Source organism: Micromonospora sp. CNZ285 (assembly GCF_004637285.1).
Map to the genome: position 1 here is coordinate 2,490,037 of NZ_SPQD01000001.1, position 922,746 is coordinate 3,412,782.

Consider the following 922,746-nt stretch of genomic DNA (forward strand, 5'->3'; position numbering starts at 1 on the left):
GTCCGGGCACCGGCGCCGACCCACGTGGGGCCGGCGGTGTCGCCACGGGGCCGGCCCCGGCCGCAGGCGTCGAGGCCACGACCCCGCGCGCCGACTCGACGGGTACGCCGGGCGGCAGCCCGGCGAGCGCCGGCACCGGTACGCCCACGACCGGCATCCCGGCAGCGGGCGCCGACGTCGCCGCGCCCTATGGCGGCGGACTTCCCGGCTTCGACACTCCGACGTCGAGCGGCGGGACAGCCGGTGTCCACACCCCGGCACCCGCGACCTCGCCCGCCACCACTGCCGATCCGGCGGCCGTCCCGTCCGGCCCCGCACCGTCCACCGCCACACCGAGCGCAGGCACACCGACAACCACCACGCCTGGCACAGCCACACCGAGCACCGGCACCGCGAGCACCACCGCACCGCCGACCACCGCCACGCCGAGCACAGCCGCATCGAGCACCGGCACCGGCATGCCGTCTACGAGCACGCCGTCGACCAGCCCACCAACCAACGTGCCGAGCACCGGCACGTCGACCACGAGCACACCGACCGCCGGTGCGCCGTCGTCGAGTTCGACCACCAGCGGCCAGCCGACCGCTCCCCCACGCGACGTCGCCGGGGCCGCACCACCGCCACCACTGGCGCCTGTCGACGGCATCTCAGTCGACGGTCCGGCCGTGGTCGCCTCCCCGGCCACCGATCCGGGTGTCGGCACGCCGTCCACAGGGGAGCAGGCGGTCGCGGTACCACGCCCGACCACCGACGCCACGACGGGCGACGACCACTCGGACGCCTCGGTGGACGCCACCGGCCGCGACACGGTGGCGGACCACGCCACGGACACGAGCGCCGTCGACATCGCGCCGACGCCGGACGGACCGACGGCAGGGCGGGACGACACCTCCGAAACCACGCCGGACGGGTCGCGAAGCGTGCAAGCGCCACTCGCCGTCGCGGATCCTCTCGCGCCCACCCGGGCCGAGCCGAGCCCGCAGTTCCGGCAGGCCAAGGCGAGCGCGGAACCGAAGCGGCTGCGCACCGAACGGTACGTGCCCTGGAAGGACACCGTCGTCCCCGGCACGCACCTGCTGCGCGGCGAGATCACGACTATCGACTTCACCACCCGGGAGTTCACCGCCGACGGCAGGGACTACCGGTCGTTCGACGTACACCTGGATCTTGTCTCGAAGAACGACCAGATGTCCCCCCGGGAGTTGCGGGACTTCGCGGCGGCGGTGCAGCGCACCGTCGACGACATGGTCAACGGCCGGTACACGCTGCCCGACGGCCGGCTGCTGCACATCGACCTGGTCGTCGACACCCCGCCGTGGCGCGACGGCATGACCAGGGACTGGCAGGCCGACCCGCGGCGCAACCCGCCGGTCGAGGTGACCTCGGAGACCGGGGTCAGCACCGACCAGCACCTGTGGAACACCGGCGACCGACTGCCCGTGATGGTGCACGAGGTGATGCACTACCTGGGGGCGAAGGAGGGTCACCAGGCCTCCGAGCACCTGTTCACGACAGTCGACCGCCCGGGGGTGATGGGCCTCGAGGTCGGCGCCCTGCCGACGTCGTCGGATCAGGCCGCGGCCTCGGCCGGGCCTACCGGCTATCTCACCGCGCAGGATCTGGCGACGATCCACGACGCCGCGCTGACCGCCGGCCCGGTGCGCGACCTGCCGGTGCCGCAGACGGCGCACGACCAGACGCCGGACCCGCGTCCGCATCCGCAGATCCCGTCCCGCGCCCCGGCCCCGCCTCCACCACCGCCACCACCGCCCGGCATGACGGGCATGCCGCCACCACCGCCACCTCCGCCCGGTATGCCGGGCATGCTCCCACCGCCACCACCGCCGGGCATGCCGCCACCGCCGTCGGCCGGTCCCACGACTCAGGCCGTCGACCTGACCCCGACGGACCTCTCACCCGCCACGCTGCGGCACCGCGACCCGAGGCCCTCGCCCACCCCCGTCGGCCAGAGGCTGAACGAGAAGTACGACGTCGTGCACGTCGTGGACCAGGGGTCACCCGGTCTGGGCCACCAGGCAGCGACGATCGCGATGCTCGACGGGCTGGCCGCCACCGGCTACCGGGGCACGGTCGTGCTCACCTATCCCGGCAACAAGACGCCCTACTACGCCGAGCAGCTCGGCCGGCAGCAGGAGTTCGAGACCCCGGCGGGCTCGTACGACCTGTTCCACCGGGAGTGGACCGGCCACCGCGGTGGGATGGACGTCGTCATGCGACCGCAGGCGCCGCCCGGCACGCGTGAGGTGGCCTGGAAGACGACGGAGTGGCCCGGCGCGCCACGGGCCAAGGCGTGGCAGGTGGCCCGGCAGGAGGAGTTCCGGGACAAGAAGATCCGCGAACAGAACCACACCCAGAGCCTGCGCCTGGACGAGGTCGGCAGCAGGCTGCTCCCCGAGGGTGACGTGCTGACCGTGCTGCCGGCCGTCGACGTACCGAAGAACGACGACGGCTCGGAGTGGACCGCGGAGCAGAAGCAGGAGTGGTTCCAGCAGGCGTGGGCCGGTCCGCTGCGCGACGCCGCCGGTGGCAGGGACCACGACGTCGTCACGCTCCAGCCGTTCCTGTGGGACCAGTTCCCCCGGCAGGTCCGCAGCGCCGACGGGACGATCACGGATCTCGACCGGGCCTCGACCGGGGTGCCGGCCTACCGCCCTCCGCAGCCCACCGATCTGCCGCCCGCCCGGGACGTCATCACCGCCACCGGCATTCCCGGGGCCGACGACCTCGCGACAGTGGTCGACGACGACGCCACCGACGTGGTGCTCGTCTACTACGGCGACACGCCTGACACTCCCCCGCACCAGGAGGTCGTCGACCGGCTGGCCGCCGCCGCCCGGCCCGACCGGAAGACCGTCGTCCTGGTGCTCGGCAACGACAAGCGTGTCCTCACCACGAGCAACACCGACGTCCACGTCGCCGCGCTGCCCCGTGTCACACCGGAGCAGATGGCCGGGCTCCAGGGCCGGGCCACGCTCGTGGTCACCGAGGGCGCGAACACGTGGCAGGAGGCGCTCACGGCGGGCAAGCCCACGCTCTCGGTGACCGGGTCCGCGGGTGACACCCGGCCGTGGGATCACGAGCCCGCGTCGGTCCGGAACGACGACTCCGCCCGGGGCGGCCACGACCTGCTCGTGAACGCGTCGGAGTACCTTCGGCACGGCGGTGATCCGACCGCGGTGCGGGACTTCGTCCAGGACGACGGCGGCGGCGGTGTCCGCACGTACTTCGACGGGTGGCGGGACGCCCTCGGCCAGACCGGCTCCGACCAGGTCGATCAGGCCCTCGCCACGGTCACCGGCCTGCCGCTGGACCCGGACGCCCGCCCGCGCACGGACGCCGCGCCGGGCGCTCCCCCGGTCGACAACACCTTGCGCGTCCCGGGAGTCCCGCCGCCCCGGCTCGCCGCGCCCAAGACCCGCGACGAGATCGCACAGGCACGGGCCGCGCAGCGGGACACCGCGCCGCGCCGGGTCGCGAACACCAGCGCGTACGACGTCATCGATCGTGGGCTCCATCCCGACACCCGCGTGCCCGAGGTGGTCGCGCGCTCGTACGAGCAGGCCGGCCTGACCGTTCCGGCGGGCGACCGGCCCCGCCTGCGCCTCGACGCGGTGGACAACCGCATCGCGTACGACCATCGGGTGCTGGACCTCGGCGACCGCAACGTGCAGGACTTCACGGTCAAGGTCTTCCTGGACGCCCGGGACGACGCGGCGGCGGATGCCCGACCGGACGTGGAGACCCGGGTACGCGACGCGGTCGACGCGATCTACAACCAGGGCTTCCGGATCGGCGCCGATCAGCTCAACGTCACAGTGGAGTTCGTGACCCGGCCGAGCGAGGCGCACGCCGTCGTGGCGCTGCACGGCACCCCGTCACCGACCACCCAGACCACCTGGTCGACGCACTCCTCCGACCTCGACCTCGCGCACGAGATCGGGCACTTCCTCGGTCTGCGCGACGAGTACTCGGTGGCGGACCGCGCCCTGGACGGCACCTTCGTCAAGGGCGACAACTCGCTGATGGCGACCACCACGCGGCAGCCCGGCAACGATCCGCGGTTGCTGGCGCGCAACGTCCACCGGATCGCCGGTCAGCAACGCGACGTGCTCTCGCCCGACCGTGGCGGGCTGCCGCCCCGGGCGGCGCCGGTCCGCTTCCAGCCGGTACGGGTGCCCGGCGGCCGCAACGCGCGGTTCGACGAGCTGACCCGGCACACCCGCGACGTCGGTCCGGGCAACTACCGGCAGGAGACGGCCGACCTCAAGGACGACGGCGCGCCCATCGGGTTCGTCGTCAACTCGATGCTGCCCGCCGACGACGTCGACCAGATCCCCGAGGTGGTCCGCGCCATCACCGAGGGACTCGCCCCGGGCACCACCGTCGCGTTCGTCTTCGGCGTCAACACCACCGCCGAGGTGCCCGACCTCGCCTTCCGGGACGCGGTCGCCCGGGCCGCCCGGCTCGCCGAGAGCCTCGACGTGCCGGTGGCGGTCAACGGCTACGCGGTCGGGACGAAGAACGACAAGTTCCCGTACGGCCGGACCCGCAACCAGGTGCTGCGCGACCCCGACACGGTGGCGGCGATCCAGGGCCTCGCGCAGGGCGGACCGGACGGCGAGGCCCGGCGCTACCCGTACGTGTCGATCCAGGACTTCGACAGGGGTGCCCGGACGACGGCCGACGACACCCACGTCTTCGACCGCATCGACCGCCGGACCCGCTTCGACCCGGAGTCGACCGGACCGCAGGACGCGCCACCGGCCCGCCCTTTGATGATCTCCGGCGGCTACCGTGTCGGCGACACCGAGGAGCTGATCCGGCGTACCCGGGAGCGGCTGGAGCGACGCGCACGCGACCACCAGGCGAGGATCGCCGACCTCCCCGCGGGCACCGAACGCACGACCGAGCGGCAGAAGCTGGCCGCCTTACGCAACGGCCTCGCCAAGCTCGACACGCAGGCCGGCCGGGACGCCTTCGTCCGGGACTTCACCACCGCCGTGGACGAGGACATGCGGTCCCGGGACCGGCAGGCCACGGTCCACCCGATGCTGCCGTACTCGCCGGAGCCGAACCTGTTCGTCGACGGCCTGCTCACCCTGGGCCGGCCCGAGGTCCGGTTCGGCGAGGCGGGCGCGGAGTTCCTCCTGCTGGCCGAGAGCCTGCACCAGGCGTACGGCGAGGAGCTGGCCGTCGCCCACGGCGCGGCGACGCCGGCCGGCCTGCCGGCGGACGTCCTCACCGTCGACGTCCAGGTCGACTCGCAGAACAACAGGCATCCCGACCGCGACCTGGCCTTCATGACGGACTTCGTGGGCGCCGCCACGCCCACCGACCTGTCCCGGCTCGCGGCCGACTTCGCCGTCGGCAACTTCCTGCCGCAGTCGCACGCCGTGCCGACGAACGTCAACCGGCAGCTGTTCTACACCGAGGGCACCGGCTTCAAGGAGTACCGGGCCGAACTGCGCAAGCCCGCAGTCGCCGCCCCGAAGCCGTTCGCCGCGCCCACCGACCTGGTGCCCGGCCCGTCGTGGACGTGGCAGGAGACGCTCACGCCGCAGCAGCTGCGGCAGCTCGGCGCGCAACCACACAACAGGTACGTCACCGCCGTCTCCGTCCCGGCGCCGGAGGCCGCCCCGGCGCCGGACGGGCCGCCCGAGGTCGATCCCGACCTGGACCCGGCGCGGCCGGCCCGGACCGTCGGCCTGCCGAACAGCCAGCGCCTCGTCGCCGCGCACCTCGTGGCGACGTCGAACGACTCCGGAACCATCCAGCAGGAGTTCGCCGCCGCCACCGCCATCGCCGACCGTGGCGAGCTCGGCCGGCAACCGGGGTCCCTCTACGACGCGATCGCCGACGGCCTGCCCGGGAGCGACGCGGACGCCCTGCGGATGAGCACCCTGCACGCCGGCCGGGACACGATGAGTCTCGACGAGGCCGCGGCGATGCGGCAGCGCAACCCGTACGACAACGGCCACTTCGTCCGGGCCGTGCTCGCCCCCGACCCCGGGGAGCGACGCCGCGACACGCCGGTCGACGACGCCGAACGGCAGCGCATCGCCAACGCGCACGACGTGGTCGAGTTCGCCGCCGCCCGCGGCACCCAGGTGCACCTCGTCGTGTACGACGACCCGGCCGGGACGCCGCGCGACTACCCGGTGGTCGGCGCCCGGCCGCGGGGCCGGCTGGAACTGGTCCGCACGATCGACCCGGCGGGTCGCGTCACCTACGCGCCCCACGTGGCAGCGTCGACGACCTCGACGAGCGACACCGGCGGCGACGACGACTCCGACGGCGGCAGCGACTCCGGCGGCTTCGACCTGTTCGGCGACGGCGGCGACGACGACGTCGGCGGCTTCGCCGGCTTCGGCGAGCACGACAGCGACAGCGACGACGGTGACAGCAGCGGCGTCCACGACAGCGACGACGGCCCCGGCACGCCCGACGACCCGGCGAGCCCGCCGGCCGACAGCCCGGCCACCCGGTCGACCGACGAGGACGGCACCGCGGCCGAGACCACCACCACGGAGGACACCCCGGGCGAGACCAGCGCCGAGAGGGACACCGCACGAGAGACCGCCGCGGAGGAGGCCGCCGCGCGGGAGACCACAGAGGGCGGGACGGCCACCTCGTCGGCCACCGGGACCGCCGCGCCGCTGCCGTCGCCCGACGCGGTACGCCGGGGCCTGGCGTCGTACCTGCGGGACAGCCGCACCCTCGGCCTCGCCGAACAGTTACGCGCCACCGAGAACGCGGCGCTCGGCGCGGCGCTGCGGACCCTCGACCCCGGCCTGTCCGACGACGTGGTCGCCACCGTGGAGGCGGACAGCCGCGACGACGTGGATCAGTTCCTCGGCGAGGGCCGCCCGTACCCGGTGACCATCGGCGGGCGCCCGGCGGAGCTGCGGGTCACCGCCGTCCTCGACTGGGACGCGCTCACAGTGGACCGGGCCCACGACGACCCGCACAAGGTCACCGCCAAGACCCGGGAGAACCTCACCCACAAGCTGCGCCACAACCGGGACCGGCGGGTCGAGCCGAAGGTGACTGTCACCGCGGTGCCCGGTGTCGTCGTCGGCGTCGGCGGCTCGGTGCCGACGGCGCCGGTCACCGAGCACTCCGCCGACCACAAGGACACCTACACGTCCACCACCACGGTCAAGGTCACCGGGCTGACCGAGGTGACGGTGCCGATCCGGTTCGTCGCCAGGCTCGTGCGGCCCGGCCGTCCCGCCGTCGACCCGGTCGAGACGTCGGGCACCGTCGCTCTCGCCGTACACACGGGGTTGCGGCCGGCGGACGCGACAGCGCCGGCCGCCGCGGACCGTGCGCTCGGCGCGCCGGTGCCGGACCGGTTCGGGGTGGAGAGCGTCCGGAGCCGGCCGGCCGATCCGGACGCCACGTTCTTCGACCAGGTGGAGGCGATCCTCGCCGAGGACGGCATGGCCGACCTCGTGCGGATCGGCGCGCCCGGCCGCCCGGTGATGCAGAAGCTGCTCAGCGACGCGACGTTCTCCGGCAGCCTGCCGACGATGGTGGTCACCGACCCGGCGAACGCCCACGACGGCTGGGTGCGGTCGGGTTCGCTGCCGCGCGCCGCCCGCACCGGCTGGCGGCGGTTCTTCCCGGGCCGCGCCCGGCAGGTCGAGGTCCGCCTGGTCGCCCGGCGCGTCGAGGAGGTGGAGCGGGTCGACGGGCTCACGCACGTCGACACGTCCGCGCTCGCCGCCGAGAGCACGAGCGCCGCCGCCACCAAGCGGCCGTTCGGTCTGTGGGGCCTCGCCGGCGCGGGTGTGGACACCGCGCCGCTGAGCCTGATCGTCGGGCCGCGGATCGGCGGCGGCCGGGAGCGTGGCGCCACCCGGACGATCGCCGAGCGGACCGGCGGCAAGCAGACGGTGACCGGCACCGCGCCGGGCGTCCGCTACCGGGTCGAGTACGGCGTCCAGGTGCGCGTCCTGGGCCGCGCGCCGCGGATGCTGTCCGGCTCCGTCGACGCGCTCCAGTGGACCACCGGCGACCGGCTGCCCGGCACCGCCCTCGACCCGGACGGCCGGGAGTGGCGCGGACGGCGCGGCGCCGACCGGACCCACTTCGCACCGGCGCGCATCGAGCGGGGCGAGTCGTTCGGTGGCGCGTACCTGACCCGGGTCGGCGACCGGGGCCTGTACGAGACGGTCGCCGAGGCGGTGCGGTCGGTGCCCGGCCACGACCGGTTCCGCCTGGCCACCCGCGACGAGATGCTGCGGCACTTCGGCGACGCGCAGCTCGCCGACGGGCTGACCCCCGAGATCCAGGCCGCGCTGAGCCGCGACACGGACCTGCGGACCCAGCTCTCCCCCGACCAGTTGCGCCACCTGGCGGACCGGATCGTCGGCCCCGGGCTGAAGATCCCGCTGATCCGCACCGGTACGTTCCACGACCACGTCACCGTGGTGACCGTCCAGGGCAGCCTCCGCGACGTGTCCGACGGCGACCTGCTCGGCCACGACAAGATCGGCACCGCCGACAAGCGGACCGCCAGGTCCACGGTGACCAGCGCCCGCGACGACAGCCGGTCGGCCGAGCTGAGCCTGGAGCCCCGCGTCCTGGGCCCGCTCGGCCAGGCCGCGTCGACGCTGCTCGGCGGCCCGCGCGCCGCGTTCACCTGGGGCACCACCGACGAGAGCGCCGTCACCGGCGGGCAGTCCACCGAGAGCGACCACGGACCGGCGCTCGACGACGAGGGCAAACCCACTGAGGTACGGCTGCGCGAGTTCGCCGCCACCCTCGACCTCACCGTGAGCACCCGGTCCACGGTGCGGGTCAACCAGGCGGGACGGCAGCTGTCGTTCGGGGCGTACGGCCGGGGTGTGCCCGCCGTCGTCGCCGCGTCCGAGACGCGGCCCCGGACGAACCGCCTCGACGTGCGCATGCTCGTGCCGGAGACGCGCGTCTCCCGGCAGCGCCCGGACGCCGAGGCCAGCCCGGTCCCCCGCGACGTGGAGAGCATGGCGTACCCGCCGCCGCTGAGCCGGATGACCGGCGGGCCGCACGACCTCGACGGACGCCGGGTGGAGTCGTTCGTCGGCGCCGACCGGTTGCAGGAAGCAGTGGTCGAGACGCTGCGCGAGGCCGCCCGGGACGACATCTACGCCGCCGAGGACGGCCTGATCTCCACGGTGATCGCCGACGAGCTGTCACCCGAGCGCCTCACCGGTGACGCCGAGCTGTTCAGCCGCCCGCTGGCGCTGAGCAACCTGTGGCACGGCCGCCGGGCCGCCGACGCTCGCGCCGACGTGCGGGTACGGCTGCGCCCGACCAACCCGACGGTGCTCGACGGCGCCGAGTTCGCCCGCGTCAAGCGGACCTTCGCCAGCGGCACCGCCCGCAAGACCACTCACGCGCGCGCGGTCGAGCTGAGCGTCTCCGCCACCGGCGTCGCGTCGGGCAGCGGGCCGGTCGCCGACCACGGCGGCAGCACCGGCCGGCCCGGCGGCGCCGTCATCCTGTCCGTCACGCCGTGGCGGCGGGCGTGGGGCCGGATCAGCGAGCGCAGCGCCTCCGGGGTCTCCAAGCTGCGCCTCGGCGGTGGCCGGGCCGAACGCGAGCTGCTGGTACGGGTGGACGTCGAGGCCGAGGTGGTCGCCGAGGCCCGCCACGACAGCAACCTGCGTCCGCTGGGCCGCTGGCCCGGCACACCGGCCCGGCGGGCCGGCCGGCGGCTCACCCTGCCCGGCGCGGTCGTCATGCGGATGACCCCGGCGGAGCTGAAGCGACTCCAGGACCGGGACCGTGCCCGCCGGCACGGCACCGCCGACGTGCGGCTGCACCTGCGGCACGCCGAGAACACCGAGACGCTCCGCGCCGGCCAGCGCGAGCAGGTCGCCCGGCTCAGGCGCGAACAGGCCACGGAACTGGCGAACCTGCTGCGGCGGCAGCACGCCCGCCCGGACGCCGGCCCCGCCCAGCAGCAGGAACGCGAAGAGCTGGCCGCGAAGCACGAAGCGGACACGGCCGCGCTGCTGGCGAAGCAGGATCAGGAGCGCGCCGAGCAGGCCGAGCACCAGCAGCGGGAACGCGACCTGGTACGCGAGGCGCAGCAGCGGCAGAACGAGGACGCGGCCGGCCCCGGCGCACCGGCCCACGCGGCACAACCCGAGTTCCGGGCCGGACCGGACCGGTCCCTCGGCATCGGCGGCGTCACCACCCACCTCGACCTCACCGACCGCATCCCGCACCTGCGGCGTGCCCTGGCCCGCGAGTCGAGCGAGGAACTCGCCCAGGCGATCCTGCCGCCCACCCGGGACCGCAGCCCGGACGACCCGATCCGAGGGCTCGGCAGCACCGGTTTCCTCGGCGCCGCCCACCTGCACCTGGCCGACGCCCTCAACGGCGGCCGGAGCGAGACGGTACGGCTGGAGCGGCGGTTCCGGGGCGCCACGTACCACGTCACGCTCACCGCCGAGCCCGCGGGAGAGCCGAGCTTCACCGGCATCGACCTGGTCGACGAGTTGTCCGTCACCGACCGCGCTGTCGTCGGCGAGGCGCAGACCCGTACCACCTCGCAGACGGCGGCGCAGGTCACGCTGACCGGGCGGGCGCAGGGCACCGAGACCGACCGGGTCCAGGACGACGCCACCCGCACCACCGGGCACGGCCCGGCCTCCGGCACCGTCGCCGCCGGCCTGACCGGCACCGCCGCCCTCGGTAACCGGGCCACCAAGGCGATCGAGCGCACCGCCCGCACGTACGAGCAGTCGCTGACCGTCTCCGGCCCGGTGGCCACGTACCGCGGGCCGGTCCGCCTCACCGTCACCGTCACCGGGCGCGGGCTGCCCGAGGGCGGCGTGTCGGTCCACGCGGTCCACGACGTCACCACGTACTCGGCGACCGAGGGCCGGGAACTGGCCACGTCCGGCCCGGTCACACCGGTTCCCGCCGGGCAGACCACCGACGAGGGCCGGCGGCGATGGCGCGAGGAGGCCGGGTTCGACCGGCTGCCCGAGCCGGGCCGGTTCGCCGTCGAGGACGTCCTCGTCGACCTGTCCGACCTGCACGACGCGGCCCGGCAGGCGCTCGTCGCCTCCGGCGCCGCACCCGGCCGGGACGTCGACGCGGCCCTGCGCGACACGCTGACGGTGAGCCGGATCAAGGCGCTGCCGGCGATGCTGACCGGCGCGTACCCGCTGCCGATGCCGGCCGGGCTGGGCCGCGACCTGTTCCTCGACGCCCGCCTGGTGGCCCGCCCGAAGCTCCTGCGCGCGGACGCCACAGTGAAGATCGGCGGCTCGGCGAAACGCGCCGCGGACACCGAGTACGAGCAGACCGCCGGACGTTCGTTCGCGCTGAAGACGGCCGGGCCGCTCGTCGTCGGCGGCGTCGGCCATCCGGGCGGCGCGAGCACTGTGGGCGAGCGGCAGGAGTTCGCCGCCGTCAACGCGGCCACGCTGGTCGAGCAGCAGCTCTACCGGACCGACCCGGGCGCCCAGGTGAAGGACGAGGGCAAGGTCTCGGCCAGCACGACCGGCAAGCCGGCCCGGCGCACCGACCCGGACGACAAGCTCACCGCGGCGGTCGAGTACGACGTCGAGTTCCGTTTCGTCGCGCGTTCCCGCGACGCGGCCGGCAGGCACCGGGCCGGCACGGAGGTCCGGGTGCCCGGCGGCTTCGTCGTCCGGCTGGACGAGGCGGCGGCCCGGGACGTCACCGGCCGGGACCTCCCCCCGGGTCTGCGTACGTCGGCGCTCGCCGTCGCCGACGCGGCGAAGAAGCTGTCCACCGCAGCGGCCCGCCTGGACGGGCTGACCTCCCGGGCCGACGCGGACCCGGACGCCGTCGCCGCTGCCGAGCGGGCCCTGACGGACGCCGAGAACGCCTGGTGGGACGCCTACCGTGCGCACGAGGCAGAGGTGGCCCCGCCACCACCGGCCCCGGCCCCGCCGGTGGACGTGCCCGCCGCCGAGGTGGCGACGCCCACCGCGCAGGCGCCCGTGGTCGGCGACCCGGTCGACGTCACCACCGGCCGGGTCCTCTACACCGAGGTCGACGCCCGGCTGCCGGGGCTCACCCTGGAACGGACCCACCGCTCCGACTACCGGTGGGGCCGCTGCTTCGGCCCCACCTGGGCCTCCACGCTGGACCAGCGCGTCGTCACCGACGACACGTACGCGCGGTTCCTGGCCGCCGACGGCTCCATCCACACGTACCCGATGCCGGCCGAGGGCGACGAGGCGCTGCCGGTCGCCGGCCCGGGCGGGCCGCTGCGCCGGCTGACCGGCGGCGGCTGGCTGCTCACCGAGCCGGGCCGCTCGCTGCTGTTCGCGCCCGCCGACGCCCACGGCGACTCCTGGCTCACCGACGTGGTCACCGACCGCACCGGGTGGCGGATCGAACGCTCCGCCGACGGCACGCCAGACCTGCTGCTCTCCGCGTCCGGCCTCGTCGTGGTGCCGCACCTGGCCGGCGGCCTGGTCGTCGGCGCGCACGTCCGCGCCGCCGACGGCACCGTCCACCTGCCCTCCTTCGGCTACGACGAGCGGCGGCGCCTGGTCGAGGTCCGCAACTCCTCCGGCCACGGGACGCGGCTGCGCTACGACGAGGCGGGCCGGCTCGTGCGCTGGCAGGACCGCAACGGCGAGTGGTTCGGCTACGACTACGACGAGGCGGGCCGCTGCGTGCGGGCCGGCGGCGGCGGTGACGTCCTGCGCTACTCCCTGCGGTACGACGACGGCGTCACGCACGTGACGAACTCGCTGGGCCGGGTGACCCGGTACGAGTTCGACGAGCGCCACCTGGTCACCGCGATCGTCGACCCGCTGGGCGGGACGGTCCGGCAGGAGTGGGACGCGGCGCACCGGCTGCTGTCGCGCACCGACCCGCTCGGTCGCGTCACCCGCTTCGACCACGACGCGCGCACGCTCACGCTCCCGGACGGCTCGACCCACCCGGTCCCGCCGCGCCCGCCCGCGCACGCGGACGACATCGAGTTCGACGCGCTCGGACGGGTCCGGGCGACCCGGGACCCGGACGGCGCTGTCACGACGTACGGCTGGACCGCCGAGGGGGATCTCGCGTGGCGGGTCCGCCCGGACGGCTCCACGCAACGGTGGTTCTACGACGGTGAAGGGAATCTGGTGGACGTCATCGACGCATCAGGAAGGGCGGTGAGCTTCGAGTACGGCCCCTTCGATCTACCCACGGCACGGGTGGATCAGGCGGGGAACCGCACCGAGTTCACGTACGACACGGAACTACGGCTCGTCGGGGTGACGAATCCGGCGGGCCGGACGTGGCGCTACGAGTACGACGCGGCCGGCCGCCTGTGCGGGCAGACCGACTTCGACGGCCGTACCCAGCGCTACGAGCACGACGAGGCGGGCCGGCTGGTCGCGCACACCGACGCCGCCGGCACCGTCACCCGCTACCGCTGGGACGCGCGGGGCCGGGTCGTCGAACGCCGGGTCGGCGACGCCGTCACCCGCGTCGAGTACGACGCCGACGGCCACGTGGCAGCAGTGCTCAGCCCGGACGCGCAGGTGCGGTTCACCCGCGACGCCGAGGGCCGGGTGCTGTCCGAGACGATCAACGGCCGGACGGTGCGCACCTCGTACACCGCCTCCGGCGCGGTCGAGGCGCGCACCACGCCGTCGGGCCGGTCGAGCCGCTGGACGTTCGACGCCGCCGGCCGCCCGGAGAGCCTGACCGCCGGGGAGCACCTGCTCGGCTTCACCCACGACGACGCCGGCCGGGAGATCGGCCGGACCGTCGGCGGCCTGGTCGCGCTGCGGCAGACCTTCGACGCGGCCGGGCGGCTCACCGGTCAGCACATCGCCGACGCCGCCGAGCGCCGCTACACCTACGACGCCGCCGACCGGGTCACCGCGATCGCCGACTCGCTCGCCGGTGACCAGTCCTTCACCGCCGACGACACCGGCCGGATCCGGGCCGTCGACAGCGAGGTCCCGCAGCGGTACGACTACGACGAGGCCGGCAACCTGGTCGGCGCCGGTGGCGGGCGCTGGGAGTTCACCGGCACCATGCTCGTGCGCTCCGACGACGCGACGTTCTCCTACGACGCGAAGGGCCGCCTCACCGGCCGGGTCGACGACGCGGGCGCGTGGCGCTTCGAGTGGGACGCCGAGGACCGGATGGTCCTGGCCGTCACGCCCGGCGGCGACCGCTGGCGCTACCGTTACGACGGCTTCGGCCGGCGTATCGCCAAGCAGCGCCTCGGCGACGGCGACCGGGTGCTGGAGGAGGTGTCCTTCGCCTGGTCCGGTGACCTGATGCTGGAGCAGACGCACCGCGACGCCGCCGGCGCCACCACGACGACCACGTGGGACTACCGCCCAGACGCGCCGGTGCCGGTCGCGCAGACCGACGGCGGCACGCTCCGCGCGGTGATCACCGACGGCATCGGCACCCCGACCCACCTGGTCGAGCCGGGCGGCGGGCTGCGCTGGTGGTCGCGGGGCGACCTGTGGGGACGCGGCGCGGACCGGACCGCGACGCCGCTGGCCTTCCCCGGTCAGTACGTCGACGCCGAGACCGGCCTGCACTACAACCGGTTCCGCTACTACGACCCGGCCACCGGCCGGTACGTCAGCCCCGACCCGCTCGGCCTGTCCGGCGGCCCGAACCCGACCGCGTACGTCAGCGACCCGCTGACCGTGGCCGACCCGCTGGGCCTGACCAGTTGCACACCGGCCCCGACCACGCCGCACCCGCTGGCCGCTGTGGAGCCCGCGCTCGCCGCGCCCTCCGACCAGACGCCGAGCAGCCTGCCCACGAACGCGGCACCGCCGCCGCCGAGCGCGCTCTACGGCATGCCGTTCCAGGTGCAGGTCGCCATCCTGGACGAACACGGACGGGTGCTGCGGTACGAGACGCGGATGCGCGACACGCCGTCGCCGCCGCCGGTCTCCACCCCGGCCGGCGCCGTCGGATATCACGCCCGCCAGTGGTTCGACGACGTCGCGCCGGCGTCGCGGGCCGACCTCCAGGATCCGAACTCCGCCGCGTCCCGGAGCTACCAGGAGATCCGCGAAGCGGTGTTCCCGCACATCGGCACGCGGCCCTACACGGGTGTCCGGTCGGACGCGATCGGCCACCAGAACGAACCGCTGGTCGGCGCGCTCAACTACTACAACACCACCACGACCACGCGCCGGGGTGTGACGCGGACGCACATCGGCCTCGGCAACCGGATCGCCGAGGAGCGCGGCGGCGGCCGGCGGACGGCGAGCCAGATCGCCAGGTATCTGCGCGGCCAGATCCGGCTCGACCAGATCGAGTCCGAGGCCGGGCGGGACTTCGCCCGGATCGTGAGTTTCGCGGAGAACGCCCGCGGCTACGAGTCGGAAGTCAACTCGCTGCCCATCGCGCTGGACTACATCGCCCACGCCGAGCGCGGGCGGGACGCCGCCGACCAGTGGCGCGACATCCCGTCGTGGTTCCCCCCGGCCGCGCCGGGATACGCCGGCGACGAGTTCGTGCCCCGCGAGAGCCGGCCCCCGGTGGCGAGCATCATGCCGCGGCAGCGGCCCAACGCGATCACCGACACCGCCCCGTACTACACCGAGACCGAGTTCACCGGCGCGCCCGCGCCGGTGGCGAGTTCGTCGAACGCCCGGATCGTGACAGTCGCGCCGCGCAGCGACAGGTCACGCAGCCCGGAGCGCCGGGGCGGCAGCAGCCGTCGCGGGCGCCACGGCGATCCCCGGTACGGCTTCCAGGGCCCGCAGACCGGCACCACCGACGTCCGGGGCGCGGCCGCGCCGGTCACCGACCCGTTCCGTACCCCGCTCGCCGACCAGTTGACGGCGGCGCAGGGCGACCCGAACGCGCAGGCCCGGATCCTCGACTCGTTCCGGGACCAACTGTCGTACGAGTACACGTTGAACGACGGGTCGACGCTGCGGGTGCTGGCCGCCAACCTGCACGGCGACACCGCCGACACGGACGCGGACCTCGGCACGCTCAACGCCGTCGACCGCGACCACCTGCGCCGGATCAACGACAACCGGGACGCCGGCAGCGTCGCCGCCAACGTCGACTGTGTGCCGCTCACCCTGGCCGTCGACGCGTACCGGCAGACCGGCGCGGTCACCCAGGTGCCGGCGCAGACCCAGCCGATGGAGATCGGCGAGGTCATGAAGCGGTACCCGGGCCGCAGTGTGGACGAGGTCGGCAGCATCCGCGGCCTGATGGAGGCCCTCGGCGCCATGCCGAACGGCACCACCGCGATCGTCGGCCTGCGGCCCGGTGGTCCGGGGACCGTCGGACACGTCATCAACGTGTCGAAGGACGGACAGGGCCGGGTCACGTTCGAGGACGCCCAGGTCCCCGGGCTCGCCACGCTCCCGTCGATCTCCCCCGACGGCTCGGTCGTCGTCATCCGGACCAGCGACCCGGCACCCGGCAGCGACGTCGACATGGCCTCGGTCCGCGACACCGACTCCGACACGGACATGGCCTCCGTCCGCGACGGTGACTCCGACGTCGACATGACGTCGGTCCGCGACGCCGACAGCGACGTCGACATGACGTCGGTCCGCGACGCCGACAGCGACGTCGACATGGCGGACTTCTCGCCGACCACCGAGACGTTCGCCGGTGTGGCGCCGGAGGCGGTGGCGAAGACCACCGCGGAGACGCCGACCGTGGGTGACCCGATCGACGTCACCACCGGCCGGATGATCCTCACCCACACCGACGCGGTCATGCCGGGGCTCACGCTGGAGCGGACGTACCGCTCCGACTACCGGTGGGGCCGATCCTTCGGCCGCGCCTGGGCCTCCACGCTGGACCAGCGGATCATCGTCGACGGCGAGCAGGTCCGGTACCTGGCCGCCGACGGCTCGCTGCTCACCTACCCGCTACCCGCCGAGGGCGAGGTGGCGCAGCCGGAGACCGGCCGGACGCTGCCGCTGCGCCGGCTGGTGGGCGGCGGCTGGCTGCTGACCGATCCGACGTCCGGCCGCAGCCTGCTGTTCGCCGCGGCGTCGCGCACCGAGTCGCTGCTCACCGACGTCACCGACGGCGGCGTCCGCTGGACGATCCACCGCGACCGCCGGGGTACGCCGACGCACCTGCTGTCGTCCACCGGCGCCACCATCGCGTTCACCTCGTCCGCCGGGCTGGTCACAATGATCTCCCTGCCCAACGCGGCCGGTGACCTGATGGCGGCGTCGCAGTTCGGCTACGACGCCGACCTCGACCTGATCGAGGTGACGAACTCCTCGGGCGACCCCGAGCGCTTCACGTACGCCGACGGGCGGCTGGTGCGCTGGGAGGACCGCAACGGCGAGTGGTACACGTACACCTACGACGAGGCCGGCCGGTGCGTCGCCACCGACGGCAGGGGCGGCTACCTGCGCTACCGGTTCGACTACCAGCCGGGCCGCACGGTGGTGACCGACTCGCTCGGCGCGGTGCGCGTCTACGACCTCAACGACCGCTTCCAGGTGGTCGCGGAGACCGACGCGCTCGGCGCGACCACGCGCAACGTCTGGGACGAGGCGTACCGCCTGCGGTCCACGACCGACCCGCTTGGCCGCACCACCACGAGCGAGTACGACGCGCTCGGGCGGCTGGTCGCGGTCGTCCGGCCGGACGGCAGCCGGTCCGTCACCACGTACGACGAACTCGGTCGCGCGGTGTCCTGGACCGACTTCGACGGCAGCACCCGCAACCGCCAGTTCGGCCCGGACGGCCTGCTGATCGCCGAGGTGGACGCCTCCGGTGAGGTGGTCCGGTACGAGCAGCCGGCCGCCGACGGCCGGGGCACCACCACCCACGTCGGACCGACCGCCGTCGTGCACGACCCGGCCCGGCAGATCACCGCGGTGAGCACCGGGCAGGGCGAGACCGAGTACACCTACGACGCGCTCGGCCGCCTGTTCAGCATCCAGGACGACACCGGTCTCACCGAGTTCGGCTGGACGCTGGAGGGTGACCTGGCCTGGCGGGAGAACCCGGACGGCTCGGTCGAGGAGTTCCTCTACGACGCCGAGGGCAACCTGGTCGAGTGGGCCGACGCCGCCGGCCGCCGGACGATCCGCGAGTACGGCGCGTTCGACCTGGTCACGGCCGAGATCGACGACGAGGGCAACCGCACCGAGTACGCGTACGACACCGAACTGCGGCTGGTCCGTGTCACCAACCCGGCGGGCGCGACGTGGAGCTACACGTACGACCCGAACGGCCGGATGGTGTCCGAGACCGACTTCGACGGCCGCACCCAGCGGTACGTCTACGACGCCGCCGGGCAGCTCGTCGAGCGCACCGACGCGGCCGGCGAGGTCACGCACTACACGTACGACCTGCTCGGCCGGGTGGTGGAACGGCGCACCGGCGAGTCGGTGACGCGCTTCGCGTACGACGCCGCGGGCCGGGTCGTCCCCGCCGAGGACGGCCCGCAGGTCCGGCTGGAGCACGACGCCGCCGGCCCGGTGGCGAACGGCGCCACGGTGTCCACCTCGTCCGGCGGTTCCCTGCCGGAACCGCGCCCCGCTCCGGTACCCCGGCGGTGACCCGCCGCCCGCCCCGGCCGTCACGGCGGCCGGGGCGGGCACCCGTCCGACCACCATCGACAGAGAAGGACTACCCGATGAACGCCGACGACGCCCGCAACCGGGCGCAGGCCGCGCTGCGCGGGCTGGAGAACCCGGGGCAGCCGCTGACGCTGCTCGCCCCGGACGCACCGGCCGAGTACGAGTGGTGCTGGGTCTACCCGTTCAACACGGTCCGGGCCACCGAGACCGGCAGCATCATGGACGCGCTCGCGGTGGGCCCGCTGGTCGTGCCGAAGAACGGCGCCGAGCCGTGGGTGGCGCCGTCCGGCCCGCCGCTGGAGCGCTGGCTCAACGAGTACGCCACACGGGAGGGTCTGCCGGCGGTGCCGGTCCCGGCCGCACCGGACCCGTTCGCCTGAGCCCGGACGGGCGGCCCGCCGTGCCCCCGCGGCGGGCCGCCGCCACCTGGAGGAACCATGACCGACAGCGCCGAGCCGCTCGACGTGCTGCTGCGCCGGATGATGCGCGGTGACGCCACGATCGAGCAGGTGCAGTCCGCGCTGCGCGGCTCCCGGCTCGACCTCGCGATGAACGGCGACGGCCGTCCACTCGTCGTCCGCTCCTTCGACGACGAGCCGTGCGTGGCGGTGGCGACCACAGACGAGGAGCGCGCGCGTACCTTCGCGCCCGAGTGGCGCCGGGTCGAGGCGGTCGAGCTGGCCGAACTGCTGCCGGACGGCATCGACGTCCTGGTCGACCCGGACGGCCCCGAGCCGGTACGGCTGGCCGCCGCGCTCGTCTGGCACGCGCTCCGGTACGCGGACGAGGAAACGGGCGGATGAGCGACGACGAGTTCGTGTTCCTGCTCGACCCGGAGTGGCCGGCAGACGAAGAGGACGACGAGCCGCCGTTCGAGGCGGTCCTCGGGGTGTGGCACGTCGGCGAGGACGGCGAGGTGGGCGAGTTCCGGCGCAACCCGGACTACCGCCGGCACTTCCCGGACTCCCCCGCCGACCCGCTCGACGCCCTGCTGCGCCTGATCGCGGCCGGTACGGCGCAGCCGGCGCACCTGCGGGCGGTGCTACGCGCGTCCAGCCTGCACCTGGCCGTGAACGGCGACGGGCGGCCGCTCGTCGTCCACGCCCCCGACGACGGGCGGTGCGTGGTGGTGGCGACCGGCGAACCCCACCGGGCACCGGTGCCCGCGCCCGGCTGGCGGCTGCTCGACCTGGCGGAACTGGCCGCCCTTGCCGGTGACCGTGACGCGCTCGTCAACCCCGGCGGCCCGGCGCCCGCCCGGCTGGCCGCCGCGTTCCTGCGCGAGACGGCGGTGACGCGATGAGCACGGGCCTGCTGCACCTGCTCTGCCTGCGCGCCGCCGGCCGGATCCCGGACGACGACCTCGCCGGCCTGCGTGCCCTGCTCGCCCGCGGCGACCACGGCGCCTGCGCGGCCGGGCTGCTCGGCGCGTTCCCGCAGTCCGCGGCGGAGATCACGGCGCTCGCCGCGCTGCTGCCCCCGCAGACGCCGCTGCCCGGACCGGCGGCGGACGAGGACGTGGACGCCGACCCGGCGGCCCTGTTCGTCCCGTTCCCGCCGGCCGACCTGCCGCTGTACGCGACGGCCGGGCCACCGGTGGTGGACGAGACCGCCGGTGGCACCGTGGACGACCTCGACCGGGCGCTGCTCGACGTGCTGGACCCGGCGCTCACCACCGGGGTGTGGCGCTGCTGGCGGATCACTCGGGAGCCGGACGGCACCGTCGACGCCGTGCGCGTCTACCTGGTCGAGGCCATCGTGCCCGACGACGAGCTGCCCGCCGTCGCCGGCCGGGGACAGCGGGCGCTCGCCGACGCCGGGCACGCCGCGCCGGTCGAGGTGTACCGGCCCGACCTGCCGCTGCCCGCGTACCAGTGGACGGCCCGGTCCCGGTCCGCGCTGATCTGGGCCCCGCAGCCGCCCGGCGAGGTACGCCTGGCCGTCGACGGGGACGCCCGGCTGCCGGTCGACGACGACGAGGTCGCCGCGTTCGTCACCCACCTGCGGTCGGCGCCCGCCCTGACCGCGCACCTGCGCACCGACGGCGCCTGGGTCTGGCCGGCCGACGTGGCCGACCGGCTGCTCGACGAGGGCGCGCTTGCCGACGAGGGTCTGCTGCGGCACCTGCGGCGGTGCCGGGCCGACCCACCCGCGCCGGCCGGCGCGGTCGCCGTCCACCGGGCACTCGCCGCCCTGGTACGCGCGGGCGCGCTCTAACCGGATGCACGAACGGCCCGGGTCGCGGTGTTTCTCGGGCACGAGCCCTCGTGCGGCCCGGCGCTCCCGGCTGCCGGCGTGGTCGAATGCGCCCGCCGACGAGGACGCGAGGAGGCCGGGAATGACGGAGCAGGACGAGCTGCACACCGCGCTGCTGCACCTCGGTGGCCGGGTGCCGGACGCCATGCTCGCCGAGGCGCGGCTCCGGCTCGCCGACACCGGCACGGTGTCCCTCCCCGAGCCGCCCGGACCTGTCGACCTGCCGTTCACGTTCGCGTCCGCCGTACCGAATCCGCGTGTCTTCGGTGGGCGGGTGCCGCCGCTGACCGACCTCACCGGCCGCGACGGCCTGATGGACGACACCGACCGGGTCGCGGTCGCGGCGGTCCGGCAGCAGCCCGGCGCGGTGGCGCTGTGGCGCGGATGGCGGATCGCCCCGGAGTGGGCCGCCGCGGTGATCCCGCCCGCGCCGGTCTACGTGCTGGAGACCACCGGGCCGCAGGCCGCGACGGCGGCGACCGTGATGCGGGCACTCGCCGGGGCCTGGATCTCGGCGCCGCTGGTCGAGGTGTACCGCCCCGGCGACAAGCTCCCGCCGTATTCGGCGGCGGCCCGCCGGTCCGGCGCGCTGCTCTGGGCCGGCCGGGACACCGAGCCGCTGCGGATCGCCCGCGTCTTCGACGAGGTGGACGACGACGGTGCGCGCTTCGCGCCGGACCGGGAGCGGCTGTCCGGCACCGATCTCGCACGGGCGGCGGCGTACCTGGACGCGGGCACGCCGGTGCTCGCCACCACCGCACGCGGCCCCGACGTGGTGGAGCCCGCACGCGGGCGGGTCGTGCCGATGACCTACCGCACCGACGGGCGCTGGCTCTGGCCCGAGTCCGTCGCCTACTACCTCCAGGCGTACGGGCTGGCGCCCGAGCCGGACCTGCTGGCCCACATCCGGTCGCGCGGCGACCTGCTGCCGGCCACCGACCCGGCCGACGAGCACCGCGCGCTGGCGCTGCTGTTCCAGTCGTACGCCCTCGTCCCGGCGGAGGCGGACGCGTGACGATCTTCGTGGCGATCGCGTCGTACCGGGACCGGGAACTGGTGCCGACGGTGCTGGACTGCCTGGCCAAGGCGGCGCGCCCGGAGGACGTCCGCATCGCGGTGTGCTGGCAGCACCTCGGCGACGAGGACCTCTCCGCCATCCGGGACCTGCCGCAGGTGGACGTGCAGGAGTACGACGCCCGGGACAGCCGCGGCGCCTGCTGGGCCCGGGACAAGACGTTCCAGCGGTATGGCGGCGAGGACTGGCTGTTGCAGGTGGACAGCCACACCCGGTTCGCGCCGGACTGGGACGTGCGGATGATCCGGATGGCGCGGGAGACCGGAGCGGCGAAGCCGGTCCTGACCGCGTACCCGCCCAGCTACGAGCCCGATCAGGAGTTCACCGGCGCGGGCGCGCCCGCCGAGATCGTCGTCAACGACTGGACGAACGTCGGCGTACCGGTCTTCGGCCAGCGCCTGATCGAGGGTGCCGCGCCCGGCGTACCGCCCAAGCCGGCGCTGTTCCTGGCCGCCGGGTTCCTCTTCGCACCCGGGTCGTTCGTCACCGAGGTGCCCTACGACCCGGGCATCTACTTCCACGGCGAGGAGATCACCCTGGCCCTGCGCGCCTTCACGTGGGGCTACGACCTGTTCCACCCCACCGAGGTGCTGACCTGGCACTACTACATCCGGCAGGACCGGCCGCGACACTGGAGCGACCACGTCGAGCACGACTGGGCCCGCTACGAGGAGCTGAGCCGCCGCCGGGTGCTCTACATGCTGCACACCCCGCCGGTGGACCGGCTCGGCATCGGGCCGGTACGCACCCTGGAGCAGTTCGTGGCGCACACCGGCTGCAACTTCACCCGCCGCACGTGGACCGACATGCTGGCCCAGGAACTGGTGGTGCTCTGACCGGCCGGCCCGCGCCGGTCTGGTCAGGTGCCCCGCGCCGGCTCCTGGGCGCCGCCCGACCAGCGGGTCTCGGCGATGGCGGTGGCGAGCCGCGCCAGCTCCGGATGCTGCCGCGCGTAGGACGTCACGTGCTCGGCCAGTTCGTACTGGGACTGCCACCGGACCTTCCCGGCCCGCACCAGCGCCCGGTCCAGCGCCAGCGGGTCGCCGCGCAGGTGACGCCGGACGTCCACCAGGACACCGGTGAGCGACTGCTCCTGCTCGTCGGTGCCGGGTAGCGCCGTCACCATCGCCGGCAGCGCGGCGACCGTCTCGTCGTCCATGCCCGGCACCAGGCCGATCAGCGCCTTCTCGCGCGCCTCCGGCCGGGTCTCCGCCAGGTACGCCATCCCCGCCTCGTCGGCGGCCAGGTGCCGCAGCGCGGGGTCACGGCTCAACTCCGCCACCGCCGCCGTCACGGCCGGCCCGGTGTCGCCCGGAACGGTGTCCTCGGGGGCGGTGCCAGCAGGTACGGCGGCGGCGGCCGACCCGGTGTCGGCGGGCCCGGTGTCCTCGGCAGCGGCGACGGCCGGCCGGGCGGATGCCGGGGCGGCGTAGGCCCGGTCGGGGCCGGCCTGCTCGGCGAGCGCCGCCTCGGGGACTGCTGGATCCACCCGGGTCACGGCGGGTTCCACCGGGACCGCGCCTGCGGACCCGGCAGTCGTGGCGCCCGGTGCCGCCTCGGATGATCCGGCACCGTCGCCCGCTCCCGCCCGGCGGCGCGCGCGCAGGCCCAGCAGGACGGCGGCGAGCGCCGCCAGCCCCGCGAGCGCCAGCAACGCCGCCCGGCGGCCGATCCCTGCGGTGGAGCCGGACGTCTGCTCGGCCGCCCGCGCCCGGGGCGCCTCCTCGGGCAGCACTGCGGTGACGGAGGCGGTCAGGTCGATCTCCGGCGCGACGCCGCCTGTGGTCTTCGCCGTCTTCAGCACCCGGTTGCGGACCTGCGCCGGGTCGAGGTCCGGGTACGCCGACCGGATCAGCGCCACCTGCCCCGCCACGTACGCGACGGCGTGGTGCGTGCCGGTGCCGGTCACCGGCCGGGTGCCGGTGATGCCGAGGCTTGTCACGTCGACGCCCGGCGCGACCACGTCCACGCCGCCGGACCGGTAGCTGTCGGCAGTGTCCCCGTCCGGCCCGATCCCGCCCACGCGCAGCACCGCGTCGCGCAGCGGCACGTCCGGATCCGCCGGCTCCTGCTCACCGGCGGCGCCCACCACGACCACCGCGCCCGCGTCGACCGCCTCGTTGACGGCGGTCACCACCTCGGTCTGCCCAAGGTCCACCTGCGGCCCGACCGCGATGACGGAGGCGCCGGAACCGACCGCCGCCCTGATGCCCGCCGCGCTCGCCGCGGCCGAGGCGCCGGCAGTCTTGCCCGCCACCCGGACCGGCATGACCGCCGCGTCGGGCGCGACGCCGGCCACCGTCGACCCCTTCACCGGCTGCGCCACGATCAGCCCGGCCATCGCCGTACCGGTGCCGAGACAGTCGGTGTCACCGCGGGCGCCGCCGGTCGCCCGGTCGACGCCGGTCGTCACCCGGCCGGCAAGCGGGGCCAGGCCGCCGGCGACGCCGGAGTCGACGACTGCCACGAGCTGGTCCCGGCCCCGGCTGTGCGCCCACGCCTGGTCGGCGGCGACGCGCGGACCGGCCCACGACGACGTGGCGCGCGACGTCGTGACGGTGCGGCACCCCTTCGGCGGGCGGGCGGCCGCGTCACCGTCGGCGGTGCGCTGCCCTTTGTCCGGCGTGGACGTACCCGGCGCCGGTTTCGCGGCCGGCGGCACACCCTGGCGGACCTCGCTGCCGTACGCGTCCCACGGCAGCACGAGCACCCAGCCGGCCCGGAGCCGGGCGCCGTCGGTGAGGGTGCCGCCGTCCGGCTGGATCCGCCCGCTGTTGAGCGCGAACAGCTCGGCCGCTCGCGCGCCGTCCCCCAGGAACCGCTCCGCGATCTCGGTGAGGTTCTCCGGCTCGCCCTGGTGGGCCGCCTCGACCGTGTAGAACTTGACGGGGTCGCCGTCGGGGCGGGCCGCCGACGCCGGAAGAGGCGTCAGCGCGAGCACCGCCGACGCGACGACGGCGGCGAGCGAGGCCCGGACGACAGCCGGTGCGGTACGCGTCATCCGCGGCCACCTCGGGTGCCGGTCACGGGCGTGGTCCCGGACGTCGCGTGGTGCCGCGGACGCCGGGCGTCCGAACCATCCGTCATCGATCCACTCTTGAACCCGGTCGAGAAGACTGTCCATACCAGACGGGCAGGCTAGCATCGCGGCTCCCCGATGCACGGCGGTGGTGGTGCACCAGCCGGGCGCTCCGGTCGAGTACGCCGTCGTTCGCGGAGGGCCGGAGGCCCTCCGCGAACGACGGGATCTACGGCTCCGGTGTCACTGTCCGACGCCGCCCTGGGCCCTCGCGCTCTCCGCGTCGGCCAGCAGCCGCGCGATGACGGTCTTCCGCCGGTTGACCACACCGGCGAAGTTCACCAGGATCCCCATGTACTCGACCGTTCTCGACGCCCACATCTCCACACGGGAACCCCCGCCCGGTTGTGGTTCGATGTCGATCGACATTGTGACACCACCCCGGAAGCCACGTCGCCGCATGTTGATCATTCCTGGGCCGCTCGTGCCGGTCCACAGCACGCTGCGGGGACCGCCGAACGCCTCTCGTACGGCCTCGACCGCCTGGGTGGGATCGCACGTGGTGTCGACGACCGTGGTCGCGACGGCGTTCCGCGTCTCGATGAACTGCCAGACGAAGAAGCCGATCAGTGCAGCCACGATGCCGAAGCAGATTAGTCCTTCCACGGTTCATTTCCTCCTTGCGATCGGATGACGTCGTCGCCGGCTGGGACTCAGCCGCGCTGTGCGCGGATCTGCTGGAGCCGTTGCTGCTCGTAGCCGGTGAGCAGGGATACCGGAAGCCCTCGTGAGGCCTTGAAGGCGATGCCCGCGTCGATCAGCGGCAGCGCCGCGGGAATCGCCAGCGCGTCCCCGCCGAACATCTCCCAGACGAGCCGGGCCGCACCGAAGGTCGCGAAACCGCCCGCATCGTCGGCGACGAGGTCGCCCAGGGCGGCCAGGAAGCCCTCGCGGTCGCTGGTCGCGTACTCGTACAGCGATCCGAAACGGTCCCACATGCCGCTGTCGTCGATTCCGCTGCCGTGCACGTCGAACGAGTACCGGCCGAAGAGGTCGAGCCACCGCGCCATGTCGTCCGGAAACGGCGAGCTGGGCGGTCGTCGGAAGAATGCCATGCCCGGTGCTGACGGACAGCTGTCCGTCAGTAGAGCGACGAGGACCGGCAGTCGGTGCCGGCGACGCGAAGAGGACGGTAGCCGCGTTGGTACGACGCCCGCCACGTACCTCCTACGGATACCTGGCGCCACCCGAGGCGGAAGTGCGGGGTTGGGAGTGCCGCCACGACGGCTGCTGGACCAACGACGTACCGGCGCCCCGGTCGTGGCCGCACCCGTGCCCGACGTGCGGAAGGCGGACCGACGCGACCTTCGAGGAACCGTGGGCGCACGAGGCCAGGGGACATCGGATCAGGCACGACCTCAACGGTCCGGACGACAACCAGCGGCAGATGGCCGAAGTCGAGTGGCATGTCTGGGCGTACAAGGACGCGCACCTACGAGGTGACCCCGCCGCCGCTCGACAGGCGTGGCTGGCGCACCGTCAGGCCCGGCTGCCGCAGTGGCAGAGCACCGAAGGCTTCAACCTCACGTCGTGGAGGCTGCACGAGTTGGTCCTGGTCGCCAGCGTGTTCGACGACCTCGACCTGGCGATAGAGGACCTGCTGAGCGTTCATCCGTTCATCGACACCCGGAACGTGGACGAGGACAACAGCACACGAACGGCGGCTCGCGGCTACGTATCCATGTGCCTGATGGTGTTGAAGCGCGAATCCTCGATCGGGCACCCGCAGGAGAACGCACTGCTCACCGCGCTACGCGACCTCGCGGACCGCATCTCCGGCGTCCTGACGAACGACCATCACCGCGACCTTCGGCACATCGCCGAGATACGGGCGCTGCACGACACTCGTGCCACTCTCGAACGGAACAGGTCATCGGCCTCCGCTCTCGTGGAGGGCATGCCGGCCGTCCTGGCACCGCGTGTCTTCCGCTCGAGGCACGCGACAACGGGAGACACGGCGAACCTCGCCGCCGAGGACCTGACCGACGAGAACCACGTCCTCGCTGTCGCCGAAGCAGCCATCGCCACGGCGGAGACCCACGACGACACCGCGCCGCTCGATCAGTTGATCGACCGGCTCGACCTCGCCGGTTCCAGCAGGGGTCTCGTACGTCTGCTGCAGGGCCGACGCAATGTATTGACCGGAGACCTCGATGCGGCAGTCGCGGAACTGATGAGCGGCGCGCGAGCCGAGGACAGGCTCTCTCGGGCCTTGCGACCACAGATCCTCGCCACGCTCGGACTGGTCGTGGCGGGCTGCCATCCGCATCGACTCGACGAGGGCATCGGATGGTGCCGGTCAGGCCGCGCCGCCGGCTTGCGTTGGTGGCGCCGTACCACTACCGCAGACGCCGCTGTGGCCAGGCTGCTGTTGCGGCGGGCCCTGTCGTCCGGGGCTCCGTCCGCCGACGGCGACATACGCGAAGCGGTGCGCCTGATCCGTGGCCGGTGCCGCCCCTGGCACCACCCTGACGCGGATGATCGCCAACTGCTTCAAGAGGCGCTGTCCGCCCGGGACGCGCTGGCCGACACTCCGAACGACGAGCACCGGCACGGCGCGTGGCGCGAGTCCATGCATGTCACCGGGACCATTGCGGCGCGGGCCCGGCTGGCGGTGGCATGGGCGGAGTGGGCCGTCGGCACCGGTGATCCCGAGTACGCCGCCGAGGCGTACCAGCACCTGGTGGATCTGGCCTCCCAGGACGCCGTCACGCGGTACGGAGCACGCGCGAAGCAGCGGGTCCTCGCCGCCGCGCAGGAGTACGCCGAGGAGGCCGGATACTGGCTGGCCCGCACCGGACGCTACCGGGAGGCGGTGCTCGCGCTGGAGACCGGCCGGGCGGTGGGACTGACCGAAGTGATCGGCCGGGACGACGCGGCGGTGCTCCAGCGCCTCCGAGCAGCCGGCCGGGCGGACCTCGCGGAGGAGTACAGGCATGCCGTCGAGGACTTCGACGATCGGACGCGCCTCTCGTCCCCCGACTTACGGCAGTCGTGGTCGCACCTCCGTGACGTCGCCCGGCGCGTCGCGGCGGTGACCGGAGCAGACCCGCTCGCCCTTTTTGCCGACTACGACACCATCGCCGCCGAGACCGACGACGGCGCCTTGGTCTACCTCGGCGCCGCGAAGGCCGGCGGGTACGCGCTCGTGGTCGCCGCACGGCACGACCCGCAGTACGTCGATCTGCCCAAACTGGACCGGGCCACGGTGGCCGAGCTGGTCCGCGACGTGGCCGCCGGGACCGGGACGGCATCCGGTCGCACCGTCGCTCTGCGGACGAGCCCACTCCTGCCCGGGCTCCGCGACATCGAACCGCTCGAAGTGAGAAGCGTCGATCGGACGGCCGGGGCGCTTCGCACACTCTGGGAGGCAGGGCTGAGGAACGTCGTCCTGTGGAGCGCGAGGGGACAGGTGGTCACGCTGGTGCCCGTCGGCCTCCTCAGCCTCCTGCCGCTGCATGCCGCCGGCGTGGCCGGCATCCCTGGTGACGAGGACACCGAGTGGCGTCACGTCGGACAGTTCTCGGCGATCCGGTACGCGCCGAACGTCCGGAGCTTGCGACGATGCCGCAACACGGTCCGGCAACTCGCCGGCCCGGAGCAGACACTGCTCGCCATCGACGTACCCGATGGGCACGGCACGAGCCTCGGCGAACACCTTCGGTATGTCGGCCGGGAGACCGCCGAGATCACCCGCAGCTGGAACGGCAGGCCGACATCGCCACGGCACGGCTGCACGTGGGCGGAGTTCCATGCCGCAGCTGACGAACACACCGTGTGGCACATCGCCTGCCACGGCAGCGTCGACCCTGATTCGATCATGGACAGCAGGCTGTACTTCGCGGACCGGCAGGTCACACTTCAGGAGCTACGCCGGACCTTGAAGCCGAGCCGCCGCCGTCTGGCGGTCCTGTCCGCCTGTCAGACCAACCGCAGCGGGTCAGCCCTGCCCAACGAGACGGTCGGTCTGCCCTCAGCCTTGATCCAGATCGGGTTCGCCGGGGTGATCGCGACCGCGTGGTCTGTCGACGATCTCGCCACCACCTATCTGATGATCACGTTCTATCGCCTGTGGTGCCAGGAGGGCTGCGAGCCCGCCGTCGCGCTCAGCCGTGCCCAGCGGTGGCTTCGTACCGCCACAAGGACCGATCTGGCCGCCCTGCTGCCCGATGTCGAGCCGCCCGGCCAGGCGGACGACCGCCCCTACGTCGATCCGAGGTACTGGGCCGCGTTCGCGTACACGGGGGCGTGACCGCGATCCAGCGCATCTGCGCGTGCGCATCTGAGCCGACGCCCACGACCTCGGGGCGGCTCTCCGCGTTGTGACGGTCGGCATAGCACCTAGAGCGTCCTAGGACATTGGTGTGGCCGGTCGCGGTCTCATCGGCTCCGCGACGGCGCCCGGCCGCGAGACCGTCACCACGTGCGACGCCGAACCCGGTGTCGGCGCCCAGGGCCGCGAAGCGTTGAGAGACCCGGGCGAGAGCCACCACGAAGGCCAGGTCGAAGAACAGTTCCAGGAGCGTGGCGCGGCCCGACCTCGACGGTGGACGCGGCAGGCCCTCACCCCGTCCGGCCGCCATCGCCCTCCTCCCCCGCCCCTCGGGGCCCCGACGAGCCGGTCGCCGGTGGAGTTGCGCCGGCAGCAGCGCGGAGCCACCGGCGGCGATCAGCGCAGACGCGACGCCGAGCGCACGCGCGAGCGCATCCTGGACGCGGCGCTCGTCGAGTTCGGCGAACACGGCTTCGCGGGCGCCCGCACGGGCGCGATCGCCGCTCGCGCGGGCGTCAACCAGCAGCTCATCTCCTACTACTTCGCCGGCAAGGAGGGCCTCTACCAGGCCCTGCACCAGCGCCGGCGGAGCACCGGCGGCGCTGGTGCTCGACCAGCCGCTTGCCGACGTGGTCGCCGGCTTCGTCCGGCTCGGGGCGTGCCGCGCGGCCCGCCCGGCCGAGCGCGTCACGGACAGGGGCCGCCCACGCAGACGTCGATCACCTTGCCGGTGAGCAGGAACACCGCCTTCTGCCGCTGAGCGCCGGGCTGGGCGCGCGGGAACTCGTGCGAGTCCTCGCCGTACTCCGGTCCGGCGGGCGCCAGGTTGGTCGGCGGCGGCGCGTACGCGGCTCCGCTGTTCCACACCACCATCGCCGACCCGGCGTACGGGTACCTGCGGATCGGCGCGATGCCCCAGAACGGCCGCACGTCCGGTGACCAGCCGTCGGCGAGCGCCGGGGTGTGCAGGCGGGCGCCGATGGTGCGCGCCTGCACCTCCGCCGCGACGGTCGACACCTGGTGGTCGCCGAACGCCACGTGCATCAGCACCCGGTGCGCCGGGGTACGCGGCAGCGGCCGGTCGGTCATGTGCTGGGCGTACCCGTTGGCCTCGGACCGGTCCCACAGCATCTGCAGCAGACCGAAGACGATCTGCTGGTCGATCCGGTCCGGGTAGTAGCCGTCCATGACGGTCTGGAACGGGGCGAAGTCGACGCTGCGTTGCAGCAGCGTGGAGTAGTTCATCGCGGGCACGCCGAGCACCGAGCGGGTCCAGTCCTGGGCGATGGCGGTGAGCGCGCCGCCGTTGATGCCGCCCTGGCTGTTGCCGTCGTAGTGCAGCCCGCCGGCCACGTCGATCAGCGGCCGCCCGGCGGCGTCGCGGAACGCCGGGTGGGCGGCGAACCCGTTGCGGTGGATCATCGTCCGGCCCAGGAACAGGAAGTTCAGGAAGCTCTGCTGGAGCCGGTCGGCCACTGCGGGGAAGGCACTGAGGTCGGTGAACGCGCCGGCGACGTACGGGACGTCGGCGGCGGCCATGCCGATCCAGCTCGTCGCGCAGAAGGTGAAGTCGTACGTCTGCGACATGGTCTTGACGTTGCCGGCGTTGATCTCGGTCGGCCGGCCGAGCAGGCCGTGGCCGTAGAGCGAGAGGTGCGCGGGCCTCGTGGCGGACGCGCTGCGCGGGATGTTGCAGACGAAGTCGGCCGCCACCGTCGTGCCGGACGGCGTGGGCAGCGCGTTCGGCGTCGGCGGGGTGCCGTCGCCGCCGGGCGGCCCGTAGTGCAGCCGGGAGCCCGGCCCGCCGTCGCCGGTCAGATAGGACGGTACGGCGACGGTGCCGGTGACCTGCCGGGCGATCAGCGGGTCCTGCTCGGGCGTGTAGTCGGTGACCTGGGTGACGGTGAACGAGGGCGCGCGGCGGCCGAGCGCGGCGAACGCGCCGTCCCGGACCGCCAGCATCCGCCCGGTCAGCCCCTGCCGGCTGGCGACGGTGAAGTCCCAGGCCAGGTAGAGACTGTGCCGCTTGACGCCGGCCCGGCTCAGGTCGGCGAGGATCCGCTTCATCTGGGGCGCGCGCGGGTCACGCCGGTCCACGCCGGCACCGGTGACGTACGCGCGGAACGCCTTCGGCGCCGGGATGAGCGCGCCGTCGCCGTCGCGCATGCCGCGCAGGCCGACGACGTACCGGGCGCCCTCGGTCAGCGCCACCGCCGGCCGGATGATCAGCGCCTGCCGGTCCGGGTTGCCGGCGGCGTGCGCGTCCAGTTCGGCCCAGTACGGCGTACGCCTGCCGGTGCGGGCGTCGAGCAGGACGATCGGCGCGTCCGGCGCGAGCGAGCGCGCGACGTCGGTGACCGGCGCGATCCGGGTCCGCGCGGCGTCGAGGCCGGGTACGCGCGCCAGGATCGGCGAGCCGGGGCTGAACCCGTCCTGCCGGTTCCACTCCGCCGGGTCGATCGGCACGCCGCGCACGTTGGCGGGCATCGCGGAGGCCGCGAACCGGACGCGTTTGCCGGTCGGGGTGCTGCGGTCCGGCACGGTGAAGTAGTCGTTGGGGAACGGCAGCAGGCAGGCCGCCGGGTCGATCGGGTCGCAGGACCGCTGCCCGGCCGGCGCCGGGGGCGCGGACGGCGCCGCGGCGGCGCCGGAGCCGAGCAGCACGGCCGACGCGGTCACCAGCGCGGACACGGCGAGACGGAGCCGTCGGGGTGTGCGCACGCGCGTCTCCTTCGACATCGGACGGTGGTGTTCTTCCTACGCTCGTGAACGGATCTCGGCAAGGCCCCACACATCGACACTGCCGGATCAACGACGAAGAATCCGCAGGTCAGACGCACAGTCCTACGGTGGGTCGCGAAGCACTCACGTCCAGTGGAGGACGTCATGACCACACCCGCCCCCACCCCACCGCCTCAGCTCCAGGTCGCCCTCGGCACCGCCGGGGATCCCGGCTCGGTGCACGCCATCACCGACACCGGCACGACGCTGCTCGTCGCCCACTACCCCGCGTCCGGCGCGGGGCGGCTGCACGTCCTCGATCCCCGTACCCTCGCCCCGGTCCGGCCGTCCCTCGCGGTCGGTCACGAGCCCCGCGCGGTGGCCTGGCACCCCGGCCGCGGGCAGGCGTACGTGATGAACCGGGGGGTGCAGAGCTACAGCGTCTCCCGGTGCGACCTGGCCACCGGGACGGTCACCGACATCCCGATCGGTTTCGGGCTGATCGCGATCGCCGTGGATTCGGTGGCCGACCTGCTGTACGTCGCCGACTGGGCGCACCGGCGCCTGCACGTCATCGAGCTGGCCGACACCACCCAGCGGCGGGTGGTGGCGCTGCCGTCGGCGCCGAACCGTCTCGCGGTGGCACCGGACGGCACCGTCTACGCGGCGCTGTACGTCAAGGGCCTCGTGCCGGCCGACGACGCGCTCGCCGTGCTGCGCCCGGACGGGACGCTCACCGTGGCGCCGGTCGAGCCCGCCCACCTCCAGCCGGGCGAGCTGGCAGTCGCGCACGACGGGATGATCTACCTCGGTTCGCTCGGCGGCGGCACCGTGCACCCGCTGGTCGGCGTGCACGATCCGGACACCGGCGCACGGCTGGGCGCGGTGGTGAGCGCCGCCGGCGTGCGCGACCTCGCGGCCGTGCCGGGGCTGTCCCGGGCCTGGCTGGCGACCGACAAGGGCGCCCAGCTCGTCGACACCACAAACCCGTACGCGCCGCGCACGCTCGACCCGATCACCACCGGCCACGCCCCGTACGCGGTGGCGGTCACCGCCGACGGCACCGCGTACGTGGGCGACGTGGCGGACGGCACGGTGTCGCTGATCCGCCCGGACGTGGCGGACCTGCCCCTGGACGCGGTCGCCACGCTGCTCACCGAGGCGGGGTTCGCCCCCGCCGCCGGGCTGGGCGCGGCGATCCGGGCGTACCAGACGTTCCACGGGCTGCCGGTGACCGGGCGGCCCGACGCCGTCACCGCCGCCCATCTGACCGCGCCCGGCTGCGGCACCCCGGACCGGCCGGCGGCGGCGAGTTTCGTCCTGGAGGGACACCACTTCCGGCACACGAACCTGACCTACCACCTCGGTGACATGACGATGCCGTACGCCCGCGACGAGTTCACCGACGCGCTGAGGCACGAGCTGATCCAGGTGTCGTTCGACGTGTGGCGCGAGGTGCTGGGCGAGAACTGGTACGGGCCGTTCGAGTTCACCCGCGTCTTCGACCCGGCGCAGGCGGACATCGTCTTCTCCGTCGGCGACGACCCGGTCTTCCACGACACCGGCTGGTTCCGGACCGTCTACGCGGTGACCAAGTGGGGTGCCGCTCCCGGCTGGCCCGACGCGGGCGGCCAGCTTCCGGTCATCTTCAACCGGAAGATCAACTGGGACGCGCACGGGTACTTCGACGTCGACCTGCACGGGCCCGACTTCCGGCACGTCGCCACGCACGAGATCGGCCACGCGTTCGGGCTCAACCACGGCAAGAGCGGCAACGTGATGCACCGCAACGCGAGCTGGTACCGGGTGCCCAAGTCCGACGACCGCAACGGCCTGTTCGCCATGTACGGGCGGCTGCCGTTCACCGACGGCGTCGGCATCCGGGTGCTGCCCGGCGTGGACCACGTCGCGTACTCCGACTGCGAGCGGCACCTCGTGGTGCACTACCCGGACGGCGACGGGTGGACGTGGACGCGGCTCACCGCGGACGTCGGCGCGCCCCGGATGGCCCGCGGCACCGCCCCGTCGCCGTTCTTCGCCCACGACGGCGTGCCGTCGTACGTCTACGCCGGGGACGGCGGCCACGTCCACCAGATCTGGTACGACCAGGGCCAGTGGTGGTGGGGTGACCTGACGCAGGACAGCGGCGGCCCGCCCGCCGTGCGGTACGGCCCGCACGCCTACCGCAACGGCGACACCCAGCGGGTCGTCTACAGCGCGACCGACGGCCGGACGATCCGGCTGTCCCAGGCGCCCGGGCAGGGCTGGGTCTGGCAGGACGTGTCGGTGGCGGGCGCGGTCGCGGCCGACGGCACGCCCTACGGGTACGTCGACGGCGTCACCGGCCTCGACGTGATCGTCTGCCGGGACGCCGAGGAGCACCTGCGGATGCTGTGGGAGGGCCCGGACGGCTGGGGGCAGATCTCGCTGACCTGGGCCACCCAGGCGGAGAACCCGCTGCCGCTGACCATGATGCCGGTGTGGGGCGAACACCGCGCCGGCGAGCGGCACCGGGTGTTCGGCCTCGACCACCGGCAGGACATCCGGATGTACGCCGTCGGCGACGACGGCGCCTGGCACACCCGGTCGCTGACAGCGGAACTCGGCCTGCCCGAGTGCAGCGCGTCGGCGGTACAGCGGCTGCCCGGCACGGACGGCGCGCCCGACGGCTGGCTGCTGGTCTTCGCCGACTTCGACGGCGGCCTGTGGGAGCTGACCGGCGACGGTGACACGTGGCAGGCCGAGCGGGTGCAGATCGACGGGATGCCGCCGGTGGGGCGCAGCGTGCTGTCGGTGTGGCTGGGCGGCGACCGGCTCCAGATCACCTACACGGCGGCGAACGGCAACATCCAGTTGCTGTCCCGTCCGCTCGGCGACCACGACTGGCAGCGGACCAACCTGACCCGGGTGTCCGACGTGGTGTGACGGGTGCTCCCTCCCGCCGTCCGCCCTTTGCCGGTGGCGGACGGCGGGAGGGACACCGGGCTAGCCGACGACCACGACGCGGCCCTGGTTCAGCGGTTGCAGGTGCGCCGGGTCGAGATCGTCCGGTGCGCCCCGGCCGCTGTCGTAGACGACGCGCCCTCCGTCGCTCTCCCAGATCCTGATCCGGAACCGGTCCACGTCACGTCCGTCCGGGGCGTCGGCGACCGTGAGCTGGTACGCGTACCCCGGCCGGCCGTTCACCGTGCCCTCACCTCCGTACCGGCCCACCGATCCGGCGACGGTCAGGCGCTCGTGTGTCGTACCGGCGAACGTGAACTCGCGTCCCGGCAGCCGGAAGGTGGTCGCGCCGAACGGCGTGGGTGAGCCCTTCACCAGGCCCGTGACGAAGGCGAACTCCCCCGGCCCGGTGGCGGCCACGTCGGCGCTGAGCGCGCCCGCCGGTGAGACGATCGCACCTGCGCCGGCGACCGTCACGTCCGACGGGTCGTAGACCACGATCCGTACCGTCTGCTGCCCGGTTCCGCCGTCGTCGCCGGTCACGGTGAGGCGCGCGACGTGCACGCCGGGCCGCAGATCGCCGGTGGCGACGCAGCCGCCCTCGTTGCGGTCCTCGCTGACCACGCCGGGCGTGGCCGGGGCCGGACCCTCGCCGTCCCAGTCGACGGCGCACCGGTGGGTGTCCGGCACGCCCGGGTCGGTGAACGTGGCCCGCACGGTGACCGGACCGGCCACCCGCAGCTCCTCGTCGAGCGCGATCGGGCTCACCTCGACCGGCCGGTTCGACACGGTGACGGTCACCGTGTCGGTGGTGGTGCCGTGGCGGGCGTCGGTGGCGCTCAGTTCCAGCCGGTACGTGCCGGCCCGGTCGGCGCGGAACGACGGCGTGCGGGCCGGGCCGTCCAGCCGCAGGCCGCCGCCGAGCCCACCACGGTCCGGCTGGGCGAGCACCGCCCAGGACAGGGTCACCGGGTCGCCGTCCGGATCCGTGGTCCGGGTCGCGTCGAGGGTGACGGTGTCGCCCTCGGCGGCGGCCCGGTCCGGTCCGGCGTCGGCGGTGGGCGGGCCACCGGCCGGCAGGACCCGGCCCACAGTCACCTCGGTACGCGCGGTGGCCCGCAGGCCGTCGGCGTCGGTGGCGGTGACGGTGACGACGTGCCGTCCCTCGCTGAGCTGACCCGGGGTACGGGTGGCGCCGGTGCCGAGGTCGCCGTCGCGGTCGGAGGTCCAGCGCACCGCCGGCCCGTCCAGGTCGCCCTGTTCCGGGTCGGTGACGGACGCGGCGAGCGTGACCGTCTGCCCGGTGGCGAAGAACGTGCCGCCCAGCGGAGCGGTGATCCGTACCGCCGGGTTCTTGCCGGCGACGGTGAGCGGGCCGCTCGTCGCGTCGGCGGTGTTCACCCCGTCGGTGACCCGCACCCGCAGCCGGCCGGTGGCCGCGCCGCCGGTGCCCGCGAGCTGCGCGGCGTCCACTGTGTACGACGTCCCGGTGAGCCCGGCTGCCAGCACCCGCCAGTCGTCGGCCCCGTCCGGGCTGTACAGGACGCTCGCGGTGACCGGGCCGCCGTCGGCGTCGCCGGCGTTCCAGCCCACCGTGACCGGCCCGGCGGCCGGTACCGACGCGGGTGGCGCCTCGCCCGCCAGCGCCACGACGGGCGGGTTCGCCGAGACCGCGAGGGTGGCGAGGTTCCGCCCGGCGCGGGTGTCCACGAGCGTCACCCGGCGGGTGCCGGGGACGAAGTCGACGACCTCGTGGAAGGGACGTGTCGCGGCGTGCTCGGTGGCCGCCCCCGGGGTGAACGGGTGCTCGGCGAGCGTCGCCCCGGCGGCGTCGAGCAGCCGCAGCGCGTACGGGCCGGGCGTGGTGGCCGGGCGGTCGGTGGTGCGGGTCAGCCGCTGCCCGGTGAGGGTGGCGTCACCGTCGCCGACGGCGCCGGACAGTGCCAGCAGGTCACCCGTCGCGCCCTGCTGGGCGGGCGGGTTCTGGACGCGGTTGCGCCACAGCCGCCACAGGTCATCGGAGATCCACTTGCTCCGGCAGTAGCTCATCATGTCGGCGACCGGCGGGCTGGTGTCCGGCGCCCAGACGACCCGGCGCGGAGCCCCGACCGAGTAGTCGCCGATGTCGTAGCCGGCGAAGCTGGGATTCGCCGGGTCCGGCCCGCCGATGGTGCCGCGCGGGTACGGATAGGTTCGCCGCCCGGTCTCGTCGTCGGGGTCGTCGGTGCACTCCACGTGCTGCGCGCCGAGCAGGTGCCCCAGCTCGTGCAGGATGATCGTGGGATCGTGCGACCCGCCGACCGCCACCCATCCGGGGATGCCGTCGGCGATGCCGCCCATCTGGTTCCGGTTCACCATGACGAGGTGGTGGACGCCGGGTTCCCGCGTCCCCGCCGTGGCGTTCAGGTAGTTATTCAGCACCGAGCGCGCGTCCGAGGCGTCGCGGTAGTAGCTGTCGTCGCCGATCCAGCGGAACGGCTCGTCGGTGCGGTAGTCGGCGCGGGTGACCTCCAGCCGGCTCGTCGGCAGGGTCCGCCGCAGCAGCGACTCGGCCCGGTCCAGGTCGGCCTCGGGAGGCAGCACGGTCTGCCCGTCGCGCTGGTAACCGAGCCGGATCAGCTTGACGCGTACCGGTTCGGACGCCTGGAAGCGCACCGTGCGCTCGGCCACGTTGTCCAGGTAGTCGGGCTCGGTGACCCGGCGGTCCGGGTTGATCTCGACTCGTAGCCTGACCTCGCCCTCGCTCGTCCACGCGGTGGGCAGCTCGAACAGGAACCCGCCGCCCAGCTGTCCGCGTCGCACCGTCCGATCGGGCACCAGCAGGCGGCCCGGGTTCGCCGGGGCGAGCGGCGGGCCCAGCGACGTGCCGTCGGCCCGGAACCCGTGCAGGGCGGCCGTCACCGCGGGCGTCTGTGCGTCGGTGCCGACGTACGCCCGCACGACGGTGCGGCGGTCGGCGACCAGGTCGACGGAGTTGCCCAGGTCCTGGATGACCTGGGTGGCCTCCACCCCGTTCACCGTCAGGTTCGGCCCGGGTGCGGTGCAGGTGTTCAGGTAGACGCGCAGGGTGTTGTCGACCTCGTCCAGGACTGCCACGTCGAGGGACTGGTTGTTGTCGAACCGGCCCACTGCCGCCTGCACCGGCCGGCTGCCCGCCGCCAGGACGGCCGGGGTGCCGAACGTGCCGTCGCCACGGCCCGGGAAGACGTAGACCGCCCGGCTGGCGTAGCCGACCACCACCAGGTCCGGGCGGCCGTCCCGGTTGACGTCGGCGACGTCCACGTCGTGCGGGCCCTCGCGTCCCGGGGTCAGCGGCCCCAGATCCAGCGACGGCAGTTCCCGGGGCGCCGGCGGGAAGCCGCCGGACGGCGGGTCGCGGAAGTCGCTCCACAACCGGATCCGGTCCTCGCCGAGGATCGCGACGGCCGCGTCGAGCCGGCCGTCGAGGTCGAAGTCGGCGATCGCCGGCTGCAACGCCTCGCCCAGCCCTTCGAGCCGGGGCGCGGGGCTGTTCTTGCCGTCACGGATCACCGAGACCGTGCCCTGCCCGTAGCTGCTGAGCAGCACGTCGGGCACGCCGTTACCGGTCAGGTCGCCGGCGGCGAGGAAATAGGGGCTGACGTATGACGGCTGGTCGCCGAGGAGGAACCGCTCGTCGAAGGTGCCGTTGAGGTTGCGGAACACCAGCACCCGGTCGTCGTCCGGATCGGACTGGATCCGGGGGTCGGCGGCGGCGAGGTCGGGCCGCAGATCGCGGTCGAAGTCGGCCACCGCGACGTCCGCCACACTACGACCGTCCAGCAGGAGCCCGCCCGGACCGAACGTCGGGTCGCTACCGGCGTTGCCGTACCACATGCTCACCCCCTCTGTGGTGGCGGCGGCGAAGTCCGGTTTGGCGTCCCGGTTGAAGTAGCCGACGGTGATGCGGCGCGGCGTGCCCGAAACGGGATAGACCTCGGGCCGGCCGCCGGGCGTCGTCGACGTGCGGAACGTCCCGTTGCCGACGGCGATGAGCTGGTGCACGTCGCCGTCACCGCTCGCCGACGCGACGAGCAGGTCGTCGAAGCCGTTCTGGTTGGTGTCGACCGCCTCGACGTCACGGGGCCCGGCGACACCGGCGACCGCCGGCATGGCCGTGAACCCGAACGTCTCGCAGCCGGCGACGAGGCCCGCTCCCGGCGGGCCGGCGACCCGGACCGGTGCCGCGGCGCCGGGCACCGTCGCCCCGGGCCCGAGCAGGACCACCGCCAGAGCGGCCGCCGTCGCGGCGGCCCACCGGCCTGATCTTCGTGAACGCATCACTGCCACCTTTCCGCGCGCACGACCGTCCGGCGTGAGGCCGGACGGCGACGCACGATCGTCGTAGGAGAGTGGGAGGTCTCGATCGGATCGACCGGGAGACGGCCGCCCGGGCCGGGTGCCGCACACGGGGCACCGCCGGTCCGGTACGAGTCTCGTCCCCGGGGACGTCCGGCTACAGGGTCGGCGGGCCAGGGCGGCGCAACGGCGTGCCGGATCTTTCTGCCCGCGCGCAAGACAACCCCCTGCCCGTCCGGCCACATCGGGCGGTCGAGTCGGGAAGACGATTGCGCGCGGCCGTGGACGCCGAGCCGGCTCGGCACCGCCGGCCTGCTGACCGCCGCGGCCCTGGCCGCGCGCCTGCACCCCGCGACGGCGGGCCCGGGAGATCGGCGCGGCTGCCGATGAGAGCGGTCACGACGACGAGGGCCCTGCCGGGGCCACCGCGAGTCCCGAGGTGTCCGCCCGGGTCCGGCCTCCGTCCGGCGGTACGCCGAGGGCGGCCGACAGGTCCCGTGCGGCCTGCTCGACGCCACCGGCCGTGACCAGGGCGAACACGAACCGGTCCGGCCGCAGCACCACCAGGTCGGCGCCGTGCCGCCGCAGCCACCCGCCGAGCACCCCGTCGGCGTCCACCACGTCGACCCGGTCCGGCCGGCCGGTCACCGGTGGGCCGGCAGGCGGATCCGGCAGGTCGGCGAGCGGCGTGCCGGACGGGTGGACCGCGACGAACCGCACCGGCAGCCCCGGTCGCCACGCGCCGAGCGGGTCGGCCACGCCGGCGCGGCCGAGCACGGCGAAACCGTCGCCGAGCACCTCGTCGAGCAGACGCTCCCCGGGCGCGCCCGGGACGAGGACCCGCGGCTGGGGGAACATGGTCCCGACCACGCCCTCGCGACGGCCGCCGGCCATCAGGCCCCGCCGGTACGCCGGCACCGGCTTGAACTCGAACCGTTCCACGAACCGCCGTACCCGGGGGATCGTCTGGACCGCCCGCAGCGCGGCGTCGCGCACCCCGGCGGTGAACCGGTTGCGGGCCAGGAAGACGCGTCCCAGCCGGACGCTCGTCCGCGCCATCTCCACGGTGTGCGGACGCCGCTCGGTCTCGTACGTGTCGAGCACGGCGGGGCCGGCGGCGCCGGACAGCACCAGCGACAGCTTCCACGCCAGGTTCGCCGCGTCGCGCAGGCCGCTGCACAGGCCCTGGCCCATGAACGGGGGCATCTGGTGGGCGGCGTCGCCGAGCAGGAACACCCGTCCCTCCCGCCACCGCTGTGCGACGAGGTGGTGGAAGGTGTAGACCACCGCCCGGGTGACGGCGAACCGGTCCGGGTCGACGTACGGCGAGACGAGCGCGGCGATGGTCTCCGGCCGCCGCATCTCGTCCTCGGTCTCGCCCGGGCGCAGCATGAACTCCATCCGGTAGCTGCCGGCCGCCCCGGGGGACACGAAGGCCGGGCGCCGCCAGTCGCAGACGAACGTGGTGTCCGGTACCCGTACCGCGTCGGGCGGCACGTCGCCGGAGACGGCCAGCCACGGCTCGGCGTAGCTCGCCCCGGACAGCGGGATCCGGACGGCGGCGCGGGTGGCGCTGCGGGCGCCGTCGCAGCCGAGCACGTACCGGGCGCGGACTGCCCGCCGCTGCCCGGTGACCACGTCGGACAGCAGCACGGTCACGCCGTCCTCGTCCTGGGTCAGGCCGACCAGCTCGGTGCCGAGCGCGAGCCGGACGTGCGGGAAGCGGTCCAGCCCGGCGCGCAGCGTGTGTTCCAGGCGCGGCTGGTCGAAGAAGCGCAGGGGCGCGTGCCCGTATCCGAAGTCCGTCTCGGACAGCCTCATCCGGGCGAAGACCCGGCCCGCGCCGTTGACGTACTCGACGAGCGGCGGCGCGATCGTCTCGTCGCGTATCTCGTCGAGCAGGCCCGCCTGCTGGTAGATGCGCAACGCCTCGTCGTCGCAGGAGAAGGCCCGCGGCTGGCCGTGCGGCGTGGCGCTGCGCTCCACGACCAGCGTGGTGACGCCGCGGGCGCCGAGCAGGTTGGCGGTGAGCGCGCCCACCGGCCCGCAGCCGATGACGGCGACCTCGACCTCCTGGACCTCCTGGTGAGCCGGCGGCTGAACTGATTCCATCGTGGTGCCCCTTCGGAACGTGGTCCCGGACGGTTCTCCGCCGTCCGGCACCGGTCAGGGCACCAGTCCGCTGTGGAAGTGGTGTGGAGACGGCGTGGAGGCGGGCCTCCACACCGGTCAGAAGGCGGCGAACCGGGGCAGCAGCAGGCCCGCGCCCTGGTCGGCGGCGATCCGTGCGCCGAGGTCCCACTCCGCGCGGTCGCGCCGGGCCGTGCCGCGGATCCGGTGCAGCTCCGCGACGAAGACGCGCTCGCCGACCCGGTCCGCCACCGCCAGGGCCTCCCCGGCCAGCGTCGCCGCGGTCTCCGGACGGCCGGCGGTCAGGTACGCCTCGGCCATCGCGCACAGCGTGATGGTCCGGGTGGACCGCAGTCCGGGCCGGTAGAACTCGTCGGCGGCGGCGCGCATCGCGCCGAGCCGGCCGTGGTCGCCGCCGCGCGCCGCGGCCCACTCCAGGAAGTACGCGCCGGTAGCGGCCATGTGCGGCAGGCCGGTGTCCCGCCCGATGTCCCGGCATCGCCGGCCCGCCGCGTCGGCCGCCGCCACGTCGTGTTCCTGCATCGCCAGCCAGGCCGCGTAGAGCGCCGCGTTGGCGCGGCCGTACGGGTCGTCGAGTTCCTCGGCGAGGGCCTCGGCGGCGGCGATGTCCGCCCACGCGCCGGCCGGGTCGCCGCGCATCGAGCGTACGAGCGCCCGGAAGTTGTGGCAGGCCAGCACCGGACGGCGGCCCACCTCGCGGCGCAGCAGCGCCCGGTCGACGGTGCGCAGCCGCTCGATCCCGGCGGTGAGCCGCCGCTCGCCGTCGGCCTGCCGGCCGGTGAAGTAGCCGACCGCGCCCAGCAGGTACTCCCCGGCGACGGCGATCAGCCCGCTGCCGTCGTCGGGTGCCCGGACGAGCCGCCCGGCGAGGTCGGCGCAGATCGCGAACTCGGCCCGGTTGGCGGCCAGCTCACCGAGTGCCCAGAGCGCGTGGCGGATGTCCGCGTCCGGTCCGACGAGCGTCAGCAGCTCGCGGGCCCGGGCGCAGACCCGGTCGACGGCGTCGCTGCCCACACCCACTGTCATCTGGAGCAGGGACGCGCGGTGCAACTGGACGGTCAGCTCGGTGTGCGCCGCGTCGGGCGACACCCGCGCGGCCGGGGCGAGCCGGAGCGCGGCGCGTTCCAGGTGGCCGAGCGCGTCCTCGTAGGCGACCCGGCGGGTGGCGTCGTCGGCGGCGCGCAGCGACCACCGCAGGTGGTCCTCGCCGTGGCCCAGCCCGATCGCCTCGCCGTAGTGGTGGGCCAGCTCCGCCGGTGCGGTGCCCGCGGTCCGCTCGTACGCGGTGGCCAGCCGGGCGTGCAGCGCGGCCCGGCGCGGCGGGACCAGCTCGGCGTAGGTGACCTCGGCGATCAGCGGATGGCGGAACGCGAGCGCGCCCGGCCCGGTCTCGACCACCAGCGCGGCCTGGTACGCCGGTGCGAGGTCCTCGGCGACCGCCTCGGCCGTACTGTCCAGCGCCGCCGCCAGCACCGCCAGGTCCAGGTCGTGTCCGGCGACGCTGAGCAGGTCGAGGCAGCGCCGGGTGGCAGCGGGCAGCCCGGCCAGCCGCAGCCGTACCGTGTCGCGGATGCTCGGCGGCAGCTCCGCGTCGGCGCCCGCGTCGGTCCGGGACCGCAGCAGCTCGGTGAGGAAGAACGGGTTCCCGCCGGTGCGGGTGACGAGCCGGGTCACCTGCGGCTCCGGCGGCGCCACGCCGGTGCGGTCCCGGACCAGGTCGGCGACCGCCGCGGCGTCCAGCCCGGCGAGCCGGACCTGACCGAAGCCGCGTCCGCGCGCCAGCTCGGCGACGGTCGCCACCAGGGCCGGATCGTCGTCGTACGGCCGCAGCGTGGCGACCACCAGCACCCGGGACACGGGCAGGGCGGTGGCGAGGAACCGCAGCAACAGCAGCGAGTCCGGGTCGGCGGCGTGCAGGTCGTCGAGGACGACGAGCAGCCCGCGCTCCCGGGCCGCCGCGTGCACCAGGTCCGCCACCGCCTCGTACACCTGGAAGCGTGCCGTGGGGTCCAGTCCGCGATCGTCGCCCGGTCCGCTCGGCGTGCCCGTGGCGAACCCGTCCAGCCGGCTCGCCGAGCCGGCGGCGCGGGTGTGCGGCAGCGCCACGAGCGCGCGTACCACCTGGCTCCACAGCCAGAACGGCGGCGCCTGCCCCACGTCGGGACAGCGACCCCAGACCACCGGGACGCCGGCCGCGGCGGCCCGGGTGCCGAGCGCCGCGGCGAGGCTGGTCTTGCCGATGCCGGCTTCCCCCACCAGCGTCAGCACCCGCCCGCCCTGCCCGGTCGCCGCGTCCAGCGCCTCCCGCAGCCGGTCCAGCTCCGCGTCCCGCCCCACGAGCGGCCCGTCGTCCCGCTCCGGGTCCGTCCCGGCGGCCGCCGGGCCGCCGGTGTCCGCGGGGCTGCTCCCGTCCTGCGGTACGGCCTGCTCCAGGATCAGCCGGTGCGCCGCCCGGATCTGCTCCCCCGGGTCGATCCCGTACTCGCCGGCCAGGATCCGGCGGCCCTCGTCGAAGACGGCGAGCGCCTCGGTCTGCCGCCCCGACCGGTACAGCGTCAGCATCAACTGCGCCCGGGCGCCCTCGCGCAGCGGATGCGCCGACACGAACCGGCGCAGCTCCGGCAGCAGTGTCGCGTGCCGGCCCGCGGCGACGGCCGCTGTCAACCGCCCCTCCTCGGCGCTGACCCGCAGCTCGGCCAGCCGGGCCGCCTCCGGACGCACCGCGGCCAGGTCGGCCACGCCGGCCAGCGGCTCACCGCGCCACAACGCCAGCGCCTCGGTGTACGTCCGTTCGGCGGACTCCGGCCGCCCGGCCGCGAGCGCGTCCGCCGCCCGCTCCACCAGGGCGCCGAACCGGACCGCGTCCACCGCGTCGGCGTCCACCCGCAGCTCGTACCCCCGGGGGTGGCTGCGCAGGATGCGCGCCGGCTCGCGGTGGGACCGTTGCGGTTCCACGGCCCGGCGCAGCCCGGCGACGTACGTGCGCAGCGTCGTCTGGGCGCTGGCCGGCGGCCGTCCGTCCCAGAGCGCGTCGACCAGCCAGTCGGCGGCGACGAACCGGTTCGGGCGCAGCAGGAACAGGGCCAGCAGTGCCTGCTGCTTCGGGCCGCCGAGGGGCACCACGCGGCCGTTCCGGACGACCTCCGGCGGACCCAGCACCCGGAACTGCACCGTCACCTCGACGACCGTCTCGTCCGGCGCCGGGTCAGGCCGCCGCCATCTCGCGCAGCTTCAGCACCGAGCGCCAGTTGCGTGTCGTCCCGACCACACCCGTCTTCTTCTCCACGAAGGCGTTGCCGAGCTTGCTGCGCCCGTACCCGTCGGGCACGTGCACGAACACGTCCCGGCCGACGAGCGTCAGCGTCCCGGTCTCGCCGGGCGGGGACGCGAGCGCCGCCTGCTTGTCCGCGCCGGGGTCGCTGCTGAGCATCGTCACCAGCAGCTTCGTCAGATCGGTCTGCGCGTCGACATAGGGATTCGCGGCGATCATCGCATCCAGCTCGGCCAGGCTGCGCAGCAGCACCGGCACGTCCCGGCCCCACCGCCGCGTGATGCCCCGGCCGATCTCGGCCAGGATCGCGGCCTCGTCGGTCTCCGGGCAGCCGAACACCACGTTGCCGCTCTGGATGTAGGTCGCCACCTGGTCGAAGCCGCAGGAGACGAAGACCTCCTTCAGCTCCTTCATCGCCATGGAACTGGCGCCACCGATGTTCACCGCGCGCAGCAGAGCGACGTATCTCGCCATGACTCGGGATGGTAACCGGCCGTGGCGTCACCGTGGTACGTCCGTGACCTCGACGCACCGGCCGGCGGTCGCCTGCGTACGCTGTCCGGGCAGGCCGACGGCGCGAGCCGGCCGCCTCCGCGCCGGTCCCCGGCACCGACATCGAGGTGGGAGATGCCGCAGCTCAACCCCGTCACGACGCAGCGCGTCGAGGCCGCCGTCGTCGCTGTCCTCGCCGTCGTCGTGACCGTCGCGGCCGGATACCCGTGGTGGTCGCTGCTCGCCCTCTTCCTCGTCTTCGACCTGTCCATGCTCGGCTACCTGCGCGGGCCGCGCGTCGGCGCCGTCTGCTACAACCTGGCGCACTCGTACGCGCTGCCGGCGGCGCTCGGCGCGGTGGCCGTGGCGGCGGCCGCGTCCGGCGAGCGGATCGACTGGCTCGGCGTCCTGGCCGTCGCGTGGGTGTTCCACATCGCCGTCGACCGCGCCCTGGGTTACGGCCTCAAGACGGGCGAGGGCTTCGAGCACACCCACCTCGGCCTGATCGGGAAGGCCCGCCGCACCGGATCGGCCACCGACGGACGCTGACCGCTCCGGTCACTGGCGCGGCGGCACGCAGTTCGCGCTCGTCAGGCGCACCGAGTACTCGCGGTCGTCGGACGTGATCCCGGACGGCACGCCGTCGAAGTGGGTCTCCACCTTCTCCCAGCCCCGGCGCTGCTCGTAGTGCAGGTGCGGAGCGCCGGAGTTCCCGGTGCTGCCGACCCGCCCGAGCTGCTCACCCCGGGAGACCCGCTGACCGGCCTGCACCGACGGCGGTTCGAGCAGGTGCAGGTACTGCGTCTCCCACTTGCCACCGTGGTCGATCTTGACCCAGTAGCCGCCGCCGCGCCCGCGCGGCCCGTCCGGATCCTGCGGGGTACGGCCACCCAGCGAGCCGTTGATCCCCGCGACGGTGACGGTGCCGTCGGCGGAGGCGAGCACCGGCCTCCCCCACGCCTCCCCCGAGGTCGGGAAGAGGTCGACGTCGTAGTCGTCGTGCCCCGGATAGGTGGACAGCCGCCACGTCTCGCCGCACGCCACCGGGAGCTGGAAGTCCGGTCGTGGGCCGGGCGGTCGCACCAGCGGCACCACGATCGCCGCGACGGCGGCGAGCGCCCCGAGGACGCCGACGATCAGCAGGACGCGCGGGAGGCGGGAGCCGCGGGGGCGCTCGGTGGTCATCGTTTCGAGCATGACAGGCGGTGTCCGGAGGCGGACACGGGTCTGCCGATCAGCGACGCACTGGCTAGTCTCATGGCGCTCGCCACGACTAGGAACGGCGGAACGGCGTGACGGACCATCAGCACGTGCCGGTGTGGACCCTGGCGACGGAGCCTGGGAAGATCTCGCGGGCGGCGGAGCTTCCCGTGGACCACAAGGGCATGTCACCGGAGCGGCTGGCCGGGCTGCGGCAGGCGCTCGCCGCGTTCCTCGACACGCCGCTCGTCACGGTGGAGGCGTACCCGCTTCCGCCGGCGACGGACGTCCGAGGCGGACGGCTCCTCGACGCCGCGTCGCCGCTCGCGATGGAGCTCCGGCGGCTGCTGAAGACGCCGAACGCCGGGTCCGCGGCGACGGCCGCCGCAGGGTCGACGGAGACGCTGTACCGCATGGTGGTGCCGAGGTCGGTGGCCTCGCAGCTCGGTGACGGTCTCGTCCGGTCCATGCCGTCCAAGGCCGTCGCGGGTGGCATCCATGGCGACATCCTCGGCAAGACGGGCATCGTGCAGAAGGCCACCTTCGTACCGGTGGCGGCCGACGCGTCCCGGCCAGGCGTCACGGGGGCGGTGAGCGGCACCGCGAAGGCGGCGACCACCGCCGGTATCGTCACCGCCGCGGCATCGTTCATCCTGCTCGCCGTGGCGACCGCCGCGAGCGTGTACGCCGAAGAGCAGCGTCGTAAGGCCATGGAGAGGGTCACCGAGCTTCTCGAGGAGCTGACCGCCGAGAACCTCGACGCGGAACGCGACCGCCTCCACGGCGCGACGGCGGCCGTCGAACGGGCGACCGCCCTCCTGCTCGACAAGGGTGAGGCGGGACATTCTCTCGGGCTGGACGCGGCCGTACACACCGTCGACACCGCCATCGCCGCCGCCCGACGCAGGGCGGGCGCATGGCGGGCGAAGGTCGCGGCGTTCTCCTCCGACGGCGTGGAGGTCGCCGACCTCATCAAGGCCTTCCCCGGGATCGACAAGCCCGACGGCGCCTTCCGCGTCGAACTCCGGCTGGCCTCACTGGCCATCGCGACGAAGCGACGGGTCGCGGTGCTGCAAGCCGTCGAGCACGCCCAGAAGTCGCCCGAACTCAGTTTCCGCCGCTTCACCGCGATGCTGCAGGACGAGCAGCGGAGCGTGGACGAACTCCAGGACGAACTGCGCGCGCTCCTCGACGCCCTCGCGGACCTGCGGCTGCGGGCACCCACCAAGAGCTTCACCGATCGCCTGCTGACCCAGGGCGAGGTCAACAACCTGCTCGAATGGCCGGGCCGCCTGCGTCAGCTCGCGGCCGAGGAGACCGTGTCCGTGTCGGATCTGCCCGATGTCGAGATCGGCCTTGTCGAGAAGGAGGACGGGAAGGTCCTGGTGCTGCCCACCCGGGCGTTGCCACGCGATCGGGTCGCTTAGGGCGCGCGAACGCTGACCCCAGGTCCTATCCCCTCAGCCATCGCGCGACGAGTCGGTAATCCGCGTCGGTGAGGCCTCGGCGGGCATCAACGCGGTGCAGCAGCGCCGGCGCGCCGTGGTTCCCTGCCACCCACCTCCGGTCGGCGTCGGTGATCTCGTCGTCCAGCCAGACGAACCGGCGTCCGGCGGCCCACTCGACCAGCCGCCGCGTCTTCCAGTGCAGCCGACCGCCGTCGTCCTCGTCGTCCGGCCAGTCGACGACCGGCAGCGGAGGCAGGCCGAGCCGCGGCGCGAGCACCTCGTTGGCGTCGTGCATCCAGGTCGTGGCCCACACGAGATCGCACGGCAACGCGGCGAGCCGCCGGCCGTGGCCGGCGTCCAGACCCGCCAGCAGTGGGTTGGCGCCGTCCTCCGACGGCCCGGCGGAGCCGCCGAAGGGCAGGAGCGTCCCGTCGACGTCCAGGAACAGCAGCGGACGATCAGCCATCGCCCGCCGCGCCGGAGGGTTCGCCGGTCCGGGCGTCCATCCGGGCCTCAGCCCAGCTCGATGACGGGCCGGGTCAGGATCTCGTCGGCGTATCCGTCGTCGGAGGCGGCCCACCGGCCGAAATCCTCGTCGCGGTACGCGGTCGCCAGGGTGAGCCAGCCCAGGAAGAAGCCGCTGCCGCCGCAGGTGGCACCGCCGCCGTCGCCACCGCACACGACGGTGCGCTCGGTCGTCGCCTCGTGCCGGTAGGGGTCCTGCCCGATCGCCAGGCCCCAGAGGTTGTCCTGCCGGTGCGGGCCGGTCCTGTGGTCGTACGGATAGCCGTCGCCGGGGCAGTCGTCGCCCCAGCGGAACAGTGTCACCGCACCGGCGCCACACGCCCACTCCCACTCGTCCGGAGTGGTCGTGCGCAGGCCGAGGTCAGCCAGCCCGGCCATCGCGTCGTCGTACGAGACCTCGCGGATCGCCCGGGCGCGCACCACCTGCCCGGCCCGGTCGAACGCCACGGTCAGCCCGTCACCCGACCGGAAGGTGCGCACCCCGCCGAACCGGCCCCCGGCCGACGCGACCAGCTCCCGCACGCGGGGGTCGTCCGGTGCCAGCGGAACCTCGCACGGGTCGAAGGCGTCCACCGCGACCAGCATCGCCGGCATGTCGACGTCGCGGGCGGGCGACGTCATCGCGTCGACGAACTCGGTCAGCGACGGGAGGCCGAACTCGGCGGCGCTGTCGGCGTAGTCGGCGGCCTGGTGCGCGGCGGGCCGGAACCGGGCCGCGTCGTAGCCGAGCGCCGGGCGGCCGCCGGGTACGAGCGCGAACCGCATCCCGCCGCGGTCGAACAACGCCGTGCGGTGCGACCGCCCCGCGTACGCCCTGGTCTCCACACCGGCCACTGTCAGCTCGTGCCGGCCGGCGATGTCCTGCGCCAGCCGGTCGGCGGCGCTGTCGGAGAGGTCGTTCCACTGTGCGGAGGTGAGATCGGCGTACGACACCGCGAAAGGATAGCCACGCGCTCCGACAACACCGGATCGACGCCGAGCTGTCCGGCTGCGCGGCAGCGCGCGACCCGTCCACGAAGCGGTCAGGCGTCGTCGACGTCAGTGGTGAGCGCGAGTTCGCGGCCTGCCTCGATGTCGGCGAGCAACGTCGCCACGCGGGCCTTGGCCAGGTCGTAGGAGTCGGAGCCGAGCACCTGGTGCAGCGGGGCCTTGCCGCCCACTGCCACCTCGATGATGGCGGCCGCGGCCTTGACCGGGTCGCCGAGCTGGGTGCCGGGCATGGCCAGGTGCGCCTCGGTCATCTCGCGGATCGCCTCGTAGCCGTCGGTGGTGGTCGCCGGCAGGCCGAGCGACGAGGGGCGCAGGAAGTCGGTACGCGTGTACCCGGGCTCCACGACGGTGACGTTGATGCCGAGGTGCGCGACCTCGGCCGCGAGCGAGTCCGACAGGCCCTCCAGGGCGTACTTCGCCGAGCAGTAGAGGCCCCAGCCGGGGAAGGCGGTCAGCCCCAGGATCGAGGACACGTTGACGATGTGGCCGCTGCGGGCGGCGCGCATGCCGGGCAGGGCCGCGCGGAGCACGTTCCAGACGCCGAAGACCTGCACCTCGAACATCGTCCGGACCTCGGCGTCGCCTGCCTCCTCGACCGCGCCGAGGAAGCCGTAGCCGGCGTTGTTGACCACGACGTCGATCCCGCCGAAACGGTCGGTGGTGGCCCGGACGGCCGCCGTCACCGCCGCCTCGTCGGTCAGGTCGAGTTCGAGGGGAAGCAGCCGCTCGCTGTCGACCGGCCCGAGGGCCGCGACGAGCCGCTCGGTCGAGCGGGTCGTCGCCGCGACGTTGTCGCCCCGCTCCAGCAACTGCGTGACCAGTGCGAGGCCGATGCCGCGGGACGTGCCGGTGACGAACCACGTGGCCGGACCTGCGGTGGGGTAAGGCATGGGAACTCCCGATCTCGGTGTCGTCGGTCCCCGGCCGGGGACGCCACTCCATCGTGGGTACGGGGGAGGTCCGAGAACACCGCCGGACGAGCCCAGCGCTGCCTGGGAACGGCGTACCCACCCAGACGGTGTCGCGGACGGCGTTCGCGGCGGATCATCGAGTCATGGCGGGACACTCAGACCTCGGGCGGTTCCTCCGTCAGTGCCGGGCCGACCTGACTCCGGAGGCGGCCGGCATCGCCGCGACGTCGCAGGGACGCCGGGTCCGCGGACTGCGCCGTGAGGAGGTGGCGATGCTCGCCGGCGTGAGCGTCGACTACTACACGCGCCTCGAACAGGGCCGGCACGCCAGCCCGTCGACAGCTGTCGTCGACGCCCTGGCGCGGGTCTTCCAGCTCGACGCCGCCGCCCGCGCCCACCTCGCCGACCTCGCGCGGCCGGCGAGGCGCGGCAGCCGGCAGATGCCGGCCCAACGGGTACGCCCGGCGATGCACCAACTGCTCGCCTCGATGACCGAACACCCCGCGCTCATCCTCGGCCGCCGTACGGACGTGCTCGCCTCGAACGCCCTCGCCCGCGCGCTCCTCACCGACTGGACACTCCTGCCGCCGAGGCACCGCACCTACATCAGGTGGGTCTTCCTCGACCCGGGCGCCCGCGACGCCTTCCTGGACTGGCCGACGGTGGCCGCCGACGTGGTCGGCACGCTGCGCCTCTACGCCGGGCGCAATCCCGACGATCCGCAGCTCAGCGAGCTGGTCGGCGAGTTGAGCATCAAGAGCCCGGAGTTCCGGACCTGGTGGAACGGCCGTCACGTGCACGAACGCACGCACGGCACGAAGCGGATGAACCATCCGGCGGTCGGGCCGATCACTCTTCACTACGAGGCGCTCGCCCTGCCCGGCGACCCGGACCAGACGCTGTTCGTCTACACCACCGATCCCGGCAGCCCGTCACACGACAACCTGCGCCTGCTGGGTTCGCTGGCCGCCCGGGCCGAGCCGGCCCCCGGCAGAGCCTCGTCCACGCCGCTGTCCGACGCGAGCAGGACCGAGCCGAACCCGTCCTGACGCCGGCCGCGCGTCGATCTCAGGCCGGCGAGGCGTCCGCGGTCCGCGGGACCCCGGCCAGCCGGTCGCGGCAGAAGTCCCGGAACGTCCGGGGCGGCCGGCCGGTGACGTCCGCGACGGTCGTCGTGACCCGGTCCTCCGAGCCCGCGGCGACGGCCGTGTCCAGGCCCGCGAGGAAGCGGGCGTAGTCGGGCGCGAGGCCGTGAGCCTCGTGGTACGCGGTGAGCGCGTCCTCGTCGACCGCGCGGTGCCGGACCGGGCGGCCGAGGAGGTCGGTGAGCGTGGCGGCGACGTCGGCGTAGCTCAGCCGCTCGGGACCGGTGATGACGTGCTCGGTGTCGTGGGGCGCCGGGTCGGTGAGGGCACGCACCGCCACCTCGGCGATGTCGGCCGGATCGACGAAGCCCACGCGGGCGTCGCCGGTGGCGCTGACGATCTCGCCACGGTCCCGGGCGCTCGCGGCGTGCGGATGGTCGCCGACGAAGTTCTCCATGAACCAGGACGGTCGCAGCACCGCCCACTCGGGGATCATCTCGCCGAGCTGGGCCTGCACCTCGCCCAGTCCCGGGGTGCCGGCCTCGATCGCCGACGAGCTGAGCAGGACGGCCCGCCGTACCCGGGCGCGCCGGGCCAGGTCCAGGAACGGCAGCATGGTCGGCGCCGGGTCGGCGTCGCCGAGGGGCGCGATCAGGTAGAGCGCTGTCACACCGTCCAGCGCCGTGTCGTGCGTGCTGCGGTCGTACCAGTCGAAGCGGACGCCCTCGGCGGACGCCCGGCGGCTGGCGACGCGGGCCCGGCGGCCGGCGGCGGCGAGTCTCGCGGCGACGAGCCGGCCCGTCGTTCCCGTGCCTCCGACGACGAGGATCATGCCCGCACCCCCTCGCCGAACAGTTCCCGCACGGCCGGCGGGTTCCAGTAGTCGCGGTAGCGCACGACGTGGCCGGCCACCCGGCTGGGCCGCCCGGCCGGCGCGAACGGGAACTCCATGACGGCGTCGCCGGCGAACAGGGCGATGAAGCCCGGCATGTCCTTGGCGAGCAGACGATCCAGGGCCTGGTGGAACACATCGGTGGCGGTACTCGGCACTGCTGTTCCTTCCTGTCGGCGGGCCGCCGCGGTGATCTACGATAAGCGGACGGCCGGTCCGCTTCACCATAGCGGACCGGCGGTCCGTTTGCGAGAGGGGGCAGGAGTGCGAGCTGACGCAGCGCGGAATCGGGAGGCGGTGCTCGCCGCGGCCGACCGGCTGTTCGAGACGGCGACCGACCCCGACCGGATCTCCATGGACGACGTCGCCGCTGCTGCCGGCGTGGGCAAGGGCACGCTGTTCCGCCACTTCGGCGACCGGCTGGGCCTCATCCGCGCCCTCTACGGCGCCCGCGGCGAACAGCTTCAGGCGTCACTCGCGGCGAGCCTGCCCGGCGACTCGCCGGCGGACCGGGCCGTGCACCTGCTGCGGGAGCTGGTCCGGTTCAAGCGGGCCAACCGGGTCCTCACGCTGGCCCTGGAGAACGCGGGAAGCGGAAGCCCCTATCGCAACGAGTCGTACGAGGAGTGGCACGCGACGCTGACCGCGATCGTGTCCGAGGCCCGGGGCGCCGAGTCGGCGGCGTTCCTCGCGCACGCCTTGCTGGCCGCGGTGCGCAGCGATCTCGTCGAGCATCTTCGCGACTGGCCCGACGAGCGCTGGGATGCCGGGCTCACCGCGCTGACGCGCTCGGTGCTCACCTCCGGGCGGTAGTTCTTCCCGGGGTGGCGGGGGCGTGAGCCGTACCGCGCCCCCGCCCTCACCTGGTCCGCTCGATCACGGCGGTCAGGCGGAGCCCGGCCGTCGACACCGTGCCGCTCCCCCAGAACGACGAGGTCCCCGGGATGTTGGCCAGGGCGTCCAGGCTCGGATCGTTGCCGTCGACCTTCGGCCCGTACGCGACGCTCCATCGCCCGCCGGTGTAGCGCAGCAACAGCGTGCCCGGGTACTCGACGTACGGCGGGATCGGGTTCGTGCCGCTGATCCAGACGTTTCCGTTAGCGTCACCGGCGACCGCGTACACCCAGCCGGCCGGCGCCGGTCCGGCCACCCGCTGCCACGTCCGGCCGTCCCAGTGCAGGATGACCGGCCTGGGGGCGGAGTCGTAGTCCTGGGTGCCGACCGCCCAGGCGTCGGTCGACGAACGGGCCCACACGCCGGTCAGCCGGGCGCTCGGGATCGACGGCAGCGGCGCCACCCGCCACGACCCGCCGACGCGCTGCGCGATCATCGGCTCGGGATAGGGCGCGTCGGCGACGTACCGTTCACCGGCGGCGAACACGCCACCGTCCGCGGTACGCGAGACCGCCCGCAGGACACCGTTGAGTCCCTCCGTCCCCGGCACCGCGACGCGGCCGAACCGACCGGTGTCACCCTCGACGACCAGCGGCCGGCCGCCGTCGTGACCGACGAACACGGCCCGGCCGCCACCGGTCGCGGCCACGTCCAGCAGCTCCGAGGTCCCCGCCGGAGCGGGCCACGGCGCGTGCGCCGTCCAGGTCGCGCCGTCGAAGTGCCCGGCGTAAGACTCACCGAGGCGCCGGACGCCCACCGTCCAGACGTCCCGGGCGCTCGCCGCGTCCACCTTGTACAGCACGTGCGCCTGGTGCGGCAGCCGCCGCTCCGTCCACGCCCGCCCGTTCCACCGCAGCAGGGCGTACGGCTGGTCGATCGAGTACCCCGTGTAGGTGGACGCCTGGTAGCCGACGGACCAGGCGTTGCCCGGGCCGGTGGCGGCCACGTCGGTCAGCCGGCTCTCGTGGATCAGCACGGGAACCGTCGCCGTCCACGTCGAAGGAGTCGCGGCGGCGACCGGCGCGGCCGGCGGGAGCAGCGCGCCCGCCACCAGAGTGGAGGCTGTCGCCACCGACAGCCCGTACCGTAGCGGTGATCCCATGATGCCCCTCTTCCCCGATCGGTGGCCGGACCTCAGCATCGCGCTCCGCGACGCTGCGTGTGCGCCCGGGCGCGGTCTCGTAAGAGAGTGGTAAGAACGGCTCCTCCGAGGGGGAAGCGACTGTGGTCGCGACGGCGTCGCCGGAGGTCAGGCAGCGCGGCGGGCGCGGCGGCGGGCTCGGAGGAAGACGGCGTCGTGCCGCTCGTCGCCCCACCAGGCCCACGGAACGTCGGTCATGTACCGGCCGATCGACGCGAAGACCGGCGCGGCCTCAGCGTCGCGGCCGGTTCGCACCAGCCCGTACGCCAGGAAGTTCGCGTCGTCGAGCCAGTCGGCGTGCCGGGTCGCCGGCTGGTGGAACCACCGGTTCAGCGCGTTGTCGAGATCCGCCTGCATGACCGGATCCTGTCGCCACCGCTCGCCGATCTCGTCGGCGGTACCACCGTGGGGTTCGCGATCCTGCTCCCACAGCGCCCACTCCGCGGCGGCCCGAACCGGCAGCACGAGTAGTGGCGAGCCGGTGGGCGCCGTGGCGGCGACCGAGCGGGCGAAGCCGAACATCGCCTCGTGCGAGCCGCTCCACTTCCGGCAGTGGTAGGTCAGCCGGAGGACGTGGCCCTGATGGTGCCGGGGATCCCGCTTGGTCAGCTCACGCCACGTCTCCTCGACGTCCTCCAGTGGCGCACTCTCGTCGATCATGAGATTGAGCCGGTGCGCCCACGGGGTGGGGTCGTCCGGTGCGAGCCGCATCGCGACATCGTTCACCTGCCGGGCCAGGTCCAGCAGGCGGTGGAACTCGGCCCACTGCTCCCGACGTACGTTGGAGGCCCAGTCGCCGCCGCGCACCTCCCACGCCCGTGCCATCAGGGAACGGGCACGGACGAGCTGGGCATCCGGATCCGCGGGCGCGCGCGACACCCAGCGATCGGTCCAGGCGTCCGTGGTGTCGACCCGACCGGTCGTACGGTCGATCCGCGATCCCAGCCCACGAGCTGTCGATTCGGCCAGCACACGGACGTACCGGGCCCGGCGGTCGTAGTCGTTCCGGGTGGCGATCAGCGCCTTCCGGGCCGGTCCGATGTCGGAGCCGTACCGCGCCTGCGTGCACGCCTCGCGCAGCACGGCGTCGTCCTGCGCGGGGTTGAGGTCGATCTGGCGGGTGAGTATCCGCCACACGGTCGAGATCATGATCAGGGATAGTAGATGTCACCGAACAGGGGTGTGGGCCGCAGCGTCGCCGTTCTGCCGCGAGCTAACCCGCTTGTCGCGGTGCGGGGCGCCGGAGAGGATCGGTGGATGGATCTCCGTGCTGCGGAACGGCGGCTCCAAGCCGCTCAGCGTGCCGCCGATGTCAAGTCCCTCGACGCGCTTCTGCACCCCCGGGTCGTGGGGGCCGGACCGGACGGCACGGTCTTCACCAAGGAGGACGATCTGGAGAGCTACCGCTCGGGGGCCCTGCGGATCACCGACCTGGTGGAGGAGTCGCTCGACGTCCAGGACGACGGTGAGACCGGGGTGACCCGCACGGTCGCTGCGGTGGAAGCGGTTCAGGGCGGGGCCGTCGTGTCCGCGCGGTTGCGCTACACCCGGCTGTGGGTGCGTGAGGACGGCAACTGGCGGGTGTTGGCCGCCACCTTCGTCCCGGTCCAGTGAGCGCTCGGACCCGCTCAGGCTCCGGCGGTCGGTTCCACCGTGTAGTGAATGGTCTGCGCGACGATCCAGCCGTCCTCGATGACGTACGAGTCGGCGCCGTCGCGGACCCGCGCGCCCGGTGCGTCAGCGGTCCACTCCAGGAACCCGATCCGATCCTCGATCAGCACTGTCGTGTAGGTGAAGTGGGCGCCCGGAAGCTCCTCGCTCAGCCACTGCGCCAGTCTCCGCACCCCGGCGTGCCCCCGGAACACTCCCCTGCGATCGAGGACAAGACAGTCCGGCGACACGTTGCGCTCGATGTCCTCGGCGAACCGGCCCTCGTTCGACAGGCGCAGGTGCTCGTCGAGCACCTCGCGTGCCGGGCGCGCCCGCAATTGCTCGGTCATTCACCGCAGCCTCTCGTGCATGGACGACTCACGCCATCATCCAACGCCGGGCGGGCGTCGCGTCGCCGATCACGGATCCTCGCCGCCCGGTCGAGCCGGCCTGCCCGGGCTGACCAGCAGCGCCAGGCAGTGCACCTAGGTGAGCGCGTGCACCAGCGCGGTGGCCGCTCCGATCAGAAGGGTCGCGCCGGTGCCGGCACCGACGACGGCGCTGGGGGTGAGGTCGTACCGTCGGGCGACGGCAACGCTGACGACCGCGACCAGGGTGACGAGCGCGGCCCAGATCGCGAGGGCCGGATACCCCAGCAGTGGTGCCAGGGGGAAGAAGTGCAGGCCGACGATCAGGGCGATCCAGGCCGGAACCAGGGACGTGCGGCCGGTCCGCTGGAGCCAGATCGCGCCGGCGGCGCAGAGAACCACCTCGATCAGGACGATCACCCCGAAGACCGGCCCCGTCCTGTCGTCCACGGAGCTGCCCTCGTCCCAGGTGCGTACCGTGACGACGCCGCCGGCGATCGCTGCGGCCAGGGACAGCACCGAGCCGACGCCGAGCCACGGACGCCACGCCTTGGGCGGCGCCTCCTGCGCCCAGCCGAACCAGGCGATCCCGAAGACTCCGAAGATCGCGGCGGTGGCCGCGGCGTTGGCCGCGAATTCAGCATCCATCGGCGCAGTCTAGGGACGGACGACAGTCGCTCCGGACGGTGCCCGCGCAGGCGTCACGACGCCTGCTCCGGGACGGCGGGACGGAGCACCGCGTCGAGCCAGCGCAGCTGCCGCCGGACGTGGACGGCCTCCCCGCCCTCGTGGCCGTTGAACGGGTACGTGTGCATCTCGCGCAGCGGCGCGGTCGACCCGGCGGCGGCGTACTGGTTGTAGGCGGCGAAGCCGGTGCTCGGTGGGCAGACGTCGTCCCGCAGGCCGATCCCGAAGTGCGCCGGCGCGGTGGCCCGCCGGGCGAAGGTGACGCCGTCGACGTAGGACAGTGTGCGCCGGACCGGCTCCTCGGCCTCGCGGTGCACCGCCAGGTACCGGGCGATCTCGCCGTACGGGGAGGCCTCGGTCAGTTCGATGGCGCGCTGGATGTCGCACAGGAACGGGGCGGTGACCAGGAGCGCGGCGAGGCCGTCGACGAGGCCCGCCGCCGCGAGCGCGAGCCCGCCGCCCTGGCTGTTGCCCACCGCGGCGACGCGGGCCGGGTCCACCCCGGGCAGGACGCGGACGGCGTCGATCGCGCGGACCGCGTCGGTGATGAGGCGGCGGTAGTGGTAGTCGTCCGGGGACAGGATCCCCCGCGTGGCGGGGCTGGGCCCGCCGGGCGCGTCGTGCGGGTCCGGGGTGTCGCCTCGGCTGTACAGGCCGGCCTGTCCCCGGTTGTCGACCAGCAGGTGGGCGTAGCCGGCCACCGGCCAGGTGAGCCGCTCGCCCGGCAGGCCCCGGCCGCGTCCGTAGCCGGGGTACTCCACCACTGCCGGCAGCGGCGCCTGTACGCCCGCGGGACGGGTGTACCAGGCCCGGACCGGTTCGCCGGCGTACCCGGCGAACGTCACGTCCCACACGTCGACCAACCGCAGGTCGGTGGGTTCGGGACGGACGTCGACGAGCACCGGGGTGACCGCGGCGGCGGTGAGGGTGGCGCGCCAGAACCGGTCGAAGTCGGCGGGCTCGACAACGGCCGGTGCGTAGCGACGGAGCCGGTCGAGGGAGATATCAATCGACGCTCTTGACACGAAGATAACGATACCCATAAATTTCCGAAAGGCTTACGACGTATTACCGGAAAGTTCCGGCCGACGGTCAGGCGGGAGGACGAGCTTGGCAGCCCCGACCCCGCGCAGTCGTCGGACGCCCTGGCGGCGGGCCCTGCGCCGGGACTGGCAGCTCTACTCGCTCGCCGTCCTGCCGCTGCTGTTCTTCCTGACGTTCCGCTACCTGCCGATGCTCGGCAACGTGATCGCGTTCCGGCGCTTCCAGCCGGGCGGCAGCATCTTCGGCGAGTACTGGACCGGGCTGCGGTACTTCCGGTTGTTCTTCACCGACCCGACCTTCTGGAGCGTGTTCACCAACACGCTCGTGCTGGGCGCGCTGACGCTGGTGTTCTGCTTCCCGCTGCCGATCGTGCTGGCGCTGCTGCTCAACGAGGTGCGCAACCGCGCCCTGAAGCGGTTCGTCCAGTCGGTGTCCTACCTGCCGCACTTCCTGTCGATCGTGATCGTGGCCGCCATGGTCCTCCAACTGCTGTCGGTGGACGGCACGGTGAACCAGATGGTGCGTGCCGTGGGCGGCGAGCCGGTCCCGTTCATGCAGCAGGCCGGGTGGTTCCGGACGATCTACGTCTCCTCCGAGGTCTGGCAGACCGTCGGCTGGGGCACCATCCTCTACCTCGCCGCGCTCACCACCGTCGACGGCGACCTGTACGAGGCGGCCCGCATCGACGGCGCCAACCGGTGGCGGCAGACCTGGCACGTCACGCTGCCGGGGATCCGGCCGACGATGGTCACCCTGCTGATCCTCAACATCGGCACCTTCATGGCCGTCGGCTTCGAGAAGATCCTGCTGCTGTACAACCCCCTCACCTACCCGACGGCGGACGTGATCTCGACCTACCTGTACCGGGTGGGCATCGTCTCCGGGAACCTCAGCTACGCCGCCGCGATCGGCCTGTTCGAGTCCGTGATCGGGCTGACGCTGGTGCTGTCGGCGAACGCGATCTCCCGGCGCACGGTGGGGACGAGCCTGTGGTGAGCACGCGCGCCCGCACGCGGGTACCGGCGGTCCGGCCGCGTGGCCCCCGGCCGACAGCGGGCTACCGGGTCTTCCAGGTCGTCAACGCCGTCGTGCTGACCGGCGTCGTGGTGGTCACCCTGTATCCGTTCCTCACCATCGTGGCCCGCTCGCTCAGCGACAACGCGTACATCGTCGCGGGCGAGGTGAACCTCGTGCCACGCGGGTTCAACCTCACCGCGTACCGCGTGGTGACGTCGGACCCGACGTTCTGGATCAGCTACCGCAACACCGTCTTCTACACGGTGGTCGCCACGCTCATCTCCGTCGTGCTGACCACCTGCTACGCGTACGTGCTGTCGAAGCGGCACCTGCGGGGCCGGACCGCGCTGGTCGGGATCGCCGTGTTCACCATGTTCTTCACCGGCGGCCTGATCCCCAACTATGTCCTGGTCACCAGCCTCGGGCTGAAGAACACCGTGTGGGCGATCGCCCTGCCCAACGCCATAAACGTGTTCAACCTGCTGGTGATGAAGGCGTTCTTCGAGAGCCTGCCGGTCGAACTGGACGAGGCCGCCGCCGTCGACGGGCTGAACACGTACGGCACGCTGCTGCGGATCGTCCTGCCGCTGTCGAAGGCGATGGTCGCCACGATGGTGCTGTTCTACGCCGTCTCGTTCTGGAACTCCTGGTTCGCCGCGTTCCTCTACATGGACCGCCAGGACCTGCTCCCGGTGACCGTCTATCTGCGCAACCTCATCGCGGGCGCGACCGACGCCACGCAGACCGGCGGCGGCCTCGGCAGCGCCGGCGACGTCGTCCAGTCCGCCGCCACCATTCAGTCCGTGACCATCGTGCTGACGATCCTGCCGATCCTCGCGGTCTATCCCTTCATCCAGCGCTATTTCGTCTCCGGGATCATGCTCGGCGCCGTGAAGGGATAGCCGCCCCCGCACCGCCCCCCACCACCGGAAGGAAGAATCCATGGCCCAGCTGTCCCGGCGCCAGGTACTGCTCGCCAGCGGCGCGGCCGCCGTCGTCGCCCTGGCGGGTTGCGGCGACGACACCCCGGACAAGAAGGACCTCGACCGCAACCGTACGGGCGCGATGGAGAAGTACGGCATCGGTGACCAGTTCAAGGCCACCGAGCCGGTCACGTTCTCGATCCTCTACAACAACCACCCGAACTACCCGCTCAAGCCGGAGTGGCTGTTCTGGACCGAGCTGGCCCGGCGGACGAACGTCAAGCTGGACCCGGTCGCCGTGCCGCTGAGCGACTACGAGCAGAAGCGCAGCGTGCTGGTCGGCTCCGGCGACGCCCCGCTGATCATCCCGAAGACCTACCACCCGCAGGAGAGCTCGTACGTCTCCTCCGGCGCCATCCTGCCGGTCAGCGACTACCTCGACCTGATGCCGCACTTCAAGGACAAGATCGAGCGGTGGGGACTCCAGCCGGAGATGGATACGCTGCGGCAGGAGGACGGGAAGTTCTACCTGCTGCCCGGCCTGCACGAGAAGCCCTGGCAGGACTACACGCTCGCGGTCCGCACCGACGTGCTGGAGCAGTTGAAGATCCCGTCCCCGACCACCTGGGACGAGGTGTACGCCATGCTCAAGGCGATGAAGGCGGCCCACCCGGACGTCATTCCGTTCTCCGACCGGTTCGGCAAGCCCAACCCGGCCGGCAACCTGCTGAACATGCTCGCCCTCGCGCACGGCCTGCCCGGCGCCGGCTGGAACTACCAGCCGACGAGCTGGGACGCCGGTGCCGGGAAGTACGTCTTCACCGGCGCCTCGGACGGCTACCGGCAGGTGGTGGAGTACCTCCACAAGCTGGTCGCCGAGGGGCTGCTCGACCCGGAGACGTTCACCCAGACCGACGACCAGGCCCGGCAGAAGCTCGCCAGCGGCAAGTCGTTCGTGATCAGCACGAACGCGCAGACCCTGGTGAACGACTACCGCCCGGACATCGCGAAGATCAACCCGAACGCCCGGCTCGGCAAGATCCTCTTCCCGATCGGGCCGGCCGGCCCGGTCAACGCGGCGAGCCGGCTGGAGAACGGCGTGATGATCTCCAGCAAGGCCCGGGAGGGCAAGAACTTCGTGGCCATGATGCAGTTCGTCGACTGGCTCTGGTACTCCGACGCCGGCCAGGAGTTCGCCAAGTGGGGCGTCGAGGGAACCACGTACACCAAGGACGCCTCGGGCAAGCGCAGCCTCGCCCCGGACGTCAACGTCATCGGGCTCAACCCCAAGGGCAGCAAGCATCTGCAGAAGGACTTCGGCTTCTACAACGGCGTCTTCGCCTACGGCGGCAAGCTCGACCTGGTGCAGTCGTTCTTCTCGCCCGAGGAACTGGAGTTCCAGAAGGAGATGAACGCGCGCAAGCCCGCGCCCTGGGTGACTCCGCCGCCGGCGCCGCTCAGTGATGAGGAGCGGGAGCAGACGACGCTGTGGGCGACCGCGCTGAAGGACCACGTCACCCAGAACACGCTGAAGTTCGCCCTCGGCCAGCGGCCGCTGAGCGAGTGGGACGCCTACGTCTCGGAGCTGAAGGGCAAGAACGCGCAGGCCTACACCGACCTGGTCAACAAGGCGTACGAGCGGTACCGCAAGAGCCACGGCTGACCGGCGATGCGCGGCACCGTACCCGAACGGCCCGTCGGCCGGCTGACCGACGCCTGGCGTACCTGCGTGGGCACCGGCCGGTTCGACCTGGCCCTGCGACGCGACTATCAGGACTCGCTGGCGCTGGTGCAGCGGGACATCGGCTTCCGGCACATCCGCGGGCACGGGCTGCTCAGCGACGGCGTCGGCGTGCACCGCCCCTACTCGTACCAGGGCGAGCGCCGGGTACGGCACGCCTTCACCTACGTCGACCAGGTCGTCGACGCGTACCTCGCGATGGGCATCCGGCCCTTCGTGGAGCTGGGGTTCATGCCCTCGGCGCTCGCCTCCGGCGACCAGACGGTCTTCTGGTGGCGGGGCAACGTGACGCCTCCCCGGTCGTACACCGAATGGGGTGACCTGGTCCGCGCCACGGTGGCCCACCTGGTCGACAGGTACGGCATCGACGAGGTGCGCGGCTGGCCCGTCGAGGTGTGGAACGAGCCCAACCTGACGGCGTTCTGGCAGGGCGCCGACCAGGACGCCTACCACCGCCTGTACGAGGTGTCGGCGCACGCCGTCAAGGACGTCGACACGGCACTCCAGGTCGGCGGCCCGGCCCTCTCCCCCGGCGCCGACGAGTGGCTCAAGCCGTTCGCCGAGTTCGTCACCGACCGCGACGTGCCTGTCGACTTCGTCAGCCGGCACGCCTACACCTCCGGCCCGGCCCGGCACCTGCCGTTCGGCACCCGGCAGACGCTGGCCCCGGCCGCGGACCTGCTGGAGCAGTTCGCCGCGCCCCGCCGGCACCTGGCCGGCACCGCGCTGGCCGACCTCCCGGTGCACATCACCGAGTTCAACTCCTCCTACCGGCCGGACAACCCGATCCACGACACGGCCTTCCACGCCGCCTACCTCGCCCCGGTGCTGGCCGGCGGCGGGGACCTGGTGGACTCCTTCTCCTACTGGACCTTCAGCGACGTGTTCGAGGAGGAGGGGGTGCCGACCGCGCCGCTGCACGGCGGCTTCGGCCTGCTCACCCACCGGCAGATCAAGAAACCCACCTACCACCTGTACGCGTTCATGGCCCGGCTCGGCGACGAGGTGCTCGCACGCGGACCGGACCACCTCGTCACCCGGCACCCCGACGGCCGGGTCGCGGTGCTGGCCTGGGCCCCTGTCGACGTCACCGGCCGGGAGCCGGCACCCGAGCGGCACACCGTGTCGCTGTCGGTGCCGATCGGCCCGCCGGGCACCGTGTCGGCGTTCCTGCTTCGCTCGTCGGTGGGCGAGGACGCCGGCAACGTCTGGGCGGCCTGGCGGGAGATGGGCAGCCCGCACTCGCCACGGCCCCGGCAGCTCGACGCGTTGCGGGAGGCCGCCGAGCCGGCCCGTACCCATCGGGCCCTGCCGGTCGCGGCCGGGCGGGCCGACCTCGACCTCGTCCTCACCCGGCACGAGGTGACCCTGGCCGAACTGACGCCGGTGGTGGACGAGACCCCGCCGTGGTGGGACGACAGGTTGCTCGACCCGCCCGGGGACCGGCAGTGACCGGCGCGGCCGGCGGGCTGCGGGAGTTCGGCGACGGGCCGTTGTCGCGGGCCGCCGCGAGGGTCCACACAGTGCTCGTGGTGGAACTGCTGCTCCTGGTGAGCATGCTGCCCGGCCTGGTCGTGCTCGTGCTGCTCGACCGCGACAGCAGCAACCTCCCGCTGGTCGCCGCCGCCGCGCTGCCACTCGGTCCGGCCGTCTCGGCCGCGCTGCACACGCTGCGGCACCAACGCCCCGACCTGACCGATCTCCGTCCCGCCGCCACGTTCCTCCGGGCGTACCGGGCCAACCTGCCGGGCGTGCTGCGCGTCTGGGCACCGACGCTGCTGTGGCTGGCCGTCATCGCCGTCAACCTGGCGAACCTGCCCGCCGCCGCCGTCCCCGGCTGGTGGGCCGTGCCGCTGGTGGTGGTCGGTGCGGGGGTGCTCCTGGTCGGGGTCAACGCGCTGGTGATCGTCTCACTGTTCACCTTCCGCACCCGCGACGTGCTCCGGCTCGCCGTCTACTACGTGGCGCGCAAGCCCGGCGTCACAGTCGGCAACGTCGCCCTGCTGGCCGCCGTCGCCGGCGTCACCGCGGTGTTCTCCGAGGCGGTACTCGCCCTGCTCGCCGCGCTGCTGGTGCTGGCGCTGCTGCGGATCGGCGACCCCATGATCGACGAGATCCGGGCGGAGTTCACCGCATGAGCGTCCCGGTCACCGGCCGGGCGTCGGCCGACGCCGGCGAGTCGACCTGGCACGCCGCCTGGCTGCCGCCCGCGGCGTTCCGCGAACTCGGCTCCCGGCCGGTGCTGGTGCACGGCGACGGCCTGCTGGTCGACACCGTCCTCGACGAGGTGAGCCGGGCCTGCACCCGGTACGGCGGGCGGCTCTGGCACGGTCCGCCGTGGCAGGTCGACGCCGACCTGGCGCTGGCCCTGCGCGGGGCCGGCCCGGTGCCGAACCCGGCGGCCGAGACGGCCCGGCTCGGCGCGACACCGGCGGTGAACGGCACCGGTGACGGCTCCCTCGGCGACGAGGGGTACCTGCTGACGCGGGTGGACGGCGTGACCGTGGTCCTGGCCGACGCGCCGGCCGGCCTGCTGTACGGGATGTTCCACGTGGTCCGGCTCGGCGCGGCGGCCTTCGACGACGACCTCCCGGCGCGGCGGCACCGACCGGCACTGGACCGGCGGATGCTCGACCACTGGGACAACGTGGCCGTACACCCGGTGTCGGGCCAGGTCGAGCGGGGCTACGCCGGCGGCTCCCTGTTCTGGCGCGACGGCGCCGCCCGGCACGAGCCCGACCGGCTCCGCGACTACGCACGCCTGCTCGCCTCCTGCGGCGTCAACGCCGTCACGGTGAACAACGTCAACGTGCACGACACCGAAGCGCGGCTGCTGACCGACCGGCTCGGCGACGTCGCGGAGATCGCCGAGGTGCTCCGCCCGTACGGCATCCGGGTGCATCTGTCGGTGACCTTCGCCGCCCCGGTGGTCCTCGGCGGCCTGCCCACCGCCGATCCGCTGGACGACCGGGTACGGGCCTGGTGGGCCGCCGCCACCCGGCGGGTGTACCGGCGGATCCCCGACTTCGGCGGCTATCTGGTGAAGGCCGACTCCGAGGGCCGGCCCGGCCCGTTCGCGTACGGGCGCGACCACGCCGACGGCGCGAACCTGCTCGCCGACGCGCTCGCCCCGCACGGCGGCGTGGTGCGCTGGCGGGCGTTCGTCTACGACCACCACCAGGACTGGCGGGACCGGTCGACCGACCGGGCCCGGGCCGCGCACGACCACTTCGCGCCGCTGGACGGGCGGTTCGCCGACAACGTGATCCTCCAGGTGAAGTTCGGCCCGATCGACTTCCAGCCACGCGAACCGGTGTCCCCGGTGCTCGCCGCGATGCCGGCCACCCGGCTGGCGGTGGAGGTGCAGGCGACGCAGGAGTACACCGGCCAGCAGCGGCACGTCTGCTACCTCGGACCCTGGTGGAGCGAGGTGCTGCGGTTCCGGCCCCGGGGCGCGGCCGGCGGCACGATCGCCGACGTTGCGGCCGGGCGGGCGGGCACCGGCGGCGGCCTGGTGGCAGTGGCCAACGTGGGCGACGACCCGTTCTGGACCGGGCACCCGCTGGCGCAGGCGAACCTGTACGCCTTCGGCCGGCTCGCCTGGGATCCGCTGCTGGATCCCGGCGCGATCCTCGACGAGTGGATCGACCTGACCTGGCTGCCGGTCACCACCGGCGATCCGGAGGCGGTGCGGGGGACGATGCACGCGGTCATGGACGACTCCTGGCGCACCTACGAGCGCTACACCGCCCCGCTCGGCGTCGGCTTCATGGTGCGGCCCGGTCACCACTACGGCCCGGACGTGGACGGCTACGAGTACACCCCGTGGGGCACGTACCACTTCGCCGACCGCGACGGTGTCGGGGTGGACCGGACCCGGGCGACCGGGACCGGGTTCACCGGCCAGTACCCGCCACCGTGGTCGGAGGTGTACGAGTCACGCGAGCGCTGCCCCGACGAACTGCTGCTGTTCTTCCATCACGTCCCGTACCGGCACGTTCTGCACAGTGGCCGTACCGTGATCCAGCACATCTACGACACGCACTTCGCCGGTGTGGAGGAGGTGGCGGCGATGCGGGAACGGTGGCGGCTCGTCGCCGGGGCGGTCGACCCCGCCGTCCACGACCGGGTCGCCGAGCGCCTCGACGAACAGCTCCGCAGCGCCGTCGAGTGGCGGGACCAGATCAACACCTACTTCTTCCGCAAGTCCGGGGTGCCGGACGCCCACGGTCGCCGCATCCACTGAACCGGCGCGCTCACCAGGGGTGCACGGTGCCGTCCGTCAGCCGGTTCACCGGGAGGTAGGCCGGCGCGTACGGGTAGCGGGCCGCGGCCTGCTCGTCGATGTCCACACCGAGCCCCGGAGTCTCGGCCGGATGCAGGTAGCCGCCGTCGTAGTGGTAGCCGTGCGGGAACACCTCGTCGGTCGCCTCGGTGTGCCGCATGTACTCCTGCAGGCCGAAGTTGGGGATGGCGAGGTCCAGGTGCAGCGCGGCGGCCATGCAGACCGGGGACAGGTCGGTGGCTCCGTGCGAGCCGCTGCGGACGTGGTGCAGCGCGGCGAGGTCGAAGATGCGGCGCAGGTGGGTGATCCCGCCGGCGTGGACCACAGTGGTACGCACGTAGTCGATGAGCTGTTCCCGGATGAGCTGGGCGGCGTCCCAGATGCTGCTGAAGACCTCGCCGACGGCGATCGGCGTGGTGGTGTGCTGCCGGATGAGCCGGAAACCCTCCTGCAGGTCCGCCGGGACAGGATCCTCCATCCAGGTCAGCGCGTACGGCTCCAGGCTCCTGCCGAGCCGCGCCGCCTCGATCGGGGTGAGCCGGTGGTGCACGTCGTGCAGCAGCCGGAGGGTGGGCCCGAACTCCTCGCGGACCCGGGCGAACACGCTCGGCACGTGGGCCAGGTACGCCTCGGTCGACCAGGTCGTCTCGGTCGGCAGCGCGGCGTCGGCCGGCTCGTAGAACATCTTGTCGGCGCTGACGCCGTACGTCCGGGGCAGGCCGGGCACACCGCACTGCACCCGCACCGCGCGGTAGCCCAGGTCGACGAAGCGGGCGACCTCGGTCAGCACGTCGTCGACTGTTTCGCCGTTCGCGTGCCCGTACACGGTCACGCCCTCGCGGGACCGGCCGCCGAGCAGCTGGTAGACCGGCAGCCCGGCGACCTTGCCCTTGATGTCCCACAGCGCGGTGTCCACGGCGGCGACGGCGCTCATCGTGACCGGCCCGCGCCGCCAGTACGACCCCTGGTAGAGGTACTGCCAGGTGTCCTCGATCCGGGCCGGGTCGCGCCCGATCAGCAGCGGCACGACGTGGTCACGCAGGTAGGACGCGACGGCCAGTTCCCGGCCGTTGAGGGTGGCGTCGCCGACGCCGGTGACGCCGGCGTCGGTGACGACCTTCAGGGTCACGAAGTTGCGGCCGGGGCAGGTCACGATCACCCGGGCGTCGACGATCCTCATCCGGTCTCCCCTGCGGTCGGCGCGCCGGTCACCACAGAATTATCCATCATCGTCGATCTGCCGGGTGCCCCGGTGCCGGCCGGTCAGGCCGGTTCGGGTACGCCCCCGGGCTCCCCGTCGTCGGGCATCGGCTCGACCGGCGCCTCGGGCAGTTCGCCGGGCGTGTCCGGGAGGAGTTCGCCGGGGTCGTCCGGCACGTCCTCACGGGGGTCGATCGGCGGGTACACCTCGGGATCGAGGTCGGGGTTGGTCATCGGCTCAGTATCCGACGCCTGAGCCGGGACCGCCCGCCGAGCACGCCGGTCCTCTGCCGCCTCCGTCACGGGCTCCCACCGTCGCCGGCCGACGGCGCGGACGAGCGGTCCGCCGGCTTGCGCCACCAGAGCCAGACCCCTGCCAGCAGGCACGCCGCGCCCCCGATCGCGACCGCCGACTCGGCCGGTTCGGAGAGGTCGTCGAGGAACGGGAAGGTGTAGGTGGCCGCCATCGCCAGAAGCCCGATCAGCAACAGGAGGCCGGCGGCGATCCGCTGGAGAACCATGCGCGTCATTGGAACACGACGTCGACCCGAGCCCGCAGGCGCGGGGCGCCGACATCGCTGAGCTCCGGCGCGACCGAGATGCCCGCAAACGGCTTCAGACAGGCGGCCGAGGCAACTCCCAGACTCGCTCGAACTCCCCGGCCACCTGCGGCCACACCAGCGCGAGGCCGTCCGCCACCGAGCGAATCTCCGCGGCCTGCGGGCCGCAGATGACGAACTCGTGCGGGATCAGTCGGCCCGACTGGTCCTGACGCCCCAGCGGATCCGCGATGCGCAACGCCACCCTGTCACCGACGGCGTGGCAGATCTCCGGCGCGTCACCAGCACCCACGAAAGCGGCTTCGTACTCCGGAAGAGGGTCCGGGAACCCGCCGGTGAGCAGGAAACGGAAGCCCCACACTCGGCCGCGGGTGGCCCAAATGAGGCTCATCGCACGCTCCGGAGCAGGATCTGGTTGTCCTCGCCCTTCTCCAAATCCATCCGGAAGCCGGTCAGTGTGGCCGAGAGAAACTCCTTCTTGGACAGTGCCTCGGCATTGACCGCCCGCAGCTTGTCCCCCGTCAGTTTCGCCGCGTTGCTGATGAGGTCCGGACCGACGATATTCATCAGCAGACCCAGCGGGCCGGGCAGTTTGGTCTTGGCCAGCAACGCGAGTGCCAGATCGTCGGCACGACCGAGAAGGCCCTCGAGCAGGCGTGCTGGAAGCTGTGTCAACTCGTGCCACCGGTGATGACGCTCGAACGGCAGGACGGCGGCCAGCGGCAAGATCAGATCCAACCCGACGCGCTCGGCCACCGTGATCCTGCCCGGCTCGAACTTCGCCGACGAGAGCAGCACGAAATCCTCGCCCACCGACAGCGCCTCGCGGCCCTCCACCAGTCCGGCGATCGCCTCACGCAACTGCTCGAGCTCGTCGCATGCCTTGGCCACGAGCAGATCACGGAACCTGTACACGTCCATGTCCGGAAGGAGGTCGGCCTTCGACAGCGCCATCACCCAGATCCGGGGGAACTGGGCAAGCGGCTTGCCGTCCTCGATCAGCTCGTCCCGTAGCGACAGCACGCCATTTCGGAGATTGCTGAACAGGGACTTGAGGTACCGGTCCTCCTCGCCCGCGTTGTCGAGCAGCTTCTGGCCATCCACCAGCAGCAGGGCGACGTCCGAGCTCAGTAGGGACCGGAAGGTGTCGGCGCGGCGCTGAGCCTCCTCCGGACTCTGCACGGACTGCTCGAACCACTCCCCCGGATAGTCGTGCCATACCACCCGCAGCACGTCGAACGGCCGGGACTTCGCCGCCGCGGGATCTGATCCGTCCTTCATCTGCACTTTAAAGGCGTAGGACGTGGCGGCGAAGCGGGTGGTGAGCGGCAGCGTTCCCTCGTCCTTCATGCCGAGGTAGTTCTTGTGCAGCCGGTTACCCTGGCCGATGTCCTCCGCCAGGACGTGGAAGAGGCTTCTCTTCAGATACTGCGGCTCCTGCGTGCCGCCGTAGAACGACGAGAGCAGGACGGTCTTTCCGCTACCGCTCTCCCCGAACACGGCAATGTGCTGCTCGAACGCCCTCGGTTGCATGTGAGGACCTTACGCGAAACGGCGATCATCGCGATGACCGACGCCAACCCATAGCTCATCCGCCCGGCAACCACCGCAGCAGCCCAAATGACAACACCGCGTGCGACGCCAAGCTGGAGTGCGACCGGCCCGCCCTCGATACCGGAACCGACCCAGCGCTGGCCACCAGTTGGATCGCGCAGACCCGGGGCCGAACGCGCCGCGGAAGCAGCCCTATACGCGATCGCGGGTGCAGCCCGCGCAGCTGGAGGCCGTCACCCTCCGAGCGTCTGGTCGCCGCACCCGATGGCGGGCGGCGGGCCGAGGCCACCGCGAAGGCGATGTACGTCGATGCCTTGACACTCCAGATGCGATCGCGAACACTTGTTCGCAACGCGCATTGACAACCAGAAGGCATATATCTGCGTCGACGTGACGCGTCCCGGCCCTGAAGCCCTGGGATGCGCACGACGCATTGATGTTAGCGCTAACAGGGGCCACTCCCAGAGGGCTTAGGACGGCCGGACCACTGCCGGGCAGCAGCGGATTCGGCGATCAGCCTGATGTCCGGAGCCAGAGAGGCTGGATCAGATGATCGACCAATTCCTGACGCGGATCACGTCGTCGCGGCGCCGCCCAGCGAGCAGATCGCGGAGCACGCGGTCGCTCCGCCGGCTGCCGATCGCGCTGACGGCCGCGGTGACGGCGATGGTCGGCGGCGTCGTCGTCATGTCGTCGCCGGCCGTCGCCGCCACGAACCAGTTCCGAGGCATGAACTGGGCTGTGCTGGGTGACAACTTCAGCACCGGTCCCCTCGTCGTGCAGGGTCTGAGTTCCTCCGACAGCAACGCGACGGTACGGGCGAAGGCCAACGCCCTCTACGACGACATGGCCTCCACCATGGGAGTCAACACCGTCCGGCTGCCCATCAACACCCACACGGTGGGGACGGCGTGGTGGGATGCCTACCGGGGCGCCATCGACGCCGCCACCGCCCGCGGGTTCAAGGTCATCCTCGCCTACTGGGAGGACGGTGCCGCCTCCGGCGGCAGGATCACGAACCTCGCCGCGTGGAACGCGATGTGGTCCACGGTGACCAACACGTACGGCTCGAACCCCAACGTCTACTTCGAACCGATGAACGAGCCGCACGGTTACAGCTCGACCGAGTGGCGCAACGTCGCGGCCGACTGGCTCAGCTACCACTACTCGGCGGTGCCCAGCCGGGTGCTGATCGGGGGCACCGGATTCAGCCAGGACCTGCGGGACGTCTGCAACGACACCCGCTTCGCCTCGACGCTGCTGTCGTTCCACCACTACGCCTTCTTCTACGGCGAGATGACCTACGACGCCTTCCGGAGCCACATCCAGACCCGCCTCGGCAACTGCGCGTCGCGGGCGGTCGCCACCGAGTTCGGCGCGCCCATGAACGACGGCCGCAACTACGCCGACGCGAACAGCACCGACAACTTCGTGCGTCACATCCGCGCCATGGCCCAGGTCATGCGCGACAACCGGATGGGCGGCACCTACTGGCCCGCGCTCGGCGGCAAGCCCGGCACCATCGGCTACGACTGGTACTCGATGTACTCGCTCAGCGGCGGCGGCACCGACCTCAACCTGACCGTCCGCAACACCTCCGGCGCCGACCAGATCCGGTACGCGTGGGGCGACACCATCGGGGGTGGCCCCACGACGCCCCCGCCGTCGACGGAAACGTTCTACCGGATAACCGTGCGGCACAGCGGCAAGGCCATGGACGTCCAGCAACCGAACACCGACAACGGCGCGCGCGTCGGCCAGTACACGTACAACGGCAATGCGTGGCAGCAGTGGCAGTTCCAGGACGCCGGCAACGGCTACTGGCGCCTCGTCAGCCGCAACAGCGGGAAGTGCCTCGACGTGGTGAGCGCGTCCACCGCCGACGGCGCCGAGCTGATCCAGTACACCTGTGGCAGTGGCACCAACCAGCAGTTCCAGATGGTCACAGGCGGCAGCTACTTCCAGCTCCGGGCCCGACACAGCGGCAAGTGCGTGGACGTACCGGCCGCATCGACCGCTGACGGTGTGGTCCTCAAGCAGTACGCGTGCAACACCGGCGCCAACCAGCAGTGGTCGCGTACGACCGTCTGACCGCCCCTCCGCAGGCGCCCGGTGCGACCGGCGATCTCCTCACGGGCGCTCCACCCGAAGGCCCGGTGGTCGCGAAGTCCGCGGTGAGCCGACTCCCTCCGTCGCCGGCGAGGAGGACTGCGGGATGCCGGGCATCGTCGCGTCGTCCCCCTCCGCCCGGGGCGCGGGCGGGTCGGACGCCGCGGCGAAGGTGACCGGCGCGCCGAACGCGGCCCTCCGGACGGCGCGGCGCAGCGCGGCGAGGACGGCCGGACCGGCGAGGACGATCGCCACGGCGGTGGTGATCGCGCGGCCGGTGTCCCAGCCGAAGGTGGAGGTGACGGCGGTGAACAGGGCGAGGCGGTGCAGATTCTCCAGGACGGGGGCGCCGGCGACGTAGGACAGCTGGGTGTCCGCGCCGACGCTGAACGGCCAGAACCACAGGTTCATCAGCAGGCCGTAGCCGTAGGCGGCGAGCACCCCGTACCCGGCCAGGACCGCGACCTCGGCCCGGCCGCGCAGCCGGGCCGGGAGCAGGCCGGCGCCGAGGCCGATCCATGCGGCGCAGAGCATCTGGAACGGCAGCCACGGCCCGACGCCTGCGGTGAGCAGAGCGGAGGCGAACAGCGACGTGGCGCCGAGCAGGAACCCGAACCCGGGCCCGAAGACCCTGCCGGCGAGGACGAGCAGGAAGAACACCGTCTCGATGCCCGCCGTCCCCGCGCCCAGGGGGCGCAGGGCGGCGTTGACGGCCGCGAGTACGCCGAGCATCGCCAGGGCTTTGCTGTCGATCCCGCCGGAGGTGAGTTCGGCGAGGACGAGTGCCACGAGTACCGGCAGCATGACGATGAAGACCAGCGGCGCCTCGCCGGTGCGGGCGGTGGTCTCCGGGTCGGCGGGGACGAAGAAGGGCCAGGTGAAGGTGGCCAGCGCGGCGGCCGAGGCGAGGGTCAGCACCACAGCGGTACGCGGGGCGACCCGCAGCACGCTCATGCCGGTGCCCTGGTGGGGGTGAGCGCGGCGGCGACCTGTTCCACTGTCAGCCAGGGCGCGGGGGCGAGGACCTTGGCCACCTGCGGCGCGAACGCCGGCGAGGCGAGCATGACCTCTGCGGTGGTGCCGTCGGAGACGATCTCCCCCTCGGCCATCACGATCACCCGGTCGGCGAGAGTGGCGACGAGTTCGACGTCGTGGGTGGCGACCACCACGGCCCGGCCGCTGCCGGCCAGCATCCGGACGACGGCGGTGAACTGCCGCTTGGCGTGGTAGTCCAGGCCGCGGGTCGGCTCGTCGAGCAGGACCACCGGCGGAGCGGCGGTGAGCTGCACGGCGAGCGCGAGGGCCAGCCGCTGTCCCTCGGACAGGTCCCGGGGGTGCCGGTCGCCGGGCAGTCCGGGGACGATCTGGTCCACCAGCGCCCGGCAGGTGCCGGCCGGTACGCCGGTCTCCCGGTCGGCCTGGGCGCACTCCGCGTCGACGGTCTCCAGGTAGAGCAGGTCGCCGGAGTTCTGCGGGACGAGGCCGACGTGCCGGCGGGCCTGACCGGCAGGCAGGGCCTTCGGGTCGACGGTGCCCTCCGGCCCGGTCACCGCGACGGTGCCGCCGTGGCGGGGGCCGCTGCCCTGCACCGCCCAGAGCAGGCTGGACTTGCCGGATCCGTTGCGGCCCATCAACGCGACGACCCGGCCGGCGCGCAGATCGAGGTCGACGCCGGCCACCGCGACGGTCCCCGGGTACCGTACGACGATCTTCCGCGCGGTCAGCGTGGGACCGGTGTCCGCGCCCGCCGGGACCGGCGGCGGCTCCATGCCGGCGAGCCGGCGCCGGAGGTCGGACGCCCGTCGGCGGGCGTCACGGACCGACAGCGGCAGCGGTGTCCAGCCGGCGAGGCGGCCCAGCTCGATCAGGGGTGGCGCGATGTCGATGTGGGCCAGCCCGGTCGCCGGTGTCCCGTCGTGGACGTGGCCGTCGCCGGGCAGGTACAGCAGCCGGTCGGCGTACTGCAGGACGCGCTCCAGCCGGTGCTCGGCCAGGACCACTGTCACTCCGAGGTCGTGCACCAGCCGGGTGACGGTGGCGAGCACGTCCTCCGCGGCGGTGGGGTCCAGCGCGGAGGTGGGTTCGTCGAGCACCAGCACCCGGGGGTGCGCGGTGAGCACCGCGCCGATGGCGACCCGCTGTTGCTGCCCGCCGGACAGCGTCCGCAGAGGCCGGTCGCGCAGGTCGGCGATGCCGAGCAGGTCCAGCGTCTCCTCCACCCGCTTGCGCATCACCGCGGGTGACAGGGCGAGCTGCTCCATCCCGTACGCCAGTTCCTCCTCGACGGTGTCGGTGACGAAGCCGGCCAGCGGGTCCTGGCCGACCACGCCGACGACGTCGGCGAGATCACGCGGCGGGTGCGTGCGGGTGTCCCTGCCGTCGACGGTGACGGCGCCGTACAGGGTGCCGCCGGTGAAGTGCGGGACGAGACCGTTGATGGCCCGCAGCAGCGTCGACTTTCCGGCACCGGTACGACCCGCGACCAGGCAGAGTTCGCCCTCCTCGATGCGGAGCGTCACGTCCCGCAACGGTGGTGGGCCGCCCTCGGCGTAGTGGACGGTGACCCGGTCGAAGGTGATCATGGACGGTCTCCCGGTGTCGTCGCCGCCGCGGCGCGTCCTCCGTCTGCCGGCGCGTCCGTGACGGGGATCGGCCGGTCCACCGCCGGCGGGCGTCCGGCACGTGCCGTCGGCGGTGGTGGCGGCGCCAGCCAGGCGGGTGCCGCCGCGACGCCGACAGCGAGAAGCATCAGCGGGGTCAGCTGGGGCCAGGTGAGCGGGCTGACCGGCGGGTAGAGCAGTTCCGGGTCCACCGAGCCGGCGAGCATGGTCAGCGCCGCGGCGGCCACCCCGCAGCCGGCCACGAGCAGTTCGGCCGGGCGCCAGCGGTCCGGTCGGTACCGGCTGCGGCGGACCCGGCGGCCGGCCAGCAGCATGCCGACCACGGCGGCGGTCAGTCCGGCCAGGAGTATCGGCAGCCCCAGGTAGCCGGGTGCGGCGGTGTCGAGCAGCCCGTAGGTGCCGGCGCAGACGCCGACCAGCCCGCCGAGGACGAGCGCGCCGGTGACGGTTCGCTGCCCGGCGGGCACCGACGCGGTGCGGCCGTAACCACGGGCGTCCATCGCCGCCGCGAGGGCCAGGGACCGGTCCAACGCGTCGGCCAGCACCGGCAGGGCGATCCCGCGCAGCGCCCGCATCCCCCGGCCGGACGCACCGCGCAGCCGACGGGCCCGGCGCACCCGTAGCACGCTCTCCACCAGCTGCGGGGCGACCGACAACGCGACCACGATGGCGGTGCCGACCGCGTACAGCGCTCCGGGTACGGCCTTGAGCAGCCGTTTCGGGTTGGCCAGGGCGTTCGCGGCACCGAGGCAGATCAGCATCGTCGCCAGCCGCAGCCCGTCGTAGAAGCCACCGAGGATCTGCTCGACGGCGACCGGTCCGAACAGGCGGATGCCCGCCGCCCACTCGGGCAGCGGGATCTCCGGCAGCCGGACCAGGATGTGCTCGCCCTGGCCGCCGCCGAACACGATCCGGAACACGACGCGCATCGTGACGATCACCGCGCCGAGCCAGACGTACATGCGGAACGCCAACGCCCACGGCGCGTCACCCCGGCGGCGCACCACCACCAGACCGGCGACCGCGACGAGCAGGGCCAGCGGCAGCGGATTCGTGGTGTGGCTGGCCGCGGTGGCCAGGCCGAGCGCCCACAGCCACCATGCGCCCGGGTGCAGCCCCCGGGGTAGCCACCACACCGGCCACCGGCCCGGCAGACGACCGGCGTCAGCCGTCCGCGACCCGGTGACCGTGGCGTCAGTCATCCGGGTCGCCGGCACGCCGTCGTCGGGCCGCGACCAGGGCGCCGGTGGCGAGCACGGCGAGCAGCAGCACCCCGGCGATCGTGCCCAGCGGCAGACCGTCGTCGTCACGGGACGCGGCGACATCCGTCACCACCGGCTCGTCGGAGGAGCCCTGCGGTGCCGTGCCGGTGGCGGCACCCGGCGTCGCCGCCAGGGTCGGCGTACCGGCCGTCGGTGACGTGCCGGCGGAGGCCGGCGGGCTGACGGCGGCCGGCGGGCCGGAGGTGCCGGCCGGCCGGGTGGGCTCGCCGGGCCGGCCACCGGCGACCGGCGGCGGTACGACGGGTCCTCCGGCCGGTGGTGGCGCCGCCGGCCCGCCGCCGGTGGGCGGCGGCGTAGGGGGCGGCGGTGGTGGCGGTGGCGGGGCGGGGCGTTTCGGCGCGACGCCGGGACGAGGCGCGTCATCGGCGTTGCGGTTGAGGGAGAACGACCAGCCCTCGAAGCTGCCCGCCGCCGGCTTGCGGTTGAGCACACCCTTGTCGCTGTACGTCCAGCTGCCGCCGTTCGGGGCGTGCCAGTACGACCAGTAGGCGCTCGCAGGCGGCGTGTCGACGCACTTCTCCGTCGCGGCCGACGGCTTGCCGTCGATCCGGCAGATGAACCCCTCACCCCAGCGCAGGGTTCCGGTGATCGGGAAGCCCGCGTTCTTGAGCGCCGCGAGGCCGGTGGCCTGGGCGCCCGGGGCGCAGCGCACCACCGTTCCGCCGCCGAGTTCGTGGAAGTCCACCACGACGGTCACCCCGGAGGCGTCCGGGCAGTAGCCGGCCGACCCGGCGGCCACCGCAGGACTGCCCGGTCCGATCGTGGTGCAGGCGGTGACCAGGGCGACGGCCAGCGCGCCGCGGGCGGCGCGGAGGCTCATCCCGCCCGCCGTCGGCCGAGCACGAGCAGTGTCACTCCGCCACCGATCAGCAGCAGCGCGATCAGCAGGTAGCTGCCGATCGCCGCGCCGGTCGTCGGCAGCCCGCCCAGCCCTGATGCGGCCGGGGTCGTGCTCGGCGGAGCTGCGGTGGTCGGCGCCGCGGTCGTGGGCGCGGGTGTCGCGGGAGGGCTGGTCACGCTCGGCGCCGGGCCGGCGGTGCCGGTCGGTGGAGGCGACGTGGTGAGCGTGGGAGACGCGGTGGGCGTGGACGGCGCGGTGGGCGTGGCCGTGCCGGTCGGGGTGGGGTGCGGCGTGGGCGGCGGGTCGAGGCCGATCCGGCCCAGCGGGACCTGGGCCAGCCCGAGCAGGGCCTGCGCGGTGGCCCGGCGCCACTGGTCCCGGTCGGTGTCGGTGATCCCGGCCGCGGCGGCGGCCGTGAAGCCGTCGGTGTTGTAGGCGATCGCGCCGGCGTCGGCGGAGGCCGCCCCGCCGTTGCCCGTGGTGAGCTGCAGCGCGGCCAGGGCCTTCGCCGCGCGGGCGGCCTCGTCGTCGCGGCCGGCGGCGGCGAGGGCCTGCCCGGCCAGGCCGGTGCTGTTGGAGTTCGCGCCGGTGGTGGGTCCGGAGCCGCCGAAGGAGCCGTCGGTGTGCTGCTGGGTGACGAGCCAGTCGGCGCCCTTGCGGGCGGCGGCGCTGGCGCCGGTGGCGCCGTCCTCGGCGGCGGTCAGCAACGCCTGCACGGCCATCGCTGTCGAGTCGACGTCGAGGGTGGCGCCGGGTTGGTCGTCGCAGGACGGCGACGGCCCGTCGGCGGCGTCCGGGTAGAGCCGGAAGCCACCTGCCGCGCACTGCTGCCGGACCAGGAAGTCCACAGTGTCGTGTGGCAGGTCGCCGCTGCGGGCCAGGCCGAGCACGGCGAAGGACTGGTCGAAGGTGTTGCTGGCGTCCGGGCCGCTGTCGGCGGTGGTACGGCTGGTGATCCGTCCCCGCTGGTGTCCGGCGTCGGCCGTGGCGATCAGCGACAGGGTTTCCGCCCGCAGGTCGTAGCCGCCGAAGTCGGTGGGGTCCGCGTCGGCGGCGACTGCGGCGTAGAGCAGTTTGGCGGTGGCCCCGCCGTCGGTGAAGCCCTCGATGCCCCAGTCGTCGTAGCTGTTGTAGGAGCGTACGTGTCTGGCGACCTGCGCGGTCGCCGCCTGCCGGGTCGGCGCGTCGACGCCGGTGGCGGACAGCGCGACCAGGCCGTCGATGGTCAGCCCCCAGTCCTCGGGGGTGAACGGGCCGGGCAGCGAACCGTCGGTGAACTCGCCGGCCAGCCAGGACGCGGCGTCGCGGGCGGCGGTGACGTGGGCCGGGGCGGGTGCCGCGACAACGGCCGGCGGGGCGCCGGTGATCACGGCGAGAGCCGTCACCGTGGCCATACCGAGACCGGTGGTGAGACGCCGGGACAGGGGCATCAGGGGTGCCTTTCGCAGAGCGGTCGGTGAAACCTCCGGAAAGCACCCCGAGAAACGGACACCCCGCTCCGCGTGCTGCGGTGGGCGGGGTGGTCGGACCTCGGCGGCCCGGACTTCACCCTGTAGACCTCGACAGTGGAAGCCGCTCGTCCCGGGCGGGGCATTCCGGCTCGCGAAAGGGGGACTCTCGCTCACGGTTGCGGGTCAGCGCCGGCTTCGAACCGGCTTCCCCCCACACGGGACGTATGCAGTTGTGTGCCCGGCGCACCGGGTGCCGACACCGTACCGCCCGGGCGCGCGACGACGCCAGAGCAGCTGCCGGCACCCGGTGCGCCGCTGGTCACACCTAGGGAGCGGCGATGCTCGGCGGGGCGCCGGCGCCGAAGGACCAGCCCTCGACACTGCCCGGCGCGGGGTTGTAGCCGGTCGCCCCCGACGTGCTGTAGGACCAGGAGCCGCCGCTGGACGCATGCCAGTACGACCAGTACGCGGTGGCCGGCGGGGTGTTGACGCACGGCTCGGTCGCGGCGGTGGGCTTGCCGTTGATCCGGCAGACGAAGGCCAGGCCCCAGCGGGCCGTGCCGGTGACGGTGAAGCCGGCGGCCTGGAGCGCGGCCAGGCCGGTGGCCGGATCGCCCGGCGCACAGGCGACCTGGACGCCGCCGCCGAGCGCGGCGAAGTCGACGACCACCGTGACTCCCGAGGTGCCGGCGCAGGCGGCGGCGTGCGCCGCCCGGGGCGCGGGTTCGACTGCGGTCAGCGCGACGCCGGCCACGACGGCGGCCAGCAGGCCGGCCAACCAGCTACGGGCGGTGGAACGATGACGGAACACGGATCCTCCTGTGATCGGATGAGCGGCGAGGCGGTTCACGGGCAGGCGAGCGCCGGTGCGCCGGGGTCGGCGCCGGCGGCGGACAGACGGGCGTACCCGATCCCGGTGAGACCGAGGACGGCCTGGGCGGTGGCCCGGGGTGCGGTGGCCGGGTCGAAGCCGCCGCCGTCGAAGTCGACGGCGCCCCGGTCGGCCGGCGCCCCGGCGCAGCCGACCTGGAGCCCGGCGAGGAATGCCCGGGCCCGCGCCCAGGCCGGCGGCCGGTGGCCGTCGCGCAGGGCCTGCGCGGCGAGGCCGGTGCTGTTGGCGTTCGGCGTGCCGGCCGCGTTGGCGAAGCCGCCGTCGGCACGCTGAACGGACACCAGCCAGCGCAGCCCGGCGGCGGCGTCGGCCGGACGGTCCGCGGCGCGCAGCGCCTGCGTCACGAGCGCGGTGGCGTCCACGTCGGACGTGCAGACCGGTTGCGCGGGCAGCAGCGGGTAGCCGCCGTCCGGGCACCGGGTGCCGGCCAGCCAGGCCGCCGCCGCCGGCGGCGCCCCGGCCGCCGTACGATCCAGCGCCAGCAGCGCGAAGGACTGGCTGAACGCGTTGCTGTAGTCGCCGTACGCGGACCGGTCGCTGAACCGGCCGGCCGGCGTCTGGAGCGAGCGCAGCCGGGCGATCAGGTCCACCCCGCCGACGTCGGTGGGGTCGCCGCCGCGCACCTGCACGGCGAGGGCGAGCTTGGCGGTCGCGCCCGCGTACGCCTCGGAGACGCCGTCGCCGAGGTAGCCGTCGCGGATGTCGGGCCTGGTGACCCAGGCCAGCGCGTCGGCGCCGTGGTCGTCGGCGACGCCGGTGGCGGCGAAGGCGAACACGGCGTCGAGGGTCAGCCCCTGGTCGGGGTAGGCGACACCGTCGAAGACCGCCTCGAAGCGTTCGCCGTCGACGAGTTGCCGGGCGAGCCAGCCGCCGGCGGCCTCCGGGCGGGTGACGCCGGCGCGCTCGGGGGCGGCGACGGCCGGTGTGGTGAGGGTGAGGGCGGCGAGTACGCCGCACAGGAGCGCGAGCAGGCGGTGCCGGCTTCGGCGGACGACCATCGGAAGCGCCTTTCCGGCCCGGCGGTCGTCGAAAGCCCGGACGACCGCGGCAACGCCGCGTCGACCGGGACTCCGACCCGTGGGCCACGACGGGTGGGGAGCGGGTGCACGCGTACGACGGGTATTCGGGCTCGCCGCCGCAGAGTTTTCTCTGGGCGGCCTACCGTTGCGGGCCAGCGCCGGATTTCGACCGGTCTTCCCCCGCACGTACACGCGGTGGTTCAGTTGTCGCGACAGTCTGCTGTGGCCGGAGCGCCGATGTCAATGCGCCAGGAGCCGGCCACGTGCCGTGACGGCCGGCGGAGCCGGCGGTTTCACATCCCGGCGCCGAGACGTCGTCCCGGCGCGTGCGGGTGAGGCGCGCCGGCGAAGGACGCCCGCTCTTCACCGGGCGTCCTTCACCGTGGGGTCGCGGTCAGCGGGGCCGCGAGCCGGTCATCGGCGGAACGGCCCGGTGACGCAGTAGGTGATGCCGCCGGAGGACGAGCCGGTCGTGCCGCGTTGCGACGAGAAGTACAGCCGGTCCCCGGCCGGGGTGAACGCCGGCCCGGTGATCTCCGAACCGCTCTGTCCGGTGATCCGCAGGAAGACCGAGATCTTGTCGTCGGGCGTGATCATGCAGATCTCCATGTTCCCGCCGTCCTCGGCGACGTACAGGTCACCGGCAGTGGATCCGGTGATGTTGTCGACCCCGGTCAGCGGAGGGGTGCCCGGACTGACCAGGTTGTCGTCGTAGGCGAGCTCGTACGTGCCGGCAGCCAGGTTGACCTGCCAGACGCGGTTGTCGCCCTTCGTGGTGAACCAGACGGTGTCATCCGCGTAGTGACAGCCCTCGCCGCCGTTGAACGTCTTCGCGCCGGACACCTGCTGCCGGGTCGGGGTGGGCGAGCCGTCCGGATCGGGCACCGTGGCCCAGGTGAACGTGCCGGAGGTCGCCGTACCGGCGCGGAAGACCTGGAGGGTTCCGGCGGAGAGGTCGCCCCAGGTGGTCGGCACGAACCGGTAGAACTTGCCGTCGGTCTCGTCCTCGGTCAGGTAGACGACCCGGCGGACCGGGTCGGCCGCGGCCGCCTCGTGCTTGAACCGTCCCAGCGCGGGACGCGCCACGGCGGTCCCGCCGAGGGGGTACGTCTCGAAGACCCGGCCCAGGGACACCTCCTCGCAGGAGAGCCACGTGTTCCACGGCGTCTTCCCGCCGGCGCAGTTGTTGTTGGTGCCGGAGAGGATCCGCGACGCCCCGATCACGGCACCGCTGGAGTCGAAGACGAGGCGCGAGGCACCGCCGCCCGCCCCGGCTGACACCTCCGAGTTCGACACGTAGATCCAGCCGGTGCCGTTCGGGAACACGGCGCCACCGTCCGGAGCGTCGTGCCAGGTGTACGACGTCCCCGGCACCGTCCGACGGGATCGCGCGACGACCGAGCTGGTGAAGCCGGCCGGCAACTGGATGCCGTTGGCGTCGGCGGGCTGGAGCCCACCGTAGGGCCCCGCCGCGTTCTGCGCCGGGGCTCCGTACGCCGCCGACCACGCGGTGAACGGCAGCGCGACAGCGCCCGCACCGACGACCGCGGCCCGCAGCATTGCTCGACGATCCATGGAACCTCCTCGGTAGGTTCCCCAGATCTGACCGGGCGGAGCTTACGCACATCGATCTGTTGGATGAACGTCGATGGACGCCTCGGTGCGCGACGTCGTGTCACCGGCCGTCTCGTCCGTCGCCCTGCCGGTGGCGGGAGCGACTCGCGGTCGGCCCCCGCCACCGTTCGCATGGCGGATCAGCCCTTGCGCCACTTCTGGTTGGCGGTGCCCCCGCAGTCCCAGAGCTGGAGCCTCGCGCCGTCGTTGCCGTTCCAGTCCTTGATGTCGACGCACTTTCCGGCCTGGAGATTGACCAGGTCGCCGGCCGCGTTCAGGGTGAACTGCTGGGCGCCGGTGCCGTTGCAGGTGTAGAGCTGCACCGCCGCCCCGTTCGCGGTGGACCCGGCGTCGATGTCCATGCACTTGTTGTTCTGGCTCTTGAGCGCCGTACCGCTGAACGTCCACTTCTGCGCGTTGGTGTTGTTGCAGTTCCACATCTGCAGCGGCGCGCGGTCGACGAAGTTGGAGCTCGGCACGTCGATGCACTTGTTGTTCCAGTTGCTGACCACTGGCACCCCGGTGGTCGGGGTGCCGCCGCCACCGCCGGTGAACGGGCTGAGGATCAGTCCGGCCGAACGGGGGTCGCCGTCGTGCACCAGCGACTCGAATCCGCCGACGTCGTCGAAGGCGAACGCGTACGCCCGGCCGTCGGTCATGTTGGCGTGGATCAGGCGGGCGTACTGGTTGGTGGGGTTGCTGCGGTAGAAGTCGGCGGCGTTCGTGCTGGGCTGGGTGTCGATGGTGCCGAGCGTGCCGCGGTTGAGGGCGGCGCAGAGTGTACGCGAGATCGGGCCGACCACCTGGTCGTTCGGCGCGGGCAGGTCGCCGTCGCAGCCCCAGACGCTGGCCGAGGAGGGCCGGTTGAAGGAGGCGACGACCTGGCCGCTGCCGTTGGTGAAGGTCATGGTATTGCCCGAGGTACGGCCGTAGTACCGGATTGCGGGCTGGTCGGCGAAGGGCGCCACGGTCAGGGTCTTCGTGGTGTACGCGTTCCACGCGGACGCGATGTACGAGTCCAGGTACGTGGTGCTGAGCAGGCCGGCCCCGGCCGCCTTGCCCGGAGCCAGGACGCGCAGCACCGTCCCGTCGGAGCGGGTGTGGACGGTGCCGGCCCAGCCCGGCTGCGCCCGGATCCCGTCGATGACCGCGTTGCGTCCGTTGGCCACCACGTCGCCGGTGCGCTTGGTGACGCCGTTGGCACCGGTCACGGTGACCGCGTGCGGGATCGCGAACATGTCGACCTGGGAGCTGTTGAGCCACAGCCCGGAGTCGTTGTAGGTGAACTCGCTCCAGTCGAACAGGATGTCGCGGTTCGCGTCACCGGCCGCCCAGGGCGCGGGCTGCACCAGTCCGTCCGGGGTGAGGAAGAACTTCAGCTTCTGCCCGAGGGAGAAGTAGGCCCGGCCGGAGAAGCCGCGGGGGAACTGGATCGTGGTGCTGCCGCCGTTGCCGGGGCCCGGTATGGAGACGTCCGGCGCGGGCGACGGCGGGAGCTGCCCGCCGGTCCACGGTACGAAGGCGCCGCCGGAGGTGACGTAGCCGAGCCGGCCGGAGGACAGCTGGACGCCGATGACGTAGAGGTAGACCGGGTCGCTGCGGCCGGTGGTGTTGGTGACGGTGACCGGCAGCAACGCCGGTCCGACCGCCTGGGCGGGCGTGGCGACGACGGCGCCGGTGAGCCCGGCGAGCAGGGCGGACGCGGCGGCGAGCAGCTTTCTTCGGAGACGCATGGCGACACCTCGCGGGAGACAGGGGACGGGAGAGCGCTCTCTCAGCAGGGTCCAATTGTTAATATTGTTTGTCAATAGGTGGTTGCCTATGGATCAGGGCCACGGCGAAGGTCACCGGTTGATTAAGATCCACTCCGGAACAGTCGACTGTGGATTGGGTGGGTAGGTTCATGAAACGCATGCTTTCGGCGCTGACCGCGCTGGTGACCGTCGCGGCGGGCCTGACGGTCGGCGCCCCTGCCGCCCAGGCGGCCGGCTCCTGCTCGGGGACCATCACCTACAGCCAGGTGCAGTCGTCCGGGCTCGGTGAACTGGTGATCTACTACAACAGCAGCAACGGCGGCACCAACAGCGCCTGCTTCTACCACCGCGGCGCGGCGTACGGGAAGTCGGCGCCCACCTTCGTGCAGATCTACCGCTGCGCGGAGCGGTCGGGCGAGGGCGCGCACTGCACCCGGTCGGGCGGCGCGGACACCAATTCCGGTGACTTCAGCTATTACGCCGGCCCGGTCGCCGTCACCGGTACGGCGAACTACTGCGTCGAGGCGGTCGGCTACATCGGATGGGCCGGTGAGCGCCACCAGATCTACAGCCGCCGCCAGGGCTGCTGAACCCGCTTCCTCCCCCGGACCGGGGCCGGCGCACGATGAGCGCCGGCTCCCCGGCCGGGCCGGGTCAGACGGCCAGCGCGCGGCGGCACCTGGTGAGTTCCGCGCGCAGATCCCGGCGCAGGGCGCGGTCCAGGCCGGGCTGGGCGAGCGCCTGGGCGAAGTCGCGGGCCGCCTCGTCCCACCGGCCCAGCCGGGCCAGGGCCGTACCCCGGTTGTAGCGCGGCACGGGAGCCTCCGACAGCGCCACCGCCCGGTCCAGGTCGGCGAGCGCGGCGGCCACGTCGCCGCGCTCGAACCGGGTGGCCGCCCGGTTCGTCCACGCCTCCACCAGCTCGGGGTCCCCACTCAGGGCCCGGGTGAGCAGTTCGTCGGCCTCGGCGGGCCGGCCGCGCTCGGCGAGGACCAGGCCCAGGGTGCACAGCAGCGCGGGCTCCTGCGGAGCACCGGCCAGCCCGGCCCTCGCACCCGCCTCGGCGGCGTCCAGCGCGCCGCGCTCCACGTGCAGGTTGACCAGGGCGATCCGGGCGTCGAGGTGCCCCGGTTCGATGGCGAGCACCCGCTCCAGGTCGGCGCGAGCCCGCTCGGGACGGCCTCGCTCCTGCTGGAGCACGGCCCGGTTGTAGTACGCCTCGGGCAGGTGCGGCCCCAGCCGGATGGCGGCGTCGTAGTCCCTGATCGCGGCTCGGGTCCGGCCCGCCGCCCGGTGGAGGGCGGCGCGGTCCACGTAGTACTCGCAGTTGTCGGGGTCATGGGCGATCACGGTGTCCAGGTCGGCCAGCGCCCGCGCCGGGTCGCCCAGCGCGAGGTGCACCTGCGCCCGGTTGTGGCGCAGCCGGGCCAGGTCCTGCGGGCGTTCGCCGGGGCCGAGCGCGGCCGTCAGCCGGGCCAGCCCGTCGTCGACGAGCCGCAGCGCACGGTCGGGCCGGCCGGCCCGGCTGTCCAGCAGCGCCAGGCCCTGCTCGTAGAAGACCGTCGACACCAGCCGCTGGCGTGGGTCGGCCAGCTCGGCGGCGAGGTACAGCGCCCGCTCCAGCCAGTGCCGGGCCAGCGCCGGGTCCTGGTCGGCCGGCGGCAGATGCCGGGCGTGCAGCATGGCGGTGGCGTACGCCGCCGACATCGTGATCTTCGGATCGTCGGTGGCGGCCCGCGCCTCGTCGTAGAGGTCGAGCGCCTCGGGGGCCCGGTTCAGGGCCGCCAGGGCGGTGGCCAGGCCGGTGGTGAACGCCCACCAGTGCCGCAGGTCGCCGTCGGGCGTGACCGCCGCCCGCCCGCGCCGGGCGACCCGGGCCGCGTGGTGGTAGTAGCCGCGGGCCAGGCTGTCGCCCAGGGCCCGCCGCAACGCCTGCGGGGTGCGCTCGTCGGGCACCGGGTCGGGGGCACCGTCGTCGCGCAGGTCGAGGCGCACCGGGGCCGGCCCGAGCCGTCGGGCCAGCGCGTCCAGCAGTTCGGCTGTCGTCTCGTCGGCGCTGGCGACGTGATCGAACCGGACGGTCACCGGCCGCCGGAGCGTGCCGGCCCAGGCCGCCACGAGTTCCGCCGCGCCGTAGGCCAGGCAGGCGGTACGGCGGGCCGGGTGGAAACGGATCGGCTCTTCCTCGGCGGCCGGCCGGGCCGCCGGATCGAGCCGGGGAGCGATCGCGTGCAGTTCGACCGCGTGCCGGGCCGCCAGGCGGGGCCGGTCGGCGGCGACGCGGCCGAGGAAGGCCGAGACCCCGGCGTACGGTCCGTGGTCGCGGTGGCAGTCGTAGCGCTCCGCCCCGTCCGTCACCGCAGGGCCCGGCGCCGCAGGGGCGGGCGCCCGGGAGCGCCCGCCGGGCCGGCAGTTACCAGCACCACTCGATCCACAGCCGGCGTGCGCCGGACACCAGACGGAGTGCAGTCGTGCGACGGATGGTCATCGTCCTCATAGGAACCTCCGATGTGATGCACCTCAGGGCTGGCCCAGAGCGTAATGCCGGTCGATGGAAATAAGAAGAGTTCTCGCGATTCGCGGCCGGCGAAGCCTGCGCAGGCGTACGACGGTCAGCGCGACAGCATCCGGCGGACCCGGCTGCCCACCGCCTGCTTGACCTGGTCGCGCAGTGGCTGCGCGCGGCGTGCCGTGAGCTTCTGCTGCAGCGTCCGGTTCTCGTCCCGCAGCCACTGGATGCGCGTCAGCAGTTCCTCGGCGGTGTAGGCGGAGGCCGGCCGGACCGCCGGCGGGTAGACGGTTCGGCGGACCTGCTCGTCGAAGCGGGTGGCGCTGTCCCCGTCGGCGAACGACAGTCCGAGGTCGTGCTTGGCGAGGAACGCGGTGATCCGCGCGAAGCGCTCCTTGTGGCCCTCGTTCAGGGCCGTGTAGTCGGCTTCCTCGTAGAGCTGGGCGGCGTCGACGTCGGCCGGTACGTCGCGCATCAAGCGGTGCGGGATGTCGAAGTAGCGGGCCAGTTCCAGGGTGCGCGAGTCGTGTGCGAGGAGATACCCGGGAGTGCCGGAGATCAGCGCCGTGATGGTGCCGTGGATCCGGGTGCCGAAGGCGAAGTCGAATCCGGAAAGATACTCCATCCAGGGCCACGGGTCCATGAACATCCGCACCTTGTCCTCGACGAAGAGCGGGTGTGAGGTGTGGATCGGCATGTCGTCGGTCTTGCCGCGCAACGTCGGCGCGTCGCCGTAGAGCAGGGTGCCCAGGGTGTACAGCCCTTGCGCCACGTAGCGCAGGTTCGGGTAGCGCTGGTGGTGGTGCCGGACGATCGGGGCCAACGCGCGGACGTACGGCGAGATGACGAACGCGAGCCGATCCTCGGTGTCCAGGGTCGCCTTCGCCTTCTCGACCCGGAGGCTGTCGCCGTGCAGGAACATCGACGGGCAGCCGATCTGCTCGACGGCGGAGAAACCCAGCGTCCGCAGGTAGCTCTCGCTGATCTCGCCGCGTACGCCGATGCTGTGCGATCGGTCCAGCACCGCCCGGCAGAACGCCGTCACCGGCTCGTCGATCGGGCGCAGGTACTCCCGGTCGCCGTCCACGTCGGTCTGCACCCCGACCCCGAGCACCACCACCGGGATCTTGAGCCGCTCGATCAGCCGGGTCATCGACGTCAACCGGTTCACGTAGTCGCGGCGGAACGCGTTCGCCAGCGGGATCACGAAGACGTCGTACTTCTCGTTGATCTCGTCGGCATCGCGCGGGTCCGCCCGGAACCGCGACGGGGTGATCTCCGCCGTCGAGGTGGCCAGCAGCTTGTGCGCGGCGTGACTGAAGACCAGGTTGCCGCTGTTCTTGCCGATCCAGTCCCGCTCGTAGGTCTCCTCGGCGGTGACGACGTCGAACGGGCCCTTGCGGGCTCGCAGCAGGATCCGCTGGTGCATCCGGGATGTCCACCCTTCGTCCCGGACGCCACGGCGCCCGGCGAGGCCGAAGCGGCGCGACCGGCCGAGCACAGCCCCGTTCCGTGCAGGAACAGAAATCCTACGCCTCGACAGGGAGAGGTGCCGTCAGACCTGCACCGGGTCGGGTCAGGCGGCGTGAACCGCTGTGGTGTCCGCTGCAGGCCGGCCGTAGCGGCGACGCAGCCGGGCCTCGGCGCGGGGGTTGCGATTGGCGAGGTTCAGGTCGCCGCCGTAGTGCGCCAGAACCCGTGGGTTCATCACCCGGTACCACAGCGGCGGGACGAGAGCGAGCAACACCATCGAGGCGTAGCCTCCGGGCAGTCGCGGCGAGACGTCGAAGCTGCGCAGCGTCTGGTAGCGGCGCAGCGGGTTGGCGTGGTGGTCGCTGTGGCGTTGTAGCTGGAAGAGGAACACGTTGGTGACGACGCGGTCGCTGTTCCAGCTGTGCCGCGGGTCGACCCTCTCGAAGCGGCCGGTGGCCGTGCGCCGGCGGCACAATCCGTAGTGCTCGAGGTAGTTGACCGCTTCCAGCAGCGAGAAGCCGACGATCGCCTGCAGGAGCAGGAAGGGCACGAGCCGCCACCCGAACACCGCGATCAGCAGGGCGAAGAGCACGACGGTCATGAGCCCGGCGTTGAGCAGGTGGTTACGCAGCGTCCACGGGCTCCTGTGCCGCAGCCGGAAGCGGCCGATCTCCAGCCGCCAAGCCGAGATGAGGCCGCCCCAGACCGTACGTGGCCAGAACGAGTAGAAGCTCTCCCCCAGCCTGGCGCTGGCCGGGTCCTCCGGTGTGGCGACACGGACATGGTGTCCGCGGTTGTGCTCGACGTAGAAATGGCCGTACCCGGTGGGCGCGAGCGCGATCTTCGACAACCACCGCTCGACCGTCTCGCGCTTGTGGCCGAGCTCGTGTGCGGTGTTGATGGCCAATCCGTTGACGATCCCGATGGTGGCGACCAGGCCGGCGGCGCCGGCGACACCGAGGCCGCCACGCGTCCAGACCCATGCTCCGTGCAGCAGGGCGGCGTACTGCACCGGCAGGAACAGGAACGTGATCCAGCGGTAGTAGCGGACCTCCTGCAACCGCCGGGCGATGTCGTCGGGCGGGTTCTCTCCGTCGTCACCGAGCAGCACGTCGATGATCGGGATGAGTCCGAAGACCACCGCCGGGGTGAGCCACCAGGCAGCGGGTCCGGCGCCGGCCCGCCATAACGCGTACGCCAGAAACGGCAGCACCGGCACGAGGAGAGCCAGCGGCCACAGGTGCTTCTTGCCGTCACGCCAACCGGCGGCTGGAGCATCGATCGAGGTCTGCATGTACCGCCTCCGGAGTGTCGAGCGCTGCGTCGACTGTCACACGGATAACCACGCTTGACAATATCTGACCCAACGTCAATTCAATGGACACCGAAGGCGCTCGTGTCCAGTCGGTAGACTCGGCGCACCATGGCCGCCCCTCCGCCTTATCGCCACACCGCCCGCCGGCACCTGCGTGACGCGGTCATCACGGCCGGCCGCGACCTGGCGATCGACCGCGGCTGGGACGCGGTACGAATGGCCGACGTGGCGGCCCGCGTGGGCGTGAGCAGGCAGACGCTCTACAACGAGTTCACCAACAAGGCCGGACTGGGCGAAGCCATCGCACACCGCGAGATCGACCGCTTCATGGACGGTGTGCGGGAGGCGTTGTCCGCCCACGGCAGCGACGTGCGAGCCGCCGTCCACGCCGCGGTCACGTTCGTGTTGACGCAAGCCGGGACCGATCCGCTGGTCAAAGCCGTCCTCAACAGTGCCCGAGGCACCGACGCCCTGCTCCCCTACCTGACCACCCGCGCCGACCTGGCCCTGGCCGCCGCCGTCACGGTGCTGAGGGAGTGGGCGGACAGGCACCTGCCCCGGGTGTCGCCCGATGATGTCACCGTCGGCGCCGAATCCCTCGCGCGACTGGTCGTCAGCCACATCGTGCTGCCGACCGCGCCCGTCGACAACACCGCCGACACCCTCGCCGACCTGGCACGACGCTTCCTGGACCCGCCGCGCGCGTGAACGAGCGCGACAGCCACCCCCGCGCCACGCGCGGGGGTGGCGGTCCGTTGAACGCCGATCCCGGCGTGGTCAGAGGCCGGCGGCGGCGTCGTACCGGCGCCGCAGGTCGGCCATCTCCGACGGGGGCAACGCCTCCCTGAGTGCCAGGGCCTCGTACTTGTCGGGGAACATCTCCCGTAGCCGGTCGACGAACCTGACGTCGGCGGTCGCCTCGACCACCTTGATGCCGGGAGGCTGGGTGGTCATGTCCATGATCACCGGGCCGACGAGTTTGACCGCCCCGTCCCAGTGGCGCTTCTGTTCGGCGACGCCGCAGAGGTGGAAGCCGTAGACCGTCCGGACGTCGGCCAGGGTGGCGGCCCCGGTGGGCTCGTGGCCGTAGACATGGACTCCGCAGACGATCGCCGGCGCGGCCTGCTCTCCGGCCGGCACCTGTGGGGCGGTGTGCCCGGCGTGCTGGTGATGTGCCGGGTCCGCCTGCTCGAGGGTCGTACGCATCCGGGCCAGGATCTGCCGGCGGAGATCTGCCGGGTCCGTCCTCGGGGTGGTCGAGGTGACCACGGCGGCCACACCGATCGACGCGGCCAGCAGGCACACCTCGATCCACACGACGCGGCTTCGGTACCAGCCGCCGACGCCTGCCCGGGAAGTCATGATCGTTCTTCACCTCATCGCGGTTCCTGATGGTGGCGGAGGGCACCGACGGTGGGGTGGCGCGTGCCGCGCCACCCCACCGCGGATGCTGTTACCGAGCGGTGCAGGTGAGGGTGGGTGTGGAGTTGGTGCCGTTCCAGGAGGCGTTGAAGCCGAAGCTGGTGCTGGCGTTGGCACTCAGGGAACCGTTGTAGGCGACGTTCGACGCGGTGACCGACGACCCGCTCGACGTCACCGTCGCGTTCCAGGAGTTGGTGATGCTCTGGCCGTTGGGCCAGGTCCATGCCACCGTCCATCCGGAGATGGCGGCGTTGCCGGCCCGGACGGTGACCTCGGCGCCGAACCCACCGGACCACTCGTTCGTCTTGCGGTAGGTGGCGGTGCAGGCACCGTTTCCGGCCGGCGGCGGCGTGGTGGGCGGCGGAGTCGTCGGCGGCGGCGTGGTGGGCGGCGGCGTGGTGGGCGGCGGGGTCGTCGGCGGCGGGTTGCCGCCGCCGCCGAAGATCACGTCACTGCAGAGGTAGTACGGCTGGTCGAGGTGGGACGCCTGCCAGATGGTGTAGACGACGTGCCGCCCGGTGCGGTTGCCCGCGTTCACCTGCGCCTCGTAGAGCCCGGTGGTCGGGTAGCTGCCGGTGCGGAGCACCAGTTCCAGGCTGTTCCAGGTGAGGGGCTGGGTGGTCGGGTCGAAACCCTGCTTCGTGATGTAGATCAACATGTAGTCGGCGCCGTGCTTGGCGCCGTCGGTCAGCGTGAGGGTGAAGTTGTTCGGCATCGGCTTCGCGGTCCACGCGCCGACCGCGTCGAGCGAGGCGTACAGGCCACCCTGGGTGCGGCCGCCGCTGCACAGCTGTCCGTCCGGCACGGCGGCCTGGTGGTTGCCGCCGACGTTCTCGCGGTAGAGGCCGTTCCAGTTCCACATGGTGTTCGGGTTGGCCTGCCACGCCTGCCAGCACATCGGGTCGGTCTGGGCCATCGTGGGGTTGAGGTGGTCGGAGCCCCAGCGCTCGTAACATCCGTAGTTGCGTGACGGCGGGTTGGTGACCGATCCGTGCGCCGAGGCCGGACCGGCCTGGTTGACGGCGACCATCGTGAACGACGCGACGAGAACTGCGACCGCGCCCAGTCCCAGACGGCGTGCTGTCCGTGAGATTTTCATGATGCTCCAGTGGATGCGCCGGCGCCCAGTGGCCCTCGCTGGGTGCCCACCCCGGAGAAGGTGACGCCGATCGGTTCAAGCCGTCCCAGGGGTGGACGGCACTGCTGCCCAGCAGCGCATGGCGACTCCCAGCCACGATGTTAGTAAAGACGGCTGTCAATGTAAATCGATACCGGCGTATCGGGTCAGACCGCGAGGGCCGCGCGTACCTCCCGCTCCGCCGTGACTCCCCCGTCGCCGTGCGAGGTGACCCGGCCGGATTCGAGGACGTGGTAGCGGTTCGCGACCCGCAGCGCGAACCCGAGGTGCTGCTCGACGAGCAGCACGCTGAAGCCGGACTGCCGGGTCAGCTCGACGATCCGCTCCTGGATCTCGGCGACCACCGACGGCTGGATGCCCTCGGTCGGTTCGTCGAGCATGAGCAGCCGCGGCCGGGTGATCAACGCGCGGGCGATGGCGAGTTGCTGACGCTGACCACCGGAGAGCAGCCCGGCCCGCCGCCGCAGCAGCGGACGCAGCGCCGGGAACAGGTCCAGCACCTCCGCCGTCGCCACCGGGCCGTCGCGCCGGGCGTCGGCGACGAGGCGCAGGTTCTCCGCCGCCGTCAGGTGCGGGAAGCACTGCTGGCCCTGCGGGACGTACGCCATGCCGCGCGCCACCCGCTCGTGCGGCGCGAGACGCGTGACGTCCTCGCCGTCCAGCTCGACGGTGCCGGCGGTCGGTCGCAGCAGGCCTGCCGCGACCCGCAGCAGGGTGCTCTTACCGGCGCCGTTGTGCCCGAGCACCGCGGCCACCCCGTCGGGCGGGACGGCGAGGTCCACACCGTGCAGCACCCGGGAACGCCCGTATCCGGCGTGCGCCCCACGCAGGGTCAGCATCATGCCTCCAGACCGCTGGGGACCGGCCCGGCGTCCACCGGGTGGCCGAGGTAGACCTCCTGCACGCGCGGATCCGCCTGGACCTGCGCCACAGTGCCCTCGCTGAGCACCTTCCCCGCGTGCAGCACGGTGACGGTGCGCGCGAAGCGACGCAGGAAGTCCATGTCGTGCTCGATCACCACCACCGTGCGGTCCCGGCTCACCGTCTCCAGCAGGACGCCCGTGGCGTCGCGCTCCTCGTGGCTCATCCCGGCGACCGGCTCGTCGAGCAGCAGCAGCCGCGTGTCCTGCACCAGCAGCATGCCGATCTCCAGCCACTGCTTCTGGCCGTGCGCGAGCGTGCCGGCGAGCTGGTCGGCCCGGCCGGTCAGCCCGATGGTCTCCAGCGCGGCGGCCACCTCGTCGGGGATCCCCCGCCGGCGCCGGGCCAGGGTGGCCCAGCTCCGGCGGGCGCCCGCGGCGATGTCGAGGTTCTGCACGACCGACAGCTCCTCGAAGATCGTCGACGTCTGGAACGTCCGGCCGACGCCGAGCCGGCTGATCCGGTGCACCGGGCGGCCCAGCAGCTCCTGGTCGCCGAAGCGCACCGAGCCGGTGGCCCGCACCAGACCGGTGATCGCGTCGACCACTGTGGTCTTGCCGGCACCGTTCGGCCCGATCAGGAACCGGATGTCACCGGCGGGCACCTCCAGCGAGACGCCGTCGACCGCGGTGAAGCCGTCGAAGCTGACCCGCACGTCACGGACGGACAGCCCGTCCAGCCGGTCGCCGCTCATCGGTGCACCTCCGCCCGCTCGGCGCGGCGGCGGGCCAATGCCCACAGCGACGCCAGGCCGCCGGGAAGGAACGCCACGACCACCACGAAGAGCAGACCCTGCAGGTACGTCCAGGTGCCCGGGAAACGTTCGGAGAGGGCGGTACGCGCCCAGGCCACCGCCACCGCGCCGAGCACCGGCCCGAGCAGCGTGGCCCGGCCGCCCACCGCCACACCGATGACGAACTCGATCGACGGGACGATGCCGATGAGGGCGGGCGAGATGATGCCCACCGCCGGCACGAACAGCGCGCCGGCGAGGCCCGCCATGCCCGCCGCCACCACGTAGGCGACGAGCTTGACCGACGCCGGGTCGTAGCCGAGGAAACGGACCCGCTCCTCGCTGTCACGCACCGCCACCAGCAGTTCCCCGTAGCGGCTGTGGATGAGCTGGCGGGCCAGCGCGAGCAGCGCGAGCAGGACGCCGGCGATGATGAAGTAGACCATCCGCTGGTTGACCGGGTCGTCCAGGTCGTAACCGAAGAAGCCCTGGATGTCGGTGAGCCCGTTGGTGCCACCAGTGGTCCCCTGCTGGCCGATCAACAGGATCACCATGGCGGCGGCGAGCGCCTGGCTGAGGATGGCGAAGTACGCGCCCCGCACCCGGCGGCGGAACACCAGTGAGCCGAGTCCGAAGGCGACGGCCATCGGCAGCAGCACCGTGGCCGGCAGCGCGAACCACGGGCTGGCGAACGGCCGCCACCAGACGGGCAGTTCGTCGAGCTGCCCGTACAGCTGCATGAAGTCGGGCATCCCACCGGGACCCGCGTCGGCGAGCTTGAGGTGCATGGCCATCGCGTAGCCGCCCAGGCCGAAGAAGACGCCCTGGCCGAGGGTGAGCATGCCGCCGCGTCCCCAGGCGATGCCGATGCCGACGGCCACCATGGCGACGCAGAGGTACTTGGCGAGCAGGGCCAGCCGGAAGTCCGACAGCGCCAGCGGCGCGACGGCGAACAGCAGCGCCGCGCCGAACGCGAACCCCGCCGCCGCGCGCAGCCGGGACCGGCCACCGGGCCGGCTTCCAGGTGCGGTGTCGGCCGGGGCCGGTGCGCCGGCGGTGCTCGGCGGCGCGGGTGTCACGGCGGTCATGCGAGGCTCCTGGTCCGCAGGGTGAACAGGCCCTGTGGCCGCCACTGGAGGAACGCGACGATCGCCACGAAGACGATCACCTTGGCGACGCTGAGGGTCGTGAGGTACTCCCCGGTGGCCTGGAGGACCCCGAGGGCGAAGGCGACGATCACGCTGCCCTTGAGCTGACCGATCCCGCCGACCACGACGACCAGGAAGGCGTCGATGATCAGGTTGGTGCCCATGGTCGGGCCGATCGGGCCGAGAAGGGTGAGCGCCACCCCGGCGAGCCCGGCCAGGCCGGAGCCGAGAAAGAAGGTGGTCCGGTCGACCCGGGCGGTGGGGATGCCGGACACCGCGGCGAGGTCGCGGTTCTGCACGACCGCGCGGATCCGGCGCCCCAACGGGGTGAACCGCAGCGCCAGGGTGAGGGCGGCGACGGCGGCCAGGGCCAGGGCCAGGATGAACAGCCGGTTGTTGGCGACCGTCAGGCCGCCGGGCAGGGTTACGTTGCCGGTGAGCAGGTCCGGCGCGCGGGTCTGCACGTTCGGACTGCCGAAGACGTCCCGGGCGAGCTGTTGCAGCATCAGGGACACGCCCCAGGTGACCAGCAGCGTGTCGAGGGGACGGGCGTAGAGCCGGCGGATCAGCAGGACCTCCAGCAGCACCCCCATCGTGCCGGCGACCACGAACGCCACCGGCAGCGCGACCAGCAGCGACAGGCCGGCGCCGGTGATGCTCTGTTGCAGCACGTACGTGGTGTAGGCGCCGGCCATGATGAACTCGCCGTGCGCCATGTTGATGACGTTCATCTGGCCGAAGGTCAGCGCCAGTCCGAGCGCGATGAGCAGCAGCACCGCGCCGATGCTGATGCCGGTGAAGAGTTGACCGAAGAGGACTGTCACGGTGGGTACTCCCGTCCTGCTGGTCGGGGTCCCGGGCGGGGGCGCGTCGTCGCGGTGCCCGCCCGGGGCCGGCGTCGTCAGCTCAGGCCGCTCGCCCACGGATAGGTCTTGAGGTACGGGTCCGGTGCGATCGGCTTGCCGGAGTTCCACACCTCGGTGATCAGGCCGTCCGCGCCGACCTTGCCGATGCGGGCGGTCTTGGCGATGTGCTGGGTCTTGCCGTCGACGGTGACCAGGCCCTCCGGCGCGTCGAAGGTGATTCCGTCGGAGGCGCCGCGGACCTTCTCGACGTCGAACGCGCCGGCCTTCTCGACCATCGCCTTCCACAGGTAGACGCTGACGTAGGCGGCCTCCATCGGGTCGCTCGTCGGCTTGTCCGCGCCGTACTTCGCCTTGTACGCGGCCACGAACTTGCCGTTCGCCGCGCCGGGCGTGGTCTGGTAGTAGTTCCAGGCGGTCAGCTGACCCTCCAGGTACTGGGTGCCGATGCTCTTGACCTCCTCCTCGGCGATGGACACCGACACCACAGGCATCGCGGCGGCGGTCAGCCCGGCCGACTTGTACTCCTTGAAGAACGCCACGTTGCTGTCGCCGTTGAGCGTGTTGAAGACCGCCTTCGCGCCGGACGACTTGACCTTGTTGACGATCGTGCCGAATTCGGTGGACCCGAGCGGCGCGTAGTCCTCGCCGACCACTGTCATCCCGTTCGCCGCCGCGTAGGCCTTGATGATTTTGTTGGCCGTCCGCGGGAAGACGTAGTCGCTGCCGACCAGGTAGACCGATTTCGTTCCCTGGGCCTTGAGGTAGTCGAGCCCGGGGACGATCTGTTGGTTGGTCGTCGCGCCCGTGTAGAAGATGTAGGGCGACTGTTCCAGACCCTCGTACTGCACCGGGTAGAACAGCAGCGCCTTGTTCTTCTCGAACACCGGCTTGACCGCCTTGCGGCTGGCCGACGTCCAGCACCCGAAAACGGCCGCGACCCGATCCTCGGAGATGAGCTTCTCGGCCTTCTCCGCGAAGGTGGGCCAGTCCGAGGCGCCGTCCTCCCCGACCGGCTGGATCTTCTTGCCGAGGACGCCGCCGGCCGCGTTGATCTCCTCGACGGCGAGCATGATGGAGTCGCGGACGGTGACCTCGCTGATCGCCATGGTGCCGGAGAGCGAGTTGAGCAGGCCCACCTTGACGGTGTCGCCGGAGACGTCGGCGGTGACGCCGGCCGCGCCGCCCTCGTCACTGGTCTTGCTGCCGCACGCGGTCATGGCCGCCGCGGCGACGAGGATCATGGCACCCGCCAGGATGCGGCGGCCCCAAAGAACTGACATCTAATCTCCCTGCGGTGCACTCAAGTAGCGAAAGGACGGTCGGTGCGGTCCGGTGGAGTTGGCGATGCCGAGGTCGACGGGTGGACGTCGCGCATGGTCATCGCATCGGCTACGGGCACGCAAAGCGTTGACCGACATGATTGCGCGGACGTTTCCCAGTCCTTAATTGACTGTTTCCCGGGACCTCGGAGAGAACGCATGCCACAACGGCCGACACCGTCGCACGTCAGACGGTTTCAGCCGCGACTAATTCGGTGAAGAATTGCCACCACAATGGTCGGCGAACAGATTCCGCCGACGGTGGACAGACATTCGCGGTATCCACCCCGGGGGTAGATACTTCACGCAGGAAGTATCTTAGGGCCGGGCCGGGTGGATGTGTCAAGGGTCTGCATCGGACGGTCAGATCTGGGCGAGCACTGTGAAGTCGAGACCGTCGGCCTCGGCCAGGTAGATCCGCTGACGTACGTGCCGTCGACGCAGCTGCAGCCGACCGCGCGGCCCGTGGTACGCCACCGTGTCGGCAGCCGTCTCGATCGCCCGTACGTCGAGCGTGCGGGCCTGCCCGATCAGGGCGGCGAGCAGCATCACGCCCTCGTAGCAGGACTCCCCCAGGCTGCCCAGCGGCGGCGCCTCCACCCCGAACCGGCGGGCGAACTCGCCGTGGAAGTCGAGGTTCTCCTGCGTCACGAGGCCGGCGAAGAAACCCGCCGTGCTGTAGAGCCGCCGCGTCGCGCCCGCCCCGCTGGCCAGCAGCATGTTCTCGTCCATCAGGGTGCTCAGCCGCAGGCAGCGCTGATCCATCGCGGCACGCCCGAACGCCCGGTTGAACCGCACCGCGTCCGCGCCGACGAGCAGCATCACCACCGCGTCGGCCGCGCTGCGCTCGATCCGGCGCAACACGTCGTCGAAGTCGTGCGTCTCCAACGGCAGGAACGCCTGCCCCACCACGCGGCCACCGCCGCGCAGCGCGTACCGCTGGGCCGCCCGCGCGGTGCGCCGGGGCCACACGTAGTCGTTGCCGACCACGAACCAGCGGCGCACGCCCTGCTCCCCCGCGAGCAGCCGCATCGCGGGCCACAGCTGGGCGTCCGGCGTCTCGCTGGTCAGATAGACCCCCTCGGTACGCTCACCGCCCTCGTACAGGGCGGTGTAGACGTACGGCACGCGGTGCGCGACCCGGGGTGCGATCGCCTGCCGCACCGAGGAGATGTGCCAGCCGGTCACGCCCTGCACGGCGCCCACCGACACCAGCGCCTCCACCTGGGCGGCCACCTCAGCCGGCGGGGCGCCACCATCGATTGGCACCAGCCGCACCTCGCGGCCCAGCACCCCGCCACCGGCGTTGATCTCCTCGACCGCGAGCTGGGCGCAGAGTTCGCAGGTCGGGCCGAACATTCCTGCCGGCCCGCGCATCGGATACACCAGCGCGATGCTGACCACGGCCCGATCGACGGTGAGCCACGGCGGGGCCGGCGCGGACATGAGCCCATGATTGCCCGGCCGACGTGGGAAAACCACAGCTCTCCACGGACCGGGACGAGTCGCTACCATGACAAGGCCACCGGCCCAGGGAGTTCCATGTCAGACGTGCCCGGGGCGCCAGCCGATCTGCTGCGCTCGCTCACCCGCGCCGAACGGCTGCTCTCCCGCCGGCTGGCCGCCGTTCTGGCCGACGACGACCTGACCACCGAGGCGTGGCGGGTGCTCTGCCTGCTCGCCGACGGTCAGGGCCATCCGATGAGCGAGGTGTCCGCCGAGGCGTCGTTGCCGCCGGGCACCCTCACCAAGCTGGTCGACCAGCTCGTCGACCGCAACCTGGTGTTCCGCCGGATCGACCCGCTGGACCGCCGGCGTATCCGGGCCTACCTGACCACCCGGGGCCGCCGCGAGCATGCCCGCCTCGACGAGCGGGTCCGGACCAGCCTCGCCGAGGCGGGGGTACCGGCCGACACCGTCCTGCTCGACCACCTCGCCGACCTGATCGCCCGGCTCGACCCGGCGGGTCGCCGCGACGACGCCGATGCGGCCGGCCTTCGCCGTTGACCCTCGTCTCACTCCACCTCGGTGAGCAGCGGCTCGCCGTCGAGGTGGGCGCGAAGCGTGTGCGCGTCGGGGGCGGTGGCGGTCCACAGTGTCGCCGGCCCCCCCGCCAGGGGCAGCCGGGCGAGGGTGCCCTCGACCGTCGCGGGCTCGGAGGGAAGCGACGGATCCACCACCAGCAGCGACCCGGTGGCCGGCGCGCCGCCGAGCACCGCGGGGCCGGCCCAGCCGGGCGCGCCCGGTCCCACTGCCAGCGACTGGCGCAGCAGCGGCCGGCCGTCGTAGTCGACCCGGGTGTGGACGACAGCGCTGCCCGGCGCCTCGCCGTACCGGCCGCAGATCACCTCGTCGCGCCAGGTCAGCCTCGCCCCGGCGGCCAGCTCGACCCGGGACTCGGCGAGGTGGGCGCAGCCGGCCGCCGCGACCAGTTGCTCGGGCAGCCAGTGCAGTGCGCCGCCGTCGTGCACCACGGCGCGGACCGCCATCCGCGACGCGACGCCGGGCCGGCCGGGCAGGGCGACCGAGGCGGCGACGGTGTGCAGCCGCACCGCCGCCCCCGGTCCCACGTCGACCTCCAGCCGCAGGTCGTCGCCGGCGAGCGGGCCGGCCGCCCCGCCGACGACGTACACGGTCGCGACACGACCGCTGCCGGGCGTCTGTCGCAGCAGCAGCGGCGTCTCGCCGCGCAGCTCGGTGAGGACCGTGCCGCCCCGGCCGTCGGCCCGGGCCACCAGCCGGGCGTGCGCGCGCATCAGGCCGGGCCGACCCGCGCTGCGATCGGGTGCAGAGCCGCGTGGTGGGCCAGTTCGTGGCGGATCCAGTCGGCGACCTGCCCCGCCGCGGGGTCGCCGACGATCGACAGGAACACGGTCGGCAGGTCGCCGCGCCGGGCCCGCGCGTCCCGGTCCATGACGGCCAGGTCCGCGCCCACCATGGGGGCCAGGTCGGTCTTGTTGATCACGAGCAGGTCGGCGGACGTCACCCCGGGTCCGCCCTTGCGCGGCACCTTGTCCCCGCCGGCCACGTCGACCACGAATATCTGCCGGTCCACCAGGCCCCGGCTGAACGTGGCGGTCAGGTTGTCCCCGCCGCTCTCGACCAGCACCAGGTCCAGCGGGCCGACCGCCTCGGCCAGCTCGTCCACGGCGTCGAGGTTGGCCCCGATGTCGTCCCGGATGGCGGTGTGCGGGCAGCAGCCGGTCTCCACGGCGCGGATCCGGTTCGGGTCCAGCACGCCGGCCCGCTTGAGGAAGTCGGCGTCCTCGGTCGTGTAGATGTCGTTGGTGACCACGCCGAGTCGCAGCTCGCCGGCGAACGCCCGGCACAGGGCCGCCACCAGGGCGGTCTTGCCGGACCCGACCGGCCCGCCGATGCCGACGCGCAGCGCCCGGCCGGGGAGTGCCAGCGGCGGATGCGGGTCCACCCCTGGTTCGGGGTGCGTGTGCGGAACGGTCTCGTCGTGCGGGGCGGGACTCCGGCCGGCAGTGGGCGCAGCGGTCGGCACAACGGTGTCAGGACGCAAAGAGACGCACCTCCCAGGTGGCATGAGCTTCGGCATGGATGTCGGCAAGGGGCGCGGCCGCCGCGGGCAGCCGCTCGGGTGGGTCGTCGGCGGCCCGGGCCGCCGCGGCGGCGGTGCCGTCGCACCGGGCGGTGAGACCGACCAGCAGGGCCTGGACCCGGTACGGGTCGAGGCCGAGCAGGCGTACGGCCGCACTGGCCGCACCGGTCACCGTCGCGTGGACGGCGACCGTGGCGGTCTCGGCGCGGCTCAGGCCGGCGGCGGCGCAGAGCAGCCCGAGCACCAACGGCTGGTGCGCTCCGCCGGGTGTGGAGGGCAGGTCGTCGAAGGACGCCTCCGGCCAGATGGCCCGGCCCGCGCGCAGCAGAGCCCGTCCCTGGCGACGGGACACCGTACGCAGCGCCGGTGCCGCCGTCCGGGCGTCCAGCTCCGCGTCGAGCAACGCCAGCGTGGACCCGCGTACGGCGGAACCGGCAGAGGTCACCGCCCGGTGTGCCGCCGCCGCGAACGCCGCACCGACCAGCCCGGCGGTGGCCAGGCGGCCGGCCAGGAACGCCTCCAACGTGGCCAGGTCGGTGACCCGGCCGGCGGCGACGGCGGCCTCCAGGCCGCCGGAGTGGGCGTGCGCGCCGGCCGGGAAGCGGCCGTCGGCCAGCAGCAGGAGCAGGCTCGACGTCGCCATCAGAACAGGAAGTACCGCTGGGCCATGGGCAGGCGTGTCACCGGGTCCGGCTCCACCACCTGACCGTCGATCCGCACGGTGAAGGTGTCCGGGTCCACCTCGATCCGGGGCATCGCGTCGTTCTCCGGCAGGTCGGCCTTGCCCCGCGAGCGCACGTCCGCGACGGGCACCACCCGTCGCCGCACGTCGAGGCGCAGCCCGGCGTCGAGGGCGGCCGGCGCGACGAACGCCAGGCTGGTTGCGGGCGCCGCGGCGCCGTACGCGCCGAACATCGGGCGCGGCAGCACCGGCTGCGGCGTCGGGATGGACGCGTTGGCGTCACCCATCTGGGCGTACGCGATCATGCCGCCCTTGAGCACCAGGTGCGGTCGTACGCCGAAGAACGCCGGATCCCACAGCACCAGGTCGGCCAGCTTGCCCGGCTCGACCGAGCCGATCTCCCGGTCCAGCCCGTTCGCCATCGCCGCGCAGATGGTGTACTTCGCCACGTACCGGCGGGCCCGGTGGTTGTCGGCCGCGCCGTCGCCTGGTAGCGCGCCGACCCGCTCCTTCATGACGTGCGCGCTCTGCCAGGTTCGCAGGATCACCTCGCCCACCCGGCCCATCGCCTGCGCGTCGGAGCCGATGATGGAGATCGCGCCGAGGTCGTGCAGCAGGTCCTCGGCGGCCATGGTGGACGGTCGGATGCGGCTCTCGGCGAAGGCCAGGTCCTCCGGCACGGACGGGTTGAGATGGTGGCAGACCATCAGCATGTCCAGGTGCTCGGCGAGGGTGTTGGCGGTGTACGGCCGGGTCGGGTTGGTCGACGACGGCAGCACGTTGGGCTCGCCGGCCACCGTGATGATGTCCGGCGCGTGCCCGCCTCCCGCGCCCTCCGTGTGGTACGAGTGGATGGCCCGGCCGGCGATCGCCCGCAGCGTGTCGGCCACGAAACCGGCCTCGTTGAGGGTGTCGGTGTGGATGGACACCTGCACCCCGGAGGCGTCCGCCACCCGCAGGCAGGCGTCGATCGCCGCCGGTGTGGTGCCCCAGTCCTCGTGCAGCTTGAAACCGCCCGCGCCCGCGCGCAACTGCTCCCACAGCGCCTCCTGCGAGACGGTGTTGCCCTTGCCGAGCAGCAGCACGTTGACCGGCAGCGTGTCCAGCGCCTCGTGCATGCGGGCCAGGTGCCAGGCGTTCGGGGTGACAGTCGTGGCCCGGGTGCCCTCGGCCGGGCCGGTGCCGCCGCCGACGAGCGTGGTGATGCCACTGGCCAGCGCCTCGGTGACGATCTCCGGGCAGATGAAGTGCACGTGGGTGTCGACGGCGCCGGCGGTGAGGATCCGGCCGTTCCCGGCGATGACCTCGGTGGCCGGGCCGATGACCAGCTCGGGGTGGACGCCGGGCATGGTGTCCGGGTTGCCGGCCCGGCCCAGCGCCACGATCCGCCCGTCGCGCAGACCCACGTCGGCCTTGACCACGCCCCAGTGGTCGAGCACCACCGCACCGGTGATGACGGTGTCGAGCGCGCCCTCGGCGCGGGTCGCCCGCGACTGGCCCATCGACTCGCGGATCACCTTCCCGCCGCCGAAGACCGCCTCGTCGCCGCCCACGCAGTGGTCGGTCTCCACCTCGATCAGCAGGCTCGTGTCGGCCAGCCGGATGCGGTCGCCGGTGGTCGGCCCGTACAGGTCGATGTAGCGGTCCCGCCGCACGGCGCTCACCGCGCCGGCCCGTCGGTCGTCGGCGCCCCGCTCGCCGGCGCCCCATTCGTCGGCGCGTCTGTTTCCGGCGTGGTCGGTGGCGCTTCGTCCAGCGGCCCGGCGCACTCGCCGCGGAGACCTGGTACGACGCGTGCGCCGCCGAGCGGGACCAGCTCGACGGTGCGGCTCACGCCCGGCTCGAACCGGACCGAGGTGCCCGCCGGAACGGCGAGACGTTGCCCCCAGGCGACCGCCCGGTCGAACGTCAGGGCCGGGTTGGCCTCGGCGAAGTGGTAGTGCGAGCCGACCTGCACCGGACGGTCGGCGGTGTTTACTACGACCACCGTGGTCACCGGCCGACCCACGTTGATCTCGACCGTGCCGGCCGCCGGCAGGATCTCCCCGGGGATCACGGGATCGGGTGGTGCACCGTCACGAGCTTGGTACCGTCCGGGAACGTCGCCTCCACCTGCACCTCCCTCAGCATCTCGGGGATGCCGTCCTGGACGTCCTCGCGGCCGAGCACCGTCCGGCCGGCGGACATGAGGTCGACCACCGACCGTCCGTCGCGGGCCCCTTCGAGCAGGAAGGCGACGATGATCGCGACGGCTTCGGGATAGTTGAGTCGCAGGCCGCGTTCGCGGCGGCGGCGAGCGACGTCGGCCGCGACGTGGACGAGCAGGCGGTCCTGCTCGTGCGGGCTGAGGAACACGGGATTCTCCGGTGGGGATCGGCGTGGCCCGCTCGCCGTCGGCTCCGCGCGGAGCCGCGCCGGGCAGCACCACCCGGAGTACGAGCCGGAGTCACACGACCGCCGCGACGCCGCCGATGGGGTGGTCCGGGACTCCACCATCCCGGCCCGCGCGACGGGCTCCCGGCGGTGTCGGTCGGATGCGGACCGCACCGCCCACCGCTTCAGCCGACCGTAGAGGATCGCCACCGGCGGGGGCAACAGTGTGCTCGGCATGAGGGATCGAGCTGTGCCGGCGTCGTGGTCGGGGTCGGGGTGTGTGCGCGACGACCAACCGATGCCACGAGCGTTGGGGAGTAATGACCGCTGTCCTCGAACCTGAGACTGTGGACTCGTCGATCGACGCCGGTTTCATCGACAGCCCGTCAGGCACGTCCCGCACGCTGCGCGAGGAGTACCCTGCACAACACCTGACCGGCACCCGGGGCCAGCACCGCCCGCGTCGCACTTCCACGGCGGGGCGGCGCCGGCCCAACCCTTCTGATGGCCCGCCAGCCCGTTCACCGCACGTCGCCAGGCTGGCGATCGGGGGAGCGTCCCGACCACCACGGGTGTGGTGGGCCGGATTGGCTACACCGGGACGGCGTCGTCTGCGGCACGAGCGCGCATCCGGAAGGGATGCGGGGTGACCGCCTACACCGTCTGATTCCAACCCGTCGTCGGGACCGACCGGCTCAGGCGTCGTCGGACGAGTAGCCGTAAGGGATCACACCCCCCGGCTACGAAAACCACCCTCCGTCCATCCCGCACGGATGCCTGCACGTCGTTCCGACGGAAAGGGTGCTCTCATCAGGAGTCGTCAGCCATCTGCGCTGACCCGGGTGTCCGTTGTGCAGGTCGACGAGATCAGGTTGTCGACCCCGTCGACCAGGCAGATCTTGAGCCCGATGATCTCGCCCTTCGCCACGTTGTTCGGAAAGATCGAGTACGGGTCGTAGATCACCGTACTGCCCGCGCCGTTGCCGTTGTACTTCGTGCCGAGGTACTTCCCGTTCAGCCAGGCCCAGACCTGCACCCCGTGACCATCCGCGGTGAGGTCGCGGATCTGGAGGTAGTCGTCGTTGTCGCCGCCGCCGGGCGCGCCGGGGCCGTAGTCGATGAAATCGACCACACCACCAAGCCTGATGTCCGCCGTGTAGAGATGCCAGGTGTCGTCGACAGCCGCCGCCGGGTTCGCGATGGTCAGGATCGCGGTCAGCGCTGCTGCCATCGGCAGCAGAGTCCGTCTCGCCAGGGTTCGTGTCATCCGTCGCACTCCTCTGCTTCGCCCGCTTCGGCCCCTCGGTGTGGTGCCGAGTGCCTCGAGTCTCGCGGCGCCGGTTTGACGAGGACCTTGCGCAAACCTTGAACCCGTCACGGGAGCCGACCCAGTGGTAGTCACCAGTAGTGGGCGGCGTGGCGCTGCGGCGCCCCCGCGAGAAGTTGTGCTGGAGACCGTGTTCTGGGACGCCGGCACCACCCGCCTGCTGCCCCGGCTGATCACGGGCCGTACGCGGGCGTGCCGGATACGGGCTGGGATCTGCAGGATCAGCGGTGTCGGGCGCCGCCGTCGACGTGGACCGTCTCGCCCGTTACCCATCCCGCACTCAAAAGCCACAGGGCGGTGTCGGTGACGTCCTCGAGCGTCTCGACCCTGCCTGCAAGGGAGGCCGCGGCGGCACTGTCGTACAAGGCACGGCGACGCTCGTTCGGTAGCCGGTCCCAGGTGCCAGAGTCGGTGATGCCGGGCGCGATGGCGTTGATACGCAGCGGCGCGAGCTCGACGGCCAGGTGAGTGACCAGCCCGACCAGGGCAGCATTCGCAGTACCTTTGACGACGGTGCCGGGCTTGGGCCGCCAGCCCACTATGCCGGAGAAGAACAGGAACGATCCGTCGGCAGGCATCCGTGGGGCGAAGTGCTTGGCCAGCAGCAGCGGGGCGACGACCTTGGCGGAGAACGCGGCCTGGATCTTGCCTCGGGCAGCAGGGTGAGCAGCCGCTCCACCAGCCCACGACTCCGCCAGGATCGGTGCCGGGCGAGACGCGGCTCGCCGCCGTCGGCGGCCCCACGACGACAACCGGGGCGGCCCCGTCGCGGGAACTCAGCCGCAGTTGCCCCAGCTGTACCGGCCGGCGACCTGCCAACTGGTGAAGTACATGACCTCGCCGCGGTACATCACGCACTTGTCGACGGCGGAGCGCTGGATGGCGGCGTAGTACTTGTAGTTCCCGGAGTCCTCGACCCAGGAACCGCCCTCCACCCGGATGCCCGCCGCCAGCCCGGTCGTCGAGCCGACGGCCACCCGCTTGAGGGTGACGACGCAGTTGTAGCCGGTCGCGCCGTTGTACAACAGGTAGACGTCGCCCACCTTCGTGCCGTCGGAGGCGTTGATCGACCGGTGGCCGTCACTCGCGTAGGCCCACGAGCCACCGAAGTCGTTGTTGCACGCCTGCGCCGCGGTGAACGGGTTCGTCGCCGCCCAAGCGGGCGAGGCGAGCCCCATCGCCGCGACGGTCGCGGCAACGATCGAGACGGCCAGTCGTCGCGCTGATCCGCGCACCCGTACCTCCGATTGCTCTGGCGCGCGGAGACCGCGCGCACGGCCCGCCATCATCCCACAGTGGACGAACTCCAAGATCGCCGGCGCCGCAAGGCGTCCCGACGACGGCTCGCGCTACGACCCTGTCGCCGCACCGGTACGCGGGACGCCGACCCGGCATGACACCCGGTCGGCACAGTGCGTGGGGGTTGCGTCGCGGTGACCGCGCCGGACCGGCCACCTCGCGACCGGGGCCGGCAGTGGCTCTGGTCACGATCTTCGCGTCGTAACGTCGTGACCAGCGCTTTCCGCGCCGAGGGCGTCCCGGACGTCCGGTCACAAAGGGCGCAGACCGCGCTAGCTTTGCGCGGTGCGTGGGTATCGGATCGGCATCCTCGGGCGGATCGAGGTGAGCGTCGACGGCGTGGCCGTGTCGCTCGCCCCGCTGGAGCGGGCACTCGTCGCGAGCCTGGCGGCCCACCACGGGCGCATCGTCTCCGTCGACCGCCTGATCGACGGGCTCTGGCCGGACGATCCGCCCACGGGGGCGCGCAACCGGGTCCAGGCGGTCGTCGCCTCGGTCCGCCGCGGCGCGAAGCCGGAGCTGATCCTCACCCGCTCGCCCGGCTACCAGCTGAACCCCGTGGCGGTCGTCGACTCGGCGGAGTTCGCCGCCGAGGTAGGGGCCGCCGCGGCCACCGCCGATCCCCGCCGCGCCGTGGAGCTGCTCGACCGGGCGCTGGCGCGCTGGCGCGACGAGGCGTTCGTCGACGTCGGGTCGCGGCTCGTCGAGTACGAGCGCGATCGGCTTCGTGAGCTGCGCGAGCACGCGACAGAGCTGCGCGCCGAGGCACTGCTCTCGCTCGGTCTGCACCGGGAACTCGTGCCGGAGCTGACCACGCTGGTCCGCGACCGACCCCTGCGGGAGCGGCTGCGCGGCCAGCTGATGGTGGCCCTGCACCGCAGCGGCCGACAGGCGGAGGCGCTCGCCGTGTACCGGGCCGGGGTCCGGGTGCTGGCGGAGGAGCACGGCATCGACCCGGGGCCGGAGCTGCGGCAACTGCACCGGGAGATCCTCGGCAGCGAGCAGGAGACGCCCTCGCGGGCGTGGGTGCGCCCCAACCAGCTTCCCGGAGTCACCGGTGACTTCGTCGGGCGGGAGAAGGAGCTGGGGCTGCTGCTGTCGTTGCTGGGGCGCACCCCGACGGTCGCCGGGGTCGCCCAGGTGATCGTCGTGACCGGGCTGGCGGGAACGGGCAAGACCACGCTGGCGCTGCGCGCGGCCCACGAGAGCCGGCACCGCTTCCCCGGGGGGTGCCTCTACGCGGACCTGCGCGGCAACACCCCGGAACCGGCGCGGCCCGGCACGGTGCTCGGCGCGTTCCTGCGCGCCCTCGGCGTGGCCGGCGAGGCCATCCCGGCGGCGGCCGAGGAGCGCGCGGCGCTGTACCGCTCCGTGCTCGCCGACCAGACCTTGCTGGTGATGTTGGACAGCGCGGCGGACGCGGCGCAGGTACGTCCGCTGCTGCCGCCCGGCGGCAGCGCTGTCGTCACGAGCACGGGGGCGCTGCCGGGGCTGGCGGGTACCGAGGTCGTCCCGCTCGACGTGCTGCCGATCGACGACGGCCTGGACCTGCTGGCCGGGCTCGCCGGCGCCGAGCGGGTCGACCGGGAGGCCGGGGCCGCCGCCGACGTCGTGGAGCTGTGCGGTCGCCTGCCGCTGGCGTTGCGAATCGCCGGCGTACGGCTGGCCGAGCGGGAGGCGATGACCGTGGCGCGGTTGCGCGAGCGGCTGCGCGACGAGCGACGCCGCCTCGACGAACTCTCCCTCGACGGGCTCGACGTGCGCAGCAGCTTCACCGTCGGGTTCGAGCGGCTGCCGCAGCCCGCCGCGCGGCTCCTCGCGGTGCTCAGTCGCACGTCGCTGCGCAGCTTCGGCATGTGGGACGAGACCACCGAGCCGCTGCTGGAGCAGCTGTGCCGGGCCCACCTGCTGACCGACGACGCCAGTGGCCGGGTACGCATGCACGACCTGGTCAGGCTCGTCGCCCGGGAACGCACCGAGGTCCCCGTCGACGAGGTCGTCGCCTGGTACGCACGGCTGCACGCGTACGCCGAGCGGGCCGACGCGTCGCTGCCCTGCGGGGCCCTGCCGGTGGCCGACGCGGGGCCGGCGCTCGACGCCTGGGAGGCCGTCGACTGGTTCGAGGCGGAGCGGGAGAACCTGGTCGCGGCGGTGCAGGATCTGCTGCGGCTGGGCGCCGTCGACCTGGCGGGGCGGTTGGCCTGCACGATGGGCAACTTCGCGACGATGCGCAGCCAACACCTGCCCGAGCTGGTCGACTGTCTGCGCGCCGTGCTCGACCGCCACGCCGAGCTGCCGTCGGCGACCCGGATGTCGCTGTGGCTGCACCTGGGCACGGCGTACCGGTCGCTGAACCGGCACGCCGAAGCCGTGCCGCTGCTGCGCGCGGCGCAGCGGGCCGGCCGCGGGCGGTGGGTGGCGCACCGCCTCGTCGCCCTGCAGGGCTACTCGCTGTGCTGCCGCCACCTCGGTAGGTTGCGGGAGGCGGACGCCGCACTGCTGGTGATGGTGCGGCTGTGCGCCGCGCACTGGCCGGTCGGCCGCGTCGGCGGGCACGTGCTGCTGGCCCTCGGTATGCAGCACGGGCAGTACCGGCTCACCTCCCCGTTCGCCTTCGACGCCTGCGCCGCGGCCCTGCGGGTCTTCGTCGACGACGGCGACCTGTGGGGCGAGGCGCTCGCGCGGGAGACCATCGGGCTGCTGCACCGGCACGCCGAGCAGTGGCCGCCGGCCGTGGAGCAGCTTCGGCAGGCGGTGGCCGCCGCGCGCCGGCTCGGCGACCGGATGAGCGTGACCACGGCCGAGCAGGCGCTGGCCGCGACGCACCTCGCGGCCGGCGACGGCGAGGCGGCACGGCGGCTGCTGCGGCGTACGGTGCTGGCGTTCCACGAGCTGCGTCACGAGTGGGGCGAGGCGATCTCCCGGCGGCTGCTCGGCAAGGCGCACCTCGAGGAGGGCGACGCGGACCGGGCGGTGGTGGAGCTGGAGAGCTCGGTGGCGATGCTGCGCGGCGTCGGGCAGCCGTTCCCGCTGGCGAACTCGCTGCACCTGCTCGCGCGGGCGCAGGCCACCCTCGGCAGGCACGACCGGGCCGTCGCGCTGGGCGAGGAGGCGCTGCGCATCTTCGAGCACTTCGACTCCGCGTACGTCGACGACCTGCGCGAATCGCTGACGCGTTGGCGGAGCGCAGCCGGCGCGCAGTAGGAGCGCAGGGCGCGCGCAGCGGCACCCAGCACAGTGATGGCAGTCACCCACCAAGGAGGTCTGCCATGACCAAGCTCATCAACCGCGTCGGCGACGCGATGCTCAGCAAGGTGCTCGGCCGCGAGGTGGCCGGCGCCTGCGTGCCGGAGCACGGCCAGTCGTGCTGCGCGGTGTCCAACGGCTACTGCTCGGGCGGTTCGTACTTCCGCTACTACCGGCGGAGCACCCTGTCCTGCACCGGCGTGTGCTCGGTCACGACGTCGTCGCCGATCTGCTACACCAAGAAGGTCGGCGTCTGCTGACCTGGCTCATCCTCGGGGGCCGCGCCGCCGGCGCGGCCCCCACCCCCCGCTGACTCGCTGAGGAGTTCCCATGCCGGGTTTCGCCTACGCCGCCATCGCCGTGATCGGCGCGGTCGCCGTGCTCAACCTCGTCCTGACCCTGGCCCTCGCCCGGCGACTCCGGGAGACGCAGACCGCCACCGCCCACGACGGCGGGGCCGCCCCCGAGGTGCTGCCCGCCCCGGGCCTGGAGGTCACCGGCTTCCCGCACGTCGACCTGACCGCCGGTCGGCGCACGGTGGTCATGCTGACCCCCACCTGTCCACCGTGCCAGACCATCCTGGACACCCTCACCGTCGACGCCCGGCGCTACCGCCACGACACCTTCGTGTTCATGATCGGCATGCCGGAGGACACGGTGGAGATGGCGCCCCGCCTGGCCGACTTCGACACGGCGACCATCAACGAGGACCAGGCCGAGAAGGAGTTCGGGGTCAAGGGCTTCCCCGCCGTGCTGTCGGTCGTCGACGGCGTCGTCGTCAACTCCAGCCACCAGCTTCCGGTCCTGGCCTGAGACGTGGCCACGCTGCGAGCCGCCCTGCGACTGGGCTGCGCGGACCGCAGGGCGCTCGCCGCCACGGTCGCCCTCGTCGTCATCGGCGCGGCGCCCCCGATCGGCGTCGCGTGGTTCACCAAGCTGCTGTTTGACGAGGTCGGCAGGGGCCGCTCGGCCGACCCGTCAACCGCCACCTGGTACGCCGTGGCGATCGCCGTCCTGGGCGCGCTGGCGGCGATCGCCAGCCGGGTGTCCGGATACTTCACCACGGCCCTGCAGAACGCGATCACGATCGCCGCCGACGTGCGGCTGTACCGGAAACTGAACACCTTCGTCGGGCTGGGCCCGTTCGAGCAGCCGGCCCTGCGCGACCGGCTGGCGCTGGCCCAGCAGGCCGCCACCCAGGCGCCGTACGTGGTCGTCATGTTCGCGGTCGACGTGGCCCAGAACGTCGTCACCATCGGCGGCTTCGCCGTGATCCTGACGTCCCTCTGGCCGCCGGCCGGTCTGCTCCTGCTCGCCGTGGCGGTGCCCGACTTCCTCATCCAACTGCGACTGTCCCGGCGGACCGCGCGGGCCGTGGAGGAAAGCGCCAGCCTGTTCCGGGCCCGGTTCCTGTTCCAGACCGTGCTGACCGACCTGCGCGCCGCCCGGGAGGTGCGCCTCTACCACCTCGGCCGGTTCTTCCACGACCGGCTCACCGGTGCGGTGCGCTCGGCCGCCCGGATCGAGCTGGCCGCCGCCCGGCACACCACGACGGTGCAGGCGTGCTGGGCGTTGGCCGGCGCCGCGGTGACCCTCACCGCGACGGTGTTCGCGGTGAACGCCACGGTCCGTGGCCGGCTCAGCCTCGGCGACCTCACCCTCCTGCTGGCCGCGTTCACCGCGGCGCACAGCGGCCTGGCCGGCATCGCCGCCCAGCTCGGCGAGGCCGGCGCCGCCATGCGGCTGTTCCGGCACTACGTCGCCGTCCTCGACAGCCCCACCGACCTGGTCGACGGGACCCTGCCGGCGCCGCCGCTGCGCACCGCGATCAGGTTCGAGGACGTGTGGTTCCGCTACGACGAGGACGGCCCTTGGGTCCTGCGGGGCGTCGACCTCACGATCACCGCCGGGCAGGCCGTCGGGCTCGTCGGACTCAACGGGGCCGGCAAGAGCACCCTGGTCAAGCTGCTCTGCCGGTTCTACGACCCGGACCGCGGCCGGATCACGTGGGACGGGGTGGACCTGCGCGAGCTGCGGATCGAGACGGTGCGCCGGCGGATGGGCGCGGTGTTCCAGGACTTCATGTGCTACGACCTCACCGCCGAGGAGAACGTCGGCATCGGCCGGCTGCCGCACACGACCGAGCAGGTCGCCGAGGCCGCCGCGCGCGCCGAGATCCACGACCGCCTCCGCGCACTCCCCCACGGGTACGCCACGCTGCTCAGCCGCACCTTCGCCGGCCAGGACGGCGAGCCCGGCGTGACGCTCTCCGGCGGGCAGTGGCAGCGGGTCGCACTCGCCCGGTCCCTGATGCGCGCCGACGCCGACCTGCTCATCCTGGACGAGCCCAGCTCCGGGCTCGACGCGGACGCCGAGACCCGCGTGCACGCCTCGCTGACCCGGATCCGCCACGGCCGCACCGGGCTGCTGATCTCCCACCGGCTCAGCACCCTGCGCGACGCGCGGCGCATCGTCGTGCTGGACGCCGGGCGCGTCGTCGAGTCGGGCACGCACGACGAGCTGATGGCGGCCGACGGTGAGTACGCCCGGCTCTTCCGCCTCCAGGCGGACGGCTACCAGCTGGCGGCGACATGACCGGCCGGCCGCGCCGACGCCGGCGCCGGGCCGACGGCCATCGGCTGGCGGCGACATGACCGGCTGGCTGCGCCGCCGCTGGCGCCTCGTGGTGGTAAGCGGGCAGAGCATGGCGCCGACGCTGCGGGACGGCGACCGGCTCATCGTCCGCGTCGGCCGGGCGCCCGCCGTCGGTGACCTCGTCGTCTTCCGGGCCCGCGACGTCGTCCCCGCCTCGGACCTGACGTGGATGGTCAAACGGGTGCACCGGGTCGAACCGGACGGCGCCGTGACGGTACGGGGCGACAACACCCACAGCCAGGACTCGCGGCATTTCGGGGCGGTGCCACCCGAGGCGGTCCTCGGCGTGGCCAGAGGGAGGCGATGACAGATGTACGTCGAGATCGGGTGCCGGGTGCTGCTCGGCACGGTCCTGCTGGCGGCGGCGGTCGGGAAGGTCTCCGGCCGCGACGCCTACCGCGAGTTCACGCGCTCCGTGCGCGACATGGGCTACCGGCCCGCCGGTCCGCTCGCCGCGGCCGTGGTCGCCGCCGAGTTCACCGCCGTGGTCCTGCTGGCGGTGTTCCCGCTGGCCGGGTTCCTCGCCTCGGGCGCCCTGCTGCTCGCCTTCAGCGCCGCCATCGTCGCGAACCTGCGGCGCGGCGGCGGCACCTGCCGCTGCTTCGGCCGCACCGCCGCGCCCCTGGGCCGGCACCACGTGTGGCGCAACGCGTTCCTCGTCGCCTGTGCCGTCGCCGGCGCGCTCGCACCGGCCGGTGCGGTACGCCCCGGCGAGGCGGTCCTGGCCGGCGTCGCCGCGCTGGCCGTCGGCGTGCTGGTCGTCATGCTGGACGAGCTGCGCTACCTGTTCGGCGCCGCCAGCCGCACGTGACCCGCAGGTTCCGGTCGCCCGGATCCCGGTGGTCGTCGTGGCCGCGCGCGAGGCGGAGGCCGTCACCGCAGGAGCGGGGCGAGGCCGTCGAGGAGGCGCTGGAGGCCGAACTCGAAGAGTGTGTCCAGGTTCCAGACCCCGTCGTCGGCGGCGATGAAGCGGGCCAGCAGCGGGAGCCGCCCGTCGGCCAGGACCGCGCCGATGCGTCCTTCCTGGGCCTCCAACCACTGGGCGTCGGTCAGGCCGCTGTCCTGCTCGGCCTGCGCCTCCTCGGCCCGGTTCACCGCCGTGCCGCGAACGTGGTTGGCCACCGTCACCGCCGCCGTGAACTGTGCGTTCAGGTCGAGCCCGCGTCCGTCCAGGGCACGCATCATCCATTCGGTATGGACCATCGCGTGCGGGGCCGGCAGCGGTCGGGTGAAGGAGACCGCCTCGGCCAGCCAGGTGTGCCGACGGTACATCGCCCATTGCAGCCGGGCGATGGCCTCGAGGCAGGCCCGCCAGCCGTCGCGCTCCGGGGTGAGGGCCGGGGGCGGATTGTCGGCCATGACCTTGTCGATCATGAACATCACCAGCTCGTCCCGGTCAGCCACGTACCGGTAGATCGCCATCGTCGGGATGCCGAGCCGACCGGCGAGCCGGCGCATCGACAGGCCGTGCAGCCCCTCGGCGTCGGCGGTGGCCACGGCGGTGGCGACCACCTGCGTACGGTCCGGGCCGGGTGCTCTGCCCACACCGGCGGCGGCCACCACGGTGCCGACGCCCCGTACGGGCTCGACGAGACCCCGCTCGCGCAGGGTCGCCAGGACCTTCGTCGCGGTCGCCATCGCCACCCCGTACTCGGCTATGAGCTGCCTCGTCGACGGGATCCTCGTTCCGGGGGCGAATTCGCCGGACGCGATCCGGCCGGCGAGATCGGCGGCGATCCGGCGGTACGGCGGTTCCTCCACAGCAACCTCCCGTGCACTAGTGCAGTGACGATACCCCGAGAGCGAATACGGGGGACAGCCTCACTATTGCTCCTCGTAGTGCACTCGTACGGTGTACACCATGACTGATCTCGTGCAGCTGGACCCGGAGCGTAGGACCTACGACGACCCGGCGGCCGCGCTCGACGGCGTCGCCGTCGACCTCGCCCCGGGGGATGTTCGCCGACGGCACCGAGCCGACGGCCACCGAGATGCCGCGACGAAGAGGCGGCGCGTGCCCCTCGTGGTGGTCGCGGGAGGCTCGGCGTCATGAGTGCGCTCCGACCTGACCGGCAGGGCCGCACCCGCGGTGTGGCCGCCCACAACGACGACGCCCGGATCAACGTCGTGGACGCGTTGCGCGGGATCGCGCTGCTGTTCATCCTGCTGGCCAACGTGTGGTACTTCAGCTCCGGATTCGAGTTCCACCTGGTCGACGATCCGGCGCACGGCACGGTCGACCGGCTGGTCGCAGGTGCGGCGGAACTGCTGTTCGCGATGAAGGCGTACCTGCTGTTCTCATTCCTGTTCGGCTACAGCTTCACCCTGCAACTCGACTCAGCGGCCCGGCGTGGGTTGCCCTTCGGCCCGTCGTTCCTGCGCCGGCTGTCCGGGCTGTTCGTGCTCGGGGCGCTGCACGCGGTGCTGCTGTACCACGGCGACATCCTCAGCACGTACGCGTTGCTCGGTCTCGTGCTGCTCGCCGCTCGGCGGACCGAACCGCGCGCCGCCCTGCTCGCAGCGGCGGTCATCGTGGGCGTGGTCGCGACCGTGATCGGTCTGGCCGCGGTCCTCGGCGCCACGGTGGTCCCGGACGAGGCCGCCGCGATCGCCGCCGGTGCGCGTTCGACGGAGGCCCTACGCGGCGGGCTCGGTGACGTCGTCCTGGAGCACCTGCGCTCATTGCCGGCAATGCTCGGCGCGCTCGCCGTGCAGGGGCCGTTGGCCTTCGCCGCGTTCCTGGTCGGCCTCGCCGCCGGCAGGCACCGGATGCTCGCCACCGTACCCACCCACGAGAACCTGCTGCGCTGCTGCGAGCGGGTCGGCTATCCGGTCGGCCTCGCCGGCGCCGCCGTGTTCGCCGTCGGCGGCGGCTCGGCGAGCATGACCGGGCTGATGGTCAGCGCCGTCACCGCGCCGTTCCTCGCCGCGGCCTACGCCGCGACCCTGCTGCGCCTGTTCACCCGGCGACCGCGCGTCGCGGACGCCCTGGCGCCCGCCGGACGCATGGCGTTGACGAACTATCTCGGCCAGTCACTCCTCTGCGTGCTCGTGTTCACCGGCGTCGGGCTGAGCCTGGCCGGCCACACGTCGCCCGCGCAGACGCTGCTGATCGCACTGACGATCTTCGCGGTGCAGGTGGCGACCAGCGCGTGGTGGATGCGGCGGTTCCGGTACGGCCCCGTCGAGTGGGCGTTGCGCGCATGGACCCACCGCCGCTGGCCCGACCTGCGGCGATAGCCACTCCGGCCGCCGAGCAGATCGACGAGCCCGGCCGCGCGCTGCGTGGCCGGACTCGTCGTCGGCGGTCACCGTGCTGGAGGCCGGGGGTGCCGGCCCGCCGGGCACGTCCGCGACGTGCCCGGCGGATCCGACAGCGCGTCAGCGCGCGGTGAGGCGGAAGGCGTCGAGGACGGTCTGCTCGACGGTGTTGCCGGCGGCGTCCTCCGCCCTGGCCCTGATGCTGACCGTGCCCGTGGTGGCGGCCAGGCGTGGGGCCTGGTAGCTCACGGTGTAGTTTCCGCCGCCCCGGGCGGTCGCCGGGAGCTGCCGCCAGGTGACCCCGCCGTCGGTGCTGACGGCCACCGTCAGGCTCTTCACCGCCGGCGCGGCGGGCACCTGGTGGTACGCGGCGACCCTGATCTGGTGCCGGCCGGGTGCGCTCACCGCGTCGCCGAGGTCAGCGCCCGCGTCGTACCGCAGGAACAGCAGCGGGTCGGCGTGGCACGGCCGGCCCGATCCCTCGACGCACTTGAACCCCTGCGGCGACTCGTTCCGCGTCGGCGTGGCGGACGTGAACCGCCATTCCGTCGTGGTCCTGCCGTCGGCGGTCCGGGCCGTCATCCGGTAGCGCCCGGGCGCGGCCGGAAGCTCGTAGGTGGGACCCCACACGGTGGAGCTGCCCTGGGGCAGTTCCCGACCGTCGTCGGCGTACATGTGCACGTTCGTCGGCTCGAACACGTACGAACCGATGAGGTGTCCCGGCTCCGTCCCGGAGACCAGGTAGGTGATCGGGTAGAACGTGTCGCCCTGCCGGCAGAAGGCGCAGATCTCGGTGGACCAGTCGCCCTCCCACTTGCCGGGTTGGGTGCGGAAGATCTTGGGCGACAGCTCCGGCGGCCCGGGCACGAGGGGCCGCGCCGCCCACCGCGCCGTGGCCGGTCCCGCCCGGTCGATGACGTCGATGGTGCGGACGCCGGGCTGCGAACCCGAGGGCTCGTAGAACTGGTTCCGCACGAGGTCGGGCGAGACCGGCCCGCGGTAGGTGGTGAACCGGACGCTGTCGGTGACGTAGCCGTGGAAGACTCCGGCGACTGCGGTCTCGTTCGGCCGGAAGGCCGAGTAGATCATGCTGGCCGGCTCCGCCCGCGTGCCGTGGAGCGCGGTGTCGACCGTGGCGAGCTGCCGGTCGGTGAGCTCGGTGTGTAGCGAGGCCGGGATCCGCCCCTCCTGGTAGACGTGCAGCGCGTAGACGTACGGACTGACCGAGTCGTAGCCCGACACATCGAGCTTCACCGGGCCGCGGCGCAGCAGGCCGCGCAGCCGCTCGGCCTGTGCCAGCGGGATGGAGGCGTACGGGATGTCGGCGGCCTCCTGCGTCTCGTGGTACCACCAGTCCGGCTCGACCGGCAGCAGGCAGGTCGTGGTGGCCCACGGCCCGCCTGTGGAGGTCGGGTCGACGAGCACGCCGACCGCGCCCGCCGCCCGCGCCCGCGTCAGCTGCGCGGGCCCCACGCGGCACTGCCCGCCGGCGGGCTTGTCGGCGTCGATGCGCAGCAGGACGAGCTTGCCCCGGGCGTCGATCCGCCGGAGGTCGGCGTCCCGCCCCAGCCCGCCGTCGACCAGTTGGACCGTCTGCCGGCCGTCGAACCGCACCACCTCGAAGCCGGGGCGCTTGTACCAGTCGATCGGCAGGGTCGGTGTCAGCGCCAGCCGCTCGGGGGCGGTGGCCGCCATGGTCAGCATCGGCTTGCCGAGCACCCAGTTGACCCCGAGGTGGAAGGTGCCGACCGTCACCGGGGCGCTGGGGATGGCCCAGAACCTGGAGTTGCTGTAGCCGGTGAAGCTGAGGACGCCACCGCCGGCGCCGTTGCTGAATGTGCGGAAGGTGATCCGGGAGCCGACGAACGTCTCGGTCGGTCGCGGGGTGCCGACCGTCATCTGCTGGGCCGCGTCGCCGTCGCGGGTGATGGTGGTGTCCCCGGCGACCTCGAACTCCGGCAGTTCCAGGTTGAGGTGCTGCTCCCGGCCGTCGATCCGGAAGGTCGCGTAACCGCCGGACTCGTAGGTGCCGGGCGGCACCTCGTACGTCACCTCGAACGTGGTGCAGGGATCCTGGTCCAGGCACCGCGCGCTGACCGACTCGTACCCGGTCCCGACCGCGGCTCCGGCGACCTGGGCGAGCATGAATCCGCCGAGCGGGCAGATGGTCATGAGGCGGCTGTCGCAGTAGAACCGCTCGCCCTTTTGCCGCTTGACGATCTGGGTGACCCGGTACTTCGGCTGCCCGGTGTCGGTCTGCGGTCCGGCCTTGGCCGAGCGGAGCCCGGTGGGCCAGATCGCCACCGCGCCGCCGGCGAGCTTCGGAGTGGCCCGGTCGAAGAGGTAGCTGCTCAGCCCGCCCCGCTGTTCGCCGGTGACGGCGGCCCAGAAGGCGGCGGCCCGGCGAGGTTCGACGCGCAGGTCGACCGAGCCGTCGTCCGGGTGCCTCGCGGTGGTCTCCGCGCCGGGCAGGCCCGACACCCGCTTGTCCAGCGCCGCCTTGTCCAGCCGGTCGCCGTACTTGACGGTGACGGCGAGCGGGCTGCCGCCGCCACGCTCCGACTGGCCGGCGAGCCAGCCCAGGTCGAAGACCCTACGGTCGACGACGCCGCCGGCTACCAGCGCCTGCGCGTCGCTCGGCACGGCGTGGAGGATGGTGTCCGCTCCGCCCGGCCCCGTCCGGACGGTGACGTCGATCGTCGGGCGGGTGCCGTCGGCCCGTGCCGACGGGACGGCGGTGACTGTGTAACGGCCACCGGTCCGGGCCAGCGTGACCTCGTCGCCGGTGATCAGGGTGAGCTTGTAGGTGGGCTTGGTCAGCCCGGGTAGCGAGACCGCCCGTAGGCCGTCCTCGGCCGCGGCTCCGGCCGGCGCCGGGGCCCGCCCGGCCGGCTCGTCGGGCCGGGCGGCGGCGGCGACGGGCGCGGCCAGCACGGTCAGGAGGGCCGAGGCGGCGGCGAGCAGGCGTAGCCGACGGCGTCTGCGGGGGTGGGGGTTGCTGCCTGGTGTGGTCACGAATGGCTCCTTGTCGGGCGAGCTGGTGGGACCGCGCTGCACGGCGTCGTCCGGCATGTCAGCCACCTGCCCGGGCCAGCGACCAGTCCCGGGTCACGACCGCGTCGGCGCGGACCTGGACCGTCGCGGTGCCGGTCTGGTAGCCGGACGCGCGCGCGGTGAATTCGGTGCCGCCGGTCGCGGAGCTGAAGACCCAGTACAGGCCGTCGCCGAGTGCCGGGTCCGCCGGTGTGGTGACGCCCGTGCCGGTGTCCCCGGGCTGTTCGGTCCGGGACACGGTCGCGAAGACCGGCGCGCCGGTGTCGCGGTCGGTGACGAACCCGACGACCAGCCCGCCCTCGACCGGCCGGCAGGCGCGGTCGCCCACGAAGACGTCGTCGACGGCCCACCACCAGGCGTCGCGGCCCTGGTAGTGGAACCTGATCCGGACGTCCGCACGGTTGGCCGCCTGCGGCAGCGGCAGCGTGACCTGGCCGAACGCGTGCCTGGTGGTCTGCCGCCACACCGTCTTCCAGGTCCGGCCGCCGTCGGTGGACACGTCGACGGCGGCCCGCTGGCTGGCGTCGTCCGGGTAGTAGGACGTGCGGAAGGTGAGCTTCGGGGAGGCATCGCCGGAGAGGTCGATCGCCGGAGAGGTCAGGGTGGTGTCGAACCGCTTCCCGGCGCCGACCGTCGAGTCGGCGACGGCGAACCTGCCGTCACCGCCCTCGGGCACCGGTCGGTAGCCGGGATTGTCGAACCGCCAGCCCGGCCTGCCGGAGGTTCGCCAGCCATCGCGCGTGCCGGTGTCGGTCCAGTCGTCGAAGTCCTCGCCGACGCCGCTGAAGCGGTAGCCGGGGGCGGTGCAGCTCGACTCGTCGACGGTCAGCGCCGCGTCCTGGGTCAGGTCCGCCCCGCCCAGCTCGAACGTCCGCTGAGCGCCCCGGTATCCGGGGTACTGGGCGGTGACCCGCATGGTGTACGACGCGGATCCGGGCAGCCGCACGCTGTACCGGCCGGTCACCGGGTCGGTGAAGACCGGTCCGAGTGGATAGCCGTCGATGACGACCTTGGCGTACAACGGCCAGCCGTGCCCGGATCCGTCGGTCACGGTACCGCTGACCGTGCTCATCGGCTGAGGGGTCAGCCTGACGTCGACGGTGGCGGCTTCGCCCTCGCGGACCTGCGCCTGTGTCGTGCCGGCCGCGTAGCCGTACTTGCGTACACCGATCGTGTAGCTGCCCAACGGAAGGGCACCCGATTGGTAGGCGCCCTCCGCGTCGGTGGTCACCTCACGACTGACCGGGCCGGTGATCGTGACGGTGGCACCGGGCAGCGGCTTCGAGGTCCCGGCGTCGCTGACGGTGCCGCCGATCCTGCCGGTGGGTCCGCGCGGCGCCTGCCTCATCAGGGCGAGCGCGTCCAGTCGCCCCTCGCCGAAGGCGTTGTTGTCGTCGTCGGTGCCGCCGCACTGACCGTCCGGGTTGTCGACGGCCGTGCCGTCCAGCAGGGACCTGGTGGCCTCGGTGTCACCGACCATCGACGTGGCCGCCGACCAGACCAGGGCGACGGCGCCCGCGACGTGCGGGGCCGCCATCGAGGTGCCGTTGAGGCTGGCGTACGCGCTTCCCGGCATGCTCGACCGGACGTTCACGCCCGGCGCGGCGACGTTCGGCTTGATCTCGCCGTCCTGGCCGGCCCCGCGCGACGAGAACGGCGCGATGGTGTGGTCGGAGTCGTACGCGCCGACCGAGTAGTTGATCTTCCGGCTGCCCGGGGCGCCGCTCGTCCGGCAGCCCGGCCCGTTGTTGCCGTTGGCCCACACGCCGAAGATGCCCGACGCGGTCCACGCCAGGCTGATGTCCTCCAGGAACGGCGCATCCGACGGGGTGGTGGTGCCCCACGAGTTGTTGATGACATGCGGTCGCTTGCCGGCGTCCGGGTTCTGGCCGTTGAGGTCCGTCGGCTCCAGCAGCCACTGGCCCGAACTGATCAGCGCGGCGTCGCTCGGGCAGCAGCCGTTTGCCGCGATCCATCGGGCCTTCGGCGCCACCCCGACCCGGTTCTCGGCGCCGTCGTCGCCGACCATCGTGCCCATCGTGTGCGTGCCGTGCCCGTCGCCGTCGCAGGGCGCTCCCCCGCAGGTGCCGGCCGCGTCGAACCAGTTGTAGTTGTGGTCGAACACGCCGTCGCCCTTGTTGCCGCGGTACTGCCGCGCCAGGGCGGGATGGTCGAACTGGACGCCGGTGTCGATCGATGCCACCGTGATGTCCTCGCCGCGTACGCCGAACTGCTCCCACACGTCGTCGGCGTTGATGTTGGCGACGCCCCACTCGACCGCGTCGACCGCCTGCCGGCCGACGCCCCTGGTGACCGGGGGCGGGGCGACCTTGAACGACGGCAGCAGCGAGCTGACCTCGGGCTTCGCGGCCAGCCGCTCGGCGAGGGCCTGGTCGCCGGTCACCTTGATCGCGTTCGTCGCCCAGAAGCTCTGGTGCGCTACGCCGGAGGCGGTGAGTTCCCTGCGTACCGCCCGCTGGCTCTCGTCGGCGGCCTGCCGCAGCGCCCTGGCCACCGCCGTACCGCGCGCGTTCCAGTCCCGGATCGACCGGGCCGCGCTCAGGTCCGCCTTCGCGTCGAAGTAGACCCAGAAGTCCACGGGGGACTCCTGGGCGCCGAGCTGGGACTGGAGCTGTGGACGGATCTTGGCCTTCGCGGCCGCTGCCGTCGGCTCCGGGGCGGTCGAGGGCAGCGCGGTGGCGGCGCCGTTCAGTGCGAGCACCGTGGCCACGGCGGCCACCACCACGGTCGCGATTCTTCGTCTCGACGGATGGGCTGGGCGCATGGGGGATTCTCCTCCGGGAGGGGTGTGAGGGCTGCGGCCGCGACTGGTCACAGCGGCAGGTATCGGTCGTCGTCCGCGACGTCGGTCCGGACGTCGGTGTCGTCGCCCGGTCCGCCCCCGGGACGGGACTCGACGCGCGTGTCGGCGGGGCGGGCGGTCTCCGGCGACGTCGTCTCGTCCTCGTCCGGGTCATCTCGATGCGGCATGCCAGCATCGTGGTCAACCGCGAGACGGTGCTGCGATCCCTCAGGTGAGTGAAACAACCCGCGACCGCCGGCGGGGAGTCACTCCCCCGCGCCCGTGCCGGGCTCGGCGACCAGCCCCGCGCCGATCGCCCGTGCGGTGAGCGCCGCCCGGGAGGAGACTCCGAACTTGCGCATCGCCGACTTCATCTGGCTCGCCACGGTGTGGTGCGAGCGGTGCAGGGCATCGGCGATCTCCCGGTTCGTCCGACCCTCGGCCGCGAGGGCGACGACCTCCCGCTCGCGGGGCGACAGGTCGGGGCCGTAGCCCTTCCGGCCGCCGCGCCACACGCGCGGCACCTGGCGGCCGTGCGCGCGCAGGGTACGGGCGACGCGGTCCACGTCGAGGCTCGCCGGCAGGGACGACAGTCCATCGAGGACGTCGGCGAGCAGGTCGAGCCCTTCCGGGACGGCCCCGGCCCGGATCAGGCACCCCGCCTGCCGCTCGCGGGAGAGCGCCGCGCCGTACGGCCGGGGAAGCGCCGCCCAGGCCGCGGCGGCCCGCCCGAACAGGACCGCGGCCGAGGCGTGGTCGCCCGCGGCCTCGGCGAGCAGGCCCCGGCAGTCCAGCACGGCGGCCCGCGGCGCCGGCAACCGCCCGGCGGGCAGCCCTCGGGCGAACGCGTCGACCAGGTCCTGCGCCTGTGCCGTGGCTCCGACGGCGAGCAGGGCCTGGACGCGGGCGGGCACCACGTCGGTGCCCCACAGCCAGACCCCCTTCTCCGCGACGACCTCGCACGGGTCGCGGGAGAGCGTCAACGCCGCGTCGGGCCGGCCCTCGCGCAGCCGGATCTGCACCAACGTCGCCACCGCCTCGGCGACGGTGTCCCAGGCCCCGGCGTCGCGGGCGCCCGCCACCGCGCGTTCGATCTCCCGCGCTGCCTGGACGAGGTCCCCGGCCGCCATGCGCAGCAGGCCAATGATCATGATCGGCTCGACCCGGCTGACCGGGTGGAGATCGTCGGTGTCCGCCATCGTGGCAGCGCGCTCCGCGAGGCCGTTCCAGGCGCCCGTGAACCAGTCGAGGTGCAACCGGGTGGAGTCGACGAGCTCCCTGATCCTGACCTGCTCGTACTCGACGGCGAGCCGACGGGCGGTGGCGAGCCAGCCGTCGGCCTCCGCGTACCGCCCCCACCGCATGGCCCCGTCGCCGATGTTGAGGTAGCCGACGGTGATGATCCGGCGGTCCCTGACGGTCCGGGCCGTCTGCGGGATCTGCGCCGCCTCCGCCCAGCCGCGCTCGTCACCGAGTTGCAGCAGGGCGGGCGCGCGGCCGGCCGCGACCCGTAGCCGGTCCGACGGCTCAAGCGACCGCGCGAACTCGGCCGCCCGGTCCAGCCAGGTCAGGTGCCGGGCCGCCGGCGAGCGGCCGCGCGGCCAGCCCAGCAGCATCATGGCGACGGCGGGCGAGGCACGCCGACGGTCGAGGTGCGGCAGCGCCCGCTCCAGCTCGGCGTGCGCCTCGTCGAACTCCTCCATGTCGTTGAGGATCCGGGCGAGCTGGAAGCGGAGATTGGCCTCCACCCCCGGATCCGGGACACCTACGTCGAGCACCCGGCGCACGGCGGCGGCGAGGTCCCGCAGACGGCACGGGCCGGTGAAGGAACCGAACGGCACCTTCTCCACCAGCGCGCACATCTGCTCGGCGGGCACGTCGCCGTTGGTCAGCACGTCGTGCAGCAGCGCGCCCGCGGTCGTCTCGTCGCCGGTCTGCAGCGCCACGTCCGCGGAGAGTTCCGCGTACCTGCCCCACCTCTCGCCGTCGCCGACCTGCCGGAAGTGCCGCGCGAGCTGCGCCAGCGGTCGTGGGGTCACGGTTTCGAGCACCCGCCCCGCGCGCTCGTGCAGCGTACGGCGGTCCCGTTCGTCCATGGCGTCGTAGATGGCCCGGCCGGCCAGCACGTGGCGGAAGGACACCCTGTGGTGGTCCCGTCGGTGCAGCAGGCGACGGGCGACGGCTTCGGCCAGGCCGGCGGCGAACTCGGCCGGCGGCAGTTCGCTGATCCGCGCCAGCAGGTGTTCGGCGATGGGATCGGCGACGACCGCGGCGGCTCGGAGCACTGCCCGGGTGGCGCCGTCGAGTCGGCCGGCGTGCTCCAGCACGGTGTCCCGCACCGTCGGGGGCACCACGATCTCGTCCAGAGGAAGCCGCTTCCAGCCCTGGCCGCGACGAACGAGGTCGCCGCGTCGGGCCATCAGCCGCACGCACTCCTCGACGGCGAGCGGCACCCCTTCGGTGCGGGCGTGCAGGTGCTGGGCGAACTCGCCGGAGACCTCCTGGTTGGCCAGCATCGACGAGGCGAGCGCCGCGGTCCCGGGCTCGTCGAGCGGATCGAGGACGACTCGCAGCCGTGCGCGGTGCGGCCGAAGGCGTCCCGACAGGCGCAGCAGCCACGGGTCCCCCACCAGGTCCTCCGGGCGGTAGGCCACCACCAGGCTCGGCCCCTGGCCGTGCCGCTCGGCCAGGAACAGCAGGAACTCCCGGGTCGCGTCGTCAGACCACTGTGCGTCGTCGACGACGAGCAGGCCCACTCCGAGCCTGTCGAGCAGTTCGGCGAGGGCCCGGAGCACCCGGTGCCGGGCGGCGCTCGCGTCCCCGGCCGGCTCGGGGGTCGGCGGCAGGTGCTCCGCCCACTCCGGGAACAGCGGTCGCAGGGCACCGGCCAGGCTGCTGAGGCCCAGGCCCGCCACCGTGCCGACGTCGGTGGCAAGCAGCGCCTCGACGATCGGTCCCAACGTGTACGGCTCGCGCACGGGCGGACAGACCGCCGTCAGCGCGCAGTGCACACCGCCGGCGGGGGAAGCGAGGAACTCCTCCAGCAGCCGGCTCTTGCCGACGCCGGCCTCACCCTCGACCAGCACCAGCGCCGAGGTGTCGGTGAGCACCTGCTCCAGCCGGGCCAGTTCCCCCTCGCGGCCGATCAGCAGCGGGGCCGCCACACCGTCGACGTCCGGCTCCGCCGCGCCACGGCGGGGAGAGTCGCCGCCGACCACCACAGCCTCCACAGCTCGCCCGCTCGCACCTGCACAGCTGTCAATGATCATCGTTTATGTGGTGGTCGGCGGCAAGGCGTTTCGCCCGCTCGCCCGGCACCACGGGTCTCGCCATGACGCGTGGCGGACCCGCCGACGCCGGTGCGGGCTGTTCGAGCGGGCCGAGCGGCTCGGTCGGCCCGCACCCTGGCAGCGATGACCTGCACGTCTACGCCGTGGTGCTTGTGTTTCCCGGAGTAGTACGGCTTCTGGTCGGCGACCCGGTCGACCGGAATCAGGGTGCCGTCCAGGATCGCGTATGCCAGTCGGCGGATCCGGTCCATGGCGGTGGCCAGGTCGTCGGCGGCCGCCGCGAGCAGGGCTATCGCTTCCTGCACGTACCGCCATGCGGTGGTCACGCCGACGGCGAACCCGGCGGCCAGCCGGGTGTAGGTATCACCGTTGCGCAGGTGAGCCAGGGCGAGCAGTGCCTGGCGTCCCGCGTCGAGGCGCCGCCACGAGCTCATCCTCGACTCGGCCGGCATGGCCATCCAGCATCGCCGGCCGGCCCGTGACCAGCTCATTCACACCCGGATCGGGGAACGCAGTACACGTCGTTCGAGTTCGGCCGCACCCTGCGCTCCTGCGGCCTCCTCGCCTCCATGGGTTCAGTCGCCGACTGCTACGACAACGCCATGGCCGAAACGTTCTTCGCCACCCTCAAGACCGAACTGGTCTACACCCGAGCCTGGCCCAGCAGGCACGAACTGGAAATGGAGGTCTTCTCCTACATCGAAGGCTTCTACAACCCTCGCCGACGGCACAGCCGGCTGGGTAACGTCAGCCCCGACACCTACGAGAAGATCCACCGAGAGTCCCCGACAGACATCGAGGTGTCCGGCCGATAGGGGTCACTTCATCTGCCACGCCGTAGGCATGCATGAGCTGGGACCAGTCCGTCATGCCGGTGATCTAACCCTGACGATTCAACCTCTGTAACAGGGCAGCGTCGCGGGAGACCATCACGTCGAGCAGGCGGGCGCCTCGCCGCTGCAGCAGACGCGCGGTGAGGGTGGGGGTCAGGGAGAGGCTGACCGCGGCTAGCAGGATGGCCGCGAGCACCGGCGTCCACAAGTGACTCCCGGTGGTGGTGCCGATGATGCCAGGGAGAATGGCGCCCAGCAGGACCACGGGGAAGATCGTCATTTGTCCACCGGTCGGATCGCCTGCTCGTTGTCCAGGGTAGCGGCGATCGCGGGCATCGGTGCCGACAGCCGGCATCAGGAGCGCGATCAGCGGTGCCACGGCGCAGGCCACTGCGGCTGCGGCGATGGCGCCGCTGATGGCGACGACGCCCAGCGGAGAGCGGGTCACGGCCCACAACACGGCCGCCAGCACGATCGACGGTACGCCGAATAACAAGAACCATGCCGCCATCCGGCCGCGTACGTCAGCCTGAAGGGCGCCCGGTGTGGTGAGCAGCTGCCACAGGGCCGTGCCGTCCAGGGCGTAGGTGTTGACCGCGACCATCGCGCCGAACACCGCCGCAGCGGAACCCACGAGGGGCAGCGCCCAACTCCAGTCGGTGACCCCGATGATGAGCGCCATCAACAGCGGGGTCAGCCAGGCACTACGCAGTTCCACACCGCGCGCGGGATCCCGCGACCAGGTGGCCAGCTCTCGCGAGACGACAGCGGACACCTGCGGCGTCGTGAACGGAAGCGACAGCCCACGACCCGGTGCGTGAGGGCGTCGCGGCGTCACGAGGCGAGGTGGGCGGCGTAGGGCCCGCGCTGTCAGGGTGGTCCAGCCCATGTGCAGCAGTGCACCCAGGGCCAGGAGGGCCATCAGCGGCACGACGACCGTTTCCGTCCCGGCGTTGTCACGGGCGGCGATCGCGGCGCGGTACCCCCATCCCGTGGGCAGGAGGGCGAGCACGTCGATGATCGGCGCGGGTAGCTGCCCGAAGGTAGGGAGGACCAGGGTGGTGTCGCTCTGACCGAGGCGGGGCAGCAACCAGGCCGCGATCGGCACCCAGCCAGCGAACGACAGCGCGAGCATGACGGCGGTCTGGATGGCGGCCAGCCTCATCCCGGCCCGGGTCTGCAACAGCCAGGCCGCGATCACCGCCACCGTCTTACCCGCCCAGACCAGCAGATACAGCTGTGCCACCATCGCCACCGCGCCGATCGTGGCCGCCGTCAGGCCGCCCGGTGCGGCCAGCACGACCAGGGACGACAGACAGGTCAGCGTAACCAGCGGGCCGACGCCCAGCAGCTCGGTCCAGGACAAAGCCCGAGCCGCGCGCCATGGCCGCAGCGGATAGCCGCGTAACCAGTCGCGCGAGATGACCGACGGATCGTGGCGGGGCTGGGTCAGAGGGCCGAACAGCCACATGCCTCCCCATCCGGTGAGCGCCACGGCGATCCAGCCTTCGTGGAGCAGTCCGCGGTTGGCCACCGCTGCGCCGACGACCACCAACGCGGCCAGGGCCATACCGGCGACCAGGCTGAATCCGCGCTCGTTGTGCGGGCCGTTGCGAAGCAGGCGTAGCTTCAGCGCGAACAGGGCTCGGGTCATGTCAGCCACCTCAACGGGCGGACCGGATCGGCGCCGACCAGCTCGACGAAACGTTCGTTGAGCGTCCCGTTCGCTGCCACCTCGTCTACCGGCCCCTCGACCAACACCCGGCCACCGGCCACCAACGCCACCCGGCGGCAGTTGCGTTCGACGAAGTCCATCATGTGGCTCGACATGACCACCGTGCCGCCGGCGGCGACGTACTGTGTGAGCACCTGTTCGATGGAGCGGGCCGAGACCGGGTCGATTGCCTCGAACGGCTCGTCGAGGACCAGCACCCGGGGGCGGTGCAGCATCGCCAGCGCCAGATTGATCTTCTTGCGCATACCGGTGGAATACTCCACGATCAGCGCGCGTGGAGCAGCGTCGAGGCCAAGGATCTCCAGCAGGTCCTCGGCGCGGACCCGCCAGCTGTCATCCAGCCCACGCAGCCCGGCGCTGTACCGCAGCGCCTCGGTGGCGGTCAGCCGTTCGGGTAGCGACAGCCCGTCCATCATGATGCCGAGCTGGGCGAGCGCGGCTTGCCGATCGGTTCGCAGGTCATGACCGGCGATCCTGACCGTGCCGGAGGTCGGCTCCCGCAACCCGCACATGGCCGTCAGCGTGGTGGTCTTGCCGGCCCCGTTCGGGCCGACGATGCCGTAACACATTCCCGCTGGGATGCTCAAGCTGACCCGGTCGACGGCGAGTACAGCGCCGAAACGCTGGGTGAGGTCAGTTACCTCAACGGCTGGGACAGTGTAATCGAACACTTGCATCGTCTCTTTCCGGCAAGGAACGGCAGACCGGTCAATTCGGCCGCACTATTCGTCGATCAGGCCGCGGATCTCGTCCATGCGACAGGACGTCGAAGCGGGTTGCCGGAGCAGCGCAGTCGGATGAGCTATCACTCGGCGGTGTGCGTGAGGATGGCGACGGCCAGTTCCTCGTGCACCTCCGGCGGAAGCGTATGCCCCATGCCCGCCGTGATCATCAGCCGCGCTCCCGGGATCTGCTCGGCGATGATCGCGCCGTGACCCGGCTTGACCGGCTCGTGGCTGCCCTCGATGACCAGCGTGGGCGCCTTCAGCTGGTGCAGCACGCCCACCGGCTCGAAGTCCGGGCTGGCCGCAGCGGCCAGCCGGTGGTTGGCCACCGCCGTCAGGTCGCGGGCCCGGTCGTAGATTCGTTCCTGTAGCCGGCGCGCCGCGTCCCCGTCGAACGGCAGCCCGGTGCCGTGCAGCACGCGCTGTTCGGCGATCATGCTGTTGATCTGGGTGCGCCGGTCCTCGGGCGGTGCGGCGGTCATCAGCGCCCGGTAGAAGGCCACGAACTCCGGCGTCGGCTCGGGCAGGCTGTCCTCGGGCTGCGGCTGCCTCAGCAGAGCCCGCAGGATCACCTGACCTTCACCGCCGCCGAGCGGCGAGGAGGCGATGACGGTCAGTGAGCGCACCCGCTCCGGCTGCTCCACCGCGACGAACTGGCCGAGCAGCCCGCCGGCCGAGTGGCCGACCAGGTGGGCGCTCTCCAGGCCGTGGGCGTCCAGCACGCGGTACACGTCGTTCTTGATGTCGTTCCACGTGTACGGCTGTGCCGCGAAGTCGACCGTGCCCGACATGCCGGTGTCACGGTGGTCGTACCGGATCACCCTGCGGCCTCCGGCGACAAGGCGGCCGACGAACTCGTCCGGCCACAGAACGCCCTGCGACATCGACCCCATGATCAACAGGATCGGCGCATCTGTTACGGCGCCGAACTCTTCACTCCAGATGTTCACCTCAGTCATGTCTCAGAGCATGTCCTCTTCCGCTGCGGGCGCCTTCTGTAGAACTACTAGTCGCGCCAGTTCCGTGCGGGAGCCGATGCCCAGCTTCGGGTAGATCTTGTACAGGTGGTACTCGACCGTGCGAGGGCTCAGGAACAGCTGGGCGGCGATCTGCTTGCTCGACAACCCGTCGGCGACCAGGCCCGCGATGCGCAACTCCTGCGGGGTCAGCGCGTCCAGCACGGCCGAGCCCGGGGCCTGCCCGCTCTCGCCCGCCGCCCGCAGCTCACCTTGTGCGCGCCTCGCCCACGGCTTCGCGCCTGCCCGCTCGAACGTCTCCCACGCCATCCGCAGATGCGCCCGCGCGTCGCCCGGCCGCTGCGCTCGGCGCAGGCGCTCACCCAGCAGTAGAGCCGTCCTGGCCTCCTCGAACGGATTGGTGTGCAGCCGCAACGCCTCGCCGAAGGCGTCCTCGGACGACTCGGCCAAGCCCCGGCAACGGGCCAGCAGGGCGCGCGACTCAGACGTCGCGGCGTACGCCGACCATCGCTCGTACGCCTCGAGCGCCGCCCGCGCACCCACCTCGTCGCCCGCGCCCAGGGCGGCCTCGACGCGATCCGGCGCCGTCCGCCACACCACGGTGGGATGCCCGACACCCGGTCCCGCCTCGGCGATGGCCGTGAAGCGGTCATGCGCCGTCGCGTAGCGTCCCAGGCACAGGTCGAGCAGCGCCAGCGCGTACGCGGCGACCCCTGCCCGCAGACCTACCCGGTGCGGTATGGCGATGGCCAGCGCCTCGCGGGCCTGCCGTTCACAAATCTCCTCCTCGCCTCGCAGCGCCGCCAGGACCGCCAGGTTGGCCAGGTGCGCGGCCACAGTGTTCTCATAGCCGGCCTCGCGGGCCAGTTCCAGGCCCTCCTCGGAGATGGCCTGGCTGCTTGCCAGCCGCCCGGCGATGCGCTCGGCCGTCGCCACGAACTCCAGCACGACCGGCAGCTGCCCGGTCATCCCCGACATCCTGGCCACCCGTCCGGCCCGCTCGGCCATCTCGGTCGCCAGATCCGACTCGCCCAGATGGCTGGCCGCGGCCGCCGCCCACAGGTACTCCGCCGCCTCCCCCAGCTCGCCGACCCGCGCCAGCGCCCGCCGCAGCAGACCCGGACCGGCAGCGTCGCCATCCAGCGCCAGACCGATCCCGGCAACCGTGTCCCGCAAGAATCCCTCGCGGTGCCCTGCCGCCCTCCGCCCGAGCTCGATGATGGCCGCCGTGTCGCCGACGTACGAAGCGGCCTCCGCGGCATCGGCCAGCATCTCCAGGCTGTCGCCCGCCGCCAGGATCCGCACGGCCTCAGCGGCGTTGCCGGAGTTCAGCTCAAACCTGCCCTTGAGCTGGGCGATCTCCACGGCGAGGCCGGCATCCGCGCCAGCCTGGTCACGGGCCTCGGCCAGCAGCGACTCCGCCTGCCCGGGGCGACCACCAAGCCAGGCCGCGACGGCGGCGTCCTTCAGGCGGGCAGCACGGGTGCGCGGCTCGGGGGTCAGCTCGGCGGCCCGGGCCAGGGCTGCGGCAGCGGTGCCGTACCCACCGCGGTCGCGCGCCAGCTCCGCGGCGGTCACCAACTCGGTGGCGGCCCGCTCGTCCTGGCCCATGGCGGCTCCGGCCAGGTGCCAGGCGCGACGCTCACCCTCGGTGAGTTCCGCCAGTACGGCATGCACCCGGCGGATCCTGGCCGGGGTGTCCGCCTCGTGCACCGCCGACCGGATGAGCGGATGGCAGAAGCGCACGCGCGTACCCGAAAGCTCGGCCAGCCCGGACTCCTCCAGCTCGGCCAGCGCCATCCGCCCGGCCCACGTCCCCATGTACTCTCCGGGCAGTACCGTCCGCTCGGCGGACAACCGGTCGGTGGCGCGCAGGACCAGGTCGAGGTCAGCCTCCACGGCGGCAACCAGCGCGAGCAGCCGGGCGGAGGCGGACAACGCGGCCACCCGGTCGCCGAACAGTCGGGTCCCACCGGGCAGCGGGTCGGGCAGCGGTTCGCTGCCGGCGAGTTGCGCAGGTGTCAGGCGGGCGGCTATCTCGCCCAGCGCGAGCGGGTTCGCGCGGGTCAGCGTGACGAGTTCCCGCGCCACACAGGGCTGCACACCGCAGCGGGACTCCAGCATCTCGGCTGCGGCGGCTCCGGGGAGGCCACGCACCTCCACCGTCAGAGGCACACCCTTGACCGGAGCGTCCCCGCGCACGGCGAACAACATCGCGATCTTTTCGGTCTCCAGCCGCCTGGCGGCGAACAGCAGTGCGTCGGCCGAGGCCTGGTCGATCCACTGGAAGTCGTCGACCACACAGATCAGCCCATCCGGCGCGGCGGCTTCGACCAGCAGCGAGAGCACGCCAGCGCCCAGCAGGTACCGGTCGCCGGCAGTGTCCGCGGCGAGCCCCAGCGCCGCGCACACAGCGTCGTGCTGCGGTTCGGGCAGCGCGTCGAGCATGCCGGTCACCGGCCACAGCACCTGGTGCAGCGCGGCGAACGCGAGGTCGGTCTCAGCCTCGACGCCGGTGGTCCGCAGCACACGCATCGCGCCGCCACGCACGGCCACCGCGTCGAGCAGGGCCGTCTTGCCCACGCCTGCCTCGCCCCGCAACACCACCGCACCACCAACGCCGTCGCGAGCCCGCGCGATCACCTCGTCGAGTGCGCTGACCTCCGCCGACCTGCCGTAAAGCACGAACAACCACTCTAGGAGACTTCCACGCCGTCCCATCCCCACAGAGTCACTTCTCACAAACGGTGACACGGCGTGAACGTGCAGGTCATGACCGCCGCCACCGGCCGCCTCGTCCGGCTTCACCGAGATGCGGTCCACGACCCGACCGCAGCCCGCACACACGGCATCATCGACGCATTGACCAGGACAGACGCGATGACTTTCACCGGCAAGGGGCCACCTAAGGCGTGTTTTATAAGCCGGTCAGAGCCACTCGCAGATGATGGCGATGGTCAGGCTTGCCTGGAACCGGACGGCCAACTTGTCGTAACGGGTGGCCACGCCGCGGTGGCGCTTGAGCCGAGCGATGCCGTTCTCGACGGCATGTCGCATCCGGTACAGGTCTCGGTCGAACTTCGGCGGGCGCCCGCCGCGGCTGCCCTTGGCTTTGCGGTGGGCGTCCTGGTCGGTCTTGCTCGGGATGCACGCCTTGATTCCGCGCTTGCGCAGGTAGGCGCGGTTTCCGCGGCTGGTGTAGGCCTTGTCGGCCAGGACCAGGTCGGGGCAGGTGCGGGGCCGGCCCACCCCAAGGCGGGTCACCTTGATACGGCGCAGGACCGGGATGAACTGCGGGCTGTCACCACGGTGCCCGGCGGTCACCACCATCGATAGGACCTTCTGTCCCTGCTCACAGGCCAGATGCGTCTTGGTGGTCAAACCGCCGCGAGATCGTCCGAGGGCGTGATCGGCAGGTTCGTCGTGCACGCCGCCGGGTGACTCTTTCTGCGCGTGGCCGTCGGTGCGGGCGCCAGCGGCGTGCTGGTGGGCACGGCTGGTCATCGAGTCCACGCTGACCGTCCAGGTGATCCGGCCTTGCGCATCGCCGGCGGCCTGGGACGCGGCCAGGATCTTGTCCCAGGTGCCGTCGCGCTGCCAGCGACGGAACAGGCCGTAGACCGTCTGCCAGGGGCCGTACTCGGTCGGGACGTCACGCCAGGGCGACCCGATCCGGATCCGCCACCTGATCCCGTCGATGAGCTGCCGTTTCTCCCACTTCGGCGGTCGGCCCTTCACCGACGCGGCAGGCAGCAGCGCAGCAAGCCGCTGCCACTGAGCGTCGGTGAGGTCGTGCCGCCTCGTCACCGCTAAGGTGGCCACGAGGTCTCCGGTATGAAGTTCTTGCTTGGTCGCAGAACCAGATACCGGAGACCTCTTCAGTTGTCGATCACCGCCACGCCGCGACCTTCACCGGCCACTACGACTTCTGAAACACGCCTTAGGGAGCCCACGGCAGCGTGGCACCCCGATCAAGCGGGGCACCGCAGCACGGTTGTCGGCGTACGGCTTCCAGTGCAGCGCTAGGTACGCCAGACACACACGTCGGAGCACCAGCCGCGCCGATATCGTGCGGTGAGCGCGCCAGCGTTCGATTTCCCATGCTCACACTGAGTCGGTCGGGCAACGGACTGCGGCAGAAGCACGCGCTGATGTCGGCATCGTGGCACGCGTGTGCGCGTTTCGCTGGCTCTGTACCTTGAGCGCGGTGGATGATGCCGAACTGCTTGAGCTGTGGTCGTCGTCAAATCGCTCACCGATCCGCTGCGTCGCTGGCTGGCCGGCGGCTGCCTGTCATGGCACGGGCGGCGGCCACCGGGCAGACTTGACGCGGTGTCAACAAGGCGAGCTGCCTCGGCGGGTACAGGGAAAGGCCATCCTGTGACGTCGAGTCGGCGATGGGGACGATGGGCGTGGGTGCGGCGTTGCGGGTTCTACCTGCTGGGCTCGCTACTCTCCGGGGTCGCCACGGTGCTCGCGCTGCCGCTGCTGTGCATCCCGGGGCCGTCCCGGCTGTGGGCGGACTGGCACCGCTACCGTGCCGGCCGGCTGCTCGGCGCGCCGTTTGCATCGCGTCCTGCTCTGCGCGCGACAGGAGGCGGGGCACGGGCCGATTCGGCCACGGTCCGTACCTCCCGCGCCCTGCTGTGGCTGCCGGCGAACGCGCTGACCGGGGTGGTGTTTGGCCTGCCCGCGCTGCTATGCACGGGCAACATCGTCGTCGCCTTGATCGCCACACCGCTGTGGTGGGCGTTCAGGCCGGAGGACCGGCCACGGCTGTTCATCGACGTTCCGGTGACCGGCTGGGCGACAGCCCTCACCCTCGGTCCACTGCAGATCCTCCTCCTCACCGGGCTGGCGTACGTGGGCTTCGCACCGATCGCTCGCGCACACGCCCGAATTTGCCTGGTGGTGCTGTCGCACTCGACGAACGACGAGCTCGCCGAACGGGTCGCCGTGTTGACCCGCACCCGAGCGGACGTGCTCGACGCGCACGGCGCGGAGCTGCGCCGGATCGAACGCGACCTGCACGACGGCACCCAGGCCCGGCTGGTGGCCATCGCGATGCGGCTGGCCGTGGCCCGGCAGGCGTTCTCCGACAATCCGCGGGACGAGCAGTTTGTGGAAGGACTCCTCCGGGAGGCACACGAAGGAACCGAAGAGGCGATGACCGAACTGCGCGAGGTGATCCGCTCCGTCTATCCGCCGATTCTCGCCGATCGGGGCCTCGACGGTGCCCTGACCGCCGTGGCCACCGGCTGCGGCGTGCCAACCCGGCTGGACATCGGCGACCTCGAACGGGTCCCGCCGGCTGTGGAGGCCGTCGTCTACTTCACCGTCGCCGAGGCACTCACCAACGTCACCAGACACAGCCAGGCGACCGCGGCCGGCGTACGGGTGAGCCGCACGGCGGATCGGTTGTCGGTGGTGATCACTGACAACGGTACCGGCGGTGCCGACGATCGGCGGGGCACCGGCATCGCCGGGATACGGCGCCGGGTACTCGCGCTCGACGGCACCGTCGAGGTCGACAGTCCGGCCGGCGGGCCGACGGCCATCACCGTGGAACTGCCGTGCGGGTGGTGATCGCCGAAGACAACGTGCTGCTGTCCACCGGGCTGGAACTGCTGCTGGGCCGAGCGGGCTTCCAGATCGCCGCCGTCGCCGAGGATGCGGCGGGTTTCCTCACTGCGGTGCGGGAGCACCGGCCCGACGTCACAATTGTCGATGTCCGGCTGCCGCCGTCGTTTCGCGACGAAGGTATCCGTGCCGCCCTGCAGGCCCGCCGGGAGCATCCCGGCCTGCCGGTCCTGGTGTTGTCGCAATATGTCGAGCAGCAGTACGCCGCCGAACTGCTCTCCACCACCGGAGGTGGCGTCGGCTATCTCCTGAAGGACCGGGTCAGCCGGGTGGACGGGTTCGTCGACGCGCTGCGCCGCGTCGCCGCCGGTGGTACCGCGATGGATGCCGAGGTCATCGCCCAGCTCGTCCAACGCGCCGGCGACCCGATCGCCGCCCTCACCCCACGCGAACGCGAGGTGCTCGCATTAATGGCACAGGGTCACGACAACAACGCGATCGCAACGCAGCTGGTTATCACCGACAACGCTGTCCACAAGCACATCGGCAACATCTTCGCCAAGCTCGGCCTCGCCGTGACCGACAGCGGCCATCGCCGCGTCCTCGCCGTCCTCGCCTACCTCAACGCCGGGGGCCAGATGAGCGGTCGCTAACCTGACCCCCGTCTTCGTCGTCGATCACTCGCGAGCCGCCGCCAAGCGGCTCACTCGCGCCCGCCGATCGCGTCGACCGGCGCGGATCGCATCGCATACCGGGTGGCCATACTGATCGCAACCCAGGAGAGTGCGATGGTGAGCGTCACGATCGCCATGAGCCCGGTGAGGGAAATCGTGGGAACGGACGACTTCGTCAATCCGAGGCTGATGCCGATCAGCGGTGGGATCGTTGCCAGCAAGCCGAACAGCAGCGCCGAAAAGACCACGATCCTGGCCTCGCCGTTCATCATCGCGCGGACCTGGTCTCGGCTGGCGCCGATGAGTCGCAGCATCGCGAACTCGCGAACTCGCGCCGCTGTGGCCATCACGAGGGTGTTCACCACGGCGATGGCGATGTAGCCCAGCAGCACCGTCTGGAATAGCAGGTTCAGCGCCCAGTCACCCGAGCCGCCGGACCCGGGTGCGGCCAGGAACGTCTGCCGGTCGCCGACCTGGACCGTGGGGTAGTGTGCGACGGCGCCACGTAGCGCGCCGACGAGCGCCTCTGGGTCGGTCCCGTGCACCGATCTGATCAGTACTGCGGTGACCACCCGCGCGGTGGTGTGGGCGATGACGAGGTCGTTGGGCAGGGTGACGTCCCCGAAGCCCAGGCCGTTCTCGTAGATCGCCACCACCCGTGGCTTGACCACCGTGCCGTCGCCGAGCCGGAGCTCGATCGTCCCGCCGACTTTCGCTCGGACGGTCTGCGCGACGACCCGGCTCAGCGCCACCGCGTCGCCCCGCAGGTCGGCGATGTCGCCCTGGTCCACCGCGAGGTCCATGGTTTCGGAGAGCCGTTCGGGTGCCACGCCCTGGGCGGCGAAGACCTTGGTGGCGGTGCTGTCCTCGGACGGGAATGTCAACAGCACCTGCGTCCGCGCCATCGGCGTCGCCACGGCGACGCCGGGCACGCCGCGCACGGCGTCTACGACCTCCGGAGACACACCGGCACCGGACGAGGCGGTCAGCACGTGGTCGGCCCGCAGGCCGTTCTCGAGTTGGTGCTGCGCTCCGGCGGTCGTCGTGGAGGCGCCGAACACCTGCACGGCGGCCAGGGTTACGCCCATGGCCAGCGGTGTGGTGGCCGAGCTGAGCCGCTGCGAGTTGGCCCGCGCGTTGGCCTGGGCGAGGAAGCCGCCGGCCGTGGTCTGCCGGTTCAGGCGCGAGCCGAACAGCACGATGGTGCCGCGAAGCAGCAGGGGTCCAAGACACCCGAGCGCCACGACGAACAACAGGACCGCGCTCCCCGCGGTGTCGGCGGCCGAGTCGCCCGGCGACGCGACGTTGCCCAAGGTCAGCAGCAGCCCGAGCGGGATGAGTAGGACGCCGATGGTCAACCGGACCCAGCCGAGTTTCTTGGGCTCGACCGTGGCGTCTCCGATCGCCTCGACCGGGCTGACCTTGGCCACCCGGCGCGCGACCAGCCAGCCGGCGAGCCGGGCGCTGGTCATGCACAGCACCAGCGCGGCCAGGAGGGGCAACAACCCCACCCGCATCTGGAAGTCCGGAGGCATCGCGTCCGCGAGGACGAACACGCCGCGCATCACGAACGCGAGCGCCACACCGGGCATCGCGCCGACGACGGCGCCGACCGACGACACGAGGGTCATCTCGGCGCCGATCATCCGGTGGATCTGTTTTGGCGTCGCGCCGATGGCCCGCAGCACGGCCAGTTCGCGTCTCCGCTGCCGCACCGACAGGGCGAGAGTGCTGGCCACCACGAACACCACGATCAGCACCATGGTGCCGCCGAACGACGCGGCCGACTCGACTACTAGGCTGCGGGCGTCGCCTACGTCCAGGAACTCCACGTCGCCGCGTCCCGCGCCGGTATGGGCCACCACGCCCGGCACGGCGGCCGTGATGCGTTCGGCCAACTGCTCAGGGGTCACACCGGGTGCGGCGAGCACGCCGATGGCGTCCACCCGGTCCGGACGGCCGGACAGCTTGGACGCCTGATCGTCGGTGACGAACACGGCGGACTGCCGGTCCAACCCATCCCCCGGCGCGGTGGCAATACCCACGACGCGGTAGGACGACGGGATCGAGCCGACCACGAGGCGAACCGTCGCGCCGAGCGACATGTCGCCGCGCGCGGCGAGGTCGGCGTCGAGCACGACTTCGTCGGGCGCGGCGGGTGCGCGGCCCTCGCGGACTCGGAACGGCGCGAGCGCCGCAGCGGACCAGCCGTGTCCGAACATCGGGAAGCCGTCCGGGCCGGCCACTGCGTCGCCGTTCGAGGTCAGCACGCTGACCTCGACGTTGACGTCTCCGATGGCCGACTGAACACCGGGCACCGCAGCGACGGCGGCGATCTTGTCGGCGGGCAGCGTGACGCGCTCGCTGTAGCGGACCTCGGCGGTCTCGTCCAGCCAGAACGACTGCTCAGCGCCGAGGACCACCGCTGCGCCCGAGTAGCGCTCGGGGGTCACGCCGGTGCCGAGGCCGGACACCAACAGTATCCCGCATGCGGTGATCACTGCCGAGCCCGCGGCGATCGCGAGGAAGGAGCCGACGAAACCGCCCTTGCGCCCCTTGATCGTGCTCCACGCCAGCGACAGATCTTTGCGGTACGGCACCACGAGGTGGACCAGCCGCCGGATGCGCCGGATCACCACTCGCCCAGGTGCGTCATGTGCGACGCAACCTGCTCCGGAGTGGGTCGGGTCAGCTCGCCCGCGATCCTGCCGTCGGCGAGAAACACGACCGAGTCGGCGAAGGAGGCGGCGACCGGGTCGTGGGTGACCATCAGCACGGTCTGCCCCATGTCGTCCACGACGTGTCGCAGCAGTTCCAGAACCTGCTTGCTGGACCGGGTATCCAGCGCGCCGGTCGGCTCGTCCGCGACCACCACGTCCGGGTGGGTGATCAGCGCGCGGGCGACCGCGACTCGCTGCTGCTGACCGCCGGAAAGTTCGCTCGGCCGCCGCGTGACATGCTCACCGAGGCCGACCGCGGCGAGCACGTTTCGCAGGAACGCCTGGTCGGCCTTCCGGTCCGCCAGCCGCAGCGGCAGCGTGACGTTCTCCTCGACGGTCAGCGCCCCCAGCAGGTTGTACGCCTGGAAGATGAACCCGATCCGGTCGCGCCGCAGTTCGGTCAGCTCGCTCTCCGACGTGCTGGACAGTTCCGTGTCGCCCAGCATGACCCGGCCCGACGTCGGCCGGTCCAGACCGGCCGCGCAGTTCAGAAATGTGCTCTTGCCGGACCCGGACGGGCCCATGACGGCGGTGAACGTGCCGCGCGGGAAGTCGGCAGTCACCGCGTCGAGAGCCCGTACCGCATTCTTCCCCGACCCGTACTCCTTCGACACCGACTCCAAGCGCACCGCGTACGACGATGCCCCCGAAGTCGGCGATGCGCGGGTGTATGGCGAGTCGGTCGGGGCGGTCTCGGCGTGCGGGCCGCGCCGTCTCGACGGGTCCCTCGTTGATCTCATGCCGTCCGATGCTAGGAGTGGCGGCGGCCTGGGCTGATACCTCCTACTACCGGAACTGAGGTACAGCCAGCTGTAGTTTCGCCGCGATGTCCAGCCGGGAGTTGATGTTGTCACAAACCCGAATCCGCTCCGTCGGTCCGCACTTGGAACTCCTAACTCTTTGAGCGTTGGAGTCGGCGCCAGCAGATGACGGCGCAGGCGAGGGTGAGGAACGCTTCGTGGATGTCGTCGCGGATCTCCCAGCGGATTCGGAAGGCGCCGGAACCAGTGCGGCAGGGCGATGGTCTGCACGACGACCCATCGTCGAGTGCCGAGTCCAGAGCCGTGCACGATGCCGCGCGCCCTGACCTGATGGCGAGCGCTCTGCACGAGTTCTTTCAGCGAGGCACCGGCGTAGTGCGACCGGCCGGCATCACGATCTGGCCTGCCGCCTGGACCGATCCCAGCGTCAATTGCACCCATGCTTCGTCACCAGAGGAAGCCTCGCTTCGAACACCGGCTGCCCCAGCGCGCCGTGGCATACACCCGGGTCTGACCTTTCAAGCCTGGGTCACTGTTTCGACCGGCCCGTCCGCCCTGGGCTGAAGCATCAGCGGTACGTGCCCGTGGGCGAGGGTCGCCGCTACCTCGGACGTCTGCAGTGGGCGATCATGGCGCGACGACAACGTTCGCGAGTGGTTCGCCCGCTGCGTGCCGCCGGACCTGGTTGACCAACAAGCGGCGAGCCCGGGGTGACAACGCAGCGGTCAGGCCGCCGACGTGCGGGCTGATAAGGACATTCGGCGCGGACCACAGCGGGTGACCAGCGGGCAGCGGCTCGGGCTCTGTAACGTCCAAGGCGGCGTGCATCCGGCCTTTGCTGAGTTCGGTGAGCAGCGCGTCGGTGTCCACCACTCGGCCCCTTGACACGTTTACCAGCAGGGCCCCGTCGGCCATCTTGGCTAGGAAGTCCGAGTTCACCATGCCTTCGGTTTCCGGGGTTAGCGGTGCGGAAAGGATGACGACGTCCGCGTGCGGCAGCATGTCCGCGATCTCCGAGATCGGCCGAACCCCGGGGCGGGCAGTCCGGGCCACCCGGCTGACGGCTACCTCGAACCCGGCGAGCCGGCGTTCGATCGCGGCGCCGATCGAGCCGTAGCCGATGATGAGGACCCGGGCGTCAGCTAGTCCACGCGACCAGTACGGGTCCCAGCGGCCCTCGTCGCCCGCCCGAACGAGTTGCGGCAGTCCGCGCCGGGCGGCGAGCGTAAGCGCCACGGCGAGTTCGGCGGTAGCCGCATCGTGAACACCCCGGCCGTTGGCCAGGGTCAGACCAGGCCGCAGGAATGGCAGGACGTGGTCGTAACCAGCGGTCACTGTCTGCACAACGTTGAGCCGAGGCATCCGAGTGATCGGCTCACACAGGCGCGGATCGATGATCCCGTACGGCACTGCGTACAACTCGACGTCGTCCAGGTTCTCTGGGAGGGGTTGCGTGCCGTCGTAAAGCCCGACGTCGAGATCGCTGAGGTCGGCCACGGCGTCGGGGTGAGGCAGCAGGTAACGCATGCCGATCATCATGCCGCGGCGGACAGTCGGATGTCCGGGAGCACAGCGGCCGACATCCGTTCATCGGCACGAACGTGCGCAGGATGAGCCAAGGAGAGATCACAACCTTGGTGACCGCGCTCGGCGACATCACCACCGTGCTCCGTAACGCCGACCCAGCCGACAAAGCCGAGGTCTACCGACAACTCGGCCTCCGACTGAACTACCAGCCGGAAACGCAAACGGTGCGCGCTGAAGTCGATCTCAGCGCACACCGTGGGGTTATCGTTTGTGTCCGAGGGGCCACACGAACCAATGCCCCACCGCCGATGACGATCGCCAAAACCCTAAAGCTCACACAAGTCTAGGTGCTCCGGTGACCTCTTCGAGCCCCCAGAGGTCACCGGACAGGAAGCCCTGGTCAGAGGGTTGCCGGTGGATTCGAGTCTCAGCTGCCGGAATCCTACCGACTCCGCCTCGTCGGATCCCCGAGGCGTACGCCGATTCAGCATGCACTTCAAGCCGTGTTGGCCGTCACCTTCGGTGACGGCCAAGCAACCCGGTGCGGTGCCGATGCCACCGTTGATGTCGGTCATTGATGTCACGTCGCCCCGCGCTGCCGCTCCCTGCCCCCGCCGGTATGAATCCCGTCGGAGGGAGCCGGGTACATCCTGTTGATGAGTGAGGCTCCATGCCGAGCAGCGCTAGTGGCCGTCTGTTGCCCGCCGTTCATCAACAGCCATCCACACCCGCCGTCGAGACCTTCGCTGCCTCCTTGCTGCTTCAGCCTCGGCCAGACAACGCTCCCGAGGCCCCTTCTCAGAACAGATTGTGGCGGCCGGGCCTGCTAAAGCACTGCCGGGAGCTGCTCGACATAGCACATCGCCGCGTGAGGCTCGACTACTCGCATCGCCTCTTCGGCATCCGTCTCAGTGAGGAAGACGCCGAGGTTGTGTCGGCTACGGCGGCCGTCCCGCTCGGTGACTGCTGTCAGCACGTGGACGTAGCGGTATCGCTCACGGCGTTCTCCTTCAGGCAGCCCGGTGAGGAACGCCTGCGCCACCTCCTGTGGGGAGGCGATGTCGAACTCGCCGCCGACCCCGGCAAGCGGTGTGACCGGCCAGAGCGGGTCGTAAGCGTCGAACGTGTGGAAGAACGAGGGCTGCATGGGCGACAGCTCACCCTCGCACCATCCGACGCCCCCGGTGACGACGTAACCCGTCACCCCTTCGCTCGCTAGCACAAGCACCCGTAGATACTCCGGACGAGGGTCGTAGTAGTCCGCGATGCCGTCGTAGACCCGGGCGGCCTCCTCCTCGGTCGCGCACCAGATCACCAGGCCGCGGTACAACTCCTGGATCTGCACCGCCTCGACAGGACTGAACAGCACCTCCAAGGTCGTCGGGAGCCGTTCGTACACGTCGGGCATCCGGTCCGACCGCAACAGCATCTGACTGTGCGTGGCCGAGTACGAGTACAGGTTCACCTCCCGCTCGGTGCGGAACAGCTCCGCGCCCGGGGCGGAAGTGCTCATCCTGGTGAAGCCACACGCGCGACGTCATCTCGCCACTCTTGGACAGCCAGCGAGAGACGTCAAGATCAGACCGCTCGGGTGCTGCCCATGCGTCGTTCTCCGACGGCCCGCTCAGCAATCTCCGCCGATCCGCTCGCCGGTGATGGTGCCGTCCGGGTCGAGACGGTGGGCCAGCTCGTCCCGGCAGGTAGTGACCGCTCCGATGATGTCGACCAGCGGGCGCTCAATTCTCGCGTTCTGCACCGGCGTGAAGTCGGGCGGGAAGCGCCCCGCGGTGAGGAACTTGGAGGCTTCGAAATCGTACTGGCCGAGCAAGCTCCAGCCCGCTTGCACGTCGACCAGGCCGTCATGCGAGTGACCCGCAGCCACCCGGTGCACTGGTCGGAGAAGTTGAAGGGAAGCGTCACGGGACGGCGGCCGATCGCCAGCCGCTTGAGTTCGGCAAGCCAGCGGTCGAGGGTACGCGCCGGACCTCGGTACCGGCCACGGGCGGCGAAGTTACCAACGTCCGGTACGAGGATGCACTCGAAACGGCTGGTGCCGAGCTTCAGGATCATGTGGCCGCGGGCCTCGTCAGTTAGCTCCACGGTCATCGGCACCTGCACGCCGCACTTGGCCAGCACGGCGTGCACCTCGGCCTTGCACAGGCTGCGCACGGCGACGAGCTTGGCGCGGTGACGGACCAACTCCCGCAACTCCCGCGTCGCCGGCGGGGCGATCCACCCCTGCGCGAGGCGACCCATCCGCAGCAGATCGGCCAGGTCGATGGCGTCGCGGACATCGTTCTTCACCCGCCGGTACTCGAATGCCTTGACGCCCAACGGGTGCGCCAGATGCACCCTCGCGCCGGCCGCCTGCAGCGCGTCCACCGCCCAGTACCAGCCGTAGGTGGCTTCCAGCACCACCTCCGGCGTCTGCCCGGCCCGGGCGACCACGTCGGCCAACCGGTCCGGGTCGTTGACGATCCGCACGCTCTCCAGCACCTCACCCGACTCCGTCATCCGCACAATCACCGAGCGGCGCCGGTGCAGGTCGATACCCACGAACTGCTGTCCCGCATACCCTTCCACCAGGGGCCTCCTTCGTCGTAGACGTGAGCACTCCCAGCATCCCGCCGGGAGGTCACGAGGAGCGGAGGCCCCGCTCCTTCATCGCATCAGGCAGTCGCCGGGGACTGTGGATCTAACGGTGTTTCCGGCCTGACCCGCCGGGCGTAGTACCCGGTGAGGAAGGTGCCGTGATGACCGCGACACTGAACGATGTGACTCCACGGAAGAAGAGGCCTGAGCCGTCGGCGGAGGAGCAGGCCGCCGTCGAGCTGGTCCGGCTGGCCAAGGAACAGGGCTTGTCGCTGACCGGCCCGGACGGGCTGCTCAAGCAGCTGACCAAGTCGGTGCTCGAGACCGCGTTGAACGAGGAGATGACCGAGCACCTGGGCTATGAGAAACACGGTCCGGCCTGTGCGGGGTCGGGCAACATCCGCAACGGCACCCGGTCCAAGACGGTGCTGACCGAGGCGACTGGTCATGTCGAGATCGACGTGCCCCGCGACCGGGCCGGCACCTTCGAGCCCCAGATCGTCAAGAAGCGGCAGCGCCGCCTGTCGGGCGTCGACGAGGTCGTGTTGTCGCTGTATGCCAAAGGCCTGACGACCGGGGAGATCTCGGCGCACTTCGCCGAGATCTACGGCGCTTCGGTCAGCAAGGAGACGATCTCCCGGATCACCGACAAGGTGATCGAGGAGATGACCGACTGGTTCGCCACCACCCAGTCGATCACGCCACAATGGGCGGCACGACGGCATGCGAATTGGTCAGCACCACGGGCAGGTCCAGCAGACCAGCCTCCTCGACGAACGCCGCACCGGTCATCTCTCCGTTGCCGTTGAGCACCGACGCTCCGGCAGCACACGCCGAGCCCACCCCCGCACGACCTCGCGGCAGCATCACCGTGCAGGAGGCGACGGCTCGCATCGCTGACCTGGTCACCGGCTGGGCGCCCAGTCCCACCGAACGGGTCTCCGCTATCGCGCACACCGTGGCCGAGCAGCGGACGCTGTGGTCGTCTGGAGAGTCCCGCCTGACCCTGAGCGGTTACTGGCAGGACCTGGGCCTGCGGCCGGAGTCCGAACGCCAGGAGTGGCCGCGCCGGTTGGACGAAGTGTCCGCGAACCGGCTGGACGACGTCGTCCGGCGACACCTGTCCCGCTCGCCGGACCTCACCGTGGTCCTCAAGCAGGAGGAGCCGGTCGATGCGTAGTCTCAACGCCCGTCACCACCGTGCAGCGCTCAACGGGTTCCTCACGGTGGTGCCGGCACCCTGATTGATCACCCCCGGATGGCTGCACTACGCGTCGGATGCCGGCGCATCGACAAGCAGCTGTTCCAGCCGTGCCCGGCGCTGCGACAGCGGCATGTCCAGCGCCTGCCCCCGGCGTCTCCGAGGTGGTCGTGAGCCGGACACTCGCGTACCAGCCGCGGCAACACCGGGCCACTGCCGCTGCCTCTGCGGAAGCGTCTCAGCGGACCCGGCGGCGCGCCGACGGCTCCGGCAGCGCGGCCCGGTCGACCTTGCCGCTCGTGGTTAGCGGCATCGCGGACACCTCGACGTACCGCGACGGCACCATGTGCTCGGGCAGCCGGTCAGACAGGTACTCTCGCAGCGACGCATCCGAGAGATCCTCGTCGGACCCTGTCGACGCCCGCACGAAGTAGCCCACGAGAAGGCCTGCGGTCCCCCGACGGTGCAGGGTCACCGCGGCGCCGCCGATCGCGGGATGAGCGCCGAGGACGGCCTCGATCTCGCCCAGCTCCACCCGCTGGCCGCGCAGCTTCACCTGGTTGTCCCGCCGGCCGACGAAATGCAGGTTGCCGCCCGCGTCCCACCAGGCGAGGTCGCCGGTACGGTACAACCGCTGGCGCACACCGTCGACGTCCCGCTGCACGAAGGATTGCGCCGTCAGCTCCGGGCTGCCGATGTAGCCGGTGGCGAGACAGACGCCCCCGAGAAACATCTCCCCCACCGCGCCGACCGGTGCCAGCCGCCCGGCGTCATCGAGCACGTGCACCACCACGTTCGCAATCGGCGCACCGATGGGCACGTCCGGACCGGGCTCGGGCCGACGACACCGCCAGGCAGTCACGTCAATCGCCGCCTCTGTCGGCCCGTACAGGTTGTGCACCTCGGCGTCCGACACGGCGGCCAGCCGGTTCACCAGGCTCGGCGCCAGCGCCTCACCGCTGCAGATCACCCGTACCAACGAGTGGCACTCGCCCACGTCCGGCTCCGCGAGAAAGAGGTCCAGCATGGCCGGCACGAAGTGCACCGTGGTCACCCGTTCGCGGCGGACCAGATCGACGATCTCCGTGGCGTCCCGGTGGGCCTCCGGCGGCGCGACGACCAACCGGGCACCGGTCATGAAGGGCCACAGCAGTTCCCAGAGCGACACGTCGAAGGTCGCCGGGGTCTTGTGCAACACCACGTCGTCGGTAACCAACCGGTAGGCGTCCTGCATCCAGGTCAACCGGTTCACCAGGGCCTGGTGCGGCACCTGCACACCCTTAGGTCGACCGGTCGAGCCTGAGGTGAACAGGACGTACGCCGGGTCGAGCGGATCGATGACCGGGCCCGCCCGCCGCCAGTCGACCGCAGGCCCGTCGCACCCGCCACCGGTCAGCCGGATCAGCGACGCCAGGTCCGCGTCGCGGAGAGCGGCCGCTCCGGCGTCGCTGGCCAGCACGGTACGCGCCTTGGCCGTCTCCAGCATGTCCCTGAGCCGCGAGGCCGGGTGCCCCACCTCCAGCGGGAGGTACGCCGCGCCGGCCAGCATGATGCCGAGCACCGCGGCGACGCTGTCGGCGGACCGTTCGGCGCAGAGCCCGACCACGTCGCCTCGGCCTACCCCGGCGGCCCGCAGGTTGCCGGCGATCTCGGCCGCCCGGTCGAGATGGTCCGCGTACGTCAACTCACCGTCGGCCCAGCGGAGGGCGATCCGCTCGGGCGTGGCCAGCGCCTGCCGGCGGATCAGCTCAGGCACGGTCGCCTCCGGCAGCGGCCGCCGCGCGCCGGCGAACGACGCAAGCAGGGCCCGTTCCGAAGGGCCCACCGGATCGATGGCGGACAGCGGCCGGTCCGGTGCCGTCACCAGGCAGTCGATGAGCAGGCGCAGCCGGTCGGCGAGCAGGGCGGCGTCGACCATGGCGCCGGGCACGCGGAGCCGCCAGGCCTGCCCCCTCTCCCCGATGCGGAGCACGAGGCCCGGTGACGGGCCACTGTCGTCCGCTGCCGCCTCGACCACGACGGCGGTTTCCCCGACCGGCAGGTCCCAGTGGGTCGGGGCGGCGGCGAGCGCCGCCGCCAAGGTGGTGTCGTCGCTGAACGGCAACACCCGCCAGCGCTTCCGCCCCACATGCACCGGGACTGACGGGCGCCGGGTCAACCGATAGGCGAGGGCGGCCCCCACGGCGCCGAGCGCCTGTTCCGGGCGCAGGCCGTGTCGCCGGGCCAGCAGGGTCAACCCGGCCGCGCACTCCGGGTCCAGCAGGCGCGGTCGGACGTCGGTCGTGGACGGGTTCAACAGTTCCACTGGACACCTTCCGGGACGGTTGCAGGGGAGTCTGTCCGGAGCGGCCCTGCCGTCGGTCGGTCGCCGTGCCCGCCCGCCGGCCTGTCGGCGTGCCCGACCTGGCAGTCCTCGAGCAGGGCGGCCCGGACCGCGACGAAATCGTCATGGAGGAAGAAGTGACCACCCTCGAAGAGCCGAACCTGCGCGTCGGGGGCCAGGTCCAGCCAGGAGGCCAGGGCCGCGACGGGCACCGCCGGGTCGACGGTGCCGCCGTACACCGCGACCGGGCAGGGCAGGGGCGCGTCCAGGGTGGGCTGGTAACCATTCAGCAACGCCAGGTCCCGGCGGAACCGCTGCAGTAGCATCGCGCGCACGTCCGGATCGGTGAACGCCTCTTCGGGCGTGCCGCCGAGGAGCCGGAGGAAGTCGATCACGTCGCTGTCGGGCGCCGCCACGAGGGGCGCCGCCGAGACGCCGTGGCCCGGCGCCGCGGCGCCGCAGAGAACCAGCCGCCGGGGCAGCCGACCGCCCCGGCGTGCCACGTGCCGCACCGTCTCGGTGGCGATCAGCGCGCCGAGGCTGTGACCGAGCAGCGCCCACGGACCGCGCAGCTGACCGACCTGCGCGGCGAGCGACTCGGCCCGGGCGGTGATCCCGCAGGTCTCCCCGGTGCTCTCGGCGATCGCGTCCCACAGCACGGGGCGTACCGCCACGCCGTCGGCGGCGAGCGCGGCGACCCACCGGTGGAAGACGATGGGACTGCCGCCGGCGTGCGGAACACACACCAGGGTCAACACCGGAGGCCGCGCTGGCGCGCCGCCAGCCCAGCGCCCGCTGAGAATCGTCGCGCGCGCCGTCACGGCTCGCCCGCTCCGCGGGCGCGAGCCGACCGCACTGCTTCCGCCACCGCGGCGACGGTGGCCATAGCGGTGAGCGCCGTCATGTCCAGGCGTACGTCGTACCGACGTTGGACGCGGTTGATCATCCGGATGAACAGCAGTGACTCCCCGCCCAGCTCGAAGAAGTCGGCGTCCGCGGTCACCTTCCCGGCGCCGAGCAGCTCGCGCCACAGGGCGAGCACCTCGGTAATCACCTCGTCCGGAGCGAGTACCGCACCGGCGGGCGCGGCCGTCGGTTCACGGGCCGGTTCGGGCCGCGGGAACTCCCGCCCAGGAACCGGCGTGGGCGCCGCCAGCCAGTGCCGCTGCGGGGCGAACGGATAGCCGGGCAACCACACCCTGCGTCCCTCCGACGGACCCACGGCGTCCCAGTCCACTCCACCGCCGGCCGCCCAGAGCCGGCCCACGGCGGCCAGGATCTGGTCGTCGTCGGGAAGCGAGCGGAGACCCGGCTGGATCGCGGCCATCGGCAGCTCCCGGGCCTTCGGGATCCGGCGGGCCGCGCCGCTGAGTGCGGTGCCCGGCCCCACCTCCACGAGAACCGTGTCCGGGGAGTCGACCGCCCGGCGGACCGCGTCCGCGAAGCGCACCGGCGCGAGGACCTGGCGGGCCCAGTAACCGCCGTCCCGACCCTGCCCGGACGGCAGGAGAGTTCCGCCGACGGTCTCCACCACCGCGATCCGGCGGCCCCTGGTCGGGGTGTCGGCCGCCGCCCGGGCCAGCTCGTCCATGACGGGAGTCATCAGCCGGCTGTGGAACGCACGCTGCGCCGGCAGCCGGCGGAAGGCAACGCCCGCCGCCATCAGCCGATCCTCCAAGGACAGCACGGGCGCGGGCCCCCCGGAGACGACGATCACGTCGGGGCCGTTGACCGCGGCCACGTCCAGGTCCAGGTCGACCATCAACTCGCGGACGGTCGGCTCGGAGGTCAGGGCCGTGACCATCGCGCCTTCCTCCGTCGCCTGCATGAGGGCACCACGCCGGGCCACCAGGCGCAGCGTGTCGAGGAATCCCATCTCCCGAGCCACAGCGGCGGCGGTGTACTCGCCGACGGAGTGCCCCACCAGCGCCGCCGGACGCAGGCCCCAGGACATCAGCAGCCGGGCGACGGCGTACCCGTGCAGGACCAGGGCCGGTTGAGCGAGGTCGGTGCGGTGGATGTCGGCGCCGGCTCCCGGATTCAGCAGCAGGTCACGCAGGTCGACGCCGAGCACCGGGAGCAGTGCCTCCGCACCCCGGTCGACATCCGCCCGGAATCCGGGCCACCGGGCGTAGGCCCCGGCGGCCATGCCGGTGCGCTCAGCCCCCTGCCCGGGGAAGAGAAAGACCAGCTGGGGCCGGCGGGCCGCCGGTGGACCCGACCTGCCGGCGGTGAGCTGCTTGGCTGCCTCCGCCGTCGTCCGGGCGGCCACTGTGTGCCGGTGCCGGAAGTGGCGCCGGTGCGCCTGCAGGGTACGGGCGACGTCGCGCAGCGCCAGGTCCGGATGCGCCTGGAGGTGCTGGGCGAGTCGCTGCCGGGCCTCGTCCAGCGCCGTGGCGCTACGCGCCGACACCGGCAGAAGCACCGGCACCTCCTCATCGGTGCGAGAGCGATCCGGCGCGGGCGCCGCCTCCAGGACGATGTGCGCGTTCGTACCGCCCAGGCCGAACGAACTCACCGCGGCCCGGCGGGGTCGATCCGCCGCGGACGGCCACGGCCGGGCCGTCCGGTCGAGGACGAAGACGCTGGACGGGTCGTCGAGCCCGTGTCCGGCCGCGGTCAGCCCGGCCAGCGGCGGGATCCGCCCGGTACGCAGCGCGAGGACCGCCTTGATCAGGCCAGCCACGCCCGCGGCCGCGTCCAGGTGGCCGATGTTCGCCTTGACCGAGCCGAGGGAGCAGGACCCCGCTTCCACGCCGTGCTCCTTGAACACCTCGGTCAACGCGGCGAGTTCGATCGCGTCACCCGTCTCGGTGGCGGTGCCGTGCGCTTCGACGTAGTCGATGGTCGCGGCGCTGACCCCGGCGTTCTGGTAGGCCCGCCGGAGCACGTCGACCTGGCCGGTCACCCCCGGAGCGGTGTAACCGACCTTCACACCGCCGTCGTTGTTCACGGCGGATCCCCGGACGACGGCGTACACCTCGTCACCGTCGCGTCGCGCGTCGGTGAGCCGCTTGAGCACCACGACGCCCACGCCGTTGCCGGGAACCGTGCCGCCGGCGGCGGCGTCGAAGGGCCGGCAGGTTCCCTGCGCGGAGAGAATGCCACCTGCCTCGTACAGGTAGCCGGCCCGCTGCGGAACAGCGACACAGGCGCCACCGGCAAGCGCCACGTCCGCGTCCCCGGCGCGCAGGCTCTGACAGGCCAGGTGTACCGCCACCAGCGAGGTCGAGCAGGCGGTCTGCACTGTCACGGCGGGACCGCCGAGGTCGAGCCGGTACGCCACCTTTGCCGCGAGATGGTCCTTCTCATTGCCCAGAACCACCGCGAGCAGGCCCTGCGCGGCGACGACGTCGGTGGCGGGCAGCACCTGGTTGAGCAGGTAGTAGTTGAGGCCGGCGCCGGCGAAGAGCGCCACCCGGCCGAACGGTCGGTCCGTGGTCAGCCCGGCGCTCTCGAGAGCCTCCCAGCACGTCTGCATGAGCAGTCGGTGCTGAGGGTCCATCAGTTCGGCCTCCCGGGCGGGTATGCCAAAGAACTCCGCGTCGAAGCAGTCGACGTCGGCGATGATCCCCCGGGCCGGCACGTACGCGGGATCGTCGCGCTGTTCGGTCTGCACCGCAGCCTCGGCGAGGTCTGCCGGGGTCAGCCGCGTGACACAGTCCCGGCCCGCCTCGATGTTGTCCCAGTACCGCCAGACGTCGGCGGCGCCGGGAAACCGGCCAGCCAGGCCAACGACGGCGATGTCCGTGGTCGGCCCGGTCATCCTGCCCTCCCTTCCGCCGCCCGCAGGTGTTCGGCGAGTGCCCGTACGGTCGGGAACCGGTAGAGATCGGTCATCGGGAGCGCACGCCCCGGCAGCCGCTCCCGCAGCTGGTTGCGGACGAGCGCGAGTTGCAGCGAGTCCCCACCGACATCGAAGAACGCCTCGTCGGAGTCGAAGTCGTCGGTGCCCAGCACGGTGGACCACGCCTCGCCGACCAGCTCCTCGTACCGTGCCAGGGGATCGGGGTCGGCGCTGCTCGGCACCGCCGGTGTCGCGTCCGTGTCGGTCGCCGGCGGCGCCGGGGCCGGACCGGCGGGCGGCCGGGCGGCAAGGGCGCCGAGGTCCACCTTGCCGTTGCGGGTGAGGGGGAAGGCGTCCAGCCGCAGCCAGCGCTGCGGGCGGGCCTGCGGCATCAACTCCTGCTCGACCCACTCGCGCAGCGCCGCCAGGTCGCCGTTCCCTCCCTCAGTGATCACCGCGGCGGTCAGCCGGGTCCGTCCGTGGTCGTCGCTGACGAAGAGCGCCGCGTCGGAGACACCGGGCTGGCGCCTGATCAGATTCTCCACCTCGTCGAGCGCCACTCGGTGTCCGGAGATCTTGACCTGCCGGTCGTTGCGACCCAGGTAGCGCAGCAGGCCTGAGGTGTCCCAGCGCACCAGGTCACCAGTGCGGTAGCACCGCTCCCCGTCACAGGCCACGAACGCCTCGGCGGTGCGCTCCGGGTCCGCCAGATAGCCGTCGGCCAGGCCCGACCCGGAAACGCACAGCTCGCCCACCCCGCCGGGTGGGACCGGAGCTCCCGCGTCGTCGCGTACCCATAGGCTGGTGCCCGCGATCGGCCGGCCAATCGGCAGGTCGGGTTCCGCCCGGTCGGGCGTGTCGACGTGGTGGACGGTCGTGAACGTGGTGTTCTCGGTCGGCCCGTACCCGTTGCTGACCCGCAGGCCGGGGCACCTCAGGAGCACCTGGCCTACCCGGGCGCCGGACACCACTCCACCACCGGTGAACAGCTGCCGGAGGGTACGGAACGCCTCCGGACGGTGCTCGGCGACGAGGTGGAAGAGCCCGGAGGTCAACCAGGCGTGAGTGACCGGTGTCGCCGCCAGGAACTCCGCCAGCGCGCCCGGTGACGGTTCGCGCGCCGGAAACACCTCCACGGCGTCGCCGCGGACCAGGGGAACGAGAAGCTCCAGCGTGGACGCGTCGAAGGCCAGCGGCGCGAGGCGTAGCATCCGAGGCCGCTCCACGGGTGCGAAGAGATCCGCGTCGCGCGCGAGCCGAAGCACCCCGCGGTGCGGTACCACCACCCCCTTGGGAAGACCGGTGGACCCCGAGGTGAACGAGACGTAGACCGGCCGCGACGGATCCGGGGCGGCGGCCGGTACCTCGTGGCCCGCCGGCCGGGCCGGGGCGCTCAGGTCGACGGGTGGACAACGATCCGTGGCAGGCCAGCCGGCCGTGTCCGCTCTGCCGATCCGCACCCGGGCCTTCACGGCGGAGACAACCTGCTCCCGGCCCCGCGGCGCCTGCGCCGCCTCCACCGCCACGTAGCTCGCACCCAACCGGAGCACTGCGAGGACCGCGACCGCCTCCGCGGCCGAGCGGGGAAGGTCGACGACGACCCGTTCACCGGCTCGGACCCCGTGCTCGTGCAGCAGGACCGATTGAGCTACCGCGTGTTCGTGCAGCTGCCCGTAGGTCAGCTCGACGCCGGCGTCGGAGTCCCGGACCGCCGCCGCGTCGGGGTGAGCCCGGGCCCGGCGCTCGAATGCCTGCCACACGTCGTCGTTGACCCGCACCGGCGCTCCGCCGCCCCACCGAGGCAGCAGCTCGTGCTGCTCCGGGGAAATGGTCCGCACCCGGCCCAGGGGCTCCCCCGTCGACCGCACCACCTCGGCCAGTCCGGCCCGGAACGACTCGACCAGGTCGGCCGCCTCGGTCGGTCCCAGCGCGGCGGTGGCGTACTCCAGCGCCAGGCGGGGCCGCTGCTGCCAGCTCTGCAGGTACAGCATGGCGTCGAAGGCGGCGCCGCGGCAGTGTCCCTCCCGCACGGTCGCCTGGTGTCCGGAGACGGTCACCGTGGCCGGCACCAGCTCGTGGTGGGCGGCGAACCCGACCTGCGTCAGCGGGCTGCGCGCCGGATCAGGTGCCACGCCGAGGTCCGTCAGCAGCCGCTCGAAGGGCACCTCGGCGTCCGCGCCGGCCTCGCGCAGCGCGGCGGCGAAGGTCCGTACGTGCTCCGTGACCGACGCGGCGTCGTCGATCCGGGCCCGCACCGGCACCACCCGGGTGGCCAGCCCGACGACCCGGGCCAGCTCGGCGGTCGACCGGCCGGCGAACGGCATGGCGAGCAGCAGGTCGCGCTGGCCGGCGCGGCGCGACACGACCAGCGCCCAGGTGGCGGCGACCACGGTGGTGACGGTCACCCCGCATCGGCGGGCCACCCCCTCGACCGCCTCCGCGACGGACGGGTCGAGGGTGAAGGTCAACCGGGATCCCGACCCGTCCGGCTGCCCGGGGCGGGCGCGATCAGTGGGCAGCGTGAGGGTGCTCGGCGCGTCCGCGAGACGCCGGACGAGCCGATCCGACGCCCGGCGCAGCTCCCCCGTCACTGTCACGGCGTGCAGTCGCTCACCGATCAGGTCCGCCTGGCCACCGGCCGACCGGACGCTGCCGGGCCCGTCGCTGAGCGCCACGGCCAGCTCGCGCCAAAGCAGGCCGATGCTCCACCCGTCCACGAGGACGTGGTGCACGAGCAGGGTCAGCAGGCTGCGGCGGCCGGCCCGGGTCAGCACGAACACCGCCGGTGGGCGGACGTACGGCTGGAGCAGGTCGGGGCTCGCGGTGGCCAACTGCTCGTGCACAGTGCGCCACGGCGCCTCGTCCTGGTCCGGCAACGCCTGCCGCAGCAGCCGGGGCCGGTGGGTTGCCGGGAGCACGACGCGGGCCGACTCGCCGCTCTCGACGACGAACATGGTGCGCAGCGACTCGTGTCGTGCCACCAGCGCGTCGACCGCCTCACTGACGCGCTGCTCGTCGAGCTCCGCGGGACAGTCGAGGCTGAACAGCAGGTGGTAGGCCCGATCCGCGCCGGCCAGGTGCGCGGCGAGCATGGCGCGCTGCCCCGGCAGCAGGGGCCGGGTCGCCGTCGGCGCGTCGACCGGGGCGGCGGTTGGCACCGGCTGCACCGCCTCCGCGTCCCGCAGCACGGCACCAAGCGCCTCGGTCCCCAGTAGTCGGGCGATGTCCACCCGGCGTCGCAGCTCCCGTTCGCCGAGCGCGAGCAGTTCGATGGCGTTCAGCGACGTGGCGCCGAGCCCGACGAAGGAGTCCCGGTCGATCCGGTCCCGCAGGTGCGCGGCGTCGACGCCCAGCAACTCCGCCACGACGGGCAACCAGTCGTCGGGGCCACCGCTGGCGGCGGGACGATCACCGGACCGCGGGACGAGGAGCTCCGCACTCACGCGGCCGCCGCCTGCAGTTCCGCCCGCCGCAGCGCCGGGGCTGACATCCACCTGCGGATCGGCACGATGGCCACGAGCGACGTGAGGGCGCACAGCACGAAGATCACCCTGGTGTCGAGGAGGCCGCCTGCCACACCGCCGAGCGCCGCGCCGAGCGGGGTCGCGCCGTAGGACATCATCCGGGAGGCCCCGGCGATCTGGCCGCGTTCGTGCCCGGGGACGGTGCGCTGGCGCACCGACATCGCCTGTACGGACCACATGCCCCCGAACACACTGCCCAGCGCCATGACCAGGCCGAGCCAGACCCCCTGGCTGACCACCAGCGGAGCCGCGAACACCGTCGCCCACCCGACCCGGGTCAGCCACAGCAGATGCTCCTGGCCGACGAGACGCTCGAAACGGGCGGTCAGCAGGGATCCCAGCGCGGCACCGACGCCGATCATCCCGATGACGAGCCCGTACGTGCCGGGGCTCATGCCGAGCGGTCCGGGGGCGATGGCGTAGAGAACGAAGACGGTGTGGAAGGCGGCGTTGGCCAGGGTGGTCAAGGCGCCGACGCCGACCATCGTGCCGAGCACCGGTCGACGGGCGATCGTGCGGAGCCCGTGCAGGAACTGCACCGGCTGACGCTCGCCCGGCTCCTGCCGCACCCGGTACGGAGTGCTGATCCGGCCGAGCAGCAGGGCGGCGACGAGGCAGGCGGCCCCGGCCGCCCAGGCGGGCGCCTCGATCGCCACTCCGACCAGCACACCGGCGAACAGCGGACCGGCGAACTGGTAGGAGATCCGGGTCGACACGGAGATGGCACCGTTGGCCCGGGTCAGGTCCTCGGGAGGCACCATCTCCGGGATGAGCGTCTCGGCTGCGGTGTCCACTACGGTCTGCACGGTCGCCACCGCGAAGACGATCAGCACCAACAGCAGGGCGACCGGCACGTCCAAGGTCAACAGCGCGGCCAGCAGCAGCATCAGCAGGCCGCGGGTGACGTTGGCGACGGTCATCGCACGCCGGCGGTCCACCGAGTCGACCAGGATGCCGGCCGGGATCGCCAGCACCAGCCACGGCAGGGTGGAGGCGACCGTGATCGCACCCACCACCATCGGCGAGCGGGAGACCTGCGAGGCGATGATGACCGCCGCGACGGAGAACACGCCGTTGGCGGCGTCGGAGAGGCCGGTGGCGGCAAGCAGCCGGCGGAAGGATGGGCTGATCATGAGTGGAAGTCCTCCGTCTCGAGCCGTTCCCGAACCGCGCCGAGGCGCTCCACGCCGCGGAGCACCCGGTCGGCGGGCAGCCCGAAGTCAATGAGGGCGGCAACCTCGTCAACGCCCATCCGTCCGAAGTCCAGCAGGCGCTGTGCCACGACCTCCGGCGTGCCCAGAAGGGACCTGCTGGCGTAGAAGGCACGGTACGAGCGGCGGACGATCGCCTGCCGGTCCCGTTCCGAGGCGTTCTGCAGATCGAGTTCCTCCTCCGGCATCGCCCGGCTGAGGCTGCTCAACAGCTCCGTGTGGCTGCGGAGGTAGTCGAGGAAGGGCGACTCGCAGGTGGCGCGAACGTCTTCGTGTGGCTCACCCACGTACGAGTGGACCATCAACGTGACCCGGCCCGCTTCGGGGTCGTGGCCGTGCTCCGCCCGGGCCCGGCGGTATATGGCGATCTTCGCCGTCAGCTGCTCGGGAGTGAGCGCCAGCAGCGCGGTCAGCAGGTTGGCGCCGACCTCACCGGCGAGCTGGAACGATTCGTCGCTCGCCGACGCGGTCAGCCAGACCGGAAGCTCGGCCTGGACCCGGGCCGGGTACGGCCGCACGCTGACCCGGTCACCGGCCCCCGCCTCCACGTCGTCCAGGCTGCCGCCCCGCCACAAATGGCGGATCAGCTCGACGTCCCGGCGGAAGGTCTGCCGCCGATCGGCGAAGCGGTGCGGCGCCAGCACGAAGTCCAGCGGGTGGAAGCCGGCCGCGAAGGAGAGGCCGACCCGCCCACCGGAAAGGCGGTCCACCACGCTCCAGTCCTCGACCAGCCGCAACGGGTGGTGCAGGGGCAGCACGACACTTCCGGCGCGCAGCCCGATGCGGGTGGTGGCGGTGGCCAGCGCGGCGTTGAGCACGGCGGGGTTCGGGTACAGGCCGCCGAACTTGTGGAAGTGGCGTTCGGGGCTCCAGACCGCCTCGAAGCCCAGCCGGTCGGCGAGCCGGACGGCGTCCAGCACCAGCCCGTAACCATCTCCCGAGTCGTCCTGCTGGGAAGAGAAGAAGTAGATGCTGGTACTGGGCACTCCCGGCCGCCGGGCAGCAGCCACGTTGCTCGCCGCTACGGGCGACTGGACGACTGGACGCGTCGCGACGGCGGGTGTTACCGGCGGCGGTGCCGGTGCCGGTGCCGCGCCCGGGGCGGCCTCCACGAACGCGGCGAGCGCACCGAAGGTCGGCTCGTCGAACAGCTGGTCCAGCTCGACCTCCACACCTAGACCGTCGCGGATGCGGCCGCGCAGCCGCAGCGCGGCGAGGGAGTGCCCGCCGAGTTCGAAGAAGTCGTCCTCCGGAGCCACACGATCGACGCCGAGCACGTCCTTCCACAGCTGCTCAAGAGTGCCGGTGACGTCACCGGCCGACGTGCCGGTGGTGACCGACGGGGCGGCTGTCATGACTGGTTGCTTCATCCCCTCGTCCTCAGTCGTGGTGTACGTGCCAGCCGGCACGGCCACCGGTTCGGCCACCGTCGGCGACCGCTCGGGATCGAGCCAGTGGCGGGTACGGTCGAAGGCGTACGTCGGCAGCGGCGCCCGGCGGCGCCGCTCGGCGTACGCCGGATCCCAGGCCCCGCCGACACCGACGGACCACAGCTGCCCCACGACAGTGAGCAGCGCTCGGTGATCGTCGCCGGCGGCGTCCCCGCTGACGCCCCAGACCCGGGCCTGCTCTGGTGCCGGCAGGTGCTCCCGGATGAGCACCTGCAACGCGCGTCCCGGCCCCACCTCGAGCCATGCCGTCGGGGCGAGCGAGTCGCGCACCCCCGTCACGGCAGCGCTGAAGTCGACGGTGTGGCGCAACTGGCGGCCCCAGTACTCGGGGCTGACCGCCTCCCGGTCGGTGAGAGGCCGGCCGGTAACGGTGGACTGGACGGGTAGCCGCGGCGGCCGCAGCGTGAACCCGCTCAGGAACCGGGTGAAGCGGTCGGCGGCGTCCTGCATGGCGCGGGAGTGGAAGGCGTGCGAGGTGGACAGCCGACGGCTCAACAGACCCCGCTCCCGCAGCACACCGGCCAGCTGGTCGAGGTCCGGCGCCGGCCCGGATACGACGGTCACGGTGGGCGAGTTGCGCGCCGCGATGTCGACGTTCGCCGGCAGCAGCGGGGCGACCGTGTCCACCGGCGCGAAGACCGACAGCATCGCCCCAGGTGCGGCCTGTTGCATCAGCCGGCCTCGCTCGACGACCGCGGCGAGTGCGTCGTCCAGCTCGAAGACACCGGCCAGGCAGGCCGCGACCAGCTCACCGACACTGTGCCCGAGCATGGCGGAGGGTACGACGCCCCGACGGAGCAGGCTGTGCGCGGCGGCGAGCTCGGTGACGAACAGGGCAGGCTGGGCCACTCGGGTCTGGGCCAGTGTGGCCGCGTCGAGCGGGTCCTCGCTGTGCAGCAGCGCGGGCAGGTCGAGGCCGGACAGAGCGGCGACGCGTCGGGCCGCATCGTCGAAAACGGCCCGGTACACCGGGTCGGCTCGATGACTCGCCCGGAACATGCCAGGGCGTTGGGCGCCCTGGCCGGGGAACGCGAAGACCACGGTCGCGCCGTCCTCGACCTTGCGGACGGCGGCCTGGGGCAGCCGGGTCGCCGCCGCCGCAGCGGTGTCGGCGACCAGCGCCGCGCGCCAGGAGAGGGGCGTACGGCCCACCCGCAACGTGTGCGCGACGTCGGCCAACGCCGGGGGCTTCTCGGCTGCGAGGGCCGTCCCCAGCGCACGCAGACCGGCCTCGGCGGCCGCCTGGGACCGGGCCGAGACGAGCAGCAGCTCCGGGCCGTCTGCCGCCTCCGCCGATGGCACCTGCGGCGCTTCCTCGAGGACGACGTGGGCGTTGGTGCCGCCGATGCCGAAGGAGCTGACGCCCGCGCGGCGGACGCCGTCGACCTCGGGCCACGGGACGGCCTCGGTCGGCACGAAGAACGGGGAGTCCCCCAGGTGCAGGAGCTCGTTCGGGCTCTTGAAGTGGGCGACCGGCGGGATGGTCCGGTGCCTCAGCGCAAGCACCGTCTTGACCAGGCCGAGCACACCGGCCGCGACGTCGAGATGACCGACGATCGACTTGAGCGCGGTCAGCGCGATCCCTGGTCGGTCCGGCGCCGCCGAGCCGAAGACCTCGCAGAGCGCGGCGACCTCGATGGGGTCGCCCAGCCTGGTGCCGGTGCCGTGGGTCTCGATCACCCCGACCGTCTCCGGCGGGATCCCGCCCACGGCCAGCGCGTCAGCCACCACGGCGGCCTGGCCGCTGGCACCGGGGGCGGTGAAGCCAGCCTTGCGCGCCCCGTCGTTGTTCACCGCCGAGCCCACGATCACCGCGTGCACGGTGTCGCCGTCACGGACCGCGTCGTCGTACCGCTTGAGGACCACCACGCCCACGCCGTCGCCGGCCACCGTGCCCTCGGCCGCAGCGTCGAAGACGCGGCAGTGGCCGTCCGGGGAGAGGATGCTGCCCGGCTCGTGGACGTATCCGCGGCGGGACGGGGGCGCGACGGAGGCGCCACCGGCCAGGGCGAGGTCGGACTCGTAGGACAGCAGGGACTGCACCGCCATGTGGACCGCGACCAGGGAGGTCGAGCAGGCCGTCTGGACAGTGACGCCCGGGCCCTGCAGGTTCAGCTTGTACGCCACCCGCGTAGCGGCATAGTCCTTGTCCGCACCGATCACCAGTTGCAGGCCACCAGCGTTCGTCACGGCCCGTTCGTTGGGCAGGACGTTGTCCAGCATGTACAGGTTCATGCCGGTGCCCAGGTACACCCCGGTCCGGTTCGGGTCGGACCCCACCGGCGGGTGGCCCGCCTGCTCCAGGGCCGCCCACGCGCATTCGAGCAGTATCCGCTGCTGAGGATCGATCAACGCGCTCTCACTCGGCGAATAGCCGAACAGGGCACCGTCGAAGCGGTCCACGTCCGTCAGCACGCCGCGGGCCGGGACGAACCGTGGATCCAGCGCCCGTTCCGCCGGGACGCCCTGCGCGACGAGTTCGTCGACGTCGAAGAAGGAGATGCTTTCCGTGCCGGTCCTGATGTTCTCCCAGAACCGGTCGAGGTCCGCTCCGGCGCCGGGTACCCGCACCGCCATACCGATGATGGCAATCCTGCCGCTCTCCGTCATGTCACCTCCCCACGCCCGGACGGCGCCTCACGCCCGACCGGCTCATCCACGTCCGTCCAACTCGTCCACGAGGTCCCCATCGGGCATCAGGGCCAGCGTGCCGTTGGCCAACCTGATCCGGTCGCTGCTGATCATGACCCGGGCGGAGGTGACGTCCCGCAGATGACGGCTGAGGCTGAACCTGCTCGACTCGGCTTCGCGGTAGGCGTCCACCCCGATCAGCTCGATCGCGTCCACCACTGCGGTGAACGCGAGCTCGGCCACCGCGAGGCGCACGTTGTTCGCCCGGCGCGGCATCCCCGCCGGATGGACGCCGGCCACGGCCGCGGCGTCGTACTCGTCGGCGAACGCCCTGATCTGCGCGCGCGACTGGTCCAACGACTGGGCGATCCGACCGAGCCGGACGGTCTTCGCGGCGAGCAGATCGCTCGCACCGCCCGACGCCCGGCGGCGTAGGAAGCGGCGGGCCCGGTCGGCCGCGGCCGACGCGATGCCCCACCAGCACCCGGCCCAGCCGAGATGGGTCAGCGGAGTCATCACCTGCGCGCCGGTCACCGCGAACGGCTCGGCGAGCACCATGTCCGCCCGGCTGGACACCGTCGCCCGGCACCCGCCGCTGGCGGTGCCGCGCATGCCCATCGCGTTCCACGGCACCGGATTGGCGATGTCGATGCCGGCCCGATCGGCCACCACCAGCACCTGGTCCGAGAGCGGGGCGGCCGCGTCGCGGCGCGCCACCACCAACGCGGCGTCCGCCACCGCCAGATATGAGGAGACCGACACCTCCTTGACGACGGTGAGGCCGCCGTCGGGCGAACGGTCGCAGAAGGCGTTGCCCTGCCGGGGATCGGCCGCACCGCGTTCGGACATGAGGCTCGCAATCAACGGCTGGGCCTGCCACGTGCCAGCGACGAACTTGGTCAGCTCGTCGGTGGCGGTGGGCTGCCGGGCGATGCTCAGCAGCTGTCCCTGATGCATCGCCCAGATCATCCCGGTCGAGGCGCACGCCCCGCCCAGCGCGGACGACACGGCGGCGATCTCGCGTGCGGTCCACCACCTGCCGCCGTCCCCGGGGCCCGGAGCGAGCAGCCGTTCCTCGCGTAGCGCACCGATCGCGGCGTCCGGCGTCCGACCTTCCTGGTCGACGGTGTCCGCCTCGGCGGCCGCAACCTTGGCCGCGCGACGGACCCGCGCCGCCAGCGTCTCCTGCGGGGTGGGCGCGTTCATCCGCGGCGCCCCGCGACCTGCTCAACGTACTCGACGCACTCGGCACGGGTCGCTGGCCCGTGGCGCGGCGTCCAACCGTGCGGCGGCGGCAGCTCGGCCGGCCAGAGGGAACATTGACGAGCCTGGTTGATCAGCACAATGAGGTCCCTCTCGGACTCGAATGGATTTCGCATCACCGTCACCGGCCCGTGCTTTCCGCCAGGGACCGCAGCCGTGCCGTGAGCCGCGGCCCGGAGGCCCGCAGCGGCTCCCGGTCGAACATCCGCAGGTGCGCCACGTCGGTCGGGACGATCTCGACGGGTCCGCCGAATCGTGCCGCCCAGGCGCTGGACAGCGCGTCCGCCCCGGCGTCGGCAGCGGTGAAGTAGAGCAACCCGGCCGGGTGCTCCGGGACGTTCGGCGACAGGGGCGCGACGGCGTCGTAGAGGACGACCAGGGGTACGTCCCGCCCGGCCCCACGCAGGCGCTGCGCGATCTCGTCCGCCAGCAGTCCGCCGAGGGACCAGCCGAGCAGGATGCACGGTCCGACCGGCACCAGGTCCTCGATCTCCTCCAGGTACCGCTCGACCAACTGCTCGACGGGCTGGCCCTGCGTACCCGCGGCCAGCTCCGCCGACTGCAGGCCGTAGACCGGGAACTCCAGCGGGATGTGCCGCAGCAGGCCCGCGTAGCACCAGCCAAGCCCGGTGCGGGGCGGCAGGCAGATGATCGGCGCCGCCATCCCGGTGGTTCGCAGCGGCAGCACCGTCTCCGCCTCCTTCGGGGCGTCCGCGGAGGCCAACCGCTCGGCGAGGGCGGCCGGGGTGGGCGCGGCGAAGATGTCGGCGACGGACAGATTGACCTGGAAGATGTCCTGGAGGCGAAGCACCAGTTGGACCGCCAGCAGCGAGTTGCCGCCCAGCTCGAAGAAGCTTGCCGAACCGCTGACGTCGGGCTGGTCGAGCAGGTCCACGAAGAGGTTGCAGAGCAGTCCCTCCTCGGGGGACGCTGGAACATCCGCCACCGCGGCACGCTGCGCCGGCTCCGGTTCCAGGTCCAGGGCGGCCCTGCGGTCGATCTTCCCGCTCATCGACACCGGAAGCGCGTCGGTGAAGGTGATCACTGCGGGAATCATGTACTCCGGCAGGTGATCGGCGAGGTACCGGCGCAGCTCACCGGCCTCCGGTGGCACCGGCGTCGCGGCGGCCAGCCGGGCGACGAGCTGGGGCACGCCGGACCGATCCCGGACCCCGACGACAGCCTCGTCCACACCCGGATGGCTACGCAGCCGGAACTCGATTTCGGCCAGTTCGACCCGGAACCCGCGGATCTTCACCTGCGAGTCGGCTCGACCCTCGAACAGCAGATGCCCCGCCGGTGACCACCGGCCGAGGTCGCCGGTGCGGTACATCCGGTCACCGGGCCGGCCGTACGGGTCGGCGACGAACCGCTCCGCCGTCTGACCGGGTCGGGCGTGGTACCACTGCGCGAGCTGCGGGCCGGCGAGGTACACGTCGCCCACGATGCCGAGGGGGCACAGATGCAGGCCGGCGTCGAGGACGTAGACGACGTTGTCGCCGAACGGCGCACCGACGTCGGCGGACGGGAAGTCCGGCCCACCGCCGGCCCGGCCCCGGTGGTGGGCGGCGGTCACGTACACGGTGGCCTCGGTCGGGCCGTAGAAGTTCCAGAACTCGATGCCCTGGTCGAGAAGCTGCCGGCCGAGGTCCTTCGGCATGCTCTCGCCGCCGAGCATGAGCCGCACTCGCGTGGTGAGCCGCACCCCGGCGCCGAGCAGGTTCTTCCAAACCGTCGGCGTGCCGCCCGCCAGGGTCACACAGGGCTCCTCGGTGAGGGACTGCTGCACCGCCGCCGCGTCTGCCGCGCTGCCCGACTGGAGGCGCACCGACGCCCCGGCGAGCAACGGCACGAGGTACTCCAGGAGGGAGATGTCGAACGAGAACGTGGTGACCGCGAGTACCACGTCCTCTGGCGTAGGGCGGACCAGCTCGAGGGCGGCGCCGCAGAAGCCGGCCAACGCCGACCGCTGGATGGTCACTCCCTTGGGCGTCCCGGTGGAGCCCGAGGTGTACATGATGTATGCGGCGAGGTCGTCCGGCGGCGCCGGCCGGTCCGGCCCGTCCGGGCCCGCGCTGATGTCCCGGTACGAGGCGCGGGCGAGTCCGGGTGCGAGGGCGGCGCCCCGGTCGGCCGCCCGGTCGTCGACCAGCAGCAGCGCCGCCTCGGTCTCGCGCAGCATGTGCGCCAGTCGCGAGTCCGGTTGCCGCTGGTCCAGCGGCAGCAGCACCCCGTTGGCCTTCCAGATGCCCAGCACCGTCGCGACCAGCTCGGGTGAGCGGTCCATCAGGACGCCGACGACGCTGCCCGGGCGTACGCCCGCGGCGAGGAGACCGGCGGCCATCCGGTCGGACTGCGCGTCGAGCTGGTGGTAGGTCATCGTCCCGTGGCGGCCGGACAACGCCTGGGCGTCGGGCTGCTTCTCGACCTGCCGCGCGAAGGTCGCCAGCACGTCCTCCGGTCCGACGCCGTCGGGACGCGTGTATCCAGCGGGGGCGGAGAAGCGCAGCAGGTCGTCGCGTTCAGCGTCGGCCACGAGCGGCAGCCGCCGGACCGGCAGCCCGGGCTCGCGGGCGGCCGCCGCCAGGACCGTGGAGAGGTGTCCGACCATGCGGCGCACGGTTGTCCGGTCGAACAGGTCCGAGTTGTACTGCAGGCGCAGGCGGAGCCCGTCCTCGAGGGCGGCGAAGTCGGCGGTCAGGTCGTAGCGGGCGCCCTGCAACTCGATGTTGACCTTCTCGGCCCGCAGGCCGTGCAGTTCCAGCGGCTGGTCCGGCAGGTTGTTGACGCTGACCGAGACCTGGAAGATGGGCGACACGTTCGGCCGGCGGGTCACGTTCAGTCCCTGGACGACCTGCTCGAATGGCAGGTCCTGGTGACTGAGTGCGCGCAGTACCCGGGTGCGGGTGCGCTTGAGCAGGTCGGCGACGGTGTCCTCGGGCTCGACGGTCAGCCGTAGCGGGATCATGTTCAGGAACAGCCCGATCATCGGCTCGAACTCCGGGCGGGTCCGGCCGGCGACCGGGCTGCCGATGACGATGTCGCGCTGGCCGGTGTACCGCTGCAGCACCACCGCCACCATCGAGGTCAGCACCATGTACGGCGTCGTCCGGGTGGTCGAGGCCAGGTGCCGCACCTGGTCGAGCACCGGACGTGGCAGGCTGACGTGGAGGATCTCCCCCGCCATCGTCTGCTTTTCCGGGCGAGGACGGTCGGTCGGCAGGTCGAGAACGTCCGGCGCGCCGTCCAGGTAGCCTCGCCAGAACTCGAGTTCCTGCTCAGCCCGGCCCTCGGTGATGTCGGCGCGCTGCCAGCGCGCGAAGTCCGGGTACTGCATGCGCAGCTCTGGCAGGGCGGCGGGGACGCCGCCGACGCGGCTGTTGTACACGGCGGCCAGTTCCTGGCGCAGGTTGATCAGTGACCAGCCGTCGACGACGATGTGGTGCGCCAGGATGAGCAGCGTGTGCACCGTCGGCTCCCAGCGGATGAGGTAGCACCGCAGCGGCAGCTCCGACGCGAGGTCGAAGGGACGGGCTGCTTCCGCGCGCGCGAACCGCTGCACCAGGGCCTCACGGTCGGGTCCGGGCACCTCCGGGTGGGCCAGCCGGACCAGCGTGAGGTGGGCCGTCGGCTCTACCCACTGCCGGGGGTTGCCGTCTCCCGAGTCGCGGCGGAACCGGGTGCGCAGGGCGTCGTGCCGGGCCAGGACGACCTGGAAGGCGCCGTCGAGGGCATCCGCGTCGAGCTCGCCGACGAGGGTGGTGGCGTCCTGGTTCACATATCCGGTGTTGCCCGGCACGAGCTGCTCGAGGAACCAGAGCCGTTGCTGTCCGAAGGACAGCGGGGCTTCCTGCTGAGTCATGACGCCTCTCTCGAGTCGGCGGGTGCCGGGGACGGTGCTGCCGGGTGGTCCCCGCCGCCAGCCCGGCGAGCGCGGCCGGCGGCCATCTGGCGGATGGCGTCGCGGCGGCGCAGGGCCCGGTCGTCGGCGGGTGCGGCGGCCGGGCTTTCGGCGGTCCGGGTCCGGGTCAGGTACGCGGCGCAGGCCTCGATGGTCCCGAACCGGAAGAGGTCGGTCACGGTCACGTCCAGGCCCTCGACCGCCATCCGGGATTGCAGACTCATGAGCGCGAAGCTGTGGCCGCCGACGTCGAAGAAGTTGTCTCGTACGTCGAAGTCCTGGCGGCCGAGGACCTCCGCCCAGAGTGCCCGCAGTCGGCGTTGCAGCGGACCGGCGACCGGCTCGGGCGACGCGGGCCGGGCGGCGGCCACGGGCCGGGTACAGAACTTGGCCAGCAGCGACACGCGGTCGACCTTCCCGTGCGCGGTCAGCGGGATCTCGTCGACCGCCACGATCCGGGTGGGCACCATGTAGGCCGGCAACACCCGGCGCAGCCGGTGGGTCAGGCGAGCGGGGTCGACACCGTCGGTGACGGTGACGAAGCCGACGAGGTCGGCCCCGTCGAGGAGCACGACGGCCGCGCGGACATCCGAATCGCGCAGGAGGGCGTGCTCGACCTCCGCGCACTCCACCCGGTGTCCGCGGACCTGGACCTGGCCGTCCTCCCGTCCCAGGTAGAGCAGCTCGCCGTCCGCGCCCCAACGGCACAGGTCACCGGTGCGGTAGACGATGCCGCCGGCCTCGTAGGGGTCCGGCGCGAACCGTTCCGCGGTCAGCTCCGGATTGCCGAGGTATCCGGCTGCCACCAGCGGACCGCCGATCCACAGCTCTCCAGGTACGAGCAGACCTGCGGGCCGGCCGGAGTCGTCCAGGACGTGGCAGCGGCCGGATGGCAAGGGCCGGCCGACGTCGCCGTCGGCGACCGCCGCGAGTTCGGGAACAGTGGCGTGCCGCGCGGTGACGTGGACGGTGCCCTCGGTGATGCCGTACATGTTGACGAAGCGAGCGGTGCTCTCCGGCGCCCTCGACATCAGGTCTGCCAGCCGGGGCCAGCTCAGCGCCTCTCCCCCGGTGACCACGTAACGTAACCCGGCGAGTTGCGGCGACGGACCGTCTAGCAGGGCGGGCAACAGCCGGTAGAGCGCGCCGGGCGTCTGGCTGAGGACGGTGACCCGCTCGGTCGCGACCAGGGCGGCGAGGCGGGCGGGGTCGACCAGGTCCGCGCGCTCGGCGAGCACGACCCGGCCGCCGTACGCCAACGCCCCCCACACCTCCCAGACGGAGAAGTCGAAGGAGAACGAGTGGGCGCACAGCCAGACGTCCTCGGCGGTGACGTGCAGCCCGCCCGGGCTGGCCGCGAACAGCAGGTCCACGCTCGACCGGCGCACCATCACGCCCTTGGGCACCCCGGTGGAACCGGAGGTGTAGATGACGTACGCGAGGTCCGTGCGGCGGTCCCGGCCGGCGGTGTCCAACGGGTCTGCGGGGTCGAGTCCCTCGCCGGCGACGTCCACCAACCGGACGGGCCGGCCCTGGACGGCGTCGGCAAGTACGTCCCGCGTCGCCGGTTCTACGAACACCAGTGCGACGCGGGAGTCATCGACGATCAGGCGTAGGCGCTCGCGGGGGTAGTTCGAGTCCAGGGGCAGATAGGCGGCACCCACCTGCCAGACGGCCAGGATCGCGGCCACCACCGTTGGTGATCGTTCGAAGCCGACGCCGACCAGGTCACCCGGGCCAGCGTTATGCCGGCGCAGCAGGTCGGCCAGTCGGCTCGCCTCGGCGTTCAACTCCCCGTACGTGACGTCCGCGCCCCGGTACCGGATCGCGACCGCCTCCGGCCGCCGCCGGGCGTGGTCGGCGAACCGTTCCAGCAGCGGTGTCGGTGGATCGGCCGGCAGCGGTGCGTCGGGGTGCCCGAGAGCGAGAAGTCGCCGAGCCTCGGCGTCGTCGGTGAGGCCGGGCGGATTCCCTTCGCCGTCGCCCTCGGCCAGTTGCCGGAGCAGGTTCAGGAAGTGACGCAGCAGTACCTCGGCTGTGTGTGGGCGGAACAGCTGCGTGCTGTACTCCAGTCGGACGAAGGGGCGCGCACCCGACAGGTCGACGGTCAGCCCAAGGTCGAACTTTGCCGCCTCGACCTCCACGTCGATCTCCTCGACGGCCAGCCCGAGCAGGTCGGGCAGGTCGACGCGGAAGTTCTGCAGCGTGAACGACGCCTGGAACAGTGGGGAGCGGCTGCGGTCGCGGGCCGGCGCCAGCTCCCGGACGATGCGTTCGAACGGCACGTCCTGGTGTGCGAACCCGTTCAGGGTGGTCTGCCGCACCCGGCGCAGCAGAGTGGGCAGATCGGGCCGGTCGCCCAGGTCGATCCGCAACGGCACGGTGTTGACCAGGCACCCGACCGTCTCGTCCTCCCGCTCGTCCAGCCGATTGGCCACCGGCACTCCGACCACCACCTCGGGTTGGCGCCCGTGACGGGTCAGCAACAGCCCGTACGCCGCCAGCAGCACCATGAAGGTGCTGGCGCCGTGCCGGCGGCCGTACTCGCTGATCCGGTCGAGGAGGGCGGGGTCCAGGTCCCGGGTCACCACCGCACCCTCGGCAGTGAGCACCGCCGGCCGGGGGCGGTCCGTCGGCAGGTCCAGGACGGGGGCGTCGGCAAGGTGGTCCCGCCAGTACCCGACGCCGTCGGCGCTACCGGCTTCCCACCGGGTGCGCTGCTCCTGCGCGTGGGTGAACGTGGAGCCGGCCGGGGCGACGGGCAGCGGTTCGAGGGCGACACGGGCGTTATAGCACGCCGCCAGGTCCCGCAGGAGGATTCCCAGGGCCCAACCGTCGCAGGCGATGTGGTGCACCACGATGACGAGCGCGTGCTCCGACCCGGACCAGGAGAGCACGCGGTAGCGGGCGACGGGTCCGGTGGTCAACACGAACGGACGGCGGGCTTCCTCAGCGACCAGCTCGCGCACCTGCGCGTCCTGGCCCGCTCGGTCCGCTACGGGGCGGCTGAGGAAGGCCAGGTCGATCGGCGCCGACTCGGGTACCACCTGGCACAGTTCCCCGTCAAGCACGGTGTAGGTGGTGCGGAGCGCGTCGTGGCGGTCCGTGAGGTCCTCGAAGGTGGACCGCAGTGCCTCATGGTCCAGTTCGCCCGTCAGGCGCAGCGCGAGCGTCACCACATAGCCGGGCGCACCTGGTTCGAGCTGGTCGAGGAAGAAGAGTCGTTCCTGGGCGAAGGACGCACGGCCGACGCGTGGCATGGAACCTCCTGCGATCTCCGGTGGGGCGTTGTCGGGCCCCACCGGCGCGGCACGCCGGCCGCTACGGTCGATCGGACAGGCCTGAACGACTACGCGGGACGCGACCGAGCCGGCGGGGTGGCCACGTCGCACGGGCGCCGTCGTCCGGCCTGTGGGCGACGACCGATCGGACCGCGGCGAGACGGCAGCGGCGCCGGCTTCGCGTAGCGGGGCGCGACGAGAGGGGTGTGCATGTTCTTCTCCCACGGTTTCGACCGAACCGACACCAGGTGGCGTCGTCGATCAGTCAGCGCCGTCGAACGCGGACAGCACAGCGGGGCTGCCGACCACGATGGCCGTGTCGGGAGCGACTCGCGGTGCTGGGCGAGCGATCAGCAACTGAGTTGTCGGTCAGCAGCTGAACGATCGATCAGCGCCGCGCGAATGAGTTCATCCTGCCCAAGCCGGCCGCCAAGGTCAACACCAGCGGCCCGCGGGCGGCCCGTACCCGCCGACCTCCCGGCGTACCCGCCGACCGGTCACCACCACGACCGCGTCTGTCGGGCGTCGACCCCGGACCGGGGTGTGCAACAGGCTCGGCGGCGATACGCTGGCCCACCGATCCTGGGCCCCTCATGCTCACCTCCGACGGCATCGGCGATTGCCGTCCGTCGGCCGTCGCCAGTTGCCCCCGGGAGCTCGCGGCCGCGCGCCCTGATTCCGCACGGTGCGGCCCGAACAGTACCGATCAGTCAGGAGGATCCCATCGTGGATGGCCAGCCGGTGTCCGGCGAGTCGCTGAGGGAGCTGTTCCGCCAACAGGCTTGCAGCGTCAGCGTGGTCACGGTCCTGGCCGACCCGCCGGTCGGCTTCACCGCGACGTCGCTCACGTCGGTGTCGCTGAGTCCACCGGTCGTCTCCTTCTGCTCGGATCTGGCCGGCTCCTGCTGGTCGCAGCTCGCTCAGACCGACCAGGTCGGGGTGAACCTGCTGCGGGAGGAGCAGGTGGACGTGGCACGCGCCTTCGCCGCCCGGGGGATCGACCGCTTCTCGGCGGCGCGATGGCACCGGGGCCTCAGCGGAGTGCCGCTGATCGACGGCGCGCTCGGCTGGTTGGAGTGCCGAGTCATCGAACGGGTGATCGCGGGCGGCCAGGCGATCGTGCTGGCTCGGCCGACGCGCGCTCGGGTCGACGGCGCGGGGCGGCCGCTGCTCTATCACCAGGGCCGGTACGTCGCCCTGCGGGATCTGCCGCGTCAGCGCGTGCCCCAGCCGGAGACGGTTGACGCCGACGCCTGATCCGGCCCGCTACCTCAGGGAATCGGCGTGAGTGGCATATAGAGCCGCCGGAACCAGGACGAGGCGTCCTGATGGTGCGACTGCCGGCGGGTCAGGTCCGGGTCGTGCTGGACGGCGCTCATCAGCACCAGATGCCGATGGGCCGAGCGCAGGAAGCTGTCGACGCGCGGGCGACGGCGTCGTTCGTAGGCGCTCAACGCCGCCGAGCCGCAACCGTGCCGGGCCACCTCGTCCGCCAGCACGGCGGCGTCCTCGACCGCCATGCCGCCGCCCTGGCTGGTCGCCGGGGAGAGGGCGCGGGCGGCGTCGCCGAGCAGCGCCAACCGGCCGCCCGTCATTCGCGGCGCGGTGACCGTGGCGGCCGGCCGGGCCACCACCTCATCGTCGAGGACGAACGTCTCGAAGAGGCGACCCACCTCCGCGGGCAGGCGGGGAACCGCATCCAGGACTTCCCGTCGCGCCTGCTCGGGTGTCAGCCTCAACGGCTCGGGTGCGGTCAACTGCAGGAAGACCGCAGCGCGATCGCCGCCCACGGGCATGGCTCCGAGGAAGGATCGGGACGTCCGCCATACATGCCAGTCTCGCAACCGTTCGGGCTCGGTCATGGCGACGGTGGTCCTGACGAACGTGTGTCCCGAGTAGGCCGGAACGATGCCCGGAGCCAGCCGGCCGCGCACCCAGGAGCCGATGCCGTCCGCGCCCGCCACCAGGCGGTACCGCCCAGTGCTCCCGTCGTCGAATCCGACCTGAACTCCGTCGTCCTCCTCCGCCACGGACGTCGGGGCCGTTCCGAACCGGACGGTGCCGGGAGCGATGGCGGCGAACAGCAGGTCACTCAGCACCCGGCGGTGGACGGCGAGCGGCAGGCCCAGCTCCCCCCAGACCAGATCCCACCGCACCTCGCTGCGCCGGCCGTCGGGGTCGATCGCCACCTGGCGGGAAAGCGCGGCCCCGCGAGCGACCAGGTCCTCGCGGAGCCGCCCGAGGCTGGCCAGTGCGTTCGGGTGCAGGACGATCCCGGCCCGGGCGGTACGCAGACGCGCGGCCCGCTCGACGACCTGGACGGAGATCCCCCGGTCCTGCAAGTGACCGGCCAGGGCGAGCCCCGCCACCCCCGCTCCGACGACGAGCACCTCCGCCGTCACGGCCGACCGTCCAGCGGCGCCATCCAGCGCAGGTGTCCGTCGACGCGCACCAGGCTCACCGGCCGGGTGGTCTCCGGTCCGTGCCACGCCAGGCAGCCTTCCTCGGCGGCCTCCCCGTGGTGCGGAGCGAAGGCGGGCTCCAGCCATAGGTGGTACAGGGGGCCGCCGTCTTCGATCGAGTCGACCGCCTTGTCGAACGCGGCGCGCCGCTCCGCCGGCACGTGCATCCGGGTCGCGGAGTGGAACACCAGCCGAGCCTCGCCCGGGGGCAACTGCCGGCCGAGGTCCGGACAGACATCAATCGCGTCACCGGCGATGATCCGGACCGGCTCGGCCACCGCCTGCTCCAGCGCGGCGTCGAGAAGGCCGGCGGACGGTCGGTCCTCGGGCCAGACCAACGCCCGCAGCCACCGCCGCTGATCGGGGTCGAGGACATCGACCGGATGGAGGTCGACCCCCGTCCGGCTACCGATCTCCGGCAGGTGGGTGAGGTCCGGCGCGGCTCCGTCACCCCGCCATTCGCTTTCCACGGTCACCCGTGCGTCGGGGGCACCGAAGACCCGGTCGCCGAGCCGGTAGCGGTAGCGGTCGACGTGCAAGTGGAACCCGGCGCTCGCACCGACCTCGACCAGATGCACCGGGCCGTCGACGACGTCCCGCAGAGCCGCGAGGGCGAAGCGCAGAGCCAGGACTCGACGTACGACGTTGGACTGCACCAGTCGGGTGCCGATGAGTTCCTCCACCCGGGGGCGGTGGCTGCGGCAGAAGTCGAGAAAGACCGGGCCGGCGGCCGCCGGGTCACGCGCCGGCGTACCGACGACCGACGGGTAGAAGTCACGAAGATCATGCTCGACGCCACTCAGCAACAGATGATGCACCGCGCCGAAGAGGAGGAAGGACGGCTGCTGACCCGGCCGCCGGTGCAGCAGGAGCTCCAGGGTCCGCTCGTCGTCGGCGACGACCTCGCACAGCGCCCGGTAGAGCGGGGAGGCCGTGAAGGTGCCGCCTGACCCCCGGAAGTGCTCGGCGAGTTCGGTGAGTTCCTCAGCCCTGGTCATGGTGCTCCTGTCGGATCGAGTCTGACGAACCCGCCGCGGGAGTGCCCGTTCACGGCGGGCCGGATCCTGCACACCCTTCAATACCGAGACGGTGCCCGCAAGCCCGCCGAAACGCCGTCGCCGACCGGTCGGCGGTCGGCGGCGAGGCGCTCCACCAGCAACGCCGCGTGGGAGAACGGGGGCAGGGTGGCGATCGACGCAGCGGCCTCTCGCGCGGCGTCACGGTAGTCCGGTTCCTTGAGGACACGCCGCAGGGCCGCCGCGATCCGGGCCGGAGACGGATCGGTGTCGCGCACCACGATCCCGGCGCCCATCGCTTCCAGGCCCGGCAGCCGGGTGGGGTCGTCGGCGTTGCCGAGCGGGATGCTCACCACGGGGACGCCATGGTGCAGCGCAGCGCGGATCGAGCCGTAGCCACCGTGGCAGACCACGGCGTCGGTCCGGCTCAGGATCTCGGCCTCCACCGCCTGCGGCAGGAATCGTTCTAGTCGCACATTTGCCGGCACGTGCCCGATGCGCCCCGGGTCCGTCTGCGGCCCGGTGGTGGCGACGACCCGCACCGGCTCGTCGGCGAGGGCGGCGAAGATGGCCTCGAAGACTCCCGGCCGGCGGTCATACATCGTGCCGAGGGTGACGTACACACAGGGCCGAGAGCCGTCGAGTTCGTCCAGCCACGACGGCATCTCGGACTCCTCGTACAGAGCCGGCGGCGGTTGGAGGATGTGGGTTGCGGGCCCCAGGGAGCGGGCCGGGAACCATTGGGGCGGCCCCACCAGGAGTTGCAGCCAGCAGTGCATGGAGCCGAGAGTCGGGTCCGGAGGCAGGCCCACATCCGACCGCGCCTGCTGGAACAGCTCGCCCAGCAGCATCGCGAGCAGGCGAGGCGGAGTGGGTGCGTAGTCCAGGACTGCGACGGGCAGTGCGTCCCGGTCGCCCACCAGCCAGGCGCTCCACGCCGCGGTCTCCCGGACCAGGACGTCCGCCTGCCAGTCCCGGGCGGCGGCGCTCAGCTCAGGCACGGTGCGGACCGCGTCACGCAGGTAGCGGCCCACCGCGGCGCGGGCCCGCGACAGCGACCGGGTAGCCGCGGCCGACGACTCGACGTCGAGGACCGGGGCCGGGTCGCGGGACAGGGTGATGGTCTGGAAGCCGAGCTCGTCGGCGAGGGCGGTCAGGTGAGCCGGTCCCGCGACCGCCACCTGGTGGCCTCGCTCGCGTAGGTCCCGAGCTAGCGGGACTAGCGGGTAGAGGTGGCTGTATCCACCGTCGGCAACCGTGAACAGAGCCCGCATCGTCGTCTCACTCCTCACGGACGCACGGTCCAGGGCCCGCGCGGTGGCTGATGGTCGCCGTCCACCGTACGGGCGGACCAGGTACCACGGCACGCTCATGGTGCCGCCGGAAAGTCGCGCTAAAAACAATCGGAGGCGCGGATGCTCATCGGCATACGTCCACCTTCACACCGGCCGGGGCATCCACGTTGCTCTTCCCGCCCGGGTCTCCTACGCCTAGCCTTTCTGCTACCGGCCCACCGTGCCCGGCCCCTCCACCCAGTCAGCGCGGCCGTGGGCCTGACGGCGAATCCCAGGCTCTGGGCGGTCGACCCGGTATCGGTCCTGGCCCCCGGTGTCGCGCTCTGCCTCGACACGCCGGCCGGACGCGCACCACCCCCGTCGAACCTCACGTTACGGAGACCGCTAATGCCGCGACACGTGCTCATCACCGGTGGTGCAGGATTCATCGGCGCGCATGTGGCATCCAGGCTGCTCGCGGCCGGCACCGCGGTCCGGCTGTTCGACGTCCTCCATCCGCAGGTACACGACGCACCCGGGCGTCCCTCGTACCTACCGGCCGACGCCGAACTCGTGGTCGGTGACGTCCGCGACCCCGCGGCGGTCCGGTCCGCCCTGCGCGGTGCCGATGCTGTCATCCATCTCGCCGCCCGCGTCGGCGTGGCGCAGAGCATGTACGACCTAGCGGAGTACTCCGGCACCAACGCCCTGGGCACCGCCACTCTGCTGCAGGAACTCGTGGACAGCTCCGTCGAGCGGCTACTCGTCGCATCGAGCATGAGCATCTATGGCGAGGGCCGTTACGTCGACGTGGCCGGCCGGTGCCACGACGACGTGACGCGGAGCCGGGTCCAGGTGGAGGCCGGTCGCTGGGATCCCGTCGGAGCCGACGGCGCACCGTTGACGCCCGTCGCCACGCCGGAGTCGAAGACGCCGAGGGCCCACTCCGCGTACGCGCTGGACAAGTATTACCAGGAGCGGATGTGCCTGACCTTCGGGCAGACGTACAAGCTCCCCACCACCGCCCTACGGCTATTCAACGTCTACGGCCCTTACCAGGCCCTGTCCAACCCGTACACCGGGGTGCTCGCGAACTTCGCCACCCGGCTGCTGAACGGACGGGCGCCGCTGATCTTCGAGGACGGCAATCAGCGGCGTGACTTCGTCAACGTGCACGATGCGGCACGCGCCTTCGAGCTGGCGCTCGACTCCCCTGGTGCCGTCGGCCGGGCGATCAACATCGGCAGCGGGCGGTCGCTCAGCGTCCGGGAGGCGGCGACCCGGCTGGCGTCCGTGCTCGACCGCTCCGAGCTCGGCGTCGAGGTGACGGGCCGCCACCGGGTAGGCGACATCCGACACTGCTTCGCGGACGTCTCCGTGGCACAGGAGCTGCTGGGATACCGGCCGGAGACGGACCTCGATCAGGGCCTGCGAGAACTGGCGGACTGGTTGGAGGGCCGGGTGGCGGTTGACGGTCTGGAGCAGATGGCCGCGGATCTCGCTGGCCGCGGTCTCACCGTGTGAGCCGCGGCCACCTGCGCCAGGGGACCGACGGGACCCGTCAGACGGCGGCCTTCAGCCCGGCCGTCAGCAGGCGTGCGGCGGCCTGGTCCTGGGTGATCCCCATTTGTCTGGCCTGCTCCTGCAACGCGCTGTGTATCTTGGCAGGGATGGTCACCACGATCTGACGGTCCTTCTCGTCCGCCTTCCAGAACTCCTCGATGAGACTCTTCACCGGCACGTGAGGGTGGTTCCGTTTGGCCTGGAGGATCTGCCGTCGCTCGGCGCCCGTCATGGTGGCCAGCGCCTCCGCCAGGTCGGCGGCCTCCCGGGCGTCGATCTGCCCCTCGCTCTTGGCCACGGTGTCCTGCGCCTTCAGCGCGACGTCTATCCTGATCTCACCGGAGTCCACCATCTGGCGCAGTCGTGGTTCCAGCCGGTCGTACTTGATGTGCCGGAGCACCTGCGCGTAGGGAATTCCCGTCTCATCCGCCACCGCTCGGGCGCTGCCGTACTTGCGATACAGGGCGGTGCACGCGTCGATGATGTCCTTGCTGTCCAGGTCTCGGCGGATGAGGTTCTCGGTCAACGAGAGCGCCTTTGCGGTCTCCAGGTCGACCGGCTGGTCGATGATGGCAGCCAGGATCGTCGATCGGCCCAGACGCTGGTGCGCCAACACCCTCCGTTGTCCCATCAGGATCTCGAACCGGTCCGCGCAATCGCGGTCCTCACAGACGACGATCGGCTCCAACAGTCCGTGCAACCGGATGCTGTCCACCAGATCGTCGAGCTGCTCGTCGACCTTGCGGAGCCGAACCTGCCCTTCACCGACTGTCAGGTTCTCCACCGGCACTTCGCGAATCTCCCTGATCCTGGCCATCGCTCCCCCGTTCATGTCGCTGTCGTTCTAACGACGTCGCGCCACTGTACAGAAGACCCTGCGGACGGCTGAGGAACTCATGATCCGTTCAGCCGCCCTGGTCACACGATCGGCGCGGCACGGTCGGCCGCTGAAGGCCACCTCGCGACGTCCGGTCCGCCGGCCGATCCGGACGGCCGAGACCGAGGCGCCGAGCGGCGGCCTCGGCCCGGGGGCCCGAGACGCGAGCGACGCGTTGCCGGCACTGACAGCCATCCATTAACGTTCGGTTGATGAAGATCGAATGGGTGAACCACTCGATGGTGCGATCCGCTTCCCAAGGGCCGGAAACCGAGGGCGGGCGCTTGATCATAGACACCGAATCCGACCCCCGGAAACTAGCGTTCCGGTTCGCTCCTGTTGAATCGCCGGCCACTCTGGAGACCAACCAGATCGAGCAGTTCAACCGGAACGGATACCTCTCCCCACTAGACGTTTTCGACAATGAGGAAATCACCGAGATCGGCCACTACGTTGACGATCTCGTGGCAAAGGTGGTGGACGCACCAGACCAACGAAACGCCTATTCCATCATCAATTACCACGTGGTTTGCCGGGGCCTGTACGACATCGTTCACGAACCACGGATCCTCGATTACGTGCAGGATCTTCTCGGCTCTGACCTGGTGGCCTGGAACACTCACCTGTTCTACAAGTCGCCGCGGGATCCGATGGAAGTCCCCTTCCATCAGGACGTGATCTACTGGCCGCTCACCCACTCCGCGTCGGTGACGGTTTGGCTGGCGATCGACGATGTGGACGAGGGAAACGCCGCCGTCAAGTTCGTCCCTGGAAGCCACCTGGCGGGCCCGCTTCCGCACGAGCAGAAGCCCCTGGACGGCACCCGGACGCTCAAGCGCGAAGCGATGCTCCCGGCCTCGGTGACGCCGTACGTCAACTCGATGCGGGCGGGTCAGGTCTCCATCCACTCCGACCTGCTTCTGCACGGATCGGCCGCCAACACGTCGGGGCGGCGCAGGGCGGCGCTGGCCATCCGCTACGCCGCTGCGGACCTCCGCGCCCTTCCGGGCGCCGAGTGGTACCTGCACGCGTCCACGTCGTGCCGTGGTGAGATCCCGGCCCACTGGCCCCGCCGCCGGCGGCCGAAGAGCGAACATCCGGAACTCATGGCCAACCTGTGGGGCGACTTTGACGGCACCACGTACGACCCGAGCTGACCGTCCGAGCACCCCGTCGGCGCGGCCGGCCGGATGCGTCACCGAGTCCCCCATTCGTGAGGAACTGGGCTATCTCGACGACGTGTTCACCGCCCTGCACCTGCCGAAGGATCCCGTCGGCGCGGTGCTCGTCTGCGGTGGGATCGGCTGGGAGTTCGCCAAGAACTATCGGCGGGAGGTGATGCTGGCACGAGCGTTGGCGAACCGGGGCTTCGCCGTCGCCCGGTTCCACTACCGCGGTCTCGGCGACAGCGGCGGCAGTTTCGACCGGCTCACCGTGACCTCGATGGCCGCCGACGCGCGGCGGGTGGCGGACCTGCTGCGGGCTCGGAGCGGCATTGACGAGATCGCCGCGGTGGGGGTACGTCTGGGTGCCCTCGTGGCGGCCGGCCTTCACCCCGGCGCCGACGGCCCGCTCGTGCTCTGGGAGCCGGTGCTCAGCGGTGAGGACTACCTGAGGAGCCTGGAGCGGATTCAGCGCGTTTGGCAGGTGTCCCGGCCCACGGCCGCGGCACCGCCGTCCCCCGGGCCGGGGCGGCCACTCACGGTTCTGGGCTTCCGGCTCGGCACCGAGCTCGTGGCGCAACTCCGGGCGGCGCGTCTGGCCGAGCTGCTGACGCCCGGCCGGCGCGAGGTGCGCTCACTGCACGTCGGCACGCTGCCTCGGGGCGTGGCCGAGCTGCGCGACCTGCTGGCCGCCGCGCCGCATGGATCCCGGCTGCAGCCCAGCGTGGTCCCCGGCGCCATCGACTGGTGGTTGAAGCGTCGACGCTTCGAACCCGAAGAACGCTGCGACGTGACCCGTCAACTGGTGGCCACGACCGTGGCCTGGCTCACGTCAGGCCCCGCACCCGACCAGCTCCGGGCCACACCGACGACCCTTGCCGTCGGGGCCGGCACGCTGGTCGGCGTCGCTCGGCGGCGACCGGTCGGTGTCCCCGTGGGCGGGGACCGACTGGCCGGCATCCTGGTCGAGCCCGCCGGGCACCGGGCCGAACTGGGGGCGGTCTTGCTCAACTGCGGCAGTTACCACCCGGCCTGTGGTCCGGTGGGTCTGTGGAGCGAGGTCGCCGACCGGTTGGCGGCGTTGGGCGTCACCTCGCTGCGGGTCGCTTATCGCGGGGTGGCGGACAGCACCGGCGAGGTGCATGACTTCGACCTGACGCGGCCACGTACCACCGATCTGGCCGCGGCCCGGTCGGCGCTGGCCAGCATGGGGCTGAGTGCCCAGGTGCTGGTAGGCGGCTGCCTGGGGGCTCGGACGGCTTGCGCCGCGGAGTTGAAGGGTCTACTCGGGCTCGGTCTGGTGTCCCTGCCGTGGCACCGGGAATCGCTCGCCACCGGCCGGGACTCTCGCACCCGGCGGCCGGCCGACGCAGGCCGTTCGATCCCGGCCCACCCGGGGTGGATCAACGAGGGGCTGGTTCGCGACATCGGTGGCTGTCTCACCGCTGGCATTCCGATCCGCGTCGTTTACAGCCGGGACGAGCCGTACCACCGCGACTTCCGCCTCGCCAGCGCCGATCTCGCCGGTCGCGTCCTCGACCGCCACGAGGGACGGTTCGAGGTGACTCTGGTGGACGGGGTCGACTCCATGTTCGAGACCGGCAGTGTGGCAGCGGCGCTCTGCGATTTCGTCGCCGCCCTGCTGCCCGCGACCCATCCATGAACGCCGGGGCGGCCCGGGCACGAACCGAGGGCCCGGGCCGCGGCGCGCGGATTGGCGCTAAAACCAAATGCCCTGCGGGTGGTGCCAGCGCACCGGCGCCCCAGCTGTCGGGCATCACACGGGCAGCTGCCGCTTGCCGTTGACGCTGACCGTCAGCTCGCCGACCACACGCACCCGCTTCGGCACCACCGCGCTGGGCACCCGCGCTGCGATCGCCCGCTGCACCTTCCGCTGAATCCCGGACTCCGACACGCCGTCGGCTAGAACGACATGCACCTCGAGTTCGTCCGGACGGTCGGGCGCGACCGTGACGGCGGCGTCGGCGATTCCCGGCACCGACAGCGCCAGATGCCGCAGCTCCGCGCCCTCCACCCGGTATCCGCTGATCTTGAGCTGGTCGTCGTGGCGCCCCAGGTAGAGCAGACTGCCGTCCGGCAAGACCTCCACCTGGTCCCCGGTCCGGTACGCCCGGCCGGGTGGGCCACCGAGCGCCGACTCGTCGAGGAACGCTCCCGGTAACACGTCGTGCAGATAACCCCGAGCCACCCCGGCGCCGGCGATCACCAGCTCCCCCGGTCGACCGGCGGGCACCGGATCGAGGCTGTCGTCCACGACGTACAGGCGGGTGTTCCAGATGGGGCGACCGATCGGCAGGCTCGCCCGACCACCGACTGGCGAGCCCGCGTCGAAGACATGGGCGCAGCAGCCGATGGTCGCCTCGGTGGGACCATAGTGGTTCATCATCCGGACCCCGGGCAGCCGGTCCCGCAACTGATCGACGAGGCTGCTGTCGAGTGCCTCTCCCCCGCACACCAGCGTCCTGGCCAGCTGCCGGTAGTCGGGACGCATGGTGCGTTCGAGGAACCGCAGGATCGACGGCGTGACCTTCACGTACGCGAAAGGGCTCCGGCGACGGCCGAAGAGCGCCTCGTGGTCCCACACTCCCCCGCACAGCGTGACCGGACGCCCGGTTGCCAACTGCGGCCAGAGCGCCGTCATGGATAGGTCGAAGGCCAGGCTGCTGATCAGCGCCGCACCGCCCTCGGCACCGACCGTGGCCGCGCACCAGTTGGCATAGTTCAGCAGCGAACGGTGCTCCACGACCACGCCCTTCGGGACCCCCGTCGACCCAGAGGTGAAGATGACGTAGGCGGCGTCCTCACCCATCGGCAGGCCCGGTTCGACGCCGGCCAACGCCACGGCCTCGGCGAGGTCGAGGACCGGCACGTCGAGGTCGGCCGGGACAACCGGGACGGCGGTACGGTCGACGACAAGCAGACGTGGACGGGCGACCTCGACGATCGCCCGTGACCGCTGCGCCGGATGCGTCGGCTCGAGTGGTAGGTAAGCGGCCCGCACGGCCATGGCGGCCAGCATCGCCGCCACCGTCTCCGGCGTCCGGGACGCCCACACGGCCACGAGATCACCCGGCGCCACTCCCTGATCGATCAGCGCGGCGGCCACGGATCGGACCCGCTCCCACAGCTGACCGAACGTGCACGTCGTTCCGGACGTGCGCAGGGCCGTCCGCCCGGGACGGATGCGCGCCTGCTCGCGGACCATGTGGACAACGCTGTGCCCGACAATCGCGCGCCGAGTTCCGACGAGGACACTACCTATAACCTGGCTCACAGACTTCATCATTCTCGGTTGACGGTCGACGAACAAACGCCGACAGGGTGATGCCGGACCACCTCGACGAGGTTGACCATGAGCGCGAGGTCTTGGAAAGATTTGTCCGTGACGACGATGCCTACGAATGGGTCGCAGGCCACCGCACCCCGACCCGGAATTGAGACCGACGTGAGCTCTGAGGCCGCCGGCACAACCCAGGAGAGATTCTACGCGGACCTGACGGCGCTGCTACGGGAGTTGAAGCCCGGCGAGGTTATGCCGGACCCGGATCCGGACACCCACCTGTGGGCGAACGGCTATCTCGACTCGGTCGGCCTGCTCGAGGTGATTTACTTCCTCGAGGACCGAATGGGCCGCGAAATCGAACTGACCGGGGATTTTCTGCCGCACTTCTTCACCCTGGAAAGCATCTGGCGGACCTACGTCGACACGAGCGAGACGGTGCCCGGTGGGCGGTGAGATGGCGGCGGCCACCTCTCCCCGGCATACCGACAGCGCCGCCGTCGGGCAGGTGCCGCACCCATCGCCGTCCGAGGTCTTCTCCGCCTCCCGCGACCATCTGGTGCGGCGCACCGCTGGCGTGCAGAAGCTTTTGGGTGCGAATGACTACGCGACCTCCGCGAACGGTGCCGAGGTGCGGCTGCACAGTGGGCGGACAGCGGTGGACCTGGGCACTTGGGCGGCGACGGTGCTCGGCCACCGACACCCCGCGGTCGTGGCAGCCGTCAAACGGCAGTGCGACCAACTGCCCGCCGCGCCCCGCGGACTGGCCAACCCGGTCACCGCGTTGCTCGCGCGCCGGCTCGTGCAGCTGGCGCGACCGTCCCGCCTGGACCGGGTCTGGTTCGGCGCGAACGGCGCCGACGTGGTGGAGGCCGCGCTGAAGCTGGCCCGGGTCACCACCGGCCGCACGCAGGTGGTGGCACTCCGTAGCGGGTTCCACGGTCGCACGCTCGGCGCTCTCGCCGTGAGTGACGCGGATCGCTATCACACAGGGCTCGCCTCGCTGCTGCGCGAGGTCTCCTTCATCGATCCGAGCGGTGGCGAGGCTACCGGCGACGCCATCGGCGACCGGACAGCTGCGGTGATCATCGAGATCGTGCAGGGCAGCGGGGCCGCCGAGGCGCTGCCGAGCGCGCTGCTACGGCGGTGGACCGACGCAGCTCGGGCCGCCGGGGCGATGGTCATCGTCGACGAGATCCAGACCGGCCTTTGGCGGTGCGGGGAGTTCAGCTTGGGACTGTCCCTCGGGCTCGATCCTGACGCTGTCCTGTTCGGCAAGTCGCTGGGCGGCGGGGTGGCGCCCCTGTCCGCCCTGCTCGCGACGACCCGGTTGACCAGCCCGCTGGAGGCGCAGCCGTACCTGCACTCGCAGACCTTCTCCGGTCATCCGCTTTCGTGCGCGGCGGCGTCGGCCACGCTCGACGAGTTGCCAGGCCTGGTCGAAGCGAGCCTGGCGCGGGTGACCGACTGGTTGCGGAGGCTGGGGGCCGAACTGGCGAAGCACGACGACCTCATCACGGAGGTCCGTTCGTTGGGCCTGATGATGAGCCTCCGTTTCCACACCGCAGAACAGGCCGACCACTTCGTGATGGCGTCCGCGCGAGCTGGCGTGCTCCTCGCCCCCAACGACGGAGACCGGACGGTCGTCCGAGTGCTGGCGCCGCTGGTCATCGACGAAGCGCAAATGGCACGCGCCGGTGCGGCGCTGAGGGACGTGTGCCGGCACCGATCCGCGTGGCCGCTGCGCGACGGAGGCCGCCTCGCGCACACCGGTGGCTGACCCAAGCCCGCGTCGCGATCGATTCGCCCACCGGGACTCGCCGAAGGACCAGAACTGATGCACATCGCCGTACCCCTCGATCCCGTTCACCTTCTCGCCTCGCCCGCTCACCAGCAGGTGTGGACCGACGCCGTGGCCTTCGCCCGCGACAAGTTTGGTGCTGCCCCAGCGGGAGACGACAGCGGCTTCTCCCGCACCGGATGGGAGCGATGCGCGGAGTTCGGGCTGACCGGTTTCCCTGTCCCCCGCGAGCACGGCGGGCACGCGGCCGACCTACTGGCCAGCACGGTGGCGTTCGACGCTTTCGGTTACGCGTGCCGGGAAAGCGGCCTGCTCTTCTCGATCGGGGCCCACCTGTGGCCGTGCGTCATGAGCATCCTGCGCTTCGGCACCGCGGCGCAGCGTCACCGGTACCTGCCCGACATGTGCGCGGGACGCCTGATCGGGGCGTACGCCATGACCGAACCGGCCACCGGCTCGGACGCCTTTGCCCTGACCACCACGGCCGCGCGGGTCGACGGCGGCTGGCTGGTCAACGGCAGCAAGACGTTCATCACCAACGCCCCCGTGGCGGGCCTGTTCCTCGTGTTCGCCACGACCGGTCGCGAGCGCGGCCCGTTCGGCCTGGTCTGCCTGCTGGTGGAGGCCACGACGCCGGGGGTCGCCACCGGAGCGCCACTCAACAAGATGGGACTGCACGGCTCCCCCGTCGGCGAGGTCCACTTCACCGACTGCTTCGTGCCAGATGCGGCGACACTCGGCAGGGTCGGCATGGGGATGGCCATCTTCAACGCCGGCATCGAGCTGGAACGTGCCTGCATCCTCGCCAGCACGCTCGGCACGATGCAGCGACAGATCGAACGCGCTGCCCGCCAGCTGCGACGGGCCGAGGGGGGCGGGCCACCTCCGGGCCTTGAGCTGGCCGCCGACACCGTGGCCCGAATGACGATGCGCCTGCACACCAGCCGGCTGCTGGCGTACCGCACGGCCGAGCGTCTGGGCCGCCAGCGGCTGAACGCCACGGACGCCGCCCTGGTGAAGGTCAAACTCAGTGAGGCGTTCGCGCAGAACAGCAGGGACGCCCGGCAACTGGAGGCCGCCCTTCGCGGCGGAGTGAGCCCAGAGACCGACCGGGACGTACACGACGCGGTCGCCGGCCGCATTTATTCGGGCACCAACGAACTGCAGCGTGACGCACTGGCCCGAGGGCTCGGGCTGTGAGCACTCTTCTGCACGAGCTGCTGGCCACCTCGGCGCGGCGTCACCCGGAGCGCACCGCGCTCGCCGACCGGGGACGTACGCACAGCTACCTCGACCTCGACCTGTGGTCCAGCCGTCTGGCCCAGGCTCTCGTGGCACACGACGTGCGGCCGGGCGACCGCGTCGGAATCCTGCTCGACAAGTCGGTCGAGGCGGTCGTCGCCATCTACGGAATCCTCAAGGCGGGCGCGTGCTACGTGCCCTGCGACCCGCAGGCGCCACCGGCGCGGACCAGCCTCATCGTCCGGGACTGCGACATGCGGCTGCTCTGCACCAGTGCGGCGAAGCAGGACTCGTGGCCGCAGCTGGGCGATCCCGACGTCGCCCTGAGCAAGCTCGTGCTGCTCGACGAGGTGAAGCCCGCGGAACCGATGCCTCCGCGGGTCACGGTCGTCGACTGCGCGCGGGCCGTACTGTCGGATCACGACGGCAGCGCGCCGGAGGTGTCAATCACGGACCGGGACCTGGCCTACATTCTCTACACCTCGGGGTCGACGGGACAGCCCAAGGGTGTGATGCTGACGCATCGGAACGCGATGGCGTTCGTCGAGTGGGCTGTCAGGGCGGCCGGCCTGAACGAGTCCGATCGGTTGTCCAGCCACGCGCCGTTCCACTTCGACCTGTCGGTGTTCGACCTCTTCGCCGCCGCCGCGAGCGGCGCGTCGACCTGGCTGGTGCCGGCCGCGGCCTCGCTCTTTCCGGTCCAGCTGGCTCGGTTCATCCGGGACACGGGGATCACCGTGTGGTACTCGGTGCCGTCGGTGCTGTCCCTACTCGCCCAGCGTGGAGGCTTGCGGGAGGACGGCCTGCCGCGACTGCGTCTCGTACTGTTCGCCGGGGAGGTCTTCCCGACGCGGTTCCTCCGGGCCCTGATGCTGCAGCTGCCGCACGCTCGGTTCGGCAACCTGTACGGGCCGACGGAGACCAACGTCTGCATGGCGTACTGGCTGTCGGGGCTCCCCGAGGACGACCGGGACATTCCGATCGGCCGTGCCGTAGCCGGAGCGGAGGTCTTCCTGGCCTACGACGAATCGTCGGACGACCCCGACGTCGGCGAGCTGTGCGTGCGGGGACCGACGGTCGCTCGGGGCTACTGGGGCAGCCCGCAGCCGACCGCGCGACGCTTCGTCGCCGACGCGGCCGATGGTGACGGGACCGTGTACCGGACCGGCGACCTCGCCAGGCGACTGCCGGATGGCACATACCTGTTCCTTGGCCGGCGCGACAACCAGATCAAGAGCCGGGGACACCGCATCGAGCTCGATGAGATCGAGGCGACGTTGCGGCGACATCCGGGGGTCGTGGAGGTGGTTGTCACCGCCGTTCCCCACGAGCTGGGTACGAGCCGGATCCGGGCCCACCTGGTGGTCGATGGCGGCACCACCCGGTCGGACCTGCGGCGGCACTGCCAGAGGCTCCTCCCCCGGCACATGGTGCCGGACGAACTGGACGTCCGCGACGACCTGCCCAGGACGTCGACCGGCAAGGCCGACCGTCGGGCCCTGACCGACCAGCAGATTGCGAGCGAGTGCAAATGACCGTCTCCGAACAGATTCGTGCGTTCCTGGCCAGGGAGCTGGACCAGCGAGGTCATGCGGTCACAGTGACCGACGACCTCCCCCTCCTCGATCAGGGCCTGCTGGACTCCTTGGCGATCATGCAGCTCGTCGGGTTCATGGAGGACACCTACCGGATCGAGATCAACCCGGAGGAGATCGTGCCGGAGAACTTCGCGACTGTACGGGACATGGCGACGCTGGTGGAGCACCGGCGGACGGGCCCGCACGAGCCGTCCGGCACCCGGTGACCGGGCGCGTTCTGGATCAAGGAGGCATCCGGTGCGGGAACTGAGCCGCTCGCCACTGACCTTCGGGCAGCTATCGGCGTGGCGCTCCATCGAGCATCTGCCGGCCGAGCGAGCGACCTCTGCCATCCTGCACGGCAGTTGGCCGTTGCCCGCGGACCGTCCGGTCAGCGCCGTCCGGTATGCGCTCGACCTGCTGGAACGCCGCCACGAGTCGCTGCGCACCACATACGCCCGCGGCGGCGCCCACGGCGTCGAGCAGGTGGTGCACGAGGCCGATGGGGTCCCGGTGGACATCGTGGACCTCGGCGCGGACGCGGATGAACGGGCCGACGAGATTGCCGCGGAACTGGCCCGGGCCCCCTTTGCCCTCGATGTCGAGCGACCGTGGCGGGTCCGAGTGGTCATGGGCGCCGGCCGCCCCCGCCGACTGGCCCTGGCGGTGCACCACATGACGGCGGACGCCGCGTCCATCGCCATCCTGCGCCGGGAGCTGATCGGCGCGCTTACCGGTGACCTGCCTACGGACGAGGCCCCGCGCTGCCGTGACATAGCGGTGGAGCAGCGGTCGGACCGGTGGGCGGCCCGCCGTTCCTCGGCGCTGTCCTACTGGGAGCGGGTGGTGTCAGCGGCTTCGCAGCCGCCCGTGCCGGCCGTCCCCGCCGGCACGCCGAAACGGTGGACCGTGCTGCGCTCCACGGCCCTGACCGAGGCGGTCGCCGAGTTGACCGCGCGCCTGGCGGTGTCGACCCAGGCGGTGCTCTACGCGGCGTTCTGCCGCGCCCTCGCCGAGCATGTCGGCCACGACGCCTTGCTGCTCGCTCTGTTCGCCGGCAACCGGCTGAATCCGCGCTGGCGCAACCTGGTAAGCAGCCTGAACCAGGTGATCCCGATGCTGGCCCGAGTCGAGTCCGGGGAGTCGTTGGGGCAGCTGGCCCGGCGGATGAACGCGGAGAGCCTGGCGACCTACCGCCACGCCTGCTACGACGTCGACTCCCTCGCCGACCTGGAACGGGAACACGGCTACAACGGCGTGGGGCGCGGCTTCCGGTACTTTTTCAACTTCGTCCCGCATCCCGGCGGGCCGCCAGGGCGCACCTCCAGTGCGATGGCCGAGCCTTGGACGCTGGAGACCGGCTCCCGGGGGCGCGACAACGGATTTCCCTGCTATTTGTTGGTCAACGACGGCGCGCCAATGACGTGCACCCTGCGTGAGGTCGAAGGCCCGGAGGCGATGGGGGACGCACTGCTGCTGCGGTTGCAGGACATGGTGCTGGCCGAGGCCGCGAGCGAGGTTCGATGCTGACCACGTCGACGGATGAACTGGACGAACTACGTGCGGTCGTGCGGGCCTTCCTGAGCGAGAAGTCGACGATCGCGGACGTGCGGCGACTCGCGGCCACCACCGAGGGGTACGACCGTAACGTCTGGCAGCGTCTCACCCGACAGCTGCGCCTGCCCGCCCTGGCCGTGCCGTCCCGGTACGGCGGCGACGGCTTCGGGGTCCGGGAGCAACTGGTGGTGCTGGAGGAGATGGGCGCGGCCCTGCTGGGCGCGCCGTATCTCGCCACGGTGCTGGCGACCACCGCCCTGCTCGCCGGCGATGACGAGGAGGCGAGGCAGGATTTGCTGCCACGGATCGTCGACGGGGCGATCGTCACCCTCGCGGTGGCGGAGGAGGACAGCGGGTGGGGCGTCGCCTCGGTCCAGACCACGGCGACCCGGGTGGGTGACGCCTTCGTGCTCGACGGACGCAAGGTCGAAGTTCTCGACGGCCACGTCGCAGACATCCTGCTGGTCGCCGCCCGGGCCGAAGGTGGGGTGTCACTGTTCGCGGTGGACGGCCGGCACCCGATGCGCCAGCAGGCCGACGGCGCTGATCGCACGCGTCGGTGGGCGCGGGTCGACTTCGCCGCCACCCCGGCCCGGTTGATCGGCGGGACAGGTGACGCCGCCGACGCCGTCGACGCGGCTCGCCGCCGCGGAGTGCTCGCGGTGGCGGCGGAACAGACCGGCGGGGCGCGTCGATGCCTTGAGCTGAGTGTCGAGTACGCGAAGCGGCGCCACCAATTCGGCCAACCGATCGGCACGTTCCAGGCGATCCGGCACCGATGCGCGGACATGCTGCTGGAGGTGGAGTCGGCTGCGGCAGCCGTCCGCTGGGCTGCCGAGGTCCACGAGGATCGCGCCTTGTCGTGGTACGCGGCGCACCTCGCGAAGGCGTGCTGTTCGGAGGCGTACTCGCGGGTCAGTGCGGAGTGCCTGCAGGTGCACGGGAGCGTGGGCTTCGTGACGGAGAGCCCGGTGCCTTGGCACCTGGTCCGGGCCGGGGCGTCGGAGCTGTTGTTCGGTCGGCCCGACGAGCACCTGGGCGCGGCGGCCCGGCACGTGGTGGATGGGACGCAGGCATGACGGTCGGGGTCGTGGGGGTGGTGCGGGGCGGGCGGGCCCGAGGCCCTCGCCGGCTGGCCACGCCCGTACGGTGGCGGTCCCCGGCCGCAGGGCCGTTCGACCCCCGCTGACCGAGATTCCAACCCCTACCGCCCGAGGAGTTCTTCGTGGCCCATCCCCTGCGTACCCGATCCTTTCGGCTGCTGTTCCTCGGCCGCACGGTGTCGGCGGTCGGCGACGCGGTCATACCCACCGCGCTGGCCCTCGCGGTGCTGCGCGCCACCGGATCCACCTCGGCGCTCGCGTTGGTGCTGGCCTGCGTGATGGTGCCCCGTCTGGTGCTGATGCCGCTCGGCGGTGTGCTGGCCGACCGGACGGACGCCCGGCGGGTCGCCATCGCGGCCGACGTAGTCCGGTGCGGGGCGCAGCTCCTGGTCGGGATCGAGCTGCTCGGCGATGCCTCGCTAAGCGTCATCGCGATCGCCGCGGTCGTGGTCGGGGCTGCCGGCGCGTTCGCCATGCCCACCGCCTCCCCATTGGTCGCCAACACCGTCGAGGCGGCCCAACGGCAGCAGGCCAATGCACTGATGGGCATCACGGCCAACACCAGCCGGCTGGTCGGTCCCGCGCTGGCCGGGTTCCTGATCTGGTCGGCCGGCCCCGGCTGGGCGTTCATCTTCGACGCGGCGACGTTCGCGGTCAGCGGCCTGATGCTGGTTGCGGTACGGGTGCCGCACGTCCCACTGCCGAAGCGGTCGGTCGGCGCGGACCTGCTGCACGGCTGGCGCGAGGTTCGCAGCCGCGACTGGTTCTGGAGCAGCCTGATCGCCCACGGCGTGTGGAACGGTGCGGCGGCGGTCCTGATGACCATCGGTCCGGCGGTCGCCGTGGAGCGACTCGGCGGGGAAGGTGTGTGGGTTGCCATGCTCCAGGCCGGAGCGATCGGCATGCTGGTGGGGTCGCTCGTCGCCGCGCGGGTGACCACTCGGCGCCCCGTGCTGCTGGCCAACCTCGGGCTCGCCAGCTACGCGGTGCCGCTGGTGCTGCTCGCCGTCGCCGCGCCCGCCGTCCTGGTGATCCTCACCTACGGCGTGGGGATGGCCGCCCTGGGATACCTCAATCCGGTCTGGCAGACGGTCGTGCAGGCACAGTTCCCGCCGGAGGTTCTCGCCCGGGTGACCTCATACGACTGGCTGGTCTCGCTCGGCGCGACGCCGCTCGGCTACGCCCTGGCCCCGCTGGCCGCCGGAATGTGGGGCGAGCCAGCTCCGCTGCTCGCCGCCGGATTGCTGGTCTTCGCCGGCTGCGCTGGCACGGTTCTGGTCCCCGGGGTGCGTCGGGTGAACACCACGCCCCTGGAGCCGGCACCGGACGGTCCGGTCGCGACGACCGGACCGTCGGGGTCCGTGGCCACCGGAGGGAGGTGACGCGTGCACGGCACATCATCAGGAGTAGCTGACGGGGCCGATCGGTGGGCCGCCGACGGCGCACGGTCGAGTGACGGGAATAGAACCATGGAATTCGAGGATCGATCGGCGTCGGCGGGACGGCTCGCGGCGGCAGACCGAAGGCTCTGCGTCGAGCGGTCCGCTACACGGGCGCCTGCGCCGACCACCCGAGGGTGGCCGCTCGCCACCGCGGAACGCGACGCCGTGCTGGCCGCGGCCGAGCGGCTGGACGCCGAGGTCACCGCCTTCGCGGCGGCGGCTTGGACGCTGGTGCTGAGCCAGTACACCTCCCCCGGCGAGCCCGTCGATCTGTTCGTCACCGACACTCCCGGAGCGCAGTATGGCCGCCGGATCGCCGTGGACGCCAAAGAGGTGGCCACGGTCGCGGCGATGGTGGGCGCCTTCGACCAAGCCCTGCGGGCCGCAGCGGACGTCGCCGTGCCTGCGGCGGACGACGGATCCGCGCTGGTGCGGGTCCTCGCCGTGACGGACTGCACGGAGCAACCCGGCGCCGCCCACCCCGACCGGATCGAGGTGCTCCTGCGAATGGGCGCGGAACCCGCGCTGACCCTCGGCTACGACCGGGACCGGCTGGTTGGGGATGTCGGCGCGAGCCTCGCTGGCCATCTGCGCCACACGCTGGTGGCTCTGGCCACCGCCGACCCGGACGCGCCCGTGGCCTCGCTGTGCGGGATGCCTGAGGAGGACCGCCGGCGTGTCCTGTTCGACTGGAACGCCACAGACGTGCCCACCGAGGACCGTGCGACCATCCACGAGCTCGTCGAACGGCGAGCGCGTGCGACGCCCACTGCGCCGGCCGTGGTGGAACAGGGCCGGACGGTCAGCTACGCGGAACTCGACGCTGCCGCCGACGCGATCGCGGCCACGCTCCAGCAACACGGGTGTGGCCCCGGCACGTACGTCGGTGTGCACCTGCACCGCGGCGCCGATGCCGTGGCCGCGCTGCTGGGCGTGCTCAAGGCCGGCGCGGCGTACGTGCCGGTCGAGGTGTCGTTGCCGCCAGCCCGCGTTGCGGCCATACTCGACGCCGTCCGGGCCCGGGTCGTGCTGACCACGCCGGGTCGACTCGGCTCCGTGCTCGCCCTGCGTCCGGAGCTGCCTCACCTGCGGCACGTTCTGTTGGTCGGCGAGAACGACGCCGGAGTGACTGCCACGGATTCCTGGCTCACCGTCGCGCGTGCCGACGCTGGTGACGGCCGGCCACAGGCCCTGGCCGGTGACGGGGACCTCGCCTACGTCATCTTCACCTCCGGCTCGACCGGCACGCCCAAGGGCGTCGTGATGACGCACGCGCCGGTGGTGAACGTGATCCGGTGGGTCAACGAGACGTTCGAGGTCGGCCCGCGGGACCGGCTGTTGTTCGTCACCTCGTTGAGCTTCGACCTGTCCGTCTACGACATCTTCGGCATCCTGGCCGCCGGTGGAAGCATCCGGGTCGCGTCCGAGGACGAACTTGCCGAGCCGGCCCGCCTGCTGTCGATCCTCGACCACGAGGACATCACCTTCTGGGACAGCGCGCCGGCCATGCTGCAACAGGTGGAGCAGTTGCTTCCCCTGCGCGAGCCGGTGGCCACATCACGGCTGCGACTGGTTTTCCTCAGTGGTGACTGGGTTCCGCTCAGCCTGCCGGACACGATCCGAGGAGCGTTCCCGGGGGCCGAAGTTGTGGCTCTAGGCGGGGCGACGGAGGCCGCGATCTGGTCGAACTTTCATCGAGTGGGCGAGGTGAAGCCGAACTGGACGAGCATTCCCTACGGCCGTCCTATCTGGAACGCCCGGTACTACATTCTCGACGACCAGCGTCGTCCGGTGTCGGTCGGCATGCCGGGCAACCTGTTCATCGGGGGCAACTGCCTGGCCGTTGGATACCACGGCGACCCGCTGCTGACCGCCAAGAAGTTCGTTCCCGACCCGTTCGTCGGCCGATCGGACGCCCGTATGTACGACACCGGCGACCGGGCACGGTTCTGGGCGGACGGCACCATCGAGTTCCTCGGCCGCAGAGACAACCAGGTGAAGGTCCGCGGCTTCCGTATCGAGCTCGGCGAGATCGAGGCCGTACTCGCCGAGCATCCGGACGTGCACACGGCCATCGCGGCAACCCGCGGCAGCGGGGAGAACTCGACGTTGAACGTTTACATGGTCCCATTGCCGGTCACTGATCCCGACGTCGGAAAGCTGCGGACGTATCTCGCCGAGCGGCTGCCGCCCTACATGGTTCCGGACCATGTCGTCGTCATCGACCGGGTTCCGATGACCGGCAACGGCAAGGTCGACCGAGCGGCACTCCCAGAGCCGGTCGCCCCCACCACCGCCGCCGCCGGATTCGTCGCCCCGGCAACCATCGTGGAAATGGAGGTTGCCCGGGTGTGGTGCGAGGTGCTCGGCCTCGACCGGGTCAGCGCCACCGAGGACTTCTTCCAGGCCGGGGGCAACTCCCTCCTGGCCACGCGTACGGTGGCCCGGCTCCGTCACCTCCTCGACGCCGACATCCCCCTGCGCGGCCTGCTGCGGAACTCGGTGCTCACGGACTTCGCCGCCTTCATCGAGGGTCGACAGGCGGGGCAGGGCGAGGGTGGCCAAACGTGAGTGACTGGCTGGTCGGCAGGCCGCTCCCCACGGCCGGGTTGCGGCTGCTCACCTTTCCGCACGCCGGTGGTGGGGCGTCTGCCTTCGCGAGGTGGCAGTCGATCGCCGGTGCCGGCGCGGAGGTGCTACGGGTGCAGTACCCGGGTCGGGAGAACCTACTGGACGAGGAACCGTTGCCGTGCCTCGACCGCCTTGCCGACCGAATCACCGACGCCGTCCGTGCGATCCGCGACGGCCGGCCATTAGCGCTCTTCGGGCACAGCATGGGCGCCCTCGTCGCGGCCGAGGTCGCTCACCGTCTGCAGAACGACGGCTGTGGGGCGGACCTGCTGGTCGCCTCGGGCAGCCTCGCTCCGCAGGTACGGGCCGTCCAAGGCAGCGACCCCCGTGGCCTCTCAGACCAGGCGCTGCTGCAGGAGCTCTACGACCTCGGCGGCACACACGTCGGGGTGCTGGCCGACGAGGAGCTGCGCGAACTCGTCCTGCCCGTCGCCCGAGCGGACCTGACTGCCGTCTTCACCTACCGATACCGGCACCGCACTCGCCTGTCCTGCCCGATCACCGCGTGGGCGGGACGGGACGACGCCGACCTGGACGCGTCGGACATCGAGCGTTGGCGGGAGATCACCACCGGGGAGTTCCGGGTGAACCTGGCACCGGGCGGGCACTTCTTCCTGTGGGAGGCCGGGCGGGACATCCTCACCGATCTCACCCGGTCGATCGAGCATGCCAAGGTGTGATCCAGCCTAACCGGCGATGTGGCCGACCAGATCGCCGAACCCGCCCGAGGACCGGAGAAGCCACTGAGAAGGCGGTCAGGAAACGTACCGGCAGCCGCTGGCGGGCTCGGCCGCGATCCGCTCGAGCGCCTGCACGACCAGCCCTCCGAGCGCAGCCCCCGTGGGGCCGTGCGGGCTGTCCAGGCCGGCGCTGACGACGATCTCCGGCCCGGCTCTGTCCGGCTCCCGAACTACCTCGACCATCAGCGGAAAGCTGTGCCGGTCGGCGGACCACCAGTCCCCCGTGCTGACGTGCTTGAGCGCGTCGAGATCGTGCAGGACGTGGAAGTCGGTGTAGTTGAACACCACCTCGAAGGGGCTGCGCCCAGCCAGCTGACGCATCTGGGCCAGCGGGAAACGGCGGTAGGGCTGCCCCAGACGTTCCGCCTCGAAAGCCGCCCGCGCGAGCTCCTCCCACGTGCCGTCGACATGCAGACCCAACGGGGTGATGTTCAGGAACAGGCCAAGCGAGCGGTCGGCCCCCGGCTCCTCGAGCCGGCCGTTGACCTGGAGGCCGGTGACCACGTCGGCACGGCCGGTGAGCCGCGCCAGCGCCCAGAGATGGGCGGCGAGGAACACACTTTTCACAGGCAGCCCGGCCGCGGCCGCGACTCGACGCAGGCCTGCGTCGAGATCGCTGCCCAGCCGGCCGCGGAAGGCCACCGGTTCCCGGCGGGCCGATGGGCTCCCGTGCGCAGCCGGCAGTTCCGGCGCCGGGTGGGCCCGCATGTACCCCCGCCAGAAGCGCTCCGCCGCCGGGTCGGCCGCGGCCGCCTGCTCCGCTGCGACGAAGTCGCGGTATCGCGACACCGGCGGAGGGACGGCCTCATCGACCACCCCGCCGAGGAGCCGGTCGTACTCGATCAGCACCTCGGTCATCAGCCGGGCGAAGCTCCACCCGTCGATCAAGCTGTGGTGTACCGACAGGGAGAGCTGGAAGCGCCGCTCGGAGCGGCGCAGCACGTGGCAGCGGAGCAGCGGCGGCTCGGTGAGGTCGAAAGGGGCGGCCAGCTCGCGTCGCCACCAGTCGCGCAGCACCGCCTCGGCCGGCGTCTCATCGGGGTCCGCCAGTTCACTGTCCACCGACTCCACCGACACCGGGATCCGTGGGGCACGGTGCACCAGTTGCAGCGGCTCCTGGTACCGCCCCAGGTCGATCGAGGTGCGCAGCACGTCGTGACGTGCGGCGACGGCCGTGAGCGCCTCGTCGAGGGCCGCCGGGTCGAACGGGCCGCTGACCCGCACGCTGAGCAGGTCGTGGTACAGGCCGGGCGACTCGGCCAGCTCGCATTCGAAGAGGATGGCCAGCTGCATCGCGGCCAGGGGGTAAGCATCCGTGACGTCCGCCGGCAGGTGCTGCGCGGGGCTGGTCGCCGCAGGACTGTTCGCCGCGGGGAGTGGGAGTTCGGTGGCCGGTGGCGGGGCGGCCGCCACGGCCTGCAGACAGGCTGTCGCGAGTTCGGCGATCGTGGGGTGCAGAAAGATCTGCTCGACGGTGACCGGCAGGCCGGCCGCGCGTGCCAGTGCGCCCACCCGGACGGCCACGATGGAGTCGCCACCCAACGCGAAGAAGTTGTCATCGCGGCCCGGCCGGGGGACGCCCAGCGCTTCCGACCACAGCCTGGCCAGCCGATGCTCCTGCGGTGTCTGCGGCGCGGCGGCCACCGTCGTGCTGTTGCTCCCAGCGCCCGGGGCCGGAAGGGCCCTCCGGTCCAATTTCCCGTTGCCAGTGACCGGCAGGGCGGGCAACTCCACGAATACGGCCGGCACCATGTGGGCGGGCAGGAGCTGCCCGAGCCCTGCGCGGATCGCGGCGGTGTCGAGCGACCACCCTGGCTGGGAGACGAGGTAGCCGACGATGCGGGGCAGCCCGGGGCAGTCCTCCCGCAGCAGGCAGGCGGCGGTGCGAACGCCGGGCTGGTCGAGCAGGGCACGCTCGATCTCGCCCAGCTCGATCCGGAAGCCGTGCAGTTTGACCTGCTGGTCGATTCGTCCCCGGTATTCGAGGCTGCCATCCGGGACGCGTACCGCCAGATCACCAGAGCGGTACAGCCTGTCCCCGGGCGCGCCGAAGGGGTCCGGGACGAAGCGTGCCGCGGTCAGGTCGGGGCGGTTGAGGTAGCCCCGGGCCACGCCCGGCCCGCCGACGTACATCTCGCCCTCGACGCCGACCGGCACCTCGCGCATGTGCTCGTCGAGCACGTGGACCCGCAAGTCTGGGATCGGCCTGCCGATCGGGCTGACCGCCCCGTCGAGGTCGGTCTCCTCGATCGGCCGGATGGTGACGTGCACAGTGGTCTCGGTGATGCCGTACATGTTGATCAGATGGGGCCGGCCGGTGCCGTACGCATCGACCCAGCCCCGCAGGCTCGCCGGGTCCAGCGCCTCACCGCCGAAGATGATGTGCCGCAGATTCACGCTCGGGTAACCGCTGTCCTCGGCTGTGGCGGCGAGCTGGCGGAAGGCGGTGGGCGTCTGGTTCATCACCGTGACGCCCTCGCCACGGACGAGATCCAGCATCGCGGTCGGGTCACGGCTTACTTCGTGGGACACCACCACGAGGCGCCCGCCGTACAGCAGCGCTCCCCACAGTTCCCAGACCGAGAAGTCAAAGGCGATGGAGTGGAAAAGGGTCCAGACATCGTCAGGTCCGAAGGAGAAGTCCCGCTCGGTGGCAGAGAAAAGCCGGGTGACGTTGCCGTGAGTGATCACCACCCCCTTGGGCCGGCCGGTGGAGCCGGAGGTGTAGATGACGTAGGCGACATCGTGCGGGCGGACGCCGGTGTGCGGAGCCTCCTCGGGTTCGTCCTCCGGTGAATCGCCGAGGTCGAGGAAGGTCCGAACGGCATCGCGGAGGGGGTCGCACGCCCCCGCGTCGCCAAGGAGGACGGCACAGCCGGCGTCGTCCAGGGTGAGCCGGTGCCGCGCGGCAGGATGCCGGGGGTCGAGCGGCAGGTATCCGGCGCCGGCCTTGAGGATCGCCAGGACCCCCACGATCAGGTCCACCGAGCGTTCCGCGCACAGCGCCACGAGCTGCTCTCGTCCCACACCCGCGCGACGCAGCCGGTGGGCGAAGCGGTTCGCGGCCCGATCCAGCTCGCGGTAGGTGAGGCGCCGGGCACCGTCCACCACGGCGACCGACTCAGGGCTTCGCGCGGCGACCGTCTCGAAGAGCTCGTGCAGACAGCGGCCGTCGTCGACGGAACGAGCAGGTCGAGGTGCGGGCCGGTCGCCCACGAGCTGCGCCAGGGCGATGTCCGGCCGGGCGACGGCCGTGGCCAGCAGGGCGAGCAACTCGTCCAGTATGGCCTCGGCGCGCTCGGGCCCGAACAGCTCGACGTCATACTCCGCGGTCAGCTCGAAGCCCTGGCTGACCTCGTGCACCTCGATCGTGAGGTCGAATTTCGCGGTGCCGTTGTCCACCTCGACCGGCTCCACCGTAGCCCCAGCCAATTCCGCCCGTTCGCGGCGTGGCCCCTGGTAGGCGAGGGCGACCTGGGCCAGCGGTGAGCGGGAGAGATCTCCCGGCGGGGCGAACTCGCGGACCAGTTGCTCGAAGGGGACGTACTGCCGGTCGAGGCCGTCGAGGACGGTCGCGTGGGTTCGCGACACCAGGTCCCGGAAGGTCCCCGCGCCGGGGCGGAGGCGTACCAGCAGGGTGTTGGCGAAAAAGCCCACTACGTCCTCCAGCCGCGGGTCCGGCCTTCCGGCGGTGGGCGTGGCGACGAGTAGATCCCTACGGCCGGTGAGTCGCCGCAGGTGGGCGGCGAGGGCGGCGAGGAACACGGCATAGCAGGTGGTGCCGGTGCCAGAGGCCAGGTCACGGACGGTCGAAGCCAGCTCAGGGGTCGTCCGGACGGTCAGCCGCCGACCCGAGTGGGCACGGATCGCCGGCCGCGGTCGGTCGGTCGGTAGTTCGAGGACGGGGTTGACGCCCGCGAGCTGTCGACGCCAGTAGTCCAGACTTTCCGTGAGCTGCGGGGAGCTTGCCAGGTGATGCTGCCAGCGCGCGAAGTCGGCGTAATCGAGTTCGAGGTCGGGCAACTGGGCGGTCCGGCCCTTGGTGCGGGCCGCGTAAGCGATGGCGAGGTCCCGGTCCACCAGGTCCACCGTCCAGCCGTCCGCGACGAGGTGATGGAAGACGAGCGCCACCAGATGGTCGTCGGCAGAGAGCCGCCACACGGCGCAGCGTAGCAACGGGGCCGACCCGAGGTCGAAGCGTTGCATCGCCAGCGCCCCGACCTGACGGTGCGCCTCAACGACCGGGTCGTCGTGTCCGCTCACGTCGACCAGATCGACTGCGACGGTGGCATCCGTCGCCTCTGCTGTCAGCCGGTCGCGCTCGAGGAAGAACCTGGTCCGCAATTGAGAGTGCCGTCGCACCAGATCGTCGATCGCAGCGCGAAGCGCCGCCAGATCGAGCGGCCCACGGACGCGGCTGACCGCGGGCACGTTGTACGCCACACCTGCGCCTGGGTGCAGGTGGTCGAGGAACCACAGTCGGCGCTGCTGGGGTGAGGGCATGGTGCTCGAATCGGTCGCGGAAGACGACCGGAAGGCGTCGAGCGGTGGTATTCCCCGGCAGTTGCGGGACGCACGCCGCTCGGCGATCCTTTCGGCCAGAGACCGGACGGTGCCGGACTCGAAAAGCTCGCGCACCGTCACCTCGGCGGCCAGAAGCGCACGTACTCGGGCGGTGACACGAGCCGCATGCAACGAATTGCCGCCGAGCGCGATGAAGTCGACGTCGCGCTCCACCGGGCCAGCGCCGAGCACGTCGCCCCAGATACGAGCCAGGCTGTCCTCGAGACCGCTGGTGTCACGGTCGGTGGTGGCGTCCATTTCGGCGGCGTCCGTCATCGCTCCACGTGGCTGTCGAGCCGACGACCGGAGTCACCGACCGCCACTCGGCAGGGGCCAGGTGGCAGCACAGCGTGGCGAGGACGTCCGCTACGTCCGCAGAGCGGCGTGGAGACGCAGGCGGGTTGAAGGTCGATCACCCGTGTCAGCATGTCACCCTCACCTCGATCTACAACCAGGGACAGTTGCCCCGCGCCAACGGAACTCGACCCAGGCCAGGCTTCCTGTCTGCCAATCCATCCAAAACGGTGCCCTATGACGCTCGCCCGACGGTGCAGCAGGTCGAGGAAGGGCACCACGTCATCCCGGTCTCCAAGGCCAAGCGACGGATCTTAGGTAGCACACCGTCTGGAAGTCGGCACGCCGGACGCTAACACATGATCGAATCACGTACCTAGCCTCGATGGGGCCACCAGCAGGCCGACGGGCGCATCGGTGCGAGTCTGCAGGGCAGGTCTTCGGTCGCCGAGCCCGCACATTCCGGCCCAACCGCCATCTCAAATAGCAGGGTGGAGCCCGTCGACCTCGTCATCAAGGAATAGCAAAGGAGAGCGAGCGAATCCTCCAGCGGCCCACCAGTCTAAACCTACAGCCACCCGCCACCTGTCCTCTTCGTACGCGTGCGAGAGTGGCGCCACGGGGCCGGGGCCAGCCTGGTGCACATCGGTGAGACCTGGGTTGCGACGAACGAAGCGCCGGAGTGCCCGCCCTGTACCTTCTACCTCGGTGCGGTCCTCGATGGCGGGACCTGCGGGTGCGGCGACATGACGGCCACGGTCGCCGACGCGTTCCGCGAGTTCGTCATCACCAGGCTCCCCGCGGACCTGCTCGACTGCCTCGACGTGGCGATCGTGGACGGCGACTTCAAGATCGAAGTCGGGCTGCGGCGAGAACCGACCCTGGGCGAACTCGATCGGCTCAACGAGGTCTTCCAAACCGCTCACGCGCACGGTGGTGCAGTGGATCATCGTGACGGAGCGCGACGCCTTTGCCTTCTTCACCGCCTCGGGTGTTTGGCGTCGCGAACCAGTGGGGATGCACGATGCAGTCATGCCAGGTCAGGTCGAGACGGCTATTCGAGCTCGGGTTGCGGCGGGTACGGGCCTCCCAACGCCGACCGGTCGGGCCAACCGGGGTTGAACCGCCCCGGGTTCTGTGGAGTCTCTACAAGATCCGGGGCGGTTCACCTGGCCCGTGCTCTCGACTTCGGGCCGTACTACGGTGCGAATCTGGATGCTCTGTGGGATCGACTGAGCAGGGATGTTCCCCGCCCGGTCGCCGTGGTCTGGATTGACTGGCAGGTCAGTGAGAGGAATCTCGGAGCGGGGCGATTCGGAAGGATCTGCGGCCTCCTGCGAGCCGTGGAGGCCGAGGACCGAGAAGCTGGCCACGAGGAGCTTTTCACGTTCGAGCTGCGATGACCTCTTCGTTTCGAAAGAACCATCGGTGCCTGCCGACCTGGAGCAACTAGCGGCCCCTGCTGGCTGTCCGCTACGGTCCGCCAACGTCCAGCCCGGTGCTTTTCGATCGACACCCAGTTAGCCACCCGTCAGGGTGCGGCGTGCACACGTTCATCCGTGGGCTACGAGTACGGCTCGAAGGTGGTTGGCAGGACCTCACGGAGGTAGTCCAGCGAGCTGATCCTTCCGGTGCTGCCCAGAGCATCCAGCAGTAGGTCCAACATGCCGCCTGGATAGCGTTCCCCGGTCCTGCCGCGAATGTCGGCCACCACGCACGTCCACGTGTCGGCGGGCTTGCTGGTCAGTTCCCAGCAAAGCTCAAATTCGCCGTTGACCGTCCCCCAAGCGAACAGTTCGCCCAAATTGTTGCCGAACCTGTAATAATCCTCGATGTCATTGGCCAGGTCGTTACGGGCTAGAAGTTGTTCGACGTAGACCGTGGGGCTCTCGCTGTAGTCCCACCCGTACGGGTGGAACACCTGAACGAAGTCGAACGCGCCCGGAGGGAAACGCTCCACGTACTGCCGAAAATCCGTCGGGAATTGGTGACCGAAGGCAACCTGCAACGACGACCAGTCCGGGCGGTACGGAGATCTGCCGTTCCAGCCGACCATCGCCGCCAACTTGTCAACCGTCGCACTCGCACCCGTCACGCTCGCATCCTTCCAGCCAGCGGACGGCTACTGCCACAGCGCAAGCTCGGCTCATCCGCCATCCCGTAAGCCGCCGACCCGCCCTCCTGGGAAGCGGGCCGTCGTCCGGCCCGCCACGTCAAGCGGACCTTGACGGCTCGCACGGACGCTGGCGGGCCCGGCGGTGGTCTGCTCGGCTCGCCCGGGCCGTCGGCTGGCGGGATGGCCCTGCGCAACCACCCCACGGACCGCAACACGCCGACGGAGCCCTGGCCATCCTGGAGTCGTTGCGCCCCCGCCGGAGGCGCAGTGACCGCAACCGGTCCGCCGCCGCGACTCGCCGCGCGAACCCGGCGTGCCCTTCCCTGCGCCACGCTGCTCGGGCGCGCCGCGGCCGGCTGCCGGCCCACGAACTTAACCACTCTCGGCGCTACCGTATGCGGCGGCCCTCCGGCGTCCCGCTCTCCGCCGGCCGCCGGGCGTCAGGCGTGACGGCCGCAGAGCGACAGCGGCAGCGGCCGGCGCGCGCCGAGGCGGCGGTGCGTGCGGCCCGTTGCGGGCCGCCTTGATAGACGTACAGAAAGTCCTCCCACACCGGCCGGCAGCCGGCTGTGCCGTCGTCCGGTTGACCTGTGACGGTTTGGCTTCACATGATGTGCGCGCCGCCCACGGCGAAGCCATAAAGCTCCTCACAATGGGCCGATACGTCGACGGCCGACGCCCCGACGCATCGCGCATCAAGGTCGACGAACATCTCGCCCAAGTCACCATGCACTGTGGCCAGTCATTCGGGCACCAGCAGTGGTTCCTCTTCGACACCGTGTGGGCGGCCGCTCACCCCGACCTGGACCAATCACTGCTGCGCTACAGCAACCACTGGGATCCACTCAAGGACTGAAAGCAGCCGAGCCATCAGCTCCGACCGTCGGGACGAGCGAATGCTGATCGGGCATGCGGCCAGCGGCAGATGAGGACGGTCATCGGCTCGAATGGGTGCCGTAGGGCGGGGTGGCGTGGATGCCCATGCCGTACTCGTATCGCAAGCCGGCGTCTGCGATGAACTGCGCAGCGTGCGGCAGCACGGGGCGAGAGCCGATCTTGCTGACAGCCATCCGGCGAAGCACCCGATTTAGCCTGCCGGAGGCGCTTGTGACCGCTGCCCAGTTCCATGCGGCGGGATCACCGAGTCGCGGCACGGCGGTCGCCCACGCCGAGGCACGCTTCTCCGAGTTGTGGTTGCTATGGCTCCATCGCACCTCCTGCGCCCCAACGGGGCCGCCGTAGTAGAGCTGAACTAGACCCCAGCCTTCGCAGCAGTACCGGAACGTCGGGCCTCCCGGCAAGCCCGGAAGCAGGTCGATCCGCCTAGTGCCGTGACCACGAACGTTCACGGTGTTGGTTGACACGCCGCGCGGCCTGTCGGCGGGGCGTCGTTGTGCCGGTCAGGCTGTGGCGGTGGCAGATCTTGTACGCGTGCGGCGGCTCAGTGACCAGGAGGGTCAGCAGCTGCTCAGAATCACCCGCCGGGGAACCGGCTCGGCGATCCGACTGCGGCGGGCGATGGTCGTGCTGGCCTCGGCTGGCGGGAACACCGTGCCGGCGATCGCCCGTCTGGTCCAGGCTGACGAGGACACGATCCGGCAGGTCATCCATCGGTTCAACGAGATGGGGATGGCCAGCCTGGACCCTCAGTGGGCGGGTGGCCGTCCCCGCCAGATCAGTCCTGACGAAGAACAGTTCATCGTCGAGACGGCCAACACCCGCCCCGAGAAGCTGGGGCGACCGTTCACCCGCTGGAGCATCCGCAAACTCGCCGACCACCTGCGCGGTCACCCCGTTCGACGGATCCGCATCGGGCGGGAGCGACTGCGGCAGATCCTGCACCGGCACCGGATCACCTTCCAGCGGACCAAGACGTGGAAGGAGTCCACCGACCCGCACCGGGACACCAAACTCGCCCGCATCGAGTACGTCACCGGCCACTTCCCGCAGCGGGTGTTCGCCTTCGACGAGTTCGGGCCCCTCGTGATCCGCCCGCAGGCCGGCACTGGGTGGGCGCCCGCGGGCCATCCGCACCGGCTGCCCGCGAACTACCACAAGCTGCACGGCGTCCGGCAGTTCCACGGCTGCTACAGCGTCGGCGACGACCAACTCTGGGGCGTCGTCCGACGTCGCAAGAGCGCCGCGAACTCTCTCGCCGCACTCAAGTCGATCCGCGCCGTCCGCCCCGACGGGGCACCGATCTACGTCATCCTGGACAACCTGTCCGCGCACAAGGGCTCGAAGATCCGCAGGTGGGCGGCCCGGAACAAGGTCGAGCTCTGCTTCACCCCGACCTACGCCTCCTGGGCCAACCCGATCGAGGCCCAATTCGGGCCGCTGCGCACCTTCGTGATCGCCGGCTCGAACCATCCCAACCACACGGTCCTGGCCCGGAAACTGCAGGCCTACCTGCGCTGGCGCAACGCCAACGCCCGCCACCCCGACGTTCTCGCCGCCCAACGCCGCGAACGCGCCCGCATCCGCAGCGAACGACAACGACGCTGGGGCCAACCCGCCACCCGCGCAGCCTGACCCCAACACCGTGAACGTTCGTGGTCACGGCACTAGCTATAGGCACCGGCCCGCAACCGACGACGAACAACGCCAGGTGCCGTCCACGTGGAGCAGCAGCAACTTCAGCGGCAGCCGAGAATTCCCGCAGCTCGCAGTCCGGCTCCGAGTCGGACTCGAAGACACGGAACAAGCCCAGATCGAAGAGGGCCTCGAGCACCGCGGACCAGTCGTCCTCTGCAGCATAGAAGTCCAAGTTCGGCACGATCTAACTATCCCGGTCGGGGCAACACGACCGCCAACCAGCATCCGCTCACGGCTATGAGCGGACGTCGTCGGCCTATGAAGCGGAGCCGCCGGTGCTGACGCTTTCGGGCGCGCCGAAGATGTCACCGCCCAGGAAGCCCTGGTCAGATGGCTGCCAGTGGGATTCTAGTCTCAACTGCCGGATTCCCTACCAACTCCGCCATCGCGGATCTAGAGCCGCACGTCGATGCAGGATCGTCCCGGCGGCTGGCATCAGCGAGCCCGTGACGAAGAAGCCGACAGCAGGCAGGCGGGGAGCAAGGAGATGACCACTTCGGTGTTCTCTGGGAGCTCAAGGCCACTCGCTCGCCAGCATCGTCGCAGGTCACGGTCCCCTCTCCGCCCAAAGCCAATGAGCACTTCGGACACGGTGACCACTTCGCCACGCTGCACCCAATCTGCACCCACCTGCAAGGCATGAACACTCACAAGGTCCTTACCGCCTTGAGCTGCGGATGCTCCCCTACCAGGCGACATAGAGTGCCGTTGACTGCTGTTCACTGCCGTTGAGTGCAGTTGTGTGAAGCAGGACGCCGCACGGACTTTGACCTGCGGAAACGAGAAGCCGCAGGCAGGGGTGGGTGCAGTTGCGCACCCTTGGGTGCCGTTCGGTGCGGTTGAGGGCCGTTCAGTGCACCCTGTTGCTCCCAACCTGCTCCCCCAATCCCGGGCCCGTGACCGGGTTGCTGCAGCCAGGCTGGAACGGGCGTCCTACAGGTCGTTCGTCAGACATCGTGGCCGCTTGCCCGAGCGGCCTTGGCTGGCGTCGGCGCCGGTTAGCCGCGCCCCGCGTACCGCTCAGACCACCGCCGGCTGGGCTTCGGTCGCCACCCTGCCGACCAGCACGATCCGCTGCGGGTCGAGCAGGAGGCAGCACGTGACGAGCCAACGGGCCAGTTCGTCGACGCGCTGGCGAAACTGCTCGCCGGGCGTCCAGATCGCCTCGGTCGTGACCAGCGAGCCGTACACCGGTAACCGGATCGAGGTCAAGATCCCGTTCAGCGTGCTGCCCGACAACATCTACTCCGGAGGACGGAGGCGCGCCGGTCAGAGCGTCGCAAGCACCCCGGCCAGAACGACCAGGCAGCACCCGATCTCGATCATCCCGACCTGCACAGGGCGCAGTCGGCGTGCCGGCAGCAGCGCGGCCCGGAGCAGGAGCAGCAGGAAGACCGGACCGAGCAGCACATCCAGCAGCCAGACCACGGCGGCCAGGCCGAGCGCGTGGTATCCGATGGAGAGACGGAGGAAGCGACTGTCACCGCGTTGCCGGATCATCGTCTTGACATAGAGGACAGTGCCGAACAAGTAGAGCAGGAGCACTGCGAAGGCCGGGGTGACCCGGGTGACGGACACACCGGCGATGGTCGCCGCGACGAAGACCAGCAGGCAGCTCTGCCCCACCGAGGCCAAGTCGTTGAGCAGTGCCCGTTCCCGGCGATGCCAGGCGTATCCGGCGTTGACCGCCAGCAGCGCGGCGTAGCCCGGGGCGTACCAGAGGACGGCGGGCCGGGCGAGCGCTACAGTCGCCGCGAGCGGCGCCGCCAACAGGCCGTACACCAGCAGCTGGGGGGTAAAGCGGCTCGGCCGACGGCTCTTGATCGCCTGGAAAGCGTAATACGACAGCAGGTAGCCGGTCAGCCAGGCGCCGAGCAGCGGCAGGTGCGGCCAGCGCGGGCCGGCCAAGGCCACCCCCACGGTGTACGGCAGCAGGAGCATCGCCCACGCGCCGTGCTGGGGTGGGACGAACTGGCGCACGCGGCGGCGGCGCGTTACCGGGCGGTCGGCTACGACAGCGGTGTTCATGGTGGTCACCGGACCTCGAACAGGCCACGGGCGCCGCGCTCGGCGTCGACCATGGCGTGGCTGACGAACGGGTAGTGCCCGGCTGCGGGGAAGACCGTCTCCACGAAGCCGCCGCCAGCCGGGGTGAGGGACAGCACCTGGGCTCCGCCGGGGTCGGTCGGCCGGTTCTCCCAGTGCCCCTCCCGGTAGACGGTGTCGAACTGGGCGCCGACGATGTGGAACGAGCTGTCTCGGTTGGGGCCGGCGTCGAGCAGCCAGACTCGGACCCGTTCACCGGCCCGGGCGGGCAGCGGACGGTGCGCGTACTGGGCGGGGTAGCCGTTGAAGACGACGGCGTCGGGGCGCTCCGCCTGCATCGCGGCCAGGTCGCCGGGCTCGCCGTCCGGGCCGAGGTAGAACTCGGACTGGACGAGCACGTACTCGCGATCGACGCGGGGCAGGTCGGGCGGGTCGACGATGACCGCACCGTACATCCCGTTGCCGATGTGGTGCAGCATCGGCATGGTCGAGCAGTGGTACATCCAGATGCCGGCGCGGGTCGCGGTGAACCGGTAGGTCAGCCGCTGCCCGGGGTCGATCGGGCGCATCACCTCGTCCGGGGCGACGGCACCGGCGTGGAAGTCGATGCCGTGGTCCAGGGTGCCGTCGTTGACCAGGGTGATCTCGAAGGTGTCGCCGACCCGGCCGCGCAACACCGGGCCGGGCACGGTTCCGTCGAAGGTCCACAGCCGCTGCCGTACCCCGGGCGCGACCTCCCGGACGACTTCCCGGACGTGCAGCTCACGCCGGTGCAGCCGGCCGGGCGGCGCGGGCGGCGCGGTGGCGTCCCGGGCGACGAAGGCCGCGCCAGGGTCGGCCAGGGCATCGAGGCGCGGCCTCGTTCCCTCCGTCGCCACGGCCGTCCCTGTCGGAGCGGTCACCGTGGCCCCCGTCGGGACGATCCGCAGTGTCATGCCGGCCTGCCGGTGGGCGGGCAGGGAGCACCAGCCCTCCACCGTCGCCCCGATCACGCCGGCGTCCAGCCGGGCGTCGCCGTCCCGCGTCAGCAGCGGTGTCCTCGCCCCGGAGGCCAGGACGAGGTCGTGGCGGCGGTTGTCCCGGTTGGTCAGCTCGATGACCAGTCGATCGCCCCGGGGCACGTCGATCCGGTCGGGGTGGAAACGCATGCCGTCGGCGACCACTGTGACCGTGGTGGTGTGCCCGGTCGGGGTGACGGCGGTGGCGGCGGCGGGGACGGGTGCGTCATCGGAGACGCGTTGGGCGGCGACCCCGACGAGGACGGCGACCAGGACGAGGGAGAGACCCACGGCTGCTCCGCCGAGCGGGCGAGGCACGGGGGCTTCGGTGCGCGCGGACACGGGTTACCTCCGGGCGGTGAGCAGGACCCGCACGGCCGGCACGAGGAACTGCACCAGCGCGGCGAGGACCAGCAGTGAGGTGGTGATGCGGACGAACGGCGGGGTGGGCAGGACGAGGACCAGCAGGGCGGCGTTGGTCATCGCGACGCGCTGCGGGCCGTGCCGCTCCAGCAGGGCGGCGCGGCGGCGCACCGGCGCGGGTCCGCCGCCGAGCACCACGGGCAGCAGGTGGGTCAGGGCTCCGACGAGGACCTGGGCGACGAAGCCGACCAGCAGCGGGAGCAGCACCGCACCGAAGCGGTCGGCCGCGCCGGCCGGGTCCGCAGGGGGCAGCAGCGTCGCGGCGTCCACGGCGAGAGCGACCATCAGCCAGCCGCCGGCCGCGGCGAGCGACCAGGACGCGAACGCGTACGGGGGGCGGGTGCGCGCGACGGCCAGCGCGGGGCGCAGGGCGATCAGCGCGCCGAGGGCGAACAGGCTCAGCCCGGCCGCGGCGACCACCCGCCACCAGGCGAGCAGGCCGACGCCCAGCAGGACCAGTCCGGTCGTCGCCACCGGCAGCGCGACGGTGGCGGCGCGGACCGCACCGTCGGCCATCCGGGTACGCAGCACGGTGGGCCAGAGCGTCAGCAGAGTCCCGAGGACGGTCAGCGTCACCCAGCCGAGCAGGTTCACGTGCGCGTGGAACAGCAGCAGCCGGGGGCGCAGCGGGTCGTCGATCACCAGCATCCCGGCGCCGACCGGCACGCCGGCGAGCAGGGCCACGGTCGCCGCCAGGTAGTAGCGCACCGTGACGGAGAACCGGGCCGGCAGGGCGCGGCGCAGCCGGCGGGTGAGCGCGACGAGGTGGGCGGTCACCGCGACGAAGACCAGCGTAGCGCCCGCCACGCCCAGCCAGGGGCGGTCGGCCGTGCCGCCGGTCAGGACCGCCAGCACGCCCACGTTGAGCGCGGCCAGCCGGGCCGCCTCGGCGCGGCGGCGGTCCGGGGCGGGGGCACGCAGCACGGCGGCCGCGAAGTGGGCGCTCCACACCACGACGGCGTTGCTGACCGCACCGAGCAGCAGCAGGTGGATGGCCGTCCAGCGCCATGCGGGGAGGAACGGATGGACGAAGGCGAGCACGACCAGCCCGGCCAGGTAGGCCAACGGCAGCGCAGCGACCCGACGGTGCCAACCGGCCCGCCGAAGGCCCGCCGCCACGGCCGGAGCGGTCACCGGGCCGAGGGCCGGGGCGGCGGGACCGGCCGACGCGACTGCCGAGACGGTCGGCCCGGGCCTCGGGCCCGAGGGCGGGGTCGGGGCGGAGTCGCCGCGGGTGCCGGCCATCACCGCACCGCCGGCACGACCGGCGGGACGACCGCCGTCCGGGTCCGCCGCCGGGCGGCGCGGACCAACGCGGCCACCACTCCGCCGACGAAACCGAGCACCGCCAGGACGTTGCCGACGCCGCCCCAGCGCCACCCGGCCGGCACGCCGAGCACGTCGCCGACCAGGACCCGGATCGTCAGGGTGGTGTGCAGCAGGGCGAGCGGGGCGTACAGCCACGGTCCGTAGGGCAGTGGGCGGCGAAGCACAGCCGGCAGGATCACTGGAGCGTGCGCGAAGATCATCGACATGGTGAAGCCCAGGAAGACCAGGTGCAGGGCGGCGTCGTAACGGGAGCCGCCGGTGACCGGCCCGGCGCCGGCCCACAGCAGGCCGGCCAGCGCCAGCCAGGCGTACCCGGTGAGCAGGCCGACCGCGACGTAGCGGGGGAGGCCGACGGCGCGCACCGTGCGGCGGGCGACGTCGCAGACCACCAGCCAGGCCACCGTCGCGAGCAGGCCGACCCCGAAGAGGTACGCCCCGACGGCGGGCCAGAGCGCGGCGGCGGTGGCGCCGGCGGTCAGCATGCCGAGGGCGGCGAGGAACCAGCCGACGCCGTGCCGGGGCAGCGTGAGGTGAGCGAGTTCCAGACGCTCCCCGGCGATGGTGGCCACCACGAAGGTGGCCAGCCAGGGCACGATCTCCGGCACGCTGAGGCCGGCGAGCCAGAGCAGGGTAGCGGCGTACCAGCTCAGCGCGCCGGTGACATGGGCCAGCAGCGCCGGGCCGGGCTGCCGCCACCACAGCCGCTGGTAGACCAGCAGCAGCACCGAGGCGAGCATGAGCAGCAGCCGGCCGGGCAGGCTCGGCCCGGTCAGCACCAGGAGCACCGCCCCGGCGCCGGAGCAGGCGGGTGCGAGCAGGGCCCACCGGGTGCCGAGGGCCACCGCGCGTTCCAGCGCCACCAGGGTGCCGACGAAGCCCAGCACCATCAGCGGGCCGTGCACCTGCTCCAGTGGGACGTGAGGCGCGGGCATCGGCAGGCCGAGCAGCAGCAGGGCGGCGTAGAGACCGCTCACCAGGGCGAAGCCGCCCGCGGCGAGGACGGGGAGACGCCATCGTACGGCGACCGGCCGTGGGTTCATGCCGGCTCTTCGGTGATATTCGGCAGGGCCAGCCGCACCACGCAGGCGTCGGGTGCGCCGAAGGGTTCGAGCATGGCGCCGGCCGGTGAGGCACCGGCGTGTTCGAGCGTGCCGCGGACCACGCCGACGTGCAGGGCGCAGATCGCGTCGGGGTTGCGGTTGACCAGCTCCAGGAAGGGACAGGTGTGCAGGTGGATCTCGGTCGCCCCGTCGGCCGTCCGGTGTCGGCGGGGACTGAAGCCCAGCCCGCGCAGGACGTCGAGCAGCGTATCGACCGGCTCCCTGCCGGGCGGGGTGGCGGCGGCGAGGTGGCGTCCCCAGTCCTGGCCGGCGCGGGTGGCCTCCGCCCGGACGTCTCCGTGGCCCCGCCGCGACAGGTGGTCGAGCAGGGCGGCGGCGAGTGCCCGGTACGGCGCGGGGGCCGGGGCCTCCGCGACGGCCACCCGGTAGCGCCACGCCGGCCGTCCGGGCTGGCCCCCACTGGCCCGCGCCTTGACCAACAGTCCGGCGTCGACCAGGCGGTCGAGGTGGGCGCGGGCGGTGGACAGGTGCAGGCCCGTCCGCTCCCCCACCTCGGCGATCGTCATGCCGACGCCGGCGGCGCGCACGAACTCCAGGATCGAGGCCCGGCTGGCGGTGCCGAGAGCCCGGTGGCGCTGCGGGTCGATGGTCTCGCCGACCGGCCCTGTTCTCGGGGTTTCCACGTTAGATAACGTTACAACGTCATTCACCCGCAAAACCCTGGAGGGTTCCATGTCCGCCTTACGCTCCCCGGCCGACCGCGAGGCCGCGCAGGCCGTCGTCCGGCACCACGCCCAGCTCGCCGCCGACCTCGACCGGCACGTCGGAAACCTGCTGACCGCGGCCGACCAGGGTGACGCCGCCGGCGCGCTCCGGCACCGCGACGAACTGCTCCGATGGCTCCGCGACGAACTGCTGCCGCACGCGCACGCCGAGGAGGACTCCCTCTACGCCGCCGCCGGTGAGCGGGCCGAGGGTGCGCTGCTGGTCCGGGGCATGCTCGACGAGCACCAGGCGATCACCGGCCTGGTCGCCGAGCTGGAGACCGGCAACCGGCCGGTACGCCTCGCCGGCACCGCGCGCGCCCTCGCCGCGCTCTTCGCCGTCCACCTGGCCAAGGAGAACGACCTGGTCGTCCCGCTACTGGTGGACGCGGCCGACGTCTCGCTGGCGAAGTTGCTGGAGGGGATGCACGATCTGCTCGGCTCCTCGGAAAGCTCGAATGGCGGCGGTTGCGGCGGGGGTGGCTGCGGCTGCGGTGGTGACCGGGCACCGGCCGACGCGCCGGCCCCGACCCTCACCATCGATCCCCGGCTGGACGTCCGGCAGCTCCCGCACGACCAGCGCCACGCGCGGGTGCTGGCGGCGCTGGAGGCGCTGCCGGCCGGTGGAGCGCTGGTGCTGGTCGCCCCGCACGCACCCCGCCCGCTGCTGGCCGAGGTCGCAGCCCGCTACGGCGACGGCATGACCAGCGAGTGGCTGCAGGACGGGCCGGACGTGTGGCAGATCCGGCTCTCCCGCCGGCCGGTGACGGTCTGAGCAGTCTGTCGGTGCCAGGGCGGTGGGGATCAGGGCCCGCCGTCCCGGCGTACCGGGCCGTCCGGCCCTGCTGACGGAGGTTGCCGGTGCGCACGATGGAGTCGCCCACCCTCGTGGTCAGGAGACGAAGTGTGCAACTACTGCGGCTGTCGGGAGTTCCCGCTGATCGGCCGGCTCTCGGCCGAGCACGAGGCGATCGCGAACGCGGCCGGCCGGCTGCGCGGCGCGGTGCGGGCCTCCGGCCCGGACGCCCTGGTGGCGCTGGACGCGCTGCTGGCGCTGCTGATGCCGCACACCTCCACTGAGGAGGACGGCCTCTTCGTGGAGCTGCGGGCCGAGGGCAGCCTGGCCGGGGCGGTGGCGAAGCTCTGCGCGGAGCACGACGACATCCACGGCGTGCTCGGCGGCGTCGACCGGGCCGACCCGGACTGGCCCGCAGTGCTGGCCGCCCTGGACCGGCTCCACCGGCACATCGACAACGAGGAGCACGGTCTCTTCCCGGCCGCGGTGATCGCGCTGCCGATCCCGGCCTGGGACCGGATCACCCCGGCGGAGGCGGCAGCCAGGTGAGGCGGCCCGGATGTCGGCCGCTGCCGACGCCGCCCCGCGGCTACCGGCGGTGCGCCTCGGTGGTCTCGACCGGCACGGTCTCGCCGAGGTCGTAGAGGGCGTCGAGCACGTCCTCGGTCTGCCCGCGTCGCGGCCGCCCAGCGCGGCGCCCCACCCGGCCGGCACCAGGAAGAGCACGCTCCACAGTGGCCCCCGGTCCCGGACCTGCCCGGCGATCTCCGTCAGGGTGGCACCGAGACGGCCGGGCCCCGCTCCGTGCCCCGCCGGTGACCGCCCGACCGGGCCCGAAGTCCCGCCACGGACCCGCAGGTACAAAGCCGATGATCTCGGGACCTTCGGCCCGGTTTCCCGAGGTTGTACGTCGGCACCATGGCCATTACGCCCTCGCTCGGGGTTGCACTCCGGCGCATCTGCCGAGAACGTGGGGCAGTACGGCCATCTATCGAAGGAATGAGGCGTATGTCGCGAGCCACCGATAGTGCGGGGCGGGCGCTGCTGGCGGTGGGCGGCCTGGTACGCCGGGCCGAGGTCTCCGCCGACGGCCGGACATTGCACCAGATCGGCGGCCGGGAGGCGGACGCCTTCTACCGGGACCGCTGGTCCTACGACAAGGTGGTGCGCTCCACGCACGGAGTGAACTGCACCGGCTCGTGCTCCTGGAAGGTGTACGTCAAGGACGGCATCATCACCTGGGAGCAGCAGCAGACCGACTACCCGAGCGTCGGACCGGACCGGCCTGAGTACGAGCCTCGGGGCTGCCCCCGGGGTGCCGCCTTCTCCTGGTACACCTACTCCCCCACCCGGGTCCGCTACCCGTACGCGCGGGGCGTGCTGGTGGAGATGTACCGGGAGGCCAGAAGCCGCCTCGGTGATCCGGTGGCCGCGTGGGCGGACATCCAGGGCGACCCGGAACGACGCCGCCGCTACCAGAAGGCCCGCGGCAAGGGCGGCCTGGTGCGGATCACCTGGGACGAGGCCCAGGAGATGGTCGCCGCCGCGCACGTGCACGCGATCGCCGAGTACGGCCCGGACCGGGTCGCCGGCTTCTCCCCCATCCCGGCCATGTCGATGGTGTCGCACGCCGTCGGCGCCCGGTTCCTGTCCCTGCTCGGCGGCTCGATGCTGTCGTTCTACGACTGGTATGCCGACCTGCCGGTGGCCTCCCCGCAGGTCTTCGGCGACCAGACCGACGTGCCCGAGTCCGGGGACTGGTGGGACGCCTCCTACTTCGTCATGTGGGGCTCCAACGTCCCGGTGACCCGCACGCCGGACGCACACTGGATGGCCGAGGCGCGCTACCGGGGGCAGAAGGTCGTGGTGGTCAGCCCCGACTTCGCCGACAACGTCAAGTTCGCCGACGAGTGGATGCCCGCCCAACCGGGCACCGACGGCGCCCTGGCGATGGCGATGGGGCACGTCATCCTCAAGGAGTTCTTCGTCGACCAGCGCACCCCGCGCTTCGTCGACTACGTCCGCAGGTTCACCGACCTGCCGTTCCTGGTCACCCTGGAGCCGGGTGCTGACGGGGCGTACCGGCCGGGCAAGTTCCTCACCGCCGACGACCTGGGCGAGACGGACAAGGAGGCGGCCTTCCGGACGGTGCTCTGGGACTCGGCCACCGACGCTCCCGCCGTGCCGCGGGGCAGCCTCGGCCACCGTTGGGGCGAGCAGCAGGGCCAGTGGAACCTGGACCTGGGCGACCTGGAGCCGGCGCTGACCTGCCTCGGGGCGGGCGACGCGGTGGAGGTGGAGCTGCCTCGGTTCGACACCGACACCCCGCAGGCGCTGCGCCGGGGCGTGCCGACCCGCACGGTGCGGGGCCAGTTGGTGACCAGCGTCTTCGACCTGGTGCTGGCCCAGTACGGGGTGGGCCGCGACGGCCTGCCGGGCCAGTGGCCGACCGGGTACGACGACGTCGAGGCGCCGTACACGCCGGCGTGGCAGGAGCCGGTCACCGGGGTGCCGGCGGCGCAGGTGGCCCGGGTGGCGCGGGAGTTCGCCGACAACGCGGACCGCTCCGGCGGACGGTCGATGATCCTGCTCGGCGCCGGCACGAACCACTGGTTCCATTCCGACGCCACCTACCGGGCGATTCTGGCGCTGGTCACCCTCACCGGCTGCCAGGGGGTCAACGGCGGCGGCTGGGCGCACTACGTGGGGCAGGAGAAGTGCCGCCCGGCGACCGGCTGGGCGCAGCTCGCGTTCGGCCTGGACTGGGTCCGCCCGCCCCGGCAGATGATCGGCACCGCCTTCTGGTACGTGCACACCGACCAGTGGCGCTACGACACCTACTCCGCCGACGTGGTCTCCTCCCCCACCGGCACCGGCGCGTTCGCCGGCAAGCACACCATGGACCTGCTGGCCCAGTCGGCCCGCTCGGGGTGGATGCCGTCGATGCCCACCTTCGACCGCAGCCCGCTCGACCTGGCCGACGAGGCCCTCGCCGCCCGGCCGGACGACCCGACGGGCTGGGTGGCCGAGCGGCTCGGCGAGGGCGACGTGAAGTTCGCCTGCACCGACCCGGACGCGCCGGAGAACTGGCCACGGGTGCTGACCGTCTGGCGGGCCAACCTGCTCGGCTCGTCGGCCAAGGGCAACGAGTACTTCCTGCGGCACCTGCTCGGCACCGACGCGAACCTGCGCGCCGAGGAGGCGCCGGAGGAGTTGCGGCCCAAGGACGTGACCTGGCGGGAGGAGGCCCCGGAGGGCAAGCTCGACCTGCTGCTGAGCCTGGACTTCCGGATGACCTCCACGACGCTCTTCTCCGACATCGTGCTGCCCGCCGCCACCTGGTACGAGAAGCACGACCTGAGCAGTACCGACATGCACCCGTTCGTGCACGCCTTCACCCCGGCGATCAACCCGCCGTGGCAGACCCGGACCGACTTCGACGCCTTACACGGCATCGCGAAGGCGTTCTCCACTCTCGCCGGGCCGCGGCTGGGCGTACGCAAGGACCTGGTCGCGGCGCCGCTGCTGCACGACACCCCGGACGCGATGGCGACCCCGCACGGCCGGGTCCGCGACTGGGCGGCGACCGGGGAGACCCCGGTGCCGGGCCGGACCATGCCGAAACTGGTGGTGGTCGAGCGGGACTACGGCGCGATCGCCGACAAGATGGCCGCGCTCGGGCCGCTGATGGATACCCTCGGCACCACCGGCAAGGGCTTCTCGGTCGACGTGCGGCCGGAGGTCGAGTATCTGCGCCACAAGAACGGTGAGGTGCGCGGCGGCGCCGCGGACGGGCGGCCGTCGCTGGCGAAGGACACGCACGCCTGCGAGGCGATCCTGGCGCTGTCGGGCACCACCAACGGGCGGGTCGCCACCGCGGGCTTCCGGGACGTGGAGAAGCGCACCGGGGTACGCCTGGCGGACCTGGCGGCCGAGCACGAGGGCAAGCAGATCACCTTCGCCGACACCCAGTCCCGCCCGGTGCCGGTGATCACCAGCCCGGAGTGGTCGGGCAGCGAGCACGGCGGCCGCCGCTACTCCCCGTTCACCATCAACACCGAGCGGCTCAAGCCCTGGCATACGCTCACCGGCCGGCAGCACTTCTTCCTCGACCACGACTGGATGCACGAGGCCGGCGAGGCGCTGCCGATCTACCGGCCGCCGTTGGACATGCACAAGCTCTTCGGCGAACCGCGACTCGGCCGCAACGGGGAGCTGGAGATCACCGTCCGCTACCTCACCCCGCACTCGAAATGGTCCATCCACTCCGAGTACCAGGACAACCTGATCATGCTCACGCTGTCCCGGGGCGGACCGACGATGTGGATGAGCGAGGCCGACGCGGCGAAGATCGGCGTCCGGGACAACGAGTGGATCGAGGCGGTCAACCGCAACGGCGTGGTGGTCTGCCGGGCCGTGGTGACGCACAAGATGCCCGAGGGCACGGTCTACATGTACCACGCCCAGGAACGGGTGATCGACGTGCCCAAGTCGGAGACCAACGGCCGGCGCGGCGGCATCCACAACTCGCTGACCCGGCTGCTGGTCAAGCCCACCCACCTCATCGGCGGGTACGCGCAGCTGTCCTTCGCGTTCAACTACCTCGGCCCGACCGGCAACCAACGCGACGAGGTCACCGTGATCCGCCGCCGCTCCCAGGAGGTGCAGTACTGATGCGGGTCATGGCACAGATGGCGATGGTGATGAACCTCGACAAGTGCATCGGCTGCCACACCTGCTCGGTCACCTGCAAGCAGGCGTGGACCAACCGCTCCGGCGTCGAGTACGTCTGGTTCAACAACGTGGAGACCCGCCCCGGGCAGGGCTACCCGCGCACCTACGAGAACCAGGAGCGCTGGCAGGGCGGCTGGGTGCGGACCCGCTCCGGCAAGCTCAAGCCACGCTCCGGTGGCCGGGTGAAGAAGATGTTCAGCATCTTCGCCAACCCGAAGCTGCCATCCATGCAGGACTACTACGAGCCGTGGACGTACGACTACGAGCACCTGATCAACGCGCCGGCCGGCGAGGACACCCCGGTGGCCCGGCCGAAGTCGCTGCTCACCGGCCAGGATACGAAGATCACCTGGAGCGCCAACTGGGACGACTCGCTCGCCGGCGGCAACGAGATCGCCGCCGGTGACCCGGTGCTGGCGAAGGTCTCCGGCCAGGTGAAGCAGGAGTTCGAGAAGACCTTCATGTTCTTCCTGCCGCGCATCTGCGAGCACTGCCTCAACCCGTCCTGCGCGGCCTCCTGCCCGTCGGGGGCGATCTACAAGCGGGCCGAGGACGGCATCGTGCTGGTCGACCAGGACCGCTGCCGGGGCTGGCGGATGTGCGTGACCGGCTGCCCCTACAAGAAGGTCTACTTCAACCACCGCACCGGCAAGGCCGAGAAGTGCACCTTCTGCTTCCCGCGCATCGAGATCGGCCAGCCCACCATCTGCTCCGAGACCTGCGTGGGGCGGCTGCGCTACCTCGGGCTGATGCTCTACGACGCCGACCGCGTCGCCGAGGCCGCCGCCATCGCCGACGAACACGACCTGTACGACGCGCAGCGGTCGGTCTTCCTCGACCCGCACGACCCGGCCGTGGTCGCCGCCGCCCGCGAGGTCGGCATCCCGGACGACTGGATCGACGCCGCGCAGCGCTCGCCGATCTGGGACCTGATCATGCGCTACGAGGTGGCGCTGCCGCTGCACCCGGAGTACCGGACCATGCCGATGGTCTGGTACATCCCGCCGCTGTCGCCGGTGGCCGACGCGCTGCGCGAGACCGGCCACGACGCGGAGGAGGCCGGCAACCTCTTCGGGGCCATCGACGCGCTGCGCATCCCGGTGGAGTACCTCGCCGAGCTCTTCACCGCCGGCGACCCGGAGCCGGTGCGCGGGGTGCTGAACCGGCTCGCCGCGATGCGCGCCTACCAGCGCCGGATCAACCTGGGCGAGGAGCGCGACGAGTCCATCGCCGCCGCGGTCGGCATGACCGGCGCGGAGATGGACGAGATGTACCGGCTGCTCGCCATCGCCAAGTACGAGCAGCGGTACGTCATCCCCGCCGCGCACGCCGAGGACGCGCACCGGCTGGAGAAGATCGCCACCGAGTGCAGCCTCGATTACGAGGGCGGCCCCGGGATGGGCGGCGGCGGCCCGTACGGCCAGGGGCCCTTCGGGGAGTCCTCCGGCACGCCGATGCCGGTCCAGGTGGAGACCTTCCACATGCTGCGCGACCGGCAGACCGCGGAGGGCTTCACCGATCCGGGCGACGAACCCCGCCGGGTCAACCTGCTCAACTGGGACGGCAAGGGCAGCCCGAAGGGTCTCTTCCCGCCCCGCAGCCACGAATCCGCACCCGTCGACGGAGGTAACCGGTGAGCCAGCCGACCTGGCGGGCGGTGGCCGCCCGCGCGGCGTCCCTGCTGCTGCGCTATCCCGAAGAGGAGGTCCTCGCCGCGCTGCCCACCGTGCGGGCCGCGCTCGACGGCCTGCCGGCCGAGGTCGCCCGGCCGCTGCGCGAGGTGGTCGCCCACCGGGAAGCCGACGCGCCGGTCGACCTGCGGACCGCCTACGTGGAGGTGTTCGACTTCCGGCGCCGCTGTTGCCTGCACCTGACCTACTACACCTGCGGCGACACCCGTCGCCGGGGTGAGGCGCTGGTCGACTTCGCCGCCGCGTACAAGGCGGCCGGACTGACCGTCGTCGACGGCGAGCTGCCCGACTTCCTGCCCGCTGTCCTCGACCTGGCCGCCGCCGACGACGACGGGTGGCGGCTGCTGCGGGAGAACCGCGTCGGCCTCGACCTGCTGGTCGAGGCGCTGGCGCGGGAGAAGTCGGTGTACCGGCAGGCCGTCGCCGCCGTCCGGGAGATGCTGCCGCCCGCCCAGCCCGGGGACATCGCCGCCGCCGCCCGGCTGGCCCGCATCGGGCCGCCGGTGGAGCAGGTCGGACTCGAACCATTCGGACTGGTCGACACGACTGGAGGACGCCGATGAACATCCTGCTGTGGGTGGTGTACCCGTACCTGTCGATCGCGATCCTCGTCGGCGGCCTGATCTGGCGCCACCGCTACGACAAGTTCGGCTGGACGACCCGATCCTCCCAGCTCTACGAGAGCAGCATCCTGCGGTGGGGCAGCCCACTGTTCCACTTCGGAGTACTGATGGTCCTGATCGGACACATCGGTGGCCTGTTGGTCCCGAAGTCCTGGACCGAGGCGGTCGGCGTCACCGAGCACACCTACCACCTCATGGCCGTGTTCATCGGCACGGTAGCCGGCTTCTGCACCCTGATCGGGCTGGGCATCCTGATCGCCCGCCGCCGGTTGACCGGGCCGGTCTTCGCCGCCACCACCCGCAACGACAAGGCGATGTACGTGGTGCTGGCGGGGGTGATCGTGCTGGGCCTCTGGGCCACGGTGCGGGCCAACGTCGCCGGCCCCGGCTACGACTACCGGGAGACCATCTCCCCGTGGTTCCGGTCGCTGTTCTACCTCCGCCCGGATCCGGGGATCATGGCCGACGTCCCGGTGGGCTTCCAGATCCACATCCTGGCCGCCTTCGCGCTCTTCGCGTTCTGGCCGTTCACCCGCCTCGTCCATGCGTTCAGCGCCCCGGTCGGCTACGCCACCCGACCCTACGTCGTCTATCGCAGCCGCGACGACCGGCCCGGACTGCGGCCGACCCGCCCCGGATGGGAGGGGCCGCCCCGGCTGCCCACCCCGCGCGGCGGTCGGACCCGCTCGCGCCGGTGACCACCGCCGCCTCGACCGCCCGGAGACCGCCACCGGCTGCCTCCGGCGAACGGGCAGCCCGACGTCCCGGCAGGGAGGAACCACCGGTGACCATCGCACCGCACCACACCGACAGTCACCATTCGTCCCGACCCGCGACGGAGTGGGCCGCGGCGCGGGCGCTGGCCCACCGGCTCCCCGCTCCCCTGCCCGCGGAGTCGGTACCGCTGGCCTCCGCCGCCGGCCGGACCCTCGCGGCGCCACTGGTCGCGGCGGTCCCGCTGCCCGGGTTCGACAACTCCGCGATGGACGGATACGCGGTGCGCGGTCCGGGCCCGTGGCGGGTGGTCGGCCGGATCCTGGCCGGTCGCACCCACGCCGTCGCGCCCCTGGTCGAGGGGACCGCCGTAGAGGTGGCCACCGGCGCTCCCGTCCCGGCCCGGGCGGACCGGGTCGTGCCCTACGAGATCGCCGACCGGATCGGTGACGTCCTGCGGGCGGTGCCGGGCGACCGTCGGCACATCCGGGGCGCGGGCGAGTACGCCGCCCGCGGTCAGGAACTGGTGCCGACGGGTTCGCCGGTCACGCCGGCGGTGCTGGGGCTGGCCGCGAGCGTCGGCCTCGACCACCTCACCGTCCGGGCCCGACCCCGGGCCCGCCTGGTGATCAGCGGCGACGAGGTGATCCACGCCGGCCGTCCCCCGTGGGGCAGGGTCCGGGACGCGATCGGCCCGATGCTGACCCCGCTGCTGTCCGCCTGGGGAGCGGACCTCCTGGGTCCTCGGATGGTCGGCGACCAGCCCGACTGGTTCGCCGAGGCGATCGCGGACAGCACGCGAGAAGCAGACGTGACGGTCGTCTGCGGGGCGTCCTCCGTCGGCCCGGCGGACGGGCTGCACGCGTCGCTGCGGCACCTCGGGGCCGTGGCGCACGTGGACGGGGTGCGGTGCCGGCCCGGGCACCCACAGGTCCTGGCCCAGGCCGGGGCCCAGTGGATCGTCGGCCTGCCGGGCAACCCGTACGCGGCGCTGGTCGCCGCGCTCACCCTGATCGACCCGCTGCTCACCGGGCTGGCCGGACGGCCGCCGGCCGATCTGGACACCGCCGTCCTCACCGATCCGTTGCGCCTCGACGAGCGGAACACCCGGATCGTGCCGGTCCGGCGCGGCGCGCGGGGCGTGCGGCTGGTCGACGGGGCGCACCCGGGATACCTGGGCGCGGCGGCGGACGCCGACGCGCTGGCCGTGGTGCCGCCCGGTTGGCGTCCCGGCACCCCGGTCGGTCTGCTCACCCTGCCGTGACAGGTGGGGACGTCCTCCTGGCCGGGTCTTCCGGCCCTGCCGGGGTGGGTTGGCTCGAGCGAGGCTCGTACCGGTGAAGCGGACCGCCGCATTCCCCTTTGACGCCGCGACAGCAGCACGACAATCCTGACGGAGTTGAACGATGACCAGCATCCGTGACCAAGCCGGGTCCACCGCCCCGGTCGGGCGTCCCGAGGCCACCTCCGGCGCCGCCCTCCAGCTAGCCGTGGCCACCCTCGGTTTCCTGGTGAACTTCTGGGCATGGGCCCTGCTCGGTCCGCTGGGCCCCGGCATCAAGGAACGACTGGGGCTCGGCTTCGCCGCGCAGTCCCTGCTCGTCGCGGTGCCGGTGATCGTGGGCTCGCTGGGCCGCATCCCGGTCGGCGCGCTCACCGACCGGTACGGGGCCCGGGTAGTCTTCCCGCTGGTCACCGTCGTCACCATCGTGCCGGTGCTGACCCTCACCACGGTCTCCTCCTACCCGGCGCTGATCGTGACCGGCTTCTTCCTCGGCATCGGCGGCACCGCCTTCGCCGTCGGCGTCCCGCTGGTGTCCGGCTGGTATCCGCCGGCCCGGCGCGGCTTCGCCATCGGCGTGTTCGGTGTCGGCATGGGTGGCACGGCGATCGCCAACTTCACCACCGTCCGGCTGGCCGACACCTACGGGGAGCGGGCCCCGTTTCTGCTGGTCGCGGCGGTCCTGGCGGCGTACGCGGTGCTGTCGTTCTTGCTGCTGCGCGACGCGCCGGGCCCGGCCCGGCCCACCGGGTCGGCCTGGCAGCGGCTCGCCGGCGTCGCCCGGCTGACCGTCACCTGGCAGCTGTGCTTCCTGTACGCGGTCGGGTTCGGCGGGTTCGTGGCCTTCAGCGTGTACCTGCCGGCGTACCTGCGCACCGCCTACGGGCTCGACGCCGCGGACGGTGCGCTGCGGACCGCCGGGTTCGTCGTGCTCGCCGTGCTGGCCCGCCCGGCGGGCGGCTGGCTCTCCGACCGGCTGCACCCCGTGCCGGTGCTGGTGTGGTGCTTCGCCGGGGTGGCCGGGTTCGCCGTCGTGCAGGCCTTCCAGCCGGCCCTGATGCCGGTCGCCACGGTCGCGCTGCTCGGCATGGCGGTGCTGCTCGGCGCAGCCAGCGGCGCGGTGTTCGCCTTGGTCGGCAAGGTCGCCCCCGCCGACCAGGTGGGCGCGGTCACCGGGCTGGTCGGGGCCGCCGGCGGGCTCGGCGGGTTCGTGCCACCTCTGGTCATGGGCTGGGTGTACGGGTCGCAGGGCTCCTACGCCATCGGGCTGATGCTGCTCTCCGACGTGGCGCTGGCCGCCGCGGTGTTCACCGCGGTAAAGATGGGAGGCCTGGCCCGCCTCGCCGGTTGACGGTCTCGGTGCGGGCTGACCGGTGCCGGGTCTGGCCACTGACCGCTTCGTCAGGGCCGGGTCCGTCGAATGAACGGTGTGACCCGGGTCGTCGACGACGTGGCCATGGCCCACACCGGCATCATGGCTGGAACCCGCAACCCGTACGTCTTCCGCGGCCTCATCTACTGCGCCGCCTGCGACCGTCGCCTGCAGGGCCAGTACAACCACGGCGACGCCTACTACCGCTGCCGCTTCCCGCAGGAGTACGCCCTCGCCAACCAGATCCCCCATCCCCGCAACGCACATCGGCGGACAACCCTTGCGTAACGGCTTCCAATGGGCCGACCTGACCAGCTGATCCCGATCGCCCTCACCACGCCGACGCTGTCGGTCGATGCACTGGAGCGTGCGGTCGCGGGCATCGGCTCCGCCGCGGCCCGCGCCGTCAGCCGGACGGAGACGGCGTGGCGGCCTCCGAAGCAGGGCGAGTTCCCGGCCATTTCGTCCGGGAACTGGCCGGTCTGCGCGGACGAGCCCGAGGGCGAGGTCGGCCAGCAGGTCCCGCCTGCGACGGCCTCCTGGTCATGTCTGCTGGGCCGGGCGCGGGGTACGACCAGAGCCGGCCCGCCTCGGTTCAGGCCGCCACAGCCAGGAGCGAAACTGAGCCGTTCCCACTCCCGGCCCCGCGGGCACGGCAAGCCCGAGGGGGACGCCAGCAGGCTGCGACCCACCGGCCGCCGCCCGGTAGATGTCGAGACGATACCCACTGGGTAGGCTCCGAGATCGGCGCGGTGGTTGACAGTGGCACTGAGGGACAGGGCCGCCGTCAGCAGGGATGAAGGGCGGGCCCCCGGGGGGGCGGCCTTGTTCTCAGGGTTGGCTCGACGGGACCGGAGCGGATGCAACTGTGAAAGGCAACCAGCGGACTGGCGATGCGAGCGCTGCCGCATCCACGCTGGACCTGAACCCGCTTCAGAGTCGGCAGAGCCTACGCGAGGACGTAGCGCACGCCCTGCGCGCGGCTATCGTGGCTGGCAGCTTGAGGCCGGATTCGACCTACTCCGTCCCGATGCTTGCCGGACGCTTCGGCGTCTCGCCCACGCCGGTTCGCGAAGCGATCCTCGACCTGGCCAAGGAGGGCTTGGTCTCGATCGTCAAGAACAAGGGGTTCCGCGTCAAGGCCCTCAGTGAGCGGGATCTGGACGAAATCACTCAGATTCGGGAGCTTCTCGAGATTCCGGTGGTGGCCGACCAGACAGGCAGACTGTCGGAACCGCAGGTGCGGGAACTGCGGAGGTTGGCGGACAACATCGTTTCTGCTGCCGGACGTGGGGACCTGGTGGCGTACATCGAATCGGACAACGCCTTCCACCTGACACTGTTGCGTGCCGCCGGGAATCAACGGCTGGTCGAGACGGTTGCCGACCTGCGCAATCACACCCGTTTGTACGGCCTCGACGCGCTGGTGGAGAGTGGAGGGCTGGTCGACTCCGCGAACGAGCATCTCGAGTTGATCGAGCTCATCGCCGGGGGTGACCGTGAGGCCGTGGTCGGCCTGATGCAGCACCACTTGCGGCACGTCCGAGGCATCTGGGCGGCCCGTCGTGAAGACTAGGACCAACGTGCTCTGTTAGCACGTCCGACATGCCATGCTGCCGCCCCCGACCGCCAGCATGGCACCTCGGGCCACACCTACTGTGCTCGCCGGCAGCAGCCGGCCCGCCATCGCATGCGGTCACGCCCTCCGCACGTCATCGACTGACCTCGAACGTGCCAGGGGCGGGCCGATTGCACCTCTTGACGGGGCGGGCGCAGCCACTATGGTGCTGTGTAACATATTACCGATGGAGGCCGCATGGAAATGGCGCCGTGGCGTGGGGTTCTCGTAGCGACCGCTCTACCGTTCCACGCCGACCAGGGCATCGATTTCGATGCTTACGCTGCACATGTCGGGTGGCTCGCTGACAACGGCTGCCATGGCGTTGTCCCCAACGGTTCCCTCGGTGAATACCAGGCGCTCAGCAGCGAGGAACGGGCTTCGGTGGTGCGAACGGCGGTGCAAGCCGCCCCTGATGGGTTCGCCGTCGTACCAGGCGTCTCGGCCTACGGTGCCGACGAGGCACGGCGCTGGACCGAGCAGGCTGCGGAGGAAGGCTGCCCGGCCGTCATGTTGCTGCCACCGACGACGTACCGCGCTGACGAGGCAGCAGTGCTGGCCCACTACCGCGAGGTGGCGAAGGCAGGTCTACCGATCGTCGCCTACAACAATCCGATGGACACGAGGGTGGACCTGACACCCGACCTGCTGCGGCGTCTACACGACGAAGGTTTGATCGTCGCGGTCAAGGAGTTCAGCGGCGACGCCCGCCGGGCGTACCAGATCGCCGAGACGGCGCCTGGTCTCGACATCCTCGCCGGCGCGGACGACGTCGCGCTCGAATTCCTGATCGCGGGCGCGGTGGGGTGGATTGGCGGTTACCAGAACGCCATTCCGGCGAGCTGCGTTCGTCTTTACGAGGCCGCGACGGCGGGTGATCTCAGGACGGCCGTCCTCCTCTACCGGGCACTGCATCCGCTGCTCCGTTGGGATTCGCGCACTGAGTTCGTTCAGGCGATCAAGCTTTCCATGGATGTCGCCGGTCGTCCCGGTGGCTTCACGCGCCAGCCGCGCCAGCCACTGGCCCCCGCCGACGCCGAGGTCATCCGTGCCACGACCGAACGGCTGCTCGCGGCAGGGCACCGCTGATGCGCAGCAGCCGCGTCATTCACGTCGTCGACTCCCACACGGAGGGAATGCCCACCCGGGTGGTGACCGGAGGCGCGCCGCTCCTGCCGGGCGACACCATGGCGCAACGTCGGGAGTACCTGACGAACCACCGCGATGACCTGCGCACGTTTCTGATGTACGAGCCGCGCGGGCACTCCGCCATGTCAGGTGCGATCCTCCAGCCGCCCACCCGCCCGGACGCCGATGTCGGTGTGGTCTTCATCGAGGTGTCGGGGTGCCTGCCGATGTGCGGACACGGTGCGATCGGTGTGGCCACCGTACTGGCGGAGACCGGGATGGTGCCGGTCACCGAGCCGGTGACCACGATCCGCCTCGATACGCCGGCCGGACTGGTGGTGGCGTCTGCCAAGATCGAGCAGGGCCGCGCCACCGCTGTCACCATCCAGAACGTTCCTTCCTTCCTGGTGGAACAGGACGCCCTGGTCGAGATTCCCGGCTACGGCCACGTCCGTTACGACCTCGCGTTCGGCGGCAACTTCTATGCGATCGTCGACCTGCCGGAGCTGGGCCTGCGACTGGATCGCACGGACAAACAACGGCTGCTGGAGGTGGGTCTCAGTGTCATGAGAGGCGTGAACGACACCGCTCGGCCCGTGCACCCCGAGCAGCCGCACATCTCCGGATGCCACCACGTCTACCTGGCTGCGGAAGGGGCGACCGCCCGGTTGTCACGCCACGCCATGGCCATCCATCCCGGCTGGTTCGACCGATCCCCTTGTGGAACCGGCACGTCGGCGAGGATGGCACAGCTGCACGCCCGCGGGTTGCTCCCCCTCGGACAGGAATTCGTCAACGAATCCATAATCGGCAGCCGGTTTTCCGGTCGGCTGGTCAATACGACCACCGTCGCCGGTCGGCCCGCGGTGGTGCCGACAGTCACCGGGCGGGCGTGGCTTACCGGTACCGCCCAGTTCTTCCTCGACCCCGAGGACCCTTTCCCGGCGGGATTCATGTTGTGAGCCCCATTCAGAGCCGTTCTCCTCAGAAGCCGGACGATGTCGTCGCGGAGCGTACCCCGGTCACTCCTGATGGTGTGCGAAAGCTCGCCGATTCGGTCCGTGTCGCGCAGGACGCCTGGCGTCGTCGGGAGCCGTCCGGCCGCGCCGCGGCCCTGAGCGGGGCGGCGGACCGGCTGCGGGCTCGGGCCGGCGAAGCGGCTGCCCTGATCGTCCGTGAAGTGGGCAAGCCGGTCGTGGAGGCGAACGCCGAGGTCAGCCGGGCCGCTGCGATCCTCGACTACTACGCCCAGTCCTGCTTCGCGGCGATCGGCGACCTGCTGGCGCCGACGCTGCCGGCGAATCAGCCGGGACTGCTGTTCACCGAACGCCGGCCGCGGGGCGTGGCTGGTCTGATCACGCCGTGGAACTTTCCACTGGCCATCCCCCTGTGGAAGGCTGCACCGGCCCTCGCCACTGGTAACGGAGTGCTGCTCAAGCCGTCACCCGAGGCGCTGGCTTGCGGCGAGTTGCTGGCGGGCCTGTTCGACGGGCTGCTGCCCGACGATCTGCTCCATGTGGTGCCGGGAGGTGCGGACACCGGACAGGCCGTCGTCGAAGCGGCTGACGTCGTGTCCTTCACCGGCTCCGCGACGGTCGGCAGGGGTGTCGCCGCCGCCGCCGTTCGCGCCGGGCTGCCGGTTCAGGCGGAGATGGGCGGACAGAACGCCGCGGTCGTGCTGCCGGACGCCGACCCTGCCACCACTGCCACGATGCTGGCAGGTGCCGCCATGGGATATGCGGGCCAGAAGTGCACCGCGACCCGGCGAATCATCGTGGTGGGCGATGCCACCGCGCTCACCGAAGCCCTGGTGGCCGCGGTGGCGGGGCTACGCGTCGGCGACCCGGCCGATGCCGGCGTCGCAGTCGGTCCCGTCATCACCGACGCCGCGCGCCGCCGGGTTCTCGACGGCGTCGCGGCAGCCCGCGCGGCAGGAGGCCGGGTTCTCACTCGTCTCGCGTCCCCGGCTGACGGCCTCTATGTGGCGCCGGTGCTGCTCGATTCGGTCGACCCCGGCCATCCGGTCGCGTGCGAGGAGACGTTCGGCCCGCTGGCCAGCATCTTCACCGTGCCGGACCTGGCCGCCGCGGCCGCTCTGGTCAACCACGTTCGGTACGGGCTGGTGACGTCCGTCCACGGCCGCGACATCGGCCGGTTGTTCGAGGTGGTCCGGGCCATCGACACCGGCCTCATCCGGGTCAACACGCCCACTACCGGAGTCGATTTCCACGCGCCGTTCGGCGGTGAGAAGGCGTCCAGCCAGGGCCCTCGAGAACAGGGCACAGCCGCACTGGACTTCTACACCTCGTTACGCACCATCACCCTCTGCACTCCCCCACCCAGCCCCGCCGAGGAGGCCGCATGAAACGGGTCGACCTGCACACCGGTAGTCACGATCTGCCGGTCAGCCCCGCGCTGGAGGAGTTCATGCTCTCCGGGTGGGCGGACAGCGAGCGGCACGTCACACAGGTCGACGAGGTCGCCGGCTGGGCGGCGGCACGCCGGAGACAGCTGCACGGCCGTTTCTCCGGGGAACGGCTCGTCGTCCCGGCCGGAAGCTTCAAGAGGCGTTCGAACGACCAGCACTATCGGTTCCGCCCGCATTCTGCCTATGTCTGGCTGACCGGCGACCAGTCCTCAGACGGGGTCCTGGTCATCGAGCCGGACGGTGAGGAGGTGCTCTTTCTTCGCCCTCGATCCGACCGGAGCACGCCCGAGTTCTTCCGTGACCGGATGTATGGGGAACTGTGGGCCGGACGCCGGCCCACATTGGGAGAGAGCCGTCGGCGGCTGGCCGTGACGACCCGTCATCTGGCCGAGCTGGAGTCGGTCCTGTCCGGACGGGGCGTTCCGACCCGCGTGCTGCGTGGAGTCGACGTGCACGTGGATGGCCTGACGGCCGACGCCGCGGGACCGGGCGACCTGGAATTCGCCGCGGTACTGGATGAGATGCGGCTGGTCAAGGACGACTGGGAGATCGGCCAGCTGGAAGAGGCGGTAGCCATCACCACCCGCGGTTTCGAGGACATGGTGCGTGCCTTGCCGATGGCGAAGCGTACGTCCGAGCGTTACCTGGAGGGGGTGTTCTGGCAGCGGGCCCGCCTGGAGGGCAACGACGTCGGATACCACTCGATCGTGGCCGCCGGTGCGCACGCCGCCACCTTGCACTGGATCGACAACGACGGCGCGGTCCGCGACGGGGACCTGCTGCTGCTCGACGCCGGCGCCGAGACGAGGTCGCTCTACACGGCAGACATCACTCGTGTTCTACCGGTGTCCGGCCGGTTCGGTCCGCTGCAACGCGATCTCTACGAGTTGTGCCTGAAGGCGAACGACGCAGCTCTGGACTGCCTCAAGCCGGGCGCCGACTGGCGTGCGTTCCATCGGGCGGCGATGACCGTGCTGGCGTACGGCCTCGCCGACCTGGGCGTGCTGCCCGTGCCGCCGGAACGCGCCTTGACCGAGAAGTCCGGGCTCTACCGGCGGTGGACGCTGTGCGGGTCAGGCCACATGCTCGGTCTGGACGTCCACGACTGCGCGGCTGCCCGCGCTGACAGCTACCTGCACGGACGGCTGGCCGCCGGCCAGGTGCTCACTGTCGAGCCCGGCCTCTACTTCCAGCCTGACGACGAGTTGGTTCCGGCTGAGCTGCGCGGAATCGGGATTCGGATCGAGGAGGACGTCCTCGTCACCGACAACGGCTGTCGAGTCCTCTCCTCCGGGCTACCTCGACGCCCCGACGAGATCGAGGCGTGGATGCACCGGGTGGCGTCGTGATCGACGCCGGCGCGGACGTGGTGGTGATAGGCGCCGGGATGACCGGTGCCGCCTGCGCCTACTACGCCGCACGGGCCGGCCTGACGGTGACAGTGGTGGACCGGGCCGGCGTCGCGTCCGGCACCACCGGGGCCGGCGAAGGCAACATCCTCCTGTCCGACAAATCACCCGGCCCGGAACTCAGCCTGGCGCTTCATTCCGTCGCCCTGTGGCGCGAACTGGGCGAGACCATGGGCGATGCGCAGATCGAACTGGAACGTAAGGGCGGACTGGTGGTGGCCTCGGCGTCAGAGCACGACACACTGTCGGCGTTCGCGGACCGTCAGCGTGCTGCGGGCGTCGAGGCGCACGCCGTCGCCTCGCACGAGTTGCCCGGCTACGAGCCGCACCTGTCCCCCCATCTCGTCGGTGCGGTGCACTATCCCCAGGACATGCAGGTCCAGCCAATGCTCGCCGCCGCGCACCTGCTCCGTGCGGCCCGGGCAACGGTACTGACCGGCACCTGCGTCGTCGGCCTGCTCCGGGACGGCACCGGGGGGATCCGAGCTGTGCGGACTGATCATGGCCTGCTGTCAACGACCAGGGTGGTGAACGCCGCCGGCGTATGGGCTGGCAGAGTCGCCGCGTTGGCGGGCGTCGAGCTGCCGATCCTGCCTCGACGTGGCTTCGTCCTGGTCACCCAGCCGCTGCCAGAGCTCGTGCGGCACAAGGTCTACGCCGCCGGTTACGTTGCGAACGTCGAGCGCAGCACCGCTGGGCTGGAGATCTCCCCGGTGGTGGAGGGGACTCGCGCCGGCACGATCCTGATCGGGTCCAGCCGGGAGCATGTCGGCTTCGACCCGGCGATGTCTCTGCCGGCACTGCGAGGGCTCGCAGCGGCTGCGATACGTCTGTTCCCGATCCTGGCCGGCGTCTCCGCGATCCGCGCCTACCGGGGTTTCCGGCCGTACAGTCCGGACCACCTGCCGATCATCGGCGCGGACAAGAACGTGCCAGGGCTCTACCATGCCACCGGCCACGAGGGCGCCGGTATCGGCCTCGCCCCGGCGACCGGGCACGCCATCGCCGCACTGCTGACCGACCGCCGGCCGCACGTGGATCTACGACCGTTCGCACCGGAGCGTCACCATGTTCACCTTTGACGGCCGCCGGATCCCTCACGACGGGCGGCAGAGCGTCGCCGCGGCCCTTCTGGCCGCCGGGATCCGATCCTGGCGGAGCACACGCGTCGAAGGGCGCCCCCGGGGGGTCTTCTGCGGCATCGGCGTGTGCTTCGACTGTCTCGTCACGGTCAACGGTGTGCCGTCGCAGCGGGCCTGTCTGGTGGTCGCCCGCAGCGGTGACGTGATCGAACCTCAGGACGAGCGGCGGGAGGGAACATGAGCACGTACGACCTGGTGGTGATCGGTGCAGGACCGGCCGGTCTGGGCGCGGCGGTCACGGCGGCCGATGCCGGCTGCCGGGTGGCCGTCCTGGATGCCGGGCCGCGTCCCGGCGGACAGTACTGGCGGCACCGACCCGGTGCGGACGCCCACGGCCACACGGACTGGGCGGTGTTCGCCGGTCTGCGCGCACGGTTCGACCAGCTCGATCACCATCCGGACGCGGCAGTGTGGTTCGTCGAGTCTCGCCCCGACGACGTCGGTCCGCAGTTCGCCGTCCACACGCACTCCACGGTCGTGTACGGCCGGCGACTCGTCATCGCCACCGGAGCGCATGACCGGGTTGTCCCTTTCCCAGGTTGGGATCTGCCGGGGGTGGTCACCGCCGGTGGAGCTCAGGCCCTGCTGAAGGGTCAAGGGGTGGTGTTCGCGCGCCGCGTCGTCGTCGGGGGTACCGGACCGTTTCTGTTGCCGGTCGCGACCGGCTTGGCCGACGCCGGCGCCACGGTGGTCGGCGTGTACGAGGCGAACGACCCTGTCCGGTATGCACGGCACGTCGGTGCGGTTCTCGGCGCAGCGAGCAAGTTGACCGAGGCAGGCCGGTACGGGTGGCGGATGCTGCGTCGCCGGGTGCCGTATCGGCGGCGTACGGCTGTGGTGGCCGCGCACGGCGACGATCAGCTCGCCGGGGTGACGGTGGCGGCGATCAGCCCGCTGGGCTCGGTGGTGCCCGGCAGCGAGAGACACGTCGGCTGCGACGGTCTCGCCGTCGGCTTCGGTTTCACCCCGCAGGTGGAGGTGGCTGTCGCCCTGGGATGCGAGACATTCATGGACCGCGACGGCAGTCTCGTGGTGAGGATCGGGCCTGATCAAGCGACCTCGGTACCGGGCGTGTATGCAGCGGGCGAGGTGACCGGCGTCGGCGGGGCGAAGCTGGCGCTCGTGGAGGGGCACCTCGCCGGGGACGCGGTCGCCCGGTCTCTCGGTCGTGCGAGGTCACTGCGTGCGGGTGAGCGCAGTAGGCTGCTGCGGATCCGGCGTCGGCTGCGTCGTTTCGCGGCCGCTCTGCATGCGGTTCATCCCGTGCCGGCGTTCTGGCCCGACCTGTGTGACGACCAGACGCTCGTCTGCCGGTGCGAGGAGGTGTCGGCAGGCGCTGTTCGGCAGGCGGTGCGTGAACTGTCCGCGGGCGATGCCCGGGGCACGAAGCTGTTGACCCGCGCCGGCATGGGCTGGTGCCAGGGGCGAACATGTGGTTACGCCACAGCATGCCTCACCGCCCGAGAATCGGCCCGGCCGGTGAGTTCGGTGGATCTTCAGGGACATGCGTCTCGTACGCTGATGCAGCCGATCATGCTTGCCGACCTCGCCGGCGACGACTGATCTCGCGCACGACGAATCACGGCCGGCGCGGAGGTGCCCTCAGCATTCGATGACGTTGACGGCGAGCCCGCCCCGCGCGGTCTCCTTGTACTTGACCTTCATGTCCGCGCCGGTCTCCCGCATGGTCTTGATGACCTTGTCCAGCGACACGTGGTGCACCCCGTCGCCGCGCAACGCCAGCCGGGCCGCGGTGATCGCCTTGATGCTCGCCACCGCGTTGCGCTCGATGCACGGAATCTGCACCAGGCCACCCACCGGATCGCAGGTCAGCCCCAGATTGTGCTCCATACCGATCTCGGCGGCGTTCTCCACCTGCTCCGGCGTACCGCCCAGCGCCTCGGCGAGCCCGGCCGCCGCCATCGAGCACGCCGAACCCACCTCACCCTGACAGCCCACCTCGGCCCCGGAGATCGACGCGTTCTCCTTGAACAACACACCGATCGCGCCCGCCGCGAGCAGGAACCGGACCACGCCCTCCTCGGAGGCACCCGGCACGAACCGGGTGTAGTAGTGCAACACGGCCGGGATGATCCCGGCGGCACCGTTCGTCGGCGCGGTGACCACCCGCCCGCCGGCCGCGTTCTCCTCGTTGACCGCCAGCGCGAACAACGTCACCCAGTCCATCGCGCGCAACGGATCCTGGCTACCGGTCTCCGCCTCCAGGCCGCGCCGCATCTCCGCCGCGCGCCGCCGGACCTTCAACCCACCCGGGAGTACGCCGTCACGGGTGCAGCCGTTCTCCACGCACTCGCGCATCACCCGCCAGATCTCCAGCAGCCCCGCCCGCACGTCCGCCTCGCTGCGCCAGGCCAGCTCGTTGGCGAGCATCACCTCACTGATCGACAGGCCGGTCTCCGAGGTGACAGTGAGCAGTTCCGCGCCGGTGAGGAACGGGTGCCGTACCCGGGTCGTGTCCGCCTTGATCCGGTCCGCCCCGGCGGCCGCCTCGTCCACCACGAACCCGCCGCCGACCGAGTAGTACGTGCGCGTCCGCACCTCGTTCCCGGCCGCGTCGTACGCCGCGAACGTCATCCCGTTCGGGTGGTACGGCAGCGAGCGCCGCCGGTGCAGCACCAGATCCGTGTCCGGGTCGAAGTCGATCCCCTGACTGCCGAACAGGTCGAGCCGCCGCTGGGTGCGGATCCGCTCCACGCGCGGCCCGACCGAGTCGGTGTCGACAGTCTCCGGGACCTCGCCCTCCAGCCCCAGCAGCACCGCCCGGTCACTGCCGTGCCCGTGCCCGGTCGCCCCGAGCGAGCCGAACAGCTCCGCCCGTACGCGCGCCACGTCAGCGAGCTGCCCGTCGGCCTTCAGGCCCGCCACGAACGTACGAGCGGCCCGCATCGGCCCGACGGTGTGCGAGCTGGACGGCCCGATACCGACGCTGAAAAGATCGAAAACACTGATCATGGCGCAATGCTCCTGTCATCGCCACGGACGACGGTCTTCGGTTCCGCGTGACCGCCCATGGCTGCCTGGTCCGCGGCGAACGATGCCGGAAGCTCCGCGTCGCGCTCAGTCGGCGGCGCCCGGCTTGAAGGATCGAGCCAGGAGGAGCAGGTTCGCGGGCTTCTCGGCAAGCCTGCGGGTGAAATACGCGTACCAGTCCTGTCCATACGGCAGATAAACCCGTACGCGGTACCCCTCCCCCGCAAGCCGCGTCTGCTCGTTCGCGCGGATGCCGTACAGCATCTGGACCTCGAAGTCGGTGGTGCTCCGGCCACCGGCGCGGGCGAGTCCGATGGCGCTGTCGATCAGGCGGGGGTCGTGGGTCGCCACCATGGGATAGCCCTGGCCCTGCATCAGGATCCGCAGGCACCTGTCGAATGCCTCGTCGATCTGACGCCGTCGCGTAAAGGCCACCGACGCCGGCTCCGCGTAGGCTCCCCTTGACCAGGCGCACCCGGCTCCCTGCGTACGCGAGGCGCTGGCAGTCCGCCGGGGTACGGTGCAGGCACGCCTGCAGCGCCACGCCCACCCAGGGAAATTCGGTACGCAGTTCGTCCAGTACGGCCAGCGTCAGGTCAACCGTGGTGTGATCCTCCATGTCGAGGGTCACCGTGGCGTCGGCGGCAGCCGCAGCGGCACAGATGTCGCGTGTCAGCCGATAGGCGTGTCGGCGACCGTTGTGGGGCAGCGCGCTACCGAGCGCCGACAGTTTCACCGACACCTCGGCCATACCGGGCATCCGCGTCGCGGAGAGCAGGCTGAGATACGCGTCGCGTACAGCGGCAGCCTGCTCGACTGTCGTCGTTCCTTCGCCGAGATGGTCGATCGTCACCCGCATCCCGGAATCGACGATGCGCCGCGCCACTGCGATCGCCTCGTCGTTGACCTCGCCGGCAACGAATCGTTGCACCACGCCCCGGGTCAGGGGGGATCCGGCCACGATTCTCCGGAGTCGGTGACTGCCGGCCGCCATCAGCAACAGCTTGTTCGGCAATTGGGGTCCTTTCTCGGGGCTGTTGTCGCCCTCAGGAAGCAGAGCGTGACGAAGTGATCTAGCACCCGCGGAAGCTCGGGTTCCCCGTACGGTCAGGAGGTGTGGCCGGGATGGAGGGGGTACCGATCGACGAGGCGAGCCACCCGCGTGCGTAGCGACGTGTCAGCCTCCTTGCCAGTCAGAGCACCGGCGATGATGTCGGCCACCTCCATGAACTCCGCTTCGGAGAATCCTCGGGTGGCGAGACCGGAGGTGCCGATCCGTAGCCCGGAGGTCACCATCGGCGGGCGGGGGTCGAACGGCACGGCATTACGGTTGACGGTGATGCCGACGCCTTGCAGCAGCCGCTCCGCCTGCGCGCCATCGAGATCCGCGTGACTCAGGTCGACCAGCACCAGGTGCACGTCGGTGCCTCCGCTGACCACCCGGATGCCGGCCTTCGCGACCTCGGCGGCGCCGAGACGATCGGCAACGATCTTCGCGCCGGTCAGGGCACGCCGCTGCTGATCCTGGAACTGCGGTTCTCCGGCGATCCGAAAGGCCACCGCCTTCGCGGCCACGACATGCGCCAGCGGACCGCCTTGCTGGCCCGGGAAGACCGCAGAGTCCAGCCTCCGCGCGAGATCGGTGTACGCGCTGAGGATGGTGCCGCCCCGGGGGCCGCCGAGGGTCTTGTGCGTGGTCAGGGTGACGACATGGGCGTGAGGCACCGGGTTGGGATGCAGACCGGCCGCGACCAACCCGGCGAAATGTGCCATGTCCACGAGCAGGTATGCATCCACCTGATCGGCGATCCGCCGGAACCGGGCGAAATCGAGCGTCCGAGGGTAGGCCGACCAGCCGGCGATGAGCAGCTTCGGCCGATGCTCGCGCGCCAGCTCTTCGACCTCGTCCATGTCGATCAGGTGGTTTTCGGCGCCTACGCGATAGCTCACGGCCCGGTACAGCCGCCCCGAGTAGTTGATGCGCATGCCATGGGTCAGATGACCGCCGTGAGCGAGGTCGAGCCCGAGGATGGTGTCACCCGGCTGGAGCAGAGCAGCCATCACGGCGGCGTTCGCCTGCGATCCGGAATGCGGCTGCACGTTCGCGTACGTGGCACCGAACAGCCGCTTGGCCCGGTCGATCGCCAGGCACTCGATGTCGTCGACATGCTCGCATCCGCTGTAGTAGCGCCGCCCCGGGTAGCCCTCCGCGTACTTGTTGGTGAGGGCCGATCCCTGCGCCTGAAGCACGGCTCGGGGCGCGAGATTCTCGGAGGCGATCATGCCCAAGGTCTCGTGTTGGCGGCGTAGCTCCCGGCCGATCGCCTCGGCGACGACGGGGTCGAGGTCGGCCAGATCATCGTCGAAGGCTGCCATCGGGGCCTACCGCGACTCGTTGGAGAAGGCGCGGTACTCGTCCGGCGACATCAGGGAAGGCACCTGCGCCAACCGGACCCGCAGAAGCCAGCCTTTGCCGTACGGATCGACGCCGATCAGGCCCGGATCGGCGATGACCGCCTCGTTGACGGCGACGACCTCTCCGCTGACCGGGAGGTACAGCTCCGCGACCGACTTCGTGGACTCGACCTCTCCACACACGTCACCGGCAGTCAGGTGGCTCCCCGGCTCGGGCAGTTGCACATAGATGACATCACCGAGCGCTTCGGCGGCGAAAGCGGTGATGCCTACTTCGGCCGGCTGAACCGAGTCGTTGACCCACTCGTGGTTGAGGCTGTACTTCAGGTGTTCCGGTACGTTCATGACGCTGAACCCTCGCAAGGAATGGCCGCGATCACCGCGGACGACGGTAGAACGGAAGAGGGACGATCTCGACGGGCTCGGTGGTCCCCCGGATCTGCACGGCCAGCCGGATGCTGTCGCCGGTGCCGGCACGGATGCCGGCCATCGCGATCGGTCGTTTGAATGTGGGTGACGGGGCGCCGCTTGTGATGAGGCCGACCGGATCAGCACCATGGCCGTCGTCGGTCAGCGTCACCACCTGCTGGCCCGCTCGGGGAATTCTCTGCCCGGACGCGACGAGGCCGACGAGCCGACGGGTGACGCCGCTCTTGTGGGCCTCGGCCAGCGCGGCTCGTCCGACGAAGTCGCCTGGTTTGACGAAGGACACCACCCGCCCCAGCCCGGCATCGAACGGGGTGACGTCACGGCCGATCTCTGCGCCGTACAACGGCATCCCAGCCTCGATGCGGAGGGTGTCGCGGCACGCCAGCCCCGTGGGCGTCAAGCCGTGACGCCGACCGGCCACAAGCGCTGCTTCCCACGTGCGGACCGCGTCTTCGGCGTGTACGAGCAGTTCGAAGCCGTCTTCGCCGGTGTAGCCGGCACGAGCCACGACGGCTGGCCGACCGTCGATGTCCAGTAGCGCTACGGTGTAGTAGCGGAGCCGGGTGAGTCCCGTACCGGTCAGGGCTTCCACGATGGGGGCGGCGCGCGGCCCCTGCACCGCGATGATCGCCCGCTCGTTCGTGCGGTCGGCGGCCCAGGCCGCGTAGTCCGCACAACGGGTCCTGATGGCCTCATGTACGACGCGTGTGTTGATGGCGTTGACGACCAGCAGGTACCGGTGCGATGCGAGGCGATAGGCAACGAGGTCGTCCAGCACCCCGCCGGCGGCGTCGCAGAGCATGGTGTAGCGCGCGCCGCCGATCGGTACGGCGGACAGGTGCCCGACCAGAGCGTAGTCCAGTGCTGCCGGGGCCTCCGGCCCCGACACCTCGAGCTGACCCATGTGGCTGAGATCGAAGAGGCCGGCCTGTTCGCGTACGGCGCGGTGCTCAGCGAGCTCACTTCCGTAGCGAAGGGGCATCCGCCAGCCGCTGAAGTCGGTGAACCGAGCTCCGTGTCCTATGTGCGATGCATGCAGAGGTGAGCGGAGCAGAGCCGCAGGATCCTGGTGCACGGGGGCGCTCCTCGTCCCGACGCACGCGGCGTCGAACGGTCGGTTGCCTCCCGCTCTGTCATTGACCTGAGAGCTTCACCGCTGCGTCAGCGGCTTGCACCGTGGGTGAGACGACGGTCGTCTGCTTTCCAGAGTCACCTCGCCTGCACGGTAATGGGGCCTGAGAGTTTCTTGGGAGTTTGCTCCTTCGGCGCTCCGAATGAACGGAGTCTCTCCCGTGCAGGTTCGAATGGTGTCTATGTAGTTGTGGGCCATTCGCAGGTTAGATGACGGCACATACCGCGTCAACATCATCCTGCCCATAGCTGATGCCTATATATCGCCGTCGGATCGCTACGACGCTGCGGGATGGGCGTGGGGATTGGCCCGCCACCATCGGGCGAAGGCAGCGTTGTCGTTGACGTGATCCAGGTAGGCCCGGGTGATGGCCTGGAACAGGGTGCTGCTCTGTGCAGAGGTCAGCGCATCGCGCCGCCAGACGACCATCAGCCTGGCCAGCAACTGCGGCTCCCCGCGCAGCGGCAGCACCCGAGTCCCGGCGGCCGGGGCCCAGGTCGGGTCGACCAGCCGGACACCGTCTCCGGCGGCCACCAGTGGGTGCGCGGCGCCACTCGGCGCTTCGTACCGGATCTTCGGCTCGAAACCTGCAGCGCGGCAGGCCCGTCGCAGCGAGGCAAGTGAGCCGTCGTCCGGCCCCGGCGGGCACACCCACGATTCGTTTCTCAGGTCGGCCAGCCGCACCTGCTCGTGGTGGGACTGCGGGTGGGAGGCGGACATGGCGACGAAGATCGGGTAACGGGGGATCAGTGGCCGGCTGGTGAGCGTGGGACCGATCGGCATCTCGAAGCCCTCAAGGATGCCCAGCAACGCGGCATCCAACTGGCCCCGGGTGAGTGCCTCCACCAACAGGCGCGAGGACGGCTCGATCTGCAGCGCGATCTCCGGATCCGGGAACGCTTCCGCGACATGACGTACGATACTGCCCGCGCAGGCGATGTGGACGGTGCCGAGTCGGAGCAGGCCCGGATTGGGGTGCCGGTCGCCGAAGTCCTCGACGAGCGCGTCGACCTCGGCCAGCACGACGCGGGCGCGCTGGAGCACCTGCTTGCCGAGTTCGGTCGGTTGCATACCGGTACGGCTTCGGACGAACAGCGGCCCACCGACCGTCTTCTCGATCCGATGCACCTGGGCCGTCAGCGCGGGCTGCGACAGACCCAGGCGGGCGGCGGCGCCGGTCACGCTTCCGGCCTCGGCGATGGCACTGATCGCCCGCAGGTGGCGCACATCGATGCCCATGACCGAGATTATGCACGCGACCGCAGGCGGCGCGGTGGCCACAGGCCAGGCGGGCGCGCCGCCCGGCGACTCCCGCCGGGCGGCGCGCTCATACCCATCACATGGGGTTCAGTAGCGCGTGCTCACCGTGGCGCCGGAGCAGGCGGTCTTCCCGTAGAGGCTGATGTAGTGGTACCCGGCGGCCGGGCTGGGGATGGCCAGCGACTCGGTGTTGCCGGCCCCGGCGGAGGAGCGGGTGGCGTTGCTGGTGGTGGCCCAGCTCGACGGACTGTAGTAGAGATCGCAGTTGCCTGTGCCGCCGGCCGCGGCAATGGTGAGGGTGCTGACGCCGGCGGGCAGGTAGATGTACAGGTAGTCGTAGTTGCCCGCGGTCGCGGAGCGTCCGCTGCGCTGGCAGTTGCGGTCGAGGGTACGCGTGTCAGTGCCGCCGCATTCCGGCATGGTGGTGCCGCCGCCCGTCGTGACCGAGATGGTCTGGGACGATCTCGCGGTCGCTCCCTGGTTGTCGGTGACCGTCAGCGAGACGGTGTAGGTGCCGGCCGCAGCGTAGGTCTTGCTGGGGTTGACGGTCGACGAGGTGCTCCCGTCCCCGAAGGCCCACTGCCGTGAGGCGATGCTGCCGTCGGCGTCCGTGGACCGGTCGGTGAAGGTGGCGGTGAGCCCACTGGTCGCCACGGTGAACGAGGCGGACGGCGGCTGGTTGGTCGGGGGCGGCGTGGTGCCCCCGCCGCAATCCCCTGCCGCGCAGCGCGTCAGCCAGGCGTCGAAGTCGGCGTCGTAGCGCGAGCCGATGGTGCTGGTGAGGTACGTGCGGGCGGCGTTGAATGCCCCCGATCGGTAGTATCCGAGCACTGTCGTCATGTCCGGCCGATGGGACTGCATCATGTACCGCACGGCCAGGTAGCCCCAGTTGTAGATGCGCGTCTGGTCGTTGTTGTAGGTGGTGTCGAACAGCGTGCGCAGCGCATAGGTGTGGTTGCCCGCCTGGTTCTGGGCGCTGGTGTAGGTGACGTTCCGGTAGGAGTAGGAGACGTACTCGGCGAAGCCTTCGATCCACCAGATGGTAGGTGTGGTGATGTTGGCGCTGAAGTCGCCGTACATGTTGAACCGGCCATCGAGGTAGTGGGTGTACTCGTGGTTGAGGTTCCAGATCTGGAAGGCCGGCCGGACCCACTCGGCTTCGTAGGCGATGAACCTTGCCTGGTTGCTGGGGTCCGACGGGTTGCCCTCCAGGTACATACCACCGTTGTTCGTATCGATGCCGTAGATAGCGCCCGCGTAGGTCTGGTAGTCGGTGCTCGAGTTGAAGACGACAACCTCGATGTCGGTGTTGACATCGCCTGCCACCGGCCCGCTGTCCCCGACCAGGCTGTGGAAGTAGGCGTCCTGGCCCTTCATGCTGGTGCAGGACTGGCTCAGTTCAGCCGAGGTCATGTCCTGCGCGACGATCTTGATCGATGGGCTGCATGTGTAGTTGATCGTCAGGACAGAGCTGGTCAGCTGGGCGGAGAGGTTGCAGGTGGTGTAGTAGGAGCAGTTGGCGACGTCGTATGCCTGGGTCATCTCGGCGACGCCGACCCAGAGCGGCGCGGTCGGGCCGGTCATGTTGCTTCGCGAGAGAAGCGCCGACGCCATCGGCCGCGCGATGGGCTTGAGCGGGGCGTGCTGCAGGAATCGTCCGAGTTCCCGGCCCGCGTTCGACGTGAGGTAGCCGTTGTCGGTGCCGAGGAGACCGGCGTGGGTGTTGGCGAAGTTGTACAGGTTGTCGAGCACGGTGCGGTCGCCCTGCACGGCGGAGACGAACGCGGGCACCTGGTGGCCTCGGAACAGCACCGTGTAGACGTTGTTGACCGCGTTGAGCATGTACCAGGACGAGGTGTACGACGAGTTGAAGCCGGTCAGGAGCCGGTTCACCACGAACAGGTATCGGGCGTTCTCCTGTGCGCTGTCGATGAGCGTCACCGCCTCCGCCAGGGTTTCACCGTTGGCGTCGGTCACGTCCCAGGCGCGTGCGTTCGCGAAGAAGGCGTCGAGCGCTGAGCGGATCGCGGTCTGCAGTGCCGGCCCGTACGTTCCGACGCTCGTGTCGTACCACTGCACGTAGTAGCCGGCCCGCAGGTAGAGAACGAGCTGGGGCATGCCGGTGGAGGGGTTACCCGGGTAGCCGGGCGAGCCGTCCCGCACGGCGTACGCGACGCTTGCCATCTGCGCCTCGCGGAAGGCGTTGTAGGCATCGCTGCCGGAGAGGCTGAACAGGCTGTTGATGCAGTCGACAGTGGATCCCTTGATCTGGCTGACCAGCGCCGATCCCGTTCGGCCGGTGAAGTCTGCGGGGCTGCAGGCGGCAGCGGCAGCGCGAGACCCGGCGTCCGACGGCCGAGCGCGTCGCTTCGCGGTTGCGGGGCGGTCGTAGTCGACGCGGGCGGCGTCCTTCGCGGCCGGCTGCGGCGGGCGCTTGTGTACGGGGAGCGCCTGCTCGCTCACATGGTCTACCCGGCCCTTGCCCCGAACAGTCGCATCGCCCGCTGCCGGCGGTGCCGCATCGGTCTTTCTGGCCTGCTGCCCGGGTGGCACGGGCCGCGCCGTGTTCGCGGCGGCCGGCGGCGCGATGATGCCGCAGGCGAGCGTCAGCGCGGTGAGCGCGCCGAACAGCTGACCTAGTCTTCGCCGCAATGGGTGTCCAGACATGCTCTCTCCTCGTGGGCGAGGGTGTGATCCAGCAAAGGCGCTGACGCACTTCGATGGATGCTTGGGGGGTGGACGCTAGCCAGGCGGCTCCGGCGGCCACAACGAGTCCACAGCGGGTGGTCAGGGTGGCCCGCCTGGGCCTAACCGGAACCTGTGAGCGATGCGTCGAGGGTCGTCGGATCGATCAGGCGACGTGATGGACAGATGACATGAAAGCGGGCGGTCCGGTCGTGCGATCGTCCAGGTGTCCACGATTCAGACACCGGACGGCAACCATGGCGACCATCTTGCTCATCGACGAAGACCACCGCTATCGGCGGCTACTCGGCGATCAGTTGACGCGCTTCGGTCATCTGGTCACCGAGATCGCCCTCCATGAGAGCGGGCGGACGCTGTCCGACCTGACCTGCCACACCCACCGGAGGCCGGATGTCGTGATCGTAGACCCGGTCGTGCCGGCGGTGGACGGGCTGCTGCTGATGCGCCTGCTGTGTGTCGCGTCCCGCCGCCCGGTTCTGGCACACAGCATCAGGAGTATCGACGATGACGTCGTCCGCATGCTGCGCGCCGGCGCAGACGGATTCCTGCCGAAGCCGTGTCCACCCGCGGTGGTTGACGCCTCCGTCCGCGCTCTGCTGCGCCGGGTTCCGCCGGCACCGCCTCCGGCGCCGTCCGAGGTCGGCGCTCTTCGCATCGATGTGGCAGGTCGCAGCGTCTCAGTGGACGGACGACCCGTGGCGCTGACGCGTACCGAGTTCGAGCTTCTCGCCTATCTTGCGGAGCACCCCGGCCGGGTGGTGCCACGGTCGCAGCTACGGACGAGGATCCGCGCGGAGGGCCTGCCGTCGGCGGCGTCCCTCGACGTCCTGCTGTCCCGTCTGCGGCGCAAGCTGGGCGAGCGCTCGACAGGCACGAAATACCTGCACACCGCTCGGGGGCGGGGAGTCTCGTTGCGACCGGTTCCGGCGCGGGAGCAGATCACGCAGACATCCGGGAGCGATGCGGCGCGTTGATCGCCGATCGTTTCTGGGCCGCGCCGCGGCGCACTTCATGGAGGACCGCGATGCGTTGCGGCAAGGGACGTGGTCCGGCGGGCCGTTACCAGACGAAGCAGCATGACGAGGGACGAGTGTGATGTCATGGGGAAGACCGGTCATCGGCCCGCCGAGCGACAACTCGCTTACACGTTCGGGGGTCGGATACCAGTCGCGCATCTGCGCTCCGGTGACGTGCTGGAGGTGTACACCGAGGACTGCTTCGGTGGCCGGCTTCGCAGTGTGTCCGACCTGTCGTCCTGGATGTTGGAGACGCCGCATCTGAATCCGGTCTCCGGACCCTTCCTGATCGAGGAGGCCGAGCCCGGTGACACACTCGCCATCCACATCGTCTCGATCGTTCCCGCGCGAGACTGGGGGGTGTCGTCCACGCCTCCACACATCGGCGCGCTCGGATCCGGTGTGCGAGCGCTCGCGCTTGGCGCACCGGTCGAGGCGCGGGTCTGGTTCTACGAGATAGATCGTCGGGCTGGACGGTCCGGTTCCAGCCGACGAGAACGGACCATGCGGTGGACCTGCCGCTGGAGCCGACTATCGGCACCATAGGCGTGTCTCCCGGGAGACTCGAGGCTCGGTCCACCATGGTGCCTGATTTCTACGGCGGGAAGCTCGACATCCCCGAGGCGCGTGCGGGGCGCGACCCTGTACCTGGGTGTCAACGTTCACGGGGCGATGCTTGCGCTCGGTGACGGCTACGCTCGCCAGGGGCACGGCCAGGCCTGTCCGGCCGGTGTGGCGATCGCTACCGTCACCACTGTCGCCATTGAGGTGATCAAGGGATGGCAAATTAGTTGGCCACGGTTGGAGACCGACCTCGATCTCATGTCGATCGGCTGCGCCCGTCCTCTCGATGACGCCTATCGAATAGCTCACCAGGATCTGGTGAGCTGGGTCGGATCCTTGGCGGGGCTGGAGATGCTGGACGCTCATCAGCTCGTCTCGCAGGCAGGGCGGTCGGCCCTCGGCAACGTGCTCCCCCATCCTGCTACCGCCTACGACGACGCACACGATCGGCTCAAGCGGACCGCCGCCTCGGCGGGATAGCGGTCGTCGATCCCTCCACGCACCGGGGCGTGCTTGCTGGTCGATGAGAGTGCTGTTCGTCGTCGCGAGGCGCCGTCAGACAAGCTGATGGGTGCCTCGACCAGCGCGGCTGGAAAACGGGGCTCTCCATCGCGAACGTCGAGTAGGTGCCGAGGATAACCTCGAAGAGGCGGTCGGCCTGTTCGGCACTCATGCGACGGCGATGCCACCAGAGCGTGAGGTGCATGCGCAGCGGTTCCCCGGCGAGGGGAACGACTGCGACTCCCGGACCGCCATGGGAGGTCGGCTCCACCAGCTGAACGGCGCGTCCGGAGCCGACGAGCTGCCGCCCGCCGCCGCTGGGCACGTCGAACTGGATTCGCGGGGTGAAGCCTGCCTTGCGGGCCGCCTGCCAGAAGGCGGACAGGGAACCGTCCTCTCCGCCGGGCGGCCTGATCCATGCCTCTTCTTTGAGCCCTTCCAGGGGGATCTCCCGAAGACCCGCCGCCCGGTGGGCGCTGGAGACAGCGACGTACACCGGGATTGCCGACGCGAGCACCCGCTCACCTAGTTCCTGCGGGAGTGGAATCTGATGGGACTCCGCAATCGCCAGCACCGCCACATCGAGGTCGCCGTGCACCAGTCGCTGGGCGAGCCTCAGGCTGGACGGCTCGACGCACATGGAGAAGGAGATATCCGGGAAGCTCGTCTCCAGACAATGGAACAGAGACGAGACGCACTGCATGTGCACCGATCCAAATCGGATCGTGCCCGCCGGGCCGGCGATATTTCCCCTCAACGCGTCCATTTCGGCGACCAATAGGCGGGCTCGTTGGAGGAACTGCTCTCCGAAGGTGGTGGATCGAGCGCCACCGCGCCCGCGCTGGAATATCTGATGACCGACCATCCGTTCGACACGCTGAAGCAGGGTCGTGACGGAGGGCTGCGAGATCCCCAGTCTGGATGCTGCTTTCGAGATGCTTCCGGTATCGGCGATCGCGCAAACGACTCTCAGATGCCGGATTTCCAGATCCATGCGTGCACCCTATCCATCCGGGTTCAGGCCGGGTAGTCGCTACTCCCCCGTCCTCGCGCGAGGGCATGTCGTCAAGAAAGCGTCGCAGTCTCGGTGGCAATGGCGGGCGGAAGCTTCGCGAGCATTCATGAACCGTCATTGGGCTCGGGGTGGTGACCCGGCGGCTACGGCTCACTGGGGAGAGGCCGGCGGGACGGCCCCGCTGCCCGAGATATCCGTCGTGGCGTCGCGGCCTTCACCGCGAGGACCGGGCAGGAGACCCGGAGCAGGATCTCCTGTGCGGTCGAGCCCAGGATCAGCTTGCCGATCGGGCTTCGATGCCGGATTCCGATGACTACCAACGACACGTCCTGCGCCTCGGCGAGATCGGCTATCTCCTCGGCGGCGTCCCGACCCTGCATGAGCTGCCTGATCGCGAACGGTACCCCGGACGCGGTCAGCTCGCGGGTCACCGCGTCCAGGTCGGGCTGCTGAGCGAAGCAGGGATCAACGTAGGCATCTCCCCGCGAGGTGTTCACCACGAGCACCGGCTCGTCGCGGAATCGCGCTTGTCCGATCGCGGCCTGCAGGGCTGCCATTCCCATCGGGGATGGAACGTATCCCACCAGAACGGTCACCCTGTCACCATCCTTGCACGCCGGCGGAGGACGAACCGCCGGACCAACGGCCAGAAGAGCACCACCAGCACGGTGGTGTAGATCAAACCCGACACCCAGCCACCCAGCAGCCCGTGCCACTCTCCACCGGACAGCTGCAACGCCCGGCGGCCCTGCAGTTCGGCGCGCGGAGCCAGGATCACCCCGACGATCAGCGGCAGGATCGGCAGCCCGAACCGGCGCAGGCCGAAGCCGAGCAGGCCGAGTACGAGCAGCAGGAAAAGGTCGAACGGCTGTGCGTTGACGGCGTACGCGCCCATAGACGCGAAGAAGAGGATGCCGGCGTAGAGATACGGTCGAGGAATCCGGAGCAGCCGCGCCCAGGCGGGCGCGAGCGGGAGATTCAGCACCAGCAACAGCAGGTTCCCGACGAAGAGGCTGGCGATGAGCGTCCAGACCAGACCCGACTCCCGCTCGAAGAGCAGCGGGCCGGGTTGGATGCCGTACTGCTCGAAGGCGGCCAGCATCACCGCGGCGGTGGCGTTGGTGGGCAGGCCGATGGCGAGCATCGGTACCAGCGTGCCGGCGGCGGACGCGTTGTTGGCCGCCTCGGGGCCGGCGACGCCTTCGATCGCTCCCCGGCCGAACTCGTCCCGGTGCTTGGACAACTTCTTCTCGGTGGCATACGACAGGAACGTGGGTATCTCAGCGCCGCCCGCGGGTAGCGCCCCGAACGGGAATCCGTAAGCGGTGCCGCGCAGCCAGGGCTTCCAAGACCGGCGCCAGTCGTCGCGGCCCATCCATGGCCGGCCGACCGGGATCACCTCGGCCGGACGGCGTCGGAGGTGCGCGGCGATCCAGAGCGCTTCGCCCACGGCGAAGATCCCGACAGCCACCACAACCACGTCGATGCCGTCTGCGAGCTGCGGCACGCCGAAGGTGAGCCGTTGTTGACCGGTCACCCTGTCGATCCCCACCACTCCGATGACCAGGCCGATCAGCAACGAGGCGAAACCGCGTACCCGGGAGGCGCCCAGCACCGAGGTGACGGCGACGAACGACAGCAGCATCAGGGCGAAGTAGTCCGGCGCGCCGAGGCTGACCGCGAACCGGACCACCGGCGGGGTGATGACCACCAGCAGCAGGGTGGCGATGGTTCCGGCGACGAACGACCCGATCGCGGCGGTGGCCAGCGCCTGCGCTGCCCGGCCGGCCTTGGCCATCTTGTTGCCCTCGATCGCGGTCACCACCGACGAGGACTCACCGGGAGTGTTGAGCAGGATCGACGTGGTCGATCCGCCGTACATTCCGCCATAGAAGATGCCGGCGAACATGATGAAGGCCTGGGTGGGCTCCATGCCGTACGTCACAGGCAGCAGCAGCGCCACTGTCATCGCGGGGCCGATGCCCGGTAGTACACCGACCGCGGTGCCGATGGTGACACCGAGAAGCGCGATGAGCAGGTTCATCGGCGTCGCCACGTGGGCGAACCCGTCGAGAAGCGAATGGAGGTTCTGCATCTACAGGATTCCTCGCAGCACGCCGGCGGGCAGGTTGACGCCGAGCCCGATGGCGAATGTGTAGAACGTGATGAGCGAGAGCCCCACGGCGATCAGCAGGTTCCGGACGTGGCTGCGGCTGCCGAGCGCGAACGCCGTGCCCCAGAAGAGCAACGAGCCACTGATCACCCAGCCGAGCGGCTCGATCAACACTGCGTTGGTCAGGAACGCCGCGAGGAGAAGCAGGACGGTGCGCCAGTCGACAGGAGTGGCCAGGTCGACGTCCTCGCCGGCCTCCGGCTCGCCGACGCCGCCACGAGCCACATCGACGGCGTAGACCACCGCGACGGCCATGAGCAGCGTGCCGAGCAGGATCGGCACCGGTCGTGGGCCGAGCGGGTCGGTGCTGCTCACCGCCTGACCGATCTGGGTCGCGTCGACGACGACCATGATCCCGACCAGCGCCAGGAAGACGCAGACGACGTACTGTGCGCGGTCCGGCTTCGACGCATCCGCTGCGGAACGCGGCGCGTCGTCCGCTCGTGCCGCGTCCGACGGCTCAGGCGCGCGCTGGATCGGGATGTCAGACAACGCCGGGAACCGGGACGGCGAACCGCCGTCCCGATCCGATCGGCTCGGCCGGCCGGTCATGCCAGGCCGAGTTGCTTGAGCAGGTCAGCCACCGACCTGTCCTGCTGGGTGAGGAAGGCGGCGAACTGATCGCCCGTGACGAACGCGTCGGTCCAGCCCCGCTTGGTGAGTTCGGTCTTCCACTCGGCGGAGTCGTGCATCCTGGTCAACGCATCGATCCACAGCTTCTTGTCGGCGTCGCTGATGCCGGGCGGTGCGACGATGCCCCGCCAGTTGGTGAAGACGAGGTCGATACCTGCGGACTTCAGCGTCGGTACTTCCCGTAGCGCGTCGACCGGCGCTTCGCTGGTCACCGCGAGAACCCGGAGCTGCCCGGCCTCGACCTGATCGAGGAACTCCCCGAACCCACTTGCGCCGAAGGCCACCTTGCCTCCGAGCAGGGCTGGCAGCAGCTCGCCCCCGCCGTCGTACGAGATGTAGTTGACCTGTCGCGGGTCAATGCCGATGGTCTTGGCCAGTTGCATCGGCAGCAGGTGGTCGGGGCCTCCGGGGGACGAGCCGCCGCCGACAGCGAGGCCCTTCGGGTTGGCCTTCCAGGCCGTGACCAAGTCGTTGATCGTCCGGTACGGCGAGTTCTTCGGCACGACGACCGCGCCTGCTTCCTCGATCATTTTGGCCAGCGGGGTGGTATCAGTCAAAGTGGCCGACGACTTCGAGGTGTACGAGGCTCCGACCACTCCCAGCCCCATCTGCATCGCGAGCTTGCCGTTGCCCTTCTCGTTCACGATGCGCTGCAGTCCGACCGTGCCGCCTGCTCCGGGCAGGTTGAACACCTGCACGCCAGCGGCGATCTTGGCATCCTCCATCACCTTCGCCGCCGTGCGGGCCGTGGTGTCGTATCCGCCACCGGGGCTGTTCGGCACCATGATGCGTAGACCGGTGATCGGCTTGCCGTCGCCGCCGGCGCCCGCCTCGCCCTCTTCTGCCGTGGCGCCGCAGCCCACCAGGGCGACCGCCATGGTTGCGGAGACGCCCACGAGTAGCGCATTTCTTCTGGTTGCCATCATGTTTCTCTTCCGTTTCGATTCAGACCGGCGGCAAGATGATGACCCCGGCGCAGGCTCCCCGTCTGCCTTGTGTCACCAGCGGAAGTTGAGGTCTTTGTGGTCGCGGTCATGCCTCGGCGTCGTACGCTCGCCGGGCAGTTGCTCGCTCTCCAACTCGCGATCATCGTCGTGGTGCTCGCAGCGGTGGCGGCCGTGTCGCTGGCGCAGTCGGCGGCCACCTTCAACCGGGTCGAAGGCCGCCGTGTCGCTGCCCTCGGCGAACAACTCGCCGGGAACCCGCTGCTACGGGACCGCCTCGACCGGCCGGCGCCCGGGGAGACGATCGCGTCCCTGGTGCAGAACCTGCCGGTTCAGGCGAACGTGACCACCGTCAGCGTCGCCGATGACAGCGGACGGATAGTCACCTCCACCAACCCGACGCTGGTGGGCAGCCTCATGGTGCTCGGTGATCCGAGGGTCGCCGGCGGTCGGAGCTGGTTCGGTGAGCTGGCGGTGGGCAGGGCACGCGAGCTGGTGGCGCAGGTGCCGGTCCTGGGCGACCGCAAGAAGGAGAACCTCGGGCGGCATCTGGGCGTGGTGATGGTCGGCGAGGCACTTCCGTCCTGGTGGCAACGGCTGGTCGGCGCTTCGTCCTACCTCTTCACCTACCTCGGCATAGCCAGCGCCCTCGGAGTGCTCGGATCATGGCTGCTGGCCCGGCGCATCAAGCGGCAGACCCTCGGCCTCGAACCGCGGGAGATCGCCGGTCTGGCAGAGCACCGGGAAGCGCTGCTGCACGGCCTAGCCGAAGGGGTCATCGCGCTCGATCCGCAACACCGGGTCACGCTGGTCAACTCTGTCGGCCGCCGATTGCTCGACCTGCCCGAACATTGCCTCGGCCGCAGCCTGTCGGAGCTACGGATCGAGGGCCGGCTACGCGACGTACTCACGGGGGCGGGCAGCGCGCGGGAGACGCGGGACCAGGTCGTGGTGCGGGGCGGCCGGGTGCTCGTGATGAGCCGGATGAGGGTGAACAAGGACGGCCGGCGGCTCGGCTCGGTCACCACACTGCGGGACCGGACCGAGCTGGCCCGCCTGGAGCAGGAGATCGGTTCCTTTCGCAGTACCACTGAGTCGCTGCGCGCACAGACACACGAGTTCGCGAATCAGCTGCACACCATCTCCGGGCTGATCCAGATCGGTGAGCACGAGGAGGTGGTCCGGTATGTCGAGGCGCTCAGCCGGCATCGCGCCTCCCTGGACCTCGCGGTGACGAGCCGGATCCACGACACTGCGGTGGCAGCTCTGCTCACGGCCAAATCGGCGGTCGCCGCCGAGCGCCGCGTGGAACTGCGGATCTCTGAGCGGACCAGGTTGGGCCGGCTGGACATGGCGGTATCAGCCGATGTGGGTACGGTGTTGGGCAACCTCGTGGACAACGCCGTCGAAGCCGTCGCAGGAGGCCGGAATGTCTCCCCCGCGGACTCGGGCGCCTGCCCGGACATCAACGGCAGGCCGGGCGCCGGAAACCAGTGGGTAGAAGTCGAGTTGCGTCAGGATTCCGCATCGATCGAAATCGTCGTCCGCGACTCGGGGCCGGGGATCGCTCCCCGACTGGCGCAGGAAGTGTTCGCCCACGGTTTCACGACGAAAGCGGCAGAGGGCGGTGAACGGGGTATCGGCCTCGCGCTCACCCGCATGGTCTGTCACCGCCGCGGTGGTGAGGTCGCAGTGACGAACACCGAGGAGGGCGCGATGTTCACCGCGCGAATGTCGGTAGCCCCGCTGGAGGCAGGGCCGTGATCGACGTGCTGATCGTTGATGATGACTTCAGGGTGGCCCGGATCCATCGCGGTTTCGTCGAACGGCTCGAAGACTTCCGGGTCGTGGCAACCGCGAGCACCGGGGAAGAGGCAATCGCCGCGGTGGAGCAGTTGCGCCCAGACCTGGTGCTGCTCGACTTGTACCTTCCGGACATGTTCGGCCTCGACGTGGTCGCCAGGCTGCACACCGCCGGGCATGACTGCGATGTCCTCGTTATCAGCGCTGCCCGGGAGAGCGACAATGTACGCCGGGCGGTGCGGTACGGCGCGGTCAACTACCTTCTCAAACCATTCAGCTTCGAGGAACTGCGGGGCAGGCTCGAGCAGTATGCCGCGCGGCGCAGCACTCTCTCGAAGAGCATGGTCTGCGACCAGGGGGATATCGACCGGGCGCTCACGTCGAGCAGCCCGATCACCGGCTCGTCCGCTCTCCCCCGCGGCCTCAGCCCAGAGACTGCCGGACTGGTGGAGGAGATCCTCCGGAAGCAAGCGGGAACCCTCTCCGCCGCCGAGTGTGCGCATCAGATCGGCATCTCCCGAGTCAGTGCCCGCCGTTACCTCGAACACTTCGCCGTAGTCGGCCGGGCCGCAGTAACACTCAGGTACGGAAACACCGGACGGCCGGAACGCCGTTACCGCTGGACGGTCCGTTCTGGATCTTGAAAGGTCAACTCGTTCATTGCAACTCGGCCTGTCAGCGTGGTCGTCACCGTTAATCACCCCAGGCCCGGGTGATGGGGCATTTCGATGAGGTGGGTTGTCCGCGCGGTGGGCGAGTGTGAGGCGGTACGGCGGCAGGCGGTTGGCGTGCTTCGCCGCCGGGGGGTCGGTTCCGGAGATCACGGCCGTGCTGCGACCCGCCTGTGGTGCAGCAGGGCGACCTCGGTCAGCTGGGCTCCGACGTCGGTGACCAGCAGGCTGCCGGCTGCTCCCGAGCCGATCGCGGCGGCGCGCACGGTGTCGATGAACACCAGGCGGGAGGGTGCGAGGACCGTCTCGACGACGCGGCGCATCACGGTCTGGTCGTGTTCGCCGGCTAGGACCGGGCGGCAGGCCGCGACGACACCGCCGGAGGCACCGGTTCGCTGAAAAGACGGATCAAGTGGGACAGCAGGATCACGCAGCCGTCGGCGTCGACGATACAGCCGCGCCGGATCAGAGAACCGGCGGAGGTAGACGCGTCCCCGCACGGCGCGCTGATGGTGCCGCGGTGCGCCGCCCAGACGCCGATCGAGCTGCTGCCGAGGCCAATCGCGACCGCGGTCTGCGGGGCAGAGCGACACATACCGGCAGCGCGCTGGTCGGACGAGAGGACGTTCGCGGGCACGGTTACACCGATCACTTCCATTGATACAAGCGTTTACCGAATCCCGTCGTCGCCGCTGAACAGCTCAGTGAAAGCGGTCGGATCCGGCGCAACTTCGTCGCGCTCGTTGCCGATGCCCGGCAACCGGCCCGCGGTCACTGGCTGCGGTGCGGGCCGGATGACCGAGACCTCGGTCGACCGCTTGAGTGCTGTCGTGGCCCTTCCTGTTCTGGACGGCTATGGTGGCCGACATGGATGACGGGCGCGGCTTCGGGGGCGTCGGCCGGCGAGTTGCGGTGCCGACGTTGCTCGTCTGGGCTGTGCTGGTGTTGGTCGTGTCCACCGCCCGGGACATCGGGTTGTGCATCGTCTTCCGGCTGACCCGCCGTGCGGTCCCGGGCTGTGTACCGGCGTGGTCGGCGGACCGGGCCCCGCCGACGTGGACGCTCACCGCCTGAAGCCGCCCGTTGCGCGGCGTCGGACACGACGCTGCCCCTCGGCTGGGAGCACCATGCCACCCTTCATTCATGACTTTCGCTTCTGCATGCCCATTGACCTGCCGGCGACGTCGCTTCCCTTCGTTAGCCCTCGACACCTGGTCCCCGACGTACCCGGGTGGACGACATGCTGACCGCCGGCGCCTACGCTCGTCCGGGCGTACAGTCGTGCCTTGCCCTTGACCTCGGAACGTCCACCGTCCGGCTGTGGACGCCGCAGGCTGGAACGGTGATCACTGAACCGACGGTGCTCTGCCGCCCCAGCACCGACCGGCACGTGGCCGGACGAGCCGCGCTGACCGCTCAGACCCGCGGTGTGACCGCCACGTGGCCGGTGCGCAACGGCGTGGTGCGCGACTTCTTCGCCTGCGTGCACCTGCTCCGGTTGCTGACCGCCGATCTCCGCCTACCTTCCGACACCGCCTATCCCGTACTGGTCGGTGTGCCGGCGACCGCGACCCTGCGCCAGCGCAACGTGCTTGTCGCCGCGGTCCGCCGTGCCGTCGGCGGACGGGTCAATGCAGTGGAGGAGCCACTCGCGGCTGCTCTGGCCTGCCGTCCTGACCCGGGCGGTGACGTGGTCGTGGTGGACATCGGATCCGGACGTACCGAAGTGGCACGCATCTGTGACCGCAGCATCGTCGCGGCGGAGCGTGTCGATGACGCCGGATCCGTCGACCGGATCCCGGCGATCGCCGACTGTGTGCGCCGTCTCGACCGTCCGCGGGGTGGTCAGCGGCGGCTGCTGCTCACCGGTGGTGGTGCGACCGCCGCCGGAGCCGCCGCGAGGTTGGCCGCGCTGACCGGCCGCTCCATCACGATGCCCGCCGAACCGCCGCTGGCCACGCTCACCGGCCTGCGCCGGCTACTCACGAGCTGACGTGGGCCGGTCCCGCATCCGTATCCACTTCCCGGCCGCGGTTGCGGTCGTCTTCTTCCGGAGTTTGTCATGGACGTCGAATTCACACCGCTGCCGGGCATCGGAGAGTGCCACGCATTCACCACCGTCACCGGTCATCGGGTCGGCGTTGTCACCCACTACGCCGGCGGTCGACGCGAGCTGATCCACGGCGTCAGCGACGATTCCGATGCCACCTGCAGCCTGACCCTCTCGCGTAGCGAGGCGATCGCGTTGGCGGGACTGCTGGGCATCCTGGACGTCATCGACGTGGATGTCACAACCACTCGGCAGCCCCGCCATCCGGCTGCCGGGTGACGGGGCTGAGTGCTGCCATGATCAGCGGCCGCGCCGGCGACGAGGCCGGCGCGGCCGCTGCCGCGGCATTCCGTCAGCCCTTGTGTTTCTGCTGGAAGGGGACGCAGAACCGGGTATGCGGTAGCACTTCGAGCCGTTCGGCGGGGATGAGGCCGCCGCATTTTTCGCAGCGGCCGTAGCTGCCCTCGGCGATGCGTCGCAGCGCACCGGTGATCTGTTCGAGGTTGTGCCGGGTGGCCGTCAACAGTGCCGCCCGGTTGTGTGCTTCGCCGGGGTCGCCGGTGTCGGCCGAGATCTCCGTCAGTTCCTTGAGCCGGTCGTCTGGGCGGCGAAGTCCTCGCTCAGCGACGCACGGAGGCCGGCGAGCCAGCCCTGATCGGATACTTCGATGTCGACGCTCATGTACCGCTTTTTGGTCGGGAGGCCGAAAGTGCTTCGGGAAGCAAGAGGGCGGAAGCTCGAACGGCTTCGCCCTGGCGATCGGTGGGTGTCGTGAACTACCTCGCTCGCCGTGGGTCTCGACCCGACGGCTGCGGGCTGCGTTGCCCAGTCGCCGTCCTGCTCGAGGAGCAACCGTCGGAAACTGCGGCGATCGGCCGCGGGGCCGTGAGATGGACAGCTTTGAACGCCGCCAACGCAGTGACGGTGTGCGAGCGAGAGCTCGCCACCAGCATCGGACCACCTTGAATTGATCGTTCCGGACGTTCGGCAGGGGCTTCGGCAGCGCTGACGCACCCGCTAGCGCAGCGGGTCGAACGGCGCCAGCTCCGCGGGCACCTCACCCTTGAGCACCGCTTGGGCCACCAACTGTCCGGTGATCGGCCCCAGGACGATGCCCCACATGCCATGGCCACCGGCGACGAACACCCGCGGCGCGGCGGTCGCGCCGATCAACGGCAGGCCGTCAGGAGTGCACGGCCGGGAACCGACCCACTCGTCGCGACGGTCATCAAGGTTCACCCCGTTGAGCAACGGCCGCACCGCGTCGACGACGGCGGTGATGCGTCGCGGGTCCAACTCGTCGGCGGGCCGGCGGAACTCCATCATCCCGGCTACCCGCAACCGGCTGCCCAACGGAGTACAGGCGACCCGCTGCGCCGGGAAGTACAGCGGGCCGGCGGGCATCCGTTCGACAGGCACGCTGAAGCTGTAGCCGCGCCCGGCCTGCACCGGGCGACGTACGCCGAAGCGTGCCGCCAGCTCACCGAAGGCCGCTCCGGTGGCGATGACCACAGCGTCATGGCGGCGCTGCTGCCCGAATGGGCCGGTGACGCGGACGTCCGTGGTTGCCGGCTGCAGACCGGTCACCTCGCTGTTGTCGAGGATGCGGCCGCCGCGGGCCCGGACCGCATCCGCCAGCGACGGGATGAACTCGGAAGGGTTCAGGTACCGCTGCCCGAAAATCTGGACGGCGGCACCGACCCGGTCGCTCAGAACGGGCTCCATCGATCGGACCACCTGTCCGGTCACCGGGCGGAAGGTGACGTCCTGACCGGCGTCGCCCATCTGTTCCAGCTCGTCCAGCAGCCCACGGCTGTCACGCTCGCGGGCGAAGCAGGCCAGGAAGGGTTCCGCCGGCGTCGTCACGGCGCTCACACCGCCGGCCGCGAGGGCATCGAAGGCATCCAGGCAGCGCTCGTTGAGGGGGACGTAGGCGGCCATGCCCCGTCGCCACCGCCGGGCGGTGCTGTAGAACACGAACGACAGCAGGAAACGCCACAGGTCACGGTCGGCCCGCAGCGGCAGGTACACCGGGGATCGGGCGCTGAGCACCGCGCGTAGACCGTAACGCAGCACCGCAGGTTCCGGCAGTGGGGCGGTCAGCCCCGGGGTCAGCCAGCCGGCGTTGCCCCACGACGAGCCGGCGCCAGCGTGATGACGCTCGTAGACCGTCACCCGTGCGCCGGCTTCCTGCAGGAACCAGGCCGTGGACAAGCCGACCATGCCCGCTCCGATCACCGCGACGTCACACGGTGAGCCGCGCACGAACGCGGGAGTGCCTGTCACGCCGAGCTCGTCAGACATACCACTCCTCTGCTGCGCTGTGCCGTCTCGACAGCCGTTGGGTAGCTGGGCGCGCCATCCGGGCCTGCTTTCCGGCCATGATCGCCTGGTCACCGCATACCGGGCCAGGGCTGTGGCCGGTCAGCTGATGCGTCACACCTTGCCGACGCTCGGAAACCATCAGGCGACGGCAGCGCGACGACAATCTCGCCCAGCCCGGGCCCGTTGTCGCTGACCTGGCAGGTCAGCACGTCGTGGTGCTGCCACAGACGCACCTCGCCGCCGCCCCCGCCCAGACCACGCACTCCATCAACATTGGTCGATAGCTGCGGGCCTGGTCGAACAAGCGGCCGTCACCGGCGAATCATCGGGGTTAGGAGTTCTAAAAGCTGGCCGGCCGACCGGTCATGGCAGACGGCGCCTACCGCGGCAATCCTGAGGTAATCATCCCGTACCGCAAGCCCGCTGACGGCAGTGATCTGCCCGAGTGGAAGGCGGACCTGAACAAGCAGGATCGCTCGGTCCGAGCGCAGGTCGAACACGCCCTGGCCCGCATGAAATGCTTCAAGATCCTGCGCGACTACCGCCGCGCCGCCCACACATTGGCCGACACCGCATCCGGCATCGCCCACCTCCACAACATCATCCTGGCCGGCTGATCCAGGAACCGTTGCGCGGCAACGCCATCACCGAGTTACGAGACATCCTTAGACGCACTCACATGTCGCAACGGGGCACCCTGCGATTAGCAGGTCGACTCGGGCAGCGGGCTTCGAGCGCCGGGTCACATCACGACGCGGACACCAGGCCAGCGTTCGGTGGGGCGGTGGCGGGCGAGTCGCCGCCGGGAGATCTCCGCGCTGGCCCTGGCCGGGTTGCGCCGCCACACCCCATCGAGCAGATCGTCGGGGCCGTGGGGCGCGCATACCGTGATCTGGTCATGCGCGTCGAGGCGTACGGCCACGGCGGTGGCGTACTCGGGCCAGGTGGCAATGGCATCGGCGACGGTCCGCAACGGCGCCACCGGACCTCCGCCGAACTTGGCCGGGTACCAGGTGTGCACCGCGGCCTGGTTTTTGCCTCCCACGGCGGATTCGGCTAGCGCGGATGATCACGGGCGACCTCCTCGCCACCCGAGCCCCGGGCGGCGGCGCCGCGTGCCGCGGCCGCCGGGGGACTTCGGCCGGTCGCGATGTACGCCCGGCGATCGGCCGTCTCGTGACACGCTGCCGTGGGGACGACCCGGACGGGAGCGGAAGTAATGACCATCGGTATCGCGGTGAACGGCAGCTGATGGGCCGAGCGGTGATCATGCTGGCCGCGGTGGCGGCGGCCGTGCTGGTGGACGTGCTCAGCGGCGTACTCGTCAACCGGATCGCCCATGGTCGCTACAAATGGCTGCTGGCGCCGCTGCGCCAGGCCTGCCGCCGCCCGACGACCGCCGTTCTGCTACTCGCTGGCCTCTACGCCGCGCTGCCGGGAGGGCCGGGCCGGTGGCTGCGCGAGGGCCGGCACGCCGTCCTGTTGCTGCTGATCGGCAGCGTCGCCTTGCTGGTGGTCAGGGCGCTGCACGTCGCCGAGATCGTGGCGTTCAGCCGGCTGCCGGCCGGGGTGATGGCCGACCGTCGGATCCGCCGCACCCGCACCCAGATCCGGCCGGTGCGACGGTTGACCTCGACGGCGGTCACGATCGTCGCGATCGGTCTGATCATGACCACCTTCGAGCCGATACGCCTGTTCGGCATCTCGGTGCTCACCTCGGCCGGTGTGATCGGCGCCGTGATCGGCCTGTCCGCCCGGACCGCGCTGGGCAACGCCTTCGCCGGCATCCAGGTCGCCTTCGCGGACGGCCTCTACATCGGTGACGTGCTCGTCATCGACGGCGAGTGGGGTCGCGTCGAGGAGGTGAAACTGACTAACGTGGTGATCCGGCTCTGGGACGACCGCCGGCTCATCCTGCCCACGACCTACTTCACCGAGCGCCCGTTCCAGAACTGGACGCGACACGAGACCCGGGTGGTCGGCAAGGTCCAGATCCACGTCGACCACACCGCCAACCTGGACGACCTGCGCGTCGAGGCGCAGCGCCTGATCGAGGCGTCGCCGCTGTGGGACCGGCATCAGTGGGTGCTTCAGATGGTCGATGCCAACCCGCAGACCGTCGTCATCCAGATCCAGGCGTCCGCCGCCGACGGGCCGAGCGCCTGGGACCTCCGCTGCGACCTGCGCGAGGCGATGGTTCGCTACCTGCGGGAGAAGCACCCGCAGTGGCTGCCCCGCACCCGCAGCGAGTACAAGCCCTGATTCCGCGCCCGGGATGCGGCATTCGCGTTGCCGACCAGCAGCCGGGCCGTTAGACCACCATAGGGCTGACACGCAACGAAGGTGGGGAACCCGATGCTGGTTGACCTGCTCGCCCAGGACGCCGCCCCGGGAGACCTCATGGCGGCGCGGGTGCAGATGGCCCTGTCCCTGGGCTGGCACATCGTGATCGCCTCGTTCGGCGTCGGCATGCCGGCGGTCACCGTCTTCGCCGAGTGGCGCGGTCTGCGCACCGGGGACCCGACCTTCACCCGGCTGGCGCACCGCTGGGCCAAGGCGATGGGCGTGCTGTTCGCGGTCGGCGCGGTGTCGGGGACCATCCTGTCGTTCGAGATGGGGCTGCTCTGGCCCGGCCTGATGGGCCGCTTCGGCGACGTGATCGGCCTGCCGTTCGCGATGGAGGGCATCGCGTTCTTCGTCGAGGCCATCTTCGTCGGGATCTACCTGTACGCCTGGGACCGGGTGCCACCCCGGGTGCACCTGCTCTCCGGACTGCCGGTCTGTGTCGCGGGCGTGGCGTCCGCGTTCTTCGTGGTGTCGGCAAACGCCTGGATGAACCAGCCCCGCGGCTTCGACCTGGTCTCCGGCGAGGTCACCGACGTCAGGCCGTGGCAGGCGATGTTCAACCCGGCGACGCCGCCGCAGACCCTGCACATGATCGTCGCGGCGTTCATGGTGACCGGCTTCGGCATCGCCAGCGTCTACGCGGTGGCCCTGCTGCGCGGCCGCCGGGACCGCTACCACCGGCTCGGCTTCGCCATCCCGTTCACCGTCGCTGCGGTGCTCTCCCCGGTGCAGGTCGTGGTCGGCGACTGGGCGGCGCACTTCGTCGCGGAGTACCAGCCCACCAAGCTCGCCGCGATGGAGGGGCTGGCCCGCACCGAGGCCGGCGCGCCGCTCTCGCTCGGCGGCGTCTACGTCGACGGGGAACTGCGGTACGCAGTCGAGGTGCCCAACGCCCTGTCGCTGCTGGCCAGGTGGGATCCGGACGCCGTGGTCATGGGCCTGGACCAGGTGCCCGACGATCAGGAGCCACCGGTGACGGTGGTCAAGTGGGCGTTCCAGCTGATGGTGGCCATCGGCTTCGGGCTGGTAGCGCTTTCCGCCTGGTGGGCGCTTGCGTGGTGGCGGCGTCGGGGTCCGCCGCGCTCGCCGTGGTTCCTGCGGGCCGCCGCCCTGTCCGGGGTCGCCGCCGCCGTCGCGGTCGAGGCCGGCTGGGTCGTCACCGAGGTCGGGCGGCAACCCTGGATCGTGTACGGCGTGCTGCGCACCGCCGAGGCGGTAAATCCGGCGCCGGGCCTGGCCACCGGCCTGGCCCTGGTCGCCGCCGTCTACGCGGTGCTCACCGTCGCCACCGTCGCGGTTCTGTGGCGGATGGCCTGCCACCGCGACGAGCCGGTCGCTCCGCAGGAGGGCGTACCCGAACCGGTGGACAGCGGCCGATGACCGTCGTCGACGTCCTGCTCGGGGTGCTGCTGGCCGGTCTGACGCTCTACACCCTGCTCGCCGGCGCGGACTTCGGCGCCGGGATCTGGGACCTCCTCGCCGGCGGGGCGCGCCGCGGCGCAGCCCGCCGGGAACTGATCGCGCACTCGATCGGCCCGGTGTGGGAGGCCAACCACGTCTGGCTGATCCTGGTGATCACCCTGTTCTGGACCACCTTTCCGCCCGCGTTCGCCGCGTTCGCCTCCACCCTTTACATCCCGCTGACCCTGGCCGCGCTGGGCATCATCGGTCGTGGCGCGGCCTTCGCCTTCCGCAAGGCCAGTCACACCCTCACCGAGCAACGCCTCTACGGCGCCACCTTCGCGCTCTCCTCGGTGGCCACCCCGTTCTTCCTCGGCTCGATCGTCGGCGCAGTCGCCTCCGGTCGCGTCCCACCCGGCATCGCCGAGGGTGACATCTGGCGCAGCTGGCTCAATCCCACCTCCATCTACGGCGGACTGCTCGCGATCGGCGTGTGCGCGTACCTCGCCGCGGTCTACCTCATCCACGACGCGCGCCGCGCCGGTGCCGCCGACCTGGTGGCCCAGTTCCGCCGCCGCGCCCTGGTCACCGGCATAGTGGTGGGCGTCGGCGCGGCGGCCGGGCTGGCCGTCGTCGCCGCCGACGCGCCGGACCTTTTCGCCGATCTTCGGGGCCGGGCGCTCGCCTTGGTGCTCCTCTCGTTCGCCGCGGGGCTCGGGTCGCTGGTGCTGATCGCCACCGGCCGCTACCGGGCGGTGCGGGTGACCGCGGCCCTCGCGGTCGCGGCCGTCCTCTGGGCCTGGGGCGCTGCCCAGTACCCAGACCTGCTGCCGCCCGACCTGACCGTCACCGAGGCGGCCGGTGATCCCACCGTGCTCGCCACGGTGCTCGCCGTCCTCGCGGTCGGAGCGCTGCTGCTGGCGCCCTCCCTGCTCTGGCTGTTCGGCATCTTCCAGCGCTCCAAGCCGGCCGCCGGCAACCCACCGCCCCGGTGACGCTCACCCGGGCGGGCAGCCTGTGGGCGGCGCTGGCGGCGGCGGTGGCGCTGGGAGCCCTGCACCTTCTCGCGCCGGCCATCCGCCGGAGACTGCCGGTGCCCACCCACGCGGCGACGTCCCTCGGTGGCGGCATCGCCGCCGCGTACGTGTTCCTCTACCTGCTGCCGCGCCTCGCGGAGGGCAACCAGGCGGTGGCCCACGTCCTGGAGGAGGAGATCAGGCCCACCCCGGCCCGCGGATTCGTGCTGTTCCTCGTCGCACTGGTCGGCTTCTTCACGTTCTACGCCCTGGAACGTGTCACCCACCGCTCGCAGCAGCGCCGGCAAGAGCCCACCCGGCTGATCTTCGGGTTCCAGCTCGGCTTCTTCGCCCTGTACAGCGGCCTGATCACGTACACCCTGGCGACTAAGCTGGACGCGGGGCTCGGGCCGGCGGTGCTGTTCGCCGTCGCCATGGGGCTGCACGTGCTGGCCACCGACGGCGTCCTGGCCGAGCACTTCCCGGTCAGCCTCACCACCGGGTGGCGCCTCGTCCTGGTCGCCGGCGCCGCCGGCGGCTGGGTGACCGCGGTCGCCGTCCAGCCCACCGGCGTGCTGATGAACGTGCTCACCGCCTTCCTGGGTGGCGGGATCCTGCTCAACATTTTCGTCGACGAACTGGCCCCCGAAAGGCACTCCAGCTTCACCTGGTTCACCATCGGCCTGGCCGCCTACTCCGGCCTGCTCGCCTTCGCGACCTTCACCACCGACGTCGGCGCTGCCTGAGGACGATCACCGGCCGCCTCCAGACGGCCAGCCGGTGATGGCGGCCGGTTGTCAGCGACTGACCGTCACGTCGACCGGTCCGGCGCTCACGGTGCCGTCATTCAGTGGGGTGCAGCGGATGCCGCCCGTGCGGCGCAGCGCCTTCTACGCATTGGGGGCCGATGGAGACGTCCTTCAGGCACAGGGGTTGGCCGGGCGGTTGTCCCGCAGGCTGACCGGCCTGCGCCGGCGTCGTCGTCAAGCCCTCCCAGCACGGCCGCGGTTTGGATGATCTGCTGCAACAACTCGCCGGGGTGGAGCCCCCGGGACACACCGCGACGGCTCGCCGAGCTGCTCGTCGGGTGTCACGTGCCAGCCGGTACGGCGGCGGGCCGGACCGAGAGGTCGAGCTCGCCGCCGACGACATTGACATCGATGGTGTCGCCCGGATTCGCCCCGTCATCGAGCAGCAGGGTCGACAGCCGGTCTTCCAACTCGCGCTGGATGCTGCGCCGCAGTGGCCGCGCCCCGTACTCGGGCTGGTAGCCCCGGTTGGCCAGCCACTGCGTGGCGTCCGGGCTGATCTCGAGGTTGATGTTCTGTGCGTGCAACCGACGGCGGGTGCGGTCCAGCAGCAGGCCGGTGATCTCAAGGAGCTGGTCCCGGTCCAGGCCGGTGAAGACGATGATCTCGTCGATCCGGTTGAGGAACTCCGGCCGGAACCGCTGCCCCAGCAGCCCCATCAGTTCCTCGCGCTGGTCGTTGACCGGACGCCCTGCCGCCTGCGCGGCCAGAATGCGGTCCGCGCCGATGTTGCTCGTCATGATCAGGATGGTGTTGCTGAAATCGACCGTGCGACCCTGCGCGTCGGTGAGGCGACCGTCGTCGAGCACCTGCAGCAGCGCGTTGAACACATCCGCATGCGCCTTCTCCACCTCGTCGAAGAGCAGCACCGAGTATGGCCGGCGCCGGACCGCCTCGGTGAGCTGACCGGCCTCCTCGTACCCGACGTAGCCCGGGGGCGCTCCGACCAGCCGGCTGACCGTGTGCTGCTCCTGGAACTCGCTCATGTCGAAGCGGATCATGCTGGACTCGTCGCCGAAGAGCGCCGCGGCGAGGGCTCTGGCCAGTTCAGTCTTGCCGACGCCGGTGGGTCCGAGGAAGAGGAACGACCCGTCGGGTCGCTGGGGGTCACTCAGCCCGGAACGCGATCGGCGTACGGCGGCCGCCACAGCCCGTACGGCCTCGTGCTGGCCGACCACGCGCTCGTGCAGTTGCTCCTCGATGCGCCTCAGCCTCTGCTTCTCCACCTCCGTGAGCTGGGTGACGGGAACACCGGTACGGCGGCTGACCACCTCGGCGATGTCGCTCATATGCACCTCGGGCACCGGAGGCGTGCCCTCCTGCGCCGCCGCCAGATCCCGCTCTGCCGCACCGATCTCGGCTTTCAGCGCACCCGCGCGTTGATAATCCTCGTTCGCCACCGCGCTGTCCTTCTCCCGGCGCAGCTGGGACAGCCGCCTTTCGATCTCCTTCTTGTCCGGAGCCGGGGTGCGGGAACGAAGCCGGACCCGGGCCCCCGCCTGGTCGAGCAGGTCGATGGCCTTGTCCGGCAGAAACCGGTCGGTGATGTAACGGTGGGACAGTTCAGCCGCGGCGTCCAGCGCTTCGTCCGTGTAGCGCACCTGATGGTGCGCCTCGTACCGGTCACGTATGCCCTTGAGGATCGCGACGGTGTCCTCCACGCTCGGCTCCGACACCAGGATCGGCTGGAACCGGCGCTCCAGCGCAGGATCCTTCTCGATGTAGCGACGGTACTCGTTCAGTGTCGTCGCACCGACCACGTGCAGTTCGCCGCGGGCCAGGGCGGGCTTGAGCATGTTGCCGGCATCCATCGCCCCCTCGCCACCGCCGCCCGCGCCGACAACGGTGTGCAGTTCGTCGATGAAGAGGATCAGCCCGTCCTCGCCCGACGTCACCTCCTGGATCACGTTCTTCAGGCGCTCTTCGAACTCACCGCGGTACTTGGTGCCCGCCACCATCCCGGACAGGTCGAGTGCGACCACACGCCGGTTGGCCAGGGTTTCGGGCACCTCGTCGTTGACGATGCGCTGCGCGATGCCCTCGACGATCGCCGTCTTGCCGACGCCCGGCTCGCCGGTGAGCACCGGATTGTTCTTCGTACGCCGGGAGAGCACTTCGATCGTGTCGTCGATCTCGTCATCACGGCCGACGACCGGATCGAGCCGACCGGCCCGGGCGTCCTCGGTGAGGTCCCGCCCGTACTGGTCCAGGGTGGGGGTGCTGCTGGCCCCGCGCCCGTCGGCACCGCCCGCCGGCGGCGTGGGCCCGGTGACGGCCCCACCGAGCGCCCGCAACGCCCGGCCCGCGGTCGTCTCCGGGTTCGCGGCGATGCCGAGCAGGAGGTGTTCGGGGCCGATGTACGTCGCGCCGGACCGTCGCGACTCGCGGTGCGCGTCGAGCAGGGCGCGCTTCGCCGCCGGCGCGAGCGGAGGCGTGTCCTCGCGTGGCCTGCCCTTGGGGACGGCCGACTCTATCTGGCGGGCCAGGTCGTCGGGGTCGGCGCCGCTCGCGGCGAGCATCCGGCGGGTGGGGTCGGCCTGGGTGGCGGCCCACAGCAGGTGCTCGACGTTGAGATAGGGACTGCCCCACTCCGTAGCCTGCTCGGCTGCCCGTTGCAGGAGTTGCCGCGATTCGGTGGAGAGCAGCCGGGACAGGTCGACCCGCTCCACCGGACGTCCCGCGAAGGGATCCCCCCCGAAGAACCGGCTCATCAGGTCGTCCAAGGAGCCGCCGGGGATGCGGAACGCGTCGAGTGACATCTCATAACTCCTGTCGGCTGGTGGGTCTCGGCACAGGCCCACCTGAACGCTACGCACCTTTCGCCCACAGAGTTGGCCTTTACGGGTTTGTGGGGAGGCCAGGGTTTGTACTCGCCGCGGGTGCAGGGCAGCCACTGAGGGTGGTTGTCGCGGATGTAGCGGATCAGGCCCTCGCGGAGGTCGCAGCGGAGGTCCCAGGCGCTGGGCCGTCGGCGGCTGAGACCTGCACCTCGATCACGACGCTCGCTGCGGTGGCGTCGACCATCTGCAGTACCCACTGGCTCCGGTCCCACAGCGGTGAGGACTCGACGAGCCGTTGCGTCTCCGTGCGCAGGTCCTCGAGGTCGGCGGTGTGGTCCACGTGGATCTGGACCTTGCCGACCACCCGCGGCTCGTGCCGGGTCCAGTTCTGGAACGGGCGCTCGGTGAAGTACGTCGTCGGCAGGATGAGCGTCCGGTCGTCCCACAGCCGGACGACCACGTTGGTCAGCTTGACCTCTTCGACCCGGCCCCACTCGCCCTCGATGACCACCACGTCGCCGACGTGCAGACCGTCCGAGAAGGCGACCTGAATACCGGCGAACGCGTTGCCCAGCACGGTCCGGGCGGACAGGCCGATGAGCGCGCCGACGACGCCGGCCGAGCCTAGGACGGAGATCCCGAACGCGCGGATGGGCGCGAAGGTGGTCATGATCAGGCCGGTGGCCACGATCGTGATCACTGCCGAGGTGAAGCGTCGGACGGGGCGGATCTGGGTTCGGGCCCGCCGGATCCGGCGGTCCGCGACCACCTCCGGCGGCAGCCGGCTGAAGGTGACGCCCTCGGCGACGTGCAACGCCTTGATCACCAGCCAGGCGACGCTGCCGATGAGCAACAGCCCGATGGCGTGTCGGACGTAGCCGAGCCATCCGATCGGCCTCGGCGGCAGTGCGAGGTACAGCCCGGTGAGGAGCAGCATGGCGGCCGTCGGACGGCGGCAGGCGTTCCGCAGCGGTCCCAGGACCCACCGGTAGCGACCGTGGTCGGCGCGACGGACGAGCCTGCGCGTGCCGATGTCCAGCAGCACGGCCACCACCAGCGTGGCCAGCATGATCAACGCCGCGCGCATCAGGCGGCGACCGCCGCGGTCTCGACCGTCATCCCGCTGCGCTCCTCGCCCACGTCGCGACGTACAGAGGACGGGTTACCGCCTGACCCTATGCACACCGGGAGGACACGGAGAGTACTTCCTGCCAAGAACACCCCTTCCGGGTGGCACAAATAGCCGCCGGCACCGCGGTGAGAGGCAGGCGACGCGTACGGATCTGATCGGCTGAGTAACACCGGCGGCCATGAGCACGAGCACCTCCGTGGGCGCCCCGCGGGTGGCCGCCGCCCGGATGGGCACGGTCGCGGTCGTCGCCCACCGCGGGAAGACCCTCGGCGGCGGCCTCGACGAGCTGCGGGCGGAGCTGGCCGGGCGCGGGCGTCGAGAACCCCATCTGGTACGAGGTGCCGAAGAGCCGCGAGGCCCCGAAGAAGGTCCGCAAGGCGCTGAACAAGGGGGCCGAGCTGATCTTCGTCTGGGGCGGCGACGGCATGGTGCAACGCTGCGCCGACGCCCTCGCCGGCACCATCGGAAGCAGCCGCAGTAACGCCAACGCGTCCGTCACACCGAGATAGGCCAGTCGAAGCAGCAAGGCCGATCATCATGCCGGGGGAGGGAGAGGCAGTCGGGAGAGGACCCTGCTCCTGCGGCCACCGTCGAGATCCGCTTACAGCGGCTGCACCTGGGCGGACGAGGTTTTCGGCAAGGTCAACGTTCTGACCCCAGAACTCACCATCGGCCCTGGCGGAGGGAGTGCTCACCCACCGCGGCTACCGGGTGTCGGGTAGGCCAGCGGCTGACCCGACAGCTCCCATTAGCCTCTGTCTGCCCTTGGGGGACGCCCCCGAGCGCGGAAAGCGTCCGGTCTCGGGACCTGCGTGACAGATTTTGATGGCCTCGTCGGCGTCCTGCGCGTGGCTCACCAGCCCATCCTGCCGCACGGCGTCCGCGGTCCGCTGTCTCCGCGTCGATCATTCGCTGATGCCGGACCCCTCCCCGATCAGGCCGGTGCTGCCGAGGGCTGACCGCCGCCTCCCCCGGACTGCCTGGCTTCCCGCGCGGTCAGCGGTTCGGCGATGTCTTCCAGGCTGCGCTGCTCGGCCCGGATCCCCAAGATCAGTTCGACCACGCCGGCGGCCACCATGACGCTGCCGCCGATGGTGAAGGCGAGCGCGGTGTCACTGAGCTTACCGGTTCCGATCAACCGGGCGAACAGCAGCGGCCCGGCGGTCCCGCCGGCCGCCGTGCCGATGGCGTAGAAGAAGGCGATGGCCAGCGCCCGGGTCTCCAGCGGGAAGATTTCGCTCACCGTCAGGCGCGGAGCTTGCCCCCGCCGAGGCGAAGAACAGCACCACGCACCAGCACGGGGTCAACGTGGTCGCGGTGAGAACGCCCCGATTGAAGAGCACGGCGGTGCCGAGAAGGAGCGCCCCGGACAGCAGGTAGTAGTGGAGATCATGGCTCGTCGGCCGACCGTGTCGAACAGCCGGGAGAGCACCAGCGGTCCGAGTAGGCTGCCGAACGCGATCAACGCGTAGTAGTAGCCGGTGTGGCCGGACGGGATCTTGAAGAAGGTCTCCAGGATCTGGGCGAAGGAGAAGGTGATCGAGTTGAAGAGGAAGGCTTGGCCGACGAAGAGTGAGAAGCCGAGGATCGTCCGCTTCGGGTAGCGGGTGAACATGACCCTGGCGATGGTGGCGATGCCGATGGTCCGGCGCTGCCGTACGACCACGTAGCGGTCGGGCTCCGATAGTGCGGCGCCGGTGCTGCTCTTGACCTCCTGCTCGATGCGGGTGACCACCTGCTCCGCCTCGCGTTCGCGACGGTGGATGAACAGCCACCGCGGGCTCTCCGGCACGGTGCGGCGGACCAGCAGGATCCCCAGCCCCAGGACGAAGCCCAGGCCGAACGCGAGCCGCCAGCCCAGGAATGCCGGGAAGGCGGTGAGCAGCGGCACCGTCAACAGGGCACCCACCATCGCCCCGAACCAGTACGTCCCGTTGATGACGATGTCGATGCGGCCGCGCAGCCGGGCCGGGATCAGTTCGTCGATCGCGGAGTTGATCGCCGAGTACTCGCCGCCGATGCCGAAGCCGGTCAGGAAGCGGAACAGGAAGAACCACCAGGCTTCGAAGGCGAAGGCGGTCAGTCCGGTCGCCACGAGGTAGACGGCCAGCGTGATCATGAACAGTTTCTTCCGGCCGAACAGGTCGGTCAGCCAGCCCCAGAACAGCGCCCGGCGCAGGCACCCGCGACGTACATCGCGCCGCCGAAACCGGTGACCTGGCTCTGCGTGATCTGGATGCCGCTGCCCGGCTTCGCGAGCGCGCCGGTGAGGTTGCCGACGACCGTCACCTCGAGGCCGTCCAGGATCCACACGACACCCAGACCGATCAGGATCCGCACGTGCCAGCGGGACCACGGGAGCCGGTCCAGCCGTGCGGGGATATTTGTCCTGAGAGCGCCGCTTTGTGAGGTGCTGGGCATGGCCCGGCGTACCTGGAAGGATCCGTGACAAACCGGCACCGCCGGACGGAGTGCCGCCGGTGATGGCCTGCAACAGCCAGTCGTGGTGGTGACCTCGCGCGCGCAGCGCGATGGCGGGCCCAAACCCGCTCGCCGAGAACCAGTTCGTGCTCGGAATCCTGCCGGAGATCGTCAGGCGCACCGACGATGTCAAGGGCTTCAAGGTCCTGCCGCGTAGGTTGGTGGTGGAGAGAACGTTCGGCTGGCTGGTACGTGATCGGCGTCTGGCCCGGGAGTACGAGCCGTTGACCGTCAACTCCGAGGCCATCATCAAGGTAGCGATGATTCGATTCATGACGATACGTATGGCCGCGCAGGCGGTCCGGTGGAACAACGCGACCGACCGCGAAGCCGCCCGACGTATCAACGTTGAGCAGCTTCTCGCTCAGTAGTCATCCGGTTACCCGACGTCCTCTAAAGACGTGTCGGACTCATCGGGTTTCAACTGGTGGTCAGGGAGCGCAAATCAAGGCGGTGGATAAGGCGGTCAGCGGCGTCGGGATCGATGATGTGGTGGTTGCGGGCGTCCACGACGGCCTCGCGGGCGGCGTGCAGCAGGTCGACCTCCAGGGCACGGACGTGTTTGTGGTGCTGGATTCGCTGGGTGTCGCTGACGTCTTCGTCTTCGGGGAAGGTGTCGGCGAGGGCGGCGTAGAAGCTTTGGGCGGCCAGATCGGCGGTCTCGGTGTCGAGCTGGTGGCGTCGTTCGCGTAGTCGTGCTTCGGCGGCGTCGAGGGCGATCGTTGCGGCGTGCCGGTCGGCGGCGCTTTCAGCGGCCGGGTCGACGCGCAGGCGCAGCCAGGTGATCAGCCACGGCAGGCTGGTGCCCTGCACGATCAGGGTGACCAGCACGACGATGACGGCGACGAAGATAATCTGGTCGCGGCCGGGGAACGGGGTGTTGGCCGCGGTGAGGTGCGGCAGGGCGAGGGCGGTGGCGACCGTGACCACCCCACGCATGCCGGCCCAGGACAGCACCAGGCTGTCCCGCCAGGAGGCGGGCACCTGTTCGCCGGCGGGCCTGGGGCGGGCGCGGCGGCGGGTCAGCGCGGCGAGAGGGGCCAGCCACAGAACGCGCACGACGATGACGATGAGGCAGATCAGGGCGGCGTAGCCGACGAGCCGGCCGGCTTGGTGACCGACAGCACGGATGACGCTGGTGAGTTCGAGACCGACGAGCCCGAAGGTGGCGCAAATGACGAGCAGCTCGATGACACCCCAGAACGCGCGGCCTGTGACGCGGCTGGTGGCGTCGTCGGTGTAGGCGCGGGTGTGGCTGAGGTACAGCGCGGTGGCGAGCACGGCCAGCACGCCGGAGCTGTGCGCGGCCGCGGCGGGCACGTAGGCGGCGAACGGAGCGAGCAGGCTCAGCCCGGCGCGCGCTGGCGGTGGGTAGCCGATCGAGTAGCTGGCCGGTGATCCATCCGATGCCGAGGCCGGCGGCGAGCGCCAGGACCGTGGAGTAGGCGAGCCTGCCCAGGGTGGCGGGCAGGCTGAGCGAGCCGTGCACCGCCGAGTAGACGGTGACCTGGTACAGGGTCAACGCGGTGACGTCGTTGAACAGTCCTTCCCCTTCCAAGATTGTCACCAGGCGGCGGGGCAGCCCGAGGCGGACGGCGACCGATGTGGCGGCGGCGGCATCGGGCGGCGAGACCAGCGCGCCGAGCACGACGGCGGCACCGAGGGGCAGCGCGGGATGGATGGATGCGGCGGCGCCGGCCACGGCGGCGGCGGTGAGGATCACCAGGACGACCGCGAGCAGCAGGATCGGCCGCAGCTGGGCGGTGAACTCCCGCCACGAGGTGCGCTGCGCGCCGGCGTACAGCAGCGGCGGCAGGACAAGGCCGAGCAGGGTTTCGGGGTCAAGGTGCACATTCGTCGCGCCGGGCAGCAGCGCCCACGCCATGCCCCACCCGGTGACCAGCACCGGATGCGGCAGGTGCAGCCGGTCGGCGACCGGTACCAGCAAGACCCCGCCGACGAGCAACGCTAAGATCGTCCCGGTCGCGGTCACCCGGCACCTCGGTGCGACCCGCCGTCGTCACGCCGCCGGCCGCCGGAACCCGCCAGCGTGTCAACCCACTCACGGCGCCAGCCGACCGGGAAGCTGCGGCACCCCGGGATAGGGCCTCCACGTCGCTTCGGTCATACTGCTTGTCGATCCTCTTGTTACGGTGGGTGTGCTTCCCCCGCACCGGTGGCAACACACCCCGGCCTGATCCTTATCGGTCGACGTAGACGTACAGTCACGGTGGCCCGGTTCCGCCAGCGACGGGCTCCAAGTGGTCCCTGCCGGCTGTCCAGGCGCCACTGACCTCGACGACGAACGCGTCGAGGTCGGCTGCGGGCATCGCATCCTCGTCGACCTCGACGGTCAAGGTCTGCTCGGCGGCGGGGCTGGAGCCGGGGTCGGGGCCGGGGCCGGGGCCGCCGAGCATCGGGATGTCCACGGCCACCACAAGGCGCAGCATAGGCGGTGCTGGGCAGGTGCCGCAGGGAGATCGGCCAAGACAGCGAGCTGGCGCAGGCGCCGGCGACGCAGCTGGCGCCGCCAAAGCCAGTGACCTGGATCTGAGTGATGTGGATGCCGCTGCGCGGCTTGACAAGCTGGCCGGAGATGTTGCTGACGATGGTGACTTCGAGGCTGTCGAGGATCCCTACCGTGCCGAGACCGACGAGGATGTCAAGCCGCAGTGATAGTCGCGTCCCCGGTTCCTCGAGCCGACTGTACGGTCCGGTCGCCGAGGTCGTCGGCAGCCGCTTCGCCGCCACAGACGAGGCGCACCCGAGGTACCTGTGGCACCCCATGGGCGCGGATTCGATCATCCATTGTCAGGGCTTCGACATACCAGAACTCGTGGCCTCGGAGGCCGTCGACATCGGCATCACCGGCTACGACGTATGCGTCGAATGCTGCCTCGCGAAGGGTGAGCCTCGCCATCCGCGCGTTGCCTCCGGCTCGACATCATTTGTCACCTACTGCACGACCGCCGGCGGAACGCCACACACCATCTACGCGGACGCCGGGCAGACGCTGATCGACCTGCCGTCGCTGCCTGTGCTGCCACTGCCGGGCTTCTGCCACGCAACGGGCGGGAGTGCGGGCGAGCCCACGCCTACGCCGCGCTGGCACGCCGGCTGCGCTGGACGGCACGCCTCCGCCTTCCCGGCCCGCTCCAGGGCCTCACCGCGGCGCTGCTCGGCGCCACCGCCGTCACCACCGCCGCGGGCGCCACCGCACACGCCAACCCCGCCACGGCCACGTCGAACTTGATCTTTAACCTGCTGGGCGGCGGCATCGACCCCGGCTGATCATGGGGACAGCCCTTGATCGATCATTCCTCTTGTCTAGGGAAGAAGATCGCAAACCAAGGGCTGTCTGGTGATCAGTGTGCACGATGGCGGAGCGTTCGACGCGGTCGGGCGGCTGGCCGCGTTTCGGCGTGAGTTCCACCGTTGTCTGACCGCTCGTGGGGATGCGTTGTTCGAGCTGGCAGACGCGCTGTTGTGCGGTGACGCGCCGGTGCGCTCGTTGGTGGAGTTGTCGCTGGTGGGTGAGCATCGCCGCGGTCACGGCTCGTTGTACGCGGCGTTGAACCGGGGCCGGATCGACGTCGAGCGGCTGCGGACCGCGGTGGCGGCGGTGCCGCTGCCGCGGGCCGCGGACGGGCGGGTCGTCCTGGCGGTGGATGTGACGTGCTGGTTGCGGCCGGAGGCGCATACCTGCCCGGAGCGGGTGCTGTGCCACACCTACGGGCGCGGCAAGGACACCCACATCGGGGTTCCGGGCTGGCCGTACTCGTTCGTCACCGTCCTGGAGGCCGGGCGCACCTCGTGGACCGCGCCGTTGGACGCCCGCCGGCTGGCGCCCGGCGACGACGCCGCCACGGTCACCGCCGGGCAGTTGCGGGACGTGGTGCAGCGGCTGATCGCTGCCGGGCAGTGGCAGCCTGGTGATCCGGACATGTGGATCGTCGCGGACGCCGGCTACGACGGGCCCCGGCTGGCGTTCCTGCTGGCCGACCTGCCCGTTCAGGTGTTGGTGCGGATGCGGTCCGACCGGGTGCTGCGCCGACCCGCGCCACCCCGGCTGCCCGCCACCACCGGCCGCCCACGAAGGCACGGCGGCGAGTTCATCTTCGGTGACCCGGCCAGCTGGGGCGACCCCGATGCGGCCACGACCACCGACACCCGTCTCTACGGCACCGCGACCGCGCGGGCCTGGCACCGGCTGCACCCCAGACTGACCCACCGCACCGCCTGGACCGCCCAACACGGCCCGCTACCGATCATCGAAGGCACCGTGATCCTGCTGACCGTCGACCGACTGCCCAGCGGCGCCACCGCGAAACCGGTCTGGCTCGGGTGGTCCCAGCCGGCCGCCAGCGACGCCGAGGTCGACCTGCTCTGGCAGGCGTTCCTGCGCCGCTTCGACATCGAGCACACCTTCCGCATGCTCAAGCAAACCCTGGGCTGGACCAGCCCGAAACTACGCGACCCGCACGCCGCCGACCGCTGGACCTGGCTCGTGCTGGCCGCCTACACCCAGCTACGCCTCGCCCGAGGCGCCGTCGGCGACCTGCGCCGCCCATGGGAACGCCCAGCCCCGCCCGAGCGACTCACGCCCGCCCGCGTCCGCCGAGGCTTTCGACACCTACGCACCAAAGCCGGGAGCCTGTCGCACAGCTTTCAATCTTCGGCTGTCAAGAGTTCTTGCTGTCTATCGCCTACAGTGGATGATCATGTCGTGCCGTGGGATACAACTTCATCTCCTGCGGCCCGGACGACTCGGCGCCGATCAGGCATGACGTGCGTGGGTGGCTGCCGCCGCAGCATCTGTGCTGGCAGGTCCTGAAGGTCGTCGGTGAGCTCGACCTGTCCGGGTTCCTGCGGGGCTATCGCGCTGATGGCCAAGGCGCGGCGGCGTATCCACCACAGGTGCTGCTGAGCTTGGTGCTGTACTGCTACTGCAAAGGCGTGCGCTCGACGCGCAAGATCGAGGCCGCTTGCCTCGACGATGTGGGCTGCCGGATCATCACCGGCAACCAGCGGGTTGATCATGCCACCGTCGCCCGGTTCCTGCGTCGTCACCGCGAGGGCCTGAAGGCGCTGTTCGTGCAGGTCCTGGCGCTGTGCGCCCGGCGTGGGCTGGTGGACCTGTCCGCCGTGGCGGTGGACGGCTCACCGATGCACGCGGCCGCCGCACGCTCAGCCAACCGCAGCCTGGACGCCTTGGAGACCGTCATCGCCGACGGCGAGGCGCAACTCGACCAGCTGGCGCAGGACACGGACGAAGCGGCTACCGACGGCCACCATCGGCTCACGGCCGCAGGTAGCTGTCTGCGGCGGCAGTCGCAGCTCAGCGATCGCGTGACACGGGCCCGGCTGGCCCGGGACAAGCTGTTCGAGCGTTCACTGCCCTCGGCGGGCGAGATCCGGATCAAGGTCGAGGCCGCGCAACGGATGGTGGCCAGAGCCGAGGCGCGCCTGGCCGAGGTCACAGCCGGCCAGCAGCAGCGGCTGGCCGACTACGCCCGCCGGACCCAGCAGGATCAGGCAGCGGGACGGCGGCGCGCTGTCGGGCGCCCGCCGGTCAGTATCGAGACCAAGACCAAGGTCGTTGCTCAGCAGGCCCGCCTCGCCCGGGCGCAGGCCGCATTGCACCGTGCGCTCAACCCGCGACCGATCCCGTCCGCGGCGGCCAGGGCCTCGCTCACCGATCCGGCATCGCGGCTCATGCTCGGCAAGCACGGCGGATACGTGCAGGGCTACAACGTGCAGATCGCCTGCGCACGCAACCAGGTCCTCCTCGCGATCGAGCTGCAGGACAACCCTGCCGACACCACCGCACTCGTCCCGGTCATCAGACATGTTCAACACAACTGCGCCGCCGCTGGACTGACCGGCGACGTCGCGGCGTGGCTGGCCGACAGCGGCTACGCCAGCACCGCGAACTTCGCAGCCCTGGCCGATCTCCCGCTGCTGGTCTCGATCACCAAAGAGTACGAGCAGACCCACGCAACCACGCCACCCGGGCACAACGTCCCCGCCGGCCACCGCGACATGGCCGCCCGGCTGGCATCCGCCGAAGGCCGGCAGCTCTACGCCCGCCGCGGTGCCCTCGTCGAACCAGGCTTCGCCCAGCTGTTCCAACGGTTCGGACGCCGCGTGCACCAACGCGGCACCGCCGCCGTCGACACCGAGATCAAACTCCTCGGCGCGGTGCACAACCTGAACAAGATCTTCCGCCACGATGCCAGACAGAGGACCTCTTGACAGCTGAAGATCGAAAGCTGTGCGACAGGCTCCCGGCAACCCCGCCCGCGCACCGAAACCCTCCCGGCCAGGACCCGGCCGACCACCCGGACAACGCAACCGCCACCCGGCAGCCCGCCACGACGTCCACATCGTCACCGCCGCCACCAGCACAAAACCGAAAGGCGGCACGAAGAAAACGAAGACCTCGAATAACCCGAGGCCACGCCGCACAGGTTAAAGATCAAGTTAGCCGGCATGTGGACAGGATGATCACAGGCAAGAGCGAGAGGATGACCTCCTCATCGGACGGCTGCAGACCTTCCAGCCTCCCTGTCCCCGGAGGCTGGTAGCCCCTGTGGTGCCCGACGTAAGCTCACGCGGGCCGAGCGACGGGGGTTAGGAGTCGTACGCCCAATTCGTGGCCGTACCGTTCAATTTCAGCCGCACTCTCCTGCTTCTGGACGAGGTTGGCGTGTAGATACTGCACACACTGGGCCTCACCCATAATAACCGCCCAATCAAAAAGGGTCTTGTGTGCCGCAATGGTGAGGTATAGGAACTGAATCAGAGTATCGACTGCGAATTGATCAACCAGGTCGACTGAGGGGTTTGTGCGTACAAAGCTTTCAAATCGCCCATACATGCCTTCAACAGTGTCGGACCGGGTTGAAAGCGGGGAGGTGCCGAATGCCTTGGCGCAGGAGTTGATGTTGTGATTCCACTGCACACATTCCTGTTGCGTGCGCCGTACGATCTGCCCGAGATCGTCACTAACTCGATGGTCCAAGAAGTCGAGAACCCGCCGCCCGGATATCTCCATTTCACCTAGTATGCCTAGCTCGAAGATGAACAGGTCACGCGTCGTATTAATCGCCATGTGCTCCTCCTGACCTCGCTGGCGAGCCGCCACGGCCTACCCGTTCAGAAACCACCAAAACGCGGCAGGCAAGCCAGCAGGAAGGGTGTGAATTTGCGCATGTCGACACGAGAGGCCGAGAAGGATCAATGAGCCATCCCGATGCTCCTATGGAGGTCAAGGGGCGAGGGCGGCGAAGTCGGCGCGTAGGGCGGTGTAGACGTCGCGGACGATGTAGCGCTTCAGGCAGCGCAGGATCTCTTGTTTGCTAAGGCCTTCGGTGATGCGTCGTTGCTGGTAGGCGCGGGTGCGTGGGTCGTAGCGCAGGCGGCAGAGGGCGATGGTGTGCAGGGCGTGGTTGGCGCCGCGATCGCCTCCCCGGTGGAGGCGGTGGCGGCGCACCCGTCCGGAGCTGGCTGGGATGGGTGCGGCGGCGCAGAGGTGGGCCAGTGCTGCTTCTGATCGGAGGCGGTCGGGGTTGTCGCCGGCGGTGGTGAGCAGTTGAGCTGCGACATCGGTGCCGACGCCGAACAGGGCGCTGGTGCGGGGCGCGGCCTGGCGGACCAGGGGTGCCAGCTGTCGATCGAGGGTGGTGATCTCCTCGGTCAGCGCGGTGACCCGTCGAGCGAGTCCGGCCAGTGCGGTAGCGGTGGCCTGTTCCGGGTCGTTAAGCCTGGTCGGATCGATGGTGAGGGCGGCGCAGCGGCTGACCAGCCCGGCGGCGCTGGCCTTGCTCAGCTGTGCGCGCAGGCTCTCGGGGGCGGCGGCGACCAGGCCGCGCATCTGGTTGATCGCCGCCGTGCGGGCCTTGACCACTCCTTGGCGGGCCACTCGCAGGGCACGGATCGCTTCGACAGGTCCGGTGCGGGTCTTGGGCGTACCCATGGCGGTGCCGGCGAGGGTAGCCCTGGCGGCAGCGACGGCGTCGATGGGGTCGATTTGCCCTTGGTCCGTCGGGTCCTGCGGTCCGGGCGGTCGACCTCGACCACGGTGACCTTCCGGCTGGTGAGGTGGCGGGCGAGGCCAGCGCCGTAGCTGCCGTCCCCTCGACACCAACTGCGCCCAGACGGCCGAAGGAGCGCATCCAGGCGAGCAGATTCGCATAGCCGTCGCTGGTGGCGGGGAACTCGGCGTCGCCCAGCAGGCCGCCGGTGCTGTCGATCATCGCCGCGTGGTGGGTGTCCCGGTGGGTGTCGACACCACCGATGACCGATCGCTTCTTCGCTGCCATGCCTGGTGAGGTCCGCCGCTCTCGGTCGCGTCGAGAATCTCGTGGACACGCGTCCTCGGCCGTGGACCACGAGCCGGTCAGCCGGAACGCGTGGTTGTAGACCGGGCGGGAGTATCGGTCGAAGAGCCGACCGAACGCCGCCTCGTCGCCGACGGTGATCGAGGACCACAGATCCTCGTCCGACGGCCGTACCTGATGCCTCACACCACACTATGGCCGCCCACGCCGGCCCTGTTGCAGGCCGACGGTCGACGTCTGAGGCCGTGGCGCCGGCGCGAGAGCCGCAGCGCGTGAAGGCGATGGTGGCCAGTCCACCGGGCGGCGGACCAGGCGTCAGGTGTCGAGGCCTGCGAGGTTGAGGCGTTCGAGCGGGCTGGGCTTGCGGGCGTGCGCCGCCCGTAGCTCGGCCAGCCGGTGTTGGAACGATGTGCTGTCTCCGTCGCGTTCGCCGAGGTCGCGCAGGTCGACGAGGAGTTGTACGGCGGTGTCGTACTCGCGGGGTTTCTTTGTGGCGATGAGTTCGTTGACCCGTTGCCAGGCGGTGGGTTGGTCGACTGCGAGGGTGTCGAGGTGCCGTTGCCGGGCTGCTGCGGCGGACCGTTCGCGGCGGATCCGGTCGCGTTCGCGTTGCTCGGCGTCCCGTCGTTCCCGCTGGGCGCGCAACTCCGCAGCGGTGGCGAGCAGTTCACCGGCGGTACGGGCGGCTGCCGGGGTGGGCGTATCAGTGCGGTGTGCGTCGCGGTAGCGGCGCAGCAGTCGGTTGCGCAGTTGGCTGTCGCTGCTGGTGATCAGGTCGGTCAGGATGGCGTCCTTGTCCCGGGCGTGTAGCCCGACGACCCACTTCCGTAGTTGTGCGGCGGTCGGTTCGCCGGAGGCGTCCGGCGGCGACCCGGCGGCCGCGGCCGCGATCAGGTCGGGGTCGATGCGCAGGAACTCGGCGACGGCGGTGAGGGGCGCGTCGAGGGTGTCCAGCCCGGCGGGGACGGGCGGTTCGGGCTCGTCGTCGGCGATGTCCTCGGACTGTACGCAGCGCAGCCAGGCGAGGTAGAGCAGGCGCAGGTCGCCGGCGGCGAGGCGGGCCCGGACCGGGATGATGGAGGCGAGGAGGCCGTGGCCGTCGAGGTCCCACTCGTCGGTGCCGTCCTCGTCCTCGTCGTGGAGGTCGATGATGACGTGCGTGCCGGCGGTCCACGCGGATGCGCTGTCACCCTGGCAGTACTGGGCTGCTGTGGCGGGGTCGAGCACGTGTTTCGGTAGCCGGAGCATGAGCTGGTGGGTGCCCCAGTTGGCCAGGTACAGGTGCGCGTCGAAGTACCGTTCCATCAGCTTGCGAGGGTCGCCCTTGAAGTTGCCCCACTCGTAGGTGTTGACGAGGCTGGTGGCGGTGATGTCGGCCCGGGTGGACAGCGACCGCAGCTCGGCCCGCTCGCGGCCGGTGAGGGGACGGTCGACGGCGGTGAACTCGTAGTACTGGTACTCGCTCATCGTGGCCTACCACGCGGCGCCGTCGGCGCGGGGGTGGGTAGCGGCAGGTCGAGGAGGTCGATTCTCTGCCGGTGGCGGCCTCGGGCGCAGACCGCGGCGATGCTGTCCGCGGCCAGCTCGATCTTGCCTATGGTGACCTCGACGCCGAGGACGGTGGTGGTGAACGGCACCGCCAGATGCTCCTCGATCATGGCGAACAGGCCGGCACGCTGGTCCTCGTGACCGTCCGTGTCGGCGGTGGCTTCCTCGATCATCGCCTCCAGTGTGGCGTTGCCCTTCGATGCCATCGGCGGAGGATAGCGGACCGGTGTCGAGGTGTTCGGCGCCTGATGCGCGAGGATGGTCGGCATGGGTTCGGTGGCCGAGTTCGTCGATCTTCGGCGGGAGGTGGAGCGGTTACGGGCGGAGAACGCCCGGCTGGCGCGTCTGCTGGAGCTGCGCGGCCAGGACACGTCTGCGGCGCCGGAGCAGTTGTCCGCGCCGGTGGAGCCGCCAGGGCTGGTCACCATGGCTTCGCCGACCCGGGACAAGCTGGCGTTGTTTGCCGACCGGTTCCGGGCCCGGGCCGACGTGTACGCCGTGCGGTGGGACAACGCCCGTACCGGCGCTGCCGGGCGGATGCCCGCGGTCGCCGGCGGTTGGCGTAAGGGTATGGACCGGCGGGGTGCCACCTACCTGCCCCGCACGACGGAGGTCGTCGCGGCGCATCTGGTCGGCGACGTGTTCATGGGCCTGTACCCGCTGATGCCCGGCAACACCTGCCACTTCGTCGTGGCCGACTTCGACGGGCCGACGGCGGTGCTCGACGCCCTCGCGTACGTGAAGGCGGCACGGGCCAGCGCGGTGCCCGCCGCGTTGGAGGTCTCCCAGTCGGGTCGCGGAGCCCACGTGTGGGTCTTCTTCACCGGCGCTGTTCCCGCGGCCATCGCGCGGTCCCTCGGCACCGTCCTTCTCCGTGAGGCGATGGTGCTGCGCGGGTCGATGGACCTTCGGTCGTACGACCGGCTGTTCCCTAACCAGGACGTGCTGCCCGAGGGTGGCTTCGGCAACCTCATCGCCGCACCGCTGCAGGGACGCCGCCGCAAGGACGGACTCACTACCTTCCTCGACCTCGGCACGCTCGAACCGTACGCCGACCAGTGGGCGTTCCTGTCGACGCTGGACCGGCTCAGCCCCGGCGACGCCGAACACGTCGCCCGGCAGGCCAAGCAAGCCGTCACCGGTGCCGACGTCGCCACGATGAGCCGGTCCGCCGCGACGCAGGTTCATCCTCCGCTGCCTCCGGTGGTCCACGCGGAGGCCGGTGCCGGGCTGAGCATCGACACCGGACAGCTCACCCCCGCCGCACTGGCGACATTCAAGCACGCCGCCGCCATGGCCAACCCGAAGTTCTACGAGCTGCAGCGGCTACGTAAGTCCACCTGGGACACCCCACGCTTCATCCAGGGCTACGACCTCACCCTCGATGATCGCCTGGTGCTCCCGCGGGGACTGCGGCACACCATCGCCACGATCGTCGAGCGCGCCGGATCCCGGCTGGCCGTCACGGACGCACGAAACCCCGGGACCGAGATCGACGCCGCGTGCACCGCCGAACTCACCAGCAGGCAAGCCAACGCGGTCGGCGCTCTCCTCGCCCACGACGACGGAATCCTGGTAGCCCCACCCGGCTCCGGCAAGACCGTCATGGCCTGCGCCGTGATCGCCGAACGCAACACCTCCACCCTCGTCCTCGTCGACCGCAAAGCCCTCGCCGACCAGTGGCGCACCCGCATCCAACAGTTCCTCGACATCAAGCCTGGCCAACTCGGCGGCGGCCGACGCAAGCTCACCGGCACGGTAGACATCGCGCTGCTGCCCTCCCTCGCCCGGCGCGACGACGTCGCCACCCTGACCCAGGGGTACGGGCACGTCATCGTCGACGAATGCCACCACCTCGGCGCCGCAGCGTACGAGCACTCGGTCAAACGGATCGCCGCGCAGTTCTGGCTCGGCCTCACCGCCACCCCCACCCGACGCGACGGCCTCGGCCAACTCGTCACCTGGCAACTCGGACCCGTCCGCCACACCCTGACCGACGAGGAACAAGGCACCCTCGCGGCAGCGATGCACCCCGACGCCGGACCACGTCGGACGCTGTTCATCCACGAGACCACATTCCAGGCCGGCGACGTCGACCTTGACGCGCCCGGCGCGCTCGCCGAGGTACACCGGCAACTGGCCCTCGACGAGCCCCGCAACACCCAGATCGCCGACGATGTCGCCGCGGCCCTGACACGCGGTCGCAACTGTCTCGTGCTGACCCGCCGGGTCGCCCAGGTCGAGGCACTCACCGCCCTACTCGCCGCACGCGGACATCAGGCGCTCGTGCTCCGGGGCGCGATGAGCACCCGCGAACGGCGGGCCATCGTTGACCGGCTCGACGGCGCCAAGGCCGGCGACGGCCTCCTTGTCATCGGCACCACACCGTTCATCGGTGAAGGCTTCGACGCCCCCGCCCTCGACACCCTCTTCCTCGCCGGCCCGATCTCCTACGACGGCCTACTCGTCCAATGCGCCGGCCGCGTCATCCGCGCCGCACCCGGCAAGGACCTCGCCGAAGCCCACGACTACCACGACCCAGCCACACCAATCCTCGCCGCCTCACTCCCACGCCGCATGCCCGGATACCGGGCCCTCGGCTTCACCAGAACATGAGTACATCCCATCGCGATCATCATGACTGGTCCGCCGGCTACAGAGCTACGACGTAAGCCAAGCGCGCTGGGCCTAGCCTGGTAGGCTTACGGGCCATGGGCCGGTTCTCCGAGGATGAGCTGCAGGCGGTCGTCTCCCGGTATGAGGCGACGCGGGCCGCCGCGCTGACCGAGCGGGACGAGCAGCTGCGGGCGTTCCACGCCGCCGGCTGGCGGCCGGTGGATCTGCAACGGGTCACCGGGTACAGCCGGGAGACGATCCGCCAGGCGCTACGACCGGAAGTCCGGCGGGCGACCAATCTCAGCCGACGCAGGACGTCACCCCAGCCGCCGGCGGACTACCGGCCCTACGGCGACCGGAAGCCCTACGTGGTGGCCGCGACTCTCGCCGATCTGCATGGCCCGACCGCGGGCACGGTGACGCTTCCGCGTCATCTCGACTGGTCCGGGCACGCCGAGTACGACCTCAACCGGCCCGCACGCCTGGCCAGCATGTACAAGGTGGTCCTCACCGAAGCCGCTACCGTCGAGGATCTGAACACCTGGCTCGACGCCGACCTCCTCCGGCAGCTCTGGCCCACCCTCTGGCTGCCGCCCCAGCTTCGCCAGCGCTGGGAAGAAGCCTTCCCCGAACTCGCCGCCACACGCAGCAACGCGGCATAGCGGTGGACCCGTTCCACGAACGCCTCGCCCGTACCGGGCTCGCGGCTGCCAATCGATACGGCTTCGCACTGGCCGGCGGTTACGCGGTGCAGGCGGCCGGGCTGCTGGAGCGGCCCAGTGAGGACGTCGACCTGTTCACCGCTTGGGACCGCCGCGACGAGTTCACCGCCGCGGTCACCGCCGTCGTGCACGCCTACCGGAACGACGGCCTCACCGTCGAGACCGAGCGGCAATACGACACGTTCGCCCGGCTGGCCGTCACCGACGGCACCCGGGTTTCCAAGGTCGAACTCGGCGTGGACTGGCGCGCCAACGAACCAATCCTCATGGCGATCGGACCCGTCCTCCACCCCGACGACGCGGTCGCCAACAAGATGGGTGCACTCTACGGACGAGCGTTCGCCCGTGACTTCATCGACATCGACGCCACCCTCCGATCCGGCCGCTACACCCGCGAAGCCCTCCTCACCCTCGCGCAGCGCGCCGACCGCGGCTTCGACCCGCGCATCTTCGCCGACGCCCTCGGACAAGCCACCCAGCTCGACTCCGACGACTTCACCCAGTACGGCATCACCGGCCCAGCGCTGGACGATCTCCGTAGCCGATTCGCGGAGTGGCGCCGCGACCTGCTCGACGGCGAGGAAGGGTGACTCGGTCCCGACTCCCGGCAGCGTAAGCCTGCACACGCAGGGCCCAGAACGTCCAGCTGATCTTCGGCAAGCGATCGCAGCGAGCCCGCGAAGCGACCGGCACGCCACGAGGGACAGCAGGAGAAAGCAGGTCGTCGGCCTGTAGACACCGGCAGACCGTCGTCTTAGGAATCCGAAGCAGCCGCGCCCAGGCGGGCGCAAGCGGGAGATTCAGCACCAGCAACAGCAGATTCCCGACGAAGAGGCTGGCGATGAGCGTCCAGACCAGACCCGACTCCCGCTCGAAGAGCAGCGGGCCGGGTTGGATGCCGTACTGCTCGAAGGCGGCCAGCATCACCGCGGCGGTGGCGTTGGTGGGCAGGCCGATGGCGAGCATCGGTACCAGCGTGCCGGCGGCGGACGCGTTGTTGGCCGCCTCGGGGCCGGCGACGCCTTCGATCGCTCCCCGGCCGAACTCGTCCCGGTGCTTGGACAACTTCTTCTCGGTGGCATACGACAGGAACGTGGGTATCTCAGCGCCGCCCGCGGGTAGCGCCCCGAACGGGAATCCGTAAGCGGTGCCGCGCAGCCAGGGCTTCCAAGACCGGCGCCAGTCGTCGCGGCCCATCCATGGCCGGCCGACCGGGATCACCTCGGCCGGACGGCGTCGGAGGTGCGCGGCGATCCAGAGTGCTTCGCCCACGGCGAAGATCCCGACAGCCACCACAACCACGTCGATGCCGTCTGCGAGCTGCGGCACGCCGAAGGTGAGCCGCTGTTGACCGGTCACCCTGTCGATCCCCACCACTCCGATGACCAGGCCGATCAGCGGCGAGGCGAAACCGCGTACCCGGGAGGCGCCCAGCACCGAGGTGACGGCGACGAACGACAGCAGCATCAGGGCGAAGTAGTCCGGCGCGCCGAGGCTGACCGCGAACCGGACCACCGGCGGGGTGATGACCACAAGCAGCAGGGTGGCGATGGTTCCGGCGACGAACGACCCGATCGCGGCGGTGGCCAGCGCCTGCGCTGCCCGGCCGGCCAGGCCGCGGTAACTCTCAAATACGGAAGCACCGGCCGCCCGGAGCGCGTTACCGCTGGACTGGCCGTTAGCCGCGCCGATCTCGACCCAGCATCCGAAGACCTGCAGCGCGTTCAGCCCGTACCCCTTCAAGGGCTGAACCGGGTCCGGGCCGGGCGGAACGGCGCGGCGTTCCGCCCGGCCCGCGGCTCCGCGTCCGCGCAGCTCGGTCGCAGCGGCGATCAGTTGCTGGAGGGATGCCTCGACCTCGAAATAGTCGCGCGTCTTGAGGCCGCAGTCGGGGTTCACCCACAGCCGCTCGGCCGGCACCGCGGCCGCGGCCCGGCGCAGCGCGCCGACGACCTCGTCGTGGGACGGCAGCCGGGGTGAGTGGATGTCCCAGACGCCGGGCCCCACACCCCGGCGGTATCCGATCGCGGCGAGGTCGTCGAGGACCTCCATCCGGGAGCGGGATGCCTCGATGCTGGTGACGTCGGCGTCGAGGGCGTCGATGGCCGTGATCACCTCCCCGAACTCCGAGTAGCACAGATGGGTGTGGATCTGGGTGTCGTCGGCGACTCCGCAGGTGGCCAGGCGGAACGCCCCGACTGCCCAGTCCAGGTACGCCCTCTGGTCCGCCCCGCGCAGTGGCAGCGTCTCACGCAGCGCCGGCTCGTCGACCTGGATGACCCGGATACCGGCTGCCTCGAGATCGCGGCACTCGTCGCGCAGGGCGAGCGCGACCTGGTCCGCGGTGTCTGCCAGTGGCTGGTCGCTGCGGACGAACGACCAGGCCAGGATGGTGACCGGGCCGGTGAGCATGCCCTTGACCGGCCGGTCGGTCAGCGACTGCGCGTAGGTGGACCAGTTGACGGTCATCGGCGCCCTGCGTGCCACGTCCCCGTAGATGATGGGCGGACGCACGCATCGGGAGCCGTAGGACTGGACCCAGCCGTGTTCGGTGGCGGCGAACCCGTCCAACTGCTCGCCGAAGTACTGGACCATGTCGTTTCGTTCCGGCTCGCCGTGCACGAGCACGTCCAGGCCCAGCCGCTCCTGGAGCCGGACGACGTGCTCGACCTCGGCCCGCATGCGCCGGGTGTAGGCGGTGTCGTCGAGGCGGCCGGCCCGATGCTCGGCACGCGCGCGGCGCAGCTCGTCGGTCTGCGGGAACGATCCGATGGTCGTGGTCGGCAGGGGCGGTAGGTTCAGCCGGGCCTGCTGTGCCGCCGCTCGCTCCGGGTACGCGCCGCGCTGCCGATCCGTGGCGCGCAGTGCGGCGAGCCGGCCGCGTACGGTGTCGTCGCGCCATGTGGCGGGGGTGGGCGGCAGCGGCTCGGGCAGGGACGTGGTGCCGTTGCGCAGCGCGCGGCCGAGCCGGACGACCTCATCAACCTTCTGCCGAGCGAAGGCGAGCCGCTGACGCAGCGCCGGGTCGAGAGCGGTCTCGGCGGACAGGTCCACCGGCACGTGCAGCAGCGAGCACGAGGTGGACACGGCGACGTGGTCGGCGAGCCCGGCCACCGCGGCACCGGCCGCCACGGCGGCGCGCAGGTCGGTACGCCAGACGTTGCGCCCGTCGACCAGGCCCGCGACGATCGTCTTGCCGCGCAGCGGTCCCGCGCCGGCCAGCCGCCGCAGGTTGCCGGGCCCGGCAACCAGATCCACACCGACCGCTTCGACCGGCGTGTCGAGCAGGGCGGGCAGCGCGTCACCGAGCTCACCGAAGTAGGAGGCGACGAAGATCGCCGGCCGCTGCTCCACCGCGCACAGCCGGGTGTAGGCCTCCCGCAGCGCGTCGATCTCGGGGGCGCTCCGGTCGGCGACGTAAGCGGGTTCGTCCAGCTGCACCCATCGCACGCCCGCCGCGGCCAGGGATCGCAGGATGTCGGCGTACACGTCGACCAGGTCGGTCAACCGGTCGAACGGTTCGCCGCCCGTCTCGGTGGGCTTGGCCAGCAGCAGGAACGTGGCCGGCCCGACCAGCACCGGCCGGCTGTCGATTCCCAGCTCGCGGGCCTCGCGGTACTCGCGCAGCGCCTTGTCGGGATTCGCCGCGAAGGCGGTGTCGGAGCCGATCTCGGGAACCAGATAGTGGTAGTTGGTGTCGAACCACTTCGTCAGTTCGAGCGCCGGCTCGGCATCGACGCCCCGGGCCATCGCAAAGTAGGTGTCGAGATCGCCGAGGCCGAGACGGGCGAACCGGTGCGGGATCGCGCCGACAGCGACGGCCGTGTCCAGCACGTGATCGTAGTAGGAGAACGTGTTGGACGGGATCGCGTCCAGGCGCGCGTCGCGCAGCGTCCGCCAGACCTCCTCCCGTAGCACGGCAGAGGTCGCCGCCAACTCCTCGGCGTCGATCCGGCCCGCCCAGTAGGCCTCGACCGCCTTCTTCAACTCGCGGTGCGCGCCGATGTGGGGGTAGCCGAGCACTGTGCTCTGCCCGAATGAGGTTGTCACTGTGGTCCTTCCCTCGAGGTGCCTGGCGGCCACGGGGGAAGGGGAAGGCGGGGTACGGCTGTCGCGTACCGGCTTTCCGCCCTGGCCCTCCCGGGAGGCCGCCGACGGCGCGCACCGGCGGTACGCGCAGTGCGGGCAGGTCTTCGGACTCGCGGGCACGACCGGATCCACCCGGTCACCTACTGGCCGTCGCTTCCCAGACCTCACGGTCCAGTGCTTCGTTGACGGCTGTCGTTCCCACTCACCGCTGCGGGGCAGTCCCGGATTCGCACCGGGTTCCCTCTTACGGCGCCCCACTCGCGCGGCGGGGGGGCGCACCAGCGCCGTTGTCCATCCTATGGGGCGATGAGCCGATGTGATCGGTGTGTCCGTCCTGCGGGACAGCAAGCCGTCGCGGCAGCGGAGTGCTTGCGTGCGACGAGAGGGTGACGAGGGGCTAGAAGATGGGCCGGGTCGCGGTAGTCGTGGTCGGCGGATGCGCGCCGTCGAACCCGGTCTGAACCGCCCCGGGTGGAATGGTCGGTGCCGCCGACGAGGTAGTCGCCTCTCTCCGGCGCCGACGGCTGGCCCTGGCCCCTACCGGCGCGGCGCGGAACGCACGGACCGAGGGCTCTGCACCTGCCCGGCCGCTGGTCCGGCAGGTCGGCCAGCCGGACGGGCACCTGCCTTCGCCGTAGCGCTTATCGTACTGGGCCACCGCGCGAGCGCGGGGGCAGACGAGGCCGTACCGGCTGGCCGTACGGGATGAATCACCACGAGGGCACCTGCCTCTGCCCCGGGGGGAGTGCGGCCAGGCGTCGGCGGCGCCGTGAGTCATCGCCCCCGCCGCACGTGGCGTGGGCGATGTCGGCATCGGCGATCGCGGACCGGCCGGGCTCGTTCCACGCCGAGGTCGTCGCACGGTCGCGGATTCACCTGTCGGCGGCATGAGAGGTTGCAACAGTGGTCGGGTGACCAGCGGAGAGGATGAGGTGGCCGGAGCCGGGCTGGGCGTCCGGCGAACCCTGGTCGCGACGCACGGCGGGGTGACGCGAGCCGAGCTCTTCCTCGATCTCGTGTTTGTCTTCGCCTTCATGAACGTCGCCGGCCTCATGGCCGCGCGGTCGGCCTTCGACGCGCTGGTCCAAGGCGGGCTCGTGCTCCTGCTGCTGTGGCGCAGTTGGGCCGGGTACGCCTGGGTCGGAAACCTGGTCCGGCTCGACCGCGGGATCCTGCCAATCGTCATGTTCATGGTTGCGACCGCGCTCCTGCTGGTCGCCGTCGCGATTCCGGATGTGTTCGTCGACCGGCACGCCGGGCTCTCCGCACCTCTCGTCTTCGTCGTCGGCTTTCTGAGCATCCGAGCCGTGTCGCTGTTGATCATCATGCGGAGCCGGCGACGCTCGACGCAGCAGTCGATCGCACCCGCCCGGCAGGCCTGGCTACCCCTGGCCGCCAGCGCCGTCCTGCTGCTGTGCGGGGCGCTGCTGCCCAGCCACCTCGCACCCGGACGCAGCGCCGGGCTGCTGCAGATCCTGCTCTTCGCGGTGGCGACCGCCGTCGACTACGTCGGGCTGCGCGCTCCAGGCACCGGCAGTTGGCAGCTCAGGTCGGTGCGGCACTGGGCAGAGCGGCACAACCTGATCATGCTGATCGCCTTGGGCGAGACGATCATCTCGATCGGCACGAGCCGGGGGTTCGCCGGCACACCCGCGATCACCTGGTCCGTGCTCGCCGGCTCCGGGCTCGCGCTCCTCGTCGTGGCGTTCCTCTGGTGGGCGTACTTCGACATCGCGGCGCTCGACGCGGAACAGACGCTGGAGTCCGTCCCCCACCACGCCCGGTCCCGGCTGGCCCGCGACGCGTACACCCTCCTGCACCTGCCGATGATCGCCGGGCTCATCCTGGTGGCGTTCGGGCTCAAGCACGCGCTGGGCGCCACCGAGATCGACACCGCAAAGAAGTGGGACGCCCCGGCTCTGTTCAGTCTCTACGGCGGGGTCGTCCTGTACCTGCTCGGGTTGGTGGCGTTCGAGTGGCGCATGGTCCGGCGAATCGGCCGGGGTCCGCTACTCGGCATCGTCCTGGTCGCGCTGCTGGCGCCGGTGGCCCGCACGGTGGAGGCCGTGGCATCGCTCGGGATCCTCGCCGGGGCCCTGGTCTGCGTGGTGCTCGCGCATGTGACGGTGCTCCGGAAGCGTCACCGCGGCCTGCACCGGGTGGTCGCCGTGACGGCCGGGCGCGAGGTCGAGGCCACCCCGGAAGACCTGTTCCTGGACCTCGTGTTCGTGTACGCGTTCATCCAGGTCACTGTCCTCATGACCCGGCACCCGGGGGCGACCGGCGTGTTCCACGGGCTGGCCGTCCTCGCCCTGCTCTGGTGGTCCTGGATCAACCACACCTGGTACACGACTGTGGTACGCGGGTCGGCGAACGTCCGGCGGTTGATCGTGCTCACTGAGGTGACCCTGACCCTGATGCTCGGGATCGCCACGCCACAGGCGTTCAGTCACGTGCCCGGAGGGTTGCCCGGTCCCGCGATCGTCGTCCTCACGTACGTGGCGGTGCGCGTCCTGCAACTCGCCGCGCTCTGGATCCCGCTCCGGCGAGACACCGCGCTGCCCACGGCCGTGATACGAGCCGCCGCGCCGACGTGTGTCGCCGCCGTACTGCTGGTGGGCGCCGTGCTCGCCGGCGGGGCCACCGGCCCGGCGACACCCCTGAGCACAGCGCTCTGGGTGGCCGGCATCGCCGTCGACCTGAGCAGCGGCTATCTCACCGGAGCCCGCAACTGGCAGCTCGGTCAGGTGAGCCGGTGGATGGGCCGCTACAACCTCATCATCCTCATCGCGCTCGGCCAAGCGGTGATCTCCACCGGAATGGCCGTCGCCGGCCTGCCCGCCTCCGGACCCGCGCTCCTCTGCGTAGCACTCGGCGCTCTCCTGCTGTCCGCCCTCTGGTGGACCTACGTCGGCACCGACGTCGTCATCGGCGAACGGTTCACCGAGCTGACCACGCCGCGGCAACGTGGAACTCTGGCCCGGGACGCCTACACGTACCTACACCTGTTCCTGGTCGTCGGCCTCGTCCTGGTCGCCTTCGGCCTGCGCACATCGTTGGCCATACCCGGACAGCTCGGCCCGGCGACGCCGGCCGGGCAAGTCATTCTCGTGTGCGGCCTAATCGTCTTCCTGCTGACCGACCACCTCGTGTGGCGGCGCGCACGCCGTACCGTGACCCGCCCCCGGGCCCTGACCCTGTTGGTCGCCGCGCTTGCTCCGCTGACCATCCTGCTGCCGGTGCGGGAGGCGCTGATCCTGCTCATCCTAAGTCTGTCGTCCGTGCACCTGCTCGCCCGCACGACCAGACCGCGGCCCGGCAGTCACCCCGCCCGCGGCACGTGAGCGCGAAATTCGCTGCCCGTGATCGCAGTAGCCCGCGCATCTTCCACCAAGCCGCGGATCGCCGGGTGCCGCCGGCCGGGTTGGCGTCTATAAGCTACTGGCGGAATGACCGCGCCAAGTCCTGACCTGTCATCGGCCGGCCGCCCCACTCGGCGGCGACGCGGTGCGGGTCGCCGGTACGGAAATCCGGCGGCTCGTGGAGCAGGAAGTCGCGGTGGCTGATGTTCCAGGCGTACGCGCCGGCCATGGCGAACACCAGCACGTCGCGGACGCCCACCGGCCCGGCGTGCGTCGTGCGGGACAGCACGTCCTTCGGTGTGCACAGTTGCCCGACTACAGTGACCGGCCCGCCGTCGGTGCACGGCCCGTCACCGCTGTACCGCTGGTGCACGGTGAACGGCTGCGCATGGCCCTTGGCCGCCGGTGTACGAAGGTGGTGGGTGCCGCCCGCGACCACTGCGAACCACTCGCCGTAGGAGCGTTTCACGTCGATCACCTCGGTCAGGTACGCCCCGCAGTAGGCGGTGACCGACCGGCCCGGCTCGACGCGAAGCCGCACCCCCGGATACGCGTCACACACGCCGGCCAGTGCCCGCCCGTAGCTGGCCCAGTCGAAGCGGGCTGCCGGGTCCACGTAGTCGACTGCCATGCCACCGCCGACGTCTACCTCCCGGGCCCCGACCTCGCTGACCGACCAGCGGACCACGGCTTCCGCCACCATGGCGGCGAGCGGCGCGTCCAGTCCGCTGGCCAGGTGGACGTGCACGCCTCGCACCTCGACCCCGGCCGGTGGACGGCGGGCGCAGGCCACCGCCTCAGCCGGGTCCATTCCGAACGGGCTGGGACGCCCGCCCATCACCAGGCTCGCCCCGGGCGCCTCCAGTGGCAGGTTCACCCGCAGCAGCACCCGCGCCCGCACCTCGGCGGAGACCGCCAGCGCGCCAAGGCGGCGCAGCTCGGCCGGGGACTCCACGTGGATCCGGGCCACCCCGGCGGCGAGTGCCGCGGCCAGATCCGCGTCGGTCTTGCCCGGACCGGCGTACGCGGCAGCCGCCCGCTCGGGCAGCACCTGGGCGAGGCGTCGCAACTCGCCCCGGCTGGCGGTCTCGAAGCCGTCGACGACCGGTGCCAGCGTGCGCAGCACGTCCGGCTCCGGGTTCGCCTTCACCGCGTACAGCAGCTCGACCTCCGGCGGCAAGGCGGCGCGGATCGCCCGGGCGTGCCCGGCCAGTGCATCGAGGTCGTGGACATAGACCGGCCGGGTCACGCGCGACCGCCGAGAGGGTTCGGCACCGGCACGAACGGCGCTGCCCGGTCCGCATCTCTCCGCCATCGCACCAGCAGGTTCGCCTTGGCCACCAGCGGCTCACCGGCCAGCAGGGCACGCAGCTCGGGCGGCTCGCCCAGGTCGGCGGCTACCGCGGCGACCACGTCCCGCACCTCCCGCCACAGGGCCGGTTCGATGCCCGGCCGGGCGTCGGCGAGAGCGCCGCTGATCCCGGCCAGGTGGTTGACGAACAGGCAGTAGACGACGCGCTGGCGGGCCTGGAGGGCGTCGTACCCGACCTGCCGGGGCAACCCCGGTGGCCAGCTCGTCCATCGGCTAATGTCCAGCTTCACCCCCTCCAGGTCGCGCAGCAGCATTCGCACCGGGCAGCCGTCGGCGTCGCGCACCACGAGGACGTTCTGGAGGTGCGGCTCGTGCACCACGCCGTGCCGCAACCACGCATCCAGCACGGCCGGCACCAGCAGCCCGACGTAGCGCCGCCACCACGCCACCGGGTCTGCCGCGGATAGCGGCGCGGCGGCCAGCGCCGCCGCTAGCACCGCGGTCTGCTGGGGCCGCAGATGGGCGCGCAAGCCGGTGCGCAGGATCGTCCCGTACGCCTCGTCCGCGCCGGCCGCGTCGATGGTCCGGTACGCGGGTTCGGCGAGCATCGCCACGCCGTCGGACAGCGGGATCCCGGCAAGCAGCCTGGTCAGCGCGACTGCGGCGGTCAGCTCGTACCGCGCGTTCTTGCGCAGGCAGTTGGTGATCCGCACGTGCAGGCTGGTCTTGACGAACAGGTCGGCGTCGGGAGAGTAGAGCGTGCGGACGCTCGCGGTCGGGCGGACCGGCGCCCCGGCCAGGCCGAGCCGGCGCACCCGGGGATGCGTCGGCGGCACCAGCGTCACCTGCCACGGGTGTACCGGCAGCACCCGGTGCCCGGCCGGTGGGCGCGGCGGTTCCAGGGCGGCCAGCATCGGGTCCACCGGCCCGGCCTCGGCCACCAGGTCGTCCGGCACGGCCAGCCAGTGCAGCCGGAACTCGGTGCGCAGTTCCGGCGCGTACGCCTGCCATTCGTCCGGGTCGCCACTGCGCCACTTGGGGGTGGGGTGGTGCGGGTGGCCGAGGACGAGCGACTGCTCGGACGCCACGTAGGCGTCGATCGCCGGGTCGCTCGTGGGATTGAGGTCGGCGGCCGGCCGCCCGGCCAGCAGGTGGGCCACCGTGTCCCGGCTGGCCCGTACCTGGTCGAGGAACTCGGGATTGTTGTGGCCGGTGCGCGCGGTCAGCTCCGCGGCGACCAGACTGGCCAGCCCTTCGGCGTCCAGGTCGCGCCACGGGCCGCCGTCGGGCCGGTGGCGCACCGGACCGGTGTAGCGATGCGTGCCGACCGGGGACAGCCGGGCCGCCGTGCAGCGTAGTGTCACCCCGGTGGACGGCAGCCAGACCTGCACCACGTCGCCGGTGATGGTGACGTCGGCGGGGGTGGCGACCTCGCGGGCCAGGCAGCCGAACACGGCGTGAGCGGCGGCCAGGTCCGCAGGGTGGGTGTGCCAGGCTGCCCGGGGGCGCAGTCCGGTGCTGGTCATCGCGTCTCCCGCAGATAGTTCGGACCGGTGTGCCGGTAGAACTTGTTCACGTCGGCGCATCCGAGCCGCTGCTTCGGTAGCAGGGTGCCGGCGGTGACCATCGCCTTGACCGGAAGCCGTTCGGCGCGCAGCACCCGTTCGGTGAACTCCCGCGCCGCCAGGCCATCGCCCCACCGGTCCCGGGCCGCAATGAGTCGCGGGGTCAGCGCGGCGGCCGGCGTCGGCACCGGGACCCCGCGGGCGGCCAGCGCCAGCAGCGGCGCAGCGGCGGCCAGGTGAAGGGTGATGGTGACGAACACGTCGGCCAGTTCGCCGGGGTCAGTGACCCACATCCGTGCGTCCCGCAGTGTCACCGCGCCGCGGTGGCGCGGGTCGAGGCGGGCACCGTCGTCGTCCTTGTAGAGCAGGCCGACCGTCCCGTCCGGCGCGAGGAGCAGGTGAATGTTCTGCGGGTGGGCCTCCAGCGCCACGCCGTACCGGAGCCACAGGCAGACGTGCCAGTCGAGCAGCAGGTCCAGGTAGGCGTCGAGCACGGCCTGTGGACGGCCGCCGCCGATGCGCTCCAGCACCGTGCCGGACTCCGGGTCTGGCGCGGCGAGGGCCGCCACCGGCACCACCCGGGTGCTGGCCAGGTCCCGGGGGAACCGGCGGAGCAGGAAAGCCCGCCGGTCGTCGTCGCCGACGTGACCGAAGGTGCGCTCGTCGGCATGCCGGATCCGGCCCGCGAAGGCGGGTTCGGCCGCAGCGGTCCGGTCGAGCAGCCCGGCCACCGCCGCGCCGTCGGCCAGGTTGGCCGGCCGCAGGCCGCGCCGGTTGCGCGCGCCCAGCGTGGCGGTGGGCAGCGGTAGCTTCAGGTGCGTGTACGGGTCGTCTGCGAGCGCCACCGTGCGCATGGAGAGTGTGGGCCGCACTGTCACCACCGGCCGGTCGGTCACCGGCAGCGCGTGCCGCGCCGCGGTGAGCGGGTGCACCGGCAGTAGCACGTCGTCGGCCCGGTCCGCGGCCGGCCACCACGCCGGCAGCGGACCGGTGAGCCGTACCTCCGTCCGGGGGGCGACGTGCCAGCGCAGCGCGAAGCGGGGTGCGTGCTCCGGGGCGTACTGGGTCAGGTCGTCGTCGCCGAGACCGTGCCGGCAGCGGTCGGTCGGGTAGACCGGATGACCGGCGTGCGCGGCGAGCACGTCGTCGAGCAGTGCCGCCGGCATGCCAGCCGGCGTGGTCACCCGTTCGGCGGCCACGGCGGTGAACACCGTCGGCCGGCCCGAGGCAGCGAGCTGCCGGGCCCTCAGGTCGGCGTGGCACTCGGCGGTGAACGTCTGCCAGCCGGCCTCGGCCTCCGGGTCGTCGACCGGGGCGAGTACCGCGAGCAGAGCGTCGAGGGTGTCCACCCGGCGTTCGCGGCCCTCGGTGTCGCGGACGTCAAGCATGGCGGTCGCGCAGCGCAGCGTCGCCTGGAAACCGTCGGCGCGGACCGGGATGCGCAGCAAGCCGCCGGCGTGCGGTACCTCCCACCGGCCGGTCACGGTGAGCCGGCCGCGCTGGAGCAGGCCGATGTGGTCCTCGCGCAGCAGCGCGTCGAGCACCCGGACGAAGACCTGCTGCTCGCTGTGGTCGGTCATCCGGTGATCGTCCAGCTCAGGTCGTCCCGGAACGCGGTGAGCGCGGCCCGGACGGTGTCAGGGTCGGGTCCGATGCCGTGCAGCGCGGCCAGGTAGTCGCGGTTGGTGCCGGTGTGCTCGGCGACCCGGCCCACCTCCCGCATCGGACGGCACGACAGCCGCACTCCGTCGTGGACGGTGTCCACGGGCCCGGGCGCCGCCGTGAGCCGGCCGGACCGGTCGGCGCAGACGTACTCGACCCGGGCGTAACTGCGCAGGGCGGCCGGGTCGGGCAGGTCCAGCGCGGCCAGTGGCTCGCCGAGGTGCAGCCGGATGACGTGGGCGAACAGGGGCACGCCGAGCAGGTCGGTGAGGATCAGGTCCATCCGGTCACCGATGAGCCGGTCGTTCACCTCGATCAGCCGGATTCCGTCCGGCCGCACGACGTACTCGGTGTGGCAGGCGCCGAAGCCGACGCCGAGCGCGTCGAGCAGCGCGCGGAGCCTTGCGTCGTGGGCGGGAGGTGGAGGCGCCCAGTCGAGGCTCACCTCGGTGAAGGTCGGCGGTGCGCCGAGGCCGGTGCGCCAGCCACCCAGCACCGTCCGCGATCCGCCGTCGCCCAGCGTGTCGTAGGTGCGCAGCTCGCCGGCCAGGTACTCCTCGACGATGAGGGCCACCTCGGGCCGCCGCCGCCGGATTGCGGTGACCTGTGCGGCCAGCTCGCGCCGGTCGGTCACGAGGTAGGCGTCCTCGCTGGCCACGCCGTCGCGGGGCTTGAGTACGGCGGGGAACAGGTCGGCCGGGACCGCAGGGGTGGCACCCGGGTCGAGGGTTATCGCCCGGACCGGGTCCAGTCCGGCGGCGGCGAGCGCGCGGCGCATGGCGGCCTTGTCCTTGCAGCGCCGAGCCGCCTCCGGGTCCTTGCCCGGCAGGCCGAGCTTGCCGGCGGCGACAGCGGTCGCCTCCTGAAGGTGGTCGCTGTTGGACAGCAGCGCGGCGGGCGATTCGGCGGTGGTGGCCGCGACGATCGCCGCCGGGTCGCGGACCGCGCAGTGCCGCACCGGCACGTCGGCTGGCCATTCGGCGGGCCGGTCGGTCAGCACCGTGGTCGGAAGGCCGAGCGCGTCCGCTGCCGGGAGGAAGCCCTCCAGGACGGCGTCGGTGGGGTTCAGCGCGGTCAGGTAAAGGTGCATCGAACCTCCTCGACCGAACCGGCATTTAGGGCAGCCTACCCTAAATGTGTGGCTTTGTGGAGATTGACGGACGCCGGCCCTCGGCGTGCCAACCGATCGGCACGCCACAGCAGTGCGGCGGCAACCAGGCCACCGACCAGGACAGCGACCGCACCCACCGTCTGACCGGTCCGCAACGCCTCGGCGAAGGCGGTTGTCACCGCCTCCCGGTCCGGGCCGGCGGCGGCCATCGTGGCCGGGAACGAGCCGGCGCCGGCCAGCGCAGCCGGCAGCAACGCGCCGAACCGGGCGTTGAGCACCGCGCCCAGCACCGCCACCCCCAGACTGCTGCCAACCTCGGTCATGGTGCCGTCCACACCGGCTCCGGCACCGGCCTTGTGGGTGGGGATCGCGCTCATCACCGCCTCCACGATGGCCGGGTTCGCCAGCGCGCATCCCGTACCCATGACCAGCAGCCCTGCCAGCAGTGTGGCGTAGCCCTCGGACGGACCGTGCGTGACCAGCGCAAGACCGGCGGCCAGCAGGGTCATGCCGACCGCGATGGCAGCCGGCAGGCCGAGCCGGCGGATCGCCAGCGCGGCCACGCCGCCGACGTTGAGCGCCACGATGGACAACGCGAACGGTGCCATCCGCAGCCCCGCCTCCCAGGCCGGGTAGCCGCGGACGAACTGAAGCTGCTGGGTGAGCAGGAACAGCGCCCCGGTGGCGCCGAACGTGATCAGCACGACGCCGCAGACCGCGCCGACGAAGCGGCGGTCCCGGAAGAAGTGCATATCCAGCATGGGGTGGGCGCACCGCCGCTCCCAGCCGACGAACAGCGCCAGCAGCAACACTCCTGCCGTGCCCACGCCGAGCACCGGCGCCGACGCCCACCCACGCTCGGGACCGGAGATGATCGCCCAGACGATCGCGGTCAGGCCGGCGGTGGACAGCGTCACCCCCACCAGGTCCAGGCGCCCACCGGCCGGGTCCCGCGATTCCGGGACCAGTAGCCGGCCGGCGAACAGGCAGACCACCACGATCGGGACGTTCACCAGAAAGATCGCACCCCAGGGCAGGTGAGCCAGGACGAATCCGCCGATCGGTGGCCCGGCGGCGAAGCCCAGCGCGCTGGTCGCCGCCCAGATGCCGATCGCCCGGGATCGCTCGGCGGCGTCGAAGACCTGCATGGCAACGGCCAAGGTGGCGGTGGCGAGCAGCGCGCCGCCCACTCCCATGCCGGCACGCGCGGCGATCAACTGCTCGGCAGTGCGGGCGAGCCCGGCCGCCGTCGAGCCGAGACCGAACAGCACCAGCCCGACCAGCAGCATCCGTCGCCGCCCGTACCGGTCGACGGCGCTGCCGGCGCTCAGCAGCAGCCCGGACAGCATCAGCGCGTACGCGTTGATCATCCACTGGACGTCGGCCGTGCCCGCGTCCAGCTCGACCGTGAGCACCGGCACGGCCACGGTCAGCACCGTGTTGTCCAGCACCACCACGAGCTGGGCCAGGCAGAGCACCGCCAGGATCAGCCAGCGGTGCGGGACGGCGAATGGTGGCGTGGCGGCACCGTCTGCGCTCGCGGTCGGCAGAGCGCCGGCTGCCGGGCCGACGCTCGTGGGGTCGAGCGTCACGGTGTCGGCACCAGCGCCGATCCGAGACGGCCGAGCGGTTCGGCCGAGGTGCCGGCGGCCCGCGTCGCCGCAGACGCGGCGTCGGTGGCGGCTCGGCCGGTGGCGGCGGGCGCGGTGCCGGTCGGGCTTCCGATCGAACTCATGCGGCTTCCAGCGGTAGTACGGACAGGATGCGCGGCGACTGCAGCCTCAACTGACGAGCAAGTCTGTCTGGGAGTGAGCCACACGTATCGTCGACCCGGACGGCGGGAACCGGCGCTGGTGCGTCACGCCCACCGCCACCCCGGCGGCGACAAGCACCAGCGAAGCCAGCGCAACGGCCGGGTAGCCGAAACGGTCGGCGGCGGCGAGCCCGAGCGAGGCGGCCACGAACGAGCAGACCAGCCCGAACGACGACAGCACGGTGAAGTCGGTGCCACCGCTGCCTGGCCGGGAGTAGTCCATGTTGACCGTGTAGAGCACCACGTTGGCGATCGTGTACGCGGCCAGGAAGAAGCAGAGCGCGGCGACCGTGCCGCCGAGCGGCGCGCGGCCGTTCATCAGCGGCAGCAACGCCACTGTGGATAGAGCCAGAGTGACCCCGCCGGCCACCAGCACGCCAGCACGCCCGAAGCGGCCGATCCCGAGACCGGCGATCAGGCCGGCCGCGATCGCCGGCACGCTGGTCACCACTCCGGTGACCACGCCGATCCGGCCCAGCGACCAGCCGGCGTCCACCAGTGCGGGCGTCACCAGCGCGTACGCCATGCCGGCGCCCACGTACACCAGCGGCACCACGCCGAAGGTCCACCACCGGCAGCCGGGCTGCCCGAACACCGACACCAGCGCCCGGTAGGCCGTGCCGATGCGCACGATCCGGTCGGTGCGCTCCGGTTCCCGGAACCGCCACACCACAAGCAGCCCGAGCGCGGTCAGCGCGGCCAGCAGGCCGACCGCCGCAGCCCAGCCGAAGCGGTCGTACACCAGCACGCAGACGCCGCCGCCAAGCAGGTTACCCAGGTAGCTGGCCGCCACCTGGATGCCGTTGCCGGTGCCCCGCTCCGACGCGGCCAGCAGCCGCACCGCGACCGCGTCGACGGCGATGTCCTGGGTCGCAGAGAAGAACACGAACACGGCGCAGACGGCGATGACCGGACCCAGCTGGTCCGCGGGCCGGGAGAACGGCAGCAGCGCCAGCAGGGTCAGCACCATCACGGCCTGGAGCACCAGCAGCCAGGAGCGGTAGTGGCCGCGGCGCCGGGAGCCGTAGCGGTCGAGGAGCGGCGCCCAGAGGAACTTGACAGGCCAGATCAGGCCGACCACCTGCAGCAACGCCAGGGTGTCCAGCGAGGTGCCGCCGTCGCGCAGGATCGCAGTCAGCCCCACCGTGATGAAGCCGATGCCGAGATACTGCGTGACGTAGAGCGCGGTGAGCGTCCCGAGGCGGCCCATCAGGCGGCACGCCAGTACGCGACCGTAGTGAGCTGGTGCTTGCCGACACCGAGCGTGCGCCGCAGGTGCCGGGTGATGCCGCGAGTGCTGGCCGCCTCACAGGCCACCCAGTAGTGCGCGGTCCCTACGGCGGGCAGCGCGGTGCAGACGGTGTCGACCAGGTGCCGGCCGTCGTCGCGGCGGCGCACCCACGTCACGTCGTGGTGGGCGCGGGCGCGCAGGGTCAGCGCCTTCTCGCCCTCGTGGGCGTACTCGAGCCAGACCGTCGCCGGGATGTCCGCGCCGGCGTCGAGGAGGCTGTTGACCGCCGGCAGCGAGGCCGCGTCGCCGACCAGGTAGAGGTGTTCGGGCACCGGGTCGGGCAGCGCGAACGCACTGCCCTGCACGGTCGCGTCGATGGTGTCGCCCACCCGCGCGGTGGTCGCCCAGCGGGCGGCGCAGCCCTCATGCACGGCGAACTCGAGTGTGAATCGCCCGGTGGCCGGGTCAGGATCGACGAGCGTGTAGGCCCGTTGGTGGGCCCGTCCGTCGTTGTCGAACCAGAGCCGGATCCACATCGTCGGGTGCGTGCCGCAGGCCGCCAGCAGCCCGCCGTCGTCAAGGAGCAGGCGCTGGTAGTGCCCATCGACCGACTCGGTGCCCAGCACGGTGAGCCGGAAGTCCCGGCCCCCCCATGGCCTTGAGCACCAGGCCCTCCCAGTTCCGTTTCACGAGCCCTCCATGTAAGGTCCACCTTAGTTAGGTGAGGGTACCCTAAGTTGACCACTTGGGGGAACTGCCACTCCAGGGCTGGCGGGTGATCCTCGCCGATACGACTGCGAGGGCTGAATACCCGCAGCGTCCAGGGCGTCTCCGGCGTCTGCTGACGCACAGCAGGCCTGGGCCAACTGGGCCGTCGGCGACCTGATCCCGCGCCCACCGAACCGCTACCCCACCCTCGCCGGAACCCCCGAAGGAGGACACGATCGTGATCTACCAGGAACAGATTCCCGACCTCGGCGACCTGACGCTGGAACCGGTGCGCCCCGACCAGCACGCCGAGCTGCTGCACGGCTGGGTCACCCTGCCCTGCAACGCGTTCTGGGGAATGGGTGGACACAGCCTCGACGACGTGCGCGAGATCTACACTTTCCTCGACGGGCTGGACACCCATCACGCGTACCTAATCCTGCTCGACGGCGAACCGGTCGGGCTGTTCCAGACCTACCAGCCCGAGGCGGACCCGGTCGGTGAACGCTACCCCGTTCAGCCCGGTGACGTCGGGATGCACCTGCTCCTCAACCCGCCACGGCGCTACGCCCGTGGTCTTACCACTGCCGTCGGTCCGGCCCTGGCCCGTTTCCTCCTGCGAGATCCCGCCGCGCAGCGCATCGTGGTCGAGCCGGACGTGCGCAACGAGGCCGCGCTGCGACGGCTGCGAACCGAGGGCTTCACATTCGCCTCCGAGATCGACATGCCGGACAAGCGGGCACAGCTGGCGTTCCTGACCCGCGAGCGGTTCGAGGCGCATCACCAGCCGGCCTGATCCCGGCGTCCGGGCGACCAGGCCGGGTTTGCCTGGCACCCGGGAAGTCTGGCGAGGCCCATACCGCCCGGCCGGACGACTTATCGGGCCGGACAGCCAGTCGCCCGGATCCGGGGGTCCGCCATGCAACGTCCACGCCCCGACTTACGGCCGCCCCGACAAGCGCACGTGGTCGAAGGCGTCTTGTTGCGTGAGTGCTGCTCAGCGACCGGACCGGGCGGCGCGCCTGGTTCCACGCAGGCGGCAAGGCCACCACACTGCGGCGACCCGACCGCACCCGGGGGGGGCGACGACTTGGCCATGGTGAGATGTCCTTCGACGGCGTCCTGCCAGTGGTCAGGTTGAGCGCCGGGCGGGGCCGCTGGGGGCGGGTGTGCAGTCTCGCCCGATCGCGGAGAGCGCACACCCCAGCCTTCCACCATCGAAAGGCGCGTATCACCGGTTGGGCGTTACGCCGCCCGGCCTCGCGGCACCTCGTGAAGGGGAGCATGGTCGGCCTCGGCCACTCCTGGGTGACCGAGGCCGGGGATCGAAGGGTTCAGGTGCGGCTGGGGGCGCCAGTCGCGGCCAGCATCTGGGTAGCCTGCGCGGCGTGGGCGTCCTCGACGAGCAGGTCGTAGCTGTCGGCGCGGAATGCGCTGATGGAGGCGAAATCGCGTCGGCCGCCGGTCATAGCGTGTCCGACGAGGCCCAGCAGGGCACCAAGGACGGCGCCGACGATCACCCCGTTTAGGGCGAGCAGCGCCCCGGAGACCAGGGGGTTGACCAAATCGAACAGGCCCAGGAGCCAGCCGAGCAGCGCGCCCAGGACGGCGCCGCCGGCCGCCTGGTAGCCCGCGGCCTTGACCCAGGTCATGCGGCCGGTGACCTGCTCGTAGGAGTGCAGGCCTCGACCGACGATGGCCACGTGCTCGACAGGGAACCGCTGGTCGGACAAGTAGTCCACCGCCTGCTCCGCAGCGGTGTAGGTCGGATATGAGGCCACGACCCGCTGCGCGGGCGCAGCGGTGGGCTGCCGGGAGGTCGGCGTCATCGCGGGTCATCCTCCTTCGCATTGTCGGCGATGGGCCGGTTTGGTACGTACTATCAGCTGGCGTTGACGGTGATCCGGCGCGGCTTGGCCGTCTCGGTCTTGGGCACGCGCACGGTGAGCACGCCGTCGGCCAGGTCCGCGGTTATGTGCTCGGCGTCGATGTCACCGGGCAGCGACGTTCGGTAGGCGAACTGGCCGACGCGGCGGTTGCGGTGGCGCAGCCAGCCGACCTTCTCCTTCTCGACGATTTCGCCGCCGACCCGAAGTTCGCCGCCGGTGACTTCCACGGTGAGGTCCTTACGCTTGACCCCGGGGACCTCGATGTCGACGAGGTACGCGTGGTCGGTCTCGGTGACGTCGGCCAGCGGCGTCCACCCCTGCGCCGTCCCGGCACCGGGGTCCGCACCGAGCACGGTGCTCATCAGCCGGCTCATCTGCTGGTGAAGCTGCGCCATCTCGCGCAGCGGGTCCAGGACGCCGCCGTTCTCGGCGGACCGCAGCTGGGTGGGTCGAAGCACGGGAAGCGTCATTGTTCTCCTCCATGCGGTTAGTTCGGTGCCTGTCGGGGTTCACGGTTCGCCTGGGCCGGGATCCCGGTCACGGCCCGGCGCCCCCTGTCTGAAGTGCCGGGCCACTTCGGAGGTGCCCAGGAGCAAGCTCTTGAGTGAAGCCTTCGCGGCCGTGCCGCGCTGCGGGTCAGCCCTTGATCTGCTTTCGGCCGCCGCTGCCGGAGCCGAGGCTGATCTTTCGCGGCTTGGCCTTGTCGGACACCGGGATGCGCAGGGTCAGCACACCGTTGTCGTAGCTGGCCTCGAGCCTGTCGGTGTCCAGGGTGTCGCCGAGGAACAGCTGCCGGCTGAACACACCCATCTGCCGCTCGGCGATCACAGTCTCGACGCCGTCCTTCTGCGGACGCTGACGCTCCGCCTTCACCGACAGCACGTTGCGCTCGACGGTCAGGTCAATCGAGTCCGGGTCGACGCCAGGCAGATCGAAGTAGACGTGGAACCAGTCACCCTCGCGCGCGGCGTCGACGTGCATCACCGCCGGCCGGCTCGTGGTACCGGCGAGCTGCTGGAAGACGCGGTCGATGTCGCGGAACGGGTCGGTGCGCATCAGCATGGCCATCTCCTCCCTCACCAAAGCCTCAAGCGGGGGAAACCACCCGGCAGTTGAGCCTCCTTGACTCAACTTAATTCCACGGATACAACCAACTCATGCCGCTGTCAACTCCCACCCCTGCGGTTGACGGGTCGTTCACCGTCGGACCGGATGAGGGCCTGTTCCCGATCTCGGTGGTGACCGAGCTCACCGGAATCGGCGCGCACACGCTGCGCAGGTACGAGCGGGCCGGGCTGCTGCGGCCGCGACGCACCGACGGGGGGATGCGCCGGTACAGCAGCAACGACCTGGCCGTCGTGCGCCGCGCCGCCGCCTTGTCCGGCGAGGGGATCAACCTGGCCGGCCTGCGCCGCATCCTGGATCTGGAATCCGAGGTGGCGTCAATGCGCGCCGAAATCGACGCCCTCCGTGCCCGGACGGCGAGGCGGTCACACCGACGGTCCTGAGATCACGCGCGAGACGGGGCGCGGAAGAATGGTTGAAGCACCGCCCAGGATGTGCCCACGCTGCGGCCAGCGAAGCCCTGTCATGTGCACGGTTGCCGACGCCAGGTGCGGATCGAAGCGGCATGTCGCGCGCCCGCAGGGGCTCATCGCCCCTCGCGGGCGCGGATGATCTTCTGGGCCATCGCCGAACCGGTCCCGACCCTGCGCAACCGGATCAGGTGCGCTACCCCGGTATTAGCACTCAGCGGAGGCGAGTGCAAGTCCCGCCCCTTCTGGCCGGGGACGACTTTGTAGAGTTGACACTGGTGGGCTCAAGTTCTATCAGTGGATACAGGCAGATACTCGCCGGTGCACATCCCAGAGCGAAAGGAGGTTGATCATGGGACGTGCCGTAGGTATCGACTTGGGCACCACGAACTCCGTGATCGCCGTGTACGAGGGCGGCCAGCCGCAGGTGATCGCCAATGCCGAGGGTGGGCGGACCACGCCGTCGGTGGTCGCGTTCACCGACAGCCGTGAGCGTCTCGTCGGGCAGCTAGCCCGCCGGCAGGCGGTGCTGAACCCGAAGGGCACGATCTCGTCGGCGAAGCGGTTCATCGGACGCCGCTTCGACGAGATCACCAACGAGGCCGACCAGGTTTCCTACGACGTGACCTATGGGCCGGAGGGCGCGGTGCGGTTCTCGGTGCGGGGCAAGCAGTACGCGCCGGAGGAGATCAGCGCCGGGGTCCTGCGCAAGCTGGCCGACGACGCGGCCAAGCACCTGGGTGAGAAGGTCACCGACGCGGTGATCACCGTGCCGGCCTACTTCAACGACGCCCAGCGCCAGGCCACCAAGGACGCCGGCCGCATCGCCGGGCTGAACGTGCTGCGGATCATCAACGAGCCCACCGCCGCCGCCCTCGCATATGGCCTGGACAAGAAGGGACACGAGACGGTGCTCGTGTTCGACCTCGGCGGCGGCACCTTCGACGTGTCCATCCTCGATGTGGGCGACGGTGTGGTGGAGGTGCGTTCCACCGCCGGTGACACCCACCTCGGTGGCGACGACTTCGACCGCCGCCTCGTCGACCACCTCGCCGAGCAGTTCAAGAACGACAACGGCATCGACCTGCGCAAGGATCCGCAGGCGCTGCAGCGGCTGTACGAGGCGGCCGAGAAGGCGAAGGTCGAGCTGTCGTCGGTGGCGCAGACGCAGGTGAACCTGCCGTTCATCACCGCCGACGCCTCCGGCCCGAAGCACCTGATCACGACCGTCACGCGGGCCACGTTCGAGCAGCTCACCGCCGACCTGGTCGAGCGGTGCATGGGCCCGGTCCGGCAGGCCCTCGCCGACGCGAAGGTCTCCGCCGACGACCTGGACGAGGTGATCCTGGTCGGCGGGTCGACCCGTATCCCGGCCGTGCAGGCCCTTGTCAAGCGGCTGACCGGCGGCAAGCAGCCGAACATGTCGGTCAACCCCGACGAGGTCGTCGCGCTCGGTGCCGCAGTGCAGGCGGCGGTGTTGCAGGGCGAGGTCTCCGATGTGCTGCTGCTCGACGTCACTCCGCTGTCGCTCGGTGTGGAAACCCTCGGCGGGCTGATGACCAAGCTGATCGAGCGCAACACTACTATTCCCACCCGGCGCAGCGAAACGTTCACGACCGCGGAGGACAACCAGCCGGCCGTGGACGTGGTCGTGCTGCAGGGCGAGCGGGAGAAGGCCGCCGACAACCGCGTGCTGGGCCGGCTGCGGTTGGAGAACATCGCTCCGGCGCCGCGCGGGGTACCGCAGATCGAGGTCACCTTCGACATCGACGCCAACGGCATCCTCAACGTCTCGGCGAAGGACAAGGCCACCGGCGCCGAACAGAAGATCACCATCTCCGGTAGCGGCACCCTGGACGAGTCCGAGGTGCAGCGCATGGTCGCCGACGCCGAACGCCACCGCGCCGACGACGTCCGGCTGCGCGAGGCCGTCGAGGCCCGCAACAGCCTTGACTCGGCCGCCTACCAGGTCGAGCGGCGCCTCGCCGAGCTCGGCGAGCAGGTGGCGGTGCACGATAAGGCCCGCGCCGAGATGCTCATCGGCGACGCCCGGCAGGCGGTCAAGGAGGAGGCCCCGCTGGACCGGATCCGGTCGCTGACAGCGGACCTGCAGCAGATGCTGCACGGCCTGAGTGGTGCGGGCGCCGCTGAATCCGGCGTTCAGTCGGCCAGCAGCGGCCCGGCAGGCGGCAACGCTCCGGGCGGTAGCGGGTCGGCCGGCGGGGACGACGTGATCGACGCCGACTACACCCCGACCAGCTGAGCCCGCGAGAGGAGGTGACCGAGATGAGCAGCGCGCACAACCCCACCCGGCAGCGGTCGGAGGACCGCGACCCGGCCCTCACGCTGGCCGGCCACGGGGATAGCCAGATCGTCGAGGAGCACCCGCGGGTGCCGGCTGACGCCCATACGGCGCCGGCCGGCATCCCGGCCGGGCAGGGGCCGAGCGCGGCGGAGCTGGAGGACCGGTGGCGACGTGCGGTGGCGGAGCTGGACAACCTGCGCAAGCGATTCGAGCGGCAACTGGCCGAGCAGGCACGCGCCGAGCGTGCCCGCACCGCCGCGGCGTTCCTGCCGGTGCTGGACAACCTGGAGTTGGCCCTGCGGCACGCGAGCGCTGACCCGACCGCGATCCTGACCGGCGTGCAGGCCGTGCATGCCCAGGCCCTCGAAGTCCTTGATGGGCTGGGATACCGGCGCATCGGCCCGGTGGGTGAGCGGTTCGATCCGGCCCGGCACGAGGCGGCCAGGGTCGTGCCCGCCGCCGAGGGCGTCGAGTCGGGCACCGTGGTCGAGGTGCACCGGCACGGCTTGATCGACGGTGCCGGCATGTTGGTGCGCCCGGCGGTCGTCACGGTCGCTCAGGCATCCGAGTCCGAGCGGGAGTCGCAGGAGGAGTAAGGGAGCGAAGCGGTGGCCACGACGACAGGTGACTACTACGAGGTGCTGGGAGTGAACCGGTCGGCCAGCCAGCAGGACATCCAACGCGCCTACCGCAAGCTGGCCCGCAGGTACCACCCAGACATCAACAAGGACCCCGGCGCCGAGGACCGGTTCAAGCAGATCAACGAGGCCTACGAGGTCCTCTCCGACGAGAAGAAGCGCGCCCGCTACGACCGGTTCGGCGAGGCGTGGCGGCAGGTCCCGGAAGGCTACGACGGCCCCGTGCCCGGCGCCGGCTCGTTCGGCGGTAACAGTGGCGGCGGGCGGCGCGTGTACGTCAACACCGGCGGTCCCGGCTTCGGTGACGCCGGGTTCGCCGGGGTGGATTTCGAGGATCTGCTCGGTGGTCTGTTCGGTGGGCGGACCACGGGAACGGGCGGCTTCGGCGGGCCGCGCGTGTCGGCGCCCGGTGCCGACACCGAGGCCGAGATGGCGCTGTCGGTGGAGGACGCCTACGCCGGCGGCCGGCGGCGGATCACGTTGCAGACCGCGGCCGGGCCGCGCAGCTACGAGGTGAGCATCCCGGCCGGTGTCGCCGACGGGCAGCGCATTCGCCTGGCCGGGCAGGGTGCCTCCGGGGTCGGCGACGGCGCCCGCGGGGACCTGTATCTGGTCGTGCGGCTCGCCCCGCACTCGCGCTACCGCGTCAACGGCCGGGACATCACTGTGGACCTGTTGGTGGCGCCGTGGGAGGCCGCGCTCGGGGCGAGCGTGCCGGTGGAGACTCCCGGCGGGCCGGTGCAGGTGCAGGTGCCGGGGGGCTCGTCGTCCGGGCGGCGGCTGCGGCTGCGAGGACGTGGCATGCCCAACCCCAAGGGGCCGGCGGGTGACCTGTACGCCGAAGTCAAGATCGTCGTGCCGCCGCAGCCCAGTGACGCGGAACGGCAGTTGTGGCAGCAGTTGGCCGCCACCTCCGGGTTCGATCCGCGTGGTCAACGCGTCGGGGCGGAAGGGGGCCGGCGATGAGCCGCTACGCCCTCGTCCGCCGTGCCGCCTCAGTGGGTCTGACGGTGGAGCAGTTCGCCGCGGCGACCGGGCTGCATCCGGGCATGGTCACCCGGATGGTCGCGCTCGGCCTTCTCGACGCGGACCCCGGCCCGGGCGGTGCGGCACTTCTTCCCGTCGGGCAGGTCGCGCGGGCCGCGCGGATCGTGCGGCTGCGTACCGGACTCGGCTTGAACTACACCGCGGTCGGCGTGGTGCTGGACCTGCTGGACCGCATCGAGGAGTTGGAGGCGGCGCTGCGCGCCCGCCCGACTGGCTATCGGAGGTGATCAGCTGATGGATACCAACCGGTTGACGCAGAAGTCGCAGGAGGCGCTGCACGACGCGCAGACCAAGGCGCTGCGCTTCGGCCACGTGGAGGTCGACGGCGAGCACCTCCTGCTCGCCCTGCTCGACCAGGCCGACGGCCTCGCCCCCCGCCTGGTGTCGCAGGCGGGCACCGACCCCGACAGGGTACGCGCCACCGTCGAGGCCGAACTGGGCCGTCGCCCGCGGGTATCCGGACCTGGGGTCGAACCGGGCCGGGTGTTTGTCACCCAGCGCCTGTCCCGCTTGATGGACTCGGCGGACCGAGAGGCCAAACGACTCAAGGACGAGTACGTGTCCGTCGAGCACCTGCTGCTAGCTCTGGTGGAGGAGGGCTCGGCCACGGCGGCCGGCCGCCTGCTGAAGGAGCATGGCCTGACCCGCGACCGCCTCCTGACTGCCCTGACGGGTGTCCGCGGCAACCAGCGCGTCACGTCGGCCAACCCCGAGGTCGCCTACGAGGCGCTGGACAAGTACGGCCGCGACCTGGTCGCCGACGCCCGCGCCGGCAAACTCGACCCGGTCATCGGCCGCGACACCGAGATCCGCCGGGTGGTGCAGATCTTGTCCCGCAAGACCAAGAACAACCCGGTTCTCATCGGTGATCCCGGCGTCGGCAAGACCGCCATCGCCGAGGGCCTGGCTCAGCGCATCGCTCACGGGGACGTGCCTGAAGGCCTGCGGGACAAGACCGTCTTTGCCCTCGACATGGGCTCCCTGGTGGCCGGGGCGAAGTACCGCGGTGAGTTCGAGGAACGGCTCAAGGCTGTGCTGTCCGAGGTCCGCGCGGCCGAGGGGCGGATCCTGCTGTTCGTCGACGAGCTGCACACCGTCGTCGGTGCCGGCGCCGCCGAAGGGGCGATGGACGCCGGCAACATGCTCAAGCCCATGCTGGCGCGCGGCGAATTGCACATGATCGGCGCGACGACCCTCGACGAGTACCGCAAGCACATCGAGAAGGACGCCGCCCTGGAACGCCGTTTCCAGCCGGTGCTGGTCGACGAACCGAGCGTGGAGGACGCGATCAGCATCCTGCGGGGCCTGCGTGAGCGGCTGGAGGTGTTCCACGGCGTGCGCGTCCAGGACGCCGCCCTCGTCGCCGCCGTCACCTTGTCGAACCGCTACATCTCCGACCGGTTCCTACCGGACAAGGCCATCGATCTGGTCGACGAGGCGTGCGCCATGCTGCGCACCGAGATCGACTCCCAGCCGGCCGAGCTGGACGCGGCCAGCCGTCGGCTGATGCGCCTGGAAATCGAGGAAGCCGCGCTGGCGAAGGAGGACGATCCTGCTTCTAGAGGGCGGCTGGATCAGCTGCGCAAAGAACTGGCTGACCTGCGCGCCGACACCGACGCGATGCGGGCGCAGTGGCAGGCCGAACGGTCGGCCATCCGTAAGGTCCAGGCGCTGCGCTCCGAGATCGAGCAGATCCGTCACGAGGCGCAGGCGGCCGAGCGCGCCTACGACCTCAATCGCGCCGCGGAGCTGCGCCACGGCAAGCTCCCCGAACTGGAGCGCCGCCTGGCGGCGGAGGAGGAACGGCTGACTGCCAAGCAGGGCAAGCGGCGGCTACTGCGCGAGGTGGTCACCGACGTGGAGATTGCGGGCATCGTGTCCCGGTGGACCGGGATTCCGGTTTCCCGCCTCGTTGAGGGGGAACGGCAGAAGTTGCTGCGCCTGGATGAGATCCTGCACGAGCGCGTCGTCGGCCAGGACGAAGCCGTCCAGCTCGTGGCGGACGCGGTCATCCGCGCCCGATCGGGCGTAAAGGATCCGCGGCGGCCGATCGGCTCGTTCCTGTTCCTCGGCCCCACCGGCGTCGGCAAGACCGAGCTCGCCAAGGCCCTGGCGGCGGCGCTGTTCGATACCGAGGACAACATGATCCGCCTGGACATGAGCGAGTACCAGGAACGCCATACGGTCTCCCGGCTCGTCGGCGCCCCACCCGGCTACGTCGGCTACGACGAGGGTGGCCAGCTCACGGAGGCCGTACGCCGGAAGCCCTACAGCGTGGTGCTGTTCGACGAGGTGGAAAAGGCCCACCCGGACGTGTTCAACACCCTGCTGCAGTTGCTCGACGACGGCCGGCTCACTGACGCGCAGGGCCGCACGGTCGACTTCCGCAACACCGTCGTGGTGATGACCTCGAACATCGGCTCCCAGTACCTGCTCGCCGGCGTCACCGGCGAAGGGGAGATCAAGGACGACGCCCGTACCGCGGTGATGACCGAGCTGCGCCGCCATTTCCGGCCGGAATTCCTCAACCGGATCGACGAGGTGGTGCTGTTCAAGCCGCTCACCCTGTCCGAGATCGAGAAGGTCGTCGACCTGCTTGTGGCCGATCTGCGCCGGCGGCTGGCGGATCGGCAGTTGGACCTGCAGCTCACCGAGGCGGCGCGCCGGCACATCGCCGCCGAAGGATTCGACCCGGTCTACGGGGCCCGGCCGCTGCGTCGCTACCTGCAGCGCGAGGTCGAGACCCGCATCGGGCGGGCGCTGCTGTCGGGCGACGTCGTCGACGGCAGCACCGTGGTCGTCGATCACACCGGCGGCGCGTTGACCGTCACCTGGACTCCGCCGCAGACCCCGTCGCAGCCTGGCGCTCAGGCTGCCTGACCTGTAGGGGATGGCCCAATCGCACAGCATTCGAGGAGGTGATCACAATGCGGCTCCAGAGCCCGCCACCGGTGACCAACCGGTGGGTGCTGCACGTCGCCGCCACCACCAGCCAGGTCACCGCCGTGCTGCGGGAGCTGTGCGTCGATGACGAACAGCCCCGCTACAACGGCGATGAAACCTTTCCCGTCTACCTTCGCGGCTCCGGCAGCCCCTACGGGCCCCCGGAGTGGATGAGCGTCGCCCGGGCCGAGCTGAACCGGCGCGGCTACCCGACCCGCTGGTGCACCCCGACGTGTCGCCACCATCCCTGGCCGCCGCGCACCGAGGCCCAGCCGGCGAGGGACGGCGCAGGACGCAGCATGGCGGCCCGCGACCGAACTCGCGGGTTCGCCGGCCGCAGCCGGCCGCGCACGCCGGTGCGGCGGCTGACCGGCAGCGCGCCGCATCACCGCGTACCCAGCCCGGCTCCGGCCACCCCGACCGGACCGGTCACCGCGTAGAACATAGGCAGATCGGCACAGCAGAGGAGGACGACGAACGATGGCGCGCATCGAATCCGTGCTCGAACCGCAGGCTCGCGACGTCACCGGCGTCGCGCTGCAGCAGACCCTGGTTGACCTGGTCGATCTCGGCATGGTCGCCAAGCAGGCCCACTGGACCGTCACCGGCCCCCGCTTCCGGGCCCTGCACCTGCACCTCGACGAGGTTGTCGAGGCCGCCCGCCGGCACGCCGACACCGTCGCCGAACGCGCCGCCGCGATCGGCGTGGCCCCCGACGGGCGGGCCGGCACCGTCGCGGCCGGAAGCCGGCTCAGCCTGGCACCCGCCGGCTGGCAGCACGACCGCGACGTACTGGCCTACTTCATCGACGCCTACGCCAAGGTCATCGCCGGGCTGCGCGAGCGGATCAACGAGGTTGCCTCCACCGACCCGGTCACCCAGGACCTGCTCATCGCCATCGCCGCCGACCTTGAGAAGCAGTACTGGATGTTCCAGGCCGAACAGGACTGAGCCGTCTGCGCCGCCGTACGGGGCGCCCACCCGAGCACCCAACGTTCGAGGGCACCCGTACGGCGGCGCCGGGCACCGGTGAGGAGTGCCCCGCGACAACCGGCCCCGGTACCTGGCCTCGGACCGGATTCGGATCGCAGCCACAAGTGGTGCTGCTGATGGCAAGCCCGTGCCCGCGACGACCGGAGTAGGCGGAAGATGCCGCGCGGCACCTGGAATTTCGTCCACGGTGACAGGTGGAGAAGGAGGGATGAGCTGTGCCCGGCGTCACCACACCGTCCGGACCGCCCTGCTAGGCGTGTTGACGGGGATGACCCTGTTGGCCGGCCTGGGCGGCGGTCCCGGCCTGTCCATCGCCGCCCTGATGTCGCTGACCGTCAACGCCGTGGCCTACTTCCCCTGCGACACCATCGCCCTGCGGGCCATGGGAGCGTGACCGCTCTCCGGCCGCAGGCACCGCAGCTGCACGGTGGTCGCCGAGCTGGCCGCCGGCAGCCGAACGCGTTTGCCGCCGGCCGCAACCCCCGCCGGTCGGCGGTGTACGGCACCGAAGGCATCCTGGCGCTGCTGAGCCTCGAGAACTGCGTGCCATGCTCGGTCGCGAGCTGGCCCACGTCTACCACCAGGACATCCTGATCTCCAGCGTGGCCGCCGCCCTCGCCGGGATGATCACCATGCTGGCCAACCTGGTCTGGTTCCTGCCCGGCGGCGCCTGCGACGATAAGGAGCAGCCTGCCCCTGGTCTGCTCGGCGGGCTGTTAAGGCGTGTTTCAGAAGTCGTAGTGGCCGGTGAAGGTCGCGGCGTGGCGGTGATCGACAACTGAAGAGGTCTCCGGTATCTGGTTCTGCGACCAAGCAAGAACTTCATACCGGAGACCTCGTGGCCACCTTAGCGGTGACGAGGCGGCACGACCTCACCGACGCTCAGTGGCAGCGGCTTGCTGCGCTGCTGCCTGCCGCGTCGGTGAAGGGCCGACCGCCGAAGTGGGAGAAACGGCAGCTCATCGACGGGATCAGGTGGCGGATCCGGATCGGGTCGCCCTGGCGTGACGTCCCGACCGAGTACGGCCCCTGGCAGACGGTCTACGGCCTGTTCCGTCGCTGGCAGCGCGACGGCACCTGGGACAAGATCCTGGCCGCGTCCCAGGCCGCCGGCGATGCGCAAGGCCGGATCACCTGGACGGTCAGCGTGGACTCGATGACCAGCCGTGCCCACCAGCACGCCGCTGGCGCCCGCACCGACGGCCACGCGCAGAAAGAGTCACCCGGCGGCGTGCACGACGAACCTGCCGATCACGCCCTCGGACGATCTCGCGGCGGTTTGACCACCAAGACGCATCTGGCCTGTGAGCAGGGACAGAAGGTCCTATCGATGGTGGTGACCGCCGGGCACCGTGGTGACAGCCCGCAGTTCATCCCGGTCCTGCGCCGTATCAAGGTGACCCGCCTTGGGGTGGGCCGGCCCCGCACCTGCCCCGACCTGGTCCTGGCCGACAAGGCCTACACCAGCCGCGGAAACCGCGCCTACCTGCGCAAGCGCGGAATCAAGGCGTGCATCCCGAGCAAGACCGACCAGGACGCCCACCGCAAAGCCAAGGGCAGCCGCGGCGGGCGCCCGCCGAAGTTCGACCGAGACCTGTACCGGATGCGACATGCCGTCGAGAACGGCATCGCTCGGCTCAAGCGCCACCGCGGCGTGGCCACCCGTTACGACAAGTTGGCCGTCCGGTTCCAGGCAAGCCTGACCATCGCCATCATCTGCGAGTGGCTCTGACCGGCTTATAAAACACGCCTTAATGCTGCTGATCGCTCCGATCGCCGCCACGCTGATCCAGCTGGCGATCAGCCGCAAGCACGCGGCTGGCACCGGCGGCGCCGCCCTGTCCGGCGACCCGCAGCTGATGCCCCCGCCGCCTGACCCGGCAGCCGGCCAGCACCGCCCATCTCCTTCGGCCCGGCCCAGGTCCCGCGGCGCGAGCGGCCCACGGCGCAGGCGGCCTTCGATCCAACACACAAGAGGGCTCACACCCGGTCAGCCCGGAGGCTGTCCGGCCTCGGGACCTGCGTGACGCTCTGCCGAGTCTTGGTGGAGACGAGCGTGATGGAACGGCGGTACTGAGCCCTCCAACACGTGCTTGCCGGATCCACGGTCAAGGGACATCGCCGAACGATTCGGAGTGTCCACCAGGCCGTGCATCGAGCCACCGCCGCGGGAACCAGCACAGCCAACTCACCGCGTTCTCAGCGGCCGGGTCCGGGGCTGGTCGATGCCCCAGTCCTAGGCGATCTCTCGCCCTCGCACTGGAGGACCACACAGCCGTGACTGTGGGGCTCCAACGACCGAGCGTCACATTCCTGCCGGGAAGTATCGGGCCGGCGGGGCGGACGGCCGGGGTGGCGTTTACCGGTCAGTTCACGGCATCCTGCCGGGCGAGCGAGCGCTCGCCGTGCTGTCCGGGCGGCTGGGGTGGACGGCGGGCATGAGGCGGGTGGTGCGGACGGTTGCAGGTTCGCGCATGGGGCGGCGCCGGCGGCGGATGCTGCGCAGCTTTGGGCGTAGGGGGGTAGCGGGCAGGGCGGCTTGGGGGTCGAGCACGGCGATGGCGGCGGCGAGCATCTGGGTGTTGGGGATGCTCAGTGGGGCGTCGGTCGTGCGCAGGTGTACGTGGGTAAGGCCGATTCCGGTGACGGTGCCTTCGAAGGTGCCGCCGAGGGTGCCAGAGTGCAGCCGGATACGGTCGCCGATGGCGACGGTGCGGGTGAGCAGCAGGACAACGCCGGCGATGAGGTTGGCCAGGGTTTGCTGGCCGGCGATGCCGAGCAGGGCGCCGGTGAGGGCGCCACCGAGCAGGAGCTGCCCGACCGGTACGGCGAGCAGGCTCATCGTGGTCAGGACGGTCGTGGCGGCGCCGGTCACGACGGCGGTGATGTGCAGAACGCTGGCGTGGGTCTGGCCGATGCGCGCGGCCGCCCGCGTGCGCAGCCAGGCGGCGCTGCGCAGCACCGCGGTGGTGGCCGCGATGATGAACACGGTGGTGCCCGCGGTGCACAACATCCGGGCGCTGACGTGCGGCGAGCGCAGGTCGCCGGCCGATGCGATGAATGCCGCTGTGCAAGCAAGCGCGGTCAGCGCCGCCGGTTGCCAGCCGGGTACCTCTCGGCGGGTGCGGGCGCTGTCGGAGACGTACAGCGACGACAATCCTGGGCCAGGGCGGGAAATGGGTCGTGCCATGGTGCGGTGATCAGGAGCCGTGGTGGTGGGTGGGAAAGTCAGGCGACGGCGTGCAGCACGTGGGCGGGCCAGCGTCCGTCGTGCAGGTGCCGCGGTTGCGATGCCGCGATCGGGATGGTGAGGGTGAGCACGCCGTCGGTGTAGGTGGCGGTGACGCCGGTGCTAGCGGCGGGTTGGTCCAGGTCGATGTGCCGCTCGATCAGGCCGACCGGGCGTTCGCCGGTGACGCAGGTGGCGCCGTGCAGCGGTGGGGCGCTGCGCTCGGCGCGGATACTGATGGTGGCGCCCTGGACACATACGTCGAGGGTGCTGGTGTCCAGTCCGGGCAGGTCGCACAGCACGACGTAGTGGTCGTCGCAGCGGTAGACGTCGGCCGGTACCTGCGGGCGGCGGCGTGACCGGCCGGTGCGGTTCGCCGTGACGGCTCGGTGCAAGGCGGGCTTGCTGGTGGTGCCCGTCATGAGCACTGACCTCCTTCGTTCGTGAGGCTGCCTCGGCCACCGCTGTGACGGCCGAGGCACGAAAAGGGATCCATCAGCTGTGCAGGGTGCCTGCGGCGTTGAGCCGCTGGGCAGCTTGCTCGGCATGGGATTCGTCGACGAGCAGGTCGTAGCTGTCGGCGCGGAACGCGCTGATCGAGGCGAAGTCGCGGCGTCCGCCGGGCAGCGCGTGCGCGGTCACGCCAAGCACCGCGCCGGTGATTGCGCCGGCGATCGCCCCGTAGAGGGCCAGCATCAGCCCGGACACGAGGGGGTCGATGAGGTCGAACACGCCGAGGACCCAGCCGAACAGCGCGCCCAGGATCGCGCCGCCGGCGGCCTGGTAGCCGGCGGCCTTGGCGAGGGTGCGCCGGCCGAGGACCTGTTCGTAGAAGTGCAGGCCGCGTCCGACGATGGCCACGTGCTCGACCGGGAAGTGCTGGTCGGACAGGTGGTCCACGGCCTGCTCTGCGTCGGTGTACGTCGGATACGACGCGATTACCGTCTGGGCGGTGGCGGTCACGGGGGTGGTGGTGTGCTGCAGGGTCGGCGTCATCGCAGGTCATCCTCCTTCTATGGGGCGAATCAGCCGGTAGATGCAAGTGCCGCGGGTCAGCCCGCGTTGACTGTGATCCGGCGCGCCTTGGCCGCCTCGCTCTTGGGCACGCGCACCGTGAGCACGCCGTCGGCCAGATCGGCGCTGACGTGGTCGGTGTCGATGTCGCAGGGCAGGTCGGCGCGGTAGGCGAACCGGCCGACGCGGCGGGTGCGGTGCCGCAGCCAGCCGATCTTCTGCTTCTCGATGATCTCGCCGCTCACGCGCAGTTCGCTGGCGGCGACCTCAACGTTGAGGTTCTTGCGGTCGACGCCGGGAACATCGATCTCCACGAGGTAGGCGTCGTCGGTCTCGCTGACGTCAGCCAGCGGTGTCGATCCCTGCGCCATCGCGGCGAACGGTGCCGTGCCGAGCATCGAGCTCCTCAGCTGGTTCATGCGCTGGTGCAACTGCACGATTTCGCGCAGCGGGTCCGGCCCGACGGACGTGTCGACGGGCGGCGGGGTGGATCGAACAGCCGGCAGCTTCATCGTCTCCTCCTGGCAAGGACTGTGGCTCGCCTCTTAGTTGAGACTCTGCTCATCCGACAGGGCTGGTCGCGGTCCGGTGCCACAGGTGGGCACCGGACCGCTTCGGAGGTGACCAGGAGCAAGCTCTTGAGTGAAGCCTTCGCGGCCGTGCCGCGCTGCGGGTCAGCCCTTGATCTGCTTTCGGCCGCCGCTGCCGGAGCCGAGGCTGATCTTTCGCGGCTTGGCCTTGTCGGACACCGGGATGCGCAGGGTCAGCACACCGTTGTCGTAGCTGGCCTCGAGCCTGTCGGTGTCCAGGGTGTCGCCGAGGAACAGCTGCCGGCTGAACACACCCATCTGCCGCTCGGCGATCACAGTCTCGACGCCGTCCTTCTGCGGACGCTGACGCTCCGCCTTCACCGACAGCACGTTGCGCTCGACGGTCAGGTCAATCGAGTCCGGGTCGACGCCAGGCAGATCGAAGTAGACGTGGAACCAGTCACCCTCGCGCGCGGCGTCGACGTGCATCACCGCCGGCCGGCTCGTGGTACCGGCGAGCTGCTGGAAGACGCGGTCGATGTCGCGGAACGGGTCGGTGCGCATCAGCATGGCCATCTCCTCCCTCACCAATCTTCTGTACCCGAGACACCGGATTACGGTGCCGGGCCGCCCCATAGTTGAGTGCGGTTGACTCAACTTAGCTCTACCGATACAACGAACTCATATCGCTGTCAAGTCCATCACCGCCAGCTACTGAGCGGGCCTGATCAGTGCCTGTACGATCTCCGTGGCGACTGAGCTGACCGGTGTCGCCACGGACACCCTGCACAGGTACGAGGCGCCGGCCTGCTGCACCGGGCCACATCGACGGGGATGCGCCGCTTCAGCAGCAACGACCTCGCGCCTTCGCCCGGGCTGGCGTGAACCTGGCCGACGTGCCGCGCGTCCTGGCGCTCGAGGCCGAACTTGAGCAGCGACGCGCGCAAATCGCCGGCCGGCGGCGGGGGGCGATCGACTGGGGAGGTACCGCAGGCGCCTGACGAACCGCGCCGGCCTCAGGCGCCGGCATCGCAGGCGTGCCAGCGGGCGGGCCGAACAGCGATGCAGGCTGCCAACCAAGGGCGCCCGGGTTGAAAGCTTCGCAGCCTACCCCGTTGCTCGGCATGCGCGTCGGCGCTCATTCGCGTCGACGGCGGACCGCCAGTGTGGCTCGACGACGTGTCGACGCGCCCGCGGGAGGCAGGTCACCCACGGGCGCGTCCTCCGTGCAATAGGGGCCGCTGCCGAAGCGATCGGGACCCCGCACGACCGGATCAGGTGCGCTACGGATGGCTCAACACTCGGGCAACCCGGCTGCGGCCAGCCGGTGCCTTGCCGACGCCCACCTCGGTGTGTTAGCACTCTCATTATGGGAGTGCTAACCGCCTGGGGTCGTTGGGGGGTCCCAGCCGCCAGCCGAGAGTGGGCTCGCCCGGCCACTCGCGCGCGGAGGCACTGCAAGCCATGCCGGCTGGTCCAGGGCGGTGGCCGGGAGGCCGACCGCCGTGTTTTTCGTTGAAGGGAGTGAGACATCATGCCGTCGCAGCTGCACCTGGGCAAAGTCGCCGGCATCGACGTGCGGATGCGTTGGCCGAGCGTCGCGGTCCTCGCTGTGCTGGGCGTCGTTCTGGCGTTCGGCGGCTTCTCGCACACCCATCCCGGACGTCCCTTGGCGGCTTATTTGCTGGCTGCAGCCGGCACCGTGCTGCTGATCGCCAGCAGCCTGCTGGGCCACGAACTCGCCCACGCAGGGGCGGCGCGCGCCCAGGGCGTCGGCGTGCAGCAGATCAGCCTGGGAGTTTTCGGCCGCTTGGCCGAGTTGCGCGGCATCGCGGCGTCGCCCCGTACGTATCTGCTAACCGCCGTGGCCGGACCCGCCGCGAGTCTGGCGCTGGCGGGCGTATTCGCGGCCGGCGCCGTTCTGCTCGGCACCGCGGTGCCGGGCCTGCCGGCGACGATCGCCGGGTACCTGGCCGCCATCAACCTGGCCCTGGCCGTGATCCATCTGATTCCCGCGGCTCCGCTGGACGGCGGCAGGATCCTGCAGGCGCTGGTGTGGCGCGTTAGCGGTGACCCAATCAAGGCGATCCGGGTCGCGTGCCGAGCCGGTCGAGGACTCGGAATCACCATGATGGCGCTGGGCTGCACGGTCGCCGTCGCCGGGACCAGCCTGGACGGGCTGTGGCTGCTGCTTGCCGGATTGTTCCTGACCGAGGCCGCCGTCGCCGAACAGACCGTCGCCGAAGCCAGCCACCGGCTGACCGGCATGACCGCCGCGGACGTTATGACAGCGGACCCGGTTACCGCGGTGCCGTCGGCGTGGCTGGCCGCCTTCATCGAGAACACGGTGCTGCAGCGGCCGTTTTCCACCTACCCGCTGGTGGATCTCGACGGGCGGCTGGCGGGCTTGGTCACACTCAACCGAATCCGCGCGGTGCCGGCCGATCAGCGCTGGTGGACCCGGCTAGGTGACATCGCCGTCGCCCCGCAGGACGTGGTCACCGCCGCCCCGGACGAACCCCTGGCTGACCTGATCATCCGCCTCGATGACCGCGCCGGTGAAAACCGGGCCGTCGTCGTCAACGAACGCCGGCAGGTCATCGGGATCATCTCGCCCACCGATCTCGCCCGCGCCAAAATCCTTGCTGATCTGCACACCGACACATCACGGGTCCCTGACCAGCCGTCGCGGCCAGGGCATGACGACCACCTGCCCGCCGCCCCGGACAGGCTCATGCCCGCCTGACAGCGCCCTGACGAACGTCTGACTCTGGTAAAGGAGGTGATCACCGTGGACGCGGGCCTGCTGCTGCTGAGAATCCCGGTCGGGGCCATGCTAGCCGCTCACGGCAGGCCCAGAAATTGTTCGGCTAGTTCTACGGCCGCGGACTGCGGGCACCGCCGACTTCCTCGATACGTCGGGCTGCCGGTCCGGCCGCCAAGCAGCATTCCAACGCACTTGTCCGCCGCGGCAACTTGAGACCCAGCAGATGACCTTTGCCTGGCCGGCCAGGGGCGCAACCGGACGGTAGCCATGCAGGCCATCACGAAGGCCGGCGCCGTGGCCCCGGCTGGCCCGGCAGCCGAGGACCGAGCGGTGACGTTGCTTCCGCCGCTGATCGTGCCGGTCGACAGGTTGGCCTGCCCAGGCTCGCCCGACTCGACCCCGACGTCGAGGAGGTGCAGTTTGGAGTGGAGGCGGCGATCCGCGCCACCACCGGCGGCCGAGGGATATCTCCGGCGGTTCGCCGCCCCGCTGAAACTCATGCAGCGCGGCGTCCGGGGTGCGTGGTCTCCCATCGGCGCTGAGCGCATCGACCAGCCCGCGGCGACGTTTCCACAAGACGAGGGGCGGTCGAAGAGCGCGAGCAGCGTGAGCGACGCTTGTCCACAGGTTGCTGTGGACAAGGGTGATGCCGGCGCGTCTGCCGGCGTTGGAGATGTCCTGTCGCTCCAATGTCAAACTTCCGATCCTGACCACCCCGGCGGCCTGTGGGGCAATGCTGCCGGTAGCGTCGTTTGGGCATTTGATGCAGGGGGCGGTGCGGTGGCGCGAACGTGGTTGTCGATTCGGGTCGAGTTGGTGTCCGGCCGTGGCGAGGACTTCTGGCCTCGCCCAGGGCGGATCTTCGCTGCAGCGCGGACGCACACGTTCGAGCAGCTCGGTGCGGCGATCGACGACGCTTTCGCCCGGTGGGACCTGGCCCACCTGCGGCTGTTCACCCTGGCCGACGAGACCCCGGTCTGCTCGTTCCGGGTGTGGGAAGAGTCCCCGGATGGTGCGGTCGACAGCGACACGACCAAGCTGAGCCGGCTCACCCCGGGTGAACAGCTGGCTTACGTCTTCGACATGGGGGATGACTGGGCGCACCTGTGCACGGTCGATGAGCAGCGGATTGATCCGCTGGATCAGCTCGGGTTCGTGCCGACGGAGCCGACGCCGTACTGGGGTTGGGGGAACCTTCCCGATCAGTATGGGCGACGGTGGGATGGCGACGACGGCGAGTCGCCGATGCCGAAGGCTCCCAAGAACCTGCTGCGGGATCTTCCTTCGATCCTGCCCTGGTGGGGACCGCGTCGTCGCGGGTGAGCGCTGGCGCCGATCACGCGGGCCTTCAGGTCACGGCGGGCAGGCTGTCCTGCCGCGGGACGGCGATCTCGCCGGACAGTGGGTTTCGGCAGCTCGTCGGCGTGATCGACGCTGGGACAGCACTGGCCCTGCAACTATGCGCGTCGATGCTATTCGTGCGACGGGTCAGGTGGTCGCACCGTCTGTCTGTTGTGGTCACTCATGGGGCGGGCAAGCTGTCGCACTTGTGTTGATCGATGAGATCGTGGGCTGGCGGGCAGGTCTGGATGATCTGCTGGCGCGGTTCGCGCACCGATTCGGGCGCGCAGAGCCGCGCCGGCAGGTGCTGACCTACCTGGTCGGGTTGCTGTCGCCCCTGGCGAGCAAGAACGGCTGGACTCTGGCCGAGGCCGCCGGCGATGCGACGTGTTCACCCATGTGGCGGGTCCGGTGACGCTGCCGACATACACCTTCGGCCCGTCGACGGTGACGATAATGTCGCCCTCGCTCATCCGATTGAGGAACCGGTCGAGCACCCCCACGTGGAGACCGCGCTGTGACGGCGAGAAGTCCGGCAGCGACTCCCGTAGCTGCTGGTCGAGCTCCGCCTTCGACAGGCCGGGCTTCAGTTCGGGCAGCCCCGGGTAGGCGATGGAGCAGAACCCTTCGGTGAGCCAATGGCCGATCAGGTTGTGTCCGTGCACCTTCGCGCCTCGCACTAGCCAGCCGCGCGGTCCCTTGCCGTCGCCAGCCGGCGCGGTCTGCTGCCGCCACCTGTCGACCCAGGGTGGTTGATAGAAGTGAATCGGCGTGCCGGCCTTGGCCGACAGCACTGTCCGCAGGTCCGCCAGGTCCCGATCGATGTCGCCGCTCTGATGGGGCAGTTCGTCAGGGAAGGCGTCCACGATCAGCTTCTTGTGCCGCCGGGACGCGACCGGTGGAAAGGTGTCGGGGAACGCGAGGTTCAGCAGGATGTTGCGTTGGCTGTAGGCGCTGTTGATCGGGATGCTGTCCAGGACGTCCTTGAACTCCCACGGGTCGTGCAGGGCCGCCTGCTGGCGGTCGGCCGGCAGGCGCTTCCACGCCTGCACAAGCCGCACTAGCCACGCGATCTGCCGGTCCCGCTGCGTCATGTAGGCGGTGCCGGCGCGGACTACGCCGGCGTCGAGAACCGTGTCGAGGTCCGCGGGGATCGCGACCGGCTCGGGTAGCAAGGACAGAGCCCCGTTGATCACGGCGCGTTTCGCTACGCCGCCGATGTCACGGGGCAGGAGCAGATGAAGGTAGATCAGCTCGCCCATGAGCTGCACCGCCATGGAGGGCGCTTCGGCAAGCTGCCCCTGTAGCTTCCTGACGAAGCTGCCCCTGCCCGCGTCCGGCTGCTGAACAAACCTGGCATACAGCTGGTCGGCGGCTTCCACTGTCCAGACGGCTCGGCCAGGGGTGAAGGCCGACCCGTCACCAGCCAGACCCGCGTCGATCACTCTGCGGGCGGCGGCGTAAACAGCATCCTCGTTCACGGCACTCCTTGTCAGTTCCCGGTGGCCGACCGCGCAGCTGGCCGGCCCCACCATAGGCGCACGGCGGGGAGAACACGTTCATGGGCGGTAGTCGTCGTGGACGGCCACCCTGGACAACTCGTACCCGTCGGGGGTGCGCCAGTAGTGCAGCCGCCGTGCCGCCGGCGCATCCTGTTGCAGCGCCACCCGCCAACAGGTTGCACCGTCAGCGCGACGCACATACGGACCGCCGGCGCCGCCGGCTCGTAGCTGGTGCACACCGCGGCCCGCCAGATGCTGCACCTGGTCGGTGAGCACCTCGACCACCACGGCTACGATCTTGGCCCGGCTAATGCCCGCCAACTGCTCGACGGACTCGAGGAAGCCGGGACCGAGCAGATAGTCGGCGAGCGGCTTGTTGGCTTTCTCAGCAGGGGAATCCGTCGCACCCACTCGCAGTACACCTCGAACCGGAACTGCTCCTCCGCGTCGAGGAACGCCGGCCCGTCGATGCCCAGTGCATGCTCGTTGCGGCTCTGGGCGCTCCTGAGCTGCTTGACCGCCCGCTGGCGGGCGAGGTCCGCACCCCGGTAGCGGGTCTGCAGCTGCTCGATGACGCGGTTAGCGTGAGCCAACTCGTCCTCCAGCTCCGCCGCCCGACCTCGTAGGCCGGCAAGGTCTCTGGCAAGCGCTTCCCGGGTGGCCCTCTCTGCCGCCAACTCGTTGCGCAGCTGGATGACCCGTGGCCCGTCTGCCCCGCCCGGCACGCCACCCATTGACGGCGGCGCGACGGGTCTCGGCACCGGGATCCGACCGCGGGGTTCCACGTCCAAGGGTGTCGGCCTGCGCCGGGGCGGGTCCGGCACCGGGGATGGGCTGGGGGACTGGCTTGTCGGACGGGCGGCAGGGGTGGTGGACGGCTGCGGTTCAGGCTCGGGCAGGCATAGCCATGGAGGGCCACCGGGAAGCAGACTTGGCGCGGATTTCGGCGCCTCCTCGTCGTCGACGTCGTCTAGGCGCAAGCGCAGAGGGTTGTTCTCGGCGACTCGGCAGGTGACTATCTCCCCCGGGGTAAACAGGCCGCGCAAGGTGTCGTTGGCATTGGAGGTGACCGCATCCCTTTTGACGTCCACCACAACATCGGGCAGCAGCCGCAGGCTCACTGCGTCATCGCTGACCTGAGCCACGTCCGCCAGGACCACGTCACCAATCTGGTAAGCCTCTGCGACCGCAGCCCATGCGACCGACGGGTCGGTGAACAGCAGTGCCTCGCGCAGATTCAGTCGCCGCGACACGGGGTCGTAGACGCCGGTGACGCGCTGCCCCCGGCCGAGCAGTCGCTCCAACGGGACGCCGGGCACGGTCAGCTCCTCCCACACCGTTGCCATCGACGAGTCGTCCAACCTGACCAGCGCCCGTGACCCGATCACGCCCTGCACCGTCCCTGACCGCTGCTGCAGGCGCGGGTTCGTACGTGGCTCGAGCGGGCCGGCTGTCAGCGCCGCTTCCAACGCGTCGTGAATGAGCTGGTCCGTGATGCGTCGCCGGTCCTGCGGCGAATAGGCGAACCGCAACCTGCTACTGGCCGGGTCGGCAACCCAGCCGTGATCGAGCGGGTACACGCGTCCCGCGCCGCCGTACACCTGCGTCCCCGGTGGCATCTCCCGTGAGAACGCCCAGGAGACATCGCTCGTGGGCATGAGCACGACCTCAGCCAAGTCCCCGACCGCGTCCTTGACCTCGTGCGGATCCCCGAACGGCTCCTGCTGACCAGCGGAAATGGTCAGCACCACGACCGGCCACCGACGTCGGCCGGGAGTCAGCACACGGTGAGCGAGATCGCGAGCATCGGACTCGGTGTCGATGCGACGCACGTCCGCCGGAGGCGCGACGGCAATGGTCTGCCTAGCGGTGCTCTGGTCGCTCACAGCAGGACCTTCCTGTAGATCAACCGATCCTTATTCCCTCCCACAACCCGTTTCAGTCGTCGTAACCGCGGTCGCTCATGATGTCGCGAATCTCGGACGTCGCCAACAGAAGCCGCTCCGCAACCTCCTCGCACACGTTGTGTCGCTGAGCTCCAGCGCCACCGAGATGTCCACGATCGGCTTCAGACAGGTGGCCGGGGCATCTCCCAGACTCGCTCGAACTCCCCGGCCACCTGCGGCCACACCAGCGCGAGGCCGTCCGCCACCGAGCGAATCTCTGCGGCCTGCGGGCCGCAGATGACGAACTCGTGCGGGATCAGTCGGCCCGACTGGTCCTGACGCCCCAGCGGATCCGCGATGCGCAACGCCACCCTGTCACCGACGGCGTGGCAGATCTCCGGCGCGTCACCAGCACCCACGAAAGCGGCTTCGTACTCCGGAAGAGGGTCCGGGAACCCGCCGGTGAGCAGGAAACGGAAGCCCCACACTCGGCCGCGGGTGGCCCAAATGAGGCTCATCGCACGCTCCGGAGCAGGATCTGGTTGTCCTCGCCCTTCTCCAAATCCATCCGGAAGCCGGTCAGTGTGGCCGAGAGAAACTCCTTCTTGGACAGTGCCTCGGCATTGACCGCCCGCAGCTTGTCCCCCGTCAGTTTCGCCGCGTTGCTGATGAGGTCCGGACCGACGATATTCATCAGTAGGCCCAGCGGGCCGGGCAGTTTGGTCTTGGCCAGCAACGCGAGTGCCAGATCGTCGGCACGACCGAGAAGGCCCTCGAGCAGGCGTGCTGGAAGCTGTGTCAACTCGTGCCACCGGTGATGACGCTCGAACGGCAGGACGGCGGCCAGCGGCAAGATCAGATCCAACCCGACGCGCTCGGTCACCGTGATCTTGCCCGGCTCGAACTTCGCCGACGAGAGCAGCACGAAATCCTCGCCCACAGACAGCGCCTCGCGGCCCTCCACCAGTCCGGCGATCGCCTCGCGCAACTGCTCGAGGTCGTCGCATGCCTTGGCGACGAGCAGATCACGGAACCTGTACACGTCCATGTCCGGCAGGAGGTCGGCCTTCGACAGCGCCATCACCCAGATCCGGGGGAACTGGGCAAGCGGCTTGCCGTCCTCGATCAGCTCGTCCCGTAGCGACAGCACGCCGTTGCGGAGATTGCTGAACAGGGACTTGAGGTACCGGTCCTCCTCGCCCGCGTTGTCGAGCAGCTTCTGGCCATCCACCAGCAGCAGGGCGACGTCCGAGCTCAGTAGGGACCGGAAGGTGTCGGCGCGGCGCTGGGCCTCCTCCGGGCTCTGCACGGACTGCTCGAACCACTCTCCCGGATAGTCGTGCCAGACCACCCGAAGCACGTCGAACGGCCGGGACTTCGCCGCCGCGGGATCTGATCCGTCCTTCATCTGCACTTTAAAGGCGTAGGACGTGGCGGCGAAGCGGGTGGTGAGCGGCAGCGTCGCCTCGTCCTTCATGCCGAGGTAGTTCTTGTGCAGCCGGTTGCCCTGGCCGATGTCTTCCGCCAGGACGTGGAAGAGGCTTCTCTTCAGATACTGCGGCTCCTGCGTGGCACCGTAGAACGATGAGAGCAGGACGGTCTTTCCGCTACCGCTCTCCCCGAACACGGCAATGTGCTGCTCGAACGCCCTCGGTTGCATGTGAGGACCTTACGCGAAACGGCGATCATCGCCGTGTACCGGCCAAGGGGCCAGCGCATCGGAAAGGAAGGCGATCGGCAAGCGCGGCACCGGCGGGACTGCCCCCGGTTCGGTTGACTCCTGACCTGTGAGGATGCGTTCCTCGCTGGAAGGATGTCGGCCATGCCGAAAGCGTTCCCACCGGAGTTCCGCCGTGACGTGGTCGCGGTCGCCCGCAAGGGCGAGGCGCCCATCGCCCAGATCGCCAAGGACTTCGGGATCTCCGAGTCATGTCTGCACCGCTGCCTCAAGCTCGCCGACATCGAGGAGGGGGGCCCGTCCGGGGGTTACCAGCAGCGACTCCGCGGAGCTGCGGGAGGTGCGCAAGCGGAACAAGCTGTTGGAGCAGGAGAACGAGATCCTGCGTCGGGCGGCGGCGTGTGTACTTCAGAAGGGTGCCTCGAAGCAGGCCCGGGAGGCGTTCTGGATTCAGCAGGTGCAAGGAACCTTCGACCACTTCCATGCGGGCGGCCGACGTTGAGTTCGAACCGAACCACGCCGGCCCTCACCTGGAGCGGTTGGCTTCCGCTCGACGACCGTGCCGCTCGCCTACAGGTGCCGCGAGGGGCGGGGCTGTACCAGGTGAGGCGCATCGGCGACCGCGCTCTCTCTTACGTCGGGCAGACCGGTGCGCTGCGAAGCCGACTCAGTCAGCTAAGTGTGCTCTACCGCGATGAGATGCCGTACAGCGACCCGCATACAGCCGCACCCTGCCTATGGGCCATACGCAGCGTCGACGGCGCCGAGTTCGAGTTCTCCATCGCCGAGTTCGCCGGTGACGTCAGGGAACGCAAGCTGGCGGAGTGTGTGGTGCTGGCCCAGCACCGAGCGCGATTCGGTCGCTCGCCGACGGCCAACTTCGGACGCATGCCAGACGGGTGGGTCAAGTCCACCGGCAACAACGCAGCGCTTCTGCGGGCAGGCCGCCGGGCACGCGGTTACCGGGACTCCCACGCATCCCGCCCCGCCGACCAGGGCCCAGTCCTTGACCAAGATCGGGTCCCGACGGCGTGTGACTGGGCCCGGCTCCCCTGGAGCTCCTGGAGTTCCCGGCCGCCAGCGGAGCCGATGGTGGGCGTCTACCGGATCCGCCGACCCGGCCAGACGCGCCTGGTGTACATCGGCCAAGGGCTGATCCAGGCCCGACTGGCCGCTCATGCCGCCAAGAGCCAGCTTGAGAGCCACCGGCAGCGCGCCGCGTTCAGCGGAGTCCTCGAAAGCTCCTGGGCAGGCTTGCCGGACCGCTCGCCAACCCAACTGCTCGAGATCGAGTGCGACCTGATCGCCAGTCACGCCGTCGCAACAGGATTGGCGCCCGAGGCCCAATTCCTCGGGTGAGCGAAGATCCGTCCAGTCCAACCGGTCAATGCGCCGCGGCCTCTTCGGGCGCGCCGAAGAGGTCACCGAACAGGAAGCCCTGCTCAGAGGTCCGCCGGCGGGATTCGAGTCCCCACTGCCGGAATTTCATCAACTCCGCCATGGCAGATCTTCAGTCAACGTCCATCCTCTCAACTCGAGGTGGTCGACCTGTGCCACGCTCCGGTGGTGACGATCACCAGAGCGACGGTTGCCGGAGCAGTCGTCGCCCTCGCTGGGCAGGCCCTTGCCACCGGGGTCACGGTTGTCCTGGCCATCGCCGCTGGTGGAGGCCCGAGCGCGGACCTCGACGCTGGCGGGAGACTAGCGGCGCTTGTCTTCGGCGTCGCCGCATACGGCATCGCCCAACTGGTGTTACTGGGCAGTTACGTCGCGTTGTCTGGACGGCTCGGCCGCAGGTCATCCCTTGGCCTCGTGACCGGCTGGGCGGTAGGACTAGTCGTGAGCCTGTTCTACCTGTGCGGAGGGTTCAGTGCTTGATGGGCGGACCTCATCAGGGCCGGATGTTGGCCGCAGCGGGTGATCGGCCCTGTCCGCAACGCCCGTTGCGGACAGGACGGACGGCACCCCGGCGGGTAGGCCGCAGGTAGTTCATGCTCGGACGCCTGCGAACGAGCAGGCGATCGCTGCCCGACTGGAGATGTCTGACATTCTCGTAGCAGAGGCTGGCGAGCAAGGTTCGGCACAGGAGAGCGAAACCCGCAGCTGCATCGGCCGCGCCGATCACTAAGCTGCCGTCCCGAGCCATCGGTGCGGCACTGCGGTTGACCCTTGGCGGGTCGGCTCCACATCATGTGCGACGTGATCGAATGGCGCCGGCGCCTGCCGGCCTTCGGCGTCTCGGCGGCACAACGTGACGTGTGTCGACGATTCGCGGTCGAACCATCGCCGCCGGGCCAGAGGACGACGGTGGGTTTCGCGTTGTCACGTCCACGCGAGCTGGAGCCGCTCAACGCCCTCCGGCATCCAATCGTCGGCGACAGCAACGGCTGGTTCGTGTGGCGTGGGGCCGCGATCCCTCAGGATGACGACACGTTCTTCGCCCCCTTACATGTCGAGCACCTGGAGGAGCACACCGCTGAGCTGGTGCCGTATCTTGCACTTCCGCCAGGTTGGGGCGTCGTTCTGGCACCCGCCTACGAGGACGTCTGGTACGACGAGACTCTCGTCAACGTAGAGGTCAAGACAGCACGCTTCCTCGCGACGCTCGACCTGCCCGCGCCCGACGACCTACCCCGCTGATCACACGACACCAAAGACGCCTCCCTCCTCGCCCTCGTCGTCGCGTCGCTGGCAGGTGGGACGCGGCAGTTTTCACCGGGAAGGGGAACATGGCGACGGACGTGTGGGACGTTCTGCTGGAGTCACAGCGGCTCCACTGGTCGTTCACGCCCTTCGAGCGTGTCGGCCCGATGGAGTTCGGCATGACGCACGACGAGGTTCAATCAGCGGTGCAGGGCGTCCTCGCAGCTGCCACCCGGCAGGGCACCCCGGGCGATGACGGGTGGGCAGATTTCTGGCTGGAGCCCCACCCTGATGCGGGGCTGTCAGGGCCGGCGGTTACCACCTACTACGACGGAACGATCGGGCTCGCCGGCATCGCGCTCAACGCGCTGCGCGGCCCTCAGGTGATCCTTCAGGGAATGCGGCTGGTCGGGCAGACACCGTCACGCCTCGAGCACGAGTTCAATGACTATCTCGTGGCCCGCGACATGGAATTGCGGTACTCGCAACACGCCGATCCGTGCTGCCCTCAGCTGGGGGTGTTGCTGCGGGCGCAGCGAGCCGGCGATGTTGTGCTCAGCCGCCCCGTGGTGGTGGCGAAGGCATGGGCTGATCGCTGCTGGGACACCAGCGAAGGGTGCATTCCGCAGCGGGAGTGGAAGACGTTCCAGTGGTGATCACGCCCAGCCTCGACGAGCAGATCGTCACTGTCGCAGGCACCAGGGCGGGCGGAGGTCGATCCTGCCTCACCCTCCGATCAGAAGCCCCCGGTCAGATGCTGTGGTGTGATGCCAGTTCTCAACTGCCGGAGCATCGGTGCCGTGGCACGATTGATCATGCTCGTGCCTGCTTGCCGATTTCTATCCCGCTGTCACCGAGGAGCCGCCGATGAGTCCGCTTGGCAGCCTCATCTGCGTCGGCTCGCTCACTCTTGCAGCATCGCTGGCCCTGCTCTGGGTCTGTATCCGCGTCCCTGAGAGCATCCAGCGATTGCGGCACCGTCTGACCAGGAAGCGACCCCGCCGGTTACGAAACCATCCGTTGCTTCAGGCTCCGCCGGAGGCGGATCGCAGAGAAGAGACCCTTTGGCGGCCTGAGCTCTACGACTAACGGTCAGGCTCCGGTTGACGCCCGCGCGTCACTACGTCGGGCGAAGCGGCGGTCCTGCGCTACGGAATGCCCCGCAAGTGAGTGGACAGAAACCGTTGGTTCGGCAACGGGCCGCCACGCTACGGTTCGCGGGTGAGCACCCCGCCTCGCGCGACGAGGCAATCGTTCGTCGGTCGCGATCTTCGACAGCGCACCCTCGATGGGCACTCGTTCAAGTTGTGCGACTTCCGTGGCGCCGACCTCCGGGGCGCGTCCCTTCGCGGTGTCAGCTTCGCCGGCTGCGATCTGCGGGACGCCGACCTTCGCGACACCGACCTGTCCTACGCCCGGTTCAGCTACGTCATGACGCACGATCCGGAGTACGGACGCACAGACGTCACTGGGGCACGGTGGAACGGAGCCGACCTTAGAGGCGTCACCGCCGAGCGCGTCACTGGGTGGCCGCACGATCTCTCAGATTCCGGGGTCACGTCCAGTTGACGTTGGGCCACCGAGCTGTCACCGCGTTCACCCGCCTAACCGCGCTACCCCAGCTAGCTGGCCCTGTTGCTGGACCGTGCGCATCTTTGGGTGGCGTTTGACGGCCTAGAGCGGATTGAGTAAGGGCTCAGCAATCTCGTGCTGGCTTGGCCGTTGCGCCGGCGCGTGGACGCAATCCGCCGTGGCCGTCACTACAACTCGCGCCATGCTCCTGCCCGGCCAGGGGCGCCCGTGCGGACGAATTCCTCGACGACCTGCCATGCGCGTTCGAGGTCGAGAACGAAGTCCGCGGCGAACTCGACCAGGTCGTCCAGGACTAGGCCCTGTGTCATAAGTGCCGTTCGAGTCTCCGGAGCCAGACGTCGATCATGCTGATGGTGGCGGTGGCTTCGTACCGCACGGCGAGCTTGTCGTAGCGGGTGGCCACGGCGCGGTGTTGTTTGAGTAGGTTGATGCCGCACTCCACGGCGTGACGCTGCCGGTATGCGCTGGGGTCGAAGGCGGGTGGTCGGCCACCCGCCGAGCCCTTCTTGCGCCGGTTCGCGGCCTGGTCGGCCTTGACCGGGATGACGCAGCCGATGCCACGCCGCCGCAGGTAGCTCCGGTTGGCCTTGCTGCTGTAAGCCTTGTCGGCCAGGACCTGCCCCGGCCGGCACCGAGGACGGCCGACGCCGAGGCGAGGCACCCGGATGCGCTGCAGCACGGTGGTGAACTGCGGGCTGTCGCCTCGCTGCCCACCGGTGATGACGAACGCCAGCACCATACGGCCCTGCTCACAGGCCAGGTGCAGCTTGGTCGTCAGACCGCCCCGGGACCGGCCCAACGCGTGATCGGCCGGCTCGACAGCGCCGCTGCCGCCCGGCGGCTCGACCTGCGTATGACTGTCGCGGCGGGCACCGGCGGCGTGCTGATGCGCCCGCGCGATCGTGGAGTCCACGCTCACGTCCCAGGTGATCAACCCGAACGCGTCGGCCCTACCCTGCAATCCGGCCAAGATTCGCGCCCACACACCGGCCCGCTGCCAACGCCGGTACAGCCCGTACACCGTCCGCCAATGCCCGTAGCAGTCCGGCACGTCCCGCCACGGCGCACCCGTACGGACCCGCCACCTGATCCCGTCAATGAGCTGCCGCTTGCTCCACTTCGGCGGCCGACCTGCCTTCTTCGGTCGGGGCAGCAGCGGCTCCAACACCGCCCACTGCGCGTCGCTCAGGTCGAACCGCCTCGTCACCGCTACGCTGGCCACGAGGTCTCCGTGCAGATGGTTGTCTTGGTCGATAACCCATCTACCGGAGACCTCACCGCATATCGATCACCGACACGCTCGACCGGTCAACCCGATCCCAGCAGCCGACCACTTATGACACAGGGCCTAGTACCTGCGCATTCATGCTCGCCGGTTCGTCGGCGGCCAGCAGGGACATGGTGCTCTCGTCCGTCATGAGATGGACGACCGCCGCAGACTCGGTGAACCCGAGCGTGAGCACAGGGAATACGTCGCCCGCCCGCACTTCGACGTACCCGCGCCCCTGGGTCCGCAGTTCATCGAACCGCTCGAAGAGGCCAGCGATGTCCGAGCGCTCCACTGCGACGAAGGTCCCTGTCGTCGGGGACGTAGCAGTCCACGAAATGTTCACCCGGCAACCCCCCTCGACGATTGACCCGCGCCCGTAGCTATTTCTCGTAGGGGTCCCAGTGAGCGGCGTAGCGCAGCAGCGAGCGTGCCAGGTCGGGATGGGTCGCCGCCCACCGATTGTCGAACAGGATCCACTGGTCGAAACCGAAGAAGTCGTCGATGTATCGGGCGACCTGCGCGATGTGCGTATCCAGCTGTATCAGCGATTCGGTGGGACGCTCCGCGTGCAGCAGGTCGGTTATCTCCCGGTGAACGGTCTCCTGGCCAGGCATCCGGTCGAGACCGGCAGGTGACGGGTCGTAACCGGGCAGTTGGGCGTAGCGCTCCAACGCCCGACCCACATCGCGCTCCCCGGGAGCGACAAGCGCCCGCAGCAGCCGGACATCGTGTGGCCATCGGTGGCTGCCGGGACCATCGACGGCCAGGTGGGCGGCGAGGTCCGGCAGGCTCACGCCGGGAAACTGGATGGCACCGATCAAGTCCAGGTTCCGGTATAGGTCAGGCGACTGCCAGCACAAGTGGACCGAGAAGGTGCAGTCCGTGCCGGGCGGGGCCAGCCGGACGGTGCGGACTGGAACGCTGTGGCTGAAGACGGTCTCTGACCTCCCTGCGTCGGTGGGCAGCGGCCACGTGTCGTGCAGGAGGAACGCGAGCCGGTCAGGTGAGGCGGACGCCGCGTCGTCATCGACGAAGTAGTACGCGAGATCCACCTCGTCGTCATCGGTACGCACCCTCAGGGCGTGCTCACCGAGCCGAATGAAGTCGCCCTTGTCGTCGCTCTCCACCCACAGGTACTCGGTCAGCAGCTGCCGCAGCTCGTTCACCGACTCCGGCGGCGGCAGGTTACGCTCCCGGGCCGCCTCAAAGATCGACTCCAAGCCGTACGCATCGCCGCCCAGCTCGCTGTAGATCCACTCCTTCGCGTCGTCGTGCTTCCAGCCGCGGCGAAACCAGTCGAGCACGGTCGCATCAGGCAGGGTGATCACGCGCTTACCGAGAGGAGAGCCCTCTCGCCAACGGCACACGAAGTACATGCGCTGACCCTAGGCAGCGGATCCGACAGGATCTTCCCGACCGCACCGGACGGCCGCTCCGGAACCACCACGCGATGACGCGCGCGGTGGGGTCGCTCAGCCGGAGGCCGAAGCGCCTTGCTGGTACTCCGCCCACAGCTCCTGCGCCTCCCGCAACATGGCCTGCGCACGGCGCGCCTTCTTCTTGCTGAAGCTTGGTGTGCCCCCGGGCCGTCGCGTCTGCCGCGATCCCCGACCGGACAGTTTCTCGAGCCGTGCGGCCTGATCCTCCAGCGCATACGACAAGACCTTGAGATTGGCGGCCCGGCTGCCGGCGACGGCCTCGCGAGCGACCGCGATCGCTTCCTCGCCGAGCGCCAGCGCCTCGACCGTACGGCCTGCGTCGTCCAGCCACACCGCCTGCCGCCGCAGCATCTCCGCGTGTCGCGACAGGATTGCAGGCCGGTTGACGGCCGCGACCTCCCGTTGCAGTGCGAGGGTTTCCTCGCCGACGGCCAAGGCCTCATCGAGCCGGCCGGACTTGGCCAGCCCGTTAGCCAGGTTCGACAGCGACAGCGCCAGCTCCCGCAGGTGCCCGGCCCGGTTGTCAGCAACGAGCTCCCGACGCAGCTGCACTGCCTCTGTCGTGAGGGCGAGGCTGGCCTGTCGATCCTCGGTGACGGCTCCCTGGTTGCCCACCGCCTCGGCCAGCCTCGACAGGTATACCGCCCGGTCGGCACCGGCCAGTCCGCGATACAGCTTCACCGCCTCATCGGTCGCGGCCGCAGCCTCCGCCTGCCGGTCCATGTCGCTGAGCCGCCCGCCGTACGTGTCCAGACACGAGGCAAGCAGCGGCTGATGCACCTCGGGCTGGGCTGCGACAAGTTGACGGCTCAGCTCGACCGCCTCCGCGGCCGCCGCCAGAGCCTCCGCCGTCCGTCGTACTCCCGCCACATAAACCGCCTGGTTCTTCAGAGCAGTCGCCAGGTAGGCCAGACTCCGCGGCTGGCTGCCCGTCATCGACTCACGGAGATGTGTGACCGTCTCGGCGCCGACGTCGACCGCTTCCTCCCACCGCCCTGCCTCGAACAGCCGGTTCGCGTGCAGACTCAAGACCCTGCCCAGGGCGTCGTGCATCTGCGAGCCGACCGGTTGATCCACAGCAAGCCCGCGCAGCAACTGCAGGGCACGGTCGCTGACCTGCAGCGCCTCGGCGTGCTGGCCGGTCGCCGCCAACGCCATCGCGTAGGCCTCAAGCAGCCGCGACAGCAGCACGTCAGGACATACGTCCATCAACGCCAACGCCTCACCGCCGGCAGCCAGCGCCTCCGGCGTTCGGCCACAACTCATAAGTCGCCTGGCGAGCGCGTCCAGGGCCTCCGCGAGCTGCTCCTCGTGACGGCGGTCGATGGCGTAAAGCTCCCGGGCTAGCCGGACCGCCTCCTCCGCACGCACCAGCGCCTCCGCCGGCCGGCCAGCGTCCGACAAGTAGTAGGACAGGTTGGTGCATGCCAGGACGAGAGTGGGCAGCACCGTGCCACGGTCCCGCGCTGTCAAGCCAGACAACATCTCCACAGCCCGACGGCCCGTCTCGACCGCATCGTCGAAACGACCAGCGCGCGACAGCTCCACCGCCTCATCGACCACTGCCCCGACCTGGCGCAGCGAAGCGTCAACCCGCGTCCCCCGCCGCAGCCATCTACGCCAACCCGTCGACTTCACTAGGGCGAATATAGGCCTAAATGATCAGCCCGTCGGCCCCCGTATGCCGAGCCGCAGACACTTCGGGTTGTATGAAGCAGGACGCCCCATCGACTCCGACCTGCGGAAACGAGAAGCCGCAGGCAGGGGTGGGTGCAGTTGCGTGCAGCCGGATGCCGTTCGGTGCAGTTGAGGGCCGTTCCGTGCACCCTGTTGCTCCCAACCTGCTCCCCCGGTCGGGGCCCGTGACCGGGTTGCTGCAGCGAGGCTGGGATGAGCCGTCCTACAGGTCGTAGGTCGTGGCCGCTTACCCGAGCGGTCCTGGCTGGCAACAGCGCCCGGCCAGCGACCGTGAGGCTCAGTCGCTCCTGACCCGCTCCTACGGTCCGCTCGTCAACCGGACGTGCTCAGGAATGCCGCGCCTTATCAGCGGCAGATTCGGATGCTGCTACAGCACGGTTGTCCGACCGTCTCCAATATCGCCTACGACGAGCATGAGCTGCAGCGGTAGCTCTTTGTCGTAGTGGCCGACCTCGACGATGATGCCGCGGTCGCCAACCTGCCAGACGTCGACCTCGCAGAACCAGCCGGCCAAGTAGTCGAAGAGCAAGCTGCCTGGCTCGTCATGCGGCGGATTGCCAGAGACGTACGGCATGAGATCTTTCGGCTGCGGCGACCCATACCGGATGGTGATGGCCTGCGCAAAGCGATCACGGTCCGCCTCGAACTCGGCGCAACGAGGTTCGTAGATCTCATCGCGAGTCTGGCAGTCCCAGAAGTCCTCGCTCACCCGCAGATCGACGTGATGCACGTCAGCGTCAGCCGGCAACTGCCTCACGAGAAGGTCGTCGAGCACCGAAAGCCACTGATCCACGGCAGCGACCTTACGCCTTCGGACCCTTGGAAGGGTCTTGCAACTTGGAGCCCTCGACCTCGGCAGGCAGGCCGTTCCGCTGGCGGAGCCGCTACGGATGGTAAGTGACACCGGCCAGCCCAGGCCCGCTCGGCGGCATGAGCGAGCATTCGGCCAGGGTGGCCAGGCCCCGCCGGGCAATCTAGGCTCCGCGCGCACGGATGCAACAACGAGGCATCCGCGTTGGGCGATACGCAATCCGCAGGCAGGGCTGGGAGACGGGGCGGCGATGAGCGGTGAACAACGAATCGAACACGCCCGGCTGCTCTACGAACGAGCGGTCTTCGGCGGCGACGCCGACGCGCTGGGGATCGCCCAGCGGGAACTGGACGGAGTCGAGGCAGATCTCGCCCTGGCCCGTGGCCGGATCCTTCATGCACGGTTCCTTGAGGACGGTAACGAAGATCCACACGAGCTAGCGCTATTCGAGCGTGCGGCGCAGCTGTATAACTGCTCGGCGACGTCCGCGGCGAGGCCGAGGCGCTGTTCTGGGTCGGCACCTTCCACCAAGTGGTCAGGCGTGACAATGACGGCGCGGTTCCGCCTCTCACGCGGTCGTACGAACTGGCGACGCAAGCCGGTGACAAGCTGACGCTGTCGTATGCGGTTCGGCACCTCGGCTTTGCGGATATGGCCGCCGGAGCAGGTAGTAGGGCGCGTGAGCAGTTGGAGGAATCTGTACGGCTTCGCCGGGAGATCGGGTTCTCAGCCGGCGTCGCCGCGGGCTTGCTTGCGCTGGCCCACCTGACCGCCGGAGAGGGGCAACGCGACGATGCGATGGCCCTGGTCGAGGAGGCGGGCGCGGTCGCGGAGGCCTGCGATGCACAGGGTGTTCTCCGGTGGGTGGAGGAGGCACGGACGCAGCTGTAGGCGTCTACCGATCGTTCATATCCCGGACAACGCACGCTCATCGGCATGAGCGGATGTCGCCGACCCATGAGGCGGAGTCCTCGGCGCTGACGGTTTCGGGCACGCCGAAGAGGTCACCGCCCAGGAAGCCCTGGTCAGATGGCTGCTAGTGGGATTCGAGTCTTAACTGCCGGAATCCCTACCAACTCCGGCGTGGTGGATCTAGAGCCGCACGTCGATGCAGGATCGTCCCGGCGGCTTGCGTCGGCGAGCCCAGGTTGACCAGCCGACAGCAGGCAGGCGGGGAGCAACCGGCGATGACCACTTCGGTGTTCTCCGGGAGTTCACTGCCATTCGCTCGTCAGTGTCGACGCAGGCCACGGTGCCCCTATCCGCCCAACGCCGGTGAGCACTTCGGACACGGTGACCACTTCGCCAAGCTGCACCCAGTCTGCACCTACCTGCAAGGCATGAACAACCACAAGGTCCTTACCGCCTTGACCTGCGGACACTCCCCGACCAGGCGACATAGAGTGCCGTTGAATGCTGTTTCGTGCCGTTGAGTGCAGTTGTGTGAAGCAGGACGCTGTACCGACTCTGACCTGCGCAAACAGATACCTACAGGTCGTGGTGGGTGCAGTTGAGCGCCGTTCAGTGCCGTTGGGCGCTGTCCAGCGCCGTTCAGTGCACCTGCCTGCTCCCATCCTGCTCCCCCAATCTCGGCCTCCGGGCATCCGTCGGGCAAGCTCACCGAACCGATCGCAGCCGTACCCAGCGACGACCGTCACGACGCCCGTCGCCGTCCACTGCCGCACCTATAGGCTGCGCGGGTGCGCTTGGCTGTTCTCGGACCACCCGGCTCCGGCCGTGAGACCGTCGCCGGCGCCATTGCCGCGGGTCTCGGCGTTCCCTCCATCAGCCTGGCGAACGCCGCCCAGGCCGAGATTCGGGCGAACACCCCGACGGCGCTGCGGGCCCGGCAGCATATGAATGCTGGTGAACTCGTACCGGATCATGTCCTCCTGTCCATTGTCCGCAGCCGCCTCACCCAACCTGACGTTGCCGGCGGCTTTGTCCTCGACGGTTTCCCCAACCATGTCGTGACCGCGGTGGCGCTCGACGCCCTGTTGTCCGACCTCGGTACACCCCTCGACCGGGCAATCGACCTCGTCCTACCCGACGCCGAGGTCCTACGCCGCCTGGCCGGCCGTCGCACATGCCGCGGCTGCGGCAGAACCTGGCACACCGAGCTCGCCGCCCCCACACGCCCCGGCGTCTGCGACGGCTGCGGAGGCGAGTTGTTCCAGCGCCCCGACGACAGCCCCGACCGCATCAACGCGGGGCTGCAGTCCTACCGACCATCCGTAGTAGTCACGCTCAACCACTACCGCGCATTGGGCAAGCTGACCTCCATCGACGCCGCCCTCACCCCGGCCGAGATCACCACGGAAGCACTCGCATGACCCGGCGAGCGCCCCGCCGGGCGGACACAGCAAAAGCCACCCACGCGCCAGCTCCGTGAACTACTCGGCCGCGTTGACACTCGCCACGCCTTGCCTTCACCCGCGTCGGCGACCGGAGGGGCCAGGGGGCGACCGAGGAGTCCCCGGCTGGGGACGATCAAAAAGGTAATGGGCTGCCGGCGGCTTTAGGGCCGCATCCGAGCGCCGGCGAGAGGCGTAGCGCTGATGCCGCGGCGGCGTTGAATAATCCCCAGGTGCGGGTTGCCGAACTACTCGCCCGGGCTGCGGCCATGGTCCCGGCTGACGTCGCCAACGAGGCCGGCGTGACGAGAGTGGACGTCCGCGAGTACCTCGACCACGACGAGTGGGAGGTCGCGCTCGACCTCCTTGCGGACCTTGACACGGGTTGGCGACCACCGACCGTTCGGTGGGATCTGCTGATCGACAGCGCCGATGTGATGGGGCTCTCTGATGCTGCGGCATGGTGCCGCTGGGGTCGGTGGGAGAGCATCCATGGGATCGTCCGCGCCGAGTTGCGGCTTTTGTCGCCCGCCGAAGGTGGCCGACAAAATCCGGTCCCGGGCAAGGGCATCCTTCGACCGCCCTGGGATATCGGCAGGCGCACGGCCGCGGGCGACCCCGATTTGCTCGTGGCACGCATCTGGGTGGAGTCGGCGCTGGCGTTGCCGCCGGCCGCCACCGGGTCGGTCCGCCTTGGCCCGCTGTCCCCAGCCCTCTGGAGGCACCTGCAGCCGGGCATGACGATCACCATGCACGAGGGCCGGCCCACGGTAGGAACGGCCACCATCATCGAGACGTCGAATGTGCGCTGACTGGGCACGACCGAGAGCACGCTCGATCGGATTGTGGCGGCACTGCGTAGCGCGTCGTCTGAGGCATGGGCGGGCATACGTCGCCGTCGTCGGCGTGTCCGGCATCAGGGTTGTCGCCGAAGTATCACCGGACGCATGGACGACAGCCGTCCCGGTGCGGGTCCGGCGATGCTACGGAATACTCACCCTTCACAAAGGCTGCACGCCGGCGGCCGGCACCGTCGCGATCACGTAATCCTCGATCAGGTCCGACTGCAGGCCGACCATCGCGTCCCTACCGACGTAGCGTACGACGAACGTAGTCTCGCGGAGCCACGTCTCGTCATAGCCAGCAAGACTATCTGGCACCTCACCCACGAGTCGCACCTCGTCACCCGGCTTGACCACAGCATCTGCCGGAGCCTCATCGCGTTGGATGGCCGTGATCGCACCGATGAGAGTCTTCAGCGGTTCAGTGTCCGCGCCGTAGTGAACCAAATGGCCCGCCTGGCCGAAAATGACATCGGCCTGGGCTCCGCTCAAGTCGACGAGCGCCTCGACCGCACCGGCCGCCAGAGCCGGACTCCCCGACGCGTCCAGTTGCGCAGCCAACGCTCGGAGCAAGCGATCGATGACAAGCTCCGCGGTCTCCTCGTCCCTCATTCGGCGAGGATATGACCAGCCGGCGGCACCGTCGACGGCCAGCACGTGCAGGGCCAACTCTGATGTCATGCCAGACGGCCAGTCCGTCGGCATCCGCCTCGGCCTGAGCGCAAACCGCCCGCCACGGACCCTAGCCGCAGGCGCTGATACTTCGGGCCCGCCGAAGAGGCCACCGCCCAGGAAGCCCCTGGTCAGATGGCTGCCAGTGGGATTCGGGTCTCAACTGCCGGATCCCTACCAACTCCCACCAGGACGGATCTAGAGCTGCACGTCGATGCAAGTTTGTTGTCCCGGCGAGGAGCTGGGCGAGCAGCCATGAGGCTGGCCTATCCATCGCGTAGCACTGGCTCATGATCACTGGGATAAGCTCCGCCGGTGAAGCGACTCCTCGCCGCGGGCCTGCTAGGTGCCGTCCTCTTTCTCTCCGCCTGTAGCGACGACAAGCCGGAGGCAAGCCGTCCCAGCCCTGACCAGTACAGCCGCAGCGGCTGCATCTTGCTGGCGCAACGGTTGAAGGAGAATGACCACGGCTGGATCCTGAATGGCAGTGTCGCGACCCGGGCTGCTCGCTCGACAGACCCCGCGATAAGCGCTGCCGGCAAGGAGTTGGTGCTGGCCGTGCAGGAGGCCGGCGACCTGGACGTGGGCAGCAAGGGCAAAGCGGACATGACGCAGGCCGAGGCCCGGGTCACCGAAGCTCAACAGAAGCTGAAGGCAGCGTGCCGTGACCTGCTAGGCGAAGAACCCTGGTCCTGACCACGCGGCCGTGCCGTGTCCTGCACCGCGGAACCTTCACGCCCTGGGCTTAATCGCTGGCGGACTCGGCTCGAACGTGCAAGCTGCGCCACGGAGCGACGTCGGCTTGATAGGTGGGCGTGGACCTACGTCACCGGATGCCCCAGGACGCCACCATCGGCGGCCAGATCGTCGTCGCTGAGGTCCCAGTCATGCCGAGCCCAGTCCCGCCATCGACCAAGCAGCACCACAACGGGCCGGTAGTGGCCGCCTATTCGGACACGCAACGAGAGCGCCGCGAGCCAATCGGCTCGCTGGAGCCTGTCAGGGCACGTCGCATCTCAGCTCGACGTCGTTGGTGGCTGGTTGCCGACGTTCCACGCTGTTTGCGGCGGCCCCGATGCCCAAGCGGTGGCGCTTCCTCCATCGGCGGATACCTGCTCCGGACATACCCCCGCCAATCGCGCCAAGAATGAACTCATTGAGCGGTCCTGGCTGGTCGATGTACCTCAAGGCGACCAGGAGGCCGGTCCCTGCCACCATCAGGCCTGCGGTCGCCAGCATGACGGACAGAAGGAGGCGGGCATGCATGTCACCCAGTAGAGCAGCCCGTTACAGCTCCCGCCGGCCCCTGCCGTCATCACGCCCGCAGCGAGCACAACGAGGTAGAGGCGATGACCACGCACCTCGGCAGTAGATCAGACCTACACAACCCCTCGCCTGTAAGTTCCGGGCGCATCGTCCGGTGGGGCCCGTCCGCATCCGCGACCTCGGGCATCTGTCCTCCTCCGGCCGCCAGCGGGCCGCCCTAGTTGTAATGCCCAGCAGCGTTGTTGACGCGGGCTGAGCGCAAGCTCGGCTCATCCGCCATCCCGTAAGCCGCCGACCCGCCCTCCTGGGGAGCGGGCCGCCGTCCCGCCCGCTACGTCAAGCGGACCTTGACGGCTCGGTCGGCCTGGACCGGCTCGACGTCCAGGACACGGGGTTCAAGTTCGCTCCCACTGGGCCGCTCCGCGCCGCAGCGCTGTTCGATACCTGGGCGGAGACGCAGCGGCATGGCCCTATCCGAGCAGCCTGGATCGCGACCCCAGCGAGTAGCGGCTTGTCCTTCGAGTGCGTCTGCTGACCCGCAGAAACGTGAGATGCCAAGTCGGTGAAGTGGGGTCACGACGGGTTGACGTGTCAGTACCCGGTGCTACTCTGGCGCTCGTCGAGCACGCCAGCGCGGCCTTCCCGCCGGATCGCTGGACTCGACGTCGGAGATGCCGAGCGGCCTTCCTGCCGCTGATGCGGGCCACGTCCCGCCGGCTCTCGATCGCACCGGCCGCCGTGCCGTTTCTGAATCCGTTGATCGGCCCAGCACGGCCTTCCCTGCCGTCCATGATTGCCCGGATTCGCACATCTCCACGGGTGGGGGCAGCCTGCGGCGACCCGCCGGATGCCGATATCCCAGGCTCCCCACCCGTGCCGGCCCATTACGTCCACGAGCGTGAAAGGACATGACCGATCGGCGGGAAGTGGCACGACCACGATTCCGCCCTCCGGCGTCGGCCGCCCTCTCGGCGGTGCCAGGAGACACGACGAACACCACCAGCGGACAGGCGTCCACGGCTGGTGGTGCTTCGTCTCCCGTCCCTGCCACCCCCGCAAGAGGAGACAGCCATCTTCACCACCTACCGCCCCGGCCTCGCCGCTGGTCGTGACGCCCAGGTCCTGCACCGCGCCGCTACGCCGGAGTTCTCCGGCTGGGCGGAGCACACCCGCCCCGCCGGCGGCTGTGCTCGCCCGGTCCGCCTCACCGGCACCATCGCCGCCGTCGACCGGAACACCGGCCGCATCACGGGCCAGATGCACACCGACGAGCTGCCTGACCGGACGCTGTACAAGGCGTGCGGCAACCGCCGCGAGTCGGTGTGCCCGGACTGCGCCTGGGTCTACCAGGGCGACGCCTACCAAGTCGTCTGTCGCGGACTGACCGGCGGAAAGGGCATCCCCGCATCGGTTAGCCGGCACCCGGTCGTCTTCGCCACCTTCACCGCCCCGTCCTTCGGCCCGGTCCACCACCGGCACGTCCCTGGCCACACCTTCCGTAACCGGCATCGCTGCGACTGCCGCCCCGCTCCCTGCCTCGCCCGCAGGGCCGCCGACACCTGCCGGCATGGGCAGCCCGCGGCGTGCTTCGCTCGGCACGGGGCCAACGATCCCCGGCTGGGCCAGCCGTTCTTCCTGGACTGCTACGACCACGCCCACCAGGTCGTCTGGAACTACTAGACTCCGTGGCCGCTTGTTCAAGCCGTCCTAGTGACGCCAACGCCCGCTCAGCACCGTTGGGCTCAACTGCTTCCGATCCGCTCCCACGGCCCGCTTGTCAATCCGACAAGCTCCGACATGCCGCGCCTATCAGCGGCAAAAACGCGCACGTGACCTTGGTCAGCGCGTCCGATCGAGCTATCAAGCGTACGAGGGCCGGCGCGGGTCCAGCAACTCGGTGATGCGGCCGCGGTCGAGGACTTCGATGAGTGCGTCGGTACCGCGATCGACCTTGACTGCAATCTCCTTTGGGTGCAGAGGGATCAACGCGAGCAACGCGATTCGCGTGCCGCCGCCGACGTCGATCGTCCGCGCCTCGGGCGGCACCCGCAGCATCGGCGTGACGACGACCCCGGCGAACGGGGTGTCCGTAGCGTACGGCTGCGCGGGATCGCCGTTCGGCACGGAATGCCATTCGCCGATCCAGGTCCCGTACTCGTGCGGCAGCCGAGCTACCTGCTTGAGGATCCGCAGCGGCCACCCGGTTTCGTCACCGAGCCCGGCCACCTCGGCCAGCGGCCAGTCTGCCGGCAAGCTGAGCATCAGTTCGGCGTACGGGCTGATGTCGTGGCCCTCCGGGATCGTCATCGGCAGCTCACTCATCCCAGAAGTGATCAGCGTCCGGTACGGGCGTTTTTCGGTCGGAGCCACGACATAGACATGCACACCGACCAGGTGCGAGGCGATCTCGTGGTAGACGAACTCGACGGGCCCGAAGTGTTCCTCGATGTGTCGGTCGATAGCGTCGGCGAAGGCCTGCTGCGGCCCTTGTGCCGGTACGAACCCGTCGTGCAGCGACTGATGACGGAGGACTCCTGACCCGCGCGACTCGTCCATGGCGACGCAGCCTATGCAAGGGTTCAACGAGGGCGCGACCGGGGCACGCCCGTCGGAACATCCGGACGCTGGCGAACGGCGCCGACGGCACTCCGGTGACGAGCGCTTCGCGGCATGAGCGGGCGTTGAGTCCTCGTCAGCCGGTGCTCCTGATGGTGCTAGAGACGTCGCGGATCAGATCGAGCGGTTCTTCGGTCCAGTGGGAGGCGAGGACGAGCTCACGGGCCGGATCGACCCACAGCAGGTGCCGTCCGCCGTTGCCGCGGGCGCTGCGGCCGGTCGCCGGTGCCCCGGGCCACGGGATCTGTTCGTCGTTGAGCCACCATAGATAGCCGTATTCGGGTTTGACCGGGCACGGGGCCCATGACTGATCAACCCATTCGGCGCTCAGCAGCCGTGTCCCGCCACAGGTCCCTCGGTTCAGGAAGAGCTGCCCGATCAGGGCCAGGTCCCGGGCTGGGACAAACAGGCCCCCGCCCCAGTGCGCGCCGCCTGAGACCACCTCGACGGAGTGGCCGTCGATCTCGACGCCGCTCGTCCGGTACCCGTGCCACGACCACCGGTCGGAGGCGCCCATCGGGTCCATGACCCGCTCCCGCAGCAGGTCCGGCAGCGACCGGCGAAACAGGAGCGTCAGCGCGTACGCGAGGAGGTTCATCCGCACGTCGTTGTACGCCCACCCCTCCCCCGGGGGCGTGCCGTGCACCTCGGTCCCCTCGCGGAAGCTCTGCGCGTCAACGCTCGCCGGCTTGCCCCACAGCTCGCCCTCCCATTGGCTCGACTGCTGCAGCAGATGACGCCAGGTGATCCGCTCGTTGTGCGGCCCGTGGAACTCAGGAACGTCAACGACCTGGCGGACCGGTTGGTCCGGCACCAACAGCCCGTCGTCGAAGGCCAGGCCGGCCACGACGGACACGACCGACTTGGTGACGCTGAACGCCATCTCAGGCACGTCCGGGTCGCCCCAAGCCGCGACCTCCCGACCCCCGACCCGGACAACACCACTGGCCCCACTGGCGGCAAGCAACGGGCCGACGACCTCTCGGTGACTCGTGTCGGAGACCTGTGCGGCCAGGTAGGCCTCGATGTCGGCGGCATCACTCGTCCACCGGGCACCGAACTCCCGGACGATCCGCCCCAGACCCTGCTGATCCACAGACACAAGACCCATGCCAAGAAGTGTCCAACACGCGCTGCCATCGGCATGAGCGGATGTCGCCGACCCATGAGGCGGAGTCTTTGGCGCTGACGGTTTCGGGCACGCCGAAGAGGTCACCGCCCAGGAAGCGCTGGTCAGCGCGTTGCTGGTGGGATTCGAGTCTCAGCCCTCGGATTCACATCGACGCGAGCACGGCGCGGGCCAGAGCCATACGTCGATACGGCAGGGCCCTCTCGACCGGCGTCAACGGATCCCCGACGGCAGCCGGCACCAGCAGGAAAGGGAGCGACGCACCCTGACCACTTCGGTGTTCTCTGGGAGGTCACGCCAGGCGCTTGCCCGCATCACCGCAGGTGAAGTCATCCGCTCCGTCCGGCATGGGTGAGCATTTCGGGTGCGGTGACCACTTCGCCAACCTGCACCCAATCTGCACCCACCTGTAAGGTGCGAGCCGCAACAAGCCCTTTACCAACCTGACCTGCGGATACTCCCCCACCAGGCGATATTGAGTGCCGTTGACTGCTGTTCGCTGCCGTTGAGTGCAGTTGTGTGAAGCAGGACGCTGCACCGGCTCTGACCTGCGGAAACGAGAGGGCGCAGGTCGGGGTGGGTGCCCGGCGCGGAGACCGCGTCTGCTCAGCAGGATCGATACCCTGAGGCGCCGTGCACGGTCGGCGGCAGATCCGGATGGCCGCAGCGCACGCAATCTGCGGCATGGCCGGCCAGTGACCGTCCAGGTTCGGTGACAGGATATGCAGGTGGACACGCCTGAGAGCGGCAAGCCGGGTCCCTTCGATCCTCTCGCCGGCCTTGCGGACGTGGAGTCGACCGGCGTGGCGATCAGTACCGCCCTCTCTATGCTCCTCGCAGACTACGAGCCCGTCGAAGAGGCCGACGATCGGTTGGTGTACCAGTTGGGTGCCTCCATGCAACGTGGCGGCACGGACGACCGGGACCTCGACGCCGCTCTCCGGGAGGCGTGGATGGGCGCCGACGACCGGCCGCTTTGCGAATGGCACGTCGAGGTGACGTTCGATGAAATCGATCGCGTTGCGCATGCCCTGATCGCTTCGCGCTCCCGGCCCGACACGCAGCTCACCGGCGAGCGGTCCCTCGAGGTTCTCGTGCGTGAGGAGACGCCCAACTCCTGGCTGCGAGGCCTACGGCAGTCCCGTGACATGAGGTACACCTGGCGGTCCAACGATGTGTCGTTCGAGGCGCGGCTCAGCAGGCCATCACTGCCACTGCTGTTGAGATGCGCGCTACGCCGGAGCGGGCTGGCGAGACTAGATGTGTTCAAGCGCGAGCGGATCAACGCCTTCCTGCTGGCGAGCGAGGCCCGGCAGGGAATCGGACCAGGAGACCAGGCCCGAATCCATGCCTGGCGAGTGCTCCGCGAGGCTGCGGATCCGACCATAGTTTCCCTGCGCATCTCCGCTTGGCGCGCGCTCGGCGCCCGCCAACTGGAAGATGCCATGACTGCCTTCCGTGCGCGATTGGCCTACGAGTCGGACCTGGTGCTTGGGCTCGTCCAAGATGTGAACCACCTGCATGGCCAGCATGTACAGCCGCTGATAATGCGGCAGCTGCACTTCGGAGCCCCGGCTGCGGTGGAGGCGATCGCAGCAGGGGATGCCGGCGAACGGGCGGCGCCGCCGCCCCGGACAGTTCTCCCTGGCGACCTTCTGTACGGACCGGTCAGTCCCGTCGATGAGGAGCTGGCCCTGCGATACCTACGCGCGCTAGCCGCCCACGATGCCTTCTCCGCTTTCATGGGCTACTACCACATCCTTGAGTACTTCATGGAGGATGCCTGGTACCGCGAGCTGTCCGGGCAGGTGTCGGCAATGGCGCCACCTGCCCGGATGCCGAGCGATGCGGCAGCCTTGCGAGCTTTCACTAGAGATGCGGCGCGTCACCTGGGAGTTGACCAGCAGGACATTCGGCTTACCGAGCGGCATGCCATCAAGGCGCTGATGCGCACCATGGTCCAAGTGCAGCAAGTAGCGACAGACCTAGAGCGCTACTTCCCGGGTTCACTCGACCACTTTTCGACTAACCCGGTACCTTTCGCCGACGCCGACTCCGTGGACTTGCGAGCATCCAGCCCCGACCTGCCAGACCGCGTCGCTGAGCGCATCTACCGTACCCGTAACGCAATCGCGCACAGCAAGGCGTCGTCGACACGCTACAGCCCCTACACGGACGATCTGCGCCTCGCGCGGGAGGTGCCGCTCGTGCGCCTGATAGCGGAGCAACTAATGAGCCATTTTCATCCTGCGTAGCGGTCGGCTTCGACGCGGTGCAGGACGAGGATGGCCTGCACGATCGCGGTCGCTCGGCGTGGGCAGCAGCGCAGCTTGACCAGGATTTTCCAGGTCTTGAGGGTGGCGATCGCGCGTTCGCCGCGGGCGCGGATCTTCGCGTGCGCTCGGTTGACGGCCTTCTGCCGGCGTGACAGCTTCGGCCGGAAGCGGCGCCGCTTGAACGGGGTGCGCACGCTGCCGGGGGCGCCTTGATAGCCCTTGTCCGCGAAGGTCATCACGTCGGTGCTGGCCAGGGCGTCGATGATGCCGTGGGTGCGGGCGGCGGTCAGGTCGTGCGTCGAGGCGGGCAGCGCGGCCGAGGCCCAGACGAGACGCCCGGCCGCGTCGGCGATGACCTGCACGTTCACGCCGTGACGCTTGTGTTTTCCGGAGTAGTACGGCTTCTGGTTGGCGACCCGGTCGATCGGGATCAGGGTGCCGTCGAGGATTGCGTAGGCGAGCAGACGGATCCTGGTCATGGCCGTGGCCAGGTCGTCGGCGGTCGCGGCGAGCAGGTCGATGGCCTCGCGGACATAACGCCAGGCGGTCGTGACGCCGATGTCGAATCCGGCGGCCAGGCGGGTGTAGGTGTCGCCGTTGCGCAGGTGGGCCAGGGCGAGCAGGGCTTGCCGGCCGGGGTCGAGGCGTCGCCACCGAGACCGTTGCTGCTGGCGGCGGGTTCGGATGAGGGCGGCGAGGTGGTTCAGGCTGCGGGTGGACAACGGAATCGCGGCAGGGTAAGACAGCACAGCGAGGCTCCCGGTTGGGGCATCTGATCTTGGTCGATTGCTGTCTTACCGGGAGCCTCGTCCTACCTGGACACCGGCCTCCCACACCGCCCGTGACCTGCGCCGTCACGATGAAAATGGCTCAATGGTGCCGCACCCCGACCGACTCTGAGGTTCTGCAACGGAGCCAATACAGGCCGACCGAACCACACGGGCCGAGGTCAGGCTGATGACAGGACTGGTCGCTAAGGGCGCCATTGAGCCATTTTCATCGTGATCAAGGGGGCCTGAGCAGGTAGGCAGGGGCGTGTCGATGCTCCGGATAGGACGAAGCTCCCGGTAGGACAGCAGTCGACCAAGACGCACTGCCCAGCACAGGAGCTTCGTTGCTGACCTATCCTGCCAGCATCCCGCTGTCCACGCGTAGCCTGACCCGCCCGACCGAGCTGATCCGCGACCGACGCCGGACGCTCGGCGGTCGTTGGCGCAGGTTGCCGGCGCAGCAGCAGGCGCTGATGGCTCTGGCCCACCTGCGCAACGGCGACACCCTCACCCGGCTGGCCGCCGGCTTCGCCGTGTCGGTGGCCACCGTGGGGCGCTACCTGCGCGAGGCCGCCGACCTGCTCGCCGGCTGCGCCGACGACCTCACCGCCGCGATGCGTCGAGCCACCCGGCTGGCCTACGCGATCCTCGACGGCACGCTGATCCCGATCGACCGGGTCGCCGACCAGCGGCCCTACTACTCCGGCAAGCACAAGCGACACGGCGTGAACGTGCAGGTCCTGGCCGACCCGGCCGGGCGGCTGGTCTGGGCCTCACCCGCCCTGCCCGGCGCCGTCCACGACCTGACCGCCGCCCGCACCCACGGCCTGATCGACGCCCTGACCAGCACCAACATGCTGACCTTCGCGGACAAGGGCTATCAAGGCGCCCGCGGCACCATCTGGACCCCCTTCAAACGCCGCCGCACCCGACTGTCCCGCCGGCAGAAGTCCGTCAACCGGCACCACACCAAGATCCGAGCCCTCGGCGAACGCGCCGTCGCCACGCTCAAGACGTGGAAGATCCTGACCAAACTCCGCTGCTGCCCCCGCCGCGCCACCCCGGTCGTCCAGGCCATCCTCGTCCTCCAAGCCGCCGAGGACGCCCGCTACCCACGATGAAAATGGCTCATTGAGGCGCGTCTGACCTGGGGGTCGTAGCGCGTCGGCCTGTGTGGAGGGTGACGCGGAACGGGTGTGGTCCGTCGGTGATCATGGAGTTGCTGAGACAACATGACACCGAGAGGGACCACACCCGCGTATGTCATCATCGCTGATCGACGTGATCCGTCATCATGCCCCTGCCCCTGCCCCGACCGGCTCCCGGCCCGCTGATCGTGAGGCGTATGGCCTGCTGGAGGCCTTGGCGCGGGTTCCTGACCCGCGTGACCCGCGAGGGATCCGGTACCCACTGTCGAGCGTGCTCGCGGTCGCGGTGTGTGCGGTTATGGCCGGAGCCAGTACGTTCGCTGCGATCGGCGACTGGGTCGATGACCTTGATGCGCCGGCGTGGGGTCGGCTCGGGTTCACCGGCAGTGTTCCGGTGTTGACCACGGTGTGGCGGCTGCTGGTCCGCGTCGACGCCGAGACGTTGACGGCGGTCCTGGCTGACTGGTTGTGCTCCCGGCTGCCGGTGGCTGCGGCGCCGGTGCGGCGGGTCATCGCCGTGGACGGCAAGGTGCTGCGGGGCGCGGTCCTGACCGAGGGACGGGTCCATCTGCTGTCGGCCTACGACACGTCGACCGGTGTGGTCCTGGCGCAGGTCCAGGTCGCGGCGAAGTCGAACGAGATTCCGGCGTTCGCCCCGCTGCTGGAGCAGATCGCGGCGCGGCTGGGCAGCCTGGCCGGGGTGGTGATCGTCGCCGACGCCCTGCACACGCAGGTCGCCCACGCCCGAGCCGTCGCCGCCGCCGGCGGGGACCTGTACGTGTCGGTCAAGGCCAACCAGCCGACCTTGTACGCCCAGCTCAAACGGCTGCCCTGGTCGCAGGTGCCGGTCGGGGACCAGCACCGCGACACCGGCCACGGCCGCCGCGAGACGCGCACCATCAAGGCGCTGACCGTGCAGACTCCCGGTGGCATCGGCTTCCCCCACGCCCAGCAGGCCGTCCGGATCACCCGCACCCGCACGATCGCGGGCAAGCGGACCCGCGAGACGATCTATCTGGTGGCGTCACTGCCCGCCGCCCACGCCCAGCCTGCTGACCTGCAGGAGTGGGCCCGCCTGGAATGGCACATCGAGAACCGGCTGCACTGGGTCCGCGACGTGACCTTCGGCGAGGACGCCCACCGAGCCCGCACCGGCACCGGACCCGCCGTCGCAGCCGTCCTGCGCAACACCGCCATCGGATTCCACCGCGGCAACGGCGAGACCAACATCGCCCGAGCAACCCGACGCGCCAACCGCCGCCCTCACGACCTCATCACCACCGTGACCAGCAGCTACCCAACTACGCAATGACCCTGGCCCACACCCACCGCGACCAGCACGATCACGAAAAGGGCTAATTGTTTAACGGCGTTCAGTGCATGCGCCTGCCGCCAACCTACTTACCCTAATCTCAGCGCGAGAACCGCCAGCAGCCGGTTCGACGGGGCATGGCCCCCGTCGAACCGGCTGACCCCTGCGGGCGATAAGCCTGACGGGCCAACCAAACCGACTCCGCTGAACCCACGGAAACACCTGATTCACGGCGACCCTTCTTGATACTCCTTACCCACTTCGCCTTCCTCCCAAAAAATCCAAAGTCGGTGACATACAGGGCATTGCAATGCCAATTTGGCCAAGCCAAAAAGATCCACGGCCTGCAGGTCGAGATCGAAGTCACGACCCTTGATTAAGAATATAGAGTTCTCCGGATCGTCATCCCTTAGCACAGTTCCACACTTGCATCTCATTTTGGCCACTTCATCCCCCAATGAATTCAATACCCACCATTGTTTGCTTGTCGGGACCCCAACTCCTGATTAGGCTGTTGACTCGATAAGTCGCGTTCGGAAACTGGTCCGCCGTCAGACCGGTCTTCGTAAGATCAATGATGACGCCTCCGCCGTGCACTTGCGAGTGCTTCTTGGCAGCGTTGGTCAGAATCGCCTTCACGTTAGCACTTGTAGGGCTGTAGACCTCCCACTTAGCTCCGTCGATGACAAGGTCGCTCGTGAAGCCACCGGCCCTGGTTCCCACCGGATCACGAAGAATGACAACACCTCGAGTACGGGAGACCGCATAGGAAGCAGCCGCAAGTTCGGACGCTGATGGATTCGACGCAGTGATCACAAGTGAGCCGCCGCCCGTTACAGGCAAAGTTGACGCAGCCAACGCCGGATTGGCAATCACCAAAGAAATGCCGACAACTCCTAGAAACTTTTCAAAGATGCACCGGACCGAGTTCGCGCATCTATAGTCGCCGTCCTCCATAAACTCGTATACGTTATCGCAGTTGTTGAAACTGGCGCAGCGCATGTGCGGGGAGCCTTTAACGCATCGCTTCGCCAAACACATCCACTGCCCAGTCGGCCCACGGTCGTTTGGCTGCACCACCTGCGGCTTCTGGGGCGGCAGCAGAGGTGAATTCGGGTACATATGGCATTGGAATGGGCACAAGTTGGCTGTTTGCCAGTTCTTCAGGCCGCCGCCCGCTTTTGCCTGGTGAACCTTGCGCGCGCTAGCCCAGTCGTCCTCGCCACAGGATCCGCTGCAGCCGTCGTTATTGCCATTCACCGTGACATAGTCGCCTTGCAGGTTCTCATAGTCGGCGCCAGCACCGCAGCGATCGTCGGCGCAGGCTTTGAGGCCACTAGGGTCAGACAGGGTGATGGGGTTGTTGTTGCTGTAGGCGTAGGCGTTCCACTGTTGCGGGTCGGCGAGGTCCATGATGGGGTCGACGCTGATGAATCGGCCGAGTCCTGGATCGTATTCGCGGGCGCCGAGGTGAGTGAGTCCTGTGGGGTCGTTGTCGCCGCCGACGAAGCCCTTAGGGTTGGCCCAAGGTATTTGTGATCCGCGGGGGTTGCCATAGGGGTTTTGGTAGCGGCGGGTGACGGTTTGTGTGCCGGAGTTGCTGACGGTGGTGTGTTGGGTGCCTTGGTGGTCGGTGATGAGCCAGGTGAGGGCGGTGGCGGTGCGGGAGGCGATGAGCTGGCCGGCGAAGGTGTAGTAGCGGGTGGTGTTGCGGGTGGTGCCGTTCCAGCGGATGTCCATGCCGGGTAGGTAGAGGGTGGTGCCGGTGGCGTCGCGGCGTAGGAGTCGGTTGCCGTCGGCGTCGTAGATGTTGCTGCCGGCGCTGGCTGCGTCGCCGGAGATGCTGGTGAGGCGGCCTTCGGGGTCCCAGGACAGGTTCTGCGAGGCGTTGCCTGGGGGGCAGGTGTTAGCGGCGGCGCCAGCAGGTCGGCAGGTGGTGTTGCCTGCGTCGTCGTAGGCGTAGGCGTTGGTGACGGCCGGCTGCCCGGGGGCTTCGGTGAGGACGGCGGTGGCGGCGTGGGGGCGTACGACGTTCTTGCCGCCGGTGGGGACGGTGTAGGTGCGTTTGGTGTCGCCGGCGCTGGTGTGGGCGGTTTCGGTGAGCCGATTGCCGACCTTGTCGAAGGTCCAGTCGTGCCAGTAGGGGGCGGGGCCGCCGAGGTTGGCCGTCGTGGGTGTGGTCTTGCAGTCGACGCCGGCCTTGGGGGTCCAGGCGCTGGTGAGCCGGCCGAGCGGGTCCTGGTTGAAGCATTGGGTGTCGGTGGGTCCGACGGCGGGCTGGTCGGCGATGGAGGTGATGTTGCCGGCGTCGTCGTAGCTGTAGGTGCGGTTGGAGACGGTGCCGGTGGCGGTTTCGGGTTTGATGTAGGTGTTGGTGAGCCGGCGGGTGGTCAGGTCGTAGGTGTTGGTCTCTTCGACGTAGTTGCCGGCGCTGCTTTTGCGGGTGAGCAGGGTGGGTTCGCCGTAGGCGGTGTACTGCTGTCCGATGACGTAGCTGTTGCCGTAGGCGGAGCCGGTGGTGAGGGTGACGGGCAGGCCTGAGGTGGAGTTGTAGCCGGTGGTGATCGTTTCGCTGCCGGTGAGGTCACCCGCGACGGGCATGGTGACGCTTTCTGGTGAGCCGTCTTGTTCCCGGTAGCCGTAGCCGATTTGCCAGGTGAGGTTCAGACCGGTCTCGGTGGCGGGGATGACGTAGTGCACCGCGCCGGGCTGGTAGCGCTTGGTGAATGAGAGGTACCGGATTTTGTAGGCGTTGGTGGATCCGGGCGGGTCGAAGCGGGTGGTCTCGGTGAGCTGACCGCGGACTGCTTCGCCGCCGAACATGATGTCGGTCTTGTCGAACTTCCAGCTTGCCCGTTTGGTGGCGGGGGAGATGGTGTCGTCGTAGAGGCCGATCTTGCGGCCGAGGTTGTCGTACTCGTAGGCGAGTACCTCACCTCGGGCGTCTTCAGTGGTGGCGAGGTCGTCGGTCTCGGTATAGGTGCTGCTAATTGTGCCCTTATCGGGGTCCTTGGACGACGTTCGGCGGCCCTTGACGTCGAAGGTGTAAACCCACTCGTTGCCGTCAGCGTCAGCGACGGTGACGAGTTGGCCCTTGCGGTTGTAGGTGTAGCGGGTGCTCTGGTAGGCGCCGGTGACGCCCTGGCTGGTGGTGTGCTGCCGCAGCTCGACCGTGCGGCCACGGGCGTCGGTGACGGTGGTGGTGGGGGTGCCGCCCGCGGGCGGGGTGACGCTGGTGCGGTCACCGAGGTAGGTGGTGGTGCTGCGCCACTTCTCGACCTGGTTGATGATCCCGTCGGTGCCGAGCAGGATGCTGGCGGTGGGACGGGAGGCGTCGTCGTAGATCGTGCGGTTCACGGTCGGCACCGACCACTCGGGCTGCCCCCACAAGGTTCCTGACGGTGCGCCGATCTTGCCGTGGACGCCGTAGGTGGCGTCGACTCGTCCGGACTTGTCGTAGATGGTGTCGGTGATGACCCGGTCGCCGTTGGCTCCGGTGGACTGGGTCTGCCGGGGCCGCAGCAACGCGTCGTAGATCTCGTAGGTGGTCAGGATTCCGTTGCCGGCGTTGACGGTCCTGGTCTGGACCCAGGGGTAGGCGTCGCGGTTCGGCGCGTAGAAGTACGTGTAGGCGGCTGATGGGATGGATTCGCGGTTCTTGCGGTCCCAGCCGACGCCCCAGACCTTGCTGACCCGGCCCAGAGGATCGTAGGTGCTGTCCTTAACCCGGCTGTTGGGATCAGTCGTCTTGACCGGGACGCCCCAGTAGGGGGCGTTAGTGACGCTGGTGGTCCATGCGGCGCCTCCGTTGGGGTCGGGGCTCGACGTGTTGATCGAGGCGACCGGGCCGGTGGCCGGTGTGTATGTGGTCGTGGTGGTGTTACCGCGCGCGTCGGTGGCGGTCGCGAGGCGGCCGAACGCGTCGTAGGTGCTCTGCGCGGTGGTCTGCCAGGTGGTGCCGGCGGACGGGGACCAGTCCTTGAGCTTTTCGACCTTGGTGACCGCGCCGTACGTGGGTGCGGTGTTCGGGCTGGCGGCGCCGTCGTAGCTGTTGCGGGTGTCGGAGATGACGTCCGCGGTGCTGGTCGGTGCGGTGCCGCAGGCCAGGGCGGTGGTGGTGGTCTGCTTGACCGTGCCGGTGATGTTCGCGCCGGTGTTGCGGTTGTAAGTCAGCTCGGTGCACTGCTCGTCGCCGGTGGTGGGCCACTGGCCGTCGTCCTGGATCTGGTCGACGGTGCCGTAGGTGTCGTTGAACGTCGACTGGGTGCGGGTGGTGCGCCAGCCGCCCTGGCCGTCGACGCCGAGCGCGATGGCCTGGTAGGTGGTCTTGGTGTTCACGAAGCGGGCGGTGACGGTGTCGCCGTTGATGGTGCGCGACGCGGTCTCCGGGGAGCGCCAGGGGACGTTGACGGTCTTGCTGACCGGCTTGCTGGTGGTGCCGTTGTAGACGACCTTTTCGCGGATCATGCCGGCGAACTGGTCCTCGTCGTAGACGGTTTCGGTTCCGAGTGAGGCGCCGATGGTGACGGTGCGGGTGCCGCCGGAGACGTTGAGGCGGTCGCCGTGCATGCCCTGTAGGTAGGTGGTGCGGGTCAGGGTCTGCCGGGGGGCGTCGCCGGTGCGGGTCTCGACGGTGCGGTAGCCGCGGAACTGGCTCCAGGTCTTGCGCTTGGGTTTGATGAGTCCGTCGTCGTCGGCGTAGTGCCAGGCCGGGTCGCCGAGGTAGTCGTAGAAGGTGTTCTGCACCGGCGCCTGATAGTCGACGCCGTCCACGACTGCTGGGATGTCGGATTGGGAGACCTTTCGGACGACGTACTTGTGCCACCACTCGGTGATGTCGGAACCGCCCGGGTTGTAGGGGTCGGGGCCGATGACGGGGTAGCAGAGTTTGGTGTTGGTCTCCGGCGCGCTGGGCGGGTTGCTGGAGGTGCATTCACGGTCACTGTAGGTGACCTGGATCTTGGATCCGGTCTCAGTGATGATGTTGCCGATCCGGTTGCGGTTGTTCGTGGTGTTGTGCGAGGCGAGGACCCGGTTCTGCAGGGCCGTGGGTTCGAACGTCACCGGCGGCATCACGACCGGGTCGAGGTTGTCCGGAGTGGTGGCGGTAGAGCCCGTGGCGGTGGTGTTCTTGACCAGGCCGGTGTGCACGATCGAGGCGAGCCACATGCCGGCGTAGTCGCTGCCGTCACCGACCGACGGGTACGTGTGGGTGAGCGTCCAGGAGTCGACGTCCTGCCAGGCGGGGGTGGTCTTGGTGGTGTCCCAGACCCGAGTGGTCACCTTCGCCAACCGCTTGGTCGACCAGAAGGTGGGCGTGTTGTTGGTGCCGCAGTCGGCGGCGCCGGAGGCGCATTCCTGGTCCCAGGGGACGTCTTTCCAGCTGACGCCGGGGCTGTGATTGGTGCAGTTCGACTCGCAGCGGTCCAGGGCGGTGAAGGTGACCTGCCCGGTAGGGGTGATCGAGCGGCCCGTCGGGCGGTCCCAGGTGCCGTAGTCGATGCGGCTCAGCGTGCCCCCGCGGGTGTAGACGGCCTTGTCGGTGGCCTTGTTGTTTCTGCCGTACCGGTTCGTCTCCGGGGCGTACCAGTAGGACATGGTGTTGCCGCGGGGGTCAACGACGTAGTCGAGGTTCCACCGCCACGCCTGGGTACAGAACGAGGCCGCGAAGGTGCCGGCGTTGCAGGGCTCGTTGGTGTGGTTGCCGGCCACCGGGACGGTCCAGGTGGAGTTCGTGGCGGCGCTCTGGCCGGGCGGGTTGTTCAGGCCGAAGAAGTACTGGGTGCCGTCGGTCGTGGTGACCTTCCAGTGCTCGCCACCGTTGGCGCCGTTGCTCGCCCCGGGCAGCTTCTCGATCTTCGAGCCGTCCTCGTCCCGAGAATGCCAGCCCTTACCGGCCTCGAATACCAGCTCGCTGCCGCCGCCGTTGAGGGACATGGTGGCGTTGTAGGACCGCCAGCACAGGTCGCCGGTCTTCACCGTGTTGTTGGCCGAGCCAGCCATGTCCTCGCTGCACGGCACATAGCTGCGTTCGATGAACCCGGGCGAGAAGTCGAAGCCCTCACCGACCCACGACGGCTGGCTGTTCTCCGCGCTGGAACGCCCGTCGACAGCACCCGAGGAGTAGGCCAGCGACACCTTCGGCGCCAGACCGGCCGCGGGCGGGACCCGCATGTCGTAGGACCAGGTGAAGTTGCCGGTCGATCCGCCCGACGACCAAGTGGCGGACGCGGCCAGCGGCGTGGCGGAGTAGTCACCCTGAACACCAGCGGCCCCGGCAGCGAGGGCCATCACCGTCCCAGCCGGAGCTGCGGACACCCGCCCGCTCACGGTGCCGTCCGCGACGGAGTTGACGGACTTGACCGGCGTGGCCCGGCACTCGGATGCGGCCGGGGTCGTCAGGGCGCACGCTGGGAGCGTCCACAGTTTCAGCCGCGAGGACCAGTTGCCGCCGAAGGCGTGACGGAACGGCTTGTAGTCGATGGTGACGTTCACGTCCGCCGGCCCGGTGGCACCGTCGGGGCGCAGGGTCAGCAACAGCCCATCACGCCACGCGCTGGGGTTCTTCCCGCGGTCGTGGACCTCGACGTCCACGCCGGTGACCCCACGGCCGGAGGGCGTCGATGAGCGGGAAACTCGCACCGGCAGGCTGCCGGCGCGTACCGGAGCGGCGGTGGTGGCGCGGGCGATAGCCGCCGGCAGGGTGGCCCGGGCGCGGCCCGGCGCCGGCCACACCGGCTTGTCCCACTCGGCGGTCTTGGCCGCCTTGGTTGGCAGCGCCTTCTGCTTCGCCGGGCCTCCGATGGAATCGAGCTTCTCCGGCCGCACGTTCGGCAGCGACGGGCGGGGCTTAGCCTGCGCCGGAGGGACGGCGAGAACGCCGGCACCGAGGACTGCGGTCACCGTCGCCGCGATCAGACGACGCGTCGTGGACAGCAGACGGCCCCGGCGGGGGCGGGTCAGAGTTGGCACCGTGAGCATCCCATCTCGGGTGGTCCTCCGGCGCGGCGCCGGCTTCTGATCGTGGCGGTGAACAGGCTTGTGGGCGGGCATGGTCACTCCTCGCCCGTCTGGTTGACCTGCGTGTTGTAGAGGTCGCGCACGCCGCCGTCGGTGAACGCGCCCTGGTAGGCGACCACGTCGTCGACACCGCCGGTAAGCCAGTCGGTGAACCCGATGGGCTGGTCGGAACGCCCGACCACGAACGGGCCGGTGGCGTTCCACCGCTGCCACGCCGAGACCATCGCCGTAGTGGCCTTTAGCTCCCCGTCGACATAGAGGCGGATCTGCCGGCGCTCGGCGTCCAGCACCCCGGTCAGCTGGTGCCATTCCATCGGATCGACTGCGGCGGTCGCGGCGGTGGTGATCGCGGTGGTGTTGGTCGCGCCGGCGCGGACGGTGAAGGCCCACTGCCCGCCGGAGGTGTCACGGAACTGCAGGTCGAAACCGCTGTAGCCGGAGCTGTGGTCCTGCGACAGGATCGTCTGCCGGCCGGTCGCCGCCTCCACCCGCGCCCATGCCGAGACGGTGAACGACGCGTCGGTGCGCACTACCGCCCCGTCACTCCAGTTCGGGGTGGCCTCGTCGCCGAGGTTGTCCTGGGCGTGTCCGTACTCCTGGGTCACCTGGTTGTAGTGCGGGTCGCCCGGGTCCTCGACGAAGTGTGTGCCATCCAGCAGGAGTGCCTTGTTGCGCTGGCCGTAGCCGACCCAGCTGCCCTCCGTGAGGGCGAGGCGTCGGCTGAGGTTACCTACCTCGTTGACCTGGCAGGCCGGTGACGATGGGTCGGAGCTGACCTCGTAGCAGGGGTAGGCGTCCCTGAAGTTCCAGGCGGAGGTCAGCGGGGCGCTGACCATGCCGGGCTCGTTGAACGGGTAGGCATCGGTGGCGGTGCTGCCGGTGAAGTCCTGCGCCACGAGCACCCGGTCGTAGACCTGCACGTCGGCGATCGAACCGGTGAACCACTTCGCCGGTGCAGCGTTGAAACCACGGCCGATCGAGAAGACCCCGGTCGCCGCCCACGGCGCGGCAGCCCGGTCGGCGTCACCGACCAGGGTGCCGTTGACGTAGAGCAGCATCTTGCCCGACGGCCGGTCGAACACCCCCGCGAGATGCGTCCACTTCCCCACATCCGCCGACGTCAGCGCAGCGACCGCAGCTGCGGAGCGGGTGGTGCTGGCCTGATCCGGGGTGTCCTTCATGACGAACGCCCACCGCGGCGTCAACGGCGACCCCGCCATCCGGACACCGAGCTGGAACCCGGCGGCGCTCGTGCCGTCCTGGCTGACCGCGACGTTGTCCTCGCTGGCCGGCAGCGCCGACAGACGCACCCACGCGGCCACACTGAACGACTCCGTCGTGTTCACCACCGACTGGTGGTGATTCAACGCCGAGGACGATCCGTTGAAGGCCGGGCTCGACGCGCCCGGCATCCGCAGGTTCGGTGACCAGGTCACCCCGGTCGGGGCCAGCGGGGTGGTGATCGTCGCTTCTGCCCGCTCGTCGGTCAGCGCCTGGGTCTGGGTGACACCTGGACGCGGTTCGAGTTTCCACCAGTTCGTCGGCGGCGCCGGCCGGTCCACGATGAACGCCACCGACCCCTGCCCCTCCGTCTGCGCCGAGTTGATCGCCGAGACGTACAGGATGTTCTCGCCGTACTTCGGTGCCGTCAGGGTCACCGACGCCGTGCGGACGCCGGCGCCCGTCGCGGTGATTTCCGTCGTGGGAGGGAAGCTCCAGCCGTAGCGGAACTTCACCACCGTCGACGTGTTCGACGACAGCGTGAACACGCCCTTCTCCCCCGGCCCGGCCGGCACCGTGGTCACCGTCGCGGTCACATCGGGGTAACTCACGTCGGTGGTGAACTCGCACCACGCCGACCACACGCTGGGCAGGTTGTACGGGGCCGGGTCGGTGGCCATCGCCCGGAACGCGTACGACTTGCCGTTGACCAGCCCCGACAACGCCGCCGTCGTCGACCGGCCACCGGCCGGCACCGACGCCCCCGCCGGGGCGGGCTTGCGCGGGGTGCTGTCGTTGTAGGTCCCCGACGCCGGGATCTCCAACCACTCCCACTTCGTGGTCAACGCCTGCGTACCGTCCGCGTCCGGGAACACCGCCGACAACGTGGGCGTCAACGTGCCGATCACCGACCGCACCCCCGACGTGCAAGCCGCCCCCGTGGTCTGCAGCCCGTACGGCTGCCCCGGGTAGGAGCTGTAGTCCACGATCAGCTTCACCGAGTTCGGCAGGTACTTCTTCCACCGCTCCTGCGTCGACTCACCGCTGCCACCCGCCGCGCACGCGCACAGGGCCATCGTGATGTAGGGCGCGGAGTGATCGGCGTGGTCCTGGATCAGGTTCGTAATCGCCGTGCTCTCGAAGTTCACCGTCATGTCCGGCTGGATGCTGCTGCAGCCGCCGGCCTCGTTAGCGTGCGAGTAGGCGTTCTCCACCGGCGTCTTCATCGTCGGTGACCACTTCGTGCGGGGCGTGGACGAGATCGGGCCCGCGTGCCACAGGTAGTTGATCGTGTCATCACACGACCAGGTGTGGTCGACCGTCGCCTGCACGTACGCCTTCTTGACGAACTTCTTCGCCACCCCAGGCAGCGGGAAGTCGAAGAACGACCGGTACAGCACCCCTGTGTCCGGGTTCTTCCCGACCCGGGCGACGCTCACATCAGAGTTCGTGGAGTTGTTGTTCGTCGCGTACGCCCACCGGCTCTTACCCGTCGACCACGGCGGGTCGATGAACACCGGAAACACCGCCCCTGGGCCGGTCAGCAGCGCCTCATCTGGATGCAACACCACATCACCGCCGCTGGTCACCTCCGTACGCACCGGCGCGGTCACCGCCGCGTCCCCCGGACCGACCGGCGACGACTCCTCCTCCTGCCCCGCTTCCGCCGCTGCCACGGCAGCGCGACCAGCGGTCTGCGGACGCGGCGCGGAACTGGGCGTCGAGTCCCACATCGTCGCCGCCGCCGACTCCGCCAACACCTCACCACCGGCGACCGCCCGCAGCTCCCCGTCACCGACCCGCACCGCCCGCGCGTCACCGCCGACGTCGAAGCGCAGCTGCCGCAGCGCCGGATTCGCCGCAGCCTGCGGGCTCTTCACCACCAGCACATGCGAGAAACCCGTCCACGTGGCCCGCACCACCAGGTCCACATCCGGCAGCACACCCGGATACGTCGCCGAGTCCCCGACGATCGTCGGGGACGGCAACGCGCCGCCCTGCCACGACAGGCTGAAACTCTTGCCCCGACGCACCAACGTCACCATCGGACCGCTACCACCAGCCGAGAAGCGAACGTCCGCCACCGACACCGCCGGCCGCCACAACCCGTCACCACTCCGCGCCAGGGACAGATCCACGGGCGCCCACGACCCGTCCGCGCGACGCGCACGCTGCGGCACCACCGCCGACTCCTGCTGGAAACCGCCATCCGGCAACGCGAAAACCTGCGTCAACTCCGAACGCCCCGCGGCGACCTCCACCCGCTGACCGGTCTCCTCCGCCAGCCGCGACGCCGCCCCCGCGTCCCGGGCCGTCAACGGCGCCTTCGGCTTCGACGTGGCCGCCGACGCGGCGGCAGAAGGCACCACCACGACGCCGGCCACCAGCGCCATCGACAGCAGCGAAGCCAACCGCCGACGCGGTCGACGAGCAGCCGAGAACGAACCGACACGACGTCGGGCAGCAGTCACCACAGGTCCCCCGTTGATCACGTGATGAAGTCGCCGAACTGTAGAGACCCGGATCAACAGATGTAAAGATCCCTCACAAGTTGTGAGGACGAATCGGGCAACAAGCTTCGGGACCGGCAGCCATCTCACCTACCGTGAGTAGCCCGCAGCGTCGGTCCACCAGCGAATACCGACCTCTTAGCAGGTCGTGCATACTGTCCGCCGATAGCCCCGCCGACCGCTCCCCAGGAGCCCCGCCTTGCCGACGACCATTCCCGTCGCCGCTCTCGGCCAACCCGGCGGTGTGCCGCCCGTCTGCGTCAGACACGCCGCCCCCGCCAGCCGACGAAAGCCCGTGCTGTTCCGCTCTACCCCACCTACCTGGTCGTTCCTGCTCATCCTGCTCGGCGTGCTGCCCTTCGCGATCGTCGCCACGATCGTGCAGAAGCGCGTCACCGTGCCGAACTGGCCTTTCTGCCGGGCCTGCGCACGCCAGCGCCTGCGACGGCTGCTCGGCGGAATCGGTGTGGCCCTGCTGGGTGTCATCGCCGTCATCGGCTTCTCCGCGGCCATGCCACCGTCGAGCAGCCTGACCGCAGTCGTCGTCATACTCAGCTTCGCCGTACTCCTCGCTGGTGTGGTGTTCGCCAGCACCAGTGGATGGGCCACCCTCGCCGCCGCGAAACTCGCCTCCGACGGCACCAGCCTTCGCCTGCGCAAGGCGCACCCAAATTTCGGCATGGCGACCGACTGAAGCACCCGGGAAGCCGGCGGAATGCGATTCGCAGCCTGGGACTGCAGCGTGTACCGCTCCGGAACGGCCACCCATGCAATGACAACGTGAACCTCTCAGGCAGCGAGCCCGACTGTCGACGAGACCCGCTGCCAGCAGCGGACGGTAGCCTCTCCGGTATTTCCGAAGTGGTCAGCGCGCAGGAGACCCTGGTCAGATGGCTGCTGGTGAGATTCGGGTCTCAACTGCCGGAATCCCTACCAACTCCACCATGGCGGATCTAGAGCTGCACGTCGATGCAAGTTCGTCCGGCGAGGCTCTGGGCGAGCGGCCATGAGGCTGGCCTATCCATCGCGTAGCACTGGCTCATGATCACTGGGATAAGCTCCGCCGGTGAAGCGACTCCTCGCCGCGGGCCTGCTAGGTGCCGTCCTCTTTCTCTCCGCCTGTAGCGACGACAAGCCGGAGGCAAGCCGTCCCAGCCCTGACCAGTACAGCCGCAGCGGCTGCATCTTGCTGGCGCAACGGTTGAAGGAGAATGACCACGGCTGGATCCTGAATGGCAGTGTCGCGACCCGGGCTGCTCGCTCGACAGACCCCGCGATAAGCGCTGCCGGCAAGGAGTTGGTGCTGGCCGTGCAGGAGGCCGGCGACCTGGACGTGGGCAGCAAGGGCAAAGCGGACATGACGCAGGCCGAGGCCCGGGTCACCGAAGCTCAACAGAAGCTGAAGGCAGCGTGCCGTGACCTGCTAGGCGAAGAACCCTGGTCCTGACCACGCGGCCGTGCCGTGTCCTGCACCGCGGAACCTTCACGCCCTGGGCTTAATCGCTGGCGGACTCGGCTCGAACGTGCAAGCTGCGCCACGGAGCGACGTCGGCTTGATAGGTGGGCGTGGACCTACGTCACCGGATGCCCCAGGACGCCACCATCGGCGGCCAGGTCGTCGTCGCTGAGGTCTCAGGCCATGCCGAGCCCAGGTCCGCCATCGACCAAGCAGCACCACAACGGGCCGGTAGTGGCCGCCTCCTCGGCCAGGCAACGAGAGCGCCGCGAGCCAATCGGCTCGCTGCGCCCTCTCAGTCACGTCGCGCTCTCAGCTCGACGTCGTTGGTCGTGCTTTTCGTAGCCGAGGTGCTCGGTCATCTCCTCGTTCAGCGCGGTCTCCAGGACCGTCTTGGTCAGCTGCTTCAGCAGCCCGTCCGGACCGGTCAGGGACAGCCCTTGTTCCTTGGCTGCCCGGACCAGATCGGTGGCGGCCTTCGCCTCCGCCGACGGCTCGGGCCGCTTCCTGCGTCCGGTCTGGTCGTTCAGTGTCGTGGTCATCACGGCACCCTCCTCACCAGGCACAACGCCCGGCAGGTCAGGCCGGAAACACCCCAGCAGCCTGATCAAGCGACGGGTCGCAGATGCCGCAGCGTGCTGTTGGGGCGGTCGGGATGGGTTGTCTCCCAGCGTCGCTGCAGCGCATCAACAAGGTTGGTGATCATGGGTTCGGTGACGTGGCTGTAGATGCCTCTGACGCCGGCGAGGCGGTGGCCGAGCCGTCGGGCCTGGGCGATCTCGGGGATGCCGTCTTCGATCAGCCAGGTCTTGTGGGTGTGGCGCAGGTCGTGAAAGTGCATCCCGGGAAGAATCGGCGGGATGTCTCGCTGGGGGCCGCCGGTGAGGGCGGGGGTCCACGCGCGGCGGTTGAAGTTGGAGCGGCGTTGGTGGTAGCCGCGGGCGCCGGGGAAGACGGTGTGGTGGGGGTGTTCGGCGAGGTGGGTGGCGAGGAGGTTGGTGAGGAAGCGGGGTAGGCGGATGTGGCGGACGGAGTCGTTGGTCTTGGGTGGGCCGAGGTACAGCTTGCCTTCGACTTCGTGTAGGGCGCCGGTGTCGGGGTGGACGTAGATGCTGCCGAGGGTGAGGTCGAGGTTGTCTCGGTGCAGGCCGGCGAGTTCGCCCCAGCGCATGCCGGTGTAGGCGGCGGTGAGGATCATGAGGCCGTCGGATGCTCGGGTTTGGCGGGCGACGATGGCGGCGACTTGTTCGGCGGTGGCGTGGGGTCGTTCGGCGCGGATGCCTTTGGGGATGCGGATTCCTCGGCAGGGGTTGAAGGGGATCCGGCGGTCTTCTACGGCTTCTTGTAGGACCATGGACAGGACCATGATCACGTCGGCGACGGATCGGGGTGCGAGGTTTTTGCCGAGGGCGACGGCGAGGGTCTTGATGTGTTGGCGGCGGATGTCGGCCAGGGGCAGGGGGCCGAGGGTGGGCAGGATGTGCAGTCGTAGGTGGCTTCGGTAGGCGGCCCAGGTCGCGGGGGATGCCTGGTGGGTAGATTCCCAGATGGGCACCCATTCGGCGAGGGGGATCCGTCCGCCGCGGGGGTCGATGAAGGTGTCGCGGGCGACTTCGACGTCGATTTCTTTGGCTCGGATGACGGCGTCGGCGCGCCGGTCATGGGTGGAGTCGGTGGTGACGGTGCCGTCGGTCATGCGGAGGCGGACGCGGAACTTCGTGCCGCGTTGTTCCACCCAGGCCATGGGTTACTCCATTCGGTGCGGGTGCGTGCGTCGGTGATGGACGCGTGACTTCGCGGGTTGGGTCAAGTCGGTGCTGGCGGGTGGCGGCGTCGGTGGGTGCGGCGGCCGGTGGCCGGTTCTGCGGAGGTGGCGATGAGGGCGGCGAGGTCGGCGGCGGAGAAGCGCAGGTGTTTGCCGAGGAAGGTGCAGGGGATCTGGCGGCGCCCGGCGCGGCGGCGTAGCCAGGATTCCGGGATGCGCAGCAGCGCTGCGGCTTCGGCTGGTGTGTAGAGGCGCGGTTCCTGCTCGTCGTGGTGTCCCGTCGCGCGGGCGGGTGTGGGTGGCGGCGGTGGGCGTCGTCGGGGGCGGGGCGGGTTGTCGCGCACGGTGAGCTCCTCGCAGGCGCGGGTGGGGCGGGCTCTTCGCGGGCGGATGTCTGGTCGGCCCGCGAAGAGCCCGCGGGTGGTCAGTGGTGACGGCACAGCAGGAGGGCGGAGGGCGGCGGCTGCTTGGGCGGGGACGACAACGTTGCTGAGAACCCGTAGCGCGACGGTGCGAGGTAGGGCGAGTGCCGGGGGTGGGCGACCCAGTGGTTGGGCAGTCCCATGAGCCATGCCACGAACGGTGTGGCGAGGACGGGTTGGCCGCCTTGTCCGGGTTGGGTGGGTGCGGGGTGCGCCGAGCGTGGTGGTGGGGTGAGCGACGGTGGTGCGCAGGTCAGATCTGCCGGTGCGGTGGTGGCCGGTGCCTCTGGCATCAGGAGGCGTGGGGTGTAGGCAGCAGGACCTGGGAAAGGGTGGGGCGGAGGTCGGGGCCGACTCGGTGGCCGTTGGTTCTGCTGTCGCTGGGGAGTCGGGTTGGTGGGAGGTGGCGGGTGCAGTGGGGGTTCGGTGATGTCGAGCAGCCGTGGTGGTGCTCGGATTCTTTACCTTCGCGGGCGCAGCGGGTGGGCAGCGCGAGTAGCTGCTCCCCGCCGCCGGTGGCGAGCAGGATCAACTGGTCCGGTCGGTGCGGGGCGTCGGATGCACAGGCATAGCCGCCTCGTTTCGTACCCGAGCGTGGCCAGGTCAGCGTGAACGACGTCGAGTCCGCGTGCGCGGAGGCGGCGACGTTTTCCACGAACACGAGGGGCGGTCGAAGATCGCGAACAGCGTGGGTGGCGCTTGTCCACAGATTGCTATGGACACCGCTGATGGCGGCGCGTCTGCCGGCCTTGGAAATGTCTTGTCACTGCAATGTCAAGCTTGGGCTTCTGGCCCCGGCGGTCTCCGAGGGAGGTGCTGCCGGTAGCGTTCTTTGCGCAGCTGGTGACGGAGGCGGCGCGGTGGCGCGGACGTGGATGTCGATCCGGGTTGAGTTAGTGTCCGGCCGTGGCGAGGACTTCTGGCCCCGCCCAGGGCGGATCTTCGCGGCGGCGCGGACGCATACGTTTGAGCAGTTCGGCGCGGCGATCGATGACGCTTTCGGCCGATGGGATCTGGCACACCTGCGCCTGTTCACCCTTGCCGACGAGACACCGGTCTGCTCGTTCCAGGTTTGGCAAGAGGCCACGGACGGTGCTGTCGACAGCGACAAGACCAAGCTGAGCCGGCTCACCCCAGGTGAACAGCTCGCTTACGTCTTCGACATGGGTGACGACTGGACGCACCTGTGCACGGTCGATGAACAGCGGATCGATCCGCTGGAACAGCTCGGCTTCGTCCCGACGGAGCCGACGCCGTACTGGGGCTGGGGGAACCTGCCCGATCAGTACGGTCGACGGTGGGACGGCGACGATGACGAATCGCCGATGCCCAAGCCTCCCAAGAACCCGCTGCGTGATCTTCCTCCGATCCTGCCCTGGTGGGGACCGCGGCGCCGCGGCTAAACCCGGCGAACGTGCCTCAATCGGGGGATAGGGACCAAGCTTCAACCACGTCACGCCGGCAGGTCGACACGGCGGCGGACGACATGACAAGACCTCGTCAGCCCTCAGGGCGACAGCACGGAACCGAGTCAGCCCACCCACCGTGACGTCTCTACCACGGGCGGCGGACCGACCCGCCCAGCGCCGCACGGGGCGGCAGCACGGGAATGAGGCAGCCCGCTACCGCGCCTTGGGTTCCCCGTGAGAACACTTGGGTTCGCGGGAACTTCCGGAACTCTGGCTCTTGATGAACACGAGAACGTCCTCGTGCGCGATCAGGTGCATGGGGGTGCCGGCGGCCCGGGCCTTACGGACGGCCTGGAGTTGAAAGAACGACGGCCGGGCGACGAGCCCGCCGTCGCGGACGGCGGCGAGCAGCGCCACGCATCGGTCGACGGGGGTGAGGCCCGCCCGGATGCCGGCGCCGATGACGGCCGACGGAAGGTCAACCAGTGCGCCGTGCTTGCGCCACGGTCGAGCGGTCACGACGACGACCCCACCGGGGCGTAGGAGGGTGTGGCAGCCGGCGAGGATCTGCGCGAACCCGTCGGCGAGTCCGGTGAGGTCGCGGTAGGCGAGGTTCCCGCGGTCCGTGCCGTCGTTGTAGGCGTTGTCGAACTTCGCCACGCCGTCGGCGCCGGGCCGCACCAGGCCGTGCACGGTCGGCCCATACGGCGGCGAGGTCACCACGAGGGCGACCTGCCCGGTCAGGGCCCCGGGTACGAGCGAGAGGATGCTGGTGGCGTCGCCGCGGATGACGCCGGCCCGTCCGGTCGCGCCCTGAGTGTGGGCGTGTTTGATGTTGGCGTCGGCGATGTCGGACCAGCGGGACTCGTACTCCACGCCGATCGCGTCGCGGCCGGCGTGGATCGCCTCGACCAGGGTGGTGCCGATCCCGCACATCGGGTCGAGCACCAGGTCCCCCGGCTGGGTGTAGGCGGTGACGGCGTGCGCGGCGATCGCGGGGAGCATCCGTGCCGGGTGTTGCACGGACTCGCGGACGTACCGGCCTCGGCGCTGGACCGGGCCGGTGGCCTGAGCGGTCGCCCACACCGACAGGCCCTCCGGGCCGGCAGCAGCCTGATGACCTCCGATCGGGTCGATGGTGAAGGAGGCAGTCGGTGTGCTCTGCTCGTCGGGGTCGCCGACGGCTTCTGCGCGGTGCTTAGCCACGGCGACCACCGCCCTCGCGCCCGCCCCGTCGACGCGGGGCGCGGCTCTGGGCCTGGCTGAAGACCATCAGGTCCGCGTGGACTCGCAGGTGCGCCATCTGCCACCGCTGGTCGGTGGTGGTGAGGGTGAGCAGTTCCTCGTCGGTGACGTGGTAGACGAAGGCGTCGCCGTCGGTGTCGGCGGTGACGGCGACGAGGTGCTGCAGGTAGCCCAGTCCGACGCCGGCGGCGGCCTGGACCACGCCGGAGAAGTCTTCCGGGCTGGCGGTGGTGCCGGCCGGGACGGTGACGAGGAGGATCAGGCAGCCGCCCGGTTGCAGCAGCGCGGCGCAGGCGGTCAGCAGCCACGCCAGCCGGACCCGGTTGGCGGCGGCGTGCTCGTGCAGGGGCCAGCAGGCGACCACGAGACTGGTCGCCTGCTGCAGGGAGTTGTCGGGTGGCGGGACGGCCGCCGTGTCGGTCGGTGGGTGCAGTTGCGGGTCGGTGAGATCGTCACCGAACCAGGCGCCCATCTCGGGCACGTCGTCCTCCTCCCCCGGTTCCGTACCGACGGTGGCGCCGGCAGGCGGGGCCGCGGCGCCCGGGCCGATGATCAGGCTGGACGTGTCGGTGAACCACGCGGGGTGGTGACGGCGCGCTCCGGCCGCGCAGGCCTGGGTGAGGGCGTGGTCGGTGGTGAGGTCGACGACCGCTTCGCCGGGGCGGCTGTAGGCGGCGATGAGGCGGCCGGCCAGTCGGGTGCCGATGCTGCGTCCGGCGTCTCCCGGGGTGCGGGCGGTGCGCCAGACGGTGAGCGGTACCGGCGGATCGCCGGCAACCAGGTCGGTCGGTGTCGGGTCGACCTCAGCGTCAGGGCCGGTGTCGACGGTGGAATCGGGATGCGGGGTGTGGTGCTGCGGCGTGTGCTCGCTCATGTGGTGTCGGCTCCGCGCCGCGCCGTGGTGCGCTGACACCCTCAAACCGGTGTTTGTCAGCTGTGGCGAACACCTGCCCCTCTCACGGTGATCTCACGAATCTTTGACAGCCGGTTCCCGTCCGCTTAGCTGTCCTGGGGCTCCGGGATGTTCACGCGGGCGCCGACTCCATGGGTCGGATCAATATCGGGAGGCTGCCAGAGCCGTCGATCGTTCCAGTTTTGTCCGCCGCCCAGTGTCACGGCCACCTCGGCCACACCAGCGGCGTACGCCAATGACACGGGGCGCTGGCCGGCATTGTCAGACCGCTGTCCGACTTCGCCGGACAGCAGCGGCGCCACCGAGGGTACCGGCTCCGGAGCTGTCATTCGGACGGCGGCTCGTCAGACCGTCACGGCCCGGCGGACGGACGCTGTCAGCCTGGCATGCCGGCGCACCCCACGCCCCGTGGCCGCCGACAGGCGGGGCGTCCAGCCGATCGCGGTCTGTCACTGTTCGCTGTCAGGCACTGTGAGACGGGCTGGGAGGCATCGTCGGACCCGCGGCGCGGGTGGCGCCTCCTCTCCCCCGGCCGCCGCCGCGGAGCGTGTCCGTCCGTCTCTGGTCGTGTCAGCGCGCAGGTCAGCGTGGCGTATCAGAACGTGCACGTCGACGTCGATCGTCAGTGAGCGGTGGTGTCGCGAGAGGCACCTGATGGCGTCGACCCGGTGTCCATGTCGGCCAGCCTGCGTTGTCAGGGGTCCGTGAGGCCGGGGTGGCGCAATGGCGGTCCGGCGTGCCGACTGCGCGGCTTCGGCCCGTCCCCGACATTCGTCTCTGACATGGGAGTTCCTGACATGACCTCCTCCGCCACCGGCTGGCCCGACTCGCCTCTGGACGCCGTGGACACCGCGTTCGCCGACCTGACCTGCGACCCCAACCCGTTGTCCCTGGACCTCGATTCGCTTGTCGGGCAGCTCGCTGATGACACCGGTCTGCCCGGCGGTGTCATCGCGCTGCCGGCGTTGCGGCAGTGGCTGCTGGAGCATCCCCGCGCCTACACGGTTCGGGACGTGGTGTGGCGGGAGCTGATCCGCCGCGCCCGCCTCGACGGGCCAGCCTGGGTCATCGCCGCGGTCGCCCTGGCGATGCCGGCACTGCGCCGCTACGCCGGCCGGCTGCATACCGGCTGGGCCGGCGACGCCCACGACCTGGACGCCGAGATCCTCACCGGTTTCCTGACCGCGCTGCGCGACCGGGTTGACCTGGCCCGACCGGCGCCGTACGCGGCGTTGTGCATGGCCGCGTGGCGGGCCGGCCATGAACTGCGGCAGCGTGCTGGCGCCGAGGCCGTGCCGGTGGACGACCTCGAGCACGTCACCGGCCCGCGTACTCCGAAGCGGCCCTACGGGCATCCGGACCTACTCGTACGCCGCGCCGTCGAGTTGGGCATCGTCGATGAGTGCGATGAGCAGCCCTACATCGACCTGCGGCTGGGCCGGCGGGCCATCGAACCCATCGCCGCCCGGCTCGGCGTGGAGGTCGACACGCTGCGGCGGCGCGTCGAACGCATCGACGTGCGCATCGCCGAAGCGCTCGCCGCCGGGTTCCTTACCGAGGTGCTCTCATCGCGGGTGCAGGAGGACCTCGCCGCGGCGGCCGAGCGACGACAACACATTCGGGCCGCCCGCGGTGCTGGTCCGCGACCGGCCGCGGCGCGGGTGACGCTGGCAGCCGCCTGAGGTGCCATCCCCCGTAGAGCGCCCCCACGCGGGCCCGACCATCTGGTCGGGCCCGCGACCGTGTGCGGCGAGCCTGCCGTGCCGCATCGGCGACCGGCTCCCACCCCCGGGTACGGCGGCGAACCGCCGTAACCCGCTGCGGAGCCGGGCTGTCGGGACTCTCACACCCCCGCCCAGGAAGGTCGAGGAGGCTGCTGTGCGGTCCCGGCACCGACACCGACAGGCGGTTCCGTCACCGGCGGCATGCTCGTCCGGAAAGGCGTGCCGGCCAGGGTCGCTAGAGGTTTGTGAGGTCGTGTCGGAGCGCTGTGGGACAGGCAGGTGTTCGCCGGGGCTCACAAACGCCGGTTTGAGGGTGCGGAACTCCTCCGGCGTCACCACGGCGTCATGCGGAGGTTTGGTTTCGCCCGCCGTCGGGCCGGGACACAGGGCTGACACGGGACCGGGTGCCTCGGGTGCCGCGCCACGTTGATGCGCTGACACCTCATCGATCGCCGCTGACCCGAACGGGAGGACGAGCTCCTCCCGAGGTTCACCGCGCTCCCCTGTCCGGCATGTGTCTCCCGCGCCCGGCGGCGGCTCCCCGACCGCCGTTTCGACGATCGCGCCGGCCCTGAGCCGGTGCGGGAGGTGCAGCGATCCATGTTCCCCACGTCGTGGGCACGTTCTCGTGCTCTGACCATCGCGCTGTCCACGCTTCGCCGCGTCGCCCGGGTCGCCGCGCCCGCCGCGGCTGCCCTCGGGATGCTGGCCGTGCCCGCCGCTGGCTACGGCGACGCCGGTGAGCCGGTCATCCTGGCCGTCAACGACCTGCCCACCGTCATCGCCAACCTGCAGGCCTGGGTGATGGGCATCCTGGCCGCCGTCGCCACCCTGTTCCTGGTCCTGGCCGGGGTGTACTGGGCCACCGCCGGCGGCGACCCCGTCCAGGTCGACAAGGCCAAGGGCGCGTTAAAGAACGCTCTGATCGGCTACGGCCTGGCCGTGCTCGCGCCCGTCCTGCTGAGGGTCGTTCAGGGAATCGTCGGAGGCTGACGATGGCCTGGGCGCTCAACCAGATCCTCGACTGGTTCGCCGGTCTGCTGCTGGACTGCCTGAACGGGCTCATCACCGCGATCACCCGCGCGCTGCTGATCACCCCGGACGTCACCAGCCTGCCGCAGGTGCAGGCCCTCACCGGACGGTCGGTCTGGGTCGTCGACACCGTCTTCGTCCTGGCGTTCGTCACCGCTGGCGTTCTCACCATGGTCGCCGGCGGTGACGAACGCGCCCGCTACACCGCGAAGGATCTCCTGCCGCGGTGCGTCGTCGGGTTCGTCACCGCCCACTTCTCGCAGCTGATCGCCGGCACGCTGATCGAGGTCGCGAACGCGTTCACCACCGCCCTGACCGCGCAAGACTTCAACGGTGACGGGGCCCTCGACGCCGTCAAGACCCACCTGATGGCCGCGCGGGACCAGAGCGCCGGGCTGCTGTTCGTCGTCTGCCTGGCGATCATCGTTGTCCTGCTCGCCGCCACCGCTTGCAGTGTGATCGTCCGCTTCGCGCTCGCGCTGGTGCTCACCGCGGTCGCGCCGATCGCCCTGGCCTGCCACGCCCTGCCCCAAACAGAGGGTGTGGCCCGCCTGTGGTGGCGGTCGTACGTCGCCATGCTGGCGATCCCGGTGGTGCAGGCGTTCGTGCTGTTCGCCGGCCAGTGGATGCTGCTGGACACCAGCGCCATGCTGCCGCTGCTGGGCCTGCCGGCCGAACCGGGCGGAGTGCTCAACCTGTTCGTCGTGATGGTCCTGCTGTGGACCACAGTCAAGGTGCCGGGGTTGATGCGCCGCTACGCCACCAGCGGCGCAGGCGGGCACGGCGGCAACCCGGTCGGCGCGGTCATGCGGGTCGTCGTGGTCCAGCAACTCACCCGCGGGCTGCGCATCCCCGGCGTCGGGGCGGTGCGCCGATGAACCGCGACCACCGCGACGAACAGGCCGCCACCGCCCGCATGCCCGCCGACGTGGACGCGCCGGACAAGGTGCTCTACGGGCTGACATTCCGGCAACTCGCGATCCTCGCCGTCGCCGCCGTCATCTTTTACGGCGCCTGGCGCGCCCTCCACGCGATCGTGCCCGCACCGGTGCTACTCGGCGCCGCGGTCGTCCTCGGCGGCCTGGTGTTCGGCCTCGCTGTCGGCCGCCGCGACGGACTGCCCATGGACATGTGGCTGGCCTCCGCGGTACGCCACTCCCGGGCACCACGCGCTCTGTCCACCACCGACACCACCGCGAAAACACCCGACTGGGTGCAGGCCCCGGCGTCGAAGGTGATGCTGCCGGCCCCGCTGAACCTGCCCGCCGACGCCATCGACGACCACGGGGAGATCAGCCTCGGCGCGGTGAAGGCGGCGATGGTCGCGGCGACCAGCGTCAACCTCGCTTTGCGTACCGCCGACGAGCAGGCCGCCCTGGTCAGCACCTTCGGCCGCTGGTTGAACTCGCTGTCGACGCCGACGCAGATCGTGGTGTCGGCGCAGCCGGTCGACCTGCACTCCGCCGCCCGCATCCTCGCCCAGGCGGCGGACGCCATGCCGCACCCGGCTCTCGCGGACGCGGCGGCCGACCACGCCCGATTCCTCGACGACCTCGCCGAACGGCGGGACCCACTGCGCCGGCAGATCCTCATCGTCACCCGCACCACCAGCGGCGAGCGCAGCGAGCACGCCGCTCGGCGCCGCGCCGACCAGACGGTCCGGTCGCTGTCCGGGCTGGGCGTCACCACCCGCGCCCTCGACGGCCACGCGACGACCGCCGCCCTGGCCGCCGCCGCCGACCCGTACCGGCCGCCCCGCCCCGGCGGACTCGCCGCCCCCCACACCACCATCACCGGACCTCCGGTCAGGAGGCCACGCACCAGGAGGACATCGTGATCTTCGTCAGGCGCCGACGCGCCCCGAACGACGACAACCCCAGCGCCAGCCCGCCGTCCGCAGGACTGGCGGCGACGGTGGCACCGGCTTCGGTGGAGGTCACGCCCCGGTTCCTGCGAGTCGGGGACGGCTACGCCGCCACGCTGGTGGTGACCGGGTATCCGGCCGAGGTCGGGCCGGCGTGGCTGGAGCCGCTGCTGTCCTGGCCGGGCCGCCTCGACCTCGCGTTGCACATCGACCCGATCCCCGCCCCGGTGGCGGCGTCCCGGCTGCGCAACCAGCGAGCCCGGTTCGAGTCGTCCCGGCGGGCCGATGCCGAGAAAGGGAAGTTGCCCGACCCGTACGTGGAGGCCGCCGCCGACGACGCCGCCGACCTCGCCGAACGCCTCGCCCGCGGGGCGGCGAAGCTGTTCCGCGTCGGCCTGTACCTGACCGTGCACGCCCGCACCGAAGCCGAACTCCTCGACGCGTGCGCGCAGGTGAAGGCCGCCGCCGCGTCCACCCTGATCGAGGTGCAGCCCGCGACGTGGCGGCACCTTCCCGGCTGGACCACCACCCTGCCGCTTGCCACCGACAGCCTGCAGATGCGCCGCACCATGGACACCCAAGCCCTGGCGGCCGCGTTCCCGCTCGCGTCGGCGGACCTGCCCGCGCCGCTGCCCGGCGACCCGGCCACCACCGGCGGGGTGCTGTACGGGGTCAACCCGGACTCCCAGGGCATCGTCTGGTGGGACCGGTGGGCGCAGGAGAACCACAACAGCGTGATCCTGGCCCGCTCCGGCGCCGGCAAGTCCTACTTCGTCAAACTCGACATCCTCCGCCAGCTCTACCAGGGGGTGCAGGTCGCCGTCGTCGACCCCGAGGACGAATACCTGCGCCTCGCCGACGCGGTCGGCGGCACCATCGTGCGGCTCGGCGCACCCGGCGTGAAGATCAACCCCCTGGATCTGCCGGCCGGAGACGGCCGCCCGGACGTGCTCACCCGCCGCGGCCTGTTCCTCCACACCCTCATCGCGGTGCTGGTGGGGCAGGTGCCGCCGCCTGCCGAGCGCGCCGCCCTGGACCGGGCGATCCTGCAGGTGTACCGGCAGGCGGGCATCACCGCCGACCCGGCCACCCACCACCGGCCCGCACCCCTGCTGAAGGATCTGGCCGCGACACTGCGGGACGACGACAACCCGGCCGCCCACGAGTTGGCCGCCCGGCTCGCGCCGTGGGTGGCCGGCTCGTTCTCCGACCTGTTCGACTCACCGACCACGACCCGCCCGGACGGGCACCTCGTGGTCTGGAGCCTGCGGCACCTGCCGGACGAACTGCGCACCGTCGGCACCCTGCTCGCGCTGGACGAGATCTGGCGCCAGGTCGACCTCCCACCCCAATATCGGCGGCGGTCCCCCGAAGGATCCCGCCCGGAGGGCCGGCGGCTGGTCGTGGTGGACGAGGCGTGGCTGCTGATGCGCGACGGGGAAGGCGCCCGGTTCCTGTTCAAGATGAGCAAGGCCGGCCGCAAGCGCAACGCCGGCCTGTCGGTCATCACCCAAGACGTCGCCGACGTGCTCGGCACCGACCTCGGCCACGCCGTCATCTCGAACGCGGCCACGCAAGTGCTGCTCAAGCAGGCCCCGCAGGCCATCGACCAGGTCGCCGACGCCTTCGGCCTGACCGCCGGAGAACGACGGATGCTGCTGTCGGCCCGGGTCGGGCACGGCCTGCTGATCTCCGGCACAAACCGGACCGCGTTCGAGTCGATCTCCTCGCAAGCCGAACATCTTCTCGCAACCACCACACCGTCCGACCTCGCCGACCTCGACGACGGGGAGGAGGACCTGTGACACCGCCCCTTGTCGCATCGCCGCCGCCGGCACCCAGTCCTTCCGGGCCGGACGCCGGTGTCATCCTCCCGCCGAACGCGCCCGCGCGCTGGGTTCTGCACACCGCCGAATGGGTGGTAGACCGGCCGTGGCTCCTGGCAGTCGCCGCCGCCCTGCTGGTCGCGTCCGTCGCCGGGCGCCACCTGCTCGACGGGTGGCGGCATCGTCGCCACGCTGACCGGGCCCGCCTGGTCACGGTCGCTCCACCACCGGAGGTCGACCCGCACAGCGCCGCCGCGCTGTGGGCGAACCTGCACGGCACGCTCACCCCGTCGCGCCCGCGCCGGCTGCTGTACGGCAGCCCGCACGTGGTGTGGCAGTACACCTGGACCGGCCGGCAGCTCCTCATCAGCATCTGGGTGCCCGGCAGCGTGCCGGCCGGAGCGGTCGAGGCCGCCGTGCGGGCCGCCTGGCCCGGCACCGCCTGCACCACCGACGACCAGGCGTCACCGCCGATCCCACTGGACGTACCGGCCGCCGTCGGCGGGCAGCTGCTGCCGGCGGCCGCCGAGTGGCTGCCGTTGCGCATTGATCACGACAACGACCCGCTGCGGGCGCTGATGTCCGCGGGGTCGCAGCTCAAGCCGGACGAGTACGCCTGCGTACAGGTCCTCGCCCGCCCCGCCACCCTGCGGCGGGGTGCGCGGGCCCGCCGCGCGGCGGGCCGGCTGCGTGACGGCAAGACCGCCGTGCCGGTCGGGAATCCCGCCGGGCCGCTGCTGTGGCTCATCGAGGTCTTCCAGGCGGGATCCTCCGCACGAAGTCGGGCCGGGTCGGCGGGTGCGGCGCCCCGGAGAGATCCCGGGGTGGAGCGGGACGTGCGGGCGATCCTCGACAAGACCAATCACCCGCTGTGGACGATCGGCGTCCGCTACGCCGTCGCGAAGAACAACCGCCGCGGCGGCTCCCGGCCCCGGGCCAGGTTGCAGGGCATCGCGGACGCGGTGGCCTCGTCGTTCGCCGTGTACGCCGGCCGCAACCGGCTCACGCGGCGGGCGCGCATGGGGCGACCGGTAGCCGTGCTGGCCGCACGGCGGCTTGGAGCAGGGTTCCTGGCCTGCACCCCCGAGCTGGCCGTGCTGGCCGCCCTGCCGCGGGATCTGGCCGTGCCGGGGCTGGATCGGGCACGGGCGAAGTCCATGCCCGCCCCCGTGGCGGTACCGACCGGCGGCCGAGGCACGAAGGTCCTCGGCGACGCCGAAGTCGGTGGCCACTCGGTGGCCCTGCCCGTCGCCGATGCGAGGTATCACCTGCATGTGGTCGGATCGACGGGCTCCGGGAAGACCACCCTGCTGGTCAACATGGCCGTCGACGACATCACCGCCGGGCGGGGCACCGTGGTCATCGACCCGCACGGCGACATGGTCCTCGACATCCTCGACCGGCTCCCCGCGAGCGTCGCCGGGCGGGTGGTGCTGTTCGACCCCGACCAGCCCAACCCGCCCACCCTCAACCCGCTGTCCGGCACCGACCCGGACCTGGTCGTGGACAACCTCGTGTCGATCTTCGGGACCATCTTCGCCAAGGCGTGGGGGCCGCGGATGGACGACGTCATGCGGGTGGCCTGCCTGACCCTGCTGCGGCACGCCAACGTCACCCTCCAGCACATCCCGCCCCTGCTCAACTCGGCGCAGTTCCGGTCGGCGATGACCGTCGGCCTGGACGACCCGGCCGGCCTGTCCGGGTTCTGGCAGTGGTACGACCAGCTCAATCCGGCCCTGCGCTCCCAGGTCATCGGGCCCGTCCTCGCGCGGTTGCGGGCGTTTCTGCTGCGGGACTTCGTCAAGCGCACGATGCGCTACCCCCGCTCCAGCTTCGACATGGGCGAGGTCCTCGACGGTGGGGCTCTGCTGGTGCGCATCCCGAAGGGCCAGCTGGGTGAGGACACCAGCAAGCTGCTCGGCTCTCTCGTGCTGGCGCAGGTGTGGCAGGCCGCGACCGCCCGCGCCGCCGTGCCCGCGGACAAGCGCCGCGACGCCACCCTGATCATCGACGAGTGTCAGAACTACCTGACCCTCGCCAACAGTCTCGACTCGATGCTGGCCGAGGCGCGCAAGTACCGGCTGTCGATGGTCCTCGCGCACCAGGACCTGGCCCAGTTCCCGAAGGACCTCCTCGCGGCGGCGTCGGCCAACGCCCGCAACAAGCTGTACTTCTCCGTCGCCCCGGAGGACGCCCGCGTCCTGGCGAGGCACACACTGCCCGAGCTCGACGAGCACGACCTGACCCACCTGGACGCCTACACCGCCGTCGGCCGCCTGATCGTCGGCGGGCGGCAGACGCCGGCGTTCACCCTCAAGACCCGGCCGCCGAAGCCGGTCGTGGGCGAGGCGACAGCAATCCGGCAGGCCGCCGCCGAGGCGGTGCCGGCGCAGGACACCAGCGCGATCGACCAGCTCGTCGACCGATTCTCGGCCCGACCCGACGACACCCGCCGGTCCCGGAGCAAGGCCGGCCCGGCGGCCGACGCGTGAACCGCGGCCCGGGGTGAGATCGACAGATCGGTCGACGTCGGTCGCCGAGCCAGGTCAGCCCTTTCCGCGAGGGCTTCAGCAGCCCTTCACCACCGATCACTACGCGGCGCTGACGGATCGGGCCGTGCCCGTCTGTCAGTGCCGCTCGTCGGCGGTCACCCGCTGCGGTGAGCGTCCCGCCGAACTCCGACACCCTCCCTCGGAGGGACTCCCTCTTCCGCTTGGAGCGTCCACCGTGCCTGCCAACACCTCCGGTTCCCGTTCGTCGTCGGCCTCATCGTCGCCTGCCCGCGCGTTGTCTCGCCGGGCTCGTCTCGACCGGCTGCGTCGCCTCACCGCCCGTGACCATCACCTGCTGCGCTGGCTCGCCGAGCACTATGTGCTGTCCACCGACCAGATCGCAGCGGCCCTGTTCCCCTCCCGTCGCTCCGCCCGGCTTCGCCTGGCCCGGCTGCATCAGATGGAGGCGGTCAGCCGGTTCGTCGACGTCACCACTGGCAGCGGCCAGTACCTCTACACCCTCGGCCCGCTCGGCGTCGTGGTCTATCCGAGCGCGTTCAACGACCCCAACCGGGCCGACGTTCGCGCCCCCCGCTCCAGCGTCGAGCGCACCGAACGCATCATCGGCAGCCGTAAGCTGCGCCACCTTCTAGGCACCAACCAGCTGTTCATCGACCTGGCCGCCTACTCCCGCGGCGACGACAACGCGACGTTGGCCCGCTGGTGGTCCGAACAGCACGCCACCGCAGTGTTCGCCCGCTCCGGTATCCAGCCCGACGGGCACGGCGTGTGGGCGGCCGGCGGCCGGGAGGTCGGGTTCTTCCTCGAACACGACAACGGCACCGAACCCCTCGCCACGGTGCTGCGCAAGCTGCGCGGCTACGAGCAGCTCGCCGGCTACGGGCCGCGATATCCGGTGCTTCTCCGCGTTCCCGGCCGTCGCCGCGAGCAGCACCTCCTCGATGCCCTCGCCGGGGTGCCGACCGCCATGCCGGTCGCCACCGGGATCCACAGCGAACACCCCGCCGGACCCGCCTGGACTCTCACCACCAGCCCCGGCCTGCGCCGCTGGCTGCACGAGCTGCCGTCCGACCATGGCCCGGACAACCCGGCCACCAACCCGCACCGCTTCCCCGACACCGCGGATGACTTCAGCGGCCTCCACTGATTCATAGGTGGCTTCTGAACGAGGTCAGGGGTCTGGGGGTAGGCCCCTCGCCAAGCCGACCGTCACGTGTCCGCCCGGGTCTCTACCGGCTGCGGGGCCTTGGCCAGAGAACAGGACGTCGCCCAGCGAGGCTCGGCCGGTGTCATGAGAGATCTATGCTTCCGGCGTGTCTACCGCCCTACATGGCGGTGGCTTGACGCGGGGGAAGGCGATGGTGATGGGGGTACCGACGCTTGTCGTGTCGCTGACCCGGCCGAACGCGTACCGCGAGATCGGGCCAGCGGTAGCGGCTGCCCCCCACGGCGCGCTGATCATCGTGGAGCCGGGCCGCTACGACGGGCAGGTCGACGTGCGCGCGAAAGCCGTCACTATCCGTGCAGCCGCACCAGCCTGGGTGACTGTGGAGAACCGCGACGCCGCACCTGTGGTCTCCTGTGAGAGTGGGGTAGTCACGCTCCAGGGTCTGGTGTTGCGGACGTGGAATTCCGGCGCGCCAGCGACCGTCTCGGCAGTCGGTGCAACTCTGACCTTGGATTCGTGCACCGTCACCGGGCAGGCGGCCAACGCTGTGCTCAGCGAGCGGGGTGCGGCCCACCTGCGCAACTGCCATCTCGATGGGATGCGCCGCGGCGTGGCCTTCATCGACTCGAACGGCGTCGTCGAACACTGCCGGTTGTCAGACTTCGACGAATACGCGGTGTTGTCTAAGCGGGATAGCCAGCCGATCGTGCGCCACTGCCACGTCCAGAATGTCGGCCAGGGTTTTGAGGCGTTCGAGGGCGGACGTGGCACAGTAGAAGACAGCCACTTCATCGGCGTACGGCAAACAGCCGTGGTGGCGAGTGGCCGTTCCCGCCCGACGGTACGCCGGTGCCGGATCTCCGGCGGCCGGGGCAGCGGGCTGCAGTTCAGCGGATCGGCCGGTGGAGTGGTCGAGGACTGCGAGCTGACGGACCTGGAAGGTTGCGGCGTCGAGGTCTCCGGCGGCGCCGAGCCAGACGTCCGCCGTTGTCGCATTGAACGGGTTGACCGCAATGGGATCTACGTCAACGGCGCGCAGGGCACGTTCTCCGATTGCAGCGTCACCGCCAGCCGACTACCCGCTGTCGCCGCGGTCAACGGAGCAACACCAGAGATCAACGGTGCGGTGCTGCGGGATGCACGGGACGACGCACTGCTGATCCAGGCCGCGGCCGGCCGATACACAAACGTCCAGATCGAGAACCCGGCCCGGTACGGCGTACGGGTGCAGGGCGTTGGCCCGACCTTCACCGACCTGACGGTCAGCGGCGGTGAGGGTGGGATCGTGCTCGATGGCGCCGTTGATGCGGACGTCCGCATCGAGAGCGCCACTGTTCGGGGTGCGTCACAAAGCGGGATAGCCGCTGGGGGCTCCGGCCGGCTCACCGGGACGACGGTGCGGGTAGAGGATGCGCCAGCGGGCGTGGTCGGGGCCGAGAAGATCTCGATCAGCCTCACTGACGCGACGGTTTCCGGCGGCGTTGTCGGTGTGGTCGGGGCCGGTCAGGCCAGCGTACGCCTCGACCGCTGCACCGTCACCGGCACGACTGGGTCAGCATTGGTGCTGCGGGATCAGTCCCGGCTGGACATGCGGGCAGGAGTGGTGCGCGACTGCGGCGGGGACGGCGTCCAGGTGGATTCCGACGCTCCGGTGCTGGTCGACGGGTGCGAGTTCGTCAGCATCGCCGGCGAACCGGTGCGGGGGGCTGACCGGCCGCTCGTGTCGGTACGCGCTTTCCATCCGCCTGAGAACTCGCATGAGCCGCCTGATTCGGCCGGCGGCATCGACCGTGACGACGATCCGGATCACGCCGACGGCGGTCGCTCGGCCGATGCTGACGTCGCTACCAGTGTCAATGCGGCGCTGGCGGAACTGGACGCCATGATCGGACTGGCCGCGGTCAAGCGGGAGGTACGAACGCTGGTCAACCTGATCCGGGTCAATGAGCAGCGGCGGCGTGCCAACCTGCCGGTACCGCCACTCAGTCGGCATCTCGTCTTCGCCGGCCCGCCGGGGACCGGGAAGACGACCGTCGCGCGCATCTACGGGCGGCTGCTCGCCCAGCTCGGCATATTGTCGAAAGGGCAGGTCGTCGAGGTGGCCCGGGTCGACCTGGTGGGTGAATACCTGGGCAGCACCGCCCTGAAAACCTCCGCGGTGTTCGAGCGGGCGCTTGGCGGCGTGCTCTTCGTAGACGAGGCCTACACGCTCGCCCGCCAGTTCGGCACCAGCTCAGACCTCGGCTTGGAGGCAATCGACACTCTGGTCAAACTGATCGAGGACTACCGGGACCAGGTCGTGGTGATCGTCGCCGGGTACGCCGCCGAGATGGAAGGGTCCCTGGCCACCAACCCCGGCCTTGCTTCACGATTCACCAAGACCATCGAGTTCGTCGACTACACCCCCGACGAACTGCTCGCCATCGTCTGCGGGCTGGCCGGCCAGCACGGGTACGACCTGACGAAGGCGACCAGCGCAGCCCTGCTGGAGCGGCTCACCGAGGCCGTCCACGAACCGGACTTCGGCAATGGGCGAGGCGCACGGAAGCTGTTCGGCGCCATGATCGAACGGCAAGCTGAGCGGCTCGCCGACATACCGGCACCGACATCCGAGCAACTCCGGCTGCTGTTGCCAGGAGACATCCCGCCTGCGGGCAGCTGAGAGCTCCGCACCCGACGAGAGTCGTGAAGCGTGCAGCTTCGGCTGACCACACATGCACAGCGGTGGTAAGGCGGGCGAAGTCTCACAAGCGCGCCGCCAACCAGTCGCAGAATCAGGCAAGCGTCTGACGGCCCAGGTCAACCGCACTGCTGACGATCCGGCGGTGGCCAGCGCTGACAGACTCGGCCGCTACCGTCATCGACACCACCTTCACCCACATAACGCTCCACCCGGCCCGGTCCCACCTCGGGAACCACCGTCGCACCCACGGTGCGCTCCGCCCACCCGCCTTCACGGCCGGTCGGCGCCCGCGCCACGCGGCGACCCCGAGGCCGCACCGCGCCACCCGCACCACCCGCGCCACCAGCAGCCACTCCGCTGCACCCATCCCCTGTTCGTCCCGTGAGCCGACCCATGTACCCGGTGGGCCGGCCGCTTCCGCGTGCCCAACAGCCCGCCCCAACCGGAGGAGGAACCCCGAATGACCACAACCAACGGTGCCGCGACTCCGCTGAGCCGCTACGGCACCCGCGTGCCGACGGTGACGCCCCGCCCGGGCCGCAAGCCGGCCCCTGCGGCCACCACCGCCAGCACCACGGCGCCCACCAGCCCGGTGGTCACGCCGACCCCGACGATCCACACCATGATCGTCTGCCTGCCCGACGGCCTGCCGTCACAGGCCCTGACCGCCACCCAGCTCGACCGGCACTTCGGCGTGTCCGGCACCCTGCAGCCCCGCTTCTGGGCCATCCCGAACATGTGGCTGTGGCAGCGGCGCGACCTGGTCGCACCGCGGAAGGGACGTCCGGTGTACTGCGCCGGAGGGCCGGTCAAGCTGCTCGACCTCGCCGCCATGCGTCACGCCGCCGGCGTCGGCGCCGGCATCCGCCACGAGGTGTGGCAGCGGGTCGTGCACGGCACCCGGCCCGCCACCCCGTGGCCGACCCTGCTGGCCCGCCACCTGGCGGATCCCGCCCGTTACCCGCGCGAGCGGGCCGAGGCGGACTTCCACCACCAGGCCCGCGTCAACGCGATGCGGATGCACAACGCGGCCAGCTACGGCGCCGCCCACCTCGCCCTGGGGGAGCTGGAGATGTTCCAGGCAGGCCCAATGGCCTACCAGCACTACAGCGCCACCACCGCCGTGTGCGGCGACGCCCTGCTCACGGCGGACGGGCACAAGCTCGCACCCGCGAGCGATGCCCTCACCCACCGGGTGACCTACCTCGAGCAGGCGATGCGGTACCTCGACACCGTCGAGTCCGACCAGCGGCTGCTCGCCGTCGCCCTGTAGCACCACCGCACCGGAACCGGTCGGGCACCACGACCCATCCCCTGCGGTCGGCGCCAGCCCTGACCGGCTCCACCCCCGTTGCACCCGCGCCGAGGGCCGGCGCTCTGCAGCACACGCACGCTCTGCAGCCGCCTCTCTCAGCTGCCCGGCCAGAGCAGGCGGATCCGGTGCCGGCCCCGTGCGCACCGCCTGGCGCCCCGGGCCGGGGCGACCCGCAAGCCGGCCAGCGAAGCGGCCAGCCCTTCCCTCTTCCACTGTCAGGAGGTTTCCTCGCCATGTCCGAGCGACTGTGGTTCCGCGTCGACGACGTCCTGCCGCTCGCCGCACACGCCGCCGCCACCGGCACGCACCGCAGGATCCGGCAGCAGTACCGGGCCGGCGTCCGGGACCAGGCCTCGCTCATCTGGTCGCACGACGCCGACGGTGACTGGTTGTCCTCCAACGGCATCCCCCGCTGGTACGACGCCGACGGCGCCGACCACCGCGTCCGCGCCGAAACCTGGACCCACACCGCCACCGGCGCCACCGGCAACCCGGTCCCCGCCGACGACGGGCACGGATTCCTGCCCCTGCAAACCGAACATTGCGATGGCCGGCGGGATCTGCTCGACCTGCTCCGCTACGCCCGCCACCACCGGATGCACTGGTTCGGGCTGCACCCGGACCCGGCGAGCGAGACCACAGGCGACCGCTACCGCGTCTCCCGCAGCCGCGGCGACCTCAGCCCACCGCTTGCCACCTGGACCCCGGCGCCCGTGACATGCGACGTGGTCGGCGGCGGCGCCTACCGCGCCATGGTCGCCACCGGCTACACCACCCTCACCCGCACGGGGCTGCTGTGCCGCTTCCCTCGGTTCGCGGTGCAGCGCATGGCCGCCCACCTCAACGCCCTCTACCCCGGTGACATGCCCGGCGAGCATCCCCGGCTGCGGTTCGACGGCGACGAGGTCGCCGTCGAGTGGGAGGTCGACGACGGCCTGGACAGCCGCTGGGTCGAGCACGACCGGGTCGTCCCGGATGCCAACCGCTGCTACGCCATCGGCGCCTACCAGTGGCCCTGGAACCGTGTCGCGTCCGAGGCGACGACCCGCGCCACCGACCCGGAGGGCCGGTCGCGGTGATCGTTGACGAGGTGTTCCACCAGGGCGGCCACGGCACCTACGAGCTGACCCGGGTGCACCACTGCGACGGGTACGTCCTGCGGGTGCGGGTCTGCCGCGACAGCTACGCCACGCAGAGCACGGCGGTCGCCGAGGTCCTCACCCCGCTGTTCACCTGGACGATCATCGCGAGCAGCCCCGGTAGTAGCTGGCACCGGACTACGCCGGCCACGCCCCCGGACGCGACACCGCTGATCCCGGTCGCCGACGAGGTGCTGCAGCGGGCCCGGCGGATCCTTCCCGTGCCGCCTCCGTTCACCACGCCCGGCCGGTAACCGGGCAAGGCCACACCTTCCCGGCGCTGCCCGCCCGGTCGCACCTCGCGCACCAGCGGACGCAGCCCGGCGCCGCGCCTTCCGAGCCTCCATCCGCCCGCCGCGTCAAGGCAGCTGGCCTGTGTGTCCGCGGTCCACCGCCGCTGACCCGCCTTCTCACTGGCACCACCTGGCCGATGCCCGGCCACCCCGCGCACTCGCGCGCACCCGGGCACGGCCGTGCCCGGGTTTCCGCACCCCAGAAGGGAAGCCCGCTCATGACATCCGCCACCAGGCCGTCCTCCGGCCGGCAGCCCACCATCGCCGTCATCGGCGGCAGTATCACCGGCCCGGTCACCGCGCTGCTGTTGCTGCACGCCGGATTCGACGACGTCACCGTCTTCGAGGCCGCGCCGGCGTCCGCGCCTCTGGGCGGCGGCCTCATCGGCCTGGAACACCCCGCCCTCGACGTGCTCGACCGCCTCGGCATCGGCCAGCACGAGTTCGTCGCCCACGACTCCGAGGCCATCGTCCAGATGACCGTCCGCGACCGCCGGCCGGCCGAGACGATCCGGCGCACCTACCCGGGGCGGAACACCACCTGGACGCTGCTGCACCAGGCGCTGACCCGCCGCCTACCCGCCGGTGTCCTGCACACCGGCATGACGGTCACCGCCCTGGCCGAGCAGACCGGTCGGCCGGTGCTGCGGTTCCGCGATGGCCACACCGCCGCCGCCGACCTGGTCGTGTTCGCCGACGGCCGGTCCTCCACCGGCCGCCGGCTGCTGGATCCCGACCGGGCCCTGCGCTACGCCGGCTACGTCGCCCACCGCGGCATCGCCGGCATCACCCCGCAGCCCGGGCTGCGGGACTTCCTGCGATTGCAGCCCTGCCCGGGCGTGCAGTTCAACCTCGCCCCGGTACCCGGCGGCTGCGACTGGACCTTCTACCTCGACTGCACCCGCGCCGAGTACGCCCAGCGGTTCGGCGCCGACCCCACCCGCCGGGTCTTCGCCCTGCCCCGGCACGTCAGCCCCGCCGCCCGTGCCCACGTCGACACCCGCGCGGGCCTGCTCCTCCCGGCCGGCCACGCTGCCGTCGTGCACGCCACCACCACCCGGATGGCGGTACCGGTCCTCGACATCACCCCACCAAAGCGGATGGTGTGGCCGGTCGGCGCCGGTCATGCCGTCCTGCTCGGTGACGCCCTCGCCCCCGTGCGCCCGCACACCGCGCGCGGCGCCAACAACGGCATCGAGCAGGCTGCCGGGCTCGCCGCCGCCCTCGCCCAGCACCGCAAGTACGGCGCTGACCTCGCCGCCGCCCTGCACGGCTGGCAACGCCGACACCTGCCCGCCGCCGTCGCCGCCGTGCGTCGCGGGCCCGTCATCGGCCGGCAGCTCGGCCTCGGCAGTCACCGACCCGTCCGGTAACCCACCTGAGAGGAAAGGAGGTGGCCCCGATGGCCACCAAGATCACCGCGATTCTCGTCGACGACCTTGACGGCTCCACCGACGACGTCGCCACCCACCAGTTCGCCTTCAACGGCATCACCTACGAGATCGACCTGTCCGCCGGCAACTTCGACCGGATGGCCGCGGCGTTCGGCCCTTTCCTCATGGCCGGGCGGCGCCTGCCGAAACAGCCCCGGGCAGCGCGGCGCCAGCGCGGCACCGCGACCGGCCGCGTCCAGAGCCAGGAGATCCGCACCTGGTGGTGGACGGTCAACTGGCAGGAACTGAACCTGCCCCGGCCACGAACCGGGGGCGTCATCCCCGCCGCGGTGCGCGACGCCTACCACGCCGCCCACTGACCCCGGTCGCCGTGCCGCCTGGCGTGCGATCCCCGGGCGGCGCCCCTGTGCGCCGCCCGGCGGAGTCCCACATCTCGGGCAGACGACTTGATCCATACCCGATCCGGAGCGTGCATCAGTGCGCGCGCCTCACTCACCGACCCCTGCCGGCGGCAGGAGAAAGGGGGCCATGCGCCCATGACCAGCACCCCTACGAGTACGACCACCGATACGCCCGTGCCAGCGCCACTGGCGCCCAGCGTCGTGCAGGTCCTCGCCGCGCTGCACCGGCTCGGCGAAGCGGCCGCCGCTGCCATCGCCACCGAGGCCGGCCTCGGCTACTCCACCACCACCCCGAAACTGCGCACCCTAGAGAGCGCGGGACTGGCTGAGCCCACGCGAAGCGACACCGGACCCACCCTGTGGCGGCTGACCGACGCCGGCCGCGCGCATACCGAACAGGGCGACCACGGTCAGCCCGCAGCGGAGCCCGCTACCCGCGGCACCTACACACCCGGTGCCTCCGTCGATCACGCGCCAAGCGGCGACGACAGGCAGGGCACTGGGGAGGCTGACGACAAAGACGGCGACGATCGGCCAGCCGTTGAGGTTGCCGCCGACGGGCAGCCGGACGCCCCCCAGGAGTCGGCATCGCCGGCTCCTGGTGATGCCGAGGCGGCAGCTGAGGCCGAGGGCACCGACACCGAGCACGGCGACGACAACGCCCGCTCGACTGCCGAGCTCGAGGTGCCAATCGCGGCCGACAGCATCGGCCAGGCCACCGGAGCGACGTCCGCAGCGAACGATGCGGACACCGAACCGGCCTTACCAGACGGTCTGCCTGCCGGCACGGCCACTGACAGCAACACGGGTGAACCCTTCACGGAAGCACCGGCCGCGCCGCCGACCACGCAGGCGACGGGCGAGGCGGCGCAAGCCCTTACCCGGCGGGCATCGGGCACCCTGCGCGCCGCGATCCTCGACGTCCTCGAGGCCAACCCCGGCCGGCAGTACAAGGTCAGCGAGCTGTGCAAGCTGGTCGACCGGGCCAACGAGGGAACCGGCGCGAAGAAGGCCAGCGCGGGCGCCGTTCACAACGCCGCCGTGAAGCTCGTCGCAACCGGGCGGGTAGTCCTGGTCGCCGAGAAACCCGCCACGTTCGCCCTCGCCGACCCCAGCGCCTGAACGACCCCGCCCTGCCGGTAGCCCGGAGGCGGGCGTCGAACTTCCCGGAACCACGCCCGCCCCCGGTGCTCCTTACTCCAGAAGGAGCGTCCGAAGTGTCTCCCATCCTGACCTCGATCGTCACCGCCGCCGGTGGAGTCCTCGCCGGTCTCGCCCTCGCCGCAGCGCTGCTGTGGCGCCAACATCAGGCGCTGACCCGCGCCCGCTACGCCGCCGACCACGACGACACCACCGGCCTACCGAATCGGCGGGCCCTGCTCGCCGCCCTCACCCGCGCCACACGCGCCGATGCCCCGTTCGGGCTCGTCCTGCTCGACCTCGACGGCTTCAAAGCCGTCAACGACACCTTCGGCCACGAGGCCGGCAACGACGTCCTCACCCAGGTCGGCCGGCGGCTGACCGCCCTGCGAGGACCGGTGCGCCTCGCCGCGCGCCTGTCCGGCGACGAGTTCGCCCTGCTGGTCGACGGCGGCCCCGACGACGTCGCCGCCGCCGCCCGCGCCGCCTGGCGGGCAGTCGGCCGCCACCCCGTCGACCTCGGCGACCATGCGCTGGCCGTGCGTGCCAGCGTCGGATACGCCACCGCCGCCCTCGGCGTCGGCCCGCGCACCCTGCTGCACCAGGCCGACACCGCCATGTACCAGGCCAAACGGAACGGAGCCAGCGTCTACGGTGCCACCGCCGGCACCGGCTACACCGGACCGCCGCCAGGTACCCGCCTGCGGGACCTACGCCGCCGCTGACCGCGTACCGCAGCCGGGACCCTAAGCCGGGCATCGCGTCCGGGTTGATACCGCCGATCGGGCGACGATTTGCGCTCTTGGCGGCAGACCGAACGGGTTGGGGAGGAACTCGGGGACGCCAGTAAACAGCTCAGTCGTCGGTGGCCACAGAAGGGTGTGCCACGCACCGAGCCAACCGCATGGAGGATCCCGCGATGCCCGAGCCGCTTATCTACGTCGCTGTCTGCATTGGCCTGCAGGCCGTGACTGCCTTGACCACCGCGAGCGTGTACTACATGGTCTACACCGCACGGGCCAAGCTGGTCGCAGCGGCCGCTGGCGCGCCGCCCGGGATCTCCATCGCGGTTGAAGATTTCGGTGACCGCTGGCGTGCGCAGACCGCAGGCAAGGAGGTGCCGGGTGGCCAGTGACGACACGGGGTCCCACCGAGTCGTAGCCGAGCCCGTCCGGTGGCACGGTCGGATCGAGGACCTCGGGCTCGCTCCGGAGCAGCGCGATCTATTCGTTCTACTGTTCGGCACGTACTGGCAACCGCTCGTCCGATTTGCCGGGAGCCAGGCCTCTCGTCGTCGGATGTCCAGCATCGATGTAGACGTCGAAGCCATTGTGCAGGAAGCCTTCATAGACCTTTTGGGCACCGACGAGCTAATCGAGAACACGGCGGGTTGGCTCTTCAGCACGACCTCACGCAAGGTGGCGAAGGAACATGTCAAGCTTGTGAGGCGCAAGAAACTGATGGCGGCGGCCTCAGGAATCGGCGCGCCCGGCATGCCGTGGCTGTACGGAGACGACGGCAGCGACCGCTTAACGGTTCACGACGTGCTCGCCCAGACGGCTTTGCTGCCCGATAAGCAACGCGTCGCCGCCTACCTCAAGCTGATCCTGGATTGGGATGACGAGGAGATTGCCACATACCTCGGTTGTGCCCATGCCACCGCGCGGGTCCACGTCCACCGCGCCCGTCACCGCCTCGGCAAGGCCCTCGCCGCCGACTACGGCACTTTCCACAGCTCGGTTACGGTGATCGACGACGCTGGTGCGGAGTACGTAGTCGATCCGCAGGATGCGGCCGCACTTGAGCATCCGAGCGGGGGAGACGAGTTCCACGGGCACGGTCGGCCAGGCCTAGTTGTCATCATCCAGTTGCTCGTCGTTCTGCTTGTGCTTGTGCCGTGCATGTACGTCGGTGATGACCTCTTCGACGCGTTGCCCCAGCCCATCCAGACCCTGTTGGCCGTCGTGGTAGGCATCGTCGCGGCACTGCAGGGGATCTCGATCGTCGGCGTAATGATCTATTACTTCGTTGACCGCTGGAACCGGCACTTCTGAAGTCGGGAGCGGAGGCCCGCGTCAACGCCGGTCCCGCAGCCGAGAACGTCTGGTACAGCCGAAGTCCGTCTGGTGGCAATACAGCAAGCAACCGTCAACTGATACTTCGGTCAGTTCTCGAGACCCGTAACGGCCATAGGATCCTCGCACCCGTCTGCGTGCGCAGGTCTTTCACTGTGCCTGCTTCCATCCCCCGGCCCTGCTTCTTCATACGTGACCCACGAGGCGCCGCTGCATCCGGACGTCCTCGTCACCGTCGTCGGCGTGGGCTGGAAGCTGCCTCCGGGCGAGCTGTATGTAGTGCTGCGCGACACCGGCACCGGTCGCGTCTACCCGGCGCAACAACGGCCGCTCCTGGCGTGGCGTCTTCCGCAGTCCGCTCATCACCGTCGGTCCCACCCGCGTACGCCTCGACCCCGGGTAGACCACCTGAGCAGCGACCCCACGCTGCCGTGCTGGGCAGGGCAACGTTCCGCCCCATCCGACACGACTTGACCTTCATCAAGAGATGAGCGTCGATCTGCGCTGGTCGTTGTCCGCGGTCCGGAGATCAGCATCCCCACCGAACCCGACGCGAGTTGGGCGGCGACCGCGCAAGCCCGCGTTCCGCCGACCGAAGGGCCACCCACCATGGCACACCCCGCATACTCCGAGGACCGCAGTCGGCATCTCAGCGACCGCACCTCTGTACCGGTGGACGTCACCGACAGGCTTCTTTGGGGGCTCGCGGTCGACGTCGCCGCCGCCCACCAACCGGGACCCGACGGCGCCTGCACGAACCTGCAGTGCCGCGGGCAGTACGGCCCTTGCTGGGCGCTGCGCACCGCCCGCCGGGCCGAACAACGCGCCCGCCGCGCCGCCACCACCTTCGCCTCGCCGCCTTCGCCGCGTCCGGCCGGGGCCGCACGCGGACGCGCCCCAGTTCCCGCCGTGCCGCGTCGCATGACCGGCTGGTTCACCCCGGCCCACTCGCCGGCACCCGTGATGCGGCCCGCATCCGTACCGGGCGCGGTGCCGCCGGAATCCCGGCTTGACCGGCGTCTACCCGTGGCGGCGCTGGCCGCCTGAGCACACACCCTGGAGGCAAAACTAGTGAACTTCCTACCGAACGACACTCTCGCCGGTTACGCCCGCACCGCCGTGGACCTGCGCGCCCGCATGGTCGACTATCACCGCAGCCCGCTCGCGGCGCAGTACCTGCGGGCGTTCTTCGGCAGCCGTCTCGCCGACCACCCCAGCCCCAGTTCGGCGGGCATGGCGAAGGTCCTCACCGCGGTCCATGCCATTACCGCCAACCCGTGGCGATTCGGCGAGCCGTATGTCATCGCCCCCGCGATGACCGCGATCATCGCCGCCGCCGCGGCGGCCCTCGACCTGACCGGCGAGGTGCTTCCCGCCGACGTCGCCCCCGACGACGGCGGGGTGCTGTTCCTTCCCGAACCGATCTACCACCGCAACCTCCGCGGCGAGGTGTCCTCGATCGGGGCGATCACCTGGGCCCGCACCACCAACACCAGCAGCGGTCGGTCGTTCTGGGCCATCGCCGGCTGGGCCGACCACCACGACGCGCACGACCCGGCGGCGGTGCGCCGTCGTGCGCAGCTCGCTGACCGGCCCGACCTCGCCCGCCAATTCGGCCCCTATGTGCTGACCGACTTCACCGAGATCCCCATCGGCCGGCCCGTTGACCCCCGCCCCGACCTGCCGGTCCTCGACGGGGACGACCGCGACTGGGAACCGGCGCCCGACGGCCGGTTCTGTATTGACGAGACCACGACCGCGATGCGGGCCTGCGCCGCTGTCGCCTATGCCTTCTGGCGTATCCAGGCCCAACCCCTCGCGACCGTCGCCGCCGCCCCCTTGGACCGCGCGGCGCGCCGCCGCGCTGTGCGGGCCAGCATCCGCCATGACACCCGCGTGGTCATGCTGCGCCGCACCAGCCCTCTCGCCGAACCGCCCGACGGCGAGCCCAAGTGGCACTACCGGGTGCGGTTCGTTGTCCGCTTATCCGTAGGGGAATCTTGAGGCTCCGCGACGACGGGTGACAGCGATCCTCGAGGGCGTCAGCGATCTGTCGCGTACGGCCATATCTGGGAGTCGTCCGTGACAGTTGTCCCGGCGTGACCACATTCGGGCAGCGGGTGCTGCTACCGGGCGGTGGCGTGACCTGGACGGTGCTGGGGGCCGATGGGCTGCCGCATGAGGCGTACGAGCGGTTCCTTGCGCACCACCGGGTCGTGTCGGCGCCCAACACGGTGCGGGCCTACGCCACCTCATTGGGGTGCTTTGACGTCTTCCTGCGGCAGACCGGTCAGCGGTGGGATCGGATCGGTCGCGACGACTTGGCGCGCTTCGTGCACTGGCTGCGCTTCGGCACCACACCGGACGTTGTCGATCTAACCGGCGGGCGTGAGCCGACGCGCGGCGAAGCCACCGTGGGCCTGCGGATGGCGGCGGTGGTCGCCTTCTACGAGTTCATGACCGAAGAAGGTTTGGGCCCAGCGTTGGTGCTGCATCGCACCGCCCGCAGGCGGATCGGCGCGGGCCAGCCCCACAAGGGCATGCTGCACCACCTGTCCTCCCGGCGTCCGCAGCGCGCGCCGGTGTTCCGGCTGCGCAAGCGGCGCCGGGACCGGCCTCCGGTGCTGACCCCTGTCCAGGTTCAGGCGATCCTGGACGCCTGCGCCTGGTGGGATGCCGCCGCAGGCGTGTGGCGGGGATCGCTGCGCAACCGGCTGCTGTTCGCTCTGCTGGCGGAGACGGGCGTGCGACTGGGCGAGGCGTTGTGCCTGTTCCACGACGACTTCGTGGCCGGACGGGGCGACACGCCGTACGTGTTGGTGACTCCGCGGGAGCATCCGCATCAGCAGCGGGTGAAGGGGTGGCGCTCCCGCACCATCTACGTCTCGGACCGGCTGGAGGCACTGCACGGGGACTATCTGTGGGAGGTCTGCGACCGTGGCGGCGCCGAGGCGGTGGACAACCTGGGCCAGTGGTGGCTGTTCGTCAACCTGGACCGGGAACCGCTGTTCGCCGCGGTGCGCCCGGAGACCGTCTACGACACAGTGCGGCGCGTCAAACGCAGGCTGGGTAACCGCATCCCGGCCGGGTTCACCCCGCACTGGTTGCGCCACACGCACGCCACCGCGCTGCTGATGTCCGGGGCGCCGCTGCCGCTGGTCCAGCAGCGGATGGGACACGCCGACGTGCAGACCACCATCAACACCTATGGGTGGGTGACCGAGGACGCGGCGCTGCGGGCGCTGGCCGGGTGGCAGTCGTTCGCCGGCGGCTGGGACGCCGCGGCGGTCGCGCCGTGAGCGCCGTCGTGCGTCCGCTGCGCACGGCCGCTGCGACGCTGCCGCCGGTGTGTGACCTTCCCGCGCCGCTGCCCCGGTTCGCCCAGTGGGTGGAAGACGAGATGCGGCACAGGCCGGCGCACGCGGACCCGGTCAAGCGGGACAAACTCGCCGCAGGCGCCGATCTCCGCTGGTGGGAGATGCCGGCAGGGTGGCCCGCCGGCAGCGGCCTGGTCAAACTCGACGTCGGCGGGACCAGCCGAGCCGAGGACACCTGGCCGGCGCTGCCGCACGGCGCTCGTCAGGAACTGGCCTGGGCGCTGAGCGCCGTCTGCGCCAGCGGTGGCGTGGTCAGCCGCATGGTGTTCAACGGCACCGTCGCCGCGGTCAGTTGGGCAGCCCGTCAGTACGGCTTGGCCTCGCTGGTCGACCTGACTCCGCAACAGTGGGCGCACGCGATCGTGCACCGCCGCGAACACGAAGGCTGGACGAACCCCACGCGGCGCCGCTCGGGCGCGACCGAGAAGACCAGCCTGAACCAGATCGTGCAGTTCCTAGCCCGGCTGCAGCGCATGGTCTGGCTGCACTACGCCACCGACCAGTGGTGGCAGGCCGAGATTTGGGACGCCGACATGGACCCACGCATCCCGCGCCGCCCACACGAGCCGTGGATGTCGAAAGTCAACATGCTGCGGATCAGACAACCATGGCTGCGCGAGGCGACCCGGCTCTGGCTGGCCGACGGCATCACCCGGGACCTGATCCGCATCAGCACCGCCGTCGGACGCCACAACTCCATTTGCAAGCTCGTGGTGTTCCTGACCGAGCGGGGCATCGACGTCGAGCTGCTGAGCGCCGACCGACCCAGTCTCAACGGCATCGCCCGTGACTTCGCGGTCTTCTGCCGCGACCCGGTCGGCCGGGGCGTACGCCGGGCCCGCATCGTCGGGGTCCCTGGCGCCAACGCCGTGCTCAACGATGTGGCGCAGCTGTTCGAGTTCGCGGCGGACAACGCCGCCGAGCTGCGCCGCTTCACGGGCGTCGACGCATGGGGTCGAGTCGGCGCCGAACACACGTCTGCGTTTCGGCGCATGTGCGCCCGCCGCGGCGAAGTTGCCCGCAACCGGGCCCAGATCACCTCCGGGGAGAAGGCATACAGCGACGCGGAGATCGCGACGATCCTGTCCCGCGCCACCGTCCTCGCGCTGCCAGAGTGCGAAACGTTCACCTACACCCATCGCGGCCAGCAGTTCAGGGTCGCCGGGCTGGGACAGGAACAGGCGTATCGCATGCTGCTCCTGCAGATCAAGACCGGGCGGCGGATGAGCGAACTCGCCCTGATGGACTTCGATCCGCTCCTACCACTGCTCACACCCGTCCCGCAGCCGGACGACACCGACTCCGACGACCAGCCAGTGGGCGGAGTTGCGTGGCTGCGCTACCAGCAGACGAAGATCGACGGCAGCGCCGACCGGATCGTCGTGGACCAGGAATGCGTCGATCTCATCCACGCGCAACAGGACTGGGTGCGGCGCTTCCTGACCGAGCAGGGCAGCCCCGTGCAGCAGCCGCGCTACCTGTTCGTCGCACCCCGGCAGAACCGCCACGGCAACCGGCCCTACCGTCCCGGCCACTACTACGAGGCGCTGGGCCAGTACGTCGACGCGGCCCGCATCCACGACGAGCGCGACCAGCCGTTGCCGTTGACCCGCACCCACCAGTTCCGCCACACCGTGGCGACCAACTTCGCCAACGCCGGCGTCCCCGTGCACGTGCTGCAACGCTTCCTCGGCCACACCACCCCGACCATGTCGATGCAATACGTGGCCATCCGCGACGAGACCGCCGAGCAGGCGTTCCTGACCCTGGTCAAGATCGGCGCGGACGGGCAGGAGGTGCCGATGGACCGCACCACCATGTATGACCTGCTCCAACTGGACCGCGGCACCGACCGGGTCCTGCCCAACGGGCTGTGCCTGCTGCCACCGGCCCGCCAGTGCGACAAGGGCAACGCCTGCTACACCTGCGGGATGTTCGCCACGGACCGGTCCTTCATCGAGGTGCACCAGGAGACCCTGGAGCGGACCCGGACGCTCATCGCGCACCGGCAGCGCCAACACGAGCAACGAACCGGCCGGCCGATGGCCGACTCCAACGTCTGGCTCCGCGAGCGCCTCCAAGAAATCACCGCACTCGAACGCATCATCGAGCGCCTTGGCCAGCTCCCCGAAGACCAACACAGCCTCCAAGGCGGCGGTGTCAGCGCCCGCGTCGCGCCAGCAGCACCGGTGCCGATCGAGATCACACGGAAGCCGCGCCCATGACTGGGATGCCACCCGACCGCCAGCAGCGCGTCGACCGGCTCACGGCCGCCGCCAAAGCGCGCACACAACGCGCCCAGCAGCACGCCGAGAAAACCATCCGACGCATGCTGCGCGACCGGCAGCCCATCACCTTCCGCGCCGTGCACCGCGAAAGCGGACTGTCACTGGACTTCCTCTACGGCAACGAAACCGTGCGTTCCCGCATCGAGCACGCGCGCCATGCTGCAAGCCCACGGCCCGCCGGCCGGCCATCGCACACCAACAGCGACAGCAGCGAGGGCACCGTCATCAGAGTGCTCACCACGCAGTTGCAAGCGGCGAAACGCGCCCACCGAGACGACGTCGAAGGCCTACGCCGCCAGCTAGCCATCGCTGCCGGTGAAATCCTTCTCCTGCGGGAGCGGGTCCGTGCCCTCGATCTCCAGCACGGAGCCACGCACGATGAACGACGCGATGTCGACGAGGTTCACCAGCCACCTGGCTCGTGATCTCCCGTCCTGACGCATCACCCTGTTCATATCGCCGACCGGAACCCGGAACACTGCACGCGGGCGACCCGTGACAGCGAAGGTGACCGCACCGTCGGGCAAGTACTCGTGGTCGATCTCGAGCTCGGGTTCGAGGAGCACGAGGGCGATTTCGTGAACCTGCTCCGGGTCGTACTGCCGCGTCCTTGCGGGCGGTGGCGGCACGCCGAGGACGCCCGCCCGGTGCACCCAAGCAAGCTTCACATCGACCTTCACCGCATCGCCACGAACGTCCCGGGCGCGCTGGTTGCCGCCGCCCGCCCAGTACGCCTCTGAAGAATCAGCGGCAACAACACCCGCACCGATCATCTCGGCCACCAACGGGCGCACGGCAAGCAGATCCCCGTCGCCCGTCTCCCAGACGCGGAAACCGCGGTAGTACCCCTCAGGCATCTCGTCGTCGTTCATGGCAGTCGTTTTACACCCTCGCCGATCCGACCAGCACCAGGGCGACGTCACTCGTGGCGGACGCGTACGCGACGTGTCTGAACTGCAAAGACGCCCTTCAAGATCGAAAACTTACAGATAAGTCCGCGGCCACTGGCGACGCCTCATCGACCGCGACGGCCACCCCTACCGCATCTGGATCAACGCCCACATCAAAGGCCCTGACGGGGCGCCCTTGCTGCACGGCGAGAAGGTGGCCGTCCTCGCCCGCTGATTCCTGCACCCGCCCGAAGGCCGCGCGCCGCCGCTCTACAGGCTCGCGGCCTTCACCGTCCTCGCGACCCGGCCCGCTGCCGGCCCTGCCTCGAAGGAGTCAGTTATGACCGCCCGCGTGCTGTCCGGGATCGCCCTCGCGGTCACCGGTGTCCTGCTGCTGTGCTCCGGGCTGGCCACCACCTTGATCTTCGGCGGCGGGGCGGGCGCGTGCGGGCCGGCTACCAGCGTCACGCCCACCGCTTCGTCGGCCGCGCGCAGCCCTGCTTTGGGTGGGATCGGTCCGATCGGTGACTGGAACGCCGAGCAGGTTGGCAACGCCGCCACCATCACCACCGTCGGCATGCGCCTCGGCGTCCCGCCGCGCGGCTGGGTCATCGCCGTGGCCACCGCGATGCAGGAGTCCTCCCTGATCAACATCTCTGGTGGGGACCGCGACTCGGTCGGCCTGTTCCAACAGCGCCCCTCCCAGGGCTGGGGCACCCCCAAGCAACTGCACGACCCGCGGTACGCGACGACGAAGTTCTACCAGAAGTTGCAGGCCGTCGACGGCTGGCAGGCGATGCCACTGACCGAGGCCGCCCAACGGGTGCAGCGGTCGGCCTACCCGGACGCCTACGCCAGGTGGGAACCCGATGCCGCCAGGATCGTCGCCGCCCTGACCGGGGCCAGCGCCGGCCCGGCCGCCTGCGGCGTGGCGGTCAGCGCGCAGGGCTGGGCCCTGCCGGTGCAGGGGGATGCCGGCTCCGGTTTCCGCACCTCGGGCCGTCCCGGGCACGACGGCGTCGACCTGATCGTGGGCAAGGGCACCCCGATCCACGCCGCGTCCGCCGGCACCGTCTCCGTCGTGCGGTGCAACGCCGTTGACGTTCGCACTGGCCGGGACTGGGGCTGTGACCGCGACGGCGACCCCGCCATGATCCGCGGCTGCGGCTGGTACGTCGACATCAACCACCCCGGTGGGGTGATCACCCGCTACTGCCACATGCTCACCCGCCCCTCCGTCGCCGAGGGTCAACGGGTCGCTGCCGGTGACGTTATCGGCGTCGCCGGCAGCTCGGGCCATTCGTCCGGACCGCACCTGCACTTCGAGGTGCACCTCGGTGATCACACCTCCGGCACGGCCGTCGACCCGGTCGCCTTCATGGCGTCCGTCGGCGCGCCCCTGAATCAGTAGTCCCGATCGCGGATGCCGGCGGCGGCTCCGTGATCTAGCCCCAGCCCGGCGGTCGACCCGTGCGGGGACGACCGCCGCGACCCATCCACACATCCCTTGAGGAGGACAAGGCCGTGAGCACACCCACGCTCATCGGTGTCGCCGCGTTCCGCGGCAGTTACACCGCCCGCTTGGTCCAGTTCGGTGAGAGTCCGGAGGTTCTGGTTCCGCTGTTGCGCCGGATCTGGACCGACACGTTCAGCCGTAACACCAATGCTATGGCCGCCGCGCTGCTGGCCCACGACTGGTGGTCCCTCGCCGTCAACCCGAAGCCCCGGCGCTGGGACCGGCAGCCGCCCGTGCCCGGGCTGGGCTACCCGGTAGTCGCTCAGGACGCCACCGTTCGGCGGGGCGCGCTGCGCGAGGACGTCGGCGGGGCCCTGGAGTGGCTGTATCTGCTGCACCTCGAGCAGCGGCGCCTGGTGGTGTATGAGGCGACGATCCACGGTCGTTGGCTGCGGCACAGCGCGCATCACCTCGACCCGGTCGAGGACCTGTTCGTCACCGCGCCCGCCGAGGACGGGGGCGGTCCGGAGATGACGGTGTGCAGCGTCTGCGGCGCGGTCGACGAGATCGACCACGTCGAGGTGCCGTCCATGGCCGGCTACGGCTACGACACCGTCACCAGTTGCGTCCGCTGCGGCTCCTCGGTCGCCAGCGACCCGATGTTCGGCGATCACGTCACCCGCAAGCCCTGGCCACCGCAGAACCCCACGGCAGGCGACACGGCGGGCGAAACCCGATGAGCGCCGACCGCCCGCCGTCCACGGCCACCGACGACGGCGCCCCGTCCACCGGCCCCGACGACCGATCGGAGACCGCCATGACCAGCTACGAGGCCGGGCAGCGTGTCGCCCTGGTCCACACCGACGACCCGTACACCCTGCTGCGGCCCGGCGACACCGGCACTGTCCGCCGCCACGACCAGCGACAGAACCTCGTGGAGGTCACCTGGGACAGCGGCTCGACGCTGGCGATGTGCCTCGACGCCGGCGATCGCATCGCACCGGCCACCACCACCCCGCCTCACACTGGCGGGGTGGTCGGCGAGGCCACCGGATGGGCCGCCGCGCTGCAACGGATGCGCGCCGCCGGCGCCGAGGCCGGACGCACCGCCGCCGAGTGGTGGGCGCAGGACACCATCGGCGCCCGGGCCGGCGGTGACACCCGCCTGGCCGCGCGCCGGATCCTGGTCGGCATCGACGACGGCGATCCTGCCGTCCTCGACGCCCTGCCATCCGTCTCCTCGGCGGGAGAGTCGGTCGACGTCGCCGGGTGGGAGCTGTTTGCCGCCGCCACCGGCGACAGCGCGGGCTGGTTCGGGCTGCGCATCCCGCAGCGCGACGAGGCGATGACCGTATACCGCGACGCCTACGACACCGCCGTCACCGACCGCGTCGCGGAACTGTGTCATCTCGCGGCCAGCCCCACCGGCACGGATGTGTCCCACCTGCACCCCGACCGGGTCCGGATCGGCGGTGTCGGTGTGTTCGCCGGCGACTGGGCGCGCACCACCGGCCCCGACGGCGACGACCGGATCGAGGTCGGGTTCGTCGGCACCCTGATCGACTACTGGAACGGGTGGGCGGTGTTCTCCTGCACCCGCGACGTGGCCGAGGCGATCGTCGCCGACCAGCAGCGCCACCGCGACCAGTACCGCGACAGTCTGCGCGAGCAGGGTGTGCCGGTCGGCGACCTGGACCGGCAGGTCGACGAAGCGTTGGCCGGTCTGTCCTTCGACGGCGACGTCCTCGTCGCCGACCAGCGTGCCCTGTCCGGCGACCCGGACGCCATCGAACGCATCACCGCCGACGGGGACGGCCGGTACGTGGTGATGGGCCGCAGCTGGTGCTGGGAGGCCGTCGACCCGTACGCCTGCGACCGGATCGTCGGCGGCCTGCCCGACACCAACAAGGCATAGGCCGACGCCCTCACACATACCCCGTCACAACCGCTGGGGCCGACAGGAAGGAAACCAGTGACCATCCGCACCCAAGAAGAGATCGTCACCCGGGTCTGGGCTCTGCGCGCCAACCGCGGGGACATCTTCGGCTTCCGGGAGGAGGTCCTCGTGGAGGCACTCGGCCTGGACCATGCCCGCCAGGTCGTCGCCCCTCGACACCCGGGCGAGTGGACCCAGCGGGTCGACCACAGAACCTACGCTCGGGACTACCTGCGATTCGCTATCGGGACGATCCTCGACCACCGCGGCAACTCGGCGAGCCGGTCGATGGACAAGCTGAGTGAACTCGCCTGGCTCCTCGGCCGCGACGACGTCGTGGCGGCGATGGAGCACGCCGGCTACCCGATGTACGGGGCGGCCAAGGTCAAGGCGTTCGCCGACGGGTTCGGCTGGCCGTTCCACGATGACCTCGACGGCGACAACGGGCTGGCTCTGGCCCGGGTGGCCGAGGGACAGCAGTGCGACCCGCAGGGCTGCGAACGGGGCTGCGCCGACTGACCACGAGCCCGCCGCCAGCACCACCTCCCGCTGCCACGGTGCACACGTAGTCAGCCGGCGCTCCCGCACCCGCGCACCCATTCGACTTGATCGATTGGCCTGGCGGAGGTTCCATCGTCGGCGCCGACACCGCCCGCGCGGCCTCGACACCGACCAGCACGTACCAGCGGCGACCTGACGTGTCGCCGTAACCCTTCAGCACCACCAGGGGTGGGGTCGCCGACCTGCCCGGCCCCGATGAGGGCCGGCAGGGGTTGACCCCGCCCGTCTCCGCTGTGCGGTACCCACCGCCCGCGCACCCGGAGACGGGTGCGCGGGCCCGACCCCGAATCGAGGCAATCCCATGACCACACCACACCCACCGGCAGGTTCACCGCAGAACGATCCGGCCCCGACCAGCGGCACCGCCACTCCCACCACCGGCGCGGGCTCCGGCCGGTCCGGCTACCTCTACCGCAAGGTCGCCCTGCACCTGGCCGACCACGCCGACCAGATTCTCAAGGTCGGCGAGATCACCCGGGCGATCGGGGCACCGTCGTCCGGGGCGGTGTTCGAGGCGCTGAAGAAGATGGCCGCCGCCGGGCACGCAACCCACCACCGCGACCCGCACCACCGGTTCCAGATCACCCAGGCCGGCATCGACGCCGCCGGCACCCTCCCACCCGCCGCACCCCGCACCCGCTCCCACGGCAGCGCTGGTGGTGGGCGGCAGTCCCGGCCCGCGCCGGTGCCGCGACCGAACGGGACGCTGTACCACCCGCGGCGGCTCGGGCGGGGCTGGGACGTCGAGGAACTACGGCGGCTACGCACCCAGCAGGTGCCGGTGCTGCTGTACGGGCCGCCCGGCACCGGCAAGACCGCGATGGTTGAGGCGGCGTTCCCCGACCTGCTGACCGTCGCCGGCACCGGCGACACCGTCGTCGATGACTTCCTCGGCTCCTACAACCCGGTACCCGGCGGCGGCTACGAGTTCGTCCACGGGCCCCTGGTCACCGCGATGCGGGAGGGGCGGGTGCTGCTGGTCGACGACGCCACCCTCATCCCGCCCCGCGTCCTGGCCGTGCTGTACCCGGCCATGGACGGCCGCGGCACCGTCACCATCCCCGCACACGGCAACGAAACCGTGGAAGCCGTCGACGGGTTCTACATCGTCGCCGGCCACAACCCGGGCGTGCACGGCGCGGTGCTCACCGAGGCACTGGCCTCCCGGTTCACCGTCCACCTGCACGTCACCACCGACTGGGACCTCGCCCGCCAGCTCGGCGTCCCCAAGCCGGTCGTGGCCGCGGCGATCGACCTCAACGCCGACCTCGCCGCCGGCAAGACCGTGTGGGCGCCGCAGCTGCGTGAACTGCTCGGCTTCGTGAAGGTCCGCGACCAGCTGGGTATGAGCGCCGCCCTGGCGAACCTGGCCGGCATCGCCCCGGAGGACGCCCGCGACGACGTCACCGCCGCCCTGTCCCGGCACACCGGCACGCCCATCACCGCGCTCGCCCTCGGCAAACGCTGACCGCCCCCTTTTCTGGAAGGAGCCATTCCGTGTCCCACCCGCACACCCACCTGCGCCCCGGCACACCGCCGCCGCCGGCCGGTGCCGCCGACTGGCGGGCCTGGTCGCAGGCGTGGACCCAGCACGTTCCGCTGCTTACCGGCCGTACCGACCTCACCGTCCTCGTCGCGCCCGGCGCGGCCGGGGACGCACCCGAGTGCTTTTACCCCGCCCTCAACCGGATCGAGGTCGACGCCACCTACATCGCCGACAGCCCTGATGTCACCGATCCGGCCAAGGCCCGGCACAAGCGGCTCGTGCCCACCGGCTACGGGCTGCTCGTGCACGGCGCCGCGCACGCCGCGCACAGCCGCTGGACCACCCCGCCCGGCACCCCGCCGATCCTCGCCACCGTGGCTGACCTGCTGGAGGAATCCCGGGCCGAAGGACGCCAACGCAGCCGCCGCCGCGGCGACCGCCGATGGCTGCGCCACGTCGTGACAACCCTCCTCGACCCGAACGGCGCGGCCGTCGACGACGCGTGGCACGCCGGGCAACTCGCCGCCCTGCTCCTGGCCCGCGTCGACGCCCGCATCGTCACCAGCAAAGACGTCCGTCCCGTCCGCGCCGCGGTCACCGGCGTCCTCGGATGCAAGCGCCTGCGGCAGCTGCGCGACATCTGGCGGGAGGCCCACACCTGCGACGACACCGACGCCGACACCATGATCTGCCTGGCCCGCCGGTGGTGTCAGGTCCTCGGCATCGACCCCGACCAGCAGTACGACACGCCCGTACCGGACCCGGGCTTGTTTCCCGGCCGCCTCGCCGCGGCCCTCGTCGACTACCTCGCCGTCGCCGCCGGCGTCACCCCGGCCGAGTACGCCGCGGCGCTGCTTGCCCACCGACACAGCCCACCAGCAGAATGGGACCGCACCGACCCGACCGAGCAGGAACACCGCGCGGCCCGCGACCTCGCCAACCGGCTGCGGCAGGCCCGCACCCGCCACCCCGAACCCGGACGGCGCCCCTCGCCGATCCCACCCGGTCGGCTGCGGACCCGCCACGCCATCACCGCCGACGCGCAAACCGCCGCCGGGCAGATGCCGACCGCCGCCCCCTGGCAGCAACGCGCCCACCTGCCTCCGGAGAAGCCCCGCCTGCATCTAGCTGTCCTGGTCGACCTGTCCGGGTCGATGGCCCGCTACACGCAGGCGATGTCGTCGGCCGCGTGGATCTTCGCCTACGCGGCACGCCGCGCGCAGGCGACGACCACCACCATCGGGTTCGGTGACCGCACCACCGTCCTGGTACCCCCACGCACCTACCCGAGGCAGGTGCTGCACATGCGCACCGAGCTGGCGACCGCCACCTTCCCGGAAGCGGTCAAAGTCGCCGACCAACTCCTCGACCTACGCCACGGCCGCGCCCTGCGGATGCTCGCCGTCGTCTCCGACGGCTACCTCGACGACATCCCCGCCGGCCAGCAACTCGTCACCACCCTGCACCGCGCCGGCTGCGCCGTGCTGTGGCTCCACCCCGCCGACCCGCCCACCGACGGCGAACCGGCCGACCCGGACCAGATCTGGGGGCACACCTTCACCCACGCCACCGCCCTGACCGTCACCGACCCGACCGAGGCCATCGCGGCGATCGCCGACGCCGCCGTCACCGCCCTCACCCAGGCCTGAACCCCCGGCCGGCAGCCGACCAGTCCCACCCCGCGCCGCGGCGCTGCCCGGGCCGCTGCCGGGCAGCGCCGCGCACCGCGACCCGCGACAACCGGGCCTGGAACGCGGGGCTGCCACAGGCGGCCCCACTCGCGTCTCGCGGAGGGCCCGATGCCGAACGGCATCGCTGCCGCCCCCGGCGACTTGACCATCCCGCGCCATCGAAGCGTGCATGCATCGCGCCCCGACCGATCCAGATCCCGGGATGCCGCTACGACGCTGCCCGACAAGGAGTTCCTCATGCGTTACGGCACCGACGACGAACACCCCTTCGATACCGACAACCGCGCCTGGCGGCGCCTGCGCGACGTCACCAGCGAACACTTCGACGCCATCACCTGGAACCGGGACCCGGACGGACGGCCGGTCCTGCTCACCCTGCGCGACATGCGCACCGGAGACACCGTCACCCTCGCCGTCCTCGACTCCCTGGAGATCCGCGACCCGCACGCGCTGCTCGCCGTCCACACCAGCGGCGATCTCGACGCCCACGGCCCCACCAGCGGCGCCGACGCAGCCCACTCCCACGCCGCCACGCTCGCGCTCGACAGCACCACGCTCGCCGTGACCAGGCCCGTGCCGCTGCATGACCCTGCCGTCACGGATCTACCCGCCACCGGTTGGGTCGACCTCCCGCCCGACCTCGCCCACGTTCTGCGGCCGGCGCTCGACGACGCCCGCGCCGCTGTTCTCGTGCTGCTCGACCGCACCGACGGCAGGCTCGCCGCCGTCGGCCCGTTCCCCAACCACGCCGCCGCCGACACGTGGCAACCCGCCGACGGACCCGGCCGCAGCGCCGACCGGCTCACCGTGCCCCTGCACCCGATCACCATCGAGCAGGCCCAGCCATGACCAGCACCCGACCGCTGGCACACCCCGCGTCCTCACCGATCGTGGCCATCGACGTCGACGGCGTCCTCAACCCCGCCGACCCCGGCCGCGCCGAGACACTCGGCTACCGACCGCACCGCTACAACGGGCCCGCCCCCGACGGCCGGCACGTCACCGGCACCGTCTGGCTGAACCCCGACCACGGGCCCTGGCTGCGGAAACTGGCCGAGCACGCCCAACCGGTGTGGTGCACCAGCTGGAACCACCTCGCCGCCGCATGGATCGCGCCACGGCTGGGCCTGCCGACCACCTGGCCGCACGTCCCCGTCCACGCCGGCGGGGTCCGCTTCGGCCACCAGAACAAACTCAGCCCTCAATACGCCTGGGCCGCGCGGCGGCCACTCGGGGTCCTCGACGACGAGTTCGGCGGCAAGGACCCCACCATCGTCGACCAGCGCACCGCCGAGGGCGAACCCACCCTGCTCCATCCGGTCGACCCGTACGACGGGCTCCGCCGCACCGACATCGACACGGTGCTGACCTGGCTGCGCCCGGCTCTGACCACACCGGCACCGCCGAACTCTGTGCATCCGCATTCAGCGGGCCCGCATCCCACGCCTACGCATGCACGTTCCGTGCCGCAACGACAAGGAGCTGACGATGGACAACATGTTCGACGCCGCCGACGAACCGGACGTCGGCCGGCCACCCCGACTCAGCGTCGGCGACCCGGAACTGCGCAAGACCCGCCGGCTCGCCCGCGAGTGCGCCACCTGCATCTTCAAGCCCGGCAACCCGATGCACCTCACCCCCGGCCGGCTCCAGCAGATGGTGCGCGAAGCGCGCGGCGACGCGGGATACATCATCTGCCACTCGACGCTGCCCTACGCCGGCAGCCCGGTCCCGCCCGCGCTCTGCCGCGGCTTCGCCGACCGCTACCGCACCTGGCAACTCCAGGTCATGGAACACCTTTGGGGCTTCGTCGACGTCGAGCCACCCGACCCCGACCCCGCCCGCACCCCCGACTACCTGGGAGATAGCGACCATGCGTGACATCGACGAGCTCCTCCGGCGTCAAGAGCGGATCATCGACACCATCGGCTGGGCCGTCACGTACGTCCTGCCCACCGACGACGGCACCGTCACCACCGCCCCGTTCGCCTACACCGTCGGGCTCACCGCCCACGGCTACCCCGAACTGATTCACCGCCGGGCTGCCACCCGAGGTCGCCCACGGTCTGCTCAACGACCTGGCTCGCCGGGTCTACGACCACGCCGAACGGTTCACTCACGGACAACGCCTCAGCGACGTCATCGCCGGCTACGACGCGATCATCATCGACGGGCCGCCGACAGACGAACTGTTGCCCGGGCTGGCGATCAGCCGCTACGGCCGCGACCGCATCCGCCTCCAGCAGATGGTGTGGCCGGACCAGCAGGGCCGATTCCCCTGGGACGACGGATACCGCTTCGACCCGCGGACACAGCCGCTGATCGGCCGGCTGTAGCCGAGACGCCCGACCGCCGTCGTCCGCGATCGGCGCCGCCGTGGTGGTCAGCCAACCGTATGAGTCGCTGCAGTCCAGCGCGTGATCGGCGAGTTCGTCGAGCACCCGCTGGGCGGCTTCGTCTGTAGATGCCCGCCGTTACGGGCACCGGCGACGCTCGGTCTCCGCCTGCAACAGAAACAGCCGGTCCAGGTACGTGGTGAGAACCGCGTAGGCGTAGGCGAGGGTGCCGTAGCCGAACACTGGGGTGACCTGGACACCCGCTATGCCTAGCGCGCCAGCATCTACCGCGCCTGTCTGGTTCTCATCGCCGCCATCATGTGGCTACGGTGATCGACAAGATCTAGCCGGACCATCTGGCGGTAATGGCCTCTTCAACACCGAAGCGCTCGCCGCAGGCCAGGCAGTCCGCTCGGCCAAACACGTAGGTCAGCTTCTCGGCGATATCAGGATGGTCGTCGGCGATCGCGCGATCGTGCAGGCGTTTTCCGACACCCGTCAAGTCATCAGGATCAGCGGGCAGCAGTAGCAGCCGCTTGGAGCCGGAGTCGTTCATGTACATGCTGTCCAGCGTGGTAAACGTTCCGTACTGGCCGAACGCGACGAAGATCTCTTCATCGCATTGCGGGCACGCCACCTCGTATTCCTCGTTGTTCAGTCCGTCGAGGTGTCTGCCCCAGACCTCGACACCCTCGAACGCTAGCAGCGCCTGCAACATATAGACGTAGGTGCTGGGGTCGTCATCGGGACCGGCACTTCGGAGCGCTTCCTCGGTCAGCGCTCTCAGTCGAGCGATTTCGTACGGATAAGTAACGTGCGGGTCGAGATCCCCGTAGGGCTGATCCACGCTGGACACGATGTCAGCCGCCAGCGCCAGCGGCATCGTCCGCTGCGCGGGCGACCAGCGGCCCGCGATCTCCGTCAGGACTGACAATGCCGGGAAGCTTGCCGGGTACACCGTGCCCTGGTGGCACAGCCGGGACCACAGTTCGTCCCAGACCGGGCTGCGCGGGTCCGGTTCAGCCCTCGCCAACAGACCCGGGACGTCATCTGCCACGCCGTAGGCATGCCTGAGCTGGGACCAGTCCGTCATGCCGGTGATCTAAGCAAGTCCCCACCGTGCCCGCACCACCAGAACCTGCCTGACTCCCCCATGACAAGATCGACAGGATTTGGCCTGGGCTCACTGCGCACACCTTTTACAGGCCCGTCGGCACCCTCCTCAAGGAGGGGACAGACATCAAGCGTCTCTACAAGATCGAGGGCGGGTCAGGGTTAGGACGCCCGAGGACGGTCGGTTGCGGGCCGTGGTGGTGGGCATTGGCCCGCTGTAGCTTGCCCGGCGGCCAGTATCGGCGCACGGTGCGCTCGGATCTGCCGATCCGCTCGGCGATCTGCGCGGGATGCATCGACGGATCCTGCTGATACCAGTACGCCACCGCAGCCGGAGTGGCCGCAGCGACCTGGGCTGCGCTGTCCTGGTCCGCGGGGATCGTCGCTGCGGTCCTCCCACGGCCGGCCGGCGTCCTTCCGGCGCGGCCGCCCGCTGCACGGGACTCCTCGGAACCGCCACGGACGTCCTCGCGGTCGGGCCGGGGTGGGCGGCCTGGCGACCCGGCGCTTTGTGTGCTCGCGGCCTGGCCTCGCGGTGAAGCCGGAGTAGACACGGCGCCCGGCGACGCGAAGGTAGCCATTGGTTTGGTCTCGGTGACCGCTTCGGTGAGGCGGGGCGTTCGCCGCCTGGTGGTCCGGTCGGCGCCGGTCCTCGGGGCAGGGTGCCCTGGCCGGTCCTGAGGGGCCGCTGGCTGCTGCGTGGGCATGGGCTGGCCGGTGCCGGCGCGGATCCTTCCGGTGATCTCCACGAGGCTGATGCTGGCCACGACGACAAGGCCGTCCACGGAGATCGGCAGCAGGTAGGAGGCGCCGGCGTCGATTTCGCCGTAGCGGGCGGCGACACCGACCATGTGCCAGTAGCTGACCCAGCCGGCGATGCCGGCGATCGCGGCGGTGGCCAGCAGCCGCAGGGCGGCCAGGGACCTGCGGTGGCTGGGCACCCTGGAGATCAGTTCCACGGTGAGTAGCAGCGCCAGCGGCGGCCAGGCGGCGATCAGCTGGCTGATGAGGTTCGGTCGGGCGTGCAGCACGTTCGCCGCGATCGACGCGGCGACGCCGAGGGTGAGCACGGCACGCACCGCCCACCGCAGCGGCCGTAGACCGGCCAGCTGGTCCCGGCTGGCCGCGTTCGGACGGTCGAGGTACGAGGACGGCGACGTGGAGATGTCGGTCATGCGGTGGCTCCGTCCTCGTCGCGGATCTGACGCTGCGCCTGCGGTCGGGGGTGGGGGCGCTGCTGGGCGGCGATGAGCTCGTTGGCGAGGGCGAGGGTGTCTTCGTGGGGTTCGGCGTCGATCTCTGCGAGAGCCCGTGTCAGTGCTCGGCGCAGGGATCGGATCGCGTCTGTCTGGCCGAGGGCGGCGCGGGCGCGCATGGCGTGCTGGTAGAGCTCCTCGGTGTAGGGGCTGTGGCGGATCGCCTCGTCGAGCACAGTCAACTGGTGGGCGGGATGATCGGCGAGGGCGTCGGCGAGCGCGAGGTAGGTGTCGAGGGCTTGCTGCCGTACGGCCTCGCGGTAGGGCTCGATCCACTCGTAGTCGACGCCGTCGGCGAGGTGCCCGCGGTAGCTGTTGACGGCGCGCCGCAACGCGGCGACCCGAACTTGCGGGTCGGTGGCGCGTTCGGCGTCGCGGATCGCCGCGCGCATCCGCCACAGGTCGACGTCGACGAGGGCGGGGTTGAGCGTGTAGCGGTTCTGGGGGTGGGTGAGGTGGTCGCCTGGGCCGCCCGTGTGCCGCAGGACGGCGCGGAGGTTCGACACGTAGGTGTACAGCCGGCCAGGTGCCTTGCTGGTCGGGGCGTCGGGCAGCAGGTCATCCAGAATGGCGTCCACGGTCGCTTCCCCGTCGTGGACTGCCAGGTACACGAGTAGCTCGAGGGCCTTAGCGCGCAGCGGCGGATGGGACGCGGCGTCGGTGATGCTGGGCGGGCCGAGCACCGATACCTGCACGCGGCGGGGCTGCCGCTGCTCGCCGTCCACGGCGGGGGGCACATTTGCCCGCTCTGCGGAGGGTGCGGTGTCGTGACCACCGGCGTCGACCGCGGCGTGCGTCTCGGCGATCCGATGGGGCCGGATGTCGATGATGCCGGTCGACCCGTCCGATGCGTCGGGGTGGGCGGTGGCCGGGTCGCGGCCGGTGACCTCGACGGGGGTGGGTGACGTGCCGGCAGTCGTCGGGGTGGGCGTCGCGGCCGGTCGCGGCGTCTCGGCCGGGGCGCTGCGGCCGGCGTCGGTCGAGTTCGCGGTGGCCGGTGGCCGGTCGTCTGGCTGCGGCGCGGCGTCGATGGGTGCCGGTGGTTGGCCGGTATGTGACTCGGCGAGCACGCGGAGCAGAGCGAGGGTGTCGGCCGAGGTGAGCACGGCCAGACGCTCCACTGGGACTCGGTGATCGCTCTGGTCGGTGCGGGCGTCGGCGAGGGCTGTGGTGCCGTCAGCGGCGACGGCGACGGTGTCACCGTCAGGCCATGCGCCGAGCAGCACCCCGTGGATGTCCAGGCGTGTGCCTTGGGTGAGCAGCGCGGCGATGCGGGTGTCCTGCCGGGCTGCGGTGGTATGAGTCAGCAGCAGCACCGGCGGCAGCGGCTTCCCCGCAGGATCGAGCGTCCGCAGGTCGGCCACCGTGTCGGCGTCGTGGGCGTCGGCGAGGCGGCTGCGGTGCAGGATCTGCGCTTCGATGAGGTCGAGTGCCTGCTCGACGGTGGTGGTGACCGTCAGGCGCGGGGTGTGGGGCAGGGTCGTGGTGTCCGTGTCGAGGAGGGTCGTCGCGGTTGTCGCTGGCATCACCACCTGGGTGCGTTCGTGTGGGGCGTCGAGGCCGCCGGCGGCGAGCGCGGCGGTCAGGAAGCCGCGGGCAGCGGCGTCGGCGCCGGGGCCGGTGAGCCCGAGGCCTGCGGGCGGCCAGGTCTCGGCCAGTGGGTGCGCCAGGGACGGCACGGCCGGGCGCGGCACAGGTATCGGGTCGCCGCTGGTGTGGTCTTCGCCGTCGAGGGCGGCCACGTCCGGGCCGGTATTCCCGCCGATGGGGTCTGGGGACGAGTGGAGTTCGTGCCGTTGGTGGCCGGTGGTGGGGGGTGTGGCGGTGCGTGGTGCGGCGCCGCGCAGCCGGCGGCGGATCTGCGTGACCACGGTCGGCATCGGGGTCGTGTCGGGGCCCTCGACGTGGGTACCGGTCGAGGGCGGGCGCGGGGTGTAGCGGCGACGCCGGTGTGCCCAGACCAGCGCGGCGGCTGCGCAGATCGCCGCAGCCAGGCCGATGTCCACCCAGCTGCCGCCCGGCACGTCGATGCCCGGGGACTGGTGGGGTGTGGGCAATGGATCGCGTGCCGGCGGTTGCGAGGCGCTGCGGGATGGTGGAGTCGCACGGGCGGTGCCCGGTGCGCTCGCGGTGACGTCGGGGCCTGCCGGGGGTGGTTCGGTCGCGGGTGCTGTCGGGCCTGTCGTGGTGGTGGTCGTGGGTGTCGGTGTTCCGGCCGAGGAGTCAGGTTTCGTGGGTGGCGCAGGGGTGTCCGGGCGTCCGGGTTCGGTATGGGGCTGTCGTTCGTGGCGCCGCGGTGAAGTTTGGTCGCTCCGGTGTGTGGCGTCGGTTGGCAGGCGGAGAACCCAGCCCGGGTAGATGAGGTCGGGGTTGCGCAGGGTGCCGCCGACGTGGGAGAAGCGGGCGCCCCGGTTGAGGGCGAAGATTTCCGGCCAGCGGTCGGCGTCGCCGAGGGTGCGGGCGGCGATCTCACACAGGCTGTCGCCGCGGCGCACGGTGTAGGTGGGCGGCGGCGCGGCCGGCTGATGGCTCGCAGCTGGGCGGTGGGAGGCGGGCGACGCGGTCGCTTGTCCGGCCACGGCTGGTTCATCGGACGTGGTGGTCGCGGGAGCGGCGTGTGCGACCGCGCCGGTAGCGGTGGTGACGGCGGTCGCGCCGAGCAGCGCCGCAGTAAGGCCCTGGACCGGACCGGGAAGGCGTAGAGCGGGTGCCCGGCGCAGCCGGCGGGCCAGCGACGCGTACCCATGGGTAAGGACAGCAGTGGCCAGCAGCAGCCAGAGCGTGACTGCCGCGGATGCGGCGAGCACAGCGACGACGCCGCTGCTCATCGGATCGGCTATCCACTGCCGCATGGTGGCCGGCGCCGGCAGATGCGGAGTCCAACCGCTGTGCATCACCATGACGACCGTGATGGCGGAGGTGGACAGGACGCTGGTGGTGACTGCGGCGGTGCGGGCTCCTGGGGATGTCACCTTCGCTCCTCCTGCTCGCCGTCGACACTCAACAGGGCTGCTGGTGGGGGCGATGTCGTGACGCTATGACCCGAGCACGGCGCGGAGGGCAGGCCCGCAGCTCACGGCACCTCACTGCACCTGACACGGCCTCACAACAGCAAGTCAGCGAGCGTTGACGGATCCTGGGCCCATCAATCATGGGGCGCTCGTCGGTTTACGAGAGCTTTGGTAACAACGGGCGCCGAGTCGTGCGAGGGTTAGCCTCAACGCCTTCGGGTGGCGGGTCGGCGTATTCACGTTGCGCAGGAAGCCGGGGGCGTGTTCCGGTGCGACGTTTAGTCAGATGCTGCATCCTGGACCCGATGCCGCTTGTGCCCAGCACTCGATATGCACACTCCTTCGCCGCCGCCTTCGGGAGGCTGGATCGTGTGCTTCTTCGCTTGGCGCGGGAGCAGGGCTTTGGCGGCCAAGGGGCCGACGAGCTTGTAGTTGATGCCGTGGGTTGTGCCGCGCAGGTGGCCAAGGTGGGTTTACCAGTCGATGCGCTCACCGAGTTCCTCGTCGCCGAAGGTGTCGCCGCGACACGCCTCAGCGCCGTGCACGCCGCTGGGCCAAGATGAGGCGGTATGCCGGATATGCAAGCTTAGTTGATTATTGACGGTCGGGCACCGACCGCAGTCAGACCCTCCGATAGAATCGCATCCCTCGATATCGAAGGAGGATCAATGCGAGTTGGCCTGCGGGCGGGTGTGGCCGCATCCCTGGGCGCTGCCCTGACATTGACCATCGCCCCCACGGCGGGTTACGCGAACGTGCCGTCAGGGAATTCCACCCAGAACGTTTACACGAGCCACCGCCAGTCGCAGCAGTACTGGAGTTCCTCTACCAAGAAAATGTATGTGAACGCGATCCTCAGCGCGAACCTCCCATCCGGCTACTGTCTAGACTCCTGGTTCGACTGGACCACGCCCGAGGGTTCGAGTCATTACGACTCCAGAGGTGCACGGACATGCGTAAGCAACTACTCGATGTACGGGGACGTTGTGACGGAAAGCAACTCGGTCGCAGGAATGCAGAAGGCCGGCGGCGCATACGGCCCCAACAACAACACCACCTCAACGTCACACCTTGTTAATGCAGCGGGATCAACGATATCGATCGCGAGCATCAACGTGGTGATGAATCAGTACAACTGCTCGATCCGATACTGGAAGCGGACATCGAGCGGCGTAGAATATTGGACTGGCGGCCCGCCCACGAATCCGAATTGCTAAGGTGATGACCTTGCGGAGAATGACTACTCGGAGTCGATCAACTCTGGCATCCCCCATGATCGGCCTTCTGCTGATCACCTCCGTCGCGAGCTGCGCGCGGCCGGCCGAACAGGTCGCCGCCGACCCTGCCGTCACATCCGAACGGCTGGACCTCCTGTCCCAACGAATCGGCGGAACACCCAGACAACGCACGGCCGGCGAAGTTCTGCAATACCACGCGTACCAAGACGGCATTCGCGACTGCATGAAAGACGCAGGCTTCACCTACGAACCCCCGCCCTTCCTGGACCCATATCGCGGACGCACAGTCATTCACATGGGAATCGGCACAGGACAGTGGTTGGCCCCCATCAACGAAGATCGTCTGGGAATCACCGACACCGCCGAATTGAAAGGCCCGAACAAGGGCGATACAGGGCCGAGCGCCAGCTATCGCAACCTAGATCCGGAAGACCAGGAGAAGTTCCAACAAAGCCTCACCACCTGCATCCCACGCAACACCCCTGAGGTCAACTTTCCGTCGAGCTACCACTCCTTAGCCGAGAAGTACAACCAGATGCTGACGGACGCGTCCAAGGCAGCCGTGGTAAAAGCTGCTGGCAAACAGTACCCAACCTGCATGGCCCAGGGTGGCTTCAAGGTCAACAGCCACGACGAGCTGGTCAAGCTGGTCCTGACACGCATGGGAGACGCTCAGCCGCCGACGCCTGGCCAAGCGCCGAGTTCAAACTGGTCTGCCGTTGTACAGACGGAACGGGCAGCCGCACGTCTGGATGCCGACTGCCGACAGCCGGCATACGAGGCAGCGCTCAACGCCGTAGCCCCATCGGTTGCGGAATTCGAACGATCTCATGAAGCCGAGCTTGCGCTCGTCAGTCGGCAGTGGCACGACATCGAAGCCCAAGCAGCCGCGTACCCCGAGTTCAAGTAGAACATCGTTCATGGTGGCCGGGGACTGGCGTTGCTCTCGGTCGGCGGTGCGGGCGCTCAGCGGCGTCGAGGACTGTGGACCGGGTTTGGAAACTACGCGTCGATACCAGTTCTGGCGCACCCCTTACGCTGCCGCGCCGCCCAACGCCTCGGCCAACGTTACGCGGCTACCAGCTGCCGAGAACAAACTGACCGAGGCCCTCTGCCCAGATGGGGGGAGGGCCTCGGCCAGTTGGGGTTTCGCGCTAGTACGGCAGCCGCCGTTTGAGATGTCGCTGGTGGGGCCGGGTAGACGAGGTGCGGCCACCGCGTGATCGTCTGTCTGCTGTGGACATGACTTCAGATCTGGCGGTGGCCGCGTGCCACAGCGTAAACCCAGACCGGTGGCGGCAAGTCCTGACCGGGGTGTGCGATGCGTTCGCGGGACGCTTCGGGCGGGTCGAGCCGCGTCGGACGGCGACGGCGTTCGTGACAGGGCTGCTGGCCGACATCGAGGTCAAGACGTGCTGGCAGTTGGCGGAGCGGGCCGGGCATGCCCGGCCGGACGCGATGCAGCGGTTGTTGTCTCGGGCGGTGTGGGATGCCGATGCGGTCCGCGACGATGTGCGGGCGGTGGTCGTGGGCCGGTTCGGTGATCCGGACGCGGTGCTGGTCGTGGACGAGACCGGGGACCTGAAGAAGGGCGTCCACACCATCGGAGTGCAACGCCAGTACACCGGCACCGCCGGCAGGATCGAGAATGCGCAGGTGGGGGTGTTCTGCGGCTATGCCAGCCGGCATGGGCACACGCTGATCGACCGCCGGGTCTACCTGCCGGTGTCGTGGACCGATGACCGGGACCGATGCCAGGCCGCCGGGGTTCCCGACGAGGTCGCCTTCGCCACGAAGTCCGAGCTGGCCGCCGACATGATCACCGCGGCCGTCGACGCCGGCGTCCCGGCCGGGTGGGCGGCCGCGGACGAGGCCTATGGCAACAGCAGCGTCTTCCGTGCCCACCTACGCCACCACCGCCTGGGTTATGTCCTGGCCGTGTCCCGCAGCCACCTGGTCCCACTCGACGGCGGCAAGACCCGGGTTCGGGCTGACCGGGTCGCCGCCGAGCTGCCGGCCTCGGCGTGGCAACGTCGCAGCGCCGGCGCCGGGTCGAAAGGGCCACGCTTCTACGACTGGGCCTGGCTCGACGACGTCTGCACCGACGCCGACCCCGACGACGGCGGCCACCACAGCCTCCTGATCCGCCGCAACACCACCACCGGTGAGCTGGCCTTCTACCGCTGCTGGACCCCGCAACCGGCCACCCTGGCCCAACTCGTGCGGGTCGCGGGCATCCGCTGGACGGTTGAGGAGAGCTTCCAAGCTGCCAAGGGCCAGGTCGGTCTCGACCAGCACCAGGTCCGCCGCTGGGACTCCTGGCACCGGTTCACCACCCTCGCCCTGGCCGCCCTCGCCGTCCTGGCGATCTGCGCCGCCGACGCCGCCGACCACAACCCGGCCGACACCGGACTGATCAAGCTCACCGTCAACGAGGTCCGGCGCCTGATCAACGCCTGCATCATCCGCCCGCTCAGCAACCTCGCCCACCGTCTGCGCTGGTCAGACTGGCGGCGCCAGCATCAAGCCCGAGCCCGCCAAGCCCACTACACCCGACGCCTCAACCTCGAACTCCAGCCATGATCCCGAACGGCGGCTGCCGTACTAGACGCGCTGGGTGATGGTCGTGCCCGGGTGACGGGCGGCAGTGGCCGCGGTGACGAACCGGCCGGTGCTGGCGCTGCGGTTGACGGTCTGGTTGTTGCTGGTGCCACGACCGACGCGCTCGGTTGTGGTGGTCCGCGGCGAGCGAGCCGCGGTGCGGCTGCTGACGAACCGGCCGGTGCCGGCGCTGCGGGACACGCTGCGGGAGCCGCCTCGAGCCATGTGGATCATCTCCTTCGGTTCGGCGGTCTCGGTTGGACCGCTCTTGCCGTAGGCGTATGTGCTGGTGGGCTGATTACCCGCCACTCTTTCTACCGGTTTTTTGGCTGAGGCTGGTGGTCCGGGCCGTGGTGCCGGCTGCCCGGGCGACGATGGCGCGGGCGGTCGCGGTGGAGGTGCGGGCGCGCATTGCGCGGGCGTCGGCGGTGCCGAGCGAGGATCGCTCGATCTTGGCTTGGATGGTCGACTTCGCTGACCTGGCGGTTGCTGAGGATGATTGCGGGTTGTTCGGGGCGGGCTGTGGCATGGGCGGTCATGCCCCCCTTCGGGTCTGAGCGGGTTGGCGGTCGGGCAGGCGGGTCAGTCGGGTGCGGTAGTAGGACAGCGCCTTCTGGACGGCATTCTCGGTGAGGTTCAGCAGGTCGGCGACCTCGGCCTGGGTGTAGCCGGCCCAGATGAGCGCCATCATGGTGCGGGTGCGCGGCGGAGCGGCGGCGAGCAGGACGTCGACCTCTTGGCGCAGCGCGACGAGCTGGGCCGGGTCAACGGGCCCTCCGCCGGTGGCGGGCTGATCGAAGACGGCGAGTTCATCGACGAGCAGCTCCTGGTGGTGCACCTCGGTACGTAGCCATGCGCGGTAGATGTTCGGGAAGCGGAATAGGCATTGGCCGATGAAGAACGTCTTCAGTGAAGCGCCGCGGGCGGGGTTCCAGCGGTCGGGGATCAGCACCGTGTTGCGGAAGGACCTCAGCGCGGTGGCCACGGTCTCGTTGGCGAGTTCCTCGGCGACGTCGGGACGGTTGAGCGCTCCGGGCGGCGGCTCGGGCAGCCCGGCGCCGCGTTCGCGGCACTTGCCGAAGATGGCGCCCTTGCGGATCCAGGCCACCGTGACGGCGTAGCCGTAGCGGGCCAGCTCGGTGGCGAACAGGTCGTAGTCGCTGCCGGAGAAGTCGGACCGGCGCAGCCAGTCGACCAGGTCGGCGTCCTCGGAGAGGCGTTCGCGCCGGCGCAGCGCGCGGACAGTCTCGTCCAAGTCGTGATCTTCGCGGGTGTCGGCGAAGTCGGCGAGCCAGGAAACGGGGACAGCGACGTCGCGGCGGGGCGGTTCCCGTTGTAGTTCCGATCCCGCCACTTCGTCCGTCGGCTCCTCGGCTTCCGGGTGCATGAGGCTCTTTCTCGGTTCGGTGTGTCCGCTGAAGGAACCCACCGGACGTCCTCTCCTATGTGCGGCCACCCCAATTACCCGCCACTCCTTCTTCAAGATTTTTTGGGCGGGTGTTTGTGCAGTTCAGCGGTGGCTCAATAGCGGAGCGACCTTGTCGATCAGGCTGCTGATGACCAGCTGGGCAGCCGGGGAGATGTCGTAAGCGCTCAGCGCGCTGAGCACGACGTCGCGATCGAGCAGGCCCGCGCCGGCCATGTCGGCAAGCACCCGGTGGGCGCCGTCGCGGCCGTACCCGCGGGCGTAGCCGTTGTTGCCGTAGCGCACCAACTCGTTCAGGTGCTCGTGCAGCTGCGGGTCCAGTGTGGTGGGCTCACCGGTGTCGAGGTCGAGCGCGCCAACGACGCCGGCCCAGCCGGCTAGCCGCCAGGGGCTGGGGTGCTCGACGACGACCAAGGCGTTGCCACGAGCCAGCCGGGTGGCCACCTCGAGCGCCCCGGGAGTGGGTACGTGGGCAATCACCGCGCCCGGACGCACGTTGACGCGTGGGGAGCGCGGCGAGGCGTGCCGGCCGTTGAGGTACGACTCGAACAGCGCCTCGCCGTGGTACTCGCCCTTGCGGTCGGTGACCAGCACTGCGGGCAGGCCGCGCCGCGCGGCCTGATCCTCGGCCCAGCGCATCGCCGCTACCGCAGCGGCGGCGAACTCCCGGCCCAGCTGGTACGGCACCCACGCTGCGGTGAAATCAGAAACCACGACTGCCAGGGTAGGCGCACGGTATGACAACATTCCCGATCGAGGCACGCGATCAAGGAACGCGCTCGAGCGCGGTTCGCCGCGAAGCAACGGCATCGAAGCACCCCTGTTCGGTACCCGATCTGGGTGCCCACTCTTCCGCCGCAACCGGTAGACCTCCTCGGGGTCTAGCGAGCAGTGCTTATGGGTCGCTCGAGGATGCCGGCGAGGCGCAGGCGTTGCCGGTGGGTGTGGAGAAGGTCCGCGGCTGCGGCGGAGTCGCCGAGGGCGTTCAGTTGGTCGGCGGTGAGCTGGTGGAGCTGCTGGTTGTAGGGGTCTATGCGGATCGCCGCTTGCAGCAGCCGCAGGCGCTCGTGCGGGTCGGTTTGTGCTGCCGCGGCGTTGGTGTAAGCGTCGAGCACTAGGCGGCGTGTGGCCTCACGGGGTGGGTCGATCCACGGCCAGATGTGGCCAGCGGCGAGGTCTCCTGTGTAGGCGTCGATCACGGGCTTCCAGCTGCCAGGTGCGTCTGTGGTGGCGCTGTGGTGGGCGGCGGCTTGCAGTCGCCACAGGTCCACGTCGGTGCGTGGGTCGAGGTGGTAGCGGTCCTCGGTGTGGACAACCACATGGTCGGCGGTGGTGGCGCGGATGGTCGAGCGGAGGTCGCTGAGGGTGGTGTAGAGGCGGCCGGTGACGGTGTGGGCGGGTAGGCCGGGCCAGAGGGCTTGTACGAGTTGCGTGGTGGTGGCGCCGTCGGGGTGCACGGCGAGGAAGACGAGGATTTGCAGGGCGGCGCTGCGGCGGATGGCGACCTCTTTGCTGTCGATGAGCAACGCTGGGCGGCCGAGCACCCGCAGCTGGACAGCGGTCGCTGTGGCCTCGGTGGGCCGCTGCGGTGTGGGCGGTGAGATTCGGTTGGCTTGGCGGGGGATCTTTGCCTGTGCACGGTTGATCGGCCGGGCTGGTGCGGACGCGGCGGGGTCGGGTGCTGCGGTGGTGGGTTGGGCCAGGACGGCGAGTAGGTCCGCTGCGGCGGTGCTGTCGAGGACACACATCCGTGGCCGTGGTTGGCCGGTCTGGTGGTCCACGGTTTGGCCGTTGCAGTCGACGCGCCAGCTGGGTACTGGTGCTGCGGCGTCGAGGGTGACGACACGGGCGCCCGGGAGGTTCAGCGGTGCCGCCGTCGCGGGTCCGGCGGTCAAGACGAGGCTGGGTATGCCGTGGTCGGCTGTGGACGACGTGCTGGACGCAGGTAGCAGGGTGGCGGCATGGTCGAGGGTGTCGACGACGTGCAGGCCCGGGATGGTGGCGGCGGTCTCGGCGACGCTGGGCAGGAGCCTGGTAAGGGCGTTGCTGGTGACGATCACCGGGGTCGTGTCGGTCGGGTCGCGCAGCGCGGTGAGGAGCCGGGTGACGAGTAGACCTCGGGCGGCGTGGTCGGCCCCGTCACCGGCGAGACGTATGCCGGCCGGCGGCAGCGGCACCGGCATGGCGCCTGTGGTGGCTGCTGGTGGCAGTGGTTGGTCGGCGATGGCTGCTTGGACGGCGGTGACGGTGGCGGGCAGTGGTGTCAGCTCGGTGGCGTCGGTGTCGGGTTGGCCGGGTTGGTGGGCGCGACGGCGGCGTAGCCACACCAGGGCCGCTGCGGCGGCGATGTGGTGGGCGGTGTCGTCGGGTAGCCAGCCGCCGGGCACGACCACCCCGCCCTGCTCGGTCTGGGGCGTAGCGGAGGGGTGCTGGAGTTCGTCGGCGGTGACTGGTGTCGGTGGGTTCGGCGGCTGGGTGGTGGGGGTGTGGGCGGTGGTGAGGGCCGCCGCGCCGGCGATGCTGGTGGCGGCGGCCTGCCATGGGGTGGGTAGCGGCAGGTGGCGTACCCATCGGGCGCCGGCGCGCAGTCGGCGGGCGGCTGTCACGGTGACGGTGTAGGTCATGCCGAGCCACAGCAGCCAGGCCACGGCGATGAGCCCTGTGGTGAGGGTTGCCGGGGTCAGCGGGTCGGTGAGCCAGTCGCGTAGTTGCGTGCTGGTCGGCCAGCTGGGCAGGTGCGCTCGGGTGAGGGTGGTCAGCAGCCACGGCGGTATCGCCAGGACGGCCAGGACGACGGTAGCGCCTGCGAGTCGCCGGGCCCCGTTCACCGCGGCTCCTCCCCCACGTGCGTTGGGGGGGTATCCGGTTGGTGGGGTCATTGCGGCGGCCGGTGGGGGCGTAGTAGGTGGGTCCACATCTGGCGTAGCCACCAGGTGGTCACGGCGATGGCGTAGATGGCGCCGAGGATGCCGGAGGCGGGCCAGGAGACCAGGGCGGCGGTGATGACGGCGAGGGGTGCGCTGAGGATCAGGCGCAGGATCGGCTGGGACACGACGGCCATGACGGTGCCGATGCCCAGGAGCAGGCCTCCGACTCGGCCGGCGAGGTCGATCCAGAGGATCAGGTGGGGCCACCGGTCGGCGGTCAGGCTGTATTGGATGAGCAGCATTCCGGCAGCGGCGGTGATCACGGAGCCGGTGGGGAAGGCGAGCAGTCTTGACCATCCGCCCGCGGGGGTGCGCCATTGCCGGGCGGCGATGAGGGCCATGACGGCGGCGGCGGTGATGGTCGGGGTGATGGGTAGCAGTGTCCAGCGCAGGAAGCCGTTGACGGGGTAGCCGACGTAGAGGCTTCCGACGACGGCGTACATGCCGCTGACGGCGACGCCGAGGGAGGCTGCGGCGAGGATTCCGGTTCCGGTGTGGATGCCGGGGCTGGTCGGGGTGGTGGTGCGGTTGGCGATGGTGGAGGCGAGGACGGTGCCGGCGCTGAGGCAGGCGATGACGGCGAAGACGGCGGCCATTGTCAGCTCGCCCCAGTTGAGGACCGCTTCGCGGTACATGAGGGAGCCGCGCCACTGGGGTGTGAGCAGGAACTGGGAGACCAGGGCGAGGGAGGCGAAGCCGGGGAGGGCGATCGCGGCGGCGCGCCGTACCGGCGGTAGAGGTTCTTCGGGCGTGGTGGGGTCGGTGGTGGTGGTGCCTGCGTCGGCGGCGCCTCGGGCTGCGGCCAGGGTGGGCTGGTCGACGAGGGTGGGGGTGATGCCGGCGTCGGTGAGGGTCTGTGCCAGCAGGGGCAGGCGGGCGGTGCCGCCGACGCAGTAGACGCCGGTGAGGTCGCGGGGTGTGAGTTCCGCGGCGGTGATCGCTTCGGTGGTGAGGTGGGCGATACGGTGCAGGACGGGTTGGGCGGCTTGGTCGAGCAGGCCGGTGTGGAGCACCACGGCCGGCCCGTCGGGTAGTGGCACGGTGACGGCCGGATGGTCGGTCAGGGCGTGTTTGCCGGCGCGGAGGCTGGCGACCATGGCCCATCGTTGCCCGTCGGCGCCGGGTGGGCTGGTGGTGAGTGTGGTGGTGAGGGCGTCGTCGATGGCGGTGCCGCCGGCGGTCGGGTCGGCGAGGGTGGCGAGGACTTCGAAGCCTGCGGGGCCGCGGCGCAGGACGCTGACTTCGGCGGTGGCGCCGACGTCGCAGACGGCGATGTAGGCGCCGACGGGCAGCTGCAGGCCGGTGGCGAGCAGGTGCCCGGCGACGGCGGTCGGCGCGTCGATCAACTGTGGTGGTGGGAGGCCGGCGCGGTGCGCGGCGTGGCGCATCCAGGTGCGTCGTCGCGGGCCCCAGCCTGCCGGGACGACCAGCCGCACGTCGTCGATGCCGGTGCCGGCAATCTGGTGGGCTTGCTCGGCGACGTGGCGCAGGGTCGCGGCGACCAGATCGAGCGGGTCGACGTCGGTGTCGGCGACGGTGAGGCGCTGCTCGGAGGGTTGGCGGGGGTGCGGGATGAACCGGTGCGGTGTGGCCGGTGCGGCCCGCCAGGCGTGGTGGCCGGTCACGGTGGTGCCGTCCTCGCTGAGGAGGACGGCGCTGGGCAGGGCGGGTTCGCCGTCGAAGAGCAGCGGCGTCCAGGTGCCGTCCGGCCATGCCAGTACGGCGGTGGTGTCGGCGCTGCCGTAGTCGATCGCCAGCCGCGCCTGCCCCGATCGCATGGATGTCAGTCAAACATGAAGATCTCATTCACGTCATCCCTGAATCACTCACCGCAACCGGCCGCGGCGCCCAGCACGGTCACAACAGCGAACGCCGGGACTGACGATCGGCCCTGGTTCCTCTGGGTCGCACGTGGCCACTTGACCTGCAGCGGCATCGTCAACGGCATGCCGCACCATCGATGATCCGTCAGGAGAACACCATGCATGACTCCACCAATCCGATCTCAGCGCACGGACAAGCCGTGGCGAGCCGATGGACGCAGGCGGCGTTGTCCTGCGAGCCCGCGGACCAGGCGCGCGCGGAGGAAGCCGCCCGCCTCGCCTACCGCAGCGCCGGGCATCCCGAGCCGTCGCGGTTCCTGTGGTGCCCCTCTCCCCCGGCGGCCCTGCAGCAGGTGCGGCAGCTCCTCGACGACGGGCACCCGTCGCTGGTCGCCTCGATCCGCCGCGACGCCCTCAACAATGCGCTGGCAGCAACGCGAGCCCCGATCTGGGAGCAGACCAGCGACCACGACCAGTTCACCGCCTTCGGCGATTTCCACGACTTCATGGAATGGCACGGCTACTACGGCGAGCAGCGCTACGACGGCTTCGAGGCCCGCTACAACCTGATGGAGCACCGGTACCTCTGCAACCCGGTCACCAAGGGCGAGCGATCCGCGCTCACACCGGTGCTGCAAGCGGTACGGCAGGTGTATAACCAGGTGCTGGGTCCGGTCTGGGCGGCGGTCGACCGCACCCTCAGCGGCAGCTACATCATGCAATTCGCCTGGTTCTGGAGCGACGAGCAGACGATCGTGAAGCGCAACGACGAGGGACGCGCCGTGATCCGTTACTGCCTGAATCCTCGCGACTGGTTCTTCGATCCGGCCTGGAACCTCTACCCCGACTGGCTTGTCCTCGCCGCGATCGACACCTACCAGCAGGTGCTCGGCACGGCACCCACCCCAGGGTGGGAGGGATGCCGTGACGTGGCGCTGGCGGCCGGGCCGTGGTGGTCCCTATCCGGGGTGGCCGTGATGATGCAGCGCCCCACCGTTCTGCGACTCACCGGCGACGGCCTGCTGCACGGCGTCGACGAGCCGGCCGTTGTCTGGCCCGACGGCAGCACCCTGTGGGCCCGTGACGGTGCCGTCGTTGCACCCGGGTGACCGCCCCGCCAGCGGCACCTGCGCCTCATCCGATTGCGCCTGGGTGCTGGAGGGCGGGTCCCGTGTGGCGACCCGCCCTCCAGCGCGTCGGCGCCGCCGTCCGCGGGCGCGCGGGCGGGGCCGATGACGGATGGCTCAGGGGTTGCCGTGCGTCGGCGCTCGTGCGGTCAGCCCCGGAGGGGTGCGGAAGGCTAGGAGCTGCAGGTGTTCAGCATGCTCTGCAGGGCGGACTTCTCCGACGACTGCAGGCTCAGCCCCCAGTTGTACTTCACGGTGATCCACATCTTGCTGTAGGTGCACCGGTACGACGACAGCGGCGGCTGCCATGTCGACGGGTCCTGGTCACCCTTGGCCTGGTTGACGTTGTCGGTCACGGCGATCAGCTGCGGGCGGGTCAGGTCGTTGGCGAAACTCTGCCGCCGGCTGGTGGTCCAGCCACTGGCGCCTGAACGCCACGCCTCAGCGAGGGGCACGACGTGATCGATGTCGACGTCGGAGGCGGCGGTCCAGGTCGCGCCGTCGTACGGGCTGTACCAGCGGCCCGAGGTCGCCCCGCAGCTGCTGTCGGTGACCACGGACGTGCCGTCACGTTTGAGGACCGTCTCGCGGGTGTTGCAGGCCCCGCTGATGGTGATCCAGTGCGGGAACAGATCCCGGGAGTACCCACTCGTCGACCCCTCGCTCTTGACCGTCAGAGCGTTGAGCTGCGACTGGGCGCTCGCCTTGGACGGAATACCGGGCGGTGCTGCCAGGACGGGCGAGGAGTCGACGGCGACCAGGCCAGCGCCGCCGATGACTACGGCTGCCGCGCCGGTCAGGGCACGCCGGGCTAGTGAGCTTGTGGTGCGTCGTCGGGTGAGTCGCATGGGGCCTCCTCGGGGGAACGGTCGTGGATAGAGACCGTCTCACCTCATCATGTCCATCGATGCTCACCACTGTGAAGAGTCGGCCATGCCTTCAGGACACCGATCCGCTGGGCAACCGCCGTCGGCGCCGCTGCGCCAATGTGCCGCCGTCGAGCTCGTCTGCCTGCATGACTGCGCTCATGCGAGATGCCGACGTAGCGGCAGTCCAGCCGCACACGACGCCTTAGCTCAGGTCGACAACGCACCTGGGCTTCAGGAAGCCACATGGCCAAACGACCTGATCGAGCAGGTCGGGCCGGTACTGGATGCGTTTGAGCTGGTCTTCACTATGAGCTAAGGCCGGCCTGCTCGTGCTGGCGCTTGCGCCATAGTCATTTTTGCGATCTCAAAGCCTGTGGCGTCGGATGGCTCCACGGTCCTTTTGCGGCTGTGGCTCCCTCGACGTGTATCTGGGCCGCGACCGAGGCCGTTTCCTTAAGGAGGTCGTCGTAGTCCCGAAGGCGGCCCTGGCTGACAAGGCGATCGAGAGTGCGAGGGCCCTTCCAGCGGTCCGAACCGCCACGCTCCCGCGCGAGCTGTTCGACCGCCTCCTGGAGCGCGGCGAGATTGAGGTGGTAGACGAAATCCACCGCCCCGGAACCATCGCAGAGGATGGCAAGCATGTACGGCCGCGGTTCCATGGTAACCACGCCGTAATGAGGCATCTTGCCTCGTCGCAGGGTGGCGAGCTTGGCCCCTTGAGAGAGGCAGTCCTGAGCCCGATCGGTTCGGAGGGACCATTTGAGTGACAGCGCTATGCGTAGCTCCCGTGGCTGCGGCTGCGTCGCGTCCGCCACCGTCACATCCAGACCGAGTAACGACTCCTCTGGGGCGTTCGTCAGCAGGCGCTGAGTCAGTGCCTCACGCTGCTGCAGCTTGCCGCGCAGCTTCCGCAGTCGCCGAAGGATCTCCGATCGAGCATGGCCTCTCGGCAGCGTCTCGACGTGTTGGATGATCTCATCGATGGGCAGGTGGGGTGACTTTTCCACCTCGCTCTTGAACTCCGCGAAGGCCTTCAGGTGAGCGAACTGCCGGAATCCCGTCGCCGAGCCGCTGCTGACAGCCAACTGCGCGCTGAACCGCGATGACAGGTCCTCGATCACCTTCGCGCCCAGCTCCTCGCCGCTCTTGCCGGGGTCGGGCTGATCGGGGGACACGCCGAGGATGTCGAACAGCTTCCTGCCGAGCTGCACGGACAACTCGTCACTCGAATCCGAGGTGTTCGGTCTCGGGGTGATCGTCTGCTTGTCCTTGGAGAGCCGGTATCCACAGAGGTCCGTCACGAAGCTGGCTGGCACGGTGGCACGCTACACGGCCGGGCGGCGACAGGGGCGGAGCGGACCATCCCTGACCTGGAACTGGCTGGCGGCAGGTGCTGGCGCGTGCCAGTGTCGGCCATGCTCAGGTTCCTGGTCGTCCTTCCGGCAACGTCTTCGCGTGTCAGCTGTGGCGGCCGAGCAGGATCCGACGTAGGAGAGCTGCGTCACTCTTCCCCTTGTTTGGGCAGGGTCGGTGCCTGCACGATGGGATCAGCTTCTCGAGCGCGACGCCAGCGCGCGCCCTCGATCTCGGTGAACGGCTCAGGGTCGCCGGGCCTCCAAGGATGGAGGCGAACGCTGACGAACCGGCCCAGCGTGGGTACGGGGAGTTCGAGGTCCGCCGCCATCTGCGGGTGAGGGGCGTAGTGGCCGAAGATCACGATGCCTTTGGGCTGGAGCTGCTTACGGGCGTCGCGTACCCGTTTCGCGCTGTCGACCTGCTGGGCGGCGGTGAGCACAGTGGCTCGGTTGACCAGCTCGCCGGTCAACTCTCTGAAGAGGTTCGTGACCGCCGTCTGCCCCTTCGGGGCGTACGCGATGAGATCGAGTTTCCTCGGGTCCTTGATGTGTAGCAGAGTATTCTTGACCAGGTCGGCTCCGGGGAAGACCCACAGGATGCGGTCACGTCCGCGATCGTTGAGCCGCCGCTTTCCGTCGCGCTGCTTGCCTGGACGCCGCAGTACCGCCTCGTTGATACGGATGAGCCCTGCGGCCCAGCGGGCGGTGTACTCGTTGGCCCACACCACGAGGGCGATCTTGTCCCCGCGACTGTACATCTCCTGTGGGATCTCCCAGTCGTACAGGTTCAGCGACCACTTGCAGTCGACCTCGACCCCGGCGATCCGATAGTCGAGCTCGTCACCGTCGTGGAATCTGAACTCCCGCTGAAGCCAGATCTCGACGAGCGTGCCGACGTGTGTCTTCTCCGTCTTGTGGAGCTGGGTGTAGTCCCAACGCCCGGTGCGCTGGCCGTCGTAGATCTGGTCGAGCGCCTCCCGGATCGCATAGCCCATACGCGCGCCGGAAGGATCGAGAGTAAGGATCTCCGACCGGACGGCCCAGATCTCCGGATCCTCGTCCTCGGTAGGCGGCTGTGCGTCGGTGCCGCTGCGGACAGGACCTCTCATGGGACGTGGCCTGCCCTTCGGCGACGGGCGTTCCGGCAGGACCCGGGTCCGATGGGCACGAAGCGTCAAAGGAAGTGCGATGTTGTCCGCGTCGTCCCCGAACAACTCACCCTGAAAGATCGACACCCGGGCAGGGTGTCAGAGCAGACGACAGGCGGTCAAACACCGGACGTGCGTCACGTCGATGTCGGAGCGGACTCAGCTCAGGCGGCCCTTGATGTGCTTGGCGATGGCCGCGGCCAACCCGGAGGGCACAGCGTTACCGATCTGCTTGGCGATCTCGGTCTTGGACCCGCACCACTGATAGTCCTTCGGGAAATCCTGCAGAAGCGACGCCTCGTAGTGCGTGATGACACGGTTGACCCGCCGGTCCGGGTGGTCCAGCTCCCACTGCGGATGAAGGTACTGGCCCTTCTCCGGTTTGAAGAACTCGGTTCGGATGGTCAACGAAGGCGCATCCCAGCGCATCCGCCCCATGACATCGGTCGTGCCCGTCTTCTTCTCCCGCCAGCACCTCGACAGCAGGTGGTCCGGGAGATCGAATCGCCCACCACCGGGCGGGACGTGATCGTAACGCTCCAACGACATCGGCGTCGGCTGACGTCCGAAGTGAATCTCAGTACCTCGGAACTCGCCCCGAATGCTCTGCTCGAAGTATGTGGTGTGCTTCTCTGGCAGTTCAGTGGTGGTCGGGTACCAGTCCACCCAGCCGATCGCGTCCCGAACCGTCCTCCACGGCTTCCGGTTCGTGGTCGGCACCTTGGCGTGCGTCGCCTCCGGCAGAGGGATCTCGCCGACGCGTGAACCGATGACGATGGTCCGCGGCCGGCGCTGCGGTACGCCGTAGTCGGCCGCCAGGAGAACCCCGTGGGTGAGGTTGTAACCTTTGAGGACGCCATGCTCGGCTTCCTCGAGCAGCAGCTGGAACTCGCTCGTACGGGAGAACCGTTCCACGTTCTCAATCACGAACACCTGCGGACGCGCGATCGTGACGAAGCGTAGATACTGCTTCCACAGCTTGTTCCGTGGGTCGTCCACGGACTTGCTCCCGAGGTTGGAGAAGCCCTGGCATGGAGGTCCGCCGATGATGACGTCCGCAGGCGGGATCTCGTCATCCTCGAAAGTCTCGATGTCCCTACAGTGCGTGTGCTCCTTGCCGAAGTTGGCCGCGTAGGTGGAGGCCGCAGCACGATCCCACTCGACCGCGAGAATCGGACGAAAGCCTTCATTATGGAAACCGACGGTCATGCCGCCGCATCCCGCGAAGAGGTCGATCATGCTCGGGCGGTTGCTCACCTGCGACATCATAGTTCGCTCCCCGGGCGCGACAAGGCCGGCTCGCCGGTGAGGTAGAACGCATGTCCGAAGGATCCTGGGCGTCGACTATCGGTGTCCGTAAGTCGATGCAGGCCAACACCGGCCGCGACACCAAGCCCGAACTGGCCCTGCGCCGCGCCGTCCATGCCCTCGGCCTGCGCTACTACGTGAACCGCCGCCCCGTCAAAACGGTAAGGCGCACCGCCGACCTGGTGTTTCCCAAGCTCAAACTGGCGGTCTTCCTCGACGGCTGCTTCTGGCACGGCTGCCCTGAGCACCACACCGTAGCCAAAACCAACGCGGAGTTCTGGGCCCAGAAGATAGCCGGCAACCGCCGCCGCGACGCGGACACGAACCAGCGCCTGGAGGCCCACGGCTGGACCGTCCTCCGGATCTGGGAACACGAGACCACCGCCGATGCCGCCGCCCGAGTGGCGGCGGTGGTGACGGCGATACGTAGCGCTTCGCGGCGTACGTGATCTCAACTGCTTCTCCTCTCGCCTCCAGGATGGATACCGGCTAGCTAACCGGCACCCCAACAACGTTCTGGGGAGAATCACGCCCGCTGGCGCCCGTCGGGTCAAGTGGTTCCGAGAACCCGACGATCGACGTGGCTCGACTTCCGGACAGGAGGACGGGATAGCAGGTGGTCTGGTGAGGTACTCCGTGGCGCAGGCTGAGCGGCGCTGAAGCCGCGGACCCCCTGCAGTCGGTTTGCGCAACAGTGTCTGGTCAGTCGGACATCACGATCGGGATGAACGTCATCCAGCTTCCGCTACGCACCGGTCGTTCCCGTAAAAAATGGGCACACGCAGGGTCGATCTGAGCCCAGAACGTCCACCCGCCCTACTGCTCCGACACGGAAAGGGCGACCGCGGTGCGTCGCGGCATTGGCACCGAGTCCGCAGTACACAGTCGGTCGAGGCGGTCACGGATTGACACGGACGAGGGATCACTGTCAGGCGTCTTATCAACCATAATGGCGCAGTGGCGGACCTCTCGGGTTGGGAAAATCCGGACAATACCCTCCAAAGGTGGATCGATGATCAGCGTGCCAGCATGTTGGGCTCGTATAGATCGACTCCTCGACTCATCGACGAACATGGACTCCAGGAAGACAGTTTCCGCACCGGCGGATATGCGCATCGGCAGGTTCTAGAGCTGGTGCAGAACGGAGCCGACGCGTTGCGCCGCGGCGGCCGGCGCGGCCGCGTCGTACTGCTGCTGCGCGACGACGTGCTGTATTGCGCGAACGAGGGCGCCCCGTTCTCTCGGCGGGGCCTCGAGGCTGTCTGCCACGCCTACCTCAGTGACAAGCGCGGCGAGGACATGGGCCGTTTCGGCCTCGGATTCAAGTCGGTGCTGGCGGTAAGCGACTCGCCGACCATCCTGAGCCGGTCGGTTTCGTTCAAGTTCAGCGCCGACATCGCACGAAGAAGTCTCGAAGAACTGGCGCCGAACGCATCGGTCTACCCGGTACTGCGTCTCCCCTTCAACGCTGACGCCCAGGCTGAGATGGCCGCCGATCCTGTTCTTGCGGAACTCGGGACGTGGGCGGAGACGGTCGTCCGACTTCCTCTGACGCGACTCTCGAGCAGACTGGAACAGGAGCTTAGCGTTTTCCCGAAGGAGTTCCTCCTTTTTGCGCCATACGTGGCCGAGCTCGAGATATCGGCAGACAATGCTCAGAAGATCTTCACCTGTGTGCCTCAGGAAGGGAGCCGGCAGCGCCTTACCTCCAGTGACGAACGGCCCGCAGATTGGATGGTATGGCATCAATCTCACCGACCGTCCGAGTTGGCGCTTTCAGAGGTGAGCGAAGCGATCCGCCGGCCGGAGGTCGTGGTCACGTATGCCGTGCCGCTCGATACCACCCAGACCCTGGGCCGGTTCTGGGCCTACTTTCCGCTCCAGGACTCCACCTCGGCACGCGGCATCCACAACGCGCCGTGGCACATCAGCGATGATCGAACGAACATGCTGCCGGGCAGGTTCAATGAGGAGCTGCTCGAGGTCGTCGCGGAGCTCATCGTCAACGCGATCCCTCATCTGCACACGGCCGCGGATCCTGCACGTCACTTCGACTACATGCCAGCGCGAGGACGGGAGTTCGACAACTTCGGAGACCGGCGGCTCACCGAGCTGGTGCCACGTCTGGCGGAGGTGACGACTTGTGTGCCCGACGCTGAAGGCACCTTGAGAGTTCCCACCGACCTCGAGTACCCCAGCGCCGAACTCAGGATTGGTGTCGAGTCACTCGAACTGTGGAGCTCCGCATCCGGTAGGCCGTTGCGTAGCCCTCATCCGGCTTGTTTCCGCAACGCGACGCGCCGGGCGCGGCTGTACAGACTGGTGCGCGGCGAAGCCGGGCGAACGAGTCGAAACGAGCTGGGTGCTGCGGAGTGGCTCGAGCGTCTGGTGTCCGCCGGGACCGACGAGCAGTGCGACGCTGCATTGCAGGTCTATATGTCGATCGACGACGAGACGGTCAGACGCGCGATGAGCCGTGCCGCGATCATGCCCGACGTGACCGGGACATTACACCGACTCGATCATACTGATCGGCTCTACCTGCGGGGGAACTCGCTCAGCGCCGCCGCCGGCATCCGCCTGGTCAGGCCCTCTCTACTGGACAGGCCTGGCGTGGAGGACAGCCTACGCGCCATCGGATTCGAGGACGTCGACCCCGCGCACGAGCTGCGACGTTTAGCTGGCGCCGCGGCGAATCGATGGACCGCGCAACAGTGGGAGGACTTCTGGGCCCTCGTCCTGCACGTGAGCATCCACGACGCCGAGAAGATACTCTCGGACCACTTCATGAAGGGCATGACGCTCAAGGTGCGTTGCCGTGACCACTCCTGGCAGCACGCAGGCACCGTCGTGTCGCCCGGTCTGGTCGATCCGATGAAGCCGTCACTCGTGATCGACACCGAGTTCCACGACTTACCGCCCCGACTTCTCCAGGCGATAGGCGTCGTCGCGCAGCCGAGGATCACACCCGCCGTTCTGGCGGATCTGACCCTGCTTGAGTACCGCCGTCTGCAACGTTCCGCGTATCTCGAAACCCTTTCCGGGCGTCGCCCGGACGCCTCGGAGATCGACTTCGAGGAACAGGAAGGACCCGCACCTCTCCACGTTCTCCGTGGCTTCACCGATTCCGGTGACGAGACATCCAGCGTCCGCTGGACTCGAGCCCTTCTTGAGCTGGAGACCCCGGCCGTCTGGACCCTGCGCCATCCGAACAGCAAGAGGTTTCCGCCCAGAACCGTGACAGCACCCCACCTGTGGGCGGCTCAGAGGTACGGCTTGGTCGACACCACATGGGGACCACGGCCAGCGGCTCTGTCACTGCATCCCGACTGCGAAGAGCTGAGCCCCATGCTGCCGGTGGCGGCCTGGAAGGCCACAGCTCGGCTGAAGTGCATACCTGGCAAGACCGACCTCCCGGAGGCCGTCTGGCGCGAGTTCCTTAGCCGGCGACCCACAGGCGGCGACCACCGCCAGCTCGGGGCCCTCGTCGCCGATGCGTTCGAACGTTTGCCCGACGACGAGGTGCCCGATCAGGTTCCGGCCGTGAAGGGCATGGGCCACGAAACCGTGTCCCCCGAGCAGCTCCTGATCGCCGCCACCGATGACGAGGCCCGGGCGCTTTCGGAGCTGTCACTGCCGTTCGTCACAGTCGACGACCAACCTCTCGCCCAGGCGTTGATCGAGAGCTGGGGCTGTCGATCCGCGTCGTCGATACTGCGGATCGAGGTCGTGACCGAGTCGCCGGGAGCACCCGTCGTACTTCTGGAGCGCTTCCGCCGCCTGCGAGACTACGGCGCGGACGTGCTCGACGGTCTCGACCTGATCAGCTGCGGCTCGCTCGAGCGAGTGGTCATCCTGTCTGCCGGCACGGAGAGCACATCGCTGCCGTTCGCGGTGGCGGGCCACTCCGTCTACTTCGACGACTCGCTCGACGACGAGGAGCTCCTCGGTCATCTCTCCCGCCACTTCGATCTGGGCCTCGACGATCAGGCCATCAAGCGCGTGCTCCTGGAAGCGGAGAGCGCGCGAATACAGGCCGCGATCGCGCTGTCGCGAGCAGCCCGTGACCACGCGGAGCGTCTCCTCGCGCTCCTACCGGCGAGCACACTGACGCTTCGACTGCCGAAGGAACTGCTCGATGCGGTTCCACTCCTCGACGGCGCCGACGGCGACCGGCAGATCGCGGACCTGCTGATGCACTACCACGGTGACAACGTTCTGCATGCCCTGCGTGCTGAACTGAGGGATTTCGGCTACGAGGATGTGCCCGACACCTGGGCAGGATCCGCACTCGCCGTAGCGTTCGTGCGGAGGCTGGGGTTCCCCGCGGAGTTCGCGGGCGAACGGGACAGAGGAGTCGACGCCGATACGACCGTTCTCGGTCCTCCGGACCTCAAACCACTACACCCCTACCAGGAGAGACTGGCGGAACAGATCCGCGAACTCCTCCGGCCCGGCGTCGCGCCCGACCGCGCGCTGCTGTTCCTGCCCACCGGTGCCGGTAAGACCCGGGTGACAGTCGAGGCGCTGACCCGATCCATCTGCGCTGGAGACGTCACCGGACCGGTCCTCTGGGTCGCACAGAGTCAAGAACTCTGCGAGCAGGCCGCGCAGACCTGGACGACCGTCTGGCGACAATTCGGCAACCAACCGCTACGGCTGTGCCGCCTCTGGAGCCGCAACGAGGTCGCGGCCACCGGCCATAACGCCAGCGTCGTCGTAGCGACCGATGCGAAACTCGACAAGGTCCGCGACAGAGACGAGTACGAATGGCTGAGGAAGGCCGCGATCGTCGTCGTCGATGAAGCACATGGGGCCATCGCGAAGGGCATCACAGCGACCCTGCGATGGCTGGGTATCGATCACCGCAAGACCGCCCGGCCGCTGCTGGGCCTGACCGCAACGCCGTTCGCCGGCACGGGTCCGGCCGCCAACGAGCGGCTGGTCAACCGATTCCTCGGGCGGCAACTCGACAACGGGCTCGGTGGGGACCCATACGCCGAGCTCCAGCGTATGGGTGTCCTGGCAAACGTCCGCCATCGTGTAATAAAGGGCTTCAAATACGATTTCGATCCAGCCGATAAGCGGCATTTCGAGACATTCGGGGACCTCTCCAAGGATCTACTCAAACGCGTCGGCGGGGACCGCCATCGGACCCTCCGGCTGGTCGAAGACATTGTGGCTCAACCCGCGGACTGGCCGATCCTGGTGTTCACGTCGTCCGTTCTCGCCGCACAGACACTGTCCGCGCTGCTTCGCATGCAAGGGATCCCCTCCAGGGCGGTCAGCGGTTCGACGCCGACCCCGGAACGGCGCAGGGCAATCGAATCCTTTCGCGCGCGCGAGACGCGGGTCCTCGCCAACTGCAATGTGCTCACACAGGGCTTCGACGCACCCGGCGTCAGAGCCCTGTACATCGCCCGACCCACCTTCAGCCCGAACCTCTACATCCAGATGGTGGGCCGTGGCCTCCGCGGGCCGGAGAACGGCGGGAAGCCCGAATGTGACGTCGTCAACGTCGCCGACACCTTCGACGTGTTCGGGGAGAGGCTCGCCTACAAGGAGTTCGACCACCTGTGGCGCTACCGAGGCGGTGATGCGGAGTGAAGATGATCCCGGCCCCTGAACGGTTCGGGCACATCGACTCGAGAGCCGAGGCTCGTGTCGCCGGACTGCTCGCACAGGTGGATCTCGGCCGACCGGCCACCTGTTTCTACTCCTTGCATCTGCCCCGCCACGAGTACAAGCGAATGGCGGAGATCGACTTCCTGATCGTAACCCCCGATCTGATCATGATTCTGGAGGTCAAGGGCGGCCGTCTCGCCCGCCGCAACGGCATCTGGAGCTTCACCGACCGCTTCGGGGAGTCACGCGAGAGACGCGAGGGGCCTTTCGAGCAGGCCCGGACGGCGATGTTCGCCTTGGAGAACGACCTCACGCGCAGGCTTCCCGGACTGACAATCCCCTTCGGAGCGGTCGTCGTGACACCCGATCAGGCACTGGGCCCGGACCTGGAGTGGGACCCCGCCGAACACATCGGCCCCGCAGCCATGACCGTTTCAGGCTTGGAACGGGCACTTCGGACAGCCCTGTCGTTCTGGCGTTCAAAGGCGCACCGGTCCGTCCGGGGCGGCGACTACCACGAGGTGCTGGCGATCCTGCGGCCCGACTTCGACCGGATTCCACGTCTGTCTCTCATGATCCCCACATACGAGAACGACTATCTGCACCTCGCCCGTGAGCAGTACGACATGCTGCGTGGCAGCGAGGTCAACGACAGGATCTTCTGCACCGGTGGTGCAGGCTCCGGAAAGACGCTGCTCGCCGTGGAGACCGCGCGTCGCGCCGCGCATTCCGGTGCCTCGGTGCTGTTGACCTGCCGCTCGCCGCGCGTCGTCGAGGTCATGCGACGCTCACTCGGCGACGCTGACGTCGACTGCACCGCCTGGGCGGACGTGAAGGGCCGCCGACCCGCAGATCTGCTCGTGGTGGACGAGGCCCAGGATCTCCTCAACCTCGACGACTGCCTGCAGCTCGACGAACTCGTCGTCGGCGGCCTACGCGCCGGCCGGTGGCGCATGTTCAGTGACCCAAACAACCAGACGGGAATCCACGGATCGTTCGATCCCGACCTCTATCGAGAGATCGCCGCTAGCGCGAGCCGCTACCAACTCCCATACAACTGTCGCAACACCTCCGCGATCGTGACGCAGACCCAACTCATGACACGTGCGGACCTCGGCGTCGCCAGGGTCGGCGAAGGGCCGGCCGTCGAGTACGAGCAACCGTCGACGGACGCCGACACCGCCGCCCTGCTGGACGCCCGACTGAGAAGGCTTCGTCGCGACGAGATCGACCTGGCCGAGGTGGTCGTCATCACGCTGCGTGACTCCACGGAGGACAGTGCCGCACGACGGACCAAGGCCTTCCGAACGGGCCAGCTCGCTCCCGTCGGTCCCGGCCCGACGACCTCCGACAGGGGCGTGGCTGGACTCACCACCGTCCAAGACTTCAAAGGCCTCGAAGCGCAGCACGTGCTGGTCGTCGACATCGACGAGGTGGCCGATCCGGCCGCCAGGTCACGCCTGTACGTGGCGATGACCCGACCACGAATCTCACTCTGGCTCGCGGTCGGCCCACTGGCCTGGCAGCAGCTGACCACAGCGCCTCAGGAGAACCTGCGATGACACGGCAGAGAACGTTCGTCGAGCTTAGAGACGAGACGGTCGCACATCTACGGCGTCAGTACGAAGGGCCGGCGGAGGGCGACCTGGAGATCCTCTCCAACCGGCCGGACCGCACATATCTCGTCGGCACACTCTTCCCCTGCGGGCCCGCCGCCCAGGACCTGGACGGCGGCATACTGGGCGACGACGACCACGAAGAGGGCCTCGACGAGCCCGTCGAACTAGCCAACGCATGGCGCCCCGCCTCCGCCGCCGTCTCCTTTCTTCATGACGGCACGCAGGTCGACTGTCGCGTCGCCGCAGCACGATATGAGAAGACGGCCGATGGTGAGGGCTGGGCGCGCAGACCACTTGCCGAACCGTCGGTGGTGTTCGAACCGGGTACCGCGCCGGTCACGATCTTCGACGGCGCCGCGAGGCTCAGAGCCGTCTGGCGCCAGCTCGGTGCCGCCTGGCTGGTGACGGTCGCGGTGGAGAACCGCGCGCGCCACGACGACGCGGACTCGCCGCCGCCGACCGAGGACTGTCTCTTCCAGGTCCACCTGCGATGCGAGGTGGAGGGTGGCCGAGTGCGTCCCTACCCGTCGATGTCACTTCTCAGCGATGACCCGGAGGACCAGGAACTGCAGCTGATGTATCGGCATCGACGTGTCTACGGCGTCGGCCACGGCTGTTCGGTGACATGGGACGGCGATGACGCCGGGGTCACGGCGGTGGCTACGGAGATGCTGCCGCACAGCATCGTCCCGGGCGTCTCACCGGGGTCACGGGAATCGTCCGTGTTGAGTCTGCGCTTCCTCGCCGACGAGTCGGTCAGCACGGCGACCCTCGCTGGCGAGCTCGACGCGTTCGTCGACGCCTACTCCGCCTGGATCCTTGAACGGCGAGCGGAGGCGACCGACCTGCCACAACGTCATACAGCAGCCGCCGTCAGACTGTTGGGTCGGATGGAGGTCGCGCGCGACAGGATGCGGGAGGGCGTCGCACTTCTCGCCAGCGACGACGGTGCCGTCGCACTAACCTCCTTCCGCCTGGCCAACAAGGCCATGCGGGAACAGATACTGCAATCCCTACAGGCCAAGACATCGCCCGGCCGACGCGGACAGGAGTTGGCGAAGCGTCCCGACGACGTGGCCGAACCGTCCTGGTATCCGTTTCAGCTGGCCTTCCAACTGCTCACCGTGGCCTCCACCGCCAGCCCTCGGCACGTGGATCGAGACGTCGTCGACCTGATCTGGTTTCCGACCGGTGGTGGCAAGACAGAGGCATACCTCGCCCTGGCCGCCTTCGAGATGATCCACCGGAGGCTCACCCTGGACCAGCGAGGCGGCGGCACCGCCGTCCTCACCCGCTACACGCTACGGATGCTGACGGCCCAGCAGTTCCAACGCGCCGCGACGCTCATCTGTGCACTCGAGCAACTTCGTGAGCACGAGCCACAGCTGCGCGGAACACCCGGTTTCTCGATCGGGCTATGGCTCGGCGGCGAAACCACCCCCAACAGCTTCAAGGTCGCTCATGAGAGGGCGCGCGCCCTGCGCCGAGCATCCGAGCCCGACAACCCGTTTCAAATCAATGACTGCCCGTGGTGCGCAACGCCGCTGTTTCCGCGTCGCCGGTCGACCGACCCGACGGCCTACGGGGTGCGGTCTACCGCTCACACCTTCGAACTGTTCTGCCCCCACGAGGAGTGTCCGTTCCATACGGAGCTGCCGGTCAAGGTCGTCGACCAGCAGATCTATGCCGAGCCGCCGACCCTGCTAGTCGCCACGGTCGACAAGTTCGCGGGACTTCCCTGGCACAAGGACGCCGGCGTCGTCCTGGGACGTGACGATTCGCCCTTCGCGCCACCAGGCCTGGTAATTCAAGACGAGCTGCATCTGCTGTCGGGTCCGCTCGGTACCACGGTCGCCCTGTACGAGTCCGCGATACTCGGCCTCATCGGGTGGAACGGCGACAAGCCTAAGGTCGTGGCATCGACGGCGACCATCAGGTCCGCACCAGAACAGGTAGAGCGCCTCTACGGCTCCCCGGTAGCGCTGTTCCCGCCCAGTGGGCTCGACGCCGACGACAGCTACTTCGCGCACACCGACCTCGGGTCGCCCGGACGCATGTACGTGGGGCTCATGCCCCAGTCCTTCACCCAGTCGCGAGCCACCGGGTTGGCGTGCCTGGCGCTGCTCGAAGCTCCGATGCTGGTGTCGGATGACCCGAGAGATCTGGACGCCTACTGGACCGTCATCGCCTATCACAACTCCCTTCGAGAACTCGGACGTACAGTCACGATCGTTCGTGACGACATCGACTCCCTGCTGACGAGCAGGGCCGACAAACGCGGTGCCAGGGCGCGACGGGTACGCGGTGGGGGCATCATCGAGCTCACCAGCAACGTACCTCCCAGCGCCTTAATCAAGGGTTTGGCCCGCCTCGGGCGACGCGTCGATCAAGGCGACGCCGTCGACCTGGCCGCGACGACCAACATGCTGTCCGTCGGAATCGACATCAGCAGACTCGGGCTGATGCTCATGAACGGTCAACCGAAGACGACCGCCGAATACATTCAAGCCACCAGTCGTGTCGGTCGTTCCGAGGTGCCCGGTCTGGTAGTGACGTTGCTCCGCGCCGGCAAGCCCCGTGACCGGTCTCACTACGAGTCGTTCCGGGCCTTCCACGAGTCGCTGTACCGCCACGTCGAGCCCACCAGCGTCACCCCATGGTCGCCGGCCTCCCGTGACCGTTCCCTGCACGCCGCACTCGTCATGCTGGTCCGCCACGGTGCCGGCTTGCGGACCAACGATGAGGCAGGGGACTTCCGGGCGGCCGACCCGTCCATCAAGAAGGCGGTCCGCATCCTGCTCGACGCCGTCGCCCGCAGCGAACCGGACTCCATCGGCGAGACGACCGCCGAGGTGCAGAGCCTTGTACACGAATGGGACCGCAAGGCCCATCGCGCCAAGGACCTCGGGTTGAACCTGCGATACGACAGTAGCGACAACGACCATCCCGTTCTGCTGTGCGAATTCGGCGAACGCCGTGACGCCTGGCAGACGATGCGCTCGATGCGGTCTGTGGACCGCAACGTCCGCGTCGTCGTGATCGGAGAAGCCCTGTGAGAACCACGCGATTGAGTCAGACGATCACACCGTTCGGTGTCGGCGCCGTCCTCGACGTCCTCGGTGAGTCACTGATGGCGGCGGACATCAGCCGCTGGCCGATCGACGAGACCCGGCGGATCGTCTCGCGGCGATTGGAGGAACGGCTCGGGGTCGCCGAGCTGCGCAGCCCACCGAGCGTCCCGTCGTATCCGTCCAAGCGCACCCCGGGCGTACTCTACGAACGCTTCCCCAGCTGGCTGTTCTGCCAGGACTGCCGCCGGATGCACCGGGTGCGGCATCACGACGAGACCGGAGAACCGCCTCGCTGCAAACACTGCAAGGGGCCGATGGTTCCGATGCGATTCGTCGTGGTGGGTGCCGAGCGCGGTCACGCCATGGATGTGCCCTGGGTGCGGTGGGCTCATTCCGAACCCCATGACGAGGCGCAGCGGCGGTGCAAGGCACAGGAACTGTTGTTCCTCACTCGAGCCGGCAGGTCGGAAGGGCTCGCAAGCCTAATCGTCCGCTGCATCGCCTGTACAGCCGAGCGGGACCTTGGCGATCTCACCGCCCGCGGGGCGTTGGCGCGGATCAACGTCCGGTGCTCCGGATCGCAGCCCTGGCAGCAACCCGACTTCAACTCCTGCGATGAGCGTCTCGAAGTCCTCCAGCGGGGAGCCACTAACGTAACGCTCAGCGAGACCACCACGGCGCTCGACATCCCCGAGCCCTCGATCCCCGTTCGCAACGAAGAAGCTGAGATCAGGCAGCACCGGAACTTCGAAGACCTCAGATCGGCGCCTACAGGGCCGTACGCCGAGATGTTCGTCAACCTGATCTCCGAGAACCTCAACGTCAGCGTCGAACTCGTCCGCCGCGTCGCGAGCAATACCGCCGGCGAGGCACGGAACCCGAACGGGGAACGTGAGGGCCTGCTCACCGACGAGTGGCATGCCTTCAGGCAAGCGCTCGAGGACCCCGGAGAGAAGGTCGGTATACCGACCTTTCTGATCTCCTCGACGCCCTTCCTAGGCGAAGCCCCGGACGCCGAGCAGCAGACACTGGCTAGCGCCGTCGGGCATGTCGTTCTGGCACACAAACTCCGCGAGATACGAGTTCTGCACGGCTTCCGCCGCTATGACCTACAGGCCGACATGGTCGACGTCGACCTGGGCCCCCGCGGACGTGCCCGCTGGCTCCCCGCCGTCGAATCGTTCGGTGAGGGCATACTGCTGACCCTCAACGAGAGGCGGCTCACCGAATGGGAGCAGCTGGAGGCCATCGCCGATCGCGCACTCATTCTCGAACGCCGGCGGCGAGATTCGCCCATCGGCTCGAGGTTCGCCGTGGCGACCCCACGGATGATCCTCCTGCACACCCTCGCCCACATACTGATGCGTCAGCTCGCCTTCAGTTGCGGCTACTCCGCCGCATCACTTCGAGAGCGCGTCTACGCATCCACCGATAGCTCGCCGGAGTGCGGCGTCCTCATCTACACCGCCGCCGGAGACTCGGAGGGAACCCTGGGCGGGCTGGTCCGCCAGGGCGAGGCACCGAGGCTGGCGAGGACGCTGTTCGCGGCTCTGGAGAACGCAGCGTGGTGCTCCTCGGATCCGCTGTGCCGCGAAAGCCGCGGCCAGGGCCTGGGGAGCATGAACCTGGCCGCGTGCCACGGCTGTGCCCTAGTTGCCGAGACCTCGTGCGAGCGAGGGAACCTTCTCTTGGACCGCGTTATGGTGGTCGGCGACGGGGTTACGCCTGGCTACTTCCAAGACGCTGTCGCAGCTGCGCAGTCGGCCGCCGCCAACTACGCCGCCGGTTGACGACCCCGTACGGGAAACGGTCGCGAGATGGCTGCAGCCGAGGACCGCTACCTCCAAGGAGGTGCGGTGGCGCCCATGCACTCGTTACAACTCGCCGCCAGCCGGGCGAGCCTGCCGACACGATCAGCGGAAAGCTCAACCACTGCGTCGGGCGCCGCATCGAGATGGCAGACCTCCAGGTAGAAGACCTCGTCGGCCGGGGCGTCCGCGCCGGGGTGTCCACGTCGGCACGTTCGGCAGGTGAACTTGTCGCGGAGGAAGACCTGCCGACGTAGGTCCTCTGGGAAAAGTCGCTGTGACGGATGCAGCAGATCCGCCTCCCGCATCGACACCAGTCGGTGCTCCCCAGCGCGCAAGTCCGGGGCGTCCGCGTCCGTCTCGATCGGCAGAAGGTCACGGTTCCTGATCTGACGGGCGACGGTCGCCCCGGTCTTGCCGCGAGCGACCCTGTCCAACTCGTCCGCCGTCACGGCGGTCCTCACGAGCGACCGGAGTAGCGTAAGCACACGCTCGTCGACCGGACCGTTCATTTCTCGAATCGACGTGACCGTACGGAAACGGGCCTGCCGAGCAAGGTCGGGACTCTCGGCGAGTAGACGGTAGCGGCCGCGACCCTCCTCGATTTCGTACCCGTCTTCCCACCGAAGTTCACGTATCCGGCGAGCCCACTCCCCGATGCCGGATACGGCGGCTATCTCGTCGCTACCCACCCATTCGCCCAGATGCTTCGTCAGATGCCGGAGGATCCGTCCACGAGCCCCACCGAACTCCGATCGCGGACGCCGCCCGCGGTACGCCCGAGTCACAGCGACTCGAAGATCGGTTAGAGCCTCGAGGACCTCCTCCTGAGAACGCTCGGCAGCCACCTCGTCGGCAAGGGCAGCCAACTGCGCGACCGCGGCACGAAAGTCATCAACCGGGTCCGCACGCGTCACCCGACAACCTTAATACTTCGGCGAACGGGATCGATCGGCGCTGTTGGGAATCCTGGTTAGTACGGCAGCCGCCGTTTGAGATGTCGCTGGTGGGGCCGGGTAGACGAGGTGCGGCCACCGCGTGATCGTCTGTCTGCTGTGGACATGACTTCAGATCTGGCGGTGGCCGCGTGCCACAGCGTAAACCCAGACCGGTGGCGGCAAGTCCTGACCGGGGTGTGCGATGCGTTCGCGGGACGCTTCGGGCGGGTCGAGCCGCGTCGGACGGCGACGGCGTTCGTGACAGGGCTGCTGGCCGACATCGAGGTCAAGACGTGCTGGCAGTTGGCGGAGCGGGCCGGGCATGCCCGGCCGGACGCGATGCAGCGGTTGTTGTCTCGGGCGGTGTGGGATGCCGATGCGGTCCGCGACGATGTGCGGGCGGTGGTCGTGGGCCGGTTCGGTGATCCGGACGCGGTGCTGGTCGTGGACGAGACCGGGGACCTGAAGAAGGGCGTGCACACCATCGGAGTGCAACGCCAGTACACCGGCACCGCCGGCAGGATCGAGAATGCGCAGGTGGGGGTGTTCTGCGGCTATGCCAGCCGGCATGGGCACACGCTGATCGACCGCCGGGTCTACCTGCCGGTGTCGTGGACCGATGACCGGGACCGATGCCAGGCCGCCGGGGTTCCCGACGAGGTCGCCTTCGCCACGAAGTCCGAGCTGGCCGCCGACATGATCACCGCGGCCGTCGACGCCGGCGTCCCGGCCGGGTGGGCGGCCGCGGACGAGGCCTATGGCAACAGCAGCGTCTTCCGTGCCCACCTACGCCACCACCGCCTGGGTTATGTCCTGGCCGTGTCCCGCAGCCACCTGGTCCCACTCGACGGCGGCAAGACCCGGGTTCGGGCTGACCGGGTCGCCGCCGAGCTGCCGGCCTCGGCGTGGCAACGTCGCAGCGCCGGTGCCGGGTCGAAAGGGCCACGCTTCTACGACTGGGCCTGGCTCGACGACGTCTGCACCGACGCCGACCCCGACGACGGCGGCCACCACAGCCTCCTGATCCGCCGCAACACCACCACCGGTGAGCTGGCCTTCTACCGCTGCTGGACCCCGCAACCGGCCACCCTGGCCCAACTCGTGCGGGTCGCGGGCATCCGCTGGACGGTTGAGGAGAGCTTCCAAGCTGCCAAGGGCCAGGTCGGTCTCGACCAGCACCAGGTCCGCCGCTGGGACTCCTGGCACCGGTTCACCACCCTCGCCCTGGCCGCCCTCGCCGTCCTGGCGATCTGCGCCGCCGACGCCGCCGACCACAACCCGGCCGACACCGGACTGATCAAGCTCACCGTCAACGAGGTCCGGCGCCTGATCAACGCCTGCATCATCCGCCCGCTCAGCAACCTCGCCCACCGTCTGCGCTGGTCAGACTGGCGGCGCCAGCATCAAGCCCGAGCCCGCCAAGCCCACTACACCCGACGCCTCAACCTCGAACTCCAGCCATGATCCCGAACGGCGGCTGCCGTATTAGTCGAACAATCGGCCTACGAGGGCGCCTTGGCCGGACTGCAGGACGTGGGCGGCCTGTAACGGTGTCCAGAAGCACTCGAAGCGGGTGGGCTCCTGCTCGCCGTCGTGGTCTTCCTGGCTCGCCCGTCGTTCGGGCGTCGCTCCGTGTAGCGCCAGCGCGAAGACGTGCCGACGTTGGAACTCGAAGCGGAGCGCGCTGATGTCGTACTCGATCTCCCCCAGCTTGCGCACGGCGGTGAACCCCGTCAGTCCGGTCTCTTCGCGGGCCTCGCGCAGCGCTGCGTCCGCTGGGCCTCACCCCGGGCGGACGCAGCCGGGTCTGTAGACGAACGGTGTAACTCCTGATCAAGGGGCAGCACTTGATGTCTGATGGATCGACGATCGCCGGTGGATACTGCCGCGGTGGCGAGGAACGTGCCGGGGCAGTCGGTGGAGGGTGTCGACGGGGAGCTGGCCGCCCAGCTGGTGGAGCAGGCTCGTGCGGCTGAGTTACAGCTGACCGGCGATGAGGGCTGCTGCAACAGCTGACGAAACGTGTCCTGGAATCGGCGCTCGAGGGTGAGGTCACCGATCACCTGGGCTATGACAAGGGCGACGCGGCGGGCAAGAACAGCGGGAACTCCCGCAACGGTATACGAACCAAGTCCCTGCTCACCGACGTCGGCCCGGTCGAGATCGACGTTCCGCGTGACCGCGACGGGTCGTTCAAACCGCAGATTGTGCGCAAGCGCCAGCGCCGGTTGTCTGGCGTTGACGACATGGTCATCTCGCTGTCGGCCAAAGGCCTGACGACCGGGGAGATCCAGGCCCACCTGGCGGAGGTGCATAGCGCCGGCGTGTCACGGCAGACGATCTCCACGATCACCGACAAGGTCGTCGAGGGGATGACCGAGTGGCAGAACCGGCCCCTGGACCCGGTCTACCTGGTCGCGCTGGCCGGGGCGACGGCACATCGGTTGGATGGTCACGCCCTCGGCCGGGCGCGCGATCGCGTGGTCAGCGTCGTAGCCAGCCTGGGCGAGGAGGTGTTGCCCGGCGGGGAGGGTGAGGGTCCAGGACGGCAGTTCGATGAGGTCGAGCCGGCAGCGCAGGTGCTCCGTCAGCGCCCGGCCTCGGCCGGTCCGCTGGTGCGTGGGGCGCACGGCCAGAAAGGCGAGGTGGTAGTGCGCCGTAGTCGGTTGTCGGCTGTCCATGATGTCGTCCAGGAGACGAAAGCGCTCGGCGTGTGGGCCGGCGGCTGTAGCGAGGCGCGTGGCGTAGTCGGCCGGTGGTGGAACAGGCCCGTATTGGTGGAAGCAGACGGTGGCGGCGGTGAGGTCGCTGGTGATGTGCACGTCGCCGTAGAACATGGCGTGTTCGACCCAGATGGCGGCGACGTCGGCCAAGACCCGGCCTCGTTGTTCCTGGTCGGGTATCAGCCAGGCGGCGATGGGAGTGGGTTGGAGGGCTTCGGCGATCACCGTGGCGACGATGTCCTGTTCGCGCCACCGCGCGGCCCGGATGTGGTGTGGCACCTCGTGCCCTGCCTTTCTCTTGCTGCCTTTGTCGTCGTGCTGGTTGGGGTGGTCGGCGGTCGGGGACGGGAGAGCCGCTGCCGCCAGCCACGAGGGCCCGGTCGCTGCGCCTTCCCTCTGAGCGCGGCGGCTGGTCGGCTTGTCATGTCACTGCAGGCGGGTCACGGCTGCGGTCGTGGTACGTGGGGTGGGCATGTCGGTGACGGTCCCGTAGCGGCCGACGAGCCGGGCCAGGGGGGTGGTGGTCTCCTCGGTGGCGCCGACGTCCAGCACCCGCTGGTTGGTGCGGATGTCGAGTCGGTTCAGGACCGTGTGAATGCTCGGGTTCAGTAGTAGGTGTATCGGCCCGGCGTGGGCCGGCAGCGTGGTTGTCATGGCGTCCTCCGGATGTCGGCGTGGCGGGTGATGCCGGTGGCGTCAGGTGCTGGTGCTGCCTTACCGGGAGCCGGTGATGCTGGTGGCGGCTGGGCTGATCCGTTCGACGAGCTGTGCGGCTGCCGCAATCACCTCGCGCTGGTGGGGCAGGAAGGGTTCGGCGGTGTACCCGGCGACGACGGCGGCGAGGGGGTCGGTGACGTGGGTGGTGGTGCCGGTGAGTTCTTCGAGGAACGCCAGGGCGCAGTAGGGGGTGTAGAAGGGGCTGTAGCCGCCTTCGTGGGCGGCGATGAGCCGGCCGTGGCAGAGCCGGTCCGCGGCGCCGACGAGCAGGCGGGTCATCTCTCGGTAGGAGGCGGCGGTGAGCATCTGGCGTGCCAGGGGGTCGAAGACGTTCGCGTCGAAGCCGTTGGCGAGCAGGATCAGGTCGGGGGCGAAGCGGTCCAGCGCCGGGAGAACCACCTGGTGCATGGCGGTCAGGTAGGCGGCGTGGCCGCTGCCGGGTGGTAGGGGCACGTTGAGGGCGTAGCCGGTGCCGTCGCCGGTGCCGTTTTCGTGGGTCCATCCGGAGTCGGGTGGGAAGCAGCCGGCTTGGTGCAGGCTGATGGTGAGCACGCTCGGGTCGTCGTTGAAGATGGCCTGGGTGCCGTTGCCGTGGTGGGCGTCCCAGTCCACGACCGCGACGCGGGCGAGCCCGAGTTCGGCTTGGGCGTGGCGGGCGGCGACGGCGATGTTGTTGAACAGGCAGAAACCCATCCCCTGGTTGGCGGTGGCGTGATGGCCGGGTGGTCGGACCAGGGCGTAGCCGTTGGTGATGTCGCCGTGGGCGGCGGCGGTGACGAGTTCGATCAGCCCGCCGGCGGCGAGGCGGGCGATGTCGTAGCTGCCGTGCCCGACCGGCGAGAAGCCGTCTCCGGCGTCGCCTCCCCCGCCGCGTAGGTCGCTTTGGGTCTTGATGTGCTGGACGTAGGCGGCGGTGTGCACGCGGGTCAGTTCGGCGACGGTGGCTCGGCGAGGCTCGATGACCATCAGCTCGCCCAGCAGCCCGCAGGCGTGGATCAGCTCGTGGACGCGTCGCTTCGCGTCAGGGTTCTCGACGTGCACGGCGGGTTGGACACCGGCGGTCGGGTCGGCGGGTAGCAGGCCGGCGCTGGTGCCGGTGTCGTGCCACAGGTACTCGGGATGGAAGACGTATCCGGTGGTCATGATGGTTGCCCTTCGTCGGTCGGGTGGCTGGTGCTGGTGTGGTTAGCGCACGTGGGAGCTGGCGGGAGATGCCGTCGCCGGTCTCGGTCGCGGGATCGGCCGGATTCGCGGGCGGGTGGCGGCGATGTCGGCGACGAAGGCGTCGACCTGGCCGGGGGTGATGCCGGGCATGCAGATGAGGTGGCTGGTGTCGCCGTCGGTGGCCAGGAGCCACTTTCGGCGTACGTGCTCGGGTGGGGTGGGCAGGACGACGGTGAAGGCGTGCGGGTGCCGCCAGGCGGGCCAGCCGACAGCGTTGAGCCGCTCGACGGTGTAGGCAGCCAGCCGGCGGGCCTCGCTGGCCCGCCACCGGTGCCCTTCCCGTCCGTGAACGGCGATGGCATGCCACAACAGCGCAGCCGACAGGCCACAGCGGGAGCCGGTGATGGTGGTGTCCGCCGTGGCGGTGTAGGCCACCCGGGAACCGGCGGCGCGTAGGTGGTCGCGGATGAGCACGATGCCGCACGGCGTCGGTGTGCCGAAGAACTTGTGGCCGCTGATCGCGACGCTGCCGATGCCGCTGGCGTCATCGAGGGACAGCCGTCCGTCGAGGGCCAGGGGGATGCCGGACAGGGCCGCGTCGACGTGCAGATGCCCGCCTGCGTGATGCTCGTCGAGGACCGCGCGGATGCGGCTGGTGTCGTCGACCGCCTCGGTCATGGTGGTGCCGGCGGTCGCGACGACGATCGCCGGGAAGCGGCGCCGCCGGTGGAGCTGCTCGGCGAGGTGCGCGTAGTCCATCTCCCCATCGGGGCGCGCGTGGACCAGGATGCCGTGCCCACCGAGCAGGCGCACCACCTTGGCCACGGAGTAGTGGGCGGCGGCTGAGTAGTAGATCCGTGCCGTCGGTTTCCGCCGGTGCGCGGCGTGCAGGGCGGACAGGGTGCCTTCCGTGCCGCCCCTGGTGACGTAGCCCCACCGGTCGTCTGCGGGCATGGCGAGCAGGTCGGCTGTCCAGGTGATGACCGCGCGTTCCAGCGCCCGGGTGTGCGCGATTCCGCCCTCGTCGGCGGGGTCGCCGATGTTGTTCCACAGCCTGCCGCCGAGGCGGGTCATGACCTCCGTGTGGTCGAGGTCCACAGCGCCGGGGAACCCGATGCTCGTCGCCGCCGTGGCGTCGGCTTCGCGAACGAGGTGGTCCAGCACGGCCGTGATGTCGATCGGCGCGCGGCTCAGGTCCGCGGCGGCGGCCAGTCTCAGGGTGTGGGTCACGCCGGCCGCCCGCCGTGCAGGTGGGAGGTGAGGGTGTGGTGGAGCGTGCCGAGTCGTCGCCACAGCTCGCGGGTGGCGTCGTCGCCCTGCTGCGTGAGGTTGGCGTGCGGGTTGTGCCAGTAGGCGGGCCGGTCCGGGTCGAGGGTCTTGGTGCAGCGGATCCCGTCGACGCCGATGCGGGCCTGGGGGTCACGGTCCAGGTGCAGGGCGGTGCCGTCGGTCAGCAGCACGTAGCACTGGCCCTTGAGGTCGAAGGCCGACAGGTACCGGCCGCCGGATCCGTCCCGGAGGGTGCGGGCGACCTGCTGCCAGCGGCCCTGGTCGGAGTCGAGGGTGCTGACCCCGACGCCGACGTAGGTGGCGCTCGGCGGCGGGCTCATGTCTCCGCCGTTGACCATCGAGGCGTCCGGCCCGAGCGGATTCCACCGCCGTCCGGCGGAGGCGGCGCGGGCGATGTTGGTCCGGACCACCTCGGATAGGTCGGCCAGGAGCCGGGGCAGGTCCTCGGATTCCGGGGAGGCCAGCCACAGCCGGTAGGCGGTGTGCAGCAGGTAGCCGTGCGGCTCGGCCGGTGCCTCGGAGACGAAGAACAGCATCAGAGCGTGCGGGCCGAGCGCCTCACGGGTGTCGTGGCGCTGGTCCGCCTCGACCATGTGTCCGGTGTTGAGCCGCCTGCACCGGTAGGCAACCTGCACGCGCAGATCCGCCCACCGCCGCGCTTGTCCCGGCACCTCGTTTCCGTCGGGCGCAGGCTGGTCCGTGGGCATGTCCGGCGGGGGTACTGCCGCAGGCGAGGTTGGAGGGGCCGGGGGCGGCGGCGGCCGGTGGTACTCCCCCGGCCCGTGGTAGCCGGGCGGCGCGCCGACAGCCGGGGCACGCGGGCCCGGTGGCGCCGCCGGAGGAGGTTCCGGCCGCCAGCCGGGATGCAGGGGATCGACGCCGTAGCGTCCGCCAGGCGGGGTCATCGCCGTGTGAGTCCTCATCGCTTGCGCCCCTTGTCAGATGGAGACGTTGATGGCGTCGGGTACGGCATGGGTGGCCGGTGTGCCACGGCCGATACCGGCGTAGACCTCCGGACGGGACCGGCGCACCTGCCCGGCCCACAACCCGCCCACGACGGCCGTGGCGACGAGGATCGCGGGCAGCAGCAGCGGCGCCCGTGACCCCGGCGGGGCACCGAGCAGGGAGCCCACGTTGCCGACCATCAAGGCCAGCACCACCACCCCGCCCGCCACACCGATCACGGGCGCGAGCCGCCATTCCCACACGCCGGCCTTCGGGCCTCGCAGGCCGGCCGGTGCTCGCACCGCCGCCACCGAGGCGGCCAGGAGCAGGCACAACAAGCCCATCGCGCCCAAGGCCGACAGCCAGGTGAACATCACCGCGACCGGGTCCGCGCCGGATGACGCGAACCCGCCCACCACCACGACGGCGATGCCGGTCTGCGTCAGGGAACCGCCGCGCGGCGCGCTGACCCGAGTCGCGCTGCCGGTCCTTGCGAGCCCGGCAGGAAGCACGCCTTCCCGGGCCATCGCGAACACATACCGGGCGATGACCGAATGGAAGGCCAGCATCGACGTGATGACCGCGCAGATCAGTACCGTCTGCGCGAGCGGTACCCACCAGCCGCCCAGGCGCTCCAGCACCGACAACGGCAGGCCCGCCGCAGGGTCGGCAGCCACGTCGACGACGGATCGGGGACCGGCGGCGATGCCCATCGCCCACGCCGCTGCCGCATACACCCCGCCGAGGACGAGCACCGCGGCGATGGTGGCCCGGCCGACCGACCGGCGGTCGATGGCCTCTTCGACGAACGAGCCCGGCGCGTCGGTGCCCATGAACGCGGCCACGCAGAAGGCGACCGCACCGCCGATACCGCTGACCGCCAGGCTCGAGGCGTCGAAGCCTTCCCAGGACAACCCGCCGTCCGCCGGCTGCGCGAGACCGGCCAGCGTGAACGCGGTGACGATCAGCAGGGATACCGCCAGCACGGCGGCCAGCACGCGGGTCGACAGCACGATCGCCCGCACACCTACCACCCCGACCACGGCCACGGCGATGCCCGCCCACACCCACCACGCGCCGCCGAGCTGCCCGGCCAGCGTCGCGCCGAACAACCCGAACAGGCTCGTCTGGATCGCGTTGTACGCGATCAGGGCGACCAGACCGGCGGCCACACCCCAGCTACGACCCAGACCGTGCGCCAAGATGCCGTAGTACGCCGCCGCGTGCCCCACCTGCCGGGCCATCGCCGTGTATCCGACCGCGAGCACCGCCACGACGCCGGCCACCAGCACGAACACCAGCGGCAACGCCTCCACCCCCGTGGTCGCGTACGTGGCGACGATGCCTCCTGCCAGCACCACCATCGGCGCCGACGCCGCCGCCCCGAACACCCACAGGCCGAACGGAGTCAACGTCCGCCGGGCGAGGGCCACCTGCACGTGCGTCGACCTCACCGCTGCCCCCGATCCGGGGAGTCCGGAAAGCGCGAGTGCTCCGGCACGTTGGGACAGCCGGGGCGGCGGCAGCCGTCCACCGGGTGACCGTCCACGTCGGCCGTGCTCGCGGCCACGACGTACACCGCCACCGGCCGTACCGGGCCGCCCCGCCAGTAGTCCTGGTCCCGACCGAGCCGCCGCTGCGCGACGCGGGCGTCCGGCGCGAACCCGAACAAGTCGTGACTGCCGTCCGGCCACTCCCGCCTGATCGCGTACCCCCAGACGAACTCGCGCGACGTCACAGCTCCCGCGTCCGTGACGGCGGCGGCACCGGCAGGCGCAGCAGCGAGCCACGCCAACAGCCACCGGCCAGCATTCGGCCGTCGTTGCCGGATCGGGCAACGGGTCGTAGCAGACAGCATGAGGATCGCCTCCTTGCATCGAGGGGAAAGGCGTATGCAAAGGCCCCGCTGGCCGAAGGCCAGCAGCCGTGTATCCAGGTGCCGAAACGGCTGTCAGGTCGTGTCGACCCGGCCTGGAAGCGGCGGTGCCGCCGACGGCCCTGCGCCGGCGAAAGGCGCTGCGGCCCGGTGCAGCCGCACACGCCGGGGCAGGCCGTCACGCCGCTCACCGCCGCGCCGCGGCCGGTACATCCGCCACAGCACCGGGCCACCGGGCCCCAACAGCAACGGTGACCGCGGCAGGTAGCCGAGCTGGCCAAACAAGCTCTCGCGAGGTTCGCTGCCGCACACCTGCGTGTACGCCGGCAGCCCTTCGGCATCCACGACCCCGTGACAGCTCGCCAGCAACGCCCTCGCCGCCGCCCCCGCAGGACGGGCCGCGAACTGTGCCAGATAGTGATGCGGCGTACGCGGCACCACCGCGTGCAGCACCGCGAACCGCGCCGCGAATGGGCCGAGCAACCGGCGCAGCTCACACCCCCACCCCGCACCGGTCGGCGGTGGCTCCAGCCGCGAAAACCACACCGCGACCGCGGCACGATCCTCGGTCGTGTCAACCCGGCCGTGCTGCACCGCATACATCAGTACGAACTCGGCATACCGACGCAGAGCCCTATCGCGCACGGCCGCGTCAGGCACCAGCCACGTACCCGACGATCCGGCCGACAGATTCTGAGCCAGAAGCGCGGCCAGCACGGGAACGTCGTTGCCGGTCGCGCAGAACACCGCCTCATTCGGAACCTGCAAGCCGAGTACCCTGCGAGCAGAATCGTCACGTCCGTTCGGCCGGTTGGGAACAGACTCCGCACCTCGTACCAGCGGGACGTTCATGCTGTTGATCACCCTCGTCCGCACGTTGTATCGCGCCGCTGTCACCGTCACGAGGGCCGGTGTGATCGACAGGAGCAGTGGCATCCTGGCAATGGACACGACTGACTCTCCCTCAGTAAGGCGACTCGGCTGACCGGTCGGTAACACCTCGGCGGTGCCGCTGACACCGGACACAGCGACTAAAGGCGAGTTCGGTCGGTGTCGGCCAGGTTCGGCGGCCGGTCCTGACAATCTGCCGACAACCGCGCGGCGACGACTGATGCGGGCAGGAATGTCAGAGAAATGTCGAAAGCCGATGGTGGCTCTTTTCGACATTGGCGCTGTCGGCTTTTGATGCCCATGTCACCGCCTGCGGCCCTGCAGGTGGTGCGGAGCCGTTGGCCGCGGCGCGGCGAGCGGTTTCCTGCGTGTCCACTGCCCTAGGGAGGGATGCACCATGACCAGTCGATCCATGCCGGCTGTAGCAGACGTCGGCCGCCGGGCCGCCGAGATCCTCGACCGTATGCGAGCACACCCGGCGTATGACCGGCTGCACGGCTCGTCGATGAAGTACTCCAGCTGCTGGGCCACCTTTACCGGCTACCCGGCGATCAGCCGCTGGTCCCTGGAACGCGACGCTGGTCCGCTGCTGGTCGAGGCGCTGCGGGTGCTCGCGCTCAAGGCTGCGGTGTTCGAGCTGTCCGGCGGCGACGAGCAGGCCGCCGAGTTGCTGGTGCCGGCGCCGGTGGACGAGATGATCCACGCAGTGCTGGCGCAGTTCACGCTGATGTCCCGGATGCAGGCCGACCTGGGCGTGGTCTTCCCGCACGCGACAGAGCTGGAGGAGTTCACCTACACCCGTGGATGCGTGACCGACGCGTTCTACGCCGCAGCGGGGTGGGGTGAGCAGCGGCTGCGGTACTGGTTGGACTCGGCCGAAGTGACAAGGCGCCTGGACCTGCTCAACGCCCACTATCAGGCGGCCGGCCTCGGCCGCGACGGGCGCAGCCACGACTTCGACTTCGACCAGCCGGAAACGGTCGTGGCAGTCAGCGGCTAGCCAGCCAGCTCCACCGACAGCACCCGCCGCAGCGCCGCCACTGCGTGTTTCGCGCCGAACCGCTCGGCGGCCAACCGCTCGGCGCGGGCCACCGCGGTGAAGATCTGCTCCGCGGGCGCGTCCCGCAACACAGCGACGAGCCAGCCTTCCAGATCCACCACATCGGCAGGCAACTCCAGCGCCTGCGGTGTCGGCGTTGGTCGAGGCGCCTGAACGGGGACCGGTGCCCCGGCCGAGGCGTAACGGCCGGGCGGAAGGCCCACCCGGAACGGGTGGACGCACACAGCGACTCCGTCGACGGTGGCCCGCCAGCCGACATCCGGGCGGTAGGCGAACTCGGGCCCGGGTCGGTCGACCACGTCGAACTGGCCCGGCCCGAGCTGCTGCCCAGGACACACGACACAGGTCTGCTCGCACCAGTGCGGAAGCGGCCCGGACATAGCGCCGATCGTACGGCAATCAGGAGGTATCAGAGTATGACGGTCTTGTCGCCTCCCCGCCCCGTCGTCATCGAGCGTGCCCTGCGCGACGCCCGAGGCTGGTGCGCGGGGCACACGATCGATGACCGGCCGGCCCTGGCCCATGCGGTCCGGGTCGCGGTGACCATCGGTGACCACGTGGCCGCCCCGCCGCCCGAGGTGATCGCGGCAGCGCTGCTTCACGACGCACCCGAGCTTGCCCCGGCCTCGCCGGACGTCTACCAGGTCCTCACCACCCGATACGGGCCTGAGATTGCCCGGATCATCGCCGCGCTCCAGGCCGAACACCAGGCCCTCGACCGGCCCCATCCGCCCATCCGTGTCGATGACCAACCGGTGCTGCTCGCCTCCACCGCCGACAAGATCGTCGCGCTGACCTCACTGCTGCGACGGGCCCGGGCAACCGGGAACGTGACCGGATTCTTCGCCCGTCGGCCGGTGCTGTGCGCGCTGCTCCCGCACTTCCGGGCCTTCCAACACGCGGCGCAACCTCGGGTGCCGACCAGCATGTCGGCGCACCTCGACGCCGTCCTGGCCCAGCTCGAACAGGTCACCACCGGCATCCACACTGCGAGTACGCGGTGAACACCCCCGGGCTCGATGAGCGCCTCGTCGCGCAGCTGCGATGTGACCTGCTCACCGGCGCGCGTCGGGTGCCGACCGGGCGGCAGGCCATCCAGGAGTGGGAGCTGTCCGCCGTTGAACGGCTGTTCTTCGCTGACGGCAGCAGCGTGGTCTGCAAGGTCGCCGCCGCGCCGTTCACCGGCGAGGCCGCCGTGCTGCGGGCGCTCAACGAGCGGGACGCCGCAGTGCCGGTGCTCCACGGCTACGCGAAGCGCCCCGAGACGCTGGGCATGCTGATGGACGACCTCGGCGGCCCGGTCCGGGCGGCGACCGCTGCGGAGGCCGCCGCCGCTGCCCGCCGGGTCCACGCCTTCGACCACATCACCGGGCTGACCGTGTTCGACCAGGCGGGCCTGGCGCGGCTACCCGGACAAGCACTCGACGCGCTCAACGCGCTCCGCCGACAGGAACGCTTCCCCGACTCCAGACCGATCGAGGAATCGCTGAACCGGCTGGCCGCCGTCGCACGCCGCAGGGCCGATGGCGCCGAACGGCCACCCTTCGGGCTGTGCCACGGCGAGTTCCACCACACTTCGCTGCACGTCAGCCGCACCGGATGCCGCCTCGTCGACTGGGCAAAAGCGTTCACCGGCCCAGGACTGCTCGACCTAGCTACCTGGTTCGGCACCCGCACGCCACCCGAACCCCGTCTGCTCGCCCGGCTCATCCGCGCCTATGTCGCTGCCGGCGGGCACCCAGACGCCGAAGCCGACCGGGGCGGCCTTCCGGCCGCCCGGTGGGCGCTGGGTTGGCACCGGGTCTGGGCGGCCTGGTGGTTTCTCACCACTGCCGCCGCTGGCCACCACCGGCCCGACACCGACCGGCGCCACGCCCAGGTCGTGCTCCGACAACTCCACGGGGCCGCACAACTGCTCGGAACATCCCTGCCCACCAGGGCCACCCGACTACCACTGGGAAACTCATCGTGAAGCACTCCCTGTGGACGGTGCAGCAACGCTGCCCTTCCGCGGTGGTCGTCGGGTCCGGCTGGCGTGTCGGCTACGTCGACACGTACACCCGCCCGGTCGCCGGCCCGAACGGCCGCCGAATGCTGCCAATCCCCGATGCCAAGGGGTGATCAGCCCGTTCATCGTCATCAAAGGCCCAACGGAGTCGGCAAGAGCACCATCGCCCACCTCCAGCATTGTCGCCAGACACCACAGCAACTCCGACAGAATTCCGACATCGCCACGCGACCAACGGCAGGCATCGATCAGGACAATGGGCACCTGACCAATGCGGTAGGCGGCCATGGATGGTGTACAGCTGTCGGACGGGCTTGATGTTGCTCGGCGACCGAGGAACTATCACGCTATGTTGCCGAATTCGGTACAAGCTGTATCCGCCGTGCTCGTGGGGATGGGAGTGAGTAGCGTGGCTGACAGCGACGAGATCAGGACCGCCCGCCGTGCGCTCGGTCGCCGTCTGGCTCAGCTCCGAAGGGCCAGCGGCCACACCCAGCATGAGTTTGCGCAGCTCGTGCAGTACGGGCGCAGTTCCGTGGCGAACACCGAGACCGGTCACCAACATCCCGACCGAACTTTCTGGTCGCGCTGCGACACAGCGCTGCGGAGCGGGGGCGCGCTCGTCGCTGAGTACGATCGCATCACCGAGCTAGACCGCCGCCTACGCCGCGTGTCGGCGATTCAGGAGGGCAGGGCTGCGTCCGGGCCGGTGGCATCTGTCGCCAGTTCCAGCCGCGATGGCCTGGAGGCGGATGACGACGTTGTTCTGTGGGAATACGAGGACAGTGTTGACGCCCGTCGACTGGCGCTGAAGTCCTCCACGGACGATGACGCCCGCCTGGCGTACGTCGAATCGGAGGTTCGGCAGGCGATCGCCGACAACGAACGCCTCACCCCGGCAGCACTCATGGCACGCATGCGACCGCTACGCGTCTACGTCGACCAACTCATGGCAGGCAGGCAACATCCACCGCAACGTGCTCGGCTCTACACTGTCGCCGCCCACCTGTCCGGACTTCTCGGCGCGCTCGCCTTGGACCTCGGCGTGTTCGGCTTGGCGCACGCCTACGCCGCCGAAGCGTTCGACCTCGCGGAGGCCGCCCAGCAGCCCGAGGTGCAAGCCTGGACGCGGGCCACGCAAAGCCTGATCGCTTTCTACACCGGCGACTATCACGATGCGCTGGCCTACGCCCAGGACGGTCTGCAGCGCAGCGGCACCGGCGAACACCGCATCCGACTAACGATCAACGGGCAGGCCCGGGCACTCGCCCGCCTCGGTGACCGGTACGGCGTCGACCGCGCCGTGGACCGCGCATTCACCATGCTGTCCGACCGCCCGGCCAGCTCGGAGGTCAGCGCGAGTCTTGCCCTCGGGCCGTACTGCCAGGCAAGGACTGCGGCCAATGCGGCGACCGCCTACCTGGCGCTCGGCCGCACCGCAGGGGTCACCAGTCACCTCGCCATCGCCATCACGGCATTCGACACCGCAGAGCTCGCCGGCCCGCGAGCACTAAGCCGCCTGGACCTGGCCACTGCACACCTGCACGCCAGCGACCCCGATCCGGAGCAGGCCGCCGTGCTGGCAGAGGAAGCGCTCGCCCTCACCGCGGACCAGCGCTTCGAGTCGGTCCATCAACGTACCCGCCAGTTCCTCGCAACCGCCCAGCCGTTCGCCCATCACCCGGCGTTACGGCACGTCGCCGACATGCTCGTCGACCGCACACAGGTCGGTACCGCCGCCCAGCCCGCTCTACCATCGCTGCCATGAACAGCCGGGAGCTGGCCAACCTGCACGAGCGTTGGACCGCCTACCAGAACCTGCCCGAACTCACCAACCACTGGTACTGGCGCCCGGGCTGGCGAGCCGGCCGTCAGTTCTACACATGGCACCTCACCTTCGAACGTCAGCCTGAACTCCATCGCCTCGTCACCGACCTGCAACGCCAACTCACTTTGCCCGGACTAGACCTGGTGCCGCTCGACGGGCTGCACCTGACCATGCAAGGGCTCGGCTTCACCGACGAGGTCAACAACAGCGACATCGAGGCGATCGTCGCCGAAACCCAGCGACGCTGCACCAAACTGCCGCCTCTGGAGCTGTCACTTGGCCCTGTCGACCCCGACGCGGAAGGAGTCGGCTTGCTCGTGCGTCCCTGGCACCGCGTCGAACAACTCCGCACCACCATCCGCGAGGCCATCGGCGCGGTATGGCAGACCGTGCCGGAGGCCGCCGAAGGTTTCCGCCCCCACGTCACGATCGCCTACAGCGGCTCACAAGCACCGGCCGAACCGATCCGCGACCGCCTCAACGACCTCCGCCACCAGCAACCCGCCCGGGTTACCATCCGACAGGCAACGCTCATCGCCCTGCGCCGAGAACACCGCACCTACCAGTGGACAACCGTGGCTGCGGCGCCGCTCACTGGACAGTGACCTGACTGACCAAGTCGTGACTATCGTCCTCGGCCTACTATCCGCCGGTCTGCCCCTGACGAGCCCCCTGCCGGCCGTGTCCGTTCGGCCTCCTTCTGAGCCTCGCCGTCCGGCGACGCGACGTGATCGAAGCCTCGCCGCGCTTCGGTGTCAGACGCGATCGCGCCGGCTTGGTCGCCGCGCCCCGCCGCGGGGAAGGTCAACAACGGCTCGACATCGCCCGGGCGCCACCCGGTCTCATCCCCGACCTCCCCGGGCCGCGCAGAACGCCGGCTCTTCGCGATCATCGACATAGCCGCCCGGCAGCTCCCAGACCCAGCGGTCGAAGACGAAGCGGTGTCGTCGCATCAGAAGCAAGCGCTGCCGATCGTCGAGAACTGCGACCATCGCTGAGCGGGGCGCACGGATCACGTACTGCTCGAACCGGACTCTTTCTGGCAGCTCCACCGACGCGATGCTCAACTGCGCCCGCCGGGTGCGTCCACCACTCGCTCACCGTGAATCGTCCACCGGGTCAACTCCGCCATCCGGCCAGTATCGAGGTCGACGGGTTGCCGTACCAACCTCTCGCACCTGAGTTCTGAGCACTTCGTCTGGCGGCGTCGTGGAAGTCCGCGACCTCGGGCACCGTCCGCCGCCCTTGCCTACGGCAGTCCCTCGTTGCGCCCGCTGTTTGTCAACGTAGCCGAGCGTTAGTTCATCGACGAGCCGAGCTTGACGGTTCGGCGTTTGAAGGGCACCGGACCACCTTCCAGGTGGTAGAGCGTCAGGGCGTTGAGGTCGTGGCGTTCGAGGGAGCCGGTGGCTTCGACGACGCCGTTGTTCGCGTCGGAGGTGAGAGTGATGATCATTTCGGCATCGGCGGAGACGACGAGGCCGGGGCTGCGGGTGGCGAAGATGTACTGCCGGCCACCGCGCAAGTCGCGCAGTTTCGCGACAAGGTATTCCTCGATCCACGGGGCGTGGAGCGCGTCCTCGGGCTGGTCGATGATCAGAGGGTCGTTGCCGTCGGCGAGGGCGATGATGAGGATGGCGGTGCACTTCTGGCCGTGCGCGAGCCGCTCGATCGGCACATAGCCGTCGTTAGCGTGCTTGCGGAACTCGACGGACAGGCCGTCGTGCAGGTCGAGGGTTTGCATCCGTAGGAAGTCCTCGATGATGCCTTTCTCCCGCACGTGCTCGAACAGGGTCTCGATGTGCTTGCGTTCGGCGCCGGTGGCGGTACACACGCCGTCGACGTCGTCGGCGAGGAACGAGCGGACCAGTTTTACCGGCAGGGTCTTCTCGCAGATCAGCTGGAGGACCGGGGCGCGCAGCCGGGATCCCTTGGCGATGGCGGTCAGGTCCGCCAGATAGGCCGAGTCGTCGTTCTCGGAGAGCATCTTGATCCGGACGATGCCGCCCATCAGCTTGTTGAGCGCCTTGATTCGTTCTTCGCGCCGCCGACGGCGTGCTTTGCGCGCCTCGAGCAGCTCGGCGATCAACTCTTCCCGATAGGTCGTGGCGGCGGCCAGGTTCGGCAGGAACTCGTCGTTGAGCTGGGTCCGCTGGGCGTCGAGCTTCGCCTTCTCCGTCTGGAGTTCCACCAGCCGGGTGCGCAGCGCGGCGAGGCCCTTGTTGTCGACGTCGATTTGACTGACCGCCTCGGCGAGTTCCTGGTCGAACTTCCGATACCGCTCAAGCCACTCCTGCCGGACGGCGACCAGCTCCTTGTTCACCACCAGCAGAACCTGGGCCACCTGCGCGTTGGCCGCCTCGATCGCCTCCTGCAGCTGCTTGTACGCCGCCTGCACTCGCTGGTAAAGATCTTGATTGTCGGCGATCGCGGCCGAGCCCCGGAACTTGTCCCCGCCGTCGGTCCGGGCCTTGATCTTCAGTTCAGGGATACCGACGACCGGCTCAAAGAGGGCCTTCTCGGCACTCCACTTTGCCTGCATCTTGATGGTCTCGCCGTCGAACAGGCCAGACAGTTCCTCCAGCCGCTTTTCGACGTCTGGAAGGGTCTCCAACCTGGCGCGGGCCTGTGCGATCTTGGACTCCAGCGAGCCGATAAGTCGGCCGTTGTCATTGAGTCGGCCGACCGCGTCCGATTCGCGGATCTCGCACTCGTTCAGGTCGAGCGCGGCGTCGATGAGCGCCATCCGGCCGACCGGCGTTCGGGCGTACTCGATCACCTCGCTCTGCGAGAACCCGGTGATCGCGATCCGGCCGGCCAGGCCGGTTAGCTGCTCGGTGTCGCCGATGAACTCCGGCTGGGTGGACCCGTCCTCGAAGTACGCCCGGCGCACGAGGCACCGCGCGTGGCCACGAGTGAGGACGACCTCGACGGTCGAGCCGGAGGTGAGGGCGTACTTGAGCCGGGAGTCGACCTCTTTGCGGACCTGGGGGAAGTCGCCGGCGTCGGTCTGCTGGTCGAGGGCGAACCGGACCAGCTCGATCAGCAGGGACTTGCCGGCACCGGTCCCGCCGAGCAGGCAGTTGAGGTCACACGAGAACTGGAACTGCTGCCCGTCGAGGAACCCGCCAGTCACGGTCACCGACTCGATCACCGTGTGCTCCGGCGCTCCGGGCTCGTCCAAGCGGACACGCAACTCCGGATCCGCCAGTGCGTGCCGGAGGCCGCGCAGGTCGGGCCGCGACGCCTTGATCCAGGTCCGGCGATGACCGATGCCGCGCAGGACATGCCAGCTCACGCCGGGTGCGGTGGTGTCCGAGCTGCGGACGAGCGCGAGATCGCGCCGGCGGTCGAGCCGGGCCTTGATCCGCTCAGCCTCCGTGACGTCGACGATCTCGACCGCGCTGATGGCGTCGTCGAGCAGCGTCTGGTTGATCCGGTCGGCGACGGCGAGGCGGAGCAGGCCCTTCTCCCGGTCGGCGTGCGCTGGGATCGCCATGCCGCCCCGGGCGGCAATGATCTTTGCGGTGTCGGCGAAGCCCTTGTCCAGGGCCTTGTGCAGGTCACCGTGGTCGGCGCGGACAACGCCGAGTTCGACGAGCACGTCCTCGAGATGCTGCGCCGGGGTGCCCTCCTCCCAGATGGCGAGGAGATGCCCTTCGGCCGTGCTGAGTTCCAGACCGGGCAGCACCACGAGCGTCGTGTCGCGCGCGGCCTCGGCCATCCGGTCGCACCAGCCAGCCGTGTTGTGGTCGGTCACGGCGATCGCGTGGAGTCCGGCGGCGATCGCCGCGTCGACGATCTGCCGGGGCTCGGTGGCGCCGTAGGTGTGCACGTCGACGTCGCGCGAGGCTGGGGTGTGGACGTGGAGGTCGACAGCCCAGAACCGTGCCGGTCCGTGCTTCGCACTCACCGGCGATGCCGCCTGGCTGCTTTCCGTTGGTGCCGTTGCTGACGTCAAAGCACTCGCTCCGTGATCATTCGCCGCCGTCTGAGCGTCCGGCTCGACACCCTAACGCTCAGCGAGCTGAAGAAGAGGGGCGACACTCGCCCATATGTACGACCAGGCGCCAACCGGATGAAGGTTCACCGGGCCATTGGCTCGACCAGCCGTCCGATCCGCCGAGGCGTTCCGGCTTGGCGGGGTGGCCGGCCGCACAGTCAAGGACGAAGCCAACCACCCCGGACGTTCCGTTACCGAGGCGGGCTGAAGCCCGCAGGCCTTCTGGCCTGATGGCGGCAGCCGCATCGTGTCCAACGGCTGCAGCACCGCGCCGACGCGTCCTTCGACCCAGCCCACGAGAGCCACCTCGGTGTCCGGAATCAGCGGCACCACCATCAGACGGGTCCAGCGTGTGGCCCGACCGGCCTCGTACATGCTCCTGGATACGGTCGTCCACCCTGGCAAGCCCCGACCGGACCTGGCTCCCGACGTAGCGAACGGCGTTGTTCGAGTCGGGGCGCGATGTAGACGGCCGCCAGAACTCCGACCACAGCTTCTCCTCGACGATCTGCAGAAGCGTCGCCGCCGCCGGGATTCGTCGCAGGAGGCTGCTGCCGGCAAGGTCGCACGCGGTGCCATACGCCTCCGGGCGGCATTTGGCCGCTGCGCCTGGCTCTACGTACGGGCTTCCTCAGAGGCTACGGCGAGCTCACAGTCACAGCCCAGGCTGCAATACGCCATTGTGTCCACATCGACGTCCTGGCGAAGCTGCCGCTCCAGCACGGCTGCGCGCCGGACTGGTCGCGGGGCCCCGGCACGTCGGTCCTGAGCATCTGAGCTGTTTCCGCGTGGAACCAGCCGTGCTTTGGTATTCGACTTTCAACGGGTGACATGAGCCAGGCGGTTGCCATGCCAGCTTGGCGTCGGTGCGCCGGGGAGCTGCCTGCTCCCAACCTGCTCCCAATTTAAGGGGCAACAGCGGAGAAGCCCGTTACCGGTGAATCCGGTGACGGGCTTCCTACCTGCCTATATTCATGGTGGGCGATACTGGGATCGAACCAGTGACCTCTTCGGTGTGAAGAGAGTGCTCTTCGCAGCAGGTTGGCCCACCCGGGCGCACAGCAAGCCACGCCCCCATGCGCTTGCCACCGACCTCGACGGCCGCCACCAACCAACCTGACGACCGCAGAGACGTCACGCCCCCGCTGCCCAACGAGCGGCCGGTGCCTCACGGCACCGGCCGCTTCTTCATGCCCGCCGGAGCAACCGGCACCGACCAACCCTGAGGACATCTCCCATGACAACCCACCCATCTGCCACGGCCCGAGTCACCAGCGCTACGAGCTACAGCGCCACGATCCCGCCCATCCTTGCGGTCGATGCTGACCTCGACCTCCGGTCCGCCCCCTCTCACCGCGAGCTGACGGAGGCCAAGGAGCGGTCGGCGCACGCCCACCGCAGCGTGTGCCGGCCGGGGCGACCGCCGGACGGAGGCGCATGACGCTGCCGCCCGACCACCAGTCTGAACATCACCAAGAGCCGGATTCGGCCGCGCCGGCCGACGAGGGACTTGACCAGCTGAGCGAAGACGATCGTTCATGGACGGTCGAGACCATCGACAGCAGCGCACCGCCCAGCGTCGCCAGCGTGGTAGTACCCGAGCAGCCACCCGAGTTGAACCCCGGCGCCGCTGCCGCTCTGCTGAAGCTCCTCAGACACGCGAACGACCGCCGCACCGACAACTCGAACCAGGAGAACCGATGAACGCCCCTCCACCGAAACCCTTCGCCTTTTACGGCCGGGTGTCGACCGAGGACAACCAAGACCCCGAATCGTCCCGAAGCTGGCAACTCACCCGAGCAACCACACTCATCCAGCCTCACAGTGGACGCATCGTCACGGAGTACTTCGACGTCGGCCAGAGCCGCTCCCTCCCCTGGCAGCGGCGAGTCCAGGCGAGCCTTCTTCTCGCGGCGCTGCGCGACCCTCGGCGCGGTTTCTCTGCCGTCGTGGTCGGTGAACCTCACCGCGCCTTCTACGGCAACCAGTTCGGTCTCACGGTGCCGCTGTTCGCGCATTACGGCGTCGAACTGTGGGTGCCCGAGATCGGCGGCCCGATCGACCCCGACAATGAGGCCCATGAGCTGGTCATGTCCGTCTTCGGCGGCATGAGCAAAGGCGAACGCAACCGCATCAAGCTGCGCGTCCGCACTGCCATGGCCGCCCAGACCCTGCTCGAGGGCCGCTACCTCGGCGGTCGACCGCCCTATGGCTACACACTGCGCGACCTCGGACCCCACCCCAACCCCGCCAAGGCCGCCGACGGCAAACACCTCAAGGGCCTCATCCCCGACGAGCAGACCGCCCCGATCGTCCGGCGGATCTTCGCCGAGTTCCTCTCCGGTATCGGCCTGTTCGCCATCGCCGAGGGACTCACCGCCAATCACGTCCCCTGCCCGTCAGCGCACGACCGCGCCCGCAACCGCCACCGCAGCGGAATCGCCTGGTCCAAGAGCGCGGTCCGTGTCATCCTCACCAACCCCCGCTACACCGGCCGGCAGGTCTGGAACAAGCAACGCACCGACGAGGTGCTGCTTGACGTCGACGACGTGGCCATGGGCCACACCGGCGTCATGCGCTGGAACCCCCGCGACAAGTGGGTGGTCTCCAAGGACATCACCCACGAACCACTCATCGACGACGCGACCTTCGAAGAGGCCCAAGCCATCCTGCACCGGCGGGGCCGGGGAACCGGTGGACAACACGTCCGGCAGCGCACCCGCAACCCGTACGTCTTCCGGGGCCTCATCTACTGCGCCGCCTGCGACCGGCGCATGCAGGGCCAGTACAACCACGGCGACGCCTACTACCGCTGCCGCTTCCCCCAGGAGTACGCCCTCGCCAACCAGGTTCCCCACCCCCGCAACGTGTACCTGCGCGAGGACGCGCTCACCGACCCGCTCGACTCCTGGCTGGCCTCCGCCTTCGCGCCCCACCGCATCGCGCAGACGATCACCGCGATGGCAGACGCCCAACCCCTGAACCATCCGCCTACAACGGGCACCGCAGCCCAAGCGATCATCACCGAGTGCGACGCCAAGCTTGAGCGCTACCGCGCCGCCCTCGATGCCGGCGCCGACCCAGCAGTAGTCACCGGCTGGATCGCCCAAACCCAGGCCGAACGCACCCGCGCGGAAGCCGAACTTCGGGCCATCGCGGGAGCCACCCCGCGCCGGCTGAGCCGAGCAGAGATCACGGCCCTGGTGAACGCGCTCGGCGACATCACCACCGTGCTCCGCGACGCCGACCCCGCCGACAAACCCGAGGTCTACCGGCAACTCGGACTCCGGCTGAACTACCAGCCGGAAACGCAAACGGTGCGCGCTGAAGTAGATCTCAACGCGCACCGTGGGGTAATGGTTCGTGTCCGAGGGGGGAGCTGAACACTCCTATGTAGCATCCGTTATACAAACGGGTGCTCATGCGTTAAGTCTAGCACTTCACGATGCGTAACACTACAGGCGTGAGCTGCCCGCGAGCACGCCAGGGCGCAACTAATGCAATCAATTCTGCTGCCTGCGCTGGCACCAATACGGCCGAAGAATCCGGAGTTCTTGAAATTGCCGTTCGGCGCGAGGGCCTGTCTCGCTAAGGGTGTTTCCGGCGATCTTGGTTAGTAGGTTTCAGCGGCGGGGAAGCGGTCGCTGAAGGTGATGGCGAAGGCGTTCAGGGCGGGTTTCCAGCGCATCGTCCATCGGGTTCTGCCTGCTCCGGTGGGGTCCAGGGACCGGGTCACCAGGTACAGACACTTCAACGCGGCCTGCTCGTTCGGGAAGTGGCCGCGGGCCTTCACGGCCCGCCGGTAGCGGGCGTTGAGCGACTCGATCGCGTTCGTGGAACAGATGACGGTGCGGATCTCCAGGTCGTAGTCGAGGAACGGGATGAACTCGGCCCAGGCGTTGTCCCACAGTCGGATCACCGCCGGATACCGGCCGCCCCACTTCTCGGCTAGATCGTCGAACGCCGCCCTGGCCACTTGAGCGTTGACGGCGGTGTAGATCGGTTTGATGTCGCGTTTCAGCTCGTCCCAGTACTTGCGGGAGGTGAGGCGGAACGTGTTGCGGATCAGATGGATGATGCACGTCTGCACCACGGTTCGGGGCCAGACGTTCGTGACGACCTCCGGCAGCCCTTTCAGGCCGTCGCAGACGAGGAAGAACACGTCCTTGACGCCGCGGTTGCGCAGGTCGGTCAGCACGCTCATCCAGAACTTCGCGCCCTCACCACCGGCGCCGGCCCACAGGCCGAGGATGTCTTTGTCGCCGTCGAGGGTGACCCCGATCGCGGCGTAGAAGGGCCGATTGGCGACCTGCCCGTCGCGGACCTTGACCACGATGGCGTCGATGAACACGGCGGCGTAGATCTCGTCCAACGGGCGGTGCGACCAGTCGGTCATCTCCTCGATCACCTTGTCGGTGATCCGGGAGATCGTCTCCTTGCTGACCGACGCACCGTAGATCTCCGCGAAGTGCGCCGAGATCTCCCCGGTCGTCAACCCTTTGGCATACAACGACAACACGACCTCATCGACCCCCGACAACCGGCGCTGCCGCTTGCGCACGATCTGCGGCTCGAACGTGCCAGCCCGGTCCCGAGGCACGTCGATCTGCACCGGGCCGTTGGCTTCGGTCAGCACCGTCTTCGACCGAGTCCCGTTGCGGACGTTGCCCGACCCGGCCCCGGCCTGGTCGTGTTTGGCATAGCCGAGGTGCTCGGTCATCTCCTCGTTCAGCGCGGTCTCCAGGACCGTCTTGGTCAACTGCTTCAACAGTCCATCCGGGCCGGTCAGCGACAGCCCTTGTTCCTTCGCGGCCCGGACCAGCTCAGCGGCAGCCTTCGCCTCCGCCGACGGCTCGGGCCGCTTCTTACGTCCGGTCTGGTCGTTCAGTGTCGCGGTCATCACGGCACCCTCCTCACCAGGCACAACGCCCGGCAGGTCAGGCCGGAAACACCTTTAGATCCACAGACCCCGGCGCGATGCGGAGCCATTCCCCAGCACGCCGCCCGGGTGGGTCACATAGGCTAATCAGGGCAGGGTGTCTGTCGCCGGGCCGTTCGGGGTCTCGCTCGTTTTTGCGAATGGGTGTGGCTGTCCGGTCATCGCCGACAGCGCGTCGGCCACGTCGTGGAGATCGGCTTTGATGTAGGTAATGGTGGACGATGCTGGGCTGTCGGTGTGACCCGCGTAGGCGCGGGCTACCCCGTAGCCGAAGTGGCGTTCCACCCAGGTGAGCGTGGTGTGCCGCAGCCAGTGGGTGGAGATGCCGTGCACGACGACCCAGGGCAGGCGTTCCCCGATGCGTTTCCACAGGTGGTCGTAGCGGCGGCTGCTGATCGGCAGGCCGTTGCGGTAGCGCAACAGTTGGTCGGTGGGCAGAACTGCGCCGCGGACGCGGGCGTGTTCGTGCAGGTGCTCGGCGAGGCCGAGGCTGATCGGCTGCCACCGTACGGTGCCGCTCTTCTCGTTCAGGCGCACGAGGCCGTTGGAGCGGTCCAGATCAACAAGCCGCAGGGCGAGGGCGCCGCCGCGCCGGCAGGCGCTTTCGGTGTGCAGGCGTAGCAGGAGGGCGTCGAGGATGACGTCATTGCCGCTGGTCCGTGCCACCGCATTGATCTCCTCCAACTCGTAGGACGTCAGGGCACGGCGGGTGCTAGGGAGGCGGCGGGGTTTGGCGACACGATGGGCGGGACTGGCCGACGCGTCGATCAGACCATCAGCAACAGCCCGGGAGTAGAAAGCGCGAGCGGCGGCGATGACATGCTCGCCCGCGTGCCGGCCGTTGCGGCTGTTACGCCGCGACCGGGCAGTGATGGTCATCTGCTGTCATGGCCTCGACGTCGCTGGCCGCGACGGCGTCCAGCGGTCGGTCGCGCCAGACGGCGGCCATGCGCTGCCAGTAGGTGCCGTAGGTGCGTTGGGCGCCGGGGCCTGCTGCGGCGATGACGCGGGGTAGGTACTCGGCGATCGTCGGCAGGGGGGCTGGGCCGTCGGTGTGGGATTGGAGGTCGGTCAGGGTAACGCCGAGGTGAGCCAAGACCTGCCGCGCTGCGGCGTCGGCGGTGGCGTCAGCGGGCATGTCCAGCTCCCGCAAGTCGAGTGTGTAGGTCGGCGAGGACGCCGATGACGGTGCTGGCGGGGTGCACGACGAGCAGGTCGTGGATGACGAGAGCAGCGAGCAGCACCGGCCAGCCGGGCTCGATCCCGCACATCCGCCGCGCAGGTGCCGGTAGAGGCAGCTCACCGCGGCTGCCTATCTGGTGCCGTCCGTCGTGGGCCGAGCCGACGACGAGCATCCCCTGAGGTGGCTGGATGTCGAGGCGGCGGCCCGGCTCCCAGCCCAACGGGTGCAGGAGCTGTTGTGCGGTCACCCGGCCGCAGCTCGACGGGACAGCCATCCCCAGCAGCACGTCCTGCGCGGCGGCGAACACCCGCGGAGGAACGTGAACGGGCAGTGCCGGCATCGGCCTCGGGCACGGGCGGGGCCAGGTGGGCATGGCGGCAGGAACGAGCGGCCGGACGAGCTGTTCGCCGTACAGGCGGGAAGCTTGTGTCATGCCGGCGACAACGGCAGATGCGGTCCCGCGTCGACGTGCTCGACGAGCTTGACGGCAGCGGGCTCTGGAGGCCGGACCAAGCCTCGCGTGTGGCCGCCCGGCATCAAACGGGGGCGGGCATACTGCTGGCATGCGTGACGGCCTGCACGGACCGAACGTCATCACCGCCGGGGAGGCCGTGCTGCTTCTCGTGGCGGTCGCCGGCGGTGAGGCCGTGCACCTCGCGCGCCGGCAGGGGCCGTTGGAGCAGGGCCGCAGCGCCGTACCCGACCACTACCTCACGGGCGGGGACAGTGAGCGTGAGGCAGTCCAGCGGCGTTATGACGTCGAGGCGCTGCGGGAGCCGATCTGGGAGCACACGACGATGTGCGGGCGGGTCTGGGCGCTGATGGTCGGCGGTGACGGCGGGACGCTGAGCAGGTACCGGGAGCCGGCGTTCGCGCCGACGTGCCGACGGTGTCTGACGCTGATGGACCGCCTGTTCCCCGCGCCGGCGGTCGACCGCAGAGTCCCGGTCGTCGCGCAGGTGGTCTGCGACGTGGTGCGTGAGCACGGGCACGCGGAGGTCCGGCAGGTCCCCGGTGACCAGCTTGCCGTCCTTCGGAAGGAGATTCGGTCGCTGATCAGGCAGCAGACGGGCCACCACGCCCAGACACTCGTTCACGGCGATCTCCTGCTGGTGGTGTGTGATCCGCTGCGGGACGCGGAGGCGGAGATGCAGGCAGCCGCCGAGGCGGTAGGAGCAGTTCTCTTCGGGGATCAGCCGCTTCCGGCCGCGCGACCCGGGCGGCCATGGGTCGTCACGTGGACCGCGTGGGACCTGGGGTAGACGTCGGGCTGTCGTTGTGTCGGCCTTCTGCACGCTCGCCATCTGCCGGTGCTTGAGCTGAATCTGGCCCTGGCACGGCAGCCACGCGGGTTCCTGGACGCGGTAAGTCCGGCTGGTTGCGGTACTCGCCGCTGTCGGTCCTGGCCTCCCCCACGGTGCGCATGCTGATGGCGGCGAGGAGGCATGCGGTGCTGACGGCGGCGAGTAAGAGGTGGTAGCCGCCGTGCGGTAGGAGCGTGGCGGCAAGCAGGGGTGCGGCGGCTTTGGCGGTGGTGACGGGGGCGGCGAGTCGTCCCGCGATGGTGGCGTAGGCGGTGGTGCCGTAGCGGTCGACGAGGAGTGCTGGGGTGGCGAGGCTGGCGATGCCGAAGCCGAGCCCGAATCCGGTGACGGTGACGATGGCTCCGACGCGGGTTCCGGCGGCGAGGGGCATAGCGAGGACGGCGACTGCTTGGATGGCGAAGACGCCAGCGACGATGGTGGTGACGGGGAGTCGGCGTCGGGCGGCGGTGAGGACGAGTCTTCCGGTGACGGACAGGACGCCGAGGAGGCCGGCGGCGGTGGCGGCGTAAGTAGCCGGGTGGCCGCGGCTGGTCAGGTAGCTGACCAGGTGGACGCCGATGGTGCTGGTGGCGGCGCCGTGGGCGATGAGGGCGGCGGCGAGGATCCAGAACCGGGGATCGCGCATCGCGGCGCGCGCCGCCGTCCGCCGCGAGGCGTGGGCCGTTCGCAGCGTGGGGTTGGACGCTGTGACGTGCGGCGGTTTGCGAACGGTGAGGGCGTGCAGCGGCACGGTCACTACGCCGTGGACGGCGGCGAGCGTGAGGAGCGCGCCGCGCCAGCCGAGGTGGGCGACCAGGTAGCCGGTGAGTGGCATGAAGATCGTGCTGGCGAACCCGGCGACGACGGTGACCGCAAGCAGGGCGGTGGGGCGTCGGTCGGGGGTGAACCAGGAGACGATGACGGCGAAGGCGGGTTCGTAGAGGACCATCGCGCCGGTGATCCCGACACCGATCATGACGGCGTAGAGCTGCCCGATGGTCTGGACCTGGGACCAGGCGATCAGCAGCGCGGTGGCGGTGATCGAGCCGAGGGTCATGAGGGCCCGTCCGCCGTGCCGGTCGAGCCACCTGCCGACCGCGATGGCCATCAACGCGCCGGCGAGGACGCTGACGGTCAGCGCCCCGGTGACGGCGGTGATCGAGGCGCCGAGGCTGGTCGCCATCGGGCCGAGCAGCACGGCGTAGGCGTAGTAGATGGTGCCGTAGCCGACGGTCGAGGTGATCGCGAGGGCGGCGACGATGCGCCACCGGTGGTGCCCGCCGACGGTGGGGTCGGCGGGCGCCATCGTGGTGGTGGTCATCAGCTGGCGCAGCAGCCGCCGGTCTGGCCGCTGGTCGAGGTGTCGAGGCTGATGAGGCTCAGCGGGGCGGACAGCAGCCCACCGGCGATGCCCGTGGCAAGCCCCTTCCCGGCCGGCTGCGGGGCGGGGCCGCAGCTGCTGTCGGTGCCGGTCGCCTCGGCGGGGTTGCTGTTGCAGACGCCGGTTTCGGGCAGGTCGAGCTGGACGTCCCGGGCCGCCTGCCAGTCGCCGGCGAGGGCGGCGACGACGGAGCGGACCTGCTCGTAGCCGGTGGCCATGAGGAACGTCGGCGCGCGCCCGTAGCTCTTCATGCCGACGGCGTAGTAGCCGGACTCCGGGTGTCCGAGCTCGTGGACGCCGTGCGGGGGGACGGTGCCGCAGGAGTGCTCGTTCGGATCGATCAGCGGGGCGAGAGCCCGGGTGGCGCCCATGACCGGGTCCAGGTCCAGGCGCAGTTCGGCGGCGATCGAGTGGTCCGGGCGGAAGCCGGTCGCGGCAACGATCCGGTCGACGATCACCTCCTCCTCGCTACCGTCGGCGTGCCGGACAACGACGGCGACCCGGCCGTCGGCCGGGGTGAGCGCGTGCACGCAGAAGCCGGTGAGCAGCCGGATCCGGCCGGCGTCCACGTGTTCGCGCAGCCGGGAGCCGAGCGCGCCGCGGGCGGGCAGCGCGTCGGCGTCGCCGCCGCCGTAGGTGCGGGCGGGGCTGGCCGAGCGGATCGCCCAGGTCACCTCCGTGCCCGGCTCGGCGGCGGCCAGCTCGGCCAGGGAGAGCAGCGTGTTCGCGGCGGAGTGGCCGGCGCCGACGACCAGGGTGTGCCGGCCGGCGAACCGGTCCCGGTCGGCGCCGAGTACGTCGGGCAGGGCGTGCTCCAGGTACGCGGCCACGTCCTTCTCTCCACGGGCGGGCAGGCCGGAGGCGCCGAGGACGTTGGGGGTGCCCCAGGTGCCGGAGGCGTCAATGACCGCGCGGGCCAGCAGTTCGTCACCGTCGGCGAGGCGGATCAGGAACGGCGTCTGCTCGCGGCCGGCGGTGCGCAGCCGGTCCAGGCCGAGGCGGCTGATCGCCTCCACCCGCGCGCCGTAGCGCAGGTGCGGCTTGAGCTGCGGCAGCTCCGCGAGGGGCTGGAGGTAGTCGGCGACCAGCTCCGCGCCGGTGGGCAGCGCGTCCTCGGCCGGGGCGACCCAGCCGGCGTCGTCGAGCAGGCGGCGGGCGGCCGGGTCGACGTTGTACCGCCACGGGGAGAACACCCGCACGTGCCCCCACTGCCGCACCGCCGCGCCGGCGGTGTCACCGGCCTCCAGAACAAGGAAGGGCAGGCCACGCTCGTGCAGGTGGGCGGCGGCGGCCAGACCCACCGGGCCCGCGCCGATCACCACGACGGGCAGCTCGTTCGGGATGCTCATCGGAAAACTCCTCTGTGTTGAAAACTGTCGAATCAAGAAGGTGCAGTTGTGCTGGGGCGGGCGGAGCCGAAGGGGTTCAGATGACGGGGCTGCGCCGCTCGAGCAGGACGACGTCGCGCCACCGGCCGTGGTGCCGGCCGACCCGCTCGCGGGTGCCGATGACGCGGAAGCCGGCCCGCTGGTGCAGGGTGAGACTGGCGGTGTTCTCGGGGAAGATTCCGGACTGGATGGTCCAGATGCCGGCGGCCTCGGTGGAGGCGATCAGCGCGTCCAGCAGCAGCCGGGCTACGCCACGGCCTTGGGCGGCGGGGTCGACGTAGACGGAGTGCTCGACCACCCCGGCGTAGACCGCGCGGCTCGATGTCGGCGAGACCGCCACCCACCCGAGGACGGTGTCGTCCGCGTCGACGGCCACGAGGCGGTGGTCCGGCAGCTTGGCCGCGTCGAATGCTGTCCAGGTCGGGGCGGTGGTCTCGAAGCTGGCGTTGCCGGCGTCGAGGCCAGCCTGGTAGATGGCGAGGACACGATCGGCGTCGTCCGAGGTCATCGGGCGGACGGTGATGTCGGCCATCAGCAGGCTCCTTTCACGGTGGGGGCGGGTCGGCCCATGACGACGTCGGCGGCGGAGGGGAAGCAGCCGACGCATGCGTCGTTGATGCGGTAGTGGCGGGCGGTGCCGACCGGCTCGACGAGCACGAACCGCACCTCGGTCAGGATCTTCAGGTGTTGGGAGACGGTGGACTGGGCGAGCCCGACAGCTGCGACGATCTCCCCCACGCTCATCGGCCGGGCATGCCGGGCCAGGTACTCCACGATCTGCACCCGGGTCGGGTCCGCCAGGGCCCGGAACCACGAGGCGTAGGTCTGCGCGGTATCCCGGTCGAGGAGTTCGCCCACCACCACTCCCTCTATCGTTTATCGCCGATTGGCGATGAAAGCCTAGCAGGCGCCGTCCCGGTGAGGTGGGCGGTTGCGACGACGAGGCGGGCGATCGCGGCCAGGGTGGCCGGGTCGACCTTGTCAGGGGTGTCGGCGGGGCTGTGGTAGCCGCCCATCCCGGCACCGATGCCGACCGCGGCGAGGCCTGCTGCGCCGTAGCGGCGGTTGTCCGAGGCCATCGGCCCCGCAGCGAGTGGGACGCCGGTGTGCCGGCCGGCCTGGTCCAGCAGCGCCAGGAGGCGGTGGGCGGGCCCGCCGGCCTCGACCGCCGCCGCCCCATCCAGGCGGCCGGCTCCGTCGACGTTGACCACCAGGGGCGCGGCGCCCTGGTCGCGCAGCTGCGCGGCGTGGTGGGCCGAGCCGAGCGCGCCAACCTCCTCACCGTCGAGCAGCGCGACGCAGAGCCCGACGCCGTCGGGAAGTCCGCGGCCGAGGACGCGGGCGGCTTCGAGGACCACCGCGACGCCGGTGGCGTTGTCCGACGCTCCGGGCTGGCGGAGCCCGGGGTGGTCGCCGACGCCGTCGTAGTGGGCGGTCAGGAGCAGCTCCGCCCCGCCGGGGACGGTCTGCCGGAGTCGGGCGTGGATGTTGGTGCCGGTGACGTCGTCGCGGCGAACCGGCGTGGCGCCGGCGAACCAGCTGGCGCTGTCGGTTGCCGCAGCGAGGACGGTGCGGTGGGTGTCCGGGTCGAGGGTCAGGACGGGCAGCGGTCCCGGGTCCGGTCCGGCGAGGGTGGTGAACTGCCAGCCGTCGGCGTCGACGGCTCGGCGGATCAGCAGCCCGGCCGCGCCGCGGGTGTCCCGGTAGGCGTCGAACAGGCTCATCTCCGCCGGCACCACGAGCCACCGCCCGGCCGGGTCGTCGGCACCGGCGACGCCGAGCGGGCCGCGGCGGGTCTCGGCGGCGTCGGCGGAGGCGGAATGGATCGCGACCTGGCGACCGAATACCAGCGGCATGGGGCTGCTCCCGCCGCCCCAGGTGACCGTCGGCGCCTCGTGCACCTGCGGCACCGCCCGGACCGGGAACTCCTCAGTCCGGACCGTGGCGCCGAGAGCGGTGAGCTCGTCGACGAGCCACGCCCGGGCTGCCGCGCCGCCGGGTGATCCGACTCGCCGTCCTGCCATGCGGTCGGAGGCGAGGGTGGCGACGGTCGCGGACATCCGGTCGGCGCTGACTACCCGGAGCAGGCCCGCGAGGTCGTCTGGGGTGGTCATCCGCAGCACCCCTGTCCCGCGGCCACCGCGTCGGCCTTGGCCTGCGTGCCGCAGCACGAGCCGGCCGCTTGCGCGGCTTCCTGGGTGCCGCAGCACGGGCCGGCGCTCGCGGCCTCGCCGATTGGCGGCAGGATGGACCCCACGGCCTGGGCGGGGCTGCCGCAGCAGGCGCCGGAGCCGGTGACCTGCAGGGCGGCGGCCGGGTCGCCCGCGAAACCGCCGGTGGTCTGGGTGTTGTCGCTCATGACAGGTCCTCTCGTCAGCGGGGGCTGATCAGCGTGTAGACGGTGGTGCGGGCACGGTCGTAGCGGCGCTGCGCACGCTGGTCGGCGGTGGACACCTGAGCGCAGGAGTCGCAGAACCGGACTCCAGCGCGAAGAGCGGATGAGCGGCGGGTGGAGCCGAACATGGTGGGTCCCCTTCCTCCAGACGCCTGTCTTGACGTCCGTCTAAGCAGAGAGTTGCACGTTGATTAGAGAGATGTCAACCTAGAGACATGTCAAAGCAACAGGCGCCCCTCGCCGTCATCGATCTCAACGCCGACACGCCGTGCTGCCCCCCGCTGGCGCAGCGTCGGATTCCGGCCGAGACGGCCGCGGTGCTCGCTCCCGCGTTCAAGGCCCTCGGCGACCCGGTGCGGCTGCAGCTGATGTCGATGATCGCCTCCGCCGAGGGCGGGGAGGCGTGCGTGTGCGACCTGACGCCGGCGTTCGACCTGACCGGGCCAACGATCTCGCACCACCTCAAGACGCTGCGCGAAGCGGGCCTGGTGGATGCCGAACGGCGGGGCACGTGGGTCTACTACCGCGCCCGCCCGGGAATCCTGCGCCAGCTCGCCGCCCTGCTGTCGGTCGAGCCCGCCCCCTCGTCGCAGGCGTAAGCCGCGGGCAAACCCGTACCTACCAGCGCCGACCGCGCAACGCGATCAGCGTTGAGCGCCGGATCCCGTGTGCGAGGCGACGTCCGCTGTCCGCTGCCGGCCTTGCCGTCCGGACACGTGAGCGGCGAGGGCAGTCATGACGTGCGCGGCGTCGGGACCGACGCCACGCAGGGTGTTCGAGGCGAAGGATCGCTGGAACTCCAACCCGAGATAGATCAGCCCTGGATGGGTGGTGGAGATCCCGCCCACGTGCCGGGGCGCGCCATGGTCGAGGGCGCCCAGGGGCTTGAGGTACGCGAGGTCCGGGCGGTAGCCGGTGGCGAAGATGACCGCGTCGACCGGCTCGGGCGTGCCGTCGGCCCAGATGACGCCCTCAGGGGTGAAGGCGGTGAACATGTCCCGCCGGGAGAGCAGCCCGGAGGCGAGAGCGTCGCGGTATACGCCGGTGTCGAGCACGGTGGCGTGTCGGACAAGTCGGGTGAGGACGCGGCGTGGCAGGCGGTCCGCGCCGGTGACCCGCAGCCAGTGGTGGAGGTCCCGCCCGCCGAGGCGTTGGGGCAGGAAGCGCACGGGTTCCCGGGTGGCGAGCGTGACCCGGGCGTGGCCGGCGATCTCGTAGGCGACCTGGACGGCGGAGTTGCCGGCACCCACGACGATGACCCGCTTGCCCGCGTACACCTCCGGCCGGCGGTAGTGAGCGACGTGCCGGAGATCGCCGGCGTAGTCGTCCTGGCCGGGCAGCGTCGGCAGGTACGGGTTGCCGAACGATCCGCTGGCGGCGACGACGCCGACCGCAGCCATCTCGTCCCCGGTGTCAGTGCGGACGAGGTACCCCCCGTCGCGGCGAGGGTGCACGGCCGTGACGCGGGTGCGGGTGCGGATGTCGACGTCCACGGTCTGCGCGTACCGGCGCAGGTACGCCGTGACCTCGTCGCGCCGGGGGTAGCGGTCCGGGTCGCCGTCGAAGCGCATGCCAGGCAGGGCGCTGTAAAGGGCGGGCGAGAAGAGGGTGAGGCTGTCGTAGTAGTCAGGCCAGGAGCCAACCGGCTCGCTGCCCGCCTGCAGGACAACGGGCCGCAGGCCCGCGGTCAGGGCGGCTCGGGCGGCGGCCAGGCCTGACTGGCCGCCGCCGACGATGATCACTGGCTGGGATGGGGTGGTCATGTCACGATCATATCGTCGTTTTGTTGAATGACAATATGACGATGGTGGGGAAAGGTAGGGCCATGAGCGACGCCACCGGACAGCCCGCAGGGGCATCCCCGCCCGCGCGCGCGGCCGGAGTCCCGGAGGGCCTGGCGCCGCAGACGCAGGAGTTCCTCAAGGCCTTGGGCAGCCCCACCAGGCAGCGGATCATGATGCTGTTCGCGCAGGGCGCCGAGCTGTCGGTGGGCGAGGTGGCCGAGCGGACGGGCATCAGCCAGGCCACGGCGTCGCAGCAGTTGACCCTGCTGCGACGCGGACGGGTGGTCACCTCCCGTCGCGACGGGAAGACCGTGTACTACCGGGCCGATCGGGACGGCGCGCTCGCCGCCCTCGCGGAGTTGCAGTCTTACCTGGCGACCTGCTGCTGACCAGGTCGCCCACCGGCGACCCGGCGGTCTCCAGCACCCTCCGCCCGGACGCCGCGCACCCCCTCCGACATGCATGCCGCACCTGCAGGCATGACAGGTTAGGTGTGGAGTGTGATGGTTCCGGCTGTTCCGTCGACGGTTACGAGCTGCCCGGGGCGCAGTCGTTGGGTGGCGTCGCCGGTGCCGACGACGGCGGGGATGCCGTACTCACGGGCCACCAGGGAGGCGTGTGCGGCTAGGGTGCCGCCGTCGGTGACCACTGCGGCGGCGCGGGAGAACAGCGGTGTCCATGCCGGGGCGGTGGCCTTCGCGACGAGCACTTGACCATCGGCGAAGCCGTCGAAGTCCTCAGGTCCGTGCACGATGGCGACTTCGCCGGTGGCCCGGCCGGCCGAGGCGGGATGCCCGACGAGGGCGCCCTCGGCGGTCTCCGTGGTGCCGCGGGCCTGTTGAACCGCGTGTTCGATGACGTCGCCGATCAGTCGCGCGGGACGGCCCAGGGTCAACGGCGCGGTCAGGCGGCGTTGGCGCTGCCAGAGGGCGCGCCGCTCGGCAACCCTGGCGCTCAGCTGTCCGGGGTCGCCTTCGATCCCGCTGTTCACTTCATCCCGCGTGCAGAAGTAGATGTCTCCGGGCTGCTCGATAGCTCCCAGGTTGACCAGGTGCCGCCCGAGGCGGGCGGTGCAGGCCCGCAGGACCGGCCAGGCGAGGGTGAACTCCCGCGCCTGCTCCTCCCGGATGACGGCGTAGCGCTGGTTGACCTTCAGCAGCCGGTCGAAGTCAGCCAGCAACCGCGGGCGGTCGGCCAGCGTCGCTCGGCAGCGTTGTTCGGCAACCATCCGCTGTTCGGCAAGCGAGCGGTAGCGGTCCCCGGCTCGGGGTGGTCGGCCCGTTGCCAGTTCTCCGGCGACCGGGTGATACCAGTCGACGCTCTGTACGGCGTGCGCGCCGGCCACCGGCTGGGCGCCGGGGAGCCCGCGCAACAGCACCTGCGCACCGCCCTCATCGTCGGGGAGCACGTCGATGAGATGCCGGCGGACGAAGCGAGTCAGGCAGGCTTCCATCTTCCACGCCGACCCGCCGACGATCGCCAGATACCAGAGGTAGATCCCGGCTTCCCGCCCGAGTGCGTCGACGAGCTCGGCCAATCGCCGAGGCGATGCCGTGTCGACCTCCGCCTCCGCGGCGGCCACGAGGCGTCGATAGCCGGGCAGTTGTTGTTCACGCCAGGCCCGCTCCAGTTCGGACAGGACGGCGCGGTCGGCGGCATCCGGGTCATGGCTGACCCGGATCAACGCGTTGAAGAGGATCTTCGCGGCCCGCCAGCGTCCCTGCCACAGCACCCCAGCGAGGAGTTTTGGTGACGGGATTGGTGTGGCGTTGTAGTACCAGCCGTTGACCAGCGCGTACCGGAACGGCACTCGCACCCCGACGCTGCCGTACATCCCATCGAGATACCCGTCTTCGAGCACCGGCAGCAGCCAGCTGGCGAACAGCGGAGTGACGGCCTCGGGGAGCCATTCCCCGAGCCGGAAGTTGCGCATCCACAACCCCGGTCCCGGCGCCGTCCACGACACCGGCTCCGGCACCGCAGTCATCGGCCGGGCCTGCAGCAGCCACAGACGGCCCGCCCGGTCGATGGCCCACTCCACGTCCTGCGGGCGGCCGTCGTACCGGTCGGCGATCCGACGCGACAGCTCCGCGACCGCGTCGGCCTGGACGTCGGTGAGGACCCGTCCACCGCCGGGGCCGGACCGGGTCATCGCGGTGCGACTCGCGGTGACCGTCCACTCTTCGCCGGTCGTCACACCCGACACCAGCGGATCACCCAACCCCGCGACGGCGGCCACCAACGTCTGATCGCGGTCGCCGGTGACCGGATGCGCGGTGAACGCCACCCCGGCCACAATCGGGTCGACCATCACCTGCACCAGCACCGCCATCGCCGCCGTCGCCCCGCCACGCCGCTGGTGGTAGGCGGTGACCCGCTCGCTGGCCGCCGCGGCGAAGCATCGCCGCACCGCCGCACCCAGCCCGTCGGCGGGCACGTTCAGGTACGTCTCGTACAGGCCTGCGTACGAGGCATCCGGTAGATCCTCGGCCGCTCCCGACGAACGCACCGCGAACCGCTCCCCGCCCAGGCCCTCGACACTGGCCGCGAGCCGTCGGTCAAGCTGCGGATCATCGAGGACGCCGGTGGTGACCACAATCCCGGGCGGCACCGAGAACCGGGCTGCGGTCAGGTCCGCCAGCACGGCCGCCTTTCCACCGATCAGCGCCCGGTCGACCGCGCTCGCCTCGGCCAGGTCCACCACCGTGAGGTTGGAGCTCATCACCCACCACCATGTGTAGCACCGCAAAGTATTGTGACGCTACAGTAGAACCGCTGGGCCGCCATCAGCAAGAACGAGGAGCCACAGGTGTTGCCGATGCGACCGGAACTGCTCAAAGGCCATCTCGATGCGTTGCTGCTCGCGGTCCTGGAACCCGGGCCACAGCACGGCTACGCCGTCATCGAAGCCCTGCGAGACAGCAGCGGCGGGGCACTGGACCTGCCGACCGGCACCGTCTACCCGGCGCTGCACCGCCTCGAACGCGCAGGCCTGATCGCCAGTGACTGGCAGACCGTCGGCGGCCGCCGCCGCCGCGCCTACCACCTCACCCCGGCCGGACAGGCCGCGCTCGGTGAGCAGCGGGCAGTCTGGGACCACTTCTCCACCGCCGTCACTGCAGTTCTGGGCGGGCGGGCATGGCCAACGACCGCCTGACCAGCCGAGCAGGCGAAGCACCTCTCGACGCCTACCTGGGCGACCTCGCCGCACGACTGCGTGGACCACGGCGGCGTCGGGAGCAGATCCTCGCCGAACTACGCGACGGACTCCACCACGCCGTCGCCGACCGCACCGCCGCCGGCCTACCCCAAGGTGAGGCGGTCGCCGCCGCGATCGCCCAGTTCGGCACCCCGCAAGCGGTCGCCGAGGCCTTCGCCGGGGAGCTGGCCACCGCCTACGCCCGGCGCACCATCGCCTGGTACATCGCCACCGGACCTGTCGTGGGCATCTGGTGGCTGCTGCTCCTGCAGCCCCACCCCTGGCGCACCGGCCTGGTCGCCCTATTGGCCGCGATCCCCGTCATCCCACTGATCATCATCGCGATCGCCACCGCCGCTGGGACGGTGGCCACGACCGGTCGCCTCATGCGCTGGCTACCCGAAGCAAGCCCACAACACGCACTCGCCGCGACCATCACCATCGCCGCCCTTGCGCTCGCCGGGGATCTCACGGTGATCGCGAGCCACCTCCGGTCAGAGATTCCGGCGAAGTCACTGGCCACGTTCGCCGTCGCCGCTAGCCTCACTCGGATCGTCTGCAGCCTGGTCACGATGCGCCACGCCACCGCGATGCGCACCTCGCCGCCCTCCTGATCATCGAACCCGCCCGTCGACTGAGCGCCGCCAAGCCCCCGACGGGCTTATCCCTCACTCCCATTTGACGAACGACAGATCACTCAGCGATAGTTGACTCAATGAACGCTGAGCTTGCTTCCCTGGCCGGGCGCGCACGGGTCCACGCCGCACTCGGCGACCCTGCGCGCCTGGCGATCGTGGACGCGCTCAGCCAGGGCGACGCCTCGCCCGGGGAGATCGCCCACACCCTCGAGATGCCGACCAATCTCGTCGCCCACCACGTCAAGGTGCTCACCGAAGCCGGCCTCGTCCAGCGCGGCCGGTCCGAGGGCGACCGGCGGCGCACCTACCTGCGACTTCAGCCGGCAGCCTTGGCCGCCCTCACCCCTCCCCCGCTGGCCGATGTGGGACGGGTGGTCTTTGTCTGCACCCACAACTCCGCCCGCTCCCAGCTGGCCGCGGCGCTGTGGAAGCGGCGCACCCATGGGGAAGCCGCCTCGGCCGGCACCAAGCCTGCGACCCGAGTGCATCCCCGCGCGCTTGCCGTGGCCCACCGCCACGCCCTCGACCTCGATGCAACCGGCACCGCCCACGTCAAGGACGTCGTCCGCGACGACGACCTGGTCATCGCCGTCTGCGACAACGCCCACGAAGAGCTCACCGGACCGGTCCGCCCCCGCCTGCACTGGTCCGTGCCGGACCCGGTCCGCATCGACACCGACGAAGCGTTCGAGGCGGCCTACGCCGACCTCGCCGACCGCGTCGACCGCCTCGCCCCCACCACCATGTTGAGAGGCACCCGATGACCGACATCAGCGCCCGCATTCAACAGGAGATCACTCTCGACCAGCAGCTCGCCCTGCACACCGCAGCAACCCGGCTGGCCGCCGAGTTCGACGGCATCTACGGCACCGAGACCATCAAGCGGTTCCTGCACAGCAGCTACGACCAGTTCGCCACCGCCGCCAGCATCCCGAACTACCTGCCCCTGCTCGCCGAGCGCTTCGCCCGCCAGCGGTTGCGGGCCCTGGCACGGGTCGAGGGACACCACCGCGACGGCCGTCCCGTCGTGCTGTTCCTGTGCACCCACAACGCCGGCCGCTCCCAGATGGCCCTGGGCTTCTTCGTCCACCTCGCCGGCGACCACGCCGTCGCCTGGTCCGGCGGTAGCGAACCCGGCATCGAGATCAACCCCTCGGCGATCGCCGCGATGGCCGAACGCGGCATCGACATCTCCGAGGAGTTCCCCAAGCCCTGGACCGACGAAGTGGTCCGCGCCGCCGACGTGGTCGTCACGATGGGGTGCGGCGACGCGTGCCCAGTCTTCCCCGGTACCCGTTACGAGAACTGGGACATCGACGACCCAGCGGGCCTCAGCGTCGCCGATGTGCGGCCGATCCGGGACGAGATCGAGCGCCGGGTCCGGCGGCTCCTCGACGAACTGGACGTTCCCGCCACCCGATAACCCGCTGTGCCCCGATTGTCGGGGACAGTCAGATCATGGGAGAGAAAACACTGATGACCATCGCACTCCGGCGGCGTCTGCTGGCCGAGTTCATCGGCACTGCCCTGCTCGTCACCGCCGTCGTGGGCTCCGGCATCATGGCCGCCACGCTCTCTCCCGGCGACGTCGGGCTCCAGTTGCTGGAGAACTCGGTCGCCACCGCTCTTGCCCTCGGCGCGCTGATCCTGATCTTCGGTCCGGTCTCCGGCGCCCACTTCAACCCCGTGGTGTCCGCCGCCGACTGGTTCCTCGGCCGCCGCGTCGGAACCGGACTGACCCTGCGCGAACTCGGCGGGTATGTCATCGCCCAGGTCCTCGGGGCGATCGGCGGGTCGATCCTGGCGAACCTGATGTTCGACCTGTCCGCCGTGGCCTGGTCGAGCAAGGACCGGGCCGCCGGGCATCTCTGGCTCGGGGAGGTCGTCGCCACCACCGGCCTGATCCTGCTGATCTTCGCCCTCGCCCGCTCCGGCCGCGCGCCGGTCGCTCCCGCCGCCGTCGGCGCCTACATCGGGGCGGCGTACTGGTTCACCTCGTCGACCTCGTTCGCCAACCCTGCGGTGACGATCGGCCGTGCGTTCACCGACACGTTCGCCGGCATCGCCCCCGCTTCCGTCCCAGGGTTCGTCGTCGCCCAACTGGTCGGGCTGGCGGTCGGCGTCGGCCTACTCGCCGCGCTCTACCCCGACGCCGGGCGGGCCGCCGACCAGGTCGTCGTCCCTGCCGAGGAACGCGACCCGGCACTGGACCACCGCCGATGACCAACCACGACCCGGAGCACGGCGAGGCAGAGGTGCGTTACCGCCGCCTGCTCAACCCGCCGCGTCCCGCCGGCCGCTACCGCCTGCTCGACCGCAGCAGCGCCCCAGACCGGTCCCTGCCTGCACCCCGCGCCGAGACGCCCGTGAATCGGCCCTATGACCACGTGTACTCCAAGGAAGGCATCTGATGTCCAAGCCCAGCGTCCTGTTCGTCTGCGTGCACAACGCCGGCCGTTCCCAGATGGCCGCCGGCTGGCTGCGCCACCTCGGCGGCGACGCCGTCGAGGTCCGCTCCGCCGGCTCCGAGCCCGCCGACCAGATCAACCCGGTGGCCGTCGAGGCGATGCGGGAGGTCGGCATCGACATCACCGCCAACAAGCCGAAGATCCTCGACTACGCCACCGCCGAAGCCTCCGACGTGATCATCACGATGGGCTGCGGCGACGTCTGCCCGGCCTTCCCCGGCAAGCGGTACGAGGACTGGAAGCTCGAGGACCCGGCCGGCCAGGGCCTGGACATGGTCCGTCGCGTCCGTGACGAGATCCGCACCCGGGTGGAGGACCTCCTCGCCGACCTCACCCCCACCACCTGACGAGTCCACCCCACCGCCCGCCGCCCCTACAGGGGTGGCGGGCGGACCGATCGAGGAGCCCCTCGTGCCCGACCCCCACCGTTTGATCATCATCGGTTCCGGACCCGCCGGATATACCGCCGCCCTCTACGCCGCCCGCGCCAACCTCGCCCCCCTGGTCATTGAGGGCGTCCAGTCCGGCGGCGCGCTGATGACCACCACCGAGGTGGAGAACTTCCCCGGCTTCCCCGACGGCATCATGGGCCCCGAGTTGATGGACAATCTTCGCAAGCAGGCCGACCGCTTCGGCGCCCAGTTCATCACCGACGACGTCACCCGCGTCGAACTCACCGGCCCTGGCCTGAAGACCGTGTACGTGGGCGAGCAGGCCTATCGAGCCGACGCTGTCATCCTCGCCACCGGGTCCGCCTGGCGACCCCTCGGCGTCCCCGGCGAACAGGAACTCCTCGGGCATGGCGTCTCCTCCTGCGCCACCTGCGACGGGTTCTTCTTCCGCGACCAGGACATCGCGGTCATCGGCGGCGGCGACTCGGCCATGGAAGAAGCCACCTTCCTCACCCGCTTCGCCCGCAGCGTCACCATCGTGCACCGCCGCGACACCTTCCGCGCCAGCAGCATCATGGCCGAACGCGCCCTCACCAACGACAAGGTCCGCATCGTGTGGAACAGCGTCGTCGAGGAGATCATCGGCAACGACGGTGTCGTCGTCGGAGCGCGCCTGCGCAACGTCCACACCGGCGAGATCACGGTCCTTGACGTCACCGGCGTGTTCGTGGCCATCGGCCACGACCCTCGCAGCGAACTGTTCCGAGGCCAGGTCGACCTGGACGACGAGGGATACGTCCGCGTGCAGTCCCCCGGCACCCGCACCAACATTCCCGGCGTCTTCGCCGCCGGGGACCTCGTCGACCACACCTACCGGCAAGCCATCACCGCCGCTGGCACCGGCTGCGCCGCCGCCCTCGACGCCGAGCGGTACCTCGCCGCCACGTCCTGAACTCGGTCAGTCCTGCCGGTCGGATGTCCGGCAGGACTGACCCGGCAGAGTCAACCCCCAGCGCCCCCGACCCGCTGGCTGCTGTTGGGCAGCGTGGCCAAGCAGGCAACCTAAGCGGTGAGATGCCCGTCCAGGGCCGCCGATGGGAGAGGCATCATGACCCACATTCTGATCATCGGTGGCAGCGATGCCGGCGTCAGCGCCGGGCTACGCGCCCGACATGTCGACCCGTCCGTCGAGACCACTGTGGTCGCCGCCGACGCCTTCCCCAACTACTCGATCTGCGGCATCCCGTACCACATCTCCGGCGACGTGCCCGACTGGCGGAACCTTGCCCACCGCACACGCGACGACCTCGAACACGCCGGATTGCGACTACTCCTGGACACCCGCGCCCGGCACATCGATCCCACGTCCCGCACCGTCACGGTCAGTGGGCCAGGCGGGCGTGACGAAGAGCTCCGCTACGACCGGCTCATCATCGGAACCGGCGCCGTCCCGGTCCGCCCGCCGATCGCCGGCCTGCACGAGCTCACACCGGCCGACGGGGTGCATCTGCTGCACACCATGGACGACACCCTCTCCCTTGCCGAGACGCTGCAGCGGGGCCCGGAATCCGCGCTGATCGTGGGAGCGGGCTACATCGGGCTGGAGATGGCCGAAGCCCTGCACGCCCGAGGCCTGCAGGTCACCGTGGTCGAGCAGATCCCGCAGGTGCTGGGAACCGTCGACCCGCAGCTGGCGACGCTGGTCGCCGACGAACTGACACGCCACGGCGTGCGCGTCGTCACCGACACCACCGTCACTGAGGTGGCACGCGAGGGCGGCCGGCTGAAGGTCACCGGCCATTCCACCAACCAGCTCGGCGATAGCGGCAGCTTCAGCCAGATCACCGACGTGGTGCTTGTCGTCGTCGGAGTCCGGCCCGACACCGCGCTCGCGCAGACCGCCGGCGTCCGGCTCCGAGTGCGCGGGGCGATTGCGGTGGACCGGCACATGCGCACGGGGGTGCCGGACGTCTACGCCGCCGGGGACTGCGTGCACACCTACCACCGGCTCCTGGACACGAACACGTACCTGCCGCTCGGCAGCACCTCGCACAAGCAGGGCCGCGTGGCGGGAGAAAATGCCACCGGCGGCGACCGGCAGTTCGCCGGCTCGCTGGGCACCCAGGCGGTCAAAGTCTTCGACCTCGTAGCCGCCCGGACCGGTCTGCGCGACGCCGATGCCCGAGAGCACGGATTCGATCCCGCCACGCACGTGGCCCGCGTCGACGATCACAAGGCCTACTACCCGCGCGCCAAACCGGTCACGATCGCGATCACCGGCGACCAGCGCAGCGGACAGCTGCTCGGCGCCCAGCTCGTCGGCCACCGCGACACCGCAGTCGCCACCCGCGTGGACATCTACGCCGGCGCCCTGCACCACCGCATGACTGTCGACGCCCTCACTGACCTCGACCTGTCCTACACCCCGCCGCTGGGCAGCCCCTGGGACGCCGTGCAAACGGCCGCGCAGCGATGGGTCAGCGCCCGCACCGCCGACCTCCCCTGACGGCTGCAGGCCCTCGTCTGGTTCCGCGTCGCCGTCGTTGTCGCTCGCCTGCACTCCCGCTTGCCGCGTCGCCACCTCGGCCGGCGGGCAGCCGACCTGTCAAGAGGCACGCTAAGCTGCGCGCAGTCGAGTGGCGATGTCGGCGACCGTCGCTTTCGCTGTGCGGCCGGCACCCACCAGCGTGGCTGACGCCGGCCCCGTCCAATCGCCGTAGCCAAGCAGGTAAAGGCGGGCCTCGTCCATTGACCGGGTGCCCTCGACCGCCACCTTCCCCTGCCGCCATCCGGGCAGCAGCGGCGCGAGGTGGGCGAGGTCGGGCTGGAAACCTGTACACCAGATGACGGCCTCGCAGGGCTGCTCTGCGCCATCCGCCCAACGCACGCCGCGGTCGGTGAGCCGCACGAACATCGGACGGGAGTGCAGGACCGCGCGCTCCCGCGCGTCGCGGATGCTGGGCACCATCACGATGTCCCCAAGGTCGCTGACGCCGCCACCGGCACCACCGGCGGCCTTACGGGTGGCCACACCGAACAGCACCCGACCATCGACGGTGTCCGGCATGAACCGCGCCGGCCGCAAGGTGACCCAGGTGGTTTCAGCGACCCGGGACACCTCCGCCAGGATCTGCGCCGCGGAGTTACCTCCGCCGACGATCACGACCCGCTGCCCCCGGAACTCCTCCGGCGAGGCGTAGTTCACCGTGTGCAGCTGCCGGCCGGCGAACTCCTCACGGCCCGGGATGTCGGGCACGTACGGGCACTCCCACGTACCGGTGGCGGAGATGACGTACCGGGCCAGCCATCTCCCAGCGTCGGTCTCCACCGCCAGGCGCTCCCCGGCTCGCCGCACCTCATGTGCCCGGACCGGCCGGCGCACCCGCAGGTCGTACCGCTGCTCGTACGCCCGCAGATAGTCCACGACGTGCCCGGCGGTCGGGAAGTCTTCGCCCTCCTGCCGAGGCATCCCCCACCCCGGCAGCGGGCTGTACTCGGCCGGCGAGAACAACCGCAACGAGTCCCAGCCATGCCCCCACGCGCCACCCGGCTGAGACTGGGCGTCGAGGATGACGTAATCCAGACCGGCACGGCGCAGGTAGTAGCCCGCCGCCAGGCCACCCTGCCCGCCCCCGACGACCACCACGTCACACGATCCGGGCACGCCCGGCACCTCCTTCGTCCGCGGATCATCATGCCGAGTGGCCCAAGTTCCACGTCACGCTGGGCCGACGCCGGCACCGCCCATCCGGCCCCTGACACGGCCGGGACGAGCCGACAGGGCTCCCTACCCGCAACCTGACGGTGACCGGGTCCTGGTTCCAGCGGCCTATCGATGGTGTTGGTGCAACGATGGAAGACGTGCCAACTGCGAAAACAGCTACGCCTGCCGTCTCGCCGCTTGCCGGCGAGCCGATCAAGCGTGCCGATGCCGAGCGGCTCGCGGGAGTGCTGAAGGCATTCGCCGACCCGGCCCGGCTGCGACTGCTCAGTCTGATCCAGTCCGCTCCCGACGGCGAGGCGTCCGTGAGTGACCTCACCGCGCCGCTTGGTCTGTCCCAGCCGGCCGTGAGTCATCACCTGCGGATCCTCACCGAGGCCGGCCTGATCGAGCGCGAGAAGCGCGGCGTCTGGGCGTACTACCGACTGGTGCCGTCCGCGATCGCGGCGATCGCCGACCTGCTGACGCCGCCCCGCAAGCGGACGACGAAGAAGGCCCGCTGACCGGCACCCTCGAAGGCCGGCTTTCGCTCCTGCGGGTGCCGACAATGGCGTCCGTTCTGGTCACGGCCGCGTCGACCACGCCGACAAGGCCTTGCCTCATCAAATGATGCCCGGGCTGATCGGATCTGTGGCGACACCGTGGTCGAGGAGCAGGGACACTGGTATGCACCCGTGGGCGCCCAGCCGGCGTCGCTGCCCGGTAAGCCGCTTCTCAACCGTGGCAATTGCCGACCCAATGGTCATCGTTGGTTGGCCGTGTCCGACGGCCTGCCGGCAGCCTGGTCCTTCTCCTGAACCAGGGCTTGCATCTGATACCTAGGTACAGGCTTACCGTCGTTGCATGAGCGACCAACATGTCACGACGGATGACTCCTGGGTGCCAGATGCCTGCACCCTGCCGACCGCCGAACGGCCGCTGCGGCTCGCCGAGTTCGATCAGTTCTTCCGGGACGCGGTGCGGGGTGCCGAGCGGTTGTCGGCACAGCATCTGCGGTTGCACCTCGACGGCGCGGAGCAGGTCGAAAAGACGGCGCGGGATCTGGCAGCCCGTGAATCGTCTTGCTGCTCGTTCTTCACGTTCGACATCGCGCGACCCGACTTGAACTCACTGACGCTGGACGTTCGAGTACCGGCAGCACACGTCGACGTGCTTGATGCCCTAGCCCAGCGGGCTGTCCGGGTTCAGCGATGAGCGGATCAGGGCTGCGCAGCGGCCAGCTGGCCGACGCGGCCGGGGTCAACCTGCAAACCCTGCGCTACTACGAGCGCCGAGGGCTGCTCGCCTCCCCGCAGCGGTCGCCCGGCGGGCATCGGCTCTACCCGTCCGACACGGTCACCCTGCTGCGGATCATCAAGACCGCGCAACGCCTAGGCTTCACCCTCAACGAGGTCGCCGACCTCCTCGCCGCCGGCCAACACCAGCACAACGGTCGACCCGACACCGGCCTCCAGGCACGAGCCAAGGACAAGCTCGCCGAGGTGGAACAGAAGTTGGCCGACCTATCCGTCATCCGCGACACCCTGCGCGCCGCCATCTCGGCCGGCTGCGACGACCTGGTCGCCTGCGCCGGCAGCGCCTGCTGCCCCCTGCCGTTTGCTGAACTCGCCGAAAGGAACGACCGTGCCGACACCTGCTAACCGGCTGCGCCGCCTGCTCCCCTCCGGCATGACCGGACTCGCGGGAGCCGCCTGCGCCGCCTGCTGCGTGCTGCCGCCACTGCTGGCCGCCGGAATCCTCGGTGGTGCCGGCTGGGCCGCGGCCAACCGTTTCCTGCCCGGCGTCGCCCTCGCCCTGGCCGTGCTCGCCGGCCTGTCCTGGTGGTGGGCCAGCAAACGCCGCCACACCACCGGCTGCGCCGGCCGCAACTGCTCCTGCGGGCAGAGTGACCAGCGCGAGCGCGAGGTAGTCACGCTACGGTCGGACGCGTGACGGTAGCCCGCTCGATCCTGCTGTTCCTGCTCGCCGCGCTCGCCGAGATCGGCGGCGCCTGGCTGGTGTGGCAGGGCTGGCGGGAAAACCGGGGCCTGCTCTCGGTCGCGGCCGGCGTCATCGCACTCGGGGTCTACGGCTTCGTCGCCACCTTCCAACCCGACGCGAACTTCGGCCGCATCCTGGCCGCCTACGGCGGCATCTTCGTCGCCGGCTCTCTCGCCTGGGGCATGGTCGTCGACAAGTTCCACCCCGACCGCTACGACATCATCGGCGCAGCCATCTGCCTTGTCGGAGTCGCCGTCATCATGTACGCCCCACGGGCCAGCTAGCCGCCTGGCCGGAGCTTCTGCCCACCTGGTCACTCAGCTCGGTGCGACAGGATGGCCGCCAAGTCATCTGGCACCCGCATCAGCTGGGTGATGGGGACGCGGGCCCGTCCCGTGTTGCCTTCCGGGTAGCGGCCGACGGCTGATCCTGGGCCGGCCACCGCGAGCCGGACCGCCTGGCCCACCGCTTCGACCACGTCGCGCTCGCGTGGTGCTCGTTTGAGCATCACGGCGTGGGTGACGGTGTGCCGCCACGGCCAGGGCTGGGACAGGATGTGAGCGCGTTCGGCTGCGCGCCAGGCGGCAGCGGAATCGGTCGCGGTGCGCGCGGTGAACAGCTCGGCGTCGAACACGACGCCTACCGGTTCGGGCATGCGCTGGAAGATCACTTGGCCTCGCTCGTGCAGCAGGCACAGCCGGGCTTGCACCCGCAGGCGCCGGCGCCCTCAGCCTGGAAAGTAAGCGAGTTCGCTCCGCTGACCGGCACCGCACAGCAGGCGTCCCCACGTCATGCCTCTCGCCCCTCCTTGATCGCAACGGCGGCGATGACCAGCGCGGCCAGGGGATCAGCCCATGACCAGCCGAACAGGCTGTTGAAGCCCAGGCCGACGAGCAGTACCGCCGACAGGTAGGTACAGAGCAGGGTCTGCTTGGAGTCGGCCACCGCCGACCGGGAACCCAACTCGCGCCCGGCCCGCCGCTGCGCATGAGACAGCACGGGCATGATGAGCAGCGACAGGCCGGCCAGGACCAAACCCACGGTGGAGTGCTCGGCTTCCCCGCCACCGGCGAGCGCGCGCACCGACTCGACCGTGACGTAGGCGGCCAGCGCGAAGAACGACACGGCTGTCGATGCCGGGGATCCGCGAAAGATCCATGCCAGCATCACGTGGATACGATGTGATCGCGATCGCGCGATGCCAACCCGAATAATGCGCTAGCATCGCCGCATGGCGATGAGACAACAGGTGGAGCGAGAGACTCTCGCCCCCGCTGCGGCACTGTTCCGCGGGCTTGCGGATCCGACCCGCCTGGCGATCGTTCGCCGGCTGGCCGACGGTGAGGCGCGGGTGGTGGATCTCGTCCGGGAGCTGGGTTGGGCGCAGTCAACGGTGTCGGCGCATCTGGCCTGCCTGCGTGACTGCGGCCTGGTGGACTATCGGGCGGTCGGTCGCCAGTCCTTCTACTTCCTGACGCGCGTGGAGCTGATGGCCGTACTGTCGGCCGCCGAGTCGCTGCTGGCCGCGACCGGGGAGACGGTGGCGCTGTGCCCCACCTACGGCGACGGCGCCCAGTGACCGCTGTGCAGGCCCCGCCGCAGCGGGTGGCGTGGCTGGCAGGGGCAGCGATGACCGCGCTGGCGGTGGACGTGGCGTCCAAGAGCGCGGCCGCGGCGTGGCTGCCGGGCCGCAGCGTCGATCTGTTCGCCGGGTTGGCGCTGCGGCTGACCCGCAACCCGGGCGCGGCGTTCTCGGTCGGTACCGGTATCACTCCGGTCTTCACCGTCGTCACGGTGGCCGTCATCGCGGGCATCGCCTGGTATGGGCGCAGAGTTACCCACCGTGGGTGGGCGGTGGCGCTCGGCCTGGTGGCAGGCGGAGCGGCCGGGAATCTGGTCGACCGGCTGTTCCGGTCTCCGGGTCTGGGCCGAGGACATGTGGTCGATTTCCTGTACCTGGACTGGTGGCCGACGTTCAACCTGGCCGACACCTTCCTGATCTGCGGCGTTGCGGTCGCGGTGTGGCTAAGCCTGCGCAACGTGCCCGTCACTGTCCGGGCAGCCGACGACATCCAGGGCTCGAGGATCGCCGGGGGGAGCGGTGAGCGCTGAGATCGAAATGACCGTCAGCGGACGGGGCGCCGCCGCCCGTATCGGGATCGCCCTGGCCGTCGCCGCCCCGGCGGTGGTTGTGCGGCTGGCCGGCGTGCAATTGGCGCCGGTGGCGGCAATGGTGGTGTTCGGCGCGGCGGTGCTGGCCGCGGTGGCGCTGCTGATGTGGGCGTCGGAGGCCGCACGGGTGGACATCTCCGGCAGCCTCGCGCTGGCCATCCTGGCTCTGGTGGCGATCCTGCCCGAGTACGCGGTCGACATCTACTTCGCCTACACCGCCGGACACGAACCGGCCTACGCCGCCTACGCCACGGCGAACATGACCGGGGCCAACCGACTGCTCATCGGGGTGGCGTGGCCACTGCTGGTCGCCTTCGCGATCTTCGCGGTGCGCCGCCACGGGAAGCGCGGCGAGCGCGACCGGGTCACCCTGGCGCCGCATCGGCGCACCGAGATCGTGTTCCTCGCCGCCGCCACCGTCTACGCCCTGGTCATTCCGCTGACCGGCCGGCTGGCCTGGTACGACACCCTGGTGCTCGGAGGGCTGTTCGCCGCCTACCTGTGGCGCATCCGTGGCAACGACGAAGGCGACGAGGACCTGACCGGCGTCGCAGCCACCGTCGCCGTGCAGCCGCCCGCCCGCCGCCGCGGCTTGGTCACCGCGCTGTTCATCACCGCCGGCGTCACCATCCTCGCCGCGGCAGAGCCGTTCGGCGACTCGCTGGTCGCCGCCGGCGCCGACCTGGGCATTGACAAGTTCCTGCTGGTGCAGTGGCTGGCCCCGATCGCCTCCGAAGCCCCGGAGGTCATCGTCGCGATCACGTTCGCGCTGCACGGCCGCGCCGACGACGGCATGGGTGCTCTGCTGGCAGCCAAACTCAACCAGTGGACCCTCCTGATCGCCTGCCTTCCCGCCGCGTACCACCTCGGCGGCGGCACGTTCGCCGGGCTGCCGCTGGACGCCCGGCAGACCGAGGAGCTGGCGCTCACCACCGCCCAGACCCTGCTCGGCGTGGCCGTCCTGGCCGACCTGCGGCTGACCCGCGCCGAAGCACTGCTGTTGTTCGGCCTGTTCGCCGTCCAGTTCGTGCTGCCCTCACCCAACATCCGCTACATGATCGCCGCCGTCTACACCGTCCTGGCCGTCGCGCTGCTGATCCGGCAGCGCCGGCACGTCCCCGCCCTCATCAAATCCCTGTAACCCCCGTATCTCGGAAAGGATCCGTGACCATGACCGCCACACCTCGACCCGGCAGCGCCCCTGCCGCCGTCGCACGACGAGCAGGTGCCCGATGAGCGACGCGTGCGGCTGCGGCGACGACAAGCCCACCGGCACAGGTGAAGCCGAAGAACGGGAACCGGAACGGCTGTGGGATGTCTCCGAGATCCGTGCGGCCGCTGTAGCCGGGGTGCTGCTGCTGGCCGGTTACATCGCGGGGTGGACGGGCGCGCCGCGGCCGGTGGAGATCGGCCTGCAGGCCCTCGCTCTCGCCGTCGGCGCGTGGACGTTCGTGCCGTCCACGCTGCGCCGCCTCGCCAAGGGCAAGATCGGCGTCGGCACGCTGATGACCATCGCCGCCGTCGGCGCCGTCATCCTCGGTCAGGTCGGCGAAGCCGCCATGCTGGCCTTCCTGTACTCCATCAGCGAAGGGCTGGAGGAGTACTCCCTGGCCCGCACCCGCCGCGGCCTGCGCGCCCTGCTCGCCCTCGTCCCCGCGCAGGCCACCGTCCGCCGCGACGGCGCCGAGCTGACCATCTCCCCGGCCGAGCTGCGCGTCGGCGACCTGATGATCGTGCGGCCCGGTGAGCGGATCGCCACCGACGGCATCATCCGCACCGGCCGCAGCGCCCTCGACGTCTCCGCCATCACCGGCGAATCCGTACCGGTCGAAGCCGCCACCGGCAGCGAGGTGTACGCCGGGTCGATCAACGGCACCGGGGTACTGGAGGTCGAGGTCACCACGACCGCCGAGGACAACTCCCTCGCCAAGATCGTGCGGATCGTGGAGGCCGAACAGGCCCGCAAGGGCGCCAGCCAGCGCCTCGCTGACCGCATCGCCAAACCCCTCGTTCCCGGGGTGATGATCGCCGCCGCGCTCATCGCGGTCGTGGGTAGCCTGCTCGGAGACCCCGCCACCTGGATCGAGCGGGCCCTCGTCGTGCTAGTCGCCGCCTCCCCGTGCGCGCTGGCGATCTCCGTGCCGGTCACCGTGGTCGCCGCCGTCGGCGCCGCCAGCAAACTCGGCGTGCTCGTCAAGGGCGGCGCCGCCCTCGAAGCGCTCGGCGCAGTGCGGGGTGTGGCGTTGGACAAGACCGGCACCCTCACGCGCAACCGGCCGACGGTCATCGACGTCGCCGCGACCGGCGGCGCCACCCGCGAGCAGGTCCTCGACCTGGCCGCCGCGTTGGAGGCGCGCAGCGAACATCCCCTCGCCCGGGCGATCCTCGCCGCCGTCGACACCCCCCGGCCGGCCACCGACGTCGAAGCCATCACCGGCGCCGGCCTCACCGGCGTCGTCGACGGCCGGACCGTCCGGCTCGGCCGACCCGGCTGGCTGCACCCCGGGGAGCTCGCCGACACCATCACCGGCATGCAGCAGGCCGGCGCCACCGCCGTCCTCGTCGAGGACGACGGCCGACTGATCGGCGCGATCGCGGTGCGTGACGAGCTTCGACCGGAAGCCGTCGAGGTGATCGACCGGCTACGCCGCGGCGGCTACCACGTCTCCATGCTCACCGGCGACAACGAAGCCACCGCCACCGCCCTCGCCGAACAGGCCGGCATCACCGAGGTGCACGCCGACCTGCGCCCCGAAGACAAGGCCCGCATCGTGGCGCAGCTCCGCGATCAGCGGCTCACGGCGATGGTCGGTGACGGTGTCAATGACGCGCCCGCCCTGGCCACCGCCGACCTCGGCGTCGCGATGGGCGCCATGGGCACCGACGTGGCCATCGAAACGGCCGATGTCGCGCTCATGGGCGAGGACCTGCGCCACCTGCCCCAGGCCCTCGACCACGCCCGCCGGGCACGGTCGATCATGCTACAGAACGTCGGCCTGTCCCTCGCCGTCGTCATCGGCCTGATGCCCTTGGCCCTGCTCGGGGTGCTCGGCTTGGCCGCCGTCGTCCTCGTACACGAGATCGCCGAGGTGATCATCATCGCCAACGGCGTCCGCGCCGGCCGCGCCCGCCCGCTCCCACCCCTCACCACCACCACCGACGCCGACACCACCCCAGCCCCTGAGACGGTGAGCGTCGGATGACCAACCGGGAGGAGGCGCTGCGCCGACGGGGGCAGCGCCTCGCCTGGCTCATCGTCGTCTGGGACATCATCGAAGGAGCCATCGCCGTCACTGCCGGCCTGGCCGCCGGCTCCATCGCACTCATCGGCTTCGGCATCGACTCGGTCATCGAGGTGTTCGCCGCCGCCGTCGTCATCTGGCAACTACGCGCCGGACCCCGCGCCCGACAACGGCCGGCGCTGCGGCTGATCGCCGGCAGCTTCCTCGCACTGGCCGGCTACGTCACCTACAAGTCCATCTCTGACCTGATCGGCGCCGAACGCCCCGACACGTCGCTGGTCGGCATCGGACTCAACGTCGTCGCCCTCGCCGTCATGATCCCCGTCGCGGTCGCCCAGCGCCGCGCCGTCCTACCGGGACGCGCGGCCGCAGAGGGGCGCCGTCCGTGCCTTCCGTCGCAAACGCGACGGAAGGCACGGACGTCGGGGAAGCAGGAGCTGGGCGGTCGGACGGTTCCGAGCAGCGCCATGTGTTGGTTGCCGCTCCCGGTAGGTCCGCCAAGGCTCAGGACCGGCTGGTTCAGCGGACGTGGACGAAGACCGGGTTCGAGTAGAACCACAGGTCTTCCCACGGGCTCTCGAGCCCGTCGGCGAGCGGCTCGGCCTCGTCGGTGTTGGTGCCGCGGACGCGGGCGTACATGTCACCGTCCACGTTGCGCAGCGTGTGCTTGACGACGTAGTCGTTGCCCTGCTTGCGCCAGTCGCGGGGACCGAACCGGGCCACGACCTTGGTGGTGGGGTTGGTGTCGGCGTCGAGGTTGGCGGACGGGCCGGTGATCTGCCCGACGATCAGGTCGACCCGCCGGACCTCGGGCCGGTCGCCGTTGTGGTTCTGGCCGTTAAGCGGCCGGAACTTGATCTCGATCTCGACGTCGGTGCGGTCGCGGCGGGTCACGGTGACGGTCTCACCCATCGCCGCGTCCTTGCCCTGGCTCCTCGCGGTGAGGTCGAGGCTGGTGATCAGGTCGCCGGTGGTGACCCAGATCCGGCCGTTACGCAGGCCGTCCATGATGTCGCCGTAGTCCTGCCGCGCCAGCACGTACGTCTTGCTGTACTCGCCCGGCCAGAAGTCGGAACCACCGCGGGTCCAGTGCACGTGCGAGTCCGACGTCGCGGTGATCCACCAGCGCCGCCCTTCACCGAGCAGCGAGTCCCACAGCCCACCAACCCGAGCGGTCATCTGATCGTAGCCGCCGTGGGTCGGGTGGTTGCCGTAGCCGCCCCGGGCGCCGCCGTTGAGCGGGCCCGCCTGGTGGCCGGGAGCGCCCTCGAAGCCGACATAGATGTCCGGCGCGGCGTTGTTGCCGTTGCGGAACTCGTGCGGCGTGTCCTGCCCCCACACGCCCCAACCGGGAGCCGACCGGGAAGCGTGGTGCGCGATGACCAACGGCTTCTGCCGCAGGGTCTTGGCGTATTTAAGAAACTCGACCATCTTGGCCTCGGTGTCCCCGCCCGGGACGGCGGGGAACGGGTCGCGTTTGGCGAACTTGCTCTCCAGGTCGAAGAGCATCTGCGCCTCGTCGTCGTGGCGTGGGATCATCAGGGTGTGGTGGTCCATCGCCGGGGCGTCGAACTCCATGCCCCAGAACTGCAGCACGTCGGGCACGAGCTTGCGGGACAGCAACAGGTCGGGGTAGGCCTGTTCCAGGTTGACCTTCGAGTGGGTCGGCCCGCCGTGGTCGGTGACCATCGCCCAGGTCAGGCCGAAGTTCTTCGCCATGATCGCGTTGGTGACGATCGGGTACACCGCGTCGGCGCCCTTGTGGAACGTCGGCGGGTTCGTCGAGGTGTCGAACTCGCCGCTGTACTCCGAGTGGATGTGGTGGTCGCCGGCCCGCCACACCCGGTTACGGGACTCCCCGCCCTTGTCGCGCTTGTCGTCCTCGCGGTCGTCGTTGGCCCAGGCCGCACCGCCACCCACCAGCGGGCTCGCCGCCGCCAGGGTCGCCCCGACACCGGCGTACTTCACCAATTGACGGCGCGAAAGCTGCGAACGCTCGGCGCCTTCGAGATCCTTGTCCTTCAAGACGGAACCTCTCCTCGTCCAGCTATTTGCCGTGTCAGTCAAGGAGCCTTGAAGAAGCCGATGAACGATGACTGCCTGGGACGCGGGCAGGGGGCTAACAGCGAGGCCCGACCTGATAAAGGCAGCCTGTGTGACGCGCAGCTGCCGCTGTTCGTATGACTCCTCGCCGTGACGTATCAGGCCGGGCTACGGGTGCTGGTGCTCCTGCCTGCCGTCCGTTGCGGCAGGGATCAGATGAGCGTTGTCCAGTAGTCCCAGAAGCGGGCCAGGATCGCAGCCAGGATCAGCGCGTACCAGGCCGTGAGGATGAGACTGTGGTAGCCGGCAGCGGCGATCCCGGCCGCCCGCACAGGCCCCGGGAGCGGGCCGGAGAAGTCGTGCAGGTTGCGCAGGGTGGTGTAGAGGAAGATCGGAATGGTGACGGCCCAGACGAGCATGCAGTAGGGGCACAGGGCGCCGATGACGTAGAGGCTCTGGTAGATGAGCCAGTGCACGAAGACCACGCCGAAGGTGGCGCCGGCGTGCAGGCCGAGCCAGAACCAGCGGGGCAGGCATGCGCCGGCGAGCAGGGCGACGCCGATGGTGGTGACGGCGGTGAAGCCGGCGATGCCGATCAGTGGGTTCGGGATGCCGAACGCCTCGGCCTGGGGTGTGGTCATGACCGAGCCGCAGGACAGGATCGGGTTGATGCTGCAGCTGGGCACGTAGCCGGGCCGGGCGAGCAGGTTGATCTTTTCGACGGTGAGGATGGTTGCGGCCAGCATGCCGATGCCGCCGCCAACGGCGCAGATCCACGCCGTGGCCCGAGCGAGGAACCGCCCGCGCGAGGAGTCCTGCTCGCTTCGCCGTTCGACGGTGGCGGTGCTCATTCGGCCAGGGCGGCGTCGATGGCCGCGACGAGGTCGTCCTGCGTGCGCAGGTCGGTCAGCTGGCGGCCATTGAGGAAGAACGTCGGGGTGCCCTGCACGCCAACGGCTTCGCCGTCGGTCTTGTCCTTGGCCACCCGGGCGGCGGTGGCGGGGTCGTCGAGGTCGCGCTGGAACCGCTGCATGTCCAGTCCGAGGGTGCGGGCGTAGCCGAGGAACAGATCGGTTTGCGGCTGCTCCTTGTGTCCCCAGCGGGTCTGGTTGTCGAACAGCTGCGTGTACATGTCGTGGAAGCGGCCCTGGTTCGCGGCGGCCTGCGCGGTGCGGGCGGCCAGTTCGGCGTTGGGGTGGCTGGGGATCGGGAAGTACCGGACCACGAAGGTGATGCGGTCGGAGTAGGTGGCCAGGACCTGCTTGACCGCCGGGTAGGCGGCGGCGCAGGACTCGCACTCGAAGTCGAGGAACTCCACCAGGGTCACCTTGCCGTCGGCGGCGGTGGACAGCCGGTGGCTGTCCTCGCGCACCAGCAAAGCCGGGTCGATGGCGCCGGCGGCCGTGGTAGCGGCGCGCGGCTCGTCGGTGCGGTTGACGGCCAGCAACCCGCTGACCACAAGCACCACTGCCGCGATCAGCGCCAAGGTCAGGCGGGTGTTCTTGGTCATTCCACGTCCTTGTTCATCAGCCAACGACATGACGTCCCACGGTCTGGTGGGACATCGCGCGGACCATACGGGGGGCGCTGTACCGACTTGCTGTCAGCTTCCTGGGAACGGCCCACATGACTACCCAGGGGGCCGTTCACCGGTTAGTACAGCGAAGAGTGTACTGTCGTGCCCGTGGAGACATTGACGTACGGGCAGGTGCTGGCCCGGTTCGGCCACGCCCTGTCGGATCCGACCCGGGCTCGGCTGCTGCTGGCGCTGCGCGACGGGCCCGGCTATCCGGCGGAGCTGGCCGAGCTGCTGGGCACGACCCGGCAAAACCTGTCGAACCATCTCACCTGTCTGCGAGGGTGCGGCCTGGTGGTGACGGTGCCGCAGGGCCGGCGCACCCGATACGAACTGGCCGACGCGCGGCTGGCGCACGCCCTGGGTGACCTGCTCGGCCTGGTCCTGGCGGTGGACCCCGCGGCGTGCCCAGACACCGACGACAAGGGGTGCTGCTGATGAGCCTGCCGTTGATCCAGGCGCCGGCCGAGCCGTCCCCGGCCCGGCGGGCCGTGCTCGCCCGGCGGGTCAGGCTGCTGGTCGCCGCGACCATCACCTACAACCTGATCGAGGCGGTCGTGGCGATCAGCGCCGGCACGATCGCCTCGTCGACCGCCCTGGTCGGCTTCGGTCTCGACTCGATCATCGAGGTGTCGTCGGCGGCGGCGGTCGCGTGGCAGTTCGCCGGCCGCGACCCCGAGGCGCGGGAGAAGACCGCGCTGCGGATCATCGCCGTGTCGTTCTTCGCCCTGGCCGCCTACGTCACCGTCGAGTCGGCCCGTGCCCTGCTCGGCGGCGCCGACGCCGAGCACTCCCCGGTCGGCATCGTCCTCGCCGTGGTGTCGCTGGCGGTCATGCCGGGTCTGTCGTACGCGCAGCGCCGCGCCGGTCGGGAACTCGGCTCCCGCTCGGCGGTCGCCGACTCCAAGCAGACCCTGCTGTGCACCTACCTATCCGCGGTCCTGCTGGTGGGCCTCGGCCTCAACAGCCTGTTCGGCTGGTCCTGGGCCGACCCGATCGCCGCACTGGTCATCGCCGCCGTCGCCGTCAAGGAAGGCCGCGAGGCGTGGCGCGGCGACGCCTGCTGCACCGTGCCCCTGACCACCCCATCAGCCGCCGGCCCCGACACGGATGGGTGCGGATGCCGGCCTGGTTGTACCTGCTGCCCGTCAGACGCCGCGTGATGTTCCAGAAGATGCCGGCGACCGTCCGCGCGGTCTTCGACGCCGAACTCGCCACCGCCCGCCACACGTCCGACCCTGCGGCGGCGTGGCGGGCGGCCGAGCGGGCCCACATCCTGTCCCAGCCGTGGCCCTGGCCACACACCGTCGTGCACGCCGTCATGCTGCGGCGCGCCCTGCGCGAGCGCGACGTCATCGAGGCGGTAGGGCAGGTAATCCGCCTGGCGGTTGCGGGCCCGGGCTCAGCTACCGGCCGCTACCCGCAGGGGAACACCGGCCGGGCGCGGGTGCCGCTGACCCAGCCGATGCCCGTGCCGGAGGAACTCGCCGTGCTGCTGGCCGGCAGCCGGTAGGCCGGTCCGCGGCGCCTGCGCGGGTCGCCGGGCCGCGGCCACGGCGAGCTGGACGGGAGGACGGCGGCCGGGTCCTTCTGGTAGTGGCGTCCGAACCATCTGGCGTGCGTACACGAACCGCGATCCGGCGCGGGTTGATGTTGGCCGTTCTCGCCGTGCCGCTGGCGCCAGCCAGTCCCTGCGCCGCGCATGCCGCCCTGGTCGCCACGTCGCCCGTGCGCGACGAGGTCATCGGGTACGCGCCGCGGGAGGTGGTGCTGGCCTTCAGCGAACCGGGGTTTCCGGTCGCCGGGCGCGTGCAGGTCCTCGGCCCGGACGGCAAGATGATCAACAACGGTGAGCCGGTGCTCGACGGCGCGACGATGCGGATCCCGGTGCGGGTGCCGGACAAGCCGCTGGGCACCTACCTGGTGAGCTACCGGGTGGCCTCCGCCGACAGCCACCCGATCGCGGGCAGCTTCGCCTACTCGGCAGGAGCGCCATCGGCGACAGCGCCGCAGGGTGCCGGCGGCGCCGACCGGCCCGGGCGGGTGCTCGTGCCGGCGGCCAAGTACGCCAGCTACCTGGGCCTGGTCCTGGCGGTCGGACCGGTGTTGCTGGTGGCCACGATGTGGCCCCGGCGGCTGTCCCGCCGCGGGGCGACCGTCATGGCGTTCACCAGGGGCTGGTCGCCGCGGCCCCGGCCGGCACCTGGGTGGGACAGGCCGCGGACATGGTCGGGGCGAGGATCGGCGAGCTGACGGTCGGGGACCTGGAGGCGGTCGGCGCCAGCGGTGGTCGGGGCGGTGCTCGCCGCGCGGCTGGCGCTGCTCGGCGCCGCGGCGACGCTGCTACCGGCCGTCCTGCGCGGCGCCGCGGGCCGCTGGCACACCGCCGGGCTGGCGCTGGTGGGACTGGCCGCGCTGGCCACCTGGCCCTTGGCGGGCCACCCGGTGGCCTCGCCCCTGCGGCCGGTGAGCGTCGCGGTGGGCACCGCCCATCTCGCCGGGGTGACCATCTGGCTTGGCAGTCTGTTCACCCTGGCCGTGTTCCTGCCGCGCCGCACCCACGAGCGGGTTCTCGCGCGGATCCTGCCGGCCTGGTCACGGTGGGCGACCCTCGCGGTCTGCTGGCTCGTCGCCGCCGGCGTCGCCCAGGCCGCGCTCGAACTGGGCCGCCCTCGGCGCTGCTCGACACCGCGTACGGGCGGCCGCTTTGCGGCAAGGCCGCACGGCTGGCCGGGGTCCTCGCTGTCGCCGCCGGGCAGCGGCGGAGGGTGCGCCGCCGCGCCGCGGCGACCCGCCCCCGCCGGCTCGCCGGGGCCGCTGGCTCGAACTCGCGGCCACGGCGGTGGTCCTCGCGCTCACCGCGGTGCTGGTGCAGACGACCTCACCAGGACGGGTCGCCGGCACCGACGCCGCCCGGGTTGCGCGCAACAGCGTCGCGCAGACCCTCACCACCGGCCTCTACATGCTGTGGTTCGATGTCTACCCCGGCGGGCGGATGTGGCCAACAGCCTGCACATCTACGTCTACACCCCGCAGGCCAGGGCCCTGCCCGTCGCGGAATGGGCCATCAGCCTCGCTCTGCCCGCCGCCGGCGTCGAGCCGATCACGGTGCCGGTCGACACGCCGGAACCCCACCACGCCAGCGCCGAGGTTCGCTTCCCCGCCGCGGGTGAGTGGACGCTGAAGGTCACCGCGCGCGCCAGCGACGTCGACCAGACCACCGTCACCGTCACCGTCCGCCGCCACCTGACCGGCGTCCCCCATCGGTGCGTGAGCCCGTTTTCCACCAATAGTTCTCGTTTGCACCATCTAGCGTGCGGGTATGGGTGGCGAGGCAGCAGCGGGTGGCACGGCATCCGCCGGCAGGGTGTACGGCACGCGGCGCAGGTCGGCGCAGCGGGTCGCGGCGACAATCGCGCTGGCGCTGGCAGGGGTGGCAGCGTTGACCGGCGCGGGCATAGTCGGTGCCGCACTGAGGGGATCCTCCGCCTCATCCCCACCTCCCCAGCCACCGCCGGCCGTCGCGCCCGCGACCATCACGCCGCATGCGCCCCATGCCTCATCCGAGCCAAGCGCCGCGGCGGAGCACAGAGGCCTGGCCCGATCGGCGCCGACCCGCATCACCATCGACCGCGTCGGCGTGCGGGCGGACATCCTCGCCCTCGGCGTCAACGGGGACGGCACCGTGCAGGTGCCGCCGCTGGAGCAGGCGATGGATGCCGGTTGGTACAAGTTGGGCGCCAGTCCCGGAGAGGTCGGCAACGCCGTCATCATGGGTCACGTCGACTCGGCGAAGATCGGTCCGGCAGTGTTCTTCCGCCTCGGTGAGCTCCTGCCCGGCGACATGATCCAGGTGGTCCGGGTTGACCGGACCGAGGTGACCTTCCGGGTCGACGGGGTGAAGTCGTATCCTAAGGACGCCTTCCCCACCGATCTGGTGTACGGCCCGTCGGACACGGCGAGCCTGCGGGTGATCACCTGCGGCGGGACCTTCGACGAGCAGAAACGCAGCTACACCGACAATGTCATCGTCTTCGCCACCCTGGTCTCGTCGCGGCAGGCCTGAGGTGATGGCGGATACCAAGGTGGACCGCACCCGTCGGCCCAGTTCCATCGTTTCGAACGCTCATGGCAGGCGGAGTGGTCGCTGCGGGCGTGGCCCGGTACCGCTGGATCGCGCGCCGCGGGTACGGCAAAGGACCGGCCCACCGGGTGGCGGACCGGTCCTGTAGGCCCGGATCAGCCGCCGGAGAGGGACGGCGCCGGTGCGGGTGATCCGCCGGCTACGGCGCCCGGGTTGGCCGGGCTGACCTGCGCCGGCTGGAGCCCGGCCGGTACGGGCAGGGCGCTGCCCTTGACGAAGTCGTCCCAGCTGACGTTCCAGGCCGTCCACCCGTTGCCCGGCTGCAGCTGCACCTCGGTGCCCTTGAACGTGACCAGGTCACCGACCTGGGTGATGCCCATCAGCCAGTCCGCGGCGGCCGCTGAGACGTTGGTGCAACCGTGCGAGACGTTGGTGTAGCCCTGGTCGCCCTCCGACCACGGCGCCCCGTGGATGAACTCGCCGCCCCAGGTGAGCCGCTGGGCGTCCTCGACGTCGACCACGTAGCCGCCGTTCGGCTCGCCGCGGGTGTCGAACGTCGTCTGCTGGTGCTTCTCCATGATCACCATTTTGCCGCTGGAGGTCGGCGTGCTCGGCTTGCCGAGGCTGACCGGGATCTTGCGGATCAGCTTCCCGTCCTGGTAGACCGACATCTTCTTGGTGGCGTTGTCGACATCCAACGCCACCTGCCGGCCGATCTTGGAGGTGGCGGTCCGGTCCGCATCGCCGATCCGGTCCTTGCCGATCGGCAGGCCCTGCAGCCCGGCCCGGACGCTGATCGTTGTGCCGGGCCGCCAGAAATCGGGCGCCCGGTAATAGACCTGACTGCCGTCCTCCAGCCACGACCAGGCCCCCGGCTGCGGCGGATCCGTCTTCACGAACAACCGGCGCTGCACATCCGGTCTGGCCTCTTTGGCAATGGGCGGGTCGAACGCGACGGTTACCGGCATCGCCGTGCCGTACGTCTGGTTTCCGGCGAAATACAACGTGCTGGTGACCGCCGGTTTTGACGATTTCGGCATCGTGGTGAAGGTGGTTTTCCGGGTAGTGCTCTTCCCGGCGTCGCCGGTGGCGGCGACCTCGGCGGTGTAGGTGCGCATCGGCTGCAACGGGGCGCTCGGCACCCACGCCGACCCGTCCTCACGCGGCTCCACCTTGACCTGTATCCCCCTGTCGTCGGTGATCCGCACAGCCGTGATCCGCCCGCCCTTGACGGCGGTACCCACCTCGACGGTGATGGGCAGATCCCGCGTCTGGTCGGCGGGTGTCACGGTCAACTCCGGCGCCCGCCCGTCCGCGGGTCGTGCGCCGGGCGTGCGGTCGGCGGTGCACCCCGCCAGGACCAGTGGCGTGGCCACGATGGTCGCGGCCATCAGCGTCAATCGCCGCCTCAACTGCATACTGCGTCCCCCCGTTCATGGCTTCCCTTCGCCACATTCTCGCCGCGCCGCACCGATGTGAGCGCAATTTCGGCTGATTCGGGAACCAGTTACGGGAGGCATTTCCGGCCGAATGGCAGGCGGTGGGTGGGTCGCGCAGATCTGCGCCTTTCCGGGTCAGCCGTCGCGGATGGGGCGCGGGTTCCATTCCGGCGGGACGCTGCGCCGTTGCAGGCGGGTCGGCAACTCGTTGCGGGTGGTGCCGTCGGGCCCGACTTCGAGATCCCGGTCTCCGCGCACCCCTCTGGCGGTCCGCGCGGCGTGACCGCGTGTCAGACCGCGGCCCGGGCCGTTGCGGTAGGTCCCCGCACATGGCGCGCCCGCCCCGCGCCAACATCGGCACCCTGGTCTCCTTTCGGCAGACCTGAGGTGGTGGATACGACGATGGGGCTGGCCCTTGTCGGGCCGGCCCCATCGTTGTTCACGCTCAGGTCAGGCGGAGTAGCCGCGGGAGGCGATCCAGTTGGCCAGCTTGTCGGTGCTGATCCAGTACTGGCCCTCGTCGGACCAGGAGTCACCGATCTTCACGGTGTTCCCGCCGTCGCGGTAGCCGACCACGGCGATGTAGTGCCCACCCTCGTAGGAGTGAGCGTGGCCGTCGGTGTCGACCGAGGTGCCCTTGATGTTGGCCACCATCGGCCGCTTGCCGTCGATGTTGCGCACGACGTCGTTGCGCAGCCGGTCGGTCTCGGCCTTGCTGGCCTTCTGGCCGGGGATCTCGACGGTGCGGTAGTCCTTACCGGTGACCTCCTTGAGCACCCGGGTGGTCTCGATGGCGGAGTTGGTGCCCGCCTCGGTGGTGGCCAGCTTCTTGGCCAGCTCGTCCTGGCTCAGGTCCTTACCGAGCGCGGACAGCGCCATCTTGGTCGCCGCCGGCGCGCAGTAGAAGTAGGTCTCCTGGAACTTGTACGTGAAGTCCAGCTCCTTGCCGCCGTCACGCTCCTGCGCCACGGTGGCCGGCTTGCCGGCCGACACCGGCGCGGCGTGCGCCACGGTCGCGGGACCGGCGATCGCGCCACCGGCGAACGCGAGCCCGGCGACACCGAGCGCGGCCTTACGAACAACCGAAGTCTGAGTGATGGCCGGGAGCCAACGAGTAACAGTAGTCATTGATGCTCACCTTTCACCTGGGGGAAAGGACGGCCAGCAGATCGGGGTGCGGGCCGCCCAAAGAGATACGCCCGGGCGGGGGTGCTCGGGCGTACGGGAGTCATAACCACGGCCGCCCGGCCGGCATTCCGGGCGGGCCGGCCCGCCCGGGATCCCGGTAACCGGACGAAACCGGACACCGGGACAGGTGGGCAGGTCCGGATGTTCGCGGGCGACGGGTCCCGGCACCCCTGAGGTCTCCGGCTCGGTACGTCCTTGATGTCGGGATCAGGCGCCCGGAGGAGAGTGCCAGTGGGCCGTCCGGGAGTCGCCGTAGAGGTAGGCGACGGCGATTACATGCGGCGCTACGAGACGGTGAGGCTCGTGGTGTGACCCATAGGCCTGACGGGCTCGCTGCGGGGTCCGGGCCGGCCGGGCTTCAGGCAAACCCTGTCCGCCGTCACCGCGACCGACTCTCGTGCTGTCAGTGCCCTGATCTCATCGCAACAGCCGCAGCGCGTTGGCGACAACGGCCAGGGTGCTGCCTTCGTGGACCACGATGGCGGCGCCGATACCGGCGATCCCAAGGACGGCGGCGGGTAGCAGGACCGCGATGACGCACAGGGCGACGGCGAGGTTCTGGCGGATGACCCGCCGGGAGCGTCGGCCGAGCCCCACGGCGGCGGGAAGTTTGCTCAGGTCGTCGGCCATGAGGGCGACATCGGCGGTTTCGAGGGCGATGTCCGTTCCTGCGGTGCCCATGGCGATGCCGATGGTGGAGCGGGCAAGCGCGGGAGCGTCGTTGACGCCGTCGCCGACCATGGCCACCACACGATGCTGGCGGGTCAGGCCGGCGATGGCGTCGACCTTGTCTTCCGGCAGCAACCCGGCACGGTAGTCGGTGAGGCTCAGGCTGCGGGCGACATCCGCGGCGACGTGAGGGTTGTCGCCGGTGAGCAGGACCAGCGACGTGACACCGAGACGCCGTAGCTGCTGCAGCATGGGTTTGGCGCCGTCTCGGGGCTGGTCCGCCAGCCCGAGCACGCCGAGGAGGTGCCCGTCGGCGTCGACGGCGATGACCGTCCTGCCGGCGGCCTCCAGTTCGGCGACCGCACCGCGGATCTCGTCAGGCGGGTCCGACGGGAGGACATACCCGGGGCGGCCGACCCGGACCTGCCGGCCGTCCACGGCCGCCGTGATCCCTTTCCCGGCGGCGATGGTGACCTCGCCTGCCCGGCCCAGTGGCAGGCCCTGCGCCGCCGCCACGACAGCCCGGGCCAGGGGGTGGGTGGACCGGCTCTCCACGGTGGCGGCCGTGCTGAGCAGGGCCGCGGGGTCGACGCCGGCGGCGGGGCGGACATCGGTGACAACGGGGTGCCCGCTGGTGAGCGTTCCGGTCTTGTCGAAGGCCATCGCGTCGACCCGGCCCAGGTTCTCCAGGTGCACGCCGCCCTTGACCAGCACACCCGTTCGGGCGGCGCGAGCGATCCCCGACAGCACGGCCGCCGGCGTGCCGATGGCCAGCGCGCACGGCGACGCGGCCACCAGGACCGCCATGCCGCGCAGGAACGCCACCTGCCAGGTCAGCCAGCCCAGCAGCGGCGGCACCGCGATGACCGCCGCGGCCAGCAGCAGCACGGCGGGTACGAACACCGCGGTGAAGCGCTCGGTGAGCCGTTGGGTGGGGGACTTCTGGGTCTGGGCCTCCTGCACCATGGTGACCACCCGGGCCAGGGTGGACTCCCCGGCCAGCCGGGTCACCTCGACCTCCAGGACGCCGTCGTGGTTGACCGTGCCGGCGAACACCGCAGCGCCGGGCGCCTTGTCGACCGGAGTGCTCTCGCCGGTGATCGGGCTCTGGTCGACCGTCGACCGCCCGCCCCGCACGCTGCCGTCGACCGGTACGCGTTCGCCGGGCCGGACGATGACCACGTCGCCGCGCAGCACCTCCCGCACGTCGAGTTCGGTCTCAGTGCCCTCGCGGCGAACCCTGGCGGTGTGCGGGGTGATCGTCCCGAGTGCCTCGATCGCGTGGCGGGCCCGGCCCATCGCCCGGTGCTCGAGCGCGTGGCCGAGGCTGAACAGGAACAGCAGCAGCGCGCCCTCGGCCCAGGCCCCGACGACCGCAGCGCCGACGGCCGCGACGACCATCAGCGCGTCGATCTGCAGCCGTAGCCGCACCGCGGCGGCCGCCGCGTGCCGTGCCGCGGTGAATCCGCCGGTCAGATAGGCCAGCCCGTACGCGACCACGACAACCGTGGCGGGCCAGTCGAGGAACGTCTCACCGGCGAAGCCCATCGCGAGCAGTACGCCGGCGGCCAGCGCCAACAGCAGCTCCGCGCGGGTGCGCACCCACCCTCGCCGGCGCGGGACCTCCACGCCGTAGCCCATGGCGCGCACCAGACGGACCAGGTCGTCCAACGACACGACGTCGCTGTCGAACTCCACCCGCAGCCGCTCCGCGGCGTAACTAACCGAGGCGGCCAGCACCCCGTTCTGGCGGGTGAGGACGTGCTCGATGCTCGCAGAGCAGTCACCGCAGTCCATCCCGGTCACCCGGAGCCACGCATGCCGGTAGCGGTCGCTGACCTGCGCGCCGGTCTGAGACACCACCCGACGCAGCCGGTCCAGCGGCAGCACGACGGGGTCGTAGTGCACGCACACCACTGCCTGCCCGTCGCGGTCGTGCACGTGCGCGTCGCGCAGCCCCCGTGTCCCGGACAGCCGCTCCCGCAGCCGCTGCACGCACTGATCCCGCTCGTCCTGCGCGGCCGGCAGCACCGCTGAAAGCTGGACTTCCAGGGTGCTCTCCGAGCCGGCCGCCCGGCCGCCGGCACCTGCCACCGCGCCTCCCTCACCTTTGCCACCGAGCGGTGGTCGACTGGCAGCGCCACCGCGACCGTGGTCAGCGGAAGGTCGAGCAGCGCGGCGGGCTCAGGGGGTGCGGCGGGGACAGGCTCATCGATCACTGCCGTCCGACCAGAAGACTGTTATTCAGGCTAGATCCTCCGGTTGCGGCGAAGGGAGGAATCCAGGATCGCCGCCACGACCTGCGCGGCCGCCACCACGACGGAGGGTGCTGTGCATCTGACGGCCACGGGCGCGCGACACCGGCCGCGTCCGGGCGCGCCGCAACAGCCGACCCGCGCGGCGGGCCGGTCGGCGTCCCCTGCGGGGCAAGCCGTCCCAGTGCGCGGACGGCACACCCCATACTACGAAAGGTAGTAGCGGCGTGAGACGATGACCGTTGCGCAGCCAGCGCGACCTGAGGGAGGACACATGCCGCGACTGGTGGAACCGGACTCCGTGGCGCGCACGTCGGCCGGAGCCGGCTGACATGGGCGAGCAGTTCGCGGCCATCGCCGCGACCGGGCCCCTCCTGGCCGCGATGGCCGTCGCCGCCGCGGCGGGACTGGTGAGTTTCCTATCCCCCTGCGTCCTGCCATTGGTGCCGGGCTACCTGTCCTACGTCACCGGCCTAGCCGGTACCGACCTCGACGCCGCGGCGCAGCCCACCCCGCCCCCGGCGGCCGGCGCTGTCGCCGTGGCGACCCGGCGGCGGGCGCGGGCGCGGGTCGTGGCCGGCACGCTCGGGTTCATCGCCGGGTTCGCCGTCGTGTTCGTCACCGTGGCCGTGGCGTTCAACGCCGCCGGCCGCGCCCTGGTGACCAACGCGCGCACCATCGAGATCGCCGCCGGGACGCTGACCGTGCTCCTCGGCGCCGGCTACCTCGGGGCGTTCCCGCTGCTGCAACGGCAGGTCCGCGCCACCCGGCTCCCGTCCGCCGGGATCGCCAGCGCACCCGTGCTCGGCGCGACGTTCGGCCTGTCCTGGACGCCGTGCGTGTCCCCCACCCTCGGCGCAGTGCTGGGCCTGGCGGCGGTGGAATCCACCACCGGTAGGGCCACCGTCCTCGCCCTGGCCTACTGCACCGGCCTGGGCCTGCCGTTCCTGCTCGTCGGCCTCGGGTTGCGGCGCACGCTGACCCTCACCCGCTTCGTGCGCCGCCACCACCGGTGGGTCACCCGCCTCGGCGGTGCGCTGCTCGTCGCGATCGGGCTCGCGCTGCTCACCGGAGCGTGGACCGACCTGATGATCTGGCTACGGGCCACGGTCGGGCCGGGCCAGATCAGCATCTGACCGGGCCACACCACGGCGGGCCGGTCCCGGGGACCCCGCTCGGTCAGCGCTGGCGCGAGCCGACCAGCGAGGCGAAGGCGATGGTGTTGTCGGCGTAGCCGACGCTTCCGCCGATCCACGCGCCGCCGCAGGTGATCAGGCGGAGCCCGGGCCCGCCGTCGCCGCCGTAGACCCGGTCTGCGGGCAGGCGGTTCTTGTCGAACCGTTCGACCGAGGTGACCGCGAACACCGCGACCGAACGGTGAGCCCGAGTGATCTCGACGCGGGAGCCCTTACGCAGGTCGCCCAGCCGGTGTCGTCGGCCCGTTACAGCGGGGGCACGGCGATGGACCCGTCGGCCGCCACGCCGACCGGCCCCACCGCCGCGTTCACCTTGATCGCGTCAATGCTGATCCGCACCGGCCGGCTCGGACCCAACGCCTCCGCGCTGCCCCGCTGACCGACGAAAGGCAACCAGCCCAACAGGCCGCTGCCGCTGCCGTTGCTGCCGAGCCCGGCGCCGGTAGCGAACACCCCGGCAAGGATCAGCACGACGGCCAGCGCAACGTGCGGTCGCCGGGCCCGCTCGACGCGGCGCCCAGGCGCCGTCCGCACCCGCGCGCTGGCCATACCCGCTCCCTCCCCCTGCGCGCCAACCCGTCGCGGCGGCCGGGCACGCTGACCAGGACTCCGCCGTTGGAATCGGTCGGACCGCCGGCCACGTCCTGACGGTACGTCGACCACGCCGAGGCGGGCCGGCGGTCAGCGGTTCATCACCATGCCGCCCAAGCGGGCGTTTCGCGCACGGATCAGTGCCGCGCGCCGGCGGTATCCGGCGGCCAGCAGGACAGCCAACGCCCCGCCAGCCATGGCCCACTTTGATGCGGGACCGAGCCAGGTGGCCAGGGTGCGGGCGGAGGCGAGGCGCGTACCCGCCGGCGGCCTGGGCGGCGGGGCCGAGCGACGCGTCAGTTGGTGGACGCATCGGTGGAGGCGGTGGAGTGCAGCCGGTCCAGCAGCTTCTGCAAAGCGGTGATCTCGGCCTGCTGGCCGGCGCGCATCCGCGCCGCCAGGTCGCGGACTTCCGGGCGGGGCTCTGCGGCCAGGATCGCCTCGACCATGGCGAGTCCGCCGCGGTGGTGGCGGATCATCAGCTCGGCGAACCTGATGTCCAGGTTCCGGCCGGTGGTCTCGCGCAGCTGGGTGATCTCGGCCTTGGTCGCCATGCCCGGCATGGGTGCGGCGCCGGTCGCGTCTGCACCGCCGTGGTCCATGCCGTTCATGTCGTTCATCCAGGCCATGGCCGGTTGGCTGCCGGTCGGTGGCAGGCCCCACTGGGTCAGCCAGGTCCGCATGATGCCGATCTGCGCCTGTTGGGTGAGTGCGATGTCCATGGCGAGGGTGGCGACCTCGGGATCGTCGGTACGGGCGTGCACGATCATCGACATCTCCACGGCCTGGGCGTGGTGGGTTGCCATGTCCCGGGCGAAGCCGGCGTCGGCGGACGTGTCGCCGGGTGCCCGCACGGCCGGAACGAGCAGTCCCACGGCGACACCGACGGCGAAGACGACGAGGGCCGCGGCCACGAGCGGCCACCAGCGGCGACTCGCCGGCGGGTCCGGCTGGGGTTGCGGGGGTGTTTGCGCGTTGTCCATGGCTGGCCCCTACTGGCCCTGAGGGGCAAGGTCACGGGGCGTCGTGCCGGTGGCGGTGATCCCACCCGAGCACGTCGCGCCCTGCTCGGGTCCGGCGTTGACCCGGGCCGCGCGGATGAACTCGTCGATCCGCTCGTCGTCGGCGGAGGGGACGGTGAGGCGGTAGCCCCACGCCTGTAGCGAGATCGGCGCGTCGAGGTTGTCGTGCGGGCTGAGCAGCATGTAGTCGACGCCGCGGACCCGCCCGGCCAGGCGCTGCACCTCGTCGGCGGGCAGGTCGGACCGGTAGGTGATCCACACCGCGCCGTGTTCCATGCTGTGGGTGGCGTGCTCGGCGGCGATCGGCGCGTCGTAAACGTCGCCGGTGCAGTTCTGCCACGCGCTGTTGTGGCTGCCACCCACCGACGGGGTCACCTCGTAGGTCAGCGGGCCGCTCTTGTGCTCACTAGCCAGCCACGCCGGCTTCTTCGACGCGTAATCCGTCACGCCGGACAGGCCGGTCAGACGCTGCGCCCAGGGCCGGGTGCCCTGCCACGTGGCGACCGCGGCGTAGCCGATGATCGCCACGCCGAGCACGCTCACCGCCGTGACGACGGCGATGACGCCCCACGGCCGGCCGGGGCGCACCGCGACGGCCTTCGCCGGTCGGGTACGGGCAGAGGACTTGGAAGCTCTCATCACGATGCCTCTCACTAGTGGGAGTGGGGGATGCGCCCGATGGGCGGAAGACATGCCGATGTTCCTGGACGGCTCCAGTCGAATGGAGCCGGTGAGCAGCAGGTGGCTGACGCGTACCCATCGCCCTAACCCGCTCAGGAACGCGACGCGGGCAGGGGATGCGGGGGCCGGAAGCACACCCGGCCAGCGCGGGCAGTGCCTGTCCGGGGCGGTCGCCCGCCACGACAGCCATGGCGATACCCGGTTCCCGCTCGCGGCGGCGAGGCAGGCTGCCTGCGCCGCCGAAGCCATGCCACGCGGAGTGGCTCTTACGTGCGGGACACCGCCAACTGTGTCAGGCGAGGACACAGATGGGTCCCCGGGTCATCCTGATGGATCCGCTCGGCGGGCAACGGAGGCAGTCGCCGGCTCGTCAGAGTCAACGGCCGGATGAGTGAGGCCGTGACCGGGGTAGTGCTCGACGACTGGGTGGGGCAGGCCTGCTCAGCATGGCTGGGGCGGTCCTGGGGACAGTCCTGGCCGTGGTGAGCCACGCTGACACCGGCCAGCGGTTGGGTGTGCCTGCGCGCCGCGCTGGCGCCGGTGACCGGGTGGGCGGCGATCAGCGCCACGAGGACAACCAGGAGCAGGCAGACGACGCGGCTGAGGCGTCCGTCGCCTCGCTGCGCCGTGGTCATCTGCCAGCGTCTCATCGCGGAGATCCTATCCGCCCCGCCGCTGCCCTGCCGTTCCGACTGCATGACGGGATGGTCTGCCCTTCAGGCCCTGCGTCGGCGCTGCCAGGCGTACAGGGCCGCGCCGCCGGCGGCGAGGACGGCCACGGCGGCCCCGACCCGGATCCACAGCCCGAGCAGGCGACGCGGGTGGACCCCGACGGCGGCGAGACAGTGGTGGACACGGTCGAGCTGCGCTTCGGTGACCATGTGCGGGTCCGCCCGGGTGTGCGCATCGGCGCCGACGCGGTCGTCGTCGACGGCATCAGCGAGGTGGACCAGGCCACCATCACAGGGGAGCCGCTGCCTGCGGGCAAGTCGGTCGGCGACGAGGTGTTCGCCGGCACCCTCAACGGCACCGGCACGCTCGTCGTACGCGTGCACCGTGAAGCGGGCGAGTCCGTGATCGCCCGCATCGTCGCCCTGGTGGAGCAGGCGTCGGCGACCAAGGCCAAGACGCAGCTGTTCATCGAGAAGGTCGAACAGCGGTACTCGATCGCGGTGGTCGTCGCCACCCTGGCGCTGTTCGCCGTACCCCTGCTCTTCGGCGCCGACCTGCGCTCGACGCTGTTGCGGTCGATGACGTTCATGATCGTGGCATCGCCGTGCGCCGTGGTCCTCGCCACGATGCCGCCGCTACTGTCCGCGATCGCCCTCGCCGGCCGCCACGGCGTCCTGGTCAAGTCCGCCGTGGTGATGGAACACCTCGCCGACCCCGAGCGGGTGGCGTTCGACAAGACCGGCACCCTCACCGAAGGCCATCCCCGCGTCGTCGACATCCACCCCATCGGCGACGCCCGCCCGGAGGAGGTGTTGCGGCTTGCCGCCGGGGCCGAGCACGCCAGGCGAACACCCCGTCGGTGCCGCGGTCCTCGCGGCGGCGCAGGACCACGGGCTGCCGGTGCCGGCGGCGGCCGACTTCACGTCCGTGCCCGGCCGGGGCGTACGCGCGGTGGTCAACGGCCGGCAGGTGGCCGTGGGCAGGCCGGTCCTGCTCGACGAGCTCACGCCCATGGCCGTGGCCCAGGCCCGGGCCGTGGCCGCCGACGCGCAGGCCACCGGCCACACCGCCATGGTGGTGATCGTCGACGGGACGCCCGTCGGGGTGCTTGCCCTGGCCGACCGGATCCGCTCCGACGCCGTCATCGCGCTGACCCGCCTCACCGGGGCCAGGCCGATGCTGCTCACCGGTGACAACGCCGGCGCCGCCGGGCACCTGGCGGCGGAGGCCGGGATCACCGACGTGCACGCCGGGCTGCTGCCGCAGGACAAGGTCGACCAGGTGCGCGCCGTACAGGCCAGCGGCCGGCGGGTGCTGCTCGTCGGCGACGGCGTCAACGACGCACCCGCCCTCGCCGCCGCCAATCTCGGCGTCGCCATGGGCCGCGGCGGCTCCGACCTTGCCCTCCAGCGCCGACGCCGTCCTCGTCCGCGACGACCTGGCCACCCTGCCCAGCGCGACCGCCCTGTCCCGGCGCGCCCGCCGCCTCGTCACGGCGAACCTGATCATCGCCGGCACCCTTCATCACCGTGCTGGTCTGCTGGGACCTGTTCGGCAACCTACCCCTCCCCCTGGGTGTCGCCGGGCACGAAGGCTCCACCGTCATCGTCGGCCTCAACGGCCTACGCCTACTCGCCTCCTCCGCATGGCGACGCGCCCAGACCGAAGGGGCGCCGTGAGCCGCCGCGGCCGGGACGGCGGCGCGACGGCCGGTTGCACCGTCACGGTCTGCCAGGGCTGCTGCTGCGGCACCTCCGCCGGGTTCGACCACGCCGGGCAACTGGCCCAGCTGCAAGCGGCAGTCGCCGACGTCGCTGTGGTACGGGTCAGCGACTGCCTCGACACCTGCGCGCACGCCAACGTCATCGTCGTACAGCCCTCCCCGCCGGCCGCCGCGCCGGCGGGCGACCGGGCTGGCTCGGCCTGATCAACGACACCGACGCGAGCGACGACATCGCCGCCTGGATCCGCGCCGGCGGCCCCGGCCTGGCCGACCCACCCGGCGTGCTCGACCTCTACGCGTTCACCCCGCCCCGCCGCGTCCGGCAACACCTCACCTGAGACGCGGATGAGGAGTAGCCGGCTCGGGTGACGTCAGAAGCCGGCCAGAAACAGCACGCCGGCGGCGATCAGACCAACCCCCACGACGGCGACGAACAGTCGGTCGCTGATCCGCCCCACGGTCTTCTTGCCCACCCAGGCGCCCAGCAGGGTCGCGGGAGTCAGTGCCACCGCAGTCCGAACAGCGCGGTGAACACGGGCAGCAGCAGCACACCGCCGCCGGGGCCGGCCACCGCCGACATCCAGGCCAGCGCGAACGCGGCCAACGACGCCCCGGCGAGGGCGCCGACCAGATCCGTCGCCATGCCCCCACCTCCACCTGTTCCAGACCACCAGCTACGGAACAGTCCATGCTCGCAGACACCACGACGGCAGCGATCACGACCGCCGCGTCATCGAGCGCGCCTCCCGAAGCTGCTCAAAGTCGGTGGGACCGAGCCGCGCTGGTTTGGCCGACCAATCGCCGGGCACGAACACCAGGGTGCCCTGACGGCGCCTCGCGCTCTGGGTCGAGGACAGGAGAGGACGCCTGTGAACGTAGTCGGCACGGCAGCGATCCTGGTGGCCTTTCCCGTCGTGGCCACCGTGACAGGCGCGGTGATCGCTACGTTGAGGACTCCCGGCCCGGCGGTCTCCAGCGGAATCCAGCACTTCGCCGCCGGAGTGGTGTTCGCCGCGCTCGCTGGCGAGCTGCTGCCGGAGTTGCGCCGAGAAGGCCACCTGCTGATCGTGGTGGGCGCGTTCACCGCCGGCGTGGTTCTGCTGTTGGCTCTGGGGGCCTACTCCCGCCGGGTGGAGGCCACCCGCCCCATCGGTGTCCCCGCCGGGCTGCTGGCCGCGGTCGGTGTCGACCTGCTCGTAGACGGCCTGCTCGTCGGCTTGGGCGTCACCCTCGGAAAGAGCCAGGGCGTCATCCTCACGATCGCACTCACCCTGGAGGTCCTGTTCCTCGGCCTGTCGGTGAGCGCCGCACTGGCCAAGCGAGGTGCGGGCCGGGTGCGGGCCGCCATGATTCCGAGTGCGCTCGGTCTGGCGACCGCTGCAGGAGCGATCGGCGGTGCGGCACTGCTCGGCGGCGCCAGCCGTGGGGTCCTGGCCGCTGTGCTGGCCTTCGGTGCTGCTGCCCTGCTGTACCTGGTCACCGAAGAGCTTCTGGTGGAGGCTCACGAACACCCCGAGACCCCGTGGACGGCCGCCCTGTTCTTCGTCGGGTTCCTCGGGCTGTACACCCTCGCCGGGTTGTAGCGCGTACTGGCAAGCGCCAGGTCACCAGCGCCAGTGGCACTGGCGGGCTTGTCTATGCCCGGTGCCGTGGTGAGCGGCTGTCCCCGGCGCTGCTCAGCCGCAGCTGTCCCAGTGCGCACGTAGCTGCTGGTGTCATCGCCACGGGATCAGAGCCGCCGAGAATCACCGCTCAGTCGTGCTCAAGAACACCGCCGCCGAGCAGTTGCAGAAACGCGCCGCTGGTCTACATGCGGTAGGTCGCCTGAGGGCCGCACGGGCGGGCACCTCAGGGTGGGGCTGGCAGGCTCGGCGACGGGAAGTGTGCGGGGCGATTCCGCCGGGCAGGCGCGCGTGACGTGGCCGGGCCGCTCGTCCGGGCAGGGCTGGGCGTGCAGGGCCGTCGAGGACGGGGACGGGTGAGTGACACTCGCCGCGGCCACGTCGAGCGTCCCGTGGGCCGCGATCATCGCGACGACCGCGGCGACGAGGAAGCAGAGCAGCTCGCGCAGACGCAGGCCATCGCGTCGACTGACCGGGTCCCGCCACCGCACCGGCACGGGACGGATCCTATCGGTGGAAGTGTCCACGAAGGGCATCAGCGCCCGAGCCCGACCAGGTCGCCGCACTCAGGGCCGGTGTCGCCGCAACGACACCACGATGCCGGCGGCGGCCAGCAGCGCCAGGACGATCCCGACGACCAGCCACACCCCGCCGTTACCGGCGTCCTGCTGAGTGCTCGCGGCAGGTCCATCGGTGATCGGGGCGTCGGTGGCAGGTGCGACGCTCGGGCTGCTCGCCTCGACGGCGGAGCCGGTCGGGCTGGGGGTCGGGGCGGCGGCGAGTTTCACGGTCGGGGCGGGGTTGGCCGGCTCCGGGTTGGCGGAGCTGGGCACCTCGATCCACCGGTCGATACGTCCGTCGCTGTACTTCTGCAGGATCTTGAACGACACCTGCGCAGTGTTGGGCAGCTGCCGCACGCGTACCTGGTGTTCGGCGTCCTGCCCGACCGGGACGGCCGGTCCGGCGACGGTGTAGCTGTTCGGCGTGGTGGTGGACAGTTTCCAGCCGGGCGGGGCCTTGAGCAGGGTGATGTCTGACGCGGCGATGCCCTCGGGCAGGTAGACCTGCACCGAGGTGGTGCCGGCGGTGCGGGACTCGGCCTCGGCGTCGACGGACAGCACGGCGTTGGCGGCGCCCGCGCGCGCCGGCGTCAGCTTCGCGTCGGTGTGGGCCCACGCGGGGCTGGCCGCCGTGACGGTGGCGGCCGTGACGGCCAGTGCGACGATCGCCCATCGGTGTCTCATCCGAACCAACTTTCTGCCTCGTTCGTGTGCCGTCGTCGACAGGTAGTCGTTGATCGCCCGCTGCCGGTTCCCGGCACCGGCATTCGGCGGGCGGCGGTTCACCGGGGAACCTGCCGGTCTCGTTCGGCGAGTCCGGCGAGCATGCGGTTGTAGGCGGCCAGTTCGTCGTCCTCGCGGCCCTCCGCTTCGGCGCGGTCGGCCGCGCGGTCACGGCGGCGGGCTTCCCGCTCGTCGGCGCGGATCCACTGCAGCATCAGGGCGCCGAGCACGATGACCGTGGGCAGTTCCCCGAAGGACCAGGCGACCCCGCCGGCGTTGCGCTGGTCCTGAAGTGGAGTGGGCCCCCAGGGACGGGCGAGGGCGGTCCACCAGTCGGCGGCGAGAACGCCGCCCGACTGCATGAGCGCCACACCGAGGAAGGCGTGCAGCACCATGCTGATCAGCACCAGGATCGCCTTCAGCGGGTGTGGCACCCGCCGGGGGGCGGGGTCGATGCCGATCACGGTCCAGAAGAACAGGTACCCGACGCCGAGGAAGTGGCCGATCATGGCCAGGTGCGCGGCGTGGGAACGGACCGCCAGCTCGTACAGGCCGGTGAAGTAGAGCACGTACAGGCTCACGACGTACAGGGCCAGCGCGACCACTGGATGGGTCAGCGCGCGGGAGACCCGGGAGTGCAGGGCGGTCTGCAGCCACTCACGGGGGCCGGGCCACCGGGGGTCGGTCGACGGGGGCAGCGCGCGCAGGGCGAGGGTGACCGGCCCGGCGAGCACCAGCAGGATCGGGGCGACCATCATCAGCAGCAGGTGCTGCACCATGTGCACGGCGAACAACACCGGTCCGTAACGGGCCAGGCCGCTGGACGTGGCGATGACGATCACCGCGCAGCCGGCCAGCCACAGCGCGGTGCGGGCGGGCGGCCACGTGTCACCGCGGCGGCGCAGTCGCCACACCCCGGCCAGGTACAGCCCGGCGGCGGCCACCGCGGCGGCGATGATCAGCGGGTCGGGCAGCCACAGCCTCGCCACGGTCTCGATGCTCAACGGTGGCGGCATGGGGAAACCGAGCAGGGCCGCCGTCGAGTCCTCCTCCACCTCACCGAGCGGTGCGGGGGTACGCGACAGCGCCACGGCGGCGCCGAGGGTGGCGGCGAACAGCAGCGTCTCCACCACCGCCACCCGCAGGAACGGACGCCGCCGCCCCGCGCACAGGGCGGGCATCGAACGGCGGCGGTGCAGCAGCCCGGCCACCCCGACCGCGGCGAGCGCCGCGATCTTGACCAGCAGCAGTTGCCCGTAACGGGTGGTCAGCAACTCCGCCGGGGCGGACAGGCGGGTGGCGGCGGACACCAGGCCGGAGGCGCCGACGACGACCAGGCAGGCCAGCGCGAGCGGCGAGAACCGGCGCACCGCGACGGCCAGGTCGGCGGTCGACCCGCGGGCGGTGACGGCCAGGGCGAACAGACCCCCCGCCCACAGGGTGACCGGGATGACGTGTAGCAGCTGCCCGGACACCGCGATCTGGTGGTTGCCGGAACCGGCGGCGTGCCCGGTGAACACCGGCGGGATCGTCGCCGCCACCGCGATACACAACGCCGCCAGGGCACCGCCCGGACGCAGGCTCCTGGCGGCGATCAGCGCCACGAGCAACGCGAGGACGCCGCTGAGGGCCAGCGCCTGCCCGAGCGCCACGCTGAGGGCGAAGTGCAGCACCGCCCGCACGGACAACACCTGGGCGGCGGGCAGCCCGAACAGGTCGACCAGGGTGTAGCAGACCGCCACCGCGGACGCCGCCGCCCAGGCGGCAGCACTGAATGCCGCAGCGCGCAGGCGGCGGTAGCCCAGGGCCGACAGGCGACCTTCGTCGTCGCGGGGCGACAGCATCACCACGGCCAGCAGCAGCCCGACGGTGATGACCGCACCGACCTGCATGCCCAACCGGGCGGCCGGCAGGATCCACGCGGTGGTCGGGCCCGGGTCCGGCAGGCCCGGCACCGTCTGGGGTACCGCGCCGCCACCCCACCACAACAGCGCCGCTCCGACCGCGGCCGCGACGAGGACAGTGCCGACGGGCACCAGCACCGGACGCCGCACGACGCTCTGCATGCTCATCGCCGGGCCGCCCGCTTGCGCCACAGCAGCAGACCCGCCCCGGCCGCCACGAGCGCGAGCAGCACCGCCACCAGCCCGACCCCCATGCTCGGGGCGCCATCAGCGGCGGCGGCCGAGGAAGCGGCAGTGGTCGCCGGCACCGACGGCGGTGTGGTGAGGGCCGACGCCGGCGGTGCGGATGCCGCGAGCGGGGACGCCGACGCGGTGACGGTGAACGTGTAGGAGCTCTGCACCGGATGCCCGTCGACGGACACCACCCGGTACGCCACCGTGTACCTGCCGGCGGGCAGGTCAGACTTGAGCGGCTGGGTGGCGCGGGTACCCGACACGGCCGGCTTGCCGGCGACGGCGGCAACGTCACCCGGGGCGGTGACCGCGATGGTCGTGAACCGCGGATCGAGCCGTTCGACGAAGATCAGCTCGATCTGTTGCGGGGCGGCGGCCAGACGGGCGTTGGCGGCCGGCGTCGAGTCGCGCAGGGCGTTGTGTGCCCACGCCGGCGTGGCCGGCACGAGCAGGGCGGTGGCCACGCAGAGGGCAGCAGCAACACGGACGGGCAGGACGAAACGGTACGTGCGGGTCAAGGCCGGACTCCCAGCTAGCGGGTCATTCCTCAGATAGTCGCGCAGAGGCAGCGGAAAGTTCCCCACAAACCATCACCAACCGCTTGCGTCGCAGACGCCGTCGGCGCCCTGCGGCTCGGCCTGCAGGGTCGCGTGCTCGATGGAGAACCGATCGTGCAACACCTGCCGGGACGCGGCCAGGACCCCCGCCAGGTCACTGTCGCGAGCGAGGATCAGATGCGCCGACGCGACCTCCATCCCCGAGGTCAGGGTCCAGACGTGCAGGTCGTGCACGTCGGCGACGCCGTCGACCGCGGCCAGGGCGTCGCGGACCTGCGCGACGTCCAGGTGCGGCGGGGCGGCCTGCACCAGCACCCGCACCGCGGCCCGGCCCAGCTTGTAGGTGCGGGGCAGGATGAACAGGCCCACCGCCACCGCGATGATCGGGTCGGCGTACCACCAGTCGGTCAGGGCGATGATTCCAGCGGCGACGATGACGCCGACCGAGGTGAACAGGTCGCCGAGCACCTCAAGGTAGGCGCCGCGCACGTTCAGGCTCTCCTCCGAGCCTGAACGCAGCAGGAAGAATGCCGCGATGTTGGCCACCAGGCCGGCCACCGCGACGACCAGCATCGGCCCGGCCAGCACCTCGTGCGGCGCGGAGAAGCGGCGCACCGCTTCCACCAGCACGTAGATGGCGACGCCGAACAGCAGCACCGCGTTGGCCAGCGCGGCGAGGACCTCCATCCGATACAACCCGAATGTGCGCTGCCCGTCGTGAGAGGCCTTGCTGGCTGCGGTGATCGCCGCCAGCGCCATGCCGATGCCGAGCACGTCGGTGAACATGTGCCCGGCATCCGACAGCAGCGCCAGCGAACCGGTCAACCACGCCGCGACCGCCTCGACCAGCATGAAAGCGACCAGCAGGGCGAACGCCGCCCACAACCGGCCCCGGTGCTTCTCACCGGCGCGCATGATCTGCTGCCCGTGGTCGTGTCCCTCGCCCATGCCCGGCTGCCCCTCCTGTCGACCGACCGAGCCAACATATGCTCACATTGCAATAAGTGCAACTCAACTGGAGGTGGATCGATCCCCCGCAGCAGGGGCCGCCCCTTCAACGGCGGGCCCGCCCTCGGCGGGTGGCGCCACGGAACCGGCCCCGTCCGCATCCATGGCCCGGGCGGCGGCGAGCAGGGTTCGCAGACGTCTGACGGCAGCGACGGCGTCCGCGTGGTCGATCACCTGCACGCTCAGCAGCGGCACCACGTCGCCGTTGACCAGATCCAGCGACGCCCACACCGCCTTGCGGTCGAACCGAACCCGCTCCACCACCTGCCACGGCACGGTGACATCACCGAGCAGGTTGCGCACCCGCACCCGCTCGACGTCGGCCTGCACCCGCAGCCGCCACGGCAGCAGGGTCAGCCCGGTGAATAACACCCCGACCCCGATGACTGCCCACCGGTCGGCGGGAAACAGTTTTCCCCCGTTGGAGGTGGTTCCACTCAAGGTGAGCCCCGCGTACACGTTGATCGCCAGGATCACCGCTGCGGCGCCCAGGCTGATCTGCCGTATCCGCCTCGGCCGCACCGTCACGTCCCCGGCCGCCGGATCGTCGTGCCCGGCTGTCGCCGGCGTACTCATGTTCACAGACCCTCCTGGTCCTCGTGGTCAACGTCGGGTGTTCGGCCGCACGGGCCGTCGCTAGCCATGCCGGTCGGCTGGCAAGGCGGGCCGGGCGGAAGCACACCGCAGCGGCGCTCGTCCGCCACCGGTCGAGGACGCCCACGCGTGGGCCGCGACCGACGGTCGAGGCGTGACTTCGACGAGCAGCGGCCGGCAGAACCACGCATGGTCGTCGAGGCGAGGCCCGACGCCAGGAGCTGCCTATCGGGCGCGGCCGCGTCCGCGGGCAGCCGGAGAGCAGCGTGGCGGGAGCCGCCGGCGGGACGCCTCACGGCACTGGAGTGACGACCTTCGCACAGGCGCGGCCGCAGGTGGTTGTCTGCGCAGCGGCGCGGTGGTGGCGGCACGGTGTCGATGCGGACATCTGTCAGCAGGCTCGGCGCCGCGGAGACCGCTGGCGGCATTTGCCTGAGCCGGCAGCCGTCATCGACGCCGGTGCGACGGGACCGTGCCGGCAGCGGCGCGTTCGAGGTGTCGAGGTCTAGCGGTCCTGGAAGCCCGGGTAGTCCGAGACGTGCCGGCGGGGGTCGTCGTTGAGCCACCGCAGCATGTCCTCGTAGGCGGCCACCTGCGGATCCTGGGCGTCGGTCTGCGTCACAGCGGCGGGCGTCATCCGCGCCGGCGCCGCGCCGTCCGGGTCGCTGCGCTCGAAGCGCCAGCTGTGACCCAGCGACGGCACCGCTGCCTGCGGCCTGCCCCCCTGCCGTCGGACGTCGGCGTGGCTCAACCGCTCGCGCACCACCTTGACCCAGAAGAAGACCCCGAAGGCGGCAAAAAGCGGCCACTGCAACGCGTACCCGTAGCTGAGGGTGTTGCCCTGCCGCGCGTGTTGCCACTGCCACCAGCCCAGCCGCAGGAACACCACCGCGACCACACCGACGAGCACGTGGCCAACGAGCCAGCGGGGACGAAGCCAGGGCGACACGCCCCGACGATAGCCGCTCGGGAAGCCAGGCATGTTGTCCGCCCTCTCTCTGCGTGACGTACGGTAGCGGCGTGAAGGTGTTCCCCGTTGCGCTCGACTCCGGCGAGACCGCCAGCCTCCGCTCCGACGACACCACGGTGTGGATCACCCCCGCCGCCACCCGCTGGCGGAGGCTGCTGCACTGGTCCGCCGGAGCGGTGATGCTCGGCCTCGGCCTCGCTGCCATCTCCATCGGTGTCGGCCACGCGATCGGCCCGGCCGTCGGCCTGTGGGCCACCGCCGCGACAGTCGGCCTGATCATCGCCGGCGGCATCGGTGCAGCCGTCGCCGCAGTGCTGCTCTGGCGCGCCGAGCGCCACCCCGGCTCCGCCATCCACGTACGGGACATCAGCGCGGCCCGCAGTGAGCAGGCCAACGGCGGCATCACCGTCACGATCGAACACGTCAACGGGGTGACCCACCGGTTCACGGGCACCGGCATGACCGGCGCCCGCACCGCCCAGCTGTTCGCCCGGCTGCTCTCGGCCGCCGCCGCGCCGCACGACGAGGAGAGCTCCGCGCCGCACGCAGGTGCGACAACCGCCGCGGGCCGCGGCGCAAACCCCGTCAAGTAGCGGCTGACCACGGCTCAGGCCCCCGCGTAGGAGTGCAGACCAGAGATCACCAGGTTCACCGCGAACAGGTTGAACATCATCGTCGCCCAGCCCACCACCGCCACCCACGCCGCGGTGGTGGCCCGCACACTCGCGGTCGCGTTCGCGTGCAGGTAGGCCGCATACACCACCCAGGAGATGAACGCCCACGTCTCCTTCGGGTCCCAGCCCCAGAAGCGGCCCCACGCCGCCTCCGCCCACACCGCTCCGGCCATCACCGCGAAGGTCCACACCAGGAAGCCCGCCCCGTGCATCCGGAACGACAGCCGCCGCCACACCGCCATCGCGGGCAGCCGCGCCGCCAAGGTGTCACGCAGATCCCCCGATCTCGGCGTGCCCCGTCGCTCATAACGCGCCCGTAGCAGCAGGGCCACGGCAGCGACGAACCCGATCAGGAACAACCCGGACGCGATTGCGGCGGCGCTGACGTGCACCGCCAGCCACACCGACTGCAACGCCGGTACCAGCGGACCCGCCGGCGTGTACACGTGCAGGCCCGCCGCGGCGAGCAGCACCAACGCGCACACCGCGACGTACAGGCCCAGTGGCCGCAACGCGGGGCGCCGGACCGCCAGGACCAGCCAGGCGAGCACCCCGACCAGGGTCACCGCCACGATGAACTCGTACATGTTTCCCCACGGCACGCGCCCCGCCGCGGCCGCCCGGGCGACCAGGCTGCCGGCCTGCGCCGCCGCGGCCGCCCCGACCGCGCCCAGGCCGACGACGCGCCCGATGGCAACCCGGCGCGACACGGCAGCCATCGTCGGGACGGCAGCCGCAGGCACCGTCGCAGGAACCGGTACGGCAACCCGCCGCGGTGCCACCTGGGCCGCGGCAAAGGCGATCACGGCCGTGAGGTGGCCGAGGAGAGCAAGAGTGAACAGATTGTCAGATAGAGCAGCCATCGACTCTCCACGAATGAGTCAACCCGCTACCGCACGCCCCGATCAGGAGGCGGCGGGCGGGCCGGAGATCAGAGCGATTCCAGCCGGGACGGATAGCCGGACGCGGCGAGCGCCGCGGTCAGCACGGGAGCGGTGACGACGACCGGGTCGGCGTCCACCACCGCGCGGCCCGCTGCTGCGGACACGTGCGCCCGATGCACCCCCGGCAGATCTTCCAAAATTCGCCGTACTGCGCTCTCCGCACGGTCGCAGCACAACCCGCGCACGGCCAGCATGTAAGTGACGGTGTCGTTCACGGCATCCTCAGACCCGACGAAGGGACAGCCGAGCTTGCTGGCCGACTGGCCAGGACCACGTTTGGCAGACTCGGCAGGAACGAAGGCCCGCGACGGCTACTCAGCCGGCCACGTATCAGGACGCGTGGACCGCCACGGGCTCACAACCGCAAACCGGTTCTACACCCGCGACACGCACAACAGTGACAGCAGCCGGACCGTCACAGGCCGGCTCACCGGCCGGTGACGCAGCCCCCGGCCAACAGGTAGCCGGCGGACCCAGCGCTGGAATGCCCCCAGTACGACAGCGCCGCCGATCACCAGCAACAGCAGGCAGGCCGTCACGGCCACGCTCCCGCCATCTGCCGGCGCATGATGCCCGTCAGTCGCCTCCGGATCGGCGGAGGCGAGGGCATCAGCGAGGCTGTTCAGGGCCGCAGACGCGTCGTAGGAAGCGAGGGAGGTCGTGGAACTGGCAGCCGCCGAAGGTGTCGCAGTGTCCAGACCCCTAGCGCACTGCAGCGCGTGCAGGACCAGAACCGCAGCGACGACGACCGCCACCGCGACAGCGCGGTAGCCGCGCATCGCACCAGCCGGACCGTCCCACGTCACCAGCGCAGACTACGACACTCCACGGCCGCAGCCGTCGTGCGGGTGCGGGTTCCCGTCCTGCCCCGGATGCTTATCTCAAGGTCGGCGAACCACTGCGTCACCACGTCGCGTTCGAAAGTCCCGTGGGCCACTCGTCGGCGCGGCCTGCATCGGGCGGTCGTAGCTGGACCGCCTTGTTCGGGCGGCTACCACCGGCTCCGGCCCGACAGCCCTTCATCCAGCGCAGCGGACTTTTTGTCCGACTCGACCATGAAGATCCTTCGTAGAAATGTTGGCGTGTCGGACCACCAGAGTGACGATCCCGCGGATCCCATGACCCGATGGCTCAACAGCCAGCCGCACGCCGGCGCGCAGCCGCGCGTCCGGCGGCAGGGTGGTCTGCGGTTTGCGTTCTACGGCCGGATGTCGACCATCGAGCATCAAGACCGGGTGACGTCCCGGCACTGGCAGCGGGACTGCGCCAGCGAACTCGTCGCCGGTCACGGGCTGATCGTCGCCGAGTACTTCGATGCCGGCTGCTCGCGCCGCCGCGGCTGGCGGCAGCGTCCGCAGGCCGCCGCGCTGCTGGCCGCGCTCCCCGATCCGCACCGTGGGTTCGACGCGATCGTGGTCGGCGAATACGAACGAGCATTCTCCGCCAACCAGCTGCAGCACCTGGCACCCCTGCTCGAACAGCACGGTGTGCAGTTGTGGCCAGCCACGACGGGACTGCCCGCCGCTACCTGTTCACCGGCCTGCTGCGCTGCGCACCATGCGGCCGAAGACTGGAATCCCACTGGATCAACCAGCGTCCGGGCTACCGATGCCGCCAAGGCCACACCAGCACCCAACAGCCCACCAACGGCCGACGCAAGATGCTCTACCTCAGGGAAGACCACATCATCGCGCGACTGATGGGACATCCCGGCCTCGCCAGCGACGCCCAGAACCCGCATGACCTGGCCGCGCTCCTGCACAGAAACAAGATCAGCATCATCTGCGATCAGGAACGATGTACACCGACCACAGGAGCCTCAGGCAAGTGAGCCCGTTCAACCCATGATCAATATGTGGAGATGTTGTGTCCGAGGGATTCGGACACAAAGTCACGGCACCCATGCTCAGCATGGGTGCTCATGCCGTAATCCTATAGCAGCGAGCGGCACTATGGAGTTTCCCGTGTCGGCGTCATGCCGTTATCGGTGACGCACCAAAGTCCACAGAGGGGCTGGTTCGGATTTCGCGCCGGCGGCCCCGGCCTGGCCAACCCACCCGGCATGCTGGACCTGTACGTGTTCGCCCCTGCCCGCCGCGTCGGGCGGCACCTAACCTGACCGCACAAGATGATCGGCTGAGCCATACCAGAGGGCGCACGACGTGCCGTCCTGCCTGCTACTGGGCGCGAACCGAAAGGCGACGGGCACCGGCTCGAACGAGCCGGTGCCCGAGGGCCGGAGATGGGATCAGGCGGAGTAGCCGCGGGTGGCCATCCAGTTCGCCAGGTCGATGGTGGTCATCCAGTAGGCGGCCATGTTCGGGTCGGCGGAGTCGGCGATCCGCACCGTCCGGCCGTCGTCCTTATATCCGACCACGGCGATGTAGTGGCCGCCGGGGAAGGAGTGCCAGCCGCCGTCTGTATCGGTCGCGGAGCCGACGGTGTTGGCGACCACGGCACGGCCGTCGGTGATGGCGGTGACCACGTCGGCCTGGAGCTGGTCGATCTGCGCCGGCGTCGCGGCCTGGCCCGGGATCATGTGCGTCCGGTACGGGTTGCCCTTGACCATCTGGTTGAGCCCGCGAGTGGTGTCCTCCGCCGAGTTGGTGCCGTTCTCGCCAGCGTTCAGCGGGGCGACCATCGCGTCCTGGGTGGTCTCGACGCCGCTCGCGCTGAGCGCGTTGCGCACAGCGGCCGGGCCGCAGTTCCAGTAGGCAGTCTGCGCCTCGTAGGTGTGGTCGAGGACCTTGGTCGACGGAGGCTTCGGCCTCGCCTTCTTGGTCACGTCCGGGTCGGTCGTGGCCCTGTCCTTCGCTGACGGCGACGGCTCGGCGGCGACGCGAGCCTCGCCGCGGGTGGCGACATCACCGAGCCGCGGAGCCAGCCCGGCGGCGGTGTTCCCCTGGCGGACGGGCGCGTTGTGATCGGTGGCGGCCAGCGCCGTGCCGACGCCGCTGGCGAGCACGAGCGCCGCGGCGGAGCCGGCGATGATCTTGTACGGGCGCTCGGTCACAAGACGCCGCAGCTGACGCTTCATGTGGTGCTTCATGTGTTCCTCCACGGGCTGGAGCGGCACAGGCCGGCCCGACGCGCGGAGGAACTCACGCACGTTGTGACTGGGCGGGGTGCCGCGGGGATGGGGAGCGCCCGGTGGGCCGGGCTGGGGGGCAGTTGCCGGGACTCACAGTCAGGCGAGTGTCGGCACCGCGATGCCGTGGAGGCGTGGGGAGTATCGGGAGGTGTTTCGCACGAGGCTGGCACTCCTTCCGTGGCCGCCTACCGGGTTAGCTGACGGATTCGGGCGGGAAGTACGCCCTACCGCGGGCCGTGGCTCGCGGATTCACCCCGGTGTTGCCTGGGTCCCCGGTTCATGAGATCACGATTAGGCGGGTCGGAGCGGCGTCGCCACTTGCGATCGGAAACCGCACCGGACGCGCCGACATTACCGGTGGGTACGTCGTATGCCAAGGGCTCCCACCTGCATAAGCCTCGAACATCGCTACTCTGATCGGAACCTCCAGTTACTCATGCCACTCAATGGGACGAGCAGTTATAGCGGAACCCTCGGGACGTAACCGGACATCGGAATGCTGTTGGCGCTCAATTGCTTGGCCGATCGCCGCATACTCACCCGAATGGCCGTTTCCTGGGCGGCCGTACGTAGCCCCACACCAATTTCAGTCACAATTCAGCAAACCCGGGCCGGCAGCAGCGGCGGTAGTGGTGGTACGGGCCGAGGCCGCGCGCAGACACAAGTCAGTGCGAGCTCCCCGTTACCGCACAGGCGTTCATGGAGATGAAGTTGGCGGCGCTCGTGACACCCGGCAGTCAGCCCGCGCAGACCGCGGGTAGCTCGACGTTCGAATGTCGACGTGGCTTCGACGAAAATCAACCCAATCCCGGCGGGCGGCGTAAGGCCGGATCGCCGCCCTGCCGACGGTTGGGCGCGCGCCGCGCGAAGCAAGTGGGAACCGCGTACGAGAGCATGATCGTCGCGCTGATCGCGGTGGCCCGCTTCAAAATCCGTCACCGCGGGGCCACAGAGCGACCCGACCACGGCTGACCGGGACCGCGGCAATGCCTCGCACCACTCCCGGCGCAGTCCGTCGCCGTTGCGAGTCGGCGATGCCACCATGCTGGCGCTCTCCCCCAACCTGACTTTCTGGATCGTCGAAGCTGACCCGCCCCTACTAAGGGCGGGTAGTAGTTGACCTAGGATGGCGACCGCACCACGTGGGAGCGATGTGTGGGCACCGGCCCGCGCCTCCTTGGCGGAAGGATCAACAGTGCCTTTCCAGCGGCGTCGCCGGGCGGCCTGACCTTGCTTGCTGCATCGCCGGGTCTCGCATGTCCTCAGTCGCCAGCACGTCGCGCCGCGCGCTGGGCAATTCGGGTGTGGCTGGCGCTGTTTCCCGCCCTCATCGTGGCCCTCGGGTTCGCTTCCCCTGCGGCCGCACATTTCAAGCTGCTCCGGGCCGTTCCGGCCGACGGCGCGCGGATCGACGGCGCCGTCCAGGAGATCCGGCTGACGCTCAGCGCCGCCGGCACGCCCACAGGAGCGGGATTCAAGCTTTCCGACGGCAACGGCATCGGCCTACCGGCCGCCAGCCACACGCCCGACGGAGGCCGAACGTGGCTGGTCCACCCGACCGCTCGCCTGACCACCGGCACGTTCAAGCTGCGATGGAGCGTCGCGGCCCCGGACGCCCACCCCCTGACGGGTGTCATCACGTTTACGGTGGCCTCGCCTCCCCCGACGCCCGGAACGGCCGCTAAACCCCAGGCAACAGCCAGCCCGCACGGACATGCCGGCCATGGTGGGCCAGGTGTGCCCCCGGCTTCGCCGTCGGCACACGCGGGAGGACACGCTGTTGGCCACACCGCCGACGCGGAACAGGCGCCGGTGCGGTTTGTCGGCGCCGTCGGGCGTTGGCTTTCCTACGGGGCGATCCTGCTCGGTGTCGGTGGTCTTGTCTTCGCGTTGACCACACTGGTCGGCACACGCAGTGACATCCGGGTGGTGCAGATCTGGGTGCGGACGGCGGGGCTGGCGGTGGCGGCTGGAGCGGCCTTTGAGCTGGTTGCACTCGCGGCGGTCTTCAGCGAGCAGGGCACCTTCGCCTCGGCGGCCAGCGCCTCGTCGGTGACCGCCCTCAGCCAGACACCGGTGGCCGCCGGCCTGGTCCTGCGACTCACCGGTGCGGCCGGTCTGCTCGTGTCCGGTTCACTCGAAGCGGCGCTGATTCGGGGCCGGCACGCGGTCGGGCGTCACTCCGTTCCGACCGTCGCAGCGATACCCACCGACTCCCGGAACCTGGTGACGGCTGCCGCCGTCAGCGCGGCCGGCGACGGCGTTCAGCGGGTGCGAGCGCGACCGGTGCGGCCTGTGCTCATGGCGGTCACCGTGGCACTGCTGCTGGGTTCCTTTCTGGTCGATGGGCACACCGTCACCGCGGAACCTCGGGCCGTCGTCGTGGCGGCCGATTTCGCCCACACCATTGCCGCCGCGGTGTGGGTCGGCGGAGTTCTTCTCCTGGCTGCCCTGTTGCTGAGCCGCGCCCGCCTCGGCGTACCGACGGGTGCCGCCGAAATGGCGGTGCGATTCTCCATACCGGCCACCGCCGCGGTAGCGCTCACGGGTGTCGCTGGCGTCGCGTTGACCCTGCTGATCCTGGAACGGCCGGGCCATCTCGTGACCACCGACTGGGGGCGGGTGCTTCTCGTCAAGGTCGCCCTGGTGGCGGCTGTTGCCCTCGTCGGGCTGTACAACAGCCGGCGCGTCGTGCCCAGGCTGGATGACCGCGCGATGGACGCCACTTATCAGCTACGCCGCACTGTCCTGGTCGAGGCGTTGCTGATGGTCGCCGTCGTGCTGGTCACCGCGATCCTCGTCAACGCCGAGACGTAGTCGGCAGCAGCGCGTGACAGGAGTCGAGGGCACCTCACCGCCAGGGCCGCCTCGCGTGGGTCGGGCGCTGATCGTATGAATGCGCCGGTGGATCAGTCGGGATCAGACTCATCCACCGGCGTCAGACAGGCGGTTGATGGATTCGGTCAGGCCGCGGGTACTGTCTCGGCCTCGTTAACAGGCTGTCGCTTGGCCGCGCGGAGGGTGAGACCGGCGGTGAGGGCGCCTGCGGCGGCGATGATCCCGGCGCCGACGAAGGCGGCGGAGTATCCGTCGGTGAGGGCGGGCAGATCGCCGAGCCGGTCGGCGCCGGCGGCGGAGGCGACCGCGGTCATCGCGGCCAGGCCGAGCGCGGAGCCGACCTGGTAGCCGGTGTTGACGATGCCGGAGGCGAGTCCGCCCTCCTCGGGGCGGGCGCTGGAGATCGCCGTACCGAGCGACGGGATGAACGCCAGCGACATACCCAGCGCCGCGACCAGCGAGGCCGGCAGCACGTCAACGGTGAAGCTGCCGTCGGGGCGGACCAACGCGAGCCAGCCGAGTCCGACGGCGAGGACCGCGAGGCCGGTGACCACCATGGGCTTCGGGCCGAAGCGGGCGATGGCGCGCGGGGCGAGCGCGATCATGCCGATCATGATGAGGATGGTCATCGGCAGCAGTGCCGCGCCGCTGGGGAAGGCGCTGTAGCCGAGGACCTGCTGCAGGTAGAGGTTGAGGAAGAACCACATCGGGATCCACGCCGCACCGAGCAGAAGTTGGGCGACGTTGGCGGCGGCGAGGTTCGGCGCCCGGAAGATCGACAGCCGCATCAGCGGCTCCCGGCGGGCCGCCTGGATGGCGACGAACGCCGCGAGGGCGACCACGGCTCCGGCGAGCACCAGCCAGGTCTGCCCAGAGGCCCAGCCCACCTCGGGGGCGCGGACGATGCCGTACACCGCGGCGCCGAGACCGATGGTGACCGTGAGGGCGCCGAGCACGTCCAGCGAACCGCGGCGGGTACCGCCGGCGGGCATCAGGGCCGGGGTGGCCAGCAGCGCGAGCGCGGCGATGGGAATGTTGATGTAGAAGACCCACGGCCAGCTGAGGTATTCGGTGATGACGCCGCCGAGGAAGACGCCCGCGGTGCCACCGGCGGGTGCCGCCGCGCCGTAGAGGGCGAGGGCCCGGGTGAGTTCCCTGGGTTCGGCGCCGAAGAGCATCATCAGCAGCGTCAGCGCCGACGGGGCGATCAGCGCCGCACCGGCTCCCTGTACGGCGCGGGCGGCCAGTTCGACCGTGACGCTGCCGGCCAGGCCCGCGGCGGCGGAGCCGATGAGCAGGACACCCCAGCCGGCGGCGAACATCCGCTTGGCGCCGAACAGGTCGGACAGCCGGCCGCCGAGCAGGAGCAGGCCGCCGAACGCGACGACGTAGGCGTTGAAGACCCAGGACAGGCTCTCCGGTGAGAAACCCAGATCCGCCTGTATGCGTGGTAGCGCGACGCCGATGATCGAGGTGTCCATGATGACCATGAACTGGGCGAGGGCGATGAGTCCGAGGGCCCACCAGCGCTTCGATCCGGATGACATCGTGATCACTCCTTTTCTTACCCCTAGGGGGTATGGGTAGCGGCAATTTTGTACCCCCCACCGGTACCTGTCGTCAAGTGATCCGGATGACATGCCAGGGTAAGCACACGGATCGGTCGAGGTCTTGAGGGGCATACCGGGGAGGGGTATATTCAAACGCCTGCGGGCCGGCGCACAGCCGACCGTCGACGGACGGACCTTGCGCACCGTCACGCCATCGTCTGCGACACCGAGGAGATCCCATGTGCGGCAATGAAGCCAGCTGCGGCTGCGGCACCATCACGATCGACAGCGCCCCGGCGGCCCAGGGCACCGGCAGCGGCGCCCGGAGCACCTACCAGGTGTCCGGCATGACCTGCGGCGGCTGCGCCAAGAAGGTGACCGGGCACGTCTCCGAGATCGCCGGCGTGACCGACGTCCAGGCCGACGTGGCCGCGGGCACCATCACCGTTCTCAGCGAGAACCCGTTGGACACCGCCGAGGTCCGCGCGGTCGTGCAGCGGGCCGGCTACCAGCTCGTGGACTGACCCGCGGGGCATCTCGCATCCCTGGGGCACCGGTTGGCGCCCAGGGATGCCGCCTTGCCATCCGTCCCGGCGACGAGGAGACCGAGTTGACCGTCAACGATCGTTCCCGCCCCGATGAGCTCGTCGTGTACGGCACCGGCTGGTGTCCCGACGTGCGACGCAGCCGCGCCCTGCTCGACGCCGCCCGCATCCCGTACGTGTACGTCGACGTCGATGAGGACCAGGCTGCGGCGGACCTGATCCGTGGCCTGCAGCAGGGGCAACGTCGCATTCCCACCCTGGTGTGGCCGGACGGCAAATTCCTGGTCGAGCCCACCGACGACCAACTGCGTGCCCACCTGACCAGCAGCGGCCATGAAACCGGTGGCCTCGCCGGCTGACGCTTCCATCCCACGCGTCAGAGTGCGCGGCGGCCGTCTAGAGACAGGTGAGGACCGCGGCGAGCATGCCGATGCCCACGGGCGCCCCGAGGGCGGCCGCAGCGAACGCGGTCCGGGTCGCAAGATTGCGGCCGTGCGGGGTACGCGACTGAAGCCGCTGCAACCGGACTCCCACTTCTCCCCCGGCCATCGACAGGGCGGACGGCGGATGGGGCGCACCAGCGAAGCTCAAGAGCGCATTGCGCACGGCCGCATGGCCGCACTCCCGGACGGCCGCAGCGTCCGCACGCAGCTCGACTAGCAGACGGACGGCGGCGGGTGCTTCCCGCGTCAGCGGCAGCCAGGGAACGGCCGATGCAAGCCCTTCCACGGCGGATACCAGCAGGTGGTGGCGCTCGCGCAGATGGGCGCGCTCGTGGCTCAGCACCGCGGCGAGCTGATCCGCCGGCAGATCTCGGGTACAGCTGGCGAGCACAGTCAACCCGCCGGCCCCGCCGAGGCTGTACGCCAACGGGGTGGGGTGTGGGATCCACAGCACCGCCCCGTCACCGGGCTCGGCCGCGCCGCCGGAGAGAGCCAGCAGATCCCCGTGCACGCGCCGGGCGCGACCGGCCGTCCGGGCGCGGCGGACGCAGGACGCGGCGAACTTCGTGAATGCCGCGACCATGGCCAGAGCGCCCGCCCCGCCGAGGACCTCGCCGAGGGCCGGGGGACGGCTGGGCCGCGCCCAGTGCCAACACAGTCGGGCGAGGTCATGCAGTGCCCACTCGTGGGCAGCGCCCGGGGCGAGCAACACGGCGACGGCGACGCCGAAGGTGGCCGTCACGGCGACGAGCAGCCCGAGCCAGCCGAGCAGCACGGCGACCGGGTCAGCAACGTGGCGGAAGCAGAATCGCAACGCGACGGGCCCCCACCAGGCGGCGGCCACGACACCGGCGACCAGTGCCAGCGCGACGCTCACGCCCCGGGCTCCCGCTCGTGGAGCACCTGCTTGATGATGTGCAGTTCCCGATCCGAGGCCGACCTGGCGAAATGCAGAAGCACCAGGTCGGGGTCCGTGCTGGTCTCGAGCACCTGACGCAGCGTGCGAGCGGCGATTTCCTCCCGGCTGCCGGCTGGGCGATAACGGTAGGCCTTGCCATCCTTCGCACGCGCCGCCCAACCCTTGCGGTGCAGGTTGTCGAGCACGGTGAGAACCGTCGTGTAGGCCAGAGCGCGGTCGGTGGTCAGTGCGTCGAGGACCTCTCTGACCAGCAGAGGTTGGCCGGCCCGCCACAGGACGTCCATGACCGCCGCCTCGAGTCTGCCCAGCTCTGCCACGTGCGCTCCCTTCGTGCCCGCAAGGGTACGCGGGGCGACCCGCCAGGCCAGCAAGGCGCACCGGGACCGTGAGGGCTGGCGAGCACAGAGGCCCGATACCTCAGGAGCGCGCGGCCCGGCCAGAACGACCTCGACGATGGTCCATATTTGCAGACGGCGGAAAGGTTGCGTTCCGCAAGGTTCCACCCCCGCCAGGGCAGGCGTATGAAGTGACCCGAGTCGATGCCGTACCCACCCTCCACGGCACTCCCAGAGGAGCTGGAATGCGCAATAAACTGCTGGCCGCCGCCGGTGCCGCCGCCCTCGCCCTGCTGGCCTTCCCGTCGCCCGCCCAGGCCAACCACAGCTGGGGCGGCTACCACTGGGCTCGCACCGCCAACCCGTTCAGCCTGAAGCTCGGTGACAACGTCAGCTCGCAGTGGGACTCGGCGCTGTCCGGCGCCTCCGCCGACTGGAGCAAGTCCACCGTCCTGGAACGACCGTCGTGGCCGGCTCGGTCAGCCCGAAGACCTGCAAGGCCACCGCCGGTCGGGTCGAGGTGTGCAACTCCACCTACGGCAACAACGGCTGGCTCGGCATCGCCTCGATCTCGGTCACCGGCGGCACCCACATCACCCAGGGCACCGTGAAGCTGAACGACACCTACTTCAACACCGCCCAGTACAACACCCCGGCGTGGCGCAACCTCGTCACCTGCCAGGAGGTCGGCCACACCTTCGGCCTCGACCACCAGGACGAGAACTTCAACAACGCCAACCTCGGCACCTGCATGGACTACACCAACGACCCGAGCACCAACCAGCACCCCAACCAGCACGACTACGACGAACTGGTCACCATCTACTCGCACGTCGACTCGACCAGCACGGTCGGCTCCGCGCCGGCAGGCGCCTCGGTCGGCAACTCCCCGGAGTGCTGGGGCACGCTGGTCAGCGGCTCCCGCGCCGACCGGCACTCCACCTACGTCCGGCACTTCGCCGACGGCACCATGGTCGTCACCCACGTGATCTGGGCCTGATCGTCGGATCGACCGCGGTGGAGGGGTCCGTCGCCGGATCGCCGAGCCGCACAGTGGCCCCTCGCCAGAACGGCGAGGGGCCCACGGTGCTGGTCAGGCCGAGTAGCCGCGCGAGGCGGACCAGTTCGCCAGGTCCGCAGCCGAGATCCAGTAGGTGCCATCACCGACAGGCTGCCAGGGATCGGCGATCTTGAGACGGCCCCCGTCGCTGTCGTAGCCGACCACGGTGAGGTAGTGCCCCACGGGGAAGGATCGGGTGACGCCTTCGGCACCCACGGCGGCACCGATGACGTTGACCACCGGGATGCGCTGCTCGTCGATGGCCTTGGTGAGGTCGGCCCTGAGCCGGTGCACCTCGTCGGCGCTGGCCGATTCGTTGGGAATCTCCACGGTCTTGTACTCCCGCTCGCCCAGGCTGTCGTTGAGCACTCGGGTGATCTCGAAGGCCGAGGCGGTGCCGGCGAAGGTGGTGCCAAGTTCACTCGCCAGCTTGTCCTGGTCTTCGATCTTTCCTTGCGCGCTCAGCGCGATCCGCGTGGAGGCAGGACCGCAGTAGTAGATGTTGGGCTGCGCCTGGAACGTGTAGTCGTTCACCTGTTTGCCGGAAGCTGCTCTGGCTGTCGCCTCGGCAGCAGCCGGGTTGGCAAAGGCAGCTGTCGCCGGACCTGCGGCGACGATGCCGGCAAGAGCCACTCCCGCCGCGGCCACGCATTTCCTCACCACGGCGGAGTTGTGGGTGTTGCTGACCGAAAACCGTCGGGCAGGGTTGTTCATGTATCGCCTCTCCTCGGGGAGCCGCAGCGATCACGCGGACCACTCGCCGCTCTTCTCGGTTCGGCACGCGCCTGCGAGCCGGGATACGCACACCCCGGAGCGTCCGGCTCCGGCCTGCGGTTAAGGACCAACTGGCGGCCCGGTTCCCGCATTCCGCAGGTGAGGCCCCGGCCACAGGATTCAGGGCGGTCAGCCGGAAAAGGGACCGGCCGGACTCGAACCAGAGTTCGAGCCCGGCCGGACAGGTACGCGCCTACAGGCGGTCGAGGATCTTCTGGAGGGTCCGCACCTCCGCCGCCTGGTCTGCGGCGATCTTGGCGGCGAGAGCCTTGGCGTCCGGGTTGCTGCCGTTGGCCTGTTCGGTCTTGGCCATCTCGATGGCGCCGTTGTGGTGGGCGATCATCATTTGGGCGAACTTCTTGTCGAAGTCAGTGCCCTTGGCGGCCGTGAGGTCAGCCATCTCCTGGTCGGACATCATGCCCGGCATGTCCGAATTCATCCCCGGCATGTCATGCCCGGGCGAGGCCGACATCCCCGGCATGTTGTGGCCGCTGGGCGGAGACGTGGGCTTCCCCCACGCCGTCAGCCAGCCCTTCATGGTGGTGATCTCGGGATCCTGGGCGGCCTTGATCTTGGCGGCCAGATCCTTCAGCTCCGGGTCCTTCGCGCGGCTCGGAGCGAGGCCGGCCATCTCAACGGCCTGCTGGTGGTGCGGAATCATCATCTGGGCAAACATGACGTCTGCGTCGTTAAACGTGCCGTTCGCTGCGGACGAGGCGCCGGTCGACAGGCTGCTGTTGGAATGGTCCATGCCGGCCATGTCGTCGCCCCCGCCGCAGGCGGCAGTGACGAGCAGAGCGGACAGGGCGACACCGGCAAGGGCAGTCCGGCGCAGGATGGTTCGCTTCATCGAGTGAATGGTCCTTGTCGCTAGTGGTTGGCAGACGGTCCTGTGATGGGGGCTTGGCGGCGCGCGAGGGTCTATGTCCGCAGGACCGACACCGCGGTCATCCGCAGTCCGAGGGGAGGTCGGGGCGGAGGGCCACATCCTCGACCCCACGTCCACTGCCTGGCGCGTGCGGATACGGGCAGTTCTCGTCGGCACCGCCGGAGCATCGACAGGGAGGCGAGAACGACCGCCGCGCCGAGCACCGCCAGACATACGGCGAATGCGTCAACGCCGCGACCGTGGCCGTCCGAGCCGCTGAGGCTCTGCTCGCCTGCCGGCACCACGGGTGTGTGCCGCAGGTCCGCCATCGCGCTTTCGACGCCGGAGCCCCTGAGGCTGGGATGGTGGCCGACGGTGTGCATGCCGAGAACACCGAAGGCCAGTGCGACGAGCAGCATCAGCCACAGGGCCGCGCGCTGCTCCGGCCCGCCCGACGCGCCCGCCTTCGCGCTTTTCATGCTGTACCAGGATAGTCGGTGCAAATCCGCCTGCCAGAGATCGAGGTCTGAAGCCGCCGCATCAAGGGGTCAGGTTCGGGATGTCGAACCAGCTGAACGGTGGCCACGGCAGGTTGCGCAACACGGTGCTGTAGAGCAGGAAGGCGGCACCATAGATCCAGTAGACGCGTGGCGACAACCGCAGCGCAGGCAACTCCCGCCCGAACCAGGCGACGCCGGCCCAGCGAATGCCCGCGTAGAGAAGGAAGGGAACGGCGATCAGAGCGGCCAGATGGTGGCGGGCCGCTTCGAGGAGGTCGCCGTGCAGCAGGTAGTAGAACATTCGGGTGCCGCCGCAACCCGGACCGTTGATGCCGGTCATCGCGTGCCAGAGGCAGGGGCCGGTGGGGTCGGCGACCCGGTCGGTCGGATCGAAGCGAAGGACGAACGCCGCCGCCGCGCCGATGGCGCCGGCCAGTGCCAGAGTCGCCGCGCGCTGCGTCGCGCGATGGGGGTAACCCGCCACCTGTCGCATCGCCACCTCCTCGTGTGTCACGAGAGCACACGTGCCGAGATGGGCAGGAACGAGCGATCCCGACACGCGTCTACTAATCACGCATAGTAGATGGCACGCATGGGCACCCTGCCGAGGGGACCCACACCACGAAGACCAGGATGCCGGGCAGGCGCGCGGAACCACCCGGGACACTCCCGTCGCCCTCACCGTGCGCGGTGGCAGCCGCTGCAGACGGGCCCGGCGTAACGGCGGTACCCCTCCCCCACCGCCCCTAAGCTGGGGCAGTACGAACCCTCGCACCACCACCCCGTGCGCACGGAGGTGACCTGTGACCGGCGGTGAGGAATCCGCAGCCGACCGGCCGCCGGGGACGGCCGTGCTGACGGCCCGGGGCCTGCGCAAGTCCTACCGTCGGGGACCGTTCCGGCGGCGTTGCCCGTGCTGCGTGGGGTGGATCTCGACCTGGGGCCAGGTCAGGTGGTCGGGGTGATCGGTGAGAACGGCTCGGGCAAGAGCACCCTGATGAAGATTCTGGTCGGCGCGCTACGCGCAGACGCGGGGACCGTGTCGCACCGCGGACGGATCGGCTACTGCCCGCAGAGCCCGCAGCTGTATCCGCGGCTGACCTGCGACGAGCACTTCGACCTGTTCGGCCACGCCTATGGCATGGCCGAGGAGGAGACGGAGCGGTCCCGGCAGTCGTTGTATGACCAACTGGGCTTCCCCCGGTACGCCCGCACCCGCGCCGAGCGGCTCTCCGGCGGAACCCTCGCCAAGCTCAACCTGGCACTGGCCCTGCTGCCGGACCCGGAACTGATGCTGCTCGACGAGCCCTACGCGAGCTTCGACTGGGACACGTACCAGAAGTTCTGGGACCTGGTCGGCGAGCGCCGGCGGGCCGGCCGCAGCGCACTGGTCATCAGCCACTTCGTGGTGGACGAGGAGCGCTTCGACCGGATCGTGGCCATCACGGACGGCCGGGTGGCATCCCGGCGACCGTCCTGGCGTTCGTGCGGCGGTTCCTGGCCGACTACGCCCGCAACCGGGTGAACCTGCTGCTGCTGGTCGTCGTACCCGTGGTCTTCGTGGCGGTGGTGGCGGGCACCCTGGCCGATGCCGCGCGGATTCTCGGCGGCCGCGGCGGCGCGGCGGTCGAGAACGCCACCGCCGCGTGGTCGGCGGCGTTCCTCGCCGGCATCGGCATGTACTTCCAGAGCGCCGCCACCCGCGACACTGACCAACGGGTGGTGCTGGCCGGGCTGCGGCCGGCACGCATGGTCGCGGCCCGGCTTCTCACCGGGCTGGCGCTGGCCGTGCTGGTCAGCGCGATCGCGTTGGTCACACTCGCGCTCCGGACCGGTATCGACCGCCCGGGGCACGTGGTGGTCGGCACACTCATGGCGGCGGTCATCTACGTCGCCATCGGCACGGCCGTGGGAACGCTAGTGAGCAACCCGGTCAACGGCTCGGTGGTGGTGCTGTTGATCTGGATCCTGGACGTCTTTCTCGGCCCGGCGATGGGGGCCCAGGAGCGGGTGGGCACCCGGATACTGCCGACGCATTTCGTCACCTCGTGGATGGTGGATCTCCCGTCGGGGCACGCCGGCCGGCTCGGCGACGTCGGCTGGGCCCTGGTGTGGACCGTCGCGGCGGTCGCGGTCGCCTGGACCCTCGCGGTGCGGCGTACCCGCCGCGCCGGGCAGCCCCGTCGCCGGCAGCGGCCGGGCGGGTGGCGGGCCCAGCTTGCGGGCGCCGGCCGGGCGGCGTGGCGCGACGCCCGCCGCAATCCGGCCCTGTGGGCGCTCTACGTCGCGGTGCCGGTGATCTTCATCCTGCTGGCGGACGCGATCACTCCCGACCAGCCCATCACGGTGACGGTGCGGGAGCACGGCCGGCGGCTGGCCGGGAGTTACCCGATGCCCGAGGTGCACGGGGCGACGATGGCGCCCATCGCGGTCGCCTCGCTGGCGGCGTTGGCCGGTCTGTTCACGCTGTTGGACAGCCGCGCCGGCGACCGCCGCGCGGCCCTGGCGGGGTTGCGTCCGGCGGCGTTGCTGGCCGGCCGGCTCGGGGTGCTCGCCGCCGCGGCGTTGCTGGCCACGGTGGTGTCGCTGGCCACCACGGCGTCGGTGTTCGACGCGGTCCGCTGGCCGGTGTACGCCGCCGGGAACCTTCTGGTCGCCGGCACGTACGCGCTCGTCGGTGCGCTGCTCGCGCCGGTCTTCGGCCGGGTCGGTGGGGTGTTCATGGCGTTTCTGCTGCCCTTTCTCGACCTCGGCATCAGCCAGAGCCCGATGCTGCGCTCCCAGCCGCCGTCCTGGGCGAAGGCGCTTCCCGGCTACGGCAGCGTCAGGGTTCTCCTCGACGGCGCGCTGACCCGGGGGTTCGACGAACTCGGCGCGCTGGTGCTGGCCTCCGGGTGGATCGTGGTGCTGTCCCTGGCCGTCGCGGTCGCCTACCGGCGGTCCGTGTCGCCGCCCGGATCCCTCGTGACGGCTCTGGCCCGGCCTGCGGCGAGCCGGCCGGGCCAGAGCGGGACGTTCAACGGCGTCCGGGGGTGAGGCGGACCCGTCGGAGCAGTTGTGCGTTGAGCGCCACCACGATGGTGGAGGCGGACATCAGCACCGCGCCGACCGCCGGGCTGAGCGCCACGCCCGCCCACGCCAGCGCGCCGGCCGCGACGGGGATCGCGACCACGTTGTAGCCGGCCGCCCAGGCCAGGTTCTGCACCATCTTGCGGTAGGACGCGCGGGACAGCCGGATCACGCCGGTGACGCCGCGCGGGTCGGAGGAGGCCAGGACGACACCGGCGGATTCGATGGCCACGTCGGTGCCGGCGCCGATCGCGATGCCGACGTCGGCGCGGGCCAGGGCGGGCGCGTCGTTGACCCCGTCGCCGACCATGGCCACCGTCAGGCCCCGCGCCTGCAGGTCGGCGACCGCGCGGTCCTTGTCCGCCGGGAGCACCTCGGCGAACACCTCGTCCACACCGGGGCGGAAGCCCAGGTCGGCGGCGACCGCCTCGGCGACCGGGCGGGCGTCTCCGGTGATCATCACGATCTTCTTGACGCCCTGTTCCCGCAGCTCGGTGATCGCCTCCCGGGCTTCCGGCCGGACCTCGTCCTCCAGCGCGAACGCGCCGATCGTTTCGGGTCGGCCGTCCGCCGGCAGCCGCAGCAGATGCAGGACGGCCGCGCCGCGGGCCGACCACCGGCTGCTGGCGTCCGCCAGGTCGGCGGGCACAGTGGCATCGAGCTCCCGCAACAGCGCCGGACCGCCGACCGCGTAGGAGGTGCCGTCGACCACGGCCTGGACGCCGCGTCCGGTCAGGGAGCGGAAGTCCCGCGCCGTGGCAATCAGACCGTGCCCCTGGGCTGCCCGCACCAGGGCCCGGGCGAGCGGGTGCTCACTGTCGGCCTCCACCGCGCCGGCGACCCGCAGCACCTCGTCCTCGGTGAGCCCTGCGGTGGCGGCGGTGGCGGTAACGGTGTGGGCGCCCTTGGTCAGGGTGCCGGTCTTGTCGAACAGCACCGCGTCCACGCCACGCATGCGTTCGAGCGCCATGCGGTCCTTGACCAGGATGCCCGCCTTCGCCGACACCGCGGTCGACAGGGCGATGACCAGCGGGATGGCCAGCCCGAGGGCGTGCGGGCAGGCAATCACCAGAACCGTCACCGTACGGACCACGGCTTCGTTGACGTCGCCCAGTGCCCACCAGGTGCCGAAGGTGATCAGCGCGGCGGCGGTGGCGAGGTAGAACAGCCAGGCGGCGAACCGGTCGGCGAGCACCTGCGCGCGGCCGGCGGACGCCTGCGCCTGGGCGACGAGCCGGCTGATGCCGGCCAGGGCGGTGTCCTCGCCGACGGCGTCGACGCGGACCCGCAGGGTGGAGTCGGTGGCGACGGTGCCGGCGACCACCTTGTCGCCGACCGTACGGGGCACGGGCCGGGACTCGCCGGTGACCATGGACTCGTCGAGTTCGGCGGCCCCGTCGACGATCCGTCCGTCGGCGGGAACCCGGCCGCCGGAGCGGACCAGGACCAGGTCGCCGACGCGCAGGTCGCCGGCGGGCACCCGGTGCGGCTGCCCGGCGTCGTCGAGGCGTTCGGCGTCGTCGGGCAGCAGGGCGGCGAGGGCCGCCAGGGCGCCCTGGGCCTGCCCGATCGCCTTCATCTCCTGCCAGTGCCCGAGCAACATGATGGTGACCAGCGCGGCGAGTTCCCACCAGAAGTCGAGGCTGAACGCACCCAGGCTCGTGGCCAGCGAGGCGGCGTACGCGACGGTGATCGCCATCGCGATCAGCAGCATCATGCCGGGAGCCCGGTCGCGGACCTCCCGAACGGCGCCGGCCAGGAACGGCCAGCCGCCGTAGGCGAAGACCAGGGACCCCAGGACGGGCCCGACCCAGGTCATGCCGGGGAAGTCGAGGGTGTAGCCGAACCAGTCCATGATCATGTGGCTGGTGGCGACGATCGGCACGGTCAGCGCCAGGCTCAGCCAGAACTTGCGCCGGAACTGCTCCGGGTCGTGCCCGGCGTGCTTGTCGTGTCCGCCGCCGTGTCCCCCGTGGTGGTCGTGGTGCTGGGGCTGATCCGGCGGGCGACGCTCTGGCGTGTGATCTGCGTGCCGCTCGGCGACGTGGCCGTGAGCGGGGTGCGGGTGCTCGGGTGCCGTCGCGAGCGGGGCATGGTGGGTGTCGTGGCGTGTCATGAGGTCCACCTCCGCCTCGAACATATACCCCTAGGGGGTATAGGGCAAGGCTGCTGGTACGTGGTCTTGAGCGCTTCCTGTTACCGCTACCCGGAGGGGGTAGGACCTTCGACCGTACGGCCGGGGCCGGTAGGCGCTGCCGCCCGGCGGAACCCGGGAGCAGGCTCGGTTTGGGAGCTACGAGAAAGGAGACCGGTGATGAGGCGACATCTGCCGTTGTACGTGACCGCCTTGGTGATCCTCATCGCGGGGGCGCTGGCGATCGGCGTGCCGGCACGTTCGGTGGCGTACGGGCTGCTCGCGCTCGCCTGCCCGCTGATGATGCTGTTCATGCACGGCGGCCACGGTGACCACAGCGGTCACTCCGGTGGCAGCGAGCGCCGCGGCCCGTCGGAGACGAATTCGTCGGTCAGGTGAGCCGGCAGCGGCGACGGGTATGCCGGCGACGCCGTCAGGTCCAGGAGAACAGCAGGGTCCGACAGCGGAAAGGACGTGACCCACATGCATGATGGCAACGGTTGGTTCTGGCCGATGGGTCTGATGATGGTCGGCTGGCTGGTCCTGGCCGTGATCATCGTCGCGGCGGTCTGGCTCACGGTCGGCACCGGCCGACGCGCGACGGACCACGGCGACTCCGCCCGGCGGATCCTGGCCGAGCGCTACGCCCGTGGCGAGCTGGACGACGAGGAGTACCGCCGCAGGCTGGACGGGTTGCGCTGACGGGCCTCCCCCACGCGCTTCGTCAGCTGCCTGCGGCGGGCCCTGCGCCGGGCAGGGCGACGGTGAACATCGCGCCCCGGCCGGGGCCCTCACTGGCGGCGGTGATCCTGCCGCCGTGTTGGGTCACGATAGCGCGGGCGACGGCCAACCCGATGCCCGATCCCCCGTGCTCGCGGTCCCGGGCGGCGTCCGCCCGGTAGAAGCGTTCAAAGACGTGCGGCAGGTGCCGCGCGTCGATGCCGTCTCCCGTGTCGGTGACGCTGACGCGCACCTCGTCGGCAGCCCGGGTGGCGTGCACGCTGACGCGCCCGGTCGGTGGGGTGTGGCGCAGGGCGTTGTCGAGGAGGTTGCCCAGCACCTGCCCCATCCGTACCGGGTCGGCGTCGACCACTCCGACGTCCGGTGCCACCTGCTCGTGCAGGGTGAGGCCCTTCGCCGCGTACCGGGGCCGGGCGGCGGCCACGGCAGCGCTGACCAGCTCACCGACGGCGACCGGTCGGGGGCGCAGGTCGAGTTGGTGCTCCTCTGCGCGGGACACCGCGACGACGTCCTCGGCCAGACGGCGCAGCCGGGTGGTCTGCGCCCGCAGCACCGTCCAGGTGTCCTCGCCCTCGACCGCGATCCCGTCCTCGGCCGCGTCCACGTACGCCTCGATGGTGGCCAACGGAGTACGCAGCTCGTGGCCGAGGTCGGCCAGCAGACGGCGGCGGGTCGCCTCCGCGTCGGCCAGCCGGGCGGCCATCGTGTTGAAGGCGGCGGCGACCGTGTCGAACTCCGGACCGAGGCCGGGACCGTTGACCCGTGCCGCGTAGTCGCCCCGGCTGACGTCCGCGGCGGCGGTCGCCAACTGGGTGACCGGTCGGGCAAGGCGGCGAGCCAGGTAGGCGCTGACGGCGAGGGCGGCGAGCAGCGATACGGCGATCGCGACCCCCAGGGCGAGGGCGCTGGCCGAGGCGTACGCCTGCTCGACGTGATGAGCGGTCCCGGGGTCGACCGGACCGGTCACCCGCCTCAGATGGCTCCGGAAGATCGCCGGCCCGACCACGGCCGCCACCAGGCCGAGGGTTCCCGCGCCGACCAGCACCACGAGGGCCTGGGCGGCGAGAAGCCGGCCCGGCAGTCCCAGTTGTCGTCTCATCCCCGCCCCATCCGGTAGCCGATGCCGCGGACGGTGCGGATGAACCGGGGCCCGGCGGGATCGTCGCCGAGCTTGCGGCGCAGGTGGGCGATGTGCACATCGACGAGGTGCTCGTCGCCGACCCAGTCGGCACCCCACACCGCGTCGATGAGCTGCCGGCGGCGCAGCGCCGTGTCCGGCTGCGCGGACAACGCGGCAAGCAGGTCGAACTCCGTCCGGGTGAGTTCCACGGGCTGCTCGTCGACGTACACCTCACGGCCGGCCAGGTCGACCCGCAGCCCGCCGACCGTCCGGGTCGACTGCTCCGCGGCCGGGGCCACGGCGGCGCGGGGACGGCGCAGCATGGCGCGGATCCGGGCGACGAGTTCGCGCGGGCTGAACGGCTTGGTCAGGTAGTCGTCCGCGCCGACGCCGAGGCCGATGAGCTTGTCGACCTCCTCGCTGCGGGCGGTGAGCATGACCACGTAGCAGTCGGTGAACGTGCGGATCTGGCGGCAGACCTCGATGCCGTCCAGGCCCGGCAGGGCGAGGTCCAGCACCACCACGTCGGGCCGGTCCCGCCGGGCGGCCGCGACCGCCGACCGGCCGTCGAAGACGCAGCTCACCTCGTGACCGTCGCGCTCCAGATAGCTGGCGACGACCTTGGCCAGGCTGCGCTCGTCGTCGACCACCAGCACACGTACACCCATGGGCCAATCCTGCCCTGCCGGTCAGGCCGGGCGGACCCAGGTCACCGGCGATCGCTCATGAAGATTCACTGAAGAAAGCCGTGCGACGTGGCCGTCGGCCCGCGGCGAAGGTCAGGCTGCAGACAGGGTTCCTCGCAGCCGAAGGAGCAGCCATGTCCCCCACCCTCACCCGCCGACGACTGCTGGCCGGAATCGCCGGCACGGTCGGTATCGCCGGCACGGCCGGCGCCGCCGCCTGGGCCGGCGGGCTGTTCGACCCCCGTCTCGTGGCTCCGGGCGGGGACCTGGTGGCCCGGACCGAGGCAGCGCGACGGCGGGCCGGCGCCCGCACCGTGTCCGCGAGGCTCAACCCGCGCCCGGTCACCCTCGACCTCGGCGGCCGGCAGGTGCAGACCTGGGGCTACCAGGATTCCGCGCCGGGTCCGCTGCTGCGCGCGCGGGCCGGCGACGTGCTCCGCGTCGAGGTGGCCAACGGTCTGGCCACCGAGACGAGCGTGCACTGGCACGGCGTCGCGCTGCGCAACGACATGGACGGCGTGCCCGGAGTGACCCAGCGGTCGATCGCTGCGGGCGGAACGCACACCTACGAGTTCACCGCCCCTGACCCGGGCACCTACTTCTACCACCCGCACTCGGGAGTCCAGCTCGACCGCGCTCTCTACGGTGTGCTCGTGGTCGACGACCCGCACGAGGCCGGCCGGTACGACCAGGAGTGGATCGTGGTGCTCGACGACTGGGTCGACGGCACCGGCCGCACACCCGACGACGTGTTGGCGTCGCTGCAGTCGATGGGCGGCCACGACGACATGGCCGGCATGAACGGCATGGCCGGCATGGAGCACGGCGGCATGAGCGGCATGTCGATGGGCGGCATGGAGAGCATGACCTCGCCCCTGCTAGGTGGGGCAGGAGACGTGGTCTACCCGCACTATCTGATCAACGGCAGGGCACCGGACGCCCCGGTGACGTTGACCGGTCGACCGCGCCAGCGGGTGCGGATCCGCCTCGTCAACGCCGCCTCCGACACCGCGTTCCGGATCGCCCTCGGCGGCCACCGTCTCACCGTCACCCACACCGACGGCTTCCCCGTCACCCCCACCACCTGCGACGCCCTGGTGCTCGGCATGGGGGAACGGGCGGACGTCACCGTGGACCTCGGCGACGGCGTCTTTCCCCTGGTCGCGGTCGCCGAAGGCAAGAGCGGCCAAGGCGTGGCCGTGGTCCGCACCGGCGCCGGCAGCCCGCCGGCCGCGACTGTCCACCCTGCGGAGCTGGACCTCCGAGTGCTGCTCACCGGCGGCCTGAGCCCTGCCGACGCCGTCAAACTGGAGCGCCGCAAGGCCGATCGGGTGCACCGCCTGGAACTGGGCGGCTCGATGATGCCCTACCGGTGGACCATCAACGGCACCACCACCGACAAGCTCGACCCGCTGCTGGTCGGCCAGGGCGAGCGGGTGCGGCTGGAGTTCGTCAACCAAAGCACGATGTTCCACCCCATGCACGTGCACGGCCACACGTTCGCCGTCACCGACACCGGCGTCCGCAAGGACACGGTGATCGTGGTGCCGAAGCAGACCGTCGCGGTCGAGTTCGACGCGACCAACCCGGGCCAGTGGATGACCCACTGCCACAACATCTACCACGCCGAGACCGGCATGATGATCAACCTGGCGTACCAGGAGTAACAGCCTGACCTATCCCCCGGGGTGACAGGAGGCTCCCGCGGCCTTCGGCCATGGGAGCCTCCTGTCATCGACCGACGGTTCAGGTGACGCGGCGGAAGCCGGCGACCGGCATGTAGGTGATGCTCAGGACGTTGACCGGCTTACCGGCCCGCGGCGCGTGCACCATCAGGCCGTTACCCAGGTACAGCCCCATGTGGTGCAGGTCGCTGAAGAAGAAGATCAGGTCGCCGGGGCGGGCGTCGGCCCGGGACACCGGCCGACCCTCGTTCCACTGCGCGCCGGTGAAGTGAGTGAGCGAGATACCCGCGGCCTTGTAGGCGTACTGGGTGAGCCCAGAACAGTCGAAAGCGTCCGGGCCGTCGGCCCCCCAGACGTACGGGTCGCCGACCTGCTGGCAGGCGACGCGGATCGCCGTCTGCGCGGCGCTGCTGACCACGCCGCTGATAGTGGGGCAGCCCGTTACCTTCACCGTCGTCTTCGGCAGCGACGCGGTCAGGCGTTTGATCTCGGCGTCGATCTGCTTCTTCTTCGCCGCCAACTCGTCCTGCTGCTTGACCTCCGCGGCGATCAGCTCGTCCAGCTTCTTCTTCTGCGCCTGGTACCGGTCGCGGACAGCCAGCACACCGGCGATTTCCTGGTGCTGCTGGGCCGCAAGCCGGTCGAGGATCACCAACTGTTCGGCGAGGGTCCCAGGCTTGGTGCTCACCAGAAGGGCACCCAGTTCCTGCGAGGGGCCCCGCACATAGTACCGGGCGGCGATAGCGCCGACCCGGTTCATCGCCAGCGCGGACTCCAGTTCCAGCGGGGCCATCTTCTTCTCGAGGTCCGCCGCCTTCTTCTGGTTGACCTTCAGCTGGGCCCGCACCTTGTTGAAGCCTTCGATGGTGGGCTCGAGTTGTTCCCACTGCTTGTCGATCTGCGCTTCGATCTCGTCCGCCGAGGGCGCGGCGTGGACCGGTGCCGCCAGGAGCCCGGCGCCGAGCGCAGCGGCCGCGAGCAGGACGAGTGCACGGCGGGCCAGCCCGCCGCGACGGACGGGCGGGTGGCTCGCGGGGGGACGGCGAAGGGGCAGGGATGCCACCAGCACGGACTCCTTCTGGCCTTGGGAAGCGGGCGGGGCTGCGCGGTAGCGGCCCCACCCGCGGCGGGTTCGCCCACATCCTTACCTACTATTGGCCGATAGTTGAAGAGGGGACGGCCCGAGCAGCCAAAGTGTCACCGAGGGCTAGCGGCTGACCACGTACCAGAGCGGTCCGGCCACCAGCCCCAGCGCCAGGCTGACGGCCGACGCGAGGATGGCCGTCCGCGCCGTGACGCGCCGCAGGACGGCCTCGGAGGTCACCGCCGAGTCGCCGGGCTCTCGGTACACGGGAACGATCCAGCGCAGGTAGTAGAAGAGGCTGAGCACACTGTTGACGAACACGACGACGGCGAGCCAGGCGTACTCGCCGTCCCAGGCGGCGGTCGCGGTGGTGAGCTTGCCGACGAACACCGCCGTCGGCGGGGTGCCCACCAGGCCGAGGAGGGCGACCAGCAGGGCCGCGGCGAGCCCCGGCCGCCGGTAGGCCAGGCCCCGGAAGTCGGTGAGGTCGCGGTGCTCCGGAAGGGCGGCGGTGACCGCGAACGCGGCGATGTTCGTCACCGTGTAGCCGGCCAGGTACAGCAGCAGCGACGGCAGTGCCAGGTCGCTTCGTCCAATGGCCACGATGGGCACGAGCAGGAACCCGACCTGGCTGACGGTGGACCAGCCGAGCAGCCGGCGTGGGTCCGATTGCCAGTAGGCGGCCAGGTTTCCCAGGGTCATGCTGACGGCTGCCACGACAGCCACCGCGACCGCCCAGGACACGGAGGTGGGAAGGACGCCGGCGAGTCGGAAGACGGCGATCAGCGCGCCGATCTTCGGAACGGTGGTCAGGAACGTCGCCGCGGTGGCGGAGGTGCCCTGCGCGGCGTCGGGCACCCAGAAATGCGCGGGTACGCCGCCGGCCTTGAACATCAGCCCTGCGAGGAGAGCCACCGCAGCGACCGCGACCGCCCCGCGGGGCATGTCCGGCAGGCGCTGCGAAAGTTCGGGATAGGTGGTGGTGCCGGACAGGCCGGTCAGCACGGTGACGCCCAGCAGGAGCAGGATCCCGAACAAGGCTCCCAACAGGTACGTCTTCAGCGCGGCTTCGGCGCCGGCAGCGGTGTGGGCAAGACCGATCAGCGCGTAGAGCGGGATGCTGGCGAGCAGGAACCCGACGGCGAGGGCGAGCAGGTCGTTCGCCCCGGCCAGCAGCACCGCGCCGGCGGTGGAGAACAGGAGCAGGCTGTAGGTTTCGCTCTCCCGCGCGGTACCGGAGATCTCGTCGGCCGCGATCGCCAGGATGAGCAGGGTGCCGGACGCCGCGAGGATGCGGGCGATCCCGGTGGCCGTGTCGACGGCGAACGAGTTGTCAAAGGCGCTCGTCGCCGGCTCGCCCAACTGGATCGCGGCGACGACGATCGTGGCGACGAGCACGACGGCGGTGAAGATCCGGATGATCCACTGCCGGTGGCGGGGGACGAAGGAACCGCCGATCAGAGCGGCGAGGGCGCCGCCGGCGAGCAGCATCTCGGGGACCAGCAGCAGCGGTCGCATCATCTCCGTTTCCACCGGTCACCGCCCGAGCAGGCCGACGACGGCGTGGGCTGCCGGTTCGATGACGTCGAGCAGCGGGCGCGGCAGCACCCCAATCAGCAGGGACAGCAGCAGCAGCGGCCCGACCGACCAGAGTTCGCGGGCGCGCAGGTCGGTGAACCCGATGGACCTGCCGGTGGTGTCGCCGGTGAAGACGCGTTGCAGCGCGCGGAGGAACAGCGCCGCGGTGATCAGGATGCCGAGCACGGCGACGGCGGTGACCGGTGCCGCGGCGACGCTGCCGGTGAAGATCTGGAACTCGGCGATGAAGCCGGAGAAGGCGGGCAGGCCGAGGGAGGCGAACGCACCCACGGCGAACAGCGCGGCGAAGGTCGGCGCGGGCGCGCCGAGCCCGCCGAAGTCACGCATGTCGTAGGTGCCGGCGCGGTCCCGCAGGACGCCGGCGAGCAGGAACAGCGCCGCGGTGATCAGGCCGTGGCTGACCATCTGGGTGACCGCCCCGACGACCGCCACGCCGCGAGCCTGGGCGGTGTCGGCGGCGACCAGGCCGGCCACGCCGACGGCGAGGACGATGTAGCCCATGTGGTTGACCGACGTGTACGCGATCATGCGTTTGACGTTGGACTGGGCCAGCGCGACGAGCGCCCCGTAGAGCACCGACACGACGCCGACGACGACGACCACCCAGGCCCACGCCCTCCACGCCTGCGGGAGCATCGGCATGGCGATGCGGACGAAGCCGTAGGTGCCCATCTTCAGCAGCACCCCGGCGAGGACCGCCGAGCCGACGGCCGGTGCGTCGGTGTGTGCCGGCGGCAGCCAGGTGTGGAAGGGCACGGTCGGCGTCTTCACCGCCAGACCGAGCAGGATCGCCGCCAGCACCAGCCCACCCGCGACCGGCCGGCCCTGCAACGGCGGCGTGGCGACGAGTTCCGGCATGTCGAACGTGTGCGGGGCGGCAGCGACGTACAGGCCGATGAACCCAACCAGCAACGCGAGGGAGCCGAGGAAGGTGTAGAGGAAGAACTTCAGCGCCGAGTGTGCCCGGTTGCCATGGCCCCAGCCGGCGATGACAAAGTACATGCCGACGATGGACAGATCGAAGAAGACGAAGAACAGGACCAGGTCGGCGGCGACGAACAGACCGAGGCTGACGCTCTGCAGGAACAGAAACAGCGCCGCCTGCCCTCGGGGCCGGTGTCGCTCGTGCAGTGCGTACACCGCGCAGGCCAGGAAGATCACGGCGGTCATCACCACCAGCGGCAGCGAGAGCCCGTCCACACCGATGTGGTAGCTGCTGTTCACGCCGGGAATCCACGCCGCCCGCTCGGCGAAGGCGAGCTCACCGGTCGGCGGGGTGTGGTAACGCCACCAGACGACGGCGATCAACGCGAGATCGACGGCGGTCACGGCGATCCAGGTCCAGCGCGCCGCGGTGTCTCCCAGCCGCGGCAGCGCGACCAGTGCCACCGCTGCGAACAGGGGAAGGAAGACAATCACGCTGAGCACGGGTTCACCCCAACACCACGAGGACGACGACACCGACGAGGAGCACCACGACGGCCTGTAGGTAGTACTGGTAGAGCTGTCCGGTCTGCGGCCGGCGCGCGAACTGCCCGAGCCGGCGCATCCCGGCGGCGAACGCCTCCACCGCCCCGTCGAGCCACCGGTCGTCGGCCCGGCCGGCCCGAGCGGCCATCCGTAGCGTCCGGGCCGAGGCGAATTCGACGCCCCGGTCGAGGACCCGGTCGTCGAACGAGCCGGCCCGGCGGGACAGGCTCAGCACCGTGCGCGCCAGGGCTACCGCGGCCCGGTCCAAGACCCGGTCGTCGAAACGGGCCAACGCCTCGGCGCAGCGCAGCGTCGGTCGGACGACCAGGACTCGTGCTGCGGGCTCCAGCCCGAGCCAGTGCAGCGCCCAGCGCGGCTCGGGGATCGGGCGGCGGGCGACCGCCAGGACGACGACCAGTGCGATCACCGCCGACACCCCAAGCTCCGGCAGCGACACGTGGAACTTCTCCGGCTGCCCGACGGTCCGCGCGACCGTGGCGCCGACCGGTGGCAGAGCCAGCAGGCCAGCGAACCCCGCACCGATCGCGAGCGCGACCAGCGGCGCCTGCTGTAGGACGCCGACCCGCCTGGTGGCCGTCTCCTCCTCGTCCCGGTGGGCGTCGACGTCGGCCTGCTGGTCGGGGGGACCCGCCGCCAGATGACCACCAGCACCTTCCCCGCGTAGGCGGCGGAGAGCGCCGACGCGGCCAACCCCACCGCGTAGAGCCACGGCGACTGCTCGAGGGCCGCCGCGAGGACCTCGTCCTTGGTCGCCCACAGCGACAGCGGCGCCATCCCCGCGAGCGCGAGCGCACCGACGGTTGCCGTCCACCCGACCCACGGCCACCGAGCGACGACCCCGCGCAGCCCGGCGAGCTGCTTGGTGCCCAGCGCCGTCAGCCAAGCTCCGGCCGCGAGGAAGAGCAAGGCCTTGGTGGCGGCGTGCGCGATCAGGTGCGTCGCGCCGCCCGCGATCCCGCCGGCCCCGGCGGCTAGCACCACGAAACCAAGCTGGGCGGAGGTGGAGGCGGCGAGGAGTTGCTTGAGGTCCCGCTGGGCGACCGCCACCGCCCCCAGCAGGAGCGCCGTCACCGCTCCGGCCCACATGGTGGCCGGGCCCGCCCACCCGGTCGTGGCCAGCAGCGGCTCGACGCGCAGCAGCAGGTAACCGCCCATGGCGACCATGGCCGCGGAGTGCAGCAGCGCGCTGACCGGGCTCGGGCCGGCCATCGCCCGAGAAAGCCAGAACGAGAAGGGCAGTTGCGCGGCCTTGCCCAGCGCGGCGATGAGCATCCCGGCGGCGATGAGGTGCCGCCAGCCGGGGCTGCTGTCGGGCAAATCGCGCAACGCCAGACCGGCGCCGCCCGCGAGGGCCGCGCCGGCGGCGAGGTAGAGGCCCAGGTCGGCGGCGCGCGTGGTGACGAACGCGGTCAGGCCTGCGGACACCCGGTCGGAGTCGCGCCACCAGAACCCAATCAGGGCGTACGAGGCGGCGCCCATGATCTCCCAGGCGAACAGCAGGGTGGGCAGCGTCGCCGCGGTGGCGGTGAGCGCGACGGAGGCGGCGAAGAGCAGCATCAGGCCGTGGAAGCGGGCCCGGGAGCGGCGGATCTCCCCTGCTGCGGCGAGTAGCACGAGCAGGGTGACCACCGTCAACATCGGCAGCACCAGGGCGGCGAGCCCGTCGACGGCGAGCGCGAACTCGGTGCCGGCGAGGAACGGCGCCGCCACCCGCGGCCGGGCCACCCCGACCACCGCCGACAGGGCCACCGACCCGGTGGCAACGGTGAGCGCGACGGGTGCCGCGAGCCGGTCAGCCCGCCGGTCGAACGCGAGCAACGCGCCGACGCCAGCCGGTAGGGCCACCAGTGACCAGAGCGCCGCCTGCGCAAGCCCGTTCATCGGGACAGGTCCGCGGCCATGTCGGTCATGTCGGTGCGGCGTACCCGGTGCAGGTGGGTGGCCACGGCGAAGCCCATCGCCATCTCGACGGTCATCGCCGTGATGATGACCAGCAGCAGGACCTGCCCGGACGGGTGCGGGGCGAGGAACCACCAGAATCCGGCGCCGGCCAGGATGAGACCGTTGAGCATCAGCTCCAGCCCCATCATCACCATGACGACGACCTGCTGGGACAGGGCGCCGTAGAGGCCGACGCTGAACAGCGCGGCCGCGACGAGCAGCACGGTCTGCAGGGTCATCGGCCGACCCCTCCGGGCTGCGGGTCGTCGGCCGGTCGCCGGCGCAGGTCGTCGCCGAACCGGTCGTAGCGGGTCCGGTGGGCGGCGAGGACCACGCCGGCGACGATGGTCACCGCCATGACCGCCCCAACGCCGGTCATGACCAGCATCTTCGGACCCATCAATTCCTCCCCCAACGCCTCGGTGACGTCGACGGGCGGGGCACCGCGCCGCGTGGGCCACGGCACGAGCAGCACCCCGGCGGCCAGCAGGACGAACACGCCGATGGACACCGCCAGGGCGTGCCGGTTGTCGTGGACCATGCTCATCGGCATCAGCGCCGGGTTCATGCCCATGAACATGACCATGTAGACCGCCATGACGGCCATCTCCATGACCATCATCAGGATCGTCACCACCCCGACGTAGTTCTGCTGCATCAGCAGCACCTGCAGACCGACGGCGATGAACGACACGGCGAGCGCGTAGCTGGCGCGGGCCATCGAGTCGACGACGAACACCGCAGCGCCGGCGAGCACGGCGACAACCGCCAGGGCCCAGAACACGACGTGGGTGACCACCTCAGCCCCTCCCTACGGCGACGACCGCGACGACCAGGTCCTGCAGCAGCACCGCGGGCAGCAGCACGATCCACCCGACCTCCATGAACACGTCCGGTCGTACCGCGGGCAGGCGGCGGCGCAGCCACACCAATGCGGCCAGCAGGGCAAGGGTCTTGATCAGCACCCAGGCCCAGTCGGGCAGCAGCGGGCCGGCGCCGCCGCCGAGGAACATCGGCACCGCGAACGCGGCCCCGGCGGCGAGCAGCGCGTACCGGCCACCCTGAAACAGCAGCCGGTCGACGCCGGACAGTTCGGCGGTCACACCGCCGGCCACGTCGGCGCCGAGGGCCGGGGAGAAGGGTCCCCAGACGGCGATCGCGAGGACGCCCAGGCAGAAGACGAGGAAGGCCACCGGCATCCAGACGACGAACCAGAGGCCCTGCTGGGCGGCGGCGATCGTCCCGACGTTCAGGCTCGACGCACCTACTGCGGGTGCCACGAGCGCGAACATCAGCGGCAGTTCGTAGGCCAGGCCGTGGGCGAGGAACCGGTAACCGCCGATCAGGGAGTGGGCCGAGTTGGCACCCCAGCCGGTCAGCCACACGAACGCCCACGCCAGAACGTCCATGGCGTTGAACCAGATCACCCCCACATCGAGGTTGAACAGCGTCCACCGCCCCAGCGGCACCACCGTGATGATCATCAACGCCATGAACAGCAGTCCCGCCCCGCCGATACGCCACAGCAGGCTGTCCCCCGCTACCGTGGTCCGCCGCCGCTGGCGCATCAGCCGGGCCACCTCACCGAACGGCTGACTCAGCCCTGAGGAGCTTGCGCCGGATGCCCATGAGGCCAGGAACCCGTCAAAGGCGGCGGCCGCGGCCGCCAACAGTCCGAGCAGTGCTGCGGCGGCCAGCGCCCAGCCGGCGGGGAGCACGGTGACGTCAGGCATGACTCACCTCGCGGTCCGTGACGAGGGGGTCGAGGTCGAGGCTGGCGACGATGAGGCGGGCGGTGGCGAGGTCCCACCCGCGTACGAGATCAGGGATCGCGTCGACGGGTACGCCGAGCGACGAGCCAGCGGGCCGCTGGCCGCCGATACTGTTCGCCGCGTGATTGAGCATGGCCAGCAGCCGGTCACGCACGTCGCCTGCCATGGTGGCCGGCAGACCCCGGCGGGCGAGGTCGTCCGCATCCAGTGGCCCGATGCGGTGCAGTGAGCGCCGCAGCCACCACGACCGGCCGACCACGCGGCGCAGCCGTTCGAGTTCCCCTGCTGGCCCGTCACGGTCATCGGTGAACAGCAGGGCGTCACGGATACGCCGAGCGCGGGAGGCGGCATCACCCCAGCCGGCGAGGCCCAGGAGGCTGGCGGCGTTGTCGCAGCGTCTGGCGGCGAACCGGCGCAGGTCCTCCGGCGCGTACCGGCGCTCCGGCTCGGCGGCGGGATCGGTCGCGGTGACGAGGCTGGTCTCCGCATCGACGATGACATCACCCTGAAGGGTGCACCGCAGGACGAGGCCCGCCGGCCAGTACGCCAGGACCGGGCCAAGTCGCAGGTGCAGGAAGTCCATCTCCAAGCCGTCGCGGTCCTCACCGCCGGAGGCGAGCGGGATACCGCCGGGGGCCATGTCCATACCCCCGTGCTCCATGCCGCCGTGGGCCATGCCGCCATGCTCCATTCCGCCGTGGCCCTCGTGCGTCATTGCGCCGTGGGAAGACTGCCCCATCCCCTTGTGATGGACGTCTTCAGAATCGGCGTGGGCGGCGTGCCCGGCATGGCTCATGTCGCCGTGGCCCTCAGAGGGCAGGTCCTCGTGCCCGGGGTGCGCCGCACCACCACCATGACCCGCCTGCCCACGGGCCGCCTTCTGGTCGTGGTCGCCATGCTCGGTGTGGCCGTGATCGCCATGCCCCTGGCCGCCGTCGTCGTCGGCGTGCTCACCGCCGCCGCGTGGCGGTTCCTCGTGGCCGACGTGGCCGTGCCCCTCATGCGCCGGCGCTGCGCGGTGTGGACGTTCCTGGCTTCCCGCGGAGTCGGCGCCGTTGCCGTGGTCGGCGTGCGGCTCATGGGCCGCCTCGTCCTGCTGTCCGCCGCCATGGCGGCGCTCCGGGGTGTGGTCGGCGTGCTCCTGTGGCGCGTGCCGTTCGTGGGGCAGCTGGTCGCCGGTGTGGGCATGGCCGATCGCGGTGTGGCCGGATGACCGGTCCTGGCTGTCGGTCCGCTGCCGGTTGAGGTCGAGCAGATCTTCCTGCGCTAGGACGAGGGCGGGCGGGACGGCATGCGGGGATTCGACATCGATGCGAGCCCGCGGGCCGGGCATCTGCTCCCACAGCCGGTGCAGCGGCTCCGCCAGCTGCGAGGGCGGTGGGCCGCAGACGGCCAGGATGTCGGCCTCTGCCGGGGACAAAGCCAGCCGCCAGCCGCGCGCCAGGACGTGGCGCTCGACCGCGGCCCGGGTCACCCAGTGCCCCGGCGCCTCTGCTACAAGCACGTGCGCGTGCCGGACGGCGAGCCGACTCACCGCGTCGCTCAGACCCATCGCAGCGCGCCTTCCCGCCAGGCCCACAGCACCGCAAGGAAGACTCCCCCGAGGAAGACGAACATCTCGACGATCGCTGTGGCCCCGAGCCGGGCGACGACCACCGACCACGGGTACATGAACAGCATCTCCACGTCGAACGCGAGAAAGAGCAGCGTGGCCAGGTACCACCGAACGTGGTAGCGCGACAACGCGTGCTCCTCAGGCTGCCACCCGGACTGGAAGGGCACGCTCCCCAGCGGTGAGGCAGCGATCGCCAAAGCCCGGTGGGCCAGGTACAGACCGCCGACAATGAGCGCGGCCACCAAGGCCATGCTCGCTGCCCCTGCGTACATTCCGCTTCCCTCCGCGCTGCTGACTCCCAAGCTGCTCACCGAGCGCTCGGCCATCCGGGGCCCCGCCGGCCGGTGCTGTCTCCCTTCGCCGCTCGCCGTCAGGCACTGTGCGAGATCTTGGGCCGAAATCAGAGGGTGCCCTGCCTTACCGGACCCTCACCCGGCACGTGACAAGCCCATCGTCGGGTCCGGCGTCTGCCGATCCAGCCGTCTCCTCACCCACTTCTACTATCATGAGGTAGTAGCCGACGCATGTTGTGCCGCGAGCACGCACACGGGTTGGAGCGTGCCCGGAGCACCTCGGTCAGCGTTTCGGGCGGAGGGAATCCACTCGCGCGACGGACTGGTCGATGCGGTCCTCGGTGATGCGCCCGGCCCGGACGAGATTGGTGATCGTGTCGACTGTTTCCTCGACGACTCTCTCGTTGTGTACCTGCTGGTTGGCGAAGACGAGCAGGTCGAGGCCGGCCTGCAACGCCAGGGCGACCGCCTCGGCGGCACCGTACCGGTCGGTGATGGCGACCGCCTGCATGTCGTCGCTGACCACCGGCCCGCGCCAGCCGAGCCGGCCGCGCAGCAGATCGGTCACGGTCGCGGCTGACAGCGACGCCGGGTACGCCGGGTCGAGCTGCTTGTTCAGCACGTGGGCGGCCATGACGGAGTCGGCGAGGCCGGCCTGGATCAGCCGTTGGAACGGTTCGAGTTCCTTTACCTGCCAGGTGTCGCTGACGTCGACGACCTCGAAATCGGTGTTTCCGGCGGCGCTACCCGATCCGGGAAAATGCTTCAGGCAGGTTTTCACACCAGCCGCCCGGTGCGCCTGGATCTCCTCCGTGGCGTTGCTGACGACCACGTCCGGGTCGGCCGAGAAGCTGCGACCCAGCTTGCCGATAGCCCTGCTGTCGGGGTTGATGTTCAGGTCGACGACCGGGGCGTAGTTCAGGTTGACCCCGATCCGCGTCAGCCCCGCCACCAGTCCTCGCGCCCAGTCGCCGGTCGCCGACGTGGAGTTCTCCGCGCCGATCTCGGCCTCCGACCTGGTCGCCGGGAAGCCGTTGCTCGGGTTGAGGCGGGCGGTACGGCCACCTTCCTGGTCGATGGAGACGATGAGCCGGCCGGGCGAGGCGCTTTTCAGGGTATTCACCAGGCCCGTAACCTGCTCGGGCGAGCGGATGTTACGCACCGACTTGCTCTCCAGGTCCTGGTCGAAGAGGATCACACCGCCCAGACCGTCCCGCACCGCCTTGATGATCCAGTTCGGGGCTTGGGCGCCGCGAAAGCCGACCACGAGCAGGCTGGCGATCTTTCGCCGCAGCGCCGCCCCGGCTCCGCGCGATGCGCCGGTCGGCCGTGGGCTGCTCGTTGGCCGGGGCGTCGAGGATGTGGCGCGGTGCGACTCGCAGCCGGCAACGGCTGCCACTGCAGCTGAGCCGAGTCCGGCGAGCAGCAGCCGGCGGGGCAGGTGAACGCTGTCCACCCCCGCACGTTAGGACCCATGCCCGCCCGATGCGTCCTCACCCAGAAGATGTCATCCGCTGGTGGGACGCCTCGACGAAGCGTGGTGAGAGTTGCGTCGGTTGGATCTGGTCTACCCGGGTACTGAGGGCCCTTGCCCGATGCTCACCACGCTGTCCACTCCGGAGGAGCGATGAAGCAGAACTATGTTCGGTTCGGTGTCGTCCTGGCGGTGAGTCTGGTCGTCATGTTCGTCCTGACCCTGTCGCAGATCCGCCGCTTCGGCGACTTCTACCTCAACCTGAGCAACTTCTACATGTCACTGATCATGGTGTCGATCATGGGCGTGATCATGATGGGCGTCATGAGCAGCATGTTCACCAACAAGCGTCTCAACATCATGCTGTACATCGCGTTCGCTGCTGTCTTCATCGGCGGATTCGCTGCCGTGCGCACCGAGCCGTTCGTGGGTAACGAGGGCTTCTTGAAGTCGATGATCCCGCACCACTCCCGGGCCGTGCTGGTCTGCCAGGAATCAGATATCACCGACCCCGAGATCATCGAGCTCTGCGACCAGATCGTGAAGTCACAGGAGGAAGAGATCACACAGATGAAGAAGATCCTCAAGGACCGCTACTGACTGGGTCGGCACTGAGGACGACCGAGGTCCGGTTGGGCCCTCAACCTCCCCCGGACGCGTCCCTACCGCGCCGTGACGGTCAGCGGGGCGACCGTTGCCAGCGCCAGCGACTGACAGGACTGACATGCGTCTTCAGTGGTCCTGTGGTGTGAGGTGCACCCAGCGCAGCGTCTGGGCGTTGAGGGCGACGACGATGGTCGAGGCGGACATGAGCACGGCGGCGGCGGCCGGGCTGAGTGCCACACCGGCCCAAGCGAAGACGCCCGCGGCGACGGGGATGGCCACCACGTTGTAGCCGGCGGCCCAGACGAGGTTCTGGACCATTTTGCGGTAGGACGCCTTGGACAGGCGGGCGGTGGCGGAGATGCCACGCGGGTCGGAGGAGGCGAGGACGACGCCGACGGATTCGATGGCCACGTCGGTGCCGGCGCCGATGGCCAGTCCGACGTCCGCGCGGGCGAGGGCGGGGGCGTCGTTGACGCCGTCGCCGACCATCGCCACCCGGTGGCCGCGCTGTTGCAGGCCGGCGACGATCTCGTCCTTGTCGGCGGGTAGCACCTCGGCGAAGACCTCGTCCTCGCCGGGACGGAAACCGAGATCGGCGGCGACCGCGTCGGCGACCGGGCGGGCGTCACCGGTGATCATCGCGATCTTCCGAATTCCGAGTTGGCGCAGCTCGGCGATGGCCTGTCGGGCCTCCGGGCGTACCTCGTCCTCGAGCGCCAGCGCGCCGAGCAGCTGGGGCGGGCCGTCGAGGCGGGCCAGGTAGAGCACGGCGGCGCCGCGCGCCGACCACGCCTGCTCGGCCTGGCGCAGTTCGGCAGGGACGTCGGCGTGCAGTTCCCGCAGCAGGGCCGGGCCGCCCACCGCGTATGCCGCCCCGGCCACGGTGGCCTGCACCCCGCGGCCGGGCAGCGACCGGAACTCCGAGCCGCTTGCCGGTCCGACTCGTTGGGCGGCGGCGACGATGGCCCGGGCGAGGGGATGCTCGCTGTCGGCCTCAACTCCGGCGGCCAGGCGCAGCACCTCGTCCTCGTTGGTGCCGTCGGCGGCGGCGACGCCGGTGACGGTGTGCTGGCCTTTGGTCAGGGTGCCGGTCTTGTCGATCAGGACCGCGTCGACGGTGCGCATCCGTTCCAGGGCGAGACGGTCCTTGACCAGGATCCCGGAGTTGGCCGCCACGCTGGTCGACAGGGCGATGACCAGTGGGATCGCCAGGCCGAGGGCGTGTGGGCAGGAGATCACCAGCACGGTGATGGTACGGACGACGGCCTGGTCGACCCGGCCGAGCGCGGACCAGACGATCAGGCTGAGCAGCGCGGTGGCGGTGGCGATGTAGAACAGCCACGCGGCGAACCGGTCGGCCAGCGCCTGCGCCCGCCCACCGGCTGCCTGCGCCTGCGCGACCAGCCGTTGGATGCCGGCCAGGGCGGTGTCCTCCCCCACCGCGTCGACCTGGACGCGGATCGCCGAGTCGGTGGCCACGGTGCCGGCGACCACCCGGTCCCCCACCCGACGTGGGACCGGCCGCGACTCGCCGGTGATCATCGATTCGTCCAGCTCGGCGCCGCCCTCGACGACGTGCCCGTCAGCGGGCACGCGTCCACCGGGGCGGACCAGCGCCCTGTCGCCGACCCGCAACTCGGCCGCCGCCACCCGCTCGACGGCTCCGCCCGGGCCGACCCGCTCGGCCTCATCGGGCAGCAGGGCGGCCAGCGCGGCCAGGGCCCCCCGGGCTTGGCCGATGGCTTTCATCTCCTGCCAGTGGCCGAACAGCATGATCGTGACCAGGGCGGCGAGCTCCCACCAGAAGTCCAGGCGGAACAGGCCGACACTCGTCGCCGCGGAGGCGACGTACGCCACGGTGATGGCCATCCCGATCAGCAGCATCATGCCGGGGGCGCGGTCGCGGACCTCGCGGACCGCGCCGACGAGGAACGGCCAACCGCCGTAGAAGAACACCACCGACCCGAGCACCGGACCAACCCACAAAACACCGGGGAAGTCCAGCGAGTAACCCAGCCAGTCCATGATTAGACGGCTGGTGAGGACGACCGGGATGGTCAGCGCCAGACACACCCAGAACCGGCTGCGGAACATCTCGGGGGTGTGGCCGGCGTGCTTGTCGTGCTGCGGGTGCGTCCCGGCGCCGCCGCAGGCATGGCCGGGCTGCCCGCCGCCGTGGTGCACCTGCCTCGCCTCCCGAAACCTGTCTGCGGCCGCCGGGTGCCACGCTCACCGCCCCGGCACATCAGCGGCTGGGGCGGCGCTGCGCCGACGCCCCAGGTCTTCACCATCGCGGGTGCGACGGCGCGCCGGTGGGATCTCAGCGATTCCGCCGCTGGCTGGCCTGGCCACGGATAGGGTCTCGCTGGAAGGTCTGCGGCTCCTGCCGGGCGGGCCTCCTCACCCGAAGGCTCGTGGAGGCGGGTGGTGACTACTTGCGGCGACAGTGGCATCGACGCGCGAGACAGCTGCGGTGCTGACAGGTTTCGCCTGCCCCTCGAACGTCTCGACGCGGTCCTGTTCGACCTGGCAGCGGTGTCGGAGCACAACCCACCGGCCACCTGGGGGCCGCCGACTGCGGTGATGGTCGCGGAGGCGCAGAGCCTGCTCGGGTCGCTGCGCCGGTCGGGGCTGACGTCCGGAGTCATCGGCCGGCCTGGCAACGGATTCGGCATCGACCAGCTGACCGACCTCGTGCTAGACGGCCAGGAGGTTACGGCGCGGCTGCCGGACCCGGCGGTCCTGCTGCAGGCGGCAAGGCTGCTCGGGGTGCATCCGGCGCGAACCGCGGTGGTGCATTGCGCGCCGGCGGGGGTGCAGGCCGCCTGTCGCGGCGGGTTCGGGCTGGTCGTGGGTATCGCGTACGGCGGGGCCTGGGCAGCGGCCGAACTGCGGGCGCACGGCGCGGAACCGGTGCTGCGCGGTCTGGCGTACGTGACGGTCGACGAACAGGCGATGCGACGCCGATGGTGGCAGCCGGCGTCGACGGCCGGCGCCGAGCACGCCGGCTGGCTTCTCGACTACACCGGCGTCGACCTCGCGACGGAGGGGATCCGCGAGACGCTGTGCACGATCGGCAACGGCTACCTGGCCACCCGCGGCGCGGCACCGGAGGCCGATGCCGGCCGCAGCCACTACCCGGGCACCTACGCCGCTGCGATCTTCAACCGGCTGCGGACGCGACTGCATGAGCACGTCCATGAGGACGAGAGCCTGGTCAACCTGCCGAACTGGCTGACGCTGCGCTGGCGACGGCCCGGAGAGCGGTGGGTGAGACCGGACGCGCGCGGCGTCAGCGAGCACCGGCAGACGCTCGACCTGCGAGCCGGGGTGCTGCACCGCCGCTACCGGCATGTCGACGGTTCGGGCCGAGCCACCACCATGATGTCGCGCATGCTCGTCTCGATGGCGACGCCGCACCTGTCCGCGTTGGAGACCACGCTGGTGCCGGAGAATTGGTCGGGCACGCTGCAGGTGCGCTCGGGCATCGACGGTCGGGTCGCCAACCGGCAGGTCGCCGAGTACGGGCCGCTGGCCGGCCGGCACCTGCGCCCGGACGGGCAGGGACGAGACGGCGACGACGGACTGTGGCTGCGGGTCAGCACGACCCAGTCCCGGGTCGAGGTCGCGACCGCCGTGCGTACCCGGCTGTTCCAAGCCGGCGTCCGCGTGGACGCACAACGGCGCGTGGACATGCTGCCCGGTCGTCCGCAGGAGACCTGGACGGTCGCGGTGCGCGCGGGCCAGCCGCTGCGCGTGGAGAAGATCGCCGCCCACCACACCTCCCAGGACCGGGCGGTCACGGAACCTGCCGCCGCGTCCCGGGACGCGGCGGCCCGGGCCGGCTCCTTCGCCGAACTGCTCGGTGAGCAGGTCCGCGCGTGGCGGCGGCTGTGGGAACGCAGCCACATCGAGCTGCACACGGACCATCCCTGGCCATCGCTGGAGCTCAACCTGCACACCTTCCACCTGCTGGTCGCCACCTCGCCGAACGTCACCGACCTCGACGCCGGCGTCGGTGCGCGCGGCCTGCACGGCGAGGGGTACCGGGGTCACGTCTTCTGGGACGAGGTTTTCGTCCACCGGGTGCTGGCGCTGCACCTGCCCGAGGCCAGCCGCGCGCTGCTGCTCTACCGGTGGCGTCGCCTCGACGCCGCGCGGCGGGCCGCGGCCGCGATCGGCTGCCGGGGGGCGATGTTCCCGTGGCAGTCCGGCAGCGACGGCCGGGAGGAGACGCCGAGGGAGCTGTTCAACACCCGTACCGGCCGGTGGATGCGGGACCGGTCGGCGCGGCAACGGCACGTCGGCCTGGCGGTCGCGTACTCGGTGTGGCAGTACCACCAGGCCACCGGGGACCTGGACTTCCTGCGTACGCATGGCGGGGAGCTGATCCTGGAGACGGCCCGGTTCTTCGCCGACCTGGCGCGGCGCAACCCGCGCACCGGACGGTACGAGATCACCGGCGTGATGGGCCCGGACGAGTTCCACGACGGCTACCCCGACCGCGAGGCACCCGGCCTGGACAACAACGCCTACACCAACGTGATGACGGTGTGGCTGCTACGCCAGGCCCTCGCGGTGGTCGACCTGCTGGCCTGCCGAGACGGCACGAGCCTGCCCGACCGGCTCGGCATCGACGACGGCGAGCTGGCGCGGTGGGCCGAGATCACCACCAGGATGTACGTGCCGTGGCACGACGACCGGATCATCAGCCAGTTCGACGGCTACGCCGACCTCGCGGAACTCGACCTCGACGCCTACCGCCGCCGGTACGGGAACATCGGCCGGCTCGACCTCATCCTCGCCGCCGAAGGGGACTCCCCCAACCGCTACCGCATCGGCAAGCAGGCGGACGTGCTCATGCTGCTCTACCTGCTCTCCGCCGAGGAACTGCGCGAGCTGCTCGCCGGCCTGGGGTACCACTGGCCACCGGAGGCCCTGCCCCGCACCGCCGGCTTCTACCTGCACCGGGCGAGCCACGGATCGACGTTGAGCAGGGTGGTGCACGCCTGGGTGCAGGCCCGCACCAACCGGACCGCCTCCTTCGGAAACTTCACCGACGCGTTGGCCGCCGACATCCGCGACACCCAGGGCGGCACCACCCGGGAGGGCATCCACCTCGGCGCCATGGCCGGAACCCTCGACCTGGCCGAACGCTGCTACCTGGGAATCGAGACCCGGCAGGACGCCCTCTGGTTCAACCCCCGCCTACCGCACGAGATCACCCGGCTGCACACCCTGATCACCTACCGCGGCCACCAGCTGCACGTCACGGCCACCGGCAGCGCCCTCGCCCTCATCGCCTCACCCTGCAACGCGGCACCGGTCACCGTTCACGTGGCGAGACAGCCGCCGCAGACCATCGGCGGAGGCCAGCAGGTGTCGATCTCCCTGACCGGCTGAGGCCGCCGCTGGCACCCTTGCTGGTCAGGGCGGAACCCCTCGACGGACAAGTTGGGCAGGGCGGGAATCTCCCTCACGTGCCGGCCGGCTTACTGGCTGCGAGGCGTTCGATCACACCAGCGGCGAAGCGCTGATGCTGCTCGATGTGCAGACCGGCCGCGGCCACGTCACGGATGGGACGCCGCCGGAAATGCTCACCGGCCGCCGGAACGCTGACCAGTTCGATGAGGCGTTGAATCGCCCGAACGGGACGATTGGCGCCGACCACATGGTCGGCCAGCAGGAGCAGACCGCCGGGGCGCAGGACCCGGATCATCTCCTCGACCGCGCGGTGGTCGTCCGGGATGGCGCAGAGTGAGAGGGTGCAGACGACGGTGTCGAAGGTGGCATCGGGAAAGTCCAAGTCGTGGGCGGTACCGGGCCGCAGGTCGACCTCCCGGCCCAGTTCGGTGGCCCGCCGGCCCGCAATCTCCAACATCCTCGGGCTCAACTCGACCCCGGTGATCCGTACGCTGTCCGGGTAGTAGGGCAGATTTCGCCCCGTGCCGATGGCGACCTCGAGGGTGGCGCCGGTGGCCTGCCGGCAGATCCACTCCCGGGTGTCGCGCAGGAAGCGGCGTTCGATGAAGGCCATCTGCCGGTCGTAGCCGGCGGCGTGCCGGTCCCAGACGCGGCGCTGCTTCTCGTCGTCACTCATGGTGGCGAAGATAGGTGACCTGCACCAACTCTGCCGGCGTACCGACCTGCCGGCCGTCGCCGGACCCTGAGTGCCAGCGAGCACCCGCTGTGGCCACGGTAGCGGCCCGGCGACCTCACTGCGGCACGTACCGGTCGGTCCAGGTGGCGCCCGCGTCGGTGGTGGCGACGACCCGGTCACCGGCGAGCGCGGCGAAGAGCGTGCCCTTGTCGGTGGCGATGCTGTGCGGCTGCCCCGGCACCGCTCCGCGGCGCTGCCACTGCTGCCCGCCATCGGTCGAGGACCAGATCGCTCCGTCCTGGGCCACCCCCCACACGCCGGTGCGGTCCCAGGCGAGTAGGCCGACAGCGGGAGCGCCCGCGACCGTCTGCCAGCTCCGGCCGCCGTCGGTGGAGCGCTGCAGCCCGTCGCGCCCCACCGCGAGGATGCTCTGCGCATCGGTCGGGCTGACCGCGAACTCCCCCATCGCCACCCGGGACCGCTGCTCCCAGGTCCGCTGGTCGACGCTCACCATGAACGCACCATCCGTGGAGTTGTAGCCGTACACCGAGCCGTGGGCGGCCTGCAGCCCGTGGAAGTCCGCCGCGCCGGAAAGCGACTTCGCCCGCCAGGTCACCCCACCGTCGGTCGACTCGATCAGACCTACGTTGGCCGGGCCGTCCTCGGAGTGGCCGGAGGCCAGGAAATGCCCGGGGCCGACCACGGTGAAGCCCATCAGGTCCAGGGCGTCCTTCGATACCCGCACGGCGGTGTGCGCGTCGTCGACGCGGAACAGCCCGACGTGGGTGGCGACGTACAGGGCCCCGCTGCCCGGGTCGGTCGCAACCCCGTGCACGTGCCCGAACCCGTCGTGCCCGGTACCCGCCGCGCCGTGGTCAGCCGAGGAGCCCTGGTCCCGCAGGACGAACACCACCACGGCGGAGAGGACGGCCAGCGCGGCCAGCGCCGTCACGACGATCTTCCGGGTCGGCCCGGACTGCGGCTCGCCGGCTTGCGCCTTACGCGCGGAGCCGGATCTGCTGCTCGGTCGCGTCGGCTGCGACGTCCTGCTCATCGGCTGCGTCCACCTTCTCATCGTTGATCAACTTGCTGGCCGAGGGCCCCTGTCCTGGCAGGGTTCAGGGTGACCTTCCGCCCCCACCAACAATGACGCGAAGTCGGCGGAAGACCCGTCCGAAGACCATGAAGATTCGCTGAAGAACGGGCCCGGGCTTCAGTAGGGGCGGGGCGTCGGTCGCGTGGGAGACGCACCCGACCGCATCCCCGCGTACGTGTGATCGGGCGCACGTCACATGCTTCCCCCGCCTGCGTGCCGGCAACTCAGCGGGCCGGCATTGCGGGCAGGGTGAGGGTGAAGGTGGCACCGGCTCCGATGCCGGCGCTGGCGGCCGAGAGCCGGCCGCTGTGGGCCTGGGCCAGGGCGCGGGCGATGGTCAGCCCGATGCCGCTACCCCCGGTAGTCCGGCTGCGGGCCGGGTCGGCCCGGTAGAACCGATCGAACACGTGTGGCAGGTGCTCGGCGGCGATGCCCTCGCCGGTGTCGGCGACCGCGATGGCCGCCTCTCTGGCGCTGGAGCTGGTGGTGATCGTGACGCTTCCGCCGGTGGGAGTGTGGCGGAGCGCGTTGCCGAGCAGGTTGTCGAGGATCTCGCGCAGCCGGTCGGGGTCGGCGAGCGCCCGCGCCGGCGCGGGACCGGCCCGGTGTTCGAGGACGACGCCCTTGTCTGCGTAACCGGCGGCTGCGGCGCGAACCGCCTCGTCAACGACCACGTCGACGTCCAGCGGCTCGACCCGCAGGTCGGCCCGGCGTTCCTCCGCCCGCGAGAGGCCGTGGATATCATCGGCCAGGCGGTCCAGCCGCCTGGTCTGATCGCGAAGCGTCCGCCACGTATCCGGGATGGCGGGGATGACACCGTCCTCGATGCCCTCGAGGAAGCTGTCGACGGTGGCGATCGGGGTACGCAGCTCGTGTGCGAGGTCGGCGAGCAGCTCCAGCCGGCGCCGTTCGGTGTTCTGCAGCGTGGCGGCCATCCGGTTGAACGCGTCATCCACCGCGGCGAGCTCCGCTCCCAGCCGGCTCGGCGGCATCCGCGCGTCGTAGTCACCGTCGGCGACGCGGGTCGCGACTCCGGAGAGTTCGGACAGCGGACCGGCCAACCGCCGCGTGATGAACCAGCTCACCGCCAACGACGTCACCAGAGCGGCGCCAACCGCCACACCGAGCGCGACGAGCAGCGTGGCGATCAGGGCGGACTCGAGATCCTGGGTCATGCCGGCGGACATGCCCATCATGCGGTGCAGGTGACTGCGGAACAGGGCCGGCGCGACGGCGAACGCCACCAGCACCAGGGTGACCGCCCCGGCAGCCACGATCAGCGACTGCGCGATGAACAGCCGGGTCGAGAGCCGGTCGGTTCGCAGTCCGGGCCGCATCAGCCCGGACCCATCCGGTAGCCGACGCCACGGACGGTGCGGACGTAGCGCGGCTGGGTGGCGTCGTCGTCGAGCTTGCGACGCAGGTTACCGACGTGCACGTCGATGACGTGCTCGTCGCCGTACCAGTCGCCGCCCCAGACATGGTCCAGCAACTGCCGCCGGCTGAACGCCACCCGGGGCTGCGCGCTGAGCGCGTCGAGCAGGTCGAATTCGGTGCGCGTCAGCTCAACATCCTGGCCGCGCACGCGGACCTCCCGCCCGGCCACGTCGATCTCCAGGTCGCCGAATCGGCGGACCTGGGTCTCCGGTACGGCCGAAGGCGTACGCGGGCGGCGAAGCATGGCGCGCACCCGGGCGACCAGCTCCCGGGGTGAGAATGGCTTCGTCAGGTAGTCATCGGCCCCGACCGACAACCCCACCAACTTGTCCACCTCGTCGCTCTTGGCGGTGAGCATGATGATGTACGCGTCGCTGAACGCCCGGACACGCCGGCACACCTCGACGCCGTCGATACCGGGCAGCATCAGGTCCAGCACGATCACGTCCGGCTCGGTGTCGCGGGCCGACTCCACGGCGGCGTTGCCGTCTGCGGCGGTGACCACGTCGAAGCCCTCCCGGGTCAGGTAGCCGGAGACGACCTGCACCAGGGGTGGCTCGTCGTCGACCACCAGCGCGCGGAACCGGGCGCCCCCGGCGCCCGGCTCCACCCCGTCAACCCGCATGGCACCTATTCCTCGCTCATGGTGACGAACGTCCCGTGCCACGTGTGATCCCACACCGCGCCGGTGTACGCGTTCACCGACATCATCCCGACCGGCCTTCCGTCCCGCAGCGTGTGCAGGGTGTAGTACCCGGGGAACTCATCGGCCTCGCCGGCAACCAGTCCCCTCCCCTGCCGGTCGAGCCAGCGCTGGGCGATGGTGGTGGCTTCGGCCGCCGACACCCGCGCCGCCCCGGTCGTCGCGCGGGCGTGCATCCCGTAGCCGGTGTTCCACATCATCGCCGGACCGTACTCGACGCTGACCCCACCACTGCCCGGATCGATCAGCACCTCCGTGGCACCGCGCCCCGCTGCTGTGGTCAGTTCCGCGTAGTAGCCGTTGGCGAACTGCATCGTCTCACCGACGCGCAGACCGAGCCGGTCGGCGAACGCGGCCCCGCGTTGACGGGCCTGGTCCAGCGACTCCACCCGCTGCCCGTCACCGGCCAGGCCGTAGGAACCGCCCATCATGCTTGCGCCGCTCATCATGCCGGGGCCGGAGTGGCCGCCCATCATGTTCCAGTTCGGGGGTGATGGATCGGCCGCCGCCCAGGCTGCCCCGGTGGTCACCGCTGTCACCGCCGCGACGATCGCCGCGGCCAGCGCCGCCCGCTTGTGCCTCATCGTCCTCACCTCCGGGCCGAACGGGCCGCCGCCAGGTCCTCGCGTGCCCGCCGGTACTGCTCGACGTCGATCTCGCCGAGGGCGAACCGACGGTCGAGGATCTCCTCCGGCCGCTCCGGCCGGCCACCCTGCTCCGAACGGCCCCGGGGCAGCAGAACGCCGACGCCCCAGACGATCAGCCCGACAACCACGATCCAGAACAGGGCCATGAAGATCCAACCGCCCATCCCCATACCCCAGCCGTAGCCCATCATCGCCGTCTCCCTACCTCGCTTCCGTGCCTTACGCCATTCATGCTCCGACCGGCGTCTCAACGACCGATGCGGCGTACCGTCAAGATTTCGTCAAGGCCTCCGCTCACCGTGCGGTGACACCGCATAGGCACACATTCATGGGCTACGCACGCAAGGCCGATGGCGGTGTCGATCGGCTTGCCTCCCCGAGAGGTCGGCGAAGACCGCGTCCTCCCCTGGACAAGACCAAGATCGACCGTGACCGGGCATGTGCCACGGGTGATCATAAGGATCTTCAACCACTACGAGATCGACAGAACGCGCCCCACTCGACCGGCGGTTGCCCTACCAGTCGAGCCAACAGGTCTGTGTGCGGGGCCGAGTCCAGCCAACCCCTGCGTCGTTGTCCACCAATATCGAGATGAGTAACTGCAAACCTCAGTGTGGGAGGTCCTGGTGCAGGACTCGGCGAAGCTCGACGCCCCCGACCTGCTCGGCTGGTGGATACGGCAGCCGAACCGGCGACGCCGCCCACGGAAGCGGCGCCCGATAACACCACATCCCCTGGGCATCCGCTTCGCGTTCTACGGCCGGATGTCGACCCGGGAATTCCAGGACCAGCTGTCGTCGGCGCGCTGGCAGCGCGACTTCGCCGAAGACGTGATCGACGGCCGAGGCGTCATCGTGGCCGAATTCTTCGACGTAGGCCATTCCCGGCAGTTGCCCTGGCCGCGCCGCCCGCAAGCCGCGCGACTGCTGGCAGCCCTCGCCGACCCCGACCGCGGATTCGACGCGGTGGTAATAGGAGAGTTCGAACGAGCCTTCTACGGCAACCAGTTCCGCGACCTCGCGCCGCTGTTCAAACTCTACGGCGTCGAGCTGTGGCTGCCCGAGCTCAACGGCCCGGTCGACGCCAGCAACGACCTTCACCTGTCGCTGCTGGCCCTGCTCGGCGTGCATTCCAAACGAGAGGTCCAACGCTCGCGGTTCCGCGCCAAGGCCGCCATGCGGGCCCAGGTCATCGAGCAAGGCCGCCACCTCGGCGGCCGACCACCGTACGGTTACCGACTGGTCGCGGCAGGACCGCACCCGAACCGGGCCCACGCCAAGTGGGGACGCGTGGCCCACCGGCTGGAACCCGACCCTGCCACCGCTCCGCATGTCCAGTGGATGTTCGCCCAGCGCCTCACCGGGCGCAGCGTCGCCGGAATCGCCCGCGACCTCAACGACCGGCACGTGCCCTGCCCGTCCAGCGTCGACCCCGGCCGAAACCGGCACCGCAGCGGCGCCGGATGGACGCTACGCACGGTGGCATCGATCCTGGCCAACCCTCGCTACACCGGCCGGCAGGTCTGGAACCGGCAGCACACCGACCGCGGCCCCCTCGACGCCGCCGATGACCTGCTCGGTCAATCGGAGGTACGCCGCTGGAACCTGATGCAACAGTGGGTCATCTCCCGGGACCTTGCGCATCCGCCGCTGGTCAGCGAACACGATTTCGTCGCCGCACAGCAGACCAACGCCCTGCCGGCACCCGCCGACGGGTCGAGCGGACGCTACCTACTCACCGGACTGATCCGCTGCCAGGAGTGCGGCCGGATCCTCGACTCGCACTGGGTCAACAGCCACGCCGCCTACCGGTGCCGTCACGGTTTCCGCAGCGCGGTCCCGGCCGGCACCACCCGGCCACGCATTGTCTACATCCACGAAGCCAAGGCCATCCGGCAGCTCGCCGAACACCTCGGCATGCCGCACACCGACCCCCACGCAGTGGTTGACGCCCTACTTGAACACGATGCCCTGGTCAGCTGCGCCATCGGCGGCGCGCTGGGCATCCATTCGATCCCAACCCCCACGCCGACTTATCGACCGCAAGCGATACCGCATCAGCGCCGAACAGCGGAAACCCCACCGAACGCCATCGCTGACACCCGTGGGGGTTAACGTGTCCGAGACACGTCTACGTAGCACCCATATTCGAAATGGGTGTTCATGCGCCAACAGTAGCGAACTACGTTGCGTAACACTAGACCACAAGCATGGATCGCCGGGGGAAGTCCCTCTAATTTGCTGTCCCCACGCTACGGCACGATGCGGAGCCTTTGGTCAGGTCACCTTGCCCTGCGTTCCACCGAGGGCCTGTCTCGCTAAGGGTGTTTCCGGCGATCTTGGTTAGTAGGTTTCAGCGGCGGGGAAGCGGTCGCTGAAGGTGATGGCGAAGGCGTTCAGGGCGGGTTTCCAGCGCATCGTCCATCGGGTTCTGCCTGCTCCGGTGGGGTCCAGGGACCGGGTCACCAGGTACAGACACTTCAACGCGGCCTGCTCGTTCGGGAAGTGGCCGCGGGCCTTCACGGCCCGCCGGTAGCGGGCGTTGAGCGACTCGATCGCGTTCGTGGAACAGATGACGGTGCGGATCTCCAGGTCGTAGTCGAGGAACGGGATGAACTCGGCCCAGGCGTTGTCCCACAGTCGGATCACCGCCGGATACCGGCCGCCCCACTTCTCGGCTAGATCGTCGAACGCCGCCCTGGCCACTTGAGCGTTGACGGCGGTGTAGATCGGTTTGATGTCGCGTTTCAGCTCGTCCCAGTACTTGCGGGAGGTGAGGCGGAACGTGTTGCGGATCAGATGGATGATGCACGTCTGCACCACGGTTCGGGGCCAGACGTTCGTGACGACCTCCGGCAGCCCTTTCAGGCCGTCGCAGACGAGGAAGAACACGTCCTTGACGCCGCGGTTGCGCAGGTCGGTCAGCACGCTCATCCAGAACTTCGCGCCCTCACCACCGGCGCCGGCCCACAGGCCGAGGATGTCTTTGTCGCCGTCGAGGGTGACCCCGATCGCGGCGTAGAAGGGCCGATTGGCGACCTGCCCGTCGCGGACCTTGACCACGATGGCGTCGATGAACACGGCGGCGTAGATCTCGTCCAACGGGCGGTGCGACCAGTCGGTCATCTCCTCGATCACCTTGTCGGTGATCCGGGAGATCGTCTCCTTGCTGACCGACGCACCGTAGATCTCCGCGAAGTGCGCCGAGATCTCCCCGGTCGTCAACCCTTTGGCATACAACGACAACACGACCTCATCGACCCCCGACAACCGGCGCTGCCGCTTGCGCACGATCTGCGGCTCGAACGTGCCAGCCCGGTCCCGAGGCACGTCGATCTGCACCGGGCCGTTGGCTTCGGTCAGCACCGTCTTCGACCGAGTCCCGTTGCGGACGTTGCCCGACCCGGCCCCGGCCTGGTCGTGTTTGGCATAGCCGAGGTGCTCGGTCATCTCCTCGTTCAGCGCGGTCTCCAGGACCGTCTTGGTCAACTGCTTCAACAGTCCATCCGGGCCGGTCAGCGACAGCCCTTGTTCCTTCGCGGCCCGGACCAGCTCAGCGGCAGCCTTCGCCTCCGCCGACGGCTCGGGCCGCTTCTTACGTCCGGTCTGGTCGTTCAGTGTCGCGGTCATCACGGCACCCTCCTCACCAGGCACAACGCCCGGCAGGTCAGGCCGGAAACACCTTTAGATCCACAGACCCTCCACCGACGCCAGCCATGGCGGCTGTAGCCATCTGCGGCAGGATGTTGTGGGTGTGGAGCGAGTGGGCGAGTGGCTTCGTGCCGTCGTCGATCGATTCGCATCGAGTGACTGCACTGCGGGCTGCGCCGCCGTCAGTTTCGTCGAATCCGATCCAGTGCTTCGGTCAGCGCTGCTTTCACGGTCGCCTCCTGTTCGATGGCGTAGCCACGATCCAGGCAGTTGCGGGCAAAGGCTCCGATCTGATCGTTCCGGGTCGCGAACGGTTCCAGATGTGCCCGGCTGTGAGCGGAGAAAGCCCGGCCGGGTTGGTGCCGTGCAGCGCCGACGTCGATGACGTGGACTGTCAACTCTGCGGCGAGGTGGTCGTGGATTCTCGCGGCGATACGCACTCCGCCAAGGTCGGCGTCGGTGCAGATCAGTGTTGACGAGGCCTGCACTGCTGCTTCGGCAATCAGGTTGAGGACGGGCTCTGGTGGCTGGCCGTGGCACCAAATGACCGGCACGCCCGCGTCGATATCGCATAGCGTTTCGGCGGCCTGCCGGTTTTCGATGATCAGAAGCGGCCCCGTCCCGCGGCGTATGTCGATGGAGATCGTGTGCTGAGGGCTGAGCCGGATGTCATGCGGGCCAGGCAGCGGGGAAAGATCGATGACGGCATCTGAGACCTGCAGCCGGACCGGGCCGCCGATGCCGATGTATGGGCTGCGGGATAGGCCGAGTGCAGCGAGGGCGTCGGGTTCGAATCCGAGCTCGGTCAGCAGCCGCTGAACGTCATCGCGGGCTTTGGTGCTTCCCGCGTGGGTTTGCACGAAGGCGCGGACGGAGTTGTGGACGACGCCGGCGGTCAGATCGGTTGCGGCGGTGACTGCCCAGCCGAGCCGGTCCGGGTGTTCGGTGGTGTGCAGGGCTTGGGCGACGCCGGGCCATTCATCGCGCAGGTCGGCGGCGAGTTCGGCGGCGCGGGACTGCAGGGTGGACCGCTGGTCGCGGCGGACTGCGCGGCGGTACTTCTCTGCGGCAGAGAGGTCGGGGTGCGGGTACACCCGCTTCGGACTCGGTGCTGGCCGGCTGCCTTTCAGGTCGTAGCCGATGGTGACGCACGCGGCCCGGGCGAGGGCGAACACGATCGTCTCGGCTTGGGCGCCGAACTTGTCGGCGACCTGCCGCCAGGCGTGTTCGCTGCGGGTCATCCACGCCCAGTCGGTGTCGGAAAGCAGGCCGGCGGGCCGGCGCGGCGGCTGACCGGGGTTTTCGGCCCGCAGCCGCACGCTGCGGTAGTACGGGTCGCCGTTCCGGTCGCGTGGATACCGGCCACTGGCTGGTAGCGGCGCGTACACGACCAGTCCGGGATAGTCAGTGATCCAGGTCAGCACGATTTCACGATCCGGTTCTGCGTCCGGGACGGCGTTGTCGGATGCGGAGCCGCCTGGGATCGTCACGCTTGTGTCTCCCCGCGGTAGGAGGTCATCCACATGCTGAGCAGCTCGACGCGGGCTGTTTCGGACTCGCTGCCGACGACGACGGGTGCCTGGTTGTAGGCGTATGCGTCCGAGGTTCGCCGTAGCTTGATGTACAGGCTGGAGGAGCCGACGGCGTACCGTTCCATGTCGTCCTGCAGGGCGCCGACGACGCTGATCGCCCGGTCCCGGCCGATGTTCTCGAACAGGGCGACCGCGTCACGGCGGTGCGCAGAGCCGAGGTTGCGTCCGAGTTCGTCGAGGACGAGCAGCAGCGGCCGGTCCTGCGAGCCGGCAAGCGCGGCCGCGCAGACGAGTTTGACGGCTTTGTCGTCCATCTGGGCGGTGTTGCCGCGCAGCTGGTACGACGACAGTGGTTTCCCTTCGCCGCGTCGCCACCGTGGGGTGATCGCCCACTGCCAAGGCTTCTGCGGGTCTGCTGGTGGTTCTGGTTCGGGGAAGTCGAGGGCGCCGCCGTACCCGCCATACGCCTGGTCGAGGGCGTCGAACTCGTCAGAAACCTGCTTCAGCTTGGCTTTGATGGCCTTCGCGAGGGTGGCTCGCACTGCGGTCGCCGCGAGTTGGGCCTCCCTCAGGTGGTCTTCGGCGCTCTGCAGCGTCCCGGTGAGTCGTTCCCGTTCGGCGCTGATCTCGTCGAGTTGCTGCCGGTCGATGCTTTCAAGGTCGTCGAGGTGCTGGCCGATGATCCGCAGTACCTGCGGGATGAGCCGGATGTAGGCGCTGAGCCGGCGGTCGCGGCGCTGCTGGTCGACGACTTTCAGCTCCTCCGGCAGCTGCTCGTCCGGGGTGCCCGGCGGGAAACACGCCTGCTGCAGCCGGTCGGTCTGCCCTGCACACAGGTCGTCCCATTCGGCGACACCGCGTTTCTGCTCCGTTTCGGTGAGGGTGAGCAGGTGCTGTTCCGCGGACGCGAAGGTGCCCGCCCACGCTTCCTGCCGACGTGGCAGGTCCAACTCCGCCCGCGCGTCGATTTTCGCCTGCCACTGATCCTGGTTCTGCTGCAGGTCCCGGCTCAACCGTTCCTTCTCCGCTTTCGCGGCGGCGATCCGCTCGTTGCGGCCGCTCTTCTCCGAAAGCGCCGTCAGGTAAGCCTTCTTCGCATGGGCATGTGGGGCAGCGAGTTCGTCCAGCTCCTCATCGATCTTCGCGTTCTTCTTCCGTAACTTCCCGACCTGGGAGTCGATCTCGTCGGCCTCGAGCGCCGCCTTGGCTCCCTCGACCCGCCCATCAGCACGCTTCTTGGCCCGCTGCGCGTCCCGAACGCTGTCGTCCGCCTCACCGTCGTCAGCGGACGCGGCGGTGAGGGCGTCACGGGCAGCCTGAATCCGGCCGGCGCGGCCGGTCATGGCTTCTGCGTACCCAGCAATACCATGCACCCCGGCGGCCGTGTCGATCAGTCCACCGGTGCCGGCACGGTCCCGCAGAGCGGTCAGGAACCGGGCCACGGTCACCACCGCGTTCGCCGCCGCTGGCAGGTCTGGGCCACCCGCGAATCCGTCCGGGTCAGCTTCGACGAGCAGCGAGCCGGGGACGTCGGTGAGCGCCGCCTGGGCGGCAGTCGCATCGGTGACGACGACCGCATGCCGATACGGCAGCAGCCGTGCTTCCCAGACAGGGCGCTGCTCGTCGGTGAGACTGACCACGTCGACAAGCGGGACGGCCTCGGTGAAGCCAGCCGCGCGCAGCGCCTGCACCTGGGCGACCGCGACGTCCTCGCCGCGTTCTGCGGCGGCCAGCGCCTTACGTGCGTCCTTGACGGCTTGTTCGGTGATGCCTTTGCGGCGTTGCGCGCGGTCGACCGCGGCGTTGGCGTCGCGGAGCTCATGCTCGGCCTGGGCGACGGTCCGACCGTCCGCGACGACCGCCTTCTCCCGCAAAGCGCGGCTACGTGTGGTGAGGAGCTCGACCTGGGCGACGTAACCGGTCTGTTCTTTCCGTAGACTGTTCACCTCGGCGTCGATGTCGTTGTACGCCTTCACCCGCTGCCGGTAGCTCTCGTCGAACGCCTTGTCGTCAGTAAGTTGACCGACTTTGACGTCGGCAGCGTCGATGGCTGCTTGGAGCTCTTTGCGTTTGGCTTCGAGCTGAGTGATGTCATGCCGCAGCTCCGCGTCCGTGGCGACACCGTCGACGAGGTAGCGGGCGCACCGCGACCGCCAACTGTCGAGCGCGTCGGCCTTTACCGTACGGGCTGCTTCGCGGGCCCGGATCATGTCTTCGGTGACGGTGACCCGCTCGTCCCACCGCTCGTACTCTTCCTTCGCGGTGTTCGCGGCGAGCGCGGCTTGGTACTGATTCTGCCGGGCCGCCTGTTCGTCGTCGATCTCGCGGGTCAGGCCGGTCAGCGCACCGATCGCATCGAAAATCCGCTCCGGGGTCAGCTCGTTCAGTGGCTGGGCCAGCAGGTTCGCTGTAGGGCTGGCTCGCACCGACGTGGACAGGAACGACACGCATCGCACGGTCTGCCCATACAGGGTGCGGGCGAGTTTGTTCGCCCGGATGTCGGTACGACCGTTGCTGCGCGGTAACTCGTCCCACAAGCCGTCGGCGCTGCCGGCCCGGTCGTTTTCGCTGGCACCGTACGCGACGTGCAGCTGCGGCTTCCATCGCAGTTCGACGTGGGGCGCCTGCCGGTTGATCCGCAGCCACACCGTCAGCACGTCCGCCTCAAGTTCGGCGAGCGCCCGGGCGGTGGGCGGGACGAACACGCCGACGATGTAGCCGTGGTCGGCGTTCGCGTGGACGACTTCCTGCCCGGCGAGTTCGGCGGTGAACAGCAGTTCGGCGGCTGCCTGCGCGCCGGATTGCAGCCGCCACTGCTCGTCGGCGTGCAGCAGGCTGAGGCCGGCGATGAACGACGACTTTCCAGCGCCGTTGGAGTCCGACGGTCCTTGGCCGGCGATGGTGATCAGGCCGCGGGAGGTGATCGGGACCGGGTGGGTCGACAGCCGGGAGATATTGATCATTTGGATGCCGGCGAGGACCCGCGGTCCGACGATGTCGGTGGCGCCGTCGTCGACGGGGTTACCTGCTGCGGTCAACGAATGTTCTCCCTGCTGGCGGTGCGGTTGCGGCGTTCACGGATTGCGGCGGCGAGCGGATGGTTCGGGGCGGCGGCGAGGATCAACTGTTCCTGCAGCCGGGCCCGAGCGGCCGGGGTCAGGCGCAACAGTTGCGGGCCGGGCACGTATCCACCTTCGGCGTCGGCGCGGTCGCGGACCCGGGTGAGCAGCCCGGCGGCGACGAGTTTGCTCGCTGCGGCTTTTGCGGCGACCGCCGGGAGTTTGCTGGCCTTCAGGATGTCGGCCTCGGTGGTCGGGTACGGGCTCGTCCAGGTGTCGGGAGCGAGGCGTTCCTCGCTGCGGGCGATCGCGACCGAGTAGATGAGCACGAGAGCGAGCACGGCTCGCTCGACGGTGGTCAGTGGCTGCCAGCCGGCGGCGGTGAGCTGCGCGGCAACTGTGTCGTCATATCCGGAGGTGAACCGCAGCCCGTCGACCTGGACGAGGACCCGGCCGGTGTGGCGCAGCAGTTGCTCGAGTCGGTCCCGGCTGGTCGGGTCCTGCAACGCGTGCAGTTCCTGCCGGTGGACGGGTTCGCGGCTGTGCTCCAGCAGGGCGTACGCCGCTTCGACGTGTTCGCGCTGCCGGTCGGTCAGGGTCGCAAGGACGGAGTCGAACAGCGGGTTCTGGTTGCGGTTCACGGCGCCTCCCCTCCGCCTGGGTCAGACTTCGGCTGGGGGTCGGGGATCATCCGCCACAGTTCCCGGAGCGTGGACAGCTCCAGCGACCCCCACCCGGTGACGCGAGGCCCCAGCCGGACCCGGTCGGCCGTCTGCAGCACCCACCGGGACGCTTCCAGCCGGCGCAGGCTGGCGGACAGCAGCTTGCGCCGGCTGGCCCGGTCCCGGCCCGGGGTCAGCTGCTGTAGCACCTGGTCGACGTCAGTAAGATCGGCCGGCTGGCCCGGCCACAAGTCGGTGCCCGGGTCCGGCCAGCAGCAGCGCAGGCAGGCGGCGAACACTCGTAGCGTGCCGGCCGAATCCTGTAGCGTCGCCGGTTCCTGTCGGTACTCGGCGAGGACCTCCGGCGCAGCACTTGGCGGCAGGTTCGGCAGGAACCACACTGACTGGGCGTCCGGCTCGACCAGGCGCCGCATCCCTGCTGGGGATGGGCTGCCCGCGGGTGCCTGTTGCGGGCCGCCGGAGCGGATCTTCGCCCACCACAGTGCGGTGTCGTGTTCGTTCACGCCGGCGCCTCCGCCGGTGTCCGGCGCCTGAACCAGCCGTCGGTGATCCAGGTCAGGTCTCCGACCACGTTGATCCGCAGCCCGTCCCCCCAGGTCAGCAGGTAAGGCAGCTCGGGTCGCAAGCCGATCGCGGTCAAGTCCGACAGCACCCGACGGCTGGCCGCCCAATCCCCGGCAGTGTCCAACAGCTCGGCGACGGTGACCTCGTCGCGGCCGGCCAGCAGCTCCTCCGCCCGAGTGGCAAGCAGTTCCGCCTCCATATCGGCACCGACCTGTTCAGGGCCTGGTTCATCGTCAATCCGCGGCCGAGGCGGCGGTGTCCGCCCCGTGTCGGTCCGCAACCCTTCTTCGACCGCGTCGAGCAGGTCGTCAACGGTGAAGTGCGGATTCGGCGCGTCGAACAGCAACCCGTCCAGCGCGGCCGCAAGCTCGTCGCCGGTGGCGTCGCGGGCGAAGCTGCGCCACTTCTCCGCTGGCAACAGCCCCAACGCCCGGGTTCGGCCGGCCCGGTCGATCAGTCGCCGCGCCGCGGCGTTCACCGCGTCCCGATACGCGGCCAACGCCATCCGCAGCTGCGTGCACTCTGGCAACAGCTGCGGCCACTTCTCCGTCGCCAGGTTGTGGAAGACGGTCGCCTTGTCGATGAGTTCGCTGTTGCCGAGCATCGGCTGCGCCGAGCTTCGCAACGATTCGACCGTCCCGGACTTCGCCATCTGCATGATGGGGTTCGCCAGCAGCCGGAACACGTTCGCCAGGTCCTGCAGCTGCGCTTGGGCCTGCTCGAGGGTGGTATCGGCGTCCTCGATCGAGAGGCGGGCGATCGACAGCATCTGGTGCAGCTCGCCGAGGCCGCCGGTCTGCGCCAGCCGGCGCAGGAACAGCAGCATCACGTACGGCGCGAACGCCGCCTGGTAGAACATCTCGTTCGGTCGCTCGTTGACTTTGGTAATCGCACGATAGGAGCGCAGCACCTCGAACCGGCGCCGGACCGCGACGGGCGAGGTGTCTCCGAACGCAGCGATCACCTGCTCCACCGTCAAGCCGGCCGGGCCCGCGGACGCGAATGCGTTCAGGATCAGCTCGTCGACGCGGACGAGCGCCGGGTCGTCGACCATCTGGTTCGCGTCACGGGCCAGAACGGCGAACACCTGCCGGTACAGCGCAAGCACGGCAGAATCAGCAGCGTGCTCCTCAAATGGCAGCTCTGCGATCTCGGTCACCAGTTGGTGCCTCCGTTGCCCCCCTTGGATCGGGTGCCGGGGCGGGCTGAAGTGATCGTCGGCGCCTCCGGGATGCCGGTGGCCTCGGCGGTTAAGGTTCTCGCCGGCCGCGAGCCGCTTGGAGCTGCGTCCTCAGGCCTCGGCTGATCGACGGCATGTGCCCGGGACCGCCGTGGCCGGCGTAGCTGACCGCACGCGGGGGTTACTACCAGTACGCTCCGGGTCAACGGAGGATTGTGCATTGCCATCGACAACACAGTCCTCCCCCGCTCAGCCAGATCACACTGCCGCGTCGCCACGAGAGGCCACGCCCGCAACCGTGGTACTCGCGCATCATCTCGGTCTGGAGCCTTTGCGTGGCCAGCTTGGCGCCCTGTCAGCCTATTCAAGCAGGCCACGACCAAGGTCATCGTTGATGATCCTCTCTCGTTCCGAGGCGTCGGCCCAGTGGGCGTGACTAGTTGTCAGGGACTTCTCCACGACTAGGCCCTGTGTCATAAGTGGTCGGCTGCTGGGATCGGGTTGACCGGTCGAGCGTGTCGGTGATCGATATGCGGTGAGGTCTCCGGTAGATGGGTTATCGACCAAGACAACCATCTGCACGGAGACCTCGTGGCCAGCGTAGCGGTGACGAGGCGGTTCGACCTGAGCGACGCGCAGTGGGCGGTGTTGGAGCCGCTGCTGCCCCGACCGAAGAAGGCAGGTCGGCCGCCGAAGTGGAGCAAGCGGCAGCTCATTGACGGGATCAGGTGGCGGGTCCGTACGGGTGCGCCGTGGCGGGACGTGCCGGACTGCTACGGGCATTGGCGGACGGTGTACGGGCTGTACCGGCGTTGGCAGCGGGCCGGTGTGTGGGCGCGAATCTTGGCCGGATTGCAGGGTAGGGCCGACGCGTTCGGGTTGATCACCTGGGACGTGAGCGTGGACTCCACGATCGCGCGGGCGCATCAGCACGCCGCCGGTGCCCGCCGCGACAGTCATACGCAGGTCGAGCCGCCGGGCGGCAGCGGCGCTGTCGAGCCGGCCGATCACGCGTTGGGCCGGTCCCGGGGCGGTCTGACGACCAAGCTGCACCTGGCCTGTGAGCAGGGCCGTATGGTGCTGGCGTTCGTCATCACCGGTGGGCAGCGAGGCGACAGCCCGCAGTTCACCACCGTGCTGCAGCGCATCCGGGTGCCTCGCCTCGGCGTCGGCCGTCCTCGGTGCCGGCCGGGGCAGGTCCTGGCCGACAAGGCTTACAGCAGCAAGGCCAACCGGAGCTACCTGCGGCGGCGTGGCATCGGCTGCGTCATCCCGGTCAAGGCCGACCAGGCCGCGAACCGGCGCAAGAAGGGCTCGGCGGGTGGCCGACCACCCGCCTTCGACCCCAGCGCATACCGGCAGCGTCACGCCGTGGAGTGCGGCATCAACCTACTCAAACAACACCGCGCCGTGGCCACCCGCTACGACAAGCTCGCCGTGCGGTACGAAGCCACCGCCACCATCAGCATGATCGACGTCTGGCTCCGGAGACTCGAACGGCACTTATGACACAGGGCCTAGTACATGTTCAGCGTTCTCGGTGATGGAACGCATGTGGCTGATCACCGTGACCAGCCGGCCGGTTGTGCTGTGGTCGGTCAGCGTATTGAGGGCATCGCGCAGGAAGGTGATGTCAAGGGTGCCGAAGCCCTCGTCGAGGAAGAGCGCTTCGACGTGGCCGGTCGCACGGCTGGCGAGTTCGACTACGGCGAGCGCCAGGGCGAGGCTGGCGAGGAAGGTTTCGCCGCCGGAGAGCGTCTTAACATCTCGGGCAGCCATGGTGTCCATATCGATGATCCGGAAGTCGGCCGCGAACCTGTAGCGGCCACCGGAGATCGAGAGCAGGATCTCGCTTGCCTGGCGAAGCAGCGCTTGGAGGCGCCGGCTGACAGCGTCAGCGATGAACTTGCCCTCGGCCAGCACTACCGACAGTTGCGCAAGAACATCGACTGTGCCAGCCGCAGCATCAATCCGCTCCTGCAACGCGTTCACCACGGGGAGTTCCTCCCGGGCGCGCTCGATCTGTCTTTTCAGGTTCTGGACCGTACCGTGGGCGGCAAGGTATTGCTGCTCGAGGTCTTCTTCGCCGGCGGCACCAGCCGTATGGCAGGCAAGGCCGATGGCCTCTCCGGCAGCCTTCTCGGCACGCTGCTGTTCGTCGATTTTTGCGGCGCAGATGCCGAGGAGTTCCTTTGCCTGAGCGAGAAGATCAGCAGCCCAGTGCGCCTGCGTGTCCAGGTCTACGTGCGCGGCGGGCGCGGCCGCCGGTTCTTCGAGTCCGAATGCCCCTGCGGCGTCGTTAACCCGCTGCGCCAGGGTCAAGAGCTTGTCTCGCAGCGTCGCCGCCGGCTTGGTGATTTTCTTGGCGTAGGTCGTCTCCAGCGCCGCGCTCCGCGAGCGCAGGCCGGCGAGCGCTTGTTCGGCGCCGGTCCGTCGGCCGGCCAGCTCCTGAAGGAGTCGCTGATGGGCTTCGGCTGCTGCCTTCTGTTGCTGGACTTCCGCGACGTCCAGGGGTGTGGCGAGAGTGAAGCGGGCGGGTAGGCGGCTGGCCGCCTCGTCGATCGATTGGCGCAAGGCGACGTTGTCGCGTTCCTGCTCCTGATGGGCAGACATGCGCTTGGCGTGGGCCTCTGAGAGGGTGACGAATTCGGTTCTGGCGGCGGTCGCGGTATCGCGGGTGTCGTCGCGAATCTTTCCGGCGCGCTCGACGTCTTGCTGCGCTTTGGCAGCGTCATCGGTGACCAGTTTGAGGATCTGCTCGTCGGTTCCCGACAGGTCGGCGTCTCCAACGACTTCCTGGAGGCTGATCAGCGCTTCACTGAGCAGGCTCTCGGCTGTGGTCACGCTCTGCTGCGCGGCAGGCAGGTTGTCTCGTTCCAGGGTTTCCACCCGGGCGGCCGCTACGGCGGCCGCCCGACCCGTCTTCTCCGCCCGGACTCGGGCTTTCTTGTGGGCGTCGTCGGCGGCGGTGAGGTCGGGTGCGATCGGTGCCGTGAAGTCGGCAGGCAGGGGACGAGTACAGATGAGGCATGCCGCGCCGGGTTCGAGGTCCGCGGCGGCGTGCGCTGCGGCGTTCGCCTTCAGCAGCGCGCGGTGCGTTTGTTCGCTCTCGCTCCGGTTGTGCTCGGCCTCTTCTGCGATACCCGCCGCTTCTCTTGCCTTGGCTATGGCGGTGCCGAGAGCCTCTTCCGTCGTGGCGAGTTCTGCGCGTGCCTTCTCTAGGTCTGCGGCGGCTCCGCGCCAGATCCTCAGTCGTTCGACGGCCTTGTGCTGCCGATCCTGGGCTCGTTTGAACGCCGTTTCCGCGTCTGCATGCGTCTTGTTGGCCGCCGCGACGGCTGGCTCAAGATCGGCCAGGCTCTGTTGCACGCCTTGTAGCCGGAGCTGCTCGACGGCAAGGGCTGCGGCGTTCTCCGTAAACTGCCGGTGGCGTTTCCGCTGCTGGGGTAGCTGTTCGGCGAGGTATTTCAGAGTGTTGATCGTCGTGGCGGTGCCGGCCACATTCCCGCCGTACTGCTCGGCCTGTGTGAGCTGACCTTGCAGGAGGTCTTGCTCGATCTGCAGTTGGTGGGTCAGTTGGTTGATGTCGGCGCGCTGGCCGTTGAGCGTTTGAGCCTGCAACGCCAAGGCGTGTAGCTGGTCGGCGGCGCCGGCAGGAACTGCGGCCGCCAGGGATTCCTTCAGCTGGGTCAGCGTGCTGGCCGCCCCGGCGGCTCGTCGCTGTTCGGCACGCGCATCAGCGATGGCGGCCCGAGCATTCTGGAGATGTTCCAGGCCCTGCTGCTGCACGCTGTGCTGTTCGGCCGCGGCGGCCAGCGCCGCGGCCGGGTCGTCGAGGAACCTCCTGCGGTGCAGCTGGTACTCGTTGAGCCGGTCCTTGAGCCGCGCCTGAAGGGTTCGGGCGTGCTCGCGGACCTGGCCCAGTTGCTCGAGACCGAGGACGGAGTCGAGGACTTTGCCTCGGTCACGGTCGCTCATGCGCAGCAGTTCCTGGAAGCGGCCTTGGGGCAGGACCACGGCACGTAGAAAGGTGTCGCAGTCGAGCCCGACAATCCGCCGGATCTCTGCGGTGACCTGCCTGGCCCCGGTGGTTAGGGCGCCGGTGTCGAGGCAGGTCAGCCGGTGCACTGACGTGGCGGTGTGCCGGCTGACGGACCGTGATACCTGCCATCGGCGGCTGCCGACGGTGAACGTGAGTTCGACGGCGAGGGTGCCGTCACCGCCGTCGGCGATCAACGGGGATGCGGTGGCAGCGTAGGTGCATCGGTTGTAGAGGGCGTAGCAGATCGCTTCCAGAATCGTCGATTTCCCGGCGCCGGTGTCGCCGACTATCGCGATGAAGCGCTTATCGGTGAAGTCAATGGTCTGCTTCGCGGTGTACGTGCCCAGGCCGCAGAAGGTCAATGAGCCATTTTCATCCTGCGTAGCGGTCGGCTTCGACGCGGTGCAGGACGAGGATGGCCTGCACGATCGCGGTCGCTCGGCGTGGGCAGCAGCGCAGCTTGACCAGGATTTTCCAGGTCTTGAGGGTGGCGATCGCGCGTTCGCCGCGGGCGCGGATCTTCGCGTGCGCTCGGTTGACGGCCTTCTGCCGGCGTGACAGCTTCGGCCGGAAGCGGCGCCGCTTGAACGGGGTGCGCACGCTGCCGGGGGCGCCTTGATAGCCCTTGTCCGCGAAGGTCATCACGTCGGTGCTGGCCAGGGCGTCGATGATGCCGTGGGTGCGGGCGGCGGTCAGGTCGTGCGTCGAGGCGGGCAGCGCGGCCGAGGCCCAGACGAGACGCCCGGCCGCGTCGGCGATGACCTGCACGTTCACGCCGTGACGCTTGTGTTTTCCGGAGTAGTACGGCTTCTGGTTGGCGACCCGGTCGATCGGGATCAGGGTGCCGTCGAGGATTGCGTAGGCGAGCAGACGGATCCTGGTCATGGCCGTGGCCAGGTCGTCGGCGGTCGCGGCGAGCAGGTCGATGGCCTCGCGGACATAACGCCAGGCGGTCGTGACGCCGATGTCGAATCCGGCGGCCAGGCGGGTGTAGGTGTCGCCGTTGCGCAGGTGGGCCAGGGCGAGCAGGGCTTGCCGGCCGGGGTCGAGGCGTCGCCACCGAGACCGTTGCTGCTGGCGGCGGGTTCGGATGAGGGCGGCGAGGTGGTTCAGGCTGCGGGTGGACAACGGAATCGCGGCAGGGTAAGACAGCACAGCGAGGCTCCCGGTTGGGGCATCTGATCTTGGTCGATTGCTGTCTTACCGGGAGCCTCGTCCTACCTGGACACCGGCCTCCCACACCGCCCGTGACCTGCGCCGTCACGATGAAAATGGCTCAATGTCTGTGGTCTCATGCCGCCCCTCCGATGGTGGCCGTGCTGGTTGCCGGCAGCGGGAAGGCGATCTCGGGGTCGGCCGCCAGTAGCTGCTCTTCCGGCAGCTCGGGTGGTTCGTGTTCGCTGGCGTGCGGCAGCAGGGTGCTGAAAAGCTGAAGAACCTGTTGCGCCGAGACGCCTTGGACACCGCGGGTGGCGAGGTATTCGCTGAACAACGTCGTGGTGTCGACGTCGGTGGCGTCGTCGACAGGGGCGAGCAGTTCGAGCCTGCGGTCGGCGGCGTTCTCCCGTAGATCGGCGATGGTGGCCTCAGGCAGCAGGCCGCGGATCTGGCCGGCCAGGTTGTCGATGTGGTTTTCGGTGTTGACCGTAACCAGGCAGATGTCCGTGGTCACGGAGGCCGCCGTGGTGCGGATCTCGTCGAGCGTTCCGGTGATGTAGTGCAGCCGGCGGCCGCGCTTTAGCGGAATTCGTTCAAGGACGGCGCCTTGGCCGGGCTGCAGCGTCGCGACGACGACGCTCTTGTCCTCGCCGACCTCACCGAAGTCAAGCTGCAGGGGTGAGCCTGCGTAGCAGCCCGTTACGCTGGTGGTCGGCAGTGGCTGCGGTTTGTGGATGTGACCGAACGCCGCGTAGGTGACCACCGGCAGGTGCTGTGGATCGGTGGCGTAGAAGTCGCAGGTGTGGCTGGGGTTCTCGGTCCGCGACGGGATGGCGCCGGCGATGTACTGATGTGCGGCAAACACGCTCACGTCGCGGGACGCGTCGAACCCGTCTCTGAGCTCGCGCATGAGGCGCTGCTGCAAGCCGGCGATGTGTCCGGCGTAGGTGATGCGCCGCTGGCCGGGTTCGTCGAAGACGTTGACGATGCGGTTGGCGCTGATGAACGGCAGTGCGGCGACGTGAATCGCCTGCTCGCCGGCTGGTAACCGCAGGACTTCACCGACGGCGTTGTCGTGGCTGGTGACGAAGTGGATCGGCGCGGACCGGCTGAGCAGGTCGTGCAGCCAGTGCAGGTATGCAGCCGAGTCGTGGTTGCCGCAGACGACCACGACTGGAGCGATCTCGGCGAGGTTGTGCAGCGTGCTGGTGGCCAGTTTGAGCGAGTGCAGCGGTGGCCGCTGCATGTCGAACAAGTCACCCGTGTTGAGAATCAGGTCGGGGCGGGTGGCGGCAGCGATTTCGGTGATCTCGGCGAGCACCGCTTCGTGGTCGCTCGCCCGGGAGTGGCCATAGGTGGTACGTCCGAGGTGCCAGTCGGAGGTGTGCAGTACTTTCACGTGCGACCTCTTCGTCGTCAGTGGCTGCGATCGGTGGGAGGACCGGCATTGTGAACCCGACAAGGGCCGGCCAGAACGGTGCCAGGGGTGAGCTCAGAGGGCCCGGATGCGGTGGGCAATGAGATGTTCAAGCAGGGCCTGGTTGGCTTCCCAGCCGTTGGGAAAGCGCGGTTGCGTGTTAAAGGGCACGGGGTCGGCGGACGGGTGGGCGTCCAGCAGGTCGGAGATGCCGTCGCGGGCGACCACGATGCAGGCATGCCGGTGCCGTGAGGTCAGGACGCACAGCCGCCCGGATTCGAGGTGGAACGCCGTGGCGTCGCGGCGGCCGGACAGCGGATGTAGCACGATGACGATGTCGTACTCGCTGCCCTGCAGCCGGTTCGCGGTGTCGACGCGGATGTTCGGATAAGCGGTCTCGGCCAGCCCGCTTTTGATGGCAGCCATCTGGTCGCGGTGTGCCACACCGATCGTCACTCGGTCTGCCGTCACCCTGGCACCATCGGGGTGGCGTTCATCGCGGAGCATCGTGCCGCGCTCGAGAACACGCACAGCGAGCGCAACGACCGCGGCGACCGCTTCAGCGTCGGTGCGCACCGTGTGCCGGCGCGGCAGTTGGTAGAAGGCCCAGCCGTTGGCTGCGGCATGTTCGATCGCCCGGTCAGCGGGGCTATTGCCGAGGCTGCGGGTCGGCAGCCACATCTCCCGCGCGCCCTGTTCGGGCGCGGATTCGAAGGGTGCGAACGGATAGAAGGCGTCCGACACCGGGATCGCGGTGTGAGGGGCAAGCCGCCACGAGCGCGGCAGCTGCCGTTCCGGGATGTCCGGATTGTTAGCGAGCATGGCGGCCACCGCGCTCTGCAGCGGGCTCCAGGCCAGGCCGGTCCATCGGTCGACGTTGACGACGGAGAACGGGTCGAGTTGCCCAGGGTCGCCGACGAACGCAGCCCGTTCGAACGTCGAAGCGAGTCGCAACAGGGTGTCCGAACGCATCTGGTACGCCTCGTCGATGATCGCCCACGGCCCGCGCTCGGTGATGACGGGGTCGAGCCACTTCGCTGCGGTGGCAACCACGATGGCTGCCTGACGCAGATCGGGGAACCGGTTCGCAATCAGGATGTTGGAGGCGGCGAGGGTGGCCGGCACCGGGTAGCCGTAGGCGGTGTATCGGCCGACGGTGATCCCCGGATCCACGGCGGCGATCTTGGCGACGAGATCGTCGACTTGGGAGTTGGTTTGTGCGACGACGCGCACCTGGTCGCCGTGCCGGGCCAGGTGGTGAGCCATGTAGGTGACGGCGGTGCTCTTGCCAGCTCCGGGGGGTGAGTTGAGCACCACGCCAGGTTGCGGACCCTCGGTCAATAACCGAAGTACGTCGAGGACCGCGGTGGGCGGGACATAGGTGACGGTCATGACCACGGCTCCTGGGCATCCTGCTCCGTCGGCAGGTAAGGCTTGGGCGGGCCGCCATGAGTCCACGGGGTGTCCTCCTTGCGCGGCAGCGTCGGCGCCCGGCGGTAGTCGTCCTTGAAGAGGCTGTAGCACACGGAGTCCCCTACGGCGGGGACGGTGCCGGGCCGTGGTTCACGCCCGCTGCCCATGCCCTCGCGAAGTTCCAGCTCGACCATCACCGTGTCGCCGTCACGAGTCACCGAGACGACCGTGGTCTTCTGGTCCAGCAACTCAGGCCGGCGCAGACCGCTCTCGCCGGCGGCGAGGCTGATCGCGTCGGTGGTCGATACGGTGATCAGCGGCCGCAGGCTCCTGCCGACCCGCCGGTTCGGGACGGCGGCGATGACGGTACCGACGAACGCCTCACCGATCATCCGAGCCTCGGCCATCACCATCGGGTCGTCGAAGGCGCGCTCCGCGTCATACTGCTGCTGGGCCCGTTCCAACCAGTACAGGCGCCGGGCGGCGTACACCGCTGAGTCACGTTTGGGCTGCGTCCCAGGGCTGGTCGCGATCCAGTCGGCGGCCTGCGTGAAAGCGTCAAGGTCCCGTTCCCAGCGAACACCGACATGAGCACCGGCCGGAAGACTAGGGTCACGCAACAGGGTGATCGCCTGCCACATCCGATGCCAGGTGCCGTCGAGCTGCTTTCGCAACTCCTTGCGGATCTTGTCCTCGGCGATGCGCGACGCCGCCGGGCTCGCCGCCTGGTGGTAGGCGGCGAGCAGCGGCTCGAGGATGCCGTTGTCGAACGACGGATCCGTGGCAGGTCCGGCAGGCGGTACCTTCAACGGATTTTCGCAGGCACGCGCGGCATCCCGCCCGGTCATCCCGGGTGGCGGCGCGATCCAGCCGAGTACAGCGGGAAGATGCTGGTCCTCCTCGGTGCTCTGCCCGGTTGCCCAATGCAGGGTCAGCGCGTCGGTCGCCGCGACCAGCATGGCGGAGCCGGCGTATTCAGCACGGTCGGCGAGGAACGTCAGCCATTTACCCATGACCGGGATGTTGCGTGGCACGGCCCACTCGCCTGTACTCCTTCGCAAGCGGGTGGAGCGCCCGAGGATCCGGATGAACTCGACGCCGGCACGGTTCGGCACCCAGACCTGCGGTGCGTCCGCGCACCGGTACTGCACGCCGGACGCGCCGGCGCGCACCGGAAGACGCCGGTTCGTGCGCGGCGTGATGTAGGCGGCGAAGATCTTGGCCAGCTCATAGGCGAAGGCAACCTGCTGGTCACGGTTCCGGGGCTGCGCAACCGTCAACAGCTCCGGTGTATCAGGGCTGGTGCCAATCATGACGGCGAGCGGGGCGTGGGCCTCGCCCGCCATCGCCAACGGCACGAACACCAGCGGCTCACTGCTCACATGCAGATGCCGGACAGTCGTCAGGCGCTGCGCCACCGCCTGGTCGCTGGCATGGGCGCGGGCCAGGGACGTCAGCAGGCTCACATCAAGCTCCCGAGCAACTCGTCCCGATACTGTTGGGCCCGCCGCAGCAACTCAGCTTGTTCGACCTGGTCCAGGCCAGGAAGGCGCGTACCGCGAGCCAGACCGACGACCTCACCGATCGTGTCCAGCGCCAGCTCCTCACGGACCTGCCGGCCGAGCACCGCCGTGGAACCTTGTTCCTCGGAGCGGCAGAACCGCGCCATCTCACAGGTGTCCAGGCACGACGGTGCGTAGCGTGCCGGCACCAGACGCAGGCCCGCCTTCAGCTCCTCGGCGGAGCGGGAACCGGCCGGGCCACGCAGAGCGAACGTCAACCCTGCCGGCAGGTTCGACAGAATCGTGTCGAGGTCATGCATCCGCATCAGCATCCGCCGGACCGCCGCGACCTGGTTCCGGACGTTGACCCGGGCCGCGAACGGCTTGTTGATAAAGTTCTGCGGGCACACGAAGATCGCCTCGTCCGCCACCAGGTCCTCGTCGAACCCGTGGGAACGAAGCAGTTCCCGAAGGGCGTAGACGTAGACCGCAGCCTGCAACTCTGCGCCTTCCACCGCGGCCGCAGGCGCCTGGCCGTCGATCACCGAGAACGACTTGACCTCGACGATGTAGAACTTCCCGCCCGACTTCACAGCCACCAGATCGGGCTCGAGGAAGACGTCGTAACCCGCGACCGTGATCTTCAAGTACGGGTGGTCGAACAGCGTCCCGCCATCCTGCGCCGAGCGGGCCACAGCGGTCAGCCGCTGAACCGTGTTGCGGTACCGGGCTAGCTTGCCCTCGTTGCCGCCGATGGTCTTCAAGTCCTCGTGTTCGGCTTCCGGAATGGATAGCCCGATGTCCTCCCGCAGCAACGTCAGCAGCTGCGCACCGCCACTCGCCTTGACCTGGGCTTCGAACTGGGCGCCTCGGGCAAGCACCATCCGCGACGGCTTGGCGTACATCGGGTGCCGGATGGCTCGGGCCAGCTCGTCCTTGTCGATACCGGCTGCATCCAGCAGATTCCGGCGGCCGCAGCCCGGGTTGCCGACAATCGACGAGATAGCCCTGGCGTCGAGGCTCTGTGGTTCAGTGTCCCCCCGCAGCGCGTCAAGACGCGCCGTCAGTTCTTTCACGTGCTCTTCCTTCGCGTGGGAAGTGCGGATTCAAGATCAGGTGTCGCTCGCAGCATGCGACGCCACCTTGAGAGCGGCGCCGAACAGCTGGTGAAGATCGTCGAGCTGGTCGACGGCGCGCCGGGCTGCCGCTTCGCGCTGCGACAGGTCTGCGTCACGATGAACTTCCAGCTCGGCCTGCGCCGCACGCCGCACGGCGTCCGGCCTCGTCGTGTCGAATGAGGTGGCACCGCCGGGGATGTTGGCGGCGAACTGCCACAACAGACGCCGGGCGGGCAGAGTCGCCCAGTCCGGGTGGCTCAGGTGCTCGGCGATACGGATCGCCGAGGTCAGAAAGTGAACCCTGGGACTCAGCGGCCCGACGATACGGGTGGAAAGCGGCCAGGTGGAGACAGCCAGGAGACCGCGGGCAGGCGAGAGCCGGTCAGCGGTCAGGGCCGCACACAAGTAGTACGGCCGAGCCCACGGCGCCGTCTTGAAGGATCTTTCCTCGTCTCGGCGAAGGCTCGTCAGCTGCTGCCCGTTCAAGGCTCCAGCGAAGACCGCCTGGTGCAGGGCGACGATGAGCTTCGGCGCCGCCGGGACGCCCAGGAACGTCAAGGCCTGGTGGACCTGGTCACGAATCGACAGCAGGCTCCCGGCGTCCTGCGGCTCGGTCCGCGGTTGCGAAGCCAGCTTTTCCGGTTCGATCGCCAGAAGCGCGTCATCCCACTGCACCTCCGCCTGACGAAGGTCGGATCGCAGACGCCGCGCCTCGGCCCGATCACCGGCCATCAGGGCACGACGCACGGCTGTGCGCAGCTCGTCGATGCGCGCCTCGAGATCGTCGAGAGATTCAGCCACGGACACACCGTAGCCGCTTCCACGCGTTCCAGCAAGTTCCAGTTTTCTCCAAGAGTCCGCCGTGGACGGAACATCGACTGGACCAGCAGAGCTTGCAACGAAGGCGACTCAGCCGATCAGCACTCCGCCACGCTCCATAGGAGGCACGCTGGACCCGGCTCGACGCTCCGATCCACGCTGCGCTCACGTGCGCTGTTCAGGCGCTGCTTCTCTGGTCGCCTGGCATTGCTGGCCTAGGTGACGTCATGCACTGATGAGGTGTGACTGGCCCGGACTTGGCAGCGAGCGGGCGAGGATTTCCGTGCCCGCGGCAGGAACACGCCTTCTAAGACGTCCTAAGGGACGTCTCGTAACTGGGTGAAGGCGTTGCGTGGGATGGGGCCGGTGGTCAGCCGGCGAGGATGATGTTGTGGAGGTTGGCGATGCCGGAAGCGGCGTCGGTCAATGTGTGGGCGGCGCGGCGGTAGTCGCGCAGGATCTTGAAGCACTTCATCCTGGCCAGGGCGTGTTCGACCCCTGCTCGGACGGTGCGGTGTTCGATGTTGAGGGCTTCCTTCCAGTCCGGCAGTGTGCTGCCGTCGGTGGGCTTGCGGTACGGCATGATCACCTCGGGGTTGCCGCGGTAGCCGCCGTCGGCCATCACCGGCCGCCCGTCCAGCTTCTCGGCAATGCCGGAGGTGCGGTAGACGATGGTGTCGTTGCGGTTGCCGGGCTGCGGGTCGCCGACGGCGATGACCAGGCGGGTGGAGGCGTCGATGGCGACCTGCAGGTTCGTTGAGTACCGGTAGTTCTTGCTCCGGGCTGCCAGGCGGTGATCGCGGGTGGGGATCAGGGTGCCGTCGACGATGGCGATCTGCTCGACCGGCCGTTTACGCACCGGCGCCAGGGCCAGCAGCGGCGCGAGGGTGTCGATGACCCGGTGCGCTGCGGAGTGCGACACCCCGAACAGCGGGCCGATCTGCCGCATGGTCAGGTTCGTGCGCCAGTAGGTGGCGACCAGCAGCACCCGATCGGCGAGATCCAGGGCCCACTGCCGACCCGGCCGGCCGTCGGCGATGCCGTCCCCGCCGCGTTCGGCGACCAGCCGGACCAGCTTGCAGAACTGGGCGGGCTGCAGCCCAGTGAACGGGAAGATCCAGTCAGGGTTGGCTGCGGTGATCACCTGCACCCAGGGATCCTGACCGATCGTCCTGACTAGACAGACACCGGGGTTACGAGACGTCCCTTAGTACGGCAGCCGCCGTTCGGGATCATGGCTGGAGTTCGAGGTTGAGGCGTCGGGCGTAGTGGGCTTGGCGGGCTCGGGCTTGATGGCGGCGGCGCCAGTCTGACCAGCGCAGACGGTGGGTGAGGTCGCGGATCGGGCGGAGTACGAGGGTGTTGATCAGCCGGCGGGTCTCGTTGACGGTCAGCTTGATCAGTCCTGTGTCGGTGGAGTCGTCGTCGGCGTCGGCGGCGCAGATCGCCAGAACGGCGAGGGCGGCCAGGGCCAGGGTGGTGAAGCGGTGCCAGGAGTCCCAGCGGCGGACCTGGTGCTGGTCGAGGCCGACCTGGCCCTTGGCGGCTTGGAAGCTTTCCTCGACTGTCCAGCGGATGCCCGCGACCCGCACGAGTTGGGCAAGAGTGGCCTGTTGCGGGGTCCAGCAGCGGTAGAAGGCCAGCTCGCCGGTGGTGGTGTTGCGGCGGATCAGGAGGCTGTGGTGGCCGCCGTCGTCGGGGTCGGCATCGGTGCAGACGTCGTCGAGCCAGGCCCAGTCGTAGAAGCGTGGCCCTTTCGACCCGGCGCCTGCGCTGCGGCGCTGCCACACCGAGGCCGGTAGGTCGGCGGCGACCCGGTCAGCCCGCACCCGAGTCTTGCCGCCGTCGAGAGGGACCAGGTGACTGCGGGAGACGCCCAGGACATAGCCCAGGCGGTGTTCGCGCAGGTGAGCGCGGAAGACGCTGCTGTTGCCGTAGGCCTCGTCCGCAGCCGCCCACGCGGCGGGGACGCCGGCGTCGACCGCAGCGGTGATCATGTCGGCGGCCAGCTCGGACTTCGTGGCGAAGACGACCTCATCGGGAACCCCGGCGGCCTGGCATCTGTCCCGGTCATCGGTCCACGACACCGGCAGGTAGACCCGGCGGTCGATCAGCGTGTGCCCGTGCCGGCTGGCGTAGCCGCAGAACACCCCTACCTGCGCGTTCTCGATCCTGCCGGCGGTGCCGGTGTACTGGCGTTGCACCCCGACCGAATGCGTGCCCTTCTTCAGGTCCCCGGTCTCGTCGACGACCAACACCGCGTCCGAGTCGCCGAACCGGGCCACGACCACGTCGCGCAGATCGTCGCGGACGGCGTCGGCGTCCCACACCGCCCGATACAACAGCCTCTGCATCGCGTCCGGCCGGGCATGCCCGGCCTGCTCCGCCAACTGCCAACACGTCTTGACCTCGACATCCGAGAGCAGCCCGGCCACGAACGCCGTCGCCGTGCGCCGCGGCTCGACCCGCCCGAACCGTCCCGCGAACGCCTCGCACACCCCGGCCAGAACCTGCCGCCACCGGGCAGGGTTTACGCTGTGGCACGCGGCCACCGCCAGATCTGAAGTTATGTCCACAGCAGACAGACGATCACGCGGTGGCCGCACCTCGTCTACCCGGCCCCACCAGCGACATCTCAAACGGCGGCTGCCGTACTAGATCACTGAATCTGGTTATCGGCGACCTCAGCCGCCAAATTGCTGATTCGAGGAGGTCACATCCCCTGGGCATCCTAGGATGTGGGTGACCTGCTCAGGAACCGATCTCTCAGGTCTCATCGCATCGATGCAGCACGCTTCCTTTGAGCGACTACTGGCGGTACGGGAGCTTGGGGCCCGCGCAAGCGCGGGCCCCAAGCTTGGCTCACCAGTCGCCGACGGCAGTGAATCCGTAGTACTTGCCCAGGTCGATGCGGACCCAGACGTAGAACTTGGTGCCGTCCTTGACGTTGGTGGCGAGGTTGCGCCACTGGCCGACGGGCACGTGCGTCCAGTAGTTGCAGGTGGCGCGTCCGTAGAAGTTGATGCAGGCGTCGAACGGGCCGTAGTCCTTGCCGTTGCCGGTGTTGCGGACCTGGATGTCCTTGCATTGGCTGGTGGTGCGGTAGTAGCTGGGGTATTTGGGGTAGCTGATGATCTCCACGCCGTTGTACTGCATGAAGGCGTCGGCGGCGCCGAACTTGGCGCTGTAGGGCGCGGCGCGGCAGCCGGCGGCCTGGGCGGGCCCACCGGAGACGCCGACGAGACTGGCGGTGACGGCTGCCAGAGTGACAACTGCCGCGGCCAGGCGGGTCAGTCGCCGGTGTGCCTTGGCGGGTGTGCGTGTGGACACGTGTCCTCCCTTGCGTGGTTGGGTGTGGCGGCAGCGGCCGGGGGGACGTCAGCCCGCTGACGCGGTGAGGGTTCATGGCCGGGCCTGCGGTGGCCAGCGGTGAGGGCGAGGCAGTACGGGTCCGGAAGAAGAACCGGGGTGGGTTGGCCGGTGTTGTAGTAGCGGCTCCAGGAGGGGTCCTGGGGTGTCATCGGGTAGGAGTTGAGCCAGCTCCAGTCACCGACCACGACACGGCCGGCTGCTTCCTCGTGCTGCGCGAAGCGGGCGAAGGCCCGGCTTTCGCGGTGGTGGTCGGTGATGGACACGCCGGCGGCTTCGAAGCTGTGCAGCACGGCTTCGTGCAGGGTGAGCAGGGCTTTGTCGGCGCGCAGCCGGTCGCGGTCGTCGAGGCCCAGGCCGGCGATGATGGCGGGGAGTTTGTGGTAGCGGTTTTCGTCGGCGAGGTTGCGGGTGGCGATCTCGGAGGCCATGAAGGTGCCGCTGAACGGGGCGGGGAACTGCAGGCCGCCGAAGGTGAGCGTCATGTTGCTGATGACGGGTACCGCGGGCCAGCGCAGTTCGAGATCAGCGATCCACGGGTGATCGGGGTGGTGGATCGGCACCTCGAGGATGTGCGCTGGGTCGGCCGGCAGGAGGTGCAGTCCCCCGTCGGCGGTGGCGGCGATCCAGGGCAGGAGGTCGAACGGGCTGCGCCGAGTGGGTCCTGACCAGCCGAGGTCGGTGGCCAGGCTGGTCAAGGCCAGGTTGGCGGGGTCACCGAGGACGCCGTCTCTACTGGGCCAAGCCGCGTAGCGGGCCAGCTGCGGGCTGATGATGCGCGCCGGTGGCGGGCTGGTGTGTGTGGCGGGTGCGAGGACGGTGATGACGGAGCGGACCCGTCCGCCGTTGGTGGCCTCGTCGAGGTGAGCGGCGAGTTCTCGGCCCACATCGTGCAGGGTGATGATGTGGCGGCGGTCGCGAACGATGAGGCTGGGCCAGCGCAGTCGGCCGATGCAGCGGCCGGAGTTGCGCCAGGCCACCCGGGCCGCGTAGGTCAGCTCGTCGTAGGTCGGCCGCCACGTCCCGTTCGCGCGGATTTCGGCGCGCACTTCTCGCCAGCGGCGCGCGAGGCCGGGCATCCCTAACTCGTTGTGCCGTTGGCGGAGGAAGGCGTGGGCTTGGGTTGGCACCTGATCGTGGGGCATGCCCGCCCGTCGGCGCACAGTCGATGGCGCAGTCATCGGTCACCGCTCCTCAGGATCGTGGACGTCGCGGTTGCGGAAGACCTGCTGGTCGCGGCCGTGGAGGAGGTACGGGGTTCCCGGTGTGGCGCCGGTGCCTGGTCGTTCGGTGCCGAGCATTCGTACGGCGAGGCGGTAGTGGGTGCGCCGCCACTGGTGCACGGCGGCGGCGAACTGCCGCATCCCGTCGGCCAGAATGGGCGTTTGCGCGAGAGCTCGATGGTCGGCGCGGATGGCGTCCAGGGCGTCGTCGAGACTGCGCTGTCCGTTGCTGACGCGGGCGTACACGTCGGGCACGGACAGGTACGCCACCGAGTTCAGACGCTGCGGGTCGGGTGTGCGGCACAGCGATTCGACCAGCTTGTAGGCGCGGGACTGGATGGCGCTTGCCCCGTCGGTGTAGACGCGGAAGGCGTGGAACGCCTCCGGTTGCATGGTGGCCAGCAGCGACCACAGCGGTGCGGTCTCGCGCAGGAGCGAGGCCGCGAAGGACAGGCGCGTGCCGGCCGCGGGCAGACGTTCTTCGTCCACGGCGGTGATGGCCGCGGTGAGGTCCACGGCGAGCAGTGCGAGGGTGGACTCGAAGGCTTGCAGGACCCGGATAAACAGGTACTCGTCGTGGACGCGCTCGACCGGCGGCATCGTGGTCCGCAGGATCAGCCGGTCAGCTGCGGTGCGATCGATGGCGGTCAGCGCGATCAGGCGGCGGGCCAGCGCCATCGGATCGTCGGCGGCAGGGAGGGCGAAGCTGAGCCGGCGCAGTGCGGGAGCAGCGGCGCGTACCGCGTGTCGCACCCGTTTCCTCACCATCATCGCGTCGGGACGCATCTGGGGCAGCGGTGCCCCGGTGCTGTCGAGGGCGCGAAGCTCGAAGGCGATGAGGTCGGTCAGGAGCAAGGTGTGCAGGTGGTCGCGGCGGGCCAGCAGCTGGTCTGCCGGTTCGGCGTTGCTGTCAGGGTCGGGTCTGTCAAACGAACGGTGTAACTCGGGTTGTTGACGGTTACTTACGGCCTGCGGAGAGGCGTCCTTCGAAGGCGATGTCGAAGGCGTTCAGGGCTGGTTTCCAGCGCATGGTCCACCGCCGGCGGCCCTGCCCGGTCGGGTCCAGGCTCATCACCGCGAGGTAGACGCACTTGAGCGCGGCTGCCTCGTTCGGGAAGTGCCCACGGGCGCGGACGGCCCGGCGGATGCGGGCGTTGACGCTTTCGATGGCGTTGGTGGAGCAGACGACGGTGCGGATCTCGGCGTCGAAGGCCAGGAACGGCACGAACTCCGCCCACGCCTGCTCCCACAACCTGACGATCGCCGGATACTTCCCGCCCCAGGCTTCGGTGAACTCGGCGAACCGGGCTCGGGCAGCCGACTCGGTCGGCGCGGTGTAGACGGGCTTGAGAGCCTTGGCGATGGCGTCCCAGTGCTGCCGGCCGGCATACCGGAACGACGCCCGCAGCAGATGAATCACGCAGGTCTGCACCACCGCTTCCGGCCACACCTCACCGATCGCATCCGGCAGGCCCTTGAGCCCGTCGCAGACCACCATGCACGCGTCCGCGACGCCCCGGTTCTTGAGCTCGGTGAGGACCTGCAGCCAGAACTTGGCGCCCTCGCCGCCATCGCCGGCCCACAGACCGAGGATGTCGCGGGTGCCCTCGACGGTGACGGCCAGGGCCAGGTAGATGGGCCGGTTGGCGACCTTCCCGTCGCGGATCTTCACGTGCACTGCATCGAGGAAGATCACCGGGTAGACCGGGTCCAGGGGCCGGTTCTGCCACTCGGTCATCCCCTCGACGACCTTGTCGGTGATCGTTGAGATCGTCTGCCGTGACACGTCGGCGCCATACACCTCCGCCAGGTGGGCCTGGATCTCCCCGGTCGTCAGGCCTTTGGCCGACAGCGAGATAACCATGTCGTCAACGCCGGACAACCGACGCTGGCGCTTGCGCACAATCTGCGGTGTGAACGACCCGTCGCGGTCACGCGGCACCTCAATCTCGACCGGGCCGACGTCCGTCAGCACCGTCTTGGCCCGCACACCGTTGCGGGAGTTCCCGCCGTTCTTGCCCGCCGGGTCGCCCTTGTCATAGCCCAGGTGATCGGTGATCTCACCTTCCAGGGCTGACTCCAGGACACGCTTCGTCAGCTGCTGCAGCAAACCGCCGTCACCGGTCAGCTGCAGACCCGCCGCACGGGCCTGCTCCACCAGCTGGCCGACCAGCTCCGCGTCGAGACCCTCCGCCGGTTGCCCCGGCACGTTCTTCGCCACCGCGGCAGTATCCACGGCGATCGTCGATCCATCAGACATCAGGTGCTGCTCCTTGATCAGGAGTTACACCGTTCGTTTTACAGTCCCGGCCGGGACTCTAAGGGACGTCTCGTAACTGGGTGAAGGCGTTGCGTGGGATGGGGCCGGTGGTCAGCCGGCGAGGATGATGTTGTGGAGGTTGGCGATGCCGGAAGCGGCGTCGGTCAATGTGTGGGCGGCGCGGCGGTAGTCGCGCAGGATCTTGAAGCACTTCATCCTGGCCAGGGCGTGTTCGACCCCTGCTCGGACGGTGCGGTGTTCGATGTTGAGGGCTTCCTTCCAGTCCGGCAGTGTGCTGCCGTCGGTGGGCTTGCGGTACGGCATGATCACCTCGGGGTTGCCGCGGTAGCCGCCGTCGGCCATCACCGGCCGCCCGTCCAGCTTCTCGGCAATGCCGGAGGTGCGGTAGACGATGGTGTCGTTGCGGTTGCCGGGCTGCGGGTCGCCGACGGCGATGACCAGGCGGGTGGAGGCGTCGATGGCGACCTGCAGGTTCGTTGAGTACCGGTAGTTCTTGCTCCGGGCTGCCAGGCGGTGATCGCGGGTGGGGATCAGGGTGCCGTCGACGATGGCGATCTGCTCGACCGGCCGTTTACGCACCGGCGCCAGGGCCAGCAGCGGCGCGAGGGTGTCGATGACCCGGTGCGCTGCGGAGTGCGACACCCCGAACAGCGGGCCGATCTGCCGCATGGTCAGGTTCGTGCGCCAGTAGGTGGCGACCAGCAGCACCCGATCGGCGAGATCCAGGGCCCACTGCCGACCCGGCCGGCCGTCGGCGATGCCGTCCCCGCCGCGTTCGGCGACCAGCCGGACCAGCTTGCAGAACTGGGCGGGCTGCAGCCCAGTGAACGGGAAGATCCAGTCAGGGTTGGCTGCGGTGATCACCTGCACCCAGGGATCCTGACCGATCGTCCTGACTAGACAGACACCGGGGTTACGAGACGTCCCTTAGTCGATCAGAATCTCGCCCGACAACGGCACTCCGCCATCTTCAACCGCCTCCCTGCCCGACACCGCAGCCAAGGTTTCGGCGCCAGCCGGGTTTGGTTGCCTACCCTCTCCCTGCCTGGGACCCGGGCGCGCCCGGTCGTCCGGCAGCACATCCGGCTTCGGACTGCGGCTCTCTGCGGCTGCTGGGCTCACCGCTCGCGGGCGAGGCGGTTGGGCAAGCACATGAGCGACCATGCTCGCCGGATCACCCTCGGCGCCGGACCCGACAATCTGCCACAACGCCCGGCTGAGGTCGCGCACAAGGTCATCGTCGGCTGTTGCGGGCCGCCAATGGGGAGCGGCTCGGTAGACCAGCGAACCGGCGGGACGCTCGAGGATGGCATCCCCTCGAACGAACAGATTCCGCCGCTGCGTCGCCGTGCGTAGGCCTCGGTGGAGGGCGGCGGCCATCAGCAACATCTCGCTGCCGAGCCGCGCGGCGTCCCTCCCCCGATGCTGCATGTGCCCCCGGGCTGCTGCAGGGCCCAGCAGCGAGCGGGCCCACCGCAGGGCCTCGCCCATCTCGGCGACGGTGTCCTGGGCCGGGCCGGCCGCCGGTGCCGCGCGTAGCTCGGCAGCGGCGATCGCCGCCTGCCGCCAACCCCCGGTCATCGCCAGGGATCCGTCGGCCGTGAGGACGTGCGCCGCCAGGCCGAGCTGCGTCCCGACCTGAAGGTGCACTCCCGTGACCTGGGCGGGGTGAAGCCACAGCCAGGTTCGCGCAGCGCGGACCGCTGCGATCGCCGCATCGACGGTGTCCACCGCCGGTGCCGGATGCAGCGGCGACCGGGCGATATCAAGCTCACGTAGGTCGGGCTGAGCCTTCGCGGCCGCGACCAGCTCCTTGGCGACGGCGCTCAACCGGCTGCCGCTCGTCCATCTGGCTGCCTCCGCCGCCGGCCTGTACGTCTGCGCCAGAGGTCCACCCCGGTCCAGCCAAGCGGGAAGGCGGCCGTCGAGCCGCACGGCATCCACGGCGAGCCGGGCAATATCACCAAGCCCTCCCTGGACACCGCCCCCGGCACGGATAGCGATCCCCTCTGGCGTATCGGGACGCCGCCCGGGTGGAACGTGACCGGCGATGATGTCACCCATGACGCCAATCGCGTCAGCGGCCCGGCGCAGCGACCGTGCCGCGCCATCGGAGACCTCCGGTGCTGGCGGTAGCCGCTCGTTCACCACTGCGGCGGCCCGCAACCCCACATAGAACCGGGTCAGGCTCTGCCCATGCCGCCCGAGAACCAGCGCGGCAGCCGCCTTGTCCGGCACCTCCGCCACCGGACGACCACCGACCAGCAGCTCCGTCACCCTGGCCAGCTGGTGATAGAGGTCCGACCGGGCACCCACCAGACCGTTGATCTCCCCAGCGGTCCCCGCACGGCGTCTGGTCACCGCCGCAGTGGCCGCCCGCATCGCCCGCTGCGCCTCCTCGTACCAGAAGCCGACCGTCATGCCAGGGCCGCTGCCGCCCGGCGTAGTTGCTGGGCGGCCGCGTCGTGGTCGAGCCGTTGAGCCAGCCCATCCTCGGCGACGGCACGGCGATCGTGGTGCTGGGCAAGGTGCTCAATGAGATCCCTCACCGCAGCCCGCACCTCGGGCCCGTCGGCGTCCGGGGCAGCCGCGTCCACGACGACGTCGTCCTCGTAAAGGCGGCTGCGGACGTCCAGGACCTCCAGTCCGAGGCGGTCCCACGCGGGATCAACCCCGCCCAAGTGCTTCCAGGCTTCGATGGCCAGGTGGACGGCACCGGCGGCGGCGAGGCTGTCACCGCCAGCGGCGAGACGCGCACTCAGGATGGTGGCTGCTTCCGGGAACTCCATGCGGGAAGCCTCCGACAATCGGCCGCGCCTCGTCCACCCCACCTGGTGCTTCCCTGTGGATATCCCGCGTCCGAGCAGGTCAGCGACGTAGAGCCTCACACGAGGTCTGGCTGGAGCCGAACAACCTCATCGCGCACCAACCCACCGCACCGTCGCCGAAAACCGCGGGCCGGCGGATCCCCTGCATAGTGCGGTGACCACGAACGTTCACCGGGTCTGACCTCCGGCTGCTTGATCCTCGGTCCCTACCCATCGCCTCATGTACTGATCGACGACCCCTCGTACCTGACGGCGGAGGTCCGTGTACCTCATGTCGCCCATTCCCTCGGCCTCGAAGACCCCATCAGTGAAGCTGTCCACCTCACCCGGAGGGGACTCGCGAAGCCGTTGGCTCTCCTCGGGTGGCAGGCAGAAGCCCAGCTTGATGCACAAATCGTCGAGGAGCCGTCGGACATCAGACTCCCGGTTGTCACGTTGGCCCATGAGGGACAGCGTGACGACTCCTGCCTTGGTGCCAACCCGGCCAAGGTTTATGGTCACCGCAACAGCTGAGCTATGCCGACATGTGGGTCAGCCCCGTCGGTCGATCTTCATGTGCTCGCACGCGCCGTCGTGGTTCTCGGTAAAAGCCCCATCCGTTCGCCGCGCGACCTTCTGCCAAAACGTCCCAGCGGTGTCGTACTGAGTGGTCGTGTACCAGGTGAGGCCCGGGTACCGCCGATAGAGCTTGAGCACGGCGCGGGTGCCGATCCCATAGCCTTTGGCGGCCCCATCAACGCTGATCTTCCGCAGGTAGCCACGCCGACACCCCTGGCACACCTGAAAGTCGACCTGACCGACGACGAGCAGGCCCCGACGAAGGACCAGCCGCTGGAACCCGGCAGGCGCGCCGGCTGGTAGGTGGACCGCGCGGACGCGCAGTGCCGCCAGGCGGCGCAGCCACCACACAGGATCGCGGCGTCGCGCCGTGTCCCACCGGAAGGGCCCTGGATCCGGGAAGAGTTGTCCGAGGAGCCGGACCCGAGCATCATCGTCGTTGTCGGCACCGGCGTCGTGGACTATGCGCAGGGCCCGGTCCAGAAGGTTCGCAGTCTCCCCCCAAACATCCTCGTCCCCCTCGCCCTGCCGGCGTCGGCACACCGCGGCCGCCGCCGCAAACCGACCCGAATCCGCCTGCCAAGTATTGACGAGCACAGCGGCCACCGCAGCGACCCGCTCCGGTGACGCGTCGTCCAGTCCGATGGCAAACGACAAGGCCTGGTCAGCGTCATCCTCGGCGGACCGCCGAGGACCCGGCACCTGCGGAAAGCCCATAGCCGTCACCGTAACCGCGCTGTACGACGGCGAGCGCCTACCGGAGGGCCCACTCCAATCGTTTGGGGCGGACCCAGTCCGCCTAGGACAGGGCCCGCCCCAACACCCCACTACGCCAGCGGATGTGGCTCACCGGTAAGTGCCGCCAGCGCGGCAGCAACCTCGTGGATAGTTGCGCGTACGTAGGTGGCGGTGGTTCCGGCATCTCCCCCACTGGCGGAGTGACCGGCATAGGCCCGGGCGATGGCGTAGCCGAAGTTGCGCTCCACCCAGGTCAACGTGGTATGCCGTAGCCAGTGCGTGCTGATCTGCTGCGCGTGCACCCACGGCAGGTGCTCACCGATGCGCACCCACAGGTGGTCGTACCGCCGGTAGGTGATCGGCTGGCCGCTGCGGTACCGGAACAACGGTCCCATCTCGGTGGCGTGCCGCTGCTCGGCGTGCCGCTGCAGGTACCGCATGAGTGTGGGCGACACCGGCTGCCACCGCACCGTCTCACCCTTCTCCCGCAGCAGGATCAGGCACTGGTCCGGGTCCAGGTCGACCGGCCGCAAAGCTAGGGCCCCACCCCGGCGGCACGCCGTCTCGGTGTGCAACCGCAGAAGCAGACTGTCTAACGCCGGGTCGTCACCCGTGGACGCCGCTACCTCGTTGATCTCCGCCAACCGGGTGTCCGCCAATGCCCGCCGGGTGCTCGGCAGCCGCCGTGGCTTCGCCACCTTCAACGCCGGGTTCTCGGCCTCGGACAGGAGCCCGTCGGCGACCGCCCGCCGGTACAGGCATCGCAGCGCCGCGATCAGATGCTCCGCCGCGCTGCGCCCGCCCCGCGCGTTGCGGCGGGCCACCACATGCGTCTTGACGTACTCCGCAAGCCGCTCGATCTCCGATGGTGTCGGCTCATCGATACGCCGCTGGCCCCACTGCTCCACCACGCGCTTCCAGTACGACCCGTACGCCCGCCGCGTCCCAGCACTCACCGCAGCGGCAACCACCGGCACATACTCCGCGAACGTCGGAGCCGGCGGACGATCGGACGTCGCCGCCACCAGATCCGCTGGAGAGATGCCCATCCGCGATAGCAACAACCGAGCGGCCTCCAGTTCGGCCTTGCCCGCCACGCTGCTCACGACTCACCGCCCGCGAACGCCTCGGCGTGCACTCGGGCGACCACCGCGTCCAGCGAGGCCGGCGGGTGAAGCACGAGGCGTCCGGCCTTCGGATCGGCCGCCAGCAGCACCCGATCGCCGACTGTCAGCCCGCACCACTGGCGGACCACCGCGGGCAACCGCACGTGGCCCTCTTTCGTCACCTGGAACACGCCGCGCGGGTCAGGGTCGACGATGATCAGGCCGCTGCTTTCCCTGATGCCCAGCCTGAGGCCGGGAGCCCAGCCGAGAGCGATCATCACCGGCCGATCAGCGACGCGGCCGTGCACATCAAGAGTCGCCAGCCCATACACCGTGCTGCTGTCACGAGTAGGAGCCAGTCGCGCCAGCGGCAGAGGTGGTCGCTTCATCGCGGTACGCGAGTCGCCGCGGATCTTGAGCCCGCCTGATGGAACCACCGCCGGGATCACCGAATCGATTGGCCGGTCTGTCATGACCCACCTCGCCGAACGACGAGGCTGGCACCAACGGCGGTAACAGAGAGTGAAATCAGGTGGTCAAGCATGCTTGACCACCTGAACGTCCAACGTCGCACGGTTGCTACGCGGGAGTGTCCGAGGGGGGACTTGAACCCCCACGCCCTATACGGGCACTAGCACCTCAAGCTAGCGCGTCTGCCATTCCGCCACCCGGACCTGCACATACCAGCCTACCCGGTCGACCAATGTGAGCTACTCAGCGCATCGGTCGGCCTGGCGGGCCGCACGGGGCATTACTGTACACGGCCCGGAACGATCATGCACATCAGCTCCAGCGCGGCACGTTTGCGCAGGTCAGCGGCCACAACGATCGGGTGGGTAGCGCGCAACAGGCGATTCCGGGCAGCATTGCTCACGTGTCCCACCCCTCCCCGTTGATCGCCACTCAACACCAGGCCCTCGCACTGCGCGCCGCGGGTGACCTGACAAGCGCCCGCCGCCTGCTCGCCGACGCGATCATCGCGGCCCGCCCGGCGTACGGCGAGGACCACCAGGACGTCCTGGCCACCGGTCACCTGCTGGCCCGGCTGCACCGCGAGGCCGACGACCCGGCCTCCGCCCGGCGCGTACTCGAAGAGGCCTACGCGGCCGGCGAGCGCCGCCGCGGCGAGGCCGACCCGCTGATGCTCGCGCTCAGCTTCGACCTCGCCGGGGTGTCCGAGGAGTTGGGCAACCGGCACGAGGCCCGCCGCAACTACAGCCGCGTGGCGACCGCCGGGTCCGCCGTGCTCGGTCCGGACCACCCCGCGGTACGCGCAGCCCGCCAGTACCTCGGCGGCTCCGCCGCCGCTCCCGCGGGCTATGGCTCCTCCCCCGGCGGCTCCGCCGCCGCTGCCGCACCGCACCCCGCTCCGCCCCCGCCCGGGTACCTGACTGCGGGCCGACCCGGGCACCCCCAGCCGTCAGTGCCCGGACATGTCGATCCGGCACTGCCGGGGAGCCCCGGCCCGGTCCGGCCCGGCCAACCTGGTCCCGCCTCCTCCGGGTACCCCGGGCACGGAGTGTCCGAGCCCACGGTCTCGCTGCGCCCTGTCCCACCGCCGCACCCGCACGCTCCGGCACCGCCCCGGCCCGTCGCCCCGGGTGCGCCCGCCGCGAGTCCGCCGGTACCCGGCTCGCAGTGGGCTCCCCGCCCGGGCCCGGCACCGCATGCGTCCCACGCCGGGCAGCCACCTCAGTCCGCGCCGATCATTCCTCCGCCCCCGGTGGCGCCTGCCCCGCCGCACCAGCCTCCCGGCGCCGGGCCGAGCGGACCCGCGAGTCCGTGGGCGCCGCCCTCGCCGGCTGCCTCAGAGGCGACGACCCGGTTCGCGCCGATCACGGAGGAGGCCACCTCCCGGTTCCCGGTAGTGCCCGTCGAACCCACCGCACCAGCGACACCGCCGTCTGCCGGGGCCGCCCCGCAGACTCCCGGCGTCCGCCCGGTGCCCCCGGCCCACGGTGTCACCCCGGTACCGCCGGCTCAGGGCGTGACCGCGGTTCCACCGGCTCCAGGTGCCACCCCGCTTCCGCCGGGAACCTACGGTCGCCCGGCCGTCGTTCCCGGCGTGACGCCGGTACCGCCCCGCGCCCCGGCTGGCGCACCCCCGCACCCGGCGGCCTCCGGCATGTCCGCGCCCTCGCCGACCTCCGGAGCCCCGGCGGCAACGCCGGGAACACCGCGAACGCCGGGAACGCCGGGAACGCCGGGAACGCCGACGACGGCACCCACGGCCGGCGCGCCGGTGCCCGCGAGGCCGGCGGTGCCTCCGATGCCGGGCCCGGCGTCCTCGGCCGCCGCAGCGCATGTCGCGCCCGTCTCAGTGCCGTCCGCCCCCGCACGTCCGGTCCCGCCACCACCGAGCGCGGCCGGCGCGCCTCCGGTCCCACCTCCGCCGGTACCGGGCACCGCTGGGAGACAGCTACCGTCCCCGCAGACGCTCGGCACTGCCGGCGCCCCGCCGCAGACACCCGGCACCGTTGGCGCCCCGCCGCAGACGTCCGGCACTGTCGGCGTCTCGCCGCAGACGCCGGGCAAGGCGGTTACGCCGCCCTCACAGATGCCCGGGACAGTCGGCGCGTCTCCGCTACCGCCTCCGCCGGTCATCCCGCCCCCGCCCGCAACGCCGGTCGTCGAGACGCCGCCCTCCACCGGAGGCACCCCGCCGGCGTCACGGACGCCATCGGCGGGAGTCCTGCCACCACCGCCGCCTCCGACCGTCCTCCCGCCGGCGCCGCGCGTGCCGTCGATGGAGCGCGGTGTCCTGCCACCGCCGCCGGCCGTTCCGGTCGTCCCGCCGGTCCCCGCGCCGGGGTCGACCCCGTCCGCCCCGCCACCGGGCACCACTGCGGGCTCGACGGCGCCTCCGGCGCCGGCTTCCCGGCCGGTGGCGGAATCCGCGGCGGCCACTGCCACCCCAGCGGCACCCCCCGGGGCCCCCGTGGCGCCCCGACCGGCGCAGGCCTCACGGGCAACACCGACGACCGAGGCCGTCCCCGCTCCCCCACCCCTCGATACGAACCGGGCGGCCGATACGGACCGCGCGGCTGGTACGGACCCGGCCGATACCGAAACGGGCGGGCCCAGCGCCACTACTGTGCCGCCCGTCCCCGGTGGACCGGGCTGGGACAAGCCGACGATTCAGGTGCAGCAGATCGGCCCGCTGCTGGAGGAGGAGGCGGAACGCAACGCCGCAAAGGCAGCGCGCGACGCATCGGCAGAGGCCGCAGCGACCACCTCCACCGGCGAGCCCTCGGTCAGTGCACCACCGGCCAGCGAATCCCCTGCTGACACGCCCTCGGCCGGCTCATCCGGAATGATCGCGCCGCTCGCAGCGAGCGCACCGCCGGTGAGCACGTCCCCGGTCAGCGGACCGCCGGTGAGCACGTCGGGTACGAGTGGAGGCGGCTCGGGTGGTGCACCGGTCACCGACGCCGCCGCGAGCGTGAAGCATCCGGGCGCCCCCTCCGCAGGCGCGTCGGGCCCCCTCGGCACGCCCGACGCCGGTGCGCCTCCGGCAGGCGGAGCACCGCTGCCCGCCGCACCCCACATCAGCGCGCCGCCCACCAGCGCCACGCCCGTCAACCCAGCACCCATCAGCGCACCGCCCGTCGGCTCACCCTCGACGTCGCCGGTCAGCGCGCCGCCCACGCACCCGGTCAGCGGCCCTCCCGGACAGCCGGTGAGCGGACCGGCCGGTTACCCGGTCAGCGGGGTTCCGGCGAGCGGCTACCCGCCACCAGTGAGCGGCCCGCCCCCCGCGCCGGTCAGCGCCGCACCGGTCAGCGCCGCACCGGTCAGCGCCGCACCGGTCAGCGCCGCACCAGCAGTGGGCTACCCGCCACCGGCTGGCGGACCCGCACCCACCTATCCGCCGCCGATCAGCGCACCACCCGCACCCGGCTACCCGTCGCTGACCGGTGCACCACCTGCACCACCCGTCAGCGCGCCGCCCGGCCCGCCGATCAGCGGGCCACCCGCACCCGGCTACCCGCCGCCGATCAGCGCGCCGCCCGCCGGGCACCCACCGGTGAGCGCGCCCCCCGGCACCTATCCGCCGCCCGTCAGCGGACCACCCGCGGCACCGGTCAGCGCGGCACCCGTCAGCGGTTCCTCCGTACCGCCGTGGGGCATGGTCGCGCCGCCATGGAGCAGCGCCGCCCCGTCCCAGCCGGTCGACCGGCCCACCCGGCCCGAGCCGGACGAGGACGAGCCGGCACCCGTCGACGCGGCAGGCGAACCGGAGCAGGACGCGCCGGAGCCGAACCGGCAGATGACGATCTACGAGGACCTGCTGGACTTCCCCGAGTCCACGCGACCGGAGCCGCCGGCCCAGCCGGAGCAGAGCGCCTGGCCGGCGACCCCGCCGATGTTCCACCAGCCGCCGCCGGTCCAGCCGCGGGACGCGTACCCGATGGAGCCGGAGCGGCCGGGCCGCAACCGGACGGTGCTGGCCCTTGTGGTCGGGGGTGCGGTGCTCGCGGTGGTGGCGGCGGTCGGCGTCGGCGTGGTGTTGCTGAACCGGGAGGCGGCGCCGCCGCCTGCCCCGGTGCCCGCGTCCGGCGCCGCGTCGCCGAAGGTGGCCGGGCCGCCGCCGGGGGACCTGAAGCTGCGCGACGACACCACCACCGTGACGGTGACCTGGACCGACCCGACGAACGGCGGGGTGCCGTTCGTGGTGGCGGGTGGCCGGGCCGGGCAGAAGCTCGGGGTGATGGCTACTGTGGACGCCGGGCAGACCCGGTACACGGTGAACGGGCTGAGCGCGAAGCTGGACTACTGCTTCACGGTGCTGGCTGTCTATTCGACCGACTCGTACGCCACCTCGGGTCAGGTCTGCACGGACCGGGAGGGCGGCGGCACGCCGAACTGAGACGACACGCTCGGTGTCCACAGGAGGACGGTGCGGGTTTCACCGGCTCCGCACGGCACCTATGATGGCTCCCGGCTCTGGGGAGGGTCCGCCGTGCTCGGCGGTTCTCCCGCACCGACACGGGGAGGCAGCCGGCAGTGACCACCATCGAGGACGTCACGGGCACCGGGCCGGAGCCGGCCCGTCCACGGTCGCGGATGCGCGGCGGGCTGGTGACCATCGGCACGGTGGCCGCGCTGCTGGCCGCGATGGGCCTGACGGTGCTCGGGCTGGGCGCGGCCGACAACGCGGTGGCGAGCTTCGACGCGTCCTCCTGGTTGTGGAGCACCACCCGCAGCGAGCTGGCCCGGGTCAACGGCGTCACCGCGCGGATCGACACCCGGATGGAGGTGCCGGGTGGGCGGCGGCACCAGATGCAGGTGGCCCAGACCGACCGGCTGCTGATCCTGCGCGACCTCAACACCGGGCAGGTCAGCTCGCTGGACCTGGCGACGTTGCAGATCACCGCCACGACGCCGACCGCGCCGGGGTTCGGGGTGAGCGTGGCGCTGCACGAGGACGCGGCGTTCGTGGTGGACGCGGTGCAGGGCATCGTCCGGCAGCTCGACCCGCGGGCGCTGACGCCGGTGGGCGAGCCGGTGCGCTACCCGCCGGGCATCACCGGCGGCACGTTCGACGGCGCCGGCAAACTGTGGGTCGCGGTGCCGAGCGAGGGCACCGTCTCGGCGGTGACCGCCGCCGAGCTGCCGGAGACGCCGGGTGACGCGCCGCCCGCGGGGCTCAGCCCGAAGCGGGTCGAGACGTACGACGTGGCTGAGCCGGCGCACGAGCTGGTGGTGTCCACGCTGGACGAGGGTGTCGCGGTGCTGGACCGCACCTCGGCGTCGCTGGTCACAGTGGTCGGCGGGCAGACGCAGCGGGCGGAGCTGAGCATGAGCGCGCCGGGGAATCTGCCGACGCGTACCAGCGGGCCGCAGGTGCCGGTCACGGTCCCCGGTGACAGGTCGGTGCACGTGGTGCGGGACAGCCGCGAGGTGAAGCGGTTCACGGTGCCCGGCACCGGCGCCCGGCTCAGCCCGGCGGTGGCATGGGCGGGCCGGTTCTACTGCGCCGACGAGACCACCGGCACGGTGTACGCCTTCGACGGCGAGGGTCAGCTCGTGCAGACCGTCAAGGGCTCCGGCCGGCCCGGCCCGGTCGAGCTGGAGGTGCGCGAGAACCACCTGTTCATCAACCCGCCGAACTCGTCCACCGCGCAGGTGGTCGACGACCGTAACCAGGTGCGTGAGGTCGACAAGTACGCCAACGACGTGCTGGGCGGCGACCCGCCGCCGGTGGCTCCGCCGCCGCCCCCGCCGAAGAAGCCGAAGGTGTCCAAGCCGGGTGCACCGAAGTCGGTCACCGCCGCCGCGGGTGACGCGTCGGCGCGGGTGAGCTGGCAGGCCGCCGCGTCCAACGGCGCCGAGATCACCCGGTACGTGGTGGAGGGCGCCGGTCAGACCCACCAGGTCGGCGCGAACCAGCGTGCGCTGGAGATCACGGGTCTGACCAACGGTGAGACGTACACGTTCTCGGTGCACGCGGTGAACGCCAAGGGTGAGGGTCCGGCGCGGCGCAGCAACCCGGTGGTGCCGACGGCCGAGGTGCCGGACCCGCCGGCGTCGGTGACCGCCGAGGCACGGCCGGACGGCACGGTGCAGGTGAGCTGGCCCGAGGCCGACGGCCAGGGCAACAAGATCGCGAAGTACGCGGTGACGGCGACCTCGGCCGGCGCGAGCGCCCCGGCCGGCGAGTCGGCGAAGACGGAGCTGGTGGTGCCGGCCGGGCAACTGGAGTACGGCACCCAGTACGCGTTCACGGTGACCGCGGTGAGCGAGAAGGGCGCGGGGTCGAAGGCGTCGCCGGTGAGCAACACGGTGGTGCCGTTCACCACGCCGAAGGCGCCGACGGAGCTGCGGGCGTCCACAGTCGCCGACCAGCCGGGCACGATCGCGGTGCAGTGGTCCCCGGCGGTGGACAACGGCCGCCCGGTGACGAAGTACCTGGTGGAGGCGGCCGGGAAGTCGGTCGAGGTGACCGACGTGCAGGCCACTGTGGGTGGCCTGGGCAACGGGCAGAACGTGACGGTGAAGGTCAGGGCGGTGAACGAGGCCGGGTCGGGACCGGAGGCGAGCACCACCGCGCGGACGGTGGCCGAGCCCCGGATCACGGTGACCGGCTCATCGGCGGACGCCACGTCGGTGACTGTGACGTTCACTGTGGACGCGGGCGGCGGCCGCGCCTCCTGCACGGCGGCGACCGGCGGGAAGACGGCGAGCGGAAGCTGTTCCAGCCTGCGGGTGACCGGGCTGACGCCGGGTACCGCGTATACGGTGACGCTGACCGCGAGCAACGCCGCCGGTAAGGGCACCGCTTCCCGCGCGCAGACCACCGACCCGGTGTTCGGCGTCGCCACCTGCAAGAACGGTCCGGACGGCGACCAGCGGACGTACTGCGACAAGGACGTGCCGGGCCGCAACGGCAACGAGATCTTCGAGGTGCCGAGGCAGGACAACGACCGGCAGGCCGGCTGGGTGCCGGACGGCCACCGGCTGCGCACGTACTGCAAGGTGAAGGGCGAGGACGTGGACGCCTGGATCTACAACAACAACAAGCAGAGCACCTGGTGGGTCCAGGTGGAGTACAAGGGCAAGACGTACATCCCGTGGGCCTGGCTCAACCTGGAGGGCGGCGACGACCTCGGCGTCCTGCCCACCTGCTGACCGCACCGTCCGAGAGGCGCATCCGTGAACACGCACGAACCGCTGAGCCAGCCGGAGGTGCAGGGCTTCGCCGCCCTGGCCGCCCGGCTGGCCGACAACGTCAACGCGGTCGTGCTGGGTAAGCCGCAGGTGGTGCGGCTGGCGCTGACCGCGCTGTTCGCGCAGGGGCACGTGCTGCTGGAGGACGTACCAGGCGTCGGCAAGACCACGCTGGCGCGGGCGATCGCGGCGACCGTGAAGGGGCAGTGGCGGCGCATCCAGTTCACGCCGGACCTGCTGCCCTCCGACGTGTCAGGGGTGACCATCTTCAACCAGGCGAGCCGGGGCTTCGAGTTCCACCCGGGGCCGGTGTTCGCCAACATCGTGATCGCCGACGAGATCAACCGGGCGTCGCCGAAGACCCAGTCGGCGCTGCTGGAGGTGATGGAGGAGCGGACGGTCACGGTGGACGGTGTACGGCACCCGGTGCCGCAACCGTTCCTGGTGGTGGCCACGCAGAACCCGGTGGAGATGGACGGCACGTACCGGCTGCCCGAGGCGCAGCTCGACCGGTTCCTGGTGAAGCTGTCGGTCGGCTACCCGGACGAGGCGGTCGAGGTGGAGGTGCTGCGCGGCGCCACGGTCCGCTCCCCCGACTCGCTGACCGCCGTCACCGACACCGCGACCGTGGGCGAGATGGTGAAGATGGCCCGGCGGGTGCACATCGCCGAGCCGCTCTACGCGTACGCGGTGCGGCTGGCCGCGGCGACGCGTACCCATCCGCAGGTGCGGGTCGGGGTGAGCCCGCGCGGGGTGATCGCGCTGACCCGGGCGGCGTGCGCGTACGCGCTGATCGACGGCCGGGGCTGGATCATGCCGGAGGACCTGAAGGCGCTCGTCGAGCCGGTGTTCGCGCACCGGATGCTGCTCACCCCGGACGCGCAGGTGCGTGGTGTCACGCCCGCCGAGGTGCTGCGTCAGGCGGTCGCGTCGGTGCCGGTGCCGCTGCCGTCGGGCCAGGCCACAGCGGTGCACGGCTGAGCGTGGGGATCACCGCCCGTGGCATCGGGCTGCTCGTCGCCGCCCTGGTGCTGCTCGGCGTGGGGTTCCGCTACGCGTACCCGGAACTGACGGTGCTCGGCGCGGCGGCCGGCGTGGCGGTCGGCTACGCCGTGGTGAACGCGGCCTGGCGGCCCCGGCTGAGCGTTCAGCGGCGGGCCGATCCGGATCGGGTGGCCCGGGGTGAGCCGGCGGCGATGGAGCTGACGGTGCGCAACACCGGCCGGCTGCGGGCGGCGAACCTGGTGGCCGAGGACCGCTGCGCGGGCGCGTTGGTGCCGGTGCCGCTGCTGCGGTTGCGTCCGGGCCGGGACACTGTGGTGCGGTACGACGTGCCGACGCATCGCCGTGGGGTGGTGCCGGTGGGGCCGCTGCGGGTGGTGCGCCGGGATCCGCTGGGCCTGGTGGCGCTGGCGCGCGGCTACGGCGGCACGGTGCCGGTGTGGGTGCACCCGCGCATCCACCCGCTCTCCGCGGTGCCCACCGGCGCCGGGCGCAGCCTGGACGGGCGCACCGACAGCGTGCCGCACGGGTCGATCACGTTCGACTCGTTGCGGGAGTACGTGGTGGGTGACGAGTTGCGCCGCGTGCACTGGCGTACCAGCGCCCGGGTGGGTGAGCTGATGGTGCGGGAGAACGTGGACACCAGCCTGCCGCGCCTGGTGGTGGTGCTGGACAACCGTGCGTCCGCGCACCCGGACCGGGCGGGCGGTGTCGCGGAGTCGTTCGAGTCGGCGTGCGAGGCGGCGGCGTCGGTGGTGGCCGCCGCGGTGCGGGAGGACCTGCCGGTGCACCTGCTGCTCGTCGTACCGGCCGAGGTGGAGCCCGCCGGCGCGGCCGGGCCGCTGGACCGGCTCGCCGCGGTGGAGCTGGCGGACGCCGGGCCGGACGTGCTGCCCGCCGCGACCGGGCGGCTGCGCCGGGACCGGCTCGGCGACACGCTCGTCTTCCTGACCGGGCCGGGCGGCCGCGACGACCTGGGGCACGTCGGCGCGCTGCGCGGCGCGTACCCGTCGGTGGTGGTGGGGATGTTCGGCGCGGACGGGCCGACGGCGGCCGGCGCGGCGGGCCTCACGGTCCTGGACGCCGCGGACGGCGCGGCGTTCGCCGCCGAGTGGGACGGGGTCCGCCGGTGGTGACGCCACCGCGGAGCGAAACGGCGGCGGAGCGCGCGGCCCGGGCGTTGCGGGCCGCGCCGGTCCCGGCCGCGCTGATCGTGCTGGTCGCGCTCTCCGGCGTGGTGCTGGGCCGGGTGTACGCGGACCCGCTGCTGACCCGGCTCATGGCCGGCGCGGCCGTCGGGTCGGTGCTGGTCAGCGTGGCCGCGCGGCGGCTGCCGTCCTGGCTGGTGGCGCCGCTGTCGGTGGCCGCGCTGACCGGGTGGACGCTGCTGTCGCTGCGGCTGGCCGCCGCGCACGCGGCGCTGCCGGGCGGGCTCGGCGAGGTGGCCGCCGACGCGGCCCGCAACGCGATCCCCCGGCTGCTCACCGCGATGATCCCGGTCGAGCCGGCCCCGGACACGGTGCTGGTGCCGGTGGTCGCGGCGTGGCTGGCCGGGCTGACCGCCGCCGAGGTGGCGCTGCGCGCCGGGCGGGTGCTGCTGGGCTACCTGCCGCCGGCGCTGCTCTACGCCGGCGCGCTCTACGTGGTCGGGCCGAACGCGGATCCGGCGATCGGCCCGACGGTGCTGTTCGCGGCCGTCGCGGCGGCCGGCCTGGCGACGCCCGGGCGCCGCGACGGCCCCGCAGCCGATCCGGTCGCCGGTCTGACCCCAGCGGTACGCGCGGCGGTACGGCTGCGCCTGGTGGCGGCGAGCGCGGCCGGGCTCGCCGTGGTGGTGGCGCTGGCGGCGCTGCTCGCCCCGGTGGTGGCCGCCCAGGTCGACGAGCGGCCGGTCGACCCGCGCCGCTACGTGGAGCCGCCCCGGGTGGAGTCGCTGGACGAGAACCCGCTGATCCGGATCTCCGGGTGGGCGCTGAACCCGGACCAGCGGCTGCTCGACGTGCGCACCACGGGGGGCGCGGCCGGGGACGGGTCGCCGCGGATCCGGCTGGCGGTGCTCAGCGACTACGACGGGGTGACCTGGCGGGTCGGCGCCACGTACCGCAACGCGGGGCGGATCCTGCCCGCCGCCGAGCCGGCCCCGGACGCGGCCACCGACGAGGTGCGCCAGGAGATCACCGTCGGCGACCTGACCGGGCGGCTGCTGCCGGCGGTGCCCACGCCGCGCGAGGTGACGGGCGCGCGGGTGGCGTACGACCCGGCGACCGGAACGCTGATCCGGCCGGAAGGGCTCGCGCCCGGCCTGCGGTACGAGGTGTCGTCGGTGCGGGAGCGCCCGGATGCGAACCTGCTGCCCACGGCGAACGTGCCCGCCGGTGACGAGGTGGCCCGGGTGCTGCGGGTGGCCGACGGGGCGCCGGAGCCGGTGCGCCGGCTCGCCACCCAGCTCGCCGAGTCGAACGGCGCCCCGTACGCGCGCGCCGACGCGATCGCCACGTTCCTGGCCGAGCACTACCGGGTGACAGCCGACGCGCCCAGCGGGCACGCGTACCCGAACCTGGCGTTCTTCCTGTTCGGACCGCGTAACGGCGGCGGGCAGCGGGGCACGTCGGAGCAGTTCGCCGCCGCGTTCGCGGTGCTCGGCCGCCTCGCCGGGCTGCCCACCCGGGTGGTGGTCGGGTTCGAGCCCAAGGGCGACGGTCCGGTACGGGCCGCCGACGCGTACGCCTGGCCGGAGGTGCTGTTCGACGGTGTCGGCTGGGTGCCGTTCGACCCGATGCCCCGTCCGGATGAGGAGCCCCGCCCGGTGGAGGAGGACTTCCGGCCGCAGCCGGAGGATCCGCCGCCGTCGGAGGTGCCGGCGCCCACCGAGGAGCCGAGCGCCACTCCCCCGGCCGCCGCGCCCGCGCCCGGCCGGGCCGAGGGCGGGCTCGGGACGCCGGTGCTGGTCGGTGGCGGCGTCGGCGGGCTGGCGTTGCTGGTCGGCGCGGTGCTGGCCGCCCTGTACGCGGCGCGCCGCCGGTTGACCCGCTCCCGTCTGGACGCAGCCGACCCGGGCGAGCGGGTCGCGGGCGCGTGGCGGGAGCTGACCGACGCGCTGCGGCTGGCCGGGCACCCGGCCGGGCCGGATCTGGCGGCGGCGGAGGTGGCCGAGCGGGCCCGCCGCACGCTCGCCGAGGCCCGCGCGGCGCGGTCCGGAGAGGGCGCGGCCGGACCGACGGACCGGCCCGGGGACGGCGCGGCGGGCGGCGGCCCGGACGAGGCGGCGGTCGACGAGCTGGCCGCCCTGCTCAACCAGGCGGGCTTCGCGCCGGGCAGTGTCACGCCGGAACAGGCGGAGCGGGCCGCGCGGCTGAGTCAGGGCTTCGGCGACGCGCTGCGCTCGGCCCGCTCGCGGTGGGGCCGGTTGTTGTGGACGGTCCACCCGGGGCCGCTGCGGTGGCGCCGCTGACCGGACCGGCGAGGCGTGGTCCGCTGTCGCGGTGCTGCCGGCCAGTCCCGGGGCAACCGCCGCGACGGCCGGGCTCAGCGGTCGGCGGCGCGCAGCTTGCGGACGAGCTTGCGCAGCCCGGCCTGCCAGCCGTCCGGGTCCTCGGCGCGGCGACGGGCGTAGTCGGCCACCTCCGGGTGCGGCAGGATCAGGAACCGCTCGTCGGCCAGCCCGGCGACGACAGCGTCGGCGACCTGGTCCGGTGTGAGGATCGACCCGGACGCGGCGATCACCCGGGCGCCCAGGTGCCCCTCGGCGAGGCCGTCGGCGAGCATCGGGGTGTCCACGCCCTGCGGGCACAGCGCGCTGACCCGGATACCGGCGTCCCGGTAGGTGATCGCCAGCCACTCGGCGAGACCCACGGCGGCGTGCTTGGTGGCGGTGTACGGGGCGTCGCCGACCGCCGTGAGCACACCCGCCGCCGAGCAGGTGAGCAGCAGGTGCCCCTGGCCCCGGCGGAGCATTCCCGGCAGCGCCGCGCGGGCGCTGTGCAGGTGCCCGAGCACGTTCACCCGCCAGGCCCGGTCCCAGTCCGCGTCGGGCGCGTCGATGCCGCCGCCGGTGGCCACGCCGGCGTTGGCGCAGAACAGGTCGATCCGGCCGTGGCGGCGCTCGGTCTCCTCGACGAGCGCGCGTACCGCCGCCTCGTCCGTGACGTCGAGCCCGACGCCGCTGGCCACCGGGCCGATCGCGTCGGCTGCGGCGCGGGCCGCGTCGGCGGCCAGGTCGGCCAGGACGATCGCGGCGGCGCCCTCGGCGGCGAACCGGCGGCCGAGCGCCGCTCCGATCCCGCCGGCCCCGCCGGTGATCACCACCACCCGGTCGGTCAGGTTCATCTCAGGCCGCCTTTCCGGGGCCGAGCCGGGGCAGCAGGTCCATCCAGGCCGCCGCGCCGCCCTCGGTGATCTCCGGCGTGGGCAGCACCGCGATGACCGGCACGTCGACGCCGTTGTCGGCGTACCGGCGGACGGCCGCCACGCACTGCTCGGGCGAGCCGTGCAGCACCAGCGCGTCGACCACCTCGTCCGGTACGGCGGCGGAGGCGCCCCGCCGGTCCCCCGCGGCCCACGCCTCCCACATCGGGCCGAGCGAGTCCTGGCGGCCCAGCCACCTGTGGAAGGCGGCGTACGCGGGCACCGTCAGGTAGCCGGTGATCATGCGGCGGCCCAGCGCGCGGGCGTACGCGGTGTCCTCGGTGGGGCAGACGAAGATGCGGGCGGCCACGTCGAAGCCGGGCCGGCGCTCGCCCACCTCGGCCAGCGCCGTCGGCACGTCGTCGGCGGCCAGCCAGTTGAGGATCACCCCGTCGGCCTCGGCGGCGGCCAGGCGCAGCATGCCGGGGCGCAGCGCGGCCAGCAGGACCGGCGGCGGCACGCTGGGCGGCCGTTCCAGCGCGAACCGCCGGACGGCGAACGTGTCGAACGCGCCGTCGACGGTCTCGCCGCGCAACGCGGCCCGCAGGAACCGCAGCACGTCCCGGGTCCGCTTGAACGGCTCGTCGAACTCGATCGCGTTCCAGTCCCGCACCAGCACCGGCGACGAGGCGCCGACGCCGAGCGCGAACCGGCCCGGCGCGGCCTCGGCCAGCGCGGCGGCGCTCATCGCGAGCAGTCCCGGCCCTCTGGTGAACACCGGCGTGATCGCGGTGCCCAGCCGCAGCCTCGGCGACCAGGCGGCGGCCAGGGCCAGCGGGGTGAACGCGTCGGCGCCGGCCACCTCCGACGACCACACGTCGGTGAACCCGGCGTCGTCCAGGGCCGCGTAGACGGCGGCGTGGTCGGCGAGCGGGATACCGCCCAGCGGCACTGTCATGCCCCATCTGTTCGTCACCCGTCGATGGTGCCCGTCCGGCACCGCCCGGAGCAAGATCCAGGCAGATATGGGTGATCCGCACCGGGGCGCCGGGAAGGAGTGTTACGACTGCCGCATGAGTCGGACCGGGGACGGGGCCCGGCGGTGAGGACCGCCGAGCCGGCCGCGCTGCGCGAGCTGCCGTGGATGGCCGTGGTCCTCGGCGGGCCGGCCGTGTTCCTGGCCGGCCGGGCCCGCTTCGAGTACGAGGTGTTCGGCCGTATCTCCCCGTCGAGGCTGGTGGGGATCGCCGCGCTGCTGCTGCCCGTACCGCTGCTGGTGCGCCTCGCGCCGCTGGTCGCGGCGATCCTCGCCGCGGTGGTCCTGACGGCGGTGGCGGTGGCCGACGCGCGCCGCGCCTGGGGCCGCCCGCCGGAGGAGGCGGCGACGCCGTTCTGAGCGGCGACGCCGGTGCCGGACACCGCGACCGGGCTACGATCCGCGCGTGACCTTCTCGCTCGTCGCCCGCTCCGCCGACGGGCGCCTGTACGGGGTGGCGGTGGCCAGCCGGTTCCTCGCCGCCGGGGCGCTGGTGCCTGCGGCCGAGGCGCTGGTGGGCGCGGTCGCCACCCAGGCGCACGCCAACCTCGCCTACCGGGCGCAGGCGCTCGCGCTGCTGCGTACCGGCGTCACCGCCGGCGACGCGGTGGCCGGGCTGGTCGCCGCCGATCCCGGCCGCGACGACAGGCAGCTCGCCGTGGTCGGGGCGACCGGCGACGGGGCCACCTGGACCGGGCCGCGCTGCCACCCGTGGGCCGGCGGGCAAGCCGGCGACGGCTGGGCTGCGCAGGGCAACATCCTGACCGGCCCGCAGGTGATCGACGCGCTGCGCGACGCCTGGCTGGCCCGCGACGACCTGCCGTTCCCGCAGCGCATGCTGGCCGCGCTCACCGCCGGTGACGCGGCCGGCGGCGACCGGCGCGGCCGGCAGAGCGCCGCGATACTCGTGGTGCAGCGCCACGGCGGCTACGCCGGCACCGGCGACGAGCTGGTGGACCTGCGCGTGGACGACCACGACGACCCGGTCGCCGAGCTGCGCCGTCTGCTCGGCATCCACCACATGCTGTTCGGCCGCCCCGACCCGGCGACGCTGCGGGACCTCACCGGTCCGCTCGCCGCCGAGGTGGCGGAGCTGCTCGCCGCCACCGGGCACCCGGTCGGCCCGGGCGGCCTGGACGACGCGCTGGCCGCCTGGACCGGTCTGGAGAACCTGGAGGAACGCTTCGTGCCCGGCCGGATCGATCCGATCGTGCTGGAGCACCTGCGGCGGTGCGCCGGGCGCTGAGGTCAGCCGCCGAAGGCCAGCCGGCCGATGCCGGCCCGCGTCAGCTCGGCGCGCTCGTCGCCGGTCAGCGGCAGCCGCCCGGTGGCCTTGCGCAGCACGGTGAGCGCGTCCCAGCCCAGTCCGGGCGGCACCGGCACGCCGCCGGTGAGCACGCCGGCCACCACGTCCGCCGCGGCCGGGGTCAGCCACGGCGACCGGTCCAGCGCGTCGGCCAGGTCCAGGCCGTGCACCGCGACCTCCACCACGCGGGTACGGAGGAACTCCGGCAGCGCCATCGCGTCACCGTGGCGGGTGCGTACCATCCGGCCGGGCGGCGCGGCGGCGACCGCCTCGTCGGTGGCGCGCCAGGCCCGGGCGAACTCGTCGGCCACCTCGGCCGCACCCGGGTGCTCCCGCGCCGCCCGCCGGGCGGAGTCGATGCGGTCCCGGTCGACCGGCGGGCTGAACTTGGCCGCGCCGAAGTAGGCGGCGGCGTCGACCTCGGCGCGGGGCGGCGCGGGTTCGGCGAGCATCAGGGCCAGGCGACCGGCTCCGGTGCTCACGTGCGCGATCAGGTCGCGTACCCGCCAGGGCGGGCACGGGGTGGGCCGGTCCAGCGCCGCGTCGTCCAGGTCGCGCAGCACCCGTTCCAGGCGCTCGCACTCGGCCCGGAACGCCTCCCGTACGGCCCGCACCGGCGTCAGCCCTTCCAGCGGGGCACCAGCCGGTGCACCACGACCAGCACCAGCGCCGCCACCACCGCGATCGTGCCGGCGATGCCGGCCGCGCTGCCCGCGTACCCGATGAACAGCGGACGGCGGCCGAGGCTCTCGACGGGGATGGTGGAGCGGTCCACCAGCCAGGACAGCGCCACCGCGGAGGCCAGCAGGGCCACCACGCCGATGCCGCCGAGCACGGCGCCGGCCACCCGGTGCGCGTCGCCCGGCTCGACCACGGCCTGCTCCCGCTGGAAGAACAGCAGCACCAGTCCGGCGGCGGCGGCCCAGGCGCCGACCACCAGGTACGCGGCGACCGCGTCGCTGGGCCGGTGCCAGCCGGCGGAGAGCGTGGCGACACCGGCGGCGGCGGCGTACCCGGCGCCGAGGAACGCCCCGGCGACCCGCAGCTTGCGCGGCAGCACCAGGATCAGCGCGATCGCCACCGAGGCCGCCACGGCGGTGTGCCCGCTGGGCAGGCTGTTGCCGGCGGCGGCCCGTTCCGGGTCGATGCCGAAGTCGGGCCGGACCAGGTAGTACTTGAGCAACTGCGTGGTCACGTTCGCGCCGGCGATGAGCAGCGTCGCGGTGACGGCGAGCGCCTTGCGCCCCCGGATCAGCGCGATGAAGCCGATCACGGCGGTCGCGGCCAGCAGCGACACCACCGACATGGCGTTGAGGAGTGTGTCCACCGGACCGTCTATGCGGTCCTGGCCGATCCGGTTGCCGGTGAGCGCCACCGTGTCCAGCCACTGGCCCAGTTCGGTGTGCACGGCGAAGCGCCACACCAGCCCGAACGCGGCTGTCTGGATCAGGGCCAGTACGACCAACCAGACCGCCGTCCAACCCCTCGCCGTCTCCCGCACCCGGACAACTTAACGGTAGGCACGCTCCGGCGCGCGGCGGAGCGCCAGCGGCGGCGGCGTACGGTGGGGCGGGCGATTTCGAGGAGGTGGCGCGTGACCGGCACGCCACAGCGGCAACCGGACGGCGGGCCGCGGCCGGAGTCGCTGGCCGACCTGCTCGGCGGCCGGCGCGGGGCGGTGGACGCGACGCTTCCGCCACTGGCGTTCGGGCTCGGCTGGGTGCTCGGCGGTCTCGGCGGCGGCGTGCTCGCGGCGGTGCTGACCGGCACGGCGGTGGCCGGCTGGCGGTGGCGGCGCGGCGATCGTCCCCGCTCGGTGCTGGTCGGTCTGCTCGCGGTCTGCGTGGCAGCGCTCATCGCGTTGCGCACCGGCCGGGCCGCCGACTTCTTCCTGCTCCAGATCGTCGCCAACACGGCGAGCGCGCTGGCCTGGGCGGTGAGCATCGTGGTGCGGTGGCCGCTGCTGGGTGTGGTGGTCGGCACGGCGCTGGGGCAGCGGACCCGGTGGCGGCGCGATCCGGCGCTGCTGCGGGCGTACGGCCGGGCCAGCTGGGTGTGGGCGGCCACCTACGTGCTGCGGGTCGCGGTGTTCGTGCCGCTGTGGCTGTACGGGCACGTGGTCGCGCTGACGGTGGCGCGGGCGGCGCTGACCTGGCCGCTGATCGCGGCCGCGCTGGCGGGTAGCTGGGTGGTGATCCGGCGCTCGCTGCCGGCCGGGCATCCGGGGCTGCGGCACCCGGTGGATCCGGCGGGCACCGACGGTGTGGCGGCGCGCACAGAGTAATGGAGAGGCCGCCACGGGGGGAGCGGCCTCTCCGTCAAATACGTTACTCCGTCCACGGCCCGGATGTGATCCCGTGGACCGCTGATTTTTCCGTGCCTTTTCGCGCCATGGGTCGTCGCCGGGCGGAGTGGTGGGCCGGCCGGTCCGCTGCGTCGGCCGGACGGCCGGCCCACCCGGCCTGACCGTGGGCGTCAGGCCGTTTCGCCGACCCGGCCGCTCCGTTCCCCCATCGGCCGGGTCGGCCTCCTCCGCGGGCGGGTTCGCACCCGCCCGCGGAGGAGGGGTCACCTCACCCTTGCGGGAAGTAGGTGCCGTAGTCGGCGTACGCCATGGCGATGTCCGCCTGTGCCCAGAACCGGTGGTAGTTGAAGACCGGCTCGGGACCGCCGTCCAGGTACGCCTGCACCTTCGGCCAGTCCGGGTCGTTCTTGTAGAACGAGCGGATGTCCAGGAAGCTCTTGCCCGGGGCGATCGCGTCGCCGTTGGGCATCTTCCCGGTCCAGCCGTTGGGGATGTAGAGACCCTGGCCGTCGGCGGCGTTGTAGACGTCGTCGAAGCGCTTGTAGTCGCCGCGCTTCTCCGGCGTCGAGACGCCCTTGCTGTCGGCGGACGCCGAGAGCGCGTCCAGCAGGCCCTTGGCGGTGTTCTTCGCCGCGGTGTTGCCGGACTTGGCCGCGTACGCGATGAGCGTGCGGGCGTAGGCGCCGGCGACGCCGACGTCCTGACCCTTGACCGTCACCTCGACGTGCAGGTTGGTGTTCGGCTGCGGGCTGCTCGGGTTCCAGTTCGCCGGCTGGCCGGTCCACTTCATGTCCGACGGGATCGACCAGTTGGTGCCGACAGTGGTGTTCGCGATGGCCCACGGCACCCACTTGTCCAGCAGCGCCTTGGCCTTCGCGTTGCCGGTCTCCAGGTACAGCTCGGCGATGCGCTGCATCGACCAGGCCTGCATGCCGAACCACTGGTTCGACGGCGGGTCGTTGTAGACCGGGTCGACGTCGTAGTACATGCCGTAGAAGGTGGCGGTGCCGGCCGGCGGCTGGGCGTAGCTGCCGTCCCAGCTGTTGGTGGCGCCACCGGCGATGCCGCCCTCGGCGGACTGGAGCCAGGTGTAGAACTCCAGCTGCCGGTCGAGGCTCTTCTGCCAGTCGGAGACCGCGGTCGGCGACTTCGGCTTCAGCTCCGCGACGTTGGTCATGGCCCAGGCCGCGAACGGGTTCTGGTAGCCGAAGTGGCTGTGGCTGGAGCCGATCCGCCACGACCAGTTCTGCGAGGCGTCGTACGCGCCACCCCAGGCGTAGTACCAGGAGAGCAGGTAGTGCGCCGAGTCACGGCCGCTGCCGGCCGGGCAGGTGGACGCCCCGACGCAGTTGCCGATCTTCTTGAAGTACTTGTCGAACAGCGCGTAGCGCAGGTAGTCGCCCATCTTGGCGGCCTTCGCCACGGTGGCCGCCACGTCGGCCTGCTTGCCCTGCGCCTTGGCCCAGGTCAGCGCCCAGTAGGCGGCCTGGACGGCACGCGCGTCGGCGTCCGGCGCGTTGGTGTACTTCCACTGCTTGGCCGGGGCGCTGGACTCCTTGACGAACAGGTCCAGGTAGCCGTTCGGGCCGCCGTGCTTGAACGTGTCGCAGGACGGCTGCGGCACGGTCTCCCACACCGACTCCTGGGTGCCCCGCTGGAAGGTGTTGATGTACGCGGGCCGGGTGGTGCCGTCGCCGCAGCGGCCGTAGCCGTAGGTGTTGTCCACGTCGAGCAGCCAGTGCATGCCGTAGATGTCACCGGTGCCGTAGGTGGACTGCAGCTCCGAGCGCAGCGGGTCCTGGCCGACCGGGACGCTGGCCTCCAGCGCCGACGGGTACTGGCTGGGCAGGTTGTGCTCGGCGGCGTACTGCGGGGTGCCGGGCGAGCCGGCTGTCGCCTGGTCTGAATGATTCGGAATAATATATTTTTCCATCACCGTCCAGGCGTTGTTGAACGGGGCCCAGTTCTGGGTGACCCGGCCGTACTGCGCCTCCAGCCAGAGCCAGAAGCTGAACGCCTCCGAGGTGGTCTCGTGGCCGTGGTCGGGCGCCTCGACGATCAGCGTCTCGATCGAGTGGTACGGCACGCCCTCGGGGCTGAAGTAACCCGAGTTCTTGATCTTGCCGTACTGGTCGAGGAACTTCTTGATGTAGGCGTTGTCGCCGCCCGGGGTGTCGTTGTCCGCCTCGGTGGCGACGACGGAGATCGGGGCGTAGCCGGTGGCCGACGCGGTGATCGTCGCGGTGCCGCCGACCGTGTCGGAGTCCTCCGCGGCGGAGACCGTGGCGGTGACGCCGGTGCTCCAGTTGCTCGACGTGAGCGTCAGCGTGGACGGCGAGACCGTGATGTCGCTGTCACCGGTGACGGCGAGGGTCACCGGCACGTTGGCCGTGGGCGCCGCGCTGAGCGTGTACCGGACCGTGGCGCTGCCGCCCTCGGCCACGGTGACCGCCGACGGGCTGGCGACCAGCTTCGGGCCGCTCGCCGCGGTGACGGTGAACGACTTCTCCGAGACGGCGCTGCCGCCCGCGTTGTCGTACGCCTTGGCCTGCACGGTGTAGCTGCCCGCCGGCAGGTCGAGCAGGTCGTAGCCGTACGGCGCGGTGGTGTCGGTGTTGACCAGCAGGCCGTTGCGGTAGAACTCGACCTTGCTGATGGTGCCGTCGGGGTCGCTCGCGGTCGCGGTCAACGGGACGTCGGCCGGCGCCTCGAACGGGCCGGACGGCACGCTCAGGGAGACCGTCGGCGGCTGGTTGGTCTGCGCGCCGTTGCACGCGACCCCGTTGAGGGTGAACGCGGTGGGCTTCGGGTTGCTGCCGCTGTAGCTGCCGTTGAAGCCGATGCTGGTGGACGCGCCGGTGGGCAGGCTGCCGTTCCACGACTCGTTCGTCGCGGTGACCTCGCTGCCGGACTGGCTCCATCGGGCCGACCAGCCCTGAACCACGCGCTGGCTGCTGTTCGGGAAGGCGAACTTCAGCGACCAGTTGTTCAGCGCGTCGCCCAGGTTCTTGATGGTGACGGTGGCGGTGAACCCGTTGTTCCAGTCGCTCGTCGCATAGGTCACGTCGCAGGCGGGTGCGGCCTGGGCGGCGCCCGCGGGCAGGGCCACCCCGCCTATGACGAGGGCGGCGGCGGCGACCATCGCCGTACGGCGACGTCTGGCCAGAAGTCTCATGTGGGCGGTGTCTCCTCGGACCGGGCCGGGACCGTGGGGCCCCGGCGGGGCGCCTCCACGCGTCGACGGGGCGTACGCGGGGGGACGGAGGCGTCCGGAAAGGTGGTCGTCCCGGCCGTGCCGGGGATCGGGGCGCCGCACCGGTTCGTCACCGGGTGCCCTCGGCGGCCCGCGCTCGCGTTCACTGGCTCCGCGTGGCGTGACGAGAGTGTGACATGGAAGCGCTCCCACCACAACGGCCAGCGCAGATACGCGCTTCCATGTTTCGATCTCGTTTAGGGGCTTTTCCAAACCCGTGACGGGCGTTACAGTCGCAGCATCGCCGATGGGAGCGCTTCCATCGACGGTGATACAAGTACTGGATCGCCGGGTGCACCCGTGCCCGGCGCGTCGGCCCAGAGGCCGACGGCGGACCAGCCCGGACGCCGCCGCCGGCCGTCACCCGCCAAACGGAGGGAGGTGGAACCAGAGCCACTCGCGTGGCCCGGCTCCCGCGCGACGCGCACGACGGACGCCAATTCCACTTCGTGCGTGTGTGCACCATCGGTGGGGACGGGGGTTGCCCTCCCCCGTCCCCACACTAAACCCCCGTTGTCGACGGCAAAAGAGGCCGACGGGACAGGCGTGACACGCCACCCGGACGGCCTTTCTCGCTATCCACCCCACCCCTCGCCGCTCACGCCGCCGCGAGCGACGTTCCCGAGCGACGCCCCCGCCCACCCACTTTCCGGCCGCCCGCCGGCCGCGCCGCACCTCGCCGCGACCGCCGGATCGGGGCCGGCCGCTCCCTGGCTATGATGGGAGCGCTCCCGGCCCAGGGCGGCCCGTCACTCCGAGGAGAAACCTCATGTCGTTACTCACCCGACGGCGCCTGCTCCGCCGCGCCGCCCTGTCCGCGACCGCGGCCGGCGCGGCCCGGACCGGGCTCGCCGGCGCCACCGCGGCCGGGATCGCCGCGTCGACAGTCGCGCTCGGCGGCTGCGACAGCCCGCCCGAGCGCACCACCGACCCGGAGCCGGACCGCGGGCTGCGCTTCCCCGACGGCTTCGCCTGGGGTGCGGCGACCTCGGCGTACCAGATCGAGGGGGCCGCCAAGGAGGACGGGCGGGGTGAGTCCGTCTGGGACACCTTCAGCCACACGCCGGGCCGGATCCGCAACGGCGACACCGGCGACGTCGCGGCCGACCACTACCACCGGTACGCGCAGGATCTGGACCTGATGCGCGACCTGGGACTGCGCAGCTACCGGTTCTCCATCTCCTGGCCGCGCATCCAGGCCGACGGCTCCGGCCGCCCCAACCAGCGCGGCCTCGACTTCTACCGCCGGCTGGTGGACGGGCTGCACGAGCGCGACATCGCGCCGATGGCCACGCTGTTCCACTGGGACCTCCCCCAGGCCCTGCAGGACGCCGGCGGCTGGGAGAACCGGGACACCGCCGAGCGCTTCGCCGAGTACGCCGACGTGGTGTTCCGCGCCCTCGGCGACCGGGTGCCGGTCTGGCTGACCGTCAACGAGCCGAAGACGGTGGTGCAGAACGGCTACATCTGGGGCCACCACGCGCCGGGCATCCGCGACGAGGACGCGGCGTACCTGGTCGCCCACCACCTCCAGCTCGCCCACGGCCTCGCCGTGCAGGCGCTGCGCGCCTCCGGCCTCACCGGCCGGATCGGCCCGGCGCTCAACCTGCACCCCTGCTACCCGGCCGACGACTCCGCCGAGTCGGCCGCCGCGACCCGGCTCCACGACGGCTACGAGAACCGCCTCTACCTCGACTCGATCTTCAAGGGGGCGTACCCGCAGGACGTCCTGGACGACCTCGGCCCGGACAGCCGGATGGTCCGCGGCGTCCGCGACGGCGACCTGAAGATCATCTCCAGCCCGGTCGACCTGCTCGCCGTGCAGTACTACACGCCGCTCTACGTCACCGGCGCCCGCGACACGGTCCGCAAGTGGCCCACCTCCGAGGCGGAGTGGCAGCAGATCTACCCGGAGGGCATGTACGACATCCTGACCCGGGTCACCCGCGACTACGGCCGGGTGCCGATCACCATCACCGAGAACGGCCTGCCCTGCCCCGACGTGCCCGGCCCGGACGGCACCGTCGACGACGCCGGGCGGGTCGCCTTCCTGCGCGACCACTTCGCCGCCGCCCACCGGGCCGTCGGCGACGGGGTGCCGCTGGAGAGCTACCACGTCTGGTCGCTGCTGGACAACTTCGAGTGGGCCGAGGGGTACGAGCAGCGCTGGGGCCTGGTCTACGTGGACTACGCGAGCCAGCGCCGGGTGCTCAAGCGCAGCGCCCACTGGTACCGCGACGTGATCCGCCGCAACGGCCTGTGAACGGCGCGCGTCCGGCCGGCGGTGTGCCGGCCGGACGCACGCCGGGCGGATCAGCGCGGGTAGCGCCGCCGAGGGATCAGCGCGGCTAGCGTCGGCTGCGGATCAGCGCGGCAGCGCCTGCTGGAGTTCGGCGCGCAGCGCCGGGGTGAGCATCTCGCCCGCCTGCTTGGCCAGCCGCGCCATCTCGTAGCCGACCACGCCGATGTCCGCGTCCGCCCCGGCCAGCGTGGCCAGGATCGAGCCGTCCCGGATCTGCATCACCAGGAAGTAGCCGCGCCCCATCTCGACCACCGTCTGCTTGACGACGTCACCGTCGAACATCTGGGCCGCGCCGGCGGTGATGCTCATCAGGCCGGATGTCACCGCGGCGAGCTTGTCCGCGTGGTCGCGCGGCAGGTGCGCCGAGATCGCCACCAGGAGCCCGTCGGAGGACACCACCACCGCGTGCGCCACCCCGGGAACGCGCTCCGCGAACGCGTTCACCAGCCAGCTCAGGTCGCGTGCCTCCTGGCTCAACGTCGTCACTGTCGTCGTCCTCCTTCATCGCGCGGCAGGTACATCTCGGTGGTCTCCTCGGCCTCGGCCCGCCGTACCCCGCTGTAGAGGCGCGACAGCATGCCGCCGACCGCCTCCGGGTCCGGCTCGTGCCGCACCACCGGACGGTCGGCCGGGGCGGCCGAGGAGAGCTGGGCCATCGGCACGCGTACCGGCAGGCCCCGCTCGTTCGTCCCTCCGGTCACCGGCGTCGCCGCCGGCGCCGGCGTCACACCCAGCGCGGACGAGCCCGGGCCCTGCCGGCTGAACCACCCGCCGCCCGCCGCACCGGCGTCCGGGGTCAGCACGTCCTCGGCCCGTCCCGGGCGGGGACGCGGCGCGGGCACCGGCGCGGCGGCCGGCGGCGGGGCGGCCCCGGCGTCCGTGCCGTCGCCGAGCGGCCGGCCGGTCAGCGGGGACACCGGCAGCGCGGCGGGCCGTCCCGGCGCCGGGCGCCAGCCGGCCACCGGCAGTTCGGCGGTGGCCGCGGCGAGCGCGCCGGACGAGGCGACCGGACCGGTGAGCATCTGCGGCTCCGGCCCGCGCACGAGCCGGCCCGGCGCCGGCTGGCCCGCCTCCGGCGCGGGCGCCTCGGCCAGCAGCTCGACCGGGATCCGCACCCGCGCCACCAGGCCCTCCCGGCCGGCGCTCAACCGCACCCGTACGCCGTGCCGGGCGCTGAGGTGGCTCACCACGAAAAGGCCCATCCGTTCCGAGGCCGACACGTCGGCGGCCGGCGGCTCGGCGAGCACCACGTTCGCCTCGGCCAGCGCCGACGGGCTCATGCCCAGCCCTTCGTCGACGATCTGCACGAGCGCGCCCCGGCCGTCCGGCTCGACCACCACCCGCACCGCGGTGTCCGGACGGGAGAAGGCGGTGGCGTTCTCCAGCAGCTCCGCGAACAGGTGCACCAGGTCGCCCACCGCGTGCCCGACGACGTGCAGGTCGGTCCGGTTCTCGTGGCGCACCCGCTGGTACTGCTCGATCTCCGCGCTCGCGGCCAGCAGCACCGCGCCCAGGCCCACCGGACGGTTCCACCGCCGGGTCGACTCGGTGCCGGCGAGCACCAGCAGGCTCTCGTCGTTACGGCGCATACGGGCGGCCAGGTGGTCGAGCTTGAACAGGTTCTCCAGCTGGTCCGGGTCGCTCTCCTCGCGTTCGAGGTCGTCGAGCAGCTCCAGCTGCCGCTCGACGAGGACCTGGCTGCGCCGGGCCAGGTTGACGAACATGGCGTTGACGTTGCGCCGCATCATCGCCTGCTCCACAGCGACGTCGACGGCGCTGCGGTGCACCGCCACGAACGCCTCCGCCAGCTCGCCGATCTCGTCCTGCGAGTCGATCACCGCGGGCGGTACGTCGATCGTGCCGATCGGCCGGTCCACAGTGCGCAGCCGTTGCAGCGTCAGCGGCAGGTCCACCTGCGCGATCCGCAGCGCCTGGCCGCGCAGCTGCCGCATGCCGCGGGCCACCGACCGGCCGACCAGCAGCGAGATCAGCACCGCGGACAGGAGCACCGTGGCGATCGCGCCGGCCACCAGCAGCGTGTCGCGCAGCTGGCGGGCGCTGGCGTCGTCGGCCTGGCGTACCGCGTCGGCGACGATGTCGCTCTCCAACTGGCGGAACAGTTCCTGCCGCTGCTCGCTGGCCGCCCACCACTGGGTCGCGTCGAGCAGGGCCGGCTTCGCGTCGCCGCCGCCGGGCAGCGTGCGCTCCTCCATCCGGGTGGCCGCGACGAACGCCGGGTCGACCGAGGTGCGGTCGTAGCGGCGGATCTGGTCGGCGGTCGCCGCGACCCGGAACGCGCCCAGCGCGGTGAGCTGCTGGGCCCGCAGGTCGCTGAGGGTCACCTGGTCGTCGGCCTCGTACCGGCCGGCCCGGGCGGCGGCGTAGAGCTCCGCGCGGATGCGCGACGACAGCTCCTTGACCCGGGAGATCTGCACGTACCGCAGCACCGCCTCGGTCAGCTCCTGCCGGCCGCTGCCGGGCGTCGGCTCGGCCAGCAGGTTCAGCAGCGCCGCGACGGACCTGTGGTAGTTGCTCAGCACGGTGTCGCTGGACAGCACGGCCGGCGCCACCGCCGCGCGGATGTTCACCACCTGGTCGTACGCCTCGAGCGCCTCGGAGTAGGACACCCGCCAGGCGGCGTCGGCGTCGGCCAGCGGCGCGGCCGCGTCCCGCAGCTCGGCCATTGCGCGGTCGGTGGCCTCCTGAAGGGGCCGGAGCGCGGCCACAGCGGCGTCCCGGTCGGCGCCGGTGCCCGCGCGGCGCAGCGCGGCCAGTTCACCGGCGGTGCGGTCCCGCTCGTGCTGGAGCCGGTCCACCGCGGTGGAGATCTGCCGGCCGATGCCGACCTGCTCGGCGAAGGCGCTCAGCGTGGTGGTCTGCCCGACCAGGCCCCGGGTCTGGATGCCGGCCAGGACCAGGAACGCCAGCGACGGGATCACCAGCACCGTGGCGAGCTTGGTGCCCATCCGCCAGTCCCGCAGCCGGAACCCGGAGCGCCGCCGGTGCGGCTGAGGGGCCGCGCCGCGAACCGGGTCGGGACCTGCGCCCACGGTTGCCTCCTCGTCCCGCCCCACCACGTCGGGGAGCGGAGTCCATCCAATCAGGCCGTCGGTCGCTGTCAACGGCCGCCCGGACGGCATGACCAGGACGGTCAGCGCCTCGGGTGGACGGTCACGCGTGCGAGGCGGCCTCGTCCGTCCGGCCGATCCCGGCGATGTCGTCCGCCTCCGCGACCCGGCCGAGCGCGATGAGCGCGGCGCCGGTCGCGCCGATCTCCGGGTTGCGTTGCCAGCACACCCGGCGGGGCGCGAGCACGTCGAGGAACGCCCCGCGCCACCACGGCGAGGCGGTCAGCGCCCCGCCGCCGAGGACCACCTCCATCGGCTCGCCGATACCGGCCTCCAGCAGCGTCAGGTCGTCGGCGACGAGCCGGCACAGGCCGCTCATCAGCCCGGCCAGGATGTCCACGGCTGTGGTGCCGAAGCTCAGCCCGCGCAGCTCCCCCGAGCCCGCCGGGGCGGTGCCCGGTGGCCGGTCGCCGCCGAAGCGGGGATTGGCGCGCACCGAGCCGGCCGAATGGTCGAGCGCCGCCTCCAGCTCCCGGCCCTCCGGCAGCCGCAGCTCGCGCGCCGCCCAGGCGAACAGGTTGCCGCCACTGGAGTACGCCGCGCCGGTGACCACGTGGTTGTGGTCGACCCGGTACCGCCAGAGCTGCTCCGGCAGCGGCGGCGGCTCCGCGCCCGCCGGCACCGCCTGGATCATGCGGACCGCCGCCGAGGTGCCGACGGTCACCGCCGCGCGGGTCGGGTCGACGCAGCCCGAGCCGACGTTCGCGGCCGCGCCGTCGCCGACCGGCGGCGCCCACCGCGCGCCGGCCAGCTGCGGCCAGCGCCGTGCGTACGCCGCGTTCAGCCGGCCGTGCCAGCCGTCCGGGGCCAGCCGCAGCATCTGATCCGGGCGTACGCCGGCCAGCTCGCACGCCTCCGGATCCCAGTCCAGGCGCCGCAGGTCGAGCAGCCCGGTGCCGGAGGCCAGCGAGATGGACATCGGCGCATCGTCGAGCAGCGTGCCGAGCGCGTACTCGGCGAGCCCGGTGAAGCGGGCGGCCCCGTCGACGCGCTCGCGCAGCCAGGGCAGCCGCACCGACCAGTAGCAGCGGTGCCACCACGTGCCGGTACGCCTGTGGAAGTCGTCCGGGTCGGCCGGCCCGGTCGCACCGGGAAGCGGCTCCGGCCGGGTGTCCAGCCAGGTCAGCACCGGCCCCGACGGTGTGCCGTCGGCGGCCAGCGGCAGCACCGAGTGCCACTGCGCGGAGGTCGCCACCAGGTCGACGTCCCGCAGGTACCCACCGGCGGCCAGCTCGTCCACGCACTCGATCAGGCACGCCAGGTAGGCCGCACCGTCGAGCGTCCCGCTGCCGTCGTCGCCGGTGACCAGGGGCACCCGGCGCCGGGCCAGCGCGCCCGGGCGCGGCACCGCGTCCGCGTCGAGCACCAGGCCGCGCACCGAGGAGGTGCCCAGGTCCAGAGCGAGAATGTCCATCGCCGGTCAACCTACCCGGCGGGACCGGCGGCCACGCCAAGATCCGTACCCGGTGCCGCGCGATCGGGTTCCCCGGGCTCCCGCCGATCGCGTACAGTGACCGTCATGCCCGCGCACCTGTCCTGCTGGTGGCCCGCCGACCCGGCGGCCCATCCCCGCGCGTAGCTTTCCCACGCGGCCGCCCGACGAGGCGGCCGCCGGTCTCTCCCGGCATCCCGGGTCGCCTTCACCGGCGGCCACCGGCCCACCGAGGAGACCCGATGACCCGCCCGTCCGACCCGCTCGCCGCCGTCGCCGCCGGCCGCGACCCCGGCCCGTTCGCGCTCGTCCGCCGCGAGGGCGCCGACCACGTCGACCTGTTCACCGGCCCGGTACGCACCGCCGGCCTGCTCGCCGACCTGCCGCTGCCCGAGCACGGCACGGGTCCGCACACGCTGGCCCTGGTGCCGTTCCGGCAGGTCACCGAACGCGGATTCGAGTGCGTCGACGACGGGTTGCCGCTGGAGTTCCTGACGGTCGAGGAGCACCGGCGGATACCGCTGGCCGACCTGCTCGACGACCTGCCCGACGCCGAGGTGCGCACCCGCGACGCGGGCTTCGACATCGCCGACGACGAGTACGCGGCGATCGTGGAACGGGTGCTTGCCGACGAGATCGGCCGCGGCGAGGGCGCGAACTTCGTCATCCACCGCACCATGCGCGCCACCGTGCAGGGCGACCCGCTCGCCGCGGGCCTGGCCGCGCTGCGCCGGCTGCTGCTGCGCGAACGGGGCGCGTACTGGACGTTCCTGGTGCACACCGGCACCCGGATCCTGGTCGGCGCCAGCCCCGAGCGGCACGTCAGCGTCGCCGACGGGCTGGTCGAGATGAACCCGATCAGCGGAACGTTCCGGCACCGGGGCGGGACCGTCGACCGGGCTGAGCTGCTGCGCTTCCTGCACGAGGAGAAGGAGGTGGAGGAGCTGTACATGGTGCTCGACGAGGAGCTGAAGATGATGGCCGTGGTCGCCGAGCGCGGCGGCCAGGTGGTCGGGCCGTACCTGAAGGAGATGGCGCACCTGGCGCACACCGAGTACCTGCTGGCCGGGCGCTGCTCCCGGGACGTGCGCGACGTGCTGCGGGAGACCATGTTTGCGCCGACGGTCACCGGCAGCCCGATGGAGAACGCCTGCCGGGTGATCGCCCGGCACGAGCGCGCCGGCCGGCGCTACTACGCCGGGGTGCTCGCGCTGCTCGGCCGCGACGAGCAGGGCCGGCAGACGCTGGACGCGCCGATCCTGATCCGTACCGCCGAGATCTCGCCCGAGGGCGCGCTGCGCGTGCCGGTCGGCGCCACGCTGGTCCGGCACTCGACCACCGCCGGGGAGGTCGCCGAGACGCACGCCAAGGCCGCCGGGGTGCTGGCCGCGCTGGGTCTCGGCCCGGACGCGCCGCGCTCGGCCACCGAACCGGCCGTCCGGTACGCCGACGACCCGGAGGTACGCGCCGCGCTGGCCGCCCGCAACGCCCCGCTGGCCCGGTTCTGGCTGGAGCAGCGGGAACCGGGGGCGCTCGCGCTACGCGGGCTGGCCGGACGCCGGGCGCTGATCGTCGACGGCGAGGACACGTTCACCGGCATGCTCGCCCACCAGCTCGGCGCGCTGGGCCTGGCGGTGACCCGGCGGGACTGGCCGGACCCGGGCCCGCTGGACGGCTACGACCTGGTGGTGGTCGGCCCCGGCCCGGGTGACCCGCGGGACGCGACCGCGCCGAAGATGGTGGCGCTGCGGGCGCTGCTGACCGAGCTGCTCGCGTCCGGCCGGCCGACGCTCGCGGTGTGCCTGGGCCACCAGTTGCTCGCCGGGCTGCTGGGTCTGCCGCTGCACCGCCGGGACGCGCCGTACCAGGGGTTGCCGCGGGACGTGCCGGTGTTCGGAACGACGCGGCGGGTCGGGTTCTACGCCAGCTTCACCGCCCGCGCCGACGCCGACCGGGTCGCCGGACCGTACGGCCCGGTCGAGGTGTCCCGGGATCCGGCCGACGGCGCGGTGCACGCGCTGCGCGGCGCGGGCTTCGCCGGGGTGCAGTTCCACCCGGAGTCGGTGCTGAGCCAGGACGGCACGAGGGTCCTGGCGGACCTGCTCGGGCATCTGCTCGACCGGCCGGCGCTGAGCGCGCATGGAGCGGCCGATCGCGGGTAGGGCACTGGCGACCGGTGGTCCGGGCGGGTTCGAGAGCCCCCGCCCGGCCACCGGTCGCCAGTCGGGTCAGCCGGCCATGCCCCGCTTCAGCGCGGCACCCATGAGCACGGCCCGCTTGGCGGTCAGCGCGGTGGCGGCCAGCGCCACGTGGTCCGGGGCGACCTCACCGTTGTTGCTGGTGTGCGAGGCGCCGTACGGGTTGCCGGCGACGAACTGGCTCGGGTCGGTGTAGCCGGGGGTCACCACGATGCCGCCCCAGTGGTAGAAGACCGTGTACAGCGACAGCAGCGTCGCCTCCTGGCCGCCGTGCGACGTGGCGGTCGAGGTGAACCCGCTGTAGACCTTGTCGGCGAGCGCGCCGGCCGCCCAGAGCGGGCCGGTGGTGTCGATGAACTGCTTGAGCTGGGCGGCGATCATGCCGTACCGGGTCGGCGAACCCATGATGATCACGTCGGCCCAGGACAGGTCGTCCGGCTGCGCCTCCATCACGTCCTGGGTCTCCAGCCGGTGCGCCTGCCAGCCGGAGTTGGAGCGGATCGCCTCGTCGGGCGCCAGCTCACGTACCTTGCGCAGACGCACCTCGGCGCCGGCCTCCCCCGCCGCCTCGACCGCCGCCTGCGCCATCTGGTAGGTGATGCCGGTCGCGCTGTAATAGATCACCGCGACCTTGACCTGGCCATCCATCAGACGTTCCCTCCTCGTTTCGGGTCAGCTCCGGCGACTACCCGTTACTTGTCCCGTCAAACTCCGGGCATGGCATGCTCTCCGGGTGGAGATCCGCACCGCCACGCCCGCCGACTGGCCGCTGATCTGGCCTTTCCTCCGCGAGATCGTCGCGGCCGGCGAGACGTACACCTGGCCCCGCGACGTCACGGAGGAGCAGGCCCGCAGGCTCTGGATGCCGCCGGCGCCGGCGCGGACGATGGTCGCGGTGGCGCCAGACGGCGCGACGCTCGGCTCGGCCAAGCTGGCGCCGAACCAGGGCGGTCCCGGCGACCACGTGGCGAACGCCTCGTTCATGGTCGCCCCGGCCGCCGCCGGGCGCGGCGTCGGCCGCGCGCTGGCGGCGTACGTGCTCGACGCGGCCCGGGCCGACGGCTACCGGGCCATGCAGTTCAACGCCGTGGTGGCGACGAACACCCGGGCCGTCGAGCTGTGGCGGTCGCTGGGCTTCGAGGTGATCGGCCGGGTGCCGGAGGGCTTCCGGCACCCCACCCGGGGGTACGTCGATCTGCTGGTCATGCACCGGCGCCTGGACTGAGCATGGCTCAAGATTTGCGCAAGTTCCGCCGGCAGCCGCTGTCCCGGTCCAGCTCACACGGGATGCTGATCGGACCGGCGCCGGCCGCAGCGGCCGCCCCCGCGCCGGGAACCTGAACGGGGGATCGCGCTGATGTCGGCAGCGCCGCCGGCGCAGCGCGATCAGGGGCCGCGCTGTCGTACCCCGGGCCTACGCTGACGCCCGTGACCGTACGCCTCAACCGCGCCGAGGCGCTCGCGCTGCGCATGACCGGCCTGCTGTTGCGCCCGCACCCCACCGCCCGCCCGCGGGGCGTCGCCGACGTGGTCGAGTGGTTCGGCGCCATGCAGGCGCAGGACGCCGCGAGCGGGCTGTGGTCGCTCGGCGTACGCCTTCCCGGCACCACCCAGGACGACGTCCGCGCGGCGCTGGAGCGGCGCGAGGCCCTGCGCACCTGGCCGATGCGCGGCACCGTGCACCTGGTCCCGGCGCGCGACGCGCGGTGGATGCTGGAGCTGACCGGGGTGCGGACGCTGACCGGCATCGCCGGGCGGTGGCGGCAGCTCGGGCTGACCGTCGCCGACGGCGAACGGGCCGGTGAGGTGCTGGGTGCGGCGCTGGCCGGCGGTGGCCGGCTCTCCCGCGCCGAGTGCGTGGCGGCGCTGCGCGCCGCCGGGCTGGCCACCGACGGGCAGCGCGGCTACCACCTGCTCTGGTACGCCAGCCAGCGCGGCGTCACCTGCATCGCGCCGCACGTCGGCACCGAGCAGACGTTCGCGCTGCTCGACGAGTGGGCGCCCGATCCGCACCGCCCGGAGCGCGACGAGGCGCTGGCGATGCTGGCGCACCGCTACGTGCGCGGCCACGGCCCGGTGAGCCGGCACGAGCTGGCCCGGTGGACCGGCCTGACCGTCACCGACGCGACCCGGGCCATCACGCTGGCCGGTGACCTGCTCGCCCCGGTCGAGGTCGACGGCGAGCCCGCGGTGGTCGACGCCGCACTGCTCGACGCGCCCCGCGCGCCGATCGACGACCTGCACACGCTGCCCGGCTTCGACGAATACCTGCTCGGCTTCAAGGACCGCTCGCTGATGCTCGACCCGGCGCATGCCGCCGCCGTGGTCCCCGGCAACAACGGGGTGTTCCGGTCGACTGTGGTGCGGGGCGGGCGCGTGGCCGGCACCTGGACGCGGACGCTGGGCGCGAAGGCGGTGACCGTGAAGGTGCAGCATCTCGTGCCGTTCGACGCCGCGCTGCGCGCCCGGGTCGACGCCGCTCTGACCGCCTACGCCCGCTTCCTGGGCCTGGAGCTGCGCCACTCCTGGTGACGGCGCGGGTCCTGCCGTTCCCCTCCGGCGGGCAGGCCGAGGGCCGGCGGCGCACATGCCACCGGCCCTCGGGCGCGTCCGGGATCAGTCGGCAAGCGCGCCAGCCGAGCGGCCCTCGTGCAGCGTCAGGTTGCGGCCGCTGCCCGGGTCGAACAGGTGGATCTTCTCCAGGTTGAACCACACCCGGCGCGACTCGCCCTCGCGTACCGGCGACTCCGCCGACAGCCGGGTGACCAGGTTCGACCCGGCGCCGGCGAAGTCCGCCGCACCCGTGTCGGCGGCCAGCTCCTCCAGCTCGGCGGCGGTGGCCCGCTCCCCCTCGACGGTGAAGTAGACGTACTTGTCCGAGCCCATCGACTCGACGATGTCGACAGGCGCCTCGAACTCCATGCCCCGGCGGCGGGTCTCGTCGTCGATCAGCGCCGCGTCCTCGAAGTGCTCCGGGCGGATGCCCAGGATCAGCTCCCGGGGCGCGTCGCCGCCTTCCAGCTCGCGGCGGATCCGGTCGCCGACCGGCACATCACCGAGCGCGGTCCGCAGCCGGCCGTCCTCCACGACGGCGTGCACGAAGTTCATCGAGGGCGAGCCGATGAACCCGGCGACGAACAGGTTGCGCGGGTGGTCGTACAGCTCCTGCGGCGGCCCGACCTGCTGCACCGCGCCGCCCCGCATGATGACCACCCGGTCGCCGAGCGTCATCGCCTCGGTCTGGTCGTGGGTGACGTAGACGGTGGTGGTGCCGAGCTGCTTCTGCAGCCGCGACACCACGGTGCGCATCTGCACCCGCAGCTTGGCGTCCAGGTTCGACAGCGGCTCGTCCATCAGGAACGCCTTGGGCTGGCGGACGATCGCCCGGCCCATCGCCACCCGCTGCCGCTGGCCGCCGGACAGGTTGGCCGGCCTGCGGTCCAGCAGCGCGGTCAGCTCCAGCACCTTCGCCGCCTCGTCGACCTTCTGGTTGATGGTCTCCTTGTCCATCTTCGCCAGCCGCAGCGGGAACGCCATGTTCTCCCGCACCGTCATGTTCGGGTAGAGCGCGTACGACTGGAAGACCATCGCGATGTCGCGGTCCCGGGGCGCCTTGTCGTTGACCCGCTCGCCGCCGATGCGCAGCTCACCGGAGCTGATGTCCTCCAGCCCGGCGATCATGTTGAGCGTGGTGGACTTCCCGCAGCCGGACGGGCCGACCAGGATGACGAACTCGCCGTCGGCGATCTCCAGGTCGACGTCCTGTACGGCGGTGGTCCCGTCCGGGAACCGCTTGCTCACCTTGTCCAGCACGATGTCGGCCATTGCTACCACCTATCCCTTGACTGCGCCGGAGGTCAGACCGGAGACGATGCGGCGCTGGAAGAAGAGCACGAACAGGATGATCGGCACGGTGATCACCACGGCGGCGGCGCAGATCGCCCCGGTGGGGTCCTCGAACTGCGACTCGCCGGTGAAGAACTGCAGCGCCACCGGGACCGTGCGGGACCGCTCGGTCGAGGTGAGCGTGATCGCGAACAGGAAGTCGTTCCAGCAGAAGATGAAGACCAGGATCGCCGTGGTGAACACGCCGGGCGCGGCCAGCGGGGCGATCACCCGCCGGAACGCCTGCCCCTGGGTGGCGCCGTCCATCTTCGCCGCCTTCTCCAGGTCCCACGGGATCTGCTTGAAGAACGCCGACAGCGTGTAGATCGCCAGCGGCAGCGCGAACGTGATGTACGGCAGGATCAGCCCGGGCCAGGTGTCGAACAGCCCGAGCTGCCGCTCGATCTCGAACAGCGGCGACACCAGCGACACCTGCGGGAACATCGCGATCAGCAGCGAGACGCCGACCAGCAGCTTCTTGCCGGGGAAGTCGAGCCGGGAGATCGCGTACGCGGCCATCGTCCCGAGCACCACGGCGATCGCGGTGGCGATCAGCGCGATGCCGATGGAGTTGACCAGGGCCCGGACGAACTGGTCGGTGTCGAAGATGGTCCGGTAGTTGTCCAGCGTCCACTCGCGCGGCCAGAACTTGCCGTCGGTGAGCGTGGCCGGGGTCTTGAACGACAGCGAGGCGATCCAGAGTACGGGGACCAGCGCGAAGACGACGACCACGACGTCCAGCAGGCCCCAGCGCACCTTCGCCCGCGTGGTGGTTTCCACTGCCATGTCAGCGCCTCTCCCCATCGTCGCTGCCCGGGGCAGCGGTGCCGAACAGCTTCACGAACACGAAGGCGATGATCGCCACGGTGATGAAGATCAGCACCGACATCGTGGAGCCGATGCCGAGGTTCAGGCCCCGGATCAGGTTGTTGTAGGCGAGCATCGACACCGACGACGTCTCGTTGCCGCCGTTGGTGAGCACGAAGATGTTGTCGAAGACCCGGAACGCGTCGAGCGTGCGGAACAACAGCGCGACCAGGATGGCCGGCTTCATCACCGGCAGCATCACCTTGGTGAACCGCTGCCACGCCGTCGCGCCGTCGGTGGAGGCCGCCTTGAGCAGGTCCTCCGGCACCAGCGCCAGCCCGGCCATCAGCAGCAGCGCCATGAACGGGGTGGTCTTCCAGATCTCCGCCAGCATGATGATCGCCAGCGAGCTGGCCCGCTCGGTCAGCGGGGCGCTGCCGTCGAACAGATTCGCCAGGTAGCCGGTGCCAGGCGTCCAGGCGTACCGCCAGGAGAACGCGGCGACCACCGTGACGATGCCGTACGGGATCAGCGCGGCAGTGCGGACGATGCCGCGGCCGACGAGCGTCCGGTGCATGATCAGCGCCAGGCCCATGCCGAGCACCAGCTCGACCGCGACGGTGACCACGGTGATCAGCGCGGTCACCCCGAACGCGGTCCACCAGAAGTCGTTCGTCAGCACGGTGACGTAGTTCTCCAGGCCGACGAACTGCCGCTCGTCGGGGAAGCGCAGGTCGAAGCGCTGCAGTGACAGCCAGACCGAGTACAGGATCGGGTACGCGGTGACCAGCACCATGACCAGCGCCGCCGGCGCGCACAGCAGCAGGCCGAGGCGCCGCTCGGCGCGCTTGTTGTCACTCAGCGGGGCGCGGGAGCCGCGCCGGGACCGCTGCTCCGGTACGGCGGCGTGCCGGCCGCCGGGCTGCTCGGCCTCGGCCTCGGCGGCGGCCTGCGCGCCGGCCGGGGTGGCGTTCACGCTCATGGCAGAACCCCCTTGGACTCCAGCGCGTCGGAGATCGCCTTGCGCAGCTCGTCAGCGGTCTGCTCGGGCCGGATCGCCGACGGCGGCGACAGGATCGCCGACATCACCGTGGAGATGCTCTGGTAGGCGGGGGTCAGCGGCCGCACCGCCGGCTCCTTCAGCTCCTCCAGGATGGTCTCCTTCATCGGGTACGCCTCGGTCATCTCCGGGTCGTCGTAGACGGCCTCGATGGTGGGCGGCACGCCGTCGTTGACGGCGGAGAACTTCTGGTTCTCGGCGTTGCGCAGGCAGCGGGCCGCCTCGAACGACTCCTCCGGGTGCTTCGAGTAGGTGCTGACCGCCAGGTTGACCCCGCCGATGGTGACCTTGCTGGGGGTGCCCGGGTCGATGCCCGGCACCCGGGCCCACTTCACGTTCTTCGCCAGGTCGGGGTTGGCCTCCTGGAGCGCCGGATAGACGAACGGCCAGTTCACCTGGAACGCGCCCTTGCCGGACTGGAACTCCAGCCGCACCGGGTCCTCCAGCGCGTTGCTGAACGACGGCGAGGTCACGCCCGACGTGGCGAACTTCTGGAGCTGGTCGAGCGCGCGGACCGCGCCGGCGTCCATCTCCGCCTTCTTGCCGTCGTCGCTGAGGATCTTGCCGCCGGCGCTCTCGGCGAGCGTGTTGTAGAGCACCACCAGGCCCTCGTACTGGGCGCCCATGGTCAGCACCTGGTACGGCTTGCCCTGCTCCTTGAGCTGCTGGGCGGCCGAGATCATCTCGTCCCAGGTCTTCGGCGGCTGCGACACCAGGTCGGACCGGTACCAGAGCAGCTGCACGTTGGTGTTCTTGGGCGCGGCGTAGAGCTTGTCCTCGTACCGGGCGGTGTCCAGCGGGCCGGCCAGCGTGCCCTGCTCGACCTCGGCCTTGTCCTGGCCGGTCCACTCCCGGATCCACTTGGCGCTGGCGAACTCCTGGGTCCACGTGACGTCCAGGCCGAGCACGTCCATCCCGCTGTCCTGCGCGGCGAGCCGCCGCACCATCTGCACCCGCTGCTCGTCGGCCTCGCGCGGCAGCACCCGGTAGTCGATCCGGTACCGCCCCTGCGCCTGCGTGTTGCAGGTGTCGACGACCTTCTGCAGGTTCTGCTCCGGCGGGTAGTACAGGTTGATCGTGGGGACGCCGCCGTCGCCGCCGGATCCGCAGGCGGCCAGCGGGGCCACCAACGCCAGCGCGGCGGCTGCCGCCGCCGTGCGTCCGGCCGGCCGCCGTGCGGCCGTGTCGGGGACTGTCGTCATCACCCTCCCCCTCTCTTCGGCGAAGAACCGGGGGGTGACCCGTGCCCCGGTGCACGGCGAGACGACCGGGGCATCGGCCCGATCGCCCGACGCCCCGGGCGTGTCGTGCGGCTGAACGTGCCCGAGCTGCGACGGAGCGAAACATCACGGACATGTGACGGCGACGGCACGAACCGGCCGGGACGATCGACACGTCGTCCCACGTAGTGAAACGGCGAGGCTACCCAGCGTCAGCGGTCTGCACTAGCGTGGGGCTGGCTCCGTAGCCGGCGCGTCGCCGTCGACGCCGATGCGCCTCCGGCCGTCCCCCATCGCCCGCCCGATCGGTTGGTTCTGACGGGAAGTGCCGTGCGCGCGTTCCCCGGTTGGGCAGGATTCCCCCGAGGAGGTGCCGTCGTGCAGGACACCCGCGCTCTCGCCCTGACGTTCGAGGTGAGCGGCCTGCCCCCGGTCAAGACCGAGGCCCTGTCGATCTTCGCCGCCGGGCACCGGCAGGCGACGAGGGTCCGCACCCTGCTCCAGGCCGCCTGCACGGCGGCCCAGCGCACCGGGTGGACCCCGCTGACCGGTCCGGTCGAGGTGGACCTGACCCTGCGCTGTCCGCCCGGGCACCGCACCTCCGACGCCAGCACGCTGCTGGGTGGCGTGTGCGCGGTGCTCCAGGACAAGAAGCGGGTCTCCTCCATCGGTCTCGCCCACCTCGGGGTGCTGGTCGACGTCGCGCTCTGGTCCGACGACCGGCAGATCCGCCGGCTGTCGTACGTCGAGGAGCCGGCGGAGGAGTTCTCGTATCTGGTCCGGGTGTCGGCCGTACCGACGATGGTTTGACCGACGTCCGCGGTGGGGTACCGCGGACGCCGACGAAGGGAGTGCCGATGTCGGAGCCACATGTCACGCTCGACCCGAGCGGGCTCGATCCGGTGCAGCAGAAGCTGCGCGGCCCGCTGGAGGATCAGCTGACGTCGGCCCTGCAGGCGGCCGCCGACCGGGTCCGCGCCGGCTACGCCGGCGAGCCGGTGGAGGACGTCTGCCGTCGGTTGCTCGACGAGACCCGCTCCGGCCTGCACCCGGACATCGCGGCCGGCTTCCAGCCGGACATGGACGAGTTCTGCCGGGTGGCGGTGGCGATCGTGCGGGGCGAGCTGACCTGAGCCCGCGCCGGCACGGGAATTGAGTACGCGTACCGATGGCGGGTCCGCCCGGGGCGGCGAGAATTCTCCCCGTGCGAACTCGAATCATGATCGTTCTTGCCGTGCTCGGACTGACCGGGCTGATGGCGACCACCGGTTGTTCCCTGCGGCAGAGCATCTGCGGCAGCGACGAGTACCCGGTGATCGCGGTCGGCCCGCAGGGCGGCAGTTCCTGCGTGCCGGACGGCGAGGAGCCGTCCCCGCCGTACGTGCGCTACCCGGAGGGCAAGGTGCCGAAGTACGTCGACGACGAGTGGGACGTCTACTGGCGCACCCACGGCATCGACGAGAACAACAGGGTCATCGACCGCTGACGCGGGCCCGCGTCAGCTCCGCCGGACGTCGACCAAGACGACGTGGGTGCCGTCCGGGCGGTCGGCCTCCCCCAGCCGCACCGGAAGCCGGCCGCCGTCGGGCGGCCGCAGGCCGAGCCCGAAGCTGAGGTGCCCCTCGTAGTCGCCGGCCACCGCCCATCCGCGCAGCGTCGGGAAGCGGATCGCCGCCGGTGGCAGGTCCGCCGTCCCGCCGCCACGGGCGTCGTGCGCCTGGGCCGGGTCGAACCGCACCGACAGGTACGCGGTGCCGGGCAGCGTGACCGGCGCCCCGCGGCCCTCGGTCACCACCTGCGGCACGTAGGCGACCTCGTAGGACGGTGTGGGTCCGCGGAAGGCGAACGTGATCCGGCTGAACCCCTCCACCGGGTGGTCGCCGACGTCGATCGCCACCAGGACGGGCAGCGGCTCCCCGGGCGGCGGGGCGACCGGCACCCGTACCCGATGGGCCACCCGGACCGGGCCGCCGGGCACCGCCCAGCCCCAGGTGGCGTGCCAGGACCCGGCGGCCGGCTCGGCCTCGGTGGGCACCGGCGGGGTGGGCGTGGCCTCCGGCGTCCCGGTGGCGGCCGGCGCGGACGCCGCCGCGATCGTCGGGGTGGGCGCCGGGGACGCGCCGTCGTGGCCGGTCGCCGTGCAGGCCGCCGCGAACAGCACGACCAGGCCGGCGAGCAGCGGTACGCGCTGAGGAGTCATGACTCAGTGTCGCTCCGTGACCGGCTCACGCACCAGAGGCGTCCCGCCCCGATTCCGCGCCGGTCTCGGCCCTCAGGCGGCGCGCGGGTCGAACCGCTGCTCGGCCGCCTCGCGGACGGACACGTGGCCCACCGCGGCCAGTTCGGCGGCGTAGTCGCTCACCAGCGTCGGCAGCCGGTAGTCGCCGTGCCGGTCGCGCTGCGCCAGGTGCGCGTCGACCAGGTCGTCCAGGGCGCGGTGCACCCGCTGCGGGGAGACGCCGAGCTGATCCGCCGCGGTGTGCACCGGCGTGCCCGGCCGCGCGGCGAGCAGTTCGAGCATCCGGCCGGCCAGCTCGTCGTCGGAGCGGACCACCGCCACGCCGGTGGCCAGGCTCGCCCGTACCGACAGGTCCTCGTAGGCCAGCAGGTCCAGCCGGCCCCGCCCGTCGCCGAGCTCGGCGACGAGAGTGGACACCGACGCGCCGGACCGCCGGCCCAGCCGGGCGCCGGCGATGCGCAGGGCCAGCAGCGAGCCACCGCAGATCCGCACCAGGTCGGCGGTGGCCGCCGGCTCGGCGGCCAGCCGCTCCGGCCCGGCGAGCGTGGCCAGCAGGTCGCGGGCCTGCGCGCTCCCGACCGGACGCAGCGCCACCCGGCGTACGCCGTCCAGGCTGCCGAGGTGCCGCTGCGCCACGGTGATCAGCGCCGGGCCGGGACCGGCGGGCAGCAGCGGGCGCACCTGCGCCGCCCGGGTGACCCCGTCGACGACGAGCAGCAGCCGGCGGCCGGCCACCAGCGAGCGGAACCAGCCGGCCCGCTCGTCGGTCCTCTCGGGGACGTCCGCGGCCGGCACGCCGAGCGCGCGCAGCACCCGGGCCAGCACCTCCCCCGCCGTCACCGAGGTCCGGTAACCGAGGTCCACGAAGACCTGCCCGTCGGGGAACAGGGCGGACACGGCGTGCCCGGCGCGTACCGCGAGGGTGGTCTTGCCGCTGCCCGGGGCGCCGGTGACGACCACCGCGGCCGAGGTCTCGGCAGTCACCGCCGCCACCACGTCGGCGGTCTCCCCGGTACGCGCGACGTAGGTGAGCGGGTCCGCCGGCAGCTCCCGCGGCACGGTCCAGCCGACGGCGGGACGAAGGTCCGCGACCGGCACCGAGGCGGTCACGACAGCGCTTCCCGGCTCGACGTACGACAGCTCCGGCGCCCGGTCCAGCATCGCCCGGTGCAGCCGGGCCAGTTCCGCGCCGGGTTCGAGGCCGAGCTGCTCGTCGAGGACGGCTCGGGCGTCCCGGTAGACGGTGAGCGCGGCCGGCACGTCCCCACACCGGTAGAGGGCGAGCATCAGGTGCTCCCAGGCCCGTTCCCGCAGCGGATGCGCGGCCAGGTGCGCGCGCAGGTCGGCGAGGAGGTGGGCGTGTTCACCGGCGGCCAGCCGCGCCTCGGCCAGTTCCTCGAAGACCTGGAGCCGCTGCTCGTCGAGGGCGGCCCACCGGTTGTCCAGCGCGGTGCCCCGGGGCAGGCCGTCGCCGGACGGGCCCCGCCACCAGGCCAGGGCGGAGCTCAGCGTGTCGATCGCGCCGGCCGGATCGGCCGACGCGAGCAGCGACCGCCCCTGCGCCGCCAGCCGCTGGAACTCGGTCACGTCCAGCTCGTGCGGCGCGAGCCGCAGCTCGTACGCCTGCGGGCGGGCGACCAGCCGGTCGCCCACCGTGCGCCGCAGGCCGGCGGCGTGGGTACGGAGGTTCGCGGTGGCGGACGTCGGCGGGTGGTCGGACCAGACCATCCGGGCCAGCCGGGGCAGGGAGACCGAGTGGTTCGCCTCGATCGCCAACCCGGCCAGGACGGCCCGTCTCTTCGCCGCGCCGGGCGTGACGGTCTCGCCGTCGACGCACAGCTCCACCGTGCCCAGAAGCCGAATCTGAAGTTCCATCGCGCCGCTCCCCGTATACCCTAGACGCGCCGCCCACGCTAAGCGCCCACTTCGCGGCCAACAAGGGTCGAACCGGACAATTAAGCGTGATGAATGTCAATATGGTTGGCGGTGTGTCGAGGTAACAGAAATACCGCTGAGGACGCTTCGGGTTGATCACGCCGGGTGACGGGAGGCCGAGGCCGTCCGTTCCGGTCCACGGAGGTCTCGGCGCCGTCGCGGTACCCGGCATCCGCAGCGTACATACCGCCCGCCTGGTGCGCCTCGGGTCACCGGTACGAGTGTGCGTACAGCAGCTCCATGCGCTCTCGGCCCTCACGTCGAGCCCTGTCCCGAATGGCGTCTGCGCCCTCTCCGGCGAGCAGGTCGGCGATGTCTTCGGTCTGGCAACGTTCCACCACGCCGAGCAGGCGACGGCCGGTCCGGGCTTCGATCCTGAAGGCGCTGTTCCGTGCCGCCATCGAGCGCTCCCCCATCGCCGACGCACTCCCACCCGGCCGGCAGCCCGCAGAGCGTGTCACGTCGGCTGCCAGGGCTTCACTGGCCAGTTGCGAGTAAGCCACGGATGAAAGCAGGTGGACTGTCAATTCCGGTCAAGAGGGCAGGACCTCGACAACTGCCGGGGCCAGGTCGTCAGAACTGATCCGGGCAACCATCCCAGCCGACACGAGGATTTCCGAGACAGCGTCCGCCATCAAGTGCTTGATTCGACCCACGTGTAAGACAGCTCCGGCTGGTCGCCGATCGCAACATCGTCGAGGAGCGAGCGCCAGAATCCGGAGTCGCCCGCCAGCGCCGAGCTGTCAATGCGCGAAATATCAGCTTTCAGCAGCTCCGCGAGCTGCTCAGGGTCAGGATCGTCCGAGCCGTTCATGGCGTCGCCAATCTTCGACTCGAACAGTCTCAAACAATCTGCGAAGAGCTCAGGTGAGGCGTTCACATGTAATTCACTCGTAGCGAGAGCATCCACGTACACCACCTCGCCTGTACCACACTCTACGTGGTAGGCGCCGACGTCACCGCTCTCCGTCGCGACCCCGATCCAACCGCACAGGTCGCGCCGACGCGGATCGGGTCACCGGGACGACGTCGGCTCGGCTGCCTCGTCACTCACAGGTCCAACCACTCCCAGTCGGCCGGGATCCGCCCCGACATGAACCCCTGCACATCCGGAGTCTGTCCCATCGCCCAGACAGAGTTGTTGCCCTCCTCGCGGACCAGGACATCCTCGTCGCCGTACCACCTCATTCGCGGGCCTTCCGGCTTGGGCCAGTAGACGTGCGGTGGAATGACAAGGGGTTTGAACGATTCGGACAGGGAGCGGTAGCGCGCCTCATCCAGGTAGCCGTAGACGGTGTGCACCGATTCGCTGAACATGCTTTCACCGATGACGGCTTCGAGTAAAAACGCGGAGAGTGGTTGACCGTAGTCACGCCAGCGAGCCGCCGAACCGCTATGGACGTCCTTCCACTTCATCTCGGAATCCAGGCCGCCCTCACAGGGAAAACCCCATAGCACGCTTCCCTGATTCTCTTCGCGAATTACCAGGATGTCGGGACCGTCCAGGTAGAACTCGCCAGGTCTCAACATCGGGTCCTGCAGCCGCAAGGCGTCCTGTCTTTTCCCCAACAAACCGTGGAAATCCCGGAGGAGGGGTGGGATCGAGAATCCGAGAGCGCGCTCGGCAGCCTCCAACTCGGCAGCCGATAAGCCATCGCCGGCCTCGACCCCACCCATCCACTCATCCATGAAGGCGCGGCACAACCCCAGCGTCCGCTGCGGATCCCACGAACCGGTGGTGACGGCCTTCATGAAGCTCACCCTTGCGTCAACTCCGCTTCCGAGGGTTCGGGTTGGATCCCCATGTCACGGTTCGATACCTGTCAGTCGCCTTGGTGTATATGCCGACGTAGCCGTTCGGACCGTTGACGTGGAGCGTGTCGAGATCCATGTTTCTAGCCAAGGCCGCCAGGCTGGACCTGCAGTAGGAACACGGATACGCGGGTGTGTCACGGTTCTTGCCGAACCAGCCCGCCGTGGTGAGGGTTGCTGAACCACCGCGGTGACCGGCATTGGCCGCCTGCATCATGGCATCCGTCTCGGCATGGGTCAGGGAGTTCGGGTTCATGCCCGGGAGCTCCGGATAGTTCTGACCATGACCGTTGACACCGTAATAGGACTTTCCATCGATGTCCAACTTGGCAACGACATCAACCGAGTCGCCGTCCGGTGAGTTTCGCAGTTCGGTGCGCATCTCGTCGGCGGTCGGACAGGCGTCGTTGTGGGCGAGTACGGGGGTTTCGCCGGCGAGGACGTAGTAGGTGTGCTGTCCGTCGACGGTGAAGTTGTGTACTCGCTGGACCTGGGTCTTGTGCCGGATGGCAGAGATCTGGACCCAGGTGCCCGACGATGTCTGGAGCCAGGCGCCGGCCTTGAGCTGGCCGGCGGTGACCCAGACCCCGGAGTCCGGCAGGTAGAACCGGTGACCGTCAGTGGCCACGATGGTGCTGGTCTTGTCGCCGGAGGTGCCGTCGGTGTCCACGACGATGGTGACAAGCTTCTTGACCCCGTCGCCCCGGATGAGCTGGGTAACCGGACGGCTCTGCCGGTCGCCCGACTCGACGTCGGGGGCGAGGACCCGGTCCCCGACCTTCACGTCCTCGATCGCCTTGGTCGAGCCGTCGGCCAGCAGCACCCTGGTGCCCGGGACGAAGCTGTTGCACTTGGTCGGCTTCGCCGGGGTCTCGGTCTTCGGCTTCGGTGTGTTGGTGGGCAACGCCTTGGAGGCGTCGGTGGTCGCCTCGACGCCCTTCTTGACGTCGTTGGCGGTGTCGATGCCGTCGGCGATCTTCTTGCCGGTCTTGGCGAGCTTCGCCGCCGCCACCGCGTTGCCCGCCAGCGGGATCGCCGAGGCCATCGACAACGCCGCGTCGACGTAGTTGCCCTCGGCCGCGTACCAGATGCCGTTGGCGACGTCGGCTACCTCACCGACCACCGGCACCATGCCGACCACGTCCAGGGTGGCGTGGCCGATGTCCGACCACGACATCCCGAACAGGTGCCCGTCCAGCTCGATGAAGCTGATCGGGTTCCCGCCGGCGAATGCGTACCGGTTACCGGTGAACGGATCCATCCCCAGCGCCATGTCCGCCATCGCGCCGCCGTAGGTGTCCCGCGTCAGGAACCGGTTCAGACCCGGGTCGTAGTTGCGGAACCCCATGTCGTACGTGCCCGAACCCGCGTCCCACCGGGAGGCGTTGAACCGGAACGCGTTGTACGGCTCCTCCCCCTCCGGCTGCGCACCCGGCTTGTCCACACCGGTGAACTGCGACGAGTCGTCCTTGCCGTAGGCGGTGTATCCGTACGTCGCCCGGGTCTTGCCGTCCTCCTTCGTGATGCCGATGACGTCACCACGCGGCCGGTAGATGAACTGCGAGTACTCCCGCGCCCCGTCGTCCTTGTGCTTGATCTGGGTCAGCTGCTGACCCCACGGCGCGTACTGGTACGACTTCGTCGCCTTGCCCGCGACCTCCTCGCGCAGCACCTGGTTGTCCATCCCCAGGTACGTGAACAGGGTGGTCTTGCCGGCCGTCGTCTGCGACACCGTCCGGTCGAACGGGTCGTACACGTAGGTCGTCGACTTGGCGTTGGCGCCGACGCCCGCGGTGGTCTTCGCGGTCCGGTCGAAGCCGTCGTAGTAGTACTTCTGCGCCCGCTGGCCACCGACCGACACCGTGTCGAGGCGCCCCAGCGGGTCGTAGTTGTACGTCGAGGTCACACCCGCCGTGGTGGTCGAGTGCAGCCGGTTCCGGTCGTACTTGCTGGTGCTCGTCGTCCCCCCGACGGTCTGCGACACCGTGTTGCCGTTGGCGTCGTAGGTGTAGGTCTCCGTCGAGGTGCTGTCGCCGGTCTTGTCCAGCTTGGCGATCCGGTCCTGCGGGTCGTAGCTGAAGACGTACGTGTTGTCGATGTAGTCCGACGAGTTGTCGGCGTTCATCAGCTTCAGCACGTCCCGCGACGGGTGCCCGTTGGCCTGGTACTGGAGGTTGTGCTCGGCGACTGTGGCCCCGCCGGAGGTCTTCTCCAGTTGACGCTTGGTGGCGCCGTCGAGGTAGTACTCGAAGTCCACCGTGTTGCCGTTGGGCTTGGTCTGCTTGAGCACCTGCCCGCGGTTGGTGTAGGTGAACGTCGAGACCTGCTGGTTGCCGGCCGTCGGCGAGTCGGCGTTGGTGACCTTGGCGACCATGTCCCGCGGGTCGTACTCGATCTTCGACCAGGTGAGGTCATGGGTCGAGGTGAGCGGGTTGCCGTTGTCGTCGTAGGTCAGCGCCGTGGTGTTCTTCGCGCTCGTGTCGTCGAGCCCGGCGAACTCCTTCACCGTGGAGATCTGGTTGAGCTGGTCGTACGCGATGTCGTACCGGCCGATCTTCGCGCCCGGGCTGAGGTCCTTGACCTCGACCATCATCCCGTTCGGGTTGTACCGGTAGGTGAACTCCTTGCGCTCGTTGTCGACGTCGGCGGAGTTGTCCCGCACCAGCTTGACCGCGTCGGCCAGCACCTTGCCGGTCGCCTGGTCGGTGACGGTGATCTTCTGGACGCCCTCCTCCTTGAAGGAGTAGCTGCCCAGGCTGATCCAAGCGCCGGGGTTCTGCGTCTGGTTCACCGTCTTCGTGACGCTGCCGCCGTCGTGGGTGACTGTGAACTTCGCGTCCGTCGCGGCGCCGGTGACCTGCGGGTGCCGGACGAACACCTCGTACGTGCCGTCGCGCGGGATGGTCAGCTGCCAGTTGAACTGCGCCGACCCGCTGCCGGCCGGAGCGGTGGAGACGTCGTAGCCCCACTGCCCGGTGGCGGTCCCGTTGCTCCAGGTGCCCTGCGAGGCGGTGTTGTGGGAGTCGGTGTTGTCGACCAGGACCACGTCCTTGCCGACCGGCAGGCCGTCCTCCGACCGTCCCTTCTCGTTGCCGGACTGGTAGTACTGCCAGGTCATCGTCCGCGTGGTCGACCCGCCGGCCGAGCTCAGCGTGTTCTTTGTCTGCTGGCCCAGGTCGTTGTAGTCGTAGGAGTTGACGATGTCCCACGGGTCCTTGGACGTCCTGGTCCACCCGTTGTCGTAGTAGGTGTACTCGGTGTCGTTGCGGACCGTCTGCCCGTCCGACGGGGGCGCGCTGACCTTCGTCAGGTTGCCGATCTCGTCGTAGCTGTAGAAGGTCTTGTCGGGCGTGTCGTAGCGGCTGTCGTCCTTGTCGTAGGACGACCACTCCTCCTTCTTGCGGTTGAGCGCGTCGTAGACGGTCACCACGGAGAAGTCGTCGGCGTCGTCGGTGGTGTCCACCCCGCGCGGGGTGATCAGCTTCGTCTGGTTGCCGACCTGGTCGTACTCGTACTTCGTGGTGCGGTAGGTGACGGTGCCGGAGCCGTCCTTGCTGTGCGGCACCTTCGACTCCACCAGCGCGCCACGGGCGTCGTACGTCGCCAGCGACTCGTTGCCGTCGGCGTCGGTGGTGCCGAGCGTCAGGCCGTCCTTGTCGTAGCGGGCGGTGGTGAACTTGCCCGCCGCGTCAGTGGTCTTCACGACCCGGCGGTTCAGGTCGTACTCGTACTTCGTGGTGAAGTCGTCCGCCGCGCTGGCGGTCTTCTTCGCGTCGTACAGGACCGTGACGTTGCCGACGTTGTCGTAGTCGGACTTCACCTTCTGGCCGAGGCCGTTGGTGACCTCGATCGGCTGGTAGATCGCGTCGTACTTCGTGGTCGTGGTGTAGTCGCCCACAGTCGAGGTCAGGTTGCCCTGCGGCTCGGTGACGGTGAGGACGTTGCCGACCTTGTCGTACGTCGTGGTCGTCTTGCGTTCCGGGTCGCCCGTCTCGTCCGTCGGGGCGAGCGTCTCGACGACCTGGTCCGCCTTGTCGTAGACGGAGGTCGACACGGCACCGTTCGCGGCGTACGCGGTGGTGATGTTGTCGTTCGGGTCGTACACCGGGGCCTTGGTGGTGATGAAGCGGTTGCTCGCCGCGTCCATCGGCTCCACCTTGATGGTCGGCCGGCCGAACGTGTCGTACGCCTGGGTGACCTTGGCGTTCTTGCCGTTCTTGACCTCGGTGACGTTGCCCCGGTCGTCGTAGGTGAAGTACGACTTGCCGGTGCCCGCGTCCGTGACGGTCGTCGGGTACCCGCTCGGGTGGAACGGGCCGTACGCCGTGGTGTTGCCGTTGGCGTCCCGGGCGCTGAGCAGCTGGCCCCACTCGTCGTAGGTGTTGACGCTCGTGTAGTCGCCGTCGGCCGGCGTGGTGTTGCCGACCGGGTCGGTGACCGTCGCGATGTCGCCCTCACCGGTGTACGTGAAGGTCCACTTGCGGCCCTCGGAACTGGTCTTGCTGACCACCTCGGCCACGTAGCCGTTGAGCTGACGCTGGTAGGTCAGCACGGTGCCCGGCCAGCCGTTCCTGACCGCCTCCGCGTCCCGGATCTGGGTCGGGTAGCCGGTCTTCGGGTCGAACGCCCAGGTGGAGACCGCGGTGTTCGCCTCCTCCAGCCGGATGACGTTGTGGTCGTCGTCCCAGCCGGTCTTGGTGACCTCGTTCTTGGCGTTCGTGACCTGGTACGCCCGGCCGTAGCCGTCCAGCAGGTACTGGGAGGCGTGGTTCTCCGCGTCGGTGACCGTGGCGTTGATGTTGCCGCCCTGCGGGCCGTCCGGGTCCACGTAGCCGAACTGGGTCAGGTGGGTGAGCCGGTCGGTGTAGGACTTCGTGGTCCAGTGGAACTTCGGGTCGTCCCCGGTCTGCGGGTAGTTGTAGACCACGCCGGTCGCGTTGCCCCGCGGGTCGGTGACCTTGACCAGCTTGACGTTCTTGTTGCCCTGGGTCATGTCGTAGGCGAACTTGAACGTCTTCGGCGTGCCGTTCGTCGACCCGGCCCCGTCGATCAGCTCACCGAGCAGGCCCTTGTCGGTGTAGGTGAACGTGAGCTTGCGTCCCGAGACGTCGGTGATCTGCGAGATGTGGTCGATGATCTTCGGGTTGGTCAGATTCGTCGCCCCGGAGACCCGCGTCCAGGTGGTGTCGTTGATGTAGTCGTACGTCTGGCCCTTGGCGTAGTAGTCGATGGTCAGGGTGGTCCGGCCGGTCGGATCGGTGATGTACCGCAGGAACTTCGTCGGCTTGTTGTTGGACTTGCGCTCCTCGTAGGTGAAGAGCATCTCGTTGCCGTTGTTGTCGACGACGCTCGACAGGAAGCCCTCGCAGTCGTAGAAGAACTGCGTCCGGTCCGGCCGGGTGAGCACCCACGCCTTCGGCTCGTCGGTGTTGGGCTTGCAGTCCACGCTGCCGTACTTCTGCAGGTAGAGGTGCACGCCCTTCGGGCTCTTCCACTCGTTCGCGGTCGCGTCCCAGGTGAACCGGTGGCTGGTGCCGTCGCCGTCGGTCAGGGTGACCTTGGTGGGGTTCGGGTTGGGGTGGAAGTCCAGCGGGGCGCCGAGGCGCATCATCGACGACGCCTGCAGCGACCAGCCGTACCCGGCCACCGTGTCGGTGGTGTCCAGCGAGTTGTAGGACATCCGCACGAACGTCGACAGGCCCCGGGACGGGTTGTTGAACGCGTTGTACGACCAGACCGAGTTGCCGGAGTACAGGTTGTTCATCAGGGTGCCGCCGGCGCCGGTGTTCTTCCCCGCGTACGAGTAGAACTTCTCCAGGCCGAGCTGGTCGGAGGTCGGCTCCTCGACGGAGATGTTCTGCGGCAGCGCCGGGATCGACGCGGTCTCCGACAGCTTCTTGCCGGTGAGCTTGTTGCGCAGGTCCCACTGGAGCACGTAGTCGGTGCGCTCGTTGCCCTCGGTGGACGACGGCGGCGTCTTCACCTGCGCGGCGACGTCGACGGTGCCGCCGGCCGGGACGCTCTTCGGCAGTGCGGTCCGCAGCTCGTAGGCGGCGTCGGCGCCGTCGGTGACCCCGTCGGCCCGCTTCCAGTCGTAAGCCAGTTCCCAGTCGGTCGGGTTCCACGCCGTGAGCGTCGGGTTCGACAGCGTCACCGGCACCGTGTACGTCGAGTCGGCGGTCGCCAGCGCCGGCGTCGAGGCCGCGTAGTACGTCGACTCCGCGGTCTGCTCCAGGTAGGTGACCTCCAGCGTGGGCCGCAGCAGCGGCTCCGGCGCCTCGGACGACAGCAGCACCGCCCGCGCGGTCTGGTTCGCCTCGTCGCGCTGCCGCAGCAGCAGGCCGAAGTTCTTCGTCGAGTCCTTGACCCAGCCGTCGGCCGCCGGGGTCACGTCCCAGGAGGCCCACTTGGGGTCGTTCGTGAACTGGTTGAAGCTTGCCTTCCACGAGGTGTCGTAGTCACCGCCGGCGGTGGTCCACGCGTTGGTGCCGTCGTAGGTGTTCCACGTCGCGCCGGTCTCGGTGAAGTTCCGGGTCAGCTTGTGGACGTCGACGTACTCGTCGGTGTCGGTGCCCGGGTAGAGCCCACTGTTGTACAGCCGCAGGTCGGCGTCGACGACCTTGGCGTTCGCCGGGATGCCGGTCAGCGCCGGGAACTTCACCAGGCCGCGGGTGTCGCCGTAGTAGGACGAGTTGTTGCCCGGGCTGACGTACGGGTCACCGTCGTAGACGTCCACGTTCTCCGTCGGGCGGGCCTGGGAGAGCGTGGTGTCGGTGGTGCCGGTGCGGTAGATCCGGGTGATCTGGCCCGCCTTCGGCAGGATCGCCGACTGGGTGGGCCCGGCCACGACCTGCCCGTCGCGGGTCTTCACCGCGACCATGTAGTAGTAGAACTTCCGCGCCAGCGGGTCGGTGTTGTCCGCCGCCGTCGGGATCGCCGTGGTGTCCTGGTACGTGCGGGTGCTGGTGGACACCGGGGCGATCAGGGTCGCCGCCGACGGGGTGAAGTTCTGGTAGATGCTGCGGTGCACCTGGTACTCCACCGCGTCGTCCGCCGTCGACGACGACGGGTCGACGTACGCGGGCCAGTCCAGCACCGCGCCGGTGGCGGTGAGCGTCGTCGGTGGGCTGACCGCCACGCCCGGCCGGCCGTACGTGATGACCAGCTTCGGCAGGTTGTAGTCCCGGCGGGCGTTGTTGTACGCGTACTCGGAGGCCTCGTAGATCGGGCCGCCTCGGCCCTTCGCCGCCTCGTCGACCGCCTTCACCATGAAGCCGTGGTTGGCCGACGTTCCGTTGACCCAGTCCTGCACGACGTTGCGGACCGGGAAGGAACTCCACGTGTTGGAGACCGAGGCCTTCTTGGTGGCCGCCCCCCACTTGGTGAACCGCACCGCGTCGGCGATCACCGACTTGCCCGACACGTCGCCGAGGACGACCTTGCCGGTGGTGCCGGCCGCGAACGGGTGCACGCCGAGGGTCTTCCACTCGCCGCGCGCGCTGCCGGTCTGGTCGACGGTGTACGTCTTCGACCCGCCGTTGTAGTGCACCGTGTAAGGCGCGTTCGTCGGCCGGTCCGACTCCGAGACGTAGTGGACCTCGACCTGGTAGTTGCCGGCCTCGGTGATGGTCGGCACCCAGGTGTGGGTGTTGCCGGTGGCGGCGTCGTTGTTGAAGCGGTAGTCGCCGTTGACGGCCAGCCCGGTCAGCGCCGTGTTCGTCGAGTACGACCAGGTGCCGGACACCGAGGTGCCGGCGTCGCCGTCGTCCTGCGTGACCATGTTGCCGGCCGGCTGGGCGGCCATGTTGGCGTTCATGTTCGCCCAGGTCGCGGTGCTCTCGGTCCACGGCTGGGTGACCTTGCGGGCCTCCATGGCCACGTCGAAGCCCCACGCGTGGTGGGTCTGCGAGTAGTACATCTGCAGCTGCGCGTCGTCGATCGGCGTGTTCCGCGGGATCGAGCCGACGTCGAACTTGACCAGCGTGCGGTACGCGTTCGACGCGTCCGTGCCGACCTTCAGCTGGTAGGTGTCGTTGTAGTTGGTGGTCGTGGCGCCGGAGTAGATCTGCACGTCCTGCGCGTCGGTGGGCACCGGCTGCAACTTGATCGTCGGGTCGATCACCACCGGGTAGACCCGGGACCGGTCGGCCAGCCAGCCCGCGTCGGCGGTGATCGTGACGGCCGACGTGTCACCCGACCGGGTCACCTTCTGGGTGACCTTGTCCGACCACACCTTGCCGTGCGGGGAGGACTTGTCGTCCTTGTTGTCGTACATGAAGGGCGCCGGCATGACGAACACCGGAGCGCCGCCGTCGCGGCCGACGAACGCGATCGATCCGTCGTCGCGCTGCTGCGCGGTCAGGCCCGCCGTCTCCAGCGTGAAGGTGTAGGATACCGGACCGGCCGGCGGCTGCCGCAGGACGATCTTCTCCTTCAACGCGGTGCTGGTCACGTCGTAGACCACGTCCGCGCCACCGGCCAGCCCCGGGTACGTCACCGTGGAGCCCGACACCTTCGGGCTGACCTTCTCCGCGGCGCCGGCCAGGCCCAGTTCGATCGCGCGGCCGTCCCGCTCGAAGCGCACGAGGTCGTCCGAGCTGTCGCCGAAGAGGCTGGTGTAGGCGTTGGTCCGGTTGCCCTGCACGTAGCCGGACCCGCCCACCGGACGGACCGTGGTGTCGATGGGCTGCCACTTGCCCCTGCTGTCGCGGTAGTGCAGCGGCGTGGCGGAGATCTCCGCCTGCAACCGCCCGTCGGACAGCTGGTAGATCTTGGCGTTCTCGGTCCGCCGGCCGGTCAGCTCCTTGACCCGCTTCTGCGCCGGCCACTTCCGGCCGGCGGCGGGCTTGTCGGTGCGGTAGAGCCCGGCGCTGACCACCTCGGGTCTGGCGCGGTGACCACCACCGGCGACCAGGCCACGCGCGGCGCCGCCGAGCCGGTCCAGCAGTCCGCTGTCGTCGTTCTTCCCGCTCGGCGCGGCCTGCTCCGTCGCGGCGGGGTCGCGGTCCGGCAGGACCGCGGCACCGCCCAGCGTGGCCACCATGGCCAGCGCCAGGCCCCCGATCAGGGCGCCTTTCGATGGTCGTCTCACCCGTTACCCTCCGGTCAGCTCCGGTGACAGGACGGGTGAAGGCTAGGAACACCACATACACGCTCGGCTATTTGTCAGCTACTTCGCGGCCGGTGCCGGGAGTGCGGGCGACCGGGCCCCGAGCAGGCAGAACCGTCCCGCCGACGGCGGGCGGCGCATCGATCGCGAGAGGTGCCGAGCGCGAACGGCACGGCGGCAGGGGCCGGACGGGTCAGGACCGGGTCCGCAACTCCCCGGTCCTGACCCCGGCCGTCCGGTTCGGTAGCGGTCTGCGCCACGGGAACACGGCAGGCGTGGCACGACGCCTTCCGCCGGGCTCCGCGCGGCGAGCCGGTATGCCCGCACTCAGCTCCACGGTGCTCTTACCACCGGACTCCGGTGCGCCCCCCGTCTCACCCCGACGAGACGTGGGCGCCGGCTCAGGTTAGGCGCGTCCGCGCAGGCCGGACAAGCGATGACCGGCGACCGCGCTTGTGATTGATGTCTATGCCGAATTGCGGCATGTCGGCGTAACGGGGTCAGCCGGTTTCGCGCTGTTCGACTTCGAGACGCGGACTGCGCCCGGCCTGCCGCGGCGGCACGGTCCGGGCCGCGACGGCACCGGCGACGAGCGCCAGCGCGGCCACGTGCAGCGCCCGTACACCCGCCGGGGCGGGGACGCCCGCGGCCGGCAGCGCGGGCATCAGCAGCGCGCCGAGCCCGGTGACCGCCAGCGCCACCCGCCAGAACACGTTCGGGTTCGCCTCCGGCGCGGATTCGGGTACGCCGCCCGCCCGCAGCCCGCGGCGGGCCTCGTGCACGGCCAGGACGACCACCAGCAGCCCGCCGGCGAGACCGGCCACCACGTCCACGAAGCGGTACCAGTACACGCCGGTCACGGCGTGGAAGTCGGCGATCCCCAGCAGCCGGGGCAGCCGGTCGCTGTCGCTGACCCGGTCCCACGCCACGTGGCTGAACGCGCCGATGAGCGCCGAGCAGACGGTCACCTGCCAGGGGTGGCGCACCCGGGCCAGCGTCACGTACCAGGGCCAGCCGAACAACCGCTGCCCGGGCAGGTGCACTGCGATGCCGGCGACCACCCTGCGCACCACCCAGGCGTACACGAGGGCGACCGGCAGGCACCACCAGAGCAGGCCGCCGAGCGTGTGCGTCCGCAGGTCCCGGGCCGCTGCCGTACCGGCGAACAGGTACGCGACGTCCGGCGCCACCGCGCCGGTGCACAGCGCCACCCCGTCGAACCAGCCCGGCCGCCACTGTTTCAGCGGCAGTACCGGCGCCAGGTGCGACGGGAAGGTCAGCGGCACCTCCCGGACGTTACCGGCCCGCTCAGAAGTGATGGACCAGGTCGGGGAACGCGGCCAGCCGGATCACCCGCTGGTCGGACGGGTCCAGCTCGTCGTGCTCCAGGACCCAGGTGTTCTCGTTCGGGATGAAGACCGCGTTCATCCCGGCGGCCCGGGCGGGCAGGATGTCCGAGCGCGGTGAGTTGCCGATCATCCAGGCGGCCGCCGGGTCGAAGGCGTGTTCGCGGGCCAGCCAGCGGTAGGTGTCGGCGTCCTTCTCCGGGACGATGTGCGCGGCCCGGAAGTGGTGCAGCAGCCCGCAGGCGTCCAGCTTGCGCTGCTGCTCCTCCCGCTCGCCCTTGGTCAGCAGCAGCAGCTCGTGCCGGCCGGCCAGGTCGTCGAGCGTCTCGGCCACGCCCGGCATCAGCTCCACCTGGTGCCCGACCAGCGCCGCGGCGAGCTGCTCGATCTCGGCGCGCTCCCGCGCGGTGGCCGGCCGCTCGCGCAGCTTCTCCAGGCACTCGCCGAGACTGCGCAGGAAGACCTTGCTGCCGTAGCCGTGCGCGACGGCGTTGGCGCGCTCGATGTCGTCGAGCACCGCGCGGATCCGGGTCCGGTCCAGCGTGGGGTGATCCAGCCAGGTGAGGAAGTCGTCGATGACGCGCTCGAACAAAACGTTGTTCTCCCAGAGCGTGTCGTCGGCGTCGAAGACCAGCACGGCGGCGTCCCGGCGCGACGGCATCGTGTCCCCCTCCCCCTCGCGGACCTCGCACACCGTACTGCCCGGTCGCCGGACGGGCCACGCGGATTATCCGGTCGGCGGCCCGTTACCGGCGGCTACCCGACTGCGGAATCCCTGGTCCGACGGCATGCTTCGGCCATGACGATCTCACCCGATCATCCACCTGGACGACGGCGACGGCGGCGCGCCGCCGTCGCGGTGGCCGCGACGCTCGCCGTCGCGGGCGCGGCGCTGCCGGGATCCCCGGCACTGGCCGTCAACGCCTCACACACCACAGTGGTCGGCACCAACCCGGTCGACTGGACGCCGCACGCGCTGGACGGCACCGTCCACCGCATCCTCCAGATCGGCAACCGCGTGTACGTCGCCGGCACGTTCACCAAGGTGCGCAACGCCGGCCAGTCGGCCCAGCTGGCGATGCCCCGGCTGGTGGCGCTGGACGCGACCACCGGCCGGATCGACACCACGTTCCGGCCCCAGGTCAACGGCGCGGTCAAGGCGCTCGCCGCCGCGCCGGACGGCCGCTCGCTCTACATCGGCGGCGCGTTCACCACTGTCAACGGCACGGCGGCGTCCCGGCTGGCCCGGATCGACGCGGCCACCGGCGCCCGGGTCGCCGGTTTCACCACACCGGCGCTGAACAACCAGGTGAACGACATGCGCCTGGTCGGCAACCGGCTGATCGTCGGCGGCGCGTTCCAGACCGTCGGCGGAGTGACCCGGCGTGCCCTGGCGGCGGTGAACGCCACCACCGGGGCGGCCGACGCGTCGGTCAACCTGAACCTGGCCGGCCCGCGCAAGACCACGTCCGGTGCCACCGCGCCGGTGAAGGTCGAGGCGCTGGACGTCTCCGCCGACGGCACCCGGCTGGTGTTCGCGGGCAACTTCAGCACGGTGGCGGGTGTGGCCCGGCACCAGCTCGCGGTGGCGAACCTGTCCGGCACGGGCGCCACGCTCTCCGGCTGGGCCACCGACCGCTACCAGCCGCAGTGCGCGCGGTCGATGCCGTCGTACCTGCGCGGGGTGGACATCTCCCCGGACGGCACCTGGTTCGCGGTGGTCACCACCGGCGCGGCCTTCCCGGGCACGCTCTGCGACACCGCGGCGCGGTTCGAGTTCGGTACGGCCACCGGCGGCAAGCAGCCGACCTGGGCCAACTACACCGGCGGCGACACGCTGCTGTCGGTGGCGGTGACCGGCGCGGCGGTCTACGTCGGCGGGCACCAGCGCTGGCTGGACAACCCGCAGGGCCGCAACTCGGCCGGTCCGGGCGCGGTGTCCCGGCCGGGCATCGGGGCGATCCACCCGACCACGGGTAAGGCGCTGCCGTGGAACCCGACGAAGGACCGCGGGGTGGGCACCGGCGAGCTGTACGCCACCGACCGTGGTCTGTGGGTCGGCAGCGACACGGTGACGGTGGCCGGCGAGTACCACGCCCGGCTGGCGTTCCTGCCGCTGCCGTGAGCGGGCGGGGCGCGGCGGTACTCCCGTCGCGCCCCACGCGTCAGCGGCGCAGGGGTGAGGGTCGGCCGCGTCAGCGGCGCAGGGTGAGGATCAGGTCGGCGACCAGCGCGGTCCAGCCGGTCTGGTGCCAGGCGCCGAGGCCGGCGCCGTTGTCGCCGTGGAAGTACTCCGGGAAGCAGATCAGGTCGCGCCAGTCCGGGTGCGTCTGGAACAGCTGCGCGGCCCCGTAGATCGGCCGCCGCCCCCAGCCGTCGCGGGTGAACAGCGAGATCAGCCGCGCGGACAGGTCGTCGGCGATCTCGTCGAGCGAGCGCTTCACCCCGGACCGGGTCGGGTACTCGACCTGGAGGTCGTCGCCGAAGAACGCCGCGTAGTCGCGCAGCGCGCTGATCAGCAGGAAGTTCGTCGGCATCCAGATCGGGCCGCGCCAGTTGGAGTTGCCGCCGAACAGGCCGCTGGTCGACTCGGCCGGCTCGTAGCCGACGCTGAACTCCTGCCCGCCGAGCGTGACGGTGAACGGCTTGTCCAGGTGGGCCCGGGACAGCGTGCGCAGCCCGTACTCGGAGAGGAACTCGTCGGTGTCGAGCATCCGGGCCAGCAGCCGTACCACCTGGTCCGGGGCGACCATCGACAGCAGCCGCTGCTGGCGGCCGTCCGGCCCGATCCGGCGGGCGCCGATCACCTCCGCGTACTCCGGGCGGTTGGTGAGGAACCAGCGCAACCGCGCGCCCAGCTCGGGCAGGCGGCGCATGGTCCGGGCGGTCAGCCGGGTGACGGCTGCGAGCGGCAGCAGCCCGACCACCGAGCGCACCTTCAGCGGCACCTTCGTCCCGTCGGCCAGCCGCAGCACGTCGTAGAAGAACGCGTCCTCGGCGTCCCACAGCCCCTGGTGGTACGCCGCGGCGGCGATGTACGCGAAGTGCTCGAAGAACTTGGTGGCGGTGTCCACGTACGCGCGGTCGTGCTCGGCCAGCACGATCGCCATGTCGAGCAGGTTGAGCGCGTACATGGCCATCCAGCCGGTGCCGTCGGACTGCTCCAGCACGCCGGCCACGGGCAGCGCGGCCGAGCGGTCGAACGGGCCGACGTTGTCCAGCCCGAGGAAGCCGCCCTCGAAGACGTTGTTGCCGCCGGTGTCCTTCCGGTTGACCCACCAGGTGAAGTTGAGCAGCAGCTTGTGCATCACCCGGGCGAGGAACTCGTGGTCGCGGGAGCCGTCGATCTCGAAGACCTTCAGCGCCGCCCAGGCGTGCACCGGCGGGTTCACGTCCCCGAACGCCCACTCGTACGCCGGGATCTGCCCGTTGGGGTGCAGGTACCACTCGCGCAGCAGCAGCAGGATCTGCTCCTTGGCGAAGCCCGGGTCGACCCGGGCGATGGTGACGCAGTGGAAGGCCAGGTCCCAGGCGGCGTACCAGGGGTACTCCCACGGGTCCGGCATGGAGATCACGTCGAAGCTGTTCATGTGCCACCAGGCGCTGTTGCGCCCGTGCCGGCGGCCGGCCGGCGGCGGCGCGGAGCCGGGGTCGCCGGCGAGCCAGCGCTCGACGTCGAAGTGGTAGAACTGCTTGCCCCACATCAGCCCGGCGATGGCCTGGCGGGCCACCAGCGCCTCGTCGGCGGTGGCGGCGGCCGGGATGACGGTGTCGAAGAACCGGTTCGCCTCGGCCCGGCGCGCCCAGAGCACGGTGTCGAACCCGTCGCCCAGGTCGGCCGGGGCGGGCGGCGCGGCGGCCGGCGGCGGCGCGGTACGGGTCAGCCGCAGCCGGATCTGACGCTGCTCACCGGCCGGCACGTCGAGCACGTAGTGCAGTGCGCCCTTGGTGCCGGTGCGGTCCGGGTTGACGGTGGCGGCGCCGGCCACGACGTGGTCGTTGATGCCGTCCTTCGGGTACGCCGACCGCCCGGGCAGCCCCCAGAGCCGCTCGGCGTTCGTCTCGTTGTCGCACAGCAGCGGCACCGGGTCGCCGTCGCCCTCCAGCAGGATCTGGCCGAGCACCCAGTGGTCACCGACGAGGCGGGCGCCGCCCCGCGCCCCGGCCTCCTCGCCGGCCAGCTTCGGCATCCGGTCGGTGCCGGGCAGGCCCCACGCCCAGGTGTTGCGGAACCACAGCGTGGGCAGCACGTGCAGCGTCGCGTCCCGGTCGCCCCGGTTCGCCACGGTGACCAGCACGCACATGTCGACCGGGGACGCCTTGGCGTAGTCGACTGTCACCGCCCAGTACCTGTCGTCGTCGAAGATGCCGGTGTCGACCAGCTCGTACTCGGTGTCGTCCCGGCCGCGCAGCGCGTTCACCGCGACCAGCTCGTCGTACGGGAACGCGGCCTGCGGGTAGTGGTAGCGCCAGCGCATGAAGGAGTGCGTCGGGGTGCTGTCGAGGTACCACCAGTACTCCTTGACGTCCTCCCCGTGGTTGCCGCCGTCGCCGCCGAGGCCGAACATCCGCTCCTTGAGGATCGGGTCGCGCCCGTTCCACAGCGCGAGGGCGAAGCAGAACGTCTGCCGGTCGTCGCAGACGCCCGCCATGCCGTCCTCGTTCCACCGGTACGCTCGGGACCGCGCGTGGTCGTGGGGGAAGTAGTCCCACGCCGTGCCGTGTTCGCTGTAGTCCTCCCGGACGGTCCCCCACGCCCGCTCGGACAGATAGGGGCCCCATGCGCGCCAGTCCTGCTCCCCGGCGTCGGCCTGGGCGAGCCGGTGCCGCTCGGGGTCGGGGGACGCGGAGGTCGACCGGTCGGTGATCACTGGCACATCTTCGACGCCGCCGGGGTACTTCTCCACAGCGGCCATTGTCGCCGTGGCATGTCACACCTCGCTGCCGGTGGAGGAAAGTTGATCGACATCCGTTTCGGGCCGCGGGTCTGCGGCGAGCTGTCCGCCGCCGCCGCGCGGGAATGGCTGGTCACGGACGGGCGCGGCGGGTACGCCATGGGCACCGTCGCCGGGCTGCGTACCCGCCGGTACCACGGGCTGCTCGTGGTGGCCGGTGACACGCCCGCGTCCCGCAAGGTGGGACTCGTGAGCCTCGACCCGGCGGTGACGCTGCCGTCGGGGCGGCAGGTCCGCCTCGGCGCGCACGAGTGGTCCTCGGGCGTGGTCGACCCGCGCGGCTTCGAGCTGCTGGAGCACTTCGACCTGGCCGACGGGGTGCCGCGCTGGCGGTGGCGCGTCGGCGACGTGGTGATCGAGCGGGAGATCGCCATGACGTACGGCCGCTCCTGCGTCGCGGTGGTGCACCGGCTGATCTCCGGCGGCCCCGTACGGCTGGACCTGGCGGCGGCCTGCACCTGGCGCGACGCGCACGGCGAGCGGCGCGCCGACGGCCCGGCGCCCCGGCTGGAACCGGCGGCCGGCGGCGCGGTGGTCGACGGCGCGTACCGCCTGGCCGGGCCGGACTGGACGCCGGAGGGGCAGTGGTGGCACGGGGTGCGCCACCGGACCGAGGCCGAGCGCGGCCTGCACCCGGACGAGGACCTCTGGTACGCGGGCCGGTTCACCGGCGCGCTCGACGAGCCGGGCGCGACGGTGTCGGTGCTGGCCTGGGCGGACGACCTGGCCGAGGAGCCGCCGCCGGCGACCGCCGTGGTCGAGGCGGCCCGGCGGCGCAGCCGCGCGGTGGTGGCGGCGGCGAAGCCCGGCGACGCGGTCGAGGCGACGCTCGCGCTCGCCGCCGACGCGTTCGTGGTACGCACCGCCACCGGCCCGGACGTGGTCGCCGGATACCCCTGGTTCGGGGCCTGGTCCCGGGACACGATGATCTCCTACGAGGGCCTGTTCCTGTGCACGAACCGGGCCGACGAGGGCCGGGACCTGCTGCGGGCGTACGCGGCCACGCTGAACGAGGGCATGCTGGCGAACACCGCCGACACCGGCCGGGTCGAGTACAACACCGTCGACGCGACGCTGTGGTTCCTGCACGCCGTGCACCGGCACGTCACCGTCACCGGCGACACCGACCTGGGCCACGAGCTGCTGCCCGCGCTGCACGCCGTGGTCGAGGCGCACGTCGCGGGCACCCGGTACGGCATCGGCGTCGACCCGGCCGACGGGCTCCTGGCCCAGGGCGGCCCGCCGGACGTGGCCCTCACCTGGATGGACGCCCGGGTGTACGGCGTGCCGGTGACCCCGCGTACCGGCAAACCGGTCGAGGTGAACGCGCTGTGGATCAACGGGCTGGCCGGGCTCGCCGAGCTGACCGAGCTGGCCGGACGCGACGCCGCCGCGCTGCACACCCTGCACCACCGGGCCACCGCCGCGTTCCGGGAGCGCTTCCCCGCCCCGGCCGGCTGGCTGCACGACGTGGTGGACGCGCCGGCGCCCGCGTACCCGCTGGGCGGGGCCGCGCACCACGACGACGATCTGCTGCGCCCCAACCAGCTGCTCGCCTGGTCGCTGCCGCACGCGCCGCTGGAGCCGGACGAGGCCGCGCTGCGCCGGATCACCGAGGCGCTGTTCACCCCGCTCGGCCCGCGCAGTCTCGCCCCGGACTCCCCCGGCTACACCGGCCGGCACCGGGGCGGGCCCGCCGAGCGGGACTCCGCGTACCACCAGGGCACCGTCTGGCCGTGGCTGACCGGGCCGCTGCTGGACGCGTACCGCCGGGCCGGGCTGCCCACCGACGACCTGCTCGTGGGTCTGGTGGGCCACCTCGCCGAGGACGGCCTGGGCTCGGTGAGCGAGACCGCCGACGGCGCGGCGCCGCACGCGGCCACCGGCTGCCCGTTCCAGGCGTGGTCGGTGGCCGAGCTGCTGCGCGCGCGGCGGATGCGCCGGTAACGCGTTACAGACCGGCAACCGGCGCGTCGCCGCCGGTTATCGACCCCTGGGCAGGATGGGTGCCGACCCCACCGGACACCGCGGCGACGCCGCCGCCGGGGTGGGGACGCCACAACTCAAAGGGGGCCGCGTGTCAGCTGACGCCGAAGTGATCGACATCCAGCCCGCCCGGCGCCTGCGGGTGCTGCTGCTCTCCTGGGAGTACCCGCCGGTGCTCGTCGGTGGCCTCGGCCGCCACGTCCACGCGCTGTCAGTGGCGCTTGCCGCCGCCGGGCACGAGGTCACAGTCGTCACCCGCCACGCCGAGGGCGCTCCCCTGGAGGAGTACGCCGACGGCGTGCGCGTCGTCCGCGCCGCCGAGGACCCGGTCCGGTTCCCGCTCGCCACCGGCTCGCTGCTGGCCTGGACGATGGCGTTCAACCACACGCTGACCCGGGCCGCGCTGCGCGCCGCCTCGTCCGGCACCTACGACGTGATCCACGCCCACGACTGGCTGGTCGCGCACACCGCCGTCACGCTGGCCGAGCACCTGGACGTGCCGCTGGTGACCACCATCCACGCCACCGAGGCGGGCCGGCACCAGGGCTGGCTGCCGGAGGAGATGAACCGCACCATCCACGGTGTCGAGCACTGGCTGAGCAACGCCTCCGGCCGGGTGATCGCCTGCTCCGGGTACATGCGCGACCAGGTGGCGCGGCTGTTCGGCGTACCGGCCGGGCGCATCGACGTGGTCGCCAACGGCGTCGACGACCGGGCCTGGCGGGCCCGGCCGCACGCGGTCGCCTCCGCCCGGGCGCGCTTCGCCGCGGGCGGGCCGCTCGTCGGGTACGCGGGCCGCCTGGTCTACGAGAAGGGCGTGCAGCACCTGGTGCACGCCGTGCCGCACCTGGCGAAGCGGCACCCCGGCCTGCGGGTGGTGATCGCCGGCGACGGGCCGTACCGGGACGAGCTGGTCGACCAGGCGCGGCGGCTGCACCTCGGGGACACGGTCCGGTTCGCGGGTTTCATGGACGCCACCCAGCTTCCCGCGGTGCTCGCCGCCACCGACGCCACGGTGATCCCCAGCCTCTACGAGCCGTTCGGCATGATCGCGCTGGAGGCGGCTGCGGCCGGCGCGCCGCTCGCTGTGGCGCGTACCGGCGGGCTGGCCGAGATCGTCGAGCCCGGGGTGACCGGTGTGACGTTCCCGCACGGCGACCCGGACGCGCTGGCCGGCGCCGTCGACCGGCTGCTCGGCGACGAGGTGTTCGCCCGGCGGGTGGCGCGTGAGGCGCGCAGCATGGTCAGCCGGCGCTACACGTGGTCGGCGATCGCCGCCCGGACCGCCGCCGCCTACGCCACCGCCCGCCGCGACCACGACGCGTTCCAGGCCCGCCGGGCCACCGCCCTGCTGGCCGGCGACCGGTCCCCGATCGCCGTCCCGGAGGGGAACCTGCTCGCCGGCGCGGCAAGTTAGCGCTGACATGCGATAGGTACCGTCCGATCCGTTGGCTATTGTGGACCACTGACCAGCGGTGAGGAGTGCGGTGCGGGAGGTAGTGATCGCGGGGCGGTACCGCCTGCTCGAACTGGTCGGCCGCGGCGGGATGGGCCAGGTCTGGCGGGCGCGCGACGAGGAGCTGCAGCGCGAGGTCGCGGTGAAGCAGGTCGTGCCGCCGAACTGGCTCGCCGAGAACGAGCAGGACGAGCTGCGCGCCCGTACGCTGCGCGAGGCGCGGACGTCCGCGCGGCTCAACCACCCCAACGTGGTGCGGGTCTACGACGTGGTCCGGGTCCAGGGCGAACCCTGGCTGATCATGGAGTACGTCCCGTCGCGCTCGCTCCAGGAGATCATCGAGACCGACGGTCCGCTGCCGCCCGGCCGGGCCGCCGAGATCGGCCTGTCGGTGCTCGCCGCGCTGCGCGCCGCGCACGACGCCGGGGTGCTGCACCGGGACGTGAAGCCCGCGAACGTGCTGCTGGCCCGGGACGGGCGGGTGCTGCTCACCGACTTCGGGCTGGCCGTGTTCCAGGGCGGCGACGGCGCGATGACCCGGCCCGGCCTGGTCCTCGGCTCCCCCCAGTACGTGGCTCCGGAGCGGGCCGCCGAGGGCGTGTCGAGCGTCGAGGCGGACATGTGGTCGCTCGGCGCCACGCTGCACGCCGCGGTGGAGGGCCGCTCCCCGTACGCCCGCAGCACCGCGATGGCCACGCTCGCCGCGCTCGCCACCCGGCCGCCCGACCCGGCCCCGCACGCCGGCCCGCTGACGCCGGTGCTGACCGGGCTGCTGCGGCGCGACCCGCGTACCCGCCTGGGTCACCGCGAGACGGCCCGCCTGCTCGGCGTCGCCGCGGTGTCGGAGGTCGACGCGGAGGCCGCCGGATCGGCGGGCCGCGCCACCGCGCCGCCGGCCGAGCGGCCGGCCGCCGGACGCGAGGCCGACGCGGCGGGTGACGAGCCGGGGTCACCGGGGAACCCGGCGGCCACGGGCGGCATCTACCCGGACCTGATGCCACCGGCCGCCGCCGCCCGCGCGTGGAGCCGGGCGGCGAAGCGCAGCGAGTGGGCCCCGCCCGCCGAGGGCGACCGCGCGCCACCGAGCGGCGAGGTGGCCGACGCCGCCGGTCCGGCCGCCCGCGCGGACACCGGCGGTCCGGCCGGCCGCTCGGGCGCGCTCGGGCGCACGGACGCCGGCGCGTCCTCGTCGCCGATCGGCCGCGCGGAGGGGAACCTCCGTCCGGACGCGAACGGCGGCTCGGGCGCGGTCGGCGGCTCGGGAGCCCTCGGAGGCGCGGGCGCGGGCGGCCCGGGCGGCGGTCCGCAGGCGGCCGGAGGCCCGAGAACGGCCGGTGGGCCCCCGTGGCCGACGGCCCGCCCGCCGCCGGTGGCCCGGCGAGGGACGGCGGCTCGGGTGCGGTCGGCCGCTCGGCCGCTGTGGGCCGGGCGGCACCCCCGGAGAGCGCCCGGCCCGGTGAACCGGAACGCAGCCATGCGGGCGAGCCGGAGCAGGCCGCGACCGCCGAGCCCTCCCGGGGCGGGCCGGCCCGCCCGGGCCCGATCAGCCTCGGCCCCACCGTCCTCACCAGCTTCGTCGACCCGGGCAGCCCGGGCGGCCCCGAGTCGGCGCCCCGCGCCGACGCCCTCAGCCCGGTGCACATCGTCGGCCCCGGCGCCGCGCCGGTCGCCAAGCCTCAGCCGGTCGCCCACAGCGGGCCTGTCGACAGCGGCGCGGTTCACCCGGCCCCGCCCCGGCCCGCCGGCGTCCCCCGCCCCGCCGATCCCCCGCTCACCTCCGGTGACGGGAACCCGCTGCACCGCTGGGGACTCGTGCTGGGCGCCGTGCTGCTGGCGGTGGCGACCGGGGTGGGCACCGCGCTGGCGATCACCGGTGGCCGCGACGATGCGCCGCAGGCGGGCAGTTCCACCGAGGCCGTCGCCCGCCCCTGGGACCGTCCGCCCGGGCCGGGCGTGCCGCCTCCGCCGTTCCCCTGCGTCCGGCCCGACGTGGCCGGCACGCCGGTCCGCAAGGGACCGCCACCTGACGACCCGCCGGTGACCGTTCCGGCCGGCTGGGTCTGGCCCGCCGACACCGGCGGCTTCCGTATCGCCCTGCCCGCCGGCTGGCTGCAACTGCGCTCCGGTGACACCACCTGCTTCCAGGACCCGGAGACGCGGCGCATCCTGGGCGTCGAGCCGTACCCGGGCGGTGATCCGGTGGGCCGGCTGAAGTCGTCCGAGCGGGACCTCACCTCGGCCGGCCGGCTGCCGCACTACCAGAAGGTCCGGCTGGAGTCCGACGGCCCGGGCGCGGCGTGGGAGTGCCGCTGGACCGCGCCGTACGGGGAACGGATGCGCGCGTTGCGCGTCCTGCCCGGCGAGCGGGCCGGCTGGACGCTCGGCTGGACCACCTCCGACGCCGACTGGCCCGCCGCCTCGAAGCAGTTCGCCGTCATCCGCGCGAGCCTCGGCACGGTCCGGCCCACCCGTACCGCGGGCTGATGCGGCGCGGCGGACACCACTTCCCCAGTGGACCGTCCGGCTGATGCCCCGCTGTCGCACGGGCTGACTACAGTGGCGTAGTTTTTGTGGATCAAGATCTTCGGGAAGGGCGAGCCGAGATGATGGGACCGTCCCACGCGCTCTCGGGCGCGGCGGTGTGGCTGACCGGCTCCTGGGCGATGGCCCAGTTCGCGGACTACCACCAGACACCGCTGGCCCTGGCGGTGGGCACCGCGGTCTGCGCCGGCGGGGCACTCTTTCCCGACCTGGACCTGTCCGGGAAGGTCACCCGCAACCAGGGCGGCGCCACCGTGGCCCGCACCTTCGGCGTGGTCAGCCTCTTCGTCGCCGAGGTGATGGAGAAGATCTCGCTCGGCGTCTACTACGCCACCAAGCTCAGCAAGGACCCGCGCCGCAACAACGGGCACCGCACGCTGACCCACACCATCCCGTTCACCGTGCTCGTCGGCTGGGGCACCACCGCGCTGTGCGCCCACTACGGCAAGTGGGCGGTGGTCGGCATCCTCTTCTTCATGATCGGCCTGGCGCTGCGCGGGCTGTTCGACCAGTGGGCCGAGCGCGCCGGCTGGGTGGTGGTCACGCTGGTGTCCGCCGCCGCGGCCTGGTTCACGTTCGCCAACCTGCCCGGCGACCGGGGCTATCCGATGATCGGGCTCGCGGTCGGGGTGGGCTGTTTCGTACACATCCTCGGCGACATGATCACCCGGGCCGGGGTGCCGATCCTGTGGCCCATCCCGATCAAACGCCGGATGTGGACGATGATCGGCCTGCCCAACAAGATCGCCCTGCGGACCGGCAGCAAGGCCGAGACGGTGGTGCTGCGCACCGCGATGACGATCCTGTCCGTCCTGGCCGCGGTGGGGCTGGTCGCCCCGTCGGTGCTGCAGCGCTTCGACATCCAGATGTAGGTCAGCCCGCCTCGGCGCGCATCGGGCGGGCGGTGGCCGCCCGGGCGCGGATCAGCCGGGCGGTCCGGCCCACGCCGCGGGCGGTGAGCGCGTACGCCGCCGTCGGCGGGAGGGCCAGCAGCGCGGCGATCCCGGCCACCAGCGGCAGCCGAGCGCCGGGCACGTCCGTGGCGACCGCCGTCGCGGCGGCGTACCCGGCGGCCAGCACGACCGCGACGAGCCCGGCGTACGCGAGCGCCGGACCGGCCCGCCGCCGCCCCGCTGCCTCACCGAGCGCGACGGCCGGCGCGAACAGCAGCGGCGGCGCGGCCACACCGAGCAGCGCCGCGATCAGCACCAGCAGCGGCCCGGCCAGCGGGCCGCCCGGGTCGGCGCCGGTGACCAGCGCGTACGCCAGCAGGCCGAGGTAGCCGGCGACCGCCTCCGCGACGACGACGAGCCACGCCGCAGCGGCTCCGGCGAGATGACGAGCGACAGTGGTGCCCACGTTGTGCCCTCCCCCGTGCGGACGGCGCGACGACCGTCCCATGGGAACGGTAGCGCTCGGGGTGGCGCCGGGCAGAGGCCGCACCCGGCATCACTCTGGGTAGGGAAGCAGGCGTCATCGGTCGCCCGCGCGGGCGACCGACGACACGCTAATGCGCATTAGTGCCGAGGTCCGCCTACTGTCGCGCGCCCGGTTGGCCCTTGTCAAGATCCCCGCCCGATCGGCCGCCGGACAGCGGCGGGCACGGCTGCTAATCCGCATTACATCAGGGAGTTCATCGAACGGAAATCTTCCCGCCACCCCTTGACAGCACGCCGGGAGAGCAGAGAGGCTCCATCCCGACCCGATCGCTAATACGCATTAGCGGAAGTGGAAGGACCGACGTGACCCCTCCCCCCAGGCGTGTCACCCAGCGTGACATCGCGCGCATGGCCGGCGTCAGCCAGGCGACCGTGTCGCTGGTGCTCAACAACCGCACCGACGCCGACGTCCGGATCGCGCCGGAGACACGGGACCGGGTGTTGCAGGTCATCGCCGAGACGGGATACGCCGCCGACCCGGCCGCCCGCCGCCTCGCCTCCGGGTTCAACCGGATCATCGGTGTCTTCACCTACGAGCCGGCCTTCCCCAGCGGCAGCCGGGACTTCTTCCACCCGTTCCTGCTCGGCATCGAGGAGTACGCCGAACGGGTCGGCTGCGACCTGCTGCTGTTCACCAGCGCCCCGGTGGTGGACGGCCGGCGGCGCATCTTCCACCAGGACAACCGGCTGCGGCTGGCCGACGGCTGCATCCTGCTCGGCCGGGAGATCGACGGCGCGGAGCTGCTCCGGCTCAACCGCGACGGGTTCCCCTACGTCGCCGTCGGGCGCCGCGACGACGCCGGCGGCCCGGTGCCCTACGTCGGCGCCGACTACGCCAGCGCGGTCCACCGGCTGGCCGAGCGGGCGGTGGAGCTGGGGCACCGGCGCCTGACGTACGTGGGCATGGGCACCTCGGCCGAGTCCTCGCACGACCGGCGCAGCGGTTTCCACGCCGGCGCGACCGGCGCGGACAGCGCCCGCCAGATCACCGCGACGGCGGAGACCGCCGACGCCACAGTGGACGACCTGCGGGCCGACGGCAGCACCGTCGCCTTCGTGGAGGACTTCGCCACCGCCGTGGCGCTGGAGACGGCCGCCCGCCGCAAGGGGCTGACGGTGCCCGGTGACCTGTCCGTCGTGACCCTCGGCGACCCGACCGTCCCGGTGCCCACCGACATCACGTTCACCGGGTTCCGCATCCCGCGCGAGGAGATGGGCCGCCAGGCCGTCGAGGTGCTGACCGGCGTCATCGACGGCAGCGCCGGCGGCCTCCAGCAACGGCTCCTGCCCTGCGAACTCGTCGAGGGCGACACCCTCGGCGTCCCTGGATCGGCGGCCGACCGGCGCTGACACGCCCGGCCGCGCAACTGGAAGGAAGCAAGTGGTACTAATGCGTGCGGACGTCCTCGTCGTCGGGGGCGGACTGGGCGGTGTCGCCGCGGCGCTGGCCGCGGCCCGTGCCGGCCGGTCCGTCATCCTGACCGAGGAGTTCGACTGGCTCGGCGGGCAGCTCACCAGCCAGGCGGTCCCGCCGGACGAGCACTCCTGGATCGAGCAGTTCGGCGCCACCGCGAGCTACCGGGAGTTGCGCGACGGCATCCGCGACTACTACCGCCGCCACTACCCGCTGACCGAGCGGTCCCGGGCGTGGACCGACCTGAACCCGGGCGCCGGCTGGGTGAGCCGGCTCTGCCACGAGCCCCGGGTCGCGGTCGCGGTCCTGGAGCAGATGCTCGCGCCGTACCGGGGGTCCGGTCGGCTGACGGTGCTCCAGCCGTACCGGCCGGTCGCGGCCGAGACCGACGGCGACCGGGTCACCGGCGTGACGCTCGCCCATCGGGACCGCGGCGAGCGGATCGAGGTGGAGGCACCGTACGTCCTGGACGCCACCGAGACCGGTGAGCTGCTGCCGCTGACCGGCACCGAGTACGTGACCGGGTTCGAGTCGCAGGCGCAGACCGGTGAGCCGAGCGCGCCCGCCGAGGCCCAGCCGCTGAACATGCAGGCGGTGTCCGTCTGCTTCGCGCTGGACCACGTCGACGGCGACCACACCATCGACCGGCCCGCCGGCTACGACTTCTGGCGCGACTACAAGCCGGACTTCTGGGGCGACCGGCTGCTGTCCTGGCGGTCGCCGCACCCGCGCACGCTGGAGATCGTCGAGCGCAGCTTCACGCCGAACCCGGACGACGACCCGCTGGGCGTCAACGCCGACCAGCGGCTCAACCCGGGCGACGGCAACCTGTGGACGTTCCGGCGCATCGCCGCGCGGCGCAACTTCGTCGACGGCGCGTACGGCAGCGACATCACGCTCGTCAACTGGCCGATGATCGACTACTTCGAGGGCCCGGTCATCGACGTGCCGAACGCGTCCTGGCACCTGTCCCAGGCGCGCGAGCTGTCGTACTCCGTCCTGTACTGGTTGCAGACCGAGGCGCCCCGCCCCGACGGCGGCACCGGCTACCCGGGGCTGCGGCTGCGCGGCGACGTGACCGGCAGCCCCGACGGACTGGCGCAGGCGCCCTACATCCGGGAGTCGCGCCGCATCCGCGCCGAGTACACGGTGGTCGAGCAGGACCTCTCCCTGGCCGTACGCGGCGAGCACGGCGCGGTGAGCTACCCCGACTCGATCGGCGTCGGCATGTACCGCATCGACCTGCACCCGTCGACCGGCGGCGACAACTACATCGACGTCGGCTCCTGCCCGTTCGAGATCCCGCTCGGCGCGCTCATCCCGCAGCGGATGGAGAACCTGCTGCCGGCCGGCAAGAACATCGGTACCACGCACATCACCAACGGCAGCTACCGACTGCACCCGGTCGAGTGGAACGTCGGTGAGGTCGCCGGCCTGCTGGCCGACTTCTGCCTTGCGCGGGGCGAGTCCCCGCGCGCGGTCCGCGGCACCCCCCGCCTGCTGGCCGAATTCACGGACCGCATCTCGGCCGCCGGCGTGGAATGCCGCTGGCCGCAGATCGCGGGCTACTGAACCCCCGGTGAGGAGAAGAAAGTGAGATACGGAAGACTGTCCGGCCTGGTCGCGGCGACCATGACCGGTGTGCTCGCCCTGACCGCCTGCGGCGGTGGCGGCGACGCCAAGGACGACGGTCCGGCGAGCCTGCGGATGACCGTCTGGTCGGCGAACGAGGCGCACCTCAAGCTGTTCAACGAGATCGCCGACGAGTACCGCAAGAACAATCCGGACGTCGCGGAGATCAAGTTCGACCCGCTGCCGTTCGAGAACTACACCACGACGCTGACCACGCAGATCGCCGGCGGCAACGCGCCGGACCTCGCGTGGATCTTCGAGAACTCGGCTCCGGACTTCGTCGCCTCCGGCGCGCTGAGCCCGCTCGACGACACGCTGAAGAAGGCCGACGGCTACCAGTACGACGACCTGTCCCCCGCCACGCTGAAGCTGTGGCAGAACGACGGGAAGCTCTTCGCGTACCCGTTCTCGACCTCGCCGTTCGGCGTGTTCGTCAACAACGACATGCTCAAGAAGGCCGGGCAGAAGACCCCGGCCGAGCTGATCGCGGCCGGGCAGTGGAACTGGGACACCGCGCTGGCCGCGGCCGGCGCCACCGCAGCGAAGTCGGGCAAGGCCGGGCTCGTGGTCCGCGACTTCGACTACAAGGGCTGGGACAACCTGGCCACGTTCTGGACCGGCTGGGGCGCCCAGGCGTGGAGCGAGGACGGCCGCACCTGCGGGTTCAACAGCCCGGAGATGGTCGAGGCGATGACCACGCTGCACAAGGCGATCTTCACCGGCAAGGCGCTGCCCGGTCCGGGCACGACCGCCGACTTCTTCGCCGGTGACGCGGCCATGACCGTCACCCAGATCTCCCGTGCCTCGCTGCTGAAGGAGAACGGCTTCGACTGGGACCTGGTCCCGCTGCCGGCCGGCCCGAAGGGCCCGTACGCGGTGGTCGGCCAGGCCGGCATCGGCGTGATGAAGAAGAGCCCGCACGCCGAGCAGGCCGCCGACTTCCTGGCCTTCTTCACCAACCCCACCAACTCGGCGAAGCTGGCCCAGTTCTTCCCGCCGCCGCGGCAGTCCCAGCTGACCGCCGAGACGCTGGCCAAGACGAACCCGAAGCTCAAGCCGGAGCAGCTGCAGAAGGTCGTCATCGACGGCATCACCAACGGCACTGTCAAGCCCAGCCACTCCGGGCAGGCCGAGCTGAGCCAGCAGGTGCGCGCCGCGCTCGACCCGCTGTGGAAGGCGGACGCGGACGTCAAGAGCGTACTCGACGGCGTCTGCGCCAAGATCCAGCCGCTGCTGGCGAAGTAGGGCCGAGGATCATGACCCAGACGGACACCAGGGTGGGCCCGGCTGCTGCCGGGCCCGCCCCGGGCCGGGCCCGGCCGTTCTGGACCACCCGCCGCCGGGACCAGCTCACCGGATACCTGTTCATCACCCCGCAGCTGCTCGGCAGCGTGGTCTTCGTGATCCTGCCGCTGGTCCTCGTGGTCTGGTACAGCCTGCACGAGTGGAACGTGCTGGCCGGCAGCTTCGACTACATCGGCACCGACAACTACGCCGCGCTGGCCGACGACCCCAACCTGGGCCCGGTGCTGCGGTCGACCGGCCTGTTCTCGGTCGGCCTGGTCGTGCTCAACCTCGGCCTGGCGTTGCTGCTGGCCGTCCTGCTCAACCAGAGGCTGCGCGGGACCATCGTGTTCCGCACCCTGTTCTTCTCCCCCGTGGTGGTCTCGCTGGTCGCGTGGACCATCGTCTGGGGCTTCCTGCTGCAGGACAACGGCGGCATCAACGGCCTGCTCGACACGATCGGCGTCGACGGCCCCAACTGGCTGCGCGGCGAGGGCACGGCGATGCTGTCGGTGATCGTCGTGCAGGTGTTCAAGAACGTCGGCCTGAACATGGTGCTGTTCCTGGCCGCCCTGCAGGGCGTGCCGGCCGAGCTGTACGAGGCCGCCGAGGTGGACGGCGCGAGCCGGATGCGCCAGTTCTGGCGGATCACCGTGCCGCTGATCAGCCCGACGATCATGCTCACGTCGATCATCACGGTGGTCGGCTCGCTGCAGGTCTTCGCGCAGATCGCGGTGCTCACCCAGGGTGGGCCCGGCACCTCGACCACGGTGCTCGTCTACTACCTCTACCAGCAGGCCTTCCAGTTCCATCACTTCGGCTACGGCGCGACGCTGTCGATCCTGCTGTTCGTCATCGTGCTCGCGCTGACGGTGCTGCAGTGGCAGATGCGCAAGAGGTGGGTCTTCCATGAATCGTGACCTGTCCCGGCGGACCAAGCTGGTGCTCTACGGGGTGCTGATGGTCCTGGCCGTCCCGTTCGTGTTCCCCACCTGGTGGATGGTCACCTCGTCGCTGAAGCCGGTGGCGGACATCTTCTCCTTCCCGCCGCAGCTGCTGCCGACCGATCCGCGGCTGGACGCGTACCGGCGGGTGTTCGAGCTGCAGCCGTTCGGGCAGCAGTACCTGAACAGCCTCTACATCGCGCTGCTGGTCACCGTCGGCACGCTGGCCGTGGCGTCGCTGGCCGGGTACGCGTTCGCGCGGATCCGGTTCCGGGGACAGAACGTGCTGTTCCTGGTCGTCCTCGCGGGCCTGCTCATCCCGAGCGAGGTGACGATCGTGCCGCTGTTCCAGATGTTCTTCAAGCTCGACCTGATCGACACCCACTGGCCGCTGATCCTGGTGCCGATCTTCGGGGCGCCGAGCGTGCTGGCGACGTTCATCATGCGGCAGTTCTTCATCAGCCTCCCCGGAGAGCTGGAGGAGGCGGCGCGGGTCGACGGGCTGGGACGCTTCGCCACGTTCTGGAAGATCGCGCTGCCGCTGTCCCGGCCCGCGCTCGGCGCGGTGGCCATCTTCACGTTCCTGCACAGCTGGAACCTGTACCTGGAACCGATCGTGTTCCTCTCCTCGCCGGACAAGTTCACCCTGCCGCAGGCGCTCACCCAGTTCGTCGACGCGTACGGCGGTCCGATGTGGGACGTCCAGCTCGCGGCGGCGTCGATGACCGCGCTGCCGGTGCTGGCGGTGTTCGTCATCGCGCAGAAGCAGTTCGTCGAGGGCCTCGCGCACACCGGTCTGAAGGGATGACCGAGCAGGTCGTCGGGATCGACATCGGCGGCACCAAGACCGCCGCCGCCCTGGTCGGTCCCGACGCGCGGGTGCTCGGCCGCCGCGAGGCGCCCACCCCCGCGCGCGGCGGTTCGGCCGCGGTGCTGAACACCGCCGCCGGCCTGGCCGCGGACCTGCTCGCTACCGCCGGCCCCGGGCCGGTCGGGGTGGGCACCGCGGGCACCGTCGACCCGGCGACCGGCGCCATCCGGTACGCGACCGGCAGCCTGCCCGGATGGGCCGGCACCCCGGTCGCCGACGAGCTGGCCGCGCGGCTGGGCCGGCCGGTGCGCGTCACCAACGACGTCGCCGCGGCGGCGCTCGGCGAGTGCTGGGCCGGCGCCGGACGGGGCCGGGGGCACGTGCTGCTGGCCGCCGTCGGCACCGGGCTGGGCGGCGCGATCGTCAACGACGGGCGGGTCGAGGGCGGCGCCCGGGGCGCGGCCGGCCAGCTCGGGCACCTGCCGGTCCCAGGCGCGCACCGGCTGCGCTGCGGCTGCGGCCGGTACGGGCACCTGGAGGCGATCGCCTCCGGCACCGGCCTGGCCGCCGCGTACGCGCTCACCGGCGGTGACCCGGTCACCGGCCGGGAGGTGGCGCGACGCGCGGCGGCCGGTGACGCGACCGCCCGGCAGGTCGTCGACCGGGCCGGCGCCGCGCTCGGCGCGGCCCTGGCCGGGCTGGTCGCCCTGCTCGACCCGGACGCGGTGGTGGTCGCCGGCGGCGCCGCCGCCACAGTGCTCCCCGCCGCCACGGCCGCCTACCGGGCGGAGCTACCCGGCGGCTGGGCGCACGTGCCGCTGCTTCCCGCGGCGCTGGGCGCCGACGCGGTGGTGGTCGGCGCCGCCCGGCTCGCCACCGCACCGATCCACCACGACGGAGGAACAAGCACGTGAGTGTCCTGGACGAACTCGCAGGCGGGCTGGTCGTGTCCTGCCAGCCCCTGCCCGACGACCCGGACGACCCGATGCGCGACCCGTACGTCCAGGCCCGCGTGGCCGCCGCCGTGGTGCGCGGCGGCGCGGTGGCGGTCCGGGTCAACGGCCCCGACGACGTGCGGGCGGTACGCGCCGCCGTCGACGTGCCGGTGATCGGGTTGTACAAGCACGGCACGCAGGGCGTGTTCATCACCCCGACCGCCGGGCACGCCCTCGAAGCGGCGCGGGCCGGGTCGCACGTCGTGGCGGTGGACGCCACCGACCGTCCCCGGCCCGACGGCCGGACCTTCGCCGACACCGTCCGCGCGGTGCACGAGCAGAGCGACGCGCTGGTCCTGGCCGACGTCGCCACGGTGGCCGAGGGCGTCGCCGCCGTCGAGGCCGGCGCGGACGCGGTCGCCACCACGCTGTCCGGCTACACGCCGGCCGGCCCACCGATCGACGGGCCCGACCTCGGGCTCGTGGCGCGACTCGCCGCGCTGCTGCCCGTACCGGTGATCGCCGAAGGGCGCTACCGGACCACGGAGCAGATCAGCCGGGCCTTCGAGGCGGGCGCCCACGCGGTGGTGATGGGCAACGCCGTCACCTCACCGCTGTGGATCACCCGCCGGCTGGTTCCGGCCACCCCCCGGGCGGCGAGCGCGCCGGAGAAAAGGGAGCATCGATGAAGAGAAGAACCCTTCTTGCGGCCACCGGCGCGGCCGGCCTGGCCACCGTCGCCCTCGGCGGCCCCGCGTTCGCCCGGCCCGCCGGCCGGCGACCGAGCGTGGCGCTGGTGCCGCTGGACGACCGGCCGGTCAACACGTACTGCGCCGAGATGACCGGTGCGAGCGCCGACGCCGAGGTGCTGCTGCCGCCGCGGAACCTGCTGGGCCGTTTCTTCACCCCCGGTGACGGCGCCGGCATCGCCCGCTGGCTCGACGGCACCGACGGCGTCGACGGGTACGTGATCTCGGTGAGCATGCTCGCGTACGGGGGCCTGATCGCCTCGCGTACCGCCGCACCGGCCCTGGCCGACGCGTTGCGCAACCTGGAGGCGATCCGGCGGCTGCGCGCACGCCGGTCGGACGCGGTGATCGAGGTGCACGACACGATCCAGCGGCTCGCGATCACCAGCACCGGCACCGACCTGGACAACTACCGCGACCTGCTGGTCCAGTGGGCCAAGCTGTACGACCAGGTGGTCAACCTGGGCCAGGAGTCGCTGCGCGGCCAGCTCGACGCCGTGCGGGCGCGTATCCCGGACGCCGTGGTCGAGGACTACCTGGCCGCGCGGGCACGCAACCACCAGGTCAACCGGCTGATGGTGGAGTGGGTCGCGGACGGGACGATCAGCCACCTGGTGCTCTCCGAGGACGACACCGCGCCGGTCGGCCTGGCCCGCGCCGAGCGGGTCGAGCTGGAGGCGCTGGTGGCGCGGCTCGGCGTCGGCGACCGGGTGGAGATCTTCCCCGGCGCCGACGAGGTCAACGCGCTGCTCGTCGCGCGGATCGTCGCCGCCGGCGCCGTGCCCACCTACCGGGTGGAGTACGCCGGAGTGTCCGGCGAGGGCTGGACCGCCGCGCTGGAGGGCATCCCGTTCGCGGAGAACATCCGCCGGCACGTCACCTCGGTGGGCGGCCGGGTGGTGACCGGCGACGCGGACATCGTCCTCGCGGTGAACACCCCCTCGGCGGCGGCCGGGCAGCGGGCCGCCGACCTGGACGCGTTCGTCGGCCGCATCGGTGAGCTGCTGGCCGCCGGCACCCCGGTGATCGTGGTGGACCCGCTGATCGTCAACAAGGGCGACCACGACCTGGTGTCCCGGATGGAGGCGCGCCTGGACCTGCCGGCGCTGCTGTCGTACTCGGGGTGGAACACCGGCGGCAACGCGCTCGGGCTGGCGCTCGCGCACGGCACCGCGCGGTGGGCGTACCTGCGCTCGTCCGGCAGCGGCTTCGGCGTACCGGAGCTGCGCGGGCCGGCCCAGGCGCACGCCGAGTACCTGCTCTACCGGTTCGTCAAGGACGACCCGTGGAAGAACGTGGTGCAGGTCGAGGCGTACGCGCACGCCCGCGCCCAGGGCTGGGATCCGCTGGCGCTGACCGCCGAGCAGAAGCGCTACTTCGACGGCTGGGTACGCGACCGGCTGGTGCCGCTGACCGAGCGGTACTTCGCCGACCACTTCGCCGGGCACGACCTGGTGCTCGGGGTACGCGGACGCAAGACGTTCACCGCGACGCTGGACCGAATCACGGCGGTGCGGGTCGAGCTGCCGTGGGACCGGCTGTTCGAGGTCACGCTGGAGCCGAGCCTGCGGCTGCGCTGATCGGTGCGGGTGCGGTCCCCCGGGCCGCACCCGCCTCAGCGGGGTGCCAGCAGGCAGAACTCGGTGCCGTCCGGGTCGGCCAGCACCACGTCGTCGGCGGTGTGTTTACCCGTACCGGCCCGGGTCGCGCCGAGCGCCAGCAGCCGGTCGATCTCCGCGTCCCGGTCACCGTCCGCGACCAGGTCCAGGTGTACGCGGTCCCGCCCGCCGGTGGGCATCAGCGGCGGGCCGCTCCAGGTGACCTTCGCGCCCCCGCGCGGCGACTGGATCGCGGTCTCCTCGTCCTGGTCCCAGACCAGCGGCCAGCCCAGCGCCTCGCTCCAGAAGAGGCCTGCCGCCCGGGTGCCGTCGCAGTTGACAGCGCCGACCGGGCCGCAGCCGGCGAGGAAGGTGTTGCCCGCCTCGATGACGCAGAACTCGTTGCCCTCCGGGTCGGCGAGCACCACCTGGTCGTCGTCCGGCCCCTGGCCGATGTCGATGTGCCGCCCGCCCAGCGTCAGCGCCCGGTCGACGGTGTCCCGCTGGGCCTGCGGCGACGCGCTGGTCAGGTCGAAGTGGACCCGGTTCTGCACCGTCTTCGGCGCAGCGCCGGGCAGGAACCGGATGCGGAACTCGCTGTGGGCGTCGCCGCCCAGCGCCACGCCCTCGCGCGGGTCGTCGAGGATCTCCCGGCCGAGCACCCCGGACCAGAACCGCGCGAGCCGCAGCGGGTCGCCCGCGTCGAGGCTGACCGCGTAGAGGTGAACCGCCATCCGCCCGTCTCCGATCCGCCGCCGTCGTCGGCGGCAGGTCAGGAGCGTAGGCCGGGCGGCCCGGGCGCGCAGCCGGATTTCCCCCGCTGTGGCGCTACTTCGCCGGGAGGGTGCGCGCGAAACGGACGCCCCTGTCGACCCAGCGGGTCAGATCCGGGTCGCGCACGACCACCGCCATGTTGCCGCGCAGCATCATCGCCAGGCCGCCGAACATGCGCCGCTCGGTGATGCCGGGCTCACGCCCGAGGCGTTCCCGTACCCGGTTCGCCAGGTCCTCGTCGTAGGCCATGACCGCATCGTGGCATCCGGGTCCGACAGCGGGGCGCGGCTCAGGCGCCGACGCGCTGTTCGGGGATGGACAGGCCGTAGAGCGCCATCAGCTCCGGACTGTCGATCCGGCTGCCGTCGGCCACCGCGTCGCAGGCGATGTCGACGATCTGATCCTTGTGCGCCAGCAGGTACGGCCGCGCCCCCACGTCGGCGCTGGCCAGAGTGGCGATGCCGGACCAGTGCCGGCGGCCGAACAGCATCGGGTAGCCGCGCAGCCCGTCGTAGGTGGCGCAGACCAGCACGTCCGGGTACGGCAGCGCGGTGACCCGGCGGACCGCCGCCGCGGTGAGCCCGGGCATGTCCACAGGCACCACGACGACCGCCTCGATGTCGTCGTCGGTGAGCGCGGCGAGACCGGCCCGGATCGAGGAGCCCACACCGGTGCCCCAGGCGCGGTTGACCACCACTGTGGCGCCGGTCAGGTCGGTGGTCTGCCGCACCTGCTCGGCCGCCGCGCCCAGGACGACCACGACCTGTGCGCAGCCCGCCTCGGCCATCGTGTCGATCATCTGGCTGACCAGCGGCTTCTCGCCCTGGTGCAGCAGCGCTTCGGGTCCGCCGATGCGGCGGCCGCCACCGGCGGCGATGATCATTGCAGCGATCCGGTTCAGCGGTGCCCCCTCGATCAGGGGACGGACCGGGCACAGCCGCCCGGTCCGTCCCGTCGTACGCACACCGGGCCCAACGAGCACGGCCTGGCGCAAGTAGCGGGGCAAAACGGAAAATTGCGTGACTATGCCGCGTCCGCGTAGCAGTCGACAGTGGACAGGTCGAGCGGGAACCGGACCGGGGTGTCGCCGAACAGCAGCCGGGTGGCACGCGCGCCGGCGGCGGTGACCGCCTCGTCGACCGCCGCCGCCTGCCCGGCCGGGCAGTGCACCATCACCTCGTCGTGCTGGAAGAAGACCAGCTCCGCCTCCGAGCCGGCCAGCTCGGTACGCAGCGTCGCCAGCAGCGTGGAGGCCCACTCGGCGGCGGTCGCCTGGATGACGAAGTTGCGGGTGAAGCGACCCCGCGACCGGGCCGCCCGGGCCGACGGGCTGTGCGGATCGGCCCCGCCGTCCGGCATCGGCTCCTCCCCCTCGGCGAACCCCGCCGACCCGGGCGGGCAGGTACGCCCCAGCCACGACCGGACCAGCCCGCCCGCCTCCCCGGTACGCGCCGCCGCCTCGACGTGGCCGAACGCGGTCGGGTAGTTCTTCCGCAGCACCGCCAGCGCCGGCACGGCCGCGCCGCCGGTCTGCCCGTACATCGCCCCGAGCAGGGCCACCTTGGCCTTCGCCCGGTCACCGGCGAACGCGTCCCGGGCCAGCGCGGCGTACAGGTCACCCGCGCCGCCCGCCGCGGCCAGCCGCTCGTCGCCGGACACCGCCGCGAGCACACGCGGTTCGAGCTGCCCCGCGTCCGCGACCACGAACGTCCAGCCCGGGTCCGCCACCACCGCCCGCCGGATCACCTTCGGGATCTGCAACGCCCCGCCGCCCCGGGTCGCCCACCGGCCGGACACCACGCCGCCCGGTACGTACTCCGGGTGGAACCGCCCGCCGGACACCCAGGCGTCGCGCCAGGCCCAGCCGTGCGCCGTCCAGATCCGGTACAACTCCTTGTACTCCAGGACCAGCGGCGCCGCCGGATGCTCCACCCCGCGCAGCACCCAGGCGCGCGTGTTCGGCAGGTCCACGCCCGCGCGGGCGAACGCCCGCAACAGCTCCGCGGGCGAGTCGGCGTGCACCTGGCGTACGCCGAACGCGTCAGCGATCCGGGCCTGCAACTCGGCCAGCCGGCGCGGCGGCCCGCCGACCGGGGACGGCTCGCCGAGCAGGTCGGCCAGGATCGCGTCGTGCACGTCGGCACGCCACGGCAGACCGGCCGCGCCCATCTCGGCCGCCACCAGTGCGCCCGCCGACTCGGCGGCCACCAGCAGCCGGAACCGGCCGGGATGGGTGGTCGCGGCGATCCGGGCGAGCTGGTCGGCGTACACCCGGGTCAACGCCGTGATGCCCGGACCGGGCGGGCCCGACGGCGGCTCGAAGAGCGCGGCCTGGGCGTGGCCCGGCGGCTCCGGCGGGCGGGGCGCCGGGTCCGGCGGGACCGGCGCGCCGGTGACCCGGGCCCAGGCGGCGGGCAGCGCGCGGGGCTCGCCCCACCGGCCCGCGTGCCCGAGCAGCAGCGCCTCGGTCAGTTCGACGTCGTGGCAGCGGTCGAGGCGCACCCCGGCGCGCAGCAGCGCCGGGTAGACGCCCGCCCAGGCGGCCCAGATCCAGCGGGGACGCCCGGCGGCCTCCCGGACGGCCACGGCGGCGGCCAGGTCGGCCACCTCCTCGGCCGGGCCGGACGGGGTGCCGTCGGCGTGCAGCGGTTGCAGCACGCCGCCGCCCCGCTCGTCCGCCACCACCGCCACCAGCACGGACGCATTCTGCCCGGCGCCACCGACAGGCCGGGGCCCCGGCTCGTCGAGCCGGGGCCCCGAGCGCTACTTGCCGACGCCGGCGGTGAGGCCGGACTGCACCTGGCGCTGGAAGACGATGTACACGATCAGCACCGGCAGCATCGCCATGGTCACCCCGGCGAAGAGTCCGGACCAGTCGGACTTGTAGCCCTGGTTGACCGACAGCTCGATCAGACCCTGGGCGATCACCTGGTTCTTCGGCTCGCCGGACACCGACTGCATGAGCAGCGTCGGCAGGTACCACTGGTTCCACTGACCGAGCACGTTGAAGATGCCGATGCTGATCAGGCCCGGCTTGGCCATCGGCAGCATCACGCTGAAGAACGTGCGGGTGTGCGAGGCCCCGTCGACCTGGGCCGCCTCGGCGATCGAGTCGGGCAGCGTCCGGAAGAACGAGTGCATGAAGAAGATCGTGAACGACAGCGACCAGGCCACGTAGACCAGGATCAGCATGAGGTGCTTGTTCGGGCCGAGCAGCGGGAGGCTCACCCCGGTGTTGTAGACGCCCTTGAACAGCGGCACCGCGGCCAGGTAGATCGGCAGCGTCAGCCCGGACAGGAACATCCAGTAGATCAGCCGGTTGCCGCGGAACTCGTAGCGCGCCAGGGCGTACGCGGCCATCGAGCCCAGCAGCATCGTCAGCGTCACGCTGAACACGAGCACGAGCAGCGTGTTCAGGAAGAAGCTGTCGATCCCGGCGGTCCAGGCGCGGGCGAAGTTGTCCCACTGCAGGGCGTCGGGGATCAGCGACAGCGGCTCGCGGATCACCTCGGAGTCGGTCTTGAGCGCCGACATCACCACCCACAGCAGCGGGTAGACCACCATGATCGCCCAGACCGCGAGGAACAGGTGCGAGAAGCCGTTGAAGATCCGGCCGCCGAAGCCGTTGCCGACGTCCTTCGCCCGCCGGTCCGCGGGCGGCCGGTCCGGCGGTGCCGTGTCGGACCGGGCCGGGCCGGAGGTGTGGGTCACAGTGCTCATCGTCCAGACCTCCTCAGTACTCGATCCGCTCACGGCGGGTGATCCTCAGCTGGAGCGCGGCCAGCAGGATGGTGAAGATGGCCAGCGCGACGGCGATCGCGCAGGCGTAACCGAACTGGCCCTTCTGGAAGGCGTTGAACTGGATCACCGAGGCGAAGATCTCGCTGGCGTGGTTCGGCCCGCCCTGACTCGGCGTCATGACGAAGACCAGCGCGTACATGTCCAGCGCGATGAAACCCAGGTAGACCCAGGCGACCGAGATGCTGTCCCGCAGCAGCGGCAGCGTCACCCGGAAGAACGTGTGGAACCGGCCCGCGCCGTCGAGGATCGCGGCCTCGTAGATGTCCTTCGGGATCGACTGCATCGCGGCGGAGAACAGCACCATGTAGAAGCCGGCGCCGCTCCACACCGCGATGAACAGCAGCCACCAGAGCACCGCCGGCACGCCGAGGAACGGCTCCGGGTCGGCGGTGAAGGCGATCGGGTTGTCCGCGTCGACCAGCCCGATCTTGATGAGCAGGCCGTTGATCAGGCCCTGCCCGTCGGTGCGGTAGATCTGCTGCCACATGACGGCGATGACCACCAGCGACAGCACCTGCGGGAAGAAGAAGATGACCTTGTAGATCCCGGAGCCGAAGACTCCGCGGATGCCGGCCCTGTCCTCGCGTCCGCCCACGTTGAGCAGGAACGCGAGGAACAGGGCCAGCGCGATCGTGAACAGCGGCACGGTGACCAGGAAGAACACGTTGTGCCAGAACGCCTTCCGGATCAGCTCGTCGGAGAACAGCCGGACGTAGTTGTCCAGCCCGACGAAGCGCTGGGAATCGGAGTACCCGCCCCAGTCGGTCAGCGAGTATCCCGCCGCCTGGGCGAACGGCCACACCACGTAGAACAGGTACAGCGCGACGGGCAGGGCCAGGAAGCCCGTGACGAAACGCGCGACTCCGTGCCGCATTGGACTCACTTCCTCGCGGTGATCAGGCGGTGCGGGTCTGCTTCTTGATCGACGAGTCCTTGGCGACCTTGTCGGCGGCCGCCTGCATCTTGTCGACGAACTGCTGCGCGGTCAGACGGCCGGCCATCAGCTCCTCGGAGAGGTTCTGGCTCTCCTTGTCCAGGTCGGCGTAGAAATCCGGGAACTTCACCGAGATCAGGTCCGAGCTGCCGTTCTTCATCAGCGAGTTCGCCGACGCCAGCGCGGTGTCCTGGACGTTGTCGCCGGAGCCCTTGGTGGAGGCCAGCGACTTGGTCAGCTCGGCGAACTTCGCCGAACCGGCCTTGGAGAGGATGGCCCGCAGGAACTCCTTCGCGGCCTCCTTGTTCGGCGCCTTGCTCGGCACCACGAAGCCCTCGCCGGAGGAGGCGAAGACGTCCTTGGCGGCCTTGTCCCCGCTCTTGCTCCAGTAGTCGGAGATGGTCATCTCGAAGCCCGGCGGGATGGTCGCGGCCATCTCGTTCTTCAGCCAGGTGCCGACCTGGATGAAGGCCGCCTTGCCGTCCAGGAACGCCTGCTGCGACTGGGTGTGGTCGAGCTTGCCCGGCAGCAGCAGCTTGTCCTTGACCAGCTTCTCCCACGGCTCCAGCGCCGCGACGATGCCGTCGGCCTTCCAGGCGCCGTCCTTCAGGTTGTCGATGTCGACGACTGCCTGCTTGCCGACGGCCTTCCAGATGCTGGCGAACAGCGCCCAGCGCGGGTAGTAGCCGTGCACCGCGTCGTGCACGTACGGCGCCATGCCCTTGGCCTTGATCTTCGGCGCGAGCGCGAAGAACTCGTCCCAGGTGGTCGGCGCCGTCCAGCCCTCCTTCTTGAACAGGGCGGCGTTGTACCAGTTGCCCCACACCGTGTACGCCACGTTCACGACGTAGAACTTGCCGTTCTGCGTACCGTCGGCGACAGTGCCCGGCAGCAGGCTGTCGGCCACCGTCCCCTCGCTGTCCCAGGCCGGCGCGGTGAGCAGGTCGTCCAGCGGCTCGATCGCGCCCTCGTTGATCAGCGTGCTGCGGTCCATCATGTCGGCGCCCGAGTTCATCACCAGGTCGCTCGGCTGCGTCGCCATCTTGGGCTGCTCTTCGGTCTTGATCTTCTGGGTCGAAGACATGTTGACCGTGATGTTCGGGTGCTTGGCGTTGAAGATGACCTTGTCTTCCTTGGCCCACTGGTCGCCCAGGCCGCCGTTGAAGACGACCACCTTGACCGCGCTGCCGTCCTTGACGCCGAACGGGTTGTCCTTGCTCTTGGCCGCGCCGCCGCCGTCGGACTTGCTCGGCTCGCTGCCGGCGCACGCGCTCAGCAGACCCGCCGCCGGTACGGCCAGCAGACCGGCCGCCGCGGCGCGCCGCAGCAGGGTCCGACGGCTGACGTCGCCGAACTTCTCGGGGGAAACCGACATCTTGTCTCTCCTTGTGGGTCGGGTCAGGCGGTCCGCCGGAGGCGCCCGGCGTACCGCGACTCGAGGGCGAGGTTGTGCTCGTCCCCACCGGGGACGTTGGCGGAGAGGTAGACAGGGGGTACCTCTCCGGCCTGGTGGAACCGTCGTACGACCTCGGCGGTCAGCAGCTGCGCCAGCAGCGCCGCGGTGACCGAGGAGACCGCACAGACCGCGCCGCCGCCCTCGAGCGGCAGCAGTGCGTCGCCGTACGGCGCGCCGTTGTCCAGCACGACGTCGGCGAGGTCGGCGAGCCGGTGCCCGGAGGGGTGCCGAGGAGCTACCCGGGCGGTGTGCTCGACCGAGGTGACAGCGATCAACGGGTGGCCGCCGCGCTTGACGAGCGTCGCCAGCTCGACCACCGAGCCGTTGATGCCGGACTGCGAGGCGACCACGAACACGTCCCCCGGCTGCGGCGCCGCCAGGGCGTACAGCTGGTGCGCCACGGCCGGGTCGCGTTCCAGCTTCGGGTCGGCGAGCACGTCGCGGGGCGCGTCGCCGTGGAGCACGAGGTCGTGCAGGGAGAGCCGGTTGGCGGGGACCAGGCCGCCGGCCCGGGCGACCAGTTCGGCGGCGAACGCCTCCGAGTGGCCGGCGCCGAACGCCTGGAGGACGCCGCCGGCGCGCAGACCGGACGCGATCAGGTCGGCTGCCCGGTCGACCGCCACGGCCTGGCTGTCCACCAGCCGGTCGAGCACCGGGCGGACCGCGTCGGCGTACCTCTGGGCACTGATCATGAGAGGGCCCCCTTCGCGGCCTTGTGCCCGTCGACGGCCTGGGCGGTACGCCGGAAGGCCGCGTGGGCGCGGTCGTGGGTGCGCTGCGCCACCGCGATGTAGAGCAGGTCGAGCACGACGAGCTGCGGGTGCCGGGCGGAGAGCGCGTCCGGCCGGAACGTGGTGGCCTGGCTGGCGGTGACCAGCACGATGTCGGCCAGCTCGGCCAGCGGCGAGCGGGGGAAGCCGGTGAGCGCGACGGTGGTGGCACCGCGGCTGCCGGCCTCGGCGAGCAGCTCGATCGTCTCCCGGGTCTGCCCGGTGTGCGAGATGCCGAGCGCGACGTCCCCGGCGCCCAGCAGCGCGGCGCTGGCGAGGCCCTCGTGCACGTCGCTCCAGGCCCACGCGGCGACGCCGATGCGGTGCAGGCTGAACTGCATCTCCTCGCCGACGAGCGCGCTGCCGCTGGCCCCGAAGATGTTCACCCGGCTGGCCCCGGCGATGGCGACCGCCGCGCGTTCCACCTCGGCCAGGTCGAGCAGCGCGGCGGTGTCGTGCATGGCCCGCGTGTCGGCGGCCATGATCTGGTCGAGCACCCGGGACAGCGGGTCTCCGGGCTGGATCTCCCGTCCGATGTCGACGGTCCAACCGGCCGAGCGGGCCCGACCGGTCTCGGCGGCGATGCCAAGCCGCAGGTCGGCGTAGCCCTCGAAGCCCATCGCCCGGCAGAACCGGGTGATGGTCGCCGGTGACGTGCCGCTGCGCTCGGCCAGCTCGACGATGGTGGCCCGGGCGGCCGCCTCCGGATCGCTGAGTACGTGCTCAGCGACCCGGCGCAGCGCCCCGGTCAGCTCCCCCGTGCCGGCCCGGACCCGGGCCAGCACCCCGTCGGCGCCCAGCCGGTCGGCCGGACCGGCATCGACCACCGCGGTCGCCGCGGAAGTCTCCACCTCGTGCTCGGCCATCGGCGGGCGCCTTTCGGAAAAGAGTGTTAACTGTTAGTGGTAAAAGTTCTTACTGAAGGCCCCTCCGTGTCAAGGGCGTGGGCGAAGTTTTCAAACTGTTACCTGCCGCACCGGCACGATCTTGCGCCCGGAGACGCGGCCGACCAGCATGGGGACCATGTCGGACACCGTCGTGGTCGGCCTCGACGTCGGGGGCACCTCCACCCGCGCGACCGCGCTGAGCCTCGACGGCACCCGCCTGGGCGCCGGCCGCGCCGGCGGCGGCAACCCCACCAGCCACGGCGCCGACCGGGCCGCCGCCGAGCTGCTCGCCGCCCTGCGCGCGGCGCTCGCCGGCATCGACCCCCATCGGGTACGCGCCGGCGTCATCGGCCTCGCGGGGGCCGGCCGCCTCCTGGCCGACCCGCACGGCCGGGACGCGTTCGACCGGGCGTGGGCCGAGGCGGGGCTACGGTGCCCGTACGCCGTGCACGGCGACGCGCTGGTCGCCTACGCCTCCGGCACCGCCGCACCGGACGGCACGGTGCTCGTCGCCGGCACCGGTGCGATCGCCGCCCAGGTACGCGACCTGCGGCTGGACCGCACCGCCGACGGCCACGGCTGGCTGCTCGGCGACGCGGGCTCCGGGTTCTGGCTCGGCCGCGAGGCGGTCCGCCGGCTGCTGACCGACCTGGACCGCGCGGAGACCCCAGGTGAGCTGGGACGCCGGGTACTGGCGGAACTGACCGGCACGACCGCTGTGGACGCTCAGCCGCGGGCGACGGCCGGAGCCGTGGTGCAGGCGGTAACCCGGCGGCCGCCTGTGGAACTGGCCCGGCTCGCGCCGCTCGTGGTGTCGTCGGCACGGGACGGGGAGCCCGCGGCGGTCGCGCTGATCGCCGAGGCCGCGGCACTGCTGGCGGAGAGCGTGTCCCGCATCCGCCCGCCCGGCGCGGCCGATCCGGTGGTGCTCGGCGGCGGGCTGCTCACCGGCGACACCCCGCTGGCCGGCGCGGTACGCGCGGAACTGGCCGACCGGTGGCCGGACGCGCCGCGGCACAGCGCCGGGGACGGTGCGGCCGCCGCGGCCTGGCTCGCCGCCCGCGACCTGCCCGAGGTGACCGACCCGGCGGCACTGCACACCCGTCTGGTGCCCCCACCCGCGTGACCCGCGCCGCCCGCTGGTGGCGCTCCCCCGCTGGGTGGAACGTCATGGGTGTCATGACGCCCGTTTGACACCCATGACGTTCCACTCGCCGCGTGGCTCCGGCGGGGCGCGCCGGTGCGAGGCCGATCAGTATCGGTCTGGGGAGTTCGGCTGAGCCTGCTGCCAGCCCTGCGGGGCCGGCTGGCCGGGGTGGGCCTGCGGCGGGGTGCCCTGCGGCGCCGGCTGGTTCGGGTGCCAGCTCTGCGGCGCCGGCTGGTTCGGGTGCCAGCCCTGCGGAGCCGCCTGCCCGGGGTGGGCCTGCGGCGCGGCGCCGTAGGGGGCGGGCTGACCGTGCCCCGCCGCCGGGTACGTGCCCGGCTGCTGCGGCCCACCCGGGTACTGCTGCCCACCCGGGAACGACGGCGCGCCCGCGAACTGCTGCCCACCCGCGAACTGCTGCGCCGCGGCCTGCTCGCGGGCCTCCTTGCGCGCCTTCACCGCGCGCACGATCAGCAGGATCGGCAGCACGAAGACGTAGAAGAAGATCCGGTAGCTGTCGCCGTCGAAGAGGAACAGCAGGTAGAAGCCGTACCCGAAGAAGGCCAGGCCGATCACCACGTTGAGGATCCGGGAGCCGGTCCCCTGTTCCTTGACGACCGCGCCGACGACGACCATCGCGATGCCGCCGAGCATCAGCAACAGTGTGTAGAGGAGGAAGAACATGAGATTCCTGTCGATAGATGAGCGTGCCGGCTCACCCTAGGTCAGCTCGATCTTCTCCACTGTCCCGTTGCCTGTGGCAACCACCTTACTTGAGCTGCCCGGCGGTCAGTCCGGACTGGACCTGGCGCTGGAACGCCACGTACACGACGAGCACCGGGAGCACCGCGATGGTCAGGCCGGCGAACAACTGGGCGTAGTCACCGGCGTAGCCCTGGCTCACCGCGAGCGAACTCAGCCCCTGGGCGAGCATCCGGTCCTGCCCGTCACCGGGCAGCAGCACCTGGGGCAGCAGGAACTGGTTCCAGTGGCTGAGGAAGTTGAAGATCCCGACACTGATCAATCCCGGTCGCGCCATCGGCAGCATCACCCGGAAGAACAGCCGGAAGTGCCCGCATCCATCGATCAGCGCTGCCTCCGCCACCGACGTCGGCAGCGTCCGGAAGAACGCGGTCAGGAAGAACACGGTGAACGGCAGCGAGTACGCGGTGTAGACCAGGATCAGGCCCGGCCAGGTACCGAGCATGCCGACGCTGCGGACCACGAAGAACAGCGGCACCAGCGCCAGGAAGACCGGGAACATCATGCCGCCGACGAACAGGTAGTAGACGACCTGCCGGCCGCGGAACTCGTAGCGCGCGAAGACGTACGCGGCGGTGGCGCCGAGCAGCATGGTCAGGCTCAGCGAGCCGGCCACCACGACCAGGCTGTTGAAGAAGAAGCGGCCGATGTGGGCGGTGGTCCAGGCGCGCGTCCAGTTGTCGAAGCGCAGCGCCTCGGGCAGCCCCCACGGCTCGGCGACGATCTCGCCGTTGGTCTTGAGCGAGCTGAGCACCATCCAGGCCAGCGGCAGCACGGTCATGGCGGCCCAGAGCAGCAGGAAGCCGTGCGAGAAGACGTTCGCGACGCCCAGCTCGCGGCGCGGCGGCCGGTCGGCCGGTCGAGCGGCGCCGTCCGGGCGGGCGGTGCCGGCGGTCGTCGTACCGGGATCGGTTGTGGTCACGAGTACTCGATCCGATCACGCCGGGCGGTGCGCAGCGCCAGCACCGCCACCGAGAGGGTCAGGAAGAACATCGCCACGCCGATCGCCGAGGCGTACCCGAACTTGTTCTCGCTGCCGAACGACGTGTCGTACATCCGCAGCCCGATCACGTCGGAGGAGAAGTTCGGGCCGCCGTTCGTCATGAGCTGGACCAGGATGAAGCCGTCCAGCGCGGCGATGGCGAGGTAGATCCAGGCCACCTGGATGGTGTCCCAGAGCAGCGGAATGGTGATCTTCCGCAGCATGGTGGTGCGGGACGCGCCGTCGAGCAGCACCGCCTCGTAGATGTCACGCGGGATGGCCTGCATGGCGGCGCCGAACAGCACCACGTAGAAGCCGACGTTGCTCCACACCATCACCGCCAGCACGCACCAGAACGCGAAGCGCGGGTCGCCGAGCCAGGCCGGGGTGGCCAGCCCGACGGCGCGCAGGGCGCCGTTGAGCAGGCCACTCGTCGGACTGTAGATCTCCTTCCAGAGCAGCGCGATGATCACCACCGAGAGCACCTGCGGGAAGAAGTAGACGAGCCGGTAGACCGAGGTGCCGCGCACCCCGGTCACACCGGCCCGGCCCTTGCGGCCGCCCATGGTGAGCATGCTCGCGAAGAACAGGCCCAGCCCGATCGTCACCACCGGCACCACGGCGAGCAGGATCGCGTTGTTCTTCAACGCATTCCACACGTACCCGTCGTGCAGCAGCGTGCGGAAGTTCGCCATGCCGACCGGGTCGGCCTGCGCGGAGTAGCCCATCCAGTCGGTGGTGGAGATCTGAAAAGCCTGGAGGTACGGCGACAGCACGAAGATGCCGTACAACGCCAGTGGTGGCAGGAGGAACGTGAGGATCAGGGGGAGGCGGCCCTGTCGCATCACGCGGACCGCTTGTACTTCTTGACCGAGCTGTCCTGAGCGATCGAGTCGGCACCCTTCTGGCACTGGTCGAGGAACTCGGCCGGGGAGATCCGGCCGCTGAAGAACTCGCCGCAGGCCGCGTCGACCAGGTTGCGCTCCAGCTTGCGGTAGTAGTTGTTGTAGACCCAGTTGAAGCCGTTGGCCCCGGACGCGTCGAGCGCCTTGACCACGGTGCTGAGCCCGTACGGCAGGTCGATGCCCTCGGTGGCACCGGCGACGACGGGCAGGCTGGCGACCTTCTTGGTGAAGTCCTGCGCTCCCTTGCGGGACAGCATGGTGCGGAAGTACTCCAGGCCACCGGCGACGTTCTTGGCCTTCGCGGGCACCATGAACGGCTCGCCGGCGGTGCCGCGGATCGCCTCGTACGGCAGCTTGTCGCCGCTGCCCAGGCTCGGCGTCGGCGCGACCGTCATGTTGAAGCCGGCCGGCGTGACGTCCTTCTGCTCGCTCTCCAGCCAGGATCCGCAGGAGATGAACGCGGCCTTGCCCTGGCACCAGGCGGTCTGCGACTGCTTGTGGTCCAGGCCCGGGGAGCCGTCGAGGATGAACTTGTCCTTGACGATCTGGTGCCAGGCGTCGGCGGCGGTCTTCATGGCGTCCGACTTCCAGGCGTTCGGCTCCAGGTTGTCGATCGCCAGCGCCACGGACGGGCCGCCGAGCTTGATCGCGGTGGAGATCAGCGGCCAGCTCATGTAGCGGGGGTGCACACCGGCGTACGTCCAGGGGGCGATGCCCGCGGCCTTGATCCGGCGGCAGAGCGCGATGTGGTCGTCCCAGGTCTTGGCGTCCTCCCAGCCGCGGTCGGCGAACAGCTTGGTGGAGTGCCAGATGCCGTACACCGTGTAGGTGTAGTTGAGCACCAGGAACCGGCCGTCGTAGGAGCCGACCTCGACGGTGCCGGGCAGCAGGGTGTCCTTGACCGTCTTACCGGGCGTGTCGAGGCTCGGCGCGGCGAGCAGCTCGCCCAGGTCGGCGAGCGCGTTCTGGGAGACCAGGCCGTTGAAGTCGATCTGGCCGGCGCCGGAGTTGTTGACCACGTCGGGCGGGCTGCCGTCGACGAAGCGGGGCTGGAGCGTCTTGCTGATCTCCGCGGTGGCCGAGTGCTTGATCTCCGCCTTCGGGTAGCGCTCCTTGTACATGGCCTCGTGAGCCTTGGCGTAGTCCTCCCCGAACCCGCCGTTGAAGATCACCACCTCCAGCGGGGCGTCCTCGGCCACGCCGAGCGGGTTCTGCTCGCTCTTGGTGCCCTTGTACGCGCCCTTGTCGCCCTCGTCGCCCCCACCCGACGTGGCGCAGCCGGCGAGCAGCCCGGCGGCGGGGGTGGCCAGCAGACCGGCGGCGGCGCTGCGCCGTAGGATCTCACGCCTGTTCATCGCATCTCCTCGGTCCGGGTACGCGCGGTGAGCACCCTGTCGCTTGTCTTCACAAGACGCATTTCCAATGAAGAATTTCTACGACAGTGCGACGGGGACCACAAGACCTCTCGACCGATCCGTTATCCGTACCGGTCGGGCCCGGCTGGCCTAGCCTGAGCCCATGCGCCGCCTGCGGCAGCTCGCGCAACGCACGCCGCCGGGGCGGGAGCGCTACATCGACCTGCTCCGGGCGCTGGCCATCACCATGGTCGTGCTCGGCCACTGGGGTGTCACGGTCATCGGGTACGACCACGGCCGCCCCGCCGGCCACTCCGCGCTGGGGGAGCTGCGCTGGGCCTGGCCGCTGACCTGGGTGGCCCAGGTGATGCCGGTGTTCTTCCTGGTCGGCGGCTACGCCAACGCCGCCTCGCTGGCCGCCCGCCGGCGCCGGGGCGGGTCGGCGGCCGGATGGCTGGTCGACCGCAGCGCCCGGCTGATCCGCCCCACCACCGTGTTGCTGCTGGTCCTGGCCGCGGGAGCGGGGATCGCCACGCTGCGCGGCGCCGACCCGGCGCAGGTGCGCACCGTTGCCTGGTTCGCCACCATCCCGCTGTGGTTCCTGGTCGCCTACGTCGCGGTGGTGGCGCTGACCCCGCCGATGTACGCGCTGCACCGCCGGTTCGGGCTCGCCGTGCCGACGGCGCTCGTGGTGCTCGTCGCGCTCGGCGACCTCGGCCGGCTCCTCGGCCCGGCCGCGCTCGCCGACGGCAACTACCTGTTCGGCTGGCTGGCCGTCCACCAGGTCGGGTTCGCCTGGTACGACGCCGCCCGGGCGGACACCCACCCCGCCGACGCGACCGGCGCCGGGCCCCGGGGCCTGTTCCGCCGTCGGCTGCCGCTGTCCCGCCGGGCCGGCGCGCTCCTGCTCGGCGGCGGTCTGGTCGCGCTGGTGCTGCTCACGGTGGCCGGGCCGTACCCGGTGGCGATGCTCCACGTGCCGGGCGAGCGGCTGGACAACGCGGCGCCGCCGAGCGTGGCACTGATGGCCGCGGCCGTCGCCCAGCTCGGCCTGATCCTGCTGCTGAGACGCCCGGCCGGGCGCTGGCTGCGCCGGTCCGGCCCCTGGCAGGCGGTGCTCGCGGTAAACGCCGTGGTGCTCACGCTCTTCCTCTGGCACCTGACCGCCGCGGTGCTGCTCGTCGGCCTGCTGGACGCGCTAGGCGTGCTGCCCACTCCCCCGGTCGGTTCGGCGGCCTGGTGGGCGTGGCGCGTACCGTGGCTGCTCGCGCTGGCCGCGGTGCTGGCCGTGCTGGTCGCCGTCTTCGGTCCGGTCGAGGCCCGCACCCGCCGCCCGCCCGCGACCGGGCCGGCCGGGGCGGGCGGCCGGCGGCTGCGCGCCGGTCTGGCCGTCGCCGGGTACGCGGGCGTGCTGGTCGGCCTGCTGCTGAACAGCCTCGCGCCCAAGGCGGCGTCGGAACCGCTGGGCCTGCCCGCCCCGGCGCTGGTGGCGTACCTGGCCGGGGCGGGTCTGCTGCGGCTGCTCAGGTCCGGACGGGCGGGACGGCGCCGGCCGGGTTGACGGTCACGCCTCGATCGAGGCGCGGATCGCGTCGGCCATGATCGCCAGGCCCTCCCGGGCCTCGTCCTCGGTGAGCGTCAGCGGCGGGCCCATCCGGATCACGTTGCCGTGCAGGCCGCCCTTGCCCACCAGCAGGCCGCCGGCCCGGCACGCCTCGAAGACGCGGGTGGTCAGCGCCGCGTCCGGCTCCACGGTGCCCGGGTGGACGAACTCGACGGCGAGCATCAGGCCCTTGCCGCGTACCTCGGCGACCTGGTCCAGTCCGGCGACCGCCGCGCGCAGGCCGTCGCCGAGGATCGCGCCGACCCGGGCGGCGTTGCCCTGGAGGTCGTGGTCGAGCAGGTAGTCGAGCACCGCGTTGCCGGCGGCGGTGGAGACCGGGTTGCCGCCGAACGTGGAGAAGCTGATCGCCGGCACCGACTCCAGCACCTCGGCCCGGCCGACCACCCCGGCGAGCGCGAACCCGTTGCCGATGCCCTTGGCGAAGGTGAGCAGGTCCGGCGTCACGCCGTGCGCCTGGTAGCCCCAGAAGTGCTCGCCGGTACGGCCCCACCCGGTCTGCACCTCGTCGCTGATCAGCAGGATGCCGTGCTCGTCGAGCACCTTCTTCCAGGCGGCGAAGAGCCCGTCCGGGCCGTGCACGAAGCCGCCGACGCCCTGGACCGGCTCGGCGATCAGGCAGGCCACGTCGCCGGCGGTCTGGGTGGCGAGCACCTCGCGCAGGTCCTCGACCGCCGCGTCGACCCGGTCGGCGGCGTCGAGCCGGGCCAGCAGCCCGCGCAGCCGTTCCCCGGAGTGCAGCCAGGCCACCTGCAACGGGTTGAGCGAGCTTGCCGACCAGCCGCGGTTGCCGGTGACGCCCATCGTCGCGTACGACCGGCCGTGGTAGCTGTTGCGCACCGCGAGGATCTGGTGCGAGCGCCGGTGGTTGGTGGCGACGAGCAGCGCCGCCTCGTTCGCCTCGGTGCCGGAGTTGGTGAAGAAGACGCGGGCGTCTGGGATGCCGGAGAGCCGGGCGATCTTCTCGGCCAGGTCGACCTGCTGCCGGATCAGGTAGAGCGTCGAGGTGTGCACGAGCCCGGTCCGCATCTGCCGTTCGACCGCCTCCCGGATCTCCGGGATGTCGTGGCCGACCATCGTGGTCAGCACCCCGCCGAAGAAGTCCAGATAGGTCCGGCCGGTCGCGTCGGTGACCCGGCGCCCGGAGCCGGCGACGAGTTCGAGCGGTTCGGCGTAGTAGAGCGGCATCCAGGACGGGAGCACGGCCCGGTGCCGGGCCAGCAGGTCGTCGGAGGTCATCGGCGCACCCTTCAGCGGAGGTGGATCCCCGCACGTTCCCACCACGGCCGGGGCAGGGACAAGGGCCGCCGTGTCCCGCGCGCCGCCGGGTCCGGCCGACGCCCGGCGGTAGCATCCGCCGGGTGCGGACGGATCAGGTGACGTTGCCGGGCGGCGCGGCGGGGACGACGCGGGCACAACTCCTCGCCGGGGTCCGGTCCTGGGTGGAGTCGGCGCCGGTGCGGCAGCTCGTGGCGCACTTCGGCGGCGACTGGCCCGACGGCGACCTGGCAGCCGTGCTGGCCGGGCTGGACGCGTTCTCCGCCCGCCGCTGGGACTTCCGGCAGGGACGGGAACGCCCGGACGCCCGGGAACCGGCGTTCGACCCGGCCACCGCCGGACTGGTGCTGAGCGCCGCCGCCACGCTGGGCCTGGTCCGCGCCGCCGCGCCGGCCCGATCCGGGTACGCGCACCTGCTGGTGCTCGGCGGGCTGGCGCACGCCTGCCTGCGGCGCACCGCGTACGCGGCGATGCTGGCCCGGACGGCGGCCGAGGTGACCGGCGAGGTGGCCGTGCTCGGCAGCTTCCGGCCGCTGTCGGCGGCCGAGTCCCGCACGCTCGACGCGGCCGGCCTGTCCGGCTGCGTCACCGAGGTGGACGTCCTCGACGCCGGGGTACGGCTGGCGTTCGGGGTGGACGCGCCGGACGACGAGCGCGGCGAACCGGCCGGTCATCCGCACCGGGCGTGGTCCTCGCGCACCTACCGGCCGGCCGGGCTGCCCCCGGTACGGGTGCTCGCCGCCCCGTCCAGCGAACCGGATCACCGTCGCGCGCACACCGCCGACACGCAGCGGTTCTGGGCCGAGCACGTGCGGCTGCGCGCGGACGACCCGGTGCTGATGGTGACCGCCCCGATCTACGTACCGTTCCAGCACTGCGACGCGCTGCGGACGCTCGCCGTGCCGTACCGGTGCGGCATCGAGACGGTCGGCGTGGACCCGGCCGCGCGCGCCGCTGTCGCCGTACCGGAGCCGACCCTGACGCCGGGCCGCTACCTCCAGGAGATCCGGTCGGCGCTGCGGTCGATGCGCGCGCTGCACGCGACGCTGACGGCAGGCTGAACCGGCGTCCGGGCCGGTGCCCGGCGAACCGCCGCGCACCGGCCCGAGAGCCGGGTGTCAGTTGACGTAGACCGCCGGGCTGCCGGTCTTGCTGGTGTCCTTCACCGGCGAGTACGAGGCGGTGAAGTACGCGGTGCCGAAGCACAGCGACGGGCCGGAGAACTTGGTCAGGACCTGGTTGGTGAAGCTGATCGAGTTGGTGGCGTTCGACGCCGTACCGGTCAGCGTGTTCGTGCTGGTGCGGTAGACGCAGGTGATCGCGCCGAGCAGCGAGTTGAGCACGACGGTGCTCTGGATCGGTGCCGCGGCCGTGCCGGAGATGGTGACCACGCCGGCACTGGTCACCGACGTGGTGTAGGGCAGGTTGTTGACGGTGACGCTCTGCACGCCGGTGGTGCCGAAGACGTTCGTGGTGCAGCTGGTGAACGACTGCGCGGTGAGGCTCTCGGTCGCGGTTCCGGGTGCGGTCGGGTTGGTCAGTACCTTGGCGCTGAAGCTGGACGCGGCGCACTTGATGCCGGTGGTGCCGCTGGTCGAGGAGTAGAACGTGGCGTTGGTGCCGCTGCGCAGGCTGGCCTGGATGACGTCGCCCACCGACACGGCGGTGCCGGCGGCGGTCGGGTAGGTCAGCACGGCGCTGGCGAGCGAGGTGGTGGGTGCGGCGGTGGCGGGGGCGGCGCCGACCAGACCGGTCAGCAGCGCCAGGGCGGCGAGGCCCGCGCCGATGCGTCCGTACCTGGGCATGGTTGTTCCTTCCGGCGGTGGGACAGGAAACGGTGCCGGCGGCGTCCGGGGTGGACGGAGCCGGTGGGTGCGGCGGCCGGGATCGGGCCGTCGCGGGTGGTGGTGCGCCGTTGCGGCCTCAGCGGGCCGGGCGGCGTGGCGCAGTGCGGCGTCGCCGCGTCACCTGGGTCTCTCCGGCCTTGGGGGGACGGGTCCGCGCGGCGATAATGGCAGCCATCCGGCCCTCCTTCGACGCGTTCGGGTGACCGATCAGGAGAGATCACCAGCGGTGACGAGACGTGAACTGAGCGTGTCGAAAGTTATAAACCCCGGAGGGTCGTAAAGTCAACGCATCAAGAAAGGTCGATGAGTGACAGTCCCGAGCCCGCCGTCGCCGGCGCCCGTACCCCTGCCGGGCGCCCGCCACGGCCGCGACCCGGACCGCGCCATCAAGCGCGGCCCGCGCCGCGTGCCGGCCGAGGAGGTGGCGGCGACCCAGCGCGACCGGCTCTTCGACGGCCTGGTCCGGGAGGTCGCCAGCCGGGGGTACGACAACGCCCGGGTCAGCGACATCTGCCACGCCGCAGGGGTCACCCGGCCCGCGTTCTACGCGCTGTTCAGCGGCAAGCAGGACGCGTTCCTGGCCGCGTACCGGCACGGCATCGCGGTGGTGTCGCACCTGATGGAGGACGCCTACCGCGACGCCGGCCCGGACTGGCCACACGCCGCCCGGGCGGCGCTGCGCACGCTGCTCGACGTGCTGGCGAGCGTGCCCGCCTTCGCCCGGATGGCGCTGGTCGAGGTGGACGCGGCCGGCCCGGACGCCCGCCGGGAGCGCGACGCGCTGCTGAGCAGCTTCCGCCGGTTCTTCGCCGGCGCCGGGCCGGATCCGGCCGGCGTGGACCGGGACGCGCTGCTGTCCATAGTGGTCGGCGGCATCCACGCCACCATCCGTGAGCGGGTGGCGCAGGGCCGGGCCGACGAGCTGCCGCTGCTGCTGCCGGCGCTCACGTTCGCGGCGACCGCGCCGTTCCTCGGCCCGCGTGAGGCGGGCCGCGTGGCGCGGGCGGCGGGGACGGACGACGGCCCCGCCACCACCGCGCCCTGCGCACCCGGCCAGCCCTGAGCGGTCGGAAACCGCAGCGGTTTTTCACTTTGGCCGCTTTTGGCAAATGCCGCCCAACGATCTGCTACAGGCAGTTGACCGCCCCTTTACTCAGCGGTAACTTCGGCCTGCGCCCCTCGGCGCGAACATCTTGCGAAGCCCATTCACATCGTCGCAGATGAATTGATCTCGAAAGGGGCCGGCATGTCGGAGCAGATCGATCAGGTCGAGACCGATCAACCGCGGAGCGGCGTACGCTGGCGCCGGTTCGCCGTCACGTTCGGCGCCGTGGCGGCCGGCGCGGCCGGCATGGTGGTGCTGACCGCGCAGGGTGTGCTCGGCGCGCAGTTCGCCATCTCGGGCATGCCGTTCACGGTCACCGCCGACAAACTGGAGGGCACCGGGTTCGAGCAGTTCGCCACGCTCGACCAGATGATCCCGGACAGCCCCAACCAGGGCGACACCGGCGGCCAGGTGCTCGTGATCGTCTCGGCGATCGACAAGGCCGAGCTGACCAATCTCTGCCAGAGCATCAATCTGGGCGGGACCAACCTGCGGATCACCGCCGGCAATTCCGGCAAGCCCGTCTCCGCCCGCACGCTCGTGGTCGACGGCGACGAGATCGCCGGCAACGCCTCCTTCAAGAACATCGACGTCGGGCAGGACGCCAGCACCGTCGACAAGGTCCCCGGGGTCAAGGGCAACCCGGGCGTGTTCGCCCAGCAGGCCGACACCGTGACCATCACCAACCTGCGGCAGAACAACTACGCCACCACCGCCGCCGTCTTCACGCTGCCCAACCTGCGCATGGGCTTCAGCTCCGAAGGGTGCTGAGGTGAGCGCGGGACAGCACTCGGCGCCCGCCGCCGGCGTCCGGACACGCTGGCGGCGCTGGCGCCGGGCGCGGCCGTTCACCGCCGGGCTGCTCATCGCGCTCGGCGGCGCGGAGATGCTCGTGACGCTGCGGGCGCCGCTCGGGGTGCTGCTGCACGTCGGGCCGCAGGGGCTGGCCGCGTACCTGGTCCCCCTGGTCCTGGTGATCTGCGGCGTGCTGCTGATCACCACGCCGCAGCAACGCGTCTTCTACGCGGTGCTCTCCCTCGTGCTCGGGCTGGTCTCCTGGCTCACCTCGAACCTGGGCGGGTTCCTGATCGGCATGCTGCTGGCGCTCGTCGGCGGCGCGCTCGCGTTCGCCTGGACGCCGGTCAAGCGGCGGGCGACGCACGCCGGCCCGGCCGCGGCACCCGCCGACGCGACGTCTGCCGAGACGACGTCCGCGGACACGACGCTCGCTGGCGCGACGCCCGCCGACACGACGTCCGTCGGCACGACGCCCGGGCCGCGCGAGCCGGTGGACGGCTCGGCGCCCACCGAGTCGCTCGACGCGCTCCTGTCGGCCGAGCCGGGGCCGCCGCGGCACACGCGGGCGGAGCGCGGCTGACTCAGCGGGCGGTGTCCGCGACCGCCTGCGCGAACACCTCGGAGCGGTGCTCGAAGTTGCGGAACCTGCCGTAGCTCGGCGCGGCCGGGGACAGCAGCACCACCCCGCCGGCCGGGGTGAGCTTGCGGGACAGCCCGACGGCGGCGACCAGGTCGTCGGCCAGTTCGGTACGCACCGACGGCAGTCCGGACAGCGCCTCCACGATGCGGGGGCCGCTGTCCGGTACGCCGATCACGGTGATCTCCCGGCCGGCCAGGTGCGCGCGCAGCGGGCTGTAGTCCAGCCCTCGGTCGGCGCCGCCGACGATCACCGTCAACGGCCGTCCCTCGTACGCGTCGATCGCGTGCATGGCCGCGTACGGGCTGGTGGCGAGCGTGTCGTCGACGAACGTGAGCCCGGACGGGTCGGCGATCTCGGTGAGCCGGTGCGCCAGGCCCTGGAACTCGGCGACCGCCACGGCGAGGCTGTCCTTGCGCGCCACCACGTCGACGCCGAGCGCGTCCAGCACGGCGAGCGCGACGCAGAGGTTGCCCTCGTTGTGCCGCCCGACCAGCGGCAGCACGGCACGCGGGAACAGCGGCGTGTCCCGCAGGTGGAACCACCGGGTGCCGTCCGGCCCGGTGGCGACGTGCGTGGTGTCCGGCGAGCCGGCCCGTACCGCCGCCCGGTCGCCCAGCTCCGCCGCCAGCCGCGGGTCGGCGCCGTTGACCACGACGGCGTGCGGGCCGTGCGCGATCAGGTTCAGCTTGTCCCGGTAGTACTCCCGCTCACCGCCGTGCGCGTCCAGGTGCTCCGGGAACAGCGCGGTCACCACCGCCACGCGCGGCGAGTCGGTCAGGTCGGAGCACTGGTAGCTGGACAGCTCCAGCACGTACAGCTCCGCCTCGGGCAGGTCCAGCAGCGGCACCCCGATGTTGCCGCCGAACACGTTCGGCCGGTCCATCGCGGTGAGCAGGTGACTGATCAGGCTGGACGTGGTGCTCTTGCCCTTGCTGCCGGTCACCCCGACGGTCCGGTCCGCGTGGTCGGCCATCCACAGCGCGCTGCCCTGCGTGACGGGCACGGACCGGCGGCGCAGCTCCACCATCCACGGGTGGGTGTTCGGCACGCCCGGCGAGCGGACCACCACGTCGGCGGCGGCGAGGCGTTCGAAGCCCTCCTCGCCGGTGACGAGCGGCGCGGCGGCGGCCAGCGGACCGTCCCAGGGCAGGGTGAGGAAGTTGGCGCTGTCGTCGACGACGACCAGGCCGGCCGGCCCGTGCGCGGCGATCGCGGTCACCGCGGCCCGGCCCTCGCGGCCGGCACCCCAGACGGCGACATGACGTCCGCGCAGATCAGACAGGCGCACGGGCTCTCCTCGGACTCGGTCGACGGCGGGCAGGGTCCGGCCCAGCCGGACACGGACGGACGAACCAGGGCCTAGTATGGCGTGTGCCCAACGAGCAGCTGCGGCGGATGGACGCCTTCACCTTCCCGTCCTACTCGATCGACTTCGCCACCGGTGAGGTCCTGTTCGACTACGCCCTGACCGGTCCCGACGGCGAGCAGCGGTTCACCGAGGTGATCACGCTTCCGCTGCCGGCCGAGCCGGTCCCCGACGCCACAGCTGCCACCCTGTCCCGGGTGCTGGAGCTGCTGCACGTGGTCGCCGGCGTCAGCTACTACAAGGCCGCCGCGCCGCCCCGGCTGGTGCTGCCCGCGCCGCTGGGCGCCGCCGCCGTCGAGCTGGTCACCGCCGTCTACACCAAGGGCCTCGCCGAGTACGCGTACCGCAACGACCTGCCGCACGTGCTGGAACTGCGTCCCGAGGTGCCGTCCGGCACCGTGGACCCGGCGGTGCAGGTGGACAACTCCGACCGTCGTCCGCTGTCGGCTGTCGGCGGCGGCAAGGACTCCATCGTCACGCTGGAGGCGCTGCGCCGCGCCGGCCTCGACCCGGTGCCGTTCTCGGTCAACCCGAACCACGTGATCGTGTCGGTGAACGAGGCGTCGGACCTGGTGCCGCTGGCCGCCCGGCGGCGGCTGGACCCGGTGCTGTTCGAGCTGAACGCCGCCGGAGCGCGCAACGGGCACATCCCGGTCACCGCGATCAACTCGCTGATCGCCGTGGCCACCGCCGTCCTGCACGGGCTCGGCCCGGTGGTGATGTCCAACGAGCGTTCCGCGTCCGACCCGAACCTGATCTGGAACGGCCACGAGATCAACCACCAGTGGTCGAAGGGCGTCGAGGCGGAAGGGCTGCTGCGCGCCGCGCTGGCCGAGCACGCCGGGCTCACCGAGCCGTACTTCTCGTTGCTGCGCTCCCTGTCCGAGCTGCACATCGCCCGGCTGTTCGCCGAGATCGACCGGTACGACGCGGTGGTGACCAGCTGCAACGCCGCGTTCAAGCTGCGCGACGCGAGCGAGCGCTGGTGCCGCGACTGCCCGAAGTGCCGGTTCGTGTTCCTGGCCATGGCGCCGTTCATGCCCCGGGAGCGGCTGACCGGCATCTTCGGCGGTGACCTGCTGGCCGACGAGTCCCAGATCCCCGGCTACCGGGAGCTGCTCGGCATCGACGGGCACAAGCCGTTCGAGTGCGTGGGCGAGGTGGAGGAGTCGGTGGTCGCGCTGAGCCTGCTCGCCCAGCAGGACCAGTGGCGCGACGCCCCTGTGGTACGCGCCCTGGTCGCGGCGCTGCCCGACACCGCCTGGCAGGCGGCGGCCACCTCCGACGTGTTCACCCCCGGCGGCGACAACTACGTCCCCGCCCCCTACGCCAAGACCCTCACCGCCCTGACCTGACCGTCCACACGTCATCGATCTTGGAGTTGTGGCACCGCGCATACCTCGCTTGCGGGCCATTCCGGGCGCCACAACTCCAAGATCGACGCGGGACAGCGCGGGACAGCCCGGGAGGGCGGGGCGGGTCAGGGGGTGCGGATGGCGTCTAGGGCCAGCAGGGCCACGTGCAGGGACAGGCACCTGTCGACCGAGTCGAGGTCGGCGTCGAGGATGCGGCCGATGCGGGCCAGCCGCTCGTAGAACGCCGGCCGGGACAGGTGCGCGGCGGCGGCGCCGGCCGACTTGTTCCGCCCCTGCTCCAGGTACGCCCGCAGCGTGCCGAGCAACTGCTCCCGCGGGTGCTGGGCGTCGTAGGCGAGCAGCGGCCCCAGCTCGCGCTCGACGAACGTCTGCAACCGGGGCTCGTCGCGTAACAGGTGCAGCAGCCCGGCCAGCCCCACGTGCGGCAGCCGGTAGCAGGGCAGATCCCGGGGATCCCGCCGGGCCGCCTCGGCGACCTGCCGCGCCTCGATCAGCGACCGGCGTGCCTCGCGCAGGCTGCTCACACCGGACCCGGCCGCCACCACGATCGCGGCCCGGGGCGGCGCGTCGACCGGCCGCGCGCTCCCCGACGCGACGGCCCGTCCGGCGGGACGGTCAGGCGACTCCGACGGGCGGGACGCCGGAGGGCGGGCGGGGGCGGCGTCGAGGCGTACCCGGCGCAACGCCGCGGCGAACGCGGACAGTGCCTTCTCCTCGGCGGCCGGGTCGGGGAGCGCCAGCAGCGCGCCCACGGCCTGATCGTCGAGCGGGCTGGTCAGCGCGGTGAGCTTGGCGTCCCGGACGGCCTGGCTGACCGCCTCGGCGAGGTCGCGCAACCGGGCCGGTCCGGCTTCCGGGCCTTCGGCGTCGGTGTCGCGGCGCGCGCCCCGGCGGGCGGCGGGCTCGTCGTCGGGGGCGCCCGCGTCGCCGGACGGCTCGTCGGCGCGGTGGCGGACCACGACGCCGACCAGGTGGCGGCGGTCCAGGACGACGCCGAGCGCCTTGGCGCGCAGCGCCACCTCGTCCACCGGGCGGGTGTGGTCGATCAGGGCGGTCAGCAGCGTGCGGTGGATCTGCCGTTCCAGGCCCTCGGCGTCGCGCCGGATCAGCCGGCCCAGGGCCAGCGTGGAGGCGGCCCGTTCGATCAGGATGGTCAGCCGGGTCGGCGGGGTGGACTCGGTCGCCGGCCAGCGCAGCAGCAGGCGTCCCCAGTCCTGCCCCCGGGCGCCGACGGTGGTGACGAGCCACCCGCTGTCCGGGTCGTACGCGGTGCGCCCGGGCGGGCGGATCTGCCGCGAGTGCCGTTCCCAGCCGTCCAGCAGCAGTTGGGCGTTCTCCCCCGCCGGGTCGTACGCGAGCACCTGCCGGGACAGGTTCTCCAGCACCATCGGGCAGCCGGCCAGTTCGGCGGCCTGCCGCAGCACCTCGGCCGGTTCGGCGCCCTCCACGGACAGTTCGGTGAACCGCTGGTGGATCTCCTCGGTGGCGCGCAGCTCGGTGAGCTGGGCGTCGACGATCAGCGCGTGCACCGCCTCGGTGATGCGGACGAACGGGGTGCCCCGGCGCAGCTCGATCAGGGGCAGGCCGCGTCGTTCGGCGGCGGCGGCCATCACGCGTGGGACTCCGCTGACGTAGCGGCGGCCCAGTTCGACCGCCAGCCCGGAGACGCCGACGTCGGCCAGGGCGCCGATGAACTCGCGGAGCCCGGCGTCGTCGCCGGGCAGGCCGATCCCGGTGGTGAGGACCAGTTCCCCGCCGCCGAGGAGGGTGGCGATGTCGGGTACCTCGGCGATGTGCACCCAGCGCACCGACCGGTCCAGTCCGGCGTTCCCGGCGACCAGGCGCGGCGCGCCGTGGCGCACGGGCACCAGGTCCAGCACCTCACGCACGGTAGGGAACACGGGCGACACGCTACCCTGCGTCACCACCGTTGCCGAAAGCCACACCGCCCGCCGGCCCGCCGAGAAGGCGGGGACCGGCGGGCGGACGGACGGAACGAGGGATGGCGATCAGTCGACGCCGAACTCCATCGCGGCCCGGTCGAGCGCCTCGTCCTCGGCGGTGGGGACGCCCCGGGACGCGATGGCTTCCGCGCCGCCCTGCGGCATGGCGCCGATGAGCCCGGTCGAGGCCGCCTGGGCGGCGCCGACGATCCGCTGCGGGGTGCCGCCGCCGACCATGCCGACGGAGGCGTACTGCTCCAGCTTGGCCCGGGAGTCGGCGATGTCGAGGTTGCGCATGGTGAGCTGGCCGATCCGGTCGGCCGGGCCGAACGCCGAGTCCTGGGTGCGCTCCATCGACAGCTTGTCCGGGTGGTAGCTGAACGCCGGGCCGGTGGTGTCGAGGATCGAATAGTCCTCGCCCCGGCGCAGCCGCAGCGTGACCTCGCCGGTGACCGCCGTGCCGACCCAGCGCTGCAGCGACTCGCGCAGCATCAGCGCCTGCGGGTCCAGCCAGCGGCCCTCGTACATGAGGCGGCCGAGGCGGCGGCCCTCGTTGTGGTAGTTCGCGAGCGTGTCCTCGTTGTGGATGGCGTTGACGAGCCGCTCGTAGGCGGCGTGCAGCAGCGCCATGCCGGGGGCCTCGTAGATGCCGCGGCTCTTGGCCTCGATGATCCGGTTCTCGATCTGGTCGGACATGCCCAGGCCGTGCCGGCCGCCGATGGCGTTGGCCTCCAGCACCAGGTCGACGGCGCTGCCGAACTCCTTGCCGTTGATCGTCACCGGGCGGCCCTGGTCGAAGCCGATGGTGACGTCCTCGGTCGGGATCTCCACGGACGGGTCCCAGAACTTCACGCCCATGATCGGCTCGACCGTCTCGATGCCGGTGTCCAGGTGTTCGAGGGTCTTGGCCTCGTGGGTGGCACCCCAGATGTTGGCGTCGGTGGAGTACGCCTTCTCGGTGCTGTCCCGGTAGGGCAGGCCGCGCTCCAGCAGCCACTCCGACATCTCGGTGCGGCCGCCCAGCTCGGTGACGAAGTCGGTGTCCAGCCACGGCTTGTAGATCCGCAGCTGCGGGTTCGCCAGCAGGCCGTACCGGTAGAACCGCTCGATGTCGTTGCCCTTGAACGTCGAGCCGTCGCCCCAGATCTGCACGTCGTCGGCAATCATCGCGCGGACCAGCAGCGTGCCGGTCACGGCGCGGCCCAGCGGCGTGGTGTTGAAGTAGGCCCGTCCGCCGGAGCGGATGTGGAAGGCGCCGCAGGTCAGCGCCGCCAGCCCTTCCTCGACCAGGGCGGCGCGGCAGTCGACGAGGCGGGCGACCTCGGCGCCGTAGCTGAGCGCGCGGCCGGGCACCGAGGCGATGTCGGGCTCGTCGTACTGGCCGATGTCAGCGGTGTAGGCGCAGGGGACGGCGCCCTTGTCGCGCATCCACGCGACGGCTACCGAGGTGTCGAGGCCGCCAGAGAAGGCGATGCCGACACGTTCGCCGATGGGCAGGGAGGTGAGAACCTTGGACACAAGGAAGATTATGCACGCTGTCGCATGGTCATGCAAGCCGGTCGGGAGGGCGGGTCGTCAGAGCGCGTCCTCCCGCCCCAGCTCCCAGAACGCCACCGCCGCGGCGGCCGCCACGTTCAGCGAGTCCACGCCGCGCCGCATCGGGATCACCACCCGCACGTCGCTGGCGGCCTGCGCCGCCGCGGTCAGCCCCGGCCCCTCCGCCCCGAGCAGCAACGCCGCCCGCTCGCGCTGCGCCGGGGTCAGCCGCTGCATGGGTACGGCGTCAGGCGCTGGCGTCATCGCGAGCACCGTGAACCCGGCCGCCCGGACCTGGTCCAGCCCGTCGGGCCAGCTGTCGAGCTTGGCGTACGGCACCGCGAACACCTCGCCCATGCTGACCCGTACGCTGCGCCGGTACAGCGGGTCGGCGCAGGTCGGGGACAGCAGCACCGCGTCGACGCCGAGCGCGGCGGCGCCCCGGAAGATCGCGCCCAGGTTCGTGTGGTTGTTGACGTCCTCCAGGATCACCACCCGCCGGGCGGCGGCGAGCACCTCGCCGGCGGAGCGCAGCGGCTTGCGGTGGAACGACGCGAGCACGCCCCGGTGCACGTGGAAGCCGGTGGCGCGCTGGAGCACGTCCGGCGTGGCCGCGTACACCGGCGCGTCACCGGTGTCCAGGTCGGCGAGCTGGTCCACCCGCTTGGCGTCGACCAGGTACGACCGGGCCGGGTAGCCGGCCCGCAGCGCCCGCCGCAGCACCAGCTCCCCCTCGGCGATGAACAGCCCGTGCGGCGGTTCCCAGCGGGTACGCAGCTCCACGTCGGTGAGCGCGCGGTAGTCGGCGATCCGGTCGTCGTCGGGGTCGGTGATCTCGTGGACGGGCACCAGGCGATTCTGCCCGGCCCGCCGGGCCGCTCCGGCGCGGGCCGGGTTTCCGGCGTCCCCGGCGGGGAAGCAAGCCGGGAGGCCGACGGCGACGGAGGGACCAGGATGGGCACGGAGCACGACGGCAACCTCCCCCGCGACGCCACAGTCGCCGACTACCTGGTGGCCCGGCTCGCCGAGTGGGGCGTGCACCGCTACTACGGCTACCCGGGCGACGGGATCAACGGCATGACCTCGGCGCTGCAACGGGCCGAGGGGCGGGCCCGGTTCATCCAGGTCCGGCACGAGGAGACGGCCGGGTTCGCGGCCGGCGCGCACGTCAAGTACGGCGGCGGCCCGCTCGGCTGCGTGGTGGTGACCAGCGGCCCGGGCGCGATCCACGCCCTCAACGGCCTCTACGACGCGAAGCTCGACCACCAGCCGGTGGTGGCGCTGCTCGGGCACACCGCGCTGCCCGCCGAGGGCGGCGGCTACTACCAGGAGGTGGACCTGCTCGCGCTCTACAAGGACGTGGCGTCGGCCTTCCTGGCCCAGCTCGACGACCCGTCGCAGGCCCGGCACCTGGTCGACCGGGCCTGCCGCACGGCGCTGGCCCGGCGTACCGTGACCGCCCTGGTCCTGCCCTCCGACGTCCAGGACCTGCCGGCGGTGCCGCACCCGCCGCACGCCCACGGCTACTACCACACCAGCGCGGTGCCGAGCAGCGAGCCGACGGTGCCGCCGGAGGCCGACGTGCGCCGCGCGGCCGAGGTGCTGCGCGGCGGCGAGCGGGTGGCGATGCTCGTCGGGCAGGGCGCGCTGGGCGCCGAGGACGAGGTACGCCGCATCGCCGACCGGCTCGGCGCCGGGGTCGCCACCGCGCTGCTCGGCTTCACCGCCGTCGACCACCGGCAGCCCTGGGTGACGGGCGCGATCGGCCTGCTCGGCAGCCGCCCGAGCGGGCAGCTCATGCGCGAGTGCGACAGGCTGCTGATCATCGGCAGCCAGATGCCCTACTCCGAGTTCTATCCCCCGGAGGGCCAGGCCCGGGCGGTGCAGATCGACATCGACGGCAGCCGGATGGGATTGCGCTACCCGACCGAGGTGAACCTGACCGGCGACGCCGGGCCGACGCTGCGCGCCCTGCTCAAGGAACTGGGCCCGGGGCCGGGCCCGACCGCCTGGCGGGCCACCCTCGCCGACGCCACCGGCAAGTGGCGGGCCTCGCAGCGCGAGGTCGCCGCCCAGCCGGCCGACCCGGTCAACCCGCAGTCGCTGTTCACCACGCTCGACGACGCGCTACCAGGCGACGCCATGCTCGCCGTGGACTGCGGCACCGCCACCGCCTGGTACGCCCGGCACGTACGGGTCCGCCCCGGCATGCTGGCCAGCCTCTCCGGCACGCTGCTGTCCATGGGCGGCGGCATGCCGTACGCGCTGGCGGCGAAGTTCGCCCACCCGGACCGCCCGGTGATCGCGCTGCTCGGCGACGGGGCGATGCAGATGAACGGCGTCAACGAGCTGATCACGGTGGCGAGGTACTGGCGGGAGTGGTCCGATCCCCGGTTCGTGGTGCTGGTGCTCAACAACCGGGATCTCGCTTTCGTCAGCTGGGAACAGCGGTCCGGCGAGGGCACGCCGATGTTCCCGGACAGCCAGGACCTGCCGGACGTGGCGTACCACAGGTGGGCCGAGGTGCTGGGCCTCGGCGGCGAGCTGGTCGACTCCCCCGACCGGGTGGACGGCCTGTGGCAGCGGGTGCTCGACGCGGACCGCCCGGTGGTGGTCAACGCGGTGGTGGACCCGGCCGAGCTGATGCTGCCGCCGCACTTCACCGCCGAGCAGGCCCGCAAGACCGCCGCCGCGGTGCTGCGCGGGGACAGCGACCGGGCCGGCATCGTGCGGCGCGGCGTACCGGCCGCGCTCGCCACGTACCGGCCCCGCCGCCGGGGCCGCTGAGGCGTCAGGCCCGCGCGTAGCGCAGCAGCACCGACCGTCCGTCGAACTGACGTGTCTCGACCAGCCGCAGGCTCTGGCGGGCCAGGTCGGGCAGCACCTGCCGTCCGCCGCCGAGCACCACCGGGTGCACGATCACCTCGTAGGTGTCGACGAGCCCGAGCGCGGCCAGCGCCGTCGCCGCGCCGGTGCCGCCGGTGACCAGCAGGTCGCCGGGGAACCGCTCGCGGACCTCGGCGAACTCCTTCGCCAGGTCGCCGCCGCCGACCACCACGGCGCCGTGGGAGGCCTCGGCGAGCGTGCGGGAGACCACGACCTTCGGGGTACGCCGCCAGATCGGCGCGAACGCCAGGTCGTGCGGGTGGTCGGAGATCGACTCGACCTGCGGCCAGTAGGAGGACATCATCTCCCACACCCGCCGCCCGTAGACGAAGGCGTCGGCCCGCTCGGCCAGCCCGATCGAGTACGCGGACAGCTCCTCCCCCATCTCCGGCCAGTCGAACTCGCCGTTCGGGCCCTCGATGAAGCCGTCGACCGACGTGTGCACCCCGTAGATGACGTTGCCCATGATGTGTTCCTCCGCGTTGCGGCGCGTCCCGGCCGGGCGCGCTCACCTGTGGGTCGGAGCCGCCGGACCGGATCCGACACGTCGCGCGCATGGTTGTCCGGGTGCGTTAGCGTCCGGGGCTGTGGGCCGCCCGGTGATGATCGCGCTGATCGGCGTGGACGGCTCCGGCAAGACCACCCAGGCCAGGGCGCTCGCGGCGCGGCTGTGTGAGCGGGGTGTCCGGGCGCGGTACTTCGAGAACGCCGGTGGGCGGCCGCTGTGGAACCGGCTGGCCCGGGCGCTCGGCCGCGCCGACGGGGTGGCGCTGTTCGGCCGTACCGTCTATCCGGTCCTGGAGGCGACGGTGCGCGCGGCGGCGATGGCCCGGACCGTCGCGGTGGCCCGCCTGACCGGACGGGTGGCGGTGCTGGACCGGTGGACCTGGTGCCAGGACGTGATCATGGCGGCCCGGGGCGACCGGGGACGGCACGTGGTGCGCGCCGTCTACGCGGTCTTCCCGCGCCCGGCGGTGGTGTGCTTCCTGGCCACCTCGCCCGAGGTGGCGCAGCGGCGGGTGGCCGCGCGGGGCATCGACACCGAGGAGCTGGCGCACCTGCGCGCGCTGGACGGCGCGTACCGGGCGCTGCCGGAGTTCGGCTCGTTCGTCACGCTCGACGGCGACGGCACCCCGGACGAGGTGGCCGCCGCCCTCGACGCGGCGGTGCGGTGAAAGGGCCGTTACCCGCGGCCGCGCAGCCAGCGCAGCACGTCGGAGGGCAGCTCGCTGTCCTGGCGCTGCTCGCGGCGGTCCGGCTCGGTCCGCCGGGGCGGCTGCGGGCGCTGCGGGTCGCCGACCAGCGCCCGGCTCGGCGCGGTGAAGCCGGCCACCGGCTTGCCGGTGAGCGCCGTCTTGATGGTCCGGGCCACCGCGTCGATCACCTTCGCCTGCACGGCGGAGCCGACCAGGTCGTTGACGTCGTCCGGGTTGGCGGCGATGCCGGCGACCGCGACCTGCGGGGTGTAGCCGACGAACGTCTCGGTGGCGTTGCGCTCCGAGCTGCCGGTCTTGCCGGCCACCGGGCGGCCGACGATCCGGTCGACGGCGGTGGCGGTACCGCCGTTGCACTGCTCGAACGCGGACTGCTGACCGACCGGGCAGCGGGCCGCGTCGGTGGCGGCACGGGCCACGTCCGGGTCGAGCACCCGCTTGCAGGACGGCTGCGCCACGTCGACGGCGTCGCCGTCGGGCGCGGTCACCGAGACCACCGGCAGCGGCGTGCAGTACGTGCCCTCGGCGGCCACCGTGGCGTACGCGTTCGCCAGGTCCAGCGGGGTCGTGGCGGCCACGCCGAGCGTGAACGCGCCCCAGTTGGCGGCGTTGTCGCGGGCGAACGCGGCATCGGAGTCGGCCCGGAAGGTGATGCCGAGGCGCTGGGCCATCTCCACCACCTTGTCCTCGCCGACCTGCTCGGCCAGCCAGACGAAGTACGTGTTGACGGACCGGCCGAAGCCGTCCCACATCATCCGGTAGCCGTCCATCCACTGCGGGTTGGCGTTCGCCGGGCACCACGTGCCGTCGCAGTTGCCCTCGTCGTCCGAGGCGTACCGGGTGGGCAGCCTGCTCGGGGCGTCGAAGCCGGTGGACAGCGGCTTGCCGGCCTCGAGCGCGGCCAGCATGGTGAACATCTTGAACGTCGAGCCGGCCTGGTAGCCGTCGACGCTGGCGCCACCGGAGATCAGCGGGTTGACCGTGTTCGGGTGGTTGGCCTGCCCGTCCGGGTTGGCGTCGAGGCTGTAGTGCCGGTTCACCGCCATGGCGAGCACCCGGCCGGTGCCGGGCTCGACCGCCGCGATCGGCAGCGCCCGCTTGTTGCCGTACCCGTAGACCTTGGTGGCCTGCTCCTGCGCGGTCTCCTGGATCTTCGGGTCCAGCGTGGTGACGACCCGGTAGCCGCCCCGGCGCAGCGCCTGCTCGCGCTCCTCGGGGGTGCTGCCGAAGGCCGGCTGGGTGACCCACCAGCGGCGCAGGTAGTCGCAGAAGAAGCCCCAGTCGTCGTGGCCCTGGGCGGTGGCGGTGCAGCCGTTGGGCTGGGCGGTCGGGCGCAGCTTCAGCGGCTCGGCCTTCGCGGCGGCGGCCTGCTGCGCGGTGATCGCGCCGGTCTCGGCCATGGCGTCGAGCACGTACCCCCGGCGGGTCAGCGCCTGGTCCTTGTCGCCGTCGATCGGGCTGTACGCGTCGGGCGACTGGACCAGGCCGGCGAGCAGCGCCGCCTCGCCCAGCGTCAGGTCGCCCGGGGCCTTGCCGAAGTAGCGCTGGCTCGCGGCGGCGACGCCGTACGCGCCGGAACCGAAGTACGCGATGTTGAGGTAACGGTTGAGGATCTCGTCCTTCGACAGCGACTGCTCCAGCGCGTTCGCGTACCGGATCTCCTGGAGCTTGCGCCCGACGGTCTGCTCGGTGGCCGCCTGCCGCTCCTCCGGGGTGCGGTTCGGGTCGGTCTTGAGCACGTTGCGGACGTACTGCATGGTCAGCGTGGAGCCGCCCTGCTCGGTGCCGCCGCCCTTGACGTTCGCCACCAGCGCGCGGGCGATGCCGCGCAGGTCAGCGCCGCCGTGCGAGTAGAACCGCCGGTCCTCGGCCGCGATGATCGCCTGCCGCATCACCGGGGCGATCTCGGCCAGCGGCACGTCGGTGCGGTTCACGTCGTAGAACGTGGTGATCAGCGTGGTGCCGTCGTTGGCGTAGAGGTAGGAGCGCTGCGGCTGCACGGGGGTGCGCAGCGCGTCGGGCAGGTCCGCGTACGCGCCGAGCGCGGCCCGGGCGGCGAACCCGCCGAGCAGGCCGCCGGGAAGCGCGGCGAGCGCGAGGACGAGCCCGGCGAGCAGGCCGGCCAGCAGCACGGTGAACAGCCGCGACAGCGGCGACCTGGGAGACGGCATGGACGCAAGGATTGCCACGAAAGCCGCCTACCGGCCACCTCGCCAGGCAACTGTCAGTTACTTCACGGCGACCGCCCAGCCGAGAAACGGTCAGCCCGCCCCGAGTGGGCCCTTCGGTGACGCGGGTGGCACCGGTGCGGCGGCGACGCTGGCCGCCGCGGCGTCCAGGGCGATCGTCTCGGGCACCAGGCGGCCGCTGCGGTAGCCGATGCCGATGCCGGAGACCAGCACGAAGATCGCACCGAACGTCTGGAGCGAGCCGATCAGCGCGCCGCCGAGCCCGAGCAGCGGGGCGGCGATCATCAGCATCGTCCCGTCGCCGTAGGAGAACATCCCGGACCGGGCGACCGACCAGCCGGTGAGGAACCAGCCCACGCTGTAGAGGGTGGCGCCGAACAGCACGATGCCCCGCGCGGTCACGCCGAACACCGGTGTCTGCTCGGCCAGCCCGGCGAACGGCAGCATCAGCACCATCCCGCCGATGCTCGCCAGCAGCCCGGCCAGTGCGACGCGGCGGCAGCGGGTGGCGGCGAGCAGGCCGGTGAGCGCGAGCAGGGCGAGCAGCCCGAGCCACACCGCTGCGACCCAGCCGACCAGGTAGAGCGGCCGGCCGTCGGCCGGGTACGGGTCGTTGCCCACGCCGCCGTCGCTGGCCATCGCCACCAGGCCGTAGAGGACCGCGTACGCCGGCAGCAGCCAGACCGCCGCGCGGGCGAACCGGCGGATCGACCAGGCCCAGGTCGCGTCGGTGGCCGGCGCACCGGGGCCGGGTTCGGAGACGAACGGCAGGACCCCGAAACCCCCTCCGGTACGCCGGGAGCCGATCGGCCCGGCGGGGTCGTGCGCGCCGGGGACCGGGGTACGGGAGAACAGCCGGTTGGCCGGGTCCTTCATGCCTCACCTCGTTCGCGCCGCGGGCGGCCCGGGACGCGCAACGGCGCTCCGGCCCTGCTCACCACCCGTCCTGAAACCGATGGTGGCAGCCGCCGGAGCGCCGTATGAGGGATTCTCGGATTTGCCGGTCAGCCCCGCTCGCGCTGGTCCGCCGGGTCGTTCACGAGGCTGGCCGGCGACACCGGCTCCGGCGCCGGCAGACCCTGCGGGGTGTTGCCGCCGGTGGCCTGCGCCTCGGCCACGCGTACCTCGTTGTGGATCTCCTGGGCGGCGATGGCCGCGGCCTCGGCGGCCTCGGCGGCCTCCCGCTCGACCTCGCCGGCGCTCTTGGCGGCCTCCGGCGATGGCTGGTCGCCGACCATGTTGGCCAGACCGCCCAGCGCGCCACCCATGCCCTCCAGGGCCTTGGTCAGCTCGGTCGGCACGATCCAGACCTTGTTCGCAGTGCCGTTGGCGATCTGCGGCAGCGCCTGGAGGTACTGGTAGGCCAGCACCTTCTGGCTCGGGTTGGCGGTGTGGATCGCGTCGAAGACGGTACGGATCGCCTTCGCCTGGCCCTCCGCCTGGAGGATCCGGGCCTGCCGGTCACCGTCGGCGCGCAGCACCGCGGCCTGCTTCTCACCCTCGGCGGTGAGGATCTGCGACTGCTTGTGCCCCTCGGCGTTGAGGATCGCGGCACGGCGGTCCCGCTCGGCGCGCATCTGCTTCTCCATCGAGTCGCGGATGCTCGGCGGCGGCTCGATCGCCTTGATCTCGACCCGGGTCACCTTGATGCCCCAGCGGCCGGTGGTCTCGTCCAGCACGCCGGACAGGTGCCGGTTGATCTCCTCGCGGCTGGTCAGCGCGCGCTCCAGGTCGAGCGAGCCGATCACGTTACGCAGCGTGGTGACGGTGAGCTGCTCGATGGCCTGGAGGAAGTTGGAGATCTCGTAGGTGGCGCGAACCGAGTCGACCACCTTGAAGTAGAGAACCGTGTCGATCGAGACGACCAGGTTGTCGGAGGTGATCACCGGCTGGGGCGGGAAGCTGACCACCTGCTCGCGCATGTCGACCTTGGTACGCACCGCGTCGACGAACGGCACCAGCAGGTTGAGGCCCGGGTTCAGCGTGCGCTTGTACCGGCCGAGCCGCTCCACCACGTCCTGACGCTGCTGCGGCACGATCCGTACCGCCTTGAACAGCGTCACCACACCGATCAACGCCACCGCGATCATCAGGATCGCCAGAAACTCCATACCGTTCACCTTTTCGCTTCGGGCAGCTCGCCCGGGGTGGAAATGTCGTCCTGCCATACCAGGGCGGTAGCGCCCCGGACCTTGATCACCTGCACCCGCTCACCCTCGGCGTACGTGCGCGTCGCGTCGTACGAACGGGCCGTCCACAGCTCACCATCGATCTTGACCATGCCCCGGTCGGCGTCGACCGGCTCCAGGACCACAGCGGTGGCCCCTTCCAGCGCCTCGACCCCGAACGGCTGCTCACCGGTCTCCAGCGCCGGCCGGGCGTGCCGCCGGACCACCGGACGGACCACCGCCACCGACAGCGCCGACACCACCGCGAAGATCACCGCCTGGAGCGCCACCGGCGCACCGAGCGCCGCGGCGCCGGCGGCGGCGAACGCCCCGACCCCGAACATGATCAGGAAGAGCGTCGTCGTGAAGATCTCGGCGACCGCTAATACCACACCCAGAACGATCCAGAAGACGGCGTCCACGAGAACAATCCTGACACGTCAACGCACGTGTCATCGAACTGTCATGATCGCTAGGCTCGGCACGGCGTACCGCGCCGCCGGCCGACGAGGAGGACGACATGCCCCTGCTGCCCGAGACCGCGCGTCAGGTGGACCTGCTGGTCGCCCGGGCCCAAGCCGAGGGGCGGGGCCCCTCGCTCGCCCTCGGCGTGGTCCGCGACGGCCGGCTGGCGCACCTCGCGGTCGCCGGTGAGACGCCCCGCCCGGACGGCGACCTGCAGTACCGGGTCGGCTCGATCACCAAGACCATGACCGCGGTGCTGGTGATGCAGCAGCGCGACGCCGGGCGGCTGGCGCTGGACGACCCGCTCGACGCCCACCTGCCCGGCACCCCGGTCGGCGCGGTGACGGTGCGCCAGTTGCTCGGCCACGTCGGCGGCCTGCAACGCGAGCCGGACGGCGACTGGTGGGAACGCGCCGAGGGCATGGACCTGGACACGCTGCTGGCCGGGCTGACACCGGACAAGATCGCCTATCCGCCGCACTTCGTCTACCACTACTCGAACCTGGCGTACGGGCTGCTCGGCGCCGTGCTGGAACGGATCACCGGCACCCCGTGGGCGGACCTGCTGACCGAGCGGCTGCTGGCGCCGCTGGGCATGCGCCGCACCACGTACCACCCCACCGAGCCGTACGCCAACGGCTACATCGTCCACCCCTGGCACGAGACGCTGCGGGAGGAGCCGCGTACCGACACCGGGGCGATGGCCCCGGCCGGGCAACTCTGGTCGACGGTCGAGGACCTGGGCCGCTGGGCGGCGTTCCTGGCCGACCCGGACCCGGCGCTGCTCTCCCCCGCCACACTCACCGAGATGTGCGCCCCCGTGGTCATCAACGACCTGGACTCGTGGACCGGCGGGCACGGCCTCGGCATCGAGCTCTACCGGGTCGGCGACCGGGTGTACGTGGGGCACGGCGGCTCCATGCCCGGGTACGTCGCCGGCCTGGCCGTGCACCGGCCCACCCGCACCGCCGTGGTCAACTTCGCCAACTCGTACGGGCTGCGCGGCCACCACATCGGCGCGCTCGGCCGCGAGGCGCTCACGCTGGTGCTGGACGCCGAACCGGCCGCGCCCGCGCCCTGGCGCCCGGCCGACCCGCCCGCCGCCGACGTGGCCGCGCTGACCGGCCGCTGGTGGTGGATGGGCGGCGAGTACGAGTTCCGCGTCGACGCCGCCGGTGACCTGGTCGGCGGTCAGGTGGGCAGGCCGCTGCTCCGGTTCACCCCGGAGGGCCCGGACCGGTGGCGGGGCCGCTCCGGCTCCCAGGACGGCGAGATCCTCACGGTGATCCGCGACGGTTCCGGCACCCCGACAGCCCTCGACATAGCGACTTTCGTCCTGACCCGCTCCCCCGACCAGGCCCCATAACCCCGCTGCCCGCCCCCCGCCCTCGTCCCCGCCCTCGCCCTCGCCCCCGCCGATCTTGCACTTGCGGCCCTCACTTCGCCCCATATGCCCGATCCAAACGGACCACACCTGCAAGATCAACGCGCCCCCGCCACCCCACCCCGGTGATCAAGGAGTTTGTGTCGGCGTTGATCTCCGATATGCCCACAAACTCCTTGATCAACCAGGCGAGGACGACCGGGGACGGGGACGGGGGGTCGGGGCGGGCGGAGGTGGTGCACGGCGGGTCCGGGGGCGACCGTGACCGGCGCAGGGATCAAGCCTGACCGCCCGGAGCCGGGCACGGTCACCCCCGGACACCAACCGCGACCACAGCCCGGAGAGCGACCACTCACCCAGGCTCGGTGACGAAATCGATCAGGCGCTCCATCGCGTTGATCAGCGGCGTCTCCACGTCGGCGAAACTGTCCACCCGGGACAGGATGTGCCGCCACATGTCCGCCGGCTCACCCACCCCGAGCGCCGCGCAGACGCCCTCCTTCCAGGGCTGTCCGGGCGGGACCACGGGCCACGCCGCGATGCCGAGCGCGGCCGGGCGTACCGCCTGCCACACGTCGACGTACGGGTGACCGGTCACCAGCACGTGCGGCGAGTTCACCCGGGCCACGATGCGGCTCTCCTTCGAGCCGGGTACGAGGTGGTCGACGAGCACACCGAGGCGGCGACCCGGGCCGGGCGCGAACGCGCGTACCTCGTCGGCGAGCGCGTCGATGCCGTCCAGCGGTTCCACCACCACGCCTTCGACGCGCAGGTCGTCGCCCCAGATCCGCTCGACCAGCGCGGCGTCGTGCACGCCCTCGACCCAGATCCGGCTGGCCTTGGCGACCTGCGCCCGTACGCCGTCCACAGCGATCGACCCGGACGCGGTACGGCGGCGCGCGGCGGGCACCGGCGCGCGGGCCGGGCGTCGCAGCGTGACCGGCCTGCCGTCGAGCAGGAAAGCGGCGGGCAGCAGCGGGAAGTTGCGCCGCCGCCCGTGCCGGTCCTCCAGCACGACAGCGCCGGAGTCGAAGCCGACCACGGCGCCGCAGAACCCGGAGTCGGCGTCCTCGACCACCAGGTCGGGTTCGGCGTCGACCTCGGGGGTGACCTTCCGTCGTCGCCAGTCGCCGGCCAGCACGTCCCCGTCGTATCGCCCCGCCATGCCGCTGACGCTAACCAGGACCCCGGCGTGTCGCTCGGCGACGCGCCGACCGGGCCGTCATCCGTCGGCACGAAACGGTGCGAAGGGGGTAGTTGGGGCCAGGTCGCGCCGCCGGAGCGGCAGCCGAGACAGCAGCGGCGCGGAGCACGTACCCTTTCCGCATGTCCTCCCCCGCAACGGGCGCGGCCACACTGGCTCCGCGCCGGTCGAGCCGGTTCGTCGCCTGGGTGCGTGCCTGGCGAGCCGGTCTGGTGCCCTTCGACGAGGTGGCCGACGCCGTCGCCGGCGACGAGGAGCACCTCGTCGCCGACGCCCCCGGCACCTGGACCGACGTGTCGCTGCGGGAGGCGCTGCCCAGCCTCGCCAAGCATTCACCCGACGACATCCGCCTGGTGCTGCCCGCGCCCGGTGACCCGCGCGGCCTGCCCGGTCCGGGCGCGTTCGCCGGGGCGGCGCTGGTGGCGGGCGAGGCTGTGGTGGCGAGCGGGATGGGGCTGGTGCCCGAGGTCCGTACGCACACGTCCGGCTCGGGGATGACCTGGGAGACGGTGCTCTGGCGCGTCCATCCGCTGCCGGCGGACGCGCCGAAGGCGTCCCTCACCACGCCCGGTGCGGCGGAGGCCGAGGCCGAACTGGCCGCCGTGCTCGCCGAGACCACCGCCACGCTGACCCGGCTGGACGTCGCGCAGTGGCGGCCCGAACTCGCCGGGGCGCTCGCCGCGCTGCGCCGGCCGGACGGCGCCACCGACCTGCCGCCCGGCTTCGACCCGCGCGCCCGCCGCCTGTTCGCCCGCGCCGCCGTACTGGATCGGGTGCTCGCGCTGGCCGGGGAGAGCGCGCCCGGCGGCGCGGTCAACACCTACGAGGCGCAGCAGCGGGACGCGGCACTGCGGCCGCTGACCACCGCGTGCCGGCAGGCCCTGGTGGCCGCCTGCAACGCGCCGCTGCGACTCTAGAGCCGCAGACCCCCGGCTCAGACCTCGTCGATCAGGTCGGCCACCGAGTCGACGATCCGCGACGGACGGTACGGGTACCGCTCGGCCTCGGTCCGGCTGCTGATGCCGGTGAGCACCAGGATCGTCTCCAGTCCGGCCTCCAGGCCGCACAGGATGTCGGTGTCCATCCGGTCGCCGATCATCGCGGTCGACTCGGAGTGCGCGTCGATGGTGTTCAGCGCCGAGCGCATCATCATCGGGTTGGGCTTGCCGACGAAGTACGGGTCGACACCTGTCGCCTTCGAGATCATCGCCGCCACCGAGCCGGCCGCCGGCAGCGCACCCTCCATCGACGGGCCGGTGGCGTCCGGGTTGGTGCAGATGAATCGCGCGCCGTCGTTGATCAGCCGGATCGCCTTGGTTATCGCCTCGAAGCTGTAGGTGCGCGTCTCCCCCAGCACCACGTAGTCCGGGGCGAAGTCGCTGAGCACGTACCCCACCGCGTGCAGCGCCGTGGTCAGGCCGGCCTCACCGATGACGTACGCGGTGCCGCCCGGCCGCTGGTCGGCCAGGAACTGGGCGGTGGCCAGCGCGGACGACCAGATCGCCTCCTCCGGCACGTCCAGCCCCATCCGGGCCAGCCGGGCCTGCAGGTCGCGCGGGGTGTAGATGGAGTTGTTCGTCAGCACCAGGAACGGCTTGCCCGAGGCGCGCAGCTTCTTGACGAACTCCGGGGCGCCGGGCACCGGCTGCCCCTCGTGCACCAGCACGCCGTCCATGTCGGTGAGCCAGCTCTGCACCGGCTTGCGGTCAAGCATCGTGTCGTCCCCAGGGGTGTCGTCGGGTCGGGCTCAGGGCCGGCGGGCCGGGGGCACGCAGCACAGCGCCGGGCAGGTGTCCCAGGCCGGCAGTTCGCCGAGACGGCGGCGCAGCCGCTCCCCGTCCGGGGCGGTGCGCTCCAGCACCAGCTCGCGGACCATCGCCACGAACCGCGGGTCGACCCCGGGCGTGCCGGCCCGGACGAAGTCCAGGCCGAGCTGCTTGGCCGTCTCCAGCGCCTCGGTGTCCAGGTCCCACACCACTTCCAGGTGGTCGGAGACGAAGCCGATCGGGCTGACCACCACGCTGGTCACACCCTGCTCGGGCAGCGTGGCCAGGTGGTCGTTGACGTCCGGCTCCAGCCACGGCACCTGCGGCGGCCCGGACCGGCTCTGCCAGACCAGGTCGTACGCCAGGTCGGGTGCGGCCGCCGCGTGCACCAGCCGGGCGACCTCCTCGAGTTGGGCGGTGTAGCGGCCGCCGTGCGGCCCGGCGCTGGCGGCCGCCGACATCGGTACGGAGTGCGCGGTGAAGACCAGCCGGGTGCTGTCCCGCTTCGCCGGGTCGAGCTGGGCCAGCGCGGCACGGACCGCGTCGGCGTGCGGCTCGATGAAGCCGGGGTGGTCCCAGAACTGACGCAGCTTCTCGATCAGCGGGGCGTCCGGGCCGACAGCGGCGCGGGCCGAGGCGATGTCCTCCTGGTACTGCCGGCAGGACGAGTAGCCGCCGTAGGCGCTGGTGACGAACGCCAGCGCCCGGGTGATCCCGTCGTCGCGCATCCGCGCCACCGTGTCGGCGAGCATCGGATCCCAGTTGCGGTTGCCCCAGTAGACCGGCAGGTCGACGCCGTTGGCGGCGAAGTCCTCGCGGATCGCCGCGAGCAGGTCACGGCACTGCTGGTTGATCGGCGACACCCCGCCGAAGTGCAGGTAGTGCTCGGCGACCTCGGCCAGCCGGTCCGGCGGCACCCCCCGCCCCCGGGTCACGTTCTGCAGGAACGGGAGAACGTCCTCGGGCCGCTCCGGACCGCCGAAGGAGACCAGCACCAACGCGTCGTACGCCATGGGGACCATTGTCCCTCGCGGCCCGGGGCGGCGCGGCGGCCACCCCGGGTCCGGGTGTCAGGCGCCGATGGCGTGGTAGCCGCCGTCGACGTGGACGATCTCGCCGGTGGTGGCCGGGAACCAGTCGGACAGCAGCGCCAGGCAGGCCCGCGCGGCGGGCTCCTGGTCGGTGAGGCTCCAGCCCAGCGGTGCCCGCTCGGTCCAGGCGTCCTCGAACTGGTCGAAGCCGGGGATGGACTTGGCCGCGATGGTGCGCAGCGGGCCGGCGGCGACGAGGTTGCTGCGGATGCCCTGCTTGCCCAGGTGCAGCGCCAGGTAGCGGGAGGCGGACTCCAGCCCGGCCTTGGCCACGCCCATCCAGTCGTAGACCGGCCACGCCTTGGTGGCGTCGAACGTGAGGCCCACCACGGCGCCACCGGCGGACATCAGCGGCAGCGCGGCCATCGCGAGGGACTTGTACGAGTAGGTGGAGACCTGGAGCGCGGTGGCCACGTCCGCCCAGGGGGCGTCGAGGAAGCCGCCGCCGAGGCAGCTCTGCGGGGCGAACCCGATCGAGTGCACCACGCCGTCGAGGCCGTCGACGTGCTCGCGCACCTTGTCGGCGAGCCCGGCCAGGTGCTCCTCGTTCGTGACGTCCAGCTCGATCACGGGCGCCGGCTCGGGCAGCCGCTTGGCGATCCGCTCCACCAGGGAGAGCCGGCCGTAGCCGGTGAGCACGACCTGGGCGCCGTTCTCCTGGGCGAGCTTCGCCACCGAGAAGGCGATCGACGCGTCGGTGATGACGCCTGTGACAAGCAGCCGCTTACCGGCGAGAAGTCCGGACATTGCGTGTCTCCTCCGTGCTCTGCTCAGTGACCCATGCCGAGGCCGCCGTCGACCGGGATGACGGCGCCGGTGACGTATCCGGCCGCGTCCGAGGCGAGCCAGGTGACGACACCGGCGACCTCGTCCGGGGTGGCCATCCGCCCGGCCGGGATCGACTTGCGGATCTCCGCCTTGCGCTCCTCGGGCAGGCCGGCGGTCATGTCGGTGTCGATGAAGCCGGGTGCCACCACGTTCGCGGTGATGTTGCGGGCGCCCAGCTCGCGGGTGATCGAGCGGGCCACGCCGACCAGGCCGGCCTTGCTGGCCGCGTAGTTGACCTGGCCCGCGCCGCCGGAGAGACCGACCACCGAGGAGATGAAGATCATCCGCCCCCAGCGGCCGCGGAGCATCTTCGTCGAGGCCCGCTTGGCGACCCGGAACGAGCCGGTCAGGTTGGTGTCGAGGACGCGGGCGAACTGCTCCTCGGACATCCGCATGATCAGCGTGTCGTCGGTGATGCCGGCGTTGGCGACGAGCACCTCCACCGGGCCGAGTTCGGCCTCGATCGTGGTGAACGCGGCGTCGACCGACTCGGCGTCGGTCACGTCACACCGCACGCCGAACAGGCCGTCCGGGGCCTCGCCGCTGCGGTAGGTGACGGCCACCCGGTCGCCCTGCTTGGCGAACGCCTGCGCGATGGCCAGGCCGATCCCCCGGTTCCCGCCGGTCACCAGCACGGTTCGGGCCACGGATCCCCCTCTGCTCCAGTGATCTCTCGGTCGGTCGGAGCCTAGGGGTTACCGACAGGTAAGCGCTAACCCGCGCAGGTCACAGCGCCGCTCCAACCGGGGTCCGCGGGACCGGCGGCCGCGCGCGCGACACCCACACCCCCGGTGTACGATGATCGCGTCTGCGGGCCGGTCTGTGCCCGCGCCGGGCCCCGCCGACTACAGGAGGTGATCGCTGTGCGAGATAGCGATCCTCCCAGTCGTGGCCGGGCCCATCGTCAGCCCCGCTGAGCCACGGCTCGGTCGACGCGGCTGACCCGCTTCCCGCCCTCCGCACCGCATCCGCTTCCCGGCAAGCACGCCGGGTGTGGCCTGCCGCGCGGCGGAGCACCCGGTCACGACTTCGTGCGCGTACGCCCCGACCCCCCACGGCCCGCACCGGGCCGACCGTCGCCACGGAGCACACCCATGAGCCGTTACGTCGCCCCACTGGGCTTCACCCTCGCCGCCGTCTGGGTGGCCGTCCTGTTCGTGCTGGCCGGCGGCGGTCACTGACCACCGCCGGCCGGTTCCGGCTCACACCAGCCGGGACGTCCAGAGCAGACTCAGCCCGCCCGCGCACAGCGCCAGCAGCAACGCGATCCCCGCGTACCACTGGGTGATCTCGCGCGGCTCGGTCCGGTAGCCGATCGAGCTGCCCATGTCCTGGTAGACCTGCTTCAGTTCGCTGGCCGACGCGGCCTCGTAGAAGAAGCCCTGCGTGGTCTCCGCGAGCTGGGACAGCGCGGTGCGGTCCACCGGCACCCGCTGGAGCTGCCCGCCGATGTCGACCTGCCCCGAGTCGGTGCCGAACGCGATGGTGGACACCGGCACGTTCGCCGCCTGCGCCGCCGCGGCGGCCTCCTCGACCGAGCGGCCCGACGTGCGGTAGCCGTCGGACAGCAGCACGATCCGGGCCGGCGGGATGCCGGCGGCGCCGTCGGCCGGCACCGAGCGGATCGCCTCCAGGCAGGTGAAGACCGCCTCGCCGGTGGCGGTCGCCTCGGCCAGCACCAGCCCGTCGATCGCGGTGGTGACGGCGGCCCGGTCCTTCGTCGGCGGCACCAGCACGTTCGCCGACTTGGCGAACGAGACGAGCCCCAGGTTGTAGCTCTCCGGCAGCTCGCCGACGAACTGCTTCGCCGCCTCCTGCGCCGCCTCCAGGCGGTTCGGCGACACGTCGTCGGCCTGCATCGACAACGACACGTCGATGGCGAGCATCACGGTGGCCCGCTCCAGCGGCTCGCGGGTGTCGATCGCCGGGCGGGCCAGCCCGGTCGCCAGCACCAGCAGGCAGAGCAGGAACGCGGTCGCCGCGACGTGCCGCCGCCAGCCCAGTCCCTTGGGCGCGACGGTACGCAGCAGGTCGACGTTGGTGAACCGCAGCGCGTACTGCCTGCGGTGCAGTTGCCGCCAGACGTACGCGGCGGCGAGGGCGAGCACCGGCAGCACGGCGAGCAGCCACCACGGTTGCAGAAAACGGATCATCGAGTCGTCCCTCGGGTGCGGGCGTGCCGCTGCGCGGCGACGAAACGCACCATGTCCAGCAGCCAGTCTCGGTCGGTACGCAGACGCAGGTGGGCCGCGCCCGCGGCGCGCAGCTCGGCGGCGATCGCCCCGCGCTGGGCGGCCGCCGCCTCGGCGTACCGGCGGCGCAGGCCCGGGTCGGCGGTCTGCACCTCGTGCAGTTCCCCGCTCTCCGGGTCGACCACCGGCAGCACCCCCACGTCGGGCAGTTCCAGTTCCCGCGGATCGACCACCTCGACGGCGAGCACGTCGTGGCGGACCCGCAGCTTACGCAGCGGCCGGCCCCACTGCTGCGGCGGCGCGAGGAAGTCGGAGATCACCACCGCGACGCCGCGCCGCCGGGGCGGCCGGTTGAGCATGTCGACGAGCGCGCCGAGGTCGCTGCGGCCGGGCCGGATCTCGGCGCCCGCCACCGCCCGCAGCAGCCCCTGGGCCTCCTTGCGGCCGGAGCGGGCGGGCAGCCGCAGCATCGTCCCCGGTCCACCGGCCCCGCCGGTGCCGACGACGGCGCCGATCCGGTTGCCGCCCCGCACGGTCAGGTGGGCCAGCGCGGCGACCGCGGCCACCGCCACGTCCCGCTTGAGCCACCGCCCGGTGCCGAAGTCCAGGCTGGCCGACATGTCGACAGCCAGCCAGGTCTCCAGTTCACGGTCGGCCACCGTACGCCGGACGTGCGGCATGGTGGTGCGGGCGGTGACCGGCCAGTCCATCCGGCGCACGTCGTCGCCGGGCCGGTACTCCCGGGACTCCCCCGCCTCGCTGCCCGGTCCGGGCAGCAGCCCGGCGTAGTCGCCCTGGAGCAGCCCGTCCAGCTTCCGGGTGACCATGAGCTGGAGCCGGGCCAGCACGGCCCCGGAGCGGTCGCCGGCGGCGCTCAGCGGGGTGGGCGAGGTCACGGCCGCTGCCCGGGCCATCCGTTGTGCGGGACGGCCGGTGGCGGCGGTGTGGCCTGCTGGCGGGGCGCGACGGCGGGCAGCGGGATGGTCGACATCACCCGGTGCACGATGTGGTCGGCCGGTACGTCGTCGGCGAGCGCGTCGTAGCTGAGCACCAGCCGGTGGCGCAGGATGTCCGGCGCGATGTCCTGCACGTCCTGCGGCAGCGCGTAGTCCCGGCCGCGCAGCAGCGCCAGCGCGCGGGTGGCCCGGACCAGGCCGAGCGAGGCGCGCGGGCTGGCGCCGTACTGGATGAGCTGGGCGACGTCGGGCATGCCGTGCTCGGCCGGCGCCCGCGTGGCGAGCACCAGCCGGACCGCGTAGTCGACGAGCGCGTTGTGCACGAACACCTGGTCGGCCTTGTGCTGGAGGGCGACCAGGTCCGGGGTGTCGAACACCCGGGCCGGCTCGGGCGGGGCCACGCCCATCCGGTAGACGATCTCGCGCTCCTCGGCGTCCGTCGGGTATCCCACGACGATCTTCATGAGGAACCGGTCCCGCTGCGCCTCCGGCAGCGGGTAGACGCCCTCCTGCTCGATCGGGTTCTGGGTGGCCATGACCAGGAACGGGTCCGGCACCCGGTGGCTCTCGCCGCCGATGGAGACCTGCCGCTCGCTCATCACCTCCAGCAGCGCCGACTGCACCTTGGCGGGCGCGCGGTTGATCTCGTCGGCGAGCAGGAAGTTGACGAAGACCGGGCCCAGCTCGACGTCGAACTTCTCGCTGGACTGCCGGTAGATCCGGGTGCCCATGATGTCGGCGGGCACCAGGTCGGGGGTGAACTGGACCCGGGCGAACGAGCCGCCGACGACCCGGGCCAGGGTCTCCACGGCGAGCGTCTTGGCCACACCCGGCACGCCCTCCAGCAGGCAGTGCCCCCGGGCCAGCAGCGCGACGAACATCCGCTCGACCATCCGATCCTGGCCGACGATCACCCGCTTGGTCTCGAACAGCGCCCGCTCCAGCAGCGTGGCGTCCTGGGCCGGGGTGGTGCCCGCCGGGGGCGGCGCGTCCGGCGCCGCCTCGGTCGGGTTCGGCACGTCGGGTGTGGTCGGCTGGGCCACCGGTCCTCCACAGCAGGGTCGTCGTCGTGGCGTGGTGCGTATCAAGACTGTCATGCCTCGCTGAGAGCCGAGGGTGGGAGAGGCACGATTTTCGCCGCGCCGTCCCACCACACCGTCCCGCCGCGCGGGAAACGCTGAACACGGGTGGACAACAAGGGGTCCGCAGTGTGTACGATTCACCCCGTCGCCGGGCGGCTCCCCCCGTGGCCGCCCGGCGCTAAAACTCCCGGCGTGCGGCCTCTAGACTCGCCCCGGTGACGACTCCCACCACCCCGGACGAGACGCTGATCTGCTCGGCGCGGGGGTGTCGCGCGCCCGCCGCCTTCCAGCTCCGCTGGCACAATCCCCGCCTGCACGCGCCGGACCGGCGCAAGACCTGGCTGGCCTGCCCGGAGCACCGCGGCTCACTCGGTGACTTCCTCGAGGCACGCGGCTTCCTCCGCGAGGTGGTCCCGCTTCCCTGATCGCCTACGCTCGAAGCGTGAGCGAGCAGATGACCCGAGCCCGTACCGGCGGCGAGCACCGCAGGTCCTCCCGGTGAGCGGTGACGGCCCCGCCGGCCTCCCGCCCGCCTCGCGCAGCGCGCTGGAGCCCTGGCCGGACACGGTCCGCTGGCAGCCGATCTCCCGCGACCTGATCTGGGTGGAGCTGATCCGGCTCGGCATCGGGCTGGCGGTGGCGCTCGTGGTGCTCGGCGTTGCCTGGGCGCTGTCCGGGCACTGGCTGCTCGGCGCCGCCGTCGGCGTGGCGCTGCTGCTGGGCGTCTGGCGGTCCGTCACCATCGTGCGCGCGGTCCGCGCCTGGGGGTACGCCGAGCGCGACGACGATCTGCTCGTGCGCCACGGCCTGCTGGTGCGGCGGTTGTCCATCGTGCCGTACTCGCGGATGCAGTTCGTCGATGTGAGCGCCGGTCCGCTGGAGCGCGCGTTCGACCTCGCCACCGTGCAATTGCATACGGCCGCCGCCGCGAGCGACGCCCGGGTGCCCGGCCTGCGCCCGGCCGAGGCGTCCCGGCTGCGCGACCGGCTGACCGCGCTGGGCGAGGACCGGGCGGAGGGCCTGTGAGCGAACGGAGCGACTCCGGCGCCCCGCCGCCCCCCGACGACCGGCCGGAGCCGACCCCCGGCCCGCCCGCGCCGGCCGACGCGGCGCAGCCGCCGGCTCCGGCTCAGCAGCCCGCGCCGGGACTGGCGCCCGGGCCCGGGCAGTCGTCTGATCAGGGGCCACCCGCCGCGCCGGGGCAGCCGGCCAACGGGTATCCGTGGCCGCCGGCGCCGGGTTACGGGCCGCCGCCCGCCTACGGACCTCCGACCGGGTACGGGCCGCCGCACGGGTACGCACCGCCACCCGGCTTCGGGCAGCCCGGCTCGGCGGCACCCGGCTACGGGCCACCCGCCGGACCCGACGCGGCGCCCGGCCCGTGGCCCGCGCCGCTGCCGCCGTACCCGGGACCGTGGGGTCCGGCGGCCGGACCGCCCGGCGGCGAGGAGCCCCGGCAGCGGCTGCATCCGCTCAGCCCGGCGCTGCACGGCGCGAAGTCGCTGGTCGTGGTGATCGCCGGGCTCTCCTGGTCGACGCTGTCGCGGGTCGGGTTCGGCTGGTTCGCGGTGCTGGTCACCGTCTTCGTGCTCGGCGCCACCGTGCTGTCGGTGGTGAGCTGGTGGAACACCGGCTACCACCTGGTGGGCCGCGAGCTGCGGGTCTACGAGGGCCTGCTGTGGCGGCGTACCCGGGCCATCCCGCTGGAGCGGTTGCAGGCGGTGGAGGTGGTCCGGCCGCTGCTGGCCCAGCTCACCGGCCTGGCCGAGCTGCGGCTGGAGGTGGTCGGCGGGGGCAAGACCGAGGCGCCGCTCGCATACCTCAGCGTGGCCGAGGCGACCGCGCTGCGGCAGCGGCTGCTCGCTGTCGCCGGTCGCTCCGCCCCGGCGCCGGTTGCGGTGGCCGAGCCCGGCGCGCCGGTCGCGCCGGTGCCGGAGGGGCGCCGGCTGCACGCCGTCCGCAACCAGGACCTGCTGGTCAGCCAGTTGCTCACGCCGCAGGCGTTCCTGCTGCCGCTGGGTCTGGTGTTCGTCGGCGCCCAGTTCCTCTCCGAGGGCTCGTGGTCGTTCATCGCCGTGGCGAGCACGCTCACCGCGATGGCCGGTGTGGTGCTGCAACCGATCCGCCGCGTGCTCGACGACTGGAGCTTCCGGCTCGACCGGGACGACGGCACGCTGCGCGTGCACAACGGGCTGCTGGAGACGCGGATGCAGACCGTACCGCTGCACCGGGTGCAGACGGTGCGGGCGACCTGGCCGCTGCTGTGGCGAATGAAGGGGTGGCTGCGGCTGCGGCTGGAGGTGGCCGGCTACTCGGCCGGTGAGCCGGACGACCGCAACCGCCCGGACCGGCTGCTGCCGGTCGGCGACGCGGGCACCGGCGCAATGGTCGTGGCGGAGGTGCTGCCCGGCGTACGGCTGGACGCGCTGCCCGCCACGCCACCCCCGTCGCGGGCACGGTGGCTGCGACCGCTGAGCCGCAAGGTGGTCGGCGCCGGCCTCGACGAGCGGGTCTTCGTGGCCCGCTCCGGGCTGCTGACCCGCCGGTTGACGCTGGTGCCGTACGCCCGGATCCAGAGTGTGCGGGTCACGCGGGGCCCGGTGCAGCGGCTGCTGCGGCTGGCCACCGTGCACGCGGACACCGCCGGTGGGGCCGGGGCGGCGGCCGTCGACCGGGATCTGGCCGACGCGTGGGAGCTGGCGGCTGAGCTGACCGAGCGGTCGCGCGCCGCCCGCCGTACCGACAGCGGCCGCTGACCTCGGCGGCCGCGACGCCACGACGGGCGGCGCGGCGAACCACGGCGGCGCGGCAACGGCCCGGCCGCCCGTGACGGCGGTGGTGCGGGACTACCGGCGCTCGGCGGGCACCGCGTCCCGATCGGCGGCGGCGCCGTCCGGGAGGTCGGCGGCGGCGCCGTCGGCGGACGGCTCGCCTGCGGCGACGGCGGGCTCACCGGCCCGCCGGGCCTGCCGCGCCGCCCACCAGCGCTCGGCCAGGCCGACCACCAGGAACGTCATGCCCACGTACGCCCAGCCGACCAGCACGTCGATCAGGTAGTGCTCGCCGCTGTACATCAGCGTGAACGTCATGGCCAGCGGGTACGCCAGCATCAGCGGCCACCAGCGCTTCCGCACCGACCGCATGAAGAACAGCACCACGAACAGCGCGAACGCGGTGTGCAGCGACGGCATCGCGGCCACCGGGTTGGAGGCGATCTGCCCGGCGTTGAGCAGGTTGCCCGCGCCGTGCATGCCGATCTCCTTCCACCCCCGGGTGGAGATCCGCGCGACCTCGGTGAGCAGGCCGTTCTGCGCCGCCCACCACGGCGGCGCGGCCGGGTAGGCGAAGTAGGTGACCAGGCCGGCCGCGCACAGGAAGCCCCAGCGGGACATGTACGCGATCCAGCGCCGCCGGTTGCGCATCCACAGCACCGCGGCGGCGGCGAACGTCGCCACGAAGTGCGAGAAGTAGATCCAGCTCACCAGCACGTCCCACCAGCGCACCTCGGACGCGTCGTACAGGCGCTCCTGGAGCCAGATCGTCGGCACCTCGCCGCCGGTGAGCCATCCGGTGAGGAAGCGGTCGGCGACGATCAGTTCCATCGCGTGCGGGGTGGCGCCGTTGTCGGCGAACCCCCGGGACAGGTTGTACGCGGCCAGCAGCAGCACGACCGGGATCCAGTCCCGGGCGAACCGCAGGTGGCTGCGCCACGGGCGGGCCGAGTTCCACGCGATCGTGCCGGCCCAGATCCACAGGAACGCGTACGCCGGGTCGGTGGGCAGGCCGATGGCGAGCCAGGCGACGACGAAGGCGACGCCCCAGATGGTCATCGCGATCACACGGCGGCGCCCACCGTCGGGCGATTCGGTGGTCGCGTCGGGGGCGGGGGTCGGAGATTGTGTCAGCTCGGCCATCGCGGACAAGGTTAACGGCGGGCGACCGGCGGGCATGCGGGCGGGCGGTGACGACCGGACCGGTGGCGGCTCGGACGCCGGACGGCCGCGGGCCGGCTGCACTAGGCTCGGCCGCATGCAGGAGCAGCCGGAGTCGCCCTTCACGCCGGGCCTGACCGCCCGGGTCGAGCTCACCGTGACCGACGCCGACACCGCGCAGGCGGTCGGCTCGGGGGACGTGCCGGTGCTCGGCACACCCCGGGTGCTGGCGCTGGCCGAGGCGGCGACGGTGGCCGCCACCGCGACCCGGATGCCGTCCGGGTCGACCACTGTCGGCGTCCGGGTGGAGCTGGAGCACCGCGCGGCCACGCCGGTCGGTCGTACCGTGGCCGCCCACGCCGAGCTGGTGAAGGTCGACGGGAAGCGGCTCGTCTTCGACGTGACAGTCACCGACGGGCCCACCGTGGCGGCGCAGGGCCGGGTCGAGCGGGTGCTCGTCGACCGGCAGCGCTTCGTCGAGCGGGCCGTGCGCCAGTCATGACCGCCGGGTTCTCCGAGGTCGCCGCCGGGGTGCACGTGCTGCGTGAGCCGACGCTCGCGGTGAACGTCGTGCTGGTGGTGGGTGACGGCGCGGCGCTGCTGGTGGACACGCTCTCCACCGCCGGGCAGGCCCGGGAGCTGGCGGAGGCGGCGCGGGCGGTGACGCCGTACCCGTGGACGATCGTGAACACGCACCACCACTTCGACCACTGCTTCGGCAACGCCACGCTGGCCGGGCCGGACACCGCGATCTACGCGCAGGCCCAGGCCGCGGCGGCGCTGCGGGACCGGTCCGACGCGGTGCGCCGCGCCGCGTACGAGGAGATGCGTGCCGGGCACCCGGCGCTGGCCGAGGAGCTGGCGCGAACCGAGCTGCGGGCGCCGACGCACGAGGTGCACGAGGAGACGGTGCTCGACGTCGGCGGCCGGCGGGTGGTGCTGCGCCATCCCGGGCACGGGCACACCGACGCCGACCTGGTGGTGCACGTACCCGACGCGGACGTGCTGGTCGCGGGCGATCTGGTGGAGCAGAGCGGACCGCCGGCGTTCGAGGAGTCGTACCCCCTGAAGTGGCCGGACGCGCTGGCCGACCTGCTGCGACTGACCACGCCCACGACGGTGGTGGTGCCCGGCCACGGCGAGCCGGTCGGCGCGGACTTCGTCCGCGAGCAGCACGCGCAGCTCGCGCGGCAGGCGTGGCTGATCCGCGCCGGGCACACCGGCAGCGCCCCGCCGGAGCGGGTGGCGGCCGAGTCGCCGTTCGGCGCCCGGCCGGGCCTGATCGCTGCCCGCCGCGGCTACGCGGAGCTGGACGGCACGGCCTGACCGGCGGCCGGGTTCAGCCGGCGTCGGCCAGGATCTCCCGGAGGCGGTTGCGGCACTCGGCGACGAACGCCGGGAACGTGTCCCAGTAGTAGGAGACGCCACTGGCCGCCACGCCGAGCGCCCAGGCGCGGGCCCGCGCCCAGGTCACATCGTCCACGCCGAGCGCCTCCCGGTAGGCGTGCCGGGCCTGCGGCGGAAGGTCCCAGGTCGGCGCGTGTTCGGCGTCGGGGTGCCCGACTGTCAGGCCACCGAAGTCGATGACCGCCCGCAGCCGGCCGTCGTGCACCAGCAGGTTGGTGGGCTTGAGGTCACCGTGCAGCCAGACGTGCGGCCCGGCGGGTTCGGGCAGGGTGAGGGCGTCGCGCCAGAGCCGGACCAGGGTGTCGACGTCCGCCTCGTCGCCGATCAGGTTCCGGCAGTCGTCGAGCGCCGCGGAGATCCAGGTGTCGCAGGGACGGAGGCTGCCGCCGCGGTAGCCGCTGAGCGGGCCCGCGCGGGTCGCGCCGAGCAGGTCGGTCGCGTGCAGGCGCCGGACGAACACGGCCAGGTCGGCGCCGAGGGCGGTCCAGTCCTCGACCGTGCCGGACCGGACCTCGTCGCCGGGTATCCACCGCTGCACCGACCACGGCAGCGGGAAGGCGTCGGCCGGGACGCCGGCGTACACCGGTTCCGGCACCCGGTACGGCAGCAGCGGCGCGAGCCGGGGCAGCCACCGCTGTTCCTTGCGCAGGGCGCCGGCCTTCTCGGCGGTGCGCGGCAGGCGGACGAGCAGGTCGGCGCCGAGCCGGTACATCGTGTTGTCGGTCCCGGCGCCGGCCGGGGTCAGCGGCAGCGCGGCCCACTCGGGGCGCTGTGCGGTCAGCAGCGCCCGGACGACCTGCTCGTCCACGGGTATCTCGTCCTGGTGCAGGGCCATCCGGTGATCATGCGGGGCGGGCCGGCGCCGCGGCCACCGGGTTTCCGGGGGCCGGCCCGGGGCGGGCATGTCCCCGCAGGGCACCGAGCAGCGCGTCGAGGTGCGGGGCGGCGGCCAGGATCGCCGTCCGTGCCGGCGGCTCCAGCTCGGCCAGCGCCTCGTCGAGCAGTGCGGCGCGGTTGGTCTCGTAGTCGGCCATCCGGGCCCGGGCGGCCTCGGTCACGCGCAGCCGCAGCACGCGGCGGTCATCGGGGTCGCGGTCACGGGCCAGCAGCCCGGCGTCGGTGAGGTCGCGGACCAGCGTGCTCACCGTGTTGGGCGCGGTGCAGAGACGCCGGGCCACCTCCTTGCCGCTGATCCCGGGCGTCTCCCGGACCAGCAGGAGCAACTCCACCTGCGCCTCGGGCAGCGGATCGCGTCCGACCCGCGCCCCGGTCCGGCGGCGCAGGAGGCGGTGCAGCTCCCCCACCACCGCTCCGACGCGCGCGACCTGCTCGTTCGTCGCCACGGAGTCACCCGCCTCACATCGCAATAGTTCTGACTACAGATGTAAGGTACCCGGACGCACCGGATCCAGGGGGTACCCACTCGTGAGCAACGCCGCGCCGACCGCCGCGCGCCCGGCCGCCGACCGCACCGCGTCCACCGGCGGCGTGACGCTGCTGGTGCTGCTCGGCACGCTCACCGCGATCGGCCCGCTGTCGCTGGACATGTACCTGCCGGCGTTCCCGGCCATGACCCGCGACCTCGGCGCCGACCAGGCCGGCATCCAGCTCTCGCTGACCACCTGCCTGATCGGTCTCGCCCTGGGTCAGCTCGTCACCGGGCCACTCAGTGACCGCTGGGGGCGCCGGCGTCCGGTGCTGGTCGGCGTGGTCGCGTACACCGTGCTGGCGCTGGCGTGCGCCGCGGCGCCGAACGCCCCGCTGCTGGCCGCCGCGCGGTTCGCCCAGGGCGTCGCCGGCGGCATGGGCGTGGTGGTCGCCCGCGCGGTGGTCCGCGACCTCTACTCGGGACGGGACGCCGCGAAGTACTTCTCCCGGCTCACCCTGGTCTTCGGCGTGGCGCCGGTGGCGGCGCCGGGCGTGGGCAGCCTGGTACTGCGGTTCGGCTCGTGGCGGGCCGTCTTCGTGGCGCTCGCCGTCATCGGGGCGGTGCTCGCCGTCGCCGTCGCGCTGCGCCTGCCGGAGACGCTGCCGCCCGAGCGCCGCAGCACCGGCGGCCTGGGGGCCACCGTCCGGACCATGCGGTCGCTGCTCGCCGACCGGGTCTACCTCGGGTACGCGCTGACGCAGGGCTTCGCGTTCGCCGGGCTGTTCGCGTACATCTCCGGGTCGTCGTTCGTGTTCCAGGACGTCTTCGGCGTCTCCGCCGCCGTGTTCAGCGTGATCTTCGGCGTCAACGCGCTCGCCCTGGTGGCGGTCGGGCAGGCGAACGCCCGGCTGCTCGACCGGTTCGCGCCGCGCCGGCTGCTGGTCACCACGCTGGTGGTCGGCCTGGTCACCGCGGTCGGTGTGCTGAGCGGCGCGCTGGCCGGAAGCCTGGCCGTGACGGCGGTGGCGCTGTTCGCCTTCGTCGGCTCGCTCGGCATGGTGATGCCGAACAGCACCGCGCTGGCGCTGGACGCGCACGCCCGGCACGCGGGCACCGCCGCCGCGCTGATGGGCGGCATCCAGTCGGTGGTGGGCGCGCTCGCCGCGCCGCTTGTCGGGCTCGGCGGCGAGGGCAGCGCGCTGCCGATGGCGGTGGTGCTGGCCGGCGCCGCGTTCCTGTCGCTGACCGCCGTCGTGACGCTGGCCCGTCCCCGCGCCTGAGCACGGGGCGGACGGGTCACGGGAAGCGGGTGGCGACGGCGGTGCGGGTGGGCATGGCGGTGGCGCCGCCCGGTGACTCGCACACCACCGCCGCCACCCGCAGCGCGAACGCGACCCGCTCCCGCCACCCGGCCGGGTCGAGCGGCTCACCGGCGGCCAGCAGGTCGGCCACCAGCGCGCCCATCACCGAGTCGCCCGCGCCGGTGGCGTCCACCGCGTCCACCTTCGGTGCGGGTACCCGCACCACGTCGTCGCCGGCGGCGACCAGGGCGCCGTCCGCGCCGAGCGTGACCACGACCGTGCTCGCACCGAGTTCCCGCAGGTACGCGGCGACGCCCTCGACCGGCTCGTCCGGGTAGAGCAGCCGCGCGTCGGCGCTGCTGAGCTTGACCAGGTGCGCGGCGGCGGCGAACTCGGCGACCACCGCCCGCAGCCCGTCCAGCGCGCCCGGGGCGGTGAGCAGTCGGGGCCGTACGTTCGGGTCGAACACCCGCAGCGCGCCCGCTATCGACCAGGCGCGCCGGGCGGCGGCCAGTACCGGCGGGTCGAGCAGCACGATCGAGCCGCAGTAGAGCACGTCCGCGCCCTCGACCAGCGCCACGTCCAGGTCGTCCGGGCCGAGCAGCGCGTACGAGCGGGGTTCGCCGTAGAAGCGGAAGTCCGGCTCCGCGCCGGCGAACGTGGCCACGGCGAGCGCTGTGGGCGCCGGCACCGTCACCGTCCCGCTCACGTCCACACCGGCGCCGGTGAGGAACGCGCGGATCCGTCCGGCCAGCGCGTCGTCGCCGAGCGACCCGACGAACCGCGCGTCTCCGCCGAGCCGGGCGATCGCCACCGCCACGTTGAGCGGGCCGCCGCCGATCGCCTGCCGGTAGACGGGTTCTCCGTCGTGCTCGGCGTCGAGCAGGTCCACCAGCGCCTCGCCGAGCACCACCGCGTACCCCATCCTGGCTCCCCTCGTCGTCCTCCCCCGATCCTGTCGCATGCCGGTGCCACCGCGCGCCTGGACCCGGGCATCGAGCGCCGCCTATTGCGGGCGGCGTGCGGACGTGGTGGGATGGCGATGCCGGGTACCGACGCGGGGGGCTGCCGCGTCGCCGGCCGCCGGGTCGATCCGACGCGAGGGCATCCACGGTCCGTGGCAACGGACCGCAAGCGGTGCGCGCCCGCAGACGGCCCCGGCCGCACGCCGACCGGGCGCGGGCACCGCGATCGTCGCATCCGCTCGTCGCAGCGGGGCGGGCCGAACCGGGCCACGCTCCGCGAGTCAGGAGATCCCCGTGCACCGATCCCGTACGGCCGCGTTGCTCACCGCGGCCGCCACCCTGGCCCTGGGCGCGTTCGCCCTGGCCACCAACTCCGGACCGGCGGCCGCGCACGGCGCGGCCATGACGCCGGGCGCCCGCACCTACCTGTGCTGGAAGGACGGCCTCACCGGAACCGGTGAGATCCGGCCGAACAACCCCGCCTGCTCGTCGGCGGTGGCCGAGAGCGGGGCGAACTCGCTGTACAACTGGTTCAGCGTGCTGCGCTCCGACGCCGGCGGGCGGACCGTCGGGTTCATCCCCGACGGCAAGCTGTGCAGCGGCGGCAACCCCGGCTTCAGCGGGTACGACGCGGCGCGCAACGACTGGCCGATCACCCACCTGACGGCGGGCCGGTCGATCGAGTTCCGGTACAGCAACTGGGCCCACCACCCGGGCACGTTCTACTTCTACGTGACCAAGGACAGCTGGAGCCCGAACCGGCCGCTGGCCTGGAGCGACCTGGAGGAGCAGCCGTTCCTGCAGGTGACCAACCCGCCGCAGCGCGGCGCTGTGGGCACCAACGACGGTCACTACTACTTCACCGGCAACCTGCCGTCGAACAAGAGCGGCCGGCACATCATCTACTCGCGCTGGGTCCGCTCGGACAGCCAGGAGAACTTCTTCGGCTGCTCGGACGTGACGTTCGACGGCGGCAACGGCGAGGTGACCGGGATCGGCTCGGGCGGCAGCAACCCCCCGACGACCGCGCCGCCGACCACCGCGCCGCCGACGACCGCGCCGCCGACGACCGCGCCGCCGACCTCACCTCCGCCGGTGACGACCAGCCCGACCATGCCGGCCGGCTCCTGCATGGCGGTGTACAAGGTGGTCACCGCCTGGGGTGGCGGCTTCCAGGGCGAAGTGACGATCATGAACCACAGCACCCGGACGTACTCCGGGTGGACCGCGAACTGGACCTGGCCCAGCGGCCAGACCATCAACCAGGTGTGGAACGGCACGTTGAGCGGCAGCGGGGCGTCGGTGAGCGTCTCCAACGCCGCCTACAACGGCAGCGTCCCGCCGGAGGGCACCACGACGTTCGGCTTCACCGCGAACTTCTCCGGCACCAACTCCCTGCCGACGGTCACCTGCACCGGCAGGTGACCCCGTAACGGGAAGGGCCCCGGGGGAACACCCCGGGGGCCCTTCCTCGTCACGCTCGGGTCAGCGGACCATGCTGCCGACGACCGGCTTGGTGAGCAGCGCGGACTGGTTGCGCTGGATGCCCGGGTCGAGCGTCTTGGCCACGAAGATGGCGTGCCAGATGCAGAAGATCAGCACGGTCCACACCTTGCGGGAGTGGTCCGCCTCCTCCCGCTTGTGCTCCTCCAGCAGGCGCATCGCGTACGACAGGTCGATCAGGTCACCCGCGCCCGAGGTGGACAGCACGTGCCGCGCCCACTCGTACATCTCGCCGCGCAGCCAGACCCGGGTCGGGGTCGGGAAGCCCAGCTTCTTGCGGTTCACGATGGCCGGCGGCACGACGCCCTGCAGCGCCTGGCGCATCGCGTACTTGGTGGCCTCGGAGCGCGGCGGCAGCTTCAGGTCGACCGGGATGCCGGCGGCGACGTTGAACACCTCCCGGTCCAGGAACGGCACCCGCACCTCCAGCGAGTGCGCCATCGAGATCCGGTCGGCCTTGACCAGGATGTCGCCGCGCAGCCAGGTGTAGAGGTCGACGTACTGCATCTTGGTGACGTCGTCCAGCTCGGTGCACTCGGCGTAGATCGGCGCGGTCACGTCCGTGTAGCGCACCGAGGGGTCGTAGCGGCGCAGCAGGTGCTGCTTCTCCTCCTCGGTGAACATCCGGGCGTTGCCGTAGTAGCGCTCCTCGATCGGGGTGGTGCCGCGTTCCAGGAAGCTCTTGCCCTTGACGCCCTGCGGGATCGCCTTGGACACCGCGCGCAGGCCCTTCTGCACGCCGTCGGGCAGGCTGTTCACCGCGTTGAGCGACAGCGGCTCCCGGTAGATGGTGTAGCCGCCGAAGAACTCGTCCGCGCCCTCACCGGAGAGCACCACCGTGACGTGCTCGGCGGCCTTCTTCGCCACGAAGTACAGCGGCACCAGCGCCGGGTCGGCGACCGGGTCGTCCAGGTGCCAGACGATCTTCGGCAGCGCGTCGATCATGTCCTGCGGCCCGATCTTGGTCGGGATCGTGGTCACGTCGAGGTGCCGGGCCGAGTCCTGGGCCACGTCGATCTCGGAGTAGCCGGGCACGTCGTACCCGACGGTGAAGGTGAGGATGTTCGGGTTGAACTCGCGGGCCAGCGCCACCACAGCCGTGGAGTCGATGCCGCTGGACAGGAACGAGCCGACCGGCACGTCCGAGCGCATGTGCATCCGGACGCTCTCGCGCAGCGTCTCCCGGATGTCGTGGTAGAGCCGCTGCTCGTCGGAGACCGGGGCCGGGCGGAACACCGGGCGGTACCAGCGGCGCACCTCGATCCGGCCACCCGGGGTCCAGGTCAGGTACTCCCCCGAGCCGATCCGGCTGATCCCCTTGTGCAGGGTGCCCGGCTCGGGCACGTACTGCAGCGTCAGGTAGTGGCTCAGGTTCGCGGTGTCGATACCCGCGTCGCCCTGGTACGCCGAGTGCGCGAACGGCAGCAGCGCCTTCTTCTCCGAGGCGAGGTAGAGGCCGTCCTGTGTCTCCAGGTAGTGCAGCGGCTTGATGCCGAAGTAGTCCCGCGCGCCGAAGGCCCGCCGCTCCTGCCGGTCCCAGATCACGAACGCGAACATGCCGCGCAGCTTGGTGAGCACCTGCTCACCCCAGTAGTGGTAGCCGGCGACGATCACCTCGCCGTCGCCGTTCGTGGCGAACTGGGCGCCGTAGTCGCGGATCAGCTCCTCGCGCAGCTCGATGTAGTTGTAGATCTCGCCGTTGAAGGTGAGCAGGTACCGCCCGCCCGCGTACGGCAGGGGCTCGTGGCTCAGCGCCACGTCGATGATCGCCAGGCGCTTGTGCGCGAACACGCCGTCCGCGTACCGGCCGGAGGCGTCGCCGACCACCTCGACCCCTGTCTCGTCCGGGCCACGGTGGTGCAGGCACTCCAGTGCGCCGGCGATGTGGTCGCGGTGGGCGGCGGCGTCGCCGCGCGCGCTGAAGAAGGCCAGGAGTCCGCACATGGCCGCCATCTTTCCACGCGCCGGAAGCCGCCGTCGCGGCACCGCAGGCACCTCCCGCTGTCGTGCGCGCGGTACCGTCGGGACCAGCGACGAGGCTCAGGGAGGGGCGGATCATGGCCGAGGAGCGGACCGGGCAGGGCAAGGCGGCGGACGGCACGGAGTCGCACGACCCGGATTTCCCGGAGGCGTTCCTGTCGTTCATGCGGCAGGGCTGGCGGGACACCGAACTGCCGGTCACCCCGCGCGCGGAGGTGCCCAATCACGCCAAGCGGCGGGCCGCGCTGGCCGAGGCATTCCCGGGCGAGACGCTGGTCATCCCCACCGGCAACGAGAAGGTACGCGCCAACGACACCGAGCACCGGTTCCGGCCGGGCAGCGACTTCGCGTACCTGACCGGCGACCTGGAGCCGGACAGCGTCCTCGTGCTGCGGCCGGGCGGCGAGGCCACGCTGTTCATGCGGCCCCGGTCGTCGCGGGTGACCGACGAGTTCTTCCGCAGCCGCCACGGTGAGCTGTGGGTGGGCCGCCGGCCGACGCTGCGGGAGAAGTCCACCGAGCTGGGCCTGCCGACGGCCGACCTGAGCGAGCTGGACGCGGCGCTGGCCGACCTGGCTCCGGGGCGTACCCGGGTGCTCCGCGGTTTCGACGCCCGGGTGGACGCGGCGGTGCGTCAGTACGACGGCGCGCGCGCCGAGGGGCAGCCCGGCCGCGACCGGGAGCTGGCGATCACGATCGCCGAGCTGAAGCTGGTCAAGGACGAGTGGGAGATCGCGCAGCTCCAGGAGGCCTGCGACGCCACGGTGCGCGGCTTCGAGGACGTGGCCCGGGCGCTGCCGGCCGACCGCGGGGTCTCCGAGCGGCTGCTGGAGGGTGTCTTCGCCCTGCGCGCCCGGCACGACGGCAACGACGTCGGCTACGGCTCGATCGTCGGGGCCGGCGAGCACGCCACGATCCTGCACTGGGTGCACAACCACGGCGCGACCCGTCCGGGTGAGCTGCTGCTGATGGACATGGGCGTGGAGAACCGCAACCTCTACACGGCCGACGTGACCCGGGTGCTCCCTGTCGACGGCCGGTTCACGCCGTTGCAGCGTCAGGTCTACGACGCGGTGTACGCCGCGCAGCAGGCCGGCATCGAGATGTGCCGGCCGGGCGTGGCGTTCCGGGACGTGCACCTGGCCTCGATGCGGGTGCTGGCCGAGGCGCTGAAGGATCTCGGACTGCTGCCGGTGAGCGTGGACGAGGCGATGGATCCGGCCTCCACGGTCTACCGGCGGTGGACGCTGCACGGCACCAGCCACATGCTCGGCATCGACGTGCACGACTGCGCCAACGCGCGCAAGGAGACCTACCGCGAGGGGCCGCTCGGCGAGGGGTACGTGCTCACCGTCGAGCCGGGGCTCTACTTCCAGCCGGAGGACGAGCTGGTCCCGGAGGAGCTGCGGGGCATCGGCGTGCGGATCGAGGACGACATCCTGGTCACCGCCGACGGCCCGGTGAACCTGTCGGCCGGGCTGCCGCGCGCCTCCGCCGAGGTGGAGACCTGGCTGGCCGAGCAGCGTGAGGCGGGCCCCCGCCTGCCCGGCTGATCCCCGCGGCCGCGAACTCCTTCGGGCCCCATCACCGCGCCTCGACGGCGGGTGGTGGGGCCCGCCGCCGTCTGGGCCGTTGCGGTCCCCCTGACGTGGTTGGTCACCGACCGCCGTTCGTGGGAGGAATGCGGGCTTTTTTCGGATACGTCTTCCTCGCGAGGAACCTTCTCATACGGTGCTGATCAGAGGCTACAACCGGTTTGTAGCTGGTCGCCCGGCCTGGGGCGGTGCGACCCGTTTGGGAAGAACCGAAAGGGCTCTCATGTCGAATGACGTAACGACACCCGACGGCGGCGCTCCGATGGCGCCCCCGCCGCGGACGAGCAAACGGCGGGCGCTCTGGGTCGCCACCGGCGTGGCCGGGCTGACCGGCGTCGTCGGACTGGCGGCACTCGGCGGTCTCGCCGCCCGCGACGACAAGTCCGGCACCGAACCGGTGGCGGACAACCACGCCGCCGCGCCGCAGAACGCCGGCGACGACTCCCGCGCCGAGGACGGCAAGGGCGGCGAGAAGGGCGAGGACGGGTACGGCAAGGACGGCAAGGACCGTGGCGAGTGGGGCCCGGACAAGGGCGAGTGGGGCAAGGACGGCAAGGACGACCACGGCAAGACCCGCGAGGTCCCCTGCAAGGACGACGCCCTGATCGACGCCCTCGAACTGGCCAACCGCGACCACGGCGGCACCATCAAGCTCGCCGAGAACTGCACCTACGAACTCGGCGTCAAGGACCGCAAGTTCGGCTCCGCCCTGCCCGAGATCAAGCAGGACGTCACCATCAAGGGCAACAACTCCACCATCAAGCGCGACGCCGAAGACACCTTCCGCATCTTCCGCGTCGTCGACGGCGGCGACCTCACCCTCAAGGACCTCACCATCAAGGGCGGAAACGCCAACGAATTCAAGTACCCCGGCGGCGGTGGCCCGGCGCCGACGGCGCTCGTCCCGGACGGCAAGGACGACGACAAGCGGTTCGAGGGTGACGGCGGCGCGCTCCTGGTCGAGCGTGGCGGCAGCGCGCACCTGGACAACGTGAAGCTCGTCGACAACAACGCCGAGGGCGACGGCGGCGCCATCGCCAACTACGGCCGCACCTGGCTCAAGGAGAGCAAGGTCGTCGACAACCACGCCCAGGGCGACGGCGGCGGCGTCTACAACGAGGGCATCCTCAAGGTCGAGGAGACCCACGTCGACGACAACACCGCAGGCGGCAACGGCGGCGGCATCGCCAACGGCGGCGGTGAGCACCACGGCGGGCCGGTCGACCTGGCCTCGGCCGCGAAGCCCGGCAAGGGCGACAAGGGCGAGCACGGCAAGCACCGCGCCGGCACCGTCGAGATCATCGGGGCGCACGAGGGCAAGGACGCCTCGCTGAGCACGCTGAGCCACAACCGGGCCGGCCACAACGGTGGCGGTCTGTTCAGCAGCGGCGGCTGGGTCACCGTCTCGTTCACCGCGATCGGCGGCAACGTCGCCTGCGAGAACGGTGGCGGCGTGTACGCCGAGAACACGGACCTGCTCCTGGAGAAGGTCCACGTGGCGGGCAACCACGCCGACGGCGACGGTGGCGGCGTGGTGACGACCGGTGGCCGGGACTGGGCCGGCAACGGCGCCGAGAAGGACGGCCTCGCGGGGAGCGCCACGATCGCCGACAGCGCCGTCGTGGACAACACCGCCGGCCGGTTCGGCGGCGGCATCTTCAACGGTGAGTGGCTCATCAAGATCGAGGACGGCTTCCTCGCCCGCGACCACGACAAGGACGACAACGCCACCCTCACCATCCGCGACACCGACATCAAGGGCAACACCGCCCTCAACGGCGGCGGCATCTTCAACAACAAGGCGAAGATCACCCTCACCAAGACCCACGTCACCAAGAACACCGCCACCGACTCCAGCAAGCTCCACCGGGTCGCCGGCGGCGTCCTCAACAACGAAGGACGCGTCAAGCTCGACGACAAGTCCCTCATCAGCAACAACGACCCCACCAACTGCGCCAACACCGTCGAGGACTGCTTCAACTGATCGAACCACCACATAACCGGGGGCCCTCCTCGCGCCGTGGACGGCGTGCGGAGGGCTCCCACCCCCGGGAGCGGCCCGACTGGCCGCGGTGTCCCCCGCCGGGGCGTCCGGGCCGCACTGCGCCCGCCCATCCCACCCGCACCCTTATGCGGGTTTTTTTCGTATATGACCGCGAGGCGAAGAAGGTTCTCATACGGTCATCTTCAGCAGCTACAACCGATTTGTAGCGAAGGCCGCCTCGCCAGGGCGAAGCGACCTTGTCAGGTACAAGGAGAGGGCAGAGAGCTCCGATGTCCAACTACCTTCGCAATAACGATGACGCCACCAGCAAGACCATCTCCCCGCTCCGGCGTCGCCGGATGTGGCTCGCCACCGGCGTTGTGGGCCTGACCGGAGCGGTCAGCCTCGCCGGCGTGGCCTATGCGACCACCGGGGCCACCGGCCCGCACCGGCTCGCCGACGTCAAGTGGTCGACCACGCAGCAGCTCAGCGACGACCACGGCGACAAGGGCGACAAGGGCGCCGAGGGCGAGTACGGCCGCGACGGCTACGACAAGGACGGGTACGGCAAGGACGGCAAGGACCGTGGCCAGGAAGGCCGCGACCGTGGCGAGTGGGGCCCGGACAAGGGCGAGTGGGGCAAGGACGACCACGGCAAGACCCGCGAGGTCCCCTGCAAGGACGACGCCCTGATCGACGCCCTCGAACTGGCCAACCGCGACCACGGCGGCACCATCAAGCTCGCCGAGAACTGCACCTACGAACTCGGCGTCAAGGACCGCAAGTTCGGCTCCGCCCTGCCCGAGATCAAGCAGGACGTCACCATCAAGGGCAACAACTCCACCATCAAGCGCGACGCCGAAGACACCTTCCGCATCTTCCGCGTCGTCGACGGCGGCGACCTCACCCTCAAGGACCTCACCATCAAGGGCGGAAACGCCAACGAGTTCAAGTACCCCGGCGGCGGGGCTCCCGGTGGCGGGGCTCCCGGTGGCGGGGCTCCCGGTGGCGGGGCTCCCGGTGGCGGGGCTCCCGGTGGCGGCCAGCCGCCGGCCGCCGCCCCGGCGGTGGCGGCCCCGGCCGCTCCGGCTGTCGCGGCTCCGGCCGCGGCGACCACTGCCGTCGCTGTCACGCCCGTCGCCGACGGCATGAACGGCGGCAAGGACGACGACAAGCGGGTCGAGGGTGACGGCGGCGCGCTGCTCGTCGAGCGTGGCGGCAGCGCCTACCTGGACAACGTGAAGCTGGTCGACAACAACGCCGAGGGCGACGGCGGCGCCATCGCCAACTACGGCCGCACCTGGCTCAAGGAGAGCAAGGTCATCGACAACCACGCCCAGGGCGACGGCGGCGGCGTCTACAACGAGGGCATCCTCAAGGTCGAGGAGACCCACGTCGACGACAACACCGCAGGCGGCAACGGCGGCGGCATCGCCAACGGCAGCGGCCTGTCCGGTGGGCACGGCCCGGCGGCCTCCGCCGCGCCGAAGGGCTACGACCCGAAGGGCAAGCACCACGAGGCCGGCATCGTCGAGATCTTCGGTTCCGACCACGGCAAGGACGGCGTCAAGTCCAGCCTGTCGGACAACCGCGCCGGCAAGAACGGTGGCGGTCTGTTCAGCAGCGGCGGCACCGTCACGGTCTCCTTCACCGCGATCACGGGCAACACCGCCTGCGAGAACGGTGGCGGCGTGTACGCCGAGAACACGGACCTGCTCCTGGAGAAGGTCCACGTCGCCAAGAACCACGCCGACGGCGACGGCGGCGGTGTGGTGGTCACCGGCGGCAAGCACTGGGGCTACCCGGAGAACAAGGAGCACGCCAGCGCCACGATCGCCGACAGCAAGATCGTCGACAACACCGCCAACCGCTTCGGCGGCGGCATCTTCAACGGTGAGTGGCTCATCAAGATCGAGGACGGCTTCCTCGCCCGCGACCACGACAAGGACGACAACGCCACCCTCACCATCCGCGACACCGACATCAAGGGCAACACCGCCCTCAACGGCGGCGGCATCTTCAACAACAAGGCGAAGATCACCCTCACCAAGACCCACGTCACCAAGAACACCGCCACCGACTCCAGCAAGCTCCACCGGGTCGCCGGCGGCGTCCTCAACAACGAAGGACGCGTCAAGCTCGACGACAAGTCCCTCATCAGCAACAACGACCCCACCAACTGCGCCAACACCGTCGAGGACTGCTTCAACTGACCTGACGGCCCGGGGTACGCGACCGGCCCCCTGCCACGTGACGTGGCAGGGGGCCGGTTTCGCCGTGTCGGTCAGCTCTGGACGAACACCGCCACGCTGCGCGCGGGCACCGTGAACGTGCCTGCGGCCCGGTCGAACGACGCGGTACGCAGCGCCGGGTCGGCCGAGTTCCGCAGCACCGGGTGCAGTGCCACGTTCGCCCCGCGCAGCCCGGTGACCGTCTGCTTCGCCGTCTCCGGCGTGGCGTTGAAGACGACTGTCACCGACTTCCACGTCCCGTCCAGCCCTCGCGCGTCGAGGGTCATGGTGAGCACGCCCGGGGTCTCAGTCGTTCCGGACAGCGGGAACGCCACCCGCTTCTGCACCTGCTCGGCGGTGTCGAGCCCGAACACCGGCGAGGACCGGCGCACGCGCAGCAGCTCCGCGTACCGGGCGTCGGCCAGGTCGATCGCCGCGCAGTCCGGCACCAGCGACGGATCGGCAAGCAGCGGCTTCGCGTACGACCACTTGTCCTTGTTGTCGGCCTCCGGCGGCAGTCCGGCGCCGAACCCGTTGCCCTGGGCGCAGTCCCACCGGATCTGGTTGAACCAGTCACCGGAGTTGTACGAGTTGCGGTCCAGCGACTTCGAACGCAGCCGCTCGGAGCCGGTGGTCACGAACCCGGCGCCCTGCCCGAGCGCGGTGGTCGCCAGCGCGAGCACCTGCATCCGGGCCCGGTCCTGCGCCGAGGTCCCCTGCGGCAGCTTGTACGCCAGCGCGTCGTACAGGATCTCGTTGTCGTGCGCGTCGACGTAGGTGACCGCCTCGCCCGGCGCGGCGGTGTACCCGGCCGGGGCGCCGTTGTAGTCGACCTGGGCCCCGGTGACCCGCTTGCCGGTGGAGTCGGTGAACCGGTAGCCGCGCAGGTTCCCGGTCAGCCCCACCTTGATCAGGTCGTGCTGGTGCAGCAGCCGGGCCCGCTGCTCGGCGGCCGAACCGTTCACGTCGTCGCCGTTGGGGTCGGTGTAGAGGCCGGAGGCGAAGCCCTGCACCCGCGGGTTGGTGTCGAACGGGCCGCCGCCGCGCACCGCGTCGCGGAGCCGGTCGTTGAACGTGCCGACGCCGGTGCCGGCCATGTTGGCCTGGGTGGCCTGCGTGAACCGGGCGTCGTCGGCGACCTCGCCGAAGTTCCAGCCCTCGCCGTACAGCAGAATCTTCCGGCCGTCCACGCCGTCGCGGGCGAGCGTGAGCTTGTCCAGCGCGGCCCGTACGGCCAGGATGTTCGCCTTCGGGTGGTGGCCCATCAGGTCGAACCGGAACCCGTCCACCTTGTACGCCTTGGCCCAGGTCACCAGCGAGTCCACCACGAGCTTGCCCATCATGGCGTGCTCCGGCGCGGTGTTGGCGCAGCAGGTGGAGTTGGCGACGGTGCCGTCCTCCAGCAGCCGGTGGTAGTAGCCCGGCACCACCTGGTCGAGCACCGACTTCGGGTCGGCGCCGGCGGCGGAGGTGTGGTTGTAGACCACGTCCATGACCACCCGCAGGCCGGCCTTGTTCACCCCGGCGACCATCTGGCGGAACTCGGTGGTGCGCTTCGCGCCGTTCGGGTCGGTGGCGTACCCGCCCTCGGGCACCGTGTAGTGCAGCGGGTCGTACCCCCAGTTGTAGCCGTCGGTGCCGGCGACGGCCGCCACGCACTTCTGCTGCTCGTCGGAGGCCGGCGGCAGCGCGGCCAGGTCGCAGTTCGGCCGGGCCTGGTCGGCCCGCTTCTCCGGGATGGTGGCGAAGTCGAAGGCCGGCAGCAGGTGCAGGTGGTTGACCCCGGCGTCGCCGAGCTTGCGCAGGTGCTTCATGCCGGCGCTGTCCGGGTCGGTGAACGCCAGGTAGGTGCCTCGCCGGTCGGCGGGAACCGTGGTGTCGGCGATGGAGAAGTCCCGTACCGACAGCTCGGAGATCTGGACCTTCGACGCCGGCGGGGCGGCCGGCTTGCGCAGGTTCGCCCAGCCGGCCGGCGCGAGCGCCGGGTCGGTCAGGTCGACGATCTGGCTGTGCGTGGAGTCCGCCGCGAGCGCCACCGAGTACGGGTCGGTCACCGACGCGGTGACCATCTTCTGCGTGGCCGGCTGCCAAGCCTGCACCCGGTAGCGGTAGTAGCGGCCGTTCCACGCCTTCGTGCCGCGGACCGACCAGACGCCGGTGCGGTCGTCGCGGCGCATCGCCACGCTGGTCGGCTGGGCCGTGGGCGAGTCGAACAGCTCCAGCGACACGGTCCGCGCGGTCGGCGCCCACACCGCCAGGGTGGGCACCCGGCCGGCGAACGTCGGGCCGAGCTTCGCGCCGGTCGCCGCCGCGTAGACGTCGTCGAGCACGCCGGGGATCTGCACGCCGGTGGCGGCGAGCAGCGCGCCCTCGGCGTCCCGCTCGGTCACCACGATCTGGCCGCGCAGCGCCGCCGGCACCCTGGCCAGGTCGGCGCGGTCCAGCGAGAAGGCGCGCGAGGCCCAGAGATGGGGGTACGCCTGCCGTTGCGCCTCGGTCAGCCCGTTGCGCTGCGCCCGCAGTCCGATGGTGGTGTACGTGCCGGTCAGCTCACCGTCGGCGAGGCCGATCCCACCGGCCGGGGCGACTGCCAGCGCGTACCGCCTGCCGTCGGTCGGCCCGGTCGCCCACGCCACTGTGGACCTGTCGATCCACTGCGCCTTCTGCTTGGTCAGGTCGAGATCCTTCGCGGCGCCGGACGTGGTGGTCGGCAGCAGCCGCCCCTTCACACCGGCGAGCAGCCACACCTCGCGCCCGGCGCCGGCGAAGTCGAGCCGCTGGTCCTCGGGCTGATCCTTCTCGTCGCCTCGGTGGATGATGTAGCTCAGCCCGGTCGCCCCGGCGGCGAGGGGCACCCGGAACACCGCGCCGTACGCGTCGATCTTCTCCGGCTTGAGCGGGGCGGCCCAGTCGGTCGGGGTCGCCGCGCCGTCCCACAGGTGCAGGCCCCAGCCGTCGTAGTTCCCGTCGGCCTTGCGCCAGTGGATCAGCGCGGTGTCCTGGGCGACGGGCGGGTCGGGTTCGCCGGTGGCGGCCTGCCGCGTCGGGTAGACCGCCGGGTCGCCCTGCTTGACCCAGACCTCGCCGGTCGCAGTCACGTCGATGGTGCGGTCGTTCGCGACGTCCTTGTAGCCGTCGCCGTCGATCACGAGGAAGCCGACGGTCTTCGCGCCGGGCTTGAGCTTGACCCAGGCGAACCGGCCGTACGAGTCCTCACCGGCGAACGGCTGCCCGGCGGGCCACTGCGTCACGTACGCCGGGTCGATGTCGCCCCAGGCGTAGAGCCGCCAGTCGTCGTACCCGCCGGCCGGGCGCTGGTAGTGCACGATCGCCCAGTCCCGCGACGCGCCCTGGGCGGGGGTGCCGACGGTGCCGGTGGCGCGGGCGGTGGCGGTGCGGCCCTTGCCGTCGCGGACCACCGCCTTGTACTCCACGCGGGTGCCGCCGGGCAGGCCGGTCAGGTCGTGGTGCACGGTGTACGGCGCGCGGTGCGCGGTGCCGAGCAGCGTCCACTTGCCGCCCGCGACCCGGGCGGCGATCGTGACGGTGGCGAGCGGGTCGCCGGTCACCTGGGCGGTGACGGCGGCCTTGCCGGGGACCGGGGCGTCGCCCGGCTCGGTGATCGTGATCGTCGGCGCCCCGGCCTGCGGGATCGCCCGGCCGGCCTTGAGCACCAGCGCCGACATGGCCGGCACGGTGACGCTCAGCTTGCCGTCCGCGCCGGCCGTCGCGTCCGCGGCGCCGCCGTACACGCCGGTGAAGCGGGCGCCGGCCGACCAGGTGTCCACGGTGACAGTCTGCGGGGTCGCGGCGTTGTTCACCGCCGCCACGTACTCGATCCGGTCGGCGGGCAGGACGCGGGAGAACGCGAAGACGCCCGGCCCGTCGGCCGCGTACCGGGTCACCTGCACGCCGTCGCGCAGCGCCGGGTGCGCCGTCCGCAGCTCGCCCAGCTCGGCGATGGTCCGGTAGAGCGGGTGGCGGGTGTCGTACTGGTCGGCGGCGTGGGTGCGGGTGGTGCCGATCAGGTCGTCGTCGAGGTAGTCGGCGGTCCGCGAGGCGAACATGTCCTGCCGGGCGTCCTTGTCGCCGCCCGGCCCGGTGAAGCCCTGCTCGTCGCCGGAGTAGACGACCGGCTGGCCGCGGGTGAGGAACATGAGCTGGTGGGCGAGCCGGCTGCGGTTCAGCTGGGTGGTGTCGTCACCGCCGGCGGCGGCGACGAACGAGCCGATCCGGCCCATGTCGTGGTTGCCCAGGAACGTGGTGAGCCGGTTGGCGTTCGTGTCCCGCGCGGAGTACAGGTCGTCCTTGGCGTACACGTCGGCGAGCGTCTTGGCCGAGCCGTCGGCGGCGGCGTACCCGCGTGCCGCCTCCTGGAACGAGAAGTCGAGCGTGGCGGGCAGTCCGCCCTGCCGCACGTAGGTGGACTGGATCTCCTGCTCGGCGCTGTAGACCTCGCCGAACATGAAGAAGTCCTTCTTGCCGGCCTTCGCGGCGGCGGCGTCGATACCGCGCGCGAACTGCGGCCAGAAGTCGAGGTTGGCGTGCTTGACCGTGTCGAGGCGGAACCCGTCCACGCCGGCCTTGCCGATCCACTGGGCGTAGATGTCGGTCATGCCGCGGACCACCTCGGGACGCTCGGTCCACAGGTCGTCGAGGCCGAAGAAGTCGCCGTACTCGCTGTTCTCCCCGGCGAAGGTGGAGTCACCGCGGTTGTGGTACATGGTCGGGTCGTTCAGCCACGCCGGTACCTTGACCTTCGCGTCGGCCGGGGTGGCGAACACCGGGGTGTACGGGAACGACGTCGAGTTCACCGCCGGGAACCTGCGGGTGCCGTCGGCGTAGTTGCGGTCCTCGAAGGGACGCCCCTGCGCGTCGCGGTAGGGCGCGGTCTTCTTGTCCACGTAGCCGTACTTGTCCTCGGCGTACCGGATGACGTCGGCGGTGTGATTGACGATGATGTCGAGGTAGACCTTGATGCCCCGGCGGTGGGCCAGGTCGACCAGCTTCTTCAGCTCGGCGTTGGTACCGAAGTGCGGGTCGACCTGGGTGAAGTCGGTGATCCAGTAGCCGTGGTAGCCGGCCGAGACGTCCGCGCCGGTGCCCTGCACCGGGCGGTTCTTGAAGATCGGCGCGAGCCAGATGGCGGTGGTGCCGAGCCCTTGGATGTAGTCCATCCGGTCGATCAGGCCCTTGAGGTCGCCGCCGTGGTAGAAGCCCTTGTCGGCCGGGTCGAGACCGGTGGTGAGCCGGCCGCCGGTGAGGCCGCCGGTGTCGTTGCGCTTGTCGCCGTTGGCGAACCGGTCCGGCAGGACGAAGTAGAACTGCTCGGCCTTCGCGGTGCCGGTGCCGGCCTTGAGCAGCGCGTCGGCGGACGGCTCACGGTTCCACTGCGGAGCGTTGCCGGCGGCCAGGACGTCGGGGGTGGCGGCCGTGCCGGTGGCGTCGGCGCCGAGCTGGTGGAGGGCCACCGGCACGCCGACGAGAGTGAGTACGAGGGAGGTGACCAGGGCGAGCAGCGCCTTGGGGGATATCGGCGGCGGTTTCATCGACGGCCTTTCTCTGGTCGCTGATTCGCCCGCACGCTAGCCCTTGCCGAAACATTCTGCAATACCTTGCAAACACTGCCGCAATAAAGCAGACACCTTGCAAGAGGAGACGTATCCGCCGGCCCGGTCCGGGCCGCCGGATCTACCGCTCGGCGCAGGGCGATCGGTCGACGGTGCAGCTCACCGGCCGGGTACCGGCCCGCTCGATGTGGAACCGCACCGGCAGGGACTGCCCGGGGGCCAGGTCGAACCCGCTGCGGTAGGTGAGGACGCCGTTGTCGAAGCCGAACACGCCCTGCTCGGCGCCCTCGACCCAGGCGGTGACCAGCCGGCCACCGGGGAACGTCGCGCGGACCGTCCAGCCCTGCGGCGTACGCGCGGTGTTGACGAGCAGCACCTCGCCGATGAAGCCGCCGTCGAAGACGCTCGGCACGCTGTACCGGCCGGTCACCGCCGACGGCGGCGGAGGCGGCGGGGGCAGCACCGGCCGGGCCACGCCCCGAGGGCTGGAGGTCGGCGCGGCAGGCGTCGGCCGGGCCGGCACCACGGTGGACCGGGGCGACAGGCCCGGCACCACCGCAGCGGTGGCGGAGACCGGCGACGGGCCGGTGGCGCCGGCCGCCGTGGGGGTCAGCGGCATGCCCGGCAGCGACATCGGCGGATCCGCCGGGCCGGCCGCCGGGAACGTGCTGCGGCCCCGCACCGAACCGAGCGCCACCACCAGCAGGACCACCATGACGACCACGCCGGCGGCGACGAGGATCCAGGGGGACGAGGTCATGGCGGCTCCGGGCTGCGGACCGGGGCGGCGCGTGCGGGACATGGTCCTCCTGTCGGGGTCCGGGCCAGCGTAGCCACACGGACCGGGTCGCGGCGAGCGCCCGCGATCGGGGGCCTGCCATGCGGCGGGGACACCTGATACCTTGCACGCCGATCAATGACCACAATGGCTCGTCGAGCCGGTAGGACGGTTGGCCAGTGACTGAGTGGCAGGGCAACATCCGGCGGGCGTCCACGGCGGATGCCGCCGTCGTGACCGCGATCCTCGCCGAGGCGTTCATGCGGGATCCGGTGAGCGGCTGGGTCTTCCCGGCCGACGACCACCGCGCCCGGGTCCATCCCGCCTTCTTCGGACCGTTCGTCGCGCTGGCGCTGCGCACCGGTGAGGTGCACATCGCCGGCGACGGCCTGGGTGCCACGCTCTGGCTGCCCACCGGCGAGGGACACGACGCCGAGGACGGCGGCGAGTTCGACGGGATGGAGACCGCGATCGGCGCGGAGGCCATGAAGCGGTTCGGCACGCTCGACGAGATGATGAGCGCCCGGCACCCGGGTGAGCCGCACTGGTACCTGCCCTTCATCGCGGTGCACCCGGACCATCACGGCAAGGGCGTCGGGTCGGCGCTGCTGCGTAACAAGCTGGCCGAGCTGGATCAGGCCGGTACGGCCGCGTACCTGGAGGCCAGTTCGCCGCGCAACGCCGCGCTCTACGAGCGGCTCGGATTCCGGCGCCGTCCGGTCACGCTGGACCTGCCGGAGGGCCCCAGCCTCTACCCGATGTGGCGCGACCCTTCCTGACCCGTACCGTCCCGCCCCGGCTCGGTCCGGGGCGGGACGTCACCGCCGTACCGTCGTGGTGGTGACGTCGAGCGCGCCCACGACGGCGGCGAGCAGCCCCTCGAGCTGAGCCGGCAGGAACCGGCGGCAGTCGCGCATCCGCGCTGCCACCTGCGGGTCGAAGATGTGCGCGGCCAGACCGACCGCCTCGGCGAGCGTCGCCAGCAGCAGCGTCCCCGGGTCCAGCTCGGCCGGGGACGAGTGCATCAGCATCGCGGTCAGCCGCACCCGCGGCGAGGCCGCCTGGTTCGGGTCGATGGCCGGCCAGCGCACCGTCCGGCCGATCAGTTTGCCCTGCTCACGACGGAGCACGCCGGCGGTGACCAGCCGGGTGCCCACCCGCTCGTTGATGTTGAGCTGGGTCCGCAGGTAGCGGATCCACAGCCGGGCCGGATGCGCCCCCTCGCGGCGCAGGATCTCGGTGATCAGCAGGTCGGTGAGCGGCTCCTGCCACAGCCGCGGATCGACGGCGGCGATCCCCCCTCCGTCGAGGGCGATCCGGCCCTCGAACATCAGCTCGGCGAGCGCGGCGCCGGCCAGCCCGCACTCCAGCCGGTCGACCGCGACGTGTGGCTTGCCGGTGAACTCGTCGTGTCCGATAAGGAACAGCGCATCCGCAAGCCGGTAAGTGGCCTGCGCCCCGGGGTAGGTCATGGTCCATCCTCGAACGGTGGCCGTGATCGTCGACACGGGACGGTACGGCATGACCACGCACAGCTCAATTCCGGCCGTTCAGGCGCACCCCAATCGATATCGAAGCGGGGTTGTCACGATACGTGATCACCAATACCCTGCTTCAGGTTGTTCCGAAGTAGACACATCAATCCCTTCACCCCCTCCCCTGGAGAAGCCTTGTCCTCCGATCCGTTCTTCTCCGACGGTGGGCTGCGCCGCGGTCGTCTCGGCACCGCTCACCTCGTCTTCTTCACCGTCGCCGCGTCCGCCCCGCTGACCGTTCTCGGCGGCGGTGTCACCACCATGTACGCGGTCAGCGGCAACATCGGCGCCGCGCTCGGATACGTGCTGCTGGCCGCCGTGCTCGCCGTCTTCGCCACCGGCTACGCCGCGATGAGCCGGTACGTCGCCAACGCGGGCGCGTTCTACGCGTACATCGCCAACGGCCTCGGCCGGGCCGGCGGGGTGGCCGGCTCGGCGGTCGCGCTCGCGGCGTACAACGCGATCCAGATCGGTCTGTACGGCCTGCTCGGTGCGATCCTGGGCGACTTCATGGACGCCAAGACCGGCATCAGCCTCGACTGGTGGGTCTGGGCGCTGCTGGCCTGGGTGTTCATCGGCGCGCTCGGCGTGCTGCGCATCGACCTCAACGCCACGGTCCTCGCCGTGCTGCTCATCCTCGAGTGCGTGGCCGTACTGATCTTCGACCTGGTCGCCTTCGCCAACCCCGACGGCGGCACCGTCACCACCGCCGGCATCAGCCCCGGCCACCTGTTCGGCGCCGGCTTCGGCGCGGTGCTCGCGTTCACCATCGCCTCCTTCACCGGCTTCGAGAGCGGCGCCATCTACAGCGAGGAGGTCAAGGACCCGCGGCGCACCGTGGCCCGGGCCACCTACATCGCCGTCGCGTTCACCGGCCTGTTCTACGCCTTCTCCGCCTGGGCGCTCACCGTGCTCACCGGTCCGGAGAACGCCCCGGCAGCGAGTGCCGAGGCGGGTCCGGGCATCATCTTCGGCGCACTCGACCAGTACACCGGCGCTGTCGTCGCCGACATCGCCAACGTCCTGTTCATCACCAGCGTGCTCGCCGCCCTGCTGTCGTTCCACAACGGCGTGGCGCGCTACCTGTTCGCGCTGGGCCGGGAGCGGGTCCTGCCGGGCTTCCTCGGCGCCACCTCCAGCCGCAGCGGCGCGCCGGTCGCGGGCTCACTCGTGCAGAGCGTCCTCGCCGTGGTGGTGTTCCTGGCGTTCGCGATGACCGGCCGCGACCCGGTCATCGACCTGTTCACCTGGCTGTCCGGCGCCGCCGCTGTCGGCGTCGTGCTGCTGATGACGCTCACCTCGGCCTCCGTGGTGGGCTTCTTCCGGGGACGTCCCGGCCCGGAGAGCGCGTGGCAGCGGACGATCGCCCCGGCGCTCGGCACGATCCTGCTCACCGCCGTGCTGCTGGTGCTGCTGTTCAACTTCGACGCGCTGCTCGCCCCCGACACGGCGAGCTACCTGAAGTGGCTGCTCCCGGCGATCCCGGTGGCGGCGGGCGTACTCGGCCTGATCTGGGGCGCGATCCTGCGCACCAGCCGCCCGGAGACGTACCGCCGGATCGGCCAGGTCACCGAGGAGGGCCTGCACGAGCCCGGCCTGCACCCGGCCCCCGAGGCCGACCGCTGGGCCGGCGCCCACCACCGCTGACGTCAGTAGGTGCGGCGGCCGGCCACGCGGGCCGGCCGCCGCACCACCACGATCAGGCGGTACGGATGACGGTGCAGATCACCGGTCCGTCCTCGGTGGTGCGCAGCAGGTAGCGGTAGCGCTCGCCGGGGACCGCGCCGCCCTGGCTGTCCAGGAACTCCCAGCGCACCGCCACCTCGGTGAGCAGCGCCGAGATCTGCTGCACGTCCTCGATCTGCGCGTTCGCCGCGACGAGTTCCCGCTCCTGGTAGTCAGGTGCGGCGCCGACGAAACTGAGTGCCACCGCCGCGGGCGAGGTGAACGAGAAGCTGTAGGTGTCGGCGACCACTAGCCCGGGCAGGGCGTAGCAGCCGGCGATGGCCGGCACGTCGGCGGTGGTCAGCGCCACGCCGTACCGGTCGAAGAAGTCGGTGAGCGTGTCGAGGTCGGTGGAAGCCGTCACGACGCTCCTCATTACCGGCGCGCGCTCGCGGCAAACCTTCCTCAGCGCGGCGGGATCCGCACCTCGATCTCGGCGCCGAGGCGCGCGCCGCCGCTGAGGGCCAGGTCGTCGCCGCTCCAGAACCGCCCCGGGTCGTACCAGTTGGGCCGTCGCCCCTCGGGCAGCAGTCCCATCGCCTCGTAGGTCACCGCGACCACCTCGGCGCAGTACGCCGTCTCCAGCGCCGCCGCGTTCTCTCTGCTGGTGTCGCCGGTCCTGCTGGTGTCGCCGGTCCTGCTGGTGTCGCTGGTATCGCCAGCCCCGCGCCTGTCGCCTGCATCGCCGGCCCTGCCCTGGCGGCCGGTCTCGCCCCTGTCGATGATCCGGCTCAGGATGCCGATCTGGTTCCGGTCGCCGGTCCTGCCCCGAAGGCCACCGAGGCTCAGGCGGCGCGGGTGCGGCAGCCGGCCCCGGGCCCACCGCCAGGCGAGCTGCGCGGTGGACGGGAACGGCGTCCCGTCCAGGCGCGCCACGGTACGCAGCACCGCCTCCTCCATCGCGGTGTCCGCCGGTGGTTCGAGCTGGCGCAACCAGCCCCGCTGGCCGTACCGGTTGCCCCAGACGCAGACCGCGTCGCGCAGGTCGTGCAGCTGCACGCCGCGCTGGTGCGTACCGGTCCACATGTCCGGCAGCGAACGGCCCAGCTCGGCGTGCCACATCAGCGGCGGCATGTCGTCGAGCACCACGGCCATGCCCACGTGGTTCACCGGGCTGTTCGTGGTGAGCTGGATGGCCCGGTCGGGCACGCTGCGTCCGCGGAACACCCACAGATCGCCGGTGCGGGTCAGCTCCACGGCCTCGTCCAGGCTGATGCTCATGGAGGACTACCCTATGCGGATGCGGCAACGGATGCGGTGGTGGAAGGTACTCGGTCTCGCGGGTCTCGCCGGCGTCGCGGCGACCGGCGTGGTGGTGGCGCGCGCCGAACGGCGGCGCCGGGCGTACACCCCGGAGGAGATCCGGGACCGGCTGCGCGAACGGCACGCCAAGGCATCGTCGCCGTCCTGACCGGACAGTCGCGGGCGGCGGATTCTCCTACCATCGCCATGATGGGAACCGTTTTCTGGGAGAGCCCGTTCGTCCTCGATCCCCCACCTGCCGCCGTGGAGCGGCACGGCGACGTCGACCTGCACGTACCCGCCGGCGACGGCCGGCATCCCGCGGTCGTCGTCGTGCACGGCGTACCGGGGCCGCCCGAAGCTCCCGACGCGCGGGACTGGCCGCTCTACCGGGGCTACGGCGCACTGCTCGCCGAGGCGGGCGTGCTGGCCGCGATCCCCCGGCTCACCGTGGCGAGCCCGGACGACCTGTACACGGTCGCCGCCCGGGTGGCCGCCGCCGCCGAACTGCTCCGCGCCGACCCGCGCGTCGACGCCGACCGGCTCGGCCTCTGGTTCTTCTCCGGTGCCGGCCTGCTGCTCGGCGACTGGCTCCGCGACCCGCCCGCCTGGCTGCGCGGCGTGGCCGCGACGTATCCGCTGCTGGCGCCGCTGCCCGGATGGCCGCCGGTGGACCCGCGTTTCCGCCCGATCGACGCCCTCGACCTGCCCGCGGATCAGGACGCCGCCGCTCCGTCGGGCACGACCTCCCCCGACGACGCCGGCGTCAACGCCCCGCGCCCGGAGGCGGCATCTCCCAGCGGGGAGCACGTCACCGCCCCGCAGCCGGACGCGACCTCCGCGAACAACGCCAGCGTTGACCCCACTCGGCCGAGCACGACCTCTCCCGACGGCGCGAACGTCGACGCCGCGCAGGCGGAGGGTGCGGCACGGCCGACGCTCGTGCTGACCCGGGCCGGGCGGGAGCGGCCCGAGGTCGCCCCGACGATCGAGGCGTTCACGGCTGTCGCGCGGCGGCGAGGCATCCCGCTGTGCATGGTGGACGTGCCGAACGGACAGCACGGATTCGACGCGCTGGACCACACCGAGGAGTCCCGCGCCGCCGTCCGCACCGCCCGCGACACCCTGCTCACCCTGCTCACCGCCCCCTGACCACCGGCACGCGCCCGCCCTCGTCGGCAGGCCCTCGTCGGCACGCGCCCCGCCCCGTCGATCATGAAGTTGACGGCGTTTCCTGTCTGCTTTGTCGCCGCCAACTTCATGATCGACGCTCTGGAGTGGTCGGGTCGGTCCGGCTGGCCGGTCCACCGTGACCCCGCCCCGCTCGCCTGCCCGCCCACCCGCATCGGTGATCAAGGAGTTTGTGTCACTGCGAAAGCCGCTGTAGGACACAAACTCCTTGATCAACGATGCGGATGGGGGCGGGCAGCGCAAGGGTGAGGCGGGGCCTGGTGGGGGCGGGCAGCGCAAGGGCGAGTGCCGGGCCGGGCGAGAGCGGGGCCAGGCGAGAGCGGGACCAGGCGAGGGCGGCGGCGCAGGGGCGAGGGCAGGCCGGGGCAGGGGGCAGGGGCGAGGGAAGGCGCTGGGGGCGGGGGTCAGCGGTCGGCGGCGGGGACCGGGGTGGGCTGGCCGGAAGGCTCGGGCACGTGTAGGCGCTTGGCCCGGCGGCGCAGCCACGCGGTGCTGACCACGCCGGCCAGCACGGCCAGCACCAGCCCGGCCCAGGAGATGTCCTTGAGCCAGTGCTCGGCGGCCTGCCCCACGTAGAACAGCAGGTAGGTGGTGCCGAACGCCCACACCAGCCCGCCCGCGGCGTTGGCGACCAGGAACCGGCGGTACGGCACGCGCAGCGCCCCGGCCAGCGGCCCGGCGAGGATGCGCAGCAGCGCGACGAACCGCCCGAAGAACACCGCCCACACGCCGTGCCGGGCGAAGCTCAGCTCGGCGCGGGCCAGGTGTGCCGGGCCGAGGTGTTTCGGGAAGCGCCGGCCGAGGCGTTCCAGCAGTGGACGGCCGCCGCGCCGGCCCACGGCGTACCCGATGGAGTCGCCGAGGATGGCGCCGGTGGCCGCGGCGGCGGCCACCCACTCGGGCCCGACGACGCCGGTGGCGGCGAGCAGGGCGGCGCTGACCAGCACGATCTCGCCGGGCAGCGGGATGCCCATGCTCTCCACGCCGATCACCACGCCCACGAGCAGGCAGATGAGGCCCGGTGGGAGGGCGGCGAGCCAGTGCTGTACGTCGACCACCAGCCGACCCTACCCGCGCCCGGTCACCCCGCGGGGGCCAGGAACTCCAGCCGGTTGCCGTGCGGGTCGTACGTGTGGAACCGCCGCATGCCGGGAATCTCGTCGTCGCCCCAGGTAACCGTGTGCCCGGCGGCGTCCAGGCGGGCGGCCAGCTCGTCCAGGTCGGTGCGCAGCAGCGCGGGGTGTGCCTTGCGGGCGGGGCGGAAGTCGTCCTCGACGCCCAGGTGCAGTTCGGCGTCGTACCCGGTGAACCAGCAACCACCGCGGGCGGCGAGGGCCGGGGGCTTGGGCTTCTCGGTGAGGCCGAGCAGGCCGGTGTAGAAGGAGCGGGACGCGTCCTCGGAGCCGCGCGGGCAGGCGAGCAGGACGTGATGGATCATGGGGGCACCTCCTCGTCCCGCAGCGTGGCACGAGGTTGCGTGAATAGCAAGACGGACGTACGGTTTTGTAGAGACCGACGCAGGTAAGTGTCGCCTAACCACGGCGGCGCACCGGTCGGTGCGACAAACTGCTCAGGACTACTCACGGTCGCTGGTGTGAAGGAGTACGACGTGGCGAGCCTCGACACCTTCGGTGCGAAGACCCAGCTACGCGTCGGAGACGCGAGCTACGAGATTTTCAGGATCGACAAGGTGGAGGGCCACGAGCGGCTGCCCTACAGCTTGAAGATCCTGCTGGAGAACCTGCTGCGGACCGAGGACGGCGCGAACATCACCGCCGACCACATCCAGCAGCTCGGCGCGTGGGACGCCACCGCCGACCCGAGCGTGGAGATCCAGTTCACCCCGGCCCGGGTGCTGATGCAGGACTTCACCGGCGTGCCCTGCGTGGTCGACCTGGCCACCATGCGCGAGGCGGTCCGTGACCTGGGCGGCGACGCCACCAAGGTCAACCCCCTCGCTCCGGCCGAGCTGGTCATCGACCACTCGGTCATCGCCGACCTGTTCGGCCGCGAGGACGCCTTCGAGCGCAACGTCGAGCTGGAGTACGAGCGCAACAAGGAGCGCTACCAGTTCCTGCGCTGGGGCCAGACCGCGTTCAACGAGTTCAAGGTCGTCCCGCCGGGCACCGGCATCGTGCACCAGGTCAACATCGAGTACCTGGCTCGTACGATCATGGAGCGCAACGGCCAGGCGTACCCGGACACGGTCGTCGGCACCGACTCGCACACCACCATGGTCAACGGCCTGGGCGTGCTGGGCTGGGGCGTCGGCGGCATCGAGGCCGAGGCCGCGATGCTCGGCCAGCCGGTCAGCATGCTGATCCCCCGCGTCGTCGGCTTCAAGCTCTCCGGTGAGATGCCGGCCGGCACCACCGCCACCGACCTGGTGCTGACCATCACCGAGATGCTGCGCAAGCACGGCGTGGTGGGCAAGTTCGTCGAGTTCTACGGCCCGGGTGTGAGCGCGGTGCCGCTCGCCAACCGCGCCACCATCGGCAACATGTCGCCGGAGTACGGCTCGACCGTGGCGATCTTCCCGATCGACGCCGAGACCGTCCGCTACCTGGAGCTGACCGGCCGCGACGCGTCTCAGGTGGCGCTGGTCGAGGCGTACGCCAAGGAGCAGGGCCTCTGGCACGACCCGGAGCGCGAGCCGGAGTACTCCGAGCGCCTGGAGCTGGACCTCGGCACCATCGAGCCGTCGCTGGCCGGCCCGAAGCGCCCGCAGGACCGGGTGCCGCTGGGCAGCGCCAAGACGCTGTTCCGCGCCGCGCTCAGCGACTACGTGGCCGCCGACGAGACCGGCGGCGACCCGGGCCGCAAGCCGGGCGTGCCGCAGCAGGAGAAGCCGTTCGGCGCCGACGGCCCGGCCGACGAGGCGTCGGCCGAGTCCTTCCCGGCCAGCGACTCCCCCGCCAACGGCGTGAACGACCCGGCGGACGCGCCGCGCGACCTGGAGACCGCCGCGGTGGGCGCGGGCGGCCGGGCCAGCAATCCGGTACGCGTGACCAGCGCCGACGGCGTCGAGTACGAGCTGGACCACGGCGCCGTGGTGATCGCCGCGATCACCTCCTGCACCAACACCTCGAACCCGCAGGTGATGATCGGCGCCGCGCTGCTGGCCCGCAACGCGGTGGAGAAGGGCCTGGCCCGCAAGCCGTGGGTGAAGACCACCCTGGCGCCGGGCTCGAAGGTCGTCATGGACTACTACGACCGCGCCGGCCTCACGCCGTACCTGGACAAGCTCGGCTTCAACCTGGTCGGCTACGGCTGCACCACCTGCATCGGCAACTCCGGCCCCCTGCCGGAGGAGGTCTCCGCCGCCGTCAACGAGGGCGACCTGGCCGTCGTGTCGGTGCTGTCCGGCAACCGCAACTTCGAGGGCCGGATCAACCCGGACGTCAAGATGAACTACCTGGCGTCCCCGCCGCTGGTGGTCGCGTACGCGCTCGCCGGCACCATGGACATCGACCTGGCAAACGAGCCGATCGGCGAGGACGCCCAGGGCAACCCGGTGTTCCTGCGGGAGATCTGGCCGAACAGCGCCGAGATCCAGGACGTCATCGCCTCCGCGATCGGCGCGACCGGCTTCAGCGCCGCGTACGCCGACGTGTTCGCCGGTGACGAGCGCTGGCAGTCGCTGCCGACCCCGACCGGTGACACGTTCTCCTGGGACGGCGAGTCGACCTACGTGCGCAAGCCCCCGTACTTCGAGGGCATGCAGCAGGAGCCGGCCCCGGTGCAGGACATCGCCGACGCGCGGGTGCTGGCGAAGCTGGGCGACTCGGTGACCACCGACCACATCTCCCCGGCCGGTTCGATCAAGGCGGACTCCCCCGCCGGTAAGTACCTGGCCGAGCACGGCGTGGCCCGGCACGAGTTCAACTCGTACGGCTCCCGCCGGGGCAACCACGAGGTGATGATCCGGGGCACGTTCGCCAACATCCGGCTGCGCAACCAGCTCGTCCCGGGCGTCGAGGGCGGCTTCACCGTCAACCACCTGACCGGCGAGCAGTCCTCGATCTACGACGCCTCAATGGCGTACCAGGAGGCGGGCGTCCCGCTGGTCATCCTGGCCGGCAAGGAGTACGGCTCGGGCTCGTCGCGTGACTGGGCCGCAAAGGGCACCATGCTGCTGGGCGTGAAGGCGGTCATCGCCGAGTCGTACGAGCGGATCCACCGCTCGAACCTGATCGGCATGGGCGTGCTGCCGCTGCAGTTCCCGGGCGGCGAGACCGCCGAGTCGCTGGGCCTGACCGGCACCGAGACGTTCTCGATCAGCGGCGTCACCGCGCTGAACGACGGCGAGACCCCGCGCACGGTGAAGGTCACCACCGACACCGGTGTGGAGTTCGACGCCGTGGTCCGCATCGACACCCCGGGTGAGGCGGACTACTACCGGCACGGCGGCATCCTGCAGTACGTGCTGCGCCGCATGATCGCGAGCTGATTCGCGTACGACTGACACAGGGCCGCTTCCCGCTCCGGCGGGGAGCGGCCCTCGTCGTACCGTCGTCATCGCAGGCGGAGCGCGACGGCGCGTGCCTCGGAGTCGGTGAGCGGCAGGAACCACAGGAAGCGCCGCACGATCGCGATCGGGTCCGGGCCGTCGGGGCGGCCGCGCAGGTCGCGGATGGCCTGCCGGGTGAGCCGGGAGAACTCGGGGATCATCGTGGCGCGGCGGGCCGCGTCGGTGGGCGCGGCCCGCAGGGTCGGGCACGGCCAGGGCTCGCCGCAGCGGTCGCAGCGCCAGGCCGGACCGCACGCGCGGTGGCCGGTCAGCGGCAGCACCACCCGGGGGTACGCCGATGTGGGTGTCGGTTCGGTCATGCCTCCACCGTGCCGAGGGTGCCCGAACAATCACACAGCGTTGTGTAATCTCCTTCGGACGGTTCTTTTGCTCCGGGGAGGAATGGGCATGAACCACGCCTTCGTCACCGCGCTGGCGGGCGCCGGCCACACCGCCGAGAGCCTGGCGGAGCGGCTCGGCCTGCACCCGAAGACGGTGGCCCGGTGGGCGAACCCCGGGCACATCCCGCAGAGCCGGCACCGCGCGACTGTGGCGAACCTGCTGGGCCAGCCGATCGAGGCGCTCTGGCCGGACGCGGTCCGCCGCCGCGAGCCCGTCTGGTTCCGGCCGTGGGTGGACATCGAACGCGAGGCGGTCGCGCTGCGAGCCTTCCAACTGGCGTGGGTGCCGGGCCTGTTGCAGACCGAGGCGTACGCCCGGGCCACGTTCATCGGCCAGCCGCTGACCGCCGACGAAGTCACCGACCTGGTCACCGCCCGGCTGGACCGGCAGGGCATCCTCACCCGGCCGCGCGGGCCGCTGTACGTCGTGGTGCTCGACGAGCAGGTGCTGCGCCGCGCCGCCGCCGGCGACCGGGCGCTGATGGCCGCGCAGGTGGCCCACCTGCTCGCCTGCGCCGAGCTGCCGAACGTGCAGCTCCACGTGGTGCCGGTGGACACGCCGACCTATCCCGGGCTGGACGGGCCGTTCGTCATCGCGGAGCTGCGCGACGGCAACCGGGTGGCGCATGTGGACAGCCAGGCCCGCGCGCAGATCATCGAGCAGCCCTCGGAGATTGCTACCCTGGAGCGTCGGTGGGAACGTATCCGGGGCGAGGCGCTTCCCCGCGCGCGGACCCTGGAACTGCTGAGGGAAGTGGCGGCGGCATGGACCTGAGCGGCGCCCGGTGGCGCAAGAGCACCCGCAGCGGCGGCAACGGCGGCGACTGCGTCGAGGTCGCCGGCAACCTGCCCGGTGTGGTCGGCGTCCGCGACTCAAAGGACCCGGCCGGGCCGGTGCTCACCTTCACCCCGGCCGCGTGGACCCGGTTCGTGACGTCGACCCGCCGCTGAGCGGGCCGAAAGGGCCACCCTTTCGCCCATCCCACGCATTGAGAAATTGCTATTCGATGAATTCCATCGCCCCCGATCGCACATCCGACACTGCAAACAATCGACGTCCATGATTCGTTGACACGCTCCGAATACCGTCGATACGTTGCCGGCATCGCGATGAACAACGGGGGCGCTCCAGTTTCGATCCGGGAATCGAACACTGGGAAGGATTTCATGAAGACGACGATCAAACTTCTGGCCCTGCCGGCCCTGATCCTGCCGGCGATCCTCGCCGGCACTCCGGCGCTGGCCGGCACCGGCACCACCGCAGGCACGGCCGCTCCGGCCGCTGTCACGTCGATCGAGCGCAAGGCGGGGTCGTCCTCGCAGGCCAGGTCCTACTGGACGGCCGAGCGCATGGCGGCGGCCACTCCTGCCGACGAGGTGGAGAAGTCCGCCGGCCCGGTCACCCAGAGTCCCACGGCGGAGCGGGTGCGGCGCTTCGCGGAGGCGGTGGCGCCGAAGGACGGCAGCGGCTTCGGCACCCAGCTCAACGAGTCGATCACGGTGGGGAAGATCTTCTACACCAGTTCGACCGACGGCCTGGGCCACTACTGCTCGGCGAGCGTGGTGAACAGCCCGGCGCGCAACATGGTCTTCACCGCCGCGCACTGCGTGCACGACGGGCCGGGCCGGGACTGGCACACCGCGAACTGGATGTTCGTGCCGTCGTACCGCAACGGCGCGCAGCCGTACGGCACCTGGGACTGGTCCACGCTCGCGGTGCCCAGCGGCTGGATCAGCACCCGTGAGCGGCAGTACGACGTGGCCGTCGCGCTCGTCTACGGCAGCCGGTCGATCGTGGACGCGGTCGGCGCGAACGGGCTGCTCACCGGCGGTGGCCGGGCGTACCACTACGACATCTTCGGCTACCCGAGCAACAAGGACAGCGGCGAGATCCAGTGGGTCTGCTCGGGCACGTCGAGGGACGCGGGCAGCAACCGGATCGAGATGAACTGCGGCTTCGGGGGCGGTTCGAGCGGCGGCCCGTGGTACTACAGCTACGACAACACCACCAGACGTGGTGACGTGCATGGGGTGATGAGTTACTCGAGCGGCTCGAACACGAACGGCTCGCCGTACTTCTCCGCCGCGGTGGTGGGGACGCTCTACAACACGTACGCGAACGACACCTGGTGAACGACGTCCGCCTGGTGTGCCGCCCGGCGCACCAGGCGGACCGGTGCCAGTCGGACCGGCACCCGGCCCCGGAGGAGGCGACATGTCACATCGTGTGCTGCTCGGCGCGGCCGCCGTCGCGGCGCTCGCCGTGGCCGCGGCCGTCGTGGTCGTCGCGGCGCGCGACGGGGGCGCGCGGCGACCGGCGCCGCCCGGCCCGGTGGTCGCGACGCACAATCCGAGCCCCGGCGCCACCGATCCGTCCGCATACTGGACGAGGGAACGAATGCGGGACGCGATCGGCGACTGATTCACCGAATTGCGTCCGCCGGATCTACGTTCGCCGGAATCGAATGCGCAATTCCCATTCCCAGCGGGTCACCGGCCCTGGTGCCAGACCTCTTCCCGGGCCGCTTCCCGCGACTCGTAATGGACGCCGCGGTCGCTCTCAGCCGGCGGCGCTCTCCAGCACGGCCTTGAGCCGGGCCAGGTCCGCCTCGACGAGCGCGGTGTCCCGGTCGAAGTCCACGTCGCTCATGCCGGGCATCCGCCGCAGGCTGAACACCACCTCGGTGGCGTCCCCGTCGGCGATGGCGCGCAGCGGCACGTAGACCGTCTCGCCCGACGGCGTCAGCACCTCGTGGTCGAGCACGCCGTACTCGTTGGCCGGGGCGAACGTCAGCCGCGCCCGCCCTTCGGGTGTGTCCACGTACCAGTGGCCGTCGACGAGCACGACCGAGCCGCCGAGGCCCGGGGCCCAGCGGGGCAGGTTCGCCGGGTTGGCGGCGAAGGAGTAGACCTCCGCGACCGGACGGTCGATGTGGACGCTGAGGTGCCGGGACTCCGAGGCCATGCGCCGATGATGGCACGCTGTCGGACGCCCGCGTTACGCTGCCGCCGATTCCGACCGACACTCCGGGAGACGACCACATGGGCATGGTGTTCACCGCACGCCGGCTGTCCGGCGAGGAGCTGGCGACGGTGCTGGCCGACCCGGACACGGTCGGCACGCTGTTCGACGGCGGTCCGGACGAACTCGACCTCGACAAGGCGTGGCACGGCCTGCACTACCTGCTGAACGGCACCACGTACGAGGTCCGGGGCGACGCCGGCCCGGCGATCATCGGGGGCGACCCGATCGGGCCGGACCTCGGCATGGGCCCGGCCCGGCTGCTCATGCCCGACGCCGTGCGCGCCGTGGCCGCCGGGCTCGACGCGGTGGACGACGCGACACTGCGGGCCCGCTTCGACCCGGCGGCCATGTCGGAGGCCGAGATCTACCCGCACATCTGGGACGACGGCGACGACGAGTTCGACGGCTACCTGCTGCCCTACTTCACCGCGCTGCGCGACTTCTACCGCGACGCGGCGGCGAGCGGCGACGCCGTGCTGCTCGCCGTCACCTGACCCGCCGGAAACGAGCCGCTGGAGACGAGCCGCCGGAAACGGGTACGCGCCGACGGCCGGGCGCCGGTAGCGTGCCGGCGTGGGACTCGACGCGTTCGTGTACTGCCGGTGCTGGCAGGACGGCCTCGCCACCCCGTGCCCGGTCGAACCGGTCGGCATCGACGAGGAGGGCTGTCTCGCGTTGTTGCGGCCGTGGGAGGGCAACGAGGCCGCGCACCGCACGTTCGACGCCTGGCAGGCGGAGGCGTGCCCGCACAAGGCAATGGAGCAGGCGAGCGAGCACGTGTCCAACTGGGCCGGTGTGCGGCTGTTCCAGCAGGCGCTACGCGCCGCCGGCCCGGAGCGCTTCCCGACGCTCGCCACCGCGCTGCCGAACCTCAACGGCGGCTCGCTGCCGGCCGACCAGGCGGCGGTGGCGCTCGCCGAGCTGGACGCGTTCGCGCGCACCGACCGGATCACCGACGAGGTGGAGCTGATCGACGAGGCGACCGGCCGGGTGCTGATGCAGTACGTCGAGAGCTACCACGGGGTGTTCATGTTCGGCCCGGGCTTCCAGGCCGGGGTCGATCCGGACGGCTTCTTCGTCCTCGACCGCGCCGACCCGCCGGTCACGCTGTTCCGGGCCGTCCGGTTCGGCCAGCGGCCGCTGCCCGGCGACCGGGTGGAGTTCACCGCCGGCGGGACGCGGACGGTGGTGGCGATGCGGCCGGTGGGCGAGCACGGCGAGCCGCCGCCCGAACGGCTCGCGGTGCGGACCCGGAGCCGGTCGGGCGGCGACTTCGCCTACATCGTGGAGCCGCTGCGCCGGCTGTGCGCGGCGTCGGTGGCGACCGGCAACCCGGTCATGTGGTGCTGACGAGCGCCGCTCACCACGGGATCGTGCCCGCGTCCTCGAAGTAGCCGCCGGTCGGCCCGTCGTCCGGCAGCGTCGCCAGCCGGATTCCGATCGCCGCGCCCTGCTGCGGCGTCCGCACGCCCCGGAAGCCGTTCAGATCGGTCGCGGTGAACCCCGGGCAGCCGGCGTTCACCAGGATGCCCGTGCCGGCGAGCGCCCGCGCGTACTGGATGGTCACCGCGTTGAGCATGCTCTTCGACGGCGCGTACGCCACCGACAGCGGACCGGTCTGGTCCTCGCCGGTGGAGGCGCTCTGCCGGGTCAGCGAGCCGACGCCGCTGGACATGTTGACGATCCGCGGCGAGGCCGAGCGGCGCAGCAACGGCAGCATCGCCTCGGTCACCCGGACCACCCCGATCACGTTCACCTCGACGGCGGCCCTGATGGTCGCGACGTCCACGTCACCCGGGTGCTGGGGCACGCCACCCGTCACGCCCGCGTTGTTGACGAGCACGTCCAGGCCGCCGGCCTCCGTCTCCAGCAGCCGGGCGGCGGCGGTCACGCTCGCGTCGTCGGTCACGTCCAGCGGTACGCCGAACGCGTCCACACCACCGGCGCGCAGCTTCGCCACCGCCTCCGCGAGCCGCTGCCCGTCCCGGGCGCCGACGCCCACCCGCCAGCCGAGCGCGCCCAGGCCGGCCGCGATCTCGTACCCGATTCCCTTGTTCGCGCCGGTCACCAGCGCGATCGTCCGTTCGCTCATGGTCTCGATCCTGTCCGCGCGGCGGGCGGGCCTCCAACACCACCTCGGTAGCGGGCGATACCCGCCGGGTATCGATCCGGCGGTACGGTGGCGGGATGGAGACGCGGGAGCTTCGCTACTTCGTCGCGGTCGCCGAGGAACTGCACTTCGGCCGCGCCGCACGCCGCCTCGGCATCGCCCAGCCGCCGCTGTCGCGGGCGATCCGCCAGCTCGAACGGCGCCTCGGCGTGACGCTGCTGGAACGGGACAGCCGCCGCGTCGCGCTCACCTCGGCCGGGTCGGTGCTGCTCCGCGAGGGCCGGGCGGCCCTGGACGCGGTGGACGCCGCCGACCGCCGTACCCGCCGTGCCGGTGAGGTCGCGAACGGCGGCGCCGGGTTGGTGCTGGCGACGAAGGCGGGTGCGTCGAGCGAGCTGCTGCCGAAACTGCTCGACGCGTACGCCGCCGAGCCGGACGCGGTCCGGGTGGAGGTGCTGCTGTCCGGCATCGGCGAACAGGAACGGCTGCTGCGCGACGGGCGGGCCGACGTGGCGCTGCTGCACCTGCCGTTCGACTCGACCACCGGGCTGGACACCGAGGAGCTGGTGACGGAACAGCAGGTGGTGGTCCTGCCGGCGGGGCATCCGCTGGCCGGGCGGTCCCAGCTGCGGATGGCCGACGTCGAGACGCTGCCCGGCCTGCCGCTGCCGCGCTGGCCGCTGCGCGACGGCACCTACCCGGACGGGCCGGGCCCCGAGGTGCGGGACCACTCCCAACTGCTCCAGCTCGTCGCGCTCGGGCGTACCGCGGTGCTGCTGCCGGAGTCGTGCCGGTCGCTGCTGTGGCCGGACATGACCGCCGTGCCGGTGCCGGACGCGCCGGCGGTGACCACTGTGATCGCGTGGCCGCCGCACAGCCGGTCCCGGGCGCTGGCCGGGCTGGTCCGCACCGCCACCCGCCTGTAGCGGCCGAGCTAGGCCAGATCCTTGCGCATCTGCTGGGTGACCACCCGGTAGCCGGACGTCGCGTACAGCTTGCGTGCCGTCTCGTTGGCGCCGAAGACGTTCAGCTCCAGCGCCTGGGCGCCGTGCTCCCGGGCCGCCCGCTCCCCGGCCGCGAGCAGCGCCCGTCCGAGGCCCCGGCCCCGCTGCCCGGCGGCCACCTCGATGTCGTAGAGGAACGCGCAGTCGGCGAGACCGCGCGGGTGGGTCAGGCCGATCCACAGCCAGCCGACCGGTGAGCCGTCGGCCAGCTCGCCGACCAGGAACAGCATGCCGGGCGTGGCCATGCCCTGCGGCAGGAAGCCGGCGGTGGCCTCCCGGGCCCGGTCGAGCGCCTCCTCGGGCGTCCAGTTGCCGGCCGTGACGTGCTCCCGCGCGTACCCGGCGGCCAGCTCGTCCTGCCATCTGTCGAACTCGTCCGGGTTCATCGCCCGGACCGTCACCTCGGCCATCGCCACTCCCCCGTCGATGTTGTGACCGCTCAGTCCTCGGCGGCGCGGCGGCGCGCCTCCCGCAGCTTCATGGCGTGCTCCAGCAGCGTGATCAGCACCTCCTTGGCCGACTCCCGCTTGCGCGCGTCGCACAGCACCACCGGTACGCCCGGGTCCAGGTCGAGCGCGGCCTGCACCTCGTCGAGACGGAACGTCTTGGCGCCCTCGAAGCAGTTCACCGCCACCACGAAGGGCGTACCGCGTCCCTCGAAGTAGTCGATCGACGGGAAGCAGTCGGCCAGCCGGCGGGTGTCGGCGAGCACCACCGCGCCGAGCGCGCCGAGTGCCAGCTCGTCCCAGACGAACCAGAACCGGTCCTGCCCGGGCGTGCCGAACAGGTAGAGCACCAGGTCGTCGCTGATGGTGATGCGGCCGAAGTCCATCGCCACGGTGGTGGTCGACTTCTCCTCGATGCCGGACAGGTCGTCGATGCCGATGCCGGTCTCGGTCAGCACCTCCTCGGTCCGCAAGGGCCGGGTCTCGCTGACCGCGCCGACCATTGTGGTCTTGCCGACGCCGAACCCGCCCGCGATCAGGATCTTGATCGCGGTGGGCAGCGGCGCGGCGCCCGCCGGCCGCTCAGAGCGCCCGTAGTCCATTGATTACCGCCTCGAAAACGTGCTCGTCGGGAAGGCCGGCGGTGGTCGCGCGCGGCTCGCGTACCTGTACCAGGCTGCGGGCGGCCAGGTCTCCGAGGAGGACCCGGACCGTGCCCACCGGCAGGTCGAGATGGGCGGCGATCTCGGCCACGGAGAGGATCCGCTGGCAGAGGCCGACGATCGCCACGTGCTCCGGGCCCAGCCCGGACTCCGACCCGACATCGGTGCGGGTCGAGGTGACCAGCGAGATCAGGTCGAACGTGCCGGTGACCGGGCGGGCCCGGCCTCCGGTCACCGCGTACGGGCGCACCACCGGGCCGGCGTGGTCGTCCACCCACTCCTGCTCCGCGGAGTCCCCCCGGCCGGTCATCGTGCCGCGGTCTCGCCGAGGGGCTGTTCCCGGGTCGGTGACGCGACGAACCGGCCGACCCGGGTGACGAGCATGGCCATCTCGTACGCGATCAGGCCGACGTCCGCGTCCTCCGAGGCCAGCACCGCCAGGCAGGCGTTGCGCCCGGCCGCGGTGACGAACAGGAAGGAGGACTGCATCTCGATGATGGTCTGCTGTACCTGTCCGCCACCGAACCGCTTGCCCGCGCCGCGGGCCAGGCTCTGGATGCCCGCCGCCATCGCCGCCAGGTGCTCGCCGTCGTCCCGGCTCAATCCGCGGGACGAGGCCATCAACAGTCCGTCGGTGGAGAGCGCCACGGCGTGCTCCGCCTGCTTGACCCGGCCGACCAGGTCATCCAGCAGCCACGTCAGATCCGCGCTCGAAGCCGTCTTCTGCGCCACTCGTCGTCCTCATCTTCCCGGCTGGTGTGCCGTCAGCTTCCGGTTTCCGTCGCGTCGACGTCCCGGTCAGGTAACCTGCTCGTCCGCGTCGGCCGGCCCACCGCCGGCCCCCTGCGCTCCGCCGAGCAGGCGCGCGGCATCGGTACGGCCGCGTCGGGTGCCGCTCTGGTAGGAGCTCATCATCCGGCGCACCTGCTCCGGTGCACGCGCCGTGTCGTCGGCGGCGTCGTCGTCCGCCGCGGTCTGGTCGTGCCGCAGCTCCGGCGCGAGGCTGGCCTGGCGTACCCGGACCGGCAGTCCCGCGTCGGTGACCGGCGCCGTCTCCGCCTCGGTGTCCGGCTCCGTCGCCGGCGACGCCTCCGCCGCGTCCGTCGTGCCGGCCGGCCGCCGCTCCACCACTGCCAGCTCCGTGGTGGGCCCCGCCACCGCGGGCTGCCGCTTGCGGGTACGCGCCGGCAGCCCGGAGGGGGTCAGCCGGGGCGCCTGCGTCACCGGCTCCGGCACCTGCGGGGCGGGCTCGGCCGGCTGGTCCGGTTCGGCGGCGCCGTCCGGGCCGGACGGGGTCGCCGGACCGTCGCCGTGGCCGGCCGGCGTGCTCCGCGCCGGGTCCGGCGCGGGCGCCACGGGCAGGGCCGTCCCGGGTGCGGGCAGGGCGTCGGCCTCGTCGGCGCCGTCGGCGGTGATCAGTTCACGCGGGATCAGCACCACAGCCGTGGTCCCGCCGTACGCGGACTCCTTGAGCTGCACCTTGACGCCGTGCCGCTCGGTGAGCCGGCTGACCACGAACAGGCCGAGCCGGGCGGCGTCGGCGAGGTTCAGCTCGGACCGGTCCACGATGCGCGCGTTGGCGGCGGCCAGCTCGTCGGCGCTCATGCCGAGGCCGCGGTCCTCGATCTCGATGGCGAAGCCGTTCGCCACCAGCTGACCGCGTACCTCCACAGTGGTCTGCGGCGGGGAGAACGAGAGCCCGTTCTCGATCAGCTCGGCCAGCAGGTGGATCACGTCACCGACGGCACGGCCGGTGAGCGACACCTCGCCGAGCGGGCGCACGGTGACCCGGGTGTAGTCCTCGACCTCGGCGACCGCGCCGCGCACCACGTCGACCATGGGGACGTTGCGCCGCCAGGCCCGGCCCGGCGTCGAGCCGGACAGCACGATCAGGTTCTCCGCGTTGCGCCGCATCCGGGTGGCCAGGTGGTCGACCCGGAACAGGTCCTCCAGCTCCTCGGCGTCGTGCTCGCGCCGTTCCATCGCGTCCAGCAGCGTCAGCTGCCGGTGCACGAGCGCCTGGGTGCGCCGGGCCAGGCTCAGGAACACGTCGCGGACGCTGCGGCGCAGCTCGGCCTGCTCGACGGCGGTCCGGACGGCGGTCTCCTGCACGACGTTGAACGCCTTGCCCACCTGACCGATCTCGTCGTCGCCGAACTGCAGGGGTGGCGCCTCGCGGGCGACGTCCACCTCCTCGCCGCGGCCCAGCCGGTCCACCACGCTCGGCAGGCGTTCGTGGGCCAGCTTGAAGGCGGCCTCGCGGAGCCGTTCGAGCTGGCGGACGAGCGCCCGGGCCGTGGTGATCGAGACGACCACGGAGGCGATGACGGCGATCAGGCCGAGACCGGCGGCGAGCACCAGCCGTACGATGACGCCCACCGCGACCGGCGTGGCCCGGGACACGATGTCCTCACCGCCGGCGAGGATGACCTCGCGCAGGTCGGCCATCGCCTTCTCGGCGGCGGCCTGCCACGCCGCGGCGGTCACCGGCGGGCGCACCTCGGCGCCCTTGGCCGCGAGCACCTGGTCCTGGAGCGTGCGGAGCTGCTGGAACGCCTCGCCCTCGACCATCCGCTCGAAGCGGGCACGGTCGCCGGGGGCGAGTTCGCGGGCGGTGCGGTCGGCGAGGAACCACTGCGCGCCGACCAGGCGGGCGAACGCGGTCTGCTCGCCGACGGTGATCCGGTTGGCCGCTATCGCACCGGTGAGCAGCGCGTCCTGTTGGGACAGCAGCTCCCGGGACCGGTTGAGGTCGATCAGCGCGGCGGTGTCCTTGGCGATCTCGTCGTCGTCGAGGCCGCCGAGGGCGTCGAACACCGCGAAGATCCCGTCGACCGCCTCGTCGTACGCGATGAGCGTGGTGGTCCGGTCGATGGTCTTGCGGCTGACGTCGGCGCGGATCTGGCCGAGCTGGTCCAGTTCGGTCTTCAGCTCGTCGAGCCGCTGCATCAGCTCCTCGCTGGCCGGGATCTCGGTGCGCCAGTCCCGCACCGAGCGCCACAGCGTGGTGGCGGTCTCGTCGGTACGCGCGCGCTGGGCCTCCAGCTCCTGCAGCCGGCCGGGGTCGGACTCACCGAGGTAGCGCAGCGACAGCCGGCGTTCGGCCTGCAACTGCTGCAGCAGCGGGTCGCTCGGCTCGAAGACACGCGCGTTCAGCGTCTGCACGCCGAGCAGGTTGAATCCGTCCCGTACGGTCACCCACGCGGCGAACGCCCAGAGCGCGGTCAGCGACGCCAGCAGCGCGATGATCTTCGTACGGAGATTCGTACTGCGGGAACCCATCACACCGTCCTGGCCCGGTCTTCGGTCGGTCCGAAATCCGATCGACTCCGGCGCACGCTAGCAGCCGTCGTGAACCTCATTCAAGCGATCCTGATCATGGTAGGTGCGGCCCCGGACCGGGCCGCCCCGGCACGGCCGGAGGCCGCCAGCACCGCGGCGCGCACGATCCGCGTCGGGCGGTAGAGGTCCTTGTCGTGCCATAGTGCCGGTTCACCGTCGCATCCGTCCAGCTCGGACAGTCGACGACGCCCCCGCGCCAGCGCCGACGTGATCCGGGGGTCACCGGGCCGGCCCGCGTCGGCCAGGGCGAGCACCCCGTACGCGGTCTCCTCGGCGGTGCCGTCCCACCGTCCCCAGGAGCCGTCCGGGCGCTGCGTGTCCAGCAGCCAGGCCACCCCGCGTTCGACGGCGGTACGCGCCGCGCCGTCCGGCGCGTGGTCGGCCAGCGCCAGCAGCACCGCGTACGTGGCGTAGTACGGCGAGGCGTGCCAGCGGTCCTCCCACCGCCCGTCCGGCGCCTGCCGTTCCAGCAGCCACTCGGTGACCCGGCGCCGGGCGCCGGTGACGCCTGGTGCGCTCGGCTGCTCGCCGAGGGCGTCGAGCACGTGCGCGTTGGTGGTCAGCGACGCGCCGTCCTCCCCCGGCCAGGTGCAGAAGTGCCGTCCGGTGTCGAACCCGTCCAGCGCCGCGACGCCGGGTGCGCGGCCGAGCCGGGCCAGCGCGTAGAGCGTGACCGCCGTGGTGTCGGCGTCGGCGGGCAGGCCGGGCGCGGTGGCCGCGCCGGACGGTCCGACCGCGGCGCGCAGCTCGGTCAGCACCGGCTCGGGCGCGCCGACCGGCACGCCGGCCCGGACCAGGATGCCGAGCACCCAGGCCCGCTCGAACACGGTGATCGGGCTCGCGCAGGGCACCGGGCCGGGCCGGGCCACAGCGTTCAGGTAGTCCAGTGCGGGGCCGGGTTCCGGGCCGCCCAGCCAGGCGGCGGTGGCGGCGGGTGAGGCGCCGATCGCGCCGCTGGCCGAGGGGCGCACGCCGGGAGCGCGGTACGCCAGTTCGCCCGCCACCTCCAGCGCGTGCGCCAGCTTCTCCGGCACCGGCCGTCCGGTGGCGAGCAGTCCGCGTACCCGGGTCAGGCGGGCCGGGTCGAGACCGGCCGGCAGCGGCAGGCGGGGCCGGCCGGCCCACTCGGCCAGCCCGGGTGGCGGCCCGGCCGGGCCGTCGAGGTGCCGATCCACGGCGGTCAGCAGCGCCGGCACGATCAGGTCGGTGGCCGGCAGGTCCGGCGGGGTGCCGTCGCGCAGCGCGCCGGTCAGGTACGTCAGTCCCCGGCGCGCGGCGTCGGCGGGCGCGGCGGACGGCCCGTCGCGGTGCAGCACGGCGAGCAGCGCCTCGACCGCGCTGAGCGTCGGGACCAGCGCGTACCCGCCGGGGCCGCCCCACCCGCCGTCCGGACGCTGCCGGTCCAGCAGCCAGGCCACGCGCCGGTCGTGGCCGTCGAGCCAGGGCGCGAGCGCGACCAGCCGTCCGGTCTCGTAGACCGACGGTGACGTCTGCCCCTCCGGTTCGCCGCCGAGCGCGGTGATCAGGTCGTGCGTGGTCCCGGACCGGGTGGCGGGCACCGATCCGGCGGTGAGCGTCACCGCACGCCCCAGAAGTCGGTGTTCCGGTAGAAGCCGGTGGTGAAGCCGAGCTGCCGGGACAGGAAGTCGGCCTCCCGCGGCACCTCGCCGGCCAGCTTCGCCAGCAGGACGCGGCAGTGGTCGACCTGCTCGGCGAAACGCCGCTCGACCTCGGCCGGGTCGTCCACCAGCAGCAACGCGTTGAGGTCGCCGGACTCGGCGTCGCGGCGGTGGGTGCCGAGGTCGTTCACCAGGCGCAGGGCCCGCTGGACCTCGTCGCCGACCTCGATCAGCCGCGCCAGCGTGGCGGCGTCGGACACCGATCCGGTGTGGATCCAGTGCGCCACGTTCACCACCGTGGCGGCGAGGTTGTCGGCGTTTGCCAGGTAGTCGGCGAGCGTGGGGCGGCCGGTGTGCCGCCAGTCCCACTCGCGGGCCATCGCGTCGAGCGTGCGGGCCATCGTGTCCCGCCAGAGACCGCGCAGCGCCGGATAGGCGGGCGCGGCGGCGACGTCGTCGCGCAGCTCGGCGAGGAACCGGCCCAGCGGGTCGGCGGACTCGCCGCCGTCGAGCACGTCCAGGCAGACGGCGGTGATCCGGTCGACCTCGGCCCGGCTGGTGGCCTGGTGGTCGACCAGCCAGTCGACGGCGAAGCCCCAGAGCACCGCACGGTTTGTCACCGCGAGTTCGGCGGCGGTGTGCCAGGGGGCGCTGAACGCCATCGCCTGCGCGATGCTGCTGAACAGCGTCGCGTCGAACGGGTCGCCGGGGAACAGCTCGGGGTGCGCTGCGGCGGCCCTGCGCAGGCCGCGCTGGCCCTGCGCGGCGAGCGCGCAGACCCGGCCCTGCTCCGCGGCGACCGTAAGCGGATCGGGTGTCGGCCCGTCGGTCATGCCGGCTCCGTCCGCCCGGCGGCGACGAGCGTCAGCTCGACCCGTTCGCGCGGCCGCAGGGCCGCGGCCAGCCGCAGTCCGGGTACGCCGGGGCGGTGCAGCCGGAACCGGTAGCGGCTGAGCATGGTGGCGAGGATGAGCTGGGCCTCCAGATAGAACAGGTACATGCCGAGGCACTGGTGCGGCCCGCCGCCGAACGGGAAGTGGGCGTAGCGGTGGCGGGTGCGGACCCGCTCGGGGCGGAACCGTTCCGGGTCGAACTCGTCCGGGCGGTCCCAGAACTGCCGCATCCGCTGGGTGATCAGCGGGCTGACCGCCATCGTGGCGCCGGGCTCGATCGGCACGCCGTCGATGACGTCCCCGGCGACCGCGCGGCGCGGGATGATCCACCCGATCGGGTAGAGCCGCAGCAGCTCGTCCAGCACCATCCGGGTGTACGTGAGCCGGCTCAGGTGCTCACGGCGTACCGGCTCGCCGCCGACCACCTCGTCGATCTCGGCGTAGAGCCGCTCGGCCACCTCGGGGTGCTGGTCCAGGTGCGGCCAGGCCCAGGTCAGCACGTTGATGGTGGTCTCGGTGGTGGCGGCGAACATCGCCACTGTGTCGTTGCGGACCTGCCGCTCGTCGAGCTGCCGCCCGTCGTCGGTGCGGGCCTGCCAGAGCGTCGAGATGACGTCGTCGCCCTGGTCGGCGGACTCCCGCGTCTCGCGGACGATCGGCACCAGCACGTCGTCGACGATGCGGACGGCGCGGGCGAACGTGCGGTCGCCGGGCATCGGCAGGGACAGCGGCGCGAACGGCACGATGATCCGGGGGATGACGGCGGTGGCGATCCGGTCCTGCGCCTCGATCACGCGCATCGCGTCCGGCACCGAGATCCGGTCGGCGAAGAGCACCTTCATGATCGCCCGGCTGACGATGCGCGCCTGCTCCACGCCGATGTCGACCGGCTGGCCGGCGCGGGCCGGCTCGTCCAGTTCCGCCACCGCGTCGCGGATCGCGTCGGCCATCCCGTCGACAAGCGCCTCGACCCGCTTGGCGGTGAACATCGGCTGGAGCATCCGGCGGCTGGCCGACCAGATCTGCCCCTCGCCGAGGATCCCCTCGCCGAACAGCCGCTTGACCGGGCGCCAGAACAGCCCGTCACCGGCCCGTTCGTAGTTGTCCGCCCGGTCACGCAGGACGTGCTGCACGTGCTTGGGGTGGGTGACCAGGTAGGGGCGGAACGAGCCGAGGTTGAGCCGGACCAGTTCGCCTTCGGTACGGTTACCGATGTCGATGAGTGCCCGGGCGGGGTCGCGGAGCACCGCCGGCAGGATCTGCCGCAGCGGCACGGTTCGGGGTCGGCCGGTGGGCCTCGGTGTGTCCGTCGGTTCGGGCACCTGAACGCTCCCTCGGTTGACTCAGGGTCGCGACTCCGTATCGACCCGTGACGTTGCTCGCGAGCATGCCATCCTGAGCCGCAGATCAAAAGGCAGGTCGGAGGATATTTCACGTAACAACAATCTCTTTGTCGAGAATGGAGCCCGTGGGATATGCGTCACTCGCGTACACAGTGGCCGTTGCGGAGAGCGAGCAACGCTCACCTCTGGCGGACGGCGGCAGAACGCGGGCGCGGGCCCGTCCGCTGTGCCAAGCTTCGGGCATGGACGACAAGACCATCCTGAGCCGGATCTCGGAACTCGTCGACGAGGAGCACCGGCTGCGTGCCGACGCGCAGCAGCACGAGGCCGGCACCGACGACGAGGCGCGGGAGCGGCTGCGCGCGCTGGAGGAGTCCCTGGACCAGTGCTGGGACCTGCTGCGCCGCCGCCGGGCCGCCCGCCAGGCACACGGCGACCCGGACGCCCAGGGCGAGCGCCCGGTGCCCGAGGTCGAGCGCTACCTCCAGTGACCCGGACCGGCGTCCCGGGCGGTCTCCCGCCCGGGACGCCGGCCGGTCAGCGGACGCCCGCCTCCCGCAGCAGCGCCTCGGTCAGCGCCACCGGGTCGGTCACCGTCTCGGGCATCCCGCGCGCGGTGAACCAGGCGGCCACCACCCGCACGTCGCGGGCCAGGAAGTCGGCCCCCTGCGGGTTCGCCACCACGTCGACCACCTGCGGCAGGTCGATCATCACCAGCCGGCCCGCGTGCACCAGCAGGTTGTACGGGGACAGGTCGCCGTGTGCGTACCCGGCCCGGGCGAGCACCGTCAGCGCCTCCACGAGCTGGTCCCACAGGTCGCGCAGCTCGTCGTCGCCGGGCCGGACCTGGGCCAGCCGCGGCGCGGCCTCCCCCGCCTCGGCGTCGCCGACGAACTCCAGCATCAACTCGGTGCCGAGCAGCTGCACCGGGTAGGGCACGGCGATCCGCCCGGAGGCGGCCCCGATCTCCCAGAGCTGGGACAACGCGGCGAACTCGGCCGCCGCCCACTGCCCGGCGATCATCTGCCGGCCGAACGCGGTGCGGCCGGTCATCGCCCGCATCTCACGGGACCGGCGTACCCGGCGGCCCTCCAGGTAACCGGCGTCGCGGTGGAACAGCCGGTGCTGGGCGTCGCGGTAGCGCTTGACCGCCAGCAGGCAGCCGCGGTCGGTACCCGGCACGGCGCGGCGGACCAGGTGGACGTCCGCCTCCTTGCCGGTCTTGAGCACCCCGAGCTCGGTGTCCCGGGCGGCCAGTTCGGTGACCAGCCACTCCGGGTGCGGCTCGGGGCCGTGGACGGCCTGGTCCCAGGAGGACCAGGCGTCCTCCGCCTCGGGCTCGGCGTCCGGGTCGGTGAGGGTCGGCGGGGTACGCCGCCCCCGCTTCAGGAAGTCGGGTTCGTCGTCGTCGAAGCGGCTCTTGCCGCGGCCACGGCGCTGCGGCGCCGGGATGTCGTGATCGCGCACGGGTGGATCTGTCCTTCGATCGAGGCTGGTGGAGGCAGGTGGCACGACCCTGCGAAAACGGCCATGACCGACCCCCTCTCCTCGACCGGGCACACCCGGCTGCGCACTCGCGCGGCACCATGCTCGTGCCCCGCCCGGGGCGGGTCAACGGATTTTCCGCACGGTGCGCCACCGTGCCGCCGCGCTGTCCGCCGGCCCGCGCCGCCGAGCGCCGTCAGCCGGCCAGGACGGCCGCGACGGCGGCGATCAGCCCGTCCTCGATCCGGGTGGGCGCGAACCTCGGATCGGACCAGCGGCGTCCCCGGTGCAGCCAGACGCTGGGCAGGCCCACCGCCGTCGCGCCGCCGATGTCCGCCTCCGGGCTGTCGCCCACCACCCACGCGCCGCGCAGCGGCATCCGGGCCCGCTGGGCGGCGAGCGCGAAGATCCTCGGGTTCGGTTTGCTGACGCCCGCCTCCTCGGAGATCACCCAGTCGGCGACGTACCGGTCCAGGCCGGTCTTGCGGATCTTGGCGTCCTGTTGACGGGACGCGCCGTTGGTGACCACCACCGGCACCCAGCCCGCGTCGGCCGCGATCCGCAGCGCGCAGGCCACCAACGGGTCCAGCCGCATGTGGGCCACGACCCCGTCGTGCAGCTCGTCGACCAGGTCGATCGAGGGGATGCGCAGCGCGTACCGGTCGCGGATCGCATCCGCCACGTCCCACCTGTTGGTCAGCCCGTCCGCGTCCACGGACACCAACCAGTCGAGGTCGGCCGGCGGCGCGCCGATGCCGTCCAGGAAGCGTTCTCCCCAGGCGCGGAACGGCCCGTCGCGGTCCAGCAGGGTGTTGTCCAGATCGAGCAGGAGCAACGGCACCTGGGCACCCTACGGGAACGGCCGGAGCACCGACAGGGCCGAGGGCCCCGCCACGGCGATCAGGCCACGAGGACGGCGCGAGCCGCCCCGGCGTCGAGCGGACGGTCCAGCAGCATCGTGTGCGCCGCGCGGGTGGCGGCCAGCGCGTCCGGGTCCAGCGCGGCCACCAGCACGTCCTCGCCGGTGTCGGCGCCCCGGGCCAGCGGCCGGCCCTCCGGGTCGTACACCGCCGCGCCGCCGTTGAAGCGCCACGGGTCGGCACCGCCGACCGCGTTGGCGAACACCACGTACATGGTGTTGTCCAGCGCCCGGGCCGCGTAGTAGAGGTCGCGGCGGTGCGCCGAGCCGGCCAGGTAGCCGCTCGGGCAGAGGTAGCCGTGCGCGCCGTCGCCGGCGGCGGCCCGCGCGTGCTCCGGGAAGCAGCCGTCGTAGCAGACCCCCAGTCCCAGCCGCCACGTGTCGACCTCGAGCGTCGCGCCCCGGCGGCCGGCGTCGAACAGCTCTCGCTCGCCGCTCCAGAGCTGCTGCTTGTCGTACGCGGCGGTGACCGTGCCGGCCGGGTCCACGACGAGCGAGGAGATGGTGCGCCGCCGGTCGGGGTGGCGGACGGCGGCGCCGATCACCACCGCGGCCCTCGCGTCGGCGGCGGCGGAGCGCAGGGGGTCCAGCCGGGCGTCGCTCACCCGGCCGTCGGCGTCGGCTGCCACGTCCGTGCCCTCCGGATCGGCGCCGAGCGTCGGCGGGTGGTACGCCGGCAGGAACAGCTCGGGCAGCACCACGACGCGGGCTCCCTCGACCCGGCCGACGAGGCGGGCGGCGGCGCGGGCGTTGCCGGCGACGTCGCCGGGGACGGGCTGGGCCTGGACGGCGGCGACGGTGAGCGGGCGCGCGGGAAGGGCGGTCACCCGCCGATCGTAACCACCAGGCGGCGCCAGATGATCAAGCGTCGGAGCATCTCAAGCCGTACGTACGGTTTGCATCAGCCGGTTCCACCTGCGACGATCCGTTCGTGCCCAGAGTAAGTCAGGACCAGCTCGACGCGCGCCGACAGGAGATCCTCGCGGCGGCGCGGGCGTGTTTCGCCCGGCACGGCTACGAGGGCGCCACCGTACGGCGGCTGGAGGAGGCCACCGGCCTGTCCCGGGGCGCGATCTTCCACCACTTCCGGGACAAGGACTCCCTCTTCCTCGCCGTTGCCGAGGACGACGCCGCCGCGATGGTGGAGACGGTGGCCCGCAACGGCCTCGTGCAGGTCATGCGCGACCTGCTGGCCCGGGCCGTCTCGCCGGACACCACCGGCTGGCTCGGCAGCCAGCTGGAGGTCTCCCGCCGGCTGCGCACCGACCCCGCCTTCGCCAAGCGCTGGGCGGAGCGTTCCGAGGCCATCGCCGGTGCCACCCGGGAGCGCCTGCTGCGCCAGCGCGAAGCCGGCGTCCTCCGCGACGACGTGCCGATCGACGTACTCGCCCAGTTCCTGGAGCTGGCCTACGACGGGCTGGTGCTGCACCTGGCGATGGGCCGTCCGGCCGGCGACCTGGCCCGGGTGCTCGACCTGGTCGAGGAGGCCGTCCGCCGGCACTGAACCGGCGCCGGTCTCGGTCCGGTAACTACCCCGCTCCAGGAGATCGACTCTGGCGCGCCTGCTCCACAATGAGCCGCGACCCCTCCTCGCGACAGGAGCAGACGATGACCCCCTCCGACACCTGGGGCATCCCCGGCCCCGTCTTCCTGCGCTGGTACCTCCTGCTCGCCGTCGTCCTGGTCATCGGTGCGATCGTGTACCGGCGGCGCATGCTGGCGGGCACGCCGGTGACCGCGTACGGCGACCTGGGTCCGCAGCAGGTCGCCTACCTCAACGGCGGTGACCAGCTCGCCGTCTGGGCCGCGCTCGGCGGTCTGCGCCACGCGGGCGCGGTCGGCGTACGGCCCGACCGGCGGCTCACCACCGGTGGCCCGCTGCCGACCTGGGCAACCCCGCTGGACCGCGCGGTCCACCACGCGGCGAGCCGCGGTCTGCGGACCCGGGAGCTGGGCGCCGACGAATGGGTGCGGCGCGCGCTCGACGAGCTGCGCGACGGCCTGGTCCACCGGGGCCTCGCCCTGGACCAGGAGCGGCGCCGGACGCTGCGGCGCGGCGCGCTGCTGATCGGGGCCCTGCTGGCGATCGGCATCGTGCGCGCGGTCTCCGGGCTGCTCAACGACCGGCCCACCGGCTGGCTGCTGCTCAGCCTGTTCCCGCTCGGCCTCGCGTTCGTGCTGCTCAACCGCGTGCCGTGGCGTACCCGGGCGGCCACCGCCGCGCTCGACGACATGCGCCGCCGGCATGGTCGCCTGCGGCCGGCCGCCGGGCCCGCGTACTCCATGTACGGCCCGACGGACGTGGCGCTGGGCGTGGCGCTGTTCGGCACCGCCACGCTCTGGACCATGGATCCGGGCTTCGCGGAGCAGGCCGAGATCCAGCGTCAGGCGATGGGCAACGCAGGCGGCGCGAGCTCCGGCACCTCCTGCGGCGGCGGGGCGACCGCCGGCGGCGGCAGTTCGTGCGGCGGCGGCAGCTCGTGCGGCGGAGGCGGTGGCTGCGGCGGAGGCGGGTGCGGCGGATGAGCGGCCCGTCCGGCGTCGGCATCGGCTGGCGCCCCGAGATCGCCGGGTTCGTGGCCGAGCTGCCGGGGCTGCGGTTCGTCGAGGTGGTCGCGGAGGCGATCGCCCCGGCCGGGCCGCTCCCGGACGGGCTCGCCGAGCTGCGCGGACGCGGCGTCGACGTCGTACCCCACGGGGTGCGGCTGTCCCTCGGCGGCGCGGAGCCTGTCGACCCGGCCCGGGTGGCGCACCTGGCCGGGGTGGCCGCGGCCCTGGACGCGCCGCTGGTGAGCGAGCACATCGCGTTCGTGCGGGCCGGCGGCCTGGAGGCCGGTCACCTGCTGCCGCTGCCGCGCAGCCGGGAGGCGGTCGCGGCGGTGGTGGCGAACGTGCGGCGGACGCAGGCGGAGCTGCCGGTGCCGCTGGCCCTGGAGCCGATCGCGACACTGTTCGACTGGCCGGACGACGAGCTGGACGAGGCCAACTTCCTCACCGAGATCCTCGACGCCACCGACGCGCTGCTACTGCTCGACGTGGCTAACGTGCACGCCAACGCCCGCAACCGGGGCGGCGACCCGGCCGCGCTGCTGGACCGGCTGCCGCTGGAACGCATCGCCTACGTGCACGTCGCGGGCGGTGCCGAACACGGCGGCTTCTACCACGACACGCACACGGACCCGGTGCCCGAGGCCGTGCTCGACCTGGTCCGCGAGCTGTGCGCCCGGCGCCGGCCGCCCGCGCTGCTGCTGGAACGCGACGGGCACTACCCGCCCGCCGCCGAGCTGCGCGGCGAGCTGGACGCGCTGGCCGCCGCGTCCGGCCACCCGGTGGTCACATGAACGGCGACCTGGCGGCCCGGCAGGCCGAGCTGGTCGCGGCGCTCGTCGCCGGTGGACCGCTGCCGCCCGGCTTCGCCCCGGCCCCGGTCGAGGCGGCCCGCCGGGCGCTGCTGCGCAAACGGGCCGGGGACGTGGCCCGGCACTGGCCGCTGCTCGCCGCCGGCCTCGGACCGGACTGGCCGGAAGCGTTCACCACCTGGGCCGACGGCCGTCCCACGAACGGGTCGATGCGCGACGGCTGGGATCTCGCCCGCGACCTCCGCGACCGGGACGCGCTGCCGCCGCTGGGCGCGGAGGAGCTGGCCGCGCGGGAGTCCGCGAGCCGCTACGACGGTCACCGCCCGCCCCGGCCACGCCGGCTGCCGGCCCTCGCCCGCGTCGGCGGTGCCGTCGCGGTTCAGGTCGCCGGCCGGGTACGCCTGGTGCGGCCCGCCCCGCGCTGACAGGCACCCGCCGGTACGGCAGGATCGGTGCATGGATCTCGGACTCGCCGACCGGGTGTACGTGCTCACCGGCGCCTCCGGCGGCCTCGGCTTCGCCACCGCCGAACACCTCGTCGCCGACGGCGCCCGGGTGGTCATCTCCGCGCGTACCCCGGAACGGGTGGCCGCCGCGATCGAGGCGCTCGGTGACCCGCCGCGGGCGATCGGGCTGACCGCCGACCTCGCCGACCCCGCCACCCCGGAGCGGCTCGTCGCCGCCGCCCGCGAACACTTCGGCCGCCTCGACGGCGCGCTGATCTCGGTCGGCGGCCCACCGCCCGGCACCGCCGCCACCGTCAGCGACGAGCAGTGGCGGGAGTCGTTCGAGACGGTCTTCCTGGGCAGCGTCCGGCTCGCCCGCACGGTGGCCGGGGCACTCACCGACGGCGGCGCGATCGGGCTGGTGCTGTCCACCTCGGTACGCGGACCGCTACCAGGGCTCGGCATCTCCAACGGCCTGCGGCCGGGCCTGGCAGGCGTGGCCAAGGACATGGCCGACGAGTTCGGCCCGCGCGGCGTCCGCGTGGTCAGCCTGCTGCCGGGACGGATCATGACCGACCGCAACCGGGAGCTGCTTGCCGGTTCCGGCGATCCGGAGCGGGCCCGTGCGCAGGCCGAGGCGGCGATCCCGCTCGGGCGCATCGGCGACCCGGCGGAGTTCGGCAGGGTGGCCGCGTTCCTGCTCTCCCCCGCCGCCGGGTACGTCACCGGGATCACCGTCCCGGTCGACGGCGGCGCGCTGCGCGGGCTGTGACGGTGGCTGCGGTGGTCGGGCTTCCCGCGGCGGGCCGGTCACCGGGGACGGTGGGCCGGTGAGCGATCGACGGCGGCCGGGCGGTGGGCGGCCCGAGGCCGCGCCCGGACCGGGCACGCCCGCCCGCCGCCACCCCCGGCCCAGCCGCGAGCAGCTCGCCGCAGCGGCCGACCGGCTGCTGCCCGACGTGATCGCGCCCGGCCTGGACGTGCTGTTCGTCGGCATCAACCCGGGCCTGTGGTCGGCGGCCACCGGCTGGCACTTCGCCCGCCCGGGCAACCGGTTCTGGCCCGCCCTGCACCGGGGCGGCTTCACGCCGCGCCTGCTGCACCCCAGCGAACAGGACACGCTTCCGGCACTGGGCCTCGGCATCACCAACATGGTGGCCCGGGCCAGCGCCCGCGCCGACGAGCTGACCGCCAATGAACTGGTCGACGGCGCCGCCACGCTCACCGCGAAGGTCGAGCACTACCGGCCGCGCTGGGTGGCGGTGGTCGGGGTGACCGCGTACCGGATCGGGTTCGCCCGGCCGAAGGCCGGTTTCGGACCGCAGCCGGAGACGCTCGCGGCGGCCCGGCTCTGGGTGCTGCCCAACCCGAGCGGCCTGAACGCCCACTTCACGCCGGAGACGCTCGGCGCCGCGTTCGCCGAGCTGCGCGCCGCGGTCGCCGCGGGCTAGTTGGCGGCGGCCGGGGGCATGGCCTCGTGGGCGACGTAGGTGCCCATCGGCACCGTGGTCACGACCGGCTCGGGCTGCTCGGCCTCGGTGTGGGGCGCGGGTGAGTCGGTGACCGCGAACTGGGTGCGGTACAGCTCGGCGTACAGGCCGCCGACCGCCACCAGCTCGTCGTGCCGGCCGCGCTCCACGATCCGGCCCTCGTCGAGCACGAGGATCTGGTCGGCGTCGCGCACTGTGGAGAGCCGGTGCGCGATCACCAGCGCGGTACGGCCGGTCAGCGCCACCGACAACGCCCGCTGCACCGCCGCCTCGCTCTCCGAGTCGAGGTGGGCGGTGGCCTCGTCGAGGATCACGATCGACGGGGCCTTGAGCAGCAGCCGCGCGATGGCGATGCGCTGCTTCTCGCCGCCGGAGAAGCGGTAGCCCCGCTCGCCGACCGTCGTGTCGAGCCCGTCCGGCAGTGCCCGGACCAGGTCGGCGACCTGCGCGCCGGCCAGCGCCGCCCAGATCTCGTCGTCCGTGGCGTCGGGCTTGGCGTAGCGCAGGTTCTCCCGGATCGTCTCGTGGAACAGGTGCGAGTCCTGGGTGACCACGCCTATCTCGTCGCGCAGGGAGGCGAGCGTCGCGTCCCGTACGTCGACGCCGCCGACCAGCACCTGGCCGTCGCTGACGTCGTAGATCCGGGAGATCAGCATGGACAGCGTCGACTTGCCGGCGCCGGAGGGGCCGACCAGGGCCACCATCTGACCCGGATCGACGGCGAACGAGACGCCCCGGAGCACCGGCTCGTTCACCGTCCGGTCGAGGGTCGAGACCTCCTCCAGGGACGCCAGCGACACCTCGGCGGCGCTCGGGTAGCGGAAGCGCACGTCACGGAACTCGACCCGGCCGTTGCCGCGCGGCACCGGCACCGCGTCGGGCTTCTCGGCGATGGACGGACGCAGGTCGAGCACCTCGAAGACCCGGTCGAAGGAGACGAGCGCGCTCATCACGTCGACCCGGACGTTGGACAGCGCGGTCAGCGGGCCGTAGAGGCGGGTCAGCAGCAGCGCCAGCTTGACCACGGTGCCGGCGCTGACCGCACCGGTGACCGCCAGCCAGCCGCCGACGCCGTACGTCAGCGCCTGGGCCAGCGACGCGACGAGCAGCATCGCCACGAAGAACGTCCGCGAGTACATCGCGGACTGGATGCCGATGTCGCGTACCCGCTCGGCCCGGCGGGCGAACCGGTCGGCCTCCACCTCCGGCGCGCCGAACAGCTTGACCAGGAGCGCGCCCGCGACGCCGAAGCGCTCGGTCATCGTGGCGTTCATCTTGGCGTCGAGGTTGTACGACTCGCGGGTGATCTCGGCCAGGCGCCGGCCGACCCGGCGGGCCGGGATGATGAAGATCGGCAGCAGCACCAGCGCCAGCACGGTGATCTGCCAGGACAGCACGAGCATCGCCCCGGCGGTGAGCACGAGCTGGATGACGTTGCTGACCACGCCGGACAGCGTCGAGGTGAACGCCCGCTGGGCGCCGAGCACGTCGTTGTTGAGCCGGCTGACCAGGGCGCCGGTCTGGGTGCGGGTGAAGAACTGCAGCGGCATCCGCTGGACGTGGTCGTACACCCGGGTGCGCAGGTCGAGGATTATGCCCTCGCCGATGCGGGCCGAATACCACCGCTGGACCAGGGAGAACAGCGCGTCGGCCACGGCGAGCGCGGCGATGATCAGGGCGAGCCGGACGACCGTCGAGCGGGCGTCCGCGCCGCCGCCGGCGATCGCGTCGATGACGTCGCCGGCGAGTAGCGGCGTGGCCACGCCGATCACCGCGGCGATGATCACGGTGATCAGGAAGACGACGATGTCGCGCCGGTAGGGCTGGGCGAACGCGACGATCCGCCGGGCGGTGCCGCGCTTGAGCTCGTGGGCGGAGACCTCGTCGCGGTTGCGCAGCGACCGGAGCATGCTCCAGCCGCCCATGCCGCCGCCGGCCATCGGGTGGGACACTCGTCACCTCCGGGTCGTCGGGGCAGCATGAACCGTCGGAGTCCATTCTCCCGACGCCTGTGACAACCTCGCGAGTAACCCACATCTTCCCGAACGGTCCTTACGAAATCGCCGTACCGGCTATTCGCCCCGCCCGGCCAGGTCCCGGATCCGCCGGGTCTGCGCCTCCCGCTCGGCGCGCTGCTGCTCGGCGTGCGAACGGTCGGCCGCGCCCGCGAGCAGCGCCTTGATCTCGATGATCGCGTCCCGGTTGTTGGCGAGCAGCCCGGCGGAGAGATCACGCACGGCGCCGTCCAGCTCGTCGTTCGGCACCACGAGCGTGGCCAGGCCGATCCGGTCCGCCTCGGCGGCGTCCATCCGCCGGCCGGTGGCGCAGATCTCCAGCGCCCGGGAGTAGCCGACCAGCTCGACCAGGCGGCGCGTGCCGGCCAGGTCGGGAACCAGGCCGAGGGTCACCTCGGCCATCGAGAGCTTCGCGTCGGTGGCGAGCACCCGCATGTCACAGGCCAGCGCGAGCTGGAAGCCGGCGCCGATGGCGTGGCCCTGCACCGCGGCGACGGACACCACGTCCGGCCGGTGCAGCCAGGTGAAACCGCCCTGGTACTCGGCGATCCGGTCGGCGCACTCCGCCTCCGGCAACGCGGCCAGCTCGGCGAAGGAGCCCGGCCCGGTCGCACCGGCGACCGCCAGGTCCAGGCCCGCGGAGAACGCGCGCCCCTCTCCGCGTACGACGACGACGCGCACGTCGCCGGGCAGGTCCCGGGAGAAGTCGCTCATGGCGCGCCACATCGCCGGGGTCTGAGCGTTGAGCACGTCGGGCCGGCACAACGTCACCGTCGCGACCGGCCCGTCGCAGTCGAAGCGCACTCCGGTCGTCTCGGCGGTCACCGGACGCCCCGGAACGCGCTGATGGACGACGCTGGGGGGCGGATCACGCCTTCTTCCGGCGCCGGGCACCGCCGCGCTGCCGCAGCTGCACCCCGGACTCGGTGAGCACCCGGTGGATGAACCCGTAGGAGCGGCCGGTCGAGGCCGCCAGAGCACGGATGCTCTCTCCGCCGGTGTACCGCTTTACCAGGTCTTTGGCGAGCGTCTGACGCTCGGCCCCGACGATCCGGCGACCCTTCTCAGTGCTGGTGGCTGTGCCGGTGGCTGCCATGCTGATTCCTCACGTCCCAGACTGTGCGGTTCGGATACGGTCCCACCTATTAGACCGCCTCGGACGATCATGCGCCAGATATCAACTATTCGCCAACCGACACGCTACGCAATGTCAGCTTCCCGATAGAGTGATCCTTCCGGCCGGCTGATCCGTACCGGCCCGCCGGACGAACCCGTCGACACCACTTCGGCGAAGTGGCTGCATCGCCGCGCTTCGGACACCTCCACGTCGGCGAGCTGGTGTGGATCATGCGGATGACGGGTGCGCGGGCGGCGGTATCGTGCCCGGGGTGCTTGACGTGATCACGGCCGCTGCGGGTGCGGCAGGTGTCTTCGCCGCCACCAACCTCGACGACATCGTCGTGCTCACGGTTCTCTTTGTGGCCGCCCGGCACACCGGGCGTCCCCGGCCCTGGCAGATCGTCGCCGGGCAGTACGCGGGCATCGGCGCGCTCGTCGCGGTCGCGGTGGTGGCCGCCGCCGGGCTGCTCGTGGTGCCGGATCCGTGGCCCGGCCTGCTCGGACTGCTGCCGGTCGCGCTCGGCGTCCGGGCGCTGCTGACCCGGCGCGACGACGACGAACCGCCGGCGGTGGTCGGCAGCCTGCTCGGCGTCGCCGGGGTGACGATCGCGAACGGCGCCGACAACATCGCCGTCTACGTGCCGGTGTTCCGCGCCCTCGACCCGGTCACCGGGCTGATCTGGTTGCTGGTGTTCGCCGTGCTGGTGGCCGTGTGGTGCGCGGTCGCCGCCGCGCTCGGCGGGCACCCCCGGGTGGTGGCGCTGGTCGGCCGCGCCGGCCACTGGCTGGTCCCGGCGATCTTCATCGCCATCGGCGCGACCATCCTGCTCACCTCCGGCGTCCTCCCCCACCTGGCCGCCCTCCTGACCTGACCGCCCGCCGTCCCGCCGACCCCACCCCGCCGGGACCCACCCCGTCGATCATGAAGTTGACGGCGATCTGGATCTCCAGAAGTGCCGTCAACCTCATGATCGACCGGCAAGGAAAAGGGGCGGTCGGCGTCAGGCCAGCTCTACCAGCTCCAGCAGGTCGTCGGACCAGGCGTCCTCGTCGCCGTCGGGCAGCAGGATGGCGCGGTCCGGCTTGAGCGCGGTGACCGCGCCCGGGTCGTGCGTGACCAGCACGATCGCGCCGGGGTAGCGGGCGATCGCGTCGAGCACCTGCTCGCGGCTGACCGGGTCGAGGTTGTTCGTCGGCTCGTCCAGCAGCAGCACGTTGGCGCCGGAGCAGACCAGCGTGGCCAGCGCCAGCCGGGTCTTCTCGCCGCCGGAGAGCACACCGGCCGGCTTGTCCACGTCCTCGCCGGAGAACAGGAACGCGCCGAGGATCTTGCGCAGATCGGTGTCGGTCTGGTCGGACGCGGCGCTGCGCATGTGCTCCAGGATCGTCCGGTCCACGTCGAGCGTCTCGTGCTCCTGGGCGTAGTAGCCCAGCCGCAGCCCGTGCCCGGGGCGTACCTCGCCGGTGTCCGGCTCCAGCAGCCCGCCGAGCATCCGCAGCAGTGTGGTCTTGCCGGCGCCGTTGAGGCCGAGGATGGCCACCCGGGAACCCCGGTCCACCGCCACGTTCACGTCGGTGAAGATCTCCAGCGACCCGTACGACTTCGACAGGCCGGTCGCGGTCAGCGGCGTCTTGCCGCACGGCGCAGGGCTCGGGAACCGCACCTTCGCGACCTTGTCCGCGACGCGGACCTCGTCCAGGCCGGAGAGCAGGCGCTCGGCGCGCCGGGCCATGTTCTGCGCGGCGACGGTCTTGGTGGCCTTGGCCCGCATCTTGTCCGCCTGCGCCATCAGCGCGCCGGCCTTCTTCTCGGCGTTTGCGCGCTCCCGGCGGCGGCGCCGCTCGTCGGTCTCGCGGGCCTCCAGGTACGCCTTCCAGCCCAGGTTGTACGTGTCGACGACGGACCGGGTGGCGTCCAGGAACCAGACCTTGTTGACCACCGCCTCCAGCAGCGAGGCGTCGTGGGAGATCACGATCAGGCCGCCCTTGTGGTTGGCGAGGAAGCCGCGCAGCCAGGTGATCGAGTCGGCGTCGAGGTGGTTCGTGGGCTCGTCGAGCAGCAGGATGCCGCCGCCGTTCTCGCCGGCGTCGCGGAACAGGATCCGGGCCAGCTCGATGCGGCGGCGCTGACCGCCGGAGAGGGTGCCGATGGTCTGCGCCAGGGCCCGGTCGGGCAGGCCGAGGTTGGCGCAGATCCGGGCCGCCTCGGCCTCGGCCGCGTAGCCGCCGAGCGAGGCGAACTGGTCCTCCAGCGCGCCGTAGCGGCGGACCAGCCGCTCGTCGTCGGCGCCCTCGGCGAGCTTGTTTTCGAGCTCCTTCATCTGCGCCATGAGCACGTCCAGGCCGCGGGCGGAGAGCACCCGGTCCCGGCCGGTGACGTCCAGGTCACCGGTACGCGGGTCCTGCGGCAGGTAGCCGATGGCGCTGCGCCGGTCGATCTGGCCGCCGTACGGCTGCCCCTCTCCGGCGAGCACCTTGAGCGTGGTGGTCTTGCCGGCGCCGTTGCGGCCGACCAGGCCGATCCGGTCGCCCGGCTGCACCCGCAGGGTGGTGTCGGACAGCAGGATCCGGGAACCGGCACGCAGTTCCAGGCCGGTGGCAGTGATCATCTCGGAGTACTCGCTCTCGGGTCCGGAAGGGCTGACTCAGGGCACGCGAAAGCGCCGGCGGGTGGTGATTTCCCGTCGGCGCGGGGCCGTTCAGCCTTCGCAGCGCAGCACGGGGGCAAGTGTACCGGGCCCCGAGGGCCCTCTCCGCCGGATTACCGTGCAAGATCATCGGGTACGGAGACCGCCGTCCGGACCCGGTCCGGTACCGCAACCATCACATACGGACACATCGGTGATCGGGGTCAACATGGAGCTGAACGAGAACGCGCGGGTCGACACCAGCCAGGTGGACGACCGGCGAGGGTCCGGCGGAGGCGGCGGGATGGGCATTCCGATCCCGATCGGCGGCGGCCGGGGCGGGATCGTGGGCATCATCATCGCCGTCCTGGTCGCCCTGGTGGGCGGCGGGTTCGGCCTCAACGCCGCCACCAACGGCGGCGGTTCCGAGCAGGGCGACAACACCTCGCTGGAGCAGAAGTGCTCGGCGCAGGACGCGCTGAAGCAGCTCGACTGCCGCAACGCGCTCTACGTCAACTCGATCCAGGCGTACTGGCGTACCGCCATGCCGGAGGCGTTCGGCGAGCAGTACCGGCCGTCGAAGACGGTGTTCTTCAGCCAGAACGTGAGCACCGCCTGCGGCGCCGCCGACTCGGGCGTGGGCCCGTTCTACTGCCCGGCCGACGACCTGGTCTACATCGACCTCACCTTCTACAAGCTGCTCGCCGACCAGCTCGGCGCCGAGGGCGAGTTCGCCCAGCCGTACGTGCTGGCCCACGAGTACGGCCACCACGTGCAGGACCTGCTCGGCACCGAGGCGCAGATGCGCCGCCAGCAGCAGCGCGACCCGCAGAGCGCGAACGCGCTCTCGGTGAAGCTGGAGCTGCAGGCCGACTGCTACGCCGGGGCGTGGGCGAAGAACGCCACCGGCACGGCCGACGACAAGGGCCAGAAGATCTTCACGAGCATCACCGAGCAGGACATCTCGCAGGCCATCGACACCGCCGAGAAGATCGGCGACGACGCGATCCAGCAGCGGTCCGGCCGGCCGGTGAACCCGGACGAGTTCACCCACGGCAGCTCGGAGCAGCGCAAGCAGTGGTTCACCAAGGGCTTCACCACCGGTGACCCGAAGTCCTGCGACACCTTCGGTTCGGGCCAGTAGCAGCCCGGCGCAGCGGCCCCGCACCGCCGCAGACCGGCGGTGCGGGGCCGCTGTCGTGTCCGGGGCCGGTCAGGCCGGCAGGGTCACCTGACCCGGCGTGGACCGGTTGACGGTGGTGCCGTCGCCGAGCTGACCACCGCTGTTGTCACCCCAGCACCACAGGCCGCCGTCGGTACGGATGCCGCAGCCGTGGTCGGTGACCGCGAGGCCGCCGGTCCAGGTGGTGGCCGTACCGGCCTGGGCGGGCGCGGACCGGTGGGTGGTGCTGCCGTCGCCCACCTGGCCGGCCGAGTTCTTGCCCCAGCACCACAGGCTGCCGTCGGTACGCGACGCGCAGGACGTGTCGCTGCTGGCGGCGATCCGGCTCCACGTGGTGACGGTGCCGATCTGCACCGGCGCGGTCCGGTAGGTGCCGCTCACGCCGAGCTGCCCGTATCCGTTCTCCCCCCAGCACCACAGCGCGCCGGAGCGGACCCCGCAGGTGTGCGCGTACCCGGCCGCGACGCCGGTCCACCCGGTCGCGGTGCCGACCTGCGCGGGCGCGGTCTGGGGCGCCAGGTTGCCCAGTCCGAGCTGGCCGTCCGAGCTGGACCCCCAGCACCAGAGCGTGCCGCCGGTCCGGATACCGCAGGTGTGCCCGAAGCCGGTCGAGACGCTCACCCAGTCGGTAGCCGTGCCGACCTGCAACGGGCTGTTCGCGACGTACGGCGAGGCGCCGACGCCGAGCTGCGCGGTCCGGTTGAATCCCCAGCACCAGAGCGTGCCGTCGGTGCGGATCCCGCAGGTGTGCGAGGGCCCGGCGTCGACTCGGGCCCAGGTGGTGGCGGTGCCGACCTGCACCGGGGCGCTGCGGCTGGTGGTGCTCCCGTCGCCGAGCTGGCCCCGGAAGTTCGAGCCCCAGCACCACAGCGTCCCGTCGGTGCGGACCGCGCAGGTGTGCCCGGTGCCGGCGTCGACGTTCGTCCAGGTGGCGGTGCCGACCCGGGCCGGGGTGCCGCGGTTCGTGGTGGTCCCGTCGCCGAGCTGGCCGCCGTAGTTCGAGCCCCAGCACCACAGTCCCCCGTCGGTGCTGATCGCGCACGTGTGCGCGCCGCCCGCGGTGACGCTGGTGACCGTGGGCGCGGCGAGCGCGGCGCGCTGCACCGGGCTCGCGTTCGCCGTACCGGCCGTGAGCGCGGCGGTGAGCACGAGGCTTCCGGCGCTCATCGCCGCCGCCGCGACGAGGAGCCTCGTCGCACGGCGCCACCGGGCCCGCAGCCGGCCGTCCTGATATCCGCTCATGAAGTTGTTCTCTCCCAACGATGTCGGCGCGTGATGGCGGAGGCGAAGCGGGCCCTGCGGGTCGCCCGGAGACCCGCCGCTTCGTGACCCCGACCATATGCATCGAGCCGATTCGATGCATCATCGAGGAGCGGGATTGCGCCGTCTTGAGGTGATCTTTCCTGTTCAGCGGACCAGGATGTGGACCGCCCGGGCGGCGGCGACCGCGGCCACCAGCACCGCGTGCCGCGGTTCCGGCACGTCGAGCAGGCGCGGCGCGCGCAGCGCCGCGAGCGGGGCCAGCCGCCGGTCGGTCAGGACCGTGTCCACCGCGCGCCGGTCGCCGCCGCACACCAGCGCCGCCAGCGTGCCCGCCTCCGGCAACAGCAGGCGTACGGCCAGCTCGGCCGCGTCGCCCAGGGCGGCCTTCGCCTGGTTGTCGCGCCGCCGGGCGAACCGCTGCTGGGACCAGCCGCCGGCCGCGGTACGCCCCTGCACGTACCGGGTGTCCACCTTGGAGACCACCAGGTCGGTGCCGTCGGCGACGCCGACCGCCACAGCGCCCTTGCGGGCCAGCAGCAGACCGAGCCGGCGGGCCGCCGTAGCGGAGGCGACGAATCCGGGTACGTCCGCCGACGCGCTCGCGCCGGGTGGGGTGTGCAGTTCGGCGGTGGCGCCGTCCGGGGCGGTGAGCAGGAGCCCGTACTCCTGGACGGTCGTCACCGGCGGGCCGTGCCGGCCGGTGAAACCCTCGACCCAGCGGGCGACGCGGCCGGGGTCGACCTCGACCCACCGGCCACCCCCGGCGGCGGGTCGGCTGCTCATGGCCCGACGGTACGCCATCGTCGGGCCGGGGTACGCAACGCGGGAGGACACCGTGACCGGTGCCCTCCCGCGCCTACCGCGTGGATCAGTGGACGGTGAGGTTGCCGCCCTTCAGCTTCACCTCGGCGGTCGCGCCGCCCGTCCAGTCGGACGAGAGGAGCAGGGCGCCGCCCTTCCACAGCGTGACCCCGACGGTGTCGTTCCTACCGGGGGCGCCCCGGTCGGTCACCGTCACCACCAGGGTCAGGCCGGCGGCCACCAGCTTGCCCTTGTTGTCGTACAGGGCGGCCTGGTAGCGCACCTGGGCGGTACGGCCCGCCGAGGTGATGCCCAGCGCGTCGACCGTGTCGGCCTTGATCGTGTACGACTTCCCGCCGGAGCGGAACTCGACCTCGGCCTTGCCCGTGGCGGGCTTGTTCGCCTTGCCCGGCTTCGCGTTCAGCTCCACCTCGACTGTGGAGTTCACGTCCGCCGGGTAGGTCCCCGCCGAACGGGTGGCGGTGAACTCGCCGCCGCCGGTGAGGAACCCGCCGTCGGAGACGGCGACAGTCACCTGGGCGGTGGTGCTGCCCGTGTAGTTGCCGCCTACCGTCGCGGTGACGGTGTGCGTGCCCTTCGGCAGGGTGGCCGTGCACGCCGCGGACGCGGCGGTGGTGGCCGTGCCGAGCAGGGCCGGCACGGCGGTGCACAGCGTCACGCCGTCCTCGGTGAAGGTGACCGTGGCGGTACGGATGTCACCCGCTGTGGTGTCCGTGGCGCCGGGCAGCACCGAGCTATCCCGGAGCACGGCCCGCAGCAGGGCCTGGCCGGACGCGCCGCCGGTCGCCGTGTTCACCAGCGTGTCACCGGCCCAGCTGACCGCCGCGTCCTCGGCGGCGACGGTGATCGTGAACGAGGTGCCGCCGGTCAGCCCGGAGCCGTCGGAGACGGTCACGGTGACCGGGTAGTCGCCCGGGGCCGCCGTGGTGGTGCCGGCGACCGTCCAGGTACGCGTACCCGGGCGGGCGTCGGTCGCGGAGGTGCTCGCGACGGCCAGGGACAGGCCGGCGGGCAGCCCGGTGGCCGCAGCGGTCAGGTCCGCGCCGGCGGTGTCGCCGTCGGTGGCGGTGACCGTGACGGCGGGCGAGAGCGCGTCGCTGTACTGCACGCGCACGCCGTCCGGGGCGGTGCTGGTGACGGCCGGGGCGGACCGGATGGTGAAGTCGGCGTCGTTGACGTCGAAGAAGACGTTGCCGACCGCCTCGATCTTGATCCGGGCCTTCTCGGTCGCCACGTTCGGCAGCGTCACCGTCGCCGAGCCGGTGTTGGCGGTCTGCTCCGCCAGCACGTACGGGAAGGTCAGTCCGCCGTCGGCGGACAGCGAGATCTTCACCTGCGCGGCGTTCACCGGTGCCACGTCGGTGCCGGCGACGTCCCACGTCACGGTCTGGGTCGAGCCGCCGTCCAGGACGGCGGCGGTGTCCTGCGAGGTCACCAGGAACGGGCCCGCATCCGGCGCCAGCATCACGGCGACGTCGGCGCTGCCGATGCCGCCGCCACCCAGCCGCCCGTCCCGGGCGGTGAGCTTGAAGTGCAGGGTCCGGTCGCCGGCCATGCCGACCCAGTCGCGGGTGGGCAGGAACTCGGAGTAGCAGTCCACCAGCTCGGCCGGCACGTTCGACGCGCCACCGGTGGCCGGCGGTGCCGGGGCCGCCGGGCAGGCGCCGGTGGCGGCGTTGGTGTTGCCGGCCAGGATCTGCCTCATGTCCGGGAAGACCCGGGTCGAGTCGGTGGTGACCGAGTTCAGACCCGGCGAGTGGTACTTCAGCGTGTCGGTCGGCGACACGATCGCCGCCTCGCCGAACACCCGGAACAGCGGACCGTTGACCTTGGTGTTGTTCGTCAGCGCGGTACCGGTCGTGGCGCCCCTGTCGTTCTGCTCCCACAGGTACGTGACGGTGTCGCCGTCGGCGTCGGTGGCGCTGCCGGTCAGCGCGAACGGCGTACGCACCGGGATGGTGACGGTGTCCGGCACGGTGACCACCGGGGCGTGGTTGGTGGTCTCCTCGACCAGCCAGCCGCCGTTGTCGATGGCGCCGCCCTTGGCCGTCTCGCCGACGAAGCCGGAGGCGCCGGAGGCGTTCGTCAGCTCCAGCGACGCCACGTTCGTGGTCGCCAGCGTGCCGCCGAAGGTCACCTGGAAACCGTTGTCGTTGAGCGCGCCGCTGCCACCGAACGCGGCCACCGTGACGGTCGCGCCGGCCGGCCAGCCGGCGATGCCCTCGATGGCGGCCTTGATGCCGGCGGTGGTGTAGTTGACGCCCCGCACGATCGGCGCCGAGTCGGCGCCCGCGTAGCGGACGGTGAACGAGTCACCGTCGGCGTCGAACCCGTACAGCGAGACGTTCTGCACCTCGTTGATCGCCGGACGGTTCGAGGTGACGTAGTTGGTGATCTCGGTGTAGCTGCGGTGCGACCAGTACGGGTCGCTGTGCGGCTGGAGGTTGTCCTGCTGGCAGATGCCCGCGTACGCCATGATCGACGAACCGCTGCCCGGCTCGTACGAGTTGGCCGCGCTGCGGTTGCCGCCCGAGCAGTTGTACTGGGTGCCGTTGAAGGTGTGGTTGCCGGCGAACTGGTGACCCATCTCGTGCGAGACGTAGTCGACCGCGTAGAAGTCGCCGACCGGCGTCGGCAGGCCGGTGCAGCCCTGCGCCTTGCCGTTGCCGCCGATCACGCCGAGGCTCGCCACGCCGCCGCCGTTGACGCCCAGGCCGATGTGGCCCACGTCGTAGTTGCTCGCGCCGACCAGCTGGCCGAGCACGATCCGGTTCCGGCTGAGCGTGCCGCTGCCGCACGAGGTGAGCTGCGCCGGCGTGAAGCAGGCCGCCGCGCCGCACGGGCCGTTCGGCTCGGTGGCCAGGGCCGGCGTGTTCAGGTTGGTCTTGTCGGTGTCGTTGATCAGGACGAGCCGGATCGCGGTCTCGTCCTCGTAGATCTGGGTGACCCGGTTCATCAGCGTCACCTTCGCGGCGGTGACGTTCTCCGCGCCGAAGTAGGTGGCGTACGACGGGTCGGTCACCAGCGCCACCCGGTAGGTGCGCAGCTTCACCAGCGGCCCGGCCGGGACCTCCGCCTCGGCGATCTCCTCGGCCAGGGCGTGCGCCTCCTGCGTGACGTCCTCACGCTCGACGAACTCGCCCTCCGGGTGCTCCAGGTCGCGGGCGAAGTAGCTCGCGTACAGGCTCTGGTCGCGCTGGTAGTACGGGTCGATGTACCAGTTGCCCTTGGCCGACCGGACCGAGGCGTGGAACCCGAGCGGGGTGAGGTCCGCGCGGATGGTCGCCGCCGGGTCGTCCAGGCCCTTGCCGGCGTACGTGGTGATCTCCGGGTGCTTCGCGGCCAGGCCGGCCTCCATGACCGGCGAGTCGACCAGCTCGAAGCGCTGGAACGTGCCGTCCGGAGCGGGCAGCGACACCACCTGCTTCGCCACGCGGGCCACCGCCACGCGCTTCTCGGCCGGCGCCTTGTCCAGCAGGCCCTGCATGGTGCCGCGGTCCAGCTTGTACACGGTCAGCCGCTTGGCCTTGACGGCGGCCTTGCGCCCCGCCTTGGTGGCGGCCGGCTTGCCGTCCACCTTCTGCCACGGTCCGTGGACGCCGGGTGCGGCGGAGGCGGGCGCGGGCGCCGCGAGAACGGGAAGCGTCGCCGCGGCCAGCGCGGCGACGAGGAGGGCAGCGGTCCGTCCGCGCCGAGGTCGTCCGGCGGGTTGCCGGTCGCGCGGCGGGCGCCCGAGGGTGATCCTCAAGTCTTCTCCCTGTTCGGTCGAGTGTGGACTGACGCACGACCGGCGGGGATGACCGGACGTACGTGAACGGTCCACGGATTGTTCCGTGACCCTAGGACCACTCGCGAGCCCGAACATCACCCGCAAAGACGATGTGGTTCTACCTGGACGGTGATCCGGGTCGTCCCGGCCTGCGGGATCCGCGCTTCGCACAGCGGAGACGGCCGACCTGACGGCCGAGGACACCTGTGGTCGGACGCGGGACCGGAACGGTGCCTTCCGTCAGCCGCGACTGCCGGTTCGGCCGATCCGCGGGTAACGGGTCATGAACCGGTCCGCAATCGGCCCGACACATGGTCGTGTCCACGTCGGTCACACGCCGAGCACCGTGGCGACGGCGAGAGCGGCGATGATGACGCTGGACAGCAGCGCGGTGACCCGCCGCCCCCGGGGGCCGGTGAGGGCCCGGCCGATCAGCGAGCCGCCCCCGGCGATCAGCACCTGCCAGCTCGCCGAGGCGAGGAACACGCCGAGGGTGAAGGCGGCAGCGGCCGGCGCGCCGGAGTCGAGCACGTCACCCCGGCCGAGGACGAGCGCCACGAAGTAGACCACAGTGGCCGGGTTGAGCAGGGTCAGCGCGAGAACCGCGCCGAACGCCCGCACCGGCGTGTCCAGGCCACCCCGCGCGCCCGGCTCCTGCGTCGTGCCCGACGGGTGCGTGGTGGCCGACGGGCTCGGCGGGTGCGTTGTGGCTGGTGGACGCAGCGCGCGCCGGGCGGTGAGGCAGGCGAGAACCAGCAGCACTCCCGCGGCGACCAGCCGCAGCGGACCCGCGAACGGCGCGAGCCCGCTCGCCACCGCGGCCCCGCCGAGCGCCGCCACGGCAGCGTAGAGCCCGTCGGCGGTGGCCACGCCGAGCGCCGCAGCCGCACCGACCCGGAACGAGGTACGGGCGCTGAGTCCGAGAATGAGGATCGCGATCGCGCCGACCGGAATGGCGACGCCGTAGCCGGCGACCAGGCCGGCCAGGAACGCCCCGGTCACGACGACGAATGATGGGTCGAGGCGGCCGAGGGCAGGGTGCGCTGTCGACGCGCGGCGGTGGCCGCACGGACAGGAGCCTGCTTCGGGCACGCCTCGATCACCCGCTCATCCTGCGCCCCACTCCCCCACCCCGCGACCCATTTCCACCTCATCCCTCCCCTCCTTCGCCCTCGCGATCTTGCACTTGCGGCCCTGGAGATGGTCGGAATGTCCGCTCCGCCCGGGCAGGATGTGCAAGATCGACGGGTAGGGGTGTGCGGGTGGCCGGGACCGTGCGGCGCGGTCAGGTCCGGCTCGGGGCGGGTGGACGCGAAGTCTCAGCAGCTGGGAGCGGGCAAGGCCGGGAGACGCTGCGGGCGCGGCACCCCTGGTTGGGGTGTCGCGCCCGTGGCGGTGACCGCGAGAACGGTCAGACGTTGAAGCCGAGCGAGCGGAGCTGGTCGCGCCCCTCGTCGGTGATCTTGTCGGGGCCCCACGGCGGCAGCCAGACCCAGTTGATCCGGATGTCGTTGACCAGGCCGCCGCCGGGACCGGTGGTCAGCGCCTGCCGCGCCTGGTCCTCGATGACGTCGGTCAGCGGGCAGGCCGCCGAGGTCAGCGTCATGTCCAGGGTGGCGACGTTCTCGTCGTCGACGTGGACGCCGTACACCAGGCCGAGGTCGACCACGTTGATGCCCAGCTCGGGGTCGACGACGTCCTTCATCGCCTCCTCGATGTCACCGATCGCGGCCTTGCCGCCGGCCGGCGACGCCCCACCCGCGGCCGCGCCACCGGCAACGGTGCCGTCGGTGGCCACCGCGCCGGTCTCCGAGGTCATGTTCTCGTCGCTCATGCCTTCACCTCCGGGCTCACGCCCACCCCGGCGCGTGCCGCGGCGTCCTTGAACGCCATCCACGACAACAGCGCGCACTTGACCCGGGCCGGGTAGCGCGCGACACCCGCGAACGCCACCCCGTCTCCGAGCACGTCCTCGTCCGGCGTGACCTGGCCCCGCCCGGACATCAACTCCACGAACGCCTCGTGCACCACGGCGGCGTCGCTCGCGGCCTTGCCGCGCAGCAGCTCGTGCAGGATGCTCGCCGACGCCTGGCTGATCGAGCAGCCCATCCCGTCGTACGAGATGTCGGTGAACACGCTGCCGTCGGTCGCCACCCGCACGGTGATCTCGTCGCCGCAGGTCGGGTTGACGTGGTGCGCCTCGCCGACCCGGACGGCCGGGTCCGTCGCGTCCCGCAGGCCACGGCCGTGCGGGTGCTTGTAGTGGTCCAGGATGATCTCCTGGTAGAGGGATTCGAGCTGCATCACTGGAACACCTTCCGCACCCGCTCCAGACCCGCCACCAGGGCGTCGATCTCCGCGGTGGTGGTGTAGAGGTAGAACGACGCCCGCGTCATGGCCGGCACCCCGAACCGGGTGCACACCGGCTTGGCGCAGTGGTGCCCCACCCGCACCTGCACGCCGAGCGAGTCGAGCACCTGCCCGACGTCGTGCGGGTGCACGTCACCGAGCGCGAACGAGATCGTCCCGCCCCGGCCCACCGGCACCGTCGGGCCGAAGATCCGCAAGTCCGGCACGGTGGCGAGGGCGTCGAGCGCGTACGCCGTCAGCTCCTTCTCGTGCCACTGAACAGCCGGCATGCCGATCGCGGTGAGGTAGTCCACCGCCGCGCCGAGCGCCACCGCCTCGGCGATCGGCGGGGTGCCCGCCTCGAACCGGGCCGGCGGTGCGGCGAACGTCGAGCCCGCCATCGTCACCGTCTCGATCATCGAGCCGCCGCCCATCACCGGGGGCATCGCGGCGAGCAGCTCGCCCCGGCCCCAGAGCACGCCGATGCCGGTCGGGCCGCACATCTTGTGCCCGGTGAAGACGATGAAGTCGGCGTCGTAGTCGACCACGTCCATCGGCAGGTGCGGCACCGACTGCGAGCAGTCGAGCAGCAGCAGCGCGCCGACCTCGCGGACCCGCGCGGTGATCCGCGCGGTGGCGTTGACGGTGCCGAGGATGTTCGACATGTGCACCAGCGAGACGATCTTCGTCCGCTCGGTGACCAGGTCGTCCAGGCCGGACTCGTCGAGCCGGCCCTGGTCGGTGACCGGGAACCAGCGCAGCGTCGCGCCGGTACGCTCCGCCAGCAGCTGCCACGGGACGATGTTCGAGTGGTGCTCCATCTCGGAGATCACGATCTCGTCGCCGGGGCCCAGCCGGAACCGCGGGTCGCCGTCCGCGCGCAGCGAGGCGTTGGAGAACGCGTACGCCACGAGGTTGATCGCCTCGGTGGAGTTCTTGGTGAACACCACCTCGTCCACGCTCGGCGCGTTGATGAACGCGGCGATCTTCGCCCGCGCGCCCTCGTACGCCTCGGTCGCCTCGGTGCCCAGCGTGTGCACCGAGCGCGACACGTTGGCGTTGTGCAGCGCGTAGTGCTCGGCGAGCACGTCGAGCACCTGCCGCGGCTTGTGCGAGGTGTTGGCGCTGTCCAGGTAGACGAGCGGGTGACCGTTGACCTCCCGGTCGAGGATCGGGAAGTCGGCCCGCACCTTCGCCACGTCGAAGCGGGGCACGTCGTCGTACTGCGGCATGCCCGCCGGGATGGCCATCGAGGTCATGTCGAGTCTCAGGCCCGCGCCGCGCCGGCCCCGGCGGCGTACCGCTCGTAGCCCTCTTCCTCGAGCTTGTCGGCCAGCTCCCGGCCGCCCTGCTCGACGATCCGGCCGGCCACGAAGACGTGCACGAAGTCGGGCTTGATGTAGCGCAGGATGCGCGTGTAGTGGGTGATCAGCAGCAGGCCGGTGTCGCCGGTGTCGCGCACCCGGTTCACGCCCTCGCTGACCACGCGCAGCGCGTCCACGTCCAGACCGGAGTCGGTCTCGTCGAGGATCGCCATCTTCGGCTTGAGCAGCTCCAGCTGCACGATCTCGTGCCGCTTCTTCTCGCCGCCGGAGAAGCCCTCGTTGACGTTGCGCTGGGCGAACGCCGGGTCCATCTGGAGCTTCTCCATGGCGCCGCGCAGCTCGCCGGCCCAGGTGCGCAGCTTCGGCGCCTCGCCGTCGATGGCGGTCTTGGCGGTACGCAGGAAGTTGGCCACCGACACGCCGGGGACCTCGACCGGGTACTGCATGGCCAGGAAGAGGCCGGCGCGGGCCCGCTCGTCGACGGACATGGACAGCACGTCCTCGCCGTCGAGGGTCACCTCGCCGCCGGTGATCTCGTACTTCGGGTGACCGGCGATCGAGTACGCCAGCGTGGACTTGCCGGAGCCGTTCGGGCCCATGATGGCGTGCGTCTCACCGGAGCGCACGGTCAGGTCGACCCCGTGCAGGATCGGCTTGAGCTCACCCTCGGGCAGCTTGACCGACACCTTCAGGTCGCGGATCTCCAGGGTGCTCATCAGCGGGTCACTCCATTGCTCGGCAGCGGACGGCCGTCGCCGTCCACGGAAAGGTAGATGTCGCCGTCGCGGACTTCGACGGGATAGACGGGTACGGGTTCGGTCGCGGGCAGCCCGGTGGGCTCACCGGTACGCAGGTCGAAACGGGATCCGTGCAGCCAGCATTCCAGCGTGCAGCCCTCGACCTCGCCCTCGGACAGCGCCACGGCGGCGTGCGAGCACTCGTCGTGCACCGCGTAGAACACGTCGTCCTCGCCGTGCACGATCGCGACCTGCACGCCGTCCACGTCGGCGCTGATCGCGGTGCCCTTCGGCACGTCCTCGGTGGAGCAGATCTTGAGCATCAGGCGCCGGCCTTCGCCAGCCGGGCCTCGATGGCGTCACCGAGGCGCTCGCGCAGGTCCTCGACCGGGATCTTGTTGATCAGCTCGGCGAAGAAGCCGCGCACCACCAGGCGCCGCGCCTCGGCCTCCGGGATGCCCCGGGCCATCAGGTAGAACAGCTGCTCGTCGTCGAACCGGCCGGTCGCGCTGGCGTGCCCGGCGCCGGCGATCTCGCCGGTCTCGATCTCCAGGTTGGGTACGGAGTCGGCCCGCGCGCCGTCGGTGAGCAGCAGGTTCCGGTTGATCTCGTACGTGTCGGTGCCCGTCGCCTCGGCGCGGATCAGCACGTCGCCGACCCAGACCGTGTGCGCGTCGTCGCCCTGCAGCGCGCCCCGGTAGCCGACGTTGCTGCGGCAGTCCGGCACGGTGTGGTCGACCAGCTGCCGGTGCTCCAGGTGCTGGCCGGAGTCGGCGAAGTAGACGCCGTACAGCTCGGCCTCGCCGCCGCGCTGGGTGTACTCCACCGACGTGTACTGCCGGACCAGGTCGCCGCCGAGGCTGACCTGCACGTGCAGGATCCGGGCGTCGCGGCCCAGCCGCACCTTGAGGTGCTGCGCCTGCACCGCGTCGTCGGCCCAGTCGGCGACGGTGACCAGGGTCAGCTTCGCCCCGTCGCCCACAGTCACCTCGACGTTGTCGGCAAGCGTGGCCGAGCCGACGTGCTCGATCACCACGGTGGCCTCGGCGAACCGGTCCACCTCGACGAACGTGTGGCCGAAGGCGAGCGCCTCGGCGTTCTCGCCGACCACCCGCAGGCGCACCGGCTGCTCCACCACCGCGTCGCGGTCGACGCGCACCAGCAGCGCGCCGTCGGCCCCGCCGTACGCGAGCGCGCTGACCCGGTCGAACGGGGTGAGCACGCTGCCCATCCGGGGGTCGTCCCGGCCGATCCGGTCGACGGTGACGCCCTCGGGCAGGTCACCGTACTCGTGCCGGACCGTGCCGGTCGCGCCCTGCGCCGACCCGGTCAGGCCGCGCAGGCGCTTGAGCGGGGTGAAGCGCCACTCCTCCTCCAGGCCGGTCAGGGCCGGGAAGTCGGCGACGTCGTACGAGCGGAGCGCCTGCGACTTGGTCGTGGGCGGTGCGGAAGCCTGGGTAGTCATCTCTTCCTTGGTCTGTTCTGCGACGAGGTGTCAGGTGAGGCGGAGGGCGGGCGGCGTCAGCCGACCGCGCCCTCCATCTGCAGCTCGATCAGGCGGTTGAGCTCCAGCGCGTACTCCATCGGGAGCTCCTTGGCGATCGGCTCGATGAAGCCGCGCACGATCATCGCCATCGCCTCGTCCTCGCTCAGGCCCCGGCTCATCAGGTAGAAGAGCTGGTCCTCGCTGACCTTGGAGACGGTCGCCTCGTGCCCCATCGACACGTCGTCCTCGCGGATGTCGACGTACGGGTAGGTGTCCGAGCGGGAGATCGTGTCGACCAGGAGCGCGTCGCACTTGACCGTGCTCTTGCTGCTGGTCGAGCCCTCCAGCACCTGCACCAGACCGCGGTACGAGGTGCGGCCGCCGCCCCGGGCGATCGACTTCGACACGATGGTCGAGGAGGTGTGCGGCGCGGCGTGCACCATCTTGGCGCCGGCGTCCTGGTGCTGGCCCTCGCCGGCCATCGCGACCGAGAGCACCTCGCCCTTGGCGTGCTCGCCGGTCATGTAGACCGCCGGGTACTTCATGGTGACCTTGGAGCCGATGTTGCCGTCGACCCACTCCATGGTCGCGCCCTCGTGGCACACGGCGCGCTTGGTGACCAGGTTGTAGACGTTGTTCGACCAGTTCTGGATGGTCGTGTACCGGCACCGGGCGTTCTTCTTGACGATGATCTCCACGACGGCGCTGTGCAGCGAGTCGGAGGAGTAGATGGGCGCGGTGCAGCCCTCGACGTAGTGCACGTACGCGCCCTCGTCGACGATGATCAGCGTCCGCTCGAACTGGCCCATGTTCTCCGTGTTGATCCGGAAGTAGGCCTGCAGCGGGATGTCCACGTGCACGCCCTTCGGCACGTAGATGAACGAGCCACCGGACCAGACGGAGGTGTTCAGCGCGGCGAACTTGTTGTCGCCGACCGGGATCACCGTGCCGAAGTACTCCTTGAACAGGTCCTCGTGCTCCTTGAGCGCGGTGTCCGTGTCCAGGAAGACGACACCCTGCTCCTCCAGGTCCTCACGGATCTGGTGGTAGACCACCTCGGACTCGTACTGCGCCGCGACACCGGCGACCAGGCGCTGCTTCTCCGCCTCCGGGATGCCGAGCTTGTCGTAGGTGTTCTTGATGTCCTCGGGCAGCTCCTCCCAGGAGGTGGCCTGCTTCTCGGTGGACCGCACGAAGTACTTGATGTTGTCGAAGTCGATCCCGGTGAGGTCGGCGCCCCAGTTCGGCATCGGCTTGCGGCCGAACAGCCGCAGGCCCTTGAGCCGCAGGTCGAGCATCCAGGCCGGCTCGTTCTTCTTGGCCGAGATGTCCCGCACCACCGCCTCGCTGAGGCCGCGCTGGGCGGACGCCCCGGCGACGTCGGGGTCGGCCCAGCCGTACTCGTACCGGCCGAGGGCCGCGAGCTGTTCCTCCTGGGTCAGGGGCTGGACGATCTGCTCGGTCATCTATCTGTCCTCACAGTGGTGACGGTGGAACCGGACTGGGCGGGAATGTGCGTGGTGCACACGCCGTCGCCGTGCGCGATGGTGGCCAGGCGCTGTACGTGAGTGCCGACCAGACGGGAGATCACTTCGGTCTCGGCCTCGCACAGCTGAGGGAACTCGGCGGCCACGTGCGCCACCGGGCAGTGGTGCTGGCAGAGCTGGCCGCCGGAGGCGATCGTGGACGCGTTGGCAGCGTAACCCTCGGCGGTCAGCGCGCCGGCGAGCGCCTCCGCCCGCGCGAGCGGGGCGTCTCCGGCGTCCTCCATGGCCGACCGGCAGCGGGCCTCCAGCGCGGAGACCTGCTCGGCCGCGAACGCCGCGACCGCCTCGGTGCCGCCGGTGCGGGCGATCCACCGCAGCGCGGCGGTGGCCATGTTGTCGTAGTGGTGGGTGCCGCAGCGGCCGCGGCCCGCCTCGGTGAGCGCGAAGACCTTCGCCGGACGGCCGCGCCCGCGGCTGCCGCGGACGGTCTGGTCGCGGGCGATCACGTCACCGTCGGCGAGCATCGCGTCGAGGTGGCGGCGGATCGCGGCCGGGCTCAGGCCGAGCGCCGAGCCGAGCTGCGCGGCGGTGGTGGGACCACGCTCCAGCAGCAGCTGGGTGACCCGGTCGCGGGTCGACAGGTCGGCCGGAGCGGTCTCCCGCTCGCCGGACCGTACGCCGCGACGTGCGCGCGAACCACCGGCGACCGGACCGGTCACCGGCGTTCGGGAGAGCGCCGCCGCGTTTTTCACAACAGCAACGTTACGTAATTCGCTGGGGGCCCGCAAACCCGGGGTCCGGTGATTCCGACCACCGGGGTGCCGGAGTCACCCGATCGGGATCAACTACGGTGCGTAGGATTCGCTTCGTGAAGCGATCCGTCCGGTTTCCGGTCTCCGCCACGCTGCTGCGCCGCCTCGCGCTCGCCTCGATCATCGCGAACGTCGCGATCGTGGTCACCGGCGGGGCCGTCCGGCTCACCGCCTCCGGCCTCGGCTGCCCCACCTGGCCCCGGTGCACCGAGGACTCCTACACCACCACGCCCGAGATGGGCGTGTACGGGGTGATCGAGTTCGGCAACCGGCTGCTCACCTTCGCGGTCGGGATCATCGCGCTCGCCGTGGTGCTGGCCGTGCTGGCGCACCGCCCCCGCCGCCGCGGGACGCTGCCGCTGGCCGTGGGCGTGCTGTTCGGCATCCCGGCCCAGGCGATCATCGGTGGCATCACCGTGCTCACCAACCTCAACCCGTGGGTGGTCGGGCTGCACTTCCTCGCCTCGATGGCGGTGATCGCGGTCGCGTACGCGCTCTGGCGGCGCATCAAGGACCCGGACGGGCCGGTGGCGCCGACCGTGCCGGCGCCGCTGCGTACGCTCGCCTGGATCACCATGGCGGTGAGCGCGTCGGTGCTGGTGGTCGGCACGTGGGTGACCGGCAGCGGACCGCACGCCGGCGACCACGGCGCGGCCCGCAACGGCCTGGACCCGGCGGCGATCTCCCAGGTGCACGCCGACGGCGTCTTCCTGCTGATCGGCCTGTCGGTGGCGCTGTACTTCGCGTTCCGGGCGGTCGGCGCGGCGCGGGCGGCCCGGGCCGCCGCGGTGCTGATCGCGGTCGAACTGGGCCAGGGCGTGATCGGCTTCGTCCAGTACTTCACCCACCTGCCCGCCGTGCTGGTCGGCGCCCACATGCTCGGCTCCTGCCTGGTGCTGCTGGCCACCCTCGGCGTGCTCTGGGCGACCCGGGAGCGGCTGCCGGCCGCCCCGGAGGCCCCGGCCGCGCCCGCCGCGCAACGGGTGGGCGCCGCCGCCTGAGCGCGGGCGTTACCGGGCGGCGGGAGCGGGAAAGCGGTCCGGGCCACCGACCGTCGCCCGAGGGGAGCTCCCCGTGTCGCGCAAGAGCCTCTCCACCACCACCCCGCAACGGCTGACCCCGGTCGCCGGCGCGCCGCTGTGGTGCGACGCCCGCGAGTACGGCCTCACCGGCGACGGGGTCACCAACGACCAGCCCGCCCTGGCGGCGCTGGTGGACCGCCTCGGCGCCGGGTACGACGCCGACGGCCGGGCCCGGGTGATCTACTGCCCGCCCGGCCTGTACTCGATCCGCGACGCCGGGACCGTCTGGCGCAGCGGCGTCTCGCTGCTCGGCGCCGGGCCGGCGGCGACGCGCTTCCTGCTCAGCAACGAGGGCAACCGCAGCGCGCCGGTCCCGCTCGCCTTCTGGACCACCGTGCAGCACGGCGCGGACCGGGACCGGCACATCACCGACTGCACGTTCGCCGACTTCGAGATCGACGGCTCCGGCGTGGCCCAGACCGCCTACGACTACCTGGCCAAAGGGCTGGGCCTGCAGTACGTGGTGCGCGGCGTGTTCCGCAACCTCTACATCCACCACACCGGCGCCACCGGCCTGGGCTGCGACTTCCTCCAGGACAGCCTGATCGACGGGGTGGTGACGGTGGGGTGCGGCCGCCTGGACAACGAGGACCAGATGGGCGGTGCCGGCATCGGCGTCGGCATCGGCGGCTGGGGTGACGTGGAGCGCCTCACCATCGCCAACTGCACCACCATCGGCAACGGCACCAACGGCATCTTCCTGGAGCTGCAGAAGGACTACTGGACCCCGCCGCGCGGCATCCGGATCATCGGCTGCCACAGCCAGGCCAACCGGTTCGGCATCTCCGACTGGGGCGCGGACGGGCTGATCGTCTCCGGCTGCACCATGACGAACAACCTGGAGGCCGGCTTCGACGTGTCCGGCAACGGCACCGCCGGGGTGGCCGGGCGCGGCGGCCTGCTCACCGGCTGCGTGATCGACGCCAACGTGGGCGACGGCATCAGCATGGGCAACACCCCCGGCCCGTACGCGGTGCAGGGCAACCGGATCAGCCGCAACGGCGGTTTCGGCTACCACGAGCACGACCTGGGCCACGGCTACCGGGGCGCGGCGGCCGACGTGGTGATCCAGGACAACGACATCCGGGAGAACGCGCTGGACGGCATCCGGATCGACCGGCCGATGCTTGACACGTCGATCATCGGCAACCGGATCCGGGACAACGGCCGCCGCTCCGCCCCGGCCCACTCCGGCTCCGGCGACGCGGTGCGCTACGGCCCGCGCGAGGTCACCGACGGCAACGCGGACTGGCCCGCGGGCGGGCACCGGGGCAAGGTGGTCCGGGTCGGCTCCCGCGACGCCGTGGTGTCCGACAACAGCGCCGACCGGCTCTCCCTGGCCGAGGTACGCCCGGACGGCTCCACCGGCTGGAGCGCCGCCACGCCGGGGCCCGGCACGGCGTACGAGCTGCCTGATGCTCCGCCGGCGTGCGGCGGCATCACGATCGCCGCGCCGTTCGACTCGGCCACCGTGCGCGGCAACCGGATCTGGCACCGGGACGCCGACACCCAGGCGTACGGCATCTGGGTCACCGAGGCGGGCAGCTGCGTGTCCTGCGCGTTCGAGGACAACGACCTGGCCGGCACCGAGGCCGCGCTGCGGCTGGACACGCCGCCGATCGGCGGCCGCTGGGCACGTAACCACAGCGACCGCGACTGAGCGTCGCGCCTGCGCCGGGGCGGGCCGCCGCGGCGGTCACCCGGCCGGCGGCCTCAGCGGCGAGCCAGGTGGGTGAGCACCGCGTCGGCGAGCCGGTCCGGGGCGCCGTCGGCGTACCCGACGAACAGGCTCGGCTCGGTCAGCTCCAGCTCGACCAGCACGGGCTCGCCGTCCGGGCCGGGGATCAGGTCGACCCGGGCGTAGAGCAGGCGGTCCGGGCCGCCGGGCACCACCGCGAGCACCTTCTCGGCCACCGCGCGCTGCGCCGCCGTGGCGACGCGGGCGCCGATCCGCTCCTCCTTGTAGAGCGCGGCCTCGCCCAGGTCCGGCCCGGTCAGCATCGGACCCTTGCGGATCGCGTGGCTGAACGCCAGGCCGCCGGGCCCGGCCAGGAACAGCAGGGCGGTCTCCCCGGCGGTGTCCACCGCGTCGAGGTACGGCTGGACCATGGTGACCCGCCCGGCGTCGGAGAGCCGCCGCACGTGGGCCGGCGCCAGCTCGCGGTGCTCCGGGTCGGTCAGGTCGTAGCGGCCGGTGTCCTGGCTGCCGGCGCTGACGGCCGGCTTGATCACGTACTCGCCCCCGGACGGCGGCGTCCACGCCTGCCCGGGCTCGACCCACTCGGTCGGCACGGTGGGCACTCCGGCGGTGGACAGCTCGGACAGGTAGCGCTTGTCGGTGTTCCAGGCGACCACGTCGGCCGGGTTGACCAGGGCCGGCACGGTACGCGCCCAGGCCACGAACTCGTCCCGGCGCAGGGCGTAGTCCCACGGGGAGCGGAGCACGACCAGGTCGTACCCGGACCAGTCGACTGCCGGGTCGTCCCAGACGGCGATCTCGGCGGTGACGCCGCGGGCGGCGAGCGGGGCGAGCGCGAGCCGGTCGTCCGGGTCGAGGTCGGGCAGCTCGGCGCAGGTGACGAAAGCGACCCGGGGTCTCCCCCGGGTCGACTGGTGGTGGTTGGTCATTCGGTATATGTCAACGGGCCATCGTGCGCCGGGCCATCGACCGCCACAGGTCGTTGCTCGGACGCATCTGGTCCATCAGTTCACGCTCCCAGGCGTTCTCGACGTCGACCCCGGCCTTGGCGCAGGCCTGCCGCGCGACGTCCGTGCCGTCGGCGAACTGGTCCGCCCATACCCCGTCGGAACCCACGAGGACGATCCGTGCGCCGCGCTTGCCGACGTACTCGATGACCGCCTTCGCGCCGCCGTGTCCGGCGGCGAACGACTTGATGCCCGCGACCAGGCCGTGGGGGGCCTGCTCGGCGGTCTTGTCAGCCGTCAGCGTCGTATCGGAACCATCTGCCATGACGCGAAGCCTAAGCAGAGTTCCACCCGGATGTGCGAGAACCATGAACTGAATGTGATGCCAATTACCCATCGGTTTAAGAAGAACCACAGGTAATTTGCCCGTACATGTCGCTTATATCTGGGCGAAGCGGACGGGCGGGATCGTCACAATCTGTCCGGGTTGAACACGTCCGGGGAAGCCCGAAAAAAATTTCTGATGAACCGCCGGACGGGCGGGTCAAAGCAGCGCGTCGAGCGCGACGGCCGCGAAGAGGATCGTGAGGTACGTGGTCGACCAGTGGAACAGCCGCATCGGCTTGACCGCCTCGCCGCGCGTCGCGCGCCGGCACAGCTTGTGCGCCTCGACGAGGAAGATCCCGCCGACCACGAGCGCGGTGACGCCGTAGATCGGGCTCATCCCGAGCGGCCACACCGCCAGCGAGGAGAGCACCGTCAGCCAGGAGAAGCCGATGATCTCCGCGTTCACCCGCCGGACCGAGGCCACCACCGGCAGCATCGGCACCCCGGCGCGGGCGTAGTCGGCCTTGTACTTGATGGCCAGCGCGTAGAAGTGCGGCATCTGCCAGAAGAAGACGACAGCGAACAGGGCCCACGCGGCCGGCGCCAGCGTGCCGGTGACAGCGGCCCAGCCGATCAGCACCGGCGCGGCGCCGCAGATGCCGCCCCAGAACGTGTTGGCGGCCGTGGTCCGCTTCAGCCACAGCGTGTAGACCAGGTCGTAGTAGGCGATCGCGGCCAGCGTCAGCACCGTCGCCAGCCAGTTCGTCGCCACCGCCATCAGCGCCACCGAGACGGCCGCCAGCACCAGACCGAAGACCAGCGCGCTGCGCGGCGACACGGTGTGCGCGGGCAGCGGGCGGCGCTTGGTGCGCCGCATGAGCTGGTCGATGTCGCGGTCGATGTAGCAGTTGATGACGCTCGCCGCGCCGGCCGCGAGCGACCCGCCGACCAGCACCACGGCGACCAGCCACAGCGACGGCATCCCGCCGTGGGCCAGCATCATCGCCGGCACGGTGGTGACCAGCAGCAGCTCGACGATCCGCGGCTTGGTCAGCGTCACGTACGCCGCCACCACGGCGCGTACGTCCCGCCGGCCGCTCGCCGGCGCCTCCGCCACCGCGCCCACCGGCGACTGCCCGGCAGGGTTGCTGACGGGGCGCTCGGTGATCATGCTCACGGATTGCCACCTTCCGGCATCGGCAGGGGAGGTCGTTCGGCCCGGACCGCTGCGGGTCCACACACCGCCCCACACACTACGCGGCGTCGTTTTCGCTGCCCCGTGGACCCGGCAACGGTGCGAGCCGTCACACCTGGGGTTGAACGACCGGACGTCCGCGATCCGTACAGAACAGCATGCTGAGATCCCCGGGCGGACGTTTAGCACCGCTCGATAGGGTCATCAGTGAGGGTTCCGCCCATCTGCCGAGGAGCACAACCATCGTGGCTGCCAACCGACCCGAGCTTCCCGCTCTCAACTGGTCCGACCTCGACCGCAGGGCCGTCGACACGGTCCGCGTGCTGGCCATGGACGCCGTGGAGAAATCCGGCAACGGCCACCCGGGGACGGCGATGAGCCTCGCCCCGGTGGCGTACCTGCTCTTCAACCGGGTCATGCGGCACAACCCCGCCGACCCGAACTGGGCCGGGCGCGACCGGTTCGTGCTGTCGGCCGGGCACTCCAGCCTGACGCTCTACATCCAGCTCTTCCTCTCCGGCTACCCGCTGGCGCTGGACGACCTCAAGGCGCTGCGCCAGTGGGGCTCGCTCACCCCGGGTCACCCGGAGCACGGCCACACCCCGGGCGTGGAGACCACCACCGGTCCGCTCGGCCAGGGCCTCGGCAACGCGGTCGGCATGGCGATGGCGGCCCGCCGCGAGCGCGGCCTGTTCGACCCCGAGCCGGACCGCGCCGACTCGCCGTTCCGGCACGACATCTGGTGCATCGCCTCCGACGGTGACATCGAGGAGGGCATCACCCACGAGGCCAGCGCGCTCGCCGGTCACCAGCAGCTCGGCAACCTCTGCGTGATCTACGACGACAACGAGATCTCGATCGAGGACGACACCCGCATCGCCAAGAGCGAGGACGTGGCGGCCCGCTACGAGGCGTACGGCTGGCACGTGCAGACCGTCGACTGGCGCCGCGGCGACGCTGACCAGGGCGACTACCACGAGGACGTGGAGGCGCTGTACCAGGCGCTGCTGGCCGCCAAGTCGGAGACCGGCCGGCCGTCGTTCATCGCGCTGCGCACCATCATCGGCTGGCCCGCGCCGAACAAGAAGAACACCGGCAAGATCCACGGCTCGGCGCTCGGCGCGGACGAGGTGAAGGCCACCAAGGAGATCCTCGGCTTCGACCCGCAGCGCACCTTCGAGGTCGACGAGGAGGTGCTCAAGCACGCCCGTCAGGTGCTGGAGCGCGGCGCGCAGGAGCAGGCCGAGTGGACCACCGGGTTCGACGCCTGGGCGCAGGCCAACCCGGAGCGCAAGGCGCTGTGGGACCGGATGGCCACCCGTACGCTGCCGACCGGCTGGACCGACGCGCTGCCGACCTTCCCGGCGGACGCCAAGGGCGTCGCCACCCGGGCCGCCTCCGGCAAGATCCTGGAGGCCCTGGCGCCGGTGCTGCCGGAGCTGTGGGGCGGCTCGGCCGACCTGGCCGAGAGCAACAACACCACGATGAAGGGCGAGCCGTCGTTCGTCCCGGCCGCGCACGCCACCAAGGACTTCCCGGGTGACGAGTACGGCCGCACGCTGCACTTCGGCATCCGCGAGCACGCCATGGGCTCGATCCTCAACGGCATCGCCCTGCACGGCGGCACCCGCCCGTACGGCGGCACCTTCCTGGTGTTCAGCGACTACATGCGCCCGGCGGTACGGCTGGCCGCGCTGATGAAGCTGCCGGTGACGTACGTCTGGACGCACGACTCGATCGGCCTCGGCGAGGACGGCCCGACGCACCAGCCGATCGAGCACCTGACCGCGCTGCGCGCCATCCCCGGCCTGGACGTGGTCCGCCCGGCCGACGCCAACGAGACGGTCTGGGCGTGGCGGCAGGCGCTGGAGCACACCGACCGGCCGACCGCGCTGGCGCTCAGCCGCCAGGCGCTGCCGACGTTCGACCGCACCGACCTGGGCGGCGCCGAGGGCGTCGCCAAGGGCGGGTACGTGCTGGCCGAGGCGTCGAACGGCAAGCCGCAGGTGATCATCGTCGGCACCGGCTCGGAGGTGCAGCTCTGCCTCACCGCGCGGGAGCGGCTGGAGGCCGACGGCACCCCCACCCGGGTCGTGTCCATGCCCTGCCAGGAGTGGTTCTTCGCCCAGGACGAGGCGTACCGGGAGTCGGTGCTGCCTCGCGGGGTAAAGGCACGGGTGAGCGTGGAGGCGGGCATCGCGATGTCGTGGCGCGCGATCGTCGGCGACAGCGGCGAGTGCGTGAGCATCGAGCACTACGGCGCCAGCGCGCCGCACACCGTGCTCTTCGAGCAGTTCGGGTTCACCCCCGACCGGATCGTGGCCGCCGCGCACGCGGCGCTGACCCGGGTGGGCGACATCACCGGTTTCACGACCGGCAACTGAGGGGAGCGTGGACGGCATGACGGACAGGCTGAAGGAGCTCCAGGGCGCCGGTGTGGCGATCTGGCTCGACGATCTCTCCCGGGTACGGCTGACTTCCGGCGGGCTGGACAAGCTGCGCCGGGAGAGCCACGTAGCCGGGGTGACCACCAACCCGACGATCTTCGCGAAGGCGTTGAGCGACGCCGACGAGTACGACTGGCAGCTTCGTGACCTCGCCGTACGCGGCGTGGACGTCGAGGAGGCGGTCCGCATGCTCACCACGTACGACGTGCGGTGGGCCTGCGACGTGATGCGCCCCTCGTACGACGTCAGCGGCGGCGTGGACGGCCGGGTGTCGATCGAGGTGGACCCGCGCTCGGCGCACGACGCGGCGAAGACCGTCGCCGAGGCCAAGGCGCTGTGGTGGCTGGTCGACCGGCCGAACCTGTTCATCAAGATCCCGGCCACCGAGGAGGGCCTGCCCGCGATCACCGCGACCCTGGCCGAGGGGATCAGCGTCAACGTCACGCTGATCTTCGGCCTGGACCGGTACTCGCAGGTGATGGACGCCTTCCTGGCCGGCCTGGAGCAGGCGAAGGCCAACGGGCACGACCTGTCGAAGATCGGCTCGGTCGCCTCGTTCTTCGTCTCCCGGGTCGACACCGAGGTGGACAAGCGGCTGGAGAAGATCGGCTCCGACCAGGCCAAGGCGCTGCGCGGCAAGGCCGCTGTCGCCAACGCCCGGCTGGCGTACGAGCGCTACAGCGAGGTGTTCTCCTCGGCGCGCTGGCAGAAGCTGGCCGACGCGGGCGCCCACCCGCAGCGCCCGCTGTGGGCCTCCACCTCGACGAAGAACCCGGACTACCGGGACGTCATCTACGTCGAGGAGCTGATCGCGCCCGGCACCGTCAACACCATGCCGGAGCCGGTCATCCACGCCTACGCCGAGCACGGCGAGACGAAGGCGGACACCGTCACCGTCGCGTACGACGACGCCCGCCAGGTCTTCGACGACCTGCTGGCGGTGGGCGTGGACCTGTCCGACGTGATCGCCACGCTGGAGCGCGAGGGCGTGGAGAAGTTCGAGGCGAGCTGGGTGGAGCTGCTGGAGGGGGTCAAGAAGTCCCTCGCCGAGGCGGCCAAGGGCTCGGGCAGCCCGCACCGGGCCGCCGGGAAGAACGCGCAGGCGGCGCAGCAGGCCGGCGGCAACGCGTGACCGACGGCGTCCGACGCGTCCCGGGGCCGGGCCCCGGGACGCGTCGCGCCGTACCGTGGACCGGGTGAGGTGGTCTGCCTTGAGCGAGCCGAGGTGGCGCGGTGAGTGACCTGCTGGCCGGGCGGGCGGACATGGCCGCCGGTCTGGCCGTGCGCGGGGCCGACGCCCTCGGTGCGGCCACCCGCGCCACGCTCGTCTCCCACGACGTCCCGGCCCGGCTCGCCGCCGCCGACCCGGCCCTCTGGGGGCCCGCCGCCGAGTCGGCGGCCCTCGACCGGCTGGGCTGGCTGCACGCCCACCGGCGCAGCCGGGACCTGCTCCCCCAGCTCGCCGAACTGGCCGCCGAGCTGGGCGACCTGGACCACGTGGTGCTGGCCGGCGCCCGCGACGACACGCTCGCCGCGGAGGTGCTGGCCGAGTGCCTGGGCCGGCCGCTGACAGTGCTCGACACCGCCGACCCGGGACCGGTCCGGGCCGCGCTCGCCGACCGCCCGGCGCGTACCCTCCTGGTGCTCGCCGCCCGGCGCGGCCTCGACCGGACCACCGACGCCCACCTGCGGGTCTACCGGCAGGCGTGGGCGGACGAGGGCCCGGATGCCGCCCGGCACGTCGTGGTGGTCACCGAGCCCGGCTCGGAACTCGCGGCGCGCGCCGACGAGCTGGGCGCGATGGTCATCCCGGCCGAGCCCGGCGTGGCCGGGCCGTGGGCCGCGCTCACCGCGTCCGGTCTGGTCGCGGCGGCGCTGGCCGGCGCGCCGGTGGCCGAGGTGCTGGACGAGGCCGAGGCGCTCACCGGCGCGCTCGACCGGGATCGGGACAACCCGGCCCTGGCGCTCGGCGCGGCCCTGGGCGCGGCGCCCGGCACCGGCCGGGACACGATCGCGCTGGTATCCGACGGCACCGGCCTCGACGGCCTGGGCCGCTGGGCGGGCGCGCTGCTCGCCGACGCCACCGGTGGACGTCTGCTGCCGGTGGTGGCGGAGTTCCCCGACTCCCCCGGCGCCACCGGTCCGGGCGTGCTCACGGTCGGTCTCGGCGGCGCCCTCGGCGCCGGTGTCGGACCGGGCGTGGCCGCCGACGTCGCGGTCAACGGTCCGCTCGGCGCACACCTGCTCACCTGGGCCTACGCCGCCGCGACCGCCGCGGTGACGCTGCGGACCGACCCGTTCGCCGCGTCGCCGGACCCGGCGGACGACGACGCGGCGCCGGAGAGCGGGCCGCCGTCGTCGGTCGAGGGCGCGATCGAGGTGTACGCCCCGGGCGGCGCGCCGGCCGACCTGACCGGCGCGCTGCGCTGGCTGCTCGACGGGCTGGACGATCGGGAGCACCTCGTGGTGACCGCGTACCTCGACCGGCACGCCGACGCGGCGGTCGCCGGGCTGCGCCCGCTGCTGGCGCGGGCCGCCGGGCGGCCGGTCACCTTCGGCTGGGGACCGCGCCGGGCCGAACACACCGACCCGCACGGCCGGCATCTCCAGATCACCGGTGCGGTCACCGATGATCTGGAAGTGCCCGGTCGTCCGTACACCTTCGCGCAGCTCCAGGCGGCCCAGGCCGCCGGCGACCGGCGGGCCCTGGCCGGCCGGGAGCGACCGGTGCTGCGCCTGCACTTGACCGAGCGGGCGGCGGGTGCCGCCCAGCTCCTGGAAACGGCCGGACGGACACGCACGTGACGATCAATGACCTGGAATCAGCGGACCGAGACGCAGGAGGAGGTGGCCCGGTGAACCCGCTGCGCGATCCGCAGGACCGGCGGCTGCCCCGGATCCCCGAGCCGTGTGCCCTGGTGATCTTCGGGGTGACCGGCGACCTGGCCCGCAAGAAGCTGCTGCCGGCGGTCTACGACCTGGCCAACCGAGGGCTCCTGCCGCCCGGCTTCGTGGTGCTGGGCTTCGCCCGCCGGGACTGGGGCGACGGCGACTTCGAGTCGGTGGCGCACGACGCGGCCAAGAAGCACGCCCGTACCCCGTGGCGGGAGGAGGTGTGGGCCCGGCTCGCCGGCAACATCAAGTTCGTCGGCGGCTCGTTCGACGACGACGCCGCGTTCGACCACCTCGCCGCCACGCTCGACGAGCTGCGCGACTCGCACGGCATCCCCGGCAACGCCGCCTTCTACTTCTCCATCCCCCCGGCGGCCTTCCCGGTGGTACTCAAGCAGCTCGCCCGCACCGGCATGGCGGACAACGCCAAGTCCGGCGGCTGGCGGCGCGTGGTGGTGGAGAAGCCGTTCGGCAACGACCTGCCCTCGGCCAAGGCGCTCAACGACCTCGTCGACGACGTCTTCACCCGCCAGGACGTGTTCCGGATCGACCACTACCTGGGCAAGGAGACGGTCCAGAACATCCTGGCGCTGCGCTTCGCGAACAACCTGTTCGAGCCGCTGTGGAACTCCAAGTACGTCGACTCGGTGCAGATCACCATGGCCGAGGACGTCGGCATCGGCACCCGCGCGGCGTTCTACGACTCGGTCGGCACCGCCCGCGACGTGCTCCAGAACCACCTGCTCCAGCTGCTCGCCCTGGTCGCCATGGAGGAGCCGACGAGCTTCGACGCCGACGAGATCCGGGCCGAGAAGCTCAAGGTGCTCAAGGCGATCACCGTGCCGCACGACGTCTCCGAGGACACCGTGCGCGGCCAGTACCTGCCCGGCTGGGTGGGCGGCGAGCGGGCCAAGGGCTACCTGGAGGAGGAGGGCGTCCCGGAGGGCTCCACCACCGAGACGTACGTGGCGGTGAAGCTGGGCATCCAGAACCGCCGCTGGGCCGGCGTGCCGTTCTACATCCGGGCCGGCAAGCGGCTGCCCCGGCGGGTCACCGAGGTGGCCATCATGTTCAAGAAGGCGCCGCACCTGCCGTTCGACGCCGCCGACATGGAGTCCCTCGGCCCCAACCAGCTCGTCATCCGGGTGCAGCCGGACGAGGGCGTGGTGCTGAAGTTCGGCTCCAAGGTGCCGGGCACCACGATGGAGGTCCGCGACATCGCGATGGACTTCCAGTACGGCGAGGCGTTCACCGAGTCCAGCCCCGAGGCGTACGAGCGGCTGGTGCTGGACGTGCTGATCGGCGACCGGACGCTGTTCCCGGACGCCGCCGAGGTGGAGCAGAGCTGGCAGGTCGTCGACCCGCTGGAGCACGCCTGGGCGGGCACGACCCCGGAGCCGTACCGCGCCGGTGAGTGGGGGCCCCGGGCCGCCGACGAGATGCTGGCCCGCGAGGGCCGGGCTTGGAGAAGAGCATGATCGGGCTGTGGGACACCACCGGCAACGAGGTGGTCAAGGCGCTGGCCGCGGAACGGCGCAGCGCGGGCGGGGTGGCCAGTGGCATGGCGCTCACGCTGATCGTGGTGGTGGACGAGAAGCGGGTACGCGAGGCCGAGGCGGCGGCCACCATCGCCGCGGCGGCCCACCCGTGCCGCCTGCTCGTGGTGGTCCGCTCCGACGTCGAGCGGGACCGCAACCGGCTGGACGCGGAGATCGTCGTGGGTGGCCGGCTCGGGCCGTGCGAGGCGGTGGTCACCCGGATGTACGGGCGGCTCGCCCTGCACGCCGAGTCCGTGGTGATGCCGCTGCTGGTGCCGGACGTACCCGTGGTCACGTGGTGGCACGGCGAGCCGCCGGAGGAGATCGCCACCGACTTCCTCGGTGTGGTCGCGGACCGGCGGATCACCGACTCGGCGCAGGCCGCCGACCCGATCGCCGCGCTGCGGCAGCGGGCCCGCGACTACGCGCCGGGCGACACCGACCTGGCGTGGACCCGGATCACCCCGTGGCGCACGCTCGTGGCGGGCGCGTTCGACACCACCCAGGCCCGGGTCACCGAGGCGAGCGTGGTGGCTCCCCCGTCGGACCCGACGGCGGCGCTGATGCGCGGCTGGCTCAACGCCCGGCTCGGCATCGACCCGATCCTGACCGCCACCGAGGAGTTCCCGCGGATGCGTCAGGTGCAGCTGCGCTGCGCCAACGGCGACGAGCTGACGCTCACCCGGGACGACAGCATCGCGGTGTTCCGGCGTACCGGCCAGGAGGACCGCACGCTGCCGCTGGTGCGCCGGCCGCTCGGTGACGAGCTGGCCGAGGAGCTGCGCCGCCTCGACGCCGACCAGGTGTACGCGGAGGCGCTCGGCGCTGCGGCCGGGATCACCGGGCTCGACCAGCGTCCGGCCCAGCGGGTGCACGTGTGGAAGGATCCGGCCACCGCCCAGCGGGCCGAGGCCGGCGTGACCGCGCACGCGGGCGCGACCGCGAACGAGTGACCGCCCGGACCGGGCGGTCAGAGGCACAGGTGACCGCCGGTGGGCGGTCGGAACACGAGGGCTCGACGGATGACTGAGGCGAGTGTCGCCGTACACGCCGACCCCGACCTGCTGGCGCAGGCGGTGGCGGCCCGGCTGGTGGTGAAGCTGCTCGACGCGCAGGCCGAGCGCGGCCAGGCGTCGGTGGTGCTGACCGGCGGGCGGATCGCCGCGGCGGTGTACCGGGCGATCGGGCAGCTACCCGCCCGGGACGCCGTCGACTGGGCCCGGGTCGACGTGTGGTGGGGCGACGAGCGGTTCCTGCCCGCCGGCGACCCGGAGCGCAACGAGACGCAGGCGCGGGCGGCGCTGCTGGACACGGTGCCGCTGGACCCGGCCCGGGTGCACCCGATGCCGGCGTCGGACGGCCCCGCCGGTGACGACCCGGAGGCGGCTGCCGCCGGGTACGCGCGGGAGCTGGCCGCCGCCGCCCGGCCCGGGAACGCGATCGTGCCGCACTTCGACGTGCTGATGCTCGGCGTCGGCGAGGACGGGCACGTGGCCTCGGTGTTCCCGGAGCACCCGGTGCACCACGACAACCGGCCGGTCAGCGCGGTACGGGGCAGCCCGAAGCCGCCGCCGGTGCGGACCACGCTGACGCTGCCGACGATCAACACGGCCGAGGAGGTCTGGCTGATCGCCGCCGGGGCGGACAAGGCCGGGGCGGTGGGCATGGCGCTGGCCGGGGCCGGGCCGGTGCAGCTTCCTGCCGCCGGGGTGCGGGGCGTCTCCCGTACCCTCTGGCTGCTCGACCGGGCCGCGGCGGCCAACGTGCCGCCCCGCCTGCGCAGCCTCCGCTGAGCCGCTGTGGAGGGCCCGGACGGGCCCTCCACGGCCGGCTCAGGCGCGGCCGCGGCGACGCCGCAGCGCGTCGAGGGCCTCGGCGAGCAGCGCCTCCCCCTCCTCCGGCGTGCGCCGCTCCTGCACGTACGCCAGGTGGGTCTTGTACGGCTCGGCCCGCTGGCGGCCCGGCGGGTCGCCCGGGTCGGGGCCGGCCGGCTCGCCGCAGCGGGGGCACTCCCAGGTCGCGGGCGTCTCGGCCTCGGCGGCGATCAGGAACTCGACCCGGTGCCCGTGGCGGCACCAGTAGACGACCGGGCGGCGCGGCGCGGGCTCCACCCGCTGGTCGAACCGCTCGGGGGCGGACCCGATCCGGGTGCCGCGGATGACGTTGTTGCTGGGCACGGTTGCTCGCTCCCTGTCGTCGGAGGGGACCGCCGCCGGAGGGGGTGGGCGACGGGCGACGTGCGGAGAAACAAAACTGCGCGCGGTCCGTGACGGACCGCGCGCAGATTGTACGCTTCTCAGCGCCGACTCAGGTGCCGCTGGCCATCTGCAGCCGCAGCCAGAGTCCGAGCCCGACGATGCACGCGAACCAGACGATTCCCACCAGAACGGTGTAGCGGTCGAGGTTCTTCTCGGCCACCGACGAACCGGCCAGGCTGGAGCTGACGCCGCCGCCGAACATGCTCGACAACCCGCCGCCCTTACCGCGGTGCAGGAGGATCAGCAGGGTGAGCAGGACGCTCGTGATGACCAGCAACGTGATCATCGTGTAGGCGAACCAGATCGGCATGGCGGGGGTCAGTCCTCTCGTTGCGATCACTGCCCGGACCTGTCGGGCACTGCGGCACCGACCGGTGGACGGGCAGCGTCAAGGATAGCGAGCGATCAGCGGGTGATGTGCTCCGGGAACCGGCAGATCTGCGCGAACTCCTCCGCGTCCAGGCTGGCGCCCCCGACCAGAGCCCCGTCCACGTCCGGCTGCGCCATGATCGCGGCGACGTTCGACGCCTTGACCGACCCGCCGTACAGGATCCGGACCTGCTCGGCGGTGCCCTCGTCGTAGGTCTCGGCGATGCGCTTACGCACCGCGCCGCAGACCTCCTGGGCGTCGTCCGGGGTCGCCGTCTTGCCGGTGCCGATCGCCCAGACCGGCTCGTACGCCACGACGACCTTGGTGACCTGCTCGGCGGTGAGCCCCTTCAGCGCGCCGTCGAGCTGGTCGCAGCAGTGCCGCACCTGACCCGACTGCTCCCGGACCTCCAGGCCCTCGCCGATGCAGAGGATCGGGGTGAGCCCGTTCGCCAGCGCCGCCGACACCTTCGCGTTGACGAGCGCGTCGTCCTCGTGGTGGTACTGCCGCCGCTCGGAGTGCCCGACCACCACGTAACCGCAGCCCAGCTTGGCCAGCATCGGCCCGGCGATGTCACCGGTGTACGCGCCGGACGGGTGCGGCGACAGGTCCTGCGCGCCGTAGCCGATCAGCAGCTTGTCGCCGTCCACCGCGGTCTGCACGGTACGCAGATCGGTGAAGGGCGGCAGCACCACGCACTCGACGTCGGTGAGCTGCTTCTCGTTCAGGCTCGCGGCCAGCTTCTGCACCAGCAGGTTGGCCTCGAGGTGGTTCAGGTTCATCTTCCAGTTGCCGGCCATCAGCGGCCGGCGGGTCGTGCTCGCCATTCAGTTCTCCAGGGCCGCGATGCCGGGGAGGGTCTTGCCCTCCAGGTATTCCAGGGAGGCGCCACCACCGGTGGAGATGTGCCCGAACGAGGACTCGTCCAGGCCCAGCGCGCGCACCGCCGCGGCCGAGTCGCCGCCGCCGACCACGCTGAACGCGTCGGCCTTGGTGATCGCCTCGGCCACACCCCGGGTGCCGTTGGCGAACGCCGCCATCTCGAACACGCCCATCGGGCCGTTCCAGAAGACGGTCTTCGCCTGCGACAGCGCGGCGGCGAAACCGGCCACCGTCTCCGGGCCGATGTCCAGGCCCAGCCGGTGGCTCGGGATGCCGTCGGCCGGCACGGTGTCGTGCGCGGCGTCCGGCGCGAACGCGTCGGCCACCACCACGTCGACCGGGAGCATGATCTTGCCCGGCGCGCGCTCCATCAGGTTGCGGCAGGTCTCGACCATGTCCTTCTCCAGCAGCGACGTGCCCACCTCGTGGCCCTGGGCCTTGAGGAAGGTGAAGCACATGCCGCCGCCGATGAGCAGCCGGTCCACGGTCGGCAGCAGCGCCTCGATCACGGCGAGCTTGTCCGAGACCTTCGAGCCGCCCAGCACCACCACGTACGGCCGCTCCGGCTCGCCGGTGAGGCGGCTGAGCACCTCGACCTCGCGCAGCACCAGCCGGCCCGCGTAATGCGGCAGCCGGGCCGGTACGTCGTGCACGCTGGCGTGCTTGCGGTGCACCGCGCCGAACGCGTCGTCCACGTAGGCGTCGCCGAACGCGGCGAGCTGGTCGGCGAACGCGCCCCGCTCGGCGTCGTCCTTGCTGGTCTCGCCCTTGTTGAAGCGCAGGTTCTCCAGCAGCGCCACCTGGCCGTCGGCCAGGCCGGCCACGGTGGACCGCGCCGAGTCGCCGACGGTGTCCTCGGCGAAGTGCACCGGAGCGCCGAGCAGCTCACCGAGCCGCCCGGCGACCGGGCGGAGGCTGAACTGCGGGTCCGGCGCGCCCTTCGGGCGGCCCAGGTGCGAGCAGACGACCACCTTCGCGCCGGCCTGCACCAGCGCGCTCAGCGTCGGCAGAACGGCCCGGATCCGGCCGTCGTCAGTGATCTCCCCGGTCTGCTTGTCGAGCGGGACGTTCAGGTCGGCGCGCACCAGCACGCGCCGACCCGACACCCCCTCGGCGAGCAGGTCGTCGAGGTTGCGGATCGTCACAGCGACTGACCCACCAGCTTGACCAGGTCGACCAGGCGGTTCGAGTAGCCCCACTCGTTGTCGTACCAGCCGACGACCTTGACCTGGTTGCCGATCACCTTGGTCAGCGGCGCGTCGAAGATGCACGACGCCGGGTCGGTCACGATGTCGGCGGAGACGATCGGGTCCTCGTTGTAGGTGAGGATGCCCCGCAGCGGGCCCTCGGCGGCAGCCTTGAGCGCGGCGTTCACCTCGTCCACAGTGGTCTCCCGGCCGACCTCGACGGTCAGGTCGGTGGCCGAGCCGGTCGGGATCGGCACGCGCAGCGCGTAGCCGTCCAGCTTGCCCTTCAGCTCCGGCAGCACCAGGCCGATCGCCTTCGCGGCGCCGGTCGAGGTCGGCACGATGTTGAGCGCGGCGGCCCGGGCCCGGCGCAGGTCCTTGTGCGGCGCGTCCTGCAGGTTCTGGTCCTGCGTGTACGCGTGGATGGTGGTCATCAGACCCTGCTTGATGCCGAACGTGTCCTGCAGGACCTTCGCCATCGGCGCGAGGCAGTTGGTGGTGCAGGAGGCGTTCGAGATGATGTTGTGCTTGGCCGGGTCGTACTGGTCCTGGTTGACGCCCATGACCACGGTGACGTCCTCGTTCTTCGCCGGCGCGGAGATGATGACCTTCTTGGCCCCGCCGTCGAGGTGCGCCTTCGCCTTGGTGCCGTCGGTGAAGAAGCCGGTGGACTCGATGACCACGTCGGCGCCGACCTCGCCCCACGGCAGCTTCGCCGGGTCCTTCTCGGCGTACGCCTTGATGGTCTTGCCGCCCACGGTGATCTCGTCGGCGGTGGCCTTCACCTCGTGCGGGAGGCGGCCCAGGATGCTGTCGTACTTGACAAGGTGGGCGAGCGTCGCGTTGTCGGTCAGGTCGTTGACCGCCACGACCTCGATGTCAGCGCCGGACGCCAGCACTGCCCGGAAGAAGTTGCGGCCGATCCGGCCGAAGCCGTTGATGCCAACCCGGATGGTCACAGGTCCCATCTCCTCGCGTTCTGGTCCGCCGGCGCCAGACCGGGGCCGGCGGAGGTGTGTGCGCCGACCGTTGGAGCCGGCCGTCGACATGTCATCTCGGCCACCCCGCCGCGGTCCCGGAGACCTGACCGCCCGAGGCGGTGAGCACGGCGAGGAGCGCCTGTTCCGGCCCCCTTGCCGTACGCAGCGACCATATCCGAGCGCGCGGCGTCGCGCTGCGGCGGGTGGTGATCCCGCTCGCGGTGCGCTGCCGCCCGAGTCCTATCAGACCACGAGCATGTCCGGCGTGACTGCCGCTTCCGTATCCGGGATTCCCAGGTCACGGGCACGCTTGTCGGCCAGCGCGAGCAGCCGGCGGATCCGGCCGGCGATGGCGTCCTTGGTCAGCGGCGGCTCGGCGAGCGCGCCCAGTTCCTCCAGCGAGGCCTGACGGTGCTCCAGGCGCAGCCGCCCGGCCGAGGTCAGGTGGTTCGGCGCGTCGTCGGCGAGGATCTCCAGCGCGCGGGTCACCCGGGCGGCGGCGGCCACCGCGGCACGGGCGGAACGGCGCAGGTTGGCGTCGTCGAAGTTGGCCAGCCGGTTCGCGGTGGCGCGCACCTCCCGGCGTACCCTCCGCTCCTCCCAGGCCAGCACGCTGGAGTGCGCGCCTATGCGGGTGAGCAGCGCGGCGATCGCGTCGCCGTCCTTGACCACCACCCGGTCCACGCCGCGCACCTCGCGGTTCTTGGCGGTGATGCCGATGCGGCGGGCGGCGCCGACCAGCGCCAGCGCCGACTCCGGGCCGGGGCAGGTGATCTCCAGCGCGCTGGAGCGGCCCGGCTCGGTGAGCGACCCGTGCGCCATGAACGCGCCCCGCCAGGCCGACACGGCACAGCAGACGTTCGCGGCCACCACGTGCGGCGGCAGGCCGCGCACCGGGCGGCCCCGCACGTCGAGCAGGCCGGTCTGCCGGGCGAGCGCCTCGCCGTCCTTGACCACCCGCACGATGAAGTGGCTGCCCTTGCGCAGCCCGCCGGAGGCGAGCACGTGGATCTCGCTCGGGTAGCCGTACACCTCGGCGATCTCCCGCCGCAGCCGGCGCGCGACCGCGCCGGTGTCCAGCTCCGCCTCGACCACCACGCGGCCCGACACGATGTGCAGGCCGCCGGCGAAACGCAGCAGGGCGGCCATCTCCGCCCGCCGACAGCAGGGCTTGGGCACGTCGACCCGACTCAGCTCGTCCTTGACCGCAGCCGTCATCGCCATAGTGCGCCCCCTCACGGACCGGTTCCGGCGTGTCGCCGGTGATTACGTACGTGTCTAACGATCGGCGCGCAGGACAGGCACCAGCGCGGCGCCCAGGGCGGCTGGATCATGACGGGGCGTGCCGTCCAGGACGGCGACGGGAGCGAGGACCAGCCGGGCACCCAGCGATTCTGCCGCACGTTCGACCGCCGCGGGATCACCCACCGCCGTGGAGTCGGCGAGCACCCGGTCCACCTTCAGCTCGGGCAGATAGCGCCGCAGGGTGTCCAGATGGTCGGGCAGGGAGAGCCCCGAGGTCTCCTTCTCGGCCACCAGGTTGAGCGTCACCAGCCGCCGCGCCGGGCTGGACACGATCGCGTCGGCCAGCCCCGGCACCAGCAGGTGCGGCAGCACGCTCGTGTACCAGCTGCCCGGCCCGAAGATCAGCCAGTCCGCGGCGCGTACCGCCGTCACCGCCTCGGCGCACGCGGCCGGCGCGGACGGGCTGAGCCGCAGCGACTCGACGGTGCCCGGGGTGACCGCGACCTGGTGCTGGCCGCGCACCGTGGACACCTCGTCCGGGTGCTCCGGGTCGGCGCCGCGGACCCGGGCCTCGATGCCCACCGGCTGGCGGGACATCGGCAGCACCCGCCCCACCGCGCCGAGCATCGCCCCGGCGTGGTCGAGCGCCGCCACCGGGTCGCCGAGCAGCTCGGTGAGCCCGTGCAGCAGCAGGTTGCCGACCGCGTGGCCGGCGAGCGAGTCGCCCACCGCAACCGGTACCGGCGCGGCGATCGTCGGCGCCGGCGGCACGGCGGCGGCGAAGCGGTGCTGGAACAACGCCGCGCTGCGCCGGGTGGCCGGGTGGTCACCGGCCAGCGCGACGAGCGCCTGCCGCAGGTCGCCCGGCGGCAGGCCGCCGCGCTCGGCGCGCAGGCGGCCGCTGGAGCCGCCGTCGTCACCGACGGTGACCACCGCGGTGATGTCCAGGTCCAGTTCGGGTACGCAGTGACGCAGCGCCCGCAGCGACGCCGAGAGCCCGTGCCCGCCGCCGAAGGCGACCACCCTGGTCGGGGTCACTCCCGCCCCAGGTCCCGGTGCTGGGCGTTCGCGGCGATGCCGGAGTGACGCAGCCGGGAGGCCAGCTCCTCGGCGATGGCAACGCTGCGGTGCTTGCCGCCGGTGCAGCCGACCGCCACGGTCAGGTAGCGCTTGCCCTCCCGCTCGAACCCGGCGGTGGTGGCGTTGACCAGGTCGGCGTAGCCGGCCACGAACGCGTCGGCGCCCTCCTGGCCCAGCACGTACGCGCTCACCGCCTCCTCGCGGCCGGTGTGCTCACGCAGCTCCGGCACCCAGTACGGGTTCGGCAGGAACCGGGCGTCCATCACGAAGTCGGCGTCCGGTGGCAGACCGTACTTGAAGCCGAACGAGATCACGGTGATCCGCAGCCGGCGGGCGTCCTCGCCGCCGAACAGCTCCTCGACCCGGCGCCGCAGCTGGTTCACGTTCAGGTGGCTGGTGTCGATGATCACGTCGGCCTGCTCGCGGGCCTCCTCCAGCAGCGTCCGCTCGACAGCGATGCCGTCGGCCAGCCGCCCGTCGCCCTGCAACGGGTGCGAGCGGCGCACGCTCTCGAACCGGCGGATCAGCACCTCGTCGTCGGCGTCGACGAAGACCACCCGGGGCTGGAAGCCGCGCTCACGCAGCTCGCGGATCGCCCCGGCCAGGTCGGTGGAGAACGCGCGCGAGCGCACGTCCAGCACCATCGCCGTACGCCGGGCCGCGCCGCCGGCCTTGAACGCCAGCTCGGCCATGTCGAGCAGCAGCGCCTGCGGCAGGTTGTCGACCACGTAGTAGCCGACGTTCTCCAGCGCCCGCGCCACAGTGCTGCGCCCGCCGCCGGACAGGCCGGTCACCACCACCAGGGAGGTGTCCGACTCGGCCGGCGCCGTCTCCCCCTCGGTCCGTCCCAGGTCACCCGCTGTACGCGCCTCGCTCACCCGCTACCCCCAGCCGTGGCGCCGCGGCCGGTCGGCCGCGCATGGTCAATCAGCGACTCTAACGGCTGCGACCCGGCCCGGGATTCCACGGGGTGACGACCGGAACATGTCGGCGGCCCCAGCACGGCTCGCCGGGACGGGCGGTGTCGGGGGACGCTCGTAGACTGCGCGGATGGTCTCCCCCACCGACGAGCGGACCACCTCCGCACCGGCCGGCGACGCGCTCGACGTGTTGCGGCGGGTCTTCGGGTACGACGCCTTCCGCGGCTTCCAGCAGGAGGTCGTCGAGCACGTGGTGACAGGCGGCGACGCGCTGGTGCTCATGCCCACCGGTGGCGGCAAGTCGCTGTGCTACCAGATCCCCGCGCTGGTCCGCGACGGCGTGGCGGTGGTCGTCTCGCCGCTCATCGCGCTCATGCAGGACCAGGTCGACGCGCTCACAGCGGTCGGCGTCCGGGCCGGCTTCCTCAACTCGACCCAGGATCCCGCGCAGCGGCGCCGGGTCGAGGCGGCCTACGTCGCCGGCGAGCTGGACCTGCTCTATCTGGCCCCGGAAGGGCTCGCCGTGCGGTCCACGCTCGGCCTGCTGGAACGCGGCCGGATCGCGCTGTTCGCGATCGACGAGGCGCACTGCGTGTCGCAGTGGGGGCACGACTTCCGCCCCGACTACCTCAACCTGTCGATGCTGCACGAGCGCTGGCCGGACGTACCGCGCATCGCGCTGACCGCCACCGCGACCCGGGCCACGCGCACCGAGATCGCCACCCGGCTGCGGCTCACCGAGGCCCGGCACTTCGTGGCCAGCTTCGACCGGCCCAACATCCAGTACCGGATCGTGCCCAAGCGGGAGCCGCGCAAGCAGTTGCTGAGCCTGCTGCGCGACGAGCACCCCGGCGACGCCGGCATCGTCTACTGCCTGTCCCGCGCCTCGGTGGAGAAGACCGCCGAGTTCCTGGTCGCCAACGGCATCCCCGCGCTGCCGTACCACGCCGGGCTGGACGCCTCGACCCGCGCCGCCAACCAGCAGCGCTTCCTGCGCGAGGACGGCCTGGTCATGGTCGCCACCATCGCGTTCGGCATGGGCATCGACAAGCCCGACGTCCGCTTCGTCGCCCACCTCGATCTGCCGAAGTCGGTGGAGGGCTACTACCAGGAGACCGGCCGCGCCGGGCGCGACGGGCTGCCGTCCACGGCCTGGCTGGCGTACGGGCTCCAGGACGTCGTCCAGCAGCGCAAGATGATCGAGACGTCGGAGGCCGACCTGGCGCACCGGCGCAACCTCGCCGCCCACCTGGACGCCATGCTGGCGCTCTGCGAGACGGTCCGCTGCCGCCGCTCCCAGCTGCTCGAATACTTCGGCGAGACCGGCGTGGCCGACTGCGGCAACTGCGACACCTGCCTCGAACCGCCGGAGTCCTGGGACGGCACCGTCGCCGCGCAGAAGCTGCTGTCCACCGTCTTCCGGCTCGACCGCGAACGCAACCAGCGGTTCGGCGCCGGGCACAGCATCGACATCCTGCTCGGCAAGCACACCGACAAGATCGACCAGTACGGCCACGACGCGCTCAGCACCTTCGGCATCGGCACCGAGCTGCGCGAGGCCGAGTGGCGTGGGGTGGTGCGGCAACTGCTGGCCGAAGGGCTGCTCGCGGTCGAGGGCGACTACGGCACGCTGGCGCTGACCGACGCCAGCGCTGACGTGCTCGGCCGCCGCCGTACCGTCACGCTGCGCAAGGAGCCGGAGCGCCCGGCCGGACGGTCCGCCAAGCCGCGGGGCGCGGCCACTGTGGTCGCCGACCTCTCCCCCGCCGCCGCGCCCGTCTTCGAGCGGCTCCGCGCGTGGCGCGCGGCCACCGCCAAGGAACAGGGCGTCCCGGCGTACGTCATCTTCCACGACGCGACGCTGCGGCAGATCGCCGCCGAGCCGCCCACCTCCCTCGCCGAGCTGTCCCGGTTCAACGGGGTCGGCGAGAACAAGCTCGCCAAGTACGGCGAGGCGATCCTGGCCGTCCTCGCCGAGTCCTGACGCACGAGGAAGGGCCCGACCCCGTGGTGGGGGTCGGGCCCTTCCGGTGTGCGTGCTATCGCCCTTGCTCGGCAGCCGTGGGGGCGGCGGTTTTGCTTAGCTGGTGCTGTAGCCGCGGGTGGCGATCCAGTCGGCGAGGTTGTCGATGCTCATCCGGTAGGTGGCGGTGTTGGGGTTGGCGCTGTCGGCGATGGTGACGGTGTTGCCGTTGTCGCGGTAGCCGATGACGCTGATGTAGTGGCCGCCTTCGAAGGAGTGGGTGGTGCCGTCGGTGTCGGTGGCGGTGCCGGCGATGTTGGCGACCACGGCCCGGCCGGCGTCGACGGTCTTGACGACGTCGGCGCGGAGCTTGTCGGTCTGCTTGTCGTCGGCCTTGGGGGTGCTGATCTCGACCGACTTGTAGGCGTCCTTGGCGCCGGTCTCCTTGTTCAGCACGGGGGTGATGTCGTTGATGCTGTTGGTGCCGGCCTCGGTGGTGCCCATCTCCTTGGCCATGGCGTGCACGTCGATGTTCTTGCCCTGCACGCTCAGGGCGTTGCGGGCGGCGGCGGGGCCGCAGAAGTAGAAGTTGGGCTGGGCTTCGTAGCGGACGTCGAGTTCCCGCTCGCCGTGGCCCTTGCGGTCCGCCACCACGCTGGTGGTGCTGGTGGTGGGGGCGGCGTGGGCGGCGATCGCGGGGCCGGCGATGCCTCCGGCGGTGGCGGCGATACCGGCAGCGGTCAGAACGGTCTTACGCAGCAGAGTGGTAGCCATGATGGTTGCCTCCCTGAGTGGGGGAAACGCGGCGAAGGGGACGCCGCGAGAAGGGGGAAAGTCTTGGGGGTGCCCGTCGATAGGGCTGGCGCGCGGGCGGCCTGGGGGCCTGCTGTCCGCGGCTCGGGGATGTAACGACGACCGGCCCGGGGTCATTCCCTGACCTGGCGATCCGCTCGGGGTGCCTGGCGGGCCGGTGATGGGCGCTCGACCCGGTGCCTCGGCGGTCAGCCATGTACAACGCCCCGCGCCCGCCCCCGATTCCACGCTGACGATGGCACCGACCACAGCCCAGCCAACCCAGCGAACCGGACACCGCTCACCAAACCACCCATCCCCGGGTGCATGGGCTCCCCGATCCCGGCTCCTGCAACAAGATCCACCCCTGCCGCGCGCGATCTTGCAGTTTGGTGCCGGACAAGCCTCGTGAAACGGGCATCTTCGGGGCCCAAAGTGCAAGATCGCGGGAGCCGGGGCCGGGGCCGAGGGCGGGGGCCGGGGCCGAGGGCGGGGCCGACGGGTCACCCGCCCCCGCATGGCGACACAACCCACGCCAAACCACCTTCGGAACCCTTCCACGGAGCAGGATGACGGTTCCGCCCAGCAGGACCCGTGCCGTCGGTGGAACGTCATGGGTGTCAAAAGCGGGCGGAGACACCCATGGTGTTCCACTCGGGCCCGCCGGCGAGCTGGGCAACGGGCAGGAGCGGGGAACGGGTCAGGGACGGGGGGCGGCTTCGGTGGTGGTGGAGGCGTCCAGCGCGGCCAGGATCGCCTCGGCCGTACGCCTGCCCACCCCGGGCACCTCGGTGATCTCCTCCACGGTGGCGGACGACAGCCGCTTCAGCGAGCCGAAGTGCCGCAGCAGCGCCTTGCGGCGTACCTCGCCGAGGCCGGGGACGTTGTCCAGCGCGGATTCGGTCATCCGCTTGGAGCGCCGCTGCCTGTGGAACGTGATGGCGAAGCGGTGCGCCTCGTCGCGGACCCGCTGCAGCAGGTAGAGCGCCTCGGAGGTGCGCGGCAGGATCACCGGGAACTCGTCGTCGGGCAGCCAGACCTCCTCCAGCCGCTTCGCCAGCCCGCACAGCGCCACGTCGTCGATGCCCAGCTCGGCGAGCGCCTTCGCGGCGGCGGCGACCTGGGGCGGACCACCGTCGACCACGACGAGCTGCGGCGGGTACGCGAACTTGCGCGGCCGCCCGGTGGTCGGGTCGATGCCGGGCCGGTCGGGGTCGGACGCGGTCTCCTCGCCCAGCTCACCGGTCTCGGCGCGGGCGTCGAGGTAGCGGGCGAAGCGCCTGCGCAGCACCTCGGACATGGCCGACAGGTCGTCGGTGGCGCCGCGCACGATGAACCGGCGGTATTCGCTCTTGCGGGGCAGCCCGTCCTCGAACACGACCATGCTGGCGACCACGTCGGTGCCCTGGATCTGGGACACGTCGAAGCACTCGATGCGCAGCGGTGAGGTGTTCATGGCGAGCGCGTCGGCGATCTCGTCGAGCGCCTGGCTGCGGGTGGTCAGGTCACCTGCCCGCTTGAGTTTGTGCCGGGCCAGCGCGTCCTTGGCGTTGCGCTCGACCGTCTCCAGCAGTGACCGCTTGTCGCCGCGCTGGGGCACCCGCAGCGACACCCGGCTGCCCCGGCGGGCGGTGAGCCAGTCGGCGAGCGCGTCGGCGTCGCCCGGTAGCTCGGGGACGAGCAGCTCGCGGGGCACGTCGGTCTCGCCCTGCTCGCCGCCGTACACCTGGGTGCAGAAGTGGTGCACGAGGTCACCGGTGGTCAGCTCCTCGGTCTTCTCCACCACCCAGCCGCGCTGGCCGCGCACCCGGCCGCCTCGGACGTGGAAGACCTGCACGGCGGCTTCGAGCGGGTCGTCGGCGAACGCGACCACGTCGGCGTCGGTGCCGTCGCCGAGCACCACCGTCTGCTTCTCCATCGCCCGGCGCAGCGCCGCGACGTCGTCGCGCAGCCGGGCGGCCCGCTCGAACTCCAGCTGCTCGCTGGCGTCGAGCATCTCCTTCTCCAGCCGCCGGACCATGCTGTCGGTGCGGCCGGCCATGAAGTCGCAGAAGCCGTCGACGATCTCCCGGTGCTGTTCGGCGCTGACGCTGCCGACGCACGGCGCCGAGCACTTGCCGATGTAACCGAGCAGGCAGGGCCGGCCGACCTGGCCGGCCCGCTTGAACACCCCGGACGAGCAGGTCCGCGCCGGGAAGACCCGCAGCAGCAGGTCGAGCGTCTCGCGGATGGCCCAGGCGTGCGAGTACGGCCCGAAGTAGCGCACGCCCTTGCGCTTCACCCCGCGCATCACCTGCAACCGGGGGTATTCCTCGTCGAGCGTGACCGCGAGATAGGGATACGACTTGTCGTCGCGGTAGCGGACGTTGAACCGGGGGTCGTACTGCTTGATCCAGGTGTATTCCTGCTGGAGCGCCTCGACCTCGGTGGCGACGGTGATCCAGTCGACCGACTCGGCGGTGAACACCATCTGCCGGGTGCGCTGGTGCAGGCCGACCGGGTCGGCGAAGTAGGAGTTGAGCCGGCTGCGCAGGTTGCGCGCCTTGCCGACGTAGATCACCCGGCCGGTGCCGTCACGGAAGCGGTAGACCCCTGGCGACTCCGGGATGGTGCCGGGCGCAGGACGGTAGGTCGAGGGGTCAGCCACGGCGTCAAGCCTAGTCCGCACCTCTGACACGCGACCGTCGCCGCGCCCCCGCCGACGACCGGCCGGCGGGGGCGCGGAACGGGTCAGGCCAGCTTGATCTGGTCGCCGTCGACCTTGATCTCCTTCGGCGCGAGCGGCTTGGTGGCCGGACCGCCCTTCACCGAGCCGTCAGTGATCGAGAACCGGCTGTTGTGGCAGGTGCAGTTGATCGTGCCGCCGTCGACGTTCGACACCGGGCAGCGCTGGTGCGTGCAGATCGGGTCGAACGCCTTGAACTGGCCGGCCTCGGGCTGGGTGATCACCACGCCCTGGCTGGCGAAGACGGCGCCACCGCCGACCGGGATGTCCGAGGTGCGCGCCAGCGCGCTGCTGCCGTCCCGGTCGCCGCCGCCCGCGTCGCCGGTCGCGGTGGCGCCGGGCGGGCCGCCGCTGGTCGGTGCCAGCCCGGGGGACGCGTCGTCGTCGCTGCCGCAGCCCGCGAGCACCACGGCCGCGCCGATCGCTCCGGCTCCGGCGAGCAGGGTACGGCGGCTCTGGGTGACCGGTCGGGTCAGCGCCTGATCATCACTCATATCCGGCCTTTCTCTCGGCTTACTGCGGAAACACGCACCAGCGTGCGGCACGGTTCATACTGGCGCGTCACAGACCGGGCACCGACGGCCCGGCCTGCGTGAACGCGTACCGGATTGGTCAGCGCGCCCCGGCGGGGACCTTGCGGGTCCGCGGCTTGGCGCTGCCGTTGGCCTTGGCCGCCCGGGTGGTGGCCGCCTTGGCGCCCTTGGCCTCGCCGTCGAGCTTGAGGATCGGCCGCAGGAACTGCCCGGTGTGGCTGTCCGCCACCTCGGCGACCTCCTCCGGCGTGCCGGTGGCGATGACGGTGCCGCCCCGGTGGCCGCCCTCGGGCCCCATGTCGATGAGCCAGTCGGCCGTCTTGATCACGTCGAGGTTGTGCTCGATGGTGATGACCGTGTTGCCCTTGTCGACCAGGCCCTCCAGCACCATCAGGAGCTTGCGGATGTCCTCGAAGTGCAGGCCGGTGGTCGGCTCGTCGAGCACGTAGACGGTGCGGCCGGTGGAGCGTTTCTGCAGCTCGGAGGCGAGCTTGACACGCTGCGCCTCACCGCCGGAGAGCGTCGGCGCGGGCTGGCCGAGGCGGACGTAGCCGAGGCCGACGTCGACGAGCGTCCGGAGGTGCCTGTGGATGGCCGGGATGGCGGAGAAGAACTCGGCCGCCTCCTCGATCGGCATGTCCAGCACCTCGGCGACCGTCTTGCCCTTGTAGTGCACCTCGAGCGTCTCGCGGTTGTAACGCGCGCCCTTGCACACCTCGCAGGGAACGTAGACGTCCGGCAGGAAGTTCATCTCGATCTTGATGGTGCCGTCGCCGGAGCACGCCTCGCAGCGCCCACCCTTGACGTTGAACGAGAACCGGCCCGGGCCGTACCCCCGGACCTTCGCCTCGGTGGTCTCGGCGAAGAGCTTGCGGATGTGGTCCCAGACCCCGGTGTAGGTGGCCGGGTTGGAGCGCGGCGTCCGCCCGATCGGCGACTGGTCCACGCCGACGACCTTGTCCACGTTCTCCAGGCCGGTGATCCGGGTGTGCCGGCCGGGCACCAGCCGGGCGCCGTTGATCTGGTTGGCGAGCACGGTGTAGAGGATGTCGTTGACGAGCGTCGACTTGCCCGAGCCGCTGACGCCGGTGACCGCGATGAGCTGGCCGAGCGGGAAGCTCACGGTGAGGTTGCGCAGGTTGTGCTCGCGCGCGCCGTGCACCACCAGCTCCCGGCCCGGCGTCTGCGGCCGGCGGCTGGCCGGCGTCGGGATGGCCTTGCGCCCGGCCAGGTACGCCCCGGTGACCGACTCGGTGTTGTCGAGCAGTGCCGGCACCGACCCGCTGTGCACGATCTTGCCGCCGTGCTCGCCCGCACCCGGGCCGATGTCGACGATCCAGTCCGCCACCCGGATGGTGTCCTCGTCGTGCTCGACCACGATCAGCGTGTTGCCGAGCCCGCGCAGCCGCAGCAGCGTCTCGATGAGCCGGTGGTTGTCGCGCTGGTGCAGGCCGATCGACGGCTCGTCGAGCACGTAGAGCACGCCGACCAGGCCGGAGCCGATCTGGGTGGCCAGCCGGATGCGCTGGGCCTCGCCGCCGGAGAGCGTGCCGGCCGGGCGGTCCAGCGAGAGGTAGTCCAGGCCGACGTCGAGCAGGAACTTGAGCCGGGCGTTGATCTCCTTGAGCACGCGCTCGGCGATCATCTTCTGCCGGTCGGTCAGCTCGATGCCGGCGAGCAGGTCCGCCGCCTCGCCGACGGAGAGGTTGCAGACCTCGGCGATGCTCTTGCCGGCCAGGGTGACCGCGAGCACCTCCGGCTTGAGCCGGGTGCCGCCGCAGGCCGCGCAGGGCACGTCCCGCATGTAGCCCTCGTACTTGTCCCGGGACCACTCCGACTCGGTGTCGGTGTGCCGGCGCTCGATCCACTGCACCACGCCCTCGAAGCCGGTGTAGTAGGAGCGCTCGCGGCCGTACTTGTTGCGGTAGCGCACGTGCACCTGGTCGTCGGAGCCGTGCAGGATCGTCTTCTGCGCCCGCGACGGCAGCGCCCGCCACGGGGTGTCGATGTCGAAGTGCTCGGCCTCGCCGAGCGCCTCCAGCAGCCGCAGGAAGTATTCGAGGTTGTGCCCGGTGGCCCAGGGCTGGATCGCGCCCTCGCGCAGCGTGCGCTCCGGGTCGGGGATGACCAGCTCCGGGTCCACCTCCTTCTTGGTGCCGAGGCCGGTGCACTCCGGGCAGGCGCCGTACGGGGCGTTGAAGGAGAAGACCCGGGGTTCCAGGTCCTCGATGGCGAGCGGGTGGTCGTTCGGGCAGGCCAGGTGTTCGGAGTAGCGGCGCTCCCGGGCCGGGTCGTCCTCCGGCAGGTCGACGAAGTCGAGCAGCACCAGGCCGCCGGAGAGACCGAGCGCGGCCTCGACCGAGTCGGTCAGCCGCTGCTTGGCGCTCGGCTTGACGCTGAGCCGGTCGATCACCACCTCGATGGTGTGCTTCTCCTGCTTCTTGAGCTTCGGCGGCTCGGTCAGCGGGTGCACCACGCCGTCGACCCGGGCCCGGGCGTAGCCCTTGGCCTGGAGTTCGGCGAACAGGTCGACGTACTCGCCCTTGCGGCCGCGCACCACCGGCGCGAGCACCATGAACCGGGTGCCCTCGGCCATGGCCAGGACCCGGTCGACGATCTGCTGCGGGCTCTGCTTGGAGATCCGCTCGCCGCAGATCGGGCAGTGCGGCTCGCCGATGCGGGCGAACAGCAGGCGGAGGTAGTCGTAGACCTCGGTGATGGTGCCGACGGTGGAGCGCGGGTTGCGGGAGGTGGACTTCTGGTCGATGGAGACGGCGGGACTGAGGCCCTCGATGAAGTCGACGTCGGGCTTGTCCATCTGGCCGAGGAACTGCCGGGCGTACGACGACAGCGACTCGACGTAGCGGCGCTGCCCCTCGGCGAAGATGGTGTCGAACGCCAGGCTCGACTTGCCCGATCCGGACAGCCCGGTGAAGACGATCAGGGCGTCCCGGGGCAGGTCGAGACTGACGTCACGCAGGTTGTGCTCGCGCGCGCCACGGATGATCAGTCGGTCGGCCACGGTGCGTGTGCTCCCGGAAGAAGAATATGAGGCGGATCTGTGCACCAGACGCCGGGTCTGGGTGGTTTTCACAGCTTGTCGGGGGCGCAGAGGAGACGCCCCGGCAACTCTAGCCCCGACGTATGACAACTTCCGTCGCGCGAACATTCCCCCAGCTCAGGCCGGTCGGGCGGGAACCACGCAGGTCCACCCGACCGGCCCGGGCCGGCTCAGAATGCCCCAGGAGTGGGCGGGGTCGCCGGACGTCCGGTACGTCGCCGCCCGGCCCGCCATCCGCCCCGCCGTTCGGCCGCCAGCCGGGCCGCGCGGCGACCGCCCTCGTGCTCGATCTCCCGCTGCAGCCGCCGCCAGCTCTCCCAGCGGCGCACCGGCAGCTCGCCGTCGTCCAGCGCGGCCCGCACCGCGCAGCCCGGCTCGGCGTCGTGGGCGCAGTCGGCGTACCGGCAGCCGGCGGCCAGCTCGGTGATGTCGGCGAACGCCCGGTCCAGCCCGGCCGCGCCGTCGAGCAGGCCGACCGCCCGTACACCGGGGGTGTCCAGCACCGCTCCCCCACCCGGCAGCGGCACCAGCGACCGCCAGGTGGTGGTGTGCCGGCCCTTGCCGTCGACCCGGCGGATCGCCTGGGTACGCATCACGTCCGCCCCGGCCAGCGCGTTGACCAGGCTCGACTTGCCGGCCCCGGAGGGGCCGAGCAGGCCGAGCGTGCGGCCCGCGGCGACGTGGCGGCGCAGCGGCGCCAGGCCGGTGCCCCGCTCGGCGCTGACCGGCAGCACCGGCACCCCCGGCGCGAGGTCGGCCAGTTGCCGGGCCACCGCCGCCGGGTCGGCGGCCAGGTCGGCCTTGGTGAGCACGACGAGCGGCTCCGCCCCGGATTCGTGCACCAGGGAGAGCAGCCGTTCGATCCGCGCGGCGTCCGGTTCCGGGTGCACCGGCTCGACCACCGCGGCGGCGTCGAGGTTGGCGGCCAGCACCTGGCCGCTGGAGTCCTTGCCCGCGGTGCGCCGCACCAGCGCGGTCCGCCGCGGCAGCACCACCTCCACCGTGACCGGGCCGTCCGGCCAGGTGGACAGCAGCACCCAGTCACCCGCGCAGGGCAGTGCGGTCAGGTCGCGGGCGGCGGCGGACAGCACACCGCCGCCGAGGCTGGCCCGCACCGGCCCCTGCGGGCACAGCACGGTGCAGACGCCCCGGTCCACCCGGGCGACCCGCCCGTGACGGTGGCCGGCGCGCCGGTCGAGATGGGCCGCCCAGCCGGCGTCCCAGCCGAGGGCGGTCAGATCGAGAGTCATGATGTCCTCATCGGTGTCGAGGGGAGGTACGGCGGAACACACGCGCTGCGACCGGCATGCACACCACCTCCTCTCCGACTCCCGGTGCCGCGTTCGCGACGACGTGGACCCCGGCGCGTGCGGCGCCGGTCCGATGTCGTCGGCCCCGACGGTAGGTGCCGCGCCGACGCGCCGAAAGCGATTTCCCCCCGGGCACGGCCCGGTCCGGCCCGCTAGGGTCGGACGGGTGAGAACGCGATGACCGCCGACCCCCTGCTGCTGACCGGCCCGCTGGCCGAGGCGAACGACCGGCTGCTGCGTACCGTGTCCGGCCTGACCGCCGCGGACGTCGCGGCGCCCTCCCTGCTGCCGGGCTGGTCCCGCGCGCACGTGCTCACCCACCTGGCCCGCAACGCCGACGGGTTCGTCAACCTGCTCACCTCGGCGCGCACCGGCGAGGAGATCCCGATGTACGCCTCGGCGCAGGCCCGCGCCGACGACATCGACGCCGGCGCCGGGCGCGGCCCGGCCGACCTGCTGGACGACGTACGCCGCAGCGGCCAGCGCTTCGACACGGCGGTCGCGGCGATGCCCGTCGACGCCTGGGGCGCCACGGTGCAGACCCGTCGCGGCCCGTGGCCGGCGGCGATGCTGGTCTGGGGCCGGCTGCGCGAGGTCGAGGTGCACCACGTCGACCTGGCGGCCGGTTACCGGCCCGCGGACTGGCCGGACGCGTTCGCCCAGCGGCTGCTGCACGAGGTGGTGACCGGGCTGGCCGGCAACCCGGCCGCGCCGGCCATGGTGCTGCGTTTCGACGGCGCGGCGTCCGAACTCGTCGTGGGTGACCCCGGGGGGGCGCCCACGGTCACCGGCCCCGCGCCGGAACTCGCCGCCTGGCTGACCGGCCGGGGCGCGGGCGAGCTGCTCACCGTCGAACCCGACGGTCCTCTGCCGAACCCACCGGAATGGATCTGAACATCGTCATGACCTACACCGGAGACGTCACGCCCGGCGGTCCGCCGGCCGTGCGCGAGCTCGACCGGCTCACCGTCACCAAGCTGTCGGTGGGCCCGATGGACAACAACGCCTATCTGCTGCGCTGCAACGCCACCGGCGAACAGGTGCTGATCGACGCCGCGAACGAGGCGCCGCGCCTGCTGGAGCTGGTCGGCGACGGCGGGCTGGCCGCCGTGGTGACCACGCACCAGCACATGGACCACTGGGTCGCGCTGGAGGAGGTGGTGGCAAAGACCGGGGCGCGCGCGCTGGTGCACGCCGACGACGCCGAGGGCCTGCCCATCGAGGCCGAGCGGCTCGCCGACGGCGACACGGTGCCGGTCGGTGACTGCGCGCTGGAGGTCATCCACCTGCGGGGGCACACGCCGGGCTCGATCGCGCTGCTCTACCGCGACCCGGCCGGCACCCCGCACCTCTTCACCGGTGACTCGCTCTTCCCGGGTGGCGTCGGCAATACCGACCAGGACCCGGAGCGCTTCGGCCGGCTCATCGACGACGTCGAGGCCAAGCTCTTCGACCGGCTGCCGGACGACACCTGGTTCTACCCCGGCCACGGCAAGGACAGCACCATCGGCGCCGAGCGGCCCGCGGTGCCGCAGTGGCGCGCCCGCGGCTGGTGAGCACGCCCGGTCCGGCCTCCCCCGTGACGGCCGGGCCGGGCGCGGTCAGCCGGTGACCGCCCGCAGCCGCCGCCGGGTGGCGAGCAGCACCGGGCCGGCCAGCAGCAGCCCGACCGCCATGGTCAGCACCGTGGGGTTCAGCGCCGCGGGCAGCAGGCCGGTCAGCGCCCGCGCGGCGAGCCCCAGCGCCACGTAGAGCCCGGCCCACGCGGTGGCCCCGGCCGCCGCGCAGACCAGGAACCGCCGGTACGACATCCGCAGCCCGCCCGCGGCCAGCGGCAGCAACGCGTTGAACACCGGCAGGAACGGCGCCACCAGCACGATCCGTCCGCCGCCGCGGTGCAGCAGCGTCTCGGCGGCGGCCCAGCGGGACTCGCCGATCCAGCCGCCCACCCGGCTGTCCCGCAGCCGCCCGCCCCAGCGCCGGCCGGCGAAGAAGCTCAGCGACCAGCCGGCCAGGCAGCCCGCTACCACCGCCGCGACGGTGAGCGCCCCACCGGCCGGACGACCCGCGCCGACCGCCGCGAGGACCGCGGCGTCGCCGGGCACCAGCACCCCGATCAGGGGTACGGCGTCGGCGAGCATGACCACGCCGAGCAGCCCCATCAGCAGGGTGGTGGGCAGCTCACCGGCGGCGGCCACGATTTCGTTCATGAGCTGCACGCTATGCGGCGCCGGCACGCCGGCACATCGGGCATGATCCCCCAGTGGTCCCCGACACCCGGCCGGGGAGACCCCTAGGGTCAGGCGGGTCAGCGGGGGCGCAGCACCTGCACCCGGCGCACCGGGGAGTCGACGGACGGTTCGGTGGTCGGCACCGGATAGCTGGCCACCAGTTCCAGCCCGTCCGGCGGCAGGTGGCCCCGGTCCGGGTCGCCGACCAGCACCTGCACGCCGTGTGCGGCGCAGCGCCGCAGGTAGGGCAGGACCCGGGCGGCCAGCCCCGCGTCGTAGAGCGCGTCCCCTGCCACCAGCAGGTCGGCGCCCGCCACCCCGTCGAGCAGGTCGGCGCCGTCGGCTGTCACCCGGACCCGGTTGGCCCGCGCGTTGACGGTGACCGCGGCCACCGCGTACGGGTCGATGTCGTTGGCGACCACCTCGTCGGCGCCGGCGAGCGCGGCGGCGATGGCGACCAGCCCCGATCCGGCGCCCAGGTCGAGCACCCGCCGTCCGGCGGCCAGCTCCGGGTGGTCCAGCAGGTGCCGGGCGAGCGCCTGCCCACCGGCCCACACCGACGCCCAGTACGGCGGCGGCAGCGACCGCCCGGCGGCGGCCTCCATCCGAGCCCACCACAGGATGGCGTCCTCGGCCAGGTACAGGCGCACCTCCGGCACGAACGGCGTACCGACCAGGCGCAGGCGGTCCGGCCCCGCGCCGGGCGCCGCGATCTCCTGCTCCAGGTCGGCCAGAGCCGTCTGCCTGCTCATCGGGGCAAGCATGCCGCGCCCCGCCCGACGGCGGGGTCTTTTTCCCCTCCCGCACGTATTCACGGGCGCGCCGCGCGCTTCCGGCAGCGGATTCCGGTCCGGACGGTTACTGTCGGGGTGGTACAGGGCGATCACCGGCCGCGGAGCCGATGCTCGCCCGCATTGAACAGGGAGAGACGCATGGCAACCGGCACGGTCAAGTGGTTCAACTCGGAAAAGGGCTTCGGCTTCATCGAGCAGGACGGCGGAGGCCCGGACGTGTTCGTCCACTACTCGGCCATCCAGAGCAGTGGCTACCGCGAGCTGAACGAGGGTCAGAAGGTCGAGTTCGAGGTGACCCAGGGGCAGAAGGGCCCGCAGGCGGACAACGTTCGTCCGATGTAACGCGTGCCGGTGGCGGCGGTCGGGTCCGACCGCCGCCGCAGTGCATCCTCAGGACGGCGCGGCCGGCAGGTCGCGCCGTTTCCGTAGTGGCCCGGCCAGCAGGATCAGCGGGGTCAGCGCCAGCCAGGCGGTCATCGCCCGGATCGCGCCGCCCGGCCCCCACACCGCGCCCAGCGCCCCGGCGAGCAGCGCGGCCAGCGGAACGGTGCCGTAGTTGAGCAGCTGCATGCTCACCGTCACCCGGCCGAGCAGCCGGTGCGGCGTGTACGTCTGCCGGAAGCTGCCCTTCACCACGTTGCCGACGGCGACGCCGAGGCTCACCAGCACGCCGCCGAGCACCAGCCACGCCGTACGCGCGCCGGGCCCGGCCAGCGGGATGAGCAGCGCGGGCGGGCCGGTCAGGGCACCGGCGACCAGCAGCGTACGGGCACTGCCGAGCCGGCGGGCCAGGCGCGCGGCGAGCGCGGCGCCGATCACGCCGCCGAGGCTGGCGAGTCCGATCAGGAGGCCGACGAGGCCCGCCGGAAGGTCGGCCGTGCGGACCAGGAACACCACGAGCACCGCCTGGTAGCCGGTGAGCCCGATGTTGCTCGCCGCCCCGAAGACCGTCAGGACCCGCAGGTACGGGTCGCGGACGACGAACCGCAGCCCGGCGGCGACCTCGCGGCGCAGCGACGTCGACCCGGCCGGACGGTGCGGGCGGGGTTCGTCCGCGCGGATGCGGCGCAGGCACAGCGCGGACAGCAGGAAGCTGAACGCGTCCAGCGCCACCGCGGTCACCGCGCCGACCAGCTGGGCGACCAGACCGGCCAGTCCCGGCCCGACCAGGTAGCTCGCCGTCTGGGTGGCGTGCAGCCGCGCGTTGGCCTCGGGCACCTGCTCGGGACGCAGCAGCGTGGGCAGGTAGACCTGGTCGGCGGTCTCGAAGAAGACCCGGGCCAGGCCGGCGCCGAGCGCCACGATCAGCAGGTGCCCGACGGTGAGCAGTCCGGCCAGGGCGGCCACCGGCACGCTCGCGAACAGCGCCGCGGCGGCGACGTCGGCGGCGATCATCACGGGCCGGCGGCGGACCCGGTCGACCCACGCCCCGACCGGCAGACCGGCGAGCAGCCACGGCATCCAGGCCGCGGCGGTGAGCACCGCCACCTGGAACGTGGTCGCGTCGAGCACCGCTACCGCGACCAGCGGCAGCGCCACGGCGGTCATGTTGCTGCCCACGGCGCTGACCGTGTGACCGGCCCAGAGCAGCCGGAAGTCGCGGTGCCGGAACAGCCGCCCGGGCGGCGCCTCGACCGGCCCGGACGTGCGCGCGGAAGCGGTCACGGCCGGCCCGGGACGCCGTGGGCGAACACGAAGACCGGCTCGCGGCGCTGCCCGTCCTCGGCCGGCCGGTCGGCCCACCTGGCGAACAGCGCGATCACCTCGCGGCTGAGTTCGGCCAGCTCGTCCGGGGTCAGGTGCAGCCACTTGTCGGTGCTGAACGGCCCCTCGCCCCACGCGGCGTGCGCCTCGTCGGGGGCGGCGTGCCAGGCGCGGACCAGCTCGGCGTGCCGCTCCAGGTTGAGCGAGCCGGCCGCGTCGGCCACCACCCGGGCCGCCGGGTCGTCGTCGAAGTCGCTGGTGGACCAGCGCACCCCGCGGTCGCGCAGCCGCCACCAGCGTTCCCGGCGGTCGCGGGCCAGCTCGGGCGCCTCGACCAGAAGGTCGGCGGCGGCGAGCACCTTGAGGTGGTGGCTCACGTTCGCCGGCGCCTGGCCGGTGTGCTCGGCGAGCATGCCGACGGTGCACGGGCCGTACACCTTGAGGACGTCCATGAGCCGGCGGCGCAGGGGGTGGGCGAGCGCGGCGAGCACCCGCGAGTCGGTGACCTGCCGGACGGAGGGCTGTTCCATGCGGCGAGTCTGATATTCGCAAGAGCTGTTGCGCAATATTTCTTGCTGATCAGGAGGGACCGCGACGCCGCGACGCGACGGCCGCGGCGCCGGACGGTCAGGCGGTCAGCCGCCGGGAGAGTTCGTCGGCGACGTCCCGGGCGATCTGCGGCGGGATGGCCTCGGCGATCTTCTCCGGCGGCAGCCCGGCCAGCACCCCGGAGACGATCTGCTCCTCGTCGGTGAAGTCCTTGCCGGACAGCTCGTTCACCTGCGCCACCAGCGCCGGCCAGGCGCGCAGCATCGCCAGCATCTGCTGCAACGGCGAGTTCGGCATGGGCGGGTTGACCAGGCCGGTGGTGTTGACCGGCGAGATGAGCCAGTTGCGCAGGTTCTGCAGGTCGGCCAGGACGTCGCCGACGGTTCGGTTCTTGGCGCCGGTGTCGCGGATGAGCTTGTCGGTCTGTTCCATGTCGTCCTCCGGTTTCGCGACGGCGATCATCCCGATCGCGGTCAGGTAGCGGCGGAACAGCGGGGTCTGGTCCCGGCCCGCCTTCGTGGAGTCGCGGAAGAAGCTGAAGTGGGTGTGGAACAGGTGGCTGCTGTCGCCGCCGGTGCGCCGTCCCAGCCGGTCCCAGCGGCGTACGGTCCGCCCGTCCGGGGAGTAGATGATCTCCCGGATGTCCCGGGTGTCGGCCGCGTTCGCCACGCACTGCGCCACCATCCAGGCGGAGAACGTCCGCAGGTTGTGCGTGCCGCCGCCGGAGCGGACGGAGAACGTGCCGACGTCCAGCGCCGACGCGTACAGCGTGAGCCCGGACCGGTCCCGGCTGGACTCCACCACCGAGTAGTCGTTCGTGACGACCCGGTCGGAGCCGCAGTGGTAACCGCCGCGGTGGTTGACGTCGCCGACGATGCCGACCTCCGCCGGCTCCAGGTCGTCGGCGCGTACGGCGTTCTTGTCGACGTTGAGGTAGGTGAGTAAGAGATTCCGGACGGCCAGCAGGTTCGCCGGGGCCGACGTCATGGCAGATCCCCTTCCGATCGATGACCGGCGAGGGCACGACAATCACACCGCGTGATGACGTGCGATCCGCGGACGCGCCCCGCCGGATAGCTGCACGGCACCGGGCACTTGCTCCGAGCTTAACCACGGTTAGGCAGAAGTGCCCAGCTCAGGAGCGGTTTTTTGAACTATCAGCCCGCTGTGGACGGTGCCGGCACGAGCGGCAGCACCAGTGCCGAGGGATGCTCGCGATCGTGGAGGATCTCTCGCCACCCAGCACGGAGGGTCACAGCGGTGCCGAGCGGCTCCCCGGTGCCGGGGTTGCGCGCGTAGCGCGGGTGGGCGCCACCGGAGACCTGCACGCGCAGCCGGTGCCCGGGCGCGAAGCGGTACGCCGTGGGCCAGAGCGTGACCGGGACGGTGACCACTCCGGACGGATCGCGCGGGAACCGGCCGGGCTCGACGCGGACCAGGCCGTCGCAGACGTTCCACGAGCGCCCGCGCCGGTCCACGTCGCACAGACGCACGAAGACGTCCAGGTACGACAGTTCGCTACGCAGGTGGATCTCGGCGCGCACCGGTCCGGCCACCTCGACCGGGTCGCGCAGCGGCTCGCTGGTGTAGGTGAGCACGTCCGGGCGCGCCTCGACCGGCCGGTTGTCCACCGCGCCGGCCCGCTGGGCCACCAGCAGCGGGCCGCCGAGCGACGGGGTGGGGTCGGCCGGGTCGTACCAGATCCGGTCCGGCGCGCCGTGCTCCTGCGGCTCCGGGGCCAGCCCGCCGGCGGATCGCAGGTGCCATCGGGCGGGTGTGGCCGGTGGCGGCCAGTCCGGCAGGTCGCGCCAGCCGCCGCCGTCGCCGCCGACGTGCACCCGTACCGGCGCGCGGTCCGGCCCGGGCCGCCCGGCCAGGTGGGTGTCGAGCCAGTCCAGGCCTTCCCGCAGCGATGCCAGGAGCAGCCCCGGGCTGCCGTGCGTCCACGGCCCGACGACCAGGCGGGTCCGCGTCCCGGCGGCCCGCAGGCGGGCGTAGTCGTCGAGCTGGGCCGGCAGGAAGATGTCCTGCCAGCCGCTGACCATCGCCACCGGGGCCCGGACCTCGCTGATCCGGTCGCCGAAGACCCGGGTACTCCAGTAGTCGGCGCCGGGCGTGTGGTGGCGCAGCCACTCCTGGAAGAACGGCACCGTCACGCCGGTGGCGACCCGGTCGGCCTCGGCCAGCGGCAGGTGCGCCAGGGCCCGGGCGAGGCGGGGCTGACCGCGCTTGAGTTCCCACTGCCGGGCCAGCCAGGGCACAGTCTGCGCCTGGAGCAGCTCGGCCCAGGTGAGCACCGTGTCGAGGGCGAACGACTCCCCCGCGTACGTCGAGTCGCGGGTGCCCGACGCGGTCACCACGGCGACCATCGCGCGCAGCTCGTCGCCCGCCTCGGCGGCGAGCGCCCACTGCACGAAGCCCTGGTAGCTGGCGCCGAACATGCCGAACGCGCCGGTCCACCACCGCTGGCGGCGCAGCCAGTCGAGCGTGTCGAGACCGTCGTCGCGCTCGTGCACCAGCGGCGCGAACTCGCCGCCGGAGCCGAACGTGCCGCGGCACGACTGGATCACCACGTGGAAGCCCCGCTCGGCGATCAGGCGGCCCAGCAGCCGGACCGGTCCGCCCCGCCCGTACGGGGTGCGGATCAGCACGCACGGCGCGGCGGGCAGGGCGGGCGCGTAGTGGTCGGTGCGCAGCGTCACTCCGTCGCGTACCCGGACCGGGATGTCCCGGGTGACGGCGACCCGCCCGGTGCGGGCGGCGGGCAGTCGCAGCGCCGCGGTGGCCGCCCGGGTGACGAGCCGCACGGTCAGGCGTCTCCGGACCCGGCGCCCCGGCGGGGCGCGGCGCGGATCTCGTCCCGGTGGGTACGCATGGAGTGCACCATCTCGGCCATGAACCGGTGCACCACGGCCAGCTCGTCGTCGCTGAAGCGGTCCATCACCTCGTCGGTACGGCGGCCCAGCGGCCCGAAGAAGCTCTGCGCCAGCGTGGCGCCCCGGTCGGCGTAGTGCAGGAGGATCTTGCGGCGATCGGCGGTGTCCCGGTCGCGCCGGATGTGGCCGCCGCGCTCCAGCCGGTCGACGAGCGCGGTCACCGAGCCGGAGGAGAGGTTGAGCGCCTCGCCGAGCCGGCCGGGGGTGATCGGGTCGCCCACCAGCTCGGCCTCCATGACCGCGATCAGGGCGTACAGGTCGGTGGCGTTGAGCCCGTGCAGCCCGGCGAACGCGTGCCCGATGTGCTGCGCGTCGACCGAGTAGCGCCGCAGGTCGTTTGTGATGTCGGCGACCATGCGACCGCGTGGGTCGTCGCGTCGCCGATACATCCTGTGCGCCGCCACCGCTTGCCGCCACCCCCTGTCGAACAGTTCCGGTTGCAGCATAGAACCACCCCGGATAATCTCGCTAATCAAGATACTCGTTAAGAGAGAATCCCCCGCGACCAATATGTGAGGGCATCAGATGTCTCTGTTCACCCGCGTCGTCCGGGGCCGGCTGGCCGCCTGGCTCACGCTGGCCGCCGCACTCGTCGTCGGTGTGGTCGCCTTCGGGCTTCCGAAGCCGGACAATCCGGCGCCCGTCTCCGACACCGGCCTGTCCGTGGAGTGGCAGTCGACGCAGGTCGAGCGGCTCCAGGAGCAGTTGCCCTCCAAGGACGCCCAGACCGCACTGGTGGTGGTCAGCCGCGCCGACCAGGCCCCGCTGAGCGGGGCCGACCGCAGCGTGCTCGACGGCCTCGGCGGCGAGTTGAGCGCGCTCGCCGCCGGCGGGCGGGTCTCCCCCGCCCAGGTCTCCCCGGACGGCACTGTGGCGCTGGTCGCGGTGCCGCTGTCCACCGAGGGCGGCCCGTCGGCGGTGGTCGACGAGGTGGAGAAGCTCCGCGAGGCGGTCGGTGACCTGCCCGGCGAGCTGACCGTCGAGGTCACCGGCGGCCCCGCGTTCACCGCCGACCTGGGCAAGGTGTTCCAGGGCGCGGACACCACGCTGCTGCTGGTCACCGCCGCCGTGGTGGCGGTGCTGCTGCTCGTCACCTACCGCAGCCCGTTCCTGTGGCTGGTGCCGCTGCTGGTGGTGGGCGCCACCGAGCAGATCACGCTGCGCGTGGTCGAGTCCCTCGTCCCGGCGTTCGGCATCTACCTGCCCAGCGGGCAGGTCACCGGCATCGCCAGCGTGCTGGTGTTCGGCGCCGCCACCAACTACGCGCTGCTGCTCATCGCCCGCTACCGGGAGGAACTGCGCCGCGAGGAGGACCGGTTCGCCGCCATGCGCTCGGCGCTGCGCCGCACCGCCGAGCCGATCCTGGCCAGCGGCAGCACCGTCGTCCTCGGCGTGCTCACGCTGCTGCTGTCCGAGCAGGAGACCAACCGGGCGCTCGCCCTGGCCTGCGCCACCGGTGTGATCCTCGCCATGCTCTCCGCGCTGTTCGTGCTCCCCGCCGCCCTGCTGCTGTTCGGCCGGGGCCTGTTCTGGCCGTTCGTCCCCCGCGTCGGCAGCGCCGCCCGCGAGGGCCGGATCTGGGGCCGCCTCGGCGAGATGGTGGTCCGCCGGCCGCTGCCGGTCGCCGCGCTCGCCGTCCTGCTGCTCGCCGGCCTCGCCCTCGGCGGCCTGGGCATCCGCACCGGGCTGTCCGAGACCGAGCAGTTCAGCGAGAAGCCCGAGGCGGTCGCCGGAGCCGAGACGCTCGCCCGGGCGTTCCCGGCCGGCAGCACCCAGCCGGTCGCGGTGCTCACCACCCCGCAGGCCGCCCAGGCCGTTCTCGCCGCGGCGAGCGGCGTCGACGGGGTCGCCTCGGCCCGGCCCGGCGCCGCCGGGGACCGGGTCGCCCAGATCGACGTGGTGCTCACCGCCGAGCCGGGCAGCGCCGCCTCCGACCGGGCCGTGGTGGCGCTGCGCGACGCCGTGGCCGCCGTACCGGACTCCGCCCCGCCCGCGGTGGAGGGCGCGGACGCCCCCGACGGCGCGCTGGTCGGTGGCTCGGTCGCGGCGACCTACGACTCGAACGAGGCAAACACCAAGGATCTCCAGCTGATCCTGCCGCTCATCCTGCTGCTGGTCGGCGCGGTGCTGGTGCTGCTGCTGCGCGGGATCCTGGCGCCGCTGCTGCTGGTGCTCACCGTCATCGGCTCGTTCTTCGCCAGCCTCGGCGCGGCCTGGCTGCTCTTCGACCACGTGCTGGACTTCCCGGCGCTGGACAGCGGGGTGCTGCTGCTCGCGTTCGTGTTCCTGGTGGCGCTCGGCGTCGACTACAACATCTTCCTGGTCACCCGGGCCCGGGAGGACGCGCGCCGCACCGGCACCCGCGACGGCATGCTGTCGGCGCTGCGGGTCACCGGCGGCGTGATCACCAGCGCGGGCATCCTGCTGGCGGCGGTGTTCGCGGTGCTCGGCGTGCTGCCGCTGATCACGCTCACGCAGATCGGCATCATCGTCTGCATCGGCGTACTGCTGGACACGCTGCTGGTCCGGACGGTGCTGGTGCCGGCGCTGGCGTTCCTGCTCGGCGACCGGTTCTGGTGGCCCGGCCGGATCAACCGGGACGCCGACGCGCCCGCCACGACGCCGGCCGAGCCGGTCGCCGCGCGGGACTGACCGGACGGGCGGGGGCCGGAGCGCACGCCGGCCCCCGCCCGTCCGTCCGGTCGATCAGAAGCTCAGGCACTCGCACTCGGTCATCAGCGCCCGCACGTTGCGCACGTACTGCGGGTTCGGGATGGTCAGCGGCTGGTCCTCCCGAGCCACCGCGCCGTGCCCGTAGTTGTAGGCCGCGATCACGGCGTTGAGCAGGCAGGAGTTCAGCTCACTCGTGCACAGTGAGGCGTCGAGCCGGTAGTCGGACTCGAAGTACATGTCGCCGATGTACTTGGTCAGCCAGGCCAGGTAGGTGCCGCCCAGGTAGGCGTTGTCCCGGTAGGCGTCGATGTCGTAGGACTGGCCGAAGCGCTGGTTCATCCACGCCGCCGTGGCCGGCATGACCTGCATCAGCCCGACCCCGCCGTCACAGGCGACGATGTTGGACTGCCACCCGCTCTCCTGCCAGGCGGTGGCCTTCAGCAGCGCCGACGGGATGCGGATGTCCGGCGCCGACGTCGGCCAGTAGGTCCGCGCCGCCGCGTCGGCGAGCGCCGCCTTCACCTGACTCTGACTGGCCTTGGTGCCCCGGTAGCTCGGCTTGCAGCCGTCGTCCACCGGCTTCGGCGGCGCCGGTGGCACCTGGGTCTCGGTCGGCGGCTTCGGCCGGGCCAGCGGCGCCGTGGTCGTGCGGGACGGCTTGGCCCGCGGCTTCGGTTTCGCCGACGCGCTCGGGCTGGGCCGGCCGCCCATCGCCGCGACCGCCGGTGGCTCCTCGCTCGGCGCGTCGGCCGGCGCCTCCTGCGGCTGGTCCGCCGGGGCCGCCGTGGGCAGGTCCGCAGCGACCTCCCGGACCGGCCGTTCCTCCTCGCCGCACGCCGTGAGCGTGGCCGCCGCGACCAGTGCCACCACCGTCACGGCCCACCGGCCGAGTCCTCGCCGCATCGGACCTCCCCGTCGTCCCCCGTCGGCGCACCCTAGCAAGGATCGACAGGTCCGGGGGGTACCCGGAACGCGGACCGGCGGCCCCGGGGCCGGGGCGGCGACTCCCCCGCCACCGCGTCGGCCGGCCCCTCGTCCGGCTCCGCGCCGGCGGACCGCCCCTCCCGGTCCGCGCCCGCCGGTCGCTCGTCCCGGTCGGCCAGGCGGTCCCGGGTCGCCCACGCCACCACGAACACCGTGGTCCAGGCGACGCCCAGCAGGACCGCCGTGACGGTGCCGCTCGCCGTGCTGAAGCCCAGGTAGAGCCGCGCGCCGCTGACAGTGACCACGCCCGCCGACGCGACCGTCCAGACCGCCGCGCCCACCGGCCAGCGGGCGCCGCGCGACAGCAGCCAGGCGAGCGTGCCGAAGCTCGCGGTCACCACCGCGTTCTGCGTCGGGAACAGGTCACCGGGGCGGTCCGGGCCGCCCGGGCCGGTCAGGTCCGCCACGACGACGAGCAACACCAGCGGCATGGCGGCGCCGACGGTGCCCAGCACCCCGAGCGGGTCCGCCCGCCAGGCCCGGCCGCGCCGGGCCACCACGGCGGCCACCACCGCCACCGCGGCGATCAGCACCCAGCCGCGCAGCACCGACACCGCCAGCAGCGCCGTGTCGACCACCCCGGGGGTACGCCGGGCGGCGAACCAGTCGGCGACCAGCCCGTCGAGGACGTACAGCCCGCTCTGCGCGACCACCGCCTCCAGCAGGACCGCCACGGCCAGCCCGCCGACGAACAGCAGCGCCAGCCCCAGCGCCAGGTTGATCAGCAGCGTCCAGGCCGGGCCGACCCGCATGGCGACCAGGAAGAACAGCACCCCGTACCGGGCCCGCAGCCAGCGCAGCGGCGGCAACGCGGCGGCCCGTGCCGCCAGCGCGCGTACCGGGTCCGGGTTGCGGCCCAGCCAGCGGCCGGCGAGCACCACGGCGAGCAGGCACAGCAGCAGGGCCAGCACCGCGCCGGTGGCCCGGCCGAGCAGCTTCGACACCCGCTCGTACGACTCACCGGCGAGGTAGCCGGCCAGCACCGACGCGCCGACCCAGCTCGCCACCCCGGCCAGGTTCCACGGCGCGAACCGCCGGTACGGCATGCCCGCCGACCCGGCCAGCCGGGGCGCCAGCGTGCGGGCGAACGCGATCCAGCGGGCGGCGAGCACACCCCGGCCACCGAGGCGCTCCAGCAGCGAGTCGGCCCGCCGCCACCGGTGCGCGCCGATCCGGGCACCCACCCCCGAGGCACGCAGACGGGGGCCGTACCGGCGGCCGGCCCGCCACGCGAGTGTGTCTCCGATCACGGCGGCGGCGGTCATCGCCACCAGCACGGGCGCGAGGCGCAGCGTCCCCGCGTACGCTAGGAAGCCGACCAGAAGCAGGGTCGCCTCGCCGGGCATCAGCAGCCCGACGATCACCGCGGTCTCCGCCGCGACGATCGCCGCGGCGGCCACGTAGATCAGCAGGGGCGGCAGCTCCTGCAGCCAGCTCAGCAGGTCAGGCATCGGGCACCCCGCACGGGTGTCAGCATGCCAGTCGCTGGAACGGTCGGCACAGCACTTTCGACGCAGATCCGGGTTGTCTCGGGGTGACCCCGAGGCGTGCCCCGGCAACCGCAGACAGGAGTATGGAGGGTATGCAGCTACGCACCGACCTCCGCAACGTCGCCATCATCGCCCACGTCGACCACGGCAAGACGACCCTGGTCGACGCCATGTTGCGGCAGGCCGGCGCCTACGGCGCCCGCGGTGAGAACACCGAGCGGGTCATGGACTCGATGGACCTCGAGCGCGAGAAGGGCATCACCATCCTCGCCAAGAACACCGGCGTGCGGTACATGCCGGCGGACGGCTCGGAGCCCGTCACCATCAACATCATCGACACCCCCGGTCACGCCGACTTCGGCGGCGAGGTCGAGCGCGGCCTGACCATGGTCGACGGTGTGGTGCTGCTGGTCGACGCCAGCGAGGGCCCCCTGCCGCAGACCCGGTTCGTGCTCCGCAAGGCGCTGCGCGCGCGGCTGCCGATCATCCTGGTGATCAACAAGGTGGACCGTCCGGACGCCCGGATCAAGGAGGTCGTGGACGACACGTACGAGCTGTTCCTCGACCTGGACGCCGACGAGGAGCAGATCGACTTCCCGATCGTCTACGCCTGCGCCCGCGACGGCATCGCCTCGCTGACCCAGCCCGCCGACGGCGCCGTCCCGGACGACAGCAGCAACCTGGAGCCGCTGTTCCGCACCCTGCTGGACACCATCCCCGCGCCCGCGTACGACGAGGGCGCGCCGCTGCAGGCGCACGTCACCAACCTCGACGCCTCGCCGTTCCTGGGCCGGCTCGCGCTGTGCCGGGTCCGCCAGGGCACCATCAGCAAGGGCCAGACCGTGGCCTGGTGCCGCACCGACGGCAGCACCCAGCGGGTACGCATCTCCGAGCTGCTGATGACCGAGGGCCTGGAGCGCAAGCCGGCCGACTCCGCCGGGCCGGGCGACATCATCGCCGTCGCCGGCATCCCGGAGATCATGATCGGTGAGACGCTCGCCGACGCCGAGAACCCGGTGCCGCTGCCGCTGATCACCGTGGACGAGCCGGCCATCTCGATGACCATCGGCACCAACACCTCGCCGCTGGTCGGCCGGGTCAAGGGCGCCAAGGTCACCGCACGGATGGTCAAGGACCGGCTCGACAAGGAGCTGGTCGGCAACGTCTCGCTGCGGGTGCTGCCCACCGAGCGGCCGGACGCCTGGGAGGTGCAGGGCCGCGGCGAGCTGGCCCTGGCGATCCTGGTCGAGCAGATGCGCCGCGAGTCCTTCGAGCTGACCGTCGGCAAGCCGCAGGTCGTCACCAAGGAGATCGACGGCAAGACCTGCGAGCCGGTCGAGCGGCTGACCATCGACGCCCCGGAGGAATACCTCGGCGCCATCACCCAGCTCCTGGCCACCCGCAAGGGCCGGATGGAGCAGCTGGTCAACCACGGCACCGGCTGGATCCGGATGGAGTGGCTGGTCCCGGCACGCGGCCTGATCGGCTTCCGGACCGAGTTCCTCACCGAGACCCGCGGCACCGGAATCCTGCACCACGTGTTCGAGTCGTACGAGCCGTGGTTCGGCGAGCTGCGTACCCGCAACAACGGGTCGCTGGTCGCCGACCGCGCCGGTTCGGTCACCGCGTTCGCGATGACCAACCTCCAGGAGCGCGGCCAGCTCTTCGTCGAGCCGGGCACCGAGGTGTACGAGGGCATGATCGTCGGCGAGAACTCCCGCTCCGACGACATGGACGTCAACATCACCAAGGAGAAGAAGCTCACCAACATGCGCTCGTCGACCGCCGACGAGACCGAGAAGCTGATCCCGCCGCGCAAGCTGTCCCTGGAGCAGGCCCTGGAGTTCTGCCGCGAGGACGAGTGCGTCGAGGTCACCCCGGCCGCGGTGCGCATCCGCAAGGTGGTGCTGGACCAGACCCAGCGCGGCCGGATGGCCGCCCGCCGCAAGCACGCCGGCTGACCCACCAGCTCACCAGCCCCACCCGGAGCCCGGCCCGCCCTAGGCGGACCGGGCTCCCCCCTTCCCCGCCCACTGCCCGCCGCTCCCCGCCCCTGCCCGCGCGAGATCTTGGTACGGAATGGCCCCTATGGGGGCGCTTGTCTTCCAAGATCTCCGCGGGTCTCGTTGTGCGGACGCGGGATCCCGTTAATCGGGAACGGGCGCGCGAGGCGGCGGGGGTCAGTGGGGTTTGGTGGCCGCCAGGGCCAGGACGTCGGGGATCGGGCCGGAGCCGGACTCGACCACCCGGGTCAGCCGCAGGCCGGCCCCCGCCACGGCGTCCAGCAGGCCGGCCAGCGGCAGGTGCCACGCGCCGACCCGCGCCCGTACCCCGGTCGCGTTCCACGAGCGGACCGTGCGGTCCCGCGAGGCGTACCCGCCGTCGATCACGATCCGCTCCGGCTCGGACCGGTCGGCGAACGCGCCCACGAAACACGGGTGCACCCCGACGTGCACCAGGCGGCCGCCGGGCGCCAGCACCCGCGCCGCCTCGGCGACCGCCGCCGGATAGTCCGGCATGTCGGTGTGCGCGAGCACGCAGACCACCGCCGGTACGCCGCCGGTGGACAGCGGCAACGCCGTCGCGTCGGCCCGGGCCACTGGCAGCCGGGCGCGGGCGTGACGCAGCTGCCCGCCGGACAGGTCCACTCCCACCGGTGTCCATCCGAGACGCCTCAGCTCGGCCGCGTGCGCCCCGGTGCCGCAGCACAGGTCCACACAGCGGCCCGGGCCGTCACCCAGCAGGCCGGCCAGCACCGACCGGACCCGGTCCATGTAGACAGACGAGGTCTCGCTGGCGTACTCCTCGTACCAGTCGGCGATGTCGTCGTACAACGGGGTCGTCATCTCCGCACGCTAGCCCCGCACCCGGGCCCGCCGCTGCCCCGCGTACGCCACGAAGATCCGCTACGGTGCGGTCATGACCTGGGAGGACCTCGACGCACACCTGGACCGGGTGCCCGGCACCGTCTCCGCGTACGTGGGCCGCCCCGGCGCGCGGCCGACGTGGACGCGGCGGGCCGACGCCACCCACTACGCGGCGAGCACCATGAAGCTCGCCGTGCTGGTGGCGCTGTTCCGCGCCGCCGAGGCCGGCCGGCTGGACCTGGACGCGCCGGTGCCGGTGCGCAACTCGTTCGACTCCGCGCTGCCGGGCGCGCCCCGGTTCGCCAACGACCGCGACTACGACAACGACGAGGCGGTCTGGGACCGCGTCGGCGGCGAGGCGCCGCTGCGCTGGCTCGCCGAACGCATGATCATCCGGTCCAGCAACCTCGCCACGAACATCTGCATCGGTCAGGTGGGGCTGCCCGCGGTGGCGCAGGCGTGGGCGCTCGCCGGTGCCCGGCACAGCGTCACCGGCCGCGGCATCGAGGACTTCGCCGCCCGCGACTCCGGCATCGACAACCTGGTCACCGCCGCCGACCTGGCCGCCGTGCTCGGCGAGCTGGCGCTCGGCGCGACCCGGCCCGGCCCGCTCGCCTCGCCGGCCGGCTGCGCCGCCATGCTCGACGTGCTCGTCGCCCAGGAACACCGCGAGGACCTGGCCGCCGGGCTGCCCGACGGCACCCGGATCGCGCACAAGAACGGCTGGGTACGCGGCGTACGCCACGGCGCGGGCGTGGTGTTCCCGGACGACGCGCCGCCGTACACGATCGTCGTCTGCACCACCACCGAGCTGGCCGACGGCGGCGCGGACGGTGACGAGGCCGAGGACGACGCGTGCCGGCTGATCGCGCACGTCTCCGAGCGGGTCTGGGCCGCGCGGCACGACCTGGCCGGCTGACCCGGCTACTCCAGCAGCCGCTCGCGCAGCGCGGCGCGGTGCGCCTCGGTCACCCCCAGACCGTCGCGCAGGTACGCGTCGAACGAGCCGTGCGCGCGGCGCACCTCGTCGTAGGCGGCGTCCAGGTACTCCGGGCGCACCTCCAGCAGCGGCCGGGCCACCGCCGGGTCCAGGTCCGGCCGGCGCTGGATCATCGCGGACAGCAGCACCTCGCGCAGGCTCTCAGTCAGCTCGTTGTGCACCAGGTAGTCGGCGCGGATCGCCTCCTCCTCCACGCCCAGCGCGGTCAGCAGCACCACCGACAGCCAGCCGGTGCGGTCCTTGCCGGCCGAGCAGTGGAACAGCAGCGGCAGGTTCGCGCCCTCGGCGGCGAGCCGCACCGCCGCGCCGAACCCGGTCCGCGCCGAGTCCCCGGTGACGAACCAGCGGTAGATCGCCGTCATCGCCCCCGGCATGCCCTCGCGGGCCAGCGCCGCGTACGCGTCCAGGTCGTGGCCCTGCAACACCGCCGAGACATACGTGAACACCGGGTGCGCCGCGTCGTAGACCGGCAGGTGCACGGTGCGGGGCTCGCCCACCAGCCGGTCCGGCGGGGCCACCGCCTGCTCGTGGACGTCGCGCAGGTCCACCACGCAGGCCGGGCCGAGCTTGCCCAGCACCGGCAGGTCCTCGTCGGTGAGCCGGCCCAGCGCGGGCGTGCGGATGAGTCGCCCCGCCCGTATCCGCCGCCCGTCGCTCGTCGGCAGTCCACCCAGGTCACGCGCGTTCGGCGCGCCCACCAGCTCCCATTCCCGCCCGGCCATCGGCCCTCCCCTGCTCGCCGCCAGTTGGCTATAGGGTGCCCCACATGACGATCGCCGCGGTACGCACCCACCGTCTGTCGGCCCCCTTACACACCCCGTTCGTCACCGCGCTGCGCCGTACCACCACCGTGGACACGCTGGTCGTGGAGGTGGTCGACGGCGACGGCCGGTCCGGTTTCGGGGAGGCGCCGCAGGTCTGGCAGGTCACCGGCGCGTCGGTGGCGGGTGCCGAGGCGTGCGTACGCGAACTGCTCGCGCCGCTGCTGATCGGCCGCGACGCCGACGACCTCCAGGCGGCAGGCGCGCTGGTGCGCCGCGCGGTGGTGGGCAACGAGTCGGCGAAGGCGGCGCTCGACGTGGCGCTGCACGACCTGGCCGCGCGGCGGCTCGGCGTACCCCTGGTGCGTCTGCTCGGTGGCACGGCGCTGCGCGTGCCGACCGACGTCACGCTGGCCGCCGGTGACGCGGTCGACCTGGCCGCGACGGCGGCGCGGCGCGGCGCCGAGGGGTTCAGCGTGCTCAAGCTCAAGGTCGGCACGGACGCCCGGGGCGACCTGGACCGGGTCCGCGCGGTGCGGGCCGCGGTCGGCCCGGACGTGCGGATCCGACTGGACGCCAACCAGGGCTGGACGCCCCGGGAGGCGGTGCGGGTGATCCGCGCGATCGAGGACGCGGGGCTCGACGTGGAGCTGGTCGAGCAGCCTGTGCACCGCCGCGACCTGGACGGGCTGGCCTGGGTCAGCGACCGGGTGGACCTGCCGATCCTGGCCGACGAGTCCGTCTTCGACGTGCGCGACCTGGTCGAGGTGATCAGGCGGCGCGCCGCCGACATGGTCAACGTGAAGCTGGCCAAGTGCGGCGGCCTGCAACCGGCCCGCACGCTGCTCGACCTGGCCGCCGCGCACGGCATGGGCACCATCGTCGGCTCGATGATGGAGGGCCCGGTGGGGGTCGGCGCCGCGGCCAGCCTGGTCGCCGCCTCCGGCACCACCGCCGTGTCGGACCTCGACGCCGCCTGGTGGCTGGCCTGGTCGCCGGTCACCGGGGGCATCCGGTACGAGGGCGCGAGCGTGCTGCTGCCGGACGCTCCGGGCCTGGGGGTCACCGGCCTGCGTGAAGCTAAAATTCAGACAAGTGGTTGAGCAACGTCAGAATTTTTCATATGGTCGCCCGGACGACCACCGGAGAGAGGGGTACGCGTGGCACCTCAGCCCGGCCGCCGGGCCGTCGTACGGGTACCGGTGGCGACCCTGTGGACCGCTCCCGAGGCGGTACGCCCGATCGACTGCCCCGCCCTCGCCGGCTCTCCGGACGTCGCCGCCTGGGTCGCCGGCATGGACCGCGACCAGCTCGTCGGTGACTGCGTCCTGACCCAGCTGCTGCTCGGCGAGCCGGTGCGCGTCACCGAGACCCGGCCGGACGGCTGGGTGCGGGTGGTGGCGCTGGGCCAGCCCGCGGCGAAGCTCGGCGCGGACGGCTACCCGGGCTGGCTGCGGGCCGCCCACCTGGCCGATCCCGCCGACGCCGGCCCGTCCTCCACTCATCCGGCCGACGCCGGCCCCGCCGGCCCCGCTCTGTCCGGCACCGTTCCGGCCGGGCCGGCCGGTCCCGGCCCGTCCGGCTCCGGTCCGTCCGGCTCCGGTACGTCCGGTCCTGTCCCAGCCGTTACCGGTTCGGCCGGCTCCGGCTCCGGCTCCGGTTCGGCCGGCACCGGTTCGGCCGCCGACCGGCCGCTGACCGTCGACGTCGCCCACACCGCGTTGCGCGCCGGGCCGGACGGCGACGCGGCGCTCACCGGCGTGGTCCTCGGCACCCGGCTCACCCCGGCCGGGCCGGCGGTGGACGGCACGCGACCGGTCCGCGTACCCGGGCGGGCCGACCCGCTCTGGGCCCCCGAGGACGACCTGGTGCCACTGCCCGCCGAGCGTCCGGAGGCCGAGAAGGTGCTCGCGGTCGCCGAGCGGCTGCGCGACCTGGTCTACGTCTGGGGCGGCATGTCCACCGACGGCATCGACTGCTCCGGTCTGGTGCACCTGGCCTGGCGGCGGTACGGGATCACGCTCCCCCGCGACGCCGACGACCAGGCGGCGGCGACCTCGCGGGTGCCGCTGGACGCCGAGCGCCCCGGCGACCTCTACTTCTTCGCCCGGCCCGGCCGGCGCATCCACCACGTCGGGATCGTGTCGGCCGAGCCGCGCGGCGGCCGGCGCCGGATGCTGCACGCCTGCTATCTGACCCGCCGGGTGGTCGAGGAGGAGCTGCCCGCCGACCGGACCGCCACCCTCGTCGGCGCCCACCGCGTCTGACCCCGGACACGCCGCGGGGCGCCCCCGGGATGGGAGCGCCCCGGCGGTACGGGTGGGTCAGCGGCGGGCCTGGGTCAGTTCCCGGCGCCGGTCCCGCGACGACTTCGCCAGGCTGGCGGCCGTGGCCACGGCCAGGGTGCCGAGGATGACCGTGAGCGAGAGCCAGATCGGGATGTGCGGGGCCCACGCCACGTGCTCGCCGCCGTTGATGAACGGCAGGTTGTTCTCGGCCAGCGCCTCCAGCACCAGCTTGACGCCGATGAAGCCGAGCACCACGGCGAGGCCGTAGCTGAGGTAGATGAGCCGGTCCAGCAGACCGCCGAGCAGGAAGTAGAGCTGCCGCAGCCCCATCAGCGCGAACACGTTGGCGGTGAAGACCAGGTACGGCTCCTGGGTGATGCCGAAGATCGCCGGGATCGAGTCCAGCGCGAAGATCAGGTCGGTGGTGCCGATCGCGATCATCACGATCAGCATCGGGGTGAACAGGCGCCGCCCGTGTTCGTGGGTGGTCATCCGCGCCCCGTCGTAGTCGCGGGACAGCGGCAGCGCCTTGCGGCTCCACCGGATCAGCAGGTTCTCGCTGAACTCGTCCTCGTCCGGCTCGCCCTGCCGGGCCAGGTTCACCGCGGTGTAGATGAGGAACGCGCCGAAGATGTAGAACACCCAGGAGAACTGGGAGATCAGCGCCGCGCCGGCCGCGATGAAGCCACCCCGCATGATCAGCGCCAGGATGATGCCGACGAGCAGCACCTTCTGCTGGTACTGCCGGGGCACCCCGAACCGGGCCATGATGATCACGAAGACGAAGAGGTTGTCCACCGAGAGGCTGTACTCGGTGAGCCAGCCGGTGTAGAACTCCCCTGCCACGCGCCCACCCGCGGTGAGCCAGAGGACCACGCCGAAGAGCAGCGCCAGGCCGACGTAGAAGCCCACCCACAGGCTGGACTCGCGGACGCTCGGCTCGTGCGGCCGCCGGCCGATGATGAACAGGTCGGCGAGCAGGACCGCGATCATCGCGATCAGCGTTACCGCCCACACCAATGCGGACACGTTCAAATCCATCCTCCGGCAGACACGCTGCGTCGGGCACACCGTACGCCCGGGTGCGGTGCCGGGGTGCGTCGACGCTGACAGGGGTGACTGTCGGAGGTCTCTTCCGCCGGAGCCCGCGTGCCGGGTTCCGACCGACGGAGCCGGGTCGGGCCACCGGGGGTGCCGGCGCTCTTCCGTGCTGACGACTCCGTCGCGGGGGAATACTCCCCTCCTCGGCCGCCATTGTTCACCATCGCACCCGGGTGGCGCATCTCCGGGCCACCCGTCGATGTCTCGACGTGCCGCGGCTCACGTCCCGCAGCGCGTCCTAGGAGGCTAGCCATGTGCCTGTGCGGGGTGCCGGGATGTCACCCGGGACGCACCGGCGGCGGGCCGGCATGGCAGGCTGCCAGCATGGTTCTTGAGGTCGCGCTGATCGATGTCACGCCCGGACACGAGGACGAGTTCGCCGCCGCCTACGCGCAGGCGCGGCCGATCCTCGCCGGCGCCGAAGGCTGCCGCTCCGTGCGGATGACCCGGGGCGTGGAGTCGCCCGCCCGGTTCGTGCTGCTCGTCGAGTGGGACTCGGTGGAGGCGCACGACGTGAACTTCCGCCAGACCGAGCGGTTCGCGCAGTGGCGGGGACTGATCGGCCCGCACTTCGCCGGCCCGCCGCTGGTCGAGCACTTCATCGACGTGCCGGCCTGAACTGTCGTACCCCTGCCGTAGCCTGCGCGCTGCGCGGCCATCGGTCCCGACGGGCATCGGGGGCGCCGGGCCCGGTGGTCGCGCCGCACCGGCGGCGGGCCGTGCGGCTCACTCCAGCTCGTGCGGATCGCGCTGCCGGGGCACCGGCGCCGCGCCGAGCCGCCGGGCCACCAGCTCGGCGGAGGCGTCCGCCGGCAGCGCCGCGGCCAGCAGCCGCTCGATGACCCGCTCGTAGTGGGCCACGTCCGCCTCGGCCACCAGCCGCAGGTCGGTGGTGAGCGTCTCCACCAGCACGGTGCGCGGGTCCTCCGGGTCGGGGTAGGCGTAGTACGAGAACGGCGCCAGCGGGTGCGGCCCGTCGCCGCTCGACGCCGCGGACCGCAGCACCCGGACGGTGACGCGGGGCCGTTCGGCGAGCGCGAGCAGGTGCCGCATCTGGTCGCGCCACACGTCGGCGGGCAGGCCGTCCGGGTCGCAGACGCGCTCGTCGACGAGGGCGGTGTAGTGCGGCGGGTCCGGCCGGATCAGCAGTTCCTGGCGTGCGACACGGGCGCGCACGTCGGCCTCCACGTCCACCTCGCCGGTCAGCGCCGCACCGGCCGACACGCGCAACCGGGCGTACGCCGGGGTCTGGAGCAGGCCGGGCACGAGCACGCACTGGTACTCCACGATGCGTTCCGCGCCCGCCTCCAGCTCGGCGTACGCCCGCTGGCGCTCCCCCATCTCGCCGAGCGCCTTGGACCAGCCCCGGCCGGTGGCCGCGTCGCGGGCGATGACGATCAGCTCGTCACGCTGCGGCGGCGGCACCGCGTAGACGTCGAGCAGGTCGAGCACGTCGGCCAGGTCGGGCCGGCTCTGCCCCAGCTCGATGCGGGACAGCTTCGACGTGGACGCCCAGCCCAGCCGGACGCAGACCTGTTCGAGCGTGAGCGACTCGCGACGACGCAGCCGGCGCAGCTCCACACCGAGCCTCGCCCTCCGGACCACAGGACTTGCTGACAACGGCATGCACGCCTCCCGGGAGGGAGCGTACGCATCACCGTCACGCTCGGCAATACCTCGCCCACACAGCGCTACCGTGCGGGCGGCGTGCTCAGGGGCGGTACGTGCCGAACGACCAGACCAGCCCGGCCAGGTCGCGGGCGGCGTAGTCGCGGGAGCCGTAGTCGGTGTCGAACGGCGCCCGGATGATCTCCGCCCCGGCCGCCCGGGCCCGCTCGTGGTGCGCGTCGACGTCGTCGATCGCCACGTAGACGCGGTAGTCGTCGTCGGCGGGCCGGGACCCCGGCGCCGGCCCCGGGCCGAGCATCACCAGGTCGTCGCCGTACGCCAGCTCGGCGTGGCCGATCGTGCCGTCGGGCAGTTCGTGGGCCTCGCGCACGGTGAAGCCGAACGCGGAACAGAGGAAGTCGACGGCGGCTCGCACGTCGGGATACCGCAGGACCGGATAGATGCTTCGCATGGCGGTCAGTCTGCCGCCGGGGCGGTCAGGCCGGATTGGACGAATGCGATCCGGGCCCGGTCAGCGCGGCCGGGGTGGCACCGGCGAACTCGCGGAACTCCCGGATCAGGTGCGACTGGTCGTAGTAGCCCCACCGGGCGGCCCGCTCCGCCCACCCGGCGTCGTCCGGTACGGCGGCGTCCGCGGTGAGCAGCGTGCGGCCCAGGCTCGCGTACGCCCGCTCGAAGCGCAGCAGGCGGGCGACCGTCTTCGGCGGCAGGCCGAACTCCCGCCGGAACCGTACCGACAGGTGTCGGCGGGACCAGCCCAGCTCCCCGGCGAGCGTGGCCACGCCGACCGCTCCCCCGCTGCCGTCCAGGCGCCGCCAGGCCGCCAGCAGGTGCGGGTCCGGCGGCGCTGTCGCCGCCAGCCGCGCGGCCAGGGCGGCGTCGAGCCGGGCGAAGCGTTCCGGCCAGCCCGGCTCGCCGGCCAGCTCGTCGCGCAGCCGGGCCAGCCAGCCCGCCACCGCGTCGAGCGGCACCACCCGGTTGGTCAGCTCGGCCAGCGGCAGCCCGAGCAGGCGGCGGGCCGCCGGGGCGGTCAGCAGCACCTGCACGCCGGTGCCGGTCCCGGCCGTCCGGGTGGCGCACCAGCCGTCGAACGGGCCGGCCAGGAAGGCGTTGGCGGCGGACGCGCCCCGGCCGGGGGCACGCGGGTCGGTCACGTCGAGGGGGTCGCCCCAGCCGAGGATCAGCACCACGAAGGCGCCCGCCACCTCCCGGCGTACCAGCGGGACGGGCGCGTCCTCGCGGTAGCCGAGGTAGCTGTCCGCCCACTGGCGCAGCCGCGGGTCGGGGCGCCCGACGACGGCCTCGGTCAGCATCGCGCCGCCCCGGCCGTCGCGCCGGTCACCGGACCCCTGCGGCGTCCATCCCGCGCAGCTCCTTCTTGAGGTCGGCGACCTCGTCGCGGATCCGCGCGGCCAGCTCGAACTGCAGCTCCCGCGCGGCGGCGAGCATCTGGTCGTTGAGTTCCTGGATGAGGTTGGCCAGGTCGGCCCGGGCCATCCCCTCCCGCGACGGGGTGGCCGCGGCGCCCCGGCGGCTGCGGGTCTCCTTGACCGGCGCCTTGCCCCGGGACAGCTGCCGCACGGCACCGCCGACGTTGCTGTTCTCGGTGTCCTCCGCCTCGCGGTAGATGTCGTCGAGGATGTCGTGGATCTTCTTGCGCAGCGGCTCCGGCTTGATGCCGTTGGCCTCGTTGTGCGCGATCTGCTTGGCCCGGCGCCGGTTGGTCTCGTCGATGGCGCTCGCCATCGACGGGGTGATCTTGTCGGCGTACATGTGGACCTGGCCGGAGACGTTACGGGCCGCGCGGCCGATGGTCTGGATCAGCGACCGGCCGCTGCGCAGGAAGCCCTCCTTGTCGGCGTCGAGGATCGCCACCAGGGAGACCTCGGGCAGGTCGAGACCCTCCCGGAGCAGGTTGATGCCGACGAGCACGTCGTAGTCGCCCTTGCGCAGCTCGCGCAGCAGCTCGACCCGGCGCAGCGTGTCGACCTCGGAGTGCAGGTAGCGCACCCGGATGCCGTTCTCCAGCAGATAGTCGGAGAGGTCCTCGGCCATCTTCTTGGTCAGCGTGGTGACGAGCACCCGCTCGTCCCGCTCGGTGCGCAGCTTGATCTCGTGCATGAGGTCGTCGATCTGGCCCTTCGTCGGCTTGAGAACCACCTCGGGGTCGATCAGGCCGGTGGGCCGGATCACCTGCTCGACGAACTCACCCTGGGCCTGCTCCAGCTCCCACGGGCCGGGGGTGGCGGAGAGGTAGACCATCTGGCCCACCCGCTCCAGGAACTCGTCGAAGCGCAGCGGCCGGTTGTCGGCGGCGCTCGGCAGCCGGAAGCCGTGGTCGACCAGCATCCGCTTGCGGGAGGCGTCGCCCTCGTACATGCCGCCGATCTGCGGGATCGTCACGTGCGACTCGTCGACCACTGTGAGGAAGTCGTCGGGGAAGTAGTCGAGCAGGCAGTGCGGCGGGCTGCCGGGCAGCCGGCCGTCGATGTGCATGGAGTAGTTCTCGATGCCGGAGCAGAACCCCACCTGGCGCATCATCTCGATGTCGTAGGTGGTGCGCATGCGCAGTCGCTGGGCCTCCAGCAGCTTGCCCTGCCGCTCCAGCTCGGCCAGCCGCTCGCCCAGCTCGGCCTCGATGTCGCGGATCGCCCGCTCCATCCGCTCCGGACCGGCGGCGTAGTGCGTGGCCGGGAAGATCATCAGGCTGTCGACCTCGCGGACCACGTCACCGGTCAGCGGGTTCAGGTAGTAGAGCTTCTCGATCTCGTCACCGAACAGCTCGATCCGGACCGCCAGCTCCTCGTACGCCGGGATGATCTCCAGCGTGTCGCCGCGGACCCGGAAGGTGCCGCGCTGGAAGGCCATGTCGTTGCGCGTGTACTGAATGTCGACCAGCCGCCGCAGCAGCTGGTCGCGGTCCAGCTCCTGCCCGACCTTGACCCGCACGGCCCGGTCGAGGTATTCCTCCGGCGTGCCCAGGCCGTAGATCGCCGAGACGGTGGCGACGACGATGACGTCCCGCCGGGTGAGCAGCGACATGGTGGCCGAGTGCCGCAGCCGCTCGACCTCCTCGTTGATCGAGGAGTCCTTCTCGATGTAGGTGTCGGTCTGCGGGATGTACGCCTCGGGCTGGTAGTAGTCGTAGTAGGAGACGAAGTATTCGACCGCGTTCTGCGGCAGCAGCTCGCCGAACTCCTTCGCCAACTGGGCCGCGAGGGTCTTGTTGGGCGCGAGCACCAGGGTCGGCCGCTGGAGCCGCTCGACCAGCCACGCCGTGGTGGCGCTCTTGCCCGTGCCGGTCGCGCCGAGCAGCACCGTGTTGCGGTCGCCGCGCCGCACGCGACGCTCAAGCTCGTCGATGGCAGCCGGCTGGTCACCGGCCGGCTGGAACTCACTGACGACCTGGAAGCGGCCGTCGAGCCGGGGAATGTCGAGCGCCATGACACCAACCGTACGCCCGCGGTCCGACACTTCCGGCCACGACCACGGACCGTCCCTGATCGGCTTCGATATTCCCATTGTGTGGCTCATCTCACCGGTCTACCCTCGTACCGTAGGCCGCTCGCGGCGGCCGACCGGGCCGGTGATCCCCCCACGCGGGGTCGGTCGCCCCCGGCGCCAGGGCCGCAGCACCCGGGACGACCGGCGTGCGCGCCGACGGTGGTCGCGCGCAGCGCTGACCGGCCGCCGCGAGCGCCCCTGCTCGTCACCGAAACCCCGCTCTCGCGTTCTCCACTCGTGGGGACCTCTCCCGAGCGCCGGCCGCGTCGCGAGCCCGACACCGGCACGCCCCCGCCCGCCGACGAGCCGGGCCGCCAGCGCGGCGCCAGCCGCCCCCACCGGCTCTCCGCGCGGGGCGACGGCGACCAGGCCGTACCCCGGGAACCGGGTCGCGGCCACCGGCGCGGCCGCACCAGCACACCGACCCGGCCCGCCACCGTGGCCGGTCGGCGCCGCCGGGCCGGCCTGTTCGACGGCCGCCGTCCCCCGCGCACCACCCGGCCGGACGGCGACCCGGAACTGGACGGCGCCGACGACCCGCCGGACGGGCCGGACCGGCGCCGGATCGCGCTCGCCGCGCTCGTGGCGGCAGCCGCGATCTCCGCCGCGGCGCTCGTCGCCGCCCTGCCGTCCTGGGTGCCCGGCCGCACCGACGACGCCCCGGCGACACGTGCCCTGACCGCCGCCGAGGCGGACCGGGTGGCCGCGCTGCGGGTCACCAACCTGCGCGACGTACGCGCCGGTGTCCGGGTCACCGTCGGCGCCGACGGCGCCCGTACCGAACTCGTCGGCTGGGTCGACTGGGCCCGCCCCCTGGTCTACCTGGACGTCGGCGGCCCGGGCGCGGGCGACGACCGGGGCCTGGTGCAGGCCACCGCGTCCGCGCTGCTGGTACGGCCCGACCCGGGCGCGCTCCCCACCCCGGCCCGGCCGCCGCTGGTGCCGCCGGCAGACCGGTGGCGGATGCGCTCCCCGGCCGGCGGGCACGGCCTGGGCGCGGTACGCGACCTGCTGATCGGGCTCGGCGCCGACCGGGTCGATCCGCCCGCCACCGACGGCCGGTGGCTACGCGGCGACCAGGTGGGCGGCGTCCCGGTGGACGTGCTCCAGGCGCCCCTCGCGCCGCCCGGTGACCCGCTGCCGACCCTGTGGGTGGACGCGGACGCCCGGCTGCACCGGCTCACCGGCCGGCTGGCCGACGGCACGCCCGTCACCGTGGACCTGACCCGCGCCGACCGGCCCACCCTGCACCCGGTGGACGCCCTCGGCGGCCGGCCCGGGCAGCCCCGGGCGCCCACCGACGACGAGGTCGCCCGGCTGGCCGCGCTGCCCGCCCGGCTCCGGGCCCTGGGCGGCGTGACGGTGACGGTGGCCGCTCCGCTCGGCCCGTCGGCGAACCTGCGGGCCACCGGCACGATCAACTGGACGAGCCCGTCGGCGTACCTCGCGGTGACCGAGGAGGGCAGCGGCCGGCGCACCCTCCGGTGGGCCCGGCCGGGACGGGTGGCCGAGGTGCAGCGGTCCCCCGACGGGCCCGCGACGCCACCGGCGCCGATGCCGGCCGCGCTGCTCGCCGCCCCCGCGCGGCCGCCCGGCGACGACCTGGACCGGCTGCTCGACGCGGCGCTGCGGACGGCCCGGCGCGCGCCCGGCGGCACCGCCGTCCGGATCCGGGAGGACCGGCTGGACGACCGGGCCGTCGACGTGTTCGAGCTGCCGGGCGGCCGCCGCCTGTGGCTGGACCGGGGTGGCCTGCCGCACCGGATGGAACTGCGGGCCGGGTCGGGCGTGTGGATCCGGCTCGACCTCACGCCCGGCCGTACGGCGGGCAGCGGCGGATCGTCGGCCTCGACGGCGCGCTGAGCCCGGCGCGATCCCTACCGCCCGGTCAGGGCCGCCAGCCGGTCTGCGCGGCCCACTCCTCCGCGCGCAGGTGCTCCTCGTCGAACCAGGGATCGGTCACCGTGCCCCACGTGACGTGCTCCGGCGCGGCCGCCGCCAGATCCCGCTTCACCTGGAGGTAGTCGGCCCGCCGTGCCGGGTCGGCGCGCAGGTGGTCGCGCGTCAGCAGCGCGTACCGCCAGCCGGGCGAACCGGCCTCCCGCAGGTGCAGGCGCACCGGACGCGCCGGGTCCGCGCCGCCGTGCAGCCGCTTGGGCCAGCGCACCGGCTCCGGCTGCCGCGGGGCGTCCCACCACTCGCCCGGCAGCCGCGGGAAACCCGCCTCGGCCAGCCGCTGCGCGAGCGGCCCGTCCGCCTCGTCCAGGGAGGACACCGTCACCTGGATGTCGATCACGTCCGGCGCGGCGAGCCCCGGCACGGCGGTGGAGCCGACGTGGTCGACCCGGATGTCATCGCCGGCCGCGTGGCGGATCCGGGCGGCCAGCCGGGCGTACTGCTCGGGCCAGGTCGGGTCCGGTCCGGCGAGCGCCGCCGGGTCGGGCGGGACGGCGCGGCGTTCGCGGAGGTTGCGCTCGTAGGGCAGCAGGCGGTCCCGCCAGAGGGTGTCCACGGCGGCGTGCAGCTCGGCGAGCGTGCCGTCGTTTGTCAGCAGCACGTCGGCGACCGCGCGGCGGGTCGCGTCGTCGGCCTGCGCGGCGATGCGCCGCTGCGCCTCCGCCGGGGCCATCCCCCGGTCGCGGGTCAGCCGGGCCATCCGGGTCGGCACGGCCGTCTGCACCACGGCCACCAGGTGGTACGTGGGCGCGAGCCCCACCTCGACCAGCAGCGGTACGTCGTTGACGACGATCGCGTCGGCGGGGGCGGCGGCGACCAGTTCGGCGCTGCGCGCGCGTACCCGGGGGTGGGTGATCCCTTCGAGCGTGCGGCGGGCGGCCTCGTCGCCGAAGACCAGCGCGCCGAGGGCGGCCCGGTCCAGCGCCCCGTCGGCGTCCAGAACCTTGTCGGAGAAGGCGGCGACCACCTCGGCCAGCCCGTCGGTGCCGGGCGCGACGATCTCGCGGGCGATGCGGTCCGAGTCGACGACCACCGCGCCCAGCGTGGCGAGCCGGCTCGCCACCGCGCTCTTGCCCGATCCGATTCCGCCGGTCAGCCCCACCTTCAGCACCCGGACAGTCAACCGGATCCGGAGTCCGCATGCCAAACCCGCCCGGCGTACGACGCGGGCCCCGCCCCCGGCGCTCCGCTGGTGCGGAACGCGGGGACGGGGCCCGTCGTCAGAGGCAGTCGCCGGTCCGTCCGGTGGGACGAACAGGCGTCAGCGTCCGGTCACTTGCCGCCGGCGAGCTTCTCCCGCAGCGCGGCGAGCGCCTCGTCGGTCGCGAGCGTGCCGGCCGGCTCCTCGGCCTGACGGCTCGGGGCCGAGGTCGAGGTGGTGGTGCCGGTGGTGGCCGGAGCCGGGTTGGCAGCGGCCTCGGCGTCGGCGGCGCGGGAGGTCTGCACCTGCTTGGTGTGGGCCTCCCAGCGCTGACGCGCCTCGGCGTACTGCTGCTCCCAGGTCTCGCGCTGCTTGTCGTAGCCCTCGAGCCACTCGCCCGTCTCCGGGTCGAAGCCCTCCGGGTAGATGTAGTTGCCCTGGTCGTCGTACGTCGCGGCCATGCCGTAGAGGGTCGGGTCGAAGTGCTCCTCGCCCTCGACGAAGCCCTCGTTGGCCTGCTTGAGCGACAGCGAGATCCGGCGGCGCTCCAGGTCGATGTCGATGACCTTGACCATGACCTCGGAGCCGACCTGCACGACCTGCTCCGGGATCTCCACGTGGCGCTCGGCCAGCTCGGAGATGTGGACCAGGCCCTCGATGCCGTCGTCCACGCGGACGAACGCACCGAACGGCACCAGCTTGGTGACCTTACCCGGCACGATCTGCTGGATCGCGTGGGTGCGGGCGAACTGACGCCACGGGTCCTCCTGCGTCGCCTTCAGCGACAGCGAGACCCGCTCGCGGTCCAGGTCGACGTCCAGGACCTCGACCTCGACCTCCTGGCCCACCTCGACGACCTCGGACGGGTGGTCGATGTGCTTCCAGGACAGCTCGGAGACGTGCACGAGGCCGTCCACGCCGCCCAGGTCGACGAACGCGCCGAAGTTGACGATCGAGGAGACGACGCCCTTGCGGACCTGCCCCTTCTGGAGCTTGTTGAGGAACTCGGTGCGCACCTCGGACTGCGTCTGCTCCAGCCAGGCACGGCGGGACAGGACCACGTTGTTGCGGTTCTTGTCCAGCTCGATGATCTTGGCTTCGAGCTCGCGGCCGACGTACGGCTGCAGGTCACGCACACGCCGCATCTCGACGAGCGACGCGGGCAGGAAGCCGCGCAGGCCGATGTCGAGGATGAGACCACCCTTGACGACCTCGATGACCGAACCGCGGACGACGCCGTCCTCGTCCTTGATCTTCTCGATCGTGCCCCAGGCCCGCTCGTACTGCGCCCGCTTCTTGGAGAGGATCAGCCGACCCTCCTTGTCCTCCTTCTGGAGGACGAGGGCCTCGATGTGGTCACCCACCGAAACGACCTCGGCCGGGTCCACGTCGTGCTTGATCGACAACTCCCGAGAGGGGATGACACCCTCGGTCTTGTAGCCGATGTCGAGCAGGACCTCGTCCCGATCGACCTTGACGACGGTGCCTTCGACAATGTCGCCGTCGTTGAAGTACTTGATGGTCTCGTCGATCGCGGCGAGGAAAGCTTCCTCAGAGCCGAGGTCGTCGTGGGTGACCTTGTTGGCGCTCGAGGTGGCCTCGATGCTGCTCGTCATGTGGGCGGTTGCTCCGGTCGGATGGGTTGTCACAGCGGGCATGGGTGTCGCGGTGACTCTGCCGCGCCAACGGATCCGTCGCCGGGCACACCGAACGATCGACGCGAGAAGATCATTAGTGGCTCCGGTGACCGCGCACCTGCTCCCTGCCGAGGCACACGATCCGCGAGCGCATCGTCTAGCCTACCCGCTGCATTACCACAGCGTGCAAGCCCTCCCGGGTCCGCGCGAACTCATCCGCTGCGAAAGCGGAGATTTTGCGCGGTAAGGTGCCACAGCTGTCTCGTCCGTCACATCTGCCCCAGCCACCACCCCACCGCACCGGGTCCGGGCCGCCGGACCTAGCGTGAACCCGTGGACGACGACAGGGTGACCCGCCGACGGGTCGACGCCGGGGAGATCCGCCACGCCAACCGCGGATGGTGGGACACCGACGCCGACGCGTACCAGGCCGAGCACGGCGCGTTCCTCGGCGACGCCGACTTCGTCTGGTGTCCGGAGGGCCTGCGCGAGGCCGACGCCCGGCTGCTCGGCGACGTCGCCGGGCGGCGGATCCTCGAACTCGGCGCCGGGGCGGCCGCCGCCGCCCGCTGGCTCGCCGCCCAGGGCGCCCGGCCGGTCGCGCTGGACCTGTCCGCCGGCATGTTGCGGCACGCCGCCGAGGCCGCCGGGCGCACCGGGGTACGCGTGCCGCTGGTGCAGGCCGACGCGCTCGCCCTGCCGTTCGCCGACGCCGCGTTCGACACCGTCTGCACCGCGTTCGGCGCGATCCCGTTCGTGGACGACTCGGCGGCGGCGATGCGCGAGGTGGCCCGGGTGCTGCGGCCCGGCGGCCGGTGGGTCTTCTCGGTCACCCACCCGATGCGCTGGATCTTCCTGGACGACCCGGGCGAGGGCGGGCTGACCGCCGTGCACTCGTACTTCGACCGCTCCCCGTACGTCGAGCAGGACGAGCACGGGGTGGCCACGTACGTCGAGCAGCACCGCACCCTGGGCGACCGGATCCGCGAGCTGGTCGGCGCCGGGTTCCGCCTGCTGGACCTGGTGGAGCCGGAGTGGCCCGCCGGGCACGAGGGGATCTGGGGGCAGTGGAGCCCGCTGCGCGGCCGGCTGTTCCCCGGCACCGCGATCTTCGTCGCGGAGAAGCCGACGGGCTGACGCGGAACGGACACGCGGTGCGACGTGCGGGACGCCCTCCGGCGGTACGCTCGCCGTATGAGCGCCGAGCCCATCCCGACATCACCTGGCCCCTGGTGTCCGGACCCGATGCGGCAGCAGCGTGCGGACTACACGCTGGAGGATCTGCTCACCCTGCCGGACGACGCCCCCCGCGTCGAACTCGTCGACGGAGTCATCCAGGTGACACCCTCCCCCACCCTGGGCCACCAGGACATATCCCTCTTGCTCAGCCTCTGGCTGCGGTCGCACGCTCCCGCCGGGCTGCGGGTCGCCCAGGCCATCGGGGTCGGGCTCAGCCCGAACACCAGCCGGCAACCGGATGTGCTGCTCCACCACGCCGGGCTGCCGAGCGACAGGTCCCTCCTGCGACCGGCGGACGTCGTCCTGGCCGTCGAGATCGTCTCCCCCGGCACCCGGCGCGTCGACCGGTTCGCCAAGCCGGGCGAGTACGCCGCCGCGCGGATCCCGTTCTACTGGCGGATCGAGCAGGACCCGGTGCACCTCTACGCGTACCGCCTCGGTGACCGGATCGGCCCCGGCGGCGAGCGGCAGTACGAGCTGGTGGACGACAGCAGCGAGGTGATCGAGCTGTCCGAGCCCTTCGCGATCAAGCTGCCGATCGCGGAGATCCGGCCCTGACCACACCGTTACTCGGTGTCCGGCACGGGTAACCGGGCCGCATGGCCGAGAAGGAGTTCCGCGCCGGCGACCACGTCTCCTGGGCCAGCCACAGCGGCCGGGCGTACGGCGTCGTCAAGGAGAAGCTGACCGAGCGCACCCATGTACGCGGGCACACCGTGAACGCCTCGCCCGCGCAGCCGCAGTACCGGATCACCAACGACGACTCGGGCCGCGACGTCGCCCACCGGCCGGAGGTGCTTCGCCATGAGTCGCGCTGAGGACCCGCAGCAGACGTACCGGGAGTTCACCGACGCGGTGAACATGAAGCCGGGCGAGCTGACCCGCTGGCTGGAGACCGAGGAGTCCAAGCACGTCGGCTGGCACAAGAAGGGCACCCAGGGCGGTGAGTCGGTCGGCCACGACTCCGGCCGGCGCATCGTCGACCTGCTGCGCCGCAAGCGCGCCGACCTCACCGCCGCCGACTACAAGCACATGCGCAAGGTCATCGGGTACGTCCACCGCCACCTGGCCCAGCGGCCGTCCGGAGACGTCCGGGACACCCGCTGGCGCTGGTCGCTGATGAACTGGGGGCACGACCCACTCAAGAGCTGAGCCGCCCGGTCCGTTCGCCGCGCGTTGGTAGCGTGCCGGCGATGACGACAGACGTCCCGACCGCCGGCCGTCATCCCGCGCCGGACGGGTGATCCTCCTGGCGGGCCTCGGGCTCGTCGCCGTCGCGGCGCTCCTCCTGGTGCTGACCGGCGGCACCGGCATCAGGTACAGCGCCGACCACGACGGCACCGTACCGATGTGGCACCGGTGGATCCCGGCGCTGGCCGGGATCGTGCTGATCCGCCTGATCCCGCCCGCGCCCGACCCGAGGTGGCCGGACCCGGTCGCGCCGTATCGCGAGGCGGTGCCGCCGCTGCTGGCCGGGGTCGCGCTCGCCGCCGTCTCTTCCCCAGTGATCAAGGAGTTCGTGTCCCCGAACGGGCTCGGGCGTGACACAAACTCCTTGATCACCGGGGCCTGCGGGCCGGGTGGAGGCCGGCGTCGGTGGGGGCGGGGGCGGGGTCAGTGGTCGGCGCTGTTCCAGTCGTGGCCCTCGCCCACCGACACCTCCAGCGGCACCGACAGCGGGTACGCCTCGCCCATCTGCTTGCGCACCAACGCCTCCAGCGTCTCCCGCTCGCCCGGGGCGACCTCGAAGACCAGCTCGTCGTGCACCTGCAGCAGCATCCGGGAGCGCAGCCCGGCGTCGCGCAGCGCGCTGTCGACGTGCAGCATCGCGACCTTGATGATGTCGGCCGCCGAACCCTGGATCGGGGCGTTGAGCGCCATCCGCTCGGCCATCTCCCGGCGCTGCCGGTTGTCGCTGACCAGGTCGGGCAGGTAGCGGCGGCGGCCCAGGATGGTGGAGGTGTAGCCGTCCTGACGGGCGCGGGCCACCACCTCCTGGAGGTAGTCACGGACCCCGCCGAACCCGGCGAAGTAGTTCTCCATCAGCCCGCGCGCCTCCTCGGCGCTGATGCCGAGCTGCTGGGACAGGCCGAACGCGCTGAGCCCGTACGCCAGGCCGTAGTTCATCGCCTTGATCTTGCGGCGCTGGTCGGCGGTCACGTCGCCGACCTCGACGGTGAAGACCGAGGACGCGGTGGCGGCGTGGAAGTCGTGCCCGGAGTTGAACGCCTCGATCAGCGCGTCGTCCGACGACAGGTGCGCCATGATCCGCATCTCGATCTGGCTGTAGTCGGCGGTGAGCAGGCACTCGTAGCCCTCACCGACCACGAACGCGCGCCGGATCCGCCGCCCCTCCTCGGTGCGGATCGGGATGTTCTGCAGATTCGGCTCGGTCGACGACAGCCGCCCGGTCGCCGCCACCGTCTGGTTGAACGTGGTGTGGATCCGGCCGTCGTCGGAGACGGACTTGAGCAGCCCGTCGACAGTCGACTTGAGCTTCGCGACGTCGCGGTGGCGCAGCAGGTGGTGCAGCAGCGGGTGCTCGGTCTGCGCGAACAGCCACTGGAGCGCGTCGGCGTCGGTGGTGTAGCCGGTCTTGATCCGCTTGGTCTTGGGCAGGCCCATCTCGGTGAAGAGGATCTCCTGCAACTGCTTCGGCGACCCGAGGTTGAACTCGCGGCCGACCACCTCGTACGCGCTCTGGGCGGCGGCCTTCACCTCGGCGGCGAAGTGCGCCTCCAGCTCGGAGAGGTAGTCGGTGTCGGCGGCGATGCCGGTGCGCTCCATGGTGGCGAGCACCCGCATCAGCGGCAGCTCCACGCCGGCCATCAGCCGGGCCGACTGCTCGCCGTCGCGGGACAGCTCGGCGTCGATCGCATCGGCCAGGTCGAGCGTGGCGCGGGCCTGGAGCATGAGGTTCTGCTCGGCCACGCCCTCGTCGCCGAGCCCGTCGAGGGTGAGCTGACCGGTCTCCGGCGCGTCGACGCGCAGCTCCCGGTGCAGGTAGCGCAGCGCCAGGTCGGTCAGGTCGTACGAGCGCTGGTCGGGGCGGGCCAGGTAGGCGGCGATCTGGGTGTCGCGGGCGATGCCGTGCAGCTCCCAGCCGTGCGCGGCGAACGCCAGTACGGCCGGCTTGCTGTCGTGCAGCACCTTCGGGCGCTCCGCGTCGGCCAGCCACCCGGCCAGTGCGGCCTCGTCGCCGGCGTGCAGCCGGCTCGGGTCGAACCAGGCGCCCGCCCCGGCGGCGGTGGCCAGCGCCATCGCGGTCACGGTGGCGGTGTGCCGGCGGTTGGGGCCGGTGTCGAGCGTCACCGCCAGGCCTACCGGTGCGCCCGCCGGGGCGTGCGTGTCGAGCCAGCCCGCGAGCGCGCCCGGCTCGGTGAGCACCTCGCCCGCCAGGTCGAAGCCCGCCTCGGCCTCCGGCTCGACCGCTTCCAGGTATTGGTAGAGCCGGTCACGCAGGATGCGGAACTGGAGCGTGTCGAAGACCTGGTGCACCGCTTCGCGATCCCAGCCCTGCCAGCGGGCGTCCTCGGGGCGGACCGGCAGCTCCAGGTCGGAGACCAGGCAGTTGATCTCGTAGTTGCGGATCACGTCGGCGAGCCGCTCGCGCAGGCTGTCGCCGGCCTTGCCCTTGATCTCGTCGGCGCGGGCCACCACGCCCTCGACACCGCCGTACAGATTGATCCACTTGGCCGCGGTCTTCGGGCCGACGCCGGGCACGCCCGGCAGGTTGTCGCTGGTCTCGCCGACCAGCGCGGCCAGGTCGCGGTAGCGGTCCGGGGTGACGCCGTACTTCGCCTCGACCGCGGCCGGGTCCATCCGGGCCAGGTCGGAGACGCCCTTGCGCGGGTAGAGCACCGTCACCCGCTCGCCGACGAGCTGGAACGCGTCCCGGTCGCCGGTGGTGATCAGCACGTCCATGCCCTGGTCGCGGGCCTGGCAGGCGAGCGTGGCGATGACGTCGTCGGCCTCGTAGCCCTCCTTCTCGACCACCGGCACGCGCAGTGCGGCGAGGACCTCCTTGACCAGGCTGACCTGGCCCTTGAAGTCGGTCGGGGTCTCGCTGCGGCCGGCCTTGTACTCGGCGTACCTGTCGGTGCGGAAGGAGCGGCGGGACACGTCGAACGCGACCACGATGTGCGTCGGCTGCTCGTCGCGCAGCACGTTGATCAGCATCGAGGTGAAGCCGTAGACGGCGTTCGTCGGCTGCCCCGTGGTGGTGGAGAAGTTCTCCACAGGCAGGGCGAAGAACGCCCGGTATGCCAGGGAATGTCCGTCGACGAGGAGCAGGCGCGGCGTCGTAGCTGTCACGGCTGCGACTCTAGTCCGTACGCCCGACAACTCCGGCCTCCGGTGCGGCGCGCGCCGCACCGGAGGCCGAGGTCAGAGAACCTTGGCCAGGAACGCCTTGGTCCGCTCGTGCTGGGGCGCCGAGATCACCTCGCGCGGGTCGCCCTGCTCGACCACCACGCCGCCGTCCATGAACACGAGGTGGTCGCCCACCTCGCGGGCGAAACCGATCTCGTGGGTCACCACGATCATCGTCATGCCGTCGCGGGCCAGGTCCTTCATCGTGTCCAGCACCTCGCCCACCAGCTCCGGGTCGAGCGCGCTGGTCGGCTCGTCGAACAGCATCAGCTTCGGCCGCATGGCCAGCGCCCGGGCGATCGCCACCCGCTGCTGCTGGCCGCCGGAGAGCTGACCGGGGTACGCGCCGAGCTTGTCACCGAGCCCCACCCGGTCCAGCAGCTGCGCGGCGTGCTCCCGGGCCTCCGCCTTCCTGACCTGGCGCAGCAGCACCGGCGCCTCCATGACGTTCTGGAGCACCGTCATGTGCGGGAACAGGTTGAACCGCTGGAACACCATGCCGATCGCACGACGCTGCGCGGCGACGTCCCTGTCCCGCATCTCGTACAGCTTGCCGCCGCGCTCCCGGTAGCCGATCAGGTCGCCGTCCACCCGGATCCGGCCGGCGTCGATCTTCTCCAGGTGGTTGATGCAGCGCAGGAACGTCGACTTGCCGGAGCCGGAGGGCCCGAGCAGGCAGCACACCTCGCCGGAGCGGACCTCCAGGTCGATGCCCTTGAGCACCTCCAGCGGCCCGAACGACTTGTGCACCTGCTCGGCCCGCACCATCAGCCCGGACTCGGCGGCCGGCGTCTGCGGGGAAGCGGTCATGTCCGTCATTGCGCCGTCCCACTCGTGGTGCTGCCGCTCTCCGCGGCAAGCCCTCGTAGCCGCTGCCGGGCCCGCGTACTGCGTCCGAACCCCTTGGAGTAGTGCCGCTCCAGGTAGTACTGCCCCACCAGCAGGACGCTGGTCAGCAGCAGGTACCACAACGTCGCGGCGACGTACATCGGGAAGGGCTGGAAGGTCCGGGAACCGACGGCCTTGAGCTGGAAGAACAGCTCCATCGACACCGGCACGAAGGCCACCAGGGAGGTGTCCTTGAGCATCGCGATGGTCTCGTTCCCGGTCGGCGGGATGATCACCCGCATCGCCTGCGGCAACACGATCCGCCGCAGGATCTGCGCCCGGCTCATGCCCAGCGCCTGAGCCGCCTCGGTCTGCCCCTCGTCCACCGACTGGATGCCGGCCCGGACAATCTCGGCCATGTACGCGGCCTCGGACAGACCCAGCGCCAGCATGCCGGCGACGAAGCCGGTCAGGATGTCCACCGCGCTGAACCCGAACAGCCGGGCCTCGAAGTCGTGCAACCCGAACAGGGCGCCGATCTGCCTGTCGAACGGCAGACCGAACTCCAGCCGCGACCAGAGGATGCCGAGGTTGCCGAAGAGGATCGCCAGCACCAGCCGCGGCACCGCCCGGAAGAACCAGGTGTACACCCAGGCCACGCCGCGCAGCACCGGGTTGGGCGACAGCCGCATGATCGCGATGACGATGCCCAGGCCGATACCGATCACCATCGACGTGATCAGCAGCAGGATGGTGCCGCGGAGCCCTTCGATGATCGGCGGGCGGAACATCTCGTCCACCATGAACGACCACTGGAACGCGGAGTTCGTGACCAGCATGTGCACGAACATCGCGACCAGCACGGCGATGACCGCCACGCCGACCCAGCGCCCGGGGTGCCGCACGGGCACGGCCTTGATCGGTTCTGGCCGTGCCCGTCCGGATGTGTCGACCGACATGGTCAGACCGACGGGTTCAGTTCAGCGTTGGTGATGGCGCCGCCCTCGACACCCCACTTGGCGAGCGCGGCCTTGTAGCTGCCGTCGGCGATGACCGCCTGCACGGCCTCCTTGAGCACCTCGGCGAACGCCTGCTGGTCCTTGTTCACCGCGTAGCCGTACGGCGCCGACTCGTAGATGTCGCCGAGCACCTCCAGCTGGCCGTTGCTCTGCTTCACCGCGTACGCGCCGACCGGGGAGTCGGCCAGCATGGCGTCGTTCTTGCCGCTGCCCACGGCGGCGGTGGCGTCGCTCTGCGCCTGGTACTGGTCGATCTTGATGGCCGGCTTGCCGGCGTCGGTGCACTTCTTCGACCGGGCGGTGATGTCGTCGAGCTGGACCGTACCGACCTGCACGGCGATCTTCTTGCCGCAGGCGTTCTCCGGGTCGACCCCGGCCGGGTTGCCCTTCTTGGTCGCCCACTGGGTGCCCGCCGAGTAGTAGCTCACCATGTTGACGGTCTTGAGACGGTCCGGGTTGATGGTGAACGACGAGACGCCGACCTCGTACTTGCCCGAACCCACACCGGGCAGGATCGCGTCGAACGGCGCCGACTCGTACTCGGCCTTGAGACCCAGCTTCTGCGCCACCGCGTTGAACAGCTCGACGTCGAAGCCGACCACGGTCTTGCCGTCGGCGTCGAGGAACTCGGCCGGGGCGTACGTCGAGTCGGTGCCGACCTTGATCACGCCGTCGGCCTTGATGGCGTCCGGCACCTTGGCGGCCAGGTTGGAGTCGGCCGTGGCGGACACCGACGGGCCGGAGCCCGGCTCGGCCGAGTTCTCCTTCTCGCCGCACGCGGCGAGGGAGAGCAGCAGGACGGCCGCACCGGCGACGCCGAGCGCCGCCCGCCGTCCGGGGTTGGGGTGGAACATGGCTGTACTCCTTTTGCGAGGGGTCGGTCAGGCCACGCCGAGGTAAGCCTCTTTGACCGAGGGGTCGTGCAGCAGGTCCGCGCCGGAACCGCTCTTGACGATCCGGCCGGTCTCCAGCACGTACGCCCGGTGGGCGCGCGCCAGCGCCTGCTGGGCGTTCTGCTCCACCAGCAGGATCGTGGTGCCCTGCTGGTTGATCTCCGTGATGATCGTGAAGATCTGCTGGATCAGCATCGGCGCGAGACCCATCGACGGCTCGTCGAGCAGCAGCAGCTTCGGCCGGCTCATCAGCGCCCGGCCGACCGCGAGCATCTGCTGCTCACCGCCGGAGAGCGTGCCGCCGGGCTGCTTGCGCCGCTCGGCCAGCCGCGGGAACAGGTCCAGCACCCGGGCCAGGTCCTGCGCGATGCCGGCCTTGTCGCGCCGGGTGTACGCGCCCATGTCCAGGTTCTCCAGCACCGACATGCCGGGGAAGATGCCCCGGCCCTCGGGCGCCTGGCACAGGCCGCGCCGCACCCGCAGGTCGGCCCGGAGCTTGGTGATGTCCTCACCGGCAAACTTGATCTTGCCGGAGGCGACCGGCCGGATGCCGGAGATCGCCCGCATGGTGGTGGACTTGCCGGCGCCGTTCGCGCCGATCAGCGCGACGATCTCCCCCTCGTCCACGGTCAGGCTGATGCCGTGCAGCGCCTGGATCCGCCCGTAGAGCAGGCTCACGTCCTCGATCTCAAGCAGCATCGTCCGGCACCCCCAGGTACGCCGCGACCACCTTCGGGTTGTCCCGCACCTCGGCGGGCAGCCCTTCGGCGATCTTCTTTCCGAACTCCAGGACCACGATCCGGTCGGTCACGCCCATCACCAGGCGCATGTCGTGCTCGATCAGCAGCACCGTCACGCCCTGGTCCCGGATCTGCCGGATGAGCTGGAGCAGCTCCTCCTTCTCCGCCGGGTTGAAGCCGGCGGCCGGCTCGTCCAGGCAGAGCAGCTTCGGGTCGGTCGCCAGCGCGCGGGCGATCTCCAGCCGGCGCTGCTCGCCGTAGGACAGGTTGCGGGCGAACTCGTGCATCCGGTTGCTGATGCCGACGAACTCCAGCAGGCGCTCGGCCTTCTCCCGGCCCTCGCGCTCCTCCTTCCAGTGCCGCGGCAGGCGCAGCAGAGCGGAGATCACGCTGGTCTTGTGGTGCGCGTCCGCACCGACCTGGACGTTCTCCAGCGCGGTCATCTCCGGGAAGAGACGGATGTTCTGGAAGGTACGGGCCATGCCCATCCGGGTGATCTGGTGGCGCTTCTTGCCACTGATCTTCTGGCCCAGGAACCGGATCTGCCCCTCGGTGGGCTGGTAGATGCCGGTCATCGCGTTGAAGCAGGTGGTCTTGCCGGCGCCGTTCGGGCCGATCAGACCGAGGATCTCACCCTTGTAGAGGGTGAAGTCCACGTCGTTGAGGGCCACCACACCGCCGAAGCGCAGCGTGACGTGGTCGACCTCCAGCAACGGCTCCCGCTTGTCGACCGTCTCGACGGCGGGGGCCGCCGCCTGGGCCGGAACGGCCGGGGTCTGCTCGGTGTCACTCACCGACGATCACCTCCTTGCGGCGGTCCTTGAACTCCGCCGCTCGTCGCCGGTTCGGGATCAGGCCCTGCGGCCGGAAGATCATCATCACCACGAGCACCAGGCCGAAGAAGAGGAACCGGTACTCGTACAGCTCGATGCCGAACAGCTCGATGCCACGGAACCGCTCGATCATGTACGCCACCAGGCCGCCGCCGACGATCGCGCCGACGATGTTGCCCGAGCCGCCGAAGATGACAGCGGCCAGGATGATGATCGAGTTGAGCAGCTCGAAGTTCTGCGAGTTGACGAAGTTCTGCTTACCGGCGAACAGCGCACCGGCCAGGCCGGCGATGGCCGCGCCGGAGGCGAACGCCCACAGCTTGAACTTGAACGTCGGCACGCCCATGAGCTGGGCGGCGTCCTCGTCCTCGCGGATCGAGATCCAGGCCCGGCCGACCCGGCTGTGGGTCAGGTTCCGCACCCCGATCACCACCAGGATGATCAGCGTGAGCACCAGCCAGTAGTACGGGCGGGCGTCGAGCACGCCGAACCACGGGCGGCCGTCGGCGTACTCGCCGGGCGGGTGCGGGATCTGGTTGAAGCCGCGCTGTCCCTTGAGGAACTCGGAGCTGACCGCCGCGATCCGGATCATCTCGGCGAAGCCGAGCGTCACCAGCGCCAGGTAGTCGCCGCGCAGGCGCAGCGTCGGCGTGCCGAGCATGACGCCGGAGACCATGGTCAGGCCGATCGCGATCGGCACCACCGCCAGCCACGGCCACAGCGTCTTGAGGTCGCTGCTCGGCGAGGTCAGCACCGCTACCGTGTACGCGCCGACGGCGAAGAAGCCGAAGTAGCCGAGGTCGAGCAGGCCGGCGAAGCCGACCACGATGTTGAGCCCGACCGCCAGCAGCACGTAGATCGAGACCGTGAACATCACCTGGGTGAAGTTCGCGCCCGGGGTCGGGATCGGCCCGAGGTACTGGTAGAACTCCTTGTTCGGCAGCGCGTAGAAGAACGCGATGACCGCGACCAGCAGCACCCAGCGCACCCAGCGCGGCGCGTGGTGCCAGCGCTCCGAGATCGCGTGCCGGCCCTGCCGCAGCTTGTCCGCCGCCGTCTCCCGCCGCTCCGGCGGGTCGATGGTGGTCGTCATGCGCGTGCCCTCCCCAGTGATTCGCCGAGCAGACCGGTCGGCCGGAACATCAGCAGGACGACGAGCACCGCGAACGCGGCGAAGTCCTTCCACTGACTGCCGAACAGGCCCGCGGCGTAGTTCTCCACGACGCCGAGCAGCAACCCGCCGACGAGCGCGCCGCGCAGGTTGCCGATACCGCCGAGCACCGCCGCGGTGAACGCCTTGAGGCCCAGCAGGAAGCCGACGCTGTACGTGAGCGTCTGGATCCGCACGTCGTACAGCAGGCCCGCGACGCCGGCCATGGTGCCACCGGCGATGAAGACCATCAGGATGATGCGGTCCTTGTTGACGCCCATCAGCGCCGCCGTGTTGGCGTCCTGGGCCACCGCCCGGATGCCGCGGCCGGTACGGCTGCGGTTGATGAACTGGTCCAGCGCGAACATCATCACCAGCGCGGAACCGATCGTGAGCAGCTGCACCGCGTCGATCGGCACCCCGGCGACGTGGAACAGCGGCTCCGAGCTGACCAGGATCGGCGCACCCTCCGGCCGCCGCCGGGTGTAGACGCCGAACGCCTCGGAGATGGCGATCGAGGCGCCGATGGCGGTGATGAGGAACGCCAGCGGCGGCGCGTTGCGCTTGCGCAGCGGCCGGTACGCCACCCGTTCGATCACCGTCGCGGTGCCCGCCGAGGCGATCGCCGCCACGATCATCGCCACCAGCAGGTAGAACAGGATCGAGCCGATGCCGCTGACCTGCGAGTTCTGGTCGAGTCCGAAGCCGTTCCAGGTCCAGATCGCGGCGAACGCGCCGGCGATGAAGACCTCGGAGTGGGCGAAGTTGATGAGCCTGAGCACGCCGTACACAAGCGTGTAGCCGAGCGCGACCAGGGCGTAGATGGCGCCCTGCGTCAAGCCGGTCGTGGTGAGTTCCCCGAAGTTGGAGAACAATCCGTCGAAGTCCAAGGGAGGGACGCTCCGTCGCTCAAGAGAAAAAGAGGGTGCGGCCGGGAGCCAGCTCCCGGCCGCACCCGCGATCACTACTCAATCGCCAGTCCAGCGATCGAACGATCAGGACTTGGGGATCTCCTGGTCCGGGACGACCTTGCCGCCCTGCACCTTGAACGCCCAGACCTTGACCTGCGCCGGGTCGAGCTCGCCGCCCTCGACGAACTTGTAGCTGGCGGCAACGCCCTCGCCGCTGTAGCCCTTCACGAACTCCAGCAGGTCGGCACGGGTGCTCTTGCCGGCCTTGATGCCCGCCAGCAGGATGTTCGCCGCGTCGTAGGCGGTGTCGCTGTAGGTGCCCGGCTCGGTGCCGTTGAGCGCCTTGAAGTCGGCGGCGAAGGTGCCGCGGGCCTCGGTGGACGGAGCGCAGGGGCAGGTGAGGATGGTGCCCTCGGCGGCGGCCGCACCGGCGGAGGTGATGTACGCGCCGTCGTTCACGCCGTCACCGGCGACCAGCGGAGCGGTGACCCCGGCAGCGGTGAGCTGCTTACGGATCAGGCCGGCCTCCTGGTAGTAGCCGCCGTAGAAGACCGCCTTGACGTTGGCGGCCTTGACCTTGGTGACAACACCGGAGAACTCGGTCTGCTTGCCCTCGCCCTGGACCTTGTCGCTGCCCACGACGGAGGCACCGAGGACCTTCTTGACCTCGTCGGCCAGGCCGGCGCCGTACGCGGACTGGTCGTCGATGACGTAGACCCGGTCGGCCTTCATCACGTTCTTGATGTAGTTACCGGCGGCGGGGCCCTGGCTCAGGTCGTTGCCGACCGCGCGGAAGAACGTCTTCCAGCCCTGCTCGGCGAGGCTGGGACGGGTCGCGGAGGGGGTGATGGTGACCAGGCCGGCCTCGTTGAACAGCGGGCCGGCGGCCTCGGACTCGCCCGAGTAGGCCGGACCCACGACACCCAGGATCTTGGTGTCGTCGATCGCCTTCTGGGCCAGACCCGGCGCCTGGTCCGGGCTGCCCTGCGAGTCGAGCTCGGCGAGCTCCACCTTGCAGTCGGCGTTCTCCTTGTTGTACTTGTCGACGGCCAGCTTGACGCCGTTCTTCTCGTTGATGCCCAGCGCGGCCGAGCTACCGGTCAGCGCGCCGAAGAAAGCGATCTTGCTCCCGCAGGCGCTGCCCCCGGACGCCTCATCGTCGCTGCCGCTGGAACAAGCGGTACCACCGGCGACGAGCGCCAGCATGGCGACCCCGCCGATCACGCGTGCGAGCTTCTGCCTCAAGGCCCGAACCCTCCTCCGTCCATGATCCGAACCACCCGCCGCTGATTGGCCCTTGCGGGGTGGACGAACCAAGACCGTCGTCGCCGGTCTGGGGCGGGACGTTATCCCACCGTGAGCGGTGGCGTAAGACCTGGAAAGCGGGGTTGACCGAACCGTTACACGCCGTGGCGGATTCAAGCCCATCGGCGTAAGAACCGAAGGCGGGCAAAGGCTTTCGCCGACTATTCCTCGGTAACGAGCCATCTCCTCCCCACCCGCTACCGATCGACGGTCGGCAACGCCCCCCACCAGGCACGGGACGTTTTCCCGTCATCGGCGACCACGAGCAGCCGGTCGTCGCGGACCGCCACCGCCAGCGCCGCGTCGCCACCGTCCGGCACCGGCACCGGCGTGATCACCGGAAGCCACGACGCCCCGCCGTCACGCGACATCCAGAGCCGTCGCTGAGCCCCGTCCCCGGTCACCGCGACGAGCCGCCCACCGGACGCCGCGAGCGCGTCCACCGACGACACCCCCGGGCCCGCCGAGCCGAACCCGCCTACCCGCCGCCACCCCTGGTTCGCACCCGCCGAACCGGCGGACGGCGAGCCGCAGTCGTCGCACCCGCGCCACACCGCGAAGCGGTCACCCACCGGGCCGACCGCCACCGGCCCGCCGTCGGCCGACACCACCCGCTCCGCCGCCCCGGCCGCCCCCGCCGGCACCGGCAGAGCCACCCGCCGCCACACCCGGCCGTCGGCCGAGAACCACGACAGCGGCGTCCGGGCCGTCCCGCCGGGCGGCAGCAACGACCCCACCACCAGCCAGCCCGACCCCACCGCCGCCACGTCGTACGCCGCCGTCCGGCCCCGGCCGTCGCCGGCCAGCTCCGCGACGCCCTCGCGCAGCACGAACCCCTCGGCGTCCGGCGACGACCACACCGCCGCGCCGTCCGCGCGCGCCCCCGCCACCAGCCAGCCGCCCGGCCCGGCCGCCGGCCGCGACGCGCTCACCGCGCGCGGGCCGCCGAACAACTCGAACGCCGCCGGCACCTCCCGCAACGGCCCGCCCGGACGCCACACCCACGTCCCGGTACGCGGATTGCCGTGCACGCCACCGGTCTTCGCGCCCAGCGCCGCCATCCCGTCGTCGCGGCACGCCACCGCGTAGAGCACGTGCTGACGGCCGTAGAACGTCTGCGCGCGCACCGGAATCGGCGACCAGGTCACGCCGTCCGATGAGGACCAGGCAGCCGGGCGGGTCTCCCCCGCCGGATCGGCCAGCCCGCCCACCGCGTACCACCGGCCGGCGCACCGCGCGGTGTCGCGCAGGACCGGACGCCCGGTGGCGCCGGCAGGAAGGGCCATCTCGACGGACTGCCACTGCGGGCGTACCGGCGCGGGCTCGGGCAGCGGTCGCGGCGTGGCGTGACAGGCCGCCAGGAGCAGCGCGGCGGCGACGGCGATGAGGGCCGGCCGGACGCGCGCGGGAGACATGGATCCGATCCTATCGATCGGACGCCTCCCCGGGAGGTCAGGGCGTGGGCTGCTCCACCGCGCCGCCGGCGGTCTCGGCGAGGATCCGCTCGGCGACCTCCTTCATGGTCATCCGGTGGTCCATCGCGGTGCGCTGGATCCACTTGAACGCCTGCGGCTCGGTCATGCCGTACGTGGTCATCAGCGCACCCTTGGCGCGCTCGACGGTCTTGCGGATCTCCAGCCGGTCGGTGAGGCCGGCGACCTCCGACTCCAGCGCGGCGATCTCGGAGTAGCGGGACAGCGCGATCTCCACCGCCGGCACCAGGTCGCTCTTCTGGAACGGCTTGACCAGGTACGCCATCGCGCCCGCCGCCCGCGCCCGCTCCACCAGGTCACGCTGGCTGAACGCGGTCAGGATGATCACCGGGGCGATGCGCGCGCCGGCGATCCGCTCGGCGGCGGCCAGCCCGTCCATGATCGGCATCTTGATGTCGAGGATGACCAGATCCGGCTTGAGTTCCTCGGCGAGCTTGACGGCGGTCTCGCCGTCACCGGCCTCGCCGACCACCTCGTAGCCCTCTTCGACGAGCATCTCGGCCAGGTCCAGCCGGATGAGCGCCTCGTCCTCGGCGATCAGAACGCGCTTGCGCTCGGCGTCCGCCTGCATCTCGCCCACGAGCCACTCCCACCGGTTCGAGCCCGACACCCGCCCTGCCGGGTGTCGCCGCCCCTAGCGTAGTAGGTAACCTATGGCACGACGCGAGAGCGTCGCGCGAGCCTGTCCCCGTATTCCAATCGGCAGAGAAACGGAGCTCAAACCTCCGACAGTGTGGGTTCGAGTCCCACCGGGGACACCGAAACTGTCGTACGCGCGTTCGAAGATGTCCGCGTGCATCCACCCGAGATACGCGCGCGAGCACGTCAGGCCTTCCTGTCCGGGGCCACCGTCGCGGAGGCGGCCCGCGCGGTGGGCCTCAACTACCGCACCGTCTGGCACTGGTGCAGGGATCGGCCGGAGCCGAAGCAGCACGGCACCGCGCTGCGGTGTTTCCGCTGCCGCGAGGGTGTCTGTGTTCCGACAGACCCGGCGGCCTACGCCTATCTCCTCGGGCTCTACCTGGGCGACGGGCATCTCGTGACCAGGGCGCGGGTGCCGGTGCTCCGGATCTCCTGCAGTGACAGCTGGCCCGGGCTGATCGAGGCGTGCGACGACGCCATGCGACGGGTCCTGGCGGAGAAGGTCCAGCGCGTCCGGCATCCGGGCGGCGTCAGCGTGCAGAGCTACGGCAGGCACTGGCCGTGCCTGTTCCCGCAACACGGGCCCGGTAGGAAGCACCGGCGTCCGATCGTCCTCGCGGATTGGCAGCGCCCCATCGTCGAGGCCCAGGCGGGCGACTTCCTGCGCGGCCTCTTCCACTCCGACGGGTGCCGCTTCGCCAACCGGGTCGTCGTGCGGGGCAAGGAGTACGTCTATCCCCGTTACATGTTCAACAACGAGTCGGCCGACATCATCGGCCTCTGCCAGCAGGCCCTCGACCGGCTCGGCATCGCCTGGCGGATGAACCGGCGCAACTCCCTGTCGGTGGCCCGCCGGGAGGCGGTCGCCGCCCTCGACCGGCACGTCGGCCCGAAGTCGTGACCCGACGACGCCGCGGACGCGGGCGACCGGCCGCCGTCAGATCCGCGCCAGCGCCCGCGCGAGATCCGCCCGCAGGTCCTCCGGGTCCTCCAGGCCGACCGAGACGCGCAGCAGCCCGCCGCAGGGCTTCGCGTCGCCCTCGACCGGCCGGTGGGTGAGCGAGGCCGGGTGCTGGATCAGCGTGTCGACGCCGCCGAGCGACACGGCGTGCGTGATCAGCTCGCAGGCGCCGGCGACCTCGGCCGCGGCGGGCGCGCCGCCGCGTACCTCGAAGGCGAGCAGGCTGCCGGTGCCGGACATCTGGCGGCCGACCAGCCCGGCCGGGTCGTGCAGCGAGGGGTGGTGGACGCGCTCGACGGCGGGGTGCCCGGCGAGCCAGGCGGCGAGCTTCTCCGCGCCGGCCTGCTGGGCGCGGACGCGCAGCGGGAGGGTCTGGATGCCGCGGTGCAGCAGGTACGCGCCGAGCGGGTGCAGGACGGCGCCGGTGACGGCGCGGACCTGGCGCAGCCGGGCGGCCCACGCGGGCCCGCAGGCGACGACGCCGGCGAGGACGTCGCCGTGGCCGCCGATGCTCTTGGTGGCGCTGTGCAGCACGAGCGCGGCGCCGTGGCGGGCGGGCTGCTGGAGCACCGGGGTGGCGACGGTGTTGTCGACGAGCAGCGGGACGTCACCGGCGGCGTCGGCGAGCGCGGCGATGTCGACCAGGTCGAGGCTGGGGTTCGCCGGCGTCTCGACCACGACCAGGGCGGTGTCGGGGCGGATCGCGGCGGCCACGTCGGCGGTGGTGGCCCAGGTGACCTCCGTGCCGAGCAGGCCGGTGGCGAGGACGTGGTCGGTGCCGCCGTAGAGGGGGCGGACGGCGACGACGTGACGCTTGCCGTCGCGGGTGGCGGCGAGCAGGGTGGCGGTGAGCGCGGCCATGCCGCTGGCGAAGGCGACGGCCTCGGCGGTGCCTTCGAGCTGGGCGAGCGCGGTCTCGAACCGGGCCACTGTGGGGTTCCAGAGGCGCTGGTAGACGGCGCTGCCGCCGGCTGGGAGGGTGCCGCCGGTGGCGAGCGTTTCGTAGTCGTCACCGCCGCCGGCGACCGAGGGCAGCGGGTTGGTGGTGGACAGGTCGATCGGCGGGACGTGGACGCCGAGCCCGGCGAGGTCGGCGCGCCCGGCGTGTACGGCTGCGGTGTCCACGGAAGTCATGCCGGAACTGTCGAACATGACGACGGCCAGAGGCAATAGCAGCGAACAAGATTCTGGCAATCACGCTTTCGCCCGGCGGTGATTCGGTGAAGGATGGTCACATGCCTGCCGCACCGAATGATGTACGGCCGTTCGCCGGCCTGGACGACGTCGACCGCGCGATCCTCACCGAGCTGGCCGCGGACGGCCGGCTGCCGAACAACGCGCTGGCCGAGCGGGTGGGGGTGGCGCCGTCGACGTGTCTGACGCGTACCCGGGCACTGCGGGAGTGCGGGGCGATCCGCGGGTTCCACGCCGAGGTGGACCCGGCGGCGGTGGGTCTGCCGTTGCAGGCGCTGGTCTCGGTGCGGTTGACGGCGCACGAGCGGGCCGCTGTGGACGCGTTCCGGGCCCGGTCGGTGCGGCTGCCGGGGGTGGTGTCGGTGTTCCACGTGGCGGGCGCGGAGGACTACGTGCTGCACGTGCGGGCCGCCTCCGGCGACGCGCTGCGGGACTTCGTCCTCGATCATCTCGCAGTCGATCCGGCGGTGCAGCACACGCAGACCAGCCTGATCTTCGAGCAGGCCCGGGGTATGGGGTAGCGCACCCGGCGGAACAATTCCGGCACGTGGCCTGTTGCACCACGCTGTGATCGACGTACCCATGTCTGTTCTTGATCTTGCCCCGGTGGCGGCGACCGGCAGTGCCGGTGAGGCGCTGCGGTACACCACGGAGCTGGCCCGCCGCACCGAGGAGCTGGGCTACCGCCGGTTCTGGGTGGCCGAGCACCACAACATGCCCGCGATCGCGAGCTCCGCGCCTGCGGTGCTGCTCGCGCACCTGGCGGCGAACACCAGCACGATCCGGCTCGGCTCGGGCGGGGTGATGCTGCCCAACCACGCGCCGCTGGTGGTGGCCGAGCAGTTCGGCACCCTGGAGGCGCTGCACCCGGGCCGGATCGACCTGGGCATCGGCCGGGCGCCGGGCACCGACCAGGTGACCGCGCTGGCGTTGCGCCGCACCATGGAGGGCCTGTCCGCGGAGCACTTCCCGCGTGAGCTGGCCGACCTGATGAACTACTTCTCGGGAGCCGAGCCGGGCCCGATCACCGCGACGCCGGGCCGCGGCCAGTCGCCGCAGGTGTGGCTGCTCGGGTCGAGCGGGTTCAGCGCGCAGCTGGCCGGTCTGCTCGGGCTGCCGTTCTCGTTCGCGCACCACTTCAGCTCGCAGAACACGATTCCGGCGTTGCAGCTCTACCGGCAGAACTTCCGGCCGTCGCAGTGGCTGGACCGGCCGTACGCGATGGTGGCGGTCAACGCGGTCTGTGCGGAGACCGACGAGCGGGCCGAGTGGCTGGCCGGACCGTCCGGGCTGTCGTTCCTGAAGCTGCGGTCGGGGCGGCCGGAGCCGCTGGTCACGCCGGAGGAGGCGGCGGCGTACCCGTACTCGGAGTTCGAGCGGGAGTTCGTCGCCCAGCGCCGCGACGGGCAGGCGACCGGCTCGCCGGAGACGGTGGCCCGGCAGCTCGGTGAGTTGCTGGAGCGCACCGGCGCGGACGAGCTGATGCTCACCACGATGGTGTACGACGTGGCGGACCGGGTCCGCTCGTTCGAGCTGATCGCCGAGAAGGTGGCGGGCGGGCTGCGCCGGGAGGGCTGAAACACGCTCTTCATAGCCACGTCACCGCACCGTCGCGTGGGACGCATAACTTTGTCCCCGGTGGTGGTACGGCATTCCCGGTCGGGACGGGTCGGGAATGCTGCGGTGTGGTGCACCGGGTCGCCGGCGGAGCGGATTCCGCGGCCGGCGACCCGGTGCCTGCCGTTTCAGCGCAGGTAGATGTTCGGCGCGGGCGGGGTGCTCATGCCGTCGCCCAGGTGGAAGCCCGGGTGCGGCGGCTGGTTGTAGGCGGTGTTCTGCCAGGCCACCGCCACCCGGTACTGCGGGTCGTGCATCAGCGTCGGCAGCCGCAGGCCGGTGGTCACCGGCGTGCTGTAGATCCGGAGCGCGGTGCTGTCGGAGGTGCGCCAGACGACCTCCTCCCGCCAGTCGCCGAGCAGGTCCGCCGAGAGCGCCGGGGTGGACTTGGTGCCGTTGTTCGAGGCGACGCCGCTGCCGGTGAGCAGCCGGGTCTCGCCGCCGGTGCCGTACTTGTCGATCTTCGTGGCGTCGAGCAGCTCCCGGACCGGGTCGCCGTCCCACCAGATCAGGAAGTTCGCCGACGACGGCTTGCGCCCGACGTTCTGGCCCCGGGTGTTGAGCAGCCCGTCGACGGCTGACGACCAGGACTCGGCACCCGGGCTGCCCGCCCAGACGTCGCCGGAGACGCCGCGGCCGTTGTCACCGCTCGGCGCGGTCTGCCAGATGATCTGCCCGGTACGCGCGTCGGCCATCCAGGAGCTGGGCTTGCTGCCGTCCTCGTCGACCTTGAACACCTCCAGGCCGGAGCGGGAGGGGTCGAGGTCGCCGACGTGCAGCGCGTCACCGTGGCCGTTGCCGGTGGAGTACAACAGCCGGCCGTTGTCGTCGATCGTGGCGGCGCCGTACACGATCTCCTGGCGGCCGTCGTTGTCCACGTCGGCCACGGAGAGCTGGTGGTTGCCCTGGCCGGCGGCGGCGCCGTTGCCGGAGGCGTTCGAGTCGAACGTCCAGCGCTTGCGCAGAGTCCCGTCGCGGAAGTCCCAGGCCGCGACGACGGCCCTGGTGTAGTAGCCGCGCGCCATGATCAGCGAGGGGCGCTGCCCGTCCAGGTACGCGGTGCCGGCGAGGAACCGGTCGACCCGGTTGCCGTACGAGTCGCCCCAGGAGGAGACGGTGCCGCGCGGCGGGTCGTAGTCGACAGTGGACAGCGCCGCGCCGGTGCGGCCGTCGAACATGGTCAGGTACTCCGGGCCGGCGAGCACGTAGCCGCTGGAGTTGCGGTGGTCGGCCGAGCCGTTCCCGATCACCTGGCCGGTGCCGGAGCGGGTCCCGTCGGCGGTCTTCATGGCCACCTCGGCGTCCCCGTCGCCGTCGTAGTCGTACACCTGGAACTGGGTGTAGTGGGCGCCGGCGCGGATGTTACGGCCCAGGTCGACGCGCCACAGCCGGGTGCCGGTGAGCGTGTACGCGTCGACGTAGACGTTGCCGGTGTAGCCGGACTGCGAGTTGTCCTTGGCGTTCGACGGGTCCCACTTGAGCACGAACTCGTAGCGGCCGTCGCCGTCGAGGTCACCCACGCTCGCGTCGTTCGCCGCGTAGGTGTAGCCCTCCCCGGACGGGGTGGTGCCGCCGGGCGGCGGCTGGATCGGCACGTCCAGGTAACCGTTGGCGAACTGGAGCGCCGGGGCGGACGCCGCCTGCTCGGCGCCGTTCACCACGGCCCGCACGGTGTACGCCGATCCGGCCGCCGCGCCGCTGTCCAGGTACGTGGTGGCGCCGGTGATCGGACTGCCGTTGACCTTGGTGCCACCCCGGTACAGGTTGAACGCCACACCCGAGGTCTCGGTGCCGATCAGCCGCCACGAGACCAGGTTCCCGCTGCCGGAGCGGACGCTGATCAGCCCCCGGTCGAGGTCCTCCATCTGCTTCGCCCCGGCCGGCGGGGTGGTCGGCGGCGGCGTGGTGGGCGGGGGTGTGGTCGGTGGCGGGGTGGTGGGCGGCGGTGTGGTGGGCGGCGGCGTGCTCGGTGGTGGCGTCGACGGTGGCGCGCTGGTGGACGGTGCGCCGGTGCAGGCGGTGCCGTTGAGCGTGAACGCGGCCGGGACCGGGTTCGACGCGTTGTTCCACGAGCCGTTGAAGCCGAAGTTCGCGGTGCCGCCGGTGCCGATGGCCGCGTTGTAGCCGGCGTCGCGGGCGCTCACCTGCGCGCCGGACTGGCTGACCGTCGCGTTCCACGCCTGGACGACCTGCTGGCCGGCGGCGAAGCTCCAGCCGAGGGTCCAGCCGTTGACCGGGTCGCCGAGGTTCGTCACTGTCACGTCGGCGCCGAAGCCGCCGCTCCACTGGTTGGTGATCCGGTAGTCGACCCGGCAGGCGGCAGCCGCCGCCGCGGCGTTCATCGTGGTGAGCGCGCCGGCCGACAGGGTGACCGCCGAGGCCGCGGCGAGCAGCGCGATCCGGCGGCGTGGGGTGGTGAGGTGCACGGGGAATGCCTTTCGCGGAGGTCAGGCACGGGCGAGCGCCGGCCTGCCCGGACCGGCGAATTCGTGCCCTGACGCGACGAGCGACGTCAACACATCGACGTCTATGATTCGGCTCCGCGCTCCGTCAGCCTAGGTCACCGCCGGACACGCCCACAAGCGCCGGCCTCACCGAGCACGTCGTACGCGCCTTCCACCCCGTCCCGACACGGTGGCGGCCGACGCGGTGGCAGTCAGCGACAGGCACGTCGACGGCGGCAGCACGGCGGGTCGGCGGGTCGGCGGGTCGCGGGTCGGCGGGTCGGCAGAGTCGCGGCGAACGTCGGGCGGCGAGAACGGACAGCCGACAACCGATATGCCTCCCAGTCATGAATATGACCGAGAGGCATATCGGTTGGAGGACTTGCGTCGCCGAGGGCGACACGCCGTGGAACACCCTCGCGGGTGCGGGGCGCGCTCCGCGCAGGACTGAGGGCTCAGCCTTCGACGGCGGCGGCGAGCTTCCGCGACTCCGCGGACTCGGCGGACTCGCCAGACTTGGCGGACTCCGCCTGCTCCGCCGGCGCGGCAGGCTCTCCCGCCGGAGCAGGGCCGTCGGCGAGGGCCGCCTCGACGGTGGCGCGGGCCCGGCGGGTACGGCGCAGGGCGCGCACCGCCAGCCCGACGGCGACCAGCCAGGCGGCGCCGAGCAGCACGTACACCACGACCGGCACCGAGCCGCCCACGCCGCCGGCGCTCAGCAACGTGCGGGCGTTCGTCAGCACGATCACGCCGCCGATCACGGCGCCGAGCAACTGGGCGGGGACGATGCGGACCAGCCAGGCCGCGATCGGTGCGGCGATCAGGCCGCCGACCAGGAGCGCGGCCACTGTGGGCAGCAGGAAGCCCTCGGAGCCCAGGCCGATGAGGAAGCCGATGCTGGCCGCGCCGGCCACCACGAACTCGGAGGTGTCCACCGAGCCGATGACCTTGCGGGGTTCCATCCGGCCGGAGACGAGCAGGGCCGGGGTGGCGACCGGGCCCCAGCCACCGCCGCCGGTGGCGTCGACGAAGCCGGCGACCAGGCCGAGCGGGGCGAGGAAGCGGCTACGGAGCCGGCCGGCGGCGCGGTTGGCGCGCAGCGGCCGGGAGAACCGCACGAGCAGGTACGCGCCGAGCGTGAACAGGATGGCGGCCATCCACGGTGCCGCCGCCTCGGTGGAGATGGAGCTGAGGAACGTCGCACCGGCGAACGCGCCGATGGCGCCGGGGAGCGCGATGCGGCCGACCACGCGCCAGTCGACGTTGCCGAACCGCCAGTGCGAGACGCCGGCGGCGAGCGTGGTGCCGATCTCGGCCAGGTGCACCGAGGCGGACGCCGCGGCCGGTGCCACGCCGGCGAACAGGAGAAGCGTGGAGGAGGTCAGCCCGTACGCCATGCCGAGCGCGCCGTCGACGAGTTGCGCGGCGAGCCCGACGAGGGCGAGGACCAGCAGCTTGCGCACGAGCGCCCCCTGACTTTTCGGTATCTCCTATCGACTTGGTCGACAATGCGGCACGAGGGCACCCCGGGTCAAGTCCCCCATCCGGTTGGTAGGAGACGCCGGACGGTGTGGTCAGCTCCAGGCGCGCGGGTCGGCGGCCAGTTCGTTGACCCGGCCGGGCAGCGCGCCGGCGGCCACGTCGGCGATGGTGACCAGCTCGAGGATCTCCCGCTCGCTGGCCCGCAGCGCGATCCAGACGTCCTGCAAGGCGCGTGCCGCGCCCTGGTAGCCGAGCTGTTCCGGGCGCTGCCCGCGCACGTGCGCGAGTGGACCGTCGATGACGCGGATCACCTCGGCCAGGGAGATCTCCCCGGCCGGCCGGGCCAGCCAGTAGCCGCCCTCGGGGCCACGCTGGGCGTGCACGATGCCGCCCCGGCGCAGTTGCAGCAGGATGCTCTCGAGGAACTTCGGCGGGATGTCCTGCGCGCGGGCGATCTGCTCGGCGGTCACCGGGCGGCTCCGTCCGGTGCTTCCCCCGTCCGCGACCGAGGCCAGCTCAGCGGCCGCGCGGAGGGCATAGTCGACCCGGGCGGAAAGACGCATACGGCCAGGTTAGTCCGCTGCGGTGCGGACCTGCCGCCCGACCCGCGCCCGGGCGATCACCGGCCGGACGGTCAGTCGCCGACGCGCCGCAGCAGCCCCTCCTGAACGGCGCTGGCGATGTGCCGGCCGTCGGTGGTGAACATCCGGCCCGTGGCCAGGCCCCGGGCGCCCGATGCGGACGGGCTCCAGCAGTCGTACAGGAACCACTCGTCGGCGCGGAACGACCTGTGGAACCACAGCGCGTGATCGAGGCTCGCGCCGACCACGCCGCCCGGGCCCCACACCTCGCCGTGCACCGACAGCACCGAGTCCAGCAGCGTCAGGTCGGAGGCGTACGTGAGGGCGCACGCGTGCAGCAGCGGATCGTCCGGCAGCTTGCCGTCCAGGCGCATCCACACCCGCTGGTGCGGTTCGGCCGGGCGGTCGCCGGGGCGGACCCAGCCGGGCTCGCCGACGTAGCGCACGTCGATCGGGCGCGGGATCATCCCCCAGATGCCCAGGCGCTCCGGGTAGCGGGAGAGCCGGTCGGTCATGGTCGGCACGTCGTCCGGGCCGGGTACGTCCGGCGGGAGCGGAGCGTGGTGGTCCAGCCCTTCCTCCTGGCGCTGGAACGACGCCGACATGAAGAAGATCGGCTTGTCGTGCTGCAACGCCACGGAGCGGCGTACCGAGAAGGAGCGGCCGTCGCGGACGTTCTCCACCTGGTACTCGATCGGCTCGGCCGGGTCGCCGGGGCGCACGAAGTAGCCGTGCAGGGAGTGCACGGCCCGCTCCGCGTCGACGGTGCGGCCGGCCGCGACCAGGGCCTGGCCGGCGACCTGCCCGCCGTAGACCCGCTGCGGGCCCACCTGCGGGCTCATCCCCCGGAAGGTCATCTCCCCGGTACGGGCGAGGTCGAGCACCTCCAGCAGCTGGTCGACCGCCGCCTGCCCGGTCGCCACCCCACTCACTGTGTCACCTTCGTTCGCGACTGCGGGGCTCGCAAACCCGGCTCACTCCTCGCACTCACTGGAGCGCTCGCGCCGAGGCCGCGTCGACGAGCGAACCGAGCTGGTGCACGCGCAGCGTGTTGGTGGAGCCCGGGGTGCCGGGCGGGCTGCCCGCCACGATCACCACGTAGTCGCCCGGGTTGGCCCGGTTGAGGCCGAGCAGCGCCTGGTCGACCTGGCGGAACATGTCGTCGGTGTGCTGGACGAACGGCATCAGGAACGTCTCCACGCCCCAGGACAGCGCGAGCTGGTTGCGCACCTCCGGCACCGGCGTGAACGCCAGCAGCGGCAGGTCGCAGTGCAGCCGGGCCAGCCGCTTGACGGTGTCGCCGGTCTGTGAGAACGCGACCATGGCCTTGGCGCCGATGGCCCGGGCGATCGACGAGGCGGCGACGGTGAGCGCGCCGCCGTGCGTACGCGGGTCGTGCTGCAACCGGGGGACGGCGATCGAGCCGGCCTCGGTGGTGGTGATGATCTTCGCCATGGTGCTGACGGTGAGCACCGGGTACTTGCCGACGCTGGTCTCGCCGGAGAGCATCACCGCGTCCGCGCCGTCGAGCACCGCGTTCGCCACGTCGGAGGCCTCGGCGCGGGTCGGGCGGGAGTTCTCGATCATCGAGTCGAGCATCTGGGTGGCCACGATGACCGGCTTGGCGTTCTCCCGGCAGAGCTGGACGGCGCGCTTCTGCACCAGCGGCACCTGGTCCAGCGGCAGTTCGACGCCGAGGTCGCCGCGGGCGACCATGACCCCGTCGAAGGAGAGCACGATCGCCTCCAGGTGGTCGACCGCCTCCGGCTTCTCGACCTTGGCCAGGACCGGGCGGCGCACGCCCTCCTCGTCCATGATCGAGTGGACGAGCTTGATGTCCTCCGGCGAGCGGACGAAGGAGAGCGCGACCAGGTCGACGCCGAGGCCGAGGGCGAAGCGCAGATCCTCGGCGTCCTTGTCGGACAGGGCCGGGACGCTCACCGCGACGTTCGGCAGGGAGACGCCCTTGTTGTTGGAGACCGGGCCGCCCTCGGTGACCAGGCACCGGATGTCGTTGCCGGTGACGTCGCTGACCTCGACCGCGACCCGGCCGTCGTCGATCAGCAGCCGGTCGCCCGCCTTCACCTCCTGCGGCAGCTTGCGGTAGGTGCAGGAGACCCGCTCCTTGGTGCCCACCACGTCGTCGCCGGTGATCACGACCGAGTCGCCGGTGCGCCACTCGTGCGGGCCGTCGGCGAACCGGCCGAGGCGGATCTTGGGGCCCTGGAGGTCGGCGAGCACGGCGACCGGACGCCCGGACGCCTCGGCGGCCTCGCGGACCAGCCGGTAGACCGATTCGTGGTCGGCGTGACTGCCGTGGCTGAAGTTGAGCCTCGCCACGTTCATGCCCGCCTCGACGAGCCCGCGGATACGCTCCGGGGACGCGGTTGCGGGGCCGAGAGTGCAGACGATCTTCGCGCGGCGTGTCACGCCCATCAGGCTAGTCTCTCCTCCGGATCGGCCTCCCGGCCGACCCCTTGCGGACTGCGGAACATTTGTCCAACGACGCGCGTCAACCGCGTGGGCGGGCGGTAGGCGTACCGCACCGGAACGTCGTGTGGCGGGCATCGGCGACCGCGCGGTGAGAAATCGTACCGCTCCCCGTCACGGACCGGCCGGGGGCACTGTGGGGCCGCCGCGCACGGCCGTCCGGCCGTGGGCGGGCAGGGGGTACGCGGCAGCGATCGGTGCCGTCGGAGGGGCGGGCGTCGCGCCTCAGCTCTCCGTCTTGACCAGCGGGAACTCCAGTGAGCCGGCCGGGCAGAGGAAGGTGAGCACCTCGACCCGGTAGAGCCCGGCCTGCACCGCCGGGTCGGCCTCCATGACGCTGCGGACGTCGTCCACCGAGCCGGTCCGGGCCAGGCCGAAACCGATCGGCGGGTCGGGTTCGCGGGCCGGGCCGTCGACCGACCCGTCCACGAGCACGATGCCGCGCCGTTGCAGCGCCCGCATGTGCTGGAGGTGCTCGGCCTGCAGCCGTTGCACGGTCTCGTCCGGCAGGGCCCGTCCCGAGGGCCCCGGGTAGAGCACGATGCACTCGTACGTGTCCAGCGCGAAGTCGAGCCGTGGCGTCGCGGCCATGCGCACCTCCTGACCACCGTCCCGCCCAGCCTCCCACGGCGGCCCGGTGCGCCGGGCCCGCTCGCCGCAACTGCCAGTGCTTCGGCGCCACGATTCGGGGAATGTCCAGGGGTCGGGGCGCAGCACCGCCCCGCGAGGTACGAACGAGCACAGGAGGACCGCGAATGGCCACCAGCACCCAGCCCGCCAAGGCGTCGGGCAGCTACCGGATCGGTGGCGACCTGCCGGTCGACCGCCTCGGCTACGGGGCGATGCAGCTCACCGGCCCCGGTGTGTGGGGTGACCCGAAGGATCCGGCCGAGGCGGTACGGGTGCTGCGCCGCGCGTACGAGCTGGGCGTCACGTTCATCGACACCGCCGACTCGTACGGGCCGTTCGTCAGCGAGTTGCTGATCCGCGAGGCGCTGCACCCGTACGCCGACGACCTGGTCATCGCGACGAAGGCCGGGCTGACCCGCTCCGGCCCGGACGACTGGCGGCCGGTGGGCCGCCCGGAGTATCTGCGCCAGCAGTGCGAGCTGAGCCTGCGCCACCTGGGCCTGGACTGCATCCCGCTCTACCAGCTGCACCGCATCGACGCGAAGGTGCCGCTGGCCGACCAGCTCGGCGAGCTGGCGCTGCTGCGCCAGGAGGGCAAGATCCGGCACATCGGGCTGTCCCAGGTCAGCGTCGAGGAGATCGAGGCGGCCCGGGCGATCGCGCCGATCGTGTCCGTGCAGAACCTCTACAACCTGGCCGACCGCGGCGCGGAGGACGTGCTGGAGCACTGCGAGCGCCACGACCTGGCGTTCATCCCGTGGTTCCCGATCGCCACCGGCAACCTGGCCCGCCCCGGCGGGCCGCTGGACGCGATCTCGACAGCGCACGGCGCCAGCCCGGCGCAGCTCGCGCTGGCCTGGCTGCTGCGCCGGTCGCCGGTGATGCTGCCGATCCCGGGTACGTCGTCGGTGGCGCACCTGGAGGAGAACGTGGCGGCGGCCGGGGTGGAGCTGACCGACGACGAGTTCGAGGCGCTGGCAAAGGCCGCCTGAGCCGGCCGCCGCGCCTCCGCCGACCGGCCCCTTTCGCGGAATGTGACCGGACAACTACTGTCAGAGGGATTCTCATGAGCGGGGGTCCCCTGTGGAGGAATTCGACTACGTCATCGTGGGGGCCGGCGCGGCGGGATGCGTGCTGGCCAACCGGCTCACCGAGGATCCGGGAACGCGGGTGCTGCTGCTGGAGGCGGGCGGCTGGGACCGCAGCCCGTACGTGCGGGTGCCCAAGGCGTTCTCCCGGCTGATGGACGACGAGCGCACCGCCTGGCACTACCCGGCCACCACCGGGCCGGGCCGCCAGGAGATCTGGCAGCGCGGGCGGATGATCGGCGGCTCGACGTCGGTGAACGGCATGATCTGGAGTCGCGGCGCGGCCCGGGACTGGGACGCCCTCGAACCGCTGGGCTGGGGCTGGTCGGTCATGGGCCGGGTGTTCCCGCGGCTGGAGGACCACCCGCTCGGGCCCGCGCCGCACCGGGGCACCGGCGGCCCGGTGCGGCTGTCCATCGCCACCGGCACCGACCCGCTCGCCGAGGAGATGGTGGCGACCGGCGCCGAGCTGGGCTGGCGCCACGCCGACGACCTGGACGCCCACGACGACGAGCGGATCGGCTACCCGACCGCCACGATCCGCGCCGGACGCCGGGTCAGCGCCGCGGACGCGTTCCTGCACCCGGTGCGGCGCCGGCCCAACCTCACAGTCGAGGTCGGCGCCGTCGTCCTGCGGGTGCTCGTCGAGGGCGGCCGGGCCACCGGTGTACGGGTGGCGCGCGGCGGCGGGGAGGCCACGTACCGAGCGGCGGGCGAGGTGATCCTCGCCGCGGGCGCCCTGGCCACCCCGCACCTGTTGCAGGTCTCCGGCATCGGGCCGGCGGACACGCTGCGCGCCGCAGGGGTGCCGGTGCTGCTCGACCGGCCCCGGGTCGGCGCCGGGCTGCGCGAGCACCGGTCGATGGTGCTCCAGTACCGCCTCGCCGAACGCGGCGGCCACAACATGACCATCGGCAGCCCGCTCGGGCAGGCCCGGGCCACGCTGCGCTGGCTGCTCACCGGGGGCGGCCCGCTCGCCCTGCCGGTGCTGGACGTGGCGGCCCACCTCAAGTCCCGCCCCGACCTGGACCGCCCGGACGCGCACCTGCTGATGGCGCCGTTCTCGGCCGCCCCACCGCGCCCCGGCAGGGCGCTGGAGCTGGAACGGGAGCCGGGCGTGATGTGCCTGGGCACGGTGACCCGGCCGGACAGCGAGGGCAGCCTGACGATCACCGACGCGGACCCGCGTACGCCGCCGGCCATCGTGGCGAACTACCTCACCACCGAGCACGACCGGCGGGTGGCGGTGGACCTGTTCCGCCGGATGCGGGAGTTCTTCGGCACCGGCCCGATCGCGAAGCGCATCCAGGCCGAGACGGTGCCCGGGACGGCGACCACCACCGACGCGGAGATCGTCGAGGCGGCGGTGGCGCGCGGCTACTGCGGCTACCACGCGATCGGCACCTGCGCGATGGGCACCGGCGACGACCACGTGGTGGATCCGCGGTTGCGGGTGCGCGGCGTGGACGGGCTGCGGGTGGTCGACGCGTCGGTGCTGCCGGTGATGGTGGCGGGCTGGACCAGCGCCCCGGTGACCGCGCTGGCCTGGCGGGCCGCCGACGTGATCAGTGGACGGGACGCGGACTGAACGTGCCCGGGACCGCGCGGCGGCGGGCCCCGGGCACGTGGCTCAGACCGCGAAGCAGTTCGGCTGGACCGGGGCGCCGGAGAGCACCTGGCGTACCGCCGTGTACGTGGTGCCGTCCAGCACCAGCCCGAGGTGGCCGACGACCCGCAGCGGGCACCACGCCTGCACCAGGATGTTCGTCGCGCCGTCGGCGAGCACGGCGTTGTCGACCGGCCGGACCAGCTCGTCCTGCCACGTGCGCACCGTCGCCCAGCGCACCGGGCCCGGGGTGTCGTCCCCGGCGTTGAGGTCGGCGAGGAAGCTCGACCCGATGGTCATCTGCTGGCAGGCGATCACCCCGGCGCAGCTGCCCAGCCCGAGGAAGGCGACCAGGTTGGCGACGTAGGTGCCGTACTGCGGGCTGCCCAGGCTGACGTACTGGTCGACGGTGGCCGCGCCGCCGAGGTACTTGACGTACCAGCGGCTGACCAGGCCGCCCTCGGAGTGGCCGACCAGGTCGACGCGCGCCGCGCCGGTGCCGGCGCGCACCCGGTCCACGTAGGACGACAACGCCCGGGCGGACTCGCGGATGTCGCCGAGACCGAGGTTCGGCAACTGGAAGATCGAGACCCGGTAGCCGTCGGCGCGCAGCCGGGCGGCGATCGGCTCGTACGCGATGGAGATTCCACTCAGGCCGCCGACCACGATCACCGGGTCGGCGGCCGCGGCGGCGGCCCGTTGCGCGGCGGTGGCGACGGTGGCCGCGTGCGACGGGGCGGCGGGTTCGGCGGTGGCGGCCTGGGCGGCGGCCGGGACGAGCAGGACGGTGGCGGCGATGGTGGTGGCGGCCAGGATCGTTCGGAGCAGCATGGGCTGCACCTCCGGGGGGAGGCACCCGGGCGTACCCGGGGGGACGGGTGGGATCCGATCGATCGTGGACACGATGATGCGTGTCCGATTTCACACACGTCAATGGAAAGTTACGCGGCGGTAACCCTTGTCGCGCCCTCAGCGCAAACCGGCATGCCGGACCGGGCTCAGTTGCCCAGCGCCTGGACCTTCGCGATGGTCTCCTGCACGTGCTGCCGGGCCGGCTCCCCGCCCTGCGCGGCCTGCGCCAGCGCCTGCCGGTAGGAGTCGATGGCGCCGATCAGCGGCCCCGCCGTGGCCCCCTCCAGCGCGCCCGCCACCAGCGCCCGCGCCTCGGCCGCGTCCTGAGCGGCAGCGGCGGTGCGCGCCTTGGCCTCGTCCAGCTTCTGTGCCGCCGCCGCCAGCCTGGCGATGATCTCCGCCGCGCTCACACGCCCTCCCCCAGCTCACCGACCCCGCGAGCCTACCGCCCCGCCCCACCCCACCGCCTTCGCGATCTTGCACTTTCCGCCCGCCCGAAAGCCACAAATACCGCCGCCCAGGGGCCGAAACTCCATGATCGACGGAGCGGGCGGGTGGGCAGTGAGGACAGGGTCAGCGGAGGAGGCGGAAGAGGAGGAGGTAGAGGCAGAAGAAGGACGGGGAGACCAGCGCGCAGATCACGAAACCGAGCGGCACGTACCGTCCGGCCGGGGGCGCGTCGCCCTCCACCGCCGGGCGGCCCCAGCGGGCGAGCACCACCTGACCGGCCACGAAGGACATCAACGGCACACCCGCGCAGCTCAGCGCCGCCACCAGGTCCAGCCCGGTCACCGGCAGCGACGAACCCACTATCGCGATCAGCATCAGCAGCGAGCCGACCAGCGCGCAGCCCGCGTACACCACCACCGCCCGGGCCGCCGCCGACCAGGTGGGCAGCAGCACCGGCGTGCGGGCCAGCGCGTCGGCCTGCTGCCCGAACACGTCGGCCTCCTCGGCGAGCCGCCCCGCCGCCGCCAGCTCCGCCGCCGGGTCGCCGGCCCGCGGCGCCGGAACACCCCCCGAGGGGTACGTCCCGACGTCCGGCCGCCCCGGCGCGTCGGCTGCGCCGCCGGGCACCCCGTCCCCCGGTCCGGGCGCGGGACCCGGCGCTCCCCCACCGGCAGCCATCGCCGGCTCCGGCGCATCCGCCGGTACCGACGTCATCGGCACGCCGATCGCCTGCCCGAGCCGGTCCAGGTGCTGGCCCTGGGCGGTGAGCCGCTGCCCGAGCGTGTCGACGGCGGACTGGAGGCCGCGGCGGCGCTCCGCCTCGGCCGCGATCTCCCGCTCCCCGCCCCGCTGCCGGGTGGACAGCTCCCGCAGCAGCGCCGCGTACTCGTCGAATCCACTCATGGAACATCACTCCCGGCGGCGAACGGCACGATCAGCGCGGTGCGGTGCTCGTGCCGGTCGACCAGCAGGGCGCGCCCGTCGCGCGGGACGTACGCCAGGTCGTGCGCGCCGAGGTGCAGGCCCAGATCGGCGGCGGGGACGTTCAGCGCGACCAGGCCGGTCACGTCGTCGCGGTGACCGCTGCCGCCGAGGTCGTCGGCGAGCCGGCGCAGCCCGCGCCACCAGCCGAGCACGTGCACCCCGCGCGACGGGCCCTGGCGCAGCACGGCGCGCAGGTCGTCGTACCCGGATCGGAACGTCGCCGGGTCGGAGGCGGCCAGCGTCGTGGCGGCGGCGTCCATCCCGAACACCACCAGGTAGGTGCGCCCGGCGGCCGGGGCGTCGCCGGTCGCGGCCTCGGCGAGCTGGGCGCGCAGCGCGCCGGCGTCGAGGCGCCGGACCGGGTGCCCGGCGGCGGCCAGCGTCATGGCCAGGTCGTCGGCGGCGTCCGTGGTGCCCGGCGCCAGCGGCGCGAACAGGAACCGGGCGGTGCCGGGTACATGCTGGCGGGCCAGGGACAGGGTGGCCGACCGGAGCACGTCCGCGCCGGCCGCGGCGGTGCCGACCACCGCGAGGTGCCGGCCGGGGCTTCCGTCGAGCGCGAACCCGGCCGGGCTGCCGGGGACGTCCACCACGCGGCCGACGAGCGCGTACGGCGGGTCGGCGCCGGGCGTCAGCGCCGCCCAGGCGGGGTCATCGGTGAGCCGGGGCGTCTCGTGTCCCCGGAAGACGGCCGGCGGGCGTGACCCGGCCGGTCGGGCCGCGTGCAGCTCGTGACGCAGCGCGGCGAGGTCGGCCGAGGCGGCGTGCGCGTCGGGGAACCGCACCTCGGCGTCCGAGCCGGGCGCGCCCGCGCCGGTGTTCACCACTGCGGTGCCGACGGTGAGTCCGCGTGCGGCGTCGTTGCGCGGATCCAGTACGGCGTCGCCGCCTGGCAGCGCGATCCGCAGCGGGAACTGCCCGAAGATCGCCTCGGCCCGGCCGTAGAGCGCCTCGACGCCGGTGGTGCTCTGGCTCGCCAGCACCAGGTGCAGGCCGTACGAGCGGCCCTTGCGGGCGAGTTCCTCGATCAGGTCGACGGCCTGCCGGGCCAGCGCGTCGTTGCCGGCGAACAGCACGTGGAACTCGTCGACCACGGTGACGATCCGGGGCGGCCGGGCGTTGGGCGGCAGGTCGGCCAGGCGGCTGACACCGTGCCGCTTCAGCAGGTCGGCGCGGCGGCCCAGTTCGGCGCGCAGCTCGCGCAGCACCGCCACGCCGTACTCGCGGTCGGACTCGATGCCGACCGCGTCGGCGTGCGGCAGCCAGGACGGGTCACGGTCGGTGGGCACGAACTCGGTGAAGCTGACGCCCTCCTTGAAGTCGAGCAGCATCAGCCGCAGCTCGGCTGGGGAGTAGCGGGCGGCCAGCCCGTACAGCACGTCGAGCAGCAGGACCGTCTTGCCGGCGCCGGTCCGCCCGCCGATCAGCCAGTGCGGGGTGGCGTCGTCGAACGCCACGCTCAGCGGACGGCGTCCGGCCCGGCCGAGCACGGTACGCAGCCCGGAGGCGGCGGACCCGGCCCAGCGCTGCGCGGGCAGCAGGTCGGTGAACGTGACGCCGTTCTGGTCGGCGGCCTCGGCGTACCGGCGGGCCAGCGCGGTGACAGTGGCGTGCGAGGGGTCGCCGTCGAGCACGACCGGGGCGGCCAGCCCGCTGCCGTCGGTGCTGAACGGGCGCCCCGGCGGGTCGCCGACGAGCGTGTACCGCTCGGTGACGCGCAGCTGGGTGGTGGCACCCAGCGGCGGCGCGGCGCTCGGCCCGGCCGGTGGGTGGCCGGCCAGCAGCACGCAGACGGCCGCGGCCGGGCCGGCGTGGGTGAGCGCGGCCAGCCGGGCCAGTTCCCGGGGCGGTGGCGCGGACGCGGCGACCACCACCAGCAGCTCACGGTCCTCCGGCGCTGATCGCTGGGCGGTACGGGCGTGCCGCTCGGCCAGGTCGAGCAGGGCCGTCGTCTCCGCCTCGGTGGTCGCCGCCGCGGCGAGCACCCCGGCGTCCTGGAGTGGGCGCAGCGGCAGGAACGCCGCGCCGAAGGCGGCCTGGTCGATGCCGGCCACCCGGATCGTGCCGGCCGGAGCGGCGGTCAGCAGCCGTACCACCACCGCCCGCAGCAGCTCGCCGACGCGCGGGTCACGGGCGTCCGCGTCGACGGCCAGGTGCGCGCCCGCGCCCACGGGCACGAGCACCGGGAACGCGCCGTCGACAGTGGTCGCGGCGCCGAGGCGTACCGGAACGGGGTGGGTCGCGACGCGGGCCGTGCCGGGCACCGCGGCGGCCAGCTCACCGCCGAGGCGGGCCAGCCGCGCGACCAGCTCGGGGCTGCCCACCGGCGCCGGGCCCGCGGCGCCCAGCAGCCGCCGGGCCGCCTCCCAGTGCCGCACCGCCCGCCGATGCCGATCGACCGCCTGCCGGTACGCCGCCGCGAGTCTGCCCACCGTCCGCCCTCCGACGTTTGCGATCGAAGGGAACCCTAACGGACGCGCGCCGCACCGGCACGGGGCGCTCCGCACCGGGGATTCGTCCACTGTTCACCCGGCTACGGACGGGCGCGCCGCCCGCCGTTCCCCCGGCCCGGTTTGCCTTCCCCCAGGCAATCGTGCGCACAGGAAGGCGACGACGTGACCACCTCACCTCTCCCCCGGCGGTCCCTGCTGCGCGGCGGCGTGGCCGGCGGACTCGGCATCATGGTGGCCGGCAGCCTGGAGGCGATCGCCGGACCGGCGGCGGCCCGGCCCGCGTGCCGCCCCGCCGTCGGCTACGGCGACCTGGTGCCGGACCCGGCCGGCCTGCTGGCGCTGCCGCCCGGCTTCTCGTACACCGTCGTCGCGCAGGCGGGCGCGACGCTGCTGGAGTCCGGGCAGCCCACCCCGAGCGACGCGGACGGCACCGGCTGCTTCCGCGGGCCGCACGGCTCGGTGCTGGTGAACAACCACGAGATCGGCGGCGACGAGCCGTACCCGGTGCCGGCGCTGCCCGGCCTCACCTACGACCCGGGTGCCCGCGGCGGCACCACCACCATCGAGGTGGACCGGCACGGGCGGCGGCTGCGCGAGTACGTCAGCGTGGCCGGCACGCACAACAACTGCGCCGGTGGCATCACCCCGTGGGGCACGTGGCTGACCTGCGAGGAGACCGAGCAGCGGGCCGGCGGGCGGTATCTGAAGGACCACGGGTACGTCTTCGAGGTCGACCCGTACGACAGGTCCGCCAACACCGATCCGGTGCCGCTGACGTTCCTCGGGCGGTACTCCCACGAGGCGGTGGCGGTCGACCCGTACACGCACTCGATCTACCTGACCGAGGACGCGAGCGGGCCCAACGGCCTGTACTTCCGGTGGACGCCGCCGCCCGGCTTCCGGGCCGGCAAGGGCGCACTGCGGGCGCTCGCCCAGCGGCCCGACGGCGGCACCGCAGGCAGCCTCGCCGCGATGCGCTGCCTGCGCGGCGACACGCACGTGGCCGACCTGTCCGAGGCCACCACGCCCGGCACCCGCTACCGGGTCCAGTGGGTCGAGGTGCCCGACCGCGACGCCCGCACCGTGTCCGTACGCAAGCAGTTCACCGACGCCGAGGTGACCCGCAGCCGCAAGCTGGAGGGCGCGTGGTGGGGCGACGGCGGCGCGTACTTCGTGGCCAGCTACGCCCGCCACGACGACGGCAGCGCCAACGAGCACGACGGACAGGTGTGGTTCTACGACCCGCGCCGGCAGACCGTCACGCTGAAGACCATCTTCGGGGTGAACACCGACCCGGAGGCCGACCACGGCAACTACGACGGGCCGGACAACATCACCGTCTCCCCGTACGGCGGGGTGATCCTGGCCGAGGACGGCGAGGGCGTGTCGCACCTGGTCGGCGTCACCGAGCAGGGCAAGGCGTACCCGCTGGCGCGCAACGAGCGCAACGACAGCGAGTTCACCGGGCCGACGTTCAGCGCGGACGGGAAGACGTTATTCGCCAACATCCAGTCGCCGGGGTACGTGTTCGCGATCACCGGACCGTGGGGGCGGCCGGGCAACGGGCACCGCTGAGCGGGTGGCCGGCGGTTCCCGGGCGGGAGCCGCCGGCCGATCCGCCTCTCCTCGGCGATCTTGCACCTGCGGCCCCGAAGAATGGGTGCATAAGCCGCATTTCGCCGCCCGAAAGTGCAAGATCGGCGCACTGGACCGCGCCGACGGTTGTCCGCGCGACGCTCTCGGCGATCGCGGAGCGTGGCGGGTTCGGCTGAACCCGGCCGCACCCGCCACTTCCTCCCGCACAGAGCAGCCCTTGATGCGTCACGTCAACAAACGGCCGGACGTATCAATTCATGCCCGCCGGCGGGCGCAGGCCGTCCAGCGCGATGGCCAGGACGCGGTCCCGCTGGGCCGGGTCCGGGAACTGGTACGCGGCGAGGCCGCTGATCAGCCGAATCACGTCGTCGAAGCCGGCGTCCGGCCGGGCCGCCCCGGCCTCCTGGGCGCGGCGCAGCAGCGGCTCGCCGGTCGCGTAGATCTCGGTGCGGCAGCTGCGGAACACCTCGGAGTCGTGCACCAGTTCCTCGGCCAGCGCCCGCTTGGTGGCCACGTAGGCGACGAACCGGTGCAGCCAGCCGACCAGGGCGTCCCACGGCGGCTCGTCGGACAGGTCGGCGGCGGAGGCGCTGAGCGCGCGCACCTCCTCGACGTAGACCGCCTCGAACAGGTCCCGCCGCTGCGGGAAGTTGCGGTAGAGCGTGCCGATGCCCACGCCCGCCCGGCGGGCGATCTCCTCCAGCGACGCGCCCGCGCCGTGCTCGCCGAAGACCTCGCGGGCGGCGGCGATCAGCGCGTCGTAGTTGCGGCGGGCGTCGGCCCGCTTCGGGCGGCGCGCGAAGACCTCGCCGGTCACGTCGGCATCGGCCATGGCGCGCGTCACCCCTTTCGCCTTGCAACCGGAGGCACCCCTCCGCTAGGTTAGTGGAGGCAAGCCTCCGGTTACTGACCGGAGCCACCCCTCCGGATAGCTTACTCCGGACTCTCCGGCCGCCCATCCGGCCACGCGATCCTCGCGCCCCCGACACGGACCCGGGAGGTCCCACCATGCCCGCCGACCGCTGAACGCCAGCGCAACCCGGCCGCCACCGCCGCACGACGCGCGAGCGGCCACCACGCTCGTACCGACAACGGGGAGTTCTCCCACATGATCCACTCACCCCGGCGCGGCTCGCGCCGGATCACCTTCCTCGTGCTGGCCGCCGGCACCGGCTTCTTCGCGATGCTCCAGTCGCTGATCACGCCGGTGCTGCCCACCATCCAGCACGACCTGCACACCTCGCCCAACACAGTGACCTGGGTGCTCACCGCGTACCTGCTCTCCGCGTCCGTCTTCACGCCGATCGTCGGCCGCATCGGCGACATGGTCGGCAAGGAGAAGACGCTCGTCTTCTCACTCGCCGCGCTGGCGCTGGGCTGCCTGCTGGCAGCCGTCGCCCCCAGCATCGGCGTGCTGATCGCCGCCCGGGTGGTGCAGGGCATCGGCGGCGCCGTCTTCCCGCTGTCGTTCGGCATCATCCGCGACGAGTTCCCGGCCGCCCGGGTCAGCTCGGCGGTGGCCTCGATCTCCGCGGTCGTCGCCGTCGGCGGCGGGCTGGGCGTGGTGCTGGCCGGGCCGATCGTGGCCACCCTGGGCTACCGGTGGCTGTTCTGGATCCCGCTGGTGGTGGTCGGCCTGACCGCGCTCGCCGCGCACCGGTTCGTGCCGCGCTCGCCGGTACGCACCCCAGGCCGGATCAACTGGCTCAGCGCCGTACTCCTGTCCGGCTGGCTGGTGGCGCTGCTGCTGCCGGTCAGCAAGGGCGCCGCCTGGGGCTGGGGATCCGGCCGGGTGGTCGGGCTGCTGACGCTGGCCGCGGTGCTCGCGGCCGCCTGGCTGACGACCGAGGCCTGGGCCGCGAATCCGCTGATCGACCTGCGGATGATGCGCCTGCCGGCGGTCTGGACCACGAACCTCGTCGGGTTGCTCTACGGCGCCTCGATGTTCGCCGTCTACGCGTTCCTGCCGCAGTTCGCGCAGATCCCGACCAGCGCCGGCTACGGCTTCGGCGCCAGCGTCACCCAGGCCGGGCTGCTGATGCTGCCGATGCTCGTCGGCATGTTCGTGGCCGGCCTGCTGGCCGGACGCCTGCAGTCCCGGTTCAGCGCCAAGGCGCAGCTGAGCACCGGTGCGGTGTTCAACGTGGCGGCCGCCGCCATGCTGACCGTCGCGCACGACACCCGCTGGCAGGTCGGTATCGCCGGCGGTCTGGTGGGTCTCGGCATCGGGCTGGCGTTCGCCTCGATGGCCAACCTGATCGTGGCGAACGTGCCGGCCGGGCAGACCGGCGCGGCGACCGGCATGAACGCCAACATCCGTACCATCGGCGGCGCGATCGGCGCGGCGCTCGCCAGTGCCGTGATCACCGCGAATCCGCAGCCGAGCGGGCTGCCCCGGGAGGCCGGTTTCACGGCGGGCTTCCTGCTGCTCACCGGCATCTCGGTGGCCGCGGCGCTGGCCGCGCTCGCCGTACCCTCCGGTCGCCGCCGGTGGCCCCGGCGGCGGATCGGGCCGGCGGTGCCGGACCTGGCGCCGGTGCCGGCCGCGGAGCTGGTCCCGGCCCGCTGACCTCAAGGGGTACGAGCAGACGAGAGCCCCGCCCGGCGCGTACCGGGCGGGGCTCCGCGGTGCCGGCCGCCTTCGCGGCTACGGTCCGAGCGGCGCGAGAAATGATCCTTGCCTCCCTGGCTGCCTAGCACGGCAACCTCGAACCCCAACCATGATCACGAATGGCGGCTGCGCACTAGCGTGGTGCGACGCGGCAGCCGGGGTCGGGGCCGGTGTCGGCCACGCCGCAGTGGAACACCTCGACCGGGGCGGCGTCCACGTCGGGCACCTTCGCCACGGTGAGCAGCGCCAGCCGCTTCGCCACCGGCTCGCCGGAGTCCGGGGCGTACCGGATGAGGCCGCTGACCCCCGGGTAGCCGCCGGCGGCGTTCTGCCGCAGCACCTCGGCGTGCACCCCGACCGGGTTGACCGAGCGGGGCTCCCAGCGGCGGCCGGTGTCGGCGTGGCGCAGGCGGGCGGCGAGGCTCTCCAGCGCGCGTACCGTCATCATGGTGGCGTCGTAGGCCAGGCTGACCCGCTCGCCGACCGGCGGGCCGGTCCCGGCGCGGCATCGGGGCGGGTCGAGCAGGCCGTCCGCGCCGATCCAGGTGAGGAAACTGCCCCGGGCGTCGTCGCGCCCGGCCTGCGCGGCCCGCAGCGACGCGCACGTGGCCAGCGCTGCTTTCGACACGTACGTGACCGGCAGGTTGCCCGGCGCGCTGGCGCGCAGCCCTGGGTTGGCCATGTAGCGGTTCACCGAGTCGTCGGCGACCAGGTGCCGGGGCGGGTTCGCGCCGCACTCCTTGAGCGCGCGCATGAACCCGTCGAACTCCGACCAGCGGCCGGCGAAGAAGAGCATCCCCGGGTAGCCGCACTCCTGGGTGAGCCGCCGCCCGCTGCGCCATTCGTCAAGCCGGGTGATCCGGTCGCCGAAGCGTTCCCGCAGGCCGTCGACGAGGGTGGCGACGTAGAGGTCGTCGGTGAGCGAGCTGCCCTCGCCGGTGGTCCAGTAGACGTGCGCCTCCCCCACCCGCAGCACCTGCCGGGCGTACGCCTCGACCATCCGGGTCTGGTCCCGGTTCGGCGCCGACATGGCCAGGTAGAGGCTGGAGTTGGCGTCCATCCGGTCGGCCGACAGCGTGGGGGCGAGCACCGGCAGGCCGACCCGGTTGAGTTCGCGCAGCGCCGCCGCCGTGCTGGTGCGGCTGTCCACCAGCCCGACCACGCCGAGCACTGTGGGGTCGTCGCGGGCCAGCCCCTCCAGCATCCGTACCGCGTCGTCGGCGTGCCGCATCTGCCGACCGGCGTTCGCCACCACGATGTGCAGCAGCGCCGCGTCGTCCGCCGCCGCCGACTCCTGGAGCAGGGCGTACTGGGCGGTGGCCATGCCCTCCAGTTCCTCCCGCTCGGAGACGTAGGACTCCTCGTCCGCGCGGGTCCGGTTGCCGGTGAGGCTGCCCAGGTAGACAAGCGTCAGGTAGGGGCGGCGGTGCTCGCTGCGCCGCCACACCTCCTCGGCGGCCCGGTTCTGGGCGAAGATGCGCCGCTGCACGGCGCGCAGCCGGTCCTGCCCGGGTTCGCTGTTGAAGACCTGCCCGGCGGTGTCGCTGTAGCCGACGCACTCCCCTCCCACGAGCCGGACGGTGACCCGGTCGGTGGGCCAGGGACGGCAGTCCGGCGCCCACCGCCCGTGCGCCCACACGCCCAGCCCGGCGACGAGCGCCAGGGCCACCGCGGCGGGCAGGAACCGCCGCGCCCACCAGGGCGGGTCGGGCGCGACAAGGGCCGGCGGGACGCCTCCCACCGGGGCGTCGACGTCCCGGTCGTCCGCCTCCAGCAGCATCAGCCAGGCGCCGGAGCGACGCAGCCGGCGGTTCTCCGGCAGCGCCTCGGCCCACTCCTCGTACGCCTCCTCGGCCTCGGCCAGCGGCCGGGCCGCGGCCGGTTCCGGCGGCGGGTCGGCGGCGACCGCGACGACGAGCAGCGGGTCGTTGCGGCCGGTCTCGTTGCGCACCTCGTCGACGAGCCGGACCAGCGTGTGCCCGACGTTGTCCGGCCGCGCGCCGTCGAGCACCAGCACCGGATAGGCGGTGCGGCGCCAGTCCCCGGGCCGCCAGAACCGCCGCCGGTACGCGAGGCGCAGGTCCTCCAGGAACGCGTGCAGCAGCAGCTTCTCCACCTGGGCCGGGTGTTCGCCGTCGCGCCAGCCGGCGGTGAGCCGCTCGGCGAAGCCGAGGAACGTCACCGACTGCCGGGGCGCCAGGTACTGCTGGCGCATGAACCAGCGGTACTGCCGTCCGACGAGCGGCACCCGGCCGGAGACGGCGATCCGGAACACGACGCCGGGCACGGCCCGCCACAGCAGCCAGAGCAGCAGGTGCAGCGCGGCGCCGAGGCCGGAGTCGCCGCCGACCTGGGGGTCGTCACCGGTCCGCCGTCCCCGCCAGTCCCGCAGCCGGCGGACCAGCGCGGCCCGGCCGCTGTCGGCGGCGTCCAGGTCCACGGCGAGCGTCTGGTGCATCAGCCAGTCGGCCAGCGGGTAGTGCCGGAACCGCAGCCGGGGCGCGCCGAACGCCTCCACGGAGAGTTGCCGGTGCAGTTCGCGCAGCACGGCCGCGACGTCGTCGCCGGCCGGGCGGCCGGTCAGGTCCAGCACGGCGTGCGGTACCCGCCGCCCGGCCCGGCGCGCCGCGAAACGCCGTAGCAGGGCCGCGATCGCGCCGTCCCCGGTGGGCCGGACTAGCCAGAGCAGCGGGAGCCGGCGGTCACCGCGGCGTGGACGCCGCAGCAGCCGGGCCAGCAGGGTGAGCAGTTCCGGGCCGCCGGCCGGGAGTTGCTCGCGGACCGGCCGCGGCCGGGTCGCCGGCTCACGCATGGTCACCTCCGGGTCACATGCGGTGTCGCACCATTGTCGACGTTCGATGCAACCCGGCACGGCGGGGCCCCGCTCGACGGACGGGTGCCGAGCGGGGCCCTCCTCGCGTGCGGATCAGCCGATGGCGGCGGTCAGCGCGGCCAGGTAGCCGTAGCGGTAGCCGTTGGCGTTCGGGTGGTACGCCTCGATGACGCCGCTGACGTCGCGGATCCACGGCTCGGCGGCGCACACGCCGTGCCCGGCGAAGAACGGCCGCGCGTCGACGAAGGTGCCCCCGGCGGCGGCGGCCCGGCCGGAGATGACGCCGTTGAGCGTGTCGGCGGCCTGGTTGAGGATGGTGCGCTTGTAGCTGCTCATGGCGAGCAGTCCACAGGAGCCGGTCTCGAACAGCCGCGGGTAGCCGAGCACCACCAGCCGGGCGTTCGGGGCCCGGTTGCGGATCGCGGTGTACGTGGCGTCGAGCCGGGCGGGCAGCGTGGCGGTGGCGAACGCCTTCGACTCGTTCACCGCGCTCTCGCAACTGGACGTGCTGCCGAAGCGGCAACTGGTCATCACGTCGGCGAAGCCGGCGTCGTTGCCGCCGATGGTGATGGTGACCAGCGTGGTGCTGCTGCTGAGCTGGCCGACCTGGTTGGCCAGCACGTCGGCGGTGACCGCGCCGCCGCAGGCCGGGAACTTGAAGCTGGTGACCGAATGGGCGGTGGCCCAGAGCGGGGCGTACGACTTCTGGCTGCGCAGGCAGGTGGACAGGTCGTACGGGCCGGCGCCGACCCCGGAGGAGTAGGAGTCGCCGAGGGCGACGTAGTTGACGGTGGCCGCCCGGGCGGCGCCGGGCAGGAGCACGGCGCCGAGTACGGCCGCCAGGAGGGCGGCGAACGCGGTACGGACGCGACGGGGCATGGCAGAGCCTCCACGGGGCAGGGGTGGTGGAGCCCGTTGACCGCGCGCGTGGCCGAGGGATCGGTGCTGTTACTGGTCGGTAATGCTATCGAAACATTCGTCGAAATTGAATAGCCCCGATCGGCCGGACAGGACAGATACGTTCACATGTGTCGATTAGTTTGACGGTGACGACACCCGACGGAGGGAGTCCCACCGTGCGACGCGCACTCACGGCGGCCATCGCCGCCCTGACCCTCACCACGGCCGGCACCACAGTGACCGGTGCCCCCGGCCAGGCCGCCCCCACCGGATGGGGCCGGCCGCAACCCGCGGCGGCCACCCCGACGCCGGGTGGCCCCGGGCTGGGCGACAGCTACTTCCCCGACTACGGCAACGGCGGCTACGACGTCGGCCACTACGACATACGGCTGCGCTACGAGCCGGCCACCGACCGGCTCAGCGGCACCACCACGATCCTCGCCACCGCCACGAAGGACCTGTCGCGGTTCAACCTGGACTTCGCCCTCGACGTCGAGTCGGTGCGGGTGAACGGGTGGGCTGCCGGGTTCGCCCGGGCCGGCGACCACGAGCTGGTGATCACCCCGGCCCGGCCGCTGACGAAGGGCCAGCAGCTCACCGTCGTGGTGAGGTACGCGGGCGTGCCGTCGCAGACCACCGTCTACGGCTACACCGCGTGGACCCGTACCGCCGACGGGGCGCTCGCCGTCAACGAGCCCGAGTCGGCCTGGTGGTGGTACCCGAGCAACGACCACCCGAAGGACAAGGCCACCTGGGACATCTCGGTGTCGGTGCCGACCGGCGTCGAGGTGATCAGCAACGGCGTGCAGCCGCGCGACCCGCTGCCCGAGGCCGGCAACCGCACCCGGTGGAGCTGGCGCAGCGTCAAGCCCGGTGCCACGTACCAGGCGTTCCTCGCGATCGGGCAGTACGACATCGTCACCGGCACCGCGCCGAACGGGCAGCCGGTGGTGAACGCGTACAGCACCACGCTCGGCGAGCGCCTGCCGGCCGCGCGGGCCAGCATCGAACGCACCGCCGAGATCGTCGACTGGGAGAGCGGGCTGTTCGGCCCGTACCCGTTCGAGGCGCAGGGCGGCGTGGCCGGGCCGGTCGACGGCATCGGCTTCGCCCTGGAGACGCAGACCCGTCCGGTGTACGGCCCCGGCTTCTGGCGGCGCGGCGCCAACACGTACGTGGTGGTGCACGAGAACGCCCACCAGTGGTTCGGCGACTCGGTGTCGGTGGCGGACTGGCGGCACATCTGGCTGAACGAGGGCTTCGCGTCGTACGCCGAGTGGCTCTGGTCGGAGGAACAGGGCGAGGGCACCGCGCAGGAGCTGTTCGACTTCACCTACGACAGCTACCCGGCCGACTCCGAGTTCTGGCAGGTGCGCCCCGGCGCCCCGGGCCCGAGCGGGATCTTCGACGCCGCCGTCTACGACCGGGGTGCGATGGCGCTGCACCAGATCCGGCTCGCCGTGGGCGACGCCGCGTTCTTCCGCGTCCTGCGCACCTGGACGGCCAAGCGGCAGTACGGCAACGGCACCGTCGCGCAGTTCCAGGCGCTCGCCGAGCGGATCTCCGGACGGGACCTCGACGCGGTGTTCACCACCTGGCTGTTCACCCCCGGCCGGCCCGCCGTGGCCGGCGCCGCGCGGACGACAGCCGCACCGGCGCAGCCGGCCTCGTGGGCGAAGATCCGGGCCGCGCACGACCTGCTCGGCCGCTGACCGGCGCCGGCCGGGCCGCTCCCCCGCGACGGGGGCGGCCCGGCCGGCGCGGGGTCAGCGCGCGGCGAGCGGCTGGCGGGCCGGGTCGACCGGGGCGGGCAACTCGCCCACCCCGCCCAGGTACGCGTGGATCGCCGCCGCGGCGGCGCGTCCCTCGGCGATCGCCCAGACGATCAGCGAGGCCCCCCGGTGCATGTCACCGGCGACGAAGACACCGTCGGCGGCCTGCCAGTCGGGGCCGGAGTCGATCGCGCCCCGGCCGTTGCGGGTCACCCCGAACTGGGCCAGCAGCGGCTGTTCCTCGGTGCCCTCGAAACCGATGGCGAGCAGCACCAGGTCGGCCGGGATCTCCCGCTCGGAGCCGGGCAGCGGGGTGACGATGCGGCGACCGTCCACCTTCTCCACGGTCACCTCGGCGATCCGGACCGCGCGGACCTGACCGGTGCCGTCGTCCACGAACTCCTGCACGGCGACGGCGAACACACGCTGGCCGCCCTCCTCGTGCGCCGGGTAGTTGCGCAGCACCCACGGCCAGGTCGGCCACGGGTCCCGGGCCGCGTCGCGCTCCGTGGGCGGCACCGGGTAGAGGTCGAGCTGGTGGACGCCGGCCGCGCCCTGCCGGTGCGCCACACCGAGGCAGTCGGCGGCGGTGTCGCCACCACCGATGATCACCACGTGCTTGCCGGCGGCGTCGATCGGCGTACCGTCGGGCAGCGTGGCGAGCGCGGGCCGCCCGTTCCCGGCGGCGGCCACCACCCGGTTCGCGGCGACCAGATGCGCCATCGCCTGGTGCACGCCGCGCAGCGCCCGGCCGGGCGTCTCCGGGGTGTCCCGGCCCTGCAACGCGCCGCAGGCCAGCAGCACCGCGTCGTGCTCCGCGCGCAACTGCTCGGCGGTCACGTCGACGCCGACGTCGACACCGGTCCGGAACCGCACACCCTCGGCGGTGAGCTGGGCCAGCCGCTTGTCGATGTGCTGCTTCTCCAGCTTGAAGTCGGGGATGCCGTAGCGGAGCAGGCCGCCGATCGCGTCGTCGCGCTCGTACACGGTGACCGCGTGACCGGCGCGGGCGAGCTGCTGCGCGGCGGCCAGCCCGGCCGGGCCGGAGCCGACCACCGCGACCGACCGGCCGGTCGGGGCGGAGGCGGGCCGGGGCCGCAGGCCGTCGCGGGCCACGGCCGCGTCGGCGATCTCCACCTCGACCTGCTTGATGGTGACCGGCTGCTGGCCGCCGAGGCCGAGCACGCAGGCCGCCTCGCACGGCGCCGGGCAGAGCCGGCCGGTGAACTCGGGGAAGTTGTTGGTGGCGTGCAGCGAGTCCACCGCGGCGTCCCAGTTGCCGGTGCGGACCAGGTCGTTCCAGTCCGGGATGCGGTTGCCCAGCGGGCAGCCGTCGTGGCAGAACGGGATGCCGCAGTCCATGCAGCGGGTGGCCTGCTCGCGGATCAGCTCCTCACCGGCCGGCGGGTAGACCTCGCGCCAGTCGGAGATGCGCACCGGCACGGGACGGCGGGCCGGCAGCCGCCGGTCGTAGCGCAGGAAACCGTTCGGGTCAGGCACGAGCCACCTCCTGGGCGACCGCCCGGGGCGCGGGCGGTACCGGCGCGGGAGAGAGGGCACTCATCACCGCGTCGTCGACGTCTCGGCCGGCGGCTTCGGCGGCCCGCATGATCTCCATGACCCGGCGGTAGTCCCGGGGCACCACCGCGGTGAACTCCTCCACCGCCTGCGGCCAGCGCTTGAGCAGGTCCTCGGCGACCGCCGAGTCCGTCTCGGCGAAGTGCCGCTGGACCAGCTCGTGCAGCCGGTCGCGTTCCTCGTCGCGCAGCGGCGACAGGTCGACCAGCTCGGCGTTCACCAGCCGCTGGTCGAGCCGGTGCACGAACGCGGTGCCACCGGACATGCCGGCGGCGAAGTTGCGCCCGGTCGGCCCGAGCACCACGACGGTGCCGCCGGTCATGTACTCGCAGCCGTGGTCGCCGAGGCCCTCGACCACCGCGACCGCGCCGGAGTTGCGCACCGCGAACCGCTCCCCCACCCGGCCGCGCAGGTACACCTCGCCGCCGGTGGCGCCGTACAGGATGGTGTTGCCGGCGATGATCTGGTCCTCGGCGCGGCGGCCCGGCGTGGCGTCCACGCCGACGAACGGCGCGTCGGCGTCCGGCCGGACCACGATCCGGCCGCCGGACAGTCCCTTGCCGACGTAGTCGTTGGCGTCGCCGTACAGGCGCAGCGTGACCCCGCGCGGCAGGAACGCGCCGAACGACTGGCCGGCGGTGCCGCGCAGCCGGAACTCGATCGTGTCGTCGGGCAGCCCGTCGCCGCCGAAGCGGCGGGTCACCTCGCCGCCGAGCATCGCGCCGACGCTGCGGTGCTCGTTGCGGACCTCGACCTCGACCCGGACCGGGGTACTGTCGCGCAACGCCGGCCCGGCCAGCTCGATGAGCCGGTTGTCCAGCGCCGCGTCGAGGCCGTGGTCCTGGGCGCGTACGCCCCGGCGGGCCGCGCCCTCGGGCAGCTCCGGCAGGTGCAGCACCCGGCTCAGGTCGAGCCCGTGGCCCTTCCAGTGGTCGATCGCGCCGGCCACGTCGAGCAGCTCGGTGTGGCCGATCGCCTCGTCGATGCTGCGGAAGCCCAGCTCGGCCAGGTAGCCGCGGACCTCCTCGGCCAGGAAGAGGAAGAAGTTCTCCACGAACTCGGGGCGGCCGGTGAAGCGCTCGCGCAGCACCGGGTTCTGGGTGGCGATGCCGACCGGACAGGTGTCCAGATGGCACACCCGCATCATCACGCAGCCCTCGACGATCAGCGGCGCGGTGGCGAAGCCGAACTCCTCGGCGCCCAGCAGCGCCGCGATCAGCACGTCCCGGCCGGTCTTGAGCTGGCCGTCGACCTGCACCGTCACCCGGTCGCGCAGCTTGTTGAGCAGCAGCGTCTGCTGCGCCTCGGCCAGGCCCATCTCCCACGGGGTGCCGGCGTGCTTGAGCGAGTTGAGCGGGGACGCGCCGGTGCCGCCGTCGTGCCCGGAGATCAGGATGACGTCGGCCTTGAGCTTGGCCACGCCCGCCGCGACGGTGCCCACGCCCACCTCGCTGACCAGCTTGACGTGCACCCGGGCGGCCGGGTTGACGCACTTCAGGTCGTGGACGAGCTGGGCCAGGTCCTCGATGGAGTAGATGTCGTGGTGCGGCGGCGGGGAGATCAGGCCGACACCGGGGGTGGCGTGCCGGGTCCGGGCGATCCACGGCCAGACCTTGTTGCCGGGTAGCTGCCCGCCCTCGCCGGGCTTCGCGCCCTGCGCCATCTTGATCTGGAGGTCGTCGGCGTTGACGAGGTATTCGCTGGTCACGCCGAACCGGCCGCTGGCGATCTGCTTGACCGCGGAGCGCCGCGCCGGGTCGTGCAGCCGCTCGACGTCCTCGCCGCCCTCGCCGGTGTTGGACTTGCCGCCGAGCCGGTTCATCGCGATGGCGAGGGTCTCGTGCGCCTCCGCCGAGATCGACCCGTACGACATGGCGCCGGTGGCGAAGCGCTTGACGATCTCGGTGGCCGGCTCGACCTCGTCCAGCGGCACCGCCGGGCGTACGCCGGTGCGCAGCCGGAACAGCCCGCGCAGCGAGCCCGCCTGCGCGGCCAGCTCGTCGACCTTGGCGGTGTACTGCCGGAACACGTCGTACTGGCGGCTGCGGGTGGCGTGCTGGAGCAGGAAGACGGTCTCCGGGTTGAACAGGTGCAGCTCGCCCTCGCGGCGCCACTGGTACTCGCCGCCGACCTCCAGCCGGTCGGTGGCCTGCGCGCCGGGCGCCGGCCAGGCCCGCGCGTGCCGGGCCGCCACCTCGGCGTGGATCTCGTTCAGGCCGATGCCGCCGATGGTGCTCGGCGTGCCGCGGAAGTACCTGTGGACCAGGCGGGTGTCCAGGCCGACCGCCTCGAAGACCTGCGCGCCGCAGTAGGACGACACGGTCGAGATGCCCATCTTGGACATGATCTTCAGGACGCCCTTGCCGAGCGCCTTGACGTAGTTGCGGACCGCCTTGACCCGATCCACGCCGGCCAGCACGCCGGTGGAGATCATGTCCTCCACCGACTCGAAGGCCAGGTACGGGTTGACCGCCGCCGCGCCGTACCCGATCAGCACCGCCGCGTGGTGCACCTCGCGGCAGTCACCGGACTCGACGATCAGCGCCACCTGGGTGCGGGTCTGCTCGCGGACCAGGTGCTGGTGCACCGCGGCGGTGAGCAGCAGCGACGGGATCGGCGCCAGGTCGGCGTTGGAGTCCCGGTCGGAGAGCACCAGGATGCGGACGCCGTCCTCGATCGCCTCGGAGACGTGCCGGCAGATCTCGGTCAGCCGCGCCTTGATGCCGGCGCCGCCGTCGCGCAGGCGGTAGAGCCCGGAGACCCGGACCGCCTTGAAGCCGGGCAGGTCGCCGTCCTCGTCGATGGACAGGATCTTGGCCAGCTCGTCGTTGTCGATCACCGGGTACGGCAGCACGATCTGCCGGCAGCTCGCCGGGCCCGGGTCCAGCAGGTTGCCCTCCGGCCCGATGGTGGACGCCAGGCTGGTCACCAGCTCCTCCCGGATGGCGTCCAGCGGCGGGTTGGTGACCTGCGCGAAGAGCTGATGGAAGTAGTCGTAGAGCAGCCGCGGCCGGGTGGACAGCGGAGCGATCGGCGTGTCGGTGCCCATCGAGCCGATCGGCTCGGCGCCGCTGCGGGCCATCGGGCCGAGCAGGATCTTCAGCTCCTCCTCGGTGTAGCCGAACGTCTGCTGGCGGCGGCGTACCGAGTCGTGGGTGTAGACGGTGTGCTCGCGCGGCGGCAGGTCGTCCAGCTCGATCAGGCCGGCGTGCAGCCACTCCTGGTACGGCTGCTCGGCGGCCAGCTCGGTCTTGATCTCGTCGTCGGAGACGATCCGGCCGTTGACGGTGTCGACCAGGAACATCTTGCCCGGCTGGAGCCGGCCCTTGGCGACCACAGTGGCCGGGTCCAGGTCGAGCACGCCCGCCTCGCTACCCAGCACCACCAGGCCGTCGGCGGTGTGCCACCAGCGTCCCGGGCGCAGGCCGTTGCGGTCCAGCACCGCGCCGACGATCTCGCCGTCGGTGAACGCGACGGACGCCGGGCCGTCCCACGGCTCCATCAGGCTGGCGTGGAAGCGGTAGAACGCGCGCTTGTCGGCGCGCATGTCCGGGTCGTTCTCCCACGCCTCGGGGATCATCATGAGCACCGCGTGCGGCAGGCTCCGCCCGGCCAGGTGCAGCAGTTCGAGCACCTCGTCGAAGTTGGCCGAGTCGGACGCCGCCGGGGTGCACACCGGGAAGACCCGGCGGATGTTGCCGGGGATGCTCGGGCTGCGCAGCAGCGCCTCGCGGGCCTGCATCCAGTTGCGGTTGCCGCGGATCGTGTTGATCTCGCCGTTGTGCGCGATGAACCGGTACGGGTGCGCCAGCGGCCAGGACGGGAACGTGTTCGTGGAGAAGCGGGAGTGCACCAGCGCGATGGCGCTGACCACCCGCTCGTCGGTCAGCTCCGGATAGAACGCCGGGAGCTGGTCCGGGGTGAGCATGCCCTTCCACACCATGGTGCGGCCGGACAGCGACGGGAAGTACGCCGGCACGCCCCGCTCGGCGGTCTCCCGCTCGACCTGCTTGCGCAGGCAGAACGCCACCCGGTCCAGGTCCAGCCCGGTCAGCGGGGAGCCGGCCGGGCCGGCCGGCGAGTCGGTCAGCCGATGCGCGGCCACGAACAACTGCCGGACCCGGGGCATCGCCGCGAGCGCGGTCTCCCCCAGGCCGGACGGGTCGGTCGGCACCTCGCGCCAGCCGAGCACGTCCGCGCCCTCGACCAGCGCGTACTTGTCCACCACCTGGCGGGCGCGGGCCTCGGCCGCGTCGTCGTCGGGCAGGAACACCAGGCCGGTGGCGTACTGGCCGGCCGGGGGCAGCGGGAAGTCGACGGTGGCGCGCAGGAACGCGTCCGGCACCTGGATCATGATGCCGGCGCCGTCCCCGGTGTTGTGCTCCGCGCCCCGGGCGCCCCGGTGGTCCAGCCGGCACAGCGCCCCGAGGCCGTTCGCGACGACCTGGTGCGAGCGCCGCCCGTGCAGGTCGGCCACGAAGGCCACGCCGCAGGCGTCGTGCTCGTACGCGGGGTCGTAGAGCCCGGTCGTCCGCGGGGCCGACTGCGGGCTGTGAGGGTACGGAAAGGCCACCGGGCCTCCTGTCGTCACTCAGGATGGATCATGATGGGGACGACGTCGGCCCTCTGCGGTTTATTGAGTCTACGTTAGGGCTTCCGGCGCAAGGCCAGTTCAGATTGATCACACTTCCAGATGCTGGGACGTGTAGTCTCGCGCGGTGGATCTCGCACGCGCTGACGTACTCGACCGGTTGGAGCGGTTCTACGACGCGGTGCCCCGCGACGGGGCCCGGACCGAGGATCACGGCGCCCTGGTGCTGTTCGTCCGGGACGGCGCCGGATGGCCGTTCTACGCCCGGCCCCGGCTCGACGCCACCGACGCGCCCACGCTCGCCGACGTGACGGCGGTCCGCGCCCGGCAGCGCGAACTGGGTCTGCCCGAGGCGTTCGAGTGGGTGCACGAGCACCAGCCCGACCTGCTGGCGGTGGCCCGCTCGGCCGGGCTCAGCGTGCTGGAGGCGCCGCTGATGCTGCTGGAGCCGGGGCGGCTGCCCGACCCGGGGACGTTCAGCGACGTACCGGTGCGGGTGCTGGACCCCGGCGACCCCGGCTTCGCGGCGGACATCGCGCTGCGCCGGGCGGTCGCGGCGGTCGGCTTCGCCAACGGTGGCACCGCGCGCGGCGACGCCGGACCGACCGAGCGGGACGCCGCCCTCGCCCAGCTGGACGTGGCGGCGCTGGAGGAGGAGGCGACGCGGGTCGCCGACGGCCGGCGCATCTCGGTGCTCGCCGAGGCGCCCGAGGAGAGCGCACTCGCCAGCGGGATGGCGATGCGGGTCGACGACGTGGCGGAGATCGCCGGGGTGGCCACGCTGCCGTCCGCGCGGCAGCGCGGGCTGGGCGCGGCGGTGACCGCCACGCTCGCGCGGGAACTACGCGCCGCCGGCACCGACCTGATCTTCCTGAGCGCCGGCAGCGAGGACATCGCCCGTGTCTACCTGCGGGTCGGATTCCGCCGGATCGGCACCGCCTGCATCGCCGAGCCCGCCGCGGTCATCTGAGTGCCGACCCGGCTGTCGGGCGGGCCGGTCGCCCGGGGACCGCGCCGGCTGCGGGCCGGGCCGTCGGCGAGCCGTGCCGCCCGAGGGACGGCCGCACGCGGACGGGCCGCACGCGGACGGTCAGGACGGCGGCTGCCAGGCGGCGGCCGCCGCGGCGGCGGTGTTGCGCAGGCGCGGGCTGATCGTGCCCAGCGCGGCGTCCCGGGCGCGCAGCGCCAGCCGGCCCCGGGCCTGCAGAACCGCCGACATCCGCCGGGTCTGCCGGACCATCGTGGCCGCGCGGGGGCGACGCAACCTGTCGTACGCGGTCACCGCATCCGGCAGCCGCGACTCCCGCAGCAGCCCGGCCAGCGTCGCCGCGTCCTCGAACGCCAGGCAGGCGCCCTGCCCCAGGTGCGGCGGCATGGCGTGCGCGGCGTCGCCGAGCAGCACCACGCCACCCGGGCCGGCCGGGAAGCCGTACGCCTTCGGTAGCGGCCGCAGCTCGCGGATCTCCTGCTGGACCACGTCCTCCGGGTCGGTCGCCTCCAGCAGCGTGCCGATCGGCGCCGGCCAGCCCGCGAACCAGCGCTTGAGCAGCGCGAGCTGGATCTCCGGTGGCTCCGGGCGGGGCGCGCCGGCGGCGGTGGCGACCCAGTAGACGCCGCCCCGGCGGGAGGCGCCCGCGGTGCCCCGCTCGCCGAGCGAGGCGGCCAGGAAGCGGTACCCGGCGCCGAGCGTCTCGCCGTGCACGGGCTGGTCGTCGGGTAGCTGCGGGGCCCGGTACCAGGGGATCACCGCCCGCCAGGCCGCACAACCGGAACTGACCACGGCGGTCTCCGGGGCGAGGTGCCGGCGGATCTCGCTGTCGGTGCCGTCGGCGGCCACCACCAGGTCCGCCTCGTAGGTGTGCCGGCCGTCGCCCACCGCCGGACGCTCGCCCGACGCCGCGCGCACCGTCCGCACTGTCACGCCGGTACGCAGCTCGACCCGGTCACCCAGACCGGCGATGAGCGCGTCGTGCAGGTCCTCCCGGTGCACCACCACCGGCATCCGCTCGGCCGGCGTGGACCGGGCCTGCACCAGCCAGTGCCCGTCGGGGCGGCGCACGCCGCCGTCGGGCAGCGGGGTGGCGATCGCGTCCAGCCCGTCGCCCAGCCCGAGGGCGCGCAGCGCGCGTACCCCGTTGGGCCAGAGCACCACGGCGGTCGCCTCCGGGCGGACCCGGTCGGCGCGTTCCAGCAGCGTGACCTGCCAGCCCGAACGGGCCAGCACACCGGCCGCCGCCATTCCGCCGAGGCCGGCGCCGACCACCACCGCGCTGCGCATGGCTCCCCCGCTCAGCTGTCCCGGTCCGCCGGGCGCCCGCCGTCGGCCCGGCCGGCGTTCGTCCGCTCGGAGTCCGCCCGTTCCGGGTCCGTGTCGTCCTCGGTGTCGTCCCCGTCCGTCCGCTCGGCCGTCGCGCCGTCGTCGTCCGTGCGGCTCGTCGCGTCGTCGGCGGCGGACTCGGCCCGTGCCGGTTCGTCGTCTGCCGCCGGCTCCGGGGGCAGCTCGCCGGTCTTCCGGTACGCCTCGAACTGTTCCTCGGTCACCACCCGGTAGCCCTCGGGCGCGGCCGGCCGCGCGGCGGCCTCCCGGGCGGACAGGTCGACCTGGGACACGTCACCGGCCGGGCCGGCGGCGGGGGCCGGCTCGCCCACCGGCACCAGGTATTCGCGGGGACCGCGGACCCGGATGAAGTAGGCGAGCGCGCCGAGGAAGACCAGCGCGGCGGTCCAGACGTTGAGGCGTACGCCGAGGATCAGGTTCGCCTCGTCGGTGCGCATCAGCTCGATCCAGAACCGGCCCGCCGTGTAGCCCATCACGTAGAGCGCGAACGCCCGGCCGCGGCCGAGCCGCAGACGACGGTCGAGGAACAGCACCAGCGCGGCGACGCCGACGTTCCAGAGCGCCTCGTAGAGGAACGTCGGGTGGTAGAGCCCGGGCTGGAGCACCGGGTTGCCGGCGTCGTCGCGCAGCGCGTGACCCGGGTTGTCCGGGTCCATGACGTGCACTTCCAGGCCCCACGGCAGCGTGGTCCGCCCGCCGTACAGCTCGTTGTTGAACCAGTTGCCCAGCCGGCCGACGGCCTGCGCCAGGGGCAGGCCCGGCGCCAGCGCGTCGGCGATCACGGTGAACGGGATGCCGAGCTGCCGCGCGGCGAGCCACGCGCCGACCGCGCCACCGGCCACCGCGCCCCAGATGCCGAGGCCGCCCTCCCAGATGTAGAGCGCCTTGATCGGCTCGCCGCCGGCGCCGAAGTATTTCTCCGGCGAGGTGATCACGTGGTAGATCCGCGCGCCGATGATGCCCGCCGGCACGGCCCAGACGGCGATGTCGAGCACCGCGCCCGGCGCCACACCGCGGCGGCGCAGCCGGTACTCGGTGACCACGCAGGCCACCACGATGCCGAGGATGATGCAGAGCGCGTACGCCCGGATCGGAACCGGACCGAGCTGCCAGACGGCGGTGCTGGGGCTGGGCATGGCCGCCAGTGGGGTCATCGGGGCGAGGGTCACGGGTGCACACGGTACCGGTGCGGACTGTGTGTGCGGCACCCCGGGCCGCCTGCCGCGCGGGTCGGATGACTTCTGGTTTGCACGGTCGTAGGCTGTTTGTCCATGAGCCCGCTCACCTGGGCGGTCGCCGCTGTCGTCACCGACGCCTCCGGCCGGCTGCTGCTCTGCCGCCGGTCCGAGGGGGCCCGGCGCTGGGGCCTGCCGGGCGGGCGGCTGCGTCACGACGAGAGCCCGGCGGACGCCGTCGTCCGGGCGGTCCGCGCCGAGACCGGCTGGGCGGTGGAGCCGGCTGACCTGGTCGGCCTCTACCGGGTCACCGACCCCCAGGCGCCCGCGCCGCCGGCCGGGCGCTGCGGCGGGCGGCCGGACGTGCTGGTGCACGTGTTCCGCGCGGAGCCGGCCGGCGTCAAGCCCGCGGGCGATCCGGTGGCCGGATGCCTGGTGGAGTGGTGGTCCGCGGAGGGGTTGCCCGGCGTGCTGACCCCCACCACGCGCGCGGCGGTCGCGGACGCGCTCGCCGGCCGCGCCGGCGTGCTGCGGCACACGACCGCCGCCGACGCGCTCACGCCACCCGGCGACGGACCGCCCGGCGACGGGCCGCCCGGCCAGCGCGCATCCGAGCAGGCCGACAGCAGTAGCCGCTGACCACCCTCCCGCTCACGCGGAACGCCTTCAAGATCTTGGTAGGTTTCGGCCCCTGTGAGGGCCGTTTCGTACCAAGATCTCGGGCGGCCGGGTCGCGCTCGCGCATGATCGAGTCGATCAAGGCCATGGCGAGCCGGCCGTCAGCGAGCGGGGTTGCGGACGCCCTCGGCCAGTTCGGCGCTGAGCGTGCGCAGGGCGGTCAGGCCGGCGGCCTGGTCCGGCGCGTCCAGCACGCAGCGGACCAGCGCGCTGCCCACGATCACCGCGTCGGCGTACCCGGCGACGGTGGCGGCCTGCGCGCCGGTGCCCACGCCCAGCCCGACGCCGACCGGGATGTCGGTGACCTCGCGCAGCCGGGAGACCAGGATCGGCGCCGCCTCGGAGGTCTGCGCCCGGGCGCCGGTGACGCCCATGATCGCGGTGGCGTAGACGAAGCCGCGGCAGTGCTCGGCGGTCATCCGCAGCCGCGCGTCGGTCGACGAAGGCGAGACCAGGAACGTGCGGTCCAAGCCGTGCGCGTCGGAGGCGGCCAGCCACTCGGCGGCCTCGTCCGGGATCAGGTCCGGCGTGATCAGGCCGGTGCCGCCGGCGGCGGCCATGTCGCGGGCGAACGCGTCCACGCCGTACTGCTCGATCGGGTTCCAGTAGGTCATGGTGACCACGCTCGCCCCGGTCGCGGCGACCGCCTCGACCACGCGCAGCGCGTCCGCGACGCGGACACCGCCGGCGAGCGCGATGTCGCTCGCCTTCTGGATGACCGGCCCGTCCATCACCGGGTCGGAGTACGGGATCTCCACCTCGATGACGTCCACGCCCGCCTCGACCATGGCCTTCATGGCGGCGATGCTGCCCTCGACGGTCGGGAAGCCCGCCGGCATGCAGCCGACCAGCACCGCCCGCCCGTCCGCCCGCGCCTTGTCGAAGGCGACCCCGATGCGGCTCACGCTGTCACTCCTTGTCGAGGATGCCGAAGTACGCGCCGGCGGTGTGCACGTCCTTGTCGCCCCGCCCGGACAGGTTGACCACGATCACCGGCTCCCGGCCCAGCTCCTCGGCGAGCCGGGGGGCGATGGCGCGGGCGCCGGCGAGCGCGTGCGCGCTCTCGATCGCCGGGATCACGCCCTCGGTGCGGCAGAGCAGCTCGAACGCGGCCATCGCGTCGGCGTCGTCGACCGGCAGGTAGGTGGCCCGGCCGGTGTCGTGCAGCCAGGCGTGCTCCGGCCCGACGCCCGGGTAGTCCAGGCCGGCCGAGATCGAGTGCGACTCGATGGTCTGCCCGTCGGCGTCCTGGAGGACGTACGTGCGGGTGCCGTGCAGCACGCCGGACGAGCCGCCGGTGATGCTGGCGGCGTGCCGCCCGGTGTCGACGCCCTCGCCGCCGGCCTCGAAGCCGTAGAGCCGCACCCCGGCGTCCGGCACGAACGCGTGGAAGATGCCCAGCGCGTTGGAGCCGCCGCCGACGCAGGCCGCGACCGCGTCCGGCAGCGCGCCGGTCAGGTCCAGGCACTGCCGGCGCGCCTCCTCGCCGATGCCGCGCACGAAGTCGCGGACCATCTCCGGGAACGGGTGCGGCCCGGCGGCGGTGCCGATCAGGTAGTGGGTGTCCTCGACGTTGGCGACCCAGTCCCGCATCGCCTCGTTCATCGCGTCCTTGAGCGTGCGCGAGCCGGTGGTCACCGGGACGACGGTGGCGCCGAGCATCCGCATCCGGGCCACGTTGAGCGCCTGCCGCTCGGTGTCCACCTGGCCCATGTAGACCACGCATTCCAGGTCGAACAGGGCGGCGGCGGTGGCGGTGGCGACGCCGTGCTGGCCGGCGCCGGTCTCCGCGATGACCCGCCGCTTGCCCATCCGCCTGGTGAGCAGCGCCTGGCCCAGCACGTTGCGGACCTTGTGGGCGCCGGTGTGGTTGAGGTCCTCGCGCTTGAGCAGGACCCGCGCGCCGATCTGCGCGGAGAACCGCCGGGCCTCGTAGAGCATCGAGGGCGTGCCGGCGTAGTCGCGCAGCAGCGCGTCGAACTCGGCGAGGAAGTCCTCGTCGCCCATCGCCTTCCGGTACGCCGCGTCCAGCTCGTCGAGCGCGGCGACGAGCGCCTCGGGGACGAACCGGCCGCCGAACCGGCCGAAGTGACCGGCGGAGTCGGGGACCTGGCCGGTTGCGGGTGCGGCGCTCATCGCGGGCGTCCTCTCGGGTCGGGTGCCCGGCGGCTCAGCGCACCGGGCGGGGCGTGGCCGGGTGGTTACCGGCGTTGACCAGCTCGGCCACCGCTTCGCGCGGGCTCTTCTGGGTGACCAGGCCCTCGCCCACCAGCACGGCGTCGGCGCCGGCGGAGGCGTACCGGATCAGGTCGTGCGGACCGCGCACCCCGGACTCGGCGATCTTGACGACGCTGCTCGGCAGGCCGGGCGCGATCCGCTCGAACACCGAGCGGTCGACCTCCAGGGTACGCAGGTCGCGGGCGTTCACGCCGATGACCTGCGCGCCGGCCTCCAGGGCGCGGTCCGCCTCCTCCTCGGTGTGCACCTCGACCAGCGCGGTCATGCCGAGCGACTCGATCCGCTCCAGCAGCCCGACCAGCGCGTTCTGCTCGAGCGCGGCGACGATCAGCAGCACCAGGTCGGCGCCGTGCGCGCGGGCCTCGTGCACCTGGTAGCTGGAGACCACGAAGTCCTTGCGCAGCACCGGCACGTTCACCGCGGCCCGCACGGCGGCCAGGTCGTCGAGCGACCCGCCGAACCAGCGGCCCTCGGTGAGCACACTGATCGCCCGCGCGCCACCGGCCGCGTAGTCGCCGGCCAGGTCGGCCGGGTCGGCGATCTCGGCCAGCCGCCCCTTGGACGGCGACGAGCGCTTCACCTCGGCGATCACGGCCACGCCGGGGCGGCGCAGGGCCGCGTAGGCGTCGAGCGGTGGCGGCGCGGCGGCGGCCAGCTCACGGATCCGCTCCAGCGGAACCTGCTCCTGGCGCCGGGCGACGTCCTCCCGCACGCCGGCCAGGATCTCGTCGAGCACCCCTGCGGACGGCGCCGCTCCGGCGTCGTCCCCCTCCGCGTGCGCATGCTCAGCAGTCACCAACGGACTCCCCTCTCCGGGCGTCATGGGCCGATGCTAGGGGGCGCCACCTGGCGACGAGTGCCGGGGGGTATGGCGCACCTCACGACATGGGCTGTGGCATGATGGCCGACTTCCGGTGAACGCCATGTCACGCAGCGCCACCGCTGGCATCGACCGTCACCCATCCCCTATCTCACCACGATCGTTCCGGGCCCGCAGGACGGGTTCCGGCGGCGGGCTGTGACCAAGCTCAAGGACCTCCGGCCCTGCCCAGGTCGTCCCCGGTGCGACAGCGTTGACCTGTGCTTCACGGCGGCGAAACGTCCGCCCGGAAGCATCGTCGTCGGGCACACTCGACGCCGGCGGCTGCCGACCGTCGCCAACGATCTCGTATGGGGTGACCATGAGCGCCAACGGGCCGACCCAGACCATCGGCTTGACCACCATCTCCCGTACCGTCGCCTCCCTCGCCGTCGGCGTGGTGGACACGCTCGAACGCGCGGTGGCCGGCGACGGCCGCATGCGTACCGCCCGCGGCAACGCCTGGGAGGCCGTCTGCGCCGACCGGGCCCGCGCCGCCCAGCGCCGTGAGCTGGAGCGGCTGGTGGCCGAGCTGGCCGCCGCGCGGGCCGCGGCCCGGCAGCGGCGCGACGCCCGCGAGGCGCAGCCGGTCAGCTGACCGTCGGGTCCTCGCCCCGGTCCAGCGCGTCCCACGCGTCCCGGGTGCCACGTTCGACCGCCGGCCGGCCGGGCTCGTCCGCCGGAGCGGACCGCCGCTCGTACCGGGCGCCCATCGCCGGCCAGCCGTCGCCGCGCAGGGCGGTGAACGCGCCACCGGCCGCCAGGGCCAGGCCACCGGCGAGCACCAGCGCCGGCCACTGCCGGCTCACCCCGGCCTCGGTCAGGCCGACCCCGCCGCCGACCGCCACCGCCAGGCCGACACCGGCCAGCAGCACACCCAGCAGCCGGCGCAGCCGGCCCCGGGTGGCGAGCACCGCGCCACCGCCGGCGAGTCCCACGTAGGTCAGCGCCAGCACCCACGGCAGCAGCTCCGTACCGGTGCGCTCGGCCCGCCCGGACGGCAGCGACCCCCGGGCGGTCGCCTCCACCGCCCAGGTCCGGGTCACCGCCCAGCAGGCCAGGCCCGCGCCGGCCAGGCAGAGCAGCACCGCGTACGCGAGTTCGCGCCGCCCGCGGGCCGCCGGCGCGGTGGTGCCGGGCGCGCTCACCGGGCGGCCCGCAGCGTCTCGGCGGCCGCGATGGCGGCGAGCACGGCGGCGGCCTTGCTGCGCGTCTCCCGGTCCTCGGCGGCGGGGTCGGAATCGGCCACGATCCCGGCGCCGGCCTGCACGTAGGCGCGGCCGTCGCGGATCAGCGCGGTACGGATCGCGATGGCCATGTCCAGGTCGCCGCCGAAGGCGAAGTAGCCGACGGTGCCGCCGTAGACGCCGCGCCGGACCGGCTCCAGCTCCTCGATGATCTCCATGGCCCGCACCTTGGGCGCGCCGCTGAGCGTCCCGGCGGGGAACGTCGCGGCCAGCGCGTCGAACGCGGTGCGGTCGTCGCGCAGCTCGCCGACGACTGTGGAGACGATGTGCATGACGTGGCTGTACCGCTCGATGGTGGCGAACTCGGGCACCTCGACGGTGCCCGGCCGGCACACCCGGCCCAGGTCGTTGCGGCCCAGGTCGACGAGCATCACGTGCTCGGCGCGTTCCTTGGGGTCGGCGAGCAGTTCGGCGGCGAGCCTCGCGTCGCCGTCCGGGGAGCCGCCGCGCGGGCGGGTGCCGGCGATCGGATGCAGCAGGGCCCGCCGCCGCCCGTCCGGCCCGGCGCTGACCTTGAGGTGCGCCTCCGGTGACGAGCCGACGATGTCGAAGCCGTCGAAGCGCAGCAGGTACATGTACGGGCTGGGGTTGGTGGTGCGCAGCACCCGGTAGACGTCGAGCGGGTCGGCGTCGGTGGGGCGTTCGAAGCGCTGGCTGAGCACGATCTGGAAGCACTCGCCGGCCCGGATCGCCTCCTTGGCCGTCTCCACCGCCTTCGGGTAGCCGCCCTCGGGGGTACGGCTGACCACCTCGCCGACGCCGGGCCGGTCCACCGTCGAGACCATGGGCGGAATCGGTCGGGACAGCGCGCTGGTCATCGCGTCGAGGCGGCCGACGGCGTGGTGGTACGCGGCCTCGACGAGCTCCGCCCGGTCGGGGTCGTCGAGCGGCGGCAGCACCGCGTTGGCGACCAGGATCGCCGAGCCCTCGTAGTGGTCGAGGACCACCAGGTCGGTCGCGAGCATCATGCCCAGCTCGGGCACGTCCAGCTCGTCCTCGGTGAGCTCGGGCAGGCGCTCGAAGCGGCGGACCAGGTCGTAGGCGAGGTAGCCGACCAGGCCACCGGTCAGCGGCGGCATGTCACCGGCCGGATCCCAGCCCGGCCCGGCGAGCGCGGCGACGGTCTCCCGCAGCACGGTGACCGGGTCGCCGCCGGTGTGCACGCCGGCGGGCGGGGTGCCGGTCCAGCGCGCCGCGCCGTCGCGCTCGGTCAGCGTGGCGCTGCTGCGGACGCCGATGAACGAGTAGCGCGACCACGCGGTGCCGGCCGAGCCGACGCCCTGCTCGGCGGACTCCAGCAGGAACGTGCCGGGACCGCCGGCCAGCTTGCGGTAGACCCCGACCGGCGTCTCCGCGTCGGCGAGCAGCCGCCGGGTCACCGGCACGACCCGCCAGCGGGCGGCCAGGCCGGCGAAGGTGGTCCGGTCCGGGCTGACGGTGCCGTCGGTCACGGGGTCACCTCCGGGGAGCCGACCGGCAGTTCGGTGAAGAAGCAGGTGCGCTGCCCGGTGTGGCAGGCCGCGCCGACCTGCTCGACGCTGACCAGCAGCGCGTCGCCGTCGCAGTCGAGCGCCACCGAGCGCACGTACTGGTGGTTGCCGGAGGTGGCGCCCTTGACCCAGTACTCGCCGCGGCTGCGCGACCAGTATGTGGCCCGGCCGGTGGTGAGCGTGCGGTGCAGCGCCTCGTCGTCCATCCAGGCGACCATCAGCACCTCGCCCGTGTCGTGGGCGCGGACCACGGCGGCGACCAGGCCGTCCGGGGTGCGGCGGAGCCGGGCCGCGATGGCCGGGTCGAGCCGGGACGGCCGGGCCGGGCCGGGAGTGGGGGCGCCGGTCAGCGGCGCGTCAGGGGCGGGCACGGTTGACCATTCTCCCGCACGCGGCCCGGGGACCGCCGACGTGTCCCGGGAGGCGGGCGTCACCGGCCCCAGCGCCCGGCCCAGCTGGGCGAGGTAGCGGTCCACCCGGCCGTCGGCGAGCGCCTCGGCCAGGTCCGCGCCGTGGGTGGCGGCGATCTCGTCGGCGTACGGACGGATCAGCGGGAGGATGCCGGTGACCAGCCGTCCGGCGGCGGCGCCGACCTCGGCCGGGTCGCCGGGGCGCGAGCCGAGGCAGAGCAGCATGTCGTCGCGGTAGCCGGGCGGGGCGACCGGCAGGTCCAGCGCGGCGGTCAGGGCGGCCCGGCGGGACACCACGCGTACCGAGGGGTTGGCCGGCCGCAGCACCGAGGGGCAGAGCCGGGCCAGGTCGGCCGCGGCGAGCCGGACCCCGGCCGGGTCGTCGGCCTCGCGGGCCGCGGCGACCTTGCCCAGCGTCGCGATCAGTTCCTCCAGGCGCGGCTCGTCGGCGGGCTGGCAGAGCACCGGCAGGTCGATCCGGCGGCGCCATTCCGGCGCGGCCCAGAGCAGCCGGGCGGGCGCGGTGACCGGGAGCCCGAACGCCCAGTCGGCGGGCTGGCCCAGGCGGCGCACCCAGGAGCGGATGTCGCGGGCGGCCACCGACACGTGCACGAGGCGACCGCCGAACTCGGCCAGGTACGCCCGCCGGGCCGCGTACGGGGTACCGCGGCGGGACGTGGGCTGCCGGGCTCCGGCGGCGGCGCGTCCGTCGTCGGCGGCGACGAGCACGTCCACGTCGACGTCGCTGTGCTCGGTGGCGGCCCGCCGGGCGTGGCTGCCGCGCAGCATGATCCCGACGACCGGCCGGTCCGCGACCTGCCGGAGTCGGGCGGCCCAGTCGTCGAGGAACCCGGTTTCGGACAACGGAGCTGGACCCACGGCGTCATGGTGCCGAGATCCGATCTTCCGGTGCCGGACTCCCTGTCCGCCATCGGGGTGGTCAGCCCGACTCCTCCTCCGCCCGGCGGTACGCGTCGATCTTGTGTTCGAGGACCTTCAGGTCCTCCTCCAGCTCGGCCATCCGGGCCAGCACCCGGGCCCGGTGCGCCTCGAACAGCGCCCGCCGCGCGCCCAGCGTGCTGTCGCCGTGCCGGGCCAGCTCGGCATAGCGGCGCATGTCGCGCACCGGCATCCCGGTGCGGCGCAGCCGGGTGAGCAGGAACAGCCAGTTGACGTCGGACTCGGTGTAGCGCCTTCGGCCGGACGAGTCCCGCCCGACGCGGCCCACCAGGCCCTCCTGCTCGTACCAGCGCAGCGTGTAGGTGGTCAGGCCGACCCGTTCCGCCGCCTCACCCACGGTGAGGCTCATCTCCCGCGTGCTGATGTCCACGCCCTCCAGGCTTCCAGTTCGAGCGCACTCGAAGTCAAGTCTTTCATTGCCCTGCCGACGGAATTCACCTACCGTTGAGTTCAACGGGTGATGAATTGATGGAGGCGAGCATGGACGACGCGGTGTCGGTCCGCGAGCTGGTGGTCGATCGGGGCGGGCGGCGGGTGCTGCACGGCATCAGCTGCGAGGTGCCCCGGGGCACGGTGACCGGGCTGCTCGGGCCCAGCGGCAGCGGCAAGACCACGCTGATGCGCGCGGTGGTCGGCGTGCAGACGGTCGGTTCCGGCACCGTCGACGTGCTCGGCCGCCCGGCCGGCTCGGCCGACCTGCGCCGCCGCGTGGGCTACCTGACCCAGGCGCCGAGCGTCTACGCCGACCTGACGGTACGGGAGAACGCCCGCTACTTCGCGGTGCTCCAGGGCCGGGGCCGCGCCGAGGCCGACCGCGCGGTGGCCGACGTCGGCCTCGCCGAGGCGGCCGACCAGCTCGTCGGCACACTCTCCGGCGGTCAGCGCAGCCGCGCCTCGCTCGCCTGCGCGCTCGTCGGCGAACCCGAACTGGTGATCCTCGACGAACCGACTGTCGGCCAGGACCCGGTGCTGCGGGCCGACCTGTGGGCCCGGTTCCACGCCATGGCCGCGAACGGCACCACGCTGCTGGTGTCCAGCCACGTGATGGACGAGGCCGCCCGCTGCGACCGGCTGCTGCTGATCCGCGAGGGCCGGCTGGTCGCCGACGACACCCCGGCCGCGGTCCGCGCCGCCACCGGGACCGACGACCTGGAGGAGGCGTTCCTGCGCCTGATCCGCGACGCCGAGGGAGAGGCGCGATGAACGGACGGATCCTGGCCGCCACCACCGGGCGCATCCTGCGCCAGCTCCGGCACGACCGGCGGACCGTGGCGCTGCTCGTGGTGGTGCCGTCGGTGCTGCTCACGCTCGTCTACTACATGTACGTCGACCAGCCTGCCCCGCCCGGCGGGCCGAGCACGTTCGACCGGGTGGCCCTGATCATGCTGGGCTTCTTCCCGTTCATCATCATGTTCCTCGTGACCAGCATCGCCATGCTCCGCGAGCGCACCACGGGCACGCTGGAGCGCCTGCTCACCACGCCGCTGGGCAAGCTCGACCTGCTGTTCGGGTACGGCATCGCGTTCGGCCTGGCCGGAGTGCTCCAGTCCACTGTCGCCTCGGTCGTTGCGTACCGGGTGTTCGGGCTGGAGACCGCGGGCAGCGCGTGGCTGGTCGTGCTGATCGCCGGGGTGAACGCGGTGCTCGCGGTGGCGCTCGGGCTGTTCTGCTCGGCGTTCGCCCGCACCGAGTTCCAGGCGGTCCAGTTCATGCCGGTGGTGGTGGCGCCGCAACTGCTGCTGTGCGGCCTGTTCGTGCCGCGCAACCAGATGGCCGGCTGGCTCCAGGCGATCAGCGACGCGCTGCCGCTGTCGTACGCGGTCGAGGCGTTGCAGGAGGTCGGCGCGCACGCCGAACCGACCGGGACGATGTGGCGGGACGTGGCGGTCGTGGCCGGGGCGGCGGTGGCGGCGCTGGTGCTGGCCGCCGCGACGCTGCGCCGGCGCAGCGGGTGAACGCGCGGCGCACCGGGCGGCGGCCCGGCACTCCGGACACCCGCGAGGCGATCCTCGCCGCGGCCCGGGAGGCGTTCGCCGAGCGCGGGTTCGACGCCGCGTCCATCCGGGCCATCGCCGCCGCGGCCGGAGTGGACCCGGCGCTCGTGCACCACTACTTCGGCGGCAAGGAGGAGCTGTTCCGGGCCGCGACGGCCTTCCCGGCCGACCCGGGACGGCTGCTGCCGGCGGTGCTCGCCGGCGGCCCGGACGCGCTCGGCGAGCGGATGGTCCGGGTGTTCCTGGAGGTCTGGGACTCCCCCACCGGCACCGCCGCGGTGGCGCTGCTGCGCTCGGCCGTCAGCAACGACTGGACCGCGCGCCTGCTGCGCGAGTTCCTGGTCACGCAGGTGCTGCGCCGGGTGCTCGACCAGCTCGACGTCGACCCGGCGCAGCGCGCGCTGCGCGGCGGGCTGGTCGCCACGCAGCTTGCCGGGCTGGCCATGATGCGGTACGTGCTCCGCCTCGACGCGGTCGCCACCGCCGAGCCGGCGACGCTGGTGGCAGCCATCGGCCCGACGGTCCAGCGGTACCTCACCGGCGACATCACCTGAGCCGGGCGCGCCGGCCGGCTCAGGCGACGGCGCGGGGGCAGAGCATCGGGTGCAGCAGACGGGACAGCTCCGCCACGTCGGCGACCGGCCGGGGGAAGGCGATCCGGGCCCGCCGGGTCGCGCCGGGCCGTCCGTGTGCGACCAGCAGGCCGTACCTGTCGATCCGCACCACCCGGGGGATCTGGTCGCCGGGCAGGTCCAGCCGCCGCCGCAGGTAGTCGCCGACCTGCTCGGCGTGGTGGTCGGCCAGGTCCGCGAGGAGGTCGGCCTCGACCGGGTGCAGCGGGTCCGGCGCGGCCTCCGCGAACGCCTCCGGGTCGACCCGGCGCACGCGCCCGGCGCGTTCCCAGCGGGCCTCGGCCACCTCGAAGCGGTGCAGGTGGAACCGGCTGCCCACGTCGAGCAGGTCGCCGGCCGGGTCGGTGGCGGCGAAGTCGACTGCCGCGTCGCGCGCCTCGTCCCCGTCCAGCCGCTCGGCCCAGCCGGACACCCAGGCCCGGCCGAGCGAGGGCGCCCCGGCCGCGGGCGGCAGGTCGAGCACGTCGAGCACGGTGGCCACGTCGGCGTCGCCCGCCGGCGGCACGAGCGCCGCGGCGAGGTCACTGACCACGGGTACGAGCAGCAGCACCCGCCCGTCCGGGTCGACGGCGTGCCGGACCTGGTGCGGGCCGGGGTGCCGGGCCAGGTGGACGAGGGCGGGCAACCGGCCCGCGACAAGGGTTCGCACGATCTCCGCCGGGCTGGGCCGCATGATCCCGACCTCCTCAAGATAGGTTAGGCTTACCTAAGAAGTAGGCTAGACGATCGGAGACGTCGACGTGAACCACCCCCGGCCCAAGGCACGGATCTCCCGCGCCCTCGGTATCCCGCTGACCCGCAAGTGCGTGCGGTACTTCGAGCGGCGCCCCTATCCCCCGGGCGTGCACGGCCGGTCCCGCCGCACCACCTCCGACTACCAGGTGCGGCTGCTGGAGAAGCAGCGGCTGCGCCACCAGTACAACGTCAGCGAGGCCCAGCTGCGCCGCCTGTTCGACGAGGCCGCCCGGGGCGCCGGCAAGACCGGCGAGACGCTCGTCGCGCTGCTGGAGCGGCGCCTCGACGCGGTGGTGCTGCGGGCCGGGCTGGCGCGCAGCATCTACCAGGCCCGCCAGCTCGTCGCACACGGCCACATCACCGTGGACGGGCGCAAGGTCGACCGGCCGTCGTACCGGCTGCGGCCCGGCCAGGTGGTCGGCGTACGCGAGCGCAGCCGCGCGCTGCCGCCGTTCCAGCTCGCCGCCGCCGGGGCGCACGCCGACGCGCAGCCCTGGCCGTACCTGTCGGCGCAGCCGGCCGAGCTGCGCGCCACGCTGGTACGCGAACCGGCCCGGCACGAGGTGCCGGTGGTGTGCGACGAGCAGCTGGTGGTGGAGTTCTACTCCCGCTGACCGGTCACCGGGTCTGTTCCAGCCAGGAGGCGTACAGCAGGGCGTACACCGAGTCGGCGTCGCGGACCAGCTCGTCGTGCGGGCCGCGCTGCACGATCCGGCCCCGGTCCACCACGATCACCTCGTCCGCCGCCTGCGCGGTGGACAGCCGGTGGGCGATGGCGAGCGTGGTCCGGCCCCGGGTCACCGCGTCGAGCGTCCGTTGCAGGCGGACCTCGGTGGCCGGGTCGACGGCGCTCGTCGCCTCGTCCAGCACCAGCAGGTCCGGATCCGCGACGTACGCCCGGGCGAGCGCGACGAGCTGCCGCTCGCCGACGCTCAGCGCCTCCCCGCGCTCGCCGACCGGCGTGTCCAGCCCGGACGGCAGCCCGTCCAGCCAGTCGGAGAGGCCCAGCTCGGCGAAGGCGGCGGTGAGCCGCTCGTCGGTCAGGTCGGGGCGGGCGAAGCGGACGTTCTCCCCGACCGTGGCGTCGAACAGGAAGCCGTCCTGCGGCACCATCACCACCCGGGAGCGCAGCGAGTCGAAGCGCACCTGCCGCAGGTCGACGCCGGAGAGCAGCACCGCGCCCTCGGTCGGGTCCATCAGCCGGGTGAGCAGCTTGGCGAACGTGGTCTTGCCGCTCCCGGTCTCGCCCACCACCGCCACCCGGCTCTTGGCCGGGATGTCCAGCGTCACGTCGTGCAGCACCGGCGGCCCGCCCGGGTAGGCGAACGTCACGCCGGCGAACCGGGCGTCCAGCGGCCCCGGCGGCAGCTCCCGGCCCTGCTCGCCCGGGTCGGCCACGTCCGGGGAGACGTCCAGCACGTCCAGCACCCGGCGCCAGCCGGCGATCGCGTTCTGCGCCTCGTTGAGGACCTCGGTGGCGATCTGCACCGGCTGGATGAACAGCGTGACCAGGAACAGGAACGCGGTGAGCTGGCCGACCGTCAGCGTGCCGTCCACGCCCAGGCTGACCCCGACCACCACCACGCCGGCCAGTGCCAGCCCGGCCGCCAGCTCCCCCACCGAGCTGCCCATGATGCTGATCCGGATGGCCCGCTGCTGGGCCACCCGCTGCCCGTCGATGGCCGTGTCCAGCCGCCGCGCGGTGCGCCCGGCGATGCCGTACGCCCGGATCACCGGCGCGCCCACCACGCTCTCGCCGATCGCGCCGAGCAGCGTGCCGGTGCGCTGCCGCACCAGCCCGTACGCCCCGGCGAGGCGGCGCTGCAACTGCCGGATCACCAGCACCGCGGGCGCGAACGCGACGAGCACCACGAGCGTCAACTGCCAGGAGTACGCGAGCATCACGGCGGTGGTCACCAGTAGCTGGCCCAGGTTGACGATCAGGATCACGCCGCCCCACTGCAGGAACTGGGTGATCTGGTCGACGTCGCTGGTCACCCGGGAGACGAGCGAGCCGCGCCGCTCGGACTGCTGGTGCAGCATGGACAGGTCGTGCACGTGCCGGAACGCCCGGGTGCGCACCCCGGCCAGCGCCGTCTCGCTGACCGTGAACAGGCGGCGCATCATCAGGTAGCCGCAGGCGGTGGTGACCACCAGCACCCCGGCGGTGATCGCCACGGTGAGCGAGATGACGTTCAGGTCGAGCCCGCCGACGATGCCGTGGTCGATGCCGCGTTGCACCGCCACCGGCACGGCCACCCGGCCGATCATGTAGACAAGCGCCAGCGCCAGCGTGCCGGCGAGGCCGGTGCGCAGCTCCGGGGAGAGCGCCAGGCCGCGCCGCAGCGTCCGCCAGGTGGTCTCCTCGGTGCTCTCGGTGTTCTCCCCCGTGGTCGTACTCACCGGTCCACCTCGATCTCCAGGCCCGAGGTCAACGGGGTGACCTCGTCGTACGTCCGATTCTGCTCGCGTTCCTGCTCGGCCTGCTCGTACGCGGTGACCAGGTCGGCGTAGCCGGGCACGGTGGCCAGCAGCTCGGTGTGGGTGCCGCGGGCGACCACCCGGCCCTGCTCCACGTAGATCACCTCGTCGGCGAGCGCGATGGTGGCCCGGCGGTACGCCACCACCAGGATCGACGCCGGCGCGCCGCCGTCGGTGGGCGCGCGCAGCCCGGCCAGGATGGCCGCCTCGACCCGCGGGTCGACGGCGCTCGTGGCGTCGTCGAGCACCAGCAGCCGGGGCCGCCCGGCGAGCGCCCGGGCCAGCGTGAGCCGCTGGCGCTGGCCGCCGGACAGCGACGTGCCCCGCTCGCCGACCATGGTGTCCAGCCCGTCCGGCAGCGCGGCCACGAAGCCGTCCGCCTCGGCCAGCCGCAGCGCCGCCCACACCTCGTCGTCGCCGATGCCGGCGCGGTCGAGCGCGATGTTGGCCCGGACCGTGTCGTCGAAGACGAACGGCACCTGCGCCACCAGCGCCACCGTGCCGGCGAGCGAGGCGGCGGTCAGCTCCCGCACGTCCACACCGTCCAGCGTGACCCGCCCGGCGCCCGGGTCGACCAGGCGCACGGCGAGCGACGCGATCGTCGACTTACCCGCGCCGGTGGGGCCCACCAGGGCGACGGTCTTGCCGGCCGGCACGGTGAACGTGACCTCGCCGAGCACCTGCGCGCCGGGCAGGTGCGCCTCGGCCGGCTCGTACGCGAAGTGCACGTCGTCGAAGCCGAGCGTGGCGGGCTCGCGGGTGGCCGGGTCGAGTGTCGTGGTGCCGTACGGCATCTCACCTGTCGCGTCGAGCACCCGGCGGACCCGGTCCCAGCCGGCGACGCTGCGCGGCAGCTCGGCGAGCACCCAGCCGATGGCGCGTACCGGGAAGGCCAGCACGGTGAACAGGAACGCGACGCTGACCAGCTCGGTCACGCTGATCGCGCCCTGCCGGTACCGGATCGCGCCGACCACCAGCACGGCGAGCGTGCCGAGGCTGGGCAGCGTCTCCAGCATCGGGTCGAACACGCCGCGCAGCCGGCCGACCGAGATCAGCGCGTCGCGCAGCTCACCGGCGCGAGAGGCGAAGCGGGCCGTCTCCTGGGCCTCGCGGCCCATCGTCTTGACCACCAGCGCGCCGTCGAAGCTCTCGTGCGCGATGCCGCTGACCTCGGCCCGCAGCCGCTGCGCCCGGGCCTGCCGGGGCGCCATCCGGCGGGAGTAGACCACGTTGAGCGCGAACAGCGCCGGGAACACCGCGAGGCCGACCAGGGCCAGCGCCCAGTCGGTGAAGAACAGCGAGGCCACCGCGCCGACGAGCATCACCAGCGTGCCGACCGCGAACGGCAGCGGCGCGATCGGGTACCAGGCCGCCTCCACGTCGGAGTTGGCGTTCGACAGCAGCGTGCCGGTGGAGTTGCGGTGGTGCCAGGAGAGCGGCAGGTCCAGGTAGCGGCGGGTGACCCGGCGGCGGTAGGCGGCCTGGAGCCGGTACTGCATGTAACCGGCGCCGAGGCGGCGGCCGAAGATGCCGACGACCCGCAGCACGCTGATGCCGAACAGCGCGGTCGCGGCGAGCGCCAGCGCCCCGCCGGCCACCTCGCCGCGCTCCACGGCCGGCACGACCACGTCGCCGACCACCGCGCCGACCACGTACGCGCTGGCGATCACCAGGAGGCCGAACAGCACGCTGCCGCTGACCGCGACCGCGAAGATCCGTGGCTGTTCCCGGATGGCCCGGCCGAGCACCCGTAGCCCTCTGCCGAGCACGTCCCGACTTGTCCCGCTCGCCACGCTCTCCCCCGCCGTAAGCCGCAGTTTTCTCCCCCATCCTTACCGCTCGGGGCCGGTCCCGCCGACCCGGCCCGGATATGTTCGCCGTCACGTTCCCACCGGAGCTGGGCGGACGACGGCCGGGAGCGGTCCGGCGGTCCGATCCCGCCGGGCGTGGCGCGCCGATCGGCCGGGACCGGCCTACGATCGGGCCATGCCGCGGTACGCCCGAGCGGAGCGCGAGGCGCTCGCCGACCTGATGCTGGAACTGGGACCGGACGCACCGACTGTGAACGAGGGGTGGTCGACCCGTGACCTGGCGGCGCACCTGCTGGTGCGGGAGCGCCGGCCGGACGCGGCGGGCGGCATCCTGCTGCCGCCGCTGCGCGGCTACGGCGAGTCGGTCCGCAAGCGGATCGCCGCCGGGCCGTACGCCGACCTGATCGCCCGGGTGCGCCGTCCCCCGGTGTGGAGCCCGGTGAGCAACCCGCTCACCGACGAACTCGCCAACGGGATGGAGTTCTTCATCCACCACGAGGACGTGCGGCGCGCCCGCCCGGGCTGGCACCCGCGCGATCTGCCGGCCGGGCAGCAGGCGGTGCTGTGGAAGCGGGTGTCCCTGCTGGCCCGGATGGCGCTGCGGCGGTTCCCGGCCGAGGTGCTGGTGCAGGCCCCGGGGTACGGCGAGCTGCGGGCCGGCGGTGGCGGCGAACGGCTGCGGCTGGTCGGCGCGCCGGGCGAGCTGGTGCTGTTCCTCACCGGACGGCAGCGGGTGGCCCGGGTCCAGGTGGACGGTCCGGCCGACCGCGCCGAGCGCCTGCGCACGGCCGAGCTGGGACTCTGACCGAGGGCGTGTAGCCGGTCGCTCGCACACCGTGGAAAGTGGACGGACCGGCTTCGATAACGGTTACGTCCTCCCGTACGCTCCTGCGCACCGGCCCGACCCCGCGGGGCGGCGGACAGGGGACGACGATGCGCGACTTCGCCCTCTCGGCACTGCACGAGCCGCCTTTTCCCTCCCGGCGGCACGCCGCCGTCGACGTGGCGGCCGCGGAGAGCGCCGCCTGGGTACGAGACTTCGGCCTGGTGAAGGACCAGGCCGGGCGCCGGCGCCTGGAAGGCGCGCACGCCGCGGAGCTGGCCGCGCGCGCCTGTCCCGAGGCGTCGCCGTCCGGGCTGCGGATGCTCACCGACCTGATCAACTGGCTGTTCGTGATGGACGACGCCTGTGACGACGACGGGCTCGGCGCGACGCCCACGCTGCTGGCGCCCACGCTGGCCGCGCTGCTGGCGGTGCTCGACCGGCACGGCGACCCGGAGGCGCCCGCGCCCGCCGACGGCGGTGCGATCGCCCTCGCGCTGCACGACCTGTGCCGCCGGGCCCGCGGCCGGGGCCGGCCGACCCACCTGCTGCGCCTGGTCAGCCAGTTGCGGGAGTACCTGCTGGCGCTGCTCTGGGAGGCCGCCAACCGGGAGCGCCACCGGGTGCCGGGGGTGGCCGAGTACACGCAGATGCGCCGACACACCGGCGGCGTGCGCCCCAGCTTCACGGTGACCGACCTGGCCCGCCCGTCCGCGCCCCGGGCCGACCAGCGGGTCGCGCCGGCGCTCACCGCGCTGGACGCGCTGGCCACGGATTTGGTCTGCTGGTGCAACGACCTGTTCTCCTACGGCAAGGAGCGGGGCGCCGCCCCGGAGGCGCACAACCTGGTCACCACGATCGCGGGCGAGACCGGGCAGGACGAGACGGCGGCGCTGTACGCGGCGGCGGACCGGTTCAACACGGCCCTCGCCACGTACGCGGAGCGGGACGCGGCGCTGAGCGCGGTGGCCGACGAGGGGATGCGGGTCTTCCTGGACACCCGCCGGGACTGGATCCGGGCCACGTACGACTGGTCCCGCGCGGCCGGCCGGTACGCCTGACCGGTTCCAGCAGGCGGGACCGCTGACGACTCGACCGATCGGGGCTAGCCGCTGGCCGGGTGCACGCAATACCCTTCGGTAACCGCAGACCGGCGTGACCCCCGTCACGTCCCTCCACCCCTGAAGGCGGCTACAGCGATGGCTCTCGATGTACCGTACCGTTCCGTACCCGACATGTTCCTCAAGCGCGTGGCGGACTCCCCCGACCGGCACGCCTTCGCCCACCCCGCTCCCGACGACTCGGGCCCGGTCTGGCTGACGTGGGAGCAGGTCGGGCAGCGCGCCAAGGCGATCGCCGCCGGGCTGCACGGGCTCGGTGTCGGCCTGGAGAACCCGGTGGCGATCCTGGCCAACACGCGCCTGGACTGGGTGCTCGCCGACTTCGGCATCATGTGCGCCGGTGGTGCCACCACCACCGTCTACCCCACCACCGAGCCCGAGGACGCGGTCTACATCATCGCCGACTCCGGCTCGAAGGTGCTGTTCGCGGAGAACCAGGCCCAGGCGGCGAAGATCGCCGGGGCGGACCTGCCCGCGCTGACCCACGTGGTGCTCTTCGACGGCGCGCCCGACCCGGCGGCGGCCATCCCGCAGCTCACCCTGGCCGAACTGGAGGAGCGCGGCGCCGCCGCGCTGAGCGCCGAGCCGGACCTGATCGACATGCTCGTCGCCGGCATCGGCCCGGACCACCTGGCCACGCTGATCTACACCTCGGGCACCACCGGCCGCCCGAAGGGCGTAGAGCTGCTGCACGGCGGCTGGTGCTGGGAGGGCGTGGCGCAGGCCGAGCTGGGCCTGCTGCGCGTCGACGACCTGCAGTACCTGTGGCTGCCGCTGTCGCACTCGTTCGGCAAGACGCTGCTCTGCGGCGCCACCCACGTCGGCCTGCCCACGTACGTCGACGGCCGGGTGGACAAGCTCGTCGACCTGCTCGGCGTGGTGCAGCCGACGCTCATGTGCGGCGCGCCCCGGGTCTTCGAGAAGGTCTACAACAAGGCGGTCACCACCGCGCAGGGCGCGGGCGGGGCCAAGGCCAAGATCTTCGCCTGGGGCGTCGGGGTCGGCAAGGAGAAGGTCGCTCTGGAGCAGGCCGGCAAGCCGGTCCCGGCCGGGCTGCGGATGAAGTACGCGCTGGCCGAGAAGCTCGTGTTCAGCAAGCTCCAGGCCCGGCTCGGCGGCCGGATGCGGGTGCTGGTCTCCGGCGCGGCGCCGCTGAGCAAGGAGATCGCCACCTTCTTCGCCGCCGCCAACCTGCCCATCTCCGAGGGCTACGGCCTGACCGAGACCAGCGCGGGCGCGTT

759 protein-coding genes, 2 tRNA genes, 26 pseudogenes and 5 riboswitches (2 of these 792 cut by a window edge) are annotated in these 922,746 nt (G+C 71.5%); of the genes and pseudogenes, 335 read left to right on the plus strand and 452 right to left on the minus strand.

The features are described from left to right. The 7 genes from CLT75_RS11360 to CLT75_RS11390 form a co-directional block, all read left to right on the plus strand. On the plus strand, positions 1 to 18,536 hold the 3' portion of the coding sequence (locus CLT75_RS11360) for a DUF6531 domain-containing protein (protein ID WP_135240770.1). It extends 1,429 nt beyond the left edge of the window; the window shows 18,536 of its 19,965 coding nt (coding positions 1,430-19,965); its start codon lies beyond the left edge, outside the window; the stop codon is at positions 18,534 to 18,536. Between the two features lie 77 nt (positions 18,537 to 18,613). Beyond that, positions 18,614 to 18,937: a YrhB family protein gene (locus CLT75_RS11365; RefSeq protein WP_135240771.1), complete on the plus strand. Its 324-nt coding sequence runs from the start codon at positions 18,614 to 18,616 to the stop codon at positions 18,935 to 18,937. Positions 18,938 to 18,994: 57 nt separating this feature from the next. Then, the gene (locus CLT75_RS11370; protein WP_135240772.1) at positions 18,995 to 19,360 is read left to right on the plus strand and encodes a type VII secretion system-associated protein; all 366 of its coding nucleotides are present in this window, start codon (positions 18,995 to 18,997) and stop codon (positions 19,358 to 19,360) included. Then, entirely contained in the window at positions 19,357 to 19,860 is a 504-nt protein-coding gene (locus CLT75_RS11375; RefSeq protein ID WP_135240773.1) for a type VII secretion system-associated protein, read from the plus strand. Before CLT75_RS11370 ends, CLT75_RS11375 begins: the two co-directional genes overlap by 4 nt. After that, positions 19,857 to 20,774, plus strand: coding sequence for a hypothetical protein (locus CLT75_RS11380; RefSeq protein ID WP_135240774.1), 918 nt, complete (start codon positions 19,857 to 19,859; stop codon positions 20,772 to 20,774). The genes CLT75_RS11375 and CLT75_RS11380 overlap by 4 nt, the downstream gene beginning before the upstream one ends. 121 nt (positions 20,775 to 20,895) lie before the next feature. Further along, positions 20,896 to 21,828 carry a hypothetical protein gene (locus CLT75_RS11385; protein WP_135240775.1) on the plus strand — a complete coding sequence of 311 codons (933 nt, stop codon included), beginning with the start codon at positions 20,896 to 20,898 and terminating at the stop codon, positions 21,826 to 21,828. Continuing rightward, positions 21,825 to 22,724, plus strand: coding sequence for a GlcNAc-transferase family protein (locus CLT75_RS11390; RefSeq protein WP_135240776.1), 900 nt, complete (start codon positions 21,825 to 21,827; stop codon positions 22,722 to 22,724). Before CLT75_RS11385 ends, CLT75_RS11390 begins: the two co-directional genes overlap by 4 nt. 23 nt (positions 22,725 to 22,747) lie before the next feature. Here CLT75_RS11390 and CLT75_RS11395 read toward each other — a convergent pair whose 3' ends face one another. The 3 genes from CLT75_RS11395 to CLT75_RS11405 all read right to left on the minus strand — a co-directional run bounded on the left by CLT75_RS11395 (position 22,748) and on the right by CLT75_RS11405 (position 26,022). Further along, a complete protein-coding gene (locus CLT75_RS11395) occupies positions 22,748 to 24,889 on the minus strand; it encodes a S8 family serine peptidase (protein WP_135240777.1) in 2,142 nt (713 codons plus the stop codon). 261 nt (positions 24,890 to 25,150) lie between these two features. After that, the gene (locus CLT75_RS11400) at positions 25,151 to 25,546 is read right to left on the minus strand and encodes a hypothetical protein (protein ID WP_135240778.1); all 396 of its coding nucleotides are present in this window, start codon (positions 25,544 to 25,546) and stop codon (positions 25,151 to 25,153) included. A gap of 74 nt (positions 25,547 to 25,620) precedes the next feature. After that, positions 25,621 to 26,022, minus strand: coding sequence for a hypothetical protein (locus tag CLT75_RS11405; RefSeq protein ID WP_135240779.1), 402 nt, complete (start codon positions 26,020 to 26,022; stop codon positions 25,621 to 25,623). Positions 26,023 to 26,354: 332 nt separating this feature from the next. On the opposite strand from CLT75_RS11405, the gene CLT75_RS11410 reads away from it, so the two are divergent. Both CLT75_RS11410 and CLT75_RS11420 read left to right on the plus strand, forming a co-directional pair. Next, positions 26,355 to 29,219 carry a CHAT domain-containing protein gene (locus CLT75_RS11410; RefSeq protein ID WP_135240780.1) on the plus strand — a complete coding sequence of 955 codons (2,865 nt, stop codon included), beginning with the start codon at positions 26,355 to 26,357 and terminating at the stop codon, positions 29,217 to 29,219. A gap of 376 nt (positions 29,220 to 29,595) precedes the next feature. Then, entirely contained in the window at positions 29,596 to 30,000 is a 405-nt protein-coding gene (locus CLT75_RS11420) for a TetR/AcrR family transcriptional regulator (protein WP_486485133.1), read from the plus strand. Here the strand turns inward: CLT75_RS11420 and CLT75_RS11425 are convergent. Continuing rightward, positions 29,928 to 31,961, minus strand: coding sequence for a hypothetical protein (locus CLT75_RS11425; RefSeq protein WP_135240781.1), 2,034 nt, complete (start codon positions 31,959 to 31,961; stop codon positions 29,928 to 29,930). The two genes, CLT75_RS11420 and CLT75_RS11425, sit on opposite strands and share 73 nt — an antisense overlap. 165 nt (positions 31,962 to 32,126) lie before the next feature. On the opposite strand from CLT75_RS11425, the gene CLT75_RS11430 reads away from it, so the two are divergent. Next, positions 32,127 to 34,886 carry a matrixin family metalloprotease gene (locus CLT75_RS11430; protein WP_135240782.1) on the plus strand — a complete coding sequence of 920 codons (2,760 nt, stop codon included), beginning with the start codon at positions 32,127 to 32,129 and terminating at the stop codon, positions 34,884 to 34,886. 60 nt (positions 34,887 to 34,946) lie between these two features. On the opposite strand, the gene CLT75_RS11435 is transcribed toward CLT75_RS11430, so the two are convergent. The 4 genes from CLT75_RS11435 to CLT75_RS11450 all read right to left on the minus strand — a co-directional run bounded on the left by CLT75_RS11435 (position 34,947) and on the right by CLT75_RS11450 (position 45,117). Continuing rightward, on the minus strand, positions 34,947 to 39,203 hold the full coding sequence (locus CLT75_RS11435) for an FG-GAP-like repeat-containing protein (protein WP_135240783.1): 4,257 nt from the start codon (positions 39,201 to 39,203) through the stop codon (positions 34,947 to 34,949). Positions 39,204 to 39,617: 414 nt separating this feature from the next. Next, complete coding sequence (mhpA, locus tag CLT75_RS11440; RefSeq protein ID WP_135240784.1) at positions 39,618 to 41,333, minus strand: bifunctional 3-(3-hydroxy-phenyl)propionate/3-hydroxycinnamic acid hydroxylase MhpA; 1,716 nt, start codon at positions 41,331 to 41,333, stop codon at positions 39,618 to 39,620. 117 nt (positions 41,334 to 41,450) lie between these two features. Next, on the minus strand, positions 41,451 to 44,549 hold the full coding sequence (locus tag CLT75_RS11445; RefSeq protein WP_486485134.1) for an ATP-binding protein: 3,099 nt from the start codon (positions 44,547 to 44,549) through the stop codon (positions 41,451 to 41,453). Positions 44,550 to 44,577: 28 nt separating this feature from the next. Then, complete coding sequence (locus CLT75_RS11450; RefSeq protein WP_135240785.1) at positions 44,578 to 45,117, minus strand: DUF1697 domain-containing protein; 540 nt, start codon at positions 45,115 to 45,117, stop codon at positions 44,578 to 44,580. Between the two features lie 21 nt (positions 45,118 to 45,138). Between CLT75_RS11450 and CLT75_RS11455 the strand changes: the two genes are divergently transcribed. Next, positions 45,139 to 45,684: a DUF4260 domain-containing protein gene (locus CLT75_RS11455; RefSeq protein ID WP_486485135.1), complete on the plus strand. Its 546-nt coding sequence runs from the start codon at positions 45,139 to 45,141 to the stop codon at positions 45,682 to 45,684. 9 nt (positions 45,685 to 45,693) lie between these two features. On the opposite strand, the gene CLT75_RS11460 is transcribed toward CLT75_RS11455, so the two are convergent. Next, on the minus strand, positions 45,694 to 46,320 hold the full coding sequence (locus CLT75_RS11460; RefSeq protein ID WP_135240786.1) for a M23 family metallopeptidase: 627 nt from the start codon (positions 46,318 to 46,320) through the stop codon (positions 45,694 to 45,696). Positions 46,321 to 46,589: 269 nt separating this feature from the next. Here CLT75_RS11460 and CLT75_RS11465 point away from each other — a divergent pair, with 269 nt between their 5' ends. Further along, positions 46,590 to 47,762 (plus strand): hypothetical protein, encoded by a 1,173-nt coding sequence (locus tag CLT75_RS11465; protein ID WP_486485136.1) that lies wholly within the window; start codon positions 46,590 to 46,592, stop codon positions 47,760 to 47,762. Positions 47,763 to 47,787: 25 nt separating this feature from the next. Here the strand turns inward: CLT75_RS11465 and CLT75_RS11470 are convergent, their stop codons facing one another. The 3 genes from CLT75_RS11470 to CLT75_RS11480 all read right to left on the minus strand — a co-directional run bounded on the left by CLT75_RS11470 (position 47,788) and on the right by CLT75_RS11480 (position 50,188). Then, entirely contained in the window at positions 47,788 to 48,249 is a 462-nt protein-coding gene (locus CLT75_RS11470; RefSeq protein WP_135240788.1) for an HAD domain-containing protein, read from the minus strand. Between the two features lie 47 nt (positions 48,250 to 48,296). Beyond that, on the minus strand, positions 48,297 to 49,241 hold the full coding sequence (locus CLT75_RS11475) for a hypothetical protein (RefSeq protein WP_135240789.1): 945 nt from the start codon (positions 49,239 to 49,241) through the stop codon (positions 48,297 to 48,299). 89 nt (positions 49,242 to 49,330) lie between these two features. Beyond that, positions 49,331 to 50,188: an SDR family NAD(P)-dependent oxidoreductase gene (locus CLT75_RS11480; protein ID WP_135240790.1), complete on the minus strand. Its 858-nt coding sequence runs from the start codon at positions 50,186 to 50,188 to the stop codon at positions 49,331 to 49,333. A gap of 164 nt (positions 50,189 to 50,352) precedes the next feature. Between CLT75_RS11480 and CLT75_RS11485 the strand changes: the two genes are divergently transcribed. Then, positions 50,353 to 51,258 carry an MmyB family transcriptional regulator gene (locus CLT75_RS11485; protein WP_135240791.1) on the plus strand — a complete coding sequence of 302 codons (906 nt, stop codon included), beginning with the start codon at positions 50,353 to 50,355 and terminating at the stop codon, positions 51,256 to 51,258. Positions 51,259 to 51,277: 19 nt separating this feature from the next. Here the strand turns inward: CLT75_RS11485 and CLT75_RS11490 are convergent, their stop codons facing one another. Together CLT75_RS11490 and CLT75_RS11495 are read right to left on the minus strand one after the other, a co-directional pair. Then, positions 51,278 to 52,126, minus strand: coding sequence for a Rossmann-fold NAD(P)-binding domain-containing protein (locus tag CLT75_RS11490; protein WP_135240792.1), 849 nt, complete (start codon positions 52,124 to 52,126; stop codon positions 51,278 to 51,280). Next, on the minus strand, positions 52,123 to 52,344 hold the full coding sequence (locus CLT75_RS11495; protein ID WP_135240793.1) for a nuclear transport factor 2 family protein: 222 nt from the start codon (positions 52,342 to 52,344) through the stop codon (positions 52,123 to 52,125). Before CLT75_RS11495 ends, CLT75_RS11490 begins: the two co-directional genes overlap by 4 nt. 106 nt (positions 52,345 to 52,450) lie before the next feature. Here CLT75_RS11495 and CLT75_RS11500 point away from each other — a divergent pair, with 106 nt between their 5' ends. After that, positions 52,451 to 52,999: a TetR/AcrR family transcriptional regulator gene (locus CLT75_RS11500; RefSeq protein ID WP_135240794.1), complete on the plus strand. Its 549-nt coding sequence runs from the start codon at positions 52,451 to 52,453 to the stop codon at positions 52,997 to 52,999. Positions 53,000 to 53,045: 46 nt separating this feature from the next. Here CLT75_RS11500 and CLT75_RS11505 read toward each other — a convergent pair whose 3' ends face one another. Continuing rightward, the gene (locus CLT75_RS11505) at positions 53,046 to 54,182 is read right to left on the minus strand and encodes a hypothetical protein (protein WP_135240795.1); all 1,137 of its coding nucleotides are present in this window, start codon (positions 54,180 to 54,182) and stop codon (positions 53,046 to 53,048) included. A 147-nt stretch (positions 54,183 to 54,329) separates the two neighbouring features. Next, positions 54,330 to 55,370, minus strand: coding sequence for a DUF4034 domain-containing protein (locus CLT75_RS11510; protein ID WP_135240796.1), 1,041 nt, complete (start codon positions 55,368 to 55,370; stop codon positions 54,330 to 54,332). 108 nt (positions 55,371 to 55,478) lie between these two features. Between CLT75_RS11510 and CLT75_RS11515 the strand changes: the two genes are divergently transcribed. Continuing rightward, a complete protein-coding gene (locus CLT75_RS11515) occupies positions 55,479 to 55,835 on the plus strand; it encodes a nuclear transport factor 2 family protein (protein WP_135240797.1) in 357 nt (118 codons plus the stop codon). A gap of 14 nt (positions 55,836 to 55,849) precedes the next feature. Here the strand turns inward: CLT75_RS11515 and CLT75_RS11520 are convergent, their stop codons facing one another. From CLT75_RS11520 to CLT75_RS11530, 3 genes are all read right to left on the minus strand, one after another. Beyond that, the gene (locus CLT75_RS11520; RefSeq protein WP_135240798.1) at positions 55,850 to 56,221 is read right to left on the minus strand and encodes a nuclear transport factor 2 family protein; all 372 of its coding nucleotides are present in this window, start codon (positions 56,219 to 56,221) and stop codon (positions 55,850 to 55,852) included. 135 nt (positions 56,222 to 56,356) lie between these two features. Beyond that, complete coding sequence (locus CLT75_RS11525) at positions 56,357 to 56,887, minus strand: hypothetical protein (RefSeq protein WP_135240799.1); 531 nt, start codon at positions 56,885 to 56,887, stop codon at positions 56,357 to 56,359. 53 nt (positions 56,888 to 56,940) lie between these two features. Then, complete coding sequence (locus CLT75_RS11530; protein ID WP_135240800.1) at positions 56,941 to 57,969, minus strand: acetylxylan esterase; 1,029 nt, start codon at positions 57,967 to 57,969, stop codon at positions 56,941 to 56,943. Positions 57,970 to 58,036: 67 nt separating this feature from the next. Between CLT75_RS11530 and CLT75_RS11535 the strand changes: the two genes are divergently transcribed. Genes CLT75_RS11535 through CLT75_RS11560 form a run of 6 tightly spaced genes read left to right on the plus strand, consistent with a single transcriptional unit; the run spans position 58,037 to position 65,897 of the window. Continuing rightward, positions 58,037 to 58,966 (plus strand): ABC transporter permease subunit, encoded by a 930-nt coding sequence (locus CLT75_RS11535; protein WP_135240801.1) that lies wholly within the window; start codon positions 58,037 to 58,039, stop codon positions 58,964 to 58,966. Beyond that, positions 58,963 to 59,889, plus strand: coding sequence for a carbohydrate ABC transporter permease (locus CLT75_RS11540; protein WP_486485137.1), 927 nt, complete (start codon positions 58,963 to 58,965; stop codon positions 59,887 to 59,889). Before CLT75_RS11535 ends, CLT75_RS11540 begins: the two co-directional genes overlap by 4 nt. A gap of 40 nt (positions 59,890 to 59,929) precedes the next feature. Next, a complete protein-coding gene (locus tag CLT75_RS11545; protein ID WP_135240803.1) occupies positions 59,930 to 61,573 on the plus strand; it encodes an ABC transporter substrate-binding protein in 1,644 nt (547 codons plus the stop codon). 6 nt (positions 61,574 to 61,579) lie between these two features. Next, on the plus strand, positions 61,580 to 63,103 hold the full coding sequence (locus tag CLT75_RS11550) for a GH39 family glycosyl hydrolase (RefSeq protein ID WP_135240804.1): 1,524 nt from the start codon (positions 61,580 to 61,582) through the stop codon (positions 63,101 to 63,103). Beyond that, positions 63,100 to 63,789, plus strand: a complete 690-nt coding sequence (locus tag CLT75_RS11555) for a DUF624 domain-containing protein (RefSeq protein WP_135240805.1) — start codon at positions 63,100 to 63,102, stop codon at positions 63,787 to 63,789. Before CLT75_RS11550 ends, CLT75_RS11555 begins: the two co-directional genes overlap by 4 nt. Next, complete coding sequence (locus tag CLT75_RS11560) at positions 63,786 to 65,897, plus strand: alpha-glucuronidase (protein WP_135240806.1); 2,112 nt, start codon at positions 63,786 to 63,788, stop codon at positions 65,895 to 65,897. Before CLT75_RS11555 ends, CLT75_RS11560 begins: the two co-directional genes overlap by 4 nt. A 10-nt stretch (positions 65,898 to 65,907) precedes the next feature. Here CLT75_RS11560 and manD read toward each other — a convergent pair whose 3' ends face one another. From manD to CLT75_RS33140, 6 genes are all read right to left on the minus strand, one after another. Next, positions 65,908 to 67,116, minus strand: a complete 1,209-nt coding sequence (gene manD, locus CLT75_RS11565; RefSeq protein WP_135240807.1) for a D-mannonate dehydratase ManD — start codon at positions 67,114 to 67,116, stop codon at positions 65,908 to 65,910. 83 nt (positions 67,117 to 67,199) lie between these two features. After that, positions 67,200 to 67,370: a hypothetical protein gene (locus tag CLT75_RS32585; RefSeq protein WP_013287071.1), complete on the minus strand. Its 171-nt coding sequence runs from the start codon at positions 67,368 to 67,370 to the stop codon at positions 67,200 to 67,202. Positions 67,371 to 67,435: 65 nt separating this feature from the next. Continuing rightward, the gene (locus tag CLT75_RS11570) at positions 67,436 to 67,657 is read right to left on the minus strand and encodes a hypothetical protein (RefSeq protein WP_486485138.1); all 222 of its coding nucleotides are present in this window, start codon (positions 67,655 to 67,657) and stop codon (positions 67,436 to 67,438) included. A 94-nt stretch (positions 67,658 to 67,751) separates the two neighbouring features. Continuing rightward, positions 67,752 to 68,087, minus strand: coding sequence for a hypothetical protein (locus CLT75_RS11575; protein WP_135240809.1), 336 nt, complete (start codon positions 68,085 to 68,087; stop codon positions 67,752 to 67,754). Then, on the minus strand, positions 68,084 to 69,229 hold the full coding sequence (locus CLT75_RS11580) for a TRAFAC clade GTPase domain-containing protein (RefSeq protein WP_135240810.1): 1,146 nt from the start codon (positions 69,227 to 69,229) through the stop codon (positions 68,084 to 68,086). The genes CLT75_RS11575 and CLT75_RS11580 overlap by 4 nt, the downstream gene beginning before the upstream one ends. Before the next feature lie 566 nt (positions 69,230 to 69,795). Next, a complete protein-coding gene (locus CLT75_RS33140; RefSeq protein WP_486485139.1) occupies positions 69,796 to 69,963 on the minus strand; it encodes a hypothetical protein in 168 nt (55 codons plus the stop codon). A 16-nt stretch (positions 69,964 to 69,979) separates the two neighbouring features. On the opposite strand from CLT75_RS33140, the gene CLT75_RS11585 reads away from it, so the two are divergent. Next, a complete protein-coding gene (locus CLT75_RS11585; protein ID WP_486485140.1) occupies positions 69,980 to 71,341 on the plus strand; it encodes an RICIN domain-containing protein in 1,362 nt (453 codons plus the stop codon). 39 nt (positions 71,342 to 71,380) lie between these two features. On the opposite strand, the gene CLT75_RS11590 is transcribed toward CLT75_RS11585, so the two are convergent. The 9 genes from CLT75_RS11590 to CLT75_RS11630 all read right to left on the minus strand — a co-directional run bounded on the left by CLT75_RS11590 (position 71,381) and on the right by CLT75_RS11630 (position 82,813). Then, positions 71,381 to 72,313 carry an ECF transporter S component gene (locus CLT75_RS11590; protein ID WP_135240812.1) on the minus strand — a complete coding sequence of 311 codons (933 nt, stop codon included), beginning with the start codon at positions 72,311 to 72,313 and terminating at the stop codon, positions 71,381 to 71,383. After that, entirely contained in the window at positions 72,310 to 73,941 is a 1,632-nt protein-coding gene (locus tag CLT75_RS11595) for an ABC transporter ATP-binding protein (RefSeq protein ID WP_135240813.1), read from the minus strand. Before CLT75_RS11595 ends, CLT75_RS11590 begins: the two co-directional genes overlap by 4 nt. Then, positions 73,938 to 75,182, minus strand: coding sequence for a CbiQ family ECF transporter T component (locus tag CLT75_RS11600; RefSeq protein WP_135240814.1), 1,245 nt, complete (start codon positions 75,180 to 75,182; stop codon positions 73,938 to 73,940). Before CLT75_RS11600 ends, CLT75_RS11595 begins: the two co-directional genes overlap by 4 nt. Continuing rightward, on the minus strand, positions 75,175 to 76,083 hold the full coding sequence (locus CLT75_RS11605; RefSeq protein ID WP_135240815.1) for a hypothetical protein: 909 nt from the start codon (positions 76,081 to 76,083) through the stop codon (positions 75,175 to 75,177). Before CLT75_RS11605 ends, CLT75_RS11600 begins: the two co-directional genes overlap by 8 nt. Next, the gene (locus CLT75_RS11610) at positions 76,080 to 77,534 is read right to left on the minus strand and encodes a prenyltransferase/squalene oxidase repeat-containing protein (RefSeq protein WP_135240816.1); all 1,455 of its coding nucleotides are present in this window, start codon (positions 77,532 to 77,534) and stop codon (positions 76,080 to 76,082) included. The genes CLT75_RS11605 and CLT75_RS11610 overlap by 4 nt, the downstream gene beginning before the upstream one ends. A gap of 137 nt (positions 77,535 to 77,671) precedes the next feature. Then, positions 77,672 to 77,789: riboswitch (cobalamin riboswitch) on the minus strand. A 91-nt stretch (positions 77,790 to 77,880) separates the two neighbouring features. Continuing rightward, positions 77,881 to 78,366 carry a hypothetical protein gene (locus CLT75_RS11615; protein WP_135240817.1) on the minus strand — a complete coding sequence of 162 codons (486 nt, stop codon included), beginning with the start codon at positions 78,364 to 78,366 and terminating at the stop codon, positions 77,881 to 77,883. Between the two features lie 35 nt (positions 78,367 to 78,401). Then, positions 78,402 to 79,445, minus strand: a complete 1,044-nt coding sequence (locus tag CLT75_RS11620) for a prenyltransferase/squalene oxidase repeat-containing protein (RefSeq protein WP_135240818.1) — start codon at positions 79,443 to 79,445, stop codon at positions 78,402 to 78,404. Positions 79,446 to 79,544: 99 nt separating this feature from the next. Beyond that, positions 79,545 to 79,670: riboswitch (cobalamin riboswitch) on the minus strand. Positions 79,671 to 79,880: 210 nt separating this feature from the next. Continuing rightward, entirely contained in the window at positions 79,881 to 81,041 is a 1,161-nt protein-coding gene (locus CLT75_RS11625) for an alkaline phosphatase PhoX (protein WP_135240819.1), read from the minus strand. Positions 81,042 to 81,220: 179 nt separating this feature from the next. Continuing rightward, the gene (locus CLT75_RS11630) at positions 81,221 to 82,813 is read right to left on the minus strand and encodes a beta-1,3-glucanase family protein (RefSeq protein WP_135240820.1); all 1,593 of its coding nucleotides are present in this window, start codon (positions 82,811 to 82,813) and stop codon (positions 81,221 to 81,223) included. A gap of 170 nt (positions 82,814 to 82,983) precedes the next feature. Here CLT75_RS11630 and CLT75_RS11635 point away from each other — a divergent pair, with 170 nt between their 5' ends. Then, complete coding sequence (locus CLT75_RS11635) at positions 82,984 to 83,424, plus strand: hypothetical protein (protein WP_135240821.1); 441 nt, start codon at positions 82,984 to 82,986, stop codon at positions 83,422 to 83,424. Positions 83,425 to 83,488: 64 nt separating this feature from the next. Here the strand turns inward: CLT75_RS11635 and CLT75_RS11640 are convergent, their stop codons facing one another. The 3 genes from CLT75_RS11640 to CLT75_RS11650 all read right to left on the minus strand — a co-directional run bounded on the left by CLT75_RS11640 (position 83,489) and on the right by CLT75_RS11650 (position 88,110). Next, positions 83,489 to 85,192 carry a tetratricopeptide repeat protein gene (locus CLT75_RS11640; protein WP_135240822.1) on the minus strand — a complete coding sequence of 568 codons (1,704 nt, stop codon included), beginning with the start codon at positions 85,190 to 85,192 and terminating at the stop codon, positions 83,489 to 83,491. Positions 85,193 to 85,446: 254 nt separating this feature from the next. Beyond that, positions 85,447 to 86,772, minus strand: coding sequence for a polysaccharide pyruvyl transferase family protein (locus tag CLT75_RS11645; RefSeq protein WP_135240823.1), 1,326 nt, complete (start codon positions 86,770 to 86,772; stop codon positions 85,447 to 85,449). A 147-nt stretch (positions 86,773 to 86,919) separates the two neighbouring features. Further along, positions 86,920 to 88,110, minus strand: coding sequence for an alkane 1-monooxygenase (locus CLT75_RS11650; RefSeq protein WP_135240824.1), 1,191 nt, complete (start codon positions 88,108 to 88,110; stop codon positions 86,920 to 86,922). 129 nt (positions 88,111 to 88,239) lie between these two features. On the opposite strand from CLT75_RS11650, the gene CLT75_RS11655 reads away from it, so the two are divergent. Beyond that, a complete protein-coding gene (locus CLT75_RS11655) occupies positions 88,240 to 88,839 on the plus strand; it encodes a TetR family transcriptional regulator (RefSeq protein WP_135240825.1) in 600 nt (199 codons plus the stop codon). Between the two features lie 69 nt (positions 88,840 to 88,908). Here CLT75_RS11655 and CLT75_RS11660 read toward each other — a convergent pair whose 3' ends face one another. From CLT75_RS11660 to CLT75_RS11695, 8 genes are all read right to left on the minus strand, one after another. Further along, a complete protein-coding gene (locus CLT75_RS11660; RefSeq protein ID WP_135240826.1) occupies positions 88,909 to 89,493 on the minus strand; it encodes a hypothetical protein in 585 nt (194 codons plus the stop codon). A 91-nt stretch (positions 89,494 to 89,584) separates the two neighbouring features. Continuing rightward, positions 89,585 to 90,652 carry a lytic polysaccharide monooxygenase gene (locus tag CLT75_RS11665; RefSeq protein ID WP_135240827.1) on the minus strand — a complete coding sequence of 356 codons (1,068 nt, stop codon included), beginning with the start codon at positions 90,650 to 90,652 and terminating at the stop codon, positions 89,585 to 89,587. Between the two features lie 185 nt (positions 90,653 to 90,837). Continuing rightward, complete coding sequence (gene urtE, locus CLT75_RS11670; RefSeq protein WP_135240828.1) at positions 90,838 to 91,530, minus strand: urea ABC transporter ATP-binding subunit UrtE; 693 nt, start codon at positions 91,528 to 91,530, stop codon at positions 90,838 to 90,840. Continuing rightward, positions 91,530 to 92,306 (minus strand): urea ABC transporter ATP-binding protein UrtD, encoded by a 777-nt coding sequence (gene urtD, locus CLT75_RS11675; RefSeq protein ID WP_135240829.1) that lies wholly within the window; start codon positions 92,304 to 92,306, stop codon positions 91,530 to 91,532. The genes urtE and urtD overlap by 1 nt, the downstream gene beginning before the upstream one ends. Further along, positions 92,303 to 93,433, minus strand: coding sequence for an urea ABC transporter permease subunit UrtC (gene urtC, locus CLT75_RS11680; protein ID WP_135240830.1), 1,131 nt, complete (start codon positions 93,431 to 93,433; stop codon positions 92,303 to 92,305). The genes urtD and urtC overlap by 4 nt, the downstream gene beginning before the upstream one ends. Next, on the minus strand, positions 93,430 to 94,317 hold the full coding sequence (gene urtB, locus CLT75_RS11685; RefSeq protein WP_135240831.1) for an urea ABC transporter permease subunit UrtB: 888 nt from the start codon (positions 94,315 to 94,317) through the stop codon (positions 93,430 to 93,432). Before urtB ends, urtC begins: the two co-directional genes overlap by 4 nt. A gap of 77 nt (positions 94,318 to 94,394) precedes the next feature. Continuing rightward, positions 94,395 to 95,639 carry an urea ABC transporter substrate-binding protein gene (gene urtA / locus CLT75_RS11690; RefSeq protein ID WP_209310312.1) on the minus strand — a complete coding sequence of 415 codons (1,245 nt, stop codon included), beginning with the start codon at positions 95,637 to 95,639 and terminating at the stop codon, positions 94,395 to 94,397. A gap of 402 nt (positions 95,640 to 96,041) precedes the next feature. Then, positions 96,042 to 97,124: a substrate-binding domain-containing protein gene (locus tag CLT75_RS11695; protein WP_135240832.1), complete on the minus strand. Its 1,083-nt coding sequence runs from the start codon at positions 97,122 to 97,124 to the stop codon at positions 96,042 to 96,044. A gap of 96 nt (positions 97,125 to 97,220) precedes the next feature. Between CLT75_RS11695 and CLT75_RS11700 the strand changes: the two genes are divergently transcribed. Further along, entirely contained in the window at positions 97,221 to 97,685 is a 465-nt protein-coding gene (locus tag CLT75_RS11700) for a MarR family transcriptional regulator (RefSeq protein ID WP_135240833.1), read from the plus strand. An 8-nt stretch (positions 97,686 to 97,693) separates the two neighbouring features. On the opposite strand, the gene CLT75_RS11705 is transcribed toward CLT75_RS11700, so the two are convergent. From CLT75_RS11705 to CLT75_RS11750, 9 genes are all read right to left on the minus strand, one after another. Beyond that, positions 97,694 to 98,434 (minus strand): urease accessory protein UreD, encoded by a 741-nt coding sequence (locus CLT75_RS11705; RefSeq protein ID WP_135240834.1) that lies wholly within the window; start codon positions 98,432 to 98,434, stop codon positions 97,694 to 97,696. After that, the gene (gene ureG, locus CLT75_RS11710; RefSeq protein WP_167796897.1) at positions 98,434 to 99,105 is read right to left on the minus strand and encodes an urease accessory protein UreG; all 672 of its coding nucleotides are present in this window, start codon (positions 99,103 to 99,105) and stop codon (positions 98,434 to 98,436) included. The genes CLT75_RS11705 and ureG overlap by 1 nt, the downstream gene beginning before the upstream one ends. A gap of 88 nt (positions 99,106 to 99,193) precedes the next feature. Next, on the minus strand, positions 99,194 to 99,886 hold the full coding sequence (locus tag CLT75_RS11715) for an urease accessory UreF family protein (RefSeq protein WP_135240836.1): 693 nt from the start codon (positions 99,884 to 99,886) through the stop codon (positions 99,194 to 99,196). Continuing rightward, positions 99,886 to 101,589, minus strand: a complete 1,704-nt coding sequence (locus tag CLT75_RS11720; protein WP_135240837.1) for an urease subunit alpha — start codon at positions 101,587 to 101,589, stop codon at positions 99,886 to 99,888. The genes CLT75_RS11715 and CLT75_RS11720 overlap by 1 nt, the downstream gene beginning before the upstream one ends. Then, the gene (locus tag CLT75_RS11725) at positions 101,586 to 101,981 is read right to left on the minus strand and encodes an urease subunit beta (RefSeq protein WP_135240838.1); all 396 of its coding nucleotides are present in this window, start codon (positions 101,979 to 101,981) and stop codon (positions 101,586 to 101,588) included. The genes CLT75_RS11720 and CLT75_RS11725 overlap by 4 nt, the downstream gene beginning before the upstream one ends. Next, positions 101,978 to 102,280 carry an urease subunit gamma gene (locus CLT75_RS11730; protein ID WP_073827834.1) on the minus strand — a complete coding sequence of 101 codons (303 nt, stop codon included), beginning with the start codon at positions 102,278 to 102,280 and terminating at the stop codon, positions 101,978 to 101,980. Before CLT75_RS11730 ends, CLT75_RS11725 begins: the two co-directional genes overlap by 4 nt. Positions 102,281 to 103,118: 838 nt before the next feature. Beyond that, positions 103,119 to 103,565 carry a hypothetical protein gene (locus tag CLT75_RS11735; protein ID WP_135240839.1) on the minus strand — a complete coding sequence of 149 codons (447 nt, stop codon included), beginning with the start codon at positions 103,563 to 103,565 and terminating at the stop codon, positions 103,119 to 103,121. Positions 103,566 to 103,846: 281 nt separating this feature from the next. Next, a complete protein-coding gene (locus CLT75_RS11745; RefSeq protein ID WP_209310313.1) occupies positions 103,847 to 104,377 on the minus strand; it encodes an SDR family oxidoreductase in 531 nt (176 codons plus the stop codon). Between the two features lie 24 nt (positions 104,378 to 104,401). Next, a complete protein-coding gene (locus CLT75_RS11750) occupies positions 104,402 to 104,860 on the minus strand; it encodes a hypothetical protein (protein ID WP_135240840.1) in 459 nt (152 codons plus the stop codon). Positions 104,861 to 105,209: 349 nt separating this feature from the next. Between CLT75_RS11750 and CLT75_RS11755 the strand changes: the two genes are divergently transcribed. The 6 genes from CLT75_RS11755 to CLT75_RS11780 all read left to right on the plus strand — a co-directional run bounded on the left by CLT75_RS11755 (position 105,210) and on the right by CLT75_RS11780 (position 111,636). Further along, on the plus strand, positions 105,210 to 108,128 hold the full coding sequence (locus tag CLT75_RS11755; RefSeq protein ID WP_135240841.1) for an AfsR/SARP family transcriptional regulator: 2,919 nt from the start codon (positions 105,210 to 105,212) through the stop codon (positions 108,126 to 108,128). A gap of 65 nt (positions 108,129 to 108,193) precedes the next feature. Next, positions 108,194 to 108,430, plus strand: coding sequence for a hypothetical protein (locus CLT75_RS11760; protein ID WP_013287122.1), 237 nt, complete (start codon positions 108,194 to 108,196; stop codon positions 108,428 to 108,430). A 70-nt stretch (positions 108,431 to 108,500) separates the two neighbouring features. Then, complete coding sequence (locus CLT75_RS11765) at positions 108,501 to 108,983, plus strand: hypothetical protein (protein WP_013287123.1); 483 nt, start codon at positions 108,501 to 108,503, stop codon at positions 108,981 to 108,983. 3 nt (positions 108,984 to 108,986) lie between these two features. Beyond that, complete coding sequence (locus CLT75_RS11770; RefSeq protein WP_135240842.1) at positions 108,987 to 110,765, plus strand: ABC transporter ATP-binding protein; 1,779 nt, start codon at positions 108,987 to 108,989, stop codon at positions 110,763 to 110,765. Positions 110,766 to 110,820: 55 nt separating this feature from the next. Further along, on the plus strand, positions 110,821 to 111,132 hold the full coding sequence (locus CLT75_RS11775) for a S24/S26 family peptidase (protein WP_135240843.1): 312 nt from the start codon (positions 110,821 to 110,823) through the stop codon (positions 111,130 to 111,132). Between the two features lie 3 nt (positions 111,133 to 111,135). Beyond that, on the plus strand, positions 111,136 to 111,636 hold the full coding sequence (locus CLT75_RS11780) for a MauE/DoxX family redox-associated membrane protein (protein ID WP_135240844.1): 501 nt from the start codon (positions 111,136 to 111,138) through the stop codon (positions 111,634 to 111,636). A gap of 62 nt (positions 111,637 to 111,698) precedes the next feature. Here the strand turns inward: CLT75_RS11780 and CLT75_RS11785 are convergent, their stop codons facing one another. Continuing rightward, on the minus strand, positions 111,699 to 112,586 hold the full coding sequence (locus tag CLT75_RS11785) for a TetR/AcrR family transcriptional regulator C-terminal domain-containing protein (RefSeq protein WP_135240845.1): 888 nt from the start codon (positions 112,584 to 112,586) through the stop codon (positions 111,699 to 111,701). Positions 112,587 to 112,686: 100 nt separating this feature from the next. Between CLT75_RS11785 and CLT75_RS11790 the strand changes: the two genes are divergently transcribed. Next, positions 112,687 to 112,878, plus strand: a complete 192-nt coding sequence (locus CLT75_RS11790; protein ID WP_135240846.1) for a hypothetical protein — start codon at positions 112,687 to 112,689, stop codon at positions 112,876 to 112,878. Next, the gene (locus CLT75_RS11795) at positions 112,875 to 114,065 is read left to right on the plus strand and encodes a DUF418 domain-containing protein (protein ID WP_135240847.1); all 1,191 of its coding nucleotides are present in this window, start codon (positions 112,875 to 112,877) and stop codon (positions 114,063 to 114,065) included. Before CLT75_RS11790 ends, CLT75_RS11795 begins: the two co-directional genes overlap by 4 nt. 141 nt (positions 114,066 to 114,206) lie before the next feature. Here the strand turns inward: CLT75_RS11795 and CLT75_RS11800 are convergent, their stop codons facing one another. From CLT75_RS11800 to CLT75_RS11815, 5 genes and pseudogenes are all read right to left on the minus strand, one after another. After that, positions 114,207 to 117,158 (minus strand): hypothetical protein, encoded by a 2,952-nt coding sequence (locus CLT75_RS11800; protein WP_135240848.1) that lies wholly within the window; start codon positions 117,156 to 117,158, stop codon positions 114,207 to 114,209. Between the two features lies 1 nt (position 117,159). Continuing rightward, positions 117,160 to 119,886, minus strand: coding sequence for a S8 family serine peptidase (locus tag CLT75_RS11805; RefSeq protein ID WP_167796898.1), 2,727 nt, complete (start codon positions 119,884 to 119,886; stop codon positions 117,160 to 117,162). 86 nt (positions 119,887 to 119,972) lie between these two features. Further along, the gene (locus CLT75_RS32590; RefSeq protein ID WP_167796899.1) at positions 119,973 to 120,131 is read right to left on the minus strand and encodes a hypothetical protein; all 159 of its coding nucleotides are present in this window, start codon (positions 120,129 to 120,131) and stop codon (positions 119,973 to 119,975) included. Positions 120,132 to 120,209: 78 nt separating this feature from the next. Beyond that, complete coding sequence (locus CLT75_RS11810; protein ID WP_167796900.1) at positions 120,210 to 123,173, minus strand: helix-turn-helix transcriptional regulator; 2,964 nt, start codon at positions 123,171 to 123,173, stop codon at positions 120,210 to 120,212. A gap of 175 nt (positions 123,174 to 123,348) precedes the next feature. After that, a pseudogene (locus CLT75_RS11815) lies at positions 123,349 to 123,676 on the minus strand (transposase family protein); the annotation flags it as partial. Positions 123,677 to 123,802: 126 nt separating this feature from the next. Between CLT75_RS11815 and CLT75_RS11820 the strand changes: the two are divergent. Further along, the gene (locus tag CLT75_RS11820) at positions 123,803 to 124,048 is read left to right on the plus strand and encodes an IS3 family transposase (protein ID WP_135240851.1); all 246 of its coding nucleotides are present in this window, start codon (positions 123,803 to 123,805) and stop codon (positions 124,046 to 124,048) included. A 64-nt stretch (positions 124,049 to 124,112) separates the two neighbouring features. Here CLT75_RS11820 and CLT75_RS11825 read toward each other — a convergent pair whose 3' ends face one another. The 4 genes from CLT75_RS11825 to CLT75_RS11840 form a co-directional block, all read right to left on the minus strand. Beyond that, positions 124,113 to 125,720 (minus strand): hypothetical protein, encoded by a 1,608-nt coding sequence (locus CLT75_RS11825; RefSeq protein WP_135240852.1) that lies wholly within the window; start codon positions 125,718 to 125,720, stop codon positions 124,113 to 124,115. Next, on the minus strand, positions 125,717 to 126,478 hold the full coding sequence (locus tag CLT75_RS11830; protein ID WP_135240853.1) for an ABC transporter ATP-binding protein: 762 nt from the start codon (positions 126,476 to 126,478) through the stop codon (positions 125,717 to 125,719). The genes CLT75_RS11825 and CLT75_RS11830 overlap by 4 nt, the downstream gene beginning before the upstream one ends. 128 nt (positions 126,479 to 126,606) lie before the next feature. Next, positions 126,607 to 127,485, minus strand: a complete 879-nt coding sequence (locus tag CLT75_RS11835; RefSeq protein ID WP_135240854.1) for an alpha/beta hydrolase — start codon at positions 127,483 to 127,485, stop codon at positions 126,607 to 126,609. Between the two features lie 3 nt (positions 127,486 to 127,488). Beyond that, on the minus strand, positions 127,489 to 130,224 hold the full coding sequence (locus CLT75_RS11840; protein ID WP_256484938.1) for a LuxR family transcriptional regulator: 2,736 nt from the start codon (positions 130,222 to 130,224) through the stop codon (positions 127,489 to 127,491). Between the two features lie 30 nt (positions 130,225 to 130,254). Between CLT75_RS11840 and CLT75_RS33145 the strand changes: the two are divergent. Further along, positions 130,255 to 130,404: pseudogene (locus CLT75_RS33145) on the plus strand (IS5/IS1182 family transposase); the annotation flags it as partial. 27 nt (positions 130,405 to 130,431) lie between these two features. On the opposite strand, the gene CLT75_RS11845 reads toward CLT75_RS33145, so the two are convergent. Beyond that, a complete protein-coding gene (locus CLT75_RS11845; protein ID WP_135240422.1) occupies positions 130,432 to 131,325 on the minus strand; it encodes an IS5 family transposase in 894 nt (297 codons plus the stop codon). 411 nt (positions 131,326 to 131,736) lie between these two features. Between CLT75_RS11845 and CLT75_RS11850 the strand changes: the two genes are divergently transcribed. Then, complete coding sequence (locus CLT75_RS11850) at positions 131,737 to 133,089, plus strand: sensor histidine kinase (protein ID WP_486485141.1); 1,353 nt, start codon at positions 131,737 to 131,739, stop codon at positions 133,087 to 133,089. Further along, positions 133,077 to 133,736, plus strand: a complete 660-nt coding sequence (locus tag CLT75_RS11855) for a response regulator (RefSeq protein ID WP_135240855.1) — start codon at positions 133,077 to 133,079, stop codon at positions 133,734 to 133,736. Before CLT75_RS11850 ends, CLT75_RS11855 begins: the two co-directional genes overlap by 13 nt. Before the next feature lie 50 nt (positions 133,737 to 133,786). Here the strand turns inward: CLT75_RS11855 and CLT75_RS11860 are convergent, their stop codons facing one another. The 3 genes from CLT75_RS11860 to CLT75_RS11875 form a co-directional block, all read right to left on the minus strand. Beyond that, positions 133,787 to 136,393, minus strand: coding sequence for an ABC transporter permease (locus CLT75_RS11860; protein ID WP_252447711.1), 2,607 nt, complete (start codon positions 136,391 to 136,393; stop codon positions 133,787 to 133,789). Further along, the gene (locus CLT75_RS11865; RefSeq protein WP_252447710.1) at positions 136,390 to 137,106 is read right to left on the minus strand and encodes an ABC transporter ATP-binding protein; all 717 of its coding nucleotides are present in this window, start codon (positions 137,104 to 137,106) and stop codon (positions 136,390 to 136,392) included. Before CLT75_RS11865 ends, CLT75_RS11860 begins: the two co-directional genes overlap by 4 nt. A gap of 759 nt (positions 137,107 to 137,865) precedes the next feature. Further along, complete coding sequence (locus CLT75_RS11875; protein WP_135240858.1) at positions 137,866 to 138,765, minus strand: 2-hydroxyacid dehydrogenase; 900 nt, start codon at positions 138,763 to 138,765, stop codon at positions 137,866 to 137,868. 83 nt (positions 138,766 to 138,848) lie between these two features. Here CLT75_RS11875 and CLT75_RS11880 point away from each other — a divergent pair, with 83 nt between their 5' ends. Beyond that, positions 138,849 to 139,112, plus strand: coding sequence for a hypothetical protein (locus CLT75_RS11880; protein ID WP_135240859.1), 264 nt, complete (start codon positions 138,849 to 138,851; stop codon positions 139,110 to 139,112). 479 nt (positions 139,113 to 139,591) lie between these two features. On the opposite strand, the gene CLT75_RS11885 is transcribed toward CLT75_RS11880, so the two are convergent. Together CLT75_RS11885 and CLT75_RS32850 are read right to left on the minus strand one after the other, a co-directional pair. Then, positions 139,592 to 140,230: a hypothetical protein gene (locus CLT75_RS11885; protein ID WP_135240860.1), complete on the minus strand. Its 639-nt coding sequence runs from the start codon at positions 140,228 to 140,230 to the stop codon at positions 139,592 to 139,594. 113 nt (positions 140,231 to 140,343) lie between these two features. Further along, positions 140,344 to 141,348, minus strand: coding sequence for an IS110 family transposase (locus CLT75_RS32850; protein WP_209310315.1), 1,005 nt, complete (start codon positions 141,346 to 141,348; stop codon positions 140,344 to 140,346). A gap of 170 nt (positions 141,349 to 141,518) precedes the next feature. Here CLT75_RS32850 and CLT75_RS11895 point away from each other — a divergent pair. After that, positions 141,519 to 142,034, plus strand: a pseudogene (locus CLT75_RS11895) (transposase); the annotation flags it as partial. Positions 142,035 to 142,053: 19 nt separating this feature from the next. On the opposite strand, the gene CLT75_RS11900 reads toward CLT75_RS11895, so the two are convergent. After that, positions 142,054 to 142,251 (minus strand): P1 family peptidase, encoded by a 198-nt coding sequence (locus tag CLT75_RS11900; RefSeq protein ID WP_486485341.1) that lies wholly within the window; start codon positions 142,249 to 142,251, stop codon positions 142,054 to 142,056. On the opposite strand from CLT75_RS11900, the gene CLT75_RS33150 reads away from it, so the two are divergent. Then, complete coding sequence (locus tag CLT75_RS33150; protein ID WP_167796851.1) at positions 142,163 to 142,537, plus strand: hypothetical protein; 375 nt, start codon at positions 142,163 to 142,165, stop codon at positions 142,535 to 142,537. The genes CLT75_RS11900 and CLT75_RS33150 overlap by 89 nt on opposite strands. 259 nt (positions 142,538 to 142,796) lie before the next feature. Here CLT75_RS33150 and CLT75_RS11905 read toward each other — a convergent pair whose 3' ends face one another. The 10 genes from CLT75_RS11905 to CLT75_RS11950 all read right to left on the minus strand — a co-directional run bounded on the left by CLT75_RS11905 (position 142,797) and on the right by CLT75_RS11950 (position 165,909). Beyond that, on the minus strand, positions 142,797 to 144,863 hold the full coding sequence (locus CLT75_RS11905; protein ID WP_135240861.1) for an amino acid adenylation domain-containing protein: 2,067 nt from the start codon (positions 144,861 to 144,863) through the stop codon (positions 142,797 to 142,799). Then, the gene (locus tag CLT75_RS11910; RefSeq protein WP_167796901.1) at positions 144,851 to 145,627 is read right to left on the minus strand and encodes an alpha/beta fold hydrolase; all 777 of its coding nucleotides are present in this window, start codon (positions 145,625 to 145,627) and stop codon (positions 144,851 to 144,853) included. The genes CLT75_RS11905 and CLT75_RS11910 overlap by 13 nt, the downstream gene beginning before the upstream one ends. 71 nt (positions 145,628 to 145,698) lie before the next feature. Next, the gene (locus CLT75_RS11915; protein WP_135240863.1) at positions 145,699 to 148,647 is read right to left on the minus strand and encodes a type I polyketide synthase; all 2,949 of its coding nucleotides are present in this window, start codon (positions 148,645 to 148,647) and stop codon (positions 145,699 to 145,701) included. After that, positions 148,644 to 152,111 (minus strand): non-ribosomal peptide synthetase, encoded by a 3,468-nt coding sequence (locus tag CLT75_RS11920; RefSeq protein WP_135240864.1) that lies wholly within the window; start codon positions 152,109 to 152,111, stop codon positions 148,644 to 148,646. Before CLT75_RS11920 ends, CLT75_RS11915 begins: the two co-directional genes overlap by 4 nt. Continuing rightward, positions 152,108 to 153,325, minus strand: a complete 1,218-nt coding sequence (locus CLT75_RS11925) for an MFS transporter (RefSeq protein WP_135240865.1) — start codon at positions 153,323 to 153,325, stop codon at positions 152,108 to 152,110. The genes CLT75_RS11920 and CLT75_RS11925 overlap by 4 nt, the downstream gene beginning before the upstream one ends. Next, a complete protein-coding gene (locus CLT75_RS11930; RefSeq protein WP_116507021.1) occupies positions 153,322 to 157,464 on the minus strand; it encodes a type I polyketide synthase in 4,143 nt (1,380 codons plus the stop codon). The genes CLT75_RS11925 and CLT75_RS11930 overlap by 4 nt, the downstream gene beginning before the upstream one ends. A gap of 42 nt (positions 157,465 to 157,506) precedes the next feature. After that, a complete protein-coding gene (locus CLT75_RS11935; RefSeq protein WP_135240866.1) occupies positions 157,507 to 158,691 on the minus strand; it encodes an acyl-CoA dehydrogenase family protein in 1,185 nt (394 codons plus the stop codon). Next, on the minus strand, positions 158,688 to 158,864 hold the full coding sequence (locus tag CLT75_RS11940; protein ID WP_116511457.1) for an MbtH family NRPS accessory protein: 177 nt from the start codon (positions 158,862 to 158,864) through the stop codon (positions 158,688 to 158,690). The genes CLT75_RS11935 and CLT75_RS11940 overlap by 4 nt, the downstream gene beginning before the upstream one ends. 5 nt (positions 158,865 to 158,869) lie before the next feature. Beyond that, positions 158,870 to 162,610, minus strand: coding sequence for a non-ribosomal peptide synthetase (locus tag CLT75_RS11945; RefSeq protein WP_135240867.1), 3,741 nt, complete (start codon positions 162,608 to 162,610; stop codon positions 158,870 to 158,872). After that, on the minus strand, positions 162,607 to 165,909 hold the full coding sequence (locus tag CLT75_RS11950; protein ID WP_135240868.1) for a non-ribosomal peptide synthetase: 3,303 nt from the start codon (positions 165,907 to 165,909) through the stop codon (positions 162,607 to 162,609). The genes CLT75_RS11945 and CLT75_RS11950 overlap by 4 nt, the downstream gene beginning before the upstream one ends. A gap of 747 nt (positions 165,910 to 166,656) precedes the next feature. On the opposite strand from CLT75_RS11950, the gene CLT75_RS33155 reads away from it, so the two are divergent. Continuing rightward, complete coding sequence (locus CLT75_RS33155) at positions 166,657 to 167,187, plus strand: flavin reductase family protein (RefSeq protein WP_334464708.1); 531 nt, start codon at positions 166,657 to 166,659, stop codon at positions 167,185 to 167,187. Between the two features lie 14 nt (positions 167,188 to 167,201). Here CLT75_RS33155 and CLT75_RS11960 read toward each other — a convergent pair whose 3' ends face one another. From CLT75_RS11960 to CLT75_RS11970, 3 genes are all read right to left on the minus strand, one after another. Continuing rightward, entirely contained in the window at positions 167,202 to 168,332 is a 1,131-nt protein-coding gene (locus CLT75_RS11960) for an FAD-dependent oxidoreductase (protein WP_167796902.1), read from the minus strand. Further along, positions 168,329 to 169,390 carry a DUF2332 domain-containing protein gene (locus tag CLT75_RS11965; RefSeq protein WP_135240870.1) on the minus strand — a complete coding sequence of 354 codons (1,062 nt, stop codon included), beginning with the start codon at positions 169,388 to 169,390 and terminating at the stop codon, positions 168,329 to 168,331. Before CLT75_RS11965 ends, CLT75_RS11960 begins: the two co-directional genes overlap by 4 nt. 77 nt (positions 169,391 to 169,467) lie before the next feature. Continuing rightward, positions 169,468 to 170,589, minus strand: coding sequence for a glycosyltransferase (locus tag CLT75_RS11970; protein WP_167796903.1), 1,122 nt, complete (start codon positions 170,587 to 170,589; stop codon positions 169,468 to 169,470). 513 nt (positions 170,590 to 171,102) lie between these two features. Between CLT75_RS11970 and CLT75_RS11975 the strand changes: the two genes are divergently transcribed. After that, positions 171,103 to 172,206 carry an NAD-dependent epimerase/dehydratase family protein gene (locus CLT75_RS11975; protein WP_209310318.1) on the plus strand — a complete coding sequence of 368 codons (1,104 nt, stop codon included), beginning with the start codon at positions 171,103 to 171,105 and terminating at the stop codon, positions 172,204 to 172,206. Between the two features lie 37 nt (positions 172,207 to 172,243). On the opposite strand, the gene CLT75_RS11980 is transcribed toward CLT75_RS11975, so the two are convergent. Then, positions 172,244 to 173,062: a ParB/RepB/Spo0J family partition protein gene (locus CLT75_RS11980; RefSeq protein WP_167796904.1), complete on the minus strand. Its 819-nt coding sequence runs from the start codon at positions 173,060 to 173,062 to the stop codon at positions 172,244 to 172,246. A gap of 272 nt (positions 173,063 to 173,334) precedes the next feature. Between CLT75_RS11980 and CLT75_RS11985 the strand changes: the two genes are divergently transcribed. Then, complete coding sequence (locus CLT75_RS11985; protein WP_135240873.1) at positions 173,335 to 174,279, plus strand: phytanoyl-CoA dioxygenase family protein; 945 nt, start codon at positions 173,335 to 173,337, stop codon at positions 174,277 to 174,279. 82 nt (positions 174,280 to 174,361) lie between these two features. Continuing rightward, complete coding sequence (locus tag CLT75_RS11990) at positions 174,362 to 175,948, plus strand: serine aminopeptidase domain-containing protein (RefSeq protein WP_135240874.1); 1,587 nt, start codon at positions 174,362 to 174,364, stop codon at positions 175,946 to 175,948. Between the two features lie 114 nt (positions 175,949 to 176,062). On the opposite strand, the gene CLT75_RS11995 is transcribed toward CLT75_RS11990, so the two are convergent. Next, positions 176,063 to 177,592, minus strand: a complete 1,530-nt coding sequence (locus CLT75_RS11995; RefSeq protein WP_334553102.1) for an amino acid adenylation domain-containing protein — start codon at positions 177,590 to 177,592, stop codon at positions 176,063 to 176,065. 159 nt (positions 177,593 to 177,751) lie between these two features. Here CLT75_RS11995 and CLT75_RS12000 point away from each other — a divergent pair, with 159 nt between their 5' ends. From CLT75_RS12000 to CLT75_RS12045, 10 genes are all read left to right on the plus strand, one after another. Beyond that, positions 177,752 to 178,042, plus strand: coding sequence for an acyl carrier protein (locus CLT75_RS12000; protein WP_135240876.1), 291 nt, complete (start codon positions 177,752 to 177,754; stop codon positions 178,040 to 178,042). Next, positions 178,032 to 179,366 (plus strand): aminotransferase class III-fold pyridoxal phosphate-dependent enzyme, encoded by a 1,335-nt coding sequence (locus CLT75_RS12005; protein WP_135240877.1) that lies wholly within the window; start codon positions 178,032 to 178,034, stop codon positions 179,364 to 179,366. Before CLT75_RS12000 ends, CLT75_RS12005 begins: the two co-directional genes overlap by 11 nt. 57 nt (positions 179,367 to 179,423) lie before the next feature. Further along, positions 179,424 to 180,587 (plus strand): acyl-CoA dehydrogenase family protein, encoded by a 1,164-nt coding sequence (locus tag CLT75_RS12010; RefSeq protein ID WP_135240878.1) that lies wholly within the window; start codon positions 179,424 to 179,426, stop codon positions 180,585 to 180,587. Beyond that, a complete protein-coding gene (locus CLT75_RS12015) occupies positions 180,584 to 182,164 on the plus strand; it encodes an amino acid adenylation domain-containing protein (protein ID WP_135240879.1) in 1,581 nt (526 codons plus the stop codon). The genes CLT75_RS12010 and CLT75_RS12015 overlap by 4 nt, the downstream gene beginning before the upstream one ends. Then, a complete protein-coding gene (locus tag CLT75_RS12020; protein ID WP_135240880.1) occupies positions 182,161 to 182,433 on the plus strand; it encodes an acyl carrier protein in 273 nt (90 codons plus the stop codon). Before CLT75_RS12015 ends, CLT75_RS12020 begins: the two co-directional genes overlap by 4 nt. 31 nt (positions 182,434 to 182,464) lie before the next feature. Further along, positions 182,465 to 183,736, plus strand: a complete 1,272-nt coding sequence (locus CLT75_RS12025; protein WP_167796906.1) for a condensation domain-containing protein — start codon at positions 182,465 to 182,467, stop codon at positions 183,734 to 183,736. After that, the gene (locus CLT75_RS12030; RefSeq protein WP_135240882.1) at positions 183,730 to 184,842 is read left to right on the plus strand and encodes an acyl-CoA dehydrogenase family protein; all 1,113 of its coding nucleotides are present in this window, start codon (positions 183,730 to 183,732) and stop codon (positions 184,840 to 184,842) included. The genes CLT75_RS12025 and CLT75_RS12030 overlap by 7 nt, the downstream gene beginning before the upstream one ends. Positions 184,843 to 184,988: 146 nt before the next feature. Further along, entirely contained in the window at positions 184,989 to 186,248 is a 1,260-nt protein-coding gene (locus tag CLT75_RS12035) for an MFS transporter (RefSeq protein ID WP_135240883.1), read from the plus strand. Between the two features lie 87 nt (positions 186,249 to 186,335). Then, positions 186,336 to 188,879: a non-ribosomal peptide synthetase gene (locus CLT75_RS12040; RefSeq protein WP_135240884.1), complete on the plus strand. Its 2,544-nt coding sequence runs from the start codon at positions 186,336 to 186,338 to the stop codon at positions 188,877 to 188,879. Then, positions 188,876 to 189,619, plus strand: coding sequence for a thioesterase II family protein (locus CLT75_RS12045; protein ID WP_135240885.1), 744 nt, complete (start codon positions 188,876 to 188,878; stop codon positions 189,617 to 189,619). Before CLT75_RS12040 ends, CLT75_RS12045 begins: the two co-directional genes overlap by 4 nt. A 75-nt stretch (positions 189,620 to 189,694) precedes the next feature. Here CLT75_RS12045 and CLT75_RS12050 read toward each other — a convergent pair whose 3' ends face one another. Continuing rightward, the gene (locus CLT75_RS12050; RefSeq protein WP_135240886.1) at positions 189,695 to 194,518 is read right to left on the minus strand and encodes a non-ribosomal peptide synthetase; all 4,824 of its coding nucleotides are present in this window, start codon (positions 194,516 to 194,518) and stop codon (positions 189,695 to 189,697) included. A gap of 497 nt (positions 194,519 to 195,015) precedes the next feature. Beyond that, the gene (locus tag CLT75_RS33160; protein ID WP_167796852.1) at positions 195,016 to 195,519 is read right to left on the minus strand and encodes a hypothetical protein; all 504 of its coding nucleotides are present in this window, start codon (positions 195,517 to 195,519) and stop codon (positions 195,016 to 195,018) included. Between CLT75_RS33160 and CLT75_RS33165 the strand changes: the two genes are divergently transcribed. Further along, positions 195,478 to 195,939: a barstar family protein gene (locus CLT75_RS33165; protein WP_486485342.1), complete on the plus strand. Its 462-nt coding sequence runs from the start codon at positions 195,478 to 195,480 to the stop codon at positions 195,937 to 195,939. The two genes, CLT75_RS33160 and CLT75_RS33165, sit on opposite strands and share 42 nt — an antisense overlap. A 161-nt stretch (positions 195,940 to 196,100) precedes the next feature. Here CLT75_RS33165 and CLT75_RS12060 read toward each other — a convergent pair whose 3' ends face one another. Then, complete coding sequence (locus CLT75_RS12060) at positions 196,101 to 196,631, minus strand: hypothetical protein (RefSeq protein WP_135240887.1); 531 nt, start codon at positions 196,629 to 196,631, stop codon at positions 196,101 to 196,103. A 604-nt stretch (positions 196,632 to 197,235) separates the two neighbouring features. On the opposite strand from CLT75_RS12060, the gene CLT75_RS12065 reads away from it, so the two are divergent. Then, entirely contained in the window at positions 197,236 to 197,508 is a 273-nt protein-coding gene (locus tag CLT75_RS12065) for a hypothetical protein (RefSeq protein ID WP_167796907.1), read from the plus strand. A gap of 557 nt (positions 197,509 to 198,065) precedes the next feature. Further along, positions 198,066 to 199,184 (plus strand): IS630 family transposase, encoded by a 1,119-nt coding sequence (locus CLT75_RS12070; RefSeq protein ID WP_357142298.1) that lies wholly within the window; start codon positions 198,066 to 198,068, stop codon positions 199,182 to 199,184. 1,083 nt (positions 199,185 to 200,267) lie between these two features. On the opposite strand, the gene CLT75_RS32865 is transcribed toward CLT75_RS12070, so the two are convergent. From CLT75_RS32865 to CLT75_RS12100, 6 genes are all read right to left on the minus strand, one after another. Then, complete coding sequence (locus tag CLT75_RS32865; protein WP_181726745.1) at positions 200,268 to 200,486, minus strand: hypothetical protein; 219 nt, start codon at positions 200,484 to 200,486, stop codon at positions 200,268 to 200,270. A gap of 30 nt (positions 200,487 to 200,516) precedes the next feature. Then, positions 200,517 to 201,275 carry a YwiC-like family protein gene (locus CLT75_RS12080; protein ID WP_128138805.1) on the minus strand — a complete coding sequence of 253 codons (759 nt, stop codon included), beginning with the start codon at positions 201,273 to 201,275 and terminating at the stop codon, positions 200,517 to 200,519. A 5-nt stretch (positions 201,276 to 201,280) separates the two neighbouring features. Continuing rightward, a complete protein-coding gene (locus CLT75_RS12085) occupies positions 201,281 to 202,582 on the minus strand; it encodes a multicopper oxidase domain-containing protein (protein ID WP_486485142.1) in 1,302 nt (433 codons plus the stop codon). Between the two features lie 54 nt (positions 202,583 to 202,636). Further along, positions 202,637 to 203,848 (minus strand): hypothetical protein, encoded by a 1,212-nt coding sequence (locus CLT75_RS12090; RefSeq protein ID WP_486485143.1) that lies wholly within the window; start codon positions 203,846 to 203,848, stop codon positions 202,637 to 202,639. Positions 203,849 to 203,958: 110 nt separating this feature from the next. Further along, complete coding sequence (locus CLT75_RS12095; RefSeq protein WP_135240892.1) at positions 203,959 to 205,083, minus strand: hypothetical protein; 1,125 nt, start codon at positions 205,081 to 205,083, stop codon at positions 203,959 to 203,961. After that, a complete protein-coding gene (locus CLT75_RS12100) occupies positions 205,080 to 205,838 on the minus strand; it encodes a helix-turn-helix transcriptional regulator (RefSeq protein ID WP_486485144.1) in 759 nt (252 codons plus the stop codon). Before CLT75_RS12100 ends, CLT75_RS12095 begins: the two co-directional genes overlap by 4 nt. Here CLT75_RS12100 and CLT75_RS12105 point away from each other — a divergent pair. Further along, positions 205,837 to 206,643, plus strand: a complete 807-nt coding sequence (locus CLT75_RS12105; RefSeq protein ID WP_135240894.1) for a DUF2249 domain-containing protein — start codon at positions 205,837 to 205,839, stop codon at positions 206,641 to 206,643. The two genes, CLT75_RS12100 and CLT75_RS12105, sit on opposite strands and share 2 nt — an antisense overlap. Positions 206,644 to 206,772: 129 nt before the next feature. Beyond that, positions 206,773 to 207,213 (plus strand): hemerythrin domain-containing protein, encoded by a 441-nt coding sequence (locus tag CLT75_RS12110; protein WP_013287109.1) that lies wholly within the window; start codon positions 206,773 to 206,775, stop codon positions 207,211 to 207,213. Between the two features lie 49 nt (positions 207,214 to 207,262). Here CLT75_RS12110 and CLT75_RS33170 read toward each other — a convergent pair. Further along, positions 207,263 to 207,438 (minus strand): annotated as a pseudogene (locus CLT75_RS33170) (radical SAM/SPASM domain-containing protein); the annotation flags it as partial. A gap of 234 nt (positions 207,439 to 207,672) precedes the next feature. Here CLT75_RS33170 and CLT75_RS12120 point away from each other — a divergent pair. The 15 genes from CLT75_RS12120 to CLT75_RS12190 all read left to right on the plus strand — a co-directional run bounded on the left by CLT75_RS12120 (position 207,673) and on the right by CLT75_RS12190 (position 226,368). After that, positions 207,673 to 211,338 carry a nitrate reductase subunit alpha gene (locus CLT75_RS12120; RefSeq protein WP_135240895.1) on the plus strand — a complete coding sequence of 1,222 codons (3,666 nt, stop codon included), beginning with the start codon at positions 207,673 to 207,675 and terminating at the stop codon, positions 211,336 to 211,338. Then, entirely contained in the window at positions 211,338 to 213,035 is a 1,698-nt protein-coding gene (gene narH / locus CLT75_RS12125) for a nitrate reductase subunit beta (protein ID WP_064447298.1), read from the plus strand. Before CLT75_RS12120 ends, narH begins: the two co-directional genes overlap by 1 nt. Further along, complete coding sequence (gene narJ / locus CLT75_RS12130; protein ID WP_064447297.1) at positions 213,032 to 213,652, plus strand: nitrate reductase molybdenum cofactor assembly chaperone; 621 nt, start codon at positions 213,032 to 213,034, stop codon at positions 213,650 to 213,652. The genes narH and narJ overlap by 4 nt, the downstream gene beginning before the upstream one ends. Further along, positions 213,649 to 214,410: a respiratory nitrate reductase subunit gamma gene (narI, locus tag CLT75_RS12135; protein ID WP_135240896.1), complete on the plus strand. Its 762-nt coding sequence runs from the start codon at positions 213,649 to 213,651 to the stop codon at positions 214,408 to 214,410. The genes narJ and narI overlap by 4 nt, the downstream gene beginning before the upstream one ends. An 86-nt stretch (positions 214,411 to 214,496) precedes the next feature. After that, on the plus strand, positions 214,497 to 215,690 hold the full coding sequence (locus CLT75_RS12140) for a molybdopterin molybdotransferase MoeA (RefSeq protein WP_486485145.1): 1,194 nt from the start codon (positions 214,497 to 214,499) through the stop codon (positions 215,688 to 215,690). Between the two features lie 142 nt (positions 215,691 to 215,832). Then, positions 215,833 to 217,059, plus strand: coding sequence for an MFS transporter (locus CLT75_RS12145; protein ID WP_135240897.1), 1,227 nt, complete (start codon positions 215,833 to 215,835; stop codon positions 217,057 to 217,059). Positions 217,060 to 217,128: 69 nt separating this feature from the next. Continuing rightward, entirely contained in the window at positions 217,129 to 217,368 is a 240-nt protein-coding gene (locus CLT75_RS12150; RefSeq protein ID WP_064447293.1) for a recombinase zinc ribbon domain-containing protein, read from the plus strand. Positions 217,369 to 217,948: 580 nt separating this feature from the next. Continuing rightward, positions 217,949 to 218,656 carry a GntR family transcriptional regulator gene (locus CLT75_RS12155; protein WP_128137433.1) on the plus strand — a complete coding sequence of 236 codons (708 nt, stop codon included), beginning with the start codon at positions 217,949 to 217,951 and terminating at the stop codon, positions 218,654 to 218,656. A 240-nt stretch (positions 218,657 to 218,896) separates the two neighbouring features. Next, positions 218,897 to 219,787 (plus strand): dihydrodipicolinate synthase family protein, encoded by an 891-nt coding sequence (locus tag CLT75_RS12160; protein WP_043325419.1) that lies wholly within the window; start codon positions 218,897 to 218,899, stop codon positions 219,785 to 219,787. Then, the gene (locus tag CLT75_RS12165) at positions 219,787 to 220,788 is read left to right on the plus strand and encodes a proline racemase family protein (RefSeq protein ID WP_128137432.1); all 1,002 of its coding nucleotides are present in this window, start codon (positions 219,787 to 219,789) and stop codon (positions 220,786 to 220,788) included. The genes CLT75_RS12160 and CLT75_RS12165 overlap by 1 nt, the downstream gene beginning before the upstream one ends. After that, positions 220,785 to 222,191, plus strand: a complete 1,407-nt coding sequence (locus tag CLT75_RS12170; RefSeq protein WP_135240898.1) for an aldehyde dehydrogenase family protein — start codon at positions 220,785 to 220,787, stop codon at positions 222,189 to 222,191. The genes CLT75_RS12165 and CLT75_RS12170 overlap by 4 nt, the downstream gene beginning before the upstream one ends. After that, the gene (locus CLT75_RS12175; protein WP_128137431.1) at positions 222,188 to 223,603 is read left to right on the plus strand and encodes an aminopeptidase P family protein; all 1,416 of its coding nucleotides are present in this window, start codon (positions 222,188 to 222,190) and stop codon (positions 223,601 to 223,603) included. Before CLT75_RS12170 ends, CLT75_RS12175 begins: the two co-directional genes overlap by 4 nt. Beyond that, entirely contained in the window at positions 223,600 to 224,745 is a 1,146-nt protein-coding gene (locus tag CLT75_RS12180; protein ID WP_135240899.1) for an NAD(P)/FAD-dependent oxidoreductase, read from the plus strand. The genes CLT75_RS12175 and CLT75_RS12180 overlap by 4 nt, the downstream gene beginning before the upstream one ends. After that, positions 224,732 to 224,986, plus strand: coding sequence for a (2Fe-2S)-binding protein (locus tag CLT75_RS12185; RefSeq protein ID WP_135240900.1), 255 nt, complete (start codon positions 224,732 to 224,734; stop codon positions 224,984 to 224,986). Before CLT75_RS12180 ends, CLT75_RS12185 begins: the two co-directional genes overlap by 14 nt. Continuing rightward, a complete protein-coding gene (locus tag CLT75_RS12190; RefSeq protein ID WP_135240901.1) occupies positions 224,983 to 226,368 on the plus strand; it encodes an FAD-dependent oxidoreductase in 1,386 nt (461 codons plus the stop codon). The genes CLT75_RS12185 and CLT75_RS12190 overlap by 4 nt, the downstream gene beginning before the upstream one ends. A 39-nt stretch (positions 226,369 to 226,407) precedes the next feature. Here the strand turns inward: CLT75_RS12190 and CLT75_RS12195 are convergent, their stop codons facing one another. The 7 genes and pseudogenes from CLT75_RS12195 to CLT75_RS12225 all read right to left on the minus strand — a co-directional run bounded on the left by CLT75_RS12195 (position 226,408) and on the right by CLT75_RS12225 (position 235,585). Then, entirely contained in the window at positions 226,408 to 227,778 is a 1,371-nt protein-coding gene (locus CLT75_RS12195; RefSeq protein WP_135240902.1) for an L-serine ammonia-lyase, read from the minus strand. Positions 227,779 to 227,883: 105 nt separating this feature from the next. Further along, positions 227,884 to 228,811, minus strand: a pseudogene (locus CLT75_RS12200) (proline dehydrogenase family protein). 92 nt (positions 228,812 to 228,903) lie between these two features. Next, on the minus strand, positions 228,904 to 230,172 hold the full coding sequence (gene glyA, locus CLT75_RS12205) for a serine hydroxymethyltransferase (protein WP_135240903.1): 1,269 nt from the start codon (positions 230,170 to 230,172) through the stop codon (positions 228,904 to 228,906). Positions 230,173 to 230,178: 6 nt separating this feature from the next. Next, positions 230,179 to 230,556, minus strand: coding sequence for a glycine cleavage system protein GcvH (gene gcvH / locus CLT75_RS12210; RefSeq protein ID WP_128138908.1), 378 nt, complete (start codon positions 230,554 to 230,556; stop codon positions 230,179 to 230,181). A 31-nt stretch (positions 230,557 to 230,587) separates the two neighbouring features. Continuing rightward, positions 230,588 to 231,715: a glycine cleavage system aminomethyltransferase GcvT gene (gene gcvT / locus CLT75_RS12215; RefSeq protein ID WP_135240904.1), complete on the minus strand. Its 1,128-nt coding sequence runs from the start codon at positions 231,713 to 231,715 to the stop codon at positions 230,588 to 230,590. A gap of 138 nt (positions 231,716 to 231,853) precedes the next feature. After that, positions 231,854 to 231,943: riboswitch (glycine riboswitch) on the minus strand. A gap of 105 nt (positions 231,944 to 232,048) precedes the next feature. After that, a complete protein-coding gene (locus tag CLT75_RS12220; protein WP_135240905.1) occupies positions 232,049 to 233,011 on the minus strand; it encodes a LysR family transcriptional regulator in 963 nt (320 codons plus the stop codon). A gap of 108 nt (positions 233,012 to 233,119) precedes the next feature. Continuing rightward, entirely contained in the window at positions 233,120 to 235,585 is a 2,466-nt protein-coding gene (locus tag CLT75_RS12225; protein ID WP_486485146.1) for a collagenase, read from the minus strand. 389 nt (positions 235,586 to 235,974) lie between these two features. On the opposite strand from CLT75_RS12225, the gene CLT75_RS12230 reads away from it, so the two are divergent. Next, positions 235,975 to 236,712, plus strand: a complete 738-nt coding sequence (locus CLT75_RS12230; protein WP_051611145.1) for a response regulator transcription factor — start codon at positions 235,975 to 235,977, stop codon at positions 236,710 to 236,712. Positions 236,713 to 236,838: 126 nt separating this feature from the next. Then, a pseudogene (locus CLT75_RS12235) lies at positions 236,839 to 237,798 on the plus strand (acetamidase/formamidase family protein). Here CLT75_RS12235 and CLT75_RS12240 read toward each other — a convergent pair. The 5 genes from CLT75_RS12240 to CLT75_RS12260 form a co-directional block, all read right to left on the minus strand. Then, positions 237,770 to 238,813 carry a LysR family transcriptional regulator gene (locus tag CLT75_RS12240; RefSeq protein WP_135240908.1) on the minus strand — a complete coding sequence of 348 codons (1,044 nt, stop codon included), beginning with the start codon at positions 238,811 to 238,813 and terminating at the stop codon, positions 237,770 to 237,772. The pseudogene CLT75_RS12235 and the gene CLT75_RS12240 sit on opposite strands and share 29 nt — an antisense overlap. Before the next feature lie 164 nt (positions 238,814 to 238,977). Then, entirely contained in the window at positions 238,978 to 239,430 is a 453-nt protein-coding gene (locus tag CLT75_RS12245) for a universal stress protein (RefSeq protein ID WP_135240909.1), read from the minus strand. Next, positions 239,427 to 240,929, minus strand: coding sequence for a tripartite tricarboxylate transporter permease (locus CLT75_RS12250; protein ID WP_013476179.1), 1,503 nt, complete (start codon positions 240,927 to 240,929; stop codon positions 239,427 to 239,429). The genes CLT75_RS12245 and CLT75_RS12250 overlap by 4 nt, the downstream gene beginning before the upstream one ends. Then, a complete protein-coding gene (locus tag CLT75_RS12255; RefSeq protein ID WP_435589881.1) occupies positions 240,930 to 241,499 on the minus strand; it encodes a tripartite tricarboxylate transporter TctB family protein in 570 nt (189 codons plus the stop codon). A gap of 56 nt (positions 241,500 to 241,555) precedes the next feature. Then, positions 241,556 to 242,536, minus strand: coding sequence for a Bug family tripartite tricarboxylate transporter substrate binding protein (locus CLT75_RS12260; RefSeq protein ID WP_435124117.1), 981 nt, complete (start codon positions 242,534 to 242,536; stop codon positions 241,556 to 241,558). Positions 242,537 to 242,704: 168 nt separating this feature from the next. On the opposite strand from CLT75_RS12260, the gene CLT75_RS12265 reads away from it, so the two are divergent. Together CLT75_RS12265 and CLT75_RS12270 are read left to right on the plus strand one after the other, a co-directional pair. Further along, positions 242,705 to 244,348, plus strand: coding sequence for a sensor histidine kinase (locus CLT75_RS12265; RefSeq protein ID WP_486485147.1), 1,644 nt, complete (start codon positions 242,705 to 242,707; stop codon positions 244,346 to 244,348). Further along, the gene (locus CLT75_RS12270; RefSeq protein ID WP_013476175.1) at positions 244,345 to 245,031 is read left to right on the plus strand and encodes a response regulator; all 687 of its coding nucleotides are present in this window, start codon (positions 244,345 to 244,347) and stop codon (positions 245,029 to 245,031) included. Before CLT75_RS12265 ends, CLT75_RS12270 begins: the two co-directional genes overlap by 4 nt. A 176-nt stretch (positions 245,032 to 245,207) precedes the next feature. Here CLT75_RS12270 and CLT75_RS32605 read toward each other — a convergent pair whose 3' ends face one another. Together CLT75_RS32605 and CLT75_RS12275 are read right to left on the minus strand one after the other, a co-directional pair. After that, complete coding sequence (locus CLT75_RS32605; RefSeq protein WP_157539094.1) at positions 245,208 to 245,381, minus strand: hypothetical protein; 174 nt, start codon at positions 245,379 to 245,381, stop codon at positions 245,208 to 245,210. Between the two features lie 23 nt (positions 245,382 to 245,404). After that, a complete protein-coding gene (locus CLT75_RS12275) occupies positions 245,405 to 245,716 on the minus strand; it encodes a hypothetical protein (protein WP_051611147.1) in 312 nt (103 codons plus the stop codon). 209 nt (positions 245,717 to 245,925) lie between these two features. Here CLT75_RS12275 and CLT75_RS12280 point away from each other — a divergent pair, with 209 nt between their 5' ends. From CLT75_RS12280 to CLT75_RS12290, 3 genes are all read left to right on the plus strand, one after another. After that, positions 245,926 to 246,132 (plus strand): hypothetical protein, encoded by a 207-nt coding sequence (locus CLT75_RS12280; RefSeq protein WP_230650299.1) that lies wholly within the window; start codon positions 245,926 to 245,928, stop codon positions 246,130 to 246,132. Between the two features lie 166 nt (positions 246,133 to 246,298). Then, on the plus strand, positions 246,299 to 247,051 hold the full coding sequence (locus CLT75_RS12285) for a rod shape-determining protein (RefSeq protein ID WP_148062122.1): 753 nt from the start codon (positions 246,299 to 246,301) through the stop codon (positions 247,049 to 247,051). A gap of 69 nt (positions 247,052 to 247,120) precedes the next feature. Then, positions 247,121 to 247,387 carry a cation:proton antiporter regulatory subunit gene (locus CLT75_RS12290; protein WP_135240913.1) on the plus strand — a complete coding sequence of 89 codons (267 nt, stop codon included), beginning with the start codon at positions 247,121 to 247,123 and terminating at the stop codon, positions 247,385 to 247,387. 73 nt (positions 247,388 to 247,460) lie between these two features. Here CLT75_RS12290 and CLT75_RS33175 read toward each other — a convergent pair whose 3' ends face one another. Further along, a complete protein-coding gene (locus tag CLT75_RS33175; RefSeq protein WP_230650302.1) occupies positions 247,461 to 247,631 on the minus strand; it encodes a TraR/DksA family transcriptional regulator in 171 nt (56 codons plus the stop codon). Positions 247,632 to 248,125: 494 nt separating this feature from the next. Next, complete coding sequence (locus CLT75_RS12300) at positions 248,126 to 249,412, minus strand: NAD(P)/FAD-dependent oxidoreductase (protein WP_036311788.1); 1,287 nt, start codon at positions 249,410 to 249,412, stop codon at positions 248,126 to 248,128. Between the two features lie 368 nt (positions 249,413 to 249,780). Here CLT75_RS12300 and CLT75_RS12305 point away from each other — a divergent pair. Beyond that, positions 249,781 to 250,050, plus strand: a pseudogene (locus CLT75_RS12305) (transposase family protein); the annotation flags it as partial. Positions 250,051 to 250,175: 125 nt separating this feature from the next. Here CLT75_RS12305 and CLT75_RS12310 read toward each other — a convergent pair. Next, the gene (locus CLT75_RS12310) at positions 250,176 to 250,478 is read right to left on the minus strand and encodes a nucleotidyltransferase family protein (RefSeq protein ID WP_082931039.1); all 303 of its coding nucleotides are present in this window, start codon (positions 250,476 to 250,478) and stop codon (positions 250,176 to 250,178) included. Between the two features lie 206 nt (positions 250,479 to 250,684). Here CLT75_RS12310 and CLT75_RS12315 point away from each other — a divergent pair, with 206 nt between their 5' ends. From CLT75_RS12315 to CLT75_RS12330, 4 genes are all read left to right on the plus strand, one after another. After that, positions 250,685 to 251,695 carry a mechanosensitive ion channel family protein gene (locus CLT75_RS12315; protein WP_486485148.1) on the plus strand — a complete coding sequence of 337 codons (1,011 nt, stop codon included), beginning with the start codon at positions 250,685 to 250,687 and terminating at the stop codon, positions 251,693 to 251,695. Between the two features lie 93 nt (positions 251,696 to 251,788). Then, positions 251,789 to 253,159 carry a cytochrome ubiquinol oxidase subunit I gene (locus CLT75_RS12320; RefSeq protein WP_091331579.1) on the plus strand — a complete coding sequence of 457 codons (1,371 nt, stop codon included), beginning with the start codon at positions 251,789 to 251,791 and terminating at the stop codon, positions 253,157 to 253,159. Then, positions 253,156 to 254,175, plus strand: a complete 1,020-nt coding sequence (locus tag CLT75_RS12325; protein WP_030275000.1) for a cytochrome d ubiquinol oxidase subunit II — start codon at positions 253,156 to 253,158, stop codon at positions 254,173 to 254,175. Before CLT75_RS12320 ends, CLT75_RS12325 begins: the two co-directional genes overlap by 4 nt. Next, positions 254,172 to 254,942, plus strand: a complete 771-nt coding sequence (locus CLT75_RS12330) for a hypothetical protein (protein WP_135240914.1) — start codon at positions 254,172 to 254,174, stop codon at positions 254,940 to 254,942. The genes CLT75_RS12325 and CLT75_RS12330 overlap by 4 nt, the downstream gene beginning before the upstream one ends. Before the next feature lie 344 nt (positions 254,943 to 255,286). Here the strand turns inward: CLT75_RS12330 and CLT75_RS12335 are convergent, their stop codons facing one another. Beyond that, complete coding sequence (locus CLT75_RS12335; protein ID WP_135243993.1) at positions 255,287 to 257,764, minus strand: ATP-dependent Clp protease ATP-binding subunit; 2,478 nt, start codon at positions 257,762 to 257,764, stop codon at positions 255,287 to 255,289. A 163-nt stretch (positions 257,765 to 257,927) separates the two neighbouring features. Next, positions 257,928 to 258,872: a mechanosensitive ion channel family protein gene (locus CLT75_RS12340; RefSeq protein WP_486485149.1), complete on the minus strand. Its 945-nt coding sequence runs from the start codon at positions 258,870 to 258,872 to the stop codon at positions 257,928 to 257,930. Positions 258,873 to 259,255: 383 nt separating this feature from the next. Here CLT75_RS12340 and CLT75_RS33180 point away from each other — a divergent pair, with 383 nt between their 5' ends. Next, positions 259,256 to 259,426: a diacylglycerol kinase family protein gene (locus CLT75_RS33180; RefSeq protein ID WP_239089257.1), complete on the plus strand. Its 171-nt coding sequence runs from the start codon at positions 259,256 to 259,258 to the stop codon at positions 259,424 to 259,426. A gap of 425 nt (positions 259,427 to 259,851) precedes the next feature. Here the strand turns inward: CLT75_RS33180 and CLT75_RS33185 are convergent, their stop codons facing one another. The 3 genes from CLT75_RS33185 to CLT75_RS33195 are packed head-to-tail and all read right to left on the minus strand — an operon-like array spanning position 259,852 to position 261,257. Continuing rightward, a complete protein-coding gene (locus tag CLT75_RS33185; RefSeq protein WP_486485150.1) occupies positions 259,852 to 260,160 on the minus strand; it encodes a hypothetical protein in 309 nt (102 codons plus the stop codon). 60 nt (positions 260,161 to 260,220) lie between these two features. Beyond that, positions 260,221 to 261,096: an MFS transporter gene (locus tag CLT75_RS33190; RefSeq protein WP_486485343.1), complete on the minus strand. Its 876-nt coding sequence runs from the start codon at positions 261,094 to 261,096 to the stop codon at positions 260,221 to 260,223. After that, complete coding sequence (locus CLT75_RS33195) at positions 261,066 to 261,257, minus strand: hypothetical protein (protein WP_239089261.1); 192 nt, start codon at positions 261,255 to 261,257, stop codon at positions 261,066 to 261,068. Before CLT75_RS33195 ends, CLT75_RS33190 begins: the two co-directional genes overlap by 31 nt. A gap of 233 nt (positions 261,258 to 261,490) precedes the next feature. Here CLT75_RS33195 and CLT75_RS12355 point away from each other — a divergent pair. Further along, positions 261,491 to 261,688: pseudogene (locus tag CLT75_RS12355) on the plus strand (transposase); the annotation flags it as partial. A gap of 130 nt (positions 261,689 to 261,818) precedes the next feature. Here CLT75_RS12355 and CLT75_RS32610 read toward each other — a convergent pair. The 3 genes and pseudogenes from CLT75_RS32610 to CLT75_RS12370 all read right to left on the minus strand — a co-directional run bounded on the left by CLT75_RS32610 (position 261,819) and on the right by CLT75_RS12370 (position 263,836). Continuing rightward, positions 261,819 to 262,778, minus strand: a complete 960-nt coding sequence (locus tag CLT75_RS32610; protein ID WP_486485344.1) for a cation:proton antiporter domain-containing protein — start codon at positions 262,776 to 262,778, stop codon at positions 261,819 to 261,821. A gap of 61 nt (positions 262,779 to 262,839) precedes the next feature. Further along, positions 262,840 to 263,391 (minus strand): annotated as a pseudogene (locus CLT75_RS32615) (cation:proton antiporter domain-containing protein); the annotation flags it as partial. 232 nt (positions 263,392 to 263,623) lie between these two features. Further along, positions 263,624 to 263,836, minus strand: coding sequence for a hypothetical protein (locus CLT75_RS12370; protein WP_167796910.1), 213 nt, complete (start codon positions 263,834 to 263,836; stop codon positions 263,624 to 263,626). A 28-nt stretch (positions 263,837 to 263,864) separates the two neighbouring features. On the opposite strand from CLT75_RS12370, the gene CLT75_RS12375 reads away from it, so the two are divergent. From CLT75_RS12375 to CLT75_RS12385, 3 genes are all read left to right on the plus strand, one after another. Further along, positions 263,865 to 264,074 carry a hypothetical protein gene (locus tag CLT75_RS12375; protein ID WP_135240919.1) on the plus strand — a complete coding sequence of 70 codons (210 nt, stop codon included), beginning with the start codon at positions 263,865 to 263,867 and terminating at the stop codon, positions 264,072 to 264,074. A 685-nt stretch (positions 264,075 to 264,759) separates the two neighbouring features. Continuing rightward, positions 264,760 to 266,232 (plus strand): NF041680 family putative transposase, encoded by a 1,473-nt coding sequence (locus CLT75_RS12380; RefSeq protein WP_486485151.1) that lies wholly within the window; start codon positions 264,760 to 264,762, stop codon positions 266,230 to 266,232. Then, positions 266,130 to 267,653: a transposase gene (locus tag CLT75_RS12385; RefSeq protein ID WP_135240920.1), complete on the plus strand. Its 1,524-nt coding sequence runs from the start codon at positions 266,130 to 266,132 to the stop codon at positions 267,651 to 267,653. Before CLT75_RS12380 ends, CLT75_RS12385 begins: the two co-directional genes overlap by 103 nt. A 355-nt stretch (positions 267,654 to 268,008) precedes the next feature. On the opposite strand, the gene CLT75_RS12395 is transcribed toward CLT75_RS12385, so the two are convergent. The 4 genes and pseudogenes from CLT75_RS12395 to CLT75_RS12415 form a co-directional block, all read right to left on the minus strand. Continuing rightward, positions 268,009 to 268,512 carry a DUF892 family protein gene (locus CLT75_RS12395; RefSeq protein ID WP_135240921.1) on the minus strand — a complete coding sequence of 168 codons (504 nt, stop codon included), beginning with the start codon at positions 268,510 to 268,512 and terminating at the stop codon, positions 268,009 to 268,011. Between the two features lie 156 nt (positions 268,513 to 268,668). Next, a pseudogene (locus CLT75_RS12400) lies at positions 268,669 to 269,722 on the minus strand (IS110 family RNA-guided transposase). A gap of 333 nt (positions 269,723 to 270,055) precedes the next feature. Continuing rightward, positions 270,056 to 271,207: a hypothetical protein gene (locus CLT75_RS12410; protein WP_135240922.1), complete on the minus strand. Its 1,152-nt coding sequence runs from the start codon at positions 271,205 to 271,207 to the stop codon at positions 270,056 to 270,058. A 6-nt stretch (positions 271,208 to 271,213) separates the two neighbouring features. After that, positions 271,214 to 271,557, minus strand: a pseudogene (locus CLT75_RS12415) (hypothetical protein). Here CLT75_RS12415 and CLT75_RS12420 point away from each other — a divergent pair. The 3 genes from CLT75_RS12420 to CLT75_RS12430 all read left to right on the plus strand — a co-directional run bounded on the left by CLT75_RS12420 (position 271,556) and on the right by CLT75_RS12430 (position 275,216). After that, the gene (locus CLT75_RS12420; RefSeq protein WP_135240924.1) at positions 271,556 to 273,904 is read left to right on the plus strand and encodes a DEAD/DEAH box helicase; all 2,349 of its coding nucleotides are present in this window, start codon (positions 271,556 to 271,558) and stop codon (positions 273,902 to 273,904) included. The pseudogene CLT75_RS12415 and the gene CLT75_RS12420 overlap by 2 nt on opposite strands. Before the next feature lie 95 nt (positions 273,905 to 273,999). After that, positions 274,000 to 274,566, plus strand: a complete 567-nt coding sequence (locus CLT75_RS12425) for a hypothetical protein (protein ID WP_135240925.1) — start codon at positions 274,000 to 274,002, stop codon at positions 274,564 to 274,566. 2 nt (positions 274,567 to 274,568) lie between these two features. After that, a complete protein-coding gene (locus CLT75_RS12430) occupies positions 274,569 to 275,216 on the plus strand; it encodes a nucleotidyl transferase AbiEii/AbiGii toxin family protein (RefSeq protein WP_135240926.1) in 648 nt (215 codons plus the stop codon). Here the strand turns inward: CLT75_RS12430 and metE are convergent. Then, entirely contained in the window at positions 275,137 to 278,676 is a 3,540-nt protein-coding gene (gene metE, locus CLT75_RS33200; RefSeq protein WP_135240927.1) for a 5-methyltetrahydropteroyltriglutamate--homocysteine S-methyltransferase, read from the minus strand. The genes CLT75_RS12430 and metE overlap by 80 nt on opposite strands. A gap of 117 nt (positions 278,677 to 278,793) precedes the next feature. Next, a riboswitch (cobalamin riboswitch) is annotated at positions 278,794 to 279,013 on the minus strand. Positions 279,014 to 279,626: 613 nt separating this feature from the next. Between metE and CLT75_RS12440 the strand changes: the two genes are divergently transcribed. Continuing rightward, positions 279,627 to 282,059 (plus strand): low temperature requirement protein A, encoded by a 2,433-nt coding sequence (locus tag CLT75_RS12440; protein WP_167796911.1) that lies wholly within the window; start codon positions 279,627 to 279,629, stop codon positions 282,057 to 282,059. Positions 282,060 to 282,153: 94 nt separating this feature from the next. On the opposite strand, the gene CLT75_RS12445 is transcribed toward CLT75_RS12440, so the two are convergent. The 8 genes and pseudogenes from CLT75_RS12445 to CLT75_RS12475 all read right to left on the minus strand — a co-directional run bounded on the left by CLT75_RS12445 (position 282,154) and on the right by CLT75_RS12475 (position 291,461). Further along, a complete protein-coding gene (locus CLT75_RS12445; RefSeq protein ID WP_071098676.1) occupies positions 282,154 to 283,326 on the minus strand; it encodes an alanine racemase in 1,173 nt (390 codons plus the stop codon). Next, positions 283,323 to 284,915 (minus strand): IucA/IucC family protein, encoded by a 1,593-nt coding sequence (locus CLT75_RS12450; RefSeq protein ID WP_013476162.1) that lies wholly within the window; start codon positions 284,913 to 284,915, stop codon positions 283,323 to 283,325. The genes CLT75_RS12445 and CLT75_RS12450 overlap by 4 nt, the downstream gene beginning before the upstream one ends. Next, positions 284,912 to 286,534, minus strand: a complete 1,623-nt coding sequence (locus tag CLT75_RS12455; protein WP_135240929.1) for an IucA/IucC family siderophore biosynthesis protein — start codon at positions 286,532 to 286,534, stop codon at positions 284,912 to 284,914. Before CLT75_RS12455 ends, CLT75_RS12450 begins: the two co-directional genes overlap by 4 nt. Then, on the minus strand, positions 286,531 to 287,706 hold the full coding sequence (locus tag CLT75_RS12460; protein WP_135240930.1) for an ATP-grasp domain-containing protein: 1,176 nt from the start codon (positions 287,704 to 287,706) through the stop codon (positions 286,531 to 286,533). The genes CLT75_RS12455 and CLT75_RS12460 overlap by 4 nt, the downstream gene beginning before the upstream one ends. A gap of 35 nt (positions 287,707 to 287,741) precedes the next feature. After that, positions 287,742 to 289,277 carry an MFS transporter gene (locus CLT75_RS12465; RefSeq protein WP_135243994.1) on the minus strand — a complete coding sequence of 512 codons (1,536 nt, stop codon included), beginning with the start codon at positions 289,275 to 289,277 and terminating at the stop codon, positions 287,742 to 287,744. Positions 289,278 to 289,315: 38 nt separating this feature from the next. Beyond that, complete coding sequence (locus tag CLT75_RS32630; protein WP_167796912.1) at positions 289,316 to 289,462, minus strand: hypothetical protein; 147 nt, start codon at positions 289,460 to 289,462, stop codon at positions 289,316 to 289,318. A 46-nt stretch (positions 289,463 to 289,508) separates the two neighbouring features. Next, on the minus strand, positions 289,509 to 290,750 hold the full coding sequence (locus tag CLT75_RS12470; RefSeq protein WP_135240931.1) for an MFS transporter: 1,242 nt from the start codon (positions 290,748 to 290,750) through the stop codon (positions 289,509 to 289,511). Then, a pseudogene (locus CLT75_RS12475) lies at positions 290,750 to 291,461 on the minus strand (siderophore-interacting protein). The gene CLT75_RS12470 and the pseudogene CLT75_RS12475 overlap by 1 nt, the downstream one beginning before the upstream one ends. A 256-nt stretch (positions 291,462 to 291,717) precedes the next feature. Here CLT75_RS12475 and CLT75_RS12480 point away from each other — a divergent pair. Next, positions 291,718 to 292,275: a GNAT family N-acetyltransferase gene (locus tag CLT75_RS12480; protein ID WP_135240933.1), complete on the plus strand. Its 558-nt coding sequence runs from the start codon at positions 291,718 to 291,720 to the stop codon at positions 292,273 to 292,275. Positions 292,276 to 292,813: 538 nt separating this feature from the next. Here CLT75_RS12480 and CLT75_RS12485 read toward each other — a convergent pair. From CLT75_RS12485 to CLT75_RS12495, 3 genes are all read right to left on the minus strand, one after another. Beyond that, entirely contained in the window at positions 292,814 to 293,308 is a 495-nt protein-coding gene (locus tag CLT75_RS12485) for a general stress protein (RefSeq protein WP_135240934.1), read from the minus strand. 53 nt (positions 293,309 to 293,361) lie between these two features. Then, the gene (locus CLT75_RS12490; protein ID WP_135240935.1) at positions 293,362 to 293,838 is read right to left on the minus strand and encodes an Hsp20/alpha crystallin family protein; all 477 of its coding nucleotides are present in this window, start codon (positions 293,836 to 293,838) and stop codon (positions 293,362 to 293,364) included. A gap of 166 nt (positions 293,839 to 294,004) precedes the next feature. Further along, entirely contained in the window at positions 294,005 to 294,430 is a 426-nt protein-coding gene (locus CLT75_RS12495; protein ID WP_135240936.1) for an Hsp20/alpha crystallin family protein, read from the minus strand. A gap of 95 nt (positions 294,431 to 294,525) precedes the next feature. Here CLT75_RS12495 and CLT75_RS12500 point away from each other — a divergent pair, with 95 nt between their 5' ends. From CLT75_RS12500 to CLT75_RS12545, 11 genes are all read left to right on the plus strand, one after another. Next, complete coding sequence (locus tag CLT75_RS12500; RefSeq protein WP_135240937.1) at positions 294,526 to 294,876, plus strand: MerR family transcriptional regulator; 351 nt, start codon at positions 294,526 to 294,528, stop codon at positions 294,874 to 294,876. A 379-nt stretch (positions 294,877 to 295,255) separates the two neighbouring features. Further along, the gene (dnaK, locus tag CLT75_RS12505) at positions 295,256 to 297,166 is read left to right on the plus strand and encodes a molecular chaperone DnaK (protein WP_135240938.1); all 1,911 of its coding nucleotides are present in this window, start codon (positions 295,256 to 295,258) and stop codon (positions 297,164 to 297,166) included. Between the two features lie 23 nt (positions 297,167 to 297,189). Then, a complete protein-coding gene (locus CLT75_RS12510) occupies positions 297,190 to 297,804 on the plus strand; it encodes a nucleotide exchange factor GrpE (protein ID WP_135240939.1) in 615 nt (204 codons plus the stop codon). A gap of 12 nt (positions 297,805 to 297,816) precedes the next feature. Then, positions 297,817 to 298,812 (plus strand): DnaJ C-terminal domain-containing protein, encoded by a 996-nt coding sequence (locus CLT75_RS12515; protein ID WP_135240940.1) that lies wholly within the window; start codon positions 297,817 to 297,819, stop codon positions 298,810 to 298,812. Beyond that, positions 298,809 to 299,120 carry a chaperone modulator CbpM gene (locus CLT75_RS12520; RefSeq protein ID WP_135240941.1) on the plus strand — a complete coding sequence of 104 codons (312 nt, stop codon included), beginning with the start codon at positions 298,809 to 298,811 and terminating at the stop codon, positions 299,118 to 299,120. Before CLT75_RS12515 ends, CLT75_RS12520 begins: the two co-directional genes overlap by 4 nt. 7 nt (positions 299,121 to 299,127) lie before the next feature. After that, entirely contained in the window at positions 299,128 to 301,773 is a 2,646-nt protein-coding gene (clpB, locus tag CLT75_RS12525; RefSeq protein WP_135240942.1) for an ATP-dependent chaperone ClpB, read from the plus strand. A 47-nt stretch (positions 301,774 to 301,820) separates the two neighbouring features. Then, positions 301,821 to 302,276: a hypothetical protein gene (locus CLT75_RS12530; RefSeq protein ID WP_135240943.1), complete on the plus strand. Its 456-nt coding sequence runs from the start codon at positions 301,821 to 301,823 to the stop codon at positions 302,274 to 302,276. A gap of 40 nt (positions 302,277 to 302,316) precedes the next feature. Then, positions 302,317 to 302,787, plus strand: coding sequence for a Dps family protein (locus CLT75_RS12535; RefSeq protein ID WP_135240944.1), 471 nt, complete (start codon positions 302,317 to 302,319; stop codon positions 302,785 to 302,787). A 310-nt stretch (positions 302,788 to 303,097) separates the two neighbouring features. Then, positions 303,098 to 303,223 carry a hypothetical protein gene (locus CLT75_RS33205; protein ID WP_400326717.1) on the plus strand — a complete coding sequence of 42 codons (126 nt, stop codon included), beginning with the start codon at positions 303,098 to 303,100 and terminating at the stop codon, positions 303,221 to 303,223. 154 nt (positions 303,224 to 303,377) lie between these two features. Beyond that, positions 303,378 to 303,611 (plus strand): M48 family metallopeptidase, encoded by a 234-nt coding sequence (locus tag CLT75_RS12540; RefSeq protein WP_135240945.1) that lies wholly within the window; start codon positions 303,378 to 303,380, stop codon positions 303,609 to 303,611. Positions 303,612 to 303,667: 56 nt separating this feature from the next. Continuing rightward, complete coding sequence (locus CLT75_RS12545) at positions 303,668 to 304,561, plus strand: IS5 family transposase (RefSeq protein ID WP_135240422.1); 894 nt, start codon at positions 303,668 to 303,670, stop codon at positions 304,559 to 304,561. Between the two features lie 639 nt (positions 304,562 to 305,200). Here CLT75_RS12545 and CLT75_RS12555 read toward each other — a convergent pair. The 5 genes from CLT75_RS12555 to CLT75_RS12575 all read right to left on the minus strand — a co-directional run bounded on the left by CLT75_RS12555 (position 305,201) and on the right by CLT75_RS12575 (position 308,172). Next, entirely contained in the window at positions 305,201 to 306,019 is an 819-nt protein-coding gene (locus CLT75_RS12555; RefSeq protein WP_135240946.1) for a mechanosensitive ion channel family protein, read from the minus strand. Between the two features lie 38 nt (positions 306,020 to 306,057). Next, positions 306,058 to 306,480 (minus strand): Hsp20/alpha crystallin family protein, encoded by a 423-nt coding sequence (locus CLT75_RS12560; RefSeq protein ID WP_167796913.1) that lies wholly within the window; start codon positions 306,478 to 306,480, stop codon positions 306,058 to 306,060. A gap of 73 nt (positions 306,481 to 306,553) precedes the next feature. After that, positions 306,554 to 307,054, minus strand: coding sequence for a general stress protein (locus CLT75_RS12565; protein ID WP_135240948.1), 501 nt, complete (start codon positions 307,052 to 307,054; stop codon positions 306,554 to 306,556). A gap of 56 nt (positions 307,055 to 307,110) precedes the next feature. Beyond that, the gene (locus tag CLT75_RS12570) at positions 307,111 to 307,584 is read right to left on the minus strand and encodes an Hsp20/alpha crystallin family protein (protein ID WP_135240949.1); all 474 of its coding nucleotides are present in this window, start codon (positions 307,582 to 307,584) and stop codon (positions 307,111 to 307,113) included. Between the two features lie 162 nt (positions 307,585 to 307,746). Then, positions 307,747 to 308,172: an Hsp20/alpha crystallin family protein gene (locus tag CLT75_RS12575; RefSeq protein WP_135240936.1), complete on the minus strand. Its 426-nt coding sequence runs from the start codon at positions 308,170 to 308,172 to the stop codon at positions 307,747 to 307,749. Between the two features lie 964 nt (positions 308,173 to 309,136). Here CLT75_RS12575 and CLT75_RS12580 point away from each other — a divergent pair. Next, on the plus strand, positions 309,137 to 310,348 hold the full coding sequence (locus tag CLT75_RS12580) for a site-2 protease family protein (protein ID WP_135240950.1): 1,212 nt from the start codon (positions 309,137 to 309,139) through the stop codon (positions 310,346 to 310,348). Between the two features lie 519 nt (positions 310,349 to 310,867). Then, positions 310,868 to 311,692, plus strand: a complete 825-nt coding sequence (locus tag CLT75_RS12590; RefSeq protein WP_486485152.1) for an IS1096 element passenger TnpR family protein — start codon at positions 310,868 to 310,870, stop codon at positions 311,690 to 311,692. 149 nt (positions 311,693 to 311,841) lie between these two features. Here the strand turns inward: CLT75_RS12590 and CLT75_RS32635 are convergent, their stop codons facing one another. The 5 genes from CLT75_RS32635 to CLT75_RS12610 all read right to left on the minus strand — a co-directional run bounded on the left by CLT75_RS32635 (position 311,842) and on the right by CLT75_RS12610 (position 316,758). Then, on the minus strand, positions 311,842 to 313,191 hold the full coding sequence (locus tag CLT75_RS32635; protein WP_167796914.1) for a hypothetical protein: 1,350 nt from the start codon (positions 313,189 to 313,191) through the stop codon (positions 311,842 to 311,844). 78 nt (positions 313,192 to 313,269) lie between these two features. Continuing rightward, complete coding sequence (locus CLT75_RS33210; RefSeq protein WP_486485153.1) at positions 313,270 to 313,500, minus strand: hypothetical protein; 231 nt, start codon at positions 313,498 to 313,500, stop codon at positions 313,270 to 313,272. A 2-nt stretch (positions 313,501 to 313,502) separates the two neighbouring features. Then, positions 313,503 to 315,098 (minus strand): hypothetical protein, encoded by a 1,596-nt coding sequence (locus tag CLT75_RS12600; RefSeq protein WP_486485154.1) that lies wholly within the window; start codon positions 315,096 to 315,098, stop codon positions 313,503 to 313,505. A 182-nt stretch (positions 315,099 to 315,280) separates the two neighbouring features. Further along, positions 315,281 to 315,616, minus strand: coding sequence for a hypothetical protein (locus tag CLT75_RS12605; protein ID WP_135240952.1), 336 nt, complete (start codon positions 315,614 to 315,616; stop codon positions 315,281 to 315,283). After that, the gene (locus CLT75_RS12610; RefSeq protein WP_135240953.1) at positions 315,613 to 316,758 is read right to left on the minus strand and encodes a TRAFAC clade GTPase domain-containing protein; all 1,146 of its coding nucleotides are present in this window, start codon (positions 316,756 to 316,758) and stop codon (positions 315,613 to 315,615) included. The genes CLT75_RS12605 and CLT75_RS12610 overlap by 4 nt, the downstream gene beginning before the upstream one ends. Before the next feature lie 162 nt (positions 316,759 to 316,920). Between CLT75_RS12610 and CLT75_RS33215 the strand changes: the two are divergent. From CLT75_RS33215 to CLT75_RS12635, 6 genes and pseudogenes are all read left to right on the plus strand, one after another. Then, positions 316,921 to 317,176 (plus strand): annotated as a pseudogene (locus CLT75_RS33215) (transposase); the annotation flags it as partial. Between the two features lie 692 nt (positions 317,177 to 317,868). Further along, positions 317,869 to 318,135: a hypothetical protein gene (locus CLT75_RS32645; RefSeq protein WP_167796915.1), complete on the plus strand. Its 267-nt coding sequence runs from the start codon at positions 317,869 to 317,871 to the stop codon at positions 318,133 to 318,135. 207 nt (positions 318,136 to 318,342) lie between these two features. Further along, complete coding sequence (locus CLT75_RS12620; protein ID WP_135240954.1) at positions 318,343 to 318,654, plus strand: hypothetical protein; 312 nt, start codon at positions 318,343 to 318,345, stop codon at positions 318,652 to 318,654. Positions 318,655 to 318,966: 312 nt separating this feature from the next. Next, a complete protein-coding gene (locus CLT75_RS32870; protein WP_209310321.1) occupies positions 318,967 to 319,416 on the plus strand; it encodes an immunity protein Imm33 domain-containing protein in 450 nt (149 codons plus the stop codon). A gap of 89 nt (positions 319,417 to 319,505) precedes the next feature. After that, on the plus strand, positions 319,506 to 320,075 hold the full coding sequence (locus tag CLT75_RS32875) for a hypothetical protein (RefSeq protein ID WP_209310322.1): 570 nt from the start codon (positions 319,506 to 319,508) through the stop codon (positions 320,073 to 320,075). A 565-nt stretch (positions 320,076 to 320,640) separates the two neighbouring features. Beyond that, on the plus strand, positions 320,641 to 320,988 hold the full coding sequence (locus CLT75_RS12635) for a pentapeptide repeat-containing protein (protein WP_357712012.1): 348 nt from the start codon (positions 320,641 to 320,643) through the stop codon (positions 320,986 to 320,988). A gap of 328 nt (positions 320,989 to 321,316) precedes the next feature. On the opposite strand, the gene CLT75_RS12640 is transcribed toward CLT75_RS12635, so the two are convergent. From CLT75_RS12640 to CLT75_RS33220, 6 genes are all read right to left on the minus strand, one after another. Continuing rightward, the gene (locus CLT75_RS12640; RefSeq protein WP_135240956.1) at positions 321,317 to 322,234 is read right to left on the minus strand and encodes an IS5 family transposase; all 918 of its coding nucleotides are present in this window, start codon (positions 322,232 to 322,234) and stop codon (positions 321,317 to 321,319) included. A gap of 112 nt (positions 322,235 to 322,346) precedes the next feature. Then, the gene (locus CLT75_RS12645) at positions 322,347 to 322,574 is read right to left on the minus strand and encodes a hypothetical protein (RefSeq protein ID WP_486485155.1); all 228 of its coding nucleotides are present in this window, start codon (positions 322,572 to 322,574) and stop codon (positions 322,347 to 322,349) included. An 88-nt stretch (positions 322,575 to 322,662) separates the two neighbouring features. After that, a complete protein-coding gene (locus CLT75_RS12650; RefSeq protein ID WP_135240957.1) occupies positions 322,663 to 323,658 on the minus strand; it encodes a hypothetical protein in 996 nt (331 codons plus the stop codon). Positions 323,659 to 323,754: 96 nt separating this feature from the next. Further along, the gene (locus CLT75_RS12655; protein ID WP_135240958.1) at positions 323,755 to 325,284 is read right to left on the minus strand and encodes a tetratricopeptide repeat protein; all 1,530 of its coding nucleotides are present in this window, start codon (positions 325,282 to 325,284) and stop codon (positions 323,755 to 323,757) included. A 502-nt stretch (positions 325,285 to 325,786) separates the two neighbouring features. Further along, positions 325,787 to 326,212: a hypothetical protein gene (locus tag CLT75_RS12660; protein ID WP_114919816.1), complete on the minus strand. Its 426-nt coding sequence runs from the start codon at positions 326,210 to 326,212 to the stop codon at positions 325,787 to 325,789. Between the two features lie 181 nt (positions 326,213 to 326,393). Next, complete coding sequence (locus CLT75_RS33220) at positions 326,394 to 326,627, minus strand: hypothetical protein (protein ID WP_486485156.1); 234 nt, start codon at positions 326,625 to 326,627, stop codon at positions 326,394 to 326,396. Positions 326,628 to 326,761: 134 nt separating this feature from the next. Between CLT75_RS33220 and CLT75_RS33225 the strand changes: the two genes are divergently transcribed. From CLT75_RS33225 to CLT75_RS12675, 3 genes are all read left to right on the plus strand, one after another. Then, positions 326,762 to 327,121 (plus strand): hypothetical protein, encoded by a 360-nt coding sequence (locus CLT75_RS33225; RefSeq protein ID WP_486485157.1) that lies wholly within the window; start codon positions 326,762 to 326,764, stop codon positions 327,119 to 327,121. Between the two features lie 809 nt (positions 327,122 to 327,930). Next, positions 327,931 to 328,563: an adenylate kinase family protein gene (locus CLT75_RS12670; RefSeq protein ID WP_135240959.1), complete on the plus strand. Its 633-nt coding sequence runs from the start codon at positions 327,931 to 327,933 to the stop codon at positions 328,561 to 328,563. A 254-nt stretch (positions 328,564 to 328,817) separates the two neighbouring features. Continuing rightward, positions 328,818 to 329,396 carry a hypothetical protein gene (locus CLT75_RS12675; RefSeq protein WP_135240960.1) on the plus strand — a complete coding sequence of 193 codons (579 nt, stop codon included), beginning with the start codon at positions 328,818 to 328,820 and terminating at the stop codon, positions 329,394 to 329,396. Positions 329,397 to 329,585: 189 nt separating this feature from the next. On the opposite strand, the gene CLT75_RS12680 is transcribed toward CLT75_RS12675, so the two are convergent. Further along, positions 329,586 to 330,038, minus strand: coding sequence for a hypothetical protein (locus tag CLT75_RS12680; RefSeq protein WP_135240961.1), 453 nt, complete (start codon positions 330,036 to 330,038; stop codon positions 329,586 to 329,588). Between the two features lie 375 nt (positions 330,039 to 330,413). On the opposite strand from CLT75_RS12680, the gene CLT75_RS12685 reads away from it, so the two are divergent. Both CLT75_RS12685 and CLT75_RS12690 read left to right on the plus strand, forming a co-directional pair. Then, the gene (locus tag CLT75_RS12685) at positions 330,414 to 330,794 is read left to right on the plus strand and encodes a hypothetical protein (RefSeq protein ID WP_091329304.1); all 381 of its coding nucleotides are present in this window, start codon (positions 330,414 to 330,416) and stop codon (positions 330,792 to 330,794) included. 1,641 nt (positions 330,795 to 332,435) lie between these two features. Next, a pseudogene (locus CLT75_RS12690) lies at positions 332,436 to 333,038 on the plus strand (replication initiator); the annotation flags it as partial. A 186-nt stretch (positions 333,039 to 333,224) separates the two neighbouring features. Here CLT75_RS12690 and CLT75_RS12695 read toward each other — a convergent pair. Further along, positions 333,225 to 333,920 (minus strand): suppressor of fused domain protein, encoded by a 696-nt coding sequence (locus CLT75_RS12695; RefSeq protein WP_135240962.1) that lies wholly within the window; start codon positions 333,918 to 333,920, stop codon positions 333,225 to 333,227. 136 nt (positions 333,921 to 334,056) lie between these two features. After that, on the minus strand, positions 334,057 to 335,091 hold the full coding sequence (locus CLT75_RS12700) for a serine hydrolase (protein WP_135240963.1): 1,035 nt from the start codon (positions 335,089 to 335,091) through the stop codon (positions 334,057 to 334,059). A gap of 746 nt (positions 335,092 to 335,837) precedes the next feature. On the opposite strand from CLT75_RS12700, the gene CLT75_RS12705 reads away from it, so the two are divergent. Continuing rightward, the gene (locus tag CLT75_RS12705) at positions 335,838 to 337,364 is read left to right on the plus strand and encodes a hypothetical protein (protein ID WP_135240964.1); all 1,527 of its coding nucleotides are present in this window, start codon (positions 335,838 to 335,840) and stop codon (positions 337,362 to 337,364) included. Here CLT75_RS12705 and CLT75_RS12710 read toward each other — a convergent pair. Then, positions 337,352 to 338,134: an IS5/IS1182 family transposase gene (locus CLT75_RS12710; RefSeq protein WP_013283918.1), complete on the minus strand. Its 783-nt coding sequence runs from the start codon at positions 338,132 to 338,134 to the stop codon at positions 337,352 to 337,354. The genes CLT75_RS12705 and CLT75_RS12710 overlap by 13 nt on opposite strands. A 365-nt stretch (positions 338,135 to 338,499) precedes the next feature. Between CLT75_RS12710 and CLT75_RS12715 the strand changes: the two genes are divergently transcribed. Together CLT75_RS12715 and CLT75_RS12720 are read left to right on the plus strand one after the other, a co-directional pair. Continuing rightward, the gene (locus CLT75_RS12715) at positions 338,500 to 339,276 is read left to right on the plus strand and encodes a transposase family protein (protein WP_135240965.1); all 777 of its coding nucleotides are present in this window, start codon (positions 338,500 to 338,502) and stop codon (positions 339,274 to 339,276) included. A gap of 241 nt (positions 339,277 to 339,517) precedes the next feature. Next, positions 339,518 to 340,615, plus strand: a complete 1,098-nt coding sequence (locus CLT75_RS12720; RefSeq protein ID WP_167796916.1) for an ISAs1 family transposase — start codon at positions 339,518 to 339,520, stop codon at positions 340,613 to 340,615. 447 nt (positions 340,616 to 341,062) lie between these two features. Here the strand turns inward: CLT75_RS12720 and CLT75_RS12725 are convergent, their stop codons facing one another. Together CLT75_RS12725 and CLT75_RS12730 are read right to left on the minus strand one after the other, a co-directional pair. Beyond that, a complete protein-coding gene (locus CLT75_RS12725; RefSeq protein ID WP_135240967.1) occupies positions 341,063 to 347,668 on the minus strand; it encodes an RHS repeat-associated core domain-containing protein in 6,606 nt (2,201 codons plus the stop codon). A gap of 2 nt (positions 347,669 to 347,670) precedes the next feature. Continuing rightward, on the minus strand, positions 347,671 to 351,456 hold the full coding sequence (locus tag CLT75_RS12730; RefSeq protein WP_135240968.1) for a LamG domain-containing protein: 3,786 nt from the start codon (positions 351,454 to 351,456) through the stop codon (positions 347,671 to 347,673). 109 nt (positions 351,457 to 351,565) lie between these two features. Between CLT75_RS12730 and CLT75_RS12735 the strand changes: the two genes are divergently transcribed. Both CLT75_RS12735 and CLT75_RS12740 read left to right on the plus strand, forming a co-directional pair. Further along, positions 351,566 to 352,060 (plus strand): hypothetical protein, encoded by a 495-nt coding sequence (locus CLT75_RS12735; protein WP_135240969.1) that lies wholly within the window; start codon positions 351,566 to 351,568, stop codon positions 352,058 to 352,060. 372 nt (positions 352,061 to 352,432) lie between these two features. Then, a complete protein-coding gene (locus tag CLT75_RS12740; RefSeq protein ID WP_091329304.1) occupies positions 352,433 to 352,813 on the plus strand; it encodes a hypothetical protein in 381 nt (126 codons plus the stop codon). A gap of 338 nt (positions 352,814 to 353,151) precedes the next feature. Here the strand turns inward: CLT75_RS12740 and CLT75_RS12745 are convergent. The 3 genes and pseudogenes from CLT75_RS12745 to CLT75_RS12755 all read right to left on the minus strand — a co-directional run. Next, positions 353,152 to 353,364: pseudogene (locus CLT75_RS12745) on the minus strand (transposase); the annotation flags it as partial. 65 nt (positions 353,365 to 353,429) lie between these two features. Continuing rightward, the gene (locus tag CLT75_RS12750) at positions 353,430 to 354,566 is read right to left on the minus strand and encodes a site-specific integrase (protein WP_135240971.1); all 1,137 of its coding nucleotides are present in this window, start codon (positions 354,564 to 354,566) and stop codon (positions 353,430 to 353,432) included. A gap of 62 nt (positions 354,567 to 354,628) precedes the next feature. Beyond that, positions 354,629 to 354,931: a helix-turn-helix domain-containing protein gene (locus tag CLT75_RS12755; protein ID WP_135240972.1), complete on the minus strand. Its 303-nt coding sequence runs from the start codon at positions 354,929 to 354,931 to the stop codon at positions 354,629 to 354,631. A gap of 806 nt (positions 354,932 to 355,737) precedes the next feature. Here CLT75_RS12755 and CLT75_RS12765 point away from each other — a divergent pair. After that, the gene (locus CLT75_RS12765; protein WP_486485158.1) at positions 355,738 to 356,412 is read left to right on the plus strand and encodes an IS1096 element passenger TnpR family protein; all 675 of its coding nucleotides are present in this window, start codon (positions 355,738 to 355,740) and stop codon (positions 356,410 to 356,412) included. Positions 356,413 to 356,631: 219 nt separating this feature from the next. On the opposite strand, the gene CLT75_RS12770 is transcribed toward CLT75_RS12765, so the two are convergent. Both CLT75_RS12770 and CLT75_RS12775 read right to left on the minus strand, forming a co-directional pair. Then, entirely contained in the window at positions 356,632 to 357,633 is a 1,002-nt protein-coding gene (locus CLT75_RS12770) for a DNA methyltransferase (RefSeq protein ID WP_135240973.1), read from the minus strand. After that, positions 357,617 to 358,537 (minus strand): hypothetical protein, encoded by a 921-nt coding sequence (locus CLT75_RS12775; RefSeq protein WP_135240974.1) that lies wholly within the window; start codon positions 358,535 to 358,537, stop codon positions 357,617 to 357,619. The genes CLT75_RS12770 and CLT75_RS12775 overlap by 17 nt, the downstream gene beginning before the upstream one ends. Positions 358,538 to 359,373: 836 nt before the next feature. Between CLT75_RS12775 and CLT75_RS12780 the strand changes: the two genes are divergently transcribed. The 22 genes and pseudogenes from CLT75_RS12780 to CLT75_RS33230 all read left to right on the plus strand — a co-directional run. Continuing rightward, complete coding sequence (locus CLT75_RS12780; protein ID WP_135240975.1) at positions 359,374 to 360,258, plus strand: hypothetical protein; 885 nt, start codon at positions 359,374 to 359,376, stop codon at positions 360,256 to 360,258. Between the two features lie 642 nt (positions 360,259 to 360,900). Then, positions 360,901 to 361,293 (plus strand): pilin, encoded by a 393-nt coding sequence (locus CLT75_RS12790; RefSeq protein WP_135240976.1) that lies wholly within the window; start codon positions 360,901 to 360,903, stop codon positions 361,291 to 361,293. A gap of 2 nt (positions 361,294 to 361,295) precedes the next feature. Beyond that, the gene (locus tag CLT75_RS12795; RefSeq protein ID WP_135240977.1) at positions 361,296 to 362,210 is read left to right on the plus strand and encodes a TrbL/VirB6 family protein; all 915 of its coding nucleotides are present in this window, start codon (positions 361,296 to 361,298) and stop codon (positions 362,208 to 362,210) included. Beyond that, a complete protein-coding gene (locus CLT75_RS12800) occupies positions 362,207 to 363,169 on the plus strand; it encodes a PrgI family protein (protein ID WP_135240978.1) in 963 nt (320 codons plus the stop codon). The genes CLT75_RS12795 and CLT75_RS12800 overlap by 4 nt, the downstream gene beginning before the upstream one ends. Then, the gene (locus CLT75_RS12805; protein WP_135240979.1) at positions 363,166 to 365,001 is read left to right on the plus strand and encodes a TraG/VirB4 family ATPase; all 1,836 of its coding nucleotides are present in this window, start codon (positions 363,166 to 363,168) and stop codon (positions 364,999 to 365,001) included. Before CLT75_RS12800 ends, CLT75_RS12805 begins: the two co-directional genes overlap by 4 nt. Continuing rightward, positions 364,998 to 367,514: a helicase HerA domain-containing protein gene (locus tag CLT75_RS12810; protein WP_135240980.1), complete on the plus strand. Its 2,517-nt coding sequence runs from the start codon at positions 364,998 to 365,000 to the stop codon at positions 367,512 to 367,514. The genes CLT75_RS12805 and CLT75_RS12810 overlap by 4 nt, the downstream gene beginning before the upstream one ends. A 295-nt stretch (positions 367,515 to 367,809) precedes the next feature. Continuing rightward, entirely contained in the window at positions 367,810 to 368,682 is an 873-nt protein-coding gene (locus tag CLT75_RS12815) for a replication-relaxation family protein (protein WP_135240981.1), read from the plus strand. A gap of 217 nt (positions 368,683 to 368,899) precedes the next feature. Beyond that, positions 368,900 to 371,365 (plus strand): right-handed parallel beta-helix repeat-containing protein, encoded by a 2,466-nt coding sequence (locus CLT75_RS12820; protein ID WP_167796917.1) that lies wholly within the window; start codon positions 368,900 to 368,902, stop codon positions 371,363 to 371,365. A gap of 481 nt (positions 371,366 to 371,846) precedes the next feature. Next, on the plus strand, positions 371,847 to 372,659 hold the full coding sequence (locus CLT75_RS12825; protein ID WP_209310323.1) for a hypothetical protein: 813 nt from the start codon (positions 371,847 to 371,849) through the stop codon (positions 372,657 to 372,659). A 275-nt stretch (positions 372,660 to 372,934) separates the two neighbouring features. After that, on the plus strand, positions 372,935 to 373,780 hold the full coding sequence (locus CLT75_RS12830) for a hypothetical protein (RefSeq protein ID WP_135240983.1): 846 nt from the start codon (positions 372,935 to 372,937) through the stop codon (positions 373,778 to 373,780). After that, the gene (locus tag CLT75_RS12835; protein ID WP_135240984.1) at positions 373,777 to 374,094 is read left to right on the plus strand and encodes a hypothetical protein; all 318 of its coding nucleotides are present in this window, start codon (positions 373,777 to 373,779) and stop codon (positions 374,092 to 374,094) included. The genes CLT75_RS12830 and CLT75_RS12835 overlap by 4 nt, the downstream gene beginning before the upstream one ends. A 257-nt stretch (positions 374,095 to 374,351) precedes the next feature. Beyond that, positions 374,352 to 375,506, plus strand: a complete 1,155-nt coding sequence (locus tag CLT75_RS12840; protein ID WP_135240985.1) for an FAD-dependent monooxygenase — start codon at positions 374,352 to 374,354, stop codon at positions 375,504 to 375,506. Positions 375,507 to 375,535: 29 nt separating this feature from the next. Continuing rightward, complete coding sequence (locus CLT75_RS12845) at positions 375,536 to 375,886, plus strand: histone-like nucleoid-structuring protein Lsr2 (RefSeq protein ID WP_135240986.1); 351 nt, start codon at positions 375,536 to 375,538, stop codon at positions 375,884 to 375,886. 177 nt (positions 375,887 to 376,063) lie between these two features. Next, positions 376,064 to 377,050 carry a MarR family transcriptional regulator gene (locus CLT75_RS12850; protein WP_135240987.1) on the plus strand — a complete coding sequence of 329 codons (987 nt, stop codon included), beginning with the start codon at positions 376,064 to 376,066 and terminating at the stop codon, positions 377,048 to 377,050. Between the two features lie 95 nt (positions 377,051 to 377,145). Next, positions 377,146 to 377,793: a GGDEF domain-containing protein gene (locus tag CLT75_RS12855; RefSeq protein ID WP_135240988.1), complete on the plus strand. Its 648-nt coding sequence runs from the start codon at positions 377,146 to 377,148 to the stop codon at positions 377,791 to 377,793. 194 nt (positions 377,794 to 377,987) lie between these two features. Continuing rightward, complete coding sequence (locus CLT75_RS12860; RefSeq protein ID WP_135240989.1) at positions 377,988 to 378,203, plus strand: hypothetical protein; 216 nt, start codon at positions 377,988 to 377,990, stop codon at positions 378,201 to 378,203. Continuing rightward, entirely contained in the window at positions 378,193 to 379,122 is a 930-nt protein-coding gene (locus tag CLT75_RS12865; protein ID WP_135240990.1) for an RNA polymerase sigma factor, read from the plus strand. The genes CLT75_RS12860 and CLT75_RS12865 overlap by 11 nt, the downstream gene beginning before the upstream one ends. A gap of 630 nt (positions 379,123 to 379,752) precedes the next feature. After that, a complete protein-coding gene (locus CLT75_RS12870) occupies positions 379,753 to 380,190 on the plus strand; it encodes a hypothetical protein (RefSeq protein WP_135240991.1) in 438 nt (145 codons plus the stop codon). A gap of 72 nt (positions 380,191 to 380,262) precedes the next feature. Then, positions 380,263 to 381,147 (plus strand): hypothetical protein, encoded by an 885-nt coding sequence (locus CLT75_RS12875; RefSeq protein ID WP_486485159.1) that lies wholly within the window; start codon positions 380,263 to 380,265, stop codon positions 381,145 to 381,147. A gap of 95 nt (positions 381,148 to 381,242) precedes the next feature. After that, the gene (locus tag CLT75_RS12880; protein ID WP_135240993.1) at positions 381,243 to 382,442 is read left to right on the plus strand and encodes a tyrosine-type recombinase/integrase; all 1,200 of its coding nucleotides are present in this window, start codon (positions 381,243 to 381,245) and stop codon (positions 382,440 to 382,442) included. Then, on the plus strand, positions 382,439 to 384,745 hold the full coding sequence (locus CLT75_RS12885) for a tyrosine-type recombinase/integrase (RefSeq protein ID WP_135240994.1): 2,307 nt from the start codon (positions 382,439 to 382,441) through the stop codon (positions 384,743 to 384,745). Before CLT75_RS12880 ends, CLT75_RS12885 begins: the two co-directional genes overlap by 4 nt. Before the next feature lie 5 nt (positions 384,746 to 384,750). Next, a pseudogene (locus CLT75_RS33230) lies at positions 384,751 to 385,056 on the plus strand (DUF6262 family protein); the annotation flags it as partial. Between the two features lie 51 nt (positions 385,057 to 385,107). Here CLT75_RS33230 and CLT75_RS12890 read toward each other — a convergent pair. Continuing rightward, positions 385,108 to 385,680 (minus strand): hypothetical protein, encoded by a 573-nt coding sequence (locus CLT75_RS12890; RefSeq protein WP_135240995.1) that lies wholly within the window; start codon positions 385,678 to 385,680, stop codon positions 385,108 to 385,110. 358 nt (positions 385,681 to 386,038) lie between these two features. Here CLT75_RS12890 and CLT75_RS12895 point away from each other — a divergent pair, with 358 nt between their 5' ends. The 8 genes from CLT75_RS12895 to CLT75_RS12935 all read left to right on the plus strand — a co-directional run bounded on the left by CLT75_RS12895 (position 386,039) and on the right by CLT75_RS12935 (position 394,709). Continuing rightward, positions 386,039 to 387,109, plus strand: a complete 1,071-nt coding sequence (locus tag CLT75_RS12895) for a M23 family metallopeptidase (protein WP_135240996.1) — start codon at positions 386,039 to 386,041, stop codon at positions 387,107 to 387,109. A 113-nt stretch (positions 387,110 to 387,222) separates the two neighbouring features. Continuing rightward, positions 387,223 to 387,894: a hypothetical protein gene (locus tag CLT75_RS12900; protein ID WP_135240997.1), complete on the plus strand. Its 672-nt coding sequence runs from the start codon at positions 387,223 to 387,225 to the stop codon at positions 387,892 to 387,894. Further along, positions 387,891 to 389,069 carry a DUF4314 domain-containing protein gene (locus CLT75_RS12905; RefSeq protein WP_486485160.1) on the plus strand — a complete coding sequence of 393 codons (1,179 nt, stop codon included), beginning with the start codon at positions 387,891 to 387,893 and terminating at the stop codon, positions 389,067 to 389,069. Before CLT75_RS12900 ends, CLT75_RS12905 begins: the two co-directional genes overlap by 4 nt. A 57-nt stretch (positions 389,070 to 389,126) precedes the next feature. Next, positions 389,127 to 389,609 (plus strand): hypothetical protein, encoded by a 483-nt coding sequence (locus CLT75_RS32880; protein ID WP_135240998.1) that lies wholly within the window; start codon positions 389,127 to 389,129, stop codon positions 389,607 to 389,609. Positions 389,610 to 389,952: 343 nt separating this feature from the next. Continuing rightward, complete coding sequence (locus CLT75_RS12915) at positions 389,953 to 391,119, plus strand: AAA family ATPase (RefSeq protein WP_135240999.1); 1,167 nt, start codon at positions 389,953 to 389,955, stop codon at positions 391,117 to 391,119. Between the two features lie 29 nt (positions 391,120 to 391,148). Continuing rightward, on the plus strand, positions 391,149 to 392,786 hold the full coding sequence (locus tag CLT75_RS12920) for a VWA domain-containing protein (protein ID WP_135241000.1): 1,638 nt from the start codon (positions 391,149 to 391,151) through the stop codon (positions 392,784 to 392,786). A 150-nt stretch (positions 392,787 to 392,936) separates the two neighbouring features. Next, positions 392,937 to 393,677 carry a hypothetical protein gene (locus CLT75_RS12925; RefSeq protein WP_486485161.1) on the plus strand — a complete coding sequence of 247 codons (741 nt, stop codon included), beginning with the start codon at positions 392,937 to 392,939 and terminating at the stop codon, positions 393,675 to 393,677. Between the two features lie 639 nt (positions 393,678 to 394,316). Then, positions 394,317 to 394,709 (plus strand): hypothetical protein, encoded by a 393-nt coding sequence (locus CLT75_RS12935; RefSeq protein WP_135241001.1) that lies wholly within the window; start codon positions 394,317 to 394,319, stop codon positions 394,707 to 394,709. Between the two features lie 122 nt (positions 394,710 to 394,831). Here CLT75_RS12935 and CLT75_RS33235 read toward each other — a convergent pair whose 3' ends face one another. From CLT75_RS33235 to CLT75_RS12955, 4 genes are all read right to left on the minus strand, one after another. After that, positions 394,832 to 395,269 carry a hypothetical protein gene (locus CLT75_RS33235; protein WP_486485162.1) on the minus strand — a complete coding sequence of 146 codons (438 nt, stop codon included), beginning with the start codon at positions 395,267 to 395,269 and terminating at the stop codon, positions 394,832 to 394,834. Positions 395,270 to 395,507: 238 nt separating this feature from the next. After that, positions 395,508 to 396,257 (minus strand): hypothetical protein, encoded by a 750-nt coding sequence (locus CLT75_RS12945; RefSeq protein ID WP_135241002.1) that lies wholly within the window; start codon positions 396,255 to 396,257, stop codon positions 395,508 to 395,510. 157 nt (positions 396,258 to 396,414) lie between these two features. Beyond that, complete coding sequence (locus CLT75_RS12950; RefSeq protein ID WP_135241003.1) at positions 396,415 to 397,452, minus strand: DUF2637 domain-containing protein; 1,038 nt, start codon at positions 397,450 to 397,452, stop codon at positions 396,415 to 396,417. Beyond that, entirely contained in the window at positions 397,449 to 400,505 is a 3,057-nt protein-coding gene (locus CLT75_RS12955; protein WP_135241004.1) for a BTAD domain-containing putative transcriptional regulator, read from the minus strand. The genes CLT75_RS12950 and CLT75_RS12955 overlap by 4 nt, the downstream gene beginning before the upstream one ends. Positions 400,506 to 401,212: 707 nt before the next feature. On the opposite strand from CLT75_RS12955, the gene CLT75_RS12960 reads away from it, so the two are divergent. The 3 genes from CLT75_RS12960 to CLT75_RS12970 all read left to right on the plus strand — a co-directional run bounded on the left by CLT75_RS12960 (position 401,213) and on the right by CLT75_RS12970 (position 404,365). Next, complete coding sequence (locus CLT75_RS12960) at positions 401,213 to 401,761, plus strand: hypothetical protein (protein WP_135241005.1); 549 nt, start codon at positions 401,213 to 401,215, stop codon at positions 401,759 to 401,761. 55 nt (positions 401,762 to 401,816) lie between these two features. Next, positions 401,817 to 402,692, plus strand: a complete 876-nt coding sequence (locus tag CLT75_RS12965; RefSeq protein WP_135241006.1) for a hypothetical protein — start codon at positions 401,817 to 401,819, stop codon at positions 402,690 to 402,692. A gap of 332 nt (positions 402,693 to 403,024) precedes the next feature. Next, a complete protein-coding gene (locus CLT75_RS12970) occupies positions 403,025 to 404,365 on the plus strand; it encodes an IS701 family transposase (RefSeq protein ID WP_278090470.1) in 1,341 nt (446 codons plus the stop codon). A gap of 21 nt (positions 404,366 to 404,386) precedes the next feature. On the opposite strand, the gene CLT75_RS12975 is transcribed toward CLT75_RS12970, so the two are convergent. The 5 genes from CLT75_RS12975 to CLT75_RS12995 form a co-directional block, all read right to left on the minus strand. Then, positions 404,387 to 404,608 carry an ABC transporter ATP-binding protein gene (locus CLT75_RS12975; RefSeq protein ID WP_128136173.1) on the minus strand — a complete coding sequence of 74 codons (222 nt, stop codon included), beginning with the start codon at positions 404,606 to 404,608 and terminating at the stop codon, positions 404,387 to 404,389. A 310-nt stretch (positions 404,609 to 404,918) separates the two neighbouring features. Further along, positions 404,919 to 405,638 (minus strand): RNA polymerase sigma factor, encoded by a 720-nt coding sequence (locus CLT75_RS12980; protein WP_128136171.1) that lies wholly within the window; start codon positions 405,636 to 405,638, stop codon positions 404,919 to 404,921. Between the two features lie 255 nt (positions 405,639 to 405,893). Beyond that, entirely contained in the window at positions 405,894 to 406,523 is a 630-nt protein-coding gene (locus CLT75_RS12985; RefSeq protein ID WP_128136170.1) for a hypothetical protein, read from the minus strand. A 167-nt stretch (positions 406,524 to 406,690) separates the two neighbouring features. Beyond that, positions 406,691 to 408,637: an AfsR/SARP family transcriptional regulator gene (locus CLT75_RS12990; RefSeq protein WP_135241008.1), complete on the minus strand. Its 1,947-nt coding sequence runs from the start codon at positions 408,635 to 408,637 to the stop codon at positions 406,691 to 406,693. A gap of 47 nt (positions 408,638 to 408,684) precedes the next feature. Beyond that, the gene (locus tag CLT75_RS12995; protein WP_135241009.1) at positions 408,685 to 410,514 is read right to left on the minus strand and encodes an Hsp70 family protein; all 1,830 of its coding nucleotides are present in this window, start codon (positions 410,512 to 410,514) and stop codon (positions 408,685 to 408,687) included. A 182-nt stretch (positions 410,515 to 410,696) separates the two neighbouring features. Between CLT75_RS12995 and CLT75_RS13000 the strand changes: the two genes are divergently transcribed. Then, on the plus strand, positions 410,697 to 411,668 hold the full coding sequence (locus tag CLT75_RS13000; protein ID WP_167796918.1) for a DUF6745 domain-containing protein: 972 nt from the start codon (positions 410,697 to 410,699) through the stop codon (positions 411,666 to 411,668). Positions 411,669 to 411,859: 191 nt separating this feature from the next. Here the strand turns inward: CLT75_RS13000 and CLT75_RS13005 are convergent, their stop codons facing one another. The 4 genes from CLT75_RS13005 to CLT75_RS13020 all read right to left on the minus strand — a co-directional run bounded on the left by CLT75_RS13005 (position 411,860) and on the right by CLT75_RS13020 (position 416,324). After that, positions 411,860 to 412,534 (minus strand): HNH endonuclease family protein, encoded by a 675-nt coding sequence (locus CLT75_RS13005; RefSeq protein WP_135241011.1) that lies wholly within the window; start codon positions 412,532 to 412,534, stop codon positions 411,860 to 411,862. A 371-nt stretch (positions 412,535 to 412,905) separates the two neighbouring features. Beyond that, entirely contained in the window at positions 412,906 to 413,871 is a 966-nt protein-coding gene (locus CLT75_RS13010; protein WP_135241012.1) for an NgoMIV family type II restriction endonuclease, read from the minus strand. A gap of 185 nt (positions 413,872 to 414,056) precedes the next feature. Beyond that, entirely contained in the window at positions 414,057 to 415,145 is a 1,089-nt protein-coding gene (locus tag CLT75_RS13015) for a NaeI family type II restriction endonuclease (protein WP_135241013.1), read from the minus strand. A gap of 72 nt (positions 415,146 to 415,217) precedes the next feature. Next, positions 415,218 to 416,324: a DNA cytosine methyltransferase gene (locus tag CLT75_RS13020; RefSeq protein WP_135243999.1), complete on the minus strand. Its 1,107-nt coding sequence runs from the start codon at positions 416,322 to 416,324 to the stop codon at positions 415,218 to 415,220. Positions 416,325 to 416,377: 53 nt separating this feature from the next. Between CLT75_RS13020 and CLT75_RS13025 the strand changes: the two genes are divergently transcribed. The 5 genes from CLT75_RS13025 (at position 416,378) to drmB (ending at position 428,471) form a co-directional block, all read left to right on the plus strand. After that, positions 416,378 to 416,815 carry a very short patch repair endonuclease gene (locus tag CLT75_RS13025; RefSeq protein WP_135241014.1) on the plus strand — a complete coding sequence of 146 codons (438 nt, stop codon included), beginning with the start codon at positions 416,378 to 416,380 and terminating at the stop codon, positions 416,813 to 416,815. Positions 416,816 to 417,323: 508 nt separating this feature from the next. After that, positions 417,324 to 421,973 (plus strand): DEAD/DEAH box helicase, encoded by a 4,650-nt coding sequence (locus CLT75_RS13030; RefSeq protein WP_135241015.1) that lies wholly within the window; start codon positions 417,324 to 417,326, stop codon positions 421,971 to 421,973. Between the two features lie 2 nt (positions 421,974 to 421,975). Continuing rightward, the gene (locus CLT75_RS13035) at positions 421,976 to 423,553 is read left to right on the plus strand and encodes a nuclease-related domain-containing DEAD/DEAH box helicase (protein WP_486485345.1); all 1,578 of its coding nucleotides are present in this window, start codon (positions 421,976 to 421,978) and stop codon (positions 423,551 to 423,553) included. Further along, complete coding sequence (locus CLT75_RS13040; RefSeq protein ID WP_135241017.1) at positions 423,550 to 426,666, plus strand: helicase; 3,117 nt, start codon at positions 423,550 to 423,552, stop codon at positions 426,664 to 426,666. The genes CLT75_RS13035 and CLT75_RS13040 overlap by 4 nt, the downstream gene beginning before the upstream one ends. A gap of 11 nt (positions 426,667 to 426,677) precedes the next feature. Next, on the plus strand, positions 426,678 to 428,471 hold the full coding sequence (drmB, locus tag CLT75_RS13045) for a DUF1998 domain-containing protein (protein ID WP_135241018.1): 1,794 nt from the start codon (positions 426,678 to 426,680) through the stop codon (positions 428,469 to 428,471). 47 nt (positions 428,472 to 428,518) lie between these two features. On the opposite strand, the gene CLT75_RS13050 is transcribed toward drmB, so the two are convergent. Continuing rightward, entirely contained in the window at positions 428,519 to 429,406 is an 888-nt protein-coding gene (locus tag CLT75_RS13050; RefSeq protein WP_135241019.1) for a helix-turn-helix domain-containing protein, read from the minus strand. Between the two features lie 144 nt (positions 429,407 to 429,550). Here CLT75_RS13050 and CLT75_RS13055 point away from each other — a divergent pair, with 144 nt between their 5' ends. Then, positions 429,551 to 430,891: an IS701 family transposase gene (locus CLT75_RS13055; RefSeq protein WP_278090470.1), complete on the plus strand. Its 1,341-nt coding sequence runs from the start codon at positions 429,551 to 429,553 to the stop codon at positions 430,889 to 430,891. A gap of 21 nt (positions 430,892 to 430,912) precedes the next feature. Here the strand turns inward: CLT75_RS13055 and CLT75_RS13060 are convergent. After that, positions 430,913 to 431,194, minus strand: a pseudogene (locus tag CLT75_RS13060) (NUDIX domain-containing protein); the annotation flags it as partial. Between the two features lie 90 nt (positions 431,195 to 431,284). Here CLT75_RS13060 and CLT75_RS13065 point away from each other — a divergent pair. Continuing rightward, positions 431,285 to 431,961: pseudogene (locus CLT75_RS13065) on the plus strand (transposase); the annotation flags it as partial. A 615-nt stretch (positions 431,962 to 432,576) separates the two neighbouring features. Here the strand turns inward: CLT75_RS13065 and CLT75_RS32655 are convergent. The 7 genes from CLT75_RS32655 to CLT75_RS13100 all read right to left on the minus strand — a co-directional run bounded on the left by CLT75_RS32655 (position 432,577) and on the right by CLT75_RS13100 (position 439,093). Further along, positions 432,577 to 432,804 carry a hypothetical protein gene (locus CLT75_RS32655; protein WP_167796854.1) on the minus strand — a complete coding sequence of 76 codons (228 nt, stop codon included), beginning with the start codon at positions 432,802 to 432,804 and terminating at the stop codon, positions 432,577 to 432,579. A gap of 60 nt (positions 432,805 to 432,864) precedes the next feature. Then, complete coding sequence (locus CLT75_RS13075; RefSeq protein WP_135241021.1) at positions 432,865 to 434,010, minus strand: class II histone deacetylase; 1,146 nt, start codon at positions 434,008 to 434,010, stop codon at positions 432,865 to 432,867. A gap of 42 nt (positions 434,011 to 434,052) precedes the next feature. Next, a complete protein-coding gene (locus tag CLT75_RS13080; RefSeq protein ID WP_135241022.1) occupies positions 434,053 to 435,261 on the minus strand; it encodes a histidine decarboxylase in 1,209 nt (402 codons plus the stop codon). Beyond that, positions 435,258 to 435,956 (minus strand): hypothetical protein, encoded by a 699-nt coding sequence (locus CLT75_RS13085; RefSeq protein WP_486485163.1) that lies wholly within the window; start codon positions 435,954 to 435,956, stop codon positions 435,258 to 435,260. Before CLT75_RS13085 ends, CLT75_RS13080 begins: the two co-directional genes overlap by 4 nt. A gap of 303 nt (positions 435,957 to 436,259) precedes the next feature. Beyond that, positions 436,260 to 437,705, minus strand: a complete 1,446-nt coding sequence (locus CLT75_RS13090) for an APC family permease (RefSeq protein WP_135244001.1) — start codon at positions 437,703 to 437,705, stop codon at positions 436,260 to 436,262. Positions 437,706 to 437,716: 11 nt separating this feature from the next. Then, a complete protein-coding gene (locus CLT75_RS13095) occupies positions 437,717 to 438,004 on the minus strand; it encodes a hypothetical protein (protein WP_135241023.1) in 288 nt (95 codons plus the stop codon). Positions 438,005 to 438,217: 213 nt separating this feature from the next. After that, positions 438,218 to 439,093, minus strand: coding sequence for an N-acetyltransferase (locus CLT75_RS13100; protein ID WP_486485164.1), 876 nt, complete (start codon positions 439,091 to 439,093; stop codon positions 438,218 to 438,220). A 337-nt stretch (positions 439,094 to 439,430) separates the two neighbouring features. On the opposite strand from CLT75_RS13100, the gene CLT75_RS13105 reads away from it, so the two are divergent. Next, on the plus strand, positions 439,431 to 440,033 hold the full coding sequence (locus CLT75_RS13105; protein WP_135241024.1) for a hypothetical protein: 603 nt from the start codon (positions 439,431 to 439,433) through the stop codon (positions 440,031 to 440,033). Here the strand turns inward: CLT75_RS13105 and CLT75_RS13110 are convergent. Further along, entirely contained in the window at positions 440,030 to 440,473 is a 444-nt protein-coding gene (locus CLT75_RS13110) for a hypothetical protein (RefSeq protein ID WP_135241025.1), read from the minus strand. The two genes, CLT75_RS13105 and CLT75_RS13110, sit on opposite strands and share 4 nt — an antisense overlap. Before the next feature lie 36 nt (positions 440,474 to 440,509). Between CLT75_RS13110 and CLT75_RS13115 the strand changes: the two genes are divergently transcribed. The 4 genes from CLT75_RS13115 to CLT75_RS13130 all read left to right on the plus strand — a co-directional run bounded on the left by CLT75_RS13115 (position 440,510) and on the right by CLT75_RS13130 (position 444,534). Continuing rightward, a complete protein-coding gene (locus CLT75_RS13115; RefSeq protein ID WP_135241026.1) occupies positions 440,510 to 441,097 on the plus strand; it encodes an HD domain-containing protein in 588 nt (195 codons plus the stop codon). Further along, positions 441,094 to 442,065, plus strand: coding sequence for a phosphotransferase family protein (locus CLT75_RS13120; RefSeq protein ID WP_135241027.1), 972 nt, complete (start codon positions 441,094 to 441,096; stop codon positions 442,063 to 442,065). The genes CLT75_RS13115 and CLT75_RS13120 overlap by 4 nt, the downstream gene beginning before the upstream one ends. A 430-nt stretch (positions 442,066 to 442,495) precedes the next feature. Continuing rightward, positions 442,496 to 443,869 carry a helix-turn-helix domain-containing protein gene (locus CLT75_RS13125; RefSeq protein ID WP_135244003.1) on the plus strand — a complete coding sequence of 458 codons (1,374 nt, stop codon included), beginning with the start codon at positions 442,496 to 442,498 and terminating at the stop codon, positions 443,867 to 443,869. Next, positions 443,866 to 444,534, plus strand: coding sequence for a 2'-5' RNA ligase family protein (locus tag CLT75_RS13130; RefSeq protein ID WP_135241028.1), 669 nt, complete (start codon positions 443,866 to 443,868; stop codon positions 444,532 to 444,534). The genes CLT75_RS13125 and CLT75_RS13130 overlap by 4 nt, the downstream gene beginning before the upstream one ends. A gap of 173 nt (positions 444,535 to 444,707) precedes the next feature. Here CLT75_RS13130 and CLT75_RS13135 read toward each other — a convergent pair. Then, a pseudogene (locus CLT75_RS13135) lies at positions 444,708 to 445,061 on the minus strand (NUDIX hydrolase); the annotation flags it as partial. Positions 445,062 to 445,226: 165 nt separating this feature from the next. Further along, complete coding sequence (locus CLT75_RS13140) at positions 445,227 to 447,890, minus strand: PHP domain-containing protein (protein ID WP_486485165.1); 2,664 nt, start codon at positions 447,888 to 447,890, stop codon at positions 445,227 to 445,229. Between the two features lie 1,479 nt (positions 447,891 to 449,369). On the opposite strand from CLT75_RS13140, the gene CLT75_RS13145 reads away from it, so the two are divergent. Beyond that, a complete protein-coding gene (locus CLT75_RS13145) occupies positions 449,370 to 449,636 on the plus strand; it encodes a hypothetical protein (RefSeq protein WP_116507046.1) in 267 nt (88 codons plus the stop codon). After that, positions 449,633 to 451,315, plus strand: coding sequence for a recombinase family protein (locus CLT75_RS13150; RefSeq protein ID WP_135241029.1), 1,683 nt, complete (start codon positions 449,633 to 449,635; stop codon positions 451,313 to 451,315). Before CLT75_RS13145 ends, CLT75_RS13150 begins: the two co-directional genes overlap by 4 nt. Positions 451,316 to 451,545: 230 nt before the next feature. On the opposite strand, the gene CLT75_RS13155 is transcribed toward CLT75_RS13150, so the two are convergent. From CLT75_RS13155 to CLT75_RS13170, 4 genes are all read right to left on the minus strand, one after another. Continuing rightward, positions 451,546 to 452,832 (minus strand): IS256 family transposase, encoded by a 1,287-nt coding sequence (locus CLT75_RS13155; RefSeq protein ID WP_104115820.1) that lies wholly within the window; start codon positions 452,830 to 452,832, stop codon positions 451,546 to 451,548. Positions 452,833 to 452,958: 126 nt separating this feature from the next. Next, on the minus strand, positions 452,959 to 453,750 hold the full coding sequence (locus tag CLT75_RS13160; RefSeq protein ID WP_091331295.1) for a tyrosine-type recombinase/integrase: 792 nt from the start codon (positions 453,748 to 453,750) through the stop codon (positions 452,959 to 452,961). After that, on the minus strand, positions 453,722 to 454,009 hold the full coding sequence (locus tag CLT75_RS33240; protein ID WP_053065512.1) for a hypothetical protein: 288 nt from the start codon (positions 454,007 to 454,009) through the stop codon (positions 453,722 to 453,724). The genes CLT75_RS13160 and CLT75_RS33240 overlap by 29 nt, the downstream gene beginning before the upstream one ends. Further along, on the minus strand, positions 453,999 to 454,361 hold the full coding sequence (locus CLT75_RS13170; RefSeq protein ID WP_030274746.1) for a hypothetical protein: 363 nt from the start codon (positions 454,359 to 454,361) through the stop codon (positions 453,999 to 454,001). Before CLT75_RS13170 ends, CLT75_RS33240 begins: the two co-directional genes overlap by 11 nt. A gap of 256 nt (positions 454,362 to 454,617) precedes the next feature. Here CLT75_RS13170 and CLT75_RS13175 point away from each other — a divergent pair, with 256 nt between their 5' ends. Beyond that, positions 454,618 to 455,316: a hypothetical protein gene (locus CLT75_RS13175; RefSeq protein ID WP_047893942.1), complete on the plus strand. Its 699-nt coding sequence runs from the start codon at positions 454,618 to 454,620 to the stop codon at positions 455,314 to 455,316. Here the strand turns inward: CLT75_RS13175 and CLT75_RS13180 are convergent. The 6 genes from CLT75_RS13180 to CLT75_RS13205 form a co-directional block, all read right to left on the minus strand. Next, positions 455,288 to 456,679: an MFS transporter gene (locus CLT75_RS13180; protein WP_082171418.1), complete on the minus strand. Its 1,392-nt coding sequence runs from the start codon at positions 456,677 to 456,679 to the stop codon at positions 455,288 to 455,290. The two genes, CLT75_RS13175 and CLT75_RS13180, sit on opposite strands and share 29 nt — an antisense overlap. Next, entirely contained in the window at positions 456,679 to 458,088 is a 1,410-nt protein-coding gene (locus CLT75_RS13185) for an FAD-dependent oxidoreductase (protein WP_030274749.1), read from the minus strand. The genes CLT75_RS13180 and CLT75_RS13185 overlap by 1 nt, the downstream gene beginning before the upstream one ends. Positions 458,089 to 458,164: 76 nt before the next feature. Further along, a complete protein-coding gene (locus CLT75_RS13190; RefSeq protein ID WP_030274750.1) occupies positions 458,165 to 458,659 on the minus strand; it encodes a GNAT family N-acetyltransferase in 495 nt (164 codons plus the stop codon). Further along, on the minus strand, positions 458,659 to 458,985 hold the full coding sequence (locus CLT75_RS13195; protein WP_030274753.1) for an ArsR/SmtB family transcription factor: 327 nt from the start codon (positions 458,983 to 458,985) through the stop codon (positions 458,659 to 458,661). The genes CLT75_RS13190 and CLT75_RS13195 overlap by 1 nt, the downstream gene beginning before the upstream one ends. Before the next feature lie 11 nt (positions 458,986 to 458,996). After that, positions 458,997 to 460,241 (minus strand): M28 family metallopeptidase, encoded by a 1,245-nt coding sequence (locus tag CLT75_RS13200; RefSeq protein ID WP_030274755.1) that lies wholly within the window; start codon positions 460,239 to 460,241, stop codon positions 458,997 to 458,999. Then, complete coding sequence (locus CLT75_RS13205; RefSeq protein ID WP_030274757.1) at positions 460,238 to 460,486, minus strand: hypothetical protein; 249 nt, start codon at positions 460,484 to 460,486, stop codon at positions 460,238 to 460,240. The genes CLT75_RS13200 and CLT75_RS13205 overlap by 4 nt, the downstream gene beginning before the upstream one ends. 251 nt (positions 460,487 to 460,737) lie before the next feature. On the opposite strand from CLT75_RS13205, the gene CLT75_RS13210 reads away from it, so the two are divergent. Continuing rightward, positions 460,738 to 461,121, plus strand: coding sequence for an ArsR/SmtB family transcription factor (locus tag CLT75_RS13210; RefSeq protein WP_030274759.1), 384 nt, complete (start codon positions 460,738 to 460,740; stop codon positions 461,119 to 461,121). Positions 461,122 to 461,166: 45 nt separating this feature from the next. On the opposite strand, the gene CLT75_RS13215 is transcribed toward CLT75_RS13210, so the two are convergent. Next, positions 461,167 to 462,285, minus strand: coding sequence for a flavin-containing monooxygenase (locus CLT75_RS13215; RefSeq protein WP_047893943.1), 1,119 nt, complete (start codon positions 462,283 to 462,285; stop codon positions 461,167 to 461,169). A gap of 62 nt (positions 462,286 to 462,347) precedes the next feature. On the opposite strand from CLT75_RS13215, the gene CLT75_RS13220 reads away from it, so the two are divergent. Further along, positions 462,348 to 462,695: an ArsR/SmtB family transcription factor gene (locus CLT75_RS13220; protein ID WP_082171419.1), complete on the plus strand. Its 348-nt coding sequence runs from the start codon at positions 462,348 to 462,350 to the stop codon at positions 462,693 to 462,695. A 98-nt stretch (positions 462,696 to 462,793) separates the two neighbouring features. On the opposite strand, the gene CLT75_RS13225 is transcribed toward CLT75_RS13220, so the two are convergent. Continuing rightward, the gene (locus CLT75_RS13225) at positions 462,794 to 465,028 is read right to left on the minus strand and encodes a PEP/pyruvate-binding domain-containing protein (protein ID WP_030274765.1); all 2,235 of its coding nucleotides are present in this window, start codon (positions 465,026 to 465,028) and stop codon (positions 462,794 to 462,796) included. Positions 465,029 to 465,124: 96 nt separating this feature from the next. Here CLT75_RS13225 and CLT75_RS13230 point away from each other — a divergent pair, with 96 nt between their 5' ends. The 9 genes from CLT75_RS13230 (at position 465,125) to CLT75_RS13270 (ending at position 471,509) form a co-directional block, all read left to right on the plus strand. After that, positions 465,125 to 465,463 (plus strand): PadR family transcriptional regulator, encoded by a 339-nt coding sequence (locus tag CLT75_RS13230; RefSeq protein WP_030274767.1) that lies wholly within the window; start codon positions 465,125 to 465,127, stop codon positions 465,461 to 465,463. Next, positions 465,445 to 466,119 (plus strand): permease prefix domain 1-containing protein, encoded by a 675-nt coding sequence (locus CLT75_RS13235; RefSeq protein ID WP_030274768.1) that lies wholly within the window; start codon positions 465,445 to 465,447, stop codon positions 466,117 to 466,119. Before CLT75_RS13230 ends, CLT75_RS13235 begins: the two co-directional genes overlap by 19 nt. Positions 466,120 to 466,220: 101 nt before the next feature. After that, on the plus strand, positions 466,221 to 466,907 hold the full coding sequence (locus CLT75_RS13240) for an arsenate reductase/protein-tyrosine-phosphatase family protein (protein WP_030274770.1): 687 nt from the start codon (positions 466,221 to 466,223) through the stop codon (positions 466,905 to 466,907). After that, positions 466,904 to 467,566, plus strand: coding sequence for an arsenate reductase ArsC (locus tag CLT75_RS13245; protein ID WP_030274772.1), 663 nt, complete (start codon positions 466,904 to 466,906; stop codon positions 467,564 to 467,566). The genes CLT75_RS13240 and CLT75_RS13245 overlap by 4 nt, the downstream gene beginning before the upstream one ends. Before the next feature lie 53 nt (positions 467,567 to 467,619). Next, complete coding sequence (locus tag CLT75_RS13250) at positions 467,620 to 468,366, plus strand: aquaporin (protein WP_036311740.1); 747 nt, start codon at positions 467,620 to 467,622, stop codon at positions 468,364 to 468,366. Continuing rightward, positions 468,363 to 468,554, plus strand: a complete 192-nt coding sequence (locus CLT75_RS13255) for a hypothetical protein (protein ID WP_030274776.1) — start codon at positions 468,363 to 468,365, stop codon at positions 468,552 to 468,554. Before CLT75_RS13250 ends, CLT75_RS13255 begins: the two co-directional genes overlap by 4 nt. Then, positions 468,551 to 468,958 carry an arsenate reductase ArsC gene (locus CLT75_RS13260; RefSeq protein ID WP_030274778.1) on the plus strand — a complete coding sequence of 136 codons (408 nt, stop codon included), beginning with the start codon at positions 468,551 to 468,553 and terminating at the stop codon, positions 468,956 to 468,958. The genes CLT75_RS13255 and CLT75_RS13260 overlap by 4 nt, the downstream gene beginning before the upstream one ends. Before the next feature lie 64 nt (positions 468,959 to 469,022). Then, a complete protein-coding gene (gene trxB, locus CLT75_RS13265; protein WP_030274780.1) occupies positions 469,023 to 469,955 on the plus strand; it encodes a thioredoxin-disulfide reductase in 933 nt (310 codons plus the stop codon). A 156-nt stretch (positions 469,956 to 470,111) separates the two neighbouring features. After that, the gene (locus CLT75_RS13270; RefSeq protein ID WP_030274782.1) at positions 470,112 to 471,509 is read left to right on the plus strand and encodes an FAD-dependent oxidoreductase; all 1,398 of its coding nucleotides are present in this window, start codon (positions 470,112 to 470,114) and stop codon (positions 471,507 to 471,509) included. A gap of 111 nt (positions 471,510 to 471,620) precedes the next feature. Here CLT75_RS13270 and CLT75_RS13275 read toward each other — a convergent pair whose 3' ends face one another. After that, positions 471,621 to 472,667 (minus strand): ArsO family NAD(P)H-dependent flavin-containing monooxygenase, encoded by a 1,047-nt coding sequence (locus CLT75_RS13275; RefSeq protein ID WP_123111594.1) that lies wholly within the window; start codon positions 472,665 to 472,667, stop codon positions 471,621 to 471,623. A gap of 188 nt (positions 472,668 to 472,855) precedes the next feature. Here CLT75_RS13275 and CLT75_RS13280 point away from each other — a divergent pair, with 188 nt between their 5' ends. The 5 genes from CLT75_RS13280 (at position 472,856) to CLT75_RS13300 (ending at position 474,988) form a co-directional block, all read left to right on the plus strand. Further along, on the plus strand, positions 472,856 to 473,227 hold the full coding sequence (locus CLT75_RS13280) for an ArsR/SmtB family transcription factor (protein WP_030274786.1): 372 nt from the start codon (positions 472,856 to 472,858) through the stop codon (positions 473,225 to 473,227). Positions 473,228 to 473,567: 340 nt separating this feature from the next. Beyond that, a complete protein-coding gene (locus CLT75_RS13285; protein WP_030271613.1) occupies positions 473,568 to 473,918 on the plus strand; it encodes a hypothetical protein in 351 nt (116 codons plus the stop codon). Beyond that, positions 473,915 to 474,364 (plus strand): MerR family transcriptional regulator, encoded by a 450-nt coding sequence (locus CLT75_RS13290; protein ID WP_030271612.1) that lies wholly within the window; start codon positions 473,915 to 473,917, stop codon positions 474,362 to 474,364. Before CLT75_RS13285 ends, CLT75_RS13290 begins: the two co-directional genes overlap by 4 nt. Further along, complete coding sequence (locus CLT75_RS13295) at positions 474,348 to 474,656, plus strand: hypothetical protein (RefSeq protein WP_135241031.1); 309 nt, start codon at positions 474,348 to 474,350, stop codon at positions 474,654 to 474,656. Before CLT75_RS13290 ends, CLT75_RS13295 begins: the two co-directional genes overlap by 17 nt. Continuing rightward, positions 474,653 to 474,988: a YnfA family protein gene (locus CLT75_RS13300; protein WP_030271608.1), complete on the plus strand. Its 336-nt coding sequence runs from the start codon at positions 474,653 to 474,655 to the stop codon at positions 474,986 to 474,988. The genes CLT75_RS13295 and CLT75_RS13300 overlap by 4 nt, the downstream gene beginning before the upstream one ends. A 29-nt stretch (positions 474,989 to 475,017) precedes the next feature. Here CLT75_RS13300 and CLT75_RS13305 read toward each other — a convergent pair whose 3' ends face one another. Together CLT75_RS13305 and CLT75_RS13310 are read right to left on the minus strand one after the other, a co-directional pair. After that, positions 475,018 to 475,374, minus strand: a complete 357-nt coding sequence (locus CLT75_RS13305) for a DUF3703 domain-containing protein (RefSeq protein WP_209310324.1) — start codon at positions 475,372 to 475,374, stop codon at positions 475,018 to 475,020. Next, a pseudogene (locus CLT75_RS13310) lies at positions 475,371 to 475,868 on the minus strand (cation efflux transmembrane domain-containing protein); the annotation flags it as partial. The pseudogene CLT75_RS13310 and the gene CLT75_RS13305, both read right to left, overlap by 4 nt. Before the next feature lie 67 nt (positions 475,869 to 475,935). On the opposite strand from CLT75_RS13310, the gene CLT75_RS13315 reads away from it, so the two are divergent. From CLT75_RS13315 to CLT75_RS13330, 4 genes are all read left to right on the plus strand, one after another. Beyond that, positions 475,936 to 476,283, plus strand: coding sequence for an ArsR/SmtB family transcription factor (locus CLT75_RS13315; protein ID WP_030271602.1), 348 nt, complete (start codon positions 475,936 to 475,938; stop codon positions 476,281 to 476,283). A gap of 50 nt (positions 476,284 to 476,333) precedes the next feature. Continuing rightward, on the plus strand, positions 476,334 to 476,816 hold the full coding sequence (locus CLT75_RS13320; RefSeq protein WP_135241032.1) for a signal peptidase II: 483 nt from the start codon (positions 476,334 to 476,336) through the stop codon (positions 476,814 to 476,816). After that, positions 476,806 to 478,017, plus strand: a complete 1,212-nt coding sequence (locus CLT75_RS13325; RefSeq protein WP_083395345.1) for a sodium:proton exchanger — start codon at positions 476,806 to 476,808, stop codon at positions 478,015 to 478,017. The genes CLT75_RS13320 and CLT75_RS13325 overlap by 11 nt, the downstream gene beginning before the upstream one ends. 91 nt (positions 478,018 to 478,108) lie before the next feature. Next, a complete protein-coding gene (locus tag CLT75_RS13330; RefSeq protein WP_030271597.1) occupies positions 478,109 to 480,079 on the plus strand; it encodes a heavy metal translocating P-type ATPase in 1,971 nt (656 codons plus the stop codon). Positions 480,080 to 480,637: 558 nt separating this feature from the next. Here the strand turns inward: CLT75_RS13330 and CLT75_RS13340 are convergent. The 3 genes from CLT75_RS13340 to CLT75_RS13350 all read right to left on the minus strand — a co-directional run bounded on the left by CLT75_RS13340 (position 480,638) and on the right by CLT75_RS13350 (position 483,671). Continuing rightward, the gene (locus CLT75_RS13340) at positions 480,638 to 482,143 is read right to left on the minus strand and encodes a CehA/McbA family metallohydrolase domain-containing protein (RefSeq protein WP_030271593.1); all 1,506 of its coding nucleotides are present in this window, start codon (positions 482,141 to 482,143) and stop codon (positions 480,638 to 480,640) included. A 230-nt stretch (positions 482,144 to 482,373) separates the two neighbouring features. Continuing rightward, a complete protein-coding gene (locus CLT75_RS13345; RefSeq protein WP_030271592.1) occupies positions 482,374 to 483,012 on the minus strand; it encodes a vitamin K epoxide reductase family protein in 639 nt (212 codons plus the stop codon). Then, positions 483,009 to 483,671 (minus strand): DsbA family protein, encoded by a 663-nt coding sequence (locus tag CLT75_RS13350; RefSeq protein WP_030271590.1) that lies wholly within the window; start codon positions 483,669 to 483,671, stop codon positions 483,009 to 483,011. Before CLT75_RS13350 ends, CLT75_RS13345 begins: the two co-directional genes overlap by 4 nt. A 168-nt stretch (positions 483,672 to 483,839) precedes the next feature. Here CLT75_RS13350 and CLT75_RS13355 point away from each other — a divergent pair, with 168 nt between their 5' ends. From CLT75_RS13355 to CLT75_RS13370, 4 genes are all read left to right on the plus strand, one after another. Further along, a complete protein-coding gene (locus CLT75_RS13355) occupies positions 483,840 to 484,175 on the plus strand; it encodes an ArsR/SmtB family transcription factor (RefSeq protein WP_030271588.1) in 336 nt (111 codons plus the stop codon). Further along, the gene (locus CLT75_RS13360; RefSeq protein WP_030271586.1) at positions 484,175 to 484,900 is read left to right on the plus strand and encodes a cation efflux transmembrane domain-containing protein; all 726 of its coding nucleotides are present in this window, start codon (positions 484,175 to 484,177) and stop codon (positions 484,898 to 484,900) included. Before CLT75_RS13355 ends, CLT75_RS13360 begins: the two co-directional genes overlap by 1 nt. Next, complete coding sequence (locus CLT75_RS13365) at positions 484,900 to 485,250, plus strand: DUF3703 domain-containing protein (protein WP_198039662.1); 351 nt, start codon at positions 484,900 to 484,902, stop codon at positions 485,248 to 485,250. Before CLT75_RS13360 ends, CLT75_RS13365 begins: the two co-directional genes overlap by 1 nt. A 104-nt stretch (positions 485,251 to 485,354) precedes the next feature. Next, positions 485,355 to 485,990 carry a copper resistance CopC family protein gene (locus tag CLT75_RS13370; RefSeq protein WP_135241033.1) on the plus strand — a complete coding sequence of 212 codons (636 nt, stop codon included), beginning with the start codon at positions 485,355 to 485,357 and terminating at the stop codon, positions 485,988 to 485,990. Positions 485,991 to 486,760: 770 nt separating this feature from the next. On the opposite strand, the gene CLT75_RS13375 is transcribed toward CLT75_RS13370, so the two are convergent. After that, entirely contained in the window at positions 486,761 to 486,970 is a 210-nt protein-coding gene (locus CLT75_RS13375) for a hypothetical protein (RefSeq protein WP_052166179.1), read from the minus strand. Positions 486,971 to 487,059: 89 nt separating this feature from the next. On the opposite strand from CLT75_RS13375, the gene CLT75_RS13380 reads away from it, so the two are divergent. Continuing rightward, positions 487,060 to 487,803 (plus strand): class F sortase, encoded by a 744-nt coding sequence (locus CLT75_RS13380; RefSeq protein WP_082171190.1) that lies wholly within the window; start codon positions 487,060 to 487,062, stop codon positions 487,801 to 487,803. 173 nt (positions 487,804 to 487,976) lie between these two features. On the opposite strand, the gene CLT75_RS13385 is transcribed toward CLT75_RS13380, so the two are convergent. The 3 genes from CLT75_RS13385 to CLT75_RS13395 all read right to left on the minus strand — a co-directional run bounded on the left by CLT75_RS13385 (position 487,977) and on the right by CLT75_RS13395 (position 493,211). Next, positions 487,977 to 489,239, minus strand: a complete 1,263-nt coding sequence (locus CLT75_RS13385; RefSeq protein WP_030271581.1) for a L,D-transpeptidase — start codon at positions 489,237 to 489,239, stop codon at positions 487,977 to 487,979. A 471-nt stretch (positions 489,240 to 489,710) separates the two neighbouring features. Then, positions 489,711 to 490,388 (minus strand): C39 family peptidase, encoded by a 678-nt coding sequence (locus CLT75_RS13390; protein ID WP_047890781.1) that lies wholly within the window; start codon positions 490,386 to 490,388, stop codon positions 489,711 to 489,713. A gap of 477 nt (positions 490,389 to 490,865) precedes the next feature. Further along, a complete protein-coding gene (locus tag CLT75_RS13395; RefSeq protein WP_052166178.1) occupies positions 490,866 to 493,211 on the minus strand; it encodes a heavy metal translocating P-type ATPase in 2,346 nt (781 codons plus the stop codon). Positions 493,212 to 493,704: 493 nt separating this feature from the next. On the opposite strand from CLT75_RS13395, the gene CLT75_RS13400 reads away from it, so the two are divergent. Next, positions 493,705 to 494,508 (plus strand): cytochrome c biogenesis CcdA family protein, encoded by an 804-nt coding sequence (locus tag CLT75_RS13400; RefSeq protein ID WP_030271575.1) that lies wholly within the window; start codon positions 493,705 to 493,707, stop codon positions 494,506 to 494,508. Between the two features lie 43 nt (positions 494,509 to 494,551). Here CLT75_RS13400 and CLT75_RS13405 read toward each other — a convergent pair. The 3 genes and pseudogenes from CLT75_RS13405 to CLT75_RS13415 all read right to left on the minus strand — a co-directional run bounded on the left by CLT75_RS13405 (position 494,552) and on the right by CLT75_RS13415 (position 496,820). Then, positions 494,552 to 495,117 (minus strand): annotated as a pseudogene (locus CLT75_RS13405) (class F sortase). A 338-nt stretch (positions 495,118 to 495,455) separates the two neighbouring features. Beyond that, the gene (locus tag CLT75_RS13410) at positions 495,456 to 496,142 is read right to left on the minus strand and encodes a DUF305 domain-containing protein (protein WP_047890780.1); all 687 of its coding nucleotides are present in this window, start codon (positions 496,140 to 496,142) and stop codon (positions 495,456 to 495,458) included. A gap of 9 nt (positions 496,143 to 496,151) precedes the next feature. Continuing rightward, positions 496,152 to 496,820 (minus strand): thioredoxin-like domain-containing protein, encoded by a 669-nt coding sequence (locus tag CLT75_RS13415; protein ID WP_082171189.1) that lies wholly within the window; start codon positions 496,818 to 496,820, stop codon positions 496,152 to 496,154. A 746-nt stretch (positions 496,821 to 497,566) separates the two neighbouring features. Here CLT75_RS13415 and CLT75_RS33245 point away from each other — a divergent pair. From CLT75_RS33245 to CLT75_RS13425, 3 genes and pseudogenes are all read left to right on the plus strand, one after another. Next, a pseudogene (locus CLT75_RS33245) lies at positions 497,567 to 498,325 on the plus strand (HAD-IC family P-type ATPase); the annotation flags it as partial. Between the two features lie 109 nt (positions 498,326 to 498,434). Continuing rightward, a pseudogene (locus CLT75_RS33250) lies at positions 498,435 to 498,884 on the plus strand (HAD-IC family P-type ATPase); the annotation flags it as partial. A 325-nt stretch (positions 498,885 to 499,209) separates the two neighbouring features. Then, complete coding sequence (locus CLT75_RS13425; RefSeq protein WP_225319877.1) at positions 499,210 to 499,461, plus strand: hypothetical protein; 252 nt, start codon at positions 499,210 to 499,212, stop codon at positions 499,459 to 499,461. A 295-nt stretch (positions 499,462 to 499,756) separates the two neighbouring features. On the opposite strand, the gene CLT75_RS32660 is transcribed toward CLT75_RS13425, so the two are convergent. Next, positions 499,757 to 499,900 (minus strand): hypothetical protein, encoded by a 144-nt coding sequence (locus CLT75_RS32660; protein WP_157551500.1) that lies wholly within the window; start codon positions 499,898 to 499,900, stop codon positions 499,757 to 499,759. A 226-nt stretch (positions 499,901 to 500,126) separates the two neighbouring features. On the opposite strand from CLT75_RS32660, the gene CLT75_RS13435 reads away from it, so the two are divergent. Further along, on the plus strand, positions 500,127 to 500,840 hold the full coding sequence (locus CLT75_RS13435) for a ZIP family metal transporter (protein ID WP_030271561.1): 714 nt from the start codon (positions 500,127 to 500,129) through the stop codon (positions 500,838 to 500,840). A 605-nt stretch (positions 500,841 to 501,445) separates the two neighbouring features. Here the strand turns inward: CLT75_RS13435 and CLT75_RS13440 are convergent. The 6 genes from CLT75_RS13440 to CLT75_RS13465 all read right to left on the minus strand — a co-directional run bounded on the left by CLT75_RS13440 (position 501,446) and on the right by CLT75_RS13465 (position 507,408). Beyond that, positions 501,446 to 502,123 carry a DUF1775 domain-containing protein gene (locus CLT75_RS13440; RefSeq protein WP_030271559.1) on the minus strand — a complete coding sequence of 226 codons (678 nt, stop codon included), beginning with the start codon at positions 502,121 to 502,123 and terminating at the stop codon, positions 501,446 to 501,448. A gap of 98 nt (positions 502,124 to 502,221) precedes the next feature. Then, positions 502,222 to 504,234 (minus strand): bifunctional copper resistance protein CopD/cytochrome c oxidase assembly protein, encoded by a 2,013-nt coding sequence (locus CLT75_RS13445; protein ID WP_030271556.1) that lies wholly within the window; start codon positions 504,232 to 504,234, stop codon positions 502,222 to 502,224. Continuing rightward, positions 504,231 to 504,818, minus strand: coding sequence for a copper resistance CopC family protein (locus CLT75_RS13450; protein ID WP_063778292.1), 588 nt, complete (start codon positions 504,816 to 504,818; stop codon positions 504,231 to 504,233). The genes CLT75_RS13445 and CLT75_RS13450 overlap by 4 nt, the downstream gene beginning before the upstream one ends. A gap of 72 nt (positions 504,819 to 504,890) precedes the next feature. Further along, on the minus strand, positions 504,891 to 505,805 hold the full coding sequence (locus CLT75_RS13455) for a cation diffusion facilitator family transporter (protein ID WP_030271552.1): 915 nt from the start codon (positions 505,803 to 505,805) through the stop codon (positions 504,891 to 504,893). A gap of 63 nt (positions 505,806 to 505,868) precedes the next feature. Further along, positions 505,869 to 506,342 carry a PH domain-containing protein gene (locus CLT75_RS13460; protein ID WP_167796919.1) on the minus strand — a complete coding sequence of 158 codons (474 nt, stop codon included), beginning with the start codon at positions 506,340 to 506,342 and terminating at the stop codon, positions 505,869 to 505,871. A gap of 622 nt (positions 506,343 to 506,964) precedes the next feature. Then, positions 506,965 to 507,408 (minus strand): hypothetical protein, encoded by a 444-nt coding sequence (locus tag CLT75_RS13465; protein ID WP_030271549.1) that lies wholly within the window; start codon positions 507,406 to 507,408, stop codon positions 506,965 to 506,967. A gap of 71 nt (positions 507,409 to 507,479) precedes the next feature. On the opposite strand from CLT75_RS13465, the gene CLT75_RS13470 reads away from it, so the two are divergent. Further along, a complete protein-coding gene (locus CLT75_RS13470; RefSeq protein WP_123111663.1) occupies positions 507,480 to 508,022 on the plus strand; it encodes a hypothetical protein in 543 nt (180 codons plus the stop codon). Between the two features lie 14 nt (positions 508,023 to 508,036). Here CLT75_RS13470 and ccsB read toward each other — a convergent pair whose 3' ends face one another. From ccsB to CLT75_RS33255, 4 genes are all read right to left on the minus strand, one after another. Then, positions 508,037 to 508,966 carry a c-type cytochrome biogenesis protein CcsB gene (gene ccsB, locus CLT75_RS13475; protein WP_030271546.1) on the minus strand — a complete coding sequence of 310 codons (930 nt, stop codon included), beginning with the start codon at positions 508,964 to 508,966 and terminating at the stop codon, positions 508,037 to 508,039. A 68-nt stretch (positions 508,967 to 509,034) separates the two neighbouring features. After that, the gene (locus tag CLT75_RS13480; protein ID WP_082171188.1) at positions 509,035 to 509,262 is read right to left on the minus strand and encodes a cation transporter; all 228 of its coding nucleotides are present in this window, start codon (positions 509,260 to 509,262) and stop codon (positions 509,035 to 509,037) included. Positions 509,263 to 509,421: 159 nt separating this feature from the next. Beyond that, on the minus strand, positions 509,422 to 509,853 hold the full coding sequence (locus CLT75_RS13485; protein ID WP_030271542.1) for a hypothetical protein: 432 nt from the start codon (positions 509,851 to 509,853) through the stop codon (positions 509,422 to 509,424). A 213-nt stretch (positions 509,854 to 510,066) separates the two neighbouring features. Further along, entirely contained in the window at positions 510,067 to 510,531 is a 465-nt protein-coding gene (locus CLT75_RS33255; protein ID WP_225319833.1) for a hypothetical protein, read from the minus strand. An 11-nt stretch (positions 510,532 to 510,542) separates the two neighbouring features. Between CLT75_RS33255 and CLT75_RS33260 the strand changes: the two genes are divergently transcribed. Further along, positions 510,543 to 510,878 carry a recombinase zinc ribbon domain-containing protein gene (locus CLT75_RS33260; protein ID WP_230650663.1) on the plus strand — a complete coding sequence of 112 codons (336 nt, stop codon included), beginning with the start codon at positions 510,543 to 510,545 and terminating at the stop codon, positions 510,876 to 510,878. Between the two features lie 417 nt (positions 510,879 to 511,295). Here CLT75_RS33260 and CLT75_RS13500 read toward each other — a convergent pair whose 3' ends face one another. After that, the gene (locus tag CLT75_RS13500; RefSeq protein WP_036310744.1) at positions 511,296 to 512,096 is read right to left on the minus strand and encodes a C39 family peptidase; all 801 of its coding nucleotides are present in this window, start codon (positions 512,094 to 512,096) and stop codon (positions 511,296 to 511,298) included. Positions 512,097 to 512,305: 209 nt separating this feature from the next. After that, positions 512,306 to 512,446: riboswitch (cyclic di-AMP (ydaO/yuaA leader) on the minus strand. Between the two features lie 391 nt (positions 512,447 to 512,837). On the opposite strand from CLT75_RS13500, the gene CLT75_RS13505 reads away from it, so the two are divergent. Together CLT75_RS13505 and CLT75_RS13510 are read left to right on the plus strand one after the other, a co-directional pair. Then, complete coding sequence (locus tag CLT75_RS13505; RefSeq protein ID WP_135241034.1) at positions 512,838 to 513,110, plus strand: hypothetical protein; 273 nt, start codon at positions 512,838 to 512,840, stop codon at positions 513,108 to 513,110. A 330-nt stretch (positions 513,111 to 513,440) separates the two neighbouring features. After that, positions 513,441 to 514,955: a copper resistance CopC/CopD family protein gene (locus CLT75_RS13510; protein WP_030271539.1), complete on the plus strand. Its 1,515-nt coding sequence runs from the start codon at positions 513,441 to 513,443 to the stop codon at positions 514,953 to 514,955. 146 nt (positions 514,956 to 515,101) lie between these two features. On the opposite strand, the gene CLT75_RS13515 is transcribed toward CLT75_RS13510, so the two are convergent. Further along, on the minus strand, positions 515,102 to 516,523 hold the full coding sequence (locus CLT75_RS13515; protein WP_030271537.1) for an MFS transporter: 1,422 nt from the start codon (positions 516,521 to 516,523) through the stop codon (positions 515,102 to 515,104). A 242-nt stretch (positions 516,524 to 516,765) separates the two neighbouring features. Between CLT75_RS13515 and CLT75_RS13520 the strand changes: the two genes are divergently transcribed. Then, on the plus strand, positions 516,766 to 517,050 hold the full coding sequence (locus CLT75_RS13520) for a heavy-metal-associated domain-containing protein (RefSeq protein WP_036310742.1): 285 nt from the start codon (positions 516,766 to 516,768) through the stop codon (positions 517,048 to 517,050). Between the two features lie 86 nt (positions 517,051 to 517,136). Continuing rightward, a complete protein-coding gene (locus CLT75_RS13525) occupies positions 517,137 to 517,430 on the plus strand; it encodes a glutaredoxin family protein (RefSeq protein WP_047890777.1) in 294 nt (97 codons plus the stop codon). A gap of 37 nt (positions 517,431 to 517,467) precedes the next feature. On the opposite strand, the gene CLT75_RS13530 is transcribed toward CLT75_RS13525, so the two are convergent. Together CLT75_RS13530 and CLT75_RS13535 are read right to left on the minus strand one after the other, a co-directional pair. Next, positions 517,468 to 518,391 carry a M56 family metallopeptidase gene (locus CLT75_RS13530; RefSeq protein WP_030271533.1) on the minus strand — a complete coding sequence of 308 codons (924 nt, stop codon included), beginning with the start codon at positions 518,389 to 518,391 and terminating at the stop codon, positions 517,468 to 517,470. Continuing rightward, on the minus strand, positions 518,388 to 518,750 hold the full coding sequence (locus CLT75_RS13535) for a BlaI/MecI/CopY family transcriptional regulator (RefSeq protein ID WP_082171187.1): 363 nt from the start codon (positions 518,748 to 518,750) through the stop codon (positions 518,388 to 518,390). Before CLT75_RS13535 ends, CLT75_RS13530 begins: the two co-directional genes overlap by 4 nt. Positions 518,751 to 519,234: 484 nt before the next feature. Between CLT75_RS13535 and CLT75_RS13540 the strand changes: the two genes are divergently transcribed. After that, positions 519,235 to 519,768, plus strand: a complete 534-nt coding sequence (locus tag CLT75_RS13540) for a zinc metalloprotease (RefSeq protein WP_052166171.1) — start codon at positions 519,235 to 519,237, stop codon at positions 519,766 to 519,768. Positions 519,769 to 519,861: 93 nt separating this feature from the next. Here the strand turns inward: CLT75_RS13540 and CLT75_RS13545 are convergent, their stop codons facing one another. From CLT75_RS13545 to CLT75_RS13560, 4 genes are all read right to left on the minus strand, one after another. Continuing rightward, on the minus strand, positions 519,862 to 520,542 hold the full coding sequence (locus tag CLT75_RS13545; RefSeq protein ID WP_052166170.1) for a C39 family peptidase: 681 nt from the start codon (positions 520,540 to 520,542) through the stop codon (positions 519,862 to 519,864). A gap of 253 nt (positions 520,543 to 520,795) precedes the next feature. Further along, positions 520,796 to 521,452, minus strand: a complete 657-nt coding sequence (locus tag CLT75_RS13550) for a DUF305 domain-containing protein (RefSeq protein WP_030271527.1) — start codon at positions 521,450 to 521,452, stop codon at positions 520,796 to 520,798. A 71-nt stretch (positions 521,453 to 521,523) separates the two neighbouring features. Then, positions 521,524 to 521,949, minus strand: coding sequence for a hypothetical protein (locus tag CLT75_RS13555; protein ID WP_071098622.1), 426 nt, complete (start codon positions 521,947 to 521,949; stop codon positions 521,524 to 521,526). A 61-nt stretch (positions 521,950 to 522,010) separates the two neighbouring features. Beyond that, on the minus strand, positions 522,011 to 522,463 hold the full coding sequence (locus tag CLT75_RS13560; RefSeq protein ID WP_030271525.1) for a DUF2752 domain-containing protein: 453 nt from the start codon (positions 522,461 to 522,463) through the stop codon (positions 522,011 to 522,013). A 432-nt stretch (positions 522,464 to 522,895) separates the two neighbouring features. Between CLT75_RS13560 and CLT75_RS13565 the strand changes: the two genes are divergently transcribed. After that, positions 522,896 to 523,495, plus strand: a complete 600-nt coding sequence (locus CLT75_RS13565; protein WP_486485166.1) for an ATP-binding cassette domain-containing protein — start codon at positions 522,896 to 522,898, stop codon at positions 523,493 to 523,495. Further along, a complete protein-coding gene (locus CLT75_RS13570) occupies positions 523,456 to 525,006 on the plus strand; it encodes an ABC transporter permease (protein ID WP_209310325.1) in 1,551 nt (516 codons plus the stop codon). The genes CLT75_RS13565 and CLT75_RS13570 overlap by 40 nt, the downstream gene beginning before the upstream one ends. Here the strand turns inward: CLT75_RS13570 and CLT75_RS13575 are convergent. After that, the gene (locus CLT75_RS13575) at positions 524,987 to 527,155 is read right to left on the minus strand and encodes a heavy metal translocating P-type ATPase (protein WP_225319487.1); all 2,169 of its coding nucleotides are present in this window, start codon (positions 527,153 to 527,155) and stop codon (positions 524,987 to 524,989) included. The two genes, CLT75_RS13570 and CLT75_RS13575, sit on opposite strands and share 20 nt — an antisense overlap. 198 nt (positions 527,156 to 527,353) lie before the next feature. On the opposite strand from CLT75_RS13575, the gene CLT75_RS13580 reads away from it, so the two are divergent. Together CLT75_RS13580 and CLT75_RS13585 are read left to right on the plus strand one after the other, a co-directional pair. After that, positions 527,354 to 527,572, plus strand: coding sequence for a DUF2933 domain-containing protein (locus tag CLT75_RS13580; protein WP_013476072.1), 219 nt, complete (start codon positions 527,354 to 527,356; stop codon positions 527,570 to 527,572). An 84-nt stretch (positions 527,573 to 527,656) separates the two neighbouring features. Then, entirely contained in the window at positions 527,657 to 527,875 is a 219-nt protein-coding gene (locus CLT75_RS13585; protein WP_013476071.1) for an SHOCT domain-containing protein, read from the plus strand. Positions 527,876 to 527,897: 22 nt separating this feature from the next. Here the strand turns inward: CLT75_RS13585 and CLT75_RS13590 are convergent, their stop codons facing one another. Both CLT75_RS13590 and CLT75_RS13595 read right to left on the minus strand, forming a co-directional pair. Continuing rightward, positions 527,898 to 529,013, minus strand: coding sequence for a sensor histidine kinase (locus tag CLT75_RS13590; protein ID WP_013476070.1), 1,116 nt, complete (start codon positions 529,011 to 529,013; stop codon positions 527,898 to 527,900). Next, positions 529,010 to 529,702 (minus strand): response regulator transcription factor, encoded by a 693-nt coding sequence (locus CLT75_RS13595; protein ID WP_013476069.1) that lies wholly within the window; start codon positions 529,700 to 529,702, stop codon positions 529,010 to 529,012. Before CLT75_RS13595 ends, CLT75_RS13590 begins: the two co-directional genes overlap by 4 nt. 152 nt (positions 529,703 to 529,854) lie before the next feature. On the opposite strand from CLT75_RS13595, the gene CLT75_RS13600 reads away from it, so the two are divergent. Then, positions 529,855 to 531,387, plus strand: coding sequence for a multicopper oxidase family protein (locus CLT75_RS13600; protein WP_013476068.1), 1,533 nt, complete (start codon positions 529,855 to 529,857; stop codon positions 531,385 to 531,387). A 79-nt stretch (positions 531,388 to 531,466) separates the two neighbouring features. On the opposite strand, the gene CLT75_RS13605 is transcribed toward CLT75_RS13600, so the two are convergent. The 10 genes and pseudogenes from CLT75_RS13605 to CLT75_RS13650 all read right to left on the minus strand — a co-directional run bounded on the left by CLT75_RS13605 (position 531,467) and on the right by CLT75_RS13650 (position 542,656). Continuing rightward, positions 531,467 to 532,468, minus strand: coding sequence for a C40 family peptidase (locus CLT75_RS13605; RefSeq protein ID WP_013476067.1), 1,002 nt, complete (start codon positions 532,466 to 532,468; stop codon positions 531,467 to 531,469). Between the two features lie 144 nt (positions 532,469 to 532,612). Further along, entirely contained in the window at positions 532,613 to 534,022 is a 1,410-nt protein-coding gene (locus CLT75_RS13610; RefSeq protein WP_030271518.1) for an NADH-quinone oxidoreductase subunit N, read from the minus strand. Between the two features lie 3 nt (positions 534,023 to 534,025). Continuing rightward, positions 534,026 to 535,516, minus strand: a complete 1,491-nt coding sequence (locus CLT75_RS13615) for a complex I subunit 4 family protein (protein WP_013476065.1) — start codon at positions 535,514 to 535,516, stop codon at positions 534,026 to 534,028. Between the two features lie 4 nt (positions 535,517 to 535,520). Beyond that, positions 535,521 to 537,460 (minus strand): annotated as a pseudogene (locus CLT75_RS13620) (proton-conducting transporter transmembrane domain-containing protein). Continuing rightward, positions 537,457 to 537,759, minus strand: coding sequence for an NADH-quinone oxidoreductase subunit NuoK (locus CLT75_RS13625; protein ID WP_013476063.1), 303 nt, complete (start codon positions 537,757 to 537,759; stop codon positions 537,457 to 537,459). The pseudogene CLT75_RS13620 and the gene CLT75_RS13625 overlap by 4 nt, the downstream one beginning before the upstream one ends. Beyond that, a complete protein-coding gene (locus CLT75_RS13630; protein WP_013476062.1) occupies positions 537,756 to 538,319 on the minus strand; it encodes an NADH-quinone oxidoreductase subunit J in 564 nt (187 codons plus the stop codon). Before CLT75_RS13630 ends, CLT75_RS13625 begins: the two co-directional genes overlap by 4 nt. Before the next feature lies 1 nt (position 538,320). Continuing rightward, positions 538,321 to 539,253, minus strand: a complete 933-nt coding sequence (locus tag CLT75_RS13635) for a complex I subunit 1 family protein (protein WP_013476061.1) — start codon at positions 539,251 to 539,253, stop codon at positions 538,321 to 538,323. Further along, the gene (locus CLT75_RS13640) at positions 539,246 to 540,844 is read right to left on the minus strand and encodes a hypothetical protein (protein ID WP_013476060.1); all 1,599 of its coding nucleotides are present in this window, start codon (positions 540,842 to 540,844) and stop codon (positions 539,246 to 539,248) included. The genes CLT75_RS13635 and CLT75_RS13640 overlap by 8 nt, the downstream gene beginning before the upstream one ends. Further along, positions 540,835 to 541,158: an NADH-quinone oxidoreductase subunit A gene (locus CLT75_RS13645; protein WP_176739798.1), complete on the minus strand. Its 324-nt coding sequence runs from the start codon at positions 541,156 to 541,158 to the stop codon at positions 540,835 to 540,837. Before CLT75_RS13645 ends, CLT75_RS13640 begins: the two co-directional genes overlap by 10 nt. 325 nt (positions 541,159 to 541,483) lie before the next feature. After that, positions 541,484 to 542,656 carry a glycoside hydrolase family 3 N-terminal domain-containing protein gene (locus CLT75_RS13650; protein WP_225319486.1) on the minus strand — a complete coding sequence of 391 codons (1,173 nt, stop codon included), beginning with the start codon at positions 542,654 to 542,656 and terminating at the stop codon, positions 541,484 to 541,486. Between the two features lie 171 nt (positions 542,657 to 542,827). Here CLT75_RS13650 and CLT75_RS13655 point away from each other — a divergent pair, with 171 nt between their 5' ends. Next, entirely contained in the window at positions 542,828 to 543,274 is a 447-nt protein-coding gene (locus CLT75_RS13655; RefSeq protein WP_013476057.1) for a DUF305 domain-containing protein, read from the plus strand. 132 nt (positions 543,275 to 543,406) lie between these two features. Here the strand turns inward: CLT75_RS13655 and CLT75_RS13660 are convergent, their stop codons facing one another. Beyond that, the gene (locus CLT75_RS13660) at positions 543,407 to 545,464 is read right to left on the minus strand and encodes a heavy metal translocating P-type ATPase (RefSeq protein WP_013476056.1); all 2,058 of its coding nucleotides are present in this window, start codon (positions 545,462 to 545,464) and stop codon (positions 543,407 to 543,409) included. Between the two features lie 351 nt (positions 545,465 to 545,815). Between CLT75_RS13660 and CLT75_RS13665 the strand changes: the two genes are divergently transcribed. After that, a complete protein-coding gene (locus tag CLT75_RS13665) occupies positions 545,816 to 548,683 on the plus strand; it encodes a glycosyl hydrolase family 65 domain-containing protein (protein ID WP_135241037.1) in 2,868 nt (955 codons plus the stop codon). A gap of 73 nt (positions 548,684 to 548,756) precedes the next feature. Here CLT75_RS13665 and CLT75_RS13670 read toward each other — a convergent pair whose 3' ends face one another. The 6 genes from CLT75_RS13670 to CLT75_RS13695 all read right to left on the minus strand — a co-directional run bounded on the left by CLT75_RS13670 (position 548,757) and on the right by CLT75_RS13695 (position 553,454). Next, entirely contained in the window at positions 548,757 to 549,380 is a 624-nt protein-coding gene (locus CLT75_RS13670) for a class I SAM-dependent methyltransferase (protein WP_030271507.1), read from the minus strand. A 115-nt stretch (positions 549,381 to 549,495) separates the two neighbouring features. Then, complete coding sequence (locus CLT75_RS13675; protein WP_030271505.1) at positions 549,496 to 550,434, minus strand: F510_1955 family glycosylhydrolase; 939 nt, start codon at positions 550,432 to 550,434, stop codon at positions 549,496 to 549,498. 266 nt (positions 550,435 to 550,700) lie between these two features. Further along, positions 550,701 to 551,813: a sensor histidine kinase gene (locus CLT75_RS13680; protein ID WP_036310736.1), complete on the minus strand. Its 1,113-nt coding sequence runs from the start codon at positions 551,811 to 551,813 to the stop codon at positions 550,701 to 550,703. Continuing rightward, positions 551,813 to 552,538: a response regulator transcription factor gene (locus CLT75_RS13685; RefSeq protein WP_047890774.1), complete on the minus strand. Its 726-nt coding sequence runs from the start codon at positions 552,536 to 552,538 to the stop codon at positions 551,813 to 551,815. The genes CLT75_RS13680 and CLT75_RS13685 overlap by 1 nt, the downstream gene beginning before the upstream one ends. A 5-nt stretch (positions 552,539 to 552,543) precedes the next feature. Beyond that, the gene (locus tag CLT75_RS13690; RefSeq protein WP_198039661.1) at positions 552,544 to 553,200 is read right to left on the minus strand and encodes a hypothetical protein; all 657 of its coding nucleotides are present in this window, start codon (positions 553,198 to 553,200) and stop codon (positions 552,544 to 552,546) included. Positions 553,201 to 553,205: 5 nt separating this feature from the next. Further along, complete coding sequence (locus CLT75_RS13695) at positions 553,206 to 553,454, minus strand: SHOCT domain-containing protein (protein ID WP_030271497.1); 249 nt, start codon at positions 553,452 to 553,454, stop codon at positions 553,206 to 553,208. 435 nt (positions 553,455 to 553,889) lie between these two features. Between CLT75_RS13695 and CLT75_RS13700 the strand changes: the two genes are divergently transcribed. After that, a complete protein-coding gene (locus CLT75_RS13700; RefSeq protein WP_083395384.1) occupies positions 553,890 to 555,377 on the plus strand; it encodes a recombinase family protein in 1,488 nt (495 codons plus the stop codon). A gap of 228 nt (positions 555,378 to 555,605) precedes the next feature. On the opposite strand, the gene CLT75_RS13705 is transcribed toward CLT75_RS13700, so the two are convergent. The 6 genes from CLT75_RS13705 to CLT75_RS13730 form a co-directional block, all read right to left on the minus strand. Then, positions 555,606 to 556,892, minus strand: coding sequence for an IS256 family transposase (locus CLT75_RS13705; protein WP_104115820.1), 1,287 nt, complete (start codon positions 556,890 to 556,892; stop codon positions 555,606 to 555,608). A 203-nt stretch (positions 556,893 to 557,095) separates the two neighbouring features. Beyond that, complete coding sequence (locus CLT75_RS13710) at positions 557,096 to 558,403, minus strand: DUF2399 domain-containing protein (RefSeq protein ID WP_235437322.1); 1,308 nt, start codon at positions 558,401 to 558,403, stop codon at positions 557,096 to 557,098. Further along, a complete protein-coding gene (locus CLT75_RS13715) occupies positions 558,400 to 561,483 on the minus strand; it encodes a coiled-coil domain-containing protein (RefSeq protein ID WP_047890773.1) in 3,084 nt (1,027 codons plus the stop codon). The genes CLT75_RS13710 and CLT75_RS13715 overlap by 4 nt, the downstream gene beginning before the upstream one ends. Continuing rightward, positions 561,480 to 562,145: a hypothetical protein gene (locus tag CLT75_RS13720; protein ID WP_047890772.1), complete on the minus strand. Its 666-nt coding sequence runs from the start codon at positions 562,143 to 562,145 to the stop codon at positions 561,480 to 561,482. The genes CLT75_RS13715 and CLT75_RS13720 overlap by 4 nt, the downstream gene beginning before the upstream one ends. Continuing rightward, on the minus strand, positions 562,142 to 562,690 hold the full coding sequence (locus tag CLT75_RS13725; RefSeq protein ID WP_047890771.1) for a hypothetical protein: 549 nt from the start codon (positions 562,688 to 562,690) through the stop codon (positions 562,142 to 562,144). The genes CLT75_RS13720 and CLT75_RS13725 overlap by 4 nt, the downstream gene beginning before the upstream one ends. After that, positions 562,687 to 563,910 carry a hypothetical protein gene (locus CLT75_RS13730; RefSeq protein ID WP_047890770.1) on the minus strand — a complete coding sequence of 408 codons (1,224 nt, stop codon included), beginning with the start codon at positions 563,908 to 563,910 and terminating at the stop codon, positions 562,687 to 562,689. The genes CLT75_RS13725 and CLT75_RS13730 overlap by 4 nt, the downstream gene beginning before the upstream one ends. Before the next feature lie 612 nt (positions 563,911 to 564,522). On the opposite strand from CLT75_RS13730, the gene CLT75_RS13735 reads away from it, so the two are divergent. Beyond that, entirely contained in the window at positions 564,523 to 565,440 is a 918-nt protein-coding gene (locus tag CLT75_RS13735; protein WP_135240956.1) for an IS5 family transposase, read from the plus strand. Here the strand turns inward: CLT75_RS13735 and CLT75_RS13740 are convergent. The 20 genes from CLT75_RS13740 to CLT75_RS13840 form a co-directional block, all read right to left on the minus strand. Beyond that, positions 565,435 to 568,335: an AAA family ATPase gene (locus CLT75_RS13740; protein WP_135241038.1), complete on the minus strand. Its 2,901-nt coding sequence runs from the start codon at positions 568,333 to 568,335 to the stop codon at positions 565,435 to 565,437. The genes CLT75_RS13735 and CLT75_RS13740 overlap by 6 nt on opposite strands. Before the next feature lie 10 nt (positions 568,336 to 568,345). Further along, positions 568,346 to 569,128, minus strand: a complete 783-nt coding sequence (locus CLT75_RS13745) for an IS5/IS1182 family transposase (RefSeq protein ID WP_013283918.1) — start codon at positions 569,126 to 569,128, stop codon at positions 568,346 to 568,348. Positions 569,129 to 569,264: 136 nt separating this feature from the next. Further along, positions 569,265 to 570,530, minus strand: a complete 1,266-nt coding sequence (locus CLT75_RS13750) for a metallophosphoesterase family protein (RefSeq protein WP_071098612.1) — start codon at positions 570,528 to 570,530, stop codon at positions 569,265 to 569,267. A gap of 93 nt (positions 570,531 to 570,623) precedes the next feature. After that, positions 570,624 to 571,940, minus strand: a complete 1,317-nt coding sequence (locus tag CLT75_RS13755) for an AAA family ATPase (RefSeq protein WP_135241039.1) — start codon at positions 571,938 to 571,940, stop codon at positions 570,624 to 570,626. Next, on the minus strand, positions 571,937 to 573,427 hold the full coding sequence (locus tag CLT75_RS13760; protein WP_135241040.1) for a hypothetical protein: 1,491 nt from the start codon (positions 573,425 to 573,427) through the stop codon (positions 571,937 to 571,939). The genes CLT75_RS13755 and CLT75_RS13760 overlap by 4 nt, the downstream gene beginning before the upstream one ends. Next, positions 573,424 to 574,539 carry a hypothetical protein gene (locus CLT75_RS13765; RefSeq protein WP_225319484.1) on the minus strand — a complete coding sequence of 372 codons (1,116 nt, stop codon included), beginning with the start codon at positions 574,537 to 574,539 and terminating at the stop codon, positions 573,424 to 573,426. The genes CLT75_RS13760 and CLT75_RS13765 overlap by 4 nt, the downstream gene beginning before the upstream one ends. A gap of 36 nt (positions 574,540 to 574,575) precedes the next feature. Then, positions 574,576 to 575,382, minus strand: coding sequence for a hypothetical protein (locus CLT75_RS13770; RefSeq protein ID WP_046566883.1), 807 nt, complete (start codon positions 575,380 to 575,382; stop codon positions 574,576 to 574,578). Positions 575,383 to 575,770: 388 nt separating this feature from the next. Beyond that, positions 575,771 to 576,550, minus strand: coding sequence for an IS5/IS1182 family transposase (locus CLT75_RS13775; protein WP_030275477.1), 780 nt, complete (start codon positions 576,548 to 576,550; stop codon positions 575,771 to 575,773). An 82-nt stretch (positions 576,551 to 576,632) separates the two neighbouring features. Next, on the minus strand, positions 576,633 to 577,952 hold the full coding sequence (locus tag CLT75_RS13780; protein ID WP_420891099.1) for an IS701 family transposase: 1,320 nt from the start codon (positions 577,950 to 577,952) through the stop codon (positions 576,633 to 576,635). 310 nt (positions 577,953 to 578,262) lie between these two features. Continuing rightward, positions 578,263 to 578,730, minus strand: a complete 468-nt coding sequence (locus CLT75_RS13785; protein ID WP_135241041.1) for a hypothetical protein — start codon at positions 578,728 to 578,730, stop codon at positions 578,263 to 578,265. Then, positions 578,691 to 579,950 carry a nitric oxide synthase oxygenase gene (locus CLT75_RS13790; RefSeq protein ID WP_135241042.1) on the minus strand — a complete coding sequence of 420 codons (1,260 nt, stop codon included), beginning with the start codon at positions 579,948 to 579,950 and terminating at the stop codon, positions 578,691 to 578,693. Before CLT75_RS13790 ends, CLT75_RS13785 begins: the two co-directional genes overlap by 40 nt. 3 nt (positions 579,951 to 579,953) lie before the next feature. Then, on the minus strand, positions 579,954 to 580,847 hold the full coding sequence (locus tag CLT75_RS13795; RefSeq protein ID WP_486485167.1) for a tryptophan 2,3-dioxygenase: 894 nt from the start codon (positions 580,845 to 580,847) through the stop codon (positions 579,954 to 579,956). Positions 580,848 to 580,950: 103 nt separating this feature from the next. Further along, the gene (locus CLT75_RS13800) at positions 580,951 to 582,252 is read right to left on the minus strand and encodes an IS256 family transposase (protein WP_104113157.1); all 1,302 of its coding nucleotides are present in this window, start codon (positions 582,250 to 582,252) and stop codon (positions 580,951 to 580,953) included. Between the two features lie 111 nt (positions 582,253 to 582,363). Continuing rightward, positions 582,364 to 583,143 carry an IS5/IS1182 family transposase gene (locus CLT75_RS13805; RefSeq protein WP_030275477.1) on the minus strand — a complete coding sequence of 260 codons (780 nt, stop codon included), beginning with the start codon at positions 583,141 to 583,143 and terminating at the stop codon, positions 582,364 to 582,366. 57 nt (positions 583,144 to 583,200) lie between these two features. After that, positions 583,201 to 584,694, minus strand: a complete 1,494-nt coding sequence (locus CLT75_RS13810) for a hypothetical protein (protein ID WP_135241043.1) — start codon at positions 584,692 to 584,694, stop codon at positions 583,201 to 583,203. Next, a complete protein-coding gene (locus CLT75_RS13815) occupies positions 584,691 to 585,062 on the minus strand; it encodes a hypothetical protein (RefSeq protein ID WP_135241044.1) in 372 nt (123 codons plus the stop codon). The genes CLT75_RS13810 and CLT75_RS13815 overlap by 4 nt, the downstream gene beginning before the upstream one ends. Before the next feature lie 570 nt (positions 585,063 to 585,632). Next, positions 585,633 to 586,376: a hypothetical protein gene (locus CLT75_RS13825; protein ID WP_135241045.1), complete on the minus strand. Its 744-nt coding sequence runs from the start codon at positions 586,374 to 586,376 to the stop codon at positions 585,633 to 585,635. Between the two features lie 110 nt (positions 586,377 to 586,486). Continuing rightward, the gene (locus tag CLT75_RS13830) at positions 586,487 to 587,494 is read right to left on the minus strand and encodes a tyrosine-type recombinase/integrase (RefSeq protein ID WP_486485168.1); all 1,008 of its coding nucleotides are present in this window, start codon (positions 587,492 to 587,494) and stop codon (positions 586,487 to 586,489) included. Between the two features lie 5 nt (positions 587,495 to 587,499). Continuing rightward, a complete protein-coding gene (locus CLT75_RS33265; protein ID WP_486485169.1) occupies positions 587,500 to 587,952 on the minus strand; it encodes a hypothetical protein in 453 nt (150 codons plus the stop codon). 141 nt (positions 587,953 to 588,093) lie between these two features. Further along, positions 588,094 to 588,177: transfer RNA gene (locus CLT75_RS13840), tRNA-Leu, on the minus strand. Between the two features lie 200 nt (positions 588,178 to 588,377). Between CLT75_RS13840 and CLT75_RS33270 the strand changes: the two are divergent. Continuing rightward, positions 588,378 to 588,551: pseudogene (locus CLT75_RS33270) on the plus strand (hypothetical protein); the annotation flags it as partial. Positions 588,552 to 590,641: 2,090 nt separating this feature from the next. Here CLT75_RS33270 and CLT75_RS33275 read toward each other — a convergent pair. Continuing rightward, on the minus strand, positions 590,642 to 591,151 hold the full coding sequence (locus CLT75_RS33275; RefSeq protein ID WP_486485382.1) for a hypothetical protein: 510 nt from the start codon (positions 591,149 to 591,151) through the stop codon (positions 590,642 to 590,644). Between the two features lie 91 nt (positions 591,152 to 591,242). Here CLT75_RS33275 and CLT75_RS13855 point away from each other — a divergent pair, with 91 nt between their 5' ends. The 5 genes from CLT75_RS13855 to CLT75_RS13875 all read left to right on the plus strand — a co-directional run bounded on the left by CLT75_RS13855 (position 591,243) and on the right by CLT75_RS13875 (position 599,627). Beyond that, positions 591,243 to 592,373 (plus strand): hypothetical protein, encoded by a 1,131-nt coding sequence (locus CLT75_RS13855; RefSeq protein WP_486485346.1) that lies wholly within the window; start codon positions 591,243 to 591,245, stop codon positions 592,371 to 592,373. Between the two features lie 197 nt (positions 592,374 to 592,570). Then, on the plus strand, positions 592,571 to 595,135 hold the full coding sequence (locus CLT75_RS13860) for a fibronectin type III domain-containing protein (protein WP_209310455.1): 2,565 nt from the start codon (positions 592,571 to 592,573) through the stop codon (positions 595,133 to 595,135). A gap of 24 nt (positions 595,136 to 595,159) precedes the next feature. Then, a complete protein-coding gene (locus tag CLT75_RS13865; RefSeq protein WP_135241047.1) occupies positions 595,160 to 596,155 on the plus strand; it encodes an AAA family ATPase in 996 nt (331 codons plus the stop codon). 2 nt (positions 596,156 to 596,157) lie between these two features. Continuing rightward, positions 596,158 to 597,312, plus strand: a complete 1,155-nt coding sequence (locus CLT75_RS13870) for a DUF58 domain-containing protein (RefSeq protein WP_135241048.1) — start codon at positions 596,158 to 596,160, stop codon at positions 597,310 to 597,312. Continuing rightward, positions 597,306 to 599,627, plus strand: coding sequence for a transglutaminase TgpA family protein (locus tag CLT75_RS13875; protein WP_135241049.1), 2,322 nt, complete (start codon positions 597,306 to 597,308; stop codon positions 599,625 to 599,627). The genes CLT75_RS13870 and CLT75_RS13875 overlap by 7 nt, the downstream gene beginning before the upstream one ends. Positions 599,628 to 599,701: 74 nt before the next feature. Here the strand turns inward: CLT75_RS13875 and CLT75_RS13880 are convergent, their stop codons facing one another. Beyond that, positions 599,702 to 600,502: an SDR family oxidoreductase gene (locus tag CLT75_RS13880; RefSeq protein ID WP_135241050.1), complete on the minus strand. Its 801-nt coding sequence runs from the start codon at positions 600,500 to 600,502 to the stop codon at positions 599,702 to 599,704. A gap of 1 nt (position 600,503) precedes the next feature. Continuing rightward, complete coding sequence (locus tag CLT75_RS13885) at positions 600,504 to 601,478, minus strand: LLM class F420-dependent oxidoreductase (protein WP_135244008.1); 975 nt, start codon at positions 601,476 to 601,478, stop codon at positions 600,504 to 600,506. Positions 601,479 to 601,622: 144 nt separating this feature from the next. Here CLT75_RS13885 and CLT75_RS13890 point away from each other — a divergent pair, with 144 nt between their 5' ends. Both CLT75_RS13890 and CLT75_RS13895 read left to right on the plus strand, forming a co-directional pair. Further along, positions 601,623 to 601,916, plus strand: a complete 294-nt coding sequence (locus tag CLT75_RS13890; protein WP_486485170.1) for a low temperature requirement protein A — start codon at positions 601,623 to 601,625, stop codon at positions 601,914 to 601,916. A 46-nt stretch (positions 601,917 to 601,962) separates the two neighbouring features. Continuing rightward, complete coding sequence (locus CLT75_RS13895) at positions 601,963 to 602,802, plus strand: DUF1028 domain-containing protein (RefSeq protein WP_135241051.1); 840 nt, start codon at positions 601,963 to 601,965, stop codon at positions 602,800 to 602,802. Between the two features lie 2 nt (positions 602,803 to 602,804). Here the strand turns inward: CLT75_RS13895 and CLT75_RS13900 are convergent, their stop codons facing one another. Both CLT75_RS13900 and CLT75_RS13905 read right to left on the minus strand, forming a co-directional pair. Continuing rightward, the gene (locus CLT75_RS13900) at positions 602,805 to 603,476 is read right to left on the minus strand and encodes a maleylpyruvate isomerase N-terminal domain-containing protein (protein WP_135241052.1); all 672 of its coding nucleotides are present in this window, start codon (positions 603,474 to 603,476) and stop codon (positions 602,805 to 602,807) included. A 5-nt stretch (positions 603,477 to 603,481) separates the two neighbouring features. Continuing rightward, on the minus strand, positions 603,482 to 604,363 hold the full coding sequence (locus tag CLT75_RS13905; RefSeq protein ID WP_135241053.1) for a phosphatase PAP2 family protein: 882 nt from the start codon (positions 604,361 to 604,363) through the stop codon (positions 603,482 to 603,484). Positions 604,364 to 604,456: 93 nt separating this feature from the next. Here CLT75_RS13905 and CLT75_RS13910 point away from each other — a divergent pair, with 93 nt between their 5' ends. Next, entirely contained in the window at positions 604,457 to 605,146 is a 690-nt protein-coding gene (locus tag CLT75_RS13910; protein ID WP_135241054.1) for a DUF3159 domain-containing protein, read from the plus strand. A gap of 289 nt (positions 605,147 to 605,435) precedes the next feature. Here CLT75_RS13910 and CLT75_RS13915 read toward each other — a convergent pair whose 3' ends face one another. Then, positions 605,436 to 608,333, minus strand: coding sequence for a glycoside hydrolase family 48 protein (locus CLT75_RS13915; RefSeq protein ID WP_209310456.1), 2,898 nt, complete (start codon positions 608,331 to 608,333; stop codon positions 605,436 to 605,438). An 856-nt stretch (positions 608,334 to 609,189) separates the two neighbouring features. Between CLT75_RS13915 and CLT75_RS13920 the strand changes: the two genes are divergently transcribed. Continuing rightward, positions 609,190 to 610,683 carry a GH1 family beta-glucosidase gene (locus tag CLT75_RS13920; protein ID WP_135241056.1) on the plus strand — a complete coding sequence of 498 codons (1,494 nt, stop codon included), beginning with the start codon at positions 609,190 to 609,192 and terminating at the stop codon, positions 610,681 to 610,683. 102 nt (positions 610,684 to 610,785) lie between these two features. Here the strand turns inward: CLT75_RS13920 and CLT75_RS13925 are convergent, their stop codons facing one another. The 3 genes from CLT75_RS13925 to CLT75_RS13935 form a co-directional block, all read right to left on the minus strand. Next, the gene (locus tag CLT75_RS13925) at positions 610,786 to 611,208 is read right to left on the minus strand and encodes a roadblock/LC7 domain-containing protein (protein WP_013287300.1); all 423 of its coding nucleotides are present in this window, start codon (positions 611,206 to 611,208) and stop codon (positions 610,786 to 610,788) included. Continuing rightward, the gene (locus CLT75_RS13930; protein ID WP_486485171.1) at positions 611,205 to 613,772 is read right to left on the minus strand and encodes a sensor histidine kinase; all 2,568 of its coding nucleotides are present in this window, start codon (positions 613,770 to 613,772) and stop codon (positions 611,205 to 611,207) included. The genes CLT75_RS13925 and CLT75_RS13930 overlap by 4 nt, the downstream gene beginning before the upstream one ends. Before the next feature lie 121 nt (positions 613,773 to 613,893). Further along, positions 613,894 to 615,264 (minus strand): FGGY family carbohydrate kinase, encoded by a 1,371-nt coding sequence (locus CLT75_RS13935; RefSeq protein ID WP_135241058.1) that lies wholly within the window; start codon positions 615,262 to 615,264, stop codon positions 613,894 to 613,896. Positions 615,265 to 615,524: 260 nt separating this feature from the next. Here CLT75_RS13935 and CLT75_RS13940 point away from each other — a divergent pair, with 260 nt between their 5' ends. Next, positions 615,525 to 617,444: a chorismate-binding protein gene (locus CLT75_RS13940; RefSeq protein ID WP_135241059.1), complete on the plus strand. Its 1,920-nt coding sequence runs from the start codon at positions 615,525 to 615,527 to the stop codon at positions 617,442 to 617,444. A 66-nt stretch (positions 617,445 to 617,510) separates the two neighbouring features. Here CLT75_RS13940 and wrbA read toward each other — a convergent pair whose 3' ends face one another. After that, complete coding sequence (gene wrbA, locus CLT75_RS13945; RefSeq protein WP_120569050.1) at positions 617,511 to 618,128, minus strand: NAD(P)H:quinone oxidoreductase; 618 nt, start codon at positions 618,126 to 618,128, stop codon at positions 617,511 to 617,513. A gap of 85 nt (positions 618,129 to 618,213) precedes the next feature. Between wrbA and CLT75_RS13950 the strand changes: the two genes are divergently transcribed. Both CLT75_RS13950 and CLT75_RS13955 read left to right on the plus strand, forming a co-directional pair. Next, positions 618,214 to 618,705 (plus strand): GNAT family N-acetyltransferase, encoded by a 492-nt coding sequence (locus CLT75_RS13950; RefSeq protein WP_135241060.1) that lies wholly within the window; start codon positions 618,214 to 618,216, stop codon positions 618,703 to 618,705. A gap of 203 nt (positions 618,706 to 618,908) precedes the next feature. Next, positions 618,909 to 620,012 (plus strand): winged helix DNA-binding domain-containing protein, encoded by a 1,104-nt coding sequence (locus tag CLT75_RS13955; protein ID WP_135241061.1) that lies wholly within the window; start codon positions 618,909 to 618,911, stop codon positions 620,010 to 620,012. Between the two features lie 84 nt (positions 620,013 to 620,096). Here CLT75_RS13955 and CLT75_RS13960 read toward each other — a convergent pair whose 3' ends face one another. The 4 genes from CLT75_RS13960 to CLT75_RS13975 are packed head-to-tail and all read right to left on the minus strand — an operon-like array spanning position 620,097 to position 624,434. Further along, the gene (locus CLT75_RS13960; RefSeq protein ID WP_013287307.1) at positions 620,097 to 621,305 is read right to left on the minus strand and encodes an ABC transporter ATP-binding protein; all 1,209 of its coding nucleotides are present in this window, start codon (positions 621,303 to 621,305) and stop codon (positions 620,097 to 620,099) included. 9 nt (positions 621,306 to 621,314) lie between these two features. Next, on the minus strand, positions 621,315 to 622,151 hold the full coding sequence (locus tag CLT75_RS13965) for a carbohydrate ABC transporter permease (protein ID WP_135241062.1): 837 nt from the start codon (positions 622,149 to 622,151) through the stop codon (positions 621,315 to 621,317). 1 nt (position 622,152) lies between these two features. Next, positions 622,153 to 623,154 carry a carbohydrate ABC transporter permease gene (locus CLT75_RS13970; protein ID WP_135241063.1) on the minus strand — a complete coding sequence of 334 codons (1,002 nt, stop codon included), beginning with the start codon at positions 623,152 to 623,154 and terminating at the stop codon, positions 622,153 to 622,155. Next, positions 623,151 to 624,434, minus strand: a complete 1,284-nt coding sequence (locus CLT75_RS13975) for an ABC transporter substrate-binding protein (RefSeq protein WP_135241064.1) — start codon at positions 624,432 to 624,434, stop codon at positions 623,151 to 623,153. Before CLT75_RS13975 ends, CLT75_RS13970 begins: the two co-directional genes overlap by 4 nt. 396 nt (positions 624,435 to 624,830) lie before the next feature. On the opposite strand from CLT75_RS13975, the gene CLT75_RS13980 reads away from it, so the two are divergent. From CLT75_RS13980 to CLT75_RS13990, 3 genes are all read left to right on the plus strand, one after another. Continuing rightward, complete coding sequence (locus CLT75_RS13980; protein ID WP_135241065.1) at positions 624,831 to 625,262, plus strand: RusA family crossover junction endodeoxyribonuclease; 432 nt, start codon at positions 624,831 to 624,833, stop codon at positions 625,260 to 625,262. Positions 625,263 to 625,309: 47 nt separating this feature from the next. Next, entirely contained in the window at positions 625,310 to 625,585 is a 276-nt protein-coding gene (locus tag CLT75_RS13985) for a hypothetical protein (RefSeq protein WP_013287312.1), read from the plus strand. A 71-nt stretch (positions 625,586 to 625,656) separates the two neighbouring features. Further along, positions 625,657 to 625,938 (plus strand): SCO0607 family lipoprotein, encoded by a 282-nt coding sequence (locus CLT75_RS13990; RefSeq protein ID WP_318334727.1) that lies wholly within the window; start codon positions 625,657 to 625,659, stop codon positions 625,936 to 625,938. Between the two features lie 12 nt (positions 625,939 to 625,950). On the opposite strand, the gene CLT75_RS13995 is transcribed toward CLT75_RS13990, so the two are convergent. From CLT75_RS13995 to CLT75_RS14030, 8 genes are all read right to left on the minus strand, one after another. Further along, the gene (locus tag CLT75_RS13995; RefSeq protein ID WP_135241067.1) at positions 625,951 to 626,652 is read right to left on the minus strand and encodes an AMIN-like domain-containing (lipo)protein; all 702 of its coding nucleotides are present in this window, start codon (positions 626,650 to 626,652) and stop codon (positions 625,951 to 625,953) included. Between the two features lie 72 nt (positions 626,653 to 626,724). Beyond that, positions 626,725 to 628,566: a BTAD domain-containing putative transcriptional regulator gene (locus CLT75_RS14000; RefSeq protein ID WP_135241068.1), complete on the minus strand. Its 1,842-nt coding sequence runs from the start codon at positions 628,564 to 628,566 to the stop codon at positions 626,725 to 626,727. Positions 628,567 to 628,835: 269 nt separating this feature from the next. After that, positions 628,836 to 629,027 carry a hypothetical protein gene (locus CLT75_RS14005; protein WP_135241069.1) on the minus strand — a complete coding sequence of 64 codons (192 nt, stop codon included), beginning with the start codon at positions 629,025 to 629,027 and terminating at the stop codon, positions 628,836 to 628,838. A 233-nt stretch (positions 629,028 to 629,260) separates the two neighbouring features. After that, positions 629,261 to 629,620 (minus strand): SUKH-4 family immunity protein, encoded by a 360-nt coding sequence (locus CLT75_RS14010; RefSeq protein WP_135241070.1) that lies wholly within the window; start codon positions 629,618 to 629,620, stop codon positions 629,261 to 629,263. Positions 629,621 to 629,676: 56 nt separating this feature from the next. Beyond that, complete coding sequence (locus CLT75_RS14015; protein WP_135241071.1) at positions 629,677 to 630,378, minus strand: hypothetical protein; 702 nt, start codon at positions 630,376 to 630,378, stop codon at positions 629,677 to 629,679. 16 nt (positions 630,379 to 630,394) lie between these two features. Next, positions 630,395 to 639,529: a golvesin C-terminal-like domain-containing protein gene (locus CLT75_RS14020; protein ID WP_135241072.1), complete on the minus strand. Its 9,135-nt coding sequence runs from the start codon at positions 639,527 to 639,529 to the stop codon at positions 630,395 to 630,397. A 518-nt stretch (positions 639,530 to 640,047) separates the two neighbouring features. Then, positions 640,048 to 640,833: a DUF4184 family protein gene (locus CLT75_RS14025; protein WP_135241073.1), complete on the minus strand. Its 786-nt coding sequence runs from the start codon at positions 640,831 to 640,833 to the stop codon at positions 640,048 to 640,050. 22 nt (positions 640,834 to 640,855) lie between these two features. Next, positions 640,856 to 641,554, minus strand: a complete 699-nt coding sequence (locus CLT75_RS14030; protein WP_135241074.1) for an HAD family hydrolase — start codon at positions 641,552 to 641,554, stop codon at positions 640,856 to 640,858. A 138-nt stretch (positions 641,555 to 641,692) separates the two neighbouring features. Here CLT75_RS14030 and CLT75_RS14035 point away from each other — a divergent pair, with 138 nt between their 5' ends. Then, positions 641,693 to 643,018 (plus strand): hypothetical protein, encoded by a 1,326-nt coding sequence (locus CLT75_RS14035; protein ID WP_486485172.1) that lies wholly within the window; start codon positions 641,693 to 641,695, stop codon positions 643,016 to 643,018. Between the two features lie 70 nt (positions 643,019 to 643,088). Here the strand turns inward: CLT75_RS14035 and CLT75_RS14040 are convergent, their stop codons facing one another. Next, complete coding sequence (locus tag CLT75_RS14040) at positions 643,089 to 645,809, minus strand: MGH1-like glycoside hydrolase domain-containing protein (protein ID WP_135241075.1); 2,721 nt, start codon at positions 645,807 to 645,809, stop codon at positions 643,089 to 643,091. 42 nt (positions 645,810 to 645,851) lie between these two features. Between CLT75_RS14040 and CLT75_RS14045 the strand changes: the two genes are divergently transcribed. The 5 genes from CLT75_RS14045 to CLT75_RS14060 all read left to right on the plus strand — a co-directional run bounded on the left by CLT75_RS14045 (position 645,852) and on the right by CLT75_RS14060 (position 652,703). After that, entirely contained in the window at positions 645,852 to 647,795 is a 1,944-nt protein-coding gene (locus tag CLT75_RS14045; RefSeq protein WP_135241076.1) for a glycogen debranching enzyme family protein, read from the plus strand. A gap of 130 nt (positions 647,796 to 647,925) precedes the next feature. Continuing rightward, entirely contained in the window at positions 647,926 to 649,251 is a 1,326-nt protein-coding gene (locus CLT75_RS14050) for a glycosyltransferase family 4 protein (RefSeq protein WP_486485173.1), read from the plus strand. Between the two features lie 70 nt (positions 649,252 to 649,321). Next, complete coding sequence (locus CLT75_RS14055; protein ID WP_486485174.1) at positions 649,322 to 651,331, plus strand: serine/threonine-protein kinase; 2,010 nt, start codon at positions 649,322 to 649,324, stop codon at positions 651,329 to 651,331. Further along, on the plus strand, positions 651,328 to 651,774 hold the full coding sequence (locus CLT75_RS33280; RefSeq protein ID WP_486485175.1) for a hypothetical protein: 447 nt from the start codon (positions 651,328 to 651,330) through the stop codon (positions 651,772 to 651,774). The genes CLT75_RS14055 and CLT75_RS33280 overlap by 4 nt, the downstream gene beginning before the upstream one ends. Positions 651,775 to 651,893: 119 nt before the next feature. After that, complete coding sequence (locus CLT75_RS14060; protein WP_135241078.1) at positions 651,894 to 652,703, plus strand: metal-dependent hydrolase; 810 nt, start codon at positions 651,894 to 651,896, stop codon at positions 652,701 to 652,703. Between the two features lies 1 nt (position 652,704). Here CLT75_RS14060 and CLT75_RS14065 read toward each other — a convergent pair whose 3' ends face one another. Next, positions 652,705 to 653,190 (minus strand): hypothetical protein, encoded by a 486-nt coding sequence (locus tag CLT75_RS14065; RefSeq protein WP_135241079.1) that lies wholly within the window; start codon positions 653,188 to 653,190, stop codon positions 652,705 to 652,707. Between the two features lie 383 nt (positions 653,191 to 653,573). Between CLT75_RS14065 and CLT75_RS14070 the strand changes: the two genes are divergently transcribed. Genes CLT75_RS14070 through CLT75_RS14105 form a run of 8 tightly spaced genes read left to right on the plus strand, consistent with a single transcriptional unit; the run spans position 653,574 to position 662,619 of the window. Continuing rightward, positions 653,574 to 654,620, plus strand: a complete 1,047-nt coding sequence (locus CLT75_RS14070) for a LacI family DNA-binding transcriptional regulator (RefSeq protein WP_135241080.1) — start codon at positions 653,574 to 653,576, stop codon at positions 654,618 to 654,620. A 40-nt stretch (positions 654,621 to 654,660) separates the two neighbouring features. After that, positions 654,661 to 656,256, plus strand: a complete 1,596-nt coding sequence (locus tag CLT75_RS14075; RefSeq protein WP_135241081.1) for an FAD-dependent oxidoreductase — start codon at positions 654,661 to 654,663, stop codon at positions 656,254 to 656,256. A 21-nt stretch (positions 656,257 to 656,277) separates the two neighbouring features. Beyond that, positions 656,278 to 657,561 (plus strand): ABC transporter substrate-binding protein, encoded by a 1,284-nt coding sequence (locus tag CLT75_RS14080; protein ID WP_135241082.1) that lies wholly within the window; start codon positions 656,278 to 656,280, stop codon positions 657,559 to 657,561. 11 nt (positions 657,562 to 657,572) lie between these two features. Further along, complete coding sequence (locus CLT75_RS14085; protein ID WP_135241083.1) at positions 657,573 to 658,520, plus strand: carbohydrate ABC transporter permease; 948 nt, start codon at positions 657,573 to 657,575, stop codon at positions 658,518 to 658,520. Beyond that, a complete protein-coding gene (locus CLT75_RS14090; protein ID WP_013475968.1) occupies positions 658,510 to 659,352 on the plus strand; it encodes a carbohydrate ABC transporter permease in 843 nt (280 codons plus the stop codon). The genes CLT75_RS14085 and CLT75_RS14090 overlap by 11 nt, the downstream gene beginning before the upstream one ends. Next, entirely contained in the window at positions 659,349 to 660,269 is a 921-nt protein-coding gene (locus CLT75_RS14095; RefSeq protein ID WP_135241084.1) for an ROK family protein, read from the plus strand. The genes CLT75_RS14090 and CLT75_RS14095 overlap by 4 nt, the downstream gene beginning before the upstream one ends. Beyond that, positions 660,266 to 660,979 (plus strand): N-acetylmannosamine-6-phosphate 2-epimerase, encoded by a 714-nt coding sequence (locus tag CLT75_RS14100; protein WP_043329777.1) that lies wholly within the window; start codon positions 660,266 to 660,268, stop codon positions 660,977 to 660,979. Before CLT75_RS14095 ends, CLT75_RS14100 begins: the two co-directional genes overlap by 4 nt. Further along, a complete protein-coding gene (locus tag CLT75_RS14105) occupies positions 660,976 to 662,619 on the plus strand; it encodes a DUF4127 family protein (protein WP_135241085.1) in 1,644 nt (547 codons plus the stop codon). Before CLT75_RS14100 ends, CLT75_RS14105 begins: the two co-directional genes overlap by 4 nt. Positions 662,620 to 662,654: 35 nt before the next feature. Here the strand turns inward: CLT75_RS14105 and CLT75_RS14110 are convergent, their stop codons facing one another. The 9 genes from CLT75_RS14110 to CLT75_RS14150 all read right to left on the minus strand — a co-directional run bounded on the left by CLT75_RS14110 (position 662,655) and on the right by CLT75_RS14150 (position 671,238). Further along, entirely contained in the window at positions 662,655 to 663,371 is a 717-nt protein-coding gene (locus CLT75_RS14110) for a VOC family protein (RefSeq protein ID WP_135241086.1), read from the minus strand. Between the two features lie 94 nt (positions 663,372 to 663,465). Continuing rightward, positions 663,466 to 663,660: a hypothetical protein gene (locus CLT75_RS14115; protein ID WP_135241087.1), complete on the minus strand. Its 195-nt coding sequence runs from the start codon at positions 663,658 to 663,660 to the stop codon at positions 663,466 to 663,468. A 40-nt stretch (positions 663,661 to 663,700) separates the two neighbouring features. Next, positions 663,701 to 664,294 carry a nucleotidyltransferase family protein gene (locus tag CLT75_RS14120; RefSeq protein WP_091331223.1) on the minus strand — a complete coding sequence of 198 codons (594 nt, stop codon included), beginning with the start codon at positions 664,292 to 664,294 and terminating at the stop codon, positions 663,701 to 663,703. A gap of 140 nt (positions 664,295 to 664,434) precedes the next feature. Next, the gene (locus CLT75_RS14125) at positions 664,435 to 666,108 is read right to left on the minus strand and encodes a bifunctional 3'-5' exonuclease/DNA polymerase (RefSeq protein ID WP_209310326.1); all 1,674 of its coding nucleotides are present in this window, start codon (positions 666,106 to 666,108) and stop codon (positions 664,435 to 664,437) included. A 66-nt stretch (positions 666,109 to 666,174) separates the two neighbouring features. Beyond that, positions 666,175 to 667,131: a carbohydrate ABC transporter permease gene (locus CLT75_RS14130; protein ID WP_013475962.1), complete on the minus strand. Its 957-nt coding sequence runs from the start codon at positions 667,129 to 667,131 to the stop codon at positions 666,175 to 666,177. 13 nt (positions 667,132 to 667,144) lie between these two features. Then, positions 667,145 to 668,086, minus strand: coding sequence for a carbohydrate ABC transporter permease (locus CLT75_RS14135; protein WP_030500336.1), 942 nt, complete (start codon positions 668,084 to 668,086; stop codon positions 667,145 to 667,147). Positions 668,087 to 668,108: 22 nt separating this feature from the next. Then, positions 668,109 to 669,521: an N-acetylglucosamine/diacetylchitobiose ABC transporter substrate-binding protein gene (gene ngcE / locus CLT75_RS14140; protein WP_013287338.1), complete on the minus strand. Its 1,413-nt coding sequence runs from the start codon at positions 669,519 to 669,521 to the stop codon at positions 668,109 to 668,111. A 23-nt stretch (positions 669,522 to 669,544) separates the two neighbouring features. After that, a complete protein-coding gene (locus tag CLT75_RS14145) occupies positions 669,545 to 670,294 on the minus strand; it encodes an SIS domain-containing protein (RefSeq protein ID WP_120569015.1) in 750 nt (249 codons plus the stop codon). Beyond that, the gene (locus CLT75_RS14150; RefSeq protein WP_120569014.1) at positions 670,291 to 671,238 is read right to left on the minus strand and encodes a MurR/RpiR family transcriptional regulator; all 948 of its coding nucleotides are present in this window, start codon (positions 671,236 to 671,238) and stop codon (positions 670,291 to 670,293) included. The genes CLT75_RS14145 and CLT75_RS14150 overlap by 4 nt, the downstream gene beginning before the upstream one ends. Before the next feature lie 157 nt (positions 671,239 to 671,395). On the opposite strand from CLT75_RS14150, the gene CLT75_RS14155 reads away from it, so the two are divergent. Then, positions 671,396 to 672,385 (plus strand): BadF/BadG/BcrA/BcrD ATPase family protein, encoded by a 990-nt coding sequence (locus CLT75_RS14155; protein ID WP_135241088.1) that lies wholly within the window; start codon positions 671,396 to 671,398, stop codon positions 672,383 to 672,385. Positions 672,386 to 672,511: 126 nt separating this feature from the next. On the opposite strand, the gene CLT75_RS14160 is transcribed toward CLT75_RS14155, so the two are convergent. The 4 genes from CLT75_RS14160 to ngcE (CLT75_RS14175) all read right to left on the minus strand — a co-directional run bounded on the left by CLT75_RS14160 (position 672,512) and on the right by ngcE (CLT75_RS14175) (position 676,407). Beyond that, positions 672,512 to 673,087, minus strand: a complete 576-nt coding sequence (locus CLT75_RS14160; protein ID WP_135241089.1) for a polyadenylate binding domain-containing protein — start codon at positions 673,085 to 673,087, stop codon at positions 672,512 to 672,514. An 85-nt stretch (positions 673,088 to 673,172) separates the two neighbouring features. Beyond that, positions 673,173 to 674,087, minus strand: a complete 915-nt coding sequence (locus CLT75_RS14165; RefSeq protein ID WP_135241090.1) for a carbohydrate ABC transporter permease — start codon at positions 674,085 to 674,087, stop codon at positions 673,173 to 673,175. Next, positions 674,084 to 674,992, minus strand: coding sequence for a carbohydrate ABC transporter permease (locus CLT75_RS14170; RefSeq protein WP_013287344.1), 909 nt, complete (start codon positions 674,990 to 674,992; stop codon positions 674,084 to 674,086). Before CLT75_RS14170 ends, CLT75_RS14165 begins: the two co-directional genes overlap by 4 nt. Further along, positions 674,992 to 676,407, minus strand: coding sequence for an N-acetylglucosamine/diacetylchitobiose ABC transporter substrate-binding protein (gene ngcE / locus CLT75_RS14175; RefSeq protein WP_135241091.1), 1,416 nt, complete (start codon positions 676,405 to 676,407; stop codon positions 674,992 to 674,994). The genes CLT75_RS14170 and ngcE (CLT75_RS14175) overlap by 1 nt, the downstream gene beginning before the upstream one ends. Before the next feature lie 163 nt (positions 676,408 to 676,570). Here ngcE (CLT75_RS14175) and CLT75_RS14180 point away from each other — a divergent pair, with 163 nt between their 5' ends. Further along, positions 676,571 to 677,968 (plus strand): acyltransferase family protein, encoded by a 1,398-nt coding sequence (locus CLT75_RS14180; protein ID WP_135241092.1) that lies wholly within the window; start codon positions 676,571 to 676,573, stop codon positions 677,966 to 677,968. A 3-nt stretch (positions 677,969 to 677,971) separates the two neighbouring features. Here CLT75_RS14180 and CLT75_RS14185 read toward each other — a convergent pair whose 3' ends face one another. Then, on the minus strand, positions 677,972 to 679,267 hold the full coding sequence (locus CLT75_RS14185; protein WP_135241093.1) for an aspartate aminotransferase family protein: 1,296 nt from the start codon (positions 679,265 to 679,267) through the stop codon (positions 677,972 to 677,974). 137 nt (positions 679,268 to 679,404) lie between these two features. Here CLT75_RS14185 and CLT75_RS14190 point away from each other — a divergent pair, with 137 nt between their 5' ends. Further along, on the plus strand, positions 679,405 to 680,367 hold the full coding sequence (locus tag CLT75_RS14190) for a hypothetical protein (RefSeq protein ID WP_135244011.1): 963 nt from the start codon (positions 679,405 to 679,407) through the stop codon (positions 680,365 to 680,367). 57 nt (positions 680,368 to 680,424) lie between these two features. On the opposite strand, the gene CLT75_RS14195 is transcribed toward CLT75_RS14190, so the two are convergent. Continuing rightward, complete coding sequence (locus CLT75_RS14195) at positions 680,425 to 681,111, minus strand: Tat pathway signal sequence domain protein (protein ID WP_135241094.1); 687 nt, start codon at positions 681,109 to 681,111, stop codon at positions 680,425 to 680,427. Between the two features lie 349 nt (positions 681,112 to 681,460). On the opposite strand from CLT75_RS14195, the gene CLT75_RS14200 reads away from it, so the two are divergent. The 3 genes from CLT75_RS14200 to CLT75_RS14210 all read left to right on the plus strand — a co-directional run bounded on the left by CLT75_RS14200 (position 681,461) and on the right by CLT75_RS14210 (position 683,636). Next, the gene (locus tag CLT75_RS14200; RefSeq protein ID WP_135241095.1) at positions 681,461 to 682,216 is read left to right on the plus strand and encodes a TetR/AcrR family transcriptional regulator; all 756 of its coding nucleotides are present in this window, start codon (positions 681,461 to 681,463) and stop codon (positions 682,214 to 682,216) included. Between the two features lie 183 nt (positions 682,217 to 682,399). Then, on the plus strand, positions 682,400 to 683,029 hold the full coding sequence (locus CLT75_RS14205) for a DUF6230 family protein (protein WP_135241096.1): 630 nt from the start codon (positions 682,400 to 682,402) through the stop codon (positions 683,027 to 683,029). 1 nt (position 683,030) lies between these two features. Next, positions 683,031 to 683,636, plus strand: coding sequence for a DUF6114 domain-containing protein (locus CLT75_RS14210; RefSeq protein ID WP_135241097.1), 606 nt, complete (start codon positions 683,031 to 683,033; stop codon positions 683,634 to 683,636). 1 nt (position 683,637) lies between these two features. Here CLT75_RS14210 and murD read toward each other — a convergent pair whose 3' ends face one another. Beyond that, positions 683,638 to 684,984, minus strand: coding sequence for a UDP-N-acetylmuramoyl-L-alanine--D-glutamate ligase (gene murD, locus CLT75_RS14215; RefSeq protein WP_135241098.1), 1,347 nt, complete (start codon positions 684,982 to 684,984; stop codon positions 683,638 to 683,640). Between the two features lie 83 nt (positions 684,985 to 685,067). Here murD and CLT75_RS14220 point away from each other — a divergent pair, with 83 nt between their 5' ends. Beyond that, positions 685,068 to 686,417: a MurL-like N-terminal domain-containing gene (locus CLT75_RS14220; protein ID WP_135241099.1), complete on the plus strand. Its 1,350-nt coding sequence runs from the start codon at positions 685,068 to 685,070 to the stop codon at positions 686,415 to 686,417. Between the two features lie 125 nt (positions 686,418 to 686,542). On the opposite strand, the gene CLT75_RS14225 is transcribed toward CLT75_RS14220, so the two are convergent. From CLT75_RS14225 to CLT75_RS14235, 3 genes are all read right to left on the minus strand, one after another. Beyond that, the gene (locus CLT75_RS14225; protein WP_486485176.1) at positions 686,543 to 688,339 is read right to left on the minus strand and encodes a PucR family transcriptional regulator; all 1,797 of its coding nucleotides are present in this window, start codon (positions 688,337 to 688,339) and stop codon (positions 686,543 to 686,545) included. Between the two features lie 108 nt (positions 688,340 to 688,447). Beyond that, positions 688,448 to 689,899, minus strand: coding sequence for an argininosuccinate synthase (gene argG, locus CLT75_RS14230; protein WP_041799074.1), 1,452 nt, complete (start codon positions 689,897 to 689,899; stop codon positions 688,448 to 688,450). Between the two features lie 57 nt (positions 689,900 to 689,956). Beyond that, complete coding sequence (locus CLT75_RS14235; protein ID WP_486485347.1) at positions 689,957 to 690,769, minus strand: TrmH family RNA methyltransferase; 813 nt, start codon at positions 690,767 to 690,769, stop codon at positions 689,957 to 689,959. 102 nt (positions 690,770 to 690,871) lie between these two features. Between CLT75_RS14235 and CLT75_RS14240 the strand changes: the two genes are divergently transcribed. Continuing rightward, positions 690,872 to 692,704, plus strand: a complete 1,833-nt coding sequence (locus CLT75_RS14240) for a thiamine pyrophosphate-requiring protein (protein WP_135241102.1) — start codon at positions 690,872 to 690,874, stop codon at positions 692,702 to 692,704. 4 nt (positions 692,705 to 692,708) lie between these two features. Here the strand turns inward: CLT75_RS14240 and CLT75_RS14245 are convergent, their stop codons facing one another. Next, a complete protein-coding gene (locus tag CLT75_RS14245) occupies positions 692,709 to 693,269 on the minus strand; it encodes a dihydrofolate reductase family protein (protein WP_135241103.1) in 561 nt (186 codons plus the stop codon). Between the two features lie 121 nt (positions 693,270 to 693,390). On the opposite strand from CLT75_RS14245, the gene CLT75_RS14250 reads away from it, so the two are divergent. Then, a complete protein-coding gene (locus CLT75_RS14250) occupies positions 693,391 to 693,978 on the plus strand; it encodes a nucleoside/nucleotide kinase family protein (RefSeq protein WP_486485177.1) in 588 nt (195 codons plus the stop codon). 8 nt (positions 693,979 to 693,986) lie between these two features. Here the strand turns inward: CLT75_RS14250 and CLT75_RS14255 are convergent, their stop codons facing one another. The 4 genes from CLT75_RS14255 to CLT75_RS14270 all read right to left on the minus strand — a co-directional run bounded on the left by CLT75_RS14255 (position 693,987) and on the right by CLT75_RS14270 (position 698,796). Next, complete coding sequence (locus CLT75_RS14255) at positions 693,987 to 696,188, minus strand: transglycosylase domain-containing protein (protein ID WP_486485178.1); 2,202 nt, start codon at positions 696,186 to 696,188, stop codon at positions 693,987 to 693,989. 90 nt (positions 696,189 to 696,278) lie between these two features. Further along, the gene (locus CLT75_RS14260; RefSeq protein ID WP_135241105.1) at positions 696,279 to 697,082 is read right to left on the minus strand and encodes a hypothetical protein; all 804 of its coding nucleotides are present in this window, start codon (positions 697,080 to 697,082) and stop codon (positions 696,279 to 696,281) included. 128 nt (positions 697,083 to 697,210) lie between these two features. Further along, positions 697,211 to 698,317, minus strand: a complete 1,107-nt coding sequence (locus tag CLT75_RS14265) for an SPFH domain-containing protein (protein ID WP_135241106.1) — start codon at positions 698,315 to 698,317, stop codon at positions 697,211 to 697,213. 5 nt (positions 698,318 to 698,322) lie between these two features. Next, a complete protein-coding gene (locus tag CLT75_RS14270) occupies positions 698,323 to 698,796 on the minus strand; it encodes an NfeD family protein (RefSeq protein WP_120568994.1) in 474 nt (157 codons plus the stop codon). A gap of 98 nt (positions 698,797 to 698,894) precedes the next feature. On the opposite strand from CLT75_RS14270, the gene CLT75_RS14275 reads away from it, so the two are divergent. Next, positions 698,895 to 700,205: a serine hydrolase domain-containing protein gene (locus tag CLT75_RS14275; RefSeq protein WP_135241107.1), complete on the plus strand. Its 1,311-nt coding sequence runs from the start codon at positions 698,895 to 698,897 to the stop codon at positions 700,203 to 700,205. Positions 700,206 to 700,575: 370 nt separating this feature from the next. On the opposite strand, the gene CLT75_RS14280 is transcribed toward CLT75_RS14275, so the two are convergent. After that, the gene (locus CLT75_RS14280) at positions 700,576 to 701,388 is read right to left on the minus strand and encodes a DUF3097 domain-containing protein (RefSeq protein WP_135241108.1); all 813 of its coding nucleotides are present in this window, start codon (positions 701,386 to 701,388) and stop codon (positions 700,576 to 700,578) included. A gap of 161 nt (positions 701,389 to 701,549) precedes the next feature. Here CLT75_RS14280 and CLT75_RS14285 point away from each other — a divergent pair, with 161 nt between their 5' ends. Further along, positions 701,550 to 702,344, plus strand: a complete 795-nt coding sequence (locus CLT75_RS14285) for a hypothetical protein (protein WP_135241109.1) — start codon at positions 701,550 to 701,552, stop codon at positions 702,342 to 702,344. A gap of 17 nt (positions 702,345 to 702,361) precedes the next feature. Here the strand turns inward: CLT75_RS14285 and CLT75_RS14290 are convergent, their stop codons facing one another. The 7 genes from CLT75_RS14290 to CLT75_RS14320 form a co-directional block, all read right to left on the minus strand. Further along, a complete protein-coding gene (locus CLT75_RS14290) occupies positions 702,362 to 703,141 on the minus strand; it encodes an HAD-IIA family hydrolase (RefSeq protein ID WP_091048117.1) in 780 nt (259 codons plus the stop codon). Positions 703,142 to 703,174: 33 nt separating this feature from the next. Next, positions 703,175 to 704,206 carry a ferrochelatase gene (locus CLT75_RS14295; protein ID WP_135241110.1) on the minus strand — a complete coding sequence of 344 codons (1,032 nt, stop codon included), beginning with the start codon at positions 704,204 to 704,206 and terminating at the stop codon, positions 703,175 to 703,177. A 57-nt stretch (positions 704,207 to 704,263) separates the two neighbouring features. Beyond that, positions 704,264 to 705,031, minus strand: a complete 768-nt coding sequence (gene fabI, locus CLT75_RS14300) for an enoyl-ACP reductase FabI (RefSeq protein WP_135241111.1) — start codon at positions 705,029 to 705,031, stop codon at positions 704,264 to 704,266. A 23-nt stretch (positions 705,032 to 705,054) separates the two neighbouring features. Further along, on the minus strand, positions 705,055 to 705,759 hold the full coding sequence (gene fabG / locus CLT75_RS14305; protein WP_135241112.1) for a beta-ketoacyl-ACP reductase: 705 nt from the start codon (positions 705,757 to 705,759) through the stop codon (positions 705,055 to 705,057). 555 nt (positions 705,760 to 706,314) lie between these two features. After that, positions 706,315 to 707,265, minus strand: coding sequence for a VWA domain-containing protein (locus CLT75_RS14310; protein ID WP_013287373.1), 951 nt, complete (start codon positions 707,263 to 707,265; stop codon positions 706,315 to 706,317). Then, complete coding sequence (locus CLT75_RS14315; RefSeq protein ID WP_135241113.1) at positions 707,262 to 708,218, minus strand: DUF58 domain-containing protein; 957 nt, start codon at positions 708,216 to 708,218, stop codon at positions 707,262 to 707,264. The genes CLT75_RS14310 and CLT75_RS14315 overlap by 4 nt, the downstream gene beginning before the upstream one ends. Further along, entirely contained in the window at positions 708,197 to 709,303 is a 1,107-nt protein-coding gene (locus CLT75_RS14320; protein ID WP_135241114.1) for an AAA family ATPase, read from the minus strand. The genes CLT75_RS14315 and CLT75_RS14320 overlap by 22 nt, the downstream gene beginning before the upstream one ends. A 254-nt stretch (positions 709,304 to 709,557) precedes the next feature. Here CLT75_RS14320 and CLT75_RS14325 point away from each other — a divergent pair, with 254 nt between their 5' ends. The 3 genes from CLT75_RS14325 (at position 709,558) to CLT75_RS14335 (ending at position 712,098) form a co-directional block, all read left to right on the plus strand. Beyond that, positions 709,558 to 709,767 carry a hypothetical protein gene (locus CLT75_RS14325; protein ID WP_120568985.1) on the plus strand — a complete coding sequence of 70 codons (210 nt, stop codon included), beginning with the start codon at positions 709,558 to 709,560 and terminating at the stop codon, positions 709,765 to 709,767. Between the two features lie 73 nt (positions 709,768 to 709,840). After that, complete coding sequence (locus CLT75_RS14330) at positions 709,841 to 710,368, plus strand: PH domain-containing protein (protein ID WP_135241115.1); 528 nt, start codon at positions 709,841 to 709,843, stop codon at positions 710,366 to 710,368. A gap of 368 nt (positions 710,369 to 710,736) precedes the next feature. Further along, on the plus strand, positions 710,737 to 712,098 hold the full coding sequence (locus tag CLT75_RS14335; RefSeq protein ID WP_135244013.1) for a PH domain-containing protein: 1,362 nt from the start codon (positions 710,737 to 710,739) through the stop codon (positions 712,096 to 712,098). A 90-nt stretch (positions 712,099 to 712,188) separates the two neighbouring features. On the opposite strand, the gene CLT75_RS14340 is transcribed toward CLT75_RS14335, so the two are convergent. Then, on the minus strand, positions 712,189 to 713,256 hold the full coding sequence (locus tag CLT75_RS14340) for a phosphatase PAP2 family protein (protein ID WP_135241116.1): 1,068 nt from the start codon (positions 713,254 to 713,256) through the stop codon (positions 712,189 to 712,191). 115 nt (positions 713,257 to 713,371) lie between these two features. Here CLT75_RS14340 and CLT75_RS14345 point away from each other — a divergent pair, with 115 nt between their 5' ends. After that, entirely contained in the window at positions 713,372 to 713,776 is a 405-nt protein-coding gene (locus CLT75_RS14345) for a thioesterase family protein (RefSeq protein ID WP_013287380.1), read from the plus strand. Further along, entirely contained in the window at positions 713,773 to 714,600 is an 828-nt protein-coding gene (locus CLT75_RS14350) for an MBL fold metallo-hydrolase (RefSeq protein ID WP_135241117.1), read from the plus strand. Before CLT75_RS14345 ends, CLT75_RS14350 begins: the two co-directional genes overlap by 4 nt. A gap of 13 nt (positions 714,601 to 714,613) precedes the next feature. On the opposite strand, the gene CLT75_RS14355 is transcribed toward CLT75_RS14350, so the two are convergent. Then, positions 714,614 to 715,516 (minus strand): aminoglycoside phosphotransferase family protein, encoded by a 903-nt coding sequence (locus tag CLT75_RS14355; RefSeq protein ID WP_135241118.1) that lies wholly within the window; start codon positions 715,514 to 715,516, stop codon positions 714,614 to 714,616. Between the two features lie 7 nt (positions 715,517 to 715,523). Continuing rightward, entirely contained in the window at positions 715,524 to 716,024 is a 501-nt protein-coding gene (locus CLT75_RS14360; protein WP_135241119.1) for a MarR family winged helix-turn-helix transcriptional regulator, read from the minus strand. A gap of 82 nt (positions 716,025 to 716,106) precedes the next feature. On the opposite strand from CLT75_RS14360, the gene CLT75_RS14365 reads away from it, so the two are divergent. Continuing rightward, positions 716,107 to 717,330 carry a multidrug effflux MFS transporter gene (locus CLT75_RS14365; RefSeq protein WP_135241120.1) on the plus strand — a complete coding sequence of 408 codons (1,224 nt, stop codon included), beginning with the start codon at positions 716,107 to 716,109 and terminating at the stop codon, positions 717,328 to 717,330. Positions 717,331 to 717,346: 16 nt separating this feature from the next. Here the strand turns inward: CLT75_RS14365 and CLT75_RS14370 are convergent, their stop codons facing one another. Then, positions 717,347 to 718,276 carry a carbohydrate kinase family protein gene (locus CLT75_RS14370; RefSeq protein ID WP_135241121.1) on the minus strand — a complete coding sequence of 310 codons (930 nt, stop codon included), beginning with the start codon at positions 718,274 to 718,276 and terminating at the stop codon, positions 717,347 to 717,349. A 328-nt stretch (positions 718,277 to 718,604) separates the two neighbouring features. Between CLT75_RS14370 and CLT75_RS14375 the strand changes: the two genes are divergently transcribed. Beyond that, positions 718,605 to 719,741 carry a lytic polysaccharide monooxygenase gene (locus tag CLT75_RS14375; protein WP_209310457.1) on the plus strand — a complete coding sequence of 379 codons (1,137 nt, stop codon included), beginning with the start codon at positions 718,605 to 718,607 and terminating at the stop codon, positions 719,739 to 719,741. Between the two features lie 60 nt (positions 719,742 to 719,801). On the opposite strand, the gene asnB is transcribed toward CLT75_RS14375, so the two are convergent. Beyond that, on the minus strand, positions 719,802 to 721,763 hold the full coding sequence (gene asnB / locus CLT75_RS14380) for an asparagine synthase (glutamine-hydrolyzing) (protein WP_135241123.1): 1,962 nt from the start codon (positions 721,761 to 721,763) through the stop codon (positions 719,802 to 719,804). Between the two features lie 113 nt (positions 721,764 to 721,876). Here asnB and CLT75_RS14385 point away from each other — a divergent pair, with 113 nt between their 5' ends. The 3 genes from CLT75_RS14385 to CLT75_RS14395 all read left to right on the plus strand — a co-directional run bounded on the left by CLT75_RS14385 (position 721,877) and on the right by CLT75_RS14395 (position 727,591). Continuing rightward, complete coding sequence (locus CLT75_RS14385) at positions 721,877 to 723,352, plus strand: aminopeptidase P family protein (RefSeq protein ID WP_135241124.1); 1,476 nt, start codon at positions 721,877 to 721,879, stop codon at positions 723,350 to 723,352. A 265-nt stretch (positions 723,353 to 723,617) separates the two neighbouring features. Continuing rightward, positions 723,618 to 725,378: a hypothetical protein gene (locus tag CLT75_RS14390; RefSeq protein ID WP_135241125.1), complete on the plus strand. Its 1,761-nt coding sequence runs from the start codon at positions 723,618 to 723,620 to the stop codon at positions 725,376 to 725,378. Between the two features lie 290 nt (positions 725,379 to 725,668). Then, positions 725,669 to 727,591 (plus strand): hypothetical protein, encoded by a 1,923-nt coding sequence (locus CLT75_RS14395; protein WP_135241126.1) that lies wholly within the window; start codon positions 725,669 to 725,671, stop codon positions 727,589 to 727,591. 71 nt (positions 727,592 to 727,662) lie between these two features. On the opposite strand, the gene pulA is transcribed toward CLT75_RS14395, so the two are convergent. Both pulA and CLT75_RS14405 read right to left on the minus strand, forming a co-directional pair. Continuing rightward, positions 727,663 to 733,158, minus strand: a complete 5,496-nt coding sequence (gene pulA, locus CLT75_RS14400) for a pullulanase-type alpha-1,6-glucosidase (RefSeq protein ID WP_135241127.1) — start codon at positions 733,156 to 733,158, stop codon at positions 727,663 to 727,665. 142 nt (positions 733,159 to 733,300) lie between these two features. Further along, on the minus strand, positions 733,301 to 733,939 hold the full coding sequence (locus CLT75_RS14405; protein ID WP_486485179.1) for a cellulose binding domain-containing protein: 639 nt from the start codon (positions 733,937 to 733,939) through the stop codon (positions 733,301 to 733,303). Between the two features lie 197 nt (positions 733,940 to 734,136). Here CLT75_RS14405 and CLT75_RS14410 point away from each other — a divergent pair, with 197 nt between their 5' ends. After that, positions 734,137 to 734,736 (plus strand): GNAT family N-acetyltransferase, encoded by a 600-nt coding sequence (locus tag CLT75_RS14410; protein ID WP_135241129.1) that lies wholly within the window; start codon positions 734,137 to 734,139, stop codon positions 734,734 to 734,736. A gap of 39 nt (positions 734,737 to 734,775) precedes the next feature. On the opposite strand, the gene CLT75_RS14415 is transcribed toward CLT75_RS14410, so the two are convergent. Then, complete coding sequence (locus tag CLT75_RS14415; protein ID WP_018788275.1) at positions 734,776 to 735,429, minus strand: GOLPH3/VPS74 family protein; 654 nt, start codon at positions 735,427 to 735,429, stop codon at positions 734,776 to 734,778. 198 nt (positions 735,430 to 735,627) lie between these two features. On the opposite strand from CLT75_RS14415, the gene CLT75_RS14420 reads away from it, so the two are divergent. Next, positions 735,628 to 737,139: an APC family permease gene (locus CLT75_RS14420; RefSeq protein ID WP_135241130.1), complete on the plus strand. Its 1,512-nt coding sequence runs from the start codon at positions 735,628 to 735,630 to the stop codon at positions 737,137 to 737,139. Positions 737,140 to 737,191: 52 nt separating this feature from the next. On the opposite strand, the gene CLT75_RS14425 is transcribed toward CLT75_RS14420, so the two are convergent. Further along, positions 737,192 to 737,581, minus strand: coding sequence for a hypothetical protein (locus CLT75_RS14425; protein WP_030274248.1), 390 nt, complete (start codon positions 737,579 to 737,581; stop codon positions 737,192 to 737,194). 41 nt (positions 737,582 to 737,622) lie between these two features. Further along, positions 737,623 to 738,438 carry a C40 family peptidase gene (locus CLT75_RS14430; protein WP_135241131.1) on the minus strand — a complete coding sequence of 272 codons (816 nt, stop codon included), beginning with the start codon at positions 738,436 to 738,438 and terminating at the stop codon, positions 737,623 to 737,625. Between CLT75_RS14430 and CLT75_RS14435 the strand changes: the two genes are divergently transcribed. Together CLT75_RS14435 and CLT75_RS33285 are read left to right on the plus strand one after the other, a co-directional pair. Then, positions 738,437 to 738,628, plus strand: a complete 192-nt coding sequence (locus CLT75_RS14435) for a hypothetical protein (RefSeq protein ID WP_135241132.1) — start codon at positions 738,437 to 738,439, stop codon at positions 738,626 to 738,628. The genes CLT75_RS14430 and CLT75_RS14435 overlap by 2 nt on opposite strands. Positions 738,629 to 738,669: 41 nt before the next feature. Beyond that, complete coding sequence (locus CLT75_RS33285; RefSeq protein WP_486485180.1) at positions 738,670 to 739,611, plus strand: hypothetical protein; 942 nt, start codon at positions 738,670 to 738,672, stop codon at positions 739,609 to 739,611. Positions 739,612 to 740,054: 443 nt separating this feature from the next. Here CLT75_RS33285 and CLT75_RS14450 read toward each other — a convergent pair whose 3' ends face one another. After that, positions 740,055 to 740,708 carry a DedA family protein gene (locus tag CLT75_RS14450; protein ID WP_135241133.1) on the minus strand — a complete coding sequence of 218 codons (654 nt, stop codon included), beginning with the start codon at positions 740,706 to 740,708 and terminating at the stop codon, positions 740,055 to 740,057. A 23-nt stretch (positions 740,709 to 740,731) separates the two neighbouring features. Then, positions 740,732 to 741,088, minus strand: a complete 357-nt coding sequence (locus tag CLT75_RS14455; protein ID WP_135241134.1) for a VOC family protein — start codon at positions 741,086 to 741,088, stop codon at positions 740,732 to 740,734. Positions 741,089 to 741,244: 156 nt separating this feature from the next. On the opposite strand from CLT75_RS14455, the gene CLT75_RS14460 reads away from it, so the two are divergent. Further along, positions 741,245 to 744,100, plus strand: coding sequence for an aconitate hydratase (locus CLT75_RS14460; RefSeq protein WP_135241135.1), 2,856 nt, complete (start codon positions 741,245 to 741,247; stop codon positions 744,098 to 744,100). A gap of 65 nt (positions 744,101 to 744,165) precedes the next feature. Here CLT75_RS14460 and CLT75_RS14465 read toward each other — a convergent pair whose 3' ends face one another. Next, entirely contained in the window at positions 744,166 to 744,480 is a 315-nt protein-coding gene (locus CLT75_RS14465; RefSeq protein WP_013287403.1) for a hypothetical protein, read from the minus strand. Positions 744,481 to 744,568: 88 nt separating this feature from the next. On the opposite strand from CLT75_RS14465, the gene CLT75_RS14470 reads away from it, so the two are divergent. From CLT75_RS14470 to CLT75_RS14485, 4 genes are all read left to right on the plus strand, one after another. Further along, entirely contained in the window at positions 744,569 to 745,336 is a 768-nt protein-coding gene (locus tag CLT75_RS14470) for a Scr1 family TA system antitoxin-like transcriptional regulator (RefSeq protein WP_135241136.1), read from the plus strand. Next, positions 745,327 to 745,512, plus strand: a complete 186-nt coding sequence (locus tag CLT75_RS14475) for a DUF397 domain-containing protein (protein WP_135241137.1) — start codon at positions 745,327 to 745,329, stop codon at positions 745,510 to 745,512. Before CLT75_RS14470 ends, CLT75_RS14475 begins: the two co-directional genes overlap by 10 nt. Before the next feature lie 216 nt (positions 745,513 to 745,728). Continuing rightward, complete coding sequence (locus CLT75_RS14480; RefSeq protein ID WP_135241138.1) at positions 745,729 to 746,694, plus strand: S1 family serine peptidase; 966 nt, start codon at positions 745,729 to 745,731, stop codon at positions 746,692 to 746,694. A gap of 82 nt (positions 746,695 to 746,776) precedes the next feature. Continuing rightward, positions 746,777 to 746,983 (plus strand): hypothetical protein, encoded by a 207-nt coding sequence (locus tag CLT75_RS14485; protein WP_135241139.1) that lies wholly within the window; start codon positions 746,777 to 746,779, stop codon positions 746,981 to 746,983. A gap of 138 nt (positions 746,984 to 747,121) precedes the next feature. On the opposite strand, the gene CLT75_RS14490 is transcribed toward CLT75_RS14485, so the two are convergent. Then, positions 747,122 to 747,526 carry an SRPBCC family protein gene (locus CLT75_RS14490; protein ID WP_135241140.1) on the minus strand — a complete coding sequence of 135 codons (405 nt, stop codon included), beginning with the start codon at positions 747,524 to 747,526 and terminating at the stop codon, positions 747,122 to 747,124. A gap of 77 nt (positions 747,527 to 747,603) precedes the next feature. Here CLT75_RS14490 and CLT75_RS14495 point away from each other — a divergent pair, with 77 nt between their 5' ends. Together CLT75_RS14495 and CLT75_RS14500 are read left to right on the plus strand one after the other, a co-directional pair. Then, a complete protein-coding gene (locus tag CLT75_RS14495) occupies positions 747,604 to 748,080 on the plus strand; it encodes a YfbM family protein (protein ID WP_135241141.1) in 477 nt (158 codons plus the stop codon). Between the two features lie 79 nt (positions 748,081 to 748,159). After that, positions 748,160 to 748,936, plus strand: a complete 777-nt coding sequence (locus CLT75_RS14500; protein WP_135241142.1) for a hypothetical protein — start codon at positions 748,160 to 748,162, stop codon at positions 748,934 to 748,936. A 10-nt stretch (positions 748,937 to 748,946) separates the two neighbouring features. On the opposite strand, the gene CLT75_RS14505 is transcribed toward CLT75_RS14500, so the two are convergent. Beyond that, positions 748,947 to 749,678 (minus strand): SDR family oxidoreductase, encoded by a 732-nt coding sequence (locus tag CLT75_RS14505; protein ID WP_135241143.1) that lies wholly within the window; start codon positions 749,676 to 749,678, stop codon positions 748,947 to 748,949. Positions 749,679 to 749,773: 95 nt separating this feature from the next. Between CLT75_RS14505 and CLT75_RS14510 the strand changes: the two genes are divergently transcribed. Further along, positions 749,774 to 750,622: a LysR family transcriptional regulator gene (locus CLT75_RS14510; protein ID WP_135241144.1), complete on the plus strand. Its 849-nt coding sequence runs from the start codon at positions 749,774 to 749,776 to the stop codon at positions 750,620 to 750,622. An 8-nt stretch (positions 750,623 to 750,630) separates the two neighbouring features. Here CLT75_RS14510 and CLT75_RS14515 read toward each other — a convergent pair whose 3' ends face one another. The 8 genes from CLT75_RS14515 to CLT75_RS14550 all read right to left on the minus strand — a co-directional run bounded on the left by CLT75_RS14515 (position 750,631) and on the right by CLT75_RS14550 (position 758,936). Then, positions 750,631 to 751,110: a GNAT family N-acetyltransferase gene (locus CLT75_RS14515; protein WP_135241145.1), complete on the minus strand. Its 480-nt coding sequence runs from the start codon at positions 751,108 to 751,110 to the stop codon at positions 750,631 to 750,633. 29 nt (positions 751,111 to 751,139) lie between these two features. After that, a complete protein-coding gene (locus tag CLT75_RS14520) occupies positions 751,140 to 751,748 on the minus strand; it encodes a GTP-binding protein (protein ID WP_013287415.1) in 609 nt (202 codons plus the stop codon). Then, on the minus strand, positions 751,729 to 752,118 hold the full coding sequence (locus CLT75_RS14525; protein ID WP_013287416.1) for a DUF742 domain-containing protein: 390 nt from the start codon (positions 752,116 to 752,118) through the stop codon (positions 751,729 to 751,731). Before CLT75_RS14525 ends, CLT75_RS14520 begins: the two co-directional genes overlap by 20 nt. After that, entirely contained in the window at positions 752,115 to 752,540 is a 426-nt protein-coding gene (locus CLT75_RS14530) for a roadblock/LC7 domain-containing protein (protein WP_135241146.1), read from the minus strand. Before CLT75_RS14530 ends, CLT75_RS14525 begins: the two co-directional genes overlap by 4 nt. Before the next feature lie 66 nt (positions 752,541 to 752,606). Further along, a complete protein-coding gene (locus tag CLT75_RS14535; RefSeq protein ID WP_135241147.1) occupies positions 752,607 to 755,090 on the minus strand; it encodes a nitrate- and nitrite sensing domain-containing protein in 2,484 nt (827 codons plus the stop codon). Positions 755,091 to 755,170: 80 nt separating this feature from the next. After that, the gene (locus CLT75_RS14540) at positions 755,171 to 756,730 is read right to left on the minus strand and encodes a prenyltransferase/squalene oxidase repeat-containing protein (RefSeq protein ID WP_135241148.1); all 1,560 of its coding nucleotides are present in this window, start codon (positions 756,728 to 756,730) and stop codon (positions 755,171 to 755,173) included. After that, the gene (locus CLT75_RS14545; protein ID WP_135241149.1) at positions 756,727 to 757,602 is read right to left on the minus strand and encodes a terpene synthase family protein; all 876 of its coding nucleotides are present in this window, start codon (positions 757,600 to 757,602) and stop codon (positions 756,727 to 756,729) included. The genes CLT75_RS14540 and CLT75_RS14545 overlap by 4 nt, the downstream gene beginning before the upstream one ends. Continuing rightward, complete coding sequence (locus tag CLT75_RS14550; RefSeq protein ID WP_209310458.1) at positions 757,599 to 758,936, minus strand: cytochrome P450; 1,338 nt, start codon at positions 758,934 to 758,936, stop codon at positions 757,599 to 757,601. Before CLT75_RS14550 ends, CLT75_RS14545 begins: the two co-directional genes overlap by 4 nt. 311 nt (positions 758,937 to 759,247) lie before the next feature. Between CLT75_RS14550 and CLT75_RS14555 the strand changes: the two genes are divergently transcribed. Further along, a complete protein-coding gene (locus CLT75_RS14555; RefSeq protein ID WP_013287422.1) occupies positions 759,248 to 759,496 on the plus strand; it encodes a DUF2630 family protein in 249 nt (82 codons plus the stop codon). Between the two features lie 46 nt (positions 759,497 to 759,542). Here CLT75_RS14555 and CLT75_RS14560 read toward each other — a convergent pair whose 3' ends face one another. The 3 genes from CLT75_RS14560 to CLT75_RS14570 form a co-directional block, all read right to left on the minus strand. Continuing rightward, positions 759,543 to 760,472 (minus strand): RIO1 family regulatory kinase/ATPase domain-containing protein, encoded by a 930-nt coding sequence (locus CLT75_RS14560; RefSeq protein ID WP_135241151.1) that lies wholly within the window; start codon positions 760,470 to 760,472, stop codon positions 759,543 to 759,545. A gap of 214 nt (positions 760,473 to 760,686) precedes the next feature. After that, a complete protein-coding gene (locus tag CLT75_RS14565; protein ID WP_120568947.1) occupies positions 760,687 to 761,331 on the minus strand; it encodes an HAD family hydrolase in 645 nt (214 codons plus the stop codon). Between the two features lie 59 nt (positions 761,332 to 761,390). After that, positions 761,391 to 762,236 carry a carbon-nitrogen hydrolase family protein gene (locus CLT75_RS14570; protein ID WP_135241152.1) on the minus strand — a complete coding sequence of 282 codons (846 nt, stop codon included), beginning with the start codon at positions 762,234 to 762,236 and terminating at the stop codon, positions 761,391 to 761,393. 104 nt (positions 762,237 to 762,340) lie between these two features. On the opposite strand from CLT75_RS14570, the gene CLT75_RS14575 reads away from it, so the two are divergent. From CLT75_RS14575 to mug, 6 genes are all read left to right on the plus strand, one after another. Continuing rightward, positions 762,341 to 762,913: a TetR/AcrR family transcriptional regulator gene (locus CLT75_RS14575; protein ID WP_013287426.1), complete on the plus strand. Its 573-nt coding sequence runs from the start codon at positions 762,341 to 762,343 to the stop codon at positions 762,911 to 762,913. Between the two features lie 104 nt (positions 762,914 to 763,017). Further along, the gene (locus CLT75_RS14580) at positions 763,018 to 763,935 is read left to right on the plus strand and encodes a TIGR04222 domain-containing membrane protein (RefSeq protein ID WP_135241153.1); all 918 of its coding nucleotides are present in this window, start codon (positions 763,018 to 763,020) and stop codon (positions 763,933 to 763,935) included. Then, positions 763,932 to 764,750, plus strand: coding sequence for an MbnB/TglH/ChrH family RiPP precursor modification enzyme (locus tag CLT75_RS14585; protein ID WP_135241154.1), 819 nt, complete (start codon positions 763,932 to 763,934; stop codon positions 764,748 to 764,750). The genes CLT75_RS14580 and CLT75_RS14585 overlap by 4 nt, the downstream gene beginning before the upstream one ends. After that, positions 764,747 to 765,193 (plus strand): SCO6045 C-terminal-like domain-containing protein, encoded by a 447-nt coding sequence (locus tag CLT75_RS14590; RefSeq protein WP_135241155.1) that lies wholly within the window; start codon positions 764,747 to 764,749, stop codon positions 765,191 to 765,193. Before CLT75_RS14585 ends, CLT75_RS14590 begins: the two co-directional genes overlap by 4 nt. Positions 765,194 to 765,224: 31 nt before the next feature. Next, positions 765,225 to 765,986: an SDR family oxidoreductase gene (locus tag CLT75_RS14595; protein ID WP_135241156.1), complete on the plus strand. Its 762-nt coding sequence runs from the start codon at positions 765,225 to 765,227 to the stop codon at positions 765,984 to 765,986. Positions 765,987 to 766,044: 58 nt separating this feature from the next. Then, on the plus strand, positions 766,045 to 766,665 hold the full coding sequence (gene mug, locus CLT75_RS14600; protein ID WP_135241157.1) for a G/U mismatch-specific DNA glycosylase: 621 nt from the start codon (positions 766,045 to 766,047) through the stop codon (positions 766,663 to 766,665). Here mug and CLT75_RS14605 read toward each other — a convergent pair. The 3 genes from CLT75_RS14605 to CLT75_RS14615 all read right to left on the minus strand — a co-directional run bounded on the left by CLT75_RS14605 (position 766,662) and on the right by CLT75_RS14615 (position 769,815). Beyond that, positions 766,662 to 768,644 (minus strand): ABC transporter ATP-binding protein, encoded by a 1,983-nt coding sequence (locus CLT75_RS14605; RefSeq protein WP_135244014.1) that lies wholly within the window; start codon positions 768,642 to 768,644, stop codon positions 766,662 to 766,664. The genes mug and CLT75_RS14605 overlap by 4 nt on opposite strands. A gap of 132 nt (positions 768,645 to 768,776) precedes the next feature. Next, positions 768,777 to 769,544 (minus strand): enoyl-CoA hydratase/isomerase family protein, encoded by a 768-nt coding sequence (locus tag CLT75_RS14610; protein ID WP_135241158.1) that lies wholly within the window; start codon positions 769,542 to 769,544, stop codon positions 768,777 to 768,779. Positions 769,545 to 769,587: 43 nt separating this feature from the next. Continuing rightward, positions 769,588 to 769,815 (minus strand): helix-turn-helix domain-containing protein, encoded by a 228-nt coding sequence (locus CLT75_RS14615; RefSeq protein WP_007072022.1) that lies wholly within the window; start codon positions 769,813 to 769,815, stop codon positions 769,588 to 769,590. Positions 769,816 to 770,107: 292 nt separating this feature from the next. Here CLT75_RS14615 and CLT75_RS14620 point away from each other — a divergent pair, with 292 nt between their 5' ends. Further along, the gene (locus CLT75_RS14620; protein ID WP_486485181.1) at positions 770,108 to 770,710 is read left to right on the plus strand and encodes a cadmium resistance transporter; all 603 of its coding nucleotides are present in this window, start codon (positions 770,108 to 770,110) and stop codon (positions 770,708 to 770,710) included. A 129-nt stretch (positions 770,711 to 770,839) separates the two neighbouring features. Here the strand turns inward: CLT75_RS14620 and CLT75_RS14625 are convergent, their stop codons facing one another. Beyond that, a complete protein-coding gene (locus CLT75_RS14625; RefSeq protein ID WP_043329650.1) occupies positions 770,840 to 772,447 on the minus strand; it encodes an ABC-F family ATP-binding cassette domain-containing protein in 1,608 nt (535 codons plus the stop codon). A 247-nt stretch (positions 772,448 to 772,694) separates the two neighbouring features. On the opposite strand from CLT75_RS14625, the gene ypfJ reads away from it, so the two are divergent. After that, entirely contained in the window at positions 772,695 to 773,609 is a 915-nt protein-coding gene (gene ypfJ / locus CLT75_RS14630) for a KPN_02809 family neutral zinc metallopeptidase (protein ID WP_135244015.1), read from the plus strand. 69 nt (positions 773,610 to 773,678) lie between these two features. Here ypfJ and CLT75_RS14635 read toward each other — a convergent pair whose 3' ends face one another. The 12 genes from CLT75_RS14635 to CLT75_RS14690 form a co-directional block, all read right to left on the minus strand. Further along, positions 773,679 to 774,890, minus strand: coding sequence for an RCC1 domain-containing protein (locus tag CLT75_RS14635; protein ID WP_135241160.1), 1,212 nt, complete (start codon positions 774,888 to 774,890; stop codon positions 773,679 to 773,681). Positions 774,891 to 775,055: 165 nt separating this feature from the next. Continuing rightward, positions 775,056 to 775,694, minus strand: a complete 639-nt coding sequence (locus CLT75_RS14640) for an acVLRF1 family peptidyl-tRNA hydrolase (RefSeq protein WP_167796922.1) — start codon at positions 775,692 to 775,694, stop codon at positions 775,056 to 775,058. 85 nt (positions 775,695 to 775,779) lie between these two features. Then, positions 775,780 to 779,481 (minus strand): reprolysin-like metallopeptidase, encoded by a 3,702-nt coding sequence (locus CLT75_RS14645; protein ID WP_486485182.1) that lies wholly within the window; start codon positions 779,479 to 779,481, stop codon positions 775,780 to 775,782. A 351-nt stretch (positions 779,482 to 779,832) separates the two neighbouring features. Continuing rightward, on the minus strand, positions 779,833 to 780,504 hold the full coding sequence (locus tag CLT75_RS14650; RefSeq protein ID WP_135241162.1) for a LysE family transporter: 672 nt from the start codon (positions 780,502 to 780,504) through the stop codon (positions 779,833 to 779,835). Positions 780,505 to 780,913: 409 nt separating this feature from the next. Continuing rightward, entirely contained in the window at positions 780,914 to 781,336 is a 423-nt protein-coding gene (locus CLT75_RS14655; RefSeq protein ID WP_209310327.1) for a metal-sulfur cluster assembly factor, read from the minus strand. Further along, positions 781,333 to 781,806, minus strand: a complete 474-nt coding sequence (gene sufU / locus CLT75_RS14660) for a Fe-S cluster assembly sulfur transfer protein SufU (RefSeq protein WP_135241163.1) — start codon at positions 781,804 to 781,806, stop codon at positions 781,333 to 781,335. The genes CLT75_RS14655 and sufU overlap by 4 nt, the downstream gene beginning before the upstream one ends. Continuing rightward, positions 781,806 to 783,110: a cysteine desulfurase gene (locus CLT75_RS14665; protein ID WP_135241164.1), complete on the minus strand. Its 1,305-nt coding sequence runs from the start codon at positions 783,108 to 783,110 to the stop codon at positions 781,806 to 781,808. The genes sufU and CLT75_RS14665 overlap by 1 nt, the downstream gene beginning before the upstream one ends. Positions 783,111 to 783,118: 8 nt before the next feature. Beyond that, complete coding sequence (gene sufC, locus CLT75_RS14670) at positions 783,119 to 783,892, minus strand: Fe-S cluster assembly ATPase SufC (RefSeq protein WP_135241165.1); 774 nt, start codon at positions 783,890 to 783,892, stop codon at positions 783,119 to 783,121. Next, the gene (locus CLT75_RS14675; RefSeq protein WP_013475890.1) at positions 783,892 to 784,236 is read right to left on the minus strand and encodes a non-heme iron oxygenase ferredoxin subunit; all 345 of its coding nucleotides are present in this window, start codon (positions 784,234 to 784,236) and stop codon (positions 783,892 to 783,894) included. The genes sufC and CLT75_RS14675 overlap by 1 nt, the downstream gene beginning before the upstream one ends. Then, positions 784,236 to 785,378, minus strand: a complete 1,143-nt coding sequence (gene sufD / locus CLT75_RS14680) for a Fe-S cluster assembly protein SufD (RefSeq protein ID WP_135241166.1) — start codon at positions 785,376 to 785,378, stop codon at positions 784,236 to 784,238. Before sufD ends, CLT75_RS14675 begins: the two co-directional genes overlap by 1 nt. A gap of 56 nt (positions 785,379 to 785,434) precedes the next feature. Further along, positions 785,435 to 786,865 (minus strand): Fe-S cluster assembly protein SufB, encoded by a 1,431-nt coding sequence (gene sufB / locus CLT75_RS14685; RefSeq protein ID WP_073831403.1) that lies wholly within the window; start codon positions 786,863 to 786,865, stop codon positions 785,435 to 785,437. After that, positions 786,862 to 787,638 carry a helix-turn-helix transcriptional regulator gene (locus CLT75_RS14690; RefSeq protein ID WP_135241167.1) on the minus strand — a complete coding sequence of 259 codons (777 nt, stop codon included), beginning with the start codon at positions 787,636 to 787,638 and terminating at the stop codon, positions 786,862 to 786,864. Before CLT75_RS14690 ends, sufB begins: the two co-directional genes overlap by 4 nt. Positions 787,639 to 787,736: 98 nt before the next feature. Here CLT75_RS14690 and CLT75_RS14695 point away from each other — a divergent pair, with 98 nt between their 5' ends. Further along, on the plus strand, positions 787,737 to 788,699 hold the full coding sequence (locus CLT75_RS14695) for a COX15/CtaA family protein (RefSeq protein WP_209310328.1): 963 nt from the start codon (positions 787,737 to 787,739) through the stop codon (positions 788,697 to 788,699). A 73-nt stretch (positions 788,700 to 788,772) separates the two neighbouring features. Continuing rightward, entirely contained in the window at positions 788,773 to 790,440 is a 1,668-nt protein-coding gene (locus CLT75_RS14700) for a right-handed parallel beta-helix repeat-containing protein (RefSeq protein WP_135241169.1), read from the plus strand. Positions 790,441 to 790,493: 53 nt separating this feature from the next. On the opposite strand, the gene CLT75_RS14705 is transcribed toward CLT75_RS14700, so the two are convergent. The 3 genes from CLT75_RS14705 to CLT75_RS14715 all read right to left on the minus strand — a co-directional run bounded on the left by CLT75_RS14705 (position 790,494) and on the right by CLT75_RS14715 (position 792,930). Further along, positions 790,494 to 791,408 (minus strand): hypothetical protein, encoded by a 915-nt coding sequence (locus CLT75_RS14705; RefSeq protein ID WP_135241170.1) that lies wholly within the window; start codon positions 791,406 to 791,408, stop codon positions 790,494 to 790,496. 10 nt (positions 791,409 to 791,418) lie between these two features. Further along, entirely contained in the window at positions 791,419 to 791,751 is a 333-nt protein-coding gene (locus CLT75_RS14710) for a hypothetical protein (protein WP_135241171.1), read from the minus strand. Between the two features lie 219 nt (positions 791,752 to 791,970). Further along, on the minus strand, positions 791,971 to 792,930 hold the full coding sequence (locus CLT75_RS14715; protein WP_135241172.1) for a heme o synthase: 960 nt from the start codon (positions 792,928 to 792,930) through the stop codon (positions 791,971 to 791,973). Positions 792,931 to 793,193: 263 nt separating this feature from the next. On the opposite strand from CLT75_RS14715, the gene tkt reads away from it, so the two are divergent. The 6 genes from tkt (at position 793,194) to pgl (ending at position 801,618) form a co-directional block, all read left to right on the plus strand. Beyond that, positions 793,194 to 795,332 (plus strand): transketolase, encoded by a 2,139-nt coding sequence (gene tkt / locus CLT75_RS14720; protein WP_135241173.1) that lies wholly within the window; start codon positions 793,194 to 793,196, stop codon positions 795,330 to 795,332. 16 nt (positions 795,333 to 795,348) lie between these two features. Beyond that, the gene (gene tal / locus CLT75_RS14725; RefSeq protein ID WP_135241174.1) at positions 795,349 to 796,527 is read left to right on the plus strand and encodes a transaldolase; all 1,179 of its coding nucleotides are present in this window, start codon (positions 795,349 to 795,351) and stop codon (positions 796,525 to 796,527) included. A 101-nt stretch (positions 796,528 to 796,628) separates the two neighbouring features. Beyond that, positions 796,629 to 798,200: a glucose-6-phosphate isomerase gene (locus CLT75_RS14730; RefSeq protein WP_135241175.1), complete on the plus strand. Its 1,572-nt coding sequence runs from the start codon at positions 796,629 to 796,631 to the stop codon at positions 798,198 to 798,200. Between the two features lie 50 nt (positions 798,201 to 798,250). Then, complete coding sequence (gene zwf / locus CLT75_RS14735; protein ID WP_135241176.1) at positions 798,251 to 799,765, plus strand: glucose-6-phosphate dehydrogenase; 1,515 nt, start codon at positions 798,251 to 798,253, stop codon at positions 799,763 to 799,765. Then, a complete protein-coding gene (locus CLT75_RS14740; protein ID WP_135241177.1) occupies positions 799,762 to 800,778 on the plus strand; it encodes a glucose-6-phosphate dehydrogenase assembly protein OpcA in 1,017 nt (338 codons plus the stop codon). Before zwf ends, CLT75_RS14740 begins: the two co-directional genes overlap by 4 nt. 69 nt (positions 800,779 to 800,847) lie before the next feature. After that, the gene (pgl, locus tag CLT75_RS14745; RefSeq protein WP_135241178.1) at positions 800,848 to 801,618 is read left to right on the plus strand and encodes a 6-phosphogluconolactonase; all 771 of its coding nucleotides are present in this window, start codon (positions 800,848 to 800,850) and stop codon (positions 801,616 to 801,618) included. A 39-nt stretch (positions 801,619 to 801,657) separates the two neighbouring features. On the opposite strand, the gene CLT75_RS14750 is transcribed toward pgl, so the two are convergent. The 8 genes from CLT75_RS14750 to rapZ all read right to left on the minus strand — a co-directional run bounded on the left by CLT75_RS14750 (position 801,658) and on the right by rapZ (position 808,678). After that, positions 801,658 to 802,002 (minus strand): RNA polymerase-binding protein RbpA, encoded by a 345-nt coding sequence (locus CLT75_RS14750; RefSeq protein ID WP_018788218.1) that lies wholly within the window; start codon positions 802,000 to 802,002, stop codon positions 801,658 to 801,660. A 130-nt stretch (positions 802,003 to 802,132) separates the two neighbouring features. Then, positions 802,133 to 802,393: a preprotein translocase subunit SecG gene (secG, locus tag CLT75_RS14755; RefSeq protein ID WP_091420428.1), complete on the minus strand. Its 261-nt coding sequence runs from the start codon at positions 802,391 to 802,393 to the stop codon at positions 802,133 to 802,135. Between the two features lie 95 nt (positions 802,394 to 802,488). Further along, positions 802,489 to 803,280 carry a triose-phosphate isomerase gene (gene tpiA / locus CLT75_RS14760; protein ID WP_135241179.1) on the minus strand — a complete coding sequence of 264 codons (792 nt, stop codon included), beginning with the start codon at positions 803,278 to 803,280 and terminating at the stop codon, positions 802,489 to 802,491. Then, on the minus strand, positions 803,281 to 804,480 hold the full coding sequence (locus tag CLT75_RS14765) for a phosphoglycerate kinase (protein WP_135241180.1): 1,200 nt from the start codon (positions 804,478 to 804,480) through the stop codon (positions 803,281 to 803,283). Beyond that, a complete protein-coding gene (gene gap / locus CLT75_RS14770) occupies positions 804,477 to 805,481 on the minus strand; it encodes a type I glyceraldehyde-3-phosphate dehydrogenase (RefSeq protein WP_013287466.1) in 1,005 nt (334 codons plus the stop codon). Before gap ends, CLT75_RS14765 begins: the two co-directional genes overlap by 4 nt. Positions 805,482 to 805,745: 264 nt before the next feature. Continuing rightward, a complete protein-coding gene (gene whiA, locus CLT75_RS14775) occupies positions 805,746 to 806,726 on the minus strand; it encodes a DNA-binding protein WhiA (protein WP_018788213.1) in 981 nt (326 codons plus the stop codon). A gap of 54 nt (positions 806,727 to 806,780) precedes the next feature. After that, positions 806,781 to 807,785 carry a gluconeogenesis factor YvcK family protein gene (locus CLT75_RS14780; RefSeq protein ID WP_135241181.1) on the minus strand — a complete coding sequence of 335 codons (1,005 nt, stop codon included), beginning with the start codon at positions 807,783 to 807,785 and terminating at the stop codon, positions 806,781 to 806,783. Beyond that, complete coding sequence (rapZ, locus tag CLT75_RS14785; protein WP_135244018.1) at positions 807,782 to 808,678, minus strand: RNase adapter RapZ; 897 nt, start codon at positions 808,676 to 808,678, stop codon at positions 807,782 to 807,784. The genes CLT75_RS14780 and rapZ overlap by 4 nt, the downstream gene beginning before the upstream one ends. 199 nt (positions 808,679 to 808,877) lie before the next feature. On the opposite strand from rapZ, the gene recQ reads away from it, so the two are divergent. Continuing rightward, on the plus strand, positions 808,878 to 810,731 hold the full coding sequence (gene recQ, locus CLT75_RS14790) for a DNA helicase RecQ (protein WP_135241182.1): 1,854 nt from the start codon (positions 808,878 to 808,880) through the stop codon (positions 810,729 to 810,731). Positions 810,732 to 810,827: 96 nt separating this feature from the next. On the opposite strand, the gene CLT75_RS14795 is transcribed toward recQ, so the two are convergent. The 5 genes from CLT75_RS14795 to rsgA form a co-directional block, all read right to left on the minus strand. Further along, positions 810,828 to 811,484, minus strand: a complete 657-nt coding sequence (locus CLT75_RS14795; RefSeq protein WP_135239855.1) for a C39 family peptidase — start codon at positions 811,482 to 811,484, stop codon at positions 810,828 to 810,830. Positions 811,485 to 812,202: 718 nt separating this feature from the next. After that, positions 812,203 to 814,149, minus strand: coding sequence for an excinuclease ABC subunit UvrC (gene uvrC / locus CLT75_RS14800; protein WP_135241183.1), 1,947 nt, complete (start codon positions 814,147 to 814,149; stop codon positions 812,203 to 812,205). An 83-nt stretch (positions 814,150 to 814,232) separates the two neighbouring features. Next, on the minus strand, positions 814,233 to 814,721 hold the full coding sequence (locus CLT75_RS14805; RefSeq protein WP_135241184.1) for a Rieske (2Fe-2S) protein: 489 nt from the start codon (positions 814,719 to 814,721) through the stop codon (positions 814,233 to 814,235). A gap of 118 nt (positions 814,722 to 814,839) precedes the next feature. Next, positions 814,840 to 817,782, minus strand: a complete 2,943-nt coding sequence (gene uvrA / locus CLT75_RS14810; RefSeq protein ID WP_135241185.1) for an excinuclease ABC subunit UvrA — start codon at positions 817,780 to 817,782, stop codon at positions 814,840 to 814,842. A 209-nt stretch (positions 817,783 to 817,991) separates the two neighbouring features. Then, positions 817,992 to 819,071, minus strand: coding sequence for a ribosome small subunit-dependent GTPase A (rsgA, locus tag CLT75_RS14815; RefSeq protein WP_135241186.1), 1,080 nt, complete (start codon positions 819,069 to 819,071; stop codon positions 817,992 to 817,994). Between the two features lie 237 nt (positions 819,072 to 819,308). Here rsgA and CLT75_RS14820 point away from each other — a divergent pair, with 237 nt between their 5' ends. After that, positions 819,309 to 820,025 carry a maleylpyruvate isomerase family mycothiol-dependent enzyme gene (locus CLT75_RS14820; RefSeq protein ID WP_135241187.1) on the plus strand — a complete coding sequence of 239 codons (717 nt, stop codon included), beginning with the start codon at positions 819,309 to 819,311 and terminating at the stop codon, positions 820,023 to 820,025. Positions 820,026 to 820,033: 8 nt separating this feature from the next. Next, positions 820,034 to 820,687, plus strand: a complete 654-nt coding sequence (locus CLT75_RS14825; RefSeq protein WP_135241188.1) for an MBL fold metallo-hydrolase — start codon at positions 820,034 to 820,036, stop codon at positions 820,685 to 820,687. A gap of 45 nt (positions 820,688 to 820,732) precedes the next feature. On the opposite strand, the gene CLT75_RS14830 is transcribed toward CLT75_RS14825, so the two are convergent. Both CLT75_RS14830 and CLT75_RS14835 read right to left on the minus strand, forming a co-directional pair. Further along, positions 820,733 to 821,341 (minus strand): VTT domain-containing protein, encoded by a 609-nt coding sequence (locus CLT75_RS14830; RefSeq protein WP_135241189.1) that lies wholly within the window; start codon positions 821,339 to 821,341, stop codon positions 820,733 to 820,735. Positions 821,342 to 821,439: 98 nt separating this feature from the next. After that, positions 821,440 to 822,114, minus strand: coding sequence for a 50S ribosomal protein L11 methyltransferase (locus CLT75_RS14835; protein WP_135241190.1), 675 nt, complete (start codon positions 822,112 to 822,114; stop codon positions 821,440 to 821,442). 180 nt (positions 822,115 to 822,294) lie between these two features. Between CLT75_RS14835 and CLT75_RS14840 the strand changes: the two genes are divergently transcribed. After that, the gene (locus CLT75_RS14840; RefSeq protein WP_013287480.1) at positions 822,295 to 822,498 is read left to right on the plus strand and encodes a cold-shock protein; all 204 of its coding nucleotides are present in this window, start codon (positions 822,295 to 822,297) and stop codon (positions 822,496 to 822,498) included. A gap of 48 nt (positions 822,499 to 822,546) precedes the next feature. Here the strand turns inward: CLT75_RS14840 and CLT75_RS14845 are convergent, their stop codons facing one another. The 5 genes from CLT75_RS14845 to CLT75_RS14865 form a co-directional block, all read right to left on the minus strand. Beyond that, positions 822,547 to 823,821 carry an MFS transporter gene (locus CLT75_RS14845; protein WP_135241191.1) on the minus strand — a complete coding sequence of 425 codons (1,275 nt, stop codon included), beginning with the start codon at positions 823,819 to 823,821 and terminating at the stop codon, positions 822,547 to 822,549. Next, positions 823,818 to 824,390: a helix-turn-helix domain-containing protein gene (locus CLT75_RS14850; RefSeq protein ID WP_135241192.1), complete on the minus strand. Its 573-nt coding sequence runs from the start codon at positions 824,388 to 824,390 to the stop codon at positions 823,818 to 823,820. The genes CLT75_RS14845 and CLT75_RS14850 overlap by 4 nt, the downstream gene beginning before the upstream one ends. 97 nt (positions 824,391 to 824,487) lie before the next feature. Continuing rightward, entirely contained in the window at positions 824,488 to 825,396 is a 909-nt protein-coding gene (locus CLT75_RS14855; protein WP_135241193.1) for a hypothetical protein, read from the minus strand. Between the two features lie 170 nt (positions 825,397 to 825,566). Further along, on the minus strand, positions 825,567 to 827,216 hold the full coding sequence (locus CLT75_RS14860) for a CocE/NonD family hydrolase (protein WP_135241194.1): 1,650 nt from the start codon (positions 827,214 to 827,216) through the stop codon (positions 825,567 to 825,569). Positions 827,217 to 827,218: 2 nt separating this feature from the next. Next, positions 827,219 to 827,734, minus strand: a complete 516-nt coding sequence (locus CLT75_RS14865; RefSeq protein WP_135244019.1) for a MarR family transcriptional regulator — start codon at positions 827,732 to 827,734, stop codon at positions 827,219 to 827,221. A gap of 136 nt (positions 827,735 to 827,870) precedes the next feature. Between CLT75_RS14865 and CLT75_RS14870 the strand changes: the two genes are divergently transcribed. Further along, the gene (locus CLT75_RS14870; RefSeq protein ID WP_135241195.1) at positions 827,871 to 829,997 is read left to right on the plus strand and encodes an MMPL family transporter; all 2,127 of its coding nucleotides are present in this window, start codon (positions 827,871 to 827,873) and stop codon (positions 829,995 to 829,997) included. Positions 829,998 to 830,051: 54 nt separating this feature from the next. Here CLT75_RS14870 and CLT75_RS14875 read toward each other — a convergent pair whose 3' ends face one another. After that, positions 830,052 to 830,921, minus strand: a complete 870-nt coding sequence (locus CLT75_RS14875) for a transglycosylase SLT domain-containing protein (protein ID WP_135241196.1) — start codon at positions 830,919 to 830,921, stop codon at positions 830,052 to 830,054. 32 nt (positions 830,922 to 830,953) lie between these two features. Further along, the gene (locus CLT75_RS14880) at positions 830,954 to 832,453 is read right to left on the minus strand and encodes a DedA family protein (RefSeq protein ID WP_135241197.1); all 1,500 of its coding nucleotides are present in this window, start codon (positions 832,451 to 832,453) and stop codon (positions 830,954 to 830,956) included. A 131-nt stretch (positions 832,454 to 832,584) separates the two neighbouring features. On the opposite strand from CLT75_RS14880, the gene typA reads away from it, so the two are divergent. Next, positions 832,585 to 834,453 carry a translational GTPase TypA gene (typA, locus tag CLT75_RS14885; protein WP_135241198.1) on the plus strand — a complete coding sequence of 623 codons (1,869 nt, stop codon included), beginning with the start codon at positions 832,585 to 832,587 and terminating at the stop codon, positions 834,451 to 834,453. A 219-nt stretch (positions 834,454 to 834,672) separates the two neighbouring features. Here typA and CLT75_RS14890 read toward each other — a convergent pair whose 3' ends face one another. Further along, positions 834,673 to 835,338 carry a class I SAM-dependent methyltransferase gene (locus CLT75_RS14890; protein ID WP_135241199.1) on the minus strand — a complete coding sequence of 222 codons (666 nt, stop codon included), beginning with the start codon at positions 835,336 to 835,338 and terminating at the stop codon, positions 834,673 to 834,675. A gap of 73 nt (positions 835,339 to 835,411) precedes the next feature. Here CLT75_RS14890 and CLT75_RS14895 point away from each other — a divergent pair, with 73 nt between their 5' ends. Then, positions 835,412 to 836,278: a serine hydrolase gene (locus CLT75_RS14895; RefSeq protein ID WP_135241200.1), complete on the plus strand. Its 867-nt coding sequence runs from the start codon at positions 835,412 to 835,414 to the stop codon at positions 836,276 to 836,278. A gap of 5 nt (positions 836,279 to 836,283) precedes the next feature. Here CLT75_RS14895 and CLT75_RS14900 read toward each other — a convergent pair whose 3' ends face one another. Further along, positions 836,284 to 837,081, minus strand: coding sequence for a tyrosine-protein phosphatase (locus CLT75_RS14900; protein ID WP_135241201.1), 798 nt, complete (start codon positions 837,079 to 837,081; stop codon positions 836,284 to 836,286). Between the two features lie 44 nt (positions 837,082 to 837,125). On the opposite strand from CLT75_RS14900, the gene CLT75_RS14905 reads away from it, so the two are divergent. Then, on the plus strand, positions 837,126 to 838,223 hold the full coding sequence (locus tag CLT75_RS14905; RefSeq protein ID WP_135241202.1) for a mandelate racemase/muconate lactonizing enzyme family protein: 1,098 nt from the start codon (positions 837,126 to 837,128) through the stop codon (positions 838,221 to 838,223). Positions 838,224 to 838,280: 57 nt separating this feature from the next. Further along, the gene (locus CLT75_RS14910) at positions 838,281 to 839,387 is read left to right on the plus strand and encodes an NlpC/P60 family protein (RefSeq protein ID WP_135241203.1); all 1,107 of its coding nucleotides are present in this window, start codon (positions 838,281 to 838,283) and stop codon (positions 839,385 to 839,387) included. Positions 839,388 to 839,444: 57 nt separating this feature from the next. Here the strand turns inward: CLT75_RS14910 and CLT75_RS14915 are convergent, their stop codons facing one another. Further along, the gene (locus CLT75_RS14915; protein WP_135244020.1) at positions 839,445 to 840,443 is read right to left on the minus strand and encodes a TerC family protein; all 999 of its coding nucleotides are present in this window, start codon (positions 840,441 to 840,443) and stop codon (positions 839,445 to 839,447) included. 390 nt (positions 840,444 to 840,833) lie between these two features. Between CLT75_RS14915 and CLT75_RS14920 the strand changes: the two genes are divergently transcribed. Continuing rightward, positions 840,834 to 841,127 carry an antibiotic biosynthesis monooxygenase family protein gene (locus CLT75_RS14920; RefSeq protein WP_135241204.1) on the plus strand — a complete coding sequence of 98 codons (294 nt, stop codon included), beginning with the start codon at positions 840,834 to 840,836 and terminating at the stop codon, positions 841,125 to 841,127. Between the two features lie 108 nt (positions 841,128 to 841,235). Here the strand turns inward: CLT75_RS14920 and CLT75_RS14925 are convergent, their stop codons facing one another. The 4 genes from CLT75_RS14925 to uvrB all read right to left on the minus strand — a co-directional run bounded on the left by CLT75_RS14925 (position 841,236) and on the right by uvrB (position 845,582). Then, a complete protein-coding gene (locus tag CLT75_RS14925; RefSeq protein ID WP_135241205.1) occupies positions 841,236 to 842,135 on the minus strand; it encodes a Scr1 family TA system antitoxin-like transcriptional regulator in 900 nt (299 codons plus the stop codon). A gap of 85 nt (positions 842,136 to 842,220) precedes the next feature. Next, entirely contained in the window at positions 842,221 to 842,589 is a 369-nt protein-coding gene (locus tag CLT75_RS14930) for a VOC family protein (RefSeq protein ID WP_135241206.1), read from the minus strand. Between the two features lie 25 nt (positions 842,590 to 842,614). Beyond that, positions 842,615 to 843,451: a helix-turn-helix domain-containing protein gene (locus CLT75_RS14935; protein WP_135241207.1), complete on the minus strand. Its 837-nt coding sequence runs from the start codon at positions 843,449 to 843,451 to the stop codon at positions 842,615 to 842,617. Between the two features lie 25 nt (positions 843,452 to 843,476). Further along, positions 843,477 to 845,582, minus strand: a complete 2,106-nt coding sequence (gene uvrB / locus CLT75_RS14940) for an excinuclease ABC subunit UvrB (RefSeq protein WP_135241208.1) — start codon at positions 845,580 to 845,582, stop codon at positions 843,477 to 843,479. Between the two features lie 297 nt (positions 845,583 to 845,879). On the opposite strand from uvrB, the gene CLT75_RS14945 reads away from it, so the two are divergent. Continuing rightward, on the plus strand, positions 845,880 to 847,505 hold the full coding sequence (locus CLT75_RS14945; RefSeq protein WP_486485183.1) for a hypothetical protein: 1,626 nt from the start codon (positions 845,880 to 845,882) through the stop codon (positions 847,503 to 847,505). Between the two features lie 25 nt (positions 847,506 to 847,530). Here CLT75_RS14945 and coaE read toward each other — a convergent pair whose 3' ends face one another. Together coaE and rpsA are read right to left on the minus strand one after the other, a co-directional pair. Then, positions 847,531 to 848,709, minus strand: coding sequence for a dephospho-CoA kinase (gene coaE / locus CLT75_RS14950; RefSeq protein WP_135241209.1), 1,179 nt, complete (start codon positions 848,707 to 848,709; stop codon positions 847,531 to 847,533). Between the two features lie 161 nt (positions 848,710 to 848,870). Then, positions 848,871 to 850,397, minus strand: a complete 1,527-nt coding sequence (gene rpsA / locus CLT75_RS14955; protein ID WP_047893869.1) for a 30S ribosomal protein S1 — start codon at positions 850,395 to 850,397, stop codon at positions 848,871 to 848,873. Between the two features lie 312 nt (positions 850,398 to 850,709). On the opposite strand from rpsA, the gene CLT75_RS14960 reads away from it, so the two are divergent. From CLT75_RS14960 to CLT75_RS14975, 4 genes are all read left to right on the plus strand, one after another. After that, on the plus strand, positions 850,710 to 851,513 hold the full coding sequence (locus CLT75_RS14960) for a methyltransferase domain-containing protein (protein WP_135241210.1): 804 nt from the start codon (positions 850,710 to 850,712) through the stop codon (positions 851,511 to 851,513). A gap of 108 nt (positions 851,514 to 851,621) precedes the next feature. Beyond that, positions 851,622 to 852,173, plus strand: coding sequence for a Uma2 family endonuclease (locus CLT75_RS14965; RefSeq protein ID WP_135241211.1), 552 nt, complete (start codon positions 851,622 to 851,624; stop codon positions 852,171 to 852,173). A gap of 41 nt (positions 852,174 to 852,214) precedes the next feature. Next, positions 852,215 to 852,433, plus strand: coding sequence for a hypervirulence associated TUDOR domain-containing protein (locus tag CLT75_RS14970; RefSeq protein ID WP_135241212.1), 219 nt, complete (start codon positions 852,215 to 852,217; stop codon positions 852,431 to 852,433). Then, entirely contained in the window at positions 852,420 to 852,767 is a 348-nt protein-coding gene (locus CLT75_RS14975) for a DUF3140 domain-containing protein (RefSeq protein ID WP_073830920.1), read from the plus strand. The genes CLT75_RS14970 and CLT75_RS14975 overlap by 14 nt, the downstream gene beginning before the upstream one ends. Before the next feature lie 462 nt (positions 852,768 to 853,229). Here CLT75_RS14975 and polA read toward each other — a convergent pair whose 3' ends face one another. The 11 genes from polA to CLT75_RS15035 all read right to left on the minus strand — a co-directional run bounded on the left by polA (position 853,230) and on the right by CLT75_RS15035 (position 865,738). Then, entirely contained in the window at positions 853,230 to 855,929 is a 2,700-nt protein-coding gene (gene polA / locus CLT75_RS14985; protein WP_135241213.1) for a DNA polymerase I, read from the minus strand. A gap of 72 nt (positions 855,930 to 856,001) precedes the next feature. After that, positions 856,002 to 856,805 (minus strand): amino acid ABC transporter ATP-binding protein, encoded by an 804-nt coding sequence (locus tag CLT75_RS14990; protein WP_135241214.1) that lies wholly within the window; start codon positions 856,803 to 856,805, stop codon positions 856,002 to 856,004. Continuing rightward, entirely contained in the window at positions 856,802 to 857,773 is a 972-nt protein-coding gene (locus CLT75_RS14995) for an amino acid ABC transporter permease (RefSeq protein ID WP_135241215.1), read from the minus strand. Before CLT75_RS14995 ends, CLT75_RS14990 begins: the two co-directional genes overlap by 4 nt. A 2-nt stretch (positions 857,774 to 857,775) precedes the next feature. Then, positions 857,776 to 858,687 (minus strand): ABC transporter substrate-binding protein, encoded by a 912-nt coding sequence (locus tag CLT75_RS15000; RefSeq protein WP_135241216.1) that lies wholly within the window; start codon positions 858,685 to 858,687, stop codon positions 857,776 to 857,778. Positions 858,688 to 858,714: 27 nt separating this feature from the next. After that, a complete protein-coding gene (locus CLT75_RS15005) occupies positions 858,715 to 859,425 on the minus strand; it encodes an ABC transporter ATP-binding protein (protein ID WP_135241217.1) in 711 nt (236 codons plus the stop codon). Further along, a complete protein-coding gene (locus tag CLT75_RS15010) occupies positions 859,415 to 860,260 on the minus strand; it encodes an ABC transporter ATP-binding protein (protein ID WP_047893879.1) in 846 nt (281 codons plus the stop codon). The genes CLT75_RS15005 and CLT75_RS15010 overlap by 11 nt, the downstream gene beginning before the upstream one ends. After that, entirely contained in the window at positions 860,253 to 861,392 is a 1,140-nt protein-coding gene (locus CLT75_RS15015; RefSeq protein WP_135241218.1) for a branched-chain amino acid ABC transporter permease, read from the minus strand. The genes CLT75_RS15010 and CLT75_RS15015 overlap by 8 nt, the downstream gene beginning before the upstream one ends. Next, a complete protein-coding gene (locus CLT75_RS15020) occupies positions 861,389 to 862,339 on the minus strand; it encodes a branched-chain amino acid ABC transporter permease (protein ID WP_135241219.1) in 951 nt (316 codons plus the stop codon). The genes CLT75_RS15015 and CLT75_RS15020 overlap by 4 nt, the downstream gene beginning before the upstream one ends. Positions 862,340 to 862,444: 105 nt before the next feature. Next, entirely contained in the window at positions 862,445 to 863,605 is a 1,161-nt protein-coding gene (locus tag CLT75_RS15025; RefSeq protein ID WP_135241220.1) for a branched-chain amino acid ABC transporter substrate-binding protein, read from the minus strand. A gap of 257 nt (positions 863,606 to 863,862) precedes the next feature. Further along, positions 863,863 to 865,080, minus strand: coding sequence for a hypothetical protein (locus CLT75_RS15030; protein WP_135241221.1), 1,218 nt, complete (start codon positions 865,078 to 865,080; stop codon positions 863,863 to 863,865). A 37-nt stretch (positions 865,081 to 865,117) separates the two neighbouring features. Further along, a complete protein-coding gene (locus CLT75_RS15035; RefSeq protein ID WP_135241222.1) occupies positions 865,118 to 865,738 on the minus strand; it encodes a response regulator in 621 nt (206 codons plus the stop codon). A gap of 104 nt (positions 865,739 to 865,842) precedes the next feature. Between CLT75_RS15035 and CLT75_RS15040 the strand changes: the two genes are divergently transcribed. Then, a tRNA-Leu gene (locus CLT75_RS15040) sits at positions 865,843 to 865,916 on the plus strand. Between the two features lie 35 nt (positions 865,917 to 865,951). Next, entirely contained in the window at positions 865,952 to 866,701 is a 750-nt protein-coding gene (locus CLT75_RS15045) for a transcriptional regulator (protein ID WP_135241223.1), read from the plus strand. 36 nt (positions 866,702 to 866,737) lie between these two features. Here CLT75_RS15045 and CLT75_RS15050 read toward each other — a convergent pair whose 3' ends face one another. Next, positions 866,738 to 867,913 (minus strand): trans-sulfuration enzyme family protein, encoded by a 1,176-nt coding sequence (locus CLT75_RS15050; protein WP_135241224.1) that lies wholly within the window; start codon positions 867,911 to 867,913, stop codon positions 866,738 to 866,740. A gap of 83 nt (positions 867,914 to 867,996) precedes the next feature. Here CLT75_RS15050 and CLT75_RS15055 point away from each other — a divergent pair, with 83 nt between their 5' ends. Further along, complete coding sequence (locus tag CLT75_RS15055) at positions 867,997 to 868,476, plus strand: Lrp/AsnC family transcriptional regulator (RefSeq protein WP_030503801.1); 480 nt, start codon at positions 867,997 to 867,999, stop codon at positions 868,474 to 868,476. A 61-nt stretch (positions 868,477 to 868,537) separates the two neighbouring features. Beyond that, positions 868,538 to 869,533, plus strand: coding sequence for an LLM class flavin-dependent oxidoreductase (locus tag CLT75_RS15060; RefSeq protein ID WP_181726730.1), 996 nt, complete (start codon positions 868,538 to 868,540; stop codon positions 869,531 to 869,533). Between the two features lie 167 nt (positions 869,534 to 869,700). Here CLT75_RS15060 and CLT75_RS15065 read toward each other — a convergent pair whose 3' ends face one another. The 6 genes from CLT75_RS15065 to CLT75_RS15090 all read right to left on the minus strand — a co-directional run bounded on the left by CLT75_RS15065 (position 869,701) and on the right by CLT75_RS15090 (position 877,160). Beyond that, positions 869,701 to 871,998 (minus strand): rhamnogalacturonan lyase family protein, encoded by a 2,298-nt coding sequence (locus CLT75_RS15065; RefSeq protein ID WP_135241226.1) that lies wholly within the window; start codon positions 871,996 to 871,998, stop codon positions 869,701 to 869,703. 473 nt (positions 871,999 to 872,471) lie between these two features. Further along, the gene (locus CLT75_RS15070; protein ID WP_135241227.1) at positions 872,472 to 873,479 is read right to left on the minus strand and encodes a sulfite exporter TauE/SafE family protein; all 1,008 of its coding nucleotides are present in this window, start codon (positions 873,477 to 873,479) and stop codon (positions 872,472 to 872,474) included. Positions 873,480 to 873,590: 111 nt separating this feature from the next. Next, positions 873,591 to 874,061, minus strand: coding sequence for an RrF2 family transcriptional regulator (locus tag CLT75_RS15075; protein WP_135241228.1), 471 nt, complete (start codon positions 874,059 to 874,061; stop codon positions 873,591 to 873,593). Between the two features lie 71 nt (positions 874,062 to 874,132). Beyond that, on the minus strand, positions 874,133 to 875,002 hold the full coding sequence (locus tag CLT75_RS15080) for an acyl-CoA thioesterase (protein WP_091331147.1): 870 nt from the start codon (positions 875,000 to 875,002) through the stop codon (positions 874,133 to 874,135). Positions 875,003 to 875,066: 64 nt separating this feature from the next. After that, positions 875,067 to 876,515: a pyruvate kinase gene (pyk, locus tag CLT75_RS15085; protein ID WP_135241229.1), complete on the minus strand. Its 1,449-nt coding sequence runs from the start codon at positions 876,513 to 876,515 to the stop codon at positions 875,067 to 875,069. A gap of 279 nt (positions 876,516 to 876,794) precedes the next feature. Continuing rightward, positions 876,795 to 877,160, minus strand: coding sequence for a YciI family protein (locus CLT75_RS15090; RefSeq protein WP_013287532.1), 366 nt, complete (start codon positions 877,158 to 877,160; stop codon positions 876,795 to 876,797). Positions 877,161 to 877,324: 164 nt separating this feature from the next. Here CLT75_RS15090 and CLT75_RS15095 point away from each other — a divergent pair, with 164 nt between their 5' ends. Together CLT75_RS15095 and CLT75_RS15100 are read left to right on the plus strand one after the other, a co-directional pair. Further along, positions 877,325 to 878,191 (plus strand): aldo/keto reductase, encoded by an 867-nt coding sequence (locus CLT75_RS15095; RefSeq protein WP_135241230.1) that lies wholly within the window; start codon positions 877,325 to 877,327, stop codon positions 878,189 to 878,191. Positions 878,192 to 878,282: 91 nt separating this feature from the next. Beyond that, the gene (locus CLT75_RS15100; protein ID WP_135241231.1) at positions 878,283 to 879,875 is read left to right on the plus strand and encodes a GMC family oxidoreductase N-terminal domain-containing protein; all 1,593 of its coding nucleotides are present in this window, start codon (positions 878,283 to 878,285) and stop codon (positions 879,873 to 879,875) included. Positions 879,876 to 879,917: 42 nt separating this feature from the next. Here CLT75_RS15100 and CLT75_RS15105 read toward each other — a convergent pair whose 3' ends face one another. The 4 genes from CLT75_RS15105 to CLT75_RS15120 form a co-directional block, all read right to left on the minus strand. After that, positions 879,918 to 880,724, minus strand: a complete 807-nt coding sequence (locus CLT75_RS15105) for an alpha/beta fold hydrolase (RefSeq protein WP_135241232.1) — start codon at positions 880,722 to 880,724, stop codon at positions 879,918 to 879,920. Between the two features lie 167 nt (positions 880,725 to 880,891). Further along, entirely contained in the window at positions 880,892 to 881,155 is a 264-nt protein-coding gene (locus CLT75_RS15110; RefSeq protein ID WP_073830945.1) for a DUF6244 family protein, read from the minus strand. A gap of 163 nt (positions 881,156 to 881,318) precedes the next feature. Continuing rightward, a complete protein-coding gene (locus CLT75_RS15115; RefSeq protein ID WP_135241233.1) occupies positions 881,319 to 882,098 on the minus strand; it encodes a hypothetical protein in 780 nt (259 codons plus the stop codon). Further along, positions 882,095 to 884,611 (minus strand): FtsK/SpoIIIE domain-containing protein, encoded by a 2,517-nt coding sequence (locus CLT75_RS15120; RefSeq protein ID WP_135241234.1) that lies wholly within the window; start codon positions 884,609 to 884,611, stop codon positions 882,095 to 882,097. Before CLT75_RS15120 ends, CLT75_RS15115 begins: the two co-directional genes overlap by 4 nt. 183 nt (positions 884,612 to 884,794) lie before the next feature. Here CLT75_RS15120 and CLT75_RS15125 point away from each other — a divergent pair, with 183 nt between their 5' ends. Next, entirely contained in the window at positions 884,795 to 886,207 is a 1,413-nt protein-coding gene (locus CLT75_RS15125; RefSeq protein WP_135241235.1) for an alkaline phosphatase PhoX, read from the plus strand. A gap of 271 nt (positions 886,208 to 886,478) precedes the next feature. On the opposite strand, the gene CLT75_RS15130 is transcribed toward CLT75_RS15125, so the two are convergent. Then, positions 886,479 to 887,060 carry a TetR/AcrR family transcriptional regulator gene (locus CLT75_RS15130; protein WP_486485184.1) on the minus strand — a complete coding sequence of 194 codons (582 nt, stop codon included), beginning with the start codon at positions 887,058 to 887,060 and terminating at the stop codon, positions 886,479 to 886,481. Positions 887,061 to 887,336: 276 nt separating this feature from the next. Between CLT75_RS15130 and CLT75_RS15135 the strand changes: the two genes are divergently transcribed. Then, positions 887,337 to 888,797, plus strand: a complete 1,461-nt coding sequence (locus tag CLT75_RS15135; RefSeq protein ID WP_135241237.1) for an MFS transporter — start codon at positions 887,337 to 887,339, stop codon at positions 888,795 to 888,797. 175 nt (positions 888,798 to 888,972) lie between these two features. Here CLT75_RS15135 and CLT75_RS15140 read toward each other — a convergent pair whose 3' ends face one another. Together CLT75_RS15140 and CLT75_RS15145 are read right to left on the minus strand one after the other, a co-directional pair. Next, positions 888,973 to 891,651: a type 1 periplasmic-binding domain-containing protein gene (locus tag CLT75_RS15140; RefSeq protein ID WP_135241238.1), complete on the minus strand. Its 2,679-nt coding sequence runs from the start codon at positions 891,649 to 891,651 to the stop codon at positions 888,973 to 888,975. Between the two features lie 114 nt (positions 891,652 to 891,765). Next, positions 891,766 to 892,551, minus strand: a complete 786-nt coding sequence (locus CLT75_RS15145; RefSeq protein WP_135241239.1) for an SGNH/GDSL hydrolase family protein — start codon at positions 892,549 to 892,551, stop codon at positions 891,766 to 891,768. A gap of 197 nt (positions 892,552 to 892,748) precedes the next feature. Here CLT75_RS15145 and CLT75_RS15150 point away from each other — a divergent pair, with 197 nt between their 5' ends. After that, positions 892,749 to 894,284 (plus strand): M1 family metallopeptidase, encoded by a 1,536-nt coding sequence (locus CLT75_RS15150; protein ID WP_135241240.1) that lies wholly within the window; start codon positions 892,749 to 892,751, stop codon positions 894,282 to 894,284. Between the two features lie 54 nt (positions 894,285 to 894,338). Here CLT75_RS15150 and CLT75_RS15155 read toward each other — a convergent pair whose 3' ends face one another. Together CLT75_RS15155 and gltB are read right to left on the minus strand one after the other, a co-directional pair. Further along, entirely contained in the window at positions 894,339 to 895,844 is a 1,506-nt protein-coding gene (locus CLT75_RS15155; RefSeq protein WP_135241241.1) for a glutamate synthase subunit beta, read from the minus strand. Next, a complete protein-coding gene (gene gltB / locus CLT75_RS15160) occupies positions 895,837 to 900,495 on the minus strand; it encodes a glutamate synthase large subunit (RefSeq protein WP_135241242.1) in 4,659 nt (1,552 codons plus the stop codon). Before gltB ends, CLT75_RS15155 begins: the two co-directional genes overlap by 8 nt. A 145-nt stretch (positions 900,496 to 900,640) precedes the next feature. Between gltB and CLT75_RS15165 the strand changes: the two genes are divergently transcribed. Then, the gene (locus CLT75_RS15165; protein ID WP_135241243.1) at positions 900,641 to 901,483 is read left to right on the plus strand and encodes a GNAT family N-acetyltransferase; all 843 of its coding nucleotides are present in this window, start codon (positions 900,641 to 900,643) and stop codon (positions 901,481 to 901,483) included. Positions 901,484 to 901,603: 120 nt separating this feature from the next. Here CLT75_RS15165 and CLT75_RS15170 read toward each other — a convergent pair whose 3' ends face one another. Beyond that, positions 901,604 to 902,791 carry an FAD-dependent oxidoreductase gene (locus CLT75_RS15170; protein WP_013287548.1) on the minus strand — a complete coding sequence of 396 codons (1,188 nt, stop codon included), beginning with the start codon at positions 902,789 to 902,791 and terminating at the stop codon, positions 901,604 to 901,606. Positions 902,792 to 902,802: 11 nt separating this feature from the next. After that, on the minus strand, positions 902,803 to 904,020 hold the full coding sequence (gene lgt / locus CLT75_RS15175; RefSeq protein WP_135241244.1) for a prolipoprotein diacylglyceryl transferase: 1,218 nt from the start codon (positions 904,018 to 904,020) through the stop codon (positions 902,803 to 902,805). A gap of 102 nt (positions 904,021 to 904,122) precedes the next feature. Here lgt and CLT75_RS15180 point away from each other — a divergent pair, with 102 nt between their 5' ends. Next, positions 904,123 to 904,665, plus strand: coding sequence for an NUDIX hydrolase (locus CLT75_RS15180; protein WP_135241245.1), 543 nt, complete (start codon positions 904,123 to 904,125; stop codon positions 904,663 to 904,665). Positions 904,666 to 904,805: 140 nt separating this feature from the next. On the opposite strand, the gene trpA is transcribed toward CLT75_RS15180, so the two are convergent. The 3 genes from trpA to trpC are packed head-to-tail and all read right to left on the minus strand — an operon-like array spanning position 904,806 to position 907,678. After that, complete coding sequence (gene trpA / locus CLT75_RS15185; protein ID WP_135241246.1) at positions 904,806 to 905,609, minus strand: tryptophan synthase subunit alpha; 804 nt, start codon at positions 905,607 to 905,609, stop codon at positions 904,806 to 904,808. A 4-nt stretch (positions 905,610 to 905,613) separates the two neighbouring features. Then, entirely contained in the window at positions 905,614 to 906,840 is a 1,227-nt protein-coding gene (gene trpB / locus CLT75_RS15190) for a tryptophan synthase subunit beta (RefSeq protein WP_135241247.1), read from the minus strand. A 34-nt stretch (positions 906,841 to 906,874) separates the two neighbouring features. Continuing rightward, on the minus strand, positions 906,875 to 907,678 hold the full coding sequence (trpC, locus tag CLT75_RS15195; protein WP_194801305.1) for an indole-3-glycerol phosphate synthase TrpC: 804 nt from the start codon (positions 907,676 to 907,678) through the stop codon (positions 906,875 to 906,877). A gap of 445 nt (positions 907,679 to 908,123) precedes the next feature. Here trpC and CLT75_RS15200 point away from each other — a divergent pair, with 445 nt between their 5' ends. Then, complete coding sequence (locus CLT75_RS15200; protein WP_135241248.1) at positions 908,124 to 908,399, plus strand: hypothetical protein; 276 nt, start codon at positions 908,124 to 908,126, stop codon at positions 908,397 to 908,399. On the opposite strand, the gene CLT75_RS15205 is transcribed toward CLT75_RS15200, so the two are convergent. The 5 genes and pseudogenes from CLT75_RS15205 to CLT75_RS15220 all read right to left on the minus strand — a co-directional run bounded on the left by CLT75_RS15205 (position 908,392) and on the right by CLT75_RS15220 (position 912,278). Further along, positions 908,392 to 908,949: a Trp biosynthesis-associated membrane protein gene (locus CLT75_RS15205; RefSeq protein ID WP_135241249.1), complete on the minus strand. Its 558-nt coding sequence runs from the start codon at positions 908,947 to 908,949 to the stop codon at positions 908,392 to 908,394. The two genes, CLT75_RS15200 and CLT75_RS15205, sit on opposite strands and share 8 nt — an antisense overlap. Then, positions 908,946 to 910,499: an anthranilate synthase component I gene (locus tag CLT75_RS15210; RefSeq protein WP_135241250.1), complete on the minus strand. Its 1,554-nt coding sequence runs from the start codon at positions 910,497 to 910,499 to the stop codon at positions 908,946 to 908,948. The genes CLT75_RS15205 and CLT75_RS15210 overlap by 4 nt, the downstream gene beginning before the upstream one ends. After that, positions 910,496 to 910,909 carry a phosphoribosyl-AMP cyclohydrolase gene (gene hisI, locus CLT75_RS33290; RefSeq protein WP_135244022.1) on the minus strand — a complete coding sequence of 138 codons (414 nt, stop codon included), beginning with the start codon at positions 910,907 to 910,909 and terminating at the stop codon, positions 910,496 to 910,498. Before hisI ends, CLT75_RS15210 begins: the two co-directional genes overlap by 4 nt. A 189-nt stretch (positions 910,910 to 911,098) precedes the next feature. Next, a pseudogene (locus CLT75_RS33295) lies at positions 911,099 to 911,737 on the minus strand (phosphoribosyl-AMP cyclohydrolase); the annotation flags it as partial. Between the two features lie 151 nt (positions 911,738 to 911,888). Beyond that, a complete protein-coding gene (locus CLT75_RS15220; RefSeq protein ID WP_013287558.1) occupies positions 911,889 to 912,278 on the minus strand; it encodes a MerR family transcriptional regulator in 390 nt (129 codons plus the stop codon). 110 nt (positions 912,279 to 912,388) lie between these two features. On the opposite strand from CLT75_RS15220, the gene CLT75_RS15225 reads away from it, so the two are divergent. Genes CLT75_RS15225 through CLT75_RS15235 form a run of 3 tightly spaced genes read left to right on the plus strand, consistent with a single transcriptional unit; the run spans position 912,389 to position 914,456 of the window. Beyond that, positions 912,389 to 913,111, plus strand: coding sequence for an ABC transporter ATP-binding protein (locus CLT75_RS15225; protein WP_013287559.1), 723 nt, complete (start codon positions 912,389 to 912,391; stop codon positions 913,109 to 913,111). Beyond that, complete coding sequence (locus CLT75_RS15230; RefSeq protein WP_135241251.1) at positions 913,108 to 913,863, plus strand: ABC transporter permease; 756 nt, start codon at positions 913,108 to 913,110, stop codon at positions 913,861 to 913,863. Before CLT75_RS15225 ends, CLT75_RS15230 begins: the two co-directional genes overlap by 4 nt. Beyond that, positions 913,860 to 914,456: a TetR/AcrR family transcriptional regulator gene (locus tag CLT75_RS15235; RefSeq protein WP_013475814.1), complete on the plus strand. Its 597-nt coding sequence runs from the start codon at positions 913,860 to 913,862 to the stop codon at positions 914,454 to 914,456. The genes CLT75_RS15230 and CLT75_RS15235 overlap by 4 nt, the downstream gene beginning before the upstream one ends. Before the next feature lie 19 nt (positions 914,457 to 914,475). On the opposite strand, the gene CLT75_RS15240 is transcribed toward CLT75_RS15235, so the two are convergent. Further along, positions 914,476 to 915,207, minus strand: a complete 732-nt coding sequence (locus tag CLT75_RS15240; RefSeq protein ID WP_135241252.1) for a DUF2470 domain-containing protein — start codon at positions 915,205 to 915,207, stop codon at positions 914,476 to 914,478. 67 nt (positions 915,208 to 915,274) lie between these two features. On the opposite strand from CLT75_RS15240, the gene rpsD reads away from it, so the two are divergent. Then, positions 915,275 to 915,883, plus strand: a complete 609-nt coding sequence (gene rpsD / locus CLT75_RS15245) for a 30S ribosomal protein S4 (protein WP_135241253.1) — start codon at positions 915,275 to 915,277, stop codon at positions 915,881 to 915,883. Positions 915,884 to 915,887: 4 nt separating this feature from the next. On the opposite strand, the gene CLT75_RS15250 is transcribed toward rpsD, so the two are convergent. Continuing rightward, complete coding sequence (locus tag CLT75_RS15250) at positions 915,888 to 917,672, minus strand: ABC transporter ATP-binding protein (protein WP_135241254.1); 1,785 nt, start codon at positions 917,670 to 917,672, stop codon at positions 915,888 to 915,890. After that, on the minus strand, positions 917,669 to 919,543 hold the full coding sequence (locus tag CLT75_RS15255; protein ID WP_209310329.1) for an ABC transporter ATP-binding protein: 1,875 nt from the start codon (positions 919,541 to 919,543) through the stop codon (positions 917,669 to 917,671). The genes CLT75_RS15250 and CLT75_RS15255 overlap by 4 nt, the downstream gene beginning before the upstream one ends. 193 nt (positions 919,544 to 919,736) lie before the next feature. Here CLT75_RS15255 and CLT75_RS15260 point away from each other — a divergent pair, with 193 nt between their 5' ends. The 3 genes from CLT75_RS15260 to CLT75_RS15270 form a co-directional block, all read left to right on the plus strand. Next, positions 919,737 to 920,366, plus strand: a complete 630-nt coding sequence (locus CLT75_RS15260) for a TIGR03085 family metal-binding protein (RefSeq protein ID WP_135241255.1) — start codon at positions 919,737 to 919,739, stop codon at positions 920,364 to 920,366. 128 nt (positions 920,367 to 920,494) lie between these two features. After that, complete coding sequence (locus CLT75_RS15265; protein WP_135241256.1) at positions 920,495 to 921,445, plus strand: terpene synthase family protein; 951 nt, start codon at positions 920,495 to 920,497, stop codon at positions 921,443 to 921,445. A gap of 138 nt (positions 921,446 to 921,583) precedes the next feature. Beyond that, on the plus strand, positions 921,584 to 922,746 hold the 5' portion of the coding sequence (locus CLT75_RS15270; RefSeq protein WP_135241257.1) for an AMP-dependent synthetase/ligase. It continues 664 nt past the right edge of the window; the window shows 1,163 of its 1,827 coding nt (coding positions 1-1,163); it begins with the start codon at positions 921,584 to 921,586; its stop codon lies beyond the right edge, outside the window.

Bases quoted from the DNA above. Each gene is read 5' to 3' on its own strand.
- CLT75_RS11800 (WP_135240848.1), bottom strand. From the start codon at position 117,158: ATGCCGGACGACGCCGTGCAGCGCGGTCCCACCAGCTCGCCCGACAAG.
- CLT75_RS13005 (WP_135241011.1), bottom strand. From the start codon at position 412,534: ATGCGACTCACCCGACGACGCACCACAAGCTCACTAGCCCGGCGTGCC.
- CLT75_RS14880 (WP_135241197.1), bottom strand. From the start codon at position 832,453: ATGCCTGACCTGCTGAGCTGGCTGCAGGAGCTGCCGCCCCTGCTGATC.
- CLT75_RS12320 (WP_091331579.1), top strand. From the start codon at position 251,789: ATGCTGGTTGACCTGCTCGCCCAGGACGCCGCCCCGGGAGACCTCATG.
- CLT75_RS13685 (WP_047890774.1), bottom strand. From the start codon at position 552,538: ATGCGGGTTGACGGGGTGGAGCCGGGCGCCGGGGGCGCCCGGTTCCGC.
- CLT75_RS12965 (WP_135241006.1), top strand. From the start codon at position 401,817: ATGATCGGCCTTCTGCTGATCACCTCCGTCGCGAGCTGCGCGCGGCCG.
- CLT75_RS15200 (WP_135241248.1), top strand. From the start codon at position 908,124: ATGAGCGCCAACGGGCCGACCCAGACCATCGGCTTGACCACCATCTCC.
- CLT75_RS14900 (WP_135241201.1), bottom strand. From the start codon at position 837,081: ATGGCCGGGCGGGAATGGGAGCTGGTGGGCGCGCCGAACGCGCGTGAC.
- CLT75_RS32585 (WP_013287071.1), bottom strand. From the start codon at position 67,370: ATGACCAACCCCGACCTCGATCCCGAGGTGTACCCGCCGATCGACCCC.
- CLT75_RS12680 (WP_135240961.1), bottom strand. From the start codon at position 330,038: ATGAGGGACGAGGAGACCGCGGAGCTTGTCATCGATCGCTTGCTCCGA.
- CLT75_RS12500 (WP_135240937.1), top strand. From the start codon at position 294,526: ATGCCGCTGTCAACTCCCACCCCTGCGGTTGACGGGTCGTTCACCGTC.
- CLT75_RS12695 (WP_135240962.1), bottom strand. From the start codon at position 333,920: ATGGACGAGTCGCGCGGGTCAGGAGTCCTCCGTCATCAGTCGCTGCAC.
- CLT75_RS14640 (WP_167796922.1), bottom strand. From the start codon at position 775,694: ATGAGCAGCCGACCCGCCGCCGGGGGTGGCCGGTGGGTCGAGGTCGAC.
- CLT75_RS11370 (WP_135240772.1), top strand. From the start codon at position 18,995: ATGACCGACAGCGCCGAGCCGCTCGACGTGCTGCTGCGCCGGATGATG.
- CLT75_RS13920 (WP_135241056.1), top strand. From the start codon at position 609,190: ATGTCGTTACTCACCCGACGGCGCCTGCTCCGCCGCGCCGCCCTGTCC.
- CLT75_RS13240 (WP_030274770.1), top strand. From the start codon at position 466,221: ATGAACGCTGAGCTTGCTTCCCTGGCCGGGCGCGCACGGGTCCACGCC.
- CLT75_RS13345 (WP_030271592.1), bottom strand. From the start codon at position 483,012: ATGAGCACCGCCACCGTCGAACGGCGAAGCGAGCAGGACTCCTCGCGC.
- CLT75_RS12080 (WP_128138805.1), bottom strand. From the start codon at position 201,275: ATGAACACCGCTGTCGTAGCCGACCGCCCGGTAACGCGCCGCCGCCGC.
- uvrB (WP_135241208.1), bottom strand. From the start codon at position 845,582: ATGGCGCTCGACATTCCCCGGCTCGACGGCCGCTTCCAGGTCGTCAGT.
- CLT75_RS15000 (WP_135241216.1), bottom strand. From the start codon at position 858,687: ATGTTCCACCCCAACCCCGGACGGCGGGCGGCGCTCGGCGTCGCCGGT.
- CLT75_RS14705 (WP_135241170.1), bottom strand. From the start codon at position 791,408: ATGACCAACCACCACCAGTCGACCCGGGGGAGACCCCGGGTCGCTTTC.
- CLT75_RS11545 (WP_135240803.1), top strand. From the start codon at position 59,930: ATGGCCCAGCTGTCCCGGCGCCAGGTACTGCTCGCCAGCGGCGCGGCC.
- CLT75_RS13400 (WP_030271575.1), top strand. From the start codon at position 493,705: ATGGGCGAGCAGTTCGCGGCCATCGCCGCGACCGGGCCCCTCCTGGCC.
- CLT75_RS14350 (WP_135241117.1), top strand. From the start codon at position 713,773: ATGACCGCCGGGTTCTCCGAGGTCGCCGCCGGGGTGCACGTGCTGCGT.
- CLT75_RS14115 (WP_135241087.1), bottom strand. From the start codon at position 663,660: ATGGCCTACGACGAGGACCTGGCGAACCGGGTACGGGAACGCCTCGGG.
- CLT75_RS14840 (WP_013287480.1), top strand. From the start codon at position 822,295: ATGGCAACCGGCACGGTCAAGTGGTTCAACTCGGAAAAGGGCTTCGGC.
- CLT75_RS14740 (WP_135241177.1), top strand. From the start codon at position 799,762: ATGATCGGGCTGTGGGACACCACCGGCAACGAGGTGGTCAAGGCGCTG.
- CLT75_RS11875 (WP_135240858.1), bottom strand. From the start codon at position 138,765: ATGCGTTACCTGCTGCCTCACCCCGACGCCGTGGCCGACCTCAGCGAT.
- CLT75_RS33285 (WP_486485180.1), top strand. From the start codon at position 738,670: ATGGGAACCGTTTTCTGGGAGAGCCCGTTCGTCCTCGATCCCCCACCT.
- CLT75_RS11590 (WP_135240812.1), bottom strand. From the start codon at position 72,313: ATGAGCGTGCTGCGGGTCGCCCCGCGTACCGCTGTGGTGCTGACCCTC.
- CLT75_RS14035 (WP_486485172.1), top strand. From the start codon at position 641,693: ATGACGATCTCACCCGATCATCCACCTGGACGACGGCGACGGCGGCGC.
- CLT75_RS14525 (WP_013287416.1), bottom strand. From the start codon at position 752,118: ATGACCGGCCGGGGGGACTCCGCGGAGCAGGAGTGGGTGGACGACCAC.
- CLT75_RS13545 (WP_052166170.1), bottom strand. From the start codon at position 520,542: ATGAACAACCCTGCCCGACGGTTTTCGGTCAGCAACACCCACAACTCC.
- CLT75_RS13880 (WP_135241050.1), bottom strand. From the start codon at position 600,502: ATGAACCTGACCGACCGGGTGGTGGTGATCACCGGCGGGGCCGGCGGG.
- CLT75_RS12495 (WP_135240936.1), bottom strand. From the start codon at position 294,430: ATGCTGATGCGCACCGACCCGTTCCGCGACATCGACCGCGTCTTCCAG.
- CLT75_RS15180 (WP_135241245.1), top strand. From the start codon at position 904,123: ATGAGCCCGCTCACCTGGGCGGTCGCCGCTGTCGTCACCGACGCCTCC.
- CLT75_RS12290 (WP_135240913.1), top strand. From the start codon at position 247,121: ATGGACGTCGAATTCACACCGCTGCCGGGCATCGGAGAGTGCCACGCA.
- CLT75_RS12315 (WP_486485148.1), top strand. From the start codon at position 250,685: ATGGGCCGAGCGGTGATCATGCTGGCCGCGGTGGCGGCGGCCGTGCTG.
- CLT75_RS13025 (WP_135241014.1), top strand. From the start codon at position 416,378: ATGTCCGAAGGATCCTGGGCGTCGACTATCGGTGTCCGTAAGTCGATG.
- CLT75_RS15130 (WP_486485184.1), bottom strand. From the start codon at position 887,060: ATGGCCGATGCCGACGTGACCGGCGAGGTCTTCGCGCGCCGCCCGAAG.
- CLT75_RS14185 (WP_135241093.1), bottom strand. From the start codon at position 679,267: ATGACCTCCGACGACCTGCTGGCCCGGCACCGGGCCGTGCTCCCGTCC.
- CLT75_RS13235 (WP_030274768.1), top strand. From the start codon at position 465,445: ATGGCCAACGACCGCCTGACCAGCCGAGCAGGCGAAGCACCTCTCGAC.
- CLT75_RS13515 (WP_030271537.1), bottom strand. From the start codon at position 516,523: ATGTCATCCGGATCGAAGCGCTGGTGGGCCCTCGGACTCATCGCCCTC.
- CLT75_RS14615 (WP_007072022.1), bottom strand. From the start codon at position 769,815: ATGGCAGCCACCGGCACAGCCACCAGCACTGAGAAGGGTCGCCGGATC.
- pgl (WP_135241178.1), top strand. From the start codon at position 800,848: ATGACTGAGGCGAGTGTCGCCGTACACGCCGACCCCGACCTGCTGGCG.
- CLT75_RS14875 (WP_135241196.1), bottom strand. From the start codon at position 830,921: ATGCGGCGAGGACTCGGCCGGTGGGCCGTGACGGTGGTGGCACTGGTC.
- recQ (WP_135241182.1), top strand. From the start codon at position 808,878: ATGGTCTCCCCCACCGACGAGCGGACCACCTCCGCACCGGCCGGCGAC.
- CLT75_RS13985 (WP_013287312.1), top strand. From the start codon at position 625,310: ATGTCGGAGCCACATGTCACGCTCGACCCGAGCGGGCTCGATCCGGTG.
- CLT75_RS15230 (WP_135241251.1), top strand. From the start codon at position 913,108: ATGAACGGACGGATCCTGGCCGCCACCACCGGGCGCATCCTGCGCCAG.
- CLT75_RS11835 (WP_135240854.1), bottom strand. From the start codon at position 127,485: ATGACTGAGGTGAACATCTGGAGTGAAGAGTTCGGCGCCGTAACAGAT.
- mhpA (WP_135240784.1), bottom strand. From the start codon at position 41,333: ATGGAATCAGTTCAGCCGCCGGCTCACCAGGAGGTCCAGGAGGTCGAG.
- sufC (WP_135241165.1), bottom strand. From the start codon at position 783,892: ATGAGCACCCTGGAGATCCGCGACCTGAAGGTGTCGGTCAAGCTGCCC.
- CLT75_RS14160 (WP_135241089.1), bottom strand. From the start codon at position 673,087: ATGTTCTTCCTCCTCTACACACTGTTGCTGATGCTCGGCGGCATCGCG.
- CLT75_RS13155 (WP_104115820.1), bottom strand. From the start codon at position 452,832: ATGACCGCGACACTGAACGACCAGACCGGACGTAAGAAGCGGCCCGAG.
- CLT75_RS13625 (WP_013476063.1), bottom strand. From the start codon at position 537,759: ATGACCCTGCAGACCGTGCTGCTCGTCGCGGCCGCGCTGTTCAGCGTC.
- CLT75_RS12555 (WP_135240946.1), bottom strand. From the start codon at position 306,019: ATGGCACGACCCATTTCCCGCCCTGGCCCAGGATTGTCGTCGCTGTAC.
- CLT75_RS14935 (WP_135241207.1), bottom strand. From the start codon at position 843,451: ATGCTGACCGAGGCCGTCGTCGGGCGCCCCGACCCGCGGCTGCGCCAG.
- CLT75_RS12050 (WP_135240886.1), bottom strand. From the start codon at position 194,518: ATGACGGACGCCGCCGAAATGGACGCCACCACCGACCGTGACACCAGC.
- CLT75_RS14015 (WP_135241071.1), bottom strand. From the start codon at position 630,378: ATGAAGGCCGTCACCACCGGTTCGTGGGATCCGCAGCGGACGCTGGGG.
- asnB (WP_135241123.1), bottom strand. From the start codon at position 721,763: ATGTGCGGACTCCTGGCCTTCTTCAGCGCGCGCGGCGACGCCGCCGCC.
- CLT75_RS11485 (WP_135240791.1), top strand. From the start codon at position 50,353: ATGGCGGGACACTCAGACCTCGGGCGGTTCCTCCGTCAGTGCCGGGCC.
- CLT75_RS11625 (WP_135240819.1), bottom strand. From the start codon at position 81,041: ATGGATCGTCGAGCAATGCTGCGGGCCGCGGTCGTCGGTGCGGGCGCT.
- CLT75_RS14180 (WP_135241092.1), top strand. From the start codon at position 676,571: ATGCGCCGCCTGCGGCAGCTCGCGCAACGCACGCCGCCGGGGCGGGAG.
- CLT75_RS11470 (WP_135240788.1), bottom strand. From the start codon at position 48,249: ATGGCTGATCGTCCGCTGCTGTTCCTGGACGTCGACGGGACGCTCCTG.
- CLT75_RS13350 (WP_030271590.1), bottom strand. From the start codon at position 483,671: ATGACCAAGAACACCCGCCTGACCTTGGCGCTGATCGCGGCAGTGGTG.
- CLT75_RS11830 (WP_135240853.1), bottom strand. From the start codon at position 126,478: ATGCAAGTGTTCGATTACACTGTCCCAGCCGTTGAGGTAACTGACCTC.
- CLT75_RS14580 (WP_135241153.1), top strand. From the start codon at position 763,018: ATGACCCCCTCCGACACCTGGGGCATCCCCGGCCCCGTCTTCCTGCGC.
- trpB (WP_135241247.1), bottom strand. From the start codon at position 906,840: ATGAGCGCCGCACCCGCAACCGGCCAGGTCCCCGACTCCGCCGGTCAC.
- CLT75_RS13145 (WP_116507046.1), top strand. From the start codon at position 449,370: ATGACGCTGCCGCCCGACCACCAGTCTGAACATCACCAAGAGCCGGAT.
- CLT75_RS14000 (WP_135241068.1), bottom strand. From the start codon at position 628,566: ATGGAACTTCAGATTCGGCTTCTGGGCACGGTGGAGCTGTGCGTCGAC.
- CLT75_RS12410 (WP_135240922.1), bottom strand. From the start codon at position 271,207: ATGAGCGAGTACCAGTACTACGAGTTCACCGCCGTCGACCGTCCCCTC.
- sufD (WP_135241166.1), bottom strand. From the start codon at position 785,378: ATGACTACCCAGGCTTCCGCACCGCCCACGACCAAGTCGCAGGCGCTC.
- CLT75_RS12420 (WP_135240924.1), top strand. From the start codon at position 271,556: ATGGGTTCGGTGGCCGAGTTCGTCGATCTTCGGCGGGAGGTGGAGCGG.
- CLT75_RS14475 (WP_135241137.1), top strand. From the start codon at position 745,327: ATGGACCTGAGCGGCGCCCGGTGGCGCAAGAGCACCCGCAGCGGCGGC.
- CLT75_RS12275 (WP_051611147.1), bottom strand. From the start codon at position 245,716: ATGGAAGTGATCGGTGTAACCGTGCCCGCGAACGTCCTCTCGTCCGAC.
- CLT75_RS32590 (WP_167796899.1), bottom strand. From the start codon at position 120,131: ATGCCGCATCGAGATGACCCGGACGAGGACGAGACGACGTCGCCGGAG.
- CLT75_RS12335 (WP_135243993.1), bottom strand. From the start codon at position 257,764: ATGTCACTCGACGCGTTCCGCATCCCCGGCGGCTCCTTGGACGACCTG.
- CLT75_RS13500 (WP_036310744.1), bottom strand. From the start codon at position 512,096: ATGAAGCACCACATGAAGCGTCAGCTGCGGCGTCTTGTGACCGAGCGC.
- CLT75_RS13200 (WP_030274755.1), bottom strand. From the start codon at position 460,241: ATGACCACCCCAGACGACCTCGCGGGCCTGCTCCGGGTAGTCAGCGCC.
- ngcE (WP_013287338.1), bottom strand. From the start codon at position 669,521: ATGTCGGTTTCCCCCGAGAAGTTCGGCGACGTCAGCCGTCGGACCCTG.
- CLT75_RS13975 (WP_135241064.1), bottom strand. From the start codon at position 624,434: ATGACGACAGTCCCCGACACGGCCGCACGGCGGCCGGCCGGACGCACG.
- CLT75_RS12020 (WP_135240880.1), top strand. From the start codon at position 182,161: ATGACCGTCTCCGAACAGATTCGTGCGTTCCTGGCCAGGGAGCTGGAC.
- CLT75_RS14280 (WP_135241108.1), bottom strand. From the start codon at position 701,388: ATGGCGGGGCGATACGACGGGGACGTGCTGGCCGGCGACTGGCGACGA.
- CLT75_RS13000 (WP_167796918.1), top strand. From the start codon at position 410,697: ATGATCCGTCAGGAGAACACCATGCATGACTCCACCAATCCGATCTCA.
- CLT75_RS12565 (WP_135240948.1), bottom strand. From the start codon at position 307,054: ATGACGCCGACCCTGCAGCACACCACCACCCCCGTGACCGCCACCGCC.
- CLT75_RS14505 (WP_135241143.1), bottom strand. From the start codon at position 749,678: ATGAGCGAACGGACGATCGCGCTGGTGACCGGCGCGAACAAGGGAATC.
- CLT75_RS13415 (WP_082171189.1), bottom strand. From the start codon at position 496,820: ATGAGAGCTTCCAAGTCCTCTGCCCGTACCCGACCGGCGAAGGCCGTC.
- tpiA (WP_135241179.1), bottom strand. From the start codon at position 803,280: ATGGCGAGCACGACCCGCCGGCCGCTGATGGCCGGCAACTGGAAGATG.
- CLT75_RS12975 (WP_128136173.1), bottom strand. From the start codon at position 404,608: ATGGCTCGAGGCGGCTCCCGCAGCGTGTCCCGCAGCGCCGGCACCGGC.
- CLT75_RS15055 (WP_030503801.1), top strand. From the start codon at position 867,997: ATGCCTGCCGCACCGAATGATGTACGGCCGTTCGCCGGCCTGGACGAC.
- CLT75_RS14470 (WP_135241136.1), top strand. From the start codon at position 744,569: ATGAACCACGCCTTCGTCACCGCGCTGGCGGGCGCCGGCCACACCGCC.
- CLT75_RS14890 (WP_135241199.1), bottom strand. From the start codon at position 835,338: ATGACGACCCCGTTGTACGACGACATCGCCGACTGGTACGAGGAGTAC.
- ypfJ (WP_135244015.1), top strand. From the start codon at position 772,695: ATGGAGCTGAACGAGAACGCGCGGGTCGACACCAGCCAGGTGGACGAC.
- CLT75_RS14130 (WP_013475962.1), bottom strand. From the start codon at position 667,131: ATGAGCACTGTGACCCACACCTCCGGCCCGGCCCGGTCCGACACGGCA.
- CLT75_RS12850 (WP_135240987.1), top strand. From the start codon at position 376,064: ATGACCAGCACCCCTACGAGTACGACCACCGATACGCCCGTGCCAGCG.
- CLT75_RS12030 (WP_135240882.1), top strand. From the start codon at position 183,730: ATGCTGACCACGTCGACGGATGAACTGGACGAACTACGTGCGGTCGTG.
- CLT75_RS13315 (WP_030271602.1), top strand. From the start codon at position 475,936: ATGGCGATGAGACAACAGGTGGAGCGAGAGACTCTCGCCCCCGCTGCG.
- CLT75_RS15030 (WP_135241221.1), bottom strand. From the start codon at position 865,080: ATGTCTCCCGCGCGCGTCCGGCCGGCCCTCATCGCCGTCGCCGCCGCG.
- CLT75_RS14030 (WP_135241074.1), bottom strand. From the start codon at position 641,554: ATGCCGTCGCGCCGGGACGCCGCCGTGCTGGTCTTCGACGCCGACGAC.
- CLT75_RS12485 (WP_135240934.1), bottom strand. From the start codon at position 293,308: ATGACGCCGACCTCCCGGCAGCCCACCGCTGCGCCCGCGCAGCGGGTC.
- CLT75_RS32875 (WP_209310322.1), top strand. From the start codon at position 319,506: ATGGCGACGGACGTGTGGGACGTTCTGCTGGAGTCACAGCGGCTCCAC.
- CLT75_RS15170 (WP_013287548.1), bottom strand. From the start codon at position 902,791: ATGCGCAGCGCGGTGGTGGTCGGCGCCGGCCTCGGCGGAATGGCGGCG.
- glyA (WP_135240903.1), bottom strand. From the start codon at position 230,172: ATGGCAGCCTTCGACGATGATCTGGCCGACCTCGACCCCGTCGTCGCC.
- CLT75_RS32655 (WP_167796854.1), bottom strand. From the start codon at position 432,804: ATGACAACCACGCTGCCGGCCCACGCCGGGCCGATACACCTACTACTG.
- narH (WP_064447298.1), top strand. From the start codon at position 211,338: ATGCGGGTCATGGCACAGATGGCGATGGTGATGAACCTCGACAAGTGC.
- CLT75_RS14920 (WP_135241204.1), top strand. From the start codon at position 840,834: ATGGTTCTTGAGGTCGCGCTGATCGATGTCACGCCCGGACACGAGGAC.
- CLT75_RS14345 (WP_013287380.1), top strand. From the start codon at position 713,372: ATGCAGGAGCAGCCGGAGTCGCCCTTCACGCCGGGCCTGACCGCCCGG.
- CLT75_RS13290 (WP_030271612.1), top strand. From the start codon at position 473,915: ATGAGCGGATCAGGGCTGCGCAGCGGCCAGCTGGCCGACGCGGCCGGG.
- CLT75_RS12890 (WP_135240995.1), bottom strand. From the start codon at position 385,680: ATGAACGACGACGAGATGCCTGAGGGGTACTACCGCGGTTTCCGCGTC.
- CLT75_RS14535 (WP_135241147.1), bottom strand. From the start codon at position 755,090: ATGGGTTCCCGCAGTACGAATCTCCGTACGAAGATCATCGCGCTGCTG.
- ccsB (WP_030271546.1), bottom strand. From the start codon at position 508,966: ATGGCTGCTCTATCTGACAATCTGTTCACTCTTGCTCTCCTCGGCCAC.
- CLT75_RS13800 (WP_104113157.1), bottom strand. From the start codon at position 582,252: ATGTCTGATGGATCGACGATCGCCGTGGATACTGCCGCGGTGGCGAAG.
- CLT75_RS11935 (WP_135240866.1), bottom strand. From the start codon at position 158,691: ATGAACGCGCCCACCCCGCAGGAGACGCTGGCGGCGCGGGTCCGTCGC.
- CLT75_RS14310 (WP_013287373.1), bottom strand. From the start codon at position 707,265: ATGATCCGTTTTCTGCAACCGTGGTGGCTGCTCGCCGTGCTGCCGGTG.
- CLT75_RS15015 (WP_135241218.1), bottom strand. From the start codon at position 861,392: ATGACGACCACCATCGACCCGCCGGAGCGGCGGGAGACGGCGGCGGAC.
- CLT75_RS13215 (WP_047893943.1), bottom strand. From the start codon at position 462,285: ATGACCACCCCATCCCAGCCAGTGATCATCGTCGGCGGCGGCCAGTCA.
- CLT75_RS11550 (WP_135240804.1), top strand. From the start codon at position 61,580: ATGCGCGGCACCGTACCCGAACGGCCCGTCGGCCGGCTGACCGACGCC.
- CLT75_RS13330 (WP_030271597.1), top strand. From the start codon at position 478,109: ATGAGCGACGCGTGCGGCTGCGGCGACGACAAGCCCACCGGCACAGGT.
- CLT75_RS11735 (WP_135240839.1), bottom strand. From the start codon at position 103,565: ATGACACGAACCCTGGCGAGACGGACTCTGCTGCCGATGGCAGCAGCG.
- CLT75_RS13225 (WP_030274765.1), bottom strand. From the start codon at position 465,028: ATGAGCTCCAACCTCACGGTGGTGGACCTGGCCGAGGCGAGCGCGGTC.
- CLT75_RS11620 (WP_135240818.1), bottom strand. From the start codon at position 79,445: ATGGTCGTCCGCCGAAGCCGGCACCGCCTGCTCGCGCTCCTGTGCGGC.
- CLT75_RS14315 (WP_135241113.1), bottom strand. From the start codon at position 708,218: ATGGCCCGGGCAGCGGCCGTGACCTCGCCCACCCCGCTGAGCGCCGCC.
- CLT75_RS12175 (WP_128137431.1), top strand. From the start codon at position 222,188: ATGAAACGGGTCGACCTGCACACCGGTAGTCACGATCTGCCGGTCAGC.
- gcvH (WP_128138908.1), bottom strand. From the start codon at position 230,556: ATGAACGTACCGGAACACCTGAAGTACAGCCTCAACCACGAGTGGGTC.
- CLT75_RS11820 (WP_135240851.1), top strand. From the start codon at position 123,803: ATGGGTTCAGTCGCCGACTGCTACGACAACGCCATGGCCGAAACGTTC.
- CLT75_RS13505 (WP_135241034.1), top strand. From the start codon at position 512,838: ATGGAGATGAAGTTGGCGGCGCTCGTGACACCCGGCAGTCAGCCCGCG.
- CLT75_RS12790 (WP_135240976.1), top strand. From the start codon at position 360,901: ATGTTCCCCACGTCGTGGGCACGTTCTCGTGCTCTGACCATCGCGCTG.
- CLT75_RS11600 (WP_135240814.1), bottom strand. From the start codon at position 75,182: ATGACTGACGCCACGGTCACCGGGTCGCGGACGGCTGACGCCGGTCGT.
- CLT75_RS14340 (WP_135241116.1), bottom strand. From the start codon at position 713,256: ATGGCCGAGCTGACACAATCTCCGACCCCCGCCCCCGACGCGACCACC.
- CLT75_RS11965 (WP_135240870.1), bottom strand. From the start codon at position 169,390: ATGACCAGGGCTGAGGAACTCACCGAACTCGCCGAGCACTTCCGGGGG.
- CLT75_RS14595 (WP_135241156.1), top strand. From the start codon at position 765,225: ATGGATCTCGGACTCGCCGACCGGGTGTACGTGCTCACCGGCGCCTCC.
- CLT75_RS14805 (WP_135241184.1), bottom strand. From the start codon at position 814,721: ATGAGTGATGATCAGGCGCTGACCCGACCGGTCACCCAGAGCCGCCGT.
- CLT75_RS11570 (WP_486485138.1), bottom strand. From the start codon at position 67,657: ATGGTTCTCCAGCGGATCGCCGCCGGCCTCCTGTTGCTGATCGGGCTT.
- CLT75_RS11705 (WP_135240834.1), bottom strand. From the start codon at position 98,434: ATGCGCGCGCACGCCCGGCTGGTGGCCCGGGCCGACGGCCGGGGCGGC.
- CLT75_RS12100 (WP_486485144.1), bottom strand. From the start codon at position 205,838: ATGGAACCCTCCAGGGTTTTGCGGGTGAATGACGTTGTAACGTTATCT.
- CLT75_RS13035 (WP_486485345.1), top strand. From the start codon at position 421,976: ATGATCCCGGCCCCTGAACGGTTCGGGCACATCGACTCGAGAGCCGAG.
- whiA (WP_018788213.1), bottom strand. From the start codon at position 806,726: ATGGCGATGACGGCTGCGGTCAAGGACGAGCTGAGTCGGGTCGACGTG.
- CLT75_RS11405 (WP_135240779.1), bottom strand. From the start codon at position 26,022: ATGGCATTCTTCCGACGACCGCCCAGCTCGCCGTTTCCGGACGACATG.
- CLT75_RS14520 (WP_013287415.1), bottom strand. From the start codon at position 751,748: ATGGACTACGGGCGCTCTGAGCGGCCGGCGGGCGCCGCGCCGCTGCCC.
- CLT75_RS14085 (WP_135241083.1), top strand. From the start codon at position 657,573: ATGACCCAGACGGACACCAGGGTGGGCCCGGCTGCTGCCGGGCCCGCC.
- CLT75_RS13555 (WP_071098622.1), bottom strand. From the start codon at position 521,949: ATGAAAAGCGCGAAGGCGGGCGCGTCGGGCGGGCCGGAGCAGCGCGCG.
- CLT75_RS14990 (WP_135241214.1), bottom strand. From the start codon at position 856,805: ATGACGGACATGACCGCTTCCCCGCAGACGCCGGCCGCCGAGTCCGGG.
- CLT75_RS11765 (WP_013287123.1), top strand. From the start codon at position 108,501: ATGCCGGGTTTCGCCTACGCCGCCATCGCCGTGATCGGCGCGGTCGCC.
- CLT75_RS13160 (WP_091331295.1), bottom strand. From the start codon at position 453,750: ATGACCATCACTGCCCGGTCGCGGCGTAACAGCCGCAACGGCCGGCAC.
- CLT75_RS12570 (WP_135240949.1), bottom strand. From the start codon at position 307,584: ATGAAGCTGCCGGCTGTTCGATCCACCCCGCCGCCCGTCGACACGTCC.
- CLT75_RS33240 (WP_053065512.1), bottom strand. From the start codon at position 454,009: ATGCCCGCTGACGCCACCGCCGACGCCGCAGCGCGGCAGGTCTTGGCT.
- CLT75_RS13055 (WP_278090470.1), top strand. From the start codon at position 429,551: ATGACTTCAGATCTGGCGGTGGCCGCGTGCCACAGCGTAAACCCAGAC.
- CLT75_RS13445 (WP_030271556.1), bottom strand. From the start codon at position 504,234: ATGAGCATGCAGAGCGTCGTGCGGCGTCCGGTGCTGGTGCCCGTCGGC.
- CLT75_RS11780 (WP_135240844.1), top strand. From the start codon at position 111,136: ATGTACGTCGAGATCGGGTGCCGGGTGCTGCTCGGCACGGTCCTGCTG.
- CLT75_RS14555 (WP_013287422.1), top strand. From the start codon at position 759,248: ATGGACGACAAGACCATCCTGAGCCGGATCTCGGAACTCGTCGACGAG.
- secG (WP_091420428.1), bottom strand. From the start codon at position 802,393: ATGCCGATCTGGTTCGCCTACACGATGATCACGTTGCTGGTCATCACG.
- CLT75_RS12540 (WP_135240945.1), top strand. From the start codon at position 303,378: ATGCTCGGTCGCGAGCTGGCCCACGTCTACCACCAGGACATCCTGATC.
- CLT75_RS14295 (WP_135241110.1), bottom strand. From the start codon at position 704,206: ATGGCGTACGACGCGTTGGTGCTGGTCTCCTTCGGCGGTCCGGAGCGG.
- CLT75_RS15105 (WP_135241232.1), bottom strand. From the start codon at position 880,724: ATGCTGCTCCGAACGATCCTGGCCGCCACCACCATCGCCGCCACCGTC.
- CLT75_RS11650 (WP_135240824.1), bottom strand. From the start codon at position 88,110: ATGCAGACCTCGATCGATGCTCCAGCCGCCGGTTGGCGTGACGGCAAG.
- CLT75_RS14145 (WP_120569015.1), bottom strand. From the start codon at position 670,294: ATGATCAGTGCCCAGAGGTACGCCGACGCGGTCCGCCCGGTGCTCGAC.
- CLT75_RS11775 (WP_135240843.1), top strand. From the start codon at position 110,821: ATGACCGGCTGGCTGCGCCGCCGCTGGCGCCTCGTGGTGGTAAGCGGG.
- manD (WP_135240807.1), bottom strand. From the start codon at position 67,116: ATGAGGATCGTCGACGCCCGGGTGATCGTGACCTGCCCCGGCCGCAAC.
- CLT75_RS11930 (WP_116507021.1), bottom strand. From the start codon at position 157,464: ATGACGGAGAGCGGCAGGATTGCCATCATCGGTATGGCGGTGCGGGTA.
- CLT75_RS12925 (WP_486485161.1), top strand. From the start codon at position 392,937: ATGCCGAACGGCATCGCTGCCGCCCCCGGCGACTTGACCATCCCGCGC.
- CLT75_RS13575 (WP_225319487.1), bottom strand. From the start codon at position 527,155: ATGACACGCCACGACACCCACCATGCCCCGCTCGCGACGGCACCCGAG.
- CLT75_RS12285 (WP_148062122.1), top strand. From the start codon at position 246,299: ATGCTGACCGCCGGCGCCTACGCTCGTCCGGGCGTACAGTCGTGCCTT.
- CLT75_RS11460 (WP_135240786.1), bottom strand. From the start codon at position 46,320: ATGACCACCGAGCGCCCCCGCGGCTCCCGCCTCCCGCGCGTCCTGCTG.
- CLT75_RS13380 (WP_082171190.1), top strand. From the start codon at position 487,060: ATGGGTGGCGAGGCAGCAGCGGGTGGCACGGCATCCGCCGGCAGGGTG.
- CLT75_RS12010 (WP_135240878.1), top strand. From the start codon at position 179,424: ATGCACATCGCCGTACCCCTCGATCCCGTTCACCTTCTCGCCTCGCCC.
- CLT75_RS12590 (WP_486485152.1), top strand. From the start codon at position 310,868: ATGCAGCGCGGCGTCCGGGGTGCGTGGTCTCCCATCGGCGCTGAGCGC.
- CLT75_RS13970 (WP_135241063.1), bottom strand. From the start codon at position 623,154: ATGAGCGTGAACGCCACCCCGGCCGGCGCGCAGGCCGCCGCCGAGGCC.
- CLT75_RS13645 (WP_176739798.1), bottom strand. From the start codon at position 541,158: ATGGCCTTGGTGGCCGCGCTCATTGTCGGCGGTCTGTACCTGGCCCAC.
- CLT75_RS11950 (WP_135240868.1), bottom strand. From the start codon at position 165,909: ATGCCACGCGTCGGCCGTGCGTCCTTCGCCCAGGAACGACTCTTCTTC.
- sufU (WP_135241163.1), bottom strand. From the start codon at position 781,806: ATGCAGCTCGAATCCCTCTACCAGGAGATCATCCTGGACCACTACAAG.
- CLT75_RS13365 (WP_198039662.1), top strand. From the start codon at position 484,900: ATGTTCCAGAAGATGCCGGCGACCGTCCGCGCGGTCTTCGACGCCGAA.
- CLT75_RS11915 (WP_135240863.1), bottom strand. From the start codon at position 148,647: ATGACCGGGCCGACCACGGACATCGCCGTCGTTGGCCTGGCTGGCCGG.
- CLT75_RS11560 (WP_135240806.1), top strand. From the start codon at position 63,786: ATGAGCGTCCCGGTCACCGGCCGGGCGTCGGCCGACGCCGGCGAGTCG.
- CLT75_RS12120 (WP_135240895.1), top strand. From the start codon at position 207,673: ATGTCGCGAGCCACCGATAGTGCGGGGCGGGCGCTGCTGGCGGTGGGC.
- CLT75_RS12095 (WP_135240892.1), bottom strand. From the start codon at position 205,083: ATGAACCCACGGCCGGTCGCCGTACGATGGCGTCTCCCCGTCCTCGCC.
- CLT75_RS14930 (WP_135241206.1), bottom strand. From the start codon at position 842,589: ATGCGAAGCATCTATCCGGTCCTGCGGTATCCCGACGTGCGAGCCGCC.
- CLT75_RS14830 (WP_135241189.1), bottom strand. From the start codon at position 821,341: ATGAACGAAATCGTGGCCGCCGCCGGTGAGCTGCCCACCACCCTGCTG.
- clpB (WP_135240942.1), top strand. From the start codon at position 299,128: ATGGATACCAACCGGTTGACGCAGAAGTCGCAGGAGGCGCTGCACGAC.
- CLT75_RS13270 (WP_030274782.1), top strand. From the start codon at position 470,112: ATGACCCACATTCTGATCATCGGTGGCAGCGATGCCGGCGTCAGCGCC.
- CLT75_RS13105 (WP_135241024.1), top strand. From the start codon at position 439,431: ATGACCAGTCGATCCATGCCGGCTGTAGCAGACGTCGGCCGCCGGGCC.
- CLT75_RS14490 (WP_135241140.1), bottom strand. From the start codon at position 747,526: ATGGCCTCGGAGTCCCGGCACCTCAGCGTCCACATCGACCGTCCGGTC.
- CLT75_RS14095 (WP_135241084.1), top strand. From the start codon at position 659,349: ATGACCGAGCAGGTCGTCGGGATCGACATCGGCGGCACCAAGACCGCC.
- CLT75_RS13280 (WP_030274786.1), top strand. From the start codon at position 472,856: ATGGAAGACGTGCCAACTGCGAAAACAGCTACGCCTGCCGTCTCGCCG.
- CLT75_RS13705 (WP_104115820.1), bottom strand. From the start codon at position 556,892: ATGACCGCGACACTGAACGACCAGACCGGACGTAAGAAGCGGCCCGAG.
- CLT75_RS14855 (WP_135241193.1), bottom strand. From the start codon at position 825,396: ATGACGTCGGCCCCGGCGAACCTGCTGGCCGTCCGGAATCTCTTACTC.
- CLT75_RS14905 (WP_135241202.1), top strand. From the start codon at position 837,126: ATGACGATCGCCGCGGTACGCACCCACCGTCTGTCGGCCCCCTTACAC.
- CLT75_RS14835 (WP_135241190.1), bottom strand. From the start codon at position 822,114: ATGAGCAGGCAGACGGCTCTGGCCGACCTGGAGCAGGAGATCGCGGCG.
- CLT75_RS12190 (WP_135240901.1), top strand. From the start codon at position 224,983: ATGAGCACGTACGACCTGGTGGTGATCGGTGCAGGACCGGCCGGTCTG.
- CLT75_RS11575 (WP_135240809.1), bottom strand. From the start codon at position 68,087: ATGAGCCTCATTTGGGCCACCCGCGGCCGAGTGTGGGGCTTCCGTTTC.
- CLT75_RS12510 (WP_135240939.1), top strand. From the start codon at position 297,190: ATGAGCAGCGCGCACAACCCCACCCGGCAGCGGTCGGAGGACCGCGAC.
- CLT75_RS11380 (WP_135240774.1), top strand. From the start codon at position 19,857: ATGAGCACGGGCCTGCTGCACCTGCTCTGCCTGCGCGCCGCCGGCCGG.
- CLT75_RS12240 (WP_135240908.1), bottom strand. From the start codon at position 238,813: ATGGATCTGGAAATCCGGCATCTGAGAGTCGTTTGCGCGATCGCCGAT.
- CLT75_RS13520 (WP_036310742.1), top strand. From the start codon at position 516,766: ATGTGCGGCAATGAAGCCAGCTGCGGCTGCGGCACCATCACGATCGAC.
- CLT75_RS12870 (WP_135240991.1), top strand. From the start codon at position 379,753: ATGGCACACCCCGCATACTCCGAGGACCGCAGTCGGCATCTCAGCGAC.
- CLT75_RS11480 (WP_135240790.1), bottom strand. From the start codon at position 50,188: ATGCCTTACCCCACCGCAGGTCCGGCCACGTGGTTCGTCACCGGCACG.
- dnaK (WP_135240938.1), top strand. From the start codon at position 295,256: ATGGGACGTGCCGTAGGTATCGACTTGGGCACCACGAACTCCGTGATC.
- CLT75_RS13580 (WP_013476072.1), top strand. From the start codon at position 527,354: ATGAGGCGACATCTGCCGTTGTACGTGACCGCCTTGGTGATCCTCATC.
- CLT75_RS12040 (WP_135240884.1), top strand. From the start codon at position 186,336: ATGGAATTCGAGGATCGATCGGCGTCGGCGGGACGGCTCGCGGCGGCA.
- CLT75_RS13115 (WP_135241026.1), top strand. From the start codon at position 440,510: ATGACGGTCTTGTCGCCTCCCCGCCCCGTCGTCATCGAGCGTGCCCTG.
- CLT75_RS12195 (WP_135240902.1), bottom strand. From the start codon at position 227,778: ATGATCAGTGTTTTCGATCTTTTCAGCGTCGGTATCGGGCCGTCCAGC.
- CLT75_RS11385 (WP_135240775.1), top strand. From the start codon at position 20,896: ATGACGGAGCAGGACGAGCTGCACACCGCGCTGCTGCACCTCGGTGGC.
- CLT75_RS13675 (WP_030271505.1), bottom strand. From the start codon at position 550,434: ATGAGCAGGACGTCGCAGCCGACGCGACCGAGCAGCAGATCCGGCTCC.
- CLT75_RS13825 (WP_135241045.1), bottom strand. From the start codon at position 586,376: ATGGGCTTTCCGCAGGTGCCGGGTCCTCGGCGGTCCGCCGAGGATGAC.
- CLT75_RS11880 (WP_135240859.1), top strand. From the start codon at position 138,849: ATGAGCCAAGGAGAGATCACAACCTTGGTGACCGCGCTCGGCGACATC.
- CLT75_RS14965 (WP_135241211.1), top strand. From the start codon at position 851,622: ATGCGGCAGCAGCGTGCGGACTACACGCTGGAGGATCTGCTCACCCTG.
- CLT75_RS12165 (WP_128137432.1), top strand. From the start codon at position 219,787: ATGCGCAGCAGCCGCGTCATTCACGTCGTCGACTCCCACACGGAGGGA.
- CLT75_RS15075 (WP_135241228.1), bottom strand. From the start codon at position 874,061: ATGCGTCTTTCCGCCCGGGTCGACTATGCCCTCCGCGCGGCCGCTGAG.
- CLT75_RS14495 (WP_135241141.1), top strand. From the start codon at position 747,604: ATGGGCATGGTGTTCACCGCACGCCGGCTGTCCGGCGAGGAGCTGGCG.
- CLT75_RS11595 (WP_135240813.1), bottom strand. From the start codon at position 73,941: ATGATCACCTTCGACCGGGTCACCGTCCACTACGCCGAGGGCGGCCCA.
- CLT75_RS12450 (WP_013476162.1), bottom strand. From the start codon at position 284,915: ATGACCAGCACCGGACTGCGCCCCCGGGCAGCCTGGCACACCCACCCT.
- pyk (WP_135241229.1), bottom strand. From the start codon at position 876,515: ATGGGCGTGACACGCCGCGCGAAGATCGTCTGCACTCTCGGCCCCGCA.
- CLT75_RS13440 (WP_030271559.1), bottom strand. From the start codon at position 502,123: ATGAGACACCGATGGGCGATCGTCGCACTGGCCGTCACGGCCGCCACC.
- CLT75_RS14895 (WP_135241200.1), top strand. From the start codon at position 835,412: ATGACCTGGGAGGACCTCGACGCACACCTGGACCGGGTGCCCGGCACC.
- CLT75_RS15145 (WP_135241239.1), bottom strand. From the start codon at position 892,551: ATGCCCCGTCGCGTCCGTACCGCGTTCGCCGCCCTCCTGGCGGCCGTA.
- CLT75_RS14635 (WP_135241160.1), bottom strand. From the start codon at position 774,890: ATGAGCGGATATCAGGACGGCCGGCTGCGGGCCCGGTGGCGCCGTGCG.
- CLT75_RS13600 (WP_013476068.1), top strand. From the start codon at position 529,855: ATGTCCCCCACCCTCACCCGCCGACGACTGCTGGCCGGAATCGCCGGC.
- CLT75_RS12490 (WP_135240935.1), bottom strand. From the start codon at position 293,838: ATGACGCTTCCCGTGCTTCGACCCACCCAGCTGCGGTCCGCCGAGAAC.
- CLT75_RS13550 (WP_030271527.1), bottom strand. From the start codon at position 521,452: ATGAAGCGAACCATCCTGCGCCGGACTGCCCTTGCCGGTGTCGCCCTG.
- CLT75_RS13455 (WP_030271552.1), bottom strand. From the start codon at position 505,805: ATGGGCGAGGGACACGACCACGGGCAGCAGATCATGCGCGCCGGTGAG.
- CLT75_RS11365 (WP_135240771.1), top strand. From the start codon at position 18,614: ATGAACGCCGACGACGCCCGCAACCGGGCGCAGGCCGCGCTGCGCGGG.
- CLT75_RS13180 (WP_082171418.1), bottom strand. From the start codon at position 456,679: ATGACCACCACCACGATGGCGCCCGCCGACCCCACCGTCGGCGGGCAC.
- CLT75_RS12105 (WP_135240894.1), top strand. From the start codon at position 205,837: ATGTCCGCCTTACGCTCCCCGGCCGACCGCGAGGCCGCGCAGGCCGTC.
- CLT75_RS11840 (WP_256484938.1), bottom strand. From the start codon at position 130,224: ATGGGACGGCGTGGAAGTCTCCTAGAGTGGTTGTTCGTGCTTTACGGC.
- CLT75_RS13360 (WP_030271586.1), top strand. From the start codon at position 484,175: ATGAGCCTGCCGTTGATCCAGGCGCCGGCCGAGCCGTCCCCGGCCCGG.
- CLT75_RS12580 (WP_135240950.1), top strand. From the start codon at position 309,137: ATGCCGTCGCAGCTGCACCTGGGCAAAGTCGCCGGCATCGACGTGCGG.
- CLT75_RS12535 (WP_135240944.1), top strand. From the start codon at position 302,317: ATGGCGCGCATCGAATCCGTGCTCGAACCGCAGGCTCGCGACGTCACC.
- CLT75_RS14405 (WP_486485179.1), bottom strand. From the start codon at position 733,939: ATGACCTCGTCCCCCTGGATCCTCGTCGCCGCCGGCGTGGTCGTCATG.
- CLT75_RS12960 (WP_135241005.1), top strand. From the start codon at position 401,213: ATGCGAGTTGGCCTGCGGGCGGGTGTGGCCGCATCCCTGGGCGCTGCC.
- CLT75_RS11700 (WP_135240833.1), top strand. From the start codon at position 97,221: ATGTCAGACGTGCCCGGGGCGCCAGCCGATCTGCTGCGCTCGCTCACC.
- CLT75_RS12340 (WP_486485149.1), bottom strand. From the start codon at position 258,872: ATGCGCGCGGCGTTGATCATGCTGGCCACGCTGGTGGTGGCCGTGCTG.
- CLT75_RS13110 (WP_135241025.1), bottom strand. From the start codon at position 440,473: ATGTCCGGGCCGCTTCCGCACTGGTGCGAGCAGACCTGTGTCGTGTGT.
- CLT75_RS14665 (WP_135241164.1), bottom strand. From the start codon at position 783,110: ATGACCTCGATGGCCATCCCGGCGGGCATGCCGCAGTACGACGACGTG.
- CLT75_RS13390 (WP_047890781.1), bottom strand. From the start codon at position 490,388: ATGACTACTGTTACTCGTTGGCTCCCGGCCATCACTCAGACTTCGGTT.
- CLT75_RS13150 (WP_135241029.1), top strand. From the start codon at position 449,633: ATGAACGCCCCTCCACCGAAACCCTTCGCCTTTTACGGCCGGGTGTCG.
- CLT75_RS11525 (WP_135240799.1), bottom strand. From the start codon at position 56,887: ATGGATGCTGAATTCGCGGCCAACGCCGCGGCCACCGCCGCGATCTTC.
- CLT75_RS14590 (WP_135241155.1), top strand. From the start codon at position 764,747: ATGAACGGCGACCTGGCGGCCCGGCAGGCCGAGCTGGTCGCGGCGCTC.
- typA (WP_135241198.1), top strand. From the start codon at position 832,585: ATGCAGCTACGCACCGACCTCCGCAACGTCGCCATCATCGCCCACGTC.
- CLT75_RS12470 (WP_135240931.1), bottom strand. From the start codon at position 290,750: ATGGGCCGCCTCGGGACGCTCACCGCGCTCTACGTCACGCAGTATCTC.
- CLT75_RS12700 (WP_135240963.1), bottom strand. From the start codon at position 335,091: ATGGGTCTTGTGTCTGTGGATCAGCAGGGTCTGGGGCGGATCGTCCGG.
- pulA (WP_135241127.1), bottom strand. From the start codon at position 733,158: ATGAAACCGCCGCCGATATCCCCCAAGGCGCTGCTCGCCCTGGTCACC.
- CLT75_RS13255 (WP_030274776.1), top strand. From the start codon at position 468,363: ATGACCAACCACGACCCGGAGCACGGCGAGGCAGAGGTGCGTTACCGC.
- CLT75_RS12185 (WP_135240900.1), top strand. From the start codon at position 224,732: ATGTTCACCTTTGACGGCCGCCGGATCCCTCACGACGGGCGGCAGAGC.
- CLT75_RS11825 (WP_135240852.1), bottom strand. From the start codon at position 125,720: ATGACCCGAGCCCTGTTCGCGCTGAAGCTACGCCTGCTTCGCAACGGC.
- CLT75_RS14195 (WP_135241094.1), bottom strand. From the start codon at position 681,111: ATGCCCAGGTACGGACGCATCGGCGCGGGCCTCGCCGCCCTGGCGCTG.
- CLT75_RS13250 (WP_036311740.1), top strand. From the start codon at position 467,620: ATGACCATCGCACTCCGGCGGCGTCTGCTGGCCGAGTTCATCGGCACT.
- CLT75_RS15005 (WP_135241217.1), bottom strand. From the start codon at position 859,425: ATGCTGCTTGAGATCGAGGACGTGAGCCTGCTCTACGGGCGGATCCAG.
- CLT75_RS13640 (WP_013476060.1), bottom strand. From the start codon at position 540,844: ATGGGTCTGAGCGACGCGGTGAGTCGGCTCGCCGTCCGGCACGCGCAC.
- CLT75_RS13230 (WP_030274767.1), top strand. From the start codon at position 465,125: ATGCGACCGGAACTGCTCAAAGGCCATCTCGATGCGTTGCTGCTCGCG.
- CLT75_RS13220 (WP_082171419.1), top strand. From the start codon at position 462,348: ATGAGCGACGCCACCGGACAGCCCGCAGGGGCATCCCCGCCCGCGCGC.
- rsgA (WP_135241186.1), bottom strand. From the start codon at position 819,071: ATGACTCTCGATCTGACCGCCCTCGGCTGGGACGCCGGCTGGGCGGCC.
- CLT75_RS14995 (WP_135241215.1), bottom strand. From the start codon at position 857,773: ATGTCGGTCGACACATCCGGACGGGCACGGCCAGAACCGATCAAGGCC.
- CLT75_RS13385 (WP_030271581.1), bottom strand. From the start codon at position 489,239: ATGCAGTTGAGGCGGCGATTGACGCTGATGGCCGCGACCATCGTGGCC.
- CLT75_RS12825 (WP_209310323.1), top strand. From the start codon at position 371,847: ATGACCACAACCAACGGTGCCGCGACTCCGCTGAGCCGCTACGGCACC.
- sufB (WP_073831403.1), bottom strand. From the start codon at position 786,865: ATGACCGAGCAGATCGTCCAGCCCCTGACCCAGGAGGAACAGCTCGCG.
- CLT75_RS13125 (WP_135244003.1), top strand. From the start codon at position 442,496: ATGGGAGTGAGTAGCGTGGCTGACAGCGACGAGATCAGGACCGCCCGC.
- CLT75_RS11695 (WP_135240832.1), bottom strand. From the start codon at position 97,124: ATGTCCGCGCCGGCCCCGCCGTGGCTCACCGTCGATCGGGCCGTGGTC.
- CLT75_RS12300 (WP_036311788.1), bottom strand. From the start codon at position 249,412: ATGTCTGACGAGCTCGGCGTGACAGGCACTCCCGCGTTCGTGCGCGGC.
- CLT75_RS14515 (WP_135241145.1), bottom strand. From the start codon at position 751,110: ATGGCCGAGGTGACGGTCCGGGCGATGAACCCGGACGAGTTCGACAGA.
- CLT75_RS11795 (WP_135240847.1), top strand. From the start codon at position 112,875: ATGAGTGCGCTCCGACCTGACCGGCAGGGCCGCACCCGCGGTGTGGCC.
- ngcE (WP_135241091.1), bottom strand. From the start codon at position 676,407: ATGAACAGGCGTGAGATCCTACGGCGCAGCGCCGCCGCCGGTCTGCTG.
- CLT75_RS14485 (WP_135241139.1), top strand. From the start codon at position 746,777: ATGTCACATCGTGTGCTGCTCGGCGCGGCCGCCGTCGCGGCGCTCGCC.
- CLT75_RS15095 (WP_135241230.1), top strand. From the start codon at position 877,325: ATGGCCACCAGCACCCAGCCCGCCAAGGCGTCGGGCAGCTACCGGATC.
- CLT75_RS32630 (WP_167796912.1), bottom strand. From the start codon at position 289,462: ATGAGTTCGATCGGAAGCCCGACCGGCACCGCGCCCGCCGCCACCGGC.
- CLT75_RS13680 (WP_036310736.1), bottom strand. From the start codon at position 551,813: ATGCGGCCCGGACTGCGAACCGACCGGCTCTCGACCCGGCTGTTCATC.
- CLT75_RS14005 (WP_135241069.1), bottom strand. From the start codon at position 629,027: ATGGCGGCACGGAACAGCGCCTTCAGGATCGAAGCCCGGACCGGCCGT.
- CLT75_RS33205 (WP_400326717.1), top strand. From the start codon at position 303,098: ATGACCCTGTTGGCCGGCCTGGGCGGCGGTCCCGGCCTGTCCATCGCC.
- CLT75_RS13210 (WP_030274759.1), top strand. From the start codon at position 460,738: ATGTCAAAGCAACAGGCGCCCCTCGCCGTCATCGATCTCAACGCCGAC.
- CLT75_RS11430 (WP_135240782.1), top strand. From the start codon at position 32,127: ATGACCACACCCGCCCCCACCCCACCGCCTCAGCTCCAGGTCGCCCTC.
- CLT75_RS11505 (WP_135240795.1), bottom strand. From the start codon at position 54,182: ATGGGATCACCGCTACGGTACGGGCTGTCGGTGGCGACAGCCTCCACT.
- narI (WP_135240896.1), top strand. From the start codon at position 213,649: ATGAACATCCTGCTGTGGGTGGTGTACCCGTACCTGTCGATCGCGATC.
- CLT75_RS12220 (WP_135240905.1), bottom strand. From the start codon at position 233,011: ATGGGCATCGATGTGCGCCACCTGCGGGCGATCAGTGCCATCGCCGAG.
- CLT75_RS12935 (WP_135241001.1), top strand. From the start codon at position 394,317: ATGGACAACATGTTCGACGCCGCCGACGAACCGGACGTCGGCCGGCCA.
- CLT75_RS11490 (WP_135240792.1), bottom strand. From the start codon at position 52,126: ATGATCCTCGTCGTCGGAGGCACGGGAACGACGGGCCGGCTCGTCGCC.
- CLT75_RS11520 (WP_135240798.1), bottom strand. From the start codon at position 56,221: ATGACCGAGCAATTGCGGGCGCGCCCGGCACGCGAGGTGCTCGACGAG.
- CLT75_RS11515 (WP_135240797.1), top strand. From the start codon at position 55,479: ATGGATCTCCGTGCTGCGGAACGGCGGCTCCAAGCCGCTCAGCGTGCC.
- CLT75_RS14170 (WP_013287344.1), bottom strand. From the start codon at position 674,992: ATGCGACAGGGCCGCCTCCCCCTGATCCTCACGTTCCTCCTGCCACCA.
- CLT75_RS13655 (WP_013476057.1), top strand. From the start codon at position 542,828: ATGAAGCAGAACTATGTTCGGTTCGGTGTCGTCCTGGCGGTGAGTCTG.
- CLT75_RS12145 (WP_135240897.1), top strand. From the start codon at position 215,833: ATGACCAGCATCCGTGACCAAGCCGGGTCCACCGCCCCGGTCGGGCGT.
- CLT75_RS13965 (WP_135241062.1), bottom strand. From the start codon at position 622,151: ATGGCAGTGGAAACCACCACGCGGGCGAAGGTGCGCTGGGGCCTGCTG.
- CLT75_RS14870 (WP_135241195.1), top strand. From the start codon at position 827,871: ATGTCTCTGTTCACCCGCGTCGTCCGGGGCCGGCTGGCCGCCTGGCTC.
- CLT75_RS13960 (WP_013287307.1), bottom strand. From the start codon at position 621,305: ATGGCCGACATCGTGCTGGACAAGGTGAGCAAGCGGTTCCCGGACGGG.
- CLT75_RS13755 (WP_135241039.1), bottom strand. From the start codon at position 571,940: ATGACCGTCACCTATGTCCCGCCCACCGCGGTCCTCGACGTACTTCGG.
- CLT75_RS13205 (WP_030274757.1), bottom strand. From the start codon at position 460,486: ATGAGCGACAACACCCAGACCACCGGCGGTTTCGCGGGCGACCCGGCC.
- CLT75_RS14480 (WP_135241138.1), top strand. From the start codon at position 745,729: ATGAAGACGACGATCAAACTTCTGGCCCTGCCGGCCCTGATCCTGCCG.
- CLT75_RS14075 (WP_135241081.1), top strand. From the start codon at position 654,661: ATGCGTGCGGACGTCCTCGTCGTCGGGGGCGGACTGGGCGGTGTCGCC.
- CLT75_RS11660 (WP_135240826.1), bottom strand. From the start codon at position 89,493: ATGACTTCCCGGGCAGGCGTCGGCGGCTGGTACCGAAGCCGCGTCGTG.
- wrbA (WP_120569050.1), bottom strand. From the start codon at position 618,128: ATGGATGGCCAGGTCAAGGTCGCGGTGATCTATTACAGCGCGACCGGC.
- CLT75_RS11900 (WP_486485341.1), bottom strand. From the start codon at position 142,251: ATGCGAGCCGTCGCCTCCTGCACGGTGATGCTGCCGCGAGGTCGTGCG.
- CLT75_RS15090 (WP_013287532.1), bottom strand. From the start codon at position 877,160: ATGGCCGCGACGCCACGGCTCGACTTCGCGCTGGACACGTACGAGTGC.
- CLT75_RS12895 (WP_135240996.1), top strand. From the start codon at position 386,039: ATGACCGCCCGCGTGCTGTCCGGGATCGCCCTCGCGGTCACCGGTGTC.
- CLT75_RS12250 (WP_013476179.1), bottom strand. From the start codon at position 240,929: ATGCAGAACCTCCATTCGCTTCTCGACGGGTTCGCCCACGTGGCGACG.
- CLT75_RS12830 (WP_135240983.1), top strand. From the start codon at position 372,935: ATGTCCGAGCGACTGTGGTTCCGCGTCGACGACGTCCTGCCGCTCGCC.
- CLT75_RS14605 (WP_135244014.1), bottom strand. From the start codon at position 768,644: ATGGCCGGCGGCGGCATGGGCGGCTGGAGCATGCTCCGGTCGCTGCGC.
- CLT75_RS15265 (WP_135241256.1), top strand. From the start codon at position 920,495: ATGCGCGACTTCGCCCTCTCGGCACTGCACGAGCCGCCTTTTCCCTCC.
- CLT75_RS14430 (WP_135241131.1), bottom strand. From the start codon at position 738,438: ATGAGCATCAGCCTGGACGAGGCCGTGGAGCTGACCCGCACCGGCGAT.
- CLT75_RS11925 (WP_135240865.1), bottom strand. From the start codon at position 153,325: ATGATCAGCCCATCCTTCCGCCGGCTGCTTGCCGCCACCGGCCTCTCC.
- urtC (WP_135240830.1), bottom strand. From the start codon at position 93,433: ATGACCGCCGTGACACCCGCGCCGCCGAGCACCGCCGGCGCACCGGCC.
- CLT75_RS12280 (WP_230650299.1), top strand. From the start codon at position 245,926: ATGGATGACGGGCGCGGCTTCGGGGGCGTCGGCCGGCGAGTTGCGGTG.
- CLT75_RS13810 (WP_135241043.1), bottom strand. From the start codon at position 584,694: ATGACGGTCGGCTTCTGGTACGAGGAGGCGCAGCGGGCGATGCGGGCG.
- CLT75_RS15140 (WP_135241238.1), bottom strand. From the start codon at position 891,651: ATGCGTGAGCCGGCGACCCGGCCGCGGCCGGTCCGCGAGCAACTCCCG.
- CLT75_RS15060 (WP_181726730.1), top strand. From the start codon at position 868,538: ATGTCTGTTCTTGATCTTGCCCCGGTGGCGGCGACCGGCAGTGCCGGT.
- CLT75_RS13940 (WP_135241059.1), top strand. From the start codon at position 615,525: ATGACCCGCCCGTCCGACCCGCTCGCCGCCGTCGCCGCCGGCCGCGAC.
- CLT75_RS13410 (WP_047890780.1), bottom strand. From the start codon at position 496,142: ATGGACAACGCGCAAACACCCCCGCAACCCCAGCCGGACCCGCCGGCG.
- CLT75_RS11790 (WP_135240846.1), top strand. From the start codon at position 112,687: ATGACTGATCTCGTGCAGCTGGACCCGGAGCGTAGGACCTACGACGAC.
- CLT75_RS11435 (WP_135240783.1), bottom strand. From the start codon at position 39,203: ATGCGTTCACGAAGATCAGGCCGGTGGGCCGCCGCGACGGCGGCCGCT.
- CLT75_RS11635 (WP_135240821.1), top strand. From the start codon at position 82,984: ATGAAACGCATGCTTTCGGCGCTGACCGCGCTGGTGACCGTCGCGGCG.
- CLT75_RS14585 (WP_135241154.1), top strand. From the start codon at position 763,932: ATGAGCGGCCCGTCCGGCGTCGGCATCGGCTGGCGCCCCGAGATCGCC.
- CLT75_RS14465 (WP_013287403.1), bottom strand. From the start codon at position 744,480: ATGACCGAACCGACACCCACATCGGCGTACCCCCGGGTGGTGCTGCCG.
- CLT75_RS14385 (WP_135241124.1), top strand. From the start codon at position 721,877: ATGGCCGAGGAGCGGACCGGGCAGGGCAAGGCGGCGGACGGCACGGAG.
- CLT75_RS11375 (WP_135240773.1), top strand. From the start codon at position 19,357: ATGAGCGACGACGAGTTCGTGTTCCTGCTCGACCCGGAGTGGCCGGCA.
- CLT75_RS12610 (WP_135240953.1), bottom strand. From the start codon at position 316,758: ATGCAACCGAGGGCGTTCGAGCAGCACATTGCCGTGTTCGGGGAGAGC.
- CLT75_RS13185 (WP_030274749.1), bottom strand. From the start codon at position 458,088: ATGAGCATCCCGAACGAGCTGCCCGTCGTGGTGATCGGCGCGGGCCCG.
- CLT75_RS14265 (WP_135241106.1), bottom strand. From the start codon at position 698,317: ATGGAGTTTCTGGCGATCCTGATGATCGCGGTGGCGTTGATCGGTGTG.
- CLT75_RS14865 (WP_135244019.1), bottom strand. From the start codon at position 827,734: ATGTATCGGCGACGCGACGACCCACGCGGTCGCATGGTCGCCGACATC.
- CLT75_RS14395 (WP_135241126.1), top strand. From the start codon at position 725,669: ATGTCCAACTACCTTCGCAATAACGATGACGCCACCAGCAAGACCATC.
- CLT75_RS13320 (WP_135241032.1), top strand. From the start codon at position 476,334: ATGACCGCGCTGGCGGTGGACGTGGCGTCCAAGAGCGCGGCCGCGGCG.
- CLT75_RS15135 (WP_135241237.1), top strand. From the start codon at position 887,337: ATGATCCACTCACCCCGGCGCGGCTCGCGCCGGATCACCTTCCTCGTG.
- CLT75_RS12520 (WP_135240941.1), top strand. From the start codon at position 298,809: ATGAGCCGCTACGCCCTCGTCCGCCGTGCCGCCTCAGTGGGTCTGACG.
- CLT75_RS12650 (WP_135240957.1), bottom strand. From the start codon at position 323,658: ATGTACTTCGTGTGCCGTTGGCGAGAGGGCTCTCCTCTCGGTAAGCGC.
- CLT75_RS14355 (WP_135241118.1), bottom strand. From the start codon at position 715,516: ATGGCCCTGCACCAGGACGAGATACCCGTGGACGAGCAGGTCGTCCGG.
- CLT75_RS11985 (WP_135240873.1), top strand. From the start codon at position 173,335: ATGAAGATCGAATGGGTGAACCACTCGATGGTGCGATCCGCTTCCCAA.
- CLT75_RS12150 (WP_064447293.1), top strand. From the start codon at position 217,129: ATGAACGGTGTGACCCGGGTCGTCGACGACGTGGCCATGGCCCACACC.
- CLT75_RS11980 (WP_167796904.1), bottom strand. From the start codon at position 173,062: ATGGCCAGGATCAGGGAGATTCGCGAAGTGCCGGTGGAGAACCTGACA.
- CLT75_RS12775 (WP_135240974.1), bottom strand. From the start codon at position 358,537: ATGAGCGAGCACACGCCGCAGCACCACACCCCGCATCCCGATTCCACC.
- CLT75_RS14415 (WP_018788275.1), bottom strand. From the start codon at position 735,429: ATGACCTACCCCGGGGCGCAGGCCACTTACCGGCTTGCGGATGCGCTG.
- CLT75_RS33220 (WP_486485156.1), bottom strand. From the start codon at position 326,627: ATGAAGGATCCGGCCACGGGCCAGGGCGAGATCTGCCTCGACTCCGTC.
- CLT75_RS14205 (WP_135241096.1), top strand. From the start codon at position 682,400: ATGTCGGAGCAGATCGATCAGGTCGAGACCGATCAACCGCGGAGCGGC.
- CLT75_RS13635 (WP_013476061.1), bottom strand. From the start codon at position 539,253: ATGCCTGACGTCACCGTGCTCCCCGCCGGCTGGGCGCTGGCCGCCGCA.
- fabI (WP_135241111.1), bottom strand. From the start codon at position 705,031: ATGTCCGGACTTCTCGCCGGTAAGCGGCTGCTTGTCACAGGCGTCATC.
- CLT75_RS11580 (WP_135240810.1), bottom strand. From the start codon at position 69,229: ATGCAACCGAGGGCGTTCGAGCAGCACATTGCCGTGTTCGGGGAGAGC.
- CLT75_RS14975 (WP_073830920.1), top strand. From the start codon at position 852,420: ATGAGTCGCGCTGAGGACCCGCAGCAGACGTACCGGGAGTTCACCGAC.
- CLT75_RS11945 (WP_135240867.1), bottom strand. From the start codon at position 162,610: ATGACTCAGCAGGAAGCCCCGCTGTCCTTCGGACAGCAACGGCTCTGG.
- CLT75_RS14285 (WP_135241109.1), top strand. From the start codon at position 701,550: ATGTCCTCCCCCGCAACGGGCGCGGCCACACTGGCTCCGCGCCGGTCG.
- CLT75_RS12915 (WP_135240999.1), top strand. From the start codon at position 389,953: ATGACCACACCACACCCACCGGCAGGTTCACCGCAGAACGATCCGGCC.
- CLT75_RS13190 (WP_030274750.1), bottom strand. From the start codon at position 458,659: ATGGCCGACATCACCGTCCGCCCGATGACCTCGGACGACGCCGATCGT.
- CLT75_RS12860 (WP_135240989.1), top strand. From the start codon at position 377,988: ATGCCCGAGCCGCTTATCTACGTCGCTGTCTGCATTGGCCTGCAGGCC.
- CLT75_RS14510 (WP_135241144.1), top strand. From the start codon at position 749,774: ATGGAGACGCGGGAGCTTCGCTACTTCGTCGCGGTCGCCGAGGAACTG.
- CLT75_RS11665 (WP_135240827.1), bottom strand. From the start codon at position 90,652: ATGAAAATCTCACGGACAGCACGCCGTCTGGGACTGGGCGCGGTCGCA.
- CLT75_RS14110 (WP_135241086.1), bottom strand. From the start codon at position 663,371: ATGGCGGTTCACCTCTACGCGGTCAGCCTCGACGCGGGCGACCCGCTG.
- CLT75_RS14090 (WP_013475968.1), top strand. From the start codon at position 658,510: ATGAATCGTGACCTGTCCCGGCGGACCAAGCTGGTGCTCTACGGGGTG.
- CLT75_RS14655 (WP_209310327.1), bottom strand. From the start codon at position 781,336: ATGAGCGACGAGAACATGACCTCGGAGACCGGCGCGGTGGCCACCGAC.
- CLT75_RS14240 (WP_135241102.1), top strand. From the start codon at position 690,872: ATGGGCACGGAGCACGACGGCAACCTCCCCCGCGACGCCACAGTCGCC.
- CLT75_RS13590 (WP_013476070.1), bottom strand. From the start codon at position 529,013: ATGAGACGACAACTGGGACTGCCGGGCCGGCTTCTCGCCGCCCAGGCC.
- CLT75_RS12795 (WP_135240977.1), top strand. From the start codon at position 361,296: ATGGCCTGGGCGCTCAACCAGATCCTCGACTGGTTCGCCGGTCTGCTG.
- CLT75_RS15260 (WP_135241255.1), top strand. From the start codon at position 919,737: ATGCCGCGGTACGCCCGAGCGGAGCGCGAGGCGCTCGCCGACCTGATG.
- CLT75_RS14245 (WP_135241103.1), bottom strand. From the start codon at position 693,269: ATGGGCAACGTCATCTACGGGGTGCACACGTCGGTCGACGGCTTCATC.
- CLT75_RS12845 (WP_135240986.1), top strand. From the start codon at position 375,536: ATGGCCACCAAGATCACCGCGATTCTCGTCGACGACCTTGACGGCTCC.
- CLT75_RS13285 (WP_030271613.1), top strand. From the start codon at position 473,568: ATGAGCGACCAACATGTCACGACGGATGACTCCTGGGTGCCAGATGCC.
- CLT75_RS11410 (WP_135240780.1), top strand. From the start codon at position 26,355: ATGGCCGAAGTCGAGTGGCATGTCTGGGCGTACAAGGACGCGCACCTA.
- CLT75_RS32605 (WP_157539094.1), bottom strand. From the start codon at position 245,381: ATGCGCCGCGTCGTCGAGACGGTCCTCGCACCCTCCCGCCTGGTGTTC.
- CLT75_RS14290 (WP_091048117.1), bottom strand. From the start codon at position 703,141: ATGCTTGACCGCAAGCCGGTGCAGAGCTGGCTCACCGACATGGACGGC.
- CLT75_RS13595 (WP_013476069.1), bottom strand. From the start codon at position 529,702: ATGGGTGTACGTGTGCTGGTGGTCGACGACGAGCGCAGCCTGGCCAAG.
- CLT75_RS12945 (WP_135241002.1), bottom strand. From the start codon at position 396,257: ATGACGGACTGGTCCCAGCTCAGGCATGCCTACGGCGTGGCAGATGAC.
- CLT75_RS11940 (WP_116511457.1), bottom strand. From the start codon at position 158,864: ATGCGAAATCCATTCGAGTCCGAGAGGGACCTCATTGTGCTGATCAAC.
- CLT75_RS11655 (WP_135240825.1), top strand. From the start codon at position 88,240: ATGGCCGCCCCTCCGCCTTATCGCCACACCGCCCGCCGGCACCTGCGT.
- CLT75_RS14710 (WP_135241171.1), bottom strand. From the start codon at position 791,751: ATGGCAGATGGTTCCGATACGACGCTGACGGCTGACAAGACCGCCGAG.
- CLT75_RS11585 (WP_486485140.1), top strand. From the start codon at position 69,980: ATGAACTGGGCTGTGCTGGGTGACAACTTCAGCACCGGTCCCCTCGTC.
- CLT75_RS13130 (WP_135241028.1), top strand. From the start codon at position 443,866: ATGAACAGCCGGGAGCTGGCCAACCTGCACGAGCGTTGGACCGCCTAC.
- CLT75_RS12605 (WP_135240952.1), bottom strand. From the start codon at position 315,616: ATGAGCCTCATTTGGGCCACCCGCGGCCGAGTGTGGGGCTTCCGTTTC.
- CLT75_RS12780 (WP_135240975.1), top strand. From the start codon at position 359,374: ATGACCTCCTCCGCCACCGGCTGGCCCGACTCGCCTCTGGACGCCGTG.
- rpsA (WP_047893869.1), bottom strand. From the start codon at position 850,397: ATGCCCGCTGTGACAACCCATCCGACCGGAGCAACCGCCCACATGACG.
- CLT75_RS14970 (WP_135241212.1), top strand. From the start codon at position 852,215: ATGGCCGAGAAGGAGTTCCGCGCCGGCGACCACGTCTCCTGGGCCAGC.
- CLT75_RS12725 (WP_135240967.1), bottom strand. From the start codon at position 347,668: ATGCCCGCCCACAAGCCTGTTCACCGCCACGATCAGAAGCCGGCGCCG.
- urtE (WP_135240828.1), bottom strand. From the start codon at position 91,530: ATGCTGACCCTGCGTGGGGCGCACGCCGGATACGGGCGTTCCCGGGTG.
- CLT75_RS15050 (WP_135241224.1), bottom strand. From the start codon at position 867,913: ATGTTCGACAGTTCCGGCATGACTTCCGTGGACACCGCAGCCGTACAC.
- CLT75_RS14390 (WP_135241125.1), top strand. From the start codon at position 723,618: ATGTCGAATGACGTAACGACACCCGACGGCGGCGCTCCGATGGCGCCC.
- CLT75_RS12950 (WP_135241003.1), bottom strand. From the start codon at position 397,452: ATGACCGACATCTCCACGTCGCCGTCCTCGTACCTCGACCGTCCGAAC.
- CLT75_RS14455 (WP_135241134.1), bottom strand. From the start codon at position 741,088: ATGATCCATCACGTCCTGCTCGCCTGCCCGCGCGGCTCCGAGGACGCG.
- CLT75_RS14040 (WP_135241075.1), bottom strand. From the start codon at position 645,809: ATGGCCGCTGTGGAGAAGTACCCCGGCGGCGTCGAAGATGTGCCAGTG.
- CLT75_RS15225 (WP_013287559.1), top strand. From the start codon at position 912,389: ATGGACGACGCGGTGTCGGTCCGCGAGCTGGTGGTCGATCGGGGCGGG.
- CLT75_RS12425 (WP_135240925.1), top strand. From the start codon at position 274,000: ATGGGCCGGTTCTCCGAGGATGAGCTGCAGGCGGTCGTCTCCCGGTAT.
- urtA (WP_209310312.1), bottom strand. From the start codon at position 95,639: ATGTCAGTTCTTTGGGGCCGCCGCATCCTGGCGGGTGCCATGATCCTC.
- CLT75_RS11630 (WP_135240820.1), bottom strand. From the start codon at position 82,813: ATGCGTCTCCGAAGAAAGCTGCTCGCCGCCGCGTCCGCCCTGCTCGCC.
- CLT75_RS14255 (WP_486485178.1), bottom strand. From the start codon at position 696,188: ATGCCGTCTCCCAGGTCGCCGCTGTCGCGGCTGTTCACCGTGCTGCTG.
- CLT75_RS11605 (WP_135240815.1), bottom strand. From the start codon at position 76,083: ATGAGCCTCCGCGCCGCCCGCGGCGCGCTGGCCGTCGCCCTGGTCACC.
- CLT75_RS32660 (WP_157551500.1), bottom strand. From the start codon at position 499,900: ATGGCGACGGATCTGGTCGGCGCCCTCGCCGGGGCGTCGTTGGCCGCG.
- CLT75_RS13885 (WP_135244008.1), bottom strand. From the start codon at position 601,478: ATGACAGTGCCGCTGGGCGGTATCCCGCTCGCCGACCACGCCGCCGTC.
- CLT75_RS11530 (WP_135240800.1), bottom strand. From the start codon at position 57,969: ATGGGTATCGTTATCTTCGTGTCAAGAGCGTCGATTGATATCTCCCTC.
- CLT75_RS14825 (WP_135241188.1), top strand. From the start codon at position 820,034: ATGACCTACACCGGAGACGTCACGCCCGGCGGTCCGCCGGCCGTGCGC.
- CLT75_RS12970 (WP_278090470.1), top strand. From the start codon at position 403,025: ATGACTTCAGATCTGGCGGTGGCCGCGTGCCACAGCGTAAACCCAGAC.
- CLT75_RS12325 (WP_030275000.1), top strand. From the start codon at position 253,156: ATGACCGTCGTCGACGTCCTGCTCGGGGTGCTGCTGGCCGGTCTGACG.
- CLT75_RS14155 (WP_135241088.1), top strand. From the start codon at position 671,396: ATGTCGGACACCGTCGTGGTCGGCCTCGACGTCGGGGGCACCTCCACC.
- CLT75_RS12455 (WP_135240929.1), bottom strand. From the start codon at position 286,534: ATGACCGACCACAGCGAGCAGCAGGTCTTCGTCCGGGTGCTCGACGCG.
- CLT75_RS14545 (WP_135241149.1), bottom strand. From the start codon at position 757,602: ATGACCGACGGGCCGACACCCGATCCGCTTACGGTCGCCGCGGAGCAG.
- CLT75_RS14435 (WP_135241132.1), top strand. From the start codon at position 738,437: ATGGAGGACTACCCTATGCGGATGCGGCAACGGATGCGGTGGTGGAAG.
- CLT75_RS12160 (WP_043325419.1), top strand. From the start codon at position 218,897: ATGGAAATGGCGCCGTGGCGTGGGGTTCTCGTAGCGACCGCTCTACCG.
- CLT75_RS13860 (WP_209310455.1), top strand. From the start codon at position 592,571: ATGCGCGGCGGGCTGGTGACCATCGGCACGGTGGCCGCGCTGCTGGCC.
- CLT75_RS13020 (WP_135243999.1), bottom strand. From the start codon at position 416,324: ATGTCGCAGGTGAGCAACCGCCCGAGCATGATCGACCTCTTCGCGGGA.
- CLT75_RS14060 (WP_135241078.1), top strand. From the start codon at position 651,894: ATGATGGGACCGTCCCACGCGCTCTCGGGCGCGGCGGTGTGGCTGACC.
- CLT75_RS14795 (WP_135239855.1), bottom strand. From the start codon at position 811,484: ATGGCTACCACTCTGCTGCGTAAGACCGTTCTGACCGCTGCCGGTATC.
- CLT75_RS11995 (WP_334553102.1), bottom strand. From the start codon at position 177,592: ATGATGAAGTCTGTGAGCCAGGTTATAGGTAGTGTCCTCGTCGGAACT.
- CLT75_RS12460 (WP_135240930.1), bottom strand. From the start codon at position 287,706: ATGCACCTTTACCTGACCGCGCTGAACCCCACCGACGCCGTCCTGGAG.
- CLT75_RS14820 (WP_135241187.1), top strand. From the start codon at position 819,309: ATGACCGCCGACCCCCTGCTGCTGACCGGCCCGCTGGCCGAGGCGAAC.
- CLT75_RS11645 (WP_135240823.1), bottom strand. From the start codon at position 86,772: ATGCACCAGCGGATCCTGCTGCGAGCCCGCAAGGGCCCGTTCGACGTC.
- CLT75_RS11395 (WP_135240777.1), bottom strand. From the start codon at position 24,889: ATGACGCGTACCGCACCGGCTGTCGTCCGGGCCTCGCTCGCCGCCGTC.
- CLT75_RS14150 (WP_120569014.1), bottom strand. From the start codon at position 671,238: ATGGCCGAGCACGAGGTGGAGACTTCCGCGGCGACCGCGGTGGTCGAT.
- CLT75_RS13040 (WP_135241017.1), top strand. From the start codon at position 423,550: ATGACACGGCAGAGAACGTTCGTCGAGCTTAGAGACGAGACGGTCGCA.
- CLT75_RS11450 (WP_135240785.1), bottom strand. From the start codon at position 45,117: ATGGCGAGATACGTCGCTCTGCTGCGCGCGGTGAACATCGGTGGCGCC.
- CLT75_RS13815 (WP_135241044.1), bottom strand. From the start codon at position 585,062: ATGGAGTTCCCGGAAGCAGCCACCATCCTGAGTGCGCGTCTCGCCGCT.
- CLT75_RS13175 (WP_047893942.1), top strand. From the start codon at position 454,618: ATGCGTGACGGCCTGCACGGACCGAACGTCATCACCGCCGGGGAGGCC.
- CLT75_RS14850 (WP_135241192.1), bottom strand. From the start codon at position 824,390: ATGGAACAGCCCTCCGTCCGGCAGGTCACCGACTCGCGGGTGCTCGCC.
- CLT75_RS12230 (WP_051611145.1), top strand. From the start codon at position 235,975: ATGGCGACCATCTTGCTCATCGACGAAGACCACCGCTATCGGCGGCTA.
- CLT75_RS14370 (WP_135241121.1), bottom strand. From the start codon at position 718,276: ATGGGGTACGCGGTGGTGCTCGGCGAGGCGCTGGTGGACCTGCTCGAC.
- CLT75_RS12560 (WP_167796913.1), bottom strand. From the start codon at position 306,480: ATGACGGGCACCACCAGCAAGCCCGCCTTGCACCGAGCCGTCACGGCG.
- CLT75_RS13790 (WP_135241042.1), bottom strand. From the start codon at position 579,950: ATGACTGCGCCATCGACTGTGCGCCGACGGGCGGGCATGCCCCACGAT.
- CLT75_RS14275 (WP_135241107.1), top strand. From the start codon at position 698,895: ATGCCCCTGCTGCCCGAGACCGCGCGTCAGGTGGACCTGCTGGTCGCC.
- CLT75_RS15240 (WP_135241252.1), bottom strand. From the start codon at position 915,207: ATGCGGCCCAGCCCGGCGGAGATCGTGCGAACCCTTGTCGCGGGCCGG.
- CLT75_RS14105 (WP_135241085.1), top strand. From the start codon at position 660,976: ATGAAGAGAAGAACCCTTCTTGCGGCCACCGGCGCGGCCGGCCTGGCC.
- CLT75_RS13245 (WP_030274772.1), top strand. From the start codon at position 466,904: ATGACCGACATCAGCGCCCGCATTCAACAGGAGATCACTCTCGACCAG.
- CLT75_RS14675 (WP_013475890.1), bottom strand. From the start codon at position 784,236: ATGCTCAAGATCTGCTCCACCGAGGACGTGCCGAAGGGCACCGCGATC.
- CLT75_RS12750 (WP_135240971.1), bottom strand. From the start codon at position 354,566: ATGGCCTGGGTGGAACAACGCGGCACGAAGTTCCGCGTCCGCCTCCGC.
- CLT75_RS12765 (WP_486485158.1), top strand. From the start codon at position 355,738: ATGGCGGCGCGTCTGCCGGCCTTGGAAATGTCTTGTCACTGCAATGTC.
- CLT75_RS15115 (WP_135241233.1), bottom strand. From the start codon at position 882,098: ATGAGTGGATTCGACGAGTACGCGGCGCTGCTGCGGGAGCTGTCCACC.
- CLT75_RS13690 (WP_198039661.1), bottom strand. From the start codon at position 553,200: ATGAGGCACAAGCGGGCGGCGCTGGCCGCGGCGATCGTCGCGGCGGTG.
- CLT75_RS11510 (WP_135240796.1), bottom strand. From the start codon at position 55,370: ATGATCTCGACCGTGTGGCGGATACTCACCCGCCAGATCGACCTCAAC.
- CLT75_RS13695 (WP_030271497.1), bottom strand. From the start codon at position 553,454: ATGATGGGCTACGGCTGGGGTATGGGGATGGGCGGTTGGATCTTCATG.
- tal (WP_135241174.1), top strand. From the start codon at position 795,349: ATGACGGACAGGCTGAAGGAGCTCCAGGGCGCCGGTGTGGCGATCTGG.
- CLT75_RS11715 (WP_135240836.1), bottom strand. From the start codon at position 99,886: ATGGCGACGTCGAGCCTGCTCCTGCTGCTGGCCGACGGCCGCTTCCCG.
- CLT75_RS12840 (WP_135240985.1), top strand. From the start codon at position 374,352: ATGACATCCGCCACCAGGCCGTCCTCCGGCCGGCAGCCCACCATCGCC.
- CLT75_RS13560 (WP_030271525.1), bottom strand. From the start codon at position 522,463: ATGCGACAGGTGGCGGGTTACCCCCATCGCGCGACGCAGCGCGCGGCG.
- CLT75_RS13075 (WP_135241021.1), bottom strand. From the start codon at position 434,010: ATGACCACCGGATACGTCTTCCATCCCGAGTACCTGTGGCACGACACC.
- CLT75_RS13585 (WP_013476071.1), top strand. From the start codon at position 527,657: ATGCATGATGGCAACGGTTGGTTCTGGCCGATGGGTCTGATGATGGTC.
- CLT75_RS14135 (WP_030500336.1), bottom strand. From the start codon at position 668,086: ATGCGGCACGGAGTCGCGCGTTTCGTCACGGGCTTCCTGGCCCTGCCC.
- CLT75_RS14625 (WP_043329650.1), bottom strand. From the start codon at position 772,447: ATGATCACTGCCACCGGCCTGGAACTGCGTGCCGGTTCCCGGATCCTG.
- CLT75_RS12575 (WP_135240936.1), bottom strand. From the start codon at position 308,172: ATGCTGATGCGCACCGACCCGTTCCGCGACATCGACCGCGTCTTCCAG.
- CLT75_RS12905 (WP_486485160.1), top strand. From the start codon at position 387,891: ATGAGCGCCGACCGCCCGCCGTCCACGGCCACCGACGACGGCGCCCCG.
- CLT75_RS12820 (WP_167796917.1), top strand. From the start codon at position 368,900: ATGGGGGTACCGACGCTTGTCGTGTCGCTGACCCGGCCGAACGCGTAC.
- CLT75_RS12995 (WP_135241009.1), bottom strand. From the start codon at position 410,514: ATGCGATCGGGGCAGGCGCGGCTGGCGATCGACTACGGCAGCGCCGAC.
- CLT75_RS13935 (WP_135241058.1), bottom strand. From the start codon at position 615,264: ATGGACATTCTCGCTCTGGACCTGGGCACCTCCTCGGTGCGCGGCCTG.
- CLT75_RS11610 (WP_135240816.1), bottom strand. From the start codon at position 77,534: ATGCCCCTGTCCCGGCGTCTCACCACCGGTCTCGGTATGGCCACGGTG.
- CLT75_RS14925 (WP_135241205.1), bottom strand. From the start codon at position 842,135: ATGCCGTTGTCAGCAAGTCCTGTGGTCCGGAGGGCGAGGCTCGGTGTG.
- CLT75_RS32870 (WP_209310321.1), top strand. From the start codon at position 318,967: ATGTGCGACGTGATCGAATGGCGCCGGCGCCTGCCGGCCTTCGGCGTC.
- CLT75_RS14260 (WP_135241105.1), bottom strand. From the start codon at position 697,082: ATGAAGGACCCGGCCAACCGGCTGTTCTCCCGTACCCCGGTCCCCGGC.
- CLT75_RS14120 (WP_091331223.1), bottom strand. From the start codon at position 664,294: ATGATCATCGCCGCCGGTGGCGGCCGCCGCATCGGCGGACCCGAAGCG.
- CLT75_RS12800 (WP_135240978.1), top strand. From the start codon at position 362,207: ATGAACCGCGACCACCGCGACGAACAGGCCGCCACCGCCCGCATGCCC.
- CLT75_RS12395 (WP_135240921.1), bottom strand. From the start codon at position 268,512: ATGGCGATTAATACGACGCGTGACCTGTTCATCTTCGAGCTAGGCATA.
- CLT75_RS12530 (WP_135240943.1), top strand. From the start codon at position 301,821: ATGCGGCTCCAGAGCCCGCCACCGGTGACCAACCGGTGGGTGCTGCAC.
- CLT75_RS13995 (WP_135241067.1), bottom strand. From the start codon at position 626,652: ATGACTCCTCAGCGCGTACCGCTGCTCGCCGGCCTGGTCGTGCTGTTC.
- CLT75_RS11760 (WP_013287122.1), top strand. From the start codon at position 108,194: ATGACCAAGCTCATCAACCGCGTCGGCGACGCGATGCTCAGCAAGGTG.
- urtD (WP_135240829.1), bottom strand. From the start codon at position 92,306: ATGAGCGGCGACCGGCTGGACGGGCTGTCCGTCCGTGACGTGCGGGTC.
- CLT75_RS13670 (WP_030271507.1), bottom strand. From the start codon at position 549,380: ATGAGTGACGACGAGAAGCAGCGCCGCGTCTGGGACCGGCACGCCGCC.